Origin of the sequence: Streptomyces sp. NBC_00057, assembly GCF_045041165.1 — a bacterium.
Lineage (GTDB): Bacteria > Actinomycetota > Actinomycetes > Streptomycetales > Streptomycetaceae > Streptomyces.
The window spans coordinates 3,443,458-4,351,152 of the sequence record NZ_CP108256.1 but is presented as its reverse complement, the minus strand read 5'-3'; the positions used below and the strand labels follow the sequence as shown (position 1 = coordinate 4,351,152).

General features: G+C 69.7%; 857 protein-coding genes, 6 tRNA genes, 6 rRNA genes, 39 pseudogenes and 3 riboswitches (1 of these 911 only partly in view). Of the genes and pseudogenes, 514 read left to right on the top strand and 394 right to left on the bottom strand.

Annotated features, from left to right (window positions below; translation table 11 throughout):
• Positions 1-41: 41 nt before the first annotated feature.
• The 3 genes from OG953_RS20370 to OG953_RS20360 form a co-directional block, all read right to left on the bottom strand.
• A complete protein-coding gene (locus OG953_RS20370; RefSeq protein WP_405685955.1) occupies positions 42-920 on the bottom strand; it encodes a hypothetical protein in 879 nt (292 codons plus the stop codon).
• Positions 921-1,250: 330 nt separating this feature from the next.
• Positions 1,251-2,639: an FAD-binding oxidoreductase gene (locus OG953_RS20365; RefSeq protein WP_405685954.1), complete on the bottom strand. Its 1,389-nt coding sequence runs from the start codon at positions 2,637-2,639 to the stop codon at positions 1,251-1,253.
• A 228-nt stretch (positions 2,640-2,867) separates the two neighbouring features.
• Positions 2,868-3,278 (bottom strand): SHOCT domain-containing protein, encoded by a 411-nt coding sequence (locus tag OG953_RS20360; RefSeq protein WP_405685952.1) that lies wholly within the window; start codon positions 3,276-3,278, stop codon positions 2,868-2,870.
• 276 nt (positions 3,279-3,554) lie between these two features.
• Between OG953_RS20360 and OG953_RS20355 the strand changes: the two genes are divergently transcribed.
• The 6 genes from OG953_RS20355 (at position 3,555) to OG953_RS20330 (ending at position 9,396) form a co-directional block, all read left to right on the top strand.
• Positions 3,555-3,776: a hypothetical protein gene (locus tag OG953_RS20355; RefSeq protein ID WP_405685951.1), complete on the top strand. Its 222-nt coding sequence runs from the start codon at positions 3,555-3,557 to the stop codon at positions 3,774-3,776.
• Positions 3,777-3,872: 96 nt separating this feature from the next.
• Entirely contained in the window at positions 3,873-5,072 is a 1,200-nt protein-coding gene (locus tag OG953_RS20350; RefSeq protein WP_405685949.1) for an SPFH domain-containing protein, read from the top strand.
• Between the two features lie 121 nt (positions 5,073-5,193).
• Positions 5,194-5,267 (top strand) — tRNA-Met (locus OG953_RS20345).
• Between the two features lie 312 nt (positions 5,268-5,579).
• Complete coding sequence (locus OG953_RS20340) at positions 5,580-6,668, top strand: PP2C family protein-serine/threonine phosphatase (protein ID WP_405691944.1); 1,089 nt, start codon at positions 5,580-5,582, stop codon at positions 6,666-6,668.
• Positions 6,669-6,968: 300 nt separating this feature from the next.
• Positions 6,969-7,121, top strand: a riboswitch (cyclic di-AMP (ydaO/yuaA leader).
• Positions 7,122-7,132: 11 nt separating this feature from the next.
• Positions 7,133-8,311, top strand: a complete 1,179-nt coding sequence (locus OG953_RS20335; protein ID WP_405685947.1) for a M23 family metallopeptidase — start codon at positions 7,133-7,135, stop codon at positions 8,309-8,311.
• Positions 8,312-8,451: 140 nt separating this feature from the next.
• Positions 8,452-9,396 carry an aldo/keto reductase gene (locus OG953_RS20330; protein ID WP_405685946.1) on the top strand — a complete coding sequence of 315 codons (945 nt, stop codon included), beginning with the start codon at positions 8,452-8,454 and terminating at the stop codon, positions 9,394-9,396.
• A gap of 479 nt (positions 9,397-9,875) precedes the next feature.
• On the opposite strand, the gene OG953_RS20325 is transcribed toward OG953_RS20330, so the two are convergent.
• The 4 genes from OG953_RS20325 to OG953_RS20310 form a co-directional block, all read right to left on the bottom strand.
• The gene (locus OG953_RS20325) at positions 9,876-11,504 is read right to left on the bottom strand and encodes a PrsW family glutamic-type intramembrane protease (protein WP_405691942.1); all 1,629 of its coding nucleotides are present in this window, start codon (positions 11,502-11,504) and stop codon (positions 9,876-9,878) included.
• Between the two features lie 87 nt (positions 11,505-11,591).
• Positions 11,592-12,515, bottom strand: coding sequence for a tRNA (guanosine(46)-N7)-methyltransferase TrmB (gene trmB, locus OG953_RS20320; protein ID WP_405691940.1), 924 nt, complete (start codon positions 12,513-12,515; stop codon positions 11,592-11,594).
• The gene (gene lhgO / locus OG953_RS20315; RefSeq protein ID WP_405685944.1) at positions 12,505-13,761 is read right to left on the bottom strand and encodes an L-2-hydroxyglutarate oxidase; all 1,257 of its coding nucleotides are present in this window, start codon (positions 13,759-13,761) and stop codon (positions 12,505-12,507) included. Before lhgO ends, trmB begins: the two co-directional genes overlap by 11 nt.
• Before the next feature lie 197 nt (positions 13,762-13,958).
• A complete protein-coding gene (locus OG953_RS20310; RefSeq protein WP_405685943.1) occupies positions 13,959-15,626 on the bottom strand; it encodes a sporulation protein in 1,668 nt (555 codons plus the stop codon).
• Between the two features lie 1,220 nt (positions 15,627-16,846).
• Between OG953_RS20310 and OG953_RS20305 the strand changes: the two genes are divergently transcribed.
• Both OG953_RS20305 and OG953_RS20300 read left to right on the top strand, forming a co-directional pair.
• Entirely contained in the window at positions 16,847-18,958 is a 2,112-nt protein-coding gene (locus tag OG953_RS20305; protein ID WP_405685942.1) for an asparagine synthase-related protein, read from the top strand.
• Between the two features lie 73 nt (positions 18,959-19,031).
• The gene (locus OG953_RS20300; RefSeq protein ID WP_405685941.1) at positions 19,032-22,451 is read left to right on the top strand and encodes an ATP-binding protein; all 3,420 of its coding nucleotides are present in this window, start codon (positions 19,032-19,034) and stop codon (positions 22,449-22,451) included.
• On the opposite strand, the gene OG953_RS20295 is transcribed toward OG953_RS20300, so the two are convergent.
• The 3 genes from OG953_RS20295 to OG953_RS20285 form a co-directional block, all read right to left on the bottom strand.
• The gene (locus tag OG953_RS20295) at positions 22,438-24,396 is read right to left on the bottom strand and encodes a sigma-70 family RNA polymerase sigma factor (RefSeq protein ID WP_405685939.1); all 1,959 of its coding nucleotides are present in this window, start codon (positions 24,394-24,396) and stop codon (positions 22,438-22,440) included. The genes OG953_RS20300 and OG953_RS20295 overlap by 14 nt on opposite strands.
• Before the next feature lie 603 nt (positions 24,397-24,999).
• Positions 25,000-25,227, bottom strand: coding sequence for a hypothetical protein (locus OG953_RS20290; protein ID WP_405685937.1), 228 nt, complete (start codon positions 25,225-25,227; stop codon positions 25,000-25,002).
• A 26-nt stretch (positions 25,228-25,253) separates the two neighbouring features.
• The gene (locus tag OG953_RS20285; protein ID WP_405685935.1) at positions 25,254-26,162 is read right to left on the bottom strand and encodes a TetR/AcrR family transcriptional regulator; all 909 of its coding nucleotides are present in this window, start codon (positions 26,160-26,162) and stop codon (positions 25,254-25,256) included.
• Between the two features lie 339 nt (positions 26,163-26,501).
• Between OG953_RS20285 and OG953_RS20280 the strand changes: the two genes are divergently transcribed.
• Positions 26,502-27,962: an NAD(P)/FAD-dependent oxidoreductase gene (locus tag OG953_RS20280; RefSeq protein ID WP_405685933.1), complete on the top strand. Its 1,461-nt coding sequence runs from the start codon at positions 26,502-26,504 to the stop codon at positions 27,960-27,962.
• 187 nt (positions 27,963-28,149) lie between these two features.
• A complete protein-coding gene (locus OG953_RS20275; protein ID WP_405685931.1) occupies positions 28,150-29,940 on the top strand; it encodes a SpoIIE family protein phosphatase in 1,791 nt (596 codons plus the stop codon).
• Positions 29,941-30,007: 67 nt separating this feature from the next.
• On the opposite strand, the gene OG953_RS20270 is transcribed toward OG953_RS20275, so the two are convergent.
• Positions 30,008-31,309: an MFS transporter gene (locus OG953_RS20270; RefSeq protein ID WP_405691938.1), complete on the bottom strand. Its 1,302-nt coding sequence runs from the start codon at positions 31,307-31,309 to the stop codon at positions 30,008-30,010.
• Positions 31,310-31,464: 155 nt separating this feature from the next.
• On the opposite strand from OG953_RS20270, the gene OG953_RS20265 reads away from it, so the two are divergent.
• The 5 genes and pseudogenes from OG953_RS20265 to OG953_RS20245 form a co-directional block, all read left to right on the top strand.
• Entirely contained in the window at positions 31,465-32,022 is a 558-nt protein-coding gene (locus OG953_RS20265) for a MarR family winged helix-turn-helix transcriptional regulator (RefSeq protein ID WP_093894641.1), read from the top strand.
• Positions 32,023-32,621: 599 nt separating this feature from the next.
• Positions 32,622-34,147: ribosomal RNA gene (locus OG953_RS20260) — 16S ribosomal RNA — on the top strand.
• 296 nt (positions 34,148-34,443) lie between these two features.
• Positions 34,444-37,568 (top strand): 23S ribosomal RNA (locus tag OG953_RS20255).
• 79 nt (positions 37,569-37,647) lie between these two features.
• Positions 37,648-37,764 (top strand): 5S ribosomal RNA (gene rrf, locus OG953_RS20250).
• The 16S, 23S and 5S rRNA genes sit together here, the layout of an rRNA operon.
• Before the next feature lie 1,684 nt (positions 37,765-39,448).
• Positions 39,449-39,745: pseudogene (locus tag OG953_RS20245) on the top strand (transposase domain-containing protein); the annotation flags it as partial.
• Positions 39,746-40,022: 277 nt separating this feature from the next.
• Here the strand turns inward: OG953_RS20245 and OG953_RS20240 are convergent.
• From OG953_RS20240 to OG953_RS20220, 5 genes and pseudogenes are all read right to left on the bottom strand, one after another.
• Positions 40,023-40,151 (bottom strand): annotated as a pseudogene (locus tag OG953_RS20240) (MerR family DNA-binding transcriptional regulator); the annotation flags it as partial.
• A 471-nt stretch (positions 40,152-40,622) separates the two neighbouring features.
• Complete coding sequence (locus OG953_RS20235) at positions 40,623-40,817, bottom strand: WYL domain-containing protein (protein ID WP_405691936.1); 195 nt, start codon at positions 40,815-40,817, stop codon at positions 40,623-40,625.
• Positions 40,792-41,058 carry a hypothetical protein gene (locus tag OG953_RS20230; RefSeq protein WP_405692463.1) on the bottom strand — a complete coding sequence of 89 codons (267 nt, stop codon included), beginning with the start codon at positions 41,056-41,058 and terminating at the stop codon, positions 40,792-40,794. Before OG953_RS20230 ends, OG953_RS20235 begins: the two co-directional genes overlap by 26 nt.
• 95 nt (positions 41,059-41,153) lie before the next feature.
• A pseudogene (locus OG953_RS20225) lies at positions 41,154-41,417 on the bottom strand (helix-turn-helix domain-containing protein); the annotation flags it as partial.
• Positions 41,418-41,454: 37 nt separating this feature from the next.
• A complete protein-coding gene (locus tag OG953_RS20220) occupies positions 41,455-42,267 on the bottom strand; it encodes an NAD(P)H-binding protein (RefSeq protein WP_405685929.1) in 813 nt (270 codons plus the stop codon).
• 85 nt (positions 42,268-42,352) lie between these two features.
• On the opposite strand from OG953_RS20220, the gene OG953_RS20215 reads away from it, so the two are divergent.
• From OG953_RS20215 to rrf (OG953_RS20195), 5 genes are all read left to right on the top strand, one after another.
• A complete protein-coding gene (locus OG953_RS20215; protein ID WP_405685927.1) occupies positions 42,353-42,766 on the top strand; it encodes a winged helix-turn-helix transcriptional regulator in 414 nt (137 codons plus the stop codon).
• Positions 42,767-43,060: 294 nt separating this feature from the next.
• Positions 43,061-43,327, top strand: coding sequence for a hypothetical protein (locus tag OG953_RS20210; protein WP_405685925.1), 267 nt, complete (start codon positions 43,061-43,063; stop codon positions 43,325-43,327).
• 600 nt (positions 43,328-43,927) lie between these two features.
• Positions 43,928-45,453, top strand: a 16S ribosomal RNA gene (locus OG953_RS20205).
• A 296-nt stretch (positions 45,454-45,749) separates the two neighbouring features.
• A 23S ribosomal RNA gene (locus OG953_RS20200) occupies positions 45,750-48,874 on the top strand.
• A gap of 79 nt (positions 48,875-48,953) precedes the next feature.
• A 5S ribosomal RNA gene (gene rrf / locus OG953_RS20195) occupies positions 48,954-49,070 on the top strand.
• A 64-nt stretch (positions 49,071-49,134) separates the two neighbouring features.
• Here rrf (OG953_RS20195) and OG953_RS20190 read toward each other — a convergent pair.
• The 4 genes from OG953_RS20190 to OG953_RS20175 are packed head-to-tail and all read right to left on the bottom strand — an operon-like array spanning position 49,135 to position 52,844.
• Positions 49,135-49,800, bottom strand: a complete 666-nt coding sequence (locus tag OG953_RS20190; RefSeq protein ID WP_405685924.1) for a response regulator — start codon at positions 49,798-49,800, stop codon at positions 49,135-49,137.
• Positions 49,797-51,071, bottom strand: a complete 1,275-nt coding sequence (locus tag OG953_RS20185; RefSeq protein ID WP_405685923.1) for a sensor histidine kinase — start codon at positions 51,069-51,071, stop codon at positions 49,797-49,799. The genes OG953_RS20190 and OG953_RS20185 overlap by 4 nt, the downstream gene beginning before the upstream one ends.
• A gap of 31 nt (positions 51,072-51,102) precedes the next feature.
• Entirely contained in the window at positions 51,103-51,909 is an 807-nt protein-coding gene (locus tag OG953_RS20180) for an ABC transporter permease (RefSeq protein WP_405685922.1), read from the bottom strand.
• A complete protein-coding gene (locus OG953_RS20175; protein WP_405685920.1) occupies positions 51,906-52,844 on the bottom strand; it encodes an ABC transporter ATP-binding protein in 939 nt (312 codons plus the stop codon). Before OG953_RS20175 ends, OG953_RS20180 begins: the two co-directional genes overlap by 4 nt.
• A 149-nt stretch (positions 52,845-52,993) precedes the next feature.
• Between OG953_RS20175 and OG953_RS20170 the strand changes: the two genes are divergently transcribed.
• The gene (locus OG953_RS20170; protein WP_405685918.1) at positions 52,994-53,554 is read left to right on the top strand and encodes a GNAT family N-acetyltransferase; all 561 of its coding nucleotides are present in this window, start codon (positions 52,994-52,996) and stop codon (positions 53,552-53,554) included.
• Between the two features lie 24 nt (positions 53,555-53,578).
• On the opposite strand, the gene OG953_RS20165 is transcribed toward OG953_RS20170, so the two are convergent.
• The 7 genes from OG953_RS20165 to OG953_RS20135 all read right to left on the bottom strand — a co-directional run bounded on the left by OG953_RS20165 (position 53,579) and on the right by OG953_RS20135 (position 61,819).
• Positions 53,579-55,117 (bottom strand): type VI secretion protein, encoded by a 1,539-nt coding sequence (locus tag OG953_RS20165; RefSeq protein WP_405685917.1) that lies wholly within the window; start codon positions 55,115-55,117, stop codon positions 53,579-53,581.
• Position 55,118: 1 nt separating this feature from the next.
• Positions 55,119-56,537, bottom strand: coding sequence for an ATP-binding protein (locus OG953_RS20160; protein ID WP_405685916.1), 1,419 nt, complete (start codon positions 56,535-56,537; stop codon positions 55,119-55,121).
• A 42-nt stretch (positions 56,538-56,579) separates the two neighbouring features.
• Complete coding sequence (locus tag OG953_RS20155; RefSeq protein WP_405685915.1) at positions 56,580-58,130, bottom strand: SCO6880 family protein; 1,551 nt, start codon at positions 58,128-58,130, stop codon at positions 56,580-56,582.
• Positions 58,127-59,497, bottom strand: coding sequence for a hypothetical protein (locus OG953_RS20150; RefSeq protein WP_405685913.1), 1,371 nt, complete (start codon positions 59,495-59,497; stop codon positions 58,127-58,129). Before OG953_RS20150 ends, OG953_RS20155 begins: the two co-directional genes overlap by 4 nt.
• A complete protein-coding gene (locus tag OG953_RS20145) occupies positions 59,487-60,362 on the bottom strand; it encodes a hypothetical protein (protein WP_405685912.1) in 876 nt (291 codons plus the stop codon). Before OG953_RS20145 ends, OG953_RS20150 begins: the two co-directional genes overlap by 11 nt.
• Positions 60,363-60,542: 180 nt before the next feature.
• Complete coding sequence (locus tag OG953_RS20140) at positions 60,543-60,851, bottom strand: hypothetical protein (protein ID WP_018101695.1); 309 nt, start codon at positions 60,849-60,851, stop codon at positions 60,543-60,545.
• A 284-nt stretch (positions 60,852-61,135) separates the two neighbouring features.
• Positions 61,136-61,819, bottom strand: a complete 684-nt coding sequence (locus tag OG953_RS20135; RefSeq protein ID WP_405685911.1) for a DUF402 domain-containing protein — start codon at positions 61,817-61,819, stop codon at positions 61,136-61,138.
• Between OG953_RS20135 and OG953_RS20130 the strand changes: the two genes are divergently transcribed.
• A complete protein-coding gene (locus OG953_RS20130; protein ID WP_405685909.1) occupies positions 61,818-61,952 on the top strand; it encodes a hypothetical protein in 135 nt (44 codons plus the stop codon). The two genes, OG953_RS20135 and OG953_RS20130, sit on opposite strands and share 2 nt — an antisense overlap.
• Before the next feature lie 47 nt (positions 61,953-61,999).
• Here the strand turns inward: OG953_RS20130 and OG953_RS20125 are convergent, their stop codons facing one another.
• From OG953_RS20125 to OG953_RS20100, 6 genes are all read right to left on the bottom strand, one after another.
• Positions 62,000-63,205 carry an MFS transporter gene (locus OG953_RS20125; RefSeq protein ID WP_405685907.1) on the bottom strand — a complete coding sequence of 402 codons (1,206 nt, stop codon included), beginning with the start codon at positions 63,203-63,205 and terminating at the stop codon, positions 62,000-62,002.
• A gap of 136 nt (positions 63,206-63,341) precedes the next feature.
• Entirely contained in the window at positions 63,342-63,911 is a 570-nt protein-coding gene (locus tag OG953_RS20120; RefSeq protein ID WP_405685906.1) for a TetR/AcrR family transcriptional regulator, read from the bottom strand.
• 131 nt (positions 63,912-64,042) lie between these two features.
• A complete protein-coding gene (locus OG953_RS20115) occupies positions 64,043-64,609 on the bottom strand; it encodes an O-methyltransferase (protein ID WP_405691934.1) in 567 nt (188 codons plus the stop codon).
• 285 nt (positions 64,610-64,894) lie between these two features.
• Positions 64,895-65,143 carry a DUF397 domain-containing protein gene (locus OG953_RS20110; RefSeq protein ID WP_405685904.1) on the bottom strand — a complete coding sequence of 83 codons (249 nt, stop codon included), beginning with the start codon at positions 65,141-65,143 and terminating at the stop codon, positions 64,895-64,897.
• A complete protein-coding gene (locus OG953_RS20105; RefSeq protein ID WP_405685903.1) occupies positions 65,136-65,327 on the bottom strand; it encodes a DUF397 domain-containing protein in 192 nt (63 codons plus the stop codon). The genes OG953_RS20110 and OG953_RS20105 overlap by 8 nt, the downstream gene beginning before the upstream one ends.
• 11 nt (positions 65,328-65,338) lie before the next feature.
• A complete protein-coding gene (locus OG953_RS20100; RefSeq protein WP_405685901.1) occupies positions 65,339-66,190 on the bottom strand; it encodes a Scr1 family TA system antitoxin-like transcriptional regulator in 852 nt (283 codons plus the stop codon).
• Positions 66,191-66,403: 213 nt separating this feature from the next.
• Here OG953_RS20100 and OG953_RS20095 point away from each other — a divergent pair, with 213 nt between their 5' ends.
• The 10 genes from OG953_RS20095 (at position 66,404) to OG953_RS20050 (ending at position 76,409) form a co-directional block, all read left to right on the top strand.
• On the top strand, positions 66,404-66,886 hold the full coding sequence (locus OG953_RS20095) for an ATP-binding protein (RefSeq protein ID WP_405685899.1): 483 nt from the start codon (positions 66,404-66,406) through the stop codon (positions 66,884-66,886).
• A 9-nt stretch (positions 66,887-66,895) separates the two neighbouring features.
• Positions 66,896-67,261, top strand: coding sequence for an iron chaperone (locus OG953_RS20090; RefSeq protein ID WP_405685897.1), 366 nt, complete (start codon positions 66,896-66,898; stop codon positions 67,259-67,261).
• 72 nt (positions 67,262-67,333) lie between these two features.
• A complete protein-coding gene (locus OG953_RS20085; RefSeq protein WP_405685895.1) occupies positions 67,334-67,984 on the top strand; it encodes a GNAT family N-acetyltransferase in 651 nt (216 codons plus the stop codon).
• A gap of 282 nt (positions 67,985-68,266) precedes the next feature.
• The gene (locus OG953_RS20080; RefSeq protein WP_405685893.1) at positions 68,267-68,671 is read left to right on the top strand and encodes a hypothetical protein; all 405 of its coding nucleotides are present in this window, start codon (positions 68,267-68,269) and stop codon (positions 68,669-68,671) included.
• Positions 68,668-70,458 (top strand): alpha/beta hydrolase, encoded by a 1,791-nt coding sequence (locus OG953_RS20075; protein WP_405685892.1) that lies wholly within the window; start codon positions 68,668-68,670, stop codon positions 70,456-70,458. The genes OG953_RS20080 and OG953_RS20075 overlap by 4 nt, the downstream gene beginning before the upstream one ends.
• Positions 70,459-70,559: 101 nt before the next feature.
• Positions 70,560-71,015 carry a hypothetical protein gene (locus OG953_RS20070; RefSeq protein ID WP_405685891.1) on the top strand — a complete coding sequence of 152 codons (456 nt, stop codon included), beginning with the start codon at positions 70,560-70,562 and terminating at the stop codon, positions 71,013-71,015.
• 287 nt (positions 71,016-71,302) lie between these two features.
• The gene (locus OG953_RS20065; RefSeq protein WP_405685890.1) at positions 71,303-73,630 is read left to right on the top strand and encodes an alpha/beta hydrolase; all 2,328 of its coding nucleotides are present in this window, start codon (positions 71,303-71,305) and stop codon (positions 73,628-73,630) included.
• On the top strand, positions 73,627-74,223 hold the full coding sequence (locus OG953_RS20060) for a hypothetical protein (RefSeq protein WP_405685889.1): 597 nt from the start codon (positions 73,627-73,629) through the stop codon (positions 74,221-74,223). Before OG953_RS20065 ends, OG953_RS20060 begins: the two co-directional genes overlap by 4 nt.
• A gap of 129 nt (positions 74,224-74,352) precedes the next feature.
• On the top strand, positions 74,353-75,348 hold the full coding sequence (locus OG953_RS20055; RefSeq protein ID WP_405685888.1) for an NlpC/P60 family protein: 996 nt from the start codon (positions 74,353-74,355) through the stop codon (positions 75,346-75,348).
• A gap of 329 nt (positions 75,349-75,677) precedes the next feature.
• Positions 75,678-76,409, top strand: coding sequence for a phosphatase PAP2 family protein (locus OG953_RS20050; RefSeq protein WP_405685887.1), 732 nt, complete (start codon positions 75,678-75,680; stop codon positions 76,407-76,409).
• A 111-nt stretch (positions 76,410-76,520) separates the two neighbouring features.
• Here OG953_RS20050 and OG953_RS20045 read toward each other — a convergent pair whose 3' ends face one another.
• Both OG953_RS20045 and OG953_RS20040 read right to left on the bottom strand, forming a co-directional pair.
• The gene (locus tag OG953_RS20045) at positions 76,521-78,155 is read right to left on the bottom strand and encodes an FAD-binding oxidoreductase (RefSeq protein WP_405685885.1); all 1,635 of its coding nucleotides are present in this window, start codon (positions 78,153-78,155) and stop codon (positions 76,521-76,523) included.
• Between the two features lie 67 nt (positions 78,156-78,222).
• On the bottom strand, positions 78,223-78,411 hold the full coding sequence (locus OG953_RS20040) for a hypothetical protein (RefSeq protein ID WP_405691932.1): 189 nt from the start codon (positions 78,409-78,411) through the stop codon (positions 78,223-78,225).
• Between the two features lie 133 nt (positions 78,412-78,544).
• Here OG953_RS20040 and OG953_RS20035 point away from each other — a divergent pair, with 133 nt between their 5' ends.
• Together OG953_RS20035 and OG953_RS20030 are read left to right on the top strand one after the other, a co-directional pair.
• Positions 78,545-79,465: a hypothetical protein gene (locus OG953_RS20035; RefSeq protein WP_405685883.1), complete on the top strand. Its 921-nt coding sequence runs from the start codon at positions 78,545-78,547 to the stop codon at positions 79,463-79,465.
• Between the two features lie 144 nt (positions 79,466-79,609).
• Positions 79,610-79,804, top strand: a complete 195-nt coding sequence (locus OG953_RS20030; protein ID WP_405685881.1) for a hypothetical protein — start codon at positions 79,610-79,612, stop codon at positions 79,802-79,804.
• A 90-nt stretch (positions 79,805-79,894) separates the two neighbouring features.
• On the opposite strand, the gene OG953_RS20025 is transcribed toward OG953_RS20030, so the two are convergent.
• Entirely contained in the window at positions 79,895-80,254 is a 360-nt protein-coding gene (locus tag OG953_RS20025; RefSeq protein WP_405685879.1) for a metal-sensitive transcriptional regulator, read from the bottom strand.
• A gap of 200 nt (positions 80,255-80,454) precedes the next feature.
• On the opposite strand from OG953_RS20025, the gene OG953_RS20020 reads away from it, so the two are divergent.
• Together OG953_RS20020 and OG953_RS20015 are read left to right on the top strand one after the other, a co-directional pair.
• Positions 80,455-81,075: a DUF47 domain-containing protein gene (locus OG953_RS20020; RefSeq protein ID WP_114245730.1), complete on the top strand. Its 621-nt coding sequence runs from the start codon at positions 80,455-80,457 to the stop codon at positions 81,073-81,075.
• Between the two features lie 5 nt (positions 81,076-81,080).
• The gene (locus tag OG953_RS20015) at positions 81,081-82,079 is read left to right on the top strand and encodes an anion permease (RefSeq protein WP_405685877.1); all 999 of its coding nucleotides are present in this window, start codon (positions 81,081-81,083) and stop codon (positions 82,077-82,079) included.
• A 148-nt stretch (positions 82,080-82,227) separates the two neighbouring features.
• Here OG953_RS20015 and pstB read toward each other — a convergent pair whose 3' ends face one another.
• The 11 genes from pstB to mshD all read right to left on the bottom strand — a co-directional run bounded on the left by pstB (position 82,228) and on the right by mshD (position 93,903).
• Positions 82,228-83,004, bottom strand: a complete 777-nt coding sequence (pstB, locus tag OG953_RS20010) for a phosphate ABC transporter ATP-binding protein PstB (protein WP_405685875.1) — start codon at positions 83,002-83,004, stop codon at positions 82,228-82,230.
• Positions 83,005-83,032: 28 nt separating this feature from the next.
• Positions 83,033-84,118, bottom strand: coding sequence for a phosphate ABC transporter permease PstA (gene pstA / locus OG953_RS20005; RefSeq protein WP_405685874.1), 1,086 nt, complete (start codon positions 84,116-84,118; stop codon positions 83,033-83,035).
• On the bottom strand, positions 84,115-85,110 hold the full coding sequence (gene pstC, locus OG953_RS20000) for a phosphate ABC transporter permease subunit PstC (RefSeq protein WP_405685873.1): 996 nt from the start codon (positions 85,108-85,110) through the stop codon (positions 84,115-84,117). The genes pstA and pstC overlap by 4 nt, the downstream gene beginning before the upstream one ends.
• Positions 85,111-85,294: 184 nt before the next feature.
• Complete coding sequence (gene pstS, locus OG953_RS19995; protein WP_405685871.1) at positions 85,295-86,431, bottom strand: phosphate ABC transporter substrate-binding protein PstS; 1,137 nt, start codon at positions 86,429-86,431, stop codon at positions 85,295-85,297.
• 241 nt (positions 86,432-86,672) lie between these two features.
• Positions 86,673-87,071, bottom strand: coding sequence for an NUDIX hydrolase (locus OG953_RS19990; RefSeq protein ID WP_405685870.1), 399 nt, complete (start codon positions 87,069-87,071; stop codon positions 86,673-86,675).
• Positions 87,072-87,082: 11 nt separating this feature from the next.
• Complete coding sequence (locus OG953_RS19985) at positions 87,083-88,081, bottom strand: CHAD domain-containing protein (protein WP_405685869.1); 999 nt, start codon at positions 88,079-88,081, stop codon at positions 87,083-87,085.
• Positions 88,068-90,323, bottom strand: coding sequence for an RNA degradosome polyphosphate kinase (locus OG953_RS19980; RefSeq protein WP_405685868.1), 2,256 nt, complete (start codon positions 90,321-90,323; stop codon positions 88,068-88,070). Before OG953_RS19980 ends, OG953_RS19985 begins: the two co-directional genes overlap by 14 nt.
• Positions 90,324-90,599: 276 nt before the next feature.
• On the bottom strand, positions 90,600-91,589 hold the full coding sequence (locus OG953_RS19975) for an ABC transporter permease (protein ID WP_405685867.1): 990 nt from the start codon (positions 91,587-91,589) through the stop codon (positions 90,600-90,602).
• Entirely contained in the window at positions 91,586-92,482 is an 897-nt protein-coding gene (locus tag OG953_RS19970) for an ABC transporter ATP-binding protein (protein ID WP_405685865.1), read from the bottom strand. Before OG953_RS19970 ends, OG953_RS19975 begins: the two co-directional genes overlap by 4 nt.
• Positions 92,479-92,889: a GntR family transcriptional regulator gene (locus OG953_RS19965; RefSeq protein WP_093899758.1), complete on the bottom strand. Its 411-nt coding sequence runs from the start codon at positions 92,887-92,889 to the stop codon at positions 92,479-92,481. Before OG953_RS19965 ends, OG953_RS19970 begins: the two co-directional genes overlap by 4 nt.
• Positions 92,890-92,979: 90 nt before the next feature.
• On the bottom strand, positions 92,980-93,903 hold the full coding sequence (mshD, locus tag OG953_RS19960) for a mycothiol synthase (protein WP_405685862.1): 924 nt from the start codon (positions 93,901-93,903) through the stop codon (positions 92,980-92,982).
• Positions 93,904-94,200: 297 nt separating this feature from the next.
• On the opposite strand from mshD, the gene OG953_RS19955 reads away from it, so the two are divergent.
• On the top strand, positions 94,201-96,000 hold the full coding sequence (locus tag OG953_RS19955; protein WP_405685861.1) for a bifunctional metallophosphatase/5'-nucleotidase: 1,800 nt from the start codon (positions 94,201-94,203) through the stop codon (positions 95,998-96,000).
• Between the two features lie 80 nt (positions 96,001-96,080).
• Here OG953_RS19955 and OG953_RS19950 read toward each other — a convergent pair whose 3' ends face one another.
• Positions 96,081-96,491, bottom strand: coding sequence for an HIT family protein (locus tag OG953_RS19950; protein ID WP_405685860.1), 411 nt, complete (start codon positions 96,489-96,491; stop codon positions 96,081-96,083).
• Positions 96,492-96,621: 130 nt separating this feature from the next.
• On the opposite strand from OG953_RS19950, the gene OG953_RS19945 reads away from it, so the two are divergent.
• The gene (locus tag OG953_RS19945; protein ID WP_405685859.1) at positions 96,622-97,515 is read left to right on the top strand and encodes a phosphatidylinositol-specific phospholipase C; all 894 of its coding nucleotides are present in this window, start codon (positions 96,622-96,624) and stop codon (positions 97,513-97,515) included.
• Positions 97,516-97,543: 28 nt separating this feature from the next.
• Here OG953_RS19945 and OG953_RS19940 read toward each other — a convergent pair whose 3' ends face one another.
• The 6 genes from OG953_RS19940 to OG953_RS19915 form a co-directional block, all read right to left on the bottom strand.
• Complete coding sequence (locus OG953_RS19940; RefSeq protein WP_405685857.1) at positions 97,544-98,974, bottom strand: sensor histidine kinase; 1,431 nt, start codon at positions 98,972-98,974, stop codon at positions 97,544-97,546.
• On the bottom strand, positions 98,971-99,702 hold the full coding sequence (locus OG953_RS19935) for a response regulator transcription factor (RefSeq protein WP_405685856.1): 732 nt from the start codon (positions 99,700-99,702) through the stop codon (positions 98,971-98,973). The genes OG953_RS19940 and OG953_RS19935 overlap by 4 nt, the downstream gene beginning before the upstream one ends.
• 62 nt (positions 99,703-99,764) lie before the next feature.
• Complete coding sequence (locus tag OG953_RS19930; RefSeq protein ID WP_405685855.1) at positions 99,765-99,935, bottom strand: hypothetical protein; 171 nt, start codon at positions 99,933-99,935, stop codon at positions 99,765-99,767.
• Positions 99,936-99,945: 10 nt separating this feature from the next.
• Complete coding sequence (locus OG953_RS19925; RefSeq protein ID WP_405685853.1) at positions 99,946-101,070, bottom strand: S1C family serine protease; 1,125 nt, start codon at positions 101,068-101,070, stop codon at positions 99,946-99,948.
• A gap of 144 nt (positions 101,071-101,214) precedes the next feature.
• On the bottom strand, positions 101,215-102,258 hold the full coding sequence (locus OG953_RS19920) for a LacI family DNA-binding transcriptional regulator (RefSeq protein ID WP_266359364.1): 1,044 nt from the start codon (positions 102,256-102,258) through the stop codon (positions 101,215-101,217).
• A gap of 92 nt (positions 102,259-102,350) precedes the next feature.
• Complete coding sequence (locus OG953_RS19915; RefSeq protein WP_405685852.1) at positions 102,351-103,085, bottom strand: response regulator transcription factor; 735 nt, start codon at positions 103,083-103,085, stop codon at positions 102,351-102,353.
• A 314-nt stretch (positions 103,086-103,399) separates the two neighbouring features.
• Between OG953_RS19915 and OG953_RS19910 the strand changes: the two genes are divergently transcribed.
• The 8 genes from OG953_RS19910 to OG953_RS19875 all read left to right on the top strand — a co-directional run bounded on the left by OG953_RS19910 (position 103,400) and on the right by OG953_RS19875 (position 109,038).
• A complete protein-coding gene (locus OG953_RS19910; protein WP_405685851.1) occupies positions 103,400-104,284 on the top strand; it encodes an alpha/beta hydrolase in 885 nt (294 codons plus the stop codon).
• Positions 104,285-104,325: 41 nt separating this feature from the next.
• A complete protein-coding gene (locus tag OG953_RS19905) occupies positions 104,326-104,580 on the top strand; it encodes a MoaD/ThiS family protein (protein ID WP_405691930.1) in 255 nt (84 codons plus the stop codon).
• A gap of 10 nt (positions 104,581-104,590) precedes the next feature.
• Positions 104,591-106,063: a hypothetical protein gene (locus tag OG953_RS19900; RefSeq protein WP_405685850.1), complete on the top strand. Its 1,473-nt coding sequence runs from the start codon at positions 104,591-104,593 to the stop codon at positions 106,061-106,063.
• Positions 106,064-106,195: 132 nt separating this feature from the next.
• Positions 106,196-106,885, top strand: a complete 690-nt coding sequence (locus OG953_RS19895) for a DUF2993 domain-containing protein (protein WP_405685849.1) — start codon at positions 106,196-106,198, stop codon at positions 106,883-106,885.
• A 252-nt stretch (positions 106,886-107,137) separates the two neighbouring features.
• Positions 107,138-107,245: a putative leader peptide gene (locus OG953_RS19890; RefSeq protein ID WP_350983699.1), complete on the top strand. Its 108-nt coding sequence runs from the start codon at positions 107,138-107,140 to the stop codon at positions 107,243-107,245.
• Positions 107,246-107,405: 160 nt separating this feature from the next.
• Positions 107,406-108,251 (top strand): sulfurtransferase, encoded by an 846-nt coding sequence (locus OG953_RS19885; protein WP_405685847.1) that lies wholly within the window; start codon positions 107,406-107,408, stop codon positions 108,249-108,251.
• 51 nt (positions 108,252-108,302) lie between these two features.
• Positions 108,303-108,590, top strand: a complete 288-nt coding sequence (locus tag OG953_RS19880) for a DUF1416 domain-containing protein (protein WP_018490348.1) — start codon at positions 108,303-108,305, stop codon at positions 108,588-108,590.
• Positions 108,591-108,780: 190 nt separating this feature from the next.
• The gene (locus tag OG953_RS19875; protein WP_405685845.1) at positions 108,781-109,038 is read left to right on the top strand and encodes a DUF3099 domain-containing protein; all 258 of its coding nucleotides are present in this window, start codon (positions 108,781-108,783) and stop codon (positions 109,036-109,038) included.
• 19 nt (positions 109,039-109,057) lie between these two features.
• Here OG953_RS19875 and OG953_RS19870 read toward each other — a convergent pair whose 3' ends face one another.
• Complete coding sequence (locus OG953_RS19870; RefSeq protein WP_405685844.1) at positions 109,058-109,420, bottom strand: DsrE family protein; 363 nt, start codon at positions 109,418-109,420, stop codon at positions 109,058-109,060.
• Positions 109,421-109,565: 145 nt separating this feature from the next.
• Here OG953_RS19870 and OG953_RS19865 point away from each other — a divergent pair, with 145 nt between their 5' ends.
• The 6 genes from OG953_RS19865 to OG953_RS19840 all read left to right on the top strand — a co-directional run bounded on the left by OG953_RS19865 (position 109,566) and on the right by OG953_RS19840 (position 114,555).
• Complete coding sequence (locus tag OG953_RS19865) at positions 109,566-110,405, top strand: hypothetical protein (RefSeq protein ID WP_405685842.1); 840 nt, start codon at positions 109,566-109,568, stop codon at positions 110,403-110,405.
• On the top strand, positions 110,402-111,238 hold the full coding sequence (locus OG953_RS19860; RefSeq protein WP_405685840.1) for a hypothetical protein: 837 nt from the start codon (positions 110,402-110,404) through the stop codon (positions 111,236-111,238). The genes OG953_RS19865 and OG953_RS19860 overlap by 4 nt, the downstream gene beginning before the upstream one ends.
• Positions 111,235-112,080: a hypothetical protein gene (locus tag OG953_RS19855; protein ID WP_405685839.1), complete on the top strand. Its 846-nt coding sequence runs from the start codon at positions 111,235-111,237 to the stop codon at positions 112,078-112,080. The genes OG953_RS19860 and OG953_RS19855 overlap by 4 nt, the downstream gene beginning before the upstream one ends.
• 332 nt (positions 112,081-112,412) lie before the next feature.
• Entirely contained in the window at positions 112,413-112,985 is a 573-nt protein-coding gene (locus OG953_RS19850) for an FABP family protein (protein ID WP_405685838.1), read from the top strand.
• A gap of 71 nt (positions 112,986-113,056) precedes the next feature.
• The gene (locus OG953_RS19845; RefSeq protein WP_405685836.1) at positions 113,057-113,527 is read left to right on the top strand and encodes a Fur family transcriptional regulator; all 471 of its coding nucleotides are present in this window, start codon (positions 113,057-113,059) and stop codon (positions 113,525-113,527) included.
• 62 nt (positions 113,528-113,589) lie between these two features.
• Positions 113,590-114,555 carry a YgfZ/GcvT domain-containing protein gene (locus OG953_RS19840; RefSeq protein WP_405685835.1) on the top strand — a complete coding sequence of 322 codons (966 nt, stop codon included), beginning with the start codon at positions 113,590-113,592 and terminating at the stop codon, positions 114,553-114,555.
• 90 nt (positions 114,556-114,645) lie between these two features.
• On the opposite strand, the gene dtd is transcribed toward OG953_RS19840, so the two are convergent.
• Entirely contained in the window at positions 114,646-115,095 is a 450-nt protein-coding gene (gene dtd, locus OG953_RS19835) for a D-aminoacyl-tRNA deacylase (protein WP_266359344.1), read from the bottom strand.
• Between the two features lie 117 nt (positions 115,096-115,212).
• On the opposite strand from dtd, the gene OG953_RS19830 reads away from it, so the two are divergent.
• The 4 genes from OG953_RS19830 (at position 115,213) to OG953_RS19815 (ending at position 119,340) form a co-directional block, all read left to right on the top strand.
• Positions 115,213-115,821, top strand: coding sequence for an ABC transporter substrate-binding protein (locus OG953_RS19830; RefSeq protein WP_405685833.1), 609 nt, complete (start codon positions 115,213-115,215; stop codon positions 115,819-115,821).
• Positions 115,822-115,866: 45 nt separating this feature from the next.
• Positions 115,867-116,850 carry an asparaginase gene (locus OG953_RS19825; protein WP_405685831.1) on the top strand — a complete coding sequence of 328 codons (984 nt, stop codon included), beginning with the start codon at positions 115,867-115,869 and terminating at the stop codon, positions 116,848-116,850.
• Positions 116,851-116,914: 64 nt separating this feature from the next.
• Positions 116,915-118,165, top strand: coding sequence for a GNAT family N-acetyltransferase (locus OG953_RS19820; protein ID WP_405685829.1), 1,251 nt, complete (start codon positions 116,915-116,917; stop codon positions 118,163-118,165).
• 494 nt (positions 118,166-118,659) lie between these two features.
• The gene (locus OG953_RS19815) at positions 118,660-119,340 is read left to right on the top strand and encodes a TetR/AcrR family transcriptional regulator (RefSeq protein ID WP_405685827.1); all 681 of its coding nucleotides are present in this window, start codon (positions 118,660-118,662) and stop codon (positions 119,338-119,340) included.
• Positions 119,341-119,385: 45 nt separating this feature from the next.
• Here the strand turns inward: OG953_RS19815 and OG953_RS19810 are convergent, their stop codons facing one another.
• The 5 genes from OG953_RS19810 to OG953_RS19790 form a co-directional block, all read right to left on the bottom strand.
• Entirely contained in the window at positions 119,386-119,685 is a 300-nt protein-coding gene (locus tag OG953_RS19810) for a hypothetical protein (protein WP_405685825.1), read from the bottom strand.
• Between the two features lie 58 nt (positions 119,686-119,743).
• Entirely contained in the window at positions 119,744-120,238 is a 495-nt protein-coding gene (locus OG953_RS19805) for a pyridoxamine 5'-phosphate oxidase family protein (RefSeq protein WP_405685823.1), read from the bottom strand.
• A gap of 49 nt (positions 120,239-120,287) precedes the next feature.
• Complete coding sequence (locus OG953_RS19800) at positions 120,288-121,730, bottom strand: MFS transporter (RefSeq protein WP_405685821.1); 1,443 nt, start codon at positions 121,728-121,730, stop codon at positions 120,288-120,290.
• 88 nt (positions 121,731-121,818) lie between these two features.
• Entirely contained in the window at positions 121,819-122,307 is a 489-nt protein-coding gene (locus OG953_RS19795) for a MarR family winged helix-turn-helix transcriptional regulator (protein ID WP_405685820.1), read from the bottom strand.
• A 133-nt stretch (positions 122,308-122,440) separates the two neighbouring features.
• Positions 122,441-123,343 (bottom strand): oxidoreductase, encoded by a 903-nt coding sequence (locus OG953_RS19790; protein ID WP_405685818.1) that lies wholly within the window; start codon positions 123,341-123,343, stop codon positions 122,441-122,443.
• Positions 123,344-123,443: 100 nt separating this feature from the next.
• On the opposite strand from OG953_RS19790, the gene OG953_RS19785 reads away from it, so the two are divergent.
• Positions 123,444-123,869, top strand: a complete 426-nt coding sequence (locus tag OG953_RS19785; RefSeq protein ID WP_405685817.1) for a hypothetical protein — start codon at positions 123,444-123,446, stop codon at positions 123,867-123,869.
• 82 nt (positions 123,870-123,951) lie between these two features.
• On the opposite strand, the gene OG953_RS19780 is transcribed toward OG953_RS19785, so the two are convergent.
• A complete protein-coding gene (locus tag OG953_RS19780; RefSeq protein ID WP_405685816.1) occupies positions 123,952-124,656 on the bottom strand; it encodes an alpha/beta fold hydrolase in 705 nt (234 codons plus the stop codon).
• Between the two features lie 77 nt (positions 124,657-124,733).
• Positions 124,734-125,357, bottom strand: coding sequence for a hypothetical protein (locus OG953_RS19775; protein WP_405685815.1), 624 nt, complete (start codon positions 125,355-125,357; stop codon positions 124,734-124,736).
• Between the two features lie 240 nt (positions 125,358-125,597).
• Here OG953_RS19775 and OG953_RS19770 point away from each other — a divergent pair, with 240 nt between their 5' ends.
• Positions 125,598-125,792: a hypothetical protein gene (locus OG953_RS19770; protein ID WP_405685813.1), complete on the top strand. Its 195-nt coding sequence runs from the start codon at positions 125,598-125,600 to the stop codon at positions 125,790-125,792.
• 160 nt (positions 125,793-125,952) lie between these two features.
• On the opposite strand, the gene OG953_RS19765 is transcribed toward OG953_RS19770, so the two are convergent.
• From OG953_RS19765 to OG953_RS19745, 5 genes and pseudogenes are all read right to left on the bottom strand, one after another.
• The gene (locus OG953_RS19765) at positions 125,953-126,327 is read right to left on the bottom strand and encodes a helix-turn-helix transcriptional regulator (RefSeq protein WP_405691928.1); all 375 of its coding nucleotides are present in this window, start codon (positions 126,325-126,327) and stop codon (positions 125,953-125,955) included.
• 323 nt (positions 126,328-126,650) lie between these two features.
• On the bottom strand, positions 126,651-129,041 hold the full coding sequence (locus tag OG953_RS19760; RefSeq protein ID WP_405685811.1) for an ATP-binding cassette domain-containing protein: 2,391 nt from the start codon (positions 129,039-129,041) through the stop codon (positions 126,651-126,653).
• Between the two features lie 151 nt (positions 129,042-129,192).
• A pseudogene (locus tag OG953_RS19755) lies at positions 129,193-129,682 on the bottom strand (pyridoxamine 5'-phosphate oxidase family protein).
• Complete coding sequence (locus OG953_RS19750) at positions 129,683-130,039, bottom strand: VOC family protein (RefSeq protein ID WP_405685809.1); 357 nt, start codon at positions 130,037-130,039, stop codon at positions 129,683-129,685.
• Positions 130,040-130,740: 701 nt separating this feature from the next.
• A complete protein-coding gene (locus OG953_RS19745; protein ID WP_405685807.1) occupies positions 130,741-131,796 on the bottom strand; it encodes an RNA-guided endonuclease InsQ/TnpB family protein in 1,056 nt (351 codons plus the stop codon).
• Positions 131,797-131,819: 23 nt separating this feature from the next.
• Here OG953_RS19745 and tnpA (OG953_RS19740) point away from each other — a divergent pair, with 23 nt between their 5' ends.
• Complete coding sequence (gene tnpA, locus OG953_RS19740) at positions 131,820-132,248, top strand: IS200/IS605 family transposase (protein ID WP_405685806.1); 429 nt, start codon at positions 131,820-131,822, stop codon at positions 132,246-132,248.
• 101 nt (positions 132,249-132,349) lie between these two features.
• Here tnpA (OG953_RS19740) and OG953_RS19735 read toward each other — a convergent pair.
• A pseudogene (locus OG953_RS19735) lies at positions 132,350-132,718 on the bottom strand (class I SAM-dependent methyltransferase); the annotation flags it as partial.
• Positions 132,719-132,929: 211 nt separating this feature from the next.
• On the opposite strand from OG953_RS19735, the pseudogene OG953_RS19730 reads away from it, so the two are divergent.
• Positions 132,930-133,057 (top strand): annotated as a pseudogene (locus OG953_RS19730) (glycosyltransferase); the annotation flags it as partial.
• Positions 133,058-133,085: 28 nt separating this feature from the next.
• Positions 133,086-134,519, top strand: a complete 1,434-nt coding sequence (gene rox, locus OG953_RS19725) for a rifampin monooxygenase (RefSeq protein WP_405685804.1) — start codon at positions 133,086-133,088, stop codon at positions 134,517-134,519.
• A 359-nt stretch (positions 134,520-134,878) separates the two neighbouring features.
• Here rox and OG953_RS19720 read toward each other — a convergent pair whose 3' ends face one another.
• Entirely contained in the window at positions 134,879-135,733 is an 855-nt protein-coding gene (locus OG953_RS19720) for an alpha/beta fold hydrolase (protein WP_405685802.1), read from the bottom strand.
• Positions 135,734-136,280: 547 nt separating this feature from the next.
• Here OG953_RS19720 and OG953_RS19715 point away from each other — a divergent pair.
• Positions 136,281-136,559 carry a hypothetical protein gene (locus OG953_RS19715; RefSeq protein WP_405685800.1) on the top strand — a complete coding sequence of 93 codons (279 nt, stop codon included), beginning with the start codon at positions 136,281-136,283 and terminating at the stop codon, positions 136,557-136,559.
• An 81-nt stretch (positions 136,560-136,640) separates the two neighbouring features.
• On the opposite strand, the gene OG953_RS19710 is transcribed toward OG953_RS19715, so the two are convergent.
• Complete coding sequence (locus OG953_RS19710; protein WP_405685798.1) at positions 136,641-137,162, bottom strand: GNAT family N-acetyltransferase; 522 nt, start codon at positions 137,160-137,162, stop codon at positions 136,641-136,643.
• A 672-nt stretch (positions 137,163-137,834) separates the two neighbouring features.
• On the opposite strand from OG953_RS19710, the gene OG953_RS19705 reads away from it, so the two are divergent.
• The 3 genes from OG953_RS19705 to OG953_RS19695 all read left to right on the top strand — a co-directional run bounded on the left by OG953_RS19705 (position 137,835) and on the right by OG953_RS19695 (position 139,457).
• Positions 137,835-138,338, top strand: a complete 504-nt coding sequence (locus tag OG953_RS19705) for a helix-turn-helix domain-containing protein (RefSeq protein WP_405685796.1) — start codon at positions 137,835-137,837, stop codon at positions 138,336-138,338.
• Between the two features lie 27 nt (positions 138,339-138,365).
• Positions 138,366-138,998, top strand: coding sequence for a hypothetical protein (locus OG953_RS19700; RefSeq protein ID WP_405685795.1), 633 nt, complete (start codon positions 138,366-138,368; stop codon positions 138,996-138,998).
• A 123-nt stretch (positions 138,999-139,121) separates the two neighbouring features.
• Positions 139,122-139,457, top strand: coding sequence for a DUF2516 family protein (locus OG953_RS19695; protein WP_405685793.1), 336 nt, complete (start codon positions 139,122-139,124; stop codon positions 139,455-139,457).
• On the opposite strand, the gene OG953_RS19690 is transcribed toward OG953_RS19695, so the two are convergent.
• The 3 genes from OG953_RS19690 to OG953_RS19680 form a co-directional block, all read right to left on the bottom strand.
• Entirely contained in the window at positions 139,439-140,836 is a 1,398-nt protein-coding gene (locus OG953_RS19690) for a PP2C family protein-serine/threonine phosphatase (RefSeq protein WP_405685792.1), read from the bottom strand. The two genes, OG953_RS19695 and OG953_RS19690, sit on opposite strands and share 19 nt — an antisense overlap.
• A 355-nt stretch (positions 140,837-141,191) precedes the next feature.
• Complete coding sequence (locus OG953_RS19685; protein ID WP_405685791.1) at positions 141,192-142,280, bottom strand: C40 family peptidase; 1,089 nt, start codon at positions 142,278-142,280, stop codon at positions 141,192-141,194.
• A gap of 219 nt (positions 142,281-142,499) precedes the next feature.
• Positions 142,500-143,291, bottom strand: a complete 792-nt coding sequence (locus OG953_RS19680) for a class I SAM-dependent methyltransferase (protein WP_405685789.1) — start codon at positions 143,289-143,291, stop codon at positions 142,500-142,502.
• A 228-nt stretch (positions 143,292-143,519) separates the two neighbouring features.
• Here OG953_RS19680 and mshA point away from each other — a divergent pair, with 228 nt between their 5' ends.
• The 3 genes and pseudogenes from mshA to OG953_RS19665 form a co-directional block, all read left to right on the top strand.
• Positions 143,520-144,872 carry a D-inositol-3-phosphate glycosyltransferase gene (mshA, locus tag OG953_RS19675; RefSeq protein ID WP_405685788.1) on the top strand — a complete coding sequence of 451 codons (1,353 nt, stop codon included), beginning with the start codon at positions 143,520-143,522 and terminating at the stop codon, positions 144,870-144,872.
• Positions 144,865-145,383, top strand: a complete 519-nt coding sequence (locus OG953_RS19670; RefSeq protein ID WP_405685786.1) for a YbjN domain-containing protein — start codon at positions 144,865-144,867, stop codon at positions 145,381-145,383. Before mshA ends, OG953_RS19670 begins: the two co-directional genes overlap by 8 nt.
• Before the next feature lie 13 nt (positions 145,384-145,396).
• A pseudogene (locus OG953_RS19665) lies at positions 145,397-145,582 on the top strand (hypothetical protein); the annotation flags it as partial.
• Positions 145,583-145,607: 25 nt separating this feature from the next.
• Here the strand turns inward: OG953_RS19665 and OG953_RS19660 are convergent.
• Positions 145,608-146,630 (bottom strand): phosphotransferase family protein, encoded by a 1,023-nt coding sequence (locus OG953_RS19660; RefSeq protein WP_405685785.1) that lies wholly within the window; start codon positions 146,628-146,630, stop codon positions 145,608-145,610.
• 182 nt (positions 146,631-146,812) lie between these two features.
• Here OG953_RS19660 and OG953_RS19655 point away from each other — a divergent pair, with 182 nt between their 5' ends.
• Positions 146,813-147,595: a hypothetical protein gene (locus OG953_RS19655; protein WP_405685784.1), complete on the top strand. Its 783-nt coding sequence runs from the start codon at positions 146,813-146,815 to the stop codon at positions 147,593-147,595.
• Positions 147,596-147,727: 132 nt separating this feature from the next.
• Here the strand turns inward: OG953_RS19655 and OG953_RS19650 are convergent, their stop codons facing one another.
• Positions 147,728-147,970, bottom strand: a complete 243-nt coding sequence (locus OG953_RS19650) for a hypothetical protein (RefSeq protein WP_393698068.1) — start codon at positions 147,968-147,970, stop codon at positions 147,728-147,730.
• On the bottom strand, positions 147,967-148,215 hold the full coding sequence (locus tag OG953_RS19645; RefSeq protein WP_405685783.1) for a hypothetical protein: 249 nt from the start codon (positions 148,213-148,215) through the stop codon (positions 147,967-147,969). The genes OG953_RS19650 and OG953_RS19645 overlap by 4 nt, the downstream gene beginning before the upstream one ends.
• A 135-nt stretch (positions 148,216-148,350) precedes the next feature.
• On the opposite strand from OG953_RS19645, the gene OG953_RS19640 reads away from it, so the two are divergent.
• Positions 148,351-149,001: an AAA family ATPase gene (locus tag OG953_RS19640; protein WP_405685781.1), complete on the top strand. Its 651-nt coding sequence runs from the start codon at positions 148,351-148,353 to the stop codon at positions 148,999-149,001.
• A 285-nt stretch (positions 149,002-149,286) separates the two neighbouring features.
• Here OG953_RS19640 and OG953_RS19635 read toward each other — a convergent pair whose 3' ends face one another.
• The 3 genes from OG953_RS19635 to OG953_RS19625 form a co-directional block, all read right to left on the bottom strand.
• Positions 149,287-150,135, bottom strand: a complete 849-nt coding sequence (locus OG953_RS19635; RefSeq protein ID WP_405685780.1) for a hypothetical protein — start codon at positions 150,133-150,135, stop codon at positions 149,287-149,289.
• A gap of 253 nt (positions 150,136-150,388) precedes the next feature.
• A complete protein-coding gene (locus tag OG953_RS19630) occupies positions 150,389-151,210 on the bottom strand; it encodes an aminoglycoside phosphotransferase (RefSeq protein ID WP_405685778.1) in 822 nt (273 codons plus the stop codon).
• A 112-nt stretch (positions 151,211-151,322) separates the two neighbouring features.
• Positions 151,323-151,460, bottom strand: coding sequence for a hypothetical protein (locus OG953_RS19625; RefSeq protein ID WP_405685776.1), 138 nt, complete (start codon positions 151,458-151,460; stop codon positions 151,323-151,325).
• Between the two features lie 17 nt (positions 151,461-151,477).
• Between OG953_RS19625 and OG953_RS19620 the strand changes: the two genes are divergently transcribed.
• Positions 151,478-152,596 carry a hypothetical protein gene (locus tag OG953_RS19620; protein ID WP_405685774.1) on the top strand — a complete coding sequence of 373 codons (1,119 nt, stop codon included), beginning with the start codon at positions 151,478-151,480 and terminating at the stop codon, positions 152,594-152,596.
• Here the strand turns inward: OG953_RS19620 and OG953_RS19615 are convergent.
• Positions 152,574-153,107 (bottom strand): NUDIX hydrolase, encoded by a 534-nt coding sequence (locus tag OG953_RS19615; RefSeq protein WP_405685772.1) that lies wholly within the window; start codon positions 153,105-153,107, stop codon positions 152,574-152,576. The two genes, OG953_RS19620 and OG953_RS19615, sit on opposite strands and share 23 nt — an antisense overlap.
• A 253-nt stretch (positions 153,108-153,360) precedes the next feature.
• Here OG953_RS19615 and OG953_RS19610 point away from each other — a divergent pair, with 253 nt between their 5' ends.
• Positions 153,361-153,633: a ribosomal protein L7/L12 gene (locus OG953_RS19610; protein WP_405685771.1), complete on the top strand. Its 273-nt coding sequence runs from the start codon at positions 153,361-153,363 to the stop codon at positions 153,631-153,633.
• A gap of 100 nt (positions 153,634-153,733) precedes the next feature.
• On the opposite strand, the gene OG953_RS19605 is transcribed toward OG953_RS19610, so the two are convergent.
• Entirely contained in the window at positions 153,734-154,495 is a 762-nt protein-coding gene (locus OG953_RS19605) for a phosphoglyceromutase (RefSeq protein WP_405685770.1), read from the bottom strand.
• A gap of 205 nt (positions 154,496-154,700) precedes the next feature.
• Here OG953_RS19605 and OG953_RS19600 point away from each other — a divergent pair, with 205 nt between their 5' ends.
• On the top strand, positions 154,701-156,050 hold the full coding sequence (locus tag OG953_RS19600; protein ID WP_405685769.1) for an MDR family MFS transporter: 1,350 nt from the start codon (positions 154,701-154,703) through the stop codon (positions 156,048-156,050).
• Positions 156,051-156,477: 427 nt separating this feature from the next.
• On the opposite strand, the gene phoU is transcribed toward OG953_RS19600, so the two are convergent.
• Positions 156,478-157,155, bottom strand: a complete 678-nt coding sequence (gene phoU / locus OG953_RS19595; RefSeq protein ID WP_405685767.1) for a phosphate signaling complex protein PhoU — start codon at positions 157,153-157,155, stop codon at positions 156,478-156,480.
• A 196-nt stretch (positions 157,156-157,351) separates the two neighbouring features.
• On the opposite strand from phoU, the gene OG953_RS19590 reads away from it, so the two are divergent.
• Both OG953_RS19590 and OG953_RS19585 read left to right on the top strand, forming a co-directional pair.
• The gene (locus tag OG953_RS19590) at positions 157,352-158,626 is read left to right on the top strand and encodes a sensor histidine kinase (protein ID WP_405685765.1); all 1,275 of its coding nucleotides are present in this window, start codon (positions 157,352-157,354) and stop codon (positions 158,624-158,626) included.
• Positions 158,623-159,303, top strand: a complete 681-nt coding sequence (locus tag OG953_RS19585; protein WP_030977814.1) for a response regulator transcription factor — start codon at positions 158,623-158,625, stop codon at positions 159,301-159,303. Before OG953_RS19590 ends, OG953_RS19585 begins: the two co-directional genes overlap by 4 nt.
• Before the next feature lie 75 nt (positions 159,304-159,378).
• Here the strand turns inward: OG953_RS19585 and OG953_RS19580 are convergent, their stop codons facing one another.
• A complete protein-coding gene (locus tag OG953_RS19580) occupies positions 159,379-160,035 on the bottom strand; it encodes a DUF461 domain-containing protein (protein WP_405685763.1) in 657 nt (218 codons plus the stop codon).
• 619 nt (positions 160,036-160,654) lie between these two features.
• Between OG953_RS19580 and OG953_RS19575 the strand changes: the two genes are divergently transcribed.
• The 6 genes from OG953_RS19575 (at position 160,655) to OG953_RS19550 (ending at position 167,206) form a co-directional block, all read left to right on the top strand.
• Positions 160,655-161,137: a CarD family transcriptional regulator gene (locus OG953_RS19575; protein WP_006380568.1), complete on the top strand. Its 483-nt coding sequence runs from the start codon at positions 160,655-160,657 to the stop codon at positions 161,135-161,137.
• Positions 161,138-161,470: 333 nt separating this feature from the next.
• Entirely contained in the window at positions 161,471-162,217 is a 747-nt protein-coding gene (ispD, locus tag OG953_RS19570) for a 2-C-methyl-D-erythritol 4-phosphate cytidylyltransferase (RefSeq protein ID WP_405685762.1), read from the top strand.
• Positions 162,207-162,710 (top strand): 2-C-methyl-D-erythritol 2,4-cyclodiphosphate synthase, encoded by a 504-nt coding sequence (ispF, locus tag OG953_RS19565; protein ID WP_405685760.1) that lies wholly within the window; start codon positions 162,207-162,209, stop codon positions 162,708-162,710. The genes ispD and ispF overlap by 11 nt, the downstream gene beginning before the upstream one ends.
• 309 nt (positions 162,711-163,019) lie before the next feature.
• Positions 163,020-164,423: a cysteine--tRNA ligase gene (gene cysS, locus OG953_RS19560; RefSeq protein ID WP_405685758.1), complete on the top strand. Its 1,404-nt coding sequence runs from the start codon at positions 163,020-163,022 to the stop codon at positions 164,421-164,423.
• A gap of 82 nt (positions 164,424-164,505) precedes the next feature.
• Positions 164,506-165,462, top strand: coding sequence for a 23S rRNA (guanosine(2251)-2'-O)-methyltransferase RlmB (gene rlmB, locus OG953_RS19555; RefSeq protein WP_114245795.1), 957 nt, complete (start codon positions 164,506-164,508; stop codon positions 165,460-165,462).
• A gap of 115 nt (positions 165,463-165,577) precedes the next feature.
• The gene (locus tag OG953_RS19550; protein ID WP_405685756.1) at positions 165,578-167,206 is read left to right on the top strand and encodes a DoxX family membrane protein; all 1,629 of its coding nucleotides are present in this window, start codon (positions 165,578-165,580) and stop codon (positions 167,204-167,206) included.
• 79 nt (positions 167,207-167,285) lie between these two features.
• Here OG953_RS19550 and OG953_RS19545 read toward each other — a convergent pair whose 3' ends face one another.
• From OG953_RS19545 to OG953_RS19530, 4 genes are all read right to left on the bottom strand, one after another.
• Positions 167,286-167,996 (bottom strand): NDP-sugar synthase, encoded by a 711-nt coding sequence (locus tag OG953_RS19545; RefSeq protein ID WP_405685755.1) that lies wholly within the window; start codon positions 167,994-167,996, stop codon positions 167,286-167,288.
• 34 nt (positions 167,997-168,030) lie between these two features.
• Positions 168,031-168,444, bottom strand: a complete 414-nt coding sequence (locus OG953_RS19540) for a hypothetical protein (protein ID WP_405685754.1) — start codon at positions 168,442-168,444, stop codon at positions 168,031-168,033.
• A 224-nt stretch (positions 168,445-168,668) separates the two neighbouring features.
• Positions 168,669-169,805 (bottom strand): ABC transporter ATP-binding protein, encoded by a 1,137-nt coding sequence (locus OG953_RS19535; protein WP_405685753.1) that lies wholly within the window; start codon positions 169,803-169,805, stop codon positions 168,669-168,671.
• Positions 169,806-170,149: 344 nt separating this feature from the next.
• A complete protein-coding gene (locus tag OG953_RS19530; protein WP_405685752.1) occupies positions 170,150-171,550 on the bottom strand; it encodes an RNA-guided endonuclease InsQ/TnpB family protein in 1,401 nt (466 codons plus the stop codon).
• A gap of 161 nt (positions 171,551-171,711) precedes the next feature.
• Here OG953_RS19530 and OG953_RS19525 point away from each other — a divergent pair.
• Positions 171,712-171,784, top strand: a tRNA-Thr gene (locus OG953_RS19525).
• 884 nt (positions 171,785-172,668) lie between these two features.
• Here the strand turns inward: OG953_RS19525 and OG953_RS19520 are convergent.
• The 3 genes from OG953_RS19520 to OG953_RS19510 form a co-directional block, all read right to left on the bottom strand.
• Positions 172,669-173,010, bottom strand: coding sequence for a hypothetical protein (locus OG953_RS19520; protein ID WP_327241501.1), 342 nt, complete (start codon positions 173,008-173,010; stop codon positions 172,669-172,671).
• Positions 173,011-173,572: 562 nt separating this feature from the next.
• Positions 173,573-174,736, bottom strand: a complete 1,164-nt coding sequence (locus OG953_RS19515) for a M20 family metallopeptidase (RefSeq protein ID WP_405685750.1) — start codon at positions 174,734-174,736, stop codon at positions 173,573-173,575.
• Between the two features lie 37 nt (positions 174,737-174,773).
• Entirely contained in the window at positions 174,774-176,327 is a 1,554-nt protein-coding gene (locus OG953_RS19510; RefSeq protein WP_405685748.1) for an AbgT family transporter, read from the bottom strand.
• A 166-nt stretch (positions 176,328-176,493) separates the two neighbouring features.
• Here OG953_RS19510 and OG953_RS19505 point away from each other — a divergent pair, with 166 nt between their 5' ends.
• The gene (locus tag OG953_RS19505) at positions 176,494-177,576 is read left to right on the top strand and encodes an AsnC family transcriptional regulator (protein ID WP_405685746.1); all 1,083 of its coding nucleotides are present in this window, start codon (positions 176,494-176,496) and stop codon (positions 177,574-177,576) included.
• 268 nt (positions 177,577-177,844) lie between these two features.
• On the opposite strand, the gene OG953_RS19500 is transcribed toward OG953_RS19505, so the two are convergent.
• Both OG953_RS19500 and OG953_RS19495 read right to left on the bottom strand, forming a co-directional pair.
• A complete protein-coding gene (locus OG953_RS19500; protein ID WP_405685744.1) occupies positions 177,845-179,254 on the bottom strand; it encodes an NAD(P)/FAD-dependent oxidoreductase in 1,410 nt (469 codons plus the stop codon).
• A 63-nt stretch (positions 179,255-179,317) separates the two neighbouring features.
• A complete protein-coding gene (locus tag OG953_RS19495; RefSeq protein ID WP_405685742.1) occupies positions 179,318-179,992 on the bottom strand; it encodes a rhomboid-like protein in 675 nt (224 codons plus the stop codon).
• Between the two features lie 33 nt (positions 179,993-180,025).
• Between OG953_RS19495 and OG953_RS19490 the strand changes: the two are divergent.
• A pseudogene (locus tag OG953_RS19490) lies at positions 180,026-180,118 on the top strand (hydroxyurea phosphotransferase); the annotation flags it as partial.
• A 118-nt stretch (positions 180,119-180,236) separates the two neighbouring features.
• A complete protein-coding gene (locus OG953_RS19485) occupies positions 180,237-180,725 on the top strand; it encodes a GNAT family N-acetyltransferase (protein ID WP_405685740.1) in 489 nt (162 codons plus the stop codon).
• Positions 180,726-180,737: 12 nt separating this feature from the next.
• Here OG953_RS19485 and OG953_RS19480 read toward each other — a convergent pair.
• Positions 180,738-181,168 (bottom strand): annotated as a pseudogene (locus OG953_RS19480) (zinc-binding dehydrogenase); the annotation flags it as partial.
• A 58-nt stretch (positions 181,169-181,226) separates the two neighbouring features.
• Positions 181,227-182,435, bottom strand: a complete 1,209-nt coding sequence (locus OG953_RS19475; protein ID WP_405685738.1) for an NAD(P)-binding protein — start codon at positions 182,433-182,435, stop codon at positions 181,227-181,229.
• Positions 182,436-182,545: 110 nt separating this feature from the next.
• On the opposite strand from OG953_RS19475, the gene OG953_RS19470 reads away from it, so the two are divergent.
• Positions 182,546-183,223 (top strand): pentapeptide repeat-containing protein, encoded by a 678-nt coding sequence (locus OG953_RS19470; RefSeq protein ID WP_405685736.1) that lies wholly within the window; start codon positions 182,546-182,548, stop codon positions 183,221-183,223.
• A 15-nt stretch (positions 183,224-183,238) separates the two neighbouring features.
• Here OG953_RS19470 and OG953_RS19465 read toward each other — a convergent pair whose 3' ends face one another.
• Positions 183,239-183,736: a hypothetical protein gene (locus tag OG953_RS19465; RefSeq protein WP_114245809.1), complete on the bottom strand. Its 498-nt coding sequence runs from the start codon at positions 183,734-183,736 to the stop codon at positions 183,239-183,241.
• A gap of 65 nt (positions 183,737-183,801) precedes the next feature.
• Between OG953_RS19465 and OG953_RS19460 the strand changes: the two are divergent.
• Positions 183,802-183,882, top strand: a pseudogene (locus OG953_RS19460) (heme-binding protein); the annotation flags it as partial.
• Between the two features lie 56 nt (positions 183,883-183,938).
• Complete coding sequence (locus tag OG953_RS19455) at positions 183,939-185,357, top strand: M1 family metallopeptidase (RefSeq protein WP_405685734.1); 1,419 nt, start codon at positions 183,939-183,941, stop codon at positions 185,355-185,357.
• 25 nt (positions 185,358-185,382) lie between these two features.
• Here OG953_RS19455 and OG953_RS19450 read toward each other — a convergent pair whose 3' ends face one another.
• The 3 genes from OG953_RS19450 to OG953_RS19440 form a co-directional block, all read right to left on the bottom strand.
• Entirely contained in the window at positions 185,383-186,963 is a 1,581-nt protein-coding gene (locus OG953_RS19450; RefSeq protein WP_405685732.1) for a M4 family metallopeptidase, read from the bottom strand.
• Positions 186,964-187,226: 263 nt separating this feature from the next.
• Positions 187,227-188,729 carry a M4 family metallopeptidase gene (locus tag OG953_RS19445; RefSeq protein ID WP_405691926.1) on the bottom strand — a complete coding sequence of 501 codons (1,503 nt, stop codon included), beginning with the start codon at positions 188,727-188,729 and terminating at the stop codon, positions 187,227-187,229.
• A gap of 322 nt (positions 188,730-189,051) precedes the next feature.
• A complete protein-coding gene (locus tag OG953_RS19440; RefSeq protein WP_382946185.1) occupies positions 189,052-189,627 on the bottom strand; it encodes a TerD family protein in 576 nt (191 codons plus the stop codon).
• A 183-nt stretch (positions 189,628-189,810) separates the two neighbouring features.
• On the opposite strand from OG953_RS19440, the gene arfB reads away from it, so the two are divergent.
• Entirely contained in the window at positions 189,811-190,245 is a 435-nt protein-coding gene (gene arfB / locus OG953_RS19435; RefSeq protein ID WP_405685729.1) for an alternative ribosome rescue aminoacyl-tRNA hydrolase ArfB, read from the top strand.
• A gap of 72 nt (positions 190,246-190,317) precedes the next feature.
• On the opposite strand, the gene OG953_RS19430 is transcribed toward arfB, so the two are convergent.
• Positions 190,318-190,824, bottom strand: coding sequence for a flavin reductase family protein (locus OG953_RS19430; RefSeq protein ID WP_327273819.1), 507 nt, complete (start codon positions 190,822-190,824; stop codon positions 190,318-190,320).
• A 370-nt stretch (positions 190,825-191,194) separates the two neighbouring features.
• On the opposite strand from OG953_RS19430, the gene cdgB reads away from it, so the two are divergent.
• Both cdgB and OG953_RS19420 read left to right on the top strand, forming a co-directional pair.
• Positions 191,195-192,838, top strand: coding sequence for a diguanylate cyclase CdgB (gene cdgB, locus OG953_RS19425; protein WP_405685727.1), 1,644 nt, complete (start codon positions 191,195-191,197; stop codon positions 192,836-192,838).
• A gap of 152 nt (positions 192,839-192,990) precedes the next feature.
• Complete coding sequence (locus tag OG953_RS19420) at positions 192,991-193,944, top strand: carbohydrate-binding protein (RefSeq protein ID WP_405685725.1); 954 nt, start codon at positions 192,991-192,993, stop codon at positions 193,942-193,944.
• A gap of 69 nt (positions 193,945-194,013) precedes the next feature.
• Here the strand turns inward: OG953_RS19420 and OG953_RS19415 are convergent, their stop codons facing one another.
• From OG953_RS19415 to OG953_RS19395, 5 genes and pseudogenes are all read right to left on the bottom strand, one after another.
• Positions 194,014-194,865 (bottom strand): ketose-bisphosphate aldolase, encoded by an 852-nt coding sequence (locus tag OG953_RS19415; RefSeq protein ID WP_405685723.1) that lies wholly within the window; start codon positions 194,863-194,865, stop codon positions 194,014-194,016.
• Between the two features lie 58 nt (positions 194,866-194,923).
• Positions 194,924-195,904, bottom strand: coding sequence for a 1-phosphofructokinase family hexose kinase (locus OG953_RS19410; protein WP_405685722.1), 981 nt, complete (start codon positions 195,902-195,904; stop codon positions 194,924-194,926).
• Between the two features lie 170 nt (positions 195,905-196,074).
• A complete protein-coding gene (gene nagA, locus OG953_RS19405) occupies positions 196,075-197,307 on the bottom strand; it encodes an N-acetylglucosamine-6-phosphate deacetylase (protein WP_405685720.1) in 1,233 nt (410 codons plus the stop codon).
• Positions 197,307-198,239, bottom strand: coding sequence for an ROK family protein (locus tag OG953_RS19400; protein ID WP_405685718.1), 933 nt, complete (start codon positions 198,237-198,239; stop codon positions 197,307-197,309). Before OG953_RS19400 ends, nagA begins: the two co-directional genes overlap by 1 nt.
• A 114-nt stretch (positions 198,240-198,353) precedes the next feature.
• Positions 198,354-198,452, bottom strand: a pseudogene (locus OG953_RS19395) (sugar isomerase); the annotation flags it as partial.
• Positions 198,453-198,502: 50 nt separating this feature from the next.
• Between OG953_RS19395 and OG953_RS19390 the strand changes: the two are divergent.
• Entirely contained in the window at positions 198,503-198,769 is a 267-nt protein-coding gene (locus OG953_RS19390) for a DUF3263 domain-containing protein (RefSeq protein WP_405685716.1), read from the top strand.
• A 12-nt stretch (positions 198,770-198,781) separates the two neighbouring features.
• Here OG953_RS19390 and OG953_RS19385 read toward each other — a convergent pair whose 3' ends face one another.
• Together OG953_RS19385 and OG953_RS19380 are read right to left on the bottom strand one after the other, a co-directional pair.
• A complete protein-coding gene (locus OG953_RS19385; protein ID WP_405685714.1) occupies positions 198,782-199,561 on the bottom strand; it encodes a hypothetical protein in 780 nt (259 codons plus the stop codon).
• A 9-nt stretch (positions 199,562-199,570) separates the two neighbouring features.
• Positions 199,571-199,858: a hypothetical protein gene (locus tag OG953_RS19380; protein WP_405685712.1), complete on the bottom strand. Its 288-nt coding sequence runs from the start codon at positions 199,856-199,858 to the stop codon at positions 199,571-199,573.
• A gap of 601 nt (positions 199,859-200,459) precedes the next feature.
• Here OG953_RS19380 and otsB point away from each other — a divergent pair.
• Positions 200,460-201,338 carry a trehalose-phosphatase gene (gene otsB, locus OG953_RS19375; RefSeq protein WP_405685711.1) on the top strand — a complete coding sequence of 293 codons (879 nt, stop codon included), beginning with the start codon at positions 200,460-200,462 and terminating at the stop codon, positions 201,336-201,338.
• Positions 201,339-201,343: 5 nt separating this feature from the next.
• On the opposite strand, the gene OG953_RS19370 is transcribed toward otsB, so the two are convergent.
• On the bottom strand, positions 201,344-202,735 hold the full coding sequence (locus tag OG953_RS19370; protein WP_405685710.1) for a trehalose-6-phosphate synthase: 1,392 nt from the start codon (positions 202,733-202,735) through the stop codon (positions 201,344-201,346).
• A 54-nt stretch (positions 202,736-202,789) separates the two neighbouring features.
• Entirely contained in the window at positions 202,790-203,740 is a 951-nt protein-coding gene (locus OG953_RS19365; protein ID WP_405685708.1) for a glucosyl-3-phosphoglycerate synthase, read from the bottom strand.
• Between the two features lie 153 nt (positions 203,741-203,893).
• A riboswitch (SAM riboswitch) is annotated at positions 203,894-204,020 on the top strand.
• Positions 204,021-204,037: 17 nt separating this feature from the next.
• Between OG953_RS19365 and thrC the strand changes: the two genes are divergently transcribed.
• The 4 genes from thrC to groL (OG953_RS19345) all read left to right on the top strand — a co-directional run bounded on the left by thrC (position 204,038) and on the right by groL (OG953_RS19345) (position 208,218).
• Entirely contained in the window at positions 204,038-205,339 is a 1,302-nt protein-coding gene (thrC, locus tag OG953_RS19360; protein WP_405685706.1) for a threonine synthase, read from the top strand.
• A gap of 29 nt (positions 205,340-205,368) precedes the next feature.
• The gene (locus OG953_RS19355; RefSeq protein WP_405685704.1) at positions 205,369-205,647 is read left to right on the top strand and encodes a MoaD/ThiS family protein; all 279 of its coding nucleotides are present in this window, start codon (positions 205,369-205,371) and stop codon (positions 205,645-205,647) included.
• Positions 205,648-206,069: 422 nt separating this feature from the next.
• Positions 206,070-206,276, top strand: coding sequence for a cold-shock protein (locus OG953_RS19350; RefSeq protein ID WP_003967346.1), 207 nt, complete (start codon positions 206,070-206,072; stop codon positions 206,274-206,276).
• A 319-nt stretch (positions 206,277-206,595) separates the two neighbouring features.
• Positions 206,596-208,218, top strand: a complete 1,623-nt coding sequence (gene groL / locus OG953_RS19345; protein WP_405685703.1) for a chaperonin GroEL — start codon at positions 206,596-206,598, stop codon at positions 208,216-208,218.
• A gap of 182 nt (positions 208,219-208,400) precedes the next feature.
• On the opposite strand, the gene OG953_RS19340 is transcribed toward groL (OG953_RS19345), so the two are convergent.
• Positions 208,401-209,642: an esterase/lipase family protein gene (locus OG953_RS19340; protein WP_405685702.1), complete on the bottom strand. Its 1,242-nt coding sequence runs from the start codon at positions 209,640-209,642 to the stop codon at positions 208,401-208,403.
• A gap of 329 nt (positions 209,643-209,971) precedes the next feature.
• Between OG953_RS19340 and OG953_RS19335 the strand changes: the two genes are divergently transcribed.
• Positions 209,972-210,442, top strand: coding sequence for a hypothetical protein (locus tag OG953_RS19335; RefSeq protein ID WP_405685700.1), 471 nt, complete (start codon positions 209,972-209,974; stop codon positions 210,440-210,442).
• Positions 210,443-210,513: 71 nt separating this feature from the next.
• On the opposite strand, the gene OG953_RS19330 is transcribed toward OG953_RS19335, so the two are convergent.
• Entirely contained in the window at positions 210,514-210,732 is a 219-nt protein-coding gene (locus OG953_RS19330; protein WP_405685699.1) for a ferredoxin, read from the bottom strand.
• Between the two features lie 5 nt (positions 210,733-210,737).
• Positions 210,738-211,928, bottom strand: coding sequence for a cytochrome P450 (locus OG953_RS19325; RefSeq protein ID WP_405685698.1), 1,191 nt, complete (start codon positions 211,926-211,928; stop codon positions 210,738-210,740).
• Positions 211,929-212,040: 112 nt separating this feature from the next.
• On the opposite strand from OG953_RS19325, the gene OG953_RS19320 reads away from it, so the two are divergent.
• Complete coding sequence (locus OG953_RS19320) at positions 212,041-212,631, top strand: TetR family transcriptional regulator (RefSeq protein WP_405685697.1); 591 nt, start codon at positions 212,041-212,043, stop codon at positions 212,629-212,631.
• 50 nt (positions 212,632-212,681) lie between these two features.
• On the opposite strand, the gene OG953_RS19315 is transcribed toward OG953_RS19320, so the two are convergent.
• Complete coding sequence (locus OG953_RS19315; RefSeq protein ID WP_405685696.1) at positions 212,682-214,289, bottom strand: adenosine deaminase; 1,608 nt, start codon at positions 214,287-214,289, stop codon at positions 212,682-212,684.
• A gap of 215 nt (positions 214,290-214,504) precedes the next feature.
• Here OG953_RS19315 and OG953_RS19310 point away from each other — a divergent pair, with 215 nt between their 5' ends.
• Complete coding sequence (locus OG953_RS19310; protein WP_405685694.1) at positions 214,505-215,857, top strand: erythromycin esterase family protein; 1,353 nt, start codon at positions 214,505-214,507, stop codon at positions 215,855-215,857.
• A 175-nt stretch (positions 215,858-216,032) separates the two neighbouring features.
• Here the strand turns inward: OG953_RS19310 and OG953_RS19305 are convergent, their stop codons facing one another.
• The 4 genes and pseudogenes from OG953_RS19305 to OG953_RS19290 form a co-directional block, all read right to left on the bottom strand.
• The gene (locus tag OG953_RS19305; RefSeq protein WP_405685693.1) at positions 216,033-217,211 is read right to left on the bottom strand and encodes an AbrB family transcriptional regulator; all 1,179 of its coding nucleotides are present in this window, start codon (positions 217,209-217,211) and stop codon (positions 216,033-216,035) included.
• 394 nt (positions 217,212-217,605) lie between these two features.
• Positions 217,606-217,866 (bottom strand): annotated as a pseudogene (locus OG953_RS19300) (transposase); the annotation flags it as partial.
• Positions 217,867-217,931: 65 nt separating this feature from the next.
• Positions 217,932-218,198 (bottom strand): DUF397 domain-containing protein, encoded by a 267-nt coding sequence (locus tag OG953_RS19295; RefSeq protein WP_405685691.1) that lies wholly within the window; start codon positions 218,196-218,198, stop codon positions 217,932-217,934.
• The gene (locus tag OG953_RS19290; RefSeq protein WP_405685689.1) at positions 218,179-219,021 is read right to left on the bottom strand and encodes a helix-turn-helix domain-containing protein; all 843 of its coding nucleotides are present in this window, start codon (positions 219,019-219,021) and stop codon (positions 218,179-218,181) included. The genes OG953_RS19295 and OG953_RS19290 overlap by 20 nt, the downstream gene beginning before the upstream one ends.
• Before the next feature lie 114 nt (positions 219,022-219,135).
• On the opposite strand from OG953_RS19290, the gene OG953_RS19285 reads away from it, so the two are divergent.
• From OG953_RS19285 to OG953_RS19275, 3 genes are all read left to right on the top strand, one after another.
• Entirely contained in the window at positions 219,136-219,384 is a 249-nt protein-coding gene (locus tag OG953_RS19285) for a hypothetical protein (RefSeq protein ID WP_405685687.1), read from the top strand.
• On the top strand, positions 219,374-219,607 hold the full coding sequence (locus tag OG953_RS19280) for a hypothetical protein (RefSeq protein WP_405685686.1): 234 nt from the start codon (positions 219,374-219,376) through the stop codon (positions 219,605-219,607). The genes OG953_RS19285 and OG953_RS19280 overlap by 11 nt, the downstream gene beginning before the upstream one ends.
• 285 nt (positions 219,608-219,892) lie before the next feature.
• Positions 219,893-220,720, top strand: coding sequence for a hypothetical protein (locus OG953_RS19275; protein WP_405685685.1), 828 nt, complete (start codon positions 219,893-219,895; stop codon positions 220,718-220,720).
• On the opposite strand, the gene OG953_RS19270 is transcribed toward OG953_RS19275, so the two are convergent.
• The gene (locus OG953_RS19270) at positions 220,701-222,080 is read right to left on the bottom strand and encodes an ATP-binding protein (RefSeq protein ID WP_405685683.1); all 1,380 of its coding nucleotides are present in this window, start codon (positions 222,078-222,080) and stop codon (positions 220,701-220,703) included. The genes OG953_RS19275 and OG953_RS19270 overlap by 20 nt on opposite strands.
• Positions 222,081-222,133: 53 nt before the next feature.
• Positions 222,134-222,811 carry a response regulator transcription factor gene (locus OG953_RS19265; protein WP_405685682.1) on the bottom strand — a complete coding sequence of 226 codons (678 nt, stop codon included), beginning with the start codon at positions 222,809-222,811 and terminating at the stop codon, positions 222,134-222,136.
• An 80-nt stretch (positions 222,812-222,891) separates the two neighbouring features.
• On the opposite strand from OG953_RS19265, the gene OG953_RS19260 reads away from it, so the two are divergent.
• Both OG953_RS19260 and OG953_RS19255 read left to right on the top strand, forming a co-directional pair.
• Complete coding sequence (locus tag OG953_RS19260; RefSeq protein ID WP_405685680.1) at positions 222,892-223,113, top strand: DUF6177 family protein; 222 nt, start codon at positions 222,892-222,894, stop codon at positions 223,111-223,113.
• A 161-nt stretch (positions 223,114-223,274) separates the two neighbouring features.
• Positions 223,275-223,880 (top strand): Uma2 family endonuclease, encoded by a 606-nt coding sequence (locus tag OG953_RS19255; protein WP_405685678.1) that lies wholly within the window; start codon positions 223,275-223,277, stop codon positions 223,878-223,880.
• Positions 223,881-223,947: 67 nt separating this feature from the next.
• Here OG953_RS19255 and OG953_RS19250 read toward each other — a convergent pair whose 3' ends face one another.
• The 3 genes from OG953_RS19250 to OG953_RS19240 form a co-directional block, all read right to left on the bottom strand.
• Positions 223,948-225,498 carry a PTS transporter subunit EIIC gene (locus OG953_RS19250; RefSeq protein ID WP_405685676.1) on the bottom strand — a complete coding sequence of 517 codons (1,551 nt, stop codon included), beginning with the start codon at positions 225,496-225,498 and terminating at the stop codon, positions 223,948-223,950.
• A 48-nt stretch (positions 225,499-225,546) separates the two neighbouring features.
• Positions 225,547-226,515 carry an N-acetylmuramic acid 6-phosphate etherase gene (gene murQ, locus OG953_RS19245; protein WP_405685675.1) on the bottom strand — a complete coding sequence of 323 codons (969 nt, stop codon included), beginning with the start codon at positions 226,513-226,515 and terminating at the stop codon, positions 225,547-225,549.
• A 96-nt stretch (positions 226,516-226,611) separates the two neighbouring features.
• Complete coding sequence (locus OG953_RS19240; protein ID WP_405685673.1) at positions 226,612-227,529, bottom strand: MurR/RpiR family transcriptional regulator; 918 nt, start codon at positions 227,527-227,529, stop codon at positions 226,612-226,614.
• 147 nt (positions 227,530-227,676) lie between these two features.
• Between OG953_RS19240 and OG953_RS19235 the strand changes: the two genes are divergently transcribed.
• The gene (locus OG953_RS19235; RefSeq protein ID WP_093895806.1) at positions 227,677-228,045 is read left to right on the top strand and encodes a hypothetical protein; all 369 of its coding nucleotides are present in this window, start codon (positions 227,677-227,679) and stop codon (positions 228,043-228,045) included.
• Positions 228,042-228,317 carry a DUF4031 domain-containing protein gene (locus tag OG953_RS19230; RefSeq protein ID WP_405685672.1) on the top strand — a complete coding sequence of 92 codons (276 nt, stop codon included), beginning with the start codon at positions 228,042-228,044 and terminating at the stop codon, positions 228,315-228,317. Before OG953_RS19235 ends, OG953_RS19230 begins: the two co-directional genes overlap by 4 nt.
• A gap of 122 nt (positions 228,318-228,439) precedes the next feature.
• On the opposite strand, the gene OG953_RS19225 is transcribed toward OG953_RS19230, so the two are convergent.
• Positions 228,440-229,672, bottom strand: coding sequence for a Cmx/CmrA family chloramphenicol efflux MFS transporter (locus tag OG953_RS19225; RefSeq protein ID WP_405691924.1), 1,233 nt, complete (start codon positions 229,670-229,672; stop codon positions 228,440-228,442).
• A 123-nt stretch (positions 229,673-229,795) separates the two neighbouring features.
• Positions 229,796-230,512 (bottom strand): hypothetical protein, encoded by a 717-nt coding sequence (locus tag OG953_RS19220; RefSeq protein WP_405685671.1) that lies wholly within the window; start codon positions 230,510-230,512, stop codon positions 229,796-229,798.
• 102 nt (positions 230,513-230,614) lie between these two features.
• On the opposite strand from OG953_RS19220, the pseudogene OG953_RS19215 reads away from it, so the two are divergent.
• Positions 230,615-230,908, top strand: a pseudogene (locus tag OG953_RS19215) (allophanate hydrolase subunit 2 family protein); the annotation flags it as partial.
• Between the two features lie 73 nt (positions 230,909-230,981).
• Here OG953_RS19215 and OG953_RS19210 read toward each other — a convergent pair.
• A complete protein-coding gene (locus OG953_RS19210) occupies positions 230,982-233,267 on the bottom strand; it encodes a heavy metal translocating P-type ATPase (protein ID WP_405685670.1) in 2,286 nt (761 codons plus the stop codon).
• 256 nt (positions 233,268-233,523) lie between these two features.
• Here OG953_RS19210 and OG953_RS19205 point away from each other — a divergent pair, with 256 nt between their 5' ends.
• Entirely contained in the window at positions 233,524-234,213 is a 690-nt protein-coding gene (locus OG953_RS19205) for a copper homeostasis protein CutC (protein ID WP_405685669.1), read from the top strand.
• Positions 234,214-234,483: 270 nt separating this feature from the next.
• On the opposite strand, the gene OG953_RS19200 is transcribed toward OG953_RS19205, so the two are convergent.
• Positions 234,484-236,556, bottom strand: coding sequence for a HelD family protein (locus OG953_RS19200; protein WP_405685668.1), 2,073 nt, complete (start codon positions 236,554-236,556; stop codon positions 234,484-234,486).
• Between the two features lie 360 nt (positions 236,557-236,916).
• Between OG953_RS19200 and OG953_RS19195 the strand changes: the two genes are divergently transcribed.
• The 3 genes from OG953_RS19195 to OG953_RS19185 all read left to right on the top strand — a co-directional run bounded on the left by OG953_RS19195 (position 236,917) and on the right by OG953_RS19185 (position 237,997).
• The gene (locus tag OG953_RS19195; RefSeq protein ID WP_405685667.1) at positions 236,917-237,120 is read left to right on the top strand and encodes a hypothetical protein; all 204 of its coding nucleotides are present in this window, start codon (positions 236,917-236,919) and stop codon (positions 237,118-237,120) included.
• 72 nt (positions 237,121-237,192) lie between these two features.
• Positions 237,193-237,600, top strand: a complete 408-nt coding sequence (locus OG953_RS19190) for a hypothetical protein (RefSeq protein WP_405685665.1) — start codon at positions 237,193-237,195, stop codon at positions 237,598-237,600.
• Positions 237,601-237,607: 7 nt separating this feature from the next.
• On the top strand, positions 237,608-237,997 hold the full coding sequence (locus OG953_RS19185) for a hypothetical protein (RefSeq protein ID WP_405685664.1): 390 nt from the start codon (positions 237,608-237,610) through the stop codon (positions 237,995-237,997).
• A gap of 27 nt (positions 237,998-238,024) precedes the next feature.
• On the opposite strand, the gene OG953_RS19180 is transcribed toward OG953_RS19185, so the two are convergent.
• Both OG953_RS19180 and OG953_RS19175 read right to left on the bottom strand, forming a co-directional pair.
• A complete protein-coding gene (locus OG953_RS19180) occupies positions 238,025-239,668 on the bottom strand; it encodes a DNA repair helicase XPB (protein ID WP_405685663.1) in 1,644 nt (547 codons plus the stop codon).
• Positions 239,669-239,893: 225 nt separating this feature from the next.
• Positions 239,894-242,353, bottom strand: coding sequence for a helicase-associated domain-containing protein (locus OG953_RS19175; RefSeq protein ID WP_405685661.1), 2,460 nt, complete (start codon positions 242,351-242,353; stop codon positions 239,894-239,896).
• A gap of 75 nt (positions 242,354-242,428) precedes the next feature.
• Between OG953_RS19175 and OG953_RS19170 the strand changes: the two genes are divergently transcribed.
• The 3 genes from OG953_RS19170 to OG953_RS19160 all read left to right on the top strand — a co-directional run bounded on the left by OG953_RS19170 (position 242,429) and on the right by OG953_RS19160 (position 244,264).
• Positions 242,429-243,493, top strand: coding sequence for a hypothetical protein (locus tag OG953_RS19170; RefSeq protein ID WP_405685659.1), 1,065 nt, complete (start codon positions 242,429-242,431; stop codon positions 243,491-243,493).
• A 91-nt stretch (positions 243,494-243,584) separates the two neighbouring features.
• Positions 243,585-243,869: a hypothetical protein gene (locus OG953_RS19165; RefSeq protein ID WP_405685657.1), complete on the top strand. Its 285-nt coding sequence runs from the start codon at positions 243,585-243,587 to the stop codon at positions 243,867-243,869.
• A complete protein-coding gene (locus OG953_RS19160; RefSeq protein WP_405685655.1) occupies positions 243,851-244,264 on the top strand; it encodes a DNA-binding protein in 414 nt (137 codons plus the stop codon). The genes OG953_RS19165 and OG953_RS19160 overlap by 19 nt, the downstream gene beginning before the upstream one ends.
• A gap of 224 nt (positions 244,265-244,488) precedes the next feature.
• On the opposite strand, the gene OG953_RS19155 is transcribed toward OG953_RS19160, so the two are convergent.
• The 4 genes from OG953_RS19155 to OG953_RS19140 all read right to left on the bottom strand — a co-directional run bounded on the left by OG953_RS19155 (position 244,489) and on the right by OG953_RS19140 (position 248,626).
• Positions 244,489-245,460: an ABC transporter substrate-binding protein gene (locus OG953_RS19155; protein WP_405685654.1), complete on the bottom strand. Its 972-nt coding sequence runs from the start codon at positions 245,458-245,460 to the stop codon at positions 244,489-244,491.
• A 228-nt stretch (positions 245,461-245,688) separates the two neighbouring features.
• The gene (locus OG953_RS19150; protein ID WP_405685653.1) at positions 245,689-246,543 is read right to left on the bottom strand and encodes an ABC transporter ATP-binding protein; all 855 of its coding nucleotides are present in this window, start codon (positions 246,541-246,543) and stop codon (positions 245,689-245,691) included.
• Positions 246,540-247,619, bottom strand: a complete 1,080-nt coding sequence (locus tag OG953_RS19145) for a FecCD family ABC transporter permease (RefSeq protein ID WP_405685651.1) — start codon at positions 247,617-247,619, stop codon at positions 246,540-246,542. Before OG953_RS19145 ends, OG953_RS19150 begins: the two co-directional genes overlap by 4 nt.
• A complete protein-coding gene (locus OG953_RS19140; protein ID WP_405685650.1) occupies positions 247,616-248,626 on the bottom strand; it encodes a FecCD family ABC transporter permease in 1,011 nt (336 codons plus the stop codon). The genes OG953_RS19145 and OG953_RS19140 overlap by 4 nt, the downstream gene beginning before the upstream one ends.
• 109 nt (positions 248,627-248,735) lie before the next feature.
• Between OG953_RS19140 and OG953_RS19135 the strand changes: the two genes are divergently transcribed.
• The 3 genes from OG953_RS19135 to OG953_RS19125 all read left to right on the top strand — a co-directional run bounded on the left by OG953_RS19135 (position 248,736) and on the right by OG953_RS19125 (position 252,195).
• A complete protein-coding gene (locus OG953_RS19135) occupies positions 248,736-249,359 on the top strand; it encodes an HAD family hydrolase (RefSeq protein WP_405685649.1) in 624 nt (207 codons plus the stop codon).
• 198 nt (positions 249,360-249,557) lie between these two features.
• Entirely contained in the window at positions 249,558-251,528 is a 1,971-nt protein-coding gene (locus tag OG953_RS19130; RefSeq protein ID WP_405685648.1) for a transglycosylase domain-containing protein, read from the top strand.
• A 478-nt stretch (positions 251,529-252,006) separates the two neighbouring features.
• Positions 252,007-252,195, top strand: a complete 189-nt coding sequence (locus OG953_RS19125; RefSeq protein ID WP_405685647.1) for a DUF397 domain-containing protein — start codon at positions 252,007-252,009, stop codon at positions 252,193-252,195.
• 87 nt (positions 252,196-252,282) lie between these two features.
• Here OG953_RS19125 and OG953_RS19120 read toward each other — a convergent pair whose 3' ends face one another.
• Together OG953_RS19120 and OG953_RS19115 are read right to left on the bottom strand one after the other, a co-directional pair.
• Entirely contained in the window at positions 252,283-252,882 is a 600-nt protein-coding gene (locus OG953_RS19120) for a DUF6177 family protein (RefSeq protein ID WP_405685645.1), read from the bottom strand.
• Positions 252,801-253,025, bottom strand: a complete 225-nt coding sequence (locus tag OG953_RS19115; protein ID WP_405685644.1) for a hypothetical protein — start codon at positions 253,023-253,025, stop codon at positions 252,801-252,803. The genes OG953_RS19120 and OG953_RS19115 overlap by 82 nt, the downstream gene beginning before the upstream one ends.
• A 210-nt stretch (positions 253,026-253,235) precedes the next feature.
• Here OG953_RS19115 and OG953_RS19110 point away from each other — a divergent pair, with 210 nt between their 5' ends.
• Positions 253,236-253,619, top strand: a complete 384-nt coding sequence (locus tag OG953_RS19110; protein ID WP_072485776.1) for a cold-shock protein — start codon at positions 253,236-253,238, stop codon at positions 253,617-253,619.
• A gap of 29 nt (positions 253,620-253,648) precedes the next feature.
• On the opposite strand, the gene OG953_RS19105 is transcribed toward OG953_RS19110, so the two are convergent.
• Genes OG953_RS19105 through OG953_RS19090 form a run of 4 tightly spaced genes read right to left on the bottom strand, consistent with a single transcriptional unit; the run spans position 253,649 to position 257,193 of the window.
• Entirely contained in the window at positions 253,649-254,515 is an 867-nt protein-coding gene (locus OG953_RS19105) for a 1,4-dihydroxy-6-naphthoate synthase (protein WP_405685643.1), read from the bottom strand.
• Positions 254,496-255,218, bottom strand: a complete 723-nt coding sequence (locus OG953_RS19100) for a futalosine hydrolase (protein ID WP_405685641.1) — start codon at positions 255,216-255,218, stop codon at positions 254,496-254,498. Before OG953_RS19100 ends, OG953_RS19105 begins: the two co-directional genes overlap by 20 nt.
• 40 nt (positions 255,219-255,258) lie before the next feature.
• Complete coding sequence (locus tag OG953_RS19095; RefSeq protein ID WP_405685640.1) at positions 255,259-255,741, bottom strand: DUF2771 domain-containing protein; 483 nt, start codon at positions 255,739-255,741, stop codon at positions 255,259-255,261.
• A gap of 27 nt (positions 255,742-255,768) precedes the next feature.
• Positions 255,769-257,193, bottom strand: a complete 1,425-nt coding sequence (locus OG953_RS19090) for an MFS transporter (protein WP_405685638.1) — start codon at positions 257,191-257,193, stop codon at positions 255,769-255,771.
• Between the two features lie 432 nt (positions 257,194-257,625).
• Between OG953_RS19090 and OG953_RS19085 the strand changes: the two genes are divergently transcribed.
• The 3 genes from OG953_RS19085 (at position 257,626) to OG953_RS19075 (ending at position 263,198) form a co-directional block, all read left to right on the top strand.
• Complete coding sequence (locus tag OG953_RS19085; protein WP_405685637.1) at positions 257,626-258,561, top strand: DUF3027 domain-containing protein; 936 nt, start codon at positions 257,626-257,628, stop codon at positions 258,559-258,561.
• Positions 258,562-258,879: 318 nt separating this feature from the next.
• Positions 258,880-262,140: a sacsin N-terminal ATP-binding-like domain-containing protein gene (locus OG953_RS19080; protein WP_405691922.1), complete on the top strand. Its 3,261-nt coding sequence runs from the start codon at positions 258,880-258,882 to the stop codon at positions 262,138-262,140.
• A gap of 173 nt (positions 262,141-262,313) precedes the next feature.
• On the top strand, positions 262,314-263,198 hold the full coding sequence (locus tag OG953_RS19075; RefSeq protein WP_405685635.1) for a DUF5707 domain-containing protein: 885 nt from the start codon (positions 262,314-262,316) through the stop codon (positions 263,196-263,198).
• A 293-nt stretch (positions 263,199-263,491) separates the two neighbouring features.
• Here OG953_RS19075 and OG953_RS19070 read toward each other — a convergent pair whose 3' ends face one another.
• The gene (locus OG953_RS19070; protein ID WP_405685633.1) at positions 263,492-265,972 is read right to left on the bottom strand and encodes an HAD-IC family P-type ATPase; all 2,481 of its coding nucleotides are present in this window, start codon (positions 265,970-265,972) and stop codon (positions 263,492-263,494) included.
• A 155-nt stretch (positions 265,973-266,127) separates the two neighbouring features.
• Complete coding sequence (locus tag OG953_RS19065) at positions 266,128-266,442, bottom strand: DUF2530 domain-containing protein (protein ID WP_405685632.1); 315 nt, start codon at positions 266,440-266,442, stop codon at positions 266,128-266,130.
• A gap of 222 nt (positions 266,443-266,664) precedes the next feature.
• On the opposite strand from OG953_RS19065, the gene OG953_RS19060 reads away from it, so the two are divergent.
• Positions 266,665-268,119 (top strand): NCS2 family permease, encoded by a 1,455-nt coding sequence (locus OG953_RS19060; protein ID WP_405685630.1) that lies wholly within the window; start codon positions 266,665-266,667, stop codon positions 268,117-268,119.
• Here OG953_RS19060 and OG953_RS19055 read toward each other — a convergent pair.
• On the bottom strand, positions 268,112-268,327 hold the full coding sequence (locus OG953_RS19055) for a ribbon-helix-helix protein, CopG family (protein WP_189280946.1): 216 nt from the start codon (positions 268,325-268,327) through the stop codon (positions 268,112-268,114). The two genes, OG953_RS19060 and OG953_RS19055, sit on opposite strands and share 8 nt — an antisense overlap.
• A gap of 145 nt (positions 268,328-268,472) precedes the next feature.
• On the opposite strand from OG953_RS19055, the gene OG953_RS19050 reads away from it, so the two are divergent.
• Both OG953_RS19050 and OG953_RS19045 read left to right on the top strand, forming a co-directional pair.
• On the top strand, positions 268,473-268,913 hold the full coding sequence (locus OG953_RS19050; protein WP_093899797.1) for a MarR family winged helix-turn-helix transcriptional regulator: 441 nt from the start codon (positions 268,473-268,475) through the stop codon (positions 268,911-268,913).
• Positions 268,914-269,008: 95 nt separating this feature from the next.
• Positions 269,009-270,343, top strand: coding sequence for an MFS transporter (locus OG953_RS19045; protein ID WP_405685628.1), 1,335 nt, complete (start codon positions 269,009-269,011; stop codon positions 270,341-270,343).
• Between the two features lie 78 nt (positions 270,344-270,421).
• On the opposite strand, the gene OG953_RS19040 is transcribed toward OG953_RS19045, so the two are convergent.
• Entirely contained in the window at positions 270,422-271,006 is a 585-nt protein-coding gene (locus tag OG953_RS19040) for a Uma2 family endonuclease (protein ID WP_405685626.1), read from the bottom strand.
• 100 nt (positions 271,007-271,106) lie between these two features.
• On the opposite strand from OG953_RS19040, the gene thpR reads away from it, so the two are divergent.
• The gene (thpR, locus tag OG953_RS19035; RefSeq protein ID WP_405685625.1) at positions 271,107-271,679 is read left to right on the top strand and encodes an RNA 2',3'-cyclic phosphodiesterase; all 573 of its coding nucleotides are present in this window, start codon (positions 271,107-271,109) and stop codon (positions 271,677-271,679) included.
• 230 nt (positions 271,680-271,909) lie between these two features.
• Here the strand turns inward: thpR and OG953_RS19030 are convergent.
• The 3 genes and pseudogenes from OG953_RS19030 to OG953_RS19020 form a co-directional block, all read right to left on the bottom strand.
• Positions 271,910-272,380, bottom strand: a pseudogene (locus tag OG953_RS19030) (alpha/beta fold hydrolase); the annotation flags it as partial.
• 167 nt (positions 272,381-272,547) lie between these two features.
• Positions 272,548-273,210 carry a response regulator gene (locus tag OG953_RS19025; RefSeq protein WP_405685624.1) on the bottom strand — a complete coding sequence of 221 codons (663 nt, stop codon included), beginning with the start codon at positions 273,208-273,210 and terminating at the stop codon, positions 272,548-272,550.
• Positions 273,207-274,334 carry a sensor histidine kinase gene (locus OG953_RS19020; RefSeq protein WP_405685622.1) on the bottom strand — a complete coding sequence of 376 codons (1,128 nt, stop codon included), beginning with the start codon at positions 274,332-274,334 and terminating at the stop codon, positions 273,207-273,209. Before OG953_RS19020 ends, OG953_RS19025 begins: the two co-directional genes overlap by 4 nt.
• 195 nt (positions 274,335-274,529) lie before the next feature.
• On the opposite strand from OG953_RS19020, the gene OG953_RS19015 reads away from it, so the two are divergent.
• Complete coding sequence (locus tag OG953_RS19015) at positions 274,530-274,970, top strand: DUF6223 family protein (protein WP_405685620.1); 441 nt, start codon at positions 274,530-274,532, stop codon at positions 274,968-274,970.
• 313 nt (positions 274,971-275,283) lie between these two features.
• Here OG953_RS19015 and OG953_RS19010 read toward each other — a convergent pair whose 3' ends face one another.
• Positions 275,284-277,563, bottom strand: coding sequence for a peptidoglycan recognition protein (locus tag OG953_RS19010; protein ID WP_405685619.1), 2,280 nt, complete (start codon positions 277,561-277,563; stop codon positions 275,284-275,286).
• Positions 277,564-277,759: 196 nt separating this feature from the next.
• Positions 277,760-278,728 carry a prolyl aminopeptidase gene (gene pip / locus OG953_RS19005; protein ID WP_405691920.1) on the bottom strand — a complete coding sequence of 323 codons (969 nt, stop codon included), beginning with the start codon at positions 278,726-278,728 and terminating at the stop codon, positions 277,760-277,762.
• 73 nt (positions 278,729-278,801) lie between these two features.
• Between pip and OG953_RS19000 the strand changes: the two genes are divergently transcribed.
• The 4 genes from OG953_RS19000 (at position 278,802) to OG953_RS18985 (ending at position 281,544) form a co-directional block, all read left to right on the top strand.
• Positions 278,802-279,296: a hypothetical protein gene (locus tag OG953_RS19000; RefSeq protein WP_405685618.1), complete on the top strand. Its 495-nt coding sequence runs from the start codon at positions 278,802-278,804 to the stop codon at positions 279,294-279,296.
• A 103-nt stretch (positions 279,297-279,399) separates the two neighbouring features.
• Positions 279,400-279,855 carry a MarR family winged helix-turn-helix transcriptional regulator gene (locus OG953_RS18995; protein ID WP_405685616.1) on the top strand — a complete coding sequence of 152 codons (456 nt, stop codon included), beginning with the start codon at positions 279,400-279,402 and terminating at the stop codon, positions 279,853-279,855.
• Complete coding sequence (locus OG953_RS18990) at positions 279,852-280,721, top strand: ABC transporter ATP-binding protein (RefSeq protein WP_405685614.1); 870 nt, start codon at positions 279,852-279,854, stop codon at positions 280,719-280,721. Before OG953_RS18995 ends, OG953_RS18990 begins: the two co-directional genes overlap by 4 nt.
• Positions 280,681-281,544, top strand: coding sequence for an ABC transporter permease (locus OG953_RS18985; RefSeq protein ID WP_405685612.1), 864 nt, complete (start codon positions 280,681-280,683; stop codon positions 281,542-281,544). Before OG953_RS18990 ends, OG953_RS18985 begins: the two co-directional genes overlap by 41 nt.
• 84 nt (positions 281,545-281,628) lie before the next feature.
• On the opposite strand, the gene tnpA (OG953_RS18980) is transcribed toward OG953_RS18985, so the two are convergent.
• A complete protein-coding gene (gene tnpA / locus OG953_RS18980; protein WP_405685610.1) occupies positions 281,629-282,162 on the bottom strand; it encodes an IS200/IS605 family transposase in 534 nt (177 codons plus the stop codon).
• A gap of 23 nt (positions 282,163-282,185) precedes the next feature.
• Between tnpA (OG953_RS18980) and OG953_RS18975 the strand changes: the two genes are divergently transcribed.
• Positions 282,186-283,472, top strand: a complete 1,287-nt coding sequence (locus OG953_RS18975; protein ID WP_405685609.1) for an RNA-guided endonuclease InsQ/TnpB family protein — start codon at positions 282,186-282,188, stop codon at positions 283,470-283,472.
• Here OG953_RS18975 and OG953_RS18970 read toward each other — a convergent pair.
• Entirely contained in the window at positions 283,399-284,541 is a 1,143-nt protein-coding gene (locus OG953_RS18970) for a catalase family protein (protein ID WP_405685608.1), read from the bottom strand. The two genes, OG953_RS18975 and OG953_RS18970, sit on opposite strands and share 74 nt — an antisense overlap.
• A 408-nt stretch (positions 284,542-284,949) precedes the next feature.
• Between OG953_RS18970 and OG953_RS18965 the strand changes: the two genes are divergently transcribed.
• On the top strand, positions 284,950-285,627 hold the full coding sequence (locus OG953_RS18965; protein WP_405685606.1) for a GAP family protein: 678 nt from the start codon (positions 284,950-284,952) through the stop codon (positions 285,625-285,627).
• Positions 285,628-285,672: 45 nt separating this feature from the next.
• Here OG953_RS18965 and OG953_RS18960 read toward each other — a convergent pair whose 3' ends face one another.
• From OG953_RS18960 to OG953_RS18950, 3 genes are read right to left on the bottom strand one after another with little or no spacing between them, the layout of a single operon-like run.
• Positions 285,673-285,879 carry a hypothetical protein gene (locus OG953_RS18960; RefSeq protein ID WP_405685604.1) on the bottom strand — a complete coding sequence of 69 codons (207 nt, stop codon included), beginning with the start codon at positions 285,877-285,879 and terminating at the stop codon, positions 285,673-285,675.
• 37 nt (positions 285,880-285,916) lie between these two features.
• Entirely contained in the window at positions 285,917-286,096 is a 180-nt protein-coding gene (locus tag OG953_RS18955; RefSeq protein WP_405685602.1) for a DUF397 domain-containing protein, read from the bottom strand.
• Positions 286,093-286,869 (bottom strand): helix-turn-helix domain-containing protein, encoded by a 777-nt coding sequence (locus OG953_RS18950; RefSeq protein WP_405685601.1) that lies wholly within the window; start codon positions 286,867-286,869, stop codon positions 286,093-286,095. The genes OG953_RS18955 and OG953_RS18950 overlap by 4 nt, the downstream gene beginning before the upstream one ends.
• 117 nt (positions 286,870-286,986) lie before the next feature.
• On the opposite strand from OG953_RS18950, the gene OG953_RS18945 reads away from it, so the two are divergent.
• Together OG953_RS18945 and OG953_RS18940 are read left to right on the top strand one after the other, a co-directional pair.
• Positions 286,987-287,415 carry a hypothetical protein gene (locus OG953_RS18945; RefSeq protein ID WP_405685600.1) on the top strand — a complete coding sequence of 143 codons (429 nt, stop codon included), beginning with the start codon at positions 286,987-286,989 and terminating at the stop codon, positions 287,413-287,415.
• A gap of 301 nt (positions 287,416-287,716) precedes the next feature.
• On the top strand, positions 287,717-288,289 hold the full coding sequence (locus tag OG953_RS18940) for a dihydrofolate reductase family protein (RefSeq protein WP_405685599.1): 573 nt from the start codon (positions 287,717-287,719) through the stop codon (positions 288,287-288,289).
• A 380-nt stretch (positions 288,290-288,669) separates the two neighbouring features.
• Here the strand turns inward: OG953_RS18940 and OG953_RS18935 are convergent, their stop codons facing one another.
• Positions 288,670-290,127, bottom strand: coding sequence for an MFS transporter (locus OG953_RS18935; RefSeq protein ID WP_405685597.1), 1,458 nt, complete (start codon positions 290,125-290,127; stop codon positions 288,670-288,672).
• A 164-nt stretch (positions 290,128-290,291) separates the two neighbouring features.
• Between OG953_RS18935 and OG953_RS18930 the strand changes: the two genes are divergently transcribed.
• The 4 genes from OG953_RS18930 to OG953_RS18915 all read left to right on the top strand — a co-directional run bounded on the left by OG953_RS18930 (position 290,292) and on the right by OG953_RS18915 (position 293,956).
• Entirely contained in the window at positions 290,292-290,747 is a 456-nt protein-coding gene (locus tag OG953_RS18930) for a MarR family winged helix-turn-helix transcriptional regulator (RefSeq protein WP_405685596.1), read from the top strand.
• Between the two features lie 150 nt (positions 290,748-290,897).
• Positions 290,898-292,955 carry a PA14 domain-containing protein gene (locus OG953_RS18925; protein WP_405685594.1) on the top strand — a complete coding sequence of 686 codons (2,058 nt, stop codon included), beginning with the start codon at positions 290,898-290,900 and terminating at the stop codon, positions 292,953-292,955.
• A gap of 58 nt (positions 292,956-293,013) precedes the next feature.
• Positions 293,014-293,187: a hypothetical protein gene (locus OG953_RS18920; RefSeq protein ID WP_405685593.1), complete on the top strand. Its 174-nt coding sequence runs from the start codon at positions 293,014-293,016 to the stop codon at positions 293,185-293,187.
• 184 nt (positions 293,188-293,371) lie between these two features.
• Positions 293,372-293,956: a cysteine hydrolase family protein gene (locus tag OG953_RS18915; RefSeq protein WP_405685591.1), complete on the top strand. Its 585-nt coding sequence runs from the start codon at positions 293,372-293,374 to the stop codon at positions 293,954-293,956.
• 34 nt (positions 293,957-293,990) lie between these two features.
• Here the strand turns inward: OG953_RS18915 and OG953_RS18910 are convergent, their stop codons facing one another.
• Positions 293,991-294,734, bottom strand: coding sequence for a class I SAM-dependent methyltransferase (locus OG953_RS18910; RefSeq protein WP_405685590.1), 744 nt, complete (start codon positions 294,732-294,734; stop codon positions 293,991-293,993).
• Positions 294,735-295,212: 478 nt separating this feature from the next.
• Between OG953_RS18910 and OG953_RS18905 the strand changes: the two genes are divergently transcribed.
• Entirely contained in the window at positions 295,213-295,851 is a 639-nt protein-coding gene (locus OG953_RS18905; protein ID WP_405685588.1) for a TetR/AcrR family transcriptional regulator, read from the top strand.
• Positions 295,852-295,886: 35 nt separating this feature from the next.
• The gene (locus tag OG953_RS18900; protein ID WP_405685587.1) at positions 295,887-296,513 is read left to right on the top strand and encodes a helix-turn-helix domain-containing protein; all 627 of its coding nucleotides are present in this window, start codon (positions 295,887-295,889) and stop codon (positions 296,511-296,513) included.
• 152 nt (positions 296,514-296,665) lie between these two features.
• Here OG953_RS18900 and OG953_RS18895 read toward each other — a convergent pair whose 3' ends face one another.
• Positions 296,666-297,352 carry a GDSL-type esterase/lipase family protein gene (locus OG953_RS18895; RefSeq protein WP_405685585.1) on the bottom strand — a complete coding sequence of 229 codons (687 nt, stop codon included), beginning with the start codon at positions 297,350-297,352 and terminating at the stop codon, positions 296,666-296,668.
• Positions 297,353-297,410: 58 nt separating this feature from the next.
• Here OG953_RS18895 and OG953_RS18890 point away from each other — a divergent pair, with 58 nt between their 5' ends.
• The 3 genes from OG953_RS18890 to OG953_RS18880 all read left to right on the top strand — a co-directional run bounded on the left by OG953_RS18890 (position 297,411) and on the right by OG953_RS18880 (position 299,458).
• A complete protein-coding gene (locus tag OG953_RS18890) occupies positions 297,411-298,400 on the top strand; it encodes a WD40 repeat domain-containing protein (protein ID WP_405685583.1) in 990 nt (329 codons plus the stop codon).
• Between the two features lie 47 nt (positions 298,401-298,447).
• A complete protein-coding gene (locus tag OG953_RS18885) occupies positions 298,448-298,963 on the top strand; it encodes a GNAT family N-acetyltransferase (protein WP_405685582.1) in 516 nt (171 codons plus the stop codon).
• An 87-nt stretch (positions 298,964-299,050) separates the two neighbouring features.
• Positions 299,051-299,458, top strand: coding sequence for a DUF4259 domain-containing protein (locus OG953_RS18880; protein ID WP_405685580.1), 408 nt, complete (start codon positions 299,051-299,053; stop codon positions 299,456-299,458).
• On the opposite strand, the gene OG953_RS18875 is transcribed toward OG953_RS18880, so the two are convergent.
• The 8 genes from OG953_RS18875 to OG953_RS18840 form a co-directional block, all read right to left on the bottom strand.
• Complete coding sequence (locus tag OG953_RS18875; RefSeq protein ID WP_405685579.1) at positions 299,459-300,070, bottom strand: Uma2 family endonuclease; 612 nt, start codon at positions 300,068-300,070, stop codon at positions 299,459-299,461.
• Between the two features lie 157 nt (positions 300,071-300,227).
• Positions 300,228-301,346, bottom strand: a complete 1,119-nt coding sequence (gene serC / locus OG953_RS18870; RefSeq protein ID WP_405685577.1) for a phosphoserine transaminase — start codon at positions 301,344-301,346, stop codon at positions 300,228-300,230.
• A gap of 96 nt (positions 301,347-301,442) precedes the next feature.
• Positions 301,443-302,651, bottom strand: a complete 1,209-nt coding sequence (locus tag OG953_RS18865) for a cytochrome P450 (protein WP_405685575.1) — start codon at positions 302,649-302,651, stop codon at positions 301,443-301,445.
• Positions 302,648-303,904 (bottom strand): cytochrome P450, encoded by a 1,257-nt coding sequence (locus OG953_RS18860; protein ID WP_405685573.1) that lies wholly within the window; start codon positions 303,902-303,904, stop codon positions 302,648-302,650. Before OG953_RS18860 ends, OG953_RS18865 begins: the two co-directional genes overlap by 4 nt.
• Positions 303,901-304,551, bottom strand: a complete 651-nt coding sequence (locus tag OG953_RS18855) for a GTP-binding protein (RefSeq protein ID WP_405685572.1) — start codon at positions 304,549-304,551, stop codon at positions 303,901-303,903. The genes OG953_RS18860 and OG953_RS18855 overlap by 4 nt, the downstream gene beginning before the upstream one ends.
• Positions 304,532-304,894, bottom strand: coding sequence for a DUF742 domain-containing protein (locus tag OG953_RS18850; protein ID WP_405685570.1), 363 nt, complete (start codon positions 304,892-304,894; stop codon positions 304,532-304,534). The genes OG953_RS18855 and OG953_RS18850 overlap by 20 nt, the downstream gene beginning before the upstream one ends.
• Positions 304,891-305,337, bottom strand: coding sequence for a roadblock/LC7 domain-containing protein (locus OG953_RS18845; protein WP_405685568.1), 447 nt, complete (start codon positions 305,335-305,337; stop codon positions 304,891-304,893). Before OG953_RS18845 ends, OG953_RS18850 begins: the two co-directional genes overlap by 4 nt.
• Positions 305,334-306,815, bottom strand: coding sequence for a sensor histidine kinase (locus OG953_RS18840; protein ID WP_405685566.1), 1,482 nt, complete (start codon positions 306,813-306,815; stop codon positions 305,334-305,336). The genes OG953_RS18845 and OG953_RS18840 overlap by 4 nt, the downstream gene beginning before the upstream one ends.
• 292 nt (positions 306,816-307,107) lie before the next feature.
• Here OG953_RS18840 and OG953_RS18835 point away from each other — a divergent pair, with 292 nt between their 5' ends.
• Both OG953_RS18835 and OG953_RS18830 read left to right on the top strand, forming a co-directional pair.
• Positions 307,108-309,957 (top strand): FAD-binding and (Fe-S)-binding domain-containing protein, encoded by a 2,850-nt coding sequence (locus tag OG953_RS18835; protein ID WP_405685565.1) that lies wholly within the window; start codon positions 307,108-307,110, stop codon positions 309,955-309,957.
• Positions 309,958-310,311: 354 nt separating this feature from the next.
• Entirely contained in the window at positions 310,312-311,244 is a 933-nt protein-coding gene (locus tag OG953_RS18830) for a MarR family transcriptional regulator (RefSeq protein ID WP_405685563.1), read from the top strand.
• Between the two features lie 65 nt (positions 311,245-311,309).
• Here OG953_RS18830 and OG953_RS18825 read toward each other — a convergent pair whose 3' ends face one another.
• The gene (locus tag OG953_RS18825; protein ID WP_405685562.1) at positions 311,310-311,522 is read right to left on the bottom strand and encodes a DUF397 domain-containing protein; all 213 of its coding nucleotides are present in this window, start codon (positions 311,520-311,522) and stop codon (positions 311,310-311,312) included.
• Positions 311,519-312,349 (bottom strand): helix-turn-helix transcriptional regulator, encoded by an 831-nt coding sequence (locus tag OG953_RS18820; protein ID WP_405685560.1) that lies wholly within the window; start codon positions 312,347-312,349, stop codon positions 311,519-311,521. The genes OG953_RS18825 and OG953_RS18820 overlap by 4 nt, the downstream gene beginning before the upstream one ends.
• Before the next feature lie 139 nt (positions 312,350-312,488).
• Between OG953_RS18820 and OG953_RS18815 the strand changes: the two genes are divergently transcribed.
• The 3 genes and pseudogenes from OG953_RS18815 to OG953_RS18805 form a co-directional block, all read left to right on the top strand.
• Entirely contained in the window at positions 312,489-312,746 is a 258-nt protein-coding gene (locus OG953_RS18815; protein WP_405685559.1) for a hypothetical protein, read from the top strand.
• On the top strand, positions 312,743-312,994 hold the full coding sequence (locus tag OG953_RS18810) for a hypothetical protein (protein WP_405685558.1): 252 nt from the start codon (positions 312,743-312,745) through the stop codon (positions 312,992-312,994). Before OG953_RS18815 ends, OG953_RS18810 begins: the two co-directional genes overlap by 4 nt.
• A gap of 506 nt (positions 312,995-313,500) precedes the next feature.
• Positions 313,501-313,611, top strand: a pseudogene (locus OG953_RS18805) (DUF6879 family protein); the annotation flags it as partial.
• A 50-nt stretch (positions 313,612-313,661) separates the two neighbouring features.
• On the opposite strand, the gene OG953_RS18800 reads toward OG953_RS18805, so the two are convergent.
• On the bottom strand, positions 313,662-314,588 hold the full coding sequence (locus tag OG953_RS18800) for a LysR family transcriptional regulator (protein WP_405685557.1): 927 nt from the start codon (positions 314,586-314,588) through the stop codon (positions 313,662-313,664).
• Positions 314,589-314,738: 150 nt separating this feature from the next.
• Between OG953_RS18800 and OG953_RS18795 the strand changes: the two genes are divergently transcribed.
• Both OG953_RS18795 and OG953_RS18790 read left to right on the top strand, forming a co-directional pair.
• Positions 314,739-315,716, top strand: a complete 978-nt coding sequence (locus OG953_RS18795; RefSeq protein WP_405685555.1) for an EamA family transporter — start codon at positions 314,739-314,741, stop codon at positions 315,714-315,716.
• A gap of 82 nt (positions 315,717-315,798) precedes the next feature.
• Positions 315,799-316,227 (top strand): DUF3592 domain-containing protein, encoded by a 429-nt coding sequence (locus OG953_RS18790; RefSeq protein ID WP_405685553.1) that lies wholly within the window; start codon positions 315,799-315,801, stop codon positions 316,225-316,227.
• Positions 316,228-316,263: 36 nt separating this feature from the next.
• Here the strand turns inward: OG953_RS18790 and OG953_RS18785 are convergent, their stop codons facing one another.
• Positions 316,264-316,785: a hypothetical protein gene (locus tag OG953_RS18785; RefSeq protein WP_405685551.1), complete on the bottom strand. Its 522-nt coding sequence runs from the start codon at positions 316,783-316,785 to the stop codon at positions 316,264-316,266.
• A 145-nt stretch (positions 316,786-316,930) separates the two neighbouring features.
• Between OG953_RS18785 and OG953_RS18780 the strand changes: the two genes are divergently transcribed.
• From OG953_RS18780 to OG953_RS18750, 7 genes are all read left to right on the top strand, one after another.
• Entirely contained in the window at positions 316,931-317,725 is a 795-nt protein-coding gene (locus OG953_RS18780) for a TIGR03084 family metal-binding protein (RefSeq protein ID WP_405685549.1), read from the top strand.
• Positions 317,722-319,437 (top strand): acyclic terpene utilization AtuA family protein, encoded by a 1,716-nt coding sequence (locus OG953_RS18775; protein WP_405685548.1) that lies wholly within the window; start codon positions 317,722-317,724, stop codon positions 319,435-319,437. Before OG953_RS18780 ends, OG953_RS18775 begins: the two co-directional genes overlap by 4 nt.
• Positions 319,434-321,032 carry an acyl-CoA carboxylase subunit beta gene (locus tag OG953_RS18770; protein WP_405685546.1) on the top strand — a complete coding sequence of 533 codons (1,599 nt, stop codon included), beginning with the start codon at positions 319,434-319,436 and terminating at the stop codon, positions 321,030-321,032. The genes OG953_RS18775 and OG953_RS18770 overlap by 4 nt, the downstream gene beginning before the upstream one ends.
• Positions 321,033-321,040: 8 nt before the next feature.
• Positions 321,041-322,987, top strand: a complete 1,947-nt coding sequence (locus OG953_RS18765; RefSeq protein ID WP_405685545.1) for an acetyl/propionyl/methylcrotonyl-CoA carboxylase subunit alpha — start codon at positions 321,041-321,043, stop codon at positions 322,985-322,987.
• The gene (locus OG953_RS18760) at positions 322,984-324,144 is read left to right on the top strand and encodes an acyl-CoA dehydrogenase family protein (RefSeq protein WP_405685543.1); all 1,161 of its coding nucleotides are present in this window, start codon (positions 322,984-322,986) and stop codon (positions 324,142-324,144) included. The genes OG953_RS18765 and OG953_RS18760 overlap by 4 nt, the downstream gene beginning before the upstream one ends.
• An 86-nt stretch (positions 324,145-324,230) precedes the next feature.
• Complete coding sequence (locus tag OG953_RS18755) at positions 324,231-324,977, top strand: enoyl-CoA hydratase family protein (protein ID WP_405685542.1); 747 nt, start codon at positions 324,231-324,233, stop codon at positions 324,975-324,977.
• Positions 324,965-325,558, top strand: a complete 594-nt coding sequence (locus OG953_RS18750; protein WP_383070458.1) for a TetR/AcrR family transcriptional regulator — start codon at positions 324,965-324,967, stop codon at positions 325,556-325,558. The genes OG953_RS18755 and OG953_RS18750 overlap by 13 nt, the downstream gene beginning before the upstream one ends.
• Positions 325,559-325,604: 46 nt before the next feature.
• Here OG953_RS18750 and OG953_RS18745 read toward each other — a convergent pair whose 3' ends face one another.
• Positions 325,605-326,714, bottom strand: coding sequence for a citrate synthase 2 (locus tag OG953_RS18745; protein WP_405685541.1), 1,110 nt, complete (start codon positions 326,712-326,714; stop codon positions 325,605-325,607).
• A gap of 221 nt (positions 326,715-326,935) precedes the next feature.
• Here OG953_RS18745 and pdxH point away from each other — a divergent pair, with 221 nt between their 5' ends.
• Positions 326,936-327,562, top strand: coding sequence for a pyridoxamine 5'-phosphate oxidase (gene pdxH / locus OG953_RS18740; protein ID WP_405691918.1), 627 nt, complete (start codon positions 326,936-326,938; stop codon positions 327,560-327,562).
• Positions 327,563-327,932: 370 nt separating this feature from the next.
• Complete coding sequence (locus OG953_RS18735) at positions 327,933-329,297, top strand: PAS domain-containing protein (protein ID WP_405685540.1); 1,365 nt, start codon at positions 327,933-327,935, stop codon at positions 329,295-329,297.
• Positions 329,298-329,392: 95 nt separating this feature from the next.
• On the opposite strand, the pseudogene tnpA (OG953_RS18730) reads toward OG953_RS18735, so the two are convergent.
• Positions 329,393-329,611 (bottom strand): annotated as a pseudogene (gene tnpA / locus OG953_RS18730) (IS200/IS605 family transposase); the annotation flags it as partial.
• 337 nt (positions 329,612-329,948) lie between these two features.
• Here tnpA (OG953_RS18730) and OG953_RS18725 point away from each other — a divergent pair.
• Together OG953_RS18725 and OG953_RS18720 are read left to right on the top strand one after the other, a co-directional pair.
• Positions 329,949-331,118 carry a DNA gyrase subunit B gene (locus OG953_RS18725; protein WP_405685539.1) on the top strand — a complete coding sequence of 390 codons (1,170 nt, stop codon included), beginning with the start codon at positions 329,949-329,951 and terminating at the stop codon, positions 331,116-331,118.
• Positions 331,119-331,218: 100 nt separating this feature from the next.
• A pseudogene (locus OG953_RS18720) lies at positions 331,219-331,353 on the top strand (IS5/IS1182 family transposase); the annotation flags it as partial.
• 18 nt (positions 331,354-331,371) lie between these two features.
• Here the strand turns inward: OG953_RS18720 and OG953_RS18715 are convergent.
• Positions 331,372-332,133 (bottom strand): SIS domain-containing protein, encoded by a 762-nt coding sequence (locus tag OG953_RS18715; RefSeq protein ID WP_405685538.1) that lies wholly within the window; start codon positions 332,131-332,133, stop codon positions 331,372-331,374.
• A 210-nt stretch (positions 332,134-332,343) separates the two neighbouring features.
• Between OG953_RS18715 and OG953_RS18710 the strand changes: the two genes are divergently transcribed.
• On the top strand, positions 332,344-333,036 hold the full coding sequence (locus OG953_RS18710) for a metal-dependent transcriptional regulator (RefSeq protein ID WP_093899867.1): 693 nt from the start codon (positions 332,344-332,346) through the stop codon (positions 333,034-333,036).
• 690 nt (positions 333,037-333,726) lie between these two features.
• Positions 333,727-334,620, top strand: a complete 894-nt coding sequence (locus OG953_RS18705; RefSeq protein WP_405691916.1) for an alpha/beta fold hydrolase — start codon at positions 333,727-333,729, stop codon at positions 334,618-334,620.
• 27 nt (positions 334,621-334,647) lie between these two features.
• Here OG953_RS18705 and OG953_RS18700 read toward each other — a convergent pair whose 3' ends face one another.
• Genes OG953_RS18700 through OG953_RS18690 form a run of 3 tightly spaced genes read right to left on the bottom strand, consistent with a single transcriptional unit; the run spans position 334,648 to position 337,885 of the window.
• Positions 334,648-336,300 (bottom strand): transporter, encoded by a 1,653-nt coding sequence (locus OG953_RS18700; protein WP_405685537.1) that lies wholly within the window; start codon positions 336,298-336,300, stop codon positions 334,648-334,650.
• A complete protein-coding gene (locus tag OG953_RS18695; RefSeq protein WP_405685536.1) occupies positions 336,297-337,136 on the bottom strand; it encodes an ABC transporter ATP-binding protein in 840 nt (279 codons plus the stop codon). The genes OG953_RS18700 and OG953_RS18695 overlap by 4 nt, the downstream gene beginning before the upstream one ends.
• A gap of 53 nt (positions 337,137-337,189) precedes the next feature.
• Positions 337,190-337,885 carry a bifunctional DNA primase/polymerase gene (locus OG953_RS18690; protein WP_405685535.1) on the bottom strand — a complete coding sequence of 232 codons (696 nt, stop codon included), beginning with the start codon at positions 337,883-337,885 and terminating at the stop codon, positions 337,190-337,192.
• A gap of 292 nt (positions 337,886-338,177) precedes the next feature.
• Between OG953_RS18690 and OG953_RS18685 the strand changes: the two genes are divergently transcribed.
• The gene (locus OG953_RS18685) at positions 338,178-339,560 is read left to right on the top strand and encodes a transcriptional regulator (protein WP_405685534.1); all 1,383 of its coding nucleotides are present in this window, start codon (positions 338,178-338,180) and stop codon (positions 339,558-339,560) included.
• A gap of 172 nt (positions 339,561-339,732) precedes the next feature.
• Positions 339,733-341,172 carry a hypothetical protein gene (locus OG953_RS18680; protein WP_405685532.1) on the top strand — a complete coding sequence of 480 codons (1,440 nt, stop codon included), beginning with the start codon at positions 339,733-339,735 and terminating at the stop codon, positions 341,170-341,172.
• A 69-nt stretch (positions 341,173-341,241) separates the two neighbouring features.
• On the opposite strand, the gene OG953_RS18675 is transcribed toward OG953_RS18680, so the two are convergent.
• On the bottom strand, positions 341,242-342,519 hold the full coding sequence (locus OG953_RS18675; RefSeq protein WP_405685531.1) for an ABC transporter substrate-binding protein: 1,278 nt from the start codon (positions 342,517-342,519) through the stop codon (positions 341,242-341,244).
• 174 nt (positions 342,520-342,693) lie between these two features.
• On the opposite strand from OG953_RS18675, the gene OG953_RS18670 reads away from it, so the two are divergent.
• Together OG953_RS18670 and purU are read left to right on the top strand one after the other, a co-directional pair.
• Positions 342,694-343,140, top strand: a complete 447-nt coding sequence (locus OG953_RS18670; protein WP_405691914.1) for a hypothetical protein — start codon at positions 342,694-342,696, stop codon at positions 343,138-343,140.
• Positions 343,141-343,168: 28 nt separating this feature from the next.
• Positions 343,169-344,047, top strand: a complete 879-nt coding sequence (gene purU, locus OG953_RS18665) for a formyltetrahydrofolate deformylase (protein ID WP_405685529.1) — start codon at positions 343,169-343,171, stop codon at positions 344,045-344,047.
• Positions 344,048-344,241: 194 nt separating this feature from the next.
• On the opposite strand, the gene OG953_RS18660 is transcribed toward purU, so the two are convergent.
• Both OG953_RS18660 and OG953_RS18655 read right to left on the bottom strand, forming a co-directional pair.
• The gene (locus OG953_RS18660) at positions 344,242-345,609 is read right to left on the bottom strand and encodes a zf-HC2 domain-containing protein (RefSeq protein WP_405685527.1); all 1,368 of its coding nucleotides are present in this window, start codon (positions 345,607-345,609) and stop codon (positions 344,242-344,244) included.
• A complete protein-coding gene (locus OG953_RS18655; protein ID WP_405685525.1) occupies positions 345,606-346,196 on the bottom strand; it encodes an RNA polymerase sigma factor in 591 nt (196 codons plus the stop codon). Before OG953_RS18655 ends, OG953_RS18660 begins: the two co-directional genes overlap by 4 nt.
• Positions 346,197-346,530: 334 nt before the next feature.
• On the opposite strand from OG953_RS18655, the gene OG953_RS18650 reads away from it, so the two are divergent.
• Both OG953_RS18650 and OG953_RS18645 read left to right on the top strand, forming a co-directional pair.
• Positions 346,531-346,899 carry an STAS domain-containing protein gene (locus tag OG953_RS18650; protein ID WP_405691912.1) on the top strand — a complete coding sequence of 123 codons (369 nt, stop codon included), beginning with the start codon at positions 346,531-346,533 and terminating at the stop codon, positions 346,897-346,899.
• Between the two features lie 80 nt (positions 346,900-346,979).
• On the top strand, positions 346,980-347,501 hold the full coding sequence (locus OG953_RS18645) for an EF-hand domain-containing protein (protein ID WP_405685524.1): 522 nt from the start codon (positions 346,980-346,982) through the stop codon (positions 347,499-347,501).
• Between the two features lie 55 nt (positions 347,502-347,556).
• Here OG953_RS18645 and OG953_RS18640 read toward each other — a convergent pair whose 3' ends face one another.
• On the bottom strand, positions 347,557-349,152 hold the full coding sequence (locus OG953_RS18640) for a class I adenylate-forming enzyme family protein (RefSeq protein WP_405685522.1): 1,596 nt from the start codon (positions 349,150-349,152) through the stop codon (positions 347,557-347,559).
• 155 nt (positions 349,153-349,307) lie between these two features.
• On the opposite strand from OG953_RS18640, the gene OG953_RS18635 reads away from it, so the two are divergent.
• The 4 genes from OG953_RS18635 to OG953_RS18620 all read left to right on the top strand — a co-directional run bounded on the left by OG953_RS18635 (position 349,308) and on the right by OG953_RS18620 (position 353,714).
• The gene (locus OG953_RS18635) at positions 349,308-350,507 is read left to right on the top strand and encodes an amidohydrolase family protein (protein WP_405685521.1); all 1,200 of its coding nucleotides are present in this window, start codon (positions 349,308-349,310) and stop codon (positions 350,505-350,507) included.
• Between the two features lie 7 nt (positions 350,508-350,514).
• Complete coding sequence (locus OG953_RS18630; protein ID WP_405685519.1) at positions 350,515-351,669, top strand: acyl-CoA dehydrogenase; 1,155 nt, start codon at positions 350,515-350,517, stop codon at positions 351,667-351,669.
• A gap of 7 nt (positions 351,670-351,676) precedes the next feature.
• Positions 351,677-352,660: an acyl-CoA dehydrogenase family protein gene (locus OG953_RS18625; protein WP_405685518.1), complete on the top strand. Its 984-nt coding sequence runs from the start codon at positions 351,677-351,679 to the stop codon at positions 352,658-352,660.
• Between the two features lie 517 nt (positions 352,661-353,177).
• On the top strand, positions 353,178-353,714 hold the full coding sequence (locus OG953_RS18620; RefSeq protein ID WP_405685517.1) for an ATP-binding protein: 537 nt from the start codon (positions 353,178-353,180) through the stop codon (positions 353,712-353,714).
• Between the two features lie 50 nt (positions 353,715-353,764).
• Here OG953_RS18620 and OG953_RS18615 read toward each other — a convergent pair whose 3' ends face one another.
• A complete protein-coding gene (locus OG953_RS18615) occupies positions 353,765-354,691 on the bottom strand; it encodes a cyclase family protein (protein ID WP_405685515.1) in 927 nt (308 codons plus the stop codon).
• 83 nt (positions 354,692-354,774) lie between these two features.
• Between OG953_RS18615 and OG953_RS18610 the strand changes: the two genes are divergently transcribed.
• From OG953_RS18610 to OG953_RS18600, 3 genes are all read left to right on the top strand, one after another.
• Entirely contained in the window at positions 354,775-355,689 is a 915-nt protein-coding gene (locus OG953_RS18610; protein ID WP_405685514.1) for an SDR family oxidoreductase, read from the top strand.
• An 82-nt stretch (positions 355,690-355,771) separates the two neighbouring features.
• Entirely contained in the window at positions 355,772-356,926 is a 1,155-nt protein-coding gene (locus OG953_RS18605; protein WP_405685512.1) for an acyl-CoA dehydrogenase family protein, read from the top strand.
• Positions 356,923-357,972: a Zn-dependent alcohol dehydrogenase gene (locus OG953_RS18600; RefSeq protein ID WP_405685510.1), complete on the top strand. Its 1,050-nt coding sequence runs from the start codon at positions 356,923-356,925 to the stop codon at positions 357,970-357,972. The genes OG953_RS18605 and OG953_RS18600 overlap by 4 nt, the downstream gene beginning before the upstream one ends.
• A gap of 118 nt (positions 357,973-358,090) precedes the next feature.
• Here OG953_RS18600 and OG953_RS18595 read toward each other — a convergent pair whose 3' ends face one another.
• The 3 genes and pseudogenes from OG953_RS18595 to OG953_RS18585 all read right to left on the bottom strand — a co-directional run.
• The gene (locus tag OG953_RS18595; RefSeq protein WP_405685509.1) at positions 358,091-358,336 is read right to left on the bottom strand and encodes a hypothetical protein; all 246 of its coding nucleotides are present in this window, start codon (positions 358,334-358,336) and stop codon (positions 358,091-358,093) included.
• Positions 358,320-358,571 carry a DUF6400 family protein gene (locus OG953_RS18590; RefSeq protein WP_405685507.1) on the bottom strand — a complete coding sequence of 84 codons (252 nt, stop codon included), beginning with the start codon at positions 358,569-358,571 and terminating at the stop codon, positions 358,320-358,322. The genes OG953_RS18595 and OG953_RS18590 overlap by 17 nt, the downstream gene beginning before the upstream one ends.
• A gap of 276 nt (positions 358,572-358,847) precedes the next feature.
• Positions 358,848-359,327: pseudogene (locus OG953_RS18585) on the bottom strand (GlxA family transcriptional regulator); the annotation flags it as partial.
• Between the two features lie 37 nt (positions 359,328-359,364).
• Here OG953_RS18585 and OG953_RS18580 point away from each other — a divergent pair.
• On the top strand, positions 359,365-359,649 hold the full coding sequence (locus tag OG953_RS18580) for a hypothetical protein (protein ID WP_405685506.1): 285 nt from the start codon (positions 359,365-359,367) through the stop codon (positions 359,647-359,649).
• Between the two features lie 132 nt (positions 359,650-359,781).
• Positions 359,782-360,354: a class I SAM-dependent methyltransferase gene (locus OG953_RS18575; protein ID WP_405685505.1), complete on the top strand. Its 573-nt coding sequence runs from the start codon at positions 359,782-359,784 to the stop codon at positions 360,352-360,354.
• A 21-nt stretch (positions 360,355-360,375) separates the two neighbouring features.
• Here the strand turns inward: OG953_RS18575 and OG953_RS18570 are convergent, their stop codons facing one another.
• The 4 genes and pseudogenes from OG953_RS18570 to OG953_RS18555 all read right to left on the bottom strand — a co-directional run bounded on the left by OG953_RS18570 (position 360,376) and on the right by OG953_RS18555 (position 362,574).
• Positions 360,376-360,960 carry a recombinase family protein gene (locus tag OG953_RS18570; protein ID WP_405685503.1) on the bottom strand — a complete coding sequence of 195 codons (585 nt, stop codon included), beginning with the start codon at positions 360,958-360,960 and terminating at the stop codon, positions 360,376-360,378.
• Between the two features lie 109 nt (positions 360,961-361,069).
• Positions 361,070-361,249, bottom strand: a pseudogene (locus OG953_RS18565) (hypothetical protein); the annotation flags it as partial.
• A gap of 50 nt (positions 361,250-361,299) precedes the next feature.
• A complete protein-coding gene (locus OG953_RS18560; protein ID WP_405691910.1) occupies positions 361,300-361,914 on the bottom strand; it encodes a flavin reductase family protein in 615 nt (204 codons plus the stop codon).
• 183 nt (positions 361,915-362,097) lie between these two features.
• The gene (locus OG953_RS18555; RefSeq protein ID WP_405685501.1) at positions 362,098-362,574 is read right to left on the bottom strand and encodes an ArsI/CadI family heavy metal resistance metalloenzyme; all 477 of its coding nucleotides are present in this window, start codon (positions 362,572-362,574) and stop codon (positions 362,098-362,100) included.
• Positions 362,575-362,653: 79 nt separating this feature from the next.
• On the opposite strand from OG953_RS18555, the gene OG953_RS18550 reads away from it, so the two are divergent.
• The 4 genes from OG953_RS18550 to OG953_RS18535 all read left to right on the top strand — a co-directional run bounded on the left by OG953_RS18550 (position 362,654) and on the right by OG953_RS18535 (position 365,736).
• Positions 362,654-363,055 carry an ArsR/SmtB family transcription factor gene (locus OG953_RS18550; RefSeq protein WP_405685499.1) on the top strand — a complete coding sequence of 134 codons (402 nt, stop codon included), beginning with the start codon at positions 362,654-362,656 and terminating at the stop codon, positions 363,053-363,055.
• Positions 363,052-364,158, top strand: a complete 1,107-nt coding sequence (gene arsB / locus OG953_RS18545) for an ACR3 family arsenite efflux transporter (protein ID WP_405685497.1) — start codon at positions 363,052-363,054, stop codon at positions 364,156-364,158. The genes OG953_RS18550 and arsB overlap by 4 nt, the downstream gene beginning before the upstream one ends.
• Complete coding sequence (locus tag OG953_RS18540; protein ID WP_405685495.1) at positions 364,151-364,558, top strand: arsenate reductase ArsC; 408 nt, start codon at positions 364,151-364,153, stop codon at positions 364,556-364,558. Before arsB ends, OG953_RS18540 begins: the two co-directional genes overlap by 8 nt.
• A 224-nt stretch (positions 364,559-364,782) precedes the next feature.
• Positions 364,783-365,736, top strand: a complete 954-nt coding sequence (locus tag OG953_RS18535) for a hypothetical protein (RefSeq protein ID WP_405685494.1) — start codon at positions 364,783-364,785, stop codon at positions 365,734-365,736.
• Positions 365,737-365,789: 53 nt separating this feature from the next.
• On the opposite strand, the gene OG953_RS18530 is transcribed toward OG953_RS18535, so the two are convergent.
• A complete protein-coding gene (locus tag OG953_RS18530) occupies positions 365,790-365,999 on the bottom strand; it encodes a DUF397 domain-containing protein (RefSeq protein WP_405685492.1) in 210 nt (69 codons plus the stop codon).
• Positions 365,996-366,874, bottom strand: coding sequence for a helix-turn-helix domain-containing protein (locus OG953_RS18525; protein WP_405685491.1), 879 nt, complete (start codon positions 366,872-366,874; stop codon positions 365,996-365,998). Before OG953_RS18525 ends, OG953_RS18530 begins: the two co-directional genes overlap by 4 nt.
• Positions 366,875-367,029: 155 nt before the next feature.
• On the opposite strand from OG953_RS18525, the gene OG953_RS18520 reads away from it, so the two are divergent.
• The 4 genes from OG953_RS18520 to OG953_RS18505 all read left to right on the top strand — a co-directional run bounded on the left by OG953_RS18520 (position 367,030) and on the right by OG953_RS18505 (position 369,929).
• Positions 367,030-367,470: an ATP-binding protein gene (locus tag OG953_RS18520; protein ID WP_405685489.1), complete on the top strand. Its 441-nt coding sequence runs from the start codon at positions 367,030-367,032 to the stop codon at positions 367,468-367,470.
• Between the two features lie 276 nt (positions 367,471-367,746).
• Positions 367,747-368,712, top strand: coding sequence for a helix-turn-helix domain-containing protein (locus tag OG953_RS18515; protein ID WP_405691908.1), 966 nt, complete (start codon positions 367,747-367,749; stop codon positions 368,710-368,712).
• Positions 368,713-368,721: 9 nt separating this feature from the next.
• Complete coding sequence (locus OG953_RS18510; RefSeq protein ID WP_405685487.1) at positions 368,722-369,618, top strand: hypothetical protein; 897 nt, start codon at positions 368,722-368,724, stop codon at positions 369,616-369,618.
• Between the two features lie 77 nt (positions 369,619-369,695).
• Entirely contained in the window at positions 369,696-369,929 is a 234-nt protein-coding gene (locus tag OG953_RS18505; protein ID WP_405685485.1) for a hypothetical protein, read from the top strand.
• A 168-nt stretch (positions 369,930-370,097) separates the two neighbouring features.
• Here the strand turns inward: OG953_RS18505 and OG953_RS18500 are convergent, their stop codons facing one another.
• From OG953_RS18500 to OG953_RS18475, 6 genes and pseudogenes are all read right to left on the bottom strand, one after another.
• On the bottom strand, positions 370,098-370,766 hold the full coding sequence (locus tag OG953_RS18500) for a class I SAM-dependent methyltransferase (protein WP_405685483.1): 669 nt from the start codon (positions 370,764-370,766) through the stop codon (positions 370,098-370,100).
• Positions 370,767-371,193: 427 nt separating this feature from the next.
• Complete coding sequence (locus OG953_RS18495) at positions 371,194-372,468, bottom strand: hypothetical protein (RefSeq protein ID WP_405685482.1); 1,275 nt, start codon at positions 372,466-372,468, stop codon at positions 371,194-371,196.
• 41 nt (positions 372,469-372,509) lie between these two features.
• Positions 372,510-373,016 (bottom strand): SigE family RNA polymerase sigma factor, encoded by a 507-nt coding sequence (locus OG953_RS18490; RefSeq protein ID WP_405685480.1) that lies wholly within the window; start codon positions 373,014-373,016, stop codon positions 372,510-372,512.
• Positions 373,017-373,390: 374 nt separating this feature from the next.
• A complete protein-coding gene (locus OG953_RS18485) occupies positions 373,391-374,230 on the bottom strand; it encodes an enoyl-CoA hydratase/isomerase family protein (protein WP_405685479.1) in 840 nt (279 codons plus the stop codon).
• Between the two features lie 67 nt (positions 374,231-374,297).
• Entirely contained in the window at positions 374,298-376,526 is a 2,229-nt protein-coding gene (locus tag OG953_RS18480; protein WP_405685477.1) for an acetate--CoA ligase family protein, read from the bottom strand.
• Positions 376,527-376,696: 170 nt separating this feature from the next.
• Positions 376,697-377,124: pseudogene (locus OG953_RS18475) on the bottom strand (hypothetical protein); the annotation flags it as partial.
• Positions 377,125-377,970: 846 nt separating this feature from the next.
• Between OG953_RS18475 and OG953_RS18470 the strand changes: the two are divergent.
• Positions 377,971-378,843 carry an NAD(P)H-binding protein gene (locus OG953_RS18470; protein WP_405685476.1) on the top strand — a complete coding sequence of 291 codons (873 nt, stop codon included), beginning with the start codon at positions 377,971-377,973 and terminating at the stop codon, positions 378,841-378,843.
• 82 nt (positions 378,844-378,925) lie between these two features.
• Here the strand turns inward: OG953_RS18470 and OG953_RS18465 are convergent, their stop codons facing one another.
• Positions 378,926-379,915 carry an AraC family transcriptional regulator gene (locus OG953_RS18465; protein ID WP_405685475.1) on the bottom strand — a complete coding sequence of 330 codons (990 nt, stop codon included), beginning with the start codon at positions 379,913-379,915 and terminating at the stop codon, positions 378,926-378,928.
• A 157-nt stretch (positions 379,916-380,072) separates the two neighbouring features.
• Here OG953_RS18465 and OG953_RS18460 point away from each other — a divergent pair.
• The 3 genes and pseudogenes from OG953_RS18460 to OG953_RS18450 all read left to right on the top strand — a co-directional run.
• Positions 380,073-380,453 (top strand): annotated as a pseudogene (locus tag OG953_RS18460) (hypothetical protein); the annotation flags it as partial.
• A gap of 11 nt (positions 380,454-380,464) precedes the next feature.
• Positions 380,465-381,247 (top strand): helix-turn-helix domain-containing protein, encoded by a 783-nt coding sequence (locus OG953_RS18455; protein WP_405691906.1) that lies wholly within the window; start codon positions 380,465-380,467, stop codon positions 381,245-381,247.
• Between the two features lie 49 nt (positions 381,248-381,296).
• Entirely contained in the window at positions 381,297-381,884 is a 588-nt protein-coding gene (locus OG953_RS18450; RefSeq protein ID WP_405685474.1) for a Uma2 family endonuclease, read from the top strand.
• 34 nt (positions 381,885-381,918) lie between these two features.
• Here the strand turns inward: OG953_RS18450 and OG953_RS18445 are convergent, their stop codons facing one another.
• Positions 381,919-383,106, bottom strand: a complete 1,188-nt coding sequence (locus OG953_RS18445) for a flavin-containing monooxygenase (RefSeq protein WP_405685473.1) — start codon at positions 383,104-383,106, stop codon at positions 381,919-381,921.
• Positions 383,107-383,275: 169 nt separating this feature from the next.
• On the opposite strand from OG953_RS18445, the gene OG953_RS18440 reads away from it, so the two are divergent.
• Together OG953_RS18440 and OG953_RS18435 are read left to right on the top strand one after the other, a co-directional pair.
• Positions 383,276-383,728, top strand: a complete 453-nt coding sequence (locus OG953_RS18440) for a DoxX family protein (RefSeq protein ID WP_405685472.1) — start codon at positions 383,276-383,278, stop codon at positions 383,726-383,728.
• On the top strand, positions 383,725-384,144 hold the full coding sequence (locus OG953_RS18435) for a Zn-ribbon domain-containing OB-fold protein (protein WP_405685470.1): 420 nt from the start codon (positions 383,725-383,727) through the stop codon (positions 384,142-384,144). The genes OG953_RS18440 and OG953_RS18435 overlap by 4 nt, the downstream gene beginning before the upstream one ends.
• 61 nt (positions 384,145-384,205) lie before the next feature.
• Here the strand turns inward: OG953_RS18435 and OG953_RS18430 are convergent, their stop codons facing one another.
• From OG953_RS18430 to OG953_RS18415, 4 genes are all read right to left on the bottom strand, one after another.
• Positions 384,206-384,793, bottom strand: a complete 588-nt coding sequence (locus OG953_RS18430; RefSeq protein ID WP_405685468.1) for a DUF1707 domain-containing protein — start codon at positions 384,791-384,793, stop codon at positions 384,206-384,208.
• Positions 384,794-384,850: 57 nt separating this feature from the next.
• On the bottom strand, positions 384,851-385,435 hold the full coding sequence (locus tag OG953_RS18425) for a hypothetical protein (RefSeq protein ID WP_405685467.1): 585 nt from the start codon (positions 385,433-385,435) through the stop codon (positions 384,851-384,853).
• 9 nt (positions 385,436-385,444) lie between these two features.
• Complete coding sequence (htpX, locus tag OG953_RS18420) at positions 385,445-386,356, bottom strand: zinc metalloprotease HtpX (protein WP_405685465.1); 912 nt, start codon at positions 386,354-386,356, stop codon at positions 385,445-385,447.
• A gap of 115 nt (positions 386,357-386,471) precedes the next feature.
• Positions 386,472-387,152 (bottom strand): pyridoxal 5'-phosphate synthase, encoded by a 681-nt coding sequence (locus OG953_RS18415; protein WP_405685464.1) that lies wholly within the window; start codon positions 387,150-387,152, stop codon positions 386,472-386,474.
• Between the two features lie 87 nt (positions 387,153-387,239).
• On the opposite strand from OG953_RS18415, the gene OG953_RS18410 reads away from it, so the two are divergent.
• Positions 387,240-387,518: a type II toxin-antitoxin system Phd/YefM family antitoxin gene (locus OG953_RS18410; RefSeq protein ID WP_405685462.1), complete on the top strand. Its 279-nt coding sequence runs from the start codon at positions 387,240-387,242 to the stop codon at positions 387,516-387,518.
• Positions 387,511-387,915: a type II toxin-antitoxin system VapC family toxin gene (locus OG953_RS18405; RefSeq protein ID WP_405685461.1), complete on the top strand. Its 405-nt coding sequence runs from the start codon at positions 387,511-387,513 to the stop codon at positions 387,913-387,915. The genes OG953_RS18410 and OG953_RS18405 overlap by 8 nt, the downstream gene beginning before the upstream one ends.
• Positions 387,916-387,937: 22 nt before the next feature.
• On the opposite strand, the gene OG953_RS18400 is transcribed toward OG953_RS18405, so the two are convergent.
• Complete coding sequence (locus tag OG953_RS18400; RefSeq protein ID WP_405685459.1) at positions 387,938-389,107, bottom strand: thiolase C-terminal domain-containing protein; 1,170 nt, start codon at positions 389,105-389,107, stop codon at positions 387,938-387,940.
• A gap of 163 nt (positions 389,108-389,270) precedes the next feature.
• Between OG953_RS18400 and OG953_RS18395 the strand changes: the two genes are divergently transcribed.
• Positions 389,271-390,509 carry an acyl-CoA dehydrogenase family protein gene (locus OG953_RS18395; RefSeq protein ID WP_405685457.1) on the top strand — a complete coding sequence of 413 codons (1,239 nt, stop codon included), beginning with the start codon at positions 389,271-389,273 and terminating at the stop codon, positions 390,507-390,509.
• Entirely contained in the window at positions 390,509-391,003 is a 495-nt protein-coding gene (locus OG953_RS18390) for a nitroreductase family deazaflavin-dependent oxidoreductase (RefSeq protein ID WP_405685456.1), read from the top strand. The genes OG953_RS18395 and OG953_RS18390 overlap by 1 nt, the downstream gene beginning before the upstream one ends.
• A gap of 208 nt (positions 391,004-391,211) precedes the next feature.
• On the opposite strand, the gene OG953_RS18385 is transcribed toward OG953_RS18390, so the two are convergent.
• Complete coding sequence (locus tag OG953_RS18385; RefSeq protein ID WP_405685454.1) at positions 391,212-391,859, bottom strand: TetR family transcriptional regulator; 648 nt, start codon at positions 391,857-391,859, stop codon at positions 391,212-391,214.
• A 361-nt stretch (positions 391,860-392,220) separates the two neighbouring features.
• On the opposite strand from OG953_RS18385, the gene OG953_RS18380 reads away from it, so the two are divergent.
• Positions 392,221-393,021, top strand: coding sequence for a VOC family protein (locus OG953_RS18380; protein WP_405685453.1), 801 nt, complete (start codon positions 392,221-392,223; stop codon positions 393,019-393,021).
• A 160-nt stretch (positions 393,022-393,181) separates the two neighbouring features.
• Complete coding sequence (locus OG953_RS18375; protein ID WP_405685451.1) at positions 393,182-395,572, top strand: serine/threonine-protein kinase; 2,391 nt, start codon at positions 393,182-393,184, stop codon at positions 395,570-395,572.
• 99 nt (positions 395,573-395,671) lie between these two features.
• On the opposite strand, the gene OG953_RS18370 is transcribed toward OG953_RS18375, so the two are convergent.
• Positions 395,672-396,349, bottom strand: coding sequence for a hypothetical protein (locus OG953_RS18370; protein WP_405691904.1), 678 nt, complete (start codon positions 396,347-396,349; stop codon positions 395,672-395,674).
• 177 nt (positions 396,350-396,526) lie between these two features.
• Here OG953_RS18370 and OG953_RS18365 point away from each other — a divergent pair, with 177 nt between their 5' ends.
• Positions 396,527-397,081 (top strand): hypothetical protein, encoded by a 555-nt coding sequence (locus OG953_RS18365; RefSeq protein WP_405685449.1) that lies wholly within the window; start codon positions 396,527-396,529, stop codon positions 397,079-397,081.
• A gap of 2 nt (positions 397,082-397,083) precedes the next feature.
• Here OG953_RS18365 and OG953_RS18360 read toward each other — a convergent pair whose 3' ends face one another.
• The 3 genes from OG953_RS18360 to OG953_RS18350 are packed head-to-tail and all read right to left on the bottom strand — an operon-like array spanning position 397,084 to position 399,458.
• Positions 397,084-397,857 carry an enoyl-CoA hydratase/isomerase family protein gene (locus OG953_RS18360; RefSeq protein WP_405685447.1) on the bottom strand — a complete coding sequence of 258 codons (774 nt, stop codon included), beginning with the start codon at positions 397,855-397,857 and terminating at the stop codon, positions 397,084-397,086.
• 6 nt (positions 397,858-397,863) lie between these two features.
• Positions 397,864-398,304, bottom strand: a complete 441-nt coding sequence (locus OG953_RS18355) for a Zn-ribbon domain-containing OB-fold protein (protein ID WP_405685446.1) — start codon at positions 398,302-398,304, stop codon at positions 397,864-397,866.
• A gap of 5 nt (positions 398,305-398,309) precedes the next feature.
• Positions 398,310-399,458: a lipid-transfer protein gene (locus tag OG953_RS18350; RefSeq protein ID WP_405691903.1), complete on the bottom strand. Its 1,149-nt coding sequence runs from the start codon at positions 399,456-399,458 to the stop codon at positions 398,310-398,312.
• 92 nt (positions 399,459-399,550) lie between these two features.
• Here OG953_RS18350 and OG953_RS18345 point away from each other — a divergent pair, with 92 nt between their 5' ends.
• Positions 399,551-401,125 carry a FadD3 family acyl-CoA ligase gene (locus OG953_RS18345; RefSeq protein ID WP_405685444.1) on the top strand — a complete coding sequence of 525 codons (1,575 nt, stop codon included), beginning with the start codon at positions 399,551-399,553 and terminating at the stop codon, positions 401,123-401,125.
• Between the two features lie 4 nt (positions 401,126-401,129).
• Here OG953_RS18345 and OG953_RS18340 read toward each other — a convergent pair whose 3' ends face one another.
• A complete protein-coding gene (locus OG953_RS18340; protein ID WP_405685442.1) occupies positions 401,130-401,528 on the bottom strand; it encodes a PIN domain-containing protein in 399 nt (132 codons plus the stop codon).
• Positions 401,525-401,803 carry a hypothetical protein gene (locus OG953_RS18335; RefSeq protein WP_405685441.1) on the bottom strand — a complete coding sequence of 93 codons (279 nt, stop codon included), beginning with the start codon at positions 401,801-401,803 and terminating at the stop codon, positions 401,525-401,527. Before OG953_RS18335 ends, OG953_RS18340 begins: the two co-directional genes overlap by 4 nt.
• A 79-nt stretch (positions 401,804-401,882) precedes the next feature.
• Here OG953_RS18335 and OG953_RS18330 point away from each other — a divergent pair, with 79 nt between their 5' ends.
• Together OG953_RS18330 and OG953_RS18325 are read left to right on the top strand one after the other, a co-directional pair.
• Entirely contained in the window at positions 401,883-402,158 is a 276-nt protein-coding gene (locus OG953_RS18330) for a hypothetical protein (RefSeq protein ID WP_266358864.1), read from the top strand.
• Positions 402,158-402,562, top strand: a complete 405-nt coding sequence (locus OG953_RS18325; RefSeq protein ID WP_405685440.1) for a PIN domain-containing protein — start codon at positions 402,158-402,160, stop codon at positions 402,560-402,562. Before OG953_RS18330 ends, OG953_RS18325 begins: the two co-directional genes overlap by 1 nt.
• Positions 402,563-402,667: 105 nt before the next feature.
• Here OG953_RS18325 and OG953_RS18320 read toward each other — a convergent pair whose 3' ends face one another.
• On the bottom strand, positions 402,668-402,880 hold the full coding sequence (locus tag OG953_RS18320) for a hypothetical protein (RefSeq protein WP_405685439.1): 213 nt from the start codon (positions 402,878-402,880) through the stop codon (positions 402,668-402,670).
• 220 nt (positions 402,881-403,100) lie between these two features.
• Entirely contained in the window at positions 403,101-406,061 is a 2,961-nt protein-coding gene (locus OG953_RS18315; RefSeq protein WP_405685437.1) for a BTAD domain-containing putative transcriptional regulator, read from the bottom strand.
• A gap of 263 nt (positions 406,062-406,324) precedes the next feature.
• Between OG953_RS18315 and OG953_RS18310 the strand changes: the two genes are divergently transcribed.
• Positions 406,325-407,554, top strand: coding sequence for an amidohydrolase family protein (locus OG953_RS18310; RefSeq protein WP_405685436.1), 1,230 nt, complete (start codon positions 406,325-406,327; stop codon positions 407,552-407,554).
• 68 nt (positions 407,555-407,622) lie between these two features.
• On the opposite strand, the gene OG953_RS18305 is transcribed toward OG953_RS18310, so the two are convergent.
• Positions 407,623-408,450: a MerR family transcriptional regulator gene (locus OG953_RS18305; protein ID WP_405685434.1), complete on the bottom strand. Its 828-nt coding sequence runs from the start codon at positions 408,448-408,450 to the stop codon at positions 407,623-407,625.
• 173 nt (positions 408,451-408,623) lie between these two features.
• Entirely contained in the window at positions 408,624-408,827 is a 204-nt protein-coding gene (locus OG953_RS18300; RefSeq protein WP_003967102.1) for a cold-shock protein, read from the bottom strand.
• Positions 408,828-409,198: 371 nt separating this feature from the next.
• Between OG953_RS18300 and OG953_RS18295 the strand changes: the two genes are divergently transcribed.
• The 10 genes and pseudogenes from OG953_RS18295 (at position 409,199) to OG953_RS18250 (ending at position 418,085) form a co-directional block, all read left to right on the top strand.
• Positions 409,199-410,077 carry a menaquinone biosynthetic enzyme MqnA/MqnD family protein gene (locus OG953_RS18295; RefSeq protein WP_266358853.1) on the top strand — a complete coding sequence of 293 codons (879 nt, stop codon included), beginning with the start codon at positions 409,199-409,201 and terminating at the stop codon, positions 410,075-410,077.
• Between the two features lie 369 nt (positions 410,078-410,446).
• Entirely contained in the window at positions 410,447-412,243 is a 1,797-nt protein-coding gene (locus tag OG953_RS18290) for a serine/threonine-protein kinase (RefSeq protein WP_405685432.1), read from the top strand.
• A gap of 72 nt (positions 412,244-412,315) precedes the next feature.
• Positions 412,316-413,515, top strand: coding sequence for a cyclic dehypoxanthinyl futalosine synthase (gene mqnC, locus OG953_RS18285; protein WP_093894616.1), 1,200 nt, complete (start codon positions 412,316-412,318; stop codon positions 413,513-413,515).
• A gap of 7 nt (positions 413,516-413,522) precedes the next feature.
• A complete protein-coding gene (locus OG953_RS18280; RefSeq protein ID WP_405685430.1) occupies positions 413,523-414,176 on the top strand; it encodes an imidazolonepropionase-like domain-containing protein in 654 nt (217 codons plus the stop codon).
• Positions 414,177-414,248: 72 nt separating this feature from the next.
• Complete coding sequence (locus tag OG953_RS18275; RefSeq protein ID WP_405685429.1) at positions 414,249-414,515, top strand: hypothetical protein; 267 nt, start codon at positions 414,249-414,251, stop codon at positions 414,513-414,515.
• Between the two features lie 129 nt (positions 414,516-414,644).
• Complete coding sequence (locus OG953_RS18270) at positions 414,645-415,070, top strand: RNA polymerase sigma factor (protein ID WP_405685428.1); 426 nt, start codon at positions 414,645-414,647, stop codon at positions 415,068-415,070.
• Positions 415,071-415,365: 295 nt separating this feature from the next.
• Positions 415,366-416,058, top strand: coding sequence for a demethylmenaquinone methyltransferase (locus OG953_RS18265; RefSeq protein WP_383073457.1), 693 nt, complete (start codon positions 415,366-415,368; stop codon positions 416,056-416,058).
• Positions 416,059-416,165: 107 nt separating this feature from the next.
• Positions 416,166-416,210, top strand: a pseudogene (locus OG953_RS18260) (hypothetical protein); the annotation flags it as partial.
• 155 nt (positions 416,211-416,365) lie between these two features.
• The gene (locus tag OG953_RS18255; protein WP_405685426.1) at positions 416,366-417,391 is read left to right on the top strand and encodes a hypothetical protein; all 1,026 of its coding nucleotides are present in this window, start codon (positions 416,366-416,368) and stop codon (positions 417,389-417,391) included.
• Positions 417,291-418,085, top strand: a complete 795-nt coding sequence (locus OG953_RS18250; protein WP_405685424.1) for a hypothetical protein — start codon at positions 417,291-417,293, stop codon at positions 418,083-418,085. The genes OG953_RS18255 and OG953_RS18250 overlap by 101 nt, the downstream gene beginning before the upstream one ends.
• Before the next feature lie 9 nt (positions 418,086-418,094).
• On the opposite strand, the pseudogene OG953_RS18245 reads toward OG953_RS18250, so the two are convergent.
• A pseudogene (locus OG953_RS18245) lies at positions 418,095-418,657 on the bottom strand (GNAT family N-acetyltransferase).
• Between the two features lie 97 nt (positions 418,658-418,754).
• Here OG953_RS18245 and OG953_RS18240 point away from each other — a divergent pair.
• The gene (locus tag OG953_RS18240; RefSeq protein WP_405685423.1) at positions 418,755-420,041 is read left to right on the top strand and encodes a geranylgeranyl reductase family protein; all 1,287 of its coding nucleotides are present in this window, start codon (positions 418,755-418,757) and stop codon (positions 420,039-420,041) included.
• Between the two features lie 46 nt (positions 420,042-420,087).
• On the opposite strand, the gene OG953_RS18235 is transcribed toward OG953_RS18240, so the two are convergent.
• The 3 genes from OG953_RS18235 to OG953_RS18225 form a co-directional block, all read right to left on the bottom strand.
• The gene (locus OG953_RS18235; protein ID WP_405685421.1) at positions 420,088-421,320 is read right to left on the bottom strand and encodes an MraY family glycosyltransferase; all 1,233 of its coding nucleotides are present in this window, start codon (positions 421,318-421,320) and stop codon (positions 420,088-420,090) included.
• 157 nt (positions 421,321-421,477) lie between these two features.
• Positions 421,478-421,813 carry a hypothetical protein gene (locus OG953_RS18230; RefSeq protein WP_405685420.1) on the bottom strand — a complete coding sequence of 112 codons (336 nt, stop codon included), beginning with the start codon at positions 421,811-421,813 and terminating at the stop codon, positions 421,478-421,480.
• A gap of 262 nt (positions 421,814-422,075) precedes the next feature.
• Positions 422,076-422,909, bottom strand: coding sequence for a C40 family peptidase (locus OG953_RS18225; RefSeq protein ID WP_405685419.1), 834 nt, complete (start codon positions 422,907-422,909; stop codon positions 422,076-422,078).
• Positions 422,910-423,669: 760 nt separating this feature from the next.
• On the opposite strand from OG953_RS18225, the gene OG953_RS18220 reads away from it, so the two are divergent.
• From OG953_RS18220 to recQ, 15 genes are all read left to right on the top strand, one after another.
• On the top strand, positions 423,670-424,029 hold the full coding sequence (locus OG953_RS18220; protein ID WP_003992243.1) for an NADH-quinone oxidoreductase subunit A: 360 nt from the start codon (positions 423,670-423,672) through the stop codon (positions 424,027-424,029).
• 18 nt (positions 424,030-424,047) lie between these two features.
• Entirely contained in the window at positions 424,048-424,602 is a 555-nt protein-coding gene (locus tag OG953_RS18215; protein WP_030975705.1) for an NADH-quinone oxidoreductase subunit B family protein, read from the top strand.
• Positions 424,599-425,324, top strand: coding sequence for an NADH-quinone oxidoreductase subunit C (locus OG953_RS18210; protein WP_405685417.1), 726 nt, complete (start codon positions 424,599-424,601; stop codon positions 425,322-425,324). The genes OG953_RS18215 and OG953_RS18210 overlap by 4 nt, the downstream gene beginning before the upstream one ends.
• Positions 425,324-426,646 carry an NADH-quinone oxidoreductase subunit D gene (locus OG953_RS18205; protein ID WP_114246031.1) on the top strand — a complete coding sequence of 441 codons (1,323 nt, stop codon included), beginning with the start codon at positions 425,324-425,326 and terminating at the stop codon, positions 426,644-426,646. Before OG953_RS18210 ends, OG953_RS18205 begins: the two co-directional genes overlap by 1 nt.
• A gap of 29 nt (positions 426,647-426,675) precedes the next feature.
• The gene (gene nuoE, locus OG953_RS18200; protein ID WP_405691901.1) at positions 426,676-427,446 is read left to right on the top strand and encodes an NADH-quinone oxidoreductase subunit NuoE; all 771 of its coding nucleotides are present in this window, start codon (positions 426,676-426,678) and stop codon (positions 427,444-427,446) included.
• Positions 427,446-428,816: an NADH-quinone oxidoreductase subunit NuoF gene (gene nuoF, locus OG953_RS18195; RefSeq protein ID WP_405685415.1), complete on the top strand. Its 1,371-nt coding sequence runs from the start codon at positions 427,446-427,448 to the stop codon at positions 428,814-428,816. The genes nuoE and nuoF overlap by 1 nt, the downstream gene beginning before the upstream one ends.
• Positions 428,813-431,344 carry an NADH-quinone oxidoreductase subunit G gene (locus OG953_RS18190; RefSeq protein ID WP_405685413.1) on the top strand — a complete coding sequence of 844 codons (2,532 nt, stop codon included), beginning with the start codon at positions 428,813-428,815 and terminating at the stop codon, positions 431,342-431,344. Before nuoF ends, OG953_RS18190 begins: the two co-directional genes overlap by 4 nt.
• Positions 431,341-432,741 (top strand): NADH-quinone oxidoreductase subunit NuoH, encoded by a 1,401-nt coding sequence (gene nuoH / locus OG953_RS18185; protein WP_405685412.1) that lies wholly within the window; start codon positions 431,341-431,343, stop codon positions 432,739-432,741. The genes OG953_RS18190 and nuoH overlap by 4 nt, the downstream gene beginning before the upstream one ends.
• The gene (nuoI, locus tag OG953_RS18180; protein ID WP_405685411.1) at positions 432,734-433,360 is read left to right on the top strand and encodes an NADH-quinone oxidoreductase subunit NuoI; all 627 of its coding nucleotides are present in this window, start codon (positions 432,734-432,736) and stop codon (positions 433,358-433,360) included. The genes nuoH and nuoI overlap by 8 nt, the downstream gene beginning before the upstream one ends.
• Positions 433,357-434,184 carry an NADH-quinone oxidoreductase subunit J gene (locus OG953_RS18175; protein WP_405685410.1) on the top strand — a complete coding sequence of 276 codons (828 nt, stop codon included), beginning with the start codon at positions 433,357-433,359 and terminating at the stop codon, positions 434,182-434,184. The genes nuoI and OG953_RS18175 overlap by 4 nt, the downstream gene beginning before the upstream one ends.
• Positions 434,181-434,480, top strand: coding sequence for an NADH-quinone oxidoreductase subunit NuoK (gene nuoK / locus OG953_RS18170; protein WP_093543641.1), 300 nt, complete (start codon positions 434,181-434,183; stop codon positions 434,478-434,480). Before OG953_RS18175 ends, nuoK (OG953_RS18170) begins: the two co-directional genes overlap by 4 nt.
• A gap of 14 nt (positions 434,481-434,494) precedes the next feature.
• Positions 434,495-436,390 (top strand): NADH-quinone oxidoreductase subunit L, encoded by a 1,896-nt coding sequence (nuoL, locus tag OG953_RS18165; protein ID WP_405685409.1) that lies wholly within the window; start codon positions 434,495-434,497, stop codon positions 436,388-436,390.
• A gap of 4 nt (positions 436,391-436,394) precedes the next feature.
• The gene (locus OG953_RS18160) at positions 436,395-437,966 is read left to right on the top strand and encodes an NADH-quinone oxidoreductase subunit M (protein ID WP_405685408.1); all 1,572 of its coding nucleotides are present in this window, start codon (positions 436,395-436,397) and stop codon (positions 437,964-437,966) included.
• Positions 437,963-439,627: an NADH-quinone oxidoreductase subunit NuoN gene (gene nuoN, locus OG953_RS18155; RefSeq protein ID WP_405685407.1), complete on the top strand. Its 1,665-nt coding sequence runs from the start codon at positions 437,963-437,965 to the stop codon at positions 439,625-439,627. The genes OG953_RS18160 and nuoN overlap by 4 nt, the downstream gene beginning before the upstream one ends.
• A 133-nt stretch (positions 439,628-439,760) precedes the next feature.
• Positions 439,761-441,797, top strand: a complete 2,037-nt coding sequence (gene recQ, locus OG953_RS18150; protein WP_405685406.1) for a DNA helicase RecQ — start codon at positions 439,761-439,763, stop codon at positions 441,795-441,797.
• Positions 441,798-441,947: 150 nt separating this feature from the next.
• On the opposite strand, the gene fahA is transcribed toward recQ, so the two are convergent.
• The 3 genes from fahA to OG953_RS18135 form a co-directional block, all read right to left on the bottom strand.
• The gene (gene fahA, locus OG953_RS18145; protein WP_405685405.1) at positions 441,948-443,177 is read right to left on the bottom strand and encodes a fumarylacetoacetase; all 1,230 of its coding nucleotides are present in this window, start codon (positions 443,175-443,177) and stop codon (positions 441,948-441,950) included.
• A 137-nt stretch (positions 443,178-443,314) separates the two neighbouring features.
• Positions 443,315-445,309: a CocE/NonD family hydrolase gene (locus OG953_RS18140; protein ID WP_405685404.1), complete on the bottom strand. Its 1,995-nt coding sequence runs from the start codon at positions 445,307-445,309 to the stop codon at positions 443,315-443,317.
• A 9-nt stretch (positions 445,310-445,318) separates the two neighbouring features.
• Positions 445,319-446,818: a peptide MFS transporter gene (locus tag OG953_RS18135; RefSeq protein WP_405685403.1), complete on the bottom strand. Its 1,500-nt coding sequence runs from the start codon at positions 446,816-446,818 to the stop codon at positions 445,319-445,321.
• A 155-nt stretch (positions 446,819-446,973) separates the two neighbouring features.
• On the opposite strand from OG953_RS18135, the gene OG953_RS18130 reads away from it, so the two are divergent.
• Entirely contained in the window at positions 446,974-447,984 is a 1,011-nt protein-coding gene (locus OG953_RS18130; protein WP_405685401.1) for a polyprenyl synthetase family protein, read from the top strand.
• 405 nt (positions 447,985-448,389) lie between these two features.
• On the opposite strand, the gene OG953_RS18125 is transcribed toward OG953_RS18130, so the two are convergent.
• From OG953_RS18125 to OG953_RS18115, 3 genes are all read right to left on the bottom strand, one after another.
• Positions 448,390-449,637 (bottom strand): NAD(P)/FAD-dependent oxidoreductase, encoded by a 1,248-nt coding sequence (locus OG953_RS18125; RefSeq protein WP_405685400.1) that lies wholly within the window; start codon positions 449,635-449,637, stop codon positions 448,390-448,392.
• The gene (locus OG953_RS18120; protein WP_405685398.1) at positions 449,637-451,079 is read right to left on the bottom strand and encodes an NAD(P)/FAD-dependent oxidoreductase; all 1,443 of its coding nucleotides are present in this window, start codon (positions 451,077-451,079) and stop codon (positions 449,637-449,639) included. Before OG953_RS18120 ends, OG953_RS18125 begins: the two co-directional genes overlap by 1 nt.
• A 193-nt stretch (positions 451,080-451,272) precedes the next feature.
• Positions 451,273-452,046: a DeoR/GlpR family DNA-binding transcription regulator gene (locus OG953_RS18115; protein WP_405685397.1), complete on the bottom strand. Its 774-nt coding sequence runs from the start codon at positions 452,044-452,046 to the stop codon at positions 451,273-451,275.
• A gap of 416 nt (positions 452,047-452,462) precedes the next feature.
• Between OG953_RS18115 and OG953_RS18110 the strand changes: the two genes are divergently transcribed.
• From OG953_RS18110 to OG953_RS18095, 4 genes are all read left to right on the top strand, one after another.
• Entirely contained in the window at positions 452,463-453,725 is a 1,263-nt protein-coding gene (locus OG953_RS18110) for a LolA family protein (RefSeq protein WP_405685395.1), read from the top strand.
• Positions 453,726-453,859: 134 nt separating this feature from the next.
• Positions 453,860-454,843 (top strand): ATP-binding cassette domain-containing protein, encoded by a 984-nt coding sequence (locus tag OG953_RS18105; protein ID WP_405685393.1) that lies wholly within the window; start codon positions 453,860-453,862, stop codon positions 454,841-454,843.
• The gene (locus OG953_RS18100) at positions 454,830-455,717 is read left to right on the top strand and encodes an ABC transporter permease (protein ID WP_405685392.1); all 888 of its coding nucleotides are present in this window, start codon (positions 454,830-454,832) and stop codon (positions 455,715-455,717) included. Before OG953_RS18105 ends, OG953_RS18100 begins: the two co-directional genes overlap by 14 nt.
• A gap of 195 nt (positions 455,718-455,912) precedes the next feature.
• Positions 455,913-456,527: a TetR/AcrR family transcriptional regulator gene (locus tag OG953_RS18095; RefSeq protein ID WP_405685390.1), complete on the top strand. Its 615-nt coding sequence runs from the start codon at positions 455,913-455,915 to the stop codon at positions 456,525-456,527.
• A gap of 27 nt (positions 456,528-456,554) precedes the next feature.
• Here OG953_RS18095 and OG953_RS18090 read toward each other — a convergent pair whose 3' ends face one another.
• Positions 456,555-457,361: an HAD family hydrolase gene (locus tag OG953_RS18090; RefSeq protein ID WP_405685389.1), complete on the bottom strand. Its 807-nt coding sequence runs from the start codon at positions 457,359-457,361 to the stop codon at positions 456,555-456,557.
• 504 nt (positions 457,362-457,865) lie between these two features.
• Positions 457,866-458,315 (bottom strand): VOC family protein, encoded by a 450-nt coding sequence (locus tag OG953_RS18085; protein WP_405685387.1) that lies wholly within the window; start codon positions 458,313-458,315, stop codon positions 457,866-457,868.
• 22 nt (positions 458,316-458,337) lie between these two features.
• On the opposite strand from OG953_RS18085, the gene OG953_RS18080 reads away from it, so the two are divergent.
• The gene (locus OG953_RS18080) at positions 458,338-458,949 is read left to right on the top strand and encodes a CGNR zinc finger domain-containing protein (RefSeq protein ID WP_405685386.1); all 612 of its coding nucleotides are present in this window, start codon (positions 458,338-458,340) and stop codon (positions 458,947-458,949) included.
• Positions 458,950-459,099: 150 nt separating this feature from the next.
• On the opposite strand, the gene OG953_RS18075 is transcribed toward OG953_RS18080, so the two are convergent.
• Genes OG953_RS18075 through OG953_RS18065 form a run of 3 tightly spaced genes read right to left on the bottom strand, consistent with a single transcriptional unit; the run spans position 459,100 to position 459,712 of the window.
• Positions 459,100-459,348 carry a DUF397 domain-containing protein gene (locus OG953_RS18075; RefSeq protein WP_405685385.1) on the bottom strand — a complete coding sequence of 83 codons (249 nt, stop codon included), beginning with the start codon at positions 459,346-459,348 and terminating at the stop codon, positions 459,100-459,102.
• On the bottom strand, positions 459,341-459,532 hold the full coding sequence (locus OG953_RS18070) for a DUF397 domain-containing protein (RefSeq protein ID WP_405685384.1): 192 nt from the start codon (positions 459,530-459,532) through the stop codon (positions 459,341-459,343). The genes OG953_RS18075 and OG953_RS18070 overlap by 8 nt, the downstream gene beginning before the upstream one ends.
• 12 nt (positions 459,533-459,544) lie before the next feature.
• A complete protein-coding gene (locus tag OG953_RS18065) occupies positions 459,545-459,712 on the bottom strand; it encodes a Scr1 family TA system antitoxin-like transcriptional regulator (RefSeq protein ID WP_405685383.1) in 168 nt (55 codons plus the stop codon).
• A 57-nt stretch (positions 459,713-459,769) separates the two neighbouring features.
• On the opposite strand from OG953_RS18065, the gene OG953_RS18060 reads away from it, so the two are divergent.
• Positions 459,770-460,237, top strand: coding sequence for an ATP-binding protein (locus OG953_RS18060; RefSeq protein ID WP_405685381.1), 468 nt, complete (start codon positions 459,770-459,772; stop codon positions 460,235-460,237).
• Here OG953_RS18060 and OG953_RS18055 read toward each other — a convergent pair.
• Positions 460,232-461,725: an MFS transporter gene (locus OG953_RS18055; protein ID WP_405685380.1), complete on the bottom strand. Its 1,494-nt coding sequence runs from the start codon at positions 461,723-461,725 to the stop codon at positions 460,232-460,234. The genes OG953_RS18060 and OG953_RS18055 overlap by 6 nt on opposite strands.
• 256 nt (positions 461,726-461,981) lie before the next feature.
• On the opposite strand from OG953_RS18055, the gene OG953_RS18050 reads away from it, so the two are divergent.
• Together OG953_RS18050 and OG953_RS18045 are read left to right on the top strand one after the other, a co-directional pair.
• Positions 461,982-462,353, top strand: a complete 372-nt coding sequence (locus tag OG953_RS18050; protein ID WP_405685378.1) for a YciI family protein — start codon at positions 461,982-461,984, stop codon at positions 462,351-462,353.
• A complete protein-coding gene (locus OG953_RS18045; RefSeq protein WP_405685376.1) occupies positions 462,350-463,561 on the top strand; it encodes an RNA polymerase sigma factor in 1,212 nt (403 codons plus the stop codon). The genes OG953_RS18050 and OG953_RS18045 overlap by 4 nt, the downstream gene beginning before the upstream one ends.
• A gap of 73 nt (positions 463,562-463,634) precedes the next feature.
• Here the strand turns inward: OG953_RS18045 and OG953_RS18040 are convergent, their stop codons facing one another.
• From OG953_RS18040 to OG953_RS18025, 4 genes are all read right to left on the bottom strand, one after another.
• Positions 463,635-463,862, bottom strand: a complete 228-nt coding sequence (locus tag OG953_RS18040; RefSeq protein ID WP_405685375.1) for a hypothetical protein — start codon at positions 463,860-463,862, stop codon at positions 463,635-463,637.
• Between the two features lie 93 nt (positions 463,863-463,955).
• Positions 463,956-465,521 (bottom strand): FAD-dependent monooxygenase, encoded by a 1,566-nt coding sequence (locus OG953_RS18035; protein ID WP_405685373.1) that lies wholly within the window; start codon positions 465,519-465,521, stop codon positions 463,956-463,958.
• A 227-nt stretch (positions 465,522-465,748) separates the two neighbouring features.
• Positions 465,749-466,735 (bottom strand): EamA family transporter RarD, encoded by a 987-nt coding sequence (gene rarD, locus OG953_RS18030; RefSeq protein ID WP_405685371.1) that lies wholly within the window; start codon positions 466,733-466,735, stop codon positions 465,749-465,751.
• A 165-nt stretch (positions 466,736-466,900) separates the two neighbouring features.
• Positions 466,901-467,761 carry an SDR family oxidoreductase gene (locus OG953_RS18025; protein WP_405685370.1) on the bottom strand — a complete coding sequence of 287 codons (861 nt, stop codon included), beginning with the start codon at positions 467,759-467,761 and terminating at the stop codon, positions 466,901-466,903.
• A gap of 109 nt (positions 467,762-467,870) precedes the next feature.
• Between OG953_RS18025 and OG953_RS18020 the strand changes: the two genes are divergently transcribed.
• Positions 467,871-468,266 carry a winged helix-turn-helix transcriptional regulator gene (locus OG953_RS18020; RefSeq protein WP_405685368.1) on the top strand — a complete coding sequence of 132 codons (396 nt, stop codon included), beginning with the start codon at positions 467,871-467,873 and terminating at the stop codon, positions 468,264-468,266.
• Between the two features lie 29 nt (positions 468,267-468,295).
• Here the strand turns inward: OG953_RS18020 and OG953_RS18015 are convergent, their stop codons facing one another.
• The 6 genes from OG953_RS18015 to OG953_RS17990 all read right to left on the bottom strand — a co-directional run bounded on the left by OG953_RS18015 (position 468,296) and on the right by OG953_RS17990 (position 477,328).
• Positions 468,296-470,251: an APC family permease gene (locus OG953_RS18015; protein ID WP_405685366.1), complete on the bottom strand. Its 1,956-nt coding sequence runs from the start codon at positions 470,249-470,251 to the stop codon at positions 468,296-468,298.
• Between the two features lie 140 nt (positions 470,252-470,391).
• Entirely contained in the window at positions 470,392-471,450 is a 1,059-nt protein-coding gene (locus OG953_RS18010) for a 2-oxoacid:ferredoxin oxidoreductase subunit beta (RefSeq protein ID WP_405685364.1), read from the bottom strand.
• On the bottom strand, positions 471,443-473,398 hold the full coding sequence (locus OG953_RS18005; RefSeq protein ID WP_405685362.1) for a 2-oxoacid:acceptor oxidoreductase subunit alpha: 1,956 nt from the start codon (positions 473,396-473,398) through the stop codon (positions 471,443-471,445). The genes OG953_RS18010 and OG953_RS18005 overlap by 8 nt, the downstream gene beginning before the upstream one ends.
• Positions 473,399-473,704: 306 nt before the next feature.
• Positions 473,705-474,379, bottom strand: coding sequence for a LuxR C-terminal-related transcriptional regulator (locus tag OG953_RS18000; protein ID WP_393692463.1), 675 nt, complete (start codon positions 474,377-474,379; stop codon positions 473,705-473,707).
• 188 nt (positions 474,380-474,567) lie between these two features.
• Entirely contained in the window at positions 474,568-475,923 is a 1,356-nt protein-coding gene (locus OG953_RS17995; protein WP_405685361.1) for a sensor histidine kinase, read from the bottom strand.
• A 199-nt stretch (positions 475,924-476,122) separates the two neighbouring features.
• Positions 476,123-477,328, bottom strand: a complete 1,206-nt coding sequence (locus OG953_RS17990; protein ID WP_405685360.1) for a sensor histidine kinase — start codon at positions 477,326-477,328, stop codon at positions 476,123-476,125.
• Positions 477,329-477,498: 170 nt separating this feature from the next.
• Between OG953_RS17990 and OG953_RS17985 the strand changes: the two genes are divergently transcribed.
• The 12 genes from OG953_RS17985 (at position 477,499) to htpX (OG953_RS17930) (ending at position 489,052) form a co-directional block, all read left to right on the top strand.
• Positions 477,499-477,900, top strand: a complete 402-nt coding sequence (locus tag OG953_RS17985; protein WP_405685359.1) for an NADH-quinone oxidoreductase subunit A — start codon at positions 477,499-477,501, stop codon at positions 477,898-477,900.
• Positions 477,891-478,571 (top strand): NADH-quinone oxidoreductase subunit B, encoded by a 681-nt coding sequence (locus tag OG953_RS17980; protein ID WP_405685357.1) that lies wholly within the window; start codon positions 477,891-477,893, stop codon positions 478,569-478,571. The genes OG953_RS17985 and OG953_RS17980 overlap by 10 nt, the downstream gene beginning before the upstream one ends.
• Complete coding sequence (locus OG953_RS17975) at positions 478,568-479,692, top strand: NADH-quinone oxidoreductase subunit C (RefSeq protein ID WP_405685355.1); 1,125 nt, start codon at positions 478,568-478,570, stop codon at positions 479,690-479,692. The genes OG953_RS17980 and OG953_RS17975 overlap by 4 nt, the downstream gene beginning before the upstream one ends.
• Complete coding sequence (locus OG953_RS17970; RefSeq protein ID WP_405685354.1) at positions 479,689-480,657, top strand: NADH-quinone oxidoreductase subunit H; 969 nt, start codon at positions 479,689-479,691, stop codon at positions 480,655-480,657. The genes OG953_RS17975 and OG953_RS17970 overlap by 4 nt, the downstream gene beginning before the upstream one ends.
• On the top strand, positions 480,657-481,298 hold the full coding sequence (locus OG953_RS17965) for a NuoI/complex I 23 kDa subunit family protein (protein ID WP_405685352.1): 642 nt from the start codon (positions 480,657-480,659) through the stop codon (positions 481,296-481,298). The genes OG953_RS17970 and OG953_RS17965 overlap by 1 nt, the downstream gene beginning before the upstream one ends.
• Complete coding sequence (locus OG953_RS17960; protein ID WP_405685351.1) at positions 481,295-481,858, top strand: NADH-quinone oxidoreductase subunit J; 564 nt, start codon at positions 481,295-481,297, stop codon at positions 481,856-481,858. The genes OG953_RS17965 and OG953_RS17960 overlap by 4 nt, the downstream gene beginning before the upstream one ends.
• On the top strand, positions 481,858-482,271 hold the full coding sequence (gene nuoK, locus OG953_RS17955) for an NADH-quinone oxidoreductase subunit NuoK (protein WP_405685350.1): 414 nt from the start codon (positions 481,858-481,860) through the stop codon (positions 482,269-482,271). The genes OG953_RS17960 and nuoK (OG953_RS17955) overlap by 1 nt, the downstream gene beginning before the upstream one ends.
• Positions 482,268-484,268: an NADH-quinone oxidoreductase subunit L gene (locus OG953_RS17950; RefSeq protein WP_405685349.1), complete on the top strand. Its 2,001-nt coding sequence runs from the start codon at positions 482,268-482,270 to the stop codon at positions 484,266-484,268. The genes nuoK (OG953_RS17955) and OG953_RS17950 overlap by 4 nt, the downstream gene beginning before the upstream one ends.
• 27 nt (positions 484,269-484,295) lie before the next feature.
• Positions 484,296-485,846: a NuoM family protein gene (locus tag OG953_RS17945; protein WP_405691899.1), complete on the top strand. Its 1,551-nt coding sequence runs from the start codon at positions 484,296-484,298 to the stop codon at positions 485,844-485,846.
• Positions 485,843-487,417, top strand: coding sequence for an NADH-quinone oxidoreductase subunit N (locus tag OG953_RS17940; RefSeq protein WP_405685348.1), 1,575 nt, complete (start codon positions 485,843-485,845; stop codon positions 487,415-487,417). The genes OG953_RS17945 and OG953_RS17940 overlap by 4 nt, the downstream gene beginning before the upstream one ends.
• A 97-nt stretch (positions 487,418-487,514) precedes the next feature.
• On the top strand, positions 487,515-487,973 hold the full coding sequence (gene mscL / locus OG953_RS17935; RefSeq protein WP_327273543.1) for a large conductance mechanosensitive channel protein MscL: 459 nt from the start codon (positions 487,515-487,517) through the stop codon (positions 487,971-487,973).
• A gap of 215 nt (positions 487,974-488,188) precedes the next feature.
• Positions 488,189-489,052, top strand: a complete 864-nt coding sequence (htpX, locus tag OG953_RS17930) for a zinc metalloprotease HtpX (RefSeq protein ID WP_405685346.1) — start codon at positions 488,189-488,191, stop codon at positions 489,050-489,052.
• 22 nt (positions 489,053-489,074) lie between these two features.
• On the opposite strand, the gene OG953_RS17925 is transcribed toward htpX (OG953_RS17930), so the two are convergent.
• Positions 489,075-489,218 (bottom strand): hypothetical protein, encoded by a 144-nt coding sequence (locus OG953_RS17925; RefSeq protein ID WP_405685344.1) that lies wholly within the window; start codon positions 489,216-489,218, stop codon positions 489,075-489,077.
• A gap of 44 nt (positions 489,219-489,262) precedes the next feature.
• Positions 489,263-489,664, bottom strand: a complete 402-nt coding sequence (locus tag OG953_RS17920; RefSeq protein WP_405691897.1) for a YccF domain-containing protein — start codon at positions 489,662-489,664, stop codon at positions 489,263-489,265.
• Positions 489,665-489,775: 111 nt separating this feature from the next.
• Between OG953_RS17920 and OG953_RS17915 the strand changes: the two genes are divergently transcribed.
• Together OG953_RS17915 and OG953_RS17910 are read left to right on the top strand one after the other, a co-directional pair.
• Positions 489,776-490,333: an SMI1/KNR4 family protein gene (locus OG953_RS17915; RefSeq protein ID WP_405685343.1), complete on the top strand. Its 558-nt coding sequence runs from the start codon at positions 489,776-489,778 to the stop codon at positions 490,331-490,333.
• Between the two features lie 106 nt (positions 490,334-490,439).
• Positions 490,440-490,712 carry a GlsB/YeaQ/YmgE family stress response membrane protein gene (locus OG953_RS17910; RefSeq protein WP_405685342.1) on the top strand — a complete coding sequence of 91 codons (273 nt, stop codon included), beginning with the start codon at positions 490,440-490,442 and terminating at the stop codon, positions 490,710-490,712.
• On the opposite strand, the gene OG953_RS17905 is transcribed toward OG953_RS17910, so the two are convergent.
• The 3 genes from OG953_RS17905 to OG953_RS17895 form a co-directional block, all read right to left on the bottom strand.
• Positions 490,673-491,386, bottom strand: coding sequence for an alpha-ketoglutarate-dependent dioxygenase AlkB family protein (locus OG953_RS17905; protein WP_405685341.1), 714 nt, complete (start codon positions 491,384-491,386; stop codon positions 490,673-490,675). The two genes, OG953_RS17910 and OG953_RS17905, sit on opposite strands and share 40 nt — an antisense overlap.
• Before the next feature lies 1 nt (position 491,387).
• Positions 491,388-491,897, bottom strand: a complete 510-nt coding sequence (locus OG953_RS17900; RefSeq protein ID WP_405685340.1) for a methylated-DNA--[protein]-cysteine S-methyltransferase — start codon at positions 491,895-491,897, stop codon at positions 491,388-491,390.
• 186 nt (positions 491,898-492,083) lie between these two features.
• Complete coding sequence (locus OG953_RS17895; RefSeq protein ID WP_030926258.1) at positions 492,084-492,572, bottom strand: YajQ family cyclic di-GMP-binding protein; 489 nt, start codon at positions 492,570-492,572, stop codon at positions 492,084-492,086.
• Between the two features lie 214 nt (positions 492,573-492,786).
• Here OG953_RS17895 and OG953_RS17890 point away from each other — a divergent pair.
• Positions 492,787-492,868: transfer RNA gene (locus tag OG953_RS17890), tRNA-Tyr, on the top strand.
• Positions 492,869-492,943: 75 nt separating this feature from the next.
• Positions 492,944-493,393, top strand: coding sequence for a DUF523 domain-containing protein (locus OG953_RS17885; RefSeq protein ID WP_405691895.1), 450 nt, complete (start codon positions 492,944-492,946; stop codon positions 493,391-493,393).
• Positions 493,394-493,456: 63 nt separating this feature from the next.
• Here OG953_RS17885 and OG953_RS17880 read toward each other — a convergent pair whose 3' ends face one another.
• Positions 493,457-494,113 (bottom strand): SDR family oxidoreductase, encoded by a 657-nt coding sequence (locus tag OG953_RS17880; protein WP_405685339.1) that lies wholly within the window; start codon positions 494,111-494,113, stop codon positions 493,457-493,459.
• A gap of 34 nt (positions 494,114-494,147) precedes the next feature.
• Positions 494,148-495,434 carry an amidohydrolase family protein gene (locus tag OG953_RS17875; protein WP_405685337.1) on the bottom strand — a complete coding sequence of 429 codons (1,287 nt, stop codon included), beginning with the start codon at positions 495,432-495,434 and terminating at the stop codon, positions 494,148-494,150.
• 302 nt (positions 495,435-495,736) lie between these two features.
• Between OG953_RS17875 and OG953_RS17870 the strand changes: the two genes are divergently transcribed.
• The 8 genes from OG953_RS17870 (at position 495,737) to OG953_RS17835 (ending at position 500,493) form a co-directional block, all read left to right on the top strand.
• A tRNA-Thr gene (locus tag OG953_RS17870) sits at positions 495,737-495,809 on the top strand.
• A gap of 45 nt (positions 495,810-495,854) precedes the next feature.
• A tRNA-Met gene (locus OG953_RS17865) sits at positions 495,855-495,927 on the top strand.
• 89 nt (positions 495,928-496,016) lie between these two features.
• Entirely contained in the window at positions 496,017-496,181 is a 165-nt protein-coding gene (gene rpmG / locus OG953_RS17860) for a 50S ribosomal protein L33 (protein ID WP_003956487.1), read from the top strand.
• Positions 496,182-496,284: 103 nt separating this feature from the next.
• Complete coding sequence (locus OG953_RS17855) at positions 496,285-496,737, top strand: MaoC family dehydratase N-terminal domain-containing protein (protein WP_093897220.1); 453 nt, start codon at positions 496,285-496,287, stop codon at positions 496,735-496,737.
• Complete coding sequence (locus OG953_RS17850) at positions 496,737-497,165, top strand: MaoC family dehydratase (protein WP_405685336.1); 429 nt, start codon at positions 496,737-496,739, stop codon at positions 497,163-497,165. Before OG953_RS17855 ends, OG953_RS17850 begins: the two co-directional genes overlap by 1 nt.
• 147 nt (positions 497,166-497,312) lie before the next feature.
• Complete coding sequence (locus OG953_RS17845) at positions 497,313-497,861, top strand: TetR/AcrR family transcriptional regulator (RefSeq protein ID WP_405685334.1); 549 nt, start codon at positions 497,313-497,315, stop codon at positions 497,859-497,861.
• A 75-nt stretch (positions 497,862-497,936) separates the two neighbouring features.
• Positions 497,937-499,367, top strand: a complete 1,431-nt coding sequence (locus OG953_RS17840; RefSeq protein WP_405685333.1) for an MFS transporter — start codon at positions 497,937-497,939, stop codon at positions 499,365-499,367.
• 70 nt (positions 499,368-499,437) lie between these two features.
• Positions 499,438-500,493: a UDP-N-acetylmuramate dehydrogenase gene (locus OG953_RS17835; protein WP_405685332.1), complete on the top strand. Its 1,056-nt coding sequence runs from the start codon at positions 499,438-499,440 to the stop codon at positions 500,491-500,493.
• A 12-nt stretch (positions 500,494-500,505) separates the two neighbouring features.
• Here OG953_RS17835 and OG953_RS17830 read toward each other — a convergent pair whose 3' ends face one another.
• Positions 500,506-501,141, bottom strand: a complete 636-nt coding sequence (locus tag OG953_RS17830; RefSeq protein ID WP_405685330.1) for an NAD(P)-dependent oxidoreductase — start codon at positions 501,139-501,141, stop codon at positions 500,506-500,508.
• Positions 501,142-501,228: 87 nt separating this feature from the next.
• On the opposite strand from OG953_RS17830, the gene OG953_RS17825 reads away from it, so the two are divergent.
• A complete protein-coding gene (locus tag OG953_RS17825; protein ID WP_405685328.1) occupies positions 501,229-501,834 on the top strand; it encodes a TetR/AcrR family transcriptional regulator in 606 nt (201 codons plus the stop codon).
• A gap of 28 nt (positions 501,835-501,862) precedes the next feature.
• On the opposite strand, the gene OG953_RS17820 is transcribed toward OG953_RS17825, so the two are convergent.
• A complete protein-coding gene (locus OG953_RS17820; protein ID WP_405685327.1) occupies positions 501,863-502,903 on the bottom strand; it encodes an adenosine deaminase in 1,041 nt (346 codons plus the stop codon).
• A gap of 246 nt (positions 502,904-503,149) precedes the next feature.
• Positions 503,150-504,376 carry a pyridoxal phosphate-dependent aminotransferase gene (locus tag OG953_RS17815; protein ID WP_405685326.1) on the bottom strand — a complete coding sequence of 409 codons (1,227 nt, stop codon included), beginning with the start codon at positions 504,374-504,376 and terminating at the stop codon, positions 503,150-503,152.
• Between the two features lie 224 nt (positions 504,377-504,600).
• Here OG953_RS17815 and OG953_RS17810 point away from each other — a divergent pair.
• From OG953_RS17810 to tuf, 16 genes are all read left to right on the top strand, one after another.
• Positions 504,601-504,673 (top strand) — tRNA-Trp (locus OG953_RS17810).
• A gap of 106 nt (positions 504,674-504,779) precedes the next feature.
• A complete protein-coding gene (secE, locus tag OG953_RS17805) occupies positions 504,780-505,067 on the top strand; it encodes a preprotein translocase subunit SecE (protein WP_219567765.1) in 288 nt (95 codons plus the stop codon).
• 73 nt (positions 505,068-505,140) lie between these two features.
• Positions 505,141-506,040, top strand: a complete 900-nt coding sequence (nusG, locus tag OG953_RS17800) for a transcription termination/antitermination protein NusG (protein ID WP_405685324.1) — start codon at positions 505,141-505,143, stop codon at positions 506,038-506,040.
• Between the two features lie 175 nt (positions 506,041-506,215).
• Complete coding sequence (gene rplK / locus OG953_RS17795) at positions 506,216-506,650, top strand: 50S ribosomal protein L11 (protein ID WP_006126872.1); 435 nt, start codon at positions 506,216-506,218, stop codon at positions 506,648-506,650.
• An 81-nt stretch (positions 506,651-506,731) separates the two neighbouring features.
• Complete coding sequence (rplA, locus tag OG953_RS17790) at positions 506,732-507,454, top strand: 50S ribosomal protein L1 (protein WP_405685322.1); 723 nt, start codon at positions 506,732-506,734, stop codon at positions 507,452-507,454.
• Between the two features lie 162 nt (positions 507,455-507,616).
• Positions 507,617-508,516, top strand: a complete 900-nt coding sequence (locus tag OG953_RS17785) for a hypothetical protein (protein WP_405685321.1) — start codon at positions 507,617-507,619, stop codon at positions 508,514-508,516.
• 275 nt (positions 508,517-508,791) lie between these two features.
• On the top strand, positions 508,792-509,322 hold the full coding sequence (gene rplJ, locus OG953_RS17780; protein ID WP_405685319.1) for a 50S ribosomal protein L10: 531 nt from the start codon (positions 508,792-508,794) through the stop codon (positions 509,320-509,322).
• A gap of 111 nt (positions 509,323-509,433) precedes the next feature.
• Positions 509,434-509,817, top strand: a complete 384-nt coding sequence (gene rplL, locus OG953_RS17775; protein ID WP_093897231.1) for a 50S ribosomal protein L7/L12 — start codon at positions 509,434-509,436, stop codon at positions 509,815-509,817.
• A 598-nt stretch (positions 509,818-510,415) separates the two neighbouring features.
• Positions 510,416-513,901: a DNA-directed RNA polymerase subunit beta gene (gene rpoB / locus OG953_RS17770; RefSeq protein WP_405685317.1), complete on the top strand. Its 3,486-nt coding sequence runs from the start codon at positions 510,416-510,418 to the stop codon at positions 513,899-513,901.
• A gap of 129 nt (positions 513,902-514,030) precedes the next feature.
• Entirely contained in the window at positions 514,031-517,930 is a 3,900-nt protein-coding gene (locus OG953_RS17765) for a DNA-directed RNA polymerase subunit beta' (RefSeq protein ID WP_405685315.1), read from the top strand.
• Between the two features lie 262 nt (positions 517,931-518,192).
• Entirely contained in the window at positions 518,193-518,852 is a 660-nt protein-coding gene (locus tag OG953_RS17760; RefSeq protein WP_405685313.1) for a hypothetical protein, read from the top strand.
• Between the two features lie 11 nt (positions 518,853-518,863).
• Entirely contained in the window at positions 518,864-519,304 is a 441-nt protein-coding gene (locus OG953_RS17755) for a hypothetical protein (protein ID WP_405685312.1), read from the top strand.
• A 314-nt stretch (positions 519,305-519,618) separates the two neighbouring features.
• The gene (gene rpsL, locus OG953_RS17750) at positions 519,619-519,990 is read left to right on the top strand and encodes a 30S ribosomal protein S12 (protein ID WP_003948652.1); all 372 of its coding nucleotides are present in this window, start codon (positions 519,619-519,621) and stop codon (positions 519,988-519,990) included.
• Positions 519,991-519,992: 2 nt separating this feature from the next.
• A complete protein-coding gene (gene rpsG, locus OG953_RS17745; protein ID WP_093897234.1) occupies positions 519,993-520,463 on the top strand; it encodes a 30S ribosomal protein S7 in 471 nt (156 codons plus the stop codon).
• A gap of 38 nt (positions 520,464-520,501) precedes the next feature.
• Entirely contained in the window at positions 520,502-522,631 is a 2,130-nt protein-coding gene (fusA, locus tag OG953_RS17740) for an elongation factor G (protein ID WP_405685310.1), read from the top strand.
• 160 nt (positions 522,632-522,791) lie between these two features.
• A complete protein-coding gene (tuf, locus tag OG953_RS17735; protein ID WP_266358734.1) occupies positions 522,792-523,985 on the top strand; it encodes an elongation factor Tu in 1,194 nt (397 codons plus the stop codon).
• 104 nt (positions 523,986-524,089) lie between these two features.
• Here tuf and OG953_RS17730 read toward each other — a convergent pair whose 3' ends face one another.
• The 4 genes from OG953_RS17730 to OG953_RS17715 all read right to left on the bottom strand — a co-directional run bounded on the left by OG953_RS17730 (position 524,090) and on the right by OG953_RS17715 (position 530,752).
• Positions 524,090-526,120, bottom strand: a complete 2,031-nt coding sequence (locus OG953_RS17730; protein WP_405691893.1) for a PIG-L family deacetylase — start codon at positions 526,118-526,120, stop codon at positions 524,090-524,092.
• Between the two features lie 251 nt (positions 526,121-526,371).
• Positions 526,372-526,767 (bottom strand): GNAT family N-acetyltransferase, encoded by a 396-nt coding sequence (locus OG953_RS17725; protein WP_405691891.1) that lies wholly within the window; start codon positions 526,765-526,767, stop codon positions 526,372-526,374.
• A 100-nt stretch (positions 526,768-526,867) separates the two neighbouring features.
• On the bottom strand, positions 526,868-529,081 hold the full coding sequence (locus OG953_RS17720) for a poly(A) polymerase (protein WP_405685309.1): 2,214 nt from the start codon (positions 529,079-529,081) through the stop codon (positions 526,868-526,870).
• On the bottom strand, positions 529,082-530,752 hold the full coding sequence (locus OG953_RS17715) for an RNA ligase family protein (protein WP_405685307.1): 1,671 nt from the start codon (positions 530,750-530,752) through the stop codon (positions 529,082-529,084).
• Between the two features lie 509 nt (positions 530,753-531,261).
• Here OG953_RS17715 and rpsJ point away from each other — a divergent pair.
• From rpsJ to truA, 32 genes are all read left to right on the top strand, one after another.
• On the top strand, positions 531,262-531,570 hold the full coding sequence (rpsJ, locus tag OG953_RS17710; protein WP_003948644.1) for a 30S ribosomal protein S10: 309 nt from the start codon (positions 531,262-531,264) through the stop codon (positions 531,568-531,570).
• Between the two features lie 13 nt (positions 531,571-531,583).
• The gene (gene rplC / locus OG953_RS17705; protein ID WP_093897290.1) at positions 531,584-532,228 is read left to right on the top strand and encodes a 50S ribosomal protein L3; all 645 of its coding nucleotides are present in this window, start codon (positions 531,584-531,586) and stop codon (positions 532,226-532,228) included.
• A 4-nt stretch (positions 532,229-532,232) separates the two neighbouring features.
• Positions 532,233-532,883, top strand: a complete 651-nt coding sequence (gene rplD / locus OG953_RS17700) for a 50S ribosomal protein L4 (RefSeq protein WP_093897249.1) — start codon at positions 532,233-532,235, stop codon at positions 532,881-532,883.
• Entirely contained in the window at positions 532,883-533,206 is a 324-nt protein-coding gene (rplW, locus tag OG953_RS17695) for a 50S ribosomal protein L23 (RefSeq protein ID WP_014154589.1), read from the top strand. The genes rplD and rplW overlap by 1 nt, the downstream gene beginning before the upstream one ends.
• 39 nt (positions 533,207-533,245) lie before the next feature.
• Positions 533,246-534,082, top strand: coding sequence for a 50S ribosomal protein L2 (gene rplB, locus OG953_RS17690; protein WP_388661147.1), 837 nt, complete (start codon positions 533,246-533,248; stop codon positions 534,080-534,082).
• A gap of 12 nt (positions 534,083-534,094) precedes the next feature.
• Positions 534,095-534,376, top strand: a complete 282-nt coding sequence (gene rpsS / locus OG953_RS17685; protein ID WP_003966956.1) for a 30S ribosomal protein S19 — start codon at positions 534,095-534,097, stop codon at positions 534,374-534,376.
• A 43-nt stretch (positions 534,377-534,419) separates the two neighbouring features.
• The gene (gene rplV / locus OG953_RS17680) at positions 534,420-534,767 is read left to right on the top strand and encodes a 50S ribosomal protein L22 (RefSeq protein ID WP_004571827.1); all 348 of its coding nucleotides are present in this window, start codon (positions 534,420-534,422) and stop codon (positions 534,765-534,767) included.
• Positions 534,767-535,603, top strand: a complete 837-nt coding sequence (gene rpsC / locus OG953_RS17675; protein WP_327369311.1) for a 30S ribosomal protein S3 — start codon at positions 534,767-534,769, stop codon at positions 535,601-535,603. The genes rplV and rpsC overlap by 1 nt, the downstream gene beginning before the upstream one ends.
• 5 nt (positions 535,604-535,608) lie before the next feature.
• A complete protein-coding gene (rplP, locus tag OG953_RS17670; RefSeq protein WP_014047785.1) occupies positions 535,609-536,028 on the top strand; it encodes a 50S ribosomal protein L16 in 420 nt (139 codons plus the stop codon).
• Positions 536,028-536,252 (top strand): 50S ribosomal protein L29, encoded by a 225-nt coding sequence (gene rpmC / locus OG953_RS17665; RefSeq protein WP_015035581.1) that lies wholly within the window; start codon positions 536,028-536,030, stop codon positions 536,250-536,252. The genes rplP and rpmC overlap by 1 nt, the downstream gene beginning before the upstream one ends.
• Positions 536,252-536,536 (top strand): 30S ribosomal protein S17, encoded by a 285-nt coding sequence (gene rpsQ / locus OG953_RS17660; RefSeq protein ID WP_030977953.1) that lies wholly within the window; start codon positions 536,252-536,254, stop codon positions 536,534-536,536. Before rpmC ends, rpsQ begins: the two co-directional genes overlap by 1 nt.
• Before the next feature lie 107 nt (positions 536,537-536,643).
• On the top strand, positions 536,644-537,012 hold the full coding sequence (gene rplN, locus OG953_RS17655; protein WP_003966950.1) for a 50S ribosomal protein L14: 369 nt from the start codon (positions 536,644-536,646) through the stop codon (positions 537,010-537,012).
• Positions 537,013-537,014: 2 nt separating this feature from the next.
• Complete coding sequence (gene rplX, locus OG953_RS17650; RefSeq protein ID WP_003966949.1) at positions 537,015-537,338, top strand: 50S ribosomal protein L24; 324 nt, start codon at positions 537,015-537,017, stop codon at positions 537,336-537,338.
• Entirely contained in the window at positions 537,338-537,895 is a 558-nt protein-coding gene (gene rplE, locus OG953_RS17645; RefSeq protein ID WP_037688009.1) for a 50S ribosomal protein L5, read from the top strand. The genes rplX and rplE overlap by 1 nt, the downstream gene beginning before the upstream one ends.
• A gap of 2 nt (positions 537,896-537,897) precedes the next feature.
• Positions 537,898-538,083: a type Z 30S ribosomal protein S14 gene (locus tag OG953_RS17640; protein WP_003948630.1), complete on the top strand. Its 186-nt coding sequence runs from the start codon at positions 537,898-537,900 to the stop codon at positions 538,081-538,083.
• Between the two features lie 224 nt (positions 538,084-538,307).
• Positions 538,308-538,706, top strand: coding sequence for a 30S ribosomal protein S8 (gene rpsH / locus OG953_RS17635; protein ID WP_037688013.1), 399 nt, complete (start codon positions 538,308-538,310; stop codon positions 538,704-538,706).
• 21 nt (positions 538,707-538,727) lie between these two features.
• Complete coding sequence (rplF, locus tag OG953_RS17630; protein ID WP_030914145.1) at positions 538,728-539,267, top strand: 50S ribosomal protein L6; 540 nt, start codon at positions 538,728-538,730, stop codon at positions 539,265-539,267.
• A gap of 2 nt (positions 539,268-539,269) precedes the next feature.
• Entirely contained in the window at positions 539,270-539,653 is a 384-nt protein-coding gene (gene rplR, locus OG953_RS17625; RefSeq protein ID WP_072485534.1) for a 50S ribosomal protein L18, read from the top strand.
• Between the two features lie 47 nt (positions 539,654-539,700).
• A complete protein-coding gene (gene rpsE, locus OG953_RS17620) occupies positions 539,701-540,306 on the top strand; it encodes a 30S ribosomal protein S5 (RefSeq protein WP_030977962.1) in 606 nt (201 codons plus the stop codon).
• Positions 540,306-540,488 (top strand): 50S ribosomal protein L30, encoded by a 183-nt coding sequence (rpmD, locus tag OG953_RS17615; protein WP_018550611.1) that lies wholly within the window; start codon positions 540,306-540,308, stop codon positions 540,486-540,488. Before rpsE ends, rpmD begins: the two co-directional genes overlap by 1 nt.
• A gap of 1 nt (position 540,489) precedes the next feature.
• Positions 540,490-540,945, top strand: coding sequence for a 50S ribosomal protein L15 (rplO, locus tag OG953_RS17610; protein WP_018550610.1), 456 nt, complete (start codon positions 540,490-540,492; stop codon positions 540,943-540,945).
• 224 nt (positions 540,946-541,169) lie between these two features.
• Entirely contained in the window at positions 541,170-542,489 is a 1,320-nt protein-coding gene (gene secY / locus OG953_RS17605; RefSeq protein WP_405685305.1) for a preprotein translocase subunit SecY, read from the top strand.
• Entirely contained in the window at positions 542,489-543,145 is a 657-nt protein-coding gene (locus OG953_RS17600; protein WP_405685304.1) for an adenylate kinase, read from the top strand. The genes secY and OG953_RS17600 overlap by 1 nt, the downstream gene beginning before the upstream one ends.
• A 134-nt stretch (positions 543,146-543,279) precedes the next feature.
• Complete coding sequence (gene map, locus OG953_RS17595) at positions 543,280-544,116, top strand: type I methionyl aminopeptidase (protein ID WP_327273498.1); 837 nt, start codon at positions 543,280-543,282, stop codon at positions 544,114-544,116.
• A gap of 231 nt (positions 544,117-544,347) precedes the next feature.
• Positions 544,348-544,569, top strand: coding sequence for a translation initiation factor IF-1 (gene infA / locus OG953_RS17590; RefSeq protein WP_003956442.1), 222 nt, complete (start codon positions 544,348-544,350; stop codon positions 544,567-544,569).
• Between the two features lie 60 nt (positions 544,570-544,629).
• Positions 544,630-544,743, top strand: coding sequence for a 50S ribosomal protein L36 (gene rpmJ / locus OG953_RS17585; protein ID WP_003956441.1), 114 nt, complete (start codon positions 544,630-544,632; stop codon positions 544,741-544,743).
• A 194-nt stretch (positions 544,744-544,937) separates the two neighbouring features.
• Positions 544,938-545,318 carry a 30S ribosomal protein S13 gene (rpsM, locus tag OG953_RS17580; protein WP_014047799.1) on the top strand — a complete coding sequence of 127 codons (381 nt, stop codon included), beginning with the start codon at positions 544,938-544,940 and terminating at the stop codon, positions 545,316-545,318.
• Positions 545,319-545,423: 105 nt separating this feature from the next.
• Positions 545,424-545,828 (top strand): 30S ribosomal protein S11, encoded by a 405-nt coding sequence (rpsK, locus tag OG953_RS17575; protein ID WP_003956432.1) that lies wholly within the window; start codon positions 545,424-545,426, stop codon positions 545,826-545,828.
• A 31-nt stretch (positions 545,829-545,859) separates the two neighbouring features.
• Complete coding sequence (rpsD, locus tag OG953_RS17570; RefSeq protein WP_093897256.1) at positions 545,860-546,486, top strand: 30S ribosomal protein S4; 627 nt, start codon at positions 545,860-545,862, stop codon at positions 546,484-546,486.
• Positions 546,487-546,593: 107 nt separating this feature from the next.
• Entirely contained in the window at positions 546,594-547,616 is a 1,023-nt protein-coding gene (locus OG953_RS17565; protein WP_024755423.1) for a DNA-directed RNA polymerase subunit alpha, read from the top strand.
• 214 nt (positions 547,617-547,830) lie between these two features.
• Positions 547,831-548,343, top strand: coding sequence for a 50S ribosomal protein L17 (gene rplQ / locus OG953_RS17560; RefSeq protein ID WP_405685303.1), 513 nt, complete (start codon positions 547,831-547,833; stop codon positions 548,341-548,343).
• An 87-nt stretch (positions 548,344-548,430) separates the two neighbouring features.
• Entirely contained in the window at positions 548,431-549,285 is an 855-nt protein-coding gene (truA, locus tag OG953_RS17555) for a tRNA pseudouridine(38-40) synthase TruA (RefSeq protein WP_405685302.1), read from the top strand.
• 231 nt (positions 549,286-549,516) lie between these two features.
• Here truA and OG953_RS17550 read toward each other — a convergent pair whose 3' ends face one another.
• Positions 549,517-550,371 (bottom strand): hypothetical protein, encoded by an 855-nt coding sequence (locus tag OG953_RS17550; protein ID WP_405685301.1) that lies wholly within the window; start codon positions 550,369-550,371, stop codon positions 549,517-549,519.
• 58 nt (positions 550,372-550,429) lie between these two features.
• Here OG953_RS17550 and OG953_RS17545 point away from each other — a divergent pair, with 58 nt between their 5' ends.
• The 4 genes from OG953_RS17545 (at position 550,430) to glmM (ending at position 554,893) form a co-directional block, all read left to right on the top strand.
• Positions 550,430-552,058 (top strand): ABC-F family ATP-binding cassette domain-containing protein, encoded by a 1,629-nt coding sequence (locus tag OG953_RS17545; RefSeq protein WP_405691889.1) that lies wholly within the window; start codon positions 550,430-550,432, stop codon positions 552,056-552,058.
• Positions 552,059-552,285: 227 nt separating this feature from the next.
• On the top strand, positions 552,286-552,729 hold the full coding sequence (rplM, locus tag OG953_RS17540) for a 50S ribosomal protein L13 (RefSeq protein WP_072486702.1): 444 nt from the start codon (positions 552,286-552,288) through the stop codon (positions 552,727-552,729).
• A gap of 44 nt (positions 552,730-552,773) precedes the next feature.
• Complete coding sequence (gene rpsI, locus OG953_RS17535; protein WP_030914197.1) at positions 552,774-553,301, top strand: 30S ribosomal protein S9; 528 nt, start codon at positions 552,774-552,776, stop codon at positions 553,299-553,301.
• Positions 553,302-553,534: 233 nt separating this feature from the next.
• Positions 553,535-554,893 carry a phosphoglucosamine mutase gene (gene glmM, locus OG953_RS17530; RefSeq protein WP_405685299.1) on the top strand — a complete coding sequence of 453 codons (1,359 nt, stop codon included), beginning with the start codon at positions 553,535-553,537 and terminating at the stop codon, positions 554,891-554,893.
• A gap of 155 nt (positions 554,894-555,048) precedes the next feature.
• Here the strand turns inward: glmM and OG953_RS17525 are convergent, their stop codons facing one another.
• Positions 555,049-558,843, bottom strand: a complete 3,795-nt coding sequence (locus tag OG953_RS17525; RefSeq protein WP_405685297.1) for a S8 family serine peptidase — start codon at positions 558,841-558,843, stop codon at positions 555,049-555,051.
• A gap of 146 nt (positions 558,844-558,989) precedes the next feature.
• Between OG953_RS17525 and OG953_RS17520 the strand changes: the two genes are divergently transcribed.
• Positions 558,990-559,973, top strand: coding sequence for a LuxR family transcriptional regulator (locus OG953_RS17520; protein WP_405685295.1), 984 nt, complete (start codon positions 558,990-558,992; stop codon positions 559,971-559,973).
• Positions 559,974-560,209: 236 nt separating this feature from the next.
• Here OG953_RS17520 and sigJ read toward each other — a convergent pair whose 3' ends face one another.
• Positions 560,210-561,109, bottom strand: coding sequence for an RNA polymerase sigma factor SigJ (gene sigJ, locus OG953_RS17515; protein WP_405685294.1), 900 nt, complete (start codon positions 561,107-561,109; stop codon positions 560,210-560,212).
• Positions 561,110-561,212: 103 nt separating this feature from the next.
• Here sigJ and OG953_RS17510 point away from each other — a divergent pair, with 103 nt between their 5' ends.
• On the top strand, positions 561,213-561,575 hold the full coding sequence (locus OG953_RS17510; RefSeq protein ID WP_405685293.1) for a hypothetical protein: 363 nt from the start codon (positions 561,213-561,215) through the stop codon (positions 561,573-561,575).
• Between the two features lie 129 nt (positions 561,576-561,704).
• Here OG953_RS17510 and OG953_RS17505 read toward each other — a convergent pair whose 3' ends face one another.
• Positions 561,705-561,965 carry a hypothetical protein gene (locus OG953_RS17505; protein WP_405685291.1) on the bottom strand — a complete coding sequence of 87 codons (261 nt, stop codon included), beginning with the start codon at positions 561,963-561,965 and terminating at the stop codon, positions 561,705-561,707.
• A 120-nt stretch (positions 561,966-562,085) separates the two neighbouring features.
• Here OG953_RS17505 and OG953_RS17500 point away from each other — a divergent pair, with 120 nt between their 5' ends.
• Positions 562,086-562,733, top strand: coding sequence for a class I SAM-dependent methyltransferase (locus tag OG953_RS17500; protein ID WP_405685289.1), 648 nt, complete (start codon positions 562,086-562,088; stop codon positions 562,731-562,733).
• 330 nt (positions 562,734-563,063) lie between these two features.
• On the opposite strand, the gene OG953_RS17495 is transcribed toward OG953_RS17500, so the two are convergent.
• The 4 genes from OG953_RS17495 to OG953_RS17480 all read right to left on the bottom strand — a co-directional run bounded on the left by OG953_RS17495 (position 563,064) and on the right by OG953_RS17480 (position 566,952).
• On the bottom strand, positions 563,064-564,020 hold the full coding sequence (locus OG953_RS17495) for a DUF389 domain-containing protein (RefSeq protein WP_405685287.1): 957 nt from the start codon (positions 564,018-564,020) through the stop codon (positions 563,064-563,066).
• A 27-nt stretch (positions 564,021-564,047) separates the two neighbouring features.
• Positions 564,048-565,043 (bottom strand): type I pantothenate kinase, encoded by a 996-nt coding sequence (coaA, locus tag OG953_RS17490; RefSeq protein WP_405685285.1) that lies wholly within the window; start codon positions 565,041-565,043, stop codon positions 564,048-564,050.
• 350 nt (positions 565,044-565,393) lie between these two features.
• A complete protein-coding gene (locus tag OG953_RS17485) occupies positions 565,394-566,365 on the bottom strand; it encodes a CU044_5270 family protein (RefSeq protein WP_405685284.1) in 972 nt (323 codons plus the stop codon).
• Positions 566,353-566,952, bottom strand: a complete 600-nt coding sequence (locus OG953_RS17480; protein ID WP_405685282.1) for an RNA polymerase sigma factor — start codon at positions 566,950-566,952, stop codon at positions 566,353-566,355. The genes OG953_RS17485 and OG953_RS17480 overlap by 13 nt, the downstream gene beginning before the upstream one ends.
• A 405-nt stretch (positions 566,953-567,357) precedes the next feature.
• Here OG953_RS17480 and OG953_RS17475 point away from each other — a divergent pair, with 405 nt between their 5' ends.
• The 3 genes from OG953_RS17475 (at position 567,358) to OG953_RS17465 (ending at position 569,896) form a co-directional block, all read left to right on the top strand.
• Entirely contained in the window at positions 567,358-567,972 is a 615-nt protein-coding gene (locus OG953_RS17475) for a helix-turn-helix domain-containing protein (protein ID WP_405685281.1), read from the top strand.
• Positions 567,969-569,249 carry an MFS transporter gene (locus OG953_RS17470; RefSeq protein ID WP_405685279.1) on the top strand — a complete coding sequence of 427 codons (1,281 nt, stop codon included), beginning with the start codon at positions 567,969-567,971 and terminating at the stop codon, positions 569,247-569,249. Before OG953_RS17475 ends, OG953_RS17470 begins: the two co-directional genes overlap by 4 nt.
• Before the next feature lie 320 nt (positions 569,250-569,569).
• Positions 569,570-569,896 carry a hypothetical protein gene (locus tag OG953_RS17465; RefSeq protein ID WP_405685278.1) on the top strand — a complete coding sequence of 109 codons (327 nt, stop codon included), beginning with the start codon at positions 569,570-569,572 and terminating at the stop codon, positions 569,894-569,896.
• Here the strand turns inward: OG953_RS17465 and OG953_RS17460 are convergent.
• Positions 569,883-570,302 (bottom strand): ATP-binding protein, encoded by a 420-nt coding sequence (locus OG953_RS17460; protein WP_405685277.1) that lies wholly within the window; start codon positions 570,300-570,302, stop codon positions 569,883-569,885. The genes OG953_RS17465 and OG953_RS17460 overlap by 14 nt on opposite strands.
• Before the next feature lie 144 nt (positions 570,303-570,446).
• On the opposite strand from OG953_RS17460, the gene OG953_RS17455 reads away from it, so the two are divergent.
• Genes OG953_RS17455 through OG953_RS17445 form a run of 3 tightly spaced genes read left to right on the top strand, consistent with a single transcriptional unit; the run spans position 570,447 to position 571,712 of the window.
• A complete protein-coding gene (locus OG953_RS17455; RefSeq protein WP_405685275.1) occupies positions 570,447-571,310 on the top strand; it encodes a helix-turn-helix transcriptional regulator in 864 nt (287 codons plus the stop codon).
• The gene (locus tag OG953_RS17450; protein ID WP_405685274.1) at positions 571,307-571,513 is read left to right on the top strand and encodes a DUF397 domain-containing protein; all 207 of its coding nucleotides are present in this window, start codon (positions 571,307-571,309) and stop codon (positions 571,511-571,513) included. The genes OG953_RS17455 and OG953_RS17450 overlap by 4 nt, the downstream gene beginning before the upstream one ends.
• 16 nt (positions 571,514-571,529) lie before the next feature.
• A complete protein-coding gene (locus OG953_RS17445; protein WP_405685272.1) occupies positions 571,530-571,712 on the top strand; it encodes a DUF397 domain-containing protein in 183 nt (60 codons plus the stop codon).
• A gap of 392 nt (positions 571,713-572,104) precedes the next feature.
• Here OG953_RS17445 and OG953_RS17440 read toward each other — a convergent pair whose 3' ends face one another.
• The gene (locus OG953_RS17440; RefSeq protein WP_405685270.1) at positions 572,105-573,997 is read right to left on the bottom strand and encodes an amidohydrolase; all 1,893 of its coding nucleotides are present in this window, start codon (positions 573,995-573,997) and stop codon (positions 572,105-572,107) included.
• Between the two features lie 113 nt (positions 573,998-574,110).
• On the opposite strand from OG953_RS17440, the gene OG953_RS17435 reads away from it, so the two are divergent.
• The 9 genes from OG953_RS17435 to OG953_RS17395 all read left to right on the top strand — a co-directional run bounded on the left by OG953_RS17435 (position 574,111) and on the right by OG953_RS17395 (position 582,963).
• The gene (locus tag OG953_RS17435) at positions 574,111-575,133 is read left to right on the top strand and encodes a LacI family DNA-binding transcriptional regulator (protein ID WP_405685269.1); all 1,023 of its coding nucleotides are present in this window, start codon (positions 574,111-574,113) and stop codon (positions 575,131-575,133) included.
• Positions 575,134-575,362: 229 nt separating this feature from the next.
• On the top strand, positions 575,363-577,210 hold the full coding sequence (gene glmS / locus OG953_RS17430) for a glutamine--fructose-6-phosphate transaminase (isomerizing) (RefSeq protein WP_405685268.1): 1,848 nt from the start codon (positions 575,363-575,365) through the stop codon (positions 577,208-577,210).
• Positions 577,211-577,230: 20 nt separating this feature from the next.
• A complete protein-coding gene (locus OG953_RS17425) occupies positions 577,231-577,599 on the top strand; it encodes a holo-ACP synthase (protein ID WP_093897275.1) in 369 nt (122 codons plus the stop codon).
• A 4-nt stretch (positions 577,600-577,603) separates the two neighbouring features.
• Positions 577,604-579,064 (top strand): NAD(P)H-hydrate dehydratase, encoded by a 1,461-nt coding sequence (locus OG953_RS17420; protein WP_405685267.1) that lies wholly within the window; start codon positions 577,604-577,606, stop codon positions 579,062-579,064.
• A gap of 61 nt (positions 579,065-579,125) precedes the next feature.
• A complete protein-coding gene (locus tag OG953_RS17415; protein WP_266358698.1) occupies positions 579,126-579,512 on the top strand; it encodes a DUF488 domain-containing protein in 387 nt (128 codons plus the stop codon).
• 97 nt (positions 579,513-579,609) lie between these two features.
• Entirely contained in the window at positions 579,610-580,764 is a 1,155-nt protein-coding gene (gene alr / locus OG953_RS17410) for an alanine racemase (protein WP_405685266.1), read from the top strand.
• 93 nt (positions 580,765-580,857) lie between these two features.
• A complete protein-coding gene (locus OG953_RS17405; protein WP_405685265.1) occupies positions 580,858-582,132 on the top strand; it encodes an alpha/beta fold hydrolase in 1,275 nt (424 codons plus the stop codon).
• Entirely contained in the window at positions 582,101-582,649 is a 549-nt protein-coding gene (gene tsaE, locus OG953_RS17400) for a tRNA (adenosine(37)-N6)-threonylcarbamoyltransferase complex ATPase subunit type 1 TsaE (RefSeq protein ID WP_405685263.1), read from the top strand. Before OG953_RS17405 ends, tsaE begins: the two co-directional genes overlap by 32 nt.
• A 131-nt stretch (positions 582,650-582,780) precedes the next feature.
• Complete coding sequence (locus OG953_RS17395; RefSeq protein WP_405685262.1) at positions 582,781-582,963, top strand: hypothetical protein; 183 nt, start codon at positions 582,781-582,783, stop codon at positions 582,961-582,963.
• Positions 582,964-583,048: 85 nt separating this feature from the next.
• Here OG953_RS17395 and OG953_RS17390 read toward each other — a convergent pair whose 3' ends face one another.
• A complete protein-coding gene (locus tag OG953_RS17390) occupies positions 583,049-583,588 on the bottom strand; it encodes a hypothetical protein (RefSeq protein ID WP_405691888.1) in 540 nt (179 codons plus the stop codon).
• 169 nt (positions 583,589-583,757) lie between these two features.
• Here OG953_RS17390 and tsaB point away from each other — a divergent pair, with 169 nt between their 5' ends.
• From tsaB to OG953_RS17350, 8 genes and pseudogenes are all read left to right on the top strand, one after another.
• Positions 583,758-584,420 (top strand): tRNA (adenosine(37)-N6)-threonylcarbamoyltransferase complex dimerization subunit type 1 TsaB, encoded by a 663-nt coding sequence (gene tsaB / locus OG953_RS17385; RefSeq protein ID WP_405685260.1) that lies wholly within the window; start codon positions 583,758-583,760, stop codon positions 584,418-584,420.
• Positions 584,417-584,938, top strand: coding sequence for a ribosomal protein S18-alanine N-acetyltransferase (gene rimI, locus OG953_RS17380; protein ID WP_405685259.1), 522 nt, complete (start codon positions 584,417-584,419; stop codon positions 584,936-584,938). Before tsaB ends, rimI begins: the two co-directional genes overlap by 4 nt.
• A complete protein-coding gene (gene tsaD, locus OG953_RS17375) occupies positions 584,938-586,038 on the top strand; it encodes a tRNA (adenosine(37)-N6)-threonylcarbamoyltransferase complex transferase subunit TsaD (RefSeq protein WP_405685257.1) in 1,101 nt (366 codons plus the stop codon). Before rimI ends, tsaD begins: the two co-directional genes overlap by 1 nt.
• On the top strand, positions 586,035-586,319 hold the full coding sequence (locus OG953_RS17370; protein WP_405685255.1) for a hypothetical protein: 285 nt from the start codon (positions 586,035-586,037) through the stop codon (positions 586,317-586,319). The genes tsaD and OG953_RS17370 overlap by 4 nt, the downstream gene beginning before the upstream one ends.
• 327 nt (positions 586,320-586,646) lie before the next feature.
• Positions 586,647-588,027: pseudogene (locus OG953_RS17365) on the top strand (MFS transporter); the annotation flags it as partial.
• Positions 588,028-588,068: 41 nt separating this feature from the next.
• Complete coding sequence (locus OG953_RS17360; protein ID WP_266358684.1) at positions 588,069-588,434, top strand: YciI family protein; 366 nt, start codon at positions 588,069-588,071, stop codon at positions 588,432-588,434.
• A 41-nt stretch (positions 588,435-588,475) separates the two neighbouring features.
• A complete protein-coding gene (locus OG953_RS17355; RefSeq protein WP_405685254.1) occupies positions 588,476-589,747 on the top strand; it encodes an RNA polymerase sigma factor in 1,272 nt (423 codons plus the stop codon).
• Between the two features lie 77 nt (positions 589,748-589,824).
• Entirely contained in the window at positions 589,825-590,292 is a 468-nt protein-coding gene (locus OG953_RS17350) for a VOC family protein (protein WP_405685253.1), read from the top strand.
• Positions 590,293-590,311: 19 nt separating this feature from the next.
• Here the strand turns inward: OG953_RS17350 and OG953_RS17345 are convergent, their stop codons facing one another.
• Complete coding sequence (locus OG953_RS17345; RefSeq protein ID WP_405685251.1) at positions 590,312-590,926, bottom strand: class I SAM-dependent methyltransferase; 615 nt, start codon at positions 590,924-590,926, stop codon at positions 590,312-590,314.
• Between the two features lie 96 nt (positions 590,927-591,022).
• Between OG953_RS17345 and OG953_RS17340 the strand changes: the two genes are divergently transcribed.
• Both OG953_RS17340 and OG953_RS17335 read left to right on the top strand, forming a co-directional pair.
• Entirely contained in the window at positions 591,023-591,688 is a 666-nt protein-coding gene (locus OG953_RS17340; RefSeq protein WP_405685250.1) for a hypothetical protein, read from the top strand.
• A gap of 53 nt (positions 591,689-591,741) precedes the next feature.
• The gene (locus OG953_RS17335) at positions 591,742-592,107 is read left to right on the top strand and encodes a hypothetical protein (protein WP_405685248.1); all 366 of its coding nucleotides are present in this window, start codon (positions 591,742-591,744) and stop codon (positions 592,105-592,107) included.
• A 16-nt stretch (positions 592,108-592,123) separates the two neighbouring features.
• Here OG953_RS17335 and OG953_RS17330 read toward each other — a convergent pair whose 3' ends face one another.
• The gene (locus OG953_RS17330) at positions 592,124-593,389 is read right to left on the bottom strand and encodes a THUMP-like domain-containing protein (protein ID WP_405685247.1); all 1,266 of its coding nucleotides are present in this window, start codon (positions 593,387-593,389) and stop codon (positions 592,124-592,126) included.
• 82 nt (positions 593,390-593,471) lie between these two features.
• Between OG953_RS17330 and OG953_RS17325 the strand changes: the two genes are divergently transcribed.
• Positions 593,472-594,497, top strand: a complete 1,026-nt coding sequence (locus OG953_RS17325; protein WP_405685246.1) for a polysaccharide deacetylase family protein — start codon at positions 593,472-593,474, stop codon at positions 594,495-594,497.
• Positions 594,498-594,711: 214 nt separating this feature from the next.
• Here OG953_RS17325 and OG953_RS17320 read toward each other — a convergent pair whose 3' ends face one another.
• Entirely contained in the window at positions 594,712-594,984 is a 273-nt protein-coding gene (locus tag OG953_RS17320; protein WP_405685245.1) for a DUF6234 family protein, read from the bottom strand.
• A 315-nt stretch (positions 594,985-595,299) separates the two neighbouring features.
• On the opposite strand from OG953_RS17320, the gene groES reads away from it, so the two are divergent.
• The 4 genes from groES to OG953_RS17300 all read left to right on the top strand — a co-directional run bounded on the left by groES (position 595,300) and on the right by OG953_RS17300 (position 600,784).
• Complete coding sequence (gene groES, locus OG953_RS17315; RefSeq protein WP_389655923.1) at positions 595,300-595,608, top strand: co-chaperone GroES; 309 nt, start codon at positions 595,300-595,302, stop codon at positions 595,606-595,608.
• A 99-nt stretch (positions 595,609-595,707) separates the two neighbouring features.
• Complete coding sequence (gene groL, locus OG953_RS17310) at positions 595,708-597,333, top strand: chaperonin GroEL (RefSeq protein ID WP_405685243.1); 1,626 nt, start codon at positions 595,708-595,710, stop codon at positions 597,331-597,333.
• 267 nt (positions 597,334-597,600) lie between these two features.
• Positions 597,601-599,091: a right-handed parallel beta-helix repeat-containing protein gene (locus OG953_RS17305; protein ID WP_405685242.1), complete on the top strand. Its 1,491-nt coding sequence runs from the start codon at positions 597,601-597,603 to the stop codon at positions 599,089-599,091.
• A 64-nt stretch (positions 599,092-599,155) separates the two neighbouring features.
• A complete protein-coding gene (locus OG953_RS17300) occupies positions 599,156-600,784 on the top strand; it encodes an IS200/IS605 family accessory protein TnpB-related protein (RefSeq protein WP_405691886.1) in 1,629 nt (542 codons plus the stop codon).
• A gap of 27 nt (positions 600,785-600,811) precedes the next feature.
• Here the strand turns inward: OG953_RS17300 and OG953_RS17295 are convergent, their stop codons facing one another.
• Both OG953_RS17295 and OG953_RS17290 read right to left on the bottom strand, forming a co-directional pair.
• A complete protein-coding gene (locus tag OG953_RS17295; protein ID WP_405685241.1) occupies positions 600,812-601,585 on the bottom strand; it encodes an SDR family NAD(P)-dependent oxidoreductase in 774 nt (257 codons plus the stop codon).
• Positions 601,586-601,620: 35 nt separating this feature from the next.
• Positions 601,621-602,295, bottom strand: coding sequence for an MOSC domain-containing protein (locus OG953_RS17290; protein WP_405691884.1), 675 nt, complete (start codon positions 602,293-602,295; stop codon positions 601,621-601,623).
• A 90-nt stretch (positions 602,296-602,385) separates the two neighbouring features.
• On the opposite strand from OG953_RS17290, the gene OG953_RS17285 reads away from it, so the two are divergent.
• The gene (locus tag OG953_RS17285; protein ID WP_383976119.1) at positions 602,386-603,276 is read left to right on the top strand and encodes a LysR family transcriptional regulator; all 891 of its coding nucleotides are present in this window, start codon (positions 602,386-602,388) and stop codon (positions 603,274-603,276) included.
• 87 nt (positions 603,277-603,363) lie between these two features.
• Here the strand turns inward: OG953_RS17285 and OG953_RS17280 are convergent, their stop codons facing one another.
• Entirely contained in the window at positions 603,364-603,699 is a 336-nt protein-coding gene (locus OG953_RS17280) for a WhiB family transcriptional regulator (protein WP_093893461.1), read from the bottom strand.
• Positions 603,700-604,112: 413 nt separating this feature from the next.
• Here OG953_RS17280 and OG953_RS17275 point away from each other — a divergent pair, with 413 nt between their 5' ends.
• From OG953_RS17275 to OG953_RS17260, 4 genes are all read left to right on the top strand, one after another.
• Positions 604,113-604,724 (top strand): response regulator transcription factor, encoded by a 612-nt coding sequence (locus OG953_RS17275; protein ID WP_003948568.1) that lies wholly within the window; start codon positions 604,113-604,115, stop codon positions 604,722-604,724.
• Between the two features lie 297 nt (positions 604,725-605,021).
• Entirely contained in the window at positions 605,022-605,597 is a 576-nt protein-coding gene (locus tag OG953_RS17270; RefSeq protein WP_405691882.1) for a sigma-70 family RNA polymerase sigma factor, read from the top strand.
• Positions 605,598-605,725: 128 nt separating this feature from the next.
• Positions 605,726-607,228, top strand: a complete 1,503-nt coding sequence (gene guaB / locus OG953_RS17265; RefSeq protein WP_405685239.1) for an IMP dehydrogenase — start codon at positions 605,726-605,728, stop codon at positions 607,226-607,228.
• A gap of 105 nt (positions 607,229-607,333) precedes the next feature.
• Positions 607,334-608,458, top strand: a complete 1,125-nt coding sequence (locus OG953_RS17260; RefSeq protein WP_072486665.1) for a GuaB3 family IMP dehydrogenase-related protein — start codon at positions 607,334-607,336, stop codon at positions 608,456-608,458.
• Between the two features lie 73 nt (positions 608,459-608,531).
• Here the strand turns inward: OG953_RS17260 and OG953_RS17255 are convergent, their stop codons facing one another.
• Positions 608,532-609,131, bottom strand: coding sequence for a hypothetical protein (locus OG953_RS17255; RefSeq protein WP_405685238.1), 600 nt, complete (start codon positions 609,129-609,131; stop codon positions 608,532-608,534).
• A gap of 130 nt (positions 609,132-609,261) precedes the next feature.
• Complete coding sequence (locus OG953_RS17250; RefSeq protein WP_405685236.1) at positions 609,262-610,524, bottom strand: nucleotide sugar dehydrogenase; 1,263 nt, start codon at positions 610,522-610,524, stop codon at positions 609,262-609,264.
• 303 nt (positions 610,525-610,827) lie between these two features.
• On the opposite strand from OG953_RS17250, the gene OG953_RS17245 reads away from it, so the two are divergent.
• Complete coding sequence (locus tag OG953_RS17245) at positions 610,828-612,534, top strand: glycerol-3-phosphate dehydrogenase/oxidase (protein WP_405685235.1); 1,707 nt, start codon at positions 610,828-610,830, stop codon at positions 612,532-612,534.
• Between the two features lie 7 nt (positions 612,535-612,541).
• On the opposite strand, the gene OG953_RS17240 is transcribed toward OG953_RS17245, so the two are convergent.
• Entirely contained in the window at positions 612,542-613,621 is a 1,080-nt protein-coding gene (locus OG953_RS17240; RefSeq protein ID WP_405685234.1) for a serine hydrolase domain-containing protein, read from the bottom strand.
• 120 nt (positions 613,622-613,741) lie between these two features.
• On the opposite strand from OG953_RS17240, the gene OG953_RS17235 reads away from it, so the two are divergent.
• From OG953_RS17235 to OG953_RS17215, 5 genes are all read left to right on the top strand, one after another.
• Positions 613,742-615,736 (top strand): serine/threonine-protein kinase, encoded by a 1,995-nt coding sequence (locus OG953_RS17235; protein WP_405685233.1) that lies wholly within the window; start codon positions 613,742-613,744, stop codon positions 615,734-615,736.
• 184 nt (positions 615,737-615,920) lie between these two features.
• Positions 615,921-618,707, top strand: coding sequence for a serine/threonine protein kinase (locus OG953_RS17230; RefSeq protein ID WP_405685231.1), 2,787 nt, complete (start codon positions 615,921-615,923; stop codon positions 618,705-618,707).
• Between the two features lie 130 nt (positions 618,708-618,837).
• A complete protein-coding gene (locus OG953_RS17225) occupies positions 618,838-620,514 on the top strand; it encodes a serine/threonine-protein kinase (protein WP_405685230.1) in 1,677 nt (558 codons plus the stop codon).
• Between the two features lie 140 nt (positions 620,515-620,654).
• Positions 620,655-622,283: a succinic semialdehyde dehydrogenase gene (locus tag OG953_RS17220; RefSeq protein ID WP_405685228.1), complete on the top strand. Its 1,629-nt coding sequence runs from the start codon at positions 620,655-620,657 to the stop codon at positions 622,281-622,283.
• A 49-nt stretch (positions 622,284-622,332) separates the two neighbouring features.
• The gene (locus OG953_RS17215) at positions 622,333-624,159 is read left to right on the top strand and encodes a GMC oxidoreductase (protein WP_405685226.1); all 1,827 of its coding nucleotides are present in this window, start codon (positions 622,333-622,335) and stop codon (positions 624,157-624,159) included.
• A gap of 83 nt (positions 624,160-624,242) precedes the next feature.
• Here the strand turns inward: OG953_RS17215 and OG953_RS17210 are convergent.
• Positions 624,243-624,389 (bottom strand): annotated as a pseudogene (locus tag OG953_RS17210) (LAETG motif-containing sortase-dependent surface protein); the annotation flags it as partial.
• Between the two features lie 380 nt (positions 624,390-624,769).
• Here OG953_RS17210 and OG953_RS17205 point away from each other — a divergent pair.
• Positions 624,770-626,509, top strand: a complete 1,740-nt coding sequence (locus OG953_RS17205; RefSeq protein ID WP_405685225.1) for a peptidase — start codon at positions 624,770-624,772, stop codon at positions 626,507-626,509.
• 486 nt (positions 626,510-626,995) lie between these two features.
• Here the strand turns inward: OG953_RS17205 and OG953_RS17200 are convergent, their stop codons facing one another.
• The gene (locus tag OG953_RS17200; protein ID WP_405685223.1) at positions 626,996-627,328 is read right to left on the bottom strand and encodes a chorismate mutase; all 333 of its coding nucleotides are present in this window, start codon (positions 627,326-627,328) and stop codon (positions 626,996-626,998) included.
• Positions 627,329-627,691: 363 nt separating this feature from the next.
• On the opposite strand from OG953_RS17200, the gene guaA reads away from it, so the two are divergent.
• From guaA to OG953_RS17170, 6 genes and pseudogenes are all read left to right on the top strand, one after another.
• Positions 627,692-629,290, top strand: coding sequence for a glutamine-hydrolyzing GMP synthase (gene guaA, locus OG953_RS17195; protein WP_405685221.1), 1,599 nt, complete (start codon positions 627,692-627,694; stop codon positions 629,288-629,290).
• A 113-nt stretch (positions 629,291-629,403) separates the two neighbouring features.
• Positions 629,404-630,067: pseudogene (locus OG953_RS17190) on the top strand (Uma2 family endonuclease).
• On the top strand, positions 630,054-630,809 hold the full coding sequence (locus OG953_RS17185; RefSeq protein ID WP_405685220.1) for an SAM-dependent methyltransferase: 756 nt from the start codon (positions 630,054-630,056) through the stop codon (positions 630,807-630,809). Before OG953_RS17190 ends, OG953_RS17185 begins: the two are co-directional and overlap by 14 nt.
• A 119-nt stretch (positions 630,810-630,928) precedes the next feature.
• Positions 630,929-631,699, top strand: coding sequence for a class II aldolase/adducin family protein (locus OG953_RS17180; protein WP_405685218.1), 771 nt, complete (start codon positions 630,929-630,931; stop codon positions 631,697-631,699).
• 113 nt (positions 631,700-631,812) lie between these two features.
• Complete coding sequence (locus OG953_RS17175) at positions 631,813-633,081, top strand: hypothetical protein (protein ID WP_405685216.1); 1,269 nt, start codon at positions 631,813-631,815, stop codon at positions 633,079-633,081.
• 126 nt (positions 633,082-633,207) lie between these two features.
• Positions 633,208-633,726, top strand: a complete 519-nt coding sequence (locus tag OG953_RS17170) for a DoxX family protein (protein WP_405685214.1) — start codon at positions 633,208-633,210, stop codon at positions 633,724-633,726.
• Positions 633,727-633,882: 156 nt separating this feature from the next.
• Here the strand turns inward: OG953_RS17170 and OG953_RS17165 are convergent, their stop codons facing one another.
• Entirely contained in the window at positions 633,883-635,220 is a 1,338-nt protein-coding gene (locus tag OG953_RS17165; RefSeq protein ID WP_405685212.1) for a PspC domain-containing protein, read from the bottom strand.
• Positions 635,221-635,433: 213 nt separating this feature from the next.
• Between OG953_RS17165 and OG953_RS17160 the strand changes: the two genes are divergently transcribed.
• On the top strand, positions 635,434-636,732 hold the full coding sequence (locus OG953_RS17160) for a PspC domain-containing protein (protein WP_405685211.1): 1,299 nt from the start codon (positions 635,434-635,436) through the stop codon (positions 636,730-636,732).
• A complete protein-coding gene (locus OG953_RS17155; protein WP_405685209.1) occupies positions 636,716-637,411 on the top strand; it encodes a LuxR C-terminal-related transcriptional regulator in 696 nt (231 codons plus the stop codon). Before OG953_RS17160 ends, OG953_RS17155 begins: the two co-directional genes overlap by 17 nt.
• Position 637,412: 1 nt before the next feature.
• Here OG953_RS17155 and OG953_RS17150 read toward each other — a convergent pair whose 3' ends face one another.
• Both OG953_RS17150 and OG953_RS17145 read right to left on the bottom strand, forming a co-directional pair.
• Positions 637,413-638,186: a GNAT family N-acetyltransferase gene (locus OG953_RS17150; protein WP_405685207.1), complete on the bottom strand. Its 774-nt coding sequence runs from the start codon at positions 638,184-638,186 to the stop codon at positions 637,413-637,415.
• A gap of 40 nt (positions 638,187-638,226) precedes the next feature.
• A complete protein-coding gene (locus tag OG953_RS17145; protein ID WP_405685206.1) occupies positions 638,227-639,264 on the bottom strand; it encodes an NlpC/P60 family protein in 1,038 nt (345 codons plus the stop codon).
• A 357-nt stretch (positions 639,265-639,621) separates the two neighbouring features.
• Here OG953_RS17145 and OG953_RS17140 point away from each other — a divergent pair, with 357 nt between their 5' ends.
• On the top strand, positions 639,622-639,975 hold the full coding sequence (locus OG953_RS17140; protein WP_405685204.1) for a hypothetical protein: 354 nt from the start codon (positions 639,622-639,624) through the stop codon (positions 639,973-639,975).
• 81 nt (positions 639,976-640,056) lie between these two features.
• On the opposite strand, the gene OG953_RS17135 is transcribed toward OG953_RS17140, so the two are convergent.
• Complete coding sequence (locus OG953_RS17135) at positions 640,057-641,214, bottom strand: NlpC/P60 family protein (protein WP_405685202.1); 1,158 nt, start codon at positions 641,212-641,214, stop codon at positions 640,057-640,059.
• Positions 641,213-641,378: riboswitch (cyclic di-AMP (ydaO/yuaA leader) on the bottom strand. (Overlaps the previous gene by 2 nt.)
• Positions 641,379-641,635: 257 nt before the next feature.
• Between OG953_RS17135 and pcrA the strand changes: the two genes are divergently transcribed.
• On the top strand, positions 641,636-644,077 hold the full coding sequence (gene pcrA / locus OG953_RS17130; RefSeq protein ID WP_405685201.1) for a DNA helicase PcrA: 2,442 nt from the start codon (positions 641,636-641,638) through the stop codon (positions 644,075-644,077).
• A gap of 50 nt (positions 644,078-644,127) precedes the next feature.
• Here the strand turns inward: pcrA and OG953_RS17125 are convergent, their stop codons facing one another.
• On the bottom strand, positions 644,128-645,663 hold the full coding sequence (locus OG953_RS17125; protein WP_405685199.1) for a M23 family metallopeptidase: 1,536 nt from the start codon (positions 645,661-645,663) through the stop codon (positions 644,128-644,130).
• A 252-nt stretch (positions 645,664-645,915) separates the two neighbouring features.
• Positions 645,916-646,806, bottom strand: a complete 891-nt coding sequence (locus tag OG953_RS17120; RefSeq protein WP_405685198.1) for an esterase/lipase family protein — start codon at positions 646,804-646,806, stop codon at positions 645,916-645,918.
• Positions 646,807-647,239: 433 nt separating this feature from the next.
• Here OG953_RS17120 and OG953_RS17115 point away from each other — a divergent pair, with 433 nt between their 5' ends.
• On the top strand, positions 647,240-647,653 hold the full coding sequence (locus tag OG953_RS17115) for a cobalamin B12-binding domain-containing protein (RefSeq protein ID WP_093899677.1): 414 nt from the start codon (positions 647,240-647,242) through the stop codon (positions 647,651-647,653).
• A 136-nt stretch (positions 647,654-647,789) separates the two neighbouring features.
• Here the strand turns inward: OG953_RS17115 and OG953_RS17110 are convergent, their stop codons facing one another.
• Together OG953_RS17110 and OG953_RS17105 are read right to left on the bottom strand one after the other, a co-directional pair.
• Complete coding sequence (locus OG953_RS17110; protein WP_405685197.1) at positions 647,790-649,382, bottom strand: DUF5691 domain-containing protein; 1,593 nt, start codon at positions 649,380-649,382, stop codon at positions 647,790-647,792.
• Between the two features lie 22 nt (positions 649,383-649,404).
• The gene (locus tag OG953_RS17105; protein WP_405685194.1) at positions 649,405-650,856 is read right to left on the bottom strand and encodes an SWIM zinc finger family protein; all 1,452 of its coding nucleotides are present in this window, start codon (positions 650,854-650,856) and stop codon (positions 649,405-649,407) included.
• A 133-nt stretch (positions 650,857-650,989) separates the two neighbouring features.
• Here OG953_RS17105 and OG953_RS17100 point away from each other — a divergent pair, with 133 nt between their 5' ends.
• The 6 genes and pseudogenes from OG953_RS17100 to OG953_RS17075 all read left to right on the top strand — a co-directional run bounded on the left by OG953_RS17100 (position 650,990) and on the right by OG953_RS17075 (position 657,231).
• Positions 650,990-651,427 carry an MmpS family transport accessory protein gene (locus tag OG953_RS17100; protein ID WP_405685193.1) on the top strand — a complete coding sequence of 146 codons (438 nt, stop codon included), beginning with the start codon at positions 650,990-650,992 and terminating at the stop codon, positions 651,425-651,427.
• 111 nt (positions 651,428-651,538) lie between these two features.
• Entirely contained in the window at positions 651,539-652,651 is a 1,113-nt protein-coding gene (locus OG953_RS17095; RefSeq protein WP_405685191.1) for an AAA family ATPase, read from the top strand.
• Positions 652,648-655,065 (top strand): DUF5682 family protein, encoded by a 2,418-nt coding sequence (locus OG953_RS17090; RefSeq protein ID WP_405685190.1) that lies wholly within the window; start codon positions 652,648-652,650, stop codon positions 655,063-655,065. The genes OG953_RS17095 and OG953_RS17090 overlap by 4 nt, the downstream gene beginning before the upstream one ends.
• Complete coding sequence (locus tag OG953_RS17085) at positions 655,062-656,300, top strand: VWA domain-containing protein (RefSeq protein WP_405685189.1); 1,239 nt, start codon at positions 655,062-655,064, stop codon at positions 656,298-656,300. The genes OG953_RS17090 and OG953_RS17085 overlap by 4 nt, the downstream gene beginning before the upstream one ends.
• Before the next feature lie 94 nt (positions 656,301-656,394).
• Positions 656,395-656,610: pseudogene (locus OG953_RS17080) on the top strand (zinc ribbon domain-containing protein); the annotation flags it as partial.
• A 90-nt stretch (positions 656,611-656,700) separates the two neighbouring features.
• Positions 656,701-657,231 (top strand): annotated as a pseudogene (locus OG953_RS17075) (GNAT family N-acetyltransferase).
• A gap of 121 nt (positions 657,232-657,352) precedes the next feature.
• Here the strand turns inward: OG953_RS17075 and OG953_RS17070 are convergent.
• Positions 657,353-657,496 carry a hypothetical protein gene (locus tag OG953_RS17070; RefSeq protein ID WP_405685187.1) on the bottom strand — a complete coding sequence of 48 codons (144 nt, stop codon included), beginning with the start codon at positions 657,494-657,496 and terminating at the stop codon, positions 657,353-657,355.
• Positions 657,497-657,519: 23 nt separating this feature from the next.
• Between OG953_RS17070 and OG953_RS17065 the strand changes: the two genes are divergently transcribed.
• The 4 genes from OG953_RS17065 (at position 657,520) to sucD (ending at position 662,027) form a co-directional block, all read left to right on the top strand.
• Positions 657,520-657,732, top strand: coding sequence for a hypothetical protein (locus tag OG953_RS17065; protein ID WP_405685185.1), 213 nt, complete (start codon positions 657,520-657,522; stop codon positions 657,730-657,732).
• A 148-nt stretch (positions 657,733-657,880) separates the two neighbouring features.
• Positions 657,881-659,548: an IS200/IS605 family accessory protein TnpB-related protein gene (locus OG953_RS17060; protein WP_405691880.1), complete on the top strand. Its 1,668-nt coding sequence runs from the start codon at positions 657,881-657,883 to the stop codon at positions 659,546-659,548.
• Positions 659,549-659,939: 391 nt separating this feature from the next.
• The gene (gene sucC / locus OG953_RS17055; RefSeq protein ID WP_266358625.1) at positions 659,940-661,121 is read left to right on the top strand and encodes an ADP-forming succinate--CoA ligase subunit beta; all 1,182 of its coding nucleotides are present in this window, start codon (positions 659,940-659,942) and stop codon (positions 661,119-661,121) included.
• Between the two features lie 21 nt (positions 661,122-661,142).
• Positions 661,143-662,027, top strand: a complete 885-nt coding sequence (sucD, locus tag OG953_RS17050; protein WP_114246183.1) for a succinate--CoA ligase subunit alpha — start codon at positions 661,143-661,145, stop codon at positions 662,025-662,027.
• A gap of 144 nt (positions 662,028-662,171) precedes the next feature.
• Here sucD and OG953_RS17045 read toward each other — a convergent pair whose 3' ends face one another.
• Positions 662,172-663,005 carry an RNA polymerase sigma factor gene (locus OG953_RS17045; RefSeq protein WP_405685184.1) on the bottom strand — a complete coding sequence of 278 codons (834 nt, stop codon included), beginning with the start codon at positions 663,003-663,005 and terminating at the stop codon, positions 662,172-662,174.
• Between the two features lie 427 nt (positions 663,006-663,432).
• Between OG953_RS17045 and OG953_RS17040 the strand changes: the two genes are divergently transcribed.
• On the top strand, positions 663,433-664,986 hold the full coding sequence (locus tag OG953_RS17040) for a DUF6350 family protein (protein ID WP_405691878.1): 1,554 nt from the start codon (positions 663,433-663,435) through the stop codon (positions 664,984-664,986).
• Positions 664,987-664,998: 12 nt separating this feature from the next.
• Here OG953_RS17040 and OG953_RS17035 read toward each other — a convergent pair whose 3' ends face one another.
• Entirely contained in the window at positions 664,999-665,943 is a 945-nt protein-coding gene (locus OG953_RS17035; RefSeq protein ID WP_405685182.1) for a hypothetical protein, read from the bottom strand.
• 320 nt (positions 665,944-666,263) lie between these two features.
• Here OG953_RS17035 and purN point away from each other — a divergent pair, with 320 nt between their 5' ends.
• Positions 666,264-666,920 carry a phosphoribosylglycinamide formyltransferase gene (gene purN, locus OG953_RS17030; RefSeq protein WP_405685179.1) on the top strand — a complete coding sequence of 219 codons (657 nt, stop codon included), beginning with the start codon at positions 666,264-666,266 and terminating at the stop codon, positions 666,918-666,920.
• Entirely contained in the window at positions 666,907-668,481 is a 1,575-nt protein-coding gene (gene purH, locus OG953_RS17025; RefSeq protein ID WP_405685178.1) for a bifunctional phosphoribosylaminoimidazolecarboxamide formyltransferase/IMP cyclohydrolase, read from the top strand. The genes purN and purH overlap by 14 nt, the downstream gene beginning before the upstream one ends.
• Before the next feature lie 102 nt (positions 668,482-668,583).
• On the opposite strand, the gene OG953_RS17020 is transcribed toward purH, so the two are convergent.
• Positions 668,584-669,174, bottom strand: coding sequence for a hypothetical protein (locus OG953_RS17020; RefSeq protein ID WP_405685177.1), 591 nt, complete (start codon positions 669,172-669,174; stop codon positions 668,584-668,586).
• Positions 669,175-669,411: 237 nt separating this feature from the next.
• Between OG953_RS17020 and OG953_RS17015 the strand changes: the two genes are divergently transcribed.
• The 3 genes and pseudogenes from OG953_RS17015 to OG953_RS17005 all read left to right on the top strand — a co-directional run.
• Positions 669,412-670,275 (top strand): bifunctional methylenetetrahydrofolate dehydrogenase/methenyltetrahydrofolate cyclohydrolase, encoded by an 864-nt coding sequence (locus OG953_RS17015; protein ID WP_405685176.1) that lies wholly within the window; start codon positions 669,412-669,414, stop codon positions 670,273-670,275.
• Between the two features lie 29 nt (positions 670,276-670,304).
• Positions 670,305-671,015, top strand: a complete 711-nt coding sequence (locus OG953_RS17010) for a DUF3017 domain-containing protein (protein WP_405685175.1) — start codon at positions 670,305-670,307, stop codon at positions 671,013-671,015.
• Positions 671,016-671,253: 238 nt separating this feature from the next.
• Positions 671,254-671,382: pseudogene (locus tag OG953_RS17005) on the top strand (helix-turn-helix domain-containing protein); the annotation flags it as partial.
• Here OG953_RS17005 and OG953_RS17000 read toward each other — a convergent pair.
• Positions 671,358-671,555, bottom strand: a complete 198-nt coding sequence (locus OG953_RS17000) for a hypothetical protein (protein WP_405692461.1) — start codon at positions 671,553-671,555, stop codon at positions 671,358-671,360. The pseudogene OG953_RS17005 and the gene OG953_RS17000 sit on opposite strands and share 25 nt — an antisense overlap.
• Before the next feature lie 130 nt (positions 671,556-671,685).
• Here OG953_RS17000 and OG953_RS16995 point away from each other — a divergent pair, with 130 nt between their 5' ends.
• Positions 671,686-672,675, top strand: coding sequence for a malate dehydrogenase (locus tag OG953_RS16995; protein WP_266358614.1), 990 nt, complete (start codon positions 671,686-671,688; stop codon positions 672,673-672,675).
• Between the two features lie 161 nt (positions 672,676-672,836).
• Here the strand turns inward: OG953_RS16995 and OG953_RS16990 are convergent, their stop codons facing one another.
• Both OG953_RS16990 and OG953_RS16985 read right to left on the bottom strand, forming a co-directional pair.
• Positions 672,837-673,571, bottom strand: a complete 735-nt coding sequence (locus OG953_RS16990) for an isocitrate lyase/phosphoenolpyruvate mutase family protein (RefSeq protein WP_405685174.1) — start codon at positions 673,569-673,571, stop codon at positions 672,837-672,839.
• 59 nt (positions 673,572-673,630) lie between these two features.
• Positions 673,631-674,146 (bottom strand): carboxymuconolactone decarboxylase family protein, encoded by a 516-nt coding sequence (locus tag OG953_RS16985; RefSeq protein WP_405685173.1) that lies wholly within the window; start codon positions 674,144-674,146, stop codon positions 673,631-673,633.
• A 47-nt stretch (positions 674,147-674,193) separates the two neighbouring features.
• Between OG953_RS16985 and OG953_RS16980 the strand changes: the two genes are divergently transcribed.
• Positions 674,194-675,597, top strand: a complete 1,404-nt coding sequence (locus OG953_RS16980) for a PLP-dependent aminotransferase family protein (protein ID WP_405685171.1) — start codon at positions 674,194-674,196, stop codon at positions 675,595-675,597.
• Positions 675,598-675,654: 57 nt separating this feature from the next.
• Here OG953_RS16980 and OG953_RS16975 read toward each other — a convergent pair whose 3' ends face one another.
• Both OG953_RS16975 and rocD read right to left on the bottom strand, forming a co-directional pair.
• Positions 675,655-676,518, bottom strand: coding sequence for a hypothetical protein (locus tag OG953_RS16975; RefSeq protein WP_405691876.1), 864 nt, complete (start codon positions 676,516-676,518; stop codon positions 675,655-675,657).
• 108 nt (positions 676,519-676,626) lie between these two features.
• Positions 676,627-677,832: an ornithine--oxo-acid transaminase gene (gene rocD, locus OG953_RS16970; protein WP_405685170.1), complete on the bottom strand. Its 1,206-nt coding sequence runs from the start codon at positions 677,830-677,832 to the stop codon at positions 676,627-676,629.
• Between the two features lie 230 nt (positions 677,833-678,062).
• Between rocD and trpS the strand changes: the two genes are divergently transcribed.
• Both trpS and OG953_RS16960 read left to right on the top strand, forming a co-directional pair.
• Positions 678,063-679,076, top strand: a complete 1,014-nt coding sequence (gene trpS, locus OG953_RS16965) for a tryptophan--tRNA ligase (protein WP_405685168.1) — start codon at positions 678,063-678,065, stop codon at positions 679,074-679,076.
• Positions 679,077-679,195: 119 nt separating this feature from the next.
• Positions 679,196-679,786, top strand: a complete 591-nt coding sequence (locus OG953_RS16960; protein WP_405685167.1) for a 2'-5' RNA ligase family protein — start codon at positions 679,196-679,198, stop codon at positions 679,784-679,786.
• A gap of 49 nt (positions 679,787-679,835) precedes the next feature.
• Here the strand turns inward: OG953_RS16960 and OG953_RS16955 are convergent, their stop codons facing one another.
• Both OG953_RS16955 and OG953_RS16950 read right to left on the bottom strand, forming a co-directional pair.
• Positions 679,836-680,636, bottom strand: coding sequence for a decaprenylphospho-beta-D-erythro-pentofuranosid-2-ulose 2-reductase (locus OG953_RS16955; RefSeq protein ID WP_405685166.1), 801 nt, complete (start codon positions 680,634-680,636; stop codon positions 679,836-679,838).
• A 60-nt stretch (positions 680,637-680,696) separates the two neighbouring features.
• The gene (locus OG953_RS16950; protein WP_405685165.1) at positions 680,697-682,046 is read right to left on the bottom strand and encodes an FAD-binding protein; all 1,350 of its coding nucleotides are present in this window, start codon (positions 682,044-682,046) and stop codon (positions 680,697-680,699) included.
• A 141-nt stretch (positions 682,047-682,187) separates the two neighbouring features.
• Between OG953_RS16950 and OG953_RS16945 the strand changes: the two genes are divergently transcribed.
• The gene (locus OG953_RS16945) at positions 682,188-683,117 is read left to right on the top strand and encodes a YihY/virulence factor BrkB family protein (protein WP_405685164.1); all 930 of its coding nucleotides are present in this window, start codon (positions 682,188-682,190) and stop codon (positions 683,115-683,117) included.
• On the opposite strand, the gene OG953_RS16940 is transcribed toward OG953_RS16945, so the two are convergent.
• On the bottom strand, positions 683,065-684,324 hold the full coding sequence (locus OG953_RS16940; protein ID WP_405685162.1) for a D-alanyl-D-alanine carboxypeptidase family protein: 1,260 nt from the start codon (positions 684,322-684,324) through the stop codon (positions 683,065-683,067). The genes OG953_RS16945 and OG953_RS16940 overlap by 53 nt on opposite strands.
• Positions 684,325-684,524: 200 nt before the next feature.
• On the opposite strand from OG953_RS16940, the gene OG953_RS16935 reads away from it, so the two are divergent.
• The 3 genes from OG953_RS16935 (at position 684,525) to OG953_RS16925 (ending at position 689,273) form a co-directional block, all read left to right on the top strand.
• Entirely contained in the window at positions 684,525-686,267 is a 1,743-nt protein-coding gene (locus OG953_RS16935; protein WP_405685161.1) for a recombinase family protein, read from the top strand.
• Between the two features lie 590 nt (positions 686,268-686,857).
• Positions 686,858-688,456 carry an IS1634 family transposase gene (locus OG953_RS16930; RefSeq protein WP_405682397.1) on the top strand — a complete coding sequence of 533 codons (1,599 nt, stop codon included), beginning with the start codon at positions 686,858-686,860 and terminating at the stop codon, positions 688,454-688,456.
• A 37-nt stretch (positions 688,457-688,493) separates the two neighbouring features.
• Positions 688,494-689,273, top strand: coding sequence for an SDR family NAD(P)-dependent oxidoreductase (locus OG953_RS16925; protein ID WP_405685160.1), 780 nt, complete (start codon positions 688,494-688,496; stop codon positions 689,271-689,273).
• On the opposite strand, the gene OG953_RS16920 is transcribed toward OG953_RS16925, so the two are convergent.
• Together OG953_RS16920 and OG953_RS16915 are read right to left on the bottom strand one after the other, a co-directional pair.
• Positions 689,227-690,048, bottom strand: a complete 822-nt coding sequence (locus OG953_RS16920; RefSeq protein WP_405685159.1) for a Mu transposase domain-containing protein — start codon at positions 690,046-690,048, stop codon at positions 689,227-689,229. The genes OG953_RS16925 and OG953_RS16920 overlap by 47 nt on opposite strands.
• Before the next feature lie 101 nt (positions 690,049-690,149).
• Positions 690,150-690,938 (bottom strand): SDR family NAD(P)-dependent oxidoreductase, encoded by a 789-nt coding sequence (locus OG953_RS16915; RefSeq protein ID WP_405685157.1) that lies wholly within the window; start codon positions 690,936-690,938, stop codon positions 690,150-690,152.
• A gap of 131 nt (positions 690,939-691,069) precedes the next feature.
• Between OG953_RS16915 and OG953_RS16910 the strand changes: the two genes are divergently transcribed.
• Both OG953_RS16910 and OG953_RS16905 read left to right on the top strand, forming a co-directional pair.
• Entirely contained in the window at positions 691,070-691,666 is a 597-nt protein-coding gene (locus tag OG953_RS16910) for a TetR/AcrR family transcriptional regulator (protein ID WP_405685155.1), read from the top strand.
• Positions 691,629-691,754 carry a hypothetical protein gene (locus OG953_RS16905; RefSeq protein ID WP_405685153.1) on the top strand — a complete coding sequence of 42 codons (126 nt, stop codon included), beginning with the start codon at positions 691,629-691,631 and terminating at the stop codon, positions 691,752-691,754. The genes OG953_RS16910 and OG953_RS16905 overlap by 38 nt, the downstream gene beginning before the upstream one ends.
• Positions 691,755-691,758: 4 nt before the next feature.
• On the opposite strand, the gene OG953_RS16900 is transcribed toward OG953_RS16905, so the two are convergent.
• From OG953_RS16900 to OG953_RS16890, 3 genes are all read right to left on the bottom strand, one after another.
• Positions 691,759-692,658, bottom strand: a complete 900-nt coding sequence (locus OG953_RS16900) for a tyrosine-type recombinase/integrase (RefSeq protein ID WP_405685151.1) — start codon at positions 692,656-692,658, stop codon at positions 691,759-691,761.
• 27 nt (positions 692,659-692,685) lie between these two features.
• Positions 692,686-693,006 carry a hypothetical protein gene (locus OG953_RS16895; RefSeq protein ID WP_405685149.1) on the bottom strand — a complete coding sequence of 107 codons (321 nt, stop codon included), beginning with the start codon at positions 693,004-693,006 and terminating at the stop codon, positions 692,686-692,688.
• Positions 693,007-693,075: 69 nt separating this feature from the next.
• Positions 693,076-693,318, bottom strand: coding sequence for an SCO4848 family membrane protein (locus tag OG953_RS16890; protein ID WP_405685148.1), 243 nt, complete (start codon positions 693,316-693,318; stop codon positions 693,076-693,078).
• 67 nt (positions 693,319-693,385) lie between these two features.
• On the opposite strand from OG953_RS16890, the pseudogene OG953_RS16885 reads away from it, so the two are divergent.
• From OG953_RS16885 to OG953_RS16875, 3 genes and pseudogenes are all read left to right on the top strand, one after another.
• A pseudogene (locus OG953_RS16885) lies at positions 693,386-693,597 on the top strand (SCO4848 family membrane protein).
• A 29-nt stretch (positions 693,598-693,626) separates the two neighbouring features.
• The gene (locus OG953_RS16880; protein ID WP_405685146.1) at positions 693,627-694,898 is read left to right on the top strand and encodes a metallophosphoesterase; all 1,272 of its coding nucleotides are present in this window, start codon (positions 693,627-693,629) and stop codon (positions 694,896-694,898) included.
• 188 nt (positions 694,899-695,086) lie between these two features.
• Entirely contained in the window at positions 695,087-696,646 is a 1,560-nt protein-coding gene (locus OG953_RS16875) for an ABC transporter substrate-binding protein (RefSeq protein WP_405691874.1), read from the top strand.
• Positions 696,647-696,737: 91 nt separating this feature from the next.
• On the opposite strand, the gene OG953_RS16870 is transcribed toward OG953_RS16875, so the two are convergent.
• The 4 genes from OG953_RS16870 to OG953_RS16855 form a co-directional block, all read right to left on the bottom strand.
• Entirely contained in the window at positions 696,738-697,448 is a 711-nt protein-coding gene (locus tag OG953_RS16870; protein WP_405685144.1) for a TetR family transcriptional regulator, read from the bottom strand.
• Positions 697,449-697,471: 23 nt separating this feature from the next.
• Positions 697,472-697,900: a thiol-disulfide oxidoreductase DCC family protein gene (locus OG953_RS16865; RefSeq protein WP_405685142.1), complete on the bottom strand. Its 429-nt coding sequence runs from the start codon at positions 697,898-697,900 to the stop codon at positions 697,472-697,474.
• Positions 697,901-697,907: 7 nt separating this feature from the next.
• Positions 697,908-698,339 carry a hypothetical protein gene (locus OG953_RS16860; RefSeq protein ID WP_405685140.1) on the bottom strand — a complete coding sequence of 144 codons (432 nt, stop codon included), beginning with the start codon at positions 698,337-698,339 and terminating at the stop codon, positions 697,908-697,910.
• 67 nt (positions 698,340-698,406) lie between these two features.
• Entirely contained in the window at positions 698,407-699,633 is a 1,227-nt protein-coding gene (locus OG953_RS16855; protein WP_405685138.1) for an MFS transporter, read from the bottom strand.
• Positions 699,634-699,720: 87 nt separating this feature from the next.
• On the opposite strand from OG953_RS16855, the gene OG953_RS16850 reads away from it, so the two are divergent.
• Positions 699,721-700,230 (top strand): MarR family winged helix-turn-helix transcriptional regulator, encoded by a 510-nt coding sequence (locus tag OG953_RS16850; RefSeq protein WP_398631255.1) that lies wholly within the window; start codon positions 699,721-699,723, stop codon positions 700,228-700,230.
• 137 nt (positions 700,231-700,367) lie between these two features.
• Here OG953_RS16850 and OG953_RS16845 read toward each other — a convergent pair whose 3' ends face one another.
• The 7 genes from OG953_RS16845 to OG953_RS16815 form a co-directional block, all read right to left on the bottom strand.
• A complete protein-coding gene (locus tag OG953_RS16845; RefSeq protein WP_405685136.1) occupies positions 700,368-700,505 on the bottom strand; it encodes a hypothetical protein in 138 nt (45 codons plus the stop codon).
• 12 nt (positions 700,506-700,517) lie between these two features.
• Positions 700,518-701,120 carry a hypothetical protein gene (locus tag OG953_RS16840; protein ID WP_405685135.1) on the bottom strand — a complete coding sequence of 201 codons (603 nt, stop codon included), beginning with the start codon at positions 701,118-701,120 and terminating at the stop codon, positions 700,518-700,520.
• A 181-nt stretch (positions 701,121-701,301) separates the two neighbouring features.
• A complete protein-coding gene (locus OG953_RS16835) occupies positions 701,302-702,057 on the bottom strand; it encodes a succinate dehydrogenase iron-sulfur subunit (RefSeq protein WP_405685133.1) in 756 nt (251 codons plus the stop codon).
• A complete protein-coding gene (gene sdhA / locus OG953_RS16830; RefSeq protein ID WP_405685131.1) occupies positions 702,057-703,817 on the bottom strand; it encodes a succinate dehydrogenase flavoprotein subunit in 1,761 nt (586 codons plus the stop codon). The genes OG953_RS16835 and sdhA overlap by 1 nt, the downstream gene beginning before the upstream one ends.
• Before the next feature lie 29 nt (positions 703,818-703,846).
• Entirely contained in the window at positions 703,847-704,323 is a 477-nt protein-coding gene (locus OG953_RS16825; protein WP_389791155.1) for a succinate dehydrogenase hydrophobic membrane anchor subunit, read from the bottom strand.
• Positions 704,324-704,328: 5 nt separating this feature from the next.
• Positions 704,329-704,709: a succinate dehydrogenase, cytochrome b556 subunit gene (sdhC, locus tag OG953_RS16820; RefSeq protein ID WP_093900148.1), complete on the bottom strand. Its 381-nt coding sequence runs from the start codon at positions 704,707-704,709 to the stop codon at positions 704,329-704,331.
• Between the two features lie 207 nt (positions 704,710-704,916).
• Positions 704,917-705,447, bottom strand: a complete 531-nt coding sequence (locus OG953_RS16815; RefSeq protein WP_405691873.1) for a 2-oxo-4-hydroxy-4-carboxy-5-ureidoimidazoline decarboxylase — start codon at positions 705,445-705,447, stop codon at positions 704,917-704,919.
• A 298-nt stretch (positions 705,448-705,745) separates the two neighbouring features.
• On the opposite strand from OG953_RS16815, the gene OG953_RS16810 reads away from it, so the two are divergent.
• The 3 genes from OG953_RS16810 (at position 705,746) to OG953_RS16800 (ending at position 708,997) form a co-directional block, all read left to right on the top strand.
• Entirely contained in the window at positions 705,746-707,350 is a 1,605-nt protein-coding gene (locus OG953_RS16810) for a beta-N-acetylhexosaminidase (protein WP_405685129.1), read from the top strand.
• A 216-nt stretch (positions 707,351-707,566) separates the two neighbouring features.
• Positions 707,567-708,274, top strand: a complete 708-nt coding sequence (locus OG953_RS16805) for a DUF4328 domain-containing protein (RefSeq protein ID WP_405685128.1) — start codon at positions 707,567-707,569, stop codon at positions 708,272-708,274.
• A 135-nt stretch (positions 708,275-708,409) separates the two neighbouring features.
• On the top strand, positions 708,410-708,997 hold the full coding sequence (locus tag OG953_RS16800) for a hypothetical protein (protein ID WP_405685126.1): 588 nt from the start codon (positions 708,410-708,412) through the stop codon (positions 708,995-708,997).
• An 87-nt stretch (positions 708,998-709,084) separates the two neighbouring features.
• On the opposite strand, the gene OG953_RS16795 is transcribed toward OG953_RS16800, so the two are convergent.
• Positions 709,085-711,766 carry an FG-GAP-like repeat-containing protein gene (locus tag OG953_RS16795; RefSeq protein WP_405685125.1) on the bottom strand — a complete coding sequence of 894 codons (2,682 nt, stop codon included), beginning with the start codon at positions 711,764-711,766 and terminating at the stop codon, positions 709,085-709,087.
• Positions 711,767-711,983: 217 nt separating this feature from the next.
• Positions 711,984-712,371, bottom strand: a pseudogene (locus OG953_RS16790) (Scr1 family TA system antitoxin-like transcriptional regulator); the annotation flags it as partial.
• Between the two features lie 216 nt (positions 712,372-712,587).
• Between OG953_RS16790 and OG953_RS16785 the strand changes: the two are divergent.
• From OG953_RS16785 to OG953_RS16755, 7 genes and pseudogenes are all read left to right on the top strand, one after another.
• Positions 712,588-713,436 carry a hypothetical protein gene (locus OG953_RS16785; RefSeq protein ID WP_405685123.1) on the top strand — a complete coding sequence of 283 codons (849 nt, stop codon included), beginning with the start codon at positions 712,588-712,590 and terminating at the stop codon, positions 713,434-713,436.
• 1 nt (position 713,437) lies between these two features.
• Positions 713,438-713,677, top strand: a pseudogene (locus OG953_RS16780) (L,D-transpeptidase family protein); the annotation flags it as partial.
• A gap of 193 nt (positions 713,678-713,870) precedes the next feature.
• Complete coding sequence (locus OG953_RS16775) at positions 713,871-714,311, top strand: hypothetical protein (protein WP_405685121.1); 441 nt, start codon at positions 713,871-713,873, stop codon at positions 714,309-714,311.
• Between the two features lie 124 nt (positions 714,312-714,435).
• Entirely contained in the window at positions 714,436-715,065 is a 630-nt protein-coding gene (locus OG953_RS16770) for an RNA polymerase sigma factor (protein ID WP_405685120.1), read from the top strand.
• Positions 715,062-715,862, top strand: coding sequence for a hypothetical protein (locus tag OG953_RS16765; protein ID WP_405685118.1), 801 nt, complete (start codon positions 715,062-715,064; stop codon positions 715,860-715,862). Before OG953_RS16770 ends, OG953_RS16765 begins: the two co-directional genes overlap by 4 nt.
• 348 nt (positions 715,863-716,210) lie before the next feature.
• Positions 716,211-717,014: an RNA polymerase sigma factor gene (locus tag OG953_RS16760; RefSeq protein ID WP_405691871.1), complete on the top strand. Its 804-nt coding sequence runs from the start codon at positions 716,211-716,213 to the stop codon at positions 717,012-717,014.
• Positions 717,014-718,207 (top strand): hypothetical protein, encoded by a 1,194-nt coding sequence (locus OG953_RS16755; RefSeq protein WP_405685117.1) that lies wholly within the window; start codon positions 717,014-717,016, stop codon positions 718,205-718,207. Before OG953_RS16760 ends, OG953_RS16755 begins: the two co-directional genes overlap by 1 nt.
• Positions 718,208-718,416: 209 nt before the next feature.
• Here the strand turns inward: OG953_RS16755 and OG953_RS16750 are convergent, their stop codons facing one another.
• Positions 718,417-719,235, bottom strand: a complete 819-nt coding sequence (locus tag OG953_RS16750; RefSeq protein ID WP_405685115.1) for a L,D-transpeptidase family protein — start codon at positions 719,233-719,235, stop codon at positions 718,417-718,419.
• Here OG953_RS16750 and OG953_RS16745 point away from each other — a divergent pair.
• The 4 genes from OG953_RS16745 (at position 719,234) to leuE (ending at position 722,598) form a co-directional block, all read left to right on the top strand.
• Positions 719,234-719,362, top strand: coding sequence for a hypothetical protein (locus OG953_RS16745; RefSeq protein ID WP_405685113.1), 129 nt, complete (start codon positions 719,234-719,236; stop codon positions 719,360-719,362). The two genes, OG953_RS16750 and OG953_RS16745, sit on opposite strands and share 2 nt — an antisense overlap.
• A gap of 228 nt (positions 719,363-719,590) precedes the next feature.
• Entirely contained in the window at positions 719,591-721,171 is a 1,581-nt protein-coding gene (locus OG953_RS16740; protein ID WP_405685112.1) for a methylmalonyl-CoA mutase, read from the top strand.
• 89 nt (positions 721,172-721,260) lie between these two features.
• Positions 721,261-721,872: a Uma2 family endonuclease gene (locus tag OG953_RS16735; RefSeq protein WP_405685111.1), complete on the top strand. Its 612-nt coding sequence runs from the start codon at positions 721,261-721,263 to the stop codon at positions 721,870-721,872.
• A 60-nt stretch (positions 721,873-721,932) separates the two neighbouring features.
• Positions 721,933-722,598, top strand: coding sequence for a leucine efflux protein LeuE (gene leuE, locus OG953_RS16730; protein WP_405685109.1), 666 nt, complete (start codon positions 721,933-721,935; stop codon positions 722,596-722,598).
• Here the strand turns inward: leuE and OG953_RS16725 are convergent.
• A complete protein-coding gene (locus OG953_RS16725; RefSeq protein WP_405685108.1) occupies positions 722,585-722,731 on the bottom strand; it encodes a hypothetical protein in 147 nt (48 codons plus the stop codon). The genes leuE and OG953_RS16725 overlap by 14 nt on opposite strands.
• 236 nt (positions 722,732-722,967) lie before the next feature.
• Here OG953_RS16725 and OG953_RS16720 point away from each other — a divergent pair, with 236 nt between their 5' ends.
• Entirely contained in the window at positions 722,968-724,485 is a 1,518-nt protein-coding gene (locus tag OG953_RS16720) for a hypothetical protein (protein ID WP_405685106.1), read from the top strand.
• Complete coding sequence (locus tag OG953_RS16715) at positions 724,482-726,833, top strand: glycosyltransferase (RefSeq protein WP_405685105.1); 2,352 nt, start codon at positions 724,482-724,484, stop codon at positions 726,831-726,833. Before OG953_RS16720 ends, OG953_RS16715 begins: the two co-directional genes overlap by 4 nt.
• A 73-nt stretch (positions 726,834-726,906) precedes the next feature.
• Here OG953_RS16715 and OG953_RS16710 read toward each other — a convergent pair whose 3' ends face one another.
• Both OG953_RS16710 and OG953_RS16705 read right to left on the bottom strand, forming a co-directional pair.
• Positions 726,907-728,283, bottom strand: a complete 1,377-nt coding sequence (locus tag OG953_RS16710) for a polysialyltransferase family glycosyltransferase (protein ID WP_405685103.1) — start codon at positions 728,281-728,283, stop codon at positions 726,907-726,909.
• Positions 728,280-729,269, bottom strand: coding sequence for a glycosyltransferase family 2 protein (locus tag OG953_RS16705; protein ID WP_405685102.1), 990 nt, complete (start codon positions 729,267-729,269; stop codon positions 728,280-728,282). The genes OG953_RS16710 and OG953_RS16705 overlap by 4 nt, the downstream gene beginning before the upstream one ends.
• A gap of 209 nt (positions 729,270-729,478) precedes the next feature.
• On the opposite strand from OG953_RS16705, the gene OG953_RS16700 reads away from it, so the two are divergent.
• The 4 genes from OG953_RS16700 to OG953_RS16685 are packed head-to-tail and all read left to right on the top strand — an operon-like array spanning position 729,479 to position 734,138.
• Complete coding sequence (locus OG953_RS16700; protein ID WP_405685101.1) at positions 729,479-730,828, top strand: DUF6716 putative glycosyltransferase; 1,350 nt, start codon at positions 729,479-729,481, stop codon at positions 730,826-730,828.
• Between the two features lie 35 nt (positions 730,829-730,863).
• Positions 730,864-732,096 carry a cytidylyltransferase domain-containing protein gene (locus OG953_RS16695; RefSeq protein ID WP_405685100.1) on the top strand — a complete coding sequence of 411 codons (1,233 nt, stop codon included), beginning with the start codon at positions 730,864-730,866 and terminating at the stop codon, positions 732,094-732,096.
• A 39-nt stretch (positions 732,097-732,135) separates the two neighbouring features.
• Positions 732,136-733,071 carry an N-acetylneuraminate synthase family protein gene (locus OG953_RS16690; protein ID WP_405685099.1) on the top strand — a complete coding sequence of 312 codons (936 nt, stop codon included), beginning with the start codon at positions 732,136-732,138 and terminating at the stop codon, positions 733,069-733,071.
• An 11-nt stretch (positions 733,072-733,082) separates the two neighbouring features.
• Positions 733,083-734,138: a hypothetical protein gene (locus OG953_RS16685; RefSeq protein ID WP_405685098.1), complete on the top strand. Its 1,056-nt coding sequence runs from the start codon at positions 733,083-733,085 to the stop codon at positions 734,136-734,138.
• Between the two features lie 113 nt (positions 734,139-734,251).
• Here OG953_RS16685 and OG953_RS16680 read toward each other — a convergent pair whose 3' ends face one another.
• A complete protein-coding gene (locus OG953_RS16680; RefSeq protein ID WP_405685097.1) occupies positions 734,252-734,491 on the bottom strand; it encodes a type II toxin-antitoxin system Phd/YefM family antitoxin in 240 nt (79 codons plus the stop codon).
• A gap of 194 nt (positions 734,492-734,685) precedes the next feature.
• On the opposite strand from OG953_RS16680, the gene OG953_RS16675 reads away from it, so the two are divergent.
• Positions 734,686-734,925, top strand: coding sequence for a hypothetical protein (locus OG953_RS16675; RefSeq protein ID WP_405685096.1), 240 nt, complete (start codon positions 734,686-734,688; stop codon positions 734,923-734,925).
• Positions 734,926-734,985: 60 nt separating this feature from the next.
• On the opposite strand, the gene OG953_RS16670 is transcribed toward OG953_RS16675, so the two are convergent.
• Positions 734,986-735,873 (bottom strand): hypothetical protein, encoded by an 888-nt coding sequence (locus OG953_RS16670; protein WP_405685094.1) that lies wholly within the window; start codon positions 735,871-735,873, stop codon positions 734,986-734,988.
• Between the two features lie 399 nt (positions 735,874-736,272).
• Here OG953_RS16670 and OG953_RS16665 point away from each other — a divergent pair, with 399 nt between their 5' ends.
• From OG953_RS16665 to OG953_RS16620, 10 genes are all read left to right on the top strand, one after another.
• The gene (locus OG953_RS16665) at positions 736,273-737,487 is read left to right on the top strand and encodes a helix-turn-helix domain-containing protein (RefSeq protein ID WP_405685092.1); all 1,215 of its coding nucleotides are present in this window, start codon (positions 736,273-736,275) and stop codon (positions 737,485-737,487) included.
• Positions 737,488-737,620: 133 nt separating this feature from the next.
• Complete coding sequence (locus tag OG953_RS16660; protein ID WP_405685091.1) at positions 737,621-737,926, top strand: hypothetical protein; 306 nt, start codon at positions 737,621-737,623, stop codon at positions 737,924-737,926.
• A 113-nt stretch (positions 737,927-738,039) separates the two neighbouring features.
• Positions 738,040-738,642: a hypothetical protein gene (locus OG953_RS16655; protein ID WP_405685089.1), complete on the top strand. Its 603-nt coding sequence runs from the start codon at positions 738,040-738,042 to the stop codon at positions 738,640-738,642.
• A gap of 140 nt (positions 738,643-738,782) precedes the next feature.
• Positions 738,783-740,009, top strand: a complete 1,227-nt coding sequence (locus OG953_RS16650) for an amidohydrolase (RefSeq protein ID WP_405691869.1) — start codon at positions 738,783-738,785, stop codon at positions 740,007-740,009.
• A gap of 149 nt (positions 740,010-740,158) precedes the next feature.
• Positions 740,159-741,199 (top strand): BMP family protein, encoded by a 1,041-nt coding sequence (locus OG953_RS16645; RefSeq protein WP_405685087.1) that lies wholly within the window; start codon positions 740,159-740,161, stop codon positions 741,197-741,199.
• A gap of 265 nt (positions 741,200-741,464) precedes the next feature.
• A complete protein-coding gene (locus tag OG953_RS16640; RefSeq protein ID WP_383074774.1) occupies positions 741,465-743,057 on the top strand; it encodes an ABC transporter ATP-binding protein in 1,593 nt (530 codons plus the stop codon).
• Complete coding sequence (locus tag OG953_RS16635; protein WP_405685084.1) at positions 743,054-744,169, top strand: ABC transporter permease; 1,116 nt, start codon at positions 743,054-743,056, stop codon at positions 744,167-744,169. Before OG953_RS16640 ends, OG953_RS16635 begins: the two co-directional genes overlap by 4 nt.
• Complete coding sequence (locus OG953_RS16630; RefSeq protein ID WP_405685082.1) at positions 744,166-745,455, top strand: ABC transporter permease; 1,290 nt, start codon at positions 744,166-744,168, stop codon at positions 745,453-745,455. Before OG953_RS16635 ends, OG953_RS16630 begins: the two co-directional genes overlap by 4 nt.
• On the top strand, positions 745,452-745,850 hold the full coding sequence (locus OG953_RS16625; RefSeq protein WP_114246244.1) for a cytidine deaminase: 399 nt from the start codon (positions 745,452-745,454) through the stop codon (positions 745,848-745,850). The genes OG953_RS16630 and OG953_RS16625 overlap by 4 nt, the downstream gene beginning before the upstream one ends.
• Before the next feature lie 145 nt (positions 745,851-745,995).
• A complete protein-coding gene (locus OG953_RS16620; RefSeq protein WP_405685081.1) occupies positions 745,996-747,273 on the top strand; it encodes a thymidine phosphorylase in 1,278 nt (425 codons plus the stop codon).
• Between the two features lie 100 nt (positions 747,274-747,373).
• On the opposite strand, the gene OG953_RS16615 is transcribed toward OG953_RS16620, so the two are convergent.
• Positions 747,374-750,649 carry a S8 family peptidase gene (locus tag OG953_RS16615; RefSeq protein ID WP_405691867.1) on the bottom strand — a complete coding sequence of 1,092 codons (3,276 nt, stop codon included), beginning with the start codon at positions 750,647-750,649 and terminating at the stop codon, positions 747,374-747,376.
• Positions 750,650-751,041: 392 nt separating this feature from the next.
• On the opposite strand from OG953_RS16615, the gene OG953_RS16610 reads away from it, so the two are divergent.
• Positions 751,042-751,368: an STAS domain-containing protein gene (locus OG953_RS16610; protein ID WP_405685079.1), complete on the top strand. Its 327-nt coding sequence runs from the start codon at positions 751,042-751,044 to the stop codon at positions 751,366-751,368.
• Positions 751,369-751,415: 47 nt separating this feature from the next.
• Here the strand turns inward: OG953_RS16610 and OG953_RS16605 are convergent, their stop codons facing one another.
• The 4 genes from OG953_RS16605 to OG953_RS16590 all read right to left on the bottom strand — a co-directional run bounded on the left by OG953_RS16605 (position 751,416) and on the right by OG953_RS16590 (position 754,961).
• On the bottom strand, positions 751,416-751,721 hold the full coding sequence (locus OG953_RS16605) for a hypothetical protein (protein WP_405685078.1): 306 nt from the start codon (positions 751,719-751,721) through the stop codon (positions 751,416-751,418).
• Positions 751,718-752,707, bottom strand: a complete 990-nt coding sequence (locus OG953_RS16600) for a sigma-70 family RNA polymerase sigma factor (RefSeq protein WP_405685076.1) — start codon at positions 752,705-752,707, stop codon at positions 751,718-751,720. Before OG953_RS16600 ends, OG953_RS16605 begins: the two co-directional genes overlap by 4 nt.
• A gap of 106 nt (positions 752,708-752,813) precedes the next feature.
• The gene (locus OG953_RS16595; RefSeq protein ID WP_405685074.1) at positions 752,814-753,530 is read right to left on the bottom strand and encodes a L,D-transpeptidase family protein; all 717 of its coding nucleotides are present in this window, start codon (positions 753,528-753,530) and stop codon (positions 752,814-752,816) included.
• Positions 753,531-753,638: 108 nt separating this feature from the next.
• Positions 753,639-754,961, bottom strand: coding sequence for an MFS transporter (locus OG953_RS16590; RefSeq protein WP_405685072.1), 1,323 nt, complete (start codon positions 754,959-754,961; stop codon positions 753,639-753,641).
• A gap of 62 nt (positions 754,962-755,023) precedes the next feature.
• Between OG953_RS16590 and OG953_RS16585 the strand changes: the two genes are divergently transcribed.
• Positions 755,024-755,977, top strand: a complete 954-nt coding sequence (locus OG953_RS16585; protein WP_405685071.1) for a LysR family transcriptional regulator — start codon at positions 755,024-755,026, stop codon at positions 755,975-755,977.
• Between the two features lie 130 nt (positions 755,978-756,107).
• On the opposite strand, the gene OG953_RS16580 is transcribed toward OG953_RS16585, so the two are convergent.
• On the bottom strand, positions 756,108-756,869 hold the full coding sequence (locus OG953_RS16580; protein ID WP_405685069.1) for an alpha/beta hydrolase family protein: 762 nt from the start codon (positions 756,867-756,869) through the stop codon (positions 756,108-756,110).
• Positions 756,870-756,972: 103 nt separating this feature from the next.
• Between OG953_RS16580 and OG953_RS16575 the strand changes: the two genes are divergently transcribed.
• Positions 756,973-758,127 (top strand): adenosine deaminase, encoded by a 1,155-nt coding sequence (locus OG953_RS16575; protein ID WP_405685068.1) that lies wholly within the window; start codon positions 756,973-756,975, stop codon positions 758,125-758,127.
• Positions 758,128-758,262: 135 nt separating this feature from the next.
• Positions 758,263-758,580 carry a hypothetical protein gene (locus tag OG953_RS16570; RefSeq protein WP_405685067.1) on the top strand — a complete coding sequence of 106 codons (318 nt, stop codon included), beginning with the start codon at positions 758,263-758,265 and terminating at the stop codon, positions 758,578-758,580.
• Positions 758,581-758,655: 75 nt separating this feature from the next.
• Here the strand turns inward: OG953_RS16570 and OG953_RS16565 are convergent, their stop codons facing one another.
• The 5 genes from OG953_RS16565 to afsQ1 all read right to left on the bottom strand — a co-directional run bounded on the left by OG953_RS16565 (position 758,656) and on the right by afsQ1 (position 762,509).
• Entirely contained in the window at positions 758,656-758,856 is a 201-nt protein-coding gene (locus OG953_RS16565) for a PspC domain-containing protein (protein WP_114246256.1), read from the bottom strand.
• Between the two features lie 94 nt (positions 758,857-758,950).
• Positions 758,951-759,499 (bottom strand): VanZ family protein, encoded by a 549-nt coding sequence (locus OG953_RS16560; protein ID WP_405685066.1) that lies wholly within the window; start codon positions 759,497-759,499, stop codon positions 758,951-758,953.
• A gap of 183 nt (positions 759,500-759,682) precedes the next feature.
• Positions 759,683-760,300, bottom strand: a complete 618-nt coding sequence (locus OG953_RS16555; protein ID WP_405685065.1) for a hypothetical protein — start codon at positions 760,298-760,300, stop codon at positions 759,683-759,685.
• On the bottom strand, positions 760,297-761,835 hold the full coding sequence (locus OG953_RS16550) for an ATP-binding protein (RefSeq protein WP_405685064.1): 1,539 nt from the start codon (positions 761,833-761,835) through the stop codon (positions 760,297-760,299). Before OG953_RS16550 ends, OG953_RS16555 begins: the two co-directional genes overlap by 4 nt.
• Positions 761,832-762,509, bottom strand: a complete 678-nt coding sequence (afsQ1, locus tag OG953_RS16545; RefSeq protein WP_326770159.1) for a two-component system response regulator AfsQ1 — start codon at positions 762,507-762,509, stop codon at positions 761,832-761,834. Before afsQ1 ends, OG953_RS16550 begins: the two co-directional genes overlap by 4 nt.
• Positions 762,510-762,701: 192 nt before the next feature.
• On the opposite strand from afsQ1, the gene OG953_RS16540 reads away from it, so the two are divergent.
• Positions 762,702-763,502, top strand: a complete 801-nt coding sequence (locus OG953_RS16540) for a SigE family RNA polymerase sigma factor (protein ID WP_405685063.1) — start codon at positions 762,702-762,704, stop codon at positions 763,500-763,502.
• 197 nt (positions 763,503-763,699) lie between these two features.
• Here OG953_RS16540 and OG953_RS16535 read toward each other — a convergent pair whose 3' ends face one another.
• Complete coding sequence (locus tag OG953_RS16535; protein ID WP_405685061.1) at positions 763,700-764,407, bottom strand: uridine kinase; 708 nt, start codon at positions 764,405-764,407, stop codon at positions 763,700-763,702.
• Positions 764,408-764,470: 63 nt separating this feature from the next.
• Here OG953_RS16535 and OG953_RS16530 point away from each other — a divergent pair, with 63 nt between their 5' ends.
• Positions 764,471-764,887, top strand: a complete 417-nt coding sequence (locus OG953_RS16530; RefSeq protein ID WP_405685059.1) for a hypothetical protein — start codon at positions 764,471-764,473, stop codon at positions 764,885-764,887.
• 73 nt (positions 764,888-764,960) lie between these two features.
• On the opposite strand, the gene OG953_RS16525 is transcribed toward OG953_RS16530, so the two are convergent.
• From OG953_RS16525 to deoC, 3 genes are read right to left on the bottom strand one after another with little or no spacing between them, the layout of a single operon-like run.
• Entirely contained in the window at positions 764,961-765,917 is a 957-nt protein-coding gene (locus OG953_RS16525; RefSeq protein WP_405685058.1) for an aldehyde dehydrogenase family protein, read from the bottom strand.
• Positions 765,910-767,346, bottom strand: a complete 1,437-nt coding sequence (locus tag OG953_RS16520) for an aldehyde dehydrogenase family protein (protein WP_405685056.1) — start codon at positions 767,344-767,346, stop codon at positions 765,910-765,912. The genes OG953_RS16525 and OG953_RS16520 overlap by 8 nt, the downstream gene beginning before the upstream one ends.
• 5 nt (positions 767,347-767,351) lie before the next feature.
• Positions 767,352-768,314, bottom strand: coding sequence for a deoxyribose-phosphate aldolase (gene deoC / locus OG953_RS16515; RefSeq protein ID WP_405691865.1), 963 nt, complete (start codon positions 768,312-768,314; stop codon positions 767,352-767,354).
• Between the two features lie 124 nt (positions 768,315-768,438).
• Between deoC and OG953_RS16510 the strand changes: the two genes are divergently transcribed.
• Complete coding sequence (locus tag OG953_RS16510) at positions 768,439-769,113, top strand: PH domain-containing protein (RefSeq protein ID WP_405685054.1); 675 nt, start codon at positions 768,439-768,441, stop codon at positions 769,111-769,113.
• Between the two features lie 84 nt (positions 769,114-769,197).
• A pseudogene (locus OG953_RS16505) lies at positions 769,198-769,719 on the top strand (phosphotransferase); the annotation flags it as partial.
• A gap of 22 nt (positions 769,720-769,741) precedes the next feature.
• Here the strand turns inward: OG953_RS16505 and OG953_RS16500 are convergent.
• Positions 769,742-770,284, bottom strand: a complete 543-nt coding sequence (locus tag OG953_RS16500) for a hypothetical protein (RefSeq protein ID WP_405685053.1) — start codon at positions 770,282-770,284, stop codon at positions 769,742-769,744.
• 44 nt (positions 770,285-770,328) lie between these two features.
• Positions 770,329-771,006, bottom strand: coding sequence for a helix-turn-helix domain-containing protein (locus OG953_RS16495; RefSeq protein WP_405685052.1), 678 nt, complete (start codon positions 771,004-771,006; stop codon positions 770,329-770,331).
• A gap of 291 nt (positions 771,007-771,297) precedes the next feature.
• Here OG953_RS16495 and OG953_RS16490 point away from each other — a divergent pair, with 291 nt between their 5' ends.
• On the top strand, positions 771,298-772,743 hold the full coding sequence (locus OG953_RS16490) for an NCS2 family permease (RefSeq protein ID WP_405685050.1): 1,446 nt from the start codon (positions 771,298-771,300) through the stop codon (positions 772,741-772,743).
• 317 nt (positions 772,744-773,060) lie between these two features.
• Here OG953_RS16490 and OG953_RS16485 read toward each other — a convergent pair.
• Positions 773,061-773,186, bottom strand: a pseudogene (locus OG953_RS16485) (transposase); the annotation flags it as partial.
• A 140-nt stretch (positions 773,187-773,326) separates the two neighbouring features.
• Between OG953_RS16485 and OG953_RS16480 the strand changes: the two are divergent.
• A complete protein-coding gene (locus OG953_RS16480; protein WP_405685049.1) occupies positions 773,327-773,914 on the top strand; it encodes a hypothetical protein in 588 nt (195 codons plus the stop codon).
• Between the two features lie 613 nt (positions 773,915-774,527).
• Positions 774,528-775,754: an RNA-guided endonuclease InsQ/TnpB family protein gene (locus OG953_RS16475; RefSeq protein WP_405685047.1), complete on the top strand. Its 1,227-nt coding sequence runs from the start codon at positions 774,528-774,530 to the stop codon at positions 775,752-775,754.
• 23 nt (positions 775,755-775,777) lie between these two features.
• On the opposite strand, the gene OG953_RS16470 is transcribed toward OG953_RS16475, so the two are convergent.
• The 3 genes from OG953_RS16470 to OG953_RS16460 all read right to left on the bottom strand — a co-directional run bounded on the left by OG953_RS16470 (position 775,778) and on the right by OG953_RS16460 (position 779,002).
• Positions 775,778-777,415 (bottom strand): phospho-sugar mutase, encoded by a 1,638-nt coding sequence (locus OG953_RS16470; RefSeq protein ID WP_405685046.1) that lies wholly within the window; start codon positions 777,413-777,415, stop codon positions 775,778-775,780.
• Positions 777,416-777,637: 222 nt separating this feature from the next.
• Positions 777,638-778,462, bottom strand: a complete 825-nt coding sequence (locus OG953_RS16465) for a purine-nucleoside phosphorylase (RefSeq protein ID WP_189275284.1) — start codon at positions 778,460-778,462, stop codon at positions 777,638-777,640.
• Between the two features lie 102 nt (positions 778,463-778,564).
• Complete coding sequence (locus tag OG953_RS16460; protein WP_405685044.1) at positions 778,565-779,002, bottom strand: gamma-glutamylcyclotransferase; 438 nt, start codon at positions 779,000-779,002, stop codon at positions 778,565-778,567.
• A 260-nt stretch (positions 779,003-779,262) separates the two neighbouring features.
• On the opposite strand from OG953_RS16460, the gene OG953_RS16455 reads away from it, so the two are divergent.
• Complete coding sequence (locus OG953_RS16455) at positions 779,263-780,702, top strand: NAD(P)H-quinone dehydrogenase (protein WP_405685043.1); 1,440 nt, start codon at positions 779,263-779,265, stop codon at positions 780,700-780,702.
• Between the two features lie 186 nt (positions 780,703-780,888).
• Positions 780,889-781,863: a DeoR/GlpR family DNA-binding transcription regulator gene (locus tag OG953_RS16450; protein WP_114246276.1), complete on the top strand. Its 975-nt coding sequence runs from the start codon at positions 780,889-780,891 to the stop codon at positions 781,861-781,863.
• Positions 781,864-782,004: 141 nt separating this feature from the next.
• Here OG953_RS16450 and OG953_RS16445 read toward each other — a convergent pair whose 3' ends face one another.
• Both OG953_RS16445 and OG953_RS16440 read right to left on the bottom strand, forming a co-directional pair.
• A complete protein-coding gene (locus OG953_RS16445; protein WP_405685042.1) occupies positions 782,005-782,604 on the bottom strand; it encodes a TetR/AcrR family transcriptional regulator in 600 nt (199 codons plus the stop codon).
• Positions 782,605-783,278: 674 nt separating this feature from the next.
• Positions 783,279-785,033, bottom strand: a complete 1,755-nt coding sequence (locus tag OG953_RS16440; RefSeq protein ID WP_405685040.1) for an acetyl/propionyl/methylcrotonyl-CoA carboxylase subunit alpha — start codon at positions 785,031-785,033, stop codon at positions 783,279-783,281.
• A 411-nt stretch (positions 785,034-785,444) separates the two neighbouring features.
• On the opposite strand from OG953_RS16440, the gene OG953_RS16435 reads away from it, so the two are divergent.
• A complete protein-coding gene (locus tag OG953_RS16435) occupies positions 785,445-785,897 on the top strand; it encodes a hypothetical protein (RefSeq protein ID WP_405685039.1) in 453 nt (150 codons plus the stop codon).
• A gap of 17 nt (positions 785,898-785,914) precedes the next feature.
• Here the strand turns inward: OG953_RS16435 and OG953_RS16430 are convergent, their stop codons facing one another.
• From OG953_RS16430 to OG953_RS16415, 4 genes are all read right to left on the bottom strand, one after another.
• Positions 785,915-786,526: a nucleoside triphosphate pyrophosphatase gene (locus OG953_RS16430; protein WP_383966643.1), complete on the bottom strand. Its 612-nt coding sequence runs from the start codon at positions 786,524-786,526 to the stop codon at positions 785,915-785,917.
• Between the two features lie 102 nt (positions 786,527-786,628).
• A complete protein-coding gene (gene mmpB / locus OG953_RS16425; RefSeq protein ID WP_093900106.1) occupies positions 786,629-786,757 on the bottom strand; it encodes a morphogenic membrane protein MmpB in 129 nt (42 codons plus the stop codon).
• A 156-nt stretch (positions 786,758-786,913) separates the two neighbouring features.
• Entirely contained in the window at positions 786,914-787,123 is a 210-nt protein-coding gene (locus OG953_RS16420; RefSeq protein ID WP_114246280.1) for an acyl-CoA carboxylase epsilon subunit, read from the bottom strand.
• 14 nt (positions 787,124-787,137) lie between these two features.
• Positions 787,138-788,730, bottom strand: a complete 1,593-nt coding sequence (locus tag OG953_RS16415) for an acyl-CoA carboxylase subunit beta (protein WP_405685038.1) — start codon at positions 788,728-788,730, stop codon at positions 787,138-787,140.
• A gap of 133 nt (positions 788,731-788,863) precedes the next feature.
• Between OG953_RS16415 and OG953_RS16410 the strand changes: the two genes are divergently transcribed.
• From OG953_RS16410 to hutH, 5 genes are all read left to right on the top strand, one after another.
• Complete coding sequence (locus OG953_RS16410; RefSeq protein WP_405685036.1) at positions 788,864-789,769, top strand: biotin--[acetyl-CoA-carboxylase] ligase; 906 nt, start codon at positions 788,864-788,866, stop codon at positions 789,767-789,769.
• 345 nt (positions 789,770-790,114) lie between these two features.
• Positions 790,115-791,287, top strand: a complete 1,173-nt coding sequence (locus OG953_RS16405; RefSeq protein WP_405685035.1) for an adenylate/guanylate cyclase domain-containing protein — start codon at positions 790,115-790,117, stop codon at positions 791,285-791,287.
• A gap of 75 nt (positions 791,288-791,362) precedes the next feature.
• Positions 791,363-792,175: an enoyl-CoA hydratase/isomerase family protein gene (locus tag OG953_RS16400; protein WP_383075548.1), complete on the top strand. Its 813-nt coding sequence runs from the start codon at positions 791,363-791,365 to the stop codon at positions 792,173-792,175.
• A gap of 85 nt (positions 792,176-792,260) precedes the next feature.
• Positions 792,261-793,430, top strand: a complete 1,170-nt coding sequence (locus OG953_RS16395; protein WP_405685034.1) for a diguanylate cyclase domain-containing protein — start codon at positions 792,261-792,263, stop codon at positions 793,428-793,430.
• A 78-nt stretch (positions 793,431-793,508) separates the two neighbouring features.
• Positions 793,509-795,059, top strand: coding sequence for a histidine ammonia-lyase (hutH, locus tag OG953_RS16390; protein WP_405685033.1), 1,551 nt, complete (start codon positions 793,509-793,511; stop codon positions 795,057-795,059).
• A gap of 13 nt (positions 795,060-795,072) precedes the next feature.
• Here hutH and OG953_RS16385 read toward each other — a convergent pair whose 3' ends face one another.
• Positions 795,073-795,360 (bottom strand): hypothetical protein, encoded by a 288-nt coding sequence (locus OG953_RS16385; RefSeq protein ID WP_405685031.1) that lies wholly within the window; start codon positions 795,358-795,360, stop codon positions 795,073-795,075.
• 108 nt (positions 795,361-795,468) lie between these two features.
• Between OG953_RS16385 and OG953_RS16380 the strand changes: the two genes are divergently transcribed.
• Together OG953_RS16380 and OG953_RS16375 are read left to right on the top strand one after the other, a co-directional pair.
• Complete coding sequence (locus tag OG953_RS16380) at positions 795,469-795,882, top strand: hypothetical protein (RefSeq protein WP_405685030.1); 414 nt, start codon at positions 795,469-795,471, stop codon at positions 795,880-795,882.
• Positions 795,883-796,116: 234 nt separating this feature from the next.
• Positions 796,117-797,370, top strand: a complete 1,254-nt coding sequence (locus OG953_RS16375; RefSeq protein ID WP_405685029.1) for an Ig-like domain-containing protein — start codon at positions 796,117-796,119, stop codon at positions 797,368-797,370.
• A 135-nt stretch (positions 797,371-797,505) separates the two neighbouring features.
• Here OG953_RS16375 and OG953_RS16370 read toward each other — a convergent pair whose 3' ends face one another.
• Entirely contained in the window at positions 797,506-797,952 is a 447-nt protein-coding gene (locus tag OG953_RS16370) for an RDD family protein (RefSeq protein WP_405691863.1), read from the bottom strand.
• Positions 797,953-798,212: 260 nt separating this feature from the next.
• Between OG953_RS16370 and OG953_RS16365 the strand changes: the two genes are divergently transcribed.
• The 4 genes and pseudogenes from OG953_RS16365 (at position 798,213) to gdhA (ending at position 801,003) form a co-directional block, all read left to right on the top strand.
• The gene (locus OG953_RS16365) at positions 798,213-798,725 is read left to right on the top strand and encodes a hypothetical protein (RefSeq protein ID WP_405685027.1); all 513 of its coding nucleotides are present in this window, start codon (positions 798,213-798,215) and stop codon (positions 798,723-798,725) included.
• Positions 798,726-798,814: 89 nt separating this feature from the next.
• Positions 798,815-798,961, top strand: a pseudogene (locus OG953_RS16360) (RNA-guided endonuclease TnpB family protein); the annotation flags it as partial.
• Positions 798,962-799,291: 330 nt separating this feature from the next.
• Complete coding sequence (locus OG953_RS16355) at positions 799,292-799,462, top strand: hypothetical protein (RefSeq protein WP_405685025.1); 171 nt, start codon at positions 799,292-799,294, stop codon at positions 799,460-799,462.
• 203 nt (positions 799,463-799,665) lie between these two features.
• Positions 799,666-801,003 (top strand): NADP-specific glutamate dehydrogenase, encoded by a 1,338-nt coding sequence (gene gdhA, locus OG953_RS16350; protein ID WP_405685024.1) that lies wholly within the window; start codon positions 799,666-799,668, stop codon positions 801,001-801,003.
• Positions 801,004-801,062: 59 nt separating this feature from the next.
• On the opposite strand, the gene OG953_RS16345 is transcribed toward gdhA, so the two are convergent.
• Positions 801,063-801,416: a YrdB family protein gene (locus OG953_RS16345; protein WP_405685023.1), complete on the bottom strand. Its 354-nt coding sequence runs from the start codon at positions 801,414-801,416 to the stop codon at positions 801,063-801,065.
• 511 nt (positions 801,417-801,927) lie between these two features.
• On the opposite strand from OG953_RS16345, the gene OG953_RS16340 reads away from it, so the two are divergent.
• On the top strand, positions 801,928-802,071 hold the full coding sequence (locus tag OG953_RS16340; protein ID WP_405685022.1) for a hypothetical protein: 144 nt from the start codon (positions 801,928-801,930) through the stop codon (positions 802,069-802,071).
• 61 nt (positions 802,072-802,132) lie between these two features.
• Here OG953_RS16340 and msrA read toward each other — a convergent pair whose 3' ends face one another.
• From msrA to OG953_RS16320, 4 genes are all read right to left on the bottom strand, one after another.
• A complete protein-coding gene (msrA, locus tag OG953_RS16335; protein WP_405685021.1) occupies positions 802,133-802,804 on the bottom strand; it encodes a peptide-methionine (S)-S-oxide reductase MsrA in 672 nt (223 codons plus the stop codon).
• An 87-nt stretch (positions 802,805-802,891) separates the two neighbouring features.
• The gene (locus tag OG953_RS16330) at positions 802,892-804,028 is read right to left on the bottom strand and encodes a hypothetical protein (RefSeq protein WP_405685020.1); all 1,137 of its coding nucleotides are present in this window, start codon (positions 804,026-804,028) and stop codon (positions 802,892-802,894) included.
• Positions 804,029-804,065: 37 nt separating this feature from the next.
• Complete coding sequence (locus tag OG953_RS16325; protein WP_405685019.1) at positions 804,066-805,655, bottom strand: M48 family metallopeptidase; 1,590 nt, start codon at positions 805,653-805,655, stop codon at positions 804,066-804,068.
• Positions 805,656-805,839: 184 nt separating this feature from the next.
• Positions 805,840-806,943: a hypothetical protein gene (locus OG953_RS16320; protein ID WP_405685017.1), complete on the bottom strand. Its 1,104-nt coding sequence runs from the start codon at positions 806,941-806,943 to the stop codon at positions 805,840-805,842.
• 68 nt (positions 806,944-807,011) lie between these two features.
• On the opposite strand from OG953_RS16320, the gene OG953_RS16315 reads away from it, so the two are divergent.
• The gene (locus OG953_RS16315; RefSeq protein ID WP_405685016.1) at positions 807,012-808,157 is read left to right on the top strand and encodes a cystathionine gamma-synthase; all 1,146 of its coding nucleotides are present in this window, start codon (positions 807,012-807,014) and stop codon (positions 808,155-808,157) included.
• A gap of 73 nt (positions 808,158-808,230) precedes the next feature.
• Here the strand turns inward: OG953_RS16315 and OG953_RS16310 are convergent, their stop codons facing one another.
• From OG953_RS16310 to OG953_RS16295, 4 genes are all read right to left on the bottom strand, one after another.
• Complete coding sequence (locus OG953_RS16310) at positions 808,231-808,422, bottom strand: DUF1059 domain-containing protein (RefSeq protein ID WP_405685015.1); 192 nt, start codon at positions 808,420-808,422, stop codon at positions 808,231-808,233.
• 64 nt (positions 808,423-808,486) lie between these two features.
• Entirely contained in the window at positions 808,487-808,738 is a 252-nt protein-coding gene (locus tag OG953_RS16305) for a hypothetical protein (protein ID WP_405685014.1), read from the bottom strand.
• Entirely contained in the window at positions 808,735-809,229 is a 495-nt protein-coding gene (locus tag OG953_RS16300; protein ID WP_405685013.1) for a sigma factor-like helix-turn-helix DNA-binding protein, read from the bottom strand. The genes OG953_RS16305 and OG953_RS16300 overlap by 4 nt, the downstream gene beginning before the upstream one ends.
• Before the next feature lie 86 nt (positions 809,230-809,315).
• Positions 809,316-809,846: a MarR family winged helix-turn-helix transcriptional regulator gene (locus OG953_RS16295; protein WP_405685012.1), complete on the bottom strand. Its 531-nt coding sequence runs from the start codon at positions 809,844-809,846 to the stop codon at positions 809,316-809,318.
• A 156-nt stretch (positions 809,847-810,002) separates the two neighbouring features.
• Between OG953_RS16295 and ilvA the strand changes: the two genes are divergently transcribed.
• Positions 810,003-811,232, top strand: a complete 1,230-nt coding sequence (gene ilvA, locus OG953_RS16290) for a threonine ammonia-lyase (protein WP_405685011.1) — start codon at positions 810,003-810,005, stop codon at positions 811,230-811,232.
• A gap of 180 nt (positions 811,233-811,412) precedes the next feature.
• On the opposite strand, the gene OG953_RS16285 is transcribed toward ilvA, so the two are convergent.
• From OG953_RS16285 to OG953_RS16275, 3 genes are all read right to left on the bottom strand, one after another.
• On the bottom strand, positions 811,413-811,571 hold the full coding sequence (locus tag OG953_RS16285) for an ATP-binding protein (RefSeq protein ID WP_405685010.1): 159 nt from the start codon (positions 811,569-811,571) through the stop codon (positions 811,413-811,415).
• 49 nt (positions 811,572-811,620) lie between these two features.
• Positions 811,621-812,118, bottom strand: coding sequence for a transcription elongation factor GreA (gene greA, locus OG953_RS16280; RefSeq protein WP_405685009.1), 498 nt, complete (start codon positions 812,116-812,118; stop codon positions 811,621-811,623).
• Positions 812,119-812,301: 183 nt separating this feature from the next.
• On the bottom strand, positions 812,302-812,718 hold the full coding sequence (locus OG953_RS16275; RefSeq protein WP_405685008.1) for a DUF4307 domain-containing protein: 417 nt from the start codon (positions 812,716-812,718) through the stop codon (positions 812,302-812,304).
• A gap of 152 nt (positions 812,719-812,870) precedes the next feature.
• On the opposite strand from OG953_RS16275, the gene mca reads away from it, so the two are divergent.
• On the top strand, positions 812,871-813,752 hold the full coding sequence (mca, locus tag OG953_RS16270; protein WP_405685007.1) for a mycothiol conjugate amidase Mca: 882 nt from the start codon (positions 812,871-812,873) through the stop codon (positions 813,750-813,752).
• Between the two features lies 1 nt (position 813,753).
• The gene (locus OG953_RS16265; protein ID WP_405685006.1) at positions 813,754-813,993 is read left to right on the top strand and encodes a hypothetical protein; all 240 of its coding nucleotides are present in this window, start codon (positions 813,754-813,756) and stop codon (positions 813,991-813,993) included.
• 109 nt (positions 813,994-814,102) lie between these two features.
• Here the strand turns inward: OG953_RS16265 and OG953_RS16260 are convergent, their stop codons facing one another.
• Complete coding sequence (locus OG953_RS16260; protein ID WP_405685005.1) at positions 814,103-817,363, bottom strand: tetratricopeptide repeat protein; 3,261 nt, start codon at positions 817,361-817,363, stop codon at positions 814,103-814,105.
• A 409-nt stretch (positions 817,364-817,772) separates the two neighbouring features.
• On the opposite strand from OG953_RS16260, the gene OG953_RS16255 reads away from it, so the two are divergent.
• Complete coding sequence (locus OG953_RS16255; RefSeq protein WP_405685003.1) at positions 817,773-819,812, top strand: thioredoxin domain-containing protein; 2,040 nt, start codon at positions 817,773-817,775, stop codon at positions 819,810-819,812.
• 76 nt (positions 819,813-819,888) lie between these two features.
• Here OG953_RS16255 and OG953_RS16250 read toward each other — a convergent pair whose 3' ends face one another.
• On the bottom strand, positions 819,889-821,082 hold the full coding sequence (locus OG953_RS16250) for a helix-turn-helix domain-containing protein (protein WP_405685002.1): 1,194 nt from the start codon (positions 821,080-821,082) through the stop codon (positions 819,889-819,891).
• A gap of 124 nt (positions 821,083-821,206) precedes the next feature.
• On the opposite strand from OG953_RS16250, the gene OG953_RS16245 reads away from it, so the two are divergent.
• Genes OG953_RS16245 through OG953_RS16230 form a run of 4 tightly spaced genes read left to right on the top strand, consistent with a single transcriptional unit; the run spans position 821,207 to position 828,386 of the window.
• Positions 821,207-821,815 carry a toll/interleukin-1 receptor domain-containing protein gene (locus OG953_RS16245; RefSeq protein WP_405685001.1) on the top strand — a complete coding sequence of 203 codons (609 nt, stop codon included), beginning with the start codon at positions 821,207-821,209 and terminating at the stop codon, positions 821,813-821,815.
• 10 nt (positions 821,816-821,825) lie between these two features.
• On the top strand, positions 821,826-824,051 hold the full coding sequence (locus OG953_RS16240; protein ID WP_405684999.1) for a PQQ-binding-like beta-propeller repeat protein: 2,226 nt from the start codon (positions 821,826-821,828) through the stop codon (positions 824,049-824,051).
• Between the two features lie 16 nt (positions 824,052-824,067).
• Positions 824,068-824,499: a hypothetical protein gene (locus tag OG953_RS16235; protein ID WP_405684998.1), complete on the top strand. Its 432-nt coding sequence runs from the start codon at positions 824,068-824,070 to the stop codon at positions 824,497-824,499.
• Positions 824,496-828,386, top strand: a complete 3,891-nt coding sequence (locus OG953_RS16230; RefSeq protein ID WP_405684997.1) for a hypothetical protein — start codon at positions 824,496-824,498, stop codon at positions 828,384-828,386. Before OG953_RS16235 ends, OG953_RS16230 begins: the two co-directional genes overlap by 4 nt.
• 165 nt (positions 828,387-828,551) lie before the next feature.
• Here the strand turns inward: OG953_RS16230 and OG953_RS16225 are convergent, their stop codons facing one another.
• The 3 genes from OG953_RS16225 to OG953_RS16215 form a co-directional block, all read right to left on the bottom strand.
• Positions 828,552-829,184: a TetR/AcrR family transcriptional regulator gene (locus OG953_RS16225; RefSeq protein ID WP_405684996.1), complete on the bottom strand. Its 633-nt coding sequence runs from the start codon at positions 829,182-829,184 to the stop codon at positions 828,552-828,554.
• Positions 829,185-829,195: 11 nt separating this feature from the next.
• On the bottom strand, positions 829,196-830,713 hold the full coding sequence (locus OG953_RS16220) for an MFS transporter (RefSeq protein ID WP_405684994.1): 1,518 nt from the start codon (positions 830,711-830,713) through the stop codon (positions 829,196-829,198).
• Between the two features lie 150 nt (positions 830,714-830,863).
• Positions 830,864-831,562 carry a hemolysin III family protein gene (locus tag OG953_RS16215; protein ID WP_405684993.1) on the bottom strand — a complete coding sequence of 233 codons (699 nt, stop codon included), beginning with the start codon at positions 831,560-831,562 and terminating at the stop codon, positions 830,864-830,866.
• 196 nt (positions 831,563-831,758) lie between these two features.
• On the opposite strand from OG953_RS16215, the gene OG953_RS16210 reads away from it, so the two are divergent.
• The 3 genes from OG953_RS16210 to OG953_RS16200 all read left to right on the top strand — a co-directional run bounded on the left by OG953_RS16210 (position 831,759) and on the right by OG953_RS16200 (position 836,216).
• The gene (locus OG953_RS16210) at positions 831,759-833,585 is read left to right on the top strand and encodes a phosphoenolpyruvate carboxykinase (GTP) (RefSeq protein WP_405684991.1); all 1,827 of its coding nucleotides are present in this window, start codon (positions 831,759-831,761) and stop codon (positions 833,583-833,585) included.
• 274 nt (positions 833,586-833,859) lie between these two features.
• Positions 833,860-835,599, top strand: coding sequence for a YncE family protein (locus OG953_RS16205; RefSeq protein WP_405684990.1), 1,740 nt, complete (start codon positions 833,860-833,862; stop codon positions 835,597-835,599).
• Between the two features lie 119 nt (positions 835,600-835,718).
• Positions 835,719-836,216, top strand: coding sequence for a hypothetical protein (locus OG953_RS16200; protein WP_405684989.1), 498 nt, complete (start codon positions 835,719-835,721; stop codon positions 836,214-836,216).
• Between the two features lie 49 nt (positions 836,217-836,265).
• Here the strand turns inward: OG953_RS16200 and OG953_RS16195 are convergent, their stop codons facing one another.
• From OG953_RS16195 to OG953_RS16180, 4 genes and pseudogenes are all read right to left on the bottom strand, one after another.
• Positions 836,266-836,676 carry a hypothetical protein gene (locus OG953_RS16195; protein WP_405684988.1) on the bottom strand — a complete coding sequence of 137 codons (411 nt, stop codon included), beginning with the start codon at positions 836,674-836,676 and terminating at the stop codon, positions 836,266-836,268.
• Between the two features lie 97 nt (positions 836,677-836,773).
• Positions 836,774-837,985 carry a pyridoxal phosphate-dependent aminotransferase gene (locus OG953_RS16190; RefSeq protein WP_327273270.1) on the bottom strand — a complete coding sequence of 404 codons (1,212 nt, stop codon included), beginning with the start codon at positions 837,983-837,985 and terminating at the stop codon, positions 836,774-836,776.
• A 263-nt stretch (positions 837,986-838,248) separates the two neighbouring features.
• A pseudogene (locus OG953_RS16185) lies at positions 838,249-838,410 on the bottom strand (arylamine N-acetyltransferase); the annotation flags it as partial.
• 105 nt (positions 838,411-838,515) lie between these two features.
• Positions 838,516-838,662 (bottom strand): hypothetical protein, encoded by a 147-nt coding sequence (locus tag OG953_RS16180; protein ID WP_405684986.1) that lies wholly within the window; start codon positions 838,660-838,662, stop codon positions 838,516-838,518.
• Between the two features lie 123 nt (positions 838,663-838,785).
• Between OG953_RS16180 and OG953_RS16175 the strand changes: the two genes are divergently transcribed.
• The 3 genes from OG953_RS16175 to OG953_RS16165 all read left to right on the top strand — a co-directional run bounded on the left by OG953_RS16175 (position 838,786) and on the right by OG953_RS16165 (position 841,682).
• Positions 838,786-839,682, top strand: a complete 897-nt coding sequence (locus OG953_RS16175; protein ID WP_405684985.1) for a DUF3626 domain-containing protein — start codon at positions 838,786-838,788, stop codon at positions 839,680-839,682.
• 30 nt (positions 839,683-839,712) lie between these two features.
• On the top strand, positions 839,713-840,579 hold the full coding sequence (locus OG953_RS16170) for a GyrI-like domain-containing protein (RefSeq protein WP_405684983.1): 867 nt from the start codon (positions 839,713-839,715) through the stop codon (positions 840,577-840,579).
• A gap of 173 nt (positions 840,580-840,752) precedes the next feature.
• Positions 840,753-841,682: a serine protease gene (locus OG953_RS16165; RefSeq protein ID WP_405684982.1), complete on the top strand. Its 930-nt coding sequence runs from the start codon at positions 840,753-840,755 to the stop codon at positions 841,680-841,682.
• 66 nt (positions 841,683-841,748) lie between these two features.
• On the opposite strand, the gene OG953_RS16160 is transcribed toward OG953_RS16165, so the two are convergent.
• On the bottom strand, positions 841,749-842,570 hold the full coding sequence (locus tag OG953_RS16160) for a TetR/AcrR family transcriptional regulator (RefSeq protein ID WP_405684980.1): 822 nt from the start codon (positions 842,568-842,570) through the stop codon (positions 841,749-841,751).
• 84 nt (positions 842,571-842,654) lie between these two features.
• On the opposite strand from OG953_RS16160, the gene OG953_RS16155 reads away from it, so the two are divergent.
• Positions 842,655-843,506 carry a siderophore-interacting protein gene (locus OG953_RS16155; protein ID WP_405684979.1) on the top strand — a complete coding sequence of 284 codons (852 nt, stop codon included), beginning with the start codon at positions 842,655-842,657 and terminating at the stop codon, positions 843,504-843,506.
• Positions 843,507-843,645: 139 nt separating this feature from the next.
• Here the strand turns inward: OG953_RS16155 and OG953_RS16150 are convergent.
• A pseudogene (locus tag OG953_RS16150) lies at positions 843,646-844,038 on the bottom strand (amidohydrolase family protein); the annotation flags it as partial.
• Between the two features lie 98 nt (positions 844,039-844,136).
• Positions 844,137-845,426 (bottom strand): alanine racemase, encoded by a 1,290-nt coding sequence (locus OG953_RS16145; RefSeq protein ID WP_405684978.1) that lies wholly within the window; start codon positions 845,424-845,426, stop codon positions 844,137-844,139.
• 193 nt (positions 845,427-845,619) lie between these two features.
• Between OG953_RS16145 and OG953_RS16140 the strand changes: the two genes are divergently transcribed.
• The 17 genes from OG953_RS16140 (at position 845,620) to OG953_RS16060 (ending at position 860,592) form a co-directional block, all read left to right on the top strand.
• Positions 845,620-846,672, top strand: coding sequence for a sugar kinase (locus tag OG953_RS16140; protein ID WP_405684977.1), 1,053 nt, complete (start codon positions 845,620-845,622; stop codon positions 846,670-846,672).
• Between the two features lie 73 nt (positions 846,673-846,745).
• Positions 846,746-847,504 (top strand): IclR family transcriptional regulator, encoded by a 759-nt coding sequence (locus tag OG953_RS16135; protein ID WP_405684975.1) that lies wholly within the window; start codon positions 846,746-846,748, stop codon positions 847,502-847,504.
• A 6-nt stretch (positions 847,505-847,510) separates the two neighbouring features.
• Complete coding sequence (locus OG953_RS16130; protein WP_405684974.1) at positions 847,511-847,921, top strand: RidA family protein; 411 nt, start codon at positions 847,511-847,513, stop codon at positions 847,919-847,921.
• Between the two features lie 638 nt (positions 847,922-848,559).
• The gene (locus OG953_RS16125; protein WP_405684972.1) at positions 848,560-849,426 is read left to right on the top strand and encodes a hypothetical protein; all 867 of its coding nucleotides are present in this window, start codon (positions 848,560-848,562) and stop codon (positions 849,424-849,426) included.
• A 75-nt stretch (positions 849,427-849,501) separates the two neighbouring features.
• Complete coding sequence (cpaB, locus tag OG953_RS16120; protein WP_405684970.1) at positions 849,502-850,209, top strand: Flp pilus assembly protein CpaB; 708 nt, start codon at positions 849,502-849,504, stop codon at positions 850,207-850,209.
• Positions 850,210-850,216: 7 nt separating this feature from the next.
• Positions 850,217-851,521 (top strand): CpaE family protein, encoded by a 1,305-nt coding sequence (locus tag OG953_RS16115; RefSeq protein WP_405684969.1) that lies wholly within the window; start codon positions 850,217-850,219, stop codon positions 851,519-851,521.
• Positions 851,522-851,611: 90 nt separating this feature from the next.
• A complete protein-coding gene (locus tag OG953_RS16110) occupies positions 851,612-851,998 on the top strand; it encodes a TadE family protein (RefSeq protein WP_405691861.1) in 387 nt (128 codons plus the stop codon).
• Between the two features lie 3 nt (positions 851,999-852,001).
• Positions 852,002-852,409, top strand: a complete 408-nt coding sequence (locus tag OG953_RS16105) for a TadE/TadG family type IV pilus assembly protein (RefSeq protein ID WP_405684967.1) — start codon at positions 852,002-852,004, stop codon at positions 852,407-852,409.
• A gap of 69 nt (positions 852,410-852,478) precedes the next feature.
• Complete coding sequence (locus OG953_RS16100; protein ID WP_327273246.1) at positions 852,479-853,816, top strand: CpaF family protein; 1,338 nt, start codon at positions 852,479-852,481, stop codon at positions 853,814-853,816.
• A 10-nt stretch (positions 853,817-853,826) separates the two neighbouring features.
• Positions 853,827-854,765: a type II secretion system F family protein gene (locus OG953_RS16095; protein WP_405684965.1), complete on the top strand. Its 939-nt coding sequence runs from the start codon at positions 853,827-853,829 to the stop codon at positions 854,763-854,765.
• Between the two features lie 14 nt (positions 854,766-854,779).
• The gene (locus tag OG953_RS16090) at positions 854,780-855,667 is read left to right on the top strand and encodes a DUF5936 domain-containing protein (protein WP_405691859.1); all 888 of its coding nucleotides are present in this window, start codon (positions 854,780-854,782) and stop codon (positions 855,665-855,667) included.
• Between the two features lie 51 nt (positions 855,668-855,718).
• Positions 855,719-857,035 carry a sensor histidine kinase gene (locus OG953_RS16085; RefSeq protein ID WP_405684963.1) on the top strand — a complete coding sequence of 439 codons (1,317 nt, stop codon included), beginning with the start codon at positions 855,719-855,721 and terminating at the stop codon, positions 857,033-857,035.
• 52 nt (positions 857,036-857,087) lie between these two features.
• Positions 857,088-858,191: a response regulator gene (locus OG953_RS16080; RefSeq protein WP_405684962.1), complete on the top strand. Its 1,104-nt coding sequence runs from the start codon at positions 857,088-857,090 to the stop codon at positions 858,189-858,191.
• 257 nt (positions 858,192-858,448) lie between these two features.
• Entirely contained in the window at positions 858,449-858,679 is a 231-nt protein-coding gene (locus OG953_RS16075; protein WP_405684960.1) for a hypothetical protein, read from the top strand.
• Positions 858,679-859,290 carry a pilus assembly protein TadG-related protein gene (locus tag OG953_RS16070; RefSeq protein ID WP_405684958.1) on the top strand — a complete coding sequence of 204 codons (612 nt, stop codon included), beginning with the start codon at positions 858,679-858,681 and terminating at the stop codon, positions 859,288-859,290. The genes OG953_RS16075 and OG953_RS16070 overlap by 1 nt, the downstream gene beginning before the upstream one ends.
• 31 nt (positions 859,291-859,321) lie before the next feature.
• Positions 859,322-859,933, top strand: coding sequence for a hypothetical protein (locus tag OG953_RS16065; protein ID WP_405684956.1), 612 nt, complete (start codon positions 859,322-859,324; stop codon positions 859,931-859,933).
• Positions 859,934-859,941: 8 nt separating this feature from the next.
• Positions 859,942-860,592, top strand: a complete 651-nt coding sequence (locus tag OG953_RS16060; protein ID WP_405684954.1) for an OmpA family protein — start codon at positions 859,942-859,944, stop codon at positions 860,590-860,592.
• Positions 860,593-860,787: 195 nt separating this feature from the next.
• Here the strand turns inward: OG953_RS16060 and OG953_RS16055 are convergent, their stop codons facing one another.
• The 4 genes from OG953_RS16055 to OG953_RS16040 form a co-directional block, all read right to left on the bottom strand.
• Complete coding sequence (locus OG953_RS16055; RefSeq protein WP_405684953.1) at positions 860,788-861,819, bottom strand: helix-turn-helix domain-containing protein; 1,032 nt, start codon at positions 861,817-861,819, stop codon at positions 860,788-860,790.
• Between the two features lie 137 nt (positions 861,820-861,956).
• Complete coding sequence (locus tag OG953_RS16050; RefSeq protein ID WP_405684951.1) at positions 861,957-865,691, bottom strand: S8 family peptidase; 3,735 nt, start codon at positions 865,689-865,691, stop codon at positions 861,957-861,959.
• A gap of 687 nt (positions 865,692-866,378) precedes the next feature.
• Positions 866,379-866,570: a hypothetical protein gene (locus OG953_RS16045; protein WP_405684950.1), complete on the bottom strand. Its 192-nt coding sequence runs from the start codon at positions 866,568-866,570 to the stop codon at positions 866,379-866,381.
• An 11-nt stretch (positions 866,571-866,581) separates the two neighbouring features.
• Complete coding sequence (locus OG953_RS16040) at positions 866,582-867,433, bottom strand: helix-turn-helix domain-containing protein (RefSeq protein ID WP_405684949.1); 852 nt, start codon at positions 867,431-867,433, stop codon at positions 866,582-866,584.
• Between the two features lie 318 nt (positions 867,434-867,751).
• Between OG953_RS16040 and OG953_RS16035 the strand changes: the two genes are divergently transcribed.
• Positions 867,752-868,291 carry an ATP-binding protein gene (locus OG953_RS16035; RefSeq protein WP_405684947.1) on the top strand — a complete coding sequence of 180 codons (540 nt, stop codon included), beginning with the start codon at positions 867,752-867,754 and terminating at the stop codon, positions 868,289-868,291.
• A gap of 229 nt (positions 868,292-868,520) precedes the next feature.
• Here the strand turns inward: OG953_RS16035 and OG953_RS16030 are convergent, their stop codons facing one another.
• The 5 genes from OG953_RS16030 to OG953_RS16010 all read right to left on the bottom strand — a co-directional run bounded on the left by OG953_RS16030 (position 868,521) and on the right by OG953_RS16010 (position 871,387).
• Positions 868,521-868,937 (bottom strand): type II toxin-antitoxin system VapC family toxin, encoded by a 417-nt coding sequence (locus OG953_RS16030; RefSeq protein ID WP_405684945.1) that lies wholly within the window; start codon positions 868,935-868,937, stop codon positions 868,521-868,523.
• On the bottom strand, positions 868,913-869,242 hold the full coding sequence (locus tag OG953_RS16025) for a hypothetical protein (RefSeq protein WP_405684944.1): 330 nt from the start codon (positions 869,240-869,242) through the stop codon (positions 868,913-868,915). The genes OG953_RS16030 and OG953_RS16025 overlap by 25 nt, the downstream gene beginning before the upstream one ends.
• Positions 869,243-869,431: 189 nt before the next feature.
• Positions 869,432-869,788, bottom strand: coding sequence for a hypothetical protein (locus tag OG953_RS16020; RefSeq protein ID WP_405684943.1), 357 nt, complete (start codon positions 869,786-869,788; stop codon positions 869,432-869,434).
• Positions 869,754-870,569, bottom strand: coding sequence for a GPP34 family phosphoprotein (locus tag OG953_RS16015; protein ID WP_405684941.1), 816 nt, complete (start codon positions 870,567-870,569; stop codon positions 869,754-869,756). The genes OG953_RS16020 and OG953_RS16015 overlap by 35 nt, the downstream gene beginning before the upstream one ends.
• Positions 870,570-870,808: 239 nt before the next feature.
• A complete protein-coding gene (locus OG953_RS16010; protein ID WP_405684940.1) occupies positions 870,809-871,387 on the bottom strand; it encodes a hypothetical protein in 579 nt (192 codons plus the stop codon).
• Positions 871,388-871,848: 461 nt separating this feature from the next.
• On the opposite strand from OG953_RS16010, the gene OG953_RS16005 reads away from it, so the two are divergent.
• The 6 genes and pseudogenes from OG953_RS16005 to OG953_RS15980 all read left to right on the top strand — a co-directional run.
• On the top strand, positions 871,849-872,718 hold the full coding sequence (locus tag OG953_RS16005) for an LLM class F420-dependent oxidoreductase (RefSeq protein ID WP_405684938.1): 870 nt from the start codon (positions 871,849-871,851) through the stop codon (positions 872,716-872,718).
• A 315-nt stretch (positions 872,719-873,033) separates the two neighbouring features.
• Complete coding sequence (locus tag OG953_RS16000; protein ID WP_405684937.1) at positions 873,034-873,561, top strand: hypothetical protein; 528 nt, start codon at positions 873,034-873,036, stop codon at positions 873,559-873,561.
• A 76-nt stretch (positions 873,562-873,637) separates the two neighbouring features.
• A complete protein-coding gene (locus tag OG953_RS15995) occupies positions 873,638-875,020 on the top strand; it encodes a Dyp-type peroxidase (protein ID WP_405684936.1) in 1,383 nt (460 codons plus the stop codon).
• A gap of 115 nt (positions 875,021-875,135) precedes the next feature.
• A complete protein-coding gene (locus OG953_RS15990; protein WP_405684934.1) occupies positions 875,136-876,317 on the top strand; it encodes a PP2C family protein-serine/threonine phosphatase in 1,182 nt (393 codons plus the stop codon).
• Between the two features lie 175 nt (positions 876,318-876,492).
• Positions 876,493-877,278: a hypothetical protein gene (locus tag OG953_RS15985; protein ID WP_405684933.1), complete on the top strand. Its 786-nt coding sequence runs from the start codon at positions 876,493-876,495 to the stop codon at positions 877,276-877,278.
• 86 nt (positions 877,279-877,364) lie between these two features.
• Positions 877,365-877,518 (top strand): annotated as a pseudogene (locus OG953_RS15980) (IS630 family transposase); the annotation flags it as partial.
• A gap of 89 nt (positions 877,519-877,607) precedes the next feature.
• On the opposite strand, the gene OG953_RS15975 reads toward OG953_RS15980, so the two are convergent.
• Complete coding sequence (locus OG953_RS15975; protein ID WP_405684932.1) at positions 877,608-878,111, bottom strand: DinB family protein; 504 nt, start codon at positions 878,109-878,111, stop codon at positions 877,608-877,610.
• Between the two features lie 222 nt (positions 878,112-878,333).
• Here OG953_RS15975 and OG953_RS15970 point away from each other — a divergent pair, with 222 nt between their 5' ends.
• From OG953_RS15970 to OG953_RS15960, 3 genes are all read left to right on the top strand, one after another.
• Positions 878,334-878,927, top strand: a complete 594-nt coding sequence (locus OG953_RS15970; protein WP_405684931.1) for a hypothetical protein — start codon at positions 878,334-878,336, stop codon at positions 878,925-878,927.
• 217 nt (positions 878,928-879,144) lie between these two features.
• Positions 879,145-881,445 carry a Tox-REase-5 domain-containing protein gene (locus OG953_RS15965; RefSeq protein ID WP_405684930.1) on the top strand — a complete coding sequence of 767 codons (2,301 nt, stop codon included), beginning with the start codon at positions 879,145-879,147 and terminating at the stop codon, positions 881,443-881,445.
• A gap of 50 nt (positions 881,446-881,495) precedes the next feature.
• On the top strand, positions 881,496-882,224 hold the full coding sequence (locus OG953_RS15960; protein ID WP_266358373.1) for an Imm52 family immunity protein: 729 nt from the start codon (positions 881,496-881,498) through the stop codon (positions 882,222-882,224).
• 56 nt (positions 882,225-882,280) lie between these two features.
• Here the strand turns inward: OG953_RS15960 and OG953_RS15955 are convergent, their stop codons facing one another.
• From OG953_RS15955 to OG953_RS15945, 3 genes are all read right to left on the bottom strand, one after another.
• The gene (locus OG953_RS15955; protein WP_405684928.1) at positions 882,281-882,730 is read right to left on the bottom strand and encodes a DUF3592 domain-containing protein; all 450 of its coding nucleotides are present in this window, start codon (positions 882,728-882,730) and stop codon (positions 882,281-882,283) included.
• Positions 882,731-882,750: 20 nt separating this feature from the next.
• On the bottom strand, positions 882,751-883,335 hold the full coding sequence (locus OG953_RS15950) for a hypothetical protein (protein WP_405684927.1): 585 nt from the start codon (positions 883,333-883,335) through the stop codon (positions 882,751-882,753).
• A 61-nt stretch (positions 883,336-883,396) separates the two neighbouring features.
• Positions 883,397-885,394 carry a hypothetical protein gene (locus OG953_RS15945; RefSeq protein ID WP_405684926.1) on the bottom strand — a complete coding sequence of 666 codons (1,998 nt, stop codon included), beginning with the start codon at positions 885,392-885,394 and terminating at the stop codon, positions 883,397-883,399.
• 101 nt (positions 885,395-885,495) lie between these two features.
• Here OG953_RS15945 and OG953_RS15940 point away from each other — a divergent pair, with 101 nt between their 5' ends.
• Together OG953_RS15940 and OG953_RS15935 are read left to right on the top strand one after the other, a co-directional pair.
• Entirely contained in the window at positions 885,496-885,849 is a 354-nt protein-coding gene (locus OG953_RS15940) for a cupin domain-containing protein (RefSeq protein WP_405684925.1), read from the top strand.
• A gap of 61 nt (positions 885,850-885,910) precedes the next feature.
• Positions 885,911-887,146 (top strand): hypothetical protein, encoded by a 1,236-nt coding sequence (locus OG953_RS15935; protein WP_405684924.1) that lies wholly within the window; start codon positions 885,911-885,913, stop codon positions 887,144-887,146.
• A 93-nt stretch (positions 887,147-887,239) separates the two neighbouring features.
• Here the strand turns inward: OG953_RS15935 and OG953_RS15930 are convergent, their stop codons facing one another.
• The gene (locus tag OG953_RS15930; protein WP_405684923.1) at positions 887,240-887,623 is read right to left on the bottom strand and encodes a DUF192 domain-containing protein; all 384 of its coding nucleotides are present in this window, start codon (positions 887,621-887,623) and stop codon (positions 887,240-887,242) included.
• A 103-nt stretch (positions 887,624-887,726) separates the two neighbouring features.
• Here OG953_RS15930 and OG953_RS15925 point away from each other — a divergent pair, with 103 nt between their 5' ends.
• The 3 genes and pseudogenes from OG953_RS15925 to OG953_RS15915 all read left to right on the top strand — a co-directional run bounded on the left by OG953_RS15925 (position 887,727) and on the right by OG953_RS15915 (position 889,286).
• Complete coding sequence (locus OG953_RS15925) at positions 887,727-888,536, top strand: prepilin peptidase (protein WP_405691857.1); 810 nt, start codon at positions 887,727-887,729, stop codon at positions 888,534-888,536.
• Positions 888,537-888,591: 55 nt separating this feature from the next.
• Positions 888,592-888,759: pseudogene (locus OG953_RS15920) on the top strand (SAM-dependent methyltransferase); the annotation flags it as partial.
• Positions 888,760-888,827: 68 nt separating this feature from the next.
• Positions 888,828-889,286 carry a hypothetical protein gene (locus tag OG953_RS15915; RefSeq protein WP_405684922.1) on the top strand — a complete coding sequence of 153 codons (459 nt, stop codon included), beginning with the start codon at positions 888,828-888,830 and terminating at the stop codon, positions 889,284-889,286.
• 99 nt (positions 889,287-889,385) lie between these two features.
• Here OG953_RS15915 and OG953_RS15910 read toward each other — a convergent pair whose 3' ends face one another.
• Positions 889,386-890,537, bottom strand: a complete 1,152-nt coding sequence (locus tag OG953_RS15910; RefSeq protein WP_405684920.1) for a winged helix DNA-binding domain-containing protein — start codon at positions 890,535-890,537, stop codon at positions 889,386-889,388.
• 590 nt (positions 890,538-891,127) lie between these two features.
• Positions 891,128-892,168: an L-glyceraldehyde 3-phosphate reductase gene (gene mgrA, locus OG953_RS15905; RefSeq protein WP_405684919.1), complete on the bottom strand. Its 1,041-nt coding sequence runs from the start codon at positions 892,166-892,168 to the stop codon at positions 891,128-891,130.
• Positions 892,169-892,367: 199 nt separating this feature from the next.
• Between mgrA and OG953_RS15900 the strand changes: the two genes are divergently transcribed.
• From OG953_RS15900 to OG953_RS15885, 4 genes are all read left to right on the top strand, one after another.
• Positions 892,368-893,129, top strand: a complete 762-nt coding sequence (locus tag OG953_RS15900; RefSeq protein WP_093896888.1) for an isoprenyl transferase — start codon at positions 892,368-892,370, stop codon at positions 893,127-893,129.
• Positions 893,130-893,660: 531 nt separating this feature from the next.
• The gene (locus tag OG953_RS15895) at positions 893,661-894,983 is read left to right on the top strand and encodes a PhoH family protein (RefSeq protein WP_093896785.1); all 1,323 of its coding nucleotides are present in this window, start codon (positions 893,661-893,663) and stop codon (positions 894,981-894,983) included.
• A 390-nt stretch (positions 894,984-895,373) separates the two neighbouring features.
• The gene (locus tag OG953_RS15890; RefSeq protein WP_405684918.1) at positions 895,374-896,078 is read left to right on the top strand and encodes a lytic transglycosylase domain-containing protein; all 705 of its coding nucleotides are present in this window, start codon (positions 895,374-895,376) and stop codon (positions 896,076-896,078) included.
• A gap of 135 nt (positions 896,079-896,213) precedes the next feature.
• Positions 896,214-897,647, top strand: coding sequence for an AI-2E family transporter (locus OG953_RS15885; RefSeq protein WP_405684916.1), 1,434 nt, complete (start codon positions 896,214-896,216; stop codon positions 897,645-897,647).
• A gap of 69 nt (positions 897,648-897,716) precedes the next feature.
• Here the strand turns inward: OG953_RS15885 and OG953_RS15880 are convergent, their stop codons facing one another.
• Positions 897,717-898,262 (bottom strand): alkyl hydroperoxide reductase, encoded by a 546-nt coding sequence (locus OG953_RS15880; protein ID WP_405684915.1) that lies wholly within the window; start codon positions 898,260-898,262, stop codon positions 897,717-897,719.
• Positions 898,263-898,274: 12 nt separating this feature from the next.
• Positions 898,275-898,829: a peroxiredoxin gene (locus OG953_RS15875; protein ID WP_405684913.1), complete on the bottom strand. Its 555-nt coding sequence runs from the start codon at positions 898,827-898,829 to the stop codon at positions 898,275-898,277.
• 130 nt (positions 898,830-898,959) lie between these two features.
• On the opposite strand from OG953_RS15875, the gene OG953_RS15870 reads away from it, so the two are divergent.
• Entirely contained in the window at positions 898,960-899,919 is a 960-nt protein-coding gene (locus tag OG953_RS15870; RefSeq protein ID WP_405684911.1) for a hydrogen peroxide-inducible genes activator, read from the top strand.
• Between the two features lie 59 nt (positions 899,920-899,978).
• Here the strand turns inward: OG953_RS15870 and OG953_RS15865 are convergent, their stop codons facing one another.
• The 5 genes from OG953_RS15865 to OG953_RS15845 form a co-directional block, all read right to left on the bottom strand.
• Positions 899,979-902,387: an FtsX-like permease family protein gene (locus OG953_RS15865; RefSeq protein ID WP_405684910.1), complete on the bottom strand. Its 2,409-nt coding sequence runs from the start codon at positions 902,385-902,387 to the stop codon at positions 899,979-899,981.
• The gene (locus OG953_RS15860) at positions 902,384-903,070 is read right to left on the bottom strand and encodes an ABC transporter ATP-binding protein (RefSeq protein ID WP_405684908.1); all 687 of its coding nucleotides are present in this window, start codon (positions 903,068-903,070) and stop codon (positions 902,384-902,386) included. Before OG953_RS15860 ends, OG953_RS15865 begins: the two co-directional genes overlap by 4 nt.
• Entirely contained in the window at positions 903,067-903,591 is a 525-nt protein-coding gene (locus OG953_RS15855) for a helix-turn-helix transcriptional regulator (protein WP_405684906.1), read from the bottom strand. The genes OG953_RS15860 and OG953_RS15855 overlap by 4 nt, the downstream gene beginning before the upstream one ends.
• A gap of 70 nt (positions 903,592-903,661) precedes the next feature.
• On the bottom strand, positions 903,662-903,907 hold the full coding sequence (locus OG953_RS15850; protein ID WP_405684904.1) for a hypothetical protein: 246 nt from the start codon (positions 903,905-903,907) through the stop codon (positions 903,662-903,664).
• Positions 903,904-904,875 (bottom strand): SPFH domain-containing protein, encoded by a 972-nt coding sequence (locus OG953_RS15845; RefSeq protein WP_405684902.1) that lies wholly within the window; start codon positions 904,873-904,875, stop codon positions 903,904-903,906. Before OG953_RS15845 ends, OG953_RS15850 begins: the two co-directional genes overlap by 4 nt.
• A 221-nt stretch (positions 904,876-905,096) precedes the next feature.
• Here OG953_RS15845 and OG953_RS15840 point away from each other — a divergent pair, with 221 nt between their 5' ends.
• Positions 905,097-907,316, top strand: a complete 2,220-nt coding sequence (locus OG953_RS15840; protein WP_405684900.1) for a transglycosylase domain-containing protein — start codon at positions 905,097-905,099, stop codon at positions 907,314-907,316.
• Between the two features lie 65 nt (positions 907,317-907,381).
• Here the strand turns inward: OG953_RS15840 and OG953_RS15835 are convergent, their stop codons facing one another.
• Positions 907,382-907,695 carry the 3' end of a catalase gene (locus tag OG953_RS15835; RefSeq protein ID WP_398632204.1) on the bottom strand. It continues 1,156 nt past the right edge of the window, so the window shows 314 of its 1,470 coding nt (coding positions 1,157-1,470); the start codon falls outside the window, past its right edge; it ends in the stop codon at positions 907,382-907,384.

The following is a 907,695-nucleotide window of genomic DNA, read 5'->3' as shown; positions in this document are numbered from 1 at the left end:
GGACGAGCCGTTGCGGTCGCGCACAACGAAGGAACGTGTGGTCAGGACAGCTGGGCGTCACGTTCGCCCTGTTGGGCGGTGTTCTTGCGCTCCTGCGCGTGGGCGTAGGCCATGAGGCCGAGGAGGATGACCAGGAGTACGACCGAGGAACCCGGTGTGCCGAGATCGAGGCCGCCCTTGGCAGCAGGCTTGGTGAGGAAGTCACCGGCGGTGGCGCCCAGGGGACGGGTGAGGACGAAGGCGATCCAGAACAGCGCGACATTGGGGACGGCCGGCACCCGCATCAGGGCGGCGAGTACGACCAGGAGCGCTGTGACGAGCAGGGCGCCGCCGGCGTAGCCGAGGCCGGAGCTGTCGGAGAGGAAGTCGCCCATGGACGTGCCCAGTGTGTTCGACACCAGGATCGCGGACCAGAAGAGCGCCTCGCCGCGGAAGGTGACGATGTCGCGGATGGCGAAGGTCTGTCCCGTGAGCTTCCAGACGATGAAGATGGCGATCAGCAGGGAGATCAGGATCGCGGCACCCGCGGGGTATCCAAGGCCCAGGCCCTGCGGGCCCCAGCCCAGCGAGGTCGTGCCCGCTGTGAGGTACTCGGCGCTGGCGTCACGGTTCATGAAGTCCGACATGGTGGTGCCGGCCATGCTCGTGGACAGGATGACCGTCCAGTAGAAGAACGGGTTGTAGCGCTTGGACCGCAGCTGCACCACCAACGTCAGCACGAACACCAGGAACAGTGCGATCGTGGTGAGGAAATAGCCCAGTCGCAGCGTCTGGGAGAACAGATCTCCGGCCGTCTCGCCGAGGGTGGTGGCGGCGATCTTCATGATCCAGAAGGCCAGAGTGACCTCCGGGAGCTTCTTCATCACGTAGCGGCGCTCACTGGCGGCATCCACCGCGGTGAGGAATTCCGACTGTCCCAAAGCGCACTCCTGGTCGACCGTTCGGCGCTTCACTGCGCGGGCAGTGGGCGACCCGTTGTTGTGTGACAGCGGTGGATGGCATCAGGCGCCCGGCTCGCACTCCGACCACGCCTGTGCGCCGGCCTCTCGCCGCATCTCTACGCCCATGCAACGTAGACCGTCTACAGCGATGTAGACGGTGTGACACTCCCGTGGACGGTGAGCTGTACGCGGCCGTTGACGGATGTCGGGCGCCGGCCTTCGCGCGTATGGGACTGGAAGGGGGGCTACGGCGATGGGCTGACAACCGGTCCGGCTGACGGCGGCTCAGGTTCCGGCGATGCAGCCGGGTCAGGTTGCCGGCTCGATGTTCTGGTTGGCGTGGAAGAAGTTGTGCGGGTCGTAGGTGCGCTTGATGGCCGCGAGGCGGTCGTAGTGGTCCCGGTAGGTGGCGCGCACCCGGTCCGGGGTTTCGCCCGCGCCGATGAAGTTCACGTACGTACCGCCCATGGAGTGCGGGTGCAGCTCCTCCCAGTAGTCGACGCACCACTGCCTGAGCTTCTCGGCGTTGTCCGGGTCCGGATCGATGCCCGCGATCACGCCGGACCAGACCGCGTCCCGGTAGGCCCAGGCGGTGTCGTCGGGGCCCGGTCGGTGGGCGGCGCCGTCGACCGGGTACATGTGCATGATCGACAGGTCGGTGGGGAGGTTCTCGGTGTACTTGGCGTGTACGACGATGGCGTCGTCGGTGATCCGGTCGAAGAAGTTGCCGCGCCAGTACCACTGCAGGCCGGCAGGGAGCAGCTCGTCGAACATGGACTGCAGGGCGGTGTAGGGCATCGGCGCCGTGAAGTGGAAGGCGGGCGGGCCGGGGTCGTTCACGGGTTTCAGGGTGGCTTCGAGGAGGTCGGGGTCGCCCGTCCAGCACCACACGACACCGCACATCTTCTGACCCTGGACCTCCTCCGGGAAAGGGGGACCGGGCGGCACGGTGAGCGCGGCGAAGAAGCCGTTCAGGTCCTCGGGAGCCTGTGGCAGGAAGTCGCGGTACCAGCGCAGTATTTCGGGGGTCCGGTCGACCGGCCAGAGGGTGATGGCGACGCCCACGGTGTCCACCGGGTGCATCCGGAAGGTGAAGGAGGTGACGATGCCGAAGTTTCCGCCCCCGCCGCGCAGCGCCCAGAACAGGTCGGGGTGGGTGGTGCTGCTCGCCGTCACCGCAGTGCCGTCCGCCAGGACCACGTCCGCGGCCAGCAGGTTGTCGGCCGTCAGACCGTATCTGCGGGTGAGGTGGCCGTGGCCGCCGCCGAGTGTGAGGCCGCCGACGCCGGTGGTCGACTGGATTCCGGCGGGAGTGGCCAGTTGGAAGGCGTGCGCTGCGTGGTCGAGGTCGCCGAGCGTGGCGCCGCCGCCGACCGTGGCCGTTCGCGCGGCGGGGTCGATGTGCGCCCAGCGCATGGGTGACAGGTCGATGGTGACGCCGCCGTCCGCCAGACACAGGCCGGCGCCGCTGTGTCCGCCGCCGCGGACCGCGAGCACGAGACCCTCGTCCCGGACGAAGTCGACCGCGGCCATGACGTCCGCCGTGTCGCTGCACCGCACCACGGCCGCCGGACGTTTGTCGATCATGGCGTTGTAGATCGTGCGGGCGGTTCGGTACTCCGGGTCCTGCGGACCGATGACGGGACCGCGCAGCGCGCTCCGCATCGCGTCCAGGGTTTCGAGCGTGGTGCCGTTCATGGTCCGGCCATCTCCCTGCTCGCCGAGATGGGGGCCGCACTCCGCCCGGCCCGCCCTGTCGGGCCGTCGGAGTGTGCAGATGTACGCCGGCGCTCCGGCACTCCCGGAACCGCGGGCGGAAGCGGCCACCGTGGGCTGATGCCTCAAGCCTCCCCGCGGTCCGGGAGCGGTGCCAGTTCGCCGGACCGGGTGGAGAGAGACATACGCGTCATGGCTGCGGGGATGTGTTCAGACGAGGAGCTTCGTCTTCGCCCGCTGGTACTCCTCGTCCGTGATGGCTCCCCTGTCCTTCAGTTCGGCGAGTTTCGCCAGGTCGTCGACGTGACTGCCCTTCTTCAGGCCGCTCGCGGCGGAGGCGCCGGCGGCTTCCCGTACGTACGCCTTGAAGGCCGCGTCACGGTCCTGCACCTCCTTGATTTCCCGCTTTCCCATGGATTTCCCGCGCACGATCACGTACACCAGGACGCCGATGTACGGCAGCACCAGGGCCACGATCAGCCAGCCGGCCTTGCCCCAGCCGCCGAGGTCGTCGCTGCGGAAGATGTCCGAGACGACCTTGAAGAGCAGGAACAGCCACATGATCCAGAGGAAGAACCAGAGCATGGTCCAGAAGAGGTTGAGCAGGGGGTAACTGTCCACTGTCGGCTCCCCGATCACCGCGAGTTCATCGCGTCGAGTGACTGAATGGTAAATCAGTCATATCACCACATAACTACCCTTGCTCGTTGTCGTTCGGGGCCGTCCTCCGGGGTGATCCTCCGGGGCGGGTGCGGAGTACCGTGGAAGTGTCGAGGGAGGCTCAAGCCTCCAGGAGGCGGGGTCGCCTCGTGTTCATGAAGCGGCGTGAGATGCGACGCGGAGAGCGGCGTGAGCGGCGGTGTGAGCAGGCGTACGCCGGGACGTTCGCGAGGGCGCATGCACACAGCAGATGAGTCCGCCCGGAGCCCGGTCGGGGCGATCGGCCGCGTCACCGTGCCGATTCCGGCCGATGGTCCGGGCGAAGTGCTGGTGGCCGTGCGGGGTGGGTCGGAGGCCTACACCGCATGGTCGACGACGTCGATCGACAGGGACGTACGCGTCGTTGTCGTCGACTCGGTCTCGGCGCGGGGCGTGATCGTGGAACGACTCCCGTCCTGAGCCGAAGCGACGACGTCACTGCGTCGAGCAGTGAGGTATCTGCGTCGAGCAGTGACGTAGGTACGTCGGGCAGTTACGTACGGCAGGAGTCTTCCGATGTTCTTCTGGCACGTTCCCGCCCCCAACGAGGCGATGCTCATATCCGGTTCCAAGGGGCAGGCGCTGGACACCCAGTTCCGGATCGTCACCGGACACGGCAGTTTCGTGCTCCCCGTGAAGCAGAAGGCGCGCATGCTCTCACTGGCGCTGCGCGAGGCGGAGATCACCGAGGACTGCGTGACGCAGCAGGGCATCCGCCTCAACGTCCGGGCCGTCGCCGTCTTCAAGGTCGGCGACGACGCCGTGTCCATTGCCAACGCGGCGCGCCGCTTCCTGACCGAGCAGGAACAGATGGAGGAGCTCGCCGGCCGGATCTTCGCAGGCCACCTGCGTTCCATCGTCGGCGGACTGACCGTGGAGCAGATCATCCGCGAGCGCAACCGGGTCTCCCAGGAGGTCATCGCGGGCAGCCACGGCGAGATGGAGAAGCTCGGCATCGTGGTGGATGCCCTTCAGATCCAGGAGATCGACGACGCCACCGGCTACATCAACAACCTCGCCGCCCCGCACGCCGCCGCGGTCGCCAGCCAGGCCCGGATCGCCGAGGCCAAGGCCGACCAGGAAGCCAGCCAGCGCGAGCAGCAGGCCGCCGCGCTCAAGGCGGAGTACGAACGTGACACCGCGATCAAACGGGCCGGCTTCCTCGCCGAGACCGAGCAGTACAACGCCCGCGCCGCGCAGGCCGGACCGCTCGCCCAGGCCAGGGCCTCGCAGGAGGTCATCGAGGAGCAGACCGCCCTGGCCGAGCGGCAGGCCGCTCTCGCCGCGCAACGGCTCGAAGCGGAGGTCCGGCGTCCGGCAGATGCCGAGGCGTACCGTCAGCGCACTCTCGCGGAAGCGGCCCGTGACCGGGTGAAGTTCGAGGCCGACGGCAGCGCGTACACCGAACGGACCCTCGCCCAGGCGCAGGCCGACGCCAACAGCGTGCGCGCCACCTCGCTGCGCGACGGCAACCAGGAGCTCATCGCGGCCAACCGCATCGTGGAGAACCTGCCCGCCCTGGCCGACGCGGCCGCCCGCGGCATGTCGGGGGCCGACCTCACCGTTCTCAACGGCACCAATGGTGTCAATGAGATGGCGGCGGGCGTGGTCAGCCAGGGGCTGGCGATCCTCCACTCGCTGCAGCGCGGTGTGAACCCGATGAAGCCTCCGGCGGTCCACGGGAAGGCCACTCCTCGTATCACCGAGACGAACTGAGGGGGCGGAGGCCGCGCTGTTCGTCGGCACCACGCGGGGCGCACGGACCGGGCGCCGGGTGGCCATGATTCGCCGAGTGGTCATTCGCGCGCCGGACATGCCGTAGAGTTGTGTTCAACGACGCGGGGTGGAGCAGCTCGGTAGCTCGCTGGGCTCATAACCCAGAGGTCGCAGGTTCAAATCCTGTCCCCGCTACTGAAGAATCAGGCCCGGCACGCATGCAGCGTGCCGGGCCTGATTCATTTCCGCGTCGCTTTCCGGGGCGTGGCGCGACCTGCCTGCGGGCCCATGAAGGAGCAGGTCCGGGCGGTGTGAGCTGTGCCACGTACGTACCCCCATTGGCCGATGAGGAGTCGCCGCACGGTTCCGCTCCGGCGAGCCTGGGGGTGGGGCGCGGTACCGTCCGCAGCCGCGCGCGTACCGGGCAGGAGACCACAGGTGTGGAAGCGGCTGAAGCGGCGCGGCAGACATGCCGAGGGCGACACCCGTACCCGGCGGTTCGTCCGCATGCTGCCCGCCCTGATGATCCTCGGCGGGCTGGCGTTCGATCTCCTCACCCCGCCGGTCTTCACCGCCATTCCGCTGTTCGTGGCGGCGCCGCTGATCGCCGCGCCGTTCTTCTCGCTGTCCCGCACCATCTGTATCGGCATTGCCGCGATGGTGGCCGTTACCGTGCTGCGGTTGTCCAGCAACTCTTTGCCGTTGGTCGTGCCGTTGATCGAGTTGCTCACCCTGGCCACCGTCTCGGCCCTCGCGGTCCTGATCAACACGGTCGTACGGCGCGGCAATGAGCAGCTGGCCTCCGCGCGGGTCGTCGCGGAGACCGCCATGCGGGCGGTGCTGCCGAAGCCGTCCGACCGGATCGGCGGGCTGCATGTGGCGGCGCGGTACGAGGCGGCGCAGGCGGACGAGTTCGTCGGCGGCGACCTGTTCGCCGTGGCGGACACCCCGCAGGGGGTGCGGCTGGTGGTCGGGGACGTGCGGGGGAAGGGGCTCGACGCCGTGGAGTCGGTGGCGGTTGCCATCGGGGCGTTCCGGGAGGCGGCCGAGCAGGAGCATTCGCTGGAGGGCGTGGCGCAGCGGCTGGAGCGGGCGCTGGCGCGGGAGGGGGCGCGGGGCGGGCTGGACGCGGTCGAGGGCTTCATCACTGCCGTACTGGCCGAGATCCCGCCCGGGGTGTCCCGGGTGCGGATCGTCAACCGCGGTCACCCCGAGCCGATCCTGCTGCACCCGGACGGGGCGGTGGGGGTGCTGGGGCCCACGGTGCCCGCGCTGCCGCTCGGGATGGACCTGGGGGTGTGGCCCGACCGGGCGGACGAGTGGGATCTGCCGGCGGGGACGATCCTGCTCCTCTACACCGACGGCCTCTCCGAGGCGCGGAACGCCGACGGGGTCTTCTACGACCCGGCGGCCCGGCTGCGCGGGCGGATCTTTCCGGGGCCCGAGGAGCTGCTGTCCGCGCTGACCGATGACGTGCGGTTGCACACGGGCGGCGAGACGACCGACGACATGGCGCTGCTCGCGGTCGTACGCCCCGCGGAGGGGCAGCCGGACCGGCGCAGGATCGTGAAGATCGTGGGCCTGGAAGAGACATGACGGGGGGATCGGACGCTTCGTGCGGGTCGGGTGTTTCGCGCGGCCTGGGGGCGCGGCCCTGGGCGCGGGATGCCACCGTACGTAACCGAAAGGCGTCGCTCCGCATAACATTTGACGCAACGTCAGAAACCGGGTAGTGACTGAGGGTCGATCAACTCGTCCGATTCCGCCCGGCTGTGTCCCGTAAAGTCCAGGCCAAAGACCTGAACGATCAGTGGGAACGGCTTGGAATCAGACCCGTGTGTCTATTAACGTTCGATAACGCAGCGCGGTCGTCCCAGCCGTCGTCAGTGGCGGCACCGTGCGCGAGCGCCGAATTCCGCAAGGGAACCGGGGAACCACCTACATGGGGTGAATCGGACACCTGTGTCTCGTGAGAGGCAGAGGGGCCCGTAGGAGACCTTCCTGCTCCGAACCCGTCAGCTAACCCGGTAGGCGAGAAGGAAGGAAAGGAGTGCGCCCCCGTGGCGTCCAACAAGCCTGCCCCCGAGGCCCCCTCTCGGTTCAACCCCGAGTTCAGTTCCGACTTCGGCGCTGACTTCGGATCCGATTTCGGCTCCGACTACGGAACCGCCGGGACGGGAACGGCGTTCGGCGCCGAGACGGGCGGCGACTTCGCCGGTGAGTTCGGCAGCGAATTCCGCGCCGACGGCAACGGTGAGCCCGGCAGAAGCTGGGACGAGTGGAATCCCACCGAGGAGTCCGTCCGCCCCGTACGCGGCAAGCACCGCGTCGCCAAGCAGCGCAACGGACTTGCCCGTAGCTCCACGGTGCTCGGGGTCGGCGTCATCGCGGCAGTCAGTGCGGGCGGCATGGCCACCGCGCAGAGCAAGCCGCCGGTCTCCATCTCCCTTCCCGACTCCATCTCGGACAACCTCCCCGACGCCAAGTCCCTTCCCGGCGTGGGCTCGCTGTTCTCCGGTGAGTCCGAGGCCGACAAGTCCGAGGCCGCCGCTGCCGCCCCGCTCACCACCGCCGGCCTCACCACTGCCGAGGCCGAGCAGGGCACGACGGATGCGGGCGAGGCACTCCGCGCCCGCATCCTCCAGCAGGCCGAGCAGCAGCAGGACGCCGCCGACGCCGAGGCCAAGGCGGCCCAGGAGAAGGCGGCCGCGGAGAAGGCCGCCGCCGAGGCCAAGAAGCAGCAGAGCGCAGCCGAGGCCAAGGTCGCCGCCGAGAAGAAGAAGGCGGAGGAGGAAGCCAAGGCGAAGGCCGAGGCCCTGCGGCTCGCCAAGCTCGCCGCCAGCTACGCCATCCCGACCTCCTCGTACACGATCACCTCGACCTACGGCCAGGCCGGCTCGATGTGGTCCTCCGGCCACCACACCGGCCTCGACTTCGCGGCGCCGACCGGCACCCCGATCAAGGCCGTACACGGCGGCACCATCAAGTCGGCAGGCTGGTCCGGTTCGTACGGCTACCGCACGGTGCTGGAGCTCGACGACGGTACGGAGGTGTGGTTCTGCCACCAGTCCTCGATAGGCGTCAGTGTCGGCCAGAAGGTCACCACCGGTGAGACCATCGGCCGGGTCGGCGCGACCGGCAATGTCACGGGCGCGCACCTCCACCTGGAGGTCCACACCCCCGACGGTACGGGCATCGACCCGATGGCCTGGCTGCGCGACAAGGGTCTCAACCCCTGATCCGCCGGCTCCCTCCCGGCCTTCGTGATCCGATCCGGTTCACGGGCCGTTGAACTCCGGCAGTCCTGACGCTCACCCCCCGACGTCAGGGCTGCCGGTCTGCCGGAATAGCGGACCCGCCGGAGTCCGTTGACCGAGATATGACTTCTCTTCGTAAGCTGGGTCCTTGCGACCTCCAGGTCTTCCCGCTCGCCCTCGGCGGCAACGTCTTCGGCTGGACCGCCGACGAGGCGCAGTCGTTCGCCGTGCTGGACGCTTACGCCGCGGCGGGCGGCAACTTCATCGACACCGCCGACGCCTACTCCGCCTGGATCCCGGGCAACGAGGGCGGCGAGTCGGAGACCGTCATCGGCAAGTGGCTCGCGGCACGCTCCAACCGTTCCGACATCGTCGTCGCGACCAAGGTCGGCGCCCACCCCTCGTACAAGGGGCTCTCCGCCGCGAACATCAAGGCCGCAGCCGAGGAGTCGCTGCGCCGGCTCGGTACCGACCACATCGATCTGTACTACACACACTTCGATGACGAGACCGTGCCGGTCGAGGAGATCATCGCCGCCCTCGACCAGCTGGTGAAGGAGGGCAAGGTCCGGGAGATCGGCGCCTCCAACATCAGCCCCGAGCGACTCCGGGCGTCCCTGGACTTCTCGGAGCGCGAGGGGCTGGCCCGTTACGTCGCCCTGCAGCCGCACTACAACCTGGTCTCCCGCGACACGTACGAGGGTGAGCTCCAGGACACAGCCGCCCGGGCCGGGCTCGCCGCCGTCCCGTACTTCGCCCTGGCTTCCGGCTTCCTCACCGGCAAGTACCGTCCGGGTGCTTCGGTGGAGAGCGCGCGGGCCGAGAAGGCTGGTCAGTACCTGGAGTCGGAGCGGGGGCAGAAGGTCCTGGCGGCACTCGACAAAATCGCCCAGGAGCGCGACGCGGAGATCGCGACCGTCGCGCTTGCGTGGCTCGCGTCCCGGCCGACCGTCGCCGCGCCGATCGCCTCGGCCCGTACGGTCGAGCAGCTGCCCGCGCTGGTGGCTGTCGCCGACCTCTCGCTGACCGAGCAGGAACTGGCGGACCTCACCGAGGCATCCGCCTGACGAGGGCGGCTGTTCACGGATGCCCCAGGATCGCGGCGCTCCTGGGGCATCCGTGCTATGCGGAGCGGGGCGTCGTCCACGGACGGCCCTACTGCGGTGGCGGTGGCCGGTGCGGGGTCGGACAGGGGTTGGTAACTGCTTGCCGGGGAGTGCGCATAACGTCGGTTTGGCTCGATTGTGTGATGGTCCGCTCGCGGGCTTGTGGTGCCCTGGGCCGACCCGGTTGACGTGATCGTGCGATCTGGGACGCCGGGTGCGGCGCCGGCGTGCGGGGCCCCCGCTCCACCGGAGTGATGGTTCGGGGCCTCCCCGTCGCCTCTGGCCGTATCCACATGGCCAGGTCGCGCAGGGAACTGGTCTCCCGAGATCGGACCACGCACGGGATGCGTGTCGCCGCCCCGGGGTTGAGTACGCCGGGGACCAGTGCGCCCAAGACCGTTCGGAGCGTGCGGCTGTCGGGACTCACTCCCGCTCAGTCTTCAGGAACGGTTGTAGCCGTAGCCGCCGTACTGCGTGTGCTGCGGCGGGTGCGGGTAGGCGTACGGAGCTGCCGGCGGGTGGTGGGGGCGCAGGCGGCCCGTCGCCTGCGCCGCGTACGTCAGGGCGGGAGCGGCCACGTCCCTGCGTTGCCAGAGGTGGTGCAGCAGCTCCAGCTCGCGCTCGGCGAAGTCCGGGCCCACCGCGCCGCGGCGGGCCTGCCGACGCAGCGATGCCAGTGATGTCGCGAACGATTCGTACTCGGCCACGGCGCGGGCGGCAGCCCTGCCATGAGCCTTGGCCTGTGCTTTGGCGTGTGCTTTGACCTGGGCCGATGGTCCGCGCCTGGGCGACGCGTGCTGCCCCGGCGACGCGAATCCCGGTCCGTACGGTGGGGCGGACCCCGGTCCGTACGGCGACGCGAATCCCGGTCCGTACGGTGGGGCGGACCCCGGTCCGTACGGCGACGCGAATCCCGGTCCGTACGGTGGGGCGGACCCCGGTCCGTACGGGCTTGCCCAGTTCTCCCGGGCTGCGAGGGTGTGCCGGTGGCGTGCCGCGTCGCGTGCCATGCCGCGGGCCCGCATCGAGGAGAGGGCGAGCGGTTCGGCGGGGGTCAGCCAGCCGGCCGCCGCATAGGCGGGCAGCTCGGCCGAGAGCGTACGCAGCTCCCGCTGGCGCGACCAGATCGCCAGCCAGGTCACCAGGCCGAAGACCGGGACCATGAACACCCCGTACACGGCATAGAAGCCGTACGGGCCGAATGACGCCGACCCGTTCCACAGGGCGTGCATGCCCATGGCGAGGACAAGTCCCAGCAGCGGCAGCGCGATGCGGCGGATCCGGCGGTGCCGCGCACTGACCGCGGCGAGCCCGAAACCTATTCCGGTCAGCACCGTGAAGAGCGGATGCGCGAACGGCGACATCACCGCCCGTACGAAGAACGTCGCGGCGGTCACCGAGACGACGCCCGAGGTGCCTATCTGCTGGTCCTCACCGAAGGCGGTCCCCAGGTAGAGGATGTTCTCGGTGAAGGCGAAGCCGCTCGCGGTGAAGCCGGCGATGACGACACCGTCGACGATTCCGTTGAACTCCCGCCTTCGGAACAGGAAGATCAGCAGGACGGCCGCGGCCTTGGCGCTCTCCTCGATGACCGGCGCTATGACCGTGGCGCCGAGGGTGTCGGCGTCCGACGGGTCGGCGGTGGCCGTGGCTATCCAGCGGGTCGCGAACGAATTCGCGATGATCGCGACCAGGGCGGCCGCGAACGCACCCCAGGCGAAGGAGAACAGCAGATTCCGCCACGGCGCCGGTTCGACCCGGTCGAGCCAGCGGAACGCCGCCATCAGGAGCGGGACGGGCAGCACGGCGAGACCCAGACCTACGAGAAACCCGTCGGTGCCCGTCTGATCGCGGACCAGGGCCAGGATCGCCAGACCGCACAGCGCGAGCACCGTGAACACGGCCGCGATGCGGAATGTCCTGCTGCGCCACACCATGCCGACGCGGCGCGGCCGGTAACGCCAGTGACTGCGCTCCGGCACGGCAGCCAGGATCTCGCCGACCCGCTGCTCCTCGAGAAGCGGGACGGCCGGCTGCGACTGCCGCTGCTGAACAGACCCGTCGGACACCACCCGATGACCTTAACGAGCAGCACTGACAGCTGGCCATGGGGCGACGGGTCCGTCACGTCCCGTCACCGGCTCCGCGCACAGGTCTCAGCGGCGGGCGAAGAGCAGGTCGTGCACGACATGGCCCTTGTCGAGGCCCTGCCCCTCGAACCGGGTCAGCGGCCGGAACGCCGGCCGCGGCGCATAGCCGCCGTCCGCCAGGGTGTTTTCGAAGAGGGGGTGCGCGGTCAGCACCTCCAGCATCTGCTCGGCGTACGGCTCCCAGTCGGTCGCACAGTGGATCACGGCCCCCGGCTTCAGCCGCTGCGCCACCAGATCGAGGAATTCCGGCTGGATCAGCCGACGTTTGTGATGGCGCTTCTTGGGCCACGGGTCGGGGAAGTACACCCGCAGCCCGTCCAACGAGTCCGGCTTCAGCATCTCGCGCAGCAGGATGATCGCGTCACCGTTGGCGACCCGGATGTTGGACAGGCCGTTCCGGTCCGCGAGACCGAGCAGATTGCCCTGGCCCGGGGTGTGCACATCGACGGCGAGAATGCCCGTACCCGGGTCATCGGCCGCCATCTGCGCTGTGGCCTCACCCATTCCGAAACCGATCTCCAGCACGGCCGGGAGCCCGTCGAACAGCTCGGGTAGATCGAGGACGCGCTGCCCGTCGATGTCCAGGCCCCACTTCGGCCAGAGCCGCAGCAGGGCGTCCTCCTGGCCGGGCGTGACGCGACTGCGGCGCGGCTGGAAGCTGCGGATCCGGCGCTCGTGGTGCGATCCGGCCGGATCGATCGCGGGTCCGCCGGGGAAGCGTGGCTCCTGGCGCAGCCTGCGCTGCCGCTCGAAGGAGGCGGCGCGCAGATCGTCCGGAATCCCGGCAGCGGCGGAGGCGGGGGCGTGGACCGAGGAGACGGTGCCCGTCTCGGTTGCGGAGCTGCTCGTCCCGGCCGCGGCCTCGCCGGGCGTCGAAGCGGAAGGATTCGCGGAGGGACCTGCGGAGGGGTTCAAGGACTCAGACACAATGCCCCGATTCTACGGCGGGCGGCTTCCACCCCGTCCCCCGTGCCCGGAGCAGCGCCCTGCGTGCCACCTCCCGCCCGATGGGCAGGGAGGCCGTCGCGGCGGGCGACGGAGCGTTCAGCACGTGCACGGCGTGCGGGGCCTCGCGGATCAGGAAGTCGTCCACCAGGGTGCCGTCCCGCAGCACGGCCTGGGCCCTGACCCCGGCCGGGGCCGGACGCAGATCGGACTCCGTGACCTCGGGCAGCAGCCGCTGCACGGCTGCCGTGAACGCCCGCTTCGACAGCGAACGGCGCACCTCGCCCGCCGCGTACCGCCAGTGTCTGCGCGCGATCTGCCAGGTGCCGGGCCAGGCCAGGGTGTCCGCCAGCTCACGGGGGCGTACGACGGGCCAGCCATACCCCTCGCGGGCCAGCGCCGGCACCGCGTTCGGCCCGACGTGGACGCTGCTGTCGTGGCCGCGGGTCAGATGCACGCCGAGGAACGGGAACGCCGGATCGGGCACCGGATAGACCAGGCCGCGCACCAGCTCCGGCCGCGCCAGCTCGTAGTACTCCCCCCGGAAGGGCACGATCCGTACCCCCGGGTCGTCGCCCGCGAGTCGCGCCACCCGGTCGCAGTGCAGCCCCGCGCAGTTGACCAGCACCCGGGCCCGCACCACCGGACCGTCCACCGTACGCACCGCCACACCCCAGGGGCGCCGGTCGATCGCGGTGACCTCCGCCCCGTAACGGATCACTCCGCCCGCCCCGCTCACCTCCGCGGCGAACCGCGCCGCGACCGCCCCGAAGTCGCACACCCCGGTCGTCCCGACGCGGATCGCGGCGAGCCCGTGCACCTGCGGCTCGTACTCCGCGATCTGGGCGGGCCCCAGCTCGCGCACCGGCAGCCCGTGCTGCCGGCCGCGCTGGACCAGTGCGTGCAGCCGGGGCAGCTCGGACCGCTCGGTCGCGACGATCAGCTTGCCGGTCACCGCGTGCGTGATGCCGTGCTCGGCGCAGAAATCGACCATTTCGGCGGCGCCGCGCGCCGCGTAACGGGCCTTGAGCGAGCCGGGGCGGTAGTAGATGCCGCTGTGGATCACTCCGCTGTTTCGCCCGGTCTGGTGACGGGCGGGGCCCCACTCCTTCTCCAGCACCGCCACCCGGGTGCCCGGAGCGGTGCGCGTGATCGCATACGCCGTCGACAGGCCGACGATCCCGCCGCCGATCACCAGCACATCGCAGTCGTATGCCGCGCGCGTCATCATCACGCCACCTCCCACCCCCGATAGTGCACTGACCCACTGACAACGCACTCAAACCAGCGAAGCCCAGCGTGGCGCCGAATCCTTACGCCTGGCGGCGGCCGGATGCCGCCGGGATGCCGTCCGGACACTTTTTGTATGCCGCAAGGAGTCGTGGCGACACGGTGAGGAGGTGCGTGGGTAAGTCCCGCGCGGTCCGGCTACGCGGGCGCCACCAGCAGCGGCCGGGCCCTTTCACGCAGCTCGGCGACGCGCGGCTCGTGCCCGTACGGTTCGAGCCGGTGCAGCAGATCCCGTACGTACTCCATGGTCCGCGCCGAGGAGATACGTCCCGCCACCTCCACCGCCCGGGTGCCCGCCGCGCAGGCCGCGTCCAGATTCCCCGACTCCAGCTCGGCCACCGCCGACACCACGAGCCGCAGTCCGTGCGAGCGGACGAATTCCTCAGTGGGTCTGGACAGGGCCTGCTCGGTGAAGCGCCGCACCTGCCGGGGCGCCTTCAGATCGAGGTGGCACTCCGCGGCATCGGCCGCGAACCTGTCGTACGAGTAGAAGCCCAGCCAGGAGGGGTCCGCATCGCCGTCCCTGGAACGCTCCAGCCAGCCCTCGGCGGCCTTCAGCGCTGCCCCTGCGGCCGGTGCGTCACTCGCCTTCGCATGGGCGCGTGCCTCCACCAGGCGGAAGAAGCTCATGGTGCGGGCCGTGGCGAGCCCCCGGTTGCGTTCGACGGCGGCCTGCGCGAGGTCGACCCCCTCGTCGGCGAAGCCGCGGTAGGTCGCCTGCAGTGACATCGAGGCGAGCACGTAGCCGCCGAGAGGTACGTCGGCCGCCGCCCGCGCGAGCCGTAACGCCTGGATGTAGTAGCGCTGCGCGGCCTCCTGCTGGCCGGTGTCGAAGGCCATCCACCCGGCGAGTCTGGTCAGTTCGGCCGCTGCGCCGAAGAGCGCCCGGCCCACCTCGTCGCTGTACGAACCGAGCAGGAGTGGCGCGGCATCCACGCGTAAGCACTCGGGGACCATGGAGGAACGCCAATCCCCGCCGCCGTACTTGGAATCCCAGCGGCGGGCGTCCTGGGCCGCCTCGCGCAGCTTGGAGACATCGCTGTGGCCGACCCGCAGCGGGGAGATGTCGCTCGTGATCGTGTTCGCGCTGGTGGACGTGGACGTGGACGTGGGCGTGGACGCGGTCTCCGGGCCCGGCTGGGCGGGGATGGACGGTGTCCGCTGTGTCCCCAGGGTCACCGGTGCCGCCGCCTGAGCGGCCAAAGTCCCCGACTCCGGGCTCTGCCTCGCTGCCGCGCCTGCCGTACCCGGCGCCCTCTGCGCCCCCGCACCGGGGCGTGCGCCCCTTGCGCCCTGGGTGCCGAGGATGGCTGCCTCGGCGGCTGTCGAGTCGCGCGCCACCGACGGGTCGGCGGGGGATATCAGCCAGCGGGACGCGGGCGTCGCGTACGCACTCACCGAGAACGAACCCGCCAGCGACTGCCAGATCCCGCCGCTGCCCGCCCGTCGCCCGGCCAGATCCAGCCGGTACAGCTCGGTCGCCGAACGGACGGCCTCGGCCACATCGCGCGGAAAGGCCAGTCCGACCTCCGGCGCCGGATCGGCGTCCGCGAGCCCGATCTCGTGCAGCGGGACCGGCCGGCCGAGTTTGGCGCCGATAGCCGCCGCGATGAGATGGGGCGCGGCGCCCTGCGGCACCATGCCTTTGGAGACCCACCGGGCCACCGAGGTCTTGTCGTACCGGAGTGTCAGACCGCGCTGCGCCCCGAGGTCGTTGACCCGCCGGGCGAGCCCGGCGTTGCTGATTCCCGCGAGGGCGAGAACGGTTCCGAGCTTCTCGTTCGGTCCGCGTTGCTCCCTGGACATGCGCCACCCCTCGACACACAGACGGCAGCCGCGTCACCGTTGGCGGCGCGCGGCATTCGTACCGTGTCCTCCCCAGGGACGGACCCCGGCACTCCGGCCGCACACGCATATGGCCGAGCCCCGAGGAATATGCCTCCTGCCGAGAACCTCAGTAAACCCAGCGTAGTTCGCCGCATCCCTACCGTTAAGGGGCAGACGTCCGTATGGCGGGATTGTTGTCGGTGCGGACGCGAGCGGCATCGCGGCGCCGCTCCGGCCGCCGCCGCGGTGCCGCTCCGGTCGCCGCGCGCAGCGGCCCGGGACCCGTCTCGGACCCGGCCCGGGACCCCGCTCGACGCCCCGTTCGTGCGCTCCCGGAGGCACCGTTCGCACGTCGCGGCGACACCGCCCGCCGAGTCCTGTACGTGCTCCTGGTGTGTGGCCGTGCGCCCGGCCGTGCGCTCTCGTACGGCCGTTTCGGAAGCGCTTCCATGGGTGCTGCGTGGGTCGGTCCACTGCATTGGACTCAGTGGGCTGGGGGACACTGCCGCCTCATTCCCCGCAGGCGGCGGACCGGTCCGGGAGGTGAACGACACCTCCCGGACTGTGCGTGGACAGCGGTACGGGGCCGGGTGTGGGGCCTGTACCGGGGCTGCCCGCCGCCCCGGTGGCGATCTCCTGCGGCCGACGGAGGATTCCAGGAGGGATTCGGGAAGAATCGGGGAATGAAGTGGGGCGAAAAGGGACTTCTGATGCGTCGAGTTCCCTGTCGCCGGGTTGCAGAGTGCTCTGAGAATGGCTGAATGTCGTTGGTCGACCGAGGTTGGGCCGACTGATTCGCGGACATCCCGTCGACCGTTCGGAAGTCGTCCGCCAGCGGTCCGTGGGCGGTTCTGGGTGTGGCCTGATTTCGGCCGGTAGATCTCGCTCGTACGGGGAACGCAACACGCCCGAGCCGCAAGCCCGTTGGCACATGAGCCGCCTCGCGCGGGCCGCGTCTCGGTCAGTCCTCGGGAAACCCGCCGCCGGTTGCCGCCCCGACGTGCGTCCGTCCGCACCCGGCCGCCGTCCGTCCCGGTCCGGTCTTTGCCAGGGGCGCATGCGCTTCCGACGTGCGCCGTCCGTAGCCCCTCCTGCGCGCCTTTGTCGTGGCAGCATGTTCGCAACGGCGCCGCGCGTTACCGCAGTTCTCCCGGTACTTTCCTGCTGCGCCGTTTTGTCCACAGCCTGTGGAGGCGGCGATGCGTTGGTTGGTGGGATGGAGCAGTATCGCCGCGAGCTTCGGCACGGCCGGTGTTGTCGGCGCCGCCGACGAGGGGCGCACGATGCACCCCGTCGGATCCCAACTCCTGTGGGGAGACCCCGATCCTCTCTGGGCCGTCGGCGACTGGCGCCCCGACGAGATCCGTATCAGCGCGGCCGAAACCGCCGAAGGCGCGCCCACCGTCCGGCTCGCCGTCCTCGGCTGCTGCAGCGCCACCGACGAACAGTTGCGCGCCGGCCTCCTCGCCGCCCGCGGCGGAGCCCTGCGCCATCTCACCTCCTGGCCCGGCAGCTACACGACCGTCGTCCAGGTCGGCCGCCGGATCACCGTCATCGGGGACCTCGCCGGAGCCCGCCCGGTCTTCTACACACCCTGGGCCGGCGGCACGGCGTACGCCACCGCCGCACTCCCGCTCGCCGACCTCATCGAAGCCCAGCTGGACATCGGTCACCTGGCTGCCCTGCTCGCCTGCCCCGAAACACCGGAGGCGCTGCGCGACGGCACCCCGTACGCGGGAGTGAAGCGCATCCCGCCCGGGCACGCGCTCATCCTCCGCGAGGGCTCGCGCGAGATCACCGGGTACGAGGCGGTGGCGTCCCTCGCCGTCGCCGCACCCCAACTCGACCCGGTCAGCGCCGTCGACGGAGTGCGCGACGCACTGGTCGAAGCCGTACGCGCCAGGCTCACCGCCCCGCGCCACGCACCCGAAACCCTGCCGCCCGACCCCGGGCCGGTCCCCGGCATGGGGCCCGCCGAACGACGCGCCGCCCGCGGCGCACCCGTACCCGGCATCGGCGCCGACCTCTCCGGAGGCAGCGCCTCCGCCACCCTCGCCCTGCTCGCCGCCGGACTGCCGGGCCTGCCCGGCACCCTCCTCGGCCACGGCACGGGGGCGGGGGAGCGGCTGCTCGCCGTCACCTTCAACGACCTCACCGCACGCGGACACGACGACGAACTCGAACGCGCCCGGGTCATCGCCGCCAACCCGCGCCTGCACCATGTCGTCGTCGCCGCCGGGGAAGAGGCCCTGCCCTACGCCGACCTGGGCGGCGGCCCGCTCACCGATGAACCCGCCCCATCCCTCGTCGTCGCCGAGCGCCACCGCCGCCGCCTCGCCTCCGGCAGCGCCGACCACTTCGTCGGCGGTGGCGCCCGGCAGGTGCTCGACGCCCACCCGGCCCGCCTCGCCGACCTGCTGATGGACCGGCGCCGACGCCATCTGCTGCGCCCGGTCGCCGCACTCGCCAAGGCCGAGGGCCCGACCGCGCACTCCCTCTTCGTCCCGCTGACCGTCTACCGCGCGGCCCGCCGCCTGTCCCGTACGTCGTACCGCACCGGCCTGGAAACGGCGGCCGACCGGTTGCCGGACGCCAACCGCCTCACCCCCGACCTCGACACCCCCGCCGACGCCTCGCTCGCCGCCCTCGCCTGGTCACGGCCGGGGCCCGCCGCGCGCTGGCTCACGGGGGAGGCGCTCGCCGAAGTATCGGTTCGTCTGCAGGAGGCGGCGATCCGCCCCGCCTCCCTCCAGCGCCCGGGCGAGGCCCGCGCCCGGGCCGCCCTTGCCCGGTACGCCGCCGACCACCGGATCCTGGAACAGGCCGCGGAGAACCGCAGCCAGCGGCTGCACGCCCCGTTCCTCGACAATCAGGTCGTACGCGCCGCCCGTGCGCTCCCCGAATCGCTCCGGGTCCAGCCGGGCGCCCGCGCCGCGGTCCTGCGCCGGGTGCTCGCGGGCGCGGGCATCCACGAACTGCCGCCCGGCTGGGGCGCGCCTTCCCTCGCCACCTCGAACGCGACCGCCCGCACCGGACTGCGCGCAGCCCTCCCCGACCTGATCGCCCTCTTCGACGCTCCGCTCCTCGCCGACGCGGGCCTGGTCGAAGCCCGCGTCGTACGGAAGGCCCTGCGCGCGGCCTCGGAGGGCGAACCGCTCCCGCTGGACGGCCTGGCGCACTTGGCGGCCACGGAACTCTGGCTCCGCCGCCTCGTCTCGCGGCGCGGCACCTGCTGGACGGGCACGGCGGCACCCCGCCAGCGTGCGGTCGCGGGCGGAGTCGTCCCGACGAGGCGGACGCTGCAGCCGTAGCAGCCGCAGTAGCTGGAGCAGCCGTTGTCGGTGGGCGCCTGCTTCCGGCCGCCCCGCGGGACAGAATGGCCGGGTGCGGTACCTGATCCTGGGCGTCACCGAGGCGCGAGACGAGAACGGCGGTGCGCTGCCCGTGGGCGGTACGCGGCTGCGCGCCCTCCTCGCCGCCCTCGCCCTGCGTACGGGCCGGCCCGTCCCCGTCGCCGATCTCGTCGACGACGTATGGGCCGGCGATCCCCCGTACGACGCTCCCGCCGCGCTCCAGGCCCTCGTGGGCCGGCTGCGCCGTGTCCTGGGCAGGGATGCGATCACGAGCACCCACGGCGGCTACCGCCTGGAGGCCGAGCCCGACGAGGTCGACCTGCATGTGTTCGAGCGGCTGTCCCGGCAGGGGGCCGCCGAGCTCGACGCGGGCGACCCCGTGACGGCGGCCCGCACGCTCCGTACCGCGCTCGCCCTGTGGCGGGGCCCGGCCCTGGCCGACCTGCCGGACCGGGACCCCGGCCACGGCATGCGTCCGGAGGCCCACCGCCTGGCCGCGCTGGAACGCCGCATCGAGGCCGACCTGCGGTGTGCGGCGACCGGTGCGGGTGCCGCTGTTGGCGTGGGGCCTGCTGTTGGCCCGCGCACCCTCGTACCGGAGCTCAAGGAGCTGACCGCCGCCCACCCGTACGACGAACGCTTCCGGGCCCAGCTGATCCGCGCCCTGCGCGCCGATGGCCGCCAGGCCGACGCGCTGGCCGCTTACGAGGACGCTCGCCGCGCCCTCGCCGACCGCCTCGGCACCGATCCCGGACCGGAACTGAGTGCACTTCACCGGGAGCTACTCACTCCTCCGTCGGGCGCGTCATCGGAAGCAGCCGCACCGGCCGCACCGGCCGCACCGGCCGCACCAGGCTCACCCGACACGCCGAACCACGCCTCCGGCCGAGGCAACCTCCGCCCCCGGCTCACCTCATTCGTCGGCCGTGAGCCCGAACTGCGCTCCATCCGCGCCGATCTGACGCGATCCCGTCTGGTCACCCTCATCGGCCCCGGCGGCTCCGGCAAGACCCGTCTCGCCGAGGAGGCCGCCGCTCGGGGAGGCCGGGCGGCCCCGGCCCCCACCGACGCCTGGATCGCGGAACTCGCCCCCGTGGACGACCCCGTAGGGGTTCCCGGAGCCGTACTCTCCGCTCTCGGCCTGCGTGAGACGACCCTCCTCCGGGACAACAACCGCGACGGGCAGCCGCTGCGCACCGACCCGACCGACCTTCTCGTCGAGCACCTGGCGCACTGCTCCCGCATCCGCCCCTTCTTGCTCATTCTGGACAACTGCGAACACGTCATCGACGCGGCCGCCGCCCTCGCCGAGACCCTGCTCACCCACTGCCCGCAGCTGCGCATCCTCGCCACCAGCCGCGAACCCCTCGGCGTCCCCGGCGAATCCGTACGCCCGGTCGGCCCGCTTCCGGCCGACCCCGCCCACAGGCTGTTCGCCGAGCGCGCCCGCGCCGTACGTCCCGACTTCGACCCCGAGCAGGAGGCCGCGCACGATCCGGATGCCGTCGCCGAGATCTGCCGACGGCTCGACGGGCAGCCGCTCGCCATCGAACTCGCCGCTGCCCGGCTGGGGCTCCTCAGCCCGCGCCAGATCGCGGACCGGCTCGACGACCGGTTTCGTCTGCTGACCGGCGGAGCCCGTACCGTACTGCCGCGTCAGCAGACGCTGCGCGCCGTCGTCGACTGGTCCTGGGGCCTGCTCGACGAGGACGAACGCGCGGTTCTGCGGCAGGTCTCCGTCTTCGCGGGCGGCTGGGACCTGCCTGCCGCAGAAGCCGTCACCACGGCTGGAGCAGCCCCTGCCGCCGAGGCCCCGAGCGCCGAAGCCCCCGGCCGGCACTCCACCACCGACCTGATCGGCGCTCTCGTCGACAAGTCCCTCGTCGTCGCCACCCCGACCGCCTCCGGTGAGATGCGCTACCGCCTCCTGGAGACCATCCACGAGTACGCCACCGAACGCGCCGCCGAGACCCCGGACGTCCGCGCCGCCGCCGCGAGCGCGCACACCGCGTACTTCGTCGCACTGGTCGAGGAGGCCGAGCCCCGCCTTCGCTCCGGCGACCAGCTCCCCTGGATCGCACGCCTGGAGACGGACCTCGACAACATCCGGGCCGCCCTCCACCGCTCCATCGTCACCACCCCGTCCGAACCGGACGCGGTGCGCCTGGTTCTCGGCATGGGGTGGTTCTGGTTTCTGCGGAACTTCCGTCCCGAGGGCCTCACCTGGGCCGAGCGGGCCGTGGCGCTCGGACCGGAACCGGCCGACGGCAGCGACCCCCGCTTCTGGCCGCGCATGCATCTGGAGGTACTGCGGTACTTCCTCGCCGCGGAGAGCCGCCCGGCCGACGACATCCGCGGTGATGACCGGCGCCGGGCCCTGATGGGCCGGGTGGCCGACGCGTTCAGGTCGTCCGGTCCGCAGTCCGCCCGTTTCCCGGGACTGATCTGGCCGATCACCTTGTTCGTGAGCCGCACCACCGCCGAAGCGCACGAGATGATCGATGTGGCGGTCGCCAACGCCCGTATCCACGGCGGCGGCTGGGAGTACGGCGTCGCGCTGTTGTTCCGTACCCACATGGTCGTCGACATGCCCGGCGGCATGCCCGGTGTCGACGACGATCTCGCCGAGCTGCGCGAGCTGGGCCGCCGCGTCGGCGACCGCTGGTTGCGTGCGCAGGTCGCGGGCGCCGCCGCGGAGGCCGGCATGATGCGCGGACGGTACGAGGAGGCGCGCGCGGCGTACGAGGAGGCGTTGCTGCTCGCCCGCGAGGTCGGGGCGCACGCCGAGGGACCGTTCCTCCTCGCTCGCCTGGCCGAACTCGCCTACCGGACCGGGGACATGGTCGGGTTCGAGCGGACTCTGGCCGAGTCGGAGACCGAGGCGGAGCGCTACCAGGTGCACGACGCCCGCGCCTACGCCCACTTCCTGCGCGCCACCCTGGCCCTGGACCGCGGCGAGATCGCGAAGGCGCGACGGCTGGTCACCGAGGCGGAGACCTCGGCCGGACGCGGCAGCCCGCCGTCGCACTTCACCGCGGTGGTCGAGGGGCTGGCTGCCCGGATCGCCGTGCATGAGCCGGGGGCCGAGGGCGGCCCGGTGGCCGGGGTACGCGGTCTGACGCTCGCACTGCGCGCGGCGCGGGACGCCCAGTGCGCCGAGCTCGTCACCGGACATCTGGCGGACGGCGTGGCGACCGTGCTGCCGAAGGTGGGCCGCCACGGAGCTGCCGTACGGATCCTGGCGGCGGCCGACGGCTGGCGCCTGTACGGCCCCAGAACCAAGGCGCAACAGGCCGAGGCGGACGAGGTCGAGCGACAGGCGCGCGAGGAACTGGGACCTCAGCAGTACGAGTCGGAGCGCGCCGCAGGCCGCACGCTGACGGTCGACGACGTCATCGAGCTCCTGACCCGCATCACCGCAGAACTCCCGGGCGCCCTCACCGACAACTGATGGTCGAATCCGCCCAGTCGGCGAGGGCCGCGCCGCCGCCCGGTTTTTCCCGCTCGACGACGAGCCGGATCCTTTGCTGACCGGTGATACCGACCCCGACGGGTACGGCAGGGTCGCTACCGTTCATCACCGGGGACTGCCACAGCCGCGTCCCGTCACCGTTGAAGACGGAGAAGCGCACCGAGCCGAGCCCCATCGTCATGTCGTCGACCCCGACCACGGCCTCGTACCGAGTGCACTGCCGGTTCAGCTGGATGGTGACCGAGGACTTGCTGTGGACGGTCACCCCGTGCGCGTACTGCGTGCCGCCGATCGACAGGTTGGAACGCTGCCAGACCCAGTTGCTCTCACCGATCACCACCTCCGGTCGGGTGTGGTCACCCAGCATCGAGTAGCTCAGCTCGCTGACCCGGTAGACGGTCGGCGCGGGCGGCGAAGGCGGCGGGGTCGGGGTCGGGGAGGGCGGTTTCGGCGTGGGAGGCGCCGAGGGCTTGGGGGGCGATGTCGGCTTGGGGGTGGGCGTCGGAGTCGGCGTAGGTGTAGGCGTCGGTGGGGGAGTCGGGGACGGGGCAGGCGGTGCGGGCGGCGCCGGCGGGTCGGGCTTCGGCGGCGGTGTCGGCTTCGGCGGTGCGGGCGTCGGCACCGCGGGCGCCACGGCAGCCGGCTCGGCATGTCCGGCCTCGGGCTTCGGCTGGTCGTTGCCGACCAGTGCCCAGGTCAGTCCGGCCGTCACGGCCACGGCAACCGCCGCCGCGATACCGGCCTTCGCCGGGGCACCGAGCCCTTCCGAGAGCGCGGCACCACCGGCCGTGCCCCCGGACGAGCTTCCACCGGTCGCCGCTGCGGCGGCACCCGCGCCCGCGGCTCCTGCCGCGCCACCGGCGACGATTCCGGCAGCCTTGAGCGCATACCCGGCGGCGAACCAGCCGATGACCGCGACCGGCAGCAGCGCAGGAATCCCGGCGTTGACATGGGCCAGTTCGCCCGCGGCGAGCCGGCACTTCACGCACTCGTCCAGGTGCCCCCGCAGCCCGCGCTCGGCGCGCATCCGGAGTCCACCCCGGGCATACGCGCCGAGGCGGTCGGCGTAACGCGCACAGTCGCCGCCCGAGGTGAGCGCCTGGCTCACATGCGCCTGCAGGTAGGCCTGCTTGAGCCCTTCGCGGGCCCGGCTGGCCAGCACCGCCGTGGCATTGGCGGTCAGCCCGAACAGCGGGGCGATATCGCTGGGCGACTCCTCCTCGACGGTGGTGTGCCACAGCACCGCCTGCCAGCGCTCCGGCAGACTGCGGAACGCCTGTATCGCCATCGACTGCTCGGCCTCGTGCATCGCCAGCACATCGGCACCGAGGCCGAGCGTGTCCGCGTCCGACACCTGGGAGGACTGGGATGCCTGGGCGGCGAACACCGCGAAGTCATCGACCAATTGCTCCCGCTTCGCGGTCTTGGTCCAGGCGGCTCCGACATGCCGGACAGCCGTCATGAGGTAGGCCCGTACCGCCTCTTCTGGCCCCTTGCCCCTGCGTACCGCCTGGAGTGTGCGGGCGAAGACCTCGGCCGTCAGATCGTCGGCGGTGTGCGCGTCCCGGCAGCAGGTCCGCGCGTAGCGGCGCACCGCGTCCGAGTGCCGCCGGAACAGCTCCTCGTACGCGAGATCGTCGCCGTCCCGCATCTGCCTGATCAACTCGGCGTCGGAGAACGCGGAGCCGGAGGCAACGGTGGCGGTGGTTCGGCCGCCCTCCCGCTGCATCGGCACCGCGACGTCGGACTCGACGGGTCCCGGCCACGGACCGGGCAGGACGGTACCGCCCTCGGCGTCACCACCCGACCGCCCGGGTCCGCCCTGACTCGGTACCTGCCGGGAGGACAGCCCACCGGCCTCCGCCACACCACCCACGGCGGAAACGTCGTCGAACGACTCTTCCTGCTGCCCGTCACCGCTCATCGCGGAAGCCCCCGTATGCGCTTTCGGACCCGAACCCCGGGCAAGAGTGCCACATGGCGCAATCACGCCGAACCTTCAGCCCCGGCAACCACTCATCCGGGGCGTTTTCCCGAATGTGAGCACTAGCAGCCACTCATTCGGGGAAGGACCAATGAGCTTTTCTGCACGGGTGGGTTGCAGAACAAGGGCAGCAGCCCCACCGACAGGAGCCGATCAAGCGCCGAAGAAACACCGATCAAGAGCCATTCGAGCGACGCCCGAGAGCCGACCCGAAGAAGCGGAGGAGAGCCGAGCCGGCGCCACAGAGAGCCGGTCGGCGGGTAGAGAGAGCGCCCGGTCCAGGCCCGGCGAGAGGGCGGACGCGGAGGTCGGAAGCGGAAGGCGAGCGGTGCACGAGCGACGATGGGCTGCCGAGCGGGACCCACCTAAACGGGCCACGCCCGCCGCTCGACGCCCAGCGCATTCACGCCAGGTCAATCGCGCCGACGGCGCACGCCAGCCACCCGGTCCGATCCGACCGCCTACCCCAGCCACCCGCTCCGGAGAGCCGGCGCACCCACGCACAACACGCCCGCGCACCAGCACCTTCAGGCGTCACCGCGCTCACGCGCCCCGACAGTCACCGCACCAACGCACCGCGCTCACGCGCCGACGCCGCCACCTCACCGCGCCGGCACGCACGCGCACCGCGCTCACCGCGCCGGCACGCACGCGCACCGCGCTCACCGCGCCGGCACGCACGCGCACCGCGCTCACCGCGCCGGCACGCACGCGCACCGCGCTCACCGCGCCGGCACGCACGCGCACCGCGCTCACCGCGCCGGCACGCACGCGCACTCCGCTACCGCGCACCCCTCTCATACGACCGGTCGCGAGCGCAGCCCCTCCAGCAGGATGTCCAGCAGTCGGCTGGAAGCCGCAGCCTGCTGAGCCGCGTCGGGCAGCGAAGGCGCCGCCGTCGCGATGACCAGCAGCACATCCGCCACCGTCACATCACGGCGCAGCTCGCCGGCTGCCCGTGCCCGGTCCACCAGCCGGCCGACGACCTCCAGCAGTTCGCCGGCTCCCGTGTCGTCGTCCTCGATGCCGGTCTCCGCGGCGGAAGGCCCGTCGGCCGACCGGAGGTCGGCCTGCCCCGCGCCCTGCCGCTGCTGAGGCACCCGCGTCTCGTCCCGAGCACTGCCCGGACCCGAGTCCGATACGGCGGCCGCTATGGCACCCGACTCCCCGACCGCGTTCGATTCGTCCGCGTCGGCGTCGGCGTCGGCATCGACCCCGACCCGCAGCACCTGCGGCGGCAGCAGCCGCCCCGCGCCCGAGGCCACGGACGTTCGCAGGAAGCACGACAGCGCCGACCACGGCTCTTCCTCCTGGCCCAGCGCGGTCCGCGCCTGGTCCGTCAGCCGGGAGGTCTCCTCCTCGGCTATCCGCCGCACCAGCACGTCCTTGCTCGGGAACCGCCGGTACACCGTGCCGACTCCGACTTTGGCGCGACGCGCCACGTCCTCCATCGGAGCCCCGTATCCCAGCTCGCCGAACACCTCGCGTGCGGCTCGCAGCACATGCTCCAGATTGCGCTGTGCGTCCACACGGAGCGGAGCCGAGCGCCCGTTCGCTCCGGCGGCCCCGGCCGTGCCGCCTGTTCCGGCTGCCGCGACCGGACCCACCGTGTCCACTGTCCCCACCGCTCCGTTTTGTCCTTTTCCGTCGGACGAATGGGACGTAGCTGCCGCAGCAGTCTGCCAATGAGAATCCTGAATGTGCATGACTGTTCCCCCGGTTATGACGTCTCCCCCCGGAGACTTCCCGCCGTTTAGTCAGAGTGTGGATCATGGCCCCAACCCGACACCCCGACGACGTATGAACATAGTTGAGCCCGGGTCAATTCAGAAGGGGGTAGTTCCGCACGGAGCGCCCCCCGATCGGAGCAAGGACCGGTTGGTTACTGATTCGACCCCCGCCCGCGACCCCCACTCCAACCCCTGACCTGCGCAGCTTCCGTGTTGTCGCCGCGATCAGCAGCAGCGGCCCGTCCAGAACCTCCGGTCACACAATTTGCCGGGGCTGTGGACAAACCCTTGAGCACGTTGCGTCATGGGGTGGTGATGGCTTCAGATTCCGGGGGAACACCCCCCGGCCCCCCGCCGGGTGTGCGCATTCTCGTCGTCGGCGGCGGCTACGTCGGGATGTACACAGCGCTGCGTCTCCAGCGGAAGCTGAAGCAGAGACTCAGAAACGGTGAGGCCGAGATTGTCGTCGTCACGCCCGAGCCTTATATGACGTATCAGCCATTTCTGCCCGAAGCGGCCGCCGGTTCGATCTCACCGCGCCATGTCGTCGTGCCGCTCCGCCGGATCCTGGCGCACTGCAAGATCGTGATCGGCGAGGCACAACGCATCGACCACGCCAAACGCACGGCGACCGTCACCACCCTCGCCACCGGGGAGAACGGCACCGGCGCCGTCGAGATCCCGTACGACGAACTCGTCCTCGCCCCAGGCTCCGTCTCGCGCACCCTCCCGGTCCCCGGCCTCGCCGACCACGGCATCGGCTTCAGGACCATCGAGGAGGCCATCGGCCTGCGCAACCACGTCATCGAGCAGATGGACATCGCCTCCGCCACCCGCGACCCGGCCATCCGCGACGCCGCCCTCACCTTCGTCTTCGTCGGCGGCGGATACGCGGGCGTCGAGGCCCTGGCCGAGCTGGAGGACATGGCCCGCTACACCTCGCGGTACTACCACAACATCAAGGCAGAGGACCTGAAATGGATCCTCGTGGAGGCGACGGGCCGTATCCTTCCCGAGGTCGGCGACGCCATGGGCACCTACGCGATCCGTGAGCTGCGAGGCCGCAATATCGACGTACGCCTCGACACCCGGCTGGAGTCCTGCGAGGACCGGATCGCCGTCCTGAGCGACGGTTCCCGCTTCCCGACCCGCACCCTCGTGTGGACCGCGGGCGTCAAACCCGCGCCGATCCTCGCCGCCACCGACCTGCCGCTCAACGAACGCGGCAGGCTCACATGCACGGCGGAACTCACCGTCGAAGGGGTCGAGCATGCCTGGGCCGCCGGGGACGCCGCGGCCGTACCCGACCTGACCGTCGCGGAAAAGGGCAAGGAGACCGCCCCCAACGCCCAGCACGCCGTCCGCCAGGCCAAGGTCCTCGCCGAGAACGTCCTCGCGTCGATCAGCGGCGAACCCCTCAAGGAGTACCGGCACAGCTACGCGGGCTCCGTCGCCTCACTCGGTCTCCACAAGGGCGTCGCCCATGTCTACGGTCGTAAGCTCAAGGGCTACCCGGCCTGGCTGATGCACCGTACGTACCACCTCAGCCGCGTCCCGACGTTCAACCGGAAGGCCCGTGTCCTTGCCGAATGGACCCTTGCCGGGCTCTTCAAGCGCGAGATCGTCTCCCTTGGTTCGCTGGAACACCCGCGCGCCGAATTCGAACTCGCCGCAGGAGGCAAACGCCCCGGGCGGACCGGCCCACCGAACGCCGACGGCACGCCCGGACCCGGCCACCCACCAAGGCCCGACGGCCCACCGAGGAACGGCGGCTGACTGCCCGTCGGCCCGCCTGCGCACCCACCCCGGCCCCGGCCGTACCGACAACTGTCAGTACGGTCGGTCACACTGGACGTGTGACCATGGGTGGACCCACACCTGCACAGAGTGACCCGGCCGGCAGTGACCGACAGTGAGCAGCCCGCCCGAGCGGACCAGACCGACACACGAGGCCAGAAATTCCGTGAACTTCACGCGTTGGAGCGCCCGCCTACCCGGAACGCAGCGCCGCGCCGCCGCACGGGACGACCGCAGTCCTGTGCCCTCGGCCCGCGCCGAGTACGCACAGCCCGGGACCGGGCCCTGCCCGCCGGACGGCGACACGCGCAGTGACACGCCTGGCGACAAGAGCGGCGACACGCATGGCGAGCCTCCCGGGGGCCGCGGCCCCGCCGTGGAGGATCTCTCCGCCCGGGACATCCTCGGCCAGCTGCCCGCTCTGGTGGCCTTGGTGTACGGCCCCGACCACCGGATCGCGTACGTCAACGACGCCTACGCCGCCGCGTTCGGACCGCGCCCGGCCGGCGCCACCGCCGCCGAGGCCATGCCCGAGCTCACCGAGCTCAGCCTGCTGCCCCTCATGGACCAGGTCCTGCGTAGTGGCACACCCCGTACGGTCAAGTCCCGCAAGGTCCGCAACGGCAATTCGTACACCGTGACCTGCACCCCGGTGCACAGGGACAGCGACGGTGAAACCGACGGCGGCGACGGAGACGGGGACAGGGAAGGGAACAAGAAACAGAACAAGGGCAACCGGAGTGGCAAGAACAGGAACAAAGGCAGCGAAGGCGGAGTGCTCGTGTACGCCGCCGATGTCACCGACCACGCCGAAGCGGCCGAACGGCTCCGCGCCAGCGAGCGCCGCCACCGCGAAACGGCTGTCACCCTCCAGCGCTCCCTGCTCCCGCAGGAGCTGGAGCAGCCCGACGACCTGCGGATCGCCGCCACCTACCAGCCCGGCGGCACGGACGCCGCAGTCGGCGGCGACTGGTACGACGTCATCACCCTCGGCGCGGGCCGCACCGCCCTGGTCATCGGGGACGTGATGGGCCGTGGGGTGCGAGCCGCCGCCGTCATGGGCCAGCTCCGCACGGCCGTGCGCGCCTATGCCCGCCTCGACCTCCCGCCGCACGAGGTGCTCCAGCTCCTCGACGGTCTCGCCGCCGAGATCGACGCCAGCCAGATCGCCACCTGCGTCTACGCGGTCCACGATCCGAACGAGGGCCGGCTCGTCTACGCCTCCGCCGGGCACCTCCCGATCCTGGTGTGCCACGAGGACGGTACGGTCCACCGAGCCGAGGACCCGACAGGACCGCCGCTCGGCACCGGCGGCTGGATCCACACATCGGGCACGATCGCGCTGCCGCCCGGCTCCACCGCGGTCCTCTATACGGACGGCCTGGTGGAGCGCCGCAGCGAGGACATCGACGAGGGCGTCGCCGCTCTGGAACGCGCCCTCTCCGGTGCCAAGGGTTCACCCCAGGTGGTCTGCGACCGGCTGATCCGCTCCCTCGGCGTCACCGCGGAACACGACGACGACGTGGCGGTGCTGGTGGTCCAGCACCCCGCCCGAACGGGGGCGAACGCGGAGCTGTTCCACAACGCCTCGCTCGAACTTCTCGGCGGCATCGAAGCGGCCCCGCGCGCCCGCGCCTTCGCGACCGGCGTCCTGACGTCGTGGCGTTTCCCGGTCGAGCTCTGCGACCTGGGCGTCCTGGCCGCCGGCGAACTCGTCGCGAATTCCCTCAAGCACGGCACCCCGCCGATGCGCCTGGGCCTGCGCCGCACCGATCGCCGCCTGATCATCGAGGTGACCGACGGCGACGACCACCTGCCACGCCGCCGACGAGCCGACCCGGCGGACGAAGCGGGCCGCGGAATCTCCATCGTCGCGACGATCGCCACGTCCTGGGGCAGCCGCCGCACACCGGGCGGCGGCAAAGCGGTCTGGTGCGAATTCACCCTGCCGCAGTAGGGGCCCTGCCGAAGCAGGCCCCCTACTAGCTTTACCGCTTTACCGCCTCAGTTACCGCTCTACCGCCTCAGTGGGTGGTGACGGCGGAGGCAACCACGGGCTCGGCCTCCGGCAGTGACACGGCCACCACCCTGGACGGCACCGTCTCGATCGAAGGCTGATCCTGCACGGGAGTGAGCCGCCGGCCGAGCCGCAGCGCCAGCACCGTGATGCCCAGCGAGAACAGCACGAACGTCACGATGTACGGGCCGTGCAGCGTCGCCCCCATCGGCCCGCCCACGGCCGGACCGACCGCCAGTGCGAGCTGCTTGCACAGGGCGAACGCGGAGTTGTACTGCCCGACCATCGACTCCGGCGCCAGATCGACGACCAGCGGCGCCACGGTCGGCGACAGCATCGACTCACCGAGTCCGAACAGCGCGTACGTGGAGATCATCGCGGCCGTCGCCATCGTCTGGCTGCCGTGCCCGAGCCCCGCGAACCCTGCCACGATCCAGGCGAACGCCCAGATCAGACCGACCGAGGCGATGACCCGGCTGCGCCTGCGGCGCTCCACCAGACGCAGCACGACGAACTGCGCCACGACGATGACGGCGGTGTTGGCGGCCAGCGCGATACCGAGCGTCGAGGGCTGGATGCCGGCGGCCTCGGTGCCGTATGCCGCGAGCCCGGACTCGAACTGCCCGTAGCAGGCGAAGAACAGCACGAAGCCCAGCACGCACAGTTGCACCATGGCCCGGTGCGAGAGCAGCGCCCGCAGCCCGCCCGGCGCCTCGGACCCGTCGGCGGGCCTGGCGTCGGGGAAGGAAGGCGGACGGGGCAGCCGCACCGTGCAGGTGATGACACCGAGCACGATGAACATCGCGGCCTCGATGAGGAACAGCAAGGTGAAGGTCTCCGGCCGGCTCGTGTCGACGATCTGCCCGCCGACCAGCCCGCCGATGCCGAGCCCGAGGTTCTGCAGGAAGAACTGCATGGCGAAGGCGCGCGTACGGGTGGCGGTGCTGGAGCACCGCACAAGCATGGTGGCGAGCGCCGGCTGCATGACCGCCGTACCCGCGCCGAGGACCGCGGCCGACAGTACGGTGGCGGTCACATCGGACGACAGGCCGAGGGCGGCCGCGCCCAGGGAAGCGACGACCGAGGCGACGACGAGCACGGGCAGCGGCCCGCGCCGGTCGATGGCACGCCCGGTGAACGGCAGGATCGCGAGCGCTGCCATGGCGAAGACCGCCAGCACGACTCCCGCCGTACCGGCACCCAGATCCCGTACCTGTGCCACATAGACGTACAGATACGGAACGGTGAACCCCAGCCCGAATGCGCTCAGCGCGCTGCCCAGCTGGATCCGCCGCAGTGCTGCGCCCATCTCCCTGGTCACACTCACCTACCTCAAGGTCTCGAAGCGACTTGCCGAGCCACCCGAACGACTCGAACCCGAAGACTTTAGCACTAAAGTTAGAAGCTCAACAATTCAGACCGAAGGACTTCGACGGCTTTGGAGGGCGTGCGATACTGCCCGCCATGCCTGACACCACCGAGCAGCCCGGCCCCCAGGAGCCGAGCCTCGACGAGCAGATCGCCGCCTATCAGCGCGAGTTCCGTGACCTGGACCCCCAGGTCGAGCAGGTCGTCTCGGCCCTGGGCCGACTGAACCGCCGGATGAACGTGGCGTACGGACGCCAGGTCGCCGCCCTCGGCATCAGCAACGCCGAGTGGGAAGTCCTCAAGACCCTGGTCCTGGCCGGCTCCCCGTACCGCTTGGGCCCGGGAGAGCTGGCCAAGCGCCTCGGTCTCACCCCGGCGGCGATGACCCACCGCATCGACCGCATGGCGGGCGAGGGCCTGGTCACCCGCGACCGGGACGAGAACAACCGGGTGCGTGTGATCGTCGAGCTGACCGACGAGGGCCGTACGAAGTGGTTGGAGGCGATGCGCATGGCCACCGACTTCGAGGAGGACCTGCTCCAGGACCTCACGGGCGACGAACGCGGCGTCCTCGGCGACATGCTGATTCGCCTCCTGCGCCGCGTGGAACACGCCCAGCCGGACGCCGGCGGCCGCCTCACCGACCTGGACTGACCCGGGCCGGGCGATCGGGGAACGAGCGGTGAAAACGGCTTGACCTGGCGGGGTTGACACGCCTCTCGCTGATCCGTAAAGTGCTCCGAGTTGTCGTGGAGCCGGAACGGTTCTCCGGCAGCCGATCCCGCCGCTACTGCGGCAACCAAAACTCTGCACGGTGTCCCGCTCGGGATGATTTCGGCATGCCGGAATTCATTTCGAGGGCGCGATTATGAAATACCGGGGCGAATCCGCTAGAGTTTCGGTGTCGGAACGGCTCAACGGCCGGGAAGACAAATCCCGCTGACTGGGAATCAGGCCCGAAAGGATCTGATAGAGTCGGAGACGCAAGACCGAAGGGAAAGCCCGGAGGAAAGCCCGAGAGGGTGAGTACAAAGGAAGCGTCCGTTCCTTGAGAACTCAACAGCGTGCCAAAAGTCAACGCCAGATATGTTGATACCCCGGCCTGCTTCGGCAGGTTGGTGGTTCCTTTGAAAGTCCTGCCGGGCCTCACGGTTCCGGTAGGCAATTTACACAGCGAGGACGCTGTGAACGATCGGTCTTATTCCGGCTGATCGTTCCGCTCTCGTGATGTGTGTCCCGATTACGGGAAAACATTCACGGAGAGTTTGATCCTGGCTCAGGACGAACGCTGGCGGCGTGCTTAACACATGCAAGTCGAACGATGAAGCCCTTCGGGGTGGATTAGTGGCGAACGGGTGAGTAACACGTGGGCAATCTGCCCTTCACTCTGGGACAAGCCCTGGAAACGGGGTCTAATACCGGATAACACTCTGTCCCGCATGGGACGGGGTTGAAAGCTCCGGCGGTGAAGGATGAGCCCGCGGCCTATCAGCTTGTTGGTGGGGTGATGGCCTACCAAGGCGACGACGGGTAGCCGGCCTGAGAGGGCGACCGGCCACACTGGGACTGAGACACGGCCCAGACTCCTACGGGAGGCAGCAGTGGGGAATATTGCACAATGGGCGAAAGCCTGATGCAGCGACGCCGCGTGAGGGATGACGGCCTTCGGGTTGTAAACCTCTTTCAGCAGGGAAGAAGCGAGAGTGACGGTACCTGCAGAAGAAGCGCCGGCTAACTACGTGCCAGCAGCCGCGGTAATACGTAGGGCGCAAGCGTTGTCCGGAATTATTGGGCGTAAAGAGCTCGTAGGCGGCTTGTTGCGTCGGTTGTGAAAGCCCGGGGCTTAACCCCGGGTCTGCAGTCGATACGGGCAGGCTAGAGTGTGGTAGGGGAGATCGGAATTCCTGGTGTAGCGGTGAAATGCGCAGATATCAGGAGGAACACCGGTGGCGAAGGCGGATCTCTGGGCCATTACTGACGCTGAGGAGCGAAAGCGTGGGGAGCGAACAGGATTAGATACCCTGGTAGTCCACGCCGTAAACGTTGGGAACTAGGTGTTGGCGACATTCCACGTCGTCGGTGCCGCAGCTAACGCATTAAGTTCCCCGCCTGGGGAGTACGGCCGCAAGGCTAAAACTCAAAGGAATTGACGGGGGCCCGCACAAGCAGCGGAGCATGTGGCTTAATTCGACGCAACGCGAAGAACCTTACCAAGGCTTGACATATACCGGAAAGCATCAGAGATGGTGCCCCCCTTGTGGTCGGTATACAGGTGGTGCATGGCTGTCGTCAGCTCGTGTCGTGAGATGTTGGGTTAAGTCCCGCAACGAGCGCAACCCTTGTTCTGTGTTGCCAGCATGCCCTTCGGGGTGATGGGGACTCACAGGAGACTGCCGGGGTCAACTCGGAGGAAGGTGGGGACGACGTCAAGTCATCATGCCCCTTATGTCTTGGGCTGCACACGTGCTACAATGGCCGGTACAATGAGCTGCGATGCCGCGAGGCGGAGCGAATCTCAAAAAGCCGGTCTCAGTTCGGATTGGGGTCTGCAACTCGACCCCATGAAGTCGGAGTTGCTAGTAATCGCAGATCAGCATTGCTGCGGTGAATACGTTCCCGGGCCTTGTACACACCGCCCGTCACGTCACGAAAGTCGGTAACACCCGAAGCCGGTGGCCCAACCCCTTGTGGGAGGGAGCTGTCGAAGGTGGGACTGGCGATTGGGACGAAGTCGTAACAAGGTAGCCGTACCGGAAGGTGCGGCTGGATCACCTCCTTTCTAAGGAGCATCTAGATTCCGTAAGGAATCCAGAGCCACTACGTCGGCAAATGTTCGACGGTGGTCAGCTCATGGGTGGAACGTTGACTATTCGGCACGACAGGTTGTTTTTCACTAGTACTGCTTCGGCGTGGAACGTGGGAAGGGATCGGTTGTGCCGGGCACGTTGTTGGGTATCTGAGGGTACGGCCGTGAGGTCGCCTTCAGTTGCCGGCCCCAGTGAACTCGCCCTCAGGGGTGGGGTGATGGGTGGCTGGTCGTTGTTTGAGAACTGCACAGTGGACGCGAGCATCTGTGGCCAAGTTTTTAAGGGCGCACGGTGGATGCCTTGGCACCAGGAACCGATGAAGGACGTGGGAGGCCACGATAGGCCCCGGGGAGCTGTCAACCGAGCTTTGATCCGGGGGTGTCCGAATGGGGAAACCCGGCAGTCGTCATGGGCTGTCACCCGCTGCTGAACACATAGGCAGTGTGGAGGGAACGAGGGGAAGTGAAACATCTCAGTACCCTCAGGAAGAGAAAACAACCGTGATTCCGGGAGTAGTGGCGAGCGAAACTGGATGAGGCCAAACCGTATGCGTGTGATACCCGGCAGGGGTTGCGCATGCGGGGTTGTGGGATCTCTCTTTCACGGTCTGCCGGCCGTGAGACGAGTCAGAAACCGTTGATGTAGGCGAAGGACATGCGAAAGGTCCGGCGTAGAGGGTAAGACCCCCGTAGCTGAAACATCAACGGCTCGTTTGAGAGACACCCAAGTAGCACGGGGCCCGAGAAATCCCGTGTGAATCTGGCGGGACCACCCGCTAAGCCTAAATATTCCCTGGTGACCGATAGCGGATAGTACCGTGAGGGAATGGTGAAAAGTACCGCGGGAGCGGAGTGAAATAGTACCTGAAACCGTGTGCCTACAAGCCGTGGGAGCGTCGCTGTATGTGCTTGCACATGCAGTCGTGACTGCGTGCCTTTTGAAGAATGAGCCTGCGAGTTTGCGGTGTGTTGCGAGGTTAACCCGTGTGGGGAAGCCGTAGCGAAAGCGAGTCCGAATAGGGCGTTTCAGTAGCACGCTCAAGACCCGAAGCGGAGTGATCTAGCCATGGGCAGGTTGAAGCGGAGGTAAGACTTCGTGGAGGACCGAACCCACCAGGGTTGAAAACCTGGGGGATGACCTGTGGTTAGGGGTGAAAGGCCAATCAAACTCCGTGATAGCTGGTTCTCCCCGAAATGCATTTAGGTGCAGCGTCGTGTGTTTCTTACCGGAGGTAGAGCACTGGATAGGCGATGGGCCCTACCGGGTTACTGACCTTAGCCAAACTCCGAATGCCGGTAAGTGAGAGCGCGGCAGTGAGACTGTGGGGGATAAGCTCCATGGTCGAGAGGGAAACAGCCCAGAGCATCGACTAAGGCCCCTAAGCGTACGCTAAGTGGGAAAGGATGTGGAGTCGCAGAGACAACCAGGAGGTTGGCTTAGAAGCAGCCACCCTTGAAAGAGTGCGTAATAGCTCACTGGTCAAGTGATTCCGCGCCGACAATGTAGCGGGGCTCAAGCGTACCGCCGAAGTCGTGTCATTCATACGTTAAGGGCTAACGCCTGTGTGGATGGGTAGGGGAGCGTCGTGTGCCGGGTGAAGCAGCCGCGGAAGCGAGTTGTGGACGGTTCACGAGTGAGAATGCAGGCATGAGTAGCGATACACACGTGAGAAACGTGTGCGCCGATTGACTAAGGGTTCCTGGGTCAAGCTGATCTGCCCAGGGTAAGTCGGGACCTAAGGCGAGGCCGACAGGCGTAGTCGATGGACAACCGGTTGATATTCCGGTACCCGCTTTGAAACGCCCAATACTGAATCAGGCGATGCTAAGTCCGTGAAGCCGGCCCGATCTCTTCGGAGTTGAGGGTAGTGGTGGAGCCGACGAACCAGACTTGTACTAGGTAAGCGATGGGGTGACGCAGGAAGGTAGTCCAGCCCGGGCGGTGGTTGTCCCGGGGTAAGGGTGTAGGCCGTGTGGTAGGTAAATCCGTCACACGTTAAGGCTGAGACCTGATGCCGAGCCGATTGTGGTGAAGTGGATGATCCTATGCTGTCGAGAAAAGCCTCTAGCGAGTTTCATGGCGGCCCGTACCCTAAACCGACTCAGGTGGTCAGGTAGAGAATACCGAGGCGTTCGGGTGAACTATGGTTAAGGAACTCGGCAAAATGCCCCCGTAACTTCGGGAGAAGGGGGGCCATCACTGGTGATTGGATTTACTCCATGAGCTGGGGGTGGCCGCAGAGACCAGCGAGAAGCGACTGTTTACTAAAAACACAGGTCCGTGCGAAGCCGTAAGGCGATGTATACGGACTGACGCCTGCCCGGTGCTGGAACGTTAAGGGGACCGGTTAGCTGACTTTCGGGTCGGCGAAGCTGAGAACTTAAGCGCCAGTAAACGGCGGTGGTAACTATAACCATCCTAAGGTAGCGAAATTCCTTGTCGGGTAAGTTCCGACCTGCACGAATGGCGTAACGACTTCTCGACTGTCTCAACCATAGGCCCGGTGAAATTGCACTACGAGTAAAGATGCTCGTTTCGCGCAGCAGGACGGAAAGACCCCGGGACCTTTACTACAGTTTGATATTGGTGTTCGGTTCGGCTTGTGTAGGATAGGTGGGAGACTTTGAAGCAGCCACGCCAGTGGTTGTGGAGTCGTCGTTGAAATACCACTCTGGTCGTGCTGGATGTCTAACCTGGGTCCGTGATCCGGATCAGGGACAGTGTCTGATGGGTAGTTTAACTGGGGCGGTTGCCTCCTAAAGAGTAACGGAGGCGCCCAAAGGTTCCCTCAGCCTGGTTGGCAATCAGGTGTTGAGTGTAAGTGCACAAGGGAGCTTGACTGTGAGACCGACGGGTCGAGCAGGGACGAAAGTCGGGACTAGTGATCCGGCAGTGGCTTGTGGAAGCGCTGTCGCTCAACGGATAAAAGGTACCCCGGGGATAACAGGCTGATCTTCCCCAAGAGTCCATATCGACGGGATGGTTTGGCACCTCGATGTCGGCTCGTCGCATCCTGGGGCTGGAGTCGGTCCCAAGGGTTGGGCTGTTCGCCCATTAAAGCGGTACGCGAGCTGGGTTTAGAACGTCGTGAGACAGTTCGGTCCCTATCCGCTGTGCGCGTAGGAATATTGAGAAGGGCTGTCCCTAGTACGAGAGGACCGGGACGGACGAACCTCTGGTGTGCCAGTTGTTCTGCCAAGGGCATGGCTGGTTGGCTACGTTCGGAAAGGATAACCGCTGAAAGCATCTAAGCGGGAAGCCTGCTTCGAGATGAGTATTCCCACCAACTTGATTGGTTAAGGCTCCCAGTAGACGACTGGGTTGATAGGCCAGATGTGGAAGCCCGGTAACGGGTGGAGCTGACTGGTACTAATAGGCCGAGGGCTTGTCCTCAGTTGCTCGCGTCCACTGTGTTAGTTCTGAAATAACGAACGGCCGTGTTGTGTTCCGGTGTTGGTTAATTTCATAGTGTTTCGGTGGTCATTGCGTTAGGGAAACGCCCGGTTACATTCCGAACCCGGAAGCTAAGCCTTTCAGCGCCGATGGTACTGCAGGGGGGACCCTGTGGGAGAGTAGGACGCCGCCGAACTCCTTTTACGGGAAAGCCCCGCACCTCTGGTGCGGGGCTTTTCTGCGTTCACAGGGCCGGGAGGTGTGACAGTCCTGCGGTGTCTGACGAGTCATCGTGCTGGTACCGGGGCCGTTTGGTCCTTGGCCCGTTCAGGCCGTGCGAGGCCGACGAGCTTGAAGGTCTTGAGCGGGAGATCGGGCTGCCTCTGCCGACGCCCCGCGCGTTCCTGGAAGCTGCAGGCGGGAAGAGTCTTACCTCCTCGGTTCACTTGCCGGATTGCGAATCGGAGCCGCTGCAGAGCTTCGACGACCTTTATCAGCTCGGCCGTGCCGACCCGGGAACCAGCGTGGTTGTTCAGTCTGTGTTGGTGTCATGCCCATTCGGCAAGACCTCTATCGAACTTGTACGGCCCGACCGAACTCGTACGGCCCCACGTGCTCGTCCTCGACGCCTTCGCCATGCGTCGGCTCTCCACAGCCCACGCCGACGACCTCCACGAGCTGGTCAGCGAATGACGGGGCCGGCCCGTGATCACCACCAACAACCGGGCACCCGGCGACCGATATCGCCTTTTCTCCGGCCTCGTCGCCGCCGAGCCGCTCATAGACCGTCTCTTTCGGATCATCGCGCGGTTCTACATCCCCACCCCTCTGGTCCTGGAGCGACGGCTATCACTCAATCCGTGTCCCGGACTTGGCCTGTACTGTCCGCGGCATGAGAGATGTGTGGGTGGGGGTATGCAGCTCTTGGCTTACTGAACCTGAGGGCGATGTTTTCGCTCGTCAGGCATAGGGCCGGTGACTTCGTGGGAGTCGCGGCCTGTAGTTTCGTCGCTCCCCGGGAGGTCGCGGATGCCGTCGATCGTCGGACTGCTGGAACAGTAAGAGGTCGCTGCTCGCTGTCGAGTTGACGGGCTGCGTGAAGAGGCCGACCGCATCCAGGCCGAACTGGCCGTAGCCGAGCAGGAAGGGCAGGAGTGGGCGATCGCCCGCAGGCGGGTCGATACAGTGCTGGCTCCGGACGGCGGAAACACCGCCGACGCCAAGGTCGCCCAGGATCCGCGGGATGTGGATACGCAGCCGGCGCCCCGGGATGCGGCGAAACCGAAGACCATGGTGCCGGTGTGGCGTGAATAGTCCGACGCCGGGGTGTTTGGGGCGTACGCCGCCTGGCGACTGCTCGGCCCGGAAGCCAAGCCCGCTCTCCGACGCCAACCTGTGCGTCTGCGGATCGGCGTGGTCGACCGGGCAGGGCTGGGTCTACGGCGCGCTCACCCAGGCCGAGCTGATGCTCGAGGAGCACTTCGGCCTTGTGGCCCCGTCCGAAGTGGCACTCGCCGGACGTCTATCTCGGCCCGTAGGCCGCCAAGGCGGCACGTCGGCCGGGCAACCACGGACGGTCGTCGCGCACCGTGCCAGGGGTACGGCTTCCCGCTCGCCGGCAGCGACGGCGCGATGCATCCTGCTGTCGGCTTCGAATCCCGGTCGGCACCCTCACGGACGCGCGCGGCCGGTTGCGCAACTCCTTGACCGGGCCCCGCCTCCGGCGGCGGCGACAGAAGGCGTAGACCCGGTCCCGTTGGGGAGGTCCGCGGGCATCGCCCGCCACTTGAAGCCGTTGTCCCAATGCCGTTGTTTGAGAGGTGCAAGTAGTTCCTCTCCCAGGCACGGTGACCGCCGGGGTGCTGGTTCGTTGATCGGACATGCATCCATGGATCGGGTTATCTGATGAGGTCCGGCTCGGGTTGCTCACCGAGTGGATCGTTCCTGAGCTGGTGGACGAGGTGCTGACCGCGTGTGGTCGGGGAAACGCCAAGCCCCGTCCCCTGTCGAGCCGGTTCATGGTCTACTTCGTGCTTGCTCTGGCACTGTTCCAGCAGGACTCCTACGACGATGTCGCGGAGAACCTGGTCGGGGCCCTGGCCGAGATGGACCAGTCGGTCCCGAACAAGTCGTCGTTCACCAGGGCCCGGCAGCACCTTGGGGCCGCACCGTTGGAAGGAGTGTTCCGCCGCGTGGCGGGGGCGATCGCTCCGCCCTCACTCGAGACGGCGTTCTGGCGCGGGATGAGAGTTGCCGCGGTCGACGGGTTCTGGCTGGACGCGCCGGAGAACGATATGACACGTGCAGCTTTTGGTGGGCAGGTGGACAGCACCGGTCGGCCCGTCGGGTTCCCGCAGGCCAGGGTGGTGACGCTGACCGAGACCGGTACGCGCGCGACGATCGACGCGCGGATAGGCAGCTTCAAGGGCGGTGGTGGCGAGCCCGCGCATCGCGCTCCTCGTAGTAGCGGTGCCCATTGGTCCCGATCCAGGCGGCCGGCAGCAGACCGATCTCGTCGTCGTACTGCAGCGTCCGGGCCGTTACCCCCGACATCCGGGCGACCTCCGCGATCGGCCAGGCCATTGCCGTCTCCTTACGAACGCTGTACCGGGGCCGGTCTTTTTGGCCCTGGTCAGGACCGTAGAAGCTGCCGCTGCGGAAACTTCAAGCCCAACACCCATGATTTCCCCCGCTCCCCCTCGGCACCTCGGAGTGCGGGTATGCCCAGACGGGTGTACGTCAACATTCCGCCGTCTGCGAGCAACGGCCGGGTCGTACAGCGGGACATCTGGCGACCGACCCGGCTCCAGTTGTCTTCGCCGAGGTCGGCTTCACACCGCTGCTGAGCGAGGTCGCCGTGTTGTGGAGCGGCAAGCCCGTCGCGGTTCGGCTCGACGACCTGGACAAGATATGTGTGGGCGCTGGGCTGCACGGTCGCCGACCTGACGCAGGCCGAGCCAGAGGCTCACCGGGTTGTGCGGGAGTGGGACTCACGCGTTCGCCCAGAGGGCCACGTCGGCCGGGCTCCGGTCGGACCCATGCCAGAAGTCGCCTTCAGCCGTACAGTGCCGCCGACGCCCGGGCCGTGGTGGCGATCTGCTCCCGCAGCCCAGGTGGGCTCAGCACCTCCACACGGGCGCGCAGCCTGAGGATCTCGCCCTCCGCATGTGTGAAGTTTTCGATCGGGATGAGGACGCGGCGCCAGCCACCGGGGCGCTCCTCCTCACCCGCCTCGGCCGCGTCGACCACCGCCCGCACCGCCAGTTCCCGCAGCCGCGCCGATCCGGCCGGTCTTCTCGTCTATGGACAGCACCACCCCACCGTCGGGCGGGGTGAGGAACAGGTCGCAGATGTCGGCGGCCCGCTGCCAGAAGCCCGGGGTGTCCCGGCGGGTGAGCCAGCCCCGCACCTGGTGCGGTTTAAGGTCCAAGTCCGCCAGGATCCGGCCGACCTGGGACGGCGAGATTGCGGCGAAGAGCGTGCCAGCCACCTGCGTGGCGATCCTTTGGTGGGACCAGGTCGACTCCGGGTGCGGGGGCGTGCTGGTGGCTGTGGCCACCCCTGCCCGTAGATACGGAGCCGGCCGGGCCGTTTCGCGTCCTTGAGAGCGGCCAGGGCACCGGCGGCGAACCGGCCCCGCCACTTGTGCACGGTGTTGACGCTGACCTTCAGCTCACGTGCGATCGCAGGATTGGCCAGTCCGTCGGCCGCGGCGAGGAGGATCTCCGCCCGCAGTGCCTGCCGCACCTGCGCGGTCACTGACGCTGCCAGCCGCCGCAGGCGTGTTCGCACCGGCACGGCGAGTTCCACCACAACCGCCGTCGGGACAGCCTTGGTTGCGCAAGGCATGAAACTGTCCTGGCTGCGCAGGGTCTTTGCTCTGGGACTACGCGAGGGCCGCTGCGAGCGAGGAACGGGGCTCGCGGCCGAGGAGTTGACGCAGGTCGCCGCCGGTGCGGGACATGAATCCGGCAGCGATGGCGGAGTAGGTGCCCACCAGCATTGGCACCTGGAACGGCTCGGCGCCGGAAGCGGCGATGCGCGCGCGGGCCTGGGCGAGTGTCTCCGGCTCATAGGCGACGTGCGGCCCTTGTGCGTGCGCCAGGTCGGTGCCGCCGATCGCCTGCTCACCGACGAGTTCATAGACGCGCCCCGCATGGTCGGAGGCCTCCACCGCCACACGTACCGCGACATCGGCCAGATCCGCGCGTACCACGGCTGCCAGCCGGCCCTCGCCGAGCGGGGCAGTGATCCGCCCGTCCGCCGAGGGCGCCGCGAGCCAGGCCAGCAGCTCTGCATACAAGCCATTGCGCAGGATCGTCCAGGCCATGGTGCTCTCCTGGAGCCGACGCTCGGTCCAGCGGTGCGGCAGGGCGTAGGGGAGATGGTCGCCGTCAGCGGTGAGGCTTGTATAGACGACATGCTCCACCCCGGCCTTCTCGGCCGCGTCGATGGCGGCATCGTGCCGGGCTATGACGACGTCATCCTCGCCGTAGCCTGCGGAGATCAACAGCAGCACGTTCACGCCTTCGAAACCCGTGATGAGCGTGTCGGGATGGTCGAAGTCGATGCGGCGGTCAGGCAGCGAAGCCTGGGGCTGCTGAGGATCGCGCGTTCCAAGGACGGTGTCGTCACGGCCGGCCAGCTGCTCGGCGATCAGCGCGCCCAAGGCGCCGGTGGCTCCAGTAACCAGGATCATCAGGGTCTTCCCGTTCCGGTAGGTTCTCTTCGGTAACCGGGATCACCCTGCGGGTTTGCGCCAGGGAGCGTAAGGAGGCACTTCGATGTCAGTGGGGCACACGGAGGTAACCACCGAACCCGTCGTCAGCTGTGGGGACGAGCACGAGGACTGCGGGATCCGCGAGGTGCTCGACCGGATCGGGGACAAGTGGTCGGTCCTGATCGTGGTCGAACTGGCCCAGGGCGTACGCCGTTTTCGGCAGCTGCAACGCGCCGTACCCGGTATCTCGCAACGGATGCTGACGCTCACCGTGCGTCGGCTGGAACGGGATGGGCTGGTCACCCGGACTGTGCACCCGACAGTGCCCCCACAGGTCGAGTACGAGCTCACAGCGATGGGCCACAACCTCACACATCTGGTAAAAGCCCTCGCGGACTGGTCAGCAGAACACCGCGACGCCATCGCCCGAGCACGCGAAGAATGGGATGCCGAACATCCCGACTCCGGAATCCGCTGAACGAACGGACCACGGACCTCCGCACCTTGCCGACCATGACGCGCCACGGGCCGGTCCCCCTCCACGGACTTCTGCGGAGCGGCACCAGCGTCTCCCCCATGGGCAACAGCGCCGGCTTCAGCTTCCTCACCGGCACCTATGACGTCGTCAACCGTTGGCGGAAGGACATTCTCGACCCGACCGAGGGCTCCGCCTGCTGGGAGGAGTTCCCGGGCGTCGCCCGCGCCTCCGCGCACTTCGACGGCCGGGCCGGCTTCGACGAGATCGATTTCCTGGCGATAGGGATTTGCCGGCATGACCCTGCGGCTCTACGACCCCGGAGCCGAAACGTGGTCCCTGTCCTGGGCGAGCAAGCGCACCGGCACACTCTTCCCACCCGTGGTCGGCCGTTTCGCCCTGGACGGCACCGGCACCTTCCATGGCGACGACGAGCACGACGGCCACAAGGTGAAGGTCCGCTTCATCTGGTCGGGGATCACGGCGACTACCGGCGTGCTCCGCGGACGGGGGCAGACCTGGATCACCAACTGGCGCAGGTACATTACGCGTTGCACACCCTGACCCAGCCGAACGGCCTCCAGGGTCCAGGGGCCTGCTGGGTTCGACCTGGCGGGGTTGACACGCCTCTCGCTGATCCGTAAAGTGCTCCGAGTTGTCGTGGAGCCGGAACGGTTCTCCGGCAGCCGATCCCGCCGCTACTGCGGCAACCAAAACTCTGCACGGTGTCCCGCTCGGGATGATTTCGGCATGCCGGAATTCATTTCGAGGGCGCGATTATGAAATACCGGGGCGAATCCGCTAGAGTTTCGGTGTCGGAACGGCTCAACGGCCGGGAAGACAAATCCCGCTGACTGGGAATCAGGCCCGAAAGGATCTGATAGAGTCGGAGACGCAAGACCGAAGGGAAAGCCCGGAGGAAAGCCCGAGAGGGTGAGTACAAAGGAAGCGTCCGTTCCTTGAGAACTCAACAGCGTGCCAAAAGTCAACGCCAGATATGTTGATACCCCGGCCTGCTTCGGCAGGTTGGTGGTTCCTTTGAAAGTCCTGCCGGGCCTCACGGTTCCGGTAGGCAATTTACACAGCGAGGACGCTGTGAACGATCGGTCTTATTCCGGCTGATCGTTCCGCTCTCGTGATGTGTGTCCCGATTACGGGAAAACATTCACGGAGAGTTTGATCCTGGCTCAGGACGAACGCTGGCGGCGTGCTTAACACATGCAAGTCGAACGATGAAGCCCTTCGGGGTGGATTAGTGGCGAACGGGTGAGTAACACGTGGGCAATCTGCCCTTCACTCTGGGACAAGCCCTGGAAACGGGGTCTAATACCGGATAACACTCTGTCCCGCATGGGACGGGGTTGAAAGCTCCGGCGGTGAAGGATGAGCCCGCGGCCTATCAGCTTGTTGGTGGGGTGATGGCCTACCAAGGCGACGACGGGTAGCCGGCCTGAGAGGGCGACCGGCCACACTGGGACTGAGACACGGCCCAGACTCCTACGGGAGGCAGCAGTGGGGAATATTGCACAATGGGCGAAAGCCTGATGCAGCGACGCCGCGTGAGGGATGACGGCCTTCGGGTTGTAAACCTCTTTCAGCAGGGAAGAAGCGAGAGTGACGGTACCTGCAGAAGAAGCGCCGGCTAACTACGTGCCAGCAGCCGCGGTAATACGTAGGGCGCAAGCGTTGTCCGGAATTATTGGGCGTAAAGAGCTCGTAGGCGGCTTGTTGCGTCGGTTGTGAAAGCCCGGGGCTTAACCCCGGGTCTGCAGTCGATACGGGCAGGCTAGAGTGTGGTAGGGGAGATCGGAATTCCTGGTGTAGCGGTGAAATGCGCAGATATCAGGAGGAACACCGGTGGCGAAGGCGGATCTCTGGGCCATTACTGACGCTGAGGAGCGAAAGCGTGGGGAGCGAACAGGATTAGATACCCTGGTAGTCCACGCCGTAAACGTTGGGAACTAGGTGTTGGCGACATTCCACGTCGTCGGTGCCGCAGCTAACGCATTAAGTTCCCCGCCTGGGGAGTACGGCCGCAAGGCTAAAACTCAAAGGAATTGACGGGGGCCCGCACAAGCAGCGGAGCATGTGGCTTAATTCGACGCAACGCGAAGAACCTTACCAAGGCTTGACATATACCGGAAAGCATCAGAGATGGTGCCCCCCTTGTGGTCGGTATACAGGTGGTGCATGGCTGTCGTCAGCTCGTGTCGTGAGATGTTGGGTTAAGTCCCGCAACGAGCGCAACCCTTGTTCTGTGTTGCCAGCATGCCCTTCGGGGTGATGGGGACTCACAGGAGACTGCCGGGGTCAACTCGGAGGAAGGTGGGGACGACGTCAAGTCATCATGCCCCTTATGTCTTGGGCTGCACACGTGCTACAATGGCCGGTACAATGAGCTGCGATGCCGCGAGGCGGAGCGAATCTCAAAAAGCCGGTCTCAGTTCGGATTGGGGTCTGCAACTCGACCCCATGAAGTCGGAGTTGCTAGTAATCGCAGATCAGCATTGCTGCGGTGAATACGTTCCCGGGCCTTGTACACACCGCCCGTCACGTCACGAAAGTCGGTAACACCCGAAGCCGGTGGCCCAACCCCTTGTGGGAGGGAGCTGTCGAAGGTGGGACTGGCGATTGGGACGAAGTCGTAACAAGGTAGCCGTACCGGAAGGTGCGGCTGGATCACCTCCTTTCTAAGGAGCATCTAGATTCCGTAAGGAATCCAGAGCCACTACGTCGGCAAATGTTCGACGGTGGTCAGCTCATGGGTGGAACGTTGACTATTCGGCACGACAGGTTGTTTTTCACTAGTACTGCTTCGGCGTGGAACGTGGGAAGGGATCGGTTGTGCCGGGCACGTTGTTGGGTATCTGAGGGTACGGCCGTGAGGTCGCCTTCAGTTGCCGGCCCCAGTGAACTCGCCCTCAGGGGTGGGGTGATGGGTGGCTGGTCGTTGTTTGAGAACTGCACAGTGGACGCGAGCATCTGTGGCCAAGTTTTTAAGGGCGCACGGTGGATGCCTTGGCACCAGGAACCGATGAAGGACGTGGGAGGCCACGATAGGCCCCGGGGAGCTGTCAACCGAGCTTTGATCCGGGGGTGTCCGAATGGGGAAACCCGGCAGTCGTCATGGGCTGTCACCCGCTGCTGAACACATAGGCAGTGTGGAGGGAACGAGGGGAAGTGAAACATCTCAGTACCCTCAGGAAGAGAAAACAACCGTGATTCCGGGAGTAGTGGCGAGCGAAACTGGATGAGGCCAAACCGTATGCGTGTGATACCCGGCAGGGGTTGCGCATGCGGGGTTGTGGGATCTCTCTTTCACGGTCTGCCGGCCGTGAGACGAGTCAGAAACCGTTGATGTAGGCGAAGGACATGCGAAAGGTCCGGCGTAGAGGGTAAGACCCCCGTAGCTGAAACATCAACGGCTCGTTTGAGAGACACCCAAGTAGCACGGGGCCCGAGAAATCCCGTGTGAATCTGGCGGGACCACCCGCTAAGCCTAAATATTCCCTGGTGACCGATAGCGGATAGTACCGTGAGGGAATGGTGAAAAGTACCGCGGGAGCGGAGTGAAATAGTACCTGAAACCGTGTGCCTACAAGCCGTGGGAGCGTCGCTGTATGTGCTTGCACATGCAGTCGTGACTGCGTGCCTTTTGAAGAATGAGCCTGCGAGTTTGCGGTGTGTTGCGAGGTTAACCCGTGTGGGGAAGCCGTAGCGAAAGCGAGTCCGAATAGGGCGTTTCAGTAGCACGCTCAAGACCCGAAGCGGAGTGATCTAGCCATGGGCAGGTTGAAGCGGAGGTAAGACTTCGTGGAGGACCGAACCCACCAGGGTTGAAAACCTGGGGGATGACCTGTGGTTAGGGGTGAAAGGCCAATCAAACTCCGTGATAGCTGGTTCTCCCCGAAATGCATTTAGGTGCAGCGTCGTGTGTTTCTTACCGGAGGTAGAGCACTGGATAGGCGATGGGCCCTACCGGGTTACTGACCTTAGCCAAACTCCGAATGCCGGTAAGTGAGAGCGCGGCAGTGAGACTGTGGGGGATAAGCTCCATGGTCGAGAGGGAAACAGCCCAGAGCATCGACTAAGGCCCCTAAGCGTACGCTAAGTGGGAAAGGATGTGGAGTCGCAGAGACAACCAGGAGGTTGGCTTAGAAGCAGCCACCCTTGAAAGAGTGCGTAATAGCTCACTGGTCAAGTGATTCCGCGCCGACAATGTAGCGGGGCTCAAGCGTACCGCCGAAGTCGTGTCATTCGTACATGTATCCCCAACGGGAGTACGGATGGGTAGGGGAGCGTCGTGTGCCGGGTGAAGCAGCCGCGGAAGCGAGTTGTGGACGGTTCACGAGTGAGAATGCAGGCATGAGTAGCGATACACACGTGAGAAACGTGTGCGCCGATTGACTAAGGGTTCCTGGGTCAAGCTGATCTGCCCAGGGTAAGTCGGGACCTAAGGCGAGGCCGACAGGCGTAGTCGATGGACAACCGGTTGATATTCCGGTACCCGCTTTGAAACGCCCAATACTGAATCAGGCGATGCTAAGTCCGTGAAGCCGGCCCGATCTCTTCGGAGTTGAGGGTAGTGGTGGAGCCGACGAACCAGACTTGTACTAGGTAAGCGATGGGGTGACGCAGGAAGGTAGTCCAGCCCGGGCGGTGGTTGTCCCGGGGTAAGGGTGTAGGCCGTGTGGTAGGTAAATCCGTCACACGTTAAGGCTGAGACCTGATGCCGAGCCGATTGTGGTGAAGTGGATGATCCTATGCTGTCGAGAAAAGCCTCTAGCGAGTTTCATGGCGGCCCGTACCCTAAACCGACTCAGGTGGTCAGGTAGAGAATACCGAGGCGTTCGGGTGAACTATGGTTAAGGAACTCGGCAAAATGCCCCCGTAACTTCGGGAGAAGGGGGGCCATCACTGGTGATTGGATTTACTCCATGAGCTGGGGGTGGCCGCAGAGACCAGCGAGAAGCGACTGTTTACTAAAAACACAGGTCCGTGCGAAGCCGTAAGGCGATGTATACGGACTGACGCCTGCCCGGTGCTGGAACGTTAAGGGGACCGGTTAGCTGACTTTCGGGTCGGCGAAGCTGAGAACTTAAGCGCCAGTAAACGGCGGTGGTAACTATAACCATCCTAAGGTAGCGAAATTCCTTGTCGGGTAAGTTCCGACCTGCACGAATGGCGTAACGACTTCTCGACTGTCTCAACCATAGGCCCGGTGAAATTGCACTACGAGTAAAGATGCTCGTTTCGCGCAGCAGGACGGAAAGACCCCGGGACCTTTACTACAGTTTGATATTGGTGTTCGGTTCGGCTTGTGTAGGATAGGTGGGAGACTTTGAAGCAGCCACGCCAGTGGTTGTGGAGTCGTCGTTGAAATACCACTCTGGTCGTGCTGGATGTCTAACCTGGGTCCGTGATCCGGATCAGGGACAGTGTCTGATGGGTAGTTTAACTGGGGCGGTTGCCTCCTAAAGAGTAACGGAGGCGCCCAAAGGTTCCCTCAGCCTGGTTGGCAATCAGGTGTTGAGTGTAAGTGCACAAGGGAGCTTGACTGTGAGACCGACGGGTCGAGCAGGGACGAAAGTCGGGACTAGTGATCCGGCAGTGGCTTGTGGAAGCGCTGTCGCTCAACGGATAAAAGGTACCCCGGGGATAACAGGCTGATCTTCCCCAAGAGTCCATATCGACGGGATGGTTTGGCACCTCGATGTCGGCTCGTCGCATCCTGGGGCTGGAGTCGGTCCCAAGGGTTGGGCTGTTCGCCCATTAAAGCGGTACGCGAGCTGGGTTTAGAACGTCGTGAGACAGTTCGGTCCCTATCCGCTGTGCGCGTAGGAATATTGAGAAGGGCTGTCCCTAGTACGAGAGGACCGGGACGGACGAACCTCTGGTGTGCCAGTTGTTCTGCCAAGGGCATGGCTGGTTGGCTACGTTCGGAAAGGATAACCGCTGAAAGCATCTAAGCGGGAAGCCTGCTTCGAGATGAGTATTCCCACCAACTTGATTGGTTAAGGCTCCCAGTAGACGACTGGGTTGATAGGCCAGATGTGGAAGCCCGGTAACGGGTGGAGCTGACTGGTACTAATAGGCCGAGGGCTTGTCCTCAGTTGCTCGCGTCCACTGTGTTAGTTCTGAAATAACGAACGGCCGTGTTGTGTTCCGGTGTTGGTTAATTTCATAGTGTTTCGGTGGTCATTGCGTTAGGGAAACGCCCGGTTACATTCCGAACCCGGAAGCTAAGCCTTTCAGCGCCGATGGTACTGCAGGGGGGACCCTGTGGGAGAGTAGGACGCCGCCGAACTCCTTTTACGGGAAAGCCCCGCACCTCTGGTGCGGGGCTTTTCTGCGTTCACCCCTCTTTGCTGTCAGGCGGGGGTGACCAGGTGGGTGTCGTAGGCCAGGATGACTGCCTGTACGCGGTCGTGGGATCCCGTTTTGGCGAGGATGCGCGTGACGTGTGTTTTCACCGTTGATTCGGCGAGGTGGAGCCGCTCGGCGATCTCCGTATTGGTCCAGCCCTGGCCGATGACCGTGAGGATCTCCCTTTCCCGTTCGGTGAGGGACGCGATGCGTGCGTCCAGGGTGGAGGGGCCGCCGGGAACGGTCGGCAGGTGTTGCACATACGCGTCCAGAAGACGGCGGGTGAGGCTGGGGGCGACCACTGCGTCGCCGCTTGCCACAGCTCGGATGCCGGAGAGGAGTTCCTCCGGCAGTGCGTCCTTGATGAGGAAGCCGCTGGCGCCGGCGCGGAGGCCGTCGTACGCGTACCGGTCGAGGTCGAACGTCGTGACGATGAGGACGCGGGTACGGGCGCCGGCTCTGATGATGCGGCGGGTGGCTTCGATGCCGTCCAGGAGTGGCATACGGATGTCCATCAGGGCCACGTCCGGATGGTGCTGGGAGACGAGGCTCAGGGCCTCGTGGCCGTTGGCGGCCTCGCCGACGACGGTCATGTCGTCCTGGCTCTCCAGCAGCATGCGGAAGCCGAAGCGTTGCATCGGCTGGTCGTCCGCGATGAGCACTGTCGTCACGAGGGTGTGTCCTCCAGGGGAAGTCGGAGCCGAACCCGCCAGCCGACCGCGGCTGAATCTGTGGCGGTGGCTTTCGGCAGTAGTGGGCCTGCTTCGAGTGTGCCGTCGTAGAGGGACGCCCGTTCGCGCATCCCCGTGATTCCCTGCCCGCCGCCCTCGGGTCCACCACCGGTGGTACCCGTGTCCGTGATCAGGGCCTCCAGCTCCGTCGCTCGGTAGGTGAGAGTGACCTCCGCGGTCGGTGACGGGTCCGTGCCGCCGTGCTTCAGCGTATTCGTCAGGGCCTCCTGCACCACTCGATAGACCGTCAGCTGGCGTCCTGCGGTGGGCGGGGACGACGGTGGCCTACCGCGGATGTGCAGGCGTACGGGGAGGCCCGCTGTTCGTACGCCGGTGAGGAGCGTGTCCATGTCGTCGAGGGTCGGCTGCGGGGCGCGGTCGGCCTCGGTGGGGTGGTCGCGCAGGACGCCGAGCAGGCGGCGGAGTTCCGTGAGGGCCTGGCGGCTCGTGGTGCCGATGGCTTCCAGGGCCTGGGCGGCCCGGTCCGGGCTCTTGGCCGCCGCGTAGGCGCCGCCGTCCGCGAGGCCCGTGATGACGGACAGGTTGTGGCCGATGATGTCGTGCATCTCCCGGGCGATACGGGTCCGTTCGGCGGCTGCCGCGAGCCGGGCCTGCTGGTCGCGTTCGAGCTCCAGCCGGTGGGCGCGGTCGACCAGGGCCTCCGTGTACTCCTTGCGCGTACGGACCACGATCCCCAGCAGGGACGCGAACGCGAACGCCCAGAGGTGGGGGACGAACAGTACGTCCCAGCCGTGCGGGAAGCGCAGCGTGCCGACCACGAGCGGGGCGGTCACCACGGCGCCCGCCCACGCAAGGGCCCGCATGGGCAGCCGTAGTGCGATGTTGAAGACGACGATTTCCTGCAGGTAGGCGGCCTGGACGATCGCCCCCGTCCAGACATTGGCCAGGGAGAACGGGGTCATGAACGCCAGCACGGCCAGCGGATGCGTGCGGCGCCACAGCAGCGGTGCGGAGAACGCCACGCTCATCAGCAGAACCAGTGGTTCGGGTGCGCGCGGATCGCGGGCCACGGTGCGCCAGCCGCCGGAGGTGAAGTCGAGTACGGCGAACATCACCCAGAACGTGGTGAGCAGCCCGTTCCAGACCATCGGCCGGCGCAGGTCGAATGCGCGGACGCGCTGGAGCAGGCGCTGGATGTGCCCCGTCAGCGCGGTGGTGCCCGAAGCCCGGTCCTTGTGTTCGCCCGTCACCCGTCCATCCTCGCGGTCGGCGGCCCCGGCGTCATGCGTCGCGTCGGCGCAGCAGCAGGGCGGCCGCGCACAAGGTCGCCCCGGCCCAGAGGCACAGGGCGAGCAGGGCCCCGCTCGCGGGGGCCTCGCCCGGGAGCGGGGTTGCTGAGCCGAGGGCGCCCGCCGCCTGGGTGGGGAAGTACTTGACGGCGCTCTTCACCGCGTCGTACGGAAGCATGGAGAGGACCTCCGGCAGGATCATCACGCCTCCGATGAAGGTGCCGATCGCGCCCGGAACCGAGCGGATCAGGGCGCCGAGCCCGAGCGCGATCAGGCTGAGCAGGGTGATGCCGGCGGAGTTGCCGACGACCGCGCCGAATACGCCCGGGTCACTGAGCGAGGCCGCTTGGTCGGTGTCGTGGAGGAAGAGTTGGGCGGCGGCGAAGGTGAGGAGGTCGGTGGCGAACATGACCGCGAAAACGGTGACCGTGAAGACTGCCGCCTTCGCCCACAGGACCGGGAGCCTGCGCGGGACCGCGGTGAGCGAGGCGCGGATCAGGCCCGTCGAGTACTCGCCCGCGGTCACCAGGATGCCGAGCACCACGGTGCACAACGTACCGAGCACCGAGCCGTAGAGGACCAGGACCACCGTGTCGACGTCGGAATCGCCGCCGTCGGAGGTGTATGTCGTGCCCATGACCACGCCTACGGCGAGAACCAGGGCGGACGCCGAGATCAGAGTGATCCAGGAGGAGCGCAGGGACCGGAGTTTGTGCCATTCGGAGCGCAGGACCCGGGTGGTGGTGACTCGGTACGGGCGGTTCGGGCGTTGGTTCGGGTGGCTTACCGCGGCGGTCATGCGAGGGCTCCGGTCGGTTCGGGGGTGGTGATCCGGTATTCGACCGACCCCTGGGTCAGGTCCATGAAGGCCTGTTCCAAGGAGGCGGTCTGCGGGGTGAGTTCGTACAGGGGAATGGCGTGGGCGGCGGCGGTGCGGCCGATGTGTGCCGCGTCCGTACCGCGGATCTCCAGTTCGTCGGGGGCCGCAGCCGGCGCGGCGGTGATCTCGATGCCGGGGCCGGTGAGGAGTTCGCGCAGGGCGTGGGCCTGCGGGGTGACGACCTTGACCGAGGCGCTGCCCACAGTGGCCACGAAATCGGCGACCGTCGTGTCGGCGAGGAGCCGGCCGCGGCCGACGATGATCAGATGGTCGGCGGTGAGCGCCATCTCGCTCATCAGGTGCGAGGAGACGAGGACTGTACGGCCCTGCTGGGCAAGGGATCTGAGCAGGTTACGGATCCACAGCACGCCCTCAGGATCGAGGCCGTTGACCGGTTCGTCCAGGATGAGGGTGGCCGGGTCGCCGAGCAGTGCCGCGGCGATGCCGAGGCGTTGGCCCATGCCGAGCGAGAAGCCTTTGATCCGTTTGTGGGCGACCGCGGTGAGGCCCGCCAGGTCGAGGACGTGTTCGACGCGGCTGCGCGGGATGCCGTGGGTGTGGGCGAGCGCCATGAGGTGGTTGAACGCGGTCCGGCCGGGGTGGACGGAGCGGGCCTCCAGGAGCGCGCCGACCTCGGTGAGGGGTGCGCTGTGGGCGGCGTACGCCCGTCCGCCGATCGTCGAGCGGCCGCAGGTGGGGGCGTCCAGGCCGAGCAGCATGCGCATCGTCGTCGACTTCCCGGCGCCGTTCGGACCGAGGAATCCGGTGACGGTGCCGGGCCGGACCGTGAAGTCGAGGTCCTGGACGACGGTGGTGTCTCCGTACCTCTTGGTGAGTTCGTATGCCCTGATCATGCGGTCGACGCTACGGAGCGGGCGCGCCGCGGGCGTCGGACCTGGGGCGGGATGTGACGGTGCGTGTAGTACCGGGGTACGACGCGGGGGCGGTCGGGGGCCGTGGATGTTGTTTGCGCAGGTCGGGTGGGGAAGGGAAGGATCGGCGGATGGAACATGTGATTCGAGCCGTACGCGCCGACGAATGGCCCCTGGTCAAGGAGTTGCGGCTGGCGGCGCTGCAGGACCCGGCTGCGCCGGTGGCCTTTCTGGAGACGTACGCGCAGGGCGCGGCCCAGCCCGACGCGTTCTGGCAGGACCGGGTGCTCGGCGCGTCCGAGGCCGGGAGCGGTGAAGTGCGGCAGTTCGTCGCCGTCGCGCCCGACGGGCGGTGGGACGGCAGCGTCACCGTGCTGATCGAGCGGCCGGACGCGGACGTGCGGTTCGGGGAGGCGGCCGACGTCCACCAGGCACATGTGGTCGGCGTGTTCGTACGGCCTGAGACACGGGGCGAGGGCCTGGCCGAAGAGCTGTTCCGGGCCGGGACGGACTGGGCGTGGTCGCTGGTGGAGCCGCGGATCGAGCGGGTGCGGCTGTATGTGCACGAGGACAATGCGCGGGCTGCGGCGCTCTATCGGCGGATCGGTTTTATGGCCACCGGGGAGTCGGTGCCTGTGCCGGACGACCCGTCTGCTCGGGAGCTGGAGTATGCGGTGGGGCGGCCGGTGTAGGTGCGTGGCGCCGGGTTCGCCCGGCTAGCGTGAGCCGGTGAGGTCTTGGGGCCAGCGGGCGCGGGCCTGTTCCTGGGAGCGGAGAAGGGCCAGGGTCGGCAGGCCCTGGGCCTGGCCGGTCGACAGCAGCTCCGGGAGCCGGGGCAGGGGCGCCACCGCGGCGACGTCGTCGAGTACGAGCGTCATTGGTGGGTCGAGCCGACCGTCGGTTGACCGTGCGGCCATGCGGCGGCCGTGCTCGACCACGTGTGAGGCGAGTGCCGTGAGCAGGGGCATTGCTCCGGGACCCGAGCGGGGATCCTCGATCGGTTCACCCACCACGTAAAGGGTGCCCCCCTCGCCCGCAAAAGAATCCAGCGCCAGCGAATCGGCCCGGTTCGGTGTGCAGGCATTGCGGATGTGGACCGAGGAGAGTGCGGCGAAGGCCCGTACCGTCAGCTCCTGTGCCATCTCGCGGCGTTCGGGGTGGGCGGTCAGTGCGGACTCCAGCACGCCGGCGAGCCCGGAGGCTGCCTTGGGGTGGGTACGGAGCAGGCGCACCGGTTCGTGGGCACTGCCGCCGAGGGCCCAGCGGTGGACCTGGCGGAAGGGTCTGCCGTCGATGGCGGCGGCGTGCAGCCAGCACTTCAGGAGCGTTTCCGCGGTGTCGGCCGTCGTCGCGTCGATCCGGGCCTGCGGCCGGACCGGGGCGAGAAGTGAGGTGGAGCGGGCGGCGGCCGTGTCGGGCTGTTCGCAGCCGGCCGTGGGGGACCAGTGGAGGCGGGCCGGGGTGTCACAGAGGTGGCCCGGGTCGTAGACGAGGACCGGGCCGAGCTTGGCGCGGGCGTCCTTCGTCTCGGCCCAGACGGTGGGGTCGGAGGTGACGACGAGCGCGGGCCCGTCGGCCTCCTGGATCGCCTGCACGACGGTGGGGCGGCGGGTGGCGGCCGGTCCGTAGACGACGAGGGGGATACGGGGAGAGGGGAGCGCGGAGAGGGCGGGCTCGGGCGGGGTGTGCTCCACGGGTGCGGGTGCGGGTGCGGGTGCGGGGACGGGCGCGGCCTTTGGGGAGTGGGCCGTCGGTCGAGGCTCCGGTTCCGGGTTTGGCGTTGGCTGCGGCTCGGTCTGCTGTGGGTTCTGGGCCTCGGGCCGGGGCTCCTGCCGCTGGGACGGTACGGGCATGTCCTCGTCCCCGTACCGTTTGCTCCGCTGCTGTGCCCGTACCAGCCGCCAACGGGTCACGACCCCTATCACGAAGACTGTCAGCACCAGCAGCACCATCAGTTCGCCTATGAACAGGCCCCAGAACAGTCCGTACCCGGAGAGCTCGCCCGCCGGAGTGTTCGGCCAGGCGGCCGGGATGTCGTGCGGTGTGGTGACGAGTTGTCGCATCGCCAGGGGCGTCTCGGCGAGGGTGACCCCCTCCGGCCAGGCCCCGTGCGTGAACAGTCCGGCCAGGCCGGTGGCCGTCCACGCCAGCAGCGTCAGCCCGAGCAGGAAGGCCAGCAGGCCGATCAGCAGGCCGTCCGGGATGCCGCCGCCGCCTCCGCTGCCGCCGGTACGTACCTCGCCGCGCCCTGCCATGTCATGCCACCGTTGACTCGGACGACTCGTTCAGTCGTTGTTGGTGCTCGATCCGTGCCGCGCGCTGCTCCGCCTCCAGCTCGGCGGCGCGTACGTCCTCCGGGAGGAGGTCGGTCGCGGACGACTCGGTCATCGCGCGGTCGGTGAAGACCAGGGGGCGTTCCGCCTCGGTGATCAGGTGTTTGACCACCTGGACGTTGCCGTTGACGTCCCAGACCGCGATGCCGGGGGTGAGGGTCGGGATGATCTCGACCGCCCATCGGGGCAGGCCGAGTACGCGTCCCGTGGCTCTGGCCTCGTCGGCCTTCTGGGCGTAGATCGTGCGGGTCGAGGCCATTTTGAGGATCGCCGCGGCCTCGCGGGCCGCCGCTCCGTCGACGACGTCGCTGAGGTGGTGGACGACGGCCACGAACGAGAGACCCAGTCGGCGCCCGAACTTCAGCAGGCGCTGGAAGAGCTGGGCCACGAAGGGCGAGTTGATGATGTGCCAGGCCTCTTCGACCAGGAAGATGCGTTTCTTCCGGTCGGGCCTGATCCAGGTGTGCTCCAGCCAGACTCCGACGATCGCCATCAGGATCGGCATCGCGATCGAGTTCCGGTCGATGTGCGACAGGTCGAAGACGATCAGCGGGGCGTCGAGGTCGATGCCGACGCTCGTCGGTCCGTCGAACATGCCGCGCAGGTCACCGTCGACCAGGCGGTCCAGGACGAGGGCGACATCCAGGCCCCAGGCCCGTACGTCATCTATGTCGACGTTCATCGCCTCGGCGGACTCGGGCTCCGGGTGGCGCAGTTGGTCGACGATGTCGGTCAGGACCGGCTGCCGGTCGTTGATCGTCTCGTTGACGTACGCGTGGGCGACCTTCAGCGCGAAGCCGGACCGTTCGTCCAGGCCGTGCCCCATGGCGACTTCGATGATCGTACGGAGCAGGGCGAGCTGGCCGGTCGTGGTGATCGTGGGGTCGAGCGGGTTGAGCCGGATGCCGCCGTTGAGCGCGGAGGTCGGGTCGAGGCGGATCGGGGTGAGGCCGAGCTCCTGGGCGATGAGGTTCCACTCGCCCACGCCGTCCTCGCCCTGGGCGTCCAGGACGACGACCTGGCGGTCGCGGAAGCGGAGCTGGCGGAGCACGTACGTCTTCTCCAGCGCGGACTTGCCGTTGCCGGACTCGCCGAGCACCAGCCAGTGCGGGGCGGGCAGCTGCTGTCCGTACAGCTGGAAGGGGTCGTAGATGTAGCCCTTGCCGGAGTACACCTCGCGGCCGATGATCACGCCGGAGTCGCCGAGGCCGGGGGCCGCGGTGGGCAGGTAGACGGCCTGGGCCTGTCCGGTCGACGTACGGACGGGCAGCCTGGTCGTCTCCACCTTCCCGAAGAGGAAGGCGGTGAAGGCGTCCGACAGCGCGGACAGCGGATCTCGCATGGCGTGACCGACCTCCCTCTCGTTTCTCTCGGTTGTTTTCGGTTAGCGACGGATGCCGGTGGCGAACGGCAGGGTGTTCACGAAGGCGCGGTGGTGCTCGCGGTCGCACCACTCCAGTTTCAGATACGACTTTCCGGCCGAGGCCCGGATCGTCCGCTTGTCGCGGGCCAGGGATTCGGGTGAACGCGAGGACACGGTGATGTACCCCACCAGGTTCACTCCGGCCGCGCCGCTCGCGAGATCTTCACCCCGCTGGTCGAGCCGGCCGTGCGCGGCGATGTCGCGCGGGTCGACGGTGCGGTTCATCTTGGCCTGACGGCTGGCTTCCGCCTCGTCGTTGGTCTTCTCGGTGAGCATCCGCTCGATGGCGATCTCGGTGGGTTCGAGGTCCATGCAGACCGCGACCGTACGGATCACATCGGGCGTGTGGACGAGCAGCGGGGCCAGGAAGTTGACGCCGACGGGCGTCATCGGCCACTCCTTCACCCAGGCCGTGGAGTGGCACCAGGGCGCGCGGGTGGCCGACTCGCGGGTCTTGGCCTGGAGGAACGTCGGTTCGACCGCGTCCAGTTCGGCGGGCCAGGCGTTGCGCTTGGTCATGGCCTGGATGTGGTCGATGGGGTGGTCGGGGTCGTACATCGAATGCACGAGGGAGGCGAGCCGGCTCTGGCCGAGCGGCTGGCGCACCCGGATGTCGGCCTCGGCGAGGCGGGCGCAGATATCGGTGAGTTCGCGCGCCATGACGACGGCGAGACCCGCGTCCCGGTCCAGTTTGCGGCCGGCCTGGGGGCGGGCGGCACGGGCCATGGCATTGGCCTCGGCGGCCAGCTCGCGGGTGTAGTGCATGCAGGCGACGAGGTAGGCGCGGTGCTGCTCGCTGGAGGTGGAGACCATGGACTGCAGCTGGTCGTACGACTCCTGCAGCCAGCCCGGGGACGTCTTGTCGCCGCGTTGGGCGACGTCCTTGGCGTGGGCGTCGGGGTCGGCGGGGAGGGTGCGGGCAAGCATCTGAATGCGGGTCACGAAGCCGTCGCCGTTGGCGACATGCTTCAGCAGCGTGCCGAACCGGTCGACGAGCGCTTCCTGGTCCTCACTGTCGCGCAGCCCGACGCCGGGGCCCTCGATCTCGATCGCGGCGGTCACGGTGCGGCGGTCGGCGTGCAGGAGTACGGCGATCTCGTCCGGGCCGAAGGGGGCGGCGAGCCAGTTGATCCGGCCGATGCCGGGGGGCGGGCCGATCTCGACCTCACGCCCGTCGGCGCCGACGCCCGCCTCCATGGCGGCGGAGCGGTAGGTCGTACCGCGGCGCAGGGTGCGTTTGTAGCTGCGGTTGATTTCGAACCACTTGTACAGGGTGCGGTGCTTGTACGGGAGATACACGATCGCGAGGGCGAGGAGGGGGAAGCCCGCGAGCAGCACGATCCGTGGGGCCAGGTAGGGGACGAGCAGTCCGCTCATCATGCCGAAGAACGCACCGGCGATGATCAGCGCGATCTCGCCGGTCTCGCGGTTCTTGCCGACGATCGCGTTCGGCCGGGCCCGGCCGATGAGATACGTACGGCGGGGCGCGATCGTGTGGGACTGAGTCGTCAACGCCCTCCACCTCCCGTGCTGTTATTACCTGAACTGCCTGATCCGCCACCTCGGGGGGAGCGGCTGCCGTGGGGGGTGCCGGAGGTCGGCCCCGATCCGCTGCGGGGCGGAGGTGCGGCGGAGGGGACAGATCCGCCGCCGGCTCCGCTCCCGCCGCCGGAGTTGCGGGAGCTGTGGGCGGCGACACCGCCGCTGACCGGGTTGGCGGGCCGGGCCCCGCCGCTGCCGCTGTCGCCGCCGTTCTGGCCGCTGCGGCTGCTGTGGGTCTTGATGCCCTGGGAGACGAGAGCGGCAGGGGAGCTGATCATCGCGGCGGCCTGGGAGCCGTCGGTGGCCTGCTTGCGGTTGGTGCGGGCGCCCTGGATCTCGTCGCCGAAGCCGGGGACGAACCGGTAGATCATCGCGGAGGCGAAGATCGCGAGCAGGATGATGGCGAGGCCGGACACGACGGAGGAGAACGCGTTCGGCCCGTCGTCGGTGGAGAGCGCACCGGCAAGTCCGAGGACGATGACGATGACCGGCTTCACCATGATCACCGCGATCATGATGCCTGCCCAGCGGCGTACATGGCCCCACATGTTCTTGTCGACGAGGCCCGCGTAGACGACGGTGCCGAGGAGGGCGCCGACGTAGAGGAGGGCGGCCCGGATGACGAGCTCCAGGTAGAGGACGCCTGCGGCGAGGATCGAGACGAGCGAGACGACGATCAGCATGATCGGCCCGCCGCCGATGTCGGAGCCCTTCTTGAGCGCTTCGGCGAACGACCCGAAGAAGACGTCGGCCTTGTTTCCCGTGGCCGAGGCGATCACGTCACTGACGCCGTCGGTGGCGGATACGAGCACGTAGAGGATGAGCGGGGTGAAAGCTGAGGCGATGACCGTCAGCCAGAGGAATCCGACGGCTTCGGAGATCGCGGTGGTGAACGGGACACCACGGATGGCGCGCTTGGCTACGGCGAACAGCCACAGAACGAGCGTGAGGATGGCGGAGGCCGCGAACACGATCGCGTACTGCTGCCGGAAGGTCTCGTTGGTGAAGTCGACGTTCGCGGTTTGCTTCACGGCCTCGCTGAGATTGCCGACCATCCAGGCGGCGGCGTCGGCGCAGCCTCGGGCGAGGGAGGAGAGGGGGTCCAGGGAGTTGTCGAGGGTGGAGGAGGGGTCGGTTTTGGGGGCGCCTGCGTCGCCGTTTTCGCAGTAGTCCTTGGCGGGGCCGCGGATCAGGTCGCACGCGTTGTTGCTTGCACTGGGCGTCGGGCTCGGCGAGGGCTCAGCGAATGCGCGGCTGGCCAGCATGACGAGAGTGATCTGCAGGCTGGTTGCTGCCGCCACGAGTGAAAGGGATCGGCTGGGTCGTTTACCGGGCATACGTGAACCCTCCGAACTCTTCCACGGCGTTGGCCATCTCTTCGGCAGGGGAAGCAGCCTGGTCACGGCCGACGGGGGTGGGGCCGTCCTTCTGCGTGAAGTCGGTGATCTTCCAGTCTCCGTCGATCCACGCCAGGTCGAAGGTGTTGGTGAACCAGCTCTCGGAGACGGGGTTCTTGGAACCTTCACCGGCTAGCCCGAACAGGGCTGAGTACCAAACGGCGACGCTTGCGGTGTCGCCGTTGAACTTCACAATTTTGGTGCCGGCCGGGTTGGAGCGTGAGATGAAGGTTAGGCCGGCAGGTGCAGTGCCGTCAGCGTTCAGCCCGATGCTGGTGAGGAAGTCCTGACCGGAGTAAACCTTGTCGAGGTCACCCTGGCGGGCAGCGGCGACCGCAGGGGCGTATACGGCGGTGACGATCGCGCGACGACTGCTCTTGTCGAACATGTCGGCTGAGCCGAGCGCCACGGAGTAGTTCGCGGCCGCGCTCTGCGCCCCCTGCTCGTCATGGGCGAACCCCGAAGGGATCGAGCCGTTCTTCCCCGTCACCGGCTTCGTCCCCGTGGCCGCCGTGGACGACGAATCCGGCTTGCTTCCCCCGCTCCCCGAGCCGCCGCCGCTGCCGTCTCCGCCGCCTCCGCCCATGTTCGCGAACGCGATAGCCGCGATCAGAAGGACGACCACGCCGACCACCGTGACGAGGGAGCGGGAGCTGCGGGCGGGGCGGCGGGGGGTGCCGTAGCCGTCGCCGCCCTCGCCGTCGGGGAGGCGGGTACGGGTCTGGCGCGTACCGCCGATGGTGCTGTATCCATCGTCCGTACGACCTGAACCGCTGCCGTAGCCGTTCTCGTCGCCGAGGCTCATGCCGCGTACGCCCCCTCAACCGTTTCCTGAACCGGGTAGTACGACGGTAGCCGTGCGGGTTTCCGCGCTGGCGCGGTGTGGTGACTCGACATCAGAGAAACGTAACCTCTGCCGGTGGGGCACGACGGACGGGTGATGTGGGAGTGGGCGGGACTGCCCCTGACATGGGATGACAGCCGGTCAGACAGCCATCCCGTAGACGATGGTGAACAAGGTGCCCAGCGATCCGATGATGAACACACCGGTCAGACCGGCAACGATCAGCCCCTTGCCCTGCTCCGCGCTGAATGTGTCGCGCAGTGCCGTGGCGCCGATGCGCTGCTTTGCCGCACCCCAGACCGCGATGCCGAGGCAGAGCAGGATGGCAATGGCCATCACGACCTCGATCATTACGCGGGCCTCGTTGCCCAAGGTCCCGAACGGCCCCCAATTCGGGGCGATTCCGCCGATGATGGTGGTGATGTCGCCCTTTTCAGCTGCCAGGATCATGTAAGTCACCGCCCCTGTTGGGTAGTTCATTGCCCCTGTCACACGACACGGGTCGCTCTCTATCTTCGCTGATGAAACTGCTCTCGTACGACGGCTTGACGGCTCTCTTTACCCGGATCTCGCACGTTTGACCGGTCCGACCGCCCTGACCTGCGGATCGAATCGGTGTATGACCGAATATGTATGGTTACTCTGTGTATCACGGAGGGTGACCCCGGGCAATGACTGTCATCCCGCCACCCTGGCCGAGACTCTTACGCAGGGCTGGTCAGCGCAGTGGCTGGTCAGAGCAGGGGGTGGCGTGGGAGGGGTGGCCGGGGCGGTGTCGTCCAGGTCGGCGGCGGCCGGAAATCGCACCAGGTGCCGTCGAAGGGAAACGTTCCGGCCTCGGCGAGCCGTGCGACCGAGGTGCCCTCGCTTCGGATGGCTGACGCTTCGTCGGCCGACCAGTAGGCCGGGTCGCCGGTCTTCTCGGCGAAGGACTGCTCGTCCTTCCACTGCCAGCTCCGGTCCGGGGCCACATTGATGTCGAGTTCGTGGTCGGTGATGTCGATGTCGTCGCCGTGGTGGACCCGGCGCTCCAGATTTACGTACCAGCCACGGAACTTCTGTCTGCGGCTGAAGAGCCAGAGGACGGAGTGCGCGGCGTCGGCGGGCTGGTAGAAGAGCGCGTTGCCCATGGGCCACCGGTCGGCGATCACGGGGTACCCGTCGGCCGGGCGGTCGTGCGGGGCGATGTCCCGCAGGTGTGCCCCGCGCGGAAGCTTCGTACGCCACATGGGCGTGCCGGTCTCCATCCACACCAACTGGCCCGCCTCGGTGCGCTCGACGAGGCGTACGGGCACCGAGGCGCTCAGGTGGCCGCCGATGAAGAAGTTCCAGTGGAGTATCCGGCCCGGGGCGTCGTTCATGCCGTTGGTCATGCCCGGGGGCGAGCGGCCGGACACATGGCGGGACGCCTGGCCCATGGCAGCCCCGGCCCTGGCCGTGCACCGCCCCGATGTGCTGACGCTCGTCGCCGACGAGCTTCTCCTCGGCCGGACGGGGCCGTTACGCACCGTTCCGTACGGGGCCGGCGGCAGACCGGCCCTCACGGCGTGATCAAGAACCTGCAAGCCTTCTTGGCTAGATGTATGAGGGCTGAAACGTCATGACTTCACCTCTGCGCTCTGCTCGCCTCCGGCCGGAAGGGACGCCACGATCGGGCTTGTGCTCGCCGTCCGCCTGGTCTGGGTCGCGAGCACCAGGGCGGCCAGGACGGCAAAGGCCGCGCCGGTCCACATCGCTACGGCGGGGTCGTCTCCGAACAGGCTGATGGTGATGGCGCTGATAGCGGTCCCCAGGGTGACGCCCATGGTGATGACCGCGGTGTGCATGGTGCTGACCAGGTTGCCGACACCACCGACTTCGGCCACCCGGGTGACCAGTGCCGGGTTCATCGTCACCCCGGCGAGGCCGACGACGAGCACCATCCCGAGTGCCACGGCCGGCACATGGCCGCGCAGCGCCAGCAGCCCCAGTGAGACGAACAGCAGCGTGTGCCCGAACCGCAGCACCTTCACTGCGTGCTGGTCGGCGAACTTGCCGACGATCAGATTGCCGACGTAGGAGCAGAGGCCGTAGCCCAGCAGGATCAGGGTCGTGGTGTCGGTGGCGAAGTCGGCGCTCTGTTCAAGGAGCGGGGTGAAGTAGGAGAAGGAAGCGTAGGCGGCCCCGACCGTGAGCAGGCTGACCAGGTACCGAGACCACAACCGGGGTGAGCGCAGGTTGCGTACGTCCTGGGCGGCATCGTCCTGAGTGGCAGCCGCCAGAGGCGGAAGCGCGACCGTACTGATCACGAACAGCAGGAACGCGGCGGCCCCGAGTACGTAGAAGCTGGACTGCCATCCCCACCGGCCGGCGATGAAGTGGGACAAGGGCAGGCCGATCACGGTCCCGACCATGATTCCGCCGAGCACGACCGAGATTGCTTCACCGATCTTCTCCGGACGCGGCGCCAGGCGTGCCCCGAAGGTGACCGATAGTCCGAACCCGGCACCGGCCAGGCATCCGGTCAGGATGCGGACCAGTGCCACCCACCAGTACGCGTGCACGAGCGGAACCATCACCTCTAGTACGGCGTAGGCCGCGACCACGGTCAGCAGGGCTCGCTTGGGTGGGCTGTGCCGGAAGACGAAGGCGAGCAGCGGGCCTCCGATCGCCATGCCCAAGGCGTACAAGGAGACCAACAGGCCTACTTGGCTGGTGCTCACACCGAAGTCGTCGGCGATCGCCGGCATCATTCCGGCGATCTGGAGCTCGCTCATCACCACGACGAGGATCGTCAGCATGAGCACATAGAGCTGTCGTTTCACTTCAGGACCTTCCTCCGCCGATCGACGAGTCCGTGTGTCGACCGGCAGAATCCATTGTTTTGTATTCGAGAATTCAAAATCAGGGCATACGGAAGTGACGCCCACAAGGACGCTGACGCTTGACCGCCTGTGACGCTCAGGCCGCGAGCGCCCCAAGCGCCAGTCGTGCGATCCGGTCGAGCTCTTCAGGTCGAGTGCCGGCCTGGGCCATGACCCGCAGCCCAGAGATGAGGGCGACGACGGACAGCGCAGCCTCCCGCACCGGCAAGTCCGACCTCAAGGTGCCATCGAGCTGTCCCGCACGGAGGGCCTGGCTGAGCAGCGCGATCTGCTGCTGCAGAGCCCCGTCGAGGATCCGCTCGACGCGAGCGTCTCGCACTCCCAGATCCGGATTCATGCGTGTGGCCACCGCCATGCATCCAGCGGCGTGCCCTCGGATAGCCGCCTTGCGCTCCTCGCCGATGACGAGACCGAGCAGGTCGGCCAAGCGTGCCGCGCCGCTGAGCTTCTCATCGGTCAGGATCGACTCCTGCCTGCCGCAGGTGACGTTCACATAGCGCTCCAGCGCCCTTACGAACAGTTCCTCTTTAGAGGTAAAGGCGTTGTAGAGGCTGCTGCGCCGCACGCCCGCCGCTTCACAGAGCTGCTCGGTCGACGTGTCGGCGAAGCCGTGCACGCGGAACTCGCCCGCCGCCGCGTCGAGCACGTCGGACTCTCTGAATGACCGTGGCCTACCCATGCTTCTCACTGTAACGCTTTATGGATTCTGAAGTCCAGAATCGATCGGCTTGCCGCACGCCGGCAAGCGAGCGCCATCAACGTCCTGCCCCGCCACAGCTAGAGGCGGCGTGCCGCAACAACCGCTGAACTGGCCGGTGTGGTGAGTATTTCAGTGGCGTCCAGGGCTGGATGAGTGAGGTAGAACAGGCGGAGCTCATCCACTTCGCCGTCGAAACGAGGCGGCCAATGGGGCGAGGGGGTGAAGTCGTCCAGGATGAGAAGGCCACCGGGAGCAAGCTGCTCGACGACCGCCTGGGGGTCGTCACGCTTGCCCCCGCCGTCGCAGAAGAAGACGTCGAAGGGGGCATGCTGCTCAAGCAGCCGCCAGTCCCCAGTGAGAACGCTGACGCGATCGTCGTCCTCGAAGACACCGGCCGCTCGACGGGCCAGCTCCTCGTCACGCTCTACGGTAACCAGGCGTGCGCCGGCGCCAAGGCCACTGTGCAGCCAGGCGGTTCCCACTCCCGAGCCGGTGCCGCTCTCCGCAATGATTCCGTGGGGTTTCGCAGCAGCGGCCAGCCTGAGCAACCTGCCCACTTCAGGGATGCAACTCTTCTTGAATCCCGCCTCGGAGGCGACACGCTCTGCGGCCACCACGCGAGGCGGAACCACACGTTCTGCCATGATCTCGCCCTCCTTCGCCGTGAACACGACGCTATCCGCCGGCAGAGGCGTCCGCGCGGAGTTCCGCCATTCCGAACCCGGCGAACCTTCCTGGTCAAAGCGACTCGGCGTCGCGCCGGTCGTCGTGGCCGGTGCGGCTCATCCGACTCCCGGCTTCGAAGGCGACGTACGGGAAGTCCTGCTTTGCCCTGGCGCGTTCGTCTTGAGGTCTGGTGCGTCACCACCACCGCCCGTGTCCGCAACGCTGTCCAACTGCATACGGTCCTGCCTGCGGGCCGGCTCCGGTCAGGCCGGTGCCACTGTGTCCTGGCCGCCGGCGAGTTCGGCGAAGTGATCGAACTCGCCGGCCTGGACGCCCTTGGTGAAGGCGTCCCATTTCGTGCGGGTGGTCGTGACGATGTTGGTGGGGTCGCCGGTCTCGCGGAGGTATACGAGTTCGTCCGGGCCGAAGGCGATCTCGATCCAGGGGCCGGGGCCCTCCTCGTCCTCGGGAGCGGCGCGGATCCAGGTGAGGTCGGTGGGGATTTCAGTCATCGGGGCGGCTTTCCTTGAGGGTGCGTACGAGGGCGGCCCAGGCGGCGGGTGTGGTGCGGAGTATCGATCCGGTGGGGTCACCGCTCTCGGTGAGTTCTATTGCTCCGGTACGGGCCGCGGCTACGTGCACGCAGGCTTCGCCCTGTGCGCAGTAGGACGACCTCTGCCAGGTGTGTTCGGACATCGTGGTTCCTTTCACAGGCACTGGGCGACCCTGTGGATGAGTTCCCGGGACCGCTCGACGTCCAGGGCCGCGTCGTCGAGTCGTTCGAGCAGCAGGCGGTACTGGGCCAACTGGGCTTCCGCGTCGATGAACACGGGCCCGTGCGACTGGTCGAGCTGCGCCGTATCGAGTGCGGGCACCGGTCCGCGTACGTAGTACACGGACTGACCCGAGCCCGGATAGTACGTGGTCTCGAAGGGGATCACGCGGATGGTCGTGTGGGGTAGCTCGCTCATTTTGAGCAGGTGCTGGAGCTGCCCCCGGGCGATATTCGGACCGCCGAACATCATGCGCAGAGCGGCCTCGTGAATGACGGCCTGATAGGGGACGGGGTCCGTCCGGTAGAGCACTTCCTGTCGCTTGATGCGGTAGGAGACGCGGTGCTCGATCTCCGGTGGAGACAATTCGGGAACGGCCTGCCGGTAGATCTCCCGGGCGTGATCCACGGTCTGGAGCAGGCCGGGGACGTGGATGCTGTGCGCCGCATGCAGGCCCGTGCCGTGGTGTTCGATCTCGGCCAGGTCGAGCAGCTTGGGCGGCAGGATCTCCCGGTACTCCTCCCACCAGCCACGCCTGCGGTCACTTGTCATGGCGACCAGCGCGTCAATCAGCGCTTGATCGGTGCAGGAGTACGTGTGGGCCGCGACCCGTACCCGGTCGGCGCTCACACCGAACCGCGCCACCTCTATGTTGCTGAGCTGCCCCGAGCTCGTACCCAGGAGGTCGGCTGCCTGAGTGGTGGTCATCCCGGCACGTTCCCGCAGTTTGCGCAGCTCGGCGCCGAGCCGTGCGCGACGTGCGGTAGAGGCGGCCCTGCCTGCCATGTCGAACTCTCCCCTGAAAGCAGCCGAGTTGGAATGTCACTCACACGAGTGGTTCAGCTCAAGGATTCCGTTCAACTGCTGCAAGCAATCCTTGCAGCAGCTTAATCTCTGACTCAGGCCACCCGCCCGGAAGTACCCCGCTCGACGGAGCGGCCTCGTCACCGGGTAACCGCAAACCCATGATTCAACGTCCCTCCGTGAACGGAGACTTCCATGGTCAGTGCCACGGTAACCCCGCCCTGGACGTACACCCTCCAACTCCCGCAGGATCCCCGCGCCCCGGGCGTGGCCCGCGCCACCCTCCGCACCATCCTGCGTGTACACGGCATGTGCGAACTCACCGAGACCGCCGAACTGTTGGCGAGCGAGCTGGTCACCAACGCCTACCTGCACTCCTCGGGGGCGTACTCCCTGCGCCTGCGCGACGCCGGGCGCAGTCGTATCCGGCTGAGCGTCTGGGACACCAACCCGCACATCCCCGCCCCGTTCCAATGGAGCGCCGAGGCCCCGGCGGAGCTCGCCGAACGAGGGCGGGGGCTCTACCTCGTCACCCTCTACGCGGAGAGCTGGGGCGCGTACCCCATGCGTGGCGGGCTGCCGGGGCAGGGCGGGAAACTGCTCTGGGTGGAGTGCGCGGCCAAGGGGGAGGACGAGGGGGATCGCTGGCCGGGCGACAGACGTACGGGGCGGGCATAGCCTCGTTGCATGGTGAAGAGCGAGGCGAAGGACGTGGCCGGGTATCTGGCCGAGGTGCCCGAGGAGCGCAGGGACGCCCTGGCGAGGCTGCGGGATTTGTGCCGGGCGGAGTTGGCCGGGTTCGACGAGGTCATGGCGTACGGGATGCCCGCGTACGAGCGGGACGGCACTGCGGAGATCGCGTTCGCCTCGCAGAAGCAGTACATCTCCTTCTACCTGATGCGCAGCGACGTGCGTGAGGCTTTCGCGGAACGGCTGGCCGGGCAGGACATGGGGAAGGGCTGCCTGCGCTTCCGTAGGACGGAGGCGATCGACTACGACCTGGTGCGGGAGCTGCTCCGGGCGACGGCGGCGGGGCCGGGCGAGGTCTGCTGAGCGGGCTCGGCACTCCCGTGACCGGCGGAAATTCGCTGGCGGTGGGCCGGGGGGCTGTGTAAGAAGGCGGCCATGAATACCTCCACCACCCCCATATCCCCGGTCGCTGCCCAGAACCCCGCCGACCGGCGGACCTTCGTCCGCGCCACGCTCGACCTGGGAGACGTACTGCTGCGCCCATGGGGCCGGGAAGTCGCCGAGCTGGACGTGATGCTGGACGGCCTGGTCGCTGCCGCGGCGGACCCGCTGATTGCCCTCTGGAATCCCTTCCCGGCAGCCGACCGCAACGAAGCCATGGCGTTGCTGGAGGTTCGCGAAGGTGGCTGGGACCGGGGCAGCGTCGCCTCCTTCGCTGTGCTGGGCGCTGCCGACGGTGCCCTGCTGGGCAATGTCACCGTGCGCTGGGTCGACCGTGCGGACGGCTTGGCGATGATGGGCTACTGGGTGCTGCCGGCCGCCCGTGGAAGGAGCGTGGCCACCAGAGCGACTCGCGCGGTGACCAGTTGGGCCTTCAGGACGGCCGACGCCCGCCGGATCGAGATCGCCCACGCTGTCGGCAACGAGGCATCCTGCCGGGTGGCCGACCGCTGCGGCTACCTTCCCGAGGGCACGCTGCGCGACTCCCACCGCTTCGGCGACGGCGCGTACCACGACGAGCACCTGCACGCCCGCCTGTCCTCCGACCCGGAACCGACCGACCCCGCAGGTGGGCCGACGGCCTGAGGCGACCCGGCCACCTTTCCCGTGATCAGCTCGGCTGCTGGCCCCTGCGATGCCCATGGGGCCGCCAACTCGCTCCAGAAGCCCACGACATGGGACGAATGCCCGTGTTGGCGGGATCCGGTCAACGGGCTCGGCGCGGCACGGCCGCGCCCGTTCGGGTGAACTGCACAGCCTGGCGTACCGGGCCTGCGGGGGAATTACGCCTTGAGGCGCGTGTGGGCGCGGCGTGTCGCCCGCACGGGATTTGGCACAGTGCCGCTCCACGATCAAGGACGGAGCGGGGTGGCCGGAGTGGCAGTGGTGGGACAGCCGGGGGGCCGGCAGCGGCTGAGTGATCTGGCGGGCGAGGCGGGTGGCGGCGGCAGGGACGTACTGAAGCACAGCGACGGAGTCTGGCTACGGGCCGCCGGTGGTGCGGAGGGGATGTGTACGCACCTCGGCCCGGTGAAGTCGGAACTGGAGACAGCGCACGAGGGCCTGCTCACGGGGACCGGAGGTCTGACCGCGCTGGCGGAGCTGGGATCGGTACGGGAGTCGTGGGTGCGACGGTTCGAGGCCGCGCGGGGGGAGTGCGGGGCGCTGGCCGGGAAGCTGAGGGCCGTCGCCCGGGCCCAGGGCGAGACGAACGAGACAGTAAAGGCGTCGTTCGCGCCGGTGGCGTCGTCGGGTCGGGGTGAGGCGCGATGATGCTCACCTGGGCGCAGTTACGCGACCTGAAATGCGGCGAACTGGAGGGTGCGGCCGACGGGTGGGGCAAGGCGAGCAACCGTGCCGACGCGGGCCGGGACCGCATCGAGACGCAACTCCTGACCGGATTGCGCGGTACGCAGCGGGGCGCGGCGGCGGACGCGGCGGTCGGGCGGCTCAAGCAGCTGAGCCGGAACCTGAGTTACGTCTACACGGAGTGCGGTCTGCTCCGTACGACGCTGAACAGCCTGGCCCATGAGCTGCGCATCCAGCAACGGGCGTTGCGGGAGGCGCTGGACGATGCGGAGTCCCTGAAGTTCACCGTGCACGCGGACGGTTCGGTGACGTATCCGGCGGCGGGCGCTGGCCTGATCGACGGAAAGCCGCTGCCGGGCGGGACGGCGTCGGTGGGTTCGTTGCCGGGCCTCCTGCCGCCTTCGGGCCTGGTCGCGCCCAACCCGAACGTGGCGAAGGCGCAGGACATCGCGGACCGGGTGGCGAAGGCCGTACGGACGGCGGCCGAGATCGACTGGCGGTACGCCCGCATTTTGCGCAAGTTGAGGGCCGAGGAGGGCCTGAAGGTCCCCGACGCCACGTGGACCGACGCGGCGGGCGACGCGGCCGCGGTACGGGACGCGGCACGCGGCTACCTGAAAGACGGCATCCCCCGCGACGCCTCACCGGCCGAGCGGAAGTCCTGGTGGGCCGGCCTGACGGACGAACAACGCGAAGAGTACCTGGCGGTGTACCCGGACCAGATCGGCAACTTGGACGGCATTCCGGCTGTGGTGAGGGATGCGGCGAACCGGGACAACCTGCAGCTGCTGATGGGGAAGCTGGAGGGGCGGGACGACGCGAAGGCGGAGACGCAGTTGGCGGGGCTGCGGGAGATCGACCGGCAGTTGCGGGAGGGGCGGCAGCCTCCGATGTTTCTGCTCGGCATTGGGGATCAGGGGAACGGGCGGGCGATTGTCTCGTTCGGGAACCCGGATACGGCTCGGAATGTTTCGGCGTATGTGCCGGGGTTGGGGACATCCCTTGACGAGGAATTTGCTCGGGATGACCTGAAGCGGGCTCGGGACACGGCGCTTGGCTCTCGGAAATACGACGCATCCAGTGCAGCGATTGTCTGGCTTGGGTACGACGCGCCGCAGCAGCCGATTGACGACCCGCTCGGAGGGTTGGCCGTGATGGGTAATGAGAGAGCAGAGGAGGGTGGGCTCGCATACGGCGAGTTTATGACCGGACTGGAAGTCACGAATGAGAACGAAGATCCGCATTTGACTGCTATTGGTCACTCGTATGGGTCGCGCACAGTGGGAGCGGCCACGCAACATAATGGCGGAATCCCGGGAGTTGACGACATCATTCTGGTCGGAAGTCCTGGTGTCGGTGTAGACCACGCAAGTGATCTCGGCGTGGGAAAGGATCACGTATTCGTTGGCGCTGCGGAGAATGACATTGTCACCAAGCTTCCTTCCAAGCAGCAATCTGTCGTCGGCGTTGCGGGAACGATCGCTGCTGGCCCAGCGATTGGTTACGTGGCGGGAGATATTGCCGATCAGGGGGACGACGACCTCTGGTTCGGTAAAGACCCGGCTAGCGAAGCGTTCGGAGCAAGACGTTTCCCTGTTGACGCTGGGCCACGGCTGGTAAACCGTCACGGATTCAGCCTGGAAGCGCATTCGCATTACTTCGATCCCAGTAGGGATTCCATGTCTGCCGACAATATCGCTCTGATCACTTCGGGGCATTCGAAGAGAATCAAGGTGGAGGAGCATCGGTGAGACGAATCGCTGCAATTGTGATCGCTGTCATTCTGATGAATGTAGCATTATCTGCTTGTTTGGGTGGCGGGCTGCCACTGAGCGGAACGGGGAGGCCTGGCATGAATATGCAGGACGCGGCGGATCGGGCCGACGTAATTCTCGATGAAGTATTTGAGGAGATTCATCCAGAGGTTCAATGGACGCACGGTCCGACAACAATCGGAAGCTGTGATTTGACTCGTCGGCGCACGGTCATGACCATTGTTTCACGAGAGCGTAGGGGGAGCCTCCTCGGCCTCGTTGATCGGTTTTGGCGAAAGAGTGAATACCGAATCAAGGCGGTCAATAGGGATGTCGAATTTCCTGCTATCTACGCACAGACCAAGGACGGCTTCGGTGTCAGCCTGAGCATCGGAGGCGAGGGGCAAGCCTTCTTCGAGGTGGACAGCCCTTGCGTCAAGGAATCTGAGGTCGCGGATCCGATCACCAAACCCAACGGACCGAGCTACGCGGACGCCGAGATCATCCCCCGCCCCAACGTCCGCTCCGACTTCTGGTCCGCCGGAGCGCCCTGACGGCACGTCATCATCCCCAATGACCCATATCAAGCCAGTCGGTGGGGGTAAGGGGCAGGCTGGCCACCTGGGACTTTGAGTCCTGCATTGGGCCCTGGGGCCCATGCCGCGCCCAGTGTTGGTGTGGTCGCATACAGAGACCGGGGGGAACTGTCGCTGCGCCCACTCACCAAGCTGGGAGACTCGTCGTGTCTGGCATACGAGAATTAGCAGTACCGGGTGGCGCCGGCATAAGCGCTGCCGAGGCCCGTCCGGGCAGACAGTCGTTGTCGCGTCCTCTGCAAGCAGTGCTGATTCTCGTACGACTGCTCTTCGTCGTCACCGTCGTGGGTGCGATCGACGCGCTGGTCGTGGCGTCGTCCGTCGATGCGGTCGACGGTCACCTCCTGGGCATGGTGCTGTACGCCGCACTGCCCGGCGTCACCGGATTCGTACTGTCGCTGTACATGCGGACCGGCGGCGTCTGGGTCTGGCGTGGGCTCCTCGCAGTACACGCCTGGCTCATCCTCGGCGCCCTGGCGACACTGAGCGAGGACACCGGCGGGCAGGGTGTGACGCAACTGGTGATGCCGGTTGTGGTCGTTGTCCTGTTGTTGCGGGCCGGCTCACGCGAATGGTTCAGGCTCAGTCCTGAACAGCGCGCCGAGCACCGGCCGTTCAGCATCGCGCGGATGATCAAGTGGCGTCGGGACGCCGGTCAGACCGCGATGGAGTACCTGGGCATGATCCTCGTGGTCGTGGCCCTCATCGGCGGGCTCGTGGCAACGGGTATCGGCGGGCAGCTGACCGGGGAGATCCGTAACGCCATCTGCCAGCTGACCGGAAGCGCCTGCCCGGCACCCGATGTCGACGTGGTCGCCGGCGAGGGCACAGATACGGGTAACGGCGGCGGCACCTCGACCGGGGGCGGATCCGATTCCGCCGGCGGTGCGGGGTCCGAGGGCGCGACCGTGACCGGGGGCACGGGGTCCGGCGGCTCGGACACATCCGGCGGGTCCACCACGTCCGGAGGATCGGATTCCGGTGGCTCCGCCTCATCCGGTGGCTCCGGCAGCTCCGGTGGCACAGACGGCTCCGGTGGCACAGACGGCACCGGTGGTTCCGAAACCGCCGGCGGTTCCTCCGGATCCGCCTCCGGCGATTCTTCTACGCAGGTCGACGCGGGTAGACAAAACTCGGACACCAACTCCTCCCGCCCCTCGGACGGCAACTTCCTCACCGGCGTCGTCGGCAAGGACGGCCTGTGGGGCGACGTCAGCGGTGCCGTCGACACCATCTTCAACCCCGGCGACACCGTCAAGGGCATTGCCGACCAGTACGGCCAGGCCGCACGGGGCGCCGGCGACAAGTGGAACAAGGGCGACCACGTAGCCGCCGTCCGGGACATGGCCAAGGCATCCGGCGGGGGCGGCGGCGCGGTGGCCGGGCTGCCCGGCTCCGGTAGTCGCGTCGAGTCGGCGGTACGGGACGCGACGCGCAAATACCTCAACGACCGTATTCCCTACAATGGGACTGCCGCCCAACGCAGGGACTGGTGGAACGGGCTGACGCAGCAACAACGCGATCAGTACCTGGAGCTCTCCCCGGACAAGATCGGCAATCTGGACGGCATCCCGGTGGCGGACAGGGACGCGGCCAACCGGAAGAACCTTCCGGACCTGATTTCGAAGCTGGAGGGGAAGACCGACTCCAAGTCGAAGGATCAGCTGGCGGCGTTGAAGGAGATCGACCGGCAGCTGCAGGAGGGGAGCAAGCCGCCGATGTACCTGATCGGCATCAGCGACGAGGGCAACGGCCGGGCGATCGTCTCCTACGGGAACCCCGACACCTCGAAGAACGTGTCGGCCTATGTGCCGGGGCTGAACACTTCGCTCGACGAGGAGTTCGCGAAGAACGACCTCAAGCGTGCCCGTGACACGGCCATCGGCGCCCAGGGTTACGACTCGTCCACCGCGTCGATCGTCTGGCTCGGATACGACGCACCGCAGACGCCGGACGGGCTGCACAGCCTGGCGGTCGCGGGCACCGGCCGGGCGGACAAGGGCGGCGCGGCCTACAGCGACTTCATGGGCGGTATCGCGGCCACCAACCAGAACAGGGACCCGCACATCACGGCCATCGGGCACTCCTACGGTTCACGCACCGTGGGCTCCGCGACGCAGCGCGACGGCGGTATTCCGGGGGTGGACGACATCATCCTGGTCGGCAGTCCGGGGGTGGGCGTGGACCGCGCCGTGGACCTCGGCGTCGGCAGCGGGCACGTATTCGTCGGCGCCGCCGCCAACGATCCGGTGACCAAGCTCCCGTCCAAGACACAGACCGTCGTGGGTGCGATCGGGATGCTTCTGGGAGGGCCCGCCGGTGCATACTTCGCCGGAGACCTGGCCGACCCGGGCGACGACGACCTCTGGTTCGGCAAGGACCCGGCCAGCAAGGCTTTCGGGGGCACGCGGTTCCCGGTCGCCCCGGGCCAGCCCCTGATCAGCGGCGACGGGGTGAGCTTCGATGCGCACTCCAACTACTTCGATCCGGTACGAGACGCTATGTCGGCGGACAGCATCGCTCTGATCGTGTCGGGACACTCCGACAGGCTCAAGATGGAGGAACAGCGATGAAGCGAAGGTTCCAGATCGTTGCGGTGGCCCTGGCTTTCGGCTTCGCACTGTCCGGCTGCGGCAACGACAGCGGACAATCGAGCGGCAGTGAGAGCGCCGGGACCATCAAGAGCAGCAAGAGCACCAAGGAGAGCGGCATGGACATGCAGGAGGCCGCCGAACGGTCCGACGGCATGCTCGACGCCGTACTGAAGGAGATCAGTCCCGAGGTGCAGTGGGCGCACGGCCCGACGACGACGGGCAGCTGCGATGTGACGCGCAGGCGCACCGTGATGACCATCGTGTCCGCGGAGCGCCGGCAGAGCTTCCTGGACCAGGTCGAGAAGTTCTGGCGCAAGAGCGACTACCGCATCAAGGCGAAGAACAACGACAAGGAGTTCCCGGCGGTCTACGCACAGACGAAGGCCGGCTTCGGCATCAGTGTGAGTTTCCGCGGCAACGGGCAGGCGTTCTTCGAAGCGGACAGCCCCTGCGTGAAGGAGTCGAAGGTCGCCGACTCCACCTCCGAGCCGAACGGACCTGCCTACGAAGGGGTGTACCCCCTTCCGCGCCCCAACGTGCACTCCGACTACTGGTCGGCCGGAGCATCCTGATGGCGAGTCAGTGCGTCGGAGCCGCCGGTCGACGACCCTGATGAAAACCCGGATGATTCGTACACACCCGCGAAACCGCTCATGAACCCGGTCCCGATGGGGGATGGTTGAGGGGTGCGGAAATTCTGGGTGGTTGGTGGCATCGGTGTCGGCATGGCCATGTGCTTCGTGGCGCTGCTCGTCGTCGGTACGTACTCCGCCGCTGCCGGACTCGTCAGTTCCGGCAGCGGCGGAGCCGTCGGGCTGGCGAAGGGGGCCGTGCCCGCGAAATTCCAGCCCCTGGTGGAGAAGTGGGGCAACCTCTGCCCCGCCATCAACCCGGCCCTGCTGGCCGCCCAGCTGTACCAGGAGAGCGGGTGGAACCCCCGGGCCGAGAGTCCCGCCGCCGCTCAGGGCATCGCCCAGTTCATCCCGGGCACCTGGGCCGGTCACGGGATCGACGGGGACAAGGACGGGGACCGGGACGTATGGGATCCGGCCGATGCGATTCCGTCCGCCGCCTCGTACGACTGCGAACTGGCCGGGTACGTGAAGAAGGTGCCGGGGGATCAGACGGACAACATGCTGGCCGCGTACAACGCCGGTGCGTACCGGGTGATCCGGTCGGGCGGGGTTCCGGACATCGCGGAGACGCAGAACTACGTCACCATCATCCGGTCCCTGGAGAAGAGCTTCGCCCGGCCCGTCGGACGGGTGCAGCCCTCGCAGCAGGCGGCCGGGGCGATCTACTTCGCGCAGAAGAAGCTCGGTACGAAGTACTTGTGGGGCGGCAACGGTACGGCGGAGCAGGGCGGGCGGTTCGACTGTTCGGGATTGACCCAGGCCGCGTACCGCACCGTGGACATCGAGCTGCCCCGGGTGGCGAACGATCAGTACAACGCCGGGCCGCACCCCTCGCGGGACGAGTTGCTCCCCGGTGACCTGGTCTTCTTTTCGGACGATCTGAACAACTCGCGGGCCATCCACCATGTGGGGCTGTACGTCGGGGGCGGGTACATGATCAACGCTCCGTACACCGGGGCCGTGATCCGGTTCGACAAGATCGACACGCCCGACTACTTCGGTGCGACGCGCGTGACCAAGGACGGGGCCGCAGCCCTTCCGACCGCCCTCCCGGCGGCATGACGCCGGGACGGCGGTGGCCGGAACTCTCCGTGAAGGCTGGGCCCTGAGCTGCGACGATGAGTCACTCTTCGATAACGTCATGGTGATCATTCGATGGAGGGTGGAACGCACGCACAAGGCACGTCGTTCCCTGGGTGGACCGGACAGCGGTGCACTGACCGTGCGGCGCTGATCGGGGAAGACCTCAACGGACAGAGCCGCCACGCAGTACTGATCCACGTATGACCGATTTACCGATCCACGCAGTGATCGAACCGACACGGGGGTTCGTCAAAGCGGTGCACATGGGTGTGGACCGCGGCAGCAGACAAGACAAGGGGCCGCAGCAGATGGCTGGACTCGCAATGGATGGGTCGAACCCCGACGTCAGCCTGCTCTACGACATCAATGGACTCGCGAAGTCCGCTCCCACCTGGTTCGACCGGGTCATGGAGTTCGTCGGCGAGTACGGGATCATGCTCGGCATGGTCCTGGTGGTCCTGTGGTGCTGGTGGAGCGTGCGTCGGCGCGGCACGGCCGATGATTCGGTGACGGCGGTCGCAGGGATCGTCTGGGCGCCGCTCGCCGCCGGGATCGCGCTGCTCATCAACATCCCGATCCGCGGCTTCGTGGAGCGGCCGCGTCCGTTCCGGGATCACCAGGGGCTGGATGTCCTGGTGGACGGGAAGAACGACTTCTCCTTCGTGAGCGACCACGCCACGATGGCGATGGCTCTGGCCGTCGGGCTCTTCGTGGCCAACCGGAAGTTCGGCATCGCCGCGATCGCGCTCGCCCTGCTGGAAGGCTTCTGCCGGATCTACATGGGTGTCCACTACCCGACCGACGTCATCGGCGGATTCGCGCTCGGCACGGCAGTCGCTCTGCTGCTCGCCCCGCTGGCGATGATGCTGCTGACCCCGTTGGTGGCGGCCGTCTCCCGTTCGGACCGGCTCGGATGGCTCGTACGGTCGCGCCGGCCGGAGCCGTCCGCAACGGCGGACGGGCGGGCCGGGGCGTTCGGGATTCCCGAGCCGCGGCCACGGACGGGCGACGGGGACGGCGAGAAGGACCTGGCCGCGTAGGAGGCGACCGGGACCATCGGTGGCCGGTGCCGGTGCCGGTGCTGTGGCCGGACGCCGAGCCCGTGGCCATACGTCACGCCCGTGACCGTACGTCACGGGCATCGCCGTACGTCAGAGAGCCTGTGGGAAAGCGAAGAGGCGGCCGGGGTCGTACTGCTTCTTCAGCCGGGTGAGACGGTCGGCCGCCGAGCCGTAGTAGGCCCGGCGCCAGTCGGTCAGCGTCGGGTCCGTGTAGTTCTGGTACGCCGCTCCGGACGCGTACCGGCGCATCGCCGCGTGGGTGATTTTCAGCCAGTCCTGTTGGGCGCTGCCCGCCGTGCCGGGTCTCCAGGAACCGATGTACTGGGCGAGTACGCGTGAGCGGCGGTGGACGAAGGCCGTCGCCTGCGGGGAGACCCGATTGATCGCCCCGCCGAGTGCGGTGAGCATGATGGAGCCGCCGCCTCCACTCCGGGTGACGGGAATCCGGGTGAACGCCTCGGCCCGGTCGAGCAGGGCACTCACGCCCGCCGGGGACAGGGAGCGGTCGTAGAAGTCGGACGCGGCGGCGTACGTCTCGCGCTGGAGCGTGCCCTGTGGGGTGCGGCCGGGCGTCGTGCCCGGCAGATGGCACTGGGCGTCGGTGATGCCCGAGCAGCCCGCGTACACGAGCATCGACTCCTGGTAGCTGCGGCGGCGCAGCGAGACGGAGGAGGCCGAGGCACCGATCCGGTCGGCGAGGCGGTCCACGGCGTTCTGCAGGTCGCCGTACGTACCGAGGCTGAACGCGGCCACCGAGACGGTCGGGTGGCCGCCGCCCGGGCCCGCGTCGAGATGGGCCGAGGACCAGATCTCATCGGGCTGGGACGGCCCCCACTCCTGCCAGGCCTGGACGACGGCCCGGGCGCGCGACCACGGCCAGGACATGTACGCGGTGACGGTCTGCGGGGCCGGGCGGGTACGGAACGTCAGTTCTGTGACCACGCCGAAGTTGCCGTTGCCCGCGCCGCGCAGCGCCCAGAAGAGGTCCGGGTGGTGTTTGGCGTCCACGGTGAGGGTCTTGCCGTCGGCCGTGACGACGGTCGCCGCGGTGAGGCTGTCGCAGGTCAGGCCGTACGCACGGGAGGCGACACCGTGGCCGCCGCCGAGGGTGAGGCCGGAGATGCCGACCGTGGGGCAGGAGCCGCCGGGGATCGTCAGGCCGTGGCGGGCGAGGCCCCGGTAGACGTCGGTGAGCTTGGCGCCCGCACCGATCGTGCCGTTCCTGTCGACGCGGGACAGTGACGAGACGTCAAGGACAAGGCGTCCGTTGCCGCTCGACCAGCCGGCGTAGGAATGACCGCCGCTGCGGATGGACACGGGGGTGGCGGTGCGGCGGGCGAAGGCCAGGCACTCGCGAATGTCCGCCTCGTGCTTGACGTAGGCGACCGCAGCGGGCTTCTGACCGTCGAAGCGGGTGTTGTAGAGCTGACGGGCGGTCGGGTAGGCCGCGTCCTGGGGGCGTACGAGGATGCCGTCGAGGCTCTTGGCCAGGGCGGGCCAGTTCGCCGGGCCGGAGGGGGAGGGTTTCGACGGGACCGATGAGGCCGGTGAGGCAGGAGTGGTGCCGCCCGTGGTGCCCGACGTGCCCGAGGAGTTGTCGCCGTCACCGGTTGCGGAACCGGAGCCGGATGCGGCGCTGCAGGCGGTCGCGGTGACGCCGGTGAGTGCTGCTGCGGCGCCCGCGGTGAGCAGGGTGCGCCGGTCGGGCAGGGGCGGCAGGTTCATCGGACCTCCGGGTCGTGGCGCTCAGGGCCGGTCGGTGGGGGAGAGGTCAGGAGAGTGGGAGAGGAAGTCAGGACGCCGTGCTGTGTTCCGCGGCGTCCGTGCGGGCCCGGTCCCGGGAGCGGCGGGCCGGCCCGGACCAGCCGCAGCCGCAGCGGGCGGTGCAGAACGAGCCGCGTTCCACCGTCGTGGGCTCGTGCCCGGAGGACGCGGGGGTGAGGGGAGTCTGCGGGACCTCATCGGTGTGTTGGACGTACACCCGTCCACGGTACTGGGCACGGCCACCCGGCGGTGTGGCGTACGGGAGCGGCGTGACGGGGGACACGGGCTGTCGTTATGCGGAACGGATGGGGGGCTCGGGCAAGCGGTACGTCGTTGGGGGTTGGCAGGCGATGGTGGTGCAGCAGCACAGGTCCGGAGGCGGGGCGCGCGCTGTCTGCGCCCTTGCCGTGGTGGGCGTGATGGCGGCGACCGCCGGATGCTCGGGCGGCGGTGGCGGCGGCGACCGTGCCGTGGCCGATGAACGGGGCGGGGTCGACTCCCTCGACGCGGTCCACCGCGCGGCCGCGGTGCTCGCGGGGACGGTGCGCGGGACCGGGACGGGGACGGTGACCGGGGCCGCCACCCCCGGTGCCGGAGCCCGGCCCGCCGCCGGGAGCGCCGAGGTGCGTACGTCGATGGAGACCGCGGCGGGCGGGACGCGGGTGACGATCAGGGGCCGGGGGACGTACGACTTCCGCAACCAGGTGGGCCGGCTCGAGGTCGTGCTGCCCGAGGACGCCGCCGGCGAGGACGAGCACCGTCCCATCACCGAACTGCTGGCCCCCGGCGCGCTCTACATGATGAACCGCGGCGCCGGAGTGCCCGCGGACAAGTGGGTCAGGATCGACACGACGACCCTGGAGGACGGCAATCTGGTCACCGGCGGAGTGACCGATCCGATGGCCGCCGCCGAACTGCTGCGCGGGGCGCGGCAGGTGACGTATGTAGGAAGGACCGAGCTCGCCGGGGTGGCCGTGCGGCACTACCGGGGGATCTCGGACATCGGCCGGGCGGCGCGCGAGGCCTCGCCGAAATCGCGCGGGGCACTGGCCGCGGCGGCGAAAGGGTTCCACACGGACACGGTGCCGTTCGACGCGTATCTGGACGAACAGGGGCGGCTGCGCAAGGTGCGTCACCGGTTCAGCTTCGCCAACGAGGGGCCGGCGGTGGAGGTGGTGTCGACGACGCTGCTGTACGGATTCGGGGTACCGGTCTCCGTACGACTGCCGGACGATCGCGACATCTACACCGGGAAGATCCGACAGAGATAGCCGAGCGGCACACGGGCGAGGGCACTGACGAAGGCGGGGGCGTAGGCATGTCGGCGGACGCGAAATGGTCCGTCCGTGCCATGCGCGGCGTGTGGTCCACTCCCTACGCTAGGAAGTCGGTGACGGCAGTGAGAGGTGAGTGACGTGGTGACGCTCGGCACGCGGACCGTATCCGACCATGTGGCCCTCGCCGAGATCGAGCTCTGCGGTGAGCTGATGATCGCCGCGTCGGCCGTGATCGGAGAACGGCTCAGTGCGGACCGTATCGACGAGGTGCTGAACGTCCGGGTGCTCGCCGAACGAACCGCCGTCCCCCGGCAGGCCGACCACCGGGGGTGAGTGCGGGGCCCCGCCCCGCATCAGGCCCCGCCCCGCATCAGGCCCTGCCCCGCACCGGGCACTCCTCTCGCACCAGGCATCTCCCCCGTATCAGGTACGGAGCAGCCGGGCGATGGCCTTCGTGGCCTCCTCGACCTTCGCGTCGATCTCCGCGCCGCCCTTGACTGCCGCGTCGGCGACGCAGTGCCGCAGGTGCTCCTCCAGCAACTGGAGCGCGAAGGACTGGAGCGCCTTCGTGGACGCCGAGACCTGGGTGAGTATGTCGATGCAGTAGACGTCCTCGTCGACCATGCGCTGCAGACCGCGGATCTGGCCCTCGATCCGGCGCAGCCGCTTGAGGTGCTCGGCCTTCTGGTGGTGATAGCCGTGAATACCCCGGTCGTGGTCGGTGACGACCGGCTCCGTCTCCGCGGTGGCGGCGGTGGTCGCGGCGGCCTCGGTGGTGGTCATTGCTGCCTCCCGTTTTCCCTTTACCCTGCCGTTTATATACCCCTGGTGGGTATATCCTAACGAATTCTGCCGAAACGTGACCGGGGGCCCGTGCTGAGCACAGTGCCCGATGCGCGACACTGAAGAATGCCGGTTAGCCGTGGCCGGATGATGCACCTAGCATCAGCCTGACCGAATCCAAAGCACCCCGAGGACCCCACGTGCGCTTTCGTCTGACCCCCAGGGAGACGAGCTTCTATGACATGTTCTCCGCATCCGCGGACAACATCGTCACGGGCTCGAAACTCCTGATGGAACTGCTCGGGGCGGACTCTGCCTCCCGAGTCGAGATCGCGGAGCGCATGCGGGCAGCGGAGCACGCGGGGGACGATGCCACCCACGCGATCTTCCACCAGCTGAACTCCTCTTTCATCACGCCGTTCGACCGCGAGGACATCTACAACCTCGCATCGTCGCTCGACGACATCATGGACTTCATGGAGGAGGCCGTCGACCTGGTCGTGCTGTACCAGGTCGAAGAACTCCCCAAGGGTGTGGCGCAGCAGATCGAGGTGCTGGCCCGGGCGGCCGAGCTGACCGCCGAGGCGATGCCGGGTCTGCGGACGATGGACAACCTCACCGAGTACTGGATCGAGGTCAACCGTCTGGAGAACCAGGCCGACCAGATCCACCGCAAGCTGCTGGCCCATCTCTTCAATGGCAAGTACGACGCCATGGAGGTGCTGAAGCTCAAGCAGATCGTGGACGTGCTGGAAGAGGCCGCGGACGCGTTCGAGCATGTCGCCAACACGGTGGAGACCATCGCGGTCAAGGAGTCCTGAACCACGTGGACACCTTTGCGCTGATCGTGACCATCGGTGTCGCGCTCGGCTTCACGTATACGAACGGCTTCCACGACTCGGCGAATGCCATCGCCACGTCCGTCTCCACCCGTGCACTGACACCACGTGCGGCACTGGCGATGGCCGCGGTGATGAACCTTGCCGGTGCATTCCTCGGCAGCGGTGTCGCCAAGACCGTCAGTGAGGGTCTGATCGCGACCCCCGAGGGGAACAAGGGGATGGGAATCCTCTTCGCCGCGCTCGTCGGTGCGATCATCTGGAACCTCGTCACCTGGTACTTCGGGCTGCCGTCCTCGTCCTCGCACGCGCTGTTCGGCGGCATGGTCGGTGCGGCGCTCGCCGGCGGGACGCTGGTGCACTGGGACGGGGTGCTCGACAAGGTCATCATCCCGATGTTCCTCTCGCCGGTCATCGGCCTGGTCGTCGGCTATCTGGTGATGGTCACGATCATGTGGATATTTCGGAAGGCCAACCCGCACAAGGCCAAGCGCGGCTTCCGGATCGCCCAGACGGTCTCGGCCGCGGGCATGGCGCTCGGCCACGGTCTGCAGGACGCGCAGAAGACGATGGGTGTCGTGGTGATGGCCCTGGTCATCGCCGATGTCGAGAGCCCGAACGACCCGATTCCGGTCTGGGTGAAGATCGTCTGCGCGCTGATGCTCTCGCTGGGCACGTACGCGGGTGGCTGGCGCATCATGCGGACGCTCGGCCGGAAGATCATCGAGCTGGACCCGCCGCAGGGGTTCGCCGCGGAGACGACGGGCGCGGCGATCATGTTCGGCTCGGCGTTCATGTTTCACGCGCCGATCTCCACGACGCATGTGATCACCTCGGCGATCATGGGTGCGGGCGCCACGAAGCGGGTGAGCGCGGTGCGGTGGGGTGTTGCCAAGAACATCATCCTGGGGTGGTTCATCACGATGCCGGCCGCGGGGCTGGTCGCTGCCGCCAGTTACGGGGTTGTGGTGCTGCTGTTCGGGTGATGGGGCGGCGGGGTTGCCGGGGTCGTCCGGTGGCCGCTTCGACCTTTCGCGGAAACGGGGCCGCCCCCACTCCCTCTGCGGGGAGTGGGGGCGGCCCCTTCGCCTTGCGGTGGCACCGCCATGCAGCACCTCAAGGCCATCCTGGGGTTTATCCGAAGCGGCCCGAGATGTAGTCCTCGGTTGCCTGAACGGACGGGTTGGAGAAGATGCGTTCCGTCTCGTCGATCTCCACGAGCTTGCCGGGCTTGCCGACCGCGGCGAGGTTGAAGAACGCCGTGCGGTCCGAGACACGGGCCGCCTGCTGCATGTTGTGCGTCACGATGACGATCGTGAAGCGCTCCTTCAGCTCGCCGATCAGGTCCTCGATGGCGAGGGTGGAGATCGGGTCCAGGGCGGAGCACGGCTCGTCCATCAGCAGCACCTCCGGCTCGACCGCGATCGCGCGGGCGATGCACAGGCGCTGCTGCTGGCCGCCGGAGAGACCGGAGCCGGGCTTGTTCAGCCGGTCCTTGACCTCGTTCCAGAGGTTGGCGCCGCGCAGGGACTTCTCGACGATGTCCGACAGCTCGCTCTTCTTGTACGAGCCGTTCAGCTTGAGGCCCGCCGCGACATTGTCGAAGATCGACATGGTCGGGAACGGGTTCGGACGCTGGAAGACCATGCCGACCGTGCGGCGCACGGTGACCGGGTCGACGTTCGCCCCGTACAGATTCTCGTCGTCCAGCAGCACCTTGCCCTCGACGCGGCCACCGGGGGTGACCTCGTGCATACGGTTCAGGGTGCGCAGGAAGGTGGACTTGCCGCAGCCGGACGGGCCGATGAAGGCGGTCACGGAGCGGGGCTCCACGGTCATCGAGATGTCCTCGATGGCGAGGTGGGAGCCGTAGTAGGCGGACAGGCCGCTGACGTCGATGCGCTTGGCCATCTGAATCACTGCTTCTTTCGTGCCGCGGTCAGCGGCCGGTCTTCGGGGCCTTCCAGCGGGCGATGCCGCGGGCCACCAGATTGAGGATCATGACGAAGGCGATCAGGACCAGAGCGGCGGCCCAGGCACGGTCGTACGACGGCTCGCTGCCGATCTTGTACTGCTCCCAGATGTAGAACGGGAGCGAGGACTGTGCACCTTGGAAGGGGTTGGGGTTGATCAGCTGGCTGCCGAAGACCAGCAGCATGATCGGCGCGGTCTCCCCGGCGATCCGGGCGATCGCGAGCATCACACCGGTGGTGATACCGCCGATCGCGGTGGGGAGAACCACCTTCAGGATGGTGCGCCACTTGGGGATGCCGAGGGCGAGCGATGCCTCGCGGAGCTCGTTCGGGACGAGCTTGAGCATCTCCTCGGTGGAGCGGACCACGACCGGGATCATCAGGATCGACAGGGCCAGCGAACCCATGAAGCCGGACGGCTGGAGCTCCGCCATCAGCATGATCGACAGGATGAAGAGACCGGCGACGATGGACGGGATACCCGTCATCACGTCGACGAAGAACGTGACGGCCTTGGCGAGCGCGCCCTTGCCGTACTCCACCAGGTAGACGGCGGTCAGCAGGCCGATCGGGGCGGAGATCAGGGTGGCGATGCCGACCTGCTCCAGGGTGCCGATCAGCGCGTGGTAGACGCCGCCGCCCGCCTCGATGCCGGGGACACCGGCCATGGAGTGGGTCAGGAAGTAACCGTCGAGGACCTTGGCGCCACGGCTGACCGTGGTCCAGATCAGTGAGAACAGCGGGACGACGGCAAGGAGGAAGCACACCCAGACGATGCTGGTGGCGAGGCGGTCCCTGGCCTGGCGCTGGTTCTCGACAACCGTCGTCGTGACGTACGAGATGACGAGGAAGAGCAGGGCGGAGAGCAGTCCCCACTGGGTGTGGCTGCGCCAGCCCGCCGCCGCGCCGATGCCCACGCCCAGCGCCAGCGCGACAGCCGCGAAGGCGAGGGGGGCCCAGCGGGGCAGGGCCCGGCTGCTGAGGCTGGTCTTGCGTGTGGGCGCCATCGGGGCGGGCCGTTCCTGGATGCCGGTGTTGGCTGCCTGGCTCATGCGTTGGCCCCCGAGTATTCCTTGCGGCGGGCGATGATCAGTCGGGCCGCGCCGTTGACCAGCAGGGTGAGGACGAAGAGCACGAGGCCGGAGGCGATCAGGGCGTCGCGCCCGAACTCGTCGGCTTCGTCGAACTTCGCGGCGATGTTCTGGGCGAAGGTTCCGCCGCCCGGATTGAGCAGATGCCCGGAGATGACGAAGCTCGGCGACAGGACCGTGGCGACGGCCATCGTCTCGCCGAGCGCACGGCCCAGGCCCAGCATCGAGGCGGAGATCACGCCGGAGCGGCCGAAGGGGAGCACCGAGAGGCGGATGACTTCCCAGCGGGTGGCGCCGAGGGCGAGGGCGGCTTCCTCGTTCATCTTCGGGACCTGGAGGAAGACTTCGCGGCTGACGCTGGTCACGATCGGCAGGATCATGATCGAGAGCAGGATGCCGACGGTGAAGAGCGAGCGGGCGACGCCGACCTCGGTCTTCTCGAAGACGTACGTCCAGCCGAAGAACTGGTCGAGCCAGAGGTTCAGGCCCTCCAGGTACGGGACCAGGACGAGGGCGCCCCAGATGCCGTACACGATGCTCGGCACTGCGGCGAGCAGATCGACGACGTACGCGAGGGGCGCGGCCAGCTTGCGCGGCGCGTAGTGCGAGATGAACAGGGCGATACCGACAGCGACCGGGACGGCGATGACCATCGCGATGACCGAGCTGACGACCGTGCCGAAGAGGAGGACCGCGATGCCGAAGACCGGGGGGTCGCCGGCCGGGTTCCAGTCGAAGGTGGTGAAGAAGTTGCCTTCGTTCTCGGAGACGGCGAGCGCGGCGCGGTAGGTGAGGAACACGGCGATCGACGCCATGATCACGAGCAGCAGAATGCCCGAGCCCTTTGAGAGGCCCAGGAAGATCTTGTCGCCCACGCGCCCGGTCTTCGGCCTGGCGGGCTTGCGCGCCGTCGGCGGTGCCGGCGGCGTGTCTATCGGTGTGGTGGAAGCCATGGTCTTTCCGGTCTGTGTGGGGGAGCGGTGGGCTCCCCTGGCGGCGGTGCACCGGATGGGTGGTGGCGGGCCGGTCCGGAGGGGTGCACCGGACCGGCCCGTCAGGTGTTGCTGACGTTGCTACGGGTGTTGCTGAGTGGTGCTTGCGTGCCTTCGGGCTGCGTGCCCCGGCTGCGTTCCTCGGCTACGAGAGGGAGGCGATGGTCTCGCGGACCTTCGCGTTGATCTCGGTCGGGATCGGCGCGTAACCGGCCTCGGTGAGGAGCTTCTGGCCCTCGTCACCGGCGGTGTAGTTCAGGAAGGACTTGACCGTGGGCAGGGTCTCGGCCTTGTTGCCCTTGTCACAGACGACCTCGTACGTCACCAGGACGATCGGGTAGGCGCCGTCGGCCTTGGTGGTGTAGTCGAGGTCGAGCGCCAGGTCCTTGCCGGTGCCCTTGATCTTGGCGGCGGCGATGGCCTTGGAGGCGTTCTCCGGGGTCGCCTTGACCGGGGCGGAGCCACCGGTGTCGATGTCGACGGTGGAGATCGACTGCGAGGTGGCGTAGCTGAGCTCGAAGTAGCCGATCGCGCCGTCGACCTGCTTCACCTGGGCGGCGACACCGGCCGAGCCGGACGCGGCCTGGCCACCGGGGGACGGCCACTTCTTCTCGGCCTCGTACTTCCAGTCGCTCGGGGCGGCCGTGCCCAGGTACTTGCCGAGGTTCTGGGTGGTGCCGGAGTCCTCGGAGCGGTGGAAGGCCTGGATGGCCTTGTCCGGGAGCTTCGCGTCGCTGTTGAGCTTGGCGATCGCCGGGTCGTTCCACTTCTTGATCTTGCCGTCGAAGATCTTGGCGAGGGTGGGGGCGTCCAGCGTGAGGTTGTCGACGCCCTCCAGGTGGTAGCCGATGGCGATCGGGCCGCCGACCATCGGGAGGTTGATGCCCTGGCCGCCCTTGCAGATCTTCTTCGATTCGACGACCTCTTCGGGCTTCAGCGCCGAGTCGGAACCGGCGAAGCCGACCGTGCCCTGGTTGAAGGCGACGATGCCTTCACCGGAGGAGGACGACTTGTAGTTGACCTCGACGCCCGAGCAGCCGGCCATGTAGTCCTTGATCCAGAGGTCCATGGCGTTCTTCTGCGCGCTGGAGCCGGAGGCGAGCAGCTGGCCCTTGGCGTCGTCGCACTTGATGTTCGACGAGGCGCTCGTCTTGCCGCCGTTGCCGCCGGTGGTGCCGTCGCTGTTGTTGTCCGAACCGCACGCCGTGAGGACCAGGGCGCCGGAGACGGCGAGGGCACCGAGCGCGGTGGCACGAAGCCGGTTCTTGCGCTGAAGCTTCACTTTTCGGGTGTTCCTTCCAGGAGCCGCCGAGGTCTTTTTCGTTCTACGACGGCGTGCGATGTTGTGGGTGCTCCGGCGTCGCGCCGCGCACCGTGCACTGCCGAAGTTAGGCAGAACAGGTGAAGCGGTTTACGGGGGAGAGTGAACAGGAGGTGAACCGTGTCGGGCGGTGCGGTTCCTGGGGCCCGTCCGGGGCGAGGGTTCTGTCCTCGACGCCGGACGGGCTTGATCCTCGTCCCGGTCAGGCGCTCGGCAGGCCGGCGAGCAAGGCGTCCAGCACATCCCGGTCGTGCGGCCTGGTGAGGCGGGTACGGGCCGCCGCCGGGGAGAGCCAGCTCACCCGGTCGACCTCTGCGTTCGGTACGAAGGCGCCACCGGTCGCCTCGGCCGCCCAGTAGGCGACCTCCTTGGGACGCCCGTTCACGGCGTACCGGACCGTGGGCAGCGGGGTGCCCGGTGCGCAGTGGTGGCCCGTCTCCTCCAGGACCTCGCGCCGGGCGCCGTCCAGCGCGGACTCGCCGCGCTTCAGCTTGCCTTTCGGATGCGACCAGTCGTCGTAACGGGGTCGGTGGACCAGGCAGATCTCCAGCTCGCCGGAGCGCTCCGACCGGCGCCACAGCACGCACCCCGCGGCCAGCACAGGCCCGCTCCTCACGGTGCGATCACCGCCGCGGTCGCGTACGGCCAGCTCTCCCGGAACACACTGCGCGCCGCCTCCACCTCGTGCCGCTGGTCGGCGTGGAGCACCCCCAGGGCGTACGCGGTCGCGGGTGCGATCCGGGGCGTGCGGGCCGCCGATGCTGCCGCGGCGGCCGCCTCCGCCGCATCCCGGTGCAGATCGAGCGCGTGCCCCGGCGCGACCAGGACCGGGTCGGGGGCGCCCCGTACCACCTCGTGGGCGTACCGGTGCAGGCGCAGCAGCAGCCGGGTCCGGTGCCAGGGCGCGTCCTGCGCCTCGTTGTACGGCTCGACCGCCCCGTTCGAGGGGAGCGCGGCCACCGCACCGAGCAGCTGCTGTTCGGCGCGGTCGGCGGGACCGTGCAGCATCTCCTCGGCCGGAGCCGTGGCCGACGCGGCGAGCGGCACCTCGGAGGCGAGCAGCGCGACGGCGTCGGCCACCGCGTGGAAGCGGGAGGAGCCGAGCGCCTGGAGCGCCGCGGAGTGGGCGCGGGTCCGGGCGAGGGTCAGCTGCCGTTCGAGCAGTGCCCCGGCGCGGGCCGCGCCGACGCCGAGGGCGGCGCGCTCCTTGTCACCGGCGGCGTCGGAGCCGGGCCCGGTGCGGGCGGTGGGCAGTGAGGTGCCGGACAGGGTGTGGAGAGCTTCGAGGAGCCGGTTCAGCCGGGTCGCGTAGGCGTGCTCCCGGGCCAGGGTGCCCGACAGCCAGGCCAGTTCGGTGCGGAGCTGCTCGGCCCAGGCCGCGTCCAGCGCCGCCCGGAAGGTGTGCAGCGTGCCGCCGATCCGGCGGGACGATCGGCGCAGGGCACCGGCGGCCTCCTCGGCTGCGAGGGTTCCGGCGCCCGTGGGGGCGCTGTTCTCGCGGTGCAGGCGCAGGCTGCGCAGGAATTCGGCGGCCTGTTCCTGCAGGTAGGGCGCGAGCACCGCCCCTGCCGTAAGGTCCGCCTGCGTCGTCTGGTGGTCATGGCGTCGCACGCCGGCGCCTCCGGGCGTCAATGAGCATTTCCTGTACGTGCCGCAGCGGTTGGCCGTCCGCGTCCGTGGCGTGCCGGGTCCAGTTCCCGTCGGAACCGAGGTGCCAGGAGGAGGTGGTGTCGGCCATGCCGGTCTCCAGGAGCCGGCTGAGCGCGGCGCGGTGGGCGGGGTCGGTGACCCGGACCAGTGCTTCGATCCGGCGGTCGAGGTTGCGGTGCATCATGTCGGCGCTGCCGAACCACACTTCGGGTTCGCCGCCGTTGCCGAACGAGAAGATCCGGGAGTGTTCGAGGAAACGGCCGAGTATCGAGCGGACCCGGATGTTCTCGGAGAGGCCGGGGACGCCGGGGCGGATCGCGCAGATGCCGCGTACCCAGATGTCCACCGGTACGCCCGCCATGGCGGCCCGGTAGCAGGCGTCGATGATCGCCTCGTCGACCATCGAGTTGACCTTGATGCGGACGTAGGCGCTGCGCCCGGCCCGCTGGTGCGTGATCTCCTTGTTTATACGGGCGATCAGCCCGTCGCGCAGAGACCTCGGGGCGACCAGGAGGCGGCGGTAGGTCTCGCGGCGGGAGTAGCCGGAAAGCCGGTTGAAGAGGTCGGAGAGGTCCGCGCCGACCTGCGGGTCGGCGGTCAGCAGGCCGAGGTCCTCGTACAGCCTGGCGGTCTTGGGGTGGTAGTTGCCGGTGCCGACGTGCGAGTAGCGGCGCAGTGTGTCGCCCTCCTGGCGGACGACGAGTGAGAGCTTGCAGTGGGTCTTGAGGCCGACGAGCCCGTAGACCACATGGCAGCCGGACTCCTCCAGCTTGCGCGCCCACTTGATGTTGGCCTGCTCGTCGAAGCGGGCCTTGATCTCGACGAGTACGAGGACCTGCTTGCCGGACTCGGCGGCGTCGATGAGTGCTTCCACGATCGGCGATTCGCCCGAAGTCCGGTACAGGGTCTGCTTGATGGCCAGGACGTCCGGGTCGCTCGCGGCCTGCTCCAGGAACGCCTGGACGGAGGTGGAGAACGAGTCGTACGGGTGGTGCAGGAGTACGTCGCGTTCGCGCAGGGCGGCGAAGACGTCGGGCGCGGAGGCGGATTCGACCTCGGCGAGATCGCGGTGGGTGCCCGCGATGAACTTGGGGAACTTCAACTCGGGCCGGTCCAGGGACGCTATGCCGAAGAGCCCGGTGAGGTCGAGCGGTCCGGGCAGCGGGTAGACCTCGGCGTCGGACACCTTCAGCTCGCGTACCAGCAGGTCCAGCACGTACGGGTCGATGGACTCCTCGACCTCCAGGCGGACCGGCGGGCCGAAGCGGCGCCGCATGAGCTCCTTCTCCAGGGCCTTGAGGAGGTTCTCGGCGTCGTCCTCCTCGACCTCCAGGTCCTCGTTCCTGGTGACCCGGAACATGTGGTGGGCGAGGACCTCCATGCCCGGGAAGAGCTCTTCGAGGTGGGCGGCGATGACGTCCTCTATGGGCACGTACCGCTGTGGCGACGCCTCCAGGAAGCGGGTCAGCAGTGGCGGCACCTTGACCCGGGCGAAGTGGCGGTGGCCGCTGACCGGGTTGCGTACGACGACGGCGAGGTTGAGCGAGAGACCCGAGATGTACGGGAAGGGGTGCGCCGGGTCGACGGCGAGGGGGGTCAGCACGGGGAAGACGCGCTGCCGGAAGAAGGTGAACAGGCGGGCCTGTTCCTTCTCGGTCAGCTCGGGCCAGCGGATCAGCTGGATGCCCTCGTCGGACAGGGCGGGGGCTACGTCCTGCTGGTAGCAGGCGGCGTGCCGGGCCATGAGCTCGCGCGAGCGGGTCCAGATCAGGTCGAGGACCTCGCGGGGCTGGAGTCCGGAGGCGGAGCGGGTGGCGACGCCGGTGGCGATGCGGCGCTTCAGTCCGGCCACCCGGACCATGAAGAACTCGTCCAGGTTGGAGGCGAAGATGGCGAGGAAATTGGCCCGCTCGAGGAGGGGCGTCGCCGGGTCCTCGGCCAGTTCGAGCACCCGTTCGTTGAACGCGAGCCAGCTGCGTTCCCGGTCCAGGAAACGGCCGTGGGGCAGTTCGCTGCCGTCGACGTCGGGTTCGTACGCGTCGACGTCGGCGTCGATGTCGGGATCGAGGTCGGCCCGGGTCGACAGCATGGCGCCGTTGGACGCCGACGAGGCGATGGCGTGCGGCCGGTGCGCGGCGAGCGAGCCGACCGACGGCTGCACGGTGGGCCGGACCGGGACCTCGGAGCTGGGCTGCTGGCTCATGGCCCTATTCTTCCGCGTCCCGGGCTCCGAGGGCGCGCCGGAGGGTGCGAAGATCGCGGGAAACTCACGGTTCGTGTGGTTCGCGCGGTCTTCGCCGGGATTTCTCCCGTTGCGGGGGGTCGGCACGGCTGGCTGCATCCTGAGAGGGTCGCAAGCCCTTCTGAATGGCTGGTAACGGCGACATGACGTGCAGGAAGCGGTGCACCGTGGGCGGATTGGTCATATGAGCAGTGTCCGGGCCCCTCGAGGGCCCGGACACGATGCGTGGAAGCGGTCTCAGCCGTGGCGGCGGCGCAGCACCCGGAAGGCGAGGGCGACGGCGAGCGCGGCCAGGGCGAGCAGGATGCCGGTCTCGACGAGCTGGATGGGCCAGAAATGCGAGGCGGGGTGGTAGTCGGTGAAGTACGTGATGCCGCCCTGGTTGCGCAGGCAGTTCGCGGTGTCCTCCGCGCCGGCCCTGAAGCAGTCCTGCCAGTAGATCTTCTTGCCGGAGGCGGTGAGCATGCCCGACTCGATGTGCCAGGCGTTACTGCTCGACCAGTCGTTGCCGAGGAAGCGGACGGTCGGCCAGAGCTCGTAGCGGCGCTTGCCGAACCCCAGCATGACCGTGCCCAGGACGAGGGCCGTGAGGCTCATGGACAGGACGGTGCGGCGTACGGCCACGGCGCACAGGGCGCCCACGGCCAGGGCCAGCAGGGCGTAGGCGACGGCGGTCGGGCCGAGGGCGGGATGGATACCGTTCTCGTACCAGCCCAGTCCGGAGGCATGCGGGTTGCTCTGCATGCCCGACCAGCCCCATCGGTAGACGAGGACGAGCACGGTCATCCCGGCGGTCACCAGAGCCGCGGGCAGGGCGAGCCGGGCCGCCAGCCACTGGGCCGGGGAGACCGACTGGGCCCAGGCGAGCCGGAACGTACCGCTCTCCAGCTCGCGGGCGATCAGCGGTCCGGCGACGAAGACGCCGATGAGCGCGGCGAGCAGCAGGACGACGGTCCCACCGCCCGACAGATACCCCTCGGCGGCGGCGCGGGCGGATGTGGGCATGTAGGAGCCGTCGCCGCAGCGGGTGATGTCGCCGTCGGCGCAGAGCTCGTCCGAGCTCGCGACCGCGACCCGGATCCGGAGCCCGACCACGATGGCGATGCCCAGCACCAGGAGTGCGCCGGCCGCCCACACGGAACGGCGGTGCTGGCGGAGAAGGACGCGGATGGGGCCCCGCAGCCCGGCGGCGGGTGCGACGGGCGCACGCAGACCGATGGCGCTCATACGGCAGCCACCTCCTTGCCGGCCTCGGCGCTCGGCGTCAGCAGCACAGGCGCCTGCGGCGACCGCAGATGCGCCAGCAGCAGCTCCTCCAGCGAAGGCTCCGCGGCTTCCCAGACGGTGGCGTCCACGGGGCCCTGCCTCCGTACCAGCGCCGTCTGCAGACGCCCCGCCGTGCGGGACTCGACGACGGTGTGCGGGGTGGTGTCCCGCACCGGACCGGTGAGCAGGGTGTGCGCGGCGAGGAGATCATCCGTCTCGCCGCCCAGCCGGACCCGGCCGCCGTCGATGAGCAGGAGGTAGTCGCAGGCGCCCTCCAGCTCGGTGAGGATGTGCGAGGACATCACGATGGTGGTGGAGTGCTCGGCGGCCTCGGCCATCAGTGCGCCCATCAGCTGGTGGCGGGCGAGGGGGTCGAGGTCGGCCATCGGTTCGTCCAGCAGGAGCAGTTCGGGCCGCTTGCCGAGGGCGAGGGCCAGCGCGAGCCGGGTGCGCTGGCCGCCGGAGAGATGACGGACCCCGGCGTCGCGCGGGAGCTCCCCGGCGATGCGTTCGGCGGTGTCCTGGTCCCAGGTGGCGGGGTTCAGCTCGGCGCCCGCCCAGAGCGTCGCGGCGACCGTCAACTGCGGGTACAGCGGCTTGTCCTGGGCCACGAAGGCCATCTTGGCCCTTGCCTTCCCGGGCGCCCCGCCCAGCACCCGTACCGTGCCCTCGGCGGGCCGCAGGAAGCCCGCCGCGAGGGCGAGCAGGGTGGACTTGCCCGCACCGTTGGGGCCGACGAGGGCGCACACGCGCCCGGCGGGCAGCCGGAACGAACAGTCGCGCAGCGCCCAGCCTCCGCCCCTGCTCCGGTACTTCATGCCGAGGCCGACGGCCTCGATCGCAGCGCCTGTCATCCGGCCTGATCCCCCTTGAAGGTCTTGTCCAGTACGGCGGTGAAGAGCGCGCTCACGTCGTCCTTCTCCAGTCCGGCCGCGCGGGCCCGGCGGGCCCAGTCGGCGAGCTCGGCGCGCAGCGGCGCGTCGTCGGCGGCCGCAGCGCCGCCGAGGGTCCGCGTGACGAAGGTGCCGAGCCCGCGCCGGGCCTCGACGAGGCCCTCGCGTTCCAGCTCCCGGTAGGCCTTGAGCACGGTGTTCGGGTTGATGGCGGTGGCCTCGACGACCTCGCGTGCGGTGGGCAGCCGGTCGCCGGGCTCCAGCAGGCCGAGGCGGAGGGCCTGTTTGGTCTGCTGGACGATCTGGAGGTACGTGGCGACGCCGCTGCGCCGGTCGATGCGGTACTCCACCGCTGCGGACTCTGCCATGTTCACCCCTTTCACTATTTAAGTAGTGGAATGGTGGCGCAAAGAAGGGGCGACGTCAAGCGACGCCGCCCCCGGGGGAGTTGTTGCTGCTCAGGACTCCGTGCGGTACATCAGGTCCACCTCGTGCGTCGCGAAGCCCATCCGCTCGTAGACGGTCAGGGCCGCCTTGTTGTCCGCGTCGACGTAGAGCATCGCGGTCGGCAGCCCCTCGGCGGCCAGGTGACGCAGCCCGATGGCGGTGAGCGCCTTGCCGAGCCCGCCGCCCTGCGCGTCGGGCCGGATGCCGACGACGTACACCTCGCCGAGGTGGTCATCGGCGTGCACCTTCGTCCAGTGGAAGCCGATCAGCTCGCCGTCGCGCTCGGCCAGGAAGAAGCCCTTCGGGTCGAACCAGGGCTCCGCCTTGCGGTCGTCCAGGTCGCGCTGGGTCAGCGAACCCTGTTCGGGGTGGTGGGCGAAGGCGGCGCGGTTCACCGCGAGCCAGGCGGCGTCGTCCTCGCCGGGCACGAAGGTGCGGACGGTGACGCCGGGCGGCAGCACCGGCTCCGCGATGTCCAGCGGGCTCAGCGGGCGCCGCAGCTGACGCAGTTCGCGGAAGAGGGAGAGACCGAGGACCTGCGAGAGATGCCGGGCCGCGGACTTCCCGCCGTGCGCCCACACCCGCAGCCGCTTGCCCGTAACGGCGAGCAGCGCCGCGCCCAGCGCCCGCCCGTGCCCCTGCCCGCGGTACGCCGGATGCACGACCAGCTCGGCGGCCGGCGCCTCGACGGGGTCGGTGTCCTCCAGCTGCGCATACCCGACCAGGGTCGGCCCGCTGGTGAGCAGCAGATGCCGCACCCCCTCACGCCGTCCGCCCCGCAGCTGCAGCCGCCCCTGCTCGGACACGGCCTGCCTGCCGTCGGACCGGGCCGCCTCGGCGAGCAGGTCGGACACGGCTCCGGCCTGTTCGGGAGAGAGTGCTTCGAGCGTCTGGATCTCGCGTCCGGGGGCGGGGAGAGGTAGGTCAGTCGTCATGTGTACGAGCGTACGGGGGGTGAGGGCTGTTGTGGCCCGGGCAGCCCGGTGTACGTGCTGACGGCCAGGGCCTGGTCGCACCCCCGGCGTGTACTCGGCCGTCGGCCGGTCGCGGCTCTCGGCGATATGTACGCCATACCGGTGATGTGCGGGAGTCGGCCCCGATACCGACCGCAAGGCAACCGGTTCGTAACCCCGAACACCTGTCGCGCTACGCGCGTTGACCCTAGGCTGCGGCACGCAGTCTCCAGACTCGCCACCACTCTCAGACCTCCCGCTGAACTCACAAGGGGACCGATGTCAGCGACACCGCAGAAGAACCGTGCGTCCCGGCGGATGCTCGCCGCCGCGGCCGGGCTCGCCACCGTCGGCGCGCTCGTCGCCGCGATGCCGGCCGGCGCCCAGGACCGCGGCCATGGGCACGGCCACCACAAGCCGGCCCGTACCGTCGACGTACAGCTGCTGTCCTTCAACGACCTGCACGGGAACCTGGAGCCGCCGGCCAGTTCCGCGGGCACGATCCCGGCCGGTGGCGTCGAGTACCTTGCGTCCTCGCTGCGCACCGCGCGCAAGGGGCACCCGTACTCGATCACCGCGGCCGGCGGCGACATGGTGGGCGCGAGCCCGCTGCTGTCCGGTCTCTTCCACGACGAGCCGACCATCGAGGCGCTCAACAAGATCGACCTCGATGTGACGACCGTCGGCAACCACGAGTTCGACGAGGGCGCCACCGAGCTGGCCCGTCTGCAGAACGGCGGCTGCCACCCGGTCGAGGGGTGCTACGAGACGGGCAAGACGTTCCAGGGCGCCGACTTCCCGTACCTCGCCGCCAACGTGACGGACGAGAAGACGGGCAAGCCGATCCTCAAGCCGTACACGGTGTGGAAGAAGAACGGCGTCAAGATCGGCTTCATCGGGGTGACCCTGGAGGGCACGCCGAACGTGGTCACGGCCAACGGCGTCAAGGGCCTGAAGTTCCACGACGAGATCGAGACGGTCAACAAGTACGCCAAGGAGCTCGACCAGCAGGGCGTGAAGTCCATCGTCGCGCTCATCCACGAGGGCGGGGCACCGGCCTCCAACACGCACAATGACGACTGCGACACCTCCGGCGCCGGTGACGGCATCTCCGGGCCGATCGTCGACATCGCCAAGGGGATCTCGCCCAAGGTCGACGCGCTGGTCACGGGCCACACCCACCAGGCGTACGTCTGCACGATCCCGGACCCGGCGGGCAACCCGCGCCTGGTCACCTCGGCGTCGTCGTTCGGCAAGGTCTACACCGACACGACCCTCACCTACGACCGCCGCACCGAGGACATCGTCCGTACGTCGGTGAAGTCGGCCGGAGCCTCGAACCCGAAGTCGGCGAACCACATCGTCAGCCGGGACCAGCGCAGGGCCAGGGACATGACGGACCTGATCGCCCGCTGGAACGCCCTCGCGGCGCCCATCGCGAACAAGCCGCAGGGCTACATCACCGCCGACATCGACGGCCGCAGCTCCAAGGCCTCCGAGAAGCCGCTCGGCAACCTGATCGCGGACGCCCAGCTGGAGGGCCTGGCCCCGGCGGACAAGGGCGGGGCGGTCGTCGCCCTCATGAACCCGGGCGGCATCCGGGGGGACCTGGTGTACGCGTCGGCCGACGGCAAGTCCGACGGGGTGGTGACATACGGGGAGTCGTTCACCGTGCAGCCCTTCACCAACATGATGAACGTCGTCGACCTGACCGGCGCCCAGTTGATCACCGCGCTCCAGCAGCAGGTCAGCGGCTCCAACGAGGCCAGCCCGAAGATCCTTCAGGTGTCCGAGGGCCTCACGTACACCCTGGACCTGACGAAGACGGGCGCGGCCCGTGTGGTCACCGACACCATCGAGCTGGACGGTGCGGCGATCGACCCGGCGAAGACCTACCGCGTCGCGATGAACGAGTTCCTGGCGGGCGGCGGCGACGGCTTCGCGGCACTCGGCCAGGGCACCGACAAGCTGGTCGGCGCGTCCGACCTGGACCTGTTCAACGCCTACCTGGCGGCCCACTCCACGGCCGCCGCGCCGCTGGCCCCGCCGGCGACGGACCGGATCACGGTCATCCAGTAACTCCCGTACGCGGGTGAGAGGGGCGGTGGGCCGACGGGCCCACCGCCCCACTGTGTGTTTCCGTCAGCCTGCGAGTGCCCTCATCGAACCGCGGTGACCCTGGCCAGGACCTGTTCGAGATCCTGGCCCGCGGCCGGCCGGGAATTCCACATCGGGTGCAGGTCGTCGCCGTGTCGGCGCGGCACCACATGGGTGTGGAAGTGGAAGACCTCCTGCGAGGCGGCCTCGCCGGTGGAGTGGACGATGTTCACGCCATCGGGGGCGAGGGCCGTGTTCAGCAGTGCGGCGACTCGGTGCACCATGCGGGCGACATGCCCGTGCGTGGCCTCGGAGATCTCCCAGACGTCCCGGGCATGCTCGCGCGGGACGACCAGGGTGTGGCCCTCAGAGGCCGGCGCGATGTCGAGGAACGCCACGGTGTGATCGTCCTCCAGGACACGGTGGGAGGGCAGTCGGCCGGAAACGATCTGGCAGAAGACGCAGGTTCTCATCCGGCCGATGATCGCACCGGTCCACCTACGAGGCTGCACCTCTCCCGCCCGGCCGCCCTGTTCCAGTAGTGACGTGGACCCGTCATAATCCCAGGGCTGGCCCCCCCACGGCAGACGGAGGCACCCTCGTATGAGCCCGTACACCGCTACCCGCAGGAACTTCCTCACCGGCGCCCTCGCCGCCACCGCCACCGTTCTCGTGGGCGCGCCACCCGCCACTGCCGTGTCCCGGCAAGTCCTCACCACCCAGGACTGGATGGGTGCCGTCCTCGACGCCACCGCGCTGCAACGCCTCACGATCCCCGGATCGCACGACTCCGGCGCCCGCTACGGCGGCCCCTGGACCGAGTGTCAGAACACCACGATCGCCGAGCAGCTGAACAGCGGGCTGCGCTTCCTCGACGTACGGTGCCGGGTCACCGGTGACTCCTTCGCGATCCATCACGGCGCCTCGTACCAGAACCTGATGTTCGGCGATGTGCTCGGCGCCTGCTGGGACTTCCTGGCCGAGCGGCCCACCGAGACCGTACTGATGCGGGTCAAGCAGGAGTACTCCGAGGAGAGCGACGCCGAGTTCCGGCGGATCTTCGACCTCTACCTCGACAGCAAGGGGTGGCGGCCGCTGTTCCGCATCGACCCGGCGCTGCCCTCGCTGGGCGAGGCGCGGGGCAAGGTCGTTCTGCTCGCCGACAACGGCGGGCTGCCCGGCGTCCGCTACGCCGATTCCGCGCTCTTCGACATCCAGGACGACTACATGGCGGAGCCGTTCGCCAAGTACCCCAAGATCGAGGCCCAGTTCCGCAAGGCCGCCCAGCAGCCCGGGAAGCTGTACATGAACTACGTCAGCACCGCGGCCCTGATGCCCCCGCGCTGGAACGCGGACCGCCTCAACCCCCAGGTCCAGTCGTTCCTCGACGGCTCCGAGGCGGCCGGCTGGACCGGGCTCGGCATCGTCCCGCTGGACTTCCCCGCCACCCGGTCCGGCCTGGTGGAGTCGCTGATCCGGCACAACCCCGGGGTCTGAGCGCTCCCGGCGGCCCGGGCGGCGGGCCTCACGGCCGCGGCGGTTCCGGCGGCGGCTGCGGTGCCCCCGGCAGCCTGACCGACGCCACCGTGCCGTCGCCGTCCGCCGGGCGCAGGGTGACCTTGCCGCCCGACTGCTGGACCGTGCGGGCGACGATCGACAGGCCCAGGCCCGATCCGGGGAGCTGGCGGGCGGACGGGGAGCGCCAGAAGCGTTCGAAGACGTGGGGGAGTTCCTCGGCGGGGATGCCGGGGCCGTGGTCCCGTACCGTCAGTTCGCCGTGGCGCAGTGCGACCTCGATCGTGCCGCGGGGCGGGCTGAACTTGACCGCGTTGTCCAGGACGTTGACCACCGCCCGCTCGAGCGCTGCCGGCTCGGCCCGTACGTACCAAGGCGTCAGGTCCGCCCTGATCGTCAGCTCGGGGCCGCGCAGGCGGGCGCGTTCCAGGGCCGTGGCCGCGATGTCGTGCAGGGCGACGACCTGGAGCGGGCCGGGGTTCGCCGCGTCGGGGCGGGCCAGTTCCTGGAGGTCGCCGATGAGCGAGGCCAGCTCGGTCATCTGCGCCTTGACCGACTTCATCAGGGCCCTGCGGTCGTCCGGCGGGATGGCCCGGCCGGTGTCGTCGCTGCGGGCGAGGAGTTCGATGTTGGTGCGGAGGGACGTCAGCGGTGTCCGCAGTTCGTGGCCGGCATCCGCGATCAGCTGGGCCTGACGGTCGCGGGAGCTGGCGAGTGAAGCGGTCATCGAGTTGAAGGAGCGGGACAGCCGGGCGATCTCGTCCTCGCCCTCGACCGGGATGCGGACGGTGAGGTCCTCGGTGCGGGCGACGTGCTCGACCGTCTCGGTGAGCTCGTCGACGGGGCGCAGACCGGTGCGGGCGACCCAGAGACCGGCCGCGCCGGCGCCGATCACGCCGACGCCGGAGACGACCAGGAGGACCCAGGCGAGGGTGGAGAGCGGCTTGTCGATCTCGCTCATCGGGCGGGCGATGGAAACAGCGATATTGCCCGACGTCCCCCCGGGAGCGGGGGTGGTCCGCAACAGCGGGTAGGTGTAGACGCGCATCCTCTTCCCGTCCTCGGCCTTCGCCGAGTGCAGGGCGTAGGGCTGCTGCCCTTCGGCCACCGCGACGTCGGCGGGGCTCACGGAGAGCGCCGACGCCTTGGGGGTGATGCACACCGTGCCCTGGGAGTCGACGAGCTGAACGGTGTACCCGGCGAACGGCTGGGGCGGCAGCGGGGTGGTGCCGCGGCAGTAGGCGTACAGGGACGTCAGGTACTCCCCGTCGACCTTGGAACTGCGCAGCGAGGAGTCCAGCTGGTTCTCCAGCTGCGCCCTCGTCACGACCCAGCAGGACGCCGCGACCGCCGCCACCGCGACCGCCACCGCCGTCGCCACCAGCATCGCGAGCCGGGTCCGCAGGGGCAGGGCGCGGAGCCGGTGCAGGGTCCCGGTCACCCGTCACCGCCGCCGGAGCGGAGCGCGTAACCGACCCCTCGCACCGTGTGCACGAGCCGCGGTTCGCCGCCCGCCTCCGTCTTGCGGCGCAGGTACATCACGTACACGTCCAGGGAGTTGGAGCTCGGTTCGAAGTCGAAGCCCCACACCGCCTTGAGGATCTGCTCGCGGGTCAGCACCTGCCGCGGGTGCGCCAGGAACATCTCCAGCAGGGTGAACTCGGTACGGGTCAGCTCGACCCGGCGCGTGCCCCGGGTGACCTCGCGGGTGGTGAGGTTCATCCGCAGATCGGCGAAGTCCAGCACATCGTTGTCCGGGATGCCGCCGCCCGCCGCGGCCGCGTACGAGCTGCGGCGCAGCAGGGCCCGGATGCGGGCGAAGAGCTCGTCCAGTTCGAACGGCTTGACCAGGTAGTCGTCGGCGCCCGCGTCGAGACCGGTGACCCGGTCGCCGACGGTGTCGCGGGCGGTGAGCATCAGGATGGGTGTGGTGGTGCCTGCGGAGCGGAGCCGGCGGGCCGCCGTCAGTCCGTCCATCCGCGGCATCTGGATGTCGAGGACGATGAGGTCGGGGGCGTACGACTCGGCCCTGGCGAGGGCGTCGAGACCGTCGACGGCGACCTCGGTGCCGTACCCCTCGAACGCGAGACTGCGCTGCAGGGCCTCCCGCACGGCGGGCTCGTCGTCGACGATCAGGATGCGCTGCGGATCGTCTTCGGCGGGGCTCATCGCTCGTTGTCCTCTTCTCGTTCCGGGCTGCTGGGGCGGGCCGCGTGGCCTGCCCCGTGCTCTCAGCCTCGCACGGCCGCGCCACGTCGTCGCGCGGCCCGGCGCTTGCGGCCCGCGGCTGTGCGGACCTCCGGGGCGCGGCGCGCGGACGGTTCCGTGGCGAGTTCCGTCACGAGGGCGAGGGGCAGGGCCAGGTCGGCCGGGCCGGTGGGGGTGTCGGTCGGGTGGTGCATGACTGTCTCCTCAGGAGCTGTTGCCGGCCCGCAGGGTGTCGAGGTCGGCCTTGAGTGTGTTCACCGGGATGGCGAAGCCGAGACCCACGCTGCCCGCGCCGGCGCTGCTGGATCCGCCGGACGAACTCGCCGAGTACATCGCGGAGTTGATGCCGATGACCTCGCCGTTCATATTGATGAGCGCGCCACCGGAGTTTCCGGGGTTGAGCGAGGCGTCGGTCTGGATGGCCTTGTACGTGGTGGTGGAGTCGCCGGTGTCGCCGTTGAACTGCTGACCGCCGAACTCGAACGGCCACTGCTCGCTGCCGCCCCACCTGCCCTGTCCCTGGCCGCTGCTGTCGTCCTTGGCGACCGTGACATCGCGGTCGAGCGCGGAGACGATGCCACTGGTGACGGTGCCGGTGAGACCCTCCGGCGAGCCGATCGCGACGACCTGGTCGCCGACCGAGACCGCCGAGGAGTCGCCCAGCGTGGCCGTCTTCAGTCCGCTCGCACCCCGGAGCTTGATGAGCGCGAGGTCCTTGTCGGGGTCGGTGCCGACGACGTCCGCGGTGTACGTCTTGCCCGTGCTGAGCGTCACCTCGATCGACGAGGCGCCGGAGATGACGTGGTTGTTGGTGACGACCTCGCCGTCGGACGTGATGACCACGCCGGACCCGGTGGACGTGCCCGCCGTCGAGGTCGCGTTGACCTCGACGATCATCGGCGAGACGGCCTCGGCGACACCGGCGACGCTGCCCTTGCTGCTCTGCGAGACGGTGGTGCCCGGGATGACGCCGCTGCCCGTGCTGGTCGTGTCGTTGCCGGTGAGCTGGTTGATGACGGTGGCGGTGCCGCCGCCGACGATCCCCGACGCGATCGCCACGGCTACCAGGAGGGCGACCGGCCGCCGGGCCCGGCGCCGGGATGCGGCCGGCTCGGGTGCGGGCTGCGGGAGGTCGGAGCCGTAACCGCCGTCCCCGCCTCCGTCGTGCCCGCCTGCGCCGCCGCCCTGGCCGGACCACACGGTGGTTCCGGGGCCCGTCGAGATCGGCTGCGCGGGCTGGTGGGACGGCGGCGGCGGGTAGGACGCGTCGCCGTTGCCGTACGAGGGGTACATCGGGTACTCGCCGCTCGGGCGCTGGCTCTTTGTCATGTCTAAGAGCGTGTCCGGCGAAGATGAGAGAAACCTGAGCGCACGCTGAGAAGCCCGGTAGAACCTCGTATGCCCGATATAAAGGAGTGCGGCGGAGGTGCGGCCCCGACCCTACAGGGAGTACGGGGATACGGCCCGCCGGGCCTATCGCGCCCCGACCGTGGGCTCCCCGCAGCCGCACGACCGCCGCACCACCAGCGCCGACGGGAACTGCTTCAGCCGCTCCCGCCGCGACCCCGACACCCGCAACGAGTCGTCGAGCACCAGGTCCACGGCCGCCCGTGCCATCGCCGGGCGGTCCGAGAAGACCGTCGTCAGCGGTGGATCCGTCAGACCGGCTTCCTTCACGTCGTCGAAGCCCGCCACGGCGAGATCCCCGGGCACATCGATCCGCAGCTCGCGCGCGGCCCGCAGCACACCGATGGCCTGGTCGTCCGTCGAGCAGAAGATCGCCGGCGGCCTGTCCGGACCCGCGAGCAGCTTCAGCGCCACCTGATAGGCGTCGTAACGGTTGTACGGGGCCTGGAAGAGCCGGCCCTCCGTCGAGCGCCCCGACTCGTGCATCGCACGGCGCCAGCCCTCGACGTGGTCGGCGACCGGGTCGCCGACCGCCGGGGTCGACTCCATGCCGCCGAGGCACGCCACGTACTCGTTGCCGTGTTCCAGCAGGTGCCGGGTGGCGAGCTGGGCGCCGCCGATGTCGTCCGTGACGACCGCGACGTCATCGATCGCCTCGGGCCGCTCGTGCAGCAGCACGACCCGCGCGTCCCATGCCTCGATCTCGGCCGCCGCCCGCTCGCTGGGGCCCTGGCTGACCAGGATCAGCCCGGAGACCCGCATGCCGAGAAAGGCCCGCAGATAGTGGACCTCGCGCTCGTCGCGGTAGTCGGAGTTGCCGACGAGCACCATCTTTCCGCGCTCGGCGGCAGCCTGTTCGACCGCGTGCGCCATCTCCGCGAAGAACGGCTGCCGTGCGTCCGGCACGATCATCCCTATGAGGTCGGTCCGCCGCGAGGCCATGGCCTGGGCAACCCGGTCGGGCCGGTAGCCCAGCTCCTTGATCGCGGCGAGTACCCGCTCGCGCGTGGCCGGGGCGACCGGCCTGGGTCCGTTGTTGATGACATAGCTGACGACCGCGGTCGACGTACCCGCCAGTCTCGCCACATCGTCCCGCGTCACCTTGGCCACGCGCGGCAGTCTACGCGGATGGACCTACCGGTTGGCAGGTCGGACCGGGGCTTCTTCGCCGCCCTCGGCCACGCTCGACTGCTCCGGACGGATTACGGCCCGGCGGCCGCCTTCGCCGCGGCCTGCGCCTTGGCCTCCTCGGTGGCACGCTCCACCTTCTCCGGTGCGACGAAGCGGTAGCCGACGTTGCGGACCGTACCGATCAGCGATTCGTGTTCGGGGCCGAACTTGGCGCGCAGCCGCCGCACATGGACGTCGACCGTCCGAGTACCGCCGAAGTAGTCGTAGCCCCAGACCTCCTGGAGCAGCTGGGCACGGGTGAAGACCCGGCCCGGGTGCTGTGCCAGATATTTGAGCAGTTCGAATTCCTTGAAGGTCAGGTCCAGAACCCGGCCTTTGAGCTTCGCGCTGTACGTCGCCTCGTCGACCGACAGATCGCCGTTGCGGATCTCCATCGGGGAGTCGTCGGCGCTGATCTGCTGCCGGCCGGTGGCCAGCCGCAGCCGGGCCTCGACCTCGGCCGGTCCGGCCGTGTCCAGCAGTACGTCGTCGATGCCCCAGTCGGCGGTGACGGCCGCGAGACCGCCCTCCGTCACGACGAGGATCAGCGGACAGCCCGGTCCGGTGGACCGCAGCAGCCGGCACAGCGACCGTGCCTGCGGCAGGTCGCGGCGGCCGTCGATCAGGATGACATCGGCACCGGGGGTGTCGACGAGAGCGGGGCCTTCGGCCGGCGCCACCCGCACGCTGTGCAGCAGGAGACCGAGGGCCGGAAGCACCTCCGTCGACGGTTGAAGGGCATTCGTCAGGAGCAGCAGTGAACTCATCGCCGCCCACCTGCCTGGGTCGTCGGTCGGTGATCGTGCACGGTTCGCTCGCCCATTACGTCGGTCCTCCTCGTTCCCTGCGAGAGGGGCACTCCCGGGCTCGGGCCCGGGGGAGTATGCGGCACTGCTTCGTACGTTCAGCGCTGGCTTTCGCACTGCTTGCCGTACGACATTCGTCATACGGGTTTTACGGGTGCGGTCCCGCGCCCCGGGACCGTTGAGCTTGTGGAAACGCCGTCGTAACAACGCTTGGAAAGCACAAAAGGACCCGGGGGCTGCTTTGCCCGGATCCTCTTCCCAGCAGAATAGCCCACATGAGTTCAGCGCCCGAGGGGCGATTTCGGAGTTCTTCTGTTCCCTTGATCACGCCGGGTCCACGGCGCACCACATTGCGGACCGGTGACGGGGTCCGTATCGAGGCGGTGTACGAGCCGTGTACGGCAGACGCCGGGGCTGCTGCGGAAACATCCTTCGACAGTACTGCGATCGTGGTCGCGCACGGTTTCACCGGATCGGTGGACCGGCCCGCGGTGCGGCGTGCTGCCGGGGTGTTCGCCCAGCATGCGGCCGTGGTCACTTTCTCCTTCCGGGGGCACGGCGGGTCCGGCGGGCGGTCGACGGTGGGCGACCGCGAGGTGCTGGATCTTGCGGCTGCGGTGGAGTGGGCGCGGGCGCTCGGACACCGGCGGATCGTGACCATCGGGTTTTCGATGGGCGGTTCCGTGGTGCTGCGGCACGGGGCGCTGTTCACGGGACGATCAACGGCCGGCGCGGAAGCCGGTGGCATCGCGGAGCGCGAGGGACACATCGAGGCGCACGCGGATGCGGTGGTGGCCGTGAGCGCCCCTGCCCGCTGGTACTACCGGGGCACGGCTCCGATGCGCCGCCTGCACTGGGTGGTCACCCGACCCGTCGGCCGGCTGGTCGGCCGTTACGGGTTTTGCACCCGGATCGACCGGAACGACTGGAATCCGGTGCCGCTCCCGCCGGTCGAGGCGGCCGGGCTGATCGCCCCGGCCCCGCTGCTGATCGTGCACGGCGACCAGGACCCGTACTTCCCGCTGGACCACCCCCGGATGCTGGCGGACGCGGCGGGCGACGGCGCCGAGCTGTGGCTGGAGCGCGGCATGGGCCACGCCGAGAACGCCGCCGACGAGAGCTTGCTCACCCGCATCGGCGACTGGGCGGTGGCGCGGTGATTCATGATGGACAGCTGATGAGAGACGAGAGGAACGCCGCCATGCCTGCGGGAACGATCCGCTACTGGGCCGCCGCCAAGGCCGCCGCCGGGACCGCGGAGGAGCCGTACACAGCCGGGACCCTCGCCGAGGCGCTCGACGCGGTGCGTGAGCGGCACCCCGGTGAGCTCACCCGAGTGCTGCAAAGGTGCTCGTTCCTCATCGACGGTGCCCCCGTGGGGACCCGCAGTCATGAGACCGTACGCCTTGCCGAGGGCGGCACGGTCGAGGTGCTCCCGCCGTTCGCAGGAGGGTGAACCGCAGAACATGAGCAGCAACGATCAGCAGCATCCGTACGGACAGGACCCGGGCTACGGGTACGACCCGCTGAACGGCCGGGAGCCGCAGCCTGCGCAGCCGTACGGACAGCAGCAGCCCTCGCAGCCGTACGGGGAGCAGGCGTACGGGGAGCAGTCCTACGGCGACCAGTCCTACGGCGCGCAGTCGGATGGAGATCGGTCGTACGCGGATCAGTCCTACGGAGACCGGTCCTACGGTCAGCAGTCGTACGGGGGCGAGTCCTACGGCGCGCAGTCGTACGGTCAGCAGGCCCCGTACGGAGCCCCGCAACAGGCGCACGGCCCGTACGACCCGAACCAGGCACCCCGGGCGAACCCCGGGCCCGCGTGGCCGGCCGGGCACATGCAGGATCCCGCCGCGCCTGCTGGACACGACCCGCAGGATCCCGGTGTCACCCAGACCTGGGAGGGCCAGACCTGGGACACCCAGTACCAGCCGACCATCCAGCCCGCCCAGCCTGTGCAGCAGCCCGTTCCGGCCGCTGCCGAGACCGGATATCTGCCGCCTCATCCGCAGCCGCAGGGTGCCTCCGGCTCCTACCCGCTGCCTCCCGAGGCCCCGGTCGCGCCCGTCGCCGCCGAGCCGGTCCGGGCGGCCGCACCCGCCGACGCGGCTCCGGCCGCCACCGCATCCGCGCACGACGCCGCCGGTTACAGCGCGCCCACCACCCTGGGCAACAGCCGAATCACCGATGCCCAGCGCGCCCGCGCCGAGGGCCGTTCGCCGATCATCGCGCCGGGTATGCAGCCCGCCGGGATCACCGCGGGACTCGGGCTGCTGCTCGCCCTCGGCGCCGCGATCGGGCCGTACGCCCTGGTCGTACCCCTGGTGCTGCTCCAGGCCGTGACCGCGGCCGGCTGGTTCCGGCTCAACGGCATGTGGCCGGCCCGGCAGGGCATCGCGCTCGCGTTCGCCGGTGGCTTCGTCGCCGACATCGCACTGCTCGCCGCGGGCCGCGAGAACGGACCGGCAGCCATCCTCGGCACCCTCGGCATCTGGGTGCTGCTCACCGTGGTCCTCCAGCTGCGCAGCCAGGCGAGCGCCGACGAGCGGATGCAAGGGCTGATGGCCACCGTCGCGTCGGCCGCCCTGTCCGTCCTGGCCGCAGGACATCTCGCGGCGGTCCCGGACGCGGTGACGGTGGGCGGGGTGGCCGTCGCGGTCGCCGTGCTCGTCCGCGCGCTGCCGCTGCCCGGACCTGCCTCGGTCGTGGTGGCGCTGCTCGCTGCCGCGGGCGCCGGTGCGGTGGCGGGGGCGTTCACCGACTTCGGTACGAAGGGTGCGCTGCTCGGCCTCGCGGCGGGCGGTTGCGCACTGATCGGGCTGCGGGTGGCGAGCTACGACTACCCGTCACGGTTCGTCCACATGACGGCCGGTGTGGCACTGCCGCTCACCGCCGCCGCCCCCGCCGTCTATCTGATCGGCCGCGCGATCTCGTAGCGCGGAACGGTAGCGCCCCCGGGAACCGAAGAGGGGTGACCACTCGTCGATCACCCCGGGCGCGCTGTGCATCCATGGTGGACGCGCGGGCGCCAGGGGTCCGGCCGGATTCAGGGTGGGGGAAGAGCGAGCATGCGTGCACTGCGAATACTGCTGGTCACAGTGGTGGTTCTGGGCGGGATCTTCGTCGCCGTCGACCGGGCGGCGGTGTACTTCGCCGAGTCGGAGGTCGAGGGGCGGGTCCAGGTCACCGGCGCCACGATCGGCTCGACGGACGTCTCCATCAAGGGATTCCCGTTCCTGACGCAGGTCGCCGGAGGCCGGCTCGACGAGATCGACGTCGAGATCACCGGCATCGAGACCGACGCCAACGGCCGCAGAATCCGGATCAGCCGGATGAACGCCGCGTTGCACGAGGTGAAGCTCGCCGATGGCTACTCCAGCGCCACCGCCGCCCGGGCCACCGGCACCGCCGTCATCTCGTACCAGGACCTGACCAAGGCCGCCGGCGACGGCATCGTCGTCGAGTACGGCGGCAACGGCAAGGTGAAGGTGACCGGCACGGTCGATGTTCCCGGCCGCCCGCTCTCGCGCAGTGTGCTCTCCACCGTCACCCTGGTCGACGGCCACACGATCAAGGTGCACGCGGACAAGGTGCCGGGCGAGGGCATCCCGGGGCTGGAGGGCCTGGTGCGCGAGAAGACCGACTTCGAGCGGGAGGTCGGCGGTCTGCCCAGCGGTCTGAAGCTGCAGAAGATCCAGCCGACCGCCGACGGCCTGGAGATCTCGGTGACGGGCACGGACGTACAGCTCGCCGGATAGGACCGACCGGCAAATGAGGGGCGGCGTCGCGGGGCGGTCCAAGACCGACCGGCAAATGAGGGCTTCAACGACCCTGCGCGCCACATATTGAGACGGCTGCGTCCGATCCGCAGATGACCGACGGGCGCCGACGGCGAGGGACCGGCACGGGGGAGACCGTAACGCCCTTCGTGTCTCGCATCATGGACGATCGTGTCTCGCGATACGACACGGCGGTGACATGCCCGCCCGTACCTCCCTACGATCGGTCCCATGCAGTGCTCTATTGGCGGTCTCCCGCAGCGGGGACGGGCGGATCTCACGAAGCGGCGGGCAGTGGACCTGTGCCGCGTCGCCGCCATGCTCTGTCGCACTGTCTGAGCGGGAGCCTTCGGCACCCCGCATTCCCCGGCCCTTCGACCGATGTCGGGGCCCATCCCGATCGCCTGTGCACGTGTGCCGCGCCCTGTGCCGCCGTACATCCGCGCATCACGCACCGTCTCGCACCATCTCGCCGCAGACTGCCCCGGAGGAGAACAGAATGAGCCGCAGTGACGTCCTGGTAGACGCCGACTGGGTCGAGGCCCACATCGACGACCCGAAGATCGCTCTTGTCGAGGTCGACGAGGACACCTCGGCGTACGAGAAGAACCACATCAAGAACGCGATCCGGATCGACTGGACCAAGGACCTCCAGGACCCGGTCCGCCGTGACTTCATCGATCAGGCCGGCTTCGAGAAACTGCTGTCCGAGAAGGGCATCGGCAACGACACCACTGTCGTCCTCTACGGCGGCAACAACAACTGGTTCGCCTCCTACGCGTTCTGGTACTTCAAGCTCTACGGCCACCAGGACGTCCGCCTGCTCGACGGCGGCCGCAAGAAGTGGGAGCTCGACTCCCGCGACCTGGTCGACGGCGACCGGATCCCGTCGCGCCCGGCCACCGAGTACAAGGCCCAGCCGCAGGACGAGTCGATCCGCGCCTACCGCGACGAGGTCGTGAAGGCGATCGGCAGCCAGAACCTGGTCGACGTGCGTTCGCCCGACGAGTTCAGCGGCAAGCTGCTCGCCCCGGCGCACCTCCCGCAGGAGCAGTCCCAGCGCCCCGGCCACGTGCCGACCGCCCGCAACATCCCGTGGTCGAAGAACGCCAACGACGACGGCACCTTCAAGTCGGACGACGAGCTCAAGGCCCTCTACGAGGACGAGCAGGTCGACCTGGCGAAGGACACCATCGCGTACTGCCGTATCGGCGAGCGCTCCGCGCTCACCTGGTTCGTGCTGCACGAGCTGCTCGGCCAGGAGAACGTCAAGAACTACGACGGTTCGTGGACCGAGTACGGCTCCCTCGTGGGTGTGCCGATCGAGCTCGGCGCCAACAAGTAACTGCGCACGACCCGGACCAGCACGACCCCCGACCCAGAAGGACAGAACACCATGTGTGGAGCAAAGGCCGGCGGCCCCGACGCTTCGACCATCAAGCCCGGTGAGACCACCATCCAGGGCAGCGTGACCCGCGACGGCGAGCCCGTCACCGGTTACGTGCGCCTGCTGGACTCGACCGGCGAGTTCACCGCGGAGGTCCCGACCTCGGCAACCGGACAGTTCCGGTTCTACGCGGCCGAGGGCACGTGGACGCTGCGCGCCCTGGTCCCGGGCGGCAGCGCCGACCGCACGGTCGTGGCGCAGACCGGTGGCCTCTCCGAGGTCGCGATCGCCGTCTAGTTCCGAACGCGGCCCCGTGCCGCTTCGCGGGCTTCGAGCCGCCGCGCCGGACTGTGTCCGCCGGACCGGCCCCGAGCTCCCGCGACGCCTTACCGGCCGAAGGGCCGTACCCCGGGGTTGGACGCCTTCTGATGCGGGGTACGGCCCTTCGTGCCGTTCGCGTGGGCGGGAACGGGCCTACGCTTGAGTTATGTACGCCCGACGCCGTCGCGGCTATTTCCTCATGATGGGCGGCTGCATCGTCCTCTTCGTATCGGCCTGGTCCTTTGTCAGACTGTTGTCGATGCCCGCCGCGATAGTGATGTGCGTCGTCGCCATGGTGATCCCGCCCGTCGCGGCCATGGTCGCCAACCGTCGGGGCCCGGAGGACCGCTGGTGGGACGATCCGTCGGGCGACCCGCAGTCCGACGAGTGGTGGGACGAGCTCGACGGCAAGAAGCGGCGGTAGCGGGTACGGCGCGGGTGCGTCAGTAGACGAGGGCCTGGACGCCGTCGGCCATGATCTCGCTGACGAAGACCTGGGCGCCCGCGATCCGTACACCCTCCAGGACGTCCTGCTCGGTGATGTCGCGACGGGCCGCGCACTGCGTGCACAGGGTGATCTGCCCGCCCGCCCGGATCGACTCGATCAGATCCGGCAGCGGCGCGGCATGCGGCAGTTCGAACTCCGCGGCGCGCCCCGGCAGAGCGAACCATGAGGATTCACCGGTCAGCCAGAGCGAGACTTCCACGCCGCTGGCGACGGCGACCGCGGCCACCGTGAACGCCTGCGAGCAGCGCTCGGCTGAGTCGGCACCGGCAGTCACCTTGATCACGAGCTTCTTCGGCATATGCCGAACTGTAATCGTCGGGCGGGCAACCTCATCTCCTCGGTGGCAGTCAGGTGTGTGCGCGGATAACGGAATCAGCGCCTCTGGTCTCGTGGGGGGACCCCAATTGGAACCGAAAGACACTATTTCTGACGGGCCGACGCCCGTGGCCGGGCCCTTGGCCGGGCCCGAGGCCGCACCGGCCGTCACACCGGCCGCCACGCCGGCCACCGCACCGGCCGCCACGCCGATGGCCGCCGCGCCCGTCGCGAAGCGCCCGCGTGGTCGTACGGCGCTGCTCGTCGTCGCAGCCGCGGTGCTCGGCATCGCGGGCGGCACCGCCGTGGGCTACGACGTACAGGCCAAACGCGCCCCGACCCCGCTGTCCGCCCTGTCGCAGCCCGATCTGGCGTACCCGGCGAAGGCACTGCCCCCGGACAAGGCCCCCGACCCGCTGCCCGCGTCCCAGGACCACCGGGTCAGGACCGACGGCGACCTGCGCAAGCTGATCGCGGACAGGCCCGCGGGCTGGAGCGACGACGACAGCTCGGTGCCGGGCCTCGGCGACGGCTGGCTGGACACGGACGTCTACGCCCGCCTCTACGAGGAGGAGGGCTCCATGTACGAGTACCTCCTGCAGGCCGGCATCCGCCGGATCGCGAGCGCCGCCTGGAAGCGCGGGCAGAACCGCACCGCCGAGACATTTCTCGTGCAGTTCGGCTCGACAACCTTCCATGGGGCCAAGGACTTCGCCGAGGAGCAGCTCAGGTACATGCCCGGAACCGGGACCGGTGCGGGCGACAACGGCGGTGCGATCGAGGGCAGCGGCAACGGCCGCTACTACGTCTACGAGGTCGAGCGGAAGCCGGGCCATCTGCCCTTCTACCGCGCCAGGGCCACCTTGTACCGCGGTGACATCGTGGCCGACATCTACCTCTACGACACCGTTCCGATCAGCAAGAAGGACATCCGGACGTTGGCCGAGAGACAGCTGGAGCGCCTGTGAACGACGTGACCACCGAGGTGGGCGCACAGGCAGCCGCGCCCGACGAGAACACCACCGCCACAGCCACCGCCGCCACCACAGCCCCCTCCTCGGGCCGACCGCGCCGGGTGATCCTCACGGCGCTTCCCGCCGTGCTGGTGCTCGCCGCGGTCGGGGGCGCCGCCGCGTACACCGGGAGCGTGGTGGACGGCGCCGACCGCGGCACCAGGACCCGTCTCTGGGCGAAGCCCGCGCACGAGCCGGGCAAGGACCCGGCCGGCGACGTGTCCCGGGGCCGGGCCTCCACCGCGCTCAGCAAGTTGCTGCTGCCGGTCCCGGCCGGCTACCGGCTCGGCCCCGACAACGGGGAGCTGGGCAACGACGGCGAGCTGAGCGGCAAGAAGGCGGCCGCCGCCATGAATCAGAGCGCCCGAGGCCTCGCTGGCAGGGAGCGCCGGGCCTTCGAGAAGCGGGTCGACGAGCTCCGTATCGAGGGCATCGCCACCCGTACGTACGCCGACGACGGCAACACCCTGGTGATCGGCACCGGGATCATGCGGATGAAGGACAAGAAGGCCGTCCGCAACCTCCACACCTTCAGGACGGGCCTCCTGGAGTCCATCGACGCCTTCCGCGCGGAGCCCCGGATCGAGGGGCACACGAGGAACGCCAGGTGCTACGTCCCGCGCAAGGGCAGCGGGGACGAGATCGAGTCGATGAACTGCCTCGCGTACGACGGCGAACTGAGCATCGAAGTCACAGCGTCCGGGACCAGGCCGTTCGACAGGGCGGCCGTCGCCGAACTCCTGAAGGACCAGCTCGACCACATCGCGTCCCCGGGGGAGTACGTATGACCGGGCAGACGGCGGAAACGTCCGCCACGACCTCGCCGGACGCGGTCGGCGCACCCGCCGGGGCCGTCCCCGTGCCACCGGTGCCGAAGCCGCCGCGGCGGGTCCTGCGGGCCGTCGCCCGGTGGATCGTCGCCGCCCTGGTCTTCGGGGGGCTCGGTGCCGGTACGGCCTTCGGCATCACTTCGATGGAACGCACCGACGTGCCCGGTCTGGCCACCAGGAGCGACGGCCGCTGGGACTATCCCGAGCTCAGCCTGCCCGCGCTCCCGGCCGGCGCGCCCCGCCCGTACAGCGACGGCAACGTCGCCGAGATCCACCACGCCGACCTGCGGAGCCTGCTGCTGCCCGCCCCGGCCGGGGCGACCGTGGACGAGAAGCTCGACGGCGGCTGGGTGAGCACGGAGCAGTACCTCTCCGAGTACGCGAGGAGCGAGCGCCCCGCCCTCGGGCGGCTGCTCGACGACTCGGCCCCGCGGCACATCGCCGCGCGCGGCTGGACCATGCCGGACGGCACATCGACCCGGATCTATCTCATCCGGTTCAACTCGACGGCCTTTGCCCAGGGCCTCTTGGACTCGATCATCGTCACCGGCTCCGCGGTGCCGCTCGTCGGGACGTCCGAGACGGTGCTCGACGAGGAATGGGCCGGCAGCAAGGTGACGGGCACCTCGTCCTACGTGTACGACGAGGTGAAGCCGTACGGCGAGGCACGGGTCCGCCAGGGCTACGTGGTCGCCGGCGACACGCTCGCCCTCGTCGTCCAGTCCCGCAAGGGCCGGGAGGACACCCGGAGCGTTCCGTTCCACCAGACGCTGATCCTGCAGAACCAGCTGCTGGGCTGACCTGCCCCTCGGCGATCCCCGGGCAAACCCCGAACCGACGGGCCGGGCCCCAACCCATTAGGCTGGGGCCCGGCCCCGTTTTGCTGCCATACCGCTCGTTCCAAGGAGCTCCCGTGCTTGAGGCATTCTTCTCCGCCCTGCTGGTCCTGGTCTGCGTCGGCGTCATCGCCTTCGCCGGCGTGACCGTGAAGAAGCTGTACCAGGGTCAGCGCTGACCCTCGCTGCCCTCGCCTCCGTCCGCGCCGGTATCCCCGTCGCGAACGTGACACTCATGCCCGATGTGTCACGTTCGCAGTCACCCGCCCCCACCTCACAGATCGTCTGAGCCGCTCATGATCGAGATCCCGTCCGACCTCCACCCGGACCTCGTCCCGCTGGCCTTCCTCCTCGGCAACTGGGCGGGCGCCGGTGTCTCCGACTTCCCCGGCGCCGAGCAGTGCAACTTCGGCCAGGAAGTGTCCTTCAGCCACGACGGCCGGGACTTCCTGGAGTACGTCTCGCACACCTGGGTGCTCGACTCCGAGGGCAAGAAGGTCAGGCCGCTGGAGTCCGAGTCCGGCTACTGGCGCATCGACAAGGGCCGCAAGGTCGAGGTCGTCATGGTCCGCGACCAGGGCGTCATCGAGATCTGGTACGGCGAGCTGGCCGACCAGAAGCCGCAGATCGACCTGGTCACCGACGCGGTGGCCCGGACCGCGGCCTCCAGCCCGTACAGCGGCGGCAAGCGTCTCTACGGCTATGTGAAGAGCGACCTGATGTGGGTCGGCGAGAAGGCCACCCCCGAGGTGGAGCTGCGCCCGTACATGTCGGCGCATCTGAAGAAGACCGTCACCCCGGAAGAGGTCGAGGCGATGGCGAAGAGCCTCGGCGACCTGCCGGACGACGGCATCGCCTTCTTCAAGTAGTCCGGCCCGTTCACGGGCTTCCCCTCGTACAAAGCTGCGGACAGGTGCTCACGCGGTCCTACACTGGGCCTGTGGTGAGCACCGACTGGAAGACCGATCTCCGACAGCGCGGCTATCGTCTGACGCCGCAGCGGCAGCTTGTCCTGGAAGCCGTCGACACGCTGGAACACGCGACGCCCGACGACATCCTCTCCGAGGTGCGCAGGACCGCGTCCGGCGTGAACATCTCCACCGTCTACCGGACGCTCGAGCTCCTGGAGGAGCTGGAGCTGGTCAGCCACGCCCATCTGGGCCACGGGGCACCGACGTACCATCTGGCCGACCGCCACCACCACATCCATCTGGTCTGCCGCGACTGTACGAACGTCATCGAGGCCGATGTCGATGTCGTCGCCGAGTTCACCGCGAAGCTGCAGGGCGCCTTCGGATTCGAGACGGACATGAAGCACTTCGCGATCTTCGGCCGCTGCGCCGACTGCACGGCGAAGGCGGCGTCCGAGGGTGCGGCCCGGACGGCCGGCGCGGCCGATCCCAAGCCTTAGGACAGGCCCAAGGCAGACCGGCAGCTGGAGGGCGGCCTTAAATCGCGTCGTACGCTGGTCGCATGAAGAGCCCTCTGCTGTCCCTGCCCGGCGCCGTCCCCGCCGAAGGCCGCGACGAAGGCGTCGCCGCGCACTACGGTGACCTGTTCCGTGAGCAGCGCGCCCTCGCCGACGGCTCCGGCCTCGTCGATCTCTCGCACCGCGCCGTCGTCACCGTCACCGGCAGCGACCGGCTGGCCTGGCTGCATCTCCTGCTCACCCAGCATGTCAGCGAACTCGCGCCGGGAGAGGCCACCGAGGCCCTGATCCTCACCGCGAACGGGCACATCGAGCACGCCCTCTATCTCGTCGACGACGGCGAGACCGTGTGGATGCATGCCGAACCGGGCACGCAGGGCGACCTCGTCGCCTATCTGGAATCCATGAAATTCTTCTACCGGGTCGAAGTCGCCGACCGCACCGAGGACTTCGCCGTGGTGTACCTGCCGGCCGGCTCCATCGCGGAGGTCCCGGACGGCGTGACGGTACGGGAGACGGCGTACGGCCGGGATCTGTTCCTGCCCCGCGCCGACCTGGAGAAGTACGCGGCCGGGCACGGTCCCGTGGCCGGCATCCTGGCGTACGAGGCGCTGCGCGTCGAGGCGCACCGTCCGCGCTTCGGCTTCGAGACCGACCACCGCACCATCCCGCACGAGCTGGGCTGGATCGGCACCGCCGTCCACCTCCAGAAGGGCTGCTACCGCGGTCAGGAGACCGTGGCCCGGGTGCAGAACCTGGGCAAGCCGCCGCGGCGGCTGGTCTTCCTGCATCTCGACGGCAGCGAGGTCGTCCTGCCCGGGCACGGCACACCGGTACGGCTCGCCGCGGACGGCGCCGAAGGCCGTCAGCTGGGCTTCATCACCACGTCCGCCCGCCACCACGAGCTGGGACCGATCGCGCTGGCCCTGGTCAAGCGGAACGTCGCGGTGGACGCGGAGCTGCTCGCGGGGGACACGGCCGCAGCCCAGGAGACGGTCGTGGAGCCGTAGCTGTGCGCAGATTCTCTACGCGCGACCGTCTGCACCGACTGCTCGAACCGGCTCAGACCCGACACGGACCCCACTCGGACCCGACCCGGCTCAGACCTCGATGATGACGGTGAACGGGCCATGGTTCGTGAGCGAGACCCGCATGTCCGCCCCGAACCGGCCCGTCTCCACCTGCGCCCCCAGCGCCCGCAGCTGTGCCACCACCTCGTCGACCAGCGGTTCGGCGATCTCGCCGGGCGCCGCGGCGTTCCAGGTGGGCCTGCGCCCCTTCCGGGCGTCCCCGTAGAGAGTGAACTGCGAAATCACCAGAAGCGGTGCATTTACATCGGAGCAGGACTTCTCGCCCTCCAGAATGCGGACCGACCAGAGCTTGCGGGCGAGCTGCGCCGCCTTCTCCGCGGTGTCCCCGTGGGTGACTCCCACCAGCACACACAGTCCCTCGCCGACGATTTCGCCGACCACCTCGGGCCCGCCCGATGCGCCCGCGCCGTCGGACACCGTGACGCTCGCACCGTCCACCCTCTGTACCACTGCACGCATACAGACCAACCTATCTTGGGCTGAACGGGTACAGAGCATCCACACAGGCACCACGGGAGTGGCACCATGCTCGGAAGGCGGTGTGCCGACGCACCGGTCGAGGGGATGGACAACAGCATGAGTACCCATGGAACCGGGCGGTCCCCCGGTGCCGTGCCGGGCACGCGCACCGGCACCAGTACCAGCACCATGCGCCCACCCGTGCAGCGAACCGGTCATGGCCCCGTGGACGGCCCGTGCGCGGGACCGCAGCCCGAGCTGGACGACCTGCGACTGCCGGAGCTGCGCACCCTGCGCCGCGAATCGCAGCGCGACGAGGCCGACCTCAGCTATGTGCGGCGGCTGGTCCAGGGGCGGATCGACATCCTGCGGGCCGAGCTGGCCCGAAGGATGGATCCGGAGACACCCGTGGTGGACCGGCTCTCGGAGATCCTCGCCGACACCCCGTCCCAGCACCGCTCCTCCGCCAGGCATGTCACGCTCACCACACCGCGCAGCGACGAGTACCGCCGACTGGCGGCCGAGACATTCGCCGAGGTCGAACTCTCCGACCTCGACGCCCGTACGGACGAAGAGCTGCACGCCGCGATGGGGCGCCTGGTCCGCTACGAACAGCAGGTCTCCCGACGTCGTCACCAGCTGCAACGGACCGCTGACGATTGCAGTGCGGAGATCGCCCGCAGGTACCGTGACGGTGAAGCACAAGTAGACGACCTGCTCGCCTGAAGCGACCCTTCCGGGGGCGGGTCCGCCCGTCCCCGGAAGGCCACCATGACCTCCAGCGCCGCCCCCGCTGCTCCCTCCGCCATATCCCCCGCTCACCCCGTCCTGGCCGAGGTCGTACGGTCCGGCTTCGTGGAGGGCCGGCACCGGGGCTCGCTGGTCGTGCTGGCCGCCGACGGCAGCGTGGAGCGGGTTCTGGGCGACCCGACGGCGCCGGTCTTCCCGCGCTCCTCCAACAAGCCGATGCAGGCCGCGGCGGTGCTGCGGGCCGGGCTCGATCTGTCCGGGGAGCGGCTGGCACTGGCCGCCGCGAGCCACTCGGGCGAGGACTTCCACCTCGAACTCGTACGCACGATGCTCGCCGAACACGGTCTGACGCCCGGGGATCTGCAGACCCCGCCCGATCTGCCGCTGGATCCGGCGGAGGCGGAGGCGTATCTCGCCGCGGGCCACGTCCGGGACCGGATCACCATGAACTGCTCCGGCAAGCACGCGGCGATGCTCGCGGTGTGCGCGGTGAACGGCTGGGACCGGGCCTCGTACCTCGACCCGTCGCACCCGCTCCAGCAACTGGTCCACCAGGTGGTCGAGGAGGCTGCCGGAGAGCCGGTCGCGGCGGTCGGTACGGACGGGTGCGGGGCTCCGCTGATGGCGATCAGCCTGGTGGGTCTGGCGCGGGCCTTCCGTTCGTTCGTGCTGGCGGAGCCGGGGTCGGCGGAGCGCCGGGTCGGGGACGCGATGCGGGCCCACCCCGAGTACGTGGCCGGAACGCGCCGCCCCGACACCTGGCTGATGCGGGAAGTGCCGGGCACGCTCTCCAAGATGGGCGCGGAGGCGGTGCAGGCGGTGGCGCTGGCGGACGGCCGGGCACTGGCCTTCAAGATCGACGACGGTGCGACGCGGGCACTCGGCCCGGTGCTGGCACAGTCGCTGCGCCTGCTCGGCATCGACGCCCCGGTGGTCTCCCGGATCGGACGCACGCCTCTGCTGGGCGGCGACGGCGAGGTCGGTGAGATCCGGGCAGCGTTCTGACCGGATTCCGCGTCGGCGGGAAAACCGGGCGACATCCGGTGAGCCGGTATCTAGCGTGGGGTGTATGCGCCTTGACGTCCGCACGATCAGCGAATCCGAGTTCCCCGGCTGGAGGCAGGCCCTGAACACCGGCTTTCTGCGCCCGCCGGTGGTGACGGGTGAGGAGGTCGCCGGCCGCCTCCCGCACACCGACCTGGCCCGTACGCAGGGTGCGTTCGACGGCGGGCGGTGCGTGGCCACGTTCCGTTCGTTCGCGCAGGAGCTCACGGTCGTCGGCGGCGCCAGCGTGCAGGCCGACGCGGTCTCCAACGTCACGGTGTCTCCCACGCACCGCCGTCGCGGGCTGCTCAGCCGGATGATGGCCACGGACCTGGCGGCGGCGAAGGAGCGCGGCGACGTGGTCGCCACACTGATCGCCGCCGAGTACCCGATCTACGGGCGGTACGGCTTCGGCCCGGCGGCGTGGACCACCGAATGGGAGATCGACGTACCGCGGACGGGCCTCGACCCGCGCTGGTCTGGGCCCTCCGCGCAGGACGGCGGCCGGATCGACCTGGTGAGCGGCGCGGACGTACGCAAACTGGGCCCGGCCCTCCACGACCGGTTGCGCGCCCGGCAACACGGGGCGGTCAGCCGCGACACACGCTGGTGGGAACTGAACACCGGCGAGAACCTGCCCGGACCCGGGACCTGGACGGAGCCCTTCTACGCCGTCTACAGCACCGCGGACGGCGAGCCCGACGGCCTGATCGTCTACCGCGCCGACGACAACTGGGGCGACGCCAAGCAGCCGCTGAACCGGGCCACGGTGCTCGGCCAGATCGCCGTCACCCCGGCCGCGGAGCGCGCGCTGTGGCACTTCGTCTGCTCGATCGACTGGATCACCACGGTCCGCACCGGCCACCGCGCCCCCGACGACCTGCTGCCACTTCTCCTCCCGGACCCGCGCGCGGCCCGCATCGTGACCCAGGCGGACTGGCTGTGGATACGCGTCCTGGACGTCGTACGCGCCCTGGAGGCCCGCACCTACGCGGTACCCGGCGCACTGACCCTGGACATCCACGACGCCACGGGCCTGACCGCCGGCCGCTACCACCTCGACGCCTCCCCGTCCGGCGCCACCTGCACCCCCACCACGGCCGCCGCCGATCTCGCCCTGGACGTCAGGGAGTTGGGGACGCTCTACCTGGGCGACGAATCCCCGGCCCGACTTGCGGCCCTGGGCCGCATCGAGGAACTCACGCCGGGTGCGGTGGCGCTGGCGGAGGGGATGTTCCGTGCGGCGCGGCGGGCTTGGTGCCCGGATGTGTTCTAGGGCTGCCCTCAAGCAGTCGTCCGGCTTCAATCACCTTCGCGGCGAACGAAGTTGAACGTTCGACCCCGTCGGGCACCGGAGCCGGCCGCTCAACGGAGGTTATTAACCGCTCGGCACAACACCCGGTGGCGCCGACGGAGGCGATGACCCGGCGGCCCTGCCACCGGCGTCGACGCCCTCCCCGACCGTACGGACCGTGCCGGGAGACCCCGCCGCCCGGCACGTACGGCGTCCGGACCGGGAAGTACTCCCTGAACCCACCCGAACGGGTCCGGGTCTCCACGAAGCCGATGTCAACGTGGCTCACCTCGATCACCACCTCACCAGGACCAGCCACCGGTTCGGGCGGCTCCGCCGCCGGCGGCACCTGCGGACCGCCCAGCTCCCCGACCAGCACCGCATGCATCTGGACCACACCCTTCCGGCTGTCGGCGGCCGGGCCCGTCCGACCGCCCTCGGACGTCAAGTCCGGTTGAGGTCAGGGCGTACGCTTCATGGTCATGAGCGGAGAGAAACCCTGGCCCGGGGCGGCGGTGCATACGGCCCCCTCAGCCTCTGCGGTCCATGCGCCGATGAGCCTGCGTGAGCGGAAGAAGCAGCTGACGTACCAGGCGGTCTCCGATGCCGCGATCGCGATGTTCCTGGAGCGGGGCTTCGACAAGGTCTCGGTGGCGGAGGTGGCGGCCGCCGCGGACATCTCCAAGCCGACGCTGTTCCGGTACTTCCCGACCAAGGAGGACCTGGCCCTGCACCGGTTCGCCGACCATGAGGACGAGGCGGCCCGTGTCGTCGCAGCCCGCGCGGACACCGAGTCCCCCCTGGACGCCCTGCGCAGGCACTTCCTGGACGGCCTGGAGCGGCGCGACCCGGTGACCGGGCTCTGTGATGCGCCGGAGGTGCTGGCGTTTATGCGGTTGCTGTACGGGACGCCGTCCCTGGTGGCCCGCATGTACGCCTACCAGGGCCGCTCGGAGGCGGCCCTCGCCGGTGCGCTGGGCGACCGGGTACGGGACAGGCTGGCCGCGGGCCAGATCATCGCCGTACAGCGCATCCTGGCCCTGGAGAACTGGCGGCGGATCGACACGGGGGAGAGCGCGGACCAGGCTTACGGCAGTGCGGTCGAGGCCGCCGAACTCGCCTTCGTGCAGCTGCGGTCGGGGCTCGGGGAGGAGTAATGGGCGGCAGCGGCGGACAGGCGGTGCCCGCGTCGGTGTCCGGGGCTATTCGGGCGGGCGGCAGTCTTCGGCGCTGCCCGTGAACACGATCGAATCGCTGTGCATCGGCGGGGGCCCGCTGCCGGTGACGTTCAAGGTCCATCCGCTCTTCTTGAGGGTCGCGCAGACGAACGTCTCCCGTTGGGAGCGGTCACTCACCTGCCGGCCGGCGGCTTTCAGTGCGGCAACGGCACCGGCGAAGGATCCCTTCGGCTTCGCCTTCCGCTTCTCCGGTTCCGTGTAGCGCCCCCAGGCGAAGGAACACCTGACGGCGGATTCCTCCTTCGCGCCCCGTCCGCTAGCCATGGGCGGGATCCCAGGCCCTGTGGTCCCGGGGGTGGCGGGTGTTCCGTGCCCCGCACGGTCAGCCCTCGGCCGGCATGTCCAGTGCCGTTCCGTACAGCCTGGTGACCCGGAGTCGGATCACCACGCGCCGGTCCGCGACGATCTGCTTCAGGAAGGCCGTCTCTTCCGCGGGAGTCTCGAAGCCGGGGGTCAGGGAGAGCAGTTCACGGCCGATCGCGTCGCCGGGAACGGTGGTCGGCTCCGACACCTCCGCCTCTCCCTCGGCGACCGCGAACGACCAGACGTCCGGGCCCTGTACGTGCAGGGAGGCGTGCGGGTCGTTGCGCAGCTGACGCACCTTGAGGCGGTCGGCGGTGGTGGACACGCGTACGACGCGCTCCTCGGGGTTCCAGTCGTACAGGACGGTCGACAGGTGCGGGTGACCGGTGCGCCGCACGCTCGCCAGGGTCCCGAACTGTTGCCGCCGGAGCAGCCGCGAAAGCTCTCGGTCGGTGAGTGCGCGGGGAGCGGGGCCGGTCCCCGGCTGCTGTTCGGTGGTGTGCTGCGCGTTCATGGTTCGGCCTCTCGGAAGGTTTGTTGGGGTGGGGTGTACGGGTGTGGGCTCAGGCGGCGGGCCCCCGCTCGGGGCGCCGCAGCACCGCGAACGCGATGACGAACGCGGCCACGAGGAGCCCGGTACCGACGGCGAAGGCCAGGTGGTAGCCCCCGGTCAGCGCCTCGGCGCGGCCGAGGCCGTCCGCGAGCAGGGTGTCGGTACGGGCGGCCGCCAGCGTGGACAGCACCGCGACGCCGATGGCCATGCCGATCTGCTGCGTGGTGTTGAACAGTCCGGATGCGAGCCCGGCATCGCCGTCCCCCGCCCCCGACATGCCGAGCGCGGTCAGCGCGGGAAGAGCGAGCCCGAAGCCCGCGGCGAGCAGCATCACGGGGAGCAGATCGGTGACGTAATGCGCATGTACGGGTACGCGGGTGAGCAGGCCGAGGACCCCGATCAGCAGGATCAGCCCGGCCAGCAGCACATTCCGGTCGCCGAACCGTGCGATCAGCCGGGCCGAGGCGCCCAGTGACACGGCTCCGATGACGGCCGCCGCCGGGAGCATGGCGAGACCGGTCGCGGCGGCACCGTAACCCAGCACGTTCTGGAGGTAGAGGGCGACCAGGATCTGGAACGAGAACAGCGCGGCCACCATGAGGACCTGGACCAGATTGGCGCCCGAGACGCTGCGCGAGCGGAGGATCCGCAGCGGCATGAGCGGGGTACGGGCGGTGGTCTGGCGGGCGACGAACGCGACGAGCAGTACGAGGGTGAGCGCGCCGAGTCCGAGCGTGGGCGCGGACACCCAGCCGTACTCCTCGACCCGTACGACGGTGTAGATGCCCAGCATCAGCCCGGCGGTCACGAGGAGCGCGCCGATGACATCGGCTCCGGCGGCCCGGCCGAGGCCATGGTCGGCGGGCAGTACGCGCACGGCGACGACGAGGGCCGCGAGCCCGATCGGCAGGTTGATGAAGAAGATCCAGTGCCAGTCGAGGGCGTCGGTGAGAACCCCGCCGAGCACCTGTCCGATCGACGCCCCCGCCGCGCCCGTGAAGCTGAACACGGCGATGGCCCTGGAGCGTTCGCCGGGCTCGGTGAACAGGGTGACGAGGATGCCGAGGCCCACGGCGGAGGCCATGGCACTGCCGACGCCCTGCAGGAAGCGGGCGGCGATCAGGACGCCGGGGGAGGCGGCGACGCCGGCGAGGAGCGAGGACGCGGTGAAGACGGCTGTGCCCGCCACGAACATGCGCTTGCGGCCGATGAGATCGCCGAGTCGGCCGACGAGCAACAGCAGGCTGCCGAACGCGATCAGGTAGGCGTTGACGACCCAGCTGAGGCCGGCGGGCGAGAAGCCCAGGTCTTCCTGGACGGCAGGCATAGCCACGGTCACGATCGAGCCGTCGAGGACGGTCATCAGCAGGCTGGTGGCGATGACGCCGAGGGCGAGCCGGCGTGAGGCGTGCGGGACGGGTGCGGGAGGGGCGGAGGCAGCAGGGGCAGACATGGGGCTCTCCTGTCGGACGGATCGACAAGAGGGACCGTAGCAGATGGTTTTGTTGCAGACTATTTGTTTCGGGTCTTGCTGTTGCGGACTACTTCTTGCTCTGGCGTGCGCGGCGGACGGTCCCGGGGCTCTCCTCCGGGGTGGCCAGATGGTCGCCGGCCAGCTGATTCAGGGCCCGCAGAAGGGCTTCCCGGTCGCCGGAGGGGAGGGTCTGCAGCGTGTCCTCGTGTACCCGGTCGACAATTCGCCGGCTCTGCTCGGCGAGCCGGGCGCCCTTCTCGGTGACCGCGATGATCCGGGCCCGCCGGTCCCGGCTGGACGGCCGGCGTTCGGCGAGGCCCGCGCTCTCCAGGGCGTCCACGGTCACCACCATCGTGGTCTTGTCCATGTCGCCGATCTCGGCGAGCTGGATCTGGGTGCGCTCCTCCTCCAGGGCGTGGACGAGTACGCAGTGCATGCGTGCCGTCAGCCCGACCTCGGCGAGTGCCGCCGACATCTGGGTCCGCAGGACGTGGCTCGTGTGGTCCAGGAGGTAGGAGAGGTCCGGTGCGTTACGGGCGGGTGCCATGGCGGTCATGTGTACCAGCGTAACAATTCGGACTGTGGTGGATAGTCTGCAAACGGACGTTCCGGCCCCGGCCCAGGCCCGTACGGCGGGAACGCGTCGGCGTCCACACCGGGGCCGGGCCGGTCGGCCCTTCCCGATTCGGTTACTCGCGACGCCCGAGCAGCGCCATGTCGTCCTCGTCGAGAGTCAATCGGCCGGCGGCCATGTTCTCCTCGAGGTGGGCGAGCGAGGCGGTGCCGGGGATCTGCACGATGGAGGGCGAGCGGGCCAGCCCCCACGCGATGGCGATCTGGAACGCAGTCGCACCGTGCCGCTCCGCCACCTTGCGGAGGTTCTCGCCGCCGAGATCGGTGAATCCGCCGCCGAGCGCGAAGAACGGCATGTACGCGATACCGGCGTCCGCGCACTCGTCGACGAGCGCGGCGTCCGCCTGGTCGAGCACACCGAACCGGTTCTGCACGGCAGCGACCGGCGCGATCGACCGGGCCTCCGCGAGCTGCCCGGCCGTCACATTGCTGACGCCGAGCTGCCGGATCAGCCCTTCCTCGCGCAGCGCGGCCAGCACGGCGAACCGCTCGCCGAGCGACTCGGCGACATCCGAACTCAGCCGCCCCACGCGCAGATGCACCAGGTCGAGGACGTCGACCCCGAGCTCCTCCAGATTCCGCTCCACCTCCCCGCGCAGCTGATCGGGACGGGCCTCGGCGTACATCTCACCGGTCTCGCCCCGCAGCGGGCCGACCTTGGTGGCGATGGTGACGTCCGCGGGATACGGATACAGGGCCTCGCGCAGGAGGTCGTTGGCACGGTGGGTGTCGGAGAAGTAGAAGGCGGCGGTGTCGATGTGCCGCGCCCCGAGTTCGACGGCGCGCCGCGCCACGGCCACAGCGGTCGCGGTGTCACCGGCGGGCCCGCTCCACCGCCCCGGCAACTGCATCGCGCCGAAGCCGAGCCGGGGGATGGAGACGGTGCCGCCCAGTTCGAAGGTGCCGGGGCCTGCGGCAGGCGCGGATTCTGAGGCTGAGTCGATCGGTGAGGAGGTCATGGGGGCAGCATGACTGCCGGAGGACCGGATCACCATATTCATTGTTGCCCGTCACGGGCACGGCATTCCGAGTCCGGCCGGGCCCGGCTACCGTGAGGCAATGACCTCCGAGCCGACGCCCGGAACGAGAGCCTTCCCGCCCCACCCGCTCCGCGGAGTCCGGGCGTCGTACGTCCGTCAGACCAGCTGTCCCTCCGACTACGCGCAGGTCGTCGCGGACTCCGAACCCTGGGAGGAAGGGGTCGCGTTCGAGACCGCCGACACCGCGTCGGTCAAGGGCCGGCCGACGGACGAACTCGCCTCGTTCCACGAGGGTTTCATCCAGGGTGTGCGCGAGGAACTGGCCGACCTTGCCGACCGCGAGTCCGGGACCGTCGTCGCGGTGGCGGTCGTCCTGCAGCGCATCAAGGTGCACGAAGTCGACTCCCACCCGGGGGCGTTCCGGGCGGCCGGACGCGTCGCCGTGCGCAACGCCCTGGTGCAGGCATACGGACCGCCGCCCAGGCCCAAGCGCCGCCGCGGATGAGGGTGGGCTTGGCCTCCCCGGCCCCGGGCGTGTCACCCGGGTCCGGGGCTGCCACCTGGTCCGGGGCATGCCGGTCCTGGGCTCAGGATTCCACGGCCGACCGGTGCAGGATCCGTGCCAGCTCGCGCGGCTGGGAGAACATCGGCCAGTGGCCGGTGTCCATCTCGACCAGGTCCCAATGCTCGCTGCCCGCCAGCAGCTTGGCCACGTCGTCGTTCGGCTCGTCGCCGTCGAGCAGGCACTTGATGTAGGTCGCCGGAAGCTCGCCGAGCGGGCGTGCCAGTACGGCCGGCTCGGTCAGCGTGGTGCCCGGATGCGGTGTCGAGCCGCCCACGATCCGGGCGATCTGCTCGTCGGTGAGGCCCTGGCCGTCGAAGTCGGCGGTGGTGAGCGGCGCCCAGAAGCCCCCGTTCCCGGCGATCGAGGCCTCCAGCGCCTCGCGGCCGGCCCACCAGCCGGAGGCGAACGATTCGCCGTCGACCGGAATCTCGGAGTCGACGAACACCACACGGGCCAGCCGGTCACCGATGCGTTCGGCGGCCTGGCCGACCGGGATGCCCGAGTAGCTGTGCCCGACCAGGACGACGTCGTGGAGATCGTGGCGTTCCACCTCGTCGACGATGTCCCGGACGTGGGTCTGCTGCCCTGCCTGCACGCCCTGCTTCTCGGCGAGGCCGGACAGCGTCACCGGGTGGGTGCCGTGCCCGGCCGTACGCAACTCCGACACCACCTCGTCCCACGCCCGCGATCCGAGCCACGCGCCCGCCACCAGTACGAATTCAGCCATGGTGGCAACCTAGCGCGGCGGTCCCACCGCTCGCCCCGGTTTTGCCCAGGTGCGGCGGGGGCGCATCCGAGCCCGTGTCAGCCGAGCGGGGAGGCGTGGCCCGGCCTGCACCCGGAAGGGACGCTGTTGCCGCTGATGTCGAAGTCCCCGCAGGTGAGAAAGACATCGTTGAACTCGCCGAGCACAAAGGCGAGCCCGCCGACGACTGCGACGACGCCGATGACCATCCTTCGCTGGCGTACGGAGAGCTCCGATTCCCCGAACAGCAGGAGTTGCAGGAGCACCCAGGTCAGCAGCGGGGCACCGATGATGCTGATGACGCCGCCCACCACGAAGAGCGCCTCGCCCTGCCAGTTGCCGCTGCGCGGCACGATGGCGGCGAGACTGATCCACGCGCTGGGCAGGGCCAGACAGGCCCGGTACACCCAGCCGTGCCGCGGCCCGCGTTCGCGCATCAGCAGACCGGCCAGCAGTACGGCCGTCGACACCGCCCAGAGGGTGAGCATCTGGTAGTAGAAGATGACGTTGTAGGCGCCGAGCGTGAAAGCGGGCTCCCAGACCGCCAGCGCTCCGCCGCCCGCGATCACGGCGGTCTTCGGCACCACCGAGGCCCCGCGGCCGCCACGCGTGCGGCTGGAGGCGGGGGCTGTGCCGTCACCCGCGCTTGCGTCTGCGGCGCGGGCGCCCTCGTCGTCATCCATGGGGACCCGTCTCCGGCATGGGGATATTTCCGCACACATTACCCAGAGTTGAGATCCTGCTGGGCTGTCCGCGCGGTCGGCCGGGCGGAAATGGGCGGACCATCCCGGACCATCCCGGGGGCCGCCACCCGGCCGCCCCCCGGCCGCCCCGCCGCTCCCATGGCCGACGCCACGCGAAAAGCCACGCACCACTGCCCCATGACATGCAGTCAGCCGATCCCGACCCGCTGACGCAAGGCCGTGGACGCGTTCTTCGCCGCCGCTCGCGACGGCGAGCTCGATGCGCTCTCGCCGTACTCGACCCCGATGCCGTCCTGCGGTCCGACGGCGGCGTCGCACGTGCCCGCCACACGGTCGCAGGAGACGGCCCTCGCTGCGGCCCGCCGGGTCGGCTGCCCGCCCGTCATCTCGGACGCGGGCGGCGCCGTGCCTTGATGGACATGCGGTTGCCCGAGGACCGGGGGACAGCCCTGCTTCGCATCGGCCCGCTGCCCGGATCGATCAGTGGATCTCGAGAACGCAGGCTGAACACGTCCGGATCTCCGATGCACCCAGCGGGTTGCACAACGAGGATCCATTCACCGTGCCGTTCACGCTACGGCCCGGCGGCGGGGCGCGCTCCACCGTTCCTGACCGGCCGCGTGTAGATCTTGTCCATGCATGCCGGGATGGCGGCGCCATGGTCATGGCTCCGGGCCCGGTAGGCGCTCGGGCTCTCGCCGACCAGCTGGGTGAAGCGGGAGCTGAACGACCCGAGCGACGTACAGCCGACCGCGAAGCAGACCTCGGTCACCGTGAGGTCGCCGCGCCGCAGCAGCGCTTTGGCCCGCTCGATGCGGCGGGTCATCAGGTAGCTGTACGGCGTCTCGCCGAAAGCGGCGCGGAAGCTGCGGGAGAAATGGCCCGGCGACATCAGGGCGTCACGCGCCAGCGCCGGGACGTCGAGCGGCTCGCCGTAGTCACGGTCCATCCGATCGCGGACCCGCCGCAGCCGGACGAGGTCGTCGAGGTTCGGCCGTCTCACCTGACCAGCTTCGCACAGCTCCCGAGGCCGGTGATGAGGAGCATGGACGACGCCCTGGAGCCAGAGGTGACCGAGGACGAGCCGAGCGACCTGCTCGGCAATGACGACCGCGGGTCCTGCGTCCGCGGTCGTCATTGCCGAAGCCCTCGGGCACTCCCCCGAGGTGGTCGGTCTTGCTCGTCCTGCTCGGACACGTGTCGCCACCAGTCGAGTGGGACGAGTCGAAACAGATGAGAGAACTCGTCCCACGGTGTCCGCGAGGGCCTCGGTCAGGTGCCGACGTAGGCCGCGAGGTGCTCGCCGGTGAGGGTGGAGCGGGCGGCGACGAGGTCGGCGGGTGTGCCCTCGAAGACGATCCGGCCGCCGTCGTGGCCGGCGCCGGGGCCGAGGTCGACGATCCAGTCGGCGTGCGCCATGACCGCCTGGTGGTGCTCGATGACGATGACCGACTTGCCCGAGTCGACGAGCCGGTCGAGCAGGCCGAGCAGGTGCTCGACGTCGGCGAGGTGGAGGCCCGTGGTCGGCTCGTCGAGGACGTAGACGCCGCCCTTCTCGGCCATGTGCGTGGCCAGCTTGAGCCGCTGCCGCTCACCGCCGGACAGCGTGGTCAGCGGCTGGCCGAGGGTGAGGTAGCCGAGCCCGACGTCGGCGAGCCGTTCGAGGATCCTGTGCGCGGCCGGCGTGTGTGCCTCGCCGGCGCCGAAGAACTCCTCGGCCTCGGTCACCGACATCGCGAGCACCTCGCTGATGTCGCGGCCGGCGAGATGGTATTCGAGCACCGATGCCTGGAACCGCTTCCCCTCGCACTCCTCGCAGGGGCTGGCGACGCCGGCCATCATCGCCAGGTCGGTGTAGATGACGCCGACGCCGTTGCAGGTGGGGCAGGCGCCTTCGGAGTTGGCGCTGAACAGCGCCGGCTTCACGCCGTTGGCCTTCGCGAACGCCTTGCGGATCGGGTCGAGCAGTCCGGTGTACGTCGCCGGATTGCTCCGTCGCGAGCCGCGGATCGCGCCCTGGTCGATCGAGACCACACCCTCGCCGGCGGGGATCGACCCGTGCACGAGCGAGCTCTTGCCGGAGCCGGCGACGCCGGTGACGACCGTCAGCACCCCGAGCGGGATGTCGACGTCGACGTCTCGTAGGTTGTTCGCTGTCGCGCCGCGGATCTCCAGGGTGCCGGTGGGCTTGCGCACCGTCTCCTTGACAGCGGCCCGGTCGTCGAGATGGCGGCCGGTGACGGTGCCGCTGGCCCGCAGCCCCTCGAGGGTGCCCTCGAAGCAGACGGTGCCGCCCCCCGTACCGGCGCCGGGGCCGAGGTCGACCACGTGGTCGGCGATCGCGATCGCCTCCGGCTTGTGCTCCACGACGAGCACCGTGTTGCCCTTGTCCCGCAGCCGCAGCAGCAGGTTGTTCATCCGCTGGATGTCATGGGGGTGCAGGCCGATCGTCGGCTCGTCGAAGACGTAGGTGACGTCGGTGAGCGAGGAGCCGAGGTGCCGGATCATCTTGACGCGCTGCGCCTCGCCACCCGACAGCGTGCCCGCCGGCCGCTCGAGCGAGAGGTAGCCGAGGCCGATCTCCACGAACGAGTCGAGCGTGTGCTGCAGTGCGGTGAGCAGCGGCGCCACCGAAGGCTCCGTGAGGCCGCGGACCCATTCGGCCAGGTCGCTGATCTGCATCGCGCAGGCGTCGGCGACGCTGATCCGCTCGATCTTCGACGACCGGGCCCCCTCGCTGAGCCGGGTGCCGTCGCACTCGGGGCAGGTGGTGAAGGTGACCGCCCGCTCCACGAACGCCCGGATGTGCGGCTGCATCGCCTCCTTGTCCTTGGACAGGAACGACTTCTGGATCTTGGGGATCAGTCCCTCGTAGGTGAGGTTCACGCCCTCGACCTTCACCTTGGTCGGCTCCCGGTGGAGGAAGTCCTGCATCTCCTTCTTGGTGAACTCGCGGATCGGCTTGTTCGGGTCGAGGAGGCCCGACTCGGCGTAGACCCGCACGGTCCAGAAGCTGTCGGACTTCCAGCCGGGGATGGTGAACGCGCCCTCGGCGAGCGACTTGGAGTCGTCGTAGAGCTGGGTGAGGTCGATGTCGGAGACGGTGCCCCGGCCCTCGCAGCGCGTACACATGCCACCGGTGCGGTTGAAGGTCGCTTTCACCGCCTTCTTGGCACCGCGCTCGACGGTGATGGCACCGCTCGCCCGGACCGAGGGGACGTTGAAGGCATACGCGCTGGGCGGGCCGATGTGCGGCTTCCCGAGCCGGCTGAAGAGGATGCGCAGCATCGCGTTGGCGTCGGTGGCGGTGCCGACCGTGGAGCGGGGGTCGGCACCCATCCGCTGCTGGTCGACGATGATCGCGGTCGTCAGCCCGTCGAGTACGTCGACCTCGGGCCGCGCCTGCGTCGGCATGAAGCCCTGCACGAAGGCGCTGTAGGTCTCGTTGATCATCCGCTGCGACTCCGCGGCGATCGTGTCGAACACCAGCGAGCTCTTGCCCGAGCCGGAGACACCGGTGAACACCGTCAGCCGGCGCTTCGGGATCTCGATACTGACGTCCTTGAGGTTGTTCTCGCGCGCGCCGTGCACGCGGATCAGATCGTGGCTGTCGGCAACGTGCAGCGCAGGCGACTGCGTGTCCGTCCTCGTGGCCATGCTCATCGTGTCTCCATCTGTTGGGCGGGGCCGCCTTCGCGGTCTCCGCCGGCGTCGCCTGGCTCGATCCGACCGGCTTCGAGCGTACGTCTGGTTCTTCTTCGATCCGGCCCGTGGAGCCTCTGGGCCCCGGCCGCACGGCGTGCCCGCCGAGGCGTCAGACCAACCAGCGGCCGTCGCGCATCAGCTCGCGGTCGGGCAGCTCGTTCACCTCGCGCCAGGCCTGGATGCGGCGTGGGGAGATGCGGAACCAGCGCTACGGTGTGGCCGGCGCAATGGGGTCTCCCCTGCTCGAACGAAGTTGAGAGCTTGGGGAAGGGGCGAAGCCGGTGCGCGCGGCGAACCGGTCACCCGCTGCTGCCGGCAACGCGTCGATCTCGAGGACCTCGACTTCGCCCTCGATCATGGACACGTCGCGGGTGTGGCCCAGCCCCGGTCGAACGGTTCGGGTGGCGGCCAGGTTTCCCGCCGGTCGGGCTGTCCGTCGGCGTGGCCATCAGCAGCGACGCGCCGTCCCAGCCGACGGACAGCGGTACCAGGTACGGCGCACCGTCCGCCGAGGCACTGGCCACCCAGGCATCGGTGTCGTGGGTGAGCCGATGCTCGGTGTCGCGACGACCGTCGATCGTGGGAGCGGGGGGCGGCAGTCATCGGTCCTGGAGCAGCCCGAGGACGTTGCCGTCGGGGTCGGTGACGGTGGCCACCAGGCGGCCGCCACCGACGTCGTGTGCGGGCTCCTTCACGGTGGCACCCGCGGCGGTCACCTCGGCCAGCTTTGCCTCGAGGTCCGGCACGTGCCAGTAGGCCACCGGTGAGATCATGCCCTGCTGTCCACCGCCCGGCACCAGCCCGATGTGCTGGCCCGCGGCCTCGAAGCCGACGTAGTAGGACTCGTCGGTCTGCGGCGGTACGCCGAGCAGGGCGGCGTACACCTCCTTGGCCCTCGCCAGGTCGGAAACGGGATGCAGCACGGTCTTGATTCCCTGAGTGGAAGAGCCGGTCATGGTCACTCCTGAAGTCGTGGGTCCGGTCGGGATTGTCTGGCTCGGAGACGAACGGGATGTGCTGAATTCGCCAGCCCGATCGCTTCGGTCGTGGATTTCGCCGTCGGCCGTTCGCCTTGACCGAGCCCCGCCCGCAAGAGAAGGCGGACCACCCAGACTGCCTCCGGGCGGTTGCGACAGAGGGCCAGGGGGGCATCCGGGTCGTCGTGCGGGAGGAAGCTCGCGTGAAGGGCGATGTCCATGGCAGTCACGCTAGCTGCGGCCCGGGGGCCGGCGCTTCTCGAATCCTGATCGGTCCGGTCACCTGTTCCGCGACACACGACGGGATCCCCACGTCGCGCGCGTCGTGTGCCGCCGACAGACGCCGACGGCACACCGACCAGCGCGGTGAAGCGACCACTGAAGGTGCCCGGCGACGAGCAGCCGACCGCGATACGGACCTTGGTGCACCCCTCGGTGGATGACCCGCCCCGCTGAAGGTGAGGCAGGGCAGCGCTCCGACCTGAGGTGTCTCGTCGTGATCCCTTGGGCTTGTGGGCGAGGAAGAAGGCCTGTCGGCCTTGCCGGGGCTTCTCGCTCTCGGTCGGGTTCGCGGATCAACCGGGCGTCCATGACGAGGCCGGCCTTGCTCATCAGGCCGGCGACGTGATCAGGAGACATCCATTGAAGTGCTCTCCCGGCTGAAGCCGGGAGATTCCTGCTTACCTTGCGGCAGCGGGCTTGACGCGCTTCGCGCGCCTGACGACTGCCCTCCCGGCAGCCGGGATGAGCGCGAGGCCCATCCGGTACAGGTGCAAGACGTTCCGGGCTGCGTTGTGGTCGGCATTGCCCGACCAGCCACAGTCCGGGTTCTTGCACACGAACACGGCCTGGCTCTCCCGGTTGCCGGGCGTGGTGAAGCCGCACGCTGAGCAGCGTTGGGAGGTGCCGGGGGCGGGGACCTTGTGCAGGGTGCCGCCGAGCCGGGCGGTCTTGTACGTCAGCATGGTGACCGTGCGGCCCCATGCCTCCCCGCTGATGGAGCGGTTCAGCCCGGACTTCTGGGCAACGTTCTTCCCTGGCTCCTCGATGGTTCCCCTGGCCGACTTGACCATGTTCGTGATGGTGAGTGCTTCGACCACGACGGTGCCGTAGGTGCGGGCGATGGGCACGGTGATGCCCACGTCGATGCCGACGTCCGGCCCCTGGTGGGGCTCGGGCTTGACCTCAACGCTCTGGACACGGAAGGCGATGTGCCAGCCGAGCGCGTCCTTGACCAGCCGTGCCCCGGTGATCCGGTTCTCCGCGCCTGCACGCTTGCCCACGGGCAGGTCTTTGGTCCACCGGAAGCGGACCCGGCCCACCTTGGGAAGGTTGACCATGCCCCAGCGGCGGTGCACGCGCACGATGTTCAGGTCCCGGCCCTGAGGGACGTCCACGGACATCACCGTGCGGAACCGGCCCTTGAAGTTCGGGGCGTCGGCGCGGCCCTCCCAGCAGTTCTTCCACGCCTGGAAGTACGTCTTGAGTACCGCTTGCGCGGCCTGCGCGGGAAGGACAGCAAGGAAGTCGATGTCCTTGCGGGCCTGTCGTACGGCGGCATCCGCGTGTCCGAGAGTCCGCTTTTCCTTCGGCATCATCTGCCACCAGGCGTGCAGCAGGTTCCACATGGTGCGGGCCGCGTGCGCCTGGCCATCAGTCCTCAACACCTCGGCAGGCGACAGCGCAAGCCGGGCACGATGCCCGAACTGCCGCTTGACCACGGTGTCTTGACTCACGATCGAGACCATAGCATTGGTTTATGTCACCGCGCTGGAACCCTAATTCCGATGTCAGAACCGGTCGCCATGTTGTCTACAACCTGCATGTTCATTTGGTTTTTGTCACGAAGTACCGGCGGAAGGCGTTCACCGACGCCATGCTGACCCGCACCGAAGAGATCATGCGGGAGGTCTGCGCCGACTTCGAGGCCGAGCTGAAACAGTTCAACGGCGAACAGGACCACGTCCACCTGCTCGTGCACTACCCGCCGAAGGTGCAGCTCTCCAAACTGGTCAACTCCCTCAAGGGCGTCAGCTCCCGCAGGCTCCGCCAGGAGTACAACGCACATGTCCGCCGGTACCTGTGGGGCGGACACTTCTGGTCCGGCTCCTACTTCGCCGGATCCTGCGGCGGAGCACCCCTGACCGTCGTCAAGCAGTACATCGAAAACCAGCAGCGTCCCGTCTGACCTCACCCCGGAGGCGCAGAGCACTCCGGCGCTCTGCGCCTCCGGGCCAAGGATGGCCTTCACCCCCGCCCTGAAGGGCGGAGCACTGGCCAAGATCAGAGGTAGACGTCGAGCGAGAGCTCGTGGCCGTATGCCTGGTCCAGGTGCCGACGCTGGTCCCCGACCTTGAATGCCAATAGCATGTGGCCGCCCGGGGCCGGCACCCGGTGACACTCCGCGAACACGGTCGGCAGCAGCTCCGGTGGGGTGTGGACGGTTGAGTACCAGGCGACGATGCCGCCGAGAACGTCGTCCTCCAGGTCCAGCGCGGTCATCGATCCTTCGTCGAACCGAAGACCAGGGTGCGTCCGACGGGCGACCGCGATCATCTCCGGTGACAGGTCGATGCCGAATGCGTCCACTCCGAGTGAGCGGAGGTGGGCCGTGATGCGGCCGGGGCCGCAGCCGAGGTCGGCGACTCCCCCCGGATCGCCGGCATCGCCGTACGCGGTGCGTCACCGCTTCGGGAGGAGCTTGTCCGTCCACAGCGGACGACAAAAGGCAAAGGCAAGGAGGTGTTACCCACTCCTTGCCACTCTCAAGATATAGCGCACCGGGGGGCTTGCGGCAAGGCCCGGGTCGTGCCGCAGAATCGTCGGCCTGGGCCAGAACCTGCGGAAATCAGGGATTCGCGAAGTACGCGTGCTGTTGTCGACATGTGGGTCACGCGGGACGTCGAACCGCCGGTGGGACTCGCGGTGCGGTTGCGGGGACTCGGCGCGGAGGTGCGGGTGTGCGTGCCGCCGGACTGCGCGGAGCAGCTGGCCGAAATCCAATCTCGTTTGAATGGGCGTTCTGATGATTGACGTGATCGTGGTCGGCGGCGGACCGACCGGCTTGATGCTGGCCGCCGAGTTGCGGCTGGCCGGAGTGCACGTGGTCGTGCTGGAGAAGTTGACCGAGCCGACCGGGGAGTCCCGCGGGCGCGGCCTGCACGCACGCAGCGTCGAGATGATGGACCAGCGCGGCCTGCTGGACCGGTTCCTCGCGGTCAGTGAGAAGTTCCAGGTCGGTGGTCTCTTCGGCGGCATCATGAAGCCGTGGCCGGACCGGTTGGACACGGCGCACCCGTACGGCCTCTCCACCCTGCAGCCGGCCACCGAGCGGCTGCTCAACGAGCGTGCGCTCGAACTCGGTGCCGAGATCCGGCGCGGCTGCGAAGTGGTCGGGTTGAGTCAGGACGAAGACGGGGCCGGGGTGACCGTCGAGCTGGCGGACGGCACGCATCTGCGCTCGCGCTACCTCGTCGGGTGCGACGGCGGCCGCAGTGCGGTGCGCAAGCTGCTCGGCGTCGGTTTCCCCGGCGAGCCCGCCAAGGTCGAGACGCTGCTGGGCGACATGGAGATGACCGAGGATCCGGTGACGGTTGACGCCATCGTCGCGGAAGTCCGCAAGACCCAAATGCGGTTCGGCATCATTCCCAACGGGGACGGGACGTACCGCGTCATCGTGCCCGCCGACGGCGTGGCCGAGGACCGTGCGGCCGCGCCGACGCTCGAGGAGTTCAAGGAGCGGCTGCGGGCGGTCGCGGGCACCGACTTCGGCGTGCACTCGCCGCGCTGGCTGTCCCGGTTCGGCGACGCCACCCGGCAGGCCGAGCGCTACCGGGTCGGCCGGGTGCTGCTGGCCGGCGACGCGGCGCACATCCACCCGCCGACCGGCGGGCAGGGGCTCAACCTCGGCGTGCAGGACGCGTTCAACCTGGGCTGGAAGCTGGCCGCCGCGGTCAACGGCTGGGCGCCGGAGGGGCTGCTGGACAGCTACCACGCCGAACGGCACCCGGTGGGCGCCCGCGTGCTGGACAACACCCGCGCGCAGATCACGCTGCTGGGGACCGATCCGGGTGCGACCGCGCTGCGGGAGCTGTTCTCCAAGCTGATGGACTTCGAGGAGGTGAACCGGTACGTGACCGGGATGATCACTGCGGTCGGGGTCCGCTACGACTTCGGCGAGGGGCATGAACTGCTCGGCCGGCGGATGCGGGACGTGAAGCTGAAGCGGGGGCGCCTCTACGAGCTGATGCACGGCGGCCGCGGACTGCTGCTCGACCGGACCGGCCGGCTCTCGGTGGCGGGCTGGGCAGATCGGGTCGACCACGTCGTCGACGTCAGCGAGGAACTGGACGTGCCCGCGGCGCTGCTGCGGCCGGACGGCCACGTGGCGTGGGTCGGTGAAGATCAGCAGGATCTGCTCAGCCGGCTGCCCAAGTGGTTCGGCGCTGCCGTCGGCTGAGCGCGCAGTTGTGACCCGAAAGGGTGGGCCGTGGTGATCGCGTGAGGCGGGACACGACAGGTGTCCTGCACATACGACACCTATGGTCCTGTCCCAGACAATTGTGGAGTGAGCTCTGACCTGCGATGCCTACGGTTGAGTGGGACGAACGCTCCCTTTTCGCTCAACCGTAGGCAGCCGCCTCTGGGGTGTGCATCGCGAAAGTCCACCGATCGGCCCGGCGTTCCTGGTGGGGTGAGCCTGCGGGATCCCACTGGGCCCGGGCGTGCCGGTGCGCTGGCTTGCACCTGCGCCTGCACCTGCTCATGCGATTGGGCCCGGCGCAGCTATTGCAGCACCGCCAATTGCCTGGTGGAGTGTCAGCGCCCTGCGAGGTTTGCGAGCAGCTCGGCGGCGGGCTTCGGGCGGACGAGCCAGCGCAGGTGGCTCCCCTCGAGTGTCCGAACCTCAAAGGGGTTGTCGGGTGTGAGCGTGTTGGCTTCGCGGATCATGCGGTCCTGCATGACGAGCGGAATGCTGGCATCGTCGGCCAGGCGCACATAGGTCTTGGGAATCCGACCCCAGGTCGTGGCCTGTGCCCGGTCGGTAGACGTACCGACATCCAGGTTCTCATCGGGTTGGAAGGTGTTCAGGAACGTCCGGAACTCATCGTCGGTGAGGTCAGCGCAGAGGGCTTGCCTGAACGCGGCGAGCGTCGTCGGGTCAGCGGTTCGGAAGTTGGTCCGGATCAGACCGAGCTCGATCGGGTTCCCGACGACCGCCGGAGCGAAGGCGCCCGGGTCGACTTCTGCCATCTCCGGCTCGGCGTAGTAGTCATTGACGTCCAGGCCGACCGGGCACCAGGCGGAGACGTAAGCGATCCGGTCGATCAGCTCAGGCCGGGTGTTGCCGGCCGCGGTGATCGTGATGCCACCCCTGCTGTGGCCGACGAGGATGGTGGGCCCGTTCTGCTTCGCCCGTTCGAGGACTTCGATCACGCGGGCGGCATTGTCGGCGAGCGTGACTCCCTTGATGCTCCCCGGTTCCGCGGCGAGTGCGTTCAGATCCTGAGGAGCCTGGTAGGCCGCGGGGAAGGTTGCCTCGAACCCGTGCCCCGGAAGGTCGACCGCAACCGAGCGGTGCCCGAGCAAGGCGAGCTCGGCCTGCAGCGGCGCGAACGAGAACGAATTCGCGAAGGCCCCATGAACAAAAACGAATGTCGGCAGATTCTGCATGCCTCAGCCTCCAACAGAACGATGTTCGGAGCAAGATCGAGGGTTCAAGAGGGCTTCGTTGAAGGGGTGTCGGCATCGGGAAGCGGCGGTGGAATTCGGCGATGGCCTGAGCGACAAGGAGGAGGTCGTCGTTGATGGCCGCCTGTTTCCATGTTTCCGGTAGCCGGCCGGCGAGCGCACGTTCGCCAACGGCTGCGAAGCCGTGCCCGTCACCAGCGGATCGAAGTCCAGCAGCATCAAGTGGTCGCGCTCCAGCCACGACTCATGGCCCACATGCCCACCGCAGGTCGCCGACCAGTACCAGCCGCACCAGTTGCCCTGACCACGAAACGCCGGGAACCGGAGCCCGACACGCGGGTGCAGCTGACGCCGGATCTTCGCCGACAACGGGGTGATGTCGGCCGGCTCGTTCAACGCGAGTCAAAACGACGTACTTGGCTGTGGCCTCGACGAGCGAGTTGAACTTGCCACGGATCCACGGGCCCGCGGCGGCGCGGGGCTTGTACTCTTCCGCACCGACAACTTCACGGCAGGAGCTGTCCTGGAGGTGGCCGACCGCCTCCTCGACATCGCGCACGAGACCCACGCAGAACAGACCCTGACACAGCTCGCCCTTCGAGCCCGGGACATCCACGCCGGCCTCGGTTACACCTACCGCCGAGGAGCCGGAACCTCGTTCCCTCTCCAGGTGGCTCTCTACGTCCACCGCCGCCGCGGCAAGGACATGACCGAGATCACCGAAGCGGAAGCAGCCCGGAATCGACAACTGCGGCGAGCGGACTCAAATGTCCTGTCGCAGCGTAATTGGCGGGATCCACGATGCTGACCTGCGCTGTTGCCATGCCGTTTGAGGATCTCGGGCTCACTGTTCTCAAGCGATATGGCATTCGCGGAAGAGGACCCGTCCTTACCGGTCCTGGTCGACGGGGATGTCGCCGAGCCGAACGCTGAGCTGGGCACCCAGTTCCTGGAACCCCAGAGCTACAGCCACACGCTGTGATGGATAGAGCCGTGCTCTCCACTGCGGCAGCAACCTGGCATCGAGGGCATGGGCCACTGCTGCGGACGCCACGGCCCGGGCCAGGCGCCGGCCCCGATGGTGCGGGGCAACCAGCACACTCAGCTGGGCCACCGACCGCGGCCAGGACCGATACCCGGCCGCGGCTACTACCTCATCGCCCCGGCGAAGACAGAACGCGGGAGAAGAGATGTCCTCCAGACCGCTCTCGCCGACCTCCTCCTCCCCGGTCAGAGCCAGCAGCGCGGCCAGGCCGCCGTCGCCGATCGGCAACTGCTCCACCCCGGTACCTTCATGCGCAGGAAGAAAGCCGTCCCGGCCGAGATAGAAGAGCGAAGCCGGCCCGAGGACATCGAGAACAGGCAGCACCGCACGCAAACGAGCGATGTCGACGAGCTCTTTGTGGGTCATCTTCCGCGCAGCGTCGTCCACCATCCTGGCAGCCCGCACGCTTGGCGCAGGGACGATGGCAGCGTCACCGATCCGTACGATCCCGGTCCACGACGGCGGAGACAACCGCGACCTGGGCGCGACCACAACCTTTGCCCCTTCTGAGGGACAGAACTCGACCGGTGTGTCCGCCAGCTCCACCCACAGCTCCCGGGCTCGAACGAGCAAGAGATCGTCAGCCATGGACGCATCCTGACGCCTCTGCAGCCAGAGCGCGACCGGTTTCCTCCCGGACGGACAGCCCGTACCGCAGAACTTGGCCCAGCCGTGATCCATTGAGAATCCGCCACGTCGCGTGAGATGTCACGAGAATCTGCCAACTTGCATGAGACAGGACATCAAACGAGTCGGTGACAGAGACCTAGCTCAGGTGACAACTGTCGCGTCTCATTGAGTCTGCTCCGGCGTCAGGCCCCTGACCAGGTCGGAGCAGTTTCGTTGAGACTGGCGGGGCCGGGCGTGATTCATCCGATCTGCTTCATCCTGCAGCTTTACTCGTCGCGTCTCGCTGAATCTGCTCCATTGAGAACGGACACCTGTCGTGCTCAGTCACAGAGGGCCGTGCGAGTGGTGTGGCGCACTTTTGCAAGCAGGTGCTTGCAAAAGTTAGCAAGGGTGGCGCACCATCGACGTATGGCATCACTCAACGTCGGCAATCTCGGTGAGTATCTGCGCGAGCAGCGGCGCAATGCGCAGTTGTCGCTGCGGCAGCTCGCCGATGCCGCCGGGGTGTCCAATCCCTACCTCAGCCAGATCGAGCGCGGGCTGCGCAAGCCGAGCGCCGAGGTGTTGCAGCAGGTCGCCAAGGCGCTGCGGATCTCCGCCGAGACCCTTTACGTACGGGCCGGGATTCTGGATGAGCGGGAGCGGGAGGAGCTGGAGACGCGGGCGGTGATCCTGGCCGATCCGTCCATAAACGAGCGGCAGAAGAACGTTCTGCTGCAGATCTACGACTCCTTCCGCAAGGAGAACGGGTTCGAGCCCGGACCGGAATCCGGCGCCGAAGCCGGATCGGCGACCGGCGGCGAGTCCGGATCGGGGGCCGGTGCGGACGGCCGCCCCGGTGCCGACGGCCCCCGTACGGCCGGCGGCAGTGATGCCGACACAGCTTCAAAGCCTTCAAAACCCTCACACTGAGTCTGATGATCCGGGAGGACCACAGTCATGGCCATCACCGATGACCTGCGCAAGACCCTCACCGACCCGACCCCCCTCTACTTCGCCGCCGGTACGGCCGACATCGCCGTCGAGCAGGCGCGCAAGGTCCCGGCGCTGATCGAGCAGCTGCGTGCAGAGGCGCCGGAGCGTATCGAGGCCGTGCGCAACACCGACCCCAAGGCCGTGCAGGAGAAGGTGACCTCGCAGGCCAAGGAGGCGCAGGCCACTGTGCAGGCCAAGGTCACCGAGGTGATCGGGTCGTTCGACAGCGATCTGCGGAAGCTGGGCGAGAGCGCCCAGGACCTGGCGCTGCGCAGTCTGGGCGTGGCGGCGGAGTACGCGGTGCGGGCCCGGGAGACGTACGAGAAGGTCGCCGAGCGCGGCGAGCAGACCGTGAAGACCTGGCGTGGTGAGACGGCCGACGAGATCGTCGAGATCGCCGTCGTCGTCGAGCCGCGCAAGGAGTCCAAGCCGACGGGCACCGCGAAGACGGAGCCTGCCGCCAAGCCGGGGCCGGCAAAGGCGTCGCCCGCCCCGAAGACCGTCAAGCCGGAGAGCAAGACCCCGGCCGCGCCCGCCAAGAAGGCGCCCCCGCACAAGCCCGCCGCGAAGAAGACCACTCCGCCGACCGCGAAGTAGGGCCTCGACGCCACAGCCGGAGTGTGTACCGGGGCACGGGGCGGGCATCTTTCGGGGTGCCCGGCGCGTTGTCCCGGTACCTTGGCCGCGAGGCGCTCATCCACTTATTAGGCGGTGCACACCATGTTGCTCACAGGATTCAGCACATTCGTCTGGCTGCTCTACATGGTCATGCTCGTCCTGGCCGTGGTCGCACTGTTCCTGGCCGCGAAGGCCCGTGAGGACGCCTACCGGGCCGCGGACAAGCAGAAGAAGTCCTTCTGGCTGATCATCCTCGGTATCACCGTCGCCGTGAATCTCTTCGTGCCGATGCTGTTCCTGCAGCTTGCGGGCGCGGTCGCGTCCATCGTCTTCCTGGTGGACGTACGGCCCGCACTGAGGGCGGTCTCGGGTGGCGGCGGCCGGCGCGGTGGCTCCAGCAGCGACGGGCCGTACGGGCCCTACAACGGCGGGCGCTGAGCGTTCGCAGAGTTTGCGGGGGCCATGGGTGATGCCGGTTCGGGGCGGGGGCGCGGGATGCTCCGGCCCCGGTTGGCGTTCGGGCCCGGTCGGCGGATGTGTTCCTGGTCGCGGCTGAGCAGCAGGACCGCGACGTCGTCGGTCAGTTCGCCGCCATTCAGCTCCCGCACCTGGGTGACCGCGGCCTCCAGCAGATCCTCGCCGGTGAGCCCCTGAGCCAGCTGGCGGTTGATCATCGCGACCATGCCGTCCTGGCCGAGCCGCTGAGTGCCGTTCGGCCCCACGCGTCCCTCGATCAGCCCGTCCGTGTACATCATCAGGCTCCAGGAGCCGCCGAGATCCACCTGACGGCAAGGCCATGGGGTATCCCCTGCTCGAAGAGCTTGGGGAAGGGCGTTACGCGGCAGCAGACCCAGAGCCGGGCCGCCGTTCTCGTACGGGAGAAGCTGCGCGGCCTGTCCGTGCCGGGCGATCAGCGGGGCGGGGTGGCCCGCCAGGCAGAGGCCGGCGCGCCGGCCGTCGGGGGTGATGTCGACGGTGCAGAGCGTCGCGAAGATCTCCTCGCTCTCCCGCTCGTGCTCCAGGACCTGCTGGAGCGTGGAGAGCAGTTCGTCGCCGCAGAGCCCGGCCAGTGTCAACGCCCGCCACGCGATGCGCAGTTCGGCGCCGAGCGCCGCTTCGTCCGGGCCGTGCCCGCAGACGTCGCCGATCATCGCGTGGACGGTGCCGTCGGGCGTACGGACCGTGTCGTAGAAGTCCCCGCCGAGCAGTGCACGGCTGCGCCCGGGGCGGTAGCGGGCCGCGAAGCGCAGATCGGAGCCTTCGAGCAGCGGGGTGGGGAGCAGGCCGCGTTCGAGGCGGGCGTTCTCCTGGGCGCGCAGCCGGGACTCGGTGAGCTGGTGATGGGCGACGTCGGCGCGCTTGCGTTCGACGGCGTAACGGATGGCGCGGCTGAGCAGCCGTCCGTCGAGTTCGCTGCGGAAGAGGTAGTCCTGGGCGCCGACCCGTACCGCCTCGGCGGCCAGCTCGGCGTCGTCCTCCGCCGTGAGGGCGAGGACGGCGTGGCGCGGGGCGATCCGCAGGACGTGCTTGAGGGCGGCGAGCTCGTCGGCCCCTTCGGCGGGGGCGGAGCGGGCCTCGCTGCCGGTCGGCAGGGCCAGATCCAGCAGGATGCAGTCCACGTCGTCCGTGAGGAGCCGGCCCGCCTCGGTCAGGTTGCGGGCGGTGCGGATACGGACCCGCGTGCCGGCTGCGGCCGGGAGCTCGGGGACGGTGAAGGTGCCCGCCGGGTCGTCCTCGATCACCAGCAGGGTCAGGTCGGCGCCGTGGGAGGTCTCCGCAGCGGAAACGGCGCGCTGCTGCGGTACGGGTACGGGCATCGGTTCGGGTTTCCTTCCCTCCCCCCGAGGGCGCGGCGGAACGACGATCGACGACCCGCCAGACGGGGACCATAGCGGTACGCGGTGGGGGAACGGAATGGCGTTCCGTCATCGCCCGCTGTCATATGCACCGCCATAAGCCGCGTCAGGCCACGGATCCGGCGAGATGTGTGGGGGTGGGGTGAGCGCCTGGGCATGACAAAGGTCACGCGGGATGGTGGGGGGTGGGTGGTGCGGGTCACTCCCGTCGGGGTGCGGGGTGCCGGGGGGTGTGGGCGTGCCGTGGGGCGTCCCCGGCGGGCGCTTTGTCCTCGATCGCCGGACGGGCTTGATCTGCCCGTCCGGCGAGTGCCCGCTACTTGTCCGGGCGGACCACGCCGAGGATCTGCATCGAGCCCGCGCCCGCCAGTGTGACGTTCCGGCCGGGGCGGGGGGCGTGGATGATGGCGCCGTCGCCGATGTACATGCCCACGTGGCTGGCGTCGCCGTGGTAGATGATCAGGTCGCCGGGGCGCATGTCCTTGATGGCGATGTGGGGCAGCAGCCGCCACTGCTCCTGCGAGGTGCGCGGGATCGGCCGGCCCGCCGCCGCCCAGGCCTGTGACGTCAGACCGGAGCAGTCGTACGAACGGGGGCCCTCGGCCCCCCAGACGTACGGCTTGCCGATCTGCGCGGTCGCGAAGGCCACCGCCTCCTTGCCGCTCGCACTCGCCTCGCGGTTGATGTCCTTCAGGGCGCCGGAGCTGAGCCAGGCCGTCTGCAGCTTGTACTCGGCCTCCTGCTCCAGCTTGAGCAGGCGAGCCCGCTCCTTCTTCTCCAGCCGGTCTTCCAGCTTCTTCGCTGCGGCGATCTGCGCGTTGATCTTCTTCTTGGCCTCGGCCTGCTTGAGACGGCCGGCTTCGAGCTTCTCCCAGTTGGTGCTCGCGTCCTGGGTGTAGGTCTCCAGGTCCTGCTGGGTCCTGGTCAGTTCACCGAGGACGCCCTGGGCGGCCTGCTGGCCCTCCCTGACCCGGTTCACCCCGTCGAGGAACAGCTGCGGGTCGTCGCTGAGCATCAGCTGGGCGCCGGGCGGCAGTCCGCCGGTGCGGTACTGCTCGCGGGCCTGGGCGCCCGCCTGGTTCTTGAGCTCGGCGATCTTCGACTGGCCCACGACGATGGCCCTCGCCAGCTTCACGATCTCGCCCGACTGCTTGTTGGCCCGCTCCTCGGCGAGGTTGTACGCGTCGGTGGCCGCCCCGGCCTTGCGGTAGAGGGCGTCGATCTCCTCGCGTACCTCTTCGAGGCTCTTCTTCGGCGTCTTCGACCCGGAGTCGGACCGGGTGTCGGGCTGCGTTATCGAGGGGGAGGGGGGTGCGGGCGCGGCGAAAGCCTGGACCGGCGCGGTGAGTACGGTCAGCGCACAGACCAGAGTGATCGCGGCTGCGGCAGCGTGACGTCGGTTCACGGGATCCCCCTCCGAATGAATCTGATTTACCGTCAGTAACTTCCTACCGGTGACGAGATCGTGCCATGCCGTACCGAAAAGCAACAGAGGTGCACACCTGCTGTCCTGACGGTCACACGGGTCGACCGAAGTCCCGGGGATCGCTCCCCACCGTCCTGACGAACGATGCCCTGTCCGCGTTCCCGCACGCCTCCCCGGACGCGGGCGCGCCGGGTCTGTTCAGTACGCGTCGGGCTGTCGGTCGGGCTGGAGGGCGGTCCACTTCACCGTGACTTCGCCCTGGCGCCACCGCCGTACCCCGTCCGTCAGCGGCCAGTCACCCGACAGTGCCCGCACCGCCGTGATCCAGCGCTGCCGGGCACCCAGTGACGCGTACGGGGCTGCCGCGGCCCACGCCCGGTCGAAGTCCCGCAGGAACGCATGGATCGGTTCGCCCGGCACATTGCGGTGGATCAGCGCCTTGGGGAGGCGTTCCGCGAGGTCGGAGGGGCGTTCCAGGGAGGCGAGTCGGGTCGCGAACGTCACCGTGCGCGGGCCCTCCGGGCCGAGCGCCACCCATACGTGCCGGCGCCCGATCTCGTCGCAGGTGCCCTCCACCAACAGCCCGCCCGGCGCGAGGCGCGCGCACAGCCGCTGCCAGACCGCGGCGACCTCACCCTCGTCGTACTGACGCAGCACATTCGCCGCCCGGATGAGATCGGGGCGCTCGGGGAGCGGGATCTCGAAGCCGCCGTGCAGAAAGGTGAGGCCCTCGCGTTCGTACGGTTTTGCCGCCGCGACCCGCTCCGGGTCGATCTCGATGCCGACCACCGTCGTGCGCGGCTCGGCGGTACGCAGGCGCTGCAGCAACTCGACGGCGGTCCAGGGGGCGGCGCCGTACCCGAGGTCGACGGCGACAGGGGTGTCGGCGCGGCGCAGGGCCGGGCCGTGGGTGGCGGCGATCCAGCGGTCCATGCGGCGGAGCCGGTTCGGATTGGTGGTCCCGCGGGTCGCGGTGCCGATGGGGCGCATGACAGCGAGCGTAACGATCTCACGGGGGCGGGAGGCGGCGCGGGTGCCCGGCCCCGGTCCGGCCCGGTGGGCGGCGCGGGTGCCCGGCCCCGGTCCGGCCCGGTGGGCGGCCCCCTCACTGCAATGATTTGGTAAAGCGGAAATGAAAGGAGAGATTCCGCTGTTGCAGCCCCCGAAGGGGCTCAGGTCCCTTCGGTGACATGCCCCGAGTGAGGAGGACCGGACGACGTGAGTCAGTACGTCTCCCGGCTCGGCAGCAGCCGTGTCGCGCCGCGCCTCAGGTTCCCCGCCGCCTTCCCCGGCGGTCACCGCAAACCTCGCCGCATCGCGATGCTCTCCGTGCACACCTCGCCCCTGCATCAGCCGGGCACGGGTGATGCAGGCGGCATGAACGTCTACATCGTGGAGCTGGCCAAGCGCCTTGCCGCGATCAATATCGAGGTCGAGATCTTCACCCGGTCCACCACCGGCGCGCTGCCCCCGACGGTCGAGCTGGCGCCCGGTGTCCTGGTCCGGCACGTCGACGCGGGGCCGTACGAGGGTCTGGCCAAGGAGGAGCTGCCCGCCCAGCTCTGTGCCTTCACGCACGGCGTCATGCAGGCCTGGGCCGGCCAGCGCCCCGGCTACTACGACCTGGTCCACTCCCACTACTGGCTCTCCGGTCATGTCGGCTGGCTCGCCGCCCAGCGCTGGGGCGTCCCGCTCGTCCACGCCATGCACACCATGGCGAAGGTCAAGAACGCGTCGCTCGCGGAGGGCGACACCCCCGAGCCCGCCGCCCGCGTCATCGGCGAGACCCAGATCGTCAGCGCGGCCGACCGGCTGATCGCGAACACCGCCGAGGAAGCGGACGAGCTCATCCGCTTCTACGAGGCCGATCCCGGGTCCGTCGCCGTCGTGCACCCCGGGGTCAACCTCGATCGCTTCCGCCCCGCCGACGGGCGCGCCGCGGCCCGGGCGCGCCTCGGACTGCCGAAGGACGCCCTGATTCCGCTTTTCGCGGGCCGCATCCAGCCGCTGAAGGCCCCGGACGTGCTGCTGCGGGCCGTCGCCGTCCTGCTGGATCGCGACCCCTCGCTGCGTCGCCGGATGGTCGTACCGGTCGTCGGCGGCCCGAGCGGCAGCGGGCTCGCCAAACCGGAGGGGCTGCAGAAGCTGGCGGCACGGCTGGGCATCGCCGATGTCGTACGGTTCCAGCCGCCGGTCGGGCAGGATCAGCTCGCCGACTGGTTCCGGGCCGCGTCCGTGCTGGTCATGCCCTCGTACAGCGAGTCCTTCGGCCTGGTCGCCATCGAGGCCCAGGCGGCGGGCACCCCGGTCGTCGCGGCGGCCGTGGGCGGTCTTCCGGTGGCGGTGCGGGACGGGGTCAGCGGCTTCCTGATACCCGGGCACGACCCGCAGGCGTACGCGCAGGCGTTGGGCCGGTTCGCCGAGGCGCCGGAGCTGGTGGCCCGAATGGGTGCGGCGGCCGCCGCGCACGCCCGGGGTTTCGGCTGGGACACCGCCGCGTCCGCGACCGCCGACGTGTACACGGCCGCGATGCACGAACATCGCCGTCGCGTACGCTCGCACCATGGCTGACGTACCCGATGAAGCGGTGACGACGCAGGTTGCGCAGATCATCGAGGCGACCCTGAAGGACGCCGAGCTCGAATGGGAGAGCCCCGAACCCGGCAGCTACGTCGTCAAGCTGCCCGGCACGCGGAAGCTGTCCACCACCTGCTCGCTGCGCGTCGGCAAGCACTCGCTCTCTCTCAACGCCTTCGTCGTCCGTCACCCGGACGAGAACGACGCGGCGGTGCACCGCTGGCTGCTGGAGCGCAACCTCCGCCTCTTCGGCGTGAGTTACGCGATCGACCAGCTCGGTGACATCTATCTGGTCGGCAAGCTGCCGCTCTCCGTGGTCACCCCGCAGGAGCTGGACCGGCTGCTCGGCACGGTCGTCGAAGCGGCCGACGGCTCGTTCAACACCTTGCTGGAGCTGGGCTTCGCGAGCGCGATCCGCAAGGAGTACGAGTGGCGGGTGGCGCGCGGCGAGTCCACGCGGAACCTGGATGCGTTCACGCATCTGACCCAACGCCCCGCCGGCTGACCTTCCGTTGCTGCTGATGCGGATCGACGGGCTCGCCCCGTACAGCGCCACGGTCGGCGTCGGCGAGGTGACGGAGTTCGACCAGACCGACGTCCTCGACTTCACCGGCGATCTGCACGCCCGGCTGGAGGCGTACGGCACGCCGGAGGCGGTGTGGCCGCCGAACCTCCACGCGGCGCAGCGGGCACTGGCCGGCTGACGGGGCGGGCGCTGCGGGCCGGTGGTCAGTCCCGTGCCCGCAGCGCCGACTCCACGTCCCCCAGAGCCGATTCGAGCTGCGGGCCGACTTCCTTCCACGTCCAGTCGAGGTGCTCCTGGGGAGCGCGGCGCGGAACGGTCTCCACCAGCATGATCAGGTAGAGGTAGCAGCGGTAGAGCGCGAGCCGCAGCCGCACGGACGCGTCGAACACCAACGGCTGCCCGCTCCCGCTTCCGTACCCGGCGAGGAAGTCCTCGTCCTCCTCCATGTTCGCGAACAGGGCGAGCGATACGAAGTCGGCGACCGGGTCGCCCCAGAACATCCGCTCACCGTCGATGATCCCGCCGATGGTGCACGTGCCGGGCTCCCCGTCGACGAGCAGGTTGCCCTGCCACAGGTCGAAGTGGACCAGGGCGGGCCGGGTGACGTCGTCGAGAACGGGCGAGGCGGCGGTGATCAGCGCGCGGATATCGGCTGTAGAGCGAGGCAGCCGGGCGCGGTAGGTGTCCGCGTCGGCGAGTACGGCGTCCGTCATCGCCGTGAACGCCTGCCGCCAGGTCGGGGCCAACGGGCCCAACGCCCGGGCCGGATAGCCGAATCCACCGGGGCCCGTGACGGAGTGCAGCCGGGCGACGATCCGCCCCAGCTCGTTCCTGAGCCGGCGCTCCTCGTCGTCGGACAGGACGCGGTCGCCCGCGGCGCCGGCGATGTCGTGCCAGGGCCGACCCGGGCAGGCCGACATGATCACGTACGGGCCGGTCGGGGCGTCCGGGTCGAGTTCGCTGTGCAGGACGCGGGGTACTGCCGCCGACTCGCCCGCGCAGGTGTAGAACTCGACCTCGTTGACCAGCAGATCGCGTTCGTAACTCATCAGGGTTCCGTCGGTCGGGGGCGGCGGTATCTTCACCACCCAGTCGCTGCCGTCGATGAGAGTCACCCGGGTGACAGCGTTGAACGTGCCTCCGACGAGGGGTGCGACTGTGGCGATCAGGTCCTTTGTCACGCCAACGGACCGGAGAACGGCTGCGGTTGTGTCATCTGACTGCATGGGGTGAATTGCCCTCTGTGTTGGTATTCGATCCGGATTGCGGCGACGGACAGCGCTTTCACAGAATGATCACGGCGCCATCACGATCACATCCCGTGCCCTGGTTGATTGATCGTCAAACCAACTGCCGCTCATAGAGTGAGCAAAACACGAAGACCCAGCTCAGAGAGATGGACCGGACCATGCGATCCACCGCCATACGTCGTACCGCCGTTGCCGCCACTGTGGTGTCCCTGGCCCTGCTCGCCACCGCCTGCGGCGGCGGATCGGACTCCGGTTCCGCTGACAAGGGGGCGGATGCCAAGGGCAAGGATTCCGCCGCCGCGAAGCCGGCCGCCAAGGCGCTGACCGCCGCCGAGCTGGAGAAGGCGGCGCTGGCCCAGGGCGACGTCAAGGGGCACAAGATCTCCAAGACCGCGGCCAAGGACGTGATCTCCGGCGACGACATCAAGGTCGAGAAGGAGGTCTGCGCCCCGCTCGTCGACGCGCTGATGGGGGCGCAGGTCGGTGAGCCCGCGGCGTTCACCAAGCGGACGGTCGTCAGCGAGCCCAAGAAGGGCGGCCAGGACGGCGCGGACGCCGAAGAGGCGTTCAAGGCAGCGTTCGACATCACGACGACGCAGCTGGCCCTCGGCTCGTACGACGGCAAGGGCGCGGAGGAGTCGGTCGCCTCGCTGCGCACCGCCGCCACCGACTGCGCAGGCGGGTTCGACTTCACGGCCGCCGGTGAGAAGCAGAAGGTCAGCAAGATCACCGAGGAGCAGGTCAAGGGCGGCGAGGAAGCGGTCGCCTGGACGGTGCAGCTGGAACAGGACGGCGAGAAGGTCCAGTTGAAGCTGGTGGCCCTGCGTCAGGGCCCCACGTTCGCCTCGTTCTCCTCGATGAACCTGGCCGCGATGGGCGGGGGCGAGGACTTCGAGCTGCCGACCGCGGTGGTCGAGGCTCAGGCCGCGAAGCTGGCGTAAGGGGCGGGGCGCGGCTCTGAGCGTCCCTCGTGGCGGCGGTCCTGCGCCAGTTGGCCGACGCCGTGTCCGTGGAACAGGTGGTGAGGCGCGACCGCTCGGGCGCCCGAGGAATCTCCTCGGTTCGGTGCTGGTTCAGGGCAGCGGGACGAGCCTCACCACGGTGACGATCAGGACGGACCCGGAGACGTAATAGAGCACGATTGCCCCGGCGACCGTCGCCTCGCGGCGGTCGCGCTCGCTCTTGACGGCCGACGACCCGTGCCCGTACGGGTCGAGGCCCAAGGTTCGCGCCATCTCGTCCCGGAAGACCTCGCCGTCGCGCATCTTGGCCAGGGTGTCGTCGGCGGGCGGGGCGTAGGAGATGCGGAAGCTCAAGCGACGGTCCGCCTCTCGGCCTCGTCCTGCGCCAGCCGGTCCAGGATCTTCTCGGCCTCCGGATCGGGTACGGCCTCCAGCATCCAGTGCCGCATGACCGCCTGGATCTCGTTCACACCGGCGTCGTTGATGGCGCGGTCGAACTCCTCACGTCTCTCCTCGGGCAGGGTGGCCCGGATGTCCGGAATGCTGTTGGGCACGTCGACTTCGGCGCCGCCGACGAAGGTCTTCAGGGGCTCGCCCATGATTGCTCTCCCCGCTCTTCCTGCTCTCTCCGCACGGCCCGTCCGATCGGCTCCGCTCGTGCACAGGCCGGTACTTGGGCCACCGTAGTGCCAGGGGCGGCGGCGGACGCGGAACCCGCGCGATACGTTCGCCCCGTGACGGGAACATCGTGGGACATATTGCTTGTCGGTGGAGCGTCCGGAGTCGGCAAGAGCCGGGTCGCCGCGCAACTGGTCGCTGAGGCAAAAGGGTTCATGGTCGAATTCGACGACGTCGTCAGCGCCGTCGAGGCCATGACGACGGCCGAACACCACCCCGCTCTCCACCACTTCGACACCATCCCCGACACCGCGCAACTCGCCACCGAGCAGGTGCTGGACCTTCAGATCGCCACCGCCAGGGCCCTGGAGCCCGCGGTGTTGGGGGTCGTACGCAACCGCCTGACCGTCGACGTACCCGCCGTGATCGAGGGCGACTACCTCACCCCGGCCGCCGCTGCGGCGGCGATCCAGGAGGGCCGGGCGGCGGGCCGCCGCGTGCGAGCGGTGTTCCTGCACGAAGGGGACGCGGCCCGGATCACCGCCAACTACGCCTCCCGGGAGCCCGACAGCGGAGAACAGCGGCATCGGGCGCAGGTCAGCGCGGAGTACTCGCGATGGCTCGGCGACCAGGCCCGCCTGCACGCCCTGCCGGTGGTCGCCTGCCGCCCGTGGGACACGTTGGCGGCGCGCATCGGGCGGGCGTTGGGTGCGGAGGGGGAGGGGCGGGAGCGGGAGCGGGAGCTGTTCGAGCTGCCGGGGGCGTGACGAAGCGCGGGGGCGGGGGCGCTGCCGAGTGGCCTTGGACGGCCCGGAGACGGCCCCGGCCTACCGATTCTGTGCTTTGAACCAGCGGATCGCAGTGATGGCCAGTCCGACGACAGCGGTGGCCGTGACAGCTGCAGCGATCTTGGCACCCAGGTCCATTGCTTCGAACACGTGCGTCTCCCTCGTTGAGTGGTTGCAGTCGCCTGCAGATACGCGCTCGCGTTCCCGCGTGTGATGACCATGGCATGCCGGCCCAGGAACCCTGCTGTGCACCGTGTCCAGGCGCTAGCTCAGCTGCGGCGGACCGATGACGGTCTGGCCAACCTCTTCGGCCAGCCAGGTTGCATGGAGTTCCTCGTACCCGTCGCCGTTTCTGCGGCGGACGTGCACGAGGACAGTGTGCTCGTCGCGGCGCTCGTTCAGTTCGCGTGTGGCGGCGTTGAACAGCACAGAGACCTCGGCATGCTTGAAGTCCGCGTACAGGCCAGGTTCCGGAACCTCCGGCCAGCCCAGACCCTCCCAGCGGATCTCTGCCACATGCCTGCCGGCCACGGCCATGAACCTGTCCTCAACGCTTCCTACTGGCTGATCCAGCATCGATGCCCAGATCGGCAGATGCGCCGACAGGAAAGCGGGATCGGTGGAGAGCTGGGGTCCGTGGACTCCACCGTGCAATCCAGTCGGGTCGCTTGGATCACGGACCCAGTCCTCGGTGTCCTCTTTCCTGAACCATGCGTCGGGCAGCGCGCTCCATACGCGCAGTACGTCCTCGACTGTGAGGAGTTCGACGTCCACGCCTACGCCCGCGTGCTGCTGGTCACCCACCGCGAGCAGCTGGCGCGCTACTCGGAGCGCCAATGCAGGATCGTCAGTGCGGAAGACGGGATAAGCAACGTCAACGGACATGCGTGCACCCTGCCACAACGATCCACGATCGAAGATCGATTTTTGCCCGGGTGCGAGTACGGCTTGACTCACGCAGGCACCGCCGCCCCAGCGGTCTTGAAAACCGTCGGGGCTCGCGCCGCAAAAGCCCGAGAAGCGGGCGGCCAGACCTGCGAAGAACTTCACCAGCCGCCCCACGGCGAGCACGGCCGACAGGAGCGGGACGTCTGCCAAGTCCGCATCGTTCACTGCGGATTGCCCTTCAACCAGCTGTGGCGGGGGCGGCCGGCCTCCACGGCTTTACCCACCTGTTCGGGCCGGGGCCCGCGTTGGGCAAGTCCAGGGGGCCACTCGTTCAAATTCGGGGCAGGGGCAAAGCCTGCCCGAGTTGCCGGGCCAGCGTACGGCCCCCTGAACATGCCCGACCCCGACCCGAACAGGACACCGGCCAAAGCCGCTCCGGCCGACCGCTCGTTCGGCTCACCCGAGCGGAGGGTTCGGTTCAAGCAGTCCTGCGGTGTGCGTGCCAGGCGGTGGCGGCGGTCGCGAGGCGCAGGGTCCACGGGTCGGGGTCGGCGGTGCTGATCTCGGACCAGACGTTGGCGTTGGCGGCGGCGAAGGCGGTGATGCCCTCGGCGGGGGCGGTGTGCCAGGCGGGGATCTCGGCGGCCCACCCTTCGGCCGATGCGGGGGTGTGGCCGGAGGCGATGAGCCAGATGACCCAGTAGCCGGCATCGAGCCAGGCCGCTCCGCAGGTCGCCCACGCCCAGTCGACCAGGCGGGCTCGATCGCCCTGGAGGGCGTGATCGTCGACGAGGACGTTGGCGTTGTTCAGGTCGGTGTGCAGGAGGTGGTTCCCGGCGAAGAAGCGGAGGTCGTCAGGGTGGGCGACGTAGTGCTCCAGACGCTGTTCGGCGTGGCGTAGTTCGATGCCGGGGCAGGAGGTCTCGCCGAGGCGGCGCAGGAGGGCAGCGACTTCGGGAAGGTCCGGGGAGCCGGGGGCGTAGTCGGCGTGGTGGCCGTCGAGGGCTTCGAAGCCGAGCAGGTCCCATCCGGCAGTCTCGACGCGCCAGCGGAGGGCGGGGGCCAGGCCGGTGAGCAAGGGGGCGACGGCGGCCTCCCGGCGCTGGGTCCACGCGCGGGGGTGGTCGGTGCGCAGGCCCTTGATGTGCCAGGCACCTGTGGCGGAGCCGACCCGGGCCGCGATCTCACTGTTGAAGCCCTCGGCTGCCTCCTCGACCGTGAGGAGAGGACCGGTGTGCTCTTCGACGGCGGCGCGGGCGGCGGACGGCAGCAGGTCGAGGCCGATGTGGATGGTCGCCATGGGGCTTCACTCTTCCACGGGTGCGGGTGCGGGTGTGTGGGTGTGCAGCGGTGCGGGGGCTTCGGACGGACGAACGTCCCGAAGCCCCCGCGGCTCTATGCGGCCCGGGTGTCTACCGGTACGGGTTGTCGTCGTTGCAGCCCGGGACGGCGCCTTCGGTCAGCACCTCCAGGTCGTCCAGGAGGACCACCCCCTCGGGCTCCTCCGGGGCCGGCGGTCGGGGGCTGATCTCCAGCATGACAGCGGTCATGACGCTTCCTCGCTTCCGTGTTGGCAGTAGGTGTTCAGTGGTGCCTTCGCCTCCGGGTACACCTTGGCGAGCGGTCGGCAGACCCGGCAGGTGCCGGAGAGCCGACAGCCGCCGCAGCCACCGGTGCGAAGCATCTGGGCATCGGCGATGCCGGGCAGACGGACGAGTCCGTCCAGGCCCTCGGTCCCCTGGCGGCCGAGCGGGACCTCAGCCCGTCGACGCTGGACGCGCTGCATTCGTCGATCGAGGACTACTGGCGGAGGGACGACGAACACGGCGGTGAGACCTTACGGCCGGCGGTCGTCGGCCAGCTCCGCTACGTCGTCGATCTCCTCAAGGAGCAGCGCCCCGCGCCCATGAGAGCCAGCCTGCACAGCATTGCGGCCGAGCTGGCCCGGCTCACCGGGTGGACCTACTTCGACGCCCGCCAGTACAACCAGGCACGTGCCTACTTCACCGAATCCCTTGGCCTGGCCAAGTTGATCGAGGACCACCAGTTCATGGCCAATGTCCTCGCCTGCATGAGCCTCCAGGCCACCTACCAGGACAAGCCCGGGGACGCCCTCGCACTCGTCACAGCGGCCCAGGACCAGGCCCGAACGGCCGGGGGGACGACGCCGCGCGTGCTGGCCATGCTCGCGATGCGCGAAGCCTTCGTCCACGCCATCCTCGGGAACCACAGCGCGACCCACACCGCGATCTCGGAAGCCCACACCCACTTCGGCCGGATCGGCACCGCCGATCCGGACCCAGCCTGGGTTGCCTACTTCGACGAGCCGAAGCTGATCGTGGACACCGGCATCGCGCACGGTCGCCTGGGCGAAGCCGCTCTCGCCGAACCTCTCATCGCGGACGCTCTACGCCGCGAACACCGGACGAACCACCGAGGCCGTGCCGTCCACGCCTTCTGGCTCGCCCGCACCCAACTCCAGCGCCGCAAACTCGACGAGGCGTGCCACACGGCTATGGATGCCCTGGTCCCGGCGGCTGCCGTCAGCTCGCAACGAGTCGCCGGCCACCTCCGGGAGTTCTACGAGCAGCTGGAGCCCTTCCGCCGGGAACCGGCCGCAGTGGCGTTCGAGTCCCGGCTCCGGGAAGTGCTGCCCCGCCGGGTCAGCGGACCGCCTTGTCCATGAGTACGTAGAGCAGCCCGACGAGGGATCCGCTGCTGACGATCTCGCGCCGGTCGATCATGCCCCGCACGTCGGCCAGCGGGATCCACTCGATCCGGTCCGACTCGTTCTTCTCGGTCGGCGGCCCCTCGTACGTCGCTCCGTCGGCCCGGAAGACGTGGTGCTGGGAGTCGGTGATGCCGTTGGCCGGCTCGGCGTAGATAAGGGGCTTGATCGGGCCGGGCCGCCAGCCGGTCTCCTCCAGCACCTCACGGGCAGCAGCTTCAGCTGGCGTCTCGCCCTCCTCGACCAGCCCCATGGGCAGCTCCCACGCCCACGCGTTCGTGATGAAGCGGTGCCGCCACATCATCAGAACCTCGCGCCGCTCGTTGACGACGGCGGCCACGGCCAGGTGCCGGAGCTTGACGACGTGGTGCTCCCAACGGTTCCCGTCCGGCGTCTCGACGTCGGTGAGCCACAGGTTCACCCAGCTGTTCTCGTAGATCGGACGTTCCCCGTGGATCTTCCACTGCATCGCTGCGGCCCCTCTCGATCGGCCTCCAGCATCGCAGAGCTGGGTTGAACTGCGGCCAGGTTCAGGCAGATTCACGTCATAGTGACGAATAGGCCGGAGTTTTGATCACACGCTTGGTAGCGTCCAGGCCTCATGCCGTCCAGCCAGGAGCGCACTCGCGAGGCGGTGGCCACTGCCTTCGAGGCGGCCCAATTGAGGCGACATGGCGGCTGACGGCTCGTACTCTCCGGGCCGGAGAGGGACGGGGAGAGCAATGACGGAGTACTTCTTGTTGGTGTGCGACGACGTGCCTCATGACGTGGTGCTCACCGACCCTGGCACCCGTGTGCTGGACGTCGCCCAAGTCGTACGTCGCCTGACGGGACTGAGCCTCTGGCGCAGCAAGGTTCTGGCAACGCAGGTTCCCGCAATGATTCTCGACGGCGTGCTTCAGGAGGACGCAGAGGCGGCGGTCGCAGCACTTCGCGATGTGGGAGCACAGGCAGAGGTGAGGGCACAGCCAGAGCCGGAATTCCTCAAGCCCTGACGGCCCGATCAAGCAGCAGACGGCCCAGCGACGGCCCGAGGCCACCGAAAAGCCCCCTGCCAGCGGAGAACCCGTAGGTAGGGGGCTTCTTCGGGCGGACTTACTTCTTCTTGCCCTGGTTCTTCACGGCCTCGATGGCGGCCTTCGCCGCGTCCGGGTCGAGGTACGTGCCGCCCGGCTTGATCGGGCGGAAGTCGGCGTCCAGCTCATAGGAGAGCGGGATGCCGGTCGGGATGTTCAGGCCCGCGATGTCGGCATCGGAGATGCCGTCGAGGTGCTTGACCAGGGCGCGGAGGCTGTTGCCGTGGGCGGCGACCAGGACCGTGCGGCCGGCCAGGAGGTCCGGGACGATGCCGTCGTACCAGTACGGCAGCATGCGGACGACGACGTCCTTGAGGCACTCGGTGCGCGGGCGCAGCTCCGGCGGGATCGTCGCGTAGCGCGGGTCGTCGCTCTGGGAGAACTCGGTGCCGTCCTCGAGGGCGGGCGGCGGGGTGTCGTACGAGCGGCGCCAGAGCATGAACTGCTCCTCGCCGAACTCGGCGAGCGTCTGCGCCTTGTCCTTGCCCTGCAGGGCGCCGTAGTGGCGCTCGTTCAGCCGCCAGGAGCGGTGGACGGGGATCCAGTGGCGGTCCGCGGATTCCAGCGCGAGCTGCGCGGTGCGGATGGCGCGCTTCTGGAGGGAGGTGTGCAGGACGTCGGGGAGCAGGCCGGCGTCCTTGATCAGCTCACCGCCGCGGACTGCCTCCTTCTCGCCCTTCTCCGTGAGGTTGACGTCCACCCAACCGGTGAACAGGTTCTTCGCGTTCCATTCGCTCTCGCCGTGGCGGAGGAGGATCAGCTTGTACGGTGCGTCGGCCATGGGCCCGAGCGTAATCGAAGCCGTACGGGCGTTGCGCGGCCGGTCACAGGGCGGACAGGCGGTGCGGGTGAGGGGCCGGGGGCGTGACGATTGACGGCAGGCGTCAATCGACTGGCGGACCGGAATCCGGGATTCGTAATGTTCGGATGGCCGACCGGCCTCTTACCGTCGGTGCCCGTTCCGTACTTCCCTGGGGGGATTCCGTATGTCTGTCGCCGGTCTCAGACGGGCCGTACGCGAATCCGTGTCCGGGCTCCCCAGGGAGTTCTGGTGGCTGTGGACCAGCACGCTGGTCAACCGCCTCGGGGCGTTCGTCGCCACCTTCATGGCGCTCTACCTGACCCTCGACCGGGGCTACTCCGCCTCGTACGCCGGTCTGGTCGCCGCGCTGCACGGGCTCGGCGGGGTCGTCTCCTCGCTCGGGGCGGGGGTGATGACCGACCGGCTCGGCCGCCGGCCCACCATGCTCATCGCGCAGACCTCGACCGCCGTGTCCGTGGCCGTGCTCGGGTTCATGGTCCACCCGGTGGCGATCGCGGCCGTCGCCTTCGTCGTCGGCATGGCCAGCAACGCCTCGCGGCCCGCCGTGCAGGCCATGATGGCCGACATCGTCCGGCCCGAGGACCGGGTGCGGGCCTTCTCGCTCAACTACTGGGCGATCAATCTGGGCTTCGCCGTCTCCTCGGCCGGGGCCGGGTTCGTCGCCGAGTACAGCTACCTCGCAGGGTTCCTCGGCGAGGCCGCGATGACGCTCGTCTGCGCCTTCGTCGTCTTCATGAAGGTGCCCGAGTCACGGCCGGAGAAGTCGGCGCCGGCCGGGCATGCGGTCACCGGCGCCGACGAGGTCCGGCTCTCCACCGTGCTGCGCGACGGACGGTTCATGAGCGTCGTCGGGCTGTCCTTCGTCATCGCCCTGATCTTCCAGCAGGGGTACGTGGGGCTGCCGGTGGCCATGGGGGCGGATGGGTTCTCCAGCTCCGACTTCGGCACCGCCGTCGCCGTCAACGGTGTGCTGATCGTGGTGCTCCAGATCCCGGTCACCCGCTTCATCCAGCACCGTGATCCGCGCCGGCTGCTCATCGTGTCGTCGCTGCTGGCGGGGTACGGATTCGGGCTCACCGCGTTCGCCGGTTCGGTCGCCGTGTACGCGCTGACCATCTGCGTCTGGACGGTCGCCGAGATCGTCAACTCGCCCGTCCAGACCGGTCTGGTGGTCCGGCTCTCGCCCGCTCAGGGCCGCGGCCGCTACCAGGGCATGTACACGATGTCCTGGTCCGCGGCGGCGCTGGTCGCACCGCTGATGTCGGGTGTGGTGATCGACCGGTTCGGGGCCCAGTGGCTGTGGGGGACGTGCGGGGTCCTGGGTACCGGGGCCGCGCTCGGGTACTGGCTGCTGATGCGGAATCTGCCGGGGGAGGACGGGGCGGCGGCGCCGGAGGACAGCCGGGTGTCGGAGAGAAGCCGGATGGTGACGGGAAGTGGCCGGGACGCGGGGGATGTCGTCCCGGTCGGTCCCGGGGCCGACGCCGATGCCGGGCCCGGCCCTTCCGCCTAGGGGACGCGCGGACGCCGCCCGACATCGCGTCCACACACGAAAGGTGCCCCGCGCGGAGCGGACTGCTCCGCGCGGGGCACCCCTCCGGCTCCGTACAGGCCGGCCGGTCAGCCGCAGCAGCCACCGCACTGGCACGGGGCCCCGGACTGGCATCCGCATCCGCAGCCCGAGCCGCAGCCGCAGGCGCCGAGCATGGTCAGGTGCACCACTTCAGCGGGTGCCTCCTGCTGGGGGTCGGTCGTGGGGGAATCGGCCATGGTTCCTCCTCATTGCGCACGACAGGGCCGTACGCCACGACGACGCACGTACGACCGGGGCGTACGGACAGGCGTGCCGCCCCACCCCATTGCATGCCCAACCGGGCGGGCGCATCAACGGCGCACACGCGCAGAGACACATGTGCGACGGGATACGACGGCGTACGCCGCTACGCGCCCTCCACCGTTGTCTGCTGCTGGATCTCGTCGGCGTGCTCGCCCGTCACCAGGTAGACCACGCGCTTGGCGACCGACACCGCATGGTCGGCGAAGCGCTCGTAGTAGCGGCCGAGCAGCGTCACGTCGACGGCCGTCTCGATGCCGTGCTTCCAGCGGTCGTCCATCAGGTGCTGGAACAGCGTGCGGTGCAGCAGGTCCATCTCGTCGTCGTCCTGCTCCAGCTGGAGCGCCAGATCGACGTCCTTGGTGATGATCACCTCGGCCGCCTTGGCCATCAGGCGCTGCGCCAACTGCCCCATCTCCAGAATGGTGGCGTGCAGGTCGTGCGGCACCGCCGATTCCGGGAACCGCAGCCGGGTCAGCTTGGCGACATGCTGGGCGAGGTCGCCCGAGCGCTCCAGATCGGCGCTCATCCGCAGCGAGGTGACCACGATCCGCAGATCCGTCGCCACGGGCTGCTGGCGCGCGAGCAGGGCGATGGCCCGCGCCTCCAGGTCGTGCTGGAGGTCGTCGACCTTCTGGTCCGCGGCGATCACGCTCTCCGCGAGCTTGAGATCGGCATCGAGCATGGACGTCGTCGCCCGGCCGATCGCCGACCCGACGAGCCGGGCCATCTCGACCAGTCCCTCGCCGATCGAGTCGAGTTCCTCGTGGTACGCGTCACGCATGGAAGTCCCTCTCCAGTCCTCACTTAGGCCGGGGCCAGGTATGAACCCCACGCTGCCACCATGGGCGGCGTACGCGTCGGCTTCCGGCCGCCCAAGTGAATCAACCCTTGCTCCTCGGTGAACTCTGGGCGACGAGTGTTCGGATCCGCACCCGGATGGCTGGGAGAGTCTTCCCGGACCCGCATAACCTTGACGTATGGACGTGAACGCGGCAGTCGCCGCAGCTGCGGCGATCGGCGGTGCGTGTACCGGCGTGATCGCCATGCTGGCGTTCCGCTGGAGCGAGCGCGACCAGAAGAAGCCGACGCGCACCTCCCTGCGGCCCGACAGCAATGCCCCTCTGCCTCCGGGGGTGGACACGGTCCTGTCCGTGCTCAGCTCCTCCGCGGTCGTGCTCGACGAGAGCGACAGCGTGGTCAAGGCCAGCTCCGCCGCCTACGCGCTGGGCCTGGTCAGGGGCGGGCGGCTCGCCGTCGACGCGATGCTGAACATGGCCAGGGACACCCGCCGGGACGGTGAGATACGGCAGGTCGAACTGGACCTTCCCAGGCGCGGTACGGGCCGCGGCGAGGCCCTCGCGGTCTCCGCCCGGGTCGCCCCGCTGGGCTCCCGTCTGGTGCTCCTGCTGGTCGAGGACCTCACCGAGGCCCGCCGCATAGAAGCGGTACGACGCGACTTCGTCGCCAACGTCAGCCATGAGCTCAAGACCCCGGTCGGCGCGCTCTCGCTGCTCTCCGAGGCCGTGATGGACGCTTCCGACGAACCGGAGGCGGTGGAGCGGTTCGCGGGGCGGATGCAGATCGAGGCGACCCGGCTGACCAACCTCGTACAGGAGATCATCGACCTCTCCCGGGTGCAGAACGACGACCCACTGGAGGATGCCGAGCCGGTCCGGGTGGACGAGCTGGTGGCCGAGGCCATCGACCGCTGCCGCCAGCAGGCCGGCTCGAAGCAGATCACCATGGCAGCGGGCGGCACCGCGGAGCTCCGTATCTGGGGCAACCGCGGCCAGCTCGCAGCGGCGCTCGGCAACCTCGTCGAGAACGCCGTCAACTACAGCCCCGCCCGTACCCGAGTGGGCATCGCCGCCAGGCGACTGTCCGTACCCGGCGGGGACCAGATCGAGATAGCCGTGACCGACCAGGGCATCGGTATCTCGGAGAAGGACCGCGAGCGGGTCTTCGAACGCTTCTACCGCGTCGACCCGGCCCGCTCACGGGCCACCGGTGGCACCGGCCTCGGCCTCGCCATCGTCAAGCACGTGGCCGCCTCGCACGGCGGGGAGGTCGCGGTCTGGAGCTCGGAGGGCCAGGGCTCCACCTTCACCCTGCGGCTGCCCGAAGCGGGCTCCGTACGGGAACGGGACCGCAGCTCGGGCGGACCGCTCATCGTCAACGGCGACGAGGGCCCCTACGGACCCGCTCACCCCGACACCCTTGATCCATTCCCTGCCCCGGAGGTCCTTCCGTGACCCGAGTGCTTGTCGTCGAGGATGAGGAATCCTTCAGCGACGCCCTGTCCTACATGCTCCGCAAGGAGGGTTTCGAGGTCGCCATCGCGGCCACGGGCCCGGACGGGCTTGACGAGTTCGAGCGCAACGGCGCCGACCTCGTGCTGCTCGACCTGATGCTGCCGGGCCTGCCCGGTACGGAGGTCTGCCGTCAGCTGCGCAGCAGGTCCAACGTCCCCGTGATCATGGTCACGGCCAAGGACAGCGAGATCGACAAGGTCGTCGGCCTGGAAATAGGAGCCGACGACTACGTCACCAAGCCGTTCTCCTCGCGGGAACTCGTCGCCCGCATCCGCGCGGTGCTGCGCCGCCGCGGCGAGCCGGAGGAGGTCACGCCGGCCGCGCTGGAGGCGGGCCCGGTCCGGATGGACGTGGACCGCCACGTCGTCACGGTCTCCGGCGGCAAGGTCGACCTCCCGCTCAAGGAGTTCGACCTGCTGGAGATGCTGCTGCGCAACGCGGGCCGGGTCCTGACCCGCATGCAGCTGATCGACCGGGTCTGGGGCGCGGACTACGTGGGCGACACCAAGACCCTCGACGTCCACGTCAAGCGCCTGCGCGCCAAGATCGAGCCCGATCCGGGGGCGCCGCGCTTCCTGGTGACGGTGCGGGGCCTGGGGTACAAGTTCGAGCCGTAAACCGGCCCGTGTGCGACGGCGGAGGGCGCTTCCTTTCGGGGGAGCGCCCTCCGCCGTCCGCGTACCCGCGTACGGTCAGTCGGCCTGCGCCGAGGCGTCGCTCGGGGCGACCGTGTCGCTGTCGGATTCCGACCCGCCCGCCGGGGCTCCCGGCGTCCCGGCGGCGGAACCGGACGGCGTGGTGGAGGTCCCGGGCGACTGCGCCGGCGGCACCGGCAGCGAGCTCGGTCCGAAGCCCTGGAAGTAGCTGGTCGCCGGAACGACGAACGCGCCGAGCGAGATCTCACCGGTCGAGCTGAACTTGAAGACGACGGGCTGCACATTGCCGGCCTGCGCGGCCTCGCGGCTGCTCTCGATCACGGCGGACGCATTGCCCTCGCCGCCGAGAACCACCCTGCCGCCGGCCGGGACCACGACCGGTCCGGTGCCCTCGGCGGCGTGCAGCTTCACCGCGGCGCTCGTACCCGGCAGGGTGACGGAGTCCAGGGTCTGCTGCTTGGTGCCTTTGTTGAACAGCGTCGCGGAGACGACGGCCGGGCCCTCGGCGTTGCGCTCGGGCTGGGTGATGACGTTCGCGTTCTGGATGCTGATGTCACCGGAGGCGGCGGCAGCAGTGTCCGGCCTGACCTTGAGCGTCGCTGCGTCATTGCCCGCACCGCACGCGGTGAGCGAGGCGATCGAGAACACGATGGCTGTGGCGCCGAGGGCGCCGTGTCGAAGGCTGCGGCTCACGGCGGCGGCAACTCCTTGAACGTGTCGGACTGCGGACGGGAGGGGTGGGCGACGTAAAGCCGCCCTAAGGGTGTGTCAGCGGCCTTAGGCTACCGAGCCGCCCGTCCCGCCCCGCACCCGACCCGCCCCTTCGCGCACCGGCACTTCCCGGGGCCGTGCCGTTCGGGGCCCGCACCCGGCCGGGGTCTGCGGACCGGCGCATCCCGAAACCGGTCGACACGCGCCGTTCACATATCGCCGGTGATCAATTCATGGAGCGTGGCGCATTCCGCGCGCATAACCGATCGCATCGGTGCGTTGATCAATTCCATTGATCCACCACACTTACGTCCGTACGGGTGATCGATGTCCGAACGGAGTACGGAAAGTTCATCATCCGGAATCCGGCAAAATGGGACGTTCGACCGCTTTGGAGGGGGGTTCGGATGCGTGTAACGTGCGCGTTTCGCCTCGCCCGTAGAGCCGCTCCGACCTGCGAATACCGTCTCCCGTGAGCCTTCCGCAGCACGTACGTGTTGCTGTTGTCAAGCCCCGAGATATGCCCTGACCTGCGAAAACGCCATTCAGGAGAAGCTGTTCTCGTGTTACGCTTGATAGCCACGGAAGGGGTACCTGTCACATGACGTTCAAGGTTGGCGACACCGTGGTCTATCCCCATCACGGGGCCGCGCTGATCGAGGCTATCGAAACTCGCCAGATCAAAGGCGTGGACAAGACCTACTTGGTGCTCAAGGTCGCCCAGGGCGACTTGACGGTTCGTGTGCCGGCGGACAATGCGGAGTTCGTGGGTGTGCGCGACGTGGTCGGGCAGGAGGGGCTGGACCGGGTCTTCGAGGTGCTGCGTGCACCGTATGCCGAAGAGCCGACGAACTGGTCCCGGCGCTACAAGGCAAATCTGGAGAAGCTCGCCTCCGGCGATGTCATCAAGGTCGCCGAAGTTGTTCGCGACCTGTGGCGTCGTGAGCGCGAGCGTGGACTCTCCGCAGGTGAGAAGCGCATGCTCGCCAAGGCTCGCCAGATTCTGGTGAGCGAGCTCGCTCTCGCGGAGAACACGAACGAAGACAAGGCCGAGGCTCTGCTCGACGAGGTACTCGCGTCCTGAACCGGCTTGCTCCGGTCGTAAAAAAATATGCCGCGGTGCCCGCTGACAACCGTATTCACGGTATGTCGTCGGGCGCTGCGGCATGTCCGGATTCGGCCACGACGTGTCTGGATTACGTTCTGACTCGCCGATGCGTTGGCTTCATCGGCGATCCCCCCGATACGTTGCTCGCGATCTTGTGTGCCGATCCCGAGCGACCGGTGCGGCTTGTCCGACTTCGACCGGGTGTCACGGAAAGGGCCCGGTCGAGTCGTGGCGTGGCGCCCGGCTCGCTTGTGGCCATACCCATGTCGGCTGTGGAAACAAACATGCCGAAGCTTCGGAGTGCAACCGATGTCTGATCAATCGCGTCCGTACCGCACCGCCGCCGTGATTCCCGCGGCAGGCCGCGGCGTGCGGCTCGGCCCGGGCGCCCCCAAGGCGCTCCGCGCGCTGGGCGGGACGCCCATGCTCATCCATGCGGTACGGGCCATGGCGGCGTCCCGTTCCGTGTCCCTGGTTGTCGTCGTCGCGCCGCCGGACGGCGCCGCCGAGGTCAAGAACCTGCTCGACGAGCACGCCTTGCCCGAGCGCACCGACTACCTCGTCGTGCCCGGCGGCGAGACCCGGCAGGAGTCGGTGCGGCTCGGTCTCGACGCCCTGCCCGAGGGCGTCTGTGTCGTCCTCGTCCACGACGCGGCGCGCCCGCTGGTGCCCGTCGACACCGTGGACGCGGTGATCGAGGCGGTACGGGACGGGGCGCCCGCCGTCGTTCCCGCGCTGCCGCTCGCCGACACCGTCAAGGAGGTCGAGCCCGGTCCGCCGGGGGAGCCGGAGCCGGTCCTCGGCACGCCCGTACGGGCCAGGCTGCGCGCCGTACAGACTCCGCAGGGCTTCGACCGCGACACGCTCGTACGCGCGCACAAGACGGTCGCCGTCAGCGGCGAGGGCGCCACGGACGACGCGGGCATGGTGGAGCAGCTCGGTGCGCCCGTCGTGGTCGTACCCGGGCACGAAGAGGCGTTCAAGGTGACCCGGCCGCTGGATCTGGTGCTGGCCGAGGCGGTACTCGCACGCAGGAGGGCGAACGATGGCTTCTGAGGAACGGACCGGGCCCGTGATCCCGCTCGTCGGGATCGGCACGGACATCCACGCCTTCGAAGAGGGCCGCGAGCTGTGGTGCGCGGGACTGCTGTGGGAGGGCGAGGGGCCCGGCCTGGCGGGGCACTCCGACGCCGATGTCGTCGCGCACGCCGCGTGCAACGCGCTCTTCTCGGCCGCCGGGCTCGGCGACCTCGGGCAGCACTTCGGTACGGGGCGGCCCGAGTGGTCCGGCGCCGCCGGAGTCACCCTGCTGACCGAGGCGGCGCGAATCGTACGGGCCGAAGGCTTCGAGATCGGCAATGTCGCCGTTCAGGTCGTCGGCGTACGGCCGAAGATCGGCAAGCGGCGCGACGAGGCGCAGAAGGTGCTGTCGGACGCCGTGGGGGCGCCCGTCTCGCTTTCCGCCGCCACCTCCGACGGACTCGGTTTCACCGGGCGGGCCGAGGGCCTCGCGGGGATCGCCACCGCACTGGTCTACCGCACGGGCTGACCCGCCGATGTGTGGGGGCGGGGCCCCTGCGGGCCGTCTCCTCGGAACCCCGAGGTGCACGGACGCAGGAACGGGAAGCGGGAGCGGCGACGCAGGGTCGGGGTACGGGTAGAAGCACCATCGACCCCACTTGGAGGACGTACGCCATGACCGCCGCACTCTCCGCAGAACTCGCGAGGCGCTTTGCGGCGGCCGACCGTCGTGCGAAAGGCCGTCGGACGTATCCAGGCACACCCGGTCGGCACCAACTTTTCCCCGCGATCCCCAAGGGGTCGCGGGGCACTGGTGCGCGCCCACTACCCTTGAGGCGTGACTATTCGCCTGTACGACACCAGCGCCCGGCAGATCCGTGACTTCGTACCGCTCACAGCGGGCTGTGTCTCGATCTACCTCTGTGGCGCGACTGTCCAGGCCGCCCCGCACATCGGGCACATCCGGTCCGGGCTGAACTTCGACATCATGCGCCGCTGGTTCGAGTACCGCGGCTACGACGTCACGTTCGTCCGGAACGTCACCGACATCGACGACAAGATCATCGCGAAGTCGGCCGAGCAGGGCCGCCCGTGGTGGGCCATCGGGTACGAGAACGAGCGGGCGTTCAACGCCGGCTACGACGCGCTCGGCTGCCTCCCGGTCACGTACGAACCCCGCGCGACCGGCCACATCACCGAGATGATCGAGATGATGCGGGGCCTGATCGAACGCGGTCACGCCTACGCGGCCGACGGCAACGTCTACTTCGACGTGAAGTCGTTCCCCGGCTATCTGGAGCTCTCCAACCAGGACCTGGACGATCTGCGCCAGCCGTCCGGCGAGGGAGAGACCGGCAAGCGCGACCAGCGCGACTTCGCGATGTGGAAGGCGTCCAAGCCCGGCGAGCCGAGCTGGGAGACCCCGTGGGGCCGCGGCAGGCCCGGCTGGCACCTGGAGTGCTCCGCCATGGCGCACAAGTACCTCGGCACCGCCTTCGACATCCACGGCGGCGGCATCGACCTGATCTTCCCGCACCACGAGAACGAGATCGCCCAGGCCAAGGCGTACGGCGACGACTTCGCGAAGTACTGGGTGCACAACGGCTGGGTCACCATGTCCGGCGAGAAGATGTCGAAGTCGCTCGGCAACTCCGTGCTGGTCAGCGAGATGGTCAAGCAGTGGCGTCCGATCGTGCTGCGCTATTACCTCGGCACCCCGCACTACCGGTCGATGATCGAGTACAGCGAGGAGGCCCTGCGCGAGGCCGAGTCCGCGTTCGCGCGGATCGAGGGCTTCGTTCAGCGCGTCACCGAGAAGGCGGGCGAGACGATCGAGCCCGCGACCGAGGTCCCGCCGGCGTTCGCCGAGGCGATGGACGACGACCTGGGCGTCCCGCAGGCGCTCGCGATCGTCCACACCACGGTCCGCCAGGGCAACTCCGCACTCGCCGCCGACGACAAGGAAGCGGCCGTCGCGAGGCTCGCGGAGGTGCGGGCCATGCTCGGCGTCCTCGGCCTCGACCCGCTCGACCCGCACTGGGCGGGCGAGGGCGACCGTGGCGAGGATCTGCACGGGGTCGTCGACACGCTCGTACGCCTCGTTCTGGACCAGCGTCAGTCGGCCCGCGACCGCAAGGACTGGCCCGCCGCCGACGCCATCCGCGACCAGCTCAACCAGTCCGGACTCGTCATCGAGGACAGCCCGACCGGGCCACGGTGGACACTCGGCCCGCGCCAGTAGTCCTCCCATGTGCCGCCCGGCGTTCCGGGCGGCACACTTCAATTACGTACGCATGTCTGAGAAGCAACGAAACAGGTAGGTCATGGCCGGGAACAGCCAGCGCAGGAACCGCCGCACGTCCAACAAGAAGGGCGCGCAGGTAGGCAGCGGTGGGCAGCGACGCCGTGGCCTGGAGGGCAAGGGCCCGACGCCGCCCGCCTCCGCCCGTAAGGGACACAAGAAGAACCGGGTGGCGAACGCCCAGGCCAAGCAGGCCGCGGCCCGCCGTCCCGCGCCGCGGCGCGGCGGTGCCAAGGGAACGTCCGAGATGGTCGTCGGCCGTAACCCGGTCTACGAGGCCCTGCGCGACGGCGTCCCGGCGACGACCCTGTACGTCCAGCAGTACATCGACAACGACGAGCGGGTCCGCGAGGCGCTCCAGCTCGCCGGCGAGCGCGGCAACATCAACCTGATGGAGGCCCCGCGCCCGGAGCTGGACCGGATGACGAACGGCCTGAACCACCAGGGCCTCGTCCTCCAGGTCCCGCCGTACGAGTACGCGCACCCGGAGGACCTCACCGCCGCCGCGTACGACAAGGGCGAGGACCCGCTGATCGTCGCCCTCGACGGCGTCACCGACCCGCGCAACCTGGGTGCGATCGTCCGCTCCGTCTCCGCGTTCGGCGGCCACGGCGTGGTCGTGCCGGAGCGGCGCGCGGCCGGGATGACGGCGGGCGCCTGGAAGTCCTCGGCGGGCACGGCGGCCCGTACGCCGGTCTCCCGGGTGACGAACCTGACCCGGGCCCTGGAGGGATACCAGAAGGCCGGCATCACCGTCGTCGGCCTCGCCGCGGACGGTGAGCACACCGTCGAGGACCTGGAGGCCCTCGCCGGCCCCGTCGTCATCGTCATCGGCAGCGAGGGCAAGGGCCTGGGCCGCCTCGTCGGCGAGACCTGCGACTACCGGGTCCGCATCTCGATGCCGGGCGGCGCGGAGTCGCTGAACGCGGGTGTCGCGGCCGGGATCGTCCTGTACGAGGTTGCGCGGCGCCGGGGCTGAAGTGCACCCGGCCGGGGGGCGGCCGACCGGGGCGCCCCCCGCCGGAGCCCATTGACGGGTCTCGGACACTTAGGGCCCGTCAAGGCAGTGTCCTAAACACACATCACTCGGTTAGATGAGTGTGGACACCAGAACGCCTCGGTTCGACGAACAACCCGCCCTGAGCATGGCCAAGGTGGACTGCGACCCCGCGCAGGTCATCGTCAACCACGCCAGCTTCCGGGTGCAGCTCGCCCCTGCCCAGCGCCCGCGGCTGCGCGGTCTGGCCCCCGCCGGCGCGCCCAGGATCCCCGCCATGAGTGGCTCCGCCGGAGCTGTGCGCGGCAGGCGCTCGCCCGTCGTGTGGAGCGGCCGGTCCGCCCCCGGCGACCCCGGCGCCACCGGACTCCTCCAGGCCGTACGGAACTCCACTGCGGGCCGCCCGGCCACCGCGTACGACCCCTACACCGGCCACGAGTTCGACGGCGGGCTCGGTGCGGGCGGCACCCAGGTCATCGAACGCCTCGAAGATACCCAGCCCAACCCCGTCATCACCGCGCCCCAGCAGCCGGGCCGCCACCGCAGCGGCCCCCTGCTGCCGCCCATGCGTCGGGCGGTCGGCGCCTACGACCCCGTCGACACCCGGCCGTACGGCCGAGAGGCGTACGACGAGGGCGAGGACGAGTACGACGACATCACCGAGGCCCGGGGGCGGCGCCGCAGCGGCGATTCCGTACGGCACGGGTACTACCCCGGGCGCCGGATGAACCTCGGCGTCGTGCTGCTGCCGATGCGTGTCTTCCTCGGCTTCATCTCCATCTACGCCGGCATGGGCAAGCTGTGCGACCCCGTCTACTTCGACGGCGGCGAGCGCGGCTCCATGGTCAAGTGGCTGACCTCGCTGCACCCCTGGGGGCTGGCCGAGCCACTGCGCGACTTCGCGCTCTCGCACCCGGTGGGCGCCGGACTCACCGTTGCCTTCCTCCAGGTCGTCGTCGGCGTCCTCACCGTCCTCGGTCTCTGGCAGCGCGTCGCCGCCTCCGTCGGCGCTCTCCTCTCCGCCGCCCTGCTGGTCACCGTCACCTGGCGCACAGTCGCCGTCTACGACGCGCCCGACATCATCTACCTCGCCGCCTGGAGCCCGCTGATCATCGCGGGCGCCCCCGTCTACTCCGTCGACGGACGGCTCGCAGGTGAGGCCTGGCGCAGGCTCGGCCCGCGCTCGGCGATCTGGGACCTCCGCCGCCGGGTGCTGCGCCGGGGTGCCGTCGTCGCCACCGTCGTCGTCGGCCTCACCCTTCTCGTGGGCTCCATGCTCGGCGGCGCTGTCCGCTCCTCCGAGGTCGTCACCGTGCCCGGTCCGAACGGCGACCCGACCAACCAGCTCCCCGGCTCTCCGCTCCCGCAGGAGTCCGGTAGCGGCCGGGCCTCCCACACGCCCGACGGGCGGCGCCCCTCGCCCTCCCGCAGCAGCGCCTCCACCACCCCGTCCGCCAAGGCGTCCACGCCCGCTGCGGAAGCCGTCCGCGAGTCCGGCCAGGCGGGTGCCGGTGCGGGACAGCCCAGCCAGACCCAGGGCACAGCCCAGCAGCCCGCGCAGCAGACGATCCCGCAGCAGCCGTCGTCCAGCAGCTCCGGCCCGAGCTCCTCCGGCTCCACCGGCACCGGCGGCGGTTCCACGGGCGGTGGCTCGGACAGCGGCGGCGGTTCCACCGGCGGAACGTCCGGCGGCGGGCAGAACCCCATCGGCGGTCTGCTCGGCTGAGCCCCCCGTACTGCAGCGGCGAAGGGGCGGTCACCGGAACGAACCGGTGACCGCCCCTCGCGTACTGCGCCGCTCTTTCCTACTGTCCGTCGAGCTCCTTGGCGGCCTCGGTCAGGTCCTTCGCCGTGTCGATGGCCCGCCAGTACGCCCCGTGCGGCAGCGGGAACCCGGCCAGCCTGCGCTCGCGGGCCAGCCGTGGGAACGTCGTCCGCTCATGGTCGCCCCGGTCCGGCAGCAGCGTCGTGAACGTCGGCGAGAAGACGTACACACCGGCGTTGATCAGGTACGGCGACGGCGGCGACTCGATGAAGTCGGTGATGTGCCCGAACGCGTCCGTCTCCACGGCACCCCACGGGATACGGGGACGGGCCAGGGCCAGTGTGGCGGTCGCATCGCGCTCGGCGTGGAACGCGGCCATCTCGCGCAGGGAGAAGCGCGTCCAGATGTCGCCATTGGTGGCGTACCAGGGCTGTTCCGGATCGGGCAGCCGGGCGGCGGCGTACTTCAGCCCGCCGCCCCGGCCCAGGGGCTCGGACTCCACGACGGTCGTCACGCGCAGCGGCAGCACTGCCGAGTCCAGCCACTCCTGCAGTACCTCGGCCAGATGACCGCACGACACCACGGCGTCGGTCACGCCCTCGGCGGCCAGCCAGGACAGCTGATGGCCGATGATCGGAGTCCCGGTACCCGGGATCTCGACCATCGGCTTGGGGCGGTCATCGGTGTACGGGCGCAGCCGCGATCCCTGGCCACCCGCCAGGATCACGGCCTGCGTCGGATACGTATGCATGCCAGGCACGATATGCGGTGCCCGGACCGGCGGGTCAGCTGAACTGTGCGACGCCCGAGGCGAACGACGTGTCGCAGACGGGACGCGAGAACCGGTGGGCGCGCGTCGGACCGTACTGCTCGACCGCGGCGCGGCCCAGCGCCTTCGCGATCGACATGCAGTGCCGGGCGAGCGAGGGGCGGCCCTCGACGGAACGCTGCAGGTCCGTCAGCGCGACACCCGGGTCCTTCTCCCGAAGCTCCACGAGCAGCCGGTCACGGAGGATGTCCTGCGGGGTGCGCGCCTTGGCACGCTTCGAAACATCGTGAGCCGATGCGGTCAGGACCTGCGACTCGGAATTGTGCGCTGCCCACGGCACGCTGGTGACGGCGAGAGTCCCGGAGAGGACCATCATGACGGGCAGTACGAAGGCGAGGGTTCGGCCGATGCGGCGCGCGGTGTGGGTCACGCAGCGAGCGTAGCGGGCAGTGATGATTTGGCGACATTTCGTCACCCTTGAGGGGGATGGTTCGAGGATTCTTTTCGAATCGTGTGTTGACGAGTCGCGGCGAAATGACCGGTGTGCCGGGGATTTCGGCGCTGTACGGATCCAAACCCAAACATGCCCCACGGCCGCGAACGGCCCCGCACGGAGAGCGTGCGGGGCCGGCTGCGGTGCGGGTGTGCGGGGCGTCAGTCGGTGAGACGCGCACCCGTCGAGGTCGAGAAGACGTGCAGCTCGTCCGGGCGCGGCACGACGTGCAGCGTGGTGCCCTTCTCCGGAACGGCGCGGCCACCGACGCGGACGACCAGGTCCTTGTCCTCGCCGCCGACCCGCGCGGAGCCGTAGACGAAGCCGTCGGCGCCGAGCTCCTCGACGACGTTGACCGAGACGGCCAGACCGGCCGGGGCGTCGGCGCTGTCCTTCGAGAGGGACTTCGCGGCGGCGCCGCCGTGCTCGACGATGTCGAAGTGCTCGGGGCGGATGCCGACCGTGACGGTCGTGTCGCCCTTGTCCGCGGCGGCGGAGAGCGCCTCGCGGGAGACCGGGACGACGCTGTTGCCGAACTTCACACCGCCGTCGGTGATCGGGACCTCGACCAGGTTCATGGCCGGGGAGCCGATGAAGCCGGCCACGAAGAGGTTCGCCGGCTTGTCGTACATGTTGCGCGGCGAGTCGACCTGCTGCAGCAGACCGTCCTTGAGGACCGCGACACGGTCACCCATGGTCAGGGCCTCGACCTGGTCGTGCGTGACGTACACGGTCGTGATGCCCAGACGGCGCTGGAGCGAGGCGATCTGGGTACGGGTGGAGACACGGAGCTTGGCGTCGAGGTTCGACAGCGGCTCGTCCATGAGGAAGACCTGCGGCTCACGCACGATGGCGCGGCCCATCGCGACACGCTGACGCTGACCACCGGAGAGCGCCTTCGGCTTGCGGTCCAGGTACTCGGTGAGGTCCAGCATCTTGGCGGCCTCTTCGACCTTCGCCCGGATCTCGGTCTTGTTGACACCGGCAATCTTGAGCGCGAAGCCCATGTTGTCCGCGACGGTCATGTGCGGGTAGAGCGCGTAGTTCTGGAACACCATGGCGATGTCCCGGTCCTTCGGGGGCAGATGCGTGACGTCGCGGTCACCGATGCGGATCGCGCCGCCGTTGACGTCCTCGAGACCCGCGAGCATGCGCAGGGAGGTCGACTTGCCACAACCGGAAGGACCGACGAGGACGAGGAACTCGCCGTCCGCGATGTCGATCTCGAGCTGATCCACGGCCGGCTTGGTGGAGCCGGGGTAGACGCGGGACGCCTTGTCGAACGTGACACTGGCCATGCTGAATCTTCTCCTTCACCGGCAGGAACGTGCCGGACGATCCGAGTAAGGGAGTGGTCTGGTCCACTTGGGTGAATCCTCAGCGACGCTACCTGGCCATGTGAAATCTGTCAGTAGTTCGAGGGACGCGAAATCTCCTATCCGTATCGGTGAACTGGCAGAGCACCGCACTTTTGACCCTGCGCCCTGGGCAGAGCACCGGATTTTGGCCCGATGCCCACAGGTGGCACTTCCTGCTTCAACGCCCACCGCCGCCCCGACACACCCCTGAGAGGCGCGCCCGACCGGTCTTACATGGACTCCACAGGCATGACGGCCGACGGCCCGTCGGTCCGTACCACCTCTTACGCAGCCAGCAGCACGTCTGCCAGCTCCGACGCTTTGATCACCGGCGACGGCACCCGCCCCGGCGGCAGCGCCGAAGCCACCAGCCAGTACAGCCTCATCCCCTCATCCCGGAGATTGCGCGCCGCATTCACATCCCGATCGTGCGCCACACCGCACTCCGCGCACGTCCACTCCCGCACCGACACATCGAGTGACGGCCCCTTCGCATGGCAGGCCGAGCACCGGCGCGTCGACGGAAAGAACCGGTCCACGATCACCAGCGTCCGCCCGTACCACGCGCACTTGTAACGCAGCTGCCGCAGCAGCTCACCCCACGCCGCATCGATGATCGACTGGTTCAGGCGGGCCTTCCGCCGACGCCCCTTCCCGGCCGACGACCGCAGCAGATTCGCAATGGCCAGATCCTCCACCACAAGCACTTGGTTCTCGCGCACGAGGCGGGTGGTCAACTGGTCCAGCATGTCCCTGCGTACATCGCTGATCAGCGCATACAGCCGAGCAATACGCTCCCGGGCCTTCGCCCGGTTCTTTGAGCCCCTTTTCTTGCGATGCAGCCCCCGTTGCAGCCGCGCTAGCTCCTTCTCGTGCTTCCTGAGCAGCCGCGGATGGTCCACCTTCGTGCCATCGTCCAACGTCACCAATGCCGCCAGACCCAGATCGATCCCCACCGCCTTCGGTGCGCGTCCATACGGCACAAACACCGCGGGCAGGGGCTGGATCCGCTCCTCCACCAGCACTGAAACGAAATAGCGTCCCGCCCGGTCCCGCGTCACCGACAGTTTCACCGGCTCGACTCCGACCGGCAGCGGACGCGACCACCGCACATCCAACGGCTCCGACTGCTTGGCCAGCGTCACCAGACCCGTCCCGGGCCGCTCCGGGTCCTCCACCCACCGGAAGCCCGTCCGGACGTAGGTCGCAGAATCCTGCGACCGATGTTTCTTCTTCCGCTGCGGATACCGAGCCGACTGCTTGAAGAAGCGTGTGAAGGCCCCGTCCAAATGCCGTAACGACTGCTGCAACACCGTCGACGAAACGTCTTGCAACCACGATGTCTCCGGCGTCTGCCGCCAGCCCGTCAACGCTCGACACGTCTCCGCGAACCCGACCGACACCCGGTGCCGCTCCCAGGCGCCCGCCCGCAGCGCCAGACCCTCGTTGTAGACCCAGCGACAGGCCCCGAAGGTATTCCCCAGCTGCTCGGCCTGCGACGGAGTCGGATAGAAGCGGTAGCGATACACCCGCTGCTGCGTGCCTGGCTCCTTGGCCCGGCTCTTCAATGCGGTCGACGCCCGACCGTGGTGCTTCTTACGGTCGGCAATGCCGAGGGCCTCGCGCTTGATGCGCTTGGCCTCGTCGCCCGTTACTCGTATCGGCTCTTCCGCAGCGTTTGTCACGGCTTCCCCCAACCCGACTGTCCGATATGCGGAACAGTGCGTCAGTCCTCTTAACGCACGGGTGCTCGGATGGTCACGGTCTCAGCGGAACTTCGTGGATCGGATCGCGAGCGGCTGTGTAGAGTGAGGGAACTTGCGCGCGCGGCTTTAGCGTGCGCGGTGCCGCCTTAGCTCAGTTGGCAGAGCAGGATACTTGTAATGTTCAGGTCGTCGGTTCGATTCCGACAGGCGGCTCGGAGAAACCCCAGGTCACACAGCCCGTGACCTGGGGTTTTCTTATGTATGAGGCGTGGCGGGGCGTGTGGTCGCGGTGTCGTGGGAGGGCTTGCGTGAGCGATGCGTGAGCGGAGGGGCTCTGGGCTCTACTTCCCCGGCTTCTTTCGCTTCGCCTTCTTCTTGCCTGCGGCCTCGGCCTTCCGCCGGAGTGGGACCAGCTTGGCAGTGGCCTCGGCCGCGCTCTTCCCGACGTGGGGGAACTTCAGTACGTGAAGTGGAGCTGGATGGCGACGTGCTGCGAGTGACTTTGGATCCTTCGTCCTTGGACGACCTCGGCTTGACCGATCCCATCGTGGAGGCCTTGCTCCGCGCGCCAGCCGCAGACCTGGCACGCATGCGCGAAGTGCTGCCGCGCATCCTGGCTTACGGCCGACCAGATGCGCGCCCAAGGCTGATCACGAAATAGCGAGTACAGCGGCCAAGTACCGCAACCACAGCAGCCGAACTCGACCAACGCAGTTTTCTCGCGACACGGTACAGACCGTGATGACCGCCTATGGGCGATCCACATAGAGCTACGGATCAGAAGTTCCCCGTGCCACAACCGCGCCAGATCGGGCGGGGACTCACGGGGAACCACGGCTGCAAGCGGAGGCCGCAGCCAGCAGCCGCCGAAGTCGGCATCCCGCAGGTCAGACCTCAACTCGCCCCACCTCGCTCCTGAAGCGGTGCTCGCGACGAGTCTCACTAAAGCACGAGCGCCCTCCCGGGCCGTCCTGGGGCCGTGGAAGGGCGCTCAACGATGACCAACGTCGACAACTGCCGACAACTCAGCAGCAGGTCAGGGCGTTGATCGATAAGACAGCTGCAGGTCACGGCCGCCGATGGTCAGTCGTGGCTGATCAGACGGGGATCCAGTCAGGCCACTGTGGCGGGACGTTACTCACGGGGCAGAGGCCAGAGTCGCCGGGATAGCCGTCCAGCGTCCCTTGAGTCGCGAAGAACCACCATGCCAGCCACACCGTCGCAACGACCACCAGTAGCGTCGGCAGTGAAACGCGGACCGCCGTTGGCGCGCGAAGCACCAGGCGTCGGCCGATGGCCCGCGCCACGAGTCCAACGAGCGCTTCGGATCCCACGACCAGAGGGAGCAAGAAATTGAGTTCGAGGCGTCCGCCGGCTTCGTAACCCGCGTCGCAGTACGCGCGCGCCCAGACGGTCAGCGACCAGGCGACGAAGCCCATAGCAGCTCCGAACAATGCGGAGACCGCCCAGGGGAGACAGGAGTTGGATCTTGGCTTGGCTGTGTCCACGACATGACACGACATCGAACACACCATTCACGGTTCCGAGATGGGCGGGTGAGTGTCTAACTGCGTGACAACGCCGACAGACAGAGGCGGACAACCACGCACACCTCTGGACCATCACAGTAGGTGGCAAGGGGACCAGCCCGAGATAGAGCGCGTGCCCAAGTTGCTTCGGGACGAAGCGGTCTCAGTCTCAGTCGCAGTCTCAGTTGCCGCCGCATCCGCAGTCGTCCACCCGTGTTCGCTTAGGTCTGCGAGGCGTCCTGACCAGGGAATTCGCCACCCCGGAGGACGTCGGTGGACGTCCGTGGAACCAGATCCGACAACTTGTAATGCGTAGTCGTCGGTTCGAATCCGACAGGGGGCTCTGCAAGAGACCCAGGCCGGACAACGCTCCGACCTGGGTCTCCTGCTGTGCGTTTTCGGATGTCACGGTGCCTGGCCGGCCCGATGGCTGCTGCTCGGGGCGCCGGTGGACCATCGGCGTACCGGTGCGTCAGGAGGCGCCGGCCAGCCGGTGCAGGATCCCGGCGACCAGCGCGGTCTGGTGAGCCACCGTGTCCGGGTAGATGAACTCGTGCCTCGCATGGGCGCCCCCGCCCACCGCTCCCAGGCCGCAGAGCACGGGAAGGCCCAGACCAGCGACGAAATTCGCGTCGCTGGCACCACCGACGGTGACGTCGGCGAGAGTCCGGCCGAGTTCCTCCGACACCGCGCGCGCGGTCTTCAACAGGGACTCCGACGCGGCGTTCAGCGTCATCGGCGGCCGGTTCCAGCCGTGCTGGACGTCGATGCGGACGCGCGGGTCGCTCACCTGGATCTCGTCGAACGCGGCGTCCACGCGGTCCTGCTCCGCCTGGGTGAGAACACGGATGTCGATGCTCGCGGACGCCTGTCCGGCCACGACGTTCGTTCCGGATCCGCCGCTGATACGCCCCACGTTGACCGTGGTTCCCTTCGCGGGTACAGCTGTGGCCGCAGCATCCGTGATGAACTCGGCGAGCGCGTGGATCGCGCTTGCTCCGGCCTCGGGGTTCAGCCCGGCGTGTGCTTCCACTCCGGTGGCCGTCACCGTGAAGATCCCCCCGCCCTTGCGGCCTGTTTTGACGGCACCGTCCACACTCGCCTCAAGGACCAGCGTGGCATCCACGGATGCCGCGATCCGTTCGATCACCGGGCGGGACGAGAGGGAGCCGATCTCCTCGTCGCCATTGAGGACGAAGGTCACCGTGGGCACTGCCGCACCGCTCTCGCGGAGCAGTTTGAGAGCCCAGATGCCCTGAGCGAGGCCTGTTTTCATGTCGAAGATGCCGGGCCCGCTCAGGCGTAGCCGCCCGTCTCCGTCGCGGTCGGAGGCGATCGGCCAGTTCGCGAGTGTGCCCCGCGGCCACACGGTGTCGTAGTGGCCGACGATCGCGACATGTCCCGGCCCGTGCCCTTCGTAGGTGAAGACCGTCGTGTCGCCCTGCTCGCCGCCCGGGTGCCGTTCCACTTCTGTGGGGGCGCCGAGCCGGCGGGCAACGAGGGTGCTCAGCAGGTCGAGGCCGTGGCCGAGACCGGGGAGGTCGTAACTGTGGGTCTCGCAGGCGACGAGGTCGGTGATGTCGGTGAGGATGTCCGCAGCGGCGGCGTCGGCGCTGCGGGCGAGCTCGAAGATCATGGTGCGGTCGCTCCGTGGGAATGCGGGGGATTCGGGGTCAGGCGCCGGGGCCGAAGGGGATGCCGAGCAGATACCAGGCCAGGACGAAGCCGACCCACACCACCCAGACGACAGCGGCCAGGGGGATGGTGAACGAGGCGAGCGTGCCGATACCCGCCGACTTCCGGTAGCGCTGGATGAAGCCGAGAGCCATGGCGAAGTACGGGCTCATGGGCGTGATGCAGTTGCTGACGGAGTCGGCCACCCGGTAGACGGCCTGGGTGGCCTCAGGGCTGATCCCGATGAGCATGAGCATGGGGATGAACACCGGTGCGGCCAGCGCCCAGAGCGCGGATCCGCTGGTGATGGCCAGGTTCATGAAGGTGACCAGGACGGCTATCCCCAGCAGGACCACCCACCCGTGAACGCCGAGGTTCTGCAGCGCTTCCGCGCCCCGTATCGCGAGTACCTCGCCGATGTGACTCCACTTGAAGTAGGCGAGGAACTGGGAGATGGCGAAGAACAGCACCAGGATCGGCGCCATGGACCGGGCGCCCTCGATCATGGCCGCCACCACGTCCCGGGACCCGGGGAGGGACCCGGTGATCCGGCCGTACACGGTGCCCAGAAGCGCGAAGAAGACACCCAGAAGAAGGGCCATGCCCGAGAACAGTGGGGACTGGACCACACTGCCACCTTCGCCGCGCAGCGGAGACGTCGTCGGCAGCATGACGAGGACCAGAGCGGCCACGAAGGCCAGCGCGACCAGTCCGGTCACCCGCAGGGCGCGGCGCTGGGCGGAGGTGACCTCGACGTCGGCCAGTTCCGCGGCGTTCAGGTCCGAGGCGGGCCCGTCGGTCTCCAGATCAGGGCGGCGGGCCAGGACCTTCTCGGTGACCAGGGTGATGACGAGGGCGACGAGCACCGAGGACGCCAGGCTGAAGTAGTAGTTCGCCACAGGAGTGACGACGTAACCCGGGTCGATCGTCTGCGCGGCGGCAGTGGAGATCGTGGACAGCAGTACGTCGGTGGTCGTCAGCGAGGGCGAGGCGTCGTAGCCCGCCGAGATGGAGACGAATGCGACGATGCAGCCGAGCACGGGGCTGCGGCCGGCAGCGCGGAACACCAGAGCGCCCAGGGGGATGAGGGTCACGTAAGCGGCGTCGCCGGCGACGTGGCCGACCATCGCGGTCATGGACAGGGCGAAAGTCAGGTACTTGCCCGGTACCCGTGCGACGAGACGGCGCAGCAGGGTACTGATCAGTCCGCTGCGCTCGGCCACCGCGATGCCGAGCATCACCGTGATGATCGTGGCCAGCGGGGGGAAGCTCGCGAAGTTCTCCACCGCCTCCCCGACCATCATCGCGATGCCGTCCCGGCTGAGCAGGCTGCGTACCGCGACGGCCTCGTCGCCTCCGGGCTGGACGGCGCCGAGACCTGCCGCGGACAGGACCGCGCTCAGCGCGACGACAAGCAGTGCCAGCAGCCAGAACAGCCAGAAGGGATGGGGCAGTCGGTTGCCCACTCTCTCGATCACGGCGAAGCTGCGGAAGGCTGCCCGCAGCACCTTCGGCTGCGGGGCCACCTCTGTGGTGGTCAGCTCATGGGGCATCGCAAAAGGAAACCTTTCCGCACGAAGGGAAACGGGGGGAGCGAAGTGGGGTGATTCGGTCGAATCCTGACCGCCGTTCCGGGGTGGCCGACCGCGCTGCATCATCGTGTGCATTTACGGCCAGCAGGGCCGAAAATCGTCGAGAATCGCTTTCTGGAGGCCCTGCATGCACGATTTCGCCGACTCGCTCCCGGACGGCCGCTTGGAGGAGGCCGACCTCGCGCTCGCCAACTGTCTGCAGATCGCGCCGCGTGCCTCATGGGCCACGCTCGGCGACGTCCTGGGGGTCAGCGCCGCCACGGCGGCCCGACGCTGGCGGCGGCTGGCCGCCACGGGACAGGCATGGGTCACCGCGACCGGCGGTTCCAGCCTGTGGCGCTCGCTGTGTGATGCCTTTCTCGACATTCAGTGCCATCCGGCACAGCGCGGCCGGGTGGCACTCGCCCTGGCCCGCGATCCGAGAACCAAATCGGTGATGGAGGTCGCCAGCGGCCGTGATCTGCATGTCAACGTCATCACCAGCGATCTGCACGCACTGTCGCGTTTCGTCCTGGACCAGGTCAGCCGCCTCCCCGGGGTGGTGAAGGTCGATGTGCAGATCAGCACGCACACCTATACGTCCGGAAGCGCCTGGCGGCTGGATGCCCTGTCCCGCACCCAGCGCGAGCGCCTGCACCCCGCGGCTGCGCCGAGCCGGCCGGCGCGGACCGGGTGGCTGTCACCCGCCGACCGCACGCTCCTGCTCGCACTGGCTCCGGACGGCAGACTGCCGGTCACCGAACTCGCCGAACGCACCGGTGCCAGTCACACGGCGACCCGCCGCAGGCTGTCCCGGCTGGAGCACTCGGGCGCGGTCTCCTTCCGCTGCGAGATCTCCCAGCACCTCACGGGCTGGCCGGTGACGACGCTTCTGTGGGGCCGGGTCCCGCCGGGCGACCGCAAGCGCGTCAGCGAGCGACTGGCCCGCATGCCCGAGATCCGCCTGCTGGTCGCCACCAGCGGCGGCACCAATTTCCGGGTATCCACCTGGCTGCGTTCCACCGCGGGCGCGCATGACCTGGAGGAGCGGATCACCGCCGCTCTGCCCGAGTTCGAAATCGTCGAGCACGCCGTCGTGCTGCGTACGGTGAAACGGCTCGGCTGGATTCTGGACGATCTCGGGCGGCGCAGGGAGTGCGCACCCATCGACCCGTGGTGCCCGAAGGACACCCGTATCCCGTCGGCGGACCCGGACGAGTGCGAGGAGTGAGGGCGAAGGGATGACGTGGAACACCGCGGCCGGCCGGGAAGCGCGGCCGCCGGCCGGCTCCCGTCTGTCGGCGGAGGTGCTCGCGCCCGGGACCGAGGGGCAGACCGGTCCGCTCACCTACCGCATGTCGGTCACGCCGGACCGGCTGCGCGGTCGGGTGGCCGCAGCGGCGCAGACCCTCACCACCGGGGCGCCGGCGGCGGGGACGAGCGAGCGAACCGCGGGCACCTGCCACCACCCGGTGGCGGGTGCCCGTCCGTTTTTCCGGTCAGTGCCGTCCGGACAGCCGGTCCGCGGCCTTCGCGATGGGGTCCGTGCCGGGGCGGGGCGAGGTGAGTTCGCGGCGGTCGGCGGTGCGGTAGGCGGCGTACATGCCGTGGACGCCGAGCCAGCGGAAGGGTTCCGGTTCCCAGCGGCGGACCCGGTGGTTGACCCAGGGCAGCGCGGTCAGTTCCGTGGGGCCGGACTGGCCGGAGTCCTGCTGGATCAGATCGCGCAGGGTGCGGGCGGCGAGGTTGGTGGTGGCGACGCCGGAGCCGACGTAGCCGCCGGCCCAGCCGAGGCCGGTGGAGCGGTCGAGGGTGACGGTGGCGCACCAGTCGCGGGGGACGCCGAGGACGCCGGACCAGGCGTGATCGATGCGGGCGGCCCCGGTGGTGGGGAAGAGGCGGACGAGGATGTCGCGGAGGGCCTCGATGGTCGCGGGCTGGGTGCGGGCTGTGTCGTTGAAGTGGGCCGCACCTGAGCCGTACCGGTACGGGACGCCGCGGCCGCCGAGTGCGATGCGGTCGTCCGCGGTGCGCTGGGCGTACATGTAGGCGTGGGCCATGTCGCCGAGTGTTTCGCGGCCGTCCCAGCCGATGGTGTCCCACACGGACCGGGGGAGCGGCTCGGTGGCGATCATCGAGGAGTTCATGGGGAGCCAGGTGCGCCTCTGGCCCTTGAGGTTTGCGGTGAAGCCCTCGGTGCAGCGCAGGATGTACGGGGCGCGGACGGTGCCGTACGGGGTGTGGGCGTGCTTGGGCTTGATCTCGGTGACGGGCGTCGACTCGTGGATGGTGACGCCGAGCGCCTCCACGGTCGCGGCGAGGCCCTTGACGAGTTTGACCGGGTGCAGGCGGGCACCGTGCGGAGTCCAGGTGGAACCGACGGCTCCGGTGACGTTGATGCGTTCGCCGGTCTCGCGGGCGCCGCGCAGGACGCGGTCCTTCTCGCCGAAGGCGATCTCGACGGAGTGGAAGTCCTTGAGCCGGGCCAGCTGGGCGGGGGTGTAGGCGACTTCGAGAACACCGCCCTGGTGGATGTCGGCGTCGATGTTCTCCTCGGCGGCCACACGGACGACCTCGTCGACAGTGTCGTTCATCGCCTGCTGGAGACGGACGGCGGCTTCGTGGCCGTGGAGCTTGGCGTAGCGGTCGCGGCCCGCGATGCCGTTGTACAGCCAGCCGCCGTTGCGCCCGGAGGCGCCGTATCCGCAGAACTTGGCTTCGAGGATGGTGATGTTGAGGAAGGGGACGGCCTTCTTGAGGTAGTAGGCGGTCCACAGTCCGGTGTATCCGCCGCCGACGATGCAGATGTCGGCGGTTGCGTCGCCGGGGAGGGGTTCCCGGGGGATGGGGGTTCCTTGGTCCGCGTACCAGAACGATATGCCGCCGTTGACGGTGCTGACGGTGCTCATGTTGCCCCTGCTTTGTCCGGTGTGAAGCGTTGCCTGAGGTCGTACTTCCTCTGGGGCGGGACGTTACTGCGCCGGAGGGGTTTTCGTCTTCGGCCGGGACCGGGTCAGTGGGTAGCAGGCGAGGCCGATGAGTACGGAGGCGAAGTGGCCGAGGTCGGTGAAGGTGCGGCCGGTGATGAGCGGGATGCCGTAGAAGACGAGGACGGCGAAGAGGTACACGTACCGCCAGGGCGCCGGGATGCGGTACGTGAGGACCGCGACGACGCCCGCGAGTGCGTAACTGACCCCGACATCCAGCGTGTTGACGGCGGCCGGCGGTACGTGTCCGTGCCGGATGGCCCAGGCCAGGACGCCTTCGCTGACGAGCGTGGCAAGGACATGGGCCGCGAGGGCGACGGCGAGCCAGCGCAGGGTGCCGAGCCAGCGTTCGGCGGGGGCGTGGAAGGCGGTGTAGAGGACGGCGTAGGGAATCCAGTGACCGCCGTCGATCCAGAAGGCGCTGGCGATCAGTACGTGTACGGGGTCCCGGGAAAGTTCGTGGATGTTGGTCGAGCGCTGGCGCAGGAAGTCCTCTTCGAAGTCCGGTGACATCTGGTGGACGATGACGGCGGTGAAGAAGAGTGCGGTCAGCCAGATGTAGGTGCCGGGTGCGCTGCGAATCCATGAGCCGACGCTGCGGATCCACGAGCCGGCGGTGGTGTGCGGCCGGGTGGGCGGGGCAGGGCTGCTCGGAGTCATATCCGATTGATGCACGGCTCTACGATCGTCCGCGTGATCGACATTCCGGACGAGCTGATTGACACCCGGTCCAAGTACAACGGGGCGGCAGGGCGGGCCTTTCTCGCGGCGCTGCCAGGGCGGGCCGCCCCGGCAGCGCCGCCGGCGGACGGGGAGCGGCGGCTGGAGCCGGATCAGGCCGAGACCGCACGGCAGTTGCTGGGGCGGGGTCAGCGCAGGACAAGCCCGTGCTTACGCTGCCCTCATGATTCGTACCGCTATTCCTGCCGATGTCCCCGTCATCCACGCCATGGTCCGTGAGCTGGCCGACTACGAGAAGGCCCTGCACGAGGCGAACGCCACCGAGGAGCAGCTGCATGAGGCACTGTTCGGCGAGCGGCCCGCCGCGTACGCGCACATTGCCGAGTCGGACGACGACGGCGAGGTCGTCGGCTTCGCGCTGTGGTTCCTGAACTTCTCCACGTGGCGCGGGGTGCACGGCATCTACCTGGAGGACCTGTACGTACGTCCGGAGCGGCGCGGCGGTGGGCACGGGAAGGCGTTGCTGACGGAGCTGGCGCGGATCTGTGTGGAGCGCGGCTACGAGCGCCTGGAGTGGTCGGTGCTGAACTGGAACACCCCGTCCATCGCGTTCTACGAGTCGCTGGGCGCGCGGCCGCAGGACGAGTGGACGGTGTACCGGCTGACGGACGGGGCGTTGTCGAAGCTCGGGGAACAGCTCGGCGTCGAGTAGGTCCTCGCCGGGTTACGGAATCAGGACGACCTCGCCCATTGTGCCCGGGTCTCCAGGGCGCGGTGGGCAGTGGCCGCTTCGGCGAGCGGGAAGCGCTGGACCGTGGGGCGGAGCCGGCCGGAGGCCGCCTCGGAGAGCGATCGCGTTTCGAGGGCGCGCAGGCCGCCCGCCCTCGCCATCATGACGCGGCCGAGCACGCTCCCGGAGGTGATGCCGCGTCCGGCGAGTTCCTCGTCGGTGAAGGTGAGCGGTGCTCCGTCGTGGAGTCCGGCGCCGGACCAGCCGAACACGATGTGCTGCCCGCCCTTGCCGAGGAGGTCGACGGCGGCGCGGCCGGTGGTGCCACCGACGGAGTCGTGGACGACGGTGGCGTGACGGCCGAGTCCGTCGAGGTGGGTGCGGACCTGCCGGGACCAGTCGGGGAGGGTGTAGTCGACGGCGAGTGGTGTCGGTCGCTGTGGGCCTGTGGGGCCCGTGGCCCTGTGCAGCCACCCTCCGACCTCAAGCCTGCTCGAGGTCAAGCCCTGCCGTGGAGGTGCGGGCGGTGGTCCGGCTCTCGGAAGCCTTGAGGGCGAGCAGCGCCGCCTCCATTCCGCTGTTGAACGACACCTCGCTGAGCAGTCCGGGCGCGGCGACCTGGTCGCCCGCGAGGTAGATGCCGTTGCCGCGGTCGATGGCGGGCCGGTCGCGCCAGGTGGTGCCGGGCCGGTCGACCGCGCCGGTGCGGCCGGAGGCGAGGGCCTCACGCCGCCATACGGTGCGCTCGCGCCAGCCCGGGTGGCCGAGGTCGAGCAGCTCCTCGGCGCGGGCGATGCCGATGGCCCTGGACTCGCCGGGAGCGAGGGGGAACTGCCCCTGGACGAGCTGCTGTCCGGCGGGCGCGAGGGTGCGGTCCTGGGCACTGAAGCGTTCGATCCAGCCGGGGGCGTCGAGGTCGGACACGGCGAAGGCGTCGCCGCGCCGGGTGCGCAGGGCCAGGTCGATGAGCGCGGTCCTGCCGCTGCCCCAGGTCAGTGAGGGGTCGCGGAGCAGGGTGCGGGCCGCGTCGAGGGAGGTGGCGACGATCACCGGGCCCTGCCCGGTCAGGGTGTCGAGGGTGTCGGCGTCCACGCGCGCCGCCGTCTCGATCCGGACGCTGAGGTTCCAGGCGCGGGCCGCCATCCGGTCGATGACCTGTGCCCAGCCGCCGACGGGGTAGCGGGCCTCGGGCGGCAGCGCGGCGGCGCGGCGCAGCCGTTCCTGGACGAACGCGGCGGAGAGCGCACCGGGGTCGTGGTGGTAGAGCGCGACGGCGGCGTAGTGCGCGGCCGCGCGGGCGCCCGCCTCGCCGACCTGTCCGGTGGCCCAGGTGCGGAAGTCGGTGTCGACGGGTGCCTGTTCGGCGCGGCGGCGGGTGAGGCGGAGGAGGGCGAGCGGCGGGGTACGGCGCAGGGTGCCGTCGAGGCGGAAGCGGAGCCGTGCGCCTTCGAGGGGCGGGACGGTGGCGACGGGGCCCAGGAGGTTGCGCCGGTCGAGCCAGGTCCAGTGCGGTCCGCGACGGTAGAGGGCGTGGGGTCCTTCGTTGGTGCGGTACGGGCCTTCGGCGGTTCTGGCCCGTCCTCCGAGGGTGTGGTGGGCCTCGTGGACGGTCACCAGGGCGCCGGACTCGGCGGCGGTGATCGCTGCGGTGAACCCGGCGAGGCCGCCGCCGATGATGTGGATGCGCTGCATGGTCCCGGTCTCCTTCGCTGAAGGGCGCTGTTGTGTACGGGACGGTTCGCGGCGCCCGTTTGTGACAACGGCGAGGGGGCGTTGTCAGTGGGGTGGGTCACGATGGGGGCATGGCGCGGAGCAGCAGGAAGACGGACACGATCGCAGCGGCACGGCGGCCGGAGGTGCGGCTGCCGCCGCTCGTTCCGTACGACGGGGGAGGACTGGAGCCGGACGGGGACTACGACGGTGTGCGGTTCGATGGGACGGATCTTGCGGACGAGGCGGGTCCGGGGGCCCGTTTCATGGACTGTGCGCTGGACGGCTGCGCACTGGACCGTACGGAGCTGGTCAGGGCCCGTTTCATCGACTCGGTGCTGACGGGCGTACGGGGTGTGGGCACCGACCTCGCGGGGGCGTCGCTGCGCGATGTGGAGGTGGTGGACGCACGACTGGGCGGGGTGCAGTTGCACGGTGCGGTGCTGGAGCGGGTGCTGGTGCGCGGCGGGAAGATCGACTACCTGAATCTGCGGAAGGCGCGGCTGAAGGACGTGGTGTTCGAGGGCTGTGTGCTGTCCGAGCCGGATTTCGGGGATGCGCAGCTGGTGCGGGTGGAGTTCCGCGACTGTGTGCTGAAGCGGGCCGACTTCAGTTCCGTACGGATGGAGTCGGTGGATCTGCGGACGGTCGCGGAGCTGGACATCGCCCGCGGGGTGGAGCGGCTGGCGGGTGCGGTGATCAGCCCGTCACAGCTGATGGAGCTGGCTCCGGCGTTCGCGGCGCAGATCGGGGTGCGGGTGGAGGCGTAGTCCGCCGGGTGCGGGTCAGATACGGGGGAAGCGGGCCTGGAGGTCCCAGATCACGGGGTTGTCGGCGAGCCCTTCGTGCATGTCGGCGAGGTCGGCGATCAGGTCGTGCAGGAAGTCGCGGGCCTCGCGGCGCAGCAGCGAGTGGCTGAAGGTGAGCGGGGGTTCGTCGCCGGGCATCCAGTCGGCCTCGACGTCGACCCAGCCGAAGCGGCGCTCGAAGAGCATCCGGTCGGACGATTCGGTGAAGTCCAGCTCGGCGAACTGCCGCCGGTGCGAGCGGTTGCCGCGCGGGTCCTGGTCGATCTGCTCGACGATGTCGCACAGCGCCCACGCGAAGTCGAGCACCGGCACCCATCCCCAGGCTGTGGACACTTCGCGGTCCGCCTTGGTGTCCGCGAGGTAGACGTCCCCGGAGAACAGATCGTGCCGCAGGGCGTGGACGTCCGCGCGGCGGTAGTCGGTCTGCGGGGGATCGGGGAAGCGTCGGGAGAGGGAGTAGCCGATGTCGAGCACAGTTCGATGGTGTCATGCCCGTGGGGGCGTCAACGCCGTGGCGGCCTGCTGCACGATCGGGTGATCGCATCGGAGTGGCCGGGGCCCCCAGCGGCGACCTCGACGAGAAGTTCGCGAAGGCCGGCGTCGCCGCCCTCGCGAAGTAAGCACCCGCCGTGTCCGCACAAGCGCATTCAGACATTTCGCACCTAGGATCACTTGTGTGGATCAGCGAACATCTGTACGCCGCACGGCACGCGCCGCCGCCCTCGCACTGCTGGTTCTGACGACGTCCACAGCCTGCACCGGCGGCACCGGCGGTGTCGAAGGCACCCCCGGCGCCGCCGGTCTGCACGACCCGTACTTCCCGAAGCTCGGCAACGGCGGCTACGACGTCACGCACTACGACCTCGCCCTCGTCGTCGACCCGGCCGCCCGCCGTCTGCGCGGCACCGCCACGATCACCGCGCGCGCCACCCAGGACCTCAGCGCCTTCAACCTCGACCTCGCCGGGCTCACCGTGCGGTCCGCGACCGTCGAGGGCCGCCCTGCCGCAGTCAACCGGGCGGGGCACGAACTGACTCTGCGCCCCGACGCCGAGATCGAGAGCCGGCTCCACAAGGGCAGGACGTTCCGTACGGTCGTCCGCTACTCCGGCTCCCCGCAGACCCTCACCGACCCCGACAGGTCGAAGGAGGGCTGGCTGAGGACCGCGGACGGATCGGTCGCGCTCGGTGAGCCGACCGGTTCCATGGCCTGGTTCCCCGGCAACAACCACCCGAGCGACAAGGCGTCGTACGACATCACCGTGACCGTCCCCAAGGGCCTGACGGCCGTCTCCAACGGCGAGCTGACATCCCGCAGCACCTCGGGCACCACCACCACGTACCACTGGCACACCGCCGAACCGATGGCGAGCTATCTCGCGACGGTCGCCATCGGCCGCTTCGACACGAAGACGTCGACCACCCCGGACGGCATCAAGGTGTTCACCGCAGCGGACACGAAGGTGGCGGCGGACAGCGCGCGGATTCTCGCCCGGGTTCCCGAGATCGTGAAATGGGAGGCGAAACGTTTCGGCCCGTACCCCTTCTCCGCCACGGGCGCGATCGTCGGGCGTCCCGGGGACGCCGGATATGCGCTGGAGACCCAGAACCGGCCGTTCTTCCCGGGGACGCCGGACGCCGGACTGCTCGTCCACGAGATGGCCCACGAGTGGTTCGGGGACTCCGTCACGCCCAAGAGCTGGCGGGACATGTGGCTCAACGAGGGCTTCGCGACCTACGCGGAGTGGCTGTGGGAGGACGACCAGGAGGGCACCCCGGTCCAGAAGCGGTTCGACGCCGCCTTCGACGACGACGACAACTGGGCCTTTCCGCCCGCCGATCCGCCGACCGCCGCGGACATCTCGCAGGCGCCGGTGTACGGGCGCGGGGCGATGGTCATCCACAAGATCCGGCAGGCTGTCGACGACGACGAGCGTTTCTTCGCGCTCGTCAGGGGTTGGACGAAGGCCCACCGGCACGGCAACGCGTCGACCGCCGACTTCACCGCCTATGTGGAGAAGGCGACGGGTCAGGATCTGACGGCGCTGTGGAACACCTGGCTGTACGGCGGGAGCCGGCCCGCCTCGAAGGACTGACCGGCTCCCGCGTACAGCGGTGGGGCTACTTCACATTGACGCCGCTCCAGGCGGCGTCGACTGCCGCGAGCTCGGCGCTGTCCGCCCCGTACAGGTCGGTCGCCGCCTTCTCGGTCGCCGTGCGGGCGGCCGCGTAGTCGGTGGTCGACGTCATGTACTCGGAGAGGGCCTTGTACCAGATCTGGACGGCCTTGTCCCGGCCGATGCCGGTGACCGTCGAGCCGTCGATGGTCGGGGAGTCGTAGTCGACGCCGTTGATCGTCTTCGCGCCGCTGCCCTCGGACAGCAGGTAGAAGAAGTGGTTGGCGACTCCGGAGGAGTAGTGCACGTCGAGGTCGCCGACGCTGCTGTCCCAGTAGTCCGCGGAGCCGCCGTCCTTGCTCGGCTTGTCCATGTAGCGCAGCGGGGTGCCGTCGCCGTTGATGTCGATCTTCTCGCCGATGAGGTAGTCGCCGACGTCCGTGCTGTTGTCGGCGGCGAACTCCACCGAGGTGCCGAGGATGTCGCTGGTCGCCTCGTTCAGGCCGCCGGACTCCCCGACGTAGTCGAGGTTGGCGGTGGACGCGGTCAGGCCGTGGCTCATCTCGTGACCCGCGACGTCGAGAGCGGTGAGGGCGCTCTTGTTGTCGGCACCGTCGCCGTACGTCATGCAGAAGCAGCTGTCGTCCCAGAACGCGTTGACGTACCCGTCGCCGTAGTGGACCCGCGAGTACGCGGCCTTGCCGTCACCGGCGATGCCGTCGCGGCCGAACGCCGACTTGTAGAAGTCCCAGGTCTTCGCAGCACCGTAGGCGGCGTCGACGGCGGCGGTCTGGCGGTCGTTGCCGGTGCCGTCGCCCCAGGTGTCGTCGTCGTCCGTGACGAGGTCACCGGTGCCGCTCTCGCCCTGGTTGAGGTCGTACGTCTTGTGACCGCCGCGGTCGCCGTCGGTCAGCTCGAAACCGGAGCCGGCCGCGGTGGTCGTCAGGTCGACCTGGCCGCTGTACTGGCTGTTGCCGACGCCGGTCTCGATCGCCTCGTAGCTCTGGAGCTTCTTGCCGGTGGTCGCGTCGGTGATGATGTGCAGCCTGCTCGGCGTGCCGTCCTTCCGCACCCCGGTCTTCACCGTCTCGAAGGCGAGGACGGGCTTGCCGCCACCCGCCCAGATCACCTTGCGGCCACTCGCCGTGGTCTTGATCTTCGGCGTCGTCGAGGTCACGGATATCCGGGCCCCGGTCGCCTTGGTGACGCTCTTGAGCTTTCCGCTGCGGGCGGTGTGGGTGACGAGGTCGCCGCCGATGACCGGGAGGCCGGCGTAGGTGCGCTCGTAGCGGGTGTGGACGGTGCCGTCGGCGTCCTTGATCACATCACGGGCGATCAGCTTCTCCTGGCTGCCGAGCCCGAGGGAGTCGGCGGTCGAAGAGGCGTCGGACTGCGCCGACTTGATGGCGGCGGTGCGCTGCGAGGCGCTGTTCGCGCCGGAGGGGGCGGCGCTGCGAGAGGCGGAGGGACCGTCATTGCCGGTGTCCGGCGCGGCGTTTGCCGCACCGGTCTGGACGCCGACGACGACCATCGCGGCCACGGCGGCCAGGGCTGCGGCGCGACGGGTGTTCATGTGGGGGGTCATGCGTTCTCCGTTGCTCGTTCCGTGGGGGGTTACGAGCCGAGAGCGTGCCACCGAATGACCGACATTGACGGTGTACTAACAAATGCCTCACAATTTTTTGACCACTTCTTGTCCGAATGGGATGCGCTTGTGTTCGTTATTCGGCGGAGTCCTGCGGTGACAGCGGCTCGGAACTCCGCGCGCCGAAACGCCGCGCACAGCTTCGGCGTTGCGGAGCATGTGCGCGGCGCGAGGCGTTCCGCAGGATCGGCCCAAATGCGGTACTAGTTGACGTTGATCCCGGACCAAGCGGCGGCGACGGCTGAGTACTCCGCGCTGCCCGCCCCGTACAGGTCGGTCGCCGCCTTCAGCGTGGCGACGCGGGCCGCGGCGTAGTCGGTGGACGAGGTCATGTACGTGGTGAGCGCCTTGTACCAGATCTGGACGGCCTTGGCGCGCCCGATCCCCGTGACGGTGGAGCCGTTGGAGGTGGGGGAGTTGTAGGAGACGCCGTTGACCGTCTTCGCGCCGCTGCCCTCCGACAGCAGGTAGAAGAAGTGGTTGGCGGGCCCGGACGAGTAGTGGACGTCGAGCCGGCCGACCGTCTTCGACCAGTAGTCGGCCGAGGCGCCGTCCTTGCTCGGCTTGTCCATGTAACGCAGCGGGGTGCCGTTGCCCCTGATGTCGATCTTCTCGCCGATGAGGTAGTCGCCGCTGTCGCTGCTGTTGTCGGCGTAGAACTCGACCGCCGTGCCGAACATGTCGCTGGTCGCCTCGTTGAGCCCGCCCGACTCACGGCTGTACTTCAGCCCGGCGGTGGACGCGGTCAGGCCGTGGCTCATTTCGTGTCCGGCGACATCCAGTGAGGTGAGCGGCTTGAGGTTGCCCGAACCGTCGCCGTACGTCATGCAGAAGCAACTGTCCGACCAGAAGGCGTTGACGTACGCGTTGCCGTAGTGGACCCGGGAGTACGCGGCCTTGCCGTCGCCGGCGATGCCGTTGCGGCCCAGCTCGTTCTTGTAGAAGTCCCAGGTCGTGGCGGCGCCGTAGTGGGCGTCGACGGCGGCGGTCTGACGGTTGGTCGCGAGACCGTTGCCCCAGATGTCGTCGGTGTCGGTGAAGAGCGTCCCGGTGCCGGTGGTGGAGCCGTTCAGGTCGTACGTGGTGTGGCTGCCGCGACCGCCGTCGGTCAGGCTGTAACCGGACCCGGAGGCCGTGGTTCCGAGGGGCACGGTGCCGCTGTACTGGCTGGTTCCGGACCCCGTGTCGATGGCCTCGTACGCGTAGAGCTCCTTGCCGCTGGTGGCGTCGGTGATGACGTGGCGCTCACTGGGTGTCCCGTCCGGCTGGGTGCCCCTGACCACGTTCTCGTACGCGAGCGCGGGCTTTCCGGCGGCGGCCCAGATCACCTTCCGCGCACCGGCCTTGGCGCTGACGGTGGCGTCCGACGACGCCACGGATATCGTGGCCGACGTCGCCCGGGACACCCCCTTGAGGGAGCCGTCCTTCCTGGCGTGGGTGATGAGGTCGCCACCGAGCACGGGCAGTCCGTCGTAGGTGCGCTCGTAGCGGGTGTGTACGGTGCCGTCGGCGTCCTTGATCACATCGCGGACGACGAGCTTCTCCTTGCCGCCCAGCTTGATCTGCGCGGCGACGGAATCGGCCCGGCCCTGGGCCTCCTTGATGGCCGTGGCGCGCTGAGAGGCGCTGAGCGGCAGGGCGGTGGCGCCGGCCGCACGGTCCGGGGCGGCTCCTGCCGAACCTGCCTGTACTCCGACGACGACCATGGCGGCGGACGCGGCGATCGCAGCAGTACGCAGAGCGATTCTCACTCGGTCTCCTTCACTTGACACACACGTTTCGTGAGGGGGGCCCGGAGAGAGTGGCACCGGTCGCCGGAAATTTGACAGTGGCCAGTCAATCTTTTGACCAGATCTTGTCCGAAGGCGGTTACCCGGTGTTCGCTATGCGGTCAACTGTGATTGTTCGCAGAGTACTTGTGCAGAACGGGCCGGGATCAAACCCGGTCGGCGCATGCGAAACCCCCCGGCCGTGACGGCCGGGGGGTTTCGTGGGACGAGCTCTCGCGTCAGAGGCTGACGCCGTAGCTCAGAGGTTGACGCCGAAGTCCTGGGCGATGCCGCGCAGGCCCGAGGCGTAACCCTGGCCGACCGCGCGGAACTTCCACTCCGCGCCGTTGCGGTAGAGCTCGCCGAAGACCATGGCGGTCTCGGTGGCGGCGTCCTCGCTCAGGTCGTAACGGGCGATCTCCGTGCCGCCGGCCTGGTTGATGATGCGGATGAACGCGTTGCGAACCTGGCCGAAGTTCTGGCTGCGGGTCTCGGCGTCGTAGATCGAGACCGGGAAGACGATCTTGTCGACGTCGGCCGGCAGGCCCGCCAGGTTGACGTTGATCTGCTCGTCGTCGCCCTCGCCCTGGCCCGTGACGTTGTCACCGGTGTGAACGATGGTCTGGTCCGGCGTCGACTTGTTGTTGAAGAAGACGAAGTGGCCGTCGGAGACGACCTTGCCGCCCGGGTTGACCGCGATCGCCGAGGCGTCGAGGTCGAAGTCGGTGCCGGTGGTGGTGCGGACGTCCCAGCCGAGGCCGACCGTGACGGCGGTCAGGCCCGGGGCCTCCTTGGTGAGCGAGACGTTGCCGCCCTTGGACAGGCTTACAGCCATGGGAAGTCCCTTTCATCGTCGATTGCGGGCTCCATGCCATCACGAAGCTACCGTCACAGGTCATAACGCGGACAAGGGGTCGAGAGGTTCCTGCTCCCTTTACTTTCTTTACCGAAGTCCCCCGGTCGGCCCGACGGTCCGTATGGCAAAAGAAGGTGACGAACGCCCTGTGGGCCGGGGAACATGGGTGCCATGTCCGGGCCCTATGTCATCCGCGGTTCGGTCTCCCTGCCGGAGACCGAGCTCATGTGGCGTTTCTCGCGGTCCTCCGGGCCCGGCGGGCAGCACGTCAACACCAGTGACTCCCAGGTGGAGCTCCGCTTCGACCTCGCGGCGACCGAGTCGCTTCCCGAGGTGTGGAAGGAGCGGGCGCTCCAGCGTCTGGAGAGCAGGCTCGTGGGCGGGGTGATCGCGGTACGGGCGTCCGAGCACCGCTCCCAGTGGCGCAACCGCGAGACGGCTCTCGTGCGACTCGCGTCCCTGCTGGCCGAGGCCACGGCGCCGCCCCCCAGGCCGCGCCGCAAGACCAGGATTCCGCGCGGCATCAACGAACGCCGCCTGCGCGAGAAGAAGCAGCGCGGTGAGACGAAGCGCGGCCGCTCCGGCCGCGACTGGTAGCCGCTGCCGCGCGATTCGGGTGACGCCCCGCGGGACCGGACGACCGCCGCGCCCGCGCGCGATGCCGCCCCCTCACCCCAGCTGCCGGTACCGCCCCCGGAAGTACGTCAGCGGCGATCCGTCCCCGCTCGGCAGGGCCGCGCTCAGCACCCGGCCGATCACCAGCGTGTGGTCGCCCGCCAGGACCCGCTGCTCGGTGCGGCACTCCAGCGTGGCCAGCGCGCCTCCGACCAGGGGCGCATGGCTGATCTCCCCCCTTGTATAGGGGATGTCCTCGAACAGCAGCCGGTCGCTGATCCGGCCCTTCATCGCGAACCGGCCGGCGATGTGCCGCTGACTCTCGGCAAGTACGGAGACCGCCCACAGCGGCTGCTCCGACAACAGATCGTCCATCCGTGAGTCGTTGCGCAGGCTGACCATCACCAGTGGTGGGTCCAGTGACACCGACATGAAGGCGGTCGCCGTCATCCCGACGTCCTCACCGCGCCCGTTCTCGTCGAGCGGCGGCTCTTCGGCGGTGATCAGCACGACTCCGGCGGCCAGCCGGGCGAGAGCGCCTCGGAACTCATCGTTGCTCACCCCCTCAGCATGGGGGACGGGCTGGGAACGCGGGGCGGGGGCTTTCGTCTGCAACACACCGGGCACGCTAGCCGTGGATGCTGTGCCGTCGCATCGGGCCAGGGGACCAGCCTGGTCCTAGGACCGTCGGTCCATGGCGGCGACGGCTCGGCACCGCAACGTGCGGATCTGCGTTCAAGGAAGGGATGGACCGCATCCGCACGGCTCTCTGGCCCCTTCACCATCGGTTGTGACTTGAGTCACAGAGTGCGGTATTTGCTGACCCTGTGTACCGACTGCACAGCTCACTGTGATTCAGTGGCCGTGACACTGAAGCCAGTACGTCGATATGAAACCTGGAGTGCTGTCGAGGTCTCGGGGAGTGCGAGCGATGGAGGCCGAGTCGGAGCCGTACGTCCGTCTTGCGACGATGCGGCAGCTGCACCAGGCCGTGGCCGATCTCAATACGGCACGGAGCCTGGCCGACACACTGCAGACCGTGGCCGACGGAATCGTCGCCGGTCTCGGCTACGAGCTGGCCTGCGTGAACCTGGTCCGCCCCGACGGCGATCTCGTCGTCGCCGCCTTCGCCGGCAGCAGCGCAGCAGAAGCCCTGATCACCGGCCGCGTCGGCTCGCGCAGCTCCTGGGAGCGCAGGCTCTCGATGGGTGAGGCCTGGGACGAGCTCCGCTTCATACCGCACACCGACGGCTGGGTCCTCCTCGACGACGACGTACCGCAGTGGCACACCGAGGGCCCAGAACCCCGCTTCGAGGACGAGTGGCACCCCCAGGACCGGCTCTACGCCCCGATGCACGCGTCCGGCGGCGGCCTCGATCTCCTGGGCGTCATTTCCGTCGACCGTCCGCGCAACGGCCGCCGCCCCGGCGCCTGGGGCCGTGAGGCGCTCCAGATGTACGCATCACAGGCCGCCATTGCGATCAGCAACGCCCGACTGAGAGCAAACATGCAGCGCGCCCTGGTCCGCCTGGAGCGTGAACAGCAGGCGCTGCGGGCCAGCGAGGAGTCCTTCCGCCAGGCCTTCGAGTACGCGCCCAGCGGCATGGCCATCGCCGAGATGGGCGGCGATCAGCACGGCCGGCTGCTGCGCACCAACGACGCCCTGTGCCGGCTGCTCGGCCGCCCCGCGTCCGTCCTGCGCCGCTACTCCTTCGCAGACCTCGTCCACCCCGAGGACATCGGCACCCTGCTGCGCACCTCCGCCGAGGGCGGCCGCGCCGAGCTGCGGCTCGGGCGGCGGGACGGCACCTACCTCTGGGTCTCGCTGCGCAACTCCGTCGTCGCCGACACCGCGGACGGCCCGCGCTTCCTGCTCACCCATGTCGAGGACATAGAGGAGCGCAAGCGCCACGAGCTGCATCTCGCGCACCGCGCCTCGCACGATGCGCTCACCGGTCTGCCCAACAGCGCCGAGCTGCGCTCCCGGCTCAGCTCCCGGCTCTGCGAGCGCCCGCACTCGGTGGCCTCCACCGCGGTGGAGGCGCTGGACGCGGCCTACGGCGACGTCGACGATCCGGACGCGCGGACGCACGGCTACGACGTGGACTCGGTGCCCGGCGGCCCGTACGACCACCATGTCCATTCCGTCGCACCCGACACCGAGAACGACGACGGGGCGAAGGGCCTCGCGGTCCTCTTCTGCGACCTCGACGGTTTCAAGTCGATCAACGACCGCTTCGGCCACCACACCGGTGACGCCGTACTGATCGAGGTCGCCCGCCGTCTCACCACCTGTGTCCGTGACGGCGATACCGTCGCCCGGCTCGGGGGCGACGAATTCGTCGTTCTCGCCGACGGGCTCGGCGCCGTGGACGCCGCGGACCTGGCCGTACGCCTCCGTAACGCCATCATTCCGCCCATTCGGGTCGACGGCCGGGCGGTGCGCGTCGGGGCGAGTTTCGGCATCGGCTGGGCCGCCTGCGGCATGACCGCCGAAGAGGTACTGCGCTCCGCCGACCAGCGGATGTACGTGGAGAAGCGGTCCCGGGCGAAGGTTCACCGCAGGGCCGGATGATGTTCACGACGGCGCTGTTCCCGCATCCCGTCGCGGTTCCAGGACGTGCGACGGCAATTCTTGGTGCGGTCCGTTCGAGGTAGGCTCGGCCGGTCGGCCACGGCTGGCGAAATTCGGCGACGGCTGGCGACATGGTGAGGAGTGACCCAGGGATGACGGCCGGGAACAACGGCGCAAACACGCCCGAGGACGACGATCCGTTCGGCTACCTGTACGAGGACGGACAGGCAGCAGGCGCCCAGCCGCCACGGCAGGGCGGCTACGGCTACCCGGGTCCGGCGGCCCCGCAGCCCGGCGTGCCCCGGACCTCGTACAACCAGGTGCGGACAGTCGGCGAGCGCCAGTACGGGCAGCAGGTGCCGCACCAGCAGCCGTACGGCCAGCCGAACGCGCAGTACGCCGCCCCGGAGACGTACCCCGGTGCCCCCACCGCGCCCGTCCCGCAGCAGGGCGGCCGCGGTCGCCCCGGCGGCCCCGGCAAGGGCGGCCCGAACACCAAGGGCCTGCTGATCGGCGCGGTCGCGGTGGTCCTGGTCGTGCTCATCGGCATCGGCGCGGCGCTGATCACGGGCGACGACAACAAGGACAAGAAGAAAAACGAGGCCACCTCCTCCGCCGGACCCGGCAGCCAGGTCGAGGAGTCACCGAAGCCCAAGGAGTCCGCGAGCTCCGAGACCCCGGTCGAGCTCCCCAAGCAGGACGCGGCGACGCTGAAGCTCGGCGGCACGGCCCAGCTGGACAACACCACCAAGGGTGCGAAGAGCGCCAACGGCCAGTACATCAACCTCAACGAGGTCGGCAGGTCGGCGACCTGGTCGGTCGAGGTGCCGAAGGCCGGTCCGTACACGCTGTTCGTGACGTACGGGGTGCCGGGCAAGGATGCCAAGACGTCCCTGACGGTCAATGCCGAGGCTCCCCGCGAGATCAGGATGAAGAACTTCGCGGAGGCGCCGGAGGGTGACCTGGAGAAGGGCTGGACGACGACGTTCGCCTGGGTCAACCTCACCAAGGGTGCGAACACCCTGATGATCTCCTGCAACGAGGGCGACCAGTGCGACGCCAATCTGGACCAGCTGTCGCTGAAGGCCGGTCACGTGAAGCGCTGACCCGTACGTAAGCGGTCCGGCCCCCACGCCTTCGGGTGTGGGGGCCGGACCGCTTTTGCGTGCGGGCCGTCAGCCCATCAGGCTCAAGAACCCCGCAACTGTCGCGGCCATCGCCTCGCGGCCCGGTGCGATGTACTTGCGCGGGTCCACGCCCGTGGTGTTCTCGGCCAGGTACGCCCGCACCGCGCCGGTGAACGCCGTGTTCAGCGCCGTACCCACGTTGATCTTGACCATGCCGGAGGAGGCGACGGCCTGGCGGATCTCGTCGTCCGGGACACCGCTGGAGCCGTGCAGCACCAGCGGGACCGGGACCGCGTCGCGCAGCCGGCCGATCAGGGCGTGGTCCAGGGCGGCGGTGCGCTCGGTCATGGCGTGCGAGGAGCCGACCGCGACGGCCAGCGCGTCCACCCCGGTGTCGCGGACGTACGCGGCGGCCTCGGCCGGGTCGGTACGGACGCCGGGGGCGTGGGCGTCGAGCGGGGTCTCGCCCTCCTTGCCGCCGACCTTGCCGAGCTCGGCCTCGATCCAGATGCCGCGCTCATGACCCCACGCCACCGCCTCGGCCGTGGCCCGCACGTTCTCCTCGTACGGCAGCTTGGAGGCGTCGAACATCACCGAGCCGAAGCCCTCGTCGTGTGCCTGGTGCAGCAGCTCCACGGACTCGACATGGTCGAGGTGGAGCGCGAGGGGGGCGCCGGAGGTGCGGGCGACGGCGGCGGCCGCGGCGGCGATGGCGGAGAGCCGCCCGCCGTGGAACTTCACGGCGTTCTCGGAGATCTGCAGGATGGCGGGCGCTCCGGTCCGCTCCGCTCCGGCCGCGATGGCCTCCGCGTGCTCCAGCGTGATGACATTGAAGGCGGCGATCCCGCGTCCCTCGGCCTGGGCGGCGGAGACGAGTTCACCGGTGCTGACGAGCGGCATGCTGACCTCTTGCTACTTCTTCGGACCCGCTGAACGCGGGTCCGGGACGGGCGCGGCCTCAGGCCGCCGTTGTGTGTTCCTCGATGCCGACGCGCGGCAGCAGCTCCTCGTACGCCGCGCGGTCGAAGTCACCGGCCGTCGGGGAGAGCACGGTCGCCGTCGACAGTGCCACCGCCCGCCGCAGCCGGTCCGGCCAGCTCAGGCCCTCGACGAGGCCGGACAGCAGCCCGGCCACCGCGGAGTCGCCCGCACCGGTCGGATTGCCCAGGACCTTGGCGGGCGGGGACGCCTGCCAGACGCCGTCGGGGGTGACCGCCAGCATGCCGTCCGGGCCCAGTGACGCGACGACCCCGTGCGCGCCGCGGCGGCGGGCGTCGCGGGTGGCGCGCAGCGGCTCGCGGGAGCCGGTGAGCCGGGCGAGTTCGTCGGCGTTTGGCTTGATCAGGTCGGGACGGGCGGCGATGCCTCGGCGCAGCGGTTCGCCGCTGGTGTCCAGGAGCACGGGGACGCCGGCGGTGCGGGCCAGGCGGACCAGTTCGGCGTAGGCGCCGACGTGGATGCCGGGCGGCAGACTGCCGCAGAGGGCGACGGCGTCGGCCCCGGTGAGGAGTTCCTCGTACCGGCCGAGGAGGGTGGTCCATTCGTCGGTGGTGACGAGCGGGCCGGGTTCGTTGAGCTGGGTGGTGTCGCCGGTGGCCCGGTCGACGACGGCGATCGTGCGACGGGTGTTCCCGGCGACGGTGACGAGGGCGTCGGTGATCGGCGCGGGGGCGGGCGTGGCACCGTTTTCGGCCTTCGTGGCCGTGTCCTGCGGCGACATGCCCGCCAGCAGCTCGCGCAGCACGGCTCCGGTGGAGCCTCCGGCGAAGCCGGTGACTGCCGTTTCGTGGCCGAGGGCGGAGAGCACCCGGGCCACGTTGAGGCCCTTGCCGCCGGGCCGCTCGGACATGTCGCTGACGCGGTGGCTGGCGTGCGGGACGAGCTCCGGGACGCCGTACGTCAGGTCGAGTGCCGTATTCAGTGTGACCGTGAGGATCACCGCGGCCGCTCCCTCGATCCCTGCTCTGGAGCGCGAATCCTTGGACGGAACGCGCTTTCTCTGCCTGTTTCCCAGGTGATCATGTCAAAAAGGCGGCAGTCGGCCCAGACCCCCGGACCAACCGCCGTCTCTTCGTTACGTATTCGACCCGCCGTCAATAATGGGCCGAGTCAACCGATCTGGGGATCGACGATCCATTCGCCCTTGCGCATGACGCCCTTGAGCGTGAAGTCCGCGTCCAGGACCACCAGATCCGCGTCCTTGCCCGGGTCCAGCGAGCCGACCTTGTCGTACACGCCGAGCAGCCGTGCCGGGTTGGCGGAGATGGACTGCACGACATCGCCGACCGGGATCCTGTCGATGGTCACGGCCCGGTGGAACGCGGTGTCCAGGGTGAGGGTGGAGCCCGCGATCGAGTTGCCCTCGACCAGCCGCGCGACGCCGTCCTTGACCTCGACCGCGAGCGGGCCGAGCTGGTACCGGCCGTCGCCGAAGCCGGCCGCGTCCATGGCGTCGGTGATCAGCGCGACGCGGTGGGCGCCCGCGTGGTGGTAGGCCAGTTCCAGGGCGGCGGGGTGCAGATGCGTACCGTCGTTGATCAGCTCGATGGTGATCCGCTCGTCCTCCAGCAGGGCCGCGATCGGGCCGGGCGCGCGGTGGCCGAGGCCGGGCATCGCGTTGTAGAGGTGGGTGGCGACGGTGGCGCCCGCGTCGATCGCCTCGACGGTCTGCTCGTACGTCGCGTCGGTGTGCCCGATCGCGGCGATCACTCCGTGCTCGGCGAGCAGCCGCACCGACTCGATACCGCCCGGGAGTTCGGTGGCGAGCGTGAACATTTTCGCGGTGCCGCGCGCCGCGTCCATCAGCTTGCGGACTTCGGCCGGGTCCGGGTGGCGCAGCAGATCCTCGCTGTGCGCGCCCTTGCGACACGGTGAGATGAACGGCCCTTCGAAGTGGATACCGGCCAGGTCGCCCTGCTCGACCAGTTCGGAGAGGACACCGGCCCGCTGGGCGAGGAAGTCCATCTCGCCGGTGACGGTGGAGGCGACCAGGGTGGTGGTGCCGTGCTCGCGGTGGGTGCGGATACCGGTGAGGACCTCGTCCACGGTGCCGGAGGTGAAGGATGCGCCGCCGCCGCCGTGGTTGTGCATGTCGACGAAGCCCGGGACCACCCAGTGGCCGCTCAGGTCGACGGTCCGGGTGGCATCCGGGTACGGGGTGGACGCGGCCGGGGGGCGTGGGGGGTTGCTGTCGGTGGGTGGATTCCACGGGGCGCCGGCGCCCTCCGCCGCACTGCCGACGATCCGGGTACCCTCGACGACCACCCGGCCGTCCTCGACGGTCCCGGTGGGAAGCACCACCCGGGCACCTGCGAGAACTGTGCTGTCTGCGCGTCCGGCCATCAGGCGGATACCTCCGTGGAGAGAAGATCCCAGGCGAGCAGCCCTGCGCCCAGGCATCCGGCGGTGTCCCCGAGGGCCGCCGGGACGATGTGGGGCAGCTTCTGGAACGTGACACGCTCCTCGACGACCGCACGGAGTGGTGTGAACAAGGTTTCCCCGGCCTCGGCGAGACCGCCACCGATGATGAGCGTGCTGGGGTCGAGCAGTGTCAGCGCGGTGACCAGTCCGGCGGCGAGCGCGTCGACCGCGTTCCGCCAGACCTCCACGGCCGCCGGGTCGCCCGATTCCACGGCCTTCGCGCAGTCCGCGGCGTCCGCCGTCGGATCGCCGGACGCCGCGGCCCAGGCCCGGGTCACCGCGGAGGCGGACGCCAGGGTCTCCAGGCAGCCGCGCTGGCCGCAGCCGCAGTCCGGGCCGTCCGGCCGGACCACGATGTGGCCGATCTCGCCCGCGTACCCGTGCGCGCCGGACTCGATGGTGCCCGCGATGCCGATGGCCCCGGCGATCCCGGTGCCCAGCGGCACGAAGAGGAAGCGGTCGGCGCCCTTGCCCGCGCCGATCCGGCCCTCGGCGAGTCCGCCGGTGCGCACATCGTGGCCGAGCGCGACGGGGACACCGCCGAGCCGCTCGCCGAGCAGTTCCCGCATGGGTACGTCGCGCCAGCCCAGGTTCGAGGCATAGACAGCGATCCCGTTCTCGGCGTCGACGATGCCGGGCACGGCGACACCGGCCGCGACAGCACTTTCGCCGAGGTGCTCCTCGCCGTACGCCCTCAGGTCCGCGGCGAAGGTGAGGATCGACTCCACGACGGCGTCGGGACCGCGTTCTCTGCCGGTCGCCCGCCGCGCCTCGTACAGCAGGGTGCCGTCGGCCCCGACCAGTGCGGCCTTCATTCCGGTGCCGCCCACATCGAGGGCGATGACGTGTTTCACGGGAAACAGTTTCGCCCGAGGAACCCAAAAAGGTCTAGTCCACTATCGCGGTTTGTTGCGCATTCATACAAAATCGCGCCGGCGACACCGTCGCAGTGGGCCCGAGCGGCGGGCTCAGGACGAAAGGATCACCCTGCGCGAGAGGTTGCGCGGGTGGTCCGGGTCGTACCCCTTCGACTTCGCGAGCTCGACCGCCAGCCGCTGCGTCCGGATCTGCGGAGTAACGGGCGGCGGCTCTCCGTCCGGGCGATATGTTGGCTGATATGACCGCCCCCCCGAATGGCCCCGACGGCACGGACGGCCCCGTCGGCCTCTCCGCCAGGGACCGCGCCGTGCTCGCCGTCGAACGGCAGTCGTGGGCCGGGCCCGGGGCGAAGGAGCGCGCGATCCGCGAACGGCTCGGCATCTCGCCCACGCGCTACTACCAGCTGCTGAACGCGCTTCTCGACGACCGCCGCGCGCTGGAGGAGGACCCGGTGACGGTGAACCGCCTGCGCCGGGTCCGTGACGCGAAGCGGGGGCGTCGCTGAACCCGCACCCTCTCAGCCGGAGACGGTGATCATGACGGGTTCCGCGGTGCCGGTGACGCGCAGCGCCTCGACGAAGACCTCCGTGATCCAGGCTGCCGCGTCCAGGGACCACACGGGCACCCGGCAGCGGAAGGCCAGCGCCCGGCGCATCCCTTCGGTCTGCATTTCGCCGGTCAGCGGCAGGGCCAGGCCCGGGAGGTCCACATCGGTGGTTTCCGGCTCGACGGTCATGCATCCGTAGGTGCACGCCAGCGCCTCGTCGCGAACGCGCCCGGCGCGGCCGGCCAGCTCCGCTTCGCGGCCCGACACGGTCACGATGATCTCCCTGACCGCGCCCGGATCGGCCAGCTCGTACCAACCGGCGGTGTACAGGAGGGCGGCGGCGGGGTCCGGTGCCAGGTGCACCGGTGCGACGGTGTGCACGCCGGTGACGCGGATGTCGCCCACCTGCCGCAGAACGTCGCCAAGGACCGTCGCCACGGGCAGCACGGGCAGTCGCTGCCGGTTCAAGTGGGAGGACACGTCCACCTGGAGCCAGCCGATCTCCCGCACGTGCCCGTCCTGCGTCCAGTCCTCCCCCGCGTCGTTGTGCCCCCACCGGCTCCCCCCGAGCTCCATGCCGGCCCCCAGAAGGGTGCTGCTCCACCCGTAGACCTCGGCACGGTTCACCGCCAGGCCGAAGGCATCGACGTCGGGCTCCGTACCGCCCGCGGGCGGTACGAGCCAGGGATGCCGGGTGAGGACCCCGTGCACGCCCATGAGCAGAGTGGAGTCCCGCACCGCATCACCCATCGTTTTCCCCTACACACCCGCGCCGCAGTTGAAGGTCATCGTGGCAGTGACGGCCTTCTCCGGGGAGTCGGCCTCGCCGATGATGTCCACGTCGATCAGGCTCCGCCACTGCGTCTTCTTCTTGCTCTCGCACGTCTTACGGGCGTTGGCCCGATGGGTGCTGCTGGCCTTGCCCTTGGTCGGCTTCACCTTCTTGGACCCGCTGGCCACGGACTTCCACTTGCCGTGCCGGTCCTTCGCCTGCAGCCAGATGGTCACCTTGGCCTTCTCGCCCGGCCTGCCACCCTTCACCCGCACCCACCAGCCGTGTCCGGATGCCGTCGCCGGGGGCGTACTGGATACGTGGACGTGGTCGCCATTGGTGTAGAAGCCGCCGACGTCCGCCGTGTGCGGCGTTCCCGATGCGGCGGGAGGGGTCTTGAGCGGGGGCCGGGGAGGCGCCTGCCAGGAGAGCCGCCGTCACCGTGGAAAGGAACAAGAGACATACGCATCAGAGCTGCTCCCGGTGGGGGTGGGGGCCGATGCTCTGATCGCTGTCCGCACTCCACAGACGCTATGTGCAGGGCTGGGCTGGTTTAGACCGACCGGCAAATGGGGGGCGGCGTCGCGGGGCTGGGCACGCACATCTGCGGCGTTGTCGTCAATCACCAACTTCCCCAAGCTCTCGGCTTCGCTCGAGCAGGGGAGACCCCATCGCGTTGGCTCAATCCTCCGCCTTGCAGCTGCACGCACCCAGCCCCGCTCCTTCTCCCACCCCCCATTTGCCGGTCGGTCTTATGCGTTCGATGTTTCAGGCTTGCGTGGTAGTCAGCCGCTGCGTGTCCGCGGCACCACGGACACCGCCCCTGTGCCGCGCCGCCCATGGCTGTGCCCGGCGGTACGCCTATAGGCTCGCCCCATGGGCAGCAACCCGCACGCACCCACGCCGAGCGAAACCCCGTCCGAGCTCCCCGCCCCCACCACCCCACCCGGCCGAGAAGCCCTCGCCACGATCCTCGCGCGCCCCGACCGTGCCGTCATCGCACTCGATTTCGACGGGACCCTCGCCGACATCGTCCCGGACCCGGAACAGGCCCGCGCCCACCCCGGTGCCGTCGACGCACTCGTCGCGCTCGCCCCGAAAGTGGCGTCCGTCGCCGTGATCACCGGCCGCCCGGCCGGCGTCGCGGTCAGGCACGGCGGCTTCGCCGGAGTGCGGGGACTGGACCACCTCGTCGTCCTCGGCCACTACGGCACCGAACGCTGGGACGCCGTGTCCGGCACCGTCCGCACCCCCGTCCCGCACCCCGGCGTCGCCGCGGTCCGCGCCGAACTCCCGGGAGTGCTCGACCGGTTCGACGCGTGGCACGGCACCTGGATCGAGGAGAAGGGCCAGGCGCTCGCCGTCCACACCCGCCGTTCCGCCGACCCGCAGGCCGCGTTCGACGCCCTGCGCGACCCCCTCGGCGAGCTCGCCGCCCGGCACGGACTGATCGTCGAACCGGGCCGCCTGGTCCTGGAGTTGCGCCCGCCGGGCATGGACAAGGGCGTGGCGCTCGCACAGTACGTACGGGAGACCGACGCCGAGTCCGTCCTGTACGCGGGCGACGACCTGGGCGACCTCGCCGCGTACGCCGCCGTGGAGAAGCTCCGCACCGAGGGCCCCGACGGCATCCCGGGCCTGCTGGTCTGCAGCGGCAGCGCCGAAGTGCCCGAACTGGCCGAACGCGCGGATCTGCTGCTGAACGGCCCCGGAGCCGTCGTCGGCTTCCTGGCGGCCCTGGCCGAACGGATCTGACCGGCTCACTCCTGCCGCAGCGCGTCCAGCTGGTCCAGGAACCACTGCTGGGGCGGCAGCGCCACCGCCGCCGCGGCCAGCCGCTCCGTGCGCGCGGCCCGTTCGTCGTCCGCCATCGTCAGAGCCTCGTGCAGCGCCGCCGCCGTCGCGGACACGTCGTACGGGTTCACCACGACCGCGTCGCCGCCCAGCTCCTCGTACGCCCCCGCCTCCCGCGACAGCACCAGCGCGCAGCCGTGGTCGGAGACGACAGGGACCTCCTTGGCGACCAGGTTCATGCCGTCGCGGATCGGGTTGACGAGCGCCACATCGGCCAGCCGGTACGCGGCGAGCGAGCGGGCGAAGTCGTCCTTGACGTGGAGCACGACCGGCGTCCAGCCCGCCGTGCCGTACCCGGCGTTGATGTCGTCGGCGAGCTGCCGCACCTCGGCCGTGTAGTCGCGGTACACCGCCAGGTCCTGCCGCGAGGGGTACGCGAAGGCGACATGGACGACGCGCTCGCGCCATTCGGGCCGCTCGTCGAGGAGCGCGCGGTAGGCGAGCAGGCCGCGCACGATGTTCTTGGACAGTTCCGTTCGGTCCACTCGTACGATCGTCCTCCGCCCCGGGCCGACCTGCTCCCGCAGCGCCGCCATCCGCTCGTCCACGTCCGCCTCGTGCGCGCGCCCACGCAGGAAGTCCGCGTCCGCGCCGAGCCCGTGCACCCCGATCCTGGTCCGCCCGGTGCCGCCCAGGATCTCCGTACAGCAGCCGATGAACGCGTCCGCCCAGCGCCGGGTCAGGAAGGCAGCCCGGTCCGCGCCCAGGATGCCGTGCAGCAGCTGCTCGGCGATGTCGTCGGGGAGCAGACGGAAGTAGTCGACGGGCGCCCACGGGGTGTGCGAGAAGTGGCCGATCCGCAGGTCGGGGCGGAGCTCGCGGAGCATGCCGGGCACCAGCGCCAGGTGGTAGTCCTGCACCAGCACCGCCGCACCCCGGCCCGCCTCCTCGGCGAGCGCCTCGGCGAAGGCCCGGTTGTACGTCTCGAACGACGCCCACTGCCGCCGGAACTCCGCGTCGAAGACCGGCTCCAGCGGCGTCTGGTACAGCATGTGGTGGACGAACCAGAGCACCGAGTTCGCGATGCCGTTGTACGCGTCCTCGTGGACGGCCGCGTCGATGTCGAGCATGCGTACGCCCTGCTCGCCGACCCCGCGCCGGACCGCCTCCCGGTCCCCGTCACCGAGCGCGGCGCACACCCACAGTTTGTCCTTGACGGCACTCAGCCCCGAGACGAGCCCGCCGCCGCCGCGCTTCGTGTCGAGCGATCCGTCCGTGGCGAGGGTGTACGACACCGGGCCGCGGTTGGACGCAACGAGGACCTGGGCAGCGGACTGGGCTTCGTACTCGGAGACCATGTTGCGGAATCTAGCCAGATCACGAACCGCCCAAACGTGCGAAGTCAGGCCACGTCAGGCCGCCCGGCGCGAAACGTACTCCTCGATCTCGCGCATCGGGGGCCGCTCCTCGGTGTCCACCGCATGGGTGCGCGGTACGAAGCCGTCCTCGCCGCGCTCGAACTGCGTGAGCGAAGGCCGCACCAAGTGGCCCCGGGACAACCGGAGTTGAGCGGTCCGGTAGATCGCCGCCGCCATCCGGCCGAGCGCCTGCCCGTCCTGGTGACGGTGTTTGCGCACCCCTACGTCGACCTGGGCCAGCGCGTCCAGACCCACCGTGTGCAGCGCATCGACCAGGAGGCCCAGTTCCACTCCGTAGCCGACAGGGAAGGGCAGCCGTTCGAGGAGGGAGCGGCGTACGGCGTACTCCCCGCCCAGCGGCTGGACGAAACCGGCCAGCTGCGGCCAGTGCAGATTGAGTAGCGGACGGGCCACCAGTTCGGTGACGCGACCACCCTGACCTGCGGTGTCACCGAAGGGGCGGTCGTACATCGCCTTCACGAACTGCACGTTCGGGTCGGTCAGCAGCGGGCCGACGATGCCGGAGACGAAGTCCGCCGAGAAGTCCTTCAGATCGGCGTCGATGAAGCAGACGATCTCACCGCCGGTCACCAGGAGCGACCGCCACAGCACCTCGCCCTTGCCGGGCACGGCGGGTATCCGGGGGAGTATCTCGTCCCGGTGCACCACCCGGGCACCGGCCTCCCGGGCCACCTTCGCGGTGGCGTCCGTGGAACCGGAATCGATCACCACGAGCTCGTCGACCAGCTGGACCTTCTCCATCAGCTCACGCCGGATCGTCGCGACGATCCGGCCGACCGTCGCCTCCTCGTTCAGCGCGGGCAGTACGACGCTCACGCACCCGCGGTGCGGATCCCTGGCCTTGGCGGCCAGGAGGCGGTCCAGCGGGCGGTCGGCGGCCGACCAGGAACGCCTGGCCAGCCAGCGTTCGACCTCTTCCAGCACGGTCGATACTCCCTGTATGTGATCCATCTCGCGGTTCGGACGACTATCTCAACTCTCCGGTGCTTCGGTTACAGTCTTGAACAACGCGGATGGCCGTCGCATGTCGGGGTCAGTCCGCCAATAAATGCCTGGATCGATGATCCGGTGCCACAGCGCTCATCCAGAGGGACTGAGGGAACGGCCCGTTGAAGTCCCGGCAACCCTCCTGCCGACCGCGAGGTCAGGTGGGGAAGGTGCCAATTCCGTCTCGTGGCGAAATGCGTCGCGAGGAAGATGAGGAGAAAGGGCCTCGCCATCATGGCTGCGCAGACCGTTGCAGTAAGCACCGATTCTTCCGCCGAAGCCGTCGACCTCGGACCCGCTGCGGTGCTTTCCTGCCGCGAGTGCGGCGAGCGTTTCGAGCTCGGCCCCATTTTCGCCTGCGCGTCCTGTTTCGGGCCGCTCGAAGTGGCGTACGACCTGCCGAGCGGCTCCCCCGACGAGCTGAAGAAGCGCATCGAGGCCGGACCCAACAACATCTGGCGTTACGCGCCGCTGCTGCCGGTCCCCGCCGATGTCGCGGACAAGCCCAACATCAACCCCGGTTTCACCAAGCTGGTCAAGGCCGACAACCTCGCCCGCGAGCTGGGCGTCACCGGCGGCCTGTACGTCAAGGACGACTCCGGCAACCCGACGCACTCCTTCAAGGACCGCGTCGTCGCCATTGCCGTCGAGGCCGCCCGCGCCTTCGGTTTCACCACCCTCTCCTGCTCCTCCACCGGCAACCTCGCCGGTGCGGTGGGCGCCGCCGCCGCCCGCGCCGGCTTCCGCTCCTGCGTGTTCATCCCGCACGACCTGGAGCAGGGCAAGGTCGTCATGGCCGCGGTGTACGGCGGTGAGCTGGTCGGCATCGAGGGCAACTACGACGACGTCAACCGCTTCTGCTCGGAACTCATCGGCGACCCGCTCGGCGAGGGCTGGGGCTTCGTCAACGTCAACCTGCGCCCGTACTACGGCGAGGGCTCCAAGACCCTGGCGTACGAGATCTGCGAGCAGCTCGGCTGGCAGCTGCCCGACCAGATCGTCATCCCGATCGCGTCCGGATCGCAGCTCACGAAGATCGACAAGGGTCTGCAGGAGCTGATCAAGCTCGGTCTCGTCGAGGACAAGCCGTACAAGATCTTCGGCGCCCAGGCCGAAGGCTGCTCCCCGGTCTCCACCGCCTTCAAGGCCGGTCACGACGTCGTGCGGCCCCAGAAGCCGAACACCATCGCCAAGTCCCTGGCGATCGGCAACCCGGCCGACGGCCCGTACGTCCTGGACATCGCCCGCCGCACCGGCGGCGCGGTCGAGGACGTCGACGACGAGCAGGTCGTCGACGCGATCAAGCTGCTGGCGCGCACCGAGGGCATCTTCGCGGAGACGGCGGGCGGGGTGACGGTCGGCGTGACGAAGAAGCTCATCGAGGCCGGTCTGCTCGACCCGACGCTGACCACCGTCGTCCTCAACACAGGTGACGGCCTCAAGACCCTGGACGCGGTGGCCGCCACCTCGCAGGCGACCGCGACGATCCGCCCGAGCCTGGACGCGTTCCGCGCCGCCGGCCTCGCCACCAGCTGACCACCCGAGACCGAAGAAAGGCACCCCTCATGAGCGTCAAGGTCCGCATCCCCACCATCCTCCGCACCTACACGGGCGGCCGGGCCGAGGTCCCGGCCGAGGGCTCGACCCTCTCCCAGGTCATCGAGTCCCTGGAGCAGAACCACCCCGGCATCGCCGCCCGCGTCCTGGACGACCAGGGCAAGCTGCGCCGCTTCGTGAACGTGTACGTCAACGACGACGACGTGCGCTTCGAGGGCGGCCTGGAGGCGGCGACGCCGGACGGCGCGGGTATCTCGATCATCCCGGCAGTCGCAGGCGGCTGCTGACCGTCCGTCCGACTTCACGGCGTTATCGGAATTGCCCCCTCTGCGAGAGAAGCGGAGGGGGCAATTCTGTATGGTTGAGCGCGGTACAGTGTGGGAAGTCCCCCCAGCTGCCCGTGCCGCCCGCATATGAGAATGCGCCCGGCCGCGACAAGAAGCAGCCAAAGTGTTCGATCTCCTTGCGCCATAAGTCACCTTTGCCCGGCCCGACTTGCCCTGGAATCTCATGAATCCCTCATGTTCGGGCGTTCGGCGCTGCCCAGAATTCTCGTCCGATTGACCTGTTGCAGAGGGCAGTTGGGCAGATACATTCGGCCGCGGTCGACGCGTTCCGGCGCACGCACCCTCTCCTGTCGGGGGGTGGGTTCTGACCCGGGTCCGCGAAGTGCGGTCCTGTGCAAGGGCCAGTAATAGGGGAGTTAGGCATGGCTCAGGGCACCGTCAAGTGGTTCAACGCGGAGAAGGGGTACGGCTTCATCGCGGTCGACGGTGGTGCGGATGTTTTCGTCCACTACAGCGCGATCCAGATGGACGGGTACCGCACCCTCGAAGAGGGTCAGCGAGTTGAATTCGAGATCTCGCAGGGCCAGAAGGGGCCGCAGGCGGACATGGTCAAGCTCGCCGTCGGCTGAGCTCGACGCGGTCGGCCAACGACACTACTCACGCACGGAGGGCCTGTACCCCAGGGGTACGGGCCCTCCGCGCGTCCGCGTCCGCAGCCACCCGGGAGTGGCTGTCGTTGTCCACATCCCGAGGGAGACGCTTGCACTCCAGGGGGTCGAGTGCTAATCATTGGCGTTAGCACTCTCCAGGTGAGAGTGACAGAATTTGGACCGGGCCGGTGAGGCCCGCAGGTCCGGTGGGGCAAGGAACCACCGGTCACGCAGGCCGTCCGTCGCGGGCGCCACTCGGTCCGGAGAAATCCACCCCTGTCCGGGAGGACCACTTCACATGGCCAAGATCATCGCGTTCGACGAGGAGGCCCGGCGCGGTCTCGAGCGCGGCATGAACCAGCTCGCCGACGCCGTCAAGGTCACCCTTGGCCCCAAGGGTCGCAACGTCGTCCTTGAGAAGAAGTGGGGCGCCCCCACGATCACCAACGATGGTGTTTCCATCGCCAAGGAGATCGAGCTGGAGGACCCGTACGAGAAGATCGGTGCGGAGCTGGTCAAGGAGGTCGCCAAGAAGACGGACGACGTCGCCGGCGACGGTACGACCACCGCCACCGTTCTCGCCCAGGCTCTCGTCCGTGAGGGCCTTCGCAATGTCGCCGCGGGTGCCAACCCGATGGCCCTCAAGCGGGGCATCGAGAAGGCCGTCGAGGCCGTCTCCGCCGCCCTCCTGGAGCAGGCCAAGGACGTGGAGACCAAGGAGCAGATCGCTTCGACCGCCTCCATCTCCGCCGCCGACACCCAGATCGGCGAGCTCATCGCCGAGGCCATGGACAAGGTCGGCAAGGAAGGCGTCATCACCGTCGAGGAGTCCCAGACCTTCGGTCTGGAGCTGGAGCTCACCGAGGGTATGCGCTTCGACAAGGGCTACATCTCGGCGTACTTCGCCACCGACATGGAGCGCATGGAGTCGTCCCTCGACGACCCGTACATCCTGATCGTGAACTCCAAGGTCAGCAACGTGAAGGACCTCCTTCCGCTGCTGGAGAAGGTCATGCAGTCCGGCAAGCCGCTGCTGATCATCGCCGAGGACGTCGAGGGCGAGGCCCTGTCGACCCTGGTCGTCAACAAGATCCGTGGCACCTTCAAGTCCGTCGCCGTCAAGGCCCCGGGCTTCGGTGACCGCCGCAAGGCCATGCTCGGCGACATCGCCATCCTCACCGGTGGCACCGTCATCTCCGAGGAGGTCGGCCTCAAGCTGGAGAACGCCGGTCTCGACCTGCTCGGCCGCGCCCGCAAGGTCGTCATCACCAAGGACGAGACCACGATCGTCGACGGTGCCGGTGACAGCGACCAGGTTCAGGGTCGCGTCAACCAGATCCGTGCCGAGATCGAGAACTCCGACTCGGACTACGACCGCGAGAAGCTCCAGGAGCGCCTCGCGAAGCTGGCCGGCGGCGTGGCCGTCATCAAGGCCGGTGCCGCGACCGAGGTCGAGCTCAAGGAGCGCAAGCACCGCATCGAGGACGCGGTGCGCAACGCCAAGGCCGCCGTCGAGGAGGGCATCGTCGCCGGTGGTGGCGTGGCTCTGCTCCAGGCCTCGGCCGTCTTCGAGAAGCTGGACCTCTCGGGTGACGAGGCGACCGGCGCCAACGCCGTCAAGCTGGCGCTGGAGGCCCCGCTCAAGCAGATCGCCGTCAACGGTGGTCTCGAGGGTGGCGTCGTCGTCGAGAAGGTGCGCAACCTGCCGATCGGTCACGGTCTGAACGCCGCGACCGGCGAGTACGTCGACATGATCGCCGAGGGCATTCTCGACCCGGCGAAGGTCACGCGCTCCGCCCTGCAGAACGCCGCGTCCATCGCCGCGCTGTTCCTCACCACCGAGGCCGTCATCGCCGACAAGCCGGAGAAGGCCTCTGCGGCCGCTCCGGGCGGCATGCCGGGCGGTGACATGGACTTCTGATCCTGACGGATCGGTAGTTCCTGTACAGCTTTGCCGCATCGACCCCCGGGACCAGCAGGTCCCGGGGGTCGATGTCGTTTCCGTACGGGGCGGGGCGGTGGACGCGCCCACGATGCCCGCCGGAGCACCGTGGGCGCGTGATACCCCGCACGACGGGACTGCGGAACCAAGGGGCCGCGGAACTACGGAAGCCGGTCGAGGAGCCAGGTGCAGAGCTCCTCCGTCACGAGGGTGTGCCCCTCGTTGTGGGACGCGAGCTTGAACTCGTCGAGCGCACTGGCATTCGGCGGGAGTGCGGAGATGTCCTTGTACAGCTCCTCGTCCGTGTCCAGATCGCCGACGTCGACCGCGCTGACAGCGGGCACGAAGCAGTGCGAGCGGATACGTACGTCGGTCTTGAACCCGAGGAGGGGGTTGAGGGCGTTGAGCCCGTCGGCGAGGATGCCGAACCCTTCCAGCGAGCCGCCGGGTGCGCCGTCGATCGACGGGAGTCCGGACGTATGCACCTGGTTGGTCTTCAGCGTCACCACCCGCAGCTTCGCGACGAGTTCGTTGTCGCCCGGGGCCTGGGCGTAGAGCTTGGTGCCCACGACCGACAGGCCCTTGCCCTCCAGGGCCAGTTCGCCGGCCTGCACGTCGGTGCCGGTGCCGTCGGCCACGCCGTTGGCGACACCGATCAGCCGCGGCCGGCGCGGCCATTGGCCGGTGGCCTCCATCTCCGCCAGGAACGTGGCGCGCTCGTCGCTCTGGTCCGGCGTCCCGTCCCACTTCTCGATGTGCTGCCACAGCAGCTGACGTGCGGCCGGGCTGTTGATCTGGTCGGAGAACCGGCTGTCGAGATCCTTGATGTAGTGCGCGAACGCCTGCAGGGCGATCGGGATCCAGGCGCCGCGGTGCGGGCTGTCGTACGAGAAGTAGAGAGAGGTCTGGTGGTCGATGCCCTGGCTCTCCATCTTGGCCAGCGCGTGCCGGGTGACGAGCCCGCCCATGCTGAACCCGCCGACGGCCAGCGGCGCGTCGCCCTGCCGCTCCGCGATGGCGTGCAGGATCGCGGCCTGCGCGGTCCGGGAGTTGTCCAGAATCGATGCACTGCGCTCATGGAAGCCGAGAATGATGACGTCGTGTCCCCGGCGGCGCAGTTCGCTGATGAGCGCGTAGTCGCCGAACTCCATGATTTCCCAGGAGAAGTCCAGGCTGCTCGGCCCTGTGTTGAATCCGTCGGCGAAGATCACGGGCCGCGTGAGACCCGAGTGGCCCTCGCCGTAGTAGACCCAGGCGGTGCCGCCCGGCAGGCCCCACACGGTGCTGGGCGGCAGCGGGAGGGCGCCGTGCTTTTCGGCGTCCAGGCGGGGGCCGGGGGCGAGAGTGATGGGGGGCTTGCTGTGGAGCTCCGAGACGATTTGCTCGTGGGTCGGTTCGGACATGGGTCGTTCCCCTTTGGGCCGATTCGTTACAGTGCGTACCAAGAGGAGCACACGGAGTAGCGACCGGGGAGGGGGAGTGGATCAAACCACTCCCAGGTGGGAGCCGGTTTCGGACATGCTTGCGCTCCGGGGGATTTCGCCTGATGGGGGCGCGCGGGGGCGGTGGGAGTGCGCTGTACGTGATCCGGGCGCGCCGCCGCTGTTGGGGTGGAAAACCGGACCGAGGGCCTGGGGAGCGCGCCAACGGCCGCACATGTTTGTGATCTTGATGTGGCGGGCCGCTCTTGGCTCGTTCTCCCTCAGTCTTTCGTTCTCGTACGAGGAGTCCCGTGCGTATCCGTTCGATCCTGTCTCTCGCCGCATCCGCCGTCGCCGTGGCGGCACTGGCCACCCCCGCCCAGGCCGCCGACGCCGCCGACGGCGCGTACTTCATCCGTGACGTGCGCACCGGCGCGTGTCTGGCGGGTGGCGAAGGCCCGCTGGGCGGCCACATCGAGCCCTGCAACCCCGGCACCGTGTGGGAGGTCCGCAACCAGGGTGGCGGTCTGGTGCAGATCGTCGAGGCGCGCAGGGAGAACCGCTGCCTGGCGCTCTCGCCGATCCGGATCTACCCGCCGGTCGTGTGGGTGGACGAGTGCGGCACGCAGCCCGACCGGTGGACGATCCAGGGCGAGGCCTCGCAAGAGCCGGTCGCCATCGCCCTCGACCGGGGCGAGATGGGCTACCTGACCACGCAGGGTCACCGCGCGATCCTCAGCCCCGACGGCCGCCCCCAGTGGGTCATGGAGCGGCTCGGCTAGGACCGACCTGTTCGGTTGATGACGCAGCCGCCCCGTGCCGGGATCGTTCTTCCTGGCGCGGGGCGGTTTTCTCAGTCGCGGCGGGGACCGATGACGGTGCTTCCGTCGTGCACGGTGATCGCCTGGGCCGGGCAGATGTCGGCGGCGTCCAGGACCCGTTCGTCCGGTTCGATGCCGTCCGTCCGCGCCCGGGCGTGCTCCCCGTCCAGCGCGAACACCTCGGGGACGCTCCCGGCGCACATGCCCGATGCCTGGCAGAGCTGGGGGTCGACGCGTACGTTCCAGGTCATGCCGGTCACCACCCGACCGGCATGACACGCGGGCCGCGTACCAGCATTTCGGACTTCCATGTCACATCGCCGGCCAGTCGCAGCCCCGGGAAGCGGGTGATGAGCGCGATCAGTGCCTCCTGAAGTTCCAGCCGGGCCAGCGGGGCGCCCAGGCAGTGGTGGACGCCGTGGCCGAAGCCGAGGTGCTGGTTGCCCTCGCGGGCGATGTCGAGCACGCCCGGGGCGGTGAACCGCAGCGCGTCGCGGTTGGCGGCGCCCATGGCGACCAGGACCGGACTGCCCGCCCGGACGAGGGTGCCGCCGACCTCGATGTCCTCGGTGGCGTACCGGGGTTGGCCGGCGCCGCTTCCCAGCGGCACGAAGCGCAGCAGTTCCTCCACCGCGCCCTGGACGAGTCCGGGATCGGCCCTGAGCCTGGTCAGCTGGTCCGGATGGTCCAGCAGAGTGAGGACGAAGTTGGGGATCTGGGACGCGGTGGTCTCGTGTCCTGCAACCAGGATGCCCACGCACAGATCGACGAGTTCGAGTTCGGAGAGCCGGTCGCCGCCGTCGCGGGCCTCGATGAGCGCCGTCATCAGGTCGTCCTGCGGCTCCTTGCGGTGGCGGTCGATCAACTCGGCCATATAGGCGCGCAGTTCGTCGCGGTTGGCCTCGAACTCCTTGGCTGTGAGGGAGCTGGTCGACAGTGCGGCGTCGCTCCACACACGAAAGCGCGGACGGTCCTCGGTGGGCACGCCCAGCATCCGGCAGATCACCGCGACCGGCAGAGGCAGTGCGTAGAGATCGACCAGGTCCGCGGGCGGACCGGCCGTCTCCAGCTCGTCGAGGAGGCTCGCGGTCAGTTCCTGGACCTGCGGGCGGAGCTTCTCGACCTGGCGGACGGTGAATGCCTTGGCGACCAGGGAGCGCAGTCGGGTGTGGTCGGGTGGATCCATGCTGAGGATGCCGCCGTCGCGCCGCCCCTCGGACTGTCGGGGCTCGTCGTGCGAGGCGCCTGCGGCCCGGCTGAAGCGCGGGTCGCCCAGGACGAGCCGGGCGTCGGCGTAGCGGGTGACGAGCCAGGCCGGTTCGCCGTATTCCATCTGAACCCGTAAGAGGCCCGGCCGGTTGCGTACGCGCTCGTACTCGTCGGCGAGCCGGAGCCCGTCGGGGGTGTTGAAGGGGTAGGCGAGGGGGGTGATGTCTGCTGTCGTCATTGCGGCCTCCGATATGTAAGCAGCTGCTTACAACGTTAGGAGTGTGTCTTCCGGGCGGTCAACGATGTTTTACGGCCGATATCCTGACGGACCGTCCGAGAGGAAACCCGCCATGGAGCCCGCCCCCGTGCCGCCGTCCGGAGAGCGCCGCCGCGATGCCGCGGCCACACGTCGTCGGCTGCTGGAAGCGGCCCGTGACCTGTTCGCGGAGCGGGGTTACGAAGGGACGACGGTCCGGAGCATCGCGGAGCGGGCCGGGGCCAACCAGGCCTTGCTTTTCCGGTACTTCGGGTCCAAGCAGGGGCTGCTCGCGGAGGTTGTCGCACAGGGCGGGCTCGAGCAGGTGCGGGCGACGCCGCCCGAGGAGCTCTTCGAGACCGCTCTGCGCTCGATGCTGACCCGCAGCGCGGTCGGTGGGGCGGGTGATCGCTCCCTGGAGGTCTATCTGCGATCCATCGGGCGGGGCGACGAGGCGGCCGGAACCCTGCGTGAGCTGGGCGAGGAGTACCAGGGCGCGCTGGCCGGGCTCTCCGGCACCGAGGACGGCGCCCTGCGTGCGGATCTCGCCATGGCATGGCTTCTCGGCATCGGCCTGATGCGGACGGTCGTCGCACGTGAACCCCTGGCCTGTGCCGATCCGGACGACGTGTGCCGTCTCGTACTGGGCACGCTCGGACACCTCTGGTCGGCTCCGGCGGAGTAGCGGAGACACGTCCGGGCCGGGCCCCGGGCCCGGACGTGTGCTGTGCGCGGTTACCGGCGACGGTTCTCGAAGGCGGTGAAGGCCGTCTCCTGGAGCCACTCGGTCGCCGCCTTCGGGTTGTCGGCCAGGTAGCGGGCGCAGCGCGCGCTCGGGTGGTCGGTGCCCGGCCGGTCGCTGCGGCAGGCGGCGACCAGGCGGTAGCCGGAGGGGGCGGAGCCGGTGGCCCACAGGCTGCGGCCGTTGCGGAACGCGTACTCCAGCGAGGCGCGGGCCAGGTCCTTCAGCTCGGTGTAGCCGAGGTTGTACGTCTTGGCGGCGTACTGGTACTCGTGGCTGATGTCGATCCGCGAGACCCCCGGGTCGTCGGTGGACAGGACCACCGGGACGCCGTAGCGGCGGTACGCGGTGAACGGGTGGTCGTCGCCCGCGATGCCGAGGATCTGCTTGTTGCTGCTGAACGGCACCTCGACCGCCACCTTGCGCTGCGCCATCGTCCGGGCGAACTGCCGCCAGTCGTCCTCGTGGACCAGGTCCACGCCGTGGCCGATGCGTTCGGCTCCGGCGACGAGTACGGCCTCGCGGATGTGGAAGGTCAGGTCCTCGGGCTTGACCAGGCCGGGGGCCAGCTCACCGGCGTGCAGGGTGAGGTGGGCGCCCGGGTACTGGCCGCGCAGATACTTCAGCATCCGCATCTGGAGGCTGTAGTTGAGCAGCGCGCTCTCCCCGTCCTCGGGCTGTACGAGGTTGACCGCGACGAACCGCGGGTCGCGCTTCGCCAGCCGCATGCCGACCGCCATTTGCGTGAACACCCGCGCCGGGGAACTGCCGCGGGAGACCTGGGAGATCCACCTGACGGGGAGCCGACAGCCCGGGTCGGGGTTCTTGGTGTCGCAGTGCGCGGCCGCCCGGAACTGGGCATTGGCGTCGTCGGCCTCCTTGACCGCATCGTCCACGACCCGGTCGAGCTGCCCGCCGGCCAGAAGCTTGCGATGGAAGGCGGCCAGGTCGGCGTCGTAACCCACGGCGTCGGCAAGCTTCTTGGCGCTTTCCGACGCGGGGGTGACCATGGTCTCCAGATAGAACTGGTTCTGCTCGACCACGGTGTCGGCCACATTGGCGAGCAGCTTGCCGCGGTCCCAGGTCGCCAGGCTGAACTTGCCGAAGGTGTCGAAGAAGTGGTCATGCCCGGACTGGCCGGCCGGGAAGTCCTGCATGGACCAGGCCCGGATGATCTGCTGCCGGAAGGCGGTGTCCGTCTGCGCGTCGATGGCGGGCCGCTTGCCCGGTCCGCACGGCGGCGCGACAGCCGTCATCGTTTTGTCGATGCACAGCCCCTTCTCGCCCGCGAGCTTGATCAGGAACTCGGTCTCTGCCGCGCCCGACAGGTGGTTGTGGAGATCACCCCCCTTGGGCAGCGCCTTGAAGAAGGCCTTCAGCCTCTCGGGCTTGTTACGCAATGAGTCGAGGTACTCGGCGACTCTGCGCTCGTCCGGGGTCACCACGCGGGGCGACGCGTGCGCGGCGGGCCGTGCCGAGGGATCCTTCACGGGTGCGGCCGTGGCCGGGATCGCCGGGAGCAGGGAGAGCACGGTGAGTGCGCCGAGCCCGGCCGGGAGCAGGGACTTGGGACGGTGGGCCGTCCGGATTGTTGAGATCACGGCCGAATGATCGCGTTCGGCGAGGGCATTTCTCACCCAAACCGCGTCTATGGCTGGAAACGTCCACCCGATCGAGTGCGCGAGCGGGCGCTACCCTCCGACTCTTGCGGGGGGTGTCCCCCGGGAAGAGTCGGATGCTTCTCCCAGCGCGCGGCAAAGCAATCGCAGGCAATGATCCTTCTCAAGTTGCAATACGCAAGGTGAGAGGCAACAGCATGGCTAGACACCGGAAGCGGATCAGCCGACGGGTACTGCTGGCGACGGCGGCGCTCGCGACGGGAGCGGTCCTCGCTCCCGCGGCGGTCCAGGCGGCCTCGGCCGACACGGCCGGCAGGGAGCAGAACCCGGTCCGCGCCCTGGAGCAGGCGGCCCACCCGCTGCGCTCGACCGAGCCCGGGGGGAACACGGCCGACCTGCGAGCCCTGGATTCGATGATCGGCGACGCCAAGGTGGTCGGCCTCGGCGAGGCCACCCACGGCTCCCACGAGTTCTTCACCATGAAGGAGCGGGTCTTCCGCCACCTCGTCGAGAAGAAGGGCTTCACCACCTTCGCCCTGGAGCTGAGCTGGTCCGCGGGACTCCAGATCGACGATTACCTCCAGACCGGCAAGGGCGACGCCCGCGAGATCGCCAAGGAGACGCTCACCAATTCACCCTGGGATCGCGAGGAGTTCGTCAGCCTCATCGAGTGGATGCGGGACTACAACCGCCACCACCCCGGCCACACCGTTCACTTCATGGGCGACGACATCGGCGCCCCCGCACTGAGCGACGAGTTCTTCGGCCGGGTGACCGGCTACGTGCAGAAGAACCACCCGGAGGCGCTGCCGCGGCTCAACGAGCTCTACACCGGCCTGCGCCCGATCGACGACGTCTTCGCCTACCTGGGCAAGCCGCTCGCGGAACGGCAGCAGCTCGCCGCCAAGGCACAGCAGGCCCTGGAGCTGGTCAGCGGTCTGAAGGGCTCCGGCGGCGACGCGTTCGACTGGGCCGAGCAGAACGCCCGGTCCGTCGCCCAGACCGCCAAGTTCCTCACCCTGAACCCCGACGACCCGGAGTCGAACGCCGCCTCCCAGCGCTTCCGCGACGAGGTGATGGCCCAGAACGTCTCCTGGTGGCAGCAGCGCACCGGCCAGAAGGTGCTGCTGTCCGCGCACAACGACCATGTCGCCTACGTCGCCAGCGATCCCGAGACGTACTCCAAGACGCAGGGGTCGTTCCTGCGCGACACGATGGGCAGGAATTACCTCCCCATCGGCTTCACCTTCGACCAGGGCTCTTTCCTGTCGAAGGACGCCGCGCTGGGCGGCGAGTGGAAGAAGTTCACCGTTCCCGCCGCCGAGCCCGACCGGAACGAGGCCACCCTCGACAAGGTCCGCTACCGGGACTTCTACCTCGACGTCCGCACCGCCCCGGCCGCCGCGCGCGACTGGCTGAACGCCGCCAGGCCCACGCTCAACGTCGGCACGCTGTTCCCCGCCGCACCGCGCGATGTCGCGATCGCCAAGTCTTTCGACGTCCTCATCCACCTCCACGAAGTCAGGGAGGCCGACAAGCTGAAGCCGTGACGGCCTGGTTCCGGTCCCGGCGCGAGCCGCCCGACACCACCTGACCTGCGGGGAGGCCGGCTGCGAGGCCGGCCTCCCCGCCGCAGGATGACTCTTCTCCTCACAGCGGCCGCCTCATGGTCGCGTAGACCTCATCGAGCGGGATCACCAGGCGCGGTCCGGCCGGTGCGCCCGCTCACACTGCGTGCCTGCGCACGGTCCGGGCCCCGTAGCTCGTCACCCAGCGGATGAGCAACGGTGTGAGCATCACCACGAGGAAGAGCCGAAGGCTCTGAGAGGTGGAGATGAGGGCGACGTTGGAATGCAGTGACGCGGCAGTGGCGAGGACCGCGTTGATGCCGCCGGGAGTGGTAGCCAGGTAGGCGTCGTTGAAGGAGATGCCGACCGCGGCGGCCAGCGCGCCGGCAAGCGCGGCGCACATCAGGCAGACGGTGAAGGTTGCGGCCAGTACATACGGCAGCATGCGTCCGACGTGGCGCAGCGTGGGGCGGGTGAAGCGCGAGCCCACCTCCAGGCCGATCACCACGAAGACCGCGTCCTGGAGCGGCCCGACCGGCTGGAACCCGTGCGCAGCGCCGGTGACCACGCCGACTGCGGTCAGCAGCATGGGGCCCAGCAGCGTGGGCGCGGGCAGCCTCAGCCGGCGTCCGAGGCTGCCGCCGAGCGTGCAGAGCGCGGCCAGGACGAGCAGACCTGCCAAGGTGTGTGAGGAATTCACCAGGGCCAGGGAGTCCGGCAGCAGGGCGGATCCGAACGGCCGGGCGTGAGCGGGGTTCCCGGCGTGCGTAGCAGTGTGAAGGGCCAGTACGACGACCGGCGCGGAGGCGGCCACCATGCCGACCCGCAGGTACTGCATGAACGCCACCACCCGGCTGTCCGCGTCCAGGTCGTCGGCGCAGGCGATGATCGCCGCGGACCCGCCGGGGACCATTCCAAGGACGGCGTCGCTATGGCTCATCCGGGTCAGGCGCGGGAGTATCAGCGCGACGCCGAGGCACAGAACGACTGTGGCCAGCGTCACGCCGACCAGCGGTCCGATCGAGCCGACCACGGACCGTACCGCCCCGGGGCCGAGGTAGCTGCCCATGAGCACGCCGACCACCGCTTGCGCCGAACGGTTTGCACGCGTGGGAAACCGCGACCGCGTGGTGCCCGTCAGTGACGCGATCACACCCACGACCAGCGCGGTCAACAGGTGCGCGGCCGGGATGCCGGCCCACCGGGCGGCGTTGCCGAGGAAATAGCACACGGTGGCGAGCAGCAGCCACCGAACGGCAGGTGAGGCCGCCGCTGTACGCAGGGGCGCCGATGTTCGGGCAGGACCAAGCAGGGTGGTCGGGATCGGGAAGGGCACTGCTCTCCTTGTCGGCACCGATCTCTGCGACCGAAATGCTCATCTTCTTCGCCGCTTGGCGCGACGCTCACAGTTAAAAGTACCAAAAGGGAACAATGTCCGCATTGTCGGCATGTCGTGGGCAAGTCAAACACCCACACCTGCTCCATGCGGTGGGCCGGCCGCATTGACCTCCTCCGATTGCCCCGAAGGGCGAGGATTCTCCGTCTGTGGGTGGTCGTCATAGGGCGAGGGCCACCCGCTCCGGGCGGGTTCCTGGTTCTTCCCCACGCGGGGTGGGGGTTGTGCGCGCTGCCAGGGCGTTCCCTTGGTCTTACGTGCGCTCCGCAGGCGTTTACCGCTGCCGATACCGGCGTCGGGCCCCCGGTACGGGGGTGGGTGGTGCGTAGCACCCGGTGCAGTTGGTCCCACACCCCGGCCAGTCCCGCAGCCGGCGCCAGCAGGTCATCCCGGAACCGAAGCCGAGTTCCTGCGGCAGCCACTCCCACTGGATGCCGCTATGCAACACGAACAAGATGCCCTGCAGACACTTGCGGTCGTCCAGCGGCAGACGGCCGGGATAGCAACGCCGACGCGTTCGCACTGGCAGAAGCGGCTCAATCCGCCCCCACAGGTCATCTGCCACCAGCCACGGCGGGCCGTTCCCCTTCCCCATGACATGCCCAACGGGCCGTCCCAGAAGGAGACGTGGCTACGCACGAATCTTTCTGTCAGCTCCTCTTAGGCGTGCTTGAGGTCCGCGATGAAGGACGTCCAGGCGGCGGCCCGGAACACGAGCGTCGGGCCTTCGGCCACCTTGGAGTCGCGGACGGGGACGATGCCGGGGTTGCCGTCGGCCACTTCGAGGCAATCGCCGCCGCTTGCGCCGCTGTACGTGGACTTCCGCCAGGTCGCGACTTCGAGGCAGTTGCCGCCGTCGCCGCCGCTGTAGGAGGACTTGTGCCAGGCTGCCGTGGACAGGTCGTAGTCAGAACTGCTGATCTTCATGGGCGTAATCCTCCGCCACCGACTCGATCAGAGCCAGGGACAATTCTGGTGACAATGCGCCGGCCGCCACCAGATCGTAGGTCAGTTCGTAGTGCCTGACGGTTGCCGGTTCATCGTGCAACGTCCCTGTGCCCAGACCCTGTAGGTAGGCGAGTGGAGGCGCGTCCTCGAAGGACATCAGTTTGAGCTGGCCCTCCATGGCCATGTGGGCGCCTGCGTGGAACGGCAGCACCTGCACGATGATCCGGTGTTCGCGGGCCAGTTTCAGGATGTGGCGGAGCGCCTCAGCCATCACCGCCGGGCCGCCGACCTGGCGACGTAATACCGCCTCGTCCAGAACTGCCCAAACCAAGGGCGTTGTTGGATCGGTCAGGAGTTGCGCCCGTTCCAGTCGCGCTGCAACCAGGTCGTTGATGATGTCTTTGGTAGCCGTCGGCAGCCCTGCCCGGAACACCGCTCGCGCGTATGGCTCCGTCTGCAACAGCCCCGGGATCAGCTGAGGCGCGTACTCCTTGATCGTCTTTGCGACGGCCTCCGACTCGGCCGCTTCGGCGAAGTGATCCGGGTACTTCGACTTCTTCAGGGCGGCGCAGTTGCGCACGAAGAACCCGTCCGCCTTCAGGATCTCGTCCAGCTTCTCAGCCTGATCCACCTGCATCCGTCGTGTGCCGGACTCCAGCTGCCCGATGAAGGAGCCGCTGACGAACAGTGGAAGGCCCAGCTCCTCCTGAGAGAGGCCTCTGCCCTCCCTCCGGTGGCGGAGTTCGGCGCCGAGCAGGGCGCGTGGCGAGGAGGAGGGGTCGAGTTTTTTGGGGCCTGGCATGACAACTCCCTGTGACACACGTGCGGTTGTTGGTTCTGCGCCTCTTCCAGGCTAGTGACGTGTTGGCCACGCTGGGTATGCATTGTCATTACTCAGCGTGGAAAGGGATGGATCATGACGACGATGGAACGGCGCAGGACGGCAGAGGGCAGAGTGCGGGCGGCGGAGGACGCTGTGGCGCGGCTGAAGGAGGGGTTCTCCGGGGTCGGGATCACGCTGCCCTCGCTGCGGATCGACCCTGTGTCGTGTGCGGGGAACGAACCGGCGTCGCCGCTGGTCGACCTCGGCCGGTGCAACGTCGACACGGCGCTGCGGCTGAGCGCGGTCCTGGAGGCGCAGAGGCTGGCCGGTCATGACGGGTGAGGGGCTTGAGCCGTGTGCGCCGGAGCCCGGTTCGTTCGCGGTGGACACACGGGACGGGCGGGTGGGGCGCGTGATGGGGTGCGTCGGGCCGTACGTACAGCTGCGGGCGCCGGGCGGTGGGGGCGAGTGGGACTGCCCGCCGGAGTCGGTGCGCCCGGCACCGCTCGGGGAAGTGCTGCGGGCCCGGGTCAGGGAGATCAACCGGGAGGGGCGGCTGCCGTGATGGTGGCAGGGTGCCGGGCCTGATGCGGCGGCGGACGTGAGGAAGGGCGACGCCCTGGATGGGTGCCGCCCTTCGATCGGGCCGGTCGGTCCGGTCAATCACCCCACGGGGCGGGGACTTCGCGTACGAGTTCTCTGACCAGGCATCGACAGCACCTTTGTGTTCGCCTTTGCGCTGTACGACCACGTGCACCGCCCCGACGGCGACCCCCGCGAAGACCTGGACCCCTCCCGCGCTGAGCGCAGTCAGGAAAATTTCAGGGAGGCCCTGCCAGCGTGCCGTTCCATGACAACCGACATGACCGACACGTATGCGTCCGGCACGCGCTCCGGGGCGCGGCAGATGCTGAACAAGGTCCCGGAAGTGACCATCTACTTCTGGGTGATCAAGGTGCTGTGCACCACCGTGGGTGAGACCGCGGCCGATCTGCTCAACGACAACCTGGGCATGGGGCTGACCAACACCTCGTACCTGATGAGTGCGCTGCTGGTCGTCACCCTGGTCTTCCAGCTCCGGGCGCGTAGGTACGTACCCGGCCTGTACTGGCTTTCCGTGGTCCTGATCAGCGTGGTCGGCACGCTGATCAGCGACAACCTGACCGACAACCTCGGCGTTCCGCTCCAGACCACGACCGCCGTGTTCGCGGTGGCGCTCGCCGTCACGTTCTTCGCCTGGTACGCGAGTGAGCGGACGCTGTCCATCCACTCGATCCGGACGACGCGCCGCGAGGCGTTCTACTGGCTGGCGATCCTGTTCACATTCGCTCTGGGCACGTCCGCGGGCGACCTCACGGCGGAGAAGCTGGACCTGGGGTACTTGCTCTCCGCGCTCGTGTTCGCCGCGCTGATCGCGGCCGTGGCCCTTGCGCACCGCACGCTGGACTTCAACGCGGTGTGGTCGTTCTGGATCGCGTACGTCCTGACCAGGCCGCTCGGTGCCTCGCTGGGCGACTACCTGTCGCAGCCCACCGCGGACGGCGGGCTGGGACTGGGCACGGTCGGCACCAGCATCCTGTTCCTCGTCGTCATCCTCGGCCTTGTCGTCTTCCTGACCCGGACGCGGCGAGATGTGGCGCAGGGCAGCTCTGCCGCGGTCAGCCCGCAGGAAAGGTGACGACGAAGCGCGCGCCGGGCGCCGCGGTGTCCAGTGCGATGTCGCCGCCCGCTGCCCCGGCGAGCCGGCGGGCCAGGGCCAGACCGAGTCCCGCGCCGTCGTGTCCGTCCTCGGGGCGGGCGCGACGGCCGGGTTCGAAGAGCGAGGCGACGAAGTCCTCCGGGACACCGGGGCCGTCGTCGGACACGTACACCGTGACCTCGCCCGCGCTCGCCTCGCAGGTGAGAGTGATCGACCGAGTGGCGTAGCGGCGGGCGTTGTCCAGGAGCGGCGTCAGGATGCGCTCGGCGACGTCCTCCGAGACGCCGATGCTCACCTCGGGTGTGCCGCCGGGGGTGCTGCTGCCCGCCGCGACGGTCACCGGCGGGGCATCGGGGAACAGGGTCGCGTTGCGTTCTGCCAGACGGTGCGCGACGTCGGAGAAGCGGGAGCGGCCGGGGGTCTGCGCATTGCGGGTACGAACCTCGGAGAGCAGCGAGTCGCAGATCTGCTGCATGGTCGCGGCGGCGCCCGCGATGGCCTCCAAGGAGGTCTCCTGCTGCTCCGTGCTGCGCGGGCGCCCGGTCAGCCACTCGGTTTCCGCGGCGATACGGGCGAGCGGTGTGCGCAGTTCGTGGGAGAGCTCGGCGGCCTGCTGCTGTTCGTGGCGCAGGACGGCGGCCAGCCGGTCCAGCAGGGCGTCCAGGCTGGTGGCGAACGCGGCGAGCTCGGCGGGTCTGCCCTCCGCGCCGAACCGTTCGGGAGCGCCCGCGGCGCTCCACCGCGTGGCCTGCTCGCTCATTGCGGCGACCGGGCGCAGGGCCCGTCGTACGACGAGGCGGGTCAGGAGATAGATGGTGGCCAGCAGAAGCAGCGCCAGCGCGATCGAACCGACCAGGGCGGTGTCCGCCGTGCTGCGGTACGGGTCGAGGCTGACGGAGCTGACGACGGTGCCGGCCTGCGTGGGTGTGTGGCCCTGCCGGGCGGGGGCGTCGACGGGGAAGGCGTACAGCCGCCACGACCCGGGGCCCTCGGTGTCGGCGAACGTCTCGCGCCGGCCGGCGAGGCGGGCCGCCTGAGTCTCCAGGCCGGCGGGTGCGGTGGGGGGCTTCTCGACCACCGTGCCGCCCTGGAAGATCCAGACCCCGGCGTCCAGGGCCCGGTCCTCGGTCGGCTCCCGTACGACCAGCCGGCCGTCCGGTCGTACGTCCACCGTCGCCGCCACGGCCTCGGCGCGGGTGCGCAGGACGTCGTCGGCCTGTCCGTGGAGCCGCTTGTCGAGGGCGATGTTGAAGACGGTGGTCAGGACGCCGATCCACAGCGCGCTGGTGGCGAGGGCCATCAGGGCGAGGCGGCCGCGGAGGGTCAGGGGGCGCTTCATCGGTGCATCGGGGCCTTTGGTCGGGCGCGGCGGATGTGTTGCCGTTCTGGTCCTCAGCCGAAGCGGTAGCCGATGCCGCGGACGGTGCTGATGGTCTGGGGGCTGTCCGCCTCGCGGAGCTTGCGGCGCAGGCGGGCCAGGTACTGGTCCAGGGTGTTGTCGCTGACCTGCGCCCCCTCCGGCCAGCCCGCCCGCAGCAGGGCCCGGCGGCGCACCACGCTCCCCGGGCCCGCCATCAGGCATGCCAGCAGACGGAACTCGGTCGGAGTCAGGGCCACGGGGCGGTCGTGGACCGTCAGCTCGTGCTTTACCGGGTTCAGCCGCATCGCACCCGCACTGTCGGCGAGGGGGGTGCTGCCGTGGTGACCGGCCCGGTTCAGGACCGCCCGGACGCGGGCCGCGAGCTCGCTGAGGTGGAACGGCTTCACCAGGTAGTCGTCGCCGCCCGAGGCGAAACCGGAGAGCCGGTCGGTGAGATTGCCGTGGGCGGTCAGGAAGATCACCGGAACGGTGAACCCCGCACCGCGCATCGCCTGACACACATCGCGCCCGTCGGAGTCCGGCAGCCCCACATCGAGGACGACCGCGTGCACCGACTCGTCGACGGTCTTCAGTGCGGTGGCGCCGTCGACGGCGGTCACGACGTCGAAGTCCTCGTCGCGCAGGCCACGGGCCAGGACATCGCGCAGGCCGTGGTCGTCCTCGACGACAAGAATGCGTGCAGCGGTCACCGAGCCAGTATTACTCGGCCCGTACCGGGCACCCCAGCGCGTTCAGGTTCTGGTCAGGTGGCATGCGACACGATCGGGGCGTGGCGGGGGCGGAGCAGCATATGGGCCCCGACGCCCTGGCCGACCGTGGCCTCGACCATGCTCGCAGAGCCCTCACCGAAACCGCGCCCACCCAGCTCGGCCCGGCCGCCCGGCCCGCCCTGCACTATGTGCTCGGCGACGGAACGGAGCCCGGCGCTTGGGAGCGCCTCCAGCGGGTCAACGACCGCCTGAGCGGCGCCCGGCCACGCCGGCATGCGTAGAAGGAGCCCCTGCCGGCTCTTGAGCGCGCACCGCGACCGGGCGGACAGCGGAGGGTCGGTGCGTAATGTCACACGATCGTGGGACGCTGGTGTGAGCGGCGAACTGCCGCGGAACCGTCGATCTACGCTCCTTCGACAGGCCACAGAAGAAGGGACTCGCGATGACCGCCGCGATGGTCGAGAACGACCAGGCCTCTGAGGGCCGCCCGTGGGACTACCTGCTGCAGACATGGCGTGAACTGGACGTCCCCGAGGGGTGGCGCGCCGAGATCGATGAAGGGCGGATCGTCTTGGTGCCGCCGTTTCAGGCGTATCACCACGCCATTGCCGGCCAAGTACAGCGCAGGCTCTACGAAAACCTGCCCGAGGAGTGGGGGATCTACCAGGTCCTCAGCGTCCACGCAGCCCCGCTCGGCAAGCTCTACGTGCCGCATCTTGTGGTCATGCCGACCGCGCTGATCACCGCTGCTGATCCGGAGTCCAATGATCCGATGGACGCGTCGGAAGCCCTGCTCATCGTCGAGATCACGTCGAAGGGCAATGCCCGGGAGGACCGGACGAAGAAGTACCGCGCCTATGCGCGCGCGGGCGTGCCGATGTATCTGCTGATCGACCGGTTCGACACGCGTGGGGCGATGGCCACGCTGTTCACCGAGCCGAACGAGGACGGGACGTACAAGCGCTCCGACCCGGTTCCGTTCGGGAAGCCGCTCACGTTGCCGGAGCCCTTCGGTACGACCCTCCTCACGGACGAGTTCCCGGTCTGAGAAGGCGCGGAAAGGGGCGGCACCCGGTCATCGGGTGCCGCCCCTCATTCGTGTCCGTATGCAGGGATCAGACCCTGGCCGGTTCCTTTGCCGGGCTGTCGGGGCCCGTGGTCGGGGACGCCGGGCCGCCCGTTGCCGCGACTGCGGAGGCAGCCGGTTCCTGGGAGACGTTGAACTCCGTCAGCAGATCCTTGCTGAAGCCGAAGAAGTACGTCGCGAGGAACCCTGCGAGGTAGCCGCACAGCAGGCCGCCCGCGTAGATCGCGATCGTGCTGCCCAGGCCGTGGTTGCCGTCGAGGAGGGGGAACAGGGCCCAGCCGGACGGGCCGATGGCCGTGGAGCCGACCTTGTCGCCGAGCTGGCTGAACAGGCCGATGAAGCCGCCACCGAACGCACCGCCCACGCACGCCGTGATGAACGGGCGGCCGAGCGGGAGGCTGACACCGTAGATCAGCGGTTCGCCGACGCCCAGCAGGCCTGCGGGGAGGGCGGACTTGATGGTGCGGCGGATCGACTCGTTGCGGGGGAGGCGGAAGTAGACCGCCACGGCCGCGCCGACCTGGCCGGCGCCCGCCATCGCGAGGATCGGGAGCAGGACCGTGTAGCCCTGCTGCTCGATCAGGGTGGTGTGGATCGGGATGAGTGCCTGGTGCAGGCCCAGCATCACCAGGGGCAGGAAGAGACCGCCGAGCAGGAAGCCCGCGCCCGCGCCGCCGTTGGTGAGCAGCCAGTCGGCGAACGTGCCGATGGCGGTGGAGATCTCACCGGCCACGAACATCAGGCCGAAGATCGTTGCCAGGCCGGAGATCAGGACCGTGAGGGTTGGGGTGACCAGTACGTCCAGCGCCTCGGGCACCCAGCGGCGGCACCACTTCTCCACGTACACCGCGAGCACTGCCGCACCCAGTGCGCCCAGCACACCGCCCTGGCCGGGGGAGAGCTTCTGGCCGAACGCCTCGATGTTCGCGACGCCCGGGAAGACGATGATCGCGGCGACCGCACCGCCCAGGATCGGCGTACCGCCGAACTCCTTCGCCGTGTTGAAGCCGACGAACACGGCGATCAGCGCCATGAATCCGGATGCTATCGCGGCGAGCGCGGGCGTGACCGAGGTCAGCCAGCCGAGGTTCACCAGGAGGCCGTTGAGACCGGCGATGATGCCGCAGCCGATGAGCGCCGGGATCAGCGGGACGAAGATGTTCGCGATCCGGCGCAGGAACAGCTTGAGCGGGGTGGCGTTCTTCGCCTTCTGCGCTGCCTTTATCGCGGCGCCCTGGGCGGCCAGTTCGTCCGCCGAAGCGGAAGCGGAAGCCGAGGTGGAGGCTGTGGCTGCGGCCGGTTCAGGGGCTGCCGCCTTGCCCTCCTCCACCAGCTGCTCGAACTCCGGGGTGACCCGGGCGACGGTGCCCGGGCCGAGGACGATCTGGTACGTGTCGTCCTCGACCACGCCCATGACGGCGGGTACCGCCTTCAGGGCCTTGTCGTCGACGAGCGAGCGGTCGTGCAGGCCCAGCCGGAGCCGGGTCATGCAGTGGGCGATGGAGCTGACGTTCGCGGCGCCACCGACGAGCGGAAGGATCGCGGCGGCGGTGGCGCGGTTCTTGTCTTCTGTTGCCATGGTGCGTGGTGCCTTGCTGTGCGGGGGTGCGGAAGTGGAGCCGGTGGGTCAGGTGGTGGTGCGGGGGGCGGCGGCGAGGGCGGCACGGAGGTGGCCGCCGGACGCGGTCAGGAGGTCCTCGGCGGTGGGGCCGTCGACCTGGCCGAGGATGGTGAGGATGGCGTTCTTCACCTCGCCTTCGGTCGCGGCGAGGGCGGCCTCGATCTCCTCGTCGGACGCTCCGGTGGCGAGCGAGACGATCCGGCGGGAGCGGGCACGCAGCTTCTCGTTGGAGGCGCGGACGTCGACCATGAGGTTTCCGTACGTCTTGCCGAGCCTGATCATCGTGATCGTCGAGAGCATGTTGAGGACGAGCTTCTGGGCCGTACCCGCCTTGAGCCGGGTGGAGCCGGTGAGCAGCTCCGGACCGACGACGATCTCGATGCCGTGCTCGGCCGCGGCGCCCAGTGCGGAGTCCGCGTTGCAGGAGAGCCCGATGGTCAGCGCGCCCTTGCCACGGGCGTGCTCGACGGCTCCGATCGCGTACGGCGTACGGCCGGATGCGGAGATGCCGACCACGGTGTCGTCGGCGGTGAGGTCCAGGGCGTCGAGGTCGGCGGCGGCCAGCTCCTTGCTGTCCTCGGCGCCTTCGACGGCCTTGATCATGGCGGACGGGCCGCCCGCGATCAGGCCGATGACGTCGGAGGGGTCGGTGTTGAAGGTGGGCGGGCACTCGCTGGCGTCCAGCACACCGAGCCGGCCGGCGGTGCCTGCGCCCGCGTAGATCAGCCGGCCGCCGCGGGCCATGCGCTCCGCGGTGCCGTCGATCGCGGCGGCGATCTCGGGCAGCCGGGCGCCGACGGCGGCCGGGACGGACCGGTCCTCGCCGTTCATGATCCGGGCTATCTCAAGCGTGTCCAGGCGGTCGATCTCGGCGAGCTCGGGCCGGAACGCCTCGGTGGTGAGCGTGTCGAGCTGGGCTCGCAGTTCCCCGTATCCGTCTGGGGCGGTGGTGTCGGCGTCGGTGGTGGAGGTCATGGAGAGAGGCTCTGCTTTCTCGGTCTCGTACGGTTCAGCGGGTGCGGGTGCGGGTGCGGGTGCGGGCGCTGAGGGCCGGTTCGGCTCGGGTCGGGGTCAGCGTGGGCGTGGGGTGTGGCGGTGGGCCAGCGCCTCGTAGGAGGCGGCGAGCGCCGGTGCGGCCGTTTCGTACGTGCGCTGCGCGACGCCTATGAACAGGCAGTCGACGACGAGCAACTGGCTCGTACGGCTCGACATGGCGGCGGGCCGCAGCTCGCTCTCCCGGGCGGTGGACGTGGTCAGTACGTGGTCGGCGTACTGCGTCACCGGGCCGTCGGGGCGGCCGGTGATCGCGATCGTCGTCGCACCGCGGTCGAAGGCGACCCGCAGCGGCTCGATGACATCGACGGTGGAGCCGGAGTGCGTGATCGCGATGGCCACATCGCCGGAGCGGAGCTGCACGGCGTTGGTCACCGCGAGGTGCGGGTCCGTGTGGGAGTGCGCGATCAGGCCGATACGGGCCAGCTTCTGCGCCAGGTCCTGGCCGACGAGGGACGAGGCGCCCACACCGTAGATGTCGATGCGCCGGGCGGTGGCGGCGGCGGTGACCGCGGCACCGAGCTGGACGGTGTCGAGTCCCGCGGCCGTGTCGGCGAGGGTCTGCTGCTCGTCGTAGGCCAGCTTGGCGACCACATCGGCGATCGGGTCGTCGACCGCTATGTCGGCGGTGACGGAGGGAGCCCGGCCCGACTGCTGTTGCGCGGCAAGCCCGGCGAGGGCCAGGCGCAGATCGCGATAGCCGGGGTAGCCGAGGAGGCGGGCCGTGCGGACCACGGTCGCCTCGCTGGTGCCGGTGAGCTCGGCGAGACCGGTGACTGTGAGGGCGGCGCAGCCTGCGGGGTCACCGGCGACGGCCTCGGCGACGCGCTGCATGGAGCGGGTCATGGACGGCGCGAGCGTGCGCACCTTGGCCGCGAGAGCCGCCGGGGCGGGCGGTGAATCAGCGCTGAAACTTTCCTTCAGGTCATTGGTCACATTTGAAAGATATTTTCAACCGGGTTGGCCGTCAACCCCCCTTTGGTCCCTACCTCTGACACCCACTTCCGAGACCGCTTCCGACAGCGCGGAAACTGCAAAGGCGGGCGCGAGAAGCGGGTTCGCGGGCGGGGTGACAATGGGCGGATGGAGATGAACCCGCTGGAACAGGCGTTGCACACGGCCCGCGCGCTGGTCATGGCCGATCTCGCCGCAGGTGACGTCGCCGAGGCCGGGATCGTCTCGCTGGTCGAGGACGCGGTGACCCACCGCCGGTGGTGGGTCGAACAGTGGCCCGACGGTGCCTCGTTCGTCGTCGGCCTCGTCGCTCAGGACGTGCAGGACGCCTTGCTCGAACGGTACGGACGGTGGCCGCTGTGCCCCGTCTGTGACGCGGGCGACCCGCACGCCCTGGACGTCGAACCGGAGCTGGGCCCGGACCCGCACTGGGTGTGCACCAAGGCCGCCGTGGCCGTCGCACCGGTCGGTTCGCTGAGCGGGATACTGCGGCGGTGACGGTCTACATCGACCCGCCGGACTGGCCGGGGCACGGGCGGCTCTGGTCGCACCTGGTCAGCGACGTGTCCTTCGAGGAGCTGCACGCCTTCGCGGCATCCATCGGCTGCCCGGCCCGCGCGTTCGAGCGGGACCACTACGACGTACCGGAATCGCGGTACGAGGACGCGGTACGGGCCGGGGCGAAGCAGATCGGCTCGAAGGAACTGGTCCGCCGGATCACGGAGGCGGGGCTGCGGCGGCCCAAGGGGCGTCCGGCCCCCGGGAGCTGAAGGGCCGCGCACGTCGGCAGCCCCCGGCCCGGACACGTCGGACGGCAGCCCCCGGCCCGGATCGGCCGGACGGCACGGACCTCCGCCCCCACGAGTCGGACGGCACAGGCAAGGCTGATCAGTCAGGCGGCGGAGGTACCTGCCGCCGCCTTCGCGGACGCCCCCGATGACGACGCCGCAGCCGGCGCCCCGGCCACCCGGCGCGACCTGCCCCCGCCCTGCAGCCGCAGTGAGAACACCACGGCCACCAGCGCCAGCACCGTCATCGCCGCCCCCGCCCACGCGGTCGCCGCGAAACCGAAGTCCGCGTCGATCACCGCGCCGCCCAGCCAGGGGCCGCTCGTGTTGCCCAGGTTGAACGCGGCCGTCGTCGTCGCACCGGCCAGCGTCGGAGCGGCGCCCGCGACGTTGAACATCCGGGCGTTCAGCGCCGGGGCCGTGTAGAACGCCGACAGGCCCAGCAGGAAGGAGAGCCCGACCGCGGCGACCTGGTTCGACGCGAACAGCGCCAGCGCGACCAGGAAGACCGTCGAGGCCGCGATACCGCTCATCAGCACCCCGAAGAGATGCGCGTCCGCGACCCGGCCACCGATCGTCGTACCGACCAGCGCACCGATCCCGAACAGCGCGAGCACCGTCGGCACCCAGCCGGAGTCCAGCCCGGCGACATCCGTCAGCAGCGGGGCCAGATAGCTGAACGCGCAGAAGACACCGCCCGCCGCGAGTGCCGTGATCACGATCGACAGCCACACCTGCCGGTCCCGGTAGATGCTCATCTCCTGCTTGAGCCGCGGCTTCTGCTCCGGCAGCGGAATGCGCGGAATCAACGTCGTCACCCCGACCAGTGCCACGGCGGACGCCGCGCCCACGGCCCAGAACGCCGACCGCCAGCCGAGGTTCTCACCGAGAAAGGCCCCCAGCGGCACGCCCAGCACATTGGCGATCGACAGACCGCCGATCATCACGGCCATCGCGCGGGCCCGCGCGTTCACCGGCACCATCGCGATGGCGACCGCCGCCCCCACCGCCCAGAACCCGGCGCAGGCGAAGGCGCTCACGACACGGGAGGCGAAGAGCACCTCGTACGTCGGAGCCAGCGCACCCGCGACCTGACCGAGGCCGAAGACGGAGATCAGGGCGATCAGTGTGGTGCGGCGCGGCAGCCGGAGCGTGGCCACGGCGAGCAGCGGGGCGCCGATCACCATGCCGATCGCGAAGGCGGATATGAGAAGTCCGGCGCGGGGGATGGACACGTTCATGTCGTCGGCGATGGGCGGCAACAGCCCGGAGAGCATGAACTCGCTCGTGCCCAAGGCAAAGACCGAGAGGCCCAAAATGTACACGGCGAGGGGCATGCGTGAGCGGCGAGCGGCAGAGTCGGGCATGACAGCTGCCAACAGCGACCACGGGCGTTACATTCCCAGTGCTCTCCCGCTGCCTTTCCGCCGCCGACTTCCGGCCACCGCCCCACCGCACTCTCAGCGGCTGAGCAGCTCCAGCTCGGTCAGCAGGTTCTGCCGCGCCCGCGGCTCCCACCGGGTGACCCCGTGCGGCGTACGGAACAGTCGCGGCAGCCCGAGCAACTGACGCAGCACCGCCGCCCGCCCCTCCCGGAACGCGTCGTCGGGCACGAAGCCGTACTCCTCGCGCACCTGCGCCGCGTAGGCCGCGTACTCCCTCGGGGTCGCCGCCAGGATCGCCAGATCCGCGTCGCACAGCACCTCGCCGTTGGCGTCGCCGTCCGCCGGATCGTGGGTGACGGTGAGACGTACGAGACGGGCGACCTCGGCTGTGAGGTCGTCCGGCACGCCGGCCTCCGGCAGGGCGCGTTCGGCGAGGGCCGCGCTGCGTTCCTCGTTCTCGGACCGGTCGGGCCGGTAGACCGCATCGTGGAACCAGGCGGCGAGGCGTACGGCATCCGCGTCGGCCGCGTACCCGGCGAGCGTGTCGATGTGATCGAGCACCGCGGCCAGGTGCGCGGTGGTGTGGTACCGCCGCTGGGGCTCGGCCCAGCGTGCCAGCAGATTGTCGGCGTACGGCTGCGGATCGGGGGCGGGCGCACCGCCCCGGACGGCGACGAGGGCCGCCTGCCAGCGGCCACGGAGGGAGCCGTTGGCATCGTCCCCCGCATCGTGAACGCAGCCCGCCTCGTAGGCGGCCCCGGCGGCACTGCTTTCGCGCGAGCTGTCGGTCATGGGACGACCCTAGCTCGGGATCGGACGGTCTCGGGGGGCTCCGTGACATGCCTGTGCGGTCGGCCCTGCCGACCACGTCGGCCGCCTTGCCCGGTCCCCTGCCGTCATGCCTGGTTCACGGACGCGGCGTTGCGGACGCTCGCCACCGCCGCGTACAGGGTGTCGCCGCACAGCAACCGCATCGGGCTGCGGACGGAGGGGCCCGCGCCGGAACGTGCGCGGGAGGGGGAGCTGCCGAGCGAGGGCATGGTGCTGGGGGCCATCCAGATACCGCCGGACGGGCGGCCGGTGGTGTTCCTCAACGACCATCCGACGACGGGGGGATACCCGGTGGTGGGGGTGGTGCCGGAGGCCGCGCTGGCGGGGGCGCGGGTGCGGTTCGTGGTGGTGGGGTAGGGGGCTTCCCGAACCGGGGGCTCCGCCCCCGGACCCCCCGCTCCTCGGTCGCCGGAGGGGCCAGTGCGCGGCCCTACGCCGCCCCCGCCCTGAACCCCCGCAGCCGCAGCGAGTTGCCGACCACGAAGACCGACGAGAACGCCATTGCCGCGCCCGCGATCATCGGGTTGAGCAGCCCGGCCGCGGCGAGCGGCAGTGCGGCCACGTTGTAGGCGAAGGCCCAGAACAGGTTCGTACGGATGGTGCCCAGCGTCTTGCGGGAGAGCCGGATGGCGTCCGCCGCGGACCGCAGGTCCCCGCGCACCAGCGTCAGGTCACCGGCCTCGATCGCGGCGTCCGTGCCCGTACCCATCGCCAGGCCCAGGTCGGCCTGGGCGAGGGCGGCCGCGTCGTTGACACCGTCACCGACCATGGCGACCGAACGGCCCTCGGCCTGGAGGTCCTTGACGACGTCGACCTTGTCCTCCGGCATGACCTCCGCGTACACCTTCTCGATCCCGACCTCGGCCGCGACCGCCTCGGCCACCGCCCGGTTGTCGCCGGTGAGCAGGATCGGGGTCAGACCGAGGGCACGCAGCCGCTCGACGGCCTCCGCGCTGGTGTCCTTCACCGCGTCGGCGACTTCGAGGACCGCCCGTGCCTCGCCGTCCCAGGCGACCGCGATGGCCGTCCGTCCGGCGGCCTCCGCCGCGGCCTTCTGCCGGGCCAGCTCCACCGGCAGGTGGATCTCCCACTCGGCGAGCAGCTGCTCACGGCCGACGAGGACGGCGTGGCCCTCGACGACGCCCTGGACGCCGAGGCCCGCGACGTTGGCGAAGTCCTCGGGGGTGGGCAGGGCGGCACCGGTGCGTTCGGCGGCACCGGCGGCGACGGCCTGGGCTATGGGGTGCTCGGAGGAGTGCTCCAGGGCGCCCGCGAGCCGCAGCACATCGCTCTCGTCCGTACCGTCCGCCGTGTGCACGTCCAGCAGGGTCATCCGCCCGGTGGTGACCGTGCCGGTCTTGTCGAGGACGATCGTGTCGACGCGGCGCGTGGTCTCCAGGACCTCCGGGCCCTTGATCAGGATGCCGAGCTGGGCGCCGCGCCCCGTGCCGACCATGAGGGCGGTGGGAGTGGCGAGGCCCAGGGCGCAGGGGCAGGCGATGATCAGTACGGCGACGGCGGCGGTGAACGCGGCGGTCAGGCCGGCGCCGTTGCCGAGCCAGAAACCGAGCGTGCCGAGCGCGAGGGCGATGACGACCGGGACGAAGACGGCGGAGATCCGGTCCGCGAGGCGCTGGGCGGCCGCCTTGCCGTTCTGCGCGTCCTCGACGAGCTTCGCCATCCGGGCCAGCTGGGTGTCGGCGCCGATCCGGGTGGCTTCGACGACGAGCCGGCCGCCCGCGTTGAGCGTGGCCCCGGTGACCTGGTCGCCGACGCCGACCTCCACGGGTACGGATTCGCCGGTGAGCATCGACGCGTCCACGGCCGATGCGCCTTCCACGACGGTGCCGTCGGTGGCGATCTTCTCGCCGGGGCGGACCAGGAACCGGTCCCCGACCTGCAGATCGGCGGTCGGCACGGTCACCTCATGGCCGCCGCGCAGCACGGTCACCTCCTTCGCCCCGAGTTCGAGCAGCGCCTTGAGAGCCGCGCCCGCCTTCCGCTTGGAGCGGGCCTCGAAGTAGCGCCCGGCCAGGATGAAGGCCGTGACTCCGGCCGCGGCCTCCAGATAGATGTTCCCGGCGCCGTCGCTGCGGCCGATGGTCAGCTCGAACGGGTGGGTCATGCCGACCATGCCCGCCGTGCCGAAGAACAGCGCCCACACCGACCACAGGAACGCGGCCGAGGTGCCGACCGAGATCAGGGTGTCCATCGTCGCCGCGCCGTGCTTGGCGTTGGTCCAGGCGGCGCGGTGGAAGGGCCAGGCGGCGTATGTGACGACGGGGGCCGTCAGGGTCAGCGAGAGCCACTGCCAGTAGTCGAACTGGAGGGCCGGGACCATCGACATGGCGATCACCGGCACGGCGAGCACGACGGCGGTGAGCAGCCGCTGCCGCAGGGGCCGCAGCTCGTCGGCCTCCGCGGCCCCGGGGGTGTCGTCCTCGGTACGCACCGGGGGAGCGGGCTCGTGCGCGGTGTAGCCGGTCTTCTCGACGGTGGCGATCAGGTCCTGTACGGAGATGTCCTCGCCCCGGTAGCTGACCTTGGCCTTCTCGGTGGCGTAATTGACGGTGGCCTCGACGCCGTCCATCCGGTTGAGCTTCTTCTCGATACGGGCCGCGCAGGAGGCGCAGGTCATGCCGCCGATCGCGAGCTCGACCTCTGCGGTGGCGCCGACGGCTGTTTTGGTGCCGGTTGTGGCGGTGTGCGCGGACACGATGTCCTCCCTGACGGAGAAGTTGATACCCCTAGGGGGTATACGTTGCTGGTTCAGGTATACCCCCCGCCCCTATAAAGCGCAAGGGTGATCCACCGTCGGGGCCCGCAGATGTGCGCGTCCGGTCGCCCGCTGTGCGTCTGGCCTCGCGTATCTTCACGTCACATTGAGCTGCGTCCTCGGCCGGGCGCCCCGTAGGCTGGTCATTGGACTAGACCTATTGGCCTATTGCTGCTTCCTGGAGGATGGGGATCCCATGAGCAACCGTGCAGTCCTGGAGGTGATCGCTCTCGACGCGGAGGACGCGGTCGCTGCCCAGGCGGGTGGTGCGGACCGGCTCGAGCTGGTCACCGACATGGCGGCGGACGGCCTGACCCCGTCCTGTGCGACCTTCGCGGAGATCCGGGCGGCGGTGGACATTCCGCTGCGGGTGATGCTCAGGCTGGCGGACGGCTTCGCGGCCGGCGACATCGATGTGCTCGTGGCCGGGGCGCACGAGCTGCGGGCGGAGGGCGCCGAGGAATTCGTTCTGGGCTTCCTGGACGCCGAGGGCCGCCCGGACCTGGTCGCCGTCGAACGCCTCGTCGCCGAGCTGGACGGCTGCCGCTGGACCTTCCACCGCGCGATCGACCGGGCAGCCGACCGGGACGCCCTGCGCAAGCAGCTGGCGGACATGCCGGGCCTGGACACGTACCTCACCGCGGGTTCGCCGAAGGGCGTCGACGACGGCATCCCGACGCTGCTGGTCGAGGCGGCGCGCAAGGGGGAGCCCGGCTACGAGCCGCAGATCCTGGTGGGCGGCGGGCTCCGCCTGGACCACCTGCCGGAGCTGCTGTCCGCAGGCATCGACGCCGTACACATCGGCGGCGCCGCGCGCCCGCACGGCTGGTCGGGGCCGGTGGACGCGGCGGCCGTACGCGAGTGGCGGGCGGTGCTCGACGCGTAGCGGGGGCGGGGCTCGAGGTGGCCCCGGGCCAAGGGTTCGGGTTCACCCGGCTGAACGGTCCGTCCTCAAGCGCCGGACGGGCCGGTGGTTGCCGGACGGGCTTGATTCTGCCCGGCGGAAATCCAGCCTCGCCGACGTTCGAGGCGCGGGGCCCGGGCCGGAGCCCCGGTTTCGGGAAGAGTGGGGTCTCCCCTGCCCGAACGAAGTGGAGAGCTTGGGGATGGGTAGCAGAACACGCCCGCCGCAGGCGCCCCACCCGCGCCCCCGCCCCTACAACAACTCGTCCGGCATCCCCGCCGCATGCACCACCGTCAGCCCCGACACCGCACGCGTCAGCGCCACATACAGCCGCCGCAGCCCCGTGCGCTCGTCCGGCTCGCCGTCCACCACCGCGGCCGGCTCGTCCAGTACCACGTAGTCGTACTCCAGGCCCTTCGCCAGCGACGCCGGGACCAGGGTCAGCCGGGACTCGGCGGTCGTCTCCTCACCGGGGGAGAGATACGCGTGGCCCGCAGCGGCCAGCGCATCGGCCAGCGCCGGAATCCGCGCATCGGCCGCGATCAGCCCGATCGACCCCTCCTGCTTCAACGACTCCTCGCACGCCGTCAGCACCGCCGCGTCCAGCTCCGCCGGATCGCCCACCTCCCGTACCTCCAGCGAACCCGGCGACTCACGCACCGACTCCACCGCCGCAAGGCCCGGCGAGATCACCGGCAGCAACCGTGAGGCGTACGCGATCACCTCGCGCGGCACACGGAAGCCCGCCGTCAGCTCCTCCACCACCGCGTCCGACTTGCCCAGGTGGTGCAGCGCCTGCGCCCAGCTCTCCGTCGACCACGGCGTCGTGCCCTGCGCGAGGTCACCGAGAACCGTCGCCGAACCCGTCGTGCAGCGGCGGCCCACCGCCCGGTACTGCATGGGGGACAGGTCCTGCGCCTCGTCGAGCACGACATGGCCGAGCGAGTGCGTACGCGCCACCAGGTCGTTCGCCTCGTCGATCAGCACCGCGTCCGCCGCCGACCACTTCGCGGACTTCGCGCTCCGGGCCGGCTTCGTCCACAGGATGGTCTTCTGCTCGTCCTCGGTGAGCAGCCCCTCCGCGTGCGCGGCCAGGAACTCCGCGTCGATGAGCAGCCGCAGCACCAGCTTGGCCGGTTCGACGGCCGGCCAGATCGCCTTCACGGCCGCCTTCACGGCGGGGTTACGGGCCACCGCGTTCTGCACCCGGTCGTCGGGCGCCTCGCCGGCCTCCTCCATCCGGACCAGGACGGAGTGCGCGATGCGCTGCGGAAGCGCCTCATGGGCGGCCCCGTACCGCATGTCGCGGGCCAGCAGCTCGGTGACGATCTCCTCCAGCTCGTACGCCGGCACCCGCCAGCGGCGCGAACCGCGCACCACCATCACCGGCTCCGTCGGCAGCGTCACATGTGAACGGATCGCCCGCCGCAGCACCTCCGCCATCCTGGCGTCGCCCTTGACGACGGCGGCTGCCGCCGAGTCCGTACCGCGCACCTCGATGTCCGCCGTCACCAGATCGTCGACGGTCGCCTGCTTCACCTCCAGCTCACCGAGGGCCGGGAGCACCTGCTCGATGTAGTGGAGGAAGGAACGGTTCGGCCCGATGACCAGCGTGCCGGTACGGGCCAGGCGCTCCCGGTGGGCGTAGAGGAGGTATGCGACACGGTGCAGGCCGACGGCCGTCTTACCGGTGCCGGGCCCTCCCTGCACACAGACCGTCCCGCCGAGACCGCTACGGACGATCTCGTCCTGCTCCGGCTGGATCGTCGCGACGATGTCACGCATCGGACCGACACGCGGCCGCTCGATCTCCGCCTGGAGGAGCTTGCTGGTCTGCACGGCCTCGGTGGGGTCGCTGAGGTGCTCGTCCTCGTACGCGGTCAGCTCACCGCCGGTGTAGCCGAAGCGGCGGCGCTGGCCGACGTCCTGGGGATCCTTCTTGGAGGCCCGGTAGAACGGCTGCGAGACGGGGGCACGCCAGTCGATGACCATCGGGTCGCCGTCGGCGTCATGGACGTGGCGGCGCCCGATGTAGAACTGCTCGCCCTCGGAACCCTCCGCCCGCTCGGCACCGACCGGGTGCAGATAGTCCAGGCGGCCGAAGAAGAGCGGGGTGTGGGCGAGATCGGCGAGGGACTTGATGCGCTCGTCGATCTTGGCCTGCAGGACGGCCGCGTTGACCCAGTTCGCGGTGACATCGCGGATGTCGAGGGCCTGGGCGTCCTCGCGCATGGCGCGCAACGCGGAGCGGGACGCGGCGAGATGGGCGCGTTCACGAGCCAGGGGATCGGTGGTGGTGTCGCTTTCGTGTTCGTGCGCGGGCACGGTGTTGCCTCCGGCTTTTCAACGCAGGACGGCGGACCGCACCTCGCCCCGGTTACGGCTCGGGGGCGATGCGGTCCGCTCGGGGATCGATCACGGGGTACGCACGCAGGTGTACGTACGGCTGTCGGCCGGTTTCCGTCCGGTCGGCGGCGCTCCCCCGGCTGCCGGCGATGGCCGGTACCACGGTGCGGGAGGCGGGCAGACCGGCGATTGTATCGACCGTCCTCGTCACCGTCGAACGGTTTTGATGCCGGGTCCAACCCGTAGGGGACGCCGTGCGACCGGAGGCCTACGCGCACCGCTTCAGGGTTCCGTCCGCCGGTCGATGCCTTCACGGGCCGGGGCGCAGGACCATGGAGCATGAGCACCGTCTCCTTGAACCGACGCAGGACCGGCCCCGCGCACGGCGCGACCGCGGCCACCGGTCACCCGTACACCCATCGCGTCGGCGACGCCCTGCGTGCCGTCAAGGTCTACGCCCGCACCGCGTTCGGCGTGCTCGTCCTCGGCGAATACGCGGAAGAGGCGGGCGTCCACCGAGGCGTCCACCGCCGCGAGCACTGAGTACGCGGAACCTCCCCGGTGTGAGTATCCGACCGGAGGCGGACCGGCCCTGCCCCGCGATTGGGTAGCGGCATGGAGAACAGCCACGTCCACGTGATGCGTCCCGCCCCCGCCGGTCCCGTTGCCACACGTCCCGTTGCCGCTGCGCACAGCCCGAACGCCTGGGTCGCGCCCACCATTGCCACGGCACTGTCCGGCTTTCTGACCTGCATCGGCATGTTCGCCATCGGCTTCGCGGTGATGGCCACGGACAGCTGCGGCCCCGACAACTGCTCGTCGGACATCATGGTTCCGCTGAGCCTCATGGGCTACGGGCTGTACGCGACCCCGTTCATCACGCCCCTCGCCCTGATCGCCGCCTGGGTGCTGCCGTGGCGTCCCCGCTGGGCCACCGCCCGCCGCCTGGCGGCCGCCGTCGCGGTGCTGCCCGGTCTGACGGCGGTGGGCGGTCTGGTCCTGCTCCTGACGCTCGGCGGCTGACCCCGTGATGACCCTGCGACGCGAGACACCGCGGCCTGCGCCGCCCGAGCCCGCGGACCCCCTGCGACTCGACGGCTGGATCGCCCCCGCCATCGTCACCGTGGCCGCGGTGATCCTCTCCTACGCCGCCCTGATGATCGTCCTCTTCGCCCTCATGGGCCCCGGCAGCTGCGACGCGCACGGTGCCTGCTCCTGGGGCACCAGGGCCACCCGGAACATCATGTGGACAGCCGCCCGAGCGATTCCGTACGTGACACCTCTGGGCCTGTTCGTCACGTGGGTTCTGCCATGGCGCTCGCGCTGGACCGCGGCCCGTCGACGGGCCGCGGCCTTCGCGCTGCTGCCGCACGCGTTGATCGTGGCGGACCTGCTGCCGCTGCTGATCTTCAGTGACTGACCGGCGTACGCGGGTCGGTCGCCGGCCTCAGTTGTCGGTCAGCAGCTCGTCCGCGTCCACGATCCGGTACGCGTACCCCTGCTCGGCCAGGAACCGCTGGCGGTGCGCCGCGAAGTCCTGGTCGATCGTGTCGCGGGCGACCACCGAGTAGAACCGCGCCTCGTGCCCGTCGGCCTTCGGCCGCAGCACCCGGCCGAGCCGCTGCGCCTCCTCCTGCCGCGAGCCGAACGTTCCCGACACCTGAATGGCGACGGTCGCCTCCGGCAGGTCGATGGAGAAGTTCGCGACCTTCGACACCACGAGGACGCTGAGCTCGCCCTCGCGGAACGCGTCGAAGAGCTTCTCGCGCTGGGCGTTGCTCGTCTCGCCCTTGATCACCGGGGCGTTCAGATGCTCACCCAGCTCGTCGAGCTGGTCGATGTACTGCCCGATGACAAGGGTCTGATCGCCCCGGTGCTTGCGTACCAGCGCCTCCGTCACCTTCCGCTTCGTCGCGGTCGTCGCACAGAACCGGTACTTCTCCTCGGTCTCCGCGGTCGCGTACGCGAGCCGCTCCGAGTCCGTCAGATTGACCCGCACCTCGACACAGTCGGCGGGCGCGATGTAGCCCTGCGCCTCGATCTCCTTCCACGGGGCGTCGAACCGCTTGGGCCCGATCAGCGAGAAGACGTCCGACTCGCGGCCGTCCTCACGCACCAGCGTCGCGGTGAGGCCGAGGCGGCGCCGGGCCTGCAGGTCGGCGGTGAACTTGAAGACGGGCGCGGGCAGCAGATGCACCTCGTCGTAGATCACCAGACCCCAGTCGCGGGAGTCGAACAGCTCCAGGTGCGGGTAGACGCCCTTGCGGCGGGTCGTCAGCACCTGGTAGGTGGCGATGGTGACCGGCCGGATCTCCTTGCGCGTACCGCTGTACTCGCCGATCTCGTCCTCGGTCAGCGAGGTCCGCTTCACCAGCTCGTGCTTCCACTGCCGGGCCGAGACGGTGTTCGTCACCAGGATCAGCGTGGTCGCCTTGGCCTGGGCCATCGCACCGGCCCCGACCAGCGTCTTCCCCGCCCCGCAGGGCAGCACGACGACACCCGAGCCGCCGTGCCAGAACCCCTCGACAGCCTGCTTCTGGTACGGCCGCAGCGCCCAGCCGTCCTCCGCCAGCTCGATGGGGTGCGCCTCGCCGTCCACGTAACCCGCGAGGTCCTCGGCCGGCCAGCCCAGCTTCAGCAGCGTCTGCTTGATCTGCCCGCGCTCCGAGGGGTGCACGGCCACCGTGTCCGGGTCGATCCGTGCACCGACCAGCGGCTGGACCTTCTTCGACCGGAGGATCTCCTCCAGCACGGGCCGGTCGGTGGAGGTCAGTACCAGACCGTGGACCGGGTGCTTGGAGAGCGTGAGGCGGCCGTACCTGGCCATCGTCTCGGCGATGTCGACGAGCAGCGCGTGCGGAACGGGATAGCGCGAGTACTGCACGAGCGCGTCGACGACCTGCTCGGCGTCGTGCCCGGCGGCGCGCGCGTTCCACAGCCCGAGCGGAGTCAGCCGGTAGGTGTGGATGTGCTCGGGCGCCCGCTCCAGCTCGGCGAAGGGCGCGATCGCCCGACGGCAGGCGTCGGCCTGATCGTGGTCGACTTCCAGGAGGAGCGTCTTATCGCTTTGGACGATGAGGGGTCCGGTCACGCGCTTCGGCCCTTTCTGCTGCGGGAACGGCCGGGAACGGCCAAACGTCCAGTGTGCCGCATGCGGGGGCCGAGGGGCGGTGTGCTGCTCCGCACAGGGACGTGTGCGGTCCAGGGACGACCGATGCTGCTGCCGGGGCGACGGCTCCGGAACGATCGGGCCGGCCGGACGACCGGAGCTCGGTGGCCGCTGTCGCCGCCGCGCCCGGCTTGAGCGGTTCGAGCCTCAGGACGTGGCGTCGTCGGCCAGTTCGGCGACACCGGTGATGCGGTGCAGCGGGTACGTGCGGACCTCGTCCGCCGTGTGGTCGTACGCCGTGACGAACCCGCCCTCGACCCGGACCGGGGCGATGACGCGCTGGCTGGCCGCGCCGTCCGCGTTGACGTAGCCGATCCAGAGCGCCGAGCCGGTCATCGCGGCGGCCTGGACGGTGGCGAGGGTCTCGGCGGACGTCGTACGGGGCAGGGAGCCGGACGGGGCGGCGGGAGCGTCGGCCGGGTCCTTGCGGACCACCGTGGCGGCCGTGTCCCCGGCGCGGATCGCCCTTACCGCCGCACCGAGCAGGGTGGTGTCCGGGACCGGAGGGCCCTCGGGCACGGGGACGGGGGCTGTGCGGGGCGGGGTGCGGCGGGCGCCCGCGCGGGTGATCAGGACATCGCCCTCGGCGGACTCGGCGGCCGGCGCGTACCCCATCTCGCGCAGCCCTTCGAGCAGGGACGCCGGGTCGACCTGGGCGGCCAGGGCCGTCGGTGCGAGGCGGCGCAGGCGCAGGGTGGCCGAGCGCCTGTCGGCGAGGATCTCGTTCAGCACGGCCTCGTCGTCGCAGCGCACGTACGAGGAGGCGGCGCCGATCCGCAGATGGCCGTGGCGTCGGGCGACGTCGTCGATGAGGTAGCTGAGCGGCTGCGGCACCGGCGTACGGCTGTGGGCGGCGAGGAACGCGTGCAGATCGGCCGCGGACTGTCCGGCGTCCAGGGCGCGGCGTACGGACCCGGGGGTGAACCGGTAGACCGTCGCGCCGCCCTTCGACTCGATGTCCGCGAGGGCGGAGAGCATGTCCGCCAGGGGGCGCTCCAACGGGCCGGGGGCGACGGCCGTCAGGTCGGCCTGGAGCAGGACGTGGTCCAGCGGCTCCGGGATGAGGGGCGCGAGCAGCGCGGCGGCCTCGGCCGGCCCGGAGCCGAGCAGGGCGCGGGTGTGCGCGGCGAGCGCGCCGCGGCCGGTGATGCCGAGGAGCTCGGACTCGTTGAGCGTCCACAGGGCGATCCGGGACCGCAGGTCGGTGGTGTCCCCGGCGGAGGCGGAGGCACCGCGCAGGGGGCGTTCCCAGCGCAGCCGGGCGAGCACCGTCTCCGGGTCGGGAGCGGTGCCCGGTTGCAGGGCGGCGAGGAGGGCCAGGACCCGGTGGCGCACCTCGGGGGCGGCGGAGCGGTCGAGGTCGGGTCCGAGGGCGGACAGGGCCCGGCCCTTGGCGTCCTGGCCGCCGACCAGGCCCGGGGTGCGGGTGGCGGCGAGCCAGGCGGTGGCGAGGTGCACCCAGCGGTCCTGGGCGGGGAGCTCGGCCCAGTCGTCGTACGCGGGCGTCGGCGCGTACCGTTCGTCGGCCTCTCCGTCGGAGGCCAGCAGCCCGGCCGCGTAGGCGAGTTCGACCCAGAACGCGGCGACGGGCTCGGAGACGTCGAGGGTGCTGGCGGTCTTCTTCAGCTCGCGCACACTGAGCCCGCCGGCGCGCAGTATCGCGGGGCCGCCGCTGTTCCAGCTCTTCAGCAGCTCCTCGACGGTGGTCACCGCCAGGAACGCCTGGCCGGCCGCGGCACTGTCCACAGCCTGGGGATCACGGTTCGCGACCGCCTCCACGGAGGGCGGCTGCGGTTCCGGCACGCGGTGGGCGCGCCCGGCCCGCAGATGCAGGGCGGCCTCGCGGGGCAGCACCACGGTGCGGGTCGACACGGGCAGCAGCAGCCCGCGGTCGCGCAGCCATTTCACGGGCGGGGTGGGGTTCGGGGTCACTTCCCCGTACGGCGGCCCCCACACCAGCCGGTCCAGTACGGACAGGGCTTCGGCGGGGGCGGTGTCCAGCAACTCGCCCATCCTGGCCCGGTCGGTGAAGAGCGCGGACAGGGATGTCACGGCGGAGACCGGGTCATGGGTGGCGGGCAGTCCGGCGGTCGCCAGGATGTCCTGGAGGCGGCCCGGCGACATTCCGGCGGTCGCCTCCGCGACGGTCGGGCCCAGACCGGTCGGGGAGGGGTGCTGCGGGGACGGCGCGAGGAGTTCGCGAGCGGTGCGCACCAGCCGCAGCCGGTCGTCCTCGCCCCAGACGAGGGCCTGTTCGCGCAGGGTGGTCAGGGCGGCGGGCAGCGCGTCCCCGATCGCCGCGTCCGCGTCGCCGCGGTGCTCGCCGTCGTCCCGGCCGTCGCCGGTGAGGAGGCCGAGCAGCGTCTCGTACGGGGCGGGGTCGGGGGCCACGGCGAGCGCCTCGGCGGTCTGCAGAGCGAACCGGTCGAGGTGTTCCAGGGCGCGTACGACGGAGGCGCGCGTGCCGGCTCTCGTCGCGAGCTGAGTGATGTCGCTGGGTACGGGGGTGAGGAGATCGGGGCGGGCACGCAGCAGCCCCGCCAACGACTCGTCGTCCCGGGCGCGGAGAGCTTCGGCGAGCGTCCGCGGTGGTGTGGTCATCCCCATCCGTCCCACGGTAGTCGCTCCGGACGGGCCCGAGGGCGCTACCGTCGGTGCAGGGCGCCAGAGGGGAACCATCGCGTGGGGATCGAGAGCGACCAGCTCGTCTACGACTATCTGAGCCGGGTCGGGGACCTTGCACAGCAGCAACAGCTGTCCTCGGGCACCCGGATGAGGCTCGTTTCGACCCTCCGGGGCGAGATCGACCGGCAGCGCGGAACGCAGTCCGCGGACACCCCGGCGGCGGTCCGCCGCATCATCGGGAGGCTCGGCGCACCGGACGAACTGGTCGCCGCTGCCGCCGCGTCGGCGGACGGGACGGTGGAGCTGCCCCAGCGGCCGGAACCTGCCGCGGAGGAGGGGCGCGGCGTCCCCCGTCCGCGCAAGGGGATGCTCCGGAAAGACAGTTCCGGCAAGGGCGCGTCGCAGGCGCGGGCACAGGCGCCGGACGGGGAAGCGGAGGGCTCGGCGGACTCCGCGGCTCCGGAAGCGGCGGCGGGTCGGGTGCCTTCGCCGCCGCACATGGCCGGTACGGACGAACTGGGGCCGTCCGGGAGCGAGCCCGACTGGTGGCGGATCGAGCCGGAGCCGTTCGGCGACGGGGTCGATGTGCCGGGGTTCGTCGGTGGCGTCGAGATCCCGGACATGATGAAGCCGCCGCCGGCCCGGGACGCCGTTCCGCGCCCGCGCACGGGCGACCCGGCGGACGACGGTCCGGCCGAGGATGTCGCTGCCGACGAGGCCGCGCCGCGACGACGACGGCTCCCGGCCCTCCGCCGCGGCGCCCCGCGCGAGTCGGGGGCCCGGGGTTTCTCCCACCCCTTTTTGCTGCTCGCCGCCGTGCTGCTGGTCGTGGGCGCCGTGATGGGCTCCTGGCTGGCCCTGGCGGGTGGCTGGCTGCTCGCGTACAGCTCGCGCAAGTTGTCCCGCGCGGAGGCGAAATGGGCCGCGATGGGGCTTCCTGGTGTGGTCGTGACGGGTGCACTCGTCTGGCTCTGGGGCCGGACGGAGGGCCGCTGGGGCGAGCCGATCCCGCAGGACGGGATGGCGGAGGCGCTGAGCGGGGTGTGGCCGGTGGTGGTGCGCACGGCAGCGGTGGCGTCGGCGGTGTTCCTGGTGTGGCGGGCGCGGAAGAGGGAGGGGTAGCCGGGGTGGGGCGCCGCGGCGAGCGCCTCGGCCCTCCCAGGGCGCCACGCATGAAAGCCTTCGTTTCCTACTCGTTTGATACGATGGGCTCATGTCCGAGACGACGTACAGCATCGGTGAGGGGCCGGCTACGCGGGTCAGTCTCTCGCTGCCCGAAGGGACCGCCGAAGCGATTCGTGCCCGGGCCGGGAAGCGGGAGTTCTCCGCGTTCATTGCCGCGGCCGTCGAGCGGGAGCTCCGGGGGCAAGTGCTCGACGAGTACCTGGCGGACTACGAGAGTCGTAAGGGCCCGGTCTCCGAGCAGGCGCGGCAGCGGGCACGGCAGGTCTTCGACGAGGTCTTCGACGAGGAGGGCCAGTGGCCCGCCGCAAGCTGATCCACGAAGGGACACTCGTCCTCGACAGCGAGGGGCTCTCCAAGCTGCTCAGTGATGACGAGGCGGTGGTGGCCCTGGTCGCGGAGGCTCGGTCCAGGGGGATGGAGGTGGCCATCTCTGCGCTCACCATCATCGAAGCCGTGCACGCCCGCACCAACAAGGCCCGGTTGGCCTGGGTACTGTCCGGTCTGCGCACCGTCCCGGTGGGCGACGAAGAGGCGAAGGCAGCCTCGACACTGTTGATGGCGGCTGGGCTGCACGGCCATAAGTACGCCATCGACGCCGCCGTGGCCGAGGCGGCTCTGCGGCAGCAACGCCCCGTCGTCATGCTGACGTCCGACGTTGAGGACATGAGCAAACTGTGCGGCGAGCGGGTGCGCCTCGTCGCGGTGTGAGCGGCCCTCGACGTCGCCCCGTCCCGGTTCGGCAGACGGATCCTTTCGCTCCGTTTCCCTCGGTGCTCAATGACAGCCCTGGGGACGACAGGTACGCGGTCTCGTTCACGGATCTGGAGCACCGGCGCCGGGCCGCTGCAGCACGGTTTGAGGTCACGCTGCGGGGACTTGGTTACCGCTGAGCGATGCTCCTGATGGTCCCCGCTCCTTATGGGCCCCGCGCCCTACTTCGTCAGATCCGTCTGGAACTCGTCGAGGATCTGGTCCGCGGCCGTGTACCCGATGCCCGCGATCCACAGGCGGTCGTCGACCTTGAAGACCTTGTCGTCCTTGGACGCCGTCAGCCCCTTCCACAGGCCGCTGTTCATCGTCCTGGTCGTTCCCGCCTTGTCCGGGTCGCCGTACGTCGACGTGAAGATGACGTCCGCGTCCGCGAGGTCGATCTTCTCGGGGGACACGTCGTACGAGAAGCCGTCCTTGGCCTTGTCGGTGATCGCGGGGCGGCCCACGCCGAGGTCGGCGAGGATCGAGCCGATGTAGTTCTGCTTGCCGTAGATGCGGATGTCGGCGCCCTCGACGAAGCGGACGAAGTTGACGTCCGTGGCGGCTGCCTTCTTCTTGCCGCCGATCGCCTCGGTCACGTCCGCGACATGGGCGTCGTACTCGGCGACGACCTTCTTCGCCTCGGCCTGCTTGCCGAGCGCCTCCGCGTGCGTCTGGAAGTTCTCCTTCCAGGCGGTCCCGGTGGACTCGGTCATCACGGTGGGGGCGATCGCACTGAGCTGCTCGTAACGGTCACCGTCACGGACCTTGCTGGTGAGGATGAGGTCCGGCTTCAGCGAGGCGACGGTCTCCAGGTTGGGGTTGGCGATCTCGCCGACCTCCTTGATGCCCTTCGTCCGGCTCTCGGGCAGGTAGGAGGGGAAGCCGTCCTCCGTCGCCGAGTGCGTCGCGCCGACGGGCTGCACGCCGAGGGTGAGTGCGGAGTCCAGCTCACCGGTGTCGAGGACCACGACGCGCTGCGGGTTCACGGGGACCTTGACGTCGCCCATGGCCGTCTTCATGGTGTGGGTCTTGCCGGAGCCGTTGTTGTTGCCGCTGTCGGAGTCCGAGGAGCCACAGGCGGAGAGCGCGAGGGCGCCGGCCAGGGTGAGGGCGCCGAGGGTGAGTCCGCGGCGGCGGGTGAGGGTGGTCATGGTGTGTGCCCTTCGTCGGGGTCGGGGTGGTTGGTCACGGGTGTGTCGGCGGCCGGCCGCTGCGGGTCACCGGGGCGCCAGGGGCGATGGGGCCCTGGGCCCCGTGGGAGCTCCACCGTTCGAACGAGGCGGAGGAGCCGGGAGTCCGGGGAAGGAGCGTGGACCGCAGCGCCGGGCAACCGTCGTGGCGGGCGCCCACCCGGGCCTGCCGGAAACCGGGGAGCGGGTTCACGACGCCGACGTGGCCTGCCAGGGAGCCCCTGGCACCACGAGCGGCGAACCCGTCACCGGGCACGGGACGACCACCGCGTCCAGGCCGAAGACCTCGCGCACGAGACCGGCCGTGACGATGTCGTTCGGGTGGCCCTCGGCGACGATCCGGCCCGCCTTCATGGCGACCAGATGGTCCGCGTAGCGGGCGGCCTGGTTGAGGTCGTGGAGCACGGTGACGACGGTCCGGCCGCGGGTGCCGTCCGCCGCCGGGGCGGTGAGTCGGCGCACCAGGTCCAGGACCTCCACCTGGTGCGCGATGTCGAGGTACGTGGTCGGCTCGTCGAGCAGCAGCAGATCGGTCTCCTGGGCGAGCGCCATCGCGATCCAGACACGCTGGCGCTGCCCGCCGGACAGCTCGTCCACCGACCGGTCGCCGAGCGCGGTGATGTCCGTACGCTCCATCGCGTCCGTGACCGCCCGCTCGTCCTCCTGCGACCACTGCTGCCACCAGTGCTGATGCGGCTGCCGGCCACGGGCGACGAGGTCACAGACGGTGATCGCCTCGGGGGCCACCGGGGTCTGCGGCAGCAGCCCGATCGACTGGGCGATCTTCCGCGTGGGGATCTTCGACAGCTCGGTGCCGTCGAGGAGCACGGCCCCGCCGCGCGGCTTGAGGAGCCGGCCGAGCGCGCGCAGCGTGGTCGACTTGCCGCAGGCGTTCGGGCCGACGATGACGGTGACCTGTCCGTCGGGAACGGCGAGGTCCAGCTCGTGGACGACGGTGCGGTCCTCGTACGCGAGAGTCAGCTCCCGCACCGTGAGCCGGCTGGTCGCGGTCGTCGGGGCGTCGGACGTACGGGTCGAGCTCATGCGGTACCTCCACTACGGCCGCGACCGCCGCCGTGACCGCGGATGATCAGCCAGATCAGATACGGGGCGCCGACCGCCGCCGTCAGAACGCCCACCGGCAGCTCGGTGGGCGAGAAGAGCCTGCGCGCCAGCAGATCCGCGAAGACGACGATCACCGCACCGAGCAGCGCCGAGCAGAACAGCGGGATCTGCGCGGTACGGGTCATCCGGCGGGCGATCTGCGGGGCGAGCAGCGCCACGAAGTCGACCGGACCGGCCGTCCCGGTCGCCACGGACGCCAGGACCACACCGAGTGCGACGAGCCCCAGCCGTACCCGTCCGAGACGCACCCCGAGGGCCGTCGCGGTGTCGTCGTCCATCGAGACGGTGCGCTGGGCGCGGGCGGCCCACAGGACGGCCGGCAGCAGGATCAGCAGCGTCCAGCCGATCGGCGCGGCCTCGGACCAGCCGCGGCCGTTGAGCGAGCCGGTCATCCAGACCTGCGCCTGCTGGGCGACCAGGTAGTCACCCTTCGTCAGGAACAGTGTGGTGACCGACTTCAGCGCGATGGCGAAGCCGATGCCGATGAGGACGAAGCGGGTGGCGTGCAGCCCGCCGCGCCAGGCGAAGACGTAGACGAGCGCCGCCGCGGCCACCCCGCCCAAGACGGACAGGTACGGCAGCACGGTGTACGAGGTGACGCCGAAGGTCATCGCGCCGACCGTGAGCGCGCTCGCCCCCTGGCTGATACCGATGATGTCGGGGCTGGCCAGCGGATTGCGGGCGACGGTCTGGATCAGCGCACCGGCGATCCCGAACGCCGCACCGACCAGCAGCCCCACGACCATCCGCGGCAGCCGCAGCGTGCCGACGACCAACTCGTCGGGGGACGGCTGCCCGAGGATCACCTTCACGACCTCGCCGGGCGCGACGAAGCTCTCACCGACGCAGAGGTACGCGACACAGACGGCGGCCAGCAGGACGACGAGGACGGCGGCGACGACGGCTGCCCGCCGGTGCAGCAGGAACCGGCCCCGCGCCCCGATCCGTACGACGTGGTACCCGGCGGGCCGCACACGGGCGGTGGTGTCGCTCATGCGGGCACCGCCTTCCGGCGTACCAGCGTGACCAGGAACGGGACGCCGATCAGCGCCGTCATCACGCCCGCCGGGACCTCGCTCGGCGGGAAGAGGATGCGGCCGATGACATCGGAGACGAGCAGCATGACGGGCCCGATCAGCGCCGCCATCGGCAGCACCCAGCGGTGGTCGCTGCCGACGATCGCGCGGGCGATGTGCGGGACGGCGAGTCCGATGAACGCGATCGGGCCGGCCGCCGCGACGCCGACACCGGTCAGCACGGTGGCCCCGATGCCGCCGACGATCCGTACCGTCGCGACCTTCTGCCCGAGCCCCTTCGCCACGTCCTCGCCGAGCGCCAGTGCATCGAGCCCGCGGGCGACGGACAGCACGAGCACGGTCCCGACCAGCATGAACGGCCAGATCTGCTGGGCCACATCGGCCTCGCGCCCGGCGATGGAGCCGACCTGCCAGAAGCGGAACTCGTCCAGCGTGGACGCCTTGGTCGTCAGCACCGCCATCGTCACCGACACCAGCAGCGCGTTGATCGCGGCGCCGCCGAGGGCGAGTTTCACGGGGGTGGCGCCCCCGCGTCCGCTGGAGGCGATGGCGTACACGGCGACGGAGGCGATCGCCGCGCCCGCGAACGCGAACCACACGTACCCCGTCAGGGTGTGGATCCCGGCGTACGCGATGGCCAGCACCACGCCCACCGAGGCGCCCTGGCTGATGCCGAGGATGCCGGGGTCGGCGATGGGGTTACGGGTGATGCCCTGGAGCACCGTGCCCGCGAGGCCCAGTGCCGCGCCGACCATCAGCCCGATCAGGGTGCGCGGCACCCGCATGTTCCGGATGACTTCGGCGGCGTCGGAGTGCCCGCCGTGCAGCAGGGCGTCGATCACCTGGGACGGGGGTATGGAGCGGGCCCCTACGGCGAGGCTGAGAAGTATCGCCACCAGCAGCGCCGCGACGGCCGCCGCCGTCGCGAGTGCGCGTCTGGAACGGCGTGGTGCGGCGGCTGGCATCGGACCCAATCGAAAGCGGAAGTAAAGTTAGGCTTGGCTAAGTCTAAGCATCGCTGTTCCGGGGCCCGAGGCCCGTACCGGGACCGCCGCCGTGCGCGGCCCCGTGACAATGGATTCCATGCCTTCGCACCCACTGACGGTCGGCTTCGACCTCGACATGACGCTCATCGACTCCCGGCCCGGCATCAAGGCCGCCTACCTGGCGCTTTCCGCCGAGACGGGGACGTCGATCGACGCGGATCTGGTGGTGAGCAGGCTCGGTCCGCCGGTCGACGACGAGTTGCGGAACTGGTTTCCGGCCGATGCGGTGGCCGCCACCGCCGACCGCTACCGGGAGATCTATCCCACACACGCCATCGTCCCGAGCCTCGCGCTGCCGGGTGCCCGGGAATCGGTCGCCGCGATCCGCGAACGGGGCGGCCGGGCGATAGTCGTCACCGCAAAGCACCTGCCGAACGCCGAGCTGCACCTGGCGCACCTCGGGATCGAGCCGGATGCGGTGATCGGCGGTCTGTGGGCGGAGGCCAAGGGGGAGGCGCTGCGCGAGCACGGGGCGGGTGTGTACGTGGGCGACCACACCGGCGACGTCCGGGGCGCCCGCACGGCCGGGGCGCTCTCGGTGGCGGTCACCACGGGCCCGTGCGACGCGGAGGAGCTCCGGGCGGCGGGCGCGGACGTCGTCCTGTCGTCGCTGACGGAGTTCCCGTCCTGGCTGGACGGGTACGCGGCGTAGGGCCTTCGGAGGGTGCGGATTCACTGAGCGCCGGCCGACAAGTGGGGTGTCGCGGACCGTTTCCCCGGAAAGGTCGTCCGGTGCGAGTTCGCCACCCGTGTCGGACGGGGCTCCGAGACAACCTGATCGCGATCCGGAACATCTCCTCTCACAAGCCCGCACCACACCGGTGCGGGACGGTGAACGAGGAGCCGGAGCATGGCCCGACGCCCCATCCGCCCCATCCGCCCGATCCGCCTTCGCGGGCTCCGTGTCGACTACCCCCGCCGGGGGAGAAGCAACTGGCGCCGCTGGGTCCCTTCGTGGCGGCAGGTGCTGAGCGGGATCCTGCTCGGATTCGGTGCGCTGGCCGGGCTGTTCGCCGTGGTGTACGCGTCCGTCGACATCCCGGACGAGAACGACGAGGCGCGCAGGCAGGGCACCGTCTACTACTGGGCGGACGGCAGCCAGATGGTGAGCGTGGGCGCGGTCAATCGGCAGAACGTCACGCTCGCCGGCATACCCGATTCGGTGGAGCACGCGGTCATCGCCGCGGAGAACGAGACCTTCTACTCCGACTCGGGGGTGTCGGCGAAGGGGATCGCCCGCGCGGCCGTCAGCATGGTCAAAGGCGGTGAGACCCAGGGCGGCTCCACCATCACCCAGCAGTACGTGAAGAACACCTATCTCAGCCAGGAGCAGTCGGCCACCCGGAAGTTCAAGGAGTTCTTCATCTCGCTGAAGCTGAGCAACAAGCAGAGCAAGGAGGAGATCCTCCAGGGATATCTGAACACGAGCTGGTTCGGCCGCGGCGCCTACGGCATCCAGGCAGCGGCGTACGCGTACTACGGAATCCCCGCGAAGGACCTCGACCCCAGCCAGGCGGCGCTGCTCGCGTCCCTGCTCAAGGGGGCGGAGCAGTACGACCCCGCAGGCGGCAAAGGCAACCACGAACGAGCCGTCGACCGCTGGGAGTGGGTTCTCGACCGGCAGGTGGAGATCGGCACGATGACGAAGGCCGAGCGGGCCGCGTACCAGAAGTTCCCCGAGCCGAGGCCGACCGCCAAGCCGACCAGCCTCGGCGGCCAGACCGGCTATCTCGTCGACATCGCCAACAAGTACATCAAGAGGCGCTCGGGCCTCACCGACAAGGACCTCGCCCGGGGCGGCTACCGGGTGCACACCACCTTCGTCAAGGCCAAGGTGCAGCAGCTGGAGCGGGCCGTGCGGGGCGTGCGCAAGCGCGACCTCGACCCCAAGAAGCGCCCCGAGGACAGGTACGTCGAGGTCGGCGCCGCATCCGTGCGGCCCGACGACGGGGCCGTGGTCGCGGTGTACGGCGGAGCCGACGCGATCACCCACTTCGCCAACAACGCCGACACCGCGGGCGTCCCCGTCGGCTCGGCCTTCAAGCCCTTCGTGCTGGCAGCGGCCCTTCAGCACGGCGACGGGATCACCCTGGACAGCGGCTACGACAGTGGGGGGCGCCTGATCAAGGACGGCCCGTACGCGGCGCACCCCGCCCCGTCGGGTGCCGGTCCCGGCCAGGCGATGGTCACGGCGCCGACGCCCCTGCGCGATGCGCTGATCAAGTCGTCCAACGCCACCTTCACGCTGCTCGGCAAGGACATCGGGCTGAAGAAGGTGAAGGAACTGGCGGTATCGGCCGGGCTGCACAAGGAGAGCCTGGCCCGCCTGGACAAGTCCTTTCCCCTCGGCACGTCCACACCGAGCGCGGTCAGGATGGCGGACGCGTACACCGCCTTCAGTAACGACGGCATGAGGGCCGATCCCTACTCAGTGACCAAGGTGATCCGGGACGGCGAGGTGGTCGAGGGCTTCGGGAAGCCCGAGCCGCGGCGCGTGATGGACGCCTCGGTGGCGAACGATGTGAACAACACCCTGGGGTTGGTGGCCTGGACGCGGCTGGGCCGGGACGGGAAGTTTGCCGCGTTCGCCAAGTCCAGGGCTGCCGACGACCTCTCGGCGGGCGCGACCGGCGAGGACGACCGGATGAAGTCGGCCTGGTTCATCGGCCACAGCAAGGGGCTGACCACGGCCGTCACGATGTTCCGCAGCAAGCCGGGCACCCCTCAACTGCTGGGAATGCAGGGCGTGGGCGGACCCGATTCGGAGCGCGGCAATGTCTTCCCGCTCCGGATCTGGAGCGCCTACGCCACGAGGACGTAGGCCAACCCCCGTACGCGATCTGCAGTCGGTTGATCGCGTGGTGTGGCCAACGAGATGCCGGGGCGCTTCCGGCACAGGAGGATGGTCCCGTCCGCAGGAACCACCCCGAAAGTGGAGTGCGATGGTCAGGGGAAACCCACTGCGAGCCGGTCTGGAACTTCCAGGCGATAGCGTCGGTCACCTTCCGGTGATCCCGCCACCGGCTGCCCGCCGACGTAAGCGCTGGGCGTCCCTTGCGAGGCGCCCCGCGCGTCGGCCGGGCCCGTTCCCCGTGTCGATTCCAGATCACTGAGAGCCGTACGACGGAGCATCGTCCGTCTTCGCCGCGCACCCACCCGGAGCAGTTTCCCGCCCTGCCCCGGCGGGCCACTGTGCATGGGGTACGCGCCCCAGCTCTCTGCGTAGAGGGTGACGAGGTAGAGCCCCCGCCCTCGCTCGGCGAGCACAGTCTGATCGCCGACCAGTGAAGGAACCGGATATGCACCAGCACTCATGGCAGAGGTCCTCGTACTGCGGACAGGGTGAATCCTGCCTGCACGTCGCCGCGAGCAACAGCACGGTCGAACTCACCGAGAGCAGCGACCCCACCGGGGCGATACTGCGCACCACGCCCGGCGCGTGGGCCGCCCTCGTACGGGTCGTCAAGGAGAGTCACTGCCAGGACTGATCCCTGCATCCGGCGGTTCCGGTCCGTGGGCGAAGGCCGTGTGTGGTCCCCGTCGAGGTTGTCGACCTCCCGGCGGGTGCTTTCTCGTCAAAGTCTGCCGGTCAGGTCAGGCCCCAGGCCGTCCTCGTACGCGTCCGGCGTTGCGAGCCCTTCGGGTGTGGCTGCTCCGAAGTACGTCGGCTCGCCGGGCTCGGGAGGTGCGCCGAGCAGGGTGCCGAGTTCCGGGGGCGGCTCGTGGTGGGCCGGGGTGGTCAGATCTGCGCGTGCGGTGCGTAGTTGGCTGATCATCGTGGCGAGGTTGTGGCCGGTGGCCAGGGACTCGGCCAGGTCGGGCAATGCGTCCACCGGTTTTCCGTTCCCTGCTGCTGTCTCGCGGGACGGTGATCGGACAGCCGACAGGACATCCCGCGGCGTTTGCGGCAGGGAAGAGGTCTGTGAGTGTCCGGACGGAGGAGTCCAGCGGATCGGAGACCCAACCCGTCCTCGGCCCCGAGCGCGCCCGGTTCCGTCCTCGACCGCCGGGCGGGCCCAGAAGCCCCGTCCCGCAGCAAGATAAAGCCCGTCCGGCGACTGAGGACAAAGCGGCCCGCCGGACGACCCCGGCGCTACCGCTTCGGTGACCCCGCCCGCACCGACCGCACCACGCCCGCCGCGGCGATCAGGAACCCCACCCCCATCAGCATGCACAGCGACCACGCGATGGGCGGAAGCGGATGGGTTCCGAGGAACAGCGGGGCCATCGTGGCCAGCGTGGCCAGTGCGCCGATGAAGAAGACGATCGCGCCGATCCGGACGAGCCGGTCACCTGCGCCAGAAGGAGTAGTGCTCACCCCGCCAGGGTAGTTCCCGACACGGACGACCCGCCCCGCGGCAGGCAGCGCGCAGAAGCATGCACCGTTTCTGGACAGCAGTCCGGATGACCAGGCTTGACGAGGGGTACTTCACCTGGGGAGGCTGCTGCCAGCAGGGGAGCACCACCACTGGATAGCCTGACCTGCTGAGGCTTGTTCCGGCATACGGGTTGAGATGGGGTGCGTGCTTTGCCGACTGGCAAGGTCAAATGGTTCAACAGCGAGAAGGGCTTCGGCTTCCTCTCCCGCGACGACGGCGGTGACGTCTTCGTGCACTCCTCGGTGCTTCCCGACGGGGTCGACGCACTCAAGCCCGGCCAGCGCGTCGAATTCGGCGTCGTCGCAGGTCAGCGGGGAGACCAGGCGCTCTCGGTGGCGATCCTGGACCCGACCCCGTCCGTCGCGGCCGCACAGCGCCGCAAGCCGGACGAGCTCGCGTCCATCGTGCAGGACCTGACCACCCTGCTGGAGAACATCACACCGATGCTGGAGCGCGGCCGCTACCCCGACAAGGCGGCCGGCAAGAAGATCGGCGGCCTGCTGCGCGCGGTCGCCGACCAGCTCGACGTCTGACTTCCGGACTCCCGGACCCCCGGCGGATCTCAGACGAACGACAGCGCATCCGGGCCGAGGGGCGGTACCAGCCCCTCGGCCGCGGCGCGGGTCAGCAGTCCGCGGATCGCCGCGTAGCCGTCCTCGCCGAGGTCGGCGGTGAACTCGTTGACGTACAGCCCGATGTGCTGGTCCGCCACGGCCGGGTCCATCTCCTGTGCGTGCTCCAGCACGTAGGGGCGTGACGCCTGAGGGTCGTCCCAGGCCATCCGTACCGAGGTGCGCACCGACTCGGCGAGCAGCTTCAGCGTGTCAGCGCCCAGCGACCGCTTGGCGATGATCGCGCCGAGCGGGATCGGCAGCCCGGTCGTCTCCTCCCAGTGCCGGCCCATGTCCGCGAGGTTGTGCAGCCCGTAGTTCCGGTACGTGAAACGGGCCTCGTGGATGACGAGACCGGCGTCCACCTTCCCGTCGCGCACGGCGGGCATGATCTCGTCGAACGGCATGACGACGATCTCGCCGACCCCGCCCGGTACCACTTCCGCCGCCCAGAGCCGGAACAGCAGATAGGCCGTGGAGCGCTCGCTCGGCACGGCGACGGTCTTTCCCGTCAGATCCGTGCCCGCCTCCTTCGTGAGGACGAGCGGTCCGCAGCCCCGCCCCAGTGCTCCGCCGCACGGCAGCAGCGCGTACTCGTCGAGCACCCAGGGCAGCACCGCGTACGAAACCTTGAGCACGTCGAGTTCGCCGCGCTCGGCCATTTTGTTGGTGATGTCGATGTCGGCGAAGGTGACATCGAGGGCGGGCGCGCCGGGGACCCTTCCGTGCGCCCAGGCGTCGAAGACGAAGGTGTCGTTCGGGCACGGAGAGAAAGCGATGTTCAACGGATTCGACGGGCTACGAGTCGTGTCGTTCATGGTGGGTCCAACCTTCCAGTGCGGGGACGATCTTCCCGAACGCCCCGGTGAGCGCGGCCAGCGCGTCGCCGATGCGCCAGGCGTCCCGGTCGCGCGGGCCGACGGCGTTCGAGACCGCCCTCAGTTCCAGCACCGGTACGCCCGTCCGCTCGGCGGCCTCGGCGACACCGAAGCCCTCCATGGCCTCGGCGGCAGCCCGAGGGTGCGTGGCCAGCAGGGCGGCGGCGCGCTCGGCGCTGCCGGTCACGGTGGAGACGGTGAGGATCTCGCCGGTGAGCGCGCCGGTGGCGGCGGCCACGTCCCGTACCAGCGACCAGGGCGGGAGGTACCGGTCACGGCCGAAGCCGAGTGCGGTGACGGGCACAAAGCCCTCGGGAGTCTCCGCGCCCAGATCCGCGGCGACGATTCTCCTCGCGACGACGAGCGAGCCGACCGGGGCGAGGGGCGCGAATCCGCCACCGATCCCGGCCGAGACGACGAGGTCGTACGGCCCGGAGGCAAGGCCGAAGGCCGTCGCGGCGGCCGCGGCGGCCGGTCCGGCGCCGCCCGCGAGGACATCGACGACGCCGCAGCCGCCGGGGGCTTCCACGCGGTGGAGCCGAGCGCCCGGCACCTCGCGCACGGCCACCTCGGACACATCCCCGAACGCACGCGTGACCGCGTCCCGTTCTGCTGGGACAGCGGTCACGACGAGCACACGCACGGGGCGGATCCTCCGAGGTCAGGAGGGGGAGGGAAGGGGGTCAGGAGGTCTTCTTCAGCTCGAAGTGCCAGACGCCGGTGAGCTTCTTGCCCTTGGTCTCCACGATGCTGATCTGCGTCTTGTCGCTCACGGTCTCGCCGGTCTGGCTGGAGAAGAAGGCGCTGCCCGGGATGGACCGGTAGGTCTTCTTGTACGGCTCCTGCTCGGCCTGCTGGCCGTTGATGAACAGCGTCCAGCCGTTGTCCGCGATCTCCGGGTCGACGCCGAAGCGGACCTTGTCGTCCATCGCGACCTCGACGGTCTTCTGAGCCTTCTTGTTGAGGCAGTCCTGGATGTCGGACGCCTTGAGGGCATTGCCGTCGTTGTAGCAGGACGCCTCGGTGTTCACCGTGTTGCCGCCGACCGTTACGGTCGCGAGCGGTGTCGGCTTGTCGCAGGCGGAGAGGACAAGGAGTCCCGCGGACACGGCACCAAGAGCGACGCCGATTCGACGGCCCTTACCGGAGAAGAACGCAACGGTCATGGGCCGAAGGCTATCGGTCGCTCCGGCTCACGCCACGCGGGGGTGCGGCGAGCCGCGCCGCGCGGAGCTCAGCAGCCCCCGTACGGACGTGGCGGCGCCCAGGGCGAGGATGCCCGCGGCGACCGACATGCCCAGTACGCCGTTGAGGGGGAGGGCGATACCGATGCCGCCGCCGACCACCCACGCCATCTGGAGCACGGTCTCGGACCGGGCGAACGCGGATGTCCGTACCTCTTCGGGCACGTCGCGCTGGATCATCGCGTCCAGCGAGAGCTTCGACAGGGCCTGGGTGAAGCCCGCCGTCGCGCTGAGCGCGGCGACCATGACGGTGCTGAAGAAGAACGCGGCGAGCACGGCTACACCCAGGGCCAGGGCCAGCACCGAGGCGACGATCACTTCGGGGCCTCGGGCCCGGAGCCAGGAGCCGACCGCCGTACCGAGCGCGTTGCCGACACCGGCCGCCACACCGGCGATGCCGAGCGAGACGGCGGCGCTCTGCCCGGCGAGCGGCTGCTCGCGGAGCAGGAACGCCAGGAAGAAGATCAGGAAGCCGGAGAGCGCGCGGTGCGCGGTGTTGGCCTGGAGCCCGTTCAGCACGGACGGCCCCACGGACCGCAGCCCGGGCCGCTTCTCGCCCCGCTTCTCCCCGACTCTTGCCCTTCCGTCGCTCTTCCCGCTCCGCTTTGCCTCGGGCCGGGGGGACGTCACACCGTGCGGCGGCACCAGCCGGGCCTTCCGCTCGCCCTTCGAGGAGTCGACCTTGTGCGGCAGCGTGAGGGCGAGGACGGTCCCCCCGATGAAGATCACGCACGCGCCGTACAGCGGCCAGGCGGACCCGATGGTGTGCAGCCCTGCCCCGATCGGGGCGGCGACCCCGGTCGCCAGGAGCCCGGCCAGGGTGACCCGGGAGTTCGCCTTCACCAGGGAGAAGCGGGGTGGCAGCAGACGCGGCACGACAGCGCTGCGTACGACTCCGTACGCCTTCGAGCAGACCAGGACGCCCAGCGCGGCCGGATACAGCTCCAGGCCGCCGGTGGCGACCGCGCCCGACATGGTGAGCGCGAGCACCGCACGGGCCAGCATCGCACCGGCCATCGCGGCGCGGCGGCCGTGCGGAAGATGGTCCAGGAGCGGGCCGATCACGGGCGCGAGGAGGGTGAAGGGCGCCATGGTGACGGCGAGGTAGAGGGCGACGCGGCCGCGGGCCTCGTCCGTCGGTACGGAGAAGAACACCGTCGAGGCGAGCGCGATCGTGATCATCACATCGCCCGCGCCGTTCACGGCGTGCAGTTCGATCAGTTTGCCGAGCCCGGACTCCCCGGCGCCGTGGGCGTGCGTCGCCTTCCGGATTCCTCTTGCGGTGCCGGTGAACGGGGTGCGGAGGGCATGACCGATCGTCCGGCCCGTCCTGCGGAGCGGGCCGGAATCCTTGTGCGACCTGGCGGAAGTCACTTCGTCATAGTGCCCCAGCCACTGCGGTGACGAACCGGGATCGGCGCGGGGCGTGGTGCACTCCGCCCTGTCGGGTCAGTGCTCCGCCCGGCCCCGGCACGGCCTGCCCGGAGCGGGCCGGCCGGCAATTGTGACGGTTCCGAGGCGGACTTTGCACGGGACGCGGCGCCGGATACGGCCTTGATTGGGACGGGCAGGTGGGCGGGGGGCGGCGGAGAGGGTAGCGTGCGTAGCGCGCCACCGGCGGTTGTTCTCGGCCGCGCGCCTATCGGCGATCCCGCAGAATGGATAGCAGAAGGTGCGCCCGAGGCAGGCACAACGGGTGTGGACGTCGACGCGGCCCCCAGGTCCGCTCCGCCCGCATCCGTCATGGCCGAATCGATGGATGTGCTGGCGCGCTCGTGAGACTGGCGTAGGAGAGAAGCGAGACCTGTGAGTGCTGTGACGACGCGAAGCCGTACGGCCCGTACCCCTGTTCCCGACCGTCTGTGCGCCGAGGCGGTAGACCTTGCCCGCGCGGCGGCCGAGGAAGCAGCCGCGCCGGGGGTCGTCGGTGAGCATGTGGCCGTGGTCTCCGAGGGAGACCGGGTCGTCACGCACTTCTTCGAGTGCGAGAAGCCGGGCTACCGGGGCTGGCGCTGGGCGGTGACCGTCGCCCGGGCATCCCGCGCGAAGAATGTCACCCTCGACGAGACGGTGCTGCTGCCCGGCAGCGACGCGCTCCTCGCTCCGGAGTGGGTGCCGTGGAGCGAGCGGCTGCGTCCCGGGGACATGGGGCCCGGCGATCTGCTGCCCACCGAGGCGGACGACATCCGCCTGGAGCCCGGCTACACCGGCGAGGACGAGCCGCTGCCGGACTCCGCGGTCTCCGAGGTGTCACAGGAGATGGCCGACCTCGTCGACGCGGAGGACGCGGAGCTGACGACGCGCCCCGCGACGACGAGCCGGGGCTCGATCGCCGCGGTCGCGGAGGAGCTCGGTATGCGGCGGGCGCGGGTGCTGTCGCGGTACGGGCTGCACACGGCGGCCGACCGGTGGGACGAGGCGTTCGGCGCGAAGACGCCGATGGCTCAGGCGGCTCCGGCGTCCTGTGTCACCTGCGCGTTCCTGGTGCCATTGACGGGTTCGCTGAAGCAGGCGTTCGGGGTGTGCGCGAACGAGTTCGGTCCGGCGGACGGGCATGTGGTGTCGCTGTCGTACGGGTGCGGTGGGCATTCGGAGGCGGCGGTGATGCCGAAGCCGCCGAAGCCGGCGCCGCATGCGCTGGACACGATGCAGGTGGACGAGTATCCGTTGCGTCCGGCGCGGGACTCGGGCTCGGTCCCGGCGGAACCGGACGGCCCGACGGAGGACCTCGGTCACTCCTGAGCGGGGCCGGGGTTTTCCCGGCGCGCCCGGCCATCGAACCTGCGGGCCCGCCCCGCGAACCGGTTCCGTCCTCAATCTCCCCCATAGCCTTGAGGGCATGGGGGGACCCCCTCGACGGGCTTGATTTCGCACACCCCAGCCCGTCCGGCGTTCGAGGACGGAACCGGAGCGGTGGTGCGCGGTGCGGCAGAATCCGGCCCTGCCGTGGGCAACCCCGCGGACACGACGCCCCGTCCGGCGAGAGGACCCGGTACCTTCAGGCGCACACTGGCGGCACGGGCAACGCGTAACCGGAAAGAGCGGAGTCAGAGCGTGAGCATGAATGCGACCGAGGGGGCCGACCCGTTCGGGACCGCACGGCTGCGACGCGGCGTGCTCGATGCCTGGGGCGCCGGCCCCGCCAGATTCCGCGAGGACGCCAACGCCGAGGAGGACCTCGCGCTCGGCGGCTACCGCGACCGCCTCGTCGTCGAGCTGGCCCAGAACGCCGCCGACGCCGCCGCCCGCGCACAGGTACCCGGCCGGCTCCGCCTCACCCTGCACCCGGCGACCGCGGACGCCCCCGCCGCACTCGCCGCCGCCAACACCGGCGCCCCCCTCGACGCCACCGGCGTGGAGTCGCTCTCCACCCTGCGCGCCTCCGCCAAGCGCGAGGGTCACGAGGGGGCCGTCGGCAGGTTCGGCGTCGGGTTCGCCGCCGTGCTCGCGGTGAGCGACGAGCCCGCCGTCGTCGGTCGGCACGGCGGCGTCCGCTGGTCCCTCGCCGAGGCCCGCGACCTCGCCGCAAAGGCGGCCGTCGCCAGCCCGGGCCTCGGCGACGAGCTCCGTCGCCGCGACGGCCACGTACCCCTGCTGCGGCTCCCGCTGCCCGCCGAGGGCACCGCACCCGACGGGTACGACACCGTTGTCGTCCTCCCGCTGCGCGACGGCGGAGCCGAGGACCTCGTGGTCCGGCTGCTCGACGCGGTCGACGACGCGCTCCTGCTCACCCTGCGCGGCCTCGACGAGGTCGTGATCGAAACCCCGGACGCCGTACGGACGTTGCGCCGGTCGCAGCGCGGCCCGTACACCCACGTCGAGGACTCCGCGCACGGTACGCACCGCTGGCGCACCGTCACCCGGCACGGCCCCGTCGAGCCCGCCCTGCTGGCCGACCGGCCCCGCGAGGAACGGCTGCGCCCGCACTGGGCGGTCACCTGGGCGGTGCCGGTGGACGCGGAGGGTGCCCCGGTACGCCCCCGCACCGTCCCCGTCGTCCACGCTCCGACCCCCACCGACGAACCCCTCGGTATCCCCGCGCTGCTCATCGCGTCGCTGCCGCTCGACACCACCCGCCGCCACCCCGCACCGGGACCGCTCACCGACTTCCTGGTGCAGCGCGCGGCCGATGCGTACGCCGAGCTGCTCGCCGACTGGCAACCGGTGTCCATCGACACCATCGACCTCGTCCCCGGACCGCTCGGCAAGGGCGAACTGGACGGCGCCCTGCGCGGCGCGATCCTGGAGCGGCTGCCGCGCGTCGCGTTCCTGGAGCCTGCCGCCCCGCGCGACGCCACCACCGAAACGGACCGGTGGGACACCTGGGACGCGCAGGCGGACGGCATCCGCGAGACGGCCACCACCGCGCTGCGCCCCATCGAGGCCGAGGTGCTGGAAGGCGTGGGCGCCGAGACCGTACGGGTGCTCGCCGAGGTTCTTCCGTGCCTGCTGCCCGCCGGACTGGAGCGCCGCAGCGAACTGCGCACCCTCGGCATCGCCCGCGTCCCGCTGACCGAGGCGATCGACCGTCTCGCCGGTCTGGAGCGCGACCCCGGCTGGTGGCGGCGGCTGTACGACAGCCTGTCCGGCATCGACCCGGACCGTCTCTCGGGGCTGCCCGTCCCGCTCGCCGGTACACCGGAAGCACAGGACGCCGAGACCCCGACCGCCCCCCGCACCGCCATCGGCCCCCGCCAGGTCCTCCTCCCGTTCCCCGACGCGCTCACCGGCCCCGTCCTGGGGCGCCTCGCCCGGCTCGGGCTGAAGGTCGCGCATCCGGACGCCGCCCATCCACTGCTGGAGAAGCTGGGCGCCCTGCCCGCCACGCCCCGCGCCGTGCTGACGACCCCGCAGGTGCGGGCAGCCGTCGCCGGGTCGCTGGACGCGGGCGAGATCTGGGACGAGGACGCGCTGGACGCCGAAGAGCTCGCAGAGACCGTTCTCACCCTTGTGCGGGACGCGGAACTGGCACCGGGCGACGAGCCCTGGCTCGGCGCGCTCGCCCTTCCCGACGAGGACGGCGAACCCGCACCTGCCGGTGAACTCGTGCTGCCCGGCAGCCCGTTCGCGGCCATCATGCGGGAGGGCGAACTGGCGCTCTGCGACCAGGAATGGACCGACCGTTGGGGCGATCAGCCGCTCACCGCCTGTGGTGTGCTCGCCACCTTCGCCCTCGTACGGGCCGCCGATGTCGTCCTGGATCCGGACGAACTGGAGCCCCGCGAGGGCGACTTCGCCGAGCCCGACGACGCCGGGCTGCTCGACGCCGTGGACGTGTGGTGCGAGGACATCCTCGACCAGCTGCAGTTGAATCTGCCGCCGCGCAGCGGTGACGATGAGGGGTGGTGGTCGGGCGACGGGCGGGCCTCCGTGCCGCCGGTCGCCACCGAACTCGTCGCCGTTCGCGACCTGGACCTCGTCGACGACGACGCCTGGCCGCAGGCGCTCGCCCTGCTCGCCCAGCCGCCGTTGCGCGACGCGCTGACCCAGCCGGTGCGGGTGCTGCTGCCGGACGGTACGACGCGGTCCGTCCGCCCGTACACGGCCTGGTGGCTGCGCGACCACCCCGTGCTCGACGGCCGTCGCCCGGCCGGTCTGCGGTCTGCGGGCGGCGACCCGCGGTTGGCCGGACTGTACGACTCCGCCGACGCGGCCGGCTTCGACGACGCCCAGGTGCTGCGTGCCCTCGGCGTAAGGACGTCCGTGACCGCCCTTCTCGATGAGCCGGGCGGCGCCGCCGAACTCCTCGGCCGGCTCGCGGACGAGGACCGTGTGGTCGGCCCCGTACAACTGCACTCCCTGTACACGGCCCTGGCCGATCTCGACCCGGAACAGGTCACGCTGCCCGACGCATTGCGGGCCGTGGTCGACGGCGAGGTCCGGGTCGTCGACGCGGCGGACGCCGTGATCGCGGACGCTCCGGATCTGCTGCCGCTCGCCGGGGGGCTCCCGCTGCTCCCGGTCGCCCCGACACGCGCGGCCGATCTGGCCGAGCTGTTCCAGGTGCGCAGGCTCGGCGAGAGCGTCGAGGCGGAGGTGACGACGGAGGGCGAGGAGCACCAAGTGCCGGATTCGGTACGGGTCCTGCTCGGCGTCGGAACCCCGGACGCGTACATCGAGCACGGCGAACTGCGCGCGGGCGGTGTCGAACTGGACTGGCGCCGTACCCCCGACGGGACCGTGCACGCCGCCACGCTGGAAGGCGTCGCGGCAGGCCTGGCCTGGGCGGCGGGGCAGTGGCCGCGCCGCTTCGAGGTCGCGGCGCTGCTGGAGGACCCGTCCCGTACGGAGGAACTGGCCCGGGACCGCTGGTTCGACTGAGACGAGGAGCCCCCGGACACGGAAGGGTGATCTCCTCAAAATATTCGGCTCGGCGTACAACCCTTCACATGTGTGGCAGGTCTGGTCTTTCGAGTCAGCAGACTCACAGACCGAACGAGCCCCGTCCGGGTCGCACCACATACTCGCGGGGCCTTTCTCCACTGGGGAAACACATGCGCATTCGTGCCACTGTTGCTGCCGTTACCGGCGCCCTGGCTCTGTCCGCTCTGGCCATCCCGGCCGCCCACGCGGATGGCCAGTCCGCTGGGAACCTGCACAAGCCGACATCGGCCGCCGAGGTCTTCGGCACCGCCGCCAAGGGCTCGTCGAAGGCCGCCGCGGCCACCACCGCGGCCACGGCGGAACCCGTCATCTCGAAGGTCGTCGTCAACGGCGGCAAGGACATCGTCCTCGGCACCACCGCCTTGAAGACGATCTCCGTCTCGCTGACCGCGTCGCACGCGTCCGGTGTCGTCGACGCCTACGCCGACCTGTGGCACGGCACGGACCCGTCCTCGCCGGACGGCCTCGACGGCGTCATCCTGCCGAACGAGGACGCGGCGACGTGCACCAAGGCCAGCGCGACGACCTCGACCTGCAAGCTGACCTTCACGATCGACCCGCGCTACGACCTGTACAAGAACTCCCTGGCCGGCACCTGGCACGTCACCGCGGCTGCCCTCGCCGGTAACAACACCGACTTCGCCTACACCGACTTCTACAGCACCGCCCGTGTGCAGCGGCTGTCGAAGCTGACGGTCAACGCCGCTCCGGAGCCCGTGAGGAAGGGCGGGACGATCACGGCCACCGGGAAGCTGTCGCGGGCGAACTGGGAGGACCACGCGTACCACGGCTACACCGGCCAGCCGGTGAAGCTCCAGTTCCGCAAGAAGACCAGCAGCACCTACACCACGGTCAAGACCATCAAGACGAACAGCACCGGCAACCTCAAGACGACCGTCACGGCGTCGGTCGACGGTTACTGGCGCTACAGCTTCGCCGGTACCTCCACGACCCCGGCCGTCACGACCGCGGGCGACTTCGTCGACGTGCGGTAGTTCCTCCGTACGTATAAGCACCACCGCGCACCACTCCGGGCCGTGTCCGGGGACGGCTCCCGTCCTCCCGGGCACGGCCCGTTCGCGTCCCGTGCCACCGGTTCGTCGAGTCGACAGACGGGAGAATCACATGGGGTGCGGCCGCCGAGGACGGCAGCAGCACGGCCTACGACTCCTACAGCACCGCCCGTGTGCAGCGGCTGCCGAAGCTGACGGTCAACGCCGCTCCGGCCGTCACGACCGCGGGCGACTTCGTCGACGTGAAGTAGCCCCCGTACGGAGCAGCACAGGAACTACACCGGGAAGCGGCGGCTGACCAGCCGCCAGGCGAACTCCAGGCCGGCGGCCGCCACCACCGCGATCCCCACCGCGGTCCACGGCATCGCCGCTCCCACCAGCTTCAGCGCGAAGAAGTTCTGCAGCCACGGCACCACCAGCACAATCAGGAACGCCAGCCCCATCGCCGCCACCAGGCAGATCCGCCACCAGGTGTACGGGCGGGCGATGATCGCCAGGACCCACATCGAGACCAGGAACAGCGTGAGCGTGGCCGCGCTGGTCTCCGCGTCCAGCGCACCCGTACCGGAGTAGTAGCTCCGGGCGATCAGGTACGTCGCGAAGGTGGCGACGGCGGCGATGACGCCCGACGGGATCGCGTACCGCATGACGCGGCGCACGAAGTGCGGATGGGCCCGTTCCTTGTTGGGGGCGAGGGCCAGGAAGAACGCCGGGACGCCGATCGTCAGCGTCGACAGCAGGGTCAGATGGCGCGGCAGGAACGGGTAGTCGACCTGGAAGCAGACCACCAGGATCGCCAGCAGCACCGAGTAGACGGTCTTGGTCAGGAACAGGGTGGCTACCCGGGTGATGTTGCCGATCACCCGACGGCCCTCGGCGACGACGGACGGCAGCGTCGCGAAGCTGTTGTTGAGCAGCACGATCTGGGCGACGGCCCGGGTCGCCTCGGAGCCCGAACCCATGGAGACGCCGATGTCGGCGTCCTTCAGTGCCAGCACGTCGTTGACGCCGTCGCCGGTCATCGCGACGGTGTGACCGCGGGACTGGAGCGCGCCGACCATGTCCCGCTTCTGCTGCGGGGTGACCCGGCCGAAGACCGCGTTCTCCTCCATGGCCGTGGCCATTTCGTCCGGGTCGGCGGGCAGCCGGCGCGCGTCCAGGGTGTTCTCGGCGCCCGGCAGGCCGAGCTTTCCGGCGACCGCGCCGACGGAGACAGCGTTGTCGCCGGATATGACCTTCGCGGCGACCCGCTGGTCGGCGAAGTAGGCCAGCGTCTCCCCGGCGTCCGGCCGAAGCCGCTGTTCCAGGACGACCAGTGCGCTCGGTACGGCTCCGGCGGCGATGTCCGGCCCTTCGAGCTCGCCCTGCGCGCGGGCCAGCAGCAGCACCCGCAGCCCCTGCTCGTTGAGCTGCTCGATCTCGGTGAGTGCCGGGTCCTGCTCGGGCAGCAGTACATCGGGCGCGCCCAGGAGCCAGGCCGACGCCCGGCCGCCGCCCTCGTCGAACGCGGCGCCGCTGTACTTGCGGGCCGAGGAGAACGGCAGTGACTGCGTGCACCGCCACTCCTCCCCGTCGGGGTAGGCGTCGACGATGGCCTGCAGGCTGGCGTTGGGCCGGGGGTCGGACGCGCCGAGGGCACCCAGCACGCGCTGTATGTACGTGTCGTCCGCATCGTTCAGCGCCCTGACCTCGGTGACGTCCATGCCACCCTCGGTGAGGGTGCCGGTCTTGTCCAGGCAGACGACGTCGACGCGGGCCAGACCCTCGATGGCGGGGAGTTCCTGGACCAGGCACTGTTTGCGGCCGAGCCGTACGACACCGATCGCGAAGGCGACCGAGGTGAGCAGCACCAGGCCTTCCGGGATCATCGGGACGATGCCGCCGACGGTCCGGGCGACCGACTCCTGGACATCGTTGCTCTTGACGACGAGCTGGCTGATGATCAGGCCGATCGCGGTCGGCACCATCATCCAGGTGACGTACTTGAGGATGGTGGAGATGCCGGTGCGCAGCTCGGACTGGACGAGGGTGAAGCGGGACGCCTCCTCGGCGAGCTGTGCGGCGTAGGCCTCGCGGCCGACCTTGGTGGTGGCGAACGAGCCGCCACCCGCGACGACGAAGCTGCCGGACATCACGGGGTCGCCGGGCTGCTTCAGCACCGGGTCGGCCTCGCCGGTGAGCAGCGATTCGTCGATCTCCAGGCTGTCGGCCTCGGCGACCGTGCCGTCCACGACGACCTTGTCGCCCGGGCCCAGCTCGACGAGATCGCCGAGGACGATCTCGGAGGTGGAGATCTCGGCCGAGACCCCGTCGCGCCGCACCGTGGGTTTGGCCTCGCCGATGACCGCGAGGCTGTCGAGGGTCTTCTTGGCCCGCCACTCCTGGACGATGCCGATGCCGGTGTTGGCGATGATCACGAAGCCGAAGAGGCTGTCCTGGATCGGCGCGACGAACAGCATGATCAGCCAGAGCACGCCGATGATCAGGTTGAACCGGGTGAAGACGTTCGCGCGGACGATCTCGCGGATGGAACGGGACGAGCGGACGGGTACGTCGTTGACCTCACCGCGGGCGATCCGCTCGGCCACCTCGGCCGCGGTCAGCCCGCGGGTGCTCACGGCCGGGGCCGGCAGTTTCATCGGGTGGACCGGGTCGAGCTCGGACCCGGCGTCGATCATGGCCGGTCCGGGGCGGCCGGCGGAGCCGGATGCCCCGGGGGTCTGCTCGCCGAAGGAGTGGGGTGCCCGCTGCGTCATGGTTCCGACGGTACGGGTGGATCGTCCGATTCACCCACTGGGGGTCCGAAGATCAGACCGGGGGAGGAGGGGAATGGCCCTGCGGTGGTACGGAGGTCCTGATCCCGGGCGGTATTGGACGGTGCCGCGGCGGCAACACGAGGCGTCGGCCGGTTTCACGCCGTGGCGTCCGACGTGCCCTCCGTGTCCGTCCCGGCGCTCGGCGTGGAAGCACCGGAATCCGCAGCCGCGGCCGCCCGCTTGATCGCCGCGTCGCGCCCCCGTACGTACCAGATGCCGATCAGGCCGAGCCCCGCACCGGCCAGGCAGGTCCACAGCCACCACAGGTGGCCGTGGTCGTCGAACCAGCCGTAGAACGGCAGCTGGACCAGGAAGAGGACGAACCAGAGGATCGTGCCGCCGGTGATGGTGGCGACGACGGGCCCCTCCAGGGGCTCGGGTGCCTCGTGCTTCGGTGTCCACTTCGCCATGACCTCAGTGTATGGGCCCACCTGCGACCCCCTCCCGTACCCCGTGAAGGCGGCATGCACAAAGGACGTCAGGCCAAGGGACTCAAGGGTCTACGCGCGGAGATAGCGATCTTCGCCTTATGTATTCATACTGAATCTGCTTACGACTGTCCCGAATTATTCGTGTAAAAGTCCAAAGCTGACCACTTTTAACCCCCCCTCTACGTACGACTGAGGTCATACATGTCCCCCTCGGCCACCGCTTCGGTCGACTTCAAGCAGTCTCCGGCTCCTCAGCCGCACAACAGCCTGGATCGTTTCTTCAAGATCTCCGAGCGGGGGTCGTCGGTTGCGCGCGAGATCCGCGGCGGATTCGCCACGTTCTTCGCAATGGCGTACATCATCGTGCTGAACCCGATCATCCTCGGCAGCGCGAAGGACATGTACGGGCACCAGCTCGACGGCGGCCAGCTGGTCACCGCCACCGTGCTGACCGCCGCGTTCTCCACGCTCCTGATGGGCGTCATCGGCAATGTGCCGATCGCGCTGGCCGCCGGCCTCGGCGTCAACACCGTCGTGGCCCTCCAGCTCGCCCCCAGGATGAGCTGGCCGGACGCGATGGGCATGGTCGTCCTCGCGGGCATCGTGGTCATGCTGCTGGTCGCGACCGGGCTTCGGGAACGCGTGATGCACGCCGTACCGAAGTCGCTCCGCAAGGGCATCGCGATCGGTATCGGTCTTTTCATCCTGCTGATCGGCCTGGTCGACTCGGGCTTCGTCTCCCGTATCCCGGACGCCGCGCACACCACCGTGCCGCTCCAGCTCGGCAGCGACGGTCACCTCAACGGCTGGCCGGTTCTGGTCTTCATCCTCGGCGCGCTGCTCACCCTCGCGCTGATCGTCCGCAAGGTCCCGGGCGCGATCCTGATCTCCATCGTCGCGATGACGGTCGTCGCGATGATCATCGACGCGGTCGCCGATCTGCCGGGCGAGGCATGGGGTCTGACCGTCCCGCAGTGGCCGGGCAACCCGGTCGCCACCCCGGACTTCGGGCTGATCGGCAACGTCAGTCTGTTCGGCGGCTTCGAGAAGGTCGGTGTGCTCACCGGCATCCTGTTCGTCTTCACCGTGCTGCTGTCCTGCTTCTTCGACGCGATGGGCACCATCCTCGGTGTCGGCGACGAGGCGAAGCTGACGGACAAGGACGGGAACTTCCCCGGCATCAACAAGGTGCTGTTCGTCGACGGCATCGCGGTCGCCGCGGGCGGTGCGAGCTCCGCCTCGGCGGGCACCTGCTTCGTGGAGTCCACGGCGGGTGTCGGTGAGGGCGCCCGCACCGGCCTCGCGAGCGTCGTGACGGGTCTGCTGTTCACGGTGGCGCTGTTCCTGACGCCGTTGGCGACCATGGTCCCGTCGCAGGCGGCCACCCCGGCGCTGCTGGCGGTCGGCTTCCTGATCATCTCGGGTTCGGTGCGGGACATCGACTGGAGCGACTACACGCTCGCCATCCCGGCCTTCCTGGCCATGCTGATGATGCCGTTCACGTACTCGATCACCAACGGCATCGGCATCGGCTTCATCGCCTTCTCCGTGCTGCGGGTCGTGGCCGGGCGCTGGCGCGAGGTGCCGGCGGCCATGTACGTGGTGTCGGCGGTCTTCGTCTTCTACTACGCGATGCCGGCCCTCGGCCTCACGTGACCTCTTCCGCCCTGATCCCTGCGGTCCCTTCCGAACCGTAGAACTTCTCCGTCTCGTCGACGGCCGCCTTGAAGCGCTCGTCGAAGTCATCGCGAATGAGCGTCCGGACGACATAGTCCTGGACGCTCATTCCGCGTTTGGCGGCATGCTGCCTGAGCCGGTCGAGCAGCTCACCGTCTATCCGCAGGCTGAGCACAGTCGATCCCATGGCAAGCAGGGTTACGGCCCACGAGGTCGTTTCGCGTCACTTTCCGGATCCGACTCACTCGTTCGGGTGATCGATTGGGTGCTGTTGCTCTCGCGCGTGTAACACGAATGGTCTTTAGGGTAGGTAATGAGTTACTCTAATAAACATGCCTGACCTGATCCACGACGGCGACAGTGCGGCCGCCGTGAGCTCCCTTCGCTCCGCCGTGATGCTGCTCGGCCGACGCCTGAAGCACCAGCGCGTCGACGAGTCGCTGAGCCCCACCGAGATGTCGGTGCTCGGCACGCTCGCCCGCTGCGGTTCGGCCACGCCCGGTGAGCTGGCCCGCAAGGAGCATGTGCAGCCTCCGTCGATGACTCGCATCGTCGCGCTGCTGGAAGCCAAGGGGCTGGTCAGACTGGAACCGCACCCCGATGACCGTCGCCAGAAGATGGTCAGCCAGACCGAACAGGCGGAAGCCATGCTCGAAGAGAGCCGCTCCAAGCGGAACGCCTGGCTGACCACCCTCGCCGAGGGCCTGGACGAGGAAGAGTGGGAGACGCTGCGCAAGGCGGCGCCCGTACTGGAGAAGCTCGCCCACCTGTAGCGGGGCCGGCCGCGCCGGACCACAGCCGGCGCACCGCCCGTACCGCCGCATCCCGTCAGTCAGCGAAATGTATACGCCCGAGGAGGCGAACCCTTTTGAGTACGGGATCCGGAGCAGACTCCGCCCCCGCACCGACTTCCACCCACGAGAGCAAGCCCGGCGGGACCTTCTCGTCGCTGAAGATCCGTAACTACCGCCTGTTCGCCACGGGCGCCGTGATCTCCAACACCGGTACCTGGATGTCCCGCATCACGCAGGACTGGCTCGTCCTGAGCCTCACCGGGTCCGCCACCGCCGTCGGCATCACCACGGCCCTCCAGTTTCTTCCGATGCTTCTCTTCGGCCTGTACGGCGGCGTCATCGCCGACCGCCTCCCGAAGCGGAAGCTTCTTCTCGTCAGCCAGGCGGCTCTCGGCCTGTGCGGGATCGCCCTTGCGGTGCTCACGCTCTCCGGTGTCGTCCAGGTGTGGCACGTCTACCTCATCGCGTTCCTGCTCGGCATGGTGACGGTCGTCGACAACCCGGCCCGCCAGGCGTTCGTCGCCGAGATGGTGGGTCCCGCCCAGCTGCGGAACGCGGTCAGCCTCAACTCGGCGAACTTCCAGTCCGCCCGGCTCATCGGCCCCGCCGTCGCGGGTGTCCTGATCACCACGGTCGGCAGCGGCTGGGCCTTCATGCTCAACGGCCTGTCCTTCGCGGCCCCGCTCGTCGGCCTGATGCTGATGCGTACGAGTGAGCTGCACAAGACCACCGTCGTGCCGCGCGCCAAGGGGCAGCTGCGGGAAGGCCTGCGCTATGTCTCCGGCCGCCCCGAGCTGATCTGGCCGATCGTCCTGGTCGGCTTCGTCGGCACGTTCGGGTTCAACTTCCCGATCTGGCTCACGGCCTTCGCGGACGAGATCTTCCACGGTGGCGCCGGGATGTACTCGTTCTTCAACATCCTCATGGCGGCCGGCTCCCTCGCCGGCGCCCTGCTCGTCGCCCGCCGCCGCTCCTCGCGGCTGCGGACACTGGTGGCCGCCGGCACGGCGTTCGGTCTGCTGGAGATCGTCGCCGCCCTGTCGCCGACCGTCTGGCTCTTCGCGATCCTGCTGGTCCCGATCGGCATGATCGGCCTGACGACCAACATCATCGCGAACACGAGCGTCCAGATGGCCGCCGACCCGGCGATGCGCGGCCGGGTCATGAGCCTGTACATGATGGTCTTCGCCGGTGGTACGCCGGTGGGCGCCCCGATCGTCGGCTGGGTCAGCGACGCCTACGGGGTCCGTACGGGCATGGCGGTCGGCGGTGCGTTCTCACTGGTGGCCGCACTGGGCGTCGGTTTCATGCTGGCCCGCGTGGGCGGCCTCCGCCTCAAGGTCGACCTCCGCCCGGGCCGCCCGCACGTGCGGTTCGTCCCGCGTGAAGAGCTGGCCACGGCGGCCTGAGGGCCGGCCGCGAAGCACGTGCCACGGGCCCCGACCGGTATCGACCGGTCGGGGCCCGTGTCGCGTACGGGGCCCGTGTCAGTCGCGGGGGAACTCGCCCGTCTCCAGGGTGAGGCCCACAAGGGTCGCGGTGAGGTCGATCGGGGTGCCGAAGTCCAGGCTCAGCACGCTGCGGTACTCGTCGTCCTTCGGGAGCGTGTGGAGATGCCACGTGCCGGTGTACGGGTCGACGATGACGTACACGGGTACGCCGGCGGTGGCGTACGTGGCTTTCTTCGCCCCGTAGTCGTTGGCGGCGGTGTCCTTGGAGATCACCTCGGCCACGAACTCGATGTCCTGGTAGCGCCAGCGGCCCTTGGAGTCCTTGGTGGCGTCCTCGGCCAGGGCGACGACATCGGAAGCGAAGCCGTTGAGACGGCCCGGGAAGTCGATGCGCACATCGGACTTCAGCCGCTGTCGCGGGTACCTGGCACGCAGTTGCTCGACGATGTCGAAGATGACCTCCCAGTGGGTGTCCCGCTGCGGCGACATGTAGATGTTCCCCTCGACGATCTCTACCTTGAATCCCTCGGGGGTGGGCTCAAGCCACTCGAACATCATGTCCAGAGTGCGCTCGTCGCTGCTGTCGGCCATCTCGATCCTGTCGGTGTCCACGACGGTCATCGTGCCGCTCCTCCCCGCTGCCGCACGGGCGCGGGCAGCCGCGTAGTACAACGATACGCACGGAGACGAAGACACGCCGTTACGGTGCGACACTCGGCCCATGAGCAGCCTCAGACTCTTCGTCGCCGTTCTGCCGCCCGCCCCCGCCCTCCAGGAACTGGGCCGCGCCGTCGCCCCGCTGCGCGCGCTTCCCGGTGCCGGGAGACTGCGCTGGACCGGTGAGCCGGCGTGGCACTTCACGCTCGCGTTCCTCGGGGCCGTGGACGAGGGGCTGCTGCCCGAGCTGCGGGTGCGCCTCGCACGGGCGGCCAGCCGCACCGAGCCCTTCCCGCTGCGCCTCCACAGTGGCGGCCGGTTCGGTGGGCGGGTGCTGTGGGTCGGGGCCGCGGGTGAGATCGACACGTTGCGGTTCCTCGCCGAACGGGCCGACGCCGCCGCCCGCCGCACCGGCATCCCGATGGAGCAGCACCGCCGCTACAGCGCGCACCTCACTCTCGCCCGCAGCCGCACCGAGGCCGACCTGCGCCCCTTCGTCGAGGCTCTCGGAGGCTTCGAGGGCACCCCGTGGGAGGTCGGCGAGCTCGCCCTCGTACGCAGCAACCTGCCGGTCGCCGGGGTGCGGGGCGAGCAGCCGCGGTACGAGGTGATCGCATCCTGGTCGCTGGGTCACTGAGATGGGCGGTTACGCTCGGAGGGTGGACTCGAAGACCAGAAACCGCATCATGGCCGCCGTACTCGTGCTGATGTTCGTCGTCGTCGCTGTGGCGTCCGCCGTCGGAGCGTGACGCGGTACCCCGGTAGGCCTCGTTGCAGGAGGCCGGGGCCGCGCTGATGGCCCTGCCCGCAACCCCGCGCCATGGGCGCGAGCCCAGGCCCGTCGCGTCCGACGCGCACCCCTCCGTCTCAGGCGTTGACGGCCGGCGCCGTCTCCTCGGCGAACGCCTCCGGGTTGTCCAGCATGATGTTGTGCCCGCAGCCCGGGATCGCCACGACCCGCACCCCGTTCTCGATCAGCGCGTCCTCGCCGGGCAGCGGTCCGTTGTCCGGGGGGCGCAGATACGTGCGCGGAATCTTCAGGTCCAGCAGTAGCTCGCGCATCGTCGGCGTCGTTCCGCGGGCGAGATGCACGGCGGTGCGGTGCAGTGCCTCGGGACCCGCGAGTCGCATGGTCGCCCACCAGTGGGGCCCCACCCGGTCACGCACTTCCTCCAGGCCGCCGGCCAGGAACTCCTCTTCCGTGTACCGGGCGAGGCCGCTGCTGCCCGGCCTGACCGGGTCGGGGGCGACCGGGTCCAGATTGGCGTCGACCAGCACCAGCCGGGCCACCAGCTGCGGGTGGCGTGCCGCGAGCACGATGGCCACCGCGCCGCCCATGCCTGAGCTGGCTCGGGGAGACGCTCAAGGAACTCGACGCCTCGCTCCGACCCGGACTCACAACGGGCCGCCGCCGCCCTCGCCCCCGAACGGGGACGGGGCAGCGGCGGAATCAGGTTGTAGGTAAGAGGTCATCGGCGGGCAGGCCTGCACCCCGACCGCGGATGTCAGGAGCTGCGTGGGGTCACCAGGCCGGATTCGTAGGCGAGGACTACGAGCTGACCGCGGTCACGGGCGTGGAGTTTGGTCATGGCCCGGTTGATGTGGGTCTTCGCGGTCATCGGGCTGATCACCATGCGGTCGGCGATCTGGTCGTTGGACAGGCCCTGCGCGACCAGGGCGACGGCCTCGCGTTCGCGGTTGGTCAGCTCTTCCAGCGCCGTTTCGGTGCCGGTGTCGAGCGGCTGGGTGACGTACCTGTTGATGAGCTTGCGGGTGATCGAGGGTGCGAGCAGGGCGTCGCCGCGCGCGGCGACGCGTACGGCGTGCAGGAAGTCTTCCGGCACGATGTCCTTGACGAGGAATCCGGCAGCGCCGGCGCGCAGCGCGTGGAAGACGTATTCGTCCAAGCCGTAGTTGGTCAGGATGACGACGTGCACCTGGGCCAGGGTCGGGTCCGCGGCGATGCGCCGGGTCGCCTCGATGCCGTCGATGACCGGCATCTGGATGTCGATGAGAGCGACGTCGGGCAGGTGTTCCCTGGCCAGAGCCAGGCCCTCCTTCCCGTCGGCGGCCTCGGCCACCACCCCGATGTCGTCTTCGAGGTCGAGGAGCGCGCGGAATCCGCTGCGAATGAGCGGCTGGTCGTCGACCAGCAGGACACGGATCACGACATCTGATCCACGGGGAGTTCGGCCTGGACGGTGAAGCCGCCCTGGCCGCGCGGTTCGGCGCGCAGCCGGCCGCCGAGGGCGGTGACTCGTTCGCGCATGCCGAGCAGCCCGACACCGGGCGTCGGGGCGGTGTCCGGCGCGGCCTTGCCGTCGTCATCGATGCGTATCGCGAGGGCGTCCGGACGGCAGTTGATCCGGACCGACGCCGTGGCGGCGTCCGCGTGACGGGCGATGTTGGTGAGCGACTCCTGAACGATCCGGTAGACGGTCCGGTCCACCGCGGCCGGCACGTCGTGTCGTCGTCCTTCGATCGTCAGCGTCGTATCCAGGCCGATGGAACGGGCCCGTTCCACCAGTTCCGGGACATCGTCGAGCCCACGCGGCGGGGTCGTCTCGTCGTCGCGTAGCGCCCCCAGGGTCGCGCGCAGCTCCCGAGTCGCCTCACGTCCGGCCGCCTGGATCGCCAGCAGAGCCTCCGACACCTGTTCGCCACGCCGGCGGGCCACGTGGACGGCGACTTCGGACTGCACCTTGATGATCGAGATCTGATGGGTGAGCGAATCGTGCAGCTCCCGCGCGATGTGCAGCCGCTCCTCGTCGGCGCGGCGCCGCGCGGTCTCCTCCCGGGTGCGCTCGGCCTCGTCCGCCCGCCGCTCGGCCTGCCGCAGCGCCTCACCCGCGGCCCCGGCCGCGACCAGCCAGGCGATCTCCAGGGCACCGCGCGCCTGCGCGAACGCCTCGCCCGTGTCGTGCAGGCCCGAGGCCAGGGCCGCCAGGGGCAGCGTGGCCAGCACAGCCACGCTCGCCACCACGGTGACGGTGCGGTGTCCCTCCCGTACGGCCGCGTACACCGCGAACAGGAACGCGACGGCGGGCACGTCGAAACCGGCCGCCTGGTACCCCACCGCGCACAGCCCGGTGGCGGCCACGACGGGAACGGGAGTCCGGCGGCGCCGGACGAGCGCCAGGCCGCCGGCCGCCAGCAGCGTGCAGCCGAGCAGGGCGGGGCCCGTGCCGGGGTGCCGCCCGGACAGGCCGGTGACCAGCAGCGTCGCAGCCACGCCGACGGCGATCGCCCAGTCCCTCACACCGGCCGGGACACCGGACCATCCTGTGCTCATGCGCGCACCCTAGCCGGATGCGGCCTCGGGCGAGTCCCGCTCGCGGACGAGTGACCGGCTACCACGTACGCAGTACGTGCGCGGCGCCTGCGGCGTCCGCGGCAGCGCGAAGTGTCCGCGTCCGCCGGACGACCGGAGGCGGGTCAGGCGGACATGCTCGGGTGATCCAGTTCCCGTGAGGAGAAGGAGCACCTCATGCCAGTCCGCACCGTGCTTGCTGTGGCCGGAGCCGCCCTGATCAGCGGTCTCGCGCTCGCCGAACCGGCGGCCGCGGACCCCTCTGTCCAGCCGGTCGCCGCAAGCGTCTACACCCTGAGCGCCGGCCGCATCGGATCCTCCTTGGCCGCACTGGTCGGCCTCCTCGGCGCGGTCAACGGCGGCCTGGCCCTGGCCCGCCCCACCGGTCAGGGTCACATCGGCACCTGGGCCCGGCGGAACGGGGCCGTCACGGCTCTCGTGGCGGGTCTGATCGCCGTGGTCGTCGGCGGGTCGGTCGCGGCCACCGCCGACGGTGGTCTCGGCACCGGCAACGGGCTGGGCGGCGCCTACGTCGCCATGCTGGTGGGCCTGATCGCTGTCACCCTCGGTTGGCTGGCCCGCTCCCGCTCCCGCTCCCGCTCCCGCCGAACCGGCTGACCGAACCGTGAATCCTCTGGAAGGCCCGGCTGTATGCGGCGGTGGCTGGTGATGGCCGCATGGTGATGGCCGCACGATCGTTGGCGCGGCGGTCCGGGCCTGTCACGAGCCGCACGGTCGCCGGATCAGCGCTGTCGTACCCAGAGCCCGGCGCGACCGTGACGCCGGGCGTTCGTGGCCCTGCCGGGCCGCACGTGCTCTTGCCTGGAGCGGACTCGAAGCAAGGGGGACCCCGAACGCGCTCTGCCCCCGGCGGAGTGCCGGGGGCAGAGCGTCATGCGGATGTCTTACGCGGATGCTTCGGCTGCTTCGGTCACTTCAGGTACACGATGCCGTCGGTGGTGACCGTCGGCCGGCCCGATGTGGCCACGACGACGATCTTGACGGTGTGCTTGGCGCTGCTCGACCAGCTCTTCGTCCACAGCGCGTCGCGGTACTTGGTGGTGCTGGACTTCAGATCCACCGTGGACACCTTCACGCCGTCCACATAGACGTACACCTGGCCGGAGGTGGCAGCCCTGGAGGCCACCAGGGCGACCGAGCGGCCGGTGAACGTCCAGCTCAGGCTCGCGCTCTTCGACGAGCTGGAGTACGACTTGCCGCCGAGGTAGCTGGGCGAGGACTTCGTCGTCCAGGTGCCCGTCTTCGTCGCCGAGCTCTCCTGGACGATGACCGGCGTGCCGGAGACCGATGCGGCGGCGGTGTTGCCCGCCTGGTCGTACGCGGTCATGGCCCAGCCGGTCGCGACACCCGACTTCGCGGTGTGCGAGGCGCTGGTGGTCGTCGGGCCGTAGGTCTTGGCGAGGGGGGCGGTGAGCCTGACCTCCTTGAGCGAAGCGGCGTCGGTGGCCTTCCACTTCAGGGTGATCGGGACGGCCGTGGTGTTCACCGTGCCGGTGCGCAGGGCCAGGTTCGGCTTGGTGGTGAAGGCGGGCGCCGTCTGGTCGGCGACCACGGTGGCCGCGGCGGACGTGGTGACCTTGCCCGACTGGTGGGTGGCGCGGACCTGGACCTGGTGGCTGCCGACGGCGAGGGTGGCCTTCGCGGAGGTGGCGGTGCCCGCGGTGGTGGCGACGGACTTGCCGTCGACCAGCAGCTCGTACTTGGAGATGAACGCGCTCGGGGTGGTCGCCGACCAGCCCACGGTGACCGTGGACTTGGTGTAGTACGTCGTGCCCGAGAGCCCGGCGCCGGTCACCGACTTGATGGCCAGTCCGGTGACGGGGCCCGCGGCGAGGCTGCGGATCGCGGGCAGCTGCCCGTACAGCTTGGTGCCGGGGCACTGGGTGTTGAAGCCGTCGCGGTGGCCGGAGATCTGGTTGAAGGTGTACTTCGTACCGGTGGTGTACTTCGTTCCGGCGTAGTTGCTGCCGGTGGCGCCCGCGGTGAGCATGGTGCTGCCCGCCGGGTTGCCCTTGTACTGGCCGAGCTTCCACGCGGCGATCCGGGCCACCGAGGTGGTCACCGCACTCGGGGCGGCCGAGTCCGTGTACGTGCCGATGACCGAGATGCCGGTCGACTCCCGGTTGAAGCCGTAGGTGTGCGCTCCGAGGACCGGCCGGTCCACGCCGCCCTTACGGCCCTCGAAGATCTTCCCGCACTTGTCGACCACGAAGTTGTAGCCGAGGTCCTTCCAGCCGTTGCTCTTGACGTGGTACGCGTACAGGCCGCGCACGATCGCCGCGGAGTCGGCGCACGAGTAGGTGTTGGTCTGCGCGGTGTGGTGGACGAAGACGGCCTTGACGGCGTCCAGGTACTCCGGCGCCTCCGGGCTGATCGACTCGTCGGCACCCCAGCCCGCACGCGAGGTGATGGGCGGCTTGGGCACGGTCGACGGCGGCGCGGGCGGCAGGGTCTCGGCCGGGGACGAACTCGCGGACGGCGAAGGGCTCACGCTCGCCGGGGGGGTGGGCTCCTCCGTGGCCGTGTCGGAAGGGCTCGGTGACGCCGGGTCGGACGGTGTGACCTCGGCGGGCGGTTCCGTGATGTCGCTCGGCGCGGGCGGCTCGGTTGCGGCCGGGTCCGACGGGTCGGGGTCGGTCGTGGCATCGGCTGCGGGGATGTCGGCGGCGAATGCGGCCGGGTCCGCGTTCAGGGTGCCGCTCCGGCCCGGGTCCACGGTGTCCAGCCGCAGCCCCGCGGGCAGCTTCGCGGAGACCTTGCCGCCCGCGTTGACCCGTACCTCGACACCGTTGGACGGGCCCACCCAGCGCGGCTCGGTGCTCCCGCGTACGCCGGACCGGCCGGCCTCGGTACGCCCGTCGATATCGGTGTCCAGCGGCAGCCAGGACGTCCAGTTCCCGTTGGCGGCGGACCTGGCCCGTACCTCCACGGCTCCGGTGACCTTGGCCGCCGGGTCGGTCCAGGTGATGCCCAGCATGCTGAACGGCTTGGTGTCCCGCTTGCCGAGGGTGGCTGAGGTGCCGTCGCCGTCGACCTTCAGCGCGGTCGCGTGCACGTCGGTCTTGGCCGGGCCGGACTTGGCGTCGGTGTCCACCGAGGAGTTGCCCGTCACCCCCTCGAAGACCAGGACGCCCGTCACGGCGGACGTGGCCAGGGCAGCCGTGATCCAGATTCTTCGCTTCGATCTCAAGTCGTACCCCACGGATGGTTTCGGACATCGGCTTCGTCAGGCGCTGTGTCCGGCGACAGCACTGGCTCATGACGAGACCGGTGGGGGTACGAGTGCTACCGCGCATACAGCGGAGACACAGCTTGCCACGCCACTCCGGCAAACGGACCCCTACCCCGCCCCTGTTGCCGTCGGGCGCCACGAATTCCGCTTCCGTTCACCGCCTGGCGAACCGGTCCAGCGCCGCCAGCACCGCCCGGCTCGTCGCCGGACCGCCCAGATGCCCCGCGCCGCCGATCACGGTCAGCTCCGCGTCCGGCCACGCCTTCGCCAGCTCCCACGCGGTGATCAACGGCCCGCCCAGGTCGAACCGTCCGTGCACCAGCACGCCCGGAATCCCCGTCAGCCGCCCCGCGTCCCGGATCAGCTGCCCCTCCTCCAGCCAGGCGCCGTGGGAGAAGTAGTGCGAGCAGATCCGCACCAGCGCCTGCTGCGCCCGGCCGGGGCGCCCGCTGTACGGCGGCGGTCCGGTGTACGTCTCCTGGGAGAGCACCGCGTCCTCCCAGGCGCACCAGTCGGCCGTCGCCTTCTCACGCACCCCGGCGTCGGCGCTCTCCATCCGCCGGGCGTACGCGGCGAGGACGTCCGGGGTCGCGTCCCCCTCGGCCTCCGGCACCCCCGCCCGGAACAGGTCCCAGGCCTCGGGGAAGATCCGGCCCGCGCCCCGGTACAGCCAGTCGATCTCCGAGCGCCGCGTCGTCGTGACGGCCGGGATCACGATCTCGGAGACCCGCTCCGGGTGCTGCTCGGCGTACGCGAGGATCAGCGTCGAGCCCCAGGACCCGCCGTACAGGAGCCAGGTGCCGATCCCGAGGTGGATGCGCAGCCGCTCCATGTCGGCGATCAGCCGGTCGGTCGTGTTGTACCGCATGTCGGCGGCCGGGTCGCTCGCGTGCGGGGTGGAGCGGCCGCAGCCCCGCTGGTCGAAGAGGACGACGCGATAGCGGTCCGGGTCGAAGTACTGCCGGGGCCGCTCGGTGCACCCCGACCCCGGACCGCCGTGCACGACGAGTGCGGGTTTGCCCTCCGGGTTGCCGCACGCCTCCCAGTACATGAGGTTGCCTTCCCCGACATCGAGCATCCCGTGCTCGTACGGCTCGATCGGCGGGTACTTCTCGTCGGGCATACGGTCCACGGCGGTGGCTCCCTCGGCTCGGCGGGCAAAGTGGTCAGCGTATGGCGGGCGTAGCCTGATTGCCGTGAATTCCGCACCCCGGGTACTGGCCGTACTCGACGACCTGCTGACCGCCGCCGCCCACGACGACCGCGGTGCGCTGTGGCAACTGGCCGAGCGGGGCCGGGAGCTGGATGCCAATCTGGTACGGCTTCCGCCGGGCGCGGAGGTAGGTGAGCATCAGGAGGATGTCCTGGACGTCCTTCTCGTCGTCGTCGCGGGCAGCGGCCGGGTCGCCGCCGGGGACGGCGAGCTGGACCTGACGCCGACCACCGTCGTCTGGCTGCCCCGCACCTCCCGCCGCGCCCTTGCCGCGGGGCCGGACGGTCTGGCCTATGTGACCGTTCACCGCCGACGCCCCGGCCTGACCATCAAGTCCTCGGTCGCGCCCCCGGCCGGGTACGAGGGCGGCGAGGCGCCCTGCATGCTGGACCGGGTCTGCCCCGGGTGCGGGCGGCTCTCGCAGGACCCGGAGCCGGTGTTCTGCAGCCGGTGCGGCGAGCGGTTCGCCGGCCACTGACCGCGCGGGGGTACTCCGGTTCCACCGAGATGGCGGGCGCCCCGTTTCCGTACGGGCAAAAACGGCAGGGACATTAGCTCTCGTACAGAGTTAAAATGGACAAATGGTGGCGGGTGATCTACCTGATGAGCTCGCCGGACTTCTGCCCCGCATCCAGAGGCTCGCCCGACGGCGGCTGTGGAGCGGCCTGCCGGCGCCCCGGCTGCGCGGGGCGCACGCCGAACTGCTGCGGCTGGCGGCCGACCGACCCGGCATCCGCGTCTCCACGGCCGCACACAGCCTCTGTCTCGCGCCCAACTCGGTCAGCACCCTGGTGAACCACCTCGTCGCCGAAGGACTGCTGCGACGGGAGAAGGACCCCGGGGACGGGCGGGCCGCGCTGCTGCATCCGACCCCCGCAGGGATCGGGAGGCTGCACGACTGGCACGCCCGTCGCGAGGCGCTCTTCCGCGAGCACCTGGCCGGGCTCGACGCGGCCGACCGGGCGGCACTCGCCGCCGCACTCCCGGCTCTGCACAGACTCGCCGCCTCGCTGCGCGAAGGGGATGAGACCGCGTGACCACGGAAACCGCCCCCGCCCTCAACTGCACCGGTCTGAGCTACAGCTTCGGCGACGCGAAGGCCGTCGACGGCCTGGACCTGCTGGTCGGCCAGGGGGAGGTGTTCGGCCTCCTGGGGCCCAACGGCGCGGGCAAGACCACCACGATGCGCGCGATCACCACGCTCCTGCCCGTACCGCCCGGCGTCATCGAGGTGTTCGGCCATGACGCGGCCCGGCAGAAGATGGCGGTACGGCGCCTGCTCGGCTACGTACCGCAGCAGCTGTCGGCCGATGCGAGCCTCACCGGCCGGGAGAACGTCCAGCTCTTCGCCCGCGTCTTCGACGTGCCCCGCCGCCAGCGCGCCGCGCGGGTCTCCCAGGCGCTGGACGCGGTCGGCCTCGGCGATGTCGCGCACCGGCTCGCCGCCACGTACTCCGGCGGCATGGTCCGCCGCCTCGAACTCGCGCAGGCCCTGGTCAGCGCGCCCCGGCTGATGATCCTGGACGAGCCGACCATCGGCCTGGACCCGATCGCACGGGACAGTGTCTGGGACCGCATCACCGAGATACGGGTCGGCACCGGCATGACCGTGCTGGTCACCACCCACTCCATGGACGAGGCCGACCAGCGCTGCGACCGGCTCGCGCTGATGCACCTCGGCAGACTCCGCGCGCTCGGAACCCCCGCCCAGCTCAAGAGCGAGCTCGTCGCCCACCGCCGGGAATCGGGCGAGACGGGCCTTTTGCCACCGTCCCTGGAGGACGTCTTCCGATACCACTCCGGAAGCGGACTGAACGACCCCGGTTCCGCCGCGGAGAACGAGGAGAGAGGAGCGTTCCGAGATGTCCGCCGTACCCGTCGCACCGCATCCCGCCTCGGCTGAGTCCGTCCCGCCGGATCAGCGCTTCGCGCTGCTGCTGACCCCGCCACCGCCCCGCACCGGCTGGCGCGTCGTCCCCGCGCGCGTCACCGCGATGTGCGTCGTCGAACTGCAGAAGCTGCGCCACGACCGTACCGAGATCTACACCCGCGCCGTCCAGCCCGCGCTCTGGCTGCTGATCTTCGGCGTGACGTTCTCCCGTATCCACGCCATCCCGACCGGCGGCGTCCCCTATCTCGACTTCCTGGCGCCGGGCATCATCGCCCAGTCCGCCATGTTCATCGCGATCTTCTACGGAATCATGATCATCTGGGAGCGGGACTCGGGCGTCCTCACCAAACTCATGGTCACGCCGACGCCCCGGACCGCCCTGGTGACCGGCAAGGCCTTCGCCGCCGGGGTGAAGGCCGTGATCCAGGCGGCGGTCGTCATCGTGATCGCCGCGCTGATCGGTGTCGGCATGACCTGGAACCCGCTGCGGCTGCTCGGCGTGGTCGTGGTGGTCCTCCTCGCCTCGGCGTTCTTCTCCTGCCTGTCGATGTCGATCGCCGGGATCGTCCTGACCCGCGACCGGCTGATGGGCATCGGCCAGGCCATCACGATGCCGCTCTTCTTCGCCTCCAACGCGCTCTACCCGGTCGCCCTGATGCCCGGCTGGCTCCAGGCCGTCAGCAAGGTGAACCCGCTGACCTACGAGGTCGACGCCCTGCGCGGACTGCTCATCGGCACCCAGGCACACCTGGGCCTCGACCTCGCCGTCCTCGCGTTCGCGGCGCTGGCCGGGATCGTCGCCGCCGGTTCTCTGCTGGGCCGCCTGGCCCGCTGAGCACTGCAGAGCTGTCCGGGGTTCACCGGCTGTTCGGTGATCAGCTCGCCTCGTCGAGAGGGAGCGGCGAGGGGCGAGGGCCTTCTACCTCTGGTCTTGGCCAGTGCTCCGCCCTTCAGGGCGGGGGTGAAGGTCATCCTTGGCCCGGAGGCGCAGAGCGCCGGAGTGCTCTGCGCCTCCGGGGTGAGGTCGGACGGGGCGCTGCTGGTTTTCGATGTACTGCTTGACGACGGTCAGGGGTGCTCCGCCGCAGGATCCGGCGAAGTAGGAGCCGGACCAGAAGTGTCCGCCCCACAGGTACCGGCGTACATGTGCGTTGTACTCCTGGCGGAGCCTGCGGGAACTGACGCCCTTGAGGGAGTTGACCAGTTTGGAGAGCTGCACCTTCGGCGGGTAGTGCACGAGCAGGTGGACGTGGTCCTGTTCGCCGTTGAACTGTTTCAGCTCGGCCTTGAAGTCGGCGCAGACCTCCCGCATGATCTCTTCGGTGCGGGTCAGCATGGCGTCGGTGAACGCCTTCCGCCGGTACTTCGTGACAAAAACCAAATGAACATGCAGGTTGTAGACAACATGGCGACCGGTTCTGACATCGGGATTAGGGTTCCAGCGCGGTGACATAAACCAATGCTATGGTCTCGATCGTGAGTCAAGACACCGTGGTCAAGCGGCAGTTCGGGCATCGTGCCCGGCTTGCGCTGTCGCCTGCCGAGGTGTTGAGGACTGATGGCCAGGCGCACGCGGCCCGCACCATGTGGAACCTGCTGCACGCCTGGTGGCAGATGATGCCGAAGGAAAAGCGGACTCTCGGACACGCGGATGCCGCCGTACGACAGGCCCGCAAGGACATCGACTTCCTTGCTGTCCTTCCCGCGCAGGCCGCGCAAGCGGTACTCAAGACGTACTTCCAGGCGTGGAAGAACTGCTGGGAGGGCCGCGCCGACGCCCCGAACTTCAAGGGCCGGTTCCGCACGGTGATGTCCGTGGACGTCCCTCAGGGCCGGGACCTGAACATCGTGCGCGTGCACCGCCGCTGGGGCATGGTCAACATTCCCAAGGTGGGCCGGGTCCGCTTCCGGTGGACCAAGGACCTGCCCGTGGGCAAGCGTGCAGGCGCGGAGAACCGGATCACCGGGGCACGGCTGGTCAAGGACGCGCTCGGCTGGCACATCGCCTTCCGTGTCCAGACCTTGGAGGTCAAGCCCGAGCCCCACCAGGGGCCGGACGTCGGCATCGACGTGGGCATCACCGTGCCCATCGCCCTCTCGGACGGCAAGACGTACGAGCACGGCGAATGGCTGACGGAGAAGGAGAAGGCCAGGCTTCTGCACCTGGAGCGGCGCGCCGCGCAGCGCAAGCAGCACCGCAAGCCCGGCGAGCGCACCAGCCGCCGGCTGCACCGCACCTACGACCAGATCGCAGGACTCCGCGCGAAAGCCAAGCGCCGGGCCCTGGACTGGCAGCACCAGACGACCACCGCCATCGCCCGCACCTACGGCACCGTCGTGGTCGAAGCACTCACCATCACGAACATGGTCAAGTCGGCCAGGGGAACCATCGAGGAGCCAGGGAAGAACGTTGCCCAGAAGTCCGGGCTGAACCGCTCCATCAGCGGGGAGGCATGGGGCCGCACCGTCACCCTGCTGACGTACAAGACCGCCCGGCTCGGCGGCACCCTGCACAAGGTCCCCGCCCCCGGCACCTCCCAACGCTGCTCAGCGTGCGGCTTCACCACGCCCGGCAACCGGGAGAGCCAGGCCGTGTTCGTGTGCAAGAACCCCGACTGTGGCTGGTCGGGCAATGCCGACCACAACGCAGCCCGGAACGTCTTGCACCTGTACCGGATGGGCCTCGCGCTCATCCCGGCTGCCGGGAGGGCAGTCGCAGCACCTCGTCGGCACTGCGCGGCTCCGTGCGCTCTTGACGATTGAGCTGGTGGCGCACGATGGAGGAGCGGCGGTAGACCTCCTTGCGTGCGCGCATGATGCTGCCGAGGGGCGCGTGCGCGGCGGTCACCCGCCACGGAGTGAAGGAGAGCGCGTCCATCCTCTTGAGGTTCTCCTCGTCGGAGATGTCCTGCTGCGGGAGGCGCAGCCTGGCCACCGTGACGAACGGGGAAAGCTGCTCGGGCCACTCGACGGTGACGTCCTCGACCGGCATCCGGTCCAGGCCGGTGCACAGCTGGACCTGGATGTCGAACGCGTAGGGCCTTTCCTGCAGTTCGGAGACCAGAGCCGGCCGGAACACCTCTGCCGCCGATGTCAGGTCGATGGTGCGCCGGACCACCGCTTCGGCGGAGGAGGGGGCGGGGGCGATACGCACCTTGGCGATGTGGTCGCCGTGCCGGACCGCGCCCATCGTCCAGTAGGTCGACAGCAGAACGTTCACCGAGGGCGGCTGCGACACCCTGAGGAACGCCAGGAACTCGTCCCACGCCCACTCGTCCTGCTCCAGGGTGCCCTTTCCCGTCACGAAGTCGCGGTAGAAGCGATGCCGGCCGGGCGCACCCTGGGCGAAATAGGCGGGTGCTTCGAGGAAGAGTTCCTGGATGAACAGGTAGTGCTCAACGGTGTTGCAGAAGAAGACCGGTGCGTTGATGAGGGCGTAGTCGAAGGTGCGGGTGTCGGGCTCGTCGTCCAGGAGGGTCGGACCGTCGATGTCGAAGATCTTGAGAGCCAGCCCGGTCGCACGGCCGAGCCGTGCGTCGGCTCCGGCATGCGGAGAGCCGTTGGAGAACCGCATGAGGGCATCGTGGCGTCCTGGCGTCGCGTAAATGCCCTGGGCGTACTCGGCGGGGAGCCGGTCGAGGATTTCGATTTCTCCTCTGACGAGTCCGTAACCCTTGGCGTGCGCGTCACGCACCGCGGCGCCGGTGCCTTCGGTCGTGACCGATTCGGTGATGTACCGCTCGGTCTTCCCGATCACTGTCCGCAGCTTGTCGTCGAAGTCGGGCTCAGCGGTTTCGGCGTCCTGCGTGTAAGGGATGAACCGTGATGGCATGAATCGGCCGTTTCTCATCGGCAGCTCCGCTCGTAAGAGCGGCGCCTCGTACTCCGGGCCGACCCGTACGACGCCACATCGCTGCCTGACGACAGCCACGACGTTCGCGGGCCCAGGCCCTGCTCATAGTCAGCGTAGGCACGGGTGGACGGCTGCCGCGCGTTGAAGGCGGCCGTCTCCGGGTCGGGCAGGTCGGCGCGAAGAACTGTCCGCAGGGCCGCTCGGACGCGGTCGTGGCTCGCTTCTCGTCCGTCGGTGTCGCGCGGCCCGCCGATGCGGTCGATGATGACTGTTGAGAGGTTCTCCAGGTGCTCGGCGAACGACGGAGGAGCTCGCGGGGGCTGGAGACGACGACCGGGGCCGGGCCCGGTCGGCCGGTTCATCCCTGATCGCCGCCCGGAGGGCGCCATGGGTAAAGTTCTCGGCGATGTCCTGGGTCTGGCGGCTGGTGTCGCGATCAGCCCGCTCCCGATCATCGCGATCATCCTCGTACTGGTCACGCCCCGAGGGCTGCTCAACGGGCTGCTGTTCATCGTCGGCTGGGTCGTGGGGCTTTCGGCACTGGGTGCGGTGATGCTGGTGATCGGCGGCCCCGGCGGTGCGTCCGCCCAGCATCATCCGGCCACCTGGGTGGGCGGCCTCAAGCTCGGGCTGGGACTGCTCCTTGTGCTGTTCGGTGCCCGGCAGTGGCACCGGCGCCCCGCCCCCGCCTCGGAGGCGCAGCTTCCGAAATGGATGGCCGCGATCGACCGCTTCACGCCGGTCAAGATCGTCGGCCTCGGGCTGGCCCTGTCGGCGGCCAATGTCAAAAACGCCCCGCTGACCATTGCGGCGGCGGCCTCCATCAGCTCGGCCGGTCTCCCCCCGGGGCAGCAGATCGCCTCGCTGGCAGTCTTCGTGGTCATCGGTACCCTCGGACTGCTGACCCCGCTCGCAGTACTGCTGTGCATGGGGGAGCGGGCGACGGCCGTGCTCAGCGGCTGGAAGGACTGGACCGCCCGGCACAACGTCGCTGTGATGGCAGTCCTGTTCTTCGTACTCGGGGCGAAACTGCTCGGAGACGGCATCGGCATCCTCGTCTCCTGACCGCAGCATCTCCTGACCGGCGACCACGCACTGCCGGACCTTCGGTCACGCCTGTCGCGTGCGCGGCCGGTCGAACCAGATCGTCAGCAGCGTAGGTACGAGCCCCACCCAGAACAGCACCTGCGGAACACTCCGGCCCGTCCACGGCACCGCCGCGATGGCCACCGCGCACAACGTCCCCAGCACCGCCTGCACCAGTACCAGCCGCGCCCGGAACATCCGCCGCAGCAACGACCGCACACTCAGCTGCACGCCTGCGCGCAGCTTCCGGTAGCGCCACCACGCGGCCCTACTGCGCGGCGTACGTGAGGAAGTCGGCCCAGGCGGCGGGGGAGAGGGCGAGGGCGGGGACGGTCAGGTCCTTGGAGTCGCGGACGTGGACGGTGTGGGGACAGGTGGCGACCTCTACGCAGTTGCCGCTGTTGTCGCCGCTGTAGCTGCTCTTGATCCAGTTGAGGCCGGTGTTCATAGGTCTTTCGCCACCTGTTCGATCACGTCTCTGGACTCTTCGGGGCTGAGGGCCTGCGCCCGCAGAATGCCATATTTCCCGAACAGGTTTCCCAGGGCTGGTTGTTCGCTGACGAGGAAGTTGCAGCCCTGCACTTCCAGGTAGGCGAGCTGGCGCCGTTCCTTGGTCTCCAGCAGAACGAACGGGCCACTGAGACCGGCATGAGTCTGCCGACGTGGTGACATCACCTGCATCTGCACATGTCGTAGCTTCCCGACCTCCAGGATGTGGTCGAGCTGTTCCTTGTGTACCCGACGACCCCCGATGGGGCGGGTAAGAGCGGCGAGTTCCAGGACAAAGCCGATGTCCGGAACGGGCTTTCGGGACAGGAGCCTCTGGCGTGCCAAACGGGCCGCGACTCGACCCTCGACCTCATCGTCGTCGACGGGTGGGTAGCCGCTGCCCAATACGGTGCGGGCGTAGCCCTCCGTCTGCAACATCCCGGGCACGACGTGAGTCTCGTACTCGTGCCTGGCGGATGCGGTGATCTCTTCCTCGGCGAACGGCTCGAACCAGGACGCCAGATAGCCGAACGTCAACCCCTCGCCTGCGGCCTTCAGTGCACCGTGTGCACCCAACGCGCAATCTGCCTCCGCGATGAATTCGTCCTTGGGAGGCCGTTGCCCCCGTTCGACCATCGCCACCTGTGACTTGGAATAGCCGATCTTCAAGCCGAGGGCCTCCTGCGAGAGCCCGGCCCGTTCACGGAAGAAACGCAGCATTTTGCCGAACATTTCGGCGTTGCTGCTACCACGACCACTGGAGTGCACAATCTCTCCCCTGCGAACACAACAGTGCACAGACGCCCTGTGTCCCTGGTCACGGTAGGTGTCGGCCGGGAAGCTTTCCGCATGGAACGGAAAAGTTCACCCACCCCGGCGCCCTCGTGGGTACCCGCGTCCGGACACGCCCTGCGACACGTCGGTATTCACTTCGACGCGGTACGGATCTCCGGCGTACTCGGCGAGCAAGTCGCCTACGAGATCATGCAGTTCACCGACTTCCGGGCGGGCCCGATCGTGCGGTCGGGGATCGGGGAGCGCAGCATGTACTTCCTGTTGCCACCGCGTAGCGCCCGCGCACACAGGTGGCCGTCGGGGGCGCAGTTGATGGGGTGCCACGGGCAGAACGCGGCGTTCGTCGGGGTGCCCGCGCTGCACGGACTGACCTGGCCGCTCGACTGGCGCTCACTGCCCACGGCCGAGGCGCCGTCCGTGGACGCAGGCCTACTGCACGAACTGGTCCTGGAGGTGACGGCCAGGGGAGGGGAGGGGGCGTGATCAGAGACGTGAGATCCAGGCAGTTTCGTTTGGATCACCGAGCCCGACTGCATCAAGATGCCGCACCACCGGTTGGGGCGGTCATGAACCACTCGTCGCTGTTGCGCTGCTGGTAGGTCCGGGGGCTGCCTGAGATCATCCGGATGGCCAAAGCCGTCGGGAGGGACGGGCGACGGCCGATGAGTTTCTCCGTGATCCGCAGTCAGAGATCATGGTTGGTGCGCTGCAGCTGCGAGTGTGGTCGAAGCGTGCACCGACCGAATCTGCTGAGAACCGGACACGAGACACCGAGGAACCTTAGATGCGTACCCTGATCAGCACCGCTTTCATCTCGCTCGACGGTGTCGTGGAGGCCCCGGGCGGCGAGCCCGGATACCGGAACGCCGGGTGGACCTTCAAGGACATTGAGTTCCTCCCCGAAGCATTCGACATCAAGGGCCGTGAGCAGAAGGAAGCCACCGCGATGCTGATGGGCCGGACCAGCTACGAGGCGTTCAGCCCGGTGTGGCCCGACATGGAGGACTTCGCCGACTACAAGGTGATGCCGAAGTACGTCGTCTCCACCACCCTCACCAAGGACAACTTGGTGTCGAACTGGGGCGAGACGACGATCCTGCGCTCACTCGACGAGGTCGCCGCGCTGAAGGAGACCGAGGGCGGCCCGATCACCGTTCACGGCAGCGCCTCCCTGAACCAGGCCCTTTCGGACGCCGGCCTGATCGACCGTTACCACCTGCTCGTCTTCCCGCTGCTGCTCGGCGCAGGCAAGCGGCTGTTCAGCGCCGCGGACAAGGACACCCAGAAGCTGAAGCTCGTCGAGCACGAGGTCTACGCCAACGGCCTGCAGAAGAACGTCTTCGACGTCGTCCGCTGACAAGGCTCCCGCACTCGCCCTGGCGTCGCGTCCCCGGACATGGCACTCGTCGGACGGACTGCTCGGCGGGCGTGGGCTCACCGGGCGGACCAGAGGAAGATGCCCGCGATGTGAAGCCCGGCCAGGTAGATGGTCGCGGCCTTTTCGAGCGGGTGGCGATGCCGCGCCACTGCTTCAAGCGATTGATGCACCGCTCGACGTGTTGCGCTGCTTGTATGCGGTCGACGCTCGACCGTGTTCTGGCATCCGGCTGAGCGTTCTCCCGCCCGCCGCTCGGTCCGCTGCCCGGCGTCGGCGGAGGGGCGACGCCGGGCAGCGCGGATGTGCTTCCCCGCCGGGCTCGTGGCCCGGGTGGGGTGCCGCAACGGGTGTCGGTCCGGTCAGGCTTCGACAGCGGCCTGTTCGGGGGCGGGGGCCGCGTCGTCCTTCGCGGTGTCGGACGCACTGCGGCGCACCGCCGGGATGACGGCGGCGATCGCCGCGGCGGCCAGGGCGACGCCGCAGCCGATGATCAGGCCGGTGCGGAAGCCGCTCTCCGAGGTGAAGCTGTAGCTGCCCGCCGTGGTGGTCATCTGGGACAGGATCACACCGATCACGGCGGCACCGATCGAGGTGCCGAGGGAACGCATCAGCGTGTTGAAGCCGTTGGCCGCGGCGGTCTCGGAGAGCGGCACGGAGCCCATGATCAGGGCCGGCATGGAGCCGTAGGCGAGACCCACGCCGCTGTTGATGACCATGAGGGACAGCATCAGCCCCCAGGCGGAGCCCATGAGGACGAGAGAGAGACCGTACCCGGCGGCCAGGACCAGGACGCCGCAGATCAGGGTGAACTTCGGGCCGCGGGCGTCGGTGAGCTTTCCGCCGAACGGCGAGACGATCATCATCATGACGCCGCCGGGGGCCATCCAGAGGCCCGCCGCCAGCATCGACTGGCCGAGACCGTAACCGGTGGCCTCGGGGAACTGGAGCAGCTGAGGCACGATCAGCATGCTGGCGTACATGCCGAAGCCGACGAAGATCGAGGCGACGTTGGTGATCAGTACGCGGGGGCGGGCCGTGGTGCGCAGGTCGACCAGCGGGTCACGGGTACGCAGTTCCCACGCGCCCCAGGCCAGCAGCACGACGACGGCGGCGATGAACAGGCTGAGCGTCGTCACGGAGGTCCATCCCCACTCGGCGCCCTTGGAGACGGCGAGCAGCAGGCAGACCAGGCCGATGCCGAGACCGAGCGCACCGGGCGCGTCGAAACGCTGCCCCTTGGCGCCGGCCGGGACGTCCGGGATGAGGAACCAGATCAGGACTGCGATGGCCACGGCCAGGACGGCGGAGCCCCAGAACAGTGCGCGCCAGTTCGCGTACTGTGCGACGGCCGAGGCGATCGGCAGGCCGAGGCCGCCGCCGATACCCATGGACGCGCTGACCAGGGCGATGGAGGAGCTGAGCTTCTCGGCGGGGACCACGTCGCGGAGCAGGGCGATGCCGAGCGGCACCATGCCCATGCCCATGCCCTGCAGACCGCGTCCGATGATCATGGGCACTACGGACGATGCGAGGGCGCAGACCACCGACCCCGCGATGAGGGGCACGGAACAGGCGAGGAGCATCCGGCGCTTGCCCAGCAGGTCGCCGAGGCGTCCGGTGACGGGCACGCACACCGCCCCCACCAGCAGGGTCACCGTGATCACCCAGGCGGCGTTCGCGGAGCTGGTGTGCAGGATCTGCGGCAGTTCCGCGATGAGCGGTGTGACCAGGGTCTGCATGATCGCGGCCACGATGCCGGCGAATGCCAGCGTGGCGATCACACCGTTCGCGCGGGTCGATGTTTGGGGGGCTCCCATGCCGGGACTCCTCGGGTGGCTGTCGGGTATCGAATTGCATCGTACATGGCGTGTGTATCGCGCACATTATGTGTGCGATGCATAGTCATGTGAGAGCATGGAGCGGGGCCGCTCCGAAATGAAACGTGCCGGCGGCCCGGCAGGAGCGAGAGGCAGCGGTCGCAATGGTCAGGGCTACGCAAGAGGTCGAGTACGAGCAGATGCTGCTCAGCCGCCATGGGCTTCTGCATCACAGGAACGGCCGCCGCGAGGACAGCCGGCTGGAGCGGAGCGCCTACATCCTGCTCAGCCGCATCCGTGTCCAGGGGCCGATGTCGATCGGTGAACTGAGCGACGCCTTCGGGCTCGACGCCTCGACCCTCAACCGGCAGACCGCCGCGGCGAAGCGCGCCGGTCTCGTCGAGCGCATACCCGACCCCGACGGCGGCATGGCCCGCAAGTTCCGCATCACCGACGAGGGTGTGCGCTTGCTCGATGATGAGCGGGAGCGCAATACGAGCTCGCTGGACCAGATCATGTCCGACTGGTCCGAGGAGGACGTCTCGGCCTTCGCCGCGTACCTCAGGCGCTTCAACGCCGACATCGAGCGCCTGAGCGGACGCCGGTGGCCGCGCCCCTGATCTGCCCCGTCCACACTGCTCCGGCGCATCAAGGCGGAGGGGCAGCGGGCCGGAGTCGGATTTCCCGGGCCTACAACCAAGCGAGTTCCTTGCGAGTCTTGATCGTCGGCGGTCACATCCCGCCACAGATGATCAAGAACGAAGGAACGCATGAACCGACCCAGAGGCACGACGGTCGCCACTGCCGGCGCCGTCGTGCTCGCCACCGCGGGCGGCCTGCTCACCACGGCCACCCCCGCCTCCGCAGCCGTGACCTGCGCATCGCCCGTCTTCAAGCGGACGTTCTATGCGAACACCACCTTCTCCGGGACGCCCAAAGGCACGGACTGCGACTCCGTGATCGACCAGAACTGGGGAACCGGCGCACCCGGCTACAAGGGCATGCCCGCCGACAACTTCGGCGTCCGCTGGTCCACGACCCGCGACTTCGGCTCCGGCGGGCCCTTCACGTTCACTGTCTCCTCCCGCGACGGCATCCGCGTCTACCTCGACGGCGTCCGCAAGGTCGATGTGTGGAAGAACGTCGCCACCACCGTCTCCAAGACCGTCAACGTGACCATCCCGTCGGGCAAGCACAGTCTCCGCGTCGACTTCGTCAACTGGACCGGCGCGGCCGACGTCAAGTTCGCCTACACCCCCCGCACCACGGCGACCGTCGACAAGGTCAAGCCGCTCGTCCCGACCGGGACCACCGTCACCTACAGCACGGCGACCACGTCCACGAAGGTCAGCTGGGCCAAGAACAAGGAGATGGACCTCGCCGGGTACCGCGTGTACCGGCGGCTGAAGGGCACCTCCTACTCCACGAAGCCGATCGCGACCACGACGTCCACCTCGTACACCGACACGACCGTCCCGAAGGACGGCAACGTCTACTACTACGAGGTCCGCGCCTACGACAAGGCCGGCAACACCTCCTCGGGCACCACCGACCTCGGCATCACCACCCTCGACCAAACCGCCCCCGCCGCCCCGAAGGGCGTCGAGGACAACTGGACCATGGACTACCCGGACAAGATCACCCTCTACTGGAACAGCAACACGGAGTCCGACCTCGCCGGCTACCGCGTGTACCGCTCGACGTCCTTCCCGGTCGCCCTCACTCCCGAGAACCTGCTGAACGGCGACAAGCTCTCGGGCGGTGGTTACAGCGGGCCGCTGCCGCAGACCGGCGACGTCTACTACTACGTCGTCACCGCCGTCGACACGCACGGCCACGAGTCGGCTGCCTCGGGCACGGCGATGTACTACACCCGCGACCTGATCGGCCCTGTGGACACCGCTCTCAACGCGCGAGCCACGGAAGACGAGGCCGGCGTCACGCTGACCTGGGACGCCTCCGAGCGGACCAGCGACGACTTCGCGGGCTACTCGGTCTTCCGATCGCGCCAGCCGCGCACCGTCGCCGGGGCCCGGCGCGAGGAGGTCGGCAAGGGAGTGAAGGGCACCCGCTTCACCGACGCCGCCCCGCCGCCCGGCGTCACGTATTACTACGGGGTGGTCGCCCTGGACCGCGCAGGAAATGGGGGCGCCCCTTCGCAGGAGGTCACCGTCGCCGTCGTCGGCAACACGACCGCCCCCGCCGCGGTCACCGGCGTGAGCGCCGTCCCCAAGGAGAACGGCGTCGCTCTCTCCTGGGACGCGAGCAACGAGCCCGGCTTCGACCACTACCGCGTACTGCGCGGCACCCTCGTCGACGGGAAGTGGACGTACGCCCCGGTGCAGGACTCCTGGACCCTGCGACCGCGGGAGATCACGGAGACGACATTCCGCGACGCGGTACCGGCCGACGGGCAGCAGGTGCGTTACGGCGTCGTCGCCGTCGACCAGTACGGCAACCAGCTCACCCCGGACACCGGCGCGACCGTCACCGACGTCACCGAGCTGGACCTCCGCCCGACCGCCCCGCCCGCGACCGGCGCACCACTCGTGAATCTCAGCACCGACGCGTACGGCGGGCTCGCGTGGGCCCTCTCCAGTGCCACGAACGAGAACGGCAGTAAGGTCTCCGGCTTCGCCATCCACCGCTGGAACCGGCAGACCGGGACGTTCGACCTGATCGGCACCGAGCCCGAGGACAATTCCAGCGACGGCTCCTGGTACGACCGCACCCAGCCGACCGCCACCACGGTGTACTACCGCGTCACGGTCCTCTACGCGGACGGCACCGAGTCGGGCGCGACCGAAACCGTCGCCGTGACCGACTGAGCGCAGCCGCGACGAGCGCGCCCGCGAGGGCTGCGAAACCCACCAAGGGGACTGGAAGTTGAGCTTCCAGTCCCCTTCGCCGCGCCGCATGGAGGCATCCCCCGGACGCTGGGCGGGCGGCGTCGCCATGGTCCTGGGCCCGCTGCTCATGCTGACCGGGGCCCTGGTGCGAGTCTGCTTCGTCTTCTTCTTCCCGCTCAACTCGCCGCGCACGAGTGGGATCCGGGGCTGATGGCCACTTCGTACGCCCTCTTCGGCGCGGGCAATCTACAGCTCCGGCACGCTGTGGCCCTGCTTGCCGCCCGGATTGGAACCCGCAGTCCCGGCTGTGGCCTGTGGGGCGGAGGAAGCGCCCTCTCCTGCCATCGGGTCGAAAACACGTAGAGGTGCACGGCGCCGGCGGACATGATGACGGCATGGACAATCGTGCGCTTCCCGCAGAGGCCCTGCTCGTTGTGGACGTTCAGAAGGCCGCCGTCTGCGGTGACAGGGCAGTACCCGGGACGGCCCGGCTCCTGGACCGGACGGCAGACCTGATCGCACGGGCGCGAAGGAGCGGGGCGCTCGTTGTCCACATTCAGAACGACGGGGCGGCCGGAGCGGGCGACGAGCCGCACACGCCCGGTTGGGAACTCCACCATCCCGTCGAGACCGGCCCCACTGAGGTCGTGATCCGCAAGACCAAGGACAACGGCTTCGACGGGACTTCGCTGGGCGGTCTCTTGACCGAATCGCAGGTGCAGGCGCTCGCCATCTGCGGTGTGATGTCGGAGATGTGTGTCCAGGCGACGGCCCGCGCAGCCCTGGCGCTGGGGTATCGGGTCGTCATGCCGCACGACGCCCATGCGACGCAGGACATTCCGGCGGCCCCCGGAATCAGCGACCGCATCCCGGCCGCCACGGTCTCGCGGGTCGCCGAATGGGCTCTCGGTGACGAGCTCGAAATCACCGCTCGGGCCGCAGACGTCATGTTCACGGCCCTGCCCTCGCGGTCCTGCTGAAACGCTCGGCAGTCGGGCAGCAGGCAATCGCTTGTCAGGACTCGGCGGTTCGGCGGAACAGGGCCGTCCAGAGGAACGGCTCACCGAAGCGCGGGGACTCGGGCGGTTCGTCGTGCATGCGGCGGAGTTCGATTTCCGTCAGGTCGGAGAAGATCCAGCGCAACGACTCCGGCGTGTAGGCGAGGCCGCCTTGCAGGCCGGCCCGGTCGTAGAAGGAGACATCGGGGAGTTCGGAGCCCATGCCCGTCTCACCGGCTGCGAAGCAGGTGAGGGCGAGGTGGCCGCCGGGTGCGAGGCAGCGGTCGAGCAGGGCGAGGTAGCTGATGCGGCGGTGGGGCGGCAGGTGGTGGAAACAGCCGGAGTCGTAGATCAAGTCGTACGGGCCGGTCAGCTCGGTCGCCGCAAGGATGAACGCGTCACCGCAGTGGAATCGGACGTCGGCCCCCGCCTCGCGGGCGCGGTCCTCGGCCCATGTGATGGCCGCCCGGGACAGGTCCACCGCGTCGACCTCGAAGCCCAGGGAGGCGAGGTGAAGGGCGTTGCGGCCCGGGCCGCAGCCGAGGTCCAGGGCGCGGCCCGGGGCGATCAGGCCGCGGTCCAGGTACGAGACGAGGTTCTCGTCGGGCTTCGCCACGAAGAACGGGACGGGCTTCGTCCGGTCCGCGTAGAAGCTGTCCCACCAGGAGGACCCGTCGGCCGTCCACCGGTCGGCCTCCCGCGTGAACAGGCCGTCCAGGAGCCTGAGTACGTCATCCACCGTGCGTATGTTCCGGTCCATGCGGATCCCCTTCCCAGGAGGGAAATCGTAGATCCGCTCGGTGCCGGGGCCCAGTTCAGCGCCCCATGGCAGAGGCCGTCGGGGGGTGCCTGGTAGCCCTGTGTCGCCGGGGTGGTAACCCCCCTTGAGCGAGGTCTCTTTGGGGCGCATGCGGCGCATGGAGTGGCGCGAAGAGGGTTGTTTCGGATCCGCCGGGGTCTGTTTCTTTCGCGGTGTTCTGCGTTCCAGGAGGTTCATGCCGGCACGTACGACGGTCGGCGGGCGGGTACGCGCCGCAGACGCATGGGCAGGGTCATGGGCAGCGGCATGGGCACCTCCGCAGATCCAAATTTCAGACCGTAGCAGCAACGATTCGATGGGCAATCGGACTTGACCGAAGCACCGCCTTACGCGTGCCCGAGCGCGTGGCGGTGACACCACCGGCGGGGCGGAGCGTGGAGAGTGGGGGCGCAGCGGTACGGACGACGAAGGAGGACCGATGGTGGGTGTCGTGGCGAGCCGGCGGAACGGGGCGGTCGGACAGGCCGTGGAGGGTCCGGGGGCACGGGACCGACTCCTGTGGGCCGGACGCCAGTTGTTCGCCGCGTACGGGTACGCGCACACGAGCGTCGAGGCTCTGTGCGAGCAGGCGAAGGTGCCCGTCCATATCTTCCAACAGGAGTTCGTCTCGCGGGAGGTGCTCCTGATGGCGATCTACGACGAGGTGGCGACCTACGGGCTGCGCGCCGCCGAGAACGCCCTGATGGCCGAGGGCATGGAGGACTGCCCGACGGCGGAACGGGTCCGACTGCTCTTCGACGCCTATGTGAAGGCGGTCACCGAGGACCCGTGCGCGGCCCGGGTGGCGTTCGTCGAGGTGCTGGGGGTGAGCCGGGAGGTGGACAAGCACCTCGCGACATGGCGGGCGATGTGGATCGACTTCCTGACCTCCGAGGCCGAGCGTGCCGTGCGACGGGGCGAGGCGGTGGCGAGCGACCACACCGTGGCCGTCACTGTGCTGAATCACTCGGTGGACGAACTGATGGCCCATCACGGCCGCCGCCCCAGGCAGGTCGACGCCGAGTGGCTGACCGATGAGCTGACCCGACTCTCGCTGGCCATGATCCTGCCGTCCTGACACGCCCCGTTGCCGGTACGGCAAATAATGGGGAGATGGATGAACAAGACGGAGAGCGCGCAGAGCGTACGGACGACGAGATCTCGACCGTCCTGACAGGCGTCGGGCCGCGGCTGCGCGCCCTGCGTCAGGAACGCGGCACGACCCTGGCTCAGCTCAGCGAGACGACCGGGATCTCCCTCAGCACCCTCTCGCGCCTGGAATCGGGCGGCCGCAAACCCACGCTCGAACTGTTGCTGCCACTGGCCAAGGCGTACGGGGTGCAGTTGGACGAACTCGTCGGCGCACCCGCCACCGGCGATCCACGTATCCATTTCCGCCCCTTCACCCGGGACGGCATGACCTTCGTGCCGCTCACCCGGCACCTCGGCGGGCTGTACGCGTACAAGCAGATCCTGCCCGGCGGTCGCGGCGCGACGGGTCCGCTGGAGCAGCGGGTGCACGAGGGGTACGAGTGGGTGTACGTACTCGCGGGGCGGTTGCGGCTGGTGCTGGGCGAGCACGATCTGGTGCTCACGGCCGGCGAGGTCGCCGAGTTCGACACGCGTACGCCGCATGCGTGGGCCAGCGCCGGGCCCGATCCGGTCGAATTCCTCAGCCTGTTCGGGCAGCAGGGGGAGCGGATGCATGTGAGGGCCCGGCCCGCGGGGTCGGAGCGCTGAGGTGCCGGGAACCCGGTGACGGGCGGGTTCTCAGAGGCGGGGGCCGGGCGGGAAGCCCGTCCAGCGCAGCTCGTCCGGGTGGCCGTTCCTGGCATGTCCCGGGTCCTTCGGTTTCTTGGCGGCCGGCCACGAGTGCCGACTGCGGATGCCGGCTACGGGCGGGCTGCGTACGGGCCGCCCAGGCCCCACGCCTGGTGCATCGCGTCGGCGAACGCGGCCGCCAGCTTGTGTTCGCCGGTGGGGCCAGGATGTGTCCCGTCGTACGTGTCCCGGTGGATGTCGTACCCCGGAGGGCGGGAGGCCAGCAGGATCGGGGACATCGGGTCGTCGAGGTCGGCGACGGCCTTCGCCAGGAGCTCGTTGAAACGGTCGCACTCAACGGCGAACGGGGCGTCGGACTCTGCCCGTATGTTCGGTATCACGGGCAGGATCACCATCTTGACGTGCGGGTTCGCGGTGCGGGCCGCCGTGATGAACGCCCTTGCGTTCAGGGCGGTCTGACCGCTGTCCGTATAGAACCCGAGGTCTATCAGGCCGAGCGAGACGAGCAGGATGTCCGTGCGGTGCTCGGTGACCGTGTCGGCGATCACCGGGGCCATGTGCAGCCAGCCCTCACCCCAGCCGGCCAGATGGGTGCGGGCCTCGGCGGGAAAGTCCGGCGCGCCGTACTCGTACGAGACGGGGGTGTTCGTCCCGGTGTCGTACAGCTCGCTGCGTGGGCCGACGATCGCGAACGGGGCACCGAAAGTGGAAGCGAGGTGCTGCCACATCCGGTAGCGCCAGGTGAAGTCGCCGGCGCGGCCGATCGACATGGAATCGCCGACAAACGTGAAACGCATGGCGTCATCATCGCGGATCAATCATCCGACCTGCGACGTGACGATGGACACTTGTGTCATGCGTTCGTACCTGACTGTGTCCGGAGCCGCCGCGTTGCTCCTCCTCGCCGGGGCGGCTCCCGCCGTCGCGGCCGGAGACGGAGCCGATCGGAGCTTCACGATCGAAGACTCCCGGATCACCGAGTCCAGCGGCCTCGCCGCCAGCCGCGCCCACCCCGGCATCTACTGGACGCACAACGACAGCGACGACGGGCCGTACATCTACGCCGTCGACTCCCGCACCGGGAAGACCGTCGCGACGATCACCCTGCGGGGGGTGGGGAAGCCGCGCGACGTCGAGGCCATCTCGCTCGGACCCGACGGCAATCTGTACGTCGGTGACATCGGCGACAACCTGAACGGCAGCTGGGACCACGTCTGGATCTACCGCTTCCCGGAGCCGAAACAGCTGAAGGACGCGACGGTCCGCGCCACACAGTTCGACGTGAAGTACGCGGACGGCCCGCGCAACGCCGAGGCGCTGATGGTCCACCCCACGACCGGGCGCGTCTACATCGCGTCGAAGAACGAGGACGGCGGCGGACTGTACGAGGGCCCGGCCGAGCTCACCACCGGCGCCACCAATGTCTTCCGACGGGTGGGAGAGGTGCCGTGGGTGACGGACGGGGCGTTCTCGCCGGACGGCAAGGAGCTGGTGCTGCGCTCCTACTTCAGCGCCCGTGGCTACGCCTTCAAGGACGGCAGGCTCGGCACCGACCATGCGGTCCAGGCACCGCTGCAGCGGCAGGCCGAGTCGGTGACGTACACGGCGGACGGCTCGGCGCTGATGTTCGGCACGGAGGGGGAGCAGAGCGATGTGGTGCGGGTGGACGTGGGCGGAAGCGGGGGCGGAGACGACGGGAAGTCGCCGTCCCGGGGCGGCGACTCGTCGGCGTCGTCCGCCGGGGCGAAGGACGGGGATGCGAAGGGCACGACCCTGACCGGTGTGCTGGTGCTCGCGGGGATCGGCTTCCTGGTGTTCATGGGGCGGCGGCGGAAGAGCGGCTGACGGTCCGGCGTGTTGTCCGTTGTGGCGTGTGCGTAAGGTCGGGCGCCATGACGGATCACGGACCCGAGCCCTTTGCCACCGCGCGGCTGGACGCCCTGCCGCTGCGGGTCGCGTACGCGAACGAGATGGCCGCAGTGCTGGACGACCCGGCCCTGCACACCTACACCGGAGGCGCTCCGGAGACCGCCGACGAGCTGAGGGCCCGCTACGAACGCCAGACCGCCGGTTCGCCGGACCCCGGAGTGGGCTGGTGGAACTGGGTGCTGCGGGTGCGGGACGAGGGCTGCCTGGCCGGATACGTACAGGCGACGGTGAACGCGCAGGACGCGGCGGCGGAGATCGCCTGGGTGGTGGGGACGCGGTGGCAGGGGCAGGGGTTTGCGAAAGAGGCTGCGGTGGGGCTGGTTGCCCATCTGACGGGGGTGGGGGCGGTGCGTACCGTCGTCGCCCATATCCATCCGGACCATGACGCCTCCGCCGCCGTGGCTGCCGCGGCGGGGCTGGTGCCCACGGAGGAGTGGTGCGACGGCGAACGGCGCTGGGAGCGGGGCGGAGAGGGCTGACGCAGACCCGTCGTTGTCAGTGGTGGTTGCGAGGATGACATCCGTCGGTGGAGAGCACCGGCGGACGCCACTTGCGGAGGGGACCTCATGGGCACCTGGGACACCGGTCATTTCGACAACGACACCGCTGCGGACTTCTCGGGAGACCTGGACGACGCTCCCGAGACCGAGCGGGCAGCGGTGATCCGTAACGCCCTGAACGTCGTGATCGCGACGACGGACTACCTGGACAGCGACGAAGGGGCGGTCGCGGTCGCGGCGGCCGCGCTGGTCGGTTCCCAGTGTCCGGGCGGGGAGGCCGTGACCACCGCGTACGGCCCCGACAAGCCGCTGCCCGTGCTCCCGGCGGAGCTGCGCCCCCTTGCGGTGAAGGCCCTTGACCGTGTGCTGGGCGAATCGTCGGAGCTGCGCGAGCTGTGGGACGACGCGGGGGACGAGGAGTGGGCGGCGGGCATCATCCGGCTCCGGGAGGTCTTGGTGGCGGCGGCCGGCTGATCAGGCCCGGGGGCGGCCGGCCCGGATGAGCTCGTCGACGTCGAGAGTCACCGGTGCGCCGATCGAATCGGGCAGCGTGACCGTCTGCCCGGGGGCATACACCTCGTGACTGTCGTAACCGCCGCCCATGGGTTCGGTCAGGACGTGCACCCGGCCGTGCCTGCGGTCGACGACCACGTACACCGGGATCTTGGCCTCGGCGTAGGCGGCGACCTTGTTGCGCAGGTCGTTGTTGTAGTTGCTGGAGGTGACCTCCAGAACGAGGCGGAAGACGGCGGGGTCGTAGCAGTTGTTCTCGACCAGATGCTCGTCGAGATCGGCGTCGACGACCGCCAGGTCGGGGATGGCATAGTCCTCGGGGCCGCCGGGCAGCCACAGGCCGATTCCCTGAAGGACTTCCGTCTCACCGTCGTCGAGACCGGCTGTGACGAAGGGGCGCATGATCTTGGTCAACACTCGAGCGTGCGGGGCGTCCGGGGATGGGGCGACGGTGATGACGCCTCCGATGATCTCGACGCGGTAACCCGGGTGCTGCTCCATGAGCCTGTTGGCCGTGTCGAGCAGCGATTCCGGTTCACCGGTACGGGGGCGTTCGACCCCTGCTGCAGACATGACAGGCCTCCTGAGTGGGTGTTGGCGAGGCCATCGTCGTAGGACGATCCGGCCGCCCGTGCCCGAACGGCATTCCGCCACCCGGCCGAGTGAACGACGAAGGGCCCCGCGCACCTGATGTGCGCGGGGCCCTCCGGATGCGTAACCCGCGTACCCGTTACAGCTTCTCGATCACGTAGTCGATGCAGGCCGTCAGCGCCTGGATGTCCGACGGGTCGATCGCCGGGAACATCGCCACGCGCAGCTGGTTGCGGCCCAGCTTGCGGTACGGCTCGGTGTCGACGATTCCGTTGGCGCGCAGCACCTTCGCGACGGCCGAGGCGTCGATCTCGTCCGCGAAGTCGATCGTGCCGATGACCTGCGAGCGCTTCGCCGGGTCGGTGACGAACGGGGTCGCGTACTTGGACTCCTCCGCCCAGCCGTACAGGTTCCGCGCCGAGGTGGCCGTGCGGCGGACCGAGAAGTCCAGGCCGCCCTGGGTGTTCAGCCAGTTCAGCTGCTCGTTCAGAAGGAACAGCGTGGCGAGCGCCGGGGTGTTGTACGTCTGGTTCTTCAGGGAGTTGTCGATCGCCGTCGGCAGCGAGAAGAACTCCGGGACGTGCCGGCCCGACGCGTGGATGCGCGCGGCGCGCTCCAGGGCCGCCGGGGAGAACACGCCGATCCAGAGGCCGCCGTCGGAGGCGAAGGACTTCTGCGGGGCGAAGTAGTACACGTCCGACTCGGTGATGTCGACCGGCAGGCCGCCCGCACCGGAGGTGGCGTCCACCAGGACCAGGGAGCCCTCGTCGGCGCCCGCGACGCGCTTGACCGGCGCGGCGACACCGGTCGAGGTCTCGTTGTGCGTGAGCGCGTAGACGTCGATGCCCGCCTCGGCCTGCGGGTCCGGGTGGGTGCCCGGGGCGGAGGCGATCACGGTCGGGTCGGCCAGCCACGGGGCGAGCTTGGCGGCCTTCGCGAACTTCGACGAGAACTCGCCGAAGTTGAGGTGCTGGGACTTCGTCTCGATGAGTCCGTGCGTCGCGATGTCCCAGAAGGCGGTGGAACCGCCGTTGCCCAGGATCACCTCGTAGCCCTCGGGGAGGGAGAAGAGGTCGCGCACGCCCTGACGCACCGCGCCGACCAGGTTCTTGACCGGGGCCTGACGGTGGGACGTACCGAGAAGAGACGTACCGGTGGCGGCCAGCGCGTCGAGCGCCTCCGTCCGCACCTTGGAAGGACCGGCGCCGAAGCGTCCGTCGGCGGGCTTGATGTCAGCGGGAATCTGGATATCGGCCACGAACCGGAGCGTAGTACCTCACGGACACGGTCGAGGACCGTGTCCGTCGGATGAGACGCCCGCTCCGGTCCGTGGACGGCGTGCGAGGAGGCCGGGTCAGCCCAGTTCGACCGGCAGGTCGTACAGGTCGTTCTGGGTGACGATCGGCTTGTTCCGCAGCTCGGACGCCGGGACGGCGAGCTCCAGTTCCGGGAACCGCTCGTACAGCGCGGGCAGCGCCACCCCCGCCTCCAGCCGGGACAGTGCCGCACCCGGGCAGACGTGCGGGCCGTGGCCGAACGCGATGTGGCGGTTGGGGGAGCGGGTGATGTCGAAGTCACCGGCCGTCGGCCCGTGCTGCGCCTCGTCGCGGCCCAGCGCACCGAAGGAGACGATCAGCGCCTCGCCCTTCGGCAGGACCTTGTCGCCCACCTCGACGTCCTGTGTGGCGAACCGGATCAGGACATGGGACGTGGGGGTGTTCCAGCGCAGGGTCTCCTCGATCGCGTTCTCCCACGGCACCTGCCCGCTCAGCACCTGCTTGCGCTGCTCGGGGTGCGTCTGGAGTGCGACGACCGCGTTCACGATCAGGCTGATCGTGGTCTCGTGACCGGCCGCGATGATCAGCTGGAGAGTGTTGACGATCTCCTCGTCGGTGAGGTGGTCACCGTCCTCGGAAGCCGCGATCAACGCGCTGGTGAGGTCGTCGCCCGGGTTCTCCCGCTTGGAGTCGACGATCTGCGTGAAGAGCGCGCCGAGGTCCGCCATCATCTGCGGGACCTCCTCCGGCGGCGTCTGCGTGGAGAAGAACTTCTCGAAGAGCTCCTTCAGCCGCGGGTGGTCCGCACTGTCCACGCCCATCAGCTCGCTGATCACGTTCATCGGCAGCGGGTACGCGAACTCCGCCTTCAGGTCGACCTTTCCGCCCCTGGGCAGTGCGGCCAACCGGTCCAGGCTCGCCGTGGTCAGTGCCTCGATGCCGGCCCGCAGCCGCTCCACCCGCTTCACGGTCAGCGCCTGCGCGACCAGGGTGCGCAGCCGGCGGTGGTCCGCGCCGTCGACCGTGAGCATGGAGCGGCCCGGGTTGGCGAGGCCGATCAACGGCCAGTCCATCGGTATTTCGCCGCGCTGCCAGGCGCCCCAGACGTTGATGTCCTTCACGATCCGGCTGTCGGTGAGCAGCTGCCGCGCCTCGGCGTGGTGGGTGACCGCGTAGCAGTGCACTCCGCCCGGCAGTTCCACCTCGGCGAGCGGGCCCGCCGCCCGCAGCCGGGCACTCTCGCCGTCGAGATCGGCGACGAAGGGGTCGAGGGCGATCCGGGTCATCTCTGGCCTCCAAGGGCGGGGGTGGGAGTGAAGGTCACCGGCAGGTCGGTCAGGCCCCGCAGCCACGGGGACGGGCGCCGGGTGAGCTGTTCGGCGGGAACGGCGAGGTCGATGTCCGGGAGCCGGTCGAGGAGCACCTCGATGCCGGTACGGGCGATGACCTCGGCGGTCTCCTGGGCCGGGAACGGGCAGCGGTGCTCGCCGTGGCCGAAGGAGAGGAACGCGTTGTTGCCGCCGGTCAGCGCGGAACCGTCGGTGCGGACCTGCGGGTCCGAGTTGGCGGCGGCGATGCCCAGCAGCAGCAGGTCGCCCGCCTGGATGTGGCGCCCGCCGAGGTGGGTGTCGCGCGACGCCCAGCGGCCCGCGACGTTCTGCGTCGGGGTGTCCTCCCAGAGCACCTCGTTCATGGCCTCGGCGACGCTGTGCCTACCGCCCGAGAGGGAGGCGGCGAACCGGTCGTCGGTGAGCATCAGCCGCAGCGAGTTACCCATCCAGTCGGCGGTCGGCTGGTGGCCCGCCGCCATCATGACCATGAGGTCCTGGGCGACCTCCTCGTCGGTGAAGCCGCCGGCGTCGGCGAGCATCCGGGTGGCGACGTCGTCACCGGGCTCGGCGTGTTTGTCGACCAGCAGCTGGATCATCGACGAGGCGAGGTGCTGCTGCCCGGCGAGGGCCCGCTCCCGGCCGTCGATCATGTCGTTGATCGAGCCCACGAGCGCGTGGCCGATGGCGTCGCTGAAGCCGTAGATCTTCGCCAGTACGAGGGCGGGGAGCAGCATCGCGTAGTCGGCGATGATGTCGGTTTCACCCTTGGTGCAGAACCCGTCGACGAGCGTGTCGGCGAACTCCTCCGCGTACCGCTTCAGCGCGAACGGGTCGACGGCCTCCAGCGCATCGCTGATCATTGCGGCGCGCTCGGTGTGCCGCGGGCCGACCGTGTAGAGGATCGACGGCTGCTTGCGGCCGATCATCGGCAGCAGCGGCCAGTCGTCGGGGATGCGTTCCCACTGGTTCCACAGGTCGGAGTCGCGGCTGAACAGCACCGGGTCGCCGGTGAGCTGGTGCAGTTCGCGGTAGCCGAGCACGAGCCAGGCGGGGATGTCGCCGTCGAGGACGACGGGCGCCACGGCCCCGTGGTCACGGCGCATCTCCCGGTACAGCCGGGTCGGTTCGGTCTGGAACCTGGGGCCGGAGAGCGGCGCGCGGCCCTGGGACACGGGGCAGCCGGAGGCCGGCGCCGGGGGCTGGGTCACGAGGTGGGCTCCGGGGTCTTCTCCGGCGTGATCTCCGGACGGGCGGCGGATGTGGCGGAGGCGTTGCCCTGCGACAGGGCATGCAGGTGCTCGACCAGCGTGATCAGTACGTACTTGCTGGACGAACGGTCCCGGGCGTCGCACTCCACCAGGGGTACGTCGTCCGAGAGGTCGAGCGCCTCCCGTATCTGCTGTTCGGTGTGGAGCGGGCCACCGAAGTCGTTGCACGCCACGATGAACGGTGTGCCGTGATGCTCCAGGCGGTCGATCGCGTACCAGGAATCGGCGAGCCTGCGGGTGTCGACGAGGACGACGGCACCGAGCGTGCCGGAGAACAGCCGGTCCCAGAGGAACCAGAACCGTTCCTGGCCGGGGGCGCCGAAGAGGTACAGCACCGAGCGTTCGTCGAGCGAGATCCGGCCGAAGTCGAACGCGACGGTCGTGGACGTCTTCGACTGCACACCGTCGAGATGGTCGACGGCCTCGCCCGCGCGGGTCATGGTCTCTTCCGTGTTCAGCGGACGGATCTCGCTGACGGAGCGGACCATGGTGGTCTTGCCGACACCGAAGCCGCCGACGACGACGATCTTCAGTCCGTTGTCGGCCGTCGCCTGCAGGGCGGCACGGTCAGAGCTTGCGGAGTCCAACGAGCACCTGTTCCAGGATGTCGGGGTCGGGGAGCCGGTCCGCGACACGGGCGGTACGGGGGTGACGGGCGCTGATCCGGCCGGTGTCCAGCAGATCGGACAGCATGATCCGGACGATGCTGACAGGCAGGCCGAGGCTCGCCGCGATCTCCACGACCGCGGTGGGCCGCGTGCACATCCGCAGGATCGTGACGTGCTCCGACTGCATGCCGGGGGCCGGCTCGCACTCGGAGACGACCAGCGTCACCAGGTCGAAAGCGTCCGAATCGGACCGGCTGCGGCCACCGGTGAGGGTGTACAGCCGGTCCGGGTCGTCATCCCGGCCGGGACGGGGGCGGGTCATACGTTCGCTGTCGCGTCGACGACCGCGGCGGCCTCGGGGGCCGAGGGGGAACGCGGCGGGGCGCTCAGGTGCTCGCCGAGCTGCTCGACGAGTTCGCTCATGTTGTGGCCGATGAAGCCGACGTCGGCGTCCTCCGAGGCGACGACCGCGAGATGGGCGCCGGCACCCGCCTCGACGATGAACAGCACACCGCCGTAGAACTCGGCCATCGCTGACCGTACGCCGCCGGTGCCGTCACCGAACTCGACGGACGCGCCGTGCGACAGGCTCTGGATACCGGCCGAGATCGCGGCCAGTTGGTCGGCCTGATCGACGGAGAGCTCGGGGGTACGGCACAGCTTGAGTCCGTCCCTGGACAGGACAAGGGCGTGGCGGGTGCCGGGGGTGCGCTCCAGGAGCCCCTCCAGCAGCCAGTTGAGCTTCTCGTCGGTGGTCGCGGTCATCGGGTGTTGCCTTCTTCCGGGTGCGGGGAGTTGGCCCGAACAGCCTGGCGGAAGCTGCTGAAGCGGGCTGCCTGTTCCTTGGGGTCGGCGGTACGGGGCCGGGGGGTTGCGGTGGCACCGCCCGCGTTTGTACGGGCCTCGGCGGCGGCGAGGGTGCGGCCGCGGGGGCGCTTGGGGAGCCCGCTCTCGCCGAACCGGGGGAGGTTGCCGGTGGTCTCGGACGCGGGGGAGTCAGAGGAGGCGGGGACGGCTTCCGTTGCCGAAGTGGCAGCCGTTTCGTGCGTGGGCTCCGGCTCGGGCCTCGACTCGGACGCCGGCTCGGATGTCGGCTGGGGCGTCGGCGTCGGCGTCGGCGTCGGCGCCGACTCCGGGACCGGGACCGGAACCGGGGTCCGGGTGAGGAGCTCCTGCGGGAGCATCATCAGGGCGCCCGTGCCGCCGCGCGCGGACGGCCGGAACGACACGGTCAGACCGTGCTTACGGGCCAGCCGGCCGACGACGGCGAGACCGAGCCGGGTGCCGGAAAGACCCGTCAGGTCCTGGGTGGTGGCCGACACCGCGCGCTCGGCGCGGCGCAGCTGCACATCGCTCATGACCAGGCCGCTGTCCTCGACGGTCAGGACGATACCGGCCGGCACCTCCTCGACGTACACATGGACCTCCGCCGTGGGCGGCGAGAAGTTGGCGGCGTTGTCGAGGAGCTCGGCGAGCGCGTGCATGACGCCCTCGGCGGCGTGGCCGGCGACCGCGACTTCGCTGGTCGAGTGGAGACGTACCCGCTGATAGCCGCTGATCCGGCCCATCGCGCCGCGCAGGATCGACTCCATCACGATCGGCTTCGCCCAGCGCCGTCCGGAGCGGGCGCCGGTCAGCACGGCGATGGAGTCGGCGAGCCGGCCCGCCTGGGCGGTGCGGTGGTCCAGATGGAGCAGATCGCCGAGCACGTCCTCGGCGGCGTGCCGGTGCTCCATCTCGCGCAGGTCGGCGAGCATGCTGGTGGCCAGGGCCTGCATCCGGCCCGCGGCATTGGCGCAGGCGGCGACCGCGGCGGAACGCTCGGTGTCGCTGCGGGCCGCGCGGGCGCCGAGCCGCTCGACGTCGGCGGTGAGCCGTTCGGTATCGGCGGCGGCCTGCGAGGCGATCCTCGCGGTCTCGGCCTCGGCGGCGGCCTTGATCCGGGCGGTCTCGGCGGTGAACCGCTGGCCCTCGGCCGCGGAGGCGGAGACGAGCCGACTGATCTCGCCGGTGAACCGCTGGGTCTCCGCCGCGAGACGGGCGCGCAACCGGTTCGCGGCGGCGCGGGCATGGACGGCGGTGGCCACGGCGGCGGAGAGCAGCACGGCGGCGGCGCCCGCCCCCCAGGCCGACGCGGTCCGTACCGAGTCGGGGGCGGCGACGACCGCCCACAGGCACAGGGATCCGGTGACGGCCAGCGAGATCAGCAGGGCCAGTGCGGTCGGCCGGGATGAGGGGCTCAAGTGCAGTCCTTGGGGGCGGACGGGGTAAACGGGACGGGCAGGGCAGGCGGGACCAACAGGTCTGATCGGGATAGTTCGGTACGGAAGGGGCGAACACGATAACTGGAGCTGATAATTCCAGGGCAAGTCGTGGTCACTATATGAGAATTGACGCTCTTTTTGGGAAGCGCTTGTGGCGTTTTCTGTCACGTATGTGACTACGCGTCCGACGTATTCCGACGTATTGACGTATTCGGGGGAATCGCGCGGGCGCGGGGCCGCCGAGTGACCGGATCAACGGCATCCTGGGTCCATGGCCGCACATCGCAAACCGTCGGGATCCGCCGCACTCGCACAGGCCCTGAACGCCGCGGTCCGTGGAGAGGTCGACTTCGGCCCCACCGCAAGGGCGTTGACGACGATGGACGCCTCCAACTACCGCCGCGTACCGCTCGGCGTCGTCACCCCGCGCGACGCCGACGACGTGGCCGCCGCGCTCGCCGTCTGCCGCTCACACTCCGTGCCCGTGGTCCCGCGCGGCGGCGGCACCTCCATCGCCGGTCAGGCCACCGGCACCGGCGTCGTCCTCGACCTCACCCGCCATATGCGGAAGATCGTCGAGCTGGACGCCGAATCCCGTACAGCGGTCGTCCAGCCGGGAGTGATCCTGGACGACCTGCGCACCGCCGCCGCCCCGCACGGCCTCACCTTCGGCCCCGACCCCTCCACGCACAGCCGCTGCACGCTGGGCGGCATGATCGGCAACAACTCCTGCGGCGCGCACTCGGTCGCGTGGGGCACCACTGCCGACAATGTGCGCGCCCTGACCGTGGCCCGCTACGGCGGCGACACGCTGCGTCTGGACCGGGCAGGGGAGGCCGAACCCCCCACCGGACTCTCCGGACTCCCCGAACTCATCGGCGAGAACCTCGCCCTCCTGCGCACCGGATTCCCCGAACTCCCGCGCCGTATCTCCGGATACGCCCTGGACGCACTCCTGCCCGAGCGCGGAACCGACCTCGTCCGTGCCTTCTGCGGCAGCGAGGGCACGCTCGGTGTGGTGACGGAGGCGACCGTACGACTGGTCGAGGCGCCGGCGGCCCGCGCGCTCGCCGTACTCGCATACGCCGACGAGTCCGCGGCCGCCGAAGCCGCCTGCGGTCTGCTCCCGTTCCACCCCCTGACCGTGGAGGGAATGGCCGCCGATCTCGTGCGGGAACCGGCCGGGCTGCCGCGCGGAGGTGCCTGGCTCTTCGTCGAGACCGGCGGCGCCACCCCGGCCGAGGCGCGTGCGCACGCCGGGCGCATCCTCCGTGCGGCCGAAGCGCCGGCCGGCCTGGTCGTCACCGACCCGGCCGGACAGCGTGCCCTGTGGCGCATCCGCGAGGACGCCGCCGGCACCGCCACACGGATGCCGGACGGCACGGAGGCCTGGCCCGGCTGGGAGGACTGCGCCGTACCGCCCGCCCGCCTCGGCCCGTACCTCCGCGACTTCCGTGCCCTGCTCGCCGCCCACGGGCTGCGCGGCACCCCGTACGGGCACTTCGGCGACGGCTGCATCCACGTCCGGATCGACTTCGACCTGCTGGACCCCGAGGGAGTGGTCCGCTTCCGCCGCTTCTCCGAGGAGCTGGCGGACCTGGTCGTCGCGCACGGCGGATCACTGAGCGGGGAACACGGCGACGGCCAGGCGCGGGCCGAACTGCTCCCACGGATGTACGGAGACGAACTGGTCGCCCTCTTCTCCCGGTTCAAGAACATCTGGGACCCGTACGGCGGCATGAACCCCGGCATCCTCACCCACCCCGCCCGGCTCGACGAGAACCTCCGCTTCGAGGTGCTGCCGAAGCGCCCGGTGGACGTCACGTTCGGTTACCCGCACGACGGCGGCGACTTCTCCGCGGCGGTACGCAGATGCGTGGGCGTCGCCAAATGCCGCACGGCGGAGCCCGCGGGCTCGGGCGTGATGTGCCCGTCGTTCCGGGCGACCGGCGAGGAGGCCCACTCCACCCGCGGCCGGGCCCGGCTGCTGCACGAGATGCTCGCGGGCGACGCGGGCGGGGTGATCACGGACGGCTGGCGCTCGACGGAGGTACGGGACGCGCTCGACCTCTGCCTGTCCTGCAAGGGCTGCCGCAGCGACTGCCCGGTGGGCGTCGACATGGCCACGTACAAGGCGGAGTTCCTGCACCACCACTACCGGCGGCGGCTGCGCCCGGCAGCCCACTACGCGATGGGACGGCTGCCGGTGTGGCTGCGCCTCGCGTCCCCCTTCGCGGGCCCGCTGAACGCGCTGGCCCGGGTCCGTCCCCTCGCCGCCCTCGCCAAGCGACTGGCGGGCGTCGCACCGGAGCGCGGCATTCCGGTCCTGGCGCGGGAGACGTTCACCCGGTGGCTTAACCGGCGCTGGGGCAAGGGCACGTTCATCTTCTCGAACGACGAGGTGGCCATGGTCTGGCCCGACACCTTCACCGAACACCTCTCGCCCGAGGTGGGCCGGGCGGCGGTACGGGTCCTGGAGGCGGCGGGCCGCCACGCGATCCCCGCCGGCCGAGGGCTGTGCTGCGGCCTCACCTACGTATCGACGGGCCAGCTGGACAAGGCCCGCAAGGTCATGCGCCGCACCCTGGACCGGTTGGGCGGCACACTCGGCGCCCCCCTGGTCGTCCTCGAACCGAGCTGCGCCGCCACCCTCCGCACGGACCTGCCCGAACTCCTCCACGACGACCCGAGGTCCGCCGAACTGGCCGCGTCGGTGAGAACACTGGCCCAGTACCTGGAGGAGTACGCCCCCGACTGGCAGCCACCCCGCCTGGACCGCCCGGTCACCGGCCAGACGCACTGCCACCAGCACGCGGTCCTGGGCGACGCGGCGGAACGCCGACTGCGCGAACGGGCCGGACTGATCGGCGAGTTGAGCGGTGGCTGCTGCGGCCTGGCCGGAAACTTCGGCTTCGAACGCGGCCACTGGGACGTATCGGCGGCCTGCGCGGAGGAGAGCCTGCTGCCCGCGGTGCGGGCGTCGGAACCGGGGACGGCCTTCCTGGCGGACGGCTTCTCCTGCCGGACCCAGCTGGAACAACTGGGCGGCGTACGGGCACGGCACTTGGCGGAACTGCTGGCGGAGGGCCTGCCGCCGGAATCGGGTACTTCCTGCGACTGAGGCGCGGGGCGGCCGGCGCCCGAGCTTCGGGAGCCGGGTTCCGAGCTTCGGGGAGGGCTTGTTCACTCTTTCGTGGGTACGAGGAGAGGACCGGGGCCGGGTCTTGAGCTTCGGGCTTCGGGGGTCGGGATCCGGACGTCGGGATTCGAGCGATGCCGTACAACCGGTAGGGAAATGAAGGTGGTTGGGAAAACCTCCCGCCCTCCCCGCCCCGTCACGGCCAGCAAGTATGACTAGTCGTGACCAACTTGCGGCGGCGAGTCGCGGCTGCTTACGGTGCCCAACGTAACGACCCCGACGCGGTGTTCTCAGCACCGGCCGGGGTCTGACCCCAAGATCGAAAAAGGCGATCCCGTGGCTGTTTCAAACCTTAGCCCTGCCCTGCGTGCGCCCGCATCCTCGCGCGCCCACCCGAAGGCCAAGCCCGGCTATGGAAAGCGATCCGTGCCGGAGCAACACGCGCCCTGCGAGAGCGATTTCGCGATGCTGCCCGAGCGTGAGCGGCACATCGCGGGCTACGTCGATGCGCTGTCCGAGGGTGCGGCGATGGACATCAAGTCGCTGGCCAGGAGCCAGCCGCTGTACGGGCAGATGGCCGTCGGCAGCGCTCTGCGGGCCCTGGGCGTGGCGGGACATCTGCGGCATGTGCGATGCCTGAGCGGCGAGGGCGACCAGGTCCGCTGGGTGACCCGCACCTTCTGGTCCCGCACCGCCCATGACAACGAGTGGTGGAACGCCTTCCTGGCCGCCGAGGAGCGCTACCCCGCGCCGCAGGAGCCCACAGAGGTCACCGGGGCAGACGTCCCGGACGAAGCACCCGAGCCCGAGCCCGTGTCCGTACCGGCACCGCCGCCCGTCATGGTGGTACCGCAGCAGCGCACCGTGGGGCAGGTGTCGGCGCTAGGCCATACGGTGGGGGACTCCTCTCCCGCCTTCGCCGCCCTGGCCCGCCTCGGCCGTACCGACTCCCGCCTGGCCCTCTCGGCGGCGGACTGTGCGGCACTGGAACAGGCGGCCGCCGAGTGGTTGGCACGCGGTGTGGACGCCGACTACCTGACGCACGCCCTCACCGCCGGGCTCCCCGCGTCCGTCGACTCGCCCTTCGGCTTCGTCCGCCGCCGCCTCCGCGACAAGCTCCCGCCCCGCCTGCCCGTCGCAACCCCGACCGCGCCGGGAACTCCCGCACGCCGCTTGATGGTCGAGTGCACCGAGTGCGGCGCCCCGGGCAGGCCCGAAGCGTTCCGCGACGGCCTGTGCAGGCCCTGCCGCGAACCCGACCCGGCCTGACGGCATGACAACGGCCCTCGCCGCGCGGCGAGGGCCGGTCATTCGGGGGCCAGTCGGGCAGTCGGTCACCCGTGGTGCTTGGCGAACTCCACGAGACCGGCGAACCCCGCATGCGTCAGGGCCAGGCGCGGGCCGTTCGGGTTCTTGCTGTCACGGATCAGGAACTCACCGGTCGCGCGCGCGTGGTCGGGGCACCATTCGATGCACTGCCCCCCATCGCCGCCGCTGTAGGTGCTCTTGACCCACCGCATGGGCTGAGGGTCGGGCGTGCTGCTCATGTGGCGTGATCCTCCATGATCTTGCGAATCAGGGTCAGTGATTCTTCCTCGGACAGTGCCGCCATACGAAGCCGGTCGAACACGCCGACGGCTGTCGCCACCACGCTAGAGGTGTCGTCCACCTGTCCGCCATGGGTGGGAGTCTCGGTGTAGACCGCGTGGGGTGCACCGTTCGACGAGAGCAGCGTAAACGGCAGGTGGCTGGGCGCGGCACCTGCCCCGTACGGCAGCACTTGGACCGTGACGTGGGGCGATGCCATCTGCGCGATCAGGTGTTCAAGTTGCCCGATCATGACGGAACGGCCACCGACGCATGTGCGCAGGACGGCTTCATGGATCACGACCCACAGGAGCGGTGGTTCGTCACGCTCTATGACGGCCTGCCGCCTGATGCGCAGCCCCACGCGTTCCTTGATTCGGTCCTCCGCCTCACGTGGGTGAGCGGCGCGGAAGACGGCCGTCGCGTACTCCGTGGTCTGCAACAGGCCCATGAGGAACGTGCACGAGTAGTCCGTGATCCCGCTCGCGGCCTCCTCAAGGGTGACGTACGGCACGAACCATTCAGGATGTCCCTGCTTGCTCAGCTTGGCGCGCAGGCGGGCGTACACGCCCGGCGTGCCGGCCACACGGTCCATGGCCTCCGCGAAGGCCTCCGACGCGAGCACGGCGCCGTTCTCGACCTTGCTGACCTGTGCCTGTCGGTAGTGCAGCTTGTCCGCGAACTGTTCCTGCGACAGCACCAGGGCTTCACGCAGCGCCTTGGTCTCCTCACCGAAGTACACGGCACCGTTCGCGGGCTCCCGTGCCTGGTCAGCCCCTTCGCTCACCTGTTCAACTCCACGGTATTCCGCCTGCGTTGGAATGGCTCCAGATCTATCGAGCGTACGTGGTCCGAAGCCATGGTGTGAGCAGGAAGTCACGCAGAGCAGCGGGGCCGAACGGTCAATGGCGTACGGAGTGGCAGACATGGCGACGACAGGCAACGGGTGGCAGGCAGCGGGGAACGGGATCGGGGACGCCGAGCGGGCGCGCGATGAACTGAGCGACGCGCTCAAGGCGGCGGGGGTGAAGCTGCCGTCCCTGTCCCTCGACGCCGTTTCCTGCGCCGGGACCGCCCCGCGCGTGCTGGTCGACCTGGGGCGCTGCAACGTGGCGACGGCCCACGCGCTCGCCGCCGCGCTCCGGCTCAGGGGCACCGGACACCGGCAGGAGGTGGCGCGGTGACCCGGCGGGTGTTCCGCTACGTTCCGTTCTCCGTCGAGCAGGACGCGACGGCGGAACCGGAGTACGAGGCCCGTTGTGTGTCCGGCGACGAAACCGAGTGCGGCGCGGAGTCCGGTACGTACAGCGACCCCGGACCGGTGGAGGAGTGGCAGCGCAGGCACTCGCAGGAGACGGGGCACCGACGCTATCGCCGGAACTTCGGCGACTACGCGGTGATGCGACCGTTGGCATACGGAGGTGCGTCGTGATGCTCGCCCCCGCTGCCGGACGGCCGTGGCGCGATGCGTGGCCGCTTGTCGCGCAGACCGACGACGGCAACCTGTGGGGAACGGGGGTCTGTTGGCTGTACTGCCGACGCGAGGACCTGCGCGTGCTGTGGGTCGGCTCCGTGAACACCCCCGGCGCGACGGGCGACGTGTACGCGTGCGGCCCGTGCCTGGTGGAACTCGACCGCATGTGCGGGCCCAGGCGCACGGACGGGACGGGGCCGGTGATCGCGCCACGCGGTCGGCGAGGCTCGCCGTGCCCCCTCACGCGCCCTCGGGCGAGCCCGGGACGGTGGTGTGCGAGCACCGGCGGACCGAGAATCGCCACGGCAAGACCTTCTGCCGAGCCTGCGAGCGACAGCTCTACCTGTGACGAGCCCGCTGGATGAACATCCGCGAAACGACGCTGGAAGGGCTCGACACCGCCGCCAGGATGCGGCCGCGCTCTGTGAGCTGACAAGGATGGCGCTCCCACTTGCTCCGGCCGGGTCGACTGGGACCTCGACGACCCATGGTGCGCCGGACGGCGCGATCAGTCCGCGCTCGGCAAGCGGTTCGAGCGCGTCCGCATTCTCGACGAGCCGCCCACCCCCGGGCAGCGCCTCGCCTGGGCGCAGCCGCTGGCTGACAGCCTCCGATCCACCCCGCCTCAGCCGCCGCCGTCCCACCCCACCACCTCGCGCGCCAGCGTGACCAGATTCGGCAGCGCGGGATGCCCCGGGACATCCCGCCGGGCGAGCAGTACGGGTACGGACGGGGCGTCGGTCAGCGGCCGGTAGGCGACACCGGAGTGCGGATGCATGTCTGCGGTGGACGCGGCGGAGACGCCGACGCCCCGGCCCGCTGCGATGGCGGTCAGCCAGTCGTCGGTGTTGGCGACGGTGAGAGTCGCGGTGGGCCGCGCGTCCGGCGGCCACAGGTCGATGGCCGTGGTACCCGAGACGGTGTTGAGGACGACGGTCTCGCCCACCAGGTCGGTGAGGCGGAGCGCCGCGCGGTCCGCGAGCGGGCCGTCCGCCGCGACCGCCGCCACCCGGTCCTCCTCGAACAGCACCTCGGTGACGAGGCCGGGTGCCTCGACGGGCCCCCGCAGCAACGCCGCATCGACCTCGCCGCGAGTGAGCCCGGCGGTGCGGTCGTCGATCCGCAGCAGTTCGAGCGGGGTCTGCGGATACAGCTCCTGCCAGCGGCGCAGCAGCGGTGTGGTGTACGGGCCGAACGCCGACCAGGCGTGCCCGAGCCGCAGCGGCCAGTGGCGCAGCCCGCCGGAGTCGAGCGCCTCGTCGAACGCGGCGACCGCGGCGGCGGCCTTGTCCCGGAAGGCGACGCCTTCGGGGGTGAGAACGAGATGGTGGGTGGACCGGTCGACGAGCCGGATGCCGAGGTGCTCCTCCAGGGCGGCGAGGGTGCGGGAGACCGCGGGCTGGGTGAGGCGGAGGCGGGCGGCGGCGCGGGTGACGTTGCCCTCGTCGGCGATGGCGAGGAAGGCGCGCAGATGGCGGACCTCGATACCGCGGCCGGAACTCCGGCCCGCATGGCTCTCGGTGCGGCCGTCACCGCTGCGTCCAAGGCTCATGCGCGGGAAGCATAACGGGAGCCCAGCAGACATTTCACGTGCCACGCGGAGGTACCTAACGTAAGAGGAGGTACCGCACGTCGACAGTGCAGTATTTTCAACCAAGTAGTGCATTGAAATGCACTGCAGGACTCGGGAGGAACACCGCAGGTGAACGACCAGCGCAGTGCAGCAGGGACAGCGGTCACGGAGCAGGCCGCAGCCGTCGCCGTACCGGAGGCGGTGTCCGCCCTGGGTGGGGTGGCGGGCCCTGCGCGTCCCAAGGGCCGAAGGGCGGCGCTCGCCCCGGTCGCGCTGGTGGTCGCGGGTGGCCTCTCCGTCCAGTTCGGCTCCGCCGTCGCGGTCCTGCTGATGCCGCGGGCCGGTGCGCTCGGGGTCGTCACCCTGCGCCTGGCCGTCGCCGCGCTCGTGCTGCTGATCGTCTGCCGCCCGAAGCTGCGCGGCTACTCGCGCGCCGACTGGGGCACGGTCCTCGCGTTCGGGTTGGCCATGTGCGGCATGAACACGCTCTTCTACCAGGCCGCCGACCGCATCCCGCTGGGCGCGGCCGTCACCCTGGAGGTGCTGGGCCCGCTCGCCCTCTCGGTGTTCGCCTCCCGCCGCCTGATCAACGTGGTCTGGGCCGGACTCGCGCTGGGCGGCGTCGTGCTGCTCAGCGGCGGTGGCCTCGACCGTCTCGATCCGGTCGGCGCCGCGTACGCCCTGGGCGCCGGTGCCATGTGGGCGACGTACATCGTCTTCAGTGCCCGCACCGGCCGCCGCTTCCCGCAGGCGGACGGCCTGGCCCTCGCCATGGTCGTGGCCGCGCTGCTCTCGCTGCCCCTCGGCATCATCGAGTCGGGCTCGAAGCTGCTGGTCCCCTCCACGCTGGGGCTGGGCGCGGCGGTGGCTCTGCTGAGCTCGGTGCTTCCGTACACCCTCGAACTCATGGCGCTGCGCCGCCTGCCCGCGCCCACCTTCGCGATCCTGATGAGCCTGGAACCGGCGATCGCGGCCGCGGCCGGATTCCTGATCCTGGACCAGGCCCTGACGACCACCGACGCACTGGCGATCGCCCTCGTCATCGGGGCGAGCATGGGCGCGGTACGGAGCCAGACGCGGCGTGCGAAGCCCCGGGAACGCACCTGACATCCTGGGCGGGCCCTTGTCGGCCCGCCCCCGCGCAAGGGATCATGGCGGCCCGTCACGCGAGATCCCGCCGGGGGAGCCCATGGTCATCGCCGCCGTCTATTTCGTCATCGCCGTGGGTGCGGCCGTGATGGCCGGGAGGAACCTGGACCGTCACCTCCAGGGCCCCCGGCTCCGGGCCGCCTGGGCCGACGGGCTCACTGCCGAGGCCCAGTGCGTCTCCCTGCGCACCGAGGAGGTCCAGAACCCCGAGGGAGGCCCCGCCGTGTACACCCACCCCACCCTGGAGTTCCGCACGGACGACGGGCACACCGTCAGCTTCGAGGAGCGCCAGTCGCGCCTCACCCCGGCCGAAGGCGACTTCGTGACCGTCTACTACAGCGCCGCGAACCCGAAGGACGCGACCACCCGCGCCCCGTCCTTCGGAATGCGCCACGCCAGGACCCTGATCACCGGGGCGGGCAGCTTCTTCGCCCTGGTCACGGCGGTCGTCATCGCCCTCGTCCCCTGAGTGCGGCCCGGCACCGCCCGACCGCCGGGGCGCCGCTCATCCGGGGTTGACGGTGTCGAAGTACAAGTTGTCCGTCGCCGCGTCGAGGAAGAACCGTCCCTCCGTCAGGCCGTCCAACGGGCCGGGGCCCAGGAGCAGCGCGTCGTAGGAGGCGCTGGTCATCCACCGCGCGTGCGCGGGCAGGAACGAGGCCAGTACGTCCGGCACCCCGTGCGGCGCGGCCGGCCCGAAGGCGTGTGCCGGGTCCGCCACGGTCCGGGCCGCGGTCCCGGCGGGCAGCCGGGCCACACCCACCACCCGGTAGCGCGGGTCCGGGCTCGGCAGATACGTACGGCCCTTCGCGTCCCGGTCGTACGCCAGCCAGTGCGCCCCGCTCAGCCGCCCCGCCTCGCCGAATCTGCGCCGCAACGGGGCGACGTCCGTCCGTACCCGCTCGCGGTCCGGCACGGGGCCGTCGTCGGTGGACGCGTACACCGTCCCCCCGACTGCGGCCGCCGCCACGGCGCCGATGCCCAGCGACAGCCAGGCACGCCGGCTCGGCCCCCTCGAACGCTCCATGTGCGCAGCCCCCGCGATGTGTTGTCGGTGGCGGTGAGCGTAACGTCGCGCGGCCCGGTCAGAAAATAATGCAAGCATGCTTGCTTGTTTATTGGTCCGCTGCCATGCTCCTGGGCACACCGCCACGCCCCGAGGGGAGCGCACCGTGCCCGATGTCGCAGCCGTGATCGACGATCTGTGCGACGAGAGCGATGAACTCGACGCACTGGTACGGGGGTTGAGCGCCGAGCAGTGGGCCGCCGCGACCCCCGCCCCCGGCTGGAGCGTCGCGCATCAGATCGCCCATCTCACCTGGACCGATGAGGTCGCGCTGCTCGCCGCCACCGACGCCGAGGCCTTCGCGGGGGAGGTGGCCAGGGCCATGGAGGCGCCCGACTCCTTCGTCGACCGAGGCGCCGAGGAGATCGCCGTACTGGCCCCGGAGGCGCTGCTCGCGAGGTGGCGCGGCGGGCGGAAGCGGCTGGAGGCGGTTTTGCGGGAGGCCCCGGCCGGTGCCCGGATTCCCTGGTACGGGCCGCCGATGAGCGTCGCGTCCATGGCGACCGCCCGGATCATGGAGAGCTGGGCGCACGGCCAGGACATCGCCGACGTCCTCGGGGTCACCAGGGCCCCCACCGCCCGGCTGCGGCACGTCGCCCGGATCGGGGTGCGGGCCCGCGACTACGCCTACCTGGTACGGGGGATCAAGGCGCCCGAGGAGGAGTTCCGGGTCGAACTCCTCGGGCCGGACGGTGAGTTGATCGCCTTCGGGGCGGCGGACGCACCGCAGCGCGTCACCGGGCCGCTCGTCGACTTCTGCCTCCTCGTCACCCAGCGCGCCCACCGCGACGACCTCGCCGTCCGGGCGGTCGGCCCCGACGCCGACCAGTGGCTCGGCATCGCCCAGGCGTTCGCCGGACCCGCCGGACCGGGCCGCGCACCCCGGGGAGAAGGCAAGTGACCGTACCGCTGCGGATCGGCAACGCCTCCGGGTTCTACGGCGACCGCTTCGACGCGATGCGCGAGATGCTCACCGGCGGGCCGCTCGACGTCCTCACCGGGGACTACCTGGCCGAGTTGACCATGCTCATCCTCGGCCGGAGCAGGCTCAAGGACCCGACGCGCGGCTACGCCACCACCTTCCTGCGGCAACTCGAAGAGGGGCTCGGGCTCGCCCACGAGCGCGGGGTGAAGATCGTCGCCAACGCGGGCGGCCTCAACCCGGCCGGACTGGCTGACGCCGTACGGGAGTTGGCGGCGAAGGTCGGCGTCCCGGTGCGCGTCGCCCATGTGGAGGGCGACAGCCTCCCCGTACCCGAGGGCTTCCTCACCGCCAACGCCTACCTCGGCGGCGCGGGGATCGCCGCCTGCCTCACCGCGGGCGCCGATGTCGTCGTCACCGGACGGGTCACCGACGCCGCCCTCGTCACCGGGCCCGCCGCCGCCCACTTCGGCTGGGGGCCCGACGACCACGACGCGCTCGCCGGGGCCGTCGTCGCCGGACACGTACTGGAGTGCGGAACCCAGGCCACCGGGGGGAACTACTCGTTCTTCCGGGGCCATGACGTGCGTCGGCCCGGCTTCCCCGTCGCCGAGATCCATGCCGACGGGTCGTCCGTCATCACCAAGCACGACGGCACGGGCGGCGTCGTCGACATCGGCACCGTCACCGCGCAACTGCTGTACGAGACCGGCGGCGCCCGGTACGCCGGACCGGACGTCACCGCCCGGCTCGACACCGTACGGCTGGACCAGGACGGACCCGACCGGGTCAGGATTACCGGAGTGCGCGGCGAGGCCCCGCCGCCCACCCTCAAGGTCGGGCTGAACCGGCTCGGCGGTTGGCGCAACGAGGTCGTCCTCGTGCTCACCGGCCTCGACATCGAGGCCAAGGCCCACCTGGTGCGGGAGCAGTTCGCGGACGCGCTCGCCCGCTCCGGCGCCGAACCCGACGAGGTGCGGTGGGAGCTGTCCCGGACCGACCAGGCCGACGCCGCCACCGAGGAGAGCGCGAGCGCCCTGCTCCGGCTCGTGGTCCGCGACCGGGAGCAGGAGACCGTGGGGCGTGCGGTCTCCGGCGCGGCGATCGAGCTGGCCCTGGGCAGCTACCCCGGCTTCCACGTCACCGCCCCGCCCGGCAAGGGCGCCCCGTACGGGGTGTTCGAGGCCCGGTACGTACCGGCCGGTGAGGTCCCGCACATCGCCGTGCTCCCCGACGGACGGCGGGAGAGCCTGGCACCTCCCGCGACGACACAACCACTCCGGGACGCCGACGAGCCGCCGCTGCCCGAACCCCTGCCGGACCCCGGGCCCACCCGGTCCGCCCCGCTCGGTCGGATCGCGGGCGCCCGCAGCGGTGACAAGGGCGGGGACGCCAACGTGGGGGTGTGGGCCGTCGGTGACGACGCCTGGCGGTGGCTGGCCCATGAGCTGACCGTCGAACGGTTCCAGGAACTGCTTCCGGAGACCGCCGACCTCACCGTCGTACGCCATGTCCTGCCGAACCTACGCGCCCTGAACTTCGTCGTGCACGGGCTGCTCGGCGAGGGCGTCGCCGCCCGGCACCGGTTCGATCCGCAGGCCAAGGCGGTGGGGGAGTGGCTGCGGTCCCGGCGCCTGCCCATTCCCGTAGCGCTCCTGGAAGCCGTCCACGCACCGGAGGTGAACGCATGACTGTCCTGCCCACCGGGCTCGACACCACGAGCCCCGAATACGCCGCGAACCGTGCGGCCATGCTCGCGAAAATCGACGAGCTGGCCGACGAGCACACCAAGGCGCAGGCGGGCGGCGGTGAGAAGTACATCGAGCGGCACCGCTCGCGCGGCAAGCTCCTGGCCCGGGAGCGGATCGAGCTGCTGATCGACGAGGACACCCCGTTCCTGGAGCTTTCGCCGCTCGCCGCCTGGGGGAGCGACTATGCGGTCGGCGCCTCGCTCGTCACCGGGATCGGAGTGGTGTCGGGCGTGGAGTGCCTGATCACGGCCAACGATCCGACCGTACGCGGTGGCGCCTCCAACCCCTGGACCCTGAAGAAGGCCCTGCGGGCGAACGAGATCGCCTTCGCCAACCGGCTGCCCTGCATCAGCCTCGTCGAGTCCGGGGGCGCCGACCTCCCGTCGCAGAAGGAGATCTTCATTCCGGGCGGGGCGCTGTTCCGCGACCTCACCCGGCTGTCTGCGGCCGGCATCCCGACCGTGGCCGTCGTCTTCGGGAACTCGACCGCCGGTGGGGCATACGTCCCCGGCATGTCCGACCACACCGTCATGATCAAGGAACGGTCCAAGGTCTTCCTCGGCGGACCGCCCCTGGTGAAGATGGCGACCGGCGAGGAGAGCGACGACGAATCGCTCGGCGGCGCCGAGATGCACGCCCGCACCTCCGGGCTCGCCGACCACTTCGCCGTCGACGAGCAGGACGCGCTGCGCCAGGCCCGCCGGATCGTGGCCCGCCTCAACTGGCGCAAGGCGCACGCGGATCCGGGACCGGCCGAACCGCCGAAGTACGACGAGGACGAGCTGATCGGCATCGTGCCCGGCGATCTGAAGGTGCCCTTCGACCCGCGCGAGGTCATCGCCCGGCTCGTCGACGGCTCCGACTTCGACGCGTTCAAGCCGCTGTACGGGACCAGTCTGGTGACCGGGTGGGCCACGCTCCACGGCTATCCCGTCGGCATCCTCGCCAATGCGCAGGGTGTGCTGTTCAGCGAGGAGTCGCAGAAGGCCGCCCAGTTCATCCAGCTCGCCAACCAGCGCGACATTCCGCTGATCTTCCTGCACAACACCACCGGCTACATGGTCGGCAAGGAGTACGAGCAGGGCGGCATCATCAAGCACGGCGCGATGATGATCAACGCGGTGTCGAACTCCAAGGTCCCGCATCTGTCCGTGCTGATGGGTGCCTCGTACGGGGCCGGGCACTACGGCATGTGCGGACGGGCGTACGACCCGCGCTTCCTCTTCGCCTGGCCCAGCAGCAAGTCCGCCGTCATGGGGCCGCAGCAGCTCGCCGGGGTGCTGTCGATCGTCGCCCGCGCCTCCGCCGCCGCCAAGGGGCGGCCGTATGACGACGAGGCGGACGCCGGGCTGCGCGCCATGGTCGAGCAGCAGATCGAGTCCGAGTCGCTGCCGATGTTCCTCTCCGGGCGGCTGTACGACGACGGAGTCATCGACCCGCGCGACACCAGGACCGTCCTCGGGATGTGCCTGTCCGCGATCCACACCGCCCCGGTCGAAGGCGCCCGCGGCGGCTTCGGAATCTTCCGGATGTGAGGCCACAGATGATCTCCACACTGCTCGTTGCCAACCGGGGCGAGATCGCCTGCCGGATCTTCCGCACATGCCGTGCGCTGGGCATCGCCACCGTCGCCGTGTACTCCGACGCGGACGCCGACGCATTGCACGTACGGGAGGCGGACACCGCCGTACGGCTGCCGGGTGCCGCCCCGTCCGACACCTATCTGCGCGGTGACCTCGTCGTACGCGCCGCGCTCGCGGCGGGCGCCGACGCCGTCCACCCCGGATACGGCTTCCTCTCCGAGAACGCCGGATTCGCCCGGGCCGTGCAGGACGCCGGTCTCGTCTGGGTGGGGCCGCCGGTCAAGGCCATCGAGCTGATGGCGTCCAAGACCCGCGCCAAGGAGCTGATGGCCGCCGCCGGGGTGCCGCTGCTCGCGCCCGTCGACACGGAGAAGGTCACCGCCGACGACCTTCCGCTGCTGCTGAAGGCGGCGGCGGGCGGCGGTGGGCGCGGCATGCGGATCGTCCGCGAACCGGACGATCTGCCGGGCGAGTTGACGGCCGCCTCCGCCGAGGCCGCTGCCGCCTTCGGGGACGGCGAGGTCTTCGCGGAGCCGTACGTGGAGCGCGGCCGGCACGTCGAGGTCCAGGTCATGGCCGACGAGCACGGCGGGGTCTGGGCGCTCGGCACCCGGGACTGCTCGCTCCAACGACGCCACCAGAAGGTCGTCGAGGAGGCCCCCGCACCCGGCCTCGACGACGCGCTGCGGACCCGGCTGCACGATGCCGCCGTGGCCGCCGCCCGCGCCGTCGGCTACCGGGGCGCGGGCACCGTCGAGTTCCTCCTCGCGGCCGACGGACGGCCGTACTTCCTGGAGATGAACACCCGCCTCCAGGTCGAACACCCCGTCACCGAAGCCGTCTTCGGGCTCGACCTCGTCGCCCTGCAACTGCGCATCGCGGAAGGCGAACCGCTGCCCGCCACCGCGCCCCCCGAGCCGCACGGCCACGCCGTCGAGGCCCGCCTCTACGCCGAGGACCCCGCCCGAGACTGGCAGCCGCAGACCGGAGCACTGCACACGCTGGAAATGCCGGACGAACCCGGACTGCGCCTCGACACCGGATACACCGGCGGCGACACCATCGGCGTGCACTACGACCCGATGCTCGCCAAGGTCATCGCCCACGCCCCCACCCGGGGCGAAGCCGTGCGCCTCCTCGCCCGCGCCCTGGAACGCGCCCGCATCCACGGCCCGATCACCAACCGCGACCTGCTCGTACGGTCCCTGCGCCACCCCGACTTCCGCGCCGCCCGCCTCGACACCGGCTTCTACGACCGTAACCTGGACGCCCTCACCCCCGCCCCGGACGAGGCGGACCACCGCACCGCCGCCCTGGCCGCCGCCCTCGCCGACGCCGCCACCCGGCACCACGGCCCCGGCCCCGCCCGCTTCGGCGCCTGGCGCAACATCTCCTCGCAACCCCAGGTCAAGCGCTACCGCACCGAACCCGACGGCACCGAACACCAGGCCGCCTACCGCACCACACGCACCGGCCCCGTCCCCGAAACCGGAGAACGGGTCATCGCCGCCCGCACCGACCACGTCACCCTCGAAGTCGGCCCCGTCACCCGCCACTTCGCCATCGCCGTCCACCGGGACAAGGTGTACGTGGACACCGCCACCGGCTCGTACGCCTTCACCGCCCTGCCCCGCTTCACCGACCCCACCGACCGGACCGCCCCCGGCTCCCTGCTCGCCCCCATGCCCGGCACCGTCGTCCGCATCGCGGACGGTCTCGGGGCCGGGGCGACGGTCGAAGCCGGGCAGCCACTGATCTGGCTGGAGGCGATGAAGATGGAACACCGCATCCTCGCCCCCGCCTCCGGCACCCTCACCGCACTGCATGCCGCCCCCGGCCTCCAGGTGGAGGTCGGCGCCCTGCTCGCCGTCGTCACCGAACCCGCAGACCCTGAGGAGAACGCATGAGTACCGTCCTCGAAACCGAAGAGCACCAGGCCCTGCGCGCAGCCGTCGCCGCCCTCGGAAAGCGCTACGGGCGGGACTACATGACCTCCGTCGTACGCGACGGAGCCCACCCGCGCGAACTGTGGACCGAAGCCGCCAAACTCGGCTACCTCGGCGTGAACCTCCCCGAGGAGTACGGCGGCGGAGGCAGCGGAATGGCCGAACTCTCCATCGTTCTGGAGGAGTTGGGCGCGGCCGGCAGTCCACTCCTCATGATGGTCGTCTCCCCGGCCATCTGCGGCACCGTCATCGCCCGCTTCGGCACCGAAACCCAGAAGCGGCAGTGGCTCCCCGGCCTCGCCGACGGCAGCCTCACCATGGCCTTCGGCATCACCGAACCCGACGCGGGCTCCAACTCCCACCGCATCACCACCACCGCCCGCAAGGAGGGCGAGGACTGGCTGCTCACCGGGCGCAAGGTCTTCGTCTCCGGCGTCGACATCGCCGACGCCACCCTCATCGTCGGCCGCACCGAGGACGCCAGGTCCGGCAGGCTCAAGCCCTGCCTCTTCATCGTCCCGCGCGACGCACCCGGCTTCCGGCGCTCGCAGATCGACATGGAACTCCACGCCCCGGAGAAGCAGTTCGAGCTGGTCCTCGACGACGTACGGCTGCCCGCCGACGCCCTCGTGGGCGATGAGGACGCCGGACTGCTCCAGCTCTTCGCCGGGCTCAACCCCGAACGCATCATGACCGCCGCATTCGGCATCGGCATGGGCCGCTACGCACTCGCCCGCGCCGTCGAGTACGCGAAGACCCGCCAGGTGTGGAAGGAACCCATCGGCTCCCACCAGGCCATCGCCCACCCCCTCGCCCAGGCCCACATCGAACTGGAACTGGCCCGGCTGATGATGCAGAAGGCCGCCCGGCTGTACGACGAAGGCGACGACATCGGTGCCGGCGAGGCCGCCAACATGGCGAAGTACGCGGCCGGCGAAGCCTGCGTCACAGCCGTCGACCAGGCCGTGCACACCCTCGGCGGCAACGGCCTCACCCGCGAATACGGCCTCGCGTCCCTGATCACCGCGGCCCGCGTCGCCCGGATCGCACCCGTCAGCCGGGAAATGATCCTGAACTACGTGTCCCACCAGTCCCTGGGCCTCCCCAAGTCGTACTGACGCAGGACATTCCGCCTCTCCACGCCGCAGCTGCCCACCGCGGCTCCCGCCGCGTCCGAGAAGTCCTGCGAGAAGGAGACCGACACATGACGCCGCTCGCCGAACCCACCCACGACCGGGGCATCACCACCCTCACCCTCGACTCACCGGCCAACCGCAACGCACTCTCCGCGCACCTGGTCGGCGAGCTCTCCACCGCCCTGGACGCGTGCGCCGCCGACGACACCGTACGAGCCGTCGTCCTCACCCACACCGGCAACACGTTCTGCGCGGGCGCCGACCTCACCGGACCGCCCGACCCGGCAGCCTTCGTCGCCCTGATGCGGCAGATCGTCGCACTGCCCAAGCCCGTCGTCGCCCGGGTCACGGGGCACGTCCGGGCGGGCGGCCTCGGACTGCTCAGCGCCTGCGACATCTCCGTGGCCGGCCCCGGCGCCTCGTTCGCCCTCACCGAATCCCGGCTCGGCCTCGCCCCCGCCGTCATCTCCATGCCACTGCTGCCCCGCACCGACCCACGAGCCGCCGCCCGCTACTACCTCACCGGCGAACGCTTCGACGCGACCGAAGCGGCCCGCATCTCCTTGATCACGATCGCCGTCGGGTCCACCGAGGACATCGACAAGGCACTCGTACCCGTACTGGACGGACTGCGCAGGGCCTCACCGCAGGGGCTGGCAGCATCGAAGGAGCTGGTCACAGCTACTGTGCTGAAGAGTTTCGACCAGTACGCCGAAGACCTCATCGCCCGCTCGGCAGCACTCTTCGCCTCCGCCGAGGCACGGGAAGGGATGACGGCCTTCCTCGAACGACGGGACCCCGCATGGGTGTTGTGACGCCCTCCACCGACAGGACCCCCAAGCAGGACCGCAGCCGTGCCACCCGCCGGCGACTCCTCGAAGCCGCGGTCGCCTGCCTCGCCGAACACGGCTGGGCAGGCTCCACAGTCTCCGTCGTCGCCGAACGCGCAGGCGTCTCGCGCGGCGCCGCCCAGCACCACTTCCCGACCCGCGAGGACCTGTTCACCGCAGCCGTCGAATACGTTGCCGAGGAACGCTCCGCCGCCCTGCGCGCCCTGCCCGTCCAGGGCCGCACGGCCGTCGTCGCCGCCCTCGTCGACCTCTACACAGGCCCGCTCTTCCGCGCCGCACTCCAGCTCTGGGTCGCCGCGTCCAACGAGGAACAACTCCGCCCCCGCGTCACCGAACTCGAAGCCCGGGTCGGCCGCGAGACCCACCGCATCGCCGTCGAACTCCTCACCGCCGACGAAACCAGGCCCGGCGTACGCGAAACCGTCCAGGGTCTCCTCGACATGGCCCGCGGCCTGGGCCTGGCCAACGTACTCACCGACGACACCGCCCGGCGTCAGAGGGTCGTGGCACAGTGGGCGGCACTGCTGGACGACGCCCTGGACTGAGCCGGGGCCGACAGGGCCTGCCGGCCCAGGACCTCACACCACGGGTTCAGTTCCCCAGATCCGTGATCTGCGCGTACCCCTCGATCTCCCGGGGATCACGCGACCCCGGCCCGACATACCTCGCCGACGGCCGCACCAGCCGCCCCGTCCGCTTCTGCTCCAGAATGTGCGCCGACCAGCCCGCCGTACGCGCACACGTGAACATCGACGTGAACATGTGCGCCGGAACCTCCGCGAAGTCCAGCATGATCGCCGCCCAGAACTCCACGTTCGTCGCCAGCACCCGGTCCGGGCGACGCGCGTGCAACTCCTCCAACGCGGCCTTCTCCAGCGCCTGCGCCACCTCGAACCGCGGCGCGCCCAGCTCCTTCGCCGTACGCCGCAACACGCGTGCCCGCGGGTCCTCCGCCCGGTAGACCCGGTGCCCGAAGCCCATCAGCCGCTCACCCTTGTCCAGGGCCTTCTTCACATACGCGGTGGCATCCCCGGTCCGCTCGATCTCCTCGATCATGCCGAGGACCCGGGACGGCGCACCACCGTGCAGCGGCCCCGACATCGCACCCACCGCGCCCGAAAGCGCCGCCGCCACATCGGCGCCGGTCGACGCGATGACCCGGGCGGTGAACGTGGAGGCGTTCATGCCGTGCTCGGCGGCCGACGTCCAGTACGCGTCGACGGCCTTGACGTGCTTGGGGTCCGGTTCACCGCGCCAGCGGATCATGAACCGCTCGACCACGGACTGCGCCTTGTCGATCTCGCTCTGCGGAACCATCGGCAGCCCCTGCCCGCGCGCCGACTGGGCGACGTACGACAACGCCATCACCGCGGCCCGCGCCAGATCGTTGCGCGCCGTCTCCTCGTCGATGTCGAGCAGCGGCTTCAGGCCCCACACAGGAGCGAGCATCGCCAGCGCGGACTGCACATCGACCCGGATGTCCCCGGAGTGCACCGGGATCGGGAACGGCTCGGCCGGCGGCAGCCCCGGCTTGAACGCCCCGTCGACCAGCAGACCCCAGACATTTCCGAACGACACATGGCCGACGAGATCCTCGATGTCGACACCGCGGTAACGGAGCGAACCGCCTTCCTTGTCCGGTTCGGCGATCTCCGTCTCGAACGCGATGACTCCCTCTAGTCCCGGTACGAAGTCGGACATGGCGGCTCCCTCGGTCGGCGGCTGTACGGAGGCCACAGTGGCCTGCCCCAAGATATTGGCGGGTTCCCACGACGCGGGGAAGCGTGACATCCGGCACAGCTTCCCGATTCACCGGTGACGGATTGATGCCCCTCCTTGCCGGGCAGACTCGGCCGCTGCGGCAGGATGACCCCGTGCCCACCGCAGACTCCCCCTCCGATTCCACCACCGATCCGGCCGCGATGCGCGAGCAGTACCGCTCCGTGGCCTTCACCGAGGACACGCTGCCTGCCGACCCGATGCAGCAGTTCGCCCACTGGTTCCGGCAGGTAGCCGTGGGCGGGGTGCTCCACGAGCCCAACGCCATGGTGGTCTCCACCGCCACCCCCGAGGGCCGGCCGTCCTCACGCACGGTGCTGCTGAAGAAGTACGACGAACGCGGCTTCGTCTTCTTCACCAACTACGAATCCCGCAAGGGCCGCGAACTGACCGCCAACCCGCACGTCTCGCTGCTCTTCCCCTGGCACCCGATGGCCCGCCAGGTCGTCGTCACCGGCACGGCGGCCCGCGTCGGCCGCGAAGAGACGGTCGCCTACTTCCGCACCCGCCCCCACGGCTCCCAGCTGGGCGCCTGGGCGAGCGCCCAGTCGACGGTGATCGGCTCCCGTGACGAGCTGATCGAACGCTACGAGGAACTGGCCGCCCGCTACCCCGAGGGCGAACATGTCCCCGCGCCCCCTCAGTGGGGCGGCTTCCGCGTGGTCCCCGACACGATCGAGTTCTGGCAGGGCCACGAGAACCGGTTGCACGACCGGCTGAGGTATGTACGCGAGGGCGAGAAGTGGCGCGTCGAGCGCCTGTGTCCGTAACCCGCCCCCATTCCCCTCCGGACATGCAGAAACCCGCAGGCTCTGGTTCCTCCGTGCACGAAGGAGCCGGCCGGACTTACCGGCGAGCCTGCGGGTCGGTGACTGCTTGGGTTTCGGCAGACAGCCTGCCGAGGTGCACTGTGTGCGACGACGGGCTGTCAGCCCGCAGCCACCTCACGAATCCGATAAGACTGCACTTTTCGGATCACCTCCTTTCGACGTGTACGGCAAACACTAGGAACCCTTCCGGGACCGCACAACCGAATTAATGGACCGGCCTATTTCAGAGAAGTCGGTGTGCGCTGGGTCACGTTCGAGTTCAATGGTCTGACGTGCGGTAATGCCGGATACGTCCTGCGGGGGGTACGGGATGAGTGCGTCCACAAGCAGTGGGACGACCGACGCGCTCGGGCCCGAAGAGGGTCCGAGGGCAGGGCCCGGGGCCGAGCTGCTCGCGGCGCTGCTCGACGGGATGGATGCGGCGCTCTGCGCGTTCGACGCGGACGGCACCATCACCCACTGGAACCGCGAGGCCGAGCGGATTCTGGGCTGGTCCGCCGAGGAGGCCGTGGGACGGCCCGGGTTTGCCGGGTGGGCGGTGCGGCGGGCGGACGCGGGGGAGGTGCAGGGGCGGCTGATGGCGGCCATGGACGGCGCCGGTCGCCGGGTGCATGAGTTCGCGCTGCTGCGCAAGGACGGTGGGCGGGTGCTCGTGCGGACGCAGTCGGCGGGGGTCCGGGGTGCGGACGGGAAGCCGGCCGGGGTGTACTGCGCGTTCGGGGAGGTGCATGCGCAGATCGATCTGGAGCGGTCGATCGCGCTGAGCGAGGCGCTGTTCGAGGACGCGTCGTGGGGTGTGGTGCTCGTCGACGTCGATCTGCGTCCGACGGTCGTCAACACGCACGCGGCACGGGCGCTGGACGCCGGGCGTACGACGCTGCTGGGGCGCCCGCTGGGGGAGTTGATCGTGCAGGGTGTCGAGGATCTGGAGGGCGCCCTGCAGCACGTACTCGCCGAGGGCGCGCCACCGGCGCCCGCCGAGCTGTGGGTGACGTTGCGGACGACGGAGGGGGATCGGCGGCGTTGCTGGCGCAGTGGTTTTCTGCGGCTGGCGTCGCCGCTCGCGGAGGAGCCGGTTCCGTTGGGGGTCGGCTGGCTGTTCCAGGACGTGACCACGGAGAAGCTGGCGGCGCAGGAGGCGGACCGGGTGCGGTTCCGCTCGAACCAGCTGCACCGGGCTTCGCGGTCGGCGTCCGAGTGCGAGGACCCGATGGAGGCGGCGACGTCCTATCTGGACTATGCGCTCGCGGGCTTCGCCGACCATGCGCTGGTCGACCTGGTGGCGGGGGAGCGGCTGGTGCGGGTGGCGGCGACCCCGTTCGGTGAGCCGGGTCCGTGCCTGCCGGTGGCCGGCGGCGGTATTCCACTGCGGTATACGCCGGGGCACCCGGCTCTTCAGGCGGTGGACCGTACGGGTTCGGTACGGGCCGGCGCGGGCGCGGGGCCCGGGGCCGGGGTGTGGGCGGCGGAACGGCAGTGGCCGGGGGATTCGGTGCACGCGTTGTGCGCGGTGCTGCGGAGCAGGGGGCGGACGCTGGGCGTGGTGACGTTTCTGCGCTCCGCCCATCGCACGGCCTTCGAACGCCCCGACGCGGCGTACGCGGAGAGCGTGGCGGTCCGGGTCGCGGCAGCGGTGGACCTGGCGCAGGTGCTGGCCCACCCCTCCGGCGTCTGAGGGCGGAACCGTTGCCCTGGGGGCTGGGTGCCATCCCTCTCTTCGGAGGGAATCCCCGCCTTCGGGCGGGGAGGGAATCCGATCTCGGGACTGCTCTAACTCTCAGGCTGGAGCGGACGTTTTTGCTGCTCGATGTACTGCTTGACGATATCCAACGGTGCGCCACCGCAGGACCCGGCGAAGTAGGAGCCCGACCAGAATCGGCCGTGCATGATGAAGCGGTTGACACGGCCGGTGAACTCCTGTCGCAGGTAGCGGGATGAAACGCCCTTGAGCGAGTTCACCAGGGCCGACAGGGCGACCTTCGGCGGGTAGTGAGCCCTTTCCAATCTCGCGGCACTGACCACGAGTGGACACGCATGCGGAACGACGAAGCTCCTGGCAGACGGGTTCTCGACCAAGAGCTTCGCGCGCTTGTCTACCCGTCGTCGATGGAATTGGGGGCCTCAGGGGCGCCCGGGGTGGGGTCGTGCGCGGCTTCGCCGGGCCCGCGGGCATGTTCTGGGCGTGATGTACGGCACCTGGGCCAGTTGCTTCCCGGCACGTTCTCACGCACCCGCCCGCAGCTTCGTCAGAACGGCTCTGACCTGGTGTTTTCATTGATTTCACATAGGCTGCGGAGGTCTGCCGGGCACCATGGGAGGGGTCTTCGTGAGTGGGGAAAGAATGGGGTACGACGCTGTCAGGATCGAGGAGCTGGAGGGGCGGGAAGCCGTTCGGAAACGGCCCGGTATGTGGGTTGGCTCGACCGGCGAACGCGGTCTGCACGAGTTGGTGTTCCAGGTCGTCGGCTGGGCCGTGAACCATGTCCTGGCCGGCCGCGGCGACGGCTCCGTCGATGTCACGCTCACCCCCGATGGCGGCGTGCGGGTCGCCCACAACGGGCTTGGGCGTCCCTTCGCCGCCGAGGGGGACACCGGCGGCCGCGGTCTCGAAGCCCTGCTGACCCGTATGCCCGCCGAGGCCGAGCCCGGTGGTCGGCACATCGCGGCCGTGAGCCATGGCCGGATTATGGGGCTCTTCGTAGCCAACGCCCTGTCGAGCAGACTGATGGCCGAGGTGCAGTGTGAGGGGGCCCGCAGGGTCCAGGAGTACGCGCGCGGTGTCGCGGCCGCCCAGCCCGCCGCCGTGGGGCCGACGGCCGGAAGCGGGACGACCATCACTTTCTGGCCCGACGCCGAGATCTTCGAGGCGACGTGGTGCTCGTTCGCCGTGCTGGCGGAGCGTTTCCGGCAGGTGGCCTTCCTCAACCGGGGCCTGGGGATCTCGCTGGCCGACGAACGCCCGGCGGGCGGGGCCCGGGCGGTGAGCTTCCGGTTTCCGGACGGAGTGCGGGACTTCGTGGCCGCCCTCGACGCGGAGACGGGGGCCGCCCTCCATCCGGACGTCATCGGCTTCGAGCGCGAGGATCCACGGATGGCGGGGACGATGGAGGTGGCCATGCTGTGGAGCGGCTCGGGCCAGGAGCAAATCCGCAGCTTCGCCAACAGCCGGGCCACTCGCCAGGGCGGCACGCACGTGGACGGCTTCCGAGACGGAGTAACGGCGGCGGTCACCGCGTACGCGCGTGAACGAGGGCTGCTGGCGGCGGACAACGATCCCTGCGCCGACCGGATCAGCAAGGGCCTCACGGCAGTCGTGTCGGTGAAACTCGAACGCCCCGAATACCTCGGCGCCACGCACGAGCTGCTGGGCAACACCGACGTACGCGGCTGTGTCAGGCAGGCTGTCCGGGAACACCTCGGCAACTGGATCGAGGAGCAGTCGAAGCAAGCCACGCAGGTCGTCGACCGAATCCTCCGGAACATCCATCAGGACTGACCGGCGACGGAACTCCCGCTATGGACGGGATCTGCGGAACGACGAAGCTCCTGGTAGACGGGTTCTTGACCAGATCGCTTGCAGCCACCAGGAGCTTCGCGTGCTTGTCTACCCGTCGTCGATCGACCTGTCCAGTCGTACTTTGCAGTGTCTGACCGGACGACTCGCTGTCCGGCGAGGGGAGATCGGAACCCGATGGCGACGCCTGACCGCCGGCCGTCCGGTGATCGCCGCACGGCGGCCGGACCGCCCGTCACCCCCCGTGGCGGTAGAAGATCCGGTCCCGGTACTCCGTCATGACGCGCCCGTTCCACTCGTGACCGCCGTCGACGTTCCCCGACCGCAGCATCGGCGGCTCGACCCCCCGCGCCACGAGATGCTCCGCCGCAGCGGCCATCATCGCCTGCATCACCGCACTGGTGACGACCGTCGACGCGGGTGCGAACGGCGCCTCGATCCCGGCGGCGGTCAGCTCCGCGTCGCCGATGGCGATCTTGCTGTCGAGCACGATGTCGCAGTGGTCCCGCAGGAAGCCGCCCGAGCTGTGCCGGGACCGGGTGCCGTGCGCGTACGCCACCGAAGTGACGCCGATGACCTTCAGGCCGAGCGCCCGCGCATTCATCGCCATCTCCACCGGAAGCGCGTTGCGCCCGGAGAGCGAGATGATCACGAGGACGTCGCCCGCCTTTGCGGGGCTGGAGTCGAGCACCGCGCCCGCCAGCCCGTCGACCCGCTCCAGTGCCGAGCCGAGGGGCGCCGGCATGACGTCGACGCCGACGCTCCCGGGCACGGCCAGCAGGTTCATCAGGGCGAGTCCGCCCGCTCGGTAGACGACGTCCTGCGCGGCGAGCGAGGAGTGCCCGGCGCCGAAGGCGAAGAGCCTGCCGCCCGCGGTGACGGTGTCGGCGATTGCGGCACCGGCGGCCGCGATGTTGCCGGACTCCTCGTCGCGTACGCGCTCCAGCAGGCCGATCGCTGCATCGAAGAACTGACCGGCCAGCTTGCTGTCGCTCATCGAGGAGGCCCTTTCCGGCGGGAAGAATTGTCCGTGGGGTGTCCGTGCCGCGGATCACGTTGCGGTCTGGGCCAGTGGCCTGTCAATACCGCCCACGCCGCTCCGCTGCACAGCGTTCGGTCGGCCCGGCACGGTTGTCGGCGGTATGCGTCAGAATTGGGTCAGGGCCAGCGCACGACGTTTTTCATGTCACAGCATCGAGGGGCACGAATGTCCGGACTGATCGACACCACGGAGATGTATCTCCGCACCATCCTCGAACTCGAAGAGGAAGGCGTGGTCCCCATGCGCGCCCGGATTGCGGAACGGCTGGACCAGAGCGGTCCGACGGTCAGCCAGACGGTGGCGCGCATGGAGCGCGACGGCCTGGTGCAGGTCGCGGGCGACCGCCACCTGGAGCTGACCGACGAGGGGCGCCGCCTCGCGACCCGCGTCATGCGCAAGCACCGGCTCGCCGAGTGCCTGCTCGTCGACGTGATCGGCCTGGAGTGGGAGCAGGTCCACGCCGAGGCATGCCGCTGGGAGCATGTGATGAGCGAGGCCGTGGAGCGGCGGGTGCTGGAGCTGCTGCGCCACCCGACGGAGTCTCCGTACGGGAATCCGATCCCGGGCCTGGAGGAGCTGGGCGAGAAGGCCGAGGCCGACCCGTTCCTCGACGAGGGCATGGTGAGCCTGTCGGAGCTCGACCCGGGCGCCGAGGGCAAGACGGTGGTCGTGCGCCGGATCGGTGAGCCGATCCAGACGGACGCCCAGCTGATGTACACGCTGCGGCGGGCGGGTGTTCAGCCCGGTTCCGTGGTCAGCGTGACCCAGTCGCCCGGCGGGGTGCTGGTCGGCAGCAGCGGCGAGGCGGCGGAGCTGGACGCCGAGATCGCCTCGCACGTGTTCGTGGCCAAGCGCTGACGGGTGCCGCGACGGGCACCGCTGACGGGCGTCGCCGTCCGAGTGCCGACAGGGCGCTGAAGCGTAACGTCCGCTTTCCGTTTTTCCGCCCGGAAGTGCAGCGCCAGGGCGGATCCCGTGCCAGGCTGTGGCTGAGGCATACCTGAGAGTGTCGGCCACCTGGTCGCGCGGTCGGGGAGGGAGCAGGCGCATGCGCCCGTCGTACTGGCATGTCCGGCATGTCTGGCACGCACACCGGAAGGTCGCTGCCGCGGCCCCGGCCGCCCGCGATCCGCGCCCGGCCGCCCATGAAGCCAATGCCGCTGCCCGCGGTACCCGTGCCGCCGCCCGCGAAGGCGTTTTGGTGCCGGCCGCTCCCCGAACGAACGCTCCCCGAACGACCGCTCCCCGAACGGCAGAGGGCCCCGGCGCCTTGCGGCGCCGGGGCCTGTCCTCCCCTGTTTCGACCTGGAGCCCCGAGCTCTCAAGGTCGATCCCCACGGGCCCTCATCCCCGAGTGGCCCGCCTCCCGGAGAAGATCTCCCCTCCGTGGCCGCCGTCAATCCTTGGAGCCGGTCACTCGAACGAGGGGTGTTGGACGCCGGAACCCGGTTTTCGAATACAGGTTCGATAGTCTGGCGTGACGCGACCACACGGTGATCGAGCGGTGATCAAGCGGTGATCGAGGACCAGAAGGGGGTGCCAGAACATATGGTGCGGCGCATCGATGTGACCGGGACCGACGGCGTACGCCTCGCGGCCTGGGAGTTCGCCGACCCGCCCAAAGGGCGCACGGAGGGCGAACACGCCCCCGGGGTCTTATTGCTCCACGGTTTGATGGGCCGGGCCTCCCACTGGGCCTCGACCACCCGCTGGCTCGCCGAGCGGCACCGCGCCGTCGGCCTCGACCAGCGAGGGCACGGCCGCAGCGAGAAGCCGGCCGAAGGCCCGTACACCCGTGATGCGTACGTCGCCGACGCCGAGGCGGCGATCGAACAGCTCGGCCTCGCCCCGGTCACCCTCGTCGGGCATTCGATGGGAGCGCTCACGGCCTGGCAGCTCGCCGCGAAGCGCCCCGATCTCGTCCGGGCCCTGGTCATCTGCGACATGCGGGCCTCCGCGCTCGGGGCGGCCTCGCAGCGGGAGTGGGAGGACTGGTTCAAGTCCTGGCCGGTGCCGTTCGCGACGCTCTCCGACGTACGGAAGTGGTTCGGCGAGGACGACCCCTGGGTGGAGCGGCCCAACCCCGCCCGCGGCGAATTCTTCGCCGAGGTGATGGCCGAGCGGGCCGACGGCTGGCGCCCCGTCTTCTCCCGTCGCCAGATGCTCCAGTCCCGCGCGACGTGGGTGTTCGACGCGCACTGGGAGGAGCTGGTGCAGGTCCGGTGCCCGACCCTGGTGCTCCGCGGCCTCGACGGCGAGCTGGGCCGGGCAGAGGCCCAGGAGATGGTCCGCGTACTGCCGCGCGGGCAGTACGCGGAGGTGGCCGACGCCGGCCATCTCGTCCACTACGACCAGCCGGAGGGCTGGCGCGCGGCGGTCGAACCCTTCCTGGAGCAGTTCGCCGAGGACCCCCAGGACGACCGCGAGCCCGTCTCCCCATGAGGGAGACAGGCCCTGCGGAGGAGGCTCTCAGCCCTTGCTGACCGCCGCCAGGATCTCCGGGAGTCGGTTCGCCGTTCGGGGAGCGGCGAGCCGTAGTCCCGCCCAGGAGATCAGCGCCCCGTACGCGGCCCCCGCGGGCAGCAGCAGCCACAGCCACTGCTCCATGTCGGCGACATGCAGCCAGATCGTCACCGCGATCACGGGTGTGCAGAGCAGCGCCGCCGAGATCATGCCGCCGAAGATCGAGATCCAGGCGAGCCCGGCCTGCCCCGGTGCCACGTTCTTGAACGCCCCGTCCTGCGGGATCGAGTACGGGAAGTTCGCCGACGCCACCGCACCCGTCGCCAGCATCGCGCCCAGCATGGCGAACGACAGCCCCATGCCCCCCGGCAGCGCATCCCAGTCGCCGAGCACCGCTGCCGTCAGCACCGTCACCAGAGTCGTGTACGGCAGGGTGATCAGCAGCAATGCCAGTGCCCGCGCCCGCAGTTCGATGTACGCGTCCCGGGTGGAGGAGATGGTCAGCGCCACCATCCAGAACGCGGAGGTGTCCTGCCCGAACTGGTTGTACATCTGGATGCCGAGCATTCCGGCGGCGAAGCAGGCGAAATAGACCGAGCCGGTGCCCTGCACCGCGTTGAGCATCGGCACGATCAGCCCGACCGCCAGCGCCGTGACCCAGGCGGCCTTGGTCTTCGGGTCGCGTGCGATGTATCGCAGGCTGCGCTCCATCACCGGTCCGGTACGCCCCGCAGGCAGCAGCGCGGAGAGCCTGGAGCCGCCCTTGCCGGCCTTCTCGCGGGTCGGCCCGGCGCCGGCGAGGGTCGAGCCGTCCGGGGCCGTCATCAGCTTCACCAGACTTCGCTGCCACAGCCACAACAGCGCGAACAGAGCCGCCACGGACAGCAGCAGCTGTACGGCGGCCTGCCCGTACGAGCCCCGCGACGCCGAGTCGACCGCCCCGATCGCCGAGGCGGGCGGCAGCCAGCGCACCACGTCCGCGGCCGGTTCGAGCGCGGCGAGACCGCCCGCCTGTCCCAGCCGCTGCGCACCGAAGTTGACGACCTGGAAGCCCACCGCGATCACGAGCCCGCTGAGCACCGCGAGATCGCGGCCCTTGCGTGATGTCAGCAGCCGGGTGTTGGCCGTGGCAACGGCCCGGGCCAGCGCCACGCACAGCAGCAGCGTGAGCGGCGCGGCCGCCACGGCGAACACCGCACCGGCCACCCCCTGCGCCACCGCGAACACCGAGCCGGCCGCCAGACAGAGCGTGAACAGCGGACCGATCCCGACCAGTGACGCCGTCAGCAGCGCCGCGATCAGAGGGCGCGGCCGCAACGGCAGCATCACCAGACGGCTCGGGTCGAGGGTCTCGTCACCGCTGGGGAAGAACAGCGGCATCACCGTCCAGCCGACCGCCAGCACCCCGGTCATCAGGATGACGAGGGTGCCGACATGGGCGTTCCCGCGCAGCGCGATCAGCGCGATCAGCTGGCCCGCGGCGATCAGCAGGGTGAGGACGACGGAGGTGATGTACGCGGCCCGTCGGCCCGCCGACTGCCGCAGCCCGTTGCGCAACAGGGTCAGTTTGAGCCGTACGAAGACGGGGACGAGCCCCTCGCCGCCGCTCGTGCTGTCCCGGCCGGGGGCGGCTCCCACGGGGGCGTCGAGCACGCTCATCGGTCGCCGCCCAGCCAGTCCAGGGACTCGCCGGTGGTCCGGGAGCCCGCGCCGACGAGTTCGAGGAAGGCGTTCTGCAGAGAGGACGCCGCGCCGCGCACCTGGGCCAGGGTGCCCTGGGCCCGGATCGTGCCGGCGGCCATGACGGCCACCCAGTCGCAGAGGGACTCCACGAGCTCCATCACATGGCTGGAGAAGACGACGGTCGCCCCCGAGCGGGTGTACCGCTCCAGAACCTCGCGGATGGTCTGCGCCGACACCGGGTCGACGCCCTCGAACGGCTCGTCCAGGAAGAGCACTTCGGGGTTGTGCAGGAGCGCGGCGGCGAGCCCGATCTTCTTCCGCATGCCGGTCGAGTAGTCGACGACCAGCTTGTGCTGGGAGCCGGCCAGATCGAGTACATCGAGCAGCTGGGTGGCCCGTTTGTCGACCTCGGCGCCCGGCAGCCCGCGCAATCTTCCGGTGTACGCGAGGAGTTCGCGCCCCGAGAGGCGTTCGAAGAGCCGCAGCCCCTCCGGGAGCACACCGATCCTGGACTTCACCTCGACCGGGTCGCGCCACACGTCATGGCCGCCGACCTCGATCAGTCCCCGGTCGGGGCGGAGCAGTCCGGTGACCATCGACAGAGTGGTGGTCTTGCCCGCTCCGTTGGGCCCCACGAGACCGATGAACTTGCCTGCGGGCAGCTCCAGATCGATCCCGGCGACCGCGGTCTGCTCGCCGAACCGCTTCCACAGCCCCTGTACGCGAACGGCGGGCGGCGCCGTCGGCGCTGCGCCCGCCTCTCCCGCTTCCCCCGCCCGCACTGCTCTGTCGGTCTCTGTCCGGTCCTGCATGATGTAAGCCTTCCGATGTCCCCGTGTATGGGGACAGCCTACGAAAAGGCACCTCAGGATAGGCGTGTTCGTGCGTCGGCTGCTTCCCTTGCGCAGGCGTAGGCGAGCGGACTGATGAGATCCTCCGCGTCCGGCAGCCACCGGTTGGCGGACACGGGACGGCGGGCCCACTGCACCGCCCCGCGTCCGCCGACCCGGGTCGGCGGGCCCGTCACGTAGTGGCCGTCGCCGCGGCCGACGAGGTCGATCGCGACTGCCCGCCAGCCCAACTTCTGTACGAGATCGTCCACTTCGGCCGCCGTACCCGGCAGGACGAAGAAGAACATCCGCCGGTCGGGGGTGCGGGTGACGGGCCCGAGCGGTACGTCCATCCGCTCCATCCGGGCCAGGGCGAGAAAGCCGGCGGACTCCGGTACGTCGATCGCGTCGAAGGTGCGACCGGTGGGCAACAGGATCGACGCCCTGGGGTGCTTGGACCACATCCGGCGGGCCGCGGTACCGCTGCCGGCCGCCTGGCCCGCCCAGTCGGGTCCGGCGGGGTGCGCGCCGGGCGAGGCGCAGCCGGCGTCACCGCACGAGCACCGCTCGGCTCCCTCCGCCGCCTCCAGCCAGGTGCCGGGGCACACGTCCCAGTGCCGCTCCTCCGCGTACCGCACCGCGGCGTCGAGCAGTTGCTCGCTCAGCTGCAGGGGGATCTTCGAGGCTTCCACGACTCCGATGGGCTCTTCGACTCCGATGGGCTGTTCCACGAGCAGCACAACTACCGCCCCCACACGGGGTTACGGGTGTGGCGGGCGTGGTCAGGGCTCATCGATCCGGCATGCGGGGCGCATGGATGCATGGGTGGGGGCGCGCGTGAGGCGGCGCCCGAACGGGCGGGTAGCCATTCCGGGGCAACTCCGGAACGGTCGGCCTCTGTCATATGCCGACACGAATGGCAACGAACACGACGGACGTGATGAACACGATGAATGTGTGCATTTTCCGTGTATTTGCCGGGCAGTGATCCGCTCATCGATCACTGCGGCCTCAGGGGGAAACATGGCAGCCAGGCCTCTCGTCGCCCGCCAGCCGAACGAACGGCTCCAGGCGCTCATTCAGGAAGCCGGATGCTCCAACGCCGGCCTCGCCCGCCGCGTCAACATGGTCGGCGTGGAGCGCGGGCTCGATCTGCGTTACGACAAGACCTCCGTGGCCCGTTGGCTGCGTGGACAACAACCACGTGGCAGGGCACCGGGAATCATCGCCGAGGCGCTCGGCCGCAAGCTCGGCCGTACGGTCACGATCGACGAGATCGGTATGGCCAACGGCAAGAATCTGGCGTCCGGCGTCGGCCTGCAGTTCGCCCCGACCGTGATCGGGGCGATCGAGCAGGTCTGTGAGCTGTGGCGCAGCGATGTCGGCCGCCGCGACTTCCTGTCCGGTTCGACGATCGCGTCGTCGGCGCTGGTCGAGCCCAGCCGCGACTGGCTGATCACCGGCGCCGACCCGCAGGTGGCCCGGGCCGCCGGGGCCCGCGTCGGGATGTCGGACGTGGAGGCGGTACGGGCGATGACGGCCGCGCTCGTCGACCTCGACCACCGGTTCGGCAGCGGACATGTGCGGCCGGTCCTGGTGCACTACCTGAACAGCGTGGTCTCCGGGCTGCTCTCGGGGGCGTACCGCGAATCGGTCGGGCGGCAGCTGTTCGCGGCGGTTGCGCGGCTCACCGAACTCGCCGGGTACATGGCGGTCGACACGGGCCAGTCGGGGCTCGCCCAGCGCTACTACATCCAGGCGCTGCGCCTGGCTCAGGCGGCGGGCGACCGGGCGTACGGGGGTTACGTACTGGCCGCGTCGATGAGTCATCTCGCCGCGCAGCTCGGCAATCCGCGCGAGATCGCCCAGCTGGCACGGGCCGCACAGGAGGGCGCGCGCGGGCGTGTCACCCCGAGGGCGGAGGCGATGTTCTACGCGGCGGAGGCGCGCGGGCACGCCCTGCTCGGCGACGCCCGCACCTGCCAGGCGGTGACGGGCCGGGCGCTGACCGCCATGGAGAATGCCGAACCGGGCACCGGGGACGACCCCGACTGGATCGCCCACTTCGACCACGCCTATCTCGCCGACGAGCTGGCGCACTGCCACCGCGACCTCGGGCAGGCGGAGGCGGCCGCGCGCCGGGCGAAGGAGTCCCTGGACGGCCACCCGGAGTCCCGGGCCCGCCGCCGCGGCATCGGCCTGGTGCTCCTCGCCACGGCCCAGGTCCAGCTGCGCGAGGTGGAGCAGGCCTGCCACACGGGCACGCGGGCGATGGAGCTGCTGGGGTCGGTGCGCTCCAGCCGGGGAGCGGAGTATCTGGACGATCTGCAGCAGCGACTGATGCCCTACGGGGACGAGCCGGCGGTACGGGAGTTCGGGGCGCGGCTGGAGCTCCAGGCGGTGTGACCGGGGTCCGACCGGCGGAGTGTGACCGGCCGCCCCTTAACTGCGTCTTGGGAGCGCTGGGTGTTACAGCGCTTGTGAAGGGGTGGTGAGTGACATCACGCGCTTGGCGAAGGGTGGTAACCACCCGATAGCGTGAGCCGACGATTCCGTAGGTTTACACGTAGGAGTCCCGGTGACGCAGAGCGGACAGGGTGACGAGCAGCAGCTCCCTGCTGTACGGCCCGCGCACGAAGGTGTCGTGCTGCCCGCGGGTGGCGGCGAGCCCTGGATACCAGGGGGGCCCGCGGATCAGGGCGCCCCGGCGGGCGGCCAGCCCTGGGGGCAGCCCTGGGGGCCGCAGGTGGCGCACCAGGACGCCTCGTCGCAGCCACAGGCCCATGCTCAGGGGCAGGGGGCGTACGGGCAGGGACAGTACGGGCAAGGGCAGTACGGTCAGGGGCAGCCGGCGCAGGCGTACGGACAGCCGCAGGCCCAGCCGCTGCCTCCCGTACAACCTCAGCAACCCCAGCAGCCGTACGCGCAGCCGTTGCCGCCCGAGGCCGTGCCCGGCATGGGCATGGGCGGGGACGCGGATGCGACGCAGTACATCGCGCCGGTGCCCGCCGGGCCCGCGCCGGGCGGGCTGCCGCCGGAGAGCCCGGCGGAGGCCACCCAGTTCCTCGACCACGCAGCGCCGCAGCCGCAGACATACCAGCAGCCCCAGGCGCCTGCGCACGGCGGTGACGCCGAAGCGACCCAGTTCATCCCGCCGGTCCCCGGTGGCGCCCCGTACGGCATCAGGCCCGGGACCCCCGGCGAGCGGCAGCCTCCCGCCGAGTTCGACAACCTGTTCCGCAACGACGGGTCCGCGGGCGGCACCCAGCAGATGCCCCGGTTCGACCCCGCGCAGCAGCACCAGGGCGCCCATCAGCCCCCGCAGGCCCCGCAGTCTCAGTACCAGCCCGTGGACGAGGGTCCGCAGGGGCGGACCGGGCAGCCCAGGAAGCGGGCGCACGTCACGCTCATCGCTGCGGTCGTCGCCGGCTGCGCCGTCGTCGGCCTCGGCGCGGGCGCGTTGATGAGCGGTGGCGACGACAAGGGCGCGGACGACAAGCAGCCGGTGGCCGCCGCCAGTTCATCCGCCGGCCGGCCCTCCACGCAGGCCGCGGCCGATCCGGCGAAGCCGCAGGCCGAGGCGCTGGACAAGTTGCTGGCGGACAGCAACAACAGCCGTGCCGCAGTCGTCGGGGCTGTCGAGAAGACCAAGAGCTGCACCGACCTGGACCAGGCCGTGACCGATCTGAAGGGCGCTGCCCAGCAGCGCCGTGACCTGGTGACCCGGCTCCAGGGGCTGACCGTCGACAAGCTGCCGGGCCACGAGCGGCTGACCGCCTCCCTCACCAAGGCCTGGCAGGCGTCCGCCGCCGCCGACGAGCACTACGCCGCGTGGGCGGGCCAGGCCAAGGACGGCAAGAAGGTCTGCAAGCACGGCAAGGCCCGTACGACCTCCGAGACGCAGCAGGCCACTGAGAAGAGCGGCGAGGCGAGCAAGGCGAAGCAGGAGGCGTCGGGGCTGTGGAACTCGATCGCGTCGAAGTACGGGCTGACCCGGCGGGCGGCGACCGAGCTCTGACCCGGGGCTCGGCATCAGGACCCTCCGGCGATTGAGGAGCGGGGGTCCGGGGGCATGGCCCCCGGTACCTCACCCCTTCGCGCTCGCATCCGACAGAGTCTTCGTCACGTCCACGAACCCCTTCTTGTCCGCGACGAGCCGCCCGTCACGCACCACCTGAAACGTCACCCTGCTGTTCACGATGCGCGGATACGCGGACGATCCGAGCATGTCCTTGAAGCCCCAGCGCAGCACCGGCGTGAGGCCGCCGGTGTCGACCGGGGTGCCGTGGTTGAGGGCGGAGGTGAGCTTCCAGGCGGTGATCTGCGGGGCGTCGATCGCCTTCACGAGTTCGTTCAGCGCGGTGTACGCGATCCAGGTGGTCTGGACGCCCGTGTCGTCCGGGTCGATCCGGTTGTCACCGAAGGCGTGCTTACTGATCACCTTCCGCATCAGGTCCCAGCGGGCGTCGCCCGATTCCGGGTACCAGCCGGTGATGTACGCCCCCTCGAACGGGCTGTTCCGGCCGCCGGTGCTGTCGATCAGCGGCTGCCCGACACTGCCGAGGACGGACGAGATCCGTACGTTCCCGTACGACGGTTCGAGCCGGCGGAAGGAGTCGAAGAACGTTTCCGTACCCTCCCCGAGCACGCTCGTCACACAGCCGCCGCTCGTCCCGGCCGCCTGGAGCGCCCGCCCGGCGGCCTCGTCGTACGAAGTGGCCGACTCCGCCGCCCGGATGTCGGCGGGCTCGGGCCGGCGGGCCTCGGTGAGTCCGGTCTTGAGGAGCCAGGCCTGGCCGTCGCCGGCCAGGGTGTCGGGCCGTACCACGGACACCCGCTCGCAACTGCGGGCGAGCTGCTGGGCGTTGCCCGCGAGCAGTGCCGGCTGGCCGCCGTTGACGGGGTAGGAGACGTAACTGCTGAACTCTTCGGTGGAGGCCCCGTAGCCGCCGATGTAGGGGATTCCGGCGTTCTCCAGCGGCGCCATGAACGAGGATCCGTGCCGGCTGTACGAGCCGACGACCGCCACCGCCTTCTCCTTGACGGCCAGCCGGGCGCAGTTTGCCGCGCCGATCGAGGTGTCCTTCTCGTCGCAGGTGACGACGCGCAGCTTGTGTCCGTCGAGCCCGCCGCTGCTGTTGGCCCAGCGGGCGTACGTGCGCGCCATGGCGGTCATGCCCGACATGTTCACCGAATCCGGTTCCGTGGCGCCGCCCGGGGCCCACGTCACGACGGTGAGAGGCTCCCTGGAGTCCCCCGAGGCCCCAGGGAGCACACCGCAGCCGGTCAGCAACGCCCCGACCGCCGCCGTACTCGTGAGGAGCTTGTAGGGGCGGGGGGAGGTGAGGCGTCGCCGTCCGGTCATGGGTACGAACATTTCCGCCCATTGGGTAACGCCACTGTGTGTTCCGCGCAACGCTCGGTGACATCCAGGTGAATTACGGGGGCCTGTGCGGGGAGCCGGGAAGGGAACGTACGATCGACAACCGTGCAGCAAGGTTCGGAGAACACTTCCCGTCGCGGCCGTCGCTCCTCCACCATGGGCGGCATGCCGCTGAATGACATGCCTTGGTGGCGCTGGCGCAGCAACGTGCGCTCGGCGCTGCACATGCTCTCCGACCCCGTCTTCCACCACGAGTGCTGGCTGGCCGGCCAGGAAGGGTACGGCGACGTCACCGACGCCGTGTACCGCCTGGTCGAGGACACCTGGCTGGACAACTGGTCCGCCGAGAAATACGTCGGGACGATCTTCCGCGACTCCGGCGAGTCCGCCCTCGTCGACGTTGCCGTGCTCCGGGTGCTGCGCATCATGCACCAGGTCGGCGCGGACGCCCCCGTGTCGGCGTATCTGGAGCACCACGGCTGGCCGGAGGCCGTACGGGCCGCCCGCGAGGCCCATGTGCTGCTCGCCGCCAACGACGGCGACGACCCGGACGTCCCGCCGCGTTCCCTGGATGTGCTCCGCATCATGACCAGGACGGCCTGATGGCGGTCCGGTGTGGCACGCTACGGGGATGACCGCGCCGCAGCCTGCTGAGACCAGCCCGGAGCAGTACGTCCTCACGCTCTCCTGCCCGGACAAACGGGGCATCGTGCATGCCGTGTCGAGCTATCTCTTCATGACCGGCTGCAACATCGAGGACAGTCAGCAGTTCGGCGACCACGACACGGGTCTGTTCTTCATGCGTGTCCACTTCTCGGCGTACAGCCCGGTGACCGTGGAGAAGCTGCGGGCCAGCTTCGCCGCGGTCGGCGACTCCTTCCGGATGGACTGGCAGATCCACCGCTCCTCGGAGCGGATGCGGGTCGTGCTGATGGTCAGCAAGTTCGGGCACTGCCTCAACGACCTGCTGTTCCGCTCCCGGATCGGGGCGCTGCCGATCGAGATCGCCGCCGTCGTCTCCAACCACACGGACTTCGCCGAGCTCGTCGCCTCGTACGACGTTCCCTTCCGGCACATCCCGGTGACCAAGGAGAACAAGGCCGCCGCGGAGGCGGAGCTGCTGGATCTGGTCCGCGAGGAGAACGTCGAACTGGTCGTCCTCGCCCGCTACATGCAGGTTCTCTCGGACGATCTGTGCAAGCGGCTGAGCGGCCGGATCATCAACATCCACCACTCCTTCCTGCCGAGCTTCAAGGGCGCGAAGCCGTACCACCAGGCGCACGCCCGTGGTGTGAAGCTGATCGGTGCGACGGCGCACTATGTGACGGCCGACCTCGACGAGGGGCCGATCATCGAGCAGGAGGTCGAGCGGGTGAGCCACGGCGTCACGCCGGACCAGTTGGTCGCCATCGGCCGCGATGTGGAGTGTCAGGCGCTGGCGCGGGCGGTGAAGTGGCACGCGGAGCGCCGTATTCTGCTCAACGGCCGCCGCACGGTGATCTTCTCGTAGGACGCGGGCCGGGCAGGCCTAGGGCGTGTTTCGAAAGTCCCGCCTGCCCCGCGGTGCCTGGCACGCACGCTCGCGGCGTTGCCGAAATGCCCTAGTAGCTCCGCTACGAGACCATTCCGGCGCCTTGCGATCGCACGCACCAGACGCCGCGGGGCCCGCCCTCCGGGCGGACGGCGCTACTTTCGAGACACGCCCTAGAGCCGGCTCAGCGACGCGGCCGCGAACAGCACGTCGCGGATCGCCTCGCGGTCGCCCTCCTGACCGGCCGCGGCCTCCACCGGCGGCACATGCCCGGCCACCAGCTGGCAGAACTCGACGCTGTCCAGCGCGATTTGCGCCACCGCGTGCGCGGGCGAGCCGACCGCGGCCGGGGAGTCCAGCGGGATGTACCAGTCGCCGCCGCCCGAGCCCTCGACCTCCAGATGCAGCGAACGGCCCGGTGAACCGGCCGTCACCAGTTGGCGGGCCGGCCCGGCCAGCCCCGATCTGCGGCGCTCGGCAAGAGCCGCCGGAAGCAGTCGGCTCGCCAGGTCGATCATCCGGTTGAGATGGGCGGCCGACGGCGCCTCGTACGGATAGTCCACCGCATCCGCGATGTCGCCGCCGTGCACCCAGCATTCGAAGGCCCGGTCCAGCAGCGAGTCGTGCATCGGAAGGGCGAAGTCCCCATACGAGACGGAGAGTTCGGCGACTTTGCGGCCGGCGAAGGACACCGTACGGATGAGGGTGTGGCTCTGCTCGCGCCATGGCTCGCGGATCGTACGGGTGAGTGGCCGCCGGGCTCCCGACCAGTACTTCTCCGTGCGTGCGCCGGGCGCGAGCGGCCAGTCGACGCCCCGGCCCTCGGCGCCGTCGCCGAGCGGTACGTCGATGCCGAGGGCGGTGCCGACCAGCCCGTCGACGGTCATGAGGTGGCCGATGACGCCCGCGACCGTCGTCTTGCGATTGACCGCCCGCTCGCCCTCGAACCACTTCAGCCGCACCGGGGCGTGCCACTCCGAGCCGCCGATGTCACGCAGCAGCGCGTCGAGCCGCGCGGTCTCCGCGTCGTACGGGGCGGCCCAGTCCGGCACCGGGATGTTGGCCGGACGGCGGTTCAGACAGGTGTCGATCACCCGGGAACGCAGCGCCGGATCGAGATCCAGGCTGCGGTCGGCCTGCAGCAGGCCGACCGCGTCGCGCAGCCGCAGGGCCTCGTCCGCACACGCGGCGCACACCGTCAGGTGTGCCTCGACGGCCTCGGTCTCCTCCGCCGAGCAGGCGGCCAGGGCCCAGGCGCCGAGGAGGGCCTTGAGGACGCGATGGGGCAGCACCAGCGCCGGTGCGGCGGGCGGGTCCGAAGGGTCCGGTGGTGCCACGACAGATTCCGGTTCCGGTGTCGTCGGTTGCGGGGCCGGCCGCGGCTCCTCGGGCTCGGTCGCGGGCACGGGCGGCGGCAGGGGGAAGGTATCGAGGTCGAAGTCGTCCGCGGCGGCCCGGGGTCCCGGTAAGCGCGGCGTGCCCCGCACCTCGTCGTCGCGTCCGTCCCCCTCGTGTCCGTTCGAGTCGGCGTCTCCGGTCACAGCGGCCGTCCGTATCCGGGCGGCGACGACTCCTCCAGAGGGCGGGTGTGCGCGGTGGAGAGCAACTGCAGCCCGAGCCGCAGCCGACGGCGGGCCTCGTCCTCGGTGACCCCGAGGTCGGCCGCCGTCTGCCGGTAGTCCCGGCGCTGGATGTACGCGAGCTCCAGTGCGGCCCGCAGCGGGGCGGGCATGGACGCCACGATGTAATCGGCGCGGGCCGCGGCCGTGGCCCGGCGCACCCGCTCCTCCAGATCGGCCCGGGCCGCGGCCCCGGTCTCCTCGTCCGTGCCGCCCGGGAGGCTGTCCCCCTCGCGCAGCCGCCGCACGGACTGGCGGTGCGCCAGCCGGGCCACCCAGGACCGCATCGAGCCCTGCTTCGGGTCGTACGCGTCCGGGTTCTCCCACACGTAGCCGAAGACCTCGCGGGTCACCAGATCGGCGGCGGTCTCGTCGTCGAGCATCAGGTGGGCCTGGCTGTGCACGAGCGAGGCGAACCGGTCGTAGAGCTCGCCGAGAGCAGCCGCCTCACCGCGCGCCAGCCGCTGCTGCATCTTGCGGTCCCAGCGGGGCGGTGCGTTCTTCGGCATACGACCCCCAGCCCTGTTCTCCTCGTCACATCGAATGTAGTCGGCGGCACCGACGATGCACGCCCTTTACGGCAAGTACGCCCCTGATGAGGCCCGGGGTGATATGGAATGCGCCATCCATCGACGACGGCCCCGGTTGTGTCCTGCCGGGCGGCTCGGTGTTTCATGGGGCTGCGGCGGGGGCAGCCGCGAGAAGGAACGGAAACTTCCGGAACGTCGGAATCCCCGCAACGAGAGGCCCAGTCGCGTGAGGAATCCTTGCCCTCGTGGAAACCATCCACCGGCCGCGACCACCCACGCCCCCCGGCTCACCCAGGAACGTTCCCGGACGCCACTGAAAGTGGCCGAGACCGTGCAGGGCGACTGGACCGTGCTGCGCATACGAGGCGAACTGGATCTGGTGACGTCGCCCGTCGTGCGCCAGTCCGTCCATGAGGCGGTCGCCGTCGGCCGCCACGATGTGGTGCTCGACCTCTCCGAGGTCCTGTTCTGCGATTCCAGCGGCGTCGGCGTACTGATCGCGGCCCGCCGTCTGATGCGCTCCTGCGGGGGGCGGCTGCGGCTGATCCTGCCGGCCCGCGGTGCGGAAGAGGGTTCCCACGTCAACCGGGTGCTCGCCGCCCTCGGTGTACGCCGTCTCTTCGACGTCTACCCCGATCGGTACACGGCCGTCGACGACGAGGCCCGGCCGCTCTCGGCGTGAAGCCGGTCCATGACCAGGTTGTCACACCGGTGGCGCGCGTAAGTGACATGTGACGCCCGCCGGCGCCGTAGGCTCCCCGCATGGACAGCGCAGAGTATGAGCGCAAGATCGCCTTCCGCTTCGCCGCCTTCGACCAGGACGGCAACGGATACATCGATCGCGCGGATTTCAGTGCCGCCGCGGCCCGTCTGCTCACCGAGTTCGGTACGACGGCCCGCTGCGACAAGGGCCAGGCGCTCTACACCGGGGCCGAGGCCTTCTGGCAGGGCATGGCGGGCATCGCCGACGTCGACGGGGACCAGCGCGTCACCCGTGAGGAGTTCGTGGGCGGGGCCGTGAAGCGGCTGCGCGACAACCCGGAGCGCTTCGCGGAGATCGCCCGCCCCTTCCTGCACGCCGCGATCGCCGTGGCGGACCAGGACAACGAGGGCGCGGCCTCCGTACCCGCTGTGGAGCGAGCACTGAAGGTGCTGGGCGCGAGCGCGGAGACGGCGGCTTTCGCGGCGCGGAACCTGGACGCGGACCAGGACGGCAAGGTCGGCGAGAACGAGGCGGTGGCGGCGTTCGCCGCCTATTTCACGGTGATCGCGCCGAACACGTAGCCGGTCGGTCCGGCAGCTGATCGTCCTCAATGGCCGGACGGGAGCCGATTCGTCCTCAATCGCCGGACGGGCCCATGAGATGCCCTCGAACGCCGGGCGGGCCCGGGGCGGAGAACCGCTCCCGCAGCCGGTACTTCAGTACCTTCCGCAGCGCCTCGTTGCGCGGCAGCGCCGCCACCACCTCCAGCTGTTCCGGCAGCTTGTGCACGGAGAGGCCCTCCGCCCGCAGGTAGCCGGTGATTTCCGGCAGGGTCAGGGGGGCGGCGCCCGCCGGCTGTTCCACGACGGCGCAGACGCGTTCGCCGCGCTCCGGGTCCGGCAGCCCGATCACCGCCACGTCCCCGACGCCCGGGTGCCGGTGCAGCAGGTCCTCTATCTCCTTGGCGGAGATGTTCTCGCCCTTGCGGATGATGATGTCCTTCAGCCGCCCGGTGAGCACCAGATGCCCGCTCGCCTCGACATGGCCGACGTCGCCGGTGACCAGGAACCCGTCCGCGTCGAAGGCCGCCGCTGACGCCTCGGGGTTCAGATAACCCTTGCAGACGGCCTCCCCGCGGAGCCGTACCTCGCCGTCCGTGCCGTACGGCAGTGGCTTGCCGTCCTCGTCGGTGATCCGTATCTCCATGCCCTCGGGCGGGCGCCCCTCCGTCTCGGCGAGGTGTTCCGTCGTGTCGTCGGGGGCGCCCATCGTGATCATGGGGACCTCGGTCATGCCGTACCCGTGGGTGAGCTGGATGCCCATCTCCCGTACCACCGCGTGGTAGATCTCCGGCGGCTTCGGCGCCCCGCCGCCCGCCAGCAGCCGCAGGGTGGGGATCAGCTTCCGGTCCGGGGCCTTGCGCTGTTCGGTCAGGAACATCGAGTAGAACGCCGTGGACCCGCCCGCGACCGTCACCCCGTGGCGCCGGTAGCCCTCCAGCGCGTCCGGCATCGCGAAGTGCTCGAAGAGGACCGCCGGGAAGCCGTACAGCAACAGCATCACCGTGTAGTCGGGCCCGGCGATGTGGGCGAACGGGAATGCCATCGAGCCGATGTCGTCGGCCGACAGATGCAGCGCGTGGGCCAGGCAGGCGCCGCCCGCGATCAGACTGCGGTCGGTGTGGAGGACCCCCTTCGGATCGGAGGTGGTGCCCGAGGTCCAGTAGATCCAGCGCACCGCCGTCCCGTCGGCGGGCGGCGGAGGCAGCACGGACGGGTCGCCGTCCGGCAGTGACGCGTACGCCTCGAAGACCAGCGGCGGGTGCTCCGCCTCCGCGGCCAGCCGGTGCGCCATCGCCGTGTGGTCGAAGCCGCGCCAGGTGCCGGGGACGGCGAAGAAGCCGGCCTTCGACTCGCGCAGCGCGAAGCCCACCTCGCGGTCCCGGTAGAACGGGATGACGGGCGTCTGCACGGCCCCGATGCGGGTGAGGGCGAAGGAGAGCAGCGCCGTTTCGAGACGGGTCGGCAGCTGCCAGGCGACGACGCTGCCGGGGCGCACGCCCATCCCCCACAGCCCGGCCGCGACCCGCTCGCAGCGGCTGTGCAGCTCGCCGAAGGTGAGGGTGCGGTCGTCCTGGATCAGGACGGGGCGGTCCGGGGTCAGCGCGGCCCGGCGCTCGATGAGTTCCCAGAAGGTGCCCGATGCGCCCAGGGCGTGTGCGGTCTCGTTCACTGCGTTCCCCGCTCCCTCGTAGCTGACGGGTAGTCAGATCGTGCCGAGAGCGTAGAGCGCCGCGCCTTGTCGGTCCAGGGGTGCGGGGCTAACCTGTGCCGAAACTGAATCTGACGAACCATCAGATACTTTCAGTGTGCGCCGAAGGGGACACCATGACGTCAGCGGAACTGCCTCGGATCGTCAGCGTCGACGACCATGTGATCGAGCCGCCGCACCTCTTCTCGACCTGGCTGCCCGCCAAGTACCGCGAGCGCGGCCCGCAGCCGCTCACCGCGGGCATCGGGGAGCTGGCGTACACGGGCGGCAAGTACGTCATCACGATGGACCCGGACGGGCCGCCGACCGACTGGTGGATCTACGAGGACCTGAAATTCCCGTACAAGCGGAACATCGCCGCCGTCGGCTTCGACCGCGACGACATGACGCTGGAGGGGATCACCCGCGCCGAGATGCGGCCCGGCTGCTGGGACCCGGCCGAGCGCCTCAAGGACATGGACCTCAACCATGTCGAGGCGAGCCTCTGCTTCCCCACCTTCCCACGCTTCTGCGGCCAGACCTTCGCCGAGGCGCAGGACAAAGAAGTAGCGGTGGCGTGCGTCCGCGCCTACAACGACTGGATGGTGGAGGAGTGGTGCGGCGACAGCGGCGGCCGGCTCATCCCGCTCTGCATCATCCCGCTCTGGGACATCGACCTGGCGGTGGCGGAGATCAAGCGGAACGCGGCGCGCGGGGTGCGGGCGGTGACCTTCTCCGAGATCCCCACCCACCTCGGGCTGCCGTCGATCCACACCGGCTACTGGGACCCGTTCTTCGCGGTCTGCCAGGAGACCGGAACGGTCGTCAACATGCACATCGGGTCCAGCTCGCAGATGCCCGCCGCCTCGCCCGACGCCCCGCCCGCCGTGCAGGCCAGTCTCTCCTTCAACAACGCCATGGCCTCGATGATGGACTTCCTGTTCAGCGGGGTGCTGGTGAGGTTCCCACGGCTGAAGCTCGCCTACAGCGAGGGCCAGATGGGCTGGATCCCGTACGCCCTGGAGCGCGCCGACGACGTCTGGGAGGAGCACCGGGCCTGGGGTGGGGTGCGCGATCTGATTCCCGAGCCGCCGTCCACGTACTACTACCGGCAGATGTTCTGCTGCTTCTTCCGCGACAAGCACGGCGTCGCCTCGCTCGATGTGGTCGGACGGGACAACGCCACCTTCGAGACCGACTACCCGCACGTCGACTCGACCTTCCCGCACACCAAGGAGGTCGCCCTCGACCACGTCAAGGGACTGGATGACGAGACCGTCTACAAACTGATGCGCGGAAACGCGATCCGGATGCTCGATCTGGACCTGGACAAGTAGGCGCGCGGTGGATCTCGCGTGCACGGAGGCCGAGGAGGAGTTCCGGGCGCGGCTGCGCGAGTGGCTGGCCGCCGTGCTGCCCGGACTGCCCGCGAAGCCCGGCCCCGACGACTGGCCCGGGCGCCGCGCATACGACACCGCCTGGCAGCGGATGCTGTACGACGCGGGCTACGCGGGCCTGCACTGGCCCGTCGACGCGGGCGGGCAGGGCGCCACCCCGACCCAGCATCTGATCTTCCTGGAGGAGACGGAGAAGGCGGGCGCCCCGTACGTCGGTGCGAACTTCGTCGGGCTGCTGCACGCCGGGCCCACGATCGCGGCCGAGGGTACGGCCGAACAGCGGGCGCGCTGGCTGCCGCCGGTGCTGCGCGGCGAAGAGATCTGGTGCCAGGGGTTCTCCGAGCCCGAGGCCGGCTCGGACCTCGCCTCGCTGCGGACCCGTGCGGTGCGCGACGGCGACCACTACGTGGTGAGCGGGCAGAAGATCTGGACCTCGCACGCGGAGGTCGCCGACTGGTGCGAGCTGCTGGTGCGTACGGACCCGACGGCGCCCAGGCACCGCGGGATCAGCTGGCTCGCGATGAGGATGGACGCTCCCGGAGTCACCGTCCGCCCGCTGCGCACGCTCGCCGGGTCCACCGAATTCGCCGAGATGTTCCTCGACGAGGTGCGGGTGCCGGTCTCCCATCGCATCGGCGCGGAGAACGACGGCTGGCGGGTCACCATGGTCACCCTCTCCTTCGAACGCGGTACGGCATTCGTCGGCGAGGTCGTCGCCTGCCGCCGCACCCTGGCCGCCCTGGCAGCCGAGGCACGGGCGAACGGCCGCTGGGACGACCCGGTCCTACGTCGCAGGCTGGGCAGGCTGAACGCCGAATTCCGGGCGCTGTGGCGGCTCACCCAGTGGAACGTCAGCGAGGCGCAGAGCAGCGGGGGCGTCCCGGGCACCGGCGGCTCGGTCTTCAAGCTGCGCTACTCGCACGCCCGCCAGGAGCTGTACGAGGCGGCCGCCGAGGTGCTCGGCGCGGACGCGGCCGATCTGGACCGGGAGTGGGCCCTGGACCGGCTCTCCTCGCTCTCGTACACCATCGCCGCGGGCACCTCGCAGATCCAGCGGAACATCGTTGCCGAGCGGATCCTCGGCCTGCCGAAGGGGCGGTGAGCGGACTGTGGACTTCCAGCTCTCGGACGACCAGCGGGCCCTGCGGGCGGGGGTACGGGAACTCCTCGCCGGGCGCTTCGGCAGGGACCGGATGCGGGCGGCGCTCGACGGTGGCACGGGCATCGACCGGGCCCTGTGGCGGGAGCTCGGCGAGGCCGGGTTCTTCGCGCTGCGGCTGCCGGAGACGGAAGGCGGTGTCGGGCTCGGGCTGGCCGAATCGGTCCTCCTCTTCGAGGAGGCGGGGCGGTCGCTGTTGCCCGGACCGCTGATCGCCACCCATCTCGCCGCCGGTGCGGTGAAGGGGGCGGCGGAGGGCGAGACGGTGGTCGCGGTGCTGGACGCGGGGCAGCCGGTGGGGCACCTGGGGGATGCGGACGGCCTGCTCGTACTCGGGCCGGGGGCGGCCCGGACCCCGGGGCCGGGTCCGGAGCCGGGGGAGGTGCGGGCCGTGACCGGCGGGGCGCTGCGGGATGTCGTACGGGAGGTCGCCAGGCCCGTACGGTCGCTCGACCCGTTCACGCCCCTGTGGCGGGTCACGGGTCCCGTCGGGCCCGGCGAGCTCCTGTCCGGCGGGGCGCGGCTGCGCGACGAGGGCGCCCTGCTCGCCGCCGCCGAACAGCTCGGCAGCGCCGCCCGTACGACCGAGATGGCCGTCCAACACGCCGGTGAACGTGAACAGTTCGGTTCGCCGATCGGGTCCTTCCAGGCGGTCAAACACCTGTGCGCCGGGATGCTGGTCCGCGCCGAGCTGGCTCGCAGCGCCGTCTACGCGGCGGCCGTGACCGCGGACCGGGCCGAGATCGCGGGCGCCAAACTGCTCGCCGACGACGCGGCGGTCCGCAATGCGCGCGACTGCCTTCAAGTGCACGGCGGAATGGGCTTCACCTGGGAGGCAGACGTCCATCTGCACCTCAAGCGGGCGTGGCTGCGGTCCGGGCAGTGGCTGACGGCGGCGGCGGCCGAGGAGGCGCTTGCAGCCGACCTGTGCTGATTGCGCATGGGCTCCGTGGAGACTTCGGGCGCGCGACGGCGGGTGGATGCGGGATGCGCGAATGTGACAGGCGGGCCGCTGAGCCTCACGCTGCGGAGTTACGCAGTGGAGTCGGCGGGTTCCGATGCCGGCTTGTGTCCTTTGCGTGATTCGTCACGGGGTGGAGTCGGCGCCGGGCTCGGGTACCCTCCGTTGGATGCGAGAGGTTCTGGAACCGGATGATCCGGATGTTGCCCGTGCGGCGACTCCGGTCCGGAAGAGGTGCCCTGCTCGCATTCCACGCAGAGGCGCCGGGCCTGCCCGGGAGACGGCTCCCGCAGCGTCGATGCGCCTCTGTTCGACTCCCCGCAGCGTGCGTCGCACAGTATGCACCACGCGTACTCCTTCGCGCTGGAATATGCCCGAAGCGCTTGTTGCGGTGACTGTACGTCAACCATGCTGTCTCGTAAGGGAATCACGTTCCGTGACCCTGAGGAGGCGCGAGGCGATGTGTCCGCCGGTTCGGATGGTGTGAGCGGTGCAGGTGCTTCAGGTTCAGCTGGAGGTCGGGCCGGATCCCGCGGAGGTCGGGAGGGCCCGTAGATGGGCGCGATCGAGACTGGTCGGGTCCGGGATAAGAGACGACGAGCCACTGGCCGAGACGCTCATCCTGCTGATCTCGGAGCTGGTCACCAATGCGGTGGTCCACACCGGGTGTCCGGCGGTGCTGCGCATGCTGTTCGGCGCGGCGGAAACGGCGGGGACGGCCGGGACCGTACGGGTCGAGGTGGCCGACACCAGCTGCCGACCGCCGCAGCAGCGCCACGCGGCGGGCGAGGACACCGGCGGCCGGGGCCTGGAGCTCGTCGACGGCCTCGCGGACCGCTGGGGCTGGCAGCCGGAGGGCGCTGGGAAGCGCATCTGGTGCGAGGTCGACCGGGGCGCCCCGCTGATCCAGGTGGTGCCGGTGCACTCGGGCGTGCAGAGCGTGCAAGGTGTTCATGGCGCACCGGGCGCGGCGGATGCGGACCGCGAGGCGCACGAGCCGTCACGAGTCGTTACGCATCACGCATAAAGGCCGAAGCGGTCGGTCCGGGTTGCGGTACGGCGCCGGCCTGAGCCCCTTCAGAGGACGGCGACCGGCGCGACCGGGGTGCCGGTCGCGCCGACGAACGGTTCCGCCATCGCGGAGAGCAGGAAGCTGTACCGCCTGACTTCCGCACAGGCTGTGGACAACTTTTCCAGGTTCCAGTTCTGGCCCTGCAGCATGCCCATCTCGACCAGGTCCAGCGCATGCACCCCCAGCCACAGATCCTCGATCTCGGGCGGGAAGATCTCGAAGGTCAGGGTGTCATTGGCGACCGCCGCGACATCGCGCGCACGGAACCACTCGGGCGTCCTGATCGAGAGGCCGGGCGACGGATAGGCGTACGCATGTTTGTCGCCCGCCAGATAGACCTGCACCTGACCCGTCCGTACGAGCACGATGTCACCGGCCCTGACCCTGACCCCCGCCAGCTCCTCGGCCGCGTCCAGGTCCTCGGGGGTGACGGCGTGGTCGCCGGGCAGCCTGTCCGTGCCGTGTGCGCGTGCCACATCGAGCAGCACCCCGCGCGAGACGATGTGCGGCGCCTTGTCGATCCCGCTGAACTGCGCGCCGCCGTGCGCGGTGATCGTGGCGGCCGGGCGGCCGTTGTAGATCTTTCCCGAGTGCGAGGCGTGGGTGAGGGCGTCCCAGTGGGTGGCCGTCTGCAGGCTCAGGACGGCTGTGTCGTCGCTGGTGGCGACGGTGCCGGGGCCGAAGAGTTCCTGGTTGATCTGGACCATGGTGTGCAGCGGATTGATCCGCCCCGGGATCAGCCCGCTCTGGACGCCGTCCTGCTGGAGGGGGAGCGCGAGCGGGATGCGCAGCCCGGTGCGGACGGCGGCGGCCGCCTCGCGCACGACCGCGTCGGTGATCAGGTTGAGCGTGCCGATCTCGTCGTCGGCGCCCCAGCGGCCCCAGTTGTTGACCCGCTTGGCGATGTCGTGGAACTCGGCCGGCAGTGACATGGAGCCTCCCGGGGCTTGTGCTCGTGGACCTGATGACCCATAAAATCTAACGGTCCGTCAGAAACCGCGGGAAGGGGCCGGGCATGGGGAACTTCTTGGCAGGCAAAGTGGTCGCTGTTACGGGTGCCGGGCGCGGCATCGGGAGGGCGGTCGCGCTCGCGGCGGCGGCCGAGGGGGCGAGAGTCGTCGTCAACGACTACGGCGTCTCCATCGAGGGCGGAGAGCCGAGCAGCGAGATAGCGGAGTCCGTCGTCAAGGAGATCGAGGCGGCGGGTGGCGAGGCGGTGGCCGTCGCCGACGACATCTCCACGATGGCGGGCGGGCAGCGGATCGTGGACACGGCGCTCGCGCAGTACGGGCGGATCGACGGGGTCGTGTGCGTGGCCGGGATCCTGCGGGAACGGATGCTGTTCAACATGTCCGAGGAGGAGTGGGACCCGGTGGTCGCCACCCACCTCAAGGGCACTTTCACCGTCTTCCGGGCCGCGTCGGCGGTGATGCGGAAGCAGGAGGACGGCGGCACGCTGATCGGCTTCACCAGCGGCAACCATCAGGGCAGTGTCGCCCAGGCCAACTACAGCGCCGCCAAGGGCGGGATCATCTCGCTGGTACGGAGCGCGGCGCTCGGCCTGCACAAGTACGGCGTCACGGCGAACGCCGTCGCCCCGGTCGCCCGCACCCGGATGTCCGCCAATGTGCCCATGGAACTCAAGGAGATCGGCGAGCCGGAGGATGTGGCGGCGCTCGTCGTCTACCTGCTCAGCGAACGGGCCCGCAAGGAGAAGATCACCGGCCAGGTGTACACGATCGCAGGACCGAAGATCGCGGTCTGGGCCCAGCCGAGGGAGCTGCGGGCGGGGTACGCGGAGGGGGCCTGGACCCCGGAACGGATCGCGGACTTCCTGCCGGGGACGGTGGGCACGGACCCGATGCCGATGCTGGCGCAGCTGGAGGAGATGGCGGCTGCGGCGGCGGCGAGGGCGCGGCCGAACGCGTGACCTCCCACCGGGGCTCCGCCCCGGCCCCCGCTCCTCGATCGCCGGAGGGGCTGGATCTTCCGCCCGACCCCAAGGAGTGGACGTGGACTTCGCATTCGACGCGGCGGACGACGCCTTCCGCCAGGAGGCCCGGTCCTGGCTGGAGGCCCACCTCACGCAGCCCTGCGCCACCGAGGGCGGCCGCGCCTGGGAGCGGGAGCTGGGCCGTGCCGGCTGGATCGGCCTCGGCTGGGACAACCACGGCGCCGGCCACGGCAACCGGCACGCAAGCCTTACTCAGCAGGTCGTCTGGGCCGAGGAGTACGCCCGCGTCAACGCCCCCGCCCGGGTCGGCCACATCGGCGAGAACCTCCTCGCCCCGACCCTGATCGCCTATGGCTCCCCAGCGCAGAAGCAGCGCTTCCTGCCCGCCGTGGCACGTGGCGACGAGCTGTGGTGCCAGGGATACAGCGAGCCCGGCGCCGGATCGGACCTCGCCGGGGTGCGGACGGCCGCCGTACCCGACAAGGGCCGCGGCGGCCATCGCGTCACCGGGCAGAAGATCTGGACGTCGCTCGCGAGGGACGCCGACTGGTGCTTCGTCCTGGCCCGTACGGAGCCAGACTCCAGCCGCCACCACGGCCTGTCGTTCCTGCTGGTGCCGATGGACCAGCCGGGCAGGATCGAGGTGCGGCCGATCCGTCAGATGTCGGGTGCCAGCGAGTTCAACGAGGTCTTCTTCGACGGGGCGCACGCACAGGAGTGTGTCGGCGGCGAGGGCAACGGCTGGGCGGTTGCCATGGGGCTGCTGGCCCTGGAGCGCGGCGTCTCCACACTCGTCCAGCAGATCGGGTTCGCCGCCGAACTCGGCCGGGTGGTCCGCGCCGCCGTCGACGGCGGCGCCGTCACCGACCCGGTACTGCGCGAGCGCCTCGTGAGGCAGTGGGCGCAGCTGCAGACCATGCGCTGGAACGCCCTGCGCACCCTGGGCTCCACGGGCGACCCAGGCGCACCCAGCGTGGCGAAACTGCTCTGGGGCGGCTGGCACAAGCGCCTCGGCGAGCTGGCCGTGGAGATCAGGGGCGCGGCGGGTGCCGTCGGCCCGGACGACTGGTCGGCGCAGACACCGTACGAACTCGACGAGGCGCAGCGCCTGTTCCTGTTCACCCGGTCCGACACCATCTACGGCGGCTCGGACGAGATCCAGCGGAACATCATCGCCGAGCGGGTGCTCGGCCTACCGAGGGAGCCGAGATGAGAGGCGTCGTCTTCGACGGCAAGCGGACCGAGGTCGTCGACGATCTGGAGATACGCGATCCGGGCCCCGGTGAGGTACTGGTGGCGGTGGCCGCGGCCGGGCTGTGCCACAGCGATCTGTCGGTGATCGACGGGACGATTCCGTTCCCGGCGCCGGTGGTGCTCGGGCACGAGGGCGCGGGCGTGGTGGAGGCCGTCGGTGCGGGCGTCGGCCATGTGGCGCCCGGCGACCATGTGTCGCTGTCCACGCTGGCCAACTGCGGGGCGTGCGCCCAGTGCGACCGGGGCCGGCCGACGATGTGCCGCAAGGCGATCGGGATGCCGGGACAGCCGTTCTCGCGGCGCGGGAAACCCCTGTACCAGTTCGCGTCCAACTCGGCCTTCGCCGAACGGACCCTGGTCAAGGCCGTGCAGGCGGTGAAGATCCCCGCCGATCTGCCGCTCACCTCGGCGGCCCTGATCGGCTGCGGGGTACTGACGGGAGTCGGAGCCGTACTCAACCGGGCGAGGGTCGACCGGGGCGACACGGTCGTGGTGATCGGCACGGGCGGCATCGGGCTCAATGTGATCCAGGGCGCCCGGATCGCGGGCGCCCTGACGATCGTCGCTGTCGACGCCAACCCGGCGAAGGAGGCGGTGGCGCGGCAGTTCGGCGCGACGCACTTCCTGGCGTCGGCCGAGGGCGTACGGGAGATCCTGCCGAGCGGCGCACACCACGTCTTCGAGTGCGTGGGCCGTACGGAGCTGATCCGTACCGCGATCGACCTGCTGGACCGGCACGGCCAGGCGGTCCTGCTGGGCGTCCCGGCGGCGACGGCGGAGGCGTCGTTCCTCGTCTCGTCACTGTTCCTGGACAAGTCGATTCTGGGCTGCCGGTACGGCTCCTCGCGCCCGCAGCGGGACATCGCGCTCTACGCGGACCTGTACCGGGAGGGCAGGCTGCTCCTGGACGAACTCGTCACCGAGACCTACGCGGTGGAGGACTTCGCCAAGGCGGCGGACGACGCGCACCACGGCCGGGTGGCACGGGGGGTGCTGGTGTTCTAGGCCGTGCGAAGGTCTTGTGGGGCCGGCGTCTTCCCGGACCGGCGAATCCCGGGCCCTCCTGTCCGGATCGTGCCGGGGCTGCATGCCCCGGCACCGCGCCCGGCCGCGTTGCCGTCGGTCAGTCACCGAAGGCGCCGCTGTCGCGCGGGGTGACGTCGGGACGCGTGTTCACGGACCACATGTGGGTGCACTGCGGACACTGGAGATGAACGACCGGTCCATTGTTGGCTATCAGATAGCGCCAATGCTCACGGCAGTTACGGAGGTCGGCGCAGTTCTCGCAATGACGGGCGTCGTCGCAGACGGGGCAGGGTATCCAGGCGCGGCGGGCCACGTCCGCCTGCGGATCAATGGGCAGTCGCACGACCCGGCCCCCTTCCCGGCAGGACGCCGGTCTCCACCAGCAGGTCGTAGGTGCGCTGCTGTTCGGCGTCCAGGCCCGAGTAGAGGAGCGCGTACGCCTCGTCCTCGCCCTGGAGGGCGGCGACCGGGTCCCAGTCGGGCCCGAGTGCGGTCACGACCTCGGCCCGGCGCCGAGCTTCCTCGAACGTCAGATCGATAGTGAAGGGTATGAGACTGTCTGGATTTCCCTTTTTCATGGCGAAACTTCCGAAGTGCCGGTGGAACTCCACATGCCTATCAGGCGGAAGCGGCGACAGGGAAGGGTGACCTAAGTCGCTCCGGGCGGAAGCGGCCCCCCGGCCTCTGGGGGGAGGGGCCCTCGGATCGGTCGGCGCAAGTGGGTGGTTGCCGGTATCGGGGCACCGACGGCGCACGCGGTCCACGGGTGGCACTGTGACGTACTTCATGTGGTCATCCAGGGCGTCGGGTGGGGCGATCCGAGCGATGTGGAAGGGGGCGGCCGGAGCGCCCGGTCAGGCCCTCCCCGTGCGAAATGTGCGCCGGTACATCGTGGGGGACACTCCCAGTGCCGCCTGCAGATGCTGCCGCAGCGATGTGGGCGTCCCGAAGCCCGCGTCCCTCGCCACCTGGTCGATCGACAAGTCCGTCGACTCCAGCAGCTGCCGGGCCCGTTCGACCCGCTGCCGGGTCAGCCACTGGACGGGGCTGACCCCGACCTCCTCCCGGAACCGACGGGTGAACGTCCGTACGCTCATCGACTCCTGCTGCGCCATGTCGCGCAGCTGGATCGGCCGCTCCAGCCGGCCGAGCGCCCAGGTGCGCGCGGAGGTGGTGGTCGCGAACTGCGTCTCGGGCACGGGGTGCTGGATGTACTGCGCCTGCCCGCCGTCCCTGTGCGGGGGCACCACCGCGCGGCAGGCGACGTCATTGGCGACGGTGGTGCCGTGGTCGCGGCGCACGATGTGCAGGCAGAGGTCGATTCCGGCGGCGACCCAGTCTGAGCAGGTGGACGAGGCGTGGCACTCGTTCATGCTCGACTCGATCCCGTACCACCACTTCACCAGCCGGCACTTCGGCCGGTACATCCACCACGTGCCGGAACTTCCGGGGACGGCGGCTGGTGTCCAGTGCGTCAGCGACGACAAGGCGACGCTGGACGGCCACGACCTCAAGACCGGCAGCCCGCTCGTCCTGGAACAGACGATCAAGGCCATCAAGGCGGCCGGGTTCGAGATCGACCCCGACCTGTGGGGCATGGAGGACGCGGCCGACTGCAACCAGTGCCACGCCGGGTGCCACGACTCGCCCAAGTAGTAGTGAGCAGCATGTGAGTTGGGGCCTGTCCCCGTACGTTGGGGGTGGGCCCCTCATGCTGGAAAGGAGCACCGCATGTCATTGGCTGAGTCCTGGGACAGGTATGCGGTCGGGAGCAAGCCACGCAGGACCGTGAACGCCAAGGGCGATACGACCTGGCTGAACTGGACTCAGTACGCCGATCACGGTCCGAACGAGAGCGTTCTGGGCCCCGTGGCCGGACGCCGGGTGCTGGAACTCGGCTCGGGGAGCGGTAGTAACCTCGCGCACCTCGTGACGCTTGGCGCGACCGGTCAAGGGGTGGACATCGCCCCCGCCCGCGAGACCGTCGCGCGGGAGCGCTGGGGCAATCTGCCGGGCCTTGAGTTCCGTACGGCGGAGGCGACGGCGTTCCTGAACGAGACGGACGAGACATTCGATGTCGTGCTCTCGATCTTTGGCGCCGTGTGGTTCGTCGATCCGGACACCCTGCTTCCGCTGATCCGCTCGCGTATGGCGCCGGGAGGCATCCTGGCCTTCTCGCATTTGCCTCCAGGCAGTCAGGGGCCCAAGCCTGCCAAAGCCGGACTGCGGCACGACCGCACCGCGGATGAGTGGCGGCGCATCCTGACGGGGCACGGCTTCTCTGACGTGCGCGTGTCTCGGATCGACCCGCCAGAGGGCAGGGCTGTGGGCACGATGCTTGTCCGTGCCCTGGCGGCCTGACCGCGTGGCTGTGCGCCTGCCTCAGGCGCTCTCACCCAGATGGCGGTACAAGGTGGCGCGGGAGATTTTGAGAGCCTTGGCGATGGCGCTCACGCTCTCGCCCTTCGCCTTCCTGGCACGGGCCACGGTGAGCACGTCCTCATCGACCACGGACGGCCGTCCGCCGGTACGCCCCTGCGCCTTGGCTGCGTCGAGTCCGGCACGGGTGCGCTCCTTGATGAGGCTGCGTTCGAGCTCCGCCATGGCTCCGACCACCTGAAGCATGAGACGGCCGTCGGCCGTGCCGGGGTCGATGTTGGCCAGCGCACCCGTGAGCACCTTGAACCCGATGCCCCGCTCTCGGAGGGCGTCGACCATGGTCACCAGGTCGATGAGCGACCGAGCGAAGCGGTCGAGCTTCCACACGCACAAGGTGTCGCCGGGTCTGGCGTAGTCCAGTGCGGCCGTGAGTTCTGGCCGGTTGGTGTTCTTGCCCGATGCCTTGTCCTCGAAGATCCGCGCGCACCCTGCGGCCGTCAGTGCGTCGTGCTGGAACTGTGCTTCCTGGTCATCGGTGGAGACGCGGGCGTATCCGATGAGCTGACCGGTGATCGTGTTCGTCGTCATGGCACGGACTGTCTCAGAACTCGTCTCAAAAGATCAAGCCTGAGACGGACGTTTCGAGACGGGTTTTGAGCAGTGCTGCGCACCCTTCTGGGGCGCCTGCCGTCCCGTCTCACAAACCTTGGTTTTCGAGACGTCCGCTACTGGTCACGCTGCGCCACGGTTGTTGTCCTGTTCCATGCGAAGATCGCGGACGTCGCGCCAGGAAGACGAACTCCCTTCCTGGACGGTCGGGCGCGTCGCGAACGTCATCCACCACGTATCCGTGCGCGACCAGATCCCGCTCGACTTGGCCGCAGTGCGTGCTCACTCGCCGGTCCGGGCCAGGGGTGCGGTGAACGTTCACCCGCCGAGCGGGCCGAACCGCCCGAACACCCCCCGGTGGAACAGCAGCGGACCGTCCCCGTCCGCCGCCCCCAGCGCCTCCACCCGGCCGACCACGATCAGATGGTCGCCCCCGGTGTGGACGGCCTGGATGCGGCAGTCGATCCAGGCCGGTACGGAGTCCAGCAGCGGCGACCCGGTCGCGGGAGCCGCCTCGTACGCCACCCCCGCGAACTTGTCGGCCCCGCTCACCGCGAAGCTCCGGCACAGCGCTCCCTGGTCCGCGCCGAGGATGTTGACGCAGAAGGCCCCGGCGCGGGCGATGCGCGGCCAGGTCGTCGACGTACGGGCGACCATGAAGGTGACCAGCGGCGGGTCGAGGGAGAGCGACGCGAACGACTGGCAGGCGAAGCCGGCCGGACCCTGCGCGTCGTCGGGATCGTGCGCGGTGACGATGGTGACCCCGCTCGCGAAGTTCCCCAGTACGCGGCGGAATTCGGCCGGGTCGACCGGCAGCCGCTCGTCGTCGGCGACGGCCCGCAGATCCGGGCGCGGCAGTGGATCGACCGGTGTCGGCCCTGCGGTGGTGGCGGCGCCGACGGACCTGAGGTACCGGACGGCGGTGGCGGCCATGCCTGCGTGTCCCATCACGCTTCCCATTGAAGCTGACTATGCGTCAGATCGGAAGAGCGGGGAGGGGATCCGGTCCGGGCGGGGACCCCTCCGGTGGCCTCACGCGGGGCCGCCGGTGATCCCGGCGCCGGACCGGCCGACCCGATCAGGCCCCAACGGTCCGGCGCTGCCGTGCGAAGTGAGTCAGCTGCCGCAGCCGCATCCTGCAGCCGCGGGTGCGTCGGCCTCGTCACGGTCGGACTCGCCGGCGCAGCAGGCATTGCCGTCCAGGGCGGCGCTCTTGCCCATCCGGTCGGCATCCGCCTTGACGACGTAGACCTCCCACGGCTCCTGTCCGGGCCCGTGCACCCACACCTTGTCCTGAAGCGCATAGCAGCAGGACGTGTCGTTCTCCTCGAACGTCGCGAGCCCCGCGTCCGTGAGGCGGGCGGTGGCGGCGGTGACCTCCTCGGTGGTGGCGACCTCGACGCCGAGGTGGTCCAGTCGGGTGGCTTGCCCCGGCTCGCCCTCGATCAGGACGAGCTTGAGCGGCGGCGTGGTGAGGGCGAAGTTCGCGTAGCCGGGGCGCCGCTTGGCAGGCTCCACGCCGAACAGTTTGGAGTAGAAGGTGACCGACGCTTCGAGGTCGGCGACGTTGAGCGCGAGCTGGACACGGGACATGGTGGTCTCCCGATCGGGTTGCATTGACATCTGTCGATGCAAGGTTGCGCCTTGAATCGAAAAACGTCAACATAGAAGCATGTCGAAACAAGAGCTTGTGGTGCTCGGCCAGGACGGCGCCGACGGATGCTGCCGCGCCCTGCTGGCGGCGCCGCTGGACGAGGACCGGGCCGAGACGCTGGCGAAGGTGTTCAAGGCCCTGGGCGACCCCGTGCGGCTGCGGTTGCTGTCGATGATTGCCTCCCGCGCGGGCGGGGAGGTCTGCGTCTGCGACCTCACACCCGCCTTCGACCTGTCCCAGCCGACGATCTCCCACCACCTCAAGCTGCTGAAGCAGGCCGGGCTCATCGACTCCGAGCGGCGTGGGACGTGGGTGTACTACCGGTTGCTGCCCGAGACGACCGACCGCCTCGCCGCCATCCTCACCCGCCCCGCAGGGCAGCAGCTCCCCGAGACGGTTCCTGCCGGGGCCGCCTCGTGAGCACCGGGACCGCAGGGCCGGTCGCCGGGCGATTGTCTTTCCTGGACCGGTTCCTGGCTGTGTGGATTCTGGCCGCGATGGTCGTCGGCCTCGGCCTGGGCCGCATGGTCCCCGGTCTCGGCGACGCGCTTGCGAAGGTCACCGTCACCGGCGTCTCACTGCCGATCGCGCTCGGCCTCCTCGTGATGATGTACCCGGTCCTCGCGAAGGTCCGCTACGACCGGCTGGAGACCGTCACCCGCGACCGGCGGCTGCTCATCCCGTCCCTGGTGCTGAACTGGGTCGTAGGCCCGGCACTGATGTTCGCGCTCGCCTGGATCTTCCTGCCCGACCTGCCCGAGTACCGCACCGGCCTGATCATCGTCGGTCTCGCCCGGTGCATCGCCATGGTCATCATCTGGAACGACCTGGCCTGCGGCGACCGTGAGGCCGCCGCCGTTCTCGTCGCCCTCAACTCCGTCTTCCAGGTGCTCGCGTTCAGCCTGCTCGGCTGGTTCTACCTCTCCGTCCTGCCCAGCTGGCTCGGCCTGGAACAGACCGCCCTCGACGTCTCCGTGTGGGAGATCGCCCGCTCCGTGCTCATCTTCCTCGGCATTCCGCTGCTGGCCGGCTTCCTCACCCGCCGGTTGGGAGAAAGGGCCAGGGGCCGCGCCTGGTACGAGACGAAGCTGATTCCCCGGATCGGCCCGTTCGCCCTGTACGGGCTGCTGTTCACCATCGTCGTGCTCTTCGCCCTCCAGGGCGACGCCATCACCTCCAAGCCCCTCGACGTCGCCCGCATCGCGCTGCCGTTGCTCGTGTACTTCGCCTTGATGTGGGCCGGGTCCATGGCGGTCGGCCGCGCGGTGGGACTCGACTACCCGAAGGCGACGACGCTGGCGTTCACCGCCGCGGGCAACAACTTCGAACTCGCCATCGCGGTCGCCATCGCCACCTTCGGCGCCACCTCCGGCCAGGCCCTCGCGGGAGTCGTCGGCCCCCTCATCGAGGTCCCCGTCCTGATCGGCCTGGTTTACGTAGCCCTGGCCACCCGCCGATTCTTCCCCCAGGCCGCCCCGGCGGCCGGTCCGGCCGCTGCCCCGGAAGGTTCCGCCCATGTCTGAGTCCAAGCCGTCCGTGCTGTTCGTATGCGTCCACAACGCAGGCCGCTCGCAGATGGCCGCCGCCTTCCTCGCCCACCTCGCAGGCGACCGCGTGGAGGTCCGCTCCGCCGGGTCCGCACCGGCCGACGCCGTGAACCCGGCCGCAGTACAGGCAATGGCGGAGGTCGGCATCGACATGTCCGCCGAGACGCCGAAGGTGCTGACCGTGGAAGCCGTGCAGGCGTCCGACGTGGTGATCACCATGGGCTGCGGCGACACCTGCCCCGTCTTCCCCGGCAAGAAGTACCTCGACTGGACACTCGACGACCCGGCCGGCCAAGGCGTCGAGGCCGTCCGCCCGATCCGCGACGAGATCGAACAGCGCATCCGCGGCCTGCTCGCCGAACTCCGGCCCCACTGACGCTTCCCGTGGCAGGACGACTGACGCCGGTTGCGGTGACGTCCGGTGGATGCGTGCCCTCCTTGCGCGTCCGGTCCGGCCGGTACCGGCCCGGAGCCCGTCACCCGTCGCGGGACCGGGACGCCCGGGACGATCCGAGCGCGTACGGGCTGCGCGCCCTGCCCCGGAGCCGGACAGAGGCGGGCCCTCCCCGTGCGCGAGGATACGTACGGGGAGGGAATCACATGCCGATACCTGCCGCAGGAAACGCGGAGACGATGCCTGGGGGTGCCAAGACGCCTCCAGGCCTGCCGGAGCTGTGGACCGGACGGTCCATCCTGGCGGGCGCGGGCGCGCTGTTCATGGGAGCCGTGCTCGGCGTCGAGATCGCGGGGTTCGCGGAGGTGGCCGCTCCGGCGCCTGTGCCGCCGGACGGCCCCGGAATGACCTTGCTGCTCACGCCGTTCCTCGTCTGCTTCGGCGGCCCGTTCGTCCTGGTGGCGAGTCTGCTCGTCGTGCTGCCCACGGCCTCCGTGGCCCGCTGGGCGAGCGCCCGGTTCACCGGCCGGGACGTGTGGTGGTGGGTGCCGGTCGTCGCTGTGGTGCTGGTGACCGCGGGCGTGGCGGTTTCCGGTCTCACCCGACGTCTGAGCGTCGGCCTGCTGATCCTGGGCTGGCTGACCGGGGCGGTGTTGCTGACGGGGGCGGCCCTCCTGGCCCGTGATGCCGCGCTGCACGGAGGTCGGCTCCGGCGCATCCTCGGCTACGGCGTGCTCGCCACCGTGGCCGTGTGCGGGATCGGTGCGGTTGTGTTCGCCACCGGGCTGGTCACCGAGTACCGCCCGCCGAAGGTCGACGCTGCTCAACTGGTCGGGACCTGGACCGACGGGGAGGGCGGCACGCTGCGGCTGGCCGCCGACGGCACGGCGCGCGCCGATGCGCTGACGGATCACGACCCCGCTGTCGTGGGCGGTGCGGTGTCGGAAGCCGGGAAGTATCGCTGCTCGGGGCGGGGTACGTGGTCCTACGAGCCCGGGGAGACCACTACCTGGAGCCAGAGCGTGCGGCTCGACATCGAGAGCTGCTCCTTCGGTGGCGACTCCGATGGCTGGCTGATCAGCGGCACGTCGGACCGGCCCGAACTCAACTGGGAGTACGGCGATGTCGACTCACCGGACTGGTACACGCTCAGGCGGTGACTGATCCCCGAACCCGCCCGAGCTGGTGCCGGGACCAGGGCGAGCGTTGGCGGTCAGCTTCCGGCGGCGTACGTCACGAAGTCCGCCCATGCGTCGGGGGTTACGGCGAACCGGGGGCCCCGCGCGTGCTTCGAGTCGCGGACGTGGATCGAGCTGGGAGTGGTCGCGACCTCGACGCAGTCGTTGCCGTCGCTGCTGTCGCTGTAGCTGCTCTTGAACCACGCCAGCTCGGGAGCGTCCTCGGCGGAGGTTTTGCGGATCATGTCTCTCCCAGCGCTTGCTCGATGAAGGCCAGCGACTCCCGTGGTGTGAGAGCCTCGGCCCGGATGATGCCATACCGCAGCTCAAGGACCCGGAGCTGTCGCGGATCAGAGACGGGGCGCCCGCCGTGCACGCCATCGGTACGCCCTACCCCAGAGCCATCGTCGAACTTCAGCACCTGGATCTTTCCACCTGTTCCAGGGTGGTCCCAGCGGTTTGTCGGCATCACCTGGATCTCGACGTTCCGCATCTGCCCCACCTCCAGCAGGTGTTCAAGCTGCTGGCGTCGCACCATTGTCCCGCCGATCGGGCGGCGCAGCGTCACTTCTTCCAGGACAAAACTGAGATCCGGTGCCGGTGATCGGTCGAAGATGGAACGCCGGGCCGTACGTGCGGCCACCATGCGTTCCAGCTCATCCTGGGAGTACGCAGGTCGGCGCGTCCCGAGCAGCGCCCGAGCGTGATCTTCCGTCTGCAGGAGACCGTGCAGGTTGTGGTCGCCGTACGACAGCAGCTCGACCGCTTTCGCCTCCATCCGCGCCAGATCCCGAATCTTCTTCGGGTACCGGACCTCCGCCACGTCCTTCTTCATCGCGGCGATCAGCCCACCGGCCCGCAGCACCTCGTCCGCCCTGTCCAGATACTCCGGGCGCGGAATCCGTTTCCCGGCCTCGACCTTGTAGACCTGGTCCTCCCCGTACCCGATCGCCACACCGAACTCGACGGCCCGCATCCCGGCCGTCTCCCGGCGCAGCCTCAACTGCCGCCCCACCGTGGCGACGACCGCCGCACCCGACTCGTCATCGGGGTCGACCTCCCAACCGGGCTCGTCCGTCTCGCCCCCGGGCCGCTCCGTACTGTTCGCATCCACCCGCATCCGCGCCACCTCCGACGTGCCGTCACACCTCGACGCCCTCTACCCGCACGCCCCACCCGGACAGCCCGGACAGCTCCGGACAAGCGCCGGACAGTCACCGTACGCATCCACTTGATCACTGGTCAGCGTATGCATGCCCGGCCACGCTGAGTGACGTGAAACAAGAAATCACCCTCCCTCAACTTCCCGGCCCCGGCCGCACGTTCACCGTGTTGCTCTCGCCCACCAGCCGGGGAGCCAGGCTGGCCCGGCTGCTCACCGCTGCGTATCTGGGCGAGTGGGGGATCCCTTCGGAGTCGGCCGTGCAGATCGTCGCCGAACTGGCCGCCAATGCCATGGTGCACGGCCGCGTACCGGGCAGGGACTTCCGGCTCGACCTCGCGATCCACGACGGCGGCGCGCTCCTGCGGATCGAGGTGAGCGACGCCCGTGGCGAGCGCCTTCCGCCCGGTCCGGGCGACACGGCCGTCCCGGACGGCGACAGCGAATCCGGGCGCGGTCTGCTCATCGTCGAGGCGCTCGCCGACCGTTGGGGAGTCAGCCCCGGTCCCGTCCCCCGCAAGACCGTCTGGGCCGAGCTCGACCTCGTACCGTGACCGCCGCCACCGGATCGCGGATATCCATGATCCGGTGGCCCGCGACGCGGCGCCGTGGGACATCAAAAGCCTTGAATACCTTGGGCAATGAACCTTCCCGAACCCACCCCACCTGCCGTCACCCACACGGGTGAGATCGTCCAACTGAGCTGGATTTCGGGCTGGTTGGCTGGCATATGCTCGCCGCGACGAACAACCCCAGACATGCGACGGCCCCCGGCCGGGACTGGCATCCCGATCGAGGGCCTGACCAACGAGGAAGAAGAGACCTTCCCGATGGATACCCAGCAGATTAGCGCGTCCTCGCGCGCCTCGTCCGGTGTCGTGCACGACAACTCCCGGCACACCAGCCGTTTCACGGTCGTGGGCAACCACCTCACCCAGCACCGTGAGCTCTCCCTCACCGCGATCGGGCTCGCCGCGCACATCCAGTCGCTGCCCGCCGGGGCCAGGATCGGCATCAAGGATCTCGCCGGCCGCTTCCCGGAGAGCGAGGCCCGGATCGCCGCAGCGTTACGCGAACTCGAAGCCCACGGCTATCTGCGACGCACCCGAGCGCGTCTGTCCAACGGCCGGATCGTCACCCGTACGGTCTCCTGCAACCAGCCTGCCGACCGGCGGCTCACGGACGCTCTGCCGGGCGGTGACTGTCCGCCGCGCCCGCAGCGTACGGACCGTCCGCCCGCGCCTTCCAGGCCCTGCATGACGCCCGACCCCGATGACACGCGCCCTGCAAGGCCCCGGGGCCACACAGTGCCCGCACCACGCTGCGAGCCCGCGCCCGCACCACGCCGCGAGCGCGCCCCACGTAGCCGGCCCGCACCCCTGTCCGTACCGAAGCCGGCCTTCCCTGCCGCGTCCCTCCTCCGGACCGCCACCGACCTGCTTGCCGGGCTGCACCACCAGGACCCGCGCCTGCTGCTCTCCGCGCAGGACGTGGACGCCCTGGCCCCGGGGGTTGCTGCATGGCTGGAACGCGAGGTCGGCCCCGACGCCGTACAGCACGCCCTGACCAGCGACCTTCCACCCGAGGGGATGCGCCGCCCCGCCGGACTCCTGGCCCACCGGCTCACCGTCCGGCTTCCGCCACCGCCCCCGTTCCGTGCTCCCGCCGATCTCCCGCCCCGGCCGTTCCCGCTGCAGAACTGCGAGGGCTGCGACAGGGCATTCCGCGCGGCGGAGCCAGGAGAGTGCCCCGACTGCCGGACCGACAACTCCCGTCCGACCGCTCAACAACTCTAGGAAACCCACATGGTCAGCTCGTCCCACGAGGCGATGCACCGCATCTTCCAGGAGTACCCGGGCCTGTTCTCCCGTGTCTCCGAGGTGCTGGGCGTCACGATCGGCCCACCCGCCTCAGCCTCCGTCATGCCCACGGACCTCACCGAGAACCGGCCGCTCGAACGCCGGGTCGACACCTTGCTGCGCATCGACATGGAGGACGACCGGTCCTACCTCCTGGCGATCGAGGCCCAGGGCAAGAAGGACCCGGACAAGCCGGCGAGCTGGATGTACTACCTTTCCTACCTGCAGGCGAAGTACAAGCTGCCGCCCATGCTGCTGGTCGTCTGCCAGGACCGGGCCACCGCCGAATGGGCCGCACGCCCGTTCCGCGTCGGCCATCCGCAATCGCCTGTGCTCACCCTGCAAGCCCTCGTCGCGGGCCCGCACAACATGCCGGTGATCACGGATGTGGCCGAGGCCCGCAAGGACCTGGCATTAGCCACGCTGGCCGCGATCACACACGCAGGCGATCCGGACATCGGTGCCATACTGAAGACGCTGTCGACCACTCTGCGTGATGTACCGGAAACCATCGCCGACCCCATCGTCGAACTCATCGCACAGGGCCTGGGCAACCGCCCGGCCGCACAACAGTGGAGGAATCTGGTGGCCGTGGATCTTTCTTTCTACAAGTCATCCCTCTCGGAGGAGATCCGGGACGAAGGCCGCGCAGAAGGCCGCACAGAAGGCCGTACAGAAGGTTTCGCGCGGGGCATCCTGCTGTTTCTTGCTCAGGCCGGTATCGACGTACCCGACGAGGCGCGCGATCGCATCACGGGCTGCACCGACCTCGACACCCTGAGCCGCTGGCTCCTGCGTGCGCCCACTGCGACATCGGTCGAGGACGTCTTCATCGAGAAGTAGCCGGAGCGCTGCGGCCGGGGCCCGCCGGTGGCCCGCACACTCGGTGAGTCCCGGCCGCACAACAGTGGAGGAATCTGGTGGCCGTGGGCCTTTCTTTCTACAAGTCACCGCTCTCGGAAGAAAACCGGGACGAAGGCCGTGCGGAAGGCGTCGTGCTGGGCATCCTGCTTCTTCTCGCCCAGGCGGGCTTTGACGTGCCCGACGAGGCGCGCGAACGCATCACAGGCTGCACCGACCTCGACATCTTGAACCGCTGGCTCCTGCGCGCCCCCACTGCCGCAACCGTCGAGGACGTCTTCGCAGTGGGGTAGCCGCAGCCGACGAGGAGGAGCGCATCGGCACCTCTCCGGCGGTAGGGCGTAGCGGGAGGGCAGGGGGAGGGACGCCAGAGGGCTTCGCAGCACCTTCAACCGGCGTCGCGACCGCCCGGAGGAGCCTTGCCCGGCACGGGGCCCTGTGCCGCTTCCGACGCCTGATTCTCAGCCGGGTTGCTTGGCCATGACGACCAGACCCGGCCCGGTTTGCTCATCTGCAGGGAGCCGAAGTTCGGCTACTGGGCGCAGTCCAGCCTGCTCGATCAGGTCCACGAGTTGCTCCGGCCGCCATTTGTGTGTCGTCCAACGAACGGGTACACCTCCGTAGGCCTCGGTGCGCACTGCGTCTTCGTCGCCGACGTGTGTTGCGGTGATGAAGTGTCCGCCTGGCTTCAGGGCGCGCGCGAACTGGGCGAGAACCTGAGGAAGGACGTCACGGGGGAGGTTGAACAGTGACCACCACCCGAGCACGCCGCCAAGAGACGCTTCACCAAGGTCGAGGTCGGTGGCAGAGGCGACGCTGAAGCGGCATTGCGGATGAAGACGGCGCGCGTTCTCGATCATGCGGGGGGAGAGATCGACCCCGGACACGTCGAGTCCGCGTTCGGCAAGGTAGGCGGTCACCGTTCCGGGTCCGCAGCCGACGTCGAGGACAGGCCCGAGCTCACTCACGGTGTCAGCGAAGGCGTCGATGGATGCCTTGAGCCATGGATGGCTACGGATGTCGCCGATTCCCGTCGTCACCACCATGTGGGCGTAGTTGTCGGCCACGCGGTCATAGGACTCACGGACCACGTCGAGATCGGCTGGGCGGTCAATATGGTGGGCGCGCATCAGCCAACGATATTATGCGTGGCCGTAGTTGAGGTTCAGGAAGTAGCACTGAGATCGACCTCGGTCGAGCCGGCTGTTCCTGTGGCCGGCGGTACAGCCGGGGTCGAGCAATGCTCAGGACCTGTGGATCAGCCTCGGGTTGGACGTGAAGGGCGTACCTTCCCGAGTGATCGACGTCTGGTCATCGAGTAGGCCGACGTTGCATTGTCGGTCGGCAAGGCACGCCCGCGCTGAGCGGGCGCCTTCGGTGTCGTCCAGCAGGGTGGCGACGGTTGGCGGCAGCGGCAGCGGCAGCGGCTGCGAGGGCGCCTGGGCAGGTAACAGCGCCGCGCAACGCTCACCTGCGCAATACGAAGAGGGAGGCGGCACCCCGAAGGGTGAGCCGCCTCCCGAGCTGCCGCAAGGAGCAGGTTCGTTGCCTACGCTCCTACTTTCCGGCCCACTTCCCGCTCGTGGCGATCGACTTCAGCTGCTGCATGGTCAGCGCGGGTGTCTGCCGCGTGGCCTTCGCGTTCTGGGACCCGGAGTTGAACGCGGACACCACGACCCGGAGGCCGTCCGTGCGGATGGTGTCGGCGGTCCACATCACCACGCCCGCACCGCCCTTCTCGCCCGGGCCCTGATGCGTGACGACCTTCGTCCCGTCCGGCAGCACCTCCGCCCCGGACCCGAACAGCTCCCCCTCCACGTCGGACATGTTCGGCTGCACGTTGATCTGCACCAGGCTCGCGCCCCTGCCGTCATTCACGACGACGTACGCGAATCCGTCGTCACCGTGCTCCGAGGCCACCTTCGCGGACACGGGCAGCAGCGACTTGAGCTTCCTCAGGATCGCCTGGCCGCCCTGCCCCCGCGCCGGCGGCTGCTGTACCGGCTCCGGGGCCGCCTTTCTCAGAGCGTTCATCACGGGCCGCCACTCGTCGGAGGTGACGAGTCCCTTCAACTGCCCAACAGCGAGCGGGGGTTCGGCCCGTGAAACGGCGGCGTCCTTCTCTGCGGGCGCGTTCCATTCGCTGGCATCGACCGTGTAGCCGTCGGGGGTCACGAGATAGGCGTGCCACCTCTTGGTGTCCACGCGCTTGTCAGGGTATTCGTACCCGCGCAACACCATCAGGCGCGAACCGTCGGAAAGCGTCTCATTCCGGCAGGAGTCGTACGGCACGAAGGTCTTGTCGGGGCATTCGAGCTGCTGCTCCGCCTGCGTGCCGTCCGGGTCGATGGCGCCGACGCTCACACCGATCGCAGCCTTGCCCTTGCCATCGTCGAAGACGAGGTGCGCCGACGGCCCGAACCGGTCGGCCGTACCGCGCCCCGACTGCCCGCTGACCTTCCCCTCCGGCAGCAGCCCCTCCAACGTCTCGATCACCTGCTGCGCCGAGAGCTGCGGCCCCTTGCCGGGCGACGACTTCGTCGAAGGGCCGGTCTCCTGCACCTTCGGCTGCGCGGCCACGCCGGCCCTGCCCTGCCCCGAGCCGCCACCGAACGCCCCTGTGGCGTACGACGCCCCGAACCCCACGACGGCGAGCGCCGCGACGCTGCCGGTCACGGCCGCGACCCGCCTGCGCCGCAGCCCCCGCCGGCCGCGCACGACGCCGCCGTCCACCAGCGGGCGCCCCTCCACGGAGAAGTCCTCCCCGGTGCGGCGCAGCGCGTCACCGAGCCCGCCTTCGAACGCGTCCAGTTCCTCCCGCGTTCCAGACATGCCAAACCACCACCATTTATCGTAAAAGTCAGTCGGACTGATCAGTGCGCGGCGAACTCTCCGATGCTGTCGCCCAGTTGCATCCTCAGCCGGGCGAGTGCACGGGTACTGCGGGTGCGTACGGCTGCGGAGCTGACGTTGAGGACGTCCGCAGTCTCCGTGACAGACCGGTCCTCCCAGTACCGCAGCACGACCACCGCCCGGTCCTTCGCCGGCAGCTTCCGCAGCGCGTCCAGGAGCGTGATCCGCAGCGAGGCGTCCCCCTGCGCGGCCGTCTCCGCGGGAATCTCGTCACTCGGCCGCTCTCCCGACGAACGCCGCCGCTGGTGCGCCAGAAAGACACGCACAAGAACGGTCTGCGCGTACGCCGCCGGATTGCCGAGCTTCGACGACCGGCCCCACACCACATACATCCGCCCGAGCGTCTCCTGCACCAGATCCTCGGCGAGATAGGTGTCACCGCTGGTCAACAGGCACGCCGAACGGAAGAGATGCCCCATGCGGGCCGCCGCGAACTCCCGGAAGCCGCTCTCCTGGGACCGTCTCATCCGCCGCCCTCCCCCTTGCCTCGTCGCCTACACCATTTAGATGCGGTGGGGGCGGCGAGATGTTTCACCCGAGTCGCTTTTTCTCTCCGCGAGCTCATCGGCGAGTAGTTCCCGCAGCGCCCCGACCACCGAGGTGCCGGTCCCCTCCAGCGCTTAGAGGCCGTGCGCCATCGCTCGTATGCCTCTTACACGCGGAGGCGGGCGTAAACCCCGGTTGTTGAGCCCGCGCGTGTACTACGCCAACTGTGCGGCGGCACGCGCCGCCGAGCCACCCCCGCTACCGCGTCGACTAACCACGTCGTAGTGGGTGGCGGGTCGCCGGTTTTGAAGGTGTGTTCAAGGTCGGAGGGACGCCAGAGGGCTTCCGGGGCCGCTCACAGCCCCCGGTACTTCGGTGTACGCCGTTCAACGAAGCTCGCCACGCCCTCGTTGGCGTCCTGCGTCGTCATATTGATCTCCTGGGCCATCGCCTCGGCCGCGAACGCCGTCGCCCGGTCGGACTCCAGCGACGCGTTCACCAGCTGCTTGGTGTGGGCGATCGCACGGGTCGGTCCGTCAGCCAGCCGCTGCGCCCACGCCCGGGCGGTCGCTGCCAACTCCTCGTCCGGCACCACCCGGTTGATCAGCCCGAGGTGTTCCGCCTCCGCCGCCGTGAGCGAATCGCCGAAGAACATCAGCTCCTTGGTGCGCTGCGGGCCGATCAGCCGCGGCAGCAGATACGCGCCGCCGCCGTCGGGTACGAGGCCGCGGCGTACGAACACCTCGATGAACTTCGCCGATTCGGCGGCCAGCACCAGATCGCAGGCGAAGGCGAGGTGCGCGCCGATTCCGGCCGCCGTGCCGTTGACGGCCGCGATGACCGGCTTCTCGCAGTCCAGGACCGCGGCGATCAGGCGCTGAGCGCCGAGCCGGATCGTACGGGCGACATCGCCCGGCACTCGGTCGCCCGTCGACGGGGCGCCGCGCAGGTCGGCGCCCGCGCAGAAGCCGCGGCCGGTGGCGGTGAGGACGACGGCCCGGACAGCCGGGTCGGCGGAGGCCGCGGCGAGCAGGGCGATGACACGTTCCCGCTGGTCCCAGGTGACGGCGTTCATCGCTTCGGGGCGGTTGAGCGTGATCCAGGAGACGCCGTTGTCAGTGGTGTGGAGTACCAATGAGTCGAGCGGGTCGGTGGACTCGGTGGACTCGGCGGTGTCTTCGGGGGAGGACGGCATGAGGCAGCTCCTGGGTAGGTGGGTCGGCCGGTGGCGCGGCTTTCGAGGCGGTCGGCCGGGTGACCGGTCAGCGGCAGACGGCGAGTGCGTCCAGCGCCACCGCGCCCTGCCCGCGCCCCAGCACCATCAGCGGGTTGATGTCCAGCTCGGCGAGGTCGTCGCCCAGTTCCAGGGCCATCCGCTGCACCCGCAGCACGACCTCGACGAGCGCGTCCACATCCACCGGCGGACCGCCGCGCACGCCCTCCAGCAGGGCTCGGCCGCGCAGTTCGGCCAGCATCGACCGCGCCTGGTCCTCGCCGAACGGCGGCACGCGCACCGCCGCGTCGTGCAGCACCTCGACCAGTACACCGCCGAGCCCGACCGTCACCGTCGGCCCGAACAAGGCGTCGTGCGTGACGCCGACCATCATCTCGACGCCGCGCTCGACCATCTGGCAGACCAGGATTCCGTCCAGCTCGACGCCCTCGTACCGTGCGATGTCCGTCAGTTCGCGGTACGCGTCGCGCACCTGGCTGGCGGAGGTGAGTCCGATCTTGACCAGGCCCAGCTCGGTCTTGTGGGCGAGCTGGGCACCCGACGCCTTCATGACGACCGGATAGCCGACCTGCCCGGCGGCGCGGACGGACGCCGCGGCGCTGGTCACCAGCTGCTCGCGCGGAACGCGGATTCCGTACGCCCGCAGCAGCTGCTTCGCCGCGTGCTCGCTCAGCTGGTGTCCCGGGCGCATCAGTGCCTGCGCCTTGCGGAACGAGGGCGACGGCGTGCGCGGCGCCTCGTCGAAGGGGGAGCGGTAGGAGGCGGCGAAGCGGTGGTGATCCAGATAGGCCTTCACGGCGGTGATGCAGTTGCCGAAGGTACGGAAGGTGGCGACGCGGGACGAGCCGAGCAGCGTCGTGCGGTACGCGTCCTCCGTACCGACGGGCGAGCCCCACACCACGCACACCAGCTTGTCCGTGGTCTCCGCCGCGTCGACCAGGTCCTGCGCGAGCCTGTCGCTCATCGGGGGGAAGGGGCCGGTGATCGGACAGATCAGCACCCCGACGGCGGGGTCGGCGAGGATGGCGTCGATGATCTTCCGGCCGCGCCAGTCGCCGACCGGATGGCCGCCGTTGTCGACCGGGTTCGCCACGTTCAGATAGCCGGGGATCCACTCGTGGAGCTCGCGCTGCTTCTCCTCGGACAGGGTGGGGATCTTCAGCCCCGCGCCGGTCGCCAGGTCCGAGAAGTGCGCGCCCGTGCCGCCCGAGATCGAATACACGACGACCCCGTCGGCCTGCGGCTTCCGCGCCCGGGCCAGCAGGGCGGCGGTGTCCTGGAGTTCGTCGAGCCCGTCCACCCGGATCACGCCGAACTGCCGCATCGCCGCGTCCACCACCTGGTCGGCGCCCGTCAGCTTGCCGGTGTGTGAGGCGGCCATCCGGGCCCCCGTCTCCGTACGCCCCACCTTGACCACCACCACCGGAACGCCGGCCCGTGCCGCCCGGTCCGCGGCCAGCAGAAAGGAGCGGCCGTCCTTCAGGCCCTCCACGTAGCAGGCGATGGCCCCGACTTCTGGGCGCTGCGAGAAGTACGAGATGAAGTCGGCGGCCTCCAGATCCGCCTCGTTGCCCGTGGGCGCCCAGTGCGAGAGCCGCACGCCCAGCTCCTGAAGGGTGTAGACGGGGCGGCCCTGGTGACCGGACTGAGTGATCAGCGCGATGGCCGGCCCGTCCAGATCGTCCCGGAACTCCTCGAAGGCGTTGAGGTTGGTGTTCGGCCCGAGCAGCCGCAGCCCGGACCGCTCCACCGCCGCGGCCAGCCGCGCCTGGGCGGCGGCGCCCTCCTCACCGGTCTCGGCGAACCCGGAGGCGAAGGCCACGGCGAACTTCACCTTGGACTGCGCGATTTCCTCGATCACCGGGAGCGGATCACCGACCAGCAGCACGGCCAGATCGACCTGCTCCGGCAGGTCCGCGACGGAAGGAGAACAGGCCCGCCCGAACACGGACTCCCGGCTGGGATGCACGGGATACAGCCGTGCCCCGACCCGCTCGGCCCAGCCGATCAGCTGTCGGGTGATTCCGGTGTTGGGCCGCCCCTCGGTGTCGGACGCGCCGATGACGGCGACGGACTCGGGCCGGAAGAACCGGTCCAGATCCGGCACGGGCGCGTGCAGCGGGCGGCCGCTGACATCGAGATCGCCCTCCGCGGCGGTGGCCGCCATGCTGTGGACGATGGCATGCGGCTCTTCGCCGCAGGCCACCACCCTGGCGCGGAAGTCGGTGGTGAGGGTGCCGTGAGTCGATCCAAGCATCGTTCCGCCCACTCCTGCTCGAAGTCCGTCGGGTGATCGTGCCCGGCCAGCCCGAAGCTGACACACTGTCAGGTTACTGAACTGACGGCCCGTCAGGAATGGGTATGCAGGCAAAGGCTGATCCGGACGCACGGAAGGGTGGGCGGGATTGTCGGAACTGCGCGAGCTCGGGGGAAGCGCGCGTGCCACTCCCCATGAGTCTGCGACTCTGTCGTCGGCGGGACGTTTAATCGATACTCCGCTTGAGGTGATCGGCGAGCCGGAAGAGCCAGTCCTGGATTTCGGACTCGGCCGGCCCGACGTCCGGCACTGGATGGAACTCGCCGAGGCGCAAGCGCAGGCGGCCGGGAGGATTCCGGGCATACGCGCGCAACTGGAGTTCGGCTACCGACAGGGCTCAGGGTCGGGTGTGCCAGGTGTGGTGCATGTATGCGAGCAGGGCATCGCTCGGCCTGTCGGCCCCGTCGTCTGCGGGCTGACCCGGACAGGCACGCATCGCCTGATCCAACTCGCCGTAGAGGCGATCGAATTCGAGCGGCTTCGTGGACGCATGGACAGCCCCAGGGTCTGTCCGGCGAGTCGAGTGACTGCTGAGCATGCTGATCGTTCCGGTCGGCGGGGGCAGGGTGGCTTGTCGAACGAAGAATGTGACCGTTGCTGCCGTACGTCTCCGACCCCGCTCCCGACCCGCCGGGCGGCCCCTAGGGCAGCCCGCAGGGCAGGCCGTCTTGCCTCACGGTGGGCTATTTCGACCGGTAGCAAGCTGATTCGACGGTGACCTCCAGGAGGTCCGGGGCGTTTCCGACTTTGCTCGCTTTGTGCAACCGTACGTCGACTGCGATACTTGGTCGGCTCTTTCGGAATGGCGTCCAGCTCCAGCTGGTATCTCGCCTTCGTCTCGTTCAGAACCATTCGGTTCGCCTCGTCGCGAACGTCGGACGGGAGGCCGTTCATCGATCCGATGGAATTCGGATGGACGGCCAGATAGTCGGCCCGCTGCTCCGAGGTGAGATTCTTCCACCACTCCGCGTTCTCCTCGGGCGTGGCTTCCTTCGGCGGGGCCTTGATGCTGTCCAGGTAGGGGTCGGCGGCCTTGAGTACCCCACCCCGGTCGGACTTCACGTCCACCCAATCCCGGTCCGAGACCACGAGGTCGTCGTCGGCCTTGAGGGCGCGGAGCTTCGGCGCCCACTTCGCGTCTGCGTCAGTGGCTTCCTTCAAGGCATCTGCTATCCGGTCGGCGTAGCCGAGGGCCGCTCCGTAGTGGGGGTTCGGGCGGATGTTCACCGCCTGGCGCTCCAGGGCGTCGGACGTCGGGCTACCCCCGGCGCTGCCGGTCACTGTGCCGCCCGCATACTTCCTGTTCCGGCGGCCGGACGCACGGACATCCATTCCGGATTCCGGGACATGGCCCGCGGACGGGGCGCCGGGACAGGCTTCTCGTATGACACAGGAAGCACAGAACGCTCGTACAGACCGGCCCGTACTCGTCATCGGAGGTACCGGCAAGACCGGACGCAGGGTCGTGGAACGGCTGCGGGAGCAAGGGGTGGAGACGCGGGTGGCGTCGCGGTCCGGGGAGACACCGTTCGACTGGGACGACCGGGGGACCTGGGGCGCGGCGCTGGAGGGGGTCGCGGCGGTGTACATCGTTCCGCTGGACCTCGCTCCCTCCCGGACGCCCTCCCTGGTGGAGCAGGCCGTGGCGGGCGGGGCCGGGAGACTGGTGCTGCTGTCCGCCCGGGGCGCCGACGTGCCGGGGTACTTCGGGGATTCCTACGACGGGACCGGGCCGCACCTGGAGGGGGAGATCGCGGTGCGGGCCTCGGGGGTGCCGTGGACGATCCTGCGGCCCGGCTGGTTCGCGCAGAACTTCAGCGAGGGGGTCTTCCGCGACGGGGTGATCGGCGGTGAGCTGGCTCTGCCCGCCGGGGACGGGGCCGCCGCGTTCGTCGACGCGGAGGACATCGCGGATGTCGCGGTCGCCGCGCTCACCCGGCCCGGCCACGAGGGTCAGGTGTACGAGCTGTCCGGACCGCGGGCGCTCACCGTCGACGACGCCCTGGCCGAGATCGCGAAGGTCACCGGGCGGCGGGCCGGGTACGTCCCGGTTCCCGAGCAGGAGTTCGTGGCGGGACTGGTCGCCCAGGGGATGTCCCCCGAGGAAGCGGCGCTGTGGACGGACGCGATGAAGCCGATCCGTACGAGCCAGGAGGCTCCGGTCGTCGATGGAGTGCGGCGCGCGCTGGGGCGCGCGCCGCGGGACTTCGGCACGTTCGTGCGCAAGGCGGCCGACGCGGGCGCCTGGACCGGCTGAGCCCGGGGCCCGGGGCCCGGGGATCCGGGGATCCGGGGATCCGGGGCCCGGGGATCCGGGGAAGAGGAAAAGGGGCGGGGCGTCAACCTGCCGGGGCCTCCCGGTCCAGCTCGCCCCGTACCGTGGGCTCGCGGCGGTACGCGCTCGGGTTGACGCCCCGGACCCGTTTGAACGCCGCGCTGAAGCCGAACGCGTCGGCGTACCCCACCCGGCGGGCCACCGCCGCCACCGTCAGTTCCTGGCGGCTCAGCAGATCGGCGGCGAGCGTCATGCGCCATTCCGTCAGATACGCCACCGGGCCCTCGCCGACCAGTTCGGTGAACCGTTTGGCGAACGTGGTGCGCGAGACCCCGGCCCGCGCGGCCAGCTCCGCCGTCGTCCACGGACGCGCCGGCTCCTCGTGCAGGGCACGCAGCGCCGGGCCCGCCACCTCGTCGCCGAGCGCGCGATACCACATGGGCGGGGCCGCCTCCGGGCGGTCGAACCAGTCGCGCAGCGTGCACACCAGCAGCCAGTCCAGCAGCCGGTCCAGCACGATCTGCCGGCCCGGCCGCGTCCTGCCGATCTGAGCCTCCAGATAGTCGCGCAGCGGCGAACAGTCCTCTTCGTCCGGTACGACGAGCACCGGAGGAAGGACCCTGAGCAGCCGTCGCGGAACCTCGGCGTGCACGTCGTAGGCGGCGGCCAGCAGTACGGTGGGGCCGCTGAGTTCGTCCGGCGGTGCCGGGTCGGTACCCGGTCCGGCGTCCCAGCGCACCTCTCGTACGGACGCACCCGGGCCCGTACCCGTGGCCGGGTCGTCGGTGAAGACGAACGGGGCCGGCCCCCGTACGATCGCCGCCTCGCCGACCCGCACCCGGCGCGCGGCGCGATCACCGTTGTCGCTGCCCTCGTCGACGCCTTCTCCGCTCCCGCCCTCCGGGACGATCCAGCCCTCGCCGCGCAGCGGCACGCACAGGGTCAGATACGCGCCGTCCGTGAACCTCAGCGACCACGGCGGCCACAGCACCGAGCGGCCGAAGAGCGCCCCCTTCCCCCGCACACCACGCAACAACTCGTCGAACACGTCCATGCGCCAACGGTACGCACACGGGGCGGCGGACCGGCCGGAGAGAGATCGCCGCGCTGCTCTTTGATCACGTACGCACCCTCGCACGCGCCTGTGACACCGACGCCGACGGCGGGCGACGAGACGCGGACGTCAGCGGTGGAAGGCGCGCTGGAGCCGCCTGCCCGGCATCCAGGTGGACGGCCGGCGCATCACCATCGACCCGGCCGAGTACTTCTTCCGCTTCGAGTCCAACACCTGGCTCGTCGCCGACTGGGAGCTGGTGAAGGCCCAGCTCCTCGACGTGGACGAGACGACCGAGAGCGCGGTCGAGCAGCTCGCGCTCGACTTCATCAAGAACCACGGCGAGTCCACGTCGGATGCCGCCTGCGTGCTGGCGACGGCGTACGGCGTGTACTCGTACCTCTTCCGCGAGGAGCACCTGGCCGCCCTCGGTCTGCCGCAGATCACCGCCGACCATCTGCGCATGCTGCGCGAGGCGGCCACGCTGATGGCGCTCAACAAGGTCGAGCTGGACGGGCACATCTCCAATGTCGGCCCCAGCACGGTGAGCTGTCCCTCACCGCGATCGGCCTCGCCGCGCACATCCAGTCGCTGCCCGACGGGGTCAGGATCGGCATCAGGTTCCTCGCCGACCGTTTCCCGGAGAGCGAGGCCCGGATCGCCGCCGCCCTGCGCGAACCGGAGGCCCACGGTTACCTGAAGCGCACCCGCGAGCGCCTCCCCAGCGGCCGGGTCGTCACCCGCACGGTCTCCTGCAACCAGCCCACCACCGATGCGAGCCCCGCTGCAGCGGCCGAGCCTCGGCCCAGGCCCGTCCGTCCGGTCCCTGAGCCTCCGGCCCCGACGCCCGCACCGGCCCCTGGACCCGCACCGGAGAAGGCCCCCGTGCCCCCGCCGGATTCGGAGAACGCCCCCACACCCGTACCGCGTCCGCCGCTTTCCCAGCCGCAGGTCCCCGACCTCGACCGTCACCGCGCGGCCACCGATCTCCTCGCGGGCCTGCGTCGCCACGAACCCCGACTGTTGCTGACCGAGGACGATGTCCGCCGACTGGCCCCCGCCGTCGCCACCTGGCTCGAACGCGACGCCCGCCCCGACGCCGTACGCCGCACCCTCGTCGCCGACCTGCCCGAGCCGCTGACACACCCGGCGGGCCTCCTCGCCCACCGCCTCGCTGCTCTCCTGCCACCACCGCTCCCCGCCGCTCCGGCCCGGGAAGCCGTGCCGCGTCCGGAGCCGCTCCAGAACTGCGACGGCTGCGACCGCGCCTTCCGGGCACCGGAGCCAGGTCACTGCCGCGACTGCCGATCCGATCTGATGGAGGCCGCATAGCATGAACGTGACGACCCTTGCCCCCGGGCACAGACGAGGAGCGCACGCCATGGCCATCGCCCCGGACGACGCGCAGCGGGACTCGTTCCGCTACCAGGCCATGCGCGACATCGTCGAACAGATGCGGGACAGCGTTCCCGGCAAGCTGGAGATCACCAAAGAAGGGATCGTGCACGACATGATGGCCCCGGGGCGTCCTCACGAGCTGACCGCAGCCCAGGTGAGCCGCCGCCTGGAGAAGCTGATGCCGGACGAGATCCTGGCCCATACGGGAACCCCGGATGTCGAGGCGGAGGCCGAGGGCATCATGCGACACCCCGACGTAATGGTGATCGCCGTGGATGACATGGAAGGGGAGGGCTCCTTCGACCCCCGTACGCTCATCGCCGCCATCGAAGTCGTCTCACGGTCCAACCCGGACAACGACTGGGTGAGCAAAATGCGGGATTACCCCCTGCTCGGCATCCCCGTCTACGCGATCTTCGATCCCCGCACGGGTACCGGCGCCGTCCTCTCCGAAATCCACCCGACGCCGGAAGGTCCGCGATACGCGATCCGCAAAGACTTCGTGTACGGCGAGGACGTCACCATCGGCGAGTGGACGATCTCGACCGACGCGCTCCCGCGTTACGCCTGACGCCCGCGCGGAGGCCCCGCCCGGCCCCGAACAGTCAGCCGTTGTGCGCCAGCCTCTTGGCGATCTTCCGTGCGTCCAGGGCCATTTCGCGGAACATGCCGCTGATCGGGTTGGTGAACCCGGCGAAGTACAGGCCGGGCGCCTGCTTGGGCGTGCGGCCGCCGTGCACCACCGGCCGGCCCCGTGCGTCCAGTACGCCGAGGTGGCCGACCAGCCTCTCCAGGGCCCGCCGGTAGCCGGTCGCCGCGATCACCGCGTCCGGGGTGATCCGGTCCCCGTCGGCCAGCACCACCACGTCCTTGTCGAACGACTCGACGGCTGCCACCGGCACCACCCGGCCGCTCTTCACCGCGTCGATCAGCCCCACGTCCTGCACCGGAATGGCGCCGTCCTTGACCCGTGAGTACAGGCCGGTGTCCGGGCGCGGGAGACCTTGCGCGGCGAGGTCGGGGACGGCGATCCTGGCCATCAGGCGCCCGGCTCTGTCGACGAGCCGGACCGGCAGCCTGCGTACCAGGATGCCGGTTGCCTGGGCGGGCCAGCCCGCGGTCGAGCGGCGCACGATGTGCGGCACGGTGCGCACGGCGATCCGCACCCGGGACGCCCCGCCCTCCAGCAGGTCCACGGCGATCTCCGCCCCCGTGTTGCCGATGCCGACGACGAGGACGTCCCTTCCCGCGTACGGGGCGGGATCGCGGTAGTCGGAGGCGTGCACCAGATCGCCGGTGAAGGTGTCGCGGCCGGACCAGTCGGGGATGCGCGGCGTGTGGTTGTAGCCGGTGGCGACGACGACGGCCCGGCCGGTCAGCACCCGGCCGCCGCTTGCGGTCAGCTGCCAGCCGGTGCCGTCCGCCGCCCGGTCGACACGGGTCACCTCGACGCCCGTCACCACTTCCAGCTCGTGGTGCTCGACGTACTTCTCCAGATAGCGCACCACATCGTCCCTACCCACCCAGCGTCCGAACCGGCGCGGCATCGCGAGTCCCGGCAGCGCGGACCAGCGCCGGGTCGTGTGGAGGTGCAGCCGGTCGTAGTGGCGGCGCCAGGAGGCCCCCACGTTCCCGGACTTCTCCAGCACGACGGCCCGTACCCCTCGCTCGCGCAGGGCCGCCGCGGTGGCGAGACCTCCCGGGCCGCCGCCGATCACGTACACGGGCCGGTCCTCGGTGAGGTCGGTGGGGGCCGGGGTGGGGCTACCGGCGGTAGGTGCTCTGTCGGGCATGGTTCGGAGCGTAATCGCGCACTTACTTGATGGGTCTCGGCCAAGACCGGAATCGGTTGCGAATCGATCACGGGTGTGTGGCCCTTGCGCGCCTCCTGCACGCCCCTTGCGCAAGCCGTCTCCATCAGGTGAACTGACGTACCGTCAGATTCAGTGAGCGGGAGGCCCCATGCAGACGATCTGGCTCGGCGGCGCCGAGTGGCTCGCCGTCCTCCGGATAGGCCTCGGCCTGTGGTGGCTGGAGAGCTGGCGGCACAAGGACAAGAAGGGCTGGTTCGAGCGCGGTACGGGCATCGCCTGGGCCGCGGACGTGGCGGGCAAGCACCGGTGGACGGCCGTGCGCACCGGATTCCAGCGGATCGTCGCCCCGCGCCCCAAGGCCATGGCCTACCTCGTCGTGTACGCCGAACTCGCCCTGGGCCTAGGCCTGATCGCCGGATTCCTCACCCCTGTCGCGCTCGTCGCCGGACTCCTCCTCAACCTTCTCTACCTCGTGCTGATGATCCACGACTGGGCCGAGCAGGGGCAGAACGCGATGATGGCGCTCATCTCGCTCGTCGCGCTGTTCGCGATGTCCTGGCAGACCTGGTCCCTCGACGACGCGATCGGACTTTTCCTGTGACCACGGCCGCCATACGTTTCGACCTCCCCGAGCCCGACGCCTTCACCCGCCCCTACTGGGACGCCGCCGCCCAGGGGCAGTTGCTGCTGCGCCGCTGTCGCGCCTGCGGGCGCGCCCACCACTACCCCCGCGAGTTCTGCCCGCACTGCTGGAGCGAGGACGTCACCTGGGAACGGGCGAGCGGACACGCAACGGTCTACACCTGGTCCGTCGTCCACCGCAACGACTTGCCGCCGTTCGGTGCCCGCGTCCCGTACGTCGCGGCCGTGGTCGACCTGGCCGAGGGGCCGCGGATGATGACGGAGATCGTGGGATGTGAGGAGTCCGGCCTCGCCATCGGCATGGCGCTGCGGGTGGCCTTCCGGCGGGAGGAGGGGGAAGAGGCCGTGCCGGTCTTCCAACCCGGAGACCGTTGAGGTCCACGCATGGAGTGCATGTGCATGTGCCTCAGCGCGGCTCAGTGCGGCTCAGCGCGGATCAGGGCTCGATGCTGCGCAGCTTGCGGCGTTCGCGGAAGTTCGGGTGGCGGACGACCACACCGCCCATGCCGCAGGAGCCCGTCAGCCGGAGGAGCGGGGCGCCGGGCTTCCTCTCGTCCGTGGTCCTGGCCTTCAGGCCGCCGAGTCCGTGGTCCAGGCTGTCGGTGTGTACGGTCCAGCCCTGCGGGATCACGATCTTCACCCCGCCCATCTCTCCGCGCACTTCCAGTTCGATCTCGCGCAGTCGGCACTCGGCGCGGGTGAAGTCGATCCTGACGCCGCCGATGCCGCCCTGGGCGCGTATCACCGGGGGCACCTTCCAGACGCCCGAGCGCGTCACGCCGTGCATGCCGCCCTTGAGGACCAGCGGCTCGCCCATGGCCACCTCGATGGGGACCAGGTCCTCGGTGAGGGGCGCGAGTTCGGCGTAGGTCTTGGCGGACAGTGCCTGCCCGAGCCGGGTGTCCAGCTCGTCCATGTCGATGCGGCCCTCGGCCGCCGCCTCCCGCAACTGCTCGACCACCGACTCGCGATCGGCATCCGAAGCGCGCATACGGTCGGCGGAACGGGAGGGCTCAGCAGTCATGGAAGCGATGATACGGGCGGGTGCGGTGCCGGGCCCCCTGTCATCGACCTCCCCGCGTCACAGCCCCGGCGCCCCCCACACCGGGAACCACCGGGCCAGATCCTTCTCCATCCGGAGGTCGTCCCCGAGTACCGCCCGGACCTGCAACTCCAGCTGGTTGTCACGCTTCTCGGCGCCGCCCGGCACCGGCGCGAACGGATAGAACGTGCCGCGCTTGTAGAGGTAGACCAGGGCCAACGGGCGGTCCCGCGCGTCCCGGAAACCGATCAGGGAGCAGAGCAGCTGCGGCCCGAAGCCGCCGTCCTGGAGCAGGGTGTTCACCGCGTGCAGGTCGTTGACCAGGGCGGCCGTGTCCTCGGCCGGCTGTCGGGCGAGCAACCAGGTGTAGCCGTACGTGTCCTGGCTGACCTCCACCGGAATGCCGCCCCGGTCGGTGTCGGCGTCGAGCAGTTCGCGCACGTCCTGCTGGATGCGGGCGAAGGTGCCGCCCTCGACGCCCGCGAAGCAGACCGAACCGAGGCCGGTGGGGGCGAACCCGGCGCCGGCCTGGAGGGTGAGGGCGGCGGAGGGCACGGCGAAGAGCTGGTCGAGGTCGGGGCGGACCGGTTTGCTGCGGCCCAGGATGGTGTCGAGAAGACCCATGAACGTTCCTTACGGGCGGGCGAGGTCGGCGGAGATGCGCGCCAGCTGGTCCAGGCGCTGTTCGAGGGTCGGGTGGGAGGAGAGCAGCCGGCTCAGGCTCTCCTTGGAGGAGAACGCGGGGACGAAGTAGAAGGCGTTGTACGGCTCTGCCTTCCGCAGGTCCTCGGTCGGGATGCGGGCCATCTGCCCGGTCACCTTGGTGAGCGCCGAGGCAAGCGCCGAGGGGCGGCCGGTGAGGAGGGCGGCGGTGCGGTCGGCGGAGAGTTCGCGGTAGCGCGAGAGCAGCCGGGTGAGCAGGAAGCTGAGGCAGTACACGACGGCGCTGACCAGCGGGATCAGCATGACCGCGATACCGACGGGGTCATTGGCCCTGCTGTTGCGGGAGAGGCCGCCCCACAGGGCGACGCGGGTGACGATGCCGGCGAGCACACCGAGGAACGAGGCGATCGTCATGACGGCGACATCGCGGTGCGCGACGTGCGACATCTCGTGCGCGAGTACGCCCTCCAGCTCCTCCGGCTCCAGTCTGCGCAGCAGTCCGGTGGTGGCGCATACGAGGGCGGTCTTCTCGTTCCGGCCGGTGGCGAAGGCGTTCGGCACGTCGCTCTGGGCGATCGCCACCCGGGGCTTGGGCATGTCGGCCAGGGCGCAGATCCGGTCGACGGTGCCGTGCAGCTCCGGCGCCTGCTCGGGGGTGACCTCCCGGGCGCCCATGCTGAAGGCCGCGATGCGGTCGCTGAACCAGAACTGGGCGATGAAGAGGCCGCCGGCGAAGATCAGAATGATCGGCCAGGCGCCGCGCAGCACCGCGAGCAGCACGCCGACCAGCACGACGTACAGCAGACCGATCAGGAACATGGTGGTCACCATGCGCGTGGTCAGCCCGCGGTCGGCGGCGTAACGGGAATGGGTTCGGCTCATCGGTGCCTCCAGTCCTCATCTGTCTCCCATAGTGCCCCTTTACGGTTGAATCCGAATAAATCTGCGGCTCTCGAGTGCCCCGTCTCCAGGGCCGGGCGGCCCGCGGGCACTGTCCCTACGGCCAGAGCAGTTCCCGCGTCCAGTGCGCACCGTCCCGGCGGTAGCGCAGCCGTACGTGTCGGCGCCCCGCGTCGCCCTGGAAGAACTCGACCTCCCGGGGCTCGACCACGTACCGCGTCCAGCTGGCCACCTCCGCGTCCGGCTCCGCCGACGCCCGTTCCCAGGCGGCGTCGGCGGTCCGGGCCAGTTCCTCCTGCGACTCCAGCACCTCGCTCTGCGACCCGGTCAGCGCCGATGCGAGCGCCCCGGTCGAGCGGGCGTGCAGATCGGCCAGGCTCTCCGCCCGGCTCGTCTCGGTGACCGGTCCCCGCACCCGTACCTGCCGCCCCTGCATTGGCCAGTAGAAGCCGAGCGCGGCATGCGGGTGGACGGCGAGCTGGCGGCCCTTCGCGCTGGTGCGGTGCGTGGCGAAGTGCCAGCCGCGCTCGTCCGCGTCGTGCAGCATCAGCGTCCGCACATCGGGCCGGCCCCCGGCGTCGACGGTGGCCAGCGACATCGTGTGCGGCTCGGCCTGCCCGGCGGCCACGGCCTCGGCGAACCAGGCGTGGAAGAGGGGGAGCGGGGCGGAGGGCGCGGCGTCCGGGTCGAAGGTGGGAAGGTCCACGTCCCACACGCGCTGGGCGTGGAGCAGGTCCAGGAAACTCTGCTGTGCGTCGGTCTTCTGTGCGTCGCTCATGGCCCCATTGCAGCGCATGGCACCAGCGTGCGGGGTGTCGGGAGAGTCACCGTAGCGCAGGGAGACACGGCGAGCTACGCTCGTGGAATGAAGACCATCACGCAGCGGGAGTTCCGGAACAACTCCGCAGAAGTCATGAACGCCGTGGAGGCGGGCGAGGTCTTTCACATCACCCGCAACGGAATAGAGGTCGCGGAGCTGCGGCCGCTCACCCGGAAGCGGCAGTTGAGTGCGGAGGAGCTGGTGGCCAGGCACCGTCGGCTTCCCCGTGTGGACGGTGCGCTGATGCGGCGCGAGGCCGATGCGTTCTTCGGGGCCGAGGACCGGGTCGGGGACGACGACCCGTGGGAGCGCGAGCGTGGCTGAGCGGCATGACGTGGGGGTGCTCGACACCTGCACATATATCGACCTCGATCTGCTGCGAGCCGAGGACCTGCCCGTCCTCCCGGCGCTCACCGCCGTGACGATGGCCGAGCTTCAGCAGGGCGTGGCGATGGCCGAGGACCCCGGCGTGCGGGTGGCCCGGATGGAGAAGCTCGGCGCCGCCGTAGCCGACTTCGAACCGCTTCCCTTCGACGGGGAAGCCGCCGCCCGCTACGGGAGCCTGGTGGCTCTGGTGGTCGCTGCCCGGCGTGATTCCCGACCTCGGCGCATGGACCTGATGATCGCGTCCATCGCCTCGGTCAGGGGGCTGCCGCTTTTCACGCGCAACGCGGAAGACTTCAAGGGACTGGAGGGGGCGCTCACGGTCGTCGCGGTGTGACCGGCAGCCCCCGCCCGAACCCTCACCCCCGCCCCAGCACCACCGTCCCCGACGAGCAGAACCAGCCGCCCGTCCCCGATGCCACCGCCAGCTCAGGCAGCCGTCCGCCCGCCCTGCGCACCTGGCGCTCGCCCGCCTCGCCGCGCAGCTGCCGTACTGCCTCGACCAGCAGGAACAGTCCGCGCATCCCGGGGTGGCAGGCGGACAGGCCGCCCCCGTCCGTGTTGACCGGCAGCTCGCCCGTCAGGCCGGTCCGGCCCTTCTCCACGAACGCGCCGCCCTCCCCCTTCGCGCAGAAACCCAGGTCCTCCAGCGTCACCAGCGTCATATAGGTGAACGCGTCATAGATCTCGGCGAGATCGATGTCCGCGGGCCGCACCCCCGCCCGTTCGAACGCCAGGCGGCCCGAGACCGCCGCGGGGGAGACCGTGAAATCGTCCCACTCGGACATGGTGGAGTGCGAGACGTGCTCACCCGTACCGAGGATCCACACCGGTTCCTTCGCCGTGTCCGGTACGTACTCCTCGGCGGCCAGCAGCACCGCGCAGCCGCCGTCGCTGCGGATGCAGCAGTGCAGCTTGGTGAACGGGTCCGCGATCACCGGCCCCGACATCACGTCGTCCACCGTTATCGGCTCACGGAACATCGCGTCCGGGTTGGCCGCCGCGTTCGCCCGTGCCTGGACCGCCACCTCGGCGAGCTGCTCCGGCGTCGTCCCGTACTCGTGCATATGGCGGCGGGCGGCCATCGCGTACTTGGCGATCAGCGAGTGCCCGTACGGCACCTCGAACTGGAGCGGGCCGCGCGCCCCGAAGGAGAGATTGGACGTCCGGCGACCCGCCTTGATGTCCGCGCGCGCCGTCGACCCGTACACCAGCAGAACGGCATTGGCGTGACCCGCCGCGATGGCGTCCGCCGCATGGGCCGCCATCACCTCCCAGGTCGAGCCGCCGACCGCGGTGGAGTCCACCCAGGTGGGTTTCAGCCCCAGATACTCGGCGACCTCGACCGGGGCGAGCGTGCCGAGTCCGGCGGAGGCGAAACCGTCGACGACGGACCGGTCCAGACCCGAATCGGCCAGTGCCCGGCGGGCGGCCTGGGCGTGCAGTGCGTACGGCGTGGCCTCGTCGATGCGTCCGCAGTCGGCGAGGGATATGCCGACGACAGCGACCTTGCGGTGGGAAGAAGGCATGAATCTGACGGTACATCAGATAGTGGGTGCGCGGACCGCTCGGTGGGGCGGGATCTTCCCGGCCGCTCCCGGTGCGCGACTCTGGGAATCTCGCAGATTCACCCCTAGCATGACGGGCCGTCAGATCAGAGGCCGAAGGCCCCTGAGGGGAAGGAGCCCGACGATGGATGCCGCCTTCACCGCGGAACAGGACGAGATCCGCCGCACCCTGCGCGAACTGCTGGCCAAACGCAGTGGACCCGACGACGTCAGGAGTGCCGTACGGACCGCCGACGGGTACGACGAGACCCTGTGGCGACAGCTCGCCCAGGACCTCGGGCTGCCCGGGCTCGCCCTCCCTCAGGAGTACGGAGGCGTCGGCTGCGGCCTGGCCGAGCTCGCCGTCGCCTGTGAGGAGACCGGTCGCGCCCTGCTGCCGTCGCCCCTGATCGCCACCGCCGCACTCGCCGCGCCCCTGATCGCCGCCCTCGGTACCGAGGCCCAGCGCACCGCCCTGCTGCCGCGCATCGCCGCCGGCGGACTGACCGCGACCCTGGCCGTCCCCGGCGGCTCGCTCGCCATGGCACTCGGCCTCACCGGTGACCCCACCGGCGGCGCCTGGGCGGGTGGCGGCCGGGCGGGCGGAATGCAGGCCAGGCCGGTCGGCGGCGCGGGGGGCTGGCGGCTGTACGGGGAGGCCGCCCAGGTCCTCGACGGGCACAGCGCGGGACTTCTCCTGATCGCCGCCCACACCGGCGGCTTCCCGCGCAGCCGTACGCTCCTCTTCCTGGTCCGCCCGGACACGGCGGCCGGAATCGTCCGCACCCGCCGGACCTCGCTGGACGAGACCCGCCCGCTGGCCCGCATCGAACTCCGTGACACCGAGGCCGAACTCCTCGGCGCGGACGACACCGTGGACGTCACCGACGCGCTCGCCCCGGCAGGACGCGGGGTCGCCGCACTGCTCGCCGCTCAGTCGGTGGGGGCGGCGGCGAGCGCACTGGAGCGGACCGTCGAATACGTGAAGACGCGCGAACAGTTCGGCCGGGCGATCGGCTCCTTCCAGGCCGTGAAGCACCGCCTCGCGGATCTGTACGTACGGGTGCAGGCGGCTCGTTCCGCCGCGTACTACGCGGCCTGGGACCCGGCGGCCGGGGGCCTCGCGCTCGCCCAGGCCCTGGAGGCGCTGCGGATCACCACCGCCGAGGCCGTCCAGCTGCACGGCGGGATCGGCTTCACCTGGGAACACGAGGCACATCTGTACTTCAAGCGGGCCGCTGCCGACGAACTGCTCTTCGGCCCCGTCCACCGGCTCCGCGACCATGCGGCACAGCAGGCCGGACTGTTCGCACCGTCGAACGGGCAGCCGTCCGCGTCCCCGGCGTTCGCCACCCCGGGATCGGTCGAGCAGGTGGCGGTCTGATGGCGCCCGGCGTCCGGCTGATCCAGAAGGTGTCCTCGACCCGCACGTTCGCGAGGATCGCCCCGCATGTCATCCCCGCCATGGACCGTACGGTGCACCGGCTCACGCGCGGCAAGGTGCTGCTCAGCGCCCGGATGCTGCCGGGGCTGATCCTGACGGTGCCGGGCGCGAGGAGCGGGCAGCTCAGGACCACTCCGCTGGCCTGCATGCCGGAGAACGGGGCGGAGCAGAGCTGGATCCTGGTCGGCAGCAATTTCGGCCGTACGGGGCATCCGGCCTGGACCGCGAATCTGCTGGCCGGTCCCGGCAAGGCCGTCGTCAACTGGAGGGGCCGGGACATTCCGGTGCGCGCCACACTGCTGCAGGGCGCGGAACGGGATGCGGTGTGGCAGACGGCGCTGAAGTTCTGGCCGCCCTATGCGACGTATCAGGCGCGGATAGAGCGGGAGATCCGGCTCTTCAGGCTGGAACGGCGGAGTGACGCCGCGACTTGACGAGGCCGGACGCGGAAGCGGTGCGTGGGGACCGCGGGTTTTGGTGATGCGCGAAAACCGTGCGTGGGAAAGGCCGTTGGAGCGATCGGTGGAACGGTCCGGGTGCACCGACGGCGGACCACATGTGTGGTCCGCCGTCGGTGAGACAGGACCTGGGGCGCCCGGAATCGCCGCGCGGTGCCCAGTGGGGAAGGGGCCCGGTGCGGCGCTACTTGGTCGGCTTCTTGCCGGTGATGCCCAGATGCACCAACAGTGCGAGATTCGGCTTGAGTTCGGCCTGCTTCACGCCCCAGGTCGTAAAGCCCTTCTGGTGCGAGGCGACCGCGGCCAGCATCGCGACAAGCGAGCCCGCCATCGCGGCGGCGCTGACGTCCTTGTCGACCTTGCCCTTGGCCTGGAGCTCCTTCACCGAATCCGTAAGGGAGTTGGTGACCGAGTTCAGGATCTTCATGCGGATCTTGTAGAACCGCTTGTCGCCCTCGGCCGCTCCGAGGTCGACCACACGCAGGATCGCGTCATGATGTCGCCAGAAGTCGAGGAATCCCTCGACGAGTTCTTCGGCGGTCTGCCGGCCGGCCTTGCCGACCCAGGAGCGGCCTGCGACCAGTTCGGTCAAACCGGCGCCCTCCTTGGCCATTTCTTCGGCGATTTCGAGGACGGCGCCCTCGACGTCGGGGAAGTATTGGTAGAAGGTCGCGGGTGAAGTCCCCGCCTTCCGGGCGACGTCGATGACTTTGACGTCCCGGTACGGCGAGGAACTGAGCATCTCGCTGAGGCAGTCGAGCAGCTTCTGCCGCGTCGCCTGTCCGCGTCGACCGGCCACGCGGCCGTCGACGGTGCGCACTTGTCCTGTCATGCCGTCAGCTTACCGAGGGGGGATCGGAGCGCGATTCGGCCGACTGCAAATGGGGAGCACCGCAGGCGGGGTGGGGGGAGTGGCCGGATATCGACGGATGCGCCCCACGGGGCTGATAAGTCTTATCAACAGCCTGTGGATAACTTCCGTGGATAACTTTCCGTGACGCCGTGGGCGGGGCGCTCTTGTATCGAAAATGAGTTCGATGCAGACGGTCGGGGCGCGGCGCATGCCACCCGCGGTTACGTTTGGTGTGACGAGCGTCACTGTCACGAACCTGCGAACGGCCGCGAACGACCGCGGACAACTGCGAACAAACCGCGAACGACCGCGACCGACCGCGACGGAAGGACCCGGGCCCATGGCCGCATTCGCGCAATCCGCGCCGTGCTGGGTGGATGTGCAGCTTCCCGACCTCGAAGCGGGCAAGCGCTTCTACGGCGAGCTGTTCGGCTGGACCTTCCGGGCCGGCGACGGCCCGTACGCGGACGCACTCAGCGAGGGGAAGCTCGTCGCCGCACTCGCCGCCAAGCAGGACGGCCGGATGCCGACCGCCTGGGGCGTCTACTTCGCCACCGACGACATCGTCGCGACCGTCGCCCGCATCAGGGAGGCGGGCGGTCAGGTGATCACCGACCCCGTCCGGGCGGGCCGGGCCGGAGCGCTCGCCCAGGCGGCCGACCCCGGCGGAGCGGTCTTCGGGCTCTGGCAGGCCGGTGACCGCGAAGGCTTCCAGAAGCAGAACGAACCAGGTTCCTTCTGCTGGACCGAGGTCCACACCCGGCAGAAGGACCGTGTCGACGCCTTCTACGAGGAGGTCTTCGGCTTCCAGGGCACCGATCTCGACGCCTCCGGCGCGGGCGAGTGGGGCGTCGACTTCCGCATGTGGTCCCCGGCCGGCACGGAACCCGGACCGGACACCGCGGTCGGCGGGCGCAGCGTCATCACCGATGCCTTCCCGGCCGAGATGCCCAGCTACTTCCTCAGCTACTTCGCCGTCGAGGAATGCAATGCCGCCGCCGGACACGCCGTACGCCTCGGCGGCCGCATCTCCGCGCCGCCCTTCGACATCCCGTACGGGAGGATGGCGGTCCTCCAGGACGATCAAGGTGCCGTGTTCGCCGTACTTCAGCCCCCTGTGTCCGGGAAGAGGGCAGAGTGAGCTGTGACACCCTGGTCCGCCCCCGGGTTCGCAACCAGAGCCTCAGCCAGGAACAATCGGGGTGCGCACCGCCGGGTGGTGCCCAGTGGTGAGACGCCGTACAGGGCGGGTTTTCGCGGGCTTCTGTTCCTGAGGCCCGTACGGGGAGGTGGCAGGGCAAGTGGTGGAGCAGCTGACACAGCACGACCCGAGGCGGATCGGCCCGTTCGAGGTGCTGGGACGGCTCGGGGCCGGTGGCATGGGGCTGGTCTATCTCGCCCGCTCGGCTTCGGGCCGGCGGGTGGCGATCAAGACGGTACGTGCGGAGCTCGCCGAGGACCAGCTGTTCAGGGTCCGCTTCACGCGCGAGGTGGAGGCAGCCCGGGCGGTCAGCGGTTTCTACACGGCCGCGGTGGTGGACGCCGACCCGCGGGCCGCCGTGCCGTGGCTGGCCACCGCTTATGTGCCCGCCCCGTCGCTCGAAGAGATAGTGAATGAGTGCGGGCCCATGCCGGTCCAGGCGGTGCGCTGGCTGGCCGCCGGTAACGCCGAGGCGCTCCAGTCGATCCACGGTGCGGGGCTCGTCCACCGCGACATGAAGCCGTCGAACGTGCTCGTCGTCGAGGACGGCCCGCGGGTGATCGACTTCGGGATCGCGTCCGGGGTCTCCAACACCCGGTTGACCATGACGAATGTCGCCGTCGGCACGCCCGCTTACATGTCGCCCGAGCAGGCGCGGGACTCGCGCAGCGTCACGGGCGCCAGCGATGTCTTCTCGCTCGGCTCGACGCTGGTCTTCGCCGCCACCGGCCATGCGCCGTTCCACGGCGCCAACCCCGTCGAGACGGTCTTCATGCTGCTGCGCGAGGGCCCCGATCTGGAGGGCCTGCCCGACGAACTGCGGCCGCTGATCGAGTCCTGCATGCAGATGGACGCCGGGCTGCGGCCCACCCCCGCCGATCTGCAGGCCCAGCTCGCTCCGCACCTCTTCGCCTCCGGCAGCGACGACAGCGGTACGGCTTCGGCATGGCTGCCGACCTCCGCCACCGCGATGATCGAGCAGCGCCGCGGCGGAGGCCGCAAGACCGCGGCTCCCGCGCCCGCTCCGGCCCCCGTGCCGCCGCCGCCCCAGCAGCCGCCCGGCGCCGACCGGGACAGCACCGCCTGGCGCAGCGGCGCCGACCTGCGCTCCCCGGCCGCCGCGTCCGCGCAGCTGCCCGACGGGGGCGGTCCGGTGCGGCTGCCCGGTGCGAAGGTGCCGATCGGCCCCGGCCCGCGCGCCCAGGACGTACGGGCCACCGCCACGGCCACCGCGGACGCCGGCCCAGCGACCGGCTGGGTGCGCCCGCCCACCGGGGTGAACGGCACAGCCGCCGCCGCGTCGGCCCCCCTGCCCGCGCCCGCGCACGCGCCCGAGACCGCGCCCCCGGGCCCGGACCGCTGGCGGCCCTGGCGGTTCCGGATGTCCAACGACGTCTGGGGGACGCCCGTCGTCGCCGGGGACCTCCTCTACGTCACGTCGTTCGAGGTGCACGCCCTGGATGTCGGCAACGGGCGGCGCCAGTTCAAGACCCGGGACGTGGCCTGGGTGATGGCCGTCGAGGGCGGCCGTATCCACGCCTCCGACGGGCCGTCGCTGTACGCCCTGGACGCGGCGACCGGCGCCGAGCGGTGGCGGCTGCAGACAGATGCCTGGGTGTACTCCCTCAAGGCCGACCGCGGCACCGTCGTCACCGGCACCCGGGGCGGTGGCGTCCAGGCGTGGGAGGCGTCCACGGGCGAGAAGCTGTGGGAGACCAGCGGCGTACAGACCGACTTCGAGACGGCGGAGGCCGGGCCCGCGATCCACGACGGCACGGTCTACCTGTGGCAGGACGCCCGGCTGCGCGCCGTCGACGCCCGTACCGGCATCGAACGCTGGTCGTACCCCATCGGCGATGCGGCCTCCTGCGGCGGTGTGCCGGTCCGGGTGACCGCGGCGCCGGACGGTTTCGTGTACGTCAGCGCGGGGGCCCGGGTCCTGGCCGTCGACACCGTGTCCGGTCATGTCCGCTGGCACTTCGAGTCGCCCGCGGTCTTCCTCTCCCCGCCCGCGTTCGCACCCGGGCCCGCCGTCACCGGCGGCGGCGTGTACCTCGCCGACTACCTCGGCACGGTGTACGCGATCGACGCCTCGACCGGCAAGGACCGCTGGCGCATCGCCACGGAGGCCCGTCAGTCGATCGAACCGGTCCTGGTCACGGCCGGGCACGTCCATGTCGGCAGCGGCAGCGCCCTGTACACGCTCGACGCGGTCACCGGCACCCCGAAGTGGCGGTTCGCGGCAGGCGGCGAGGTGGTGGGGGCCCCGGTGGTCGCCGACGGCCGGGTCCACTTCGGCTCCGCCGACCACGTCCTGTACACCCTGGACGCGGCGGGCGGCCAACTCCGCTGGAAGCTGGCGACGGGCGGCGAGATCACGGGTTCGCCGGTGGCGCGGGGCGGTGTCGTGTACGCGTGCAGCAAGGACCGCTGCGTCTACGCGCTGGACGCGCTGAAGGGAACGGGCACGGGCAACCGCCCCCGGACGTAGAGCATCGGCCACGCCGAGCCTGCCCCGCGCTCGACGAACCGCGTCGGCCACATCGAGCCCGTCCGGCGATTGAGGACGGAACCCCAGGTGTCGAGGACCTCAGGAGGGCGGAGGCCGGCGCGGATCGGACCCTTCGTCCGGTACGACGGGGTGCGGGGCCGTGTCCTGGTCCTCCGGGCCCGGAGGAGGGCCCTCGCGGCGTGCCGCCGGAGCGGGCCCCGTGTACAGGTCCGGCTCGGGCTCCGGCAACGTACTCGTCTGCACGGAGGGCCCCGGCTCCTGCGTGGGCGGCCACGTATCCGGATTCTCCGAGCCGGGCGCCGCATACGGCTGGTCACGGACCCCGCGGGCAGGCCGGCGCCCACCGTGCCGCCCCGGCATCACCACCGCACCCAGCAGCAACAGCACCCCGCCGCCCACCGCGTTCGCCACCCCCCACTGCAGCCCGGAACCGTCGCCCGCGACCGTCAGACTGCCCAGCGACTCCCCCTGGCGCACCATCCACAGCACGGTGAACCCGAGCACCACCACACCCGCGGACGCCACCAGCAGACGCGACCGCAGCACCACGCCGACCACCGCCAGCAGGGCGGCGAAGAGAAAGGCCAGGAAGATCGAGCCCAGCGGTCCGGGCCGGCTGCCGGTGACACCCGTGAACAGCTCGTCGATCCGGTAATGACGCCCCAGACGGCCGTCGTACCAGTCACGGAAGGGGCTCAGCACGGCGGCCGCCGCTCCTGCGAGAGCCAGGACCGAGCCGAGGACGTTGCGGACCATCATCGGCCTCCTGCGTGTGCGCGGACCGGCGTCACGGATCAGCACCGCTCTCGGCCTCGACGCTACGCCCGGCCCCTGCCCCCCGCACCTTGCGCTAGCGTGTCGCGCGATCGTTCGACAGCAGCAACAGCACATTCGGCAGCAGCTACAGACAACAACACAAGGGGGGCTGCATCCATGATGCGGCAGCACATAAAGCTTTCCGCGGTACTGGTCGTGGTGGTACTCGCACTCACCGGCTTCTCGACCTCCAGCCACGGCAGCCGAAGCGGCAAGAGCAAGAGCAAGGGGTCGAGCAGCAGCAGCAGCGGCGGCGGATGCTCCAACTCCGAGAAGAGCAACGGCAGCTATCACGACAACAACTACGACGACAACGACAACGACTACGACTCGTCGAGCAGTTCCTCCGGCAGTACCGGCTACGAGACGACCCCGAGCACCACCGCTTCGGACGCGCCCCAGGCGTACGTCTTCCGCTGCGCCCAGCCCCGCAAGGGCAAGCGCAAGGCCGTCACCACCTCCACCGTCCGGCTCACGGCGAACGCCGTCGGCTCACACACCTACGAAGTCGATGTGACCTTCCTCGACGCACAGGGCAACACCGTCGACACCGGTGAGGCGAGCGTGGACGTCGAGGGCGGCGAGACCCAGACCGTCTCCGTGCGGATGGACAGCCCGAGCAAGGTCTCCCGGGTGAAGAAGTGCCGGGTCGAGGCCGAGCTGAGCTACTGACCTCACCGCATCCGGAACTCATTGCCGCCCCGCCCCCGGAACAACTCGGCCTGCCGCTCCGGCGGCAGGTTCCCGAGTGCGATCAGGTGCGGGGCGTGGGCCATGGCCTGCGCCCTGGCCGCCTCCTTCGCGGACCACACCGCCCGTACGGTCCCCTGCACCGCCCGGGTCGGGTACGAGGCGATCACCCCCGCCGCCCGCAGCGCCGCCGCCGCCGCGCCGCCGGGTGCCGTCACCTCACTGACCAGCCCGGTCTCGTACGCCCGGCGGGCCGTGACCCGTTCGGCCGCACCCATCAGGGACATCCGGGCCACCTCGCCGAACGGCATCCGCTGCGCCATGGAGATCGCCTCGTACGCGCTGACCATGCCGTACGTCGTGTGCGGGTCGAAGAACGTCGCCTCCTCGGACGCGATGACGAACTCCGCCTCACCCAGCAGATAGAACGCCCCGCCGCAGGCCATCCCCTCCACAGCCGCGATCACCGGCTTCCACAGGTCGTTCGCCTTCGGCCCGATCGCGATCAGCGGATCGTCGATCGTGTACGGGGACGAGGGCTGCGGCACCTCCACGTCCCGGTCGATCCCCGTACAGAAGGCCCGGCCGCCCGCACCGGTGACGACTACGGCTCGCACCCCGTCGTCGAATCGGAACGCCCGCCAGGCGGCGGTCAGTTCAGCGGCCGTCGTCAGGTCGATCGCATTGAGCTTCTCGGGCCGGTCGAGGGTGACGAGAGCGACCCCGGTCTCCTTGTCCGTCTCCGTCCGCAGCGCCATCACCGATCACCTCTCCAGCAGCCAACGCACCAGGGTCACCCCGGAACCGGCCGGGCAGAACACCACCCGCACCGGCGCCCCGATCCGCAGCCGCCCCGGATCGACCGAGTCCAGCGGGGCGTCCGGACCGCTCACCACATTCCCGACCAGCCGGATGTCCGGGGCGTCGGCCAGCTCGACCACGACGGCGTTGTACGGGGCCTGCGCGGCGTACGCGGGCAGCAGCGGCGGATGCGGCAGCACGTACGACCAGATGCGGCCGCGACCGCTCATCGGCCGCCACTCGCTCTCGAAGGACTGGCAGTGCGGGCAGCACGGCCGGGGCGGGAAGCGGAGCCTTCCGCACTCCGGGGCGGCGCAGGCCTGGACGCGGAGTTCGCCGCGGGTCGCGTACTCCCAGAAGGGTGCGCCGTCCTCGTCCACGACGGGCAGCAGCAGAGCATCCATCCCGGTCAACTCCTCAGCAGTACGGCAGATGTGGGCACGCCCTCACCGGCGGTGACCAGACACGTCCCGGCATTCGGTACCTGTGCGGTGGAGACGCCGCGCAACTGCTTCACGCCCTCGTTGATGAGGTTGAAGCCATGCACATACGCCTCACTGAGCCCGCCGCCCCCGGTGTTGATGGGCAGCCGCCCGCCGCTCTCCAGCGCCCCGCCCTCGGTGAACGCCGCGCCCTCGCCGCGCCCGCAGAAGCCGTAGCCCTCCAGGGAGAGCGGAATGAGTGGGGTGAACGCGTCGTAGATCTGCGCGACATCCACATCGCCCGGGCCGAAGTCGGCCTGCTTCCACAGCTGCCGGGCCGCCGTCCAGGCGGGCCCGGTGAGCGGGTCGTCGTTCCAGTAATTGACCATGCCGTGGTGCTGGGCGGGCAGCCCCTGGGCGACGGAGTGGATGTAGACGGGTTTCTGCCGGCAGTCGCGGGCCCGCTCCGCCGAGACGATGACGCAGGCCAGCGCCCCGTCGGTCTCCAGGCAGTTGTCGAAGAGGCAGAGCGGCTCGCTGATCCAGCGCGAGGTCATATACATGTCGCGGGTCAGCGGCCGCTCGTACATCACCGCGTCCGGGTTCTGGTTGGCGCGGTTGCGGCAGGCGAGTGCGACGTTGAAGAGATGGTCGCGGGTCGCCCCGTACTCGTGCATGTACCTCCGCGCCAGCATCCCGATCTCGTCGGCCGGCCGCAGCAGCCCGTACGGCCGGGTCCACTGGGCGGGGGTGGGCAGTTGCACGGCGGTGTTCCTCCAGGGCCGGGGCCCCGATCCCCGCTTCCGCGACCTCCAGGCGACACCGACACTCGCCTGCCCGGTCGCCACGGCGGCGGCGAGATGCGCGATCGTCGCGCACGAGCCCCCGCCTCCGTATCCCACCTTGCTGAAGAAGGTGACATCGCCCGCCCCGATGGCCTTGGCGATCTCGACCTCGTCGGTCTCCTCCATCGTGTACGAGGCGAAGGCATCCACCTCCGAGGCGGCGATGCCCGCGTCGTCGAGCGCCGCGACGATGGCCCGGCAGGCCAATGTCTTCTCGGATTCGGGCAGTTGCTTCGCGAAGGCCGTCTGCCCTATGCCGGCTATCGCTGTCACGTCCTTGAGTGCCGCCACCGCCACCTCCGAGACCGTCATGACTGCTGACAGCGGCTGAGGCTACAGCTAATCTGACGGATAGTCAGCTACTGCGTCAGGGAGGGTGAGCGATGCGCGGCGACGAGGAATGGGGCAGCATCCCGAAGCTGATACGGGCGGCGGCGCGGCGGTACGGGGACCGGGAGGCGGTCGTCGAGGGCCGGACCCGGATCTCGTACGCCGAACTCGGCGACCGCGTCGAACGGGCCGCCGCCGCGTGCATGGCCTCGGGCGTGGAGCCGGGGGACCGGGTCGCGATCTGGGCCCCGAACACCCTGGACTGGATCGTCTCCGCGCTCGGCGCGGTCACGGCGGGGGCGGTTCTCGTCCCCCTCAACACCCGCTTCAAGGGCACCGAGGCGGCGTACATCCTGGAACGCAGCCGGGCGAAGCTGCTCTTCGTCACCGGCACCTTCCTCGGTACGTCGTACGTGGCGTCCCTGCGCCGGGTCGACGTGCAACTCCCGCACCTGGAACGGGTGGTGGTGCTGACGGACAGCGCCCCCGACGACTACGTCACCTGGAAGGACTTCCTGGCGGCGGGGGAGGGGGTGTCCGGAGCGGCGGTACGCTCCCGCGCCGACGCGATCGCCCCCTCGGACCCCTCCGACATCATCTACACCTCGGGCACCACGGGCCGGCCCAAGGGTGCCGTCATCACCCACGCCCAGACCCTGCGCTGCTACGCGATCTGGAGCGAGCTGGCCGATCTGCGTGAGGGTGATCGCTATCTGATCGTGAACCCCTTCTTCCACACCTTCGGCTACAAGGCGGGCATCATCGCGTGCCTGATGCGGGGCGCGACGATGGTTCCGCAACCGGTGTTCAACGTGGACACGGCCCTGGCCAACATCGCCGCCGAACGCATCTCGGTCCTGCCGGGCCCGCCCACCCTCCACCAGTCCCTCCTGGACCACCCGGCCCGGGGCACCCACGACCTCTCCGCCCTCCGCCTGGTGGTGACGGGTGCGGCGGTGGTCCCCCTGCGACTGGTGGAACGCCTGCGCACGGAGCTCGGCATAGCGACGGTCCTCACCGCGTACGGCCTCTCCGAGGCGAGCGGCATCGTCACCATGTGCCGCCGCGGCGACCCGGTGGAGACGATCGCCTCGACGTCGGGCCGGGCGATCGACGACACGGAGATCCGCGTCCTGGCCGCCCCCGGCACACCCGGCGAGGTCCTGGTCCGCGGGTTCAACGTGATGCAGGGCTACTTCGAGGACCCGGAGACCACGGCCGCCACGATCACCGCCGACGGCTGGCTCCGCACGGGCGACGTGGGCGTCCTCGACGAGGACGGCAACCTCCGGATCACCGACCGGATCAAGGACATGTTCATCGTCGGCGGCTTCAACGCGTACCCCGCCGAGATCGAACAGCTCCTCGGCCTGCACCCGGACGTGGCCGACGTGGCGGTGATCGGCGTCCCGGACCCCCGACTGGGCGAGGTGGGCAAGGCGTACGCGGTCCGCAGGCCGGGCGCGACGGTGACGGCCGACGACCTGATCGCCTGGTCCCGCCGCGAGATGGCGAACTACAAGGTCCCGAGAGCGGTCGAGTTCGTGACCGAGCTGCCGCGCAATGCGAGCGGCAAGGTGGTGAAGGGGGAGCTGCGGGGGCGGGAGCAGGAGTCTGCGGGCTCCTGACCGGTCAGACCTTCTCCGCCACCAGCCGGGGGTGGCCGGCGGTGAGCAGCCCGATGTCCTCCGCATCGGAAGTCAGGACCGTCACCCGGCCCGGGTGCGCCAGGGCGGTTGCACAGAGCATCGCGTCGATCGCGTATTTGTGACCGTGCAGTCCGGCGTCCCGGAGCAGGGAAGCGGCTGAGTGCGCGAGGGTCTGGGTGACCGGTTCGACGCGAAGGCGCGACAGCGTCCAGTGGAGTGCGGCGTGGTTGATACGCGGATGGATCACCTCGACGAGCACGGCGGCCGAGGTGATGACCACAAGGTCCGCGTCGCGGGCCGCCTCCAGCCATTCCTGGACCTCCCGGCCCCGTTGAACGGCCTGTGCGAGTCCTTCGCTGTCGAGCACCAACGCGCCGCTCACGCGGCCGCTCCGGCCTCGGGTGTGCCGCTCGTGAGCTTGGTGCGCTTGTCGCTCACGGCGCCCGGATCAGCCGGCCCGTTGACTTTCTCGAAGTCGGCGAGGAGCTCGTCCAGGTTGTCGCGTTCGATCTGGCGTTGTGCGGCCATTTCCAGGTACGCGGAGACACCTCGCTTGCCGACCCGCTCGCGGATCGCGTGCAGGGTCCCGGCGGTGAGCGTGACGGAGATCCCGCTGCTGGGGCCGTCGCCGGGTGGGAAATCGGAGTTCTCGTCCATGTATCCACTATGGCATTGGGAATGCTATATGGCTAGATCCCGGCTGTACGCGGCCTCGCGGCGGGGTATGGTGCAAGGTATGGCAACCAAGAAGTACACGGTCACGCTGCCGGAGGAACTCGCGGAGGAGATCCGCAGCGAGGTGGGCCCGGGGGCGTTCAGCGCGTATGTCACCCATGCCATAGAGCGTCAGCGTGAGCATGACCGGCTGGGGGAACTGGTGGCGTGGATGCAGGAGAAAGGCGGGCCGCCCACCGAGGAGGAGCAGGCGGCCGCGGCGTCGGAGCTGCGCGACATCGAGCGGTGGTTCGAGGAGCGGGAGTCCGGTGCGCACGGTGGGGCGTCGGCTGCTTGATGACCGATCTCTGCTTCGTGCTGGACAGCGAGGCCCTGTCGAGGGCGGTGCGTCGTGAACGGGCCATGACGGCCACGCTCACGAAGGCCCATCAGGCAGGTGTCCGGGTCGTGACCAGCTCCATGACCCTCATCGAGGCGTACCACAGCAAGATCCGGCGCTCGGAATGGAACTGGGTGATGTCCCGGATCGTCGTCGAGCCCGTGACCAAGGAAGTCGCGGACGAGGCGATCGGGCTGCTGGCGGACACCGGCCTGCACGGCCACAAGTACGCCATCGACGCCGCGCTCGCTGTGATCGCGGGGCGGCAGCGGGGGCGGGTTGCGGTGTTCACCTCGGACGAGGACGACATGCGGAAGCTGTGTGGGGCGGGCGTGCAGGTCAGGGGATTGCAGGAGGTATGACAGAGGGGCCCGAGCCGCGTGGCCGGACCCCTTTCCGCAGACATACAGCGGCCGCGACGGCTCCCCCTCCGCGCCGCCGCGGCCGCTCCCCCGCCCAGTGAGGCTTTAGGCCTTCTCGGAGCCCGCGTGGTTCTCCAGCGTCCTGAGAAGGTCCTTCGGCGTGCTGCCGGCGTGGTTCTCCAGAGTCGTGACGTCTTCGCTCACGCTGCCCGCGTGGTTCTCCAGCGGCTTGACGGTGCCGTCACCACTGCTCGGGCTGCCGGCGTGGTTCTCCTGCGTGGTTGCGGCACCAGTCTTGGGCTTCAGTGCGTCGCTCATGCCTGTCAACTCCCAGAGGTCTTGCTTGCTTGATCGGCAATGCCCGTCCGGCGACTCCCCCGTGGGCCGCCGGACGGGCGTATCAGGGCCGTTCACCCTAGCGGTGTGGCCCCCCGTGCAACCCGCCTGCCCCCCGACGCGACGGATCGATGGGCTAAAGACTGACGAGTGGCGATAAACGTTCGATGAACGCCGACGGTTCTCCGCCGGTGGTGGTGGCTCAGGCAGTAGTGCTGACCGGGGCGAGGAGGGCCCGTACTTCGTCCGCCTCAGCGGCTCCGAACTGTTCGTGGATGGCCAGCGCCTCGGTCCAGCATGCATGTGCTCGGTCGATCTGGCCGAGGCGTTCGAGGGCGTGTCCCAAAGTAATCAGGACGTTGCCCCGCATCCAGTCGCCTCCGATGACACGCAAGGCCAGCGCCTGTTCCGCGTGCTGAGCCGCCTGCGCGGGGCGCCTGTCGGCCAGATGCGCTTCTGCCATGCGGTAATGGGTCGAACCTTCCCAGAGCCGTTGCCGGTTCCCCTGGAACACATGCAGTGCTTCGTCGAGCTCCTTCAAAGCCTCACCTGACCTTCCGGCCTGAGTGAGTGCGATGCCCAGCGCGAAACGGCCGTTGGCCGTGCGCAGGCTCAGCCCCATTTCGTCGAAGATGGCTGTGCCCTGCTGGGCAAGTTCAACCGCGCTTGCCGTGCGGTTCATGTTCACGTGGATGCGCGAGAGGTTGCACAGCGCCGAGGCCTCGCCGACCAGGTTTCCGTCCGCGCGGTAGTTGTCTATCGCCTCCTGCAGGAATTTCTCGCCCTCCACGTGCCGGCCCTGGTAGAACGCGATGATGCCGCGGTCGTTGGGTGCCCAGCACGCCGGAATCGGGTCCTTGGTGCTCTTGGCCAGTGCCATCGCGTGCAGAGCTTCCTCGTCGGCCAGGGCGAAACGGCCGGAGACGAGGTAGACGGTTGACAGCGATGCGCGGGCCCGCGCTTCGGAGTGAGGGTCGTCGGCGGCCTTCGCCGCGTCGCGCAGGGCTGCGCCCGTGGTCTCGTACTGACGTGAGTTCGCACCCGACTCCGCCAGGTCCTTGGCTGCGCACAGCAGATCGACGGCCCGCCGCAGCATCCCGCGCGAAGCGCTCTGATGGGCACAGGCGAGCAGCGAATCGGCCTCGACGTACAGCCAGTCCACTGCTTCGTGTCCGTCGGTGAACTCAAGCCCCGGGTACTCGGTGGCCACCAGGTGGGCGACAGCGCGATCCCCCGGCCGCTCCAGCGCGTACACCCCCGCCGCCGTCGCCAGATAGAAGTCCAGCAGCCGCGACAGCGCCGACTCGCGCTCCTGTGGCGACTGTTCGTCCCGTTCGGCGCAAGAACGCGCGTAGAGGCGTACCAGGTCGTGGTAGCGGTAGCGGCCCGGGGCCGCCGACTCCAGGAGGCTGGTGTCGACCAGGGCCTCCAGCAGGTCTTCCGCCGTGTGTACGTCCAGATCGAGCAGGGCTGCCGCCGCCGTCAGGGAGATGTCGGGGCCGTCGGCCAGGCCCAGGAGGCGGAAGGCACGGGCCTGGGCGGGTTCCAGTTGGCCGTAGCCGAGTTCGAAGGTGGCCTTCACCGCGAGGTCCCCGGCCTGGAGTTCGTCCAGGCGGCGGCGTTCGTCGGCGAGTTTGGCGGCCAGGACGGAGACCGTCCAGGTGCGGCGTGAGGCCAGGCGGGAGGCGGCGATGCGGATGGCCAGGGGGAGGAAGCCGCAGGCGGCGACCACGTCGAGGGCGGCCTCGCGCTCGGAGTTGATGCGCTCCTCGCTCACGATGCGGGTGAAGAGCTGGAGCGCCTCCTCCGGGGACATCACGTCCAGGTCGACCAGGTGCGCGCCGGCCAGGTCGACCATGCGGACGCGGCTGGTGACCAGGGCCGCGCAGCCCGCGGTGCCGGGGAGGAGGGGGCGGATCTGGGCCGCGTCATGGGCGTTGTCGAGGAGGACCAGTATGCGGCGGCCGTCGAGCGTGGAGCGGTAGAGGGCGGCGCGTTCGTCCAGGGAGTCGGGGATCGCCGAGTCCGCCGTGCCCAGCGCGCGCAGGAAGGCGCCGAGGACCGTCTCCGGTTCGGCGGCGCGTGCGCCGGCGCCCTGGAGGTCCACGTACAGCTGGCCGTCCGGGAAGTGCTGGCGCGCCTGGTGGGCGACGTGCACGGCGAGGGTCGTCTTGCCGACGCCGCCGATGCCGGCCAGTGCCGAGACGGCCATGACCGAACCCTCGGCGGTCGCCAGCCGGTTGCCCAGTTCGCGGACGAAGGAGGCACGGCCCGTGAAGTCGGGAACGGTGGCCGGCAGCTGGGCGGGGCGCATCGGTGCGGGGGCCGGGGCCGGTTCGTCGGCCGGGCGGGCCAGTTCCTCGTCGGCCTGCAGGATGCGCTGCTGGAGCTGGGAGAGCTCGGGGCGCGGGTCGACGCCCAGTTCGTCGGCGAGCAGCCGGCGGGTGTCGGCGTACACCGCGAGCGCCTCGGCCTGGCGGCCGCTGCGGTACAGGGCGACCATGAGGAGTTCGCGCAGCCGTTCGCGCAGCGGGTGCGCGGCGGTGAGCGCGGTCAGTTCGGAGACCGCCTCCGCGTGGCAGCCGACCTCCAGGTCCAGATCCAGGCGGGTCTCGGTGAGCTGGAGCCGCCATTCCTCCAGGCGTGTGCGGTGATTCTCGGCGTACGGGCCGGGCACGGAGGCCAGGGCCTCGCCGTCCCACAGGCCGAGCGCCTTGTTCAAGAGGGTGCGGGCCTGCGAGCGGTCGCCACCGGCCCGGGCCTTCTCCGCCTCGGCCGCCAGCTCCTGGGCCACCGTCAGGTCGAGGGCGTCGTGCCTGGTCCGGATCGCGTATCCGCCGGCGTCGCTGACCAGTGTCTGCGGGTCGAGGGACTTGCGGAGCCGGGAGGCATACGTGCGTACGGCGGCGAGCGCCTGCGAGGGCGGGTCCTCGCCCCAGATGGCGTCGATGAGTTCGGAGGCGGTGGCCGTGCGGCCGCCACGCAGAAGCAGTGCGGTCAGCAGGGCGCGCTGCTGAGGGGAGCCGGACGGCAGCGCCTCGCCGCCGCGCCGTGCTCGTACCGGGCCGAGCACGGAAAAGCGCAGATCGGCGCCGTCGGCCGACCGCTGCCCAGGAGCGCGCTGCTCCGGAACATGCATGCGCGGCCCGTTGTCACGGTCCATTGCTGCCCCCTGCCCTGCTCGCCCCGCCGGTCCTGCCGATCGTGCTGGTGCTGTCTGTTTCGGATGGCCCGCCCATGTGCCGGTTCGGGGCGGGTGCATCCGGATTGCTCGGTACCGCTGGTATCGCGGTCAACAGTCTGCCTTGTTATGGGCGGACACGTCAGCAGTGGATGGCTCTCTGCACAAGCCCTCGACAACGATTGTGGAACGGGGGCCGGTACAGATAGCTGACGGTTCGTCAGATCAACGCTACCGTGGTAGGCATGGAGACCTTCCCGAAGATCATCTCGGTGGACGACCACACGGTGGAGCCCGCTCATGTCTGGCGGGACCGGCTCCCGTCCAAGTACCTCGACCGCGGCCCGCGTATCGTCCGTGCACCGCTCAAGGAAATGACCTTCATGGGCGGCAAGTTCGCGCCCGTGATGGGTGCGAAGGGTGACGACGGGCCGGTCGGCGACTGGTGGGTGTACGAGGATCTGCACCGCCCGCTCACCCGGCTCGACACCGCGGTCGGCTACGACCGGGACGAGATCAGGCTTGAGGTCATCACGTACGAGCAGATGCGTCCGGGTTCGTTCTCGGTCCCCGACCGGCTCGCCGACATGGACGTCAACCACGTCCAGTCCGCCCTCTGCTTCCCCACCTTCCCCCGCTTCTGCGGCCAGACCTTCACCGAAGCGAAGGACCGCGAGCTGGGGCTGCTCGGGGTGCGGGCGTACAACGACTGGATGGTGGACGAGTGGTGCGGCCCCGAGGCGGGGGGCCGGCTCATCCCGCTCACCCTGATCCCGCTCTGGGACGCGCAGTTGGCAGCGGACGAGGTCCGGCGGAACGCGGCGCGCGGCGTGCGCGCGGTGGCGTTCTCCGAGATACCTCCGCATCTCGGGCTGCCGTCCATTCATACGGACGAGTGGGATCCGTTCCTGCGGGCCTGTGACGAGACGGGGACGGTGATCGCGATGCACATCGGCTCGTCCTCGAAGATGCCGTCCACCTCGGCCGACGCCCCGCCTGCCGTCGGTTCCACCATCACCTTCGCCAACTGCTGCTTCTCGATGGTCGACTGGCTGATGAGCGGCAAGTTCGAGCGGTTCCCGAACCTCCGGATCATGTACGCGGAGGGGCAGATCGGCTGGATCCCGTACATCCTGGAACGTGCCGACGTGGTCTGGGAGGAGAACCGGGCCTGGGGCGGCGTCGCCGACAAGGTCCACCGTCCGCCGTCGGAGCTGTTCGCCGAACACGTCTACGGCTGCTTCTTCGACGATGCCTTCGGGCTGAAGAATCTCGACTCGATCGGCGTCGGGAACGTTCTGTACGAGACGGACTACCCGCACTCCGACTCCACCTGGCCCAAGTCGCGCGAGGTCGGCGAGGCGCAGATGGGGCATCTGGACGCCGATGTCGTGGACCGGATCGTGCGCCGCAACGCGATCGACCTGCTGGGGCTGACGGACGACGGGCTGTGGGCGGGGCCCGGGGGACGGTAGGGGGCGCCGAGGAACGTGACACCCGGGGGGCGTCACGTTCCTTTCGACCTATGGACGTCCGAAGGGGATCAGGCCCTGGTGACCGGCTCCTGGAGTTCCGTCACCCACTTGTCCTGGTCCTCGGGGCACTCCAGGCTGATCTCGCGGGCGTATCCCGCGGACCGGTAGCCGTTGGCGTCGATCCAGCGAGCCAGGGCCTGGGCCGTCGGCAGTACGCCGTCCATCGAACCCCGGTGGACCATGGTCGCCGCCTCGAACGGGGGCAGTTCGACCACCGTGATCCCGGTGTCGCCGAGCGGGCCCACCGGAGCGGAGACCGTCACCCCGGCGTGGACGACGACCGCGCCGCCACCGTCCGGAGCATCCTCGTAGTGTGCGATCCCGGGGCCGCTCGGGCTGACGCCCACCGTGCCCAGCAGCGGGAAGAGCCTGTCGTACAGCGGGCCGATCACCGGAGTGATGTCCCCCGGTTCGTAGCCCGCCGCAGTGCCGGTCAGCTCGGCCACCCGTACCGCGGCAACACTCTTGACCACCACATCGTCCGCAGACATGCGTCCCTCGCTCTCGATCGACCGGAGCCTCGCCTCGACCTGCGCCAGCCGTGCGGCCGCAGCCGCCATGGCCTCCTCCAGCTCCGCCCGCCGCAGCCGCAGCATCCCGCGCAGCTCCTGGGATCCCACCTGCTCGTCGAGGATGGCCTGCACCTGCTGGAGCGTGAAGCCGAGATCCTTGAGAGCGATGATGCGGTTGAGGCGTGCGAGCTGGGCGGCCCCGTAGAAGCGGTAGCCGGTGGCGGGGTCGGTGCGGTCGGGGTGCAGGAGCCCGATGGCGTCGTAGTGGCGCAGCATCCGGGCCGACACCCGTCCGTACCGGGCGAAGTCTCCGATGGTCAACATGATGTCTCCCACTGCACTGCTTCACACGGTGTCAAGGTCAAGCATCGCAGCGCCCCGATGCCGCCGAGAGGGGAAAAGGCGGGAGAACAGGCAGGAGCCCCGCTCCCCGCCGAGGCGGAGGAGCGGGGCTCCTTGGGTACTACTAGCCGGCCGCGATCGGCCGACCCGGGCAACTAGGCCGGGGTGACGTTCTCAGCCTGCGGACCCTTGGGCCCCTGAGTGACGTCGAAGTTCACGACCTGGTTCTCCTCGAGGGAGCGGAACCCGGACGCGTTGATCGCGGAGTAGTGGACGAAGACATCCGGGCCGCCGCCGTCCTGGGCGATGAAGCCGAAGCCCTTTTCAGCGTTGAACCACTTGACGGTTCCGGTAGCCATAAGCCCTCCTTGGGCCAAAGGGTTGCCCTGCTCCAGAACCTGCAAAGAAGTCTGAAAACTACAAAAGCCTGCGGGTTACATGCTCCGCAGGCTCTGTACTGCAAGGGAAACCAAACTGCAACTTGCGTCGAGCCTAGCACGCAGCGTGTACGGAAGGGTAGGGGGAAAGATCACTTCACTCGGATGTTGGATTGCCGTGCCGATGAGCTGACGAAGTGGGTGTCCCGGAGGGTGTCATCGAGATGCCTTCAAGGGGTACGGGAGAGGACTTCGGCGTGCTCCCCGGGGAGCGGGATCGGGTGAGGCCCCGGGAGCGGGATCCCCGCGCACCCGGTGCCGTCCGGGCGGTGCCACGGGTCTAGCCTCGCGATGTGGACAATTCAACCGTCTCAACCGTCGCAGGCGACGACCGTCGCAGCCGGCCGCGCGTCGGCCACATCCAGTTCCTGAACTGCCTCCCCCTGTACTGGGGACTGGCGAGAACCGGAACCCTGCTCGACCTGGAGCTCTCGAAGGACACCCCGGAGAAGCTCAGTGAGCAGCTGATCAGGGGCGATCTGGACATCGGCCCCGTCACGCTGGTGGAGTTCCTCCGCAACGCCGACGACCTGGTCGCCTTCCCCGACATCGCGGTGGGCTGCGACGGGCCCGTCATGTCGTGCGTGATCGTGTCGCAGGTGCCGCTGGACCAGCTGGACCGGGCCCGGGTGGCGCTCGGCTCGACCTCGCGCACCTCCGTGCGTCTGGCCCAGCTGCTGCTCGCCGAGCGGTACGGGGTCAGCCCGGACTACTACACCTGCCCGCCGGACCTCGGCGTGATGATGCAGGAGGCGGACGCCGCCGTGCTGATCGGCGACGCCGCGCTGCGCGCCAACCTGCACGACGCGCCCCGGCTCGGTCTCCAGGTCCACGACCTGGGCCAGATGTGGAAGGACTGGACCGGGCTGCCGTTCGTCTTCGCGGTCTGGGCGGCCCGCAAGGACTATCTGGCGGCCGAGCCCCACCACGTGAGCAAGGTGCACGAGGCCTTCCTGGCCTCGCGGGACGTCTCCCTGGAGGAGGTCACCAAGGTCGCGGAGCAGGCGGCGCGCTGGGAGGCCTTCGACGCGGAGGTGCTGGAGCGGTACTTCACGACCCTGGACTTCCGCTTCGGCCCGGACCAGCTGGCGGGCGTACAGGAGTTCGCGCGCCGGGTCGGTCCGACGACCGGCTTCCCGGCGGACGTGAAGGTCGAGTTGCTCGGCGGCTGACCGGGCGGCGGGGCGGGGCGCCCGACGTGCGCCGAGTACGCCGTGCGCGGAAATGGCCAGGGCTATAGGGGAATCCTGTGCCTCTGCGGCGGATATCTCTTCCCGCCCCGCTCTCACGCCTTCTCCCGGCCCGGCTATCGATTCGGGTTAATACGCGTCGAATAGTCGATTCCTGGATGGTGTCCGGGGAGAGTTCCGGTCGTGTACCGGAATCGCTCGGGTGAACGACGTATTCACGCCTTTTGTTGTGTCGAAAGCCGTTGTTCGTTCCCTTAGGGGTGAAATCGGCGGATGGTTTCCTCTGTGACCCGATGACCTTCGCCCCTAGGCTTCGGTCGGAGGTCCGGCCGGTCCACAGGGGGAGTCCATATGCAGCCGCTGGAAGCCGGCGAACCGCTGACCATCGGTGCCTACCGACTGCTCGGCAGGCTCGGTGCGGGCGGCATGGGCCGGGTCTATCTGGGGCGCAGCGCGGGCGGACGTACCGTCGCGGTCAAAGTCGTGCACCCCCACTTCGCTCTCGACGAGCAGTTCCGGGCCCGCTTCCGGCGGGAGGTGGACGCGGCGCGGCGGATCGGTGCGCAGTGGACGGCGCCCGTCCTGGACGCCGACCCGGACGCCCCCATTCCATGGGTCGCCACCGGCTATGTGGCCGGGCCCCCGCTGTCCACCGCGGTCGCCGAGCACGGGCCGCTTCCCGAGCACGCGGTGCGGACGCTGGGTGCCGGACTCGGGGAGGCGCTGGCCGCGGTGCACGAGCAGGGCCTCATCCACCGCGATGTGAAGCCGTCCAACGTGCTGCTCGCCCTCGACGGCCCCCGGCTGATCGACTTCGGGATCGCCCACGCCATCGGTGCCACCGCCTCGCTCACCTCCACCGGGGTCTCCGTCGGCTCGCCGGGCTACATGGCACCGGAGCAGATCCGGGGCGTGGACATCTCCGGCGCGGCCGATGTCTTCTCGCTCGGCGCGGTGCTCGCGTACGCGGCGACCGGTACCGCCCCCTTCCTCGGCGACTCCTCCGCCGTACTGCTCTACAAGGTGGTGCACGAGGAGCCCGAGTTGGGGGAGCTGGAGGGGGAGCTGCGGGACGTCGTCGCCGGGTGTCTGGCGAAGGACCCGGAGGACCGGCCGACCCCCACGGAGCTGGCCCGGCAGTTGGCGCCGGGCGGGGCGGCGGAGCTGGTGGCGGCGGGCTGGCTGCCGGGTTCTCTGGTGCGCGAAGTCAGCCGGGCGGCGGTCGCGCTGCTGGACCTGGAGCCGCAGGACGCGCCGGTGCAGTCGGGGCCGGTGCCGTTCAGCAGTGCGGCGTGGGGCGCGAACGGCGCCAACGGCGCCAACGGCGCAGGTGGTGCGGGCGGTGGGTTCGGTCCGCCGATCGAGCCGTTCCCGTCGCATGAACCGACTCGGCCGCCCCGGCCGAACGGGCCGCCCTCGTGGCCGGCGACCGCCGAGTCGGCCGGGACGTCGCGGCCGACCGGGTCGTCCGGGCTGACCGGGCAACGTACGTCAGACCCCCGCTTCTCCGTCACCGTCAGCGCGGACTCCGCCCCGGCCCGCCCCGATGTCAACCGCGGCCGGAGGCTGAGCTGCACCGTCGCCCTCGCCGTGGCGGGCGCCCTCGCCGCCGTGACCGTGGGCAGTGCGTACCTCTTCGATCTGATGCCGGGAGGCGGTGGCAGCGACACCGCCGAGAACGGCGGTGTCGCCCACACCCCGCCGGCCGCCACGTCCTCCGGGCGGCCGTCGCAGCCCTCGGACTCGGGTACGGGTGGCCCGGAGCAGATCAGCGAGCTCCCGAAGGCGTTCATCGGCACATGGAAGGGCCCGATCACCGAGAAGACCTCCGGGCAGTCGCACGGCACGCTCACCGCCGTGTTCACCGAGGGGAAGAAGGGCGCGGACGTGGTGCGTATGACCACGGAGGTCAGCGCTCTCGGACTGACTGTCCGCTGCAACAGCGTCGCCAGCCTCTCGTCCGGCACCGACAAGGAACTGACGCTCCGGGAGCGTGCCGATCCGGAGCGCCCCGGCGACCCGACCCTCTGCACCTCCACCACCACCGACGTCCACTTCACGCGCGCCGCCGACGGCACCCTCCGCTTCCGGTCCGAGGAGAGCGGCGCGGGACGCCCGTACGGCACGCTCACCCGGTCCGGCAGCTGACCCCGACAGGGGCTGGCGTACGCTGAACCGGTCCGTAGATCCGTTGAAAAACCGCCGAAAGGTGACAGCCCGGTGACCGAGAAGGCCGATCTCCAGCCCATCCTCGACCGAGCCGCCGAGGGCGGTCGGATCACTCCGGAGGAGGCCCTCGACCTGTACCGGTCGGCGCCGCTGCACGCACTGGGTGCGGCCGCCGACGCCGTACGCCGACGCCGTTACGCCGGTACGGAGCACATCGCGACGTACATCATCGAGCGCAACATCAACTACACCAACGTGTGCGTCACGGCCTGCAAGTTCTGCGCCTTCTACGCCGCGCCCAAGGACACCGCCAAGGGCTGGTCCCGCGACCTCGACGACATCCTGCGCCGCTGCGCGGAGACCGTCGAACTCGGCGGCACGCAGATCATGTTCCAGGGCGGGCACCACCCGGACTACGGCGTCGAGTACTACGAGGAGCACTTCTCCGCCATCAAGAAGGCGTTCCCGCAGCTCGTCATCCACTCGCTCGGCGCCTCCGAGGTCGAGCACATGGCCCGGATCTCCAAGGTCTCCGTCGAGGAGGCCATCCAGCGCATCCACGCCGCCGGTCTCGACTCCTTCGCGGGAGCGGGTGCCGAGCTGCTGCCGGCCAGGCCGCGCAAGGCGATCGCCCCGCTCAAGGAGTCCGGTGAGCGCTGGCTGGAGATCATGGAGGCCGCGCACCGCCTCGGTGTCGAGTCCACCTCCACCATGCTGATGGGCACCGGCGAGACCAACGCCGAGCGCATCGAGCACCTGCGGATGATCCGCGACGTACAGGACCGCACGGGTGGCTTCCGCGCGTTCATCCCGTACACGTACCAGCCGGAGAACAACCACCTCAAGGGCCGGACGCAGGCGACGCTCTTCGAGTACCTGCGGATGATCGCCATCGCCCGGATCTTCCTCGACAACGTCGCGCACATCCAGGGCTCCTGGCTGACCACCGGCAAGGAGGTCGGCCAGCTGTCGCTGCACTACGGCGCCGACGACCTCGGCTCGATCATGCTGGAGGAGAACGTCGTCTCCTCGGCCGGTGCCAAGCACCGCTCCAACCGGCTCGAAATCATCGACCTGATCCGCAAGGCCGGCCGCGTACCGGCGCAGCGCGCCACGACGTACGAGCACCTCGTCGTCCACGACGACCCGGCGAACGACCCGGTCGACGAGCGCGTCGTCTCGCACATCTCGTCCACCGCGATCGAGGGCGGCACGGCGCATCCGGAGCTGAAGCTCCTGAACGCCAACTGAGGCCGCTTTGCTGACCGTTCATGCCGCGCCGCTGGTTCTTCCGGTCGGTGCGGCTGCCGTTGCGCAGGGTGCGGTGGCCGTGGAAGGCGACCGGATCGTCGCCCTCGGACCGTACGACGAGGTCGTGGCCGCCCACCCCACGGCCCGGGTCCGCACATGGCCGGGCGTCATCACGCCGGGACTGCGGCAGTGGCACGGGCTGTGGCTGCTCACCCGCTGCTACCACCCCGACCCGCGCGAGGCGGACGCGCTCGGCGACCAGCCGCTGTGGGGCGAGGCGTTCGAGCGGCTGGTCGGTGAGATGGACGCGACGCGGCGGGCGGGCAGCGTACGGCGCGGGCTGCAGCGGATGCTGCGGTACGGCACGACGCACCTCGCGGGCCGCTTCCACGACCCGGCCGTCCGCACCGCCGTCGCCCGCTCGGGTATGACGGAGGTCTCGGCCGTCGGCGCCCCCGGCATCCTGGTCGGCGAACCGAGCCTGGACCCGTTCGTGGAGGGGTACGACCTGCCCGGTTCCGTGCACGGCCCGCTCACCGTCGGCGGCCGCGCCGACCTCGCCGTCTTCGACGTGCCCGATGAGGCGGCGCTGTGCGCGGCGGGGGCGGGACGCTGCGTGGCCACGGTGCTGGGCGGGCGGCTGGTGTACCGGCGGCGCTAGTGCCCCTCCGGAGCCGGACGGTCCCGGAATCCGGGCACCCGTGTTGTCACGGCACGGACGGGCCGCGTATGTATGTGCACCGGTGTCGCGCTGCTGCTGGGCGGCGGCTTCGCCGTGCAGGCCGTTGCCGACTCCGGCGTGGAGCCGGCCGCGCCGAAGGCCACCACGACCGGGGACGCAGCCCCGCAGACCGTGTCGAAGCCCGTCGGCTCGAAGCCCGCTGGTACCCCGAAGGTCGTCGAGGCGGGCAAGCCTGCCGACGCGGGCAAGCCCGGCACCGTACCCGTCCCGGCCGACGCGCCCCGGGTGATCCAGCCGGGCAGCGGAGTCCAGAAGTAGCAGCAGCGGCAGCACCACGGGGCGGGCCGGCCTTTCCGCAGGCCCGCCCGCCCCTCCCGCAACGGATCGAGGTCCATGCAGTACGCCATTCCCGCAGCGCCGCCCCGGTGGTCCCGTCTGTTCTCCCGCATGCCCCGGACCGAGAATGCGCCGGAACGGAAACATCGTCTGCGGGCACTCGGCACGCCGTACGACGACGAGCCGCCGCCCACGCTGACCGAGCTGTACCAGGCACGGCGACTCGACATGGTGCGGCTCGCGCTCTTCCTGGTGGACGATCTGCACACCGCCGAGGACGTCGTCCAGGACGCCTTCGCCGCCGTCTGCCGCACGCACGGCACCTCGCTGGACGGGCTCCAGGACCCCGGGGCCTACCTGTACACCGCCGTGGTCAACGCTGCCCGCTCCGTGCTGCGCAGACGTCGCAGTGCCTGCTGCCCGGCAGCCCGCTGGACCCGGCTCCGGCGCCGCCCGCCGGCCCCCCGGGCATCAATGAACCACTGCCGGCCACACCTGCGCGCCCGGTCGGCCCGTCCGGTGCGGACCCCCGTGTGACCGGCCGGCCATAGATCATGTCCCGATCGCGGCCGGTGCTCCACCGGGGCCCCACGACAGCGGCGGCACAGATCAGCGCTGCCGGGACGACGGCGGCGGCGAACAGGCGTCTTCGGCGGTGTTCCGGCTCCGGCCGGCGGCGTGCGCCTCGTGCGGACATCTGGGCTCCCCCTGGATCCCGGCGGCTCCGTGCCCCTCTGTACTGACCATCGGTGGAAGCGATTGGTTCAGTCCACCCGGGTAACGACTCGCGACCGGCGCGAAGCACCGCAGACCGGGCTGCTTGAATGGGTGGGTGACCCGAGCCTCCCTGGACAAGCAGCCGCACGAAGTCGCCACGATGTTCGACGACGTGGCGGCGAACTACGACCTCACCAACGATGTGCTGTCGCTCGGCCAGGCCCGGCTGTGGCGCAAGGAGGTCGCGAAGGCGGTGCACGCCCGGCCCGCGGAGAAGGTCCTCGACCTGGCAGCGGGCACGGCGACGTCCTCGCTGCCGTTCGCCGCGACGGGCGCGTACGTCGTGCCGTGCGACTTCTCCCTCGGCATGCTGCAGGAGGGCAAGAAGCGCAACTCGTGGCTGCCCTTCACCGCAGGCGACGCCACCAGGCTGCCGTTCCGCGACGAGACCTTCGACGCGGTGACGATCTCCTTCGGGCTGCGCAACGTCCAGGACACGGACGCGGCGCTGCGCGAGCTGTACCGGGTGACGAAGCCGGGCGGCCGGGTGGTGATCTGCGAGTTCTCGCAGCCGACCTGGACGCCGTTCCGCACGGTGTACACCGAGTACCTGATGCGGGCGCTGCCGCCGGTCGCGCGGGCGGTGTCGTCCAACCCCGACGCGTACGTCTATCTCGCCGAGTCCATCCGCGCCTGGCCCGACCAGGCCGGGCTCGCGGCCAAGCTCCAGCGGGCCGGCTGGTCGAAGGTCGCCTGGCGCAACCTCACCGGTGGTGTGGTGGCGCTGCACCGGGGCGTACGGCCCTGAAGCAACGCTCCGCCGACTCCCGTTGACGGGAACCGGACGGTGGGGAAGATGTGTCCGTCGATACGCCACACGTCTTCCCCGTCCCCGTCCCTGCCGCCGGAGCTCTCATGCCGTCGTACTGCTCCTTCTGTGGAACACCGGCCCCGGACGAGGCGCGCTTCTGCATGAAGTGCGGGCGTGAGCGGCCGACCGTGGACGCGGCGCCGGCAGCCCCGCCGACCATGCCTGACGCGCCGCCACGGCCACCTCAGCTCCTGCCGCACCAGCCCGCGCAGCATGAGCCGCACCGCCGCCCGGCTATGCGCCGATGCCGGCCGCCCCGCCGCTGCCGGGTCCCGCCGGGCCGTCGCCCTTCGGCGCGTTCCTCGGCCGGGCCTTCCGCGGCGACTGGGCGGGTTCGGCGAAGGCGGCGGCTTGGCCCACCGGGCTGATCCTCGCCCTCGCCGTGGCGCTCGCCATCCCCTCGTACGGCCAGGGTGACGACGTCGTCGTCGGCTGGAGCGACCGGCTGCGGATCGCGCTGGCGATGCTGCTCCAGGCGTTCGGCGGCGGCTTCGAGGTGCGGTCCACCGGTCCGGGCGGAGGCCTCGACGGCAACGGCTTCGACGGCAGCGGGTACGACTCCGGAGGCGGCGTTTCGCAGGGCGGCGCCACGCTCTTCGTGGTCCCGCTCACGGTCACCGTGCTGTGGGTGGGTGCGCTGTTCCTGGGCGCCCGGGCGGCCCGTAAGCAGGGCGGTGGCATGGAGGCGGCGGTACGGATCAGCGTGGTGGCGACCGCCGCCGTGCTGGTCCTCGGGCTGTTCGCCCAGCCCGATGTCGCGGGTGTCTCGGTCTCGTCCGCGCCGCTGCTCGCCGCCCTCGGGGCGCTGGTGATCTCGTTGCTGGTCACCGGCGGCGTACTGCAACGCGACGCGTCGGCCCAGTGGCTGGCCGCGCGGCCGGTCGCGCACACCGTGGTCCGGGCGGCGGGGACGGCGGTACGGGCGCTCGGCGCCGTACTGCTGCTCTGCACCCTGATCGGGTTCATCGCGTACGCCAATGCTGACGGTGTGGACGGCGAAGCCATGCTGATCGCGCTGCCGTTGCTGCCGAACATCGGTCTGATGGTGCTCGGACTGAGCGTGGGTGGGCGGCGCGGTGTTCGCGGCGCCGCATCTGCTGCGGCTGCCGGGGCGGCGGACACCGATGCCGACGCAGCCCGGTGTGGCGCCGACAGCGCCGACCACCCCGATGATTCCGGCCCCTTACGACCCGCACACCGTCCAACTCGCAGCCGCACCGGCACCGGCACCCATTCCCGCACCACCCACGCCTCCGGCCGACGCCCGTAAGCGCACCGCCCTCATCTGGACCGGCACCCTCGTCGCAGCACTCCTCGTCGGCGGCGGCGCGACCGCCGGCGTGCTGGCCCTGACGGACCGCGGAACCGACGACGTGGCCAAGGACGACAAGCCCGCCGTGACCCCGAGCAGCCAGGCTCCGGCAGCCGACCCGTCGCAGGAGCAGGCCCTCTCCGACAGCCCGGCCCCGTCCGACAGCCCGAGCCCGTCCGGGAGTCCGTCCGCCCCCACCGTCCCGGAGGGCTACCGGCTCGTCTCCGATACCGCGGGCTTCTCCTTCGCCGTCCCCACGCTCTGGGACCGGCAGAGCGAGAAGAACCACCAGATCACCTACGCGGGCTCCACCGGCCGGGCCGAACTCAAGGTCGGCGTCATCCGCAACGCCCCGTACAGCTCGTACGAGAACTTCCAGACGCTGGAGCGGACCGCCGACGCCAACCAGAAGAACTACCAACGGCTGCAGTTGTCGGCCAACACGTTCCAGGGGCTGCAGGGCGCGATCTGGGAGTACACGTACGAGGACCGGGAGAGCGGCGAGACGGTCCACGCGATCGACCAGAGTTACATTGCCAACGACGGCACCGAGTACGCCGTCTACACCACCGAGCGTGACACCGACTGGCCGCAAGCACGGCAGATCTTCGACACCGCCCTGGCCACCTGGATGCTCAACGACATCGACTGATCCGGCTCGTCACGCGTTCAGCGCCAGCCGGAAGCACTGCACCACCTGTCCCGCCCGCTCAGTCGTGAAGCTCTCCGCCCGCTCCATCCCCAGCCGCCGGGCCACGGCGACCGACCGCTCGTTGCGCGCGTCGATCGTCGCCACCACCCGCTCCACCCCGGCCGCGCGCAGCCGTTCCAGAGTGAGGCGCGCGGCGGCGGTGGCGTAACCCCGGCCCCAGGCCGGCCGGGCCAGCCGCCAGCCGATCTCGATCTCGCCCACCGGGCCGTACGCGGTCTGCGGCCAGGGCTGGGCGCCGGTGAAACCGGCCACCTCGCCGTCCTCGTCGAGCACCGTCCACAGGCAGTAGCCCAGCTCGGCGTCGAGCCGGCGAATGGGGTCTCCCCTGCTCGAACGAAGTTGAGAGCTTGGGGAAGGGCGGTCCACTCCTCGTACATCGAAAGCTCCTCCGACGTACCGCCGAAGAACTCCATCACCTCGGGGTCGTCGAACGCGTGGTGCCAGGAGAGCGCGTCCTCGTCGGTCGGGACGCGCAACTGTACGGAAGGAGCGGCGAGTGGCACGGTCGGCATCGGGGAGCCCTTCGGAAAGTTGATCAGCGGACCCCCATAGACTGCATGGGACAGGTGCCGCGCGGCACGCGATTTCGAGTCTTCGGGAGATCCGACCGTGACCGAGCAGCCCCTCTCCGAACACAGCGCGGATGTGATCGTCGTCGGGGCAGGCCCGGCCGGTTCCACCACCGCGTACTACCTCGCCAAGGCCGGACTGGACGTCCTGCTCCTGGAGAAGACGGCCTTCCCCCGGGAGAAGGTCTGCGGCGACGGCCTCACCCCGCGCGCCACCAAGCAGCTCGTCTCCATGGGCATCGACATCTCCGAAGAGGCCGGCTGGCTGCGCAACAAGGGTCTGCGCATCATCGGCGGCGGCGTCCGCCTCCAACTGGACTGGCCGGATCTCGCCTCGTACCCGGACTACGGACTGGTCCGCAAGCGCGACGACTTCGACGAGCAGCTGGCCCGCCAGGCGCAGAAGGCGGGCGCGCGGCTTCACGAGCGCTGCAATGTCGGTGCCCCGATCGTCGACGACCGCACCGGCCGCATCACCGGCGTCAACGCGAAGCTCGGCGAGGAGAAGACCCCGGTCACCTTCCACGCCCCGCTCGTCGTCGCCGCCGACGGCAACTCCACCCGGCTGTCGCTCGCCATGGGCCTGCACCGCCGCGAGGACCGCCCGATGGGCGTGGCCGTGCGTACGTACTTCACCTCGCCCCGCCACGACGACGACTACCTGGAATCCTGGTTGGAGCTGTGGGACCGCCGAGGTCCCCAGGACCAGCTCCTGCCCGGCTACGGCTGGATCTTCGGCATGGGCGACGGCACGTCCAACGTCGGCCTCGGCATCCTCAACTCCTCCTCCGCCTTCAAGGAGCTGGACTGGCGCGAGGTCCTCAAGGCGTGGTGCGCGTCCATGCCGGAGGACTGGGGCTACACCCCGGAGAACATGACGACGCCGATCCGCGGCGCCGCCCTCCCGATGGCCTTCAACCGCCAGCCGCACTACACCAAGGGCCTGCTGCTCGTCGGTGACGCGGGCGGCATGGTCAACCCGTTCAACGGCGAAGGCATCGCGTACGCCATGGAGTCGGGCCAGATCGCCGCGGACGTCATCGTCCAGGCCCACGCCCGCGCGACCCCGGCCCAGCGCGAACTGGCGCTGAACAACTACCCGAAGGTGCTCAAGGAGACCTACGGCGGCTACTACACGATGGGCCGCGCCTTCGTGAAGCTGATCGGCAACCCGAAGGTCATGAAGATCGCCACCCAGCGCGGTCTGACACACCCGCTGCTGATGAAGTTCACGCTGAAGATGCTCGCCAACCTGACCGACCCGACGGGCGGCGACGCGATGGACCGGATCATCAACGGTCTTTCGAAGGTGGCCCCGAAGGCCTGAGCCGCCACGCCGTCTCCCCGCCGCCCCGCACCGCCGTCGGAACCCGTCAACCGTCCCGGCGGCCGGCGTCCACGCGTGTGCGGTGGTCGTCGGCCTCGGTGTGCCTTCCGCCGGTGGCGACCACGCGGCCCCTGGGCCTGCGCGGCAGCAGCCGGCGGGTGAGGCCGGACTCGTAGCGGGGCTGGAGCAGCAGGATCAGGCCCACCGCGCAGACGAACGCGACCCCGAAGAGCATCCAGGACTTGGCGCCCCGCGCCGAGTAGGCCACGATCCCGAACGAGAACAGCGCCGACCAGAAGTACATGAGCAGCACGGCCCGGCGGTGCGAGTGGCCGAGTTGGAGCAGCCGGTGATGGAGGTGTCCCTTGTCGGCGGCGAAGGGGGACATCCCGTTCCACGTACGCCTGATGACGGCGAGCACGAGGTCCGCGACCGGCAGCGCGATGACGGACAGCGGCAGCAGCAGCGGAATGTAGACCGGCACCATCGCGGCCGACCCGGACCTGCCGTCCATCGACTGGTTGAGGAGGCTCGGGTCGACCTCGCCCGTCACGGAGACCGCGCATCCGGCGATGAGCAGGCCGAGCAGCATCGAGCCCGAGTCGCCCATGAAGATCCGGGCCGGGTGGGAGTTGTGGACCAGGAACCCCAGGCACATGCCCGCCAGGATCGCGGAGATCAGTGTGGTGGACGCGGCGGCCTCGATGCCGTAGCCGTACCAGAGCCGGTACGCGTACAGGAAGAACGCCGACGCCGCGATGCCCACCGTGCCCGCGGCCAGCCCGTCGAGCCCGTCGACGAAGTTCACCGCGTTGATGGAGACGACGATCAGCCCCACGGTCAGCAGCGTGCCCTGCCAGTCGGAGAGGTAGATCCCGTCGGTGCCCGGCACCGGGAGCCAGAGGATGGTCAGTCCCTGGAAGACCATCACTCCGGCGGCGAGAACCTGGCCGCCGAGCTTGACCAGCGCGTCGACGCCCCATTTGTCGTCGAGTACGCCGAGCAGACAGATCAGGGCCGCGCCGGACAGCAGTGCCCGTGGCGTCGAGCTCTGGGTGAAGATCTCTTCCAGGTGCGGCAGGTGGGAGGCAACCAGCAGTCCGGCCAGCAGCCCACCGAACATGGCCATGCCGCCCAGGCGCGGAGTGGGCTCGCGGTGGACATCGCGCGCCCGGACCTCGGGGACCACCCCGATCGTGATGGCGAACTTCCGTACGGGGCCGGTCAGGAGATGGGTCACCGCTGCCGTGACGAACAGCATGAGCAAGTAGTCCCGCACGGGCGGCCCTCACATCCCGGCCCAGCAGGCCGATACCTGAACAGTTACATCCGGGGCTGCTGCTCAGGGTTGGACGGGGCCGGTGGCGAGTCCGATGCGGCGGCACTGAAGCCCGGACCCCGATCGTGGCCCCTCACTGCGCCCCGGCGAGCCTAACTCATGCGGATGTTTGTACTACTGGGTGCGGGGTGTGGTGCGAGTGGGCGTCGAGCGATACGTACGTGAGCGGGCGGACATGCCACTCGATGTGCCGGCCACCGCGCAGGATGAGCGTGAACCCGCAGGGCCTGCCGCGAGGGAGCGCCCCCAGGGCCTGGACCCAGCCGCCCTTGTCGGACCAGTGGAGGGCACGGGCCAGCTCGTGCGGCGTGAGGCCGAAGAGGCGGTTCGCCCGGAGCTGGACGCGGATGGCGCGGATGGCCTCCTGGGGCGTGGCCATGATGCGCAGATCGATCGGCTCGGGGACGAAGCAGGTGGCGGGGCCGTAGCGCAACGCACCGGTCGCGGGATCGGCCGTCCACGGCCGAGAAGGTGACAGGCGGCGGTGGACGGTGTCCGGCAGGTTCGCGACGTCAACGACGCCTGCCGGGGGCGATGTCGCATTTCAGCGGGTCCGTGGCGGTCCGGGGGCGGTCCGGGGCCGGAAAACGGCGAAGGGCCGTCACTCCCGAGCGGGGGAGTGACGGCCCTTCGCCGCGCGCCGAGAAGGCGCTTGTGAATCCGTGAACACGCCGGATCCGGTGGATTCCGCGGAATCAGAGCACGCGGACCGCGCCCGACGGCGGGTCGTAGGAGAGCGGACGCTGCACCACACCGGTGCTGGAGTTCTGCGCGCCGACGAACTGGCCGCCGCCCACGTAGACACCGACGTGGTACGCGGAGCCCGCGCCGCCCCAGTACAGGATGTCGCCCGGCTGGAGGTTGCTCAGGGAGACCTGGGTGCCGGCGGTCGACTGGGCCTGGGAGACGCGCGGGAGGTCGACGCCCACCGAGCGGAACGCGGCCTGGACCAGGCCGGAGCAGTCCCACGAGTTGGGGCCGGTGCCGCCGGACACGTACGCGTCGCCGACCTGGGCCTGCGCGAAGGCGACGACGGAGGCGGCGGAGCCGGTGGCGCTCGACGAGGAGGAATAGGAGGCCGGGGCCACGGCGGTGCCGGCGGAGGAGCCGGAGGACGTGCTGAGGGTCGTACGGGCGGCGGAGCGGGAAGCGCGCTCGGCGGCCTCCGCCTTGGCCTTGGCGGCCGCCTCCGCCTTCTTCTCGGCCTCTGCCTTGCGGACTGCCTCGGCCTTGGCCTTCTTGGCGGTCTTGGCCGCGGTGGCGGCTGCGGCGTCCTCCTGGGCCTGTGTCTGCAGGTCCTGGGCGACCTGCTGCGTGGCCTGAGCGGACGCGGCGACGGCGGTGGAGAGCCCGGCGGTGATGGTGGGCATCTCGATGGTCTGGGTCACCGGCTCGGCCTGGGCCGGAGCGGCAGCGCCTGCGACCGCGATGGTGCTGAGGACGCCACCGGCAACTCCGGCCCGCAGCGCCGTCTTCGGCGCGTTTCGGCGGGGCTTCCGGTGGCTGGGTATGTGAGCGGTGTGGGACATGAGTACTAGCGCTATCAGGGCTCCGGGGCTCCCATCAAGAAACGTGTGTTGCGACACAGTTACGTCCGGAATCTGTGAATCCGCTTTCTGGCGGCCCTTATTGACGCCGTAACGGGCAAACCGGGCACGCTTGATTACCGCTGTGATCACGGACTTTCGGCAATACGCCCGAATTGCCCGCCACTTACCATCCGTTCGCACCGATGGCCAAGCCCGCTTTTATTGAAGCCCGGATGGAGTGACGCAGGTCACAGCGTGGCTGCGGTGTGGGGGTGTGGGCGTGCTCGACGTCCGAGGTGGCGTCGGATCCCGGGTGGCGGTCCATTCATCCGGAAGATCGTGAATGCGTGCACACGTCCACTTCGCTCCCCGGTGACCCCCCGCGCGGGTGAGTCCAGAGTGGGGCAGATCCCCTTATCACTCTCAGGCCGTCCATTGCCAATTTGCCTGAGCGGGTATCTGATTGTTAGTGCAACACCTTCTTGACCAGCACATACAACATCGGATGTCACGTCTCGTGATCGCTCGGCCGCTTTGCGTACGAAGATCACCGCTCGGGCGGCTTCGTAGCCCTTCGCCGGGTGGTGGAGATCACAAACGCGTTGTCGTATCCCGTGTCGCAGATCACAGGACGGCGGGCATAGGATGCGGGGCAGTCGGGCTTGTGAACTGCCTCACATGTGCACGATCTTGGTGGGGTGGCGAGCCGAATCGCCCGATGCGGTCCAACGGTCAAGGACGACTGGAAGGAGCGAGGAGCGTGAATGCCTACGCGCCCATCCTCGTGCTCGGCGCCCTCGGGGCAGGGTTTGCGATCTTCTCCGTGGTCATGGCCACGCTTATCGGCCCGAAGCGGTACAACCGAGCAAAGCTCGAAGCGTACGAGTGCGGTATCGAACCCACCCCCACTCCAGCCGGAGGTGGCCGCTTCCCCATCAAGTACTACCTGACGGCGATGCTCTTCATCGTCTTCGACATCGAGATCGTCTTCCTCTATCCCTGGGCGGTCACCTTCGACGCCCTGGGGATCTTCGGGCTCGTGGAGATGTTGCTCTTCGTGCTCACCGTCTTCGTCGCCTACGCGTATGTATGGCGTCGCGGCGGCCTGGAATGGGACTGAGGGGCTGAGGGGCACACCATGGGACTCGAAGAGAAGCTGCCCAGCGGCTTCGTGCTGACCACTGTCGAGCAGGCCGCCGGCTGGGTACGGAAGTCCTCCGTCTTCCCCGCCACCTTCGGCCTCGCCTGCTGCGCCATCGAGATGATGACGACCGGAGCCGGGCGTTACGACCTGGCCCGTTTCGGGATGGAGGTCTTCCGCGGATCGCCGCGACAGGCGGATCTGATGATCGTGGCAGGGCGGGTCAGCCAGAAGATGGCGCCCGTTCTGCGGCAGGTCTACGACCAGATGCCGAACCCCAAGTGGGTTATCTCCATGGGGGTTTGTGCATCATCGGGCGGGATGTTCAACAATTACGCCATTGTCCAGGGTGTTGATCACATTGTCCCGGTTGATATCTATTTGCCGGGCTGCCCGCCGCGGCCCGAGATGCTGATGGACGCGATCCTCAAGCTCCACCAGAAGATCCAGAGCTCCAAGCTCGGGGTCAACGCGGAGGAGGCCGCCCGCGAGGCGGAGGACGCGGCGCTCAAGGCACTGCCCCTGATCGAGATGAAGGGGCTCCTGCGGTGAGTGAGAACCAGAACCACGACGAGCAGAGCAACAACGGCGTGCCCGCACCCCGCGACGAGACCGGCGAGGTCATCGGCGTACGCAAGGGCATGTTCGGCGCCAACAACGGCGGCGACACCTCCGGCTACGGCGGCCTCGTCCGCACGGTGGTGCTGCCGGGCGCCACGTCCCGCCCGTACGGCGGCTGGTTCGACGAGGTGGCCGACGAGCTCGAAGGGGCCCTGGAGGAACAGGACCTGCTTCCCGAGAACGCCATCGAGAAGACCGTCGTCGACCGCGGCGAACTCACCTTCCACATCGCCCGGGAGCACCTCGTCCGGGTCGCCCGGACCCTGCGCGACGACCCGGCGCTGCGCTTCGAGCTCTGTACGGGGGTGAGCGGCGTCCACTTCCTCGGCGACAAGGGCCGGGAACTGCACGCCGTCTACCACCTGCGCTCGATCACGCACGGCCGGCTGATCCGCCTGGAGGTGTCGGCCCCGGACAACGATCCGCACATCCCGTCCCTCGTCGAGGTCTACCCGACCAACGACTGGCACGAGCGTGAGGCATACGACTTCTTCGGGCTCATCTTCGACGGGCACCCCGCCCTCACCCGGATCATGATGCCGGACGACTGGCAGGGCTTCCCGCAGCGCAAGGACTACCCGCTCGGTGGCATTGCCGTCGAGTACAAGGGCGCCCAGATCCCGGCTCCGGACCAGCGGAGGTCGTACTCCTGATGTCTACTCCCCATGCAACACCTCGGGCGACGACCGAGGGGACTGTATATACAGTCACCGGCGGCGACTGGGACGAGGTCGTCGAGTCGGCGGTCAAGTCCGACGACGAGCGCATCATCGTCAACATGGGCCCCCAGCACCCGTCCACGCACGGGGTGCTGCGGCTGATCCTGGAGATCGACGGCGAGACCGTCACCGAGGCCCGCTGCGGCATCGGCTACCTCCACACCGGCATCGAGAAGAACCTCGAATTCCGGAACTGGACCCAGGGCACCACCTTCGTGACGCGCATGGATTATCTGACGCCGTTCTTCAACGAGGCGGCGTACTGCCTGGGCGTCGAGAAGCTCCTCGGCATCGAGGACCAGATCCCCGACCGGGCCAGCATCCTGCGCGTGCTCCTGATGGAGCTCAACCGGATCTCCTCGCACCTGGTGTGCATCGCCACCGGCGGCATGGAGCTCGGCGCCACCACGATCATGATCTACGGCTTCCGTGATCGTGAACTCGTTCTCGACCTCTTCGAGCTGATCACCGGCCTGCGGATGAACCATGCGTTCATCCGGCCCGGCGGACTCGCCCAGGACCTGCCGCCCGGCGCGATCGACCAGCTCCGCGAGTTCGTGAAGACCATGAAGAAGAACCTGCCGGAGTACGACAAGCTCGCCACCGGCAACCCGATCTTCAAGGCCCGTATGCAGGACGTCGGCTATCTCGACCTGACCGGCTGCATGGCACTCGGCGCCACCGGCCCGATCCTGCGCTCCGCCGGACTCCCGCACGACCTGCGCAAGACGGACCCCTACTGCGGATACGAGAACTACGAGTTCGACGTCCCCACCGCCGACAGCTGCGACGCCTACGGCCGCTTCCTCATCCGGCTCGAGGAGATGCGCCAGTCGCTGCGGATCGTCGAGCAGTGCATCGACCGGCTCGCCCCCGGACCGGTGATGGTTGCCGACAAGAAGATCGCCTGGCCGGCGCAGCTCGCGCTCGGTCCGGACGGGCTCGGCAACTCGCTCGACCACATCAAGAAGATCATGGGCACCTCCATGGAGGCCCTGATCCACCACTTCAAGCTGGTGACCGAGGGCTTCCGCGTCCCGGCCGGACAGACGTACACCGCCGTCGAGTCGCCCAAGGGCGAGCTCGGCGTCCATGTCGTCTCGGACGGCGGCACCCGCCCCTACCGGGTCCACTTCCGCGACCCGTCCTTCACCAATCTGCAGGCCATGGCGGCGATGTGCGAGGGCGGCCAGGTCGCCGACGTCATCGTCGCCGTCGCGTCCATCGACCCCGTGATGGGAGGCGTCGACCGGTGACCGAAACACGTCAGGAAGTCAGTCTGGGGATGCCGCAGCTCCCCGCCCCCGCCTACCCGGCCGAGGTGCGCGCCAGGCTCGAAGCGGACGCGAAGGAGGTGATCGCCCGCTACCCCGGCAGCCGCTCCGCACTGCTTCCGCTGCTGCACCTGGTGCAGTCCGAGGAGGGGTACGTCTCCCGTACGGGCATGGCGTTCTGCGCCGAACTGCTCGGCCTCACCACCGCCGAGGTCACCGCGGTCGCCACCTTCTACACGATGTACCGGCGCAAGCCGAGCGGCGACTACCAGGTCGGCGTCTGCACCAACACGCTGTGCGCGGTGATGGGCGGCGACGCCATCTTCGACCGGCTCAAGGAGCACCTCGGCGTCGGCAACAACGGGCCCGATATGACAACCGAGGACGGCAAGGTCACCCTCGAACACATCGAGTGCAACGCGGCCTGCGACTTCGCTCCCGTGGTGATGGTCAACTGGGAGTTCTTCGACAACCAGACGCCCGAGAGCGCGACGCGCCTGGTCGACGACCTGATCGCCGGGCGCACCGTCGAACCCACCCGTGGCGCGCCCCTTTGCTCGTACAAGGAGACCGCGCGAATCCTGGCCGGCTTCCCCGACGAGCGCCCCGGCGCCGTCGAGGCGTCCGGCGGCGCGGGCCCCGCCTCGCTGATCGGCCTCCGGCTCGCCAGGGGCGAGGAGCCGTACACGAGGGTCGTCGCCCCGCGGGGCGAGTCAGGGCACACCGATGCCCCGCAGGACCCGGAGCACCCGTCCGGCCCGACAGGCGAGGAGGGAGAGTGATGACGTTGGCAACCGAAATCAACGACAACGGCAGCGGGGGCAGCCCCGAGAAGCTGCTCGCCCCCGTCCTCTCCGCCTTCTGGGACGAGCCGGAATCCTGGACCCTGGAGACCTACCGGCGTCACGAGGGGTACGAGGGTCTGCGCAAGGCCCTCGCCATGTCGCCGGACGACCTCATCGCGTACGTCAAGGACTCCGGTCTGCGCGGCCGCGGCGGCGCGGGCTTCCCCACCGGGATGAAGTGGCAGTTCATCCCGCAGGGCGACGGCAAACCGCACTACCTGGTGGTCAACGCCGACGAGTCGGAGCCCGGGACCTGCAAGGACATCCCGCTCCTCTTCGCCAACCCGCACTCCCTCATCGAGGGCATCGTGATCGCCTGCTACGCGATCCGTTCCTCGCATGCGTTCATCTATCTGCGTGGTGAGGTCGTCCCCGTACTGCGGCGGTTGCACGAGGCCGTGCGCGAGGCGTACGAGGCGGGCTTCCTCGGGACGGACATCCTGGGCTCGGGGCTCGACCTGGAACTCACCGTGCACGCGGGCGCGGGCGCGTACATCTGTGGTGAGGAGACCGCACTGCTCGACTCGCTCGAAGGGCGACGCGGCCAGCCCCGGCTGCGACCCCCCTTCCCCGCGATCGCCGGTCTGTACGCCTGCCCCACTGTGGTGAACAACGTCGAGTCCATCGCCTCGGTTCCCGCGATCCTGAACCGGGGCAAGGACTGGTTCAAGTCGATGGGCAGCGAGAAGTCCCCGGGCTTCACGCTGTATTCGCTCAGCGGGCATGTCGCGAGCCCCGGTCAGTACGAGGCCCCGCTCGGCATCACGCTGCGCCAGCTGCTCGACATGAGCGGCGGCATGCGCACCGGCCACCGTCTGAAGTTCTGGACCCCGGGGGGTTCCTCGACCCCGATGTTCACCGATGAGCACCTCGATGTGCCGCTCGACTACGAGGGTGTCGGCGCCGCCGGTTCCATGCTCGGCACCAAGGCGCTCCAGTGCTTCGACGAGACGACCTGCGTCGTGCGGGCCGTCACCCGCTGGACCGAGTTCTACGCCCATGAGTCCTGCGGGAAGTGCACACCGTGCCGCGAAGGCACCTACTGGCTGGTCCAGTTGCTCCGCGACATCGAGGCCGGTAAGGGACAGATGGCCGACCTCGACAAGCTGAACGACATCGCCGACAACATCAACGGCAAGTCCTTCTGCGCCCTCGGCGACGGCGCCGCCTCGCCGATCTTCTCCTCGCTGAAGTACTTCCGCGAGGAGTACGAGCAGCACATCACGGGCAGGGGCTGCCCCTTCGATCCCGCCAGGTCGACCGCCTGGGCCGACGACAAGAACGCTCACCAGGGGGTGAACGCATGACAGTCACCACGAGTGCGCCCTCCGGGGGCGGCGAGGCGGCCCTTCCGCCCGAGGACCTCGTCACGCTGACGATCGACGGCATCGAGATCAGCGTGCCCAAGGGCACCCTGGTCATCCGGGCCGCCGAACTCCTCGGCATCGAGATCCCGCGCTTCTGCGACCACCCGCTCCTCGACCCGGCCGGCGCCTGCCGCCAGTGCATCGTCGAGGTCGAGGGTCAGCGCAAGCCGATGGCGTCCTGCACCATCACCTGCACCGACGGCATGGTGGTGAGGTCGCAGCTCACCTCGCCCGTCGCCGAGAAGGCGCAGAAGGGTGTGATGGAGCTGCTGCTCATCAACCACCCGCTGGACTGCCCGGTCTGCGACAAGGGCGGTGAGTGCCCGCTGCAGAACCAGGCGATGTCGCACGGCGGCGCCGACTCCCGCTTCGACGGCAAGAAGCGCACGTTCGAGAAGCCCGTCCCGATCTCCACCCAGGTGCTGCTGGACCGCGAGCGGTGCGTGCTCTGCGCGCGCTGCACCCGGTTCTCCAACCAGGTGGCGGGCGACCCGATGATCGAGCTCCTGGAGCGCGGTGCGCTCCAGCAGGTCGGTACGGGCGAGGGCGACCCGTTCGAGTCGTACTTCTCCGGGAACACCATCCAGATCTGCCCGGTCGGGGCGCTGACCTCGGCGGCGTACCGGTTCCGCTCCCGGCCCTTCGACCTGGTGTCGTCATCGTCGGTGTGCGAGCACTGCGCGGGCGGCTGTGCGACCCGTACCGACCACCGGCGCGGCAAGGTCATGCGGCGGCTCGCCGCCAACGACCCCGAGGTCAACGAGGAGTGGGTCTGCGACAAGGGCCGCTTCGGCTTCCGTTACGCGCAACAGCGGGACCGGCTCACCACTCCGCTGGTACGCAGCGCGGACGGCGTCCTGGAACCGGCGAGCTGGCCCGAGGCGCTGGACGCCGCGGCCGCCGGACTCGCTGCCGCACGCGGCAGGACGGGTGTCCTCACGGGCGGCCGGCTGACCGTCGAGGACGCGTACGCGTACAGCAAGTTCGCCCGGATCGCGCTGGACACGAACGACGTCGATTTCCGGGCCCGGGTGCACAGCAGCGAGGAGGCCGACTTCCTGGCCGCTCGCGTGGCCGGGCGCGGACGCGATCTGGACGGCAGCGGTCTCACGTACACCTCGCTGGAGAAGGCCCCGACTGTGCTGCTGGTCGGGTTCGAGTCGGAGGAGGAGGCGCCCGGCGTCTTCCTGCGGCTGCGCAAGGCGAACCGTAAGCACGGACAGCGCACGTTCGCCGTCGCCTCGTACGCCACGCGCGGCCTCACGAAGGCGGGCGGCACGCTGCTTCCCGCCGCCCCCGGCACCGAGACCGAGTGGCTGGACGCGATCGCGGGCGGCGCCGGACTCGACGGCGACGGAGCCGCGGCGGCCGAGGCACTGCGCGGCGGGGGCGCCGTGATCGTGGTCGGTGAGCGGCTGGCGGCCGTGCCGGGCGGGCTTACCGCCGCGGTACGGACAGCCACCGCGACCGGGGCCACGCTGGTGTGGATTCCGCGCCGGGCCGGTGAGCGCGGTGCGGTGGAGGCGGGCGCGCTTCCGTCGTTGCTGCCCGGCGGCCGTCCGGCGACCGACCCGAGGGCCAGGGACGAGGTGGCGGCCGTCTGGGGCGTCGCCGAGCTCCCGTCCCGCTTCGGCCGCGACACCGGCCAGATCGTGGAGGCCGCGGCCACCGGTGAGCTGGGCGCGCTGGTCGTCGCCGGGGTCGAGACCGTGGACCTGCCGGACCCGGCACGGGCCCTGGAGGCGCTGGACCGGGTCGGCTTCCTGGTCTCGCTGGAGCTGCGGCCCAGCGAGGTGACCGAGCGGGCCGATGTGGTCTTCCCGGTCGCCGCGGTGGCCGAGAAGTCCGGCACCTTCCTCAACTGGGAGGGCCGGGCGCGGATGTTCGAGGCGGCGCTGAAGCCCGAGCAGATGACGCGGACGCTCGCGCCGACCGATGCACGGGTGCTGCACATGCTGGCCGACGCGCTGGCCCGCGTCGGAGGCGCTGATGGAGTCAGTCGCTTCGCGCTGCCGGATCTGAAGTCCGTGCGCCGTGAGCTGGACCGGCTCGGCGGCTGGACCGGTACGCACGCCACCGACCCGAACGAGCCGGCGCAGCCGCTGCCCAGGCCCGGCGACGGCGAGGCGGTCCTCGCGGGCCACCGGATGCTGCTCGACCTGGGCCGGCTCCAGGAGGGCGACGACGCACTGGCCGGCACCCGGCACGCCTCGCACGCCCGGCTCTCCGCCGTCACCGCGGCCGAGACGGGCGTGAAGGACGGCGATCTGCTGGCCGTCACCGGTCCGGCGGGCAGCGTCGAACTCCCGTTGAAGGTCACCGACATGCCGGACCGGGTGGTCTGGGTGCCGCTGAACTCCGTCGGGCGGGGCGTCCCGGCCGACACCGGCGCCCGGCCCGGCGGTCTGGTCCGGATCGGCCCCGCCGCACCGGGCACTCCCGACGTCACACCGGAGGTGGGGGCGTGACTGCCTTCGCTCAACTGGCCGCGGCACCGCACAGTGCCGTACTCGCCGCCGAGGATCTGTCGATGTTCGGCACCGACCCGTGGTGGCTCGTCGTCATCAAGGCGGTGTTCTGCTTCGCGTTCCTGATGGTGACCGTGCTCTTCTCCATCGTGTGGGAGCGCAAGGTCGTCGCCTGGATGCAGCTGCGCATCGGCCCCAACCGGCACGGCCCCTGGGGCATGCTCCAGTCGCTCGCCGACGGCATCAAGCTGATGCTGAAGGAAGACGTCGTCGTCAAGCGCGCCGACAAGGTCGTGTACGTGCTCGCGCCGATCGTCGCCGCCATCCCGGCGTTCATGGCGATCGCGGTGATCCCGTTCGGCCCGTCCGACGAGGTCTCGATCTTCGGGCACCGTACGGCGATGCAGCTCACCGACCTGCCGATCGCGATGCTCTACATCCTCGCGGTCGCCTCGGTCGGGATCTACGGCATCGTGCTGGCGGGCTGGTCGTCCGGATCGACGTACCCGCTCCTCGGCGGTCTGCGCTCGTGTGCGCAGATGATCAGTTACGAGATCGCGATGGGCGCCGCGTTCGCCTCGGTCTTCCTCTACTCCGGGTCGATGTCGACCTCGAAGATCGTGGAGGCGCAGCAGGATCGCTGGTTCATCATCCTGCTGCCGGTTTCCTTCATCATCTACATCGTCACGATGGTCGGTGAGACCAACCGGGCCCCGTTCGACATGCCGGAGTCCGAGGGCGACCTGGTCGGCGGCTTCAACACCGAGTACTCATCGATCAAGTTCGCAATGTTCATGCTCGCCGAGTACGTCAACATGGTCACCGTCTCCGCGGTCTCCACGACTCTGTTCCTGGGCGGCTGGCGGGCCCCGTGGCCGATCAGCACCTTCTGGGAGGGCGCGAACCACGGCTGGTGGCCGATGCTCTGGTTCGTCCTCAAGGTCCAACTGCTGCTGTTCTTCTTCATCTGGCTGCGCGGCACGCTGCCCCGGGTCCGCTACGACCAGCTGATGAAGCTCGGCTGGAAGGTCCTGATCCCGGTCTCCGTGGTCTGGCTGATGCTGGTCGCGACGGTGCGGGCGCTGCGCAACGAGGGGTACGACTTCTCGAAGATCGTGCTGTATGTGGCCGGGGCCGTGATCGCGATCCTGCTGATCTCCTTCGTCGCCGACATCTTCCGCGACAAGAAGGGCCGCGCCGCCGAGGCGGACGCGGGACCGGAGCCGACGTTCGACCCGATGGCGGGTGGATTCCCGGTGCCGCCGCTGCCCGGACAGACCCTGCCGCCGGTGCCGCGCCGCAGGCCGCGCAGCGAGCGGAAACTCGTTGTCAGTGGCGGGTCGGACACTGAGAGTGACGGAAATTCGAGTGACGGAAAGGAGGCTGACGGTGTCTGAGTCATCAGAGCCCTCGGGGGAGAAGTTCCAGAACCCTGTCGCCGGCTTCGGCGTGACCTTCAAGGCCATGTTCAAGAAGCGGCTGACCGAGCAGTATCCGGAAACGCACAAGGTGACGGCGCCGCGCTTCCACGGCCGGCATCAGCTCAACCGTCACCCGGACGGTCTGGAGAAGTGCATCGGCTGCGAGCTGTGCGCCTGGGCCTGTCCGGCGGACGCGATCTATGTGGAGGGCGCGGACAACACCGACGAGGAGCGCTACTCCCCGGGTGAGCGCTACGGCCGCGTCTACCAGATCAACTACGCGCGCTGCATTCTCTGCGGACTGTGCATCGAGGCGTGCCCGACCCGGGCGCTGACGATGACCAATGAGTTCGAGCTCGCCAACACCACCCGCGAGAGCCTCATCTACACCAAGGACGAGCTGCTCGCGGGCCTGGAGGAGGGCATGGTCGACACTCCGCACGCGATCTACCCCGGGATGGACGAGCAGGACTACTACCGGGGGCTGGTCACCGAGGCCGCGCCCGGTACGGAGCGCCAGGCCGCGGTCTCCAAGGGCGAGTCCAAGCAGGACAACGGGCACGGATGCGGCTCGGCGCAGGAGGTGGACGCATGACCGGCCTGGCCGCAGCGGCCTCCCAGACCTCGACCGGTGAGGCCTTCCAGTTCTGGGTGCTCGGCACTGTCGCCGTGATCGGCGCGCTGTCCACCGTACTGATGAAAAAGGCCGTGCACAGTGCTCTGAGCCTCGCCGGGACCATGATCGTCCTGGCGGTGTTCTACCTCGCCAACGGTGCCTACTTCCTGGGCGTCGTCCAGATCGTCGTCTACACCGGCGCGATCATGATGCTGTTCCTCTTCGTGGTCATGCTCGTAGGTGTCACGGCGGCCGACTCGCTGAAAGAGACCCTCAAGGGCCAGCGCTGGCTGGCCGCGGGCTGCGGGATCGGCTTCGGCATCCTGCTGATCGCGGGCATCGGCAACGCCTCGCTGAACAGCTTCAACGGGCTCGGCACCGCCAACGCCGAGCACGGCGGAAACGTCGAGGGGCTGGCCAGCCTCATCTTCACCAAGTACGTCTTCGCCTTCGAGCTCACCGGCGCCCTGCTGATCACGGCGACGGTCGGCGCGATGGTGCTCACCCACCGGGAGCGCACCGAACGGGCCAAGACCCAGCGGGAGATGTCCGAGGAGCGCGTACGCGGCAAGCAGTTGCCGCCGCTGCCCGCCCCCGGTGTCTACGCCCGGCACAACGCCGTGGACATCCCGGGTCTGCTCCCGGACGGCACACCGTCCGAGCTCACCGTCATGCAGACGCTGCGCAATCGCGGGCAGATCCGTGATGTGTCGAACGAGTCCCTGGACCAGCTCAAGGCGCTGGAGCAGCGCTCCGAGGAGCGGCTCGGCCGTGACAACGAAGACGAGGAGGTCGCCAAGTGAATCCGGTCAACTACCTCTATCTCGCCGCCCTGTTGTTCACCATCGGTGCGGCCGGGGTGCTGATCCGGCGGAACGCGATCGTCGTGTTCATGTGCGTGGAGCTGATGCTCAACGCCTGCAACCTCGCGTTCGTGACCTTCTCCCGGATGCACGGCAATCTCGACGGGCAGATCATCGCCTTCTTCACGATGGTCGTCGCCGCCGCCGAGGTCGTGGTCGGGCTCGCGATCATCGTGTCGGTGTTCCGTTCCCGCCACTCGGCCTCGGTCGACGACGCCAGCCTGATGAAGCTGTAAGGGGACGTTGAATCGTGGAGAACCTGATTGCGCTGCTCGTCGCGGCGCCTCTGCTCGGAGCTGCGGTCCTGCTCTGCGGCGGCCGACGGCTGGACCGCGCCGGACACTGGGTCGGCACCCTGCTCGCCGCCGTGTCGTTCGTCATCGGTGTCGTGCTCTTCCTCGACATGCTGGGGAAGGGCGCGGAGGACCGGGCCCTGCACCAGAAGCTGTTCAGCTGGATTCCGGTCGAGGGCTTCCAGGCCGATGTGGCCTTCCAGCTCGACCAGTTGTCGATGACGTTCGTGCTGCTGATCACCGGTGTGGGCACGCTGATCCACATCTACTCGATCGGCTACATGGCGCACGACGAGCGCCGGCGCCGCTTCTTCGGCTATCTGAACCTGTTCCTCGCGGCGATGCTGATCCTGGTCATCGCCGACAACTACCTGCTGCTGTACGTCGGGTGGGAGGGCGTCGGTCTGGCGTCGTACCTGCTGATCGGCTTCTGGCAGCACAAGCCCAGCGCGGCGACGGCCGCCAAGAAGGCATTCCTGGTCAACCGGGTCGGCGACATGGGCCTGTCGATCGCGATCATGCTGATGTTCACCACATTCGGCACCTTCGCCTTCGGTCCCGTCCTGGGGGCGACCGGTCAGACGAGCGAGGGCAAGCTGACGGCGATCGGCCTGATGCTGCTGCTCGCGGCCTGCGGCAAGTCGGCCCAGGTGCCGCTGCAGTCCTGGCTCGGTGACGCGATGGAGGGCCCGACCCCGGTCTCGGCCCTCATCCACGCCGCGACCATGGTGACCGCGGGCGTCTACCTCATCGTCCGGTCCGGCGCGATCTTCAACGCCGCGCCGGACGCACAGCTGGCCGTCGTGGTCGTCGGTGCGGTCACGCTGCTCTTCGGTGCGATCGTCGGTTGTGCGAAGGACGACATCAAGAAGGCCCTCGCCGGGTCGACGATGTCGCAGATCGGCTACATGATCCTGGCCGCCGGGCTCGGCCCGATCGGCTACGTCTTCGCGATCATGCACCTGGTGACGCACGGCTTCTTCAAGGCCGGGCTCTTCCTCGGCGCCGGTTCGGTCATGCACGGCATGAACGACGAGGTCGACATGCGGAAGTTCGGCGGCCTCAGGAAGTACATGCCGGTCACCTTCATCACCTTCGGCCTCGGCTATCTGGCGATCATCGGCTTCCCCGGTCTGTCCGGCTTCTTCTCCAAGGACAAGATCATCGAGGCGGCCTTCGCCAAGGGCGGCACCGAGGGCTGGATCCTCGGCTCGGTGGCCCTGCTGGGCGCCGCGATCACCGCGTTCTACATGACGCGCGTGATGCTGCTGACGTTCTTCGGCGAGAAGCGCTGGCAGCCCGACGCGGAGGGGCATGAGCCGCATCCGCACGAGTCCCCGAAGTCGATGACCATCCCCATGATCATCCTGGCGTTCGGATCGGTCTTCGCCGGAGGCCTCTTCTCCATCGGTGACCGCTTCCTGAACTGGCTGGAGCCGGTCACCGGGCACAGCCACGGCCACGCCCCGGTCAGTGCCACGACCGTCACGGCAGCCACCATGGTGGTGCTCGTCATCGGCGTCGCCATCGCCTGGGCGATGTACGGACGAGGGCCGGTGCCGGTCGTCGCGCCGCGCGGCTCGCTGCTCACCCGGGCCGCCCGCCGTGATCTCCTCCAGGACGACTTCAACCATGTGGTACTGGTCCGCGGCGGCGAGCACCTCACCCGCTCCCTGGTGTACGTCGACCACACCCTGGTCGACGGCGTCGTCAACGGCACGGCCGCCTCGATGGGCGGGCTCTCCGGCCGGCTGCGCAAACTGCAGAACGGCTACGCCCGCTCGTACGCGGTCTCGATGTTCGGCGGTACGGCGGTCGTCATCGCCGCGACCCTGCTGATGAGGGCGGTCTGATCACATGTCCTTTCCCCTCCTGACAGCGACGGCGGCGCTCCCGGCGATCGGTGCGATCGCCACCGCCGCCGTCCCTGCCGCCCGGCGCACCGCCGCCAAATGGCTGGCGCTGCTCTTCTCACTGGCCACGCTCGTACTGGCGGGCATCGCGCTCGCCCGCTTCGAGCCCGGCGGCGCCCGCTACCAGCTCACCGAATCGCACGCCTGGATCAAGGACTTCGGCGTCCGGTACGAACTGGGCGTGGACGGCATCGGGCTGGCGCTCATGGCGCTCACCGCCCTGCTGATCCCCTTCGTCATCCTGGCCGGCTGGCACGACGCCGACCCTCTGGAGACCACGTCCTCGCGCTGGCGCCCGACTCAGGGCTTCTTCGCCCTGATCCTGATGGTCGAAGCGATGGTGATCCTCTCCTTCGAGGCCACCGACGTCTTCCTCTTCTACATCCTCTTCGAAGCCATGCTCATCCCGATGTACTTCCTCATCGGCGGCTTCGGGGACCGGGCACACACCGGCAGCGACGAGAACGCGGCGGCGCAACGCTCCTACGCCGCCGTCAAGTTCCTCCTCTACAACCTGGTCGGCGGCCTCATCATGCTGGCCGCCGTGATCGGTCTGTATGTGGTCGCGGGGACGTTCTCGCTCTCCGAGATCGCCGAGGCCCGGGCGAGCGGCTCGCTCTCCATGGCGACCAGCACGGAGCGCTGGCTCTTCCTCGGGTTCTTCTTCGCCTTCGCGGTGAAGGCCCCGCTGTGGCCGCTGCACACCTGGCTGCCCAACGCCATGGGTGAGGCGACCTCCCCGGTCGCCGTCCTGATCACCGCGGTCGTGGACAAGGTCGGCACATTCGCGATGCTCCGCTTCTGCCTCCAGCTCTTCCCGGAGGCCAGCAAGTGGGCGACGCCGGTGATCGTCGTCCTGGCGCTGATCAGCATCGTGTACGGGGCGCTGCTCGCCGTCGGCCAGCGCGACATCAAGCGGCTGATCGCCTATGCGTCGATCTCGCACTTCGGCTTCATCATCCTGGGCATCTTCGCGATGACCAGCCAGGGCCAGTCGGGCGCCACGCTCTACATGGTCAACCACGGGATCTCGACCGCCGCGCTGATGCTGGTGGCGGGCTTCCTGATCACCCGGCGCGGTTCGCGGCTCATCGCCGACTACGGCGGGGTGCAGAAGGTGGCGCCGGTCCTGGCCGGCACCTTCCTGATCGGCGGTCTGGCCACCCTGTCGCTGCCCGGGCTCGCCCCGTTCGTCAGTGAGTTCCTGGTTCTCGTCGGCACGTTCAGCGCGTATCCGGCGGCGGGCATCATCGCCACGACCGGCATCGTGCTCGCCGCGCTGTACGTCCTCGTCCTCTACCAACGGACGATGACCGGACCGGTGAAGGCCGAGGTCCAGGGCATGGCGGACCTCAAGGTCCGGGAGCTGGCGGTGGTCCTCCCGCTGATCGCGCTGCTGCTCTTCCTGGGTGTCTATCCGAAGCCGCTGACGGAGATCGTCAACCCGGCGGTGCAGCACACCATGTCGGACGTCCAGAAGAAGGACCCCCAGCCTGAGGTGGAGGCCGCCAAGTGAGCGCAACAGCTGTCCACAGCCTGTGGACAATGGCGGGCGGGGTGACATCGGCCGCCCCGGTCGAGAAGTTCAAGGCACCGGTCATCGAGTACGCCCAGCTGACCCCGGTCCTCATTGTGATCGGTGTCGCCGTCGTGGGCGTACTCGTCGAGGCCTTCGTGCCGCGCCGGGCCCGCTACTACACGCAGGTCTTCCTGACGGTCGTCGCCCTCGCCGCCGCGTTCGCCGCGGTCATCGGCCTGGCGGCCGGGGGGTACGGCACGACGAAGGCGCACATCGCCGCGATGGGCGCCATCGCGATCGACGGGCCGACGCTCTTCCTGCAGGGCACCATCCTGCTGACCTCACTGGTCGCCGTCTTCACCTTCGCCGAGCGGCGGCTCGACCCCGCCGCGCACGGCAACCACGTCGACTCGTTCGCCGCACAGGCAGCGTCGGTCCCCGGCAGCGACAGCGAGAAGGCCGCGGTCAGGGCCGGATTCACCACCACCGAGGTCTTCCCGCTGGTCCTCTTCTCGGTGGCCGGCATGCTGGTCTTCCCGGCGGCCAACGATCTGCTGACGCTCTTCGTGGCCCTGGAGGTCTTCTCCCTCCCGCTCTACCTCCTGTGCGCCGTCGCCCGCCGCAAGCGGCTGATGTCGCAGGAGGCCGCGGTGAAGTACTTCCTGCTCGGCGCCTTCTCGTCGGCGTTCCTGCTCTTCGGGATCGCCCTGCTGTACGGGTACGCGGGCTCCGTCTCGTACGCCACCATCGCGAACGTGGTCGACGGCTCCGTCACCCGGATCGACCCGGCGCTCGCCGACACCATGGGCAACGACGCGCTGCTCCTGATCGGCGGGGCGATGATCCTGACCGGTCTGCTCTTCAAGGTCGGCGCCGTCCCGTTCCACATGTGGACCCCGGACGTCTACCAGGGCGCCCCGACCCCGGTCACCGGTTTCATGGCCGCGGCCACCAAGGTCGCCGCGTTCGGCGCGCTGCTGCGTCTGCTGTACGTGGTGCTGCCGGGCCTCGCCTGGGACTGGCGCCCGGTCATGTGGGCCGTCGCGATCGTCACGATGCTGGGCGGTGCGATCGTCGCCATCACCCAGACCGACATCAAGCGGTTGCTCGCCTACTCCTCGATCGCACACGCCGGCTTCATCCTCGCCGGTGTCATCGCGACCACCCCGGACGGCATCTCGTCGGTCCTCTTCTACCTGGGCGCGTACTCCTTCGTGACGGTCGGCGCGTTCGCCGTCGTCACCCTGGTGCGCGACGCGGGTGGCGAGGCGACGCATCTGTCGAAGTGGGCCGGGCTCGGCCGGCGCTCGCCGCTGGTCGCCGCGGTCTTCGCGGTGTTCCTGCTGGCCTTCGCCGGTATCCCGCTCACCTCAGGGTTCTCCGGAAAGTTCGCCGTCTTCAAGGCTGCGGCCGACGGCGGTGCGGGCGGCCTGGTCGTGGTCGGTGTGATCTCGTCGGCGATCGCCGCGTTCTTCTACATCCGGGTCATCGTGCTGATGTTCTTCAGCGAGCCGAAGGCGGACGGCCCGACAGTCGCCGTCCCGTCCCCGCTGACGATGACGACGATCGGGGTCGGAGTCGCGGTCACGCTGGTGCTGGGCCTGGCCCCGCAGTACTTCCTGGACCTGGCGAGCCAGGCGGGAGTGTTCGTGAGGTAGCACACACGCACACAGCTGGGACAAGGCCGGACGGGCCCGAGAAGTCAAGCCCGTCCGGCGTTGTCGTAGGCGGCGCCTATCGTGGCAGGGGACGGCGGCAGGACAGAACGGCACGACTTCGGGGGACAGGGCAATGGGCGCGACGGGCGGGACCATGGATGTGACCGAGAACGACGCGCGGCAGACGCTGCACCGGGTGTTCGGGTACGAGGCTTTCCGCGGCGAGCAGGAAGCGATCGTCGACCATGTGGTGGCGGGCGGGGATGCCGTCGTGCTCATGCCGACCGGTGGCGGAAAGTCCCTCTGCTATCAGATCCCGGCCCTGGTCAGAGCCGGTACAGGCATCGTCATCTCACCCCTGATCGCCCTGATGCAGGACCAGGTGGACGCGCTGCGGGCGCTCGGTGTGCGGGCCGGCTTCATCAACTCCACGCAGGATTTCGACGAGCGCCGCTCGATGGAGGCCCAGTTCGTCGCCGGTGAGCTCGACCTGCTCTATCTGGCCCCGGAGCGGCTCCGCCTGGACACCACGCTCGGCCTGCTCTCGCGTGGCGAGATCTCCGTCTTCGCGATCGACGAGGCGCACTGCGTGGCCCAATGGGGCCACGACTTCCGCCCGGACTATCTGGCCCTCTCCGTCCTCGGCGAGCGCTGGCCCGACGTACCGCGCATCGCCCTGACAGCCACCGCGACCAACGCCACGCACCAGGAGATCACGCAGCGCCTGGGCATGCCCGACGCGAAGCACTTCGTCGCCAGCTTCGACCGGCCCAACATCCAGTACCGGATCGTGCCGAAGGCCGACCCGAAGAAGCAGCTGCTCTCCTTCCTCGAGGAGGAGCACGCCGGGGACGCGGGCATCGTCTACTGCCTGTCGCGCAACTCGACCGAGAAGACCGCCGAGTATCTCTGCCGCAACGGCATCGAGGCCGTCCCGTACCACGCCGGTCTGGACGCGGGCACGCGCGCCGTCCACCAGTCCCGCTTCCTGCGCGAGGAGGGCTTGGTCGTCGTCGCGACCATCGCCTTCGGCATGGGCATCGACAAGCCGGACGTACGCTTCGTCGCCCACCTGGACCTGCCGAAATCGGTCGAGGGCTACTACCAGGAGACCGGCCGCGCCGGGCGTGACGGGCTGCCGTCCACGGCCTGGATGGCGTACGGACTCCAGGACGTGGTCCAGCAGCGCAAGCTCATCCAGGGCGGCGAGGGCGACGAGGCGTTCCGCCGCCGCGCGGCCTCCCACCTCGACTCGATGCTGGCCCTGTGCGAGACGGTCCGGTGCCGCCGCGCCCAGCTCCTGATGTACTTCGGTCAGGAGCCCACCGCGGCGGCCTGCGGTAACTGCGACACCTGCCTCACCCCGCCCGAGACCTGGGACGGCACGGTGGTCGCGCAGAAGCTGCTGTCGACCGTCGTGCGGCTGAAGCGGGAGCGAGGGCAGAAGTTCGGTGCGGGCCAGATCATCGACATCCTGCTCGGCCGCAAGACGGCGAAGGTCATCCAGTTCGACCACGACCAGCTCTCGGTCTTCGGCATCGGCGAGGAGCTGGGCGAGGCCGAATGGCGTGGAGTCGTACGGCAGTTGCTCGCCCAGGGGCTGATCGCGGTCGAGGGCGAGTACGGCACGCTGGTGCTGACTCAGGAGAGCGGCACGGTGCTCGGCCGGGAGCGCGAGGTGCTGCTGCGCAAGGAGGCGCCGAAGCCCGCGTCGCGTTCCACGAAGGGCGAACGCAAGGCGAAGTCCTCGACGGTCGCCGCCGAGCTGGCGCCCGAGGCCGTCCCGGTCTTCGAAGCGCTACGGGCCTGGCGCGGCGCCCAGGCAAAGGAACAGGGCGTCCCGGCGTACGTCATCTTCCACGACGCGACGCTGCGCGAGATCGCCACGGTGCGGCCGGACTCGGTGCCCGCGCTGGGCGGGATCGGCGGCCTGGGCGAGAAGAAGCTGGCGACGTACGGGGAGGGAGTGCTGGAGGTGCTCGCGTCGTTCGGGGAGGCGGGGGCGGCGCCGGTGGCCACCCCGGCACCGGAAGCCGGATCGACCCCGGCACCGGAACCCGGCCCCGCACCGGCTCCGGCCTCTGTACCGGGTCCGGCCACGGCCGGCTCGTCAGCGGCTTTCGACGACCCGGAGTTCGGCTGGGGCGAGGAGCCACCCGAGTACGAGTGAGTGCGGGGACCAGTGGCGGCGCCGGGCTGCTCCGGGGCCGCTGCCGGCGTATCCGCCGGGAACCGGTTCGGAACCGCGCGAACAGGTGAACCAATTGCGTGCCGTTGACGGCCGCGCTCCGGCAGGGGCGCGGCTGCCGACCGGCAGGCGTCATGCCGACGGAACGATCCGCCCCGTCACCTCACCGAGCCCCACCCGCGTGCCGTCCGGACCCGGTGCCCAGGCCGTCATCGTCACCGTGTCGCCGTCCTCCAGGAATGTCCGCTTGCCGTCCGGGAGATCCAGCGGGTCGCGGCCGTTCCAGGTGAGTTCCAGGAGCGAGCCGCGCTGTCCGGGCTCGGCGCCGCTGACCGTGCCGGAGCCGTACAGATCACCGGTGCGCAGCGACGCGCCGTTCACCGTCATCTGGGCCAGCATCTGGGCCGCCGTCCAGTACATGGTGGCGAACGGCGGCTCGGCGACCAGCCGGCCGTTGATCGCGACGGAGATCCGCAGATCGAGGCCGCCGGCCTCCTCCTCGCCCGCGTCCTCCAGGTAGGGGAGCAGCGGGAAGTCGCGGGCCGGGGGCGCGATCCGGGCCGCCTCCAGGGCTTCGAGCGGCGTCACCCATGCAGATACGGACGTGGCGAAGGACTTGCCGAGGAACGGGCCGAGCGGGACGTACTCCCAGGCCTGGATGTCCCGTGCCGACCAGTCGTTGAGCAGCGAGAGCCCGAAGACATGGTCGCGGAAGTCGCCGAGCGGGACCGGACGGCCCTGCTCGGAGCCCACTCCGACGACGAAGCCGACCTCGGCCTCGATGTCGAGCTTGATGGAAGGACCGAAGACGGGGGCCGCGTCGGCGGGCGCCTTGCGCTGGCCGGACGGGCGCACCACATCCGTGCCGGAGACGACGACGGTGCCGGACCTGCCGTGGTAGCCGATCGGGAGGTGCTTCCAGTTGGGAGTCAGCGCGTCACCGTTCGGCCGGAAGATCCTTCCGACGTTGGTGGCGTGGTTCTCGCTCGCGTAGAAGTCGACGTAGTCCGCGACCTCGTACGGCAGATGGAGCGTCACGGACTCGACCGGGTGGAGCAGCGGTTCGATGTCCGGGCGGTGTGCCGGGACCGTCACCCATGCGGTCAGCGCCCGTCGGACGTCCCGCCAGGCGGTGCGGCCGGCGGCCAGCAGCGCGGTGAGGTCCGGCTGGGCGAGAAGCTGCGCGTAGGGCGATCCGAGTGCGTGGGCCGCCGCTCCGGCGTCCAGTACGTGGCTGCCGATGCGGACGCCGACCCGGCGGTCCTCGGGGTGGTCGGGGGTGGAGAACACACCGTACGGAAGGTTGTGCGGACCGAAGGGGTCGCCCTCGGTCAGATCGAGCGGGCTGCTCTGCTCGGGCATGTGTTGCTGCCTCGCTTTCCAGGTCGCTTGGGGGACACGTTACGTCGGTGTTGCTACCCCGCGGGAGTGTCCCAACTGCTCCTGATGCCCGGAAAGTTCCGCCGTGCCCCCTGCTGTACGGGGGCACGGCGGAGGGTTCACCCGGCCGTGCGCGGGATCCGCTTCTCCCAGGTCCGGTGGAAGACGACCTCGCCGCCGCTCTTGCACACCACCTCGTCGGACGTGATGAAGTGGGTGTCATCTGCACTGATTTCGGACCGGGTCTCGATCCGTACGTCCCACGCCATCTCCGGCCGGTGCAGCCGGATCGACCAGTCGGAGCGGGCGCGTGCGGAGAGCGGGTCGTTCTCCTGGATCGTGTACGTCTCCACGGCGTCCTCGGTGAATTCCAGGCCGTCCGGGTAGACGCGGGTGCCGCCGTAGCGCGGGTCGACCTCCAGCCGCCATTCGCCCTTGGCGACATCGCGGACCACCAGGCGTTCGGGGCGCTGTTCGTCGAGCGTCACCGGGTGGACGACGCCGAGCGGCTCCGACTGCTCCGGCTCCTCGAACCGGATCGCGGGGTCCTCGGTGTGCCGACGCACCGGCAGTTCGACGAGGCTGCCGTCGGCGTCCAGGGTGAAGCCGACCGACCCGGCCTGCGGCCAGATCCACGGCCAGTACGAGGAGGAGACCGCGAGCCTGATCCGGTGGCCGGGCGGGAAGGTGTGCCCGATGCCGTTCAGGTCGAAGGTCACGTCCTCGGTCCTGCCCACCGGCCAGTCGTCCGCACGGTCGCGGCCGTGCCGTGCGGAGAGGTTGAGCGCGCCGCGGGTCACCAGGGTGGAGGAGCCGTCCGGCGCGACGTCGCAGAGCCGGGCGATCGCCTGGCCGCGTGGCGCGTCCATCCGGATGCGCAGCTTCACCCGGGGGCGGCCCAGGATCTCGATCGGGGCGTCCTCGACCGGGAACTCGAAGCAGACCGACTTCGCGTCCTCCTCGCGCTGGTCGGGCGGCAGGTCGGCGTCGTTGCCGAACGGGAAGAAGCGCCCGGCGTCCAGACCGGTCTGCTGGGGCGAGTCGACGTTCTGCGGACCGCCCTGGAGGGCGTACGCGACCGGCGCGACGTTCTTTGAGGGCCAGCCGGTCTCACCGACCCAGCGGCCGGGCAGCGTCTCGTACACCGTGGCGGGCCGGTGGGACTCGCTGATCCAGGACCGCAGCAGGGGCTCGGCCATGATGCCGGTGTCCTTGTCCTTCAGGTGCTGGTCCCACCAGCGCAGCGTCTCCTGGAGGAAGCCGATCGCCGGACCGGGCGGCAGACCCCGGTCGGGGTACTGGTGCGACCAGGGCCCGATCAGCCCGCGGACCTTGTCCGGGCCGAGGTGCTCGACGAGCCGCAGGACGGTGTCGCGGTACGGGTCGTGCCAGCCGCCCACCGCGAGGACGTTCGCTGTGATCGCGGAGTAGTCCTCGCAGACGCTGCCGTGCTTCCAGTAGTCGTCGCGGGTCTGGTGCGCCAGCCAGGTGTGGATGAATGGTTCGACCGTTTCCAGCCGCTTCAGCCACATGTCCTTCCAGCCCTCGCCGACCTGTGCCGGATCCGGCGGCCGGGCGACGAAGGCCAGCATGGTGGCCGCCCAGGCGTGCATGTCGACGGCGAGGACCGAGCCGCCCATGTAGTGGACGTCGTTGTCATAGCGGTCGTCGGTCGAGCAGACGGTGACGACGGCCTTCAGCGGCTCGGGGGCCAGCGCAGCGATCTGGAGCGAGTTGAAGCCGCCCCAGGAGATGCCGAACATGCCGACCCGGCCGGAGCACCATTCCTGCTCGGCCAGCCAGTGGATGACGGCGACCCCGTCGGCCAGCTCCGTCGCGTCGTACTCGTCGCCCGGCATCCCCTCGCTGTTGCCGTGTCCGCGTACGTCCACCCGGACGGAGGCGTAGCCATGGCCCGCGTACCAGGGGTGGCGCTGCCAGTCGCGTGGCGCCGTCCAGTCGCTCAGCCGGTACGGCAGATATTCGAGGAGCGCGGGGACGGGTTCGTCGGTGACCGGCCGCCAGATCCGGGCGTAGAGCCGGGTGCCGTCCGGCAGCGGGATGCGGACGTCCTCACGGGTGGTGTCATACGGATACGTGGTGCGGATGTGCATGGCGGTACCTCAGTGGACGGGGTGCATGGTGCGCTTGAGCCAGGGTGCGGCGGCGATGACGGCCACACCGGCCACCACCGCGATTGCGCCATTGACACCGAAGTAGGCGGGGTTGGATATCTCGCCGTACAGCTTCACGACTTGGGCCTGGATGCCGTTGGCGAGGGCCAGCGAGAGGAACCAGAGCGCCATCGTCTGGCTGGCGAACGCCTTGGGTGCGAGCTTCGTGGTCGCGGACATGCCGGAGGTCTCCAGCAGGATGTCGCCGAGGCCGAGCAGCAGATACGAGCCGACGATCCACCAGGCGGCCATCCTGTAGGTGTCGCCGGAGTGCCCGGAGGTCGGCAGCACCATCAGCAGGAACGACAGCCCGCCGAGGATCACCCCGATCGCGATCTTGTTGGAGGAGTGCGGCTGACGAGGGCCCATCCGGGCCCAGACGGCGGCGACCACCGGGGCGAGCGCGACCTCGAAGGCGCCGAGCGCGGAGGCGTACCAACTGGCCGGGAAGTGGAAGCCGAAGATCTCGGTACTGGCGTTGGTCGACGCGAGCAGCATCATCGTCGAGTACGCCTGGAAGAGGATGAAGTTGAAGACGACGGAGGCCAGGAACAGCACCACGTACGGGCGCAGCCTGCCGCGTTCCTCGCTGGTCACCCGCGGGCTGCGGAACATCACCACGAAGTACACGACCGGAGCGATCACCGAGACGAGGGTGAGCAGGTCGACGAAGCGGTCCATGGTCAGCCACCCCGCGAGGGCCAGCGCGGTGGCGACGACGGCGACCACGACGGCGCCGATGACGATCAGCCGGACGGCGCGCCGCATCGGTGCCGGTGCCAGGGCGAATTCGGCGCTGTGCTTGTGCCCCGCCAGGTGACGCCGGCCCAGTACGTACTGGATCAGACCGAGCGTCATGCCGAAGGCGGCGGCCGAGAAGCCCCAGTGCCAGCTCGCGTGGTCCCCGAGCCAGCCGGTGACCAGCGGGCCGAGGAACGCCCCGATGTTGATGCCCATGTAGTAGAGCGCGAAGCCGGCGTCGCGGCGCTCGTCGTCGGTGCGGTAGAGCTTGCCGACCATGGTCGCCACATTGGGCTTGAGCAGACCGGTTCCGGCGCTGATCAGACCGAGGCCGGTCCACGTCATGGCGTCGGTGGGCACCGCCATGGCGTAATGCCCGCACGCGATCAGAATTCCGCCGTACAGGACGGCGCGGTACGAGCCGAGGATCCGGTCGGCCAGCCAGCCGCCGGCCACGGAGACCAGGTAGACCAGGGTGCCGTAGGCGGCCGAGACGGACGCTGCGGTGCCCGCCTCCATCCCCATGCCGCCGTGGGCGACGGTGTCGGCGAAGTAGAGGACCAGGATCGCCTGCATGCCGAGGAACGAGAAACGTTCCCAGACTTCCAGGCCGGACAGGGTCTTCAGGCCCCGTGGCTGGCCGAAAAAGGCGTGGTCGTCGCCGGATGGCAGCTGAGTGGGTTCAGTGTCGGTGGCGGTGGAGGACAAAGGGGGACTCCTGATCGTATGAGCTGATCTCGAACATACCGGCGGTGGCGGGAAGGCGCCCACTGTGATCCAAAGGGGACCCGATACGCTGACTTGAGTGATGACAGCGACACATCGACACTCCGTGTGATCGTCAGCAGACAGGAGATCCCCTCGTGACCGTCGTCGGGCCGTTCGGACTGAGCGTGCGGGACCACGCTCTTGAGGCCGATGTCCAGGCCGGTTTGGCTGCTGTCGAGTCGGGGCTGCTCGATGCCACCAAGAGCGGCGTGCCCTTCATCACGGAGGCCGCGCAGCATCTCGTACGCGCCGGGGGCAAGCGATTCCGGCCGCTGCTGGCCATGCTGGCCGCCCAGTTCGGCGACCCCGACGCGCCGGGCGTCGTGCCCGCCGCCGTCGTCGTCGAGCTGACCCATCTCGCGACGCTCTACCACGACGACGTGATGGACGAGGCGGACGTACGCCGCGGCGTCGACAGCGCCAACACCCGCTGGGGCAACTCGGTGGCCGTCCTGACGGGCGACTTCCTCTTCGCCCGCGCCTCGCACATACTGGCCGACCTCGGTCCGGAGGCCGTACGCATCCAGGCGGAGGCCTTCGAGCGGCTGGTCACCGGCCAGATCCTGGAGACCGCGGGCCCGGGCGACGGGCGCGACCCGGTCGAGCACTACCTCGAAGTGATGCGCGGCAAGACCGGCTCGCTGATCGCCGTGGCCTGCCGGTTCGGCGCGATGATGGCCGGCGCGGAGGAGCCGGCCGTCGACATCCTCACCCAGTACGGGGAACGGCTCGGCGTCGCCTTCCAGCTCGCCGACGACGTGCTCGACATCGCCTCCGACTCCCACGAGTCCGGCAAGACTCCCGGCACCGACCTGCGCGAAGGCATCCCGACACTCCCCGTGCTCCATCTGCGGGCCCAGGCCGCGGCCGACGGAAAGCGGGACGACCTGGAACTCGTCGAGCTGCTCGACGGCGACCTGAGCGACGACGCCCGGCACGCCGAGGCGCTGCGCAGACTGCGCGCCCACCCGGCGCTGGAACAGGCGCGACAGGACACCATCCGGTACGCGCAGGAGGCGCGTACGACGCTGGCGCCGCTGCCCGGGGGCTACGCGAAGGCCGCGCTGGAGGAGCTGTGCGACGCGGTGGTGCACCGGGCGGGCTGAGCCCGTCCCCGCTTTCGCGGTGGTCCGGTGGCCGGGTGAGCCACGAGGCCGAACGTGTTGTTCACCGGCCCGGGACGCGGTCCGGAGGTGTTTTTGGCCGTACCGGATTCGGGCCGGTGGCGCCTCGCCCGTCTCGGGCCGGCGCCCGGCAGGCCCCGCTGGTACGACCCGCCCGGAAGAGGGCGCCCCTGGCGCCGCATCCCGGGCACGTCCGTACCTCGGCCTCGGCCCGGCGGGACTTCCCGCCGGGCCGAGGCATGGCGCACCGAGGGCTGCGGGTTCTGTCGCCCCAGGTGCGCCGAGGGCGTACGCGGTCCTGACCGACGGTCATCCGCAGATGTCCCAGGCGGCAACTGAGACGGGCCCACACCCGGGCACGTTCGTACCCCGGGTGCGGGCCGCTCGTCAGCGCAGGCCGATGGTGACCGGGCCGCCCTGGGCGCTGAGGCCCTTCATCACGGACCACGGCACGCGGAAGACGCGGCCGGGCGCGGCGGGCCAGGGCAGGGTCCGTTCCGAGACGACCCGCCCGTTCTGGCGGACCATCACGTGCGGGAACCGGATGGACCGGTCCGTCCACAGCAGCAGGCGCCCACGCGGGGGAGCCGGGTCACCCGGGCGCAGCAGCCCCGGTGCCACCCACCGCAGCGGCGCCTCGGCGAGGATGCGCAGGCCCGGGGCAGGCTCGCCGGCCCCGGTCAGCCATGCCTCGACCTGGTCCGCGACGTGCAGGCCGTCGAGGGCTGCGACGTCGGCGGTGTCGACCGGGTGGAGGAGGTTGCCCGCGGCGAAGACGCCGGGGCGGCTGGTCCGCAGGGCGGTGTCGGTCAGCGGGCCGAGGGTTCCCGGGTCCAGGTCGAGTCCGGCGCTGCGGACGAGTTCATGGTCGGGGATCCAGTCTCCGGTGAGGACCACGGTGTCGCAGGCGACGGTGCGCCGGGCATGGGTGTCGAGATTCTCGATCTCGACGGCCTCGACCCGGCCCTTGCCGATGATGCGGGTGATCCGGCTGCGGTTGGCGACGGGAACGCGCAGCAGGGCGCGGCCGGCGACGTTGAAAGCTGCGTACGACTCCGTCCTGGGGTACTGGCTGACCATCAGCTCGGTTGCGCAGCCGGCTTCGCGGAGGGTGACGGCGGCGGACCAGCTGACCAGTTCCCCTCCGACGATGACGGCCCGGCTGCCGACCTCGCTGTGGTGGAGGTGGACGGCGTTCTGCAACTGCCCGGTGGTGTAGACGCCCTGCGGCCGGTCGCCGGGGATGCGCCGGGCCGCGCGGGGCCGTTCGCGTGCGCCGGTGGCGAGCACGACGGCCTTGGCCTCCACACGCAGCCGCCCCTGCGGACCGGTGACCTCCACGGTCCGGTCGCCCGCCCAGTGGGTGACCATGGTCCCGGTGCAGATGGTGGCCCCGGCCGAAGTGGCCTGTTCGACGAGGTGGCGTGCGTACTTCGGGCCGGTCATGACCCGGCGCAGGTCCCGCAGGCCGTATCCGGTGTGGTCGCTGTGGCGGGGGATGCCTCCGGCGTCCTTCTCCCGGTCGAGCACCAGGACCTCGCCGCGGATGCGGGGTGCGAGGGCGGCGGCAGCCGTGAGCCCGGCGGGGCCGCCCCCGATGATCAGGACGTCCGGTGTGAGTGTGGTGGTGGTCATCAGGAGTTCACCTCGGGCCGCGCCGGCGCGACGGCAGTGCCGCCGCAACCGTTCTCGTCAAGGAGTCGGTTGACAGCCGCGCCGCAGAAGAAGCCCTGGCAGCGGCCGTTCACGGCCCGGGTGCGGCGGCGCAGGCCCTCCAGGTTGCGTGCGGGCAGGGGCGACCGGAAGGCGTCGCGGATCTCACCGGCGGTGACGCGCTCGCAGAAGCAGACGACCCTGCCGTACTCGGGATCGGCGGCGATGCGGTCGGCGTCCTGGTAGGGACGCACGGTCGCCTCGCCGATGTTGGCCATCTGCGGAGGGCCGGGCAGGTCGGTGCGTGCGGTGAGGACGAGTCCGGCCTGTTCGAGCACCTCGTGGACGTGCTCGGCGATGGCCATGCCGGAGGTCAACCCGGTCGAGCGGATTCCGCCGACGAGGAGGTACCGCTGCGAGGGGGTGGGCTCGATGAGATAGTCCCCGTGGTCGATGGCGGCCCGCAGCCCCGCGTAGGAAGCGGTCACCTCCTCGGCGATCAGCCGGGGCATGAGGCGCTCGCCCTTGTCCAGCAGGAAGGCGAATCCGTCCTCGGACGTTCCGGTCGCGGTGCGGTCGGTGAGGTCCTTCGAGGTGGGCCCCAGCATGACGTTGCCGTAGATGGTGGGAGAGATGAGCACCCCCTTGCCCCGGGACGTGGGCACCGGAAGGACGATCTTGTCGACCAGTGGGCGAGCGAGCCTGTCGAAGACGAACAGCTCACCGCGGCGCGGGGTTACGGTGAACCGCTCGTGGCCGAAGAGCCGGTCGATGCGGTCGGCGCCGAGGCCCGCCGCGTTGACCACCCAACGGGCCTGTACGGAGCCGCCCGTGGTGGTCAGCGTGGTGGACCGGGTGTTCACCGACACCGCGGTGACGGCGTGGTTGAGCAGGACCTCGGTGCCGCGCTGCCTCGCGTCGGTGGCCAGCGCCAGGTTCGTGGTCCAGGTGCAGATGATCGACTCGTCGGGGACCGTGAGTCCGCCGAGCGCTCCCTCGCCGAGGGAAGGGATCTGCTCGTAGACCTCGTCGGCGCCGACGATCCGGCACCGGTCGTAACCGTTCTGCTCGGCCTTCACCTTGAGGCCGGGCAGGGCGTCCAGCTCCTCCGCGTTCCACGCGACGAGGATCGCGCCCGTGTGCTCGACCGGGATGCCGGTCGAGCGGGCGTACTCCGACAGCAGGTGATATCCGCGCTTGACGAGCCCGGACTCCAGCGTGCCCGGCTTCGCGTCGAATCCGGTGTGCAGGATCGCGGTGTTCGCCTTGCTGGTTCCGTCGCCGACGTCGTCGCGCGCCTCGACGAGCGCGACCGACAGCTGATGGCCGGACAGGTCGCGGGCGATTGCCGAGCCGACGATGCCTGCGCCGATGACGACGACGTCGTAGACATGGTCCGGCTCGTGCGGTGTGGTGTCGGTCATCCGAGTTCTCCCTTGCGGGCGGTGGCCTCGGCGGCCGCCGCCCGGTGTTTGGCGTGACCATGGCGGTGCTGTTCTTTCAGAAACTACCGCTCGCTACAGAGGAATTGCCGGTTGCGCGGGGTGGGGCCCACACGGAGACATCGCCGAAGAGGGCAGCGGGAACGAGGAGAGATCGCCGCAGCGCTCAGGAGTGTCAGGCCGAGATCACCGCTGCGCCCGACTGCTCGATGGCCGAAGTCAGTGACGGGTCGGGGGTCTGGTCGGTGATCAGGCCGGTGCAGTCGTCGAATCCGCAGACGCGGTGCGGAGCCACCCGGCCGATTTTGCTCCCGTCGGCCAGCACGTAACTGAGCGCGCTGCGGGAGAGGATCGCGCGCCCGGTCGCGTTCTCCTCGAAGTGGGAGTCGGTCATCCCGGCGGTGCTGTCGACGCCGCCGGAGCCGAGGAACGCCAGGTCGGCGTAGAGGCCGTTGAAGAAGTCCACCGTCGGGGAGCCGGAGCAGACCAGGTCGCCGCCCCGGCCCCGTCCGCCGGGGACCAGTGCGTCGACGTGGGGGCGGGTGGACAGCTCGGCCGCGACGAGCAGGGACGGGGTCGCCACCGTCCCCCGGAAGTCCGGCGCCAGGGCGCAGGCGACCTGCAGAGCCGTCGTGCCGACGTCGATCACGACGGTCAGGCCGGAGCGGACCAGGTCCGCCGCGGCTCGCCCGATCGCCGTCTTGGCCTGCTGCTGCGAGGCGGACCGCTCCGTGAAGGATGCCTCTTCGCCGCTCAGGCCGCGGACGACGGACAGCGCTGCCGCACCGCCGCGCACCCGCATGAGATGCCCCTGCTTCTCCATCTGTGCCAGATCCCGGCGCACGGTCTCGGCCGAGACGCCGAGCTGCTCCGCCAGACTCTCGGTGCTGATCGTGCCGCTGCGCTCCACGACGGTGGAGATTCGACGGTGACGTTCGGCTGGCAGCATCCCGGCAACCTCGATGACTGGTTTCGTGGAAAAGTGACTGGAGATGACTGAAAGTGTTGATATGTGACCGAAAATCATCAAGGGTGGCGTGTAATTCACCTGCCTCTCCGTCCCGTGATCCGTTCCGTGACCCGATTGGCGGGTACGTGGCGCGGTTCCCCGCCAGGCCCCGGCAGCCACGGCGGCCCTGGGGCAGGGGCGCCCATGGGGTGCCCACCCCTACGGGACGGGGGAGGCCCGCCCGGGTGGCGTCATACCGAAGAGGTAGGCGGAGTTGCTCCCCGGGGGTGACGATTTCGCGCTGCCGTTTTGGTCAGATGGAGAACAACCACTCCTGAACAAATCGGTGAGAATGGCGGCACGGAGTGGACGAGTGCATCCGGACGGAAGCCGCCGACCACGGAGGTAGGGCACACATGGCACCGAACGACAGCGTAGAGACCAACGGCGGGGCCAGGGGCACCGTCGCAGGCCGTCGAAAGGCGGCGCGCTACATCGTCCCGGTCGCGGTGGCGGGAGTGGCGGCCGCGACGGTCGGGCTCGTCCCGGCGCTCGCGAGCACCGGTGACCCCGATCTGCCGGAGATCACCGCACAGCAGCTCATCGAGAAGATCGCCGCTTCGGACACCCAGCAGCTCTCCGGCACGGTGAAGATCAGCACGGACCTCGGCATCCCGTCGCTCGGCGGTCTGGCCGGCTCCTTCGCCCCGGGCGGCAGCCACGGCGACACCGGCAGCGCCAAGGGCGATTCGACCGCCGACCCGCAGACGAAGATGACGGAGCTGGCGTCCGGCACGCACACCCTGCGGGTGGCCGCCGACGGCCCCGACAAGCAGCGGGTGTCGATCCTGGAAAACGCGGCGGAGTACAGCCTGATCCACAACGGCGATCAGGTCTGGGCGTACGACAGCAAGACCAATCAGGCCTACCACGCCACCGAGGACCGGAGCGGGAAGGAGTCCGGGCACTCGACCCCGGCTCCCGAGGGCGTGCCGACCACGCCGAAGGCGCTCGCCGAACAGGTCCTGAAGGCCGCCGGCCCCACCACATCGGTGACGGTCGACGGCACGGCGCAGGTCGCCGGGCGTGACGCGTACAAGCTGCTCATCAAGCCCAAGCAGAGCGGCTCCACGATCGGCTCGGTCACGGTCGCGGTCGACGCGAAGAACGGCGTGCCGCTGAAGTTCACGCTGCTTCCGAGCAGCGGTGGCAAGGCCGTCGTCGACGCCGGATTCACCAAGGTCGACTTCGCGAAGCCGTCCGCCTCCTCGTTCACGTTCACCCCGCCCAAGGGCGCCGAGGTGACCGAGGCCGACGACGCGAAGGCGGAGCAGAAGGCCGACGGGGCAGGGGGCCTGGGCATGTTCCCGGGCGCCGAGGGACTGGGCGCCGGGGGTCCGGGCTCCAAGGACACGAAGGTCATCGGCGAGGGCTGGAACGCGATCACCGAGATCAGGACCCCGGGCGGCACCGGACTCCCCACGAAGGCGTCGGGTGACGTACCGGCCGAGGCGCAGCAGTTCCTGGACTCGCTGGGCGACAAGGTCTCCGGCAAGTTCGGCTCGGGCACGGTCTTCAAGACCCGCCTGGTCAACGCGCTGATGACGGACGACGGCAAGGTGTACGTCGGCGCGGTCACGCCGGACGCGCTGGTCAAGGCGGCTGACAACGCCGCCTGACGCCGGGGCGCGTCGCGCTTCCCGCCACCGACCGGCCGCCCCGCCGTACCCTCCGTACGGCGGGGCGGTCCGCTGAGCCGCTGTCCGGCCCTGATCCGCCGGACAGGCCCCACCCGACCCATGGGGGAGTACGCATGACAGAGCCTGTGACCGTGACCGAGCCGAGGGCGGTGACCGACCCCGGAGCCGTGATCGAGACACGGGGCCTCACCAAGCGGTACCGCGGCGGCCAACTCGCCGTCGACGGCCTCGACCTCAGCGTCCCCGGCGGCAGTGTTTTCGGATTCCTCGGCCCCAACGGCTCAGGGAAGACCACGACCATCCGGATGCTGATGGGTCTGATCGACCCGACGTCCGGCACCGCGCAGGTCCTCGGCCACCCCATGCCGGGCGCGGCCCGCGCCGTACTCCCGCAGGTCGGAGCTTTGATCGAGGGGCCCGCGCTGTACGGCTTCCTGAGCGGCCGGGACAATCTGCTGCGCTACGACTCCGCCGACCCGACCGCCGATCCGCGCACCCGCCGGGACCGGGTCGGGCAGGCCCTGGACCGGGTCGGGCTCGCCGCGGCGGCCGGCAAGAAGGCCAAGGCGTACTCGCTCGGCATGAAGCAGCGCCTCGGTCTCGCCGCCGCCCTGCTCCAGCCGCGCCGCCTGCTCGTCCTGGACGAGCCGACAAACGGCCTGGACCCGCAGGGCATGCGCGAGATCCGTGCCCTGGTCAGAGAACTGGCGGCGGAGGGCACCACCGTCTTCCTCTCCTCCCACCTCCTCGACGAGATCGAGCAGGTCTGCACACATGCCGCGGTGATGGCCAGGGGTCGGCTGATCACCCAGGGCCCGGTCGCGGATCTGGCGGCCGGGGCGCGCGGCCGGCTGGCCGTCACCACCCCCGACCCGGGTGAAGCCGCCCGCGTCCTCAAGGAGTTGGGCGTCACCGGTATCACGGTCGACGGCGACCGGGTGAGCGCCGAGGCCCCGCCGGTCGACGTCGAACTCGCGGACCTCAGCGCGGCGCTGGTGCACGCCGGCGTACGCATGCGGTCCTTCGGCGTCGAACGGGCCTCGTTGGAGGACGCCTTTGTCGCACTCACCGGAGAGGGTTTCGATGTCGCAGGCTGAAGCCGGAATCGTAAGGGCGGGCAGGGCGCGCAATCCGCTGTGGACCTTCGGAATTCTCCGCTCCGAACTGACCACCACACTCCGCCGCTGGCGCACCCTCGCACTGCTCGGGGTGCTGGCCGCCGTTCCCGTGCTGATCGGGATCGCGGTGAGGATCGAGACGAATCACGGCTCCTCGCCCGGACCGGGCGGTGGCGGGGGAGGCCCCGCTTTCCTTTCCCAGGTCACCAACAACGGCCTGTTCCTGGTCTTCGCGGCCCTTGCCGTGACGCTCCCGGTCTTCCTCCCGATGGCCGTCGGGGTCGTCGCGGGCGACTCGATCGCGGGCGAGGCCAACGCCGGCACCCTGCGCTATCTGCTGGTCGCCCCGGCGGGCCGGACCCGGCTGCTGCTGACGAAGTACGCCTCCGTCCTCACGTTCTGCCTGGTCGCGACCCTGGTCGTGGCCCTTTCGGCGCTTGCCGTGGGCGCGCTGCTGTTCCCGGTGGGTGAGGTCACCACGATCTCGGGGACCCGGATCGGGTTCGGCGAAGGGCTGCTGCGGGCCGGACTGATCGCGGTGGTGGTCGCGGCGTCGCTGATCGGATTCGCCGCGATCGGCCTGTTCATCTCGACCCTCACCAGCAGCGGGATCGCGGCCATGGCCGCCACTGTCGGGATGCTGATCACCGTGCAGATCGTGGACACGATCCCGCAGCTGAGCGGCATCCATCCGTATCTCTTCCCGCACTACTGGATGTCGTACGCGGACCTGCTGCGCGACCCCGTGTACTGGGACGAGGCGATCAAGAACCTGGGACTGCAGGGCCTGTACGCGGCGGTGTTCGGCTCGGCGGCCTGGGCCCGCTTCACGGCGAAGGACATCACTGCCTGACGTGCGGCGCTTCGTACTCGTGCCGTCGGCCGGGCGAGCCGTCCCCCGATCGGCTCGTCGCGGCACGAACGGCACGAACGGTGCGAACAGCAGGAACGATACGACACGGCACGTTCCGTTTCCGCCTCAGTATTGTTCGACTTCTGGCGATGGACTGTCAACAAGTATTGGCTCAAATACACCTATGCTCACCGAATGATCACATCGCCGAGTTCACTGCGTCGCAGCGAGAGATCACGACGGGCGATCCTGGGAGCCGCCCTCGAACTGTGTACGGAGAAGGGGTATGGCCGGGTCACGGTCGAGGCCATCGCGGCCAGAGCGGGCGTCAGCAAGAAGACGATCTACCGCTGGTGGCCGTCGAAGGGCGCGGTGATGCTGGAGGCGTTCACCGACGCACTGGTCGGCACGACGCCGTTCGTCGACACCGGCGACATCGCCGCCGACCTGCGGGCCAATGTGATGGGTGCGGTGAAGCTGCTCTCCACGCCGCCCTACGGCCCCGCGTACGCCGGGATTCTCTCCGAGGTCCACCACGACGACGCACTCGCGGAATCAGTCAGAACGAAGCTGATCGACCCCCGCTTCGACGAGGCGGTCGCCCGCCTGCACCGGGCCCAGGAGCAGGGCCGGATCCCGCCGGGCGCCGATCTTCCGCTGGCGGTGGAGATGCTGTACGGGCCGGTGTACTACCGCCATGTGCTGCGCAAGCCGGTGCAGGACGAGGAGACGATCGCGGCACTGGTCGCGCATGTGCTGCGGGCGCTGGGGGCGCCGGAGCCGCGCCCGCCGGAGGGCGGGGACGGCTGAGGAACCCCTGCGCCGCTGAACGCCCACTCAGCCGAACACCCGTTCCAGCACCTCGGCGACCCCGTCGCCCTCGTTCGACGACGTCACCTCGTCCGCCGCGGCCCGGAGGTCCGGATGGGCGTTGGCCATCGCGACGCCGTGACCGGCCGCGCGGAACATCGGCAGGTCGTTGGGCATGTCCCCGAAGGCGATCGCGGCGTGCGCGTCCACGCCCAGGAACTCGGCGGCCAGCGCGAGCCCGCTTCCCTTGTCGACGCCGTACGGCTGCAGTTCGACGGTGCCGGGGCCGGAGAGCGTGACGGAGGCGAGATCGCCGACTGCCGTACGGGCCGCCTCGGCCAGCGCGTCGTCGGTGAGCTCCGGGTGCCGGATGAGTACCTTGACGACGGGTGCGGACCACAACTCATGGCGATGCCGGGTCCGTTGGGCGGGGAGCGTGGGGTGGGGCATCAGATATCCCGGCTCGATCAGCGTCCGGCCCTCGGCCCCGTCCTGGTCCACGGCCGCGAAGACGGGCCCCACCTGAGCCTCGATCTTGCCGAGCGCGGTGTCGGCCGCCTCCCGGTCCAGGGTGACCGCGCGCACCAGGTGCCCGGACCCGGCGTCGTACAACTGGGTCCCCTGCCCGCAGACCGCCGGGCCCCGGTAGCCCAGTTCGGCGAGCAGCCCCCGTATACCGGGCACGGGCCGTCCGGTGACCACGAGATGCCGCGCCCCGGCCCGCTCGGCCAGAGCGAGCGCGGCACGGGTGCGGGGACTCACGGTGTCGTCGCGGCGCAACAGGGTGCCGTCCAGGTCCGTGGCGACGAGGGCATATGCGGGTGGGATGGGCATGGATCAAGCCTAAGGTCGGCCCGGGCGCGCACACGTCCGCGTTGACAGGCGACGGTCGGCTGCGTGTAATGAAACCGGTGTCGCGTGACGCCGGCCAAAGAGCAGTGGGCCGGCCGGTGATCGGGCGAACACCCTGCATTCAAGGGGTCTGTGATGAGTTCCTGCTCCGCACCCTGCACCTGACGTAGCGACAGCGCGGCAGCCGCGCGCCCTCGTCCGCCTTTCACGCCTTCCGGCGCTGCGCACCGTCCTGCGTGCCGTCCGCACCGCGCTGTGCGAAACCGCCGCCCGGACGCGCACCGCGATCACTCATTCCCTCAGCTCGACGCGGCCACGGCCGCGCCTGCGACCTACGGAGAAACAGACCCGTATGCCCACGTCTTTCAACCAATCCGTCATCCGCGCGCCCCGCCCCCGCCCCGCCCCTGTGCCCTGAGCCACCCGCCGCGCCGGCGTGCTGATCTCCGGGCTCGTGCCGGTCGGCATCGGCAGCCGGGTCCGCAGCTATTGCACGCAGAATTCATTGCCCTCGGGATCGGCGAGAACAGTCCACGTGCCCCCCGGTTCCTCGACCCTGTGGAGCACCGTCGCGCCCAGCGCCTCCAGCCGCTTCACCTCTGCGTCGCGTCGCTCCGGTCCCGCGTGTACGTCCAGGTGGAGCCGGTTCTTCACCGTCTTGGCCTCCGGTACGCGCTGGAACAGGAGCCGTCGCCCGAGGCCCGTCCCGCTCTCCGCCTCGTACGGATCGTCCGGGTGCCGGACCGCCACGAGATCGCGAAAGGCCCGGCGGCCGTGGACCAGGACCGTCGCCTCTTCCGGCACCGCCCCGAAGCCGAGCAGCCGCTCGATCAGTGTGCTGTTGTCCTCGACCAGGTAGCCGAGGGTCTCGGCCCAGAAGGCGGCCTGGGCGTGCGGGTCGGACGCGTCGATGACGATCTTCCAGTCCAGAGTCATGGAAACCGTTTATAGTGGTTACATGACCGAGTTGGCAACGGGCACGCCGGGCCTGATTCTCCGTACGCCGGAGGGTCGTCCCTACCGCTTCGATCCCGGCGCCCTGTGCCTGGAGTTGCTGCCCACCGGCGGGTACGCGCGGTACGCCGCGTACGAGGTGCTGCACACCCCCGCCGACCTGGTGCGATGGGCGGGCGAGAGCCGACTGCCGGACGGACTGTCGCTTTCGGTGAGTGCGGCGGAGCTGCGGCGGGCGCACGAGCTGCGCGCCGCGCTCTGGAATCTGACCGCTGCCCGCGCGCACGGCCGCCCCCTCGCCCCGGCCGACCTCGCCACGGTGAACGCCACGGCGGCCGAGCCCCCGCTCGTCCCTCGTATCGACGCCGACTCCGGCGGCCTCGCATGGGCCCCGGACTCCACCGGCAGTGCCCTTCTGTCGACCGTCGCCCGCGACGCGGTGGAGCTGTTCACCGGCCTGTACGCCGACCGAATCCGCGAATGCGGCTCCGACAGCTGCAAGTTGCTCTTCGTCGACACCTCACGGCCGGGCAGGCGCCGTTGGTGCGCGATGGAACGCTGCGGAAACCTTCACAAGGTACGGGCCCACCGCGCCCGGCACACCACGAACGACTGAGGAGTCAGCACGCCGACAGGGCGACCGACCCCGAGGGAGTACACCTCTGGCTCGGCCCGGACGCCGAACTGCCCACGGAGAAGGGCACCCCGTATCGCGCGAACGTGACGGTCGGCCCGTGATGTGTCACGTTTTTCGCGGCGGTGGGTGTCAGTGCGGGGAGGGCGGGTTTCCCTCGTCGTCGTTCTCGATGAAGTGGTCGAACTCGCCGGCCTGGACGCCCTTGGTGAAGGCGTCCCATTTGGTCCGGGTGGTCGTGACGATGTTGGTGGGGTCGCCGGTCTCGCGGAGGTGAACGAGTTCGTCCGGGCCGAAGGCGATCTCGATCCAAGGGCCGGGCCCCTCTTCGTCTTCGGGGGCGGCGCGGATCCAGGTGAGGTCGGTGGGGATGTCAGTCATGGAGGGCGTCTTTCTTCAGGGCGTGGAGAAGGGCGGCCAGGGCGATGGGGGCGATGCGGATCGTCGCGCCGCGCGGGTCGCCGGACTCGGTCAGGCCAATGGTGCCGGTGGGGGAGGCGCATATGTGTATGCAGGCGTCCCCCTCGCCGCAGTACGACGACTTCTGCCAGAAGGGTGTGGGCACGGTGGCGTCCTTTCAGAGGTCCTGTGCGATGCGACGGATGAAGTCCCGGGACTTCCTGGGCGTGAGGGCGACCGCGTCCATTCGGTCGAGAAGCGTCCGGTACTTCAGCAATTGGGCCTCGGCATCGAGCAGCACGGATCCGTGTGACTGGTCGAGGTGCACCGTGTCGAGCTGTGGCACAGGACCGACCCCGTAGGCGAGCGACCTGCCAACTTCCCTCCGTGAACGGAGACTTCCATGGTCAGTACCACGGTATCCCCGCCCTGGACGTACACCCTCCAACTCCCGCAGGATCCCCGCGCCCCCGGCGTGGCCCGTACGACCCTCCGCACCATCCTGCGCGTCCACGGCATGTGCGAACTCACCGAGATCGCCGAACTGTTGGCGAGTGAACTGGTCACCAACGCCTACCTGCACTCCTCGGGGCCGTACTCCCTGCGCCTGCGCGACGCCGGGCGCAGTCGTATCCGGCTGAGCGTCTGGGACACCAACCCGCACATCCCCGCCCCGTTCCGATGGACCGCCGAGGCCCCGGCGGAGCTCGCCGAACGAGGGCGGGGGCTCTATCTCGTCACCCTCTACGCGGAGAGCTGGGGTGCGTATCCCATGCGCGGCGGGCTGCCGGGGCAGGGCGGGAAGCTGCTCTGGGTGGAGTGCGCGGCCAAGGGGGAGGATTACCACGTCGGCCTCGGCAGGGTTCTATGAGCGAGTCGCCTCGTAGTCGGGAAGTGCGGCCGGGGTGGTCCGGGTTGCCGGGCGCATGGCCAGGACAAGTACGGCCAGCCCGGCGAAGACGACCGCGGCGATGACGCCCGTGACGTGCAGGCCGGCGGTGAACGCCTCCCGCGCGGTGTGCAGCAGTTCGGCGCCCTGGCCGGCGGGAAGGTGCCGGCCGGCGGCGACCGCGTCGGCCAGTGAGTCGGACGTGCCGTCCATCCGGCTGCGGTAGATCACCGCGGCCACCACGCCGAGCAGCGCGAGGCCGAGCGAGCCGCCGAAGTAGTTGCCGGTCTCCGACATCGACGCCGCCGAGCCGGCGCGCTCCGGCGGTACGGACCCGACGATCAGACCGGTGCCCAGCGCGAACAGCGGGCCGGTGCCCAGCGCCAGTACGGTGATGCCGGTCATCACCATCGGCAGGGCGTTCGCACCGTCGGCGCCGACCAGCAGCAGGCTGCCCAGCGCCGACCCCACCAGCCCGCCGGCGATCGCGGTCGTCTGCTTCATTCGCCGGGCCAGCGTCGGCGCGGCCATGGTGCCGACCGCCACGCCCAGGCCCATGGGCGCGAACAGCACCGCCGACGCGGCCGGCGAGAAGCCCAGCACGCTCTGGAGGAACTGGGTTACCAGCAGGCCCGTACCGGCCATGGCGGCGCCGGCCAGGCCCAGCGCGACGAATACGGCCGTGAACGGGCGGTTGCGGAACAGCCGCAGGTCCAGCAGAGGCGTCTTCAGGCGCAGTTGTCGGCGTACGAAAAGCAATCCGATGGCCGCGCCGACGGCGAGGGCCACCGCCGGCACGACCGGCACGCGCTCGACGGTCAACTGCTTGATGCCGTAGACCATCAGAAGGACCGCCGCGAGCGACAGCCCGACGCCGGCCAGGTCCAGCCGGCCGGCCTGGTCGCTGCGGAACTCCGGCAGCAGGAACGGCCCGGCGAGCAGCAGCAACGCCATCGCCGGCACGGCGACCAGGAACACCGATCCCCACCAGAAGTACTGGAGCAGGAATCCGGCGAGTACGGGTCCGAGCGCGCCGCCGGTGAACTGGCAGGTCGCCCAGATCGCGATGGCCTTCCCGCGCTGTCGTTCGTCGCGGAACATGTTGGTGATCAGGGCAAGTGTGGAGGGCGCCAGGGTCGCGCCGGCGACGCCCAGCAACGCACGCGCGACGATCAGCGTCAGCGGGCTGACCGCGAAGGCGGCCACGACCGACAGCACCGCGAACGCCGCTCCGCCGATCATCAGCAGCCGTCGGCGGCCGATCCGGTCGCCGAGCGTACCCATCGTGATGACCAGGCCGGCCACCATGAGTCCGTAGCTGTCACTGATCCACAGCTGCTGGATGTTGGTGGCACCCAGGTCGGCGCTGAGCCGTGGGAGGGCGAGGAGCAATGCTGTCATGTCCATCGCGACGAGCAAGGTCGGCAGCATGAGGACGACCAGTCCCAGCCATGCCCGGTTGACTCGCATATCCGAAACTCCCTGTTCTCTCGACGTTTCGCCGGTTGGTCGGAGTGGTCGAGAGCTTCTTGACATCGGTACGGACGGAAATCTCTCGCGTCTGCCACGGCGGGGCGTCACCAGAAGTGAGGTCCTCGCGGTCCGGGCGATGCGACGGCGAAAAACTCATGCGAGCGTTCGGGCGGGCATGTCAAGACGGCGGCGGCGGCTCCGACCAACCGGTCGAAGGGCCCCGCCGGGGCGCGCGAACCACGAGGAGTACGAGATGAAGTTCCTGATCAGCATGCATATCAACCCGGCCGTGATGGACGCGCTGAGCGACGAGGAGAAGGTGGCCATCGGCGCCGGCCACGGCACGTTCATCGAGGCGCTGAAGAAGTCCGGCGAGCTGATCACCACGCAGGCGCTGGTCGACCCGTCGCAGGCCGCCGTGGTGTCCGTGCGCAACGGCCAGCCGGTGGTGACCGACGGACCTTTCCTGGAGTCCAAGGAGTACCTGGGCGGCTTCTACCTCATCGACTGCGAGAACAAGGAGCGGGCGATCGAGCTGGCATCGCAGATCCCGGACGCCGCGGTCGACGGTCTGGGTATCGAGGTGCGACAGGTGATGTTCGCTGACGGACAATTGGAGGCATGACGGCACCACCCATCGAGGACCTGCTGCGTGAGCTCACGCAGCAGGTCCTCGACACGTTGGCACGTCGGCACGGCCAGTTCGAAGGGTGTGAGGACGCCGTACAGGAGGCAGTCCTCGCCGCCACCGTGCAGTGGCCGGCCGAGGGAGTGCCGAACAACCCGCGCGGCTGGCTGGTGACCGTCGCGTCCCGGCGGCTCATCGACCAGATGCGCAGTGACCACGCGCGCCGCGAGCGGGAGGCGGCAACGGCCACCGAGGTGATGGCCGAGGATGTACCGGACACCGACGACACGCTCGTCCTGCTGTTCCTGTGCTGCCATCCGACGCTGACCGCGGCCTCCCAGACCGCCCTGACGCTGCGGACGGTCGGCGGCCTGACCACCGCCGAGATCGCCCGCGCGTTCCTGGTGCCGGAGGCCACGATGGCGGCCAGGATCAGCCGGGCCAAGCAGCGCATCAAGGCCACCGGCAGCTCGTTCAGCCTGCCGGACGGCGCGGAGCGCGAGGAGCGGCTACGAGTCGTCCTGCACGTGCTCTACCTGATCTTCAACGAGGGCTACACCGCGTCCTCGGGCAGCGAGTTGCACCGCGCCGACCTCGCGCACGAGGCGATCCGGCTGGCCAGGATGGTGCACGCGCAGCTGCCCGAGGACGGCGAGGTGACCGGGCTGCTCGCGCTGATGCTGCTGACCCACGCCCGCCAGGAGGCACGTACGACGGCGGCCGGCGACCTGGTGCCGCTGGACGAGCAGGACCGTACGAAGTGGGACCGCGGGCTGATCGACGAGGGCATCGAGCTGGTCAAGGCGTCGCTGGCCCCTCCGGCGCTGGGGCCTTACCAGCTGCAGGCCGCCATCGCCGCCACGCACGCCGACGCGGCCACGGCCGGGGAGACCAACTGGCCGCAGGTGCACGCCCTTTACCTGATCCTGGAACGGATCGCACCCAACCCGATGGTCACCCTCAACCGGGCGATCGCGCTCGCCGAGACAGAGGGCCCAGTGGCCGGGCTGGCCCTGCTGGCCACATTGGACAGTGACGAGCGGATGGTCGGGCATCACCGGCTGCTGTCCGTACGGGCGCATCTGCTGGAGAAGACCAGCGACACGGCCGGGGCGTACGAGCACTACCGGCGCGCCGCGAAGTCCACCGCCAGCATCGCCGAGCGGCGCTACCTGGAGTCCCGGGCCGGCCGGTTGGGGACATAGATCCGGCCGGGTGGGGACATGGATTCTGCCCCAATCCCTGGGGCACCCGCCGCATCCGCCCGGCCGCGCCGTCTCAGGAGGCCGGCGCCGATGTCCGTGGCGCTCGATCCCTCGGCTGCCGTACCACCGGGGTCCGACCGCTGTTCGAGGGGTCGTCCTGGAGGCGGAACCACGGATCGACGGGGCCGAGGCCGGACGGGTGGACCTGTTCCACGCTGTCGTCCGCGTGCGTGGTGGGCGAGGTTCCGCAAATGAGGAAGGACAGCGTGGACAGGGCTGCGGTGGCGGTGCGCAGGAGCACGCGGGAGTTCCCGGACGTGTGCGTAAATCGGCTCATAACATGTCAGAAAAATATAGGCATGCGGTAGTTCTGGGATTGCCCACCGTGACGCGCTCAAAGCCGCCTGAATGCCGTACTGCTCAGGTGGTCCAGATAGTCCATGACAGCCCGGCCGTCGTCGGCCGGCGTGATCAGCCCCACGTGGTTGTCCGGGCGGACCAGGACGAGGGTGTCGGCGCCCGTTTCGATGCCGTACGCCGAGCGGGCGTGGCCTGCGTCGTCGGTCAGGCCGTGCCGTGCTTCCGCGTCCACCCCGTACGCCCGCACCGCGTCGCCGTACGCCGTTTCCGTCGCCCGCAACGCGTCCGCCGTGGCCGGGCCGAAGCCCAGCAGGGTGAAGTGCGGTCCGGCGAACGCCTCGAACAGCCGGGTCGGTGCGCCCGTCTCGGCATCGCGGCAGGGGGCGTCCGGGGCGCGGTCGCCCGCTCGCAGGCGGGCGGTGGAGCCTGCGGGGGAAAGTGAGCTCCAGCGGTAGCCCAGGCCGAGGCCCGTGGTCTCCCCGGTGACCGCCGAGTCCAGTCCGCCGCCCGGCTGCCTGATCGCATCGAGCGTGACCCGCAGACGCTCGGAGCTGATGTCCAGCACCCAGGAGGCCACGGGCAGCCGCTCCTCCTCGTACGTGTCCAGCAGGCCGGGATCGGCCTGGCCGGTGACGACCCGGGCGAGCTTCCAGCCCAGGTTGAACGCGTCCTGGATCCCGGTGTTCATGCCCAGTCCGCCCGCGATGGAGTGCACATGCGCGGCGTCCCCGGCCAGCAGTACGCGACCCACCCGGTAGCGGTCGGCCATGCGCTCGTTGACCCGGTACGTGGACAGCAGGGTGGCCTGCGTCAGGCGGGCGCCCGGCAGTCCGGTGTGCTTGGCGAAGAGCCGCCGGAAGCTCTCCAGCGAGGGCGGTACGGGGGCTCCCGCCCGGTCCCGCTCCGGCCCCGCCTGGAACCACCAGCCCGACCGCGTACCCGGGATCGGGCACAGCATCACGGCGCCGTCCTCGTCGAACCACTGGTGCCAGTAGCCGCGGTCGGGGCCGTCCGCCTCCACGTCCCCGCAGACCATCATCTGCTCCTCGGCCGTCTTCCCCTCGAAGCGGACGCCGAGCAGCCCCCGCACCGGGCTGTGGCCGCCGTCGCAGCCCACCACGTACCGCGCCCCGATGCTCCGGCCGTCTGCGAGCCCGACGGTCACGGAGTCGGAGCCCACCGTCAACCGATCGACTTCCGAGCCGAGTTCGACGTGTACGCCGTGCTCCGCCAGGCGGTGCCGCAGGATCTCCTCCAGCCGCCACTGGGCGATCAGCCACCCCCGGTCGTACGGGGTGTCCGGCGTCGGGTGTGATGCCCCGAACGGGTCGGTGTCGGCGATCGGCAGGCCGTTGCGGTACTTGCGCATGGGCAGTGGCGCCGAGCCCGCGGCCAGGACCCTGTCCACGACGCCGAGGTCCTCCAGGACCTCCAGGGAGCGGGGGTTGGGGCCCTTGGCCCGGGAACTGCGCGGAAATTCAGGGGATTTGTCGATGATCCGTACGTCGATGGAGCGCCTGGCCAGATCGCAGGCCAGGGTCAGGCCGGTCGGACCCGAGCCGACGATCAGTACGTGGGTGGTGGGCGTGGATGCAGGCATTCAGGCTCCTCGGTTGCGGTTCCGTGGACCTCCAGAGAAGCGTAACCAAGTTAAAAAAGCAACTCGGTAACTAAAATTGCGTGTCCGCGGCCTCGCGCCATCGCGATCTCGCCCGGCGGTGTACGGGATCGCGCCGGCGGGTACGGATGGCTCGCCCGGAGCCACCCTGGCGGCCTATCGGGCGGCGCTCGTCGTCCCGGTGGTGATGGTGGCGGCGGGGGCGGTGGTCACTTCGCTGGGGTTGCGGCGGAGGAGGGCGAAGGGGAATTCCCGGCCGTCGGTGTCTGCTGCGCCGCCAGCTGCACCGCACGAGTCTGCGCCCGCGCCCTCGTCCGCCGAACCGTCCGGAACGCGTCCCATGTCAGCAGGGTGAGCGCCAGCCACACCAGGGCGAACCCGGCCCACCGCTCCGGCGGCATCTCCTCGTGGAAGTACAGGATGCCGAGGATGAACTGGAAGACCGGCGCCAGATACTGCAGCAGGCCCAGCGTGGAGAGCGGTACGCGGATGGCCGCCGCCCCGAAAAGAACGAGCGGCGCGGCCGTGACGACACCCGTCGCGGCCAGCAGCGCCGAATGGCCGAAGCCCTCGGAGGCGAACGTGGCATCGCCCTGCGCGCCCAGCCACAGCAGATAGCCGAGCGCGGGCACGAACAGTACGGCGATCTCGGCGGTGAGCGACTCCAGGCCGCCCATGTTGACCTTCTTCTTCACCAGGCCGTATATCGCGAAGGAGAACGCCAGCGTCAACGAGATCCACGGCGGCCGTCCGTAACCGATCGCCAGCACGAGCACCGCCGCGACACCGGTGCCGACCGCCACCCACTGCGCGGGGCGCAGCCGTTCACCGAGGAGCAGAACGCCCATGGCGATGGTGACCAGCGGATTGATGAAGTAGCCGAGCGAGGCCTCGACGACATGGCCGTTGTTCACGGACCAGATGTACAGACCCCAGTTGACCGTGATCACGGCCGCGGCGACCGATATCAGGCCGAGCTTCTTCGGCTGCCGTATCAGCTCACCGATCCAGGACCAGCGGCGCAGCACCAGCAGTGCGATGGTGACGACCCCGAGGGACCAGACCATGCGGTGGGCGAGGATCTCGATCGCGCCGGCGGGCTTCAGCAGCGGCCAGAACAGCGGGACGAGGCCCCACAGGCCGTAGGCGCCGATACCGGACAGCAGTCCGGCCCGTTGTTCATTTGTTCCCTTCACGGGCCCTCCCAGCACGTCTGTGTCAACTGCTCCGCCGACTGCACGACGGTAGCGCCGGGAGGGCCCCATGTCATAGCCGTATCGCCATACGGTCATGACATGGGGCCCGTGAGGTGCGGGGGAGCGGAGTTGCGTCGCGTCCGCCGTCTCGGTGACGGGGCGGAGTTACGCCGCGGCCACCGCCGCGGCCACCGTCTCGGCGAGCGGCGTCGTCGGCCGGCCGATCAGCCGGGCCAGGTCACCGCTCGTACCGGCGAGCAGTCCGCGCTCGATCGCGGCGTCGACGTCGACGAGGATCGCCGCGAAACCCTCGGGCAGACCGGCGCCGACCAGGATCTCCTGGTGCACGGCGGCCGGGACGTTCTTGTGCGCGATCTCCTTGCCGGTGGCCTTGGCGACCTCCGCCGCGTAGTCCGCGAACGACCAGGCGACATCGCCGCTCAGCTCGTAGACCGCGCCGATGTGACCCTCACCGGTCAGCACGGCGGCTGCCGCGGCGGCGTAGTCGGAGCGGGTGGCGGAGGCGACCCGTCCGTCGCCCGCGTTGGCGACGACGGCGCCGTGCTCCAGGACGGGGGCGAGGTTGGCGGTGTAGTTCTCGGTGTACCAGCCGTTGCGCAGGAAGGTGTGCGGCAGCCCGGAATCGAGGATCAGTTGCTCGGTGACCTTGTGCTCGTCGGCCAGCTTGAAGTCGGCGTCGGGGCCGCCCAGCACGCCGGTGTACGCGAGCTGTGCGACGCCCGCCGCCTTGGCCGCGTCGATGACGGCGGCGTGCTGCGGTACGCGCTTGCCGACCTCGCTGCCGGAGATGAGCAGGACGCGGTCACCGGCCCGGAAGGCGTCCTTGAGGGACTCGGGACGGTCGTAGTCGGCGACGCGGAGTTCGACGCCGCGGGCGGCGATCGGGGCGGCCTTCTCCTCGTTGCGGATGACGGCGACGATCTCGTTCGCGGGCACGACGGTGAGCAGCTGGTCGATGACGAGACGGCCGAGTTCTCCGGTGGCTCCGGTGACAACGATGCTCATGGGGGGTTTCTCCTCTTTGGGGGGCGCTGGTCCTTGTTTGGGCTCGCGGACTCACTGTACGAGGTGCACTAACCAATCGAAAGTACCCACTTTGAAGTAAGGTACTGGCATGAGCGTGAGTGACCTGAGCGGGAAGCCCGATGTGAACCGGCAGATGTGTCCCTCCCGGCTGGTGCTCGAACATGTCACCAGCCGCTGGGGCGTCCTGGTCCTCGCCGCCCTGCTGGAGCGCTCGTACCGCTTCAGCGAACTGCGCCGCGAGGTCGGCGGCGTCAGCGAGAAGATGCTGGCCCAGACCCTCCAGACGTTGGAGCGCGACGGCTTCGTGCACCGGGACGCGAAGCCGGTGATCCCGCCGCGGGTGGACTATTCGCTCACCGGGCTGGGCCGGGAGGCCGCCGAGCAGGTGTGGGCGCTGGCCCGCTGGACGGAGCGGCGCCTGGACGCCGTGCACGCGGCTCGCGAGACGTACGACAGGCAGAAGGCGCAGAGCCGGTCCGGCTGATTCGGTCCGGCTGATTCAGTTTGGCTGATTCAGTCCGGCTGGGGCGCGCGCCCCTCCTCCAGCGTCCGCAGCGCCCGCGAGACATCGAACGGCAGGATCGTCACCGCCACATGCGGAAGCTGCGCCAGTGTCTTCGCCATCTGCTCGCCCGTGCCCCGGTGCAGCAGCTTCCCGAGGGCGTTGCTGTACGTCCGCCGGGGCACCAGCACCGTCAGCCAGGTCTCCCCGTCCTCCGTGGTGCGGGACGCGAGCTCCTTCATCGCATGGCGCAGCCGCCGGTCCGGACACTCCACCAGCTCCAGGGACACGGATGTGGCGGCCGTCGCCTCCCACCGGGCGGCCAGCCGCCTGCCGTACGCCTCGTCGATCGCGAAGTGCACCGCCCGGATCTCGTCCGGGCGCAGCTCATGGGCGTACCGCAGAGCCTTCAGTGTCGCCAGGTCGAGCGTCTCGACGAGGACGAAGACCAGATGGCGGCGGAACCGCGCCCGGTCGGCGCCCGGGGCCTGGATGCTCTGCAGCACGGCGGCCTCGCGCCGGTACTCGCGGTTGATCCTCATCAGCGCCCACACCCCGAGCGGAAACACCACCACGACCAGCCAGGCGCCCTCGGTGAACTTGGTGACGGCGAAGATCAGCACCACGGCGGCCGAGATGACCGCCGCGGTCCCATTGACCGCGATCTTGAGCCTGCGGTGCGGTTCCCGGCGCCGCAGGTGGTACGCGGTGAGGCCGGCCCCGGCCATGGTGAAGGCGGTGAACACGCCGATCGCGTACAGCGCCACCAGTCTGTCCACGCTGGCGCCGGTCACCAGCAGCAGCGCCAGGGAGACGACGGCCAGCGCGATGATGCCGTTGGAGAAGGCCAGCCGGTGCCCGCGCCGGGTCAGCACCCTCGGCAGGAACCGGTCCTCGGCGACGAAACTCGCGAGGTACGGGAAGCCGGTGAACGGGGTGTTGGCGCCGGTGTAGAGGATCAGCGCGGTCGCCAGCTGTACGAAGACCAGCCCGACCGTACCGAGCGGCCCGCCGCCGAACGCGAGATGGGCCTCCTGCGCGATGACGGTCGGTGTGCCGTCCGTGTACGGGACGGCATGGGTGAAGTGCGCCAGCGTGGAGACACCGAGCACGAGGATGCCGAGCACCGTGCTCATGGCGAGGAGGGTGCGGCGGGCGTTGCGGCCCTGGGGTTCACGGAACGTGGAGATGCCGTTGGAGATCGCTTCGAGCCCGGTGAGGGACGAGCCGCCGTTGGCGAACGAGCGCAGCACGATGAAGAGCGAGGCGCCGTAGAGCCAGCCGTCGCCCGGGGTGCCGACCGGGACGACTCCGGCGGTGTGCAGATCGGCGCGCGGCAGCTCCCCTGTGAGCCCGCGCACCGCCGCGACGAGAAGCACGAGGCCGACGGCGGCCATGAAGAGATAGGCGGGCAGCGCGAAGGCCCGGCCCGCCTCGCGGACCCCGCGCAGATTCCCGTATGCGAGCAGCACGATGACGGCGACGGAGACCGGGAGCTGGAGATGGTCCAGCCCGGTGAAGTTGTTGCCGGCCAGATGGGCGAGCGAGATCAGGGCGTTGGTACCGGCCGAGACCTGCACGGCGACGGTGACGATGTAGTCGACGAGCAGTGCCACGGCGGCGATCTGCGCGATGTTGGGCCCGAAGTTCTCCCGGGCGACGACGTACGACCCGCCCGCCCGGGTGTAGATCATCACGACATCGCTGTAGCAGAGCGTGAGAAGCAGCAGTACGAGCAGGATCGCGCCGGTCACCGGCATGAGCAGGGTGAACGCGGCGGCGCCGACGACGGGTACGAGGACCCGGAGCATCTCCTCGGAGCCGTACGCGGACGAACTGATGCAGTCGGAGGCGAGCACCCCGAGCGCCGTCCGGTTGTTCAGCTTCTCCTCGCTGATGCGCTCGGTGGTGAGCGCTCTGCCGAGCAGACGCCGCTTGATGCGGTACGCGGGGCGGTCCGGGGTCATGGCCACATGGTGCGCGGTGGCCGGTCGCACCCCTGACCGCAATCGCCGGACGGGCCGAAATTCAGCCCGTCCGGCGATGGGAAGCACCCCTGAGGGTGCCGTCGGCCGATGTACCCCTGGGGGTGTCCGCCGGACAGGCCCTAGCCGACGACCGTCCAGTTGTCGTTGCCCGCGAGCAGTGCGGCCAGGTCGCCCTTGCCGTCTGACTCGACGGCGGTGTCGAGCTGTTCGGCCATCTGCGTGTCGTAGACCGGCCGGTCGACGCTGCGCAGTACCCCGATGGGGGTCTGGTGCAGGGTGTCGGGGTCGGCGAGCCGGGACAGCGCGAAGGCCGTGGTGGGGCTGGCGGCGTGGGCGTCGTGGACGAGGATCTGCGACCGGTTCTCCTCGGTGACCGCGACGACCTTGAGGTCACCCGTGGCCGGGTCGCGCACGACACCCTTGTCGCTGTCCGCGCCGAAGAGGATCGGCTGCCCGTGCTCCAGACGGATGACCGCGTTCTGCGCCTGGTCCTTGTCCTTGAGGACTTCGAAGGCGCCGTCGTTGAAGATGTTGCAGTTCTGGTAGATCTCCACCAGCGCCGTGCCCGGGTGGTCGGCCGCCGCGCGCAGCACGCTCGTGAGGTGCTTGCGGTCGGAGTCGATCGTACGGGCGACGAAGGACGCCTCCGCGCCGATGGCCAGGGACACCGGGTTGAAGGGGGCGTCGAGCGAGCCCATCGGTGTCGACTTGGTGATCTTGCCGACCTCGGAGGTGGGGGAGTACTGCCCCTTGGTGAGCCCATAGATCCGGTTGTTGAAGAGCAGGATCTTCAGGTTCACATTGCGGCGCAGCGCGTGGATGAGGTGGTTGCCGCCGATGGACAGCGCGTCGCCGTCGCCCGTGACGACCCAGACGGACAGGTCGCGGCGGGAGGAGGCGAGACCGGTGGCGATGGCCGGTGCGCGGCCGTGGATCGAGTGCATCCCGTAGGTGTTCATGTAGTACGGGAAGCGGGAGCTGCAGCCGATGCCGGAGACGAAGACGACGTTCTCCCTCGCCAGCCCGAGCTCGGGCATGAAGCCCTGCACGGCGGCGAGGACCGCGTAGTCACCGCAGCCGGGGCACCAGCGCACTTCCTGGTCGGACTTGAAGTCCTTCATGGACTGCTTGGCCTCGGCCTTCGGCACCAGCTGCAGGAGTTCATTGGTGTCAGGCATCGATGGCCTCCTTGAGAGCCGTCGCAAGCTGCTCGGCCTTGAACGGCATACCGTTGACCTGGTTGTAACTGCGCGCGTCCACCAGGTACTTGGCCCGGATGAGCGTGGCCAGCTGGCCGAGGTTCATCTCCGGCACCACCACCTTCTCGTAACGCTTCAGCGCCTCGCCGAGATTCCTCGGGAAGGGGTTGAGGTTGCGCAGATGGGCCTGGGCGATGGGCTGTCCGGCGGCGCGCAGCCGGCGGACGGCGGCGGTGATGGGGCCATAGGTGGAACCCCAGCCGAGGACGAGCGTCCGCGCCTCGCCCGGATCGTCGACTTCGAGGTCGGGGACCTCGATGCCGTCGACCTTGGCCTGACGGGTGCGGACCATGAAGTCGTGGTTCGCGGGGTCGTACGAGATGTTGCCGCTGCCGTCCTGCTTCTCGATGCCGCCGATGCGGTGTTCGAGACCGGGGGTGCCGGGGACGGCCCAGGGGCGGGCCAGGGTCTGCGGGTCGCGCTTGTACGGCCAGAAGACCTCGGTGCCGTCGGCCAGTTCATGGTTTGTACCGGTGGCGAACTGGACGCGCAGGTCGGGGAGTTCATCGATATCGGGGATTTTCCACGGCTCGGAGCCGTTGGCGAGATAGCCGTCCGAGAGCAGGAATACCGGGGTGCGGTACGTCAGCGCGATCCGTGCGGCGTCGAGCGCGGCGTCGAAGCAGTCCGCCGGGGTCTTCGGGGCCACGATCGGGACCGGGGCCTCGCCGTTGCGCCCGTACATCGCCTGGAGCAGGTCGGCCTGCTCGGTCTTGGTGGGCAGACCGGTGGACGGGCCGCCGCGCTGGATGTCGATGACGATCAGTGGCAGTTCGAGGGAGACGGCGAGCCCGATGGTCTCCGACTTCAGGGCCACCCCGGGCCCGGACGTCGTCGTCACCGCAAGCGATCCGCCGAACGCGGCGCCCAGCGCGGCACCGATGCCCGCGATCTCGTCCTCGGCCTGGAAGGTGCGTACACCGAAGTTCTTGTGCTTGCTGAGCTCGTGCAGGATGTCGGAGGCCGGGGTGATCGGGTACGAGCCCAGGTAGAGCGGTAGATCCGCCTGCCGGCCCGCGGCGATCAGCCCGTAGGACAGCGCCAGGTTCCCGGAGATGTTGCGGTACGTACCCGGCGGGAAGGCCTGCGAGGCGGGTGCCACCTCGTAGCTGACCGCGAAGTCCTCCGTCGTCTCCCCGAAGTTCCACCCGGCGCGGAACGCGGTCACGTTCGCCTCGGCGATCTGCGGCTTCTTCGCGAACTTGGCGCGAAGGAACGCCTCGGTTCCCTCGGTCGGCCGGTGGTACATCCAGGAGAGAAGCCCGAGCGCGAACATGTTCTTCGAGCGCTCGGCCTCCTTGCGGGAGAGCCCGAACTCCTTCAGCGCCTCGATCGTGAGGGTGGTCAGCGGCACCGGGTGGACGTTGTACGCCTCCAGCGAGCCGTCTTCCAGGGGACTGGTCTCGTAGCCGACCTTCGCCATCGGGCGCTTGGTGAACTCGTCGGTGTTGACGATGATTTCGGCGCCGCGCGGCACATCGCCGATGTTGGCCTTGAGTGCGGCCGGGTTCATCGCGACCAGGACGTTCGGCGCGTCGCCCGGCGTCAGGATGTCGTGGTCGGCGAAATGCAGCTGGAACGACGAAACCCCCGGCAGGGTGCCTGCGGGGGCGCGGATCTCGGCGGGGAAATTCGGCAGCGTGGAGAGATCGTTCCCGAAGGATGCGGTCTCCGAGGTGAACCGGTCACCGGTGAGCTGCATACCGTCTCCGGAGTCACCCGCGAAGCGGATGATCACCCGGTCCAGGCGGCGGATTTCCTTCTCGCCGGCGCCCGTGTGATCGGGACGGGGGGCACGCGGTCCCCCGACGAGCGCCTCGCTGGCCTCATCGGCCTGTTCGGCTGGGCTACTGACCTGGCTGGTCACTGAACTGGACCTCCCTCGGGGCGGCGGCTCGGGACCGGCCGGCCCGCCGGCGGTCCCAAGGCCCACCCTACGTCGGTAAGGGTCGCCTTCCCTGGACCGATCATATGGTGGACCTCGTTTTGAGACGCGATTTGATACCGGTTTGTCATGTTTCGCAAGCCCCTCGGCCGTTCGGTGAAGACGCCGTGCACTCATTCTTTGGTTCTAGGACCCCGATCGGCCCCTGTCCGGGGCGCGGGTCACCGCGAGGGCCGCGTCCGGCCCCCGCGGTGACCTTCGCCAGGTATCTGACAGAGTGTCAGCTCATCAGGAGTTCAGGTAGGTCAGCACCGCCAGCACCCGGCGGTGATCCCCGTCACTGGGGGACAGGCCCAGCTTCAGGAAGATATTGCTGACGTGCTTCTCCACGGCCCCGTCGCTCACCACCAGCTGCCTGGCCACCGCGGAGTTCGTCCGACCCTCCGCCATCAGGCCGAGCACCTCGCGCTCGCGCGGCGTCAGCCCGGCCAGGACGTCCTGTTTACGGCTTCGCCCCAGCAGCTGCGCCACGACTTCCGGGTCCAGTGCCGTCCCGCCCTGCGCCACCCGGACCACCGCGTCCACGAACTCCCGGACCTCGGCGACCCGGTCCTTCAGCAGATACCCCACACCTCGGCTGGATCCGGCCAGCAGCTCGGTCGCGTACTGCTCCTCGACGTACTGCGAAAGGACCAGTACCCCGATCCCGGGATAGTCCTTGCGCAGTCGCACCGCCGCCCGTACACCCTCGTCGGTGTGGGTGGGCGGCATCCGCACATCGGCGACCACCACATCGGGCAGCGCGTCCTGTCCGGCGAGGTCGCGCACCGTCTTGATCAGCGCCTCGGCGTCCCCCACCCCGGCGACGACGTCATGCCCGAGATCGGTCAGCAGCCGGGTGAGCCCCTCCCGAAGCAGTACCGAATCCTCGGCGATGACTACTCGCACCCTGTCCTCCACCATGACGCTGTATCCCCCACTGCTCGCTGGTCCCGCCTGCATGACGTCCAGCATCCCAGTATCGGCAGTGCCGTGTCCTCGGCCGCCGGGCCGGCTTGAAAGCAAGCCGGCCCGGCGGCCGAGGACGAGGGGAGGGGAGCAGTGGGGGTGGGGGGTTCCTGTCACGGCTCCGTGCGTGCGCGCGGGTGTGTTCAGCCGCGCCACGGCAGCTCGGCCGTGATCCGAGTCGGGCCGCCCTGCGGGGAATCCACGACGAGTACGCCGTCCACCGCGTCCAGCCGCTCGGTCAGCCCGGCCAGCCCGCTGCCCGAGGACACATCGGCGCCGCCGCGCCCGTTGTCCGTGACCTGGAGCATCAGCCGGTCCGCCGTCCGCCACACATCGACCGATGCGCGGGTCGCGTTTGAATGCTTGCTCACGTTCTGCAACAGCTCGGAGACCGTGAAGTAGGCGATTCCCTCGATCGCCTGGGCGGGCCTGGACGCCAGGTCCACCTCGACCGTCACGGGCACGGTGCAGCGGGAGGCGATGGCGGAGAGTGCGGCGTCGAGGCCCCGGTCGGTGAGGACGGCGGGGTGGATGCCGCGGGCGAGGTCGCGGAGTTCCTGGAGGGCGATCTTCACCTCTCCGTGGGCCTCGTCGACCATGCGGGCGGCGGCCTCGGGGTCGTCCGTCAGCTTCTCCTTCGCCAGGCCCAGATCCATGGCGAGGGCGACGAGGCGGGCCTGTGCCCCGTCGTGCAGGTCCCGTTCGATGCGGCGCAGGTCGGCGGCGGCCGTGTCGACGACCACCCCGCGGTCCGACTCCAGCTCAAAGACGCGTGTCGCCAGCCGGGACGGCCCGAGCAGCCCGGCCACCATCATCCCGTCCACACCCGCCAGACCACGGATGATCCACGGCGTGACGAGCACGAGTATCAGGCCGCACACGCTGGTCGCAGCCAGCTCGAAGGGGGAGTCGAGATAGATCTGATGGGTGCTGTCGCCGTACAGCTGAATGCCGTCGATCCCCATGTACGTCGGGTAGACCCAGCGCCACAGCGGGTAGGTGAGGGTGGCCCACCCGCACGCCCAGAGCGTCAGCGAAACAGTGAAGGCGAAGATCGCCCACGGGAAGTGCAGCAGCGCGTAGAGCAGATGCCGCCAGGACACCCCGCTCTTGAGGACCGCGCCCACCCAGGGCATCAGGCCGCCGGCCCTGCCGCGCACCGGCGCCGGGTCCGCCACGTCCAGCTTCAGCAGCCCGCGCGCCCGGGCCCGCTCCATCGCGCCGAAACCGCGGCACATGGCCAGCGCGCCGGCCAGGATCGGAACCCCGAGGAAGGTGATCAGCATGCCGATGCCCAGCGTCGTCAGCGTGATCGAGAGGCTGAACAGGACCACGCTGATCGGCAGGCTCAGCAGCAGATAGCCGAACTCGCGCCAGGTCCTGCCCTCGAAAGGCGCGCGCAGCGCGGCCGGGAAGAAGTGCTTCACCGGGGGATGGTCCCCGAAACCGGCTCCGGACCGCTGGTGGTCCCGAGTGTCCGGTCCGTATGCCGTGGCCATGGGTGCAGTCCGTTTCTTCTCATGAAGCCGGTTCCTCCGGTTGGTTTCGGGGTTCCGGCCGGTACAACAAGGGTGCTGGGTCGCGGGTCGGCGCACCATGAGGGCGGTATCCCTCTTCGACCGGGGGTTTTCCCCACCCTGCCAGGGGGGGCTCAGGGGGCTGGGCCCAGGCGTGCCGGCCTTCTGGGGCGCTGGGTTTCTAGGTGCGCTTGGCCGCCCCCGTACGGTTCGGCTCCCGCTCCCGGTCCCGCCAGGGCAGCTCCGCGGTGACCGTCGTAGGACCGCCGGCCGGCGAGTCGAGGACGAACAGCCCATCGACGGCGCCCAGCCGTTCGGCCAGCCCGGCCATGCCCGTGCCGCCGTCCATCCGGGCCCCGCCCTGCCCGTCGTCGGTGACCTGGATCAGCAGCCGGTCCGCCGACCGCCACACCTCGACGGACGCCGAACGTGCCGCGCTGTGCTTGCTCACGTTCTGCAACAGCTCGGAGACCGTGAAGTAGGCGATTCCCTCGATTGCCTCCGCGGGACGCGCCGGCAGATCCACCCCCACCGTCACGGGCACGGTGCAGCGGGAGGCGATGGCGGAGAGTGCGGCGTCGAGGCCCCGGTCGCTGAGGACGGCGGGGTGGATGCCGCGGGCGAGGTCGCGGAGTTCCTGGAGGGCGATCTTCACCTCTCCGTGGGCCTCGTCGACCATGCGGGCGGCGGCCTCGGGGTCGTCCGTCAGTCTCTCCTTCGCCAGACCGAGGCCCATGGCGAGGGCGACGAGGCGGGCCTGTGCCCCGTCGTGCAGGTCCCGTTCGATGCGGCGCAGGTCGGCGGCGGCCGTGTCGACGACCACCCCTCGGTCCGACTCCAGCTCGGCGATCCTGCGCTCCAACTCGTCGGAGGGCGAGAGCAGCCCGCGCACCATCGCCCGGTCGGCATTGGTGAGGAACCGCGCGATGTAGGGGAGCACCGGCCACAGCACGAAGAGGCTCACGAACGTCACGGCGAAGGTGAGTACACCCCAGGGCAGCCGTATGAAGGAATACAGCACGGCCCGCCAGCCCACCGGGTCCGTGAGGCTCGACCACAGCCAGGGGAAGAACCCCTGTTCCCGGCGGGACAGAATCATCGGGCTCGGTTCGTCGATCCGCACCCCGAGCATCGCCCGCGCCCGGCCCCGCTCGGCCTTCCCGAGCAGCCGCGCCCCGTGCAGTCCGGCGGCGAGCAGAGGCAGACCGATCACCGTGACCGCAAGCCCCACGCCGATACCGATCATGAACACTGTGTAAACAAACCCGGCGATGGTCATGGGGAGGTTGGCCAGGAGATGGGCGATCTCCTTCCACGTCCACCGGTCGAGGGCGAAGCGGGCGGGCGGTGGCCGGTCGTTGTCGGGCACCAGGGGGCTCATGGTCATACGCCCCAGCCTGCCGGGCGGGGCCTGCGCACGCCATGGGGCTCGTGGGTGGGGTGAAGTAGGGATAACCCCACCCGTTGTCCGATGCGACTGCTTACCCTCTCTTTAACAGGGCCTAGACTCCCGTGCGTACAGATCGTCGAACAGGTTTGAGGGAGCGAGGGGCGGACGTGGCGGACCTGCCGGAATCGACCGTTCTCGCGTCGGACTACTTCCACAGCTATTCAGTGGTCGGACTGCTCGCTGTGATCGGCGTGCTGTTCGTCGCCATCGCCTTCGGCGTCGGCCGACTGCTGCGCCCCGTGGTTCCCACGCCGGAGAAGCTCCTGACGTACGAGTGCGGCGTGGACCCGGTGGGTGAAGGATGGGCACATACCCAGGTCCGTTATTACGTGTATGCCTTCCTGTACGTGATCTTCGCCGTCGACTCGATCTTCCTGTTTCCGTGGGCGACCGTATTCGCCGCACCCGGATATGGGGCGACGACTCTGGTGGAAATGTTCATCTTCCTCGGTTTCCTGGCCGTAGGACTGCTCTACGCATGGAAGAAGGGCGTCCTCGAATGGACGTGACGAGCCCGCCGCCCCCCGAGCACCGGCCCGCAGTGCAGTCGGGACCGGAGCCGGCGCCCGAGGTGGGGTCCGAACCGCAGACCGTTCCGACGTTCCTGCCGGAGCCCAAGCGGCTCGGTGTCCTGTCGCGCCTGGCTCCCGAGCCGATGAAGGTGGTCCTGAACTGGGGCCGCCGCTACAGCCTCTGGGTCTTCAACTTCGGGCTCGCCTGCTGCGCCATCGAATTCATCGCCGCCTCCATGGCCCGGCACGACTTCATCCGGCTCGGTGTGATCCCGTTCGCCCCCGGCCCGCGTCAGGCCGACCTCATGATCGTTTCCGGCACGGTGACGGACAAGATGGCTCCGGCCGTGAAGCGGCTGTACGAGCAGATGCCCGAGCCCAAGTACGTCATCTCCTTCGGCGCCTGCTCCAACTGCGGCGGCCCGTACTGGGACTCGTACTCCGTGACGAAGGGCGTCGACCAGATCATCCCGGTCGATGTCTATGTCCCCGGCTGCCCGCCCCGGCCCGAGGCGCTCCTCCAGGGCATCCTCAAGCTGCAGGAGAAGATCGCCCGCGAGTCGCTGGGTGAGCGGTACGCGACGGGCGGCGGCAGCCGTCCTTCCACCGCCGCACTGCGCAGCGGCCTGGTCGCCGCCCCGCCGACACCGGGGGAGGGGCAGAAGTGACCGGCACCGAAAGTCATGACCGGGAAAGCTACGACCGGCTTCCGGACGCCGCCGCCGAGCTCTTCGGCGAGGACGCGACGGCCGAGTACGCCTACGACCTGCTGACCGTCGATGTACCGGCCTCCTCCTGGATCGCCGCTCTCGAAACGGCCCGCGACCGGCTGGGGTGCACCTATTTCGACTGGCTGAGCGCTGTCGACGAACCGGGCACCGGCTTCCGGGTCTGCGTCCATGTCGCCTCCCTGGCCGAGGGCAAGGTCCGTCGGCTCTTGATCCGTACGACCGTTCCGCACGAGGCGGCAGTCCTTCCCACCGCCATCGGCATCTACGCGGGCGCCGCCTGGCACGAGCGCGAGACACACGAGATGTTCGGCATCGGCTTCGAGGGCCACCCGCACCTGGTGCCGCTGCTGCTGCCCGAGGGCTTCGAGGGCCACCCGCTGCGCAAGGACTTCGTGCTGGCGGCACGCGTCGCGAAGGCCTGGCCCGGCGCGAAGGAGCCGGGCGAGTCGGAGCACGGCGGCCCGAAGCGGCGCACGATGCTGCCGCCCGGCGTCCCCGACCCGAACGAATGGGGTCCCCTCAAGGGCCAGCTCCCGCCCGCCCCGTCCCGCCCGGCCCGCACCCCGCGTGCGGCGGGCGACCGCCCGGTACGCCGTGCCCGCAGCGTGAGCGAGGGCTCCGTCGGCCAGCAGCCAAAGACGGCAGCACCGGCCACCGAGCCCGCACCTCCCGCCACCCCGCGCCGTACCCGCAGCGCGTCCCAGGGCTCGGCCAGCCAGCAGTGTGAGGCGGCGAAGCCGGGGACGGCCGGGGCCGAGGCACGGGAACAGGCAGGACCGAACGCGTCGGGGACGGGGACGGCGGAGCCGAACCCCGGAAGCAGCGACGCTCCCTGGCACCACGCCCGCCCGGCCTTCGACACGACCGGGGGCCCGGGGGCGGAGCCCCCGGTTCGGGAAGGGGCGGGCAGGGGAGAGGCCCCGCGCAGCGACACCCCCATTCCAGAGGCCCCGCCCACCCCCGACACCACGGACACCCCCGACCAGCCCGAGCCCCCGGCCCAGGACCTCACACCCGAGCCGGCCCCCGACCGCACCGCCGGAGGCGATACCGCGTGAACGACGCACTGGACGTCGCCCTCCGGCTCGTCATCGTTTTCGCCGTGTTCATGGTTCTCCCCCTCGTCGTGGGGCAGACCGAGCACAAGGTGATGGCCCATATGCAGGGCCGCCTCGGACCCATGTACGCGGGGGGCTTCCACGGCTGGGCCCAGCTCGTCGCGGACGGCGTGAAGTTCGCGCAGAAGGAAGACATCGTCCCGGCCGAGGCCGACCGCCGTATCTTTCAGCTCGCGCCGGCCGTCGCGCTGCTCCCGTACCTCCTCGTGCTCGTCGCCATCCCGATCGGCCCCAGCGAGGGCGCGGTCGGACAGATCGTCGACGCGGGCATCTTCTTCGTGCTCGCCGTGATGGGCGTCGGAGTGCTCGGCTCGCTGATGGCGGGCTGGGCCTCGGCCAACAAGTTCTCCCTCCTCGGGGGCCTTCGCACCGCCGCCCAGCTGCTTGCGTACGAGCTGCCGATGCTGCTCGCCGCCGCGTCCGTCGCGATGGCGGCAGGCACCGTCTCCCTCCCGGGCATCCTCAACGCCTTCGAGTGGTGGTGGCTGCCCTGGCAGATCGTCGGCGCCCTGGTCTTCTTCGTGGCCGGACTCGCCGAACTGCAGCGTCCGCCGTTCGACATGCCGGTCGCCGACTCGGAGATCATCTTCGGCGCATACACCGAATACACCGGCCTCCGTTTCGCACTGTTCCTGCTCGCCGAGTACGCGGGCATCGTCGTCCTGTGCGGACTGACCACCGTCCTCTTCCTCGGCGGCTGGCACGGCCCGTTCGGCGCCGACGGACTCGGCTGGGTCTGGACGCTCCTCAAGACCGCGGTCCTCGCTTTCGTCGTCATCTGGCTGCGCGTGAGCTACCCCCGGCTCCGGGAGGACCAGCTGCAGAAGCTCGCCTGGACCACCCTCATCCCGCTCGCTCTCGCGCAGATCGCGCTCACCGGCATCGTGAAGGTGGCGATCAACTGATGGCTCCATCGCTCCCGCCCTCGCGGCCCCGCATCCCCGGCTCAGGCCTGGCCAAGGGCCTGGCCGTCACGCTGCGGACGATGACGAAGAAGACGGTCACCGCGCAGTACCCGGACGTCCAGCCCGAGCTCCCGCCCCGCTCCCGCGGTGTCATCGCACTTTTCGAGGAGAACTGCACGGTCTGCATGCTCTGCGCCCGTGAGTGCCCGGACTGGTGCATCTACATCGACTCCCACAAGGAGACGGTGCCCGCTGCCATCCCGGGCGGGCGCGAGCGCAGCCGCAACGTCCTCGACCGCTTCGCGATCGACTTCTCGCTCTGTATGTACTGCGGCATCTGTATCGAGGTGTGTCCCTTCGACGCGCTGTTCTGGTCGCCGGAGTTCGAATACGCGGAGACGGACATCCTCGAACTCACCCATGAGCGCGACAAGCTCCGCGAATGGATGTGGACGGTGCCGGAACCGCCCGCGCTCGACCCGGGCGCCGAGGAGCCGAAGGAGATCGCCGCCGCCCGCAAGACGGCGGAGAAACTCGAAGCCCAGCGCGCCAAGGAGGCGCAGGAAGCCGAGCAGGCCGAAGAAGCCCAGCAGGCCCAGGAGACCCAGCAGGTCCAGAGGAAAGAAGAGGGGGAGGAGTGACACTCGCAGCCGCCGCGGCCCACTCCGCCCACTCCGGCTTTCTCTCCCCGACCGGCATCGAGATCGCTTTCGTGCTCGTCGGCATCGCCACCTTCGGCGCAGCCCTCGTCACGGTCACGACCAAGCAACTGGTGCATGCCGCCCTCTGGCTGGTCGTGGCGCTCGGCGGTCTCGCCGTCGAGTACCTCCTGCTCACCGCGGAGTTCATCGCCTGGGTGCAGGTACTGATCTACGTCGGTTCCGTGGTCGTCCTCCTTCTCTTCGGGCTGATGCTCACCAAGGCCCCCATCGGCCGCTCCCCGGACGCCGACTCGGGCAACCGCTGGGCGGCCCTCGGTGTGGCGGTCGCCGCCGGCGGCGCGCTCGTCTGGGTCGTCGTCGACGCCTTCCGCACCACCTGGATCGACCTGGACGGACCGGCCCAGGGCTCCACCGAGGTGACCGGCGCCTTCCTCTTCCGGCACTGGGTGCTGCCGTTCGAAGCACTCTCCGTCCTGCTGCTCGCCGCCCTCGTCGGCGCGATCGTCCTGTCTCGCAAGCGCAGTAAGGAGCAGAGCTGATGCACCTCGCCTATCCCGCCGTGCTCGCCGCCCTCCTCTTCTGCACCGGGCTGTACGGAGTGCTCGCCCGCCGCAACGCGATCCTGGTCCTGATGTCCGTCGAGCTGATGCTCAACGCCGTCAACCTCAACCTGGTCGCCTTCGACGTCTGGCTCCGCGACACCCTGCACTCCGGCCAGGCCCTCACCCTCTTCACCATCGCCATCGCGGCGGCGGAGATCGGCATCGGCCTGGCGATCGTCCTCGCCGTCCACCGCAACCGCGGCAGCTCGGACGTCGACCGCCTCCGCGACACCGCCGAGACCGACGCCGCCGAAACCCTCCCCGGCGATGCAGCCGACGAGACCCACGGCACCGAAGATCAGGCCACTGCTCCGGCAGGGAAGGCAAAGAAGGCAGAGGCCACCGCGTGACCACCACGACCCTCGCCGTCCTCGTCCCCCTTCTTCCGTTCCTGGGCGCCGCGGCCGGTCTCCTTCTCGGACGCACCGCCCCCGGATACGTACGCCCGCTCGCCGTACTGCCCACCCTCGCCGCCTTCGTGCTCGCCGTCGTCGTCGCCTCGGACCAGGGCGGTGGCCGGGCCATCGACGCTGCGACCCAACTCACCCCCACCGGCTCGGTCCCGATCGAACTCGCCCTGCACCTCGACGGCTTCGCGGTCCTCGTCGCCGTTTTGGTCGGGCTCGTCGCGACCTGTGTGCAGATCTACTCGACCGCCTATCTGCGCAACGACCCCCGCTACCCCTCGTACGCGGCTCTCGTCTCCCTCTTCACCGCCGCGATGCTGCTCGTCGTCTACTCCGGCGACCTGATGGTGCTCCTGGTCGGCTGGGAGATCATGGGCATCTGCTCGTACTTCCTCGTCGGCCACTACTGGGAGACGCCCGAAGCACGCGCCGCCTCCCTCAAGGCCTTCCTGGTAACCAAGCTCGGCGACGTCCCCTTCCTGATCGGTCTGTTCGCACTCGCCGCCGACACCGGCACGTTCCGCATCACCGGCATCCTGGGCGCCGTCGCGAACGGCGGCCTGGATCACCCCACCGTCGTCGCCCTGCTGCTCCTCGCGGGCGTCGCGGGCAAGTCCGCGCAGTTCCCCCTGCACACCTGGCTGCCCGACGCGATGGCCGGCCCCACCCCCGTCTCCGCGCTGATCCACGCCGCGACGATGGTCGCCGCCGGTATCTACTTCGTGGCCCGGCTCCTCCCCGTCTTCGCCCAGTCCGGCGCGGCCCTCGTCGTCCTCGCCGTGATGGCGGCGATCACGATGATCGGCTCGGGACTCGCCGCCCTCGCCCAGGACGACATCAAACGTGTCCTCGCCTACTCGACGATCGGCCAGCTCGGCTACATGGCGGGCGCCCTGGCCGTCGGTGACCGAGGTGCCGCCGTCTTCCACCTCCTCTCCCACGGTGCGTTCAAGGCCGTCCTCTTCCTCGCGGCGGGCGTCGTCATCCACGCCGCCGGGACCAACTCGCTGGCCGCCATGTCCCGTATGGGCGGCCTGACGAAGCGCATCCCGGACGCCTACTGGACGATGACCGTCGCCCTCCTCGCGCTCGCCGCCATTCCGCCGTTCGCCGGCTTCTTCTCCAAGGAAGCCGTCCTCGTCGCCGCCGAGCACACCGCACTCGGGGAGCGGCACGTCGCCCCGGCCGCCGCCGGCTGGACCGTCCTCGTCGCCGGACTGCTCGCCGCCGTCCTCACCGCCGCGTACGCCACCCGCCTCTGGCTCCTCGCCTTCCGGGGCCGCGGCGCCGAGGCCCCCGACCACGGCAGGCAGCCCGTCGCGATGACCGCCGTCCTCTGGGTGCTCGCCGTCCCCACCATCGCCTTCGGACTGACCGTCGGCGCGATCACCGACTGGTTCGACGGCCACAGCCTCACCCCGTCCGTGACCACTGCCGTCCTCTCCACGGGCGTCGGCCTCGTCGGCGGTCTCGTCACCTACGGCGCCTGGCGCCACACATCGGCACTCGCCGCCCGCACCCCCGTCGGCACCGTCGTCGCCCACCCCGACGCCGAACCCGCCCTCGTCGAGGCCCAGGCCATGTCGGCGCACACCGCTGCCTACGGCGCCGACGGGGACGCCCCCGACCCGGCCGACCCCGGCCGCCTGCTGCTCGGCCCGCTCCACCGCCACGCCGCCGCCGGCTTCCACCTCGACGCCCTGTACACGACCCTGTTCGTCCGCCCCGTCCAGGCCGCGGCGAGCCTCGTCCGCTTCCTGGACCGCGAGGTCGTCGACACCTACGTACGCGGTTCCGGCACCGGCGCACGCTGGCTCGGCACCGCCGTCCGCCGCGCCCAGACCGGCAATGTGCAGACCTACCTCAGCGCACTGCTCGCCGGTTCCCTGGTCCTGGCGATCGCCGCCGTGGTTTTTGCCAACGTCAACGCCGGGGCGTGAGCCGTGATCGATATCAGCGAATCCGTGATGCAGTTCCTTCTCGCGTTCATCGTCGTCGTCCCGCTCATCGGCGCCGTGGCCGCTCTGTTGCCGGCCCCGCCCGGGCTGAAGGGGAGCAGCCCCGACCAGGCCGTGCTCCGCCACGGCGTGACCGTCACCGGCGCGATCCTCATCGCCGCGATCGCGCTCGCCGTCGGCTTCGACCACGGCCACCCGTCGAAGATGCAGGCCACCACCGACATCAGCTGGATCCCGGCGCTCGACGTCCGCATCCACCTCGGCATCGACGGCATCTCGCTCCCCCTTCTCGTACTGACCGCGCTGCTGACCTTCCTCTGCGCGCTCTACAGCTACTTCAAAATGCCTGAAGGCCCCTCCCCGAAGGCCTTCGTCGCACTCATCCTCGTCCTGGAGTCCGGCACCCTCGCGACCTTCGCCGTCCTCGATCTGCTGCTGTTCTTCCTGGCGTTCGAGATGGTGCTCATCCCGATGTACTTCCTCATCGCCCGCTGGGGCGGTGCACAGAAGCAGGCCGCCGCCTGGAAGTTCATCCTCTACACGCTGCTCGGCTCGGTGATCATGTTGCTGGGCCTGCTCCTCATCGGCCTGAAGAGCGGCACCTTCGACATGGTGGCACTCGCCGCTGACAACGGCCGTGGGCTCACCTCGTCCGTGCAGGTCATCGCCGTTCTGGCGATCGGTGTCGGGCTCGCCGTGAAGACCCCGATGTGGCCGCTGCACAGCTGGCTCCCGGACGCCCACACCGCCGCTCCGACCGTCGGTTCGGTCCTGCTCGCGGGCGTCCTGCTGAAGATGGGTACGTACGGATTCGTCCGCATCCTGCTTCCCATCGCCCCCGACGGGATGCACACCTTCGCGCCTTACCTCGCCGCCTTCGCGGTCGTCGGCATCGTCTACGGATCGCTCGCCTGCCTGGCGCTGGCCCGCCCAGGCTCCAAGGGCGACCTCAAGCGCCTGATCGCGTACTCCTCCGTCGGGCACATGGGCTTCGTACTCCTCGGCATCGCGAGCATGACCCCCACCGGAGTCAACGGCGCGCTCTTCGCCAACATCGCCCACGGTCTGATCACCGGCCTGCTGTTCTTCCTGGTCGGCGCGGTCAAGGACCGGTACGGCACCGCCGACCTCGACACCCTCTCCGGCGCCACCGGGGCCGCGCTCTACGGCCGCGCCCCCCGCCTCGGCGGCCTCCTCGCCTTCGCCGCCGTCGCCTCCCTGGGCCTGCCCGGGCTCGCCGGGTTCTGGGGCGAGATGCTCGCCCTGTTCGGCTCCTTCGACCCCGCCGACGGCCTCAGCCGCCCCGCCTTCCTCACCTTCATGTCGATCGCCGCGTTCGGCACCCTGCTCACCGCCGCGTACATGCTGATCGTCGTACGCCGGGTCTGCATGGGTGAGAAGCGGGAAGAGCCGCAGCAGCTGGCCGATGTCCAGACGTACGAATTCGCCGCCTGGACCCCGCTCGTCGCCCTCACCGTCCTCGCCGGTCTGTGGCCCGCCGTCCTCCTCGGCCTCACCGACCCGGCCGTGCAGAAGCTCCTCGCAGGAGGCAAGTCGTGACCACAGCCGTCGTCATCCCGGGCGTCGTCACCACAGCGGCCGACAGCACCACCAGCCTCGTTCAGTCCGTCGACTGGCTCGCGATCGCGCCCCCGGTCGTCGTCGCGACCGTCGCCCTGATCGTCCTGGTCGCCGACCTCTTCCTGCCCGAGGAACGCAAGCCGCTCCTCGGCCGGGTCACCATCGCCGGACTCGTGGCCGCACTCGCCTTCCTCGTCCCGCTGCGCGACGGCGACCGCTCCACCTTCTGCCTCACCGCGGCAACCACAGGCACCGGTGGCACCGGGGCCTGCAGCTACACCGCAGACCACTTCGCCCTCGTCATCCAGGCCCTCGTCCTCGGCGGCGCCCTGCTGACCGCCCTGCTCTCCCTCGGCGACACACGCAAACTCCCCGCAGGCGAGTTCTGGTTCCTCCTGCTGTCCTCCGCGTCGGGCGCCGCACTCCTGCCCGCCGCCCGCGACCTCGCCACCCTCGTCGTCGCCCTCGAAGTCGCCTCGCTGCCCGCCTTCGCCCTCGTCGGCATCAAGCGCGGCGACCGGCGCTCCTCCGAAGCCGCGCTGAAGTTCTTCCTCTCCTCAGTCGTCGCGACCGCCGTCATGCTGCTCGGCGTCAGCTTCGTGTACGCCACCACCGGCACCCTGCACCTCACGGAGATCGCCGCCCGGCTCGACGACGTACCCGGTCAGCTCGACACCCTCGCCAAGGCGGGTGTCGTCCTCACCCTGGTCGGCTTCGCCTTCAAGACGGCCGCCGCACCCTTCCATTTCTGGGTTCCCGACACCTACGTCGGCGCACCCCTGCCGGTCGCCGCCTACCTTTCGGTCGTCGGCAAGGCGGTCGGCTTCTCCGGCCTCATCCTCGTCACCGTGATCGCGTTTCCGGCGTACGCCGACGTCTGGGGACCGGCCCTCGCCGTCCTCGCCGCGCTCACCATGACGACCGGCAACGTCGCCGCCCTGCGCCAGAACGCCACCCGCGTCCGCAGCGCCGTACGCCTACTCGCCTGGTCGTCCGTCGCCCAGGCCGGCTACCTCCTGGTGCCGATCGCCGCCGCCGCGTACTCGAGTGACGAGCACATCGGCTCCACCGTCGCGTACGCCCTCATGTACGCCGTCGTGAACCTCGGCGCATTCGCGGTCGCGGCCCTCGTCGCGCGTACGAACCCCGGAAACCGGATCTCCGACTACCGCGGCCTCTACGCCACCCGCCCTCTGACCGCCCTCGCGATGGCCTTCTTCCTGCTCTGCCTGGCCGGCCTGCCTCCCGGCATCGTCGGCCTCTTCGCCAAGGTCACGGTCTTCTCCGCGGCCGTCGACGCGGGACTCGGCTGGCTCGCCGTCGTCATGGCCGTCAACGTCGTGATCGCGCTCTACTACTACCTGCAGTGGACCGCGGCGCTCTTCCGCGCTCCGGAAGAGACCCCGGCGGACGAGGCCGCACCCGCCCCCACCAGGCACCGCGCCCCGGCCTCCCTCACCGCCGCGATCGCCCTCACCGCCGTCGTCGGCGTCGTACTCTCCGGTGCCCCGCAGACGGTCCTCAGGTTCGCCGCCGTCAATCTCTTCTGATGTACGGAAGATCGGTTTGCCCGGGACGGCCCGTAGAGGGCAAGGTCATGCCCGCACATCCCCACACACGTACGCATGTCCCAGAGGAGCAAGAGCAGTGCTGAACGGGTTCAAGGACTTCATCCTGCGCGGAAACGTCATCTCCATGGCCATCGGGCTGGCTGTCGGAGCCGCGTTCACCGCAGTCGTCACCGGATTCAGCACCGCCTTCATCACCCCGCTGATCGGCCTCGCAACCGGTTCCGTCGGAGACTTCAGCGCGGCGGAGTTCTCGATCGAGGGCGCCATCTTCCCGTACGGGAAGTTCCTCGCCGCCGCCATCGCCTTCCTGATCACCGCGGCGGTGCTCTACTTCTGCGTCGTCGTCCCCATGACGAAGGTCCAGAACCGCTTCTCCAAGGCGGACGAGAAGGTCGACATCAAGGCCGCCGTGCGCGACTGCCCCCGCTGCTACACCGAGATCCCGGCCATCGCCTCCCGCTGCGCCCACTGCACCAGCGAGATCAAGCCGGACCCCGAGGCCCTCGCACTCGCCGGCCTCCCCGCCCAGCGCTGAGCCTCCCGGCGCCGACCGGCACACGCCGATCCCTCCACCCGTACGGCCCAGGGCCTGATCAGGCCGCAAGTGCCGGGCAGGCCCTGCTCCCGCGGCCGCGCGCACAAGGGAACTAGCTCCCCTCGCCTGGCGTTGACCAGTACGAGAGGCTCCACTGGGGGAGTGGAGACCACCAAGCAAAGGGTTCCCCTGCCGCACCACTTGGAGGGCGTACCGTGCACCGCCGGCACAATGGGCTGAGAACCGCCGTACTCCTCGGGGGCCTGTCCGCACTCATCATCGTCATCGGAAGCTTCTTCGGACGTACCGGCCTGATCGTCGCGCTCCTCGTAGCCGTCGGCACCAACGCCTACGCGTACTGGAACAGCGACAAGCTGGCGCTCAGGGCCATGCGCGCCCGCCCTGTCAGCGAATTCGAGGCCCCACAGCTCTACCGCATGGTCCGCGAGCTCTCAACAGCAGCCCGCCAGCCCATGCCCCGGCTCTACATCTCACCGACACAGGCCCCCAACGCCTTCGCCACCGGCCGCAATCCGCGTAACGCGGCGGTCTGTTGCACCGAGGGCATCCTGCAGATTCTGGACGAGCGAGAGCTGCGCGGAGTCCTCGGCCACGAGCTGAGCCATGTCTACAACCGTGACATCCTGATCTCGTCTGTCGCCGGAGCGCTCGCCTCCGTCGTCATGTTCCTGGTCAACTTCGCCTGGCTGATCCCGGTGGGCCGGTCCAACGACGACGAGGGACCCAGCCTTTTCGGCAGGCTGCTGATCATGATCCTCGGCCCGCTGGCCGCCTCCGTCATCCAGCTGGCCGTAAGCCGCTCCCGCGAATACGAGGCGGATGCCTCGGGCGCCCAGCTGACCGGCGACCCACTGGCCCTGGCCAGCGCTCTGCGGAAGCTCGAAGCCGGTACGAAACAGCTCCCTCTGCCCCCCGAGCCGAGGATCGAGACCGCGAGCCACATGATGATCGCGAATCCCTTCCGCCCCGGCCAGGGAATCTCCAAGATGTTCTCGACACACCCGCCGATGGCGGAGCGCATCGCACGCCTGGAGCAGATGGCAGGTCGTCGTCCGTGAGGACGATCCGTGCGGACGCCCCCTAGTGGAAGTCGGAGAAGAGCAGACCGAAGAAAATCCACAGAGGGATACCGAGCACAGCGAGCACGGCGATCGCCAGCCCGGCCAGGCAGCCGCACCCCGTCAGCCGGTTGCTGGTTCTCGCGTACTCATCGTTGTCCCCCATGCCGCCATTGAATCGCGTCCCCTGCCAGGGGACGACGACAGCTCCTAGCGGGCTCCGAATACTTCGTCGGTCGTGACCACCTCTCGGCCCAGCGGCATGAGCGAGATGGGGATCATCTTCAGGTTTGCCCAGCCGAAGGGGATTCCGATGATCGACACGAACAGCGGGATGCTCGTGATCAGGTGCCCCAGCGCGAGCCACCACCCGGCGAAGACGAGCCAGATCACGTTACCGACGCACGAGGGTGCACCCGCGTCGGGCCGCTCCACGGTGGTCCGCCCGAATGGCCACAGCACGTAGCCGGCGATTCTCAGCGAGGCGATGCCGAACGGGATCGTCACGATCAGGACGAAGCAGATGATCGCAGCGAGCAGGTAGCCGAGGGCCATCCAGAACCCGCAGAACACCACCCACAAGACGTTCAGGATCAGCTGTACGAGCTTCATGATCACTAGCCTTCCGCAAGTTTCGCCGGTCAGGGCTGTTCAAAGCCAGTATCGGTCCCGGAACCGAAGAGGGCTCGCCTGATTGTCAGTGCCGTCGTTCACCATGAACCCATGAACGACACCGAGCAGTTGCTGGCAGCCGCGGAGAAGACCGCACGCACCACCCCGCGCTGGGAGAAGTACCCCCTCCCGGCACCTCTGCCCGCCGAGGGCGTCGTAAGTGCCGAGGCCGCCCTCGGCTTTGCCCTGCCGCCGCTGCTCACCGCCCTGTACACCCGGATCGCCAACGGCGGCTTCGGGCCGGAGTACGGTCTGATGCCGCTGATCGGCGACCGGGCTCCGGATGGGGAGGAGTCCGTCGTCGCGCAGTATCTCGCCCGCCGCCGGAGCGCGACCGAGGAGGGCAAGTGGCCGTGGCCGGAGGGCGTGCTGCCGATATGCAGCCTGGGCTGCGGGATGTACTCCTGCGTGGACTGTCGCAGCGAACACACCACGGTGCTGCTCTTCGAGCCGAACGCCGACGAGCCGGAGCGCGCCTGGTACGTGGACCAGCCCGACCTCGCACAGTGGCTGCGCAGCTGGCTGGACGGCACCGCGTGGTACTCCGAGGAGTCCGAGGACGAAGGGGCCGACATGGTGCCCTGGCCGGATTTCAGCGCCCGCACATGACCCATGGACGGGCGGGTGCGGCCCGTTCGCGGACTGCGCACTGCAACCGCCCGACCGGCAGGAACGTCTTGGATTCCAAGACCGAGTGACGGGTAGGTTCGCACGCATGAGCATCATTGGCTGGATCATTCTCGGACTGCTTGCCGGCGTCATCGCCAAGGTCCTGCTCCCGGGCCGCGACCCGGGCGGCTTGGTCGGCACCACCCTCATAGGGATCATCGGTGCCTTCCTCGGCGGCTGGATATCCTCGCGCTTCCTCGACCGACCGATCTCCAACGACTTCTACGACACGGCCACTTGGGTCGCGGCCATCGGCGGTTCGCTGGTCCTGCTGATCGTCTACCGGCTGCTCTTCGGGAACTCCCGCGAACGCCGCTGACGCCCGTCAGCGACTGGGGTGCCCAACCCGGTCTCACGCAGGGTCAGATTGAGCCGGCCACGGCTCATCCCCGCCGCAGGATCGGCCGTCCCCGGACAGACCTTCGGTACGCCGTGGAACGCGAAGCGTGAAGGCCCGCCGAAGACGAACAGGTCACCGGAGGCCAACTCCACATCTGTGTAGGGCCTTCCGCGGTTCTCCGTGTTCCCGAAGCGGAAGACACAGGTGTCGCCGATGCTGAGTGACACCACCGGAGCACCGGACCGCTCCTCCTTGTCCTGGTGCATGCCCATCCGCGCCGCGCCGTCGTAGAAGTTGATGAGGGCGGTGTCCGGCGCGTACGTCCGGGCCGGGCTCTCATCCCCGTACGCCTCTGCCAGCGCCTCCCGTCCCAACTCCGCCAGCCAGTCGGGGAAGTCGGCGACCCGCGCACCGTTCACATCGTCGGCCGTGCGTGAATACCGGTACGGCTGCCAGTGCCACCCCAGACAGACCGTCTGTACGGACATCATCCCGCCACCCGGCACCACCGTGTGCCGCAACGGCACAGGCCCGCGCGCCCATTCCCGGCAGGCCGCCACCAACTCCCTCTGGCGCTCCGGCAGCAGCCACTCGGGCACATGCACGGCCCCCGGTGCGACGACGGCCCGCGGCCTCGGAAAGAGCCCGGACATGTCAGCGCACCGCCAGGGCGCCTTCCAGCCCCAGAAGCTGTTCCTTGCGCTCCAGACCACCTGCGTACCCCCGCAAGGCCCCGTCCGCGCCGATCACCCGATGGCACGGCCGTACGACGAGCAGGGGGTTGCGCCCGATCGCCGTACCCACGGCCCGCACGCCCGCCCCGGGCATACCGATCCGTTCGGCGATCTGCCCGTACGACACGGTCTCCCCGTACGGGACAGTGTCCAGCGCCGCCCAGACCCGGCGCTGGAAGTCGGTGCCCAGGCCGCCCGCGTACACGATGTCGAAGCGGGCCAGCCGCCCCTCGAAGTACTCCCGCAGCTGTGCGGCAATTCCCGCGAAGGCTTCCGGCGCGTGGACCCACCCGTCCTGGACGACTGCGGCGCCCTTCTGGCCGGGCAGCGAGAGCGAGGCGAGCGCGACTTCGTAGTCCGCGCGGGTGGACTTCTCGCCGACCAGCAGCAGCTCACCCAGTGGGCTGTCGACCGTTGCGTACATGGTCATGACTCGTCCCTCTCCTTGCCCGGCATGCCGGAAATCGACAGGATCGTCGTTCGGCGTGGACAAGTCTGCATCCCCCGCTCCGCCGCGACCGGCGGTATTCGGACATCGCATCCCGGGTGCGGGGCGGAGCGGCGCATTCCGCTCCGCGCCACCCCACGCCCGGAAGGCGCACGGGCTGCCGGGGGCCTACCGGTAGTTCACGAACTGCACGGCGAAGTCGAAGTCCTGGCCCTTCAGCAGCGCCTGCACGGCCTGCAGATCGTCCCGGCTCTTCGAGCTGACTCGCAGCTCATCGCCCTGGACCTGCGCCTTGACGCCCTTCGGGCCCTCATCGCGAATGATCTTCGCCACCTTCTTGGCGTTCTCCTGGGAGATGCCTTCCTCGATCGTGGCGAAGATCTTGTACTCCTTGCCGGACAGCTGCGGCTCGCCCGCGTCCAGAGACTTCAGCGAGATGCCGCGCTTGATCAGCTTGGACTGGAAGATGTCGAGGATCGCCTTGACCCGCTCCTCGCCGTTCGCCTCCATCAGAATCTTCTCGCCGGACCAGGAGATCGAGGCGCCGGTGCCCTTGAAGTCGTAACGCTGCGAGATTTCCTTGGCGGCCTGGTTGAGGGCGTTGTCGACCTCCTGCCGCTCGACCTTCGAGACGATGTCGAAACTGGAGTCGGCCATGACGTGTGGCTCCTTGTATCGGGGGTGCTGGGAAACGGGGTGCATACGGGCGGCTGCGGGCCTGCCGGCCCCGCACCGCCGATCAAAGCCTAGCCACCCACGCCCGATCGGGCCGCTGATCAATCCAGTGGCGTAGCACCCCCGGGCATCGGGTATCGTTTACGTCGTTGCCACGGAGCACCGCCGAAAAGCGGTTCTCACGGCAGCAATCCCCGGCGGTGTGCCCGAGTGGCCAAAGGGAGCAGACTGTAAATCTGCCGGCTCAGCCTACCCAGGTTCGAACCCTGGCGCCGCCACATAGCAAGGCCCCTGTCCTAGGACAGGGGCCTTCTTTGTTTCTGCTGCGAGGGGTCGTGAGGAGGCTCGTGAACATGGAACCTGTGCTGGTCAGCGCCTGTCTGCACGGCGTGCCCTGCCGCTTCGACGGCCGCGGCAAGGCCTCCGCCGCGGTGACCGAGGCCATCGGAGACCGCCGCCCCGTCGCCTTCTGTCCCGAGGTCGCGGCCGGACTGCTCACCCCGCGCCGCCCCGCCGAGATCGTCGGCGGCGACGGCAACGACGTGCTGGACGGTCGCGCCCGTGTCGTCGACGACACCGGGCACGACGTGACGGAGGAGTTCGTGGACGGCGCCCGGCGGGCGCTGGAGGCCGCGCGCAGGGCCGGGTGCACCGAGGCGCTGTTGATGGCGCGCAGCCCTTCCTGCGGGCGCGGCACAGTCTATGACGGTACGTTCACGGGCGAGCTCCGCGAGGGCGACGGCGTCACCGCCGCCCTGCTGGAGCGCCACGGCATCACGGTCCGTCCGGCGCCGGGCGGCTGAACCGGGGCTGCGGGCCGCCGCCCCGGACCGGGCGCGCAGTCGTCAGAAAGCCGAACCAACGGCTCAGTTCCCCGCCACGTCCTTCACCGCGACCGACACCGGCATGTTCCCCGAGATGAGTTCCAGGGTCAGCCCCGCCGTCGCCGGGGTCTCCAGCAGCTCCAGCAGCGCCGCCGCCACATCGTCGCGCGGCACCGGTCCGCGGCCGGTCGAGGCGGTCAGGAGGACCATCCCGGTGCCCGCGTCGTTCGTCAGCATTCCGGGGCGCAGGATCGTCCAGTCGAGTGCGTTCCTGGAGCGCACGTACGCGTCCGCGGCGCCCTTCGCCCGCAGGTAGGCGTCGAAGACCTCGTCGCCCGGGTGTTCGGGGTCGGCGCCCATCGACGAGACCACTACGTAGCGCCGTACGCCCGCCCGTTCCGCCGCGTCCGCGAACAGCACCGCCGCGCCGCGATCCACCGTCTCCTTGCGCTCCGAGCCGCTGTTCGGGCCCGCACCGGCCGCGAAGACCGCCGCGTCGGCGCCGCGCAGCACCTCCGCCACCTCTTCCACGGAGGCCGATTCGAGATCCAGGACGACCGGCTCGGCGCCTGCCGCCCGGAGGTCCTCGCTCTGTTCCGGATTCCTGATGATGCCTACGGCCTCGTCCCCGCGCGCGGCGAGCAGCCGCTCCAGCCGCAGCGCGATCTGACCATGTCCACCTGCGATGACAATGCGCATGGTCACGACCGTACGCCGCGGCGGGCCCACGCGCTCAGGGCCCGCCGCAGGGACCGGAATCCGGCCGGGCCTGGCGGGGCAGACCGAGGGCGACGACGGTCTCCGAGTCGCAGTACTCGCGCACCGCACTCGTCCGCGTCACGACCCGGCCGCGATGCACCACGACCCGGCTGTAGGCGAGCGACAGCACGCCCGAGAGCTGCTCCCCGCGTACGGCGAGCAGCTCGGCCGGGAAGCCGGCCTCGACCCTGACCTCGGGCAGCCCCATCGCCTTCCTCGCGACCGAGGAGACCGCCTCGTACGCCTCATCGGCCCGCATCCCGCTCTGCGAGGCCAGCAGGTAGGCGGCCTCCAGCGGATCCCCGCGGCCCACAGGGTTCGCGACGTCCCGCAGCGCTCCGCTGCCCGCCGCGACCCGTACTCCGGCCGCACGCAGCAGCCGTACGGGGGCGGTGCTCCGGCCTTCCACCCCGCAGCAGCCGCCCTGGGGGAGGCAGATCACCGTCACTTCGGCCGCGGCGAGCTGGTCGGCGGCGCGGGCCGCGGCCTGAGGGGGGAGCCGCGAGAGGCCGGCACACGGGCCGATGGAGACGCCGGGCCGCAGCCCGCCCGCCATGGCGGCCAGTCGGCCGAGCCGGGCCGGATCGTCACCGTCCGTGTGCAGATCGACGGGGCAGCCCTGTTCGGCGGCGATCTCCAGGACGGCTTCCGCGTACCCCGCCGGATCCGGGTCGAGGTCGGGGCAGCCGCCGACCGCGCCGGCCCCCATCTTCACGGCGTCACGCAGCATGGCCAGGTTGTCGGCGCCCGCGACGCCGGTGAGCAGTCGGGGTACGGCGACGGGGGTCAGCTCGGCGAGTCCGCGCAGCGAGCGGCGCGCCTGCAGTACGGCTTCGAGGGAGGTGAGGCCCTGGACGTCCCCGATCCGCACGTGTGCGCGCAGCGCGGTGGCGCCGTGGCCGAGCTGCAGCAGGGAAGCCTCGGTGGCGCGGCGCTGGATGTCCTCCCGGCGGTGCGACACGGGTCCCGGACCGTCGGGGCCCGCACCGTGGGCGGTGAGCGCGGTGTCGCCGTGGGCGTGGGGCTCGGCGGGGGCGGGGAGCAGCAGATAGCCGCGCAGGTCCACCCGCGGACCCGGTGCGGTCAGGCTGCCCGCGGTGCCGACGGCTTCGATGCGGCTGCCGCCGAGCCGTACGTCCACGATGCGGCCGTCGGTGAGACGGGCGCCGCAGAGCACCAGGGTGCCGGTCTCGGCGGTGTCGGGGCTGCTGGTCGCATCGGCCGCGTCGTCGTCCGGCCGCTGCGGCTGGCTGTCGGGCATCGCGCTCCTGGGAAGGGGTACAAGATCACGCAGAGTGAGTCGAGCCTAGGGGCGTGTTCGGTCCGGTTCGAGGAGGAGCGAAATAGTCGTACCGGTGTGGCCCTGAGGGGTATCCGGGGCACGGGTGTACGTCTGGGGCCGCGGTGGCTCAAGCGGTGGCCGAGGCGCTGTTCAAGCGGCTGATGGGCGGGCCGGAAGACCGCCGGTCGGGGGGTCGGCGGGGTCTCGATCAAGGGCGCAGGCCGGGGCTTCGAAACGGATTTGGGCGATCGGCGACCAACCGTGTAATGTCTTCATCGCTCGCCCCAATAGCTCAGTCGGTAGAGCGTCTCCATGGTAAGGAGAAGGTCTGCGGTTCGATTCCGCATTGGGGCTCTGGTGATCGGGAAACCCCGCTTCGGCGGGGGGACTCGTCATCAAAGCGGTGTAGCTCAGTCGGTAGAGCAAGCGGCTCATAATCGCTGTGTCACCGGTTCAAGTCCGGTCACCGCTACTTACGGTAGCCGATTGTGGGGTCGGTCCTTCGATCGGCTACTCTTTTTTGCGTTCATCCGTCCATCCGTCCGTCCAAGGAGCACTCACGTGGCTGCCACCGACGTCCGCCCGAAGATCACGCTGGCCTGCGTGGAGTGCAAGGAGCGGAACTACATCACCAAGAAGAACCGGCGTAACAACCCGGACCGTCTTGAGATGAAGAAGCACTGCCCGCGCTGCAACTCGCACACTGCGCACCGCGAAACGCGCTGAAACAGGCTCGTACACGAGGCCGTCCCCACTGGGGGCGGCCTCGTGTCGTTGTATGGGGGCTGTCCTTCGGCCTTTTCATCTTTCATCAGGAGGTAGCGAGCTCATGGCGCTCGACCAGTCCTTCGTGGGGCGGATCTATCCGCCCACCCCGCCGTACGAGGTCGGCCGGGAGAAGATTCGCGAGTTCGCCGAGGCGGTGGGCGACACGAATCCGGTGTACGTCGACCCCGAGGCCGCCAAAGCGCTCGGCCACAGCGATGTGATCGCGCCGCCGACGTTCGTCTTCTCGATCACCTTCAAGGCCGCGGGGCAGGTGGTGCAGGACCCGCAGCTGGGCCTGGACTACAGCCGCGTGGTGCACGGTGACCAGAAGTTCGCCTATGTGCGCCCCGTGCGGGCGGGGGACCGGCTGACGGTCACCTCGACGATCGAGGGCATCAAGTCCCTGGCGGGCAACGACGTCCTGGATATCCGTGGCGAGGTCCATGACGAATCCGGTGAGCACGTCGTGACCGCGTGGACGAAGCTGGTGGCGCGCGCCGCCGAGGAGGCGTGATGACGGCGAAGGTTGCTTACGAGTCGGTCGAGGTCGGTACGGAGCTGCCGGCGCAGTCCTTCCCGGTGAGCCGGGCGACGCTGGTGCAGTACGCGGGCGCTTCCGGTGACTTCAACCCGATCCACTGGAATGAGAAGTTCGCCCGCGAGGTCGGACTGCCGGATGTGATCGCGCACGGCATGTTCACCATGGCCGAGGCGATCCGGGTGGTCACGGACTGGGTCGGCGACCCGGGTGCGGTCGTCGAGTACGGGGTGCGGTTCACCAAGCCGGTTGTCGTGCCGAACGACGACAAGGGCGCGCTGATCGAGGTCAGTGCCAAGGTGGCCGCCCTCCTGGGCGACAAGCAGGTGCGGGTGGACCTGACGGCCATGAGCGAGGGCAAGAAGGTGCTGGGTATGTCCCGTGCGGTGGTGCAGCTCGGCTGAGGCCGTTGAGTGCGGGTGGGGGGGGCACTGTCCTTGGGCGGTGCCCCCCACAAATGCGTCCGCCCCGACGCGTCGTTCGACGGGCCACGCCCGGCAGATTGGTTGACTAAGTTAGTGATTGGACACTAACTTAGCTGTATGGCAAGGATGAGTGCAGAAGAGCGGCGCGAGAGCGTCATCCGGGCAGCGATCACCGAGTTCGCCCGCGGCGGTTACGCCGCCACCTCCACCGAGGCGATCGCCAAGCGTGTGGGTGTCTCGCAGCCGTACCTCTTCCGTCTCTTCCCCAACAAGCAGGCCATGTTCCTCGCCGCCGCCGAGCGCTGCCTCGTGGACACCCGGAAGGTCTTCTCCGACGCGGCCGAAGGCCTTGAGGGCGACGAGGCGCTGCATGCCATGGCCACGGCGTATCAGCGCCTGATCGTCGGCGACCCGGACAAGCTGCTCATGCAGATGCAGGTGTATGCGGCCGTCGCGGCGGCCGAAGCCTCGGGGGATCACGAGTTCGGCGAGTCGGTTCGCGCCGGCTGGCTGCAGATGTGGGACGAGGTCCATCTCGCGCTCGGTGCCGATCTCGGTGAGACGACGACGTTCCTCGCGTACGGCATGCTCGTCAACACCCTGGCCTCGCTCGGTTTCCCGGCCGGTCACCGGATCTGGTCGGGGTTCTACGACTCGGCCAGGCCGATCGCCTGAACAGCGCGACCCGGGTTCTGCCCGGTTTTCTGCCCAGAGAAGTTAGTCATTGATAACTAACCCCCAGGGGGAGCAGTGAACCAGCACACAGCAGGTCGCTCGGGAGCGGTCTGGGCCCTTGTCATCACCAGCGTCGCCGGATTCATGGCGGCCCTCGACAACCTCGTCGTCACCACCGCCCTGCCCTCCATCCGCAAGAGCCTCGGCGGCGAACTGGCGGAGCTCGAATGGACGGTGAACGCATACACCCTCACCTTCGCCGTTCTGCTGATGCTCGGGGCTGCCCTCGGCGACCGGTTCGGCCGGCGCCGGCTCTTCCTCTCCGGACTCACTGTCTTCACCGGCGCCTCCGCCGCGGCAGCACTCTCGCCCGGGATCAACGAACTGATCGCCTTCCGGGCCGTCCAGGGCGTGGGCGCGGCGATCATGATGCCGCTGACGCTCACGCTGCTCACGGCCGCCGTGCCGCCCGCACGCCGCGGTGCCGCGCTCGGCATCTTCAGCGCCGTCACCGGACTGGCCGTGGCCAGCGGACCGCTGATCGGCGGCAGCCTCACCGAGCACCTGTCCTGGCAATGGATCTTCTGGCTGAACGTCCCGATCGGTCTGATCCTGCTGCCGCTGGCGCGGCTGCGGCTGACGGAGTCGCACGCGCCGGACTCACGGCTCGACATACCGGGCACGCTCCTGGTCAGCGCCGGACTCTTCGGTATCGTCTACGGCCTGGTCAACGCCAACGCCGACGGCTGGACCAGCCCCACCGTCCTCACGGCCCTGTTCGCCGGCGCCGCGCTTATCGGCGGGTTCATCCACCACGGCTTTCACGGGAAGAACCCGATGCTCCCCATGCGGCTCTTCCGCAGCCGTGCGTTCTTCGGGATCAACATGGCCGGCCTGCTGATGTTCCTCGGGATGTTCGGGTCGATCTTCCTGCTCAGCCAGTACTTCCAGGGCGTGCTGGGCTACTCGCCCACCGAGGCGGGTCTGCGGATGCTGCCCTGGACCGGAATGCCGATGCTGGTCGCACCCATCGCGGGCACGCTCTCCGACCGGTTCGGCGGCCGCCCCGTGGTCGTGGCCGGGCTCGTTCTCCAGGCGGTCGGCCTCGCACTCTTCGCGGTGGTCATCGGGCCCGACGCCTCGTACTCCTCGCAGCTGCCCGGCCTGATCGTCGGCGGCGTCGGCATGGCCCTGTACTTCGCACCCGCCGCCAGCCTCGTGATGTCCAGCGTCCGCCCCGCCGAACAGGGCATCGCCTCCGGCGCCAACAATGCCCTGCGCGAGGTCGGCGGAGCTCTCGGGGTCGCCGTGCTCGCCACCGTCTTCTCCTCGCAGGGCGGTTACGACTCCGCGCAGTCCTTCACGGACGGGACCGTTCCGGCGGTGTGGACAGGTGCCGGTGTGGTGGCGCTGGCCGCCCTCGTCGCCCTGCTCATCCCGGGCCGCCGCAACGCCTCGGCCCCGGAGCCCGAGGCGGCCGAACAGCGCATCTCCGTTGCCGCCTGAGCCACGGCTCCGCACGTACGGTCCGTGGCCCCGCCCGAGCGGCGGGGCCACGGACCGTACTCTTGTCCCCGTGCAGGAACTCCACGACGCCCCCCTCGCCCCCCTGACCACCTTCCGGCTCGGCGGCCCCGCCGCCCGCCTTCTCACGGCGACGACCGACGCCGAGGTGATCGAAGCCGTGCGCGAGGCCGACGAGAGCGGCACCCCGCTCCTCGTCATCGGAGGCGGCAGCAACCTGGTCATCGGCGACAAGGGCTTCGACGGCACCGCCCTGCGCATCGCGACCGAGGGCTTCGCCCTGGATGGTAGGACGCTGGAACTGGCTGCCGGGGAGGTCTGGACGGACGCCGTCGCCCGCACCGTCGAAGCCGGTCTCGCAGGCATCGAGTGCCTGGCCGGAATTCCGGGCTCCGCGGGGGCGACGCCGATCCAGAACGTGGGCGCCTACGGCCAGGAAGTGTCCTCCACCATCACGGAGGTCGTCGCCTACGACCGGTACACCCGCGAAACGGTCACCATCCCGAACGCCGAGTGCGCGTTCTCGTACCGGCACAGTCGCTTCAAGGCCGAACCCGACCGCTTCGTGGTGCTGCGTGTCCGCTTCGAGCTGGAAGAGGCGGGCGGTCTGTCCGCGCCCCTGAAGTACCCCGAAACTGCCCGCGCCATGGGCGTCGAACAGGGCGAGCGCGTGCCCGCCGCGGCCGCCCGCGAAACGGTGCTCAGGCTCCGCGCCGGCAAGGGCATGGTGCTGGACCCGGAGGACCACGACTCCTGGTCGGCCGGTTCCTTCTTCACCAACCCGATCCTGGAGGAGACGGAGTACGAGGCGTTCCTCGCCCGCGCCAAGGACCGGCTCGGCCCCGAGGTGACGCCCCCCGCCTTCCCCGCGGACGGGGGACGCACCAAGACCTCCGCGGCCTGGCTCATCGACAAGGCCGGTTTCACCAAGGGATACGGCACGGGACCGGCCCGTATCTCCACCAAGCACACCCTCGCGCTCACCAACCGCGGCGGCGCGACCACCGAGGACCTCCTCGCGCTCGCCCGTGAGGTCGTCGCCGGGGTCCATGAGGCATTCGGCGTCACGCTCGTCAACGAACCCGTGACGGTCGGCGTGAGCCTGTAGCAGGCGCGCCGCTCAGTACGCCACGCCCACGCCCTGCTTCACCGCCGCCGGATCGTCGACCAGCGCCAGCATCGCGTGCGCCACGTCGGCCCGCGAGATGGACCGGCCGCTGCGTGGGTTGCTGCCGTAGACCGTGCGGTACGTCCCCGTCAGCGGCCCGTTGGTGAGCTTCGGCGGCCTTACGGACGTCCAGTCCGCCGCGCTGCGGGCCAGCGCGGCCTCCATCAGCGTCAGGTCCGCGTAGACCTCCTTGAGGATCGCCCCGATCGCCTTCAGCATCATCCGGTCCAGCAGCGGGTCGTCCGCGGGCTTCGGCGCGACCGGGGCCGCGCTGACCACCAGCAGCCGCCGTGTCCCCTCGGCCTCCATCGCCCGCAGCACCGACTGGGTGAGCCGCTCGGCGATCCCGTCGGCCTTCCGGCCGCGCGAGCCGAGGCCGGAAAGCACCGCGTCCCGGCCCGCGACCGCCTCGCGCAGCGCCTCCGGATCGTCGATGCGCGCCGCCGTGTGGACCTGTACGTCGGAGAGCGGGACGGGCAGTCGCGCCGGATCGCGGACCACCGCCGTCACTTCATGGCCCGCCGCCACCGCCTGGCGGACGATTTCCCGACCGATGCCGCCCGTCGCACCGAACACCGTGATCCTCATTGCGCACCCTTCCAGGGTGGGTAAGTATTTACTCACCCCTAGAGTCAGCGGATAGCCACCACCTCGTCAAGCTTCATTGGAGTGCACATGGAGCAGAAGCCGGCCCGCGTCCGCATCATCGACGCCGCCCATCAGCTGATGCTCACCATCGGCCTGGCCCGCGCCACCACCAAGGAGATCGCCAGAGCCGCAGGCTGCTCGGAAGCCGCGCTCTACAAGCACTTCCCCAGCAAGGAAGAGCTGTTCGTGGCCGTGCTCAAAGAGCGGCTGCCCAGGCTCAGCCCGCTGCTGAAGCGGCTCATCGCGACCCCTGGGGTGGGGGAGCGCACCATCGAGCAGAACCTCACCGAGATCGCCCGCCAGGCCGCCCTCTTCTACGAACAGAGCTTCCCGATCGCCGCCTCGCTGTACGCCGATCCCAGGCTCAAGGAACGCCACAACGCGGCGATGAGGGAGCTGGGCACCGGCCCGCACATGCCCATCCGCGGCCTGGACGCGTATCTGCGCTCCGAGCAGGCCGCCGGGCGGGTGCGGGCCGACGCGGACACCTATGCGGCCGCGTCGCTGCTCCTGGGGGCCTGCGCGCAGCGGGCGTTCGCCTACGAGGCCACGGAGGGCGGGGGACCGCCGCAGTCCCTCGACGCTTTCGCCGCGTCCGTGGCCAGGACGCTGATACAGGGCGTCGGGGTGTAGGCCGGGGCCGCCCGGCGGCCGGGGGAATTCAATCCCGGACCAGGTTCCTGGCCGTCGGCTTCGACAGCCAGTCATCGATGCCCGCCAGGAGCTCCGTCCGTACCGTGGCCGGCGCTGCGGAGCCGCGTACCGACTGCCTGGCCAGTTCCGCCAGCTCCTCGTCCGTGAACGCGTGGTGGCGCCGTACGAGGTCGTACTGCGCGGCCAGCCGGGAGCCGAAGAGCAGCGGATCGTCCGCACCCAGCGCCATCGGCACCCCGGCTTCGAACAGTTTGCGCAGGGGTACGTCGGCGGGCTTCTCGTAGACGCCCAGCGCCACGTTCGACGCCGGGCACACCTCGCAGGTCACCCCGCGCTCCGCCAGCCTGCGCAGCAGCCGCGGGTCCTCGGCGGCCCGTACGCCGTGCCCGATCCGGGCCGCGTCCAGATCGTCCAGACAGTCCCGCACGCTCGCAGGGCCGGCCAGCTCGCCGCCGTGCGGGGTCGCCAGCAGACCGCCGTCGCGGGCGATGGCGAAGGCCCGGTCGAAGTCCCGGGCCATTCCGCGGCGCTCGTCGTTGGAGAGCCCGAATCCGACGACGCCCCGGTCCACGTACCGCACCGCGAGCCGGGCCAGCGTCCGGGCGTCCAGCGGATGCTTCATCCGGTTCGCCGCGATCACCACCCGGATCGGCAGACCGGTCTCGCGCGACGCGCTGTCCACCGCGTCCAGGATGATCTCGATCGCCGGGATCAGCCCGCCGAGCAGCGGGGCGTACGACGTGGGATCGACCTGGATCTCCAGCCAGCCGGAGCCGTCCGCGACGTCCTCCTGGGCCGTTTCGCGCACGAGCCGCTGGATGTCCTCGGGGGCCCTCAGACAGGATCGGGCGATGTCGTAGAGCCGCTGGAAGCGAAACCATCCGCGCTCGTCCGTGGCCCGCAGCCTGGGCGGCTCGCCGCCGGTCAGGGCCTCCGGCAGATGCACACCGTACTTGTCGGCGAGTTCGAGCAGGGTCGTGGGCCGCATCGACCCGGTGAAATGCAAGTGCAGGTGGGCCTTGGGCAACAGCCGGACGTCACGATCCATGTCCGATCACCTTCTGTAGCTGTTACGCTCCGCACTGTGCCGAAAGGCGTCGGGCAGGGCTTGTCCGTCATGCGGCCCATAGTCGACCACATGAGAAGCCCCCTCTTGCGGGGGGAGGAGTCACTCCAAGATCCTGCCGCAAGGATCTCGGTCCAGGCAGCCGGATTCATCGAACGAGCGCCTGCCTGAACGCATAAGCGGGTCCCCGGCTCGGCCGGGGACCCGCTTATGCGCACTGCGGAGGCGTCAGGCCTTGGCCTCGCCCAGCAGCTTCTGGAGCCGCGAGACGCCCTCGACGAGGTCGTCGTCACCCAGGGCGTACGAGAGCCGGAGGTAGCCCGGCGTGCCGAAGGCCTCGCCCGGTACGACCGCGACCTCGGCCTCGTCCAGGATGAGCGCTGCCAGCTCGACCGCGGTGGCCGGACGCTTGCCGCGGATCTCCTTGCCGAGCAGCTCCTTCACCGAGGGGTACGCGTAGAACGCGCCCTCGGGCTCCGGGCACAGCACGCCGTCGATCTCATTGAGCATCCGGACGATGGTCTGCCGGCGCCGGTCGAAGGCGGTACGCATCTCGGCCACCGCGTCCAGGTTCCCGGAGACGGCGGCCAGCGCTGCGACCTGGGCGACGTTGGAGACGTTGGACGTGGCGTGCGACTGCAGGTTGGTCGCGGCCTTGACGACGTCCTTCGGGCCGACGATCCAGCCCACACGCCAGCCGGTCATCGCGTACGTCTTGGCGACACCGTTGACCACGATGCACTTGTCACGCAGCTCGGGCACGATCGTGGGCAGTGAGGTGAACTTCGCGTCGCCGTAGACCAGGTGCTCGTAGATCTCGTCGGTGAGCACCCACAGGCCGTGCTCGACGGCCCAGCGGCCGATCGCCTCTGCTTCGGCCTCGCTGTACACGGCGCCGGTCGGGTTCGACGGGGAGACGAACAGGACGACCTTCGTACGCTCGGTGCGCGCCGCCTCCAACTGCTCGACGGAGACCCGGTAACCGGTGGTCTCGTCGGCCACGACCTCCACCGGTACACCGCCGGCCAGCCGGATCGACTCGGGGTAGGTGGTCCAGTACGGAGCCGGGACGATGACCTCGTCGCCCGGGTCGAGGATCGCGGCGAACGCCTCGTAGATGGCCTGCTTGCCGCCGTTGGTCACCAGGATCTGGGAGGCGTCGACCTCGTAGCCGGAGTCGCGCAGCGTCTTCTCCGCGATGGCGGCCTTGAGCTCCGGGAGCCCTCCCGCCGGGGTGTAACGGTGGTACTTCGGGTTGCGGCAGGCCTCGACCGCGGCCTCGACGATGTAGCCGGGGGTCGGGAAGTCGGGCTCACCGGCACCGAAGCCGATCACCGGACGGCCGGCGGCCTTGAGGGCCTTGGCCTTGGCGTCGACGGCGAGGGTGGCGGACTCGGAGATTGCACCGATGCGGGCGGAGACCCGGCGCTCGGAGGGAGAAGTTGCAGCGCTCATGGCCCCATGCTCCCAGACCCCGATCCCTGTCGGCGCAGGGGTTTCAGGGACCGGACAGGACTCGGACAGCATGCGGACAACATGCGACCAGGAGTTGTCGAGAGCTATCTGTTCGACGCCGGGCCGCTGAACACGTACACTCACCTGTCGTTGGCCTTCACCAGCCGCACCGTTCCTGCACCCGGAGCATCGGGGAAGATGCGGTAGGTTGGTGGAAACCACAAAGGGTCGTAGCTCAATTGGTAGAGCACTGGTCTCCAAAACCAGCGGTTGGGGGTTCAAGTCCCTCCGGCCCTGCTACACACTCCTTCGCCAGGATGTGTGCGCATGTACGTACTTCAATGCACCGCCGTGCGGCTCCACCGGGCGCGGCACGGCCATGACCCGGAATCAGGTGAGTAGCGTGACGGACGCCGTGGGCTCCATCGACATGCCTGATGCCGAGGATGAAGTACCCGAGTCGAAGAAGAAGACCCGGAAGGGCGGCAAGCGCGGTAAGAAGGGTCCTCTGGGCCGCCTCGCGCTGTTCTACCGCCAGATCGTCGCCGAGTTGCGCAAGGTCGTCTGGCCGACTCGTAATCAGCTGACGACATACACCACAGTGGTGATTGTCTTCGTCGTCGTCATGATTGGTCTGGTGACCGTGATTGACTTCGGATTCCAGCGGGTCATCAAGTACGTCTTCGGCTGATCCCGCGGAGGGCGCCTCATGGGCGCCCCTTTCGCATGTTCCACCCATTTGTATCCAGGAAGAAGCAGCCACCGTGTCTGACCCGAACCTGAACGACGCCGTCGAGCCGACGGCGGGCGCCTTCGAGTCCGCCGAGGACGAGCTCGACATCGTCGAGGGGGCGGACGCCGAGGAGCCGGACCAGGCCGAAGCTGCCGACGCCGCCGCAGGTGAGCCCGCCGAGCAGGCCGCCCTGCACACCGAGGACGACGACGAGGCCGACGAGGCCGACGCCGGTTCCGAGAGCGACGAGAACGACGACGAGCCCGCCGAGGCCGACGAGGAAGCCGGGGAAGAGGCCGAGCCGGCCGCCCCCGTCGACGCCGTCACGGCCCTGCGCGAGGAGCTGCGCGGCCTTCCCGGCGAGTGGTACGTCATCCACACGTACGCCGGTTACGAGAAGCGCGTGAAGGCCAACCTGGAGCAGCGCGCCGTCTCGCTCAACGTCGAGGAGTTCATCTACCAGGCCGAAGTGCCCGAGGAAGAGATCGTCCAGATCAAGAACGGCGAGCGCAAGAACGTCCGCCAGAACAAGCTCCCGGGCTATGTCCTGGTGCGCATGGACCTGACGAACGAGTCCTGGGGCGTCGTTCGTAACACCCCCGGCGTCACCGGCTTCGTGGGCAACGCCTACGACCCGTACCCGCTGACCCTGGACGAGATCGTCAAGATGCTCGCCCCGGAGGCCGAGGAGAAGGCCGCCCGCGAGGCCGCCGAGGCCGAGGGCAAGCCGGTTCCGTCCCGCAAGGTCGAGGTGCAGGTGCTCGACTTCGAGGTGGGCGACTCGGTCACCGTCACCGACGGCCCGTTCGCGACGCTGCAGGCGACGATCAACGAGATCAACGCCGACTCGAAGAAGGTCAAGGGTCTCGTCGAGATCTTCGGCCGCGAGACGCCGGTCGAGCTCAGCTTCGACCAGATCCAGAAGAACTAGCGGCTTCCGCCAGTTTCTGGACACATGCCTACCCAGCAGGTCAGACCGGCTTCACAGCCTGTCTGACCTGCTCGGTTTTTGGTCGCGCAGCTATACCCGTTATCGTTGTGCGGTATGCCTCCATCCGGATGACCGGACGGCGGCGAAACACTCTCACTAGGACCCGGAGAGAGCAATGCCTCCCAAGAAGAAGAAGGTCACGGGGCTTATCAAGCTCCAGATCAACGCCGGTGCGGCCAACCCGGCCCCGCCGGTCGGCCCCGCGCTCGGCCAGCACGGCGTCAACATCATGGAATTCTGCAAGGCCTACAACGCCGCGACCGAGTCGCAGCGTGGCATGGTCGTGCCGGTGGAGATCACGGTCTACGAAGACCGTTCCTTCACCTTCGTCACCAAGACTCCGCCGGCCGCGAAGCTGATCCTCAAGGCCGCGGGCGTGGAGAAGGGCTCCGGCGAGCCGCACAAGACCAAGGTCGCCAAGCTGACGGCTGCCCAGGTCCGTGAGATCGCCACGACGAAGCTCCCCGACCTGAACGCCAACGACCTCGACGCCGCGTCGAAGATCATCGCTGGCACCGCCCGTTCCATGGGCATCACGGTCGAAGGCTGATTCAGCCCCTCACGTCCTCAGTGGTAGGGCCAAGCGCTGGCCCGCACCACGACTCCACACCCTGAAACCACAGGAGTAGAAGTGAAGCGCAGCAAGAACCTCCGCGCTGCGGACGCCAAGATCGACCGGGCGCGCAACTACGCCCCGCTCGAGGCCGTCCGTCTCGCCAAGGAGACCGCCTCCACCAAGTTCGACGGCACCGTCGAGGTTGCGTTCTGCCTGGGTGTTGACCCTCGCAAGGCCGACCAGATGGTCCGTGGCACCGTGAACCTCCCGCACGGCACCGGCAAGACCGCCCGGGTCCTGGTCTTCGCGACCGGTGACCGTGCTGCGGCCGCGGAAGCCGCGGGCGCCGACATCGTCGGCGCCGACGAGCTCATCGACGAGGTGGCGAAGGGTCGTCTGGACTTCGACGCCGTCGTCGCCACCCCGGACCTCATGGGCAAGGTCGGCCGCCTCGGCCGGGTGCTCGGTCCGCGTGGTCTGATGCCGAACCCGAAGACCGGCACCGTCACCCCCGATGTCGCGAAGGCTGTCAACGACATCAAGGGCGGCAAGATCGAGTTCCGCGTCGACAAGCACTCGAACCTGCACTTCATCATCGGCAAGGTCTCGTTCGACGACACCAAGCTGGTGGAGAACTACGCAGCGGCGCTGGAGGAGATCCTCCGTCTGAAGCCGTCCGCCGCCAAGGGCCGCTTCATCAAGAAGGCCACCCTGGCCACCACGATGGGTCCCGGCATCCCGCTGGACGCCAACCGCACCCGCAACCTCCTCGTCGAGGAGGACCCGGCCGCCGTCTGAGCCTCAGCGCTCGGCAGCAAGCCGCGTCACGTGTGACATTGACGGGCCCCGCGACCTTTCGAGGTGCGGGGCCCGTCCTCGTATCCGTATGTAACCGGTGGCTGTGTCAGAGCTGTGCGTTAGCGTGAGGCTTCGAGAGCCGAACGAGGGGTGGAAGCGGACATGAGGACCAGTACCGTGCGACGTCTGAGTCTGTCGATAGCGGTGGCGGCGGCGCTGGCGTCGGTCACGGCCTGCGGGGGATCGGACGGCAGCGGCGACAACCGCGGCAGCGCCGTGGTGAAGGCCGACCCCATCGCCGCGTTGCGCGACGTACAGAAGAAGACCGGTGGGGAGAACTCGGCGAAGGTCGAGGGCACCATCCAGATGGGCACCGCCATGTCCATGAAGCAGAGCGGCACCATCGACTGGACCGACGGTCTCACCGGCACCATGGAGATCACGTACACCGGCGGCAGCGTGGCGGACGCCATGAAGCAGAACGGTGGCAGCGGCACTACGCAGGCCCGCTATTTCAAGGACGGCTGCGTCGTCAACATGGGCGATCCCTTCGCCAAGCAGGTCGGCGGTAAGCACTGGATCAGCTACAACTACGCCGACCTCGCCAAGCGCGCGGGCGCCTCCGGCGAGGCGATGAAGCAGCAGATGCAGAACACCACCCCCGACCAGGGCGTGAAGTCCCTGCTGGCCTCCGGTGACGTGAAGAAGGTCGGCCAGGAGGACGTACGCGGGGTCTCCGCCACGCACTACTCCGGCACCGTCGACGTCGCCGAACTGACCGCGAAGAACTCCGCGCTCGATGCCGACCAGCTCGACCAGCTGAAGAAGCAGCTGAGCGCCGCCGGAATCACCACGGAGAAGGTCGACATCTGGGTCGACGAGAACAACCTGCTGGTCAAGAAGACCGAGCGCGGCCAGATGAAGACCGGCGAGCTCAATTCGACGGTGTACTACAGCGACTACGGCACCGAGGTCTCGGTCGAGAAGCCCCCGGCCGGCGACACGGTCGACTTCACCGATCTTGTGAAGCAGCAGCAGGGGACCGGTTCGGGCACGAACTAAACCTCCCGCACCGCCCGAAGAGGGACGGATTTGCTCGGCGCGACCCCGATCGCGTACTCTCCTACAGAAGCCAAAGACCGCTGGTCGTTGCTGTGCTCTCGCAAGAGGGAACAGTGACCGAAGGATCCGTTGAGTACGGGCGACCTGCGCAGGTGACTGTGGAAAGCTCCCGGACTTCGTTCGGTCGAGCTACGCCCTGGCGCCTGCGCCGGGGCGTTTCGTCTTTCCCGGCCCCTTCTGAGCGGTCCTCATCACCCGGAAGGAGGCCGACGCTCATGGCAAGGCCCGACAAGGCTGCCGCGGTAGCCGAGCTCGCGGACCAGTTCCGCAGCTCGAACGCCGCCGTGCTGACCGAGTACCGGGGTCTCACCGTGGCGCAGCTCAAGACGCTGCGTCGTTCGCTCGGTGAGAACGCCCAGTACGCCGTGGTGAAGAACACGCTGACCAAGATTGCGGCCAACGAGGCCGGGATCACTTCGCTGGACGACCACTTCACTGGTCCGACGGCGGTTGCCTTCATCACCGGTGACCCGGTGGAGTCGGCGAAGGGTCTTCGTGACTTCGCCAAGGAGAACCCGAACCTGATCATCAAGGGCGGTGTCCTTGATGGCAAGGCGCTGTCCGCCGATGAGATCAAGAAGCTTGCGGACCTCGAGTCCCGCGAGGTTCTGCTCGCCAAGCTGGCCGGTGCCTTCAAGGGCAAGCAGTCTCAGGCTGCTCAGCTCTTCCAGGCTCTGCCGTCGAAGTTCGTCCGTACTGCGGAAGCGCTTCGCGCCAAGAAGGCCGAGCAGGGCGGTGCCGAGTAATTCGGCTCGCGCATTGATCGCCGCCCGCTAGGGCGACGGTCGCAGCGGGCCGAACGTACGCCCGCCTACATGTACATCCGGCACCAGCCGAATTAGTGGAAGGACGCCATCATGGCGAAGCTGTCCCAGGACGACCTGCTCGCGCAGTTCGAAGAGATGACCCTCATCGAGCTCTCCGAGTTCGTGAAGGCCTTCGAGGAGAAGTTCGACGTCACCGCCGCCGCCGCGGTCGCCGTTGCCGCCCCGGGTGCCCCCGGTGCCGCCGCTGAGGCCGTCGAGGAGCAGGACGAGTTCGACGTCATCCTCACCGGCGCCGGCGAGAAGAAGATCCAGGTCATCAAGGTCGTGCGTGAGCTGACCTCGCTGGGTCTGAAGGAGGCCAAGGACCTCGTCGACGGCACCCCGAAGCCGGTCCTCGAGAAGGTCGCCAAGGAGGCCGCCGAGAAGGCTGCCGAGTCCCTCAAGGCCGCCGGCGCTTCCGTCGAGGTCAAGTGACTCAGGGAGTCTGCTGACTCCTTCTGACTGCCTGTGCCGCACGGCACGGACGTCAAAACGCGAAGGGCGATCACCCATCCGGGTGGTCGCCCTTCGGCGTACCCGCGGCGGCTGCCTTGCTCTTCCGGCGGCGACGAGTATGGTGATCTTCGCCGTTGCCTCTCGGGGCCGGTCGGCCGGCGCCGAGAGGCGGTCGGGTGAGGACCGCGCGGCGTTGTCCCGGCAGGGGGGCCTTGACGAACCGCACGCAGCGCGCAATTCTCAGGACGCGTCGTCACATCGATCCGAATCCGAGGCATGGATCGTGGGCGAAGCGGGCAGTAAAGAAGAGCGCACAGCGCGCAAGGGCTAGCCATAGGTGTTGAGAACAGCTGTTGAGAGCAACGTGGGTCTCTGAGAACCCCGACTGGACATCAGTGTGCCGTTTGGCTACACTGACCCTTTGCGCTGCCTGTTAGCTGCCTCCTGCCCGTCACCAGGGGCATGCCCACGCTTGAGCACCGATGGCCGATCCTCCCTGACCTGGGATTTCTGTCTCCGTGTCCAACTTGGGACCGGTACGCGCGTAGTGAGTCCGAGCCCTCGGAAGGACCCCCTCTTGGCCGCCTCGCGCAACGCCTCGACCGCGAATACGAACAACGGTGCCAGCACCGCCCCGCTGCGCATCTCCTTTGCAAAGATCAAGGAGCCCCTCGAGGTTCCGAACCTCCTCGCGCTGCAGACCGAGAGCTTTGACTGGCTCCTCGGCAATGCCGCCTGGAAGGCTCGCGTCGAGGCTGCTCTGGACAGTGGACAAGACGTCCCCACCAAGTCCGGCCTGGAGGAAATCTTCGAGGAGATTTCACCGATCGAGGACTTCTCCGGGTCGATGTCGCTTACGTTCCGCGACCACCGCTTCGAGCCCTCGAAGAACTCGATCGACGAATGCAAGGAGCGCGACTTCACGTTCGCCGCCCCGCTCTTCGTCACGGCCGAGTTCACCAACAACGAGACCGGCGAGATCAAGTCCCAGACGGTCTTCATGGGCGACTTCCCGCTCATGACCAACAAGGGCACCTTCGTCATCAACGGCACCGAGCGTGTCGTTGTGTCGCAGCTGGTCCGCTCGCCGGGTGTCTACTTCGACTCCTCCATCGACAAGACGTCCGACAAGGACATCTTCTCCGCCAAGATCATCCCGTCCCGGGGTGCCTGGCTGGAGATGGAGATCGACAAGCGCGACATGGTCGGTGTCCGCATCGACCGCAAGCGCAAGCAGTCCGTGACCGTTCTCCTGAAGGCTCTCGGTTGGACCACCGAGCAGATCCTCGAGGAGTTCGGCGAGTACGAGTCCATGCGCGCCACTCTGGAGAAGGACCACACCCAGGGCCAGGACGACGCGCTGCTCGACATCTACCGCAAGCTCCGCCCGGGCGAGCCGCCCACGCGCGAGGCTGCTCAGACGCTGCTCGAGAACCTCTACTTCAACCCGAAGCGCTACGACCTCGCGAAGGTCGGCCGCTACAAGGTGAACAAGAAGCTCGGCGCGGACGAGCCGCTGGACGCCGGCGTTCTCACCACCGACGACGTCATCGCGACCATCAAGTACCTGGTCAAGCTGCACGCCGGTGAGACCGAGACGGTCGGCGAGTCCGGTCGTTCGATCGTCGTCGAGACCGACGACATCGACCACTTCGGCAACCGTCGTCTGCGTAACGTCGGCGAGCTCATCCAGAACCAGGTCCGTACGGGTCTGGCCCGTATGGAGCGCGTCGTGCGTGAGCGCATGACGACCCAGGACGTCGAGGCGATCACGCCGCAGACCCTGATCAACATCCGGCCGGTCGTCGCCTCCATCAAGGAGTTCTTCGGTACCAGCCAGCTGTCCCAGTTCATGGACCAGAACAACCCGCTGTCGGGTCTGACGCACAAGCGTCGTCTCTCGGCTCTGGGTCCCGGTGGTCTGTCCCGTGAGCGGGCCGGCTTCGAGGTCCGTGACGTGCACCCGTCCCACTACGGACGCATGTGCCCGATCGAGACCCCTGAAGGCCCGAACATCGGTCTGATCGGTTCGCTCGCCTCGTACGGCCGCGTCAACGCGTTCGGCTTCATCGAGACGCCGTACCGCAAGGTCGTCGACGGCCAGGTCACCGACGAGGTCGACTACATCACGGCCGATGAGGAAGACCGCTACGTCATCGCTCAGGCGAACGCGACCCTCTCCGAGGAACTGCGTTTCGTCGAGCCCCGCGTCCTGGTCCGCCGCCGTGGCGGCGAGGTCGACTACGTGCCCGGCGCGGACGTCGACTACATGGACGTCTCGCCGCGCCAGATGGTGTCCGTCGCCACCGCGATGATCCCCTTCCTGGAGCACGACGACGCCAACCGTGCCCTCATGGGCGCGAACATGATGCGCCAGGCGGTGCCGCTCATCAAGTCGGAGGCCCCGCTCGTCGGCACCGGCATGGAGTACCGCTGCGCCACCGACGCCGGTGACGTGCTGAAGGCCGAGAAGGACGGTGTGGTCCAGGAGGTCTCCGCGGACTACATCACCGTGACCAACGACGACGGCACGTACACCACGTACCGCATCGCCAAGTTCATGCGCTCCAACCAGGGCACCTCGGTCAACCAGAAGGTTGTCGTCTCCGAGGGCGACCGGGTCGTCGCCGACCAGGTCCTCGCCGACGGTCCGGCCACCGAGAACGGTGAGATGGCCCTCGGCAAGAACCTGCTCGTGGCGTTCATGCCGTGGGAGGGTCACAACTACGAGGACGCGATCATCCTGTCGCAGCGCCTCGTGCAGGACGACGTCCTCTCCTCGATCCACATCGAGGAGCACGAGGTCGACGCCCGTGACACCAAGCTCGGCCCGGAGGAGATCACCCGGGACATCCCGAACGTCTCCGAAGAGGTCCTCGCCGACCTCGACGAGCGCGGCATCATCCGTATCGGTGCCGAGGTCGTCGCCGGTGACATCCTCGTCGGCAAGGTCACGCCCAAGGGTGAGACCGAGCTGACCCCCGAGGAGCGTCTGCTCCGCGCGATCTTCGGTGAGAAGGCGCGCGAGGTGCGCGACACCTCGCTGAAGGTGCCGCACGGTGAGATCGGCAAGGTCATCGGCGTCCGCGTCTTCGACCGCGAAGAGGGCGACGAGCTGCCGCCGGGCGTGAACCAGCTGGTCCGCGTCTACGTCGCGCAGAAGCGCAAGATCACCGATGGTGACAAGCTCGCCGGCCGTCACGGCAACAAGGGCGTCATCTCGAAGATTCTCCCGATCGAGGACATGCCGTTCCTGGAGGACGGCACCCCGGTCGACATCATCCTCAACCCGCTGGGTGTCCCGTCCCGAATGAACCCGGGACAGGTCCTGGAGATCCACCTCGGCTGGCTCGCCAGCCGCGGCTGGGACGTCTCCGGCCTCGGTGACGAGTGGGCCAAGCGCCTGCAGGCCATCGGCGCCGACCAGGTCGCCCCCGGCACCAATGTCGCCACGCCCGTCTTCGACGGTGCGCGCGAGGACGAGATCTCCGGTCTCTTCGAGGCCACGATCCCGAACCGCGACGGCGACCGCCTGGTGCAGCCCTCCGGCAAGGCCAACCTGTTCGACGGCCGCTCCGGCGAGCCGTTCCCGGACCCGGTCTCGGTCGGCTACATGTACATCCTGAAGCTGCACCACCTCGTCGACGACAAGCTGCACGCTCGTTCGACGGGCCCGTACTCCATGATCACCCAGCAGCCGCTGGGTGGTAAGGCTCAGTTCGGTGGACAGCGATTCGGTGAGATGGAGGTGTGGGCCCTTGAGGCTTACGGTGCCGCATACGCCCTCCAGGAGCTCCTGACGATCAAGTCCGACGATGTGACCGGCCGCGTGAAGGTCTACGAGGCCATCGTCAAGGGCGAGAACATCCCCGAGCCGGGCATCCCTGAGTCCTTCAAGGTGCTCATCAAGGAAATGCAGTCGCTCTGCCTCAATGTGGAGGTGCTGTCCTCGGACGGCATGTCCATCGAGATGCGCGACACGGACGAGGACGTCTTCCGCGCGGCGGAGGAGCTCGGTATCGACCTGTCCCGGCGCGAGCCGAGCAGCGTCGAAGAGGTCTGACGGGTTGGCCGGCCGGATCCCAGTGATCCGGCCGGCTCTCCCCGGACCCGTTCAGACCATTGCTGAAGTGCCCCGATTTCTCGCCTGACGCGAGGGGGCTCGAACCCCCGAAAGAGGGATTGACGACAAGTGCTCGACGTCAACTTCTTCGACGAGCTGCGGATCGGCCTTGCCACCGCGGACGACATCCGGACCTGGTCCCACGGCGAAGTGAAGAAGCCGGAGACCATCAACTACCGCACGCTCAAGCCCGAAAAGGACGGACTCTTCTGCGAGAAGATCTTCGGTCCGACCCGGGACTGGGAGTGCTACTGCGGCAAGTACAAGCGTGTCCGCTTCAAGGGCATCATCTGTGAGCGCTGTGGCGTCGAGGTCACGCGCGCCAAGGTGCGTCGTGAGCGCATGGGTCACATCGAGCTTGCCGCTCCCGTCACCCACATCTGGTACTTCAAGGGCGTCCCGTCGCGCCTGGGCTACCTCCTCGACCTCGCGCCGAAGGACCTGGAAAAGGTCATCTACTTCGCCGCGTACATGATCACGTTCGTGGACGAGGAGCGCCGTACGCGCGACCTGCCCTCGCTGGAGGCGCACGTCTCCGTCGAGCGTCAGCAGATCGAGAACCGTCGCGACGCCGACCTGGAAGCCCGCGCCAAGAAGCTCGAGACCGACCTGGCCGAGCTGGAGGCCGAGGGCGCCAAGGCCGACGTGCGCCGCAAGGTGCGCGAAGGTGCCGAGCGTGAGATGAAGCAGCTGCGCGACCGTGCGCAGCGCGAGATCGACCGTCTCGACGAGGTGTGGAGCCGCTTCAAGAACCTCAAGGTCCAGGACCTGGAGGGCGACGAGCTGCTCTACCGCGAGCTGCGTGACCGCTTCGGCACGTACTTCGACGGCTGCATGGGTGCCGCTGCTCTGCAGAAGCGCCTGGAGTCGTTCGACCTCGACGAGGAGGCCGAGCGCCTCCGCGAGATCATCCGTACCGGCAAGGGCCAGAAGAAGACCCGTGCGCTCAAGCGCCTCAAGGTCGTCTCCGCGTTCCTGCAGACCAGCAACAAGCCCAAGGGCATGGTGCTCGACTGCGTGCCGGTCATCCCGCCGGACCTGCGTCCGATGGTGCAGCTGGACGGTGGCCGCTTCGCGACCTCCGACCTGAACGACCTGTACCGCCGTGTGATCAACCGCAACAACCGCCTCAAGCGTCTCCTTGACCTCGGCGCCCCCGAGATCATCGTGAACAACGAGAAGCGGATGCTGCAGGAGGCCGTCGACGCGCTGTTCGACAACGGCCGCCGCGGTCGCCCGGTCACCGGTCCCGGTAACCGCCCGCTCAAGTCCCTCAGCGACATGCTGAAGGGTAAGCAGGGTCGTTTCCGTCAGAACCTTCTCGGTAAGCGTGTGGACTACTCCGCGCGTTCCGTGATCGTCGTCGGTCCGCAGCTGAAGCTGCACCAGTGCGGTCTGCCCAAGGCCATGGCTCTGGAGCTCTTCAAGCCGTTCGTGATGAAGCGTCTGGTCGACCTGAACCACGCGCAGAACATCAAGTCGGCGAAGCGCATGGTCGAGCGTGGCCGCACCGTGGTGTACGACGTCCTCGAAGAGGTCATCGCCGAGCACCCGGTGCTGCTGAACCGTGCACCGACCCTGCACCGCCTCGGCATCCAGGCCTTCGAGCCGCAGCTTGTCGAGGGCAAGGCCATCCAGATCCACCCGCTCGTCTGCACCGCGTTCAACGCGGACTTCGACGGTGACCAGATGGCCGTGCACCTGCCGCTCTCCGCGGAGGCGCAGGCCGAGGCCCGCATTCTGATGCTGTCCTCGAACAACATCCTGAAGCCGGCCGACGGTCGTCCCGTCACCATGCCGACCCAGGACATGGTGCTGGGCCTGTTCTTCCTCACCACGGACGAGGAGGAGCGCAAGGTCATCGGCCAGGGCCGTTCCTTCGGTTCCACGGCCGAGGCGATCATGGCCTTCGACGCCCGCGAGCTGTCGCTCCAGGCGAAGGTCGACATCCGCTTCCCGGTGGGCACCATCCCGCCGCGTGGCTGGGTGCCGCCGGTCGCCGAGGAGGGCGAGCAGGAGTACCAGCAGGGCGACACGTTCCGGCTGCGTACGTCCCTGGGCCGCGCGCTCTTCAACGAGCTGCTGCCCGAGGACTACCCGTTCGTCGACTACTCCGTCGGCAAGAAGCAGCTCTCCGAGATCGTCAACGACCTCGCCGAGCGCTACCCCAAGGTCATCGTGGCGGCGACGCTCGACAACCTGAAGGCGGCGGGCTTCTACTGGGCGACCCGCTCCGGTGTCACCGTGGCCATCTCCGACGTCGTGGTCCCCGAGGCCAAGAAGGCGATCGTCGCCGGCTACGAGGCGCAGGACGAGAAGGTTCAGAAGCAGTACGAGCGCGGTCTGATCACCAAGGACGAGCGCACGCAGGAGCTCATCGCGATCTGGACCAAGGCGACCAACGAGGTTGCCGAGGCGATGAACGCGAACTTCCCCAAGACGAACCCCATCTTCATGATGGTTGACTCGGGTGCCCGAGGAAACATGATGCAGATGCGTCAGATCGCCGGTATGCGTGGTCTGGTGTCCAACGCCAAGAACGAGACGATCCCGCGTCCCATCAAGGCGTCCTTCCGTGAGGGCCTCACCGTTCTGGAGTACTTCATCTCCACGCACGGTGCCCGTAAGGGCCTGGCGGACACCGCCCTGCGTACCGCCGACTCGGGTTACCTGACCCGTCGTCTGGTGGATGTCTCGCAGGACGTGATCATTCGCGAGGAGGACTGTGGCACCGACCGCGGCCTCAAGCTGAAGATCGCCGTCAAGGGTGCGGACGGTGTGCTCCGGAAGACGGAGGACGTCGAGACCTCGGTCTACGCCCGCATGCTCGCCGAGGACGTCGTCGTCGACGGCAAGGTCATCGCGCCTGCCAACGTCGACCTCGGTGACGTCCTGATCGACGCCCTGGTGGGCGCCGGCGTCGAGGAGGTCAAGACCCGTTCGGTCCTGACCTGTGAGTCCGCGGTCGGCACCTGTGCCTTCTGCTACGGACGCTCGCTCGCCACCGGCAAGCTGGTCGACATCGGTGAGGCGGTCGGCATCATCGCCGCCCAGTCCATCGGTGAGCCCGGTACCCAGCTGACGATGCGTACCTTCCACACCGGTGGTGTGGCCGGTGACGACATCACCCAGGGTCTGCCCCGAGTCGTCGAGCTCTTCGAAGCCCGTACGCCCAAGGGTGTCGCCCCGATCTCGGAGTCCGCGGGCCGGGTCCGGATCGAGGAGACCGAGAAGACCAAGAAGCTCGTGGTCACGCCGGACGACGGAAGCGACGAGATCCCCTTCCCGATCTCGAAGCGCGCCCGTCTGCTCGTGGGCGAGGGCGACCACGTCGAGGTGGGCCAGAAGCTCACCGTGGGTGCAACCAACCCGCACGACGTGCTGCGGATCCTCGGTCAGCGCGCGGTCCAGGTCCACCTGGTCGGCGAAGTCCAGAAGGTCTACAACTCGCAGGGTGTGTCGATCCACGACAAGCACATCGAGATCATCATCCGGCAGATGCTGCGCCGCGTGACGATCATCGAGTCCGGCGACGCGGAGCTGCTGCCGGGCGAGCTCGTCGAGCGCTCGAAGTTCGAGACCGAGAACCGTCGTGTGGTCACCGAGGGCGGTCACCCCGCCTCCGGCCGTCCGCAGCTGATGGGTATCACGAAGGCCTCGCTCGCCACCGAGTCGTGGCTGTCGGCGGCGTCCTTCCAGGAGACGACCAGGGTTCTGACCGACGCGGCGATCAACGCCAAGTCGGACTCCCTGATCGGCCTCAAGGAGAACGTCATCATCGGTAAGCTCATCCCGGCCGGTACGGGTCTGTCCCGCTACCGCAACATCCGGGTCGAGCCGACCGAGGAAGCCAAGGCCGCGATGTACTCGGCCGTCGGCTACGACGACATCGACTACTCGCCGTTCGGCACGGGCTCCGGCCAGGCCGTTCCGCTGGAGGACTACGACTACGGTCCGTACAACCAGTAAGCGAGTCGCTTGATCGACCGGAGGGCGGTCATCCCGTTGCGAGCGGGGTGGCCGCCCTTCGGCGTGTGCACTGGTTCGGGTGAAGCCACGGTGCGCGTGGGGCCGCCCAAGGTAGAGTCCGGCCTTGGCCAATGGGCTTGACGGTCGGAACATGGGGGCGGGCTTGGAGACAGCGCGTGTCTTCTTCGGAGTCACGGCGGCGTTATCGGTGCCGTGGGGAACGGGCTGGCAGCGGACTCGTCCGTGGCTGACTGTCTCCTTCGTGGCCGTGTACGGCGTGTACTCCATCGCTCCGTACGCGCACCAGGCGAAACCCTGGTCGGCCATCGTCGCCGCTGTTCTGCTCGCCTGCGGATCGGTCCTGCTATATCGCTCGGCTGCGACGCCGTCGCCCGGCTTCTCGTTTACGCTTCCCCTGACTATGGGTTCCTCGCCAGCAACGAGACGCACAGGGGCGGCCTTGCTGTCCGTCGCCGTGCTGCTGTCGTTGTGGGCGGCAGGCGGGACAACAATCGTCTTGGGCCGTGATTTGTTGCACAGCGACCGAGTGGCGATCTTTCTGTCGGCTCTTTTCCTTGCGGTGTTCGGTGGCGGATCTCTGGCCAAGGCGGCCACGGCCCCGGTCTGCGCCGAAGTCGAGTCGATGCCGGACGGGCCGGAAAAGACCAGGGCTCTGGATTTCATGAGCGGCAGCAAGAACATCGGGTTGCTGGAGCGTGGACTTCTCTTCGCCTTCATCGCCGCCGGCCAGCCCGAAGCGGCGGCTCTGGTCCTGGCGGCCAAGTCACTGGCACGCGTACCGACGAACGACCACGGCAAGCACGCCTCGGAATACTTCCTCATCGGTACGCTGGCCAGTGTCATCGCGTCCCTGGCGATGGGTATGGCTGCTCGCTCCGCGGTTGGGCTGCCTGTCCTGTAGGAGGAGGGCCTTTGGACCTGACCGAGCATCCATTCCTCCGGAAGCTCTTGTCTCTCAACCTGGCGCTCGGTGACTATGTCGTCGCGGGTAGCGGACCAATGCTGGCCCATGGGCTCAGGGAGACTGTGGGAGACCTGGACGTCGTGGCCAGGGGAGCGGCGTGGAAGGCTGCAGTCAGCCTGGCCGAACCCGTTCCGGCACCATCCGGGCACGGCCGCATGGTGCTGCTCTTCGGTGGTTGCCTGGAAGTGTTCGACCGCTGGCTCCCCGGCTCCGCGGAGCCCGACGAGCTGATCGAAGCGGCCGAATTCATCCAGGGCATACCGTTCTGCCCGCTCCTCGAGGTGGCTGTCTGGAAGAAGAGATCCAATCGCCGGAAAGATCGAGAGGATCTTCTGTTGATTCAGAATTATTTGAACGGCACCGGACTGAAGAGCGGACAAGGGGATTGAGCCCGGGCGAATACCTTGACCCGAAAGCTCGGCCGAGGTCACCGCAGGGACGGAGTAACGCCCCGGCGTGTCGCCGTGGACAGCATTTGTTTTGACCGGAGTCGATGAGGTAGGTACGCTCAGACCTTGTGCCTGGGGTGTGCCTGGGCTCGTGTGCGTGTCCTCAACCGCATGGCGAGTCCGTCAGTGGCCACCGCAATCTGCGCTCCCTTCTGCCTTGCGGCAGGAGCCTGCAGCATTCGACACACCCGACCGCGTGGGTCGGTGACGTTCCAGGTTAGTTTCACGAACGGCACACAGAAACCGGAGAAGTAGTGCCTACGATCCAGCAGCTGGTCCGGAAGGGCCGGCAGGACAAGGTCGAGAAGAACAAGACGCCCGCACTCGAGGGTTCGCCCCAGCGCCGCGGCGTCTGCACGCGTGTGTTCACGACCACCCCGAAGAAGCCGAACTCGGCACTCCGTAAGGTCGCGCGTGTGCGTCTGACCTCCGGTATCGAGGTCACGGCCTACATCCCGGGTGAGGGACACAACCTGCAGGAGCACTCCATCGTGCTCGTGCGTGGTGGCCGTGTGAAGGACCTGCCGGGTGTTCGTTACAAGATCATCCGCGGCTCCCTTGACACCCAGGGTGTCAAGAACCGCAAGCAGGCCCGCAGCCGCTACGGCGCCAAGAAGGAGAAGTAAGAATGCCTCGTAAGGGCCCCGCCCCGAAGCGCCCGGTCATCATCGACCCGGTCTACGGTTCTCCTCTTGTCACCTCGCTGATCAACAAGATCCTGCTCAACGGCAAGCGCTCCACTGCCGAGCGGATCGTGTACGGCGCCATGGAAGGCCTCCGCGAGAAGACCGGCAACGACCCGGTCATCACGCTGAAGCGCGCGCTTGAGAACGTCAAGCCCTCGCTCGAGGTCAAGTCCCGCCGTGTCGGTGGCGCCACCTACCAGGTGCCGATCGAGGTCAAGCCCGGTCGCGCCTCCACCCTCGCGCTGCGCTGGCTCGTGGGTTACTCCCGCGCCCGCCGCGAGAAGACCATGACCGAGCGCCTCATGAACGAGCTGCTCGACGCCTCCAACGGTCTTGGCGCTGCCGTCAAGAAGCGCGAGGACACCCACAAGATGGCCGAGTCCAACAAGGCCTTCGCGCACTACCGCTGGTAGTCGCTACCCACATCGAGACCGAGAGAAGATTGAGCCTTATGGCCACCACTTCGCTTGACCTGGCCAAGGTCCGCAACATCGGGATCATGGCCCACATCGACGCGGGCAAGACGACCACCACTGAGCGGATCCTGTTCTACACCGGCGTTTCGTACAAGATCGGTGAAGTCCACGACGGCGCTGCCACGATGGACTGGATGGAGCAGGAGCAGGAGCGCGGCATCACGATCACGTCCGCCGCGACGACCTGTCACTGGCCGCTCAATGATGTTGACCACACCATCAACATCATCGACACCCCGGGTCACGTCGACTTCACCGTCGAGGTGGAGCGTTCGCTCCGCGTCCTCGACGGCGCTGTCACCGTGTTCGACGGTGTGGCGGGCGTCGAGCCGCAGTCCGAGACCGTCTGGCGTCAGGCGGACCGCTACGGCGTGCCGCGTATCTGCTTCGTCAACAAGCTCGACCGCACCGGTGCCGACTTCCTCCGTTGTGTCGACATGATCGTCCAGCGCCTTGGCGCGGTCCCGATCGTCATGCAGCTCCCTATCGGTGCGGAGGCGGACTTCCGAGGCGTCGTTGACCTCGTGTCGATGAAGGCCTTCGTGTACCCCGAAGAGGCCGCCAAGGGCGAGATGTACGACACCGTCGAGATCCCGGACAACCTCAAGGAGGCGGCCGAGGAATGGCGCGGCAAGCTCCTTGAGGCCGTCTCCGAGAACGACGACGCGATGATGGAGCTGTACCTGGAGGGCGTCGAGCCCACCCAGGACCAGCTGCACGAGGCGATCCGTCGGATCACCCTCGCATCGAAGGGCGGCGCCGGTTCCCTCACCGTCACCCCGGTGTTCTGTGGCACGGCGTTCAAGAACAAGGGCGTCCAGCCCCTGCTCGACGCGGTCGTCCGCTACCTGCCTTCTCCCCTGGACGTCGAGGCCATCGAGGGCCACGACGTCAAGGACCCCGAGGTTGTCATCAAGCGCAAGCCCTCGGACGACGAGCCGTTCTCCGGCCTGGCGTTCAAGATTGCGAGCGACCCGCACCTCGGCAAGCTCACCTTCGTCCGGATCTACTCCGGTCGCCTCGAGGCCGGCACCGCGGTGCTGAACTCGGTCAAGGGCAAGAAGGAGCGCATCGGCAAGATCTACCGCATGCACGCGAACAAGCGTGAGGAGATCGCGTCGGTGGGCGCCGGCGACATCATCGCCGTCATGGGCCTGAAGCAGACCACCACCGGTGAGACGCTGTGTGACGACAAGAACCCGGTCATCCTGGAGTCCATGGACTTCCCGGCGCCGGTCATTCAGGTCGCCATCGAGCCCAAGTCCAAGGGCGACCAGGAGAAGCTGGGTGTCGCCATCCAGCGCCTCTCCGAGGAGGACCCGTCCTTCCAGGTGCACTCCGACGAGGAGACCGGCCAGACCATCATCGGTGGTATGGGTGAGCTTCACCTCGAGGTGCTCGTCGACCGCATGAAGCGCGAGTTCCGCGTCGAGGCGAACGTCGGCAAGCCGCAGGTCGCGTACCGCGAGACGATCCGCAAGGCCGTCGAGCGCATCGACTACACGCACAAGAAGCAGACTGGTGGTACCGGCCAGTTCGCGAAGGTGCAGATCGCCCTTGAGCCCCTTGAGGGTGGCGACGCGTCCTACGAGTTCGTCAACAAGGTCACCGGTGGCCGCATCCCCCGTGAGTACATCCCCTCGGTGGACGCGGGTGCTCAGGAGGCCATGCAGTTCGGCATCCTGGCCGGTTACGAGATGGTGGGCGTCCGCGTCACCCTTCTCGACGGTGGTTACCACGAGGTCGACTCCTCCGAGCTCGCCTTCAAGATCGCCGGTTCGCAGGCGTTCAAGGAGGGTGCCCGCAAGGCGTCCCCCGTGCTCCTCGAGCCGATGATGGCCGTCGAGGTCACCACGCCCGAGGACTACATGGGCGATGTCATCGGCGACCTCAACTCCCGCCGTGGCCAGATCCAGGCCATGGAGGAGCGCAGCGGCGCTCGCGTCGTGAAGGGCCTCGTGCCCCTCTCGGAGATGTTCGGCTACGTCGGAGACCTCCGTAGCAAGACCTCGGGTCGCGCAAGCTACTCGATGCAGTTCGACTCCTACGCCGAGGTTCCGCGGAACGTCGCCGAGGAGATCATCGCGAAGGCCAAGGGCGAGTAACTCTCCCGAGCTCACGCTTTAGGCTTGTCACCGGAGCCTGGTGGGGCATTCGTCGCAGAGCGCAAGCAATGCGGTGAATGCCCCCGGCCCCGGCATTCCAGCAAAGATCACCTGGCGCCGATGAAGCAAGGCGTACAGAACCACTCCACAGGAGGACCCAGTGGCGAAGGCGAAGTTCGAGCGGACTAAGCCGCACGTCAACATCGGCACCATCGGTCACATCGACCACGGTAAGACGACCCTCACGGCCGCCATTACCAAGGTGCTGCACGACGCGTACCCGGACCTGAACGAGGCCTCGGCCTTCGACCAGATCGACAAGGCTCCCGAGGAGCGCCAGCGCGGTATCACGATCTCGATCGCGCACGTCGAGTACCAGACGGAGTCGCGTCACTACGCGCACGTCGACTGCCCGGGTCACGCCGACTACATCAAGAACATGATCACGGGTGCGGCGCAGATGGACGGCGCCATCCTCGTGGTCGCCGCCACAGACGGCCCGATGCCGCAGACCAAGGAGCACGTGCTCCTGGCCCGCCAGGTCGGCGTTCCGTACATCGTTGTCGCCCTGAACAAGGCCGACATGGTGGACGACGAGGAGATCCTGGAGCTCGTCGAGCTCGAGGTCCGTGAGCTCCTCTCCGAGTACGAGTTCCCGGGCGACGACCTTCCGGTCGTCAAGGTCTCGGCGCTCAAGGCCCTCGAGGGCGACAAGGAGTGGGGCCAGACCGTCCTCGACCTGATGAAGGCCGTCGACGAGTCGATCCCGCAGCCCGAGCGCGACGTCGACAAGCCGTTCCTGATGCCGATCGAGGACGTCTTCACGATCACCGGTCGTGGCACCGTCGTCACCGGTCGTATCGAGCGTGGTGTCCTGAAGGTCAACGAGACCGTCGACATCGTCGGTATCAAGCAGGAGAAGACCACCACCACGGTCACCGGCATCGAGATGTTCCGCAAGCTGCTCGACGAGGGCCAGGCCGGTGAGAACGTCGGTCTGCTCCTCCGTGGCATCAAGCGCGAGGACGTCGAGCGCGGCCAGGTCATCATCAAGCCCGGTTCGGTTACGCCGCACACCGAGTTCGAGGCCCAGGCCTACATCCTGTCGAAGGACGAGGGTGGCCGTCACACCCCCTTCTTCAACAACTACCGCCCGCAGTTCTACTTCCGTACCACGGACGTGACGGGCGTTGTGACCCTTCCCGAGGGCACCGAGATGGTCATGCCGGGCGACAACACCGTCATGAACGTCGTGCTGATCCAGCCGGTCGCCATGGAAGAGGGCCTGAAGTTCGCCATCCGTGAGGGTGGCCGGACCGTGGGCGCCGGCCAGGTCACCAAGATCGTCAAGTAAATACCTGACTGTCTGACCTGGTTGCTCCGCACAGAGCACCAAGAAGGGCCCCGGCCCGCCGCGCAAGCGGTGGACCGGGGCCCTTCGGCATGTTCTGAGACTTCTCAGGGGCGCCAGAGCCACGGCAGGGCGTCGGGCCCCAGGGCCACCACCGTCGGCCGCCCGTCCCTGCCGACATGCAGTGCGGGCCCGTCCAGCGCCACCGGCCCACGCTTCCGTACGGAGAGCCGCTCGGACGTACGGAGCTGGATCCAGCCCTTCGCGGTGCGGCCGAGCAGCACCGGGTTGTGCGGCGACCCGGCGGCGTACACCGGCCCGTATCCGTCGAAGCCCGCCCGGTCCTCGATCAGCCGCCCGTATCCGTCGATGCCGGTCTCGTCAGCCGTCTCCCCTGTCATTACGGTCGTCAGGCGGGCCTTCGCCGCCGCGCGGTAGAACAGCTCGACGGTCCCGTCCGCACCGGGCAGCGCGGCCGGGCCGTCCCCCGGCACCGGTACGCCGCTGATCTGGGTGCGTGCGGTGACCTCATCCCCGGGCGCGTCCTGGGTCCAGTGATGCACCGCGTAATGGCCCGCCGCGAAGACATGGACACACCCCGCGTCGTCCACCACAGTGGTCAGCCCGTCCTGGACCTCGCCCCCGCCCGTGTCCCGCCACCCGCTCCACCGGCCGTCCGTGTCCCGTACCCGCGTACTGAGGCCCTTCTCCGCGTTCCGTACGAAGAGGTGGACGCGCCCGTCGGGGGCGGCGATCGCGACCGGGACGCCGATCCGGCGCCCGCCGTCGTGATCCCGCACCGGGTTTCCCAGTCCCTGCCAAGCACGGAAGCCGCCGCCGGGAAAACGCTGCTCCAGCGCGACGATCTCGCGTTCGTTGTCCGCCCCGTGCCCGCTGAGCGCCGCGAACCGGAGCCCGAAGAGGAACTGCCGCCCGTCCGGCAGGATCGCGCTGCCCAGGACCGGGGCGAGCGGGCCGCCGCCGAGGTCGTGCGGCGTGTCCCACACCCCGCTGCCCGGCGCGCTCTCGCGCCATCGCACCGCCCGCAGCCCCAGCACCCCGTACGCGACGAGCCTGCCGTCCGAGTCGGTGGCGACGGCGGGCCGGGGCCCCGGGTAGCGGTAGTGGGTGGACCGTACCCAGCCCTTCCGGTTGGTCAGCGGCCGGTTGCCGCCCACGTTGTAGTCCCCGCAGCCCGCGGAGTTGCCGCAGCGCCATTGGATCGAACCCCCGTACGACACCAGGTGCGAGGCCTTCTCCGCCAGCACGGCGGGCGGCAGATTCTTCGGCCAGTGCCGGTTGTAGTAGCCGCGGAACGCCGTGGTGGCGAAGCTCGGCACCTCACCGCCGTCCTCGGTGGCCTGCGCCACCCATCGGATCAGCGCCGTCCAGGTGAACAGCGCGGTCGCGGTGTGGTCGGGGTGGTCGGAGTAGCCCTGCTGCTCGCTGTCCCGGCGACGGACGAGTTCGCTGCTGTGCTGGACGTCGGGGTCCGGGTCCATGGTGTGCACGGCGCTCGGCCGGAACCGGTCGAACAGCCCGACCAGGACGTCGATCAGCCCGTCGTACGTGTACGAACCCGCCCGCGTCAACGGGGAGTCGTCGGCGACGACGGTCGGCAGGACGAGCCTGCGGTCCTGCCAGAGGCTGGGCAGCCCGAGACGCCCGTACGAGGTGTGCATGGCGGTGTTGATGAAGATCAGCTGGACCTTGCGGCCGCCGTTGCTGAGGCTGTTGATCTCGGCGCGGTGGTTGCCGTGCAGGCCGATGACGGATTTCTGCCAGTCCGTGAACCTGCCCAGGCCCAGCAGCGTCGCGTACGCCTGCCGGAGCCCCTGATGGCGGGAGGAGGAGTACGCGGCCTTGTCGGGGGCGGGCAGCGGGCGGCCGGGCACACGGTTGATGCCGTTGGCCTCGCCCGCGGTCAGATAGACACAGACCAGCGGCGTTCCCGTGTCGAGGGCCTGCTGCGTGTCCGGGTTCATGAAGTACAGGTCGTCGTCAGGGTGGGCGAGGATCTGCATCATCAGGGCCGGGTGCGAGGCGCTGATCGGCAGGCCGGGCGTCGGGTCCGCGGTGGGGTTGCGGCGGCGGGGCGGCGAAGGCGCGGTGCAGGCGCTGAGGGCTGCCGCGCCCATCGCACCGGCCGCCGCCGTCAGCAGAGTGCGCCGCGGCACTCCTGTGGGAGATGCGCGCAACGCAGGTCGATCCGTCACACCGTGCTCCGTCCACTTCCCCCGCAGCGGGTGGCTGTGCGGCCCTGTGCTGCGTACCGAATCCGTGCAGGCGGCGGCGGGGGGGCCGACCGCTGCTGCGGGGGGATAGACGGAGATTCCCGGGGGTGGGTTGCCTGGGTTCTTACGGGTGTGGGCCGAAGGGCCCGGACGGCCTAGCGTGCGGGAGTGCGCACCATGAACACGTCGATCGGGTCCTGCCGTTCCTCGGCGAACCCGTGCCGTTCGTAGAGCGCGCGGGCGGCGCTGCCCTGCAGCACGTCCAGGCGCACGGTCGAGCCCTCCTCATCGGCCCGCGCGAGCAGCGAGCGCAGCACGGCGGTGCCGATGCCGCGGCCCTGGAGGGTGGGGGAGAGGTAGAAGTTCTCCAGCCACAGCCCGTCCTCGACCGGCCGCAGGGTGACGCAGCCCGCGAACTCGCCGTCCGCGACGACGACCGACGTGTGCTCCGGTGCGTAGACGTCCCGCAGCCGCTGTCGTACGCGGTGCTCGTCGTAGCGCCCGAGACGCTCCAGGTCGGGGCGCATGACGGTGGCTCTCAGCTCGGCCATGACCTCGACGTCCTCCGGCTCGGCGGGGCGCAGGTCCCAGGCCGCAATGGTGCTCTCGTTCACGGCTGGATTCTCGCAGGTGGGTTGCCGCCGGCTTCCGTCATCGCAGCTCCGGTGCCGCGCCCCGACCCGCCCGGCGCAGGCCCGCTTCCGGGATGCCACGCAGCAGCCGGGCGCCGATCTCCGCGAGCCGGGCCTCGCCCGGCGGGGTCCGTCCCAGGCCGATGGCGTACTGGATGCGGGACGCGTCTGCGCCGAACGGGCGGGGCCAGGCGTGGGCGTCCGGGGAGCCCGCTTCGGCGAGAGCGGCGAGCAGGGCCAGGAGCCGGCCCCGGAAGCGGCCCTCGTCGGGGCCGGGGTGTACGGAGACGATCGCCCAGGCGGCGTGACGGAGGTGCAGGGGCGGCGGGGCGCAGAGCAGGGCGTGCGGTACGGGGTCGGAGACGGTGGCGGACTCCAGGATCTCCCAGGCGCGGAAGAGTTCCTCGGTGATGAGGTCGCGGCCTGCGGGAGAGACCTGCGAGGTGCAGGAGCGGACGGGGGCGGTCGGAGTCAGCACGGTGAGGGGGAGTTCGCCCGCCTCCCCGGAGCCGACCGGCCGGTTCCAGTCCCACGCGGCCCAGGTCGCGAAGAAGTGCCGGAGCAGGGGGAGCGGCGGCAGATCACCGGCCTCGTGGGCGGTACGGGCCGCCAGTACGGACCAGGCGAGGCCGGGCAGGTGGCCGCACGGTGCGGAGTCCAGGCCGCGTGCCCGGGCCCAGGCCTTCACCTCGCGCGCGAGGCGGGTGAACGCGGCCCGGTGCGGGTCCGCCGCCGCGAGCACCGCGTCCGCGTCGCTCACCGCGCTGAGCGCCGTGGCCGCCGCCTCGCCCAGTTCGGTACGGCGGGCGACCGCCAGGTCCGGGGAGAGGTCACCGGTCGCGACGGTCACCAGGTCCACCCGGAGCCCGTCGAGGCAGAAACGCAGACCGGGTACGCGCGCACCGGTCACCTCACGAAGATCGACGGCCTCCGGCAGGGCAGCGGTCAGCCGATCCCGTATCCCCGGGAGATCCCCGTCACCGGGCAGCGCTGCGACCAGATCCACATCGGCGCCGGGCAGCGCACAGCCGATCCGCCGCGAACCGACCGGATGGACGCGGCCCCCGGGCAGGGCGGCGGCCACCCGGCGGACGATTTCCGCCGCGTCGGCTTCCGATCCGTCCTCCGCCGCCCCGGTCAGCTCCACCCGTACCCCGAAGTGGTCCGACACGTACAGCCCATCCGGCGTCGGTACGTCGCCCAGCAGCGCCGCCGACACGGGCCGCAGCCGCTCCGAGCGGACCAGCACCCGGTCCAGCCGGGACGCACGCCCCGTCAGGGAGGAGACAGCGGCCAGCGGATTGACGGACGGATCGAAGGTCGGCGTCCGGTCGCCCGCGCCGTGCACCCGGCTCCAGGCGTCCGCCATCCCCAGCCGGTCCTGCGGAGTGTCGCCGCCGTCGTTGAAGTCGCCGAGCAGCATCACATCGCCCTCGATCGCGGCCAACCCCGCTGCCAGATCGGCCAGTTCGGCATCGCGCCGGGCGGGGCCGTTCGCCGAGTGGTCGCTGCTGAGATGGGTGACGGCGACCGTGACCGGTCCTTCCGCGGTCTCCACGACCACGGCGGCGACCGCCTTGTGCGGGCCGAGGACATGCAGGCCCGCCTCCCGCACGGGGACTCTGCTGAGCAGCAGCAGACCGCAGTCGGCGGCATCCCGGCCGGCCGGGTCTGCCCAGAGGATGTAGCTCTCGCGGACCCAGGGCGTGGCCAACAGCAGTCCGAGCAGGGCGGGTTCGGCCTCCTGGAGAGCGATGACATCCGCGTCCGCCGCGCGCAGGGCGTCGAGGAGCAGTGGCCGGCGCCGGGCGGTGTCGATGCGGTCGCTGTCGTAGCGGTCCCAGAGGGTGTTCCAGGTCAGCAGTGTCAGGGAAGCGGATTGCGCGGGCGCCGGTGCGTGCTCGGGCACGGGTGTCCAGGCGGCCTCCGGTACGGAGTACGCGTGCGGCGTACGGGAGGTGAAGTACGGGGACGGCAGCCGGCGCGAGGTGCGCGCCCGTCCGGCGTCCGTCGCGTCGATCCGGTCCACGCCCGAGGAACGGTCCCACACCACCTCACCGTCGGCCTCGAAGAACAGCACCCGGTGCCAGGGAATGTCCCCGCCGGGCGTGAACCGGGGCAGCGGCACCCGCTTGGGCACGGTCCCGCGCTGTGCCACGCCCATCACGAAGCGCGCCGGGTCGAACCGGGCGTCCCAGCGGACCCGGTGGTAGATCTCCTCGCTGGTACGCATTTATGCCCTGTCCTCCACGGTTCCGCTCGCGCCGATGTACCAGGTGCGGTGCGCCTGGCCGGGGTACGGGGGTACGAGCCGGTGCAGCTGCGAAGTCAGCACCTGAGGGGGCACCGGGTGGGTGCGGCGTTCGTTGCGCCGGATCAGTTCCGCCTTGTCGACCAGGGCCACGGCGTGGGTGAGCAGCGCGTCCCTGCGCCGGGCGACCGCATGCACCAGGGAGCGCTGGTGCGCGTTGAGCGAGGTGGCGTCCCAGACGACCGTGCCACCTGCGGCGAGCGCGGTGTCCAGCCGGTCGAGCCCCTCGCGCAGCACCTCCCCGTTGGCCTTCTGATCGGCGCGCGATCCCCGGGCCAGCCGCAGATCGTCGAGCGAGAGATACGTGTCGACACCGGGCAGAGCGCGCGCGAAGGTGCTCTTGCCACTGCCGGAGGGGCCGACCAGATGGACCAGGCGCGGGAAGTCCCCGGTCCGCCACCGCCAAGTCGCGGCGACGGCCTCCTCGGCGGTGGTGACCCGGCCCAGGGCGTATGCCTCACGTGCCTGCGCCCGGCAGCGGTCGGCTGCCGCCGGCGCCAGATCCGTGAATGCCTCGCGCAGCCCGGCCGGTTCCCGTACGTCCTCCGCGTGCAGCGCCGACCACTCCACCTGTTCGCGCGCCCCGTCGGTGTCCGCCACGGCCGCGGCCAGCGCGTGCAGCAGTGGCAGATCGGTGGCGAACGACATCCGGACCAGGCCGGTCCTGCGCTCCTCGTCCGGGTACGGGCGGTGCAGTGCGGGGTGCAGTCCGACGAGATCCGCGATGCGCCGGGCCGATGGCATCCCCAGCGCCCCCGCCAGCGCGGGCGCCAGCTCCGCACGCCGTCCGCGGTGCAGCAGCGCGGCCAGCACGCCGGTCAGCCGGTCGTCGCCCGTCCGGCCCGACGCGTCGAGCAAATCGCCCATCGCGACGGCAGCCCCGGCATCCCCCGGTGCCGTGCCTGCCGCGTCGGCCAGTGCCGCCGCGTCGACCGGCGCCCCCGACCGTACGGCCCACAGGGCGGCGGCCGGGCCGAGCCCGTTCTCCACGACGGAGGCGTGCATCCAGTGCGTATCGGTCCGTACGTGTCCGGGCCGCACCCACTTCGCCACCCGGCGCCCGAAGTCCGCCGCGCCGAAACCGTCCGCGGGCCGCACGACGTAACCCTCCTGCCGTCCGGTGTCGAGCTTCAGCGCCCGAAGCGCCTTCTCGGCGCGGGCGTCGAACACTCCGCGCCACAGCACCGGCGGCACCGGTATCCCCAGGTCCCGCAGGAACGCCACGGTCCGGTCCCAGTCCAGGCAGTGCTCCCCGTCCCAGACGGAGAAGCCGTAGAAGAAGCTCTCCAGGCCGTCGTACGCGATCGAATGGCGCGCGAACATGTTCTCCCCGCACACCCGCCACCCCTCGGGTATACGGGCCCCGATCCGGCCCTGCAGCGCCTTCACCCACCCTCGCGAGGGGTGATGGGCGGAATCGAGCGAACGGGCGTGGAGCCCGTCGGCGTAGAGCGTGGTGTTCTCGCCGTCCAGCTTCTCGGTGACGACGACCTCGCGACCGGTCAGCCCGGAGAGGTCCGCGATCCGTACGTCGTCCGAGGTGGCCCCCGGTGACCAGGGCAGGTGAGCGGTGCGCGGATAGTGCGTACGCATGATCGATGCCCCTGATGACGACGGCGTGCCCGGCCGGTCACTGTAGGGGCGGGGCCGTACGGCGCTCGACCGAATTACGATGAGCGGCGCCCGGCACTGCTCCCGCTGCGCGCCCGCGTTTGATCGAGCGACCGCGCGGGGTAAGATCCTCCGCCCGATTGGCCAGGCTCACGCCCCGTATGGCACACTGACCAGGTTGCTCGGTTGAGTGTCAATGCTGCGCGCCTCCCGCCGGGAGGACCGGAAGCGAGTCCCACAGTACTCGTCGACCCCCTGCGGGTCGGACGTACGGGAATCTTCCGGGAAGCGTCAGTGGGGCACCGGCCAGGCACCCGGTGGGTGTTCCGCCCCCGGTCTCGCGGTCCTCGGGCCCGCACCCCCTTGGTTGGGAAATCCTTCGGGAGATCTGCGTAGAGGGGATGCGACACGCCCGACCGCGTGGGTCGGAGACGGAGTCTTTAGAACCCCCGGGTTCCAGAGCGTTACGAGAGACAGGACTACTAGTAGCCATGGCGGGACAGAAGATCCGCATCCGGCTCAAGGCCTACGACCACGAGGTCATCGACTCCTCGGCGAAGAAGATCGTCGAGACGGTGACCCGCACTGGTGCGTCGGTCGCGGGCCCGGTGCCGCTGCCCACTGAGAAGAACGTGTACTGCGTCATCAAGTCGCCGCACAAGTACAAGGACTCGCGCGAGCACTTCGAGATGCGCACGCACAAGCGCCTCATCGACATCCTCGACCCCACGCCGAAGACGGTTGACTCGCTGATGCGTCTCGACCTGCCGGCGGGCGTCGACATCGAGATCAAGCTCTGAGGTGACGCGCGAGATGGCTAAGAACATTAAGGGCGTCCTGGGCGAGAAGCTCGGCATGACCCAGGTCTGGGACGAGAACAACCGGGTCGTCCCGGTGACCGTCGTCAAGGCCGGGCCCTGCGTCGTCACCCAGGTCCGCACCAACGACAGCGACGGCTACGAGGCGGTCCAGATCGCCTTCGGCGAGATCGACCCGCGCAAGGTGAACAAGCCCCTCAAGGGCCACTTCGCCAAGGCCGACGTGACCCCGCGCCGCCACCTGGTGGAGCTCCGCACCCCTGACGCCAGCGAGTACACGCTGGGCCAGGAGGTCACTGCCGAGGTGTTCGAGTCCGGCGTCAAGGTTGACGTCACGGGCAAGAGCAAGGGCAAGGGCTTCGCCGGTGTGATGAAGCGTCACAACTTCAAGGGTGGCAAGGCGTCCCACGGTGCCCACCGTGTGCACCGCATGCCCGGCTCCATCGGTGGCTGTGCCACCCCCGGCCGTGTCTTCAAGGGCATGCGCATGGCGGGTCGCATGGGCAACGAGCGTGTCACCACCCAGAACCTGACCATCCACGCGGTTGACGCGGAGAAGGGTCTGCTCCTCATCAAGGGCGCAGTCCCCGGTCCGAACGGCGGCCTCGTCCTGGTCCGTACCGCGGCCAAGGGGGCTTGAGGTAATGAGCACCATTGACATCCTTTCGCCGGCAGGCGACAAGGCCGGTACCGTCGAGCTCCCCTCGGAGATCTTCGACGCGAAGACCAGCGTTCCGCTGATCCACCAGGTCGTTGTCGCACAGCTGGCAGCTGCCCGTCAGGGCACGCACAAGACCAAGACCCGCGGCGAAGTCCGTGGTGGTGGCCGCAAGCCGTACCGCCAGAAGGGCACCGGCCGCGCGCGCCAGGGTTCGACCCGTGCGCCGCAGTTCGCCGGCGGTGGCGTCGTCCACGGCCCGCAGCCGCGTGACTACTCGCAGCGGACCCCGAAGAAGATGAAGGCCGCTGCCCTGCGCGGTGCCCTCTCCGACCGGGCACGCCACTCGCGTATCCACGTCGTCACCGGCGTGGTCGACGGTGCAGTCTCCACGAAGGCCGCGAAGACGCTGTTCGGCAAGATCTCGGAGCGCAAGAACCTGCTCCTGGTCGTCGATCGCGCCGACGAGGCCGCGTGGCTGTCCGCCCGCAACCTGCCCCAGGTGCACATCCTGGAGCCGGGCCAGCTGAACACGTACGACGTGATCGTCTCTGACGACGTGGTCTTCACCCAGGCCGCCTTCGAGTCCTTCGTGTCTGGCCCCCAGACCGCTGAGACCGAAGGGAGCGACGCCTGATGAGCGAGGCGACCGTTACCAGCAAGACCTACTCGGACCCGCGCGACGTTCTCGTCAAGCCGGTCGTTTCCGAGAAGAGCTACGCGCTGCTCGACGAGAACAAGTACACGTTCATCGTCGCGCCCGGCTCCAACAAGACCCAGATCAAGCAGGCCGTGGAAGCGGTCTTCTCGGTCAAGGTCACCGGGGTCAACACGATCAACCGGCAGGGTAAGCGCAAGCGCACCAAGACCGGTTTCGGCAAGCGCGCTGACACCAAGCGCGCCATCGTGACCCTCGCCGAGGGCGACCGTATCGACATCTTCGGCGGCCCGACCTCCTGACGGAGGTCGAGTCGTCCGGAATCGGACGAGGACTGAGAAATGGGTATCCGCAAGTACAAGCCGACGACCCCGGGCCGTCGTGGCTCCAGCGTCGCCGACTTTGTCGAGATCACGCGGTCCACGCCGGAGAAGTCGCTGGTCCGCCCCCTGCACAGCAAGGGCGGCCGTAACAACGCCGGTCGTGTGACCGTTCGCCACCAGGGCGGTGGCCACAAGCGCGCCTACCGAGTGATCGACTTCCGTCGTCACGACAAGGACGGCGTGCCGGCCAAGGTCGCGCACATCGAGTACGACCCGAACCGCACCGCGCGCATCGCGCTCCTGCACTACGCAGACGGCGAGAAGCGCTACATCATCGCGCCGCGTGGCCTGGCGCAGGGCGACCGTGTCGAGAACGGCCCGGCCGCCGACATCAAGCCCGGCAACAACCTGGCGCTGCGCAACATCCCGGTCGGTACGACCATCCACGCCATCGAGCTGCGGCCCGGCGGCGGCGCGAAGTTCGCCCGTTCCGCGGGTGCCTCCGTGCAGCTGCTGGCGAAGGAGGGCACCATGGCCCACCTTCGTATGCCGTCGGGTGAGATCCGCCTGGTCGACGCCCGCTGCCGCGCCACCATCGGCGAGGTCGGCAACGCCGAGCAGTCGAACATCAACTGGGGCAAGGCCGGCCGCATGCGCTGGAAGGGCGTCCGCCCGACCGTCCGCGGTGTTGCGATGAACCCGGTTGACCACCCGCACGGTGGTGGTGAGGGCAAGACCTCCGGTGGTCGCCACCCGGTCTCGCCGTGGGGTCAGAAGGAGGGTCGTACTCGCTCGCCGAAGAAGGCATCGAGCAAGTACATCGTCCGCCGCCGCAAGACGAACAAGAAGCGCTAGGAGCGGGTTTAGATGCCGCGCAGTCTCAAGAAGGGGCCCTTCGTCGACGGCCACCTCATCAAGAAGGTGGACGTACAGAACGAGGCAGGCACCAAGAACGTCATCAAGACCTGGTCCCGTCGCTCGATGATCGTCCCGGCCATGCTGGGTCACACCATCGCGGTGCACAACGGCAAGATCCACGTCCCGGTGTTCGTCACCGAGTCGATGGTCGGCCACAAGCTCGGCGAGTTCTCGCCGACTCGCACCTTCCGCGGCCACGTCAAGGACGACCGGAAGTCGAAGCGCCGCTAACCGCGGGGTGGAAACGACTATGACTTACACCGAAGGGACAACCATGGAAGCCAGGGCCCAGGCGCGGTACATCCGCGTCACGCCCATGAAGGCCCGCCGCGTGGTGGACCTCATCCGTGGCATGGACGCCACGGAGGCTCAGGCGGTCCTGCGTTTCGCCCCGCAGGCCGCGAGCGTGCCGGTTGGCAAGGTGCTGGACAGCGCCATTGCCAACGCCGCACACAACTACGACCACACCGACGCCTCTTCGCTGGTCATCAGCGAGGCGTACGTGGACGAGGGCCCGACCCTGAAGCGGTTCCGTCCGCGTGCTCAGGGCCGTGCCTACCGGATCCGTAAGCGGACCAGCCACATCACCGTGGTCGTCAGCAGCAAGGAAGGAACCCGGTAATGGGCCAGAAGGTAAACCCGCACGGGTTCCGGCTCGGCATTACCACGGACTTCAAGTCCCGTTGGTACGCCGACAAGCTGTACAAGGACTACGTCAAGGAAGACGTCGCCATTCGTCGCATGATGACGAAGGGCATGGAGCGGGCCGGCATCTCGAAGGTCGAGATCGAGCGCACCCGCGACCGCGTCCGCGTTGACATCCACACCGCCCGCCCGGGCATCGTCATCGGTCGCCGTGGCGCCGAGGCCGACCGCATCCGTGGCGAGCTGGAGAAGCTGACCGGCAAGCAGGTCCAGCTGAACATCCTCGAGGTCAAGAACCCCGAGGTGGACGCTCAGCTGGTGGCCCAGGCCGTCGCCGAGCAGCTCTCCTCCCGCGTCTCCTTCCGTCGTGCCATGCGCAAGAGCATGCAGAGCTCGATGAAGGCCGGCGCCAAGGGCATCAAGATCCAGTGCGGTGGTCGCCTCGGCGGCGCCGAGATGTCCCGCTCGGAGTTCTACCGCGAGGGCCGTGTGCCCCTGCACACGCTCCGCGCGAACGTCGACTACGGCTTCTTCGAGGCCAAGACGACCTTCGGCCGCATCGGTGTGAAGGTCTGGATCTACAAGGGCGACGTCAAGAACATCGCCGAGGTCCGCGCCGAGAACGCTGCTGCCCGCGCTGGCAACCGCCCGGCCCGTGGCGGCGCTGACCGCCCGGCCGGCCGCGGTGGCCGCGGTGGCGAGCGTGGCGGTCGCGGTCGCAAGCCGCAGCAGTCCGCGTCGGCAGCCGAGGCCCCCAAGGCCGAGGCTCCCGCCGCCGCTGCTCCGGCTGAGAGCACCGGAACGGAGGCCTGACCGAAATGCTGATCCCCCGTAGGGTCAAGCACCGCAAGCAGCACCACCCGAAGCGCAGCGGTATGTCCAAGGGTGGCACGCAGGTTGCGTTCGGCGAGTACGGCATCCAGGCGCTGACCCCGGCGTACGTGACGAACCGCCAGATCGAGGCAGCTCGTATCGCGATGACCCGCCACATCAAGCGTGGCGGCAAGGTCTGGATCAACATCTACCCGGACCGTCCCCTGACGAAGAAGCCTGCCGAGACCCGCATGGGTTCCGGTAAGGGTTCTCCCGAGTGGTGGATCGCGAACGTCAAGCCGGGTCGGGTGATGTTCGAGCTGTCCTACCCGAACGAGAAGATTGCTCGTGAGGCGCTTACCCGCGCTGCTCACAAGCTTCCGATGAAGTGCCGGATCGTTCGGCGCGAGGCAGGTGAGTCGTGATGTCGGCCGGTACCAAGGCGTCCGAGCTGCGCGAGCTGGGCAACGAGGAGCTCCTCAACAAGCTCCGCGAGGCCAAGGAAGAGCTGTTCAACCTCCGCTTCCAGGCGGCGACCGGGCAGCTCGAGAACCACGGCCGGCTCAAGTCCGTCCGTAAGGACATCGCCCGGATCTACACCCTGATGCGCGAGCGCGAGCTGGGCATCGAGACGGTGGAGAGCGCCTGATGAGCGAGAAGACTGTGACTGAGACGAACACCGACCGCGGTTTCCGCAAGACCCGTGAGGGCCTGGTCGTCAGCGACAAGATGGACAAGACCGTCGTCGTCGCTGTCGAGGACCGTGTCAAGCACGCGCTGTACGGCAAGGTCATCCGCCGTACGAACAAGCTCAAGGCGCACGACGAGCAGAACGCCGCAGGCGTCGGCGACCGCGTCCTCCTGATGGAGACCCGGCCGCTGTCCGCCACGAAGCGGTGGCGCGTCGTCGAGATCCTCGAGAAGGCCAAGTAATTCCTGAGGGGCATTCCCCTCAGGCAAGTTCCGCCAGGCTCGGTGGGGGTCCGCTCCGCTAACGGAGTGGCCCCCGCCGGGAACCGGCAGACGATCAGGAGATAGACGTGATCCAGCAGGAGTCGCGACTTCGCGTCGCCGACAACACGGGTGCGAAGGAAATCCTCACCATCCGTGTTCTCGGTGGTTCGGGTCGCCGCTACGCGGGCATCGGTGACGTCATCGTCGCCACCGTCAAGGACGCGATCCCCGGTGGCAACGTGAAGAAGGGTGACGTCGTCAAGGCCGTCATCGTTCGCACCGTCAAGGAGCGTCGTCGTCAGGATGGCTCGTACATCCGCTTCGACGAGAACGCCGCCGTCATTCTGAAGAACGACGGCGACCCCCGCGGCACCCGTATCTTCGGCCCGGTGGGCCGTGAGCTGCGCGAGAAGAAGTTCATGAAGATCATCTCGCTCGCGCCGGAGGTGCTGTAAGCATGAAGATCAAGAAGGGCGACCTGGTTCAGGTCATCACCGGTAAGGACAAGGGCAAGCAGGGCAAGGTCATCGTGGCCTACCCCGCTCAGGACCGCGTCCTCGTCGAGGGTGTCAACCGGGTCAAGAAGCACACCAAGGCCGGTCAGACGGCTCGCGGCTCGCAGACGGGTGGCATTGTCACCACCGAGGCCCCGATTCACGTCAGCAACGTTCAGCTGGTCGTGGAGAAGGACGGCAACAAGGTCGTCACCCGCGTCGGCTACCGCTTTGACGACGAGGGCAACAAGATCCGCGTTGCCAAGCGGACCGGTGAGGACATCTGATGACTGCCACCACTGCGCCGCGTCTCAAGACGCGCTACCGCGAGGAAATCGCCGGCAAGCTGCGTGAGGAGTTCTCGTACGAGAACGTCATGCAGATTCCCGGCCTGGTCAAGATCGTGGTCAACATGGGTGTGGGCGACGCCGCCCGCGACTCCAAGCTGATCGATGGCGCCGTGCGCGACCTCACCACGATCACCGGCCAGAAGCCGGCTGTCACCAAGGCCCGCAAGTCCATCGCGCAGTTCAAGCTGCGCGAGGGTCAGCCGATCGGCTGCCACGTCACCCTTCGTGGTGACCGGATGTGGGAGTTCCTGGACCGTACGCTGTCGCTCGCGCTGCCGCGTATCCGTGACTTCCGTGGCCTGTCGCCGAAGCAGTTCGACGGCCGTGGCAACTACACCTTCGGTCTCACGGAGCAGGTCATGTTCCACGAGATCGACCAGGACAAGATCGACCGGGTCCGGGGCATGGACATCACCGTGGTCACCACGGCGACCAATGACGACGAGGGTCGTGCCCTCCTTCGTCACCTCGGCTTCCCGTTCAAGGAGAACTGACCGTGGCGAAGAAGGCTCTGATCGCTAAGGCCGCCCGTAAGCCGAAGTTCGGCGTTCGCGGGTACACCCGCTGCCAGCGCTGCGGCCGGCCCCACTCCGTCTACCGCAAGTTCGGCCTGTGCCGCGTGTGCCTTCGTGAGATGGCTCACCGTGGCGAGCTGCCGGGCGTGACCAAGAGCTCCTGGTAATTCTCCTTCGCCCTTTGGGCGTTGGGAATTGACGGAAGCTCTCGGTAAGCATCTGGTCGGCAGGAGCCCGCCCTCACATGCCGTAGGCTTGTGGGGTTGGGCGCCTGCCGCCCTAGACCGACTTACTACGCCGTAGGTCCCCGCACCGCACCCGTCCTGCCTCTGAGTGGGGAGAGGGATGGCGCATACAGGAAACCCCGGCGAGAGAGGCCGAAGGCCAATTCATGACCATGACTGATCCCATCGCAGACATGCTCACGCGTCTGCGTAACGCGAACTCGGCGTACCACGACTCCGTCGTGATGCCGCACAGCAAGATCAAGTCGCACATCGCGGAGATCCTCCAGCAGGAGGGCTTCATCACCGGCTGGAAGGTCGAGGACGCCGAGGTCGGCAAGAACCTCGTCCTCGAGCTGAAGTTCGGCCCGAACCGCGAGCGCTCGATCGCCGGCATCAAGCGAATCTCGAAGCCGGGTCTGCGTGTATACGCAAAGTCCACCAACCTGCCGAAGGTCCTCGGCGGCCTGGGCGTGGCGATCATCTCCACGTCCCACGGTCTCCTGACCGGCCAGCAGGCCAGCAAGAAGGGCGTAGGTGGGGAAGTCCTCGCCTACGTCTGGTAGTCGGGAACGGAGGAATAGCTCATGTCGCGAATCGGCAAGCTCCCCATCCAGGTTCCCGCCGGTGTGGACGTCACCATCGATGGCCGTACGGTCGCGGTGAAGGGCCCCAAGGGCACCCTCTCGCACACCGTTGCGTCGCCGATCGAGGTCACCAAGGGTGAGGACGGCGTTCTGAACGTCGTCCGCCCGAACGACGAGCGTCAGAACAAGGCCCTTCACGGCCTGTCCCGCACGCTGGTGGCGAACATGATCACCGGTGTGACCCAGGGATACACCAAGGCGCTCGAGATCAGTGGTGTCGGTTACCGCGTCCAGGCGAAGGGCTCCAACCTGGAGTTCGCCCTGGGCTACAGCCACCCGATCCTGATCGAGGCCCCGGAGGGCATCACCTTCAAGGTGGAGTCCCCCACGAAGTTCTCCGTCGAGGGCATCGACAAGCAGAAGGTCGGCGAGACCGCGGCCAAGATCCGCAAGCTGCGGAAGCCTGACCCGTACAAGGCCAAGGGCGTCAAGTACGCCGGCGAGGTCATCCGCCGCAAGGTCGGAAAGGCTGGTAAGTAGCCATGGCATACGGCGTGAAGATCGCCAAGGGCGACGCCTACAAGCGTGCCGCCCTCAAGCGTCGCCACATCCGCGTCCGCAAGCACATCTCCGGTTCGCCGGAGCGTCCGCGCTTGGTCGTGACGCGGTCCAACCGCCACATGGTGGCTCAGGTCATCGACGACATCGCGGGCCACACGCTCGCGTCGGCGTCGACCCTGGACGCTTCCATCCGTGGTGGCGAGGGCGACAAGAGCACCCAGGCCAAGCAGGTCGGCGCCCTGGTCGCTGAGCGTGCCAAGGCCGCAGGCGTCGAGGCCGTCGTGTTTGACCGCGGTGGTAACCAGTACGCCGGGCGGATTGCCGCTCTGGCTGACGCCGCCCGTGAAGCCGGGCTGAAGTTCTAAGCCCCGGTTCCTACGCACAGCGGACGTAACAGAGAGAGGTAAATCCAATGGCTGGACCCCAGCGCCGCGGAAGCGGTGCCGGTGGCGGCGAGCGGCGGGACCGGAAGGGCCGTGACGGCGGCGCAGCTGCCGCCGAGAAGACCGCGTACGTTGAGCGCGTTGTCGCGATCAACCGCGTCGCCAAGGTTGTGAAGGGTGGTCGTCGCTTCAGCTTCACCGCGCTGGTCGTGGTGGGCGATGGTGACGGCACCGTCGGTGTCGGTTACGGCAAGGCCAAGGAAGTTCCCGCGGCCATTGCCAAGGGCGTGGAAGAAGCCAAGAAGAACTTCTTCAAGGTTCCGCGCATCCAGGGCACCATTCCTCACCCGATCACGGGCGAGCGGGCCGCAGGTGTCGTGCTGCTGAAGCCGGCATCCCCCGGTACCGGTGTTATCGCCGGTGGCCCGGTGCGCGCCGTTCTGGAGTGCGCCGGCGTTCACGACATCCTGTCGAAGTCGCTTGGCTCGTCCAACGCGATCAACATCGTGCACGCGACCGTGGCGGCCCTCAAGGGCCTGCAGCGTCCCGAGGAGATCGCGGCTCGCCGTGGTCTGCCCCTCGAGGACGTCGCCCCCGCGGCTCTGCTTCGTGCACGTGCGGGAGCGGGTGCGTAATGGCTCGCCTCAAGATCACGCAGACGAAGTCGTACATCGGCAGCAAGCAGAACCACCGCGACACCCTTCGTTCGCTCGGGCTCAAGCGCCTGCACGACGTGGTTGTCAAGGAGGACCGCCCCGAGTTCCGCGGAATGGTGCACACCGTCCGCCACCTCGTGACGGTTGAGGAGGTCGACTGACATGGCGGAGAACAAGCCGCTGAAGGCCCATGACCTCCGGCCCGCCCCGGGCGCCAAGACCGCCAAGACCCGTGTGGGTCGTGGTGAGGCGTCCAAGGGTAAGACCGCCGGTCGTGGCACCAAGGGCACCAAGGCCCGTTACCAGGTTCCGGAGCGCTTCGAGGGTGGGCAGATGCCCCTCCACATGCGTCTCCCGAAGCTCAAGGGCTTCAAGAACCCGTTCCGCACCGAGTACCAGGTCGTGAACCTGGACAAGCTCGCGACGCTCTACCCCGAGGGTGGAGAGGTCACCGTGGCCGACCTGGTCGCCAAGGGTGCGGTGCGCAACAACCACCTCGTCAAGGTCCTCGGACAGGGCGAGATCTCCGTGGCACTGCAGGTTTCGGTTGACGCCGTCTCCGGCTCCGCCAAGGAGAAGATTGCCGCCGCCGGCGGCACCGTCACCGAGCTCGTCTGAGACAACTCGGACAACTCGATGGCCTGAACATCCGACCGGGGATGCCTCTTATTTGAGGCATCCCCGGTTGGTCGTTCCTAGGTGGGCATGGTCGCCGGTAAGGTGGCGTGCGTTGTTGTGTGGTAACCCCCTGGGCGCCTGCCCGGGGACCTTTGACTATTACGTATTCGTCGATCCTCAAGACCGTCACCTCTACGCATTGCGCGGGGGTCGCAGGAGGCACCGTGCTCACCGCGTTCGCCCGGGCGTTCAAGACGCCCGACCTGCGCAAGAAGCTGCTCTTCACGCTCGGCATCATCGTGCTCTACCGGCTCGGGGCACACGTCCCGGTACCGGGAGTGAGCTACGAGAACGTCCAGACCTGTGTTGATCAGGCCAGCAAGGGCAACAACAGCCTCTTCGGCCTGGTGAACATGTTCAGCGGTGGTGCACTGCTGCAGATCACGATCTTCGCGCTCGGCATCATGCCGTACATCACGGCCAGCATCATTCTTCAGCTGCTGACCGTGGTGATTCCCCGACTCGAGACGCTCAAGAAGGAGGGGCAGTCCGGCCAGGCCAAGATCACGCAGTACACGCGTTATCTGACCGTCGCGCTCGCCATCCTCCAGGGCACCGGCCTGGTGGCCACCGCCACCAGTGGCGCGCTGTTCAGCGGCTGCCCGGTCGCCGACCAGATCGTGCCGGACCAGTCGATCTTCACCACCATCGTCATGGTGATCACGATGACCGCGGGCACCGCGGCCGTCATGTGGCTCGGTGAGCTCATCACCGACCGCGGCATCGGCAACGGCATGTCGATCCTGATGTTCATCTCGATCGCCGCCAGCTTCCCCGGCTCCCTGTGGGCCATCAAGACCAGTGGCAAGCTGGCCGACGGCTGGATCGAGTTCGGCACCGTCATCCTGATCGGCTTCGTGATGGTGGCCCTCGTCGTCTTCGTCGAGCAGGCCCAGCGCCGTATTCCGGTGCAGTACGCGAAGCGCATGATCGGCCGCAGGTCGTACGGCGGTACGTCGACGTACATTCCGCTGAAGGTGAATCAGGCGGGTGTGATTCCCGTCATCTTCGCTTCTTCGCTGCTCTACATCCCGGCCCTGATCGTCCAGTTCTCCAACTCCACTGCGGGCTGGGCGACCTGGATCAAGGACAACTTCGTCAAGGGCGACCACCCGATCTACATCACGGCGTACTTCCTGTTGATCGTCTTCTTCGCCTTCTTCTATGTGGCGATTTCGTTCAACCCCGAGGAAGTCGCCGACAACATGAAGAAGTATGGTGGGTTCATCCCGGGTATCCGGGCTGGTCGACCTACTGCCGAGTACCTGAGCTACGTGCTCAACAGGATCACTTGGCCGGGCTCGCTGTACTTGGGTCTGATCGCTCTTGTGCCGACGATGGCGTTGGCCGGCTTCGGTGGTGCGAACGCCAACTTCCCGTTCGGCGGGACGAGCATCCTGATCATCGTGGGTGTGGGGCTGGAGACCGTGAAGCAGATCGAGAGTCAGCTCCAGCAGCGCAATTACGAAGGGTTCCTCCGCTGATGCGAATCGTCCTCGTCGGGCCGCCCGGTGCCGGCAAGGGAACGCAGGCTGCGTACCTTGCCAAGAACCTGTCGATTCCGCAGATCTCCACGGGCGATCTCTTCCGTGCCAACATCAGTCAGGGCACCGACCTTGGCAAGCAGGCCCGCGCCTTCATGGACGCTGGGCAGTTGGTGCCGGACGAGGTCACCATCGGGATGGCCAAGGACCGCATGTCCCAGCCGGACGCCGAGAACGGCTTCCTGCTGGACGGCTTCCCGCGCAATGTGGGTCAGGCCGAGGCTCTTGACGCCATGCTCAAGGACGAGGGCACCAAGCTGGACGCGGTCCTGGACCTGGAGGTCCCCGAGGACGAGGTGGTCAAGCGCATCGCCGGCCGCCGGATCTGCCGGAACGACGGCTCGCACGTCTTCCACGTGACGTACAACCCGCCGAAGACCGAGGGCGTCTGCGACACCTGCGGCGGCGAGCTGTACCAGCGCGACGACGACACCGAGGACACGGTTCGTACTCGGCTGGAGGTCTACCACACGCAGACCGAGCCGATCATCGACTACTACAGGGCCCAGAACCTGGTGGTCACCATCTCCGCGCTCGGCAAGGTCACCGATGTGACCGAGCGGGCGATGGAGGCTCTCAAGTCCGACGAGGGCTGAGAGAAAACCCCGCAGTACTTGTGCAGTCGGCCGCGGCGTCCATGGGCGCCGCGGCCGACTGTTTGCGCCGTATCGTTGAGTACGGCCGCACCCGTCACCGTTCTATGCAGTCCGACGCAGAGAGGCGCCGCGCAATGGTGCAGATCAAGACCCCCGAGCAGATCGCGAAGATGCGCGAGGCGGGGCTGGTGGTCGCTGCCATTCACGCGGCCACCCGCGAAGCGGCGGTCCCCGGCGCCACCACGCTGGACCTGGACCAGGTCGCCCGCAAGGTGATCGCCGATCACGGTGCGAAGTCGAACTTCCTCGGGTACGGCGGGTTCCCCGCGACCATCTGCACCTCGGTCAATGAGGTCGTCGTCCACGGCATCCCGGACGACAAGACCGTCCTCAAGGACGGCGACATCATCTCCATCGACGCCGGCGCGATCGTCGACGGCTGGCACGGCGACGCCGCATACACGGCCTTCGTCGGCACCGGTCACGCTCCGGAGCTGATCGAGCTCTCCCGGGTCACCGAGGAGTCCATGTGGGCCGGTATCGCCGCGATGAAGGTGAACAACCGCCTCGTCGACATCTCGAAGGCGATCGAGTCCTACATCCGCCGCCAGCCCCGCCCCGCCACCGGCAAGTACGGGATCATCGAGGACTACGGCGGCCACGGCATCGGTACCGAGATGCACATGGACCCGCACCTGTTGAACTACGTCGCCCGCAAGCGGGGCAAGGGCATCAAGCTCGTGCCCGGCGTCTGCCTGGCCATCGAGCCGATGGTCTCGCTCGGTACGGCGCAGACCGAGGTGCTCCAGGACGACTGGACCGTGATCACGACGGACGGCACTTGGTCCTCCCACTGGGAGCACTCGATCGCCCTCACCGAGCAGGGCCCGCTGGTCCTGACGGCCCCCGACTGCGGCAAGGCGAAGCTGGCCCAGTACGGGATCGAGGCGGCTCCGGACCCCCTGGGCTGACCGCGCGCCCGGGATCGAGGCGGCTCCGGACCCCTTGGTCTGAGCCGGTGCTGGGTCGATTTGACCCCCTTGTGGAGGTCTAAGGATCTCCTCGGGTGGGCAAACTTGACGGATTCGTCTTTTGGGGTCCGCTGACGTAGACTGACTCGTCGGCTCTCGTGCATCCGTGTGTCCACATGTCCACATGTGATGTCGAAAGCCGATCAAGGTAGCCGATTCGAAAGGCGAAGCGTGGCCAAGAAGCAAGGTGCCATCGAAATTGAGGGCACCGTGATCGAGTCCCTCCCGAACGCCATGTTCAAGGTGGAACTCCAGAACGGTCACAAGGTCCTCGCGCACATCAGCGGCAAGATGCGGATGCACTACATCCGAATCCTTCCGGATGACCGGGTCGTCGTGGAGCTCTCCCCGTACGACCTGACGCGTGGCCGGATCGTCTACCGCTACAAGTAGATCTTGCCTGCACCTCGCTTCGGCGCGGTGACGGCACTGACCCGGAGAACCTGACATCCCATGAAGGTCAAGCCGAGCGTCAAGAAGATCTGCGACAAGTGCAAGGTGATCCGCCGTCACGGTCGGGTCATGGTCATCTGCGACAACCTGCGCCACAAGCAGCGCCAGGGCTGACGCACGACCACCTGCATCTCGCAGTACTTCGCGCGACGCACGTAAAACGTACATACGCAGAGTCCGTCCAAGCTTCGGCTGACGACACCTCCGGCGGGGGCCGGGGACCCGGGCGTACCACCTCTCGTCACGAGAGGTCGGCGGTCGGGAGCGGCGCTGTGGAAGACCCCCGAAATAACAACTGGAGCCATTGAATGGCACGCGTTTCAGGTGTTGACATCCCGCGCGAAAAGCGCGTGGAGGTTGCCCTCACCTACGTCTTCGGTATCGGGCGCACCCGGTCCAAGGAGATCCTCGCCACCACCGGCGTGAACCCGAACACCCGCGTTCGTGACCTGGCCGAAGAGGACCTGGTCAAGATCCGCGAGTACGTGGACGCCAACCTCCGCACCGAGGGTGACCTTCGCCGCGAGATCCAGGGCGACATCCGCCGCAAGATCGAGATCGGCTGCTACCAGGGCATCCGCCACCGTCGTGGTCTGCCGGTCCACGGCCAGCGCACCAGCACGAACGCTCGTACCCGCAAGGGCCCGCGTCGCGCGATCGCCGGTAAGAAGAAGCCGGGCAAGAAGTAGTCCTCAGCGGACGCACTGCGGTCGTCCGGGTCACCGGTCACCCGCAGCAACCAGCGGTCTTCGCTGTAGGACCGATCACCTCCCCTCTCCATCTGGAGTCAAGACATGCCCCCCAAGGGTCGTCAGGGCGCAGCCAAGAAGGTGCGTCGCAAGGAAAAGAAGAACGTCGCTCACGGCCACGCGCACATCAAGAGCACGTTCAACAACACGATCGTCTCGATCACGGACCCCTCGGGCAACGTGATCTCCTGGGCCTCCGCCGGCCACGTCGGCTTCAAGGGCTCGCGCAAGTCCACCCCCTTCGCCGCGCAGATGGCCGCCGAGTCGGCCGCCCGTCGCGCGCAGGAGCACGGCATGCGCAAGGTTGACGTCTTCGTCAAGGGTCCGGGCTCCGGCCGCGAGACCGCGATCCGTTCGCTCCAGGCCACCGGCCTGGAGGTCGGTTCGATCCAGGACGTCACCCCCACTCCGCACAACGGATGCCGGCCGCCCAAGCGTCGCCGCGTCTGATTCCGTCTGAAGCAACGGAGACAACTGGAAAATGGCGCGATACACCGGGGCCGACTGCAAGCGTTGCCGTCGGGAGAAGCAGAAGCTGTTCCTCAAGGGCAGCAAGTGCGAGAGCGCGAAGTGCCCGATCGAGATCCGTCCTTACCCCCCGGGTGAGCACGGACGCGGGCGCACCAAGGACAGCGAGTACCTTCTTCAGCTTCGTGAGAAGCAGAAGTGCTCGCGGATCTACGGTGTTCTTGAACGACAGTTCGTGAACTACTACAAGGAAGCGAACCAGAAGACCGGCAAGACCGGTGAGAACCTTCTGCGCATCCTTGAGACCCGCCTCGACAACGTGGTCTACCGGGCAGGCTTCGCCAAGTCCCGCGACCACGCCCGTCAGCTGGTGCGTCACGGACACATCGCCGTGAACGGCACGAAGACCGACATTCCGTCGGCCCGCGTCGCCGTGAACGACGTCATCGAGGTTCGTCAGAAGTCCAAGGCCCTGACCCCCTTCCAGGTGGCCCAGGCCGAGGCCGGCGAGCGCACCGTACCGGCGTGGCTCGAAGCCGTGCCGTCGACGATGCGGATCCTCGTGCACTCCCTGCCCGAGCGCCAGGTGATCGACACCCAGGTGCAGGAGCAGCTGATCGTCGAGCTCTACTCCAAGTAGTAGTTCGTGGGTCCGGGCGGTACGGCTCTTTCGGGTCGTGCCGCCCGTACCCTTGTCAGTATCTGGGGGCGTCAAATAGTGGGCGCCCACGACTGAAGGAACGCAACATGCTTATCGCTCAGCGTCCGTCGCTGACCGAAGAGGTCGTTGACGAGTTCCGCTCCCGGTTCGTCATCGAGCCGCTGGAGCCGGGCTTCGGCTACACCCTCGGCAACTCTCTTCGCCGTACGCTCCTCTCCTCGATCCCCGGCGCTGCTGTCACCAGCATCCGGATCGACGGTGTCCTGCACGAGTTCACCACCGTGCCGGGCGTCAAGGAGGACGTCACCGACCTCATCCTCAACATCAAGCAGCTGGTCGTCTCCTCGGAGCACGACGAGCCGGTCGTGATGTACCTGCGCAAGCAGGGTCCCGGCCTGGTCACCGCTGCTGACATCGCCCCGCCGGCCGGTGTCGAGGTCCACAACCCGGACCTGGTCCTCGCCACGCTCAACGGCAAGGGCAAGCTGGAGATGGAGCTGACCGTCGAGCGCGGTCGCGGCTACGTCTCCGCCGTCCAGAACAAGCAGGCGGGCCAGGAGATCGGCCGTATCCCGGTCGACTCCATCTACTCGCCGGTGCTCAAGGTCACGTACAAGGTCGAGGCGACCCGTGTCGAGCAGCGCACCGACTTCGACAAGCTGATCGTCGACGTCGAGACCAAGCAGGCCATGCGTCCCCGTGACGCCATGGCTTCGGCCGGTAAGACCCTGGTCGAGCTGTTCGGCCTGGCGCGCGAGCTCAACATCGACGCCGAGGGCATCGACATGGGCCCGTCCCCGACGGACGCCGCTCTCGCTGCCGATCTGGCGCTGCCGATCGAGGAGCTGGAGCTCACGGTCCGCTCGTACAACTGCCTCAAGCGTGAGGGCATCCACTCCGTGGGTGAGCTCGTGGCTCGTTCCGAGGCCGACCTGCTCGACATCCGCAACTTCGGTGCGAAGTCGATCGACGAGGTCAAGGCGAAGCTGGCCGGTATGGGTCTGGCGCTCAAGGACAGCCCGCCCGGATTCGACCCGACGGCCGCGGCCGACGCGTTCGGCGCGGATGACGACGCGGACGCCGGTTTCGTGGAGACCGAGCAGTACTGATTCGCCTCCGGCCGGGGTGCCCGGGTTCTGCGGGTGCCCCGACCGGGGTGAGGCTTTGTCCTCAATCGCCGGACGGGCTTGATTCTGGCCGATGACTGGCTTCATCTGCCGGATTGATTTTCCGATCGGCTCTTGATCTTCCGTGTGGCGTCCGCTGCACGGGAACTGACACCGGTACCTGATACGGCCGGTGCAGCACACAAGGAGAAAAACCATGCCGAAGCCCGCCAAGGGTGCCCGTCTGGGCGGCAGCGCTGCGCACGAGAAGCTTCTTCTCATCAACCTCGCGAAGGCGCTGTTCGAGCACGGCCGCATCACCACGACCGAGGCCAAGGCCCGCCGCCTGCGTCCGGTCGCCGAGCGTTTCATCACCAAGGCGAAGAAGGGCGACATCCACAACCGTCGCCTGGTGCTGCAGTCGATCACGGACAAGAGCATCGTGCACACGCTCTTCACCGAGATCGCCCCGCGGTACGAGAACCGCCCCGGTGGTTACACCCGCATCACCAAGATCGGCAACCGTCGTGGCGACAACGCCCCGATGGCCGTCATCGAGCTGGTCGAGGCGCTGACCGTGGCCCAGCAGGCCACCGGTGAGGCCGAGGCAGCGACCAAGCGTGCGGTCAAGGAAGACGCCCTCAAGAAGGACGAGGCCCCGGCCGAGTCCGCCGAGGTCGTCGAGGACGCCAAGCCGGCCGAGGCCGACGCGGAGTCCAAGGACGCCTGAGCGTTCTGAGACCACTGGACGGGCCCGCATCACCCTTCGGGGCGGTGCGGGCCCGTTCCGTATGTACTGGCAGAAAAGGATCCTTCGGTGAGTGACGAGGTAGAGCCCGGCTTCGTACGGGTGCGGCTGGACCTGGCGTACGACGGCAAGGACTTCTCCGGCTGGGCCAAGCAGACCGGCAGGCGGACCGTCCAGGGGGAGATCGAGGATGCGCTGCGGACCGTGACGCGGTCCTCACGGACGTACGACCTGACCGTCGCCGGGCGCACCGATGCCGGGGTGCATGCCCGGGGCCAGGTCGCCCATGTCGATCTGCCGGACGAGGTGTGGGCCGAACACGCGGACAAGCTGCTGCGGCGGATGGCCGGGCGGATGGCGCCCGATGTGCGGATCTGGCGGATTGCCGAGGCTCCGGCCGGGTTCAATGCCCGGTTCTCGGCGCTGTGGCGTCGTTACGCGTACCGTGTCGCCGATCGTCCCGGTGGGGTGGATCCGCTGTTGCGCGGTCATGTGCTGTGGCACGACCGGCCGTTGGACGCCGACGCCATGAACGAGGCGGCGGCCCGGATGGTCGGGGAGCACGACTTCGCGGCGTACTGCAAGAAGCGCGAGGGTGCGACGACCATCCGTACGCTGCAGAAGCTGAGTTGGGTACGGGACGAGTCGTCCGGGATCCTGACGGCGACCGTGCAGGCCGATGCGTTCTGCCACAACATGGTGCGGGCGCTGATCGGGGCGGCGCTGTTCGTCGGGGACGGGCGCCGGCCGGCCGAGTGGCCCGCACAGGTGCTGACGGCGCGGCTGCGGGATCCCGGCGTGCACGTGGTCCGCCCCCATGGGCTGACACTGGAGGAAGTGGCGTACCCGGCCGACGAGTTGCTGGCCGCCCGCTCCAAGGAGGCGCGCAATGTGCGCACGCTCCCCGGAAGCGGCTGCTGCTGAGAGCCGCGGGGCGGGCGGGGCCGGGCCGTCGGCTCGCGCAGCTCACGGCGTGGAACGCGTCCAGCGCTTCGCCCTCCGTGGCCGAGGCCAGGGCGGTACGGAGTGCGGCGTCCGGGGCGTCGACGACCACGGCCTCGTCCGGCGGCAGATCGGCGCCGATGGCCGCGCTGTGGCGCAGCACGCGGGGCAGGGCGAGGAGGAACGGAAGGCGCACGAGATCCCCGGGCAGTGTCAGGCGGCGGGTGCGGTGGCCGCCGCCGATGCCTGGAGCTCGCCGCGGTGGCGGATCTGACGGAACGTGAAGTTCGTCAGGTCGTCACCGGTGGCGAAGGCGTTCTTGTCGGCCGTCGTGACGTTCTTGCCGCTGGTGAACCCGCTGATGGCGAAGTAGGCGTAGCGGCCGTAGGAGTTGGCGGTCCGGCGGCAGACCGATCCGGTGGGGCAGAAGGCCGGCACACCCGCGCCGCTCAGTGTGGCGATGCTGCCGCTCGACTGTTGGGCCGCCTTCTTCGCCTGGGCTTCCGTCTCGAAGACCGCGAGGCCGACGGTGACGGCGACCCCGTCCTTGCTGTACGTGGCCCGGATGACCTGGTCGCAGCCGTTGTTGACGAGGATCGAGCCGAGCGCGCCCTTGGTGGTGGCGGCGCAGTTCTTCGTCTGCTGCGTCGCGCCCTTGGCGTAGACGCGGTCGCCCATCGTCAGCTTCTTGCCGGGGAAGAACGCGTCGACGGTGATCGGCGCCTTGTCCTTCTTGACATCGGATATGTAGTCCTTCGGGTCCGGCGGGGGCGGTGGTGCCACCGAGGAGAAGGACGGCTCGGGCTCGGCGGTGTTGTTCGGCAGGTCGGTCGGTGCCGGAAGCTCGCTCGCGTTCTTGCCGGAGCTGGTGGAGCTGTTGCTGTTGTTGGTCGAGATGACCGCCGTCGCCACGATGGCGCCGACCGCCGCGGTGGCGAGCACGCCGCCGCCGATCAGCAGCCACTTCTTGCGGCGGCTGCGCGCGGCGGACTCGTCGGCCAGCGCTGCCCAGTCCGGAGTCTGTGTGCCCCCGGGCCCCCAGGAGGGCTCCCCTTGCCCAAAGCTCATGCGGCGAATCCTAGACGGAACATAAACCGGTTGGGCCAGGGCTTCGCGGCCCGTGACAATGCTGTGCATGGGACATCTTGAAGCAGGCCATCTGGAGTACTACCTACCGGACGGGCGGGTGCTGCTCGGCGATGCTTCGTTCCGGGTCGCGGACGGGGCCGTGGTCGCCCTCGTGGGGGCGAACGGCGCCGGAAAGACCACGTTGCTGAGGCTGCTCGCCGGGGAGCTCCAGCCGCACGGCGGGTCCGTGTCGGTGAGCGGCGGGCTCGGGGTGATGCAGCAGTTCGTGGGCTCCGTGCGGGACGACCGTACGGTCCGGGATCTGCTGGTCGCCGTCGCCCAGCCCCGTATCCGGGAAGCGGCTCTGGCGGTCGACAAGGCCGAGGAGCTGATCCTCACCGTCGACGACGAGGCCGCGCAGATGAAGTACGCGCAGGCCCTGAGCGACTGGGCGGAGGCCCGCGGGTACGAGGCCGAGACGGTGTGGGACATGTGCACCATGGCCGCGCTCGGTGTCCCGTACGAGAAGGCGCAGTGGCGCGAGGTGCGCACGCTGTCAGGGGGTGAGCAGAAGCGGCTGGTGCTGGAGGCGCTGCTGCGCGGGCCGGACGAGGTGCTGCTGCTCGACGAGCCGGACAACTACCTCGACGTCCCCGGGAAGCGGTGGCTGGAGGAGAAGCTGAAGGAGACCCGCAAGACGGTCCTCTTCGTCTCCCACGACCGGGAGCTGCTGTCCAGGGCCGCAGAGAAGATCGTCAGCGTCGAGCCGAGCCCGGCGGGCAGCGACGTGTGGGTGCACGGCGCCGGTTTCGATACGTACCACCAGGCCCGCAAGGAACGGTTCGCGCGGTTCGAGGAGCTGCTGCGTCGCTGGGAGGAGGAGCACGCCCGGCTGAAGGCGCTGGTCCACCGGCTGCGGCAGCAGGCGGCGATCAGCCCCGACATGGCGTCCCGCTACCGGGCGATGCAGACCCGCTTCAAGAAGTTCGAGGACGCGGGACCCCCGCCGGAGCCGCCGCGCGAGCAGGACATCAAGATGCGGCTGCGCGGTGGCCGGACCGGGGTGCGGGCGGTGACCTGCAAGAACCTTGAGCTGACCGGGCTGATGAAACCGTTCGACCTGGAGATCTTCTACGGGGAGCGGGTCGCCGTCCTCGGCTCGAACGGCTCCGGGAAGTCGCACTTCCTGCGGCTGCTCGCGGGCGAGCCGGTGGCGCACACGGGGGAGTGGAAGCTCGGGGCACGCGTCGTACCGGGTCACTTCGCTCAGACGCACGCCCATCCGGAGCTGCTGGGCCACACGCTCGTCGAGATCCTGTGGACCGAGCACGCCAAGGACCGCGGCGGGGCGATGTCCGTGCTGCGGCGGTACGAGCTGGAGCGGCAGGGGGACCAGCCGTTCGAGAAGCTGTCGGGCGGGCAGCAGGCGCGGTTCCAGATCCTGCTCCTGGAGCTGGCCGGCACGACGGCACTGCTGCTGGACGAGCCGACGGACAACCTGGACCTGGAGTCGGCGGAGGCGCTGCAGGACGGTCTTGAGGCGTATGACGGGACCGTGATGGCCGTCACGCACGACCGGTGGTTCGCGAAGTCGTTCGACCGCTATCTGGTGTTCGGGTCCGACGGGGTGGTGCGGGAGACCGTGGAGCCGGTCTGGGACGAGCGCAGGGTCGAGCGGGAGCGGTAGGGCCGGCGCGTTTTGACCTGTCCCGGGCGGGGCGGGTACTGTCGGGGGTTGTTATACGTATCGGCTTCGTCGTTCTCACGCGAAGAGCCCTTACGTAGGTTCTCTGGAGCAGTTACCAGTGGCTCGCATACGGGCAGCGTTCCCGGCATTGTGGGCCCCAGCTGCATGATCGCTTCAGGGGTGCCATGTGTCTGGACCTCATCCACTGAAGAAGCGAAGGCTACGAAGTGCGTACGTACAGCCCCAAGCCCGGCGATGTGACGCGCCAGTGGCACATCATTGACGCGCAGGACATCGTCCTGGGCCGTCTGGCCACCACGGCTGCGAACCTCCTCCGCGGCAAGCACAAGGCGATTTACGCCCCCCACATGGACATGGGCGACTTCGTCATCATCATCAACGCCGAGAAGGTTCACCTCTCCGGCAACAAGAAGACCCAGAAGATGGCGTACCGTCACTCCGGGTTCCCGGGTGGTCTCCGCTCCGTCCGTTACGACGAGCTGCTCGCCAAGAGCCCCGAGAAGGCTGTCGAGAAGGCCATCAAGGGCATGATCCCCAAGAACAGCCTGGGCCGTCAGATGCTCTCGAAGCTCAAGGTCTACGCGGGCGACCAGCACCCGCACGCTGCTCAGCAGCCGGTCCCGTTCGAGATCACCCAGGTCGCGCAGTAGTTCCGGCCTCCCCCTAAGACCAAAAGAAAGATCTGAGGAGAATCGTGGCCGAGACCACTGTTGAGAACCCCGTCGAGGGCACCGAGGGCGAAGAGGTTTTCGCCGAGGTGACCACCTTCGAGTCCGAGGTTCCCGTCGAGGGCGAGTACACCAGCGAGTCGCTGGCTTCCCGCTTCGGCGACCCGCAGCCCGCCGCCGGCCTTGGCCGTCGGAAGAACGCCATCGCCCGCGTCCGGATCGTTCCGGGCACCGGCAAGTGGAAGATCAACGGTCGCACCCTTGAGGACTACTTCCCCAACAAGGTGCACCAGCAGGAAGTCAACGAGCCCTTCAAGGTGCTCGAGCTCGACAACCGCTACGACGTCATCGCCCGTATCTCGGGTGGCGGCGTCTCGGGTCAGGCCGGCGCCCTGCGCCTCGGTGTGGCCCGTGCGCTGAACGAGGCGGACGTGGACAACAACCGCGCCCCGCTGAAGAAGGCCGGCTTCCTCTCCCGCGACGACCGTGCGGTCGAGCGCAAGAAGGCCGGTCTCAAGAAGGCCCGTAAGGCCCCGCAGTACAGCAAGCGCTAAACCGCCTGCTCATCCGCTTTACACGTTCGCCCCGGCGGCACACCTTGTGCTTGCCGGGGCGTTCGTCTATCGGCACCCTCGGGCGTATAACGGCATAAGACGTTCATGCGCTTGCATGCGCAGCGTCGTGTTGCGTTGCCCGACGACGGACGCGCCGCGTTGTGCGCATCGTGTTGCTGTGTTGCGTCGGTTTGGTTTGGTTTGCGGTTTCGGAGCATCTTCGGAGGACACCAGTGGGACGACTCTTCGGCACGGACGGTGTGCGCGGTGTCGCCAATGCGGATCTGACGGCTGAGCTGGCGCTCGGTCTCTCGGTCGCTGCGGCGCATGTGCTTGCCGAGGCAGGCACCTTTGAGGGGCATCGGCCGACAGCCGTGGTGGGACGCGACCCACGCGCGTCCGGAGAGTTCCTGGAGGCGGCTGTCGTGGCAGGCCTCGCCAGTGCGGGCGTGGACGTCCTGCGGGTCGGTGTGCTGCCCACCCCTGCGGTGGCGTACCTCACCGGCGCGCTGGGCGCCGACCTCGGTGTGATGCTCTCCGCCAGCCACAACGCCATGCCGGACAACGGTGTCAAGTTCTTCGCCCGTGGCGGTCACAAGCTCGCCGACGAGCTGGAGGACCGGATCGAGACGGTCTACGAGCAGCACCGCACCGGTGAGCCCTGGGCGCGTCCGACGGGCGCCGGGGTGGGCCGGGTCACCGACTACGCCGAGGGCTTCGACCGGTACGTCGCCCATCTCATCGCCGTCCTCCCGAACCGGCTCGACGGGCTGAAGGTCGTCCTCGACGAGGCACACGGCGCGGCCTCCCGGGTCTCGCCCGAGGCTTTCGCGCGGGCGGGCGCCGAGGTGATCACGATCGGTGCCGAACCGGACGGTCTGAACATCAACGACGGCTGCGGCTCCACCCACCTGGATCTGCTGAAGGCCGCAGTCGTCGAACACGGCGCCGACCTCGGCATCGCGCACGACGGCGACGCCGACCGCTGCCTCGCCGTGGACGCCACGGGCACGGAGGTCGACGGCGACCAGATCCTGGCCGTGCTCGCCCTCGCCATGCGCGAGGCCGGGCAGCTGCGCAAGGACACCGTGGTCGGCACGGTCATGTCCAACCTCGGCTTCAAGATCGCGATGGAGCGGGAGGGCATCCAGCTCGTCCAGACCGCCGTCGGCGACCGTTACGTACTGGAGTCGATGAAGGCCGAGGGCTTCGCGCTGGGCGGCGAGCAGTCCGGCCATGTCATCGTCCTGGACCACGCCACGACCGGCGACGGCACGCTGACCGGCCTGATGCTGGCGGCCCGGGTCGCGGCCACCGGCCGTACGCTCGCCGAGCTGGCCGGGGTCATGCAGCGGCTGCCCCAGCTGCTGATCAACGTCCCCGACGTCGACAAGTCCCGGGTCGGGACCTCCCCGGAGCTGGCTGCGGCGGTCGCCGAGGCCGAGCGCGACCTGGGCTCCGCCGGGCGCGTACTGCTGCGCCAGTCGGGCACGGAGCCGCTGGTACGGGTCATGGTCGAGGCGGCCGACATCGACCAGGCACAGGCGGTCGCCGAGCGGCTGGCCGATGTGGTGAAGTCCGCACTCGGTTAGGACCCGTCCCGCGAAGATCCGCCGGACAGGTCCCAGTACTGCAACGGTGCCTGAGCTTAGAAGCTCTCGCGACGAGATGTACACCTGGCGACTTGTCTCCGGGACGAGTAGCGGCCCGAGGGCTCCTACGGGTCCGGGGCCGCTACTCGTATCGCTCAGTCCAGACCGTAGGCGCGGACCATCGTCTGGGTGACGGTGGCGCCGTCAGCGGTCGTGAGCTCGACCTTCAGATGGACATAGCCGCTGCTTGCTGGCACCCCAGGCACGGTGGCCATCTTCTGCGTGCCGGTGCCGGTGACCGGCAGCTCGGTCCAGTCGCTGGCGGGGATTCCCGCGACCGAGCTCTGCGATCCGGCTGCGAACATGACCTTCGTCTGGGTGATCGGGACGGGCTTTCCGCTGGATGCGTCGGTGACGGCCGAGAGCCGCAGCGGTACGGCGGTGCCGCCGGAGACGGTGTTGGTCAGCTGGAGCGGCAGATCGAGAACGGGCACCGGGGCGTCCTGCGCCCCCTGTCGCGCAGCGCTGGTGCGGAACGTCCATGCCGTCTCCTGGGCGATCCCGATCGACCAACGGATGGTGCCGTGGCCGACCGGCCGCTGCCAGGTCGCCCGGGCCGTAATGGTGGCCTCGTCGTCGGGCAGGAAGATCACCCCACTCTCGTACTTGGCCGGCTGCCCGTCGACGTTGACGTTCATGAGGCGGCTGTCCGGGGAGGCGCCGAGGGCGTCGTGCCCGCCGGCGTCGGCGAACCACGGGACGCTCACAAGCAGTCGGTTGGTGTCGCGTCGGAACAGTGGGGTGCCGCCGGTCGACAGGGACATCCCGGTGGGCACCTTGTACCAGCTCGTCGTCTCCTGGCCAGCGGTCCGGGTCCGCGGGCCGTCGAAAGCCCCACCGGCGTTGACGGCTGCGGGCGCCACGATGCTGGTCCAGGCGACGTCGGGATCCGCGGTGAAGTAGTCGGTTCGCTCGGTGGGCGCGAGGACCCCGACGCTGCTGCCGGCTGCGTACAGCGAGCTTGACATTCCGTGGATTTTGAACCGCATGTCGGTCCAGAGTGTGCGGCTGTCGCCCTGGGTGTAGTAGCCGGCCCGCTGGGCGGACAGGTCACTGTCGTTCACCTGCTGGACTCCCGCAGCCACCGTGCCGCTCGTGAGCCACGCGAGGTTGTAGACGTATGGGCTCGTCTCCGGCTGCTCTCCGGACCAGCGCAGTACCACCGGGTCGGCGGCCACCGCGGCTGCCAACCGTGCGCCCTCGTCGGAGCGGACGCTGATGACGGGGATCGGTGCCCCGGTGCCTCCCATCGGAGTCACCTTGCCGACGATGCTCGGGTAGTGGACGATCACCGCGACCGCGCCCACCCGGGCGGCGTCCTGGGCAATCCTGTTGACCGGCCAGGACCCCTGAGCCGCGACGAGTGCGACCTTCCCGGTCAGGTCCTGGTCGAGGACCGTGGCCCAGTCGACCGCGACGAGTGGCGCCTCGCCCTGACCGTGCAGCGGCGGAGTCTGCGCCACTGACCAGTAGTCGAACGGTCCGGCCTGGGTGGAGATCGTCGCCCGGGGTGCGTACGCGCGGGTCGTCAGACCGGACGTGAACCGGTCGTCATGCGGCCCCTCCGAGTCGGTGTAGACGGCGTCAACGTACGACGGAGCGGTGGCGAAGCTCGACTGCATGATGCCGTTGCCGGTCAGGTCGTAGGTGTAGCCGACTGTGTACCCGAACGATTGGCTGGGCCGGTCCGTCCGCCACCTCGGCCGGCGCGCGTCGCGCGCGTCGAGGGTGATCGTCGTGTCGCCGTCGATCTTGAGGTTGTGCCGGGCGAGGAACGCCAGCGACGTCACACCGCTGGCATTGGTGGGCTCGTCACGTGTCATGACATCCGATGCGATCGTGTACGTGCCGAGCGGCAACCGCGTGGTGACGGTGCCCTTGGTGCCGAACCCGAGGTGCTTCGCCTGGCCGCGGACCGGGTCGATGAGGTCCCACGTGGACGGTGAGGCCGCTGGGTTGCCGAACCTGTCGATGCCGACGACGGTCACGTCCGCGGACGGCTCCTCGAGGTGAAGAGTGAACGGCACCTCGACCTGGACACCCTCTGCGGTGCCGACCAGTCGGCCGGTGACCGTGCCGTAGGCGACATCCTTGACCGGCAGCCGGGGGTCGATCCGCAGCTTGACGGAAGCGTCCTGGCCGCCGCCCACCGTCAGCCGGCTCTCGACCGGCAGGACCATCGCGTTGGGCATGGGGGTCGCGCCGTCCCCACCGACGAGCTCCTCAACCCGAAGCTTCAGCGTGACGGGCGTGCTGCCGAGGTTGGTGAAGGTGGCCGATGCCTCCGTGACGGGGAGCGACTTCTGCGGGTAGGAGAACTCGCCGAGTTGCAGGTTGGGCTGCGCGACCACCTGCTGGGTGACGGCGCGACCCACGTCCATCGGGCCGGCTCCCTGCTCCAGCACGTCCGCGCCGGTGTCGTCGGCCGAAGAGGTGAGCACCTCCTTGACCTCCGCCGGGGTGAGGTCGGGCCGGGCGTCGAGCACGAGCGCCGCGCCGCCCGCGACGTGCGGGGTCGCCATCGAGGTGCCCGAGTAGGAGACGTATGCCAGGTCGCCCCGGCCGCCGGCGCGGGCGGCGACCACGTCGACGCCCTGCGACGCGATGTCCGGCTTGGCGGCGGTGCCGCCGAAAACCGGGCCGCGCGAGGTGAAGGACGCCGTGTCGTTGTGCCGGTCCACGGCGCCGACGGTGAGCGCGGCGGGTGCACACCCTGGCGTCGACACCGAGCCGGGCAGGCCGGAGTTGCCGGCCGCGATCACGAAGAGTGCCTGGTCGCTGAGCGCTTGGACGGCATCGACGCTGGGGCCCTCGCACGTGGCGCCGACGGCGCCGAGTGACATTGACACCACCTTCGCGCCGTTGTCGACGGCCCACTGCATCCCCTGGATGATCCCGGAGGTGTACCCCGCGCCCGTGTCGTCGAGCACCTTGCCGATGAGCAGGTCAGTGCCTGGCGCCATCCCTGCGTACGTGCCCTGCGATGCGGCACCCGTCCCGGCGAGTGTCGAGGCCGTGTGAGTCCCGTGGCCGTGGCGGTCCATGACGCCCTGCCCAGCGATGAAGCTGCGCTCGGCGACCACGCGGCCGGCGAAGTCCGGGTGACCGGTGTCGTAGCCCGTGTCGAGGACAGCAACTCTCACGCCGGAGCCGTCGTAGCCGAGCTGGTGGGCGACGTCGGCGCCGGTGAGCGGCACCGTCGGGCTGAGGGTGTCGCCACCCTTGTCGGAGGAGTGCACGACGTCGTCCAGCCAGATCCGGGCAGCCGGGAGGCGCTGGATCGACGGCGTCGAGGTGGTGCCGTTCGGCGCAGCCAGCGGCGTGCCCGCCGGGGCTATGGAGCGCCAGACACCGGCGGCGTGGCCCTTGCGGACCCGAACGGCCGCGCCCTGGATGACGGAAAGCTGCGAGGTGACGTCGGCTCCGGCCGGTGCGTCCTTCGCAAGCTCCTCAGCCTGTTGCGGGGTCGGGTAGGTGACGATCACGGGCAGGGTTTCGCTGCTGTCGTCCCCGTACCCGTCGGCGAGCAGCTTGGTGATGTTGAACAGGTCGCGGTCCACCGTGCCGACGTCGATCTGGGCCTCGATCCCGGCCGGGAAGACGTAGGTGCCTCCGGCGTCGGTGAACGTCGTGAACAGGGCGTCCTGTCCTGAGGTGTCCCGCAGGCGTGCGTCGGCCAGGCGGCCGTTGGCAGTGACGTGCGCCGTGACCGCGTCGCCAGTGACGAGCGTGATGGTCCGCACCTGACCTTCGGGTGTCGTGGCGACGGCAGGGGGCGTGGGCTGGTCGGCGGCTCGAGCAGCCTCGGTCCCGAGCGTCGGGAGGGCGGCGAACAAGACCAGAGCGGCAAGGGTGCTGACCGGGCGGAGGGCGCGGCGGTGATCGGACATGCGTAACTCCTGGGTGAGCAGGGTGGGTCGTGCCGTACTCTCGCCTAGTTGACGTCGCCTGCGATCGACTCGTGCGTGGCGACAAGGCGACTTGGCGGGAACCCGACACCCGGCGCACGCTGGGACGACCGGCAGGAGGAACGCGGGTGCTCGACGACTTGTTGCCACAGGACGAGGCGGTGTACCGCGCCGTGCTTGCGTTCCCCGGCGCCGACGCCGGGCGGCTCGCCGACGAGCTCGGCAGGCCTGTCGCCGTGGTCACCGCGTCGGTTGACCGTCTGGCGGATACCGGCCTGGTCCACTCCGGACCCGACCGGGCGGTGATCGCCTCTCCGCCCGAGCTGGCCCTCGGCCCGCGGCTGGCCCGGTCCCGCGAGCGGCTGCGCCGCTCCGAGGAAATGCTCGCTCAGTTCGCCGAGACCTACCACCGCGAGATGGCGCCCGCCCGAGGCCACGATCTCGTCGAGCTCATCGAGGGCCCCGAGTCGGTTGCCCACCGGCTGCTGCAGCTGGAGTACGGCGCCCAGCGCACCATCCGCGCCTTTCAGTCGGGCGCCAACCAAGCGATCCCGGCCGCCGACACATTCGAGGAGGCAAAGGGCGACGACGTCCCGGACAAGTGCGGCCACGACGAGGACGACGGGCTGGAACGAGTACGCCGCCACGCCGTCACCAACGTCGTCTATCGCCTCGTGGTCGACACGGCGTTCCTACAGGAGCCGGTGGGGACCCGCGCCCTACAGACCAGGCTTGATGAGGGAGCGGAGGTGCGGGTCGCCGACGAGCCGCTGCGCAAGATCGCTATCGCCGACGACGCCACGGCGATGGTGCAGATCAGCGACCACGCGTCGGTGATGCTGCGCCGGCCGCTCGCTGCGCTGGCGGGTGAACTCTTCGAGGCCATCTGGGCCTCGGCACGCCCGTTCGTCGTCAAGGGGACCGGGCTCGACCCACTGGACAGGCAGATCCTGCAGCTCATGCTCGCCGGCCTCACCGATGAGGCGCTCGCCCACCAGCTCGGCACTTCGGCCCGTACGGTCCAGCGCCGCCTCCGCGCCCTCATGCAGACGACCGGCGCCACCACGCGAATGCAGCTCGGTTGGCACGCCTTCCGCCGTGGTTGGGTCTGACCGCAGCTCTCCTGTAAGACCCGGTCTCAGCTTGAGATTTAACCTCGCCGTTCGAGCACGACCCCCACCGTGCCGACTGGGCGTTTTCGCCCGATTCACCCCTGTCGCAGGCGCGTTGATCGCGCCTGAAAGCGCCAGTCGGAGGTGTTCGAATCCGCTGGGCTAAATTTCAAGCTGAGGTGACGAGGCCACAGCCCATGAACTGCGACCTCGTCACCTCAAGCGCCGTTGCAGTACTAGCCGTCCCGCACCCACGGCCGCAGTTTCTCCGGATTGCGGACCGCCCAGATCCGGGTGACGCGGCCGTCGGCGACATCGAACGAGGCTACGGTCATGACGGCGCCGGCACGCTGGGCCACCAGGCCCGGCACACCGTTGACCGACCGCTCCAGGAGTTCGAGCCCCGGAGCCTTGTCGGCGATGGCGACCATGTACTGGGCGATGCGCGCACCGCCTTCGATCGGGCGTAGGACGGTACCGACCATGCCGCCGCCGTCGGCGGTCATCACGGCGGCCGGGTCGAGGAGGTCGACGAGGGCCGCGATGTTCTTGGTCTCCCATGCCTCTTTGACATGCCGCACCGCGTCGGCCTGCCCGGCCGCCGTCACCGGAGCCCGCGCGACGCGCACCCGCCGCCGGGCGGAGGCCGCGAGCTGCTTGCAGGCCGCAGGGGTCCGGCCGAGGATGTCGGCGATCTCGGCGAAGGGGTACCGGAAGACGTCGTGCAGGACGAACGCCACCCGCTCGGCGGGTGTCATCGACTCCAGGACGACGAGGAAGGCCATGGTCACCGATTCGTCCAGGACCATCTGGTCGGCGGGGTCGGTGCCATGGCCGTGGTCCCACTCGGCGTGGTCGGGCAGCGGATCGGGCAACCACGCGCCGACATAGCGTTCACGCCGGGCCCGCGCCGAGCCGAGCACGTCCAGGCAGATGCGGCCGGTCACCGTCGTCAGCCAGGCGCCGGGGGACACGATCTCGTCCTGCCGACTTCGTGGCAGCGCGTACCAGCGCGCGTAGGCCTCCTGTACGGCGTCCTCGGACTCGGCCAGTGAACCGAGCAACCGGTAGGCGACATTGATCAGTTGGCGTCGCTCACCGGCTATCTCATCGGTGCTGGTCCCAGCCGTCCCCATGCTCCCGACCGCCCCCTCGCCTTACCTTTCGCAGGCCCGCGTCGTCGGGCTGGTGAGACCTTATCGATCTACTGCCCCCGCGGGCGGAAAAGGGGACCGTGGCATGGCAACCCAGGCGACGGCACAGCGCCGCTTCTCGTTTCTGCAGATCGCGATCACCCTGCAGACCCTGACCATTTTCCTTCAAGCGGTCTCCGCCGGACTGCTGCTGACCTCGTCCTACGGAGAGACGCTGCACAGTGCCGGAGCTCGCGTGATGTACGGGGCGTCGATGCTGTATGTGCTCGCGGCGGTGCTGGCGTGGAAGCCGGGCGGCGGCTCGCCCCGGCCCGTCTGGCACGCGTCCGGCTTCCTTGTCCTCGCCTCGGTCCAGGTCGTGCTCGGCATCGCGCACATACCGTCGGTCCATCTCCCCCTGGGCGTCCTGATGTTCGGACTGAGCGTGCTGGCGCTGGCGCGGCGCTGAAGTCCGATACGAGGGCATACCGGGATCAGCTGTGGCCTGTCCGGCGGATCAGGCCGCGTCAAGGGGCCTGCTCGCCTGAGCGGCCCCGCCTGGGGCGGGGCCGATGGTTGCTTCGGTGGTGCAGGGTGGTCAGCCTTGGGGCCTGGGCTCTCCTGCATCCGGTTGAGGCGGCGGTGCGTCGTCCGTGAAGACGGGCATGCCGAGATCGACCAGTTGAGGGCGTCCGTCGGCGGGGGTGTTCTTGAGGCTGTTGAGCTTGGCCATCGCAGCGTCGAAGCTCACCTGAAGTCCCTCGACCTCGCCGAGCCGGCCGTTGGCGCGGGCCTCGCGGATGCGTTCTCGGAGGTTCTGGGTGATCTCGATGAGGCGGGGCCTCTGGTGGGGGTCCATCTGGAGGACGGGGCATCGAATGCAGGCTTCTCCGAACCAGCGACAGCCCGGGCGAACGGGCGGGAGGGAAGATCGTGATTCTCTCCGCTCGCCTCAGCGCCAGGAACTACTGTCGCGAGCATGGTTGAACACGATGCCCGCAGTGCCACCCGCGAGGCCTACGACGCTGCTGCCCCCACCTATGCGCAGCTGTTCCGCGACGAGCTGCGGGACAGGCCTTTGGACCGCGCGATCTTGGGTGCCTTCGCCGAGGTCGTAAGTGCGAGTGGGGACGGTCAGGTCGCGGACCTGGGGTGCGGGCCTGGTCATATCACCGCTTATCTGGACGAGTTGGGGCTGGCGGCGTTTGGTGTTGATGCCTCTCCTGCGATGATCGAGTTGGCTCGACAGGCTTATCCGGGCCTGCGGTTCGACGTGGGCTCGATGGCCGCGTTGAACATCGCTGACGGCGTGCTGGGCGGCGTACTCTCACGTTGGTCCATCATCCACACTCCGCCGCAAGAACTCCCCGTCATCTTGGCGGAGTTCCATCGTGTGCTGGCACCTGGCGGCCACCTTCTGGTCGGCTTTTCGGCAAGCGATGATCCGTCTCACCCGACGCAGGTCTTCGATCACGCAGTCGCGCCGGCCTATCGGTGGTGGCCTGATCACCTCGCCGCGATGCTGCGCAAGTCCGGGTTGGCCGAGGTAGCCCGGATGGTTCGTGAGCCTCAGCCCACCGACCGACGGCAGTTCCAGGAGATTCAACTGCTCGCCCGCAAAGCCTAGGCAGGGGCTGTCTGGCCGAACACATGACCGCTTCCAACCTGCCGGACGGGGAGTCGTCGGGCTCCGGGCGTCGACTCGTGATCAGGGCTCACCGCCCGTTCGAGCTCCGATTCGGTCGAACGAGGGGACTCCGAGGGACACCTTCGATGACCTGCGCTCCGGGCGGGCATCGAGGTGGGCGAGCTTCTCTTCTGCCCCAGCGAGGCTGACCCGTAGCCCTTCGACCTCGCCGAGCCGGCCTTCGCGTTCGGCCTCGGCGATGCGGGCGATCAGGTCGCCTCGGCTGGGCCGTTCGTCGGACGGGTCCGGTTGTGTCGGCGGCGCCGCTCGCTATTCGCCGGACGGGCTCGCAACGTAGCCCGTCCGGCGGCGGTGCGCCGCCCACAAAACCTTCTGGACCAGCAGCGTCAGTGTCCCGGCGGCCACGATCCCGCCGAGGTTCGCCAGCAGCTGGGCCGTGGAGCCGGACATCTGGCTGTAGTCGCTGTAACTGAACGCCACCGCCGCATTGGACGCGGCCGGCACGGTGGTCACCGAGATGGCGACCCCGATCAGCGCCCCGGACTTCGCCGAGGTGAGCGAGAGCGTCCCGGCGATCCCGGCCAGGAACGCCACCACGAACGACAGCGGGTCCGGCTTCCAGATGAACGCCGTGTTGGGCCGGTCCGCCTCGATCATCGAGCGGGTGAACAGCCCGAAGGCGTCCATCAGCCAGGCGAACCCGGCCGTCAGTACCATCGCGACGGCGAAGCCGCCGATCAGCGCCACCAGCGACCGCCACACCAGCCGCGGAGCGCGCTGCACCAGGGCCGTGGAGATCCCGGCCAGCGGCCCGAACTCCGGGCCGACCGCCATCGCGCCCACGATCAGGATCGCGTTGTCGAGCATCACACCGCAGGCGGCGAGCATCGTCGCAACGGCGAGGAACGCCACGTACGTGACGCTGAACGTCGACTCCTCGTGGGTCGCCTCCGTCAGCTCCTCCCACAGCACCGCGTCCGCGCCCTCGCCCGGCGCCTCCTCCTCGGCCCTGTCGGCGTGCGCGGAGATCGTCAGGTCCATGTTCTCGACGGTGATCGAACCGGACTTGCCGATACCGAGCCTGCGCAGCGCGGAGATCAGCTCGTCGCCCGCCTCGCGGGCCACATCGCACAGCACCAGGTCACCCGCCGGGTTGCGGGCGACCCCGGACATCACCACGAGATGCGTCGTGCCGACGGTGCTCTCCATCAGGCGCACCACCTCGTCCGTACGGTCGGCGGGGACGATCAGGCGCAGATGCAGCACGCGGCCACTCCCAGGAGTCTCGGGGAATCAGAGTTTGCGCAGGGACAGCCGCTGGACCTTGTGGTCCGGCCCCTTGCGCAGCACCAGAGTGGCACGGCCCCGGGTGGGCGCGACATTCTCCACCAGGTTGGGTTTGTTGATGGTCCGCCACATCGTCGCCGCGTACTCCATGGCCTCCTCCTCGGAGACCTGGGTGTACTTGCGGAAGTACGAGAACGGGTTCTGGAACGCCGTCTCGCGCAGTGTCCGGAACCGGTTGAGATACCAGGTCTCGATGTCCTCGGTCCGCGCGTCCACGTACACACTGAAGTCGAAGTAGTCGGCGAGCCCGACCCTGGTCCGCCCGTCCTTGCCGGGCAGCGCGGGCTGAAGCACGTTGAGCCCCTCGACGATCAGGATGTCGGGGCGGCGTACGGTGAGCCGCTCGCCCGGCACGATGTCGTAGATCAGATGCGAGTAGACGGGCGCCGTCACCTCGTCCTTGCCGGCCTTGATGTCGGCGACGAAACGGGTCAGGGCCCGCCGGTCGTACGACTCGGGGAACCCCTTGCGCGACATCAGCCCGCGCGACTGGAGCTCCTTCATCGGCAGCAGGAACCCGTCCGTGGTGACGAGCTCCACCCGGGGATGCTCGGGCCAGCGGGCCAGCAGCGCCTGGAGGATACGGGCGCTGGTGGACTTGCCGACCGCGACACTGCCCGCGACCCCTATGACGAACGGGGTGCCCCGCTGCGCACCGTGCCCGTTGCCCGCGTCCCCGAGGAAGGTGTTCAGGGCGCCGCGCAGGCCCGAGGTGGCCTGGACATACAGGTTGAGGAGCCGGGAGAGCGGCAGGTAGACGTCCCGTACCTCGTCGAGGTCGATGACGTCCCCGAGCCCGCGCAGCTGCTCCACCTCGTCGGCGGTCAGCGGCAGCGGAGTCTTGTCGCGCAGGGCGCTCCACTCGGCGCGGGACAGGTCGACGTACGGCGTCGACGCGTGCTCGGTGCGTCGGTGGGTGCTCCGTGGCGGCGAAGTGATCACGTGTTCATTGTTGCGGGAGTTTCAACGGAGTGGGGGGTGGGGTCGGTCACGTGGGGGCGGTGCCCGCACCGATGCACAGCCCCAACAGGACGGCGGTCCTGTTCGACATCCGGCGCCCCGGCGGAGGGAGCCCGGGGTCCGGCTGAGAAGGCCGGAGGTCCCAGGCCGGGTGTGGCGGTGCGGCCGGTCTCTCGGCGCTGGACATGCGGGCTCACCTCTGAGCGCTGGGCCGGCCTGCCGACATCCGGCAGCGACATGATGCACCCGCTGGTACCTGCCGCTGTCGGTGGGGCCGGTGTCCGCACCCCTGTGGCGGACACCGGCCCCGGTTCGCGGCTACTGGTGGCGTCTCAGGGCTTCTCGCCCTTGGCGTCGACGACGGCGGCCTCGACCCGGGCTTCGCTGATCATGATCTGCCCGGCCTTGAACTTCTCCGTCGGAAATTTCACCTTGCCCGCGGAGGACGTGTACTCGTAGTCCTCGGTGACCACGAAGCGCATCCCGGCGTACTTGAAGTCGTGCGGGTCGAGGAGGATCTCCCGCTGTTCGTGGCGGCCGTCCTCCTTCCGGGTGATGGCGATGGCCTCGCGTCCGGCGGCGTCCTTCACCAGGTGGTCGGTGACATGGACACCGGGGACGGTGGCCAGGGCCCGGTAGATCCGGGCGAGGGCGGCCGGTGCGATCGGGTACGCCTCGACCATCAGACCCATCGCGCGGAAGCTGTGCTGAGCCTGCCCCTCCGGCGGGTTCTCGGCGGTGTGGCCCGTCGGGTAGAACGAGCGGACCTTCGCCAGCAGCCGCGCCGGGTCGTCGGGCAGCTCATTGGCGGCCCGGTAGACCTGACGGGACGTGCGGTAGTCGTCGTCCTTCCCGTTCTTCGCCGCGGCGGAGTTGTCGTACGGAACCCAGTGGTCGGGGTCGTACGTGAAGCCGCCGACGGCCGAGCTCCTCTGGGCCATCACCGTCTTCGTGTAGATCCACTGGTCGTCGCGCGGCTCCGGGGCCGCCTGCTGCTTCTCCAGCGCGTCGGCGGCCCGGTTCAGCACCTCGGCCGGGCTGCTCAGCCGCAGGGTTCCGGTGGTCGCAGCGGGTCCGGAGCGCTCGGGGGCGGCGGCATCGACGAGCTGGGTACCGAGCACGGCCGCCACGGTGATCGCCGCTGCCGCACCGATCGAGGCGATCCGCCAGTCTGCCTTCAGCCGACGGGCACGGCGGCCCGAGGCGACGGTCTCTGTGAGCCGCAGCCGGCCCGGGGCGAGTGCGGAACGGTCGGGAACGGGCGCGTCCGCGCGCAGCTCCCGCAGCTGGGTCATTTCGTCCATGACGGGGTCAGCTCCATGACGTCGGGCGTGAACGAGGGATCCATGCACAGCGCCTCACGGACCTTGCGGCGGGCGCGATTGAGCCGGGACCGCACCGTGCCGAGCGGGATGCCCAGCGCCTCGGCGACCTCCTGGTACCCGAGGTCGGCCCAGGCGACGAGCAGCAGCACATGGCGGTCGCCGGGCGAGAGCGAGGCGAGCGCCCCGGCCAGCGGCGCCTGTGCGGCGATCCGGTCGTCGGAGCGGTCGCTCCAGGACGCGGCCACCGGGTCCTGACCGGTACGGGCCAGGGCCCGCAGCCCCCTCTCCTCGCTGCGCCGTTGCTTGCCGATGAGATTCGCGGCGATGCCGTACAGCCACGGGCGGGCGTTGCGATGCGCGCGGTCGTAACGGCGCCGGGAGCGGAAGGCGATGAGAAAGGTCTCCGCCGTGATGTCGTCCGCCGCGCCCTCCCCGAGGCGGCGGGCGGCATAGCGGTGGATGTCCGGGGCGTGGCGGTCGTAGAGCCCGGCGAAGATCTCGGGATGCTCCAGCGACTGCGCGACGACCTCGGCATCGTCCTCGGGACTGGCTGGTGGTCCGGTCACATCGGCTCCTGGGGGCTCGGCGGGTGAGCGTGTCACCCCTTGTTGCCCGCAGGGCTCGGAAAGGTTCACAGGATACGGAGAGCCTTGGTGCGACGCCGTCACCCCACCGTCGGCACCGCATTCCCCCGCACCTGCCGGGCTCGCAGGTCCGTGATGACGTCGGCGGTACGCGACCGGTCCCGGACCCGAGCCGATCTCCGGGTTCAGCCGGCCCGCGGCCACCAGCCGGACCAGCGCGGCTACGACTCGGAACCAGACGGCCCCAACGCCCGGCACGGCAGCAGTGTCCCGAGCCTGCTCGCCGCCATCAACGCGCGTCTTGGTCTCAGCTCCTACCGATACCCCTGCCTCACCAGATGCAGAAGACTTATTCCAGAACAAAGCTTCTGTATCTATGCTGCAGGCATGACGACCGAACACCGCATCACGGATCCCGTCGCGTTGAAGGCACTTGCGCATCCCACGCGACGACAGCTTCTCCGACTCCTGTCCCAGCTGGGGCCGTCGACGGCGACCCGGCTGGCACAGCACACCGGCCTGGATCCCGGCCTCGTGAGCTATCACCTGCGCGAGCTTGCGCGGCGGGGTTTCATCGAAGTGGCCGAGGAGCTCGCACGCGACCGTCGAGAGCGCTGGTGGCGAGTCCCCGCGACCTCGACAAGCTGGTCCACTCTGGATTTCCGCGAGCCGGACAGCCGTACGGTCGCCAATACGGTCAAGGCGCACATGGTCGCCGAGGAGTTCGAGCGTCTCAAGCTCTTCGAGAATGAACGTGATTCATGGGGAGAAAGGTGGCAAAAATCAGCAACCAGTAGCGAGTCGCATCTGCACCTGACGCCGGAGGAACTGGGGACCGTGGCCGCCGAACTCTCTAAAGTCCTCGAACACTGGAGAGAAATCAGCCGACAAAGGATGGGTGCCCATCCCCCCGCGGACCAGCGCAGCGGCACAGCCGGATCCGACGGCACAGGCCTGGAGCACGTATTCGTCTTCTTCCACGCTTTTCCGGAGCATCCATGACTGCTGGCTCGGACAACCGCACAGAAAAGATCCAAGACACCGACTCCCACGACAAACCGCCAGGATTACCCGAAGTCGCTGTACGGCCCGCATACCGTGAACCCGCATATCGCCGGTACCTGGTTGGAGAGGTCTTTTCGGTCCTCGGGGACCAGATCTGGTTCGTCGCGTTGGCCTGGAAAGCCACGGAACTCACTTCGCCTGCCACAGCAGGTCTGATCCTCAGCATATCGGCGATACCCAGGCTGATTTTGATGCTGTTCGGTGGAATGCTTGCCGATCGGTACGACGCCCGAAAACTGATGGTGAGCAGCGATCTCCTGCGTGCCGCCGTGATGTTCGCGGCAGCCGGGATCGCCCTGTGGCAGCAGGGGATTTTCCTGCTGGTGCTCGTGAGCCTTGTGTTCGGAATCGTGGACGCGGTCTTTCTGCCTGCCGCAGGGTCCGTGCGCCCACGTCTGCTCCACTCGCAACAGCTCTCGTCCGGGGCCGCGCTCAGGGAGTTGGGCATGCGTGGAGCGGTCACTCTCGGCTCCCCCCTGGGAGGGCTGCTGATGACCATCGGAGGGATACCGGTGGCCTGCGCGGCCAACGGCATTACCTTCCTGATATCGATGGCGGCTGTGCGCACCCTCCGGCCGCGCCCGTTGAAGTCCCCGGAGAGCACGGAAGGGAGCGAGTCCTATTTCGTTTCCCTTCGGAGTGGTCTGCGGTACATGGCCCGCCATCGCGTACTCCGCGGCTTGCTGGTGACGACCTTCCTGGTGAACTTCGCGTTCGTCGGCCCCATGAACATCGGTTTGGCGCTGTTGGCCAAGTCGCAGAACTGGGGCGCCGGAGGTATCGGCAACATGCTTGCCGGCTTCGGGATCGGGGCAGCCGTGGGGGCAGCCGTCATGGTCAGGTCCCGACGGCCGTACCGGGCCGGCTTGCTGATTGCGGCAGCGTGCATGATGGAAGGTGTGGGCTTGTCCGGTCTGGCCCTGGCTTCCGATCTCTGGATCGCCGTAGCTGCCGCCATTTTCATCGGCCTCGCCAGTGCCCCGCTGGGAATAGCGGCTTCTGCGCTGATGCAAGAAGAGACCGCCGATGAATTTCGGGGCCGCGTGAGCAGTGTAAATGCGCTGGCGAGCCTGGGCATTACCCCCCTGGCGATGGCCATAACAGGAGGCGCTGCCGAATGGTTCGGCACGCGTATCACTCTCGCCGCAAGTGCACAATTGGCCTTCGTTGCCGGCATCCTGTGCCTGGCTCTTCCTGATCTGCGTAGGCGTTGAACCGATCCTATCCAACGTCTGGCTCGCGGCCCGCCGCGCACATATCACCGGCATGCCGTTGCGTGCCCTCGCGGTGGACGGCAAATCGCTGCGGGGCGCGGCCCGCGCCCACGGCCGCAAGATTCACCTGCCGTCCGCCGTCGACCATGCCACCAGCGCAGTGCTGGGGCAGGTCGACGTCGAAGACAAGACGAATGAAATCCCGCGCTTTCCAACCCTGTTGGAAGACATCGACCTCAAGGGAACCGTGGTGACCAGCGACGCACTCCACCCAGCGCGACCACGCCACCTACCTCCTGGAGCGCGGCGCCCACTACATCGTGATCGTCAAGGGCAACCAGAAGAAGCTCCGCAAACAGCTGAAGAAGCTCCCCTGGGACAAGGTCCCGCTCCAGGAACGGACCCGCGAGCACGGGCACGGACGCGGCGAAATCCGCCGACTCGGGGCGTCGAGGTTCAGCACCAGCCCGGGCAGAGTGCGTCCCGCGACCCGGGCCGCGGGTATGCCTTCGCCTTGTTCGGCGGCCTGCAACCAGGCGACTTCCCGGGCCTGGGCGCGGGCCGAGCCCGCCTTTTACGTCGGGGCCCGCCGGGTCGCGGTCCACCGGGACGTGACACACCGGGTCGCGACTGTCACGATCCGGTGAGGGCTACCTCCGCCCAGACGGTCTTGCGGGGGAAGGGCCCCACCTGCACGCCCCACCGAATGGCGATCGCCTCGACGAGCAACAGCCCGCGCCCCGCCTCGGAATCGTCGTTCCGCTCCGGGACGCGGGGCAGTACGTCCCCGCGAGCATCGGCGACCTCGATGCGGAGCGTGTCCCCGGTGACGGTCAGCATGATGCGGAAGTCCCGCCCCGGCACGTACCCGTGCAGCGCGGCATTGGACGCCAGCTCGGCGATGACATGCCCGGCGTCCTCCAGCGGCAGCCCCCAGGACCGGAGTTGCTCGGTCGCGAGGAGCCGGGCGAGGCGGGCACCCCGACGGGTGGCGGAGAGCTGCACGGCGAACTGGCCGCTGCGGGCACGCGGTTGGGTGATTTCTCGGTTCACGTCACTCAGCGTGGCCGGAGATGCCTACTCTGAACAGCAATGACGTGCGTACGGACAGTGACTGTCCAGCGGTTGTACGGGTCTGTCCATCCGGTACGGCGTCGAGCGCGCAACGGTGCGGGCACGGGTGGAGGCGGGTGTCGTATGGCGGACGAGGACAACAGGGGCAACACGGCGGACGGCCCGGACTGGGAGTTCGACGTCGAGGACGACTCGGGCGCGGTGATCGCGGCGGTCGGCCGACAGATCCGGTTGTGGCGTGAGGCGGCCGGCCTGCGTGCGGCAGAACTGGGCAGGGCGATCGGCTATGGGGAGAACCAGGTCTACAAGGTGGAGGCCGGGAAACGCATCCCCAAGCCGGAGTTCCTGGACAAGGCCGACGAAGTCCTGGGCGCAGGCGGCAAGCTTGCCGCGATGAAGAAGGACGTGGCGGAGGCGCGGTACCCGAAGAAGGTCCGTGATCTGGCGAAGTTGGAGCGGGCCGCGGTTGAGCTCGGGGCATACGGCAATCACAATGTGCACGGTCTATTGCAGACCGAAGAATACGCTCGGGCCCTCTACGGGATGCGGCGTCCGTCGTTCGGACCTGACGAGATCGATCGGCACGTCGCGGGCCGGATGGGGCGGCAGGAAATCTTCGAGCGACGACCTCTGACGACGCTGACATTCGTCCAGGAAGAAGTCACGATCAAGCGTCCGCTCGGGGGCAGAATGGTTGCGCGACGACAGCTTGAACGCCTTTTGGACATCGGCCAGTTGCGGAACGTCGAGATCCAGGTGATGCCGACGGACCGGGAGGATCACGCGGGCATGGGGGGCCAGCTCCAACTGCTGAAGTTCGACGACGGCACAGCGGTGGGACACTGGGAGGGCCAGTTGACCAGCCGCTTGATCTCCGACCCCAAGCAAGTCCGGATCATCGAGTTGCGGTACGGAATCATCCGGGCCCAGGCTCTCACCCCACGGGAGTCTCTGGCCTTCATCGAGAAAGCGCTGGGAGAGACATGACCCACAAGGCCTCAGGTGGAGACGGCTCCGCACTGGAGTGGATCAAGAGCAGCTACAGCAGCAACGACGGCCCTGAATGTGTTGAGGTCGCGGCCGTCCCCGGTGCGGTGCGCATCCGCGACTCAAAGGACGTGTGCGGTCCCCAGCTCGGATTCGCGCCCTCGGCGTGGGAAGACTTCGTGACGTACGCGTCGGGAAGCTGACTCACCGGGGAGACGTATGGACACCGAACTGACCTGGTTCAAGAGCAGCTACAGCACGAACGACGGCCCGTCGTGCGTCGAGGTGGCGGAGACCGCGAGCACAGTCCACGTGCGCGACTCCAAGAACATTCCCGGCCCGCACCTCGGCTTCACGCCGGACGCGTGGGCGGAGTTCGTCACGTACGCGTCCACCAGCTGACCGTCGGACCACGCCCGCCCCGCCCCGGTTGTCCCGGGAGCGGGGTGCGCTGCTGCCCGGGGGCAGGCCGAGCGGCCGCCGCCGTCACCGCCATGCCGCGAGGACGTCTTCGGGACCCCAGTGGGCCGCCAGCCCCTCCGCTGCCGCACCCGTCGGCGGCCGGCGACTGACCGCGATCAGCGTCGCGCCTTCCGCGCGGCTCCCGCTCGGCCACGCCTCGTGGGGGGCGCACTACGCCAAGGAGTTCGGCATCGGCCGCGCCCAGGCGTACCGGCTTCTCGACGTCGCCCGCGCCTTGGGCGGAAGATGGGGCCGCCCTCGATGCCTTCCGCATGCGGGCCCAGGTGTGGGCCCCCGCAGGGCTGGACGCGGCCATACGGGGGCCGGACCCGCTACGGTCGGTCGTCGCCGTGGCCGCAGGCCCGGTGTCGTCCGCCGTGCACCGCCGCGTACGCCGCCGGGCGGGGCGCGGCGGCGGCCCGGTCGAGTCGCGCGACCGCGGCCCGGCCCGCCGAGGAGTGCGAGTCGTGGACGACCCGGCCGCCCACCAGGGTCAGCTCGACACGGGTGTCACTGATGTCCGCCACCGGGCATTTCGTCACATCACGGTCGAGAACGATCAGATCCGCCGCCAGCCCGGGCCGGACGGTTCCCGTCAGCCGGTCCATGCGCAGCTGCCATGCCGTGCCCTGCGTGTGCATCCGCAGCGCCGACGTACGGCTCAACCCCTCCAACTCCCGGTAGAGCGGCCCCTCGCCCTCCGCGCCCGTGCGGTCGATCGCCGTACGGATCTGGTTCCACACCTGGAGCGGGTCCACCGGCCAGTCCGAACCGCCCGAGAGCCGGGCCCCGTGCCGCTCCAGGGAGCGGGCAGGGTACATCCACCGGTGCCGCTCGGGTCCGATGTACGGCAGGAGCGCCTCCATCGTCCACGTGTCCTGTTCCGCCCACTGGAGCTGCATGCAGGCCACCACGTCCAGTGCGGCGAACCGCCCCAGGTCCGCCGGGTCCACCAGCTGGAGGTGTGCGACGGCGTTCCGGGTGTCGCGCAGCCCCGTCGTGCGCCGGGCGTAGGCGTACCCGTCGAGCGCCGTGCGCACCGCGCGGTCACCGAGCCCATGGGCATGCATCTGCCAGCCGGCCCGGTTGAAGACCGCGGTCAGCCGTCCGTAATCCTGTCCAGAGACATACAGCTCACCGCGGTTGTCCGTCGGGTGCCCCGAGCTGTCCAGATACGGCGCCAGGAGCGCCGCCGTCTGTGCCGGGTACTCGATCACTCCGTCGAGGAACACCTTGACCGTCCCGAACCGCAGCCCAGGTACGTTACGGAAAGAGCGCTGCAGCCCGCTCGCATACGCGAGCGCCGCCTTCGGGTCCTTCGCCAGGTCTGCGTCGATCCCGATCGCGGGGACGATCCGCTGCGGCAGCTTCCCCGCGTTCGCCAGAGCCTGATACGTCACCAACTCGTTCTGCCCGACCAACGCGTCCATCATCGTGGTTACCCCGGAGGCCGCCGCCTGGGCGAGGACCCGGGAGCAGGCGGCGACCAGATCGGCCTCGCTCGGCTCCGGGATGTGGCGGGTCACCAGGGGTTGGGCGTCGTCCTTGAGTACCCCGCTGGGCTGCCCGTCAGGCCCCTTCACGATCTTTCCGCCCACCGGATCTGGGGTCGCCGCGGTGATGCCTGCGATCTCCAGGGCGCGGGCGTTGACCCAGGTGTTGTGGCCGTCGGCCCCGAGGAGGGCGACCGGGCGGCGGGTGGGGAGGGTGTCGAGCAGGGAGTGGTGGGGGAGGGTGCCCTGCGGCAGCAGCCCGATCGGGTTCCAGTCCGAGACCACCAGCCAGCCGTCGGGCTCCTGGCCGGGCGTGTCCTTGAGGAAACCGGTGAGGATCGCGAGGAGTTCCTCACCGGTCGTCTCGGCGCCCTCCAGGGAGGGGCTCAGTGAGCGGTCGCCCGCGCCGAGCGGGTGCACATGGCCGTCGTGGATGCCGCTCATCACGGTCGCCCCGCGCGCGTCGACGATCTCGGTGTCCCGTCCGGCGAGGTGGTGCAGTTCGCGGCCCCGGCCGGTGGCGAGAATCCGGCCGTCGTGCCCGACGGCCACGGCCTCGACGGGGCGGGCGCCGGGGAGCCCGGTGAACACCCGTGCGTTGTGGATGACCAGGGCCGCGGCACGGCGGTGCGCGGCGCCCCGCTGCGTGGCGGCCGCGGGGCCTGCCGCCGCACCCACCAGTCCGGCCGCGCCCGCGGCGAGGAGGCTCCGCCGAGCGAAAGAGGAAGTCATGACCACTCCAAGGGTTGAGCTGCGTTGCTGTGGCCGGACCCTCATTGATTAACGCCGTAACCAGAACCCACCCTGGACGACGGAATTCGCACCGCAATCCATACGATGGCGCCATGTCAGGGCCCACCCTCGCCGATGTCGCCCGCGCGGCGGAGGTCTCCACCGCCACCGTCTCGCACGCTCTCAACGAAACCGGCCGGCTCGCCGACGCCACGCGCCGCCGGGTCCGCGAGGTGGCCACCGCGCTCGGCTACGGCGCCAGGCGGACCCCGCGGACCGGGGGGACCCTGGGCGTGGCCGTCACGACCTACGCCGGATCGGCTTGGAACTTCCTCGAAGTCCCGTACTTCGCCCGGTTCCTGGCCACCGCCACCGCCACCGCGCACGCCCATGGCTACGCCCTGACCATCCTCCCCGCCGCCCGCGGGGCCGAGACGCCGTGGCACACCCTCACCGTGGACGGCATGCTGCTCCTCGACAGCCCCGCGGGCGACCCGGTGCTGCGTGCGCTGCGCGCCCGAGGCATCCCGCTCGTCTTCGACGGCCGGCCCGTCGATCCGAGGCCCGGGGACGTCTGGGTCGACAACGACCACACCGCCACCACCCGCGAGGTCCTCGGCCACCTGGTGGCCTCGGGCGCCCGGCGGATCGCCCTGCACGCCGGGTACGGCGACGAGCACTACACCCGGGCCGTGACCCGCGCGTACGAGCAGTGGTGCCACGAGCACGGCCGGACGCCACTGCTCCTCACCTTCGACCCGTACGACGCCCCGGGCCACGGCTTCGACGCGGTCTTCGCCGCCCGCGCCTGCGACGCGGTCTACACGGTCTACGACCCCGGCGGCCGCCAGGTCCTGGCCGCAGCGGCCCGCCACGGCCTGCGGATCCCCGACGACCTCCTCCTCGTCTGCGCCAGCGAGGACCAGGCATACGCCGAGAACGATCCGCCGGTGAGCACCGTGACCCTGCATCCCGCGACGATCGCCGAGACCGCGGTGACGGCCCTGGTCTCCCGCCTGACTCCCACCGCCCCGCCACCACTCCCTGGCGCCCTGACGGTCCCGGCGGTCCTCCACCCCCGCCGCTCCTCACGCCGCCGGGCCCGGCCTGGCTGTACTCGGCCGGGAGGCTGGTGAGACACGCACGTCCGTCCCGCCCTCCCTGGCGGCCCCTGACCCGCCAGGGGCCGTCGTGCGGCTGCTGGACGGGTTGCAGCCGGCGGGGTGCGGTGGCTTCGAGGGTGTGCCGGTGCTGGTGGGGGGTGGGGCCTTGTCCTCGACCGCCGGAGGGGCTCGATTTTCTGCCGCCCCGTTCACCTTCTGCGACGATGCGGAGAAGAGGGGCGGGCGACAGGAAGGGAACGGTATGTGCGGAATCGTCGGATACGTCGGTGGGCAGTCGGCGCAGGACGTCGTTGTCGCGGGTCTCAAGCGCCTCGAATACCGGGGCTACGACTCGGCGGGAATCGCCGTCCTCGCGGACGGCGGGCTGGCCGCCGCCAAGAAGGCCGGGAAGCTCGTCAATCTGGAGAAGACGCTGGCCGAGGCGCCGCTCCCGGCCGGGACCACCGGGATCGGGCACACCCGCTGGGCCACTCACGGCGCCCCCACCGACGCCAATGCCCACCCGCACCTCGACAATGCGGGCCGCGTCGCCGTCGTGCACAACGGGATCATCGAGAACTTCGCCGTCCTGCGCGCCGAACTCGCCGAGCGCGGCCACGATCTGGCCTCCGAGACCGACACCGAAGTCGTCGCCCACCTCCTCGCCGAGGCGTTCTCGTCCTGTGCTGACCTGGCGGAGGCGATGCGGCAGGTCTGCCGGCAGCTGGAGGGCGCCTTCACCCTCGTCGCCGTGCATGCGGACGCGCCCGACACGGTGGTCGGGGCCCGGCGCAACTCGCCGCTCGTGGTGGGGGTGGGGGACGGGGAGTCGTTCCTGGCCTCCGACGTGGCCGCGTTCATCGCGCACACCCGCTCCGCGATCGAGCTGGGGCAGGACCAGGTGGTGGAGCTGCGCCGGGAAGGTGTCACCGTCACCGACTTCGACGGGCGACCCGCCGAGGTCCGTAAGTACCACGTGGACTGGGACGTCTCCGCCGCCGAGAAGGGCGGCCACGCCTCCTTCATGCTCAAGGAGATCGAGGACCAGCCCCAGGCCGTCGCCGACACGCTCCTCGGGCGGATCGACGGCGCGGGCCGGCTCCACCTCGACGAGGTACGGATCACGCCCCGCGAGCTCCGGGAGGTCGACAAGGTCGTCATCGTCGCCTGCGGTACCGCGTTCCACGCAGGGATGATCGCCAAGTACGCCATCGAACACTGGACCAGGATTCCCTGCGAGACCGAGCTGGCCAGCGAGTTCCGCTACCGCGACCCGATCCTCGACCACCGCACCCTCGTCGTCGCGATCTCCCAGTCCGGCGAGACGATGGACACCCTGATGGCCCTGCGGCACGCCCGCGAACAGGGCGCGAAGGTCCTCGCCATCTGCAACACGAACGGCTCCACCATCCCGCGGGAGTCCGACGCCGTGCTCTACACGCACGCCGGGCCCGAAGTCGCGGTCGCCTCCACCAAGGCGTTTCTCACTCAGCTCGTCGCCTGCTACCTCGTCGCCCTGTATCTCGGACAGATCTGCGGTACGAAGTGGGGAGACGAGATCCGGACCGTCATCCGCCAGCTCTCCGAGATCTCCGGGGCGGTCGAACGGGTCCTTGCGACCATGGAACCCGTACGCGCACTCGCCCGCTCCCTCGCCGACCACGACACCGTCCTCTTCCTGGGCCGCCATGTCGGTTATCCCGTAGCCCTGGAAGGCGCGTTGAAGCTCAAGGAACTCGCGTACATGCACGCCGAGGGCTTCGCCGCCGGTGAGCTCAAGCACGGGCCGATCGCGCTCATCGAGGACGATCTGCCGGTCGTCGTGGTCGTGCCCTCACCGCGCGGCCGGTCGGTGCTGCACGACAAGATCGTGTCGAACATCCAGGAGATCCGGGCCCGCGGCGCCCGCACCATCGTCATCGCCGAGGAGGGGGACGAGGCGGTGGTCCCGTACGCCGACCATCTGATCCGGATTCCCGTTACGCCTACGCTGCTTCAGCCGCTGGTGTCGACCGTGCCGCTGCAGGTCTTCGCCTGCGAACTGGCGACGGCCCGCGGCAACGACGTGGACCAGCCGCGCAATCTGGCGAAGTCCGTGACCGTGGAGTAGCGAGCAGTGAAGGAACACGCGTGATCATCGGGGTCGGGATCGATGTGGCCGAGATCGAACGGTTCGACGCGGCGCTGGAGCGTACGCCGCAGATGGCCGACCGGCTCTTTCTGAAGAGCGAGTTGCTGCTGCCCAGCGGCGAGCGGCGCGGTATCGCCTCGCTCGCCGCGCGGTTCGCCGCGAAGGAGGCCCTCGCGAAGGCGCTCGGCGCGCCGAGCGGCCTGCTCTGGACGGATGCCGAGGTGTACGTCGAGGACAGCGGGCAGCCCAGGCTGCGGGTGATCGGCACGGTCGCCGCGCGCGCGGCCGAGCTGGGCGTACGGCACTGGCATGTGTCGCTCAGCCACGACGCGGGGGTGGCGTCGGCCGTGGTGATCGCGGAGGGTTGAGCACATGCGTACTGCGTACAGCGTTCAGACCGTACGGGCCGCCGAACGGGCCCTGATGGCCAAGCTGCCCCGGGGCGCCCTGATGCAGCGCGCCGCGGCGGGACTCGCGGCGGCCTGCGCCGATGTGCTGCGGCGGCGCGGCCGGGTGTACGGCTCCCGGGTCGTCCTGCTCGTCGGCAGCGGCGACAACGGGGGCGACGCGCTGTACGCGGGCGCCCGGCTGGCCCGCCGCGGCGCGGGCGTGCGTGCCGTGCTGACCTCCCCGGGGCGCGCCCATGAGGGCGGGCTCGCGGCGCTGCTCGCGGCGGGCGGGCGCGTGGCGGAGGGGGACGCGGCGACGAGCGCCTGGGGCGGGCACATCGATCTCGTCGTGGACGGGATTACCGGCATCGGCGGGCGCGGCGGGCTGCGCGCGGAGGCCGCCGAGCTGGTGCGGGCCTTCGAAGCGACCGGTGCGGCCTTCGTCGCCGTCGATCTGCCCAGCGGGGTCGAGGCCGACACCGGTGAGGTGCTCGGCGACGCGGTGCGCGTCGACGCGACCGTCACCTTCGGTACGTACAAGCCGGGGCTGATCATCGACCCGGCCGCCGACCTGGCGGGCGCCCTGCACCTCGTCGACATCGGGCTCGGGCCCGAGCTGCCCGACGTACCCGACCTGGAGGCCTTGCAGTACGCGGACGTCGCCGCACTCCTGCCGGTTCCCAGCAGCGAGAGCGACAAGTACCGGCGTGGTGTCGTCGGCATCGTCGCCGGGTCGGCGCGGTACCCGGGGGCGGCGGTGCTGGCCGTCTCCGGGGCGCTGCGGGGCGGTGCCGGAGCCGTGCGGTACGTCGGTCCCGGCGCCGGCGCGGTGATCGCCCGCCATCCGGAGACGCTGGTCCACGCGGGGCCGCCGTCGAAGGCGGGGCGGGTGCAGGCATGGGTCGTCGGGCCCGGGCTCGGTGACGGTACGGAGGCCGTCGAGGCGGTCCGTGGCGTGCTGGCCGCGGACGTTCCGGTGCTCGTCGACGCGGACGGGCTGCGGCTGCTCGACGCCACCACCGTACGCTCGCGCACCGCGCCGACCGTCCTCACCCCGCACGCCGGTGAGGCCGCAGCCCTGCTCGGCGTCCCGCGCGAGGAGGTCGAGGCGGGGCGGCTCGCCGCCGTACGGGAACTGGCCGCCCGTTACCGCGCCACGGTCCTGCTCAAGGGGTCGACGACCCTGGTCGCCACCGACACCCAAGACACTCCCGTACGGGTCAACTCGACCGGTACCTCCTGGCTGGCCACGGCCGGCAGCGGCGACGTCCTCTCCGGCCTGACCGGCTCCCTGCTGGCCGCGGGCCTCGCCCCGCGCGACGCCGCGTCCGTCGGCGCGTATCTGCACGGCCTGGCCGCCCGCCACGCCTCGAACGGCGCTCCGGTCGCCGCGCAGGACGTCGCCGAGGCGATTGCGGCGGCGTGGCGGGACGCACGGGCCTGAGTGATCCTGGGCGCAGGCAGACGCCGAACGGGCTGACAGGGGGTCGACAGGAGGGCCGATCGTGGGCAGCAGCAGCGATGTGCGTGTACGCCGGGTGTACGACCCGCAGGAGGACGGCGACGGCACCCGGGTCCTCGTCGACCGGCTCTGGCCGCGCGGCGTGGCCAAGGACCGGGCCCGGATCGACAAGTGGCTCAAGGACGTCACCCCCTCGAACGAGCTGCGCGCCTGGTACCACGAGGACCGCACGGGCACCCGCTACGACGACTTCGTCGACCGCTACCGCGCCGAGCTGGCCGACCCCGCCCACACGGCGGCCGTCGGGGAGCTGGTGGAACTGGTCCGCGCGGGCGGCCCGGTGACGCTGGTCACGGCGGTCAAGGACGTACCGCACAGCCATGTCCCGGTCCTCGTCGACCATCTGGAACACGAGCTGCGCCGTCACTGAGGTGCACGCACCCAGCCCGGCGGGCGACCCCGGCTGCGGGCCCTTCCCGACCCGCCGCCCGGGGGTCCTGTCGTACGCCTCTGAGAGACTGGGCGCGATGAACGAGACAGCGTCCTTGAGAGCCCGTGCCGAGATCGACCTCGCCGCATTGCGCGCCAATGTGCGTGTACTGCGCGCGCGGGCGGCCGGCGCGCAACTCATGGCCGTCGTCAAATCCGATGCGTACGGGCACGGGGCGGTGCCCTGCGCCCGGGCCGCGCTGGAGGCCGGGGCGACCTGGCTGGGCACCGCGACGCCGCAGGAGGCGCTCGCCCTGCGGGCGGCCGGGCTCGGCGGCCGGGTGATGTGCTGGCTGTGGACGCCGGGCGGGCCCTGGCGCGAGGCTATCGAGGCCGACATCGACGTGTCGGTGAGCGGGATGTGGGCCCTGCGCGAGGTCGTCGCCGCGGCCACGGAGGCCGGTATTCCGGCCCGTGTCCAGCTCAAGGCCGACACCGGCCTCGGGCGCAACGGCTGCCAGCCCGCCGACTGGCCGGAGCTGGTCGCCGCCGCCCGCGCCGCCGAGGACGCGGGCACCGTCAGGATCACCGGCCTCTGGTCCCACTTCGCCTGCGCCGACGAGCCCGGCCACCCCTCCATCGCCGCCCAGCTGAACGCGTTCCGGGACATGGTCGCGTACGCGGAGAAGGAGGGCGTCGACCCCGAGGTGCGCCACATCGCCAACTCCCCGGCGACGCTGACGATCCCCGAGGCGCACTTCGATCTCGTCCGGACCGGGATCGCGATGTACGGCATCTCGCCCAGCCCCGAGCTGGGCACCCCGGCCGACTTCGGGCTGCGCCCCGTCATGACGCTCGTCGCGTCGGTCGCCCTGGTCAAGCAGGTGCCGGCCGGTCACGGGGTCAGTTACGGACACCACTACACGACCACCGCCGAGACCACCCTGGGCCTGGTGCCGGTCGGCTACGCGGACGGCATCCCGCGCCATGCCTCCGGCCGTGCACCCGTCCTGGTCGGCGGTGCGCGGCGGCGGATCGCGGGCCGGGTGGCCATGGACCAGTTCGTCGTCGACCTCGACGGGGACGAGGTCGAGGTGGGCAGCGAGGCGGTGCTCTTCGGCCCGGGGGACCGGGGCGAGCCGAGCGCCGAGGACTGGGCGCAGGCCTGCGACACGATCGCGTACGAGATCGTCACCCGGATCGGCAGCCGTGTGCCGCGCGTCCATCTGAATGGAACCCCGGCCGAGTCCTGACCGAACAGGCGCCCCTGACCAGGCACGATCTGAGCACGGCCGGAACAGACCGGCCCTGACCTGACGGATACGACCGACGAGGAGCGCGGCACGGTGAGCGAGATCGGTGCGGGGGACGCGGTGACGACGGCCGCTACGGCGGTCGGCTGGCGCCGGGCAGGGATCGCCGGAGCCGCCATAGGTGTGATCGCGGCAGGTGCGGCCGCCGGTGTCGCGGTCGAGCGGTTGACCGTGGGCCGTGGCATGCGCAGAAGGGCGAGGCTGGCGCTGGACGCCTCGGGACCGTACGGCTCGCTGCGCGGGCTGCCGGGCCGGGCCGCGGCCGACGACAGCACCGAGCTGTACTACGAGGTCGACGAGGTCGAACCGGACGGCGGTACGGGGGCCGCCGGGGGCGGCGAGAGCGGTACCAGAGCCTCCGGTACCGCCACGGGGGCCGGTACGCGCCGCCGCCGGCTCTTCGGCCGCAAGGCACCCGCGCCCGTCACCGTCGTCTTCAGCCACGGGTACTGCCTGAGTCAGGACTCCTGGCACTTCCAGCGGGCGGCGCTGCGCGGTCTGGTCCGCACCGTCCACTGGGACCAGCGCAGCCACGGCCGCTCCGAGCGGGGCCGGGCCCAGGCGGACGGGGTGACGGTCGGCATCGACCAGCTCGGCCGTGATCTGAAGGCGGTCATCGACGCGGCCGCCCCGGAGGGCCGGCTGGTGCTGGTCGGGCACTCGATGGGCGGCATGACGATGATGGCGCTCGCCGAGCAGTACCCCCAGCTCATCCGGGACCGGGTCGCCGCAATCGCCTTCGTCGGCACATCGAGCGGAAGACTCGGCGAGGTCACTTTCGGGCTGCCGATCGCGGGCGTCAATGCCGTGCGGCGGGTACTGCCCGGGGTGCTCAAGGCGCTCGGCTCCCAGGCCGAGCTGGTGGAACGGGGCCGGCGGGCGACCGCCGATCTCTTCGCCGGGCTGATCAAGCGGTACTCGTTCGGTTCGCGGGACGTGGACCCGGCGGTCGAGCGGTTCGCCGAGCGGCTCATCGAATCCACTCCGATCGATGTGGTCGCCGAGTTCTACCCGGCCTTCACCGAACACGACAAGAGCCACGTCCTGCCGGCCTTCCGTGACCTTCCGGTGCTGATCCTGGCGGGCGACAAGGACCTGGTGACGCCCAGCTCGCACAGCGAGGCCATCGCGGACCAACTCCCGGACGCGGAGCTGGTCATCGTCCCGGACGCCGGTCATCTGGTGATGCTGGAACACCCGGAAACGGTGACGGACCGGCTGGCGGACCTGCTGGTACGCGTCGGCGCGGTGCCGGCAGCGGCTAACGTTGGCGGGCATGGAAGCACCGCACAACAGCCTGGCGGCTGAGGTGGACGAGGGCGCCGTGCCAGGCACCGTCACCGTGAGCCTCGCCGTCGAGTCCCCCGAACAGATGCAGGCCCTCGGCCGCCGGATCGCGGGTGTACTGCGCCCCGGCGACCTCGTGATGCTCACCGGTGAGCTCGGCGCCGGAAAGACGACGCTGACCCGGGGGCTCGGCGAGGGCCTCGGGGTGCGTGGCGCCGTCACCTCTCCCACCTTCGTGATCGCCCGCGTCCACCCGTCGCTGACCGGCGGTCCCGCGCTGGTCCACGTCGACGCGTACCGCCTCGGCGGCGGGCTGGACGAGATGGAGGACCTGGACCTCGATGTGTCGCTGCCGGAGTCGGTGGTGGTCGTGGAATGGGGCGACGGCAAGGTCGAGGAACTGTCGGAGGACCGGCTGCAGGTGCTGATCCACCGTGCGGTCGGCGACACGGACGATGAACGGCGCTCGGTGACGCTGGTGGGGATCGGGGCGCGCTGGGCGGGGCTGCGGGAGGCGCGAGGGACGCTGGAGGGCTGAGCGCGGAGCGCACTTTCCGACAGTGTGTCGGCAAATTGTTGCGCCGGGCGGGGCGGGCGTGGTCACATGGATGGTGAGAGCGGGTTAGGTCTACCTAACCACGCCTTCCATCGGAGCCTCAGGAGGCATCCATGACGACGTCCGCCGAACGTGAAGTGCCGCCGCCGCCATCGATGAGCGACCTGCTGGCGGCTTGTGCCGCGGCCACGGCGGTCTCGACGCCGCCACCGCCGTCCACGGACCGGGCCCCGGCCGTTGTCCCGTCCTCCGGCGCCGACCACGCCGAGTCCGCCCCGGAGCGCCGGGCAGGCTGAACGGATGGGCGGCAACGCGGTGCAGGGTGCGCGAGCCGTGTGGGCGGAATTCGGGCCCGTCCGGCGATTGAGGACCCCCCGGGGGTTACGGGACGACGACGACCTTCGTGCGCACCGTCGCGAACTCCCACATCGCATCCCCGTCGGCCCGGGACATCCGCACGCCGCCCGTCTTCAGCGACGGATCCGGGCTCTCCATCGAGCCGTCCAGCGCCGCGCTGAATCCCACTGCCACGCCGTCGGCCATCGCGAACCGCACCACGTGCTCGATCATCACGCCGTCCGAGCCCTCGGTGGCGGGCCCCGAACGCGTACCCACCTGGTACGTCCCGGGCCGCGGATTCAGCGCGCTCGGCATGACCTCGAAGGTCCTGGTCACATCCCCGGCCGCGTCGACGAGCCACACCTGACGGTCCTCCAGGGCGTACACCACACGCTTCCCGGAACCGGAGACGGCAGGGAGCGCGGCCGGAGGCTTCTTGGCCTTCGGCTTTTCATGGCCGGTGGCGGGGGCGCTGCTGGAGACCTTCGGCTTGGGGGCGGCGACGGAGTCGGGGGCGTTCGCCGATGCCTGGTAGGCCAGGAAACCGACCGCGGCGAGAGCCGCCGCAGTGAGCCCGGCCACGATTCCCGAGCTGCCCCTAGCCACCGTGCGCGCCCCTTTCGCTTCCGTATGTAGTACAAGCGTTTACGTCGTACCCGCGTGTACACGGTGACGGTAGCAGCCGGGGCCGGTCGTACCGGGACGCCGTACGGGACGCCGTGCCCGGTCGGAGGAGCCGTAGGCTGTTTGCGTGCTCTTGCTCGCCGTGGATACCGCCACCCCCGCCGTCACCGTCGCCCTTCACGACGGGACCTCCGTCGTCGCCGAGTCCGGCCAGGTCGACGCCCGAAGGCACGGGGAACTGCTGCTGCCCGCCGTCGACCGGGTCCTCGCCGAGGCCGGGGTGAAACTCGACGCCGTGACGGACGTGGTCGTGGGCGTCGGGCCCGGACCGTACACCGGGCTGCGGGTCGGCCTGGTCACGGCCGCGACCTTCGGCTCCGCGCTCTCCGTGCCCGTGCACGGGCTGTGCACCCTGGACGGTCTTGCGTACGCCGCCGGACAGGACGGCCTGGAAGGCCCGTTCGCCGTCGCGACGGATGCCCGCCGCAAGGAGGTCTACTGGGCGAGGTACGAGGACTTCCGCACGCGTGCCACGGAGCCCGCCGTCGACCGGCCCGCCGACATCGCCGAGCGGCTCGCCGGACTTCCCGTCGTCGGGGCGGGCGCGGTGCTCTATCCCGAGGCGTTTCCGGACGCCCGGGGCCCGGAGCATGTCTGCGCAGGTGCGCTGGCAGCCCTCGCCGCCGAGCGTCTCGCCGCGGGCGCGGAACTGCTGCCGCCGCAGCCGCTCTACCTCCGCAGGCCCGACGCCCAGGTCCCGAAGAACTACAAGGTGGTCACCCCGAAGTGACGACCACGACTGCCGTACTGCGCGAGATGCGCTGGTGGGACATCGATCCGGTGCTGGAGCTCGAACACGAGCTGTTTCCGGACGACGCCTGGTCGGCCGGCATGTTCTGGTCCGAGCTGGCGCACTCCCGCGGCCCGCAGGCCACCCGCCGCTACGTCGTCGCCGAGGACCCCGCCACCGGCCGGATCGTCGGCTACGCCGGGCTCTGTGCGGCCGGTGACCTCGCCGACGTACAGACGATCGGTGTCACCCGTGACCACTGGGGCGGCGGCCTCGGCTCCGAACTGCTCACCGATCTGCTGAAGCACGCCACGGCCTTCGAGTGCGCCGAGGTGCTCCTCGAGGTCCGCGTCGACAACACCCGGGCGCAGAAGCTGTACGAACGCTTCGGCTTCGAACCGATCGGCTTCCGACGCGGGTACTACCAGCCGGGCAACATCGACGCACTCGTCATGCGCCTCCACGTGCACGAACACGATCACGTACAAGAGCTCGTACAGGAAACAGAGACTGACTGATGGCTGACGAACCGCTCGTACTCGGCATCGAGACCTCCTGCGACGAGACCGGCGTCGGCATCGTCCGCGGTACGACGCTGCTCGCCGACGCCGTCGCGTCCAGCGTCGACACGCACGCCCGCTTCGGCGGCGTCGTCCCGGAGATCGCCTCCCGCGCGCACCTGGAGGCGATGGTCCCCACCATCGAGCGCGCCCTGAAGGAGGCCGGGATCAGCGCCCGCGACCTCGACGGCATCTCCGTCACCGCCGGTCCCGGGCTCGCGGGCGCGCTGCTCGTCGGCGTCTCGGCGGCGAAGGCGTACGCGTACGCGCTGAACAAGCCGCTCTACGGGGTCAACCACCTCGCCTCGCACATCTGCGTCGACCAGCTGGAGCACGGCCCGCTGCCCGAGCCGACGATGGCGCTGCTGGTCAGCGGCGGCCACTCCTCGCTGCTGCTCGCGCCGGACATCACCAATGACGTACGGCCGCTGGGCGCGACCATCGACGACGCGGCGGGCGAGGCCTTCGACAAGATCGCCCGGGTGCTGAACCTCGGCTTCCCCGGCGGTCCGGTCATCGACCGGCTGGCGAAGGAGGGCGACCCGAAGGCGATCGCGTTCCCGCGCGGTCTGAGCGGCTCGCGCGACCCCGCGTACGACTTCTCCTTCTCCGGTCTGAAGACCTCGGTGGCCCGCTGGATCGAGGCCAAGCGTGCGGCGGGCGAAGAGGTGCCGGTACGGGATGTGGCCGCGTCCTTCCAGGAGGCCGTGGTGGATGTGCTCACCCGGAAGGCCGTCCGGGCCTGCAAGGACGAGGGCGTCGACCACCTGATGGTCGGCGGCGGTGTCGCGGCCAACTCACGGCTGCGGGCGCTGGCCGAGGAACGGTGCGAGCGGGCCGGCATCCGGCTGCGGGTGCCGCGGCCGGGGCTGTGCACGGACAACGGGGCGATGGTCGCGGCGCTGGGCGCGGAGATGGTGGCCCGGGGCAGGCCGGCGTCGGACCTGGAGCTGTCCGCGGACTCGTCGCTGCCGGTGACCGACCCCCACGTCCCCGGTGCCCACGCGCACGACCACGACCATGTGCACGAGATCAGCAAGGACAACCTCTACTCATGAGCGGTACGACCGTCGCGCTGATGTGGGAGGCCCGCGCCGCCGACGGCAGGGGCCCCGAACTCCTGGAGTGGGCGCGCGCCCGGTCGGCCGAGCTGGCCCGCGAGCCGCTGCGCCGCGAGCTGCTGCGCGCCCCGCAGGACCGGGTCCTGGTCATCACCTGGTGGGAGGGGGCGTACGGCGACGAGCTGCCCGAGCTCCCCGAACCGGACGCCGAGTTGATCACTCGTCCGGTGCACCGCTGGCGTTTCGAGTCCCTGGGGGCCGTCGAGTCCCTCGGCTGAGGCGAGCCGCTGAGTCCCGGGAAGTCACTGGCCCCGGGAAGTCCCTCGGCTGATCAGCCCCTCGATGATCGCGTCGAGTTCCTCCGCCACCTCGTAGTCGGCGGCGTACTCGCGTCACCGGTCCTTGACCTCCGTCAGCCGGGGCGGTGCGGCTGCGTCCTCCCCGGTGATCATCTCGGGGAAGTACCGCTTGCTCGGCGGGTTCTCCGCGCGGCGCTCGGCTGCCCTGCGGAAGACCAGGTCGCCGTAGACGTAACTCCAGATCGTCCGGTACGCGCGTACCGCCCGGGCGGGGGAGAGGCCGCAGGCGAGCGCGGAGCCGATGATCTCCCGGACATGCGCCGCGATCTCGGCTTCACCCCGGAGGGGCTCCTCTGGGTGGTGAACGCCTATGCGCCGGCGTTCGGCGGGCTGTTGATGCTGGCGGGCGTCTCGCCGACCTGATCGGCAGCAGCCGGGTCCTGACGGTGGGCCTGGTGCTGTTCGGCGTGGCGAGCCTGGCCGGGGGACTCGCATGGTCGCCCGGTGGGCTGATCGCCGCACGGGCGGTGCAGGGGATCGGTGCGGCCGCGCTCGCCCCGGTCGCCTTCGCCCTGATCGCCATCGCCTTCCCGGCCGGGCCCGCCCGTTCCCGCGCCCTGGGGCTGTGGGGCATGGCGGGTGCGGCGGGCGGCGCGGTGGGCGTGCTCGCCGGCGGGGTGCTCACCGATGCGGCGAGCTGGCGTGCGGTGATGCTGGTGAACGTGCCGATCGTGGTGTTCGCGCTGGTGGGAGCCGTACGCTCCGGGCTGGAGAGCCGCCCCTCCCGGGCCGGAGCCCGGCTCGATGTGGCCGGAGCGCTGCTGGCCACCGCCGGTACGGCACTGCTGGTCCTCGGGCTCGTACGCACATCGACCCACCCATGGGGGTCGGCCCAGACGCTGAGCACGCTCGGCGCCGCCGTGCTCCTGCTGGTCGCCTTCGCCGCCGTCGAGCTGCGGGCCGGGACTCCGCTGCTGCGTCTCGGTCTGCTGAAGGGGAGGCCGGTCCTGACCGCGAACCTCTTCTGCCTGCTGATGAGTTCGGGGCAGTTCGCCGCGTTCTACTTTGCCGCGCTCTACATGCAGCAGGTGCTCGGTTACGGGCCGACCGCCGCCGGTGCCGCGTTCCTGCCGTTCTCGGCGGGCGTCGTCGCGGGCTCGGTCGTCGCCACCCGTACGGTCGCGGCACTCGGCGGCTGCTGGCGGCGGGCGGTGGTGTTGCCGCGCTCGGCCTCGCCGGGTTCGCGGCGACGGCGCAGGCGGGCGGCAGCTTCCTGTACTCGATTCTCGGCCCGTCCCTGGTCTGCAGCGTCGGCATCGGGATGTGCTTCGTACCGCTCGGCACCGCGGCCACGACCGACGTCGCTTCCGACGAGACGGGGATGGCCTCCGGGCTGCTGAACAGCGCCCGCCAGGTCGGCGGCTCGCTGGGGCTCGCGGTCCTGGTCACCGTCGCCGCCCAGGTCACCGGCGACGGGGGCCGGCCGGCCGATCTGGCGGCGGGGTACGCGGCGGCGTTCTGGGTCTGCGCGGGGCTGCTCGCGGCGGCGGCGCTGGCGGCCCTGGTGCTGCTCCCGGCACTGGAACGGACCGCTCCGGTGGCCGCCCCGGTGGCCGCTCCGGAAGATTCTCAGAAGAATTCCGGTGGAGCTGTCGATCCGGCCGTCTCCCGTTCGACGCAAGGGTGAGAGGCGGGGAAAGTCCCCGTCCTTCCGACCGAGGAGTCACCATGCCCCGCTTCATGTCGCTGATCCGCATCGATGAGCAGAACCTCCCCTCCGAGAACCCGGGCCCCGAGTTCGAGAAGCGCATGGGCGCCCTGTTCGAGGAGATCACCAAGGCCGGGGTCATGCTGGAGACGGCCGGGCTCACCCCGACCGCCCAGGGCACGAGGGTCACCTGGTCCGGCGGCAAGCTCAGCTGCACCGACGGTCCCTTCACCGAAACCAAGGAGGTCGTCGGCGGCTACGCCATCCTCCAGGCCAAGGACAAGGCCGAGGCCCTGGAATGGACCAAGCGGTTCCTGCAGATCCACCCGGCGAACTGGACCGTCACCTCCGAGGTCCGCCAGATCGACGAGGCCACGGGCCTCTGACCGGTCGCGCTTGCCGCTTCCCGGCACGGCTGCTCTGATGAGTGACCGTGACGGCAGCAAGCGCGAGGACGGCGGTCGAAGCGGTCTTCAGGATCGAGTCCGCGCGGATCATCGCAGGTGTCACCCGCATCGTGCGGGACGTCGGCATCGCCGAGGAACTCGCACAGGACGCCCTGGTGGCCGCGCTGGAACAGTGGCCGGAGTCAGGTGTCCCGGACCGGCCGGGCGCCTGGCTCATGGCCACCGCCAGACACCGCGCGATCGATCTCGTACGCCGCAAGGAGACGTACGCGCGCAAGCTGGCCGAGGTCGGGCGGGCCCTGGAGGACGTGCCGCCGCCCGAACCCGCCGAAGCGGACGACATCGACGACGACCTGCTCCGGCTGATCTTCACGGCCTGCCATCCGGTGCTCTCCACCGCGGCCCGGATCGCCCTCACCCTGCGGTTGCTCGGCGGGCTCACCACCGATGAGATCGCCCGCGCGTTCCTGGCCCCCGAACCGACCGTCGCCCAGCGCATCGTCCGGGCGAAACGGACCCTGGGCCGGGAGGGCGTCCCCTTCGAGGTGCCCTACGGACCCGAGCGCGCCGCCCGCCTCGATTCCGTGCTCGAAGTCATCTACCTGATCTTCAACGAGGGGTATGCGGCGACCGCGGGCGACGACTGGCTGCGCCCGGCGCTGTGCGAGGACGCGCTGCGGCTGGCCCGGGTGCTCGCGGGCCTGATGGAGCAGGAGCCCGAGGCTCACGGCCTGGTCGCGTTGCTGGAACTCCAGGCCTCGCGCACCGCCGCCAGGACCGGTCCGGACGGCGCGCCGGTGCTGCTCGCCGACCAGAACCGGGCCCGCTGGGACCACCTGCTGATCCGGCGTGGTGTCGCGGCCCTGGAGCGGGCCGTGGCCGCGACGGAGGGGGGCGCCGGCCTCGGCCCGTACGCCGTGCAGGCCGCGATCGCCGCGTGCCACGCCCGGGCGGTGACGTACGAGGACACGGACTGGACGACCATCGCCGCCCTCTACGACCGCCTCGCCGTGATCGCACCGTCCCCGGTCGTCGAGCTCAACCGGGCCGTGGCGGTCTCCATGGCGCAGGGCCCGGCAGCCGGCCTCGCCCTGGTCGACGCGCTGGCCGACGACCCGGCGCTCAAGGACTATCACCTGCTGCCCAGCGTCCGCGGCGATCTGCTGGCCAGGACGGGCCGTACGGACGAGGCGCGGGCGGAGTTCGTACGGGCGGCCGGACTGACCCGGAATGAACGGGAACGCGCGATGCTCCTGGACCGCGCGGCACTTCAGGACCGCTCCGGCCGATGAGTTCCGGGCACCGGACCGGTCTTCCCTGCACAAGCTTCGGCACCATCCGACTCCGCGCCACCCGACAGGCGCAGACCATGCAGAAGATCAAGACCTTCCTGTGGTTCGACAACCAGGCCGAGGAAGCCGCGAATCACTACATCTCCGTCTTCGGCGGCGACTCGAAGGTGCTGAACACGACGTACTACAACGAGGCGGCGCCGGGCGAGACGGGCAAGGTCATGACCGTCGGCTTCCGGCTGGTCGGCCAGGAGCACATCGCGCTCAACGGCGGCCCGCAGTTCCCCTTCACCGAGGCGATCTCGCTGTCCGTGGACTGTGCATCGCAGGAAGAGGTGGACACCCTGTGGTCCAGGCTCACCGAGGGCGGCGGCGAAGAGGGGCAGTGCGGCTGGCTCAAGGACAAGTACGGCCTGTCCCGGCAACTCGTTCCGCAGGGGCTGAATGAGGCGCTGTCCGACCCGGACCCGGCGAAGGCCGAGCGGGCGATGAAGGCGATGCCGGGCATGCGAAAACTGGACATCGACGCGCTGCGCAACGCCTGAGCCCCGCCTCCCGGCCCCGTCAGGGCGCGGCGACACCCATCGAGTAGGCCCCCATCAGCTTCGGCGCGCCCTTCCCGTAGAACACATCGAGATCGACGATCGTGAACCCCGCGGCCGTCAGCATCTCGGCGATCCGCCGGGTCAGACGGCACCCGCCGAAGAGCCGCCGCTCCAGCGGATCGAGGCGGCGCTGCCAGCGGCGTACGTCCTCCTCCGGCGCCAGCCCGTGCTCCAGGAAGTGCAGGGTCGCGCCGGGTTTGAGGACCCGCCGCACCTCGCGCAGCGCCGCATCGGCGTCGGGGATGGTGCACAGCGCCCACGTGGACAGGGCCCCGTCGAAGGTGTTGTCCTCGAACGGCAGGTACTGACTGTCCAGACAGGCGCGCCGCACCAGGGGGCGCCCCGCGTCGATACGCTCACGGGCCAGCTTCCAGCCGAGATCGGACGGCTCGACCGCGGCCACGTCGGTGACGGCCTCCGGGTAGAACGGAACGTTGTGCCCGGAGCCGAATCCGATCTCGATGATCTCACCGTACAGGCCCTCGCAGACCCGCCGCCGCAGCGGTTCGACCGCCTTCGACCGGCCGGCGGCATCGGCGATCCGGGGCACGATCCGTTCGGCATAGAACCCCATTGCGAACCTCCGTGTGTTTCTCTCCAGCATGGCACTCCGGCGGCCCCGACGCACCGTGCCGTCCACAGGGGGCGCACGGTCGATAAGGTCTGGCCCATGTTCAGCCGCGCACAACTGCCGCCGCCCCCACCGCCCGTGGAGATACGAACCTGGCCCGACCGTGAGGCGCTGCTCGCCGACCGGGCCGTGGTGCTCGCGGAGTTGGTGAAGATGCATGTCTCACCGGGGCGGCTGGCGGTGTTGTGGCTGTGGGGAGCGCTCTGCGCGGTGGGCTGGTCGCTGGTGGCCTCGGCGATCGTCACGTTCGAGCAGTCGTACGACATCTTCAGCACCGTGCTCGGTGTGATCCTCGTCGGCATGGGCGCCTGCTGCATGGTTCCCGCGATCGTCCTCGTCGTCATCGGTCTGCTCCGCGACCGCGACATCCGCCGACTGCTCGCAGCCTGGGGCGAGTTGGACCGCGACCCGGCACGCGATGCGCGATTGCGGATGCCGGGTGTCAGCCTGGTCTGGCTGCTGATGTCCTTCGCGCTGTGCGCACTCGGGCTGTACGCGTGCATCGCCGTCCCGGCGACCGCCGAAGCGGGCCGCGGGATCTACGGCGTGGTCGCCCTGGTCATGGGACTCGGGATGACCGGCTGGATCGTCGGACTGATCGGCATCACCAAGGCGTTCGCCCACCGCCGTTGGGTGCTGCGGACACTGATCGGGGCGCCCGCTTTGGAGCCGCTGTTCTCCGTCGGGGGCGGCGCGCACCGCTGACCCCGGACCTGTCCTGACCGGATACATGAGTCACGCTGGGGGAGGAGTGTCACATGGAGTGGTACTGGTGGGTGCTCATCATCTTCTGGACGGGCGGCTTCGGATGGGCCGTCGACAACGTCCGTACCGCGCTGCGCAACCGGCACACCCGCAAGTTGGAGCTGCTGGAGGCGGCCGAGCAGGAGCGGCTGGCCGTCGAAGCGGCCCACAAGCCGCCGGAGCCGGTCTGCGGCTGCACGCACCATCTCGCCAAGCATGACAAGCAGGGCAAGTGCCATGAGCGGGTCGAGGTGCCGACCGCCTGGGGCGAGTCCAAGAAGCCGGTCCGCTTCGAGTCGGGGCAGTGCAACTGCCAGCAGTACGTGGGTCCCCAGCCGCTCTCGCAGGTGTACGCCGAGGACCTGACCGACCTGGCCTGATGGCCGCCCCCGCCGGTCAGGCGGGTCCGGTCACCGGGTGGCCGATCAGCATCGTCGGGGCTCCGGCCACCCGGGTGAGGAAGACCGTCGCGGCGTTCGGTCCCTGGAGCTTCATCCTGCGGCGCAGCTCCTCCGGTTCGACGGCCGAGCCGCGCTTCTTCACCGTCAGGACGCCGACCTTCCGCTCCCGCAGCAGCGCCTTGAGCTTCTTCATGTTGAACGGCAGCCGGTCGGTGATCTCGTACCCGGCGGTGTACGGGGAGTCGTACGGCTGGTCGCTCGTGACGTACGCGATGGTCTCGTCGACCAGTCGGCCGTCGCACCGCGCCACGACGTCGGCGACCAGATGGGCGCGGATGACGGCGCCGTCCGGCTCGTACAGATAGCGGCCGACCGGGCCGACGGGCGGGGCGGGCAGCGGGGCGCCGGACCACAGGGTGGCGCGGGCCGGAAGTACGGTGGCGCGGTAGGAACCGGCCGCGAAGCCCTCGCCGAACCAGAGCACCGCTTCCTTCACGTCACCGCCGTCCGAGATCCACTCGGCCTCCGCCTGCGCCGGGATCGCCTCGTGCGGGATGCCGGGGGCGATCTTCAGTGCGGCACGGGGCGCCTTGAGCGCGGCGCCGGTCGCCCAGGAGAGCGGCGGTGAGTACGCCTCGGGGTCGAAGATCCTGCCCCTGCCGCCGCGCCGGGCCGGGTCGATGAAGACCGCGTCGTAGGGCGAGGTGTCGATCTCGGTGACATCGGCGCACCGCACCTCGATCAGACCGTCCAGGCCGAGCGCGGCGGCGTTGGCGCGGGCCACCTCGGCGGTCAGCGGGTCGCGGTCCACCGCGAGGACGGAGATGCCCGCCCGTGCGAGCGCGATCGCGTCGCCGCCGATCCCGCAGCAGAGATCGGCGACGCTGCGCACCCCGCCCGCCGCCACGAACCGCTGTGCGCGGTGGGTGGCCACCGACGTACGCGTCGCCTGCTCGACGCCGTTCGGTGTGAAGAACATCCGGTACGCGTCCTCGGCACCGAATTTCGCCACCGCCCGCTGCCGCAGCCGCGCCTGCCCCAGCGCCGCCGAGACCAGCGAGGCCGGGTGGGTGCGGCGAAGCCGGGTGGCGGTGGCGAGCTCCTGGGCGGGGTCGTACGACCGCAGCCCGTCCAGGAGCGCCGCGCCCTCGGGGGTGCGCAGGGCCATGAAAGCGGCGAGGGGGTCGGACGGGTCGGGGGCGTCGGACCGGTCGTCGGCGTCGGACGGGTCGTTCGGGGCGAAGGCGTTCACCCGCCCCATTGTGAGCCAGCCGGGTTGACCGGCGGGCCCGGTGGCGGTGTCGGGCCGGGGCGCCGCTCACGTGCTGGCAGGATGCGACGCCATGCAACTTGTACGACAAAAGGAAAAATTAACCATGAAAAGGAGCGGATCGGGCAGGTCTGAACCGGGGGGTGGGCGGGGCTCCGGCAGGCATCGGCCGGCCTGCGCGGCCCTGGCCGCACTCCTGGTCGCCGCGGTCTGCTCCGGCTGCGCCTCCGGGGCCGGCGGCCAGTCGGGCGACGTCGATGAGCACCGGGCCCTACCTGCCGCCGGACCGCCGGGCGGTCCCGGACTGGGGGCGGGCCCCGGACAGCGGGCCGGCCAGGGCGGTGCACCCGCCGGGTCCCGTGAGAACGCGAGGTTCAGTCCGGCCGTACGGGCGGCCCTCGCCAAGAAGTGGGGGCTGGACAGGCCACCGTTGATCGCACCCCCGCCACCCGCCGTGAAGCCGCACATCACCACCCGCGAGGGGTTCGAGGTCAATGGCGGCGACGACTCGCTGCCACCGGTCTTCACCACCGTCCCGACCAAGGACCGGGTCGTCTTCCTGACGATGGACGACGGTGCCGAGAAGGATCCCGAACTGCTGCAGATGATGGACGAGCTGGACATCCCGTACAGCGCGTTCCTCAGCGACTACCTGGTGCGCGACAGCTACGGGTACTTCCTGGAGATGCAGCGGCTGGGCGTCGGCCTCAACAACCACACGCTCAACCACCCCTACCTGCCCGGGCTCTCGTACAGCGAGCAGAAGAGCGAGATCTGCGACCAGCAGGCCATCATCGAGGAGCGGTACGGGCCGCGGCCCACCCTCTTCCGCCCGCCGTACGGCAACTACAACGGGGACACGCTCCGCATCGCGAAGTCCTGCGGCATCAAGGCCGTACCGCTCTGGAACGCGGAGGCGTTCCCGGACCACATGGAATGGCGCGAGGTGGACCAGGACCTGCACCCCGGCGACATCATCCTCACGCACTTCCGGGGCCGGAAGGACTGGGGCGGCAGCATGGCCGACCTGGTCCGGGCGGTCATGAAGACCATCACGGACAAGGGGTACGCCGTGGCCCGGCTGGAGGACTACGTATGAGAAGGGCGCATCGGCTGCTCGCCGGACTGCTGACAGCTGGTGCGCTCCTGGCCGCCACCGCCGGGTGCGCACAGTCGGTGGACCCGATCGAACGGCTGGGCCGCAAGGCCGCACAGAAGGTGACCCACCCGAAGCCGACCCCCGCGGCGGGCCCGCAGGCGCATCCGCACGGCGATCACGGGGCGCCGGGGTCGCCGGTCGTCATCACCTGTCGTCAGCTGCCGGAGTCCAAGCACTCGCGGTTGCCGCCACCGCTGAGGCACCGGTGGCCGGACCGACCGGGATCGTACGAAGGAGCGGAGGCCGGCGCCGGGTGCGAGCGGCGGTAGTCCTCGTACCCGATGAGTGCCGCCACCACGCACAGCAGGAGCGCGGCCAGGATCTGGATCGCGCCCGCCCAGGGCCGGTTCGCGCGGATCGGCGCCACGGCGAACAGGCAGATCACCGCGGCGATCCCGCCGAAGACGAGGACGGGCGTCCAGTCCATCCACGGTCGTACGGAACGGTGCGGTCCGTCCCCGCGTTGTCCCTATATGGTCCGGACCGTTGCGTTGTCCGGACTGTCGCATGCGACCGGCGCACCGTGCGCGAGCGGGGCCCACATGACGCCACGACTGGCTGAATTGGCACTCCGCTTGACCGAGTGCTAATCCCGGTCATAGTCTCGGTGCTGGCACTCACCACTGGAGAGTGCCAGCAGTACTGTGCGACTGGCAGGTCCGGCACCCGCGACGACGGATCCACCTGGTCGCCATCCAAAGACTCTTAACCCCGTGAGATCTCCGAAGGGGGAGACCGGATCGTGTCGACCGCCAGCTCCAAGGTTGCGATCAAGCCGCTCGAGGACCGCATTGTGGTCCAGCCGCTCGACGCCGAGCAGACCACGGCCTCCGGCCTGGTCATTCCGGACACCGCCAAGGAGAAGCCCCAGGAGGGCGTCGTCCTGGCCGTGGGCCCGGGCCGCTTCGAGAACGGCGAGCGCCTTCCGCTCGACGTCAAGACCGGCGACGTCGTGCTGTACAGCAAGTACGGCGGCACCGAGGTGAAGTACAACGGCGAGGAGTACCTCGTCCTCTCGGCTCGCGACGTGCTCGCGATCGTCGAGAAGTAATTCACCCACGTTTGCTTCTGTTCTGCGCCCCTGGCCCCCTGCGAATAACCAGCCGGGTGGTCGGGGGCGCAGTTCGTTTGAGAGGAAAGCTCAGCTGCCATGGCGAAGATTCTGAAGTTCGACGAGGACGCCCGTCGCGCCCTTGAGCGCGGCGTCAACAAGCTTGCCGACACGGTCAAGGTGACGATCGGCCCCAAGGGCCGCAACGTCGTCATCGACAAGAAGTTCGGCGCTCCCACCATCACCAACGACGGTGTCACCATCGCGCGCGAGGTCGAGCTCGACGACCCGTACGAGAACCTCGGTGCCCAGCTGGTGAAGGAGGTGGCGACCAAGACCAACGACGTGGCGGGTGACGGTACGACCACCGCCACCGTGCTGGCCCAGGCGCTCGTCCGCGAGGGTCTGCGCAACGTCGCCGCAGGTGCTTCCCCGGCCGCCCTGAAGAAGGGCATCGACGCCGCGGTCAAGGCCGTGTCCGAGGAGCTCCTCGCGACCGCCCGCCCGATCGACGACAAGACCGACATCGCCGCCGTGGCCGCGCTCTCCGCGCAGGACCCGCAGGTCGGCGAGCTCATCGCGGACGCGATGGACAAGGTCGGCAAGGACGGTGTCATCACCGTCGAGGAGTCCAACACCTTCGGTCTGGACCTCGACTTCACCGAGGGCATGGCCTTCGACAAGGGCTACCTGTCCCCGTACATGGTGACCGACCAGGAGCGTATGGAGGCCGTCCTCGACGACCCGTACATCCTGATCCACCAGGGCAAGATCGGCGCGATCCAGGAGCTGCTCCCGCTGCTGGAGAAGGTCATCCAGGCCGGTGGCTCCAAGCCGCTGCTGATCATCGCCGAGGACGTCGAGGGCGAGGCGCTGTCGACCCTCGTCGTCAACAAGATCCGTGGCACCTTCAACGCCGTCGCGGTGAAGGCCCCGGGCTTCGGTGACCGCCGCAAGGCCATGCTCGGCGACATCGCCACCCTCACCGGTGCGACCGTCATCGCCGAGGAGGTCGGCCTCAAGCTCGACCAGGCCGGTCTGGACGTGCTGGGCACCGCCCGCCGCGTCACCGTCTCCAAGGACGACACGACGATCGTGGACGGCGGCGGCGAGCCCGGCGACGTCAAGGGCCGGGTCAACCAGATCAAGGCCGAGATCGAGGCCACGGACTCCGACTGGGACCGCGAGAAGCTCCAGGAGCGCCTTGCGAAGCTGGCCGGCGGCGTGTGCGTGATCCGCGTCGGTGCCGCCACCGAGGTGGAGCTCAAGGAGAAGAAGCACCGTCTGGAGGACGCCATCTCCGCGACCCGCGCCGCGGTCGAGGAGGGCATCGTCTCCGGTGGTGGCTCCGCTCTGGTCCACGCCGTCAAGGTTCTTGAGGGCAACCTCGACAAGACCGGCGACGAGGCCACCGGTGTCGCGGTCGTGCGCCGCGCCGCCGTCGAGCCGCTGCGCTGGATCGCCGAGAACGCCGGCCTCGAGGGTTACGTCATCACCTCGAAGGTCTCCGAGCTCGACAAGGGTCAGGGCTTCAACGCCGCGACCGGCGAGTACGGCGACCTGGTGAAGGCCGGCGTCATCGACCCGGTCAAGGTCACCCGCTCCGCGCTGGAGAACGCCGCGTCCATCGCGTCGCTGCTGCTCACGACCGAGACGCTGGTCGTCGAGAAGCCGGCCGAGGAAGAGGCCGAGGCCGGTCACGGCGGCCACGGCCACTCGCACTAGCGTGTAGCTCCGCTCAGCCACTGAGGCCCGGTACCCCGGCGAGGGGTACCGGGCCTCGGCACGTGCTGCCGAATCGAGCATGCCCACCGAGGGGGTCCCCCCATGTCCTTGAGGCTACGGGGGGAGATCGAGGACATCTTTCAGCCCGCCCGGCGATTGAGGACCGGGCGTTGCCCGCCTTCACCGCGTTGGAGATCTTGGCGTAGCCGCCCGCGTTGCCGGACGGGATCTCCTCGTACACCACCTTGATGTTCTTGTGCGAGGCGTTTGCAACGACCTCGTAACCCCTGGACCACGCTCGCCGAGGCCAACGCGCACACCTACGGCCCCGGCGACCGGCTGCTCTTCAAGCGCGGCGCCACCTGCACCGGCACCCTCGCCCCCGAGGGCACCGGCTCCGCCCGCGCACCGTTCACCATCGCCGACTACGGCAACGGCCCGGCCCGCGCCAAGCTGGACGGCGCGGGTGCCCACGATGTCGTGCTGCTCTCCAACATGCAGTACGTGCACCTCAAGGCCCTGGAGATCACCATCGCCGACAACCCCGGCAGCGAGCGCAACGGCGTCCGCCTCCGCCTCACCGACTACGGCACCGCCCGCGGCTTCGACATCTCCGGCCTCTACATCCACGATGTGCGCGGCGGCGACTACAAGACGGTGTCCGGCTCCAGCGCGATCCACATCGCGGTCGCGGGCAAGGCGAAGGCGAGCCGGTACGACGGCCTGGACATCGGGCACAACCGCATCGAGAACGTCGACCGCGAGGGCATCTACTTCAAATCGACCTTCTCCAAGCGTGATCTGGTCGGCCAGCAGCAGGACCCGAACGTCTACCCGGGGGAGCGGACGCCGAGCACCGGAGTCCGCATCCACCACAACACGCTGAAGTCCCTGGCCGGCGACGGCATGAAGCTCGACACCACCAGTGGTGCCCGCGTCGACCACAACCGGGTCGACGGCTTCCAGCTGCGCTCGCCCTCCGCCAACGCGGGCATCTGGACCTTCAACACCGACGACACGACCATCGAGTACAACGAGGTCTCGGGCGGCGGTAACACCCACGACGGGATGTCCTTCGACGCCGACGGCGCCTCGCAGAACACGGTCTTCCAGTACAACTACAGCCACAACAACAAGGGCGGCTTCCTGCTGATCTGCCCGTACAGCGGCGCCAAGACCATCGGCACGGTCGCCCGCTACAAAGTCAGCCGCAACGACGGCGCCCGCCTGATCCAGAACTGCGGGGGCCCGATCCTCGGCACGGAGATCAACAACAACACCTTCCACAACAAGGAGCAGATCCCCGGCTACCTCGTCCAGGACGACGCCGGCAGCCCCGCCACCACCCAGCACGAACTGTCCATCCGGAACAACATCTTCGTGAGCGAGGGCACCGGCGGCTACGCCTTCAAGAACCCGACGCCCGGGCTCTCGTTCGACCACAACGCCTTCTACGGCATCGACATGGCCCGCCCCAACCCCGGCGGCATCACGGCCGATCCGAAGCTCCGGCCCGACTTCCGGCTCGGTGCGGGCTCGCCCGCCCTCGCCGCCGGAGCCGTCATCGAGAACAACGGCGGCAAGGACTACTTCGGCAACGAGCTGAAGCCCGGCGCCCCCAACATCGGCGCCTACGTGGGCCGCGGGGTTGTGAGCTGCTGCCGGTTTGCTGCGTTGAAGTGGGTTGTGGTGAGCGGGTGTGGGTCCTGTCGGTGGGTTCACGGGGTGGGAACAGAGGTTCCGGGGCCGAATGGGTGACCTTGGCGTCTGCTGCTCGTTGGGCTGGGTGGCGGGTTTCCGGTCTTGGGGAGGGGGTGTTGTGGTGGGTGGTTTGCGGGAGTTGGCGGCGCCGTTCGTGGTGCCCGGGCCGTGCGGGGTGGCGGTCCGGGGCCGTCTGAAGCGCCTCACGCCCCGGGACGAGAGTGTTCTGCGCGCGGTCGGTGAGCATCAGGGTCGTCTGGCTTCGCGTGATCTCAGGGCTCGTTGTGCGGATGGTCTGGAGCACGGTGCGGACGCCTGGGCGTCGCGCAAGCGGGACCTGACGCCGCTGTCGTCGTCGCGGATCGCGGGTGCGATCACCAAGGCCACGCACGATCAGTGGGCGCTGGCCCGCCGTTGTCAGGCGGCGCACATCCAGACGCTGGAGGCCGGGATCAGGACGCTGCGGCACCGCCTGTCCCTCCCGATCGGTGAGCGAGGAACGAAGCGGGCTGCGGGCGGCTACCGCTCCAAGGGCGAGTGGTTCCACAAGTCCCGCCGCCTCGCTGCACTGGAGGCACGACATGCGGCCGTTGTCGCCGACCGGCAAGCCGGACGGGTGCGGGTGGTGCGCGGCGGCAGACGTCTCCTGAACACCCGCCACCACCTCGCCGACGCCCGGCTCACCGAGGAGCGGTGGCGGGAACGCTGGGAGGCGGAGCGCTGGTTCATCGCTGCTGATGGTGAGTCGGGGAAGCGGTTCGGGAACGAGACGATCCGCGTCACCTCGGATGGCGAAGTGTCCATCAAGCTGCCCAAGCCGCTGGAGCACCTGGCCAATGCCAAGCACGGCCGGTACACCCTCACCTCGACCGTGGCGTTTGCGCACCGGGGTCAGGAGTGGGCCGATCGCATTGTCGCGAACCGGGCCGTGGCCTACCGAATCCACCTCGACACCGGCCGTGGCCGCTGGTACCTCACCGCGTCCTGGCAACGCCCCGTCGTCCAGACCATCCCGCTGGAGGCCGCCCGCGCCCGGGGTGTGATCGGTGTCGACACCAACGCCGACCACTTCGCCGCCTACCACCTCGACCCACACGGCAACCCCATCGGCGACCCGCACCACTTCCCCTACGACCTCTCCGGCACCACCACGCACCGCGACGCCCAGATCCGCCACGCCCTGACCCGCCTCATCAACTGGGCCAAGCACGTCGGGGTCGCCGCAATCGGCATCGAGGACCTCGACTTCACCGCCGAGAAGACCCGTGAGAAGCACGGCCGCAGGAAGCGGTTCCGGCAGCTGATCTCCGGAATTCCGACCGGCAAACTCAAGGCCCGGCTGGTCTCCATGGCCGCCGAACAGGGCCTGAGCATTGTCGCGGTCGACCCCGCCTACACCTCGATGTGGGGTGCCCAGCACTGGCAGAAGCCACTGGCCACCCCGCACCGCAGAATGTCCCGTCATGATGCCGCCGGTATCGCGATCGGACGACGCGCCCTCGGGCACCCGGTCCGGCGTCGGACGGCACCGCCCCCACACGACCGGAGTGATCGTGCGGGGCATCGGACCGCCCAGGCCGGGCCAGGTGCACGGGGGCGTGAGGGAACCCGCCCACCCGCAACGGACCACGCCCCCAGAGACGTGCCGCCGAACGGGACGAGAAAGCGGCAACCCAGCGCATCCAACACCGTTCGGGATGCGCCCAGTACACATCGGTGGGTCCAGGACTCACTCATGCACACTGGCTAGGAACGGTGAGGTAACAGCCCATTCGGCTCACTGTGGCCCGTACTTGCGGCCTGTCTTGGAGGTGACCCCTCCGAGCAGGCCGCGCGGCGTCACCTTCACGAGCCCCATCAACGCCTTGTACCGCGGGTCCGGGATCGAGACCGACTTACCTCGTGCCAGGTCCGTCAGGGCCGTCGCCACCAGCTTGTCCGCGTCGAGCCACATCCAGCCCGGGATGTTGCCGGTCCCCATCCCGGCCCGCTCGTGGAACTCGGTCCTTACGAAGCCGGGGCACAGTGCCATCAGCCGCACCCCCGAACCGGCCAGGTCCTTCGCCGCGCCCTGGGTGAACTGCACGACCCAGGCCTTGGACGCGCCGTACGTCCCGCGCGGCACGAACGCCGCCACCGAGGCCACATTGACGACCCCGCCCCGCCCGCGCTCCCGCATCCCGGCCGCGGCCGCCGAGGTCAGCCGAAGTACCGCCTCGCAGTGCACCTTCAGCATGTTCAGCTCATCGGCCATGGGCACATCCAGATAGCGGCCCTTGTTGCCGAACCCGGCATTGTTGACCAGCAGGTCGACCGAATGGTGACGGTCCGTCAACCTGGCCTCGACCGCGGCGATCCCCTCGTCCTCGGACAGGTCGGCCGTCAGCACCTCGGCCTCGATGCCGTGCCGGTCGTGCAGTTCGGTCGCCTGCTCGCGCAGCCGCTCGGTGTTGCGCGCCACCAGCACCAGGTTGTGCCCATCGGCCGCGAGCCGCCGCGCGAATGCGGCTCCGATCCCTGCGGTCGCGCCCGTAATCAGTGCAGTCGTCATACGCGGCACGTTAGTGCCTGTCCGGCACGCCGTGATCAGTCGTCCGCCGCCTCCGTCGCCACGTACTTCAGAGCGGCACGCAGCGTCTCGGGATGCAGCGCGTCCCGTGCCGGAAGCAGCTTCGGGAGCAGTTCCCGGCGCGTCGTCGAGGCCAGGAAGTCCAGCTCCACGGTGACGTCGTGGTCCGGCCGGTGCACGATTTCGACCGGGTCCCCGGCGCGGATCTCGCCCGGTTCGATCACCCGCAGGTAGGCACCCGGGGCAGCCGCCTGTGTGAACCGCTTGACCCAGCGTTTCTCGTCGACATGGCCGGCGAACGTACGGCAGGGAATCCGGCTCGACGTGACCTCCAGGACCAGGTCGGGGCCGATCCGCCAGCGCTCGCCGATCTTCGCGCCGCTCACGTCCAGACCGCTGGTCGTCAGGTTCTCGCCGAACGTGCCATTGGCCAGCGGGCGGCCGAGCTCCCGCTCCCACACGTCGAGTTCCTCGCGGGCGAATGCGTACACGGCCTGGTCGGAGCCGCCGTGGTGGCGCAGATCGCACACCGTGTCCCCGGCCAGGCCGCTGCCGCCGGTGCCCTTGGGGCCGGGGTCGGTGACGCGTACGGGGCCGTCGGCCGGCTGCTTGTCGATCCCGGTCGCGCCGCCGGGGGCGTCGGTGCAGTCGACGGCCTTGGGCCGTCCCAGATTCACAGTCAGCAGCTTCATCGGCTTCATACGGGGAACGCTAACCACTCCACCCTCAAAGATGCACGCCAATAATTCGCACGCGACCCAAGATTGACTTATGGTTGAAGTGTGATCGAAGCCCGTCATCTCCGTGTCCTGCGCGCCGTGGCCGCCACCGGCTCGTTCTCCGCCGCCGCCCGTGAACTGGGCTGCACCCAGCCGGCGGTCAGCCAGCAGATGAAGGCCCTGGAAGCCTCTGCGGGGACCACCCTGCTGATCCGTACGGGACGCGAGATGCGGCTCACCCAGGCGGGCGAGGCCCTGGTCCGGCACGCCTCCGGAATCCTCGCCGGGCTCACCGCCGCCGAGGAGGAGGTCGCCGCGATCGCCGGGCTGCGGGCCGGCCGGGTCCGGCTCGTCTCGTTCCCCAGCGGCAGCTCCACGCTGGTCCCCGGCGCCCTCGCGGCGCTGCGCGCGGCCCACCCCGGCACCCGGGTCTCCCTGGTCGAGGCCGAGCCGCCGCGCTCGGTCGAGATGCTGCGAGAGGGCGACTGCGACATCGCGCTGGCGTTCCGTTACGGCGCCTCCGGCGCGGAGTGGGACGACCTGGTCGTACGCCCGCTGCTCACCGACCGGCTGATCGGCCTGGTTCCCGAGGGTCACCGGTTGGCCGGTTCGGCCGCCGTCGGCATCGCCGAGCTGGCCGACGAGTCGTGGATCGCGGGATGCCCGCGCTGCCGCCGCCAGCTGGTGGAAGTCTGCGAAGAGTCGGGCTTCACGCCCCGGATCGACTTCGCCACCGACGACTACCCGGCCGTGATCGGCCTGGTCGGCGCCGGTCTGGGGGTGGCCGTACTGCCGGAGCTGGCGATCGAGTCGGTACGCCCCAAGGGGGCCCGCACGGTGACGGTGGAGCCGGCCATCGAGCGCGAGATCGTCGCCCTGACCCTGCCCGACCTGGCCCAGGTGCCGGCGGTGGCGGCCACCCTCGACCGGCTGTCCCTGGCGGCCGCCCGCTGAGCCGGGCCTGCCTGTGGCCCGGCCCCCCTGGGTGGCCGGGTGAAATGCGGAAACGTTTTTGTATTTGTCGTGCCGGGCGGGGCGGGATCAGCCGTGCCCCGACGGGGACGGAAGGCCCGACGGCGCCGCTGCCGCGATCAGCCGGTTGCGGGCCCGTCCCATGAGCTCCTCGCGTTCGTCCTCGGTCAGTCCGCCCCACACCCCGTAGGGCTCTCGCACCGCCAGTGCGTGTGCTGCGCACTCGGCACGTACCGGGCATCGCATACAGACCTCTTTCGCCGAGTTCTCGCGGGCGCTCCGTGCCGCCCCGCGTTCACCCTCCGGGTGGAAGAACAGTGAGCTGTCGACCCCGCGGCAGGCCGCCAACAGCTGCCAGTCCCACAGATCGGCGTTGGGTCCGGGAAGCCGGGAGAAATCTGCCATTGCTTGTCCCCTCGAAACCATGCTGAGTCGGAATCGTCGTTGTCGTCCGTTGTTGACCGTGCCCATGACATTTACATCTACGGTGTAAGTAGATGTAAATATGACTGATTGTGAATCTAGCCACAGACACCAGTAAAAGGGAAGAAAACCCGCCAAATAGGGCATACCTTCATGTGAAGTTTCGGTTGACGGTTGGATGATTCGCGTCGCGCTCCTCCGTGCACGAGTCCTCACGTAGAGTGCCGAACCCGGCCGTCCGACCCGTAACTCTTTCGAGTGACCATCGTTGAGAGGGCGGAGGCGGTTGACAGAAAAAGCGATCGGGCAGATGTCCGAGAGCGTCAACCGCTCAGGTGACGACTTGTAACAGCCTGGAGGCTCAAGGTGACGCGCATCAGCTGCGGAGGACGGTCATGACATCCGTCCTCGTCTGCGACGACTCCCCGCTTGCCCGAGAAGCGCTCCGTCGCGCGGTCGCGACCGTGCCCGGCGTCGAGCGTGTGACGACGGCGGCCAACGGCGAGGAAGTCCTCCGCCGCTGGGGCGCCGACCGTTCGGATCTGATTCTGATGGACGTACGCATGCCCGGTCTGGGGGGTGTGGAGACGGTGCGGCGGCTGCTCTCCGCCGACCCCGGCGCCAGGATCATCATGCTGACCGTCGCCGAGGACCTGGACGGTGTCGCGCTCGCGGTCGCCGCCGGTGCCCGCGGCTATCTGCACAAGGACGCCTCCCGCGCGGAGCTGCGGGCCACCGTCACCCAGGCGCTGGCCGATCCGACGTGGCGGCTCGCCCCCCGTCGGCTGCGGTCGGCCGAGATGGGTGCGGCGCCGACGCTCACCGCGCGTGAGATCCAGGTGCTCGAAGGAATGAGCCACGGCCGCTCGAACGCCGAGATCGGCCGTGAGCTGTTCCTCTCCGAGGACACGGTGAAGACGCACGCCAGGCGTCTGTTCAAGAAGCTCGGCGCCTCGGACCGGGCGCACGCCGTGGCGCTCGGCTTCCGCTGGGGCCTGGTCCGCTGAGGACCGGTCATGGCCGGCAGTCGCTCGATTCCCCGTCCGCACACCGGCGGACGGGGCGATGTGACCGACGTGCGCGGGGCGGGCTCCGCCCCGCCCGCGGTGCCCTCCGCGCCGACGGTATGTGACGCTTCCCGGCCGATGCCGCATCCTTGAGATGTGGAGTTCCTGGGGAACGATTCGGTCGAGCGGAAGGGGAGGGCGCAGGACATGACTTCCGGCGCACCCGCTCATAACGCTTCGGTGCACAACTACGGACGCGGCGGCACGGATGACGCGGCTCCGGGGCACCATGGTCCGATGCGCGACGACGAGACGACGGTGATCGGTGCACTGGTGCACCGTGCTGTCGAGGGCGATGCGCAGGCCACCCATGATCTGCTGGCCCATGTCCACCCCCTCGCGCTGCGCTATTGCAGGTCCCGGCTGAACCGGCTGCCCGGTGATGCTCGCCACTTCGTGGAGGACCTGGCGCAGGAGGTCTGTGTCGCGGTGCTGATGGCGCTGCCGCGCTACAAGGACACCGGCAGACCCTTTGAAGCCTTTGTCTTCGCCATCGCGGGCCACAAGGTCGCCGATCTCCAGCGAGCCGCCATGCGGCACCCGGGATTGACGGCCGTGCCCTCCGACGAGATGCCCGAGCGGCCGGACGATTCGCTCGGGCCGGAGGAGCGTGCGCTGCTCAGCAGCGATGCGGCCTGGGCCAAGAAGCTTCTTGCCAACCTCCCGGACAACCAGCGTGAGCTGCTCGTTCTGCGGGTCGCGGTCGGTCTGACCGCCGAGGAGACCGGGCAGATGCTGGGCATGTCTCCGGGTGCGGTCCGGGTCGCCCAGCACCGGGCACTCAGCAGACTGCGGGCCCTCGCGGAGCAGTGAGCCGGGCCCTGTCCAGGTTCCGTACGAAGCTACAGAACCTCTAGGTGATCTTGCTCGTGGAATGAGACACCCCCGGAGGCCGTTAGCATGGACATCCGCACCGATCAAGGCCATTTGGGGAAGGTGTCATGACTGCAAACGTCGACGGAGTGCCCGAGAAATTCGCGACGCTCGGGCTGACATACGACGACGTGCTGCTGCTGCCCGGCGCGTCCGACATGACGCCCGACCAGATCGACACCTCCTCGTACATCTCCAAGAACGTGCGGGTGAACATCCCGCTGCTCTCCGCCGCGATGGACAAGGTCACCGAGGCTCGCATGGCGATCGCCATGGCCCGGCAGGGCGGCGCCGGTGTGCTGCACCGCAACCTCTCCATCGCCGACCAGGCCAACCAGGTCGACCTGGTGAAGCGCTCCGAGTCCGGCATGGTCACCGACCCGATCACGGTGCACCCGGACGCGACGCTGCGCGACGCCGACGAACTGTGTGCCAAGTTCCGCATCAGCGGTGTCCCGGTCACCGACGGTGCGGGCAAGCTGCTCGGCATCGTCACCAACCGTGACATGGCCTTCGAGTCGGACCGTACGCGCCAGGTGCGCGAGGTCATGACGCCGATGCCGCTGGTCACCGGCAAGGTCGGCATCTCCGGCGTGGACGCCATGGAGCTGCTGCGTCGCCACAAGATCGAGAAGCTTCCGCTGGTCGACGACACGGGGGTCCTCAAGGGCCTCATCACCGTCAAGGACTTCGTCAAGGCCGAGCAGTACCCGAACGCCGCCAAGGACAAGGAAGGCCGGCTGCTGGTCGGCGCCGCCGTCGGTGTCGCGGGCGACGCGTACGAGCGGGCCCAGGCGCTCATCGAGGCGGGCGTCGACTTCATCGTCGTCGACACCGCCCACGGTCACTCCCGGCTGGTCGGCGACATGGTCGCCAAGATCAAGTCGAACTCCTCGGTCGATGTCATCGGCGGCAACATCGCCACCCGTGACGGCGCCCAGGCACTGATCGACGCGGGCGTCGACGGCATCAAGGTCGGCGTCGGCCCCGGCTCCATCTGCACCACCCGCGTCGTCGCCGGCATCGGCGTCCCGCAGGTCACCGCGATCTACGAGGCGTCGCTCGCCGCCAAGGCGGCCGGTGTCCCGGTCATCGGTGACGGCGGCCTGCAGTACTCCGGCGACATCGCCAAGGCCCTGGTGGCCGGTGCGGACACCGTGATGCTCGGCTCGCTGCTCGCGGGCTGCGAGGAGTCCCCGGGCGAGCTGCTCTTCATCAACGGCAAGCAGTTCAAGTCGTACCGCGGCATGGGTTCCCTCGCCGCGATGCAGACCCGCGGTGACCGCAAGTCGTTCTCCAAGGACCGCTATTTCCAGGAGGGTGTCGCCTCCGACGAGAAGCTGGTTCCCGAGGGCATCGAGGGCCAGGTCCCCTACCGCGGCCCGCTCTCCGCGGTCGTCCACCAGCTCACCGGCGGTCTGCGCCAGTCGATGTTCTACGTCGGCGGACGCACTGTCCCGGAGCTCCAGGCCAACGGCCGGTTCGTCCGGATCACCTCGGCGGGTCTCAAGGAGAGCCACCCGCACGACATCCAGATGACGGTCGAGGCGCCGAACTACAGCAGGAAGTAACGCAACAGCGCAGCTGAGGGGCGGCCCGGGGTTCCCGGGACCGCCCCTCAGCCGTGTGTCGGGGATACTGGACAACGCAGACGTAGAGGGAAAGGCCACACCATCGTGACTGAGATCGAGATCGGGCGCGGCAAGCGCGGCCGCCGGGCGTACGCATTCGACGACATCGCCGTCGTTCCGAGCCGTCGTACCCGCGACCCGAAGGAGGTCTCGATCGCCTGGCAGATCGACGCCTACCGTTTCGAGCTGCCGTTCCTGGCGGCTCCCATGGACTCCGTGGTCTCCCCGCAGACCGCGATCCGCATCGGCGAGCTGGGCGGCCTCGGTGTCCTCAACCTCGAGGGCCTGTGGACCCGGCACGCCGACCCGCAGCCGCTGCTCGACGAGATCGCCGAGATGCCCGTGGAGTCGGCGACCCGCCGCCTCCAGGAGATCTACTCCGCTCCGATCCAGGAGGAGCTGATCGGGCAGCGCATCAAGGAGGTGCGCGACTCCGGTGTCGTCACCGCCGCCGCGCTCTCCCCGCAGCGCACCGCGCAGTTCTCCAAGGCCGTCGTCGACGCGGGTGTGGACATCTTCGTCATCCGCGGTACGACGGTCTCCGCCGAGCACGTCTCGGGTGCGGCCGAGCCGCTCAACCTCAAGCAGTTCATCTACGAGCTGGACGTCCCGGTGATCGTCGGCGGCTGCGCCACGTACACCGCCGCCCTGCACCTGATGCGTACCGGTGCGGCCGGTGTCCTCGTCGGCTTCGGCGGCGGCGCCGCGCACACCACGCGCAACGTCTTCGGTATCCAGGTCCCGATGGCGACCGCGGTCGCCGATGTGGCCGGGGCCCGGCGCGACTACATGGACGAGTCCGGCGGCCGGTACGTGCACGTGATCGCGGACGGCGGCGTCGGCTGGTCCGGCGACCTGCCGAAGGCCATCGCCTGCGGTGCGGACGCCGTGATGATGGGCTCCCCGCTGGCCCGCGCGACGGACGCGCCGGGCCGCGGCCGCCACTGGGGCATGGAGGCCGTCCACGAGGACGTGCCGCGCGGCAAGCTGGTGGACCTGGGCTCCGTCGGCACGACCGAGGAGGTCCTCACCGGTCCTTCGCACACCCCCGACGGTTCGATGAACATCTTCGGTGCGCTGCGCCGGGCGATGGCGACGACGGGGTACAGCGACCTCAAGGAGTTCCAGCGCGTCGAGGTGACGGTGGCGGACTCGCAGCACCGCCGCTGATCGCTCTCGGCAGCACGGAAGGAGGCCCGGACCGCAGACGCGGTCCGGGCCTCCTTCCGTGTCCGGGCGGGCGTTACGCGGCCTTCTTGGCGCCACCGAACGCGGCTGCGGCACCGAGCAGCAGGAAGAGGTACGTCTTGAAGTCCGAGCCCTTGCTCCATGCCTCCGTCAGTACGTCGAAGTGGTCGATGAAGAGGCTGGACGCGGACTGGTGGACCAGATCGGACAGGAAGATCGCGATGCCCACGAGCTGGCCGAGGTAGACGGCACCCACCGACAGGACGGCGCTGACGACCGGCAGCACCGGGTTCTGTCCGCCGACCTTGCTCGCCGCGAAGCCGACGAGGAAGCCGACGCCGACGGCGATGTAGCCGACCTCGCGCTCGATCGCACCGGCGATGACGCCGTACAGGAAGGCCGCGACGAGCGCCGTGACCACTGCCGTCAGCAGCCCCGGGCCCAGGTTGTCGCGGGCGGGGGCCGGCGGGGCGAACGGTGCGCCACCGAACGCGACGCCGGGCTGACCGGGCTGGCCGTACGCGCCGGGCTGCTGGCCCGCGAACGGGTTGCCGGTCGGGGCGGCGGGCTGGCCGGGCTGCTGGCCCGCGTACGGGTTGCCGCCGGCGGGCTGGGCGTCGTTCGGCTGGTTCGCCGGTGGCATGGACTGGCTCATGGTGGAATCCCCCTGGGACGCAAGCGCACGACTGTGCGAGAAGTGACGCCGCAGGCTAGCAGCCGTCTACGACATCGCCCACCGAAATCCCTGGGGAGCTCCTCACCAAAATCCCTTGGGATCCCCTGTCTCACAACCGGTGTGCGGCCCCCGCCGGGGTCGCGCCCCGGGTGTCCAGGAGGAGCTGGGCCTTCACGGCGAGGCCCTGGAGATCGTACGTACGGTGGTGCTGGAGCAGCACCGTGAGGTCGGCGCTCGATGCCGCCTCGTACAGCGAGTCGGCGCGCGGGACCGGGAGTTCACGCACCCGCCAGTCCAGGACATGCGGGTCGTGGTAGCCGATCTGGGCGCCCATGTCCATCAGCCGGGTCGCGATCTCCCGGGCGGGGGAGGCCTCCTGGTCGGCGAGGTCCGGCTTGTAGGTGACGCCGAGGAGCAGCACCCGGGCGCCGCGCACGGACTTGCCGTGCTCGTTCAGGAGGGTGGCGCAGCGCTGGATCACGTACTGCGGCATCCGGTCGTTGATCTCCTGGGCGAGCGAGACCATCCGCAAGGGGTGGCCGGGGGTGCGGCTGTTGTACGGGAGGTAGCCCGGGTCGACGGGGGCGCCGTGGCCGCCGACGCCGGGGCCCGGACGGAACGGCTGGAAGCCGAAGGGCTTGGTCTCGGCGCATCTGATGACGTCCCAGAGGTCGACACCGAGATCGTGGCAGAGCACCGCCATCTCGTTGACCAGGGCGATGTTGACGTGCCGGAAGTTGGTCTCCAGGACCTTCGTCATCTCGGCCTCGCGCGGCCCGCGGGCCCGGACGACCTTGTCGGTGAGCCGGCCGTAGAAGGCGGCGGCGGATTCGGTGCAGGCGGGGGTGAGACCGCCGATGACCTTGGGGGTGTTGGCGTAGACGTGGGTCCTGTTGCCGGGGTCGAGGCGGCTGGGGGAGTAGGCGAGGTGGAAGTCGCGTCCGGCGCGCAGCCCCGAGCCCTCTTCGAGGAGGGGCAGTACATAGCTCTCGGTGGTGCCGGGCTGCACGGCCGATTCCAGCAGGACGGTGGTGTGCGGGCGCAGCCGGGCGGCGAGCGCGCGGGCCGCGTCGCCGACGGCGGTGAGGTCGAGGGTGCGGTCGGCGCCGAGCGGGGTGGGCGCGCAGATCACCGCGGTGCGGACCCGGCCCAGTTCGGCCGGGTCGGTGGTGGGCCGGAATCCCCCCGAGAGCATCCGGCGCACGTCCGAGGCGGTGAGCGATCCCTCGACGGGGGTGTGGCCCGCGGCGAGTTCCGCGTAGGCGCGTGGGTCGGTGTCGTAGCCGACGGTCTGGACACCGGCGGCGGCGGCGGCTTGGGCGAGGGGCAGGCCGAGGTGGCCGAGTCCGATGACTGCGAGGTCTGCGGGCATGTGGATGGGCCGTCCTTCCCTTGGACCGACCGGCAGATGGATGAGGGCGCCCCCCTCCGTTTGCCGGTCGGTCCAAGACCATGAGAGCAGAAAGCGCAACCGCTGGGGACAGCGCAATGTCAGACTAGGCGTAAATATGACCTATATGTCGCATTGTGCGGCTCCAGCTGTCCTGGTGTTGTCCACAGGCGGTGGCCGAAGTCGTGTACGGCGGACAGAATCGAGAGGTGGGCACGGGTCGCCCGACCGCTCGGTCGGGTCGCACCGCGTGTCGGACCACCCCGAGCTACCCGGGAGGCAGCAGTGAGGACAGCGACACTGGGACCTGCGGAGCGCGCCGAGGCGCTTGCCGCGATGGCCGAGCGCGAACTGGACGTGCTGGTCGTGGGGGCGGGCGTGGTCGGCGCCGGTACGGCGCTGGACGCGGCGACAAGGGGACTCTCGACCGGCCTCGTCGAGGCGCGCGACTGGGCCTCGGGCACATCGAGCAGGTCGAGCAAGCTGATCCACGGCGGGCTGCGGTATCTGGAGATGCTCGACTTCGCGCTTGTCCGGGAGGCGCTGAAGGAGCGCGGGCTGCTCCTGGGACGGCTGGCCCCGCATCTGGTGAAGCCCGTGCCGTTCCTCTATCCGCTGCAGCACAAGGGCTGGGAGCGGCTCTACGCCGGTTCCGGCGTGGCGCTCTACGACGCGATGTCGGTGTCGTCGGGGCACGGCCGTGGCCTGCCCGTCCACCGGCATCTCTCCCGCCGCCGCGCCCTGCAGGTCGCCCCGGCGCTGAGGAAGGACGCCCTGGTCGGGGCGTTGCAGTACTACGACGCGCAGATGGACGACGCCCGCTATGTGGCGACCCTGGTGCGCACCGCCGCCGGATACGGCGCCCATGTGGCGAACCGGGCACGGGTGATCGGCTTCCTCCGGGAGGGCGAGCGGGTCGTCGGCGCCCGCGTGGAGGACGTCGAGGCGGGCGGGGAGTACGAGGTCAGGGCCAAACAGGTGGTCAACGCGACCGGGGTCTGGACGGATGACACCCAGGCGCTGATCGGGGAGCGCGGGCTGTTCCACGTCCGGGCGTCCAAGGGCATCCACCTGGTCGTCCCGAAGGACCGCATCCACTCCTCGACCGGCCTGATCCTGCGGACCGAGAAGTCCGTCCTCTTCGTCATCCCGTGGGGACGGCATTGGATAGTCGGGACGACGGACACGGACTGGGACCTGGACAAGGCGCACCCGGCGGCGTCCAGCGCCGATATCGACTATCTGCTCGAACACGTCAACTCGGTCCTGGCCACACCCCTGACCAGGGACGATGTCCAGGGTGTCTACGCGGGGCTTCGGCCGCTGCTGGCCGACGAGTCGGATGCGACCAGCAAGCTCTCGCGCGAGCACACGGTGGCGCACCCGCTGCCGGGCCTCGTGGTCGTGGCGGGCGGCAAGTACACGACGTACCGGGTGATGGCGAAGGACGCCGTGGACGAGGCGGTGCACGGCCTCGACCAGCGAGTGGCGGAGTGCGTCACCGAGGACGTGCCGCTCCTGGGCGCGGAGGGATACCGCGCGCTGTGGAACGCCCGGGCGAGAATCGCGGCCCGTACGGGGCTCCATGTCGCCCGGGTGGAGCATCTGCTCAACCGCTACGGCTCCATGACCGAGGAGCTCCTCGATCTGATCGTGGACGATCCGGCGCTGGGCGAGCCGCTGCCGTCGGCGGACGACTATCTGAAGGCCGAGATCGTCTACGCCGCCTCGCACGAGGGCGCCCGCCACCTCGACGACGTACTGACCCGCCGGACCCGGATCTCCATCGAGACCTTCGACCGGGGCACGCTCAGCGCCCGGATCTGTGCGGAGCTGATGGCGCCGGTGCTGGGCTGGGACGAGGGGCAGATCGACCGGGAGGTCGAGCACTACGAGAAGCGGGTGCAGGCGGAGCGGGAGTCGCAGCGGCAGCCGGACGATCTCACGGCGGACGCCGCGCGGCTCGGGGCGCCGGACATCGTGCCGCTCTAGGCCCACGTCAGTTGCGGGGTGCGCGGCCGCAGAACTCCGCGTCGAGGAGCGCCGGTTCGAGTGTCGTCGCATCGGTCAGGGTGTCCGTGTCGATGCGGTACGTCAGGGTGTGCCGACCGTCGCGCGTGGCGGCGGTACGGACGTAACTGCCCGCTATGTGGCCGTTGTGGCCCCAGACGGTGGTGCCGCAGGAGAGTTTCTGCGGATAGATGCCCAGGCCGTAGACGCCGTGCGTGGCACCGGTGTTCAGCAGGGTCGCCAGCTGGGCGGGCGGGAGGAGGCGCCCGCCCAGCAGGGCCGCGTAGAAGCGGTTCAGATCGGTGAGCGTGGAGATCAGCTCCCCGGCCGCACCTGCCGTGCGCGGGTCGAGCGCGGTGACATCACGCAGGCTGCCGTCGGCCGGGTCGCGGGCATAGCCGCGGCCGTGCGGGGCGGGCAGGGAGGTACGGGCGCCTGGCAGGGAGGTACCGGTGAGACGGAGGGGGGTGATGATGCGGTGGCGGATCTCGGTGGCGTAGTCGTGTCCGGTGACGCGCTGAACGACGAGTCCGAGAACGACGTAATTGGTGTTGGAGTAGGCGTAGCCGCCGGGGGCATTCGTCGGACGGTGGGCCAGGGCGACACGGACCGCGGCGGTGGCGGAGACGGGGTGGGCGGAGGTGTCGGCAGTGTAGTTGTAGAGGCCACTGGTGTGGTTGAGCAGGGCGCGCAGGGTGATGCGGCGGCCGTCGTTGCCGTTGCCCCGGATCAGGCCCGGCAGCAGTCGGTCGACGGTGTCCGAAAGCTGCAGCCTTCTCTCCTCGGCGAGTTGGAGTACGACCGTCGCGACGAAGGTCTTGGTGATGCTGCCGGCCCGGAACCGGTCCGTCCTGCGGATACCCGGGCCCGTCGAGCGGTAGGTGTCGTACGGTGCGGAAGAGGCGCGATGGGCCAGCAGTGCCGCCGTGGGAGCACCGCCCTGGGCGACGAGCCGGGGAAGATAGGCCGCTGCGGGCGTGAGGTGTGGTTCGCTGGGCAGGGTCGCTGTTCCCAGGCCGAGCAGCGCCAGCAGCAACGGGGCGACGAGCAGCGCCCTGAGTGTCGGCATGGCAGGGAATCCCTTCCTCGGACCACATCATGACGGGCCCGTGGACCCGGCACCAAGACCGGTCCCGGGGTGAGGGACAATGAACGCTCTGCCAGGGCGGGTTGATCGCAGAGGGGACGCATGTCGGAGGCGGAGCAGGCACGGGAGCCCCAACGGGACAAGGACGGACGTCTTCTTGCGGGGCGGTACCGGCTCGGGGAGGTGCTCGGCCGGGGCGGTATGGGCACGGTCTGGCGTGCCGTCGACGAGACGCTGGGCCGCACGGTCGCGGTCAAGGAGCTGCGGTTCCCTTCGGCCATCGACGAGGACGAGAAGCGCCGGCTCATCACGCGCACGCTGCGTGAGGCGAAGGCGATCGCCAGGATCCGCAACAACGGCGCGGTGACGGTCTACGACGTGGTCGACGAGGACGACCGGCCGTGGATCGTGATGGAACTCATCGAGGGCAAGTCCCTCGCCGAGGCCATCCGCGAGGACGGGGTGCTGACGCCGAAGCGCGCCGCCGAGGTCGGCCTCGCCATCCTCGACGTGCTGCGATTGGCACACCGCGAGGGCATCCTGCACCGCGATGTGAAGCCGTCCAACGTGCTGATTGCCGAGGACGGCCGGGTCGTGCTGACCGACTTCGGCATCGCGCAGGTCGAGGGCGACCCGTCGGTCACCTCGACGGGCATGCTCGTCGGCGCCCCGTCCTACATCTCCCCGGAGCGCGCCCGCGGGCACAAGCCGGGACCGCCCGCCGACCTGTGGTCGCTCGGCGGACTGCTGTACGCCAGCGTCGAGGGCTCCCCGCCGTACGACAAGGGGTCGGCCATCGCCACCCTGACCGCGGTGATGACCGAGCCGCTCGACCCGCCGAAGAACGCCGGTCCGCTGGAGGAGGTCATCTACGGCCTGCTCGCCAGGGACCCCGATCAGCGGCTCGACGACGCCGGTGCGCGCGCCCTGCTCAACGACGTGATCCACGCTCCCGAGAAGCCGGACCCGGTGGTGCCCCCGCCCGCCGACGCCACTCAGATCATGACGCTGCCCGGCCAGGCCGCCGAACCGGGCGGCAAGGCGGCGTCGAAGTCCGGGGAGTCGGGCGAGGGCGCCCGGGACCGGCTGCGGGGCGCACTGCGCTCCGTACGGAACGCGAAGGCGACACCTGCCGCAGCGGTGGGTGCGGCCGCAGCCTCGACCACTGCGCCGCCCCCTCCGTCGACCGCTCCCTCGACTGGTTCGTCGAAGCCTGCCCGGCCTTCGACTCCGGCGAAGCCGGCTGCGGCCTCCGCCGCCGTACCGTCGCCGCGTCCCGCCACGTCGCCGACCACCCCGCCCCGTGCGTCCATCACGGACGTGGTGTCGCGCCGCACCCTGGCGATCATCGCGGCCGTGCTCGTGCTCGCCGTGATCGGTACGGTCCTCGCCCTCACACTCGACGGAGACGGCAAGGACGATACGAGCGGCGGCAGCGGCAAGGGCGGCAAGTCCACCTCGGCCGGGGCCTCGACGACCGGCGGCTCCGCGGACACCGACAGCGGCAGTGGCGGCGACAAGGCCCAGGACCAGGGCGGCAACCAGGGTCAGGGCAAGGATCAGGGCAAGGGCAAGGACGACAACTCGGACAAGGGGTCGGACGGTTCGAAGGGTGACGCCCCGGACGCCGCTGACGCGCTGCCCGCGGGATACGGAGCCATCAAGAACAAGCAGTTCCATTTCGCGATGGCGATGCCCAAGAACTTCACGCGATACAAGATCGCGGGCAGTAACTCGGGCCAGATCTACAACGTCGACGGTGGTTTCCCGCGCGTCCAGGTCGACTACAACAGCTCACCCGGGGAAGACGCCGCCGCCGCCTGGAACGCCGCGAGGAGCGCGGTCGAGGCCAGCAGCGACGGCTACCAGCACCTCGGCATAAGAAAGGTCGATTTCAACGGCTACCCGACCGTCGCCGACTGGGAGTTCGAGCGTACGCAGCAGGGCCAGCGGATCCGGGTACTGAACCGTGGTTTCAGGGCCGACGCCACGCACGGCTACTCGATCATGATCAGCTGCAAGGCGAGCGAGTGGGACAGCAAGGAGTGCCGGACGCTGCGCAAGACCGCGTTCGACACGTTCGAGCCCACCGACTGATCCATGGGGTGAAAAGGGCCGGGATGTGCCGACCCTGACGCACGGCCGGTACTTGCCACGTATCGTGAGAGCCTGAAGACCGTATGCAGCCGGAACGGCGGGTCAATTGCACGGTAAGTGATCGCAATTGATGGATTCGTGCGGTCTTCGTGGCCGGGGGGACAGCGCGCTCTGGGGAGGCGTCGTGGATGACTATGCGGGTCGGGTACTTGCCGACCGCTATCGCCTTCCGCTGCCCCCGTCCGATGAGTACGAACTGGCCGAGACCCGGGCATTCGACACCTACAGCGGGCAGGAAGTCCTGGTCCGGCAGGTGCCGTTGCCCGAGGTGGTGGACGCCGAGGTGCTCGATGCCGACGGTCCGGCCCCGGCGGCCCGGCGGGTCACCGGGCGTGCCGTGCGACGGTCCACGGACCCGGCGGTCCGGCGCGCCATCGAGGCGGCGCAGGCGGCGGCCCAGGTCCCCGACCATCCCAGGCTCGACCAGGTCTTCGACGTGTTCGCCGAGGCCGGTTCGCTCTGGATCGTGAGCGAACTCGTCATGGCCCGCCCGCTCGCGGCCCTGCTGGCGGAGCGCCCGCTCAATCCCTTCCGGGCCGCCGAGATCGGTTCCGACGTGCTGACGGCGCTGCGGGTGCTGCACGCCCATGGCTGGACCCACCGCAACATCACCGTTCGCACGGTGCTGGTCTGCGACGACGGCCGCACCGTGCTGACCGGCCTGGCGGCCGGAGCGGCGGAGGAGGCGCTCTGCGGGTACGTACCGACGCCTCAGCCCGACGACGAGGACGACGGCGGGTACGACGAGGGATACGGCGGCCGCCCGGCGTACGAGACGGACCCGACCGGGCCGTACGCACCGCCGGCCCCGCCCGTCGCTCCGGCCGAGGTGCCGGCTTCGCGCGGCCCGGCGGCGATCGAGACGGGCCGGGCGACCGCTGATCCGTACGACGATGACGATCCGTACGCCGACGATCCGCACCCCGACGATCCGCACCCCGACGACCGGTACGCCGATGACCCCCATGACGGTGTGCCGGGCGAGCTGGAGGCCGTGAATCCCGCCCTCCCGGCGCCCGCCCTCCCGGCGCCCGCCCCCGCAGCGCCCGCCCCCGCAGCGGCCGGCGCCGCGCAGTCCCGGGCCGAGCGAGCCGGAGCCACCGCCGCCTACCGTGCGGACGCCCGCGCCGCCGCCCGCGTCGGCGAGGACCGGCGCCGGGCCGGGGCGGGCGAGGCGGAGGACACCGGCAGCTTCCCGGTCCAGCGCCCCGCGCGGCCTGAAGACGCGGGGCCGCCCGGCCCGGACCACAGTCACCCGCAGCCGACCGGCCTCTGGAACCGGCCCGCCGAGGACCCGTACGAACACGACCTGTACGACGACGAGGACGATGACGGCTATGGAGGCGATGGCCAGTCGCCGCCCGGCCGGCGGCTGCATCTCACCGGTGCCTGGAGCGACGGCCCAGGGTCCGGGCGCCCCGTCCCCGCCGGAGGCTCGGGCGAGGACGCCCTGCGCGCCGATGCCCGCCGTCACGGCAACTCCCCGGCGCTGCCCGCGCACCGGCCCGAGCCGCAGCAACAGCCGGGCCGCTGGGACGAGATCGTCGCGAGCGGCCGTACGGGCCCCGCCTATCGCGGCCCCGCCACCACCCTCGCCGCCGAGCGCGCCCGGCAGGCCCGGATCGCCGTCGTCGGCGCGGTCACCGAGCGCTGGGCGCCCGAGCAGGCCGGACCCGTCCACGAGAACTGGCAGCTGGCGCCGCCGATCGGCCCCGCCACCGACCTCTGGGCGCTGGGCGCGCTGCTCTACCGCGCCGTCCAGGGCCACGCCCCGTACCCGGAGGAGAACGCGGCCGAGCTCGTCCAGATGGTGTGCGGGGAGCCTCCCGCCTTCGCCGAGGAGTGCGGTCCGCTGCGCCCCGTCGTCGAGTCGCTGCTGCGCCAGGACCCCACCGAGCGGCCGGACTTCGAGGAGCTGCGAGGCTGGCTGCGCTCCCTCGTACGGGCGGCGCCCGAGCCCGAGGCCGGTCTGGATGTCGTGCCACTGCCGTCCGCCGACAGCGCCCGGCTTCCCGTCGTACGCCGCCGGGGCGAGCTGGTCCGCAGGCGCCGCGGCCGCATGGGCCAGGGCGCGGCCCACGGCCGTCACCGCCACACGAAGGAGAAGTCCGACCGCCACGACAGACCCCGGGCGGAAAAAGCGCCCAGGGCGCCGCGCGAGCCCAAGGGCCCCAAGGCGCTGCGCACGCCGCCCCGCCCCCGGCCGGGCGAGGGGCGGGCGCCGCGTCGGCTCGGGCGGCTGCTTCTGGTGCTGATCCTGCTGGCCCTGGTCGCGGCCATCGTGTACGCCGTGATGTTCATGCCCAAGGCGGACAGCGACTCCGGCACCCGTTCCTCGGGCCCGGCGTCGTCGACGTCCGGTTCGCCGGAGCCCGGCGCCGGTGCGTCCGGCGGGCAGTCGCCCTCGCAGCCGTCCGGCGCGCAGCAGCCGCAGACCAGCCGCTCCGCCGTCGCGCTCGCCCCCGGCTACGCCCTGCGCAAGGACCCGGAGGGTTTCGAGGTCGGCGTGCTCAAGGGCTGGCAGCGCAGCCCCGCCAACGCGGACCGTCAGATCCGTTACGGCAGCGACGGCTTCAGCCTGCTGATCGTCCCCGGACGTGACACCGTCAAGGCCAACGGCGACGACCCGCTGGCGTACCAGGCCGACAAGGAGCTGGAGTTGCAGCCGTTCCGCGACTCCAGCTGGTCGGGGTCGAGCGGGCTGCGTCGGATCGATGTCGGCCGACAGGCCATGGCCGAGGGTCAGTTCACCTGGCAGGACGCCTCCGGCCGCGAGGTGTACGCCCGTAATCTCGCGATGATTGTCGACGGCCGCTACCACATCCTTCAGGTCATCGGCCCGGAGGACCGGCGCGACAAGGTTTCGGACATCTATGAACAAGCCATCTCCTCTTACCGCGTGACGCCCTGAAGCATCCCTGTACATCACCCGAAGGGTGGCGGAGCGACAAGCATCACAGTGCGGTCTCTTGGGGGTTGCGAGGTTCCGTGGCCTACATCCCCTCCGTAATCTGGCCTCCGAAGGAACGGGGCGGGGATACGTGGATCGATCACAGGGCACGGACGCGGGACTGGTACTGGCCGGAAGGTATCGGCTCGGCGAAGTCCTCGGGCGCGGCGGCATGGGCAAGGTCTGGCGCGCCCACGACGAGGTGCTGCACCGCACGGTCGCGGTCAAGGAGCTGACCGCCGGGCTGTACGTCGCCGAGGCCGACCGGGTCGTGCTGCACGCCCGCACGCAGAAGGAGGCCCGCGCGGCCGCCCGGATCACGCACCCGGGTGTGGTCACGGTCCATGACGTGATCGAGTACGACAACCGGCCCTGGATCGTCATGCAGTACGTCGACGGCCCGTCACTCGCCGACGCGGCCAAGGAGTCGGGCGAGATCGAGCCGCGCGAGGCCGCCAGGATCGGCCTCCATGTGCTGGGCGCCCTGCGCGCCGCACACGGTGCGGGGGTCCTGCACCGGGACGTGAAGCCCGGCAACGTACTCCTGGCCAGCGACGGGCGGGTGTTGCTCACCGACTTCGGGATCGCGGCGATAGAGGGCGACTCGACCATCACCAGGACCGGTGAACTGGTCGGCTCCATCGACTATCTGGCGCCCGAGCGGGTACGCGGCGGCGATCCGGGCCCCGCCTCCGACCTGTGGTCCCTCGGTGCCACGCTCTACACCGCGGTCGAGGGGCGCTCGCCGTTCCGTCGTACGTCCCCGATCTCGACCATGCAGGCCGTCGTCACCGAGGAACCGCCGCCGCTCGGGCGGGCGGGTCCGCTGGCCCCCGTGATCACCGCGCTGCTCCGCAAGGACCCCGAGGACCGGCCTCCGGCGGCGGAGGCGGAGCGGATGCTGCTGGACGCCATGGAGGGCCGCGAGCCCCGGGCCGCTCAGGCGTACGTACCGACGCAGCGCGTCCCCGACGAGGTCCTGCGCTCGCTGGGCCCGCACGGCACGTCCGGGGCGGGTACGGCGGGTGCGGCAGGCACGGCCCAACTTCCCCACCCGGCCGCCGGTTCCGCCGCCGGCCCGGTGTCGTCCCCGGTGACCCGGCGCAGCCGGAGCCGGTGGCGTACGACGGTTCTGGTCATCGCCGCAGCCGCGCTGGTCGGCGGCGGTGCGGGGCTCGCCGCGATGAAGTACGGGGACCGTGCGGACAGCGCCACCGAACGGAGCAGCACGGGCACGCACACGACCGAGACTCCCAAGAGGCCCGGCACTTCGCCCGCGCCGAAGCCCGATCCCTCGGGGAACGGTGTACCCGACGGCTGGCAGCGGGTGGACGACCCCGAGGGCTTCAGCCTGATTGTGCCCGACGGCTGGGAGCGCCGGGTGGACCGCAATCAGATCGACTACACGCCGGACAACGGTGTGCACTACATCCGGATCAGCATCGATCCGGAGCCCGACTTCGAGAACTCCTACATGCACATGCTGAACCTGGAGAAGCAGCTCGCCAAGCGGCTGCCCGGGTACCAGCGCAAGACCCTGCACTCCAACACGTACCGCGACCGGGAGGGCTCGCTCTGGGAGTTCACCTGGACCGAGACCAAGGACCATCCGGGCCCGCGCCATGCGATCGACCAGATGTACTACGGGGAGACGGGCGGCCCGGAGTACGCGATGTACATGACGGGTCCGGCTTCGGACTGGGACACGACCCGGGAACAGTTCGACACGATGCTGCGCGGATGGCGTGCGCCCGGCAGCTCCGACTGAGGCTGCCGGACCGTGCAGATGACCACAGGGGTCCTGATCAGGGGCTTTGTTGCCAGTGATCACTGGCTTGTTTGTGGGGACTGTGAAAACCCGTTACTCACGGGTACCCAAAGCGTGCGGCTGGACGTACTCTCGCCCTCATGACGGACTCGCAGGCCTCCACGTCCACCTCCGCAGCCCCGGTCGGCACCAACCCCGTGGCCCCCGCCCCCGCGGGCGCGCGCACCGCCGCCGATGTGGTGACACCCGAGGTGATCGCCCAGCTGACCCGTGGTGTGGTCGGCTCCGGCCGTACGGCCAACCACACCCCCTTCACCGGGGAGAAGCTGGCCGATCTGCCCGAGTCCACCCCCGAGGACGTGACGAAGGCCTTCGAGCGGGCCCGTGCCGCGCAGCCGGCCTGGGCCGCGACCTCCGTCCGCGCCAGGGCGGCCGTCCTGCTCCGCTTCCACGACCTCGTGCTCCAGCGGCAGGCGGAGGTCCTCGACCTCATCCAGTTGGAGACCGGCAAGGCCCGACTGCACGCCCACGAGGAGGTGCAGGCCGTCGCCGTCGTGGCCCGCCACTACGGGCGCAGGGCCGGCTCGTATCTGAAGCCGAAGCGTCACACCGGTGTCGTACCGGCCCTCACCAAGGTCACCGAGCTGCGCCAGCCGCGCGGCGTCATCGGTCACATCGCGCCGTGGAACTACCCGTTCGAGTTGTCCGTCGGCGATGCGCTGCCCGCGTTCGTCTCCGGCAACGCCGTCGTGATGAAGCCCGACACGGAGACCGCGCTGACCGCGCTGTGGGCCCGGGACCTGCTGATCGAGGCCGGGCTGCCCGCCGAGGTGTTCCAGGTGGTCCTCGGCGACGGACCGGTCGTCGGCCCCGAGGTCGTCAAGCACGCCGACTACGTCTCGTTCACCGGCTCCACCCGCACCGGCCGCGCGGTCGCGCAGGGTGCGGCGGCCCGGCTCGTCGGGGTCTCGCTGGAGCTCGGCGGCAAGAACGCCATGCTGGTCCTCAGGGACGCCGATGTGGAGAAGGCCGCCGCGGGCGCCGTCCGCGCCTGCTTCTCCTCGGCCGGTCAGCTCTGCATCTCCATCGAGCGGCTGTACGTCCACGAGTCGGTCGCCGACGACTTCGTGGCCCGCTTCGCCGCCCGTACAAAGGCCATGCGGCTCGGCAACTCCCTCGCCTACGGCGCCGACATGGGCTCCCTGGTCGGCGAGCGCCAGCTGGAGACCGTCACCCGGCATGTCGCGGAGGCCGTCGAGAAGGGCGCCGAGCTCGTCGCGGGCGGGGTCGCCCGCCCCGACATCGGCCCGCTCTTCTACGAGCCGACCATCCTCGACGGCGTCGAGGCGCCGATGGCCGTCTGCAACGAGGAGACCTTCGGCCCGGTTGTCTCCATCTACCGCTTCACCGACGAGGACGAGGTCGTCGCCCTCGCCAACGCCACCCCGTACGGCTTGAATTCGAGCGTCTGGACCAAGGACGCCAAGCGCGGCCACCAGGTCGCCGCCCGGCTGCGGACCGGCACGGTGAACATCAACGAGGGATACGCCCCCGCGTACGGCAGCGTGCAGTCCCCGATGGGCGGCATGAAGGACTCCGGTCTCGGCCGGCGGCACGGCTCCGAGGGCATCCTCAAGTACACCGAGGCCCAGACCGTCGCCCAGCAGCGGCTGATCCCGCTCGCCCCGTCCTTCGGTATGGACGACGAGAAGTACGCGGCGTTCATGACCCGCAGCCTGAAGGCGATGAAGGCGTTCCGCCTGCGTTGAACCCCGTAACACCGCAGCGCGTTCTGCCCCTTTCGTACCGAGGAGAGTCATGTCCCAGGACAGCCCTGCCCAGAATCAGGCCGAACCGGCCGGTGAGGCCGATGACGACGTGGCGTACGACTACGACGTCCTGGTCGTCGGCTCGGGCTTCGGCGGTGCGGTGTCGGCCCTGCGGCTGACCGAGAAGGGATACCGGGTCGGCGTCCTGGAGGCGGGCCGCCGATTCAGCCCCGGCACCCTCCCCAAGAACTCCTGGGACATCAAGAACTACCTCTGGGCCCCCGCACTCGGGCTCTACGGCATCCAGCGCGTGCATCTGCTCGGCAATGTGATGGTGCTGGCCGGTGCGGGCGTCGGCGGTGGCTCGCTCAACTACGCCAACACGCTGTACGTACCCCCGGCGCCGTTCTTCGAGGACCGCCAGTGGGCGTCCATCACCGACTGGCAGGACGAGCTGAAGCCGTACTACGACCAGGCCAAACGGATGCTCGGGGTCCGGCTCAACCCGACGATGACCCCCTCCGACGTCCATCTGAAGGCGGCCGCGCAGGCCATGGGAGTCGGCGACACCTTCCATCTCGCCCCGGTCGGCGTCTTCTTCGGTGACGGCAAGGACGCCGACGGTACGGCTGGGGCGAAGCCCGGTGAGACGGTCGCCGACCCGTACTTCGGGGGTGCAGGTCCCGCCCGCAAGGCCTGCACCGAGTGCGGCGAATGCATGACGGGCTGCCGCCACGGCGCGAAGAACACCCTCAACGAGAACTACCTCCACCTCGCCGAGAAGGCCGGAGCCGTCATCCACCCGATGACCTCCGTCGTCGCGATCACGGACGACCCGGACGGCGGTTACCACGTCACCACCGTCCCGACCGACCGCCGCAAGAAGGCAGAGCCCAAGCGGCTGCGCGCCCGCAAGGTGGTCGTCGCGGCGGGCACGTACGGAACGCAGACCCTGCTGCACACGATGAAGGACCGGGGGCTGCTGCCCCGGCTCTCGGACCGGCTCGGCGCGCTGACCCGTACCAACTCCGAGGCGCTCGTCGGCTCGCAGACCAGCGACCGGCGCTACCGCAAGAAGCACGGCACCGCGAAGGCCGACTTCACCCGGGGCGTCGCGATCACCTCCTCGATCCACCCCGACGAGAACACCCACATCGAGCCGGTCCGCTACGGCAAGGGCTCCAACGCGATGGGCGCGATGTCGATCCTTCAGGTGCCGTACGGCAGTCGCCGGGTGCTGGGCTGGCTCGGCAACGTGGCCAAGCACCCGACGCTCGCCGTGCGGTCGCTGTCCAACCGCCGCTGGTCGGAGCGGACCATCATCGGGCTCGTCATGCAGTCGCTGGACAACTCCCTGACGACGTACCGCAAGCCGGGCGGCATAGGGAAGGGCCTGCTCACCGCACGGCAGGGGCATGGTGCTCCCAACCCGACGCAGATCGAGGACGCGACGCGCAGCGCCTCACTGCTCGCCGACGAGATCAACGGCTTCGCCGGCTCGAACGTCGGCGAGCTGATGGGCACCCCGCTCACGGCACACTTCCTCGGCGGCTGCCCCATCGGTGCGAGCGCCGAGGACGGGGTGATCGATCCGTACCACCGGCTCTACGGACACCCCGGCATCTCGGTGGTCGACGGCTCGGCGGTCTCCGCGAATCTCGGCGTCAACCCGTCGCTCACCATCACCGCACAGGCCGAGCGCGCGATGTCCTTCTGGCCCAACAAGGGCGAGGCGGACCCGCGTCCGGAGCAGGGCGAGGCGTACGAACGGCTGGCCGCGGTCGAGCCGCAGGCACCGGCGGTGCCGAAGGAGGCCTTCGGTGCGCTGAAACTGCCGTTCCTCGGGCTGCCGACCGTCCCGCCGAAGAAGTCGTAGCAGTCCTGGCGAATTCGGGACAGCAGAAGGGGCTGCACCCCCCTCCGAGTGCAGCCCCTCCGTGCTTACGGTGACCAAACGCCTTACGCGCCGGTGTCACCGTTCCTGCGGCGCCGCACGATGAACATCGCGCCTGCGCCGAGCACTACGGCCGCGCCGCCCGCCGTGGCGAACACCGGCACCGCGGAGGACGAACCCGTCTCCGCGAGGCTGCCGGAGACCTGGCCCGTCGGGTTGTCGGCCGACTTCGCGGCCCGGGCAGCCAGGACCGTGGCCGGGGCGATCACTGCCGTGGCGGCGGCGAGCGCCATGGCGCGGCGAAGCTTCATGTGACCTCAGAAGTCCGGCGTACCGCTGTGAGCAGTACGGCTGTCGGGACGGGCCTGCCGTGCCGGGGCACGAGCGGGGCCGGTGGTTCCGCATGGTTGACCCGTGGTCCGCCGCAATGGTTGTCCGGATGCTCACAGAACCCTTATGTGACGCCACTCACGTTCCTCTCCGTGCTCAATCCGTGACCTGAGGCCGCGCAACTGTTCACCGGGTCACGCGGTCGAACTCGTATCGCTGTCACAGCGGTCGCACCGCCCCCACCGACCTCAGAGAGTCCGCGATGAGAACCATTTCCCCGCGAGCCGCGCTGCGCCGCGCCGCCGGCGGTTTCGCCGCCATCGGTCTGCTGGCCGCCGGCTCGCTCGCCCTCGGCACCCCCGCGCAGGCCGCCGGCCCGGAGCTGGTGATCGGCGGCCCCGTCGGGACCGCCCTGCACCCCCACCCGGCGAGCGGTTCACCACGGAAGTCGACGGTCGAGATCACGGTCGACAACCCGTCGCGGAACGGAGAGCCCCGTACCTTCGACGGGGACTTCACCGTGACCTTCGACCTGACCGGGATCGCGGGCATCGCCGATGCGGCCTTCGGCGAGACCGGTGGCGCAGACTGCGAGGCCACCGGGCCCACCGCCGTCTGTCGCGGCCACGGCCTCGGGCCCGGCCGGAGCGCGCTCGCCGAACTCGACCTCTCCGCCGCCGAGGGCAGCCGCATCGGCGACTCGGGCACCATCCGGGCCACCGGCAAGGCGGACGGGGCGACACTCACCGCCTTCTCCACCGAGGTGGTCATCGGGGGCCCCGACCTGGTGATGGAGCGGCTCCCGCTGAAGCAGAATCTGAAGCCCGGCGAGACCCAGCCGGTCCCCGTCACCTTCACCAACAACGGAACACGGGCGGCCGACGGCGTCCTGCTCACCCTGATGTACACGCGCGGCCTGGACTTCATCGAGCGCTACGCGAACTGCGAGTACAGCGAGGGCGAAGCAGGCCGGGGCTTCCCCGCCGGAACCACCGCCCGCTGTGCCGTCCCCGGTACGTACGAAGCGGGGGCGACCTACCGGCTCGCCGTACCGCTGACCCTCAAGGCCACCGAGCACGCCCTTTACGACACGTTCGTCTACCGCATCGACGAGGACGTACCGGGGCGGGGCGCGCAGCGTTCGGCGGCGGGCGTCACCGCGGGCAAGGGTGCCGCGCTCACCATGAAGGAGGCCGCCACCGTCCGAGGCGTGGACCTCGATCCCCGGGACAACCGGCAGGAGGCCGACTTCGCCACCGCGAACTCCGCCGACTTCGTGGCCTACGGCGCCCGGGCGCGGGGCGCCGCGGGCGAGACCGTCGCGGCCACCATCGGCTTCCGCAACAAGGGCCCGGCCTGGGTCGGCCACCCGGGATCCGGCGAACCTGTCGCCACGGTCGACTTCACCGTCCCCGAAGGCGCCTCGGTCACCGGCAGTCCCGCCGCCTGCCGGGGTGTGACGGCCGACGGTCAGTACCGCGAGAGCCGGAGCGGTGCGCCCCGCTATGTCTGCGACACGTCCATGGCCGTACGGGACGGCGCCGACTTCGCCCTGCGCTTCCATCTGAAGATCGACAAGGTGGTGACGGGAGCCTCCGGCGCGGTCACAGTACGCACCCCGCGCCTCACCGAGTCCCCGAAGCTGCCCTTCGACCCGAGGCTGCCCTTCGACCCGAAGCCGGGCAACAACACCGCGCTGCTGGTCCTGAACAGCGACAACGGCGACGGAGGCGCCGGATCCACGGCCTCGGGCGGGGCCTCCGGCTCCGGATCGGCCGGCCCGGCCACCGCCGGCGGCTCGACCGGCGGCTCCGGCGCCACGTCCAGCGGCTCGACCACCTCGGGAGCCGCAACGGGCGGCTCCACCACGGCCGGTTCCACCGGGGGCGCCCTGGCATCGACCGGCACCGCCGCGCTGCCGGTGGCCGCCGGTGCGGCGGCGGCACTCGCAGCGGGCGGCGTGCTGTACGCGACGGCCCGCCGCCGCCCCCAGCGGGGCTGACGTCCCGGCCGGCGGCGTGCTGTACGCGACGGCCCGCCGCCGCCCCCCCCAGCGGGGCTGACGTCCGGCCGGGCGCCGGGCAACAGAGGTGGCATGAGCAAGGGCCCCACGGACCGGGAGGCGGTCCACGGGGCCCTTGGCGATCAACACCGGGACGCGGCCTCGGCACCGAGTTGGACGGCTGCGCCCCGCGCAGACCGTTTCGACCGGACACGGTCGGCTCCGGGCGTCCCCGGAGCCGACCGTTCTTGAGGTGACCGGGCTGCTGTCCCCTGCCGACCGGTCACGCACGCTGGGGCGCGGTCCCACGGCGTACCTGCAGTACGCCACACGCTCCAGCGGAGCCACGCGTGGTTTCTTTCCAAGCCGCCCCTGGCTGGCACGGACACCGGGACCAACGAAGCCACGGCGGACCCGGTCACGCGCCGTACGGGTGAGAGTCGGCCCGAACTGGGATACGCCCGGACACCCCCTGCCCGCGGGGTGTCAGGCCCGGCCGCGGCAGAGCTCGAGCAGCGTCATGGCGAGGGAGGTGCCGGGCTTGCCGAGCGCGTCCCGGTACTGGCCGAGGATCTCCATCTCGCGCGAGAGGTTGATCCGGCGGCCGCCGGAGGTGGTCCGGGCTTCCTGGATGACCGCGGAGATGGCCATCCGCTCCTGGACGAGTCCGATGATCCGGTCGTCGAGAGCGTCGATGCGGGACCTCGCGTTGGCGATCAGCGCGGCGGCCTCATCGGTGTGCGCGCCGGTCTTCTCGGCGGTGGTCTTCGCAGTGCCGGTCTTCGCGGTGCTGCTCTTCACAGGGGCGGTGCTGGTCATGGTGGTGACTCCTCGTGGGGTGCGGCCCCCGAATCCGACCGGTCCGGAACGCCAGAACGCCCCGGGCCTTTCGGCCCGGGGCGCCTGGAACGTTGCTTGTCAGTGGATCAAGCAGCACGACCATGGCAGCCGGCGGGCCGGATGCCATAGGTAAAGACGAAGGTCGTGTGCTGTCGCATAGAACTCAGTATGGCCCCGCCTGTACGGGCGGGCCAACACGGAGCCCGGATGCTGAGACACCGCCCGGCCCCGGCCCGAGGGCCTGCGCTTCCCGCAGCCCCGTCCGGGCGTGACGACGGCCGCCTCCGCAACCCCGGTAGAATCGACAAAACCGACCCCCTTTCACCGCCGGAAGGCCGCCCCGTGCCAGCAGCACCCCCCGCCGCCGCCCCCGACATCGCCACCGACGTGGTCCTCGTTGTCGACTTCGGGGCGCAGTACGCCCAGCTCATCGCCCGACGCGTCCGTGAGGCCCGGGTCTACAGCGAGATCGTCCCGTCCACGATGCCGGTGGCCGAGATGCTGGCCAAGAACCCCCGGGCGATCATCCTGTCCGGCGGCCCCTCCTCGGTGTACGCGGAGGGCGCACCCTCCCTCGACCGTGCAATCTTCGAGGCCGGGGTTCCGGTCTTCGGCATGTGCTACGGCTTCCAGCTGATGGCCACCACGCTCGGCGGCACCGTCGACGACAACGGTGCCCGTGAGTACGGCCGCACCCCGCTCACTGTCTCCAAGGCCGGCTCCACGCTCTTCGAGGGCACCCCCGTCGAGCAGTCGGTCTGGATGTCGCACGGCGACGCCTGCTCCGCCGCCCCCGAGGGCTTCACCGTCACCGCGTCCACGGACGTCGTACCGGTCGCCGCCTTCGAGAACGACGAGAAGAAGCTCTACGGCGTCCAGTACCACCCCGAGGTCCTGCACTCCACGCACGGCCAGCAGGTCCTGGAGCACTTCCTCTACCGCGGCGCCGGCATCGAGCCGACCTGGACCACGACCAATGTGGTCGAGGAGCAGATCGCGCTGATCCGCGAGCAGGTCGGTACCAAGCGCGCCATCTGCGGCCTGTCCGGCGGCGTGGACTCCGCGGTCGCCGCAGCCCTCGTGCAGAAGGCCATCGGCTCGCAGCTGACCTGCGTGTACGTCGATCACGGCCTGATGCGCAAGGACGAGACCGAGCAGGTCGAGAAGGACTTCGTGGCCGCCACCGGCGTCCAGCTGAAGGTCGTCGACGCCGAGGAGCGCTTCCTGAACGCGCTGGCCGGGGTCTCCGACCCCGAACAGAAGCGGAAGATCATCGGCCGCGAGTTCATCCGCGTCTTCGAGCAGGCCCAGGCCGAGCTCGTCGCCGAGGCGGGCGCGGCCGGCGAGGACGTCGCGTTCCTCGTCCAGGGCACGCTCTACCCGGACGTCGTCGAGTCCGGCGGCGGCACCGGCACCGCCAACATCAAGTCCCACCACAATGTCGGCGGCCTCCCCGACGACATCGAGTTCCAGCTCGTCGAGCCGCTGCGCCAGCTGTTCAAGGACGAGGTCCGGATGGTCGGCCAGGAGCTCGGCCTGCCGGAGGAGATCGTCCAGCGCCAGCCGTTCCCCGGCCCGGGTCTCGGCATCCGTATCGTCGGCGAGGTCACCAAGGAGCGGCTCGACCTGCTTCGCGAGGCCGATGCCATCGCCCGCGAGGAGCTGACGGCGGCCGGCCTGGACCGCGACATCTGGCAGTGCCCGGTGGTCCTGCTCGCCGATGTCCGCTCGGTCGGCGTCCAGGGCGACGGCCGCACCTACGGTCACCCGATCGTTCTGCGCCCGGTCTCCTCCGAGGACGCCATGACGGCCGACTGGTCGCGTCTGCCGTACGAGACGCTCGCCAAGATCTCGACCCGCATCACCAACGAGGTCGCCGATGTCAACCGCGTCGTGCTCGACGTGACGAGCAAGCCGCCGGGCACCATCGAGTGGGAGTGACCTTTTTGCAGGGTCAACGCTGATGCCGTCGCTCATTCGTTTGGGCGGCGGCATTGTCGTACCGGCTGGGTACGCTGGCTCAGGAGACGAGACTCACTCCCATGGGAGCAATCATGAGCGCCGCACCCGAGTTCGAGTTGGACGAGAAGTGCAACTATCCGGTTCCCCCCGCCCGGGGGCTGGACGGCTGACGATCTCGACCGGTTGCCGGATCTGCCGCGACGCACAGAGTTGATCGACGGGAGTCTCGTTGTCATGAGTCCGCAGACCGAGTTTCATATGCGGACCATGCGTCTGCTGGAGAATGCACTTCTGGACCAGGCCCCGGACGATCTCGATGTCTTCCGGGAATTCAGCATCGGACTCGACAAGCGGAACCGTCCGGAGCCAAACGTGCTGGTGGTTCCTCTCGGAGCGGACACCGGGCAGAGAGAGACGTGCCTCCGGCCGGGGGACGCCATTCTTGCCGTGGAGGTCGTCTCTGAGGAATCCGAAGGCAGAGACCGTGAGGTCAAGCCCCGCAAGTACGCTGCCGCGGGTGTGCGGCACTTCTGGCGAGTGGAGTAGAACGAAGGTCTGCCGGTCGTGTACGTCTACGAACTCGATCCCGCGCTGAGCGCTTACGTGGCCACGGGCATCCACCACAACAGGCTGAAGCTGGACGTCCCCTTCCCCATCGAGATCGACCTCACCGCGATCAGTCGTCGCCGCCCATGGAAAAGGGGTGGCACCGCCCCCCGCGCTCGTGCCAGGCTCCGCCCTCGTGTCTGCCGATGAGATCCGCGCCCTCATGTCCGCCGCCCACAACGACCGTCTGACGTGGAACACCCCGCTCTCCGAGGAGCATGCCGCCCAGCTCGTCGCGGCCTGTGCCCCCGACGCAGGGGCGCGGATCGTGGACCTCGGCAGCGGCTGGGGCGAACTGCTGATGCGGCTGGTGGAGTCGGCGCCCGGGAGCACCGGGGACGGCGTCGAGACCGATTCCGAGGCCGTGGCGCGGGGGCGGGAGCTCGCCGGGGAGCGGGGGCTCGCGAAGCGCGTACGGTTCCATGAGACGCCTGCCGCCGAGTGGGCCGACAGCGGTTACGACCTGGCCGTGTCCATCGGGGCCTCGCACGCCTGGCCGGGGACCACCCCGGAGGCACTGAAGGCGCTGCGGGCGGCCGTGCGGCCCGGTGGGCGGGTGCTGTTCGGGGAAGGGTTCTGGGAACGCGAGCCATCGGCGCAGGCGCTGGCCGGGCTGGGGGCCGAGCCGGGGGACTTCGGTTCGCTGCTGGAGCTGATCCGGCAGGCCGAGGCCGTCGGGCTGCGGCCGCTCCAGGTGACCGTTGCCGACCAGCGCGAATGGGATCTCTTCGAGGCGAATGCCAACATCGGGCGGGGCGAGCGCTGGGCGCTGGCCAACCCGGCGCATCCGCTGCACGGCGGTGTCGTCGCAGCGGTCGACGACCGGCGCACCGGGTACTACGGGGGCTACCGCGGAACGCTCGGTCTCGCCTACCTCGTGCTGAGCGCGTGACAGGGGCCTGAATCCATACCTGGACCGATGCATGAATCGGTACGTGATCCCTCTGGCCACCTGCGGCAACCGGCGGTAACTTCCGATCCCGTACGCCCTGGGAGCCCCGAGGAGTCGCCATGCCCGAGCCCACACCCATACCTGTGGACCAGCTCCACTTCGCGATGCCGCCCGTCCACGAGTCGGTGGAGGACGAGCGCGCGTACCGCAAGGAGCGGCTGGCCGGGGCGCTCAGGCTGTTCGGGGAGTACGGGTACGAGGACGGCGTCTCCGGTCACATCACCGCGCGGGACCCGGAGTTCACCAACTGCTTCTGGGTCAACCCCTTCGGGGCCCCCTTCGACGGGCTCGCGCCGGACGAGCTGATCCTGGTCAACGGGGAAGGGCAGGTCGTCGAGGGGCGGCACCACGTCAATCAGGCGGCGTTCGCCGTCCATGCGCAGGTGCACCGGGCCCGCCCGGACGTCGTCGCCGTCGCGCACACCCACTCCGTGCACGGACGGGCCCTGTCCGCGCTCGGCGAGCTCATCGAACCGATCACCCAGGAATCCTGTGCCTTCTACGAGGACCACGTCCTGTACGACGGGTACACCGGGGTCGTCGTGGACGAGGAGGAAGGGCGCCGGATAGCTGCCGCGCTCGGCGGCCACAAGGCGATCGTGCTGCGCAACCACGGGCTGCTGACCGTCGGCGATTCGGTGGACGCGGCCGCCTGGTGGTTCGTCGCGCTCGAGCGCTCCTGCCAGGTGCAGCTGGCCGCACGGGCGGCCGGAAAGCCGGTGCTGATCGAGCACCGGGACGCGGTCACCACCCGTGAGCAGCTGGGCAGCGACCTGGTGGCCTGGATCAACTACCAGCCACTGTGGCGCCGGATCAGTCGCACATTCTGACGATACGCGCCGACGGGCCGCCCCGATGCGGGCCCGAGCCCTTTCGTACGGCACAATTCGCAGCAATAGCAGCCGAGTTGGCTGGACCGGGGCTTGAAAGGGCGGCGTTCTCCGTGGCGTTGGACGAGGCGAGGGCGAGCAGCACGCACGGCGGTGGCTGCACGTGCGGCGACTGCCCGCACGGGGCGCGCGAGGGCCATCGGCGTGCGGTGGCCGCCTTCCTGGCCAAGCGGGACGAACTCGCCGCAGGTCAGGGGCTGCCGCCCGGGGTCGCCCAGTCCGCCTCCGCGACCCGCCAGTGGGTCTCGGACGAGCTGACCCAGTCCGCCAGGACCGTCGCCGAACGGGGCCGGGAGGCGGGCGACGTCTGGCTGTACCGGGTGTGGCGGCGCACCCTGATCGCGGTGTGGGGGAGCGTCGCCGTGCTGGTCGTCGCCGAGACCGCCACGGCCATCGGTGCGGGCTGGACCAACGCTCGTACGGCCGGACTGATCGCCGGACTCCTCACCGCGGGCCTGCTCACCGGCGCCGCCCATGTCCACCGGGCCCGCGGCGGCCTCCTCGCCCCGGTGATCGGCGAGGACAACCGGCTCTCCACCTCCAGGGCGGTCGCCGCGTCCTGGGTGCTGCTCGCTGTCTTCTCCGTACTCGTGCTGGCGCTCCAGCTGGCGGGCGCCTCCGGCCACGCCGAGCGCGACGAACTGATCGAGGGGCTGGATCTGGCCAGGGGCGCCGGGATGGTGACCGTGCTGGCGCTGGTGTGCGCCGTCGCCGTGGTCGTGCGCCGGGTGGTGACCGTACGGGCGCTGTCCGGGCGGCTGCAGAAGCTGCGGGCCGACCGGCCGCGCGCCGGCGATCTGCTCACCGACGACTCCGGGCGGGGCAGCTTCACGGATGTGCAGTACGTGCTGGTGAGCACCGTCGCCGTACTGTTCGCCGCGGTCCGTCTCGCCCGCAGGCCCGAGCAACTGCCCGACCTGCCCTGGGGTCTGGCACTGCTGGTCACCGTCTCGGCGCTCGCGTACTTCGCCGGGAAGTACGCGGAGGGCGGGCGCCCTGTGGTGCTCTCGGTGGTCCGGGCCCGGGAGGCCGGGGATCTGGACGCGTCGATCCGTACCGGCGACGACATCGAGATCCGTGGCGCGGGCTTCGTGCCGCCCGGTGCCGGGGCGCCGGACCGGCTGGCCCGCATGGTCGTCCGGATCGGCCGGGTCCATGTGCATGTGCCGCTGATCCCGGTGACCGGCGGCTTCGCCAACCCGACCGACAGCGTGCTCACCGTGCCGGTACCGGTGGAGGTGGAACCGGGGCTGGTGGAGGTGCAGGTCGTGACCGCTGCCGGGGTGGAGACGAACCGGGTCGAGATCGATGTGACGGACTGACTGCCGCAACCCGTGCCCGGTCGCAGGGTGACAGATACCGGCCGACCGGACGCCCCAGCGGGTGAGCCGGGCGTCCACCGCGTACGTATGGTCTGTCGACGGGTCTACGGAAAGCGGGGCAGCCACATGCAGGACATTCAGGGTTACGGCACGAACGTACGCAGTCTGGGTGAGCCGAGAGGGCTCAAGGAGCTGGCGCGGGAGCATGCCCTGCTGCCGCTGCGGATCTTCCTCGGCATCACCTTCATCTACGCCGGGCTCGACAAACTGACGGACAGCTCCTTCTTCCACGCGAGCGGCGCCGGCTCCATCGGCGAGACGCTGCACGCGGTACGCGACTCGTCCGCGATCCCGGCCCTCGTCGACCTCGCGCTGAAGAACCCCGGCGCCTTCGGGCACGCCATCGCCATCGGTGAACTCGCCGTCGGCATCGCCACCCTCATCGGGCTGTGGGCGCGGCTCGCCGCGCTCGGCGGGGCGCTGATCTCGCTGAGCCTGTGGCTGACCGTGAGCTGGCAGGTCAAGCCGTACTACTTCGGCAACGACCTGGCCTACCTCATGGCCTGGCTGCCGCTGCTGCTCGGCGGGGCCGCGGCGTTCTCCGTGGACGCCTTTCTCGCGTCACGACGGCGACGGATCGTGTAGTTCACCCAGGTCGCGGTGGCGGCCAGCCAGAGGCCGCCGAAGAACAGCGGGAAGAAGAAGACCCACGGGGCGTCCCAGACCCCCGCGGCGTCCGCCGCGTATCCCGCTGCCAGAGCGAGCATGACCAGGCCCGCCACCGCCCGCCCCGGACGGATCTCATGACGCAGCACGGGTGACCTCCACCTGTCCGATGCCGACTTCGAGAGTGAGCTCGACCGTGCCGGCCGATTTGCTGCCCGGGGGTGGCGGAAGCGTCCTGCGCTCCTGCTGCGACGGATTGACGTCCACATCGCGCTGCCGGCTGTCCGGCGCCTCGCCCGTTTGGTTGACCGGCAGCGTGATGTCGCCGAGGCCCGCCCGCGCGTCCACCTTCACCGTCACCGCCTTCGGTACGACGACGACCGCGCGGCCCGCCCCGACGTTCACCCCCGTACGGACGGTGTCGCCCCGGGGAACCGTGATCTCGGTGAGGTCCAGCCGTGCCACCCCGGAGCCCAGTTCGTAGTGCGGCCGCACCGCCGCCACCGAGGCCGGCCGCCAGCTCTCCCGCATCCACTGGGTGGTGATGTCCTTCGGCAGCGCGGACGCGCCCGCCAGCAGGGCCGCCGTGACCATCGACAGCATGACCGTGCCGAACCCGGTCCGTCCGAGGAACGCACTGACCAGCATCCCGAGCCCGAACACCGCGAGCGCACCGGCCAGACCGATCTGCAGACTCGTGCCGAACGGCTGGGAGTCCCAGCTCAGCCCCGTGCCCAGACCGCCCGCGATCAGCGCGAACAGGAATACGAGACCGCCGATCGAGGTCGGGCCCCGGGTGCCGGCCTCCTGCGGGGGCGCGCGGAACGGGTCCTGAGGCGTCGCCCTCCGGGGGCGTACCGCCCGGCCGTCGAGCGTCACATCGGCCGGACCCCACAGATAGCCGGGGCCCACCGGACCCGAGGTGCCGTCCTTGACGATCGGATCCCGCCACCACGACGGGCTGCCCGGCGAGGGCGGAGCCTTCACCTCGGGCGGCGCGTCCGCCACCGCCTGCGCGGCCGCCGGATGCAGCGGGTCCTCGGGCGCCGCCGTCCTGCGGTTCTGCGTCCAGACGGCGAAACCGACGACCGCGAGCGACAGCATCGCGGAGAACGCCAGCGTGCCGCCGTTGCCCAGCATGGAGAGGAACAGCCCGCAGCCGATCAGTGCGAGCAGCACCGCGATCAGCGACGCGCCCTCGACGCGGCCGGACAGCAGCCGGCGAGCCTCGTTCTCGTCCTCGCCCTCCAGGGGGATCAGCAGCCAGGCGAAACCGTAGAAGATCAGACCGATGCCGCCGGTGACGGACAGCACACCGAGCACGATCCGGAAGATCACCGGATCGACGTCGCAGTACCGGCCGAGCCCGCCGCACACCCCGGCCACCACTTTGTGCCGCGGGCTGCGCCGCAGTTGCGGTCTCGGTTCGGGGGGAGGCGCGACACCGGGGGAGGCGTTCTGGGGAACGGTCATGGCTCCATGGTGACGGGCCGAGCGCGCGTCCGGGACCCGCGCCTACCCTGGCCGATCCCTGATATTGCCCCCGGCGGTCCCTTGGGGGAGGAGCCCGGAGCCCGGCTCCGCTGCTTCCGGCTGCTTCCCCGGTGAGGCCGCCGCGCACTCTCAGGGTCGAGTCGGGGGCGGACCCTGATGCCGTCGCCCGTACGGACATGTGACGATCGGGTCATGCCAGCCGCCACACCCCGAGCCACAAGCTCTCTCAACGCCGACCCGGAGGAGCCGTCGCTGCGCAAGCTGTACCGCAGCGCCGACGGACGGTTGCTCGGCGGTGTCGCGCGCGGTCTCGCCGGGCATCTCGGGCTGCCCGTCGCCTGGGTGCGGTTCGTCTTCCTCGGTCTGTTCTTCGCGGACGGCCTCGGCGCGCTGCTCTACGCCGTGTTCTGGATCGTCGTCCCGCTCGGTGTCGGTGGGGTGGAGGCGCCGCGCTCCGTCTTCGAGATCGCCCCGGACGGCAGACGCCGGCTCCGCAAACCCGACAAGGGCCAGGTCTTCGCCCTCATCGCGCTGTTCATCGGCGCCCTCATCTTCGTCGGCAACGTCGACATGGGCAGCGAGGCCGACCGTTACATCTGGCCCACGCTGCTGATCGGCGCAGGTTCCGTACTGGTGTGGCGGCAGGCGGACAACGCCCGGCGCGCCCGCTGGATGGAGGTCGGCAGCCGCCGCAGGGTCCTGCATCTGGCCCGGGGTCTTGCCGGGGTCGCGCTGGTCGGCCTGGGCCTGGCCGTCTTCATGGTGGTACGCGGCTCCGCGGCCCAGCTCGGCAACGTCCTGACCGCCGCGATCGCCGTCCTCACCGGCATCGCGCTGCTGGCCGGCCCCTACCTCGTCCGCATGACGCAGGACCTCTCCGAGGAGCGCACGATGCGCATCAGGGCCCAGGAGCGCGCCGAGGTCGCCGCCCATGTCCACGATTCGGTGCTGCACACCCTCACCCTGATCCAGCGCAACGCGGAGGACGCGGGCGAGGTCCGCAGGCTGGCCCGCGCCCAGGAGCGCGAACTGCGCAACTGGCTGTACAACCCCGAGGGCACCGGCAAGGACGAGGACGACGAACCCGAGACCCTCGCCGAGGCGGTCAAGCGTGCCGCCGCCGAGGTCGAGGACAAGCACGGCGTCCCGCTGGAGGTCGTCGTAGTCGGCGACTGCCCGCTGGACGAGAAGCTGGCCGCGCAGATGCAGGCCGCACGCGAGGCTATGGTCAACGCCGCCAAGTACGGTGGCGAGGGCGGCGCCGTGCAGGTCTATGCCGAGGTCGAGGGCCGCACGGTCTTCGTCTCGGTACGCGACCGGGGCCCGGGATTCGACCTGGATTCCGTACCGGGGGACAGAATGGGCGTACGAGAATCAATCATCGGCCGGATGCAGCGCAACGGCGGTACGGCGCGGCTGCGTTCGGTGCCCGGCGGGGGCACGGAAGTCGAGCTGGAGATGGAGAGGGCGAGCGATGACCAAGACCACTGAGGCGACCGGGGGCCCGGAGCGCCGGGTACGGGTCGTGCTCGTCGACGACCACCGGATGTTCCGCACCGGCGTCCAGGCCGAGATCGGCTGTACCGAGGAGACGGGTGTCGAGGTGGTCGGCGAGGCCGCCGACGTCGACCAGGCGGTCAGCGTCATCACGGCGACCCGCCCCGAGGTCGTCCTCCTCGACGTCCATCTGCCCGGCGGCGGCGGCGTCGAGGTGCTGCGCCGCTGTGCCCCGCTGATGGGCGCCGCCGAGAGCCCGGTGCGGTTCCTGGCGCTGTCCGTCTCGGACGCCGCCGAGGACGTCATCGGCGTCATCCGCGGCGGCGCCCGCGGCTATGTCACGAAGACCATCACCGGCACCGACCTGGTCGACTCGGTCTTCCGGGTCCAGGACGGCGACGCGGTGTTCTCGCCCCGGCTGGCCGGCTTCGTCCTCGACGCCTTCGCCTCCACGGACGCGCCGCCGGTCGACGAGGACCTGGACCGGCTGACGCAGCGCGAGCGCGAGGTGCTGCGGCTGATCGCCCGCGGCTATGCGTACAAGGAGATCGCCAAACAGCTGTTCATCTCGGTGAAGACGGTCGAGTCGCACGTCTCGGCGGTGCTGCGCAAGCTCCAGCTGTCGAACCGGCACGAGCTGACCCGGTGGGCGACGGCGCGGCGGCTGGTCTGATTCAGCCGGTCGCAGGGTCGGGGCCGAGCGAGATGTTCAGCTTCTCGCCGACCCGGCGGTAGCCGATCCCCGCGTAGATCCGCTCCACATCCGCGTCGCCCGGCTCCAGCCACACCACGCGGCAGCCCCGCTCGAAGGCGGTCGCGGTCAGGTGGGCACAGAGCGCGGCGCCGATGCCGCGGCGGCGGAAGGTGTCGGCGACGGCGAGGCCGGCCAGTTCGGTGAGGCCGTCGACCGGGACCGAGCAGCCGCCCGCGCCCGCCGGGACGCCGTCGACCGTGGCGAGGGCCGCGACCCCGCCGCCCCCGGCCGCCGCGCGCAGCCAGGCAGCCTCGCCGCCCTCGGGCTCGCCGGTCCCGCCGTATCCGTGGTGCTGGACGAGCGCGGCGGCGTCGAACTCCGCGTCGGTGACCGGTTCGGCGATCGTGAGGGAGTCCACCGGCTTCGGCGGCAGCAGGTCGCCCGGGGCGCAGGCCAGGACCGGGGCCCGGTTCTCGACGGTGAACCCGGCGGCGAGCAGCGCGGGTTCGACCGCGGGTGCCCAGCCGGGCAGAAACTCCAGCCGCGGCATCCGGTCGTACTCGCGGAACGCCGCGATCAGGGTGTCGAGGTCCTCCGCCGTCGGCTCAGTGTCCCGGTCGGGTATCGCGTAATTGGCGTACTTGATCGACCAGTTCGGGTTGTACCGCACGGTGAAGGGGCCGACCCGGAGATGGTCGGGGGAGCGCAGGGCGAGCGTACGGGCATGGGTCTGGACATCGAGGTCCATGGGCATGTGCGTTTGTCCTCCGGCCGGTTGATCGGAAGTCGGGAGCCTATGCCACCCGGGTCGCTCCGGCGAAGGGCATCTGGTCGATCGGCGCGATCCGGACCGGCGCTCCCGGGCGCGGGGCGTGGATCATCTGGCCGTTGCCGATGTAGAGCCCGACGTGACTGACGCCGGAGTAGAAGAACACCAGGTCGCCCGGGGCGAGTTCGGAGCGCGAGACGTGCTGTCCGGCGTTGATCTGGGTGTACGTGGTCCGGGGGAGCGAGACACCGGCGGAGCGCCAGGCGGCCTGGGTGAGCCCGGAGCAGTCGAACGAGGACGGGCCGGTCGCGCCCCAGACGTACGGCTTTCCGAGCGCCCCGTACGCGAACGCGATGGCCTCGGCGGCGCGGGCGTTGGGAGCCTGGACGGGACCGCGTGCGGTGCTGCGGTCGGCGGAGCGCGCGCTGTCCGAGCTCTCGTAGGCGGCGCGCTCGGCAGGGGGCAGGGTGGCGAGGAGCCGCTGCGCGTCGGCCAGTTTGGCCCTGATCGTCGCCTTGTGCTTCTTCAGCTCGGCCTGGCGGGATGCCAGCGCAGCCAGCTTTCCCTTGGCCTGCGAGCGCAGCTGGGCGATCCGGGCGACCTGCCGCTCCACCCCGTCGACCTCGGCGGCCCGGCGGTCGCCGATCCGGTCCACGTACGACGCGCGCTCCAGATACTGGTCGGGGTCGGAGGAGAGCGCCAGCTGTACGGCCGGGTCCAGGCCGCCGGTGCGGTACTGCGCGGCGGCGAGTGAACCCAGTGCGTCACGCGAGGCGTTGAGGCGCTCGGTCCTGCGGGCCGCCTCGTCGCGCAGGGTGTCGACGGCATCGGCGGTGGCGGTCGCCTTCTCCTTCGAGTCGTTGTACTGCTCGGTGGCGACTTCCGCGTCGTGGTACAGCCGGTCCACCTCCGCCCTGACCTGGGCGGGGGTGAGCTGGGGATCGGCGTGTGCGGAACCTGGCAGAGCGGCAGCGGTGGCGGCCCCGGCGATGGCGAGGGTGGCTGCGGTGAGGGCAGCAGAGCCGGTGTACGGGCGCTGCTTGGGTTTCCGGTGCGCTGCCACGGGGGCGTGCGTCCTTCCTGGCGACTGCCCGTCGGGGACTACCGGCGGGCCCGTCCGAGGTCCGGCGGCGGGTCACCAACAGGGGGAGCGGCCCGCCGCCGGATCTCTCGGCGGGGTGACCGGTTCGCCGTCCGGGTGCGGAGCGGCGGTGAAGCGGGTCACCTGGGTAGGGACGCTAAACCCGGGGCAGGGGGAAGAGTCGTAATGACGCCTATTGCCCGAATTTGGCGCGGCGCTGTCGCCAAGTGATCGGAAAATTACATCAAAGTCAGGCAATTGGTGCAGACGTGAGTGAATCGGTAGGAAGCCGTACCCGCCTGTGGAGTGGTGATATGGCCGGGGCTAGGCTGCGGACCCATGGACGTACTCATACATGTCTTCGTCGCCCTGCACATCATCGGCATCGCCTCCCTGCTGGGCGGTTTCCTGACCCAGATGAAGGCGATGGGCGCGGGCGCGGCCCGGTTCGTCCCGGCGATGCTGCACGGCGCACTGACGATGCTGGTCACCGGTGTCGCGCTGGTCGGGCTCAATGAGGCCGACGGCCACCACGTGAACAACATCAAGATCGGGGTCAAGCTGCTGCTCCTGGTCGTGATCCTCGCGCTCGTCTACGTCAAGCGGGACGAGGAGAAGGTCGACAAGGGCGCCTTCGCGGCGGTGGGTGGGCTGACGCTCGCCAACATCTTCATCGCCACGCTCTGGACCTGAGCCGGCCCGCGCCGCCCACGCTGCCGGACGGGCGTGGAATTCGAGCCCGTCCGGCAGCTGAAGGCGCAAGGGCGTGAGCCGCTACGACGGCCGCACGCTGCCGTAGATCGGCATGTAGTAGATCGACTCCTCGCGCACATTCGCCCCCGGCTTCGGCGCGTGGATCATCATTCCGTCGCCCTTGTAGATGCCGACGTGGCTGATGTCGTCGTAGAAGAAGACGAGGTCGCCCGGCTGCAGATCGGCCGTCGCGATCCGGGTGCCCGTCTCCACCTGGTCCCAGGTGGTGCGCGGGAGGTCGACACCCGCGGCCTTCCAGGCGGCCTGGGTGAGCCCGGAGCAGTCGTACGAGGACGGGCCCGTCGCGCCCCATACGTACGGCTTGCCGATCTGGGCCGCGGCGAAGGCGAGAGCCTTCTCCGCCTTGGTGGTGGCGCCGCTGTCCGAGCCGGTTCCGGTGCCCGTGCCCGTACCGCTGCCGGATTCCGCTTTCTTCGCGGCTTCCGCGGCCTTGCGGTCCGCCTCCGCCTCGGCGGCGGCCTGCTGCCGCGCCAGTTCCTCCGCCTTGCGCTTGGCCTCCGCCTCCTTCTTGCGCTCCAGTGCCGCGAGCCGCGCCTTCTCCTCGGCGGTCAGCTTCGACAGCATCGCGCGCGCCTCGCCCAGCTTCTTCTGGACGTTCTGCTTGCTGGTGCGCAGCGTGGTCTGTGTCGAGGTCAGCGTCTCCAGGCTCTGCACCGCTTCGGCACGCTTCTTCGACGCCTTGGCCTGCTGCGTACGGAAGTCCGTGACTGCCTTCTGCTGCTGACCGGTCATCCGGTTCATCAGCTGGTTCTGGTCGAAGTACGACTGCGGGTCGTCGGCCAGGAAGAAGGTGGTGCTCGGCGCGATGGAGCCGGTGCGGTACTGCGCGGCCGCGTAGGCGCCGAGCGTCCTGCGGGCGTCGTTGAGCTTGTCGGTGCGCTTGGCCACGTCCTCCAGCAGGGCGTTGACCTTGGCGCGCTGGGTGGCGGAGGCTTCCTTCGCCCGGTTGTACTGCTGGGTCGCGGTGCCCGCCTGCCGGTAGAGGTCGTCGACCTTCTTCTGTACGTCCTCGATGCTGGGCTTCGGGGCGGGGGCGGCCGTGGCGCTCTGTGTGGAGAGCAGCGTCACGGACGCCAGTGCCGCCGTGGTGAGCCCTACGGCCGGTGTGGTGGTGCGCACCCGGGTGCGCGGTTTGCGATGCGACGCCAAGGCCGGCATCTCCTTCCGTGGACCGCCTACCGGGTTAGCTGTCGGGTTCGGGCGGAACGGAAGGCTGCCCTACGGTCCGAGTGGGGGATAAGGACCGATTCACCCCGGTGCTGCGTGTGGGTCCCCGGTTCCGAACTCCCGCGAGGGCAGGCCGGATTCGGCGCGGGCGCCCGCTCGGCGTGGTTCGCCTCAGGGGGTACGGGCCGCCCGGTCGAGCACGCTAGCCAACCCGTGGTGCTGCTGTGAAGGTCGATGTTCGATATGCCCGATACGTTTTCGTGACCTCGATGAAGTGGGGCGGCCAGGGCCGACGAGGGCCCGAATTCCCTTACACGGAGTGGGTGGCCGCTGCCTTTGTGTGCCCGACCGTCGGGTGTGGTTCGCCATGCGGCCGTCGTGTGTCGTTGCGGCGGCCTAGACTCGACAAGCGATGAGCAGCCTCTTTGACGACAGCTTCCTGGCCGGCCTCCAGCACTCGGAGGAAGAGCCCCCGCCGCCCCCCGAGGACTCCGCACCCGAAGCGGTGCCGGAGGACCTCTTCGCGGGCGTATTCGACGGGCACCCGCCGCCCAGGGATGCGTACTACCGCGACGGCGCGCCCCGCCCCGTCATCGACTCCGCGGCGCTCCTCGACGGGCTGAACACCGAGCAGCGCGCCGCCGTGGTCCACGCGGGCTCCCCGCTGCTCATCGTCGCCGGGGCGGGCTCCGGAAAGACCCGGGTGCTGACCCACCGGATCGCCCACCTCCTCGCCGAGCGCGGGGTGCACCCCGGCCAGATCCTGGCGATCACCTTCACCAACAAGGCCGCGGGCGAGATGAAGGAGCGCGTCGAGCAACTCGTCGGACCGCGCGCCAACGCCATGTGGGTCATGACCTTCCACAGCGCGTGCGTACGCATCCTGCGCCGCGAGTCGAAGAAGCTCGGCTTCACCTCGTCGTTCTCGATCTACGACGCCGCCGACTCCAAGCGCCTGATGGCCCTGGTCTGCCGCGATCTCGACCTCGACCCGAAGCGCTTCCCGCCGAAGGCGTTCACGGCCAAGGTCTCCAACCTGAAGAACGAGCTGATCGACGAGGAGACCTTCGCCGGCCAGGCCGCGGACGGCTTCGAGAAGACCCTCGCCCAGGCCTACGCGATGTACCAGTCCCGGCTGCGCGAGGCCAACGCGCTGGACTTCGACGACATCATCATGACGACGGTCCATCTGCTCCAGGCCTTCCCCGACGTCGCCGAGCACTACCGCCGCCGCTTCCGGCACGTCCTGGTCGACGAGTACCAGGACACCAACCACGCCCAGTACACCCTCGTGCGCGAACTGGTCGGCCCGGCCGGCGAGGGCGACGCCCCCGCCGAGCTGTGCGTCGTCGGTGACGCGGACCAGTCGATCTACGCCTTCCGCGGCGCGACCATCCGCAACATCCTCCAGTTCGAGGAGGACTACCCGGACGCGACCACGATCCTGCTGGAGCAGAACTACCGCTCCACGCAGACGATCCTGTCCGCCGCCAACGCGGTCATCGAACGCAACGAGAGCCGCCGCCCCAAGAACCTCTGGACGAACGCCGGCACCGGCGCCCGCATCACCGGCTATGTCGCCGACACCGAGCACGACGAGGCGCAGTTCGTCGCCGACGAGGTCGACCGGCTGACCGACGCGGGCGACGCCAAGGCCGGCGACGTCGCGGTCTTCTACCGTACGAACGCGCAGTCCCGGGTCTTCGAAGAGATCTTCATCCGCGTCGGCCTGCCCTACAAGGTCGTCGGCGGCGTGCGCTTCTACGAGCGCAAGGAGGTCCGGGACGTGCTGGCCTACCTCCGGGTCCTGGCCAACCCCGAGGACACCGTCCCGCTGCGCCGCATCCTCAATGTGCCCAAACGCGGCATCGGCGACCGCGCCGAGGCGATGATCGACGCGCTGTCGATGCGCGAGAAGATCACCTTCCCGCAGGCGCTCCGCCGGGTCGACGAGGCGTACGGTATGGCGGCCCGGTCGGCCAATGCCGTCAAGCGGTTCAACACGCTGATGGAGGAGCTGCGCACGATCGTCGAGTCCGGCGCGGGCCCGGCGGTGGTTCTGGAGGCCGTCCTGGAGCGGACCGGCTATCTCGCGGAGCTCCAGGCGTCCACCGACCCGCAGGACGAGACCCGCATCGAGAACCTTCAGGAACTCGCCGCCGTCGCCTTCGAATTCGAGCAGGAGCGGGGAGAGTCCGGCGAGGAAGGCACGGGCACCCTCGCCGAGTTCCTGGAGAGGGTCGCGCTCGTCGCCGACTCCGACCAGATCCCCGACGAGGACGAGGACGGCTCCGGCGTCATCACGCTGATGACGCTGCACACCGCGAAGGGCCTCGAATTCCCGGTGGTCTTCCTGACCGGCATGGAGGACGGCGTCTTCCCGCACATGCGGGCGCTCGGCCAGGTCAAGGAGCTGGAGGAGGAGCGGCGGCTCGCGTACGTAGGCATCACCCGGGCCCGCGAGCGGCTCTATCTGACCCGGGCGGCGATGCGCAGTGCGTGGGGGCAGCCCTCGTACAACCCGCCGTCGCGGTTCCTGGAGGAGATTCCGGAACAGCACCTGGAGTGGAAGCGGACCGGGCCGATGGCGTCGCCGGCCGGACCGACGTCGGGGATCACCTCGTCACTGTCGTCGTCCCGTTCGCGCTCCGGCCCCTCGGGCTTCGCGACCCGGCGGACCTCGGACAAGCCGACGATCACGCTGGCCGTCGGGGACCGGGTCACGCACGACCGGTTCGGGCTCGGCACGGTGACGGCCGTCGAGGGATTCGGCGACCAGGCGGAGGCGACGGTCGACTTCGGGGACGAGCGGCAGAGGCTGCTGCTGCGGTACGCGCCGGTCGAGAAGTTGTAGTCCGGCGGTCGGGCAGGCGGCCGGGACAGTTGCACCGGCCGCCGGGTGGCTCAGGTCGGGTTGAGGCCGTGGCTGCGGAGCCAGGGCAGCGGGTCTATGGCCGCTCCGCCCCCGGGCCGTACCTCGAAGTGCAGGTGCGGACCGGTGGAGTTCCCTGAATCCCCGGAGTACGCGATCACATCGCCGGCCTTCACCGGGCCGGAGCGGATCTTGGTGCTGCTGAGGTGGCAGTACCAGGTCTCGGTGCCGTCGGCCATGGTGACGATGGCCATGTTCCCGTAGGCGCTGTTCAGCTGGGTGCGTACGGTGCCGTCGGTCGCGGCCATCACGGGCGTGCCGTACGAGACGGGGAAGTCGATGCCCGTGTGCGCGGACATCCAGTTGACGCCCGCCTGGCCGAAGTACGCGCTGAGGCCGTGCTGCGCGACCGGCAGGAGGAATTTGGGGCGCAGCGCCTCCTTGCGGGCGGCCTCTTCCTCGCGCTTCTTCTTCGCGGCGGCCTGCCGCTCCCTCAGGTCGATGCGTTCCTGGGTACGGCTGGCGCGGTCGGCGAAGTTCTCCGCGTCGGCGCTGAGGTTGGCGAGCTGGGTGTCCAGCTTGTTGTTGGCGGCGACCGGCTTGACGGAGCCGGGGTCGGCGGCCGCCATCGTGGTGTTGTTGTCCTTCTTGTCCTCGCCGCCCAGTCCGCTGACGGAAGCCGCGGCGATACCGGCCACGCTCATCACGCAGGCGGAGGGAACGGCGATGGTGAGGAGCGCGGAACGCTTTGCGGGGGAACGCCGCCGACTGCGGCTGCCGCCGCCACCGCTGCGGGATGCGGGGCGGCTGATGGGGCGGTGGGCGGCGGGCGCGGCGTCGGCCGTGTCGTCGGCGGCGGCGGCTTCGCGCACGTCGGTGTCGAAGTCAGCCTCCGCCCCCGTCTCCGTCTCCGCCCCCGTTCCCGTCTCCGGGAGGCTGAACTCGGCGGTGCGGTGGGGCTCGTACGGGTCGAAGGAGTCCTGGTCGGCATAGGACTCGTACGACTGGTGCGCCTCTTGTGTCGCCGGCGCCTCGTACAACATCTGTGCGGTTTGCGTGGTTTGCGCGGTCTGCTGTTCCTGCTCGGGCGTGGCGCCGGTGTTCCAGGCGGTGGCGTCGTACGCGCCGGTGTCGTACGCGGCCGTGTCGGCCGTCGCCCACTGGCCGGCCTCGTACCAGCCGTTGGTGTCCCACTGGCCCGTGGCGTCCGGGGCGCCGCCCTGTGCCGGAATTTCGGCGAAGGTGGCGGTAGCGGTGGCGGCCGTGCCGTAGTCGGCTCCGGGCGTCCAGGTGGCTGTGGTGTCGTACGTCGGGCCCGCGGCGTACTGCTGCTGGGGCTCCGCCGCGTACGGGGCAGAGGCGTCGTACGAGGTGGTGGCGTGTGCACCCGTGTCCCACTGCGTGGAGTCGTACTGGCCGCTGTACCCGGCCTGGCCGGTGGCGTAGCCGCTGCCGTACGTGCCGTCATGGCTGCCGGGAAGGGAGCCGAAGAGCGGGTCGCTGTCGTAGCTGCCGGTGGCTTGGCTGTCGTATCCGGCGTACCCGGCGTGGGGGTGCTGGTCGTTCACCAACTTCTCTCTCGCCTCGGCAGCAGGACCTGTGGTCTGGGGTCCGGCGGAGGGATCCCAGGGGGAGCAGTGGCCGCGACTGTACCCGGCGGTACGTGACGTCGACAATCTTCGGCAGGCTCGGGCGGCTCAGGAAACGGGCAATCGGCCGTCTTTCGACGGACTGCCCACACAGCCTTGGCTCTATGTTCGAAACGCGTTCTATTTTTTTTGGGGCCTTCGGCGGGGTGAGGTGAGGCCGGGCCAGTCCGGTCAAGCCACCGAAGCGGCTCCTGCTGCTCCTGTGGCTCCTGTGGCTTCGATCATCGATTCGCGGGATTCCAGCGCCTGCCGGATCGCGGCGGCGACGGCGGGATGCACCGGAAGCGCGAGATGGCCGATGCCGCTTACGCGTACGTTCAGCGCGTCGAGATCCGGATGGTCGATGCAGGCAGCCTCGGCCGGGACGATCACCCGGTCCAGCTCGCTCCAGAAGCTCACGAACCGGGTGCGGCAGCCGGGCGCCGGCCTGTGCAGTTCCTCGATCGGCGCGGAGCCCGTACGCATCTGGCGCACGATGGGGTGAGCGCTGGCCAGTGGGGCGACGGACGTGCCCCCGTGCGGTGTGCCGAGGGTGACCAGGGTGCGGACCCGCTGGTCACCGCCCAGCCGCTGTACGTAATAGCGGGCGATCAGGCCGCCGAGGCTGTGCCCGACGATGTCGACCTGGTGGTGTCCGGTGCGGGCGCAGATCTCCTCGACGTGCCGGCCGAGCAACTCGGCTGCCGTACGGATGTCGCAGGTCAGCGGCGAGTAGTTGAGTGACTCCAGATGGCGCCAACCGTGCCGGGCGAGGGAGCGGCGGAGCAGGACGAAGACCGAGCGGTTGTCGATGAAGCCGTGCAGGAGCACGACGGGCGGCCGCTCGCCGCCCTCGGCAGGGAGGGCAAAGGTCCCGGCCGGGGCGGTGGGAGGCGTGGTGGTCGGTTCGGCCGGGCGCTGCGGGGGCCGCCGCTCCCCGGCGATGCCGGTGGGGTAGAGGAGCACATGCCCGGTGAGGACCACAAGTTCGAGTGCGGTGGCCTTGAGCAGCGCGGATGACAGCCGGGCGCAGCACAGACACGGCCGGCGCAGCAATAGGGGAAGGAAAGGCAGGACCTTCATGGCCGACCTCCTGCTTCGGCAAGCGGGGAGGCGGCTCCGGTCCCCGTATGCCCTCATGGGGTGCCGTTGCGTGCACGGGCGGCACGCCCGGCCATCCGGCCGGGCTTCGGCCCCGATTCGCAGGCCCCTGCTCACCGGTGGTGACCGGCGAACGATCGGCCGACGGGCCTGATGGCGATGGGCCCGGCAGCCCGTACCACCGTGCCGCGCGGCTGGCGGCGCGGTGGTACGGCGACCTCTTGGCGGCTCCCCTGGCGGCCGGTCCCGCACGGCAGGTGTGCCGCGTCAAGCGGGAACGGCGCCCGGTGAACATGTCCCACGTGTGATTTCCCCCTCCCCGTCCACCGCGAAACGGCGGGTTGCGGGATGCTGTCGATAACGTTCGTTCACATCCCCGGCCCTTCAGGCACGGGAGACGCATGTGGAGGCAGTGATGGGTGTGACCGGTCCGATCCGTGTGGTGGTGGCCAAGCCGGGCCTGGACGGCCATGATCGCGGGGCCAAGGTGATCGCGCGGGCACTGCGCGACGCCGGTATGGAGGTCATCTACACCGGGCTCCACCAGACGCCCGAGCAGATCGTGGACACCGCGATTCAGGAGGACGCCGACGCGATCGGCCTCTCGATCCTCTCCGGTGCGCACAACACGCTCTTCGCCAAGGTGATCGAGCTGCTGAAGGAGCGCGAGGCGGAGGACATCAAGGTCTTCGGCGGCGGCATCATCCCGGAGGCGGACATCGCACCGCTGAAGGACCAGGGCGTCGCGGAGATCTTCACCCCGGGTGCGACGACGGCGTCGATCGTCGACTGGGTCAACGCGAACGTCCGCCACCACGCGGAAGCCTGATCCCCTCCCACCGCAGGGCAGCGGGCCGACAGGCCCGCCTGCCCGCCGCGGTGCACCGGGTGACGGCTGCGCGGGGGTGGCCGGCGGGGGCCGGGTTCCGCCGATTCCCCTCGGGCCGGAGTCTGCCGATCCCCGCTCAGCCCGGTATCAGTTCCAGGTCCATCGCCGAGCGCAGCCGCAGCGTGGAGACCAGTCGTTGGAATGCCTCCGACCAGTAGCCGTTCGCGCCCGGTGAGGCGTCCTCCGGTTCGTCCGGGGTGGTGGTGAGGACCTCCAGGCGGTCCGCCTCGCCCGGGTTCAGGCAGCGTTCGGCGAGGCCCATCACGCCGCTGAAGCTCCAGGGATAGCTGCCCGCGTCCCGGGCGATGTCCAGGGCGTCTACGACCGAGCGGCCGAGAGGTCCGGCCCAGGGTGTCGGGCAGACCCCCAGCAACTGGAAGGCCTCCGACAGCCCGTGCGCCGCGATGAAGTCGGCCACCCATTCGGCCCGTTCGGCTGCGGGAAGTATGGCGAGGAGCTTCGACCGCTCGGCGAGCGACGCCGTACCGGGGCCGTTCGACGGGGGGACGGACGGTGCGCCGAGCAGCGCGCGGGCCCACTCCGGATCCCGCTGCCGCACTGCTGCCCGGCACCATGCCGCGTGCAGTTCCTCGGCCCAGCCGTCGGCCACCGGCAGGCCGACGATCTCCTGTGCGGCGCGGCCACCGAACCGCACCGGCCAGGTGGCGAGGGGGGTCGCCTCCACCAACTGGCCGAGCCACCAGGACCGTTCGCCCTGCCCGGACGGCGGCACCGCCACCACGCCGTCGCGCTCCATCGACGCATCGCATTCGTGCGGGGCCTCCACGGCGACGGAGGCCTCGTCGCCGGTGAGGTCCGGGCTCACACAGGACATCGCGCGGCCCGCCATCCGTTCGGCGAACGCCGACTCCGGCAGTGCCGAGAGCAGTTCGGCAGCAGTCGAGCGGACATTGCGACTGCGATCGGAGAGTGCCTGTTCCAGGAAGGTCTCGTCGACTCCGGACAGTCCGGTGCGCAGTGAGTCGAGAAACATCAGCCGGTCCTCGGCGCGCTCGGTGGTCCATGTGGTGGCGAGCAGCGCGAGCGCTTCAGCGGGATCGTGTGCCCGTACGGCCCCGAGCAGGGCGACCCGTTCGGCGAACAGGCCCTCCTCCCACAGCCGGGCGACCGCTTCCGGCTCCGTGACGTCCGGCAGCAACGAGCCGCCGGACGAGCCGCGCAGCGCGAACTTCCACTCGGGGTTCAGCCCGGCCAGCCACAGCCCGCGCGGCCCGGCGAAGGCCAGGGCCTGCGGCCGCAGGTCGGTACGGGACCTGGCCGCGTCCAGCAGGGGCGGGAGCAGCACGGCCGGGGCCCGGTAGCCGTGCTGATTGGCGGTGGCCAGCCACTGCGGGATCAGCTCCGTGAGATCAGGAGCCGTACCCCGCCGACCGCCCGAGCCGCCCGGTGCCGACCGGTCCGCGAGCAACTGGGCGAGCCTGCGCCGTGCGGCCGGGGGCAGCGGCGGCCGCGGGTCGGCGGGCGTCGGCTCGGGCCGGGCGGCCGCGGAGGCGGGCAGCAGCCCCGCTCTGCGTTGCACGGTGTGGAGCGCCGCCGCGTCCAGAAGTCCGCCCGGTCCGCCGCCTCCCTCGGCCGGGCGGCGGTCGGTGCCGAGAAGCGCCGCGGTGACGAGCTCTTCCCAGGGCGCGGGTGTGACGGTGCGAGGCATTGGTCCCCCTTCGAATCCAACGTCAGATGAGCGGCACGGTCTCGGACGTCGTGTCGACGCTGCTGATCTCGACGCCGTCGGCATCGACTCCGCAGACTCCGGCGTCCGCGTCCGTGGACCAGGCCGCGAGCGGGTCGAACCCGCGGTGGCCGCATTCGCCGAAGACCGTGACGGGCGAGCCGCCGGAGAGCGCGACGAGCTTCCACAGGCCGGGCCGGGACAGCGCCGAAGGGGCGACGGGCAGGGCCGCATCGCCCGCCGCGTCGACCAGCTGCCAGCCGTCCCCGGACGGTACGGGTATGACCTCGCGCAGTGTCACCGGCCAGGCGTCCAGCCAGGGATCGTCCCGCAGGGCGTCTCCGTACGCACCGATCGCGGCCGCCGCCGTACCGCCCGGCGGTGGCGTACCGGTCGGTGACGGGACACCGAACTGCCCGCCCAGCTCCGCCCGTAGCCGGCCGGCGCCCGGATAGGGCGTGATCTCGGCGTCGATCGCGACGCCCACCGGCAGCGCCAGCCCCGGGGCGCGCCCGGCCGCCCCGAAGGAGAGCAGTAGAGCCGTGCGGCCCGAGTCCCTCCCGTACAGCCAGATGCGGCGCGTGACGATCTTGCCGTCCGGGGTGTCGTACTGGGCGAGGACCAGCCAGTGGTCGCGGACCGGTGGGCCCTCGGCGGGGGCGGTCAGCCCCACGCGGGTACGGACCGTGGCCGCCAGCGGCTCCGGCAGCCGGTCGATCCCCAGCCATGCGCTGTCCAGCAGATGCAGCAGCGCGCACTCCTCCAGCAGCCGCACCGGCCAGCCCGGCCCGGATGCCGGGATGGAGCCCAACTCCCGTACGCGGGCGGCAAGTCCGGGCGCCTGGGCGTCGACCATGCGGGCTGCCGTCTCCTCCCACAGCCCGTACCCCGACTGATCGGCCACTGCCAGACCGCCGCGCAGCAGATCCGTCAGCCGCTGCTCCAGCTCCTGTGCACCGCCGGTGATACGCCCCGCTCGGCGCTCGGCGCGCCGCCGGGCGGCCTCCGGGTCGGCCGGGCCCGCGGCCGAGGCGCCGCCCGCCGTCGGCCCGCCCTTCTCCCCCTTGTCCGCCGCACGCCTGCGACGGCCCGTCAGCCACTCACCGGCCCAGTCCGGCACCTCGCCGGCGGGCAGGGCCGATTCGCCGGACGCCCAGACCAGCAGCAGACCCAGCGTGTGCTTGCACGGGAACTTCCGGCTGGGACAACTGCACTTGTACGCAGGACCGGTGGTGTCCACCACCGTTTGATACGGCTTGCTTCCGCTTCCCTTGCACAGCCCCCACACCGCACCCGAACCGTCACACCCGCCGCCCGACCACGGACCGGCCGAACCGAGCTTGCTCCCCGCCTTGCGTGACGTCGCATCAGGAGCCAGGGCCAGGACCTGCTCCACCGTCCAGCGCGCCGCCGGGTCGGCGGTGCGCAAGGGTTCTCCCCCGTGAGATAGCAGCATGGGGACGACGGTAGAACGCACCACTGACAATCATCATGACCTGCTGATTTGCCGTCACGCGCACCACTTGACGTTACCCGCCCTCTGCGATTCGCTGCGAACTCCAGACCTTTGAATCCGGGGGGATCAGCTGATGAACCGCACCGTCCGTAACATCCGCACCATCCGCACCGTTCGGACGGCCGTCTGCGCAGCCGTCGTCCTCGGTCTCGCCGTGGGCCTCGGCGCCTGCTCCGAGACCGTCGACCAGGTGGACAAGGCCGTGGACGAGACGTACGAAGTCACCTACGAGGTCACCGGCACGAGCGTGGACGAGATCCAGTTCCACGCGGGCGGCGGCAAGGCCATGGACCCGAAGATCGAGACGGTCAAATCCCCCGAACTGCCGTGGCGGAAGACCGTCACGCTGCGCGGGATCATGCCGCCCGCCGTCATGCCGATCGCCCTGGACGAGGACGGGGCCGACGTCACCTGCTCGATCACGCACAAGGGCAAGGTCATCAAGGAGGCCAAGGGCGAGGGTCTCGTCACCGCGGGCGGCTGCGTCGCGGTCTCGCCGGTGACCGGCTGAACGCTCCACGCGTAGCCGCTGAATCGGCCCCGACCTGTGGTCGGGGCCGATTGTCAGTGCCATGGTGCACGGTGGAAACCACATCAGGTCGACCGATCTGGAGGGGGATCCATGACCGTGTCCGAAACCACCGCCGCCGTTGGCGTACAGGCCCTGCGACCGCATGCCGAGGAAGCCTTCGCCCATGAGCTGAAGGCCCTTGCCGCGGCCGACGACCGCCCGCGGCCCGCCCGTTGGCAGCTGTCCCCGTGGGCCGTCGCCACCTACCTGCTCGGCGGCACACTGCCGGACGGCACGGTGATCACGCCCAAGTACGTCGGTCCGCGCCGCCTCGTCGAAGTCGCCGTGACCACACTCGCCACCGACCGGGCCCTGCTGCTCCTCGGCGTTCCCGGCACCGCCAAGACCTGGGTCTCCGAGCATCTCGCGGCCGCCGTCAGCGGCGACTCGACGCTGCTCGTCCAGGGCACGGCGGGCACCCCGGAGGAAGCCGTCCGCTACGGCTGGAATTACGCACAACTGCTCGCGCACGGGCCCAGCCGCGACGCCCTGGTGCCGAGTCCGCTCATGCGCGCCATGTCCGACGGCATGACCGCGCGGATCGAGGAACTCACCCGTATCCCCGCCGATGTGCAGGACTCGCTGATCACGATCCTGTCGGAGAAGACGCTCCCCGTCCCCGAACTGGGCCAGGAGGTCCAGGCGGTCCGCGGTTTCAACGTCATCGCCACCGCCAACGACCGCGACCGCGGGGTCAATGAGCTGTCCAGCGCGCTGCGCCGCCGGTTCAACACCGTCGTGCTGCCGCTGCCGGCCACCCCCGACGCAGAGGTCGACATCGTGTCCCGGCGGGTCGACCAGATCGGGCGTTCGCTCGACCTCCCGGCCGCGCCCGACGGCATTGCCGAGATCCGGCGCGTCGTGACGGTCTTCCGCGAGCTGCGTGACGGTGTCACCACCGACGGCCGCACCAAGCTCAAGTCTCCCTCGGGCACGCTGTCGACGGCCGAGGCGATCTCCGTCGTCACCAACGGCCTCGCGCTGGCCGCGCACTTCGGCGACGGGGTGCTGCGCCCCGGTGATGTGGCGGCGGGCATCCTGGGCGCGGTCGTCCGCGATCCCGCGGCCGACCGGGTGGTCTGGCAGGAGTACCTGGAGACCGTGGTCCGGGAGCGGGACGGGTGGAAGGACTTCTACCGCGCCTGCCGCGAGGTATCCGCATGATCCGGGCCGTGCGTTCCGCCGGACCGCTGCTGCTGGGGGTGCGGCACCACGGCCCGGGCTCGGCCCGAGCCGTTCGTACGGCCCTGGAAGCCGCCCGCCCGCGGGCGGTGCTGATCGAGGGGCCTCCTGAGGGTGACGCACTGCTGCCACTGGCCGCCGACGAGCAGATGCGGCCGCCGGTCGCACTTCTTGCCCATGCTGTCGACGACCCGGGGCAGGCGGCGTTCTGGCCGCTGGCCGCGTTCTCGCCCGAGTGGGTCGCGATCCGCTGGGCGCTGGCGCACGACGCCCCGGTCCGCTTCATCGACCTGCCCGCGGTGAACTCCCTGGCCATGGCACAGGCAGCGGAACGCGAAACGGACCGGGACGGGGAACCCCCTACGGGCGGCTCGCCTGCGCATGCCCCGATCGACCCCATCGGTGTACTGGCCGAGACGGCGGGTTACGACGACCCGGAATGCTGGTGGGAGGACGTCGTCGAACACCGCACCCAGGGCGGCGAGGCCGTCGACCCGCGGGCACGGTTCGCCGCGCTCGCCGAGGCGATGACATCCCTGCGCGAGGTGTACGGGGACGGCGGCCACGCTCGTGACACCGTCCGCGAGGCGTATATGCGCATCCAACTGCGCAAGGCGGTGAAGGAGTTCGGCGACGATGTCGCGGTCGTCTGCGGTGCCTGGCATGTGCCCGCGCTCGGCACGAAAACCACACTCGCCGCCGACCGGGCCCTGCTCAAGGGGCTGCCCAAGGTCAAGGCCGAGCTGACCTGGGTGCCCTGGTCGCACCGCCGGCTCGCCCGGCACAGCGGATACGGGGCGGGCATCGACTCGCCCGGCTGGTACGGACACCTCTTCGAGACCGCCGACCGCCCGATCGAGCGGTGGATGACCAAGGTCGCCGGACTCCTGCGCGACGAGGACCGGTTCGTCTCGTCCGCCCACGTCATCGAGGCCGTCAGGCTCGCCGAGACCCTCGCCGCCATGCGCGGCCGCCCGCTGGCCGGGTTGAGTGAGACGACCGATGCGATCCGGGCCGTGATGTGCGAAGGCTCCGATGCGCCGCTCGCGCTCGTACAGGACCGGCTGATAGTCGGCGAGACACTCGGCGAAGTGCCGGACACCGCCCCCGCCGTACCCCTGCAGCGCGACCTCACCCGACAGCAGCGCACACTCCGGCTCAGGCCGGAGTCTATGGAGCGGGAGTTGGAGCTCGACCTGCGCAAGGACACCGACGCAGCCCGCAGCCGGCTGCTCCACCGGCTGCGGATTCTCGCCGTCGGCTGGGGCGAGCCCGCCGCAGGCCGGGCGAGTACCGGCACCTTCCGGGAGAGCTGGCGGCTGCGCTGGGAGCCCGAGCTGTACGTACGGGTCGCGGAGGCCGGGACATGGGGCACCACCGTGCTCTCCGCGGCGACCGCCAAGGCCGAGACCCAGGCGGCTTCGGCGACCGCACTCGCCGAGGTCACCGCACTCGCCGAGCACTGCCTCCTCGCGGAACTGCCCGACGCACTGCCCGTGGTGATGCGGGCCCTCGCCGACCGCGCCGCACTCGACGCCGACGTCGGCCATCTCGCCGACGCCCTGCCCGCGCTGGCCCGCACCCTGCGCTACGGCGACGTGCGGTCCACGGACACCGCGGCTCTCGGCGAGGTCGCGGCCGGGCTCGCCGAGCGGATCTGCGTCGGACTCCCTCCCGCCTGCACCGGACTGGACGCCGACGGTGCCGCCGAACTGCGCCGCCGGGTGGACGGGGTCCACACAGCGATCGGGCTGCTCGCCGGGGCCGTTCAGGCGGATGCCGACGGGGCCGGGCTGCGTGAGCGCTGGACCGCCGTGCTGCACAAGCTCGCCGCCCGGGACACGGTCGCGGGCGTCATCCGGGGCCGCGCGGCCCGCCTGCTGCTCGACGAAGGACGGCTCGCGGAGGACGACGCGGCACGGCTGATGGGCCTGGCCCTCTCGCCCGGCACACCCCCGGCCGACGCCGCAGCCTGGATCGAGGGGTTCGTCGGCGGAGCCGCCGGGGGCGGCATGCTCCTCGTCCACGACGAGCGACTGCTCGGCCTGGTCGACGCCTGGCTCACCGGGGTTCCAGCCGACACCTTCGCCGATGTGCTGCCCCTGTTGCGCCGCACCTTCTCGGTGTACGAAGCGGGCGTACGGCGCACGCTGGGCGAACTCGTACGGCGCGGTCCGTCCGCCGGGGGACCGACAGCCACCGCTACCGGGACGACGGCACCCGGCTTCGGCCCCGGACTCGACGGAGCCAGGGCCGACGCGGTGGTGCCGGTGCTGCGTCTGCTGCTCGGTCTGGACACCGGCACCGTTCCGGACCCGGGCGGCGTCGACCCGGACAACAGAGATCCGGACGAGAGAGTCGAGAACGTCGAGGAACCGCTGGGGGCAACGAGATGACCACGGACACGGCCGGCACCGCACCGCACCCGGCCCACAGCTCGCCGCCCGGCCCGGCGGACCGCTCGGCACGGCCCCGCCCGCAGTCGGGCCCGGCGAACGACGAGCGGCTGCGTCGGTGGCGGCTGGTCCTGGGCGGGGACAGCGCAGAGAGCACCGGCTGTACCCTCACCGGACGCGACGCCGCGATGGACGGCGCACTGACCGCACTGTACGGCGGCGGAGGCAGACCCGGGGCGCGGGGCGGGAGCAACCGCTCGTCCGGACTCGGGGCCTCCGCCCCCTCCGTGGCCCGCTGGCTCGGCGACATCCGCACGTACTTCCCCAGCTCCGTCGTCCAGGTCATGCAGCGCGACGCGATCGACCGACTCGGCCTCTCGGCACTGCTCCTCGAACCGGAGATGCTGGAGGCCGTCGAGGCGGACGTCCATCTCGTCGGAACGCTCCTCTCGCTCAACAAGGTCATGCCCGAGACGACGAAGGAGACCGCAAGAGCCGTCGTGCGCAAGGTCGTCGACGATCTGGAGAAGCGGCTCGCCACCCGCACCCGGGCCACACTCACCGGCGCGCTGGACCGCTCGGCCAGGATCGACCGGCCCCGCCACCACGACATCGACTGGGTCCGAACCATCCGGGCCAACCTCAAGAACTACCTCCCCGAGTACGGCACCGTCGTCCCCGAGCGGCTCATCGGCTACGGGCGGGCCGCACAGTCCGTGAAGAAGGACGTCATCCTCTGCATCGACCAGTCGGGGTCGATGGCCGCCTCCGTCGTCTACGCCTCCGTCTTCGGCGCGGTGCTCGCCTCCATGCGAACCCTGCAGACCAGGCTTGTCGTCTTCGACACGGCAGTGGTCGACCTCACCGACCAGCTCGACGACCCCGTCGACGTACTCTTCGGCACCCAGCTCGGCGGCGGCACCGACATCAACCGGGCGCTCGCCTACTGCCAGTCGAAGATCTCCCGCCCCGCCGACACCGTCGTCGTCCTCATCAGCGACCTCTACGAGGGCGGCATACGCGACGAGATGCTGAAGCGGGTCGCCGCGATGAAGGCATCCGGCGTGCAGTTCGTGACGCTGCTCGCGCTGTCCGACGAGGGTGCGCCCGCCTACGACCGCGACCATGCAGCGGCCCTCGGGGCCCTGGGCGCACCGGCATTCGCATGCACCCCGGATCTATTCCCGGGAGTGATGGCAGCGGCGATCGAGAAGAGGCCACTTCCCATCCCTTGATCTTCGCAGGGAATCCGGCCTTCTGGCCGGGGGGAATGCGGTCCTGGGCCCGGAGGCGTGGAGCGCCGGTGTTCTCTGCGTCTCTGGGGGGAGGGTCAAGGCCCCCGGGCCGAAGCCCGACCCCGACCAGCCGGGCACCCTCTTGCCCAACGGGGCCGCAGCCAAAGCCGGACTCAATCGTTCGATTTCGGATGCCGGATGGGGGAGCCTGACGATCCTGCACGCCAAGGCTGAGAGCGCCGGACGGGAAGTGATTGCCCTGTCCCCCCGCAACACCTCCCGGACCTGCCCCAACTGCGGGCACGTCTCAGCTGGCTGCGTAGGTGAGACTTGGCTCTGGTCCACTTCTTGTGGTGCGTTCACGCTCGGTGATGTGGCTGAGACTGCGTCGGTTCGGTTGATGCTGAGATCTATGCTCGGACGCATGATCGAGACTGAGCGGTTACTCCTGCGACCTCTTCGTGTGTCTGACCTCGACGATTTCGTCGAGCTTCATGCTGACCCGCAGGTCAACCGCTTCGTCGGAGCCTTCTCGCGTCAACAGGCGCTGGAACGACTCACTGGGATCGAGCGGCAGTGGGATGAACGAGGTCATGGTCTGTGCGCCATTGAGCTCAAGGCGAGCGGTGTATTCGTCGGTCGAAGCGGTCTGCAGTACTGGGAATAGTTCGATGAAGTGGAACTGGGTTGGACCCTCCGAGCGGATCACTGGGGGCACGGGTATGCGACCGAGGCCGCTCAAGCGTGCCTGGACTGGGGTTTTGCCACGCTTGACAACGACTACTTCACGGCTCTCATGCGGCCGGGCAACGAGGCATCGGTGAGGGTGGCCGAGCGTCTGGGGTTCTCGCCGCGTCGCGAGGACCAACTGCAGGGCAGCCCAGTCACGGTGTATGCCCTGGATCGCCCAGCCAGTCTGCCCTCTCGTTGATCCTCCGCATGAGTCACGAGAGCAGGACTCTCTTCCTTGACAGGGCGAATCCTGCGCGGCCGAACATCTGACGCTTGAGCATCTTGATCCGGTTGACATGCCCCTCAACGACACCCGAGTTTCACGGTTGTGTGAGGCCAGCGGTGACGGCGTCGAGGTCGCGTTCGAGGTGTTGAGCGAACCGGCGGAGGCTGGGCAGCTCGGTGGTGGCGGTGGCCGCTTCGATCCATGTCGGCAGCTGGTCGCCTTGCAGGTGGGTGAGCATGTGGGCGAAGGAGCGCACGTAAGGTGCAGCCGCTCGCCCAGGGGCTGGCCGGGGATGCGGTCGCCCCGTTCGCACAGACTGTCACCGGCCGCGTGATGCCGCTGTCGCACGGCGTCGGAGCCCAGGCGCAGCCGTTCGCCGGCGATCTTGTCGGTACGGTCGGTGACGATGCCCGTCCCACTGTCGGGAACACGGCCTACGGTGCCGAGGGTTGTGAGCTGCTGTCGGTTTGCTGAGCTGAAGTGCGTTGTAGTGAGCAGGAGTGAGTCCTGTCGGCGGGTTCACCGAGTGGGAACGGAAGTTCTGGGATCGAATGGGTGACCTTGGCGCCTGTTGCTCGTTGGGCAGGTGACAGGTTTCCAGTCTGGGGGAGGGGGTGTTGTGGTGGGTGGTGTGCGGGAGTTGGCGGCATCCTTCGTGGCGCCCGGGCCTTGCGGGGTGGCGGTCCGGGACCGTCTCAAGCACCTCACGCCCCGGGACGAGATAGTCCTGCGTGCGGTCGGTGAGCATCAGGGCCGTCTGGCTTCCCGTGACCTCAGGACCCGTTGTGCGGATGGTCTGGAGCACGGCAAGGACACCTGGGCGTCGCGCAAGCGGGACCTGACCGCACAGTCGTCGTCGCGGATCGCCGGTGCGATCACCAAAGCCACCCACGATCAGTGGGCGCTGGCGCGCCGTTGCCAGGCGGCGCACATCCGGAATCTGGAGGCCGGGATCGGGACGCTGCGGCACCGCCTGGCCCTCCCCATCGGCGCGAGCGGAACGAAGCGGGCAGCCGGTGGCTACCGCTCCAAGGGCGAGTGGTTCCACAAGTCCCGCCGCCTCGCGGCGCTGGAAGCCCGGCACGATACCGCGGTCCGTGACCGGCAGGCCGGACGCGTCCGGGTGGTACGGGGCGGCAAACGCCTCCTGAACACCCGCCACCACCTCACCCAGGCCCGGCTGACCGAAGAGCAGTGGCGGGAACGCTGGGAAGCTGAACGCTGGTTCATCGCCGCCGACGGCGAGTCGGGCAAGCGGTTCGGGAACGAAACAATCCGCGTCACCCCGGACGGCAAGGTCAGCATCAAACTGCCCGCCCCGCTCGCACACCTGGCCAACGCCAAGCACGGCCGGTACACCCTCACCTCGACCGCGGCGTTTGCGCACCGGGGCCAGGAGTGGGCCGACCGCATCGCCGTCAACCGGGCCGTGGCCTACCGCATCCACCTCGACGTGGACCGTGGCCGCTGGTACCTGACCGCCTCCTGGCAACGCCCCGTCGTCCAGACCATCCCCCTCACGACCGCCCGCGCCCGGGGCATGGTCGGCGTCGACACCAACGCCGACCACTTCGCCGCCTACCGGCTCGACCGGCACGGCAATCCGGTCGGCGAGCCCCGGCGGTTCTTCTACGACCTGTCCGGTTCGGCCGGTCACCGCGACGCCCAGATCCGCCACGCCCTGACCCGGCTGATCCACTGGGCCAAACAGGCCGGTGTCGCCGCGATCGGCATCGAGGACCTCGACTTCACCACCGAGAAGACCCGCGAGAAGCACGGCCACCGCAAGCGGTTCCGGCAACTCATCTCTGGCATGCCCACCGGGAAGCTCAAGGCCCGGCTGGTGTCGATGGCTGCCGAACAGGGCCTGAGCATTGTCGCGGTCGACCCGGCCTACACCTCGATGTGGGGTGCCCAGCACTGGCAGAAACCGCTGGTCACCCCCGAGCGAAAGATGTCCCGTCACGATGCCGCCGGCATCGCGATCGGACGACGCGCCCTCGGGCACCCGGTCCGGGATGGGGTATCCCCTGCTCGAACGGAGTTGAGAGCTTGGGGAAGGACGGCACCGCCCCCACACGACCGGAGAGATCGTGCGGGGCATCGGACCGCCCAGGCCGGACCAGGCACCCGAGGACGTGACGGAAACCGCCCACCCGCAACGGACCACGCCCCTGGAGACGTGCCGCCGAACGGGACGAGAAAGCGGCAACCCAGTGCATCCAGCACCGTTCGGGATGCGCCCAGTACACATCGGTGGGTCCAGGACTCACTCATGCACACTGGCTAGGAACGGTCTGACCTCGATCACTCCGGCGTGTGACCGATGCGACAGACCCGGCGCCCTCCTTCGGCGCTCCCGGGTACCCGGCCCGGAGCATCTGACACCGGCGGCCCCCGGACCGCCCCGCGCCCGGTCCGGGGCCCGTCCCCGCTGCACCGCACGAGTGCCCTTTTGGCCACTGCGACCCGGGCACCGGCGGGATCTGTGACCGTAATCACCGCTCAGGTGTGATCTGCGATTTAGGGTCCTGCGGAGCACGGGGATAACCTGCGAGATGGACATGCCGCGTACTCGGTGACCGTGTGCGCCTTCCTTGTGACAGAGCAGTCACGTTGCCCCTCGCGGCACGCCCACGCTGAAAACGAACCGCGAGACCACTGAAAAGGGACGGACGCGCGTGGACCTGTTCGAGTACCAGGCGAGGGACCTCTTCGCCAAGCACGGTGTACCGGTGCTGGCCGGTGAAGTCATTGACACGCCTGAGGCAGCCCGCGAGGCGACCGAGCGGCTGGGCGGCAAGTCTGTCGTCAAGGCGCAGGTGAAGGTCGGCGGCCGCGGCAAGGCCGGCGGCGTCAAGCTGGCCGCCACCCCCGACGAGGCGGTCGCCCGCGCGACCGACATCCTCGGCATGGACATCAAGGGCCACACGGTCCACAAGGTGATGATCGCCGAGACCGCGCCGGAGATTCTTGAGGAGTACTACGTCTCGTACCTCCTCGACCGCACCAACCGCACCTTCCTGGCCATGGCCTCGGTGCAGGGCGGCATGGACATCGAGGAGGTCGCGGAGAAGACCCCCGAGGCCCTCGCGAAGGTCCCGGTCGACTCCAACACCGGTGTCACGATCGAGAAGGCCCGCGAGATCGTCGCCCAGGCGAAGTTCCCGGCCGAGGTGGCCGAGAAGGTCGCCGAGGTCATGGTGACGCTGTGGGACACCTTCGTCGCCGAGGACGCGCTCCTCGTCGAGGTCAACCCGCTCGCCAAGGTCGCCTCCGGCGACGTCCTGGCGCTGGACGGCAAGGTGTCTCTCGACGAGAACGCCGACTTCCGTCAGCCCGAGCACGAGGCGCTCGAGGACAAGGCCGCAGCCAACCCGCTCGAGGCTGCCGCCAAGGCCAAGAACCTCAACTACGTCAAGCTCGACGGCGAGGTCGGCATCATCGGTAACGGTGCCGGTCTGGTCATGTCGACCCTGGACGTCGTCGCGTACGCCGGTGAGAACCACGGCAACGTGAAGCCCGCCAACTTCCTCGACATCGGTGGCGGCGCCTCCGCAGAGGTCATGGCGAACGGCCTGGAGATCATCCTCGGCGACCCGGACGTCAAGTCCGTCTTCGTCAACGTCTTCGGTGGCATCACCGCGTGCGACGAGGTCGCCAACGGCATCGTCCAGGCTCTTGCGCTGCTCAAGAGCAAGGGCGAAGAGGTCACCAAGCCGCTGGTCGTGCGCCTCGACGGCAACAACGCGGAGCTGGGTCGCAAGATCCTTTCCGACGCCAACCACCCGCTGGTGCAGCGTGTGGACACCATGGACGGCGCGGCCGACAAGGCCGCTGAGCTCGCCGCGGCTGCGAAGTAAGGGACGAGGGACTCCAACACCATGGCTATCTTCCTCACCAAGGACAGCAAGGTCATCGTCCAGGGGATGACCGGTGCCACCGGCATGAAGCACACCAAGCTCATGCTGGGTGATGGCACCAACATCGTCGGCGGCGTGAACCCGCGCAAGGCCGGCACGACCGTCGACTTCGACGGCACCGAGGTACCCGTCTTCGGCTCCGTCGCCGAGGCGATGGAGAAGACCGGCGCCGACGTGTCCGTCCTCTTCGTGCCGCCGGCCTTCGCGAAGGCCGCCGTCGTCGAGGCGATCGACGCCGAGATCCCCCTCGCCGTCGTGATCACCGAGGGCATCGCCGTCCACGACTCGGCCGCCTTCTGGGCCTACGCCGGTTCGAAGGGCAACAAGACCCGGATCATCGGCCCGAACTGCCCCGGCCTGATCACCCCCGGCCAGTCCAACGCCGGCATCATCCCGGGCGACATCACCAAGCCCGGCCGCATCGGTCTCGTGTCCAAGTCCGGCACGCTGACCTACCAGATGATGTACGAGCTCCGTGATATCGGCTTCTCGTCCGCCGTCGGCATCGGTGGCGACCCGGTCATCGGCACGACGCACATCGACGCCCTCGCGGCGTTCGAGGCAGACCCCGAGACCGACCTGATCGTGATGATCGGTGAGATCGGCGGCGACGCCGAGGAGCGTGCGGCCGACTTCATCGCGAAGAACGTCACCAAGCCGGTCGTCGGTTACGTCGCGGGCTTCACCGCCCCCGAGGGCAAGACCATGGGCCACGCCGGCGCCATCGTCTCCGGCTCCTCCGGCACCGCGCAGGCGAAGAAGGAGGCCCTTGAGGCCGCCGGCGTCAAGGTCGGCAAGACGCCGACCGAGACCGCCAAGCTGGCGCGCGAGATCCTCGGCGCCTGATCGCTTCACCGCGACGGAGCAGCACCGCAGTATCGCGTCACCGCACAGACGGCGCGGGCCCGTACCCCGGCCAGGGGTACGGGCCCGCGCCGTATCTGTTTCTCCGTCCGGCTGCCCGTCTGCCGGCGCTCCCGGTCCTCCCGGTCAGCCGGCGTCGGGGACCAGCCGGGCCGGACCCTGTACGAGCTCGCCCTGAAGCTTCTTCTGCAGATTCAGGTCCTGCGGCGTCAGCTTCTGCGGGCCACCTCGTGGAGGCACCCCGCCGACCTGCTGAGCGGGCGACTCCGGGGTTTCGTACCGGGCCGGAGCCGTCGCCAGGGTGAACAGCGTCAGACCGATGAGCAACACCATGAAGGAGATGGCCGCTCTGGTCCACACCTGGGCCTTGCGCTCTGCGTCCGTACGGATCGCGTCGGGTGAGGGGAGCGAGGCGGGGGGCTGGGCCCGGGCGAGTGTGCCGAGCTGCTGATGCAGGAGCGCCGACTGCTCGGTGGAGGACGACGGTTCCGCCAGCTCGGGCAGCCGCTCGGCGACCGCGGCACGTGCGTTCATCAGCCTGCTCGCCGTCGCCGGGGTGCTGGCCTCCGTCTCCGCCGCGGTCTCCGGAAGATCCAGGCCGACCCCGTCGTAGAGCAGCAGGGTGCGGCGGTACGACGGCGGCAGGTCGAGCAGCGCGCCGAGCAGTGCGCGCGCACCGGGTTCGGCGGGCGGCGGGTCGAGGGGGCGGTGCGTGCGGCGCAGCCGGTGCCAGGGCGACATCGCATACTCGTACGCGGCGGCCCGCACCCAGCCCGCCGGGTCACGGTCCACCGCGACCTCCGGCCAGTGTTCCCAGGCCCGCGCGAAGGCCCGCGCGACCGACTCCTGGGAGAGGCTCCGGCGCCCGGTCAGCAGAAACGTCTGACGGAAAAGGGCGGCGGCGCAGCTCTTGTACAAGGCATCGAATGCCTCGGCCGGTGCTTCAGATGCTTCAGGCATTTCAGGTGTTTCAGGCGCGGCACGGGTGGCGGATGGGCTGTCCGTGGCAGATGTGCCGGATGCGCCGTACTTGTCCGGCGGCTCGGGGGTGGTGCCCGGCTCGGTCGGGGCCATGGCGGTGCTCCCAGTGGCTTCGACGGGGGTCGGCGGACGGGGCAACGGTTGTTTCGTGGAGGTCACCGGCTTGGACAGCCTCGCGACCGTCGACACCGACGTCGGGCGGGCCGCCTGGTTGGCGGCGGCCTTCGGCCGGGCGTTCGGAGCGGAAGTGCAGCGGCCGCATCGGACGAGCTCTCTGTCATGAAAGGCCCCCCGCGGGCCTGCACCGGGTGAAAAAGTACATAAACGCATATTGAGCGACACAGCGGTCGTTCGCCTGTTGCACGGAATAAGCGCGTGTCGTTGGGAGCATTGCCGTGTGACCCAAGTGACCGAACGCAGCCCGTCGTTGTCGGCAGAGCAGGGCCGGTCCGCCGTTCCGGCCTTCGCCTTCCTGCGTGGGGCGCTTGCGGCCGGGCTGGGGCTGGGCGTATTCACCGTGCCCGTCATGGCGCTGTGGATCAGCTCCCCGACTTCCGGCAACGGCCCCGGCGGGGCCCTCCATGCGGCGGCCGGGCTCTGGCTGCTCGCCCACGGTGCCGAGCTGATCAGAACCGACACGCTCGGCGGAGCCCCCGCCCCGGTCGGCCTCGTCCCGCTGCTGCTCGCCGTGGTGCCGGTGTGGCTGTTGCACCGTGCGGCCCGGGACGCCCCGGAGTCCGTCGAGGGACGCCCGGCGCCCTCGGCGGCGGGCGCGTTCGCCATGGTCAGCGGCGGATATCTGCTGGTCGGAGCCGCTGTCGCGTTCTATGCGCGGGGTGGTTCGCTGTCCGTGTACGCACCGTCGTTGCTCTTCCCTTCGGCCGTTGTGGTGATGGGCGCGGCGGCTGCCGGGGTCTGGACGGCATCGGGGCACCCGATCGCACCGCCGTCCTGGGCGCCGGTGCGCCTGCACGAGAAGCTGGCGCGTACCCGGTTCAGGGAGTGCGCGGAGACGGTGTGCCGGTCGGCCGTGGCCGGGGTGGCGGTGCTGCTCGGTGGCGGGGCGCTGCTCGTCGCGGTGGCGCTGGTGTGGCATGCACAGGCGGCTCAGCAGTCGTTCGTCCAGCTCTCGGGCGACTGGGCGGGCCTTGTCCCGGTACTGCTGCTCGCGCTGGTGCTGGTGCCGAATGCGGCGGTGTGGGGTGCCGCGTACGGACTCGGGCCGGGCTTTGCGCTCGGTACGGCGTCCGCGGTCACCCCGGTCGCCTTCTCGGGGCGCCCGGCGCTGCCCGTTTTCCCGTTGCTCGCCGCGGTGCCGGCCCAGGGCCCGGGGACGGTCCTGAACTGGGCGGCCGGGGCGGTGCCGGTCGCGGCCGGGGTGACGGTCGCCTGGTTCACGGCACGGCGGGCCGCGCCCGCCCATGCCGCGCGGGAGGAGGCGTGGAGCCTGTGGGGGACCGCGCTGACGGCCGGCCTGGGGGCGGTGGGGTGCGGGGTCGGCACGGCGGTGCTGGCCGCGGCCGCGGGGGGACCGCTCGGCACCGGGGCGCTGGCGCAGTTCGGCCCGGTGTGGTGGCTGACGGGTGCGGCGGCCCTGGCGTGGACGATGCTGCTCGGCGTCCCCGTGACGCTGCTGCTCCGGGCCTGGCGGCTGCGGGGCGGCGACGGGGGACGGTGGGTGCGACGAGCGGCGCAGGAGACGGCAGCGGCGGAGTGCGCGCCGGCAGCTCAGGCGCCTGCGCAGGGTCCCGGGCCGGTGCCTCAGGGGCCGGGAGCCGTACCCGTCCGTGCTTTCGGGGGCGTACCCGCAGCGGCTTCCCCTGCCATCGGCGGCGCTGCGTCGGTGTCCGCGGCGGACGAGAGGAGCGACGACTCCGAGCCGTACGACTTCCTGCCGACCGACCCATGGCACGAACGGACGGCCCTGCCAGGTGAGGCTGGGCCGTCCGTGGATCCGTAAATCCGTGAAGTGTCAGTTCTTGACGCCGAAGAAGGGCTCCAGCGGCTTCGGCAGCAGGTCGTTGCAGGCCAGCTGGCCGGACTTGGTCAGGGCGTCGTTCACGCAGGTGTAGTAGTCGCGGTAGACGAGCTGCACCGTGAACGTCGTCGCGACGATCGAGAGCGCGAGCAGCGCCGTCACCAGGCCGCTGACCGCAGCCGTGGTCTGCTGCCTCCCATAGCCAGGAGCGGCGGGGGCGGACGCCGGGACGCGCCCGGAGCCGGAACCCTGGAGGGGGCCGACGGCCGGCGTACCGGACGCTGCGGCCGGCCCGGGTGCTCCGGCGGTGCCCGGCGCGGACGCGCCATTCGGCTTCGCGCGGAGCGAGCTGATCGACCAGTACACGGCGAGTGCGCCGAGCAGCAGGGCGATCTCCGGGAAGTCGAAGAGTGCGAAGAAGAAGGCCCACATGCCGCAGAGCAGCGCGTAGCGTGCGCGGCGCTGGGCGGGGTCGGTCGGATCCCAGCGCAGTCCGCCGGGGCTGCCCTGGCCGTTCGGCCCGCCCTGGCCCCCGGGGCGGCCGCCGAAACCACCGCTCTGGCGACCGGGCTGTTGGCTGCTCCACTGGCTGCCCCAGACCGGCCGGTCGTCGGAGGAGCCACCCTCGGGCGACCCGTCGCCGTTGCTCCGGCCCCCGTTCCCCTGGTTGTTCCTGCTGCCGTTTCCGGCGTTCGAAGGGTGGCGGGGCTGCCAGGGCTGGTCGGGCCGGTCCTCCGGCGGTGCGGCGAACGGGTTGTCGCCCGCGGGAGCGGAAGACCCCGACGAACCGGAGGAGCCGGAAGAACCGGAGGAGCCGGAAGAAGCGGAAGAACCCGGAAAGGAGGAAGGGCCCGTGGGGGACTGGCGCTCCCGCAACATCAGTGGGGTCCGCTCGGGCAGCGGGTGGCGGAAGGCGGTGCGGTGGCGTCGGTCCGGCATATGGTGAACGTCTTCCCCATCTCGTCATTTCCGCCCTGCGGGCGGTTCCCTGTCCCCTGACGCTACCTCCCGGCCAGGAGGGGCCGAAAGCTGGGAGCGCGGCACAGGCGGCCGATACCCGTCGACCCGGACCCTCTCGCGCTTCGCCGCGGCCGACCTGCGGCCTCTCACCCCCGTCCCGTGGGGGGCTCCGGAGGTGCCGGTATCGTTGCTCACGGTCGGATCGTTCGTAGAGTTCCCCGTATCGAGGGGCTTGATTCTTTCGTACGACCATACAAATCAGCGTTGCTCTGCTTCACCACGCGAGAAAGGGCCCAGCCGTGGCCTCCCCGCCCCCCTCCGCCGCACCGGCCCGTCTGGTCGTGCTGGTCTCCGGCTCCGGTACGAACCTCCAAGCCCTGCTCGACGCCATCGGTGACGACCCCGAGGGCTTCGGTGCGCAGGTCGTCGCGGTCGGGGCCGACCGCTCCGGCATCGTCGGTCTGGAACGGGCGGAGCGCGCCGGACTGCCGACCTTCGTGTGCAGGGTCAAGGACCACGCCACCCGCGAGGAGTGGGACGCGGCACTCGCGGCCGCGACGGCCGAGCACCGCCCGGACCTCGTGGTGTCCGCGGGATTCATGAAGATCGTGGGCAAGGAGTTCCTCGCCCGGTTCGGTGGCCGGTTCATCAACACCCACCCCGCCCTGCTCCCCAGCTTTCCCGGTGCCCATGGGGTGCGTGACACACTCGCGTACGGCGTGAAGGTCACCGGGTGCACCGTCCACTTCGTCGACGACGGCGTCGACACCGGTCCGATCATCGCGCAGGGCGTGGTCGAGGTGGCCGAAGAGGACACGGCGGAGGGCGAAGCCGCTCTCCACGAACGCATCAAGGAAGTCGAGCGCAAGCTGCTCGTCGAGGCCGTGGGGCGGCTCGCCCGTGACGGCTATCGCATTGAGGGACGAAAGGTTCATCTCGGTCATGTCGGTGAATAAGCCCATCCGCCGCGCCCTGGTCAGTGTCTACGACAAGACGGGGCTCGAAGACCTCGCCCGCGGTCTGCACGAGGCGGGTGTCGAGCTTGTCTCCACCGGCTCCACCGCCGGGAGGATCGCTGCTGCCGGGGTGCCGGTCACCAAGGTCGAGGAGCTCACCGGCTTCCCCGAGTGCCTCGACGGCCGCGTCAAGACGCTGCACCCGCGCGTCCACGCCGGCATCCTCGCGGACCTGCGCCTGGACGCACACCGCGAGCAGCTCGCCGAGCTGGGTGTGGAGCCGTTCGACCTGGTGGTCGTCAACCTCTACCCGTTCAAGGAGACCGTCGCCTCCGGCGCGTCCGCCGACGAGTGTGTGGAGCAGATCGACATCGGCGGCCCGTCCATGGTCCGCGCCGCCGCCAAGAACCACCCGTCCGTGGCCGTCGTCACCAGCCCCGAGCGGTACGCCGACGTCCTTGCCGCGGTCAAGGCGGGCGGCTTCGACCTGACCGCCCGCAAGCGCCTGGCCGCCGAGGCGTTCCAGCACACCGCCGCGTACGACGTGGCCGTGGCCTCCTGGTTCGCGGGTGCCGTCGGCGAAGCTGCTGAAGGGTACGCGCCTGCCGACGACTCGGGCTTCCCCGACTTCTTCGGTGCGACGTACGAGCGCAGCAACGTCCTGCGGTACGGCGAGAACCCGCACCAGCCCGCCGCGCTCTACACCTCCGGCGCCGGTGGCCTGGCCGAGGCGGAGCAGCTGCACGGCAAGGAGATGTCGTACAACAACTACACGGACACGGACGCCGCGCGCCGGGCCGCGTACGACCACGCCGAGCCGTGCGTGGCGATCATCAAGCACGCCAACCCGTGCGGCATCGCGATCGCCGACGACGTCGCCGAGGCGCACCGCAACGCGCACGCCTGCGACCCGCTGTCGGCCTTCGGCGGTGTCATCGCCGTCAACCGCCCGGTGACCGTCGCCATGGCCGAGCAGGTCGCGGAGATCTTCACCGAGGTCATTGTCGCCCCGGCGTACGAGGACGGCGCGGTCGAGATCCTCGCCCGCAAGAAGAACATCCGTGTGTTGCGCTGCCCCGACGCCCCGACCTCCACGGTCGAGGTCAAGCCGATCGACGGCGGCGCGCTGCTCCAGGTCACCGACCGCCTCCAGGCCGACGGCGACGACCCGGCCAACTGGACCCTCGCCACCGGTGAGGCACTCTCCGAGGACGAGCTGAAGGAGCTCGCCTTCGCGTGGAAGGCCTGTCGCGCGGTCAAGTCCAACGCGATCCTGCTCGCCAAGGGCGGCGCCTCGGTCGGCGTCGGCATGGGCCAGGTCAACCGGGTCGACTCCGCGAAGCTGGCCGTCGAGCGCGCGGGCGAGGAGCGGGCGCGGGGCGCGTACGCCGCGTCCGACGCGTTCTTCCCGTTCCCGGACGGGCTGGAGATCCTGACCGCGGCCGGCATCAAGGCCGTGGCCCAGCCGGGCGGTTCGGTCCGTGACGAGCTGGTCGTCGAGGCCGCGAAGAGGGCGGGCGTGACGATGTACTTCACGGGTACGCGGCACTTCTTCCACTGACCCGGCAGAACGACCGAAGGCCGTACCCCCGCCCACGTGCGGGGGTACGGCCTTTGTGTGATCCCGGTGCCGCGACGGCGGGCCGGCAGGCCCGCGGCCGGATCAGTACTGCGGCTGCTGCTGGCGGTTGAACCAGGCGTTGCCGTCGGCCCGCGCGACGAAGACGATGATCAGCACGGCGAGAACCGTGTGGACGAGACCGAAGATGACGAACGGGTAGATACCGAGAATCGCGGTGATTGCACCGAAGACGATCGCCGTGATGCGGATGCCGTTGGTCCCCTTGCCGAACTTCACGGCCAGGAACACGGCGAAGGCGCCCCACAGCACTGCGAAGACCACGATGCCCCACAGGGCATTGCCGGAGTAGTCGGCAAGCTGCTGGAACTGAACGTCGTCCTTGAGTGTCGCGTCGTTCTTGGCGGCGTTCACGGCCGCGGCGGCGATCGCGAAGATGACCGCGCCGATGACCTGCAGGCCAGTGATCACGTAGAGCATGACGCGGGCTGCCTTCACACCGCCCGGCATCTCGGTGGGCACACCAGGGAAGCCGTAGCCGCCCTGCACCGGCGGGGCCGCGGGGTAACCGCCCTGCTGCGGCATACCCTGCGGGGACTGCTGCGGGTAGCCGTACCCCGGCTGCCCGCCCTGCTGCTGCTGGCCGTAGGGGTTGTTCGGGTCGCCGAAGCTCATGGCGAATTTCCTCCGTTGCAAAAAGTGCGGGGACGACGCGGTCCGAGCGGAGGAAACGTGCGCAATCAGTACGGTCTGTCCCCCCGACGCTGTCCGCGGTACTGCGCGGCTCATCGTTGTCTTGACATCGGCTTTTTGTCCAGCCGATTGCCGAATGCGTTGTGTAAGCGCAACCTGGTGGTCATGGTCGGCACCCGGAATTGGTATGCGGGTGGGGTCATCCGCGAGTATGGGGACATGACTGCCCAGATTCTCGATGGCAAGGCCACCGCAGCCGCGATCAAGTCCGATCTCACCGTCCGCGTGGCGGCCCTCAAGGCGCAGGGCGTCACCCCTGGCCTGGGAACCCTGCTCGTCGGGGATGACCCGGGCAGCCGGTGGTACGTGAACGGCAAGCACCGTGACTGCGCACAGGTCGGCATCGGCTCCATCCAGCGCGAACTCCCCGACACCGCCACCCAGGAGGAGATCGAGGACGTCGTACGGGAGCTCAACGCCAACCCCGAGTGCACGGGGTACATCGTGCAGCTTCCCCTGCCCAAGGGGATCGACACCAACCGCGTCCTGGAGCTGATGGATCCGGCCAAGGACGCCGACGGCCTCCACCCGATGAACCTCGGCCGGCTCGTACTGAACGAGACGGGCCCGCTGCCCTGCACCCCGCAGGGCGTCGTCCAGCTGCTCCGCCACCACGACGTGGAGATCAACGGGGCACACGTCGTGGTCGTCGGCCGCGGTGTCACCATCGGCCGCTCGATCCCGCTGCTGCTGACCCGTAAGTCCGAGAACGCCACCGTCACCCAGTGCCACACCGGTACGCGTGACCTCTCGGCCCAGCTCAAGCAGGCCGACATCATCGTCGCCGCCGCCGGAGTGCCGCACATCATCAAGCCCGAGGACGTGAAGCCGGGCGCGGCCGTGCTCGATGTCGGCGTCAGCCGGGACGAGAACGGCAAGATCGTCGGGGACGTACACCCGGGCGTGGCCGAGGTCGCCGCCTGGATCTCCCCGAACCCGGGCGGTGTCGGCCCGATGACCCGCGCCCAGCTGCTCGTCAACGTGGTCGAGGCGGCCGAGCGCAACGCAGCCGACGCCGTCTGAGCCGGCTGACCCGATCCGGAAGGAACCCCATGGGTGCTGGTACGAGTCCGGCCGACCCGGCCGCCGAGGCGGACCGGACGTCTCCGGTGCCGTCGGACGCGGAGGCGGACGTGCCCGGTGCGGGCGCGGCGGATGAGGCTGCGCCGGATCGGGCTGCGACCCGTGAGGGTGCTGCTTCGGAGGATGCTGCTCGTGAGGGGACGGTCGTCCGGGCGGATGCGGACTTTGATGCCGACGCCGATGAGGACTCCGGCGACGCGGACCGGGGCGAGGACACCCGCCCGGCCGCTGCCGCCGGTCCCGGTAGCAGCGCACCGGCCGACGCCCCGCACAACGGTCCTCGTCCGTCGCGGAGGTTCCCGTCGTTCACCCGGGACACCGCGCGCCCCGAGGGCGGTGGCCGGGCCGCGTCCGGGGACGCGCCCGCCCCGGCCCGGCAGTGGCCGCTGCTCGCCGTGCTCTGCACGGCTGGGATCGGGCTGCTGATCGTGGCCGTCGACCCCTTCGAAGAGGCCTTCAGGATCGGCACGATGCTGATCGGTGTGGCCCTCATCGGGGGTGCCGTGCTGCGGGTCGTGGTTCCGTCGGTGGGCATGCTGGCGGTCCGTTCCCGCTTCACCGACCTGGTGACGTACGGGCTGCTCGGCTTCCTCATCGTGATGCTCGCGCTGGTGGCGCAGCCCAAGCCGTGGCTGGACCTTCCGTTCCTGGAGGCAGCGGTCCACTTCACGATCCGCTGAGGCCGTTCGTACAGCTACGGCCACGGCTGTAGCTGCGCGGCTCGGGGACGGTGTCCGTCCCCTCCCCCGAGAAGGGACGGACACCCGAGGGCGGAGGCAGCCACCGGAACGCAGGCGCTCCGGAACATGGCGACTTGAGCGGCCTTGCCCCCGTCCTGGCTTCAGCCTCGTGGACGGCGAAGACCGCTACAAGGGAACCCTGTGGCCTGTGGCACGGAAGTGACCATTCCGCCACGGTGTGATCGCCCCGCAACGGTGTGTTCGGCAAGAGTTTGCCGGCCAGCTGCGCAGGCTCGTCGACCGCAGAGGGCTGAGCATCGCCGCGGTGGCCGACCGCACGGGCTACAGCAAGACGTCGTGGGAGCGCGACTGGCCGTGCTCCTCGCGGTCGGTGTGCTGCTCGTACTGGCCGGGGCCGTGCTGCTGACCGGAGCGGGGCGGTGACGACGATGACGAGAAGGCCCACCATCGAGCGGCCGCCTCCCGGGTGAGCGGGTACGGCCGGGTGAGCGCTGTGTGACGGGTTGTGTGCGGTGCCACAGGGGGCCGGGCGGTCGGGAGGTTCCGGGTCGGATAGCCTGATCGCTGGATATCTCTTCACATCAAGATTCAGGGATGTCCAGCACCAGGGGCAGGGACCCCCACCGCCAGCTGTCTAACGGAGATCGCCATGACCCGCACTCCCGTGAATGTCACCGTGACCGGCGCAGCCGGCCAGATCGGCTACGCGCTGCTCTTCCGCATCGCCTCCGGCCACCTGCTCGGCCCCGACGTGCCGGTCAACCTGCGTCTCCTGGAGATCCCGCAGGGGCTGAAGGCCGCCGAGGGCACCGCGATGGAGCTCGACGACTGCGCCTTCCCGCTGCTGCGCAACATCGAGATCACCGACGACGCCAATGTCGGCTTCGCCGGTGCCAACGTCGCCCTCCTGGTCGGTGCCCGCCCGCGTACGAAGGGCATGGAGCGCGGCGACCTGCTCTCCGCCAACGGCGGCATCTTCAAGCCGCAGGGCAAGGCCATCAACGACAACGCCGCGGACGACATCAAGGTCCTCGTCGTCGGCAACCCGGCCAACACCAACGCGCTCATCGCGCAGGCCGCCGCCCCGGACGTACCGGCCGAGCGCTTCACCGCGATGACCCGCCTCGACCACAACCGCGCGATCTCGCAGCTGGCCGCCAAGACCGGTGCCGCCGTCTCCGACATCAAGAAGCTGACGATCTGGGGCAACCACTCGGCGACCCAGTACCCGGACGTCTTCCACGCGGAGGTCGCCGGCAAGAACGCCGCCGAGCTCGTCAACGACGAGGCGTGGCTGGCCGACACCTTCATCCCGACCGTCGCCAAGCGTGGCGCCGCGATCATCGAGGCCCGTGGCGCGTCCTCGGCCGCCTCGGCCGCCAACGCCGCCATCGACCACATCCACACCTGGGTCAACGGCACCGCCGCCGGCGACTGGACCTCCATGGGTATCCCGTCGGACGGCTCCTACGGCGTGCCCGAGGGCATCATCTCGTCCTTCCCGGTCACCACGAAGGACGGCAAGTACGAGATCGTCCAGGGCCTGGACATCAACGAGTTCTCCCGTACGCGCATCGACGCGTCGGTGCAGGAGCTCATCGAGGAGCGCGACGCGGTTCGCGAGCTCGGCCTGATCTGATCCGTACGCCCTCCGAGGCGTACACCACCGCCCCCGGCAGCAGTCGCTGCCGGGGGCGGCTGCGTCGGGGCACGTATGCGCTCTCTGGCCGGACCTGCTGGAACGGACCCTGGCGGCCTTCGGCCGTAGACAGGCGTGACCGTGCGCGGCCCCGGGGGCGCCTACCCCTTCCGCAGCTCGTCCGCGATCTCGCGCACGGCCGCCATGGCCCGGCGCTGCAGCCCGGGGCCGAAAGTGATCCGGCCGGCGCCCAGTTCCCCCAGCCGGCGCGGGGGCGGGCCGTCCGGCCGGGCAAGGGCGTTGAGCGGGACCGGGACAGCAGCGGCCAGCCGGGGCAGGGCCTCGGGCGGTGCCGCGATCGGGTAGACGCAGTCCGCGCCCGCCGCCACGTACAGCAGGGCGCGGCGAACCGTCTCCGCCTCCTGGTCCGTGCCGTCGGGGACGCCGTGGATGTATGTGTCGACGCGGGCGTTGACGAAGAGCCGGTCGCCGGCGACCGCCCGTACCTCCGCCAGCCGGTCCGCCTGCCGCTGGGCATCGGCGAGGGTGCCGTCGGCCGAGTCCTCCAGATTGCAGCCGACGGCTCCGGTGTCGAGGAGGCGTTCCACGAGTTCCTCCGGCGCCAGCCCGTAACCCGCCTCGATGTCCGCCGAGACGGGGACGGCGGCCGGGACGGCGCGCACGATCCTGGCCACGGCCGCGAACATCTCGGCGGCGGGCGTCGCTCCGTCCTCGTAACCGAGCGAGGCCGCGACCCCGGCACTGGGCGTGGCGAGCGCCAAGAAGCCCGCTTCGGCGAAGACGCGGGCGCTTGCCGCGTCCCACGGGCCGGGGAGGACCAGCGGATCGCCGAGGGCGCGGTCGTGGTGCAGGGCACGGAGGACGGATGCGGTCATCACGGGGCTCCCGGGGGTGTTCCGACGCAGGGGCGGGCGGGGTGCGGGGCGTGCCCGGGTCAGTGCTTGACGTCGCCCGGCTTGTAGTGACCGGGGGCCATGCGGGTGGTCACGGCGAACCGGTTCCAGGCGTTGATCGTCGTGATCGCGGCGATGAGGTGGGCGAGCTCGGTCTCGTCGAAGTGCTTGGAGGCCTTCTCCCACACCGCGTCCGGCACGAAACCGTCGGTCAGTACGGTCACGGCCTCGGTCAGCTCGATGGCCGCGATCTCCTTCGGCGTGTAGAAGTGCTGCGACTCCTCCCACGCACCGAGCTGGACGATCCGCTCGATGGACTCGCCCGCCGCCAGTGCGTCCTTGGTGTGCATGTCGAGGCAGAACGCGCAGTGATTGAGCTGCGAGGAGCGGATCTTCACCAGCTCCCCGATGACCGGGTCGAGGCCCCTGCGGGATGCCGCGTCCAGCCGGACCAAGGCCTTGTAGACATCGGGGGCGAGCGCGGCCCACTGCTGCATACGAGGGGTGTGCTCGGGGTTGAGTTCGGAGGTCGGGTGGCTGTGCTCGTTTGTCGTCATGACTACGACGTTACGGCGAGGATGGCGCAGCGGTATGGTCCATTTCCATGACAGATTCCTGGGCCACTTTCGGCGCCGACCTGCATCTGGAGACGACGGGTGCGGCGGGGCTGCGGGCCGGGCTCATGGACGCCCTGCGCGAGGCCGTACGGACGGGGCGGCTGGCGCCCGGCACCCGGCTGCCGTCCTCCCGCAGTCTCGCCGTGGACCTCGGCATCGCCCGGAACACCGTCGCCGACGCGTACGCGGAGCTGGTCGCCGAGGGGTGGCTCACCGCCCGGCAGGGTTCGGGGACCAGGGTGGCGCGGCGGGCCGAGCCGCGCCGGACGGCCACCAGGACGACACGCTCCCGACCGGTGCGCTCCCGGCCCGCCCACAACCTGCTGGCCGGGTCGCCCGACCTCTCGACGTTCCCGCGCGCCGACTGGCTCAAGGCGGCCCGCCGCGCCCTGACCGCCGCACCCAACGACGCCTTCGGGTACGGCGATCCGCGCGGGCGCATCGAGCTGCGCACCGTCCTCGCCGACTATCTGGCCCGCGCCCGCGGTGTGTACGCGGACCCGGAGCGGATCGTGATCTGCGCCGGTTTCGTGCAGGCGCTGAAGCTGATGGGGACGGTGCTGCGCAAGCGGCGGGTGCGGGAGGTGGCCGTCGAGTCGTACGGACTGGACGTGCACTGGAAGCTGCTCGCGGACGCCGGGCTGCGCATGCCCTGTCTGCCGGTCGACGGACTCGGGGCCAGGACCGGTGAACTGGCCGGGCTGCGCGGCGTGGGCGCGGTCCTGATGACGCCCGCGCACCAGTTTCCGACGGGGGCGCCGCTCCATCCCGACCGGCGGGCCGCGGCGGTCGACTGGGCGCGCGGTACGGGCGGCCTGATCCTGGAGGACGACTACGACGGGGAGTTCCGCTACGACCGGCAGCCGGTCGGTGCGCTCCAGGGCCTCGACCCCGAACGGGTCGTACACCTGGGAACGACGAGCAAGTCGCTGGCGCCGGGACTGCGGCTGGGGTGGATGGTGCTGCCGGAGAATCTGGTGGGGGAGGTGGCCGAGGCCAAGGGGCTGAGCGACTGGTCGTCGAGCGCGCTGGAACAGCTGACGCTCGCGGAGTTCATCGAATCGGGTGCGTACGACCGTCATGTGCGCTCGATGCGGCTGCGCTACCGCCACCGTCGCGACCAGCTCGTCGCGGTGCTGGCGCAACGGGCGACCGATGTCCGGATCAGCGGTATCGCCGCCGGACTGCACGCCGTGCTCGAACTCCCGGAGGGCAGCGAGCCATCGGTGATGCGGGCGGCCGCGTGGCAGGGGCTGGCACTGGAGGGGATCTCGCGCTTCCGGCACCCGGAGGCGGCGCCGGGGCGCGACGCCCTGGTCATCGGCTACGGGACACCGACCGACAGCGCCTGGGCGGGGGCGCTGGAGGCCCTCTGCCGGGCGCTGCCGTAGGCCCTGCCGTCGCACGGCAGACGGCAGTCCGGCGACAGGACCGAGTACACCCAGGTCCTACAGCCTTCCGGGGACGGTCGGTTCGGCCGGTTCGGGCGTGTCCGCCGAGGCCTCGCCGAACCGGGCCAGGGCCAGCGCACCCGCCACCGCCACCACGAAACCGGCCACCGCCAGCCAGACGAGACCCTCACGGGTGCGGTCCCCGAGCCAGAAGACGCCCACCAGCGCCGGGCCGATCGTCTCGCCCAGCACCATGCCCGCCGTCGCCGTCGTCACCGAACCGCGCTGCAGCGCCGAGGTGAGCAGCAGGAACGCCGAACCTCCGCCCAGCAGCAGGGCGTACCCGGCCGGGTCGGCGAGCAGCGCCGACGGGGACACGTCGTTGATCAGCCGGACCGTGACCTCCACCACCCCGAAGCCGCACCCTGCGCCGAGCCCCAGAACGAGCGCCCGCGGCCTCGCCGGGAGGCGCCCGGCTGCCGCGCCGATCAGCAGAATGCCGAGGGAGATCCCCAGCATCGTCCAGCCCAGGGCCGCCGAACCGGTCCCGTGTCCCTCACCGCCGGAGGCGAGCCCCAGCATGCCCAGGCCCGCGCAGACGACGCCGACCGCGGTCCATTCGACGCCGCTCAGCCGCACCTTGAGGAGCCGGGCGGCGACTACGGCGGTCACCGCGAGACTCGCGGCCAGGGCGGCGCCCACGGCGTAGATCGGCAGGGACCGCAGGGCGATGATCTGGAGGACGAAACCGCAGCCGTCGAGGGCGAGTCCGGCGATGTAGCGCCACTGGTGCAGGGCGCGCAGCAGCAGCGCCGGATCGACCCCCGCGTCCGACCCCGGCTCGGCGGCGGCCCGCGAGGCGACGGCCTGGAGGACGGAGGCCGTACCGAAGCAGACGGCGGCGCCGAGCGCGCAGATCATCCCGAAGAACACGAGGGGACTCTACTTGCGGACGTTCGGTGCACCCGTTTTCTGCCGCAGTGGGCGGTCATTCCTCTAGATCCCGGCCCGGCGGCCCGGCGACGGAACTCAGCCGCGCAGGACGCCGCGGAGCTGCTCGAGCCCCCAGTCCAGGTCCTCCTTGCTGATCACCAGCGGCGGGGCGATCCGGATCGTCGAGCCATGGGTGTCCTTGACCAGCACCCCCCGGTCCATCAGCTTCTCGGAGATCTGCCGGCCGGTGCCATGGCTCGGGGCGATGTCGACGCCCGCCCACAGCCCGCGGCCCCGTACCGCCTCCACCGCGCCCCCGCCCACCAGCAGCCCCAGCTCCTGGTGGAGGTGTTCGCCCAACTCGGTCGCCCGCTGCTGGAATTCGCCGGTACGGAGCATCGCGATGACTTCCAGCGCGACCGCACAGGCAAGGGGATTCCCGCCGAACGTCGAACCGTGCTCACCGGGCCGGTACACCCCGAGCACATCCTTCGACGAGACCACCGCCGACACCGGGACCACACCGCCGCCCAACGCCTTGCCGAGCACATACATGTCCGGCACGACACCCTCGTGCTCGCAGGCGAAGGTCTTCCCGGTCCGGCCCAGGCCCGACTGGATCTCGTCCGCGATGAACAGCACATTCCGCTCACGGGTGAGTTCACGCACCCGGGGGAGATAGCCGGGCGGCGGCACCAGCACCCCGGCTTCGCCCTGGATCGGCTCCAGCAGCACCGCCACGGTGTTCTCGGTCATCGCCTCCGCGAGCGCGGTCAGATCCCCGTACGGCACGATCTCGAACCCCGGCGTGTACGGACCGAAGTCCTCCCGTGCCTCCTGGTCCGTGGAGAAGCTGATGATCGTCGTCGTCCGGCCGTGGAAGTTGTTCGCGGCGACGATGATCTTCGCCATGCCGTCCGGGACGCCCTTCACCCGGTAGCCCCACTTGCGGGCGGTCTTGACCGCGGTCTCCACGGCCTCCGCCCCGGTGTTCATCGGCAGCACCGTTTCCATGCCGCACAACTCGGCGAGCTGCGTACAGAAATCGGCGAACCGGTCGTGATAGAAGGCGCGCGAGGTGAGGGTCACCCGCTCCAGCTGTGCCTTGGCCGCGTCGAGCAGGCGCCGGTTGCCGTGGCCGAAGTTGAGCGCCGAATATCCGGCGAGCATGTCGAGGTAGCGCCGGCCCTCGATATCGGTCATCCAGGCTCCGTCCGCCGAAGCGACGACGACGGGCAGCGGATGGTAGTTGTGCGCGCTGTGCGCCTCGGCGGAGGCGATGGCAGTTTCCGTGGTCGACACGGGATCTCCGTTCGTCGTGCGGCGTGGGCGGAGGGTGGTGCCCACTTTGTATCGTCGGTCGGAACCCTGGCGAGGAAACCTTCAATTCACGGCGCGCCCGTCCGTGCCCTTCCACCGTCCCGTGGCCCAACTGTGTTCCTCGTCTCATTCGCGGCGGTGCGCGTCCTGCGCCCGCACACCTTCCGCACCGGCTGCCGGAGATCGGTTCCGTACCTGAGACAATGGGCTTCATGGCCTCTGAACGCCCCCGCGTGCTCTCCGGAATCCAGCCCACCGCAGGCTCGTTCCACCTCGGCAACTACCTCGGTGCGGTCCGCCAGTGGGTGGCGCTGCAGGAATCCCACGACGCCTTCTACATGGTCGTGGACCTGCATGCGATCACCATTCCGCAGGACCCCGCAGAGCTGCGCGCGAACACCCGGCTCGCCGTCGCCCAGCTCCTCGCCGCCGGTCTCGACCCGGAGCGCTGCACGCTCTTCGTCCAGAGCCATGTCCCCGAGCACGCCCAGCTCGGCTGGATCATGAACTGCCTCACCGGCTTCGGCGAGGCGTCCCGCATGACGCAGTTCAAGGACAAGTCCGCCAAGCAGGGTGCCGACCGCACCACGGTCGGTCTCTTCACGTACCCGATGCTGATGGTCGCCGACATCCTGCTGTACCAGGCCGACCAGGTCCCGGTCGGCGAGGACCAGCGCCAGCACCTGGAGCTGACCCGTAACCTCGCCGAGCGGTTCAACGGCAGCTACGGCGACACGTTCACCGTGCCGGACCCGTACATCCTCAAGGAGACGGCGAAGATCTACGACCTTCAGGATCCGTCGTCGAAGATGAGCAAGTCGGCGGCCACCCCGAAGGGCCTGATCAACCTCCTCGACGAGCCGAAGGCCACCGCCAAGAAGGTCAGGAGCGCGGTCACCGACACCGACACGGTCATCCGCTTCGACCGGGCCGAGAAGCCCGGGGTCAGCAACCTGCTGACCATCTACTCCACGCTGACCGAAACCGGTATCGCGGATCTGGAGCAGAAGTACGAGGGCAAGGGCTACGGTGCGCTCAAGACCGACCTTGCCGAGGTCATGGTCGAGTTCGTCACACCATTCCGCACCCGCACCCAGGAATACCTGGACGACCCGGAGACGCTGGACTCGATCCTGGCCGAGGGCGCGGAGAAGGCCCGCTCCGTCGCGGCTGAGACCCTGGCCCGGACGTACGACCGGATGGGCTTTCTGCCCGCGAAGCACTGAGTCCAAGGACCCTGGCGGTTTTGCGGCCGCAGGCGTCACACTGGCGACGGGGAGTTGATCCGGTGGATGGTTGAAAACAGGCCATCGACCATCGACCATCGAGGATTGAGGAGAACGACGTGGGGACCGTAACGCTCGGCGTTTCGATCGCGGTCCCGGAGCCCTACGGCAGCCTGCTCCAGGAGCGGCGCGCGAGCTTCGGGGATCCTGCCGCGTATGGCATTCCCACCCACGTCACGCTCCTCCCGCCGACCGAGGCCGAGGCGGCCGACCTGCCCGCGATCGAGGCGCATCTCGCGCAGATCGCCACGGGCGGCCGCCCCTTTCCGATGCGGCTGGCCGGCACGGGGACCTTCCGTCCCCTCTCGCCGGTCGTCTTCGTCCAGGTCGTCGAGGGGGCTTCGGCCTGCTCGTGGCTGCAGAAGCGGGTCAGGGACTCCTCCGGGCCGCTGGTCCGCGAGCTCCAGTTCCCGTACCACCCGCATGTGACCGTGGCGCACGACATCGCCGAGCAGGCGATGGACCGGGCGTACGAGGAGCTCTCCGACTACGAGGCCGCCTGGACCTGCGGTTCCTTCGCGTTGTACGAGCAGGGCCCGGACGGCGTCTGGCGCAAGATCAACGAGTTCCCGTTCGGTGCCGGGGACGGCGCGCCCGCTGTGCCCGCGCAGGGCGGCTCCTGCGTGGACGAGCCCTCCCTATACCCCTGAGCGGCCCCGCGGGCCCTCTTCACTCCCTGAGCGCCCCGGCGCCCGAGGATCAGACCGGCAGGCGCCGGAACAGCGGGCGCGGTACATGCCGCAGTGCCGACATCACTACACGCAGTGACCCCGGCACCCACACCGTCTCCGAACGCCGCCGCAGACCTGTGACGATCGCCGCCGCGACCGCATCCGGAGTCGTTGCGAGAGGCGACGCCTCCAGCGGTGCAGCGGCGAACCGTGTCGCGGTCAGCCGCGGCGTCGCCGGCCGGGCCGCTGTTTCCGGCCGTACGACGCCGGGACGTACGACCATCACATGCACCCCCGTGCCGTACAGCGCGTCCCCCAGCCCCTGTGTGAACGCGTCCAGGCCCGCCTTGCTGGACCCGTAGATGAAGTCGGCACGGCGGACGCGTTCGCCGGCCACCGAGGACAGCACCACCAGCGAGCCGTGCCCCTGCGCCTGGAGTGCTCCGGCACACACCAGCCCGGCGGAGACAGCCCCCGTGTAGTTCGTCCGGGCGACCCGGACCGCGGAGAGCGGCTCCTCCTCGTCATGCTCCTGGTCGCCCGCGATACCGAAGGCGAGGAGCACCATGTCGATGTCGCCCTCGGTGAAGATCTTGCCGAGGGCGGTCTCGTGGGACTCGGAGTCGAGGGCGTCGAAGTCGACCGTACGGACGTCGGCGCCGCGTGTGCGCAGTTCGGCGGCGGCCGACTCCAGTCCGGGCGAGGGGCGGCCGGCCAGCCAGACCGTACGGGTCCGGCGGGCGATCAGCCGGCGTGCGGTGGCGAGAGCGATCTGAGACGTGCCGCCGAGAACGAGCAGGGACTGTGGGGCACCGAAGGCGTCCTTCACGGAAACACTCCTTGCGGACGAGGGGGCGAGGGAGGACGAGAGGGCGGAAGACCGCAGCGGTCAGAGCGACAGGCGGCGCGACAGGTCCGAGCGGAACGCCCCGTTCGGGTCCAGCTCGGCGCGCAGCGACCGGAATTCGGCCAGCCGTGGATACATCGCGGCCAGCATCTGAGGCCGCAGTCGGGAGTCCTTGGCCAGGCAGACCCGGCCGCCGGCCTCCGCCACTTCCTCGTCCAGCGAGTCCAGGAACCCGGCCAGGCCCGGCAGCGCTGCGGGCAGATCGAGGGCGAGGGCCCAGCCGGGCATCGGGAACGACAGCCAGCCCGGGTCGCCTTTGCCGAACCGTTTGAGCACGGCGTGGAACGACGGGCAGCGCCGCCGGGAGATCCGGCGCACGATCCGGCGCAGCGCCTCCTCCTGTCCGTGCCCGACGACGAACTGGTACCGCACGGATCCGCCGCGCCCATGGATCCGGTTCCAGTGCGGCAGGCAGTCCAGAGGGTGGAAGAACGCGGACAGCTTCTGGAGCTCGCCGACGCGGTACCTGGGGGCGCTGCGGTAGTGGAGCTCGTTGAAGATGGCGACGGAGGTACGGCCGAGCAGCCCTTCCGGTACGAGAGCGGGTGCGACCGGCAGCTGTCCCGGGCGGAACGCGAGCGGTGTGCGCCGGGCGCGCGCCGGGAGCGCGTACCGGGGTACGTGCTCCCCTCGGGTGAGTACGGAGCGCCCTGTCGCCCGGCCGCGGGCGAGGAGATCGATCCAGGCGGCCGAATAGCGGTAGCGGTGGTCCCCGGCGGAGAGCCTGGCCAGCAGGTCGTCCAGGTCGACGGTCCGTTCGGTGTCCACCGACATCCAGGAGCTGGTGACACGGTGGCACCGGAGCGTGGCGGAGAGGATCACCCCCGTCAGACCCAGGCCGCCCGCGGTCGCGTCGAAGAGATCGGTGCCGGGCCGGACCGTACGGATCTCGCCCTCGGCCGTCAGCAGCTTCAGCTCCTGGACGTGCCGCGAGAAGGAGCCGGAGAAGTGATGGTTGCGGCCGTGGATGTCGGCGCCGATCGCGCCGCCCACGGTGACATGACGGGTGGCCGGTGTGACGGGGACGAACCAGCCGAGCGGCAGCAGGACTTCCATCAGCCGGTGCAGGCTGACCCCGGCGTCGCAGACCACCAGGCCGGTCCCGGCGTCGATGGTGCGGATCCGGTTCAGCGCGGTCATGTCGAGGACGGAGCCGCCCGCGTTCTGTGCGGCGTCGCCGTGGGACCGGCCGAGCCCCCGGGCGATGGAACCGCGGGGTCCGCAACCGCGTACCGTCGCCGCCGCCTCCTCGTACGTACGGGGGCGGAAGCGCAGGGCGGTCGTCGGGGCGGTACGGCCCCAGCCGGTCAGGGACACGGTGTCGACAGACATGGTGGTGACCGTATCGCCCGAGAAAACCCTTTCGAGGGATTTGTTACAACACTCACTGATATGGGTGATTGAAGAAATGTCAGCCCGTACGGCAGTGAAGGGGATGCCGGTTTTCCTTGCCCGGGAGGGTAGTCGTACGTCATGGACTGGCTGAAAAACCTCCCTGCCATCGGGCCGATCGTCTCCCGGCTGATGGCGACGCACGCCTGGCGCTCGTACGAAACGCTGGAACGGGTCCACTGGGCCAGGCTCGCCGCCGCGATCACCTTCATCAGCTTCCTGGCGCTCTTCCCGCTGATCGCGGTCGGTGCGGCGATCGGTGCCGCGCTGCTCTCCACCGAGCAGATCCACAAGATCGAGGACAAGATCGCCGAGCAGGTGCCGGGCATCTCCGACCAGCTCGGCATCAGCGATCTGGTCGCCCACGCGGGCACGGTCGGGCTGGTCGCCGGTGCGCTGCTGCTCTTCACCGGCATCGGCTGGATCGGCGCGATGCGGGGCTGTCTGCGCGCCGTGTGGGGCATGGACGACATGGACCTGGGCAATCCGGTCATCCGCAAACTCAAGGACGTCGGGCTGCTCTTCGGTCTGGGCGGGGCTGCGCTCGCGACTCTCGCCGTCTCCTCGGCAGGCTCCGTAGCCGTCGGCTGGACCGCTGGTCTGCTGGGCATCTCGGACCGCGGCGCGGGCGGTGTGGTGCTGCAGGTGGCCGCCTTGGTCGTGGCGGCCCTCGCCGATTTCCTGCTGCTGCTCTATCTGCTGACGCTGCTGCCCGGCGTCGAGCCCCCGCGGCGCAGGCTGCTGGTCGCCGGGGCGATCGGCGCGGTCGGCTTCGAACTGCTCAAGCTGCTGCTCGGCAGCTATATGAAGGGCGTCGCGTCGAAGAGCATGTACGGCGCCTTCGGGGTGCCGGTCGCGCTGCTGCTGTGGATCAACTTCACGGCGAGGCTGCTGCTGTTCTGCGCCGCCTGGACGGCGACGCAGAACAGTAAGGACACCGAGAAGGGCTCCGCGGCCGTCAGCGACGAGGAAGGCGGCGCACCAGGTCCGGCAGCGGCCAGCGCCGGTTGACCAGGAACACCCCGCCGGCCAGCAGCACCAGGACGCCTCCGGCGATTCCCAGCGCGATCCCGACGCCCCCGCCCCCGCCGTCGGCGGCAGCGGCAGTGGCCTCGGCGTTGTGCGAGGGGCCGTTTTTGCCCTTGTCCTCCTCGTCTGCCGCCGCGGGGCCCTTTCCGGTGCCGGTCCCGGTACTGGCGGACTTCGGGGGCACCAGTTCGCCGACCGGTGTCACCTTGCCGCTTGCGTCGAAGCCCCAGTCGAGGAGGCTGGCGGCTTCCTTGTAGACGGCGTGGGGCTCTTTGGACGACGGATTCATGACGGTGACGAGCAGCACCTTGCCGTTGCGTTCGGCGACACCGGTGAAAGTGTTGCCCGCGTGCGTGGTGTAGCCGTTCTTGACCCCCGCGATGCCCTTGTACGGGTCGACGCCGTCCGCACCGGTGAGCAGCCGGTTGGTGTTCTGGATCTTGAAGCTCTCGCGCTTCCCGTTCTTCTTCGCGCCGGGGAAGTCCGCCTCGGCCGTCGAGCAGTACTCCCGGAAGTCCGCCTTCTGCAGCCCGCTGCGGGCGAACAGCGTCAGGTCGTACGCGCTGGAAACCTGATCGGGCGCGTCGTAACCGTCGGGCGACACCACCTTCGTGTCGAGCGCCTGCAACTCCTCGGCGTGTGCCTGCATGTCGGCGACGGTCTTGGGGATGCCGCCGTACATCGAGGACAGCACATGCACCGCGTCATTGCCCGAACGCAGGAACACCCCGAGCCACAGGTCGTGGACCGTATAGCTGAGGTTCTCCTTGACGCCGACCAGGCTGCTGCCCTCGCCGAGATCGGCGAGGTCCTCCTCCTGCACCGTGTACGTCCGGGTCTTCGGCTGCAGTCCGGGCATCACGGTGTCCGCGAAGAGCATTTTCAGGGTGGAGGCGGGGGGCAGCCGCCAGTGCGGGTTGTGCGCCGCGAGGACCTCGCCGTTCTCCGCGTCCGCGACGATCCAGGACCTGCCCGTGAGGTCCTTGGGCAGTACCGGGGCGCCGGCCCCCAGCTTGACCTGCGTGCCGGTCCGGCTCAGCAGCTCCCCACCGACCCGGGACATACCGCTGGGTGGCTTCGGCCGGTTGGCGGGGGTGTCCTTGTCGACCGCCGATGCCGGACTGACGACAAATGCGGACAACAAGGCGGCAGAGGTGACCGTCAGCGCGATCTTTTTAAGAGCAGGCACGGTCGGAAACGTACAGGGCGAAGATATGACTGCGGGTACGGATGGCTTGACCCGCCGTGCATACCGCCGGGACAGCCCACCCCGGGCGACTTCGCCGGAGCGCGGCGGAGATACTGAGTGGGTGTAGAGCTGGTTCATCTGGATCGCCTTCCATAGGAAACTAACCATTAAGAAAACTACAAAACAGCAGGTGAGAGACCTTGACACCCTTCGTATCGCTTCCGGGCGACGAGCATTTGGACACGGTGCGCGTCGCTGTGTACGCACGACAGTCCAAGGCGCGTCCCGACTCGTCAGAGGCGTCCCCCGAAGCGCAGCTGGCGGCCGGTGCGAGCCTGGCGGCTGGCAGGGGGTGGGAGGTCGTTCACACCTTCAAGGACGTCGGCCGGTCCGGTTGGGATCCAAAAGCGGTCCGCCCCGGTTTCGAAGAGCTCATGACAGCCGTCCGCGCTGGGGAAGTTGACGTGGTGGTAGTCAACGAGCTGTCACGACTGACCCGCAAGGGCGCGCACGACGCCTTGGAGATCGACAGCGAGTTCAAGAGGTACGGCGTTCGGTTCGTGTCCGTGCTTGAACCGTTCCTCGACACGTCCAACCCGATTGGCGTCGCCATCTTTGCGCTGATCGCCGCTCTGGCCAAGCAGGACAGCGATATCAAGGCGGAGCGACTTAAGGGTGCCAAGGAAGAGATCAAGGCCGTTGGTGGTCGGCACTCCAGCTCTGCGCCGTACGGAATGCGCGCAGCCCGCGAGAAAATCGGCAACCTCATGGTGTCGGTACTTGAGCCCGATGAAGACAACCCGGATCACGTCGAAATCGTGGAACGCATGATTGAGATGAGCTGGAACGGGGTGTCAGATAACAAGATTGCCACCATGCTTGAGGCAGAAGAGGTTCCTGCCCCGGGCAACGCTGAGCGTCGCGCCACGGAAAAGCGTATGGAGTCCATCAAGAATCGCCGCGTGGCCGGCGGAGACGGACCCATTTCGTGGCGGGCTCAAACCGTGCGCTGGATTCTCAACCATCCGGCCATTGGCGGGTTTGCCAGCGAACGGGTCAAGCGAGGAAAGGCATACGAGAATGTCATCGCCCATGATGAGTCAGGCGCCCCACTGACACCCCACCGAGGGATCACCGCCGGGGCCAAGTGGCTCGAACTACAGGAGCGCCGGAAGAAGCGCACCAAGAGCAACAGGCAGCCCGGCGGAACGGCAGAGCTACAACTTTTGAGCGGGTGGCGATTCACGCGCTGCGACATCTGCGAAGGTTCTATCGGGCAGTCGAAGAACAATGGCGGACAGGACTACTACATGTGCGCCAACCCGAAGGGGCACGGCGGACTCAGCATCAAGCGTCTGGACGCCGATGATTACGTTGCCCGTCGAGTGTGGGCACGTCTCGCCAATGCCGACATGGACAACGTTGAAGACAGGGAATGGGCAGCCGCCGCTGCTCTTCGCTTTGCGGCACAAAAGGACATGGCCGGGGTGCAGGAAGAGCGACGGGAAACAGCAGCCCACCTTGAGCACGTTCGGCAGTCCATCACCGAACTACAGGCAGACCGCAAGGCAGGCTTGTACCGGGGTCGCGATGAACTGGCCACGTGGCGGGCCACCATGAAGCAATACCGGGCGTTTGAGGATCAGTGCGTTGGCCGACTGGCAGAGCTGGATGAACTGACAGCGGCCACCGTGCAGATCCCGTCTGAGTGGACCACGCCGGGAGAGGACCCGTTGGGCCCGGATTCCACGTGGGGCGGGTGGGACGTGCTCGAGCGGCGGGAGTTCCTTGATCTCTTCCTGTCCGGCGTAGCCGTCGGCCCCGGACGTGACCCGGAGACGAAGAAGCTCATCCCGGTTGAGGACCGGATCACGTTGGATTGGCGGCCGCTTCCGGCGGATCGGGAAGACCATGAAAGCGAAGAAGCACTAGCAGCGCTCTGAGTGTTTTCGACAGGGTGAAGTAGAGCCGGTAGGACAGCGAGATGGAGAGCCACGTTGCTCCATCTGTGAATGGGGTGGAGCACGACACAGGTCCATGATCGGCAATGAGAATGAGAGCCACCTCGATCGGGTGACTTCGGGTCGGGGCGGTGTGGGCGGGAGTGTCCGTGACCGCGATGGGACCAGTTGTCGATAGCTTGGGTGATGCCGGGTCCTCTTGGGTCGTGTCCCTGACAGGCGCGGTTCGTGAGGACCCGGTTTCTTTATGCGGTGGCCATGGTGGCGGCCGTCCTCGGTGTTCCACCAGCGATGAAGACCGATGTCGGAGCGGGAGACCGTGCGGGGTTCGCCGCTCAGGGGATGGCCAGACCCGCTCAGTTGATCTTTCCGCCCGATGCGTTCCGTCCTGGGCGCTGTCGCCGTGGACGCGCCGTCTAGGCCCGGACTTCGCGGGTCGTTGATTCGTATGGTGTGACCGGCTCGGGGGTGTCCCCGAGCCGGGGTGTGGCGTTGGGTGGGGTGTGTCGATGTCTTCCCGGTCCCCGCGGCCACGGTCCCAGCGTCAGCGCTTTGAAGTAGCGGTGACGTCCGTGGTGGAGAAGCGTCTGGGCGCTCTGCCTGTCGCTGCCGAGTTTCTGCGCCGGCTGGATGTCGCCGGGATTGTCGACGAGGTCTGTCCCGGTGGCGCGAGTGCGCTGGTGACGCACGGGCAGGTGATCGAGGCGCTGGTGGCCAACCGGCTGACCTCGCCCGCGCCGCTGGTGCGGGTGGAGGACTGGGCCAGGTGCTGGGCGGTGGAGGAGGTCTTCGGGATCGAGCCTGGGCTGCTGAACGACGACCGTCTGGCTCGTGCTCTGGACGCGATCGCTCCGGAGCTGGAGAAGATCGCGGGCACGGTCGGGGCGCGGGCGATCGGTGAGTTCGGGATCGATGTGTCCCGGATGCACTGGGACATGACCAGCATGTCCGTGCACGGGGCCTTCCCGGTCCAGGGCCAGGACGAGGACTTCCCCGTCATCAACTACGGGCATCCCAAGGACCGGCGGGTGGACTTGAAGCAGGTCCAGGCCGGACTCGCGGTGTCGGCCGATGGTGGCATTCCGCTCCATGCCCGGGTCTTCGGCGGGGCGGCGGCCGAGGTCAGCCAGGTCGTCGGGGCGATGAAGGACCTGCGGGCCATGGCCGACGAGCAGGAGTTCCTGATGGTTGCCGACTCCAAACTGGTATCCTACACCAACATCTCCGCCCTGCTGGCGGCCGGGGTGCAGTTCATTGCCCCGGCCCCGGCCGCGCAGGTCAAGGACGACGTCTACGCCGCACTCGACTTCTCGCAGGCCACCGTCGTGGACTGGACACCGGACCGGGACGCGGACAAGCCGGCCGAACAGCGCGAGTTCTACCGTGTGCTGGAGGACACCCACACCCTGAACGGGCCCCGCAAGAGCGATCCGCCGCTCACCGTGCGGCGGATCCTGGTCCACTCCACCGCGAACGCCGCGGGCCAGCAGGCCGCCCGGGCCAAACGCCTGGCCAAGGCCGCCGAGGAACTCGGCAAGCTCACCGCCGCAGCCGGCGGACGGCACTACAAGACCGCCGAGAAGATCACCGCCCGCGTCGGGGTGATCGCCGCCAAGCGCCGTGTCACCTCCTGCCTGCGCTTCACCGTTACCGAGAACGAGCACGGCATCCCGGCCCTGGCCTGGCACTTCGACACCGGCGTCCTGGACACCGAAGCCGCCGTCGATGGCTGGTACGCCTTGCTGACATCCACCCCGGCCGAGCAGGCCGACCCGGACCAGGTCCTGATCCACTACAAGGGTCAGGGCGCGGTCGAGCGCCGCTACCACGACTTCAAGGGCCCCCTCGCGGTCGCGCCCGTCTTCGTCCAGCACAACCGGCGTGTCGCCGCCCTGATCCAGGTCATCTGCCTGGCCCTGCTCGTCTTCTGTCTGATCGAGCGGCAGGTCAGACGCGCACTCGGCCCCGAACAGACCATGATCGGCCTCTACCCCGACAACCGCCGGGTCCGCCCCACCGGCCGCATGATCTTCTACCATCTCGGCGAACTCACCCTGCGGATCGGCCACATCACCGATCCGCCCACCGTCCAGATCACCCGTGGCGTCCAACTCCACCTCCTCGATCTCCTCGACACCGACATCGGACAAACCCGCTGGCCACAAACCTGAAACAGCGACCCGCGAAGTCCGGGTCTAGGGTGCGGGAATGACCTCGCGTAACTACCTTTCTGAACTGTTCTCGCTGGATGGCCGGATCGCCGTGGTGACGGGCGGCAGTTCCGGCATCGGCCGGGCCATCGCAGGGGCTCTCGCGCGAGCGGGGGCGAGCGTGGTGATCGTGGCACGCAAGGAGTCGGAACTGGCCGCCACGGTCGATGAGTTGACGGCAGACGGCTGCCGGGCGGCTTGGGTGAGCGCCGACCTGAGCACCCGCGACGGGGTGCGCGCGGCGGCGGAGCAGGCAGCCGCCGCGTTCGGCGAGCCCGACATCCTCGTCAGCAGCGCCGGGATCAACCTGAGGCCACCGATGGGCGAGCTGGGCGAGGAGGTGTGGGACGCCACGATGGCGGTGAATCTGGAGGCGCCCTACTTGTTGGGCCAGCGGTTCGGGCCCGGCATGGCCGAGCGGGGCTTCGGGCGGATCATCCACATCACTTCCCAGCAGGCCCACCGGGCGTTTGTCCAGAGTGGGGCTTACGGGGTCTCGAAGGGGGCGCTGGAGTCGCTGGCCCGCTCTCAGGCTGAGGCGTGGTCGCCCCACGGCGTCACTTGCAACACGCTGGTGCCCGGCTTCGTCATGACCCCGCTCAATGTGCGGTTGTCGTCCGACCCGGAGAAGGTGGCGGCGCTGGCCGAGCGCACGATGGTCGGGCGCAACGGTCTGGCCGAGGACTTCGCCGGAGCGGCAGTGTTCCTGGCCGGCCGCGGATCTGGCTATGTCACCGGGCAGGCGATCTTCGTCGACGGCGGGCTCTCCGTTCACTGAGCCCCAGCACCGCATGAATCCGAAACGGCTGGGGACCACGAGCAGAGCCGGGGATTTTCGGAGGCCTCAGAGGCCGGTGGTCCCGACGCGGTGGGCATCGGCACCGGCAGCTGCCCGCTGACGCGGTCACATGGAAGGTGTAACGGCGGGTCAGTCTGGGGTGGTGGGCGACGACTTGCCGGCCGTCGAAGACCAGGAGCTCGTTCGCCTTCAGCTTCACCCGCACCTGGGTGCCGATGAACCGGGCCGGGACGGAGTAGTAGCACTGCCGGACCGTGATCCGGCTGTTGCGGTGGACCGTCGGCGTCAGATCGAGGCCGGTGTCGTAGCCGTCGGCGGGCAGCGGCGCCAGCAGACCACGTTCTTGCTCGAAGTCGAACCCGATCGAGGTGGGGCGGCCGTGGATGTGCCGGGCGTCTTCGGCCGCATCGATCGCGGCGAGCCGCTCGTTGAGCTCGGCCAGCGTCTTCACCTCGGGCGAGGGCACCAGGTGCTTGCGTCTAAACCTGCCGCCTTCCTGTTCAACACCACCCTTCTCATGGGCGCCCTCGACTCCCGGCCCGCAGTAGAAAGCCGAGAGCCCGAACCATGACCGAAACGATGCCCAGCGGGCCGACTCCACCCGTGAGCGGCCGAACAGGACCTGCCTGACCGCCGGTTTCAGGTTGTCGTAGCGGATATGGACGGCCGGGCAGCCGCCCAGGACCTCGAACGCCTCGGCGTGGCCTTCCAGGAAGGCTTCCTGCGACGGTGTCGCGTAGACCCTTCTCTGCACTTCACGCCGACGAGTGAAGCCTGAGCGAGGTGCCGCCCCGGTCCAGCCCGGGTGGGCCGGGGCGGGGCGCATGCGGGATCTGGGCGGCACCGCGTCTGTGGTCACACTGTCTTTATCGCGCCTCCGTCGATGATGTGGTCCGCCCCGGTGGTGCTGCTGGCGAGGGGCGAGGCGAGGTAGGTGACGAGGGCGGCGACCTCATCAGGGTTTACGAGCCTGCCGGTGACCATGCCCATGGCGGTCGGGAGATGGGCCAGGAGCTGTTCCTGTTTCAGGCCCATCGACTTGGCCAGCTCGGCTCCGTAGCCGTCGGGGCTTTCCCACATGTCCGTGCGGACGGGCCCGGGCGAGACGGTGTTGACGCGCACGCCCTGGGGGCCGAACTCCTCGGCCAGTGCCTTGCCGAACGCGGTCAGTGCAGCCTTGGCGGTGGTGTAGGTAACAGGCCCCGCATGCGGGGTCCTGGCTCCGTTGGAGGAGATGTTGACGATGGCGCCGCGGCTGTTGGTGAGGTGAGGCAGCGCGGCCCGGGTAGCGCGGACCGAGGCCAGGAAGTTCAGGTCGAACGCGTCGTACCACTGCTGGTCGGTGAAGGTGAGGAAGCCGCCCGTCCGGCCCTCCCCCGTGTCGCCGCCGCCGACGTTGTTGACCAGGAGATCCAGCCCGCCGAACTCGGCTTCGGCCTGGGCGACGAGCCGGGCAGGGGCGTCGGCTTTTGAAAGGTCCACGGACACGCCGATCGCGCCGGTGGCCTCGAGCTCCGGTGTGATCGTCCGTGCCGCGGCCACCACCCGCATGCCCTCACTCACCAGTGCGGAGACGACGGCCAAGCCGATCCCCCGGCTCGCGCCGGTCACGACAGCGGCCTTGTTGGTCAGTTGCAGGTCCATGGAGCACCCCTATCCAAAGATGAGTCTCACCCGATGCGTGAAACCTAAAACTTGCAACATCTATGTTGCAAGTTGCGGATGAATGGAGACTATCCCGTACTCTTCTCGGAGAGTCAGGGAGAGGGAGCCTCGTGGATCGGAAGAGTCAGCAGCGGCCACTGCGCGCGGACGCGGAGCGGACTGCGAGGGCAATCCTGGAAGCTGCCGAGCGTGTCCTCAGCTCCAATCCGGCGGCCACGATGGAGCAGATCGCGGAGGCGGCGGGCGTCGCTCGGACGACCGTGCACCGCCGGTTCACCAGCCGCGAGGCCCTGGTGGACGCTCTGACAGTCTGGGCAACGCGGCAGTTCCACGAAGCCGTGACGAGCGCCCATCCCGACAGCGCTCCACCACTGATCGCCCTCTACCAAGCGACCGCCAACGTCCTCCGGGTCAAGATTGGGTGGGGGTTCGCAATGAGCAGGACCACACCGGAGGACCCCGACGTAGCACGAGCACATGCCGATGTGCTCGATCAGTGCGACCGCCTGTTCCAGCGCGCACTGGAAGCCGGTGTGCTACGCCCTGACGCTGACCTGGCGTGGGCTCGCCGCGTCTATTACGCCCTCATTCACGAGGCCGCCCAGAATCGCTCGGACGAAGCCGACGATGTCGATGAACTGGCAACCCTCGTGGTCGACACATTGTTGCGTGGCATGGGTCGGCAGGGCAGCTCCCTCAGCCCTTGACGAGTTCTGGAAGCAGTACTTCGACCACCTGCCGGCTGCGGTGGCCGAGTACGACCGGCTGAAGGCTCAGATCATCGCCGAGGAGTGATCGCTTAGCCGAGTGATGCGACTCCCGCCTCGCCGTGACTGGCTTGGGCTCGCATCCGCCCGGCCTGCTGTTTCTTTTCGGCGATGTGTCTCAAGCTCTCCTGTAGTCCGGCGACCTCGCCGAGCCACTGCATCCGCTGGGCCTCTCCCAGGCGCTGGCGGGTGTTGGTCTCGATCTCCAGCAGTCGGGGCTCCTGGGCCAGGTCCAAACGGAGCATGGGGCACCTGACACAGGCGTTTTCATGCTGACAAGGGGTCCCATAGGGCCGGTCGCACGTGCCGAGTGCGACCTTGCGCAGGCTGAAGTGGTCGCGGAAGTCTTGCCACTCGGTGTCGCTGGGCTCGCGGTATTCCTCGCTGGGACGGTGCGTTCGGCGACGGTCGACGAACTGCCGGTAGTGGCGGATCACCTCCTCGGGATAGACCGCGACGTACGCCTGAGTGGTGTTGAGATCGAGATGGCCAAGGAGCTTCGCAGCGATGTGGATCGGCAGGCCGCCATTCACCGTCTCCGTCGAGAAGATTCTGCGGAAGTCGTGCGGCGTGAACCTCAGCGGTGTCCCATCGACGTCGACGATGCCGGCCCGCAGCGCATGCTCGGTGAGGAACTCGCGGATCCGGTTGGGGGAGATGACCTGCAGCCGGTGCTGGGAGGGGCACTGGAACAGGTGCGGCATCGGTGGGCCGAAGACCCGCTCGTAGCCGTCGTACCGGGTCAGCAGCGGCACCCGCTCCCCGGTGCCCTTCATCCGGCGGATGATCCGAGCGAGGACCGCGACCAGATCCGGGTCGGCAGGGATGACGAGCTCACGGTCGGTCTTGGGTGGGCTGATCTGCAGCAGCGGCACAGTCTCGCCGGTCGGCGCCTGGTACTGACGCAGACTCAGGTGGGTGAGCAGGGTCATTGCATGATCGAGATCTGTCTGGGTTCGTCACGTGAGACCGAGGGCTCGTAGGGGCCGGTGGTAGTCGCGGCCGGTGTGGCGGAGGGCGGCGGCGATGTTGGTCTGGCCGCCCTGGCGGAAGACGCTGATGGCGAGGTTGCGCAGGGAGGCCATGGCGCGGGGCGGGGTGCCGGTGCGGACCTTGGAGTCGTCCTCGCGGAACGTGCGGTCCCGCACGTGGTGCAGGAGGTTCTCGATACCCGAGCGGCCTCTGATCCAGGTGGCGAGCTCGGTGCAGGTGGCGTCGAAGACGCGAGGCATACCGGGAGCACAGGGCGCGATCTGCTCCGCCGGGTGGTGACGGACCATGCCCGGGTCACCCGGGAGGAATGAGCCCCGGCCCCCTGGTGAGCAAGGCCACGGATTGGGCTGCCCCGGTCACGGCTTCTTCATGTGTACGCGAACGCTCTGAAAGCCGATCACGCCGACGGCAGAGCCTAGAATGAAGGACGTGATCGCCAACGCGAGATGCACCCAGAAGTACGCAGTCGGGTCACCCGCGTCATCGAAGGCGAGCCCGCTGGCGTCCTTCCACAGGTTCTTCGCGAAGGTGACCCAGATCACCCAAGACCAAACGCCGAAGGCGAGCAGGAACCAGGAGACGGGGCGACTGAGCTTCATGGAGTGGCGTCCTCTACTGCTGCGGGGGGATTGTGCCCTGTCAGTATCCTGCTGGCAGCCCTTCGCGTTGGTGGCGGGGGTAGTGGTTAGTTGCTTATGGATCATTTCGTCAAGAACCTGTGGAAGGACGGCAGCGGACTCGCCTTCGACGACGCGGGTGACCCGACTGCGTACTTCTGGGTGCATCTGCTGCTCGCTATCACGTCCTTTCTCCTGGGGGCGGCCGTTGGTGTGATCGGGTTCCGCGGGGTGAGGGCCCTGCGCCGCGAAGGTGCATAACAAGCCGTACGACGGGCGGGGGAGCGCAAGTGGCAGTGGCCGGTCTCGCGGTGACGGCGGTCGTGGTGCTCGCGCTGCTCGTCGGCGTGCACCGATATCTGTGGCGCCGCTTCGTCGGTGACACTACGGCCGAGGGCAGCGCCCTGCGCCGAACCGGCGCGGTGGCCGCCTGCCTCCTGCCGCTGCTGACCATCGGCGCCCTGGTCTCCGGCCGTACGGGTGCGCCCTTCTGGCTCCAGCGGGTGCTGGCCTGGCCGGGGTACCTGTGGCTGGCCGCGCTGCTGTATCTGACGCTGGCTCTGCTGGTGGGCGAGGCGGCGCGGCCGATTCTGCGACGGGTGCTCGCGGGCCGTGCGAAGGGGTCGAGTCGGTCGAATCGTCCGTCGGTGACGAAAGTGCTCACGCCCGAGGCCGCCGACGCCCCCGCAGCGGACATTCTCGTCGCCGATGCCCCCGCCGCAGACACCCTCGCCGTTCCCACGCGCCGTCTGTTCGTGGCGCGGGCCGTCGGGGGTGCCGCAGCCGTCGCCGGACTCGGCACGGTCGGCTACGGCACGTACGGCGTGCTGCGCGGGCCGCGGGTCAAGCGGATCACCGTCCCGCTCGCCAAGCTGCCCCGCTCCGCGCACGGCTTCCGGATCGCCGTCGTCAGCGACATCCACCTCGGCCCGATCCTCGGCCGCGCCCACACCCGGCGGATCGTCGACACGATCAACCGGACCCAGCCGGATCTGGTCGCCGTCGTCGGGGATCTCGTCGACGGAACCGTCGTCGACCTCGGTCCGGCCGCGGAGCCGCTGGCGCAACTGAGTGCCCGCCAGGGCAGCTTCTTCGTCACCGGAAATCACGAGTACTACTCCGGCGCCGAGCAATGGGTTGATCACGTAAGGGAATTGGGGCTTCACCCCTTGGAGAATGCCCGGATCGAGATCGACGGATTCGATCTCGCGGGCGTCAATGACCTTGCCGGGGAGAGCGAGGGGCAGGGGCCCGACTTCGATCGCGCGCTCGGCGACCGGGACCGTACCCGCGCCGCCGTCCTCCTCGCCCACCAGCCCGTCGTCATCCACGATGCCGTCGCCCACGGCGTGGACCTCCAGCTCTCCGGCCACACCCACGGTGGCCAGCTCTGGCCGGGCAATTTCATCGCCGAGTTGGCCAATCCCACGGTCGCCGGGCTCGACCGCTACGGCGACACCCAGCTGTACGTCTCGCGTGGAGCGGGCGCCTGGGGGCCGCCCGTACGGGTCGGTGCACCCTCCGACATCACCGTCGTGGAGCTCGCCTCCCGGCAGGCCTGACACTCCGTCGACGGCCTGTTGCAGACCTTGTCGATCGACTCAAGGTTTCAAGTGCCGAACAAAAGGCTATGAGTCCCACTTTTGCTCTTCCAGATGTGAAAATCGTGTGATTGGCTGAGCGCGAACATGCGGTGATGTGCGTATCTGAGCACAACGCCGAGGTGGGGCTGGTAAGGGAGAGCACGGCAATGCGGTCGATCCGGCTACGGATTCTCACGATTCTCGCGGTTTTGGTCATCGCAGGCGTCGGCGCCTGGCAGCTGCTTCCCTCGGACGAGGTGAAGAAGGACCCGATCGCGGTCGGTACGACGGACGAAGTCACCTCGCTCGACCCGGCGGGTGCGTACGACGCCGGTTCCTGGGCGATGTACAGCAACATCTATCAGTCCCTCATGACGTTCAAGTCCGGGGCGGTCGTCCCCGAACCCGACGCCGCCGAGAGCTGTGGGTTCATCGGCCAGAAGCTCCAGACGTACCAGTGCGAGCTGCGCGACGATCTGTTCTTCTCCAACGGTCGCAAGATGACCGCTGCCGATGTCAAGTACTCCATCGAGCGCATGATCAGGATCAAGACGGCTGTCGGTCCGTCGGTGCTGTTCCCGAGCCTCAAGAACGTGGTGGCCGAGGGCCGCACCATCACCTTCAATCTCTCCTCGCGCGATGCGACCTTCCCGCAGAAGCTCGCCACGGGAGCCGGTTCGATCGTCGACCGCGAGTCGTACCCGCCGAACAAGCTTCGGGCCGGAAACACGGTCGACGGCTCGGGCCCCTACATCCTGAAGTCGTACCGGCCGGGCGCCACCGCCGAGCTGGTCCCCAACCCCCGGTACAAGGGTGCGCTGAACAAGACCGGTGTCCCGGTCATCGTGCACTACTACAAGGAGTCGGACGGACTCCTGGCGGCCTGGAAGTCCGGACAGATCGATGTGACGCACCGCCAGCTGCCGCCGGCCACACTCGCCGAGCTGAACCCCGGCGACCCCGATCTGCGCGTCACCGAGGCGGACAGCGCCGAGATCCGCAATCTCGTCTTCAACGTCCGCGACGGCTCCCCGTTCGCCGACAAGAGGGTCCGGCAGGCCATCGCGTCGATCATCGACCGCGGACCGCTGGTGACCGATGTCTACAAGGGCACGGTCGAACCGCTCTACTCGCTGATCCCTCAGGGCTACATCGGGCACAGCACACCGTTCTTCGACGCCTACCCCTCGCCCGACCCCGAGCGCGCCAAGAAGCTGATGCAGGAGGCCGGTGTGCAGACGCCGCTGCCGATCACCTTCGCCTACGCCGGCGGCGACGAGGCGTACGCGAAGGAGACCGGGGAACTGCGCCGCCAGCTGGAGGCGGACGAGCTGTTCAAGGTCACGGTCAAGGCCGTCGACGACTGGCAGAAGTTCCAGAAGGAGTACGCGGCCGGCAAGTACGACATGTACACCGTAGGCTGGCTCCCCGACTACCCGGACTCCGACACCTTCAGCCAGCCGCTGGTCGGCCGCAACAACAGCCTCCACAACGGCTACTCCAGCAAGAAGGTGGACGCCCTGATCGGAGCCACGCAGCAGTACGGCGACCGCGGCCGTACCTCGGCGGACTTCAAGGAGCTCCAGGCGCTGGTCGGTGAGGACGTGCCGCTCGTGCCGCTGTGGCAGAAGAAGGACTATGTCGTCAGCACGACCGATGTCTCCGGTTCGCAGTACCTCTCGGACGGCACCGGCCTCTGGCGGCTGTGGGAACTGAAGCGGATCTGACGGTCCGCCGCGCCGGACCCGGCGCGTACGACGGATCCGAGGGGCGGCCTCCCGGCACTGCCGGGAGGCCGCCCCGCTGCCTGGGGGCTGCCTAGGCCCGACGCTTCGCGGCGCCGGGCAGGAACTCCTCCAGCACCTCGTGAATCTGCCGCACCAGCGGTCGCAGCGCCCGGAACCGGGAGAGTGCGATGGCTCGGGCACCGATCGGGGCGGAGCGCTCGACCAGGCGGCGGCTGCGTTCGGTGTGCTCCGTCCGGTCGTACACCCAGTAGAGCACCAGGCCCATCTGCATCAGCCACATCAACTGCGGCAACAGCTCGGCCAGTTCGGGATCGGTTTTGGCGTCGGAGCCGGCCAGGCACCGCCGGTGGATGGAGATCGCCGCCTCGCGGGCCGCGACCGAATCCGCCGAGAACGGGCTGAGCGGGCTCTCCGGGTCGGCGGCGTTCTTGAAGAACTGAGCGGCGAAGCGGTGGTACGGCTCCGCCACGTCCAGCCACGTGAGCAGGACCCCGCGCATCCGCACCGCGAGGTCCTTGTCGCCGTTCAGGACCGGCTGGACCGCCGCTTCGTGCTCGGCGGCGAGCCGGTCGTAGAAGCCCTGGACGAGGTGTTCCTTGTTCGTGAAGTAGTAGTAGGCGTTCCCGACGGAGACGCCGGCCTCCTGGGCGATGGCCCGCATCGTCGTCTTGTCGTAGCCGCGTTCCTGGAAGAGCCGGAGCGCGGTTTCGAGGATGAGTGTGCGGGTCTGCTCGCTCTTGGGAGCCTTGACTTCCTTCACGTCCTTCGCTTCCTTCACCACAGTCCCGAGGGTATCCGCCCCGGTCAGTCCCCAGGTCCGGGGACCGTACAGGCACTGTCCCCGTCGCCGCACGGTGCCGCGGTCAGTGACCGGTACTTCGCGGCGGCGAGCACGGTCGCCCGGGCGAACGGGCGGCCCGTCGGGGTGGTCAGCCAGTGGGACCTGGGCCGGTGTTCGGCCAGCGCCCAGAGGCAGACGATCCATGCGTCGGTCCCGCGGTAGATCTGCCCCCGGTCGCCGATCACGGTGATCTCGTCGAGCGTCCCTGCGTGGTCGAGTCCGGGAAAGCGGCGGCGCGCCTCTTCGGAGGCCGCAGGGACGAGGTCGAGCGGGACGAGCTGACGCTGCTTCATCAGCCACTGGCGCAGATGGGCGCAGAGCGAGCACTGCGCGTCGTACAGCACCGTGAGGCGTTCGACGGACAGCCGCTGCCCGCCTGTTCCGGCCGTCATGGCGCGCTCAGGCCTTGGTGGCGGGTGCGGCCCACGGACCGTTGCCCGGACCCGTCCAGCCCTGTGGCGGTACGGGCGGGGTCTGCTCACGCTCCATCAGGCTCCTGCGGCGGATCTTGTTGAGCACATAGACGTTGCCGAGGTGCAGCACGCCGAGGACGAGCAGGACGACGCCGAGCTTCACCGACAGCGCCTCGAAGAGCCCGCGGGCGTCGGCGACCCCGTTGTCGTTCCTCAGATAGAGGGTGACGAAGCCCAGGTTGACCAGGTAGAAGCCGACCACCAGCAGGTGGTTGACGGCATCGGCCAGTTTCTCGTTCCCGTGCAGCACATCGGCGAGGAACACCCTGCCGTTGCGGCTGAGCGTGCGCGCCACCCAGACGGTGAGCGCCATGCTGATCAGCAGGTAGATGACGTACGCGACAACAGTGAGGTCCATGCCCCACCCTCCCTTGAACGCGTTCAAAAGCGGTTGTCATGGACTGTAGACCTGTCTTTGAACATGTTCAAGCAGGTACCTCGGCTGCCCGCTCCTCCTGCTTGCCGGGCGCCCCGAAGCGCCGTACGCCCGGCACCGCCGCCGTCGCCAGGCAGGCGGCACCGACCGTCACCGCAGCGACGGCCAGGGGGACTTCGGCGCCCCAGGCCGAGGCGGCGAGCGGGGCCAGTGCATATCCGAGCGGCATCGCGCCGAGGGAGAGCAGCCAGTCGTACGAGGTCACGCGGGCCAGGGCGTGCGCGGGCACGGCGGACTGGACCGAGGTCTGCCAGACCGGGTTGAGGAAGCCGAGCCCGGCCTGTGCGATGCCGTACGCGGCGATGGTCACGACAACGGGCGCGTGGACGGCGAGGAGGCCGAGCGGGAGGGCGTACGTGGCGAGGCCCAGGTTGGCGATCAGGACCGGGCGGCGGGGGTGGGCCCGGCCGGCCAGCAGGGAGCCGAGGAGCAGGCCGACCGCGCCGGTCTGGAGGAGGGCGACCCAGACGCCCTTGCCGCCCAGCTCCCGGACGAAGAGCGACGGACCCACGGTCATCAGGACGGCTGCCGCGCCGTTCCAGGCGGCGTGGGCGATCAGGCTCGTCCAGTACCAGTCGCGGCCCCTGACCTCGCTCCAGCCCTCCTTGAGGTCGGTGAGCAGGGAGCGTCGGGGGATGGGCACATGCCGGACCTTCATGGCGCACAGCAGTGCCGCGCTCACCGCGAAGCTGGCGCCGTCCAGCACGAAGGCCCAGCCCGGGCCCGCGGTGAGGATCAGGGCTCCGGCGAGGGCCGGGCCGCCGAGCCGGGTCGCGCTGTTGACCACCGCCATCAGTGAGTTGGCGTGCAGCAGCCCCGACTCCGCCACGGTGCCGCGGATCAGCGGTGACACGGTCGGCATCGCGAACGCCCCGGCGGCGCCGCCGATCGCCTCGGCGAGGGCGATCTGCCAGAGCGCGGGGGAGCCGCCGAGCAGCTCCGCGCCGACGAAGAGCTGGGTCACGCACCGTACGAGATCGGTGGTGAGCGCGACGGTGCGGGCGTTGAAGCGGTCGCCCACGACGCCGCCCAGTGGCAGTAGGAGCAGCTTGGGGATCATCGCGCATCCCAGGACCAGGGCGAGCGCTCCGGTCGATCCTGTGGCCAGATAGACGGCCAGGGAGAGGGCGGTGGGGATGGCGGAGTCGCCGAGGAGGGAGAGGGTGCGTCCGATGAAGAGCAGGCGGAAGGCGCGCGTGCGCAAGGGGTGCGGCATGCGCGCAACCTATTTCGGTACCGAACTATTCGTCAATGAAATATCTGGCTCCGAAGTGTGGTCGGGTGCCGGGCGTACGCTTTCCCCATGGAACGACGCGACTGGACCGACGGACATGTGGAGCGCTGGAAGCCCGTCCTTCCCGACCTCGATCCCGATGTCGAGGGCGCGGTGATTCGTATGAAGAGGCTCTCCGTCCATCTGCGCCGGGTGCGTGAACAGTCCCTGGTCGACTTCGACCTGGACCGCCAGGAGTTCGACACGATCCACAAGCTGGCCGGACGCGGCGGGAAGGCCGCCCCCTCCGAGCTCGCCGCCGACCTCGACCTCGCGCCCGCCTCCGTCACGGGCCGTCTGGACGCGCTCGAACGGCGCGGCTTCGTCCGCCGTACGCCCTCCACCACCGACCGCCGACGGGTCGATGTGGAACTCACCGACGAGGGCCGCTCGACCTGGCTGGGCGCGATGGACGTCCTCGGCCACGAGGAGTACCGGCTCCTCGGCGTCCTCGACAAGGACGAACGCACACTGCTCAACGACATGCTGCGGCGCATCATGGTGGTCGCCGAGGACCGGGGCGGCGCCGAGTGGGACTGAGGCGCGGGGTGCCGGGCGCTCAGCCGGCTCGGTCGTCAGGGTCTCTGGCGACGTGATCGTCGCCTCCAGCCCCTCGGTGTCGGTGCCGAGGGGCTCGTAACGGGCACCCGGTGCAAGATGGCGGCCCTTGACCGGGCTCAGAGCCCGTCGGGCAGCACGATGTTCCCGCCCCGGGCCCGGGTGGACTCGGCGAGATCGCAGACCGGCCCGGCGTACGCATGGAGCCGGTCACGATCCAGCACGACGACGGCGACGGCGTGCTGGAGGCGGGCCATCCCTGCGGACCGTCAGATGCTCATCCCGCGGGCCGTGTTGAGCTGGGCCATCACCATATGGAAGGTCTCCGGGCCGGTCGCCGGGATCATCGTCGAGTGGTGTCTGCCGCCGCTGGTCACCGAGACCTGGATGAAGCCGGTCGTCTTCTTCTCCTTCATCAGGAGGAAGAGCAGACCGACCAGGCAGAGCAGTGCGAAGACGATCGCGAGCACGATCGCGACCGTCGGGATCTTCTCCTCGGTGCGCGACAGGTCCGTGGCCGTCCACACGGCGCCCTTGAGGGGCATCGTGCCGGCCGGCGTCACGATCTGGTCGTTCATGACGGTGATGTCGCCGAACGTCAGCATCGGCACACCGCCGCCGGGCGGCAGGCCCGGCTGCTGCGGATGGCCGTAACCGGGCATGGTCGGCTGGCCCGCCTGCTCCGGGGGGTAGCCATAGCCGGGGCCGGGCTGGGCCGCGGACTCGGGCAGCTGCTGCGGGTAGCCGTAGGCCGGCGTGCCCGAGCCGGGCAGGCCATGCCCCTGGCCGTCCGCGACGGTGGGCGGATTGCCCGGCTGCTGGGGAGGCCCCCACTTGTATGAGTCGTCCGCGTACGGATTCGGATCGCTCAACGTTCCCCGCTTTCGATCAAGCCTGTGCGCCCCGTGCCTTGCTGCGCCGGAGGCGGCGAACCGGTGTCCGGTTCCGCATGACCGTACCGTCAAGACCCGCGCGGTGCAGCAAGAGGCCCCGCTTCCCGCAGTGTTCGTGCGGAAAACGGGGCCTCGGATGCAACTGGTGCGCCAGTGGCGGTCAGAAGCGGCGCGTGATCAGCGCCCGCTTGACCTCCTGGATCGCCTTGGTGACCTCGATGCCACGCGGGCAGGCGTCCGTGCAGTTGAAGGTGGTGCGGCAACGCCACACGCCATCACGGTCGTTGAGGATCTCCAGGCGCTGCTCGCCGCCCTCGTCGCGCGAGTCGAAGATGAAGCGGTGGGCGTTGACGATCGCCGCCGGGCCGAAGTACTGGCCGTCGTTCCAGAACACCGGGCACGAGGACGTGCACGCGGCGCACAGGATGCACTTGGTGGTGTCGTCGAACCGCTCGCGGTCCTCGGCGGACTGCAGACGCTCGCGGGTCGGCTCGTTCCCCTTGGTGATGAGGAAGGGCATGACATCGCGGTACGCCTGGAAGAACGGGTCCATGTCGACCACGAGGTCCTTGAGGACCGTGAGGCCCTTGATGGCCTCGACCGTGATCGGCTTCTCCGGGTTGATGTCCTTGATCAGCGTCTTGCAGGCGAGCCTGTTCTTGCCGTTGATCCGCATCGCGTCGGAGCCGCAGATGCCGTGCGCGCAGGAGCGACGGAACGTCAGCGTGCCGTCGATGTCCCACTTGATCTTGTGAAGGGCATCGAGAACACGCTCCTTCGGGTCGATCTCGATCTGGAAGTCCTGCCACTGGGCCTCGTCGGAGACCTCGGGGTTGAAGCGGCGGATCCGGAAGGTGGCCGTGATGTACGGGGAGGCGGACTCCGCTTCCACCTTGTCCATAGTGGGGGTAGCCATCAGTACTTACGCTCCATCGGCTGGTAGCGGGTCTGGACGACCGGCTTGTAGTCGAGCCGGATCGACTCGGTGCCGTCGTCGGCGACCTCGCGGTACGCCATGGTGTGGCGCATGAAGTTGACGTCGTCGCGGTTCGGGTAGTCCTCGCGGTAGTGACCGCCGCGGGACTCCTTGCGGGCCAGCGCGGAGGTCGCCATGACCTCGGCCAGGTCGAGCAGGTTGCCCAGCTCGATGGCCTCCAGGAGGTCCGTGTTGAACCGCTTGCCCTTGTCCTGGATGGACACGTTGAGGTAGCGCTTGCGCAGCTCGGCGATCTTGTCGACGGCCGTCTTGATGGTCTGCTCGGTGCGGAACACCATCACATTGGCGTCCATGCACTCCTGCAGCTCCAGACGGATCGCCGCGACCCGCTCGGTGCCCGTCGAGTTGCGCAGCCGCTCGACCTGGTCGACGACCATCTGCGCCGGGTTCTCGGGAAGCTCGACGAAGTCGTGCTTCGCGGAGTACTCGGCGGCGGCGATGCCCGAACGGCGTCCGAAGACGTTGATGTCGAGCAGCGAGTTGGTGCCCAGACGGTTGGCGCCGTGCACGGAGACGCACGCGACCTCGCCGGCGGCGTACAGGCCCGGGACGACGGTGGTGTTGTCGGCCAGCACCTCGCCCTCGACGTTGGTCGGGATGCCGCCCATGGCGTAGTGCGCGGTCGGCTGGATCGGAATCGGGTCCGTGTAGGGCTCGATGCCGAGGTACGTACGCGCGAACTCGGTGATGTCCGGGAGCTTGGCGTCCAGCTGCTCCGGCGGCAGGTGCGTGAGGTCGAGGTAGACGTGGTCGCCCTCGGGACCGCAGCCGCGGCCCTCACGGATCTCCGTGTAGATGGAGCGGGACACGACGTCACGGGACGCGAGGTCCTTCATGACGGGCGCGTACTTCTCCATGAAGCGCTCGCCGTCCTTGTTGCGGAGGATGCCGCCCTCACCACGGGCGCCCTCCGTCAGCAGGATGCCCATGCGCCAGATGCCCGTCGGGTGGAACTGGAAGAACTCCATGTCCTCCAGCGGCAGGCCGCGGCGCCAGGCGGCGGCCTGGCCGTCACCGGTCAGGGTGTGCGCGTTCGACGTCACCTTGAAGAACTTGCCGGTGCCGCCGGAGGCGAAGATGATCGCCTTCGCCTGGAAGACGTGGATCTCGCCGGTCGCCAGCTCGTACGCGACGACGCCCGCGGACTTCTTCAGCCCGGTCTCGGGGTCCTCCTGGAGCAGGAGGTCCAGGACGTAGAACTCGTTGAAGAACTCCACACCCTCCTTGACGCAGTTCTGGTACAGCGTCTGGAGGATCATGTGGCCGGTGCGGTCCGAGGCGTAGCAGGACCGGCGGACCGGGGCCTCGCCGTGGTTACGGCTGTGGCCGCCGAAGCGACGCTGGTCGATACGGCCCTCGGGCGTGCGGTTGAACGGCAGGCCCATCTTCTCCAGGTCGAGAACGGAGTCGATGGCCTCCTTCGCCAGGATCTCGGCGGCGTCCTGGTCGACCAGGTAGTCGCCGCCCTTGATCGTGTCGAAGGTGTGCCACTCCCAGTTGTCCTCTTCCACGTTGGCGAGCGCGGCGGCCATGCCGCCCTGCGCGGCGCCCGTGTGGGAGCGGGTCGGGTAGAGCTTCGTGAGCACGGCGGTACGGCTGCGCTTCGTGGACTCGATGGCCGCCCGCATACCGGCGCCGCCGGCGCCGACGATGACGGTGTCGTACTTGTGGATCTGCATGATTTCCTCTGGTCCCTCTGGCCCGGCGCCTAGCGGATGTTCGGGTCGAAGGTGAAGATCACCAGCGTGCCCAGCAGGACGGTGAACACCGTGGCGGTGTACAGCAGCATCTTCAGCCAGAAGCGGGTGTTGTCCCGTTCGGCGTAGTCGTTGATGACCGTACGGAGGCCGTTGGCGCCGTGCAGCATGGCCAGCCACAGCATCGCCAGGTCCCAGACCTGCCAGAACGGCGAGGCCCAGCGGCCCGCCACGAAGGCGAAGCCGATCTTGGAGACGCCGCCGTCCAGCACCAGCTGGATCAGCAGGTGGCCCAGGACCAGGACGACCAGGACGATGCCCGACAGGCGCATGAAGAGCCAGGCGTACATCTCGAAGTTGGTGCGCGAACCCTTGGGGGTCTTGGCCGTCCGCTGACGCGGGGGCTCGATGACCGGGGCCGGGTGGTCGACGTCGTAGAGGCTGACGCCCTCGACGGAGCCGATCGCGGCGGAGGACTCGGTGGACATTGGCCTCAGCTCCCGAAGACTTCGCGTACGGCGTGGCCGAGGACGGGGTACAGGGCCCCGACCATCAGCACGACCCAGACACCCACGACGGACCAGAGCATCTGCTTCTGGTAGCGCGGGCCCTTGGCCCAGAAGTCCACGGCGACGATGCGGAGACCGTTCAGCGCGTGGAAGAGAATGGCGGCCACCAGGCCGTATTCGAGGAGCGCGACGATCGGCGTCTTGTACGTGGCCACGACGTCGTCGTAGGCCTCGGGGGAAACGCGGACGAGAGCGGTGTCCAGGACGTGTACGAACAGGAAGAAGAAAATGAGGACACCGGTGACTCGATGAGCCACCCAGGACCACATGCCTTCCCGGCCGCGGTACAGCGTTCCAGCCGGCACGGAAGAACCCTCCGGGAGCGGGGATTGGGGCCGGCCGGCTTGACTGTCGGTCTGACCCGGCCGGGTACGGTCCACCGGCCCCGGCCATCGTAGCGACGGTTTGTCGGTTCGTTCGCGCGGGGGCCTCTGGTGTGATCAAAGTGGCAATCAAACAGCCACGGACGGGCTAGAACGGACTGGGCGGCAGGGCTGACCGGCCCCATTCCGTTATGAACCCGATACCAGCTCGATGATGCGGCCCCGGGCGAGTCGCCGCATCTCGTCCGCGGTGACCACCCGCTCCTGGTCGGGGTCGTGACCCAGCCTGGCACGGATTCCGGCGAGCACCTGGTCCGGCTGTTCGGCGGGCTCGAATCCGTCCAGGCAGATCACGAAGACATGGCCGAAGCGGCACTCGTACGCCGCGTGCGCGGCCCGGAGCGCGAGGTGGGCGGAGTACGGCGCGGCGTGGTGCAGTCCGGGGGAGACCTCGGCGGCGAGTGCCTCGGCGAGATCCGGCGGGGACAGGTCGTAGCCCGCCTCGTCGGCGGCGGCCAGCAGCGTGTCCAGGTCGGGGTACGGGCGGTGGGCGGCCACCCGCCCGGCCCACCGCCGGCTGCCGAAGCAGTCCAGCAGGGCGGCCTCGGCCTCGGCGGACGGTGCGGTGTTGAAGCGGTCGAGCTCCGGGGCGTCGGCCCGGTCCTGTGCCGGCCCGGATTTCTGGACGGGTACGGCCGTCCGGGTGGCCGGTCGCCGCAGTCGCTTCGGGAGGCCGGCGTGGGACTCGCTGGACCTGGACAGCGTGGGCTCCTCGAATCAACGGCATCGGTGAACCTGGAATGGGGCGGGACGGGTGAGACCAGGCGGATGCAGGGTGAAGGGAGAGACGAATGTGCCTCAAAGGTAGCGAGGCCGGGCAACGGTCGTCCGACGGATGCGCGAACTTCACCCGGACGGGAGAGTTTCGGAACGTCTGTTGGGCCGTATTTCAGGAAGATTGCCTGGCTATCTCCTGACTTATGCTCCATTTCCCATCGATGCCGGAGGTTTCTGACCGATGTCGCCCTCACGCGGCGCTCTTGTGGCCGGTGCGCTCCTCACCGCGGCGGCTGCCGCGACGATCGCCGTCGTCGTCTGGCCGGAAAGCTCCGACAGCGGACTCGCGGGGGAGTCGGGATCCCGCACGCCCTCGCGCGCCTCGGCCGCCCCCTCGCCGACCCGGAGCTACCCGCTCTCCACTCCGCCCCGCACCATCCCCGCCGTACGCGAGCACATTGCCGCCCGCGGCCCCGGCTGGCGGCCCGGCCCGGCCGCCGGGGTCGTCATCGCCGACGGCAGCGGGACGCTCGCGGACGAGGGGCAACTGCTCGCCGAGGAACTGAAGATCCACTACCGGGGTGACGTCCCCGCCCGCGCGGGCGATGTGGAGCTGGCCCTCACTCCCGGCAAGGGCAACCCGGAGTCGTACACCCTCAGAACGCACGACGGGCGGGTCACGATCAGCGGCCCCGACCAGGCCGGTGTCTTCTACGGAACCCGAACCCTGAAACAGTCGGTGCGCGCCGACGGCGAAATGCCCGAGGGCGAGGTACGCGACCGCCCCGACCGGCCGCAGCGCGGCCTCAACCTCGACATCGCCCGCAAGTACTACACCGTCGCCTGGATCGAGGACCGGCTGCGCGAGATGGCCGACCTCAAGCTCAACCAGCTCGGCCTGCACTTCTCCGACGACCAGGCGTTCCGTATCCAGTCCGACACCCACCCCGAAGTGGTCTCGCCGCAACACCTCACCAAGGCGGAGGTGCGGCAGATCCTCGGCCTCGCGGGCCGGCTGCACATCGAGGTCGTCCCCGAGATCGACTCCCCGGGCCATCTGGGCGCGGTCCTGCGCGCCCACCCCGACCTCCAGCTGCGCAATGTGTCGGGTGCGCGCTCGACCGGATCGCTCGACATCTCCAATCCGGGGGCGGCGAAGCTCATCGATGAACTCCTCGGCGAGTTCACCGAGCTGTTCGGCGGCCGGTACTGGCATCTCGGCGCCGACGAGTACCGCGCCCTGATGGCGAAGGACCCGGCCGCCTCGTACCCACAGCTGCAACGCGCCGCCCAGCAGAAATACGGACCACAGGCCGGCATCAAGGACCTCGCCACCGGCTGGCTCAACGACCGCGCGGCGGTGGTGCGGCCGCACGGCAAGCAGCCCAAGGCCTGGAACGACGGCTTCTTCCGCGACGGAGTCGTCCACGCCGACAAGGACATCGAGGTCGAGTACTGGACGGGCAGGGAGTACGGCGCCCGGCTGCCGGAGGAGTATCTGCGCGAGGGACGGCGCGTGGTGAACCTCAACGACGAGTTCCTCTATTACGTACTCGGTCAGCCCAACAACTTCGTCTACCCCACGGGCAAGCGGATCTACGAACAGTGGACCCCGCTCGTCCTGCGCGGCACCCAGCCCGTCCCGGCGCGCTACTCCGGCCAGATCCTGGGCGGCCGGTTCGCGGTGTGGGGCGACCTCCCGAACGCGCAGACCCCGGCGCAGGTGGCGCAGGGCATCCGGATGCCGCTGCGGGCGACGGCCCAGAAGCTGTGGGACCCGGGCAAACCGGCGCTGAGCTGGGATCAGTTCCGGGCACTGGCCGCGCGGATCGACGGGGTGGGCTGAGCGGGGCGGACCGGATTCCCCGTGGACAGGGGGGTGGGCAAGGGTTACGTTCGCATGCCGCGCGCTCCGGGGGAGGGGCGCGCGTTCCTTGCGCTTCGAGCTCAGAATCCTGGGGGGTTCCACATCGTGCTGTGCTCCACCTGTCATCTCAGACCGCCGGTCACCTCGGACGGACACTGTCTTCTCTGCGCCGGACCGGCCGGGGCGGCGGCACCGGTGCCGCCGGTCCCGGCCTTCGTCGCTCCGCAGCAGTATCTGCGCTCGCCGGACGGGCTCGCGAAGGCCGTCGTCATTCTGCTGGCCGTCGTCGCCGTGGCCGACCTGCTCGCCGTGGCAGCGGGGCTGAACATCCGCAGCCTGCTCGCGAACGGGCTGGAGAACGACTTCGCGACGTACGACGACGCGGAGGCGACCCTGGCGGACAATCTGTACGGGTCCGCCGGTGTGCTGCAGGGTGTCATGACCCTGGCCACCGGCATCGTCTTCATCATCTGGTTCCGGCGGGTGCGGATGAACGCCGAGGTGTTCGACCCGAGCACGCAGCCGATGTCGCCCGGCTGGGCGGTCGGCGCCTGGTTCATCCCGGTCGCCAACCTGGTGCTGCCGCGCCGGATCGCGGGCGGCATCTGGACCGCGAGTGCCCAGACCAACACCGACGGCAGCTGGCGCACGGTCCCGGCCACCCCGATGAATCTGTGGTGGGGGGCGTGGGTCTGCTCGCTTGCCTTCTCCTGGGTCACGTCCCGGCAGTACATGAGGGCCGAGGAGACGCAGGAGATCATCGACGCGGCGGGCCTGGTGATGGCGTCCGACGCGTTCGACATCGTGGCGGCGGTGCTCGCGATCCTCTTCGTACGCAAGCTGACCCGGATGCAGGGGGAGCGGGCGGCCCTCGGCGTGTATCCGCTCGGCGCACAGGGGTAGCGGGACGCGGCCGCTGAGCGATGCTATTCGGCCTCCTCGGTGACGCTTTTGAGTCATCCGGCGCTGAACGCGGTAACGGGAAGCGCTCCGTCACCGTGCACGCACGCACGGGGACGCGGCCGACGGGAGACGCCGATGAGCCTGCTGGAACTGATCGCCGCCGCCGATGAACGGGGGCTGGCCGCGAGCGCGGTTGCCTGCCTCGACCGCTGCCTGCCACAGCCCGCCGAGGGCTCCGACCCGGATCCGCTGCGCGCGCTCCGGGCGGGGTGCGCGGACGGCTCCGTGTGGCTGGACCGCCTCGCGGAGGTGCGCGCGACGCTGGATGCCACGGCCGACATGGCGGGGGCGACGCCACAGATCCGGAAGCTGCTGGGCGAGGCACCTGTGGACCGGGCGGCGCCGGAGTTGCGGGAGTGGGCCGATGCCTGTTCGCTTGCCGCGCTGGAGACCCACTGCCGGTTCGACGCCCAGGGCAGGGACGAGGCCGAGTCCGAGGACCGCACCGAACTGCTGAACCGCTGCCGCACCGAAGGCCCGGAAGGCGCCGGTCCGCTTCTCGCCGGTGAACTGCGTCGCCAGATCCAGATCCTGGAGACCCTCGCGGAGACCACGGGCACCGTGGGCGGCGGTGCCGCCCTGCGCCGGGTGCTCGACCTGTCGACCGAAGGCCGCCGGGTACTGCGCGCGGTGGTGTCGCGCCAGGCCCGCGGCCGGGCCTGACCCGAAAGGCTCCGCACAAGGCAGGAGCCCCCCGGGTCAGGCCGAGGGGCTCCAGTATGTGTGCGAATGACGCAAGCGGCCCGGGTGCTACGGGGCCAGGGTCAGCCCGATCCGGATCCCGGTGGGTGAACCCAGCGCCGACGCTCCGTAGTACAGGCCGGTGTCCGGCTTGATGCCCGAGGTGCTGGTGTTGTCGATCTGCAGGATCGTGCCGTTGCCGGCGTCCTCGCCGTCCGCGCCGATCGCGATGTCCGCCCGGCTGTAGCCGGAGAGGTCGGTGAGGGACACGGACGAGCCGAGCCGGTCGCCCGGCTCGGTGGAGCCGGGGATGCCCGTGGTGTCCTGGCTGTATCCGACGGCCCCGGTGCCGGTGGGGCCGGTGGCGGAGCCGCGGATCAGGAAGACCTGGCCGGCGTTGCTCTGGTTCACGCCGCCGCGGGTGAGGTCCTCGCCCGGTGCGCCGGTGAGGATGTCGCCGTACCCGTCGAGGTCGACGTCGCCTATGGAGACGGATGCTCCCATGTCGTCGCCGGTCTCGCCGCCGCCCGGTACACCGGTGGTGTCCTGGTGGATCGTCTTGCGGCCGGTGGAGGTCAGACCGGTGGCCGAGCCGAATACGGCCGTGACCGCGCCGCCCTTGGCGGTGTGCCCGGACTCGGTGGCGGACGGCTGGCCGACCGCCAGGTCGGTGGCGCCGTCGCCGTTGAGATCACCGGCGGCCAGCGAGCGTCCGCCACGGGCATCGAGGATGCCGACCCGCTGGAGTCCGGTGGTGGACCCCTTCAGCCACAGCAGGCGTCCGACGCCGCTCGGATCACGGTAGTTGACGGCGGCGTCCGCGTAGCCGTCCTTGTTGAAGTCGCCGGTGACCGCGGCCGCGTAGCTCACGGCAGCGGTGTACGCGGCGGTGTTCAGGTAACCGGATTTGGCCGCGCCGGTCTTGCCGTCCCAGGCCCACCAACGCCCCGGCTTGCCCGGTGCTACGGAGAAGATGTCGGCCTTGCCGTCGGCGTTGAAGTCGCCCGAGGTGACCGTCGTACCGAGCTTCTCGCCGCCGATCCGGCCGGACTCGGTGATCGAGTAACCCTTGCCGGTCGTGAGGCCGGGGCCGTACATCACGACGACCGTGCCATTGTCGGCCTGCGAATAGTCCTCGCCCGGCGAGCCGATGACCAGGTCCGCGTACCCGTCGCCGTTCACATCGCCCCAGGCGTTGGACGACCCGAACAGGTCACCCGCCTCGGAGCCGCCGGGCACGCCCGCGCTGCTCTGGTCCAGCGTCCGCTTCGCGGCCGAGCCCGGGCCGTCCTCGGTGCCGGGCAGCACGGTGACGCGGCCCGCGCTGCTCGCCGCTTTCGGGAGACCGGCGACCAGGTCGGTGACGCCGTCCCGGTTGAAGTCGGTGGTCGGGATCGCGGCATTGCGGGTGCCGTTGGTCGCGTACGTGCGGATCGCGCCGAGCTTGGCGTACAGGTTGGCGCCCGGGCACGCCGTGGCGAACCCGTCGCGGTGTCCGGCGATGGTGTTGAACGTGACGTCACCGGCGGGCTTGGTATTGCCGTCCGCGTCGGTGACGATGCGGGTCAGCGTCACCTTGGCGGTGGGGCTGACGCCGTACTGGCCGAGCTTCCAGGCGGCGACCCGGGCGGCGGACTGCAGGGCGGCCTGGGTCGGCTTGCCGGTTTCGAAGTTGCCGAGCAGCGAGATGCCGGTCGAGTACGAGTTGAAGCCGTAGGAGTGGGCGCCCTTGACCGGGAGGTCGGCACCGCCGCCGCGGCCCTCGAAGATCTGGCCGCACTTGTCGACCAGGAAGTTGTAGCCGAGGTCGTTCCAGCCCTCGGTCTTCACGTGGTACGTCATGATCGCGCGGACCATGGCGGCGGAGTCGGCGCAGCTGTAGTTGTTCGTGTCGACGGTGTGGTGGATGTAGACCGCCTGCACCTTGTCGATGTACTCCGGTGCGTCCTCGACCAGAGACTCGTCGGCGCCCCACTGGGCGCGGCTGATGATCGGCGGCCGGTTGACGGTCGACGGCGGCGCGGTGGGTACGGTCGCCGTCGGCTCCGGAGTGGGCGAAGCGGTGGCCGTCTCGGAGGCGGAGGCAGTGGCGGTCGGCGTCGCTGCGTCCGTGGCCGTCGCGGTGTCGGTCGGCGCGGCCGGCTCCGTGGGTGTACCCGTGGGCGCATCGGTCGTGCTCGTCGCCGACGGGCTCGCGGTTTCCTCCGCGACGAACGCGGCGTTGTCCATGGAGTCCGGAGCGGTTGTGGCGGCCGCCGGGTTACGGGACTCGGTCTTGCTGACGCCCGGGTCCACCATGTGGAGCTTGAGCCCCTTCGGCAGCGCCCTGCCCGAGTTCACCTTCACCTGCACGGCGTTCGAGGCGCCGACCCACAACGGCTCGGTCGCCTGCCGGGCACCGGCCTTCTCGGGCCCGTCCGGCCCGTCGGCGGACAACTCCAACTCCCGCCAGGGCGACCACTTCCCGGTTTCGACGTCCCGGGTCCGCACCTGTGCGGCGCCGTTCATGTTCGCCGCCCCGTCCCAGCCGATACCCACCAGCGAGAACGGCGCGGTGCTCGTGGTCGGCAGCGTCCGTTCGGTGGCCGTCCCCCCGCCCAGCGCGAGTGACCGCAGCTTCGCCGGACGCTGCTCCGGCCCCTGGGGGCCGGTCGGCCCGTCGGACGGGTTGGCGATGGCGACCGTCACCACTCCCGCACCGCCGAGCACCACGGCACCGACGGTCAGCCAGGCGCGGCGCTTCAGGCTCATCGGTCTGTACGCATGCGAACTGCGCGGGCTCAAATGCCCCACCTCTCAAGAGAGTTCAAGTACCCAGACGTTCATCGGGCCCCACCCGTCGCACAGGCGGCCCGGGGTGCCCAGCGAAGGCAGGGGCTCAAACGTCACACCGATTCCCCCGAGAGTGACACGCATCACAGCCGCTGGGTGCGGTGCGGGGCTCGCCCGGGCGCGGGGAGTTCGCCGGCTCCGGTGGCAGAATCGGATGGCGCAGCAGCGACTCGGGCAGGATCGCCCAGTATTCCGGCGTCTTTGTGGTCGTCCTCGAAGAGGCTGGCGCGTGCCATCCGGGCGGTGACCTTCTCCTCCACCTCGCCGTCGGGCGCCAGCGGGTGTGCCGCCCGGACCACCGCCCGCGCGTACGCGTCCGTCTGCAGCAGGCCGGGAATCAGCGTCGGGCACCACTCCTCGATGGTCTCCGCGTGCTTCTCCGCCTCCAACACGTGCTCGAAGTAGCTGGCGTGGCCTCGCCTCTCCGCCTTCCGTACGTCCTCGCAGCGGCGCTGGAAGAAACCGTCGGTACCCAGCGCCCGGTCCACGTACTCGGCCAGTTCGGCCGGCATGCGGCGCTGTCCGAGCAGGGCCCCGGCACCAAGACGGTGTGGTGCGAGCTGCCGGGCGGCGGCGACCGCACGTCCCCCGGTGAGCACTCCGCAGGCATTCGGGTTGATTCGGAAGGGATGTCCGTGGGCGTGATCGCGAAGTGAATGCTGCTGTACAGTCCGCCCGCCGTGCAGGCTCGGTGGTCGTGACGAAGGAATGGGTACGTGCGAATTCGTTTCAGGTGTGCTGTGTTGCTTCTCCCTCTGTCGCTCTCGCTCGCCGCTTGCGGCACTGAGGACGGGCAGTCGGAGTCGGCCGTGTCGAAGAGCCCGGAGACGAAGGAGTCGCCGAAGCCTTCCGCCGCTCCCGTGCCCGAGTCGCCCGAGGACTTCCTCGACCTCGCCGAGAAGGCGATGGCGGAGGAAAGCGCGTGGACGTTCTCCGTGAAGGGGCAGGAAGGGCTGACGCTGCAGGGCCGGAAGAGCGCCGCGTCCTACCGGGCCACGGTCCGGCGTGGCATGGCGCCAAAGGCGCTGCACTCGCAGGGCGTCAGTACCAGCAGCAAGGGGGCCAAGGAGAACGAGGAGATCTACGTCGTCGACGGCACGGCGTACCTCAGGAAAGGGGGCGCACCGTGGAAGGACGCGCCCGCCTCCGATCCCGAGATGCAGAACAAGGTCGAGGACCCGGTCGCGGCCATCGAGGAGTTCCGGGCGTACGTGCGGGCCGCCACCGGTGACGAGGTGAAGCTGACCGCGGTGGACGGCACGGTCGAACTCCGCGTCGGCAGCGACAAGCAGAAGCTGACAGCCGTCCGGGACCGTGCGTGGGCGAAGAAGGCGGTGCGGGAGTTCGACCCCACTGCCGAGCAGCTCCGCACGGCCGGCATCCCGGTGAGCGACGCGCAGCTCACCCTGTCCGGCCTGGAGGAGGTGTTGGTCCTGGACGCGACGACGTACCGCGTCAAGAGCCACCGCTTCGAGTTCGGCTTTCTGATCCCTTACGGCGGACAGAACATCACGTTCGAGCAGGACGTACGGCAGCAGAACCAGGGCACGTTCAACGGGAAGATCGAGCTTCCCGCCGGCGTGCGCTGACCTGGTCGAGACGGGGGAGCGGGGAAGCGAGCACCTCATCAACTACCCCACCCAGTACGCCAAGGCGCTCGTCATCAACTTCAACCGCTGGCCCGCCGTCCCGGGGCGGGGGGCCGGGATCTTCCTGCATGTCAACGGGAGTGGTGCCACCGCCGGTTGTGTCTCGGTGCCACGCGCCACGATGGATCGGATCATGGCCTGGATCACGCCGGGTGCCCATCCCCGTATCGCCATCGGCTGAGGCCGGAATCCGGTTCGGAAACCGGTTCGGCGTTGGCGACGCTTGAGGTGGGGCAATGGTTGTGCGAGCGGAAGCAATCCTTCCTGTTTCGGGCCGTGAGAACGAACACAGCGCCCTTCGCGTGATGTTCCCGGGTCCCTGAACGCTGGGTCAGTGCCGGTGATCGCCGGCACGGCGAAGGGCAGGGTGAATCATGGGCGGGGACGAGTGGACAACGTTTCCCGAGGCGGCGGTGATGCGCTCCTACACATCGGAGTTCGTCGCCCGGCTCACGGCGCGCAATCGACTGCCCCTGGACTACTCGGTCTCCAGCCTCCGGCTCGTCGATCTGATCGTCGACGGTCTGCGGCGGGATCAGCCGCAACGGAACCGGGTCGCAGGGACTCTGCTGGGGCTCGGGGCATACACCGGCGAGGTGATCGTCCGCAGGGCCGGTGGGACATGGGTGGACTTCGACGCCGCACAACGGGAGCTGTTCCGGCAGGCGGTGGGCGTGCGGATGCCCGACGGACGGGTCTGGAATCCGCTCGGCAAGGTCGTCAACCGCTTCGACTCGGGGGCGGAGGAATCGGTGCATCGGCTGTATCTGCTGCTGCACGGACGGACAGCGCAGCGGAAGGCTGTATGCGGGTAGCTCGCGCGTATGGGGAACCTGTGACATTTCTGTGGCTCCGGGCGCAGAAGGAGAGTGGGGGCTGCCTCGGCAGGAAACGGGCACGGTGGCCGGTGCCGGAGCGGGCGTCGAGTAGGGAAGTGTGTTGGGCACGGGCGGGGAGCAGCGCCGCAGGCAGATGTACGACGCCGAGCTCGGCGATGCCGTCGAGCGTGCCCAGCAGGGGGACAAGGACGCCTTCGCCGTGGCGTACCGGATGGTGCAGCCCGGCCTCCTCGGCTACGTACGCGGACTGGTCGGCGACGACGCCGAGGACGTGGCCTCCGACGCCTGGCTGGAGATAGCCCGCGATCTGGGGCGGTTCCGCGGTGACGGAGCAGGGTTCCGCGGCTGGACCGCGATGATCGCCCGCCATCGTGCGCTCGACCACTTGAGGAAGCTGAAGCGGCGGCCCCGCACCACCTTGATCGAACAGGACGTGCTTCAGCTGCCCGGCGGCCACGACACGGCCGCCGCAGCCTTGGAGACGCTCTCCACCCAAGCGGCGCTGGAGATCATCGGTACACTGCCGCGCGAGCAGGCCGAGGCCGTACTTCTGCGGGTGGTCGTCGGCCTGGACGGTCCTTCGGCGGCGCGCGTGCTCGGCAAGCGTGCGGGGGCGGTCCGCACGTCCGCGTACCGCGGACTCAAGAGGCTGGCGGGGCAGTTGTCCCCGGGCCGTGCGGCAGGTGCTGTGACAAACGGGGTGAGCCGGACGCTGGGAAATGAAGAATGAGACACGAATCGCAGCGGCCGCCCGAAGCGCCGGAGACACCTGAACTTGCCGCACTGCTCGCAGCAGCGCGGCGTACCGGGGCGCTCGACCCCGGCGACGAGAAGCGCGCGACCGCCGCCTTCCTGGCCGCGCGGGACGAGGGCGCGCACGCCTCGGTGGTGCGGTGGCGGCGTCGACGTGACGACTGGCGTCCGGCGAAACGACGGCTCGGTGTGCGCTCGTTCCGGGTGATGCTCGGCGGTTTCGTGGCTGCGGCGACGCTCGGCGGGGTCGCGGTGGCCGCGGGTTCGGGGGCGATTCCGGCACCTTTCGGAGGCGGTGAGCCCGACGGGGCGGAGTCCGTACGCCCCCCGCGCACCTCTCCCGCGACACCCGGTGGGCGTCCCTCCGGCGTGGAGTCGCTGCAGCCGGACGGCGACGGTACGGCGACGGGGGCCACGAATGCTCCGGGCAACGGGCACCCTTCCGGCCGGCCCGACCGGACACAGGACGATGTCGCGCTGTGCCGTGTGTACCTCAGCGACCGGGGCAGCGGGAAGGCCGGGGACGCGGCCGCCTTCGCACGGCTGGAGGCGGCCGCGGGCGGTGCGTCGGAGGCGGCGGTTACGGCCTACTGCGACGGGCTCCTCGGACAGCCGTCACCGGGGGAGTCGAAGAAGGCCCAGGGCAACCGGGACGCGAAGGGGGAGGCGGAGAAGAAGGCCGTGCCCGAGGAGAAGCAGGACGGGCCGGCGCCGTCGAAAGGGAGCGGGAACCGGACCGGGAGCGACGGCAAGGACAGGACCGCTGTCGACTGAATCGCGGACCGGTCCGTCACCGGGTTGGAAGGGCGTCCTCCGGGAACGGCACCGGCCGGGATCCCGGACCGGCCGAACAGGGAGAACTGAGGGGGAACGAGGACGACCGGGGCCGCCACCCCCCACAGGAGAGGCCCCGGTCGTCTTCCGCGGGGCCGTAGGACGACCCCGTACTTCTCTCAGCGCCGTCGCTGCGTTTTTTGTCACACCGCACCGTGTCGGGAGAATGTTGCAGGTTGTACAAGCCATGGACGCGACCCCCGCGAAGGACGTAGCGTGCTGAGTCGCGCAGGGTGGCGCGGCAGTGATGACCAGCTGCGATTCGGGACAGCAGGGCAGGTTGAGGGAGTGCTGGGGGACGACGCGGAGCTCACTGCCGCGGTGCTCGCGGCACAGGACGGGGACGAAGACGCCTTCCGTACTGTGTACCGCGCTGTACAGCCGCGACTTCTGGGCTACATACGGACACTTGTGGGGGATCCGGATGCCGAGGACGTGGCGTCCGAGTCCTGGCTGCAGATAGCGCGCGACCTCGACCGGTTCAGCGGCGACGCCGACCGCTTCCGCGGCTGGGCGGCACGGATAGCCCGTAACCGTGCCCTGGACCATCTGCGGATGCGCGGCAGGCGTCCCGCGATCGGCGGCGACGAGTCGGAGCTGTCGGAGAAGCCGGCCGAGTCCGACACCGCCGACGAGGCGATGGAGGCCCTGGCCACCGGCCGCACGATGTCGCTCATCGCCCAGCTGCCCCAGGACCAGGCCGAGGCCGTGGTGCTGCGGGTGGTCGTCGGCCTGGACGCGAAGAGCGCGGCCCAGACGCTGGGCAAGCGGCCGGGGGCGGTACGCACCGCGGCGCACCGGGGGCTGAAGCGGCTGGCCGAGCTGCTGCGCACGGACGACGCGGACGATGCCGGCGGCCGCCCCGGTGACGGGGACGGCGAGGGCGGCGACGGCCGTGCCGAAGGCGGCGCGGGCATCGCCGCGGACCGTGTTCCCGCGGGCGATCCGGCGGATCCGCCCGCCCCTCGCACAAGCACGGCAGGTCGTACGGCGGAACTCGGCGCCGTGCCCGCCCAGCGCCCTTCCCGCAACGGTTCGGCGGCGCCGGCCGGTGTGACGCATTCGCGTCTGTGGACGCAGAAGGACATGTGATGGCCGACGAGCACTACGAATGGCTTGACAAGGACACGGCGGAGAGATTGCTCCGCGGCGAACCGGTCGATCCCGTGGGCGGTCAGTCGCGTACAGAAGCGGAAAGGCTCGCGGCAGCGCTGGACGCCGCCGCACGGGCCGCCCGCCCGGCCACCGGCGAACTGCCGGGCGAGGCCGCGGCGCTGGCCGCCTTCCGCACCGCCGCGCAATCCGCGCGCGCACGGACACGGGCGGCGAACCCGCTGGTGAAGGGGCACACCGAGAAGACGGGCGAACCGGCACCGGCCGACGTACGCGAACCGGTGCACATCCGGCCCGCCTCCGACGGCTTCGCCCCGCACCGCCCCTCTTCCTCCGCAGGCTCCGGCCGTACCCGCTCCCTGGGGTGGAGCCGGCCCATCCGCTTCGGCCTGGTCGCCTCCTTCGCGGGCTGCGCGCTCGGCGGGGTGGCCGTGGCCGCGAGCACCGGGATGCTCCCCGGACCGTTCGGCGAACACACTCCCGTACCGGCGGCCTCCGTCTCCGCCGCGGCGACGCCCGAGGAGCTCGGCTCGGGGGCCGTCACCGACGAGAGCCCGTCCGCACAGCCACCCGCCTCCTCGGAGACGGGGCCCTCCACACCGCCGGCGGATCCCTCCGCCCCCACCGGTGACCGGGACAACGGCAGAACCGGCAAGGGCGAGGACCGCGAGGGCGACGACAACCGGAAGCCCGACGGCACCGCGAGCGGAACCTCGAACGGCACCGAGAACGGCACCGAGAACGGCTCCGGGAACGGCTCCGGGAACGGCTCCGGGAACGGCTCCGGGAACGGCACCGAGAACGGCAAGCAGCCCGACGGCTCCGGGAACGGCACCTCCGGCGACTGGTACGCCAAGGCGCTCAAGGCCTGCCGCGACTACCGCGACGGCAAGCTGGACGACGACCGCAGACGGTATCTCGAAGCGCTGGCGAAGGGTGCCCGCAATCTGGACCGGTTCTGCGACCGCATGATCGACAAGGACACGGACGGCCAGAACGGCCCGGGCAGCGGCGGCGAGCAGAGCGACGACGGCGATTCGAACGGGGACGGCGGCTCCAACCCCCTCCCGGCGATCCGGTTCACCACCCCGCCGTCGCAGTCACCCTCGACCCCGGTCTCCTCGCCGGCAGCGGACCGGGCGTCCCTCGGTGGCGTCGGATCGCCCGGCTGAGAGCCGTGCGCGCCAGTCCTTTTCAAGCCGCCCACCACAAGGTGTGACGTTTTTCGAGGACACGGCGCAGTACAGAGTGAGCCGACTGGTCATCGGCAGCGCACAGAGCCGGGGTTCCCCCCGTACCTGCGGCTCAGCGCATTGGCGCGGGCGGGACACGTTCCCCCGGTCCCGTCCGCGCCCCTTTCCTTCCGGCCGGACAGGCCCCACTACCCGTAGACGACGACCTTGTCGCCCGTGCTCACCTGGGCGAAGAGCGAGGCGATCTTTCCCTCGTCACGGACATTGACGCAGCCGTGCGAGGCACCGCTGTAGCCACGGGCCGCGAAGTCCGCCGAGTAGTGCACCGCCTGGCCGCCGCTGAAGAACATCGCGTACGGCATGGCCGTGTGGTAGATCGTCGACACATGGTGCCGTGACTTCCAGTAGACGGAGAAGGTGCCTTTGCGGGTCGGCGTGTACTGGGAGCCGAAGCGGACGTCCATCGACGAGACGACGCGGCCGTCGATCATCCATGACAGCGTCCGGCTGTTCTTGCTGATGCAGAGCACCCGGCCCGTCGTGCAGCGCTTGTCCGGCTTGGTGACGGGCAGGGCGGTCGGCGGATTCAGCTCGGCGGCCGTCGGCTCGTGCGTCATGCCGAGCAGCTTCTGCCAGGTGACGGTGTCCGTCCTGCCCGTACGGGAGAGGCCGCGCTTGCCCTGGAAGGACTGGACGGCGGCGACCGTGACGGTGCCGTAGTAGCCGGTGGGGGAGCGGTCGAAGTGGCCGATCTGCCGCAGCCGGGCCTGCAGTTCCCGCACCCGCTTGCCCTCGGAACCGCTCGCCATCAGCGTCGTGCCCTGCGGGTCCGGCTTCGGCGTGGGCGTCGGGGTGGCCTTCGGGGACGACGACGATGCGTCCGGTGAGGGCGACTGTGACGCCGGGGGCTTGGCGTCGTCGGTCGCCGTGGCCCGGGGCGGTGACGGCGGGGCCGCGGACGCGCTGTCGGCGGGCTGCGCCTTGCAGCCGGCGGTCGCGGCGGTCATGGCGAGAACGGCGAGCGCCGCCGTGGCCGTGGTCCCCGCCCAACCCCGTGTCCTGACCCGCGCCCTGCCCGGTGCCCTGCGCCGTGACGTGCTTCCGGTGATGCTGCGTATCATCTCGGCCCCCTGATTCTCCGGGTTTCTCCGGTGTCCCCTTGGACGGATTCCCGCTCTGCCCGGTTGCCAAAGCCCGCGCATGATGGGGAGAGCGGCGGCGAGGGTCGTGGGGAGGGGCTGTGAGCAAGGTCCCAGCCCGTGCACCTCCACCGGTCTCGTGCCCGCCGCTACAGTCCGTCGCGGGAATCCTTGATTACCAGTAAGTAGCTTTACCGAGCAGCTTCAGCGGGAGGCACAGCAGATGACGCGCGAGTCGGAGTCGGGACTGCCCATCGAGCCGGTGTACGGGCCGGACGCACTCGACGGGTGGAACCCCGACGACAAGCTGGGAGAGCCGGGTGCCTACCCCTTCACGCGCGGTGTCTACCCGTCGATGTACACCGGCCGGCCGTGGACGATGCGTCAGTACGCAGGTTTCGGTACGGCCACGGAATCCAACGCCCGCTACAAGCAACTGATCGCCAACGGCACGATGGGCCTCTCCGTCGCCTTCGACCTGCCCACCCAGATGGGCCACGACTCCGACGCGGCGATCGCGTCCGGCGAGGTCGGCAAGGTCGGTGTGGCGATCGACTCGGTCGAGGACATGCGGGTCCTGTTCGGCGGGATCCCGCTCGACAAGGTCTCCACCTCGATGACGATCAACGCGCCCGCCGCGCTGCTGCTCCTCATGTACCAGCTGGTCGGCGAGGAGCAGGGCGTCCCGGCGGACAGACTGACCGGCACCATCCAGAACGACGTCCTCAAGGAGTACATCGCCCGCGGCACGTACATCTTTCCGCCCAAGCCCTCGCTGCGGCTGATCGCCGACATCTTCAAGTACTGCAAGGCCGAGATCCCGAAGTGGAACACCATCTCGATCTCCGGCTACCACATGGCGGAGGCCGGGGCCTCGCCCGCGCAGGAGATCGCGTTCACCCTCGCGGACGGCATCGAGTACGTACGTACCGCCGTCGCGGCCGGCATGGACGTCGACGACTTCGCCCCCCGTCTCTCCTTCTTCTTCGTCGCCCGTACGACGATCCTCGAAGAGGTCGCCAAGTTCCGCGCCGCCCGCCGGATCTGGGCGAGGGTGATGAAGGAGGAGTTCGGCGCGAAGAACCCCAAGTCGCTGATGCTGCGCTTCCACACCCAGACCGCGGGCGTCCAGCTCACCGCCCAGCAGCCCGAGGTCAACCTGGTGCGCGTCGCCGTCCAGGGCCTGGCCGCGGTCCTCGGCGGTACGCAGTCGCTGCACACCAACTCCTTCGACGAGGCGATCGCCCTGCCGACCGACAAGTCCGCCCGCCTCGCCCTCCGCACCCAGCAGGTCCTGGCGTACGAGACGGACGTCACGGCCACCGTGGACCCGTTCGCGGGTTCGTACGTCGTCGAGAAGATGACCGACGATGTCGAAGCTGCCGCCCTGGAGCTGATGCTCAAGGTCGAGGACATGGGCGGCGCGGTCGACGCGATCGAGCGCGGCTTCCAGAAGAACGAGATCGAGCGCAGCGCGTACCGCATCGCCCTGGAGACCGACAGCGCCGAGCGTGTCGTGGTCGGCGTCAACCGCTTCCAGCTCGACGAGGAGGAGCCGTACGAGCCGCTGCGCGTCGACCCCGCGATCGAGGCCCAGCAGGCGGCCCGACTGGCGAAGCTGCGGGCCGAGCGCGACCAGGGCGCGGTCGACGAGGCGCTGGGCCGGCTGAAGAAGGCGGCCGAGGGCACGGACAACGTCCTGTACCCGATGAAGGACGCCCTCAAGGCACGGGCGACGGTGGGCGAGGTGTGCAATGCGCTGCGGGAGGTGTGGGGGACTTATGCGCCTACGGTTGCGTTCTGAAGTGATGTCCACCCGCAGGGGTGATCTCTCGCTGAATGTCCATGGCCCCGGATAAGCTCATGAACAGTGGCCCCCGAAAGGAGGATGCCGTGGCCGTAATACAGCACGAGGAGCAGGTGCGGGAGCAGGAACAGCCCGAGCTGACGCTCGGCGAGGCAGCCGAACAGCTCGCACGCTCGCTGCCTGGGCATCGCGTGGAGATTCTCCAGGGGAGGCTCACTGTGACACCACCAGCGGACGGAACGCATGCTCTGGCCTTGTCCTGGCTGGGCGAGGAGTTCGGCGCCCGGGCACGCACGGTGGGGCTCAGACTCGTCCAGGGGGTCGGGCTGTGGCTGCCCACCGGGCCGGAGGACTACGCGATTCCCGATCTGTCGGTCGTCGAGGCGGACTTCAGGGACGCCCATGTCATGAAGAACTGCTACGCCGCCCACGCCTTCCGCATGGTGGTGGAGGTGACCTCCACCAACTGGGCGGACGACCTCGGTCCCAAGGTCGAGGACTACGCCCAGGCGGGCATTCCGGTCTACGTCGTGGCCGATCGCAAGCATGACCAGGTGCTGCTCTGCAGTGACCCGCGGGGCGGCGAGTACAAGAACAAGGTGCCCCACAAGCGCGGGACGTCGTGCACCGTGCCGGACGTGGTCGGTGTCGAGATGAAGCTCTCCGTGGACCGCCTCCTCGACGGCGACTTGGACTGACCCCGGATTTCCCCGAACCCCCCGAACGGAGTGTCGTACCCGCGTGCGACACTCCGTTTCATGCTAGGTGTCACCGATCTTCCGACCTATCTCGCAGGCCTGGTGCTGATCGTTCTTCTGCCGGGGCCGAATTCGCTGTACGTGCTGTCCGTCGCCGCGCGGCGCGGTGTGCGGACCGGTTATGTGGCGGCGGCCGGGGTGTGGACCGGGGACACCGTGCTGATGACATTGTCCGCACTGGGGGCCTCGTCGCTGTTGCAGACGACGCCGGTGCTGTTCGCCGTCGTCAAGTTCGCGGGTGCGGGCTATCTGACCTGGCTGGCGATCGGCATGCTGCGGGCCGCGGTGGCCATGTGGCGCGAGCGGCACCGGCGGATGGCCGAGCTGACCGATGAGGCCGCCGCGCCCGAGGCCGCCGCGGCGATGGAACGGCCGTACCGGCGGGCGCTGGTGGTCAGCCTCTTCAACCCGAAGGCGATCCTGTTCCTGATCTCGTTCTTCGTGCAGTTCGTCGACCCCGGCTACGCCTATCCGGCGCTGTCCTTCCTGGTACTGGGCACCCTGCTGCAGATCGCCAGCTTCCTCTATCTGTCGATGCTGATATTCGGCGGCACCCGTCTGTCCGCCGCGTTCCGCCGCCGCAAGCGGCTGTCCGCGGGAGCCACTTCGGCGGCCGGACTGCTCTTCCTGGGGTTCGCGGCGAAGCTCTCGCTCAGCAGCGTGTGACCGCGACGACGCCCAGCGGGGCCAGGTACTGTGCCTGGCCCGGGGCGTCCTCGCCCGCCCAGCCGATGCAGCCGTCGGGGCGGACCAGGAACAGGTCCTTTCCGTACACCTCGTAGGCTTCCGTGCGGTGCACGCGGTCAAGGTGGGCGCAAGGCGCTCGTACCAGCGGGGGCAGTGCGCAGTTTCCCGTTCCGACAGGGCGAGTTCATCCGGTGGCCGTACGCGTTTCTTAGCGTGTCGTGGAACCGAACACGCGCGCCGAGCATCCGCACTCCCCGACGGGGCGGGGCACATCTCCCGGCGCGCTCCGGTGACCGCATTACCCGGATACGCCCCCTCCCCCCACGGGCACCAGACGCTTGGAGCGCCATGAGAGAAGCCCGCACCCGTTGGCCACGGCAAGGTGACGCGGCCCCGACCCAGGGTGTCACGTCGCAGCTTGCCCACGTCACCCCGACCGACCTGGACGTGTGCCTGCGCGCCTGCGCCGCGCACAGCGCCAAGCTGGTGGCGGGGCTGGACCGGCGGCGTACGGCACTCGCGGAGGCGCTGCGGCACATGCTGGCCGTGCACGCCGCGGCACCGTCCGCGGAACCCGCGCCCGCCATGTCCCCGATCGCGCTGATCCGGCGCCCCGGCAAGGCCCAGGCGGGCACCGCGACCGCCCTCGTCGACGAACTGCTCGACCCGCTGCTCGCGGTCGGCAACAAGGCGCTGGACTGCGGATACGAGGACGAGCTGAAGCTCGCGCTCCTCATCGGGGACACCGTGCTGACCCAGCGCAGGCGTTCGCGGGCCGGGTGGCGGCTGCGGGCCAGGACGCTGGAGGCGATGGGCGCGGAGGACGCCGCCATCGAGGCGTACGAGCGCTACCTGGAGTTCACCGACGACGACGGCTTCGGCGTCGCGGCCAAGGTCGTCGGCATGCGGCTGGGCGGTGACCGGCAGGACGAACTGCTGCGGAGGCTGGAGCGCGACTGCCCCGACGCCGCGCAGTTCGCCGCCCGGCCCGTCACCGAGTCCTGGGCCGAGGGCCTGGCGCTCCAGGCGCGCGGCGACTGGGACCGGGCGAGGCCCCGGCTGGTCGGCGCCCTGCTCTCGCAGGAGCGCGACGGTGCCCCGGTGACGGAGCTCCAGGACGCCACGTCCCAGTACCTCGACCTGGCCATGGAGGCGGCCCGAACGGACCCGGGCGCCGTGGCCGGACTCACCGGAATCGTCGCGCTCTACGCCGAGCAGCGCAGAAGCCGCATGCGGGGCCCGGTCGAGGACCCCACCTTCGGCGGCGTCGAGTGGACCACGGTCGGCGAGTTCCGCAACCGGATAGCGGGCAAGTCGATCTGCCTCATCGCCAACTCCCAGCGCGTCGGCAGCAGTTCCATGGGCGCCGAGATCGACGGCTACGACCTGGTCGTCCGCTTCAACTCGTACCGGATCGACCCGGCGGCGACCGGACGGCGCACCGACATCCACGCCACCATCCACAAGCACGGCTTCAACTGGGACCAGAAGGTGCACACCCGGCTGGTCTTCGGCGGGATCTCCGGCGACTGGAAATACTCCCTGCGCAACCGCCTCGTCCCGGGCGCCCAGCAGTACCTGGGCGACGAGTCGCTGCGCTGGCCGCTGCGGGACATCGGGCGCGTCGGCGCCGACGTCTGGCCGGCCATTCCCACCACCGGGTTCAACATGCTGTGGCTCCTCGACCACCTGGACGTCAGCAGCCGGCTCGACCTGATCGGCTTCGACTTCTACGAGAGCGGGGCCTATCGCCTGCCCGGTGCGATGCGGATGCCCATCACCTCCGTGCACGAGTACACCAGCGAGAAGGCCTGGGTCATGGAACGCGCCCAGAGCGTCACCGACATGAGGATCCGACTGCGATGACGACGACTGCCATGCCCCTTCCCGTCAAGGCACTTCCCGTGTCGCCCGCCCCCGCGAACGCGCTCACCGGCAAGCGCCGGGTCGCCTTCGCGAGCTTCGTCGACGAGAACTACCTGCCCGGCTTCCTCGCCCTGCTGCGCAGCCTCGCCCTCTCCAACCCGAACGTCTGCGAGGACTTCCTCGTCCTGCACGACGGGCTGCGCCCCGCCTCCGTCGCACAGATCCGGGCGCTGCACCCACGCATCGACTTCCGCCGCGTCGACGCCGAGCACTACGACTCGTACGCCAAGGGCGACCAGGACAACTACCTGGTGCGCAAGGCCTACTTCATCCTCGATGTGTTCCGGGTGCGCGACTACGACACCGTGATCACTCTGGACACCGACATGGTGGTCCTCGGCGATCTCGGTGAACTGCTGAAGCTGCGCGACGGACTGGCCGCCGTACCGCAGTTCTTCTACGGGCAGCACAAGCTCAACAGCGGGCTGCTGGTGATCCAGCGCGAGTATCTGAGCGACGCGTTCTGCGCGAAGCTCGACGAGGTCGGCCGGGCCGGTACGTACGAGCTCGACAAGCACGACCAGGGCATCCTCAACGCCGTGCTCGACGGTGACTTCGTGCAGCTCGACGCCCGCTACAACTTCGTCAAGCGCCGGCTCTCCGGCGACCTCCCGGTCCCCGACTCCACTGCGATCCTGCACTTCACCGGGCGGCACAAGCCCTGGCAGGGCGGCGAGTCCGGCTACCGCGAGGCCCAGGACCGCTGGCACGAATTCGACCTGTCCGACGCCGAGTTCCACTCCACGTACCTGGCTCTGCCCGGCGCCAAGCACCACGATCTGCTGGTCCACTACGGCACCCCACACGTGCTGCGCACCGGTTCCCCGGAGGCCGCCCGCAAGGTCGCCGCCGCCCACATCGCCACGGGCGAGTACCAGGAGGCGGCCGATCTGCTGGGCCGGGTCCGGATACCCGTCGACGAGGCCTGGCCGCACGAGGTGTTCGGCCACGCCCTGATGAGCGTCTCCCGCTACGAGGAGGCCCGCGCCCGGCTCCTGCTCGCCACCGCGGCCCCCAACCGGGCCGCGACCGCCTTCGGCCGCCTCGCCCAGATCGCCTGGATCCACGGCGACGACGACGCGGCGGCCGAGTACGCCCTCAAGGGCCTCGGAGTCGACCCGACCCACCGCGCGAACCGGCTGATGTACAAGCGCACCACGGACGTGCCCGCACCCGTGGAGGGCCCCGCATCCGGCCAACTCGCCCATGTCGCCTTCTACATGGAGCGGCAGGGCAACGCCGGTGACAAGCTGCTGCCCGAGAGCGTACGGCTGGCCTTCGGCCGGGACACCGGTCCCCGGCGCTGGCACTCGATCCACGCCCACCGGCTCTTCGACGAGGCCGCACTGGAGCGGGTCAACGAGCGCCGCGGACTGGTCATCGGCGGCGGCGGCCTCTTCATCCCGGACACCGCGCCCAACGGCAACAGCGGCTGGCAGTGGAACGTCCCGGACGAACTCCTCGACCGGATCGACGTACCCGTCATGGTGTACGCGGTCGGCTTCAACGCCTTCGACGGCCAGGCGTACGGCCACGGCCGGGACCGGTTCCTCTCCTCCCTGCGGAAGCTGGTGGAGCGCGCCTCGTTCTTCGGGCTGCGCAACCACGGCTCGATCGAGAAGGTCCGCGAGCTCCTGCCGTCGTCGCTGCACGACAAGGTCCGCTTCCAGCCCTGCCCGACCACGGTCACCCGGCAGCTGGTGGACGGCTGGACCGACCCCGTACAGCGCGAGAACACTGTTCTGATCAACGCCGCGTACGACCGGTCCGGGCTCCGCTTCGGCCATGACTACGGGCACTTCCTCGCCGAGATGGCCACCGCGGTGAAGGAGCTCGGCAAGCGTGCCGAGGTGCGGTGCGTGGCCCATTCGCTGGACGACGAGCGGATCGCGTTCGACCTGCGGCGCGAGCACGGAATCGCGCTGCCGGTGATCCCGATGTACGACTTCGGCAACGACGAGATCCGCGACACGTACGCCCGTACGAAGCTGGTCATCGGGATGCGCGGACACGCGGGCATGATCCCGTTCGGCTGCGGTACGCCGATCATCAGCCTGATCTCGCACCCGAAGATGGCGTACTTCCTCTCCGACATCGACCGTCCGGAGTGGGGCATCTCGGTCCACGACCGCCACCTCGGTGCCCGGCTCGTGGAACGGGCGGCCGGACTGCTGGACGACCATGCGGCGGCGGTCGCCGATGTGCACGGCCGGCAGCAGGAACTGTGGAAGGTCACCGAGGCCAACGCGGCGGACCTGCGGGTGATCCAGGGCGGCGTGCGCGTCTGAGGGACGAGCGCGAAATCGCCGGACGGGCTTGAGATCAAGCCCGTCCGGCGACCGAGGACGCAGCGCCCGACACCTACTGCCGCACCACGCGCCGCCGCACCGACCGTGCCACCCTCCGCACCACCGCGTTGCGCGGCAGGAACGCGAACTGCGCAGGTACCGCCCCCGGCAGCGCCAGCGAAGTGAGCCGCTTGCGCTTGAAGTACCGCCACGTCCTGGCGTCCAGGTGCGCGGAGAGATACCGTTCGGCGGCCGGCCGCAGCCCGGGGTAGATCCTCGGCTGCATCGCGAACCCGACCGCGGTGACCAGCCCGGTCAGATCCGCCACATCCGCCGGGTCCGCCGCGCCCGCCCTCTCGACGGCCGCCCGGTCCGTCACCTCCGGCACCAGTACGTCGACGAGCGTGACCGGGACGCGGTTGCTGTTCTCGTACGGGGCGAGCCGGTCCAGCAGCATCTCCGTGCCGACCCGGGCCACCGGCAACCCGTAGAACGCCGACGCGGTGAGCAGCGCCGTCGAGAAGCAGCCGACGACCAGCGCGGGCCGCATCCGCTGGTAGAGCACCTCGGCGAGGACCGGGGCGGTGAGCACCCCCGCGTCCAGCACCGTCAGTTCGGCGCCGAGCTTCTCCGCCTCCGCGCCCATCGCCCGCGACCACTGCGCCGGGGCCGTGGGATGCGGCTTGAAGACGATGCGGGTGTGGCCGAGCGCGACCGCGCCCCGCATCATCCGCAGATGCAGGTTCTCCTCCTCGGCCGCGCTGATCAGACCGAGCGCGGAGAGGTACTGGCCGAGCAGCAGGGCGGGAGCTTCCACGGACGGCACGCTGCCCTGGACCTCGGGCGCGTCCCCCAGCTCACCGAGCACCTTGAGGAACACCTCGGTCGGCACGATCTGCGGTGTCACCCCGAACTCCGTGAGCAGCAGTGGCTTCAGCCCCGGCACCAGGTCGAGATGGAGCAGCCGGCGCACCCGCGTACCGACCAGCGGGTCGATCTTGTTACGGGTGGGGCCGTAGCTCATCAGCCCGTCCGCGTACACATCGACCGGTGCGCCGGTGAAGATCTGGGCGATGGCCATCGCGGGGTTGACCTGGATCGACTCGACCGCGAGCTCGATGTCGTCGTCGCCGAGTCCCCAGGACAGGCGCAGATGCCGCTCCCACAGGGGTACGTCGTCGGGGCGCGGCGACCAGCCGCTGGGGTGGAAGGGGGCGATCGTCGTGTTCCACGACATCACGTCGTCGAAACGGCTGCGCAGCGCGTCGAACCCCGGCATCGCGTCGACGGCGGGTGTCGTCTCAGGGACGGCCGCGTTGTTCGAGACGAGCAGGATGCGGCGGTCCGCGTCCGGGAAGCAGCCCGCGTCGAGTGCGGCGGCGAGCGTGGCGGTGCCGTAGAGGGTGGAGGCGAAGAAGATCTGCGTGGTGCGGGACCGGGCGTTGTTCACGCGGCCGCCACCTCCTTGGCACCCGCGGCGACCGGGCGGCGCCTCAGCCGGCGCAGCATCGTGGCGCGCTGTACGTCCATCGAGTCCAGGGCGTCGTCGAGCACCTGCTGCGGCATTCGTTTGAGCGCGGCTCCACTCATCGACTTCAATGTGCGGGCCACTGCTGGTTCGAACCTTTCGATCGAGCTCATGTGGTGGGAAATGATCGCGCAATAGGTACGGACCGCTTTCGGCAGCAGTGCCTGTGCGTCGCGGTCCTCGGCCGTTTCCCGAATGACCTGGTCGAACGAGCGAATGAAATCGAGTTGGCGTACGTCACCGATCTGGGTGAGCGAAGAGGCGATCCCACGCCGGTAAAAGATTCCGAGAAGTCCCAGCACCGCAAAAGAATCGGCCTCGCGATGCAGCCGCCAGATCCACGGGCGGTCCTCCGCGGTGCGCAGACCGTCCGTGAAATGCAGCAGCCCGCGGTCCAGGAGACGCCGGTGGTACAGCCCGGCCCAGGCGTACGGATAGTCGACCGAGGTGGACCGCCCGGCGGGCAGGATCGCGTCCCGCGGGTCCAGTACCTCGCCGCGCCTGCCGTGCGGGACGCGGTGCACCGTACGGCTGGTGCCTTCGACCTGGACATGGTCGGTACGGACGAAGTCGCAGCCCAGCGCCACCGTCCGGGCCAGGACGTCGGCGTAGTGGCCGGGCGCCAGCCAGTCGTCGCCGTCCAGGAAGGCGATGTACTCGCCGCGCGCCGCGTCCAGGCCGGTGTTACGGGCGGTGGCCAGTCCGCCGTTCTGCTTGTGTCTGCGTACGACCACCCCCGGAATCTCGTCCTCGGCGCGGCGCAGAATGTCCGCGGTCCCGTCGGTCGAACAGTCGTCGACGAGGATGAATTCGAAGTCCTCGCGGGCATTGGCCCGCAGGCTTCTCAAGGTGTCGGGGGCGTATGTCTGCACGTTGTAGAACGGCACGATGACCGAAAGCTTAACCACCCGTCTCACGCTAGGGGGGAGCCCGTCATTTGCCTTGACCCCAGGAGGGACACCGGGTGAACGGCGAATGTCGGAATGATGAACCAGGATGAATCATGGGCGATTGCGTCCCCTTTGTGGAGGTGATTCGCCAAGCGTCGGTGGGCTGTTAACCAGCTGTTGCCGTCACGTTGGGCCGCGAATCGAAATGCCTTCCTAAGTTCTGGGACGTGCCCCCACGTACCGATAAGACGACCGCCCTCCGGGTAGCCGTACTCGCAGACTCCGACACCCGGTGGAAATGGGGCGCGCTCACCGCGCGCCGCCTCACCACCGGTGCTTCCGCGAGGTCGACGCAGCGCGTCGAGATCAGCGGACTCCTGCTGCGCGGCCGGGCCACCCCGACCCCGCGCCAGCTGGCCGAGGTCGGCGACGTCGGTATCGACGCCGACCGGGTGCGCGAGGTGACGGCCGTCGAATTCCTGCACACGGTGCGGGACGAGGGATACGACGTCGTCGTACTCGCCCTCGTCGGGGGAGCCGTCCAGGCGATGCTGCACGGACTCGCCGCGCTGCGGCTGCCCGCCAGGCCCGTCGTCGTCACCGGCTATGTCGGAGTCGTCTACGAGAAGCTCGCCGACGGGCTGCTGCTGCGGCACGGCGCGGACGTCGTCCTCGCCAACTCCCGCCACGACGCGGAGCGTTTCCGCGCGGTGTACGAGGGAGTGGGCGCCGATGCCTCGGCCGTCACGGAGGCCGCCCTGCCGTTCCTCGGCGGCGAGCCGCACCGCCCGCAGGAGGGCCGCGACACGGTCGTCTTCGCCGCCCAGCCCTCCGTACCGGCCTCCCGCGCCGACCGTACGTATCTGCTGCGCAGGCTCGTCGAGCACGCCAGGCTGCACCCGAACCGCGAGGTGCTGCTGAAGCTGCGCTCCAAGCCCGGCGAGCACACCACGCACATCGAGGAACTCCCGTACCAGCGGCTCGCGGAGAAGCTGCCCGGCGGACTGCCGCCCAACTTCCGTCTGGTGTACGGGCACATGGGCGAGGTCCTGGACCGCACCGACCTGCTGGTCACGGTCTCCTCGACCGCCGCGCTGGAGTCCCTGCACCGGCGCATCCCGACCGCGATCCTCACCGACCTGGGCGTCCGAGAGGCCCTCGGCAACCACCACTTCATCGGCTCCGGCCTGCTCACCTCCTGGGACCACCTGGACGGCGGCCACCGCCCGGAGCCCGACGGCGCATGGCTGGCCGGCCAGGGCGTCGCCGCCGACGGCACGTACGCAACGGCCTACGACAACGCCCGCGCACGCGTCGAAGCCCTGCTCGCCGCCGCCCGCCTGCCCGACCTCGCCCCGTACTACACACCCGCCACCGCCCCCGGCTACCTCCCCGGCATCCTCGCCCGCCACCACCTGGCCCCCGACGGCCACCCGCTGCCGGGCACCGACCGGCCGCGCGAGACCGGCGGGGTGCGCGGCGCGGTCCGTGACGCGGTACGCGAAGCGGCGCGGGGCGCGTACCGGCAGGGCGTCCAGCGGGTCGCCCCCGTCATCCGGCGGATGGGCGAGCTGTGAACACCTCCACTTCCACCACGACACCAGGAGCAGCGATGACGCCGCCCACCGTGCTCGCCGTGATCCCCGCCCGCGGCGGATCCAAGGGCGTCCCGGCCAAGAACCTCGCCCAGGTCGGCGGCGTACCGCTGGTCGCCCGCGCCGTACGCGCCTGCCTGGACTCCCGTGAGGTCACGGACGTCGTCGTGACGACCGACGACGCGGCCATCGCCGACGCGGCCCGCGCCGCCGGCGACATGCTGGGCGCCCCGGAGCGGGTCCACATCGTCCAGCGTCCCCAGGCCATCGCCGGGGACAGGGCGAGCAGCGAGGACGCGGTGCTGCACGCCCTGGACGCGTACGAGGCGATGCACGAGCGGAAGGCCGACGTGGTGCTGCTGGTCCAGTGCACCAGCCCCTTCGTCGTACGGGAGGACATCGACGGCGTCGCCGCGGCCGTCGCCCGCGACGGCGCCGACACGGCGGTCACGGTGGCCCCGTTCCACGGCTTCCTCTGGCGCGACGGCAGTGCGCCGGAGGAGGACAACCACGGCGTCAACCACGACAAGTCCGTCCGGCAGATGCGCCAGGACCGCCCGGAGGACCTGCTGGAGACCGGCACCGCGTACGCCATGAACGCCGCGGGCTTCCGTATCCACCGCCACCGCTTCTTCGGCCACACCGCCCTGGTGCGCACCGACGCCGCCCGGGTCCTGGAGATCGACGACCCGCACGACCTGGCCCGCGCCCGTGCCCTCGCGCCGCTCCTGGACCCCTCACCGCTGCCCACCCTGGACGACATCGACGCGGTCGTCCTCGACTTCGACGGCACGCAGACCGACGACCGGGTCCTCATCGACGCCGACGGACGCGAGATCGTCGCCGTCCACCGCGGCGACGGCCTGGGCATCGCGGCCCTGCGCAAGGCCGGAATGCCGCTGCTGATCCTCTCCACGGAACAGAACCCGGTCGTCGCGGCCCGCGCCCACAAGCTCCGCATCCCGGTCCTGCACGGCATCGACCGCAAGGACCTGGCGCTCAAGCAGTGGTGCGACGAACAGTCCATCGCTCCGGAACGCGTCCTCTACGTCGGCAATGACGTCAACGACCTGCCGTGCTTCGCGCTCGCCGGCTGGCCCGTCGCGGTCGCGAGCGCCCATGACTCGGTACGTGCCGCGGCGCGCGCCGTCACGACCACCCCTGGCGGCTTCGGCGCCATCCGCGAGATCGCGGCCTGGCTGCTGGGCCCCACCCTCACGACCACAGCTCCCACCCAGTCCCCCGAGTAACCCCGAGCGACTCACCCCCCAAGTAAGGAAACGCACCTCATGAACACCTCCCGTCTGCGCACCCTCGGCACCCGCGCCGCGGGCCCGGGCCGGCCCGTCTACATCACCGGCGAGATCGGCATCAACCACAACGGCGACCTCGACAACGCCCTCGCGCTGATCGACGTGGCGGCCGAAGCCGGCTGCGACGCCGTCAAGTTCCAGAAGCGCACCCCGGAGATCTGCACCCCGCGCGACCAGTGGGACATCGAGCGCGACACCCCCTGGGGCCGGATGACGTACATCGACTACCGCCACCGCGTCGAGTTCGGCGAGGCCGAGTACCAGGCCATCTCCGAGCACTGCGCCAAGCGCGGCATCGACTGGTTCGCCTCCCCGTGGGACACCGAGGCCGTCGCCTTCCTGGAGAAGTTCGACGTCCCCGCCCACAAGGTGGCCTCGGCCTCCCTCACCGACGACGAACTCCTGCGTGCCCTGAGGGCGACCGGCCGCACGATCATCCTCTCCACCGGCATGTCGACCCCGCGCCAGATCCGCCACGCGGTAGAGGTCCTGGGATCGGACAACATCCTTCTCTGCCACGCCACTTCGACGTACCCGGCCAAGGCCGAGGAGCTGAACCTCCGGGTCATCAACACCCTCCAGCAGGAGTACCCCAACGTCCCGATCGGCTACAGCGGCCACGAGACCGGCCTCCAGACGACCCTCGCCGCCGTCGCCCTCGGCGCCGCGTTCGTCGAGCGCCACATCACCCTCGACCGCGCCATGTGGGGCTCCGACCAGGCCGCCTCCGTCGAGCCGCAGGGCCTCACCCGCCTCGTCCGCGACATCCGCACCATCGAGGCCTCGCTCGGCGACGGCATCAAGAAGGTGTACGAGTCGGAGCTCGGCCCGATGAAGAAGCTCCGCCGGGTCGCGGGCGTCGTCGCCGAGAACACCGAGGCGGCCCCGGCCGCCGAGCCGGTCGCGGTCTGACGGGCCGACCGGTGAACCTCGCCTTCGTCGAGAGCCCGGTCCAGCTCCTGAACGTCCTGGAGTGGGCCTACACAGAGGGAGGCGACGACCACGTCCTCACGGACATCACGGTCGTCGTCCTCCCCCCGGTCGACCCGATGTCGCGCGGCCAGCTGCGCCGGATGGCGGAGCTGGCCCGCGACGAGGGCGTCCACGTCCGCTGGCAGGAGGCGCGCGGCGGCGCCGGCGCGCCCCTGAAGACCCTGCGTTCACTGGCCGGACTGCTGCGCAGGGCGGAGCGGATCGTCATCGGCGACCCCTTCTCCCGCTACGTCCAGCTCCTGCTCACCATGGTCCGAGCCCGCCGCCTCACGGTGGTCGACGACGGCACGGCCACCATGGAGTTCGTCGCCCAACTGGCCCGCGGCGAACGCCTGGTGCGCTGGCACCGCAAGGGCAGCTCGGGCCCGCGCGAACTGGTCCTGGCCCCGGTCACGGCCCGCGCCCGCAGCCGCTTCACCCCGTCCGCCACCCGTACGGTCGAGGTCTTCACGGCGATGCCGGTCGAGGCTCCGCCCGGCGTCACCGTCACCCCCAACACCTTCGCCTGGACCCGCGCCCGCTTCGGCCCGCCGCTGCTCACCAAGGGCGCGGACCTGGTCGGTACCTCGCTGGTCGAGACGGGCGTGGTCGACCAGGCCCAGTACCTGGAGGCCGTCGCGGCCCTGGCCCGCACACATGGGGCCACCCGCTACTTCGCCCACCGCCGCGAGTCCACCGACAAGCTCCACGCCCTGGAGGCCGCCACCGGCCTGGAGATCGTCCGCCCCGACCTCCCCCTGGAACTCATCGCCCGCCGCGGCCCCATCGGCCGTACGGTCCTGAGCTTCCCCTCCACGGTCGTCCACACCCTGCCCCTCGCCCTCGTCGGCACGGACGTCAAGGTCGCGGTCTGCGACATCGCCCCGGAATGGCTCCGCGACACGGCGTCCCCGCGCGCCCAGGGCTTCCTGAGCGGCGTCACGGAAACGGCCCGCGACGTGCAGCGCCTGGCGCCCTGGCGGGCGACGGCGATCACGGAGGCGTGATACGGACTGTGGCGGGGATGGTCAGACCGGCATGACCCTGACGTCGTAGGACGGGATCCACTTGTCGCGGGTGAGGATCCTCGGGTCCTTATGAGCGTCGAGCAGCATCTTCATCAGCGCGCCCCGAAGACATCGGTCATGTCGTCAGGCAGGTCGTCAAAGCCATCCTTGATGTGGATCTGCCCCTGGAGTGAACCGCGCCCGGCCCGCTTCACCGAGGGAGGGAGCGGAACAATCTTTGCCCCCGGTTCTGCCTTGGGGATCAACGCTTCCTCACCAGTGACCGCTTGCTCCAGGATGCGCGTGAGATGAGTCTTGGCCTCATGGACGTTGCACTGACGAGTTGCTTCCATGGTCGCCTCACAGGACTGAAGGGCGGCGGTCGATGTTCCTGTTCTCCGCAGTGGATACGAGAGCCGACAGTATTTCACTGCTCAGGAAGACGTGATTCCCACGGGAGGGCCATCTTTTCGAGCGGAAGTCGGGAGAGGGTAAGGGTAAGGTCTTCTCGACGGAATTCGAGTCCAGCCGCAAGGAGGATTCGCGTATGCCTGTCGAGCGCCTCGATGAGATCCTTTGGGAGTCCCGCCGCAACTGGGATCACCCAAGCCCCACCTGGAAGGATCTCATCGAGGTCGCCTTCTTCGATGGGGCGTTGCACATGAACGGAAAATGGCATGAAGGATTTCAATGGTCCCCTTTGGGAGCGCTCCACCCTTCTTATGATGCGCTCCCCGGCGAGCTCGACCGCGCGCAGAACTGCCAGTTCTGCGACAGTAGTGAATAGACCTAAACGCTCTTTGTTGTGCACAGTATCTCCAGATATGTCAACGTATCTTTTGTCCAGCTAATGGCCATCTGTGCAGTCATGTTGTCCCCACGATAGTCCGCCCTGCTCTCGATCGACCTTAATGGTTCCGTGCTTGAGGACATATGGAGAGGGCTCGCCTCCCTTTGTCGCCCTCGACAAAAGCATGAGAACCCTGCCCATCGCGTTCATGTCGAGGCCGAAGCGGCGCCGTTCCTCGGTCAGGCTCTGATCGAGGAACCTCCCATAAAGGCGTTCGGCACCAGGTTGCTGGTCCAAGGAGGCCCTCGCCTGCAGGAGCTGTTCCAACGCGATCTGGCCGGCTTCCTGCCGGTCATGACAGCCGGAATGGTGGACATGATCACGGCACAAGACCCCCATGTTCCAAGGGTCATGGAACATCAGCGCAGCCCGCCGCATGTCGTGATCACTGCGGAGCCAGGAAGGATGGGTTTCGACTGCACGCCGGATGGTGGGCCAGTCCAAGAGGTGGGCAATCTCCAGTTTCCGTACTGTCTTGTGACAGATCATGCACTCGGGGCTCAGGGCGTGAATCAGTCTCTCCGTGTCCGGTGGGAGTGGAGGCCGTTTCGCCTTCGCCTCCTCCCACGCGGTCCGGCGCCGCTCCTGCTGCGTGCGCCAGGCCGCACGTGGCCCCATGTGCAGTGTCACCGTCACACCTGCGTAGCGTGCCTCCAATGCCTTCACGAGTTGCCGCCCACTGACGAACGCGGGCTCGGTCAATTCTGGGATATCAGCTCCAAAGGGCAGCCGGTCATCCCACCAGCCGCTAACACCTCGGCGCGCGTAGCCGGAGTCCGGGAGCTTGAGATTCGACTCAGAGTCAGCCTGCTGCTCCTCAGTCGTGACGGCATACAGGACCAGCCGGTTACCACGCTGCCGAGGCAGCTTCGCGCTCATTTCCATGGCACAGCATGCTAAAAGTCCCACTGGCATAGACCTAATCTGAAGGCTCGTCACAAATATTACTGTCATGCGGGAATGTGGGCCAGAGTCACCACCCTCAGTAGACGACTACAAAAACCACGGTGACCGCGAACCAGCCATCAATAGCTCTCGTAGGCCGGTTGGTCAGCCCGCCGACTTTCATGGCCGATCAATGTGTCTCGCGGGTCCGTGTGCTCTCGTGGAGACCGGCGCCCGGCGTCGGCTCGGCAAGGTCCTGCGGAGCGGGATTTACCCGTGGGTTCGCCGCCGAGCGATCATCGTCACCTTCCCGGCGGATATACCACCGATGAGGGTTGCACAGCTTCCCAAGGCTGGGCGTAGCGTAATCAGTCGGACCTGTTCTGGGGGTGGCTGGCCATGCAGTTCCACGAGGAATACGGCATCGGCGACCGCATCGCGCGGCTGCGCCTGCGCCGAAAGCTGACCCAGGAGGGGCTCGCCGAGCGGGCAGGTGTCTCGGTCGACGTCGTACGCAAGCTTGAACAAGGCGTCCGGAGCACCGCACGGCTCACGACGCTCAACGCTCTCGCACGGGCCCTGGACGTCGAGACGTCCGTACTCGTCGGGCAGCCGACCACCTTCGAGGTGCGCACCGAACAGGACCAGCCGTCCGTGCTGGCGCTGCGGCAGGCGGTCTCACCCGTCGCGGACCTGCTGGGCGAGGAGCCGGACCCCGAGGACCCGCCCACACTCGCGCAGTTACGGGCGGCGCTCCGGTCCACCGAGCGCATCCGGCGGGAAGGCCGCATCAGCGACATCGGTGCACTGCTTCCGCAGCTGATCAAAGACGCGAGAGCGGCTGTACGTGCGCACAGCGGCGCCGACGCCGCCTCGGCCCAGTCGGTCCTCGCCGAGTCGTACCAGGTTGCCGCGACCACACTGACCGCACTCGGCAAGGAGGATGCGGCGTTCACCGCCCTGGAGCGGGCGGCGGAGGCGGCCCGCAAGGGGGACGATCCGCACCTGGAGACGGTGGGCATCTCCAGTCTGGCCTGGGTCTTCACCCGGCAGGGAAGACTCGCGGACGCCGAACGAATCGCCACCGCCACCGCCGAACGCATCGAGCCCACCTTCCGCTCGCATCCGGTCGAACTGTCGCTGTGGGGCATTCTCCTGCTCCGCGCCGCGACGGCGGCCGTGCGCGCGGGACGGCACGACACCGTACGGGACCTGCTCACCCTGACGAGCGCCGCCGCCGCTCGGATCGGCACGGACCGGCTCGACTATGCGACCCCTTTCGGTCCGACGAACGTGGGCGTGGCCAAGGTCAACTTCCTGGTGGAGATGGAGGACGGGGCCGAGGCCCTGCGTACCGCTCGTACCGTCCCCGACCTGCGGTCGCTCCCGCCAACCTGGCTCGCCCGCTTCCACGTGGACCGGGCGCTGGCCTACGCGGAGTTGAACAAGGAGGACGGCGCCGTGCACGCGCTGCTCACCGCGGAAGGCATCGCGCCGGAGTGGATGCGATATCACTCGACGAGCCGCCGATTGGTCGTCGAACTCCGCGGCAGGGAACGGCGTCGCACTTCCGCAGTGACGGAACTCGCCGATCGGCTGGGCCTGGACGGGTAGGTAGGACGGCTCGTCCCACCTGGGCGGAAGAGTCGCACCGGGCGTCACTGTCGGTGCTTCTCGCCCCGGCCTAATTTTGGCGGCACCGTCAACGAGGACGTCCCGACGAAAGCAGGTCCCCCTCATGTCGAGCATGTCGAACCCCGTAACCCGCCTTCTGCCCTGGACCGGCTCCGACGGCCGGACCTGCCTGTTGATCACCGATCACAACACGCACGGCCACGTCTCCCGGGTCGCCGACCAGGTCGAGACCGTGCAACTCGGCATGGGCGTCGAGCTGATCGGGCACGCGGAGGAACTGCTCGCGGACCCGGGGGCGGAGCCGGCCCAGATCCGCTATCTGGCCGCCCGGCTGACCGAGGCGTTGCGTGACGCCTTGCGGGTGGCGGTGAGCCGAGGGGACCGGCTGCGAGGGGCGGGCGGCCCCGCGTCCGGATGAGGCGCGGGCCGACTGACCCGCCCCGTCCCTGACCCCGAAGCGGCCTGGCCTCAGGGTTCGTTGGGGGTGAGCCCCGATGGCGGGCAAGGGCGGGTCGACGCGAGCATCGAGGCATGAAAGCAAGCGAGTTGACGGATCGACAGGCTGGCGGATTCAAGGCGGCGCTCCTCGCGGGACCGGCCCTGATGGCCGCGTACGGAGTGGTGCGGCTGATTGGGCGGGCGGTCGGTGATTACGGGCCCGGCGTGTGGTGGTCGCTGGCGCATCTGCTGTTCCTGGCCGGGGTGCTCGTGTTCGTGCCGGTGTTCCTGGGGCTGCGGAAGACCGCCGTGGTGCGCGGCGCCAGGCGGGTCGCCGTCGAGGTGGCGGCCTGGGCCGGGCTGGTCGGGGCGGCGGCGGTGGCGGTCCAGGCGGTGATCGACCTGGTGGTCGGGTTCGTCGCGGCGGACAAGCAGGCGATGAGCGACCTGTTCGGGCGGGTGCAGGACGTACCCGGTGTGATGCCGTTGGTCTACACGGTGGTGCCGTTGCTGTTCTGGTTCGGACTGCTGGCCCTCGTCACCCTGCTCGCGTTCTTCCGCCGGGACCTGGTCCGGGCGTGGGCTCCGGTGGCCGTGCTGGCCGGGGTCGTGCCGGCGGCCGTGAGCCTGGACCTGCTGCCGGTCGGTGCCCTGTGCATCGGGCTGGCGCTGCTGCCGGTGCGCCGCAGCCAGTAGAAAATGGGTGAGTCTACCCACCTCCATCTCACGCCACACGCTCCGACGCCACATTTTGTTCGTCTATGCGGCTGAACTTTTGTTGATCTGTGGCCAGTTGAGGGGGCAAGGGCCTTACCCTTCACCAGGTGAACCAGTTGATGTCCCGTGATTCCGATGCCCGACCGCCCGGGGACGAGGCGCTGCCCGGCACCCTGCCCGAGGCACTGCGTGCCGAGCTGATTGCCTTCCGCCGCGATTTGCACATGCATCCCGAGCTGGGCAACCAGGAGTTCCGTACCACCGCGGCCATCAAGGCCCGGCTGGAGAATGCGGGTCTGGAACCACGGGTACTCGACACGGGGACGGGTCTGATCTGTGACGTGGGAAGCCGGGGCAGCGACCCGCGGCCCATGCTCGCTCTGCGCGCGGACATCGACGCACTGCCCATCCCGGACACCAAGGCGGGCGTCCCGTACCGCTCCACCGTCCCCGACCGGGCGCACGCCTGCGGGCACGACATCCACACCACCGCAGTCCTCGGCGCCGGTCTCGTGCTCGCCGAGCTCGACCGGCAGGGGCTGCTGCCGCGGGCGGTGCGGCTGATCTTCCAGCCGGCCGAGGAGGTCCTGCCCGGCGGTGCGCCCGACACGATCGCGTCCGGGGCGCTGGAGGGTGTCGGGCGGATCATCGGAGTGCACTGCGATCCGAAGGTGGACGTCGGGCGGATCGGGCTGCGGGTCGGGGCGATCACCTCGGCCTGCGACCGCCTGGAGGTCAGCCTCGACGGCCCCGGCGGGCACACAGCGCGGCCGCATCTGACCACCGACCTGGTCACCGCCGCCGCCAAGATCGCCACCGAGGTACCCGCCCTGCTGGCCCGCCGGGTCGACGCACGGGCCGGGCTCGCCGTCACCTGGGGACGACTGGAGGCCGGGCACGCCTGCAACGTGATCCCGCAGCACGCCGAGTTGTCCGGCACCGTCCGCTGCCTGGACCTGGCGGCCTGGCGGGAGGCACCGGACCTGGTGCACGCGGCGATCGACGAGGTGGCCGGGATGCACCGGGCCAAGACGGTGATCAACTACGTCCGGGGCGTCCCGCCCGTCGTGAACGACGCCGCCGTGATCGATCTGCTCGCCGGGGCGATGACCGCACGCCGCGGATCGTATGCGATCGAGGACACCGAACAGAGCCTCGGCGGCGAGGACTTCTCCTGGTACCTGGAGCACGTCCCGGGAGCCATGGCCCGGCTCGGGGTCCGTACCCCCGGCGACACCGCCCGGCTCGACCTGCATCGCGGCGATTTCGACGCGGACGAGGAGGCGATCACGGTCGCTGTGGAGCTCTTTACTGCCTCCGCGTTGCTCGACGGCAACCATCCGTAACCGGCCAGTTCAGCCTCAGGGCACCCCTGGTTCGCGACGATCCGATAACGGCTTCCGTACGGGGCTTTATCTGACATCTACGCGCGTTACGATCTCGGCGAAACCAGCGCCGGAAGAGGCGCTTCGGTCAGGTTTGAAGGAGCCTTCCCTTGCGCCGGGTATCCAAGATCACCGCTGCGTGTGCTGTCACTGCAGCTCTCGCGCTCACCGCCACCGCATGTGGCGAGTCGTCCACCGAGAGCGCCAGCTCCGACAAGGGCGAGATGAAGATCGGCATGGCCTACGACGTGGGCGGCCGTGGCGACAACTCGTTCAACGACTCCGCCGCGCGTGGTCTGGACAAGGCCAAGTCCGAGTTCGGTGCCGAGACGAAGGAGCTCACCGCCAAGACCGGTGAGACCCCTGCCGACCGTGAGCAGCGCCTCGAGTCGCTCGCCGAGGGAGGCTACAACCCGGTCATAGCGGTCGGGTTCGCGTACAAGGACGCGGTCGACAAGATCGCGGCCAAGTACCCGAAGGTCAACTTCGGTCTCGTCGACTCGGTCGCCACCGCGAAGAACGTCGACAGCATCGTCTTCACCGAGGAGCAGGGCTCCTACCTCGCCGGTGTCGCCGCCGCGCTGAAGTCGAAGGATGGCCAGGTCGGCTTCATCGGTGGTGTGGACCTTCCGCTGATCAAGAAGTTCGCCGCGGGCTTCCAGCAGGGTGTCCTGGACACGAACCCGAAGGCCAAGGTGCAGATCCAGTACCTGTCCACCGGTTCGGACCTGTCCGGCTTCGGCAGCCCCGACAAGGGTGCGTACGCCGCCAAGGGCATGCTCGACAAGGGTGCGGACGTCATCTTCGCCGCCGCGGGCGGCTCGGGTGCCGGTTCGATCGAGGCCGTCGCGGGCAAGAAGGGCGCCTGGTCCATCGGCGTCGACTCCGACCAGGCCCTTGACCCGGCGCTGGCGAAGTACAAGGACACGATCATGACCTCCGTCGTCAAGAACGTCGACGGCGGTGTCTACGACCTGATCAAGTCCGTCAAGGACGGCAAGCCGCTGACCGGCACGCAGGCGTACTCCCTGGCCAAGGGCGGCGTCAGCCTGACCACCACGGGTGACCACCTCAAGGACATCCAGCCCCAGCTCGACGAGGCGAAGAAGAAGATCGTCGACGGCACCGTCAAGGTCAAGACCACGACCTGATCCGACGCGTCGATCGGGGCCCGGGTGAGCCGCTTCGGCTTCGCGCGGGCCCCGATTCACGTACGGCTCCCCGTGCATCCGCGGTAGCCGTACGCACACTGTCCGCCACCTGTCATCAGGTGGCCAACGATTCAGTGGCGCTACGCGCGTAGCGTCCGCCGGGCGCGGTACCTTTTCACGCTCCCACCGCCTCCGTCCCCTCGCCTCCGCCCTCCGCTCCTGCCAAGGAGAGTGCGTCATCAACGCGTCCAGCAGTCCTCATGCCGTGGAGCTCCGCGGCATCACCAAGCGGTTCCCCGGAGTCGTGGCCAACCACGACATCGACATCACCGTGCGCCGCGGCACCGTCCACGCTCTCGTCGGCGAGAACGGCGCCGGCAAGTCCACTCTGATGAAGATCCTGTACGGCATGCAGAAGCCGGACGAGGGCACCATCGCGGTGGACGGCGAGCAGGTCTCGTTCCACAACCCCGGCGACGCCATCGACCGCGGTATCGGCATGGTGCACCAGCACTTCATGCTCGCCGACTACCTCACGGTCCTGGAGAACGTCGTCCTCGGCTCCGAGAAGCTGTACGGGATCGGCGACCGGGCCCGCGCCAAGATCAAGGAGATCTCCGACGCCTACGGTCTCGGTGTCCGCCCGGACGCCATGGTCGAGGACCTCGGGGTCGCCGACCGGCAGCGCGTGGAGATCCTCAAGGTCCTCTACCGCGGCGCCCGCACCCTGATCCTCGACGAGCCCACCGCCGTCCTCGTACCGCAGGAGGTCGACGCGCTCTTCGACAACCTGCGCGAGCTCAAGGCCGAGGGCCTGACCGTCATCTTCATCTCGCACAAGCTGGGCGAGGTCCTGTCGGTCGCCGACGAGATCACCGTCATCCGGCGCGGTACGACGGTGGGCACCGCCGACCCGAAGCGCACCACGACCAAGCAGCTCGCCGAGCTGATGGTCGGCAGCGAACTCCCGTCGCCGGAGACCCGCGAGTCGACCGTCACCGACATCCCGATGCTGACCGTCGAGGGGCTGCGGCTGACCGCCACCGACCCGGACGGCGTGGTGCGTTCGGTGCTCGACGGCATCGACTTCACCATCCACAAGGGCGAGGTCCTCGGCATCGCGGGCGTCGAGGGCAACGGCCAGTCCGAACTGGTCGACGCGATCATGGGCATGCGCCACCTCGACACCGGCGTACTCACCCTGGACGGCGTCGACATCTCCCGCACGCCGACCCGCAAGCGCCGCGAGGACGGCATGGCCGTCATCCCCGAGGACCGCCACCGGCACGGACTGCTGCTGGAGGCCCCGCTCTGGGAGAACCGCATCCTCGGCCACGTCACCGAACGCCCCAACAGCAAGGGCGTGTTCCTCGACCTGAAGGGTGCCCGCGCCGACACCGAGCGGATCGTGCGCGAGTACGACGTCCGCACCCCCGGTATCGAGGTCACCGCTGCCTCCCTCTCCGGCGGCAATCAGCAGAAGCTGATCGTCGGCCGCGAGATGAGCCACGACCCGAAGCTCCTGATCGCCGCGCACCCCACCCGGGGCGTGGACGTCGGAGCCCAGGCGCAGATCTGGGACCAGATCCGCGAGGCACGCCGCGAAGGACTGGCGGTGCTGCTGATCTCCGCCGACCTGGACGAGCTGATCGGGCTCTCCGACACCCTGCGTGTCATGTACCGCGGCCGGCTGGTGGCGGACGCCGACCCGGCGACCATCACCCCGGAGGAGCTCGGCTCCGCGATGACGGGCGCGGCCACCGGCCACCTCGAAGCGCCGGACGAGACACCTGCGCCGGACGACTCCGGTGCCGAAAGCACCGACACCGACCCCCGGAACGGGGGAGAGGACCGATGAAGAAGATCGACAAGGAGCGGCTGCTCCTGGGGATCGCGGCCCCCGTACTCGCGATCGTGGTCGCCTTCCTGGTGACCGCACTCGTGCTGGCCGCCACCGGCAAGGAGCCGTTCAGCGCCTTCGGCATCATGTTCGACTACGGGATGAAGTCGGACAGCCAGGTCTACATCCTCAACAAGGCGACGACGTACTACCTCGCGGGTCTCGCGGTGGCCGTCGGCTTCCGGATGAACCTCTTCAACATCGGCGTCGACGGCCAGTACCGCCTCGCCGCCTTCTTCGCCGCCGCGGTCGGCGGTGCGCTGACCCTGCCCGGCGCCCTGCAGATCCCGCTGATCATCCTCACCGCGATGATCGTCGGCGCGATGTGGGCCGGTATCGCCGGCGTCCTCAAGGTCACCCGCGGCGTCAGCGAGGTCGTTTCGACGATCATGCTGAACGCCATCGCGACGGCCATCATCGGCTATCTGCTCCAGCAGGGCCGCCTCGGCCACCTCGACGAGGCCGGCACGAAGATCTCCACCAAGCCGCTCCCGGAGTCCTCGCACTTCTTCGAGTTCCCGACCACCCCGGCGCCCGTCTGGGGCTTCATCGTGGTCGCGGTCGTCGCGGGCATCGCCTACTGGTTCGCGCTCTCGCGCACCCGGTTCGGCTTCGACCTGCGCACCGTCGGCCAGTCCGGCTCCGCGGCCGAGGCCAGCGGTGTCGACGTGAAGAAGATGGTCGTCACCTCGATGCTGATCTCCGGTGCCGTGGCCGGTCTGGTCGGTATGCCGACCCTCCTCAACGACAGCTTCGAGTACAGCGGCGACTTCCCGGTCGGCATCGGCTTCACCGGTATCGCCATCGCCCTCCTCGGCCGCAACCACCCCATCGGCATCGCGCTCGGCGCACTGCTCTGGGGCTTCCTCGAGCGCGGCACCGGCAAGCTCGAATTCGAGGGGTACGACAAGGAGATCGTCGGCGTGATCCAGGGCGTCATCGTCCTGTGCGTCGTCATCGCCTACGAAGTCGTCCGCCGCTACGGACTCAAGCGCCAGCAGAGCAAGGTCGGCGCGGAACTCGCCGCACAGGCCGCCCGTAACTCCGACCAGCAGGAGGTGTCGGCGTGACCGTCACGGCGACTTCCACCCCGCCCCCCGCGGCCCCCAAGGTCTCCGGCGGCAAGGGCGGCCGCACCCGCCTCTCCTTCCCCGTCGTACTGCTGATCGTCGCGGGCGTGCTGCTCGCGCTGTCCGCCGTACGCGTCATCACCGGCGCCGAGGACATCACATCGGCGGGACAGATCAGCGCGGCGCTCGCGATGGCCGTGCCGATCGGGCTCGCCGGTCTCGGCGGCCTCTGGGCCGAGCGGGCCGGTGTGGTCAACATCGGGCTCGAAGGCATGATGATCCTGGGCACGTTCTTCGGCGCCTGGGCCGGCTGGCAGACCGACCCGTGGCTCGGCGTACTGGCCGGGATCATCGGCGGCATGCTCGGCGGGCTGCTGCACGCCGTCGCGACCGTCACCTTCGGCGTCGACCACATCATCTCCGGTATCGCCATCAACATCCTGGCGCTCGGTTTCACCACCTACTTCGCCAAGCTCTGGTTCAACTCGGGCGAGGCGGCGGCCAAGGGCGGCAGCCCGAAGCAGTCCCCGCCGGCGGACGACATCACCTCGGTGACGATCCCGGGCCTCTCCGACTGGCTGCACTCCATCGAGCAGCACCATTGGTTCTTCGTCTCCGACCTGGCCGGTGTCATCGGCGGCCTGGTCACCCATGTGTCGCTGCTGACGATCCTGGCCGTGGTCCTCTTCGTCCTCACGTTCTTCGTGCTGTGGAAGACCTCGTTCGGGCTGCGGCTGCGCTCCTGCGGCGAGAACCCGGTCGCCGCCGAATCGCTCGGTGTGAACGTCTACCGCTACAAGTACATCGCGGTGATCGTCTCCGGCGGCATGGCCGGCCTCGGCGGCGCCTTCCTCTCGCTCGTCACCTCGCACATCTACAACGAGGGCCAGACCGGCGGCCGCGGATACATCGGTCTCGCCGCGATGATCTTCGGTAACTGGCGGCCCGGCGGACTCGCGATGGGCGCCGGCCTGTTCGGCTTCGCCGACGCGCTCCAGCTGCGCAACGGCGGCGAGTCCGTCCACGCGCTGCTCCTGCTGCTCGTGGTCGCGCTGGCCGGGCTCGCGGCCTGGAAGCTCTACCGCAAGAGCTTCGTCCAGGGCGTGGTCAGCGGGGTCATCGCCGCCGCGGTGCTGGTCTGGTACCTCGCCACGGACACGGTGCCCACCGAGTTCGTGAGCGCCACCCCGTACATCGTCACGCTGCTCGTCCTCTCGCTCTCCGCCCAGCGGCTGCGGATGCCGAAGGCGGACGGCATGCGCTACCGGAAGGGCCAGGGCAAGTGACGGCCGCCGCGGAGGTCGACTGGGCGGCGCTGCGGAGCGCCGCACGGTCCGTCATGACACGTGCGTACGTTCCCTACTCGCACTATCCGGTCGGCGCCGCGGCCCGCGTCGACGACGGCCGTACGGTGTCCGGCTGCAACGTCGAGAACGCCTCGTACGGCATCGGGCTGTGCGCCGAGTGCGGCCTGGTCTCCCAGCTCCATGCCACCGGTGGTGGGCGGCTGACCCACTTCACCTGTGTGGACGGGGCGGGCGAGATCCTGGTGCCGTGCGGCAGGTGCAGGCAGCTGCTGTACGAGTTCGGCGGGCCGGAGCTGATCCTGGAGACGCCGGACGGCTTGCGCACGCTCGACGAGATGCTGCCGCAGGCGTTCGGACCGGACCATCTGAAGTAGGGACCAGCCGAAGCAGAGCCCATCTGCAGAGCACCACCGTGGCCCTCCTGCCCGTCGGGAGGGCCACCCCCATTTCCACCCTCTATGCGCGTAGAGTCATTCAGGACTCTTGCGTACGTACACCGGCCGGAAGGACTCCCAGGACATGGACGCCATCTCCGTCATCCGCACCAAGCGCGACCGGGGCGAGCTGACCCCCGAACAGATCGACTGGGTCATCGATGCCTACACCCGCGGCGAGGTCGCCGACGAGCAGATGTCCGCGCTGGCCATGGCGATCCTGCTGAACGGTATGAACCGTACGGAGATCGCCCGCTGGACCGCCGCCATGATCGCCTCCGGTGAGCGGATGAACTTCGACTCGCTCTCCCGCCCCACCACCGACAAGCACTCCACCGGCGGCGTCGGCGACAAGATCACCCTGCCGCTCGCCCCGCTGGTCGCCGCCTGCGGCGCCGCCGTGCCCCAGCTCAGCGGCCGCGGTCTCGGCCACACCGGCGGCACCCTCGACAAGCTGGAGTCCATCCCCGGCTGGCGCGCCCACCTCTCGAACGCCGAGATGCTCGACGTCCTGGACACCACGGGCGCCGTGATCTGCGCCGCCGGTGACGGGCTCGCCCCCGCCGACAAGAAGCTGTACGCGCTCCGCGATGTCACCGGCACCGTCGAGGCCATCCCGCTGATCGCCAGCTCGATCATGTCCAAGAAGATCGCCGAGGGCACCGGCGCGCTGGTCCTGGACGTCAAGGTCGGCTCGGGCGCCTTCATGAAGACCATCGAGGACGCCCGCGAGCTGGCCTCCACCATGGTCGCGCTGGGCACCGACAGCGGAGTCCGGACGGTCGCGCTGCTCACCGACATGGCCACCCCGCTCGGCCTGACCGCGGGCAACGCCCTGGAGGTGCGCGAGTCGGTCGAGGTGCTGGCCGGCGGCGGCCCGAAGGACGTCATCGACCTCACCCTGGCCCTCGCCCGCGAGATGCTGGACGCGGCCGGGCTCAAGGACGCCGACCCGGAGAAGGCCCTCGCCGACGGCTCCGCGATGGACGTCTGGCGCCGGATGATCTCCGCCCAGGGCGGCGACCCGGACGCCACGCTTCCGGTCGCCCGCGAGCAGCGCGTCGTGACGGCCCCGTCCACCGGCGTACTGACCCGCCTGGACGCGTACGACATCGGCGTCGCCGCCTGGCGCCTCGGCGCGGGCCGGGCCCGCAAGGAGGACCCGGTGCAGGCGGGCGCGGGCATCGAACTGCACGCCAAGCCCGGTGACACGGTCACGGCCGGACAGCCGCTGCTGACGCTGCACACCGACACGCCCGAGAAGTTCGACTACGCGCTGAAGGCCCTGCCCTCCTCGTACGACATCGCCCCGGAGGGCACGGAGTTCACATCGACGCCGGTTGTGCGCGAGCGCATCGCATAGCCGCACAGTCACGTATTCGTACGCACGCGAACGGCCCGCCGGGGCGGAGGAATCCGTCCGGCGGGCCGCTCTCATGCGATCGGTGGGTCTACCTGCTCACTTACTTGCCGAAGTAGGCGTTGTAGATCGACACCGACGACGTGTTGCCCTGCTTGTCCGTGACATTGGCCCTGTAGGAGATGGACTTGCCCTTGGCCGGGTTCTTCACGGAGAGCTTGCCCGACTTGACCGTGGTCTTCTTCCAGGTCTTGCCGGTGTCGTAACTGACGTACACCGTCAGCGACTTGAGGTTCTTCCCAGCGGCCGCGCCCTGTACCGTCACGGGCACGGAAGCGGTCCGGCCGGCCGTGACCCTGCTGTCCGCGGTGACGTTCGGCGTGAACCGCACCGTGGAGACCGGCAGCATGGCCGGGCCCGAGGTCCGCTTGGAGTGGAAGGTCCAGCTCGCGTCGATCCGGGTGGAGACCGGGGACAGTGCGGAGCTGCGCCGCATCGAGGTCGTCAGCCGGTAGTCGGCGGCGGCGGCCGGAACGGCGAAGGGGGCCAGGCCCGTCAGCGGGTCCTCGTTCTGGGCGAGCTTCTTGCCGTTGCGGTACAGGACCGTCGTGGCCGAACTGTATTCGGAACCACCGAGGTTGCCCTGTCCGTCGGCCACCAGCGGCAGCATGCCGACGATGTTTTTGCCGTCGCGGAGGATGCCGTACTCGGAGTTGACCGCGGGGCCGAACACCGCGGTGTTGACCTTCTTCGTGTAGGACTTGCCCGCCTTGAAGCCCTGCGGGGCGCCGAGGGAGTAACTCGCCTCGGTCACCGGGTAGCCGTCCTCGTCGACTCCGCCGTCCTGGGCGAAGTCGAAGCTCCACTTCACCTTGTCGGCGGTGGAGACGTACGCGGTGACGTTGCCGGGGATCTTGTGGAGGGACCAGGCCCCCCAGCCGCCGTCCGAGCCGGGCAGCGAGCCCGTGGTGGAGACTTCACCGGTCTTGCCCTTGGCGGGCGAGCCGAGGGAGAGGCCGACCTTGGCCAGTTGGCCGGTGGTGTACTTCCGCTCGAAACCGGTGGCAGCCCGGGTCACCGGACCGCCGGCCGCGATGTCGTACCGGGTCGAGGTTTCCTTGCTCCAGCTGCCGATCCAGTGCTGAGAGAGCGAACCGTCGGTCACCGCCGGGCCGAAGTGCGCGGTGCGGAAGTTCTTGTACGTGTCGAGGACCCAGCCGTAGGTGAAGCCGGTGTCTTCGGTCGTGAACTGGAGGTCGGATGCGGCCAGCAGGGACTTCGCCCCGGCGGCGGGCACGGTGATGTTCACCGGCTTCGCCTTGCGCGCGTCGAGCGTCACGGTGAGGTTCTTGGTGACGTCCAGCTTCGGCTGGGCCAGCCAGTCGGTGCCCTTGGAGTAGTCCTCGGGGTCGACGGTGACGCCCGTGTTCAGTACGTATCCGCCCCTGGGGACCCGGACCTTGGCCGTGCCGTCGGTGCTCGTCGGGGAGAGCCACTGGCCGAGCGCGGTTCCCGAGAGGCCGTAGAGGTCGGTCTCGGCGAACTCGGCGGGCTTGCCGTCACGTCCGATGGTCTTGACCGTGAGGTCGTAGGACTCGATCTCGCGCTCGACCGCGGCCGCGGTGCGGACGGTCTGGCCGCCGCCGGTCCCGACGACGTACGCGGAGTAGGAGCCGTCGGCCGTGCCGCCGAGCTTGGTGTTCACGGTCAGCGGTACGTCGGCGGTGCCGCCCGCGGGGACGGTCACCTTGTCGGCGCCGAGGGTGAAGAAGCCGGCCGGGGCGGGCTTGCCCTTCGGGCCGGTGGCCGTGACCGCGAGGTCGAGGGTGACGTCCGCGGTACCGAGGTTGCGGTACGTCAGCTTCTTGCTGACCGGGACGTCATCGGTGTGCGGCCACTGCTGCACACCGAAGCTCACCGAGACCGGGTCGGCGACGACGTTCTGGGCGATCGCCCGGTCGACGGCGATCCGGCCCGAGCCCTGCTCGAACGGCGTGTACGCGCCCGGCTTCGTCGAGGCCGTGAGCGCGCCCTTGAGTTCGGCGTACTTCCACTCCGGGTGCTGCTGCTTGAGGAGCGCCGCGGCGCCCGCGACGTGCGGGGTCGCCATCGACGTACCGGAGATCGACAGATAGCCCGGCGGGTTCTGCCCGACCTCCTGGTCGATGGCGGAGCCGGGCGCGGCCGCCGCCGTGATGTCCACGCCGGGGGCGGTGACATCGGGCTTGATCGCGCCGTCGCCGATGCGCGGGCCCCGGCTGGAGAAGTCGGCCAGCTTGTCGTTGTCGTCGACCGCGCCGACGGTCAGTGCGGCGTCCGCGCTGCCCGGGGAGCCGACCGTGCCGGCGCCGTCGCCCTCGTTGCCCGCCGCGATGGCGAACAGGACGCCCTTGTCGGCCGACAGCTTGTTCACCGCCGCTTCGAGCGGATCGATCTCGGGGGTGTCGCCGCCGCCGAGGCTCAGGTTGATGACGTCGGCGCCCTGCGCGACCGCCCACTCCATGCCGGCCAGGACGCCGGAGTCGTCACCGAAGCCGTTGTCGTCGAGCACCTTGCCCTCGAGCAGCTTGGCGTCCGGGGCGACGCCCTTGAACTTCCCGCCCGACTTGGCGCCCGTACCGGCCGCGATCGAGGACACATGCGTGCCGTGCCCGACGCGGTCCTTGGTGTCGGGCGACGCGGTGAAGTTCTTCGTGTCGAGGATCTGGCCCTGGAGGTCGGGGTGGGTGGCGTCCACACCGGTGTCCAGGACGGCGATCTTGACACCCTTACCGGTGTAACCGGCCTTCCAGGCGGCCGGTGTGCCGATCTGCGGCACACTCTTGTCGAGGCTCGCCTTGCGTACGCCGTCCAGCCAGACCCGGTCGATGCCGGCGGCCGTGGTGCGCTGGGCGCCCTTCGAGGGCTTGCTGGTGAGCGCCTGCCAGATGTCCTGGGCGTCACGCTCCGGCGTGGTCACCGACTCGGCGTTCAGCGACTTCAGGGTCCGGTCGACCCGGGTGGCACCCGCGTCGCGGACCTCCGCCTTCGCTGCCGCCGCCCGGGCGCCGCGGTAGGCGACGATCAGCTTCAGGCCCGCCTTCCGGGCCCTGCGGTTCTCCGCACGGTTCAGCTCGGTGACGTCGAACAGCCGGCGGTCCAGCTTTCCGGAGCTGATCAGCCGGTGCGCGTCAGCGGGGACGAGCAGGGTGTGCCCGTCACGTATCTGCCGCTGCACGGGTATGTGTTCGCGCCCCTTGGCGGGCCGGAAGCTCACGACCCGGCCCTTGGCGTCCACCGAGACCCGGTCGCCGGTGATGAGCGTCAGCTGGTGCTGGGCCACGGGCCCGGCGCCCGTCGGCCGGGTGGCGTCGGGCTGTGCCATCGCCGGGGTGGTCATCCCGGCTGCGAGTGCCACGGCTGCCGCCGTGGCGATGGTCGATACACACGCGTTTCTCACGTGTTTGCGCAACTCTCCCCCTGGAGAATCAGGCGGCCCCCTGGGGGCCACTGGTCAGTCGGCACCGAATGGGACGCCGGTGCCGACCGGTTCACACACCTAGAGGGAGGATTGATCGAAAAGGTTCACAGGGACCGTACAGATAAACGGAGTTGACGGAAGTTGATCGGTCGCAGCCCGCACCGGCCGGGCGGCCGGTGGACGGGCGCGAGGCGGGTGGGAGCAGCTACTGGACGGGTACGGGGCGTGCGCCGGGCCGGGGCGACGGGAAAGTACGGAAGCGGGGAGCGATGAGTTTCGGCCGCCGGACCGGTCTGCCGGATGTGGAATCCATGACCCCGATCGTTCTCGCCGTCACCGGCCGCGTCACGCGGGCCGCGGTGCCGGGACTCTGTGCGGAGCTGGAGTCGCTGCTGTACGACCCCGAGGGCGCCGTCCGCGACCCGCGAACCGGGGTGGACTGCGACGTGGGCGGGGTCGCACAGCCGGATCTGGCCCTGGTCGAGGCGATAGCGCGGCTGGGGCTGATCACGCGCCGGGCGGGCGGCAGAAGGCTGCGGCTGCGCAATGTGCCACCCGAACTGCAGAGCCTGATCGACCTGGTGGGGCTGGCCGATGTGGTGGATGTGGGGTGCGGGACCGGGGGCAGCGGAGCCTGAGAGGACCGCGATTCGGCCCGCACCCCGCGAGCATCCCGCGCCACCCCTCAGTTGTCCCCGTCGCCCCGTTCGGCCCGCGCGCAGACTATTGCCGAGCGGTGGTCCCCGGCGTCGTCCGGGACTGCCGCTGCCGAGGGGAGCGGCGCCGGTGTGCCGTTCTCGCAGGCCTTGTCGTACCAGTGCTCCGGCTGCGGCCCCGGTCCGCCGCCGGAGGCGGGATTCGGAGTCCAAGTGGTCCCGGGCGTGGGCCCGTCGGTGGCGACGGGCTCACCCAGCCACTGGGTCAGCCCCCAGCCGCCGGCCGCGAGCACCACCCAGCCCGCCACCAGCCCGTTCCGTACGACGCGCTTCACGCCGCGTCGGCGTCGAGATGATCCGGCAGGCCGAACAGCGGGAACCAGCGGGGTGTGTCCAGGAAGCAGTGCATCCCCGTGATGGAGCCCTTTGAGGTGTCGATGACCTGCACCGCCCACGGCACGAACCCCGGCCCGTCCGGATTCGGTTTGTATTGCGCGAACGCCGGGGTGCCGTTCGCCGTCGTCGCCACCAGCCGTGATCCTTCGCAGCTCGCGCCGATGGTGCGCATGAAGCCGGTGATGTCGTCGTGCCCCTGGAGCCAGAGGTCGAACGGCGGCATGGTCATCACGGCGTCCTCATGGAGCAGCGCGGTCAGCGCCGTCATGTCGTACCCCTCGAAGGCCGCGACGTACCGATCGAGGAGCTTGCGCTGCTCCTCGTCGAGCGGATCGGCGGTGTCGGCGGTCAGACCCTTGTGTTCCGCGAGGGTCGCGCGCGCCCGCTGGAGGGCGCTGTTGACCGAGGCGACCGAGGTTTCGAGCAGCTCGGCGACCTCGTTCGCCTTCCAGGCCAGCACCTCGCGCAGGATCAGTACGGCCCGCTGCTTGGGCGGCAGATGCTGCAACGCGGCGACGAACGCGAGTCGCACCGACTCCCGCGCCACCGCGGCCTCGGCCGGGTCGGCCACCGACGGCAGGATCCGCCCGTCCGGCATCGGCTCCAGCCAGGTGTTCTCCGGCAGCGGGTTGAGCGCTGCCCGGGCGAGCGGCGTCGGGCCCGTCAGATCGACGGGACGGGCCCGCTTGCTGCCCGCGTTCAGCATGTCCAGACAGACGTTGGTGGCGATGCGGTACAACCAGGACCGCAGCGAGGAACGACCCTCGAACTTCTCGAAGTTGCGCCAGGCACGCACCAGCGTGTCCTGTACCGCGTCCTCCGCCTCGAAGGCCGAGCCGAGCATCCGGTAGCAGTAACCGGTCAGCTCGACCCGGTGTCCCTCCAGTCGGCTGTCGATGTCCGCCGACGCTGTCAGATCACTCATCGCTCCACCCCTGTTGCGCTGTGACGCCACTCACTTCAGCACTTCGGAAGCTACAGGAGGGCACTGACAACGGAGGCGGGAAGTGCCGAAGCGGCACACCTTCCGGTCACGTTCCGGGCTTGCGCCCGTACACGTATACGTCGTCGCCGTTCTTCAGCAGATTCCAGTATGCCTTCGCGTCGGCGTCCCGCATGTTGACGCAACCGTGCGACCCCGGCGGGTTCCACATCTTCAGGCCCACCGAGTGGAACGCCTGCCCGCCGTCGAAGAACTGGGCGTACGGCATCGACACGTGGTAGATCGACGAAACGTGGTTGATGTGCCGCATATAGATCTTCTTGGACCCGGTGCGGGTCTCGTACTTGTCCCGCCCGGTCCGTACCGGCACGGGACCGAACTTCAGCTTGCTGCCGTCCTGGATCCAGCTCAGCTGCCGGGTCAGGTCCACACACGCGATGCGCCCCTTGTCGGTGGGGCACTTCTTGTCCTTGTTCGGGTTCTTGCCGGCCGCTTTCTGGGCCGTGAGCGTCTTCATCGTGCGCCAGGTGACCGGCCCCGCGTAACCGATGTCCGGGGTGACCCCGTAGGTGCGCTGGAACGACTGGATCGCCCTGCAGTCGGCGGCCGACTGCTTGCCGTCGACCGGCCGGTTCAGATACTTCTCGACCTGCTTCTGGTAGGGCCCGGTGGACGTCGTGCAGGACGCCGCCTGCGCGGATCCGCCGGTGCCCAGGACGAGGGCGGGCGCCGCCGTCAGACCGGCGACGGACAGCGCGAGTGCGCGCCGCGTCCGGACCCCCCGTATGCTCCCTGCGACTCTCATGTGTGCCAACTCTCCTTCGCGCGCCGTGAGGTGCTTCCGCCTGCTAGACGCGCGTCGGGGAGTGGATGGTTGTGCGTCGTATGTCTCAGTTCGGTACGGACGCCCGTCTCAGTTCGATATGGACGCCACCGGCACGAGCCGGCGCCGCTCGGCGCGTGCGGCCCGCGTGCCGTACAGCGTGATCGAGACGACGCCGAGGACCGCGAGCAGCCCCAGCGATACGGTCCCGGCCCAGCCTCCGGCGTGGAAGGCGACCGCGCCGAGCGTGCCGCCCGCGCTGGAGCCCAGGTAGTACGCGGACTGGTAGAGCGCCGACGCCTGGGCACGGCCCTTCGTCGCCGTACGGCTCACGGACGAGGAGGCGACCGCGTGCCCGGCGAAGAAGCCCGCCGTGATCAGGACCAGGCCGAGGAGTACGGCGGCCAGCCGGTCGGCGAGCGAGAGCAGCAGACCGGCAGCCGTGGTGGAGACGGCCAGGTACAGCGCGCCCCGTCGGCCGAGCCGGGCGACCAGCCTGCCGGCCGCGGCGGAGGAGACCGTACCGACGAGATAGACCAGGAAGATCGAGCCGACGACCCCCTGCGGGAGGTTGAACGGCTCCTCCACCAGGCGGTAGCCGATCACCGTGTAGACCGCGCCGAACACCGTCATGAACAGCGCGCCGATCGCGTACAGCCGACGCAGCAGCGGATCGGCGAGGTGCCCGCCCACGGTCTTCGCGAGTGCCTTCGGGTTCAGCGAACCGGGGGTGAAGTGCCGGGCCCGGGGGATCATGAAGTGGAAGACGACCGCGCAGGCCGCGGCCAGCAGCCCGACCGCGCCGAGCGCCGCCCGCCAGCCCCACAGCTGGGCGACCCAGCCGGTGAGGATACGGCCGCTCATCCCGCCGATGCTGTTGCCCGCCACGAACAGTCCGATCGCGGCGACCAGCGCCTTCGGCCGTACCTCCTCCGCCAGATATGCCATCGCGGATGCGGGCAGTCCGGCCAGCGCCGCGCCCTGGACTGCGCGCAGCGCGATCAGCCAGCCCAGTGAGGGCGCGAACGGCACGAGCAGCCCGACCAGTACGGCGACCGTCAGCGAAGCGGTCATCATCTGCCGCCGTCCGAACCGCTCGGAGAGCGCGCTCATCGGCAGCACACACAGCGCCAGCGCGCCCGTCGCGGCGGAGACCGTCCAGCTGGCCTGTCCGGCCGTGGCGCCGAAGGAGGCGGAGACGGCGGGCAGCAGGGCCTGGGTGGAGTAGAGGAGAGCGAAGGTCGCGACACCGGCGGCGAAGAGCGCGAAGCTCATCCGGTGGTAGCCGGGGCGGCCGGGTTCGAGACGGTCCGGCGTGGCGGGGTCGGCGGTGGCGACAGCGGCGGCGACGGGGGACGGCTGGGGCGAGGCGGCCACGGTGAGGGTGGACGCCCCGGTACTGGCGGGAGGCATGGTTCAAAAGTAGGATGCCAGGTTTCATGCGTCCAATGCATGAACTTGCGATAATCAATCCCATGGTGCATGAACGCAGCTCACAGCCCCGGCTGTCACCCAGTAGTTACGAAGAAGACATTCGCGCAGTCCTCGCGCCGCGGCTGGCCCACTTCGTGGCGGTGGCCCGCCACGAGCACGTCACCCGCGCCGCGCAGGAGCTCGGCGTCCCGCAGTCGACGCTCTCGCGGTCGATGGTCAGGCTCGAACAGGACCTGGGAGTCGCCCTGTTCGCCCGCAAGGGCCGAACCGTCTCCCTCACCCCCGCGGGCCGCACCTTCCTGGGCTCCGCCGAGCGGGCCCTCGCCGAGGTCGAGAAGGCCGCCGACTCGGTACGCGCCGACGCCGACCCGGCCACCGGCAAGGTCGCCTTCGGCTTTCTGCACACCATGGGCTCCGAGACCGTGCCCGCCCTGATCCGCGCCTTCCGTGCCGACCACCCCCGGGTCCGCTTCCAGCTCGTGCAGAACTACGGCGAGGCGATGATCGAACGCCTCCGCTCCGGCGGCCTCGACCTCTGCCTCACCTCACCCGTCCCGGACGCCCCCGATCTGGTCGCCCGCCGCCTCGACGAACAGCGGCTGCGCCTCGTCGTCCCCGAGGACCACCGCCTCGCCTCGCGCCGCCGCATTCGACTGGCGGAGGCCGCCGACGAAAAGTTCGTCACCCTCGAACCCGGTTACGGCCTGCGGCGGATCACCGACGACCTGTGCGCGGAGGCGGGCTTCGCGCCACGTGTCGCCTTCGAGGGCGAGGAGGCGGAGACCTTGCGCGGCCTGGTCGCGGCCGGCCTCGGCGTGGCCCTGCTGCCACCACCCGCGGTGGCCCGCCCCGGTGTCGTGGAACTCACCGTCACGGCACCGAGGGCGGCCCGCGAGATCGGCGTCGCCTGGCTGGACGGCCACCCGGACACCCCACCGGTGGCCGCCTTCAAGCACTTCCTGCTGTCGCGCCGGGGGCACTTGCTGCCGGACTGAGTAGTGGGGAGCAAGGGGGCAGCCGCGCAGGTGCGGGGACCAGTTTTGGGCTTGCGAGGTGGGGCCTTCTGCCGTGGGACCATCCCCGCACTCGCGGGGATGGTCCAGTTGTCCATTTCCTGGTCGCCCCTCACCCCCGCAACGACCTCCCGAACCCCGCAGCCAGCGGCATCCGCAACCCCAGTGGTGGCGGCGCCGCCAGGGCGTCGGCGACCGGGCGTGCGTAGGCCCGGCCGAAGAGCGATCCGCAGACGAAGTCCGTTGCCAGGGCCACCACTTCGGCCCGGTGCTGGCGCAGGCCGTGGCCGTCCGAGTGGACCTCGAAGCGGCAGGTGTCGCGGTTGGCCTTCTTGGCGCGTTCGGCCAGCCGGAAGGAGAGTTCGGGGTCGGTGCGGGCGTCGTTCGTGCCGTGGACGAGCAGGACCTGCCGGCCGAGCAGATGCTTCACCGGCTCCGGCTCGTCCGTCGAGCTGTCGGGCAGCCAAGGGGCCATCGCCAGAACGGAGTTGACCGCAGCGTGGCCGCCCGCACGGAGTGCGGCCCGGCCGCCCATGCCGTGGCCGGCGAGGCAGACGGGGACGTCGCCGTAGCGTCGTACGACCTCGTCCACCGCCCATCGGGCGTCCGCCGCGAGCTGCGCGTCGGTCGCGTTCCAGCCGTGACAGCGATAGCGCACGACATGCGCGGCGAGCCCGTCCTCCTGGCCCGCGCGGGCCAGGGTGCGGGCCAGCGGCAGCTGGAGGGCGTACGAGAGAGGGGAAGGACGGCGGTGCGAGTCGGCCTCGCCGTCCGGGAGCAGCAGAACCACGCCGCTGACCGCAGATGATGCTCCGGCCGCCCTGACGGCCCGTCCCAGCCTCGCAGCAGGCAGGGGGAGTGCGCGCTGTGCCATGACAGAACAGTGTCAGAAGGACAGGTGTACTCCACCCGTATTCGCGGTCACTGTTACGTATCGGCAAGCGACAATCTACGCGCGTAGGCATTAGAGTGCCCAGATGATGAGCCCGACCCTCCATGTGCCCGGCCAGGACCAGATCCGGCGTGCCCCCAAGGTTCTTCTCCACGACCATCTCGACGGCGGCCTGCGTCCGGGAACGATCGTCGACCTCGCCCTCGCGAGTGGATACGACGGACTTCCCGAGACCGAGCCCGACAAGCTCGGCATCTGGTTCCGCGAGGCAGCCGACTCCGGATCGCTGGAGCGCTACCTGGAGACGTTCGCCCACACCTGTGCCGTCATGCAGACCCGCGACGCACTGGTCCGGGTGGCCGCCGAATGTGCCGAGGACCTGGCCGCGGACGGTGTCGTGTACGCCGAGGTGCGGTACGCCCCGGAGCAGCACCTGGAAGCCGGGCTGACCCTCGAAGAGGTCGTCGAGGCGGTCAACGAGGGCTTCCGCAAGGGTGAGCAGCGGGCGCGCCGGGACGGGCAGCGCATCCGTATGGGTGCCCTCCTCACCGCGATGCGGCACGCCGCCCGCTCCCTGGAGATCGCCGAGCTCGCCAACCGCTACCGGGACCAGGGTGTCGTCGGCTTCGACATCGCGGGCGCGGAGGCCGGCTTCCCGCCCACCCGGCACCTCGACGCCTTCGAGTACCTCAAGCGCGAGAACAACCACTTCACCATCCACGCGGGCGAGGCCTTCGGCCTGCCGTCGATCTGGCAGGCGCTCCAGTGGTGCGGCGCCGACCGGCTCGGTCACGGCGTCCGCATCATCGACGACATCGAGGTCGCCGAGGACGGCGGTGTGAAGCTCGGCCGCCTCGCCTCCTACGTACGGGACAAGCGCATCCCGCTGGAGCTGTGTCCGACCTCCAACCTCCAGACCGGCGCCGCCGCCTCGTACGCCGACCACCCCATCGGGCTGCTGCGGAAGCTGCATTTCCGGGCCACTGTGAACACGGACAACCGGCTGATGAGCGGTACGAGCATGAGCCATGAATTCGAGAAGCTGACCGAGACTTTCGGATACACGCTCGATGACATGCAGTGGTTCACCGTCAATGCGATGAAGTCGGCATTCATTCCTTTCGATGAACGTCTGGCGATGATCAATGACGTGATCAAGCCCGGATATGCCGAGCTGAAGTCCGAGTGGCTCTTCGAGCAGACCGCTGCGACCAGCGTGCCTTCCGCTTCCGCGGGCTGAACCGCAGCTGCGCGGGAAACGGCCGGGCTGCGAAATCCCGGCCGTTTTCCGTGTGTCGGCATGTTTGCGGGACGGGTAGTGGGCTGACTACGTTTCAGAGCCGCTCACATCCCCTTCCCCAAGGATGAATTTCACATGAAGCAGTCTGCTGTCAGGACTCTCGGCGTCGCCGCTCTCGGTGCCGCTTTCGCCGCTGCCGCCGCGGGGACCGCATCCGCCACCGTGCTGCCGGCCGACGCCGCGGCCACTGCCCTGCCGGGCGCCGGCTCGGCGCTGGAGAACACCACCCGGACCCTGCCGGTCCAGGACACGGCCACCAAGCTGCTCGGCACCGGCCAGCAGAAGCTCGTCGGCGACGCCACCACCCCGGTCAAGGGTCTGATCGGTGGTATGCCTGCGGGCAGCCTGAGCACCAGCGGCCTGTCGACCAACGGTCTCCCGCTCGGCGGCTGATCCTCCGTACACACGCCTGTGGGGCGGACACCCGAACCAGGTGTCCGCCCCACAGGCGTGTGGTGCGTACGCGGGTCACCAGGCGGCGGACGGCGTCTTCTCGGACGGGAACAGCACCCACAGCGCCAGGTAGAGCAGGAACTGCGGCCCCGGCAGCAGGCAGGAGACCAGGAAGATGATGCGCATGGTTCCCGCGGAGGTGCCGAAGCGCCTTGCCAGCGCTGCGCACACTCCGCCGATCATGCGTCCGTCACGGGGGCGGGCAAGTGCGGCCATGGTGGGCTCCTTCGCGAACCGTTGCTGAGGGAGCAGCTCCTTCGTGCTCCCGATGCATCCATGGTCGCCCGTCGAACAGGGGCAAAGCGTCGCTCTACGGTGCGATACCGACCCTGGGAATCGTCGGGGTCGACCCCTGAGCCGCCTCGTCCCTGGGGTGGGGCAGCACCCTGACCCGCCGCTGGTTCCTGCGGCGCAGCCGCGCCCGGCACATGGGCACGACCAGCAGATGGGCGAGCGCCACGCCGGTGGTGTTCAGCAGCAGCGAGTCGACGTCGACGACCTGCCCCGGCACCCCGGTCTGCGCCAGTTCGATGGCCAGCGAGATCAGCGCCCCCGTCGCGACGGTACGGGCCAGCGAGGCCCACGGGGAGACGAACAGCCGGCCCCCGGCCACCGGCAGCAGCACGCCCAGTGGGGCGAGCAACAGCAGCCCCTCACCGATCCGGCGGGCGGCCTCGACCGGGCCCAGGGACAGGTCCGCTCTGATACCGGCGAACGGTTGAAGATTCGAGGCGGTCGTCCACGGCACATTGAGCGGGCGCAGCGTCAGCCACCCGACAAGCAGCAGATGCGCGAGGAGGAGAGATACCCCCGCCGCGCGGAAGCGGATGACAGCCTGACTGCCCGAACCTTGACGCACGCCCCCCAAGACGCGCCGGGCGGCAGGATCGGTTCCGCCCGGCCCGACGAACCCGGATCTCAGCCATGACGGCGACAGACCCAGCCGGGACGACGCAAAAACCCAGCCGGGACGAGCGAAAACCCGGCGCGTCCGGCGCTTGAGGACAGAAGAACCGGCCGCCGGACGCCCCAGGCCCCCCGCTCAGGCCCCCGTCCCCGCCCCCAGGGTAGGTGCCGCCTTCGGCCTGGCCTTCGTCTCCGAGGTGCACAGATAACCGCGCGGCGCGTAGTTCCCCGGCCCGCCCAGCACCACCGTGCCGTCCGGGGCGAGCGACTCGCTCTCCGCATACGTACACACGATCTGCGCCAGAGCCTCGGACGGCAGGTCCTCCGGCTGCTCGCTGAGCCGCAGCGTGCCCTGCCGGTCGCCGCGGCGGGCCGCGCTGATCTGCAGGGTCGCCGGGACGGCCGTGGAGAACCCGGCCTGCCGCTCATCGACGGGCGGCTTCTGCTCCAACTCGTCCAGGAGCGCCTGCGCGATCCGGACCCGGTCCGACTTCGTATCGCTGATTTGCACCGTGCGGTCCACGGTGACCAGCTGCGAGGAGCAGACCAGATAGATCTGTACGGGGATGCCCTGGAGGGACTGGGTGGCGACGTCCTCCGCGGACATCGAGCACGGCACCTGGGACGGTGCGGCCCCGGCGTCCACCGGCACGGAGGTGGTCCTGATCCCGCAGCCCGATGCCAGCACGGCTGTGATCGCGGCACCGGCCAGCGCCACTGCCGAACGGTGTGCCCGGCGGTTGCTGCCCATCACGTCGCGTCGCCCTCCTCGTCCTGAACCCCCGCGTCGTGATCCCCGGCGGAACGGGTGAGCGGCTCGGCATCGCGCGGCAGCCGCAGTACGAACACCGCGCCGTCGCCGTCCGGCGAGTTCGCGGCCGTGATGTCACCGCCGTGGATGTGCGCGTTCTCCATGGCGATCGACAGACCGAGCCCACTGCCCTCGGAGCGGGGCCGGGAGGCGCTGGCCTTGTAGAACCGGTCGAAGACGTGCGGCAGGACGTCCTCGGGGATACCGGGGCCGTGGTCGCGGACCTCGATGACGAGTTCGTCGTCCTCGGTCCGTACCGAGACCCGTACCGGCGAACCGCCGTGCTTGAGCGCGTTGCCGATCAGATTCGCCAGGATCACATCGAGCCGACGCGGGTCGAGGCGGACCATCATGCCGCGCTCGGCGTCCAGATCCACCGCGTCCAGCCAGGCGCGGGCGTCGATGCAGGCGGTGACCTGGTCGGCGACATCGACCGTGTCGAGGACGAGCCGGGCCGTACCCGCGTCGAAGCGGGTGACCTCCATCAGGTTCTCCACCAGGTCGTTGAGGCGCCGGGTCTCGCTCACCACGAGATGCACCGCGGGCGCGATCATCGGATCCAGGCTGTCCGCCTCGTCCTCCAGTACTTCGGTGACGGCGGTCAGCGCGGTGAGCGGGGTGCGCAGTTCGTGGGACATGTCGGCGACGAACCGCCGGCTCGCCTCGTCCCGCGCGCTCATGTCCGCGACCTTCTTCTCCAGCGAACTCGCGGTCCTGTTGAACGTACGGGAGAGATCGGCGAGTTCATCGGTGCCGGACACCACGAGCCGGGTGTCGAGCTTGCCCTCGCCGAGCTTGCGCGCGGCGTCACCGAGCCGTTGCACGGGTCGCAGCACAGTCGTCGCGGCGGCCTGCGCGAGCAGCGCCGAGCCGACCAGGGCGAGCCCGGTGGCGATCCCCAGCGACCAGGCGAGGGAGTTCAGATCCTGCCGCTCCTGGTCGAGCGACTTCAGCATGTAGCCGGTCGGGCCACCACCGATGATCTTCGTACCGCCCACCAGATACGGCGTACCGCGGATGCTGACCCGCTGCCAGAACAGGTGGTACTCGTACTTGTTGCCCGCCTCCACCGGCTGCTTCTCGTTGACCGCCTTCTGCAGCGACAGCGGCACGTTGTCGAGCGTGAAGGTGTCCAGGTCGGAGTTGCCGACGATCGGCTTGCCGGTGTCGCGCTCGTCGACCAGCAGCACGCTGTAGCCGGGCGAGCTGCTCGCCATCTGCACGGCGGCGTTCTGCAGATCGTCCTTGGTGGGATGCAGCGGAAGCGAGGCCGCTCGGTTCTGCATCTCCTGGCGGAAGTCCCCGAGCGCGGAGTCCTGGGTACGCGTCAGTACGGCCTCGCGGTTCAGCCAGTACGCGATTCCCGAGGCGGACACTGCGGCGGTCAGCGCCACCAGCGCGAACACGACGACGAGACGCAGTCGCAGACTGGTCCAGCGAAGCCCGGTGAGCAGGCTCCGTTTGGCGGCGTCGCTCACTGAGGCGAATCCAGCCGGTAGCCCACACCCCGAACGGTACGGATCAGGGTCGGCGAGGACGGTACGTCCTCCACCTTGGCGCGCAGCCGCTGCACACAGGCGTCCACGAGCCGGGAGTCACCGAGGTAGTCGTGCTCCCAGACCAGCCGCAGCAGCTGCTGCCGCGACAGGGCCTGGCCCGGTCGGCGGCTCAGCTCCAGCAGGAGTCGCAGCTCGGTCGGCGTGAGCTGCAGATCCTCGCCGTCCTTGGTCACGGTCATCGCGGAGCGGTCGATCACCACGTTCCCGAAGGACGCGGAGTCGGTGGACTCGCGCTCACCGCGACGCAGCACCGCCCGGATCCGGGCGTCGAGCACCCGGCCCTGCACAGGTTTCACCACATAGTCGTCGGCACCGGACTCAAGCCCGACCACGACGTCGATGTCGTCGCTGCGCGCGGTCAGCAGAATGATCGGCAGCTGGTCGGTGCGCCGGATGCGTCGGCACACCTCGAAACCGTCGATGCCGGGCAGCATCACATCCAGCACGATCAGATCCGGCCGCTGCTCACGCAGCAGTTTCAGGCCGTCCTCTCCCGTCGCCGCGGTGGCCACACGGTGGCCCTGGCGTGACAGCGAGAGTTCGAGGGCCGTGCGGATGGCGTCGTCGTCCTCGATCAGCAACAGGAAAGGCACGCTGGCCATTCTGACCCATGGTGGAGCCCCAGTTCGACAGTTGGCGCCGACTCATACATCCGGCGCACCGGCGACGCACGGACGGCAGGCCTTGTGACAGGGCTGTGACAGTCGGCGGACAGCGCGATGAAACTGCCCCGGCAAGCTCATTGGCACAAGGAACGGACGGACTCCACCGATGGGGGGCGCGAGATGAACGCAACTCACAGCACCACCGCAAGCGCAGTTGTCACGCGTCTCCACGATGTCGGCCGGAGTACCGAGAAGTCCGGCGCCGGAGGGGGAACCTCCCTGCTCGAGCGAAGCCGAGAGCTCGGGGGAGGGCGGGGGTGCGAACGCGCCGCCAGGCGTCAGCACACGCCGTACATAACGGTGGTTGACGCGACTGTGGTGGCCAACGGGGGAAGCAACGGGGGAGCCGCGTACGGGGAGGCCATGGGGGAGCGGAAGTCCCCGGCGCAGGTCGAGGACGCCGAAACGGCGTTCACGGCCTACGTCCGGGAGCGCCGCGCCTCCCTGTACGCAACCGCCTACCACCTGACCGGAGACCGGTTCGAGGCCGAGGATCTGCTGCAGAGCGCCCTCTTCTCGACGTACCGGGCGTGGGACCGGATCAGCGACAAGGCGGCGGTCGGTGGCTATCTGCGCCGCACCATGACCAACCTGCACATCAGCGCCTGGCGCAGGCGCAAGCTCAACGAGTACCCGACCGAGGAGCTGCCGGAGACGGCGGGCGACACGGACGCGATGCGTGGCACGGAACTGCGCGCCGTGCTCTGGCAGGCGCTGGCGCGGCTGCCCGAACTCCAGCGCACGATGCTGGTCCTGCGCTACTACGAGGGCCGCACCGACCCGGAGATCGCGGCCATCCTCGACATCAGTGTCGGCACGGTGAAGTCCAGCATCTGGCGGTCGCTCCGCCGGCTGCGCGAGGACGAGGTCCTCAGCTTCGGCCGTGACGAGGAGGAGTCCTTCGGCGAGCTGGTGGCCTGAGGGGACGGGGGATACGGGGGAAAGCGGGGCCGCTGCTTCGGGGGAGGCGGCGGAGCACGGGGGTACGGGGGAGCGCTGCGGGGTCGGACGGGCCGGGGGGTCCAGTCCGGCCCCGTCGGCGTGTGTGCAGGATCAAGCCCCGTCGACGATCGAGGAGCGGGGGTCCGGGGGCGGCGCCCCCGGTTGCGGGAAGCCCGCTACACCGTCCCCCGCGCCGCGGACGCCCGTCGGCAGCGTCCCGCCGCCGCGGCGGCCAGCCGTCCCAGTGCCTCCTCCTTGCCGCACGGATACGCACCCAGCGCCGTCTGCCGCGCCACGATGCGCCGTTCCGCCCGCATCAGCCGCCACCCCCGCCGCAGCAGGAACGGCACCGACTTCCGTCCCTCCCGCAGATCCCGCAACAGCCGACGGCGGAACGTCGTCGTCGGGCGGCCGCGCAGGCACAGCGCGTCGGCGAGCACGCCCAGCTCCTGGCACCGTTCGACTATGTCCGCCGCGAAGATCCCCTCGGCCACGAACAGAGGTGTGCGCTCGATGTGGAGGGCCTCCCGGTCGACCCGGGAGCTCGTGGCGATGTCGTACACCGGGACGCTCGTACGCCCCGTGCGGCACAGCTCCACGATCGCGGCGACCGCCGCATCGGCGTCCCAGGACTGCGCGGAGTCCCAGTCGATGTCCATGCTGCCGGGAACGAGCGGGAGCGTGGGGTCGTCGCCCTCCTTGTAGAAGTCGTCCAGGCGCAGCACCGGCAGGTCGGTGCGGGCGGCGAGGGAGGACTTGCCGGAGCCGGAGGGGCCGGCGAGCAGCACGACACGGGTCGGGATCGGTTGGGAATTCACAGGACACGAGTGTGAGGCATTGACCCGCACAGGGGATCCCCCGGTGCCTGTGTTGGTATCGAGCATCACACCTCAACTACTCTACGCACTCAGATGGTTACTCGATCTTCACGATCAGGTGGGAACTCCATGGCACGTCACGCACTTTCCAAGTCCCGGCGCCGCGCCCTGCTGCGGGCAGGTCTGACCGTCACCGCGGTGGGTGCCGCGCTCGGTGCGGGGGGTGCGGCGGCCCAGGCGGCGCCGCTGCCCCTCGCACCGGCCGCGGACGCCGACAGCAGCCTCGGCGGGGTCGGTGGGGCGACCGGGAGCGCGGTGACCGGGACGCTCGGGCACTCGCTCAAGAACGGCATCGCACCGGTGACGCATCTGCGCCTCGACCCGCTGGCCGGTACGGGCGTGGACCCGCTGGACAACGCGGTGGCAACGCAGGTCGCCGACTTCAAGCCGGTCTCCACGGCCGCCGTCACCGATCCGGTGACCAGCGGGGGCGCGCTGAAGGACCTTCCGGTGGCGGGGCAGGTGACAGAGGTGCTGCACGGCTGAGGCGGACGCGGGCAGGGACACGGACACGGCCCGCTCCACCGGGATTCCGGAGGAGCGGGCCGTCGTCACGCGGTCAGTAGGACAATCCCGAGGCGCCCAGCGCGCCCGTCGGGTGCCAGACCGTCTTCGTCTCCAGGAAGGCCGTCAGGCGGTGGGTGCCCGGATCGGCCGACCAGTCGAAGGTGCCGCCTTCGTCCATGGCGGAGGAGGGGGCGGCGCTCGGCGCCTCCTCCTCGGGGCGGTGGCGGGAGACGGGTGGGCGAAGGACCCGCTTCAGGTTGTCCGCCGCAGCGATCTCCAGCTCCTTCGCCAGAGCGGCGTCCGCGCCCGTGAGGTCGATGGCGTTCACGTCCTGGTGGGACGCGAGCGGTGCCGCGATCTCCGCCGTCTTCCCGGACAGGATGTTGACCACGCCGCCCGGCAGGTCGGAGGTGGCCAGCACCTCGCCCAGGGACAGGGCCGGCAACGGGGAGTGGGCCGAGGCGATGACGACCGCCGTGTTGCCGGTCGCGATCACCGGGGCGATCACCGAGACCAGGCCCAGGAACGAGGACTTCTGGGGCGCCAGCACCGTGACCACACCGGTCGGCTCGGGCGTGGACAGATTGAAGAACGGGCCCGCGACCGGATTCGCCCCGCCCACGACCTGGCCGATCTTGTCGGTCCAGCCCGCGTACCAGACCCAGCGGTCGATCGCCGCGTCCACGACGGCCGCCGCCTTGGACTTCGACAGGCCCTCCGCGTCCGCCACTTCCCGTACGAACTGGTCCTTGCGGCCCTCCAGCATCTCGGCGATGCGGTAGAGGATCTGGCCGCGGTTGTACGCCGTCGCGCCCGACCAGCCGCCGAACGCCTTGCGGGCGGCCACGACCGCATCACGCGCGTCCTTGCGGGAGGACTGGGGGGCGTTCGCCAGCCACTTGCCCTTGGAGTCCGTCACCTCGTACACCCGGCCGCTCTCGGAGCGGGGGAACTTGCCCCCGACGTACAGCTTGTAGGTCTTGAAGACGCTCAGACGGTTATCAGACATCGAGGTACGCCTCCAGGCCGTGACGGCCGCCTTCGCGGCCGAAGCCCGACTCCTTGTAGCCGCCGAAGGGCGAGGTCGGGTCGAACTTGTTGAACGTGTTGGCCCAGACGACGCCCGCCCGGAGCTTGTTCGCCACCGCGAGGATGCGGGAGCCCTTCTCCGTCCAGATGCCGGCCGAGAGGCCGTACTGGCTGTTGTTGGCCTTGGCGACCGCCTCGTCGGGCGTACGGAACGACAGCACCGACAGCACCGGGCCGAAGATCTCGTCGCGGGCGATGGTGTGTGCCTGGGTGACGTTCGTGAACAGCGTCGGGGCGAACCAGTAGCCGGAAGAGGGGAGTTCACAGGCGGCGGACCAGCGTTCGGCGCCCTCCGCCTCGCCCGTCTCGACGAGCGCGGTGATCCGGGCGAGCTGCTCCGCGGAGTTGATCGCGCCGATGTCGGTGTTCTTGTCCAGCGGGTCGCCGAGCCGGAGAGTGGACAGCCGGCGCTTCAGAGCGTCCAGCAGCTCGTCCTGGATCGACTCCTGCACGAGCAGGCGCGAGCCCGCGCAGCAGACCTGCCCCTGGTTGAAGAAGATGCCGGTGACGATGCCCTCGACGGCCTGGTCGATCGGGGCGTCGTCGAAGACGATGTTGGCGCCCTTGCCGCCCAGTTCCAGGGTGACCTTCTTGTCCGTACCGGCGATCTGGCGGGCGATGGCCTTGCCGACCGCGGTCGAGCCGGTGAAGGCGACCTTGTCGACGTCCTCGTGCTCGACGAGGGCGGCGCCCGCGTCCCCGTACCCGGTGAGGATGTTCACGACACCCTTGGGCAGGCCCGCCTGGCGGCAGATGTCCGCGAAGAAGAGCGCGGAGAGCGGGGTCGTCTCGGCGGGCTTGAGGACCACCGTGTTGCCGGTGGCGAGCGCCGGGGCGATCTTCCAGGCCAGCATGAGGAGCGGGAAGTTCCACGGGATGATCTGGCCCGCGACGCCGAGGGGTCGGGGGTTCGCGCCGTAGCCGGCGTGGTCGAGCTTGTCGGCCCAGCCCGCGTAGTAGAAGAAGTGCGCCGCGACCAGGGGGAGGTCCGCGTCGCGCGTCTCCTTGATCGGCTTGCCGTTGTCGAGGGTTTCGAGAACGGCGAGCTCGCGGCTGCGCTCCTGGATGATCCGGGCGATCCGGAAGAGGTACTTGGCGCGCTCGGAACCGGGCAGCGCCGACCACTTCTCGAAAGCCTTGCGGGCCGCCTTCACGGCCCGGTCGACGTCCGCGGCGCCGGCCTGCGCGACCTCGGAGAGCACCTCTTCGCTGCTCGGCGAGACCGTCTTGAAAACCTTGCCGTCGGCCGCGTCGGTGAACTCGCCGTCGATGAACAGGCCGTACGAGGGCGCGATATCGACGACCGAGCGGGACTCGGGGGCGGGGGCGTACTCGAATGCAGATGCCATGGGGATCAGTCCACCGTCACGTAATCGGGGCCGGAGTATCGGCCGGTGCTGAGCTTCTGGCGCTGCATCAGCAGATCGTTCAGCAGGCTGGAGGCGCCGAAGCGGAACCAGTGGTTGTCCAGCCAGTCCTCGCCCACGGTCTCGTTCACCAGCACCAGGAACTTGATCGCGTCCTTGGAGGTACGGATGCCGCCGGCCGGCTTCACGCCGATCTGTACGCCGGTCTGCGCCCGGAAGTCGCGCACGGCCTCCAGCATCAGCAGGGTGTTCGCGGGCGTGGCGTTGGTGCCGACCTTGCCGGTCGACGTCTTGATGAAGTCGGCGCCCGCCAGCATGCCGAGCCAGGAGGCGCGGCGGATGTTGTCGTACGTGGACAGCTCGCCGGTCTCGAAGATCACCTTCAGCCGGGCGTCGGGGCCGTCTGCCCGCGCGCACTCGGCCTTCACGGCGAGGATCTCCTCGTACACCTTGAGGTAACGGCCGGAGAGGAAGGCGCCCCGGTCGATCACCATGTCGATCTCGTCGGCCCCGGCGGCAACGGCGTCGCGGACATCCGCGAGCTTGACGTCGAGCGCGGCGCGGCCGGCGGGGAAGGCCGTCGCCACGGACGCCACCTTCACGCCGGACCCGGCCAGCGCGGCGACGGCCGTCGCCGCCATGTCGGGGTAGACGCAGACCGCGGCGGTACGCGGGGTCGTGCGGTCGGTCGGGTCGGGATTGACGGCCTTGGCGGCGAGAGCCCGGACCTTGCCCGGGGTGTCCGCGCCTTCCAGCGTCGTCAGGTCGATCATCGAGATGGCCAGGTCGATGGCGTACGCCTTGGCCGTCGTCTTGATCGAACGGGTTCCGAGGGACGCGGCGCGCGCTTCGAGGCCGACGGCGTCGACGCCGGGCAGCCCGTGCAGGAAGCGGCGCAGCGCACTGTCGGACGCGGTCGCGTCGGAGAATGCGGGAGCAGTGGTGGGCATGGTCACCAGAGGAGCATATCTACGCGCGTAGCGACCTGTACAGGGGGCCTGCTCATCCGTGCGTCGCACAGTACCGGGGCGGCCGCCCCGGCGCCCCTTGCGCACGTCAGGCAGAATCGGGCCCATGACGAGCCCCACACCGCCTGCCGAGCCCACCTACGCCGACCGGACCTTCCGGTCGCCCGCCGGGATCGCCGGGGGTGTCCTGCTGCTGCTCCTCATCTGCTGGATCGGCGGGGACGCCGCGTTCCGGGGCGACGGCCGGGTGCCCTGGCTGGCGCTGGCCGGGCTGCTGACCGCAGTGCCGCTGGTCGTCGCGTTCACGCTGCGGCCCGTCGTCCTCGCCAACGAGCAGCGCATCAAGATCCGTAACCCGTTCCGGACGATCACCATGCCGTGGACGGCGGTCGCGGATCTGCGGGCCGGGTATTCGAGCGAGCTGTTCACCGAGGACGGCACCAAGTACCAGCTGTGGGCGGTACCCGTGTCGCTTCGCCAGCGGAAGAAGGCGGCCAGGCAGCAGTCCCGGCGGTCGCTGGACGACCCGTACGACCGCACTTCCGTGCATGCGGACGTCCGTGACACCAAGTCCCGGATGGCGACGGCCGACCAGACCATGGCGGATCTGCGGGAGCTGGTGGAGCGGGCGAAGGCGGGGGCGGGTACGGGGAAGTCGTCGAAGTCCGCGGCGACTTCGGACTCTTCGGCGTCCTCGGTCTCGGTGCGCTGGGCGTACGAGGTGATCGCACCGGCGGTGGTGGGCGCGGTGTTGCTGGTGGTGCTGCTCGCGACGGGCTGAGGCGGCCGGAGCGCGTGCGTACGACGATCGGACCCAGGAGGGCACTTACCCTTTCAGGGTCCTGATCGCTGCCGCACGGAGTACGCCCATGTCGAGGTGGATGCACTCCAGCAGATGATCGTCAGCGGTGGGCAGTGGCCCTCGCCGGCCGGGAACGCGGAGGCCGACCGGCAGATCTTCCTGCGGGCGCGCAACGCGTGCCTTCTGGCGGACAGTTTTGTGCGGGCGGGCTTCGTCCCCGTACTCGACGACGTCGTGGTCCGTTGTTCCCACCTCGACTTCTACCGCACGACGCTGACCGCCGCACCGATCCACGTCATCGTCCTGGCTCCCGGCCCGGCGGTCGCGGGGCAGCGCAACCAGGCGCGGGAGAAGGTCCTGACCACGGACTGGTCGCCCCTGGACGAGGTGATGCGCTCGGAGCTCGGGCAGCGGGAAACCTGGATCGACAACGCCGCGCAGACGGTCGAAGAGACGGTCGAGGCGATCCTGGCCGTGACGGGCCTGGCAACCACCACCTGTACGGCCGTGGCCGCCCGATCAGAGGTCACCCGACAGGCTCCGAGGGGAAGCCCCGGCGCCGCCTGCCTCCCAACTGCCTCCTGACTACCTCTCGTCGGCCTCCCGCCTACCTCTCGGCGACCGGCCGGGAGGTACACACGTTCACGCCCGTGCCGCTGGTGACCGTCGAGATCAGCTCAAGCGTGCGCTTCTGCGGCCCCATGCGGGACAGGCCGAAGCCGAACAGGACGTACCCGGTGAACATCGGCACCAGCGCCATGTGGAGACCGACGCCCGCGTTCGTCCAGGAGGCGAGCAGCGGTGCGCCGGTGGCCAGCAGCACCGGCACGAGCATCAGCCCGCCCAGCCCGAACACCGCCCCCATGGCCGCGCGCGACGCGACGCCGCGGGTGATGAGGCGGTGTGCCGCCCACGCGTACACGGCGTACGTCGCGCCCGCGACCAGCCCGAGACCCATGCCGGTGACGGTCTGCCCGGCAGAGCCCGTGCCGGTTGCGGAACCGGCCTGTGCCGCCTCCGCCGCACACAGCAGTACGGTGCCGGCCTGGTCCAGGGCGGCACCGGCCATCCACCGCCGGGACAGACGTCGCCGCTCGACGATCCGCTCGATCAGGGCGGACGCCAGTGGGGCCGAGCCGATGGAGACCACCCGCCCAGGCCCATCGTTGCCGCGCCGGTGCCTATGTGGCCCGGCTAGTGCTCCGGGAGCCGGGCCCAGAAGTGGTTGACGATGTCGTCGATGTAGCGTCGCCCGTTTTCGCCGGAGGCGGTGGTGCCGCCGGCTCGGCTGAGGGTGGCGGCCATGAGGGTCTGGTACTCGTGGTGCATGTCGCGCAGGGGGTCTTGCAGGTCGCGGCGTTCCGTGGAGACGAGGCGGGCGATGGCGCGGATGTGGGCCTGCCAGCGCGTGGAGACGGCTTCGGTGAGGAGGCGGGCGAGTTCGTCCTCCATGCCGGTGACGGCGATGAAGTCGCGTGGGGGCAGGTTGAGGACGGTGCCGAGTTTGGCGGACTGTCGTTTGTCGCCCGTCCATCGGCCGGTTTCTTCCATCTGGTGGTAGGCGTCGAGGGTGAGGCCGGTGGCGCGGGCGACGTCCTCGACGGCCAGTCCGCGGGCGAGACGGTGTTCACGCAGGGTGCGGGGAGCGCCCATGAGTTCGCGGGGGTTGCACCACAGGGCACCGGCCAGGGCGGTGAGTTCGCTGGCGGTGGGCAGTGCGGTGCCGCGTTCCCACGCGGTGATGTGGTTGGGGGTGATGTGGGTCGTGCCGTAGGAGGCGCGCATGCCGTAGGCGACGTGGCCGGGGGCCATCCCGAGTTTCTCGCGCAGGATGCGGGCGGCGCGCGCGTTGAAGGGGAGCGGTGGATGCACGGACTGAGAGTAAGGAGTCACCCGGGGTGAACTCCATGGCCGCTGTCGCCCGCATCCCGGTTTGGCTGGATAGGTCGCCGGTGATTTTGGAGGAACCGACAGAGGAACCGACAGGGGGTGCGGGAAGGTCAACCAATGGATTCCGCGAAGCGATTGAGATCGCATCCCTGCCGCGTATGATCCGCTCGCAAAGCGCCGTACGTGTGTTCGTACTCGTGCAACCGACGGACACACGCTTCCGGCGCCACTGCCATGTTTTCCCTCGCACTTGCAGGTCCAGGAGACACAGTCATGCACACCAGCACGACAGGCCAGGCCGAAGCGCCGACAATCAGACCCGGTGGCCCGCTCGACCGGTTCTTCCGCATTGGCGAACGCGGCTCGACGTACGGCCGTGAGATACGCGGCGGGTTCGCCACCTTCTTCACCATGGCGTACATCCTCGTACTCAACCCGATCATTCTCAGCAGTACCGAGGACAAGTTCGGCCACCAGCTGGACGCCGGTCAACTAGCAACCGCCACGGCCCTGGTGGCCGCCGTCATGACCGTGATCATGGGTGTGGGCGGCAACCTGCCGCTCGCTCTGGCCGCGGGCCTGGGTCTCAACGCCGTCACCGCCTTCCAGATCGCCCCTCTGATGAGCTGGGACGACGCGATGGGCCTCATCGTGCTCGAAGGCCTGCTGATCTGCGTACTGGTGTTGACCGGCCTGCGCGAGGCCATCATGCACGCTATTCCGCAACCTCTCAAACAAGCAATCAGTGTCGGCATCGGCATGTTCATCGCCTTCATCGGCTTCGTGGACGCCGGGTTCGTCACCCGCATCCCGGACGCCGCGAACACCACCGTGCCCGTTCAGATCGGCACAGGCACCCTCACCGGCTGGCCCATGCTCGTCTTCTGTCTCGGCGTGCTGATGACGATCGTCCTCCTGGCCCGCAAGGTGCAGGGCGCCATCCTCATCAGCATCGTCGTGATGACCGTCGTCGCCGTCGTCATCAACGGGATTGCCGACATCAAGTCCTGGGGTCTGACCGAGCCCTCGCTGCCCGACAAGCCCATCGCCGCACCCGACTTCGGACTCCTGGGCAAGTTCGATCTGTTCGGCTCGTTCGGTCAGGTCAGCGCGCTGACCGTCGTCCTGCTCGTCTTCACTCTCATCCTGTCCGACTTCTTCGACACGATGGGCACCATCGTCGGCGTCACGGCCGAAGCCGGACTCCTCGACGAGCGCGGCCAGGTCCCCGGTCTGGGCCGCGTGCTGCTCATCGACGGAGCAGCGGCCGTCGTCGGCGGCGCCGCCTCCGCCTCGTCCGCCACCACCTACATCGAGTCCGCCGCCGGTGTCGGCGAAGGCGCACGCACCGGCTTCGCCAACCTCATCACCGGCGGCCTGTTCGCCCTCGCCCTCTTCTTCACCCCTGTTCTGACCATTGTGCCATTGCAGGCTGCGGCCCCCGCCCTCATCGCGGTCGGGTTCCTGATGATGACTCAGGTCAAGCACATCGACTGGGACCGGTACGAACTCGCCATCCCCGCCTTCCTGACCATCGCCGTCATGCCGTTCACCTACTCCATCACCAACGGCATCGGCGCCGGCTTCCTCGCCTACGTGGTCATCAAGGCGTGCCTGGGCAAGGCCCGCGAAGTCCACTGGCTGCTCTGGGGCACCGCGGCGCTCTTCCTCGTCTACTTCGCCATTGACCCGCTGGAGCAGCTGCTCAACATCAAGTAGCCGACGTGGTGGACCCGAAACGGAGCGGGGGACGGCCCAGGACGATCAGCGACGGAGTGTGTGAGCACATCGCGTCCGCCTGATCGCCCGGACGTCCCCCGCCGAACGGGAGACCACCGCCTGCATCCGCTGGTGCGACGCCCGCGCCGCCGAAGGCCGGCTCATCAGCTGTCGACCCGTGGACAGTTCGAGGACCACGGGCACCGGCACCGGGATGTCTTCGTGCACCGCCCGCACCCGCAGTCGGCTCCGGGCCGAACTCGATGAAGCGCAGGGGAGCCACGGTCGCCGGGCCGGGCGGTGACCATCCGCTATGTCCGGGTGCGCTGGTCGTATTTCATGCGGCCCAGGACGATCGTGCAGAGCGCGGCGTTGGTCTGGCGGTCGCCTCCGCGATTGAGCCGGTGACGGTTGGTGCATCCCGAGGAAGCGGGAACGGGCGAGGCGGTGCTGGTCCCTCCCCGCGAGCGGACGGTTTCGATCTGGCAGGATCGTGCGCTTGAACACGCCCCGGCTGTGGGGGCTTTGCCGCCCGGCAGGGCAACGGGAATGTTTTAACGGGGAGATCGAAGAAGATATGCGCATGTGGAATCGTGCTGTTCCGGCGGCGGTGGGCGCCCTGACACTGGCCGTGGTGCTGACCGGTTGCAACGACTCGGATTCGGGGAAGGGCGGGAACAGCTCCGGCTCCTCCTCGTCGGACGACAAGACGACTTACCGTCTGGGCGAGGCCAGCCCGCCGCAGGAAAGCACCATGCAGAACTCGAAGGACAGCAAGTTCACGGTCACGCCCACGAAGGTGCAGACCGGAACGAAGGCCGACATGGACAACTCCGGCCTGGAGAAGGGCAAGGACGAGGCCCCCAAGGTTCCCGTGTACGTGTGGTCCACCCTCACCCACAAGAGCGGCAAGTCCATGGAAGTCGGCGACATGGACGACGACTTGGCCGTCAAGACGGACAAGGGCGAGCGCACCAAGGCCCTCATCGTCATCATGGGTGATGCCAAGTGGCCGAACTGCCCGGCGCCCGACACCGGCAAGAAGCTGAGCCCGGGACAGTCGGAGAAGATCTGCACCGCCTTCCTGATCCCGGAGGGCCAGAAGGCCGCCGCGGTCCAACTCAGCCAGGGCTTCTACAAGGACCCGCTGGAGTGGCCGGTCAAGAACTGACGCTCGGCCGGGGCTTCGCCGAGCCCGATAGCCGGGGCCTCGCCGTTTGACGGAGTGCGCGCATCCGAGATGGAGGGTGCGTGCACTCCACCGCCACCTTTGCCGGAGACGGTGGACACGACCGAGCCCGGTTCCGGAGCGGACACGCGTGCCTCACGCAACCCCGGGCAGCGGTAGTGATGGTGCGCGTGGGAGCAACCGGTTGTGTGCAGATCCGCACTCGGCCCGGAGGCCATCGAAGCAGCCGAGACCGAATGGGCCGGGCTCGTAGCCGCACTCCTGCAGCACGTGACGACGTCCTCGTCGACGACCCACGGGTGCAGGCCCCGGTCGGTCGCTGGGAGCGTGCTGGGCAACCAGGTCCACGCCGCCGGTGGCGATGGTGGGCGGGCCAAGGCCGCAGTGCAGACGATGCGGCAGCAGAACAGGACCCCGCCGAACTGGCGTGGGCCTGGACACCGGCGGTCACCGGATTTCTCCCAGGATGCCCCGGGCTTCAGCCCGGGGAGGAATGGGTCCTTGGGGCGGAGCCGCGTAGCGGCGGAGTTCGTTGCACATCTGCTTTGACCTGTGTTTTCTTTCGTTGTCAGTGGGGGCGGTTAGGTTGGGGGTCATGACGGCAGGAGCGCAGGGCGGGGAGAGTGCCGGGCATGCCCGGTACACCTACCGGCTTCGTGTGTCGTCCACCGCAGCTGCCGCGCTGGAAGCGGAGTGGGCGCGGTGCCGGTGGATCTGGAACGAGAGCTGCGCCCGGTCGAAGAAGGCCCATGCCGAGGATGAGAAGTGCGGCCCGGCCGGGCTGGACAGGATGCTGACCGAGGCCCGGACCGTGATGTCCTGGCTGCGTGAGGGCAGCAGCGTTCCGCAGCAGCAGGTGATCCGCGACTTCGGCAGGTCCCGGGCCAAGGCGCTCAACGACATCAAGGCCCGGTTGCCGATGCGGCAGCGTGCCGGGATGCCGAAGTACAAGAAGAAGCACGGGACGGACCCCACGCTCAACTACACTCGGCGCGGCTTCCGGTTGAAGGACGGTCGCCTGCACCTGGCCGGGGGCATCAGGTTGACCGTGGTGTGGTCGCGCGATCTGCCCGAGCCGCCGTCGTCGGTGCGCGTGTACCGGGACAGCCTCGGGCATTGGTACGCCAGTTTCGTCGTCCCCACCGCCACCGAGGCGCTGCCCTCCACGGGTGCGGTGATCGGGATCGACTGGGGCGTGAAGGAGACGGCCACCACCACGTCCGATGACCATGACCTGCCCCACGCCGAGTACGGCAGGAAAGCCGCCGGCGGCCTCGCGCGCTACCAGCGGATGATGGCCCGACGCCGCGCGCCCCGGGGCAAGGCCCAGTCGAAGGGCTACCGCAAGGCGCAGCGGCAGGCCGCCAAGCTGCACAAGAAGGTGGCCCGGCAGCGGCAGGACACTGCCCGCAAGTGGGCCAAGGCCGTGGTCCGCGACCACGATGCGCTGGCGGTCGAGGACTTCAAGCCGAAGTTCCTCGCCAAGTCCACCATGGCCCGAAAGGCCGCCGACGCCGCGATCGGCGCGACCAAGACGGCCCTGATCGAGATGGGCCGCAAGCACGGTCGGCCCGTGCACCTTGTCCACCCCGCGCACACCACCATGGACTGCGCGCAGTGCGGAGCGAGAACCAAGCACGCACTGCCTCTCTCGGAACGAACCTACTCGTGCACCGCGTGCGGAGCCGTGTCCCCCAGGGACAAGAACTCCGCCCGCGTGATGCTCGTCCGGGCTGGTCTCAACCCGGCTGGTGCTGATCGTGCAAGAGCTGACGGACCGCTGGTCCGCAGCCAACGTGAGCCAGGAATCCCCTTCCTCTAGGGAGGGGAGGATGTCAAAACAGGTCAGATCCCGGCCGCCGCCGCCAGGTCCCGCTTGATCCCGGCGAGCAGCTGCGCACCCCTCGCGCGGGCCGCGGGCAGCTCGTCCGCCGAACCGACCGGCACCACGACCTCCAGGTAGCACTTGAGCTTCGGCTCGGTGCCGCTCGGGCGGACGATCACCCGGGCGCCCTGGAGGTGGTAGCGCAGCCCGTCGGTGGGCGGCAACTGCTCGGTGCCCTGCGACAGATCCTCGGCCGAGGTGACGGCGAGACCGGCGAGCGCGGTCGGAGGCTGCTCGCGCAGCCGCCGCATGGCGTCCGCGATGACCGACAGGTCCTCCACCCGGACCGACAGCTGGTCGGTGGCGTGCAGCCCGTGCTCGACCGCGATGTCGTCGAGCAGGTCGAGGAGCGTACGCCCCTGCTCCTTGAGCACGGAGGCCAGTTCGGCGACGAGCAGCGCGGCCGTGATGCCGTCCTTGTCGCGTACGCCTTCCGGGTCGACGCAGTAGCCGAGCGCCTCCTCGTACCCGTACCGCAGGCCGTCCACGCGGGCGATCCACTTGAAGCCGGTCAGCGTCTCCTCGTAGCCGAGGCCGGCCTTCTCGGCGATCCGGCCGAGCAGCGAGGACGACACGATCGACTCGGCGAGGACACCGGTCACGCCGCGGTTCACCAGATGGGCGGCGAGCAGCGCCCCGACCTCGTCGCCGCGAAGCATCCGCCAGCCGCCGTCGGCGGGGTCCGGGACGGCGACGGCGCAACGGTCGGCGTCCGGGTCGTTGGCGATGACGAGGTCGGGGTCCGTACGGCGTGCGGTGGCGAAGGCGAGATCCATCGCGCCGGGCTCTTCCGGATTGGGGAAGGCGACGGTGGGGAACGCCGGGTCGGGCTCCGCCTGCTCGGCGACGAGCACGGGCTCCGGGAACCCGGCCCGTGCGAAGGCGGCGGTCAGCACGGAGGTGCCGACGCCGTGCATCGCGGTGTACACGACCTGGGCGGTACGCGGCGATCCGGCGGCGAGCACGGTGTCCGTACGGGCCAGGTAGGCCGCCAGGACCTCGTCACCGAGGGTCTCCCAGCCGTTGTCGGGGCGGGCCACGCCGTCGAGCGGGCCGACCGCTGCGATCGCGGCGGCGATCTCGCCGTCCGCCGGGGGGACGATCTGCGAGCCGTCGCCGAGATAGACCTTGTAGCCGTTGTCGCGCGGCGGATTGTGGCTGGCGGTCACCTCGACGCCCGCGACAGCGCCCAGGTGCCGTATGGCGTACGCCAGCACAGGCGTGGGGAGCGGGCGGGGGAGTACCGCCGCGCGCAGGCCCGCGCCGGTCATCACGGCCGCGGTGTCGCGGGCGAAGTCGGCGGACTTGTAGCGGGCGTCGTACCCGACGACGACGAGCCCGCCGGTCTGTCCCCCGGCCTTGAGGTAGGCGGCGAGTCCGGCCGCGGCGCGGATGACGACCGCCCGGTTCATCCGCATCGGCCCGGCCCCCAGCTCACCGCGGAGCCCGGCCGTGCCGAACTGCAGCGTGCCGGCGAACCGTGCGGCGAGCTCGTCGAGGTCCTCGGTGTCGATGAGCTCGGCGAGCTCGTCACGGGTCTCGGGATCGGGGTCCTCCGCGAGCCACGCCCTGGCCTGCGCGATGAGGTCCTGCTGCACGGTGTCCGCCTTTCTGCGGGGTGGGGTGGGTTACGGGGGCGCTGCCCCCGGACCCCCGCTCCTCAATCGCCGGAGGGGCTCACTTTTCGGCCTCGCCGGCGTTTGAGGCGCGGGGCCTGGGGCGGAGCCCCAGTTCAGGAAGGGAAGGGGCGGGGCGGGGAACAGGCCGCCGCAGGCGCCACGCCCACCGGGAACCCGCACCCCGCGGCCCTCACCCCCGGCTCAGATCCGCTCAAGCACCCGTGCCAGCAACGCCCCCATCCGCGTAGCGGAATCCCGCCCCGCCTGCAGCACCTCTTCATGGTTGAGCGGCTCCCCGCTCAGCCCCGCCGCCAGGTTCGTGACCAGCGAAATGCCCAGCACCTCGGCCCCCGCCTCCCGTGCGGCGATCGCCTCCAGCACGGTGGACATGCCGACCAGGTCGCCGCCCATGACACGGACCATGTTGATCTCGGCCGGGGTCTCGTAGTGCGGACCGGGGAACTGCACGTACACACCCTCTTCGAGGGTCTCGTCGACCTCCTTGCACAGCGCGCGCAGCCGCGGCGAGTACAGGTCGGTCAGGTCGACGAAGTTGGCGCCGATGATGGGGGACGCCGCGGTCAGGTTGATGTGGTCGCTGATCAGGACCGGCTGCCCGGGGCGCATGCCCTCGCGCAGACCGCCGCAGCCGTTCGTCAGGACGACGGTCTTGCAGCCGGCGGCGACGGCGGTCCGGACCCCGTGCGCGACGGCGGCGACGCCGCGGCCCTCGTAGAAGTGCGTGCGGCCGAGGAAGACCAGGGCGCGCTTCTCGCCGATCCGGTACGAGCGGATCGTGCCGCCGTGCCCCTGCACGGCGGGCGCCGGGAAACCGGGCAGGTCGGTCACCGGGAACTCGGCCTCCGGAGTGCCGAGCGCATCGCCCGCAGGTGCCCAGCCGGAACCCATCACGAGCGCGACGTCGTGGGTCTCGGCGCCGGTCAGCTCGCGCAGGCGGGCGGCGGCGTCGGCGGCGGCGGCGTGCGGGTCGCCCTGGATGTTGTCCGGAATAACTGATGCGTTCACGCGGATGAGGGTAGCCGGTGATTCCCTACGCGCGTAGATGCCCATGTGCAGAGTCTGCGCACGCTTCCTCGTGCATGCACACAAAAGCGCTGGTCCAGCGGGTCAGCAGGGACGCTTGCGCAGTTCCATCACATAGTCGTGCGGCGCGCCCGCGGACTCCGCGGCGTCCGCGATCTCGCCCAGATAGCGGGCGGACGGCAGCCCGCCCTCGTACCCATTCAGCACATACATCCAGGCCGGCTCCTCGCCGTCCAGGGTGTGCACACGCACCCGCATCCGCCGGTAGATGTCGAGGCCGACGCCCTCCCACCGGTCCATGGAGTCCTCGTCCATCGATGCCAGGTCGTACAGCGCCACGAAGATCTGGGAACGGGGGGCCTCCACCACCGTGGCGAGCGCGCCCTCCCAGCCCATCTGCTCCCCGCCGAAGGTCAGCCGCCAGCCGTTGAGCCAGCCGGTGCCGCGCAGCGGGGAATGCGGTGCGCGGCGCGTCATCAGCCGCGCGTCGAGGTTGCCGGCGTACGCGGCGTAGAGCGACATGGGGTCGAGGGTACGGGAGGCGGTGGGCGGAACGTCGATTCCTGCGAGGAAGACCCCTTACGGGGTTCCGTACGGCGTTCCGCTTGCAGTCCCGCAACCCCGTTGCCCACGCCCCGGCGCACGTATGGAGGGCCCCGGGGCGAAGCACCTTGGCGCGTGCGGGACAATGAAGTACGTACTGCATTCCCCGGGGCGACCCCCCGGACCCCCGGCCGGGGCAGCAGACGGCCGCGGGATGACACACGCGAGGCGGACTTTTCGTGACCCGGATCGTGATCATCGGCGGCGGACCCGGCGGGTACGAGGCGGCGTTGGTGGGCGCCCAGCTCGGCGCGGAGGTGACCGTCGTCGACTGCGACGGCCTCGGCGGCGCGTCCGTGCTCACCGACTGCGTGCCTTCGAAGACCCTGATCGCGACGGCAGAGGTGATGACCACCTTCGACTCTTCGTACGAGGAGTTGGGCATCATCGTCGCCGACGACACGCCGCACATCGAGCAGGCGGCGCGGGTGGTCGGCGTCGACCTCGGCAAGGTCAACCGACGGGTGAAGCGCCTGGCGCTCGCCCAGTCCCACGACATCACCGCCGCCGTCACCCGTGCGGGGGCCCGGGTGATGCGTGGCCGCGGGCGTCTGGAAGGCCTCCAGGCCGCCGACGGCTCCCGCACGGTCGTCGTGACCGCGGCCGACGGTACGGAGGAGAGGCTCACCGCCGACGCCGTGCTGATTGCGACCGGCGGCCACCCCCGGGAGATCCCGGACGCGCTCCCCGACGGCGAGCGCATCCTGAACTGGACCCAGGTCTACGACCTCGACGAGCTCCCCGAGGAGCTCATCGTGGTCGGCTCCGGTGTCACCGGTGCCGAGTTCGCCGGCGCCTACCAGGCACTCGGTTCCCGCGTCACGCTCGTCTCGTCCCGCGACCGGGTGCTGCCGGGCGAGGACCCGGACGCGGCCGCCGTGCTGGAGGACGTCTTCCGGCGCCGCGGCATGAACGTCATGGCGCGCTCGCGCGCCCAGGCGGCGAAGCGGGTCGGCGACCGGGTCGAGGTCACCCTCGCCGACGGCCGGGTCATCTCCGGTTCGCACTGCCTGATGGCGGTCGGCGCGATCCCGAACAGCGCGGGCATGGGCCTGGAGGAGGCCGGGGTCAGGCTCAAGGAGTCCGGCCACATCTGGACCGACAAGGTCTCCCGCACCAGCGCCCCCGGTGTGTACGCGGCCGGTGACGTCACCGGGATCTTCGCCCTCGCCTCGGTCGCCGCCATGCAGGGCCGGATCGCGATGTACCACTTCCTCGGTGACGCGGTGGCCCCGCTGAACCTGAAGACGGTCTCCTCGAACGTCTTCACCGACCCCGAGATCGCCACCGTCGGCTACAGCCAGGCCGACGTCGACTCCGGCAGGATCGACGCCCGGGTGGTCAAACTGCCGCTGCTGCGCAACCCGCGCGCCAAGATGCAGGGCATCCGCGACGGCTTCGTCAAGATCTTCTGCCGACCCGGCACCGGCATCGTGGTCGGCGGTTGTGTCGTCGCGCCGCGGGCGAGCGAGTTGATCCACCCCATCTCGATCGCGGTCGACAACAATCTGACGGTGGAACAGATCGCAAACGCTTTCACTGTGTATCCGTCCCTGTCGGGATCGATCGCGGAAGTGGCCCGTCAGTTGCACACCCGTAAGCTCGCAGGCGAGGCGTAGGCGCCGCCGGGAATCCGGCAATCCCCGACAACTCCTGGCAACTCAGGCGGTCGGGTGACCGTCTGACGATCAGTACGAAACAACAACGGCGCCACCTATACCACTTGGCGGCCCCTTGTATGTACAGCTTCTGTTAATCGGCGCAAACTGCTGAAAACGCTCAGGCGTCACGTTACTGTCAGTTTCGTGTTCGCTGCAGAACGTCGTCAATTGATCCTCGAAATGGTGCGTGCCAACGGGGCGGTATCGCTCCGTGAGCTCGCCCGCGTCGTCCAGACCTCCGAAGTGACCGTACGGCGGGACGTGCGGGCGCTGGAGGCAGAAGGGCTCCTCGACCGCCGGCACGGCGGTGCGGTTTTGCCGGGCGGTTTTACGCGGGAGTCCGGCTTTCCGCAGAAATCCCATCTCGCCACCGCCGAGAAGACGGCCATCGCCGACCTGGCCGCCGGTCTCGTCGAAGAGGGTGAGGCCATCGTCGTCGGTGCCGGCACGACCACGCAGGAGCTGGCCCGCCGGCTCGCGCGGATCCCCGGTCTGACCGTCGTCACCAACTCGCTGCTGGTCGCCCAGGCGTTGGCCCATGCCAACCGGGTGGAAGTGGTGATGACCGGCGGTACCTTGCGCGGCTCCAACTACGCCCTGGTGGGCAGTGGGGCCGAGCAGTCCCTCCAGGGGCTGCGGGTCTCGCGAGCGTTCCTCTCCGGGAGCGGGCTCACCGCGGAACGCGGCCTCTCCACGTCCAACATGCTCTCCGCGAGTGTGGACCGGGCCCTGGTGCAGGCCGCGGCGGAGGTGGTGGTCCTGGCGGACCACACCAAGCTCGGCTCCGACACCATGTTCCAGACGGTGCCGACGGATCTCATCACCCGTCTGGTGACGGACGAACCGCCCGGCCACGACGACCGTGCCGCCACCGAACTGCAGGCCCTGGCCGACCAGGGGGTGCAGATCGCGGTGGCCGGTGCCGGAAGCGGCCCCGCACCGGCCGAGGCCCTGCCGCCGGGCCGCCAGGCCCGCCGCGACATGCCCCTGCCCGGGCAGCGCCGTACGCGCGGGGGTGGTCCCGGGGGGCCCGGCCCGCAGCCGCTACGGAGCGCTGCGGTACTGGCGGAACAGGGGCAGGGGGACCGCGCGAGGGTGGCGGATCTGCGGCGCCGGTAGGGGGCGGCGGTCACTTTCCCCGACCCGCCCCTTCCCGGACCGGAGCCCCGGTCCGGGAAGGGGCGGGTCGGGGAACAGGCCCCGCGCAGCGGACCGGCAGTGCCCACGGCCACCCGCGCCCGCCACACGCACCCGCACCTCTCAAACCCCCTCCGCGTTCGGCCCCTTCAGTCCCTGCAAGGTCAGCATCAGCAGCCGCCCCGCCAACTCCGGATCATCCGGCGACTGCTCCGCAGCCAGCGCGATCGCGTTCGTCAGTTGCATCAGGTCGTCGATGGACACATCCGCCCGCACGGCCCCACTCCCCTGCGCCCGCGCCAGCAGCACCGCCCCCGCCTCGCGCAGCGGCACATTGCACTGCGAAAGTGCCGAAGTCTCGTCCCGCGACGTGGACATGAGCGCCTGGGCGAGGCCGCGGTACTCACCCGCATGAGTGATGATCGCGCCCAGCCACTCCACCAGGCCCCCGCACGGCTGCTCCACCCCCGCGAGTTCGCGGGAACGGGTGATCAGTGAGGTGAGGGCCTCCTGGAAGACGGCGCTCATCAGCGCGTGCCGGTTCGGGAAGTGCCGGTACAGCGTGCCGATCCCCACGCCCGCACGTCGCGCGATGTCCTCCAGGGACGCGTCGGTGCCGTGTTCCGCGAAGGCGGTACGGGCCTCACCCAGCAGCCGGTCGTAATTGCGGCGCGCGTCGGCACGCATGGGCCGGGCCGGCGTCTGTGCCGTGCTCATCGCCATTGCGCAGTCCTCCCTTTTTCCGCCCCAGGGTCCAGGATGCCATTGCATATCCGGAGGGTGTCTCCGTATCGTTTCGGCGCCATGCCGCAATCAGCGACAGACACCACGAAGAACACCGACGCCGACACCGCGTTACCGCACCGCCCCGTCTTCGCCATCGCGCTGCCCGACATAGGCAAGGAACTCGGCTTCAGCCCCGCCGGAGCTCGCTTCGACACCCAGTACTTCCAACTGGGCCGCGACTACAGCCCGTTGCGCACCGGGCTCGCCTTCCTGCCGCTCGCGGTCGGCATCTTCGCCTCGTCCATGCCCCCTGCCAGGGCGCTCGCCCGCTACGGTCTGCGGCGCACCGCGGGCGGTGGTCCGGTCCTCGCCGCCCCGGAATCCTTCTGCAGAGCGTGCTCTCCACGGACAGCGGCTACTGGACGGCGCCGGCGGGGCCGCGGTCCGGGCGGCGGATCTGCAAGGGCCGGACGGGATGCTCGAGGGCTACGCGACCGGGCTGCTCGCCGGGGCCGGCTTCCTGGAGCCGATCCTGATCCTGCTGCTCGCCACGAGGACGGCCGCAGCGCCACCTGCCGGGGAGTGACGCACGCCGCCGAACGACCGGCCGGGGCCCCCGCCGAGTCGAGCGACTCGGCAGGGGCCCCGGCAGAACGTCGGGTACCGCTCGATCAGTCCTTGATCTCGCAGATCACGGCGCCGGAGGAGACCGAGCTGCCGACCTCGGCGGCGAGTCCCTTGATGGTGCCGGCGCGGTGCGCGTTCAGCGGCTGCTCCATCTTCATGGCCTCCAGGACGACGATGAGGTCGCCCTCGTTGACCTGCTGGCCCTCCTCGACGGCGATCTTGACGATGGTGCCCTGCATCGGGGACGCCAGAGTGTCGCCGGAGACCGCGGAGCCGCTCTTCTTCGCCGCGCGGCGCTTGGGCTTGGCACCCGCCGCGAGCCCGGTACGGGCCAGGCTCATGCCCAGCGACGAGGGCAGCGAGACCTCAAGACGCTTGCCGCCGACCTCGACGACGACGGTCTCGCGACCGGTCTCCTCCTCCGCCTCCACATCGGCGGTGGCGGTGAAGGGCTTGATTTCGTTGACGAACTCGGTCTCGATCCACCGGGTGTGGACCTGGAACGGGTCGCTGGTGAAAGCCGGGTCGGCGACGACCGCACGGTGGAACGGAATGGCGGTGGCCATGCCCTCGACATTGAACTCGGCCAGCGCGCGCGCCGCCCGCTGCAGTGCCTGCTCACGGGTCGCACCGGTCACGATGAGCTTCGCCAGGAGCGAGTCCCAGGCGGGGCCGATGACGGAACCGGACTCCACGCCCGCGTCGAGGCGGACACCGGGGCCGGTCGGCGGGGCGAACGTGGTCACCGTGCCGGGGGCGGGCAGGAAGCCGCGGCCCGGGTCCTCGCCGTTGATCCGGAACTCGAAGGAGTGCCCGCGCACGGCCGGGTCGCCGTAGCCGAGCTCCTCGCCGTCGGCGATGCGGAACATCTCGCGTACGAGGTCGAGGCCGGTGACCTCCTCGGTGACCGGGTGCTCGACCTGGAGGCGGGTGTTGACCTCCAGGAACGAGATGGTGCCGTCCGTGCCGACGAGGAACTCCACGGTGCCGGCGCCGACGTAACCGGCCTCCTTGAGGATGGCCTTCGACGCCGCGTACAGCTCCGCGTTCTGAGCCTCGGAGAGGAACGGCGCGGGGGCTTCCTCGACCAGCTTCTGGTGGCGGCGCTGGAGCGAGCAGTCACGGGTGGAGACCACGACCACGTTGCCGTGGGTGTCGGCCAGGCACTGCGTCTCGACGTGGCGCGGCCGGTCGAGGTAACGCTCCACGAAGCACTCGCCGCGGCCGAACGCCGCGACGGCCTCACGGACCGCGGAGTCGTACAGCTCCGGGATCTCCTCCAGCGTGCGCGCCACCTTCAGCCCGCGACCGCCGCCGCCGAAGGCGGCCTTGATCGCGATCGGCAGCCCGTGCTGCTTCGCGAACGTCACGACCTCGGCGGAGCCCGACACCGGGTCGGGCGTACCGGCCACCAGCGGGGCGCCGGCGCGCTGTGCGATGTGTCGGGCGGCGACCTTGTCGCCGAGGTCCCGGATCGCCTGCGGCGGCGGGCCGATCCAGGTCAGACCCGCGTCGATGACGGCCTGGGCGAATTCGGCGTTCTCCGACAGGAAGCCGTATCCCGGGTGGATCGCGTCCGCCCCGGAGTCCTTGGCAGCCTGGAGCACCTTGGCCATGTCCAGGTAGCTGGCGGCCGGGGTGTCACCGCCCAGAGCGAATGCCTCGTCGGCCGCACGTACATGCAGAGCGTCGCGGTCCGGGTCGGCGTAGACGGCCACGCTCCCGATCCCGGCATCCCGGCATGCCCGAGCAACGCGGACAGCGATTTCGCCACGGTTGGCGATGAGCACCTTGCGCACGATGGCTCCCTCCTTGAAACAAGCTGAGTTTAGGGACTACCGACACGGCCCTACGACCCGTCCCCATTGGTGAGCTTGCCCACACGGAGTGTGATTCGAGGCTTGCTCAAGTCGCGAAATCCCTTGTGGCACCACGGTACGCCGGGATTCATGACCGCACAGTAGCCACGAGGTGTGGTCCAGGTCTCTGTTAGTGCAACCAGCTGCGCCCGGTGTTTCTTTGTCGAGTCCCCACTAATGGGCGAACGATTCTTTGCCCGACGCACTAGAGGCGCGACAAGGGGGGCGCGGGGAAAGCGCACGGGTGCGCCTCGGAGGTACGGGGTGAGAGCGAAGGCCGTCCGGGCCCTTGTCCGGAGCGTTACCCGTTAGTAGGGTCCGCGCTGTCGCACGTACTGCAGGTAACAGGGGGTGAGTACCGTGGTGCGCAGACCGGTGGCGTTCGTGACCGCGATCGTGCTGTTCGTGGAGGCCGTGGGCATCGTGGTCATCAACGGCATCCTGGCGACGGTCGTCAAGAACCAGGACATGTCACTGGCCGGGCTGGAATCCGCAGCCATGTCCAACGGCACATGGGCGATGGGCGGCGCCTTCGGCCTGTATCTGCTGCTGTGCGGGCTGGTCCTCCTGCTGGCCGGCATCCGCGACCGGGCCCCAGGCCGCATCGGCCGTATCGCCCTCATCACCTGCGCCGTGGTGCACGGAGTGCTGGGTGCGCTGACGGTGGGGCTGGTCGGCTGGGCCGCTTTCGCGTGTCTGACGGTGGTGCTCGGGCTGATCGTGCTGACGCTGGTGGCGTACGGTCCCGAAGCGGCCGACCGGTCGACGGACGACGCCGAACCCAGCGCTCCGGCCACGGCCTGACGCAGAACGGGTCCGGCTCAGACCCACAGCTCGGTCACGGAGATCCCCAGCTCGCCCAGCAGCCGGCGCAGCAGCGGCAGCGAGAGCCCGATGACATTGCCGTGGTCGCCCTCGATGGAGTCGACGAACGGCGCCGAACGGCCGTCCAGCGTGAAGGCGCCCGCCACGTGGAGCGGCTCGCCCGAGGCCACGTAGGCGGCGATCTCGGCGTCCGTCGGTTCGCCGAAGCGGACGGTCGTGGAGGCGGTCGCCGAGGCCGTACGTCCGGTCGCGGTGTCGATCACGCTGTGGCCTGTCTGCAGTACACCGGCCCGGCCGCGCATGGACTTCCAGCGGGCTATGGCCTCCTCGCTGTCGGCCGGCTTGCCGAGCGCCTCGCCGTCGAGTTCGAGCACCGAGTCGCACCCGATGACCAGGGCACCCGCCGCCTCCGGCCGGCCGGCCACCGCGGCGGCCTTGGCCTCGGCGAGAACGAGCGCCAGCTCGGCCGGCGTCGGGGCGCTCAGCGCGTCCTCGTCCACCCCGCTGACGATCACCTCGGGCGCGAATCCGGCCTGCCGCAGAAGGCCGAGACGGGCGGGGGAGGCGGAGGCGAGCACGAGACGGCGCTGATCAGTCATACGCGCCATCGTAGAAGGGGCGAGCCGGCATCCGGCCCGCCCGGGCAGATTTCAGCCCGCCCGGCGTTCGAGGACCGGGGTCCGGGGCGGAGCCGGAGCCCACCGCACCCCTCACCGCGTCCCGAGCACGAACATCGCGACCACCATCGCGAGCGCAAGCACCAGCCCCGCGCGCCGCATCATGTCCTGGGCGTCGCGCAGTTCCTTCGGCGGCTTGTTCTCCGGGTCGGACCACAGCATGGGACCGATCCTGCTGCGGGGGCGGATGCCGCGCCTGAGTACAGGTACTCAGCCGCTCTGGTGCGTACGGACCAGAGCGCGCCCGGACGCACCGGAGGCCCGGACCCCAAAGGGGCCCGGACCTCCGAAAACGTGCGCGAACAGGTACTCCTGCGACTACCCGGGCCAGTACGTCCGCGCCCAGGCCCGCGGCCCCGGCAGACGGCGCTCGCGCCGGGCGATACGCCCCGGGTCGGACCACTGGCCGGGCAGCGCCGGCGCGCCGGACGACGCATCGGACGCCGTCGCCGCGGCACGCGCCCGGACCACCGCCAGTGCGGCAGCCAGCTCCTCAGGGGTCGGGTTGCCCCGTACGACCTTGATCATGGCCAGGACCCTTTCTAGAGGGGGATGTTGCCGTGCTTCTTCGGGGGCAGCGACTCCCGCTTCGTACGCAGCTGCCGCAGCCCCTTCACGATGTGGGCGCGGGTCTCGGACGGCATGATCACCGCGTCGACGTAGCCGCGCTCGGCCGCCACGTACGGGTTGAGCAGCGTGTCCTCGTAGTCGGCGATCAGCTCGGCGCGCGTTGCTTCTGCCTCGTCGGGGTCCGTGACGGCGGCGATCGTGCGGCGGTGCAGGATGTTCACGGCGCCCTGTGCGCCCATCACGGCGATCTGCGCGGTCGGCCAGGCGACGTTGATGTCGGCGCCGAGGTGCTTGGAGCCCATGACGTCGTACGCGCCGCCGAAGGCCTTGCGGGTGATCACCGTGATCAGTGGGACGGTCGCTTCCGCATAGGCGTAGATCAGCTTGGCGCCGCGGCGGATGATGCCGCCGTACTCCTGGTCGACGCCGGGCAGGAAGCCGGGGACGTCGACGAAGGTCAGGACGGGCACGTTGAAGGCGTCGCAGGTGCGGACGAACCGTGCCGCCTTCTCGCTCGCGTTGATGTCCAGGCAGCCGGCGAACTGCATCGGCTGGTTGGCGACGATGCCGACCGGGTAGCCCTCGACACGCCCGAAGCCGGTGATGATGTTCGGCGCGAACAGGGACTGGGTCTCCAGGAATTCGCCGTCGTCCAGCACGTGCTCGATGGCGGTGTGCATGTCGTACGGCTGGTTCGCCGAGTCCGGGATGAGGGTGTCGAGCTCGCGGTCCTCGTCGGTGGTGGCGAGGACCGCCTCCTCCGGGAAGGCCGGTGCTTCGGAGAGGTTGTTCGAAGGGAGGTACGACAGCAGCGACTTGACGTACTCGATGGCGTCCTTCTCGTCGCCGGCCATGTGATGCGCCACACCCGAAGTGGTGTTGTGGGTGCGGGCTCCGCCGAGTTCCTCGAAGCCGACGTCCTCGCCGGTGACGGTCTTGATGACGTCGGGGCCGGTGATGAACATGTGCGAGGTCTGGTCGACCATGACGGTGAAGTCGGTGATCGCGGGGGAGTAGACCGCTCCGCCCGCGCACGGTCCGAAGATCAGCGAGATCTGCGGGACGACGCCCGAGGCGTGCACATTGCGGCGGAAGATCTCGGCGAACAGGCCGAGCGCGACCACACCCTCCTGGATGCGGGCGCCGCCGCCGTCGTTGATGCCGATGACCGGGCAGCCGGTCTTCAGCGCGAAGTCCATCACCTTGACGATTTTCTCACCGTAGACCTCGCCGAGCGAGCCGCCGAAGATGGTGAAGTCCTGCGAATACACGCAGACGGGGCGGCCGTCGACCGTGCCGTAGCCGGTGACGACGCCGTCTCCGTAGGGGCGGTTCTTCTCGATGCCGAAGTTGGTGGAGCGGTGCCGGGCGAATTCGTCGAGCTCCACGAAGGAACCCTCGTCGAGCAGCAGGTCGATCCGCTCGCGGGCGGTCAACTTGCCCTTCGCGTGCTGCTTCTCGACCGCGCGCTCGGAGCCCGCGTGCGTTGCTTCGTCGATACGGCGCTGCAGGTCCGCGATCTTGCCCGCGGTGGTGTGGATGTCGATCTCTTCCGGCTCGGACATCGGGTGGCGGCTCCCTGCCTGGTCACGGGGACGACTGTGCTGCTGATCAGGTACTGAACACCTACTGATCCGTAGGGTATCGGCGTGGATACGGTTCGGCAGTGCGTCGTTTGCCACACCTAGTCTGGCTTGCATGACACCTTCGGATGCGCCTCACAGCCGCTGGTCGGATCTGGACCGACCGCCCCTGAACGTCCCCGCGCTGCGCCGCGGGCTGCTGCGGCCGGGCGGGCTGTGGACCTCGCTCGACGTCGTGGAGACCACCGGGTCCACCAACTCCGACCTTGCCCGGCGCGCGGCCGAGGGGCTCGCCGAAGGCGCCGTGCTGGTCGCCGAGGAACAGACCGCGGGCCGCGGCCGCCTCGACCGCACCTGGACGGCTCCGGCCCGTTCGGGCCTGTTCTTCTCCGTCTTCGTGACGCCGGGTGACGTCCCCGTTCAGCGGTGGGGCTGGCTGCCGCTGCTCACGGGCGTCGCGACGGCGACGGGTCTGGCTCGCGCGGCAGGCGTCGACACGGCACTGAAGTGGCCCAACGACCTCCTCGTGACTATCCCCAAGGACTCCGACAAGCTCCGTCCAGGGGAGACCCCACTGGGCGAGGAACGCAAGGCGGGCGGCATCCTGGCCGAGCGAGCCGGGAACGGAGTCGTCGTGGGCATCGGCCTCAATGTCTCCCTGCGCACCGACGAACTCCCCGTCCCCACGGCCGCCTCGCTGGCCCTGGCCGGAGCGGTCTCCACCGACCGCGAGACGCTGCTGCGGGGCGTACTGCGCTCGCTGGAGCACTGGTACGGCCAGTGGCGCGCGGCGGACGGCGACGCGGCGGCGAGCGGCCTGCAGGAGGCGTACGCGGCGGGCTGCGCGACGCTCGGCCGGACGGTACGTGCCCAGCTGCCCGGAGACCGCACGCTCACCGGCGAGGCCGTGGCGATCGACGGCGACGGCCGACTGATCCTGTCCACCGACGACGGCCTCCAGGAACCCGTATCGGCGGGCGACATCGTGCACCTGCGGGGCGTCGGCGGCGGCCTGACCTGAGGGCGACGGTGCGGTCGAAGCCCGCTACGGCGTGCGCGCCCTTGGCTCAGCCCCCGGCCCCACCCGGACACGTACCGGGGGCATGAGCCCTTGCCCTGCTGGAAAGCCCCCACCGGCCGCAACCACCCACGCCCCCGGCCCACCCAGGAACATTCCGGGAAGACTTCATGAGCCCTTGCCCTCCTGGAAACCCCCCACCGGCCGCAACCACCCACGCCCCCGGCCCACCCAGGAACATTCCGGGAAGACCTAGCGACGTGAGCCACGGCACACCTGCCGTATCGTTGAGGCGATCCACCGACAGATCGGCAGGGCAGTGCGCAGGGAACGGGCAGGAGGCGGCTGGTGACCGTCGACGACACGACCTCCGGCGCGGGCGCGGAGCCCCCGTCGGACCCCTCGGTCCACCCGACACCGCATCACGAAGTCGACCATACGGCGGAACCGACCGACGATCCCCTCGCGATCCGGCTGGAACAGCTGATCCTGGGCGCCGACCGGCGCTACACGCCGTTCCAGGCGGCTCGTACCGCCGGCGTCTCGATGGACCTGGCCTCCCGGTTCTGGCGGGCCATGGGCTTCGCCGACATCGGGCAGGCCAGGGCGCTCACCGAGGCCGATGTGCTGGCGCTGCGCCGGCTCGCCGGTCTCGTCGAGGCGGGGTTGCTCAGCGAGCCGATGGCGATCCAGGTGGCCCGGTCCACCGGGCAGACCACCGCCCGGCTGGCGGAGTGGCAGATCGATTCCTTCCTGGAGGGGCTGACCGAGCCGCCCGAGCCCGGCATGACCCGGACCGAGGTCACGTATCCGCTGGTCGAGCTGCTCCTCCCGGAGCTGGAGGAGTTCCTGGTGTACGTGTGGCGGCGCCAGCTCGCCGCCGCCACCGGCCGGGTCGTGCAGGCCGCCGACGACGAGGAAATGGTCGACCGACGCCTGGCCGTCGGCTTCGCCGACCTCGTCGGGTTCACCCGGCTGACCCGGCGGCTGGAGGAGGAGGAGCTCGGCGAGCTGGTCGAGGCGTTCGAGACCACCTGCGCCGACCTGGTCGCCGCCCACGGCGGCCGGCTCATCAAGACCCTCGGCGACGAGGTCCTCTACGCCGCAGACGACGCAGGCACCGCGGCCGAGATCGCGCTGCGCCTGATCGAGGCGATGACCCAGGACGAGACCATGCCCGCGCTGCGCGTCGGCATCGCTTTCGGCACGGTCACCACCCGAATGGGCGATGTCTTCGGTACGACGGTGAACCTCGCCAGCCGGCTGACCTCGATAGCGCCGAAGGACGCCGTGCTGGTGGACGGGGCGTTCGCGGAGGAGCTGATCCGTACCGGCGACGCTCCGTCCTCCGAGGCGCAGGCGGCGGAGGAGGCCGCGGTGGCCGAGAAGGAGCGCCAGACCGGCGTGGAGTCGACGTCCGTGCCCAGGTACCGCTACGGGCTGCAGCCGATGTGGCAGCGCCCGGTGCGCGGCCTCGGCGTCGTGGAGCCCTGGCTGCTGGCGCGCCGGGGCACGTCCTGACAACACCCCGGACCGCTGATCGCGGCGCCCCATAGGATCCCCCTGGTAACGATCGTTAACCGGAGGGGTGCAGTCATGACCGTCACGTCCGAGCAGCGGTTCGGGGAATTTGTCGTCGTACGGGTCCACGAGGGGCAGGAACACGTCGCCGAGCTGGTCCTCGACCGGCCCAAGGCGATGAATGCCGTGTCCACGGACATGGCCCGCTCGATCGCCGCCGCCTGCGCCGCGCTCGCCGCCGACCCGGGCGTACGGGTCACCGTCCTCACCTCCAGCCATGAGCGGGCCTTCTGTGTGGGCGCGGACCTGAAGGAGCGCAATTCCTTCACCGACGCCGAGCTGCTGCGCCAGCGCCCCACCGCCCGCGCTGCGTACACCGGCGTACTCGAACTGCCGATGCCGACGATTGCGGCCGTGCACGGCTTCGCGCTCGGCGGCGGATTCGAGCTGGCTCTGTCCTGCGATCTGATCGTCGCCGACCGCACGGCGGTGGTGGGCCTGCCCGAGGTGTCGGTCGGTGTCATTCCGGGTGGTGGCGGTACGCAGTTGCTGCCGCGGCGGATCGGTGCGGCGCGCGCCGCCGAGCTGGTCTTCACGGCCCGGCGGGTGGAGGCGGCCGAGGCCCGTGATTCGGGGCTGGTCGACGAGCTGGTGGAGGCGGGACGGGACCGCGAGGCCGCGCTGGCGCTCGCGGGCCGGATCGCCGCCAACTCCCCGGTGGGGTTGCGGGCCGCCAAGCGGGCGCTGCGGCTCGGGCACGGCCTCGATCTCCGGGCCGGACTCGAAGTCGAGGACGCCGCCTGGCGGTCGGTGGCCTTCTCCGGCGACCGGGCCGAGGGTGTGGCCGCGTTCAACGAGAAGAGGAAGCCGAACTGGCCCGGCGAGTGATGTTGTGTATGTGCAAGGACGCGCAGCGAACATTGCCGACGCCCCAAGCTGATCAAATCAACACAAAACTACATAAGCTGTAGCGATGGGTGGTGATGATGCGCGGCTGCGGGCCGTGGTTTCGCTTGCGCAGACGATGGCGGCGGCACACACCCCGCGGGGGTCGTGGCGAGCGGCTGCGCTGGGGGCGTGCGAGGCCTTGGGCGGCAGTTTCGCCGCGCTCTCCGTCTGGGAGCGCGGGCGCGGGCGGCTGCGCGTGCTGGTCAACGCGGGCGAACGGGCCGAAGGGGAGGAGGAGTTCCCCGAGGAGGAGACGTACCCGGTGCACCAGTTCCCGGAGATCACCGAGTTCCTGCACGAACGGTGGGCCGGGGGCGGTGAGCCGGACGCCTGGGTCGAGACCGCCGACGGCCCGGTGGGCGGCATGCAGGGCGGGGGTGCGGGGGCGCGGGGGTACGGGCATGTGTACTGCCACGAGCGGATGGCCGCCCTGCGCCGCCGCAGGCGCGGCTGCTGCGTGGTGGCGCCGATCGTGCTGCACGGGCGGGCCTGGGGCGAGCTGTATGTGGCCCGCCCGGTGGGGGAGCCGGTGTTCGGGCGGGAGGACGCGGACTTCGCGACCGTGCTGGCTGCCGTCGTCGCTGCCGGCATCGCCCAGACCGAGCGGCTGGAAGAGGTCCGCAAGCTCGCCTTCACCGATCAGCTCACCGGGCTGGCCAACCGCCGCGCAGTCGACGTGCGGCTCGACGAGGCGGTGGAGCAGCATCGGACGGACGGGGCAGTGGTCAGCCTGGTCGTCTGCGACCTCAACGGTCTGAAGCGGGTCAACGACACCCATGGCCATGCGGTCGGCGACCGTCTGCTGGAACGTTTCGGCTCGGTGCTGTCCCGCTGTGGTGCCATGCTGCCCGGTGCGCTCGCGGCCCGGCTCGGCGGCGATGAGTTCTGCCTGCTCGCGGTGGGCCCCGAGGCGGACGACGTGATCCGGGTGGCCACCGAACTCTGCGAACGGGCAGCCGAGTTGGAGCTCGGTGACGGGGTGGCGTGCGGGATTGCGTCGACCGGTGATCCGATCGGCCCGGTGGTGTCGGCGCGGCGGCTGTTCCGGCTGGCGGACGCAGCCCAGTACCGGGCGAAGGCGGCCCGCTCCACGAAGCCGGTGGTGGCGGGGCGCGACGGCGAGGTGATCCGGCTGGCCGACTTGCCGCCGAAGTCCCCGCACGACCGCCGCCACCTGCGCGGCAGTCGGCCCTGACCGTGTGACCGGATCGGTAAGGGGCCAACCGTACGACCACTAGTGACATGAAGGGATTCAATCCGTACGCTTCTGAATATGGATATGCATACAGTCGTGGTGGGGACGTCCGGTACCACCGCCCAGGACGTCATCGCCGTGGCCCGCGGCAACGCTCGTGTCGAGCTCTCCGCGGCCGCCGTGAGCGCACTCGCCGCCGCCCGCGAGATCGTGGACGCGCTCGCCGCCAAGCCCGAGCCGGTCTACGGCGTCTCCACCGGCTTCGGGGCGCTGGCCAGCCGGCACATCAGCCAGGATCTGCGCGCACAGCTCCAGCGCAACATCGTCCGCTCGCACGCCGCCGGCATGGGCCCGCGGGTCGAGCGCGAAGTCGTCCGCGCCCTGATGTTCCTGCGACTGAAGACGGTCGCCTCCGGGCACACCGGCGTACGGCCCGAGGTCGCGCAGACCATGGCCGACGTCCTCAACGCGGGCATCACCCCCGTCGTCCACGAGTACGGCTCGCTCGGCTGCTCCGGCGACCTGGCTCCGCTCTCCCACTGCGCCCTGACGCTGATGGGCGAGGGCGACGCGGAGGGCCCCGACGGCACCGTGCGCCCCGCCGGTGAGTTGCTCGCCGCCCATGGCATCACCCCGGTCGAGCTGCGTGAGAAGGAGGGCCTCGCCCTCCTCAACGGCACCGACGGAATGCTCGGCATGCTCGTCATGGCCCTGGCCGACCTGAAGAGGCTCTACACCTCCGCCGACATCACCGCCGCCCTCTCCCTGGAGGCGCTGCTCGGCACGGACAAGGTGCTCGCCCCGGAACTGCACGCCATCCGCCCGCATCCGGGCCAGGGCGTCAGTGCCGACAACATGCTGCGGGTGCTGGCCGGATCGGGCCTCACCGGCCACCATCAGGACGACGCGCCCCGTGTCCAGGACGCCTACTCCGTGCGCTGCGCGCCCCAGGTCAACGGCGCCGGACGCGACACCCTCGACTACGCCGGGATCGTCGCGGACCGAGAGCTGGCCTCCGCCGTGGACAACCCCGTCGTGCTGCCCGACGGCCGGGTCGAGTCCAACGGGAACTTCCACGGCGCCCCCGTCGCGTACGTGCTCGACTTCCTGGCGATCGTCGCGGCCGACCTCGGTTCGATCACCGAGCGTCGCACCGACCGGCTGCTGGACAAGAGCCGTTCGCACGGGCTGCCGCCGTTCCTCGCCGACGACGCGGGTGTGGACTCGGGCCTGATGATCGCCCAGTACACCCAGGCCGCCCTGGTCAGCGAGATGAAGCGGCTCGCCGTCCCCGCGTCGGCCGACTCGATCCCCTCCTCCGCGATGCAGGAGGACCACGTCTCCATGGGCTGGTCGGCCGCGCGCAAGCTGCGCACCGCCGTCGACAACCTCGCCCGGATCGTCGCCGTCGAGCTGTACGCGGCGACCCGCGCCATCGAACTGCGCGCCGCCCAGGGCCTCACTCCCGCGCCGGCCTCGCAGGCCGCCATCGAGGCGCTGCGCGCGGCAGGCGTCGAGGGCCCGGGACCGGACCGCTTCCTGTCTCCGGACCTGGCCGCGGCGGACGCGTTCGTACGCGCCGGGAAGCTGGTTGCGGCGGTCGAGCCGGTGACCGGACCGCTGGCGTAGGTCCGGCAGGGGGTCAGACGGACAGGGCGTCGGCGCGGCGTACCGAGTAGGTGACGAACGCTGCGCCGATGCCCAGGAACGCCGTGCCGCCGATCAGATACGGGGTGTTGTCGACCCCGGTCCCGGTGTCGGCGAGCCTCGGACCGGCCGCGGTGTCCACGGCGGCGGTGACCTGTCGGCTCCGTGCGCCCGGCGTGCCGGCCGAATCGTCCGTCGCGTTGGCGGACGGGACGAACCACAGGGCGGCCAGCAACGTGCCCGCAGCGGTGGCGGTCAGGAGCGGGCGGCGAGCGATGGCCACGGAATCGATCCCCCTTGTCACAGCCGTGAGTTAGGCCTGTACGCCGATGCTAGTAAAAGCAGCGGGTCGCAGGAAAGTCGCGAGGGCGGGGAGCTTACGCTCCGGCACATGAGCACTTCTGAGACATCACGGTTTGTTCGACTTCAGGTCGAAATGGTGCTGGAGATCACGGACCCCGCCGCCCTCAGCGGTACCGCACTGGAGTCCATCGCCGCCGAGTACGGGGAGCCCGGCGGTGAGTCCGCCGAGGAACGCATGCAGGCCGAGGCGGCCGTACGGGAGGACGGAGCGGAGGCCCTCGCTTCCCTCGTCGATCCGTTCGACCTGGTCAGCGGGGTGCCGGGGGTCGAGCTCACCCAGGCGTCCTGGAGCAGCGAGATCGTCGACTACGACCCGGACGACCCGGGCGGCTGGGACCTCGACGACGAGGACGACGAGGGGGGCGACGGCGACGTCCTGCACAATGGTGAGGACGACGGCGAGCACAGCGGCGTGAGCGGCGGTGCGGAGCGGCGGATCTAGCAGGCGGTGAGCCACGGGCCCGGCCCGCTTTCCGCGGACCGGGGCCGTCGTGCGTACCGGCCGTATATACGCGACCGGCACCGGGAACCACCGCCGACGCGGATGCGTCGATGAGTGTTGTTCCCCACATCCCTCTTGGATGTGGAACGGAAGACCCCTTCCATGGGTTCTAGGAACATTGACGGGTTACGCCGGTCGGCGGCTCTGCTCGGGGTTTTTGGGGATTAGGCAACGATGGAGAAACGTGTGATGACGGACAGCAAGCGGCGCAAGGGCCTGATGGCCGCGTCCGCACTGCTCGGTGGCGTTCTGGTGCTCACTGCCTGCAACGACAACGGCGCGAGCGCCGAGGGCTCGAAGAATTCGCAGGCGGCCGAGGTCGACAAGGCAGCCGCCCAGGACGCGTCGGAGGCGCAGATCACGATCTCGCCGAAGAACGGTGCGACCAACGCGAGCATCAACAACGACGCCAAGGTCACCGTCACCAAGGGCACGCTGTCCCAGGTCGCCATGACCACGTCGGCCGGTGCGACCGTCAAGGGCACGCTCGCCACCGACGGCAAGAGCTGGAAGCCGGACGTCCAGCTGGAGCGCTCGACCACGTACAAGATCAGCGCGACGGCCAAGGACTCCAAGGGCCGCGAGGCGCACGAGAACTCCTCGTTCACCACCGTGTCGCCCGCCAACAGCTTCATAGGCAACTTCACGCCCGAGGACGGCTCCACCGTCGGCGTCGGCATGCCGGTCTCGATCAACTTCAACAAGCCGATCACGGACAAGAAGGCCGTCCAGGACGCAATCACCGTGACGTCCAGCAGCGGTCAGGAAGTCGTCGGCCACTGGTTCAACTCGCAACGTCTCGACCTGCGCCCCGAGCAGTACTGGCAGGGCGGCTCCACCGTCACGATGAAGCTGGCGCTGGACGGCGTCGAGGGCGCGGACGGCGTCTTCGGCGTGCAGCAGAAGACGGTCACCTTCAAGGTCGGCCGCAACCAGGTCTCGACGGTCGACGCCAACGCGAAGACGATGACCGTCACCCAGAACGGCAAGACGATCAAGACCATCCCGATCTCCGCCGGCTCCCCTGAAAACCCCACGTACAACGGGCAGATGGTGATCTCCGAGAAGTTCAAGGAGACCCGGATGGACGGCGCGACGGTCGGCTTCACCGACGGCGACGGCAAGGGCGAGTACGACATCAAGGACGTGCCGCACGCCATGCGGCTGTCCACCTCGGGCACCTTCATCCACGGCAACTACTGGGGCGCGCCGTTCGGCAGCGCCAACACCAGCCACGGCTGCGTCGGCCTCGCCGACGTGAAGGGCGCGAACGACCCCAACCAGCCGGCCGCCTGGTTCTACAACAACTCCCTCGTCGGCGACGTGGTCATCGTCAAGAACTCCCCGGACAGGACCATCACCCCCGACAACGGCCTCAACGGCTGGAACATGAGCTGGGACCAGTGGACGGCGGGCTCCCAGGCCTGACCCGCAGGCACCTCTCCCCTCCCCGAAGTCCCGAATCCCGTACGGAGGCGGCGGCACCCGGATCCCCTCGGATCCGCGGCGCCGCCGCCTTCGGCGTTCGCCCGGTACGTCTGTCGGCGGTGGCGCGGCCCGGCCTCAGCGGTGTCCGGCTGCGGCGTTCCGGTGGGCGATCAGGTCGCTGTGGCGGACCTGGCGCAGGCCCACCGGATCGTCGCGCCCGCTGCTCCAGAAGGCGCTGAGGGAGAGGGCGCCGGGGCCCGCTAGGCACGAGCGCAGGGCGTACCAGGGTTGCAGCGGCAGCCGGCACAGTCCGTACAACCAGCGCCGCACCAACCGGCAGGGCCCCGGGCGCCCGGCGTCGGGCAGTTCGATCACCCGTATCCCCATGATCAGCTTGCCCGCGCCGCCCCCGGCGATCGCGGTGAGGACCACCTGGTTGAGGAACGAGAGCGCGAGCGTCGGGCCGAGCAGCAGACCGACGGTCCCGGGAATGGCGGCCGTGTCCACGTGCGGCCGGGCCAGTAAGCCGCCGGTGACCAGGCAGAGGTAGCAGTCGAGGCCGACGGCGAGATAGCGACGCATGTCGCCCACACGCGGTGGGATTCGGGGCGCGACGCGCTGCCCGGGGACGGGCGGGAGAGCCGGATGGGCGTACGGCCCGGCGGGTCCCGGATGCCCCGGTCCGGGCGGTGTGCGGACGGCCGGTAGGGCCGGCCCGGAACAGCTTCGGTTACGTCTGTGCCCCGGCGACGTGGTCATGACGGCATCATGTCCGATTGCCCGTCACCGTGTGCCCGGGACCGCTCTCCTGCTGCCCCGTACGCCGCATTAATCTCGCAGTCATGACCGCCGCCGTCACCGCCATGATCACCGCAGTAGTCGGGGTGCTCGGCACCCTCTTCTCCCCGGTGCTCGCACAGCGCCTGACCGTACGCCAGCGCGCCGAAGAGGCCCGACTGGCCGGTGAGCAGCGGAAGTTCGAAGAGCGACGTGCCCAGTACACGGCCATGAACCGGGCCTCCAGGCAGTTCCACACACTCCTCAAGGACGCCCTGCACCGCATCCGCGACGACGTCTACACCGAGCAGGAACGTGCCCAGCTCGAAGAGGCCCGCCTCGACCACCGCGACCGCTACGCCGAGGCTCAGATGATCGTCCCCGAACGAATACTGGAGGCATCCCGCGACCTCAACCGGGTCCTTGCCGCAGGTGACGCCGCCATCAAACGCCTGGACCGGGGCCTCGCCCGTGACGGCGAAAGCGTCGAACGGGCCCTGGAGGACCTGAGAGCGGCCGACCCCTGCCTCGACACGATGCGGGAACTGATGCGTCAGGACCTCGGCGTCACCGACTGAACCGTCCCGGAGGTGCGGAGCGCCGGAGTGCTCTGCGGTCTCAGTGGCGCCAGCTATGTTGATCGGACTGACCGAAGGGGGGTGGCTGGGTGATTCGTGCGTACAAGTTCCTCATGCGGCCCACCGTCCGGCAGGGCCGGGCGCTCGGTGAGATGCTGCGAGATCACTCCTCGCTCTGCAACGGCGCATTGCAGGAACGGCGTGATGCCTACCGTCATGTATCGAAGACGAGCATCACCGGCGCGTTGGTGGCGAGGCCGGAGCGGGTGAAGTCGCCCGCGGGCGATCGGTTGTCCGATCGGATCGCGATCGGGGTGGTGACGCTCGGACCCGGCGGGCCGAGCAGCGCAGCCGACTGCTGACTTCCCCGGGGTGGTCGACTTCGTGTCGGCGGAGGTTGTACGCGATGCCGGGACGCGAACCCCACCTCGCAAGCCCTGACGGGACCGTTCGAACCGCACGGTGGTTCAGCTGGCTACACCACGGATGTGGGGGACCGGTCCCTCGTGACGACGGATACGTGCCGGGAGAATGGATCCATCACCCGACAACGGAAGGCAAAGCCCATGAAAGCACTGCTCTGGATCGTGCTCTGCGCGGCGATCGCCGCGAATGTCTCCCTGAACTTCCTCATGGACGACAGCGGTCTGCACATCGCGCTGAGCGTCGTCTCCGGCGTGGTCGTCCTCGCGTCCGGGGCGGGGCTGTGGATGCTGCGCCGCCCGGCGGAGTCGTAGACCCGGCTCAGAATACGGACGCGGTGAACGATTTTCCGGGGCCATGGGGACAATCGATATGCCACAACGGTTCTGTACGTCGCTTTCGTGAGCCGCAGAGCGTGCGATGTCTGGGCGACGCCCTCAATGGGGAGGGGGACCGCTGGTGCCCCGGGACGGGGCACCCACGCGCGCGATGCCGACCCACGGAAGGTATGACCCACATGAGTGTCATCGAGCCGCTGTATGCGGAAATTCTCCGCCGCAACCAGGGCGAGAAGGAATTCCATCAGGCGGTACAGGAGGTCCTGGAGACCCTCGGCCCGGTCCTCGAACAGCGGCCCGAGTTCGTGGACGCCCGGATCATCGAGCGCATCTGCGAGCCGGAGCGCCAGCTCATCTTCCGGGTGCCGTGGTCCGACGACTCCGGCGACATCCATGTGAACCGCGGCTTCCGGGTCGAGTTCAGCAGCTCGCTCGGACCGTACAAGGGAGGGCTGCGCTTCCACCCCTCGGTCAACCTCGGCATCGTGAAGTTCCTCGGCTTCGAGCAGATCTTCAAGAACGCGCTCACCGGCATGCCCATCGGCGGCGGCAAGGGCGGCGCCGACTTCGACCCGAAGGGCCGCTCCGACGCCGAGATCATGCGGTTCTGCCAGTCGTTCATGACCGAGCTCCACCGTCACCTCGGCGAGTACACCGATGTCCCCGCCGGTGACATCGGTGTCGGCGGCCGCGAGATCGGCTACCTGTTCGGCCAGTACAAGCGGATCACCAACCGTTACGAGTCCGGTGTCCTCACCGGAAAGGGCCTGGGCTGGGGCGGTGCCCAGGCGCGCACCGAGGCGACCGGGTACGGCTGTGTGCTCTTCACCGCCGAGATGCTCCGCAGCCGCGGCGAGTCCCTCGACGGGCAGCGCGTCGCCGTGTCGGGCTCGGGCAATGTTGCGATCTACGCGATCGAGAAGGCCCAGCAGCTCGGCGCGACCGTGGTGACCTGCTCCGACTCCAACGGGTACGTCGTGGACGAGAAGGGCATCGACCTCGCCCTGCTCAAGGAGATCAAGGAGGCCGGCCGCGGCCGGGTCTCCGACTACGCGGAGCGCCGCGGCGAACACGTCAAGTTCGTCCCCGGCGCCGGCCTCTGGAACGTTCCCTGCGATGTGGCCCTGCCTTGCGCCACGCAGAACGAACTGCACGAGGCCGACGCCCTGGCCCTCGTACGCAACGGCGTGAAGGCGGTCGCCGAGGGCGCCAACATGCCCACCACCCCGGAGGCCGTACGCATCCTCCAGGACGCGGGCGTCGCCTTCGCCCCCGGCAAGGCGGCCAACGCGGGCGGCGTGGCCACCAGCGCCCTGGAGATGCAGCAGAACGCCTCACGCGACTCCTGGACGTTCGCCCACACCGAGGAGCGGCTCGCGGAGATCATGCGCCACATCCACGACTCCTGCTACACGACCGCGGAGCGCTACGGCAGCCCGGGCAACTACGTGGTGGGCGCCAACATCGCCGGCTTCGAACTGGTCGCGGACGCGATGCTCGCCCAGGGGCTCATCTGATCCGGCCGATCCGACGTGACACCGGCCCGGCCGCCTTCCGCGGCCGGGCCGGTGTCACGTCAGGCAGCCGGCGCTCCGCGCTGCGGTGTGCGGCGCCGAAGGGTCTGGGCCAGGGCCGTGTTCACGACCACGACGACGCCGAAGAACACCGCTGCCACCGGATGCCCCACCGCGTGCACCGCGTACACGCCACCACCGAGCACCACCGCCTTGACCAGCAGAACTCCCGCGAGAGGCGGCCGGAAGCGGGCGCGAGGGGCGGCGAACATCCCCCAGAGCATGATGGCCACCGCCGGGGTTCCCAGCCCCAGCACCAGCTGAGCAGCCGCACCGTCCCCGGTGGTGAAACCCCACCAGGCCAGAGCAGCCAGCGCCACCAACTCGACGATGAACGCGAGAAGTTCGTTGGCCATGAACCAGGGCCGGCCGGCCCGGGGCGGCAGGAGTGCTGCGGCCTTCGCTCGCCATCGGTGGGGAACTCCTCTTCGTGCGATGGTCGCTCTCTGCCGGAAACGGTGACCGGCCGGGGCGAGGTGACCAACCTTTCCTCATGCCGGACCCCTTGACCGCGCGTACCGGGGAAATGGACGGGACGGTGATCCCGCGTCCCGCCTCGCGCAGACGTATCCGTACGCGCACGGCCCTCATCGTCATGGGCCTCGCCGCGGTCACCGGTACGGCCCCGACGCGAGCTTCCTCACCGCACGCACCCGGACCGGCCCCCGCACGATCGACCTGCACGCCCTGCGGTCCGTACGCACCTGGAAAGAGGTCCATCGAGGGGGCGCCACGACGTATCTCGTAGTCACCGACACCGACGCGTCCGGCACGAGGCTGAGCTTCACCGGCGCCGAGGCCGACCGCCTCATCCGCCGGTACGCCGTCGAGCGCGCCCGTCGGACCCCGGACGCGCAGCCGATACGGATGACCAGACTCGCCTCGGCGGACCGGGGCATCCGGCCGCTCACACGGCTGCTGTCGGGTCTGCGTTCCCTGCTCGCCCTGGAACGGCTCGTGGTCCTGGTCATCGGTCCGATGATGATCTCGGCGGCCATCGTGTCCCGCTGAGAGTCCGGGCCCGACAGCGCCTTGATGAGGCGCTGTCGGAGGGTGGGTGAGTACGCCGCTGTCAGTCGCCGGACGGCGCCGGTGCCACACCGATCGGGCAGGACACACCCGTCCCGCCGATCCCGCAGTAACCCGCCGGGTTCTTGTCCAGGTACTGCTGGTGGTATGCCTCCGCGGGCCAGAACGTGCGGCCCTCCGCCGGGAGGATCTCCGTGGTGATCTCGCCGTAGCCGGAGCCCGTGAGGACCCTCTGGTACGCCTCGCGGGAGGCTGTCACGGCTGCCGCCTGCTCGGGGGAGTGGGTGTAGATCGCCGAGCGGTACTGCGTACCCACGTCATTGCCCTGGCGGAAGCCCTGCGTCGGGTCGTGCGACTCCCAGAAGCGCTTCAGCAGCTCGGCGTACGAGACGATCTTCGGGTCGAAGACGACGCGGACCGCTTCCGTGTGCCCCGTCAGGCCCGAGCAGACCTCTTCGTACGCGGGGTTCTCCGTGTAGCCGCCCTGGTAGCCGACGAGCGTCGTCCAGACGCCGTCCGTCTGCCAGAATGTGCGCTCGGCGCCCCAGAAACAGCCCAGCGCGAAGTCCGCGACCTCCAGACCCTCCGGGTACGGGCCCAGCAGCGGATTGCCGAGGACCGTGTGGCGGGACGGGACGGTGAATTCGGGGGTGGGGCGGCCCTTCAGGGCCTCCTCCGGGGTGGGGAGCTGCGGGGTGCGGCGGTGCAGGAACATGCGGGGGCTCCTCCGGGTGTGGGTGTGCAGTCCCTACAACGCAGCGGGGGCGCCGCGGATTCCGGCGCCCCCGCTGCGTCGCACCGGTCAGTTCCCGCCCGCCGCCAAGACCTGTGCGGCGCTGAAGTCGCGGGCTTGGACGTAGCGCTTCTTCGGGTCCCCGGAGTACGTCCACGGGGCGCTGTCGATATGGCCGTCGACCGCACGGAACTGCTCCACGGCTTCCTCGTACCGGTCCTGCCAGTACAGCAGCCAGGCGAGCAGGTGGCGGACATGGACGATCCGCCGGTCCCCGGGGGCGGCCTCCGCGGCGGCCGCCACGTCGATCAGGCAGGCGTCGACCGCGGCGATCAGCTCGGGGCTCTTGTAGAACACGTCCGGATCCACGTCCTGCTCCGCCGTCTCCTGTTCGAACGCGGCGTAGAGCGGGAGGAAGGAGAGCAGCCGGCCGGGGGCGCCCTTCGCGGCCGCCTCGCGCGCGAAACGCTCGGCCAGCTCGTGCGAGCCGCGCCACTTGCGGCACCAGTACTGGAGCGCCGAGGTGTGAGCCGCGAGGTGGTGTGCGTCGCGCTTCTCGATCTCGGCCCACAGGGCGCGGAAGTCGTCGTGCCCGTAGCCGAGGCCCAGGGCGCAGGAGATCTCGGCGATGTACGGGCACGGGTCGTCGCCCGCCAGTTCCTGGGCCTCGTGGCAGGCCACCCGGGCCTGGGCCATCATCCGGTGGAAGCCGGCGAACTGCTCCTGCGTGGTGTACTTCGCCTGCTTCGCACCGCGGATGTCCGCGGCCACGCTGATCAGCGCGCCCGCGTGCACGAGGGCGGCGCCCCCGTCCTTCGGCTGCGCGGTGCGCCAGGCCAGCAGCCAGGTGTCGTCGGCCGCGGCCTCGTCCTGGAGGACGCCGGCACGCCGGTAGCGTTCCTGCCAGTCCCGGCCCGCGCCCGCGAGGAAGTCGGCGCCCGCCTGCCAGTTCCCGGCCCGGACTGTGGCGCGTACCTCCTCGTCGTGCGGGTCGGGGGCGGCGGCGTGTGCGGTGTCGAGCGCGTCGGCCGGGACGAAGCCGAGCTCCGCGGCGGCCCTCGCCGGGTCGGACTTCCGGCTCCGGCGCTTGCGGGACGCCGAGGGGGCGGCGCCGGAGGCGTCGTCGGGCGACGCCGTGTTCTTCCGCGCCTTCAGCCAGACGTAGACGCAGAACGCGATCGCCAGCAGGGGTATCAGTCGTGCCACAGGGTGTACCGGTCCAATCCGGGAAGGTGCAGGGAGGTCACGGGGTGAGCAGTTTGCGCAGCGGCTCGGTGTCCGGGATGTCTGCCACGGCGGCGTCCAGTGCCGCGGGGAGCTCCTGCGCGTACCCGTGCGGCAGCTCCAGCGTGGCGGAGTCGGACCAGGACAGCTGCCAGCGGGCCCGTCCCTGCCGTACGCACTCGTTGCTGACCAGCTGCGACAGGCCGAGCCGCAGCCGGGGCCTGGCGAACTCGCGGGCCGCCCGGCCGGTCGCCGCGGCAGCCTCCTCGGACTTGGGCAGCCGGTCCGCGATCTGCCACAGCGCACCCGCGTCGATCGCGTCGAGCGTGGCGGGGAGCGATCCGTCGCCGCCGGTCGCCTCGGCGACCACCGCGCCGAACTCCTGCGCCGACTGTTCGGTGTACGACGCCATCGACTCGTGCACCAGCTCCGGCCAGTCGGCACGGCGCAGCCCCAGCGCCTCGGGTGTGAGGACTGCCTCTTCCACGGCGGCGAGCGCCCGCTCGGGATCGGCGAGCAGGGCCAGAGACGGTTCCACCGGCTCCGACGCACGTCCGTCGTCCGGCAGCGCCTCGATCCGGGCGACGCGCTCCGCGATCGGCGGATGCGAGTCGTACGGGGAGGACGGCTCGGTCGGCAGGGAGCCGCGCATCTCGTCCAGCTCGTCCCGGCGGGCGGCCAGCAGATGCCGTACGCCTCCCAGGACCTGGCCGGGCAGCGGCAGCATTCCGGCCTCGACGCCGAGCGTGGCGTACGCGTTCATGTAGAAGCCGTGGGCGGCGTCGAGGGCCGGGAGCTCGCGCAGGGCGGACGCGGTCGCGTCACGGCCTGCGATCCGGGCCGCGGCGACATCGGCCGCGAGTTCCTCGCGGCGGGCGCCGGAGAGGGTGGCGCGCATGTAGAACTTCGCGTACGCCGTGTAGATCGCCGCCATCGCGCGGTACGTGACACCCGCGCCTCCGGTGTCGATCTTCTTGGCCTTCTTGCCCTTGGCGAGGGCCTTCGCCGCCTTCTTCTTCTGGCGCGCCTGCTCCTTGGCGACGGTCCTGCCCGCCCGCTCCTGGAAGTGGGCGATGGTGCGCATCACCTGTATGCGGCCGCGCGCGGTGATCGCGGTGAGGCGGGTGTCGGAGTTGCCGTAGTGGCCCATCTCATGGGCGAGTACAGAACGCAGCTGGGCCTGGGACAGGCCGGTCATCAGGGGCAGGCCGAGATAGAGCCGGCGCTTTCCGCCGACCAGGCCGAGGAACCTGGCGTCCTCGCTGACCGCGGCGTTCACGTCGCCGGTGAGCACGATCTCGTCGGGCGCGCGGGTGCCGACCTGCTGCGCGATGTCACGGACGGTGGCCCAGAGCCGGGGTTCGTGGGTGTCGTCGACCGGCAGTCCGGCCAGGCCCTCGTCCTTCGGCGTGCGCAGCATGAACATGCCCCGCACGATCGGGACGGCCAGTACGACGCTGAGGACGAACAACTTCGTGGCGACGCCGCCCGCTGTCCACTCGAACGCCGCCCAGTCGAGGGCGCAGAGGGCGGCGAGCAGGACGACGCTCAGCAGATAGAAGCCGGCGAGCAGGACAAGGGCGCGCGCGGCACGCAAAGATGGGCCCATCGGGCGATTCCCCCCACGGGAATGAGAAATGTCGGTCTGAGGTGGAGCCGGGGTGGTGCGGGTTGTGGGGGGAACCGGAGTATGTCCTACCGCGGGCGGATGCGGCAACGTGGTTCGGCGACAGCCGGAGGCGGCGGTGGAATGCGGGCTGACCAGGGGGGGCGACCGGCCCCGCGTCACCGCGTCACCGCGGCAGCGTCGCCGGGCTGCCGCCGTTCGCCTCGTAGCCGGCGACCGCCAGTGCCCGGTGGACCGTGTACTCGGCGGCCGGGTCGGGGCTCTGGGTCCACGGCAGCGCGCCCACATGGCCGTCGATGTGGACGAGCTGGTTCATCGCCTCCGACCAGCGCTCCATCCGGACCAGGAACAGCACCAGCAGATGGCGGACGTGCGCGAGCATCGGGTCGTCGGCGCGGGCCGCGTGCACCGCGAACAGGGCGCCCTCGACCGCCTTGGTCACCACCGCGCTCCGGTAGAAGCCCTGTACGAGATTGACCTCGGGCAGATGCTCGTACACCGCGAAGAGCGGCAGTGCGGCCAGCAGTGAGCCCTGCGGGGCGCGGGCCGCGGCCGTGGTGGCGAAGCGGTCGGCCTCCTCGCGGGAGCCGTGCCACTTCTCGCACCAGTAGTGCAGCGCGGCGATGTGCGCGCCCATGTGCGCCGGGGCCCGGTCGATCACCTTCGCCCAGAGCCGGTCGAACTCCTCGTGCGAATACCCGAGTCCACGGGAGACCGCCAGCTCGACGAGGTACGGAACGGGGTCGCCCGGCGCCAGCAGCGCCGCCTCGCCACAGACCGTACGGGCCTCCTCCAGGATGATCCGGAAGTCGTCCGTCCCCGCGGTCGACGAACGCCACGCCTGCTGCACCAGGAACTCGGCGTGCACCGCCGCACCGCCCGCGTCCTTCGGCGACTCGGCCCGCCACATGCGCAGCCACGAACCACCGACACCGGGCTGCTGCGCCAGCTCCAGCGAGGCGGCGCCGGCGAACGCCTGCACCCGCTGCCACCGCACCTCGCCCTCCTTGGGCGTACCGGCCAGCAACTGCGAAGCCGCCCGCCAGTCCTGGGAACGCTGCACGACATCGAGCACATCGAGAAGATCCTGGTCCGGGCCCGGCAGCCGGATGTCCAGCTCCTCCTGGCGTACGAAGCCGTAGGTGTCCGGATCGGCGGCGTCCGGCGAACCGGGCGCGACCTGCCGGATACCACCGCGGCGGCGCAGCACGAAGGGGCCGATGACCGCGGCGAGCATGCACAGTGCGAGCAGGAACCAGAGAATCTCCATGCCCCCATTGTCACCGGACGGCCCGGTAGCCCGGTGGGCGCCCTCGCGACGAACTACGCTCGGGCCCCATGAGCGACCAGCACAGCTTCGAGACTCTCGCGATCCACGCGGGAAACACCGCCGATCCCCTCACCGGCGCCGTTGTCCCGCCCATTTATCAGGTGTCCACGTACAAGCAGGACGGCGTGGGCGGACTGCGCGGCGGCTACGAGTACAGCCGCAGCGCCAACCCGACCCGTACCGCACTGGAGGACAACCTCGCGGCCCTGGAGGGCGGCCGCCGCGGGCTCGCCTTCGCCTCCGGCCTCGCCGCCGAGGACTGCCTGCTCCGTACGCTGCTCACCCCCGGCGACCATGTGGTCATCCCGAACGACGCCTACGGCGGCACGTTCCGGCTGTTCGCGAAGGTCGTCTCGCGGTGGGGTGTCGACTTCTCGGTCGCCGACACCTCGGACGTGGCGGCGGTACGGGCGGCGATCACCCCGCGCACCAAGGCGATCTGGGTGGAGACCCCGTCCAACCCGCTGCTCGGCATCACCGACATCGCCGCGATCGCCGGTGTGGCCCGCGCGGCGGGTGCACGACTGGTCGTCGACAACACCTTCGCCAGCCCGTACCTCCAGCAGCCCCTCGCCCTGGGCGCCGACGTCGTGGTCCACTCCACCACGAAGTACATGGGCGGCCACTCGGACGTCGTCGGCGGTGCGCTGATCGTCAACGACCCTGAACTGGCCGAGGAGTTGGCGTACCACCAGAACGCGATGGGCGCGGTCGCCGGACCGTTCGACGCCTGGCTGGTGCTGCGCGGCATCAAGACCCTCGCGGTCCGCATGGACCGGCACAGCGAGAACGCCACGAAGATCGCCGATCTGCTGACCCGGCACCCCAAGGTCACCCAGGTCCTGTACCCGGGGCTGCCCGAGCACCCGGGCCACGAGGTCGCCGCCAAGCAGATGAAGGCCTTCGGCGGCATGGTGTCCTTCCGCGTCGTGGGCGGTGAGGACGCGGCGGTCCACGTCTGCAACCGGGCGAAGCTGTTCACCCTCGGTGAGTCACTGGGCGGCGTCGAGTCCCTCGTGGAGCACCCGGGCCGCATGACGCACGCCTCGGCGGCGGGCTCCCCGCTGGAGGTGCCGGCCGACCTCGTCCGGCTCTCCGTCGGCATCGAGTCCGCCGACGACCTGATCGCCGATCTGACGCAGGCGCTCGGCTAGAGGTTCTCGGCCGATCGGGGCCGGGCAGAGGCGGGCGGGCTCGATCGTTCGGGCCCGGCCGCCCTCGGCACCCTCAGACGCCGACCTTCTCGTCGTCCAGCGACGCCCGGATCTGTTCGCGCAGTTCCGGGCTGTCGGTGTGCTCATGGACGGAGACCGCGTGCTCCGCCGCGGCCCTCACGACTTCCTCTTCCTCGCCGGAGATGGTGAGCGAGCAGTTCGTGACGCTCGGATACTTGCGGCAGTCGGCGACCTTCCTGGTCATCGCAGCCTCCTCGGCCGGTTCCCCGTGACGCCACGTTCCAGGATAGTTCGCCCCGGGTCGGCCCTCACCAGCCGTCCAGCGGCGGCGTCGTCTCGGTGGGAGGCAGTTGCCACGGCTGTGCCTTCAGCGCCCACACCGTGAAGGCGATCACCGCGGCGAACGCCACCAGCAGCACCAGCCTGCGGGCGAAACGGCGCCGGCGCAGCAGCCGGCCGCCGCGCGCCGCCGCCCGCTGTGCCAGATCGGCGGGCACCTGCGGATGCGGACCGTCCAGCATGCGCCGGACCTCGTCCTCGCGGCTGCTGCTGCGGCTCATGACGCGATTTCCAGCGGCCGCTCCAACCCCCACCGTGCCGTGGGTCGGCGGGTGCCGCGCATCGTGGCCATCGAACGGTTGCAGATCGCCCGGATCCGCTCCACCGGAAGCCCGAGCAGCGCCGCAGTCTGCTCCTCCGCGACGCCCTCGTACAGCCGCAGCACGAGAACGAGACGCTCCTGCGGCGTCAGCCGGTCCAGCAGCCCGCCGCGCGGCCGGTGGTGCCGCCAGACCTCGTGGGCGAACCGGATGGCCAGCTCCCGCCGGGTGCGGTCGTACGGGTCCTCGCCGCGCAGCCGCCCCCACTGCGCGTACGTGCGTGCCAGCGCGGCCGTGAGCATCCGCTGGGCCCGGGGGTTCGCTCCGGGCGGCTGCATGGGCTCGGCGGTCAGCAGCGTGGCCGTGTGCAGCAGTCGACCGGCCGCGCCCGCCACGAAGGTCTGGAACTCCTGGGCGCGGCGCCGCTCCCGGCCCGCCTGGCGCTCTCGCACAGTCCTCATCCGAGCCGCTGCGGGGCTCCCGGTCAAGAGGCGTGCGCCCGGCAGCCTGCGCAGCGCCGTCAGGCGTGCCGCTCCCGCTAGCCGGCCGGGGGCGCCTGAGGCGAGGTCTGGCGGGCGGCCAGTGCCAGATTGAACCGGGTGAGCAGCGTGCAGAACGTGTCGCGCTCCTCGGCCGTCCAGTCGCCCGTCACCTGTGTCATGAGCTCGCGCCGGGATTCGCGGACCTCGTCCAGCCGTGCCTGGCCGCGCGGCGACAGCTGGAGCACGACGGCACGGCCGTCCTCCGGGTGCGAGGTGCGCTTGACCAGACCGGTGTCGACGAGGGGTGCGACCTGCCGGGTCACGGTCGAGGAGTCGATCCCCATGCCTGCGGCCAGTGCCTTGACGCCCATCGGGCCTTCCCGGTCCAGCCGGTTGAGCAGCAGATAGGCGGCCCGGTCCATGGAATTGCGCACCTGGCCGATACCGCCGAGGCGGGTCTGCTCGGCACGGCGGGCGAATACCGCGACCTGGTGCTGCAGCGCATCGAGGACGTGGTCGGAACCCGTGGGTTCGGGGGTGGCGCCCCCGGAAGGAGACGCAGCTGTCGTCATGTCCTGAGGGGGCATGGCCGGGGGCTCTCTTCGTGCGGTGTCGGATGGGTGGGGGACAGAGTACGCGGCCACGGGGCAACGCGTACCAGTGCTGCACAAACCTGCGGACAACGGCTCAGGACGGGACCGCACAAGGCGTCCGGCACCCATCCGAGCTGCAAGACTTACGGTATGAACTTCCGCGCGCCCGGCCATTTTCCCCCACTGATCCTCGACGACATCCGCGGGGCGCAGAAGATGCTTTCCGGCGTGGCCAGAGTGACCGCCATGGAAGGCAGCCGCCATCTGACCGAGCTCGTGGGCGCGCCGGTCCACTTCAAGTGCGAGAACCTGCAACGGACCGGTTCGTTCAAACTGCGGGGCGCCTATGTACGGATTGCGGGCCTGTCCCCGGTGGAGCGGGCGGCCGGAGTCGTAGCCGCGAGCGCCGGAAACCATGCGCAGGGTGTCGCACTCGCCTCTGCTCTGCTCGGCGTACGGTCGACGGTCTTCATGCCGGTCGGGGCGCCGCTGCCGAAGGTGGCCGCCACCCGCCAGTACGGGGCACAGGTCCGGCTGCACGGCCATGTCGTCGACGAGACGCTGGCCGCCGCCCAGGAGTACGCGCAGGAGACGGGCGCGGTCTTCATCCATCCCTTCGACCACCCCGACATCATCGCCGGACAGGGCACGGTGGGCCTGGAGATCCTCGAACAGTGCCCCGAGGTGCGCACCATCGTCGTCGGGATCGGCGGCGGCGGTCTCGCCGCGGGCATCGCGGTGGCGGTCAAGGCGGTCCGGCCCGATGTGCGGATCGTCGGCGTGCAGGCGGCGGGCGCGGCCTGTTATCCGCCGTCGCTGGCAGCGGGGCACCCGGTGTCGATCGGCACGCTGAACACGATGGCGGACGGCATCAAGGTGGGGCGCCCCGGCGATGTGCCGTTCGAGCTGGTCAGGGAGCTGGTCGACGAGGTCCGTACGGTCTCCGAGGACGAGTTGGCCAGTGCGCTGCTGCTCTGTCTGGAGCGGGCGAAGCTGGTGGTGGAACCGGCCGGTGCGAGCCCGGTCGCGGCGCTGCTGAGCGATCCGAAGTCGTTCCGCGGGCCGGTGGTCGCGCTGCTGTCGGGCGGCAATGTGGACCCGCTGCTGATGCAGCGCATCCTGACCCACGGCATGGTGGCGGCCGGCCGCTATCTGAGCCTGCGGCTGCGGCTGACCGACCGTCCCGGCGCGCTGGCCACGCTGCTGGCCGTGCTCTCGGTGGTCGACGCCAACGTCCTCGACATCGGCCATGTGCGGACCGATCCCCGGCTCGGGCTCACCGAGGTCGAGGTGGAGCTGCAACTGGAGACGAAGGGGCCGGAGCACTGCGAGGAGGTCTCGGCGGCGCTGCACGACGCGGGCTATCTGGTGATGAGCTGAGCCTCGCGTGTCGCGGTGTATCGCGTTCTGTGGTCCCTGTCGGGCCGGCGAGCTGCGCCGCCAACCATGCACGAGCTCGTCGGACGGCGAGGCGCCGGCGGTTTCTCATCGGTGAGAAGTCCGCACGGCGGGCAGTGCGGGTGCTGCGGTCATCCGTCCGGGTCGTCCCGGCGAACAGCATCAGGTCTCGATGCGCAGCAGTGGCGACAGCACTCTGAAACGGCACCCTTTGCCAGGTTCTGACCGCAGTTCCATCCGGCCGCCGTGCGCGGTGACGAGTGCGTGAACGATGGCGAGGCCGAGAAGCCCGGGGCTTCGCCGTCGGACGCCACGCCGCACATGCGGGGAGCCTTTGGCCCGCCGGGCCGAAGGCTCCCCGCATGTGGGATCAGCCCGTGTAGGGCTTCGCCGTGAGAATCCTCACGGTGGCCGTCTTGCCGTTCGGCAGCTCGTACTCGGCGTCCTCGCCCATCTTCTTGCCGTTCACGCCGGTGCCGAGCGGCGACTGCGGGGAGTACGTCTCGATGTTCGAGCTCGCGTACTCGCGCGAGGCGAGCAGGAAGGTCATCGTGTCGTCCGGGTCGCCGTCGAAGGCGATCGTCACAACCATGCCGGGCTCGACCACGCCGTCGTCGGCAGGCGCCTCGCCGACCTTCGCGTGCTCCAGGAGCTGGGTGAGCTGGCGCACCCGCAACTCCATCTTGCCCTGCTCCTCCTTGGCCGCGTGGTACCCGCCATTTTCCCGGAGGTCACCCTCCTCACGGGCCGCCGCGATCTTTACGGAGATTTCCGTGCGCGCGGGACCAGACAGGTACTCCAGCTCGGCCTTGAGCTGGTTGTACGCCTCCTGCGTGAGCCAGGTGACGTTTTCGCTGGTCTGGGTCACAGGGTGCTCCTCGTCGGTACTGGGAATACAAAGCATCGCCCTACCCGTAAGCATGTGCCTCCACGGGTGGGCGAAACCACGAGCCTAACAATTCCCCAGGAAAAGGGGGAGCAGGTAAACCGTCAGGACTGCGTATGTGCAGGTCAGCGGCTGCAACAGCGGTTCAGTGTCGGCGTGCGGCGGTCAATGTGCCGCCCCGCCGTCGTCGGTACAGCCCAGCAGCTCGACGCTGGTCGCCCTGGCTGTCGTACGCAACGACAGGACGCGGTCGATACGGTCCGTGCGGTCGTCGAAGCGGAAGTCCTTGCGGGCCACGTCGCTGCCGTCCTCGTGCTGCGAGCGGAGCGTGCAGTAACCCTTGGTGTCGGTGCCCTTGCGCACCTCCAGGTGCACATCGACCCGCTCGTCCGAGACGACCTTGAACGTGATCACCTCGGCACTGATGCCCTGGCCGGCGATGTAGTCGTATCCGATCCAGCCAATCACGCCGAGAAGGGCGACGCCCAGCACCGAACCGATGATCTTGAGCTTGCGGTCCGCGCGCTGGTCCGCGGAGCGGCCGTAGCGGTTCTCCGGAAGCGCTTCGCGCACCGCAGTCATGATCGTTCCTCCTGTACCGGGGATCGAGGAATTTTCCACCCCCCGGTTCGGTCACTATAGAAGCCTCCCACCCGCCACCCGACCGCCACCCCGAACAGGCGTCCCTTCGGGACGACACCTCTCGATGGCGTCCAATCAACGAGGATCGAGTCTTGACTGAGCAGCTGCGACTGATGGCCGTTCACGCCCACCCCGACGACGAGTCGAGCAAGGGCGCGGCCACCATGGCCAAGTATGTGTCCGAGGGGGTGGACGTGCTGGTCGTGACCTGCACGGGAGGCGAGCGCGGCTCCATCCTCAACCCGAAGCTCCAGGGCGACGCGTACATCGAGGAGAACATCCACGAGGTGCGCAAGAAGGAGATGGACGAGGCCCGGGAGATCCTGGGCGTCAAGCAGGAGTGGCTCGGCTTCGTCGACTCGGGTCTGCCCGAGGGCGACCCGCTGCCGCCGCTGCCCGAGGGCTGCTTCGCGCTGGAGGACGAGGAGAAGGCCGCGGCGCGTCTCGTCCGCAGCATCCGTGCGTTCCGGCCGCAGGTCATCACGACGTACGACGAGAACGGCGGGTACCCGCACCCCGACCACATCATGACCCACAAGATCACGATGATCGCGTTCGACGGCGCGTCGGACACCGAGACGTTCCCCGAGTCGGAGTTCGGACCGGCCTGGCAGCCGCGGAAGCTCTACTACAACCAGGGCTTCAACCGGCCGCGCACGGTGGCGCTCCACGAGGCGCTGCTGGCCCGCGGCCTGGAGTCCCCGTACGGCGAGTGGCTGAAGCGCTGGAAGGAGTTCGAGCGCGACGAACGCACGCTGACCACGCATGTTCCGTGCGCGGACTTCTTCGAGATCCGCGACAAGGCGCTGATCGCGCACGCGACGCAGATCGACCCCGACGGCGGCTGGTTCCGCGTTCCGATGGAGATCCAGAAGGAGGTCTGGCCGACCGAGGAGTACGAGCTGGCGAAGTCTCTCGTCGATACCTCCCTCCCCGAGAGCGACCTCTTCGCGGGCATCCGCGACAATGCCTGATATGTACGCGACCCAGGCACTGACCCATCTCGTCCCTCTCGCCAAGGAGGTCGACGACAACAAGGTGACCCCCGGCCTTCTCGGCTTCCTCGTCTTCGCGGCGCTCGCCGGAGGCGTGTGGCTGCTGATGAAGTCCATGAACCGCCACATGGGCAAGGTCGACTTCGAGGAGGCCCCGGACCCGGAGGCGGCGCCCGACGGCGCCGTTGCCGCGGGTGCGGGGTCCGCGAAGCGGAAGTAGGCGCGGGGCGGTACCGGGGCGTCCGGGAGCCGCCCCGTTCGCCTGGCGCCGGACGGGGCGGTTGTGCCCGGCCGGGGTCGAAGACGTCCTCAGTCGCCGGACGGGCCGGTCATGGCCGGACAGGTACGCCCATGACCTCCCGTGCGTGGCGTGTGGGCGTCATGCCCAGGCGCCACGCCTGCCAGCCGTCCTCCAGGTCCACGCCGCGGTTCAGCACCACGGTGAACGCCTCCGCGCAGTCCTCCAGCTTGCTGTCGCGCGTCGGGTGGCCGGCCAGGAGCAGATCGGCCAGTTCCTGCTGGGCCACCACCGTGCCCACCTCGCTGCCGCCCGGTGACGCGTACGGCAGCAGCGTGCAGCGCAGGAAGCGGGCCCAGTCCTCGCCCCGTGTGTCGCCGTAGGACTCGAACAGCTCCGCCGCCTCGCCGCACAGCTCCAGCGCCTGCGGGGCGCGGTTGTTGCCCGCGTCGATCAGGGCCAGCTCCAGGCACGTCCAGGCCTCGCCGTGGGCGACCCCGATGCGCCGGAAGTCGGCCCGGGCGTCGACCAGGAGCTGGCGGGCGAAGCCGGAGTTGCGGAGGTTCCCGGTCTGCGCGGCCCGCTGGTCGCGGGTGACCCGGCCCGAGTGGTGCCGGGCGCACGCCAGCCCGTACGTGTCCCGCATCCGGGAGAACATCGTGCGGGCCCGCTCCAGCTGCCGCACCGCCTGGTCGGTGTCGCCGTTCTCCTCCAGCGCCTGGCCCAGGTAGTACAGCGTCCACGCCTCGCCGCGCGCGTCCTCGTTGTCGCGGTGGCGGGCCAGGGCCCGGTCCAGCTGCTCGACGGCCGGGGCCGGGTCGCCGTCCAGCAGCCGCGCGCGGGCCAGCTGGGTCAGCGCCCACGCCTCGCCGCGCTCGTCGCGGGTACGGCCGTACAGGTCCAGGGCCGTACGCAGCGCCTCCTCCGCCCGCTCCACCTCGCCCATCCGCAGCAGGGTCTGGCCCAGCTGGAACTGCGTCCACGCCTCGCCGTGCAGCGACTCGCCCTCCCGGTGCAGGGCCAGCGCGGTGTCCAGGAGATTCAGCGCCTCCGCGACATGGGCCCGGTCGCGTTCGACGGCGGCCAGGGCGTGCAGCGACCAGGCCCGGTCCTCGGCCTGCTCCTCGGAGGACTGCAGCTCGATCGCCTCGCGCAGCCGCGCCGACGCCTCGGTCAGATTGCCCTGGTGGTGCAGGGTGATGCCGAGCGAGCAGAGCGCCAGCGCCGTACCCGCCTCGTTCTGCGCCTCGCGGTACAGCCCGACGACCGACGACAGCGTGGTGCGCGCCTTGTCCAGCTCGCCGAGCTGACGGGCCGCGATGCCGGTACGCCACTGCACGGACCGCTCCAGCAGCCCCTTGTCCACCGCCTGCGTCAACTCGCTGATCTCGCCCAGCCGGTAGAGGTCGCCGCGCAGCAGGCAGTAGTCGCACAGCGCGCCCAGGAGATCCAGTACGGCCCCCTGGTCGACGCCCTCGGCGTGCCGCAGCGCCGAGGTGATGAAACTCGACTCGTCGTCCAGCCAGCGCAGCGCCGAGTCCAGCGAACCGAACCCGTGCGAGCCGAACTGCCCGGCCCGGGTGGACATCTTGCCGTCCACCATGCGGATCACGGCACCGGCCAGCTCCGCGTAGTTCTGGATCAGCCGCTCCTGGGCCGCGGTACGGTCCGCCACCTCCTCCTCGTCCCGCAGCCGGGCCAGGGCGAAGCCCCGTACGAGGTCGTGCAGCCGGTAGCGCGAGCCCCGCACATGGTCCAGGAGCCCGGCCCCGGCCAGCGCCGTCAGCAGCCGCTCGGCCTCCTGCTCGTCGGCCGAGAGCAGCGCGGCCGCCGCCGCGGCGCCCAGGCTGGCCCGCCCGGCAAGCGCGAGCCGCCGCAGCAGCCGCCGCGCCTGCTCGGACTGGTCGGTGTAGCGCAGCCACAGCGCCCGCTCGACCGGTGCGACCGGGCCGTACGCGGCGAGATCGGTGGCGAGCGCGCTCCGGGTCCGTGGACCGAGCGAGGAGCCCGCTGTGCGCAGTGCCAGCGGCAGCCCGCCGCACAGCTCGACGACCGTGTCCGTCGACTGGGAGTCGTACGGCCCCTGCTCCTGCGCCTCGGCGGCCTCGCGCAGCAGCTCCTCCGCGCCCGCCGCGTCCAGGGCGCCGACCGGCAGCTGATGGACCCGGGCCGGGATGTCGGCGGGCAGCTCCAGGGGCTCGCGGGCGGTGACGAGGACGAGGCTGTCGGAACGCTCGGGGACCAGCGTGCGGACCTGGGCCGCGTCGCCGGCGTCGTCGAGGACGATCGTCACCGGGGTGCCGGTCAGATGCTGGTGGTACACCTCGCTCAGCCGCCGCACCTGCTGCTCGGCCAAGGCCCTTCCCCGAGGTCCCGACTCCGCTCGAGAGGGGGAGACCCCCTCTCGGAACAGCAGCTGCTCGCGGGGCGCGCCCAGCCGGTTCAGCAGATGCAGCAGCGCGTCACGCGTCGGCAGCGGCGCCTGGCCGGCCACGTCGCCGCGCAGGTCCACCACGCAGGCGCCCCGGAACTGGTCCTTCAGGCTGTGTGCCGCCCGTACCGCGAGCGTGGTGCGCCCGGCGCCGGGCGCACCGTGCAGGACGACGACGGTCGGCTTGGTCTCCGTCGACGCGCGGGCCTCCCGCACCCACTGCGCGATCTGCGCCAGCTCGGCCCGCCGCCCGGCGAACGGCCCCTCGGGTGCGGGCAGATGGCCGAACGACTGCTCAAGGATCGCGCGCATGCGGGCCGCTGCGCTGCGGTCCCCGCCGCGCAGCGACGGGGTGGTCCGCGACTGCGCGGGGACCTTCTTCGCCGGTGTGCGCGATGAGGGGTTAAGCATCCGCTGCTGGTCGAGGAACGGACGGATGCCCCGTACCTCCAGCGCCGCCAGCCACTGCAGCCGCAGCTGTTCGGCGCCGCCGGGCTGCCCGAGCGCACCCGCGCGCCGGTGGGCGGCGGGCCAGTGCGATGCGGTGATCCTGGCGACGGTCGCCGTGGCCCCCGCGACCGCGACGACGGCGCCCGCACCGAGGGCCGGCCCCGCCGCCGTGCCGAACGCGACATCGGCCCCGAATGCGGCGACCGCGGCAACTCCGGTGACCAGCAGTGGAGTTCCCATGGCCGATCGGCTGAACCGCTGCGACAGCGGCTGTGCTCCGGCCTCCGCCGCGTCCAGCGCCTGGAGATACGCGGCGTACTCGTCGGCCGCCCCGGCCGCCAGGGAATCGAGTGCGGCCCGCCCGCGTGCCGTCAGCGCACCGGCGTCCGCACGGCCACCCGACCGCCGTACCTCTTCCTCGACGGCGCGTACCAACAGCCGTTCGGCTTCCGCCCGATGGCTGTCCCGCATGTGCGTCCCCCTCCGGATACGACGATTGCAACTGCCCCTGCTGTCATCGCCGCCCAGTGTGCTGGGTACGGCGCGTCAGCGCGAGAGAGCGATGCGATCAACCGGGCCTGAGAGAGGATGTGGGTATGCCGAATCGCCTGGACCGTGAGACTTCCCCGTACCTCCTCCAGCATGCCGACAATCCGGTCGAGGTCTGCCGGAGCGCCCAGGCCGGATTCGGCCCAGACCGTCGCGCCCAGCTCTTCGGACAGGCGCCCGTCATGTCCCGGTCCCGAACCGTGGCGAGGCAGGGACACACAGTCGCCGTACTGGCCGCGCGAGCACTGAGCCGGCACTCCTCCCGCCCCGTTTGTGTGCTGCCCCTGTGGCGCATGGGCGGGGCGGGGGGAGGGTGCGCAAGGATGGGACCATGCCCAATCGACTCGCGCAGGCCACGTCCCCGTACCTCCTCCAGCACGCGGACAACCCCGTTGACTGGTGGCCGTGGGAGACCGACGCGTTCGAAGAAGCCCGGCGGCGCGACGTCCCCGTGTTCTTGAGCGTCGGCTACAGCGCCTGCCACTGGTGTCACGTCATGGCGCACGAGTCCTTCGAGGACGACGACGCCGCTGCGTACATGAACGAGCACTTCGTGTCCGTCAAAGTGGACCGTGAGGAGCGGCCCGACGTGGACGCCGTCTACATGGAGGCCGTGCAAGCCGCCACTGGGCAGGGCGGCTGGCCCATGTCCGTGTTCATGACGCCGGATGGCGAGCCCTTCTACTTCGGCACCTACTTCCCGCCCGAGGCTCGCCATGGCATGCCGTCCTTCCGTCAGGTGCTTGAAGGCGTGCACAACGCCTGGACGAGCCGACGGGACGAGGTGGGAGAAGTCGCGGGGAAGATCACTCGGGACCTTGTCGGGCGGGAGCTGAGCACTGGGGATGCCGGGATGCCCACCGAGGAGACTCAGGCCCTGGCCCTCCTCCAACTGACTCGGGACATCGATCCCGCGAGCGGCTGGTTCAAGGGAGACACCAAATTCCCGCCGTCGATGGTGATCGAGTTCCTGTTGCGCCACCACGCGCGGGCCGGTTCCGTGGCGGCGCTGGAGATGGCAGAAGGGCTGTGCGGCGCGATGGCTCCTTCGAGCCTGTACGACCAGGTGGGAGGCGGATTCCACCGGTACGTACTCACGCCGAGGGCTGGTGGGCCTTTGACACCGCACTTCGAGAAGATGCTCTACGACAACGCGCTGCTCTGCCGGGTGTACGCACACCTGTGGCGGTCGACGGGCTCGGAACTGGCCCGCCGGGTCGCTCTGGAGACCGCCGACTTCATGGTGCGCGAGCTGCGTACGCCGGAGGGCGGTTTCGCCTCCGCGCTCGACGCCGACAGCGAGGACGGGGCCGGCCGGCATGTCGAGGGCGCGTACTACGTATGGACGCCCGAGCAGCTGAGGGAGGTCCTCGGCGATCAGGACGCGGCTTTCGCCGCCGAGCACTTCGGGGTGACGCAGGAGGGCACGTTCGAGGAGGGCGCCTCGGTCCTCCGGCTCGCGCGGACGGGCACCGTGGTGGACGCGGACCGGGCTGCCGACGTACGGGCCAAGCTGCTGGCCGCCCGTGAGCTGCGCCCGCGTCCCGGGCGGGACGACAAGGTGGTCGCCGCCTGGAACGGCCTGGCGATCGCCGCGCTCGCCGAAACGGGGGCGTACTTCGACCGGCCCGATCTGATCGAGCGCGCCACCGAGGCGGCGGATCTGCTGGTACGGGTGCACATGGGCGACGTGGCCCGGCTGACCCGTACGTCGAAGGACGGGCGGACCGGCGGGCACGCAGGGGTCCTGGAGGACTACGGCGATGTCGCGGAGGGTTTCCTCGCCCTGGCCGCGGTCACCGGCGAGGGTGCCTGGCTGGAGTTTGCCGGCTTCCTCCTCGACATCGTGCTCCAGCACTTCACCGGCGAGGGCGGGCAGCTGTACGACACGGCGGACGACGCCGAGAAGCTCATCCGCCGCCCGCAGGACCCCACCGACAGCGCGACCCCGGCGGGCTGGACGGCGGCGGCCGGTGCGCTGCTCTCGTACGCCGCATACACCGGCTCGGAGGCCCATCGCACCGCAGCGGAGGGGGCGTTGGGCGTGGTGAAGGCGCTCGGCCCGCGGGTTCCCCGGTTCATCGGCTGGGGGCTCGCCGTCGCCGAGGCGCTGCTCGACGGGCCGCGCGAGGTCGCGGTCGCCGGGCCGGTCGGCGGCGAACTGCACCGTACGGCGCTGCTGGGGCGGGCGCCCGGTGCGGTGGTGGCGGCGGGGGAGACGGCCGGGACGGAGTTCCCGCTGCTGGCGGACCGGCCGATGGTGGGCGGGGCGCCGACGGCGTATGTGTGCAGGCACTTCGTCTGCGATGCGCCGACGACGGACCGGGAGGAGCTGGCGCGGAGCCTCGGGCCAAGCCCGTCCGACGACTGAGTGCGGAGCCATCCGGGGGCTGAGGGCGAAGCCCCGTCTAGCTAGATCTGTCCGTACTGCCAGCCGATCGCGACTGTCAGCCGGTCGCGAGGGCGGCCGATGCGTCGATGAGGGCGAGTTGGCCCGGGCTGGCTCTCCGGGTCCGGGCCTGTTCCACGAAACGGCCCAGCTCCGCGCGGACGGTGGCGGAGTCGATGCGCTTGATCACTGGCAGCGTGGCCTCGACGATCTGACAGGCGTCGTCGAGGCGGCCGAAACCGGCCAGGGCTGTCGCCTGCCGAACCGCCAAGCGGGCCTGGGAGTTGCTGTCCGCCGGGACGGCCGGCCGGCGCCGGCGTTCGGCGGCGAAAAGGTCGGCGGCCAGCTCGAAGCGACGGAGGCTGAGCATGCAGGACGCCTCGATGAGCCGAGGGTTGCCGTTCTCGGTGCGCGGGCCCCAGTGAGGGGTCCGGTCGCCGATGACCTCGGCGGCGTGGCTTCTGAACCGCTCCAGTGCCTCCCGGCAGGCCCCCGCATCGCCACGGCGCGCATGCCCCTGGGCCGCGCGGCGCGCGGCGTGCGCGCGGATCACCGGGTTGGCCGCCGGGTGCCCGGCGGCCTGGTCGGCGAATCCGATCGCCGCATGGGTGTCACCGCGGTGCTGGGCGATGAACGCCTTGCGGACCAGGGCATAAGCGGCCACCGTTTCGTCCCCGCCGTGTGCGCCCCAGCGGACAGCGAGATTCGTCCAGCGCAACGCCTCCGCGGGATTTCCCGCCTCTTGTGCCATCCACCCCGTGTATTCGGCGAACCTCGAGGCCAGCAGCCAGATCTCGGCACGCTGCTCGCCAACGGCTTGCGGGCCGGCGTCCGTCAGGATCCGCGTGATCGACTTCATCGAAGCGGTGACGAACCTCGGTCCGGTGGATCTGCCGATGTCCTTCAGCTCCCACAGGACCCGCTCGTATCCGGCGACCACGGGGCCGGCCTCGACGATGCTCTCGGCCCGGGCGCCGCGGCGGCCGGCCCCGGCCAGCTCGACGAGTTCCCCGCCGGTGCCGAAGGCCGCGTCGCATGCCGCCGCCACAGCGGGCGTCGGGTTGCGCAGCCCGCTCTCCAGATTGCAGATCTGCCCTTCGGACACGTTCGCACGCCGGGCGAACTCGCGCACGCTCCACCCCCGACGTGCCCGGAGTGTGGCCAGGACGACGCCGAAGTCGCCCGGCGGCAGACGCGTGCTGGTCGATCTCCCTGCCGGGACCGTCCCTGCCGCGCTGTCCGCCGGATCCATACCCGCCAGCGTACGGAGCCTTGCGGCCGCTATTCAATCCCCGGCGAATAGCCACCGGGCGAGTACTGCGCCCCTAGGGTGAGCACGATCCCTGACGTCAAGGCTTGCCAGAGAGGGGGCAATTGTGCCGCGCATCTTTCTCAGCTTTCGCAAACCGGACTCCCGGTGGATGCGAAATCGCGTCTACCGCGCGCTGTCCGACCGCTTGGGTGCCGACGAGATCTTCAAGTCGGGCCGGTCGATACCGCCCGGGGCCGATTTCGCCGAGATCCTGCGGAGGCAGGCCGCCGAGTGCGAGCTCATGTGCGTACTGATCGGGCCAGGGTGGCTCGACGCGCGGAGCGAGGACGGGGTGCGGCTCCTGGACCGGGCTCACGACTGGGTCCGCCTGGAGATCGCGACAGCGCTGCGGGCGGGAAACCGCGTCGTCCCGGTCCTTCTGGGGGACGCGACGATGCTGCCCGACGCCTCGGCGCTGCCGACCGAGATCGCGGAGCTGGCGCGCCTGCAGTTCCTCCGCGTTCCGGAGACCCATCTGCCGGACGGGCTGGAGCACTTGGGCGACGCGGTGACCGCTCTCCTGTCCGATACCGATACCGACCCCGCTGTCGAACCCGGGCACGGCACGGAGCCGGCCGCCGATCCGGAGCCATCAATCACCATGACGGCCCATGTGTCCGGCGGCGGCAGCGCCTACCAGGCGGCCCGTGATCAGACGATCAGGCTGGCGTGAGGGGCTGACGATGGATCATCCCGGAGCAGACGGTGCTCGTCGGATCGGGCCGTATGCGCTGCTCGGAAGACAGAGCACCTTCGGCGGGAGCGAAGTCTTCGCGGCCCGCTCGGACGAGGGGCTCCTCGTCACGGTCACGGTCGTGGGGCCCGAACTCGCCGCGGACCCTGGGTTCCGGGACCGGTTCCGAGCTGCCGTCGAGGCGGCACGGACGCTGTCCGGGGCCTTCCTCGTACCGGTGGTGGATGCCGACACCGACGCGCCGGTTCCTTGGCTGGCGACCCGGTTCACCGCCGGACTGCCGCTCCGGCAGGCGGTGGACCGGCACGGCCCGCTGTCCGAACCGGCTCTGCGGGTGCTCGCCGACGGCCTCGCCCGGGCGCTGGCCGCACTCCACGCGGCCGGTACGGTCCACGGCGAGGTGAACCCGGACTCGGTGCTGCTGACCATGGACGGGCCCCGCATCACCGCACTGGGGATGGTGGGAGCCACCGGAAGTCCGGCACCCTCACCGACGGACGACATGTTCGACCTCGGGTCGACCGTGCTGTTCGCAGCTTCCGGAGGCGAGCCGGACACGGACGCACTCCCGGTGTCGCTGCGTGACGTGATCGGCGGTTGCCTGTACCCGGAACCGTCGGACCGTCCCACCGCGGAGCAACTCGCCGCCTACCTGAGGCATCAGAACCTGCCTGCCCTAAAAGGCAGTTGGCTGCCGCCGGCGGTGACCGCCGACATGGCCGCCGCGACCGCGGCGGTGGGATCGGAGTCCGCCGGGGGCGGCGGCCGGGGCCCGCTTCCTCCGCAGCCGGAGATCGCTGCCGGCGCGGGTGTCAGCCGCCGGAAGCTGATCATCGCGCTGGCCGGGGGCGTGGCCGTACTCGGCGGGACCGCGGCGGCACTCGCCTTCTCCGGCGACTCGTCACCGGCACCCGAGAGTCAGGCCGGCGGGCCCGGGTCCACTGCGCGGCCGGCCTCTCCGTCGGGCGGGCGATCCACGGCGGCCCCCTCTGCGTCGCCGTCCTCGACGGACGGACCGGAACCGGTCGTTCTGGCCGGACCCGACGCCGTCAAGGCATGGTCGGAAGCCGGAAAGCACGCCCCCACCTGCCTGGAAGCGTCCGACAAGGTGGTCATGGTGGTCACGGACACGGCCACGTCCTTCCTGGACGCCGCGACCGGAAAATCCGTGTTCCACCCAATGAACACGACCAACGAGTTCCGCATGAGCAGCTACAAGTACCCGACGGCGTACGCGGACGGAGTGTTCTACCTGCTCTGCGACACACCGAGTCAATCAGGCGTGCTGGCGGCGTTCGACGCCGCCGGCGGGAAGGCGAAGTGGGCGACCAACCTTGCCGCCTCCGATCCCGGCGGCGCCAAGCTTGTGTCGATGTACCCGAGCAACTATGTGGCGGTCGCGGGGAACACGGTCTATGTATGCGGACAGGTGCGCCAGTTGGACGGGAAGTTCTCGGCCAAGTCTCCGACCACCGGCTACATCCGTGCGTTCAACGCCGCGACCGGCAAGAAACTGTGGCAGGTCAAGGGCACGGACATCAACAACGTGCTCGTGCCGCCCTCCGGTTCTCACCTGCTGGCCACCTCGGCCGTTCCGGGCAAGAAACCCGGCCGCGTCCAGATGATCGACGCCGGCAGGAAAGGTGCCCGCGGCTGGAAGGTGTCCGTCCCGCACGCCTCGTTCTACTTCACCACCGGCTGGCCGCTGACGTGCTACGCCGCCGGGCTGTTCCTGTTCGCCGGCGGCAACGGCAACACGCTGTTCGCCGTCGACGCGGCCACGGGCAGCGAGAAGTGGCATCAGCGCTTCGATGCGAAGAACGGGGACCAGGTCCAGATCGGCACCCCGTTCTCCAGCCAGGACGGCGCGACCGTCTACGTACCGGTCGGCAGCGACCTGGCCGCCCTGGCCACGGCCGACGGCACGATCCAGTGGGTCGCGGTGCTCGACGGCGCCAGCGACACGGGCACTGCCAACGTGTTCAACGCCTCCCTCGCGCTGGGCGGCAAGAACGCGCAGTGTTCGGCCGACACCGTCTTCGCCACCGACAGTGCCAAGACGCTGTGGGCCATCGACGCCGCCACCGGCAGGGCCCGGTGGAGATACAGGGACCCGGGGCAGCCGGACGTGGGGTTCATGTGGACGGTGGGCGGTGACCACGTGTTCATCGCCTCCCACCTGACCATGACCGCGATCGCGGCCCACGGGCGGTAAGGGACAAGGAGAAGACATGGAGACGAGTGTGGAACTCGCCGGCCTGGCATCGGCAGCCGCGGCGCGCCTGATCGATCTGCTGGCGACGGACGGCTGGGGCGCGGTCAAGTCCTCGGTCCTGGCGCTGTGGCGGTCCGCGCACCCGGAGCGCGTCGAGGAGGAACTCACCGACGCACGCAGCGAGTTGCTGCAGGCGCAGCAGACGGGCGGCGGCGAGGAGCTCCAGGGGCTGTTGGTCGCCGAGTGGCAGGCCCGGATCATCCGGCTCATGGCCACGCGGCCGGACGCCGTCGCAGAACTGCGCGCACTGTTCGGCGGGGAACTGCGCGCTGTCGGAACCCCGGGACCGCAGATCACGGGCTCGATGACGCTGGAGGCACACGTTTCCGACGGCGACGCGTTCCTGGCCGGGCGGGACATGAACGTCACCAGGGGCGGACAGGCGTGACCGAACGCAGCACCGATGCCTCGGCCCCCGACGGGCCGCCCCTCTGGCAGCCGAGACGGCAGGAGGCGCGCGTGACCGGCGGCGGCAGCGCCTTCATGGCCGGCCGCGACCTCCACGTCCGCCTCGGCGACGAGGGGCGCAGAACCGTGGCCGGCCCCGGCGCCGACGACGTTCCGTGCCCGTACCCGGGCTTGGTCCCGTTCGACGAAGAGCACAAGCAGTGGTTCTACGGCCGTGAGCGCATGGTCCACCTCGTGTGCGAGCGGATGGACGCCCGGATGCGTGAGGGCGGCCCGCTGGTGCTGATCGGCCCCTCGGGGGCCGGGAAGTCGTCCCTGCTCGCGGCCGGGGTACTGCCGGCCCTGGACGACGGCCGGCTTCCGGTGGCGGGGTCGAGCACCTGGCCGCGCCTGGTGCTGACCCCGACGGCATCCCCGGCCCTGGCGCTGGCGGCGGCCGCCGGGCTCGACGCCGAGACCGCGCGGCGCACGGCACCGGCGTGGCGGGCCGATCCTGCACGGTGCCTGGCCGAGCTGCGCGAGATCACCGGATCCGGCGATCCGGCGCCCGGCGGGGAGTCCCCCTCCGCGGGCCTGGTCGTCGTGGTCGACCAGTTCGAGGAGATCTTCACGGCCTGCGGCGACGAGACCGAACGGCAGTGGCTCATCGACGTGCTCGACCGTCTGGCCCGGCCCACGGGCGGTGCGGTCGTGGTGCTGGGAGTACGCGCGGACTTCTATGCCGCGTGCACGGCGCATCCGCAGCTCCGGGCGGCGCTCAGGGCCGGACCGGTCCTGCTGGAGCCGATGACGGAGGGCGAACTCAAGGACGCGATCCGCCGCCCGGCCGGCAGCGTGGGACTCGACGTCGAAGACGGCCTGGTCGAGGTGCTGCTGACGGAGCTGGGCACGGTCGGCGGCCCCCTCGGGGTGAGCACCACGGGTCGGCTGCCGCTGCTCGCCCACGCGCTGCGGGCCACCTGGCAGCAGCGCAACGGCTACACGCTCACCGTGGACGGGTACCGCGTCACCGGCGGCATCCAGGGCGCCATCGCCAACACGGCGAACAGGCTCTACGACACCCTGCCGCCGCCCTGCCAGGAGGCCGCACGGTGGGTGTTCCTGCGGCTCGTCATTGTGGGGCGCGACGCGGACGACAGCCGCCGGCGCGTCCGGTACGAGGAACTGCTGCGTCACGCGCCGGACCGGGATGCGGCCGTCAGAGTCCTGGACGACTTCACCAGTGGCCGGCTGCTGACCCGGGACCAGGACACGGTGGTGATGACCCATGAGGTGCTCATCCGTGCCTGGCCCCGGCTGCGGGACTGGATCGAGCACGACCGCACCGGGAACCTCGTACGACAGGATCTGCAAGACGCGGCCGAGCTCTGGGAACGTGCCGGCCGGGAGGCAGCCGCGCTGTACCGCGGCAACCGCCTGGAGGCCGCCCTCGCCTGGGCCGAAACGCACGGGCCGGAACTCAGCGGCGTCGCCCGGGCCTTTCTGGCAGCCGCCCGCCACCACCAGCGGCGCGGGCAACGGCTCCGGCGCGCCGCGGTCGCCACCATCACCGCCCTGGCCGTGGTCGCCTCGCTGGCCGCGGCGTTCGCCTTCCGGCAGGAGGCCAACGCCCGGGACGCCGCCACCAAGGCCCTGCACTCCCGCGACCAGGCGATCAACGCCGCCGTCACCTCCGCGTCCGTGCAACTGGGCCCGACCGATCCCTCGCTTTCCGCCCAACTCGCGCTCACCGCCTATCGCATGGACCCGAGCCCGGATGCGGCGTCCCGGCTCATCACGACCCAGAACACCCCGCTGGACACCCGGCTTCCCGGCCCGCGCGGTGCGGTGTACACCGTGGCCTACAGCCCCGACGGGCACATGCTGGCGGCCGGGAACATCGACCAGAACCTCGTCCGGCTGTGGGACGTCTCCGATCCCGGCCGTCCGGTGGCGCTGGGCCGACCCGTGCCCGTGGACCGTTCCGTCAATTCGATCCTGTCGCTCGCGTTCAGCCCGGACGGCCAGGTGCTGGCCATCGGCGGTCACACCATCCACAACGGCGACGAAGGTTCCGGCGGATTCGTCGACCTGTGGAGCCTGACCAGCCCCAGCCACCCCGTCCTGCTCGGCCGGCCGAAGAGTCCCGGCATTCAAAGCTGGGACGCCAGGTACGCCATCGAATCGCTGGCGTTCAGTCCTGACGGCCGCACCCTGGCCGCCGGATCGTACGCCGGACTCGTCAGCCTGTGGAACGTCACCCACCCCGACGACGTCAAGCCCGCGAAAGCGCCCCTGGACCTCGACTGCCCCGACGCCTTCTCCCGGCGCGTCGCGTTCAGCCCCGACGGGCGCACCCTGGCCGCCGCATGCGCCGACGACGCCGGCACCATCATCCTGTGGAACACCACCGACCCGGCCCAACCCGTCCGCGGCCGTTCCCTGAAGACCGGGAGTCGCGTCAGGACCCTGGCGTTCAGCCCCGACGGCCGCACCCTGGCCGCCGGATCCAGCGCCGGCAAGGTCCACCTGTGGAAGGTCGCCGACCCCGGCCACCCCACCCCCTTGGGCAAGCCGCTGACGGGTCCCGCCCAGCCCGTCACGTCGGTTGCGTTCAGCCCCGACGGTCACACCCTGGCGGCCGGCAGCGCCGACCACACCATCCATCTGTGGAACGTCACCCGCTCCGGGCCCATCGGCCCTCTCGGCCGGCCGTTGACCGGTCCCGGCGACGCTGTCACCGACGTGGTGTTCAGCCCCGACAGCCGCACCCTCGCCGCCGGGAACGCCGACGGCAACGTCGATCTGTGGAGTCTGCCGCCGACCCGGATCATCGGCGCCGGCGGCAATGTGGCATCCGTGGCGTTCAGCCCCGACGGGCGCACCCTGGCCGCAGGAAACCAGAACAACACCGTCTCTCTGTGGAACACCGCCGACCCCAACAATCCCGCTCCCCGCGGTGATCCGCTCACCGGACCCAAGGACCCGGTCGACGCCGTGGCGTTCAGCCCGGACGGCCGCACCCTGGCCGCAGGCGACGGCGCCGGCAAGGTCCACCTGTGGAACACCGCCGACCCCAGCCACCCCGTTCCCCTCCCTGAGACCCTCACCGGGGCGAACGGGCTCATCTTCTCCCTGGCGTTCAGCCCCGACGGCAACACCCTGGCCGCAGCCGGCGACAACAAGCTCGGCAGCATCGCCCTGTGGGACGTCAGTGACCCCGCAAAGCCCGTCACGCAGCCCGGCATCTCCAATTCACACACGCGGTCCGTCATGTCCCTGGCGTTCAGCCCCGACGGCACGATGCTGGCGGCCGGCGGCGACGGCAGCAACGGCAAGGTCGGACTGTGGAGTACGACGGACCCGGGGGTCCGCATCGGGGAACCGATCGCCCAGCCGACCTCCACCAGCACCTGGGTGGCGTTCAGCCCGGACGGCCGCACGCTCGCCACCGGGAACAGCCGCGGCACCGTCACCCTGTGGAATGCCACCGACCCGAACCACCTGACGCGCAGGGGCAGTCCCCTGACTGTGCCCGGCGGCAGCCTGTGGTCGGTGGCGTTCAGCCCGGACGGGCACACCCTCGCGGCGGCCGGCCACACCGACAACGGCACCATCAACCTGTGGAACGTCACCGATCCCGACCACCCCACCGCCATCGGCCGGCCGCTGACCGTGGAGACGGGATTCGTCGCCGTTCTGGCGTTCAGCCCGGACGGTCACACCCTGGCTGCCACCACCGACGACGGCGTGGCCACGCTCTGGGACCTGAAGGTCGAGTCCGCCATCAGCCGTATCTGCGCCGGGAGCTCCGGCGCCCTGAGCCAGCAGCAATGGAAGCGATACGTTGTCCAACCGCCGTACGACCCACCCTGTGTGACCACCTAGCCAGGGCCTGTCCGGCGGATCTTCGCGGATCGGCCCGCGGCGTCCGGTGCGGTGCATCGCAAGGCGAAGGATCGTCCTCGTACTGGACGTACTTGGACGACTCCGACAACGCAGCGAGGTGCCGTGCCGGGCGTCGCGGGCCCGCGAAGATCCGCCGGACAGGCCCTACAGCGTCAGTCCGCCTTCGAGCCCGTCCAGCGCCTGGTTGATCATCGCGATCAGGTCGCCCTCCTGACCGTGCTCGCCCCAGTACAGCGTCACCTCGCGCAGCGCCCCCAGCACCGCCGCGATGAACACCCTGACCTCCAGGTCGTCGGGGCTGCGGCCGCTGCGGTCGGCGAGCGCCTGGGCCAGCACCTTCGCCGTGTCCGACATGGTCTCCGTCATCCGCGCCCGGATGGCGGGGACCTCCACCATCAGCCGGGTGCGCTGCCGCAGCTCCTCCTCCTCGCTCGCGAGGAACGCCGTCAGCGCCTCGGCCATGATGAACCGCAGCGACTCCAACGGCGGTTCGTCGGCCGGCCGGTTGCGCAGCTCGGCCTCCATGATCGGGTCGTACTCGTCGGTGAGGACGATGTCCTCCTTGGTCGCGAAGTACCGGAAGACGGTGCTCGGCGACACCTCGGCCGCCTCCGCGATCTGCTCGATCGTCGTCGCGTCGTACCCCTGCTCGGAGATCAGCCGGTACGTCGCCCGGCGGATTGCGATCCTGGTCTTGAGCTTCTTCCGCTCGCGCAGCCCCATCGCGGGAGGCGTCCCGGGGGCGGAAACGGAAGGGGTACGAGAGGTGGCGGCCATGGTCGCCATTGTCAGGCATCGACGGGCGCGGGGGCCACGTCCGCCCCCTCCCGGGACTCGGTGGGGAGGTTCGTCAGGAACGCCCCGACCAGCAGCGAGGACACCAGGGCCGTGACAGCGATGACGAGCAGGACCACGCTCATGCCGTGGACGTACGCCGCGTCCGCGGAGCCGGCCAGCCGCTGCGCGCCGAGCTTCGCCGCGACGACATGGGCGGCGACGACCGAGTCCCCGGCCGTGTCCGCGGCGGCGGCCGGTACGCCGGTGGTGTCGAGCCGGCCGCTGTACGCACCGGCGAGCAGGCTGCCCAGCAGCGCGATCCCGAGGGCGCTGCCCGTCTGCCGTACGGTCATCAGCAGCCCCGAGCCGCTCCCCGCACGGTCCGCGGGCAGGGCGGCCAGCGCGGCGTCCATCGCGGGGACGACGGCGAAGCCGAAGCCGGCCCCGGCGACGGAGAGCCACAGCGCCGTGAAGCCGTAACCGCTGTCGACGGTCGTACGGCTGCCGAGGAGCGCGGCGAAGGCGAGCACGACCAGGCCCGCCGTCATCGTGGCGCGCGCCCCGAACCGCTGGGTGACGGGGGCGCCCGTCTTCGCGGCGACGAGCAGCCCGCCCATCATCGGCAGCATCCGCAGCCCCGTACCGAAGGCGTCGTGGCCCAGAACCGCCTGGAGGTAGCCGGGCAGGAGGAACATCAGCCCCGACATCACGAACATCACCAGCGTCGCGGCGAGCACGCTCAGCAGGAACGGCCGCTGCCGCAGCAGGGACATGTCGAGCATCGGGCGTTCGGCGCCGCGTTCCCGTACGACGAGCGCACCGATCAGTACGGCACCGGCGGCCAGCATGCCCAGCACCAGCGGGTCGCCCCAGCCGCGTCCGGGGGCCTCGATGATCGCGTAGATCAGCGTGCCGAGACCGGTCGCGGTCAGGGCGGTGGAGACGGCATCGACCTTCGGGGAGGCCGGGTCGCTGGTCTCCGGGAGCAGGAACACGCAGGCAGTGATGCCGATTGCCACCATCGGGATGTTGATCAGGAAGATCGAGCCCCACCAGAAGTGGTCCATCAGCCAGCCGCCGAGGATCGGGCCGAGCGGCAGCCCCAGCGCCGAGGCGGCCGAGACGATACCGATGGCCTTGACCCGGTCCTCGGGCGCGCCGAACAGCGACGGCAGCACGGCCAGCGCGAGCGGCATGACGAGCGCCGCGCCGATGCCCATCACACAGCGGGCGGTCACGACGGCGGGCACGGCGTCGGCGAGCGAGCCGATGAGCGAGCCGATCAGAAAGATGCCGAGGCCGGTGATGAGCATCCGGCGACGCCCGAACCGGTCACCGAGCAGCCCGGCCGGGAGCATCAGAGCGGCGAAGACCACGACGTATGCGTCGGCCATCCACTGCTGCTCGCCGATGGTCGCGCCGAGCTGCTCGGTCATGGTCGGCAGCGCCACGTTGAGGATCGTCATGTCGAATCCGAGGACGAGCATGCTCGCGACCAGCGCGCCCAGGGCCCACCAGCGTCGGTTCATGGGAAAACTCCTTCGAGAGTCACGGTTAAGTGAAAGTAACTCTCAAAAGGTGGTGAGTGTCAATATGTGTCGCCTGTCCGGGCCCGGGAATGACGAATGGCCGCGGCTTTCAAGCCACGGCCATTGCGGGGAGGAGATGGAAGGGGGCGCTCAGCTGTGGTTGTAGGCCACCAGTGAGATGCCGACGTAGTGCACGATGAAGGCCGCCAGGGTCAGCGAGTGGAAGACCTCGTGGAAGCCGAACCACCGCGGTGACGGATTGGGCCGCTTGATGCCGTAGATGACACCGCCGGCGCTGTAGAGCAGCCCGCCGACGACGACCAGCACCAGCACCGCGATCCCGCCGGTCCGCATGAAGTCCGGCAGGAAGAAGACCGCGGCCCAGCCCATCGCTATGTAGCAGGGCGTGTAGAGCCAGCGCGGGGCGCCGACCCAGAACACCCGGAAGGCTATGCCCGCGGTCGCCGCCGCCCAGACCGCCCACAGGAGCGGCGTCCCGGTCGACTCGGGGAGCAGGAGCAGGGTCAGGGGGGTGTAGGTGCCCGCGATGATCAGAAAAATATTGGCGTGGTCGAGCCGGCGGAGCACCGCCTCGCCGCGCGGACCCCAGGTGCCGCGGTGGTAGAGCGCGCTCACGCCGAACAGCAGGCATGCGGTCAGGACGTAGATGCCGCAGGCGATCCGGCCGCGGACGCTGTCCGTCAGCGCGATCAGCACGATCCCCGCGACGATCACGGCGGGAAACATTCCGGCGTGCAGCCAACCACGCATCCGCGGTTTCACCGGAACGGCGTCGGACTCGGCTGTTTCCAGCCCGGCTGGCTCGGGCGCGGCGGCGGCAGCAGTCATTCCCGCATCGTACCTACGCAACCGTAGGTAACGAATGCGAGTGGCAATGCTCACGTGGGCGGCCCCCTGGACATATGGGCGATTCGGTCGGATGATCAAATGAGTGCGTTCGGCACCGGATGAGCGGCTACGAAGCATCCGGGTCGCGGCCCCCACGGGGCAACTACCAAACAGACACCCTCATCAAGGAGCGATCGTGGCGCGCGACATCGCGGCTCCCCTCACTGCCCCCACCAACCACCAGGAGCTCGTTTCCTGGGTGAATGAGATCGCAGCCATCACCGAGCCGGACCGGGTGGTCTGGTGCGACGGCTCCGAGGCCGAGTACGAGCGCCTGTGCGGGGAGCTCGTGGCCAAGGGCACGTTCACGAAGCTGGACGAGATCAAGCGCCCGAACTCCTACTACGCCGCGTCCGACCCCAGTGACGTCGCGCGCGTCGAGGACCGCACCTTCATCTGCTCCGAGAAGGAGGAGGACGCGGGCCCGACGAACCACTGGAAGGCCCCCGCCGAGATGCGGGAGATCTTCACCGGTGAGAAGGGTGTCTTCCGCGGCTCCATGCGCGGTCGCACGATGTACGTCGTCCCGTTCTGCATGGGCCCCGTCGGCTCCCCGCTCTCCGCGATCGGCGTCGAGATCACCGACTCCGCGTACGTCGCCGTCTCGATGCGCACCATGACGCGCATGGGACAGGCCGTCCTGGACGAGCTCGGCACCGACGGCTTCTTCGTCAAGGCCGTCCACACGCTGGGCGCGCCGCTGGAAGAGGGCCAGGAAGACGTTCCGTGGCCGTGCAACACCACCAAGTACATCTCGCACTTCCCCGAGGACCGCGAGATCTGGTCGTACGGCTCCGGCTATGGCGGCAACGCCCTGCTCGGCAAGAAGTGCTACGCGCTGCGCATCGCCTCCGTCATGGCGCGCGACGAGGGCTGGCTCGCCGAACACATGCTGATCCTCAAGCTCACGCCGCCGCAGGGTGAGCCGAAGTACGTTGCCGCCGCGTTCCCGAGCGCCTGCGGAAAGACCAACCTCGCCATGCTGGAGCCCACGATCTCCGGCTGGACCGTCGAGACCATCGGTGACGACATCGCCTGGATGCGGTTCGGCGAGGACGGCCGCCTCTACGCGATCAACCCCGAGGCCGGTTTCTTCGGCGTCGCACCCGGCACCGGCGAGCACACCAACGCCAACGCCATGAAGACCATGTGGGGCAACTCCGTCTTCACGAACGTCGCGCTCACCGACGACGGCGACGTGTGGTGGGAGGGCATGACCGAGACCGCTCCGGCCCACCTCACGGACTGGAAGGGCAACGACTGGACGCCCGCGTCCGAGACGCCCGCCGCCCACCCCAACGCCCGCTTCACCGTCCCGGCCGGCCAGTGCCCTATCATCGCGCCCGAGTGGGAGGACCCGAAGGGCGTGCCGATCTCGGCCATCCTCTTCGGTGGCCGCCGCGCCTCGGCCGTACCGCTGGTCACCGAGTCCTTCAACTGGCAGCACGGCGTCTTCCTCGGAGCCAACGTCGCCTCCGAGAAGACCGCCGCCGCCGAGGGCAAGGTCGGCGAGCTGCGCCGCGACCCGTTCGCCATGCTGCCGTTCTGCGGCTACAACATGGGCGACTACATGAACCACTGGATCAAGGTCGGCGCCGACAAGCCGGACCAGTCGAAGCTCCCGAAGATCTACTACGTGAACTGGTTCCGCAAGAACGATGCGGGCAAGTTCGTGTGGCCCGGCTTCGGCGAGAACAGCCGCGTCCTGAAGTGGATCGTCGAGCGCCTGGAGGGCAAGGCCGAGGGCGTCGAGACGCCGATCGGCGTCCTGCCCGCCAAGGGCGCCCTGGACACCGATGGCCTGGACCTCTCCGACTCCGACCTGGACTTCCTGCTCGACGTCGACAAGGAAGTCTGGCGCGAGGAGGCGGGGCTGATCCCCGAGCACCTCAACACCTTCGGTGACCACACGCCGAAGGAACTGTGGGACGAGTACCGCGCGCTGGTCCAGCGCCTGGGCTGACGCTCCCGGGCGCACCCCGCGTGGGTGCGCCCCCACACTCCCCGCGGCCGGGTCTCCGGACATCCGCCCTGACCTGTGGGGTCAATGGCCCGACGCGGAACGGCCCCCGGAATCCCCTTACGGTTCCGGGGGTCGCCCTTTCCCGCCCCTTTTATAAAGAACGTCCAAGCATCGCCATATCCTTGCGCACAACACCTCCACAACGCTTCGATGTTCCTTCACATCGCCTCCGGTCCAGCCGGCCGGAGGCCAATCGGGCCTGTGGGGGACTCAGTTGAACAAGATCCGGCACCACGGACGCATCGCGGCGACGCTGGCCGCGCTGACACTCAGCACCGCGGGACTCACCGTCCTCTCCCCGCCCGCCGCGCACGCCGCCGTCGGCCCCGTGCCCGGCGACACCGTGGCCAAGCTCCCGATCTCGTCGTACTCGGCCATGGTCGTCGACTCCGTGCACGAGCGGGTCTACATCACGGACGACCGCAGGGACCGGGTCGCGAACCAGGTCCACGTCTACAACTTCGATGGGCAGAAGGTCGGTTCGCTGCCCACCGGCACCGCGCCGTCCGGAATGGCCCTCAGCAAGGACAGCGGGACGCTCTACGTCTCGCAGTCCTCGGGGATCCTCGCGTTCGACACCGTGACACAGGAGCGCACCGGCTTGACCTCCACCGTGTACGACGTGAACTGCCCGCGCGATCTCGCCTTCGCCAGCGGCAAGGAGTGGCACACCGAGATGCTGTCCAGCTTGGGCTGCGACACGAACCAGAGCAGGCTGTACGGCACGAAGGGCACCCAGTCCGTCGACACCGGCTGGAACGCCCCGGGGCGGCTGCGGCTGACGAGCGGTCCCGAGGCGCCCGACCGCCTGGTCATGGCGCAGGCTCGCAGCACGGGGGAGGCGAACCCGTTCCTCACCACGTTCGACACGAGCGGCGACACGCTCGTACGCGGCCCGGAGCGCCGGTTCGCGGACAGTGCGGGCAAGGGCGCGCTCGACCTGAGGGATGTCGCCCAGTCCGCCGACGGCCGGCGGATCGCCGTCGCCGACGCCGCCTACGGCACCCGGCTCCTGGACGCCGCCGACCTGTCCGACGCGGCGACCGCGTACCCGCCGCTGCCCGAAGGGGCCACGGCGTCCGCGGTCGCCTTCAGCGGCGACGGCACGTACATCGCGCGGGGCTCCGGCGCGACCGGGTCCACCCCCGACCTGCTGGTGCAGCCCGCGGACCCGGCCGACGGCACGGCTCCGCTGGAGTTCGCCTTCGAGGGTGCGCTCGACGGGGACCGCATCGCGCCGCGCGGGCTCGGCTGGTCGAAGGACGGGGCGCGCCTGTTCGCCGTCACCGCCAACTCGTACGGCAACCAGTACTGGCTGCATGTCATCCAGCCCCCGGCCGCCCAGTACGACTCCCGCTTCACCGGCACTCTCTCCACCACTCCGGGGCAGCCCGTCGTCGGCGAACCCCTCGGCATCCGGGGCCGGCTGGAGCTGGACGGACCTGCGCCCGCCGAGCCGGTCAGGGTGTCGGCGGTACGGCACGACGCGAACGGCGACCGCGAGCTCGCCCCCGTCGAGGTCGATGCCGATGGTTCGTTCACCGTTCTCGACGTCCCGTCGCTGGTCGGCGACGCCACCTACAGCGTCTCCTTCACAGGTGACATCACCCACCGTCCGGCCGAGGACGTCACGCTCTCCGTCGCGGTCGCCAAGGCCCCGACCGCCATCACGCTCACGGCCCCCGCGGAGGCGACGAAGAGCGCGGGCCTGACGATCACCGGCACCCTGACCGGTCAGGGGCGTTCGCTCCCCGCCGGGATCACCCTGTCCGTGCAGCGCGCCGACAAAAAGGGCACCGGCACGCTGACATCGGCAGCCGTCGCGCCCGACGGCACCTTCACGATCAACGACCTGCCCCGGGCCACCGGCGAGGTGACGTACGAGGTCGGCTACTCGGGCGACGACCTGCACAGCGCATCGACGGCGTCGGCGACGGTACGGGTCCGCAACTAGCCGTGCTCGTGGCCGTGTTCGTGGCCGTGTTGTGACCGGGTGAGTACTCCGAGTGCGGCATGGTCCGGTTTACCGTGAGCCGGGCCATGCCGTTGGTGTGCGGGATCCGTGGGGGGATCATGACGTATTCCGGTGAGCCGCTCTTCCCTGGGCGGCGGAACAGGATCCCGCCCTGGGCGATGGTCGTGATCGTGCTGTCCGTCGTCCTGGTGATCCTGGTTCCGGTCGGCTTCGTCGTGAGCTTCTTCTACGCATGGGGGAAGAACCACGAGAACCTGAGCTTCCCGTCCGACGATGTGACTCTCTCCTCCTGCAGGCAGGACGCGGTGACCGGTCGCCCGGTGGTCGAGGTGCTGGTGGCCAGCCAGGCGGCGCAGCGCGGGACCTTCACGGTCTACGTCGAGTTCCGCGACGCAAGAGGCAAGGACAAGGGGGAGGGTGACAGCGACCCGGCCGGGAAACGTACCGTCGTCTTCAAGGACCTGGAGCGGGGCGGCACGGAGACCGAGGAGGTTGTCGGGCCGGTCCCGGTGCGGGGGCGGCCGGAGTGCGTGGTCGCGGACGCGACGTTTCTGTCGACCGCCTCGGCCGCGACATCCCGGCCGGGAGCGCCATGAATGGATGACACCCGGTCCACGCGCCTCGGCGGCCCGTGGACCGGGGTCGTCAGGGGGCGCCGACCAGGTGCGAGGGGGCGGCGGGGGTGGTGGCAGCGGCGACCGCCGCCGTGTGGGCGTCCATGCGCTCGGCCGCGAGAATCGCGACGGCCGTGTCGGCGCGGGACGCGGCCACCACCAGTGCGCGGCCCGCGAGGGCAAGGGCGCGGCGGTGCAGCGCGAGCGCGGGCGCATCGGTTCGACCGGCGTGCCGGGCGGGCGGCGCGCCGCGCAGCCTGGCCACCTGCTCGGCGATGCGGTCGCCCGCCGCGCCGAGGTCCAGCTCGTCGGTGACCGCGAGAAGTGCGGCCAGGTGTCCGGCGAGCTGGATGTCCAGCTCTTCCTCGCGGGAACGGTGCGGGAAGTCGTCGGCGTGGTCGGCCGGTGTGTGGACCGATTTGGTGCGGATCGGTTCGTACATGGATGGCCTCCTGGCGTTGCTGTGGAACCATCCTACATTGGATTCAGTCTAAAGTTATCTGCAATCGATGTCGGGGCGGAGGGGGACCGGCCGTTCGCTAAGGCTGGCCGTATCCGTCCAGGAAGTGCGCGATCCGGGTCACCGCGTCCGTCAGGTCCTCGGTCGAGGGCAGTGTCACGACACGGAAGTGATCGGGCTCCGGCCAGTTGAACCCGGTACCGTGCACGACCATGATCTTCTCGGCCCGCAGCAGGTCGAGGACCATCTGCCGGTCGTCCTTGATCTTGTAGACCTTGGGGTCGAGGCGCGGGAAGAGATACAGCGCCCCCTTCGGCTTCACGCAGGTCACGCCGGGGATCTGGGTCAGCAGGTCGTACGCGACATCCCGCTGCTCCAGGATCCGCCCGCCCGGCAGCACCAGATCGTTGATCGACTGCCGCCCGCCGAGCGCGGTGGCCACGGCGTGCTGCGACGGCATATTGGCGCACAGCCGCATATTGGCGAGGATCGTCAGCCCCTCGATGTACGAGGAGGCGTGCGCCTTCGGACCGCAGACCGCCATCCACCCCGAGCGATATCCGGCCACCCGGTAGTTCTTGGAGAGTCCGTTGAAGGTGAGCACCATCAGATCGGGCGCGATCGTCGCGGTCGGGGTGTGGGTCGCTCCGTCGTACAGGATCCGGTCGTAGATCTCGTCGGAGCAGACGACCAGATTGTGGCGCCGGGCGATCTCCGTCAGCCCGCGCAGCATCTCGTCGTCGTACACCGCACCCGTCGGATTGTTCGGGTTGATGATCACGAGCGCCTTGGTGCGGTCGGTGATCTTCCGCTCGATGTCGGCGAGGTCCGGCATCCAGTCGGCCTGCTCATCGCACCGGTAGTGCACGGCCGTACCGCCGGCCAGCGACACCGAGGCGGTCCACAGCGGATAGTCCGGAGCCGGTACGAGGACCTCGTCGCCGTCGTCCAGCAGTGCCTGCATCGACATCTGGATCAGCTCGGAGACGCCGTTGCCCAGGTAGATGTCCTCGACGTCGAGGTCGATCCCCTTGGTCTGGTAGTGCTGCATCACCGCCCGCCGCGCGGACAGCAGCCCCTTCGCATCGCCGTAACCGTGCGCCCCGGAGAGGTTGCGCAGTATGTCTTCGAGAATCTCGGGCGGGCACTCGAACCCGAACGCGGCAGGGTTGCCGGTGTTCAGCTTGAGGATGCGGTGACCGGCTGCTTCCAGCCGCATCGCCTCCTCGAGCACGGGGCCCCGGATTTCGTAACAGACATTGGCGAGCTTCGTGGACTGGATCACCTGCATGTCTGGGAGCTTACGACTGCGTTTCACGCGCCGCCCGGGCTTTCCCCTCCGGTTGCCCCACCCGGGTAACCCCGGCGCCCCGCTTCGTCTTCCATAGCCATGTACCCACCGCCCCCGAACCGTGGGAACGCCGGTCCGGGACGGGGCGGGGCTTGGAATGGGCCGGAATGGGGGCGTGACGGACGCGGACGGGTGAGATGCGCCACGTGAGTGGCAGTGTTCGGGGCGTGAGGGGTGCTGGGGGGAAAGGCGCTTCCCTCCCGTCATTCCGGCAGCCGTGTGTCCCGGGGGAGGTGGATGCCGAAGTCGGCTGCCAGTACCCGGAGCACCTCGGCGCCGTCCATCAGCTCCCGTTCCTCGCGGGTGCCGTCGTTCGCCGTGACCACGAGTGTGCGGCCGGTGAGGGACAGGTGGGCGTCCGGGGTGGTGCGCTGGACGTGGCGTCGGACTCAACGAGGCGCTGAGGCCGCTCGGTGCGTGGGGAAGGGAGAACATCCTTCAGAACACGGCGTCGCCCCAGCCGCGATGAGTCACTTGCCGCTGTCCTCGGCGAAGGTGGTGGCGGCCAGGGCGTCGGCATGGATCGGCGGTACGAAATCGATCGGGCGGTTCGCCGCGCGGCGCACGACTTCGGGGTGGGGCCGGGCGAGGACGACCTCTCGGTACTGGTGCTGCAAGCGGTGGCGGAGGACTCCTGTGAGCGGCGGACCCGAACGTCGGCCCGGGCGGACAAGGCCTGATACCGGCGGCCGGACGCAATCCGGGTGCGGCGGCGAACCGCGCTCCGGCACACTGCGCCGGTGAACGCATCCCCATACCCGTCGCCGCAGGTGCGGGCCCTGAGCCATGTCGAGTCCCGGTCCGCGGGCAGGCCGCTCGACCCCACCCTGCCCCTGACGCTGAACTTCCATCCCGACCGGATGGCGGGCGGCCGGCCGATCCTGGTCCGGCTGGCCGAGGACGGTGTCTACCGTTCGCAGTTCGTCACCGGCACCGGCAACGGCGGCCTGACCGCGCATCCGGGCGGTGACCGGTGGCGCTGGGAGAGCCGGATCTTCGACGGTGCGTACGACGACGCGCCCCCCGAACAGCGGCCGGTGTACGGGGCGTTGAACTTCCGTCGCAGAGCCGTCGGCGCGGCACCGAGGTTCGGGTCCTCGCACTTCCGGCTGACCGCGGACACTCTCCCGCGTGCCACGTTCTGCTACCCGGACAGCGCTGCCGAGCCGACGGACTTCGGCGTCGCGTCCGGTACGCACCTCATCGAGCTGGCCGAGGCCGATGGCCGGGACGCGCTCGACGACTACATCGAGGCGCAGATCCATGGCCCGGTCGTCCTCGACCGCCATGTCGAGGCCCTGGTGCTGGACCCCGGCTACCGGTCCACACCCGTGGAGGAGGCGGCCCGCCGGCTCCCCTGCCGTACGGAGTGGCACGCCGGATTCCGGCTGACCGTCGAGCAGTTGCGGCGCCATCCCGACTACCGGGGTGCGGAGTTCGTCGATCTCGGCGCCGAGATCGCACAGGACGGCATGCTCGATCCCCGCATCATCGGAGATGCCGCCCGCACCGGCCGGTACGAGCTCCAGTCGCTCAAGATGGTCTGGCACTGCCTGGCACGCTTCGGCGCACCGCCGCACCCGACCCGACCGATCCGGGCACAGAATGTCGGGTCCGCCGAGGTGCGTGCTTCCTAACGTGAGTGCGCGTAAGGGAAGGAGTCCGGGGTGCTGGAGCGGCTGAATCAGGCCATGGAGCACATCGAGTGCCGCCTCGATCAGCGGATCGACGCGGCCGAGCCGGCGCGGATCGCGCTGACGTCGGAGTACCACTTCCGGCGGATGTTCTCGGCGTTGGCCGGGATGCCCCTGTCGGAATACATCCGGCGTCGGCGGCTGACGCTCGCGGGTGCCGAGGTGCTGGCAGGGGAGCGGACGCTGCTGGAGATCGCGGTTCGCTACGGCTACACCTCGGGGGAGGCGTTCGCGCGGGCGTTCCGGGCCATGCACGGCGTCGGCCCCGGCGAGGCCAGACGGACCGGTGCGGCTCTGCGGTCCCAGCCCCGGATGTCCTTCCACCTCGTGGTCGAAGGGAGCAGCAGCATGCGGTACCGGATCGTGGAGAAGGAGGAGTTCCGTGTGGTCGGGAAGAAGGCGCGGGTTCCCCTCGTGCACGAGGGGGTGAACCCGGCCATCGCCGAGTTCATCCGGGGTATCGGACAGGAGACGGTGCGGCGCATCGCGGAACTGTCCGACCAGGAACCGGAGGGGATCGTCTCGGTGAGCGACAACCTCGCCGACAGCCGGGCGGAGGGGACCGAACTCGACTACTACCACGCCGTGGTGACTGGTGGGGCCGTGCCCGAGGACCTGGACGCACTGGTGGTCCCGGCGGGCGCCTGGGCCGTCTTCGAGAACTCCGGGCCCTTCCCGCAGGCACTTCAGTACCTGTGGCGAGATGTGTTCACCCAGTGGTTCCCGTCCAATCCGTACCGGAGCAGGCCCGGTCCCGAGATCCTGCGCACCCGGGTGTCGCAGGACGCCGGACAGGCCGAGGCGGAGCTCTGGATCCCGGTGGAGCGGACCACGGCCTGAGACCGGGGGGCTCGGTCCGGACGGCTTGAGACCGGGCGACCCGAGACCCGACGGCTTGAAACCGCCCCTTGTGGGGGCCCCTGCCGTGCGCCAACATGCGCATGTCAAATCCGAAGAACTTCGGTCGCAGGGGCCACCAGGGCCCTGCACAGGTCACTAGAGGGGACCCCCACATGAAGAAGCCTCTCGTCGGCGCGCTCTTCACCGTTCTGCTCCTCGGAGCGGGAACGGCCCCCGCTGTCGCGGCCACGAGCCACGACGCGTCCGCGCCCACGACCAAGGCCGCCGCACCGCAGGCGGTCACGGCCAAGGCGGTCACAGCCGAGGCGATCACGGCCAAGGCGGTCACAGCCGAGGCGATCACGGCCAAGGCGGTCAACTTCGCCGGGACCGTCGCGCTCAGCAACTGTTCCGGCTCCGTCGTCCGTACGCCCGACTCCCAGCCCTCCGACCCCGCGCTCGTGCTCTCCAACGGGCACTGCATGGAGTCGGGATTCCCGGGGCCGGGCGAGGTCGTGTTCGACCAGCCGTCCACCCGGAGCTTCACCCTGCTGAACGCCTCGGGCAGCGGAGTCGGCACCCTGCGGGCGAGCAAGATCGCGTACGGGACGATGACCGACACCGACATATCGGTGTACCAACTCACCCGCACCTATGCCCAGATCGAGAGCACCTACGGCATCAAGGCGCTGGAGCTCAACACCGCGCACCCGGTCCAGGGCACCGCGATCACGGTGGTCTCCGGCTACTGGAAGCGCACGTACAGCTGCAATGTGGACGGTTTCGTCTATCGCCTCAAGGAGGGCGAGTGGACCTGGAAGGACTCGGTCCGCTACACCTCCGCCTGCCGGACCATCGGCGGTACGTCCGGCTCCCCGGTGATCGACAACGCCACCGGCAAGGTCGTCGCCGTCAACAACACCGGCAACGAGGACGGGCAGCGGTGCACGGACAACAACCCGTGCGAGGTCGACGAGAACGGCAATGTGACGGTGCGCCAGGGCATCAACTACGCCCAGGAGACCTACGGCATCGTGCCGTGCATCGGTACCGGCAACAAGTTCGACCTCAGCCGGCCGGGGTGTGCCCTGCCCAAGCCGTGAGTTCGTGAGCCACGTCGCCGCCGCGATGCCGACCGGGCACCGCGGCGGCGACGCGCGCTCGCAGGCTCACGCCGCGCCCGTGCGCCGGATCGCCGCCTCGATCCCGTCGAGCAGCACATCGAGTCCGACGGCGAACGTCTCCCGCGCCTCGCGCTCCAGGTACGGCATCGCCTCCTCGCCCGGCGCGGAGGGCGGCTGCTGCGGGGTGCTCTCGCTCTCCATCGCGCTCAGGCTCGGATAACGGTCCGTGAAGTCGGGCGCCACTTCGCCCAGCAGCGCCGAGCGGGCGAACCACCACTCCTCGTCCGACTCGCCCGTCACCGCCGCGGCCTGCCGCGCCTCGGCGACCGTCCCGGCGCAGCCGCGGACGAAGTGGGTCAGCGTGCCGACCAGCCGCCGCAGGAGCGGGGCGTCGAGCCCGGTCTTGTTCAGCAGGCGTACGAGTGTGTCCAGGCCGGCGTACTCGTGCGGGCCGAGGACCGGGCGGGCCTGGGAGACCTGGAGCACCCAGGGGTGGCGGAGGAGGAACGCGAGCGTGTCCTGCGCCCAATCGGTCAGTCCCGCACGCCAGTTGTCGATACCGGTGTACTGGGTGGGCAGCTCGGCGTGGACGGCGTCGTACATCAGGTCCAGCAGCTCGCTCTTGCTGGGGACGTAGGTGTAGAGCGCCATTGCCGTACGGTCCAGCCGCTCGCCCACCGCGCGCATCGAGAGCGCGGCCATGCCGTCCTCGTCGGCGACCGCGATCGCGGCGGTCACGATCGCGTCCACGCTCAGCCCCGGCCTGGGGCCCGGCCCGGGGCCGCGGCGCGGCTGTGCCGGCTGCTCGGCGCGCCACAGCAGGGACATCGAACGGCGGGCGTCGCCCTGTCCGGCAAAGACCACCACTTGCGACTCCTTACGCCATAAAGTAACTTCGCAGAGGTAATTCCTTACGGCATAAACTATCAGTCGCAGAGAGTGGGTGCCGCGATGGGGCAGGCATGGCCCGTGTCGTACGTACGGGTGGTGGGCGTGGAGCGGATCACCCCGCGGACGGCACGCATCACCTTCGCCGGGGACGCACTGGCGGAGCTCATGGAGGACCGGCCCGACCAGCAGATGAAGCTCTGCTTCCCGAGGGAGGGGCAGGAGGTGCCCCGGCTGCCGGAGCCGGACGCCGACGACACGTACGGCATGCGGTGGTACGAGTCGTACCTCGCGATCCCCGAGCCCGAACGTCCGCTGATGCGGAGCTTCACGGTTCGCGCGTACGACCGGCGGCTCGGCCTGATGGCCGTCGACTTCGTGCTCCACGGCGACGAAGGCCCCGCCGCCCGCTGGGGCCGGGACGCGCGCCCCGGGGACGTCCTCGGCATGGTCGGCCCGTCGTCGATGTACGCCCGGCCGCTGCCCGCCGCCGACTGGCTGCTGCTGGCCGGGGACGAGACGGCGCTCCCGGCGATCGGGACGCTCCTGGAGTCCCTCCCGGCCGGGGCGCGGGCGGTGGTGTACGCCGAGGTGGCCGACGAGGCGGAGGAGCAGGTGCTCGACTCGCCCGGCGAGGTGACCGTCCACTGGGTGCACCGGGACCGGGGCGGGACGTTGACGGACGCGGTGAGGGGCGCCGGACTGCCCGCCGGGTCCGGTGCGGCGTGGCTGGCCGGCGAGGCCGGGGCGGTGCGGAGCCTGCGCCACCATCTGGTCGAGGAGCGCGGACTGCCCAGGGTGGCCGTGGAGTTCAGCGGCTACTGGCGGACGAGCCTCACCCAGGACGACGCCCCGACCGAGGAGGACCTGGCCTGGGCGAAGGAGCGTGCGGCCGAGGGCCCGGAGACCTCATAGGTCCTGGATGCGTCCCTCTCCCCGCACTGCCTTCCCCGCCAGCACCTGGGTCCGGCGGCCGTCCTCGATGACGAAGCGGCCGTCGATCAGCACATGCGGGATGCCGGCCGGCAACGTACGCGGTTTCTCGAACGTGGAGCCCGCCGACCGTGCGCCAGTCGAAGTCGAGGTCCGAACCGTCGCCGTTCCAGCCGGTGATCGTCTTCCGTACCTCGGCGAGCGTGCGGTCGTCGACCGGGGCGTACGACAGGCCGTCCTGGCCGAGGACTTCGAGCGTGACGCCCTGTGCGGCCTTGGCGCTGTGGTCGGGGTCGCGGAGCAGCGCGAGATCGCTGTGCGCGTGCATGTCGATGAAGCCGGGGGAGAGGGCGAGTCCGTCGGCGTCGAGGGTGCGGCGGGCGGTGGGGCGCGGGCCGGGGGCGTGTTCGGGGTGGATCTCGACGATCCGGCCGTCGCCGATGGCCACGTCTGCGCGGTGGGCGGGGGTGCCGGTGCCGTCGATGACGTGTGCGTCACGGATGACCAGGTCCATGGGGTCGGCCGCCTTTCGCCAGGACCGAGCCCCTCCGGCGATCGAGGAGCGGGGGTCCGGGGGCGCAGCCCCCGGACGCGGGGAGGGACGGGCGGAGGTCAGAAGAACGTGCGGATGTAATCCGTGACCGTGCCGTCCGCCTCCACCAGCGGAATCAGCTGCCACTTGTCGAAGCTCGTGCACGGGTGCGACAGACCCATCCCCACCCAGTCACCCACCTCCAGCTCCGCGCCCGGCTCCGTACGCACCCACGTGTGCTGGTCCGACAGGCCGCTGACCGCGACACCCGTCGCGGGCCGGACCGAGCCGTCGCGGCCGGACCGTACGACCTGTGCCTGCGGGAGGTCGAGGTCGTACGCCGCATCCCGCTTGCCCGCGTTGAGGAACGCCTGCTCGGGGGAGGGCCGGGAGACAACCTGGGCCCAGAGCCGGAAGGCGGGCTGCAGGGCCCCCTCCTCCGGGACGCGGTTGAACGGGGTGAGGTGGCGGTAGTGGCCGTCGTCGTGCGAGACGTACGCCCCCGAGCGCAGCAGCTTGAGCACCGGACCGGAGAGTTCCGGGATCTGGGCGAACACGTCCGCCACCGCGTCGAACCACGCACTGCCGCCCGCGCTGAGCACGATCCCCTCGTCGGCCGCGGGCGCCGCGAACCGGCCCGCGCGGTCGAAGTCGACGGCCAGCGCGACGAGCCGGCGCAGCCACTCCCGTACCCGCTCCACGGACGCGTCCGGCACCTCGCCCTCGTAACCGGCCACGCCCACCAGACGCAGCGTCGAGGTCGCGGCCACCGCATCGGCGACCGCCACGCACGCGGCCTCGGTACGGGCACCGGTGCGCGCACCCTCGCCCGCGCCCAGCTCCACGACGACGTCCACGGGGCGGGAGGCACCCGCCGCCCGCAGCGCCTCGTCCATCAGCTCCACGCCGCGCACCGAGTCGACGTAACAGATGAAGCGGAAGTCCGGATCGGAGTCCAGCTCACCGGCGAGCCAGCGCAGGGCCACGGCGTCGACGAGCTCGTTGGCGAGGAAGATCCGCCGGATCCCGTACGCCCGGTAGACCCGCGCCTGGTGCGGCACGGCCGCGGTGATGCCCCAGGCGCCGTACTCCAGCTGGCGGGCGAAGAGCTGCGGGGACATGGAGGTCTTGCCGTGCGGGGCGAAGGCGAGCCCGTGGCGCTTTGCGTACGTCTCCAGAAGGGCGAGATTGTGCTCGACCGACTCGGCGGACAGGGCGAGCACCGGTGTGGTGAAGCCGCCTGTGAAGAGATTGCGTCGCTCGGCGGCGAGGGCGCCGACGGTCAGGCCCTCCGCGTCGGGCGGGAGCGCCTTGAAACGGTGGTCGACCAGCTCGTCGGCAAGTCCGGCCACAGGACGGTCGGCGGCCAAGGGGGGCCTCCTCGATCGAAGTATTCGTTGCAGTATGTGCAACACCCATTGCGCATATCGCTTAATGCTGTCTAACATCCGAGCCGACGCCGGGTCAATGCCGAGGCCGACAGCCGGCGCCGCCTCTCCCTGAACCGCTGCCCCGCCACATCCGCCGAATCGCCGAACCAACCGACCCCGCGAGGAGCCCCGAGTGTCCGGAACCCCGGTCAGGACCGCCGACGCCACCACGGCCGCCGAAGTCGTGTGCCTCGGCGAGTCCATGGTGACGTTCCTGCCGTCGCAGCCCGGACGCCTCGCCGACGTACCCTCCTTCGGCCGCGGTATCGGCGGCGCCGAGTCCAATGTCGCCTGCGCGCTCGCCGCCGCCGGACACCGGGCGGCCTGGGTCAGCAGGGTCGGTGCGGACGGGTTCGGCGACCATCTCGTCGAGGCGGTCGCCGGCTACGGGGTCGACACCTCCGCCGTGCAGCGCGATCCGGCGCGGCCCACCGGGATCTACTTCCGTACGGCGACGGACCGGGCCACCGATGTGCACGAGGTGGCGTACTACCGGGCCGGGTCCGCCGCCTCCGCGATGTCCCCGGACAACGTCCCCTACGAGGCGCTGTTCGCGGGCCGCGTCCTGCATCTGTCCGGCATCACGGCGGCGCTCTCCGCCGACTGCCTGGCCCTGCTGCACGACCTGACCGCACCCCGGCCCGGTCGCCCGCTGATCTCCTTCGACGTCAACCACCGGCCGGGCCTGTGGCGCGACGCCGACGCGGCCCGTGAGGTGCTCCTGGACCTGGCCCGCCGCTCCGACCTGGTCTTCGTCGGCGAGGACGAGGCGGAGGAGGTGTGGGGAGTGAAGGGTGCGGAGGCGATTCGCGCGGCATTGCCGGAGCCGGGGGTGCTGGTCGTGAAGCGCGGGCCCGACGGGGCGACGGTCTTCTCGGACGCGGGCGAGGCCGACGACGTCACCACCGTCCCCGCCCTCCGGGTCGATGTCGTCGCCCCTGTCGGCGCCGGTGACGCCTTCGCCGCCGGGTTCCTCTCCGCCACCCTCCGCGACCTCCCCGTACGCGACCGCGTCCGGCACGGCCACCTGATGGCCGCTGCCGTCCTCACCGTCCCCGGCGACCTCACCGACCCTCCGGCCCGCGCTCACGCCGACGCCCTTGCCGCACTGGACGACGATGCCTGGGGGAGACTTCGTCTCGGCCCCGGATGGACGGGGGACGACCAGGAGGTACGTACGACGTGAGCGAGCGCAGCGAGCGAACGGACAAGAGGGGCGTCCCGGGCGAAGACCGGGCCGAGGGCAGCGAGGCACGCGCATGAGTCAGACCGTCGACCGGGCGCTGAGCATCCTGCCGCTGCTCGCCCAGGGGCCCGCCGACCTCGGGCAGGTCGCCGAGCGGCTCGGCGTCCACAAGTCCACCGCGCTGCGCCTGCTCCGTACGCTCCACGAGCACGGACTCGTCTACCGCCAGCAGGACCAGCGCTACCGCCTCGGCGCCCGCCTCTTCGCGCTCGCGCAGGAGGCCGTCGAGAACCTCGACGTACGGGAGATCGCCCACCCCCACCTCGTCGAACTCAACGAGAGCTGCGGCCACACCGTGCATCTCGCGGTGTACGAGGAGCACGAGGTCCTCTACATCGACAAGGTCGAGAGCCGCTACCCGGTCCGGATGTACTCGCGGATCGGCAAGCCCGTCGCGATCACCGTCGCCGCCGTCGCGAAGCTGCTCCTCGCCGATCTCGCCGAGCCCGAGCGGCGGGCCATCGCCGAGAAGCTCGACTACCCCATGTACACGTCCCGTTCGACCCCGAACGCCGGCGCGTTCCTCAAGGAGCTCGCCGTCGTCCGCGAACAGGGCTGGGCCACCGACCTCGGCGGCCACGAGGAGTCCATCAACTGCGTCGGCGCCCCCATCCGGGGCGCGGACGGGCGGGTCGTCGCCGCGATGTCGGTCTCCGCACCCAATGTCGTCGTCACGGCCGAGGAACTCCTCACCCTGCTCCCCCTGGTGCGCCGCACCGCCGACACCATCAGCCGGGAGTACTCCGGCACCAACCCACCCAAGAAAGCCTGAACAGCCATGACCGAGAAGACCGCCCTCACCCCGAGCACCCACACCACGCCGCCCGCGAAGTTCTCGCACGGCGTGAAGAAGGGGAACATCCTCCAGGTCGCCGGCCAGGTCGGCTTCCTCCCCGCCGCTGAGGGCCGGGCCCCGACCCCCGCCGGTCCGACGCTGCGCGAGCAGACCCTCCAGACCTTCGCCAACGTCAAGGCGATCCTGGAGGAGGGCGGCGCGAGCTGGGACGACGTGATGATGATGCGCGTCTACCTCACGGACGTGGACCACTTCGCCGAGATGAACGAGATCTACAACGCCTACTTCGGCGAGCAGAACCTCAAGGCGGCCCCGGCCGCCCGTACGACGGTCTACGTCGGCCTCCCCGAGGGCCTGCTGATCGAGATCGACGCGCTCGCGGTCCTCGGCTGAACCAGCTGATCCACATGCCGCACCCGCTCCACCGCACCACCACGCACGGCACGGCGCCCAGCACCACGGTGGCACGCGGGCGCCCACGAGGCCATGGGCCGGGCCCGTCCCGGACAGCGCGCCCGGATCCGGGACAGGCCCGGGACGCATGCAGCAGCGCCGCGCTCCGCGGCCGCCCCGTCGGCCACCCGCGAACGGTCGTTCAGAGGTTCCGCAACGGCCGAGGGCTCCCCAAGAATTGACGATTTGTTGAGCTCGCTCGCCCCTCGTGCGGGTGACGTGGCCAAGATGCTCGGACAGTGACGATCCGGCCCTGCCGGAGCCCCGTGCGGCAGGTTCCGCATCCGGCCTGACGTGCGGAGATGAATTTCTGGCGGCAGGCAATCGGAAGCTGGATTCGTAACACTCCGCAGTGGTACAGGAGTTAACGACTTTCGATTTGATCCGATTTAGCATGGAGATGTTGTGCAGGCGGCATGCACAGGTTGTCGTACTGGCCTCCGAAAAGTGTTCTCTGCCAGGTAAGACGTGGATAAAGTGCTGAGGCAGAACCGCGGAGCAGGAGCGATTGCGGCCGACGTCATGACCGTCGTCAGGCCGGAGCCGAAACGGGGAACAGCGTGCCGACCGCAATAGCAGTGACCAGTGCTGACTTGGTACTACCTCCGACCGACCAGCAGACACCGACAGCAGCCCTGCTGCAGGCTCCTGACGCCCAGGCGCTGGAGATGGCCATCGGTGACATGCACGTGCTGCTCGAACAGCACGGCTACGTCGTCGCCGTGTACCCGACCGGCATCGCGCCCGCCCATGAGCGCCGGCTCTACTCCGTACGGTCCGTGCTGGAAAGCGACCGCATCGCTCTGCTCAAGGTGGACCTCCCCCCCTTGGGTGTCGCCGTGCTCGTGAGGCAGCTCCGCCAGTTGTCCATCTGCGACTTCAGCCCGGGAGTGGTCGCCTCCGCCGCCCGGCTGCTGTCGCACTACATCCACGCGGGCGCCCTGCTGAACTCCGTCACCAAGTTCGACCGGGTCCCTGTCGACCTCAGGACACACGCCAAGTCCTGGGTGCCGGGCTCCCAGTTCGCCGTGGTCGCGGGGCCGGACCCGCAGCTCGTCAAGGTCGGCCCGAAGGCGGACCCGCCGACCGGCCCGGAATTCGCCACGCATCTGATGGTTGCCAAAGGGCAGTCGCAGTCCGAATGGGTGAAGCAGACCCTGGCACCCGCGTGGCAGGTCCAGGCCATTCACGAGGCCGCGCTTCCCTCCGCTTCCCCGGCATGGTGGGGAACCGGAAAACTGGTCGAATTCGCTGCCTATCTTCCAGACATCTCCATTCTGTACCAACTGGTTTCCTCCGTACGTCGCGAGAACTGTCGCTGGTGCGGAATGGACCTCATCGGTGACCGCTGCGGGTTCTGCTCCTCCCCGCTACCCGCAGCCGAGAACCGCATGCACTCCGCCGGTGTCCTCAGCCAGGGAGCGCCCGCACCACCGCAGTCCTAGCGCTTCCGCTTTCCTCCGTAGACGCCCTCCTGTCCGCTGCCCCACGCATCCGATTCGAACGAGGTTGTCCGGCCCATGAACTCCCGCCAGCGCCGCGGCGTGATACTCCTGCTTTTGTCGGTTCTGTGTGCCTTTGGCGCCTTCGCCGGCGTGCTCTCGGTGATCAGCGACGTCAACACCAAGGTCGGCCCCGAGGTCTCGGCCTACCAGCTGAAGTCCGATGTAGCGCCCTATACCGCCCTGTCGTCCGGCCAGTTCGAGAAGATCTCGATGCCGAAGCGCTGGCTCTCCACCAACGCGGTGACCGACCTCTCCGAGGTGAACGGCAAGATCGCCGTCACCCAGCTGCGCAAGGGCTCGCTGCTCCAGTCCGACATGATGCAGAAGCGCCCCGAACTGCAGCCCGGGGAGCAGGAGATCGCCATCATGATCGACGCCGCGACCGGCGTCGCGGGCAAGATCACCCCCGGTGCCACGGTCAACATCTACGCCACCTTCGCCGGTGAGCGCGACGGAGACCCCTCCCAGTCGAAGGTCATCGTCTCCAACGCCAAGGTGCTGGACGTCGGCAAGCTGACCGCCCTGGAGCCGAGCCGCGACGGCAAGTCCAACATGGGCACCGAGGCCGTCCCGATCACCTTCGCACTCAACACGCTCGACACCCAGCGCATCGCCTACGCCGAGTCCTTCGCGGAGCACGTACGCCTCGCGCTCCTGGCCTCCGGCAGCGACGCCACCATCCGCCCGGGCGACCGCACCTACACGATCGACAAGGACAAGTGAGGATCGCATGACCACCAGGATCCTCCCGGCCGTCGGTGACGTCGACGCGGCCAGATCCGTCACCACCCTGCTCAGCCAGCTCCCCGACGCGGAACCGGCCACTCCGGTCAGCGACTCGACCCAGCTCATCGACACCCTCGCCCGGCTCGCGGGCGAATCGCTCGACGAACTGCCCGAGGTGGTGCTGGTCCACGAGCGGATCGGTCCGGTACCGGCGCTGGAACTGATCAGGGAGGTCTCCCTGCGCTTCCCCGCCATCGGGGTCGTGCTGATCACCGCCGACGTCACCCCCGGTCTGTTCGCCTCCGCGATGGAGTCGGGTGCGCGAGGTGTCATCACCCTGCCCCTGAGCTACGAGGAACTGGCCAACCGGATCCAGTCCGCCGCCCAGTGGTCCGTCGGCGTCCGCCGCCACCTGAGCAGCGGGGCCGATGTCTTCACCGGCCCCGGCGGTACGGTCATCACGGTCAGCGGCGCGAAGGGCGGGGTCGGCACCACCGTCACCGCCGTACAACTCGCCCTGGCGGCCCAGGCGTCCGGACGTACCGTCGCCCTCGTCGACATGGACCTCCAGGCCGGCGACATCGGCTCGTACCTCGATGTGCAGTTCCGGCGTTCCATCGTCGACCTGTCGACCATCACCGACATCTCGCCGCGTGTCCTGTCCGATGCCGTGTTCAGCCACGGTTCCGGCCTCGCGCTGCTCCTGGCACCCGGTGAGGGCGAGAGCGCCGAGGAGGTCAGCGACCGGTCGGCCCGGCAGATCGTCAGCGCCCTGCGTTCGCGCTACGAGGTCGTGGTGATCGACTGCGGCAGCCAGCTGCAGGGAGCGAGCGCCGCGGCCATCGAGATGGCCGACACGGCACTGCTGGTCACCACACCGGATGTGATCGCGGTGCGCGGCGCCAAGCGCCTCGTACGGATGTGGGAGCGGCTCCAGATCCGCAAGGCGGAGGAGACGGTCACCGTCGTCAACCGGTTCATCCGCAACACCGAGATCCAGCCGCAGCTGATCGAGAAGATCACCGGGACCCGCACGGCCAACACAGCCGTTCCCGCGAACTTCAAGGAACTCCAGAGCGTCGTCGACGCGGGCCGGCTGCACGACCTCGATTCCAAGAGCACCGTGAAACAGGCCCTCTGGGCCCTTGCGGGCGAGGTGGGCATCGTGAAGGTTCCTGACAAGGCGGAGAAGAGCGGCGCGAAGAGCGGCGGAATGTTCAAGAACGACCGAGGCTCGATCGGGCGCCCACGCGTCGGCCGACGCGACGGCGACGCCCGGAACCGGGCGACGACCAAGGGGGCAAGTTGACCAATGGCACTTACCGAGACGACAGACACGGAGATACGGGGAAGGCGTTGTGGTGATCCGTCTCCGGTGCGGGGCCGGGTGCGGGGCTTGGTGCATGGCCGGATGCTCGGCCGCAGGCGTGACCGCGGCCAGACCGCGATCGAGTTCCTGGGCGTCACACCGCTGATCATCCTGCTGGCGGTCGCGCTCTGGCAGTGCGCGCTGATCGGCTACACGTTCAGCCTGGCGGGGAACGCGGCAGACAAGGCGGCGCACCAGGGGGCCATTACGGAGGGCCTGCGGTTCAAGGAGTGCCGGGCCGCGGCCAGGGAGCACCTGCCGGAGGCCTGGCAGGAGTCGATGAAGCCGACTAAGTGCCGCTCCTCGTCAGGCATGTACAAGGCCGAGGTCAGGTTGCAGGTGCCTGTCCTGGTGCCCGGTGTACTCAACTGGCCGTTTCGGGTCGAAGGCAACGCCGCGTTCCCGCTGGAGGGCTGAGCGATGAGCAAGCGCACGCACACACCTGGCCGGACGGCCGCTACCACCACCGCCACCCCCCGCCGCGATCGCGGCCAGGTCGCCATCGAGTATCTGGGCTTCCTCCCCCTGCTGCTCCTGGTCGGCCTCCTTGCGATCCAGGCGGGCATGGCCGCGTACGCAGCCAACCAGGCGGGGACAGGGGCCCGCGCGGCAGCCCGAATGGCCAGCATGTCGCTGTCGGGCGGCTGTGACAGGCAGGCGGGCAAGGACGCGATGAGCGACTGGACCGCCGAACGGGCCCGCTTCAGGACGAGTGGCTCGGGCAGAAACAAGGTCACCTGTACCGCCCGCGTCAAAGTGCCCGACATCCTTCCGGGCATCAACATCTGGAGCACGGCCGAAAGAAGCGCCACGATGCCCCGCACCTGACCCCTGCGGCGCACCGCACTGCTGCCTGACCAGCGGCTCAACAAGCGAGTGGGAACGAGGAGTTACGGAATGAGTCTGCGGGCACGCATGACCGCCCCCGAGAAGAACGGCGGGGCGCGGGAGGACAGCCACATGGTGGCCACCTACCGCGCCAAGCTGCTCGAAGAGATCGACCTGGCGGAGATGTCCTCGCTCGCCGCCGCAGACCGGCGGGCCCGGCTGGAGCGCGTACTCAGCCACATCATCAGCCGCGAAGGACCGGTCCTCTCGACCGTCGAACGCACCCAGCTGATCCGCCGGGTCGTCGACGAGGCCCTCGGTCTCGGCATTCTGGAACCGCTCCTCGAAGACGCGTCCATCACCGAAATCATGGTGAACGGACCGGACCAGATCTTCGTCGAGCGCAGCGGCAAGGTCGAACAGCTCCCGATGCGCTTCAGCTCGCACGAGCAGTTGATGCAGACCATCGAGCGCATCGTCTCGACCGTCAACCGCCGCGTCGACGAGTCGAACCCCATGGTTGACGCGCGTCTACCCAGTGGTGAGCGTGTCAACGTGATCATTCCGCCGCTGTCGCTGAGCGGCGCCACACTCACCATCCGACGGTTCCCGAGGGCCTTCACGCTCCAGGAAATGATCAACGTCGGCTCGCTCGACGAGCAGATGCTGATCCTGCTCTCCGGACTCGTCCAGGCCAAGCTGAACGTCATTGTCTCCGGCGCCACCGGTACCGGGAAGACGACGCTCCTCAACGCGCTCTCCGGCCTCATCCCCGACAGCGAGCGCATCGTCACCATCGAGGACTCCGCCGAGCTCCAGCTCCAGCAGAGCCACGTCATCCGGCTGGAGTCCCGTCCGGCGAACGTCGAGGGGAAGGGCCAGATCACCATCCGTGACCTGGTCCGCAACTCCCTGCGTATGCGACCCGACCGCATCGTCGTCGGTGAGGTCCGTGGCGGCGAGTCGCTCGACATGCTCCAGGCGATGTCGACCGGTCACGACGGCTCGCTCGCCACCGTCCACGCCAACAACGCCGAGGACGCGCTCATGCGTCTGCAGACCCTGGCCTCGATGTCCGAGATCAAGATCCCGTTCGAGGCGCTGCACGACCAGATCAACAGCGCCGTCGATGTCATCGTCCAGCTCACCCGGCACGCCGACGGTTCCCGCAAGATCACCGAGATCGCCGTCCTCGACTCGCACGGCCGCGATCCCTACCGCATCGTGACCGTCGCCCGGTTCGACGCCCAGCCGATGGACGCCGAGGGTCGGATCAACGGCGAGTTCAGGTACCTCCCGATCCCGCGCAAGATCGCCGAGCGTCTCTACATGGCCAGCCAGCCCGTCCCGCAGGCCTTCGGGGTCGCCGAATCCGCCGAACAGCTCGCCACCCGAGAGGCCAACTAGGTACCGTGCCATGACGAATCTCCCTCTTCTCACGATCGGCGTCACACTGCTCTGCGGTGTCACAGGCGTCACCGGCCTGCACGCCTACTCCGGCGGCAAGGCCGACCGGGACGCCCTGGTGGACCGCCTGTCGCACACCGGCTACATTCCGGAGACCGGGCGCCGCCGCCGCTTCCGGGGACTCGACAGCAGGCTGCGCAGGACCGGTCTGGGCCGGAAGCTTGAGCTGAAGCTGGCCGCTACCGGCCTCGACATCACACCGGGCGAGTTCTTCGTCTACGCGCTCGCCGCCATGGCCGGCCTCTGGATGATCGCCTCGTCGCTGCTCGCCAGCTTCTTCGGGCCGGTCGCCGCTCTGATCGGCCTCTGGGGCACCAACGCCTTCCTGAACTGGCAGCGGACCAAACGCACCGAACGCTTCATCAATCAGCTTCCCGAGCTCGCCCGCATCCTCGCCAACGCCACGCAGGCCGGACTCGCGCTGCGTACGTCCATCGGTATGGCGGCCGACGAGATGGAGGACCCGGCGGGCGAGGAACTGGCCCGGGTCTCCCGACGCCTCGCTGTCGGCGAATCCCTCGAGGACGCGATGAGTGAGCTGACCGACCGGCTGCCCTCCCGCGAACTCGTCGTCCTCGTCACCACCCTCGTTCTGTCCAACCGGGCCGGCGGTACGGTCGTCAGCTCGCTGCGCAACCTCACCGAGACGCTGGAGGAGCGCAAGGAGACCCGGCGCGAGGTCAAGACCCAGCTCTCCCAGGTCACTGTCACCGCCTACGCCGTTCCGATGTTCGGCCTGGGCGCCATGCTCCTGATGAACGCGGTCATGCCCGGCGCACTCGACCGCATGACCGGCGCCTTCATCGGCCAGGTCGCGGTGGTCATCTCCATCGCCCTGTACGCGATCGGATTCATCGTGATCCGCCGCATGTCCCGGATCGACGTCTGATGGGCGGGGCGCACATGGGCCTGCTGCTCGCCGGCGTCATGGGTCTCGCGGTGTACGGAGTCATGGCCGGTATCCGCATGTACCGGCGCGACGCGAAGCTCCCCGTTGACCTCGCGATCGCTCTGGAGGTCGGCTCCACCCGCACCAGCGCGGTCGGTTCCGGTATCGACCGGCTCGGCATGCGCTGGGCCCCTGCGGTCCTGCGGATGATGGGACCCAAGGCCGTCAACAAGAAGCGCCGCCAGATCGACCTGGCGGGCAATCCGGGCGGTCTGACCATCGACCGCTACGCCGCCCGCCGCGCCGTCTACGGCGGACTCGGCGCGTTCGGCGCCTTCACGATGCTCATGCGCGGCCAGATCTTCCTCGCCCTGCTGCTGATCGCCTTCGGCCTCTTCTGGGTCGAGGTCGGCATCTGGTCGGCGGTCCGCGTCCGCCGCGACCACATCGACCGGACCCTCCCCGATTTCCTGGACGTCCTGGCCGTCGTCGTCTCGGCCGGCCTCGGCTTCCGCCAGGCGCTGGGACGCGTCGCCGAGAAGTACGAGGGCCCCTGGGCCGACGAACTCCGCATCACTCTGCGCCAGATGGACATGGGAGTCAGCCGCCGCGAGGCCTTTGAGCAGCTGCGCAAGCGCAACGACTCGGAGCAGGTCGCGATGTTCGTGACCACGCTCCAGCAGGGCGAGGAGCTCGGTGCGCCGATCGTTGAGACGCTGATCCAGATCGCCAACGACATGCGCCGCACCGACGCCCAGAACGCCCGCCGAAAGGCCGCCAGGGCCGTCCCCAAGGCGACCTTCGCGGTCACCACCTTCCTCCTCCCCGGAACCCTGGTGCTGCTGACGGTCGGCTTCGTCTACGGAGCCAACATCGACTTCGGCTTCCTCGCGGGCGGATGACGTGAACGAGGCGGACGGCGAGCAGGACGGTCGGAGGGAGGTGACAGGCTCATGTCGTTCCAACTCAGCGGCACCCATTCCGGACTGAATGCGGAGGTGCGTCAGGCCATAGCCGATCCCGGTTCACGCCCGGCGTTCGCGATCCAGCTGAACGCGCTCCAGGCGATGTGCCGCCAGGTTTTCGGCTTTCGGCTCGCGATGATCGCCATAGCCACACCGTTCGCGATCGGCCACACCGCCTCCGGCCCGGCCTCCTGGCTGATCGGCTCGGCCATCCTCGTCACCTTCATGGGCTCGTACGTCCTCTTCCGCGACTGGGAACGCTTCGGACCCGTACTCCTGCGCCACCCCTGGCTGCTCGGCATAGACGCCATCTTCGGCGCCCTGCTGCTGATCACCGCCAGCCCGGAGTCCACCCTCGCGTACGTCACCGTCTGTACCCCGCTGCTGGCCGGACTCGTCTACGGCTGGCGCGGCGCGGCGGTCTTCACCGCACTTCAGATCGTCATCGTCCTCGGCGTGCACGGCACCGACCCGAAACTGCAGCCCGCCGATGCCACGGTGTTCCTCCTCCCCGGCTTCTGCGTCATCGCAGGCGCCGTCGGCGTCACCCTGCGCAACCTGCTCCTTCGCTTCGGGACAGCCAGCCAGGCCCTCACCGAGACCAGGGCCCGCCTGGCAGTCAGCGAGGCCGTGGAGGGCGAACGCACCCGGCTCGCCCGAGAAATGCACGACTCCGTAGCCAAGACCCTGCACGGCCTGGCACTGGCCGCCGACGGCCTGGCCGGCTCCTCCGGCCGCATGGACCCGCTCACCGTCAAGCGCCAGGCCGAACTGGTCGCCCGCGCCGCCCGCCGGGCCGCCGCCGAATCCCGCGAACTCCTCTCCGACCTGCGCCGCGAGTCCGGACTCGACGGCGGGGTGGACGTCGTGCGCGAACTCCAGGCACGTGCTGACGACTTCACCCGACGTCACGAACTCACGGCCACCTTCCGACTCCTCAACGACGCACCGATCCCGCCCGTCCCCCAAGTCGTCGCGCGCCAGCTGCTCACCGTCGCCTCCGAAGCGATGGAGAACGCCCACCGCCACGCCCACCCCACCTACCTCGTCGTACTCGTCGGCGTGGAGGGCGATGTTCTGCGCGTCAGCGTCTACGACGACGGGCAAGGGCTGCCCCCGGGCACGACGCTCGACGACCTCCGACAGGCCGGACACTTCGGCCTCGTCGGCATGGTCGAACGCGCCGCGTCCATCGGCGCCCGCATCCGGATCGGAAAGGGCCAGGCGGCCAGGGGAACCGAAGTCCGCCTGGAACTCCCGATCGCCGCTCTCAGTACCGCTCTCGAAGCAAAACAACCCAACTGAACAGCTCCAAATCCATCCTCACCCCCCATAAAACCCTGAGAGGAGGTCGCAGATGCCGGACGACGTCTCCCGCGCGTCGGGCCAGAACTGGGCAGCGCAGAACCACGCCTCCCAGCACACGTCCTCGCACGTCACCCCGCTCAACTCGGAGCCCAGCTCCAATGCGTTCCCCGTTCCCGCCCCCCAGCAGTCAGCGGCATCCGAGTCCATTCCTCCCTTCCCCGCGGCGCCGCCCACGGCCCTTCCCGGTGTCCTGCGGGTCGTCGTCGCCGACGACAACCCAGTGGTACGGGCCGGCCTGGGCGTCCTGCTCTCCGGCCGCGACGACATCGAAGTCGTAGCCGAGGCCGCAGACGGCCGCCAGGCCTACGACATGGCCGTGCAGCACCGCCCGGATGTCGTCCTGCTCGACGTCCGTATGCCCGGCGTCGACGGCATCTCCGCCCTGCCTCACCTCGTACAGGTCGCGCCGGTCATGATGCTGACCTACAGCCGAGAGAGCGAGATCGTCCACGAGGCGCTCCGGCTGGGCGCGGGCGGCTATCTGGTCCACGGCGAGTTCACGGCCGACCAGTTGGTACAGGCCGTACGCGACACCAAGGACGGACGCGCCCACTTCACCGCCACCGCGGCCAACGCCCTCCTTGCTCATATGCGTCAGGGCCCCGGGCCACAGGGACGACCGCTCCCAGAGGGACTCGGCGCGGCCCTGACCACGGGCGTTCCGTACCAGGGGCCCGGCTACGACGGCCACGCCCCGAGTCCGGTCCAGCAATACGGTGCGCCTGCACATGCCCCCAAGCCCGAACCGGCTCCACCTGCGGCGCGACCGATCCGACCATCACAGGGTCTTTCGCATCTGCAACCAGTTGTGGCACAGTCTTCCATGGCCGGGGGTCCGGTCGTGGCTCTCAACAGGCAGCAGTACGGGTTGAGTTCACGGGAGGTGGAGGTCATGGAGCTGATCGCGTCCGGCATGAGCAATCAGCAGATCGCCGCCACCTGCTTCATCAGTGAGAAGACGGTCAAGAACCACATCAACCGCATCTTCACCAAGCTGCACAGCGCCAGCCGCAGCGAGGCCATCGCGCGCTGGCTCGGCACGGCCCCCGCGGCGGGGCAAGGGGTAAGCGGGGCCGGTGGTCATCGTGACTGAGCGGGGGAGTGGTAGCGGGATCGGGTCTGCAGCCGTACGTGCGGGGCGTGGGGTCCAACACGAACCGGCGGCAGAGACCCAACTGACGCTTTGGGCCCGGGAATGGGCCCTGGGACCCTCCGGCGAGCCGGGTGTCCGGCCGTATGTTTCTCATGTCGCCAGCGGCTCCGGCCAGGAGGAAGCCGGAACCGCAGGCGGCACCCAAGAAGCGTGCGAGTCGGCCGGCTTCCGGTCGGCCGAATCTGGAGGGGAACCCCATGTCGAACATCACCCTGAAGACCGCCGTCCGCGTCAACGGCTGGGCCAACACTGCGGTCAGTGCGATCCAGAAGCGCTACGAGGCCAAGGACCGCGGTCAGACGGCGTTCGAGTACCTGGGCATCATCCTGGTGGTCGTGGCGATCATCGGCGCGATCATGGCTACGGGTATCGGTGGCGCGATCTCCGGTCGCATCTCCGGTCTGGTGGACTCCATCACCGCTCAGTGATGATTGGTCGTTCGCGCAACGATGCAGGGCAGGCCTTCCCCATCTATGTAGTGATGGTGGCGGGCCTGCTCTTCCTCGTGTTCGCATTCTTTGCCGTCGGTAAGGCCTCGGCCTTGCGCAATGGGGCCCAGGGGGCGGCGGACGCCGCCGCGCTGGCTGCCGCTCAACAGACTCGTGAGGACTTCGGGGCCCCGTTCCTCGCATCGCTCCCCGGGAACATGCTGGAGCAGTTCCTTCAGGTCCACGCGGTTACCGGGTGCCCTGCGGCTCAGGGACTTGCCGCAGCGAATCAGGCGGACGTCGTCAGCCCCTGCCAGACGACACGTGCAGGCTATCGGGACCGGATCACGGTTGAGGTCGAGGGCCGCAAACCGGTGGACTCGTCGGTGATTCCCGGTACGGAGAACAAGTTCGCGAAGGCCAAGGCCACTGCCATTGTCGAGTTCCGTTGCCTCGGATGGAGGGCCTTCGACTTCAACGATGACGGTGACCAGGACTTGTACATCTTCCCGTGCGGGGACGCCGGGGTGCTCGAAATCGAGCCGAGCAGACCCCCGCTCTGGTCCGAGGTGAGCAAGAAGCTCTACGACGTGCACCTGGTCGACAATTGACAGCGAACGACGAGTAAAGGAATCAGAACCCATGAGCATTCGGCGCTCCACCAAGTCCCGAAGGGCAGTGGCAGCCGTCTCGCTGGCGGCGGCGCTGGCCTTGGCTGTCACAGGCTGCGGCACTGATGGTGGCGGAAAGACGAACGATGCCGGTTCGTCGCCATCTTCCGAGCCTTCCGAGTCCTCTGACGGGGACAAGGGAGCGAAGCAGGAGGACACCGCCGCTGGGGACAACGTGGACCCGAATGTGAAGCTTGCGGAGGTTGAGGGAGACGGGCTGACACTCGTCGTCAATCAAGTGAAGCGCGATTCTGGAGGCTTCGTCACCGTTCAGGGACAGATCACGAACGACAGTGGCCAGACGCGTAACACCAGTTCGTGGGCGGGATCGGAGAGCGCGATCCTCGCCAGGAACCCGAACTCTGTCGCCGGTGCCACGCTGGTGGACAAGGCAGGGAAGAAGCGCTACTACGTGCTTCGTGACACGGAGAATCGGTGCCTTTGCACCACAAGCATCCCTCCGTTGTTGGCTGGCAAGACGATCCCAGTCTTCATGCAGTTCCCGGCGCCCCCGAGTACGACGACCGAGGTTGATTTCACTCTGCCGTCGTTCGCGACGGCGTCCCTGAAGATCTCAGGGTGACGGCTGATATGACCCACAACCGAACTTGGATGAAGCCAATCGGCGTCGCCGGACTCTCCGTTGCTTCAGCCATGCTGATGGCCACTGCCACGTTGTTGGGAGCCTCATCAGCGCTAGCCGATGACGGCCCAAGCGTGCCTCCCGGCACCGAGGCGACATCGGTGCCTCCGGTCGAGCTCGACCCCAACGACCCTGATCTGAAGATGCCCGAAGGCAGCACGCTCGCCCCCGCCAAGGTCCTCGACATCGTCCAGGTCATCGAGGACGAGGGCGGCGATGAGCGTCGCGAGGACAGCAACGCGAGCATCAAGTTCGCGCTCCAGGCCGAGGTCCTCTTCGGCAAGGACAGCGCGAAACTGAGTTCCGCGGCCAACTCCCGTATCGCAGCCATCGCGGCCGAGATCAAGAAGCAGAACGCGACCAAGGTGCGCGTCTTCGGTTTCACCGACAATCTCGGTTCTTCGGCCCACGGTGACGTGCTGTCCAAGCAGCGCGCCAACGCCGTGCAGTCGGTGCTGGTCAAGGAGTTGGGCTCGACCGTCAGCTTCGATATCCGCGGCTACGGTGAGCAGTACCCGATCGCCAACAACGGCACTGAAGAGGGCCGCAAGAAGAACCGCCGCGTGGAGGTCTCCTTCCCGCGCGGCACCTCTTCCTGAGGCACCCGCACACACAGGGGCCCGGCACCGCGAGCCCGTCGCGGTGCCGGGCCCTTGCTGTTACAGCAGGTGGCCGGCCCTACTGGCCTTGATGCCGCGGATCATCTGGCGGAGCGCTTCGCCGCTGTCGGTGAGGTAGTGGTTCTCGTTGCCGAGGACGGCGATGAAGCTGTTGTCGTCAAAGTCCGTGCCGAGTCAGTCTGAAGCAGTCGCATTTCCGAACGGCACAGGACCTTCAGTGTGCTCTATCCAGCCGTGTCGGATGGCGTAGGCGCCAAGCTGCATCCGGGTCCGAACTCCGGCTATGTCCATGAGGTGGCGCAGGCGTCGGTGCAGCGTGCGCGGTGAAAGACCAAGCTGTGTTGCGGCCGTCGGGTCGGTCAGGCCGGCCAGCAGGAGCGCGAGGATCCTTCGGTCGAGGTCGGTCGGGCCTTCCGCACCGAGCTCGACGGTGGTTTCGGCTTCTCCGCCGGTGCCCGACAGCTCGAGCGGGTGGGCGGTGCGCCATATTGTCTCGAACAGCGCGTCCAGCGCATCCAACAGGCCGCTGCGGTGCAGCAGCACGGCGCCGGGCTCTCCGGCTGGTGTGACCGCGAGCGGGACAAGGCCGAGGTCGGCGTCGGCCAGCACGAGTTTCATCGGCAGCTGGTCGGCGACACGCAGTTGCACGCCGTTGCGCAGTGAATCGATCGCATCGGTGATGATGCCCGGCTCTGCCAGCACGGCCCGGTCCAGTACCGCCCGGAAGCGCACGCCGCGGTCGATGGCCACGGGTTCGGCCGTGTTCTCGTCGGGCGGCACGGCGAGGAACGGTGCGGTGATGAAGGTGCGGACCTGCGTGCGGGCTGCCTGTTGCACCTGTAGGAAGCGATGACGGATGGCGTCGACGCCCGTGACGACCTCGATCAGATCGCTGATGCTGCTCCCGGTCATCGCCGCCCGGTGTTCCTCGGCGAAGGTCACCAGTGCCTGCTCTGCCATGCGCAGCCCGTCCTGGCGCTGGCTGATGAGAGCGCCGAGCGCCATGGCCGGCGGCGCGGCGGTGAACTGCTCATCCGCCGACCTGATCACCAGTCCCCACTGGACCAGGCGGGACAGGGCCTTGTCGACGTCGGCCTGCGATAGGGCGAGCAGATCCGACAGCAGCATCGCGGTGGAGTTCGGCCGTCCGAGCAGCGTCCGGTAGACGCGCTCGTCATCGGGTTCGAGGCCCAGAACATCCAGCATCGGCGACCGACTCCCTTCCGCTTGCCGCAGCGGGGAGAGTATGCGCCATGGCGGCAGACCCTGAATAGTCCCTGCTGGGAGCGGGTGTGACGGGAAGGGACCCGGGGAGTCGCCTCCCCGGGGCCCGACAATGCGGTTCATCGCAGGCCGTACGCCCGGATGATCTCGTTCTTGACGCTGAAGCCGCTGTCCGTCCCGGCGCTCGCGCGGACCGAGAGGAAGCCGCCGGGCTTCTTCGCCGTCCTGAACGAACCCTTCCAGTAGCCGTCGGCGCCCATGGTCAGGGTCACCTTCTGCCAGGTGGCGCCGTCGTCGTACGAGACGTCCAGCTTCACCGTGGTGACGGTGCCCGGCACGGTGCCGAGGTCCATCGACACCGGCTTGAGCGCGATCTGCTGGGTCGCATCGGCCTTGACGTCGCCGTGCAGATCCGACTCCAGCTTGTAGTTCAGGTTCAGCACCGAGAACCGCTCGGCGACGTCCGAGTCGACGGTGTCGGACATGAACGTCCACTCGGTGTGGGTGCGCGTCGACAGCCGGAAGACGTCACCGGGCCGCTCCGCGTCGAGGACGGCGCGGTAGGGCAGGTTGCCCGCCGGCACCTTGCGCCACTGCATGTCTCCGCGGGCCGGGTTGTTGTAGATCAGCGTGTCGCCCTGGAAGATCTGCAGGTGGGACGGTGTTTTGCCCCACGGCAGGTAGCCGCCCAGCCGCATGTTGTCGCTGGCGGAGGCCCACGCCTGCACGTTCCAGGTCATGTAGTCCTGCCAACGGGAGTTGTACACACCGAAGGACTCGCTCTGGCCGGGCCGGGTCGCCGGAGCGAACCAGTCCAGACGGGTGGTGCTGCCCTTGGCATACGTGTTGTCGCCCGACACCATCGTCCACGGCAGGGCTCCGTCGACGCCCTGTGTGTGGAACTCCCTCCAGACCTGGCCCGGGGTCACCCATTCGGTGCGGGTGCCCGGGTGCCACTCGAGGTCGGGAAAGTTGACCGCCGGGCTGAGGGTGAAGTCGGACCGGTAGCCTTCCGCCAACTTGCCGTCCGTGGCCGAGTAGTAGCGGGCATCGATCCGGGCGAGGTCACTCTTGGTCGGCTTGTAGACCAGGGCCCGGTCCGGCACCTGGCCGGGGTAGTCCCGGGTCAGGTCGTAGACGAACGGCGTGTACTTGGTCTGCTGTGCGGTCAGCTTCAAGATGCCGGCCTTGGCCATCGAGACAAGGGTCTTGCCCGCGTCGTGGTGCACGGTGGCGACCGGGATGGTCGACTTGCCGACGTACTCCATCAGGGCACCGACACCGTCGTTGACCACGATCAGCGCCTTCGCACCGGCCGCGACCGCGGCCTTGGTGCGCTCCTGCGGCGAGACCTCGTCGCTGCGCTGGATGACGACGACCTTGCCCTTGGCCATGACCTTCTCGTATTCGGCCGCCGCGCCGTTGCCCGCGTAGACGGCGTCCAGCTTGTCCGTGGCGGTGCCCAGGGCGCTGCCCGCCTGCACCAGTGCCTCGAAGCGGAGCCGACCGCCCAACGTGCTCAGGCTGAGCCGCGGCTCGCCCTTGCGCCAGCGGGTCGTCAGCATGAACTCGCCCTGCGTCATCGGCTTCGTCGGCGCAACGTAGACGTCGTCGGACGTCGGCGCCAGCACGTACGCGCTGCGGTAGTCCATGAACGGGTCGAGGCCCTTGTAGTGGACGTTGAAGTCGACCTTGCGCTGGCGGTCCTCGGTGCGCTGCGGCGCCTCGGTCTGCAGCAGGCGTGCCTTGCTCGCGTCCAGCACCACGTCCGCGGAGCCGTCCTTGAGCACGGTCTCCGGGGCGACCAGCACGGCCAGACCCGAGCGGTCCGCCTTCTCGCCGGCCACGTCGAGGTACCCCGCGACGGTGTACAGACCGGGTGCCATGCGCATGGTGGTCGAGCCGTCGACGTAGACCGACCACGGCCAGACGTCTCCGGCCAGGTTCATGTCGACCCAGCCGGCGGCGGGCTTGCCGTCCCGGCCGACCAGCTTGATGTTCAGGTCGTAGCGCTCCGCCTCCTTGAGCAGCGCCACCGACGTGCGGGTCACCGGCTTCCCAGTGGCCGCGTCGGTGGCTATCACGTAGCCGACGTGTCGGCCTACCGAGGCGGCTTGCGGGTCACCGGCCACCGGGACGGCGGCGGTGCCGCCCGCCGGGACGGTCACCGTGGTGGCTCCCAGCGTGAACGGGCCGCCGTCGTTGGTCAGGGCCAGGTTCAGCGTGACGGCGGCGGAACCGGTGTTGGTGAAGGTCAGGTCCTTCGTGACGGCGACGTCGCTCGGCTCGTGCGGCCATGTGTAGTTGCCGAAGAAGAGCGATCCGGTGCCGCGGACCGTGGTGCGCACGGCGGCGGCCACGTCGACACGGCCGGTGCCGACCTCGTACGGCGAGTACCTGTCGGCCAGGCCCTTCGCGGTGCTCATCAGGTGTTCCTTGAGCTGCGCGCCGGTCCAGTCCGGGTGCTGCTGGGCCAGGATCGCCGCCGCGCCGACCACGTGCGGGGTGGCCATCGAGGTGCCGCTGAGGGTGCGGTAAAGGCCCGCACCACCGTCGGTCATCTCCTGCGAGCGGGCCGCGGTGATGCGCACCCCGGGCGCGGCGATGTCCGGCTTCATGCCGCCGGAGTGGGCCAGCGGGCCGGTGCTGGAGAAGGACGCGAGCTGGTCCTGCTTGTCCGTGGCGGCCACGGTCAGCGCCGAGGTGGCCGCGCCCGGGGCGGAGATGCTCTCCGGGCCCGCGTTGCCGGCGGCGATGACGAACAGAGTGCCGTACTGCGCGGACAGCGCGTCGACCGTCTGCGACATCGGGTCGCTGCCGTCCGTCGGGTAGGAGTCGCCGAGGCTCATGTTGACGACGTCCGCACCGGACTCGGCGGCCCACTGCATGCCGGCCATGACCCAGGAGTCCTGGCCGTAGCCCCCCGCGCCGCCGAGCACCTTGCCGACGAACAGGTCGGCGCCGGGGGCGACGCCCTTGTAGTCACCGCCGGAGGCGGCGCCGGAGCCGACGATCGTGCTGGCCACATGCGTGCCGTGCCCGTTGACGTCGGTGACGCCCTCACCCGGCACGAAGCTGGTCGTGCCGTCGATCAGGCCGACGAAGTCGGGGTGGTTGACGTCGATGCCGGTGTCGAGCACCGCGACCTTGACGCCCTTGCCGGTGTAGCCGGCCGCCCAGGCCTCGGGCGCGCCGATCAGCGGCACGCTTTCTTTCAGGTTGGCCTTCACGCGACCGTCGAGCCACAGCTTCGACACACCCGCGCCCAACTTCGCGCTGCCCTGCGGCGCGACGGTGGTCCAGAAGGTGCGGGCCTGCCGCTTCTCGGTGCTGAGCGCGGCACCACGGATGCCCTTGAGCTTGCGGGTCAGCTTGCTGCCGCGAGGGGCCGTCGGCTCGACGGCCGAGCGGGACTTCGGCTGGGCGTACGCCGCGATCAGCGGCACCGCGGCCGACTCCGCGTCGTCGTAGCCCATCTCGATCAGGTCGGTGACGTTGAGCAGCCGCCGGTCCAGCTTGTCCGTGCCCAGCAGCGGCGCCGCCTCGTCCGGGATGACGAACAGGTCACCCTTGATCTCCTGGATCTTCACGCCGCCGACGGCGCTGTCCGGCCGGTCGACGTCGGCGGTCTGCTTGCCGTCGGCCATCGTGGTGACTGTGACGACGTCGCCGGTGACCAGGGTGACCTTGTGGGTCGCCGAGGGCTTGGCGGGAACGGTGGGTTTACTCGGAGCGGCTTGTGCGGGCGCTTGCAGAACTGCGAGCCCCGACGCCAGCAGCGGCACCGCGGTGGCGGCCGAGATCAGCTGCCAGCGTCTGCGCCGGAAGGCGGAAGCCTGAGAGGGAGAGAACATGCCATGGGTCTATCGGCCGGTAACGCCGACGTGAAGGCCTGATGACGGCAAGTCCTTGCCGTGGCAAGGACTTGCCAGCAGCAAACAGTGCGAATCTGAGCAAGATTGCACTTTCCGCACGTGGGCATTCAGTCAACGGTTGCAGCCCGAAGCCCTTGTCGACCACTCGCCGCCCGGTGACGGCCTTGACTCCACCAGGCCCCGTCTGGAGCGTGATCAATTCTGTCGGTTCTGGGTCGGTGTGGCCTCCGGGCTGGTGGAAAGCCTGCGTGGCGCAACGTGAACTCAGCGACGGCGAGCGGGAGTTGATTCAGCCGATTCTGCCGGTCGGGCGCTACGACCCGTAACCGGAGCACCTGCGCGAGCAGTTCGAGAGCGCGATCTGACGGTTCCGCGCCGGCAGCCAGTGGCGGGAGATGCCGTTGGAGTTCGGGCCTGGCAGACGGTCTACGACCGCTTCGCCCAGTGGCGCGACGCCGGACATGAAGCCGCGGACGTAGCTGCGCCGCAGCAGCACACGACAGCGGAATCCAGTCCTGAAGAAGTGCCACGAAACTGAGACGCGAACACGTGGACAAGGACTGAGACAGTCTGAGGAGGCGCTGGTCAGCACGACGCGCTATGGCGCGGAGCGCGAGATCCTAAGCCCGGTACTGCGACCAGTTCGCGGTACCGGGCCCTGCGGCGTTACAGCAGGTGGTCGGCAGCGCCCGCCTTGATGTCGCGGATCAACTGCTGGAGAGCCTCGCGGCTGTCGGTGAGGAAGTGCTCCTCCGCGCCGGTGACCGCGATGTAGCTGTTGCCCTGTTCATCGGTTCCGATCCGGAAGCAGGAGTTACCTTCTCCGCAGAATGAGTCTTCCCAGTTGACGTCCGACATCGGTCATCTCCTCAGAGTTGGCGTGCGATGTTGTGGATGAAGCCCCGCGACTTGTCCGGCGACAGTGCGATCCCCTCCATCCAGTCCAAGTGAGCCCGGTACTTCGCCAGTTGCGCGTCCGTGTGGACGAAGAGGGGTCCGTGCGAGTTGTCGATCTGCGCGGTGTCGAGCTGAGGCACCGGTCCTTCTGCGTACAGGACGGTCTGCCCGGCGCCGGGGAAAGCTCCTGCCTCAAAGGGGATGACCAGAAGCGTCACATTCATCTGTTCGGACTTCTTCAGCAAGTGATCCAGTTGGGCGCGCGCCACGGCGCGGCCGCCGAACTGCATGCGCAGTGCTGCCTCGTGAACGATTCCTGTGAAGGACGGCGGCGTATCCCCGTCCAGAACCTCTTGGCGCTCCACGCGATGTGCAAGCCGCAGCGCGACCTCCCGTTCCGGCAGCTGGGGGATCACCACTCGGAAGAGGGCCAGGGCGTGATCAGAGGTCTGGAGCAGGCCCGGGATGTGCATCGAGTACGCAGCTCGCATGCGGAGCGCGTGCGCCTCCAGTTCGGCGATGTCGAGCAGACCTTGAGGCAGAGCGCCTCGATATCTTTCCCACCAGCCACGTCCGCGTGGTTGCGCCATCTCGACGAGTGCGTCGATGTACTTCTCGTCCGTGCAGTCGCAGTTGCAGGCCAGCGTGCGTAGGCGGTCCGGGCTGATGGGGCGTGCGCCGGCCTCGATGTTCGAGATCTTGCCACGGTCCACGCCGAGCAGGCCGGCCGCGAACTCGGCGGAGACGTCGGCCGATGTGCGCATCCTCCGCAGCTCGACACCGAGCCGCTTCTGACGTTCGGTGGGGGACGTCCTTGCTGCCATGCCGTTCCTTTCCGCATGCGGTCACCGGCAGTCTGCCGCGTGCGCGTGCGACGCGGCCACGAAAGGGTTCATTCGCCAAAAGGAGAGGGTTATTTTGCCCTCCGAGGGCTACATTAAGTTATGCACCGCTCACACAGCGGCGACGAACTGGAAGTGCATCGCGTGGTCCTGCCCGCAACCTCCTTCCCTGGGAGGGGCAGTCCCGCGTCAGGGAGACAGGCCACTGCTCGTCCGCAGCGCAACCGTGTGAGCCACTCGTGCGCACCCACGCGAAAGAGAGACACCGCCAACTCGCCACCCGTATCAGGGGAGTCAGCCATGCACTCATCTCCACTCGCCGCGCTCTGCCCGGCCGTCGCCGAGACGCGTATGCCGGTCCCGTATCCGCATCCCGGCAGCCCGCATCCCAACCCGCAGCAGTACCCCCAGCCCTACCTGCGCTCCAAGGGTCGCTCCGCGCGCGGGCTCGCGCTGAGTTTCACCCTCCCCGGCGACGTCCGCAGCGCGCTCATCGGCCGTATGGCGATCGCCGCCGCCCTGAAGACGCACGGGCTGGCCCCGTACGCCTGGCCGGCCACGCTCGCGGCGTCCGAACTCATTACCGTCACCGCCAGGATGAGCCCGGGAAAGGAGCTGTACGTATCCCTGCGCCACCGGGACGACGTGCTCCGCCTCCTCGTCTGGGACCAGCACCCCCACCACCTCGACCCGGACGTGGCCACGCTCTGCGAGTCGCGGCGTCGGCGGGCGCTGTGGCTGCTGGCCGCTGTTGTGGACGACTGGGGCGGTGAGTGGGGTGCCTGCGAGGCTTCACCGCCGCAGTTGGGCATCAAGTCCTGGGTCATGTTGCCCCGTTGACATTCCCGACCGGGACACCGTGTCCCGCCCGAGCTGCCAGACATTCCCCGCTCACGGTGCCCACCGTCGCTCAGTTGTGCTGCCTGGGCAGTAAGCGGCGAACACGAAGGGCCGCCCCTGTGGCAGCTCCACCCGTCTCGATCAGGCCCGCGCGGAAGCTTTTCCTGGCCGGCCGACCACGGGCCGGGACCCTGACTCCTGCGGTCCCGACCCTTTCGCATGCGCTTTCTCAGACGCCCACGGTTCGCACCCGGTCTCCGCAGAGTTTGTTGATGTCGTCCACGTCCGATGTGACGACGACCCGTGGACCCGCGTAGCTCAATGCCGTTGCGGCCACGACGGAATCGATGGCGTACTTGTGTCCATGGAGGTTCGCATTGCGAAGCAGGTCGATGGCCTGCCACGTGATCGTCTCGGTCACAGGTAGCACTTCGAGACGGGACACGTGCCACCGAAAGCGGTCCATTCGGACCTTTGAATGCCAAGTCTCGATCAGCGTCAGGTTGCTGACAGCGACCAAGGTGTCCTTGGACTGCGCAGCCCGGACCAGTCCGACGATCCGGGGATCATTGTCGACGAACCGGTTCAGCCCTTCGGAGTCGAGGAGAAGGACGCCGTGGCTCAGCTGGCCTTGTGGGCGTCCCACCTGGATTCCCCCTCCGCTGTCGGCTCGACGCCTTCCTGCAGCGACAGGCCTTCGGCTTCCCGGAAGATTCCCGCAGCCCAGTCCTGGATCTCCTGGTTCGGTGGGCCGATCTCTGCTTCCTTGGCCTGGAGCAGCTCCTCCAGCAGATCGCGCTGTATCTGCCGCTCCACGGCCGCACTGATGTAGGCCGAGAAGCCGCGGGCTCCGACCCGTGCCTTCACGGCAGCGATCCGGCCGGCGGGCATGGAAACGCTGACCTTCTGGGCGGGGCCCTCGTCGGGGCCGTATTCCGCAGGAGTATCCATGAGCCGATGGTAGCAATTGATGTGGTAAATCTCTCACCGGGCGTCTGCTGCCCCCAGCGCGCGGGGGGAGCGCTCTGAGGGCGGTGGGCGACCGGCGGCCTGCTACAGCAGGTGGTCGGCTTTGCCGGCCTTGATGTCGCGGATCATCGCCGTAGCCCGCCGGGCCGGTGGATCGGCCGGTGCACGGGATCAACGGGAGCCGGGGTCACCACTCGGTGCCTTGGCCGTGACCAGCAGGCCGGCGATCAGGCCCGCGAGCAGCGTGAGGCCGACCGCCCACCAAAGGATGACGGAGTAGCCGCCCAGGACCGCCCTGTCCGTCTCCCTGACGACGCCGGACAGTGCCGCCGGAAGGTTCTGTCCGCTGAGCAGGACGCCTTGCTCGGCTGCTTTGGTCAAGCCCTCTGGAGCGCCTGACGTCGGGTCCAGCCGGGCGGAGACCGCCGAGGCGAGGATGCCGCCGAACAGGGGCGAGGCGGCCCAGCCGCCCTGCGACTCCCGGCTGTCGGTGTCACCAGCCGCCGTGGCCGCTGCCTCCGTGACCACCGCCGTGGTGGCCGGTGCCGCCTGCGCCACCCTCGGACCAGCTGCCCGGGTCCAGGTCGTGGCCGAGGCCGTGGCCGCCGGTGGTGAAGTCGGCGTAGAGGTCGCTGAGTTCGTCGATGAGCTGGCGGGTGAAGATGTCGGCGCCGGTGGTCAGTGCCGCAGCGAATTCCTCGTCGGCGGCCGAGGCCGCTCTGGCGGTTGAAGGGGCGAGGCGGTTGGTCGCGGTGAGGGCGGCCAAACGGCGGCGGTCGGCGATGCCCCGCAGGCCGGGGTAGGCGGCAGGGGCCAGGCCCGCGGTCTGGACGAGGGCGGCGAGGGTCAGGTCGCGGTCGGCGGTGGACGTCGCGGAGCCGGAGCGGACCACGCTGTCGAGGCGGGCCAGCACCGCCCGGCGGCGCGGCAGGTCGACGGAGAGTATGTCGTGGCGCTTACGGCCGCCGGGGTCGCGCCACCGGCGGACCCGGACCGCCCTCTGGTCCTCCAGCCGGGAGAGGTACTCGGTGGTGAGGGAGCGCGGTGTGCGGCGCAGCCAGTCCTTGAGGCTGGGCGGGGGCACAGTCGCGCCCAGACTGCGCAGGACGTTGTTCAGGCGGCGGTCCTCGACGCGCCGGGGGTCCAACACCTCGATCTTTCGGGGGCCGATGGTGATCCGTCCGGCCAGGACCAGATCCGCCAACTCCGAGGCCCGCAAGGCGAACCGGAGCCGGTCCTCGGCCCGTATCCGGATTCGTCGCCTGCCCGGGCCTATCGCGAGCAGGAGCAGTTCATCCCCCGTGGTCATACGTGCCAGGGTATGCGCGGCCGTCCGCGCAGGGGAGTCCTCCGCGTACCCTCCGTGCCGGTTTCCGTAACCTGCCCCATCGGGCGCCCTCGAAGCCCGAGCGTGGCAAGGATTCCCGGTGTGCGGGCCGGACATTGGGCCGTCAGGCGCTGAGGTCGCGTCCGGCGTCGGTCATCCCCTCGGAGTTGGCGTGCGATGTTGTTCTGCGGCGATCATTTCGATGTTGAGTGCGGAGCCGCTCACCCCGGGCCGGACGCGGCGACCTGCGTGCTCGGCGCGAGCCCGCCGTCCAGTTCGGCCTTGTCCGAGGCGAGCAGCCAGGACCCCGAAGGGCCACGGATGAAGGTCATTGTGTGGGGGAGCGAGTACTCCTCGTACTCCGGGGCTCCATCCGCTGCTTGAGCGGACGTGAACGGGTGGTAGAGGCGGGTGTCCTCCGTGATGCGCAGTGTCACGGTGTCTCCTTCCTCGGCCGCGTCGTCCACCGTCACGTCGACCGTGGCGCGGATGTACCCGCCGTCGGCCTGCCAGTAGGCGCGGCCTTGACGGACCAGCGCGGCGAATTCCGCCCGCAACCCGGCTCGCATCGACGGTGTGGCCGCGGCCGGTGGTTCGGCGGTGGGGGACTGTGCGGCGGCGCGGGTCACCTGGTGGGCGCGTTGTTGCAGGTAGCTCTGAGCGAGCTGGGACAGCCGGGCCCGGTCTGCCGCCGCGGGTGTCCGGCGAGCGAAGTTCGCCGATGCTGTGACGCCACCCGCGATTGCTGCCGCAGCCAGTGCCGCCGCGAGGACGCTTGTACGTGATCCGCGTGCGCGCACGTGTTTCCTCCCCGGAGGCGTATGAACGGCCGGGATCGAAGATGTCCTTCGCGACGTCGACGTCAGCAGCAGGGCGAAGCCGCGTCCGAGAAGGGCCCGTCTTTGACCCGTATGCGTCGGTCGGACGGCAGGAACGGTGCTGTATCCCGTGAGCCGCGCACCCCGGCGACCCCGACGGTATCCGTGGCGTATCCGTGCCGAGCGCAGGGGCCGCTCGGCCGGGCGTACCGAAATGCCGATGACTTCGACCTCGCGTAGCGTGACGAGAGACTGCATAGGGTAATTGAATGGATGCGAACGGGCTCACGGAACGTGCCACCGTCGCGAGGAACCTGCCCGACCGCGAGTACGTGAGCGTCGACGCAGTGCAGAGCGAGTACGCCAAGCACGCGTCCTGAACACTTCGGCCGGGGCGGCGACGCCGTCCCGGCCCGCTCTCCCTTGACCTGCGGAGGTCGGACGTGAATCTCGGCTTGCACTACTGGAACTATTCGACACCGGCCGACCCCGCGCTCATCGCGCCGACGCTCGCGGAGTCGGTGAGGATCGCCGAACAGGCGGGGATCTCGTCGTTCACCGTGATGGATCACTACTTTCAGATGGAGACCGGGCAGACCGTTGCCGACGACCCGATGCTGGAGGGGTACACCACGCTCGGCTATGTGGCGGCGGTGAGCGAGCGCATGACGCTCGGCCTGATGGTCACGGGTGTGATGTACCGGCACCCCGGGCTGCTGGCGAAGATCGTCACCAGCCTCGATGTGCTGTCGCGCGGCAGGGCCAGGCTGGGTATCGGCGCCTCCTGGTACGAGCGGGAGCAGTACGGGCTCGGAGTGCCGGTGGTTCCGGTCGCCGAGCGGTTCGAACGACTGGAGGAGACGATCCTGATCTGCCTGCAGATGTGGAGCGACGACAACGGCCCGTTCCGGGGCCGTCATTACCAGCTCGCCGAGACGTTGTGTGTGCCCGAGCCGATCGGCGAGCGCCCGCCGATCATGATCGGCGGCGGGGGCGAGAGGAAGACCCTGCTCCTGGCCGCCCGGTATGCGGACGCCTGCAATCTGTTCGCCACCGACCAGGAAGAAGTGGCCCACAAGCTCGATGTGCTGCGCGCCCACTGCGCCGCGGAGGACCGTGACTACGACGCCATCGCGAAGACCGTGATGTACAACGGCCCGGTGCTGGCCAGGCCGGACGCTTTTCTCGCGGACGCGGAGGCGTACGCGAGCCTGGGTATCAGCGAGATCCAGGTGCTGCCCGACCGGCACCCGGTCAGCTTCACCCACCAGATCGCCGAGCACATCGCACCTGGCATTGCCGCGATGGGCTAGCCGGACAGGGAAGGATTCCGGGAGGCCGGGGTTGTTCACCACCCCGGCGCCCCTGGCACCGCACCGCCCGACCAGGTGCACTGACCGCAGTGTTGTCGACGCGGGCGATGGGTGGGTTGCCCTGTGCTGGTGAGGCGCGGGCGGCGCGGCGCGGCCATCATGGGAGATGAGGGCGATGGCGCCTCACCCCCGAGCGCTTGGCGACCCTTGGACGGATCCGTGGCAACGGATTCGTGGCAGGAGAGGCTCACCATGGCCGCGACGACAGATGCGACCCCGTCACCCCGACCCGAGCGCCCGGGCAGGAAGGATGGGGTGTGCAGCGAGTTCACCGTCTTCACCAAGATCAAGCCGGGCCATGCCGATGCGCTGCGTGAGGATCTCGCTACGCTCGCCGACGCGACGGATGACGAGAAGGTCCATGCGGCGGTGCGCCAGATCGGCACCCTGCATGACGCACGGCACGTGATCTTCGACAACGACACCCGGTTCATGTTCGCCAGCGTCTTCGACGGCTCCTGGGACACCTACATCGACGACTTCGCCCAGACGGTGGTCGGGTCCCGCTTCGACAAGGTCTTCTCGCACAGCGAAGGGTTCCCCGGCGTCAGCGATCCAGGGGCGAAGGACTGGTTCGTCGCCCACCAGGAAGCCGCGGGGGTCTTCGTCAGCGCCTATCCCGACCTGACCGTTCAGCAGATCTACAAGGACCAACGCGTGAACAAGGCGTTCCAGGCGGTGCTGGACACCCCCGAGTTCCGGGCGGCGCTGGACAACCAGGCCAACGCCGAGTTGCTGGCCACGCCTGCCTTCCAGAAGCTGATGGAGGAAGCCGCAGCCTAGAACCCGGACACAACCGACCTCGGCGCGTCATGGACCGCGTCGGCGGGTGTGAGCCGGGCGGCGCGGGGTTGTCCCGTTGAAGACCGATGTGGAGGCACAAGCGATCATGGACGCGGCGGCAAGCACGAGTGGAGTCGGTGTGGGCGTCGAGATCGACGACGTCCAGAGCGGGGCATTGCGTCCACGGCCGGCGCCGTACGAGGGAAGGTTCATCTTCCTGCATGTCGATGACCGCCACGCCGGGCGTTCCCTGCTGCGACGGCTGCTCCCGGCGATCGAGGGTGGTTTCCCCAGCGCGGACCCGAGCCAGGATGCCTGGGTGGCGGTGGCGTTCACCCACCAGGGACTGCGGGCCCTGGGCGTGCCCCAGGAGTCGCTGGACAGCTTTCCGCAGGCGTTTCGTCAGGGCATGGCCGCGCGTGCGGACCTGATCGGCGACGTGGGCGAGAGTGCCCCGGCCCATTGGGAGCCACCGTTCGGAACGGCCGATGTGCATATCGCGTTGAGTGCCCTCTCTCCCGATGCGGCGCGGCTGGACAAGGCTCTGGAGCGGGCCCGCGCCGCCTACCGGGACACACCCGGTGTCCAGGTGATCTGGCAGCAGGAGGTCCACCAGCTCCCGACCGGGCGCACCACCTTCGGATTCCGCGACGGCATCAGCCATCCGAACATCGAGGGCCTCGGGCTGCCCGGCTCCAACCCCCAGGAAGCCCCCATCAAGGCCGGCGAATTCATCCTCGGCTACCCCGACGAAACCGGCAGTCTGCCGCCTATGCCCAGCCCCGACGTGCTGGGGCGCAACGGGACCTACGTGGCCGTGCGCAAGATTCACACCAAGGTGGCGGCCTGGCGCCAGTACCTGCGCGCGAACAGCGCCGGCGCCCGGGAGGAGGCGCTCCTCGCGGCGAAGATGGTCGGGCGCTGGCCCAGCGGGGCGCCGCTGACGCTGTCGCCGGAGCACGATGATCCGGAGCTGGCGGCCGACCCGCACCGCGTCAACGACTTCCTGTACCGGGAGAACGACGATCGCGGCTTCCGGTGCCCCGCCGGCGCGCACATCCGGCGTACCAACCCCCGCGATGCCACCATCATCGGCGACGCACGGATGCACCGCCTCATCCGCCGCGGCACCACCTACGGCCCGCCGCTGCCGGAGGGCGTGCTGGAGGACGACGGCGCCGACCGGGGCCTGGTCGGAGTCTTCATCGGAGCCCATCTTGAACGACAGTTCGAATTCATCAAGGCCGAGTGGGTCAACGACGGCAACTTCATCGGCTACCCCGGCGAGAAGGACCCCGTAGCCGGGCACCACGACGGAACCGGCAGCGCCACCATCCCGGAGAAGCCGGTCCGGCGCCGCCTGCAGAACCTGCCCAGCTTCGTGGTCACCCGAGGCGGTGAGTACTGCTTCCTGCCGGGTCTGCGCGCCCTGCGCTGGCTCGCCGAACTGGAGGACTGAGGGCCTGCCCTGCCCGGGACGCGGTCTGCCTCGCAGCCGGTCATGAGTGCGGCGAGCGCCGTACGGAGCCCGGTGAGGTCGCGGCGGTGGGCGCCCAGGAGGTGCTGAGGGTCATATGGGTGCGCGACGTCTGTGGGATCACTACCTGGAGCATCCAGCCGGCGGTGGGCTGGTGGCGATCCCGTTCGTGCTGATTGTGACGATTGCCGTGCTGGATATCTTCACCGGGCGCGATGTCCAGCTGGGCCCACTGCTGGTCATCGCGCCCGCTCTGACCGCCTCCCTCGCCGGGCCACGGCTCACCGCTCTCGCCGGGGTCCTGGCAGTGGCGGCCCAGGTGCTCATCGCTGCCTCCCTCGGCGGACTGACCACGACCAACCGCATGGCGCAGATCATCGCGCTGACCGCGCTCTCCGCCTTGGTGGTCTTCATGCGGTTCGTGCGGGAGCGGCGTGACCGGGCGCTGAGCCGGGCACGCTCCGTGGCGGAGACGGCTCAGCGGGTTCTGCTGCGGCCTCCGCCACGCCGGATCGGGTCGTTGCAGGTGGCATGGCTGTATATGTCCGCGGAGGACGAGGCCGAGATCGGGGGTGATCTGTTTGCGTTCGCCCGCGCCGCGCATGCCGCGACCCGGGTGGTCATCGGCGATGTCCGGGGCAACGGGCTGGCCGCCATCGGTGAGGCCTCGCTGGCGCTGGGGGCATTCCGTGAGGGCGCTCACCGGTATGCCACCCTCCCCGAGCTGGTGGCTGCCCTCGGAGACAGCGTCTCCCGGAACGTGGAGGACGTGGCGGACACCGAGCACGACGCCGGCGAGCACTTCATCACCTGCCTCGTCCTGGAGATCCCCGACGACGCCCTGTCGGTCGCCGAGATGATCAACTGCGGGCATCCCCCGCCTCTGCTGGTGCGCGATCAGCAGGTCACGGTCCTGCACGCCCGGCAGCCCCTGCCTCCGCTGGGCGTGGTCGAACCATCCGTCGACGACGACCACACCGACCCGTTCACCCTCACATGCGGTGACATGCTCGTCCTCTACACCGACGGTGTCATCGAAGCCCGCTCGCCGTCCGGAGCGTTCTACCCACTCGCCGAACGAGTCGCCTCCTTCCCCGCCACCAACCCCGATACTCTGCTGCACCACATCCACCGCGATCTGCTCACCCACATCGGCGGCCACCCCGCCGACGACGCCGCCCTCCTGGTCATCGAACGCACTCCCTCTCGCCGGCCGCACCTCACGCCCCGTCCCACCGACAGCCGCCACCAGCACCACCCCGGCGGAGCCGACACGTAGACCAAGGTGGGCACACCGGTGGCCAGCTCGGGGAGGCGCTTGTCGTCGGCGTGCCCGCCAGGAGCTGCGGTTCTGCCCCGAGCGCGCAGCGGTGCTGCCCCGGGTCTGCCCCGGGGGTGCTTCTCAGAGGCGGGCCGCTGTTGTGAGCATGGAGACCGGCCAGGAGGAGGGACGTATGCGCGCACAGTCCTCGCCGGAGGCGGAGTTCGCTCACGCTCAGGCAGCGCGGTCACGGCGGAGCGGCGAGCGAGGCGGAGCGGCGGCGGGGAGCGCCGGACCGCCGCCGGGGTCGCTGTTCGCCCTGCAGCGCAGCGTCGGGAACGCCGCGGTCGCAGCCATGATCGAGCGAAGTCGCCACGAACACCGCCCCGGGTGCGGCCCGGCCGGCTCCGACCGGGCCGTCGGTGTCGGTATCGTGCAGCGCGCCAAGAAGAAGAAGGACTGGAAGCTCGGGTCGACGAGCAGCGAGCTGGCCGCCGTGAAGACGGCGCACTCCAACGGTCCACTGGTCGACACGCTGCACCACATCATTCCCAAGTCGCTCTTCCAGCAGTTCCTCGCTGTGCTGACCCCCGCTCAGGAGCAGCAGATCAGCACCACGCTGGCGCCACTCGCCCCCAAAGCGTTCGGCGCGTCCGACGTCGACAAGGCCCTGAAGAACATGCCGGCCAACTTCCGCGTCGGCCCCCGGCCCGAGGACAGGACCGACGACCCGGGAGATGGCCTCGACCTGAACAAGGACGCCAAGGGCAACACCACGCCCCGCTCCGCCGAGCTCGAGAGCGCCTTCAATTACATGACGGCCGCCATCAACGCGCGGACGGTCACCCAGGCGGACTTCGAAAGCAAGTTCCTCGCCCCGGTCGAGGAGGCGTGCAAGCTGCACGGGACCCTCATCGACATCGATCCCGCACGCGGGACATGGCTGCAGGACAGCAGCGGCAAATACCACATGCCCTAGCGCATCAGAGGACCGTTTCCCTCTGGTGACGTGGCGCGCCGTTCGGACGCTGGTCCGGACGGCGCGGTGTCGCCCGGCTGTGCGGGGGTGAGCCAGACGTCGCCTTCTGCCTGGACGAATTCGGCCCGCTCAACCTTCAGCCCCATCGGGCAGCAGTGGGCCGAGCGCGGCGGGAGGCACAAGGACCCCGACCGGGAACCCCGGCCCCGCCGACGGGCGACCTGCACCCGCCCGCACGGTCCGCCGCTGCATCATCCGGCGGAACAAGCACGCTGCCGACAAACGCCTCCGCGAGGTGGTCAACAGGACGAACGTTGCCTGATGCGGTACTAGACGCCGGTGGTGCCGTCGACGATCTCCCGGATCAGGTCGAGGTGGCCGTTGTGCCGCGCGGTCTCCTCGATCAGGTGCAGCACGATCCAGCGCAGATCGGGATGCCGGCCGTCCCTGCGCGGGCGCTTCGCCGGAGTGTCCAGGTTCGTGGAGGCGACCAGTTCGCGATAGCGGGTGGTCCGTGCCTCGTACTCCGACAGCAGATCGGCGAGCGGCATGTCCACCGCGATGCGCATCTCGCGGTCGGGGTCCTCGTCCGTCCACGGCCCTTCGTCCTCGCCACCGAGGAAGGCCACTTCGAACCAGTAGTACTCGACCCAGCTGAGGTGGTTGATCAGTCCGGAGACCGTCATCAGGGGCGAGCCGGGCAGCGGGGCGCGGCGGGCATCGTCGGGCGAGATGCCCTCACACTTTGCGCGTGCGGTGTCGCGGGCGTAGTCGAGGAAGGTGGCCAGCTGGGTGCGCTCGTCCCATGCGGGAGGCGAATCGGTGCGTGTCATCGGCGTACACGATGTGCGATCTCCGGCTCCCCGTCCATTGCTTTGTTTCATTGGGGCCCGCCCCTGGGTCCGTGGGCCCAAGCCCGGGCGGGCGGAGCTCATTACGCTCGTACGCGACCAACCATGAGCCCACCTGACCAGGCGCCCGCCACGAGCGCCTGTCCGGCGCGCCCATGCGCACCTGGATCTTCACGCTCCACCACTTCTTGGGGTGATGTGTCGATGAGTGACGGTTTCTTCTACTCGTACCACCTCGGCTGGAGCCGCCCGGATGCCGAGTCGCTCTTCGGTGATCTCGACGCGGCAGGACTACGGCTCAGACACCCCGTCACGAGGCGGGTCACGCTCCTCGGCCCGGGGCCGGATCCGTGGGGCACCCTTTCGTGGGTGACCAGGGAGCAGCTCGTGCTCCTGGCCGGCCTGCAGCGGCTCGACAGGGTCGACTTCCTGCTGTGGGTGAACAGCGGAGCCGAAGTTCCGGCGCGCATCCGGCGGATGGGAGACGGAGTCGTCGCGCTCGAATTCGGATTCGGGCGGCTGACGCGGGACGAGCAGGAGGTGGCCGCGCGGGCGATCAGGGAGGCGATAGGGCGGGCTTCCCTGCTCTGCATCGGCTTCGTGGTCGACCGGGAGGGCGCTTCCGCGGCGACCGACTGGAGCAGCGTCGTCATCAACGGCACGACATTCTTCGACAGTTGGCCGGACACGCTCGCTGTGCGGCATGAAATCGCCGCGATGCAGCCGCAGTTGTCCGGAGTGGCGTCATTCGAACAGTCGCCGTGGATGCTGTTCGGGAGTGAGGTCCCCAGCCGGTAGCGGGGCGGTTCCCTGACCTTCTGCGTATCTGCAACTCCGTGCGGAATCAGCAACTTTGAGCCTCGCATTGGGTCCTGAGGCCCATGCCCGAAGGGTGCCGATGTGGTCGGATGCGTGGAGTGGCTGAACTATGGCTGCACACCGGCAAGCTGGGGGACTCGTCGTGTCTGGCATAGGTGGATTTGCGGTTTCGGGTGGCGCCGGTGGGGGTGCTGCCGTGGCTCAGCAGGGCAGGCAGCCGTTGCCGCGCCCGTTGCAGGCGGTGCTGATCCTCGTCCGGGTCCTCTTCGCGGCCGCGGTCCTGGGTGGCGCCGGTGTGCTGACGGTGGCGTCGGCGGTCAATGAGGTCGACGGCCAGTTGCTCGGTCTGCTGCTGTACGCGGCGCTGCCGAGCGTGACCGCATTCGTGCTCTCGCTGTATCTGCGGACCGGCGGTGTCTGGATCTGGCGCGGACTTCTGGCCGTACATGTCTGGCTCACCCTCGGCGCGCTGGCGACCCTCGGCGGGGACGGCGGCGGGCGAGGCGTGACGCAGCTGGTGATGCCCGTCGCCGTTGTCATCATGTTGTTCCGGCCGAGCTCGCGCGACTGGTTCGAGCTTCCCCTCGAACAGCGGTTGCCGCACCGGCCGTTCAGCATCGCACGGATGATCAAATGGCGCCGCGACGACGGCGGTCAGACCGCGATGGAATACCTGGGCATGGTCCTGGTGGTCGTGGCTCTCATCGGCGGACTCATCGCCACGGGGATCGGCGCCCAGCTGACCGGTCAGATGCGGAACGCGATCTGTCAGCTGACCGGAAGCGCGTGCCCTGCGCCCGGGGGCGATGTGGTGGCGGGGGACGGGGAGAACTCCGGGGGTACGGAGTCCGGGGGAGCCGGCTCGGACGCGGGTGGCGCGGCTGCGGCCGGGGGTACGGACTCGGGCGGATCCGTCGCCGGCGGCGGTACGGACTCCGGCGGCTCCGGGGCCGGTGGTTCCGACGCGGCCGGTGGTTCCAGTGCGGCCGGTGGTTCCGATACGGCCGGCGGCTCCGGCTCCGGTTCCGGCGGCTCCGGCGGAGGCGACACCGCCACCCAGGTCGACGACGGCGGTGACGACGTGGACACCTCCGGGGAACCGGACGGTGGCGACGATGTGGACGACGGCGGCAACGGCGGCGACGAGAAGCCCGGCGAGAGCTGCACCTCCGGCGTCGGCGCCTTCTTCTCCTGTGCCGCACACCAGACCGGTGGCTTCTTCAAGGGCCTGGTCGGCGACGGGCTGTGGGGCGACATCACCGGTACCTTCGACACGATCGTCCACCCCGTCAAGGCGTGGAACGGCCTGAAGGACTACGGCAAGAGCCTCGGCGACAAGTGGAGCCAGGACTCCAAGGACGCCGGGGACAAGTGGTCCGAGGGCGACTACCTCGGTGCGGTCTGGGACTGGACCAAGGCGTCCGGCGGCACCGGGCTGAAGGTCCTGGACGACATGTTCATCGGCGACGACGTCCGTGACATGTGGAAGAGGGGCGACGAGGGCCAGGCGATCGGCACCGGCCTGTGGAACATCGGCTCGCTGTTCATTCCCGGCTACGGCGAGGCCAAGCTTGTCGGCAAGTTCGGAAAGCTGGGCAAGCTCGGGAAACTCGGCAAGCTCGGCGAAGTGGCCGAGAAGGCCTCGGAAGCCGCGTCCAAGGCGAAGAAGGCCGCCAAGGCGGGCGATGTCGCGGGCGCCGAGAAAGCGGCGAAGGAAGCGCAGCAGCACGCCGACGATGCGGCCGAGCAGGCCGGGCTCAAGGGCTGCACGGTCGGCATGGGAGGCCGCGTACAAGTCCCGTACGGCAGCGGTGCGGGCATGGGACTGCCCGGCTCGGGCACCGGCGTCATGGCCGCGGCCCGCACGTCCGTGCCCGCCGGTTTCCTCACCGGAAAGTGCGACGAGGTCGACCCGGAGAAGAAGGCGGCCGCCGACGAGGCCCAGAGGCTGGCCGACGAGGCGAAGAAGGCGGCGGCCGCGGCCAAGCGGAAGCAGGAGCTGGAGCGCGCCCAGAACCTTCCGAAGCCGGCCTGGTACAAGGACCTGAAGGACCCGCCGGCCGGGGCCAAGGACGGCGGGGAAGGCAACTGGAAGGAAATCAAGCCGGGCGTCTGGAGCTACCCGACCGAAATGGGTGCCCGTTATCAGGAGCAGATCTCCAAGGTGGGCCGCGGAAAGGAGTACCGGGTCCCGCTGGACAAACTCACGGGAAAGCCGGTCGACTTCGACGGCTGGGACGCCTCGCGCGGCACCTACCTCGAAGCGAAATACGGGTACAAGGGCAAGGACTACTACAACGCCGACACCGGGACGCTCACGTCGAAGGTCGCCGACCGGTGGGCGGACCAGGCGCGCCGTCAGGTCGACGCGGCACGTGGCAAGCCGGTCGAGTGGCACCTGTCCGACCCGGACGTCGCCGAGGCGGCGCGAGAGATGTTCGAGGACCGGGGCATCCCGGTTAAGGTGATCCACACCCCGGGGGACGTGACCGGCTGAACGCCGGGCGGGGTGTGGAACCACAGACCGGAGCCCGAGGAGAACGTGTCGTGCTGAACGTGGTGGTCAACGGCTTCTGGGGCCTTCGCGGGGAATCCGTTCAGGCCGTCGCCGAACGCTGGTCCGGCACGCTCAGCGCGCTCAAGGACATCGACGGCCCGACGTTCGACGTATGGCACGAGGCCGGTGACGACCTCCCGTCCGATCCCGTGCTGGAGCCCTCGGTCCCCGCACTGGCGGAGTACATCGAGCGGAAGAACACAGGCCCCGACCTCGACGTGGTGGGCTACACGACGTCGCTGTGGGCGCAGAACCTCCCTGCGGCGCGCGTGTCCATGGCGATTCACGCGGGCAGTACCTCGCACTACGCGGTGAACTCCGTCTCGCTCGCCTTCCGGTCGCGCGAGGTGGACGAAACCGCGGAGGTGATCCGGCGCGCTCCGGAGATCCTGCGCCTCCTCGCGGAGAACTGGGAGATCGACGCCGGGCAGGTGTACGACAGGCCCCAGTATCGGGCGGTGGCCGAGCGGTTCGACCTGGCGAACAGCGACCCTCGCTGCGGCCGTGCGGTCTTTCTCTCCGCCGGCCGTGCCGCCCTCGCACCCGAGGGGCTGCCCGGCACGTACGTCCGCACCACACACGGTGGACTGGTCATCGACCTCACCCGTGGCGGTACGGAGTCCCCGGCCATCGAGACGATCATCGAGGCGAACACACGACTGCGGGCTGCCGGGGCGCTGGAAAAGCTCCCGGTGCCGTTCGACCGGGCCACGTTCTGACCCCTGCGCGCCCGTGAGCGGCGTGTCTCAGAGCCAACCCGGCAGAGCCAAACCCGTCAGAGCCACCCCCGCATCGCCGCGAACCCGGCCAGCAGCCCCACCGCGAACACCCCCAGCACGACCGCGAACACCGCGGGCATCACCATCGGCCCCCACGCCCCCGGGCCCGCCACCGTGGAGTGCTTCGACGGGGCCGCCGGGTCGTAGCTGACCCGGACCGGCGCCCCGACCTCGAAGCCGAACGGGCCCGGGGCACGGTCGGTGAACTCGATGTCGCGGCCGTCGCGGGTACGGAACGCGAAGACGTACTCGGTGACGTAACTCCGGTCCATGCCCGGCCCCCGGTCGACCGTCCGGCGGTCCGCGCACCGGCCCTCGGCGTGTTCGCCGTGCCGGACCAGCCGCAGCACCCGATGCAGACGCAGCGCCGAGCGGACGGCGAACGCGCCGAGGAACAGGCCGAACAGAAGCAGGAACGTGGCCGTGCCGCCGGGCAGGATCTGCATGAACGAGCGCCTCTGATCCGCTACTTGACGGTGATCGAATCGACGAACGCGTCGAGGTCCTGCCGGCTCAGCGAGCCCTTCACCGCATTGATCCGGACCGCGAACGGCACGTCCTTCGAATCGACGCCCGCCACCACGACGCCCGTCATCTCGGTGCCCGGCGCCGGGGTCCGCTCCTTGCCGCTCGACGTGAACGCGTAGTCGATCCTGCGCGCCTCACGGGCGCTCTCCGCACCCGCCAGCCGCACGTCCGAGGTTTCCTTCCGGGTCGCCCCGAGACCGATACCGGCACCCGCCGCAGCCGCCGCCTCACCGGCGTCGTCCACGCCCGTGGCGAAGTCGAGCTGCACGGAGACCATGCCGGTGCGCAGCCCGCCCTCCTCCTTCAGCGCGACGGCGGCGTTGGCCTTCGCGCGGTCGGAGGCGGGCTGCTCCTTGTAGCCCTTGCTCTCGGGGTAGCCGACGGAGAGGCTCTTGGTGTCGAGCTTGCCCCAGCCCTCCGGGACCGCGGCGGCGTCGCCGCCGCAGCCGGTGAGCAGGGCGAGGCCGATGGCGGCGGCAGCAGCTGCGCCGATTGCCCGGGACATCTTCATCGTCGTCGTCATCGCCTATCGCCTCGTCGTCGTGCGTGGTTGCTGCGCACCGTAGCCGTACCCGGTGTACGAACTACTTCGCGCAGTAGCTGTACGGAAGGTACGAGCGCTTGTCGCCCTGCGGAGCCCCGAGGAACTGCGCGTTTGTCAGTGTCTCCTTCTTGTGCTCGTCCGAGAGGGAGAATCCGAGACTCATGCCGAGCGAAACCTCGAAGCCGAACTCCTGGGCGTCGGTCTCACCGTGGTACTTCATGGTGCTCGACAGGCCGTCCTGGAACATCAGCTGGTCGAACGGGTCGGTTCCGGTGGGCTTCTGCTGCATGGAGTGGTCGCCGAACATGTACTCGAACGGGGCGGTGTTGTTGCCGGAGCCGTCCAGCCACTGCTCGGCGACGGCCCGCTTGTCCTCGGTGGCCTTGTCGGTGTCCTTGCCGAAGATGATCGAGTTCGTCCGGACCTCGATGCCGGTCTCGCCGGAGGGGTCGGTACCGCTGACCTTGCCGCCGCGCTTGTCCTTGCCCTTCTCGCCGTTGTCGCCGCTGATGTCGCCCTTGTCGGACGTCGAGCCGTTCTCGACGGTCTGGGTCATGTCGATGCGGACGATCTTGCCGGTCTTCTGGTCGCGGGTGACGGTGATCGCTCCGGTCCGGTTGTTCTTCGCGGCGGCTGTGCCGCCGAGCGGGCCGGCCGAACCGCCGACCTTGCCCTCCAGTTCGAGCTTGGCGGTGTACGTGTACGACTCGTTGCCGTTGACGTCGTCCTTGGTGATGGTCACCTCGGGGGAGAACTTGGCCTTGCCGCCGAGCTTGGCACCGAGTTTGGTCTCGTCGCCCGCGCTGATGGAGAGGCCGCCGTCCGCGTACACATTGAGGCCGACGGTCGAGTACGAGATCTTCTTGTCACCGATCTTGTTCTCGACGTCCTTCTTCTTGTCGGCCCACTTCATCCCCGAGTACCAGCCGCCGCCGTAGCCACCGCTGTACTTGGTGGAGGTCTCCCACATCTTCATTTCCTCGATGTCGTCCCGCATCTTCTTGGCGTCCTCCTCGCTCTTGAAGACCCAGGTGTCACCGTTGGTGATCTTGATGCCGCCGCCGACGTCCACATCGGCCTTGCCCAGCTTGCCGAGCTTGACGCCGGGGGTGCTGGCGGTGGCGCCCGCCGAGGCGGCGTCCGTGAACGTCATGTAGACCAGCTTGTCGTTCTCGTCGACCTTGCCGTCCTCGTTCACATCCGTCTTGGCCTGGCTGACCTTCTGCTGGAAGCCGTACTCGTTGCCCCACTCGAACCAGCCGATCTTGACCTTGTCACCGACGGTGTCGGAGATGCTGGAGACCTGGCACATCTTGGGCTCGTAGTCGGCGTCCGTCTTCGGCTTCGCGGTGGTGTCCCCGCCGCCGGTGGAGCAGCCGGCACCGCCGCCGCCCATCGATTTGATCGCACAGCGGATGCGTTCCCCGATCTGCCCGCCGACGCCCGCCATCGCCATCGCGCCGATCATCGTGACGACGAGGACGATCACCCCGAGGTACTCCAGGGCGGTGGCTCCGCCGTCCCGCCAGGAGTACGGCTGGTACGGCGCGGGCGACTCTTCCTCGCGGTCGTCCAGCAGCCGGTCGACGGCCAGCCCCGCGGCCGAACCGGTCACCAGCGAGACGATCGGCATCAACGTGCCCTCGAAGCCCATGAGATGCCAGGACACGGCGAATCCGTAGGCGAGCGCGGCCAGCGGGACACCCAGGGAGGCGAGCAGCGTCAGAAGGCGGGACTCGCGCTGTTCGTCGGGCAGGACGCGGGCCGATGCCAGGACCGTGAGCACGGTCGTGATGACGTTCGGCACATGCAGCAGGGCGAGGCGCCAGCCGAAGGACGCGAGCCGTTCATCGGTGGCGAGCATCTCGACGAGCCCGCGCGACACCAGATATCCGGCGGCGATGTAGACCAGAGCACCGGCGGCCCAACTACGGGTCAGTGCGAAGAACGCGCCTCCGCTCACGCCGGAACCACCACCCCCGCCCCCCGGTGGTATGTGGCCCGCGCTTCCGCTTCCCCAGCCCCCGCCACCAGCCACGGTTCTTCCTCTCCGACGCTCACTTGCCATGCCTGTGCCCGTAGTTCTGCATTCGGGTGTGGCGTGAGCGTACGGCTGTACGGGCCGGGTGACCTGGGCCCTTGGCCCCAAAGCCGGGCCCAACGAACGCCGAGCCGGAGATGGGCGGGCACGGCATCGAGGAGTTCCTGCTCATGCCCGCCGAGGAGCGCCACGTCCAGGTCATGCGGACGATCCTGCGGCCCGGCGGCAGCTCGGGCGGCGCGTACAGCCTGGAGGCCGAGACCGTCTTCGCCCACCTGGTCCGCGGCACGCTGCGGCTGAGCGTGGACGGCGAACCCAGGTTCCTGGAGGCCGGTGACGCGACGGCCTTCTCGGCCCGCGCCGCACGCGTCTGGGACAACCCGGGCGAGGACGAGGTCCTCTGGTCGATCGCTCCCGCCCTGCCGCTCTCCCGGACCAGGCTCCGCCCGTAGCCGGGCGCCGCTGCCCGGCCCGTGGCGGGTGGGGCCACCCGCTGCGGAGATAATCGGCAGCATGCCCGACGACGATCCGGCCGCTCAGGCCACCGCCCCCGCACAGCAGCTCGTACGGCAGCGCAGCAGCCGAACGCAGCCGCAACCGCCGCATCCCCCCGTCCGCGGCCGCCTCGCCACGGCCCTCGCGGCGGCGGCACCGGCCCTCGGGGCGTACGCGGCCGTGCGTCTGATCGGTCTCATCGTCTTCGCCGCCGCCGCGGCCGGCGCCGACAAGAGCGCCTTCCACCTCCTTGCCGAGCGCTGGGACTCCGTCTGGTACCAGCGGATCGCCGAGAACGGCTACGGCTACACCGTCGCCCTCCCGAACGGCGACATCCACTCCGACCTGGCCTTCTTCCCCCTGCTGCCCGCTCTGGAACGCGGCATCGCCGAGCTGACCCCGCTCTCCCTCGCGGGCGCCGGACTGCTGGTCGCCTGGGTCGCCGCGCTCTTCGCCGCCTGGGGGATCCACTCCGTCGGGGCGCATCTGTACGGGCGTCGGGCAGGGGTGGTGCTGGCCGCGCTGTGGGGCGTGTACCCGACGGCGTTCGTCCAGTCGATGGCGTACACCGAAACACTGTTCACCGCGTTCGCCGCCTGGACGCTCTACGCCGTACTGACCCGGCGCTGGATCGTGGCGGGCGCCCTGTGCGTACTCGCCGGGCTGACCAGGCCCTCCGCGGCTGCGCTCATCGCCGCCCTCGCGATCACCGCCGCGGTCACGCTCGTGCGGGAGTACCGGGCCGGCCGGACGGACGGCATCGTCCGCCGCAACGCACGGATGCTGACCGGTACCGCACTCGCGCCGCTGGGCTGGCTCGCGTACGTGGTGTTCGTCGCCGTACGGGAGGGCAGCCCGTTCGCGTACTTCGACGTCCAGGCACAGTGGGGCAACAGCATCGACGGAGGCGTGGCGCTCGCCTCGTTCATCCTCGGGCTGCCGCTGCCCGGCGCGCTCGGGCTGTGCGCGGCGCTGGTGGGCCTGGGATGGGTGGTGTTCCTGTGCGTACGGCAGCGCCAGCCGCTCCCCGTACTCGCCTACTGCATCGCCGTCGTCGTCATCGCGCTGATCGGCTCCGGGTACTTCGGGTCCAGGCCGCGGCTGATGATGCCCGCGTTCCCGCTGCTCCTCCCGCCCGCCGTCGCGCTGCTGCGGCTGCGCACCACGGCCCGTACGGTGACGGTCGTCGCCGTGCTCGCGGTGGCTTCGGCGGCCTACGGGGCGTGGACGCTGCTCGGCTCCGGCCCGCCGTGAGCGCGAGCCGGTGTGTGAGCCCGGTCAGGGCCGGGGCGGGTGTGAGAGCGGCCCGGCTGCCCGGTACGTGAGGGCAGCCCGGCCGCCCACGCCTCAGCCCCGGCTCTCCTGCGTCTGGACGATCCGCACCCGCGCCCCCGGCCGCAGTCCCCACTTCTCCATCGCCCCGGCCTCCGACTCGATCACATGACGGGCCCGCAGCCGCGGCATCCCGAGCCGGCCCGGCTTCATCGTGTGGACGGCGACCACGTTGAACTTCCGGTCCAGGTACGCCACATCGATGGTGAACCGCATCCGGAAGGTGTGCACACTCCCGCACGGGGTGATCAGCAGGGCGCCGTCGATCCCGTCCTGCCCGAGCAGCCCGCGGCTCCTGGTCCGGTACGTGGCCGCGATCCGCAGCGGTATCTCCGGCTCCTGCCCCCCCTGTGGATCGGTGACCGTCAACGTCCCATTTCCATTGCGCCATTGAGCCATGGCCAAGACGGTAGCGCCCGGTGACGGCCGCTGGGTCCACAACGGTGCGCAGTGGGCCCCAGGACCCATGACCCGTGCCCGGCACCCGCCTAGGGTCGGCTCCGTGTACGCCATGCTGACAGTGCTCGCCGCACTCTGGGGCGCAGCGGCCGGACTGCTGGTCCCGCGCGCCGCCTACCGGTTCTCCGTCGAACCGGAGGAAGCCTGGCGGGACACCTGCCCCGCGGGCCACGCCCTGACCGGGGCCGCCCGCGGCTGGCTCGGCTCCACCCGGTGCGCCCTGTGCGCGGCGGCGGTGCCGGTGGCCACCGCTTCCGGCGCCGAGCCGGGAGACCGGAGCGACGAGGAAGGCACCGGGCAGCCCGCGGCGCGTTACGCCCCCGGTGTCCTCGTCCCCGTCGTCACCGCGCTCGCCTGCGCCGCGCTCGCGGCGGCCACCGGACTCCGGCCCGAGCTCGCCGTCTGGCTGCTGCTGGCCCCCGTCGGCGTACTCCTCGCGACCATCGACAGCCGCGTCCACCGCCTGCCCGACCGGCTGACCCTGCCCGCCGCGGGGACGGCCGCCGTACTTCTGGGCGTTGCGGAGCTGCTCCCGGAGCACGGCGGATCCTGGCTGTCCGCCCTGCTCGGCGGTGCGGCCCTCGGCGCCTTCTACTTCCTGCTCTTCCTCATCAACCCGAACGGTATGGGCTTCGGAGACGTCAAGCTCGCCCTGTCGCTGGGTGTGGCCCTCGGCTGGTACGGCTGGGCCGTGGTGTTCGCCGGGGGCTTCGCCGGGTTCCTGCTCGGTGCGGTGTACGGGTTCGGGCTGATGGTCCTGAAGCGGGCCGGGCGCAAGACCGGCATCCCGTTCGGACCTTTCATGATCACGGGCGCGCTGCTGGGCATACTGCTCGGCGGACTGGCCGCCTGACCGCCGCTCGGCCTGCCGCCCGCCCCGCCGTATCGAGGTCGCGCTGCCACCGCCCTACTTCCTGCGGAAAGTGATCTGGATGGTGCCGGGCTTCACCGTCGAGGAGTACCGGCCGAAACTGGCCGCGCTGCACCACCGGATCGAGACCGAGGGGCCGTTCGTGGCCCACACCACCCGATTCCTGATGGAGGCCCGCAAGACCGAGGCCCGTAAACCGGAGTAGGCCGTGCCGCCCTGCTTTCGCCCGGAGGATGCGACCCTGGACGGTGAGCGCATGGGAGGGAACCGGCCATGAGGGTGGGGAACGAAGGGGAAGCACCGCGTGTCCCGCGGCAGGGGAAGGCCGACTGGCTCAGCGGAGCACGGATCGTCGGAGTGCTCGGCGTCTTCTACCGGCCGGAGGGGCGGATGGGGGAGCCGGAAGCCGTCGAATTCCTGCTGGCCGACGGCCAGTCGGTGCTCCTGACCTGTGCCTCCGACGGGACCCTGCATGTCGGCCCCGGTGCCTGGCCGAGGCTGCCCGACTGGTGCGTACCGTCGGGGCAGTGGGAGTTCACCGCCGTGTCGAACCTGCCGCAGCCGCCCGACGGCGGCTGGACCGTCACCCGCACCGAGGAGCGCAGGGACGAGAAGGGCGAGGTGCACGAGGCCGTCATCCGGTGCGAGGGCGGACGCTTCGTGGTCATCGGCGGTGACACCGTGTCGATCCGCTTCACCCGCGGCCACCGGGGCGCACCGGCGAGGGGCTGATGTGCTGATGTCCGGCCCGTCCGGTGATCGAGGACAATACGGCGACCGGACGGGCCCGGTGAACCAACGCTGTCGCAGCACCGGCCGCGTCGGCAGGCGCTATGCGTGCGGCCCCACCGCCACCTTCCCCACCGTCAGTTCCGGCTCACCCTCAAGCACTTCGCCGACCCGCGCCACCTGCTCCTCCAGCCCCCGCAGCTGCCCGGCCGTGAGCGGTGACAGCGGCTCCACCGTCACCGCGATCCGCCGGCCCGACCGGCGCTGGTGCCACACCCCGGCTACGGTCCCGTCGATCAGCAGCACCGGGAAGTTCCCCGCCTGGCCACCCGCCAGCGCACGGGTGTACGCCACCCCGGCGAAGAGCTTCTCGCGCGGCTGGGACGCGATGAGATACGCGTCGAAGTAGGGGAGCAGCCGCACCCCGCGCACCGGCTCCACCGGAAACGCGGTGTCGCCCGCCACCAGCCAGGCCGGCTCCCCCTCGTACACGACCTCATCGATCTCCCCGCGCGCGGCCATCCCCGCGAACAGCTCCGCGGCCCAACGCTGCGGCGCCGCGAGCCACTTCGCGAAGTGCTGGGGCGTGGCCGGACCGTACGCGTACAGATAGCGGCGCACGAGACGGGCGAGCGCCTCCGGACCGTCGAGCGGGACGGCGTCCGGGCGGGCATAGGTGACCTTGCGGCCGCGACCGGGCGCGAAGCACAGCGTGCCGCGGTGACCCGCACGATGCATCACCTGCCGCCAGCGCGGCCACATGCCCTGGAACGCGGGCATCACCCGGTCCCCGGCCCATGCCCCGGCACGTTCCACCACCGCATCCGAGAGCTCGTCGACGGTCAGCTCAGCCCCGGTCAGCGCGTCCGCGATCGCGGTGAGCACGGCCTCGGTCTGCTCCGGCGTCATCCGTACATCCTCGGGGAACGGATTGCGCCCGGCCGGTACGGCGGACAACGCACCCGTCCACATGGGCAGTTCGGCCATCGGCAGCAGATGGACGGTGCCGCGCGGCCCGTACGTCTTGACCAGGGTGCGCTCGGTCCACAGCGCCTCGCGCACATCGGTACGGGTCGCGCCCGCCGTCCGCAGCCCGACGGAGAGCTCGGCGGCCGACAGCACCTGGGCGTGCGCGGCCGGCAGCGCGCCGACCACATCGGCCGGGGTGAGGTGCACCGGGGCGGCGAGCCCCTGACGTTCCATCCGGCGCGCGTTCGCCCCGGTCCAGGTCACGGTCGCGGTTCGTGTCGTCATGATTCGGAAACTAGCGGCCCATCAGGTCAGGCCCTGTCCCATACTCGGCCCATGACCTCTGCGAGACGTACAGCCAAGGCTCTCGCCACCGCGTCGGTGCTCCTCCTGACTCCCGCCCTCGCCGGCTAGGGCCGCAAGACCACCGAGTCCCAGCTCCATGAGGCACTCGCCGGTCTGGGATACGGGCCCGAGACCATCTCCACCGGCACCTTCGGCCCCCACCGCAACACGTTCGTCATCGAACTCGGCCCGATCTGTGCGGAGGGGGCCCTGGACGGCGTGGTCAACGGGCTCGTCAAGGCCGAGGCCCACGGCCGCTACCTCGAAGGAACCGGCTGCGTAAAGCCGGTCGGCGGCCACTGAGACCCCACCGGATGCCGTGCTCGCACCGGAGTCCGGCGAATTCGGAGAGTAATTATGGAGTGGCGTGGCACGCAGCATCACTTACGAAGGGTTATGGTGGAAACCCCCCCTCGGGCCGGTCCGTATCCCCCCCCCACGGACCGGCCCGTTTTTTTGTGGGCCGGCTGTGCGCACCGCGTGGCGGCCGCGTGCCGACTACGTATCGGCCCCGCGAAGGCCGCCCCCGGTCAGCTCCGTCCGGCCCAGATGTTGGTGCCCGCGGTGTCCACGGCGAAGGTGTCGATCTCCTTCAGCTCCTCGGCGGACAGCGGCGCCCCGGCAAGCGCCGCGACGTTCTCCTCCAGCTGCTTCACGCTCGAAGCGCCGATCAGCGCCGACGTCATACGGCTGTCCCGCAGCACCCAGCTGAGTGCCAGCTGGGCGAGTGACTGCCCGCGCCGCTGGGCGACGTCGTTCAGTCCGTTCAGCCGGCGCAGCACCTCGTCGGAGAGCAGGCCCGGGTCCAGGGACTTGCCCTGGGTGGCGCGCGAGCCCTCCGGGATGCCCGTCAGGTACTTGTTCGTGAGCAGGCCCTGGGCGAGCGGCACGAAGGAGATGCAGCCCATGCCGGCCGTCTCCAGGGTGTCGAGCAGCCCGTCGTCCTCGATCCAGCGGTTGATCATCGAGTAGGACGGCTGGTGGATCAGTGCCGGTACACCCATCTCCTTGAGCAGCCGGGCCGCCTCGGCGGTCTGCTCCGCGTTGTACGAGGACACACCCACGTACAGCGCCTTGCCCTGCTGTACGGCGGAGGCCAGCGCCCCCATCGTCTCCTCCAGCGGAGTGTCCGGGTCGAAGCGGTGGGAGTAGAAGATGTCGACGTAGTCGAGCCCCATCCGTTTCAGCGAGGCGTCGAGCGACGACAGCAGGTACTTGCGGGAGCCCCACTCGCCGTACGGGCCGGGGTGCATGTCGTAGCCGGCCTTGGTGGAGATGATCAGCTCGTCCCGGTACGGGGCGAAGTCCTGCCGGAACATCTTGCCGAAATTGAGCTCGGCGGAGCCGGGCGGCGGCCCGTAATTGTTGGCCAGATCGAAGTGGGTCACCCCGAGATCGAAAGCGCGGCGCAGGATCGCCCGCTGGGAGTCCAGCGTGCGGTCGTCGCCGAAGTTGTGCCAGAGGCCGAGGGAGATGGCCGGGAGCTTGAGACCGCTGCGGCCGGTGCGGCGGTACTCCATGGAGTCGTAGCGCGAACCGGCGGCCTGGTAGAAGAGAGGAGAATCAGTCACGTTTCTCTCCTTATCACGGACTTGTGACAGGCCGGGTTGGGCCGGTGCGCCGCCTGCGCAGTAATGTGGCGACTTCGGGGACTGCCACGGCACAGCGCGGCGATGGACTCTGCGGAGTAGTGCGGCGATCCCCAGGGGGACGACCCCGGACCCCGGGCAATGGGGCGGGCGGGCCCGCACGGACCGAGAGGTGAACTCAGTGAACTTGCGCGACCTGGTGTACGGGCTCTACGCGCGCCGGGTGGAGGCCCGCCTCGACCACACCCAGGTGCCCAAGCACATCGGCGTCATCCTCGACGGCAACCGGCGCTGGGCGAAGGCGTCCGGCGGCACGGCCGCGCAGGGGCACCAGGCCGGTGCGGACAAGATCCAGGAGCTGCTCGGCTGGTGCAGTGAGACCGATGTGGAAGTCGTCACTCTCTGGCTGCTCTCCACGGACAACTTCGACCGGCCCGAATCCGAGCTGACCCCGCTCCTCGGCATCATCGAGAACACCGTGCGCGACCTCGCGGCGGACGGGCGCTGGCGGGTCCACCACGTCGGCACGCTCGATCTGCTGCCCGCCCATACCCAGACCGTGCTCAAGGAGGCCGAGCAGGCCACGGCCGACATCGACGGGATACTGGTCAATGTCGCCGTCGGCTACGGCGGGCGCCAGGAGATCGCGGACGCGGTCCGCTCGCTGCTGCTGGACCACTCCGCCAAGGGGACGTCCTTCGAGGACCTGGCGGAGATCGTCTCCACCGACCTGATCTCCGAGCACCTCTACACCCGGGGCCAGCCCGACCCGGACCTGGTGATCCGTACCAGCGGCGAGCAGCGGCTGTCCGGGTTCATGCTCTGGCAGAGCGCGCACTCCGAGTACTACTTCTGTGAGGTCTTCTGGCCGGCGTTCCGCCGCGTCGACTTCCTGCGAGCCCTGCGCGACTACGCAGCCCGCCATCGCCGCTACGGCGGCTGACACCGCCGCCTTACGGGGCTCGGCCCCGACAGGGCGCCGCTCCCGCGGTACCGGTCCCGTCCGCGATCGCCGGACGGGCTCGAGTGTTGCCGCCCGTCGTTCGTCTCGTGGTGGCGCGCCCCCACGGCCCCTTTCCAGCCCGTCGAGGGGGTCCCTCCCATGCCTTGAGGCGATGGGGGAGCTCTGCGGACGGAGCCATTCGGGTGGTGTGCCCGAACCCACAGGCCCGGGGGCACCACTCCCAGCTCACCGCCCGCCCCGGGGCGGCATGGCTTCGCGTGTTCGAGGGAATACCCCTGACAGGTCGATGTCCGGTCACCAACCAGGCGGACGTCGTGTCCAAGTGAGCGGCATGGAGTCCGCTCGCCCGGGAGGCCTCTTGCACACGAAGGACCGTACATACAGTGCGGCCGACGCGGAGGGCCGATGCTCGGCCCGTGCATCGGGGCCGCAGCCCGGTCCGTCCTCTCCCATTGGGATGCTCCGCGACGCCGTCGCACCCCAACCTCGTCCGAGGGGGTACGTCCTTCCGTGGTGACCAGCACAAAGCGCCGCATGTCCGACAGGCGCACCTATGTTCTCGACACCAGCGTCCTGCTGGCCGATCCGAACGCCATGGCCCGGTTCGACGAGCACGAAGTCGTGCTCCCGATCGTCGTGGTCACGGAACTGGAGGCCAAACGGCACCACCCGGAGCTGGGGTACTTCGCCCGGCAGGCCCTGCGTCTGCTGGACGACTTCCGGACCCGGTACGGCCGGCTGGATGCCCCGATCCCGCTCGGGGATCTGGGCGGGACACTGCGCGTCGAACTCAACCATTCCGACCCCGGCGTCCTGCCCGCCGGCTACCGGTTGGGGGACAACGACTCACGGATCCTCGCGGTCGCGCGCAACCTCCAGGCCGAGGGGTACGACGTCACGGTCGTCTCCAAGGACCTGCCGCTGCGTATCAAGGCGTCCTCGGTCGGCCTCCTCGCCGAGGAGTACCGCGCCGAACTCGCCATCACCGACTCCGGCTGGACGGGAATGTCGGAACTGCCCCTCGCCGCCGAGCAGGTGGATCTGCTCTACGGGGAGGAGACGCTGTACGTACCCGAAGCCGCCGAACTGCCCGTGCACACCGGACTGGTCCTCCAGTCCGAGCGCGGCAAGGCGCTCGGCCGGGTCACCGCCGAGGGAAATGTGCGCCTGGTGCGCGGCGACCGGGAGGTCTTCGGTATCCACGGCCGCAGCGCCGAGCAGCGCATCGCGCTCGATCTGCTCCTCGACCAGGACGTCGGCATCGTGTCGCTGGGCGGCAGGGCCGGCACCGGCAAGTCGGCGCTGGCGCTCTGTGCCGGTCTCGAAGCCGTCCTGGAGCGCAGGCAGCACCAGAAGGTGATGGTCTTCCGCCCGTTGTACGCGGTCGGCGGGCAGGAACTGGGCTATCTCCCCGGCACCGAGGCCGAGAAGATGAGCCCCTGGGCGCAGGCCGTCTTCGACACGCTCTCGGCGGTCGCCGGACGCGAGGTGATCGAGGAGGTGCTGGGGCGCGGCATGCTGGAGATCCTGCCGCTCACCCACATCCGGGGCCGCTCGCTCCACGACGCCTTCGTGATCGTCGACGAGGCGCAGTCCCTCGAACGGAACGTACTGCTGACCGTGTTGTCCCGGATCGGGGCGAATTCCCGGGTGGTGCTCACGCATGACGTGGCCCAGCGGGACAACCTCAGGGTCGGCCGGTACGACGGAGTCGTCGCCGTGGTCGAGAAACTGAAGGGCCATCCGCTCTTCGCGCATGTCACGCTCAGCCGCTCCGAGCGTTCGCAGATCGCCGCGCTGGTGACCGAAATGCTGGAGGAAGGTCAGATCTGATACGGGATACGACAGTTGGTGCCGCCCGGCGAGCGAAGCAGCTTAGCCGGGCGGCATCATGTTGCGGCGGCATTTCCGAAAAACACTTGCTCCAAACGAGGTGTGAGCTTTCACACGCAACGGAGAATTGCCTACCGGCGTGCCGTTCCGGCAGAGTCTTGCTTCCGTCAGGCCCCGCATACGGCACACCCGCACCTCCAGAGGTGCCACGCACCACACAACTCAACAATCGCCGTCCGTATGCCGCCCGCGAGCACCACGCGGCACTCCCCCAGGGGAGTTGCCCACCGGGTCCGTGCCTCCCGTGACCCAAGCAGTAGGGAGGCCAGCGCCAGGGGCACGATTGCGTCCGCGAGGTCACCTAAGCGGGCGATGCTGGAAGGACACCGTGTGAGCCGGATCTCGGTCCGGGGGTTCGCCGTGGCATCTGCCACAGCCGTAACCACCGTTGGCGCCGTCGTAGGCGTTGCCTCGGGCAGCACTCCCGCTGCCGATGACAACAACTTCGAGGCGACCGCAGCCGACACCACGCTGCTCGCAGACATCCCCGCGGGCCAGCAGGCCCAGGTGCAGACCGCCTCGCTGACGCAGCAGGCCGACGCCCAGGCATCCGCGGCCGACGCGGCGGCGAAGAAGTCCGTGGAGGAAGCGGCCCGCATCCAGGCCGCCAAGGACGCCGAGTCGAAGAAGCAGGCGGCCGAGGACAAGCTGGAGAAGGAGCGCCAGGCCAAGAAGGACGCGGCAGAGCGCGCCAGCCGTTCCGAGACCCGCAGCGCCTCCACGTTCGCCCAGCAGGGCTCGTACACCGTGGCCGAAATCCAGGCGATGGCGCGGCAGATCGTTCCCGCCGACCAGTTCCAGTGCTTCAGCAACATCGTGAACGTCGAGTCGACCTGGAACTACCGGGCGAGCAACCCGTCCTCCGGTGCCTACGGCCTCGTCCAGGCGCTGCCCGGCTCGAAGATGGCATCCGCCGGTGCCGACTGGCAGACCAACCCGGCCACGCAGATCAAGTGGGGTCTCAGCTACATGAACGGCAAGTACCAGAGCCCGTGCGGTGCCTGGTCCTTCTGGCAGGCCAACCACTGGTACTAGAACCCTCCGAGGTTCCGGTCCCAACCTCTCGAAGCCCCTCGCCGTCCTACGGCGAGGGGCTTCGCGCGTGTACGGTCGTTCCGGCCGGTTCGGCGGGGGAGCGGTGGGGAGAGAAATCGGGGGAAAGGGACGATCATGTCGAAGCTTCCGGGGTGGCTCGGCCGTCTGGGCGCCGAACTCACCGAACTGGGCGAGCGGCTGGAACAGCGCAGGGTCGAGGCCGAGGGGGCTGAGGGCGAGGGGGGCGAAGCCGCGCCGATCGAGCCGCCGGAGACCGCCGCTGCCGTACCCGCCGCTTCCGTGCCTGCCGTGCCTGTCACAGCCGTACCGGCCGAGGCGGGCCGGCGTGGCGCCGTGGCCGACCGTGTGCCGCCGCCTCCCGCGTACGCCCCCTTCGTGGCGGCCCGGCCCGATCCGGTCGCGGCGATCCCCTGGGGCATGCGCGTCGCGGCCGAAGCGGGCTGGCGGCTGCTCGTCCTGGCGGGCACGCTCTATGTGCTGATGAAGGTCATCAGCGCCGTACAGCTGGTGGTTCTGGCCTTCGTTGCCGCACTGCTCGTCACCGCGATGCTTCAGCCGACGGTCGCCCGGCTGAGGCGGTACGGTCTGCCGCGCGGACTGGCCACCGCGGTCACGGCGATCCTGGGCTTCGTCATCATCGGGCTGGTCGGCTGGTTCGTGGTCTGGCAGGTCATGGACAACATCGACACCCTCTCCGACAAGGTGCGGACGGGTATCGATGACCTGAAGAACTGGCTGCTCGACAGCCCCTTTCATGTCACCGAGCAGCAGATCAACGGCGTCGCGAAGAACCTCAGCGACACCATCGGCACCAACACCGAACAGATCACCTCCGCCGGACTGCAGGGCGTCACCGTGATGGTGGAGGTCCTCACCGGGATGCTGCTGGCGATGTTCTCGACGCTCTTCCTCCTGTACGACGGGAAGCGCATCTGGCACTGGGTGCTGAAGCTGGTGCCCGCACAGGCCCGGCCGGGTGTCGCGGGCGCCGGGCCGCGCGCCTGGCGGACCCTGACCGCCTACGTGCGCGGCACGGTCTTGGTGGCGCTGATCGACGCGATCTTCATCGGCCTCGGGATCTGGTTCCTCAAGGTGCCGATGGCGGTGCCGCTCGCCGTCTTCATCTTTCTCTTCGCCTTCATCCCGCTGGTCGGCGCGGTGATCTCCGGAGCGCTCGCGGTGGTCGTCGCGCTGGTCACCGAGGGCGTGTTCACCGCGCTCATGGTGCTGCTCGTGGTGCTCGCCGTGCAGCAGATCGAGGGCCATGTGCTGCAGCCGTTCATCCTGGGACGCGCGGTGCGGGTCCATCCGCTGGCCGTCGTCCTCTCGGTCGCCGCGGGCGGCATGATCGCGGGCATCGGCGGAGCGGTCGTCGCGGTGCCGCTGGTCGCGGTCACCAATACGGTGGTCGGTTATCTGCGGTCGTACGGGCAGGAGGAAGCCCTGAGGCACGCGCCGTCCCCGCGCGGGGCGACCGCGATCGACGTCGCCCCGACGCCCGCACCGGGATCGTCGCCCGAGGACAGTGGTGGCAAGAAGACCGAGTGAACAGAAGAAGGGCCCCGGGGACGGTCGGTCGTCCTCGGGGCCCTTCTCGTACAAGGGGTACTGCTGATCCTACTCGGCGAGCACGGCCTCGGCATCGAGGGTCACGCCGACCGCCTGGATCACCGAGGCAATCTTGACGGCTTCCTGAATGGTCTCACGGTCCACGCCGGCCTTGCGCAGCACCTGCTCGTGGGAGTCCAGGCACTGGCCACAGCCGTTGATCGCGGAGACGGCGAGCGACCACAGTTCGAAGTCGATCTTCTCCACGCCGGGCTTGCCGATGACGTTCATCCGCAGGCCTGCACGGAGCGTCCCGTACTCGGGGTCCGACAGCAGGTGCCGGGTCCGGTAGAAGACGTTGTTCATCGCCATGATGGCGGCGGCCGACTTCGCGGCGGTGTACGCCTCCGCGGAGAGGTTGGCCTTCGCCTCCGGCTCCAGCTCGCGCAGCACCTTCGGCGAGCGCGAGGCGATCGCGCAGGCGAGGACGGTGCCCCACAGCTGCTGCTGCGTAAGAAGCCCGGTGTCGTCGGCGTGTCCAACGACCGAACCGAGGTTCAGCTTCAGGTCCTTGGCGAAGTCCGGAACGGCGGCCTTCAGTTCGTCGAGTGCCATGTCGCTTTCAGCTCACTCGCCCGAGAGGAGCGCGACCGGGTCGAGGGTGTTCTCGCCCTTGGTCCAGTTGCACGGGCACAGCTCGTCGGTCTGCAGGGCGTCCAGGACCCGCAGGACCTCCTTGGGGTTACGGCCCACGGAACCGGCGGTCACCATCGTGAACTGGATCTCGTTGTTCTGGTCGACGATGAAGACGGCGCGCTGGGCGAAGCCGTCCTCGCCCTCGATGCCGAGGTCACGCATGAGCTCGTGCTTCGCGTCGGCCATCATCGGGAAGGGCAGGTCGGTCAGGTCCGGGTGGTCCTTGCGCCAGGCGTGGTGCACGAACTCGGAGTCACCGGAGAAGCCGAGGATCTGGGCGTCACGGTCGGCGAACTCGTCGTTCAGCTTGCCGAAGGCGGCGATCTCGGTGGGGCACACGAAGGTGAAGTCCTTCGGCCACGCGAAGACGATCTTCCACTTGCCCTCGTAGGTCTTGTGGTTGATCTGCTCGAACTCCTTGCCGCTCTCCAGCGAGACACAAGCAGTCAGGTCGAACTCGGGGAACTTGTCACCGACAGTGAGCACGCGCTCTCCTTGTAGCTAGGAATTCCCTTGTTCGGGAGTTCCTGAGGGTTGGACGGTCTCCACCTTGGCACAGGGTGCATTGATCACGGAAATAGCTACACTCGGTCGTGATGATCGGAGGTGCCTATCAGTGGCGCAGGGCAATCAGGGCAATCGGACCAAACAGCCCAGCCTGTCGCAGCTGCGCGCCTTCTCGGCCGTCGCCGAATATCTGCACTTCAGGGACGCCGCGGCAGCGATCGGGATGAGTCAGCCGGCACTGTCCGGGGCCGTGTCGGCGCTGGAGGAGACACTGGGTGTCCAGCTCATCGAGCGTACGACGCGCAAGGTGCTGCTCTCGCCGGCCGGGGAGCGGCTCGCGGTCCGGGCCAGGGTGGTGCTGGAGGCCGTGGGTGAGCTGATGGAGGAGGCCGAGGCGGTCCGGGCGCCGTTCACCGGAGTGCTCAGGCTCGGCGTGATCCCGACCGTCGCGCCGTATCTGCTGCCGACCGTGCTGCGGCTGGTCCACGAGCGCTACCCGGAGCTGGACCTCCAGGTGCACGAGGAACAGACCTCCTCGCTGCTGGAGGGGCTGGCCGCCGGAAGGCTGGATCTGCTGCTGCTCGCCGTGCCGCTCGGGGTGCCGGGAGTGACCGAGCTTCCGCTCTTCGACGAGGACTTCGTCCTGGTGATGGAGCGGGAACACTGGCTGGGCGGGCGCACCGACATACCGCGCGAGGCCCTGCGTGAGCTGCCGCTGCTGCTGCTCGACGAGGGCCACTGCCTGCGCGACCAGGCGCTCGACATATGCAGGGAGGCGGGGCGTACGGAGGGTGCGCCGGTCACCACGACCGCGGCCGGGCTCTCCACGCTGGTGCAGCTGGTCGCCGGCGGGCTCGGGGTGACGCTGCTGCCGCGTACCGCGGTGACGGTCGAGACCGGTCGCAACGATGCGCTGGCCACCGGGTATTTCGCGGAACCCGCACCGTCGCGGCGGGTGGCGCTGGGGATGCGGACGGGGGCGGCGAGGCGCGAGGAGTTCGAGGAGTTCGCGGCGGCGCTGCGGGTGGCGATGAAGTCGCTGCCGGTACGGGTGACGGCGGGCGCGTAGAGCAGGTGGAAGGGGGTGCGGTCCCCCCGGGGCCGCACCCCTTGCGGGCTACCGCGCCGTCACTCCGTGCGCAGGCCGTCCGGCCGCATCAGGCGCCACAGCGATGGCAGCGAGACCAGAGTGACCAGCAGGATCAGTGCCGCTCCCGCGCCCGTCATCGGCAGGAACAGCCACCAGTCGGTCACCTTCTTGGCAATCATCCAGATCATCACCGCACCCAGGCCGAGACCGCCCGCGACGGCGACCACCAGGCCGATGACCACGGGGACGGCGGTCTGCCAGAGCACCGACCAGCCGAGCGTGCTCCGCCGGGTGCCGAAGGCGACCAGGACCGAGAGCAGGCGCTTGCGTTCACGCAGCTGCTCCAGCTGCGAGACCAGCATCGCGGCGGCGATCAGCAGCAGGGTCGCGGTCGCGCCGACCTGGAGACCGGTCTGCACGCTGGCGTACTGCCGGTCGCGGGCCACCGAGTTCAGGGTGACGACCCGCATCCCCGGGTCGAGCCGGGCCGCCGTGTTCCGTACGTACTCGGCGACGTCCTTCACGCTCCGGTCCACCCGGATCTGTGCGTTGGTCTGCGCGTGCGGCAGGGTGCTCGGGTCGATCGCGCCGACCGTCGCCATGATGCCCCAGCGGTCCTCGCCCATCGGATCGCGGCGGGTGAGAACGGTCGGGGTGTCGGCGGGCAGGGTCCACAGCTTCGACTTCTCGCCGGGCTCCGATCCCGCCTGGTAGTTGAGTTCGACCGCCTTGCCCTTGCGGGCGGTCTCGTCCATCCACTCGGCCATGCCCTTGTCCTCGGGGTGGACGACGAACGCGTCGCCCTCCTTGCAGGAGCCGATCCGGGCGATCTCGCGCAGGGTCGCGCAGTCGCCGATGGTCAGCGAGGTGGTGGGCTGGATGTCGTCGCCCTTGTACGTGCCCGGCTTGACGGCGTACGACTCGACCGTGCCGATGACCGCCGTCACGCCCTCGGTGGCCCGGAACTCCTTGATGGTCCGGGTGGCCGCTTCACCGGTGACGTTCTCGGAGAACGTGGAGAACTGGGCGCGCGTCGGGTCCTGCCCCGTCATCCGGTTGAACTCGTCGCCCACCGCGGCGAACAGCATCTGCAGCGCCACCGCACCGGCGACCGCGACCGTGATGCCGCTGACCGCGCGGGAGGCCGCGCCGCTGCTCAGCTGGAGCCTGCGGGTGGCGAGCTGCCAGGGCACAGGGCCGCCGCGCAGCCGGTTCACGCTCGCCTCGACCAGCCAGGGCAGCAGCAGCGCGAGCCCGACCAGGACGAGTACGGCGCCGCCCGCGATCGGATACGGGTTGACCGGGGAGTACTCGTCGACCTTGCCGGTCAGCCCGAGTACCGCAAGGCCCGCGACCGGCATCAGCAGCCGCCACCAGAGCCGGCGCCTGCGGCTGTGGCCGTTGCGTACGACGCCGAGCGGTTCGATCACCACCGAACGCAGGGCGGTCAGCGTGACGAGCAACGCCGCCACCGGAACGGCGACGGCGATCAGGGCGGCCAGCAGGGGGTCTGGGACCAGGTCCGACGGGAAGGCGCTGACGTCCCACACCTCGACGTAACCCATGAACTGACGCCCCACCAGGAAGAACACCAGGCCGGTCAGCAGGCCGAGCACCGCCCCGAAGAATGCCTCGCCGGCCGCGATCCGGCGGGTCATCCGGATGTCCGCACCGACCAGACGCAGCGCGGCGAGCCGGCGGTCGCGGCGGTCGCCGCCGAAGCGGACGGCCGTCGCGATGAAGATCGCGACCGGCACCAGCAGCACCACGCAGATCATGATGATCAGCACGATGAGGATGGGCGGCATCTCCTTGGGCGGGCCCGGATCGCCGTAAGCGGCGATCCGGTGGCCGCCGCCCGCGGGGGTCAGGGTGTCGCTGCCCGCGTAGAAGAGCAGCTCGCCCGGGGAGACCAGGCCCGCGTCGGCGATCGTGCCGTTGATCCGGTACGGCAGCCGCTCCTTGAGGAGGCTGCCCTCCGAGGAGCCCAGGAGCTCCTTCAGGGCGGGGGAGACCACCATCTCGTCCGCGGCGGGGAAGCTCGCGACGCCCGGTGGGACGACCGGGTGGGCGCCGTCCGCGCGCATCAGGAAGCCGTCGATGGAGCGGCCGCGGTACTCCGTATCCGCGTTGATCCGGAGCACCGAGGTGTCGGTCTTCCTGGCCTGGGCGTCGGGCGATTCGGAGATCTTGGTCTCGGAGCGGGCCTGCTCACGCGCGGAACGTCGGTCGAGCAGATGGGGTGCGGAGGCGGCGACCAGCAGCAGTGCCACGCCGAGGCCGACGCCGACGGCGGTCAGCAGGGTGCGGGTCCAGCCCTCGCGCCCGCCGGAGACGGCGAACCGGATGCCGAGGCCGAGATCGCGCAGCAGGGCGGCGATGCCGGTGGGCCCGGTGGGCCGGGGCGGTGCGTCGGCCGGTGCGTTCTTCTGATCGAGCAGGGTCATATCGCGTGCTCCAGGTCGCGGACCCGGCCGTCGCGCACGGTGACGTCGCGGTCGGAGTACGCGGCGACCCGGGCCTCGTGGGTCACCAGGACCACGGCGACATTGGCGGACCTGGCCGCCTCGGTGAGCAGTTCCATGACCCGCTCGCCGTTGAGGGAGTCCAGGGCGCCGGTCGGCTCGTCGGCGAAGATCACCTTCGGCGATGCGGCCAGCGCACGGGCCACCGCGACGCGCTGGCCCTGGCCGCCGGAGACCTCGCCGGGGCGCTGGGCGCCGATGTCCTCGACCTCCAGGCGCTCCAGCCAGTGACGGGCGGTGCGTTCGGCGTCCTTACGCCTGGCGCCGCTGAGACGGAGCGGCAGGGCGACGTTCTCCACGCAGGTCAGCTCGGGGACGAGTTGGCCGAACTGGAAGACGAAGCCGAACTCGGTGCGGCGCAGGGCGCTGCGTTCGGCGTCCGACATCGCGGAGAGCTCGCGGCCCGCGTAGGTGATCGTGCCCTTGTCGGGGGTGACGATTCCGGCGAGGCAGTGCAGCAGGGTCGACTTGCCGGAGCCGGACGGGCCCATCACGGCGACGACCTCGCCCGGGTGGATGGAGAACGAGGCACCGTCGAGCGCGGGCGTGGACCCGTACGACTTGTACAGGTTCTCGGCGCTGAGCAGTGAGCCGGCGGGCGTCATCCGCGTACCTCCGCAGCGAGTCGGTCCAGCCGGGCGGCGGTCAGTTCCAGCCAGCGCAGATCGGCTTCGAGGTGGAAGAGCGCGTGGTCGCAGATCAGTTGATCGGCGAGGTCGCCCTTGCGCTTGCGGTCGGTGAGGATGCGCATGAGGCGCAGGTGCTCGGTGCGCTGGGCGTCCAGCAGGGCCTCGGCGCTGCGGCCGGTGAGCAGGGCCAGGACGACCTTGGTGTAGAGCGTCGACTGGAGGTACGGCTCGGGCTTCTCCGGCTGCGCGAGCCAGGTGCCGACATCGGTGATGCCTGCCTCGGTGATGGCGTACCGCTTGCGCTCGGGGCCGCCGCCGCTCTCGATGCCGTCGACCTCGACGAGGCCGTTCTTCAGGAGCCGGGACATGGTCGAGTAGACCTGGCCGTAATGCAGGGGGCGGTCGTGGCCGAACTTCTCGTCGAACGTGCGCTTGAGGTCGTAGCCGTGGCGGGGGCCGGACTCCAGGAGTCCGAGCAGGGTGTGGCCGATAGACATGCACAGCACTGTACATGGCGTGTATACATCGGGTGCATACCCGAGGCTCCGACCCTCCGGCCCCCGGCCCTCAATCGCCGGAGGGGCTCGACTTGTCCTTCGGGGGGCGCCCCCGGCGGGGGATCGGGCGGGCCGTGCCCGGCAGGCGGCCCGCCTCGGCCAGCGCCCTGCGCAGCAGGAACTCGATCTGGGCGTTCGCGCTGCGCAGCTCGTCGGAGGCCCAGCGGGCCAGCGCATCGTGCACCGCGGGATCCAGCCGCAGCAGCATCTGCTTGCGCTGCGGCTGCTGTCTGCGCCCGGGGGTCTCTTCCGTCACTGGTAAAGAGTGCCCGTATTGAGGACCGGCTGCGCGGCGCGGTCACCGCACAGGACCACCATCAGGTTGCTGACCATGGCCGCCTTCCGCTCCGAGTCCAGCTCGACGATGTCCTGCTCGGCGATCCGGGTCAGCGCCATCTCGACCATGCCGACCGCACCCTCGACGATCTGCTGCCGGGCCGCGACCACCGCGCCGGCCTGCTGGCGCTGAAGCATCGCGGAGGCGATCTCGGGGGCGTACGCGAGATGGCTGAAGCGCGATTCGATGATCCGCACGCCGGCGGCCTGCACCCGGGCGGTCAGCTCCACGGCCAGCTTCTCGGTGATCTCCTCCGCGTTGCCGCGCAGGGAGAGGCCGCCCTCCTCGTGGGCGTCGTACGGGTACTCGATCGCGATGTGCCGGACGGCCGCCTCGGTCTGGGTGGCGACGAACTCCAGGAAGTCGTCGACCTCGAAGAGCGCCTGCGCGGTGTCCTCGACCTTCCAGACGACGATCGCGGCGAGCTCGATGGGATTGCCGTAGGCGTCGTTCACCTTGAGGACCGCGGTCTCGTGGTTGCGGACCCGGGTGGAGATCTTCCGGCTGCTGGTGAGCGGGTTGATCCAGCGCAGCCCGTCGGTACGGATCGTGCCGACGTACCGGCCGAAGAGCTGGATCACCCGCGCCTCGCCCGGTGCGACCATCTTCACACCCGTCATGCAGAAGAACGAGGCGATGACGAGCAGGATCCCGAGGATGAGGACCGGGACGCCCACGCCGTTGTTCCCGTTCGAGCCGAATATGCCGCCGACGATGGCGAGACCGATTCCGGCGATCACTCCGATCACGGTCAGCAGCAGGCCGAGGCCACCGGGAATGCTGTGCGCCGTCACCTCCCTCACCTGTGGTTCGGGCATCTGAGGGGTGTCGGGCGTGAGGTCGGCGGCCAGGGTGGCCACGGCGTGCGGATCGTGTCGGTCGGTCATGGGATCCCCCGTTTCGAAAGACTTGCTCGGTGCTAGCAATGTGATTACACATTACTCGGATTCGCAACCCTGAGCGCCTCTCGTGAGTCAGTTCCTGGAGAGCGGGTGCTGATTGTCACGTCCGGAAAAGACCGCATCACTCGCGTTTTGCCCTTGCCAACAGTGTTAGCTGTCTGGGCTGAGCTGATCTGGTCGAACAGAGAAACAGGAGCAACACAGCGATGGGTCGAGCGGATGCGCGACGAGCCCAGCGGCGCGGGGCGCGGCGGGCCGCGAAGAGCGGCGGCATACGCAGACTCTTCACCTGGCGGAAGATGCTGGGCACGTTCTTCGGGTTCTGCCTGCTGAGCATGGGCGCCTTCGTGGCGCTCTACCTGTACGTGGACATCCCGGAGGCCAACGCCATGGCCGAGCGGCAGAGCAACGTCTACCAGTACAGCGACGGCACGCTGCTGACCCGGACCGGTGGGGTCAACCGCCAGAACGTGGACCTGGCCGAGGTCCCCGAGAAGGTGCAGCACGCCTTCGTCGCCGCCGAGAACAAGACGTTCTACAAGGACCAGGGCGTCGACCTGAAGGGCACCACACGCGCCCTCCTCAACACGCTCTCCGGCAAGGGCAAGCAGGGTGGCTCGACCATCACCCAGCAGTACGTGAAGAACTACTACCTGACGCAGGACCCGACGATCAGCCGCAAGCTCAAAGAGCTGGTGATCTCCCTCAAGGTCGACCAGAAGTACGGCAAGAGCGACATCCTCGCCGGGTACATCAACACCTCGTACTACGGACGCGGCGCGAGCGGTATCCAGGCCGCGGCGCAGGCCTACTACGGGGTCGACGCCAAGGACCTCGACGTCTCCCAGGGTGCCTATCTGGCCGCGCTGCTCCAGGCCCCCAGCCAGTACGACTGGGCGGTCGCGACGCCCACCGGCAAGAAGCTCGTCAAGGACCGCTGGGGCTACACGCTCGACAACATGGTCGAGATGCACTGGCTCGACAAGTCCGAGCGCGACAGTCTGACGTTCCCCTACCCGGACAAGCCCAAGCCCGCCCCCGGCATGGAGGGCCAGACCGGTTACCTCGTCGATGCCGCCAACACGGAGCTGGACAAGCAGGGCATCACGGACGACGTGCGGCAGGCCGGCGGCTGGACCTTCACCCTCAACGTCGACAAGAAGCGGCAGAAGCAGCTGGAGGAGTCGGTCGACCAGCAGCTGGAGTCCAAGCTCGACCGCAAGAACAACAAGGTCGACGCGACCGTCCAGGCGGGTGCCACCTCCGTGGACCCGAAGACCGGCGCCGTCGTCGCGATGTACGGCGGGGTGGACTACGTAAAGCACTACCGCTCCAACGCCACCCGCCAGGACTACCAGCCCGCCTCCACCTTCAAGCCGCTGGTGCTCGCCTCCGCGCTGGAGAACGAGGCGAAAACCCAGGACGGCGATCTGATCGGCGTCAACACCCGCTACGACGGCACCAGCAAGCGTCCGGTCGTGGGCAGCGAAACGCCGTTCGCCCCGGAGAACGAGGACAACCAGAGCTACGGCGACGTCACCGTGCAGACCGCGATGAACAAGTCGATCAACTCGGTCTTCGCGCAGATGGTGGTCGACGTCGGCCCGCCCGCGGTGAAGAAGACCGCGCTGGAGCTCGGCGTACCGGACAAGAACTTCCCCGAGCGCCCCGCCATCACGCTGGGCACCATGAACGCCTCGACCTGGGACATGGCGGGCGCGTACGCCACGCTCGACAACCACGGCAAGAAGGTCACCCCGTTCATCGTGAAGTCCGCCGAGCACCGGGACCGCACCGTCGAGCCGGTGGAGGGCATCGGGAACCAGGTGATCAGCCGCAAGTCGGCCGACACCGTGACCTCGGTCCTGACGGGCGTCGTGGACGGCGGCTCCGGCAAGGCGGCCAACACCTCGGCGTACGAGGCGGCGGGCAAGACGGGTACGTCGGAGAACAACAAGTCGGCCTGGTTCGCCGGCTACACCCCGGAGCTCACCACGGTCGTCGCACTCTTCGGCGAGTCCCCCGACGGTGGCGCCCAGGTCAGCCTGACCGGCACGGCCAACTCCGGCCGGGCCAACGGTGGTGGCTTCCCGGCGCAGATCTGGGCGGACTACACCCTCGGCGCACTGGGCGGCGGCTCCAGTGCCCAGTTCGATCTGCAGGATGTCGAGCGCGGTGAAGTCTCCGTGCCGGCCAGCCCGCCGACGACTCCCTCGCAGTCCACGAGCCCCGACCCGTCGACGTCCAAGTCGTCGACCCCGCCGCCGCAGCTCCCGAGCGAGACGCCCAGCCAGCCGACCAGCCAGTCGCCGGAGCCGCCGCCGACCAGCCAGTCGCCGGAGCCGCCGCCGAGCCAGACCCCGGGCCTGCCGGGGGAGGGGGCGGACCCCGGACGGCCGGGCAACAACAATCCGTCGAGCCAGTGAACGCATGAGAGAGGGGCGGTGCCGGCCGGCACCGCCCCTCTCCCGTGCGTCCGCGTACGACGGTGTCAGCCGCCGTTGACCTTCTTCGCGATCCGGTCGCCGAGGTCCTTGTCCACGTTGCGCCAGTACTGCAGCGACCGCTCCAGGACCGGGGCGCTCACCCCGTCCAGCAGATGGCCTGAAATGTTCGACACCAGCCGATCACGCGCCGCGTCGTCCAGGACCTTGCGCACCATCGTGCCCGCCTGGCCCCAGTCGTCGTCCTCGCGGTGCAGCTTGTAGGCCTCGTGCACCATCTCGCCCGCCGTGGCCCAGCCCGCCGGGTCGCCGTAGCGTTCGGTGTCCGCGGCCGGACCGCCGTACGAGTTCGGTGCGTAGA

Coding starts and splice junctions, on each gene's coding strand:
- OG953_RS18955 (WP_405685602.1), bottom strand. CDS start 286,096: ATGAACACCGGCCTCAACTGGATCAAGAGCAGCTACAGCGGCGACAAC.
- recQ (WP_405685406.1), top strand. CDS start 439,761: ATGGGCGCGACGGGCGGGACCATGGATGTGACCGAGAACGACGCGCGG.
- OG953_RS18635 (WP_405685521.1), top strand. CDS start 349,308: ATGACGTCAGCGGAACTGCCTCGGATCGTCAGCGTCGACGACCATGTG.
- OG953_RS18945 (WP_405685600.1), top strand. CDS start 286,987: ATGGAACGGAAAAGTTCACCCACCCCGGCGCCCTCGTGGGTACCCGCG.
- tsaE (WP_405685263.1), top strand. CDS start 582,101: ATGGAAGCACCGCACAACAGCCTGGCGGCTGAGGTGGACGAGGGCGCC.
- OG953_RS19825 (WP_405685831.1), top strand. CDS start 115,867: ATGACCTCCAGCGCCGCCCCCGCTGCTCCCTCCGCCATATCCCCCGCT.
- OG953_RS15975 (WP_405684932.1), bottom strand. CDS start 878,111: ATGACACGCACCGATTCGCCTCCCGCATGGGACGAGCGCACCCAGCTG.
- OG953_RS19445 (WP_405691926.1), bottom strand. CDS start 188,729: ATGGTCGTCGTCGGAGTACAGGCAGGTTCGGCAGGAGCCGCCCCGGAC.
- OG953_RS17295 (WP_405685241.1), bottom strand. CDS start 601,585: ATGACGACTGCACTGATTACGGGCGCGACCGCAGGGATCGGAGCCGCA.
- OG953_RS19600 (WP_405685769.1), top strand. CDS start 154,701: ATGTCTGTCGCCGGTCTCAGACGGGCCGTACGCGAATCCGTGTCCGGG.
- OG953_RS16890 (WP_405685148.1), bottom strand. CDS start 693,318: ATGAAGCTCAGTCGCCCCGTCTCCTGGTTCCTGCTCGCCTTCGGCGTT.
- OG953_RS19705 (WP_405685796.1), top strand. CDS start 137,835: ATGGCATCACTCAACGTCGGCAATCTCGGTGAGTATCTGCGCGAGCAG.
- rpsM (WP_014047799.1), top strand. CDS start 544,938: ATGGCACGCGTTTCAGGTGTTGACATCCCGCGCGAAAAGCGCGTGGAG.
- OG953_RS19440 (WP_382946185.1), bottom strand. CDS start 189,627: ATGGCTGTAAGCCTGTCCAAGGGCGGCAACGTCTCGCTCACCAAGGAG.
- OG953_RS17905 (WP_405685341.1), bottom strand. CDS start 491,386: ATGTCCGGGCTCTTTCCGAGGCCGCGGGCCGTCGTCGCACCGGGGGCC.
- OG953_RS16225 (WP_405684996.1), bottom strand. CDS start 829,184: ATGGCCGCCACCTCTCGTACCCCTTCCGTTTCCGCCCCCGGGACGCCT.
- OG953_RS20350 (WP_405685949.1), top strand. CDS start 3,873: ATGTTCTTCTGGCACGTTCCCGCCCCCAACGAGGCGATGCTCATATCC.
- OG953_RS17550 (WP_405685301.1), bottom strand. CDS start 550,371: ATGAGCTTTGGGCAAGGGGAGCCCTCCTGGGGGCCCGGGGGCACACAG.
- OG953_RS17010 (WP_405685175.1), top strand. CDS start 670,305: ATGGGTGCTGGTACGAGTCCGGCCGACCCGGCCGCCGAGGCGGACCGG.
- OG953_RS16530 (WP_405685059.1), top strand. CDS start 764,471: ATGGCACGTCACGCACTTTCCAAGTCCCGGCGCCGCGCCCTGCTGCGG.
- OG953_RS18525 (WP_405685491.1), bottom strand. CDS start 366,874: ATGCGGGTGGATGCGAACAGTACGGAGCGGCCCGGGGGCGAGACGGAC.
- OG953_RS19890 (WP_350983699.1), top strand. CDS start 107,138: ATGCAGTGCTCTATTGGCGGTCTCCCGCAGCGGGGACGGGCGGATCTC.
- OG953_RS17320 (WP_405685245.1), bottom strand. CDS start 594,984: ATGGACTGGACGCCCGTCCTCGTCTTCGGCGGGATCGCCGCGGTGATC.
- pstC (WP_405685873.1), bottom strand. CDS start 85,110: ATGGCTTCCACCACACCGATAGACACGCCGCCGGCACCGCCGACGGCG.
- otsB (WP_405685711.1), top strand. CDS start 200,460: ATGGGCAGCAACCCGCACGCACCCACGCCGAGCGAAACCCCGTCCGAG.
- OG953_RS18365 (WP_405685449.1), top strand. CDS start 396,527: ATGATGCGGCAGCACATAAAGCTTTCCGCGGTACTGGTCGTGGTGGTA.
- OG953_RS19615 (WP_405685772.1), bottom strand. CDS start 153,107: ATGCAGTGGAAGATCCACGGGGAACGTCCGATCTACGAGAACAGCTGG.
- OG953_RS16590 (WP_405685072.1), bottom strand. CDS start 754,961: ATGCCTCCCGCCAGTACCGGGGCGTCCACCCTCACCGTGGCCGCCTCG.
- OG953_RS19055 (WP_189280946.1), bottom strand. CDS start 268,327: ATGGGATCGACTGTGCTCAGCCTGCGGATAGACGGTGAGCTGCTCGAC.
- OG953_RS16895 (WP_405685149.1), bottom strand. CDS start 693,006: ATGGTCCGTCACCACCCGGCGGAGCAGATCGCGCCCTGTGCTCCCGGT.
- msrA (WP_405685021.1), bottom strand. CDS start 802,804: ATGTTCCTGCACCGCCGCACCCCGCAGCTCCCCACCCCGGAGGAGGCC.
- OG953_RS18745 (WP_405685541.1), bottom strand. CDS start 326,714: ATGTCCGACTTCGTACCGGGACTAGAGGGAGTCATCGCGTTCGAGACG.
- OG953_RS18110 (WP_405685395.1), top strand. CDS start 452,463: ATGGCACCGAACGACAGCGTAGAGACCAACGGCGGGGCCAGGGGCACC.
- OG953_RS18540 (WP_405685495.1), top strand. CDS start 364,151: ATGTCTGAGTCCAAGCCGTCCGTGCTGTTCGTATGCGTCCACAACGCA.
- OG953_RS16430 (WP_383966643.1), bottom strand. CDS start 786,526: ATGGCGCGTATGACTGATCAGCGCCGTCTCGTGCTCGCCTCCGCCTCC.
- OG953_RS16775 (WP_405685121.1), top strand. CDS start 713,871: ATGGGCGGGGACGAGTGGACAACGTTTCCCGAGGCGGCGGTGATGCGC.
- OG953_RS19415 (WP_405685723.1), bottom strand. CDS start 194,865: ATGCCGCTCGTCAGCACCGGTGAACTCGTCTCCGCCGCCCAGGCCGAG.
- OG953_RS19625 (WP_405685776.1), bottom strand. CDS start 151,460: ATGACCGCTGTCATGCTGGAGATCAGCCCCCGACCGCCGGCCCCGGAG.
- OG953_RS16365 (WP_405685027.1), top strand. CDS start 798,213: ATGACCGCCGCCGTCACCGCCATGATCACCGCAGTAGTCGGGGTGCTC.
- OG953_RS18250 (WP_405685424.1), top strand. CDS start 417,291: ATGATTCCGGCCCCTTACGACCCGCACACCGTCCAACTCGCAGCCGCA.
- OG953_RS18380 (WP_405685453.1), top strand. CDS start 392,221: ATGGCCGCATTCGCGCAATCCGCGCCGTGCTGGGTGGATGTGCAGCTT.
- OG953_RS18700 (WP_405685537.1), bottom strand. CDS start 336,300: ATGAGCGTGCTCGACGCCCCCGTGGGAGCCGCCCCCGGCCGGGACAGC.
- OG953_RS20090 (WP_405685897.1), top strand. CDS start 66,896: ATGGTGAAGAGCGAGGCGAAGGACGTGGCCGGGTATCTGGCCGAGGTG.
- OG953_RS17100 (WP_405685193.1), top strand. CDS start 650,990: ATGAACCGCACCGTCCGTAACATCCGCACCATCCGCACCGTTCGGACG.
- htpX (WP_405685465.1), bottom strand. CDS start 386,356: ATGAGCCGAACCCATTCCCGTTACGCCGCCGACCGCGGGCTGACCACG.
- OG953_RS17020 (WP_405685177.1), bottom strand. CDS start 669,174: ATGAGCTTCGGCGACCCGAACAACCCCTACGGCCAGCAGCAGCAGGGC.
- pcrA (WP_405685201.1), top strand. CDS start 641,636: ATGAGCAGCCTCTTTGACGACAGCTTCCTGGCCGGCCTCCAGCACTCG.
- OG953_RS18900 (WP_405685587.1), top strand. CDS start 295,887: ATGGATGAACAAGACGGAGAGCGCGCAGAGCGTACGGACGACGAGATC.
- OG953_RS19150 (WP_405685653.1), bottom strand. CDS start 246,543: ATGAGCTCGACCCGTACGTCCGACGCCCCGACGACCGCGACCAGCCGG.
- OG953_RS17945 (WP_405691899.1), top strand. CDS start 484,296: ATGCAGTTCCTTCTCGCGTTCATCGTCGTCGTCCCGCTCATCGGCGCC.
- OG953_RS20170 (WP_405685918.1), top strand. CDS start 52,994: ATGGAACATGTGATTCGAGCCGTACGCGCCGACGAATGGCCCCTGGTC.
- OG953_RS16045 (WP_405684950.1), bottom strand. CDS start 866,570: ATGTCGGACGTCAACTGGGAAGACTCATTCTGCGGAGAAGGTAACTCC.
- OG953_RS20060 (WP_405685889.1), top strand. CDS start 73,627: ATGAAGCGAAGGTTCCAGATCGTTGCGGTGGCCCTGGCTTTCGGCTTC.
- OG953_RS19605 (WP_405685770.1), bottom strand. CDS start 154,495: ATGGCCGACGCACCGTACAAGCTGATCCTCCTCCGCCACGGCGAGAGC.
- OG953_RS17070 (WP_405685187.1), bottom strand. CDS start 657,496: ATGCTCACCCACCTGCAAGGCGACCAGCTGCCGACATGGATCGAAGCG.
- OG953_RS16865 (WP_405685142.1), bottom strand. CDS start 697,900: ATGACGGCCGGAACAGGCGGGCAGCGGCTGTCCGTCGAACGCCTCACG.
- OG953_RS16420 (WP_114246280.1), bottom strand. CDS start 787,123: ATGATCAAGGTCGTACGGGGCAACCCGACCCCTGAGGAGCTGGCTGCC.
- ilvA (WP_405685011.1), top strand. CDS start 810,003: ATGAACTTCCGCGCGCCCGGCCATTTTCCCCCACTGATCCTCGACGAC.
- alr (WP_405685266.1), top strand. CDS start 579,610: ATGAACGAGACAGCGTCCTTGAGAGCCCGTGCCGAGATCGACCTCGCC.
- OG953_RS19495 (WP_405685742.1), bottom strand. CDS start 179,992: ATGACTCCGAGCAGCCCTGCCCCGCCCACCCGGCCGCACACCACCGCC.
- OG953_RS19075 (WP_405685635.1), top strand. CDS start 262,314: ATGCGCATTCGTGCCACTGTTGCTGCCGTTACCGGCGCCCTGGCTCTG.
- OG953_RS18580 (WP_405685506.1), top strand. CDS start 359,365: ATGCTCGACTCGATCCCGTACCACCACTTCACCAGCCGGCACTTCGGC.
- OG953_RS16100 (WP_327273246.1), top strand. CDS start 852,479: ATGAGTCTGCGGGCACGCATGACCGCCCCCGAGAAGAACGGCGGGGCG.
- OG953_RS18560 (WP_405691910.1), bottom strand. CDS start 361,914: ATGGCCGCCACCGCCGTCCGGTACCTCAGGTCCGTCGGCGCCGCCACC.
- OG953_RS18125 (WP_405685400.1), bottom strand. CDS start 449,637: ATGACCACCACCACACTCACACCGGACGTCCTGATCATCGGGGGCGGC.
- OG953_RS18175 (WP_405685410.1), top strand. CDS start 433,357: ATGACCGGCCTGGCCGCAGCGGCCTCCCAGACCTCGACCGGTGAGGCC.
- OG953_RS20095 (WP_405685899.1), top strand. CDS start 66,404: ATGGTCAGTGCCACGGTAACCCCGCCCTGGACGTACACCCTCCAACTC.
- OG953_RS16900 (WP_405685151.1), bottom strand. CDS start 692,658: ATGACCCTGCTCACCCACCTGAGTCTGCGTCAGTACCAGGCGCCGACC.
- arfB (WP_405685729.1), top strand. CDS start 189,811: ATGGGTGCCATGTCCGGGCCCTATGTCATCCGCGGTTCGGTCTCCCTG.
- OG953_RS16415 (WP_405685038.1), bottom strand. CDS start 788,730: ATGTCCGAGCCGGAAGAGATCGACATCCACACCACCGCGGGCAAGATC.
- rplR (WP_072485534.1), top strand. CDS start 539,270: ATGGCATACGGCGTGAAGATCGCCAAGGGCGACGCCTACAAGCGTGCC.
- OG953_RS16355 (WP_405685025.1), top strand. CDS start 799,292: ATGAAAGCACTGCTCTGGATCGTGCTCTGCGCGGCGATCGCCGCGAAT.
- OG953_RS17470 (WP_405685279.1), top strand. CDS start 567,969: ATGACTGCTGGCTCGGACAACCGCACAGAAAAGATCCAAGACACCGAC.
- OG953_RS18885 (WP_405685582.1), top strand. CDS start 298,448: ATGACGGATCACGGACCCGAGCCCTTTGCCACCGCGCGGCTGGACGCC.
- OG953_RS19830 (WP_405685833.1), top strand. CDS start 115,213: ATGAGTACCCATGGAACCGGGCGGTCCCCCGGTGCCGTGCCGGGCACG.
- rplW (WP_014154589.1), top strand. CDS start 532,883: ATGAGCGAGGCGACCGTTACCAGCAAGACCTACTCGGACCCGCGCGAC.
- OG953_RS17600 (WP_405685304.1), top strand. CDS start 542,489: ATGCGAATCGTCCTCGTCGGGCCGCCCGGTGCCGGCAAGGGAACGCAG.
- OG953_RS20110 (WP_405685904.1), bottom strand. CDS start 65,143: ATGACTGAAATCCCCACCGACCTCACCTGGATCCGCGCCGCTCCCGAG.
- OG953_RS16990 (WP_405685174.1), bottom strand. CDS start 673,571: ATGACCGCATCCGTCCTCCGTGCCCTGCACCACGACCGCGCCCTCGGC.
- OG953_RS17180 (WP_405685218.1), top strand. CDS start 630,929: ATGCCCGAGCCCACACCCATACCTGTGGACCAGCTCCACTTCGCGATG.
- OG953_RS17815 (WP_405685326.1), bottom strand. CDS start 504,376: ATGAGCGCTGCAACTTCTCCCTCCGAGCGCCGGGTCTCCGCCCGCATC.
- trpS (WP_405685168.1), top strand. CDS start 678,063: ATGGCCTCTGAACGCCCCCGCGTGCTCTCCGGAATCCAGCCCACCGCA.
- OG953_RS18895 (WP_405685585.1), bottom strand. CDS start 297,352: ATGCGTTTCACGTTTGTCGGCGATTCCATGTCGATCGGCCGCGCCGGC.
- OG953_RS19145 (WP_405685651.1), bottom strand. CDS start 247,619: ATGAGCGACACCACCGCCCGTGTGCGGCCCGCCGGGTACCACGTCGTA.
- OG953_RS16015 (WP_405684941.1), bottom strand. CDS start 870,569: ATGACCACGGGGGATGAACTGCTCCTGCTCGCGATAGGCCCGGGCAGG.
- OG953_RS20045 (WP_405685885.1), bottom strand. CDS start 78,155: ATGAACCTGCCGCCCCTGCCCGACCGGCGCACCCTGCTCACCGCGGGC.
- OG953_RS20085 (WP_405685895.1), top strand. CDS start 67,334: ATGAATACCTCCACCACCCCCATATCCCCGGTCGCTGCCCAGAACCCC.
- rpmJ (WP_003956441.1), top strand. CDS start 544,630: ATGAAGGTCAAGCCGAGCGTCAAGAAGATCTGCGACAAGTGCAAGGTG.
- OG953_RS18880 (WP_405685580.1), top strand. CDS start 299,051: ATGGGCACCTGGGACACCGGTCATTTCGACAACGACACCGCTGCGGAC.
- OG953_RS17915 (WP_405685343.1), top strand. CDS start 489,776: ATGAACGACACCGAGCAGTTGCTGGCAGCCGCGGAGAAGACCGCACGC.
- OG953_RS19095 (WP_405685640.1), bottom strand. CDS start 255,741: ATGACCGTTGCGTTCTTCTCCGGTAAGGGCCGTCGAATCGGCGTCGCT.
- hutH (WP_405685033.1), top strand. CDS start 793,509: ATGGATATGCATACAGTCGTGGTGGGGACGTCCGGTACCACCGCCCAG.
- OG953_RS16240 (WP_405684999.1), top strand. CDS start 821,826: ATGGATCATCCCGGAGCAGACGGTGCTCGTCGGATCGGGCCGTATGCG.
- OG953_RS18415 (WP_405685464.1), bottom strand. CDS start 387,152: ATGAGCGACGCACAGAAGACCGACGCACAGCAGAGTTTCCTGGACCTG.
- OG953_RS18025 (WP_405685370.1), bottom strand. CDS start 467,761: ATGAGCATCGTTGTCACCGGAGCCACCGGAGAACTCGGCCGTCTCGTC.
- OG953_RS20280 (WP_405685933.1), top strand. CDS start 26,502: ATGGCTTCAGATTCCGGGGGAACACCCCCCGGCCCCCCGCCGGGTGTG.
- cdgB (WP_405685727.1), top strand. CDS start 191,195: ATGGAGGCCGAGTCGGAGCCGTACGTCCGTCTTGCGACGATGCGGCAG.
- OG953_RS18940 (WP_405685599.1), top strand. CDS start 287,717: ATGCGTACCCTGATCAGCACCGCTTTCATCTCGCTCGACGGTGTCGTG.
- mshD (WP_405685862.1), bottom strand. CDS start 93,903: ATGACGACTGACCTACCTCTCCCCGCCCCCGGACGCGAGATCCAGACG.
- ispF (WP_405685760.1), top strand. CDS start 162,207: ATGGCTTCTGAGGAACGGACCGGGCCCGTGATCCCGCTCGTCGGGATC.
- OG953_RS18090 (WP_405685389.1), bottom strand. CDS start 457,361: ATGCCCATCCCACCCGCATATGCCCTCGTCGCCACGGACCTGGACGGC.
- OG953_RS16105 (WP_405684967.1), top strand. CDS start 852,002: ATGAGCAAGCGCACGCACACACCTGGCCGGACGGCCGCTACCACCACC.
- OG953_RS16035 (WP_405684947.1), top strand. CDS start 867,752: ATGCACTCATCTCCACTCGCCGCGCTCTGCCCGGCCGTCGCCGAGACG.
- OG953_RS17200 (WP_405685223.1), bottom strand. CDS start 627,328: ATGACCAGCACCGCCCCTGTGAAGAGCAGCACCGCGAAGACCGGCACT.
- rplK (WP_006126872.1), top strand. CDS start 506,216: ATGCCTCCCAAGAAGAAGAAGGTCACGGGGCTTATCAAGCTCCAGATC.
- map (WP_327273498.1), top strand. CDS start 543,280: ATGGTGCAGATCAAGACCCCCGAGCAGATCGCGAAGATGCGCGAGGCG.
- OG953_RS19785 (WP_405685817.1), top strand. CDS start 123,444: ATGACCTCCGAGCCGACGCCCGGAACGAGAGCCTTCCCGCCCCACCCG.
- lhgO (WP_405685944.1), bottom strand. CDS start 13,761: ATGATGACGCGCGCGGCATACGACTGCGATGTGCTGGTGATCGGCGGC.
- OG953_RS17925 (WP_405685344.1), bottom strand. CDS start 489,218: ATGGGGGACAACGATGAGTACGCGAGAACCAGCAACCGGCTGACGGGG.
- thpR (WP_405685625.1), top strand. CDS start 271,107: ATGAGCAGCCTCAGACTCTTCGTCGCCGTTCTGCCGCCCGCCCCCGCC.
- OG953_RS17455 (WP_405685275.1), top strand. CDS start 570,447: ATGGCGGACGAGGACAACAGGGGCAACACGGCGGACGGCCCGGACTGG.
- OG953_RS17565 (WP_024755423.1), top strand. CDS start 546,594: ATGCTTATCGCTCAGCGTCCGTCGCTGACCGAAGAGGTCGTTGACGAG.
- OG953_RS16615 (WP_405691867.1), bottom strand. CDS start 750,649: ATGACCACCCCGGCGATGGCACAGCCCGACGCCACCCGGCCGACGGGC.
- rplC (WP_093897290.1), top strand. CDS start 531,584: ATGGCTAAGAACATTAAGGGCGTCCTGGGCGAGAAGCTCGGCATGACC.
- OG953_RS17850 (WP_405685336.1), top strand. CDS start 496,737: ATGACGGCGAAGGTTGCTTACGAGTCGGTCGAGGTCGGTACGGAGCTG.
- OG953_RS18000 (WP_393692463.1), bottom strand. CDS start 474,379: ATGGTGGAGGACAGGGTGCGAGTAGTCATCGCCGAGGATTCGGTACTG.
- OG953_RS17330 (WP_405685247.1), bottom strand. CDS start 593,389: ATGGGGCGGGTGAACGCCTTCGCCCCGAACGACCCGTCCGACGCCGAC.
- OG953_RS19535 (WP_405685753.1), bottom strand. CDS start 169,805: ATGGCCAGTGTCACGTTCGACAAGGCGTCCCGCGTCTACCCCGGCTCC.
- OG953_RS16985 (WP_405685173.1), bottom strand. CDS start 674,146: ATGACGACAAACGAGCACAGCCACCCGACCTCCGAACTCAACCCCGAG.
- OG953_RS17275 (WP_003948568.1), top strand. CDS start 604,113: ATGACATCCGTCCTCGTCTGCGACGACTCCCCGCTTGCCCGAGAAGCG.
- OG953_RS18495 (WP_405685482.1), bottom strand. CDS start 372,468: ATGTCTGGAACGCGGGAGGAACTGGACGCGTTCGAAGGCGGGCTCGGT.
- OG953_RS17730 (WP_405691893.1), bottom strand. CDS start 526,120: ATGGGCGCGGCAGCCCTCAGCGCCTGCACCGCGCCTTCGCCGCCCCGC.
- OG953_RS15970 (WP_405684931.1), top strand. CDS start 878,334: ATGAGTGACGGTTTCTTCTACTCGTACCACCTCGGCTGGAGCCGCCCG.
- OG953_RS16475 (WP_405685047.1), top strand. CDS start 774,528: ATGACGGCAGGAGCGCAGGGCGGGGAGAGTGCCGGGCATGCCCGGTAC.
- OG953_RS19050 (WP_093899797.1), top strand. CDS start 268,473: ATGCCTGACCTGATCCACGACGGCGACAGTGCGGCCGCCGTGAGCTCC.
- OG953_RS18055 (WP_405685380.1), bottom strand. CDS start 461,725: ATGCGAGTCAACCGGGCATGGCTGGGACTGGTCGTCCTCATGCTGCCG.
- OG953_RS17725 (WP_405691891.1), bottom strand. CDS start 526,767: ATGGCCGAGCTGAGAGCCACCGTCATGCGCCCCGACCTGGAGCGTCTC.
- OG953_RS19590 (WP_405685765.1), top strand. CDS start 157,352: ATGGACGTGAACGCGGCAGTCGCCGCAGCTGCGGCGATCGGCGGTGCG.
- OG953_RS18890 (WP_405685583.1), top strand. CDS start 297,411: ATGCGTTCGTACCTGACTGTGTCCGGAGCCGCCGCGTTGCTCCTCCTC.
- rplB (WP_388661147.1), top strand. CDS start 533,246: ATGGGTATCCGCAAGTACAAGCCGACGACCCCGGGCCGTCGTGGCTCC.
- OG953_RS19350 (WP_003967346.1), top strand. CDS start 206,070: ATGGCTCAGGGCACCGTCAAGTGGTTCAACGCGGAGAAGGGGTACGGC.
- OG953_RS16570 (WP_405685067.1), top strand. CDS start 758,263: ATGAAGCAGTCTGCTGTCAGGACTCTCGGCGTCGCCGCTCTCGGTGCC.
- OG953_RS17290 (WP_405691884.1), bottom strand. CDS start 602,295: ATGAAGCTGCTGACTGTGAATCTGGGACGGCCCAAGGCCGTCGACTGC.
- OG953_RS19790 (WP_405685818.1), bottom strand. CDS start 123,343: ATGACCTCCTCACCGATCGACTCAGCCTCAGAATCCGCGCCTGCCGCA.
- OG953_RS17420 (WP_405685267.1), top strand. CDS start 577,604: ATGCGTACTGCGTACAGCGTTCAGACCGTACGGGCCGCCGAACGGGCC.
- OG953_RS18390 (WP_405685456.1), top strand. CDS start 390,509: ATGGCGCCCGGCGTCCGGCTGATCCAGAAGGTGTCCTCGACCCGCACG.
- OG953_RS19660 (WP_405685785.1), bottom strand. CDS start 146,630: ATGCAGTCAGATGACACAACCGCAGCCGTTCTCCGGTCCGTTGGCGTG.
- OG953_RS18905 (WP_405685588.1), top strand. CDS start 295,213: ATGGTGGGTGTCGTGGCGAGCCGGCGGAACGGGGCGGTCGGACAGGCC.
- OG953_RS16520 (WP_405685056.1), bottom strand. CDS start 767,346: ATGGCATCTGCATTCGAGTACGCCCCCGCCCCCGAGTCCCGCTCGGTC.
- OG953_RS19500 (WP_405685744.1), bottom strand. CDS start 179,254: ATGAGCACCGTCAGCACCGTCAACGGCGGCATATCGTTCTGGTACGCG.
- rplD (WP_093897249.1), top strand. CDS start 532,233: ATGAGCACCATTGACATCCTTTCGCCGGCAGGCGACAAGGCCGGTACC.
- OG953_RS20285 (WP_405685935.1), bottom strand. CDS start 26,162: ATGCACATTCAGGATTCTCATTGGCAGACTGCTGCGGCAGCTACGTCC.
- OG953_RS17220 (WP_405685228.1), top strand. CDS start 620,655: ATGACGGACTCGCAGGCCTCCACGTCCACCTCCGCAGCCCCGGTCGGC.
- OG953_RS19805 (WP_405685823.1), bottom strand. CDS start 120,238: ATGAACGCGCAGCACACCACCGAACAGCAGCCGGGGACCGGCCCCGCT.
- OG953_RS16220 (WP_405684994.1), bottom strand. CDS start 830,713: ATGAACCGACGCTGGTGGGCCCTGGGCGCGCTGGTCGCGAGCATGCTC.
- OG953_RS16750 (WP_405685115.1), bottom strand. CDS start 719,235: ATGACCGCCGCGACCGCCGGCTGCAAGGCGCAGCCCGCCGACAGCGCG.
- OG953_RS15915 (WP_405684922.1), top strand. CDS start 888,828: ATGAGGGTGGGGAACGAAGGGGAAGCACCGCGTGTCCCGCGGCAGGGG.
- OG953_RS20140 (WP_018101695.1), bottom strand. CDS start 60,851: ATGATCCTGGCAGCTGAAAAGGGCGACATCACCACCATCATCGGCGGA.
- mmpB (WP_093900106.1), bottom strand. CDS start 786,757: ATGCTGTGGTCCGACCCGGAGAACAAGCCGCCGAAGGAACTGCGCGAC.
- OG953_RS15840 (WP_405684900.1), top strand. CDS start 905,097: ATGGGTCGAGCGGATGCGCGACGAGCCCAGCGGCGCGGGGCGCGGCGG.
- OG953_RS18305 (WP_405685434.1), bottom strand. CDS start 408,450: ATGTTGACCATCGGAGACTTCGCCCGGTACGGACGGGTGTCGGCCCGG.
- OG953_RS17920 (WP_405691897.1), bottom strand. CDS start 489,664: ATGAAGCTCGTACAGCTGATCCTGAACGTCTTGTGGGTGGTGTTCTGC.
- OG953_RS16585 (WP_405685071.1), top strand. CDS start 755,024: ATGGTGCATGAACGCAGCTCACAGCCCCGGCTGTCACCCAGTAGTTAC.
- OG953_RS18655 (WP_405685525.1), bottom strand. CDS start 346,196: ATGCCGAAGAACGCACCGCCCCGCTGGGACCGCAAGATGCAGCAGCGG.
- OG953_RS18105 (WP_405685393.1), top strand. CDS start 453,860: ATGACAGAGCCTGTGACCGTGACCGAGCCGAGGGCGGTGACCGACCCC.
- OG953_RS17505 (WP_405685291.1), bottom strand. CDS start 561,965: ATGGACCCCCACCAGAGGCCCCGCCTCATCGAGATCACCCAGAACCTC.
- rplO (WP_018550610.1), top strand. CDS start 540,490: ATGGCGGAGAACAAGCCGCTGAAGGCCCATGACCTCCGGCCCGCCCCG.
- OG953_RS18815 (WP_405685559.1), top strand. CDS start 312,489: ATGGCGACGACAGGCAACGGGTGGCAGGCAGCGGGGAACGGGATCGGG.
- OG953_RS16445 (WP_405685042.1), bottom strand. CDS start 782,604: ATGGCGATGAGCACGGCACAGACGCCGGCCCGGCCCATGCGTGCCGAC.
- OG953_RS20075 (WP_405685892.1), top strand. CDS start 68,668: ATGATGCTCACCTGGGCGCAGTTACGCGACCTGAAATGCGGCGAACTG.
- OG953_RS19965 (WP_093899758.1), bottom strand. CDS start 92,889: ATGGCAGAGTCCGCAGCGGTGGAGTACCGCATCGACCGGCGCAGCGGC.
- rpsQ (WP_030977953.1), top strand. CDS start 536,252: ATGAGCGAGAAGACTGTGACTGAGACGAACACCGACCGCGGTTTCCGC.
- rpsG (WP_093897234.1), top strand. CDS start 519,993: ATGCCTCGTAAGGGCCCCGCCCCGAAGCGCCCGGTCATCATCGACCCG.
- OG953_RS19255 (WP_405685678.1), top strand. CDS start 223,275: ATGACCGCCGCGATGGTCGAGAACGACCAGGCCTCTGAGGGCCGCCCG.
- OG953_RS17270 (WP_405691882.1), top strand. CDS start 605,022: ATGCGCGACGACGAGACGACGGTGATCGGTGCACTGGTGCACCGTGCT.
- OG953_RS19695 (WP_405685793.1), top strand. CDS start 139,122: ATGTTGCTCACAGGATTCAGCACATTCGTCTGGCTGCTCTACATGGTC.
- pstA (WP_405685874.1), bottom strand. CDS start 84,118: ATGAGCCAGGCAGCCAACACCGGCATCCAGGAACGGCCCGCCCCGATG.
- OG953_RS19815 (WP_405685827.1), top strand. CDS start 118,660: ATGGTCATGAGCGGAGAGAAACCCTGGCCCGGGGCGGCGGTGCATACG.
- OG953_RS16325 (WP_405685019.1), bottom strand. CDS start 805,655: ATGGGCCCATCTTTGCGTGCCGCGCGCGCCCTTGTCCTGCTCGCCGGC.
- OG953_RS16095 (WP_405684965.1), top strand. CDS start 853,827: ATGACGAATCTCCCTCTTCTCACGATCGGCGTCACACTGCTCTGCGGT.
- OG953_RS17090 (WP_405685190.1), top strand. CDS start 652,648: ATGATCCGGGCCGTGCGTTCCGCCGGACCGCTGCTGCTGGGGGTGCGG.
- OG953_RS17395 (WP_405685262.1), top strand. CDS start 582,781: ATGACGACGTCCGCCGAACGTGAAGTGCCGCCGCCGCCATCGATGAGC.
- OG953_RS16200 (WP_405684989.1), top strand. CDS start 835,719: ATGACGTATTCCGGTGAGCCGCTCTTCCCTGGGCGGCGGAACAGGATC.
- OG953_RS19630 (WP_405685778.1), bottom strand. CDS start 151,210: ATGGCGACCATCCACATCGGCCTCGACCTGCTGCCGTCCGCCGCCCGC.
- rpsE (WP_030977962.1), top strand. CDS start 539,701: ATGGCTGGACCCCAGCGCCGCGGAAGCGGTGCCGGTGGCGGCGAGCGG.
- OG953_RS17035 (WP_405685182.1), bottom strand. CDS start 665,943: ATGCCGGACCGACGCCACCGCACCGCCTTCCGCCACCCGCTGCCCGAG.
- OG953_RS18535 (WP_405685494.1), top strand. CDS start 364,783: ATGCCGATACCTGCCGCAGGAAACGCGGAGACGATGCCTGGGGGTGCC.
- OG953_RS16860 (WP_405685140.1), bottom strand. CDS start 698,339: ATGGACCTCACTGTTGTCGCGTACGTCATCTACCTGCTGATCAGCATG.
- OG953_RS16620 (WP_405685081.1), top strand. CDS start 745,996: ATGGACGCCATCTCCGTCATCCGCACCAAGCGCGACCGGGGCGAGCTG.
- OG953_RS16980 (WP_405685171.1), top strand. CDS start 674,194: ATGACAGATTCCTGGGCCACTTTCGGCGCCGACCTGCATCTGGAGACG.
- OG953_RS19510 (WP_405685748.1), bottom strand. CDS start 176,327: ATGCCCCATGAGCTGACCACCACAGAGGTGGCCCCGCAGCCGAAGGTG.
- groL (WP_405685703.1), top strand. CDS start 206,596: ATGGCCAAGATCATCGCGTTCGACGAGGAGGCCCGGCGCGGTCTCGAG.
- OG953_RS19935 (WP_405685856.1), bottom strand. CDS start 99,702: ATGAGCCCCGCCGAAGACGATCCGCAGCGCATCCTGATCGTCGACGAC.
- OG953_RS18020 (WP_405685368.1), top strand. CDS start 467,871: ATGAGCGTGAGTGACCTGAGCGGGAAGCCCGATGTGAACCGGCAGATG.
- OG953_RS19980 (WP_405685868.1), bottom strand. CDS start 90,323: ATGAGCCAGCAGCCCAGCTCCGAGGTCCCGGTCCGGCCCACCGTGCAG.
- OG953_RS16195 (WP_405684988.1), bottom strand. CDS start 836,676: ATGTACGAACCGATCCGCACCAAATCGGTCCACACACCGGCCGACCAC.
- OG953_RS18600 (WP_405685510.1), top strand. CDS start 356,923: ATGAGAGGCGTCGTCTTCGACGGCAAGCGGACCGAGGTCGTCGACGAT.
- OG953_RS18835 (WP_405685565.1), top strand. CDS start 307,108: ATGGCCGCACATCGCAAACCGTCGGGATCCGCCGCACTCGCACAGGCC.
- OG953_RS17340 (WP_405685250.1), top strand. CDS start 591,023: ATGTTCAGCCGCGCACAACTGCCGCCGCCCCCACCGCCCGTGGAGATA.
- OG953_RS17045 (WP_405685184.1), bottom strand. CDS start 663,005: ATGCCTGAAGCATCTGAAGCACCGGCCGAGGCATTCGATGCCTTGTAC.
- rpsD (WP_093897256.1), top strand. CDS start 545,860: ATGGCGCGATACACCGGGGCCGACTGCAAGCGTTGCCGTCGGGAGAAG.
- OG953_RS19670 (WP_405685786.1), top strand. CDS start 144,865: ATGGCTGACGTACCCGATGAAGCGGTGACGACGCAGGTTGCGCAGATC.
- OG953_RS18010 (WP_405685364.1), bottom strand. CDS start 471,450: ATGCCTGACACCAATGAACTCCTGCAGCTGGTGCCGAAGGCCGAGGCC.
- OG953_RS19930 (WP_405685855.1), bottom strand. CDS start 99,935: ATGCACCACCCGACCGACACCCCCACCGGCCCGGCCGACCTGGCCCTG.
- OG953_RS17525 (WP_405685297.1), bottom strand. CDS start 558,843: ATGTCCGATCACCGCCGCGCCCTCCGCCCGGTCAGCACCCTTGCCGCT.
- OG953_RS17500 (WP_405685289.1), top strand. CDS start 562,086: ATGGTTGAACACGATGCCCGCAGTGCCACCCGCGAGGCCTACGACGCT.
- OG953_RS19450 (WP_405685732.1), bottom strand. CDS start 186,963: ATGACCCCCCACATGAACACCCGTCGCGCCGCAGCCCTGGCCGCCGTG.
- OG953_RS18470 (WP_405685476.1), top strand. CDS start 377,971: ATGACACAGGAAGCACAGAACGCTCGTACAGACCGGCCCGTACTCGTC.
- OG953_RS19840 (WP_405685835.1), top strand. CDS start 113,590: ATGAAGAGCCCTCTGCTGTCCCTGCCCGGCGCCGTCCCCGCCGAAGGC.
- OG953_RS16115 (WP_405684969.1), top strand. CDS start 850,217: ATGACCACCAGGATCCTCCCGGCCGTCGGTGACGTCGACGCGGCCAGA.
- OG953_RS16680 (WP_405685097.1), bottom strand. CDS start 734,491: ATGGAAGCAACTCGTCAGTGCAACGTCCATGAGGCCAAGACTCATCTC.
- OG953_RS19550 (WP_405685756.1), top strand. CDS start 165,578: ATGAGTGTGGACACCAGAACGCCTCGGTTCGACGAACAACCCGCCCTG.
- OG953_RS18205 (WP_114246031.1), top strand. CDS start 425,324: ATGTCTACTCCCCATGCAACACCTCGGGCGACGACCGAGGGGACTGTA.
- OG953_RS16915 (WP_405685157.1), bottom strand. CDS start 690,938: ATGGACCTGCAACTGACCAACAAGGCCGCTGTCGTGACCGGCGCGAGC.
- OG953_RS19855 (WP_405685839.1), top strand. CDS start 111,235: ATGACCGGGCAGACGGCGGAAACGTCCGCCACGACCTCGCCGGACGCG.
- OG953_RS19515 (WP_405685750.1), bottom strand. CDS start 174,736: ATGATCTTCGAGCTCGCCCGCAGCGCCGACGCCGCCGCTGCGGACATC.
- OG953_RS19915 (WP_405685852.1), bottom strand. CDS start 103,085: ATGAGTTCACTGCTGCTCCTGACGAATGCCCTTCAACCGTCGACGGAG.
- OG953_RS15910 (WP_405684920.1), bottom strand. CDS start 890,537: ATGACGACACGAACCGCGACCGTGACCTGGACCGGGGCGAACGCGCGC.
- OG953_RS19135 (WP_405685649.1), top strand. CDS start 248,736: ATGGATTCCATGCCTTCGCACCCACTGACGGTCGGCTTCGACCTCGAC.
- OG953_RS16395 (WP_405685034.1), top strand. CDS start 792,261: ATGGGTGGTGATGATGCGCGGCTGCGGGCCGTGGTTTCGCTTGCGCAG.
- OG953_RS16525 (WP_405685058.1), bottom strand. CDS start 765,917: ATGTCTGATAACCGTCTGAGCGTCTTCAAGACCTACAAGCTGTACGTC.
- OG953_RS18995 (WP_405685616.1), top strand. CDS start 279,400: ATGGTGGCGGGTGATCTACCTGATGAGCTCGCCGGACTTCTGCCCCGC.
- rplE (WP_037688009.1), top strand. CDS start 537,338: ATGACTGCCACCACTGCGCCGCGTCTCAAGACGCGCTACCGCGAGGAA.
- OG953_RS20145 (WP_405685912.1), bottom strand. CDS start 60,362: ATGAGCCTCGGCGACGAGAACGGCTACGGCAGCGGTTCAGGTCGTACG.
- OG953_RS18705 (WP_405691916.1), top strand. CDS start 333,727: ATGGTGCGGCGCATCGATGTGACCGGGACCGACGGCGTACGCCTCGCG.
- OG953_RS20180 (WP_405685922.1), bottom strand. CDS start 51,909: ATGACCGCCGCGGTAAGCCACCCGAACCAACGCCCGAACCGCCCGTAC.
- nuoE (WP_405691901.1), top strand. CDS start 426,676: ATGCCGCAGCTCCCCGCCCCCGCCTACCCGGCCGAGGTGCGCGCCAGG.
- glmS (WP_405685268.1), top strand. CDS start 575,363: ATGTGCGGAATCGTCGGATACGTCGGTGGGCAGTCGGCGCAGGACGTC.
- OG953_RS18935 (WP_405685597.1), bottom strand. CDS start 290,127: ATGGGAGCCCCCCAAACATCGACCCGCGCGAACGGTGTGATCGCCACG.
- OG953_RS18465 (WP_405685475.1), bottom strand. CDS start 379,915: ATGGACGTGTTCGACGAGTTGTTGCGTGGTGTGCGGGGGAAGGGGGCG.
- rplF (WP_030914145.1), top strand. CDS start 538,728: ATGTCGCGAATCGGCAAGCTCCCCATCCAGGTTCCCGCCGGTGTGGAC.
- OG953_RS17085 (WP_405685189.1), top strand. CDS start 655,062: ATGACCACGGACACGGCCGGCACCGCACCGCACCCGGCCCACAGCTCG.
- OG953_RS18290 (WP_405685432.1), top strand. CDS start 410,447: ATGCAGCCGCTGGAAGCCGGCGAACCGCTGACCATCGGTGCCTACCGA.
- OG953_RS20295 (WP_405685939.1), bottom strand. CDS start 24,396: ATGAGCGGTGACGGGCAGCAGGAAGAGTCGTTCGACGACGTTTCCGCC.
- OG953_RS19310 (WP_405685694.1), top strand. CDS start 214,505: ATGGCTAGACACCGGAAGCGGATCAGCCGACGGGTACTGCTGGCGACG.
- OG953_RS16050 (WP_405684951.1), bottom strand. CDS start 865,691: ATGTTCTCTCCCTCTCAGGCTTCCGCCTTCCGGCGCAGACGCTGGCAG.
- OG953_RS16565 (WP_114246256.1), bottom strand. CDS start 758,856: ATGGCCGCACTTGCCCGCCCCCGTGACGGACGCATGATCGGCGGAGTG.
- OG953_RS19330 (WP_405685699.1), bottom strand. CDS start 210,732: ATGACCTGGAACGTACGCGTCGACCCCCAGCTCTGCCAGGCATCGGGC.
- OG953_RS18035 (WP_405685373.1), bottom strand. CDS start 465,521: ATGCCTGCATCCACGCCCACCACCCACGTACTGATCGTCGGCTCGGGT.
- OG953_RS18075 (WP_405685385.1), bottom strand. CDS start 459,348: ATGACTGACATCCCCACCGACCTCACCTGGATCCGCGCCGCCCCCGAA.
- OG953_RS16810 (WP_405685129.1), top strand. CDS start 705,746: ATGTCGCCCTCACGCGGCGCTCTTGTGGCCGGTGCGCTCCTCACCGCG.
- OG953_RS17855 (WP_093897220.1), top strand. CDS start 496,285: ATGGCGCTCGACCAGTCCTTCGTGGGGCGGATCTATCCGCCCACCCCG.
- OG953_RS18800 (WP_405685557.1), bottom strand. CDS start 314,588: ATGAGCCTTGGACGCAGCGGTGACGGCCGCACCGAGAGCCATGCGGGC.
- purU (WP_405685529.1), top strand. CDS start 343,169: ATGACCGCGCCGCAGCCTGCTGAGACCAGCCCGGAGCAGTACGTCCTC.
- OG953_RS19015 (WP_405685620.1), top strand. CDS start 274,530: ATGCCAGTCCGCACCGTGCTTGCTGTGGCCGGAGCCGCCCTGATCAGC.
- OG953_RS17325 (WP_405685246.1), top strand. CDS start 593,472: ATGCAACTTGTACGACAAAAGGAAAAATTAACCATGAAAAGGAGCGGA.
- OG953_RS16070 (WP_405684958.1), top strand. CDS start 858,679: ATGATTGGTCGTTCGCGCAACGATGCAGGGCAGGCCTTCCCCATCTAT.
- pdxH (WP_405691918.1), top strand. CDS start 326,936: ATGCGCGAGCAGTACCGCTCCGTGGCCTTCACCGAGGACACGCTGCCT.
- OG953_RS17485 (WP_405685284.1), bottom strand. CDS start 566,365: ATGGACGAAATGACCCAGCTGCGGGAGCTGCGCGCGGACGCGCCCGTT.
- OG953_RS18095 (WP_405685390.1), top strand. CDS start 455,913: ATGATCACATCGCCGAGTTCACTGCGTCGCAGCGAGAGATCACGACGG.
- OG953_RS17170 (WP_405685214.1), top strand. CDS start 633,208: ATGCAGGACATTCAGGGTTACGGCACGAACGTACGCAGTCTGGGTGAG.
- OG953_RS19185 (WP_405685664.1), top strand. CDS start 237,608: ATGACCCTGCGACGCGAGACACCGCGGCCTGCGCCGCCCGAGCCCGCG.
- OG953_RS18445 (WP_405685473.1), bottom strand. CDS start 383,106: ATGCCCGACAGAGCACCTACCGCCGGTAGCCCCACCCCGGCCCCCACC.
- OG953_RS15845 (WP_405684902.1), bottom strand. CDS start 904,875: ATGACCGACCGACACGATCCGCACGCCGTGGCCACCCTGGCCGCCGAC.
- OG953_RS17910 (WP_405685342.1), top strand. CDS start 490,440: ATGAGCATCATTGGCTGGATCATTCTCGGACTGCTTGCCGGCGTCATC.
- OG953_RS19520 (WP_327241501.1), bottom strand. CDS start 173,010: ATGGGCTTCGTCGCCTGGTCGCTGACCGTCTGGGCGCGCGCGTACTGC.
- OG953_RS19775 (WP_405685815.1), bottom strand. CDS start 125,357: ATGGATGACGACGAGGGCGCCCGCGCCGCAGACGCAAGCGCGGGTGAC.
- rpsK (WP_003956432.1), top strand. CDS start 545,424: ATGCCCCCCAAGGGTCGTCAGGGCGCAGCCAAGAAGGTGCGTCGCAAG.
- OG953_RS18100 (WP_405685392.1), top strand. CDS start 454,830: ATGTCGCAGGCTGAAGCCGGAATCGTAAGGGCGGGCAGGGCGCGCAAT.
- OG953_RS18695 (WP_405685536.1), bottom strand. CDS start 337,136: ATGCAGGACCGGACAGAGACCGACAGAGCAGTGCGGGCGGGGGAAGCG.
- OG953_RS19325 (WP_405685698.1), bottom strand. CDS start 211,928: ATGACGACAGCAGACATCACCCCCCTCGCCTACCCCTTCAACACCCCC.
- rox (WP_405685804.1), top strand. CDS start 133,086: ATGATTGACGTGATCGTGGTCGGCGGCGGACCGACCGGCTTGATGCTG.
- rpmD (WP_018550611.1), top strand. CDS start 540,306: ATGGCTCGCCTCAAGATCACGCAGACGAAGTCGTACATCGGCAGCAAG.
- OG953_RS20105 (WP_405685903.1), bottom strand. CDS start 65,327: ATGTCCGAACACACCTGGCAGAGGTCGTCCTACTGCGCACAGGGCGAA.
- OG953_RS19285 (WP_405685687.1), top strand. CDS start 219,136: ATGACGACGATGGAACGGCGCAGGACGGCAGAGGGCAGAGTGCGGGCG.
- OG953_RS17335 (WP_405685248.1), top strand. CDS start 591,742: ATGGAGTGGTACTGGTGGGTGCTCATCATCTTCTGGACGGGCGGCTTC.
- OG953_RS16075 (WP_405684960.1), top strand. CDS start 858,449: ATGTCGAACATCACCCTGAAGACCGCCGTCCGCGTCAACGGCTGGGCC.
- OG953_RS17440 (WP_405685270.1), bottom strand. CDS start 573,997: ATGACTTCCTCTTTCGCTCGGCGGAGCCTCCTCGCCGCGGGCGCGGCC.
- OG953_RS16255 (WP_405685003.1), top strand. CDS start 817,773: ATGCCCAATCGACTCGCGCAGGCCACGTCCCCGTACCTCCTCCAGCAC.
- OG953_RS17135 (WP_405685202.1), bottom strand. CDS start 641,214: ATGCCGGCCTTGGCGTCGCATCGCAAACCGCGCACCCGGGTGCGCACC.
- deoC (WP_405691865.1), bottom strand. CDS start 768,314: ATGCCCACCACTGCTCCCGCATTCTCCGACGCGACCGCGTCCGACAGT.
- OG953_RS19270 (WP_405685683.1), bottom strand. CDS start 222,080: ATGAAGCGCCCCCTGACCCTCCGCGGCCGCCTCGCCCTGATGGCCCTC.
- OG953_RS16190 (WP_327273270.1), bottom strand. CDS start 837,985: ATGCAGGTGATCCAGTCCACGAAGCTCGCCAATGTCTGTTACGAAATC.
- OG953_RS17110 (WP_405685197.1), bottom strand. CDS start 649,382: ATGCCTCGCACCGTCACACCCGCGCCCTGGGAAGAGCTCGTCACCGCG.
- OG953_RS18335 (WP_405685441.1), bottom strand. CDS start 401,803: ATGGACGAGAACTCCGATTTCCCACCCGGCGACGGCCCCAGCAGCGGG.
- OG953_RS18050 (WP_405685378.1), top strand. CDS start 461,982: ATGAAGTTCCTGATCAGCATGCATATCAACCCGGCCGTGATGGACGCG.
- OG953_RS15990 (WP_405684934.1), top strand. CDS start 875,136: ATGGGTGCGCGACGTCTGTGGGATCACTACCTGGAGCATCCAGCCGGC.
- OG953_RS18965 (WP_405685606.1), top strand. CDS start 284,950: ATGGGTAAAGTTCTCGGCGATGTCCTGGGTCTGGCGGCTGGTGTCGCG.
- OG953_RS18190 (WP_405685413.1), top strand. CDS start 428,813: ATGACAGTCACCACGAGTGCGCCCTCCGGGGGCGGCGAGGCGGCCCTT.
- OG953_RS16250 (WP_405685002.1), bottom strand. CDS start 821,082: ATGGATCCGGCGGACAGCGCGGCAGGGACGGTCCCGGCAGGGAGATCG.
- OG953_RS20220 (WP_405685929.1), bottom strand. CDS start 42,267: ATGATCCTGGTTACTGGAGCCACCGGCGCCTTGGGCGCGCTGATCGCC.
- OG953_RS19205 (WP_405685669.1), top strand. CDS start 233,524: ATGAGCAACCGTGCAGTCCTGGAGGTGATCGCTCTCGACGCGGAGGAC.
- OG953_RS18490 (WP_405685480.1), bottom strand. CDS start 373,016: ATGAGACGGTCCCAGGAGAGCGGCTTCCGGGAGTTCGCGGCGGCCCGC.
- OG953_RS17825 (WP_405685328.1), top strand. CDS start 501,229: ATGGAGCAGAAGCCGGCCCGCGTCCGCATCATCGACGCCGCCCATCAG.
- OG953_RS17095 (WP_405685191.1), top strand. CDS start 651,539: ATGACCGTGTCCGAAACCACCGCCGCCGTTGGCGTACAGGCCCTGCGA.
- OG953_RS19190 (WP_405685665.1), top strand. CDS start 237,193: ATGGAGAACAGCCACGTCCACGTGATGCGTCCCGCCCCCGCCGGTCCC.
- OG953_RS18515 (WP_405691908.1), top strand. CDS start 367,747: ATGGATACCCAGCAGATTAGCGCGTCCTCGCGCGCCTCGTCCGGTGTC.
- OG953_RS16875 (WP_405691874.1), top strand. CDS start 695,087: ATGCGGTCGATCCGGCTACGGATTCTCACGATTCTCGCGGTTTTGGTC.
- OG953_RS20330 (WP_405685946.1), top strand. CDS start 8,452: ATGACTTCTCTTCGTAAGCTGGGTCCTTGCGACCTCCAGGTCTTCCCG.
- OG953_RS18685 (WP_405685534.1), top strand. CDS start 338,178: ATGGCAGCCAGGCCTCTCGTCGCCCGCCAGCCGAACGAACGGCTCCAG.
- OG953_RS16080 (WP_405684962.1), top strand. CDS start 857,088: ATGCCGGACGACGTCTCCCGCGCGTCGGGCCAGAACTGGGCAGCGCAG.
- OG953_RS18645 (WP_405685524.1), top strand. CDS start 346,980: ATGGACAGCGCAGAGTATGAGCGCAAGATCGCCTTCCGCTTCGCCGCC.
- cpaB (WP_405684970.1), top strand. CDS start 849,502: ATGAACTCCCGCCAGCGCCGCGGCGTGATACTCCTGCTTTTGTCGGTT.
- OG953_RS16315 (WP_405685016.1), top strand. CDS start 807,012: ATGAGCGACCAGCACAGCTTCGAGACTCTCGCGATCCACGCGGGAAAC.
- OG953_RS19850 (WP_405685838.1), top strand. CDS start 112,413: ATGATCGAGATCCCGTCCGACCTCCACCCGGACCTCGTCCCGCTGGCC.
- groL (WP_405685243.1), top strand. CDS start 595,708: ATGGCGAAGATTCTGAAGTTCGACGAGGACGCCCGTCGCGCCCTTGAG.
- OG953_RS19885 (WP_405685847.1), top strand. CDS start 107,406: ATGAGCCGCAGTGACGTCCTGGTAGACGCCGACTGGGTCGAGGCCCAC.
- rplP (WP_014047785.1), top strand. CDS start 535,609: ATGCTGATCCCCCGTAGGGTCAAGCACCGCAAGCAGCACCACCCGAAG.
- OG953_RS17980 (WP_405685357.1), top strand. CDS start 477,891: ATGGACGTGACGAGCCCGCCGCCCCCCGAGCACCGGCCCGCAGTGCAG.
- OG953_RS20265 (WP_093894641.1), top strand. CDS start 31,465: ATGCCTGACACCACCGAGCAGCCCGGCCCCCAGGAGCCGAGCCTCGAC.
- pstB (WP_405685875.1), bottom strand. CDS start 83,004: ATGGCCAAGCGCATCGACGTCAGCGGCCTGTCCGCCTACTACGGCTCC.
- OG953_RS19780 (WP_405685816.1), bottom strand. CDS start 124,656: ATGGCTGAATTCGTACTGGTGGCGGGCGCGTGGCTCGGATCGCGGGCG.
- OG953_RS20165 (WP_405685917.1), bottom strand. CDS start 55,117: ATGGCAGGGCGCGGCGAGGTACGTACCGGCGGCAGCGGAGGCGGCGGC.
- OG953_RS19250 (WP_405685676.1), bottom strand. CDS start 225,498: ATGGCAACAGAAGACAAGAACCGCGCCACCGCCGCCGCGATCCTTCCG.
- gdhA (WP_405685024.1), top strand. CDS start 799,666: ATGAGTGTCATCGAGCCGCTGTATGCGGAAATTCTCCGCCGCAACCAG.
- leuE (WP_405685109.1), top strand. CDS start 721,933: ATGCTAGGTGTCACCGATCTTCCGACCTATCTCGCAGGCCTGGTGCTG.
- OG953_RS18450 (WP_405685474.1), top strand. CDS start 381,297: ATGGCCATCGCCCCGGACGACGCGCAGCGGGACTCGTTCCGCTACCAG.
- OG953_RS18215 (WP_030975705.1), top strand. CDS start 424,048: ATGGGACTCGAAGAGAAGCTGCCCAGCGGCTTCGTGCTGACCACTGTC.
- rplJ (WP_405685319.1), top strand. CDS start 508,792: ATGGCAAGGCCCGACAAGGCTGCCGCGGTAGCCGAGCTCGCGGACCAG.
- OG953_RS16850 (WP_398631255.1), top strand. CDS start 699,721: ATGGAACGACGCGACTGGACCGACGGACATGTGGAGCGCTGGAAGCCC.
- OG953_RS16260 (WP_405685005.1), bottom strand. CDS start 817,363: ATGCGGGACAGCCATCGGGCGGAAGCCGAACGGCTGTTGGTACGCGCC.
- OG953_RS16795 (WP_405685125.1), bottom strand. CDS start 711,766: ATGAGCCTGAAGCGCCGCGCCTGGCTGACCGTCGGTGCCGTGGTGCTC.
- OG953_RS16055 (WP_405684953.1), bottom strand. CDS start 861,819: ATGCTGGATGTTCTGGGCCTCGAACCCGATGACGAGCGCGTCTACCGG.
- OG953_RS18410 (WP_405685462.1), top strand. CDS start 387,240: ATGAAGACCATCACGCAGCGGGAGTTCCGGAACAACTCCGCAGAAGTC.
- OG953_RS18440 (WP_405685472.1), top strand. CDS start 383,276: ATGCAGACGATCTGGCTCGGCGGCGCCGAGTGGCTCGCCGTCCTCCGG.
- OG953_RS16165 (WP_405684982.1), top strand. CDS start 840,753: ATGAAGAAGCCTCTCGTCGGCGCGCTCTTCACCGTTCTGCTCCTCGGA.
- OG953_RS20025 (WP_405685879.1), bottom strand. CDS start 80,254: ATGACCACCACCGAGGCCGCCGCGACCACCGCCGCCACCGCGGAGACG.
- OG953_RS19275 (WP_405685685.1), top strand. CDS start 219,893: ATGACAACCGACATGACCGACACGTATGCGTCCGGCACGCGCTCCGGG.
- OG953_RS20070 (WP_405685891.1), top strand. CDS start 70,560: ATGAATATGCAGGACGCGGCGGATCGGGCCGACGTAATTCTCGATGAA.
- OG953_RS16945 (WP_405685164.1), top strand. CDS start 682,188: ATGGACTGGCTGAAAAACCTCCCTGCCATCGGGCCGATCGTCTCCCGG.
- rplX (WP_003966949.1), top strand. CDS start 537,015: ATGAAGATCAAGAAGGGCGACCTGGTTCAGGTCATCACCGGTAAGGAC.
- OG953_RS17360 (WP_266358684.1), top strand. CDS start 588,069: ATGCCCCGCTTCATGTCGCTGATCCGCATCGATGAGCAGAACCTCCCC.
- OG953_RS18500 (WP_405685483.1), bottom strand. CDS start 370,766: ATGCGCGCCCACCATATTGACCGCCCAGCCGATCTCGACGTGGTCCGT.
- OG953_RS19320 (WP_405685697.1), top strand. CDS start 212,041: ATGGAGCCCGCCCCCGTGCCGCCGTCCGGAGAGCGCCGCCGCGATGCC.
- OG953_RS18160 (WP_405685408.1), top strand. CDS start 436,395: ATGTCCTTTCCCCTCCTGACAGCGACGGCGGCGCTCCCGGCGATCGGT.
- OG953_RS17160 (WP_405685211.1), top strand. CDS start 635,434: ATGCCAGCCGCCACACCCCGAGCCACAAGCTCTCTCAACGCCGACCCG.
- rpsJ (WP_003948644.1), top strand. CDS start 531,262: ATGGCGGGACAGAAGATCCGCATCCGGCTCAAGGCCTACGACCACGAG.
- OG953_RS19195 (WP_405685667.1), top strand. CDS start 236,917: ATGAGCACCGTCTCCTTGAACCGACGCAGGACCGGCCCCGCGCACGGC.
- OG953_RS17715 (WP_405685307.1), bottom strand. CDS start 530,752: ATGCGTACGCACTATCCGCGCACCGCTCACCTGCCCTGGTCACCGGGG.
- OG953_RS19680 (WP_405685789.1), bottom strand. CDS start 143,291: ATGCGCCCCATCGGCACCGCGACCCGCGGGACCACCAATCCGAACCGG.
- rpsC (WP_327369311.1), top strand. CDS start 534,767: ATGGGCCAGAAGGTAAACCCGCACGGGTTCCGGCTCGGCATTACCACG.
- OG953_RS17830 (WP_405685330.1), bottom strand. CDS start 501,141: ATGAGGATCACGGTGTTCGGTGCGACGGGCGGCATCGGTCGGGAAATC.
- rpmC (WP_015035581.1), top strand. CDS start 536,028: ATGTCGGCCGGTACCAAGGCGTCCGAGCTGCGCGAGCTGGGCAACGAG.
- OG953_RS16400 (WP_383075548.1), top strand. CDS start 791,363: ATGACCGTCACGTCCGAGCAGCGGTTCGGGGAATTTGTCGTCGTACGG.
- OG953_RS16535 (WP_405685061.1), bottom strand. CDS start 764,407: ATGCTCGATACCAACACAGGCACCGGGGGATCCCCTGTGCGGGTCAAT.
- OG953_RS16155 (WP_405684979.1), top strand. CDS start 842,655: ATGGGGCAGGCATGGCCCGTGTCGTACGTACGGGTGGTGGGCGTGGAG.
- OG953_RS16995 (WP_266358614.1), top strand. CDS start 671,686: ATGACCCGCACTCCCGTGAATGTCACCGTGACCGGCGCAGCCGGCCAG.
- OG953_RS16975 (WP_405691876.1), bottom strand. CDS start 676,518: ATGATCTGCGCGCTCGGCGCCGCCGTCTGCTTCGGTACGGCCTCCGTC.
- OG953_RS19545 (WP_405685755.1), bottom strand. CDS start 167,996: ATGCATACGTATCCGACGCAGGCCGTGATCCTGGCGGGTGGCCAGGGA.
- OG953_RS17820 (WP_405685327.1), bottom strand. CDS start 502,903: ATGGATCGTGACGTCCGGCTGTTGCCCAAGGCCCACCTGCACTTGCAT.
- OG953_RS18425 (WP_405685467.1), bottom strand. CDS start 385,435: ATGGGTCTTCTCGACACCATCCTGGGCCGCAGCAAACCGGTCCGCCCC.
- OG953_RS16130 (WP_405684974.1), top strand. CDS start 847,511: ATGACCGAGAAGACCGCCCTCACCCCGAGCACCCACACCACGCCGCCC.
- OG953_RS15930 (WP_405684923.1), bottom strand. CDS start 887,623: ATGGCTCAATGGCGCAATGGAAATGGGACGTTGACGGTCACCGATCCA.
- OG953_RS16345 (WP_405685023.1), bottom strand. CDS start 801,416: ATGGCCAACGAACTTCTCGCGTTCATCGTCGAGTTGGTGGCGCTGGCT.
- OG953_RS15935 (WP_405684924.1), top strand. CDS start 885,911: ATGCCCGACGACGATCCGGCCGCTCAGGCCACCGCCCCCGCACAGCAG.
- OG953_RS19385 (WP_405685714.1), bottom strand. CDS start 199,561: ATGGGTGATGCGGTGCGGGACTCCACTCTGCTCATGGGCGTGCACGGG.
- OG953_RS16275 (WP_405685008.1), bottom strand. CDS start 812,718: ATGACTGCGGTGCGCGAAGCGCTTCCGGAGAACCGCTACGGCCGCTCC.
- OG953_RS17475 (WP_405685281.1), top strand. CDS start 567,358: ATGACGACCGAACACCGCATCACGGATCCCGTCGCGTTGAAGGCACTT.
- OG953_RS18765 (WP_405685545.1), top strand. CDS start 321,041: ATGATCTCCACACTGCTCGTTGCCAACCGGGGCGAGATCGCCTGCCGG.
- OG953_RS17250 (WP_405685236.1), bottom strand. CDS start 610,524: ATGCCCGCAGACCTCGCAGTCATCGGACTCGGCCACCTCGGCCTGCCC.
- OG953_RS17105 (WP_405685194.1), bottom strand. CDS start 650,856: ATGCTGCTATCTCACGGGGGAGAACCCTTGCGCACCGCCGACCCGGCG.
- OG953_RS16410 (WP_405685036.1), top strand. CDS start 788,864: ATGACACCTTCGGATGCGCCTCACAGCCGCTGGTCGGATCTGGACCGA.
- OG953_RS18615 (WP_405685515.1), bottom strand. CDS start 354,691: ATGTCACTGCCGGCCGAGTTCCACGACATCGCCAAGCGGGTCAACAAC.
- OG953_RS16320 (WP_405685017.1), bottom strand. CDS start 806,943: ATGGAGATTCTCTGGTTCCTGCTCGCACTGTGCATGCTCGCCGCGGTC.
- OG953_RS19895 (WP_405685849.1), top strand. CDS start 106,196: ATGCGTGCACTGCGAATACTGCTGGTCACAGTGGTGGTTCTGGGCGGG.
- OG953_RS16040 (WP_405684949.1), bottom strand. CDS start 867,433: ATGGCAGCAAGGACGTCCCCCACCGAACGTCAGAAGCGGCTCGGTGTC.
- OG953_RS19700 (WP_405685795.1), top strand. CDS start 138,366: ATGGCCATCACCGATGACCTGCGCAAGACCCTCACCGACCCGACCCCC.
- OG953_RS16745 (WP_405685113.1), top strand. CDS start 719,234: ATGGCGAGAACGGCGAGCGCCGCCGTGGCCGTGGTCCCCGCCCAACCC.
- OG953_RS18430 (WP_405685468.1), bottom strand. CDS start 384,793: ATGACTGCTGAGCCCTCCCGTTCCGCCGACCGTATGCGCGCTTCGGAT.
- OG953_RS19870 (WP_405685844.1), bottom strand. CDS start 109,420: ATGCCGAAGAAGCTCGTGATCAAGGTGACTGCCGGTGCCGACTCAGCC.
- OG953_RS17235 (WP_405685233.1), top strand. CDS start 613,742: ATGTCGGAGGCGGAGCAGGCACGGGAGCCCCAACGGGACAAGGACGGA.
- OG953_RS18485 (WP_405685479.1), bottom strand. CDS start 374,230: ATGCCGTCCTCCCCCGAAGACACCGCCGAGTCCACCGAGTCCACCGAC.
- sdhA (WP_405685131.1), bottom strand. CDS start 703,817: ATGCAGATCCACAAGTACGACACCGTCATCGTCGGCGCCGGCGGCGCC.
- OG953_RS16835 (WP_405685133.1), bottom strand. CDS start 702,057: ATGGCTACCCCCACTATGGACAAGGTGGAAGCGGAGTCCGCCTCCCCG.
- OG953_RS15985 (WP_405684933.1), top strand. CDS start 876,493: ATGCGCGCACAGTCCTCGCCGGAGGCGGAGTTCGCTCACGCTCAGGCA.
- OG953_RS19690 (WP_405685792.1), bottom strand. CDS start 140,836: ATGCCCGTACCCGTACCGCAGCAGCGCGCCGTTTCCGCTGCGGAGACC.
- OG953_RS19970 (WP_405685865.1), bottom strand. CDS start 92,482: ATGACAGGCGCTGCGATCGAGGCCGTCGGCCTCGGCATGAAGTACCGG.
- OG953_RS18735 (WP_405685540.1), top strand. CDS start 327,933: ATGAGTGCGTCCACAAGCAGTGGGACGACCGACGCGCTCGGGCCCGAA.
- OG953_RS18385 (WP_405685454.1), bottom strand. CDS start 391,859: ATGACAGGACAAGTGCGCACCGTCGACGGCCGCGTGGCCGGTCGACGC.
- OG953_RS16665 (WP_405685092.1), top strand. CDS start 736,273: ATGCAGTTCCACGAGGAATACGGCATCGGCGACCGCATCGCGCGGCTG.
- OG953_RS18790 (WP_405685553.1), top strand. CDS start 315,799: ATGGTCATCGCCGCCGTCTATTTCGTCATCGCCGTGGGTGCGGCCGTG.
- dtd (WP_266359344.1), bottom strand. CDS start 115,095: ATGCGTGCAGTGGTACAGAGGGTGGACGGTGCGAGCGTCACGGTGTCC.
- OG953_RS20305 (WP_405685942.1), top strand. CDS start 16,847: ATGCGTTGGTTGGTGGGATGGAGCAGTATCGCCGCGAGCTTCGGCACG.
- OG953_RS18060 (WP_405685381.1), top strand. CDS start 459,770: ATGGTCAGTACCACGGTATCCCCGCCCTGGACGTACACCCTCCAACTC.
- OG953_RS18845 (WP_405685568.1), bottom strand. CDS start 305,337: ATGACCGCGACCACCGACGAGAAGCTCAACTGGCTGCTGGAGGGGCTC.
- OG953_RS18970 (WP_405685608.1), bottom strand. CDS start 284,541: ATGCCATCACGGTTCATCCCTTACACGCAGGACGCCGAAACCGCTGAG.
- OG953_RS17240 (WP_405685234.1), bottom strand. CDS start 613,621: ATGCCGACACTCAGGGCGCTGCTCGTCGCCCCGTTGCTGCTGGCGCTG.
- OG953_RS18760 (WP_405685543.1), top strand. CDS start 322,984: ATGAGTACCGTCCTCGAAACCGAAGAGCACCAGGCCCTGCGCGCAGCC.
- OG953_RS18985 (WP_405685612.1), top strand. CDS start 280,681: ATGTCCGCCGTACCCGTCGCACCGCATCCCGCCTCGGCTGAGTCCGTC.
- OG953_RS18395 (WP_405685457.1), top strand. CDS start 389,271: ATGGATGCCGCCTTCACCGCGGAACAGGACGAGATCCGCCGCACCCTG.
- OG953_RS19880 (WP_018490348.1), top strand. CDS start 108,303: ATGTGTGGAGCAAAGGCCGGCGGCCCCGACGCTTCGACCATCAAGCCC.
- OG953_RS16305 (WP_405685014.1), bottom strand. CDS start 808,738: ATGAGCCGCAGCAGCAGCCGCGAGGACGAGGTCCGGCGCATGCTGGAC.
- OG953_RS19470 (WP_405685736.1), top strand. CDS start 182,546: ATGGCGCGGAGCAGCAGGAAGACGGACACGATCGCAGCGGCACGGCGG.
- OG953_RS18330 (WP_266358864.1), top strand. CDS start 401,883: ATGGCAACCAAGAAGTACACGGTCACGCTGCCGGAGGAACTCGCGGAG.
- sigJ (WP_405685294.1), bottom strand. CDS start 561,109: ATGGGGACGGCTGGGACCAGCACCGATGAGATAGCCGGTGAGCGACGC.
- OG953_RS17435 (WP_405685269.1), top strand. CDS start 574,111: ATGTCAGGGCCCACCCTCGCCGATGTCGCCCGCGCGGCGGAGGTCTCC.
- OG953_RS18670 (WP_405691914.1), top strand. CDS start 342,694: ATGGGCGGCATGCCGCTGAATGACATGCCTTGGTGGCGCTGGCGCAGC.
- OG953_RS19155 (WP_405685654.1), bottom strand. CDS start 245,460: ATGACCACCCTCACCCGCCGCCGCGGACTCACCCTCGGCGCCCTCACC.
- OG953_RS19105 (WP_405685643.1), bottom strand. CDS start 254,515: ATGAACGACACGACTCGTAGCCCGTCGAATCCGTTGAACATCGCTTTC.
- OG953_RS17215 (WP_405685226.1), top strand. CDS start 622,333: ATGTCCCAGGACAGCCCTGCCCAGAATCAGGCCGAACCGGCCGGTGAG.
- OG953_RS20365 (WP_405685954.1), bottom strand. CDS start 2,639: ATGAACGGCACCACGCTCGAAACCCTGGACGCGATGCGGAGCGCGCTG.
- OG953_RS18115 (WP_405685397.1), bottom strand. CDS start 452,046: ATGCTGCCAGCCGAACGTCACCGTCGAATCTCCACCGTCGTGGAGCGC.
- OG953_RS15860 (WP_405684908.1), bottom strand. CDS start 903,070: ATGACGCCCGCCGGCTCACTGCTCAGCGCCGAGAACCTGTACAAGTCG.
- OG953_RS18610 (WP_405685514.1), top strand. CDS start 354,775: ATGGGGAACTTCTTGGCAGGCAAAGTGGTCGCTGTTACGGGTGCCGGG.
- OG953_RS18360 (WP_405685447.1), bottom strand. CDS start 397,857: ATGGCGCTGCGGACGGAGACGGACAAGGAGACCGGGGTCGCTCTCGTC.
- OG953_RS16690 (WP_405685099.1), top strand. CDS start 732,136: ATGAACACCTCCCGTCTGCGCACCCTCGGCACCCGCGCCGCGGGCCCG.
- OG953_RS19070 (WP_405685633.1), bottom strand. CDS start 265,972: ATGACGCAGCGGGCACCCCACTCCTTCGGCGAGCAGACCCCCGGGGCA.
- OG953_RS17150 (WP_405685207.1), bottom strand. CDS start 638,186: ATGCCCATGGACCTCGATGTCCAGACCCATGCCCGTACGCTCGCCCTG.
- OG953_RS17350 (WP_405685253.1), top strand. CDS start 589,825: ATGCAGAAGATCAAGACCTTCCTGTGGTTCGACAACCAGGCCGAGGAA.
- OG953_RS16740 (WP_405685112.1), top strand. CDS start 719,591: ATGACGCGCGAGTCGGAGTCGGGACTGCCCATCGAGCCGGTGTACGGG.
- OG953_RS18275 (WP_405685429.1), top strand. CDS start 414,249: ATGTGCACCGGTGTCGCGCTGCTGCTGGGCGGCGGCTTCGCCGTGCAG.
- OG953_RS18715 (WP_405685538.1), bottom strand. CDS start 332,133: ATGAGCGACAGCAAGCTGGCCGGTCAGTTCTTCGATGCAGCGATCGGC.
- OG953_RS17205 (WP_405685225.1), top strand. CDS start 624,770: ATGAGAACCATTTCCCCGCGAGCCGCGCTGCGCCGCGCCGCCGGCGGT.
- OG953_RS17900 (WP_405685340.1), bottom strand. CDS start 491,897: ATGACCATGTACGCAACGGTCGACAGCCCACTGGGTGAGCTGCTGCTG.
- OG953_RS19420 (WP_405685725.1), top strand. CDS start 192,991: ATGACGGCCGGGAACAACGGCGCAAACACGCCCGAGGACGACGATCCG.
- thrC (WP_405685706.1), top strand. CDS start 204,038: ATGGCTGCGCAGACCGTTGCAGTAAGCACCGATTCTTCCGCCGAAGCC.
- OG953_RS16650 (WP_405691869.1), top strand. CDS start 738,783: ATGTCCCGTGATTCCGATGCCCGACCGCCCGGGGACGAGGCGCTGCCC.
- OG953_RS15955 (WP_405684928.1), bottom strand. CDS start 882,730: ATGCAGATCCTGCCCGGCGGCACGGCCACGTTCCTGCTTCTGTTCGGC.
- OG953_RS16215 (WP_405684993.1), bottom strand. CDS start 831,562: ATGACTGCTGCCGCCGCCGCGCCCGAGCCAGCCGGGCTGGAAACAGCC.
- OG953_RS17885 (WP_405691895.1), top strand. CDS start 492,944: ATGGAACCTGTGCTGGTCAGCGCCTGTCTGCACGGCGTGCCCTGCCGC.
- OG953_RS17510 (WP_405685293.1), top strand. CDS start 561,213: ATGGCAACCCAGGCGACGGCACAGCGCCGCTTCTCGTTTCTGCAGATC.
- OG953_RS16310 (WP_405685015.1), bottom strand. CDS start 808,422: ATGACCAGGAAGGTCGCCGACTGCCGCAAGTATCCGAGCGTCACGAAC.
- OG953_RS16510 (WP_405685054.1), top strand. CDS start 768,439: ATGACGAGCCCCACACCGCCTGCCGAGCCCACCTACGCCGACCGGACC.
- rplV (WP_004571827.1), top strand. CDS start 534,420: ATGGAAGCCAGGGCCCAGGCGCGGTACATCCGCGTCACGCCCATGAAG.
- OG953_RS19875 (WP_405685845.1), top strand. CDS start 108,781: ATGTACGCCCGACGCCGTCGCGGCTATTTCCTCATGATGGGCGGCTGC.
- OG953_RS15865 (WP_405684910.1), bottom strand. CDS start 902,387: ATGACCCTGCTCGATCAGAAGAACGCACCGGCCGACGCACCGCCCCGG.
- tsaD (WP_405685257.1), top strand. CDS start 584,938: ATGGCTGACGAACCGCTCGTACTCGGCATCGAGACCTCCTGCGACGAG.
- OG953_RS18370 (WP_405691904.1), bottom strand. CDS start 396,349: ATGGTCCGCAACGTCCTCGGCTCGGTCCTGGCTCTCGCAGGAGCGGCG.
- OG953_RS20340 (WP_405691944.1), top strand. CDS start 5,580: ATGCTGCCCGCCCTGATGATCCTCGGCGGGCTGGCGTTCGATCTCCTC.
- OG953_RS18785 (WP_405685551.1), bottom strand. CDS start 316,785: ATGGAGCGTTCGAGGGGGCCGAGCCGGCGTGCCTGGCTGTCGCTGGGC.
- OG953_RS17875 (WP_405685337.1), bottom strand. CDS start 495,434: ATGCCCGACAGCCAGCCGCAGCGGCCGGACGACGACGCGGCCGATGCG.
- OG953_RS19225 (WP_405691924.1), bottom strand. CDS start 229,672: ATGCCCCTCGCCGTGTACATTTTGGGCCTCTCGGTCTTTGCCTTGGGC.
- OG953_RS19370 (WP_405685710.1), bottom strand. CDS start 202,735: ATGGTCTCCGAGTACGAAGCCCAGTCCGCTGCCCAGGTCCTCGTTGCG.
- OG953_RS15880 (WP_405684915.1), bottom strand. CDS start 898,262: ATGGCACTCGACGAACTGAAGGCCGCCGTTCCGGACTTCGCCAAGGAC.
- OG953_RS16380 (WP_405685030.1), top strand. CDS start 795,469: ATGAGCACTTCTGAGACATCACGGTTTGTTCGACTTCAGGTCGAAATG.
- OG953_RS19165 (WP_405685657.1), top strand. CDS start 243,585: ATGTCCGAGACGACGTACAGCATCGGTGAGGGGCCGGCTACGCGGGTC.
- OG953_RS19290 (WP_405685689.1), bottom strand. CDS start 219,021: ATGCCAGGCCCCAAAAAACTCGACCCCTCCTCCTCGCCACGCGCCCTG.
- OG953_RS17880 (WP_405685339.1), bottom strand. CDS start 494,113: ATGCGCATTGTCATCGCAGGTGGACATGGTCAGATCGCGCTGCGGCTG.
- OG953_RS18865 (WP_405685575.1), bottom strand. CDS start 302,651: ATGACCCGGATCGCCCTCGACCCCTTCGTCGCCGATCTCGACGGCGAG.
- OG953_RS19280 (WP_405685686.1), top strand. CDS start 219,374: ATGACGGGTGAGGGGCTTGAGCCGTGTGCGCCGGAGCCCGGTTCGTTC.
- OG953_RS18345 (WP_405685444.1), top strand. CDS start 399,551: ATGCGCGGCGACGAGGAATGGGGCAGCATCCCGAAGCTGATACGGGCG.
- OG953_RS16825 (WP_389791155.1), bottom strand. CDS start 704,323: ATGTCCACCGAGTCCTCCGCCGCGATCGGCTCCGTCGAGGGCGTCAGC.
- OG953_RS19610 (WP_405685771.1), top strand. CDS start 153,361: ATGACGGAGTACTTCTTGTTGGTGTGCGACGACGTGCCTCATGACGTG.
- OG953_RS20115 (WP_405691934.1), bottom strand. CDS start 64,609: ATGGCAGAACGTGTGGTTCCGCCTCGCGTGGTGGCCGCAGAGCGTGTC.
- tnpA (WP_405685610.1), bottom strand. CDS start 282,162: ATGTCACCGCGCTGGAACCCTAATCCCGATGTCAGAACCGGTCGCCAT.
- OG953_RS18085 (WP_405685387.1), bottom strand. CDS start 458,315: ATGACTCTGGACTGGAAGATCGTCATCGACGCGTCCGACCCGCACGCC.
- OG953_RS16375 (WP_405685029.1), top strand. CDS start 796,117: ATGGAGAAACGTGTGATGACGGACAGCAAGCGGCGCAAGGGCCTGATG.
- OG953_RS19925 (WP_405685853.1), bottom strand. CDS start 101,070: ATGACAAAGAGCCAGCGCCCGAGCGGCGAGTACCCGATGTACCCCTCG.
- OG953_RS19390 (WP_405685716.1), top strand. CDS start 198,503: ATGACCGCCCCCCCGAATGGCCCCGACGGCACGGACGGCCCCGTCGGC.
- OG953_RS16595 (WP_405685074.1), bottom strand. CDS start 753,530: ATGAGAGTCGCAGGGAGCATACGGGGGGTCCGGACGCGGCGCGCACTC.
- OG953_RS19575 (WP_006380568.1), top strand. CDS start 160,655: ATGACGTTCAAGGTTGGCGACACCGTGGTCTATCCCCATCACGGGGCC.
- OG953_RS19710 (WP_405685798.1), bottom strand. CDS start 137,162: ATGACCCACAAAGAGCTCGTCGACATCGCTCGTTTGCGTGCGGTGCTG.
- OG953_RS17165 (WP_405685212.1), bottom strand. CDS start 635,220: ATGACCGTTCCCCAGAACGCCTCCCCCGGTGTCGCGCCTCCCCCCGAA.
- OG953_RS17895 (WP_030926258.1), bottom strand. CDS start 492,572: ATGGCCGACTCCAGTTTCGACATCGTCTCGAAGGTCGAGCGGCAGGAG.
- OG953_RS16580 (WP_405685069.1), bottom strand. CDS start 756,869: ATGGCACAGCGCGCACTCCCCCTGCCTGCTGCGAGGCTGGGACGGGCC.
- OG953_RS16670 (WP_405685094.1), bottom strand. CDS start 735,873: ATGGAAATGAGCGCGAAGCTGCCTCGGCAGCGTGGTAACCGGCTGGTC.
- OG953_RS17965 (WP_405685352.1), top strand. CDS start 480,657: ATGGCTCCATCGCTCCCGCCCTCGCGGCCCCGCATCCCCGGCTCAGGC.
- OG953_RS18320 (WP_405685439.1), bottom strand. CDS start 402,880: ATGAGCGACGCACTGAAGCCCAAGACTGGTGCCGCAACCACGCAGGAG.
- OG953_RS17450 (WP_405685274.1), top strand. CDS start 571,307: ATGACCCACAAGGCCTCAGGTGGAGACGGCTCCGCACTGGAGTGGATC.
- OG953_RS16340 (WP_405685022.1), top strand. CDS start 801,928: ATGACCAGACTCGCCTCGGCGGACCGGGGCATCCGGCCGCTCACACGG.
- rplQ (WP_405685303.1), top strand. CDS start 547,831: ATGCCGAAGCCCGCCAAGGGTGCCCGTCTGGGCGGCAGCGCTGCGCAC.
- OG953_RS16480 (WP_405685049.1), top strand. CDS start 773,327: ATGTGGAATCGTGCTGTTCCGGCGGCGGTGGGCGCCCTGACACTGGCC.
- OG953_RS16060 (WP_405684954.1), top strand. CDS start 859,942: ATGACCCACAACCGAACTTGGATGAAGCCAATCGGCGTCGCCGGACTC.
- OG953_RS16610 (WP_405685079.1), top strand. CDS start 751,042: ATGACCCCGATCGTTCTCGCCGTCACCGGCCGCGTCACGCGGGCCGCG.
- OG953_RS18910 (WP_405685590.1), bottom strand. CDS start 294,734: ATGGACCGGAACATACGCACGGTGGATGACGTACTCAGGCTCCTGGAC.
- OG953_RS19065 (WP_405685632.1), bottom strand. CDS start 266,442: ATGGCGAAGTGGACACCGAAGCACGAGGCACCCGAGCCCCTGGAGGGG.
- OG953_RS19760 (WP_405685811.1), bottom strand. CDS start 129,041: ATGAGCATGGCCACGAGGACGGACACGCAGTCGCCTGCGCTGCACGTT.
- rpsH (WP_037688013.1), top strand. CDS start 538,308: ATGACCATGACTGATCCCATCGCAGACATGCTCACGCGTCTGCGTAAC.
- OG953_RS18270 (WP_405685428.1), top strand. CDS start 414,645: ATGCCCCGGACCGAGAATGCGCCGGAACGGAAACATCGTCTGCGGGCA.
- OG953_RS18310 (WP_405685436.1), top strand. CDS start 406,325: ATGGAGACCTTCCCGAAGATCATCTCGGTGGACGACCACACGGTGGAG.
- OG953_RS20130 (WP_405685909.1), top strand. CDS start 61,818: ATGGCAGCCCCGGCCCTGGCCGTGCACCGCCCCGATGTGCTGACGCTC.
- OG953_RS17120 (WP_405685198.1), bottom strand. CDS start 646,806: ATGAAGGTCCTGCCTTTCCTTCCCCTATTGCTGCGCCGGCCGTGTCTG.
- OG953_RS19235 (WP_093895806.1), top strand. CDS start 227,677: ATGGAGATGAACCCGCTGGAACAGGCGTTGCACACGGCCCGCGCGCTG.
- OG953_RS18045 (WP_405685376.1), top strand. CDS start 462,350: ATGACGGCACCACCCATCGAGGACCTGCTGCGTGAGCTCACGCAGCAG.
- OG953_RS19140 (WP_405685650.1), bottom strand. CDS start 248,626: ATGCCAGCCGCCGCACCACGCCGTTCCAGACGCGCACTCGCGACGGCG.
- OG953_RS16090 (WP_405691859.1), top strand. CDS start 854,780: ATGGGCCTGCTGCTCGCCGGCGTCATGGGTCTCGCGGTGTACGGAGTC.
- OG953_RS16925 (WP_405685160.1), top strand. CDS start 688,494: ATGACCTCGCGTAACTACCTTTCTGAACTGTTCTCGCTGGATGGCCGG.
- rpsS (WP_003966956.1), top strand. CDS start 534,095: ATGCCGCGCAGTCTCAAGAAGGGGCCCTTCGTCGACGGCCACCTCATC.
- ispD (WP_405685762.1), top strand. CDS start 161,471: ATGTCTGATCAATCGCGTCCGTACCGCACCGCCGCCGTGATTCCCGCG.
- nuoK (WP_405685350.1), top strand. CDS start 481,858: ATGCACCTCGCCTATCCCGCCGTGCTCGCCGCCCTCCTCTTCTGCACC.
- OG953_RS18570 (WP_405685503.1), bottom strand. CDS start 360,960: ATGACGACGAACACGATCACCGGTCAGCTCATCGGATACGCCCGCGTC.
- OG953_RS20150 (WP_405685913.1), bottom strand. CDS start 59,497: ATGCCCGGTAAACGACCCAGCCGATCCCTTTCACTCGTGGCGGCAGCA.
- OG953_RS17845 (WP_405685334.1), top strand. CDS start 497,313: ATGAGTGCAGAAGAGCGGCGCGAGAGCGTCATCCGGGCAGCGATCACC.
- tnpA (WP_405685806.1), top strand. CDS start 131,820: ATGTCACCGCGCTGGAACCCTAATTCCGATGTCAGAACCGGTCGCCAT.
- OG953_RS17140 (WP_405685204.1), top strand. CDS start 639,622: ATGGACGTACTCATACATGTCTTCGTCGCCCTGCACATCATCGGCATC.
- OG953_RS19505 (WP_405685746.1), top strand. CDS start 176,494: ATGCACGATTTCGCCGACTCGCTCCCGGACGGCCGCTTGGAGGAGGCC.
- pip (WP_405691920.1), bottom strand. CDS start 278,728: ATGCCCGACGAGAAGTACCCGCCGATCGAGCCGTACGAGCACGGGATG.
- OG953_RS18950 (WP_405685601.1), bottom strand. CDS start 286,869: ATGTTCGGCAAAATGCTGCGTTTCTTCCGTGAACGGGCCGGGCTCTCG.
- OG953_RS19485 (WP_405685740.1), top strand. CDS start 180,237: ATGATTCGTACCGCTATTCCTGCCGATGTCCCCGTCATCCACGCCATG.
- OG953_RS18325 (WP_405685440.1), top strand. CDS start 402,158: ATGACCGATCTCTGCTTCGTGCTGGACAGCGAGGCCCTGTCGAGGGCG.
- OG953_RS20355 (WP_405685951.1), top strand. CDS start 3,555: ATGCACACAGCAGATGAGTCCGCCCGGAGCCCGGTCGGGGCGATCGGC.
- OG953_RS18315 (WP_405685437.1), bottom strand. CDS start 406,061: ATGGACCGTGACAACGGGCCGCGCATGCATGTTCCGGAGCAGCGCGCT.
- OG953_RS15855 (WP_405684906.1), bottom strand. CDS start 903,591: ATGTCTATCGGCCACACCCTGCTCGGACTCCTGGAGTCCGGCCCCCGC.
- OG953_RS18875 (WP_405685579.1), bottom strand. CDS start 300,070: ATGTCTGCAGCAGGGGTCGAACGCCCCCGTACCGGTGAACCGGAATCG.
- OG953_RS17255 (WP_405685238.1), bottom strand. CDS start 609,131: ATGAGCCAGTCCATGCCACCGGCGAACCAGCCGAACGACGCCCAGCCC.
- OG953_RS18850 (WP_405685570.1), bottom strand. CDS start 304,894: ATGACCCGCCCCCGTCCCGGCCGGGATGACGACCCGGACCGGCTGTAC.
- OG953_RS16295 (WP_405685012.1), bottom strand. CDS start 809,846: ATGCCCCCTCAGGACATGACGACAGCTGCGTCTCCTTCCGGGGGCGCC.
- OG953_RS16655 (WP_405685089.1), top strand. CDS start 738,040: ATGAAAGCAAGCGAGTTGACGGATCGACAGGCTGGCGGATTCAAGGCG.
- OG953_RS18140 (WP_405685404.1), bottom strand. CDS start 445,309: ATGCACATCCGCACCACGTATCCGTATGACACCACCCGTGAGGACGTC.
- OG953_RS16800 (WP_405685126.1), top strand. CDS start 708,410: ATGAGCCTGCTGGAACTGATCGCCGCCGCCGATGAACGGGGGCTGGCC.
- OG953_RS18555 (WP_405685501.1), bottom strand. CDS start 362,574: ATGTCCCGTGTCCAGCTCGCGCTCAACGTCGCCGACCTCGAAGCGTCG.
- OG953_RS17990 (WP_405685360.1), bottom strand. CDS start 477,328: ATGACCATGAGCCCCCTGGTGCCCGACAACGACCGGCCACCGCCCGCC.
- nuoF (WP_405685415.1), top strand. CDS start 427,446: ATGACGTTGGCAACCGAAATCAACGACAACGGCAGCGGGGGCAGCCCC.
- OG953_RS16675 (WP_405685096.1), top strand. CDS start 734,686: ATGCCTGTCGAGCGCCTCGATGAGATCCTTTGGGAGTCCCGCCGCAAC.
- purH (WP_405685178.1), top strand. CDS start 666,907: ATGTCGGTGAATAAGCCCATCCGCCGCGCCCTGGTCAGTGTCTACGAC.
- murQ (WP_405685675.1), bottom strand. CDS start 226,515: ATGACCTCCACCACCGACGCCGACACCACCGCCCCAGACGGATACGGG.
- OG953_RS18925 (WP_405685594.1), top strand. CDS start 290,898: ATGAACCGACCCAGAGGCACGACGGTCGCCACTGCCGGCGCCGTCGTG.
- OG953_RS18015 (WP_405685366.1), bottom strand. CDS start 470,251: ATGACCCCGGACCGCCCCGCGTACCGCATCAAGCGGCGTCTGCTCGGC.
- OG953_RS19765 (WP_405691928.1), bottom strand. CDS start 126,327: ATGGACCGTGACTACGGCGAGCCGCTCGACGTCCCGGCGCTGGCGCGT.
- OG953_RS19975 (WP_405685867.1), bottom strand. CDS start 91,589: ATGAGCGCCATCGGTCTGCGTGCGCCCGTCGCACCCGCCGCCGGGCTG.
- OG953_RS16460 (WP_405685044.1), bottom strand. CDS start 779,002: ATGTCGCTCTACGCCGCGTACGCCGGCAACCTCGACGCGCGGCTGATG.
- nagA (WP_405685720.1), bottom strand. CDS start 197,307: ATGGCCGGACGCGCAGACAGCACAGTTCTCGCAGGTGCCCGGGTGGTG.
- OG953_RS20160 (WP_405685916.1), bottom strand. CDS start 56,537: ATGCGAGATCCGCTGTCCGCGCTGTCGGACGCCTTCACCGCCTTCCTC.
- OG953_RS16370 (WP_405691863.1), bottom strand. CDS start 797,952: ATGCGTCGCTATCTCGCCGTCGGCCTCGACTGCTACCTCTGCCTGGTC.
- OG953_RS19795 (WP_405685820.1), bottom strand. CDS start 122,307: ATGACCGCCATGGCACCCGCCCGTAACGCACCGGACCTCTCCTACCTC.
- OG953_RS17370 (WP_405685255.1), top strand. CDS start 586,035: ATGAGCGGTACGACCGTCGCGCTGATGTGGGAGGCCCGCGCCGCCGAC.
- OG953_RS19945 (WP_405685859.1), top strand. CDS start 96,622: ATGAGCCCGTACACCGCTACCCGCAGGAACTTCCTCACCGGCGCCCTC.
- OG953_RS17280 (WP_093893461.1), bottom strand. CDS start 603,699: ATGGCAGATTTCTCCCGGCTTCCCGGACCCAACGCCGATCTGTGGGAC.
- OG953_RS20050 (WP_405685887.1), top strand. CDS start 75,678: ATGGCTGGACTCGCAATGGATGGGTCGAACCCCGACGTCAGCCTGCTC.
- OG953_RS18530 (WP_405685492.1), bottom strand. CDS start 365,999: ATGATCCGCAAAACCTCCGCCGAGGACGCTCCCGAGCTGGCGTGGTTC.
- OG953_RS19475 (WP_405685738.1), bottom strand. CDS start 182,435: ATGCAGCGCATCCACATCATCGGCGGCGGCCTCGCCGGGTTCACCGCA.
- OG953_RS17115 (WP_093899677.1), top strand. CDS start 647,240: ATGGGTGTGACCGGTCCGATCCGTGTGGTGGTGGCCAAGCCGGGCCTG.
- fahA (WP_405685405.1), bottom strand. CDS start 443,177: ATGCCCGAGCAGAGCAGCCCGCTCGATCTGACCGAGGGCGACCCCTTC.
- OG953_RS16065 (WP_405684956.1), top strand. CDS start 859,322: ATGAGCATTCGGCGCTCCACCAAGTCCCGAAGGGCAGTGGCAGCCGTC.
- OG953_RS18550 (WP_405685499.1), top strand. CDS start 362,654: ATGTCGAAACAAGAGCTTGTGGTGCTCGGCCAGGACGGCGCCGACGGA.
- OG953_RS19220 (WP_405685671.1), bottom strand. CDS start 230,512: ATGACCGACAGCTCGCGCGAAAGCAGTGCCGCCGGGGCCGCCTACGAG.
- OG953_RS20135 (WP_405685911.1), bottom strand. CDS start 61,819: ATGGGCCAGGCGTCCCGCCATGTGTCCGGCCGCTCGCCCCCGGGCATG.
- OG953_RS18355 (WP_405685446.1), bottom strand. CDS start 398,304: ATGGATGCTCTGCTGCTGCCCGTCGTGGACGAGGACGGCGCACCCTTC.
- OG953_RS19955 (WP_405685861.1), top strand. CDS start 94,201: ATGTCAGCGACACCGCAGAAGAACCGTGCGTCCCGGCGGATGCTCGCC.
- fusA (WP_405685310.1), top strand. CDS start 520,502: ATGGCCACCACTTCGCTTGACCTGGCCAAGGTCCGCAACATCGGGATC.
- OG953_RS15950 (WP_405684927.1), bottom strand. CDS start 883,335: ATGACGACGACGATGAAGATGTCCCGGGCAATCGGCGCAGCTGCTGCC.
- OG953_RS19040 (WP_405685626.1), bottom strand. CDS start 271,006: ATGACCGTCGTGGACACCGACAGGATCGAGATGGCCGACAGCAGCGAC.
- OG953_RS18770 (WP_405685546.1), top strand. CDS start 319,434: ATGACTGTCCTGCCCACCGGGCTCGACACCACGAGCCCCGAATACGCC.
- OG953_RS17720 (WP_405685309.1), bottom strand. CDS start 529,081: ATGCGTACCAGCGAGGAGATCTACCACCGGGTCCGCTGGGACGCCCGG.
- OG953_RS19800 (WP_405685821.1), bottom strand. CDS start 121,730: ATGTCTGCCCCTGCTGCCTCCGCCCCTCCCGCACCCGTCCCGCACGCC.
- OG953_RS19175 (WP_405685661.1), bottom strand. CDS start 242,353: ATGGGGATGACCACACCACCGCGGACGCTCGCCGAAGCTCTCCGCGCC.
- rplL (WP_093897231.1), top strand. CDS start 509,434: ATGGCGAAGCTGTCCCAGGACGACCTGCTCGCGCAGTTCGAAGAGATG.
- OG953_RS16755 (WP_405685117.1), top strand. CDS start 717,014: ATGGCCGACGAGCACTACGAATGGCTTGACAAGGACACGGCGGAGAGA.
- OG953_RS19900 (WP_405685850.1), top strand. CDS start 104,591: ATGAGCAGCAACGATCAGCAGCATCCGTACGGACAGGACCCGGGCTAC.
- OG953_RS19810 (WP_405685825.1), bottom strand. CDS start 119,685: ATGGCTAGCGGACGGGGCGCGAAGGAGGAATCCGCCGTCAGGTGTTCC.
- OG953_RS16695 (WP_405685100.1), top strand. CDS start 730,864: ATGACGCCGCCCACCGTGCTCGCCGTGATCCCCGCCCGCGGCGGATCC.
- OG953_RS20175 (WP_405685920.1), bottom strand. CDS start 52,844: ATGATCAGGGCATACGAACTCACCAAGAGGTACGGAGACACCACCGTC.
- OG953_RS18510 (WP_405685487.1), top strand. CDS start 368,722: ATGGTCAGCTCGTCCCACGAGGCGATGCACCGCATCTTCCAGGAGTAC.
- OG953_RS19820 (WP_405685829.1), top strand. CDS start 116,915: ATGCGCCTTGACGTCCGCACGATCAGCGAATCCGAGTTCCCCGGCTGG.
- OG953_RS16845 (WP_405685136.1), bottom strand. CDS start 700,505: ATGGCCCGCCTCCAGCACGCCGTCGCCGTCGTCGTGCTGGATCGTGAC.
- OG953_RS16575 (WP_405685068.1), top strand. CDS start 756,973: ATGATGAGCCCGACCCTCCATGTGCCCGGCCAGGACCAGATCCGGCGT.
- OG953_RS19125 (WP_405685647.1), top strand. CDS start 252,007: ATGCACCAGCACTCATGGCAGAGGTCCTCGTACTGCGGACAGGGTGAA.
- OG953_RS20215 (WP_405685927.1), top strand. CDS start 42,353: ATGTCAGTGGGGCACACGGAGGTAACCACCGAACCCGTCGTCAGCTGT.
- OG953_RS18675 (WP_405685531.1), bottom strand. CDS start 342,519: ATGACCGGACGGCGACGCCTCACCTCCCCCCGCCCCTACAAGCTCCTC.
- OG953_RS17785 (WP_405685321.1), top strand. CDS start 507,617: ATGAGGACCAGTACCGTGCGACGTCTGAGTCTGTCGATAGCGGTGGCG.
- OG953_RS18080 (WP_405685386.1), top strand. CDS start 458,338: ATGACCGAGTTGGCAACGGGCACGCCGGGCCTGATTCTCCGTACGCCG.
- OG953_RS19950 (WP_405685860.1), bottom strand. CDS start 96,491: ATGAGAACCTGCGTCTTCTGCCAGATCGTTTCCGGCCGACTGCCCTCC.
- OG953_RS17545 (WP_405691889.1), top strand. CDS start 550,430: ATGCTGTGCATGGGACATCTTGAAGCAGGCCATCTGGAGTACTACCTA.
- OG953_RS16765 (WP_405685118.1), top strand. CDS start 715,062: ATGAGACACGAATCGCAGCGGCCGCCCGAAGCGCCGGAGACACCTGAA.
- OG953_RS18120 (WP_405685398.1), bottom strand. CDS start 451,079: ATGACCGACACCACACCGCACGAGCCGGACCATGTCTACGACGTCGTC.
- OG953_RS16135 (WP_405684975.1), top strand. CDS start 846,746: ATGAGTCAGACCGTCGACCGGGCGCTGAGCATCCTGCCGCTGCTCGCC.
- OG953_RS19080 (WP_405691922.1), top strand. CDS start 258,880: ATGAATGCGACCGAGGGGGCCGACCCGTTCGGGACCGCACGGCTGCGA.
- OG953_RS18710 (WP_093899867.1), top strand. CDS start 332,344: ATGTCCGGACTGATCGACACCACGGAGATGTATCTCCGCACCATCCTC.
- OG953_RS20210 (WP_405685925.1), top strand. CDS start 43,061: ATGACCCTGCGGCTCTACGACCCCGGAGCCGAAACGTGGTCCCTGTCC.
- OG953_RS20270 (WP_405691938.1), bottom strand. CDS start 31,309: ATGGGCGCAGCACTGCGGCGGATCCAGCTGGGCAGCGCGCTGAGCGCA.
- OG953_RS18400 (WP_405685459.1), bottom strand. CDS start 389,107: ATGCCTTCTTCCCACCGCAAGGTCGCTGTCGTCGGCATATCCCTCGCC.
- OG953_RS17995 (WP_405685361.1), bottom strand. CDS start 475,923: ATGGCCACGGCATACGGACCGGACACTCGGGACCACCAGCGGTCCGGA.
- OG953_RS17445 (WP_405685272.1), top strand. CDS start 571,530: ATGGACACCGAACTGACCTGGTTCAAGAGCAGCTACAGCACGAACGAC.
- OG953_RS19340 (WP_405685702.1), bottom strand. CDS start 209,642: ATGTCCGAACCGACCCACGAGCAAATCGTCTCGGAGCTCCACAGCAAG.
- OG953_RS16950 (WP_405685165.1), bottom strand. CDS start 682,046: ATGTCTGTCGACACCGTGTCCCTGACCGGCTGGGGCCGTACCGCCCCG.
- OG953_RS16540 (WP_405685063.1), top strand. CDS start 762,702: ATGAACGCAACTCACAGCACCACCGCAAGCGCAGTTGTCACGCGTCTC.
- OG953_RS18930 (WP_405685596.1), top strand. CDS start 290,292: ATGGTCAGGGCTACGCAAGAGGTCGAGTACGAGCAGATGCTGCTCAGC.
- OG953_RS17015 (WP_405685176.1), top strand. CDS start 669,412: ATGACTGCCCAGATTCTCGATGGCAAGGCCACCGCAGCCGCGATCAAG.
- OG953_RS16600 (WP_405685076.1), bottom strand. CDS start 752,707: ATGAGTGATCTGACAGCGTCGGCGGACATCGACAGCCGACTGGAGGGA.
- OG953_RS20035 (WP_405685883.1), top strand. CDS start 78,545: ATGGTGGTGCAGCAGCACAGGTCCGGAGGCGGGGCGCGCGCTGTCTGC.
- OG953_RS17345 (WP_405685251.1), bottom strand. CDS start 590,926: ATGGGGTTCTATGCCGAACGGATCGTGCCCCGGATCGCCGATGCCGCC.
- OG953_RS19060 (WP_405685630.1), top strand. CDS start 266,665: ATGTCCCCCTCGGCCACCGCTTCGGTCGACTTCAAGCAGTCTCCGGCT.
- OG953_RS15885 (WP_405684916.1), top strand. CDS start 896,214: ATGTCGAAGCTTCCGGGGTGGCTCGGCCGTCTGGGCGCCGAACTCACC.
- OG953_RS16720 (WP_405685106.1), top strand. CDS start 722,968: ATGAGAGAAGCCCGCACCCGTTGGCCACGGCAAGGTGACGCGGCCCCG.
- OG953_RS19020 (WP_405685622.1), bottom strand. CDS start 274,334: ATGAGCACAGGATGGTCCGGTGTCCCGGCCGGTGTGAGGGACTGGGCG.
- OG953_RS16635 (WP_405685084.1), top strand. CDS start 743,054: ATGAAGAAGATCGACAAGGAGCGGCTGCTCCTGGGGATCGCGGCCCCC.
- OG953_RS16715 (WP_405685105.1), top strand. CDS start 724,482: ATGACGACGACTGCCATGCCCCTTCCCGTCAAGGCACTTCCCGTGTCG.
- OG953_RS19130 (WP_405685648.1), top strand. CDS start 249,558: ATGGCCCGACGCCCCATCCGCCCCATCCGCCCGATCCGCCTTCGCGGG.
- OG953_RS19910 (WP_405685851.1), top strand. CDS start 103,400: ATGAGTTCAGCGCCCGAGGGGCGATTTCGGAGTTCTTCTGTTCCCTTG.
- rlmB (WP_114245795.1), top strand. CDS start 164,506: ATGGCCGGGAACAGCCAGCGCAGGAACCGCCGCACGTCCAACAAGAAG.
- OG953_RS18225 (WP_405685419.1), bottom strand. CDS start 422,909: ATGTCCCACACCGCTCACATACCCAGCCACCGGAAGCCCCGCCGAAAC.
- OG953_RS16490 (WP_405685050.1), top strand. CDS start 771,298: ATGCACACCAGCACGACAGGCCAGGCCGAAGCGCCGACAATCAGACCC.
- OG953_RS17155 (WP_405685209.1), top strand. CDS start 636,716: ATGACCAAGACCACTGAGGCGACCGGGGGCCCGGAGCGCCGGGTACGG.
- OG953_RS19645 (WP_405685783.1), bottom strand. CDS start 148,215: ATGGGCGAGCCCCTGAAGACCTTCGTCGGCGGCGCCGAAGTCGACGTG.
- OG953_RS19905 (WP_405691930.1), top strand. CDS start 104,326: ATGCCTGCGGGAACGATCCGCTACTGGGCCGCCGCCAAGGCCGCCGCC.
- OG953_RS18825 (WP_405685562.1), bottom strand. CDS start 311,522: ATGAGCAGCACGCCCGACCCTCAGCCCATGCGGTGGGTCAAGAGCACC.
- OG953_RS16265 (WP_405685006.1), top strand. CDS start 813,754: ATGTACGCGACCCAGGCACTGACCCATCTCGTCCCTCTCGCCAAGGAG.
- OG953_RS16235 (WP_405684998.1), top strand. CDS start 824,068: ATGGAGACGAGTGTGGAACTCGCCGGCCTGGCATCGGCAGCCGCGGCG.
- OG953_RS18915 (WP_405685591.1), top strand. CDS start 293,372: ATGGACAATCGTGCGCTTCCCGCAGAGGCCCTGCTCGTTGTGGACGTT.
- OG953_RS16660 (WP_405685091.1), top strand. CDS start 737,621: ATGTCGAACCCCGTAACCCGCCTTCTGCCCTGGACCGGCTCCGACGGC.
- OG953_RS18480 (WP_405685477.1), bottom strand. CDS start 376,526: ATGCTTGGATCGACTCACGGCACCCTCACCACCGACTTCCGCGCCAGG.
- sucD (WP_114246183.1), top strand. CDS start 661,143: ATGGCTATCTTCCTCACCAAGGACAGCAAGGTCATCGTCCAGGGGATG.
- OG953_RS18755 (WP_405685542.1), top strand. CDS start 324,231: ATGACGCCGCTCGCCGAACCCACCCACGACCGGGGCATCACCACCCTC.
- OG953_RS16025 (WP_405684944.1), bottom strand. CDS start 869,242: ATGGATACTCCTGCGGAATACGGCCCCGACGAGGGCCCCGCCCAGAAG.
- phoU (WP_405685767.1), bottom strand. CDS start 157,155: ATGCGTGACGCGTACCACGAGGAACTCGACTCGATCGGCGAGGGACTG.
- OG953_RS19655 (WP_405685784.1), top strand. CDS start 146,813: ATGCGATCCACCGCCATACGTCGTACCGCCGTTGCCGCCACTGTGGTG.
- OG953_RS19720 (WP_405685802.1), bottom strand. CDS start 135,733: ATGCAGAATCTGCCGACATTCGTTTTTGTTCATGGGGCCTTCGCGAAT.
- guaB (WP_405685239.1), top strand. CDS start 605,726: ATGACTGCAAACGTCGACGGAGTGCCCGAGAAATTCGCGACGCTCGGG.
- OG953_RS18255 (WP_405685426.1), top strand. CDS start 416,366: ATGCCGGCCGCCCCGCCGCTGCCGGGTCCCGCCGGGCCGTCGCCCTTC.
- OG953_RS20100 (WP_405685901.1), bottom strand. CDS start 66,190: ATGGCAGGCAGGGCCGCCTCTACCGCACGTCGCGCACGGCTCGGCGCC.
- OG953_RS16855 (WP_405685138.1), bottom strand. CDS start 699,633: ATGCCGCACCCCTTGCGCACGCGCGCCTTCCGCCTGCTCTTCATCGGA.
- OG953_RS18300 (WP_003967102.1), bottom strand. CDS start 408,827: ATGGCTACCGGAACCGTCAAGTGGTTCAACGCTGAAAAGGGCTTCGGC.
- OG953_RS16085 (WP_405684963.1), top strand. CDS start 855,719: ATGTCGTTCCAACTCAGCGGCACCCATTCCGGACTGAATGCGGAGGTG.
- OG953_RS18590 (WP_405685507.1), bottom strand. CDS start 358,571: ATGAAAAAGGGAAATCCAGACAGTCTCATACCCTTCACTATCGATCTG.
- OG953_RS18750 (WP_383070458.1), top strand. CDS start 324,965: ATGGGTGTTGTGACGCCCTCCACCGACAGGACCCCCAAGCAGGACCGC.
- OG953_RS19355 (WP_405685704.1), top strand. CDS start 205,369: ATGAGCGTCAAGGTCCGCATCCCCACCATCCTCCGCACCTACACGGGC.
- OG953_RS20310 (WP_405685943.1), bottom strand. CDS start 15,626: ATGTCCAGGGAGCAACGCGGACCGAACGAGAAGCTCGGAACCGTTCTC.
- OG953_RS19295 (WP_405685691.1), bottom strand. CDS start 218,198: ATGAAGATCAGCAGTTCTGACTACGACCTGTCCACGGCAGCCTGGCAC.
- OG953_RS19750 (WP_405685809.1), bottom strand. CDS start 130,039: ATGACCGGCTCTTCCACTCAGGGAATCAAGACCGTGCTGCATCCCGTT.